The sequence below is a fragment of the Streptomyces thermoviolaceus genome (assembly GCF_045209695.1).
Taxonomy (GTDB): Bacteria; Actinomycetota; Actinomycetes; order Streptomycetales; family Streptomycetaceae; genus Streptomyces; species Streptomyces thermoviolaceus.
Map to the genome: position 1 here is coordinate 4,219,529 of NZ_CP109280.1, position 922,746 is coordinate 5,142,274.

The 922,746-nt window shown below is 72.9% G+C and carries 779 protein-coding genes, 13 tRNA genes, 3 rRNA genes, 1 other RNA gene, 9 pseudogenes and 5 riboswitches (1 of these 810 running past the window's edge); of the genes and pseudogenes, 468 read left to right on the forward strand and 337 right to left on the reverse strand.

Features of this window, described 5'->3' with window-relative positions; genetic code table 11:
- The 3 genes from OG899_RS18420 to OG899_RS18430 form a co-directional block, all read left to right on the forward strand.
- Window positions 1–1,054: the 3' portion of a glucarate dehydratase family protein gene (locus tag OG899_RS18420; protein ID WP_125497952.1), read on the forward strand. It extends 242 nt beyond the left edge of the window; the window shows 1,054 of its 1,296 coding nt (coding positions 243–1,296); the start codon falls outside the window, past its left edge; it ends in the stop codon at window positions 1,052–1,054.
- Between the two features lie 124 nt (window positions 1,055–1,178).
- A complete protein-coding gene (locus OG899_RS18425; RefSeq protein ID WP_373296009.1) occupies window positions 1,179–2,345 on the forward strand; it encodes a carbohydrate kinase family protein in 1,167 nt (388 codons plus the stop codon).
- Between the two features lie 194 nt (window positions 2,346–2,539).
- Window positions 2,540–4,654: a TIM-barrel domain-containing protein gene (locus tag OG899_RS18430; RefSeq protein ID WP_229813641.1), complete on the forward strand. Its 2,115-nt coding sequence runs from the start codon at window positions 2,540–2,542 to the stop codon at window positions 4,652–4,654.
- A gap of 86 nt (window positions 4,655–4,740) precedes the next feature.
- On the opposite strand, the gene era is transcribed toward OG899_RS18430, so the two are convergent.
- The 7 genes from era to OG899_RS18465 form a co-directional block, all read right to left on the reverse strand.
- Window positions 4,741–5,694 carry a GTPase Era gene (gene era / locus OG899_RS18435; protein ID WP_168131047.1) on the reverse strand — a complete coding sequence of 318 codons (954 nt, stop codon included), beginning with the start codon at window positions 5,692–5,694 and terminating at the stop codon, window positions 4,741–4,743.
- Window positions 5,695–5,864: 170 nt separating this feature from the next.
- Window positions 5,865–6,227, reverse strand: coding sequence for a cytidine deaminase (locus tag OG899_RS18440; RefSeq protein WP_125497955.1), 363 nt, complete (start codon window positions 6,225–6,227; stop codon window positions 5,865–5,867).
- A gap of 140 nt (window positions 6,228–6,367) precedes the next feature.
- The gene (locus OG899_RS18445; protein WP_168131049.1) at window positions 6,368–6,727 is read right to left on the reverse strand and encodes an MmcQ/YjbR family DNA-binding protein; all 360 of its coding nucleotides are present in this window, start codon (window positions 6,725–6,727) and stop codon (window positions 6,368–6,370) included.
- Complete coding sequence (locus OG899_RS18450; protein ID WP_125497957.1) at window positions 6,724–8,034, reverse strand: hemolysin family protein; 1,311 nt, start codon at window positions 8,032–8,034, stop codon at window positions 6,724–6,726. Before OG899_RS18450 ends, OG899_RS18445 begins: the two co-directional genes overlap by 4 nt.
- Window positions 8,035–8,045: 11 nt before the next feature.
- Window positions 8,046–8,543 (reverse strand): rRNA maturation RNase YbeY, encoded by a 498-nt coding sequence (gene ybeY / locus OG899_RS18455; RefSeq protein WP_125497958.1) that lies wholly within the window; start codon window positions 8,541–8,543, stop codon window positions 8,046–8,048.
- Between the two features lie 12 nt (window positions 8,544–8,555).
- Window positions 8,556–9,647, reverse strand: coding sequence for a PhoH family protein (locus tag OG899_RS18460; RefSeq protein ID WP_125497959.1), 1,092 nt, complete (start codon window positions 9,645–9,647; stop codon window positions 8,556–8,558).
- A gap of 262 nt (window positions 9,648–9,909) precedes the next feature.
- On the reverse strand, window positions 9,910–10,767 hold the full coding sequence (locus OG899_RS18465) for a helix-turn-helix transcriptional regulator (protein ID WP_125497960.1): 858 nt from the start codon (window positions 10,765–10,767) through the stop codon (window positions 9,910–9,912).
- Between the two features lie 134 nt (window positions 10,768–10,901).
- On the opposite strand from OG899_RS18465, the gene OG899_RS18470 reads away from it, so the two are divergent.
- Window positions 10,902–11,756 (forward strand): NAD(P)-dependent oxidoreductase, encoded by an 855-nt coding sequence (locus OG899_RS18470; RefSeq protein ID WP_168131051.1) that lies wholly within the window; start codon window positions 10,902–10,904, stop codon window positions 11,754–11,756.
- Window positions 11,757–11,772: 16 nt separating this feature from the next.
- Here OG899_RS18470 and OG899_RS18475 read toward each other — a convergent pair whose 3' ends face one another.
- From OG899_RS18475 to OG899_RS18485, 3 genes are all read right to left on the reverse strand, one after another.
- Window positions 11,773–13,125: a GH1 family beta-glucosidase gene (locus OG899_RS18475; RefSeq protein WP_189427502.1), complete on the reverse strand. Its 1,353-nt coding sequence runs from the start codon at window positions 13,123–13,125 to the stop codon at window positions 11,773–11,775.
- A gap of 57 nt (window positions 13,126–13,182) precedes the next feature.
- A complete protein-coding gene (locus OG899_RS18480; protein ID WP_125497963.1) occupies window positions 13,183–13,449 on the reverse strand; it encodes a protealysin inhibitor emfourin in 267 nt (88 codons plus the stop codon).
- Window positions 13,450–13,526: 77 nt separating this feature from the next.
- Window positions 13,527–14,606: a M4 family metallopeptidase gene (locus OG899_RS18485; protein WP_125497964.1), complete on the reverse strand. Its 1,080-nt coding sequence runs from the start codon at window positions 14,604–14,606 to the stop codon at window positions 13,527–13,529.
- Window positions 14,607–14,971: 365 nt separating this feature from the next.
- On the opposite strand from OG899_RS18485, the gene leuA reads away from it, so the two are divergent.
- Together leuA and OG899_RS18495 are read left to right on the forward strand one after the other, a co-directional pair.
- Window positions 14,972–16,693 carry a 2-isopropylmalate synthase gene (gene leuA, locus OG899_RS18490; RefSeq protein WP_125497965.1) on the forward strand — a complete coding sequence of 574 codons (1,722 nt, stop codon included), beginning with the start codon at window positions 14,972–14,974 and terminating at the stop codon, window positions 16,691–16,693.
- Window positions 16,694–16,874: 181 nt separating this feature from the next.
- Window positions 16,875–17,573, forward strand: coding sequence for a TerB family tellurite resistance protein (locus OG899_RS18495; RefSeq protein WP_125497966.1), 699 nt, complete (start codon window positions 16,875–16,877; stop codon window positions 17,571–17,573).
- 112 nt (window positions 17,574–17,685) lie between these two features.
- Here the strand turns inward: OG899_RS18495 and OG899_RS18500 are convergent, their stop codons facing one another.
- Window positions 17,686–18,255, reverse strand: a complete 570-nt coding sequence (locus OG899_RS18500; protein ID WP_189427503.1) for a GNAT family N-acetyltransferase — start codon at window positions 18,253–18,255, stop codon at window positions 17,686–17,688.
- Window positions 18,256–18,606: 351 nt separating this feature from the next.
- On the opposite strand from OG899_RS18500, the gene OG899_RS18505 reads away from it, so the two are divergent.
- From OG899_RS18505 to OG899_RS18530, 6 genes are all read left to right on the forward strand, one after another.
- Window positions 18,607–19,359 carry an SCO2525 family SAM-dependent methyltransferase gene (locus tag OG899_RS18505; RefSeq protein ID WP_168131053.1) on the forward strand — a complete coding sequence of 251 codons (753 nt, stop codon included), beginning with the start codon at window positions 18,607–18,609 and terminating at the stop codon, window positions 19,357–19,359.
- A gap of 93 nt (window positions 19,360–19,452) precedes the next feature.
- The gene (locus tag OG899_RS18510; protein ID WP_168131054.1) at window positions 19,453–21,282 is read left to right on the forward strand and encodes an SCO2524 family protein; all 1,830 of its coding nucleotides are present in this window, start codon (window positions 19,453–19,455) and stop codon (window positions 21,280–21,282) included.
- Between the two features lie 3 nt (window positions 21,283–21,285).
- Entirely contained in the window at window positions 21,286–22,203 is a 918-nt protein-coding gene (locus OG899_RS18515) for an SCO2523 family variant P-loop protein (RefSeq protein WP_189427504.1), read from the forward strand.
- Window positions 22,200–23,165 carry an SCO2522 family protein gene (locus OG899_RS18520; RefSeq protein WP_168131056.1) on the forward strand — a complete coding sequence of 322 codons (966 nt, stop codon included), beginning with the start codon at window positions 22,200–22,202 and terminating at the stop codon, window positions 23,163–23,165. Before OG899_RS18515 ends, OG899_RS18520 begins: the two co-directional genes overlap by 4 nt.
- A gap of 1 nt (window position 23,166) precedes the next feature.
- A complete protein-coding gene (locus OG899_RS18525; protein WP_189427505.1) occupies window positions 23,167–24,174 on the forward strand; it encodes an SCO2521 family protein in 1,008 nt (335 codons plus the stop codon).
- A gap of 56 nt (window positions 24,175–24,230) precedes the next feature.
- A complete protein-coding gene (locus tag OG899_RS18530; protein WP_168131058.1) occupies window positions 24,231–25,394 on the forward strand; it encodes a low temperature requirement protein A in 1,164 nt (387 codons plus the stop codon).
- A 16-nt stretch (window positions 25,395–25,410) separates the two neighbouring features.
- Here the strand turns inward: OG899_RS18530 and OG899_RS18535 are convergent, their stop codons facing one another.
- A complete protein-coding gene (locus OG899_RS18535; protein ID WP_168131059.1) occupies window positions 25,411–26,331 on the reverse strand; it encodes a dihydrodipicolinate synthase family protein in 921 nt (306 codons plus the stop codon).
- Window positions 26,332–26,530: 199 nt separating this feature from the next.
- On the opposite strand from OG899_RS18535, the gene OG899_RS18540 reads away from it, so the two are divergent.
- The 3 genes from OG899_RS18540 to OG899_RS18550 all read left to right on the forward strand — a co-directional run bounded on the left by OG899_RS18540 (window position 26,531) and on the right by OG899_RS18550 (window position 28,494).
- Window positions 26,531–26,746: a hypothetical protein gene (locus OG899_RS18540; RefSeq protein WP_168131060.1), complete on the forward strand. Its 216-nt coding sequence runs from the start codon at window positions 26,531–26,533 to the stop codon at window positions 26,744–26,746.
- 133 nt (window positions 26,747–26,879) lie between these two features.
- Entirely contained in the window at window positions 26,880–27,626 is a 747-nt protein-coding gene (gene recO, locus OG899_RS18545; protein WP_168131061.1) for a DNA repair protein RecO, read from the forward strand.
- 28 nt (window positions 27,627–27,654) lie between these two features.
- The gene (locus tag OG899_RS18550) at window positions 27,655–28,494 is read left to right on the forward strand and encodes an isoprenyl transferase (RefSeq protein WP_125497973.1); all 840 of its coding nucleotides are present in this window, start codon (window positions 27,655–27,657) and stop codon (window positions 28,492–28,494) included.
- Window positions 28,495–28,574: 80 nt separating this feature from the next.
- Here the strand turns inward: OG899_RS18550 and OG899_RS18555 are convergent, their stop codons facing one another.
- The 4 genes from OG899_RS18555 to OG899_RS18570 all read right to left on the reverse strand — a co-directional run bounded on the left by OG899_RS18555 (window position 28,575) and on the right by OG899_RS18570 (window position 31,745).
- Window positions 28,575–28,997 (reverse strand): Fur family transcriptional regulator, encoded by a 423-nt coding sequence (locus tag OG899_RS18555; RefSeq protein WP_125497974.1) that lies wholly within the window; start codon window positions 28,995–28,997, stop codon window positions 28,575–28,577.
- A gap of 101 nt (window positions 28,998–29,098) precedes the next feature.
- Window positions 29,099–30,001 (reverse strand): metal ABC transporter permease, encoded by a 903-nt coding sequence (locus tag OG899_RS18560; protein ID WP_125497975.1) that lies wholly within the window; start codon window positions 29,999–30,001, stop codon window positions 29,099–29,101.
- Window positions 30,001–30,756, reverse strand: coding sequence for a metal ABC transporter ATP-binding protein (locus OG899_RS18565; protein WP_189427566.1), 756 nt, complete (start codon window positions 30,754–30,756; stop codon window positions 30,001–30,003). The genes OG899_RS18560 and OG899_RS18565 overlap by 1 nt, the downstream gene beginning before the upstream one ends.
- A 29-nt stretch (window positions 30,757–30,785) precedes the next feature.
- Window positions 30,786–31,745 carry a metal ABC transporter substrate-binding protein gene (locus OG899_RS18570; protein ID WP_125497976.1) on the reverse strand — a complete coding sequence of 320 codons (960 nt, stop codon included), beginning with the start codon at window positions 31,743–31,745 and terminating at the stop codon, window positions 30,786–30,788.
- A gap of 185 nt (window positions 31,746–31,930) precedes the next feature.
- Between OG899_RS18570 and OG899_RS18575 the strand changes: the two genes are divergently transcribed.
- The gene (locus OG899_RS18575) at window positions 31,931–33,313 is read left to right on the forward strand and encodes a glycine--tRNA ligase (RefSeq protein WP_189427506.1); all 1,383 of its coding nucleotides are present in this window, start codon (window positions 31,931–31,933) and stop codon (window positions 33,311–33,313) included.
- A gap of 126 nt (window positions 33,314–33,439) precedes the next feature.
- On the opposite strand, the gene OG899_RS18580 is transcribed toward OG899_RS18575, so the two are convergent.
- Window positions 33,440–34,501, reverse strand: a complete 1,062-nt coding sequence (locus tag OG899_RS18580; RefSeq protein WP_125497978.1) for a chitinase — start codon at window positions 34,499–34,501, stop codon at window positions 33,440–33,442.
- Between the two features lie 156 nt (window positions 34,502–34,657).
- Between OG899_RS18580 and OG899_RS18585 the strand changes: the two genes are divergently transcribed.
- Both OG899_RS18585 and OG899_RS18590 read left to right on the forward strand, forming a co-directional pair.
- Window positions 34,658–35,662, forward strand: coding sequence for an aldo/keto reductase (locus OG899_RS18585; RefSeq protein ID WP_125497989.1), 1,005 nt, complete (start codon window positions 34,658–34,660; stop codon window positions 35,660–35,662).
- Window positions 35,663–35,700: 38 nt separating this feature from the next.
- On the forward strand, window positions 35,701–36,291 hold the full coding sequence (locus OG899_RS18590) for a TetR family transcriptional regulator (protein WP_125497979.1): 591 nt from the start codon (window positions 35,701–35,703) through the stop codon (window positions 36,289–36,291).
- Between the two features lie 48 nt (window positions 36,292–36,339).
- On the opposite strand, the gene OG899_RS18595 is transcribed toward OG899_RS18590, so the two are convergent.
- Window positions 36,340–37,785 (reverse strand): MFS transporter, encoded by a 1,446-nt coding sequence (locus OG899_RS18595; protein WP_125497980.1) that lies wholly within the window; start codon window positions 37,783–37,785, stop codon window positions 36,340–36,342.
- 79 nt (window positions 37,786–37,864) lie between these two features.
- Between OG899_RS18595 and dusB the strand changes: the two genes are divergently transcribed.
- The 5 genes from dusB (at window position 37,865) to OG899_RS18620 (ending at window position 45,882) form a co-directional block, all read left to right on the forward strand.
- Complete coding sequence (gene dusB, locus OG899_RS18600; protein WP_189427507.1) at window positions 37,865–39,004, forward strand: tRNA dihydrouridine synthase DusB; 1,140 nt, start codon at window positions 37,865–37,867, stop codon at window positions 39,002–39,004.
- 676 nt (window positions 39,005–39,680) lie between these two features.
- Complete coding sequence (gene ppdK / locus OG899_RS18605) at window positions 39,681–42,428, forward strand: pyruvate, phosphate dikinase (RefSeq protein ID WP_373296010.1); 2,748 nt, start codon at window positions 39,681–39,683, stop codon at window positions 42,426–42,428.
- Between the two features lie 394 nt (window positions 42,429–42,822).
- Entirely contained in the window at window positions 42,823–44,082 is a 1,260-nt protein-coding gene (locus OG899_RS18610; protein WP_185867842.1) for an ABC transporter substrate-binding protein, read from the forward strand.
- An 89-nt stretch (window positions 44,083–44,171) separates the two neighbouring features.
- Window positions 44,172–45,056, forward strand: a complete 885-nt coding sequence (locus OG899_RS18615; protein WP_125497991.1) for a carbohydrate ABC transporter permease — start codon at window positions 44,172–44,174, stop codon at window positions 45,054–45,056.
- Window positions 45,049–45,882: a carbohydrate ABC transporter permease gene (locus tag OG899_RS18620; protein WP_125497983.1), complete on the forward strand. Its 834-nt coding sequence runs from the start codon at window positions 45,049–45,051 to the stop codon at window positions 45,880–45,882. The genes OG899_RS18615 and OG899_RS18620 overlap by 8 nt, the downstream gene beginning before the upstream one ends.
- 81 nt (window positions 45,883–45,963) lie before the next feature.
- Here the strand turns inward: OG899_RS18620 and nirD are convergent, their stop codons facing one another.
- The 5 genes from nirD to OG899_RS18645 all read right to left on the reverse strand — a co-directional run bounded on the left by nirD (window position 45,964) and on the right by OG899_RS18645 (window position 51,885).
- Window positions 45,964–46,314 carry a nitrite reductase small subunit NirD gene (gene nirD / locus OG899_RS18625; RefSeq protein ID WP_189427508.1) on the reverse strand — a complete coding sequence of 117 codons (351 nt, stop codon included), beginning with the start codon at window positions 46,312–46,314 and terminating at the stop codon, window positions 45,964–45,966.
- Complete coding sequence (nirB, locus tag OG899_RS18630; protein ID WP_189427509.1) at window positions 46,311–48,926, reverse strand: nitrite reductase large subunit NirB; 2,616 nt, start codon at window positions 48,924–48,926, stop codon at window positions 46,311–46,313. The genes nirD and nirB overlap by 4 nt, the downstream gene beginning before the upstream one ends.
- Window positions 48,927–50,318 (reverse strand): NAD(P)/FAD-dependent oxidoreductase, encoded by a 1,392-nt coding sequence (locus OG899_RS18635; protein WP_229813643.1) that lies wholly within the window; start codon window positions 50,316–50,318, stop codon window positions 48,927–48,929.
- Between the two features lie 200 nt (window positions 50,319–50,518).
- The gene (locus OG899_RS18640) at window positions 50,519–51,145 is read right to left on the reverse strand and encodes a class F sortase (RefSeq protein WP_406311094.1); all 627 of its coding nucleotides are present in this window, start codon (window positions 51,143–51,145) and stop codon (window positions 50,519–50,521) included.
- Between the two features lie 155 nt (window positions 51,146–51,300).
- Window positions 51,301–51,885: a hypothetical protein gene (locus tag OG899_RS18645; RefSeq protein WP_125500843.1), complete on the reverse strand. Its 585-nt coding sequence runs from the start codon at window positions 51,883–51,885 to the stop codon at window positions 51,301–51,303.
- Window positions 51,886–52,474: 589 nt separating this feature from the next.
- Here OG899_RS18645 and OG899_RS18650 point away from each other — a divergent pair.
- A complete protein-coding gene (locus OG899_RS18650) occupies window positions 52,475–52,879 on the forward strand; it encodes a gamma-glutamylcyclotransferase family protein (RefSeq protein WP_168131134.1) in 405 nt (134 codons plus the stop codon).
- A gap of 91 nt (window positions 52,880–52,970) precedes the next feature.
- On the opposite strand, the gene OG899_RS18655 is transcribed toward OG899_RS18650, so the two are convergent.
- Entirely contained in the window at window positions 52,971–53,813 is an 843-nt protein-coding gene (locus OG899_RS18655; protein WP_168131065.1) for an arylamine N-acetyltransferase, read from the reverse strand.
- A gap of 135 nt (window positions 53,814–53,948) precedes the next feature.
- A complete protein-coding gene (locus OG899_RS18660) occupies window positions 53,949–56,147 on the reverse strand; it encodes a molybdopterin oxidoreductase family protein (RefSeq protein ID WP_406311095.1) in 2,199 nt (732 codons plus the stop codon).
- Window positions 56,148–56,627: 480 nt separating this feature from the next.
- On the opposite strand from OG899_RS18660, the gene OG899_RS18665 reads away from it, so the two are divergent.
- The 5 genes from OG899_RS18665 to OG899_RS18685 all read left to right on the forward strand — a co-directional run bounded on the left by OG899_RS18665 (window position 56,628) and on the right by OG899_RS18685 (window position 64,114).
- Entirely contained in the window at window positions 56,628–57,461 is an 834-nt protein-coding gene (locus tag OG899_RS18665) for a sirohydrochlorin chelatase (protein WP_125500447.1), read from the forward strand.
- A gap of 181 nt (window positions 57,462–57,642) precedes the next feature.
- On the forward strand, window positions 57,643–58,989 hold the full coding sequence (locus OG899_RS18670) for a deoxyguanosinetriphosphate triphosphohydrolase (RefSeq protein WP_125500446.1): 1,347 nt from the start codon (window positions 57,643–57,645) through the stop codon (window positions 58,987–58,989).
- Window positions 58,990–59,207: 218 nt separating this feature from the next.
- Window positions 59,208–60,473, forward strand: coding sequence for an NAD(P)/FAD-dependent oxidoreductase (locus OG899_RS18675; protein ID WP_125500445.1), 1,266 nt, complete (start codon window positions 59,208–59,210; stop codon window positions 60,471–60,473).
- A 122-nt stretch (window positions 60,474–60,595) separates the two neighbouring features.
- Complete coding sequence (gene dnaG, locus OG899_RS18680) at window positions 60,596–62,521, forward strand: DNA primase (RefSeq protein WP_125500444.1); 1,926 nt, start codon at window positions 60,596–60,598, stop codon at window positions 62,519–62,521.
- Window positions 62,522–62,824: 303 nt separating this feature from the next.
- The gene (locus OG899_RS18685; RefSeq protein ID WP_189427510.1) at window positions 62,825–64,114 is read left to right on the forward strand and encodes an RNA polymerase sigma factor; all 1,290 of its coding nucleotides are present in this window, start codon (window positions 62,825–62,827) and stop codon (window positions 64,112–64,114) included.
- Window positions 64,115–64,252: 138 nt separating this feature from the next.
- Here the strand turns inward: OG899_RS18685 and OG899_RS18690 are convergent, their stop codons facing one another.
- The 4 genes from OG899_RS18690 to OG899_RS18705 form a co-directional block, all read right to left on the reverse strand.
- Window positions 64,253–66,175: an ABC transporter ATP-binding protein gene (locus tag OG899_RS18690; RefSeq protein ID WP_189427511.1), complete on the reverse strand. Its 1,923-nt coding sequence runs from the start codon at window positions 66,173–66,175 to the stop codon at window positions 64,253–64,255.
- A complete protein-coding gene (locus OG899_RS18695) occupies window positions 66,175–67,908 on the reverse strand; it encodes an ABC transporter ATP-binding protein (RefSeq protein WP_125500441.1) in 1,734 nt (577 codons plus the stop codon). The genes OG899_RS18690 and OG899_RS18695 overlap by 1 nt, the downstream gene beginning before the upstream one ends.
- A 181-nt stretch (window positions 67,909–68,089) precedes the next feature.
- Complete coding sequence (locus OG899_RS18700) at window positions 68,090–69,544, reverse strand: FGGY family carbohydrate kinase (RefSeq protein ID WP_125500440.1); 1,455 nt, start codon at window positions 69,542–69,544, stop codon at window positions 68,090–68,092.
- Between the two features lie 75 nt (window positions 69,545–69,619).
- Entirely contained in the window at window positions 69,620–69,919 is a 300-nt protein-coding gene (locus OG899_RS18705; protein ID WP_125500439.1) for a YtxH domain-containing protein, read from the reverse strand.
- Between the two features lie 146 nt (window positions 69,920–70,065).
- On the opposite strand from OG899_RS18705, the gene OG899_RS18710 reads away from it, so the two are divergent.
- From OG899_RS18710 to OG899_RS18720, 3 genes are all read left to right on the forward strand, one after another.
- Window positions 70,066–70,138: transfer RNA gene (locus OG899_RS18710), tRNA-Asn, on the forward strand.
- A gap of 6 nt (window positions 70,139–70,144) precedes the next feature.
- Window positions 70,145–70,217: transfer RNA gene (locus tag OG899_RS18715), tRNA-Asn, on the forward strand.
- Window positions 70,218–70,463: 246 nt separating this feature from the next.
- Window positions 70,464–70,537 (forward strand) — tRNA-Ile (locus OG899_RS18720).
- A gap of 398 nt (window positions 70,538–70,935) precedes the next feature.
- Here OG899_RS18720 and OG899_RS18725 read toward each other — a convergent pair.
- The 3 genes and pseudogenes from OG899_RS18725 to OG899_RS18735 form a co-directional block, all read right to left on the reverse strand.
- A complete protein-coding gene (locus OG899_RS18725) occupies window positions 70,936–71,112 on the reverse strand; it encodes a hypothetical protein (protein WP_406311096.1) in 177 nt (58 codons plus the stop codon).
- Between the two features lie 224 nt (window positions 71,113–71,336).
- A complete protein-coding gene (locus OG899_RS18730) occupies window positions 71,337–71,549 on the reverse strand; it encodes a zinc-binding dehydrogenase (RefSeq protein WP_229813645.1) in 213 nt (70 codons plus the stop codon).
- Window positions 71,550–72,075: 526 nt separating this feature from the next.
- Window positions 72,076–72,228, reverse strand: a pseudogene (locus OG899_RS18735) (NADP-dependent oxidoreductase); the annotation flags it as partial.
- A 44-nt stretch (window positions 72,229–72,272) separates the two neighbouring features.
- Here OG899_RS18735 and OG899_RS18740 point away from each other — a divergent pair.
- Complete coding sequence (locus tag OG899_RS18740) at window positions 72,273–72,491, forward strand: hypothetical protein (RefSeq protein WP_338105778.1); 219 nt, start codon at window positions 72,273–72,275, stop codon at window positions 72,489–72,491.
- 55 nt (window positions 72,492–72,546) lie between these two features.
- On the opposite strand, the gene OG899_RS18745 is transcribed toward OG899_RS18740, so the two are convergent.
- From OG899_RS18745 to OG899_RS18765, 5 genes are all read right to left on the reverse strand, one after another.
- Window positions 72,547–73,587 carry a rod shape-determining protein gene (locus tag OG899_RS18745; RefSeq protein ID WP_125497611.1) on the reverse strand — a complete coding sequence of 347 codons (1,041 nt, stop codon included), beginning with the start codon at window positions 73,585–73,587 and terminating at the stop codon, window positions 72,547–72,549.
- 199 nt (window positions 73,588–73,786) lie between these two features.
- Complete coding sequence (locus OG899_RS18750) at window positions 73,787–77,665, reverse strand: SAV_2336 N-terminal domain-related protein (protein WP_125497610.1); 3,879 nt, start codon at window positions 77,663–77,665, stop codon at window positions 73,787–73,789.
- A complete protein-coding gene (locus tag OG899_RS18755) occupies window positions 77,643–78,671 on the reverse strand; it encodes a MoxR family ATPase (RefSeq protein WP_125497609.1) in 1,029 nt (342 codons plus the stop codon). Before OG899_RS18755 ends, OG899_RS18750 begins: the two co-directional genes overlap by 23 nt.
- Before the next feature lie 30 nt (window positions 78,672–78,701).
- Window positions 78,702–80,438, reverse strand: coding sequence for a trypsin-like peptidase domain-containing protein (locus OG899_RS18760; RefSeq protein ID WP_168131070.1), 1,737 nt, complete (start codon window positions 80,436–80,438; stop codon window positions 78,702–78,704).
- On the reverse strand, window positions 80,435–80,788 hold the full coding sequence (locus OG899_RS18765; protein WP_125497607.1) for a CU044_2847 family protein: 354 nt from the start codon (window positions 80,786–80,788) through the stop codon (window positions 80,435–80,437). Before OG899_RS18765 ends, OG899_RS18760 begins: the two co-directional genes overlap by 4 nt.
- A 194-nt stretch (window positions 80,789–80,982) precedes the next feature.
- On the opposite strand from OG899_RS18765, the gene OG899_RS18770 reads away from it, so the two are divergent.
- The gene (locus OG899_RS18770) at window positions 80,983–84,657 is read left to right on the forward strand and encodes a S8 family serine peptidase (RefSeq protein ID WP_168131071.1); all 3,675 of its coding nucleotides are present in this window, start codon (window positions 80,983–80,985) and stop codon (window positions 84,655–84,657) included.
- A 316-nt stretch (window positions 84,658–84,973) separates the two neighbouring features.
- Here OG899_RS18770 and OG899_RS18775 read toward each other — a convergent pair whose 3' ends face one another.
- Window positions 84,974–86,419, reverse strand: a complete 1,446-nt coding sequence (locus OG899_RS18775; RefSeq protein WP_168131072.1) for an acyl-CoA synthetase — start codon at window positions 86,417–86,419, stop codon at window positions 84,974–84,976.
- A 110-nt stretch (window positions 86,420–86,529) separates the two neighbouring features.
- On the opposite strand from OG899_RS18775, the gene OG899_RS18780 reads away from it, so the two are divergent.
- Window positions 86,530–87,432: a RimK family alpha-L-glutamate ligase gene (locus OG899_RS18780; RefSeq protein WP_148140469.1), complete on the forward strand. Its 903-nt coding sequence runs from the start codon at window positions 86,530–86,532 to the stop codon at window positions 87,430–87,432.
- Here the strand turns inward: OG899_RS18780 and OG899_RS18785 are convergent.
- Window positions 87,429–88,079 (reverse strand): hypothetical protein, encoded by a 651-nt coding sequence (locus OG899_RS18785; RefSeq protein WP_168131135.1) that lies wholly within the window; start codon window positions 88,077–88,079, stop codon window positions 87,429–87,431. The genes OG899_RS18780 and OG899_RS18785 overlap by 4 nt on opposite strands.
- A gap of 236 nt (window positions 88,080–88,315) precedes the next feature.
- Between OG899_RS18785 and OG899_RS18790 the strand changes: the two genes are divergently transcribed.
- Together OG899_RS18790 and OG899_RS18795 are read left to right on the forward strand one after the other, a co-directional pair.
- Window positions 88,316–89,089: an IclR family transcriptional regulator gene (locus OG899_RS18790; RefSeq protein ID WP_125497604.1), complete on the forward strand. Its 774-nt coding sequence runs from the start codon at window positions 88,316–88,318 to the stop codon at window positions 89,087–89,089.
- On the forward strand, window positions 89,086–89,946 hold the full coding sequence (locus tag OG899_RS18795; protein ID WP_125497603.1) for an SMP-30/gluconolactonase/LRE family protein: 861 nt from the start codon (window positions 89,086–89,088) through the stop codon (window positions 89,944–89,946). Before OG899_RS18790 ends, OG899_RS18795 begins: the two co-directional genes overlap by 4 nt.
- A 177-nt stretch (window positions 89,947–90,123) precedes the next feature.
- On the opposite strand, the gene OG899_RS18800 is transcribed toward OG899_RS18795, so the two are convergent.
- The 4 genes from OG899_RS18800 to OG899_RS18815 form a co-directional block, all read right to left on the reverse strand.
- Window positions 90,124–91,515, reverse strand: a complete 1,392-nt coding sequence (locus OG899_RS18800; protein WP_125497602.1) for an NAD(P)/FAD-dependent oxidoreductase — start codon at window positions 91,513–91,515, stop codon at window positions 90,124–90,126.
- On the reverse strand, window positions 91,508–92,782 hold the full coding sequence (locus tag OG899_RS18805; RefSeq protein WP_125497601.1) for an MAB_1171c family putative transporter: 1,275 nt from the start codon (window positions 92,780–92,782) through the stop codon (window positions 91,508–91,510). The genes OG899_RS18800 and OG899_RS18805 overlap by 8 nt, the downstream gene beginning before the upstream one ends.
- A complete protein-coding gene (locus tag OG899_RS18810; RefSeq protein WP_168131073.1) occupies window positions 92,779–93,393 on the reverse strand; it encodes a toxin-antitoxin system, toxin component family protein in 615 nt (204 codons plus the stop codon). The genes OG899_RS18805 and OG899_RS18810 overlap by 4 nt, the downstream gene beginning before the upstream one ends.
- A gap of 216 nt (window positions 93,394–93,609) precedes the next feature.
- Window positions 93,610–96,582: a beta-galactosidase gene (locus tag OG899_RS18815; protein ID WP_189427514.1), complete on the reverse strand. Its 2,973-nt coding sequence runs from the start codon at window positions 96,580–96,582 to the stop codon at window positions 93,610–93,612.
- A 115-nt stretch (window positions 96,583–96,697) separates the two neighbouring features.
- On the opposite strand from OG899_RS18815, the gene OG899_RS18820 reads away from it, so the two are divergent.
- Complete coding sequence (locus OG899_RS18820; RefSeq protein WP_125497599.1) at window positions 96,698–97,165, forward strand: Rrf2 family transcriptional regulator; 468 nt, start codon at window positions 96,698–96,700, stop codon at window positions 97,163–97,165.
- Window positions 97,166–97,423: 258 nt separating this feature from the next.
- Here the strand turns inward: OG899_RS18820 and OG899_RS18825 are convergent, their stop codons facing one another.
- From OG899_RS18825 to OG899_RS18855, 7 genes are all read right to left on the reverse strand, one after another.
- Window positions 97,424–98,584: an aldose epimerase family protein gene (locus tag OG899_RS18825; RefSeq protein ID WP_125497598.1), complete on the reverse strand. Its 1,161-nt coding sequence runs from the start codon at window positions 98,582–98,584 to the stop codon at window positions 97,424–97,426.
- Between the two features lie 53 nt (window positions 98,585–98,637).
- Complete coding sequence (gene mmsB / locus OG899_RS18830; protein WP_168131076.1) at window positions 98,638–99,876, reverse strand: multiple monosaccharide ABC transporter permease; 1,239 nt, start codon at window positions 99,874–99,876, stop codon at window positions 98,638–98,640.
- Window positions 99,873–101,432: a multiple monosaccharide ABC transporter ATP-binding protein gene (gene mmsA, locus OG899_RS18835; RefSeq protein ID WP_189427515.1), complete on the reverse strand. Its 1,560-nt coding sequence runs from the start codon at window positions 101,430–101,432 to the stop codon at window positions 99,873–99,875. The genes mmsB and mmsA overlap by 4 nt, the downstream gene beginning before the upstream one ends.
- 55 nt (window positions 101,433–101,487) lie before the next feature.
- The gene (gene chvE, locus OG899_RS18840) at window positions 101,488–102,597 is read right to left on the reverse strand and encodes a multiple monosaccharide ABC transporter substrate-binding protein (RefSeq protein ID WP_125497595.1); all 1,110 of its coding nucleotides are present in this window, start codon (window positions 102,595–102,597) and stop codon (window positions 101,488–101,490) included.
- A 227-nt stretch (window positions 102,598–102,824) separates the two neighbouring features.
- Entirely contained in the window at window positions 102,825–103,793 is a 969-nt protein-coding gene (locus OG899_RS18845; RefSeq protein ID WP_125497594.1) for a hypothetical protein, read from the reverse strand.
- 201 nt (window positions 103,794–103,994) lie between these two features.
- Window positions 103,995–104,999 (reverse strand): zinc-binding dehydrogenase, encoded by a 1,005-nt coding sequence (locus OG899_RS18850; protein WP_406311097.1) that lies wholly within the window; start codon window positions 104,997–104,999, stop codon window positions 103,995–103,997.
- The gene (locus OG899_RS18855; protein ID WP_125497592.1) at window positions 104,996–106,159 is read right to left on the reverse strand and encodes a mandelate racemase/muconate lactonizing enzyme family protein; all 1,164 of its coding nucleotides are present in this window, start codon (window positions 106,157–106,159) and stop codon (window positions 104,996–104,998) included. The genes OG899_RS18850 and OG899_RS18855 overlap by 4 nt, the downstream gene beginning before the upstream one ends.
- Before the next feature lie 239 nt (window positions 106,160–106,398).
- Between OG899_RS18855 and OG899_RS18860 the strand changes: the two genes are divergently transcribed.
- Window positions 106,399–107,262 (forward strand): hypothetical protein, encoded by an 864-nt coding sequence (locus tag OG899_RS18860; RefSeq protein ID WP_168131037.1) that lies wholly within the window; start codon window positions 106,399–106,401, stop codon window positions 107,260–107,262.
- A gap of 50 nt (window positions 107,263–107,312) precedes the next feature.
- Here OG899_RS18860 and OG899_RS18865 read toward each other — a convergent pair whose 3' ends face one another.
- Entirely contained in the window at window positions 107,313–107,753 is a 441-nt protein-coding gene (locus tag OG899_RS18865; RefSeq protein ID WP_125497589.1) for a MarR family winged helix-turn-helix transcriptional regulator, read from the reverse strand.
- A gap of 111 nt (window positions 107,754–107,864) precedes the next feature.
- Between OG899_RS18865 and OG899_RS18870 the strand changes: the two genes are divergently transcribed.
- Both OG899_RS18870 and OG899_RS18875 read left to right on the forward strand, forming a co-directional pair.
- A complete protein-coding gene (locus OG899_RS18870) occupies window positions 107,865–108,887 on the forward strand; it encodes an NADP-dependent oxidoreductase (RefSeq protein WP_125497588.1) in 1,023 nt (340 codons plus the stop codon).
- A gap of 76 nt (window positions 108,888–108,963) precedes the next feature.
- Window positions 108,964–109,806, forward strand: coding sequence for an EI24 domain-containing protein (locus OG899_RS18875; RefSeq protein ID WP_125497587.1), 843 nt, complete (start codon window positions 108,964–108,966; stop codon window positions 109,804–109,806).
- A gap of 165 nt (window positions 109,807–109,971) precedes the next feature.
- Here OG899_RS18875 and ctaD (OG899_RS18880) read toward each other — a convergent pair whose 3' ends face one another.
- From ctaD (OG899_RS18880) to OG899_RS18890, 3 genes are all read right to left on the reverse strand, one after another.
- The gene (gene ctaD, locus OG899_RS18880) at window positions 109,972–111,684 is read right to left on the reverse strand and encodes a cytochrome c oxidase subunit I (RefSeq protein WP_168131079.1); all 1,713 of its coding nucleotides are present in this window, start codon (window positions 111,682–111,684) and stop codon (window positions 109,972–109,974) included.
- 339 nt (window positions 111,685–112,023) lie between these two features.
- Window positions 112,024–113,013, reverse strand: a complete 990-nt coding sequence (locus OG899_RS18885) for an aldose epimerase family protein (protein ID WP_125497585.1) — start codon at window positions 113,011–113,013, stop codon at window positions 112,024–112,026.
- A 15-nt stretch (window positions 113,014–113,028) separates the two neighbouring features.
- Window positions 113,029–113,925 (reverse strand): SGNH/GDSL hydrolase family protein, encoded by an 897-nt coding sequence (locus OG899_RS18890; RefSeq protein ID WP_125497584.1) that lies wholly within the window; start codon window positions 113,923–113,925, stop codon window positions 113,029–113,031.
- A 249-nt stretch (window positions 113,926–114,174) separates the two neighbouring features.
- On the opposite strand from OG899_RS18890, the gene OG899_RS18895 reads away from it, so the two are divergent.
- Window positions 114,175–114,669, forward strand: a complete 495-nt coding sequence (locus tag OG899_RS18895; protein WP_125497583.1) for a DUF3145 domain-containing protein — start codon at window positions 114,175–114,177, stop codon at window positions 114,667–114,669.
- A 185-nt stretch (window positions 114,670–114,854) separates the two neighbouring features.
- Here the strand turns inward: OG899_RS18895 and OG899_RS18900 are convergent, their stop codons facing one another.
- From OG899_RS18900 to fasR, 5 genes are all read right to left on the reverse strand, one after another.
- Complete coding sequence (locus OG899_RS18900; protein ID WP_125497582.1) at window positions 114,855–116,126, reverse strand: beta-ketoacyl synthase; 1,272 nt, start codon at window positions 116,124–116,126, stop codon at window positions 114,855–114,857.
- Window positions 116,127–116,246: 120 nt separating this feature from the next.
- Window positions 116,247–116,495: an acyl carrier protein gene (locus OG899_RS18905; RefSeq protein ID WP_125497581.1), complete on the reverse strand. Its 249-nt coding sequence runs from the start codon at window positions 116,493–116,495 to the stop codon at window positions 116,247–116,249.
- A gap of 94 nt (window positions 116,496–116,589) precedes the next feature.
- Window positions 116,590–117,621 (reverse strand): ketoacyl-ACP synthase III, encoded by a 1,032-nt coding sequence (locus OG899_RS18910; RefSeq protein WP_125497580.1) that lies wholly within the window; start codon window positions 117,619–117,621, stop codon window positions 116,590–116,592.
- 22 nt (window positions 117,622–117,643) lie between these two features.
- A complete protein-coding gene (locus OG899_RS18915) occupies window positions 117,644–118,561 on the reverse strand; it encodes an ACP S-malonyltransferase (RefSeq protein ID WP_125497616.1) in 918 nt (305 codons plus the stop codon).
- 89 nt (window positions 118,562–118,650) lie between these two features.
- Entirely contained in the window at window positions 118,651–119,856 is a 1,206-nt protein-coding gene (fasR, locus tag OG899_RS18920) for a fatty acid biosynthesis transcriptional regulator FasR (RefSeq protein ID WP_125497579.1), read from the reverse strand.
- Window positions 119,857–119,946: 90 nt separating this feature from the next.
- On the opposite strand from fasR, the gene OG899_RS18925 reads away from it, so the two are divergent.
- Window positions 119,947–120,618: a pirin family protein gene (locus tag OG899_RS18925; protein ID WP_125497615.1), complete on the forward strand. Its 672-nt coding sequence runs from the start codon at window positions 119,947–119,949 to the stop codon at window positions 120,616–120,618.
- Between the two features lie 4 nt (window positions 120,619–120,622).
- Here OG899_RS18925 and OG899_RS18930 read toward each other — a convergent pair whose 3' ends face one another.
- The 5 genes from OG899_RS18930 to OG899_RS18950 all read right to left on the reverse strand — a co-directional run bounded on the left by OG899_RS18930 (window position 120,623) and on the right by OG899_RS18950 (window position 125,104).
- Window positions 120,623–121,447 (reverse strand): serine hydrolase, encoded by an 825-nt coding sequence (locus OG899_RS18930; RefSeq protein WP_168131080.1) that lies wholly within the window; start codon window positions 121,445–121,447, stop codon window positions 120,623–120,625.
- 10 nt (window positions 121,448–121,457) lie between these two features.
- Window positions 121,458–121,937 carry a GNAT family N-acetyltransferase gene (locus tag OG899_RS18935; protein WP_125497577.1) on the reverse strand — a complete coding sequence of 160 codons (480 nt, stop codon included), beginning with the start codon at window positions 121,935–121,937 and terminating at the stop codon, window positions 121,458–121,460.
- Window positions 121,938–122,073: 136 nt separating this feature from the next.
- Complete coding sequence (locus OG899_RS18940; protein ID WP_229813647.1) at window positions 122,074–122,940, reverse strand: DUF4429 domain-containing protein; 867 nt, start codon at window positions 122,938–122,940, stop codon at window positions 122,074–122,076.
- Window positions 122,941–123,006: 66 nt separating this feature from the next.
- Window positions 123,007–124,227, reverse strand: coding sequence for an alpha/beta hydrolase (locus OG899_RS18945; protein WP_189427517.1), 1,221 nt, complete (start codon window positions 124,225–124,227; stop codon window positions 123,007–123,009).
- A gap of 151 nt (window positions 124,228–124,378) precedes the next feature.
- Window positions 124,379–125,104, reverse strand: coding sequence for a TetR family transcriptional regulator (locus OG899_RS18950; RefSeq protein ID WP_125497575.1), 726 nt, complete (start codon window positions 125,102–125,104; stop codon window positions 124,379–124,381).
- 165 nt (window positions 125,105–125,269) lie between these two features.
- Between OG899_RS18950 and OG899_RS18955 the strand changes: the two genes are divergently transcribed.
- Window positions 125,270–126,886, forward strand: a complete 1,617-nt coding sequence (locus OG899_RS18955; protein ID WP_189427518.1) for an MFS transporter — start codon at window positions 125,270–125,272, stop codon at window positions 126,884–126,886.
- A gap of 379 nt (window positions 126,887–127,265) precedes the next feature.
- On the opposite strand, the gene aceE (OG899_RS18960) is transcribed toward OG899_RS18955, so the two are convergent.
- Window positions 127,266–130,007 carry a pyruvate dehydrogenase (acetyl-transferring), homodimeric type gene (gene aceE, locus OG899_RS18960; protein ID WP_125497573.1) on the reverse strand — a complete coding sequence of 914 codons (2,742 nt, stop codon included), beginning with the start codon at window positions 130,005–130,007 and terminating at the stop codon, window positions 127,266–127,268.
- 443 nt (window positions 130,008–130,450) lie between these two features.
- Here aceE (OG899_RS18960) and OG899_RS18965 point away from each other — a divergent pair, with 443 nt between their 5' ends.
- The 6 genes from OG899_RS18965 (at window position 130,451) to OG899_RS18990 (ending at window position 135,139) form a co-directional block, all read left to right on the forward strand.
- On the forward strand, window positions 130,451–130,888 hold the full coding sequence (locus OG899_RS18965; protein WP_168131083.1) for a DUF3052 domain-containing protein: 438 nt from the start codon (window positions 130,451–130,453) through the stop codon (window positions 130,886–130,888).
- A gap of 269 nt (window positions 130,889–131,157) precedes the next feature.
- Window positions 131,158–131,616, forward strand: a complete 459-nt coding sequence (locus OG899_RS18970) for a peroxiredoxin (RefSeq protein WP_125497571.1) — start codon at window positions 131,158–131,160, stop codon at window positions 131,614–131,616.
- A gap of 139 nt (window positions 131,617–131,755) precedes the next feature.
- Window positions 131,756–132,331, forward strand: a complete 576-nt coding sequence (locus OG899_RS18975; RefSeq protein WP_125497570.1) for a TerD family protein — start codon at window positions 131,756–131,758, stop codon at window positions 132,329–132,331.
- Between the two features lie 128 nt (window positions 132,332–132,459).
- A complete protein-coding gene (locus tag OG899_RS18980) occupies window positions 132,460–133,038 on the forward strand; it encodes a TerD family protein (RefSeq protein WP_125497569.1) in 579 nt (192 codons plus the stop codon).
- Between the two features lie 52 nt (window positions 133,039–133,090).
- Window positions 133,091–134,239, forward strand: coding sequence for a DUF475 domain-containing protein (locus OG899_RS18985; protein WP_125497568.1), 1,149 nt, complete (start codon window positions 133,091–133,093; stop codon window positions 134,237–134,239).
- Window positions 134,240–134,407: 168 nt separating this feature from the next.
- Window positions 134,408–135,139, forward strand: coding sequence for a Tellurium resistance (locus OG899_RS18990; RefSeq protein WP_125497567.1), 732 nt, complete (start codon window positions 134,408–134,410; stop codon window positions 135,137–135,139).
- A 52-nt stretch (window positions 135,140–135,191) separates the two neighbouring features.
- Here the strand turns inward: OG899_RS18990 and OG899_RS18995 are convergent, their stop codons facing one another.
- Window positions 135,192–136,115 (reverse strand): TerD family protein, encoded by a 924-nt coding sequence (locus OG899_RS18995; protein WP_125497566.1) that lies wholly within the window; start codon window positions 136,113–136,115, stop codon window positions 135,192–135,194.
- A 197-nt stretch (window positions 136,116–136,312) separates the two neighbouring features.
- Between OG899_RS18995 and OG899_RS19000 the strand changes: the two genes are divergently transcribed.
- From OG899_RS19000 to OG899_RS19010, 3 genes are all read left to right on the forward strand, one after another.
- On the forward strand, window positions 136,313–137,491 hold the full coding sequence (locus OG899_RS19000) for an HpcH/HpaI aldolase/citrate lyase family protein (protein WP_125497565.1): 1,179 nt from the start codon (window positions 136,313–136,315) through the stop codon (window positions 137,489–137,491).
- 88 nt (window positions 137,492–137,579) lie between these two features.
- Window positions 137,580–140,054, forward strand: coding sequence for a phosphoribosyltransferase (locus tag OG899_RS19005; RefSeq protein ID WP_189427519.1), 2,475 nt, complete (start codon window positions 137,580–137,582; stop codon window positions 140,052–140,054).
- Window positions 140,054–140,893 carry an HAD family hydrolase gene (locus OG899_RS19010; RefSeq protein WP_189427520.1) on the forward strand — a complete coding sequence of 280 codons (840 nt, stop codon included), beginning with the start codon at window positions 140,054–140,056 and terminating at the stop codon, window positions 140,891–140,893. Before OG899_RS19005 ends, OG899_RS19010 begins: the two co-directional genes overlap by 1 nt.
- Window positions 140,894–140,947: 54 nt before the next feature.
- Here the strand turns inward: OG899_RS19010 and OG899_RS19015 are convergent, their stop codons facing one another.
- Complete coding sequence (locus OG899_RS19015) at window positions 140,948–141,169, reverse strand: zinc ribbon domain-containing protein (RefSeq protein ID WP_125497562.1); 222 nt, start codon at window positions 141,167–141,169, stop codon at window positions 140,948–140,950.
- 328 nt (window positions 141,170–141,497) lie between these two features.
- Between OG899_RS19015 and OG899_RS19020 the strand changes: the two genes are divergently transcribed.
- The 3 genes from OG899_RS19020 (at window position 141,498) to OG899_RS19030 (ending at window position 146,402) form a co-directional block, all read left to right on the forward strand.
- A complete protein-coding gene (locus OG899_RS19020; RefSeq protein WP_189427568.1) occupies window positions 141,498–143,735 on the forward strand; it encodes a transglycosylase domain-containing protein in 2,238 nt (745 codons plus the stop codon).
- A gap of 78 nt (window positions 143,736–143,813) precedes the next feature.
- Window positions 143,814–145,106 (forward strand): hypothetical protein, encoded by a 1,293-nt coding sequence (locus OG899_RS19025; RefSeq protein ID WP_168131086.1) that lies wholly within the window; start codon window positions 143,814–143,816, stop codon window positions 145,104–145,106.
- 174 nt (window positions 145,107–145,280) lie between these two features.
- Window positions 145,281–146,402 (forward strand): amidase domain-containing protein, encoded by a 1,122-nt coding sequence (locus OG899_RS19030; protein ID WP_125497612.1) that lies wholly within the window; start codon window positions 145,281–145,283, stop codon window positions 146,400–146,402.
- Between the two features lie 82 nt (window positions 146,403–146,484).
- On the opposite strand, the gene OG899_RS19035 is transcribed toward OG899_RS19030, so the two are convergent.
- The 7 genes from OG899_RS19035 to OG899_RS19065 all read right to left on the reverse strand — a co-directional run bounded on the left by OG899_RS19035 (window position 146,485) and on the right by OG899_RS19065 (window position 152,032).
- On the reverse strand, window positions 146,485–147,894 hold the full coding sequence (locus OG899_RS19035) for a hypothetical protein (RefSeq protein ID WP_125497560.1): 1,410 nt from the start codon (window positions 147,892–147,894) through the stop codon (window positions 146,485–146,487).
- Window positions 147,895–147,973: 79 nt separating this feature from the next.
- Entirely contained in the window at window positions 147,974–148,741 is a 768-nt protein-coding gene (locus OG899_RS19040) for a DUF4097 family beta strand repeat-containing protein (RefSeq protein WP_125497559.1), read from the reverse strand.
- A gap of 439 nt (window positions 148,742–149,180) precedes the next feature.
- Window positions 149,181–149,255 (reverse strand) — tRNA-Val (locus OG899_RS19045).
- Between the two features lie 81 nt (window positions 149,256–149,336).
- Entirely contained in the window at window positions 149,337–149,690 is a 354-nt protein-coding gene (locus tag OG899_RS19050) for a hypothetical protein (protein ID WP_125500825.1), read from the reverse strand.
- Between the two features lie 159 nt (window positions 149,691–149,849).
- Window positions 149,850–150,464, reverse strand: a complete 615-nt coding sequence (locus OG899_RS19055) for a VTT domain-containing protein (RefSeq protein ID WP_285876480.1) — start codon at window positions 150,462–150,464, stop codon at window positions 149,850–149,852.
- Between the two features lie 182 nt (window positions 150,465–150,646).
- Complete coding sequence (locus OG899_RS19060; protein ID WP_373296011.1) at window positions 150,647–151,126, reverse strand: DoxX family protein; 480 nt, start codon at window positions 151,124–151,126, stop codon at window positions 150,647–150,649.
- Window positions 151,127–151,387: 261 nt separating this feature from the next.
- Window positions 151,388–152,032, reverse strand: a complete 645-nt coding sequence (locus OG899_RS19065; RefSeq protein WP_168131088.1) for an HNH endonuclease family protein — start codon at window positions 152,030–152,032, stop codon at window positions 151,388–151,390.
- 375 nt (window positions 152,033–152,407) lie between these two features.
- Between OG899_RS19065 and OG899_RS19070 the strand changes: the two genes are divergently transcribed.
- The 3 genes from OG899_RS19070 to OG899_RS19080 all read left to right on the forward strand — a co-directional run bounded on the left by OG899_RS19070 (window position 152,408) and on the right by OG899_RS19080 (window position 156,151).
- A complete protein-coding gene (locus OG899_RS19070) occupies window positions 152,408–152,986 on the forward strand; it encodes a TMEM165/GDT1 family protein (RefSeq protein ID WP_125500828.1) in 579 nt (192 codons plus the stop codon).
- Between the two features lie 188 nt (window positions 152,987–153,174).
- Window positions 153,175–153,837, forward strand: coding sequence for an HAD-IA family hydrolase (locus tag OG899_RS19075; RefSeq protein WP_125496335.1), 663 nt, complete (start codon window positions 153,175–153,177; stop codon window positions 153,835–153,837).
- 181 nt (window positions 153,838–154,018) lie between these two features.
- The gene (locus OG899_RS19080; RefSeq protein ID WP_189427521.1) at window positions 154,019–156,151 is read left to right on the forward strand and encodes an MDR family MFS transporter; all 2,133 of its coding nucleotides are present in this window, start codon (window positions 154,019–154,021) and stop codon (window positions 156,149–156,151) included.
- A gap of 25 nt (window positions 156,152–156,176) precedes the next feature.
- On the opposite strand, the gene OG899_RS19085 is transcribed toward OG899_RS19080, so the two are convergent.
- The 3 genes from OG899_RS19085 to proP all read right to left on the reverse strand — a co-directional run bounded on the left by OG899_RS19085 (window position 156,177) and on the right by proP (window position 158,979).
- A complete protein-coding gene (locus OG899_RS19085; RefSeq protein WP_125496333.1) occupies window positions 156,177–156,590 on the reverse strand; it encodes a DUF1992 domain-containing protein in 414 nt (137 codons plus the stop codon).
- Window positions 156,591–156,798: 208 nt separating this feature from the next.
- Window positions 156,799–157,470, reverse strand: coding sequence for an O-methyltransferase (locus OG899_RS19090; RefSeq protein WP_125496332.1), 672 nt, complete (start codon window positions 157,468–157,470; stop codon window positions 156,799–156,801).
- 180 nt (window positions 157,471–157,650) lie between these two features.
- Window positions 157,651–158,979, reverse strand: a complete 1,329-nt coding sequence (gene proP / locus OG899_RS19095; protein ID WP_308293328.1) for a glycine betaine/L-proline transporter ProP — start codon at window positions 158,977–158,979, stop codon at window positions 157,651–157,653.
- A gap of 468 nt (window positions 158,980–159,447) precedes the next feature.
- Between proP and OG899_RS19100 the strand changes: the two genes are divergently transcribed.
- Together OG899_RS19100 and OG899_RS19105 are read left to right on the forward strand one after the other, a co-directional pair.
- Window positions 159,448–161,487 (forward strand): bifunctional glycosyltransferase 87/phosphatase PAP2 family protein, encoded by a 2,040-nt coding sequence (locus tag OG899_RS19100; RefSeq protein WP_168131091.1) that lies wholly within the window; start codon window positions 159,448–159,450, stop codon window positions 161,485–161,487.
- A 107-nt stretch (window positions 161,488–161,594) separates the two neighbouring features.
- Entirely contained in the window at window positions 161,595–162,161 is a 567-nt protein-coding gene (locus OG899_RS19105) for a cysteine hydrolase family protein (protein WP_125496329.1), read from the forward strand.
- A gap of 54 nt (window positions 162,162–162,215) precedes the next feature.
- Here OG899_RS19105 and OG899_RS19110 read toward each other — a convergent pair whose 3' ends face one another.
- Window positions 162,216–162,911 carry a YoaK family protein gene (locus OG899_RS19110; RefSeq protein ID WP_125496328.1) on the reverse strand — a complete coding sequence of 232 codons (696 nt, stop codon included), beginning with the start codon at window positions 162,909–162,911 and terminating at the stop codon, window positions 162,216–162,218.
- A 927-nt stretch (window positions 162,912–163,838) separates the two neighbouring features.
- Here OG899_RS19110 and OG899_RS19115 point away from each other — a divergent pair.
- Window positions 163,839–164,126, forward strand: a pseudogene (locus tag OG899_RS19115) (EamA family transporter); the annotation flags it as partial.
- 240 nt (window positions 164,127–164,366) lie between these two features.
- Here OG899_RS19115 and OG899_RS19120 read toward each other — a convergent pair.
- The 6 genes from OG899_RS19120 to OG899_RS19145 form a co-directional block, all read right to left on the reverse strand.
- Window positions 164,367–165,230 (reverse strand): ECF transporter S component, encoded by an 864-nt coding sequence (locus OG899_RS19120; RefSeq protein WP_229813651.1) that lies wholly within the window; start codon window positions 165,228–165,230, stop codon window positions 164,367–164,369.
- Complete coding sequence (locus OG899_RS19125; RefSeq protein ID WP_168131093.1) at window positions 165,217–166,953, reverse strand: ABC transporter ATP-binding protein; 1,737 nt, start codon at window positions 166,951–166,953, stop codon at window positions 165,217–165,219. The genes OG899_RS19120 and OG899_RS19125 overlap by 14 nt, the downstream gene beginning before the upstream one ends.
- Entirely contained in the window at window positions 166,950–168,407 is a 1,458-nt protein-coding gene (locus OG899_RS19130) for an energy-coupling factor transporter transmembrane protein EcfT (RefSeq protein ID WP_251504666.1), read from the reverse strand. The genes OG899_RS19125 and OG899_RS19130 overlap by 4 nt, the downstream gene beginning before the upstream one ends.
- Window positions 168,400–169,074: an SCO2322 family protein gene (locus tag OG899_RS19135; protein ID WP_251504667.1), complete on the reverse strand. Its 675-nt coding sequence runs from the start codon at window positions 169,072–169,074 to the stop codon at window positions 168,400–168,402. Before OG899_RS19135 ends, OG899_RS19130 begins: the two co-directional genes overlap by 8 nt.
- Entirely contained in the window at window positions 169,071–170,303 is a 1,233-nt protein-coding gene (locus OG899_RS19140) for a prenyltransferase/squalene oxidase repeat-containing protein (protein WP_125496325.1), read from the reverse strand. The genes OG899_RS19135 and OG899_RS19140 overlap by 4 nt, the downstream gene beginning before the upstream one ends.
- A 130-nt stretch (window positions 170,304–170,433) precedes the next feature.
- Window positions 170,434–170,507: riboswitch (cobalamin riboswitch) on the reverse strand.
- A 158-nt stretch (window positions 170,508–170,665) separates the two neighbouring features.
- A riboswitch (TPP riboswitch) is annotated at window positions 170,666–170,840 on the forward strand.
- A 98-nt stretch (window positions 170,841–170,938) separates the two neighbouring features.
- Complete coding sequence (locus tag OG899_RS19145; protein ID WP_125496324.1) at window positions 170,939–171,529, reverse strand: TetR family transcriptional regulator; 591 nt, start codon at window positions 171,527–171,529, stop codon at window positions 170,939–170,941.
- A gap of 223 nt (window positions 171,530–171,752) precedes the next feature.
- Between OG899_RS19145 and OG899_RS19150 the strand changes: the two genes are divergently transcribed.
- The 4 genes from OG899_RS19150 (at window position 171,753) to OG899_RS19165 (ending at window position 175,759) form a co-directional block, all read left to right on the forward strand.
- Complete coding sequence (locus OG899_RS19150; RefSeq protein ID WP_406311098.1) at window positions 171,753–173,213, forward strand: glycosyltransferase family 4 protein; 1,461 nt, start codon at window positions 171,753–171,755, stop codon at window positions 173,211–173,213.
- On the forward strand, window positions 173,207–173,941 hold the full coding sequence (locus OG899_RS19155) for a class I SAM-dependent methyltransferase (RefSeq protein WP_125496322.1): 735 nt from the start codon (window positions 173,207–173,209) through the stop codon (window positions 173,939–173,941). The genes OG899_RS19150 and OG899_RS19155 overlap by 7 nt, the downstream gene beginning before the upstream one ends.
- Window positions 173,938–175,005: a prenyltransferase/squalene oxidase repeat-containing protein gene (locus OG899_RS19160; RefSeq protein ID WP_125496321.1), complete on the forward strand. Its 1,068-nt coding sequence runs from the start codon at window positions 173,938–173,940 to the stop codon at window positions 175,003–175,005. Before OG899_RS19155 ends, OG899_RS19160 begins: the two co-directional genes overlap by 4 nt.
- 187 nt (window positions 175,006–175,192) lie before the next feature.
- Complete coding sequence (locus tag OG899_RS19165; RefSeq protein ID WP_125496320.1) at window positions 175,193–175,759, forward strand: hypothetical protein; 567 nt, start codon at window positions 175,193–175,195, stop codon at window positions 175,757–175,759.
- Between the two features lie 86 nt (window positions 175,760–175,845).
- On the opposite strand, the gene OG899_RS19170 is transcribed toward OG899_RS19165, so the two are convergent.
- The 4 genes from OG899_RS19170 to OG899_RS19185 all read right to left on the reverse strand — a co-directional run bounded on the left by OG899_RS19170 (window position 175,846) and on the right by OG899_RS19185 (window position 180,313).
- A complete protein-coding gene (locus tag OG899_RS19170; RefSeq protein WP_185867779.1) occupies window positions 175,846–176,595 on the reverse strand; it encodes a hypothetical protein in 750 nt (249 codons plus the stop codon).
- Between the two features lie 162 nt (window positions 176,596–176,757).
- Window positions 176,758–177,744 carry an N-acetylmuramoyl-L-alanine amidase gene (locus OG899_RS19175; RefSeq protein ID WP_189427523.1) on the reverse strand — a complete coding sequence of 329 codons (987 nt, stop codon included), beginning with the start codon at window positions 177,742–177,744 and terminating at the stop codon, window positions 176,758–176,760.
- Window positions 177,745–177,753: 9 nt separating this feature from the next.
- A complete protein-coding gene (locus OG899_RS19180; RefSeq protein WP_125496318.1) occupies window positions 177,754–178,416 on the reverse strand; it encodes a class I SAM-dependent methyltransferase in 663 nt (220 codons plus the stop codon).
- Window positions 178,417–178,534: 118 nt separating this feature from the next.
- Window positions 178,535–180,313 carry an MFS transporter gene (locus OG899_RS19185; protein ID WP_168131097.1) on the reverse strand — a complete coding sequence of 593 codons (1,779 nt, stop codon included), beginning with the start codon at window positions 180,311–180,313 and terminating at the stop codon, window positions 178,535–178,537.
- 565 nt (window positions 180,314–180,878) lie between these two features.
- On the opposite strand from OG899_RS19185, the gene OG899_RS19190 reads away from it, so the two are divergent.
- Window positions 180,879–181,619, forward strand: a complete 741-nt coding sequence (locus OG899_RS19190; RefSeq protein WP_125496346.1) for a class I SAM-dependent methyltransferase — start codon at window positions 180,879–180,881, stop codon at window positions 181,617–181,619.
- A gap of 40 nt (window positions 181,620–181,659) precedes the next feature.
- On the opposite strand, the gene OG899_RS19195 is transcribed toward OG899_RS19190, so the two are convergent.
- Window positions 181,660–182,292 (reverse strand): response regulator transcription factor, encoded by a 633-nt coding sequence (locus tag OG899_RS19195; protein ID WP_125496345.1) that lies wholly within the window; start codon window positions 182,290–182,292, stop codon window positions 181,660–181,662.
- Window positions 182,293–182,539: 247 nt separating this feature from the next.
- The gene (locus OG899_RS19200) at window positions 182,540–183,931 is read right to left on the reverse strand and encodes a sensor histidine kinase (protein WP_125496316.1); all 1,392 of its coding nucleotides are present in this window, start codon (window positions 183,929–183,931) and stop codon (window positions 182,540–182,542) included.
- 416 nt (window positions 183,932–184,347) lie between these two features.
- On the opposite strand from OG899_RS19200, the gene OG899_RS19205 reads away from it, so the two are divergent.
- Window positions 184,348–185,283 carry a MaoC/PaaZ C-terminal domain-containing protein gene (locus OG899_RS19205; RefSeq protein ID WP_168131099.1) on the forward strand — a complete coding sequence of 312 codons (936 nt, stop codon included), beginning with the start codon at window positions 184,348–184,350 and terminating at the stop codon, window positions 185,281–185,283.
- Between the two features lie 217 nt (window positions 185,284–185,500).
- On the opposite strand, the gene OG899_RS19210 is transcribed toward OG899_RS19205, so the two are convergent.
- Both OG899_RS19210 and OG899_RS19215 read right to left on the reverse strand, forming a co-directional pair.
- Complete coding sequence (locus tag OG899_RS19210) at window positions 185,501–185,662, reverse strand: hypothetical protein (protein WP_168131100.1); 162 nt, start codon at window positions 185,660–185,662, stop codon at window positions 185,501–185,503.
- 125 nt (window positions 185,663–185,787) lie between these two features.
- Window positions 185,788–187,419, reverse strand: a complete 1,632-nt coding sequence (locus tag OG899_RS19215; RefSeq protein WP_406311099.1) for a hypothetical protein — start codon at window positions 187,417–187,419, stop codon at window positions 185,788–185,790.
- A gap of 221 nt (window positions 187,420–187,640) precedes the next feature.
- Here OG899_RS19215 and OG899_RS19220 point away from each other — a divergent pair, with 221 nt between their 5' ends.
- The 3 genes from OG899_RS19220 to OG899_RS19230 are packed head-to-tail and all read left to right on the forward strand — an operon-like array spanning window position 187,641 to window position 190,440.
- Window positions 187,641–188,498, forward strand: a complete 858-nt coding sequence (locus OG899_RS19220) for a Nif3-like dinuclear metal center hexameric protein (RefSeq protein WP_125496313.1) — start codon at window positions 187,641–187,643, stop codon at window positions 188,496–188,498.
- Window positions 188,495–189,238, forward strand: coding sequence for a zinc ribbon domain-containing protein (locus OG899_RS19225; protein ID WP_185867782.1), 744 nt, complete (start codon window positions 188,495–188,497; stop codon window positions 189,236–189,238). The genes OG899_RS19220 and OG899_RS19225 overlap by 4 nt, the downstream gene beginning before the upstream one ends.
- Before the next feature lie 11 nt (window positions 189,239–189,249).
- Window positions 189,250–190,440 carry a bifunctional RNase H/acid phosphatase gene (locus OG899_RS19230; protein WP_125496311.1) on the forward strand — a complete coding sequence of 397 codons (1,191 nt, stop codon included), beginning with the start codon at window positions 189,250–189,252 and terminating at the stop codon, window positions 190,438–190,440.
- Here OG899_RS19230 and OG899_RS19235 read toward each other — a convergent pair.
- Window positions 190,415–191,092, reverse strand: coding sequence for a bifunctional 4-hydroxy-2-oxoglutarate aldolase/2-dehydro-3-deoxy-phosphogluconate aldolase (locus tag OG899_RS19235; RefSeq protein WP_125496310.1), 678 nt, complete (start codon window positions 191,090–191,092; stop codon window positions 190,415–190,417). The genes OG899_RS19230 and OG899_RS19235 overlap by 26 nt on opposite strands.
- A 140-nt stretch (window positions 191,093–191,232) precedes the next feature.
- Window positions 191,233–192,033 carry a peroxide stress protein YaaA gene (gene yaaA / locus OG899_RS19240; RefSeq protein WP_125496309.1) on the reverse strand — a complete coding sequence of 267 codons (801 nt, stop codon included), beginning with the start codon at window positions 192,031–192,033 and terminating at the stop codon, window positions 191,233–191,235.
- A 192-nt stretch (window positions 192,034–192,225) separates the two neighbouring features.
- Here yaaA and rnpB point away from each other — a divergent pair.
- An RNA gene (gene rnpB / locus OG899_RS19245) (RNase P RNA component class A) lies at window positions 192,226–192,630 on the forward strand.
- A gap of 283 nt (window positions 192,631–192,913) precedes the next feature.
- Here the strand turns inward: rnpB and OG899_RS19250 are convergent.
- Window positions 192,914–193,051 carry a hypothetical protein gene (locus OG899_RS19250; protein ID WP_168131038.1) on the reverse strand — a complete coding sequence of 46 codons (138 nt, stop codon included), beginning with the start codon at window positions 193,049–193,051 and terminating at the stop codon, window positions 192,914–192,916.
- Window positions 193,052–193,078: 27 nt separating this feature from the next.
- On the opposite strand from OG899_RS19250, the gene OG899_RS19255 reads away from it, so the two are divergent.
- Window positions 193,079–193,768 carry a DUF6882 domain-containing protein gene (locus OG899_RS19255; RefSeq protein ID WP_168131101.1) on the forward strand — a complete coding sequence of 230 codons (690 nt, stop codon included), beginning with the start codon at window positions 193,079–193,081 and terminating at the stop codon, window positions 193,766–193,768.
- Between the two features lie 119 nt (window positions 193,769–193,887).
- Here OG899_RS19255 and OG899_RS19260 read toward each other — a convergent pair whose 3' ends face one another.
- From OG899_RS19260 to OG899_RS19270, 3 genes are all read right to left on the reverse strand, one after another.
- Entirely contained in the window at window positions 193,888–195,549 is a 1,662-nt protein-coding gene (locus tag OG899_RS19260; RefSeq protein ID WP_229813655.1) for a PspA/IM30 family protein, read from the reverse strand.
- 487 nt (window positions 195,550–196,036) lie between these two features.
- Window positions 196,037–197,575 carry an immunity 49 family protein gene (locus tag OG899_RS19265; protein ID WP_260604033.1) on the reverse strand — a complete coding sequence of 513 codons (1,539 nt, stop codon included), beginning with the start codon at window positions 197,573–197,575 and terminating at the stop codon, window positions 196,037–196,039.
- Between the two features lie 10 nt (window positions 197,576–197,585).
- Window positions 197,586–197,939: a MazG-like family protein gene (locus OG899_RS19270; RefSeq protein ID WP_125496341.1), complete on the reverse strand. Its 354-nt coding sequence runs from the start codon at window positions 197,937–197,939 to the stop codon at window positions 197,586–197,588.
- Between the two features lie 438 nt (window positions 197,940–198,377).
- Here OG899_RS19270 and OG899_RS19275 point away from each other — a divergent pair, with 438 nt between their 5' ends.
- Entirely contained in the window at window positions 198,378–199,619 is a 1,242-nt protein-coding gene (locus tag OG899_RS19275; protein WP_125496308.1) for a D-alanyl-D-alanine carboxypeptidase family protein, read from the forward strand.
- 245 nt (window positions 199,620–199,864) lie between these two features.
- Entirely contained in the window at window positions 199,865–201,505 is a 1,641-nt protein-coding gene (locus tag OG899_RS19280) for an alkaline phosphatase D family protein (RefSeq protein WP_406311100.1), read from the forward strand.
- On the opposite strand, the gene OG899_RS19285 is transcribed toward OG899_RS19280, so the two are convergent.
- Window positions 201,492–202,616 carry a Gfo/Idh/MocA family protein gene (locus OG899_RS19285; protein ID WP_185867777.1) on the reverse strand — a complete coding sequence of 375 codons (1,125 nt, stop codon included), beginning with the start codon at window positions 202,614–202,616 and terminating at the stop codon, window positions 201,492–201,494. The two genes, OG899_RS19280 and OG899_RS19285, sit on opposite strands and share 14 nt — an antisense overlap.
- A gap of 98 nt (window positions 202,617–202,714) precedes the next feature.
- Here OG899_RS19285 and OG899_RS19290 point away from each other — a divergent pair, with 98 nt between their 5' ends.
- Window positions 202,715–204,037, forward strand: coding sequence for a multidrug effflux MFS transporter (locus tag OG899_RS19290; RefSeq protein WP_125496306.1), 1,323 nt, complete (start codon window positions 202,715–202,717; stop codon window positions 204,035–204,037).
- Window positions 204,038–204,125: 88 nt separating this feature from the next.
- A complete protein-coding gene (locus OG899_RS19295) occupies window positions 204,126–205,121 on the forward strand; it encodes a small ribosomal subunit Rsm22 family protein (protein ID WP_125496305.1) in 996 nt (331 codons plus the stop codon).
- 119 nt (window positions 205,122–205,240) lie between these two features.
- On the opposite strand, the gene ddaH is transcribed toward OG899_RS19295, so the two are convergent.
- On the reverse strand, window positions 205,241–206,140 hold the full coding sequence (gene ddaH / locus OG899_RS19300; RefSeq protein ID WP_338105776.1) for a dimethylargininase: 900 nt from the start codon (window positions 206,138–206,140) through the stop codon (window positions 205,241–205,243).
- A 230-nt stretch (window positions 206,141–206,370) separates the two neighbouring features.
- On the opposite strand from ddaH, the gene OG899_RS19305 reads away from it, so the two are divergent.
- Both OG899_RS19305 and OG899_RS19310 read left to right on the forward strand, forming a co-directional pair.
- A complete protein-coding gene (locus OG899_RS19305; protein ID WP_406311101.1) occupies window positions 206,371–206,985 on the forward strand; it encodes a TetR/AcrR family transcriptional regulator in 615 nt (204 codons plus the stop codon).
- Between the two features lie 124 nt (window positions 206,986–207,109).
- The gene (locus OG899_RS19310; RefSeq protein WP_125496303.1) at window positions 207,110–207,847 is read left to right on the forward strand and encodes a bifunctional DNA primase/polymerase; all 738 of its coding nucleotides are present in this window, start codon (window positions 207,110–207,112) and stop codon (window positions 207,845–207,847) included.
- A gap of 141 nt (window positions 207,848–207,988) precedes the next feature.
- Here OG899_RS19310 and OG899_RS19315 read toward each other — a convergent pair whose 3' ends face one another.
- The 5 genes from OG899_RS19315 to map form a co-directional block, all read right to left on the reverse strand.
- Window positions 207,989–208,990, reverse strand: coding sequence for a hypothetical protein (locus OG899_RS19315; RefSeq protein ID WP_125496302.1), 1,002 nt, complete (start codon window positions 208,988–208,990; stop codon window positions 207,989–207,991).
- Window positions 208,950–209,822 carry an iron uptake transporter permease EfeU gene (gene efeU / locus OG899_RS19320; RefSeq protein ID WP_125496301.1) on the reverse strand — a complete coding sequence of 291 codons (873 nt, stop codon included), beginning with the start codon at window positions 209,820–209,822 and terminating at the stop codon, window positions 208,950–208,952. Before efeU ends, OG899_RS19315 begins: the two co-directional genes overlap by 41 nt.
- 6 nt (window positions 209,823–209,828) lie before the next feature.
- A complete protein-coding gene (gene efeB / locus OG899_RS19325; RefSeq protein WP_406311102.1) occupies window positions 209,829–211,103 on the reverse strand; it encodes an iron uptake transporter deferrochelatase/peroxidase subunit in 1,275 nt (424 codons plus the stop codon).
- Window positions 211,104–211,124: 21 nt separating this feature from the next.
- Window positions 211,125–212,270 (reverse strand): iron uptake system protein EfeO, encoded by a 1,146-nt coding sequence (gene efeO, locus OG899_RS19330; RefSeq protein WP_356847072.1) that lies wholly within the window; start codon window positions 212,268–212,270, stop codon window positions 211,125–211,127.
- 425 nt (window positions 212,271–212,695) lie between these two features.
- The gene (map, locus tag OG899_RS19335; protein ID WP_125496298.1) at window positions 212,696–213,553 is read right to left on the reverse strand and encodes a type I methionyl aminopeptidase; all 858 of its coding nucleotides are present in this window, start codon (window positions 213,551–213,553) and stop codon (window positions 212,696–212,698) included.
- Window positions 213,554–213,612: 59 nt separating this feature from the next.
- Here map and OG899_RS19340 point away from each other — a divergent pair, with 59 nt between their 5' ends.
- Window positions 213,613–213,852: a hypothetical protein gene (locus tag OG899_RS19340; protein ID WP_125496297.1), complete on the forward strand. Its 240-nt coding sequence runs from the start codon at window positions 213,613–213,615 to the stop codon at window positions 213,850–213,852.
- A 60-nt stretch (window positions 213,853–213,912) separates the two neighbouring features.
- Here the strand turns inward: OG899_RS19340 and OG899_RS19345 are convergent, their stop codons facing one another.
- Window positions 213,913–214,512 carry a hypothetical protein gene (locus OG899_RS19345; protein ID WP_125496296.1) on the reverse strand — a complete coding sequence of 200 codons (600 nt, stop codon included), beginning with the start codon at window positions 214,510–214,512 and terminating at the stop codon, window positions 213,913–213,915.
- A 141-nt stretch (window positions 214,513–214,653) separates the two neighbouring features.
- Between OG899_RS19345 and npdG the strand changes: the two genes are divergently transcribed.
- Together npdG and OG899_RS19355 are read left to right on the forward strand one after the other, a co-directional pair.
- Window positions 214,654–215,358 carry an NADPH-dependent F420 reductase gene (gene npdG, locus OG899_RS19350; protein WP_125496295.1) on the forward strand — a complete coding sequence of 235 codons (705 nt, stop codon included), beginning with the start codon at window positions 214,654–214,656 and terminating at the stop codon, window positions 215,356–215,358.
- Between the two features lie 108 nt (window positions 215,359–215,466).
- Window positions 215,467–215,652 (forward strand): hypothetical protein, encoded by a 186-nt coding sequence (locus OG899_RS19355; RefSeq protein WP_125496294.1) that lies wholly within the window; start codon window positions 215,467–215,469, stop codon window positions 215,650–215,652.
- On the opposite strand, the gene OG899_RS19360 is transcribed toward OG899_RS19355, so the two are convergent.
- On the reverse strand, window positions 215,642–216,442 hold the full coding sequence (locus tag OG899_RS19360) for a site-2 protease family protein (RefSeq protein WP_189427525.1): 801 nt from the start codon (window positions 216,440–216,442) through the stop codon (window positions 215,642–215,644). The two genes, OG899_RS19355 and OG899_RS19360, sit on opposite strands and share 11 nt — an antisense overlap.
- A 148-nt stretch (window positions 216,443–216,590) precedes the next feature.
- On the opposite strand from OG899_RS19360, the gene OG899_RS19365 reads away from it, so the two are divergent.
- Window positions 216,591–219,947 (forward strand): BTAD domain-containing putative transcriptional regulator, encoded by a 3,357-nt coding sequence (locus OG899_RS19365; protein WP_125496292.1) that lies wholly within the window; start codon window positions 216,591–216,593, stop codon window positions 219,945–219,947.
- Between the two features lie 19 nt (window positions 219,948–219,966).
- On the opposite strand, the gene OG899_RS19370 is transcribed toward OG899_RS19365, so the two are convergent.
- The 4 genes from OG899_RS19370 to OG899_RS19385 all read right to left on the reverse strand — a co-directional run bounded on the left by OG899_RS19370 (window position 219,967) and on the right by OG899_RS19385 (window position 224,357).
- The gene (locus OG899_RS19370) at window positions 219,967–220,779 is read right to left on the reverse strand and encodes an ABC transporter permease (RefSeq protein ID WP_125496291.1); all 813 of its coding nucleotides are present in this window, start codon (window positions 220,777–220,779) and stop codon (window positions 219,967–219,969) included.
- Window positions 220,776–221,801, reverse strand: coding sequence for an ATP-binding cassette domain-containing protein (locus OG899_RS19375; RefSeq protein ID WP_189427526.1), 1,026 nt, complete (start codon window positions 221,799–221,801; stop codon window positions 220,776–220,778). The genes OG899_RS19370 and OG899_RS19375 overlap by 4 nt, the downstream gene beginning before the upstream one ends.
- A 172-nt stretch (window positions 221,802–221,973) precedes the next feature.
- Entirely contained in the window at window positions 221,974–223,209 is a 1,236-nt protein-coding gene (locus OG899_RS19380; RefSeq protein ID WP_125496290.1) for an MFS transporter, read from the reverse strand.
- 89 nt (window positions 223,210–223,298) lie between these two features.
- Window positions 223,299–224,357 carry an endonuclease/exonuclease/phosphatase family protein gene (locus OG899_RS19385; RefSeq protein ID WP_125496289.1) on the reverse strand — a complete coding sequence of 353 codons (1,059 nt, stop codon included), beginning with the start codon at window positions 224,355–224,357 and terminating at the stop codon, window positions 223,299–223,301.
- A 501-nt stretch (window positions 224,358–224,858) separates the two neighbouring features.
- Here OG899_RS19385 and panB point away from each other — a divergent pair.
- The gene (gene panB, locus OG899_RS19390; RefSeq protein ID WP_125496288.1) at window positions 224,859–225,725 is read left to right on the forward strand and encodes a 3-methyl-2-oxobutanoate hydroxymethyltransferase; all 867 of its coding nucleotides are present in this window, start codon (window positions 224,859–224,861) and stop codon (window positions 225,723–225,725) included.
- A gap of 174 nt (window positions 225,726–225,899) precedes the next feature.
- On the opposite strand, the gene OG899_RS19395 is transcribed toward panB, so the two are convergent.
- Together OG899_RS19395 and OG899_RS19400 are read right to left on the reverse strand one after the other, a co-directional pair.
- Window positions 225,900–227,654, reverse strand: coding sequence for an NAD+ synthase (locus OG899_RS19395; protein ID WP_168131110.1), 1,755 nt, complete (start codon window positions 227,652–227,654; stop codon window positions 225,900–225,902).
- A gap of 176 nt (window positions 227,655–227,830) precedes the next feature.
- Window positions 227,831–229,771, reverse strand: coding sequence for a protease pro-enzyme activation domain-containing protein (locus tag OG899_RS19400; protein ID WP_189427527.1), 1,941 nt, complete (start codon window positions 229,769–229,771; stop codon window positions 227,831–227,833).
- Between the two features lie 646 nt (window positions 229,772–230,417).
- On the opposite strand from OG899_RS19400, the gene OG899_RS19405 reads away from it, so the two are divergent.
- The gene (locus OG899_RS19405) at window positions 230,418–230,861 is read left to right on the forward strand and encodes an Rrf2 family transcriptional regulator (protein WP_125496285.1); all 444 of its coding nucleotides are present in this window, start codon (window positions 230,418–230,420) and stop codon (window positions 230,859–230,861) included.
- 96 nt (window positions 230,862–230,957) lie between these two features.
- Here the strand turns inward: OG899_RS19405 and OG899_RS19410 are convergent, their stop codons facing one another.
- Window positions 230,958–232,148, reverse strand: a complete 1,191-nt coding sequence (locus tag OG899_RS19410) for a globin domain-containing protein (RefSeq protein ID WP_125496284.1) — start codon at window positions 232,146–232,148, stop codon at window positions 230,958–230,960.
- Between the two features lie 377 nt (window positions 232,149–232,525).
- On the opposite strand from OG899_RS19410, the gene glnA (OG899_RS19415) reads away from it, so the two are divergent.
- Both glnA (OG899_RS19415) and OG899_RS19420 read left to right on the forward strand, forming a co-directional pair.
- Window positions 232,526–233,887 (forward strand): type I glutamate--ammonia ligase, encoded by a 1,362-nt coding sequence (gene glnA / locus OG899_RS19415; protein ID WP_125496283.1) that lies wholly within the window; start codon window positions 232,526–232,528, stop codon window positions 233,885–233,887.
- A gap of 178 nt (window positions 233,888–234,065) precedes the next feature.
- On the forward strand, window positions 234,066–237,083 hold the full coding sequence (locus OG899_RS19420; RefSeq protein WP_168131113.1) for a bifunctional [glutamine synthetase] adenylyltransferase/[glutamine synthetase]-adenylyl-L-tyrosine phosphorylase: 3,018 nt from the start codon (window positions 234,066–234,068) through the stop codon (window positions 237,081–237,083).
- A gap of 79 nt (window positions 237,084–237,162) precedes the next feature.
- Here the strand turns inward: OG899_RS19420 and OG899_RS19425 are convergent, their stop codons facing one another.
- Both OG899_RS19425 and OG899_RS19430 read right to left on the reverse strand, forming a co-directional pair.
- Window positions 237,163–237,969 (reverse strand): phosphatase PAP2 family protein, encoded by an 807-nt coding sequence (locus tag OG899_RS19425; protein ID WP_189427528.1) that lies wholly within the window; start codon window positions 237,967–237,969, stop codon window positions 237,163–237,165.
- Between the two features lie 58 nt (window positions 237,970–238,027).
- Window positions 238,028–239,047, reverse strand: coding sequence for a LacI family DNA-binding transcriptional regulator (locus tag OG899_RS19430; RefSeq protein ID WP_189427529.1), 1,020 nt, complete (start codon window positions 239,045–239,047; stop codon window positions 238,028–238,030).
- Between the two features lie 378 nt (window positions 239,048–239,425).
- Between OG899_RS19430 and OG899_RS19435 the strand changes: the two genes are divergently transcribed.
- The 6 genes from OG899_RS19435 (at window position 239,426) to OG899_RS19460 (ending at window position 247,844) form a co-directional block, all read left to right on the forward strand.
- Complete coding sequence (locus OG899_RS19435; RefSeq protein WP_125496279.1) at window positions 239,426–240,700, forward strand: extracellular solute-binding protein; 1,275 nt, start codon at window positions 239,426–239,428, stop codon at window positions 240,698–240,700.
- A gap of 94 nt (window positions 240,701–240,794) precedes the next feature.
- On the forward strand, window positions 240,795–241,799 hold the full coding sequence (locus OG899_RS19440) for a carbohydrate ABC transporter permease (RefSeq protein WP_125496278.1): 1,005 nt from the start codon (window positions 240,795–240,797) through the stop codon (window positions 241,797–241,799).
- Window positions 241,800–241,815: 16 nt separating this feature from the next.
- The gene (locus tag OG899_RS19445; protein WP_125496277.1) at window positions 241,816–242,727 is read left to right on the forward strand and encodes a sugar ABC transporter permease; all 912 of its coding nucleotides are present in this window, start codon (window positions 241,816–241,818) and stop codon (window positions 242,725–242,727) included.
- Between the two features lie 161 nt (window positions 242,728–242,888).
- Entirely contained in the window at window positions 242,889–244,550 is a 1,662-nt protein-coding gene (locus tag OG899_RS19450) for a glycoside hydrolase family 13 protein (RefSeq protein ID WP_125496276.1), read from the forward strand.
- 310 nt (window positions 244,551–244,860) lie between these two features.
- Window positions 244,861–246,243: an alpha-amylase family protein gene (locus OG899_RS19455; protein WP_125496275.1), complete on the forward strand. Its 1,383-nt coding sequence runs from the start codon at window positions 244,861–244,863 to the stop codon at window positions 246,241–246,243.
- A gap of 149 nt (window positions 246,244–246,392) precedes the next feature.
- Window positions 246,393–247,844 carry a hypothetical protein gene (locus tag OG899_RS19460; protein WP_189427530.1) on the forward strand — a complete coding sequence of 484 codons (1,452 nt, stop codon included), beginning with the start codon at window positions 246,393–246,395 and terminating at the stop codon, window positions 247,842–247,844.
- On the opposite strand, the gene OG899_RS19465 is transcribed toward OG899_RS19460, so the two are convergent.
- Window positions 247,822–249,321 (reverse strand): hypothetical protein, encoded by a 1,500-nt coding sequence (locus OG899_RS19465; RefSeq protein ID WP_168131039.1) that lies wholly within the window; start codon window positions 249,319–249,321, stop codon window positions 247,822–247,824. The two genes, OG899_RS19460 and OG899_RS19465, sit on opposite strands and share 23 nt — an antisense overlap.
- 384 nt (window positions 249,322–249,705) lie before the next feature.
- On the opposite strand from OG899_RS19465, the gene OG899_RS19470 reads away from it, so the two are divergent.
- Entirely contained in the window at window positions 249,706–250,368 is a 663-nt protein-coding gene (locus OG899_RS19470) for an alpha/beta hydrolase (RefSeq protein WP_229813662.1), read from the forward strand.
- Window positions 250,369–250,654: 286 nt separating this feature from the next.
- Here OG899_RS19470 and OG899_RS19475 read toward each other — a convergent pair whose 3' ends face one another.
- From OG899_RS19475 to OG899_RS19490, 4 genes are all read right to left on the reverse strand, one after another.
- The gene (locus OG899_RS19475) at window positions 250,655–251,410 is read right to left on the reverse strand and encodes a TetR/AcrR family transcriptional regulator (protein WP_125496273.1); all 756 of its coding nucleotides are present in this window, start codon (window positions 251,408–251,410) and stop codon (window positions 250,655–250,657) included.
- 99 nt (window positions 251,411–251,509) lie between these two features.
- Window positions 251,510–253,420, reverse strand: coding sequence for a hypothetical protein (locus OG899_RS19480; protein ID WP_189427531.1), 1,911 nt, complete (start codon window positions 253,418–253,420; stop codon window positions 251,510–251,512).
- Window positions 253,421–253,628: 208 nt separating this feature from the next.
- Window positions 253,629–254,252, reverse strand: a complete 624-nt coding sequence (locus OG899_RS19485) for a winged helix-turn-helix domain-containing protein (protein ID WP_168131117.1) — start codon at window positions 254,250–254,252, stop codon at window positions 253,629–253,631.
- A gap of 478 nt (window positions 254,253–254,730) precedes the next feature.
- Window positions 254,731–255,093 (reverse strand): arsenate reductase family protein, encoded by a 363-nt coding sequence (locus tag OG899_RS19490; protein ID WP_125496270.1) that lies wholly within the window; start codon window positions 255,091–255,093, stop codon window positions 254,731–254,733.
- A 165-nt stretch (window positions 255,094–255,258) separates the two neighbouring features.
- Between OG899_RS19490 and OG899_RS19495 the strand changes: the two genes are divergently transcribed.
- Window positions 255,259–255,567, forward strand: a complete 309-nt coding sequence (locus OG899_RS19495; RefSeq protein ID WP_125496269.1) for a hypothetical protein — start codon at window positions 255,259–255,261, stop codon at window positions 255,565–255,567.
- A 121-nt stretch (window positions 255,568–255,688) separates the two neighbouring features.
- Here the strand turns inward: OG899_RS19495 and OG899_RS19500 are convergent, their stop codons facing one another.
- The 4 genes from OG899_RS19500 to OG899_RS19515 all read right to left on the reverse strand — a co-directional run bounded on the left by OG899_RS19500 (window position 255,689) and on the right by OG899_RS19515 (window position 259,141).
- Window positions 255,689–256,273, reverse strand: coding sequence for a PspA-associated protein PspAB (locus tag OG899_RS19500; protein ID WP_125496268.1), 585 nt, complete (start codon window positions 256,271–256,273; stop codon window positions 255,689–255,691).
- Window positions 256,274–256,277: 4 nt separating this feature from the next.
- Window positions 256,278–257,201: a zinc metalloprotease HtpX gene (gene htpX / locus OG899_RS19505; RefSeq protein ID WP_125496267.1), complete on the reverse strand. Its 924-nt coding sequence runs from the start codon at window positions 257,199–257,201 to the stop codon at window positions 256,278–256,280.
- Window positions 257,202–257,397: 196 nt separating this feature from the next.
- Window positions 257,398–258,471, reverse strand: coding sequence for a peptidoglycan-binding protein (locus tag OG899_RS19510; RefSeq protein WP_168131118.1), 1,074 nt, complete (start codon window positions 258,469–258,471; stop codon window positions 257,398–257,400).
- Window positions 258,472–258,886: 415 nt separating this feature from the next.
- Window positions 258,887–259,141: a hypothetical protein gene (locus OG899_RS19515; protein WP_125496266.1), complete on the reverse strand. Its 255-nt coding sequence runs from the start codon at window positions 259,139–259,141 to the stop codon at window positions 258,887–258,889.
- A gap of 284 nt (window positions 259,142–259,425) precedes the next feature.
- Here OG899_RS19515 and OG899_RS19520 point away from each other — a divergent pair, with 284 nt between their 5' ends.
- The gene (locus tag OG899_RS19520; RefSeq protein ID WP_168131119.1) at window positions 259,426–259,761 is read left to right on the forward strand and encodes a hypothetical protein; all 336 of its coding nucleotides are present in this window, start codon (window positions 259,426–259,428) and stop codon (window positions 259,759–259,761) included.
- Between the two features lie 110 nt (window positions 259,762–259,871).
- Here OG899_RS19520 and glnA (OG899_RS19525) read toward each other — a convergent pair whose 3' ends face one another.
- Window positions 259,872–261,281: a type I glutamate--ammonia ligase gene (gene glnA / locus OG899_RS19525; RefSeq protein ID WP_125496265.1), complete on the reverse strand. Its 1,410-nt coding sequence runs from the start codon at window positions 261,279–261,281 to the stop codon at window positions 259,872–259,874.
- A gap of 209 nt (window positions 261,282–261,490) precedes the next feature.
- Here glnA (OG899_RS19525) and OG899_RS19530 point away from each other — a divergent pair, with 209 nt between their 5' ends.
- The gene (locus OG899_RS19530; protein WP_168131120.1) at window positions 261,491–261,958 is read left to right on the forward strand and encodes an RDD family protein; all 468 of its coding nucleotides are present in this window, start codon (window positions 261,491–261,493) and stop codon (window positions 261,956–261,958) included.
- 442 nt (window positions 261,959–262,400) lie between these two features.
- On the opposite strand, the gene OG899_RS19535 is transcribed toward OG899_RS19530, so the two are convergent.
- From OG899_RS19535 to lipB, 4 genes are all read right to left on the reverse strand, one after another.
- Complete coding sequence (locus OG899_RS19535; RefSeq protein ID WP_125496263.1) at window positions 262,401–263,102, reverse strand: DUF4191 domain-containing protein; 702 nt, start codon at window positions 263,100–263,102, stop codon at window positions 262,401–262,403.
- 93 nt (window positions 263,103–263,195) lie between these two features.
- Complete coding sequence (locus tag OG899_RS19540) at window positions 263,196–263,399, reverse strand: hypothetical protein (RefSeq protein WP_125496262.1); 204 nt, start codon at window positions 263,397–263,399, stop codon at window positions 263,196–263,198.
- Between the two features lie 265 nt (window positions 263,400–263,664).
- A complete protein-coding gene (lipA, locus tag OG899_RS19545) occupies window positions 263,665–264,651 on the reverse strand; it encodes a lipoyl synthase (protein WP_406311103.1) in 987 nt (328 codons plus the stop codon).
- A gap of 155 nt (window positions 264,652–264,806) precedes the next feature.
- Window positions 264,807–265,604, reverse strand: coding sequence for a lipoyl(octanoyl) transferase LipB (gene lipB, locus OG899_RS19550; protein ID WP_125496260.1), 798 nt, complete (start codon window positions 265,602–265,604; stop codon window positions 264,807–264,809).
- Between the two features lie 253 nt (window positions 265,605–265,857).
- On the opposite strand from lipB, the gene OG899_RS19555 reads away from it, so the two are divergent.
- Window positions 265,858–267,351 carry a regulator gene (locus OG899_RS19555; protein WP_125496259.1) on the forward strand — a complete coding sequence of 498 codons (1,494 nt, stop codon included), beginning with the start codon at window positions 265,858–265,860 and terminating at the stop codon, window positions 267,349–267,351.
- 118 nt (window positions 267,352–267,469) lie between these two features.
- On the opposite strand, the gene OG899_RS19560 is transcribed toward OG899_RS19555, so the two are convergent.
- Together OG899_RS19560 and OG899_RS19565 are read right to left on the reverse strand one after the other, a co-directional pair.
- The gene (locus tag OG899_RS19560; protein ID WP_189427532.1) at window positions 267,470–269,005 is read right to left on the reverse strand and encodes an NAD(P)/FAD-dependent oxidoreductase; all 1,536 of its coding nucleotides are present in this window, start codon (window positions 269,003–269,005) and stop codon (window positions 267,470–267,472) included.
- A 376-nt stretch (window positions 269,006–269,381) separates the two neighbouring features.
- Window positions 269,382–270,278, reverse strand: coding sequence for a TIGR01777 family oxidoreductase (locus tag OG899_RS19565; RefSeq protein ID WP_189427533.1), 897 nt, complete (start codon window positions 270,276–270,278; stop codon window positions 269,382–269,384).
- Window positions 270,279–270,349: 71 nt separating this feature from the next.
- On the opposite strand from OG899_RS19565, the gene OG899_RS19570 reads away from it, so the two are divergent.
- Window positions 270,350–270,838, forward strand: a complete 489-nt coding sequence (locus OG899_RS19570; RefSeq protein ID WP_185867773.1) for a GNAT family N-acetyltransferase — start codon at window positions 270,350–270,352, stop codon at window positions 270,836–270,838.
- Between the two features lie 167 nt (window positions 270,839–271,005).
- Here the strand turns inward: OG899_RS19570 and OG899_RS19575 are convergent, their stop codons facing one another.
- A complete protein-coding gene (locus OG899_RS19575) occupies window positions 271,006–272,190 on the reverse strand; it encodes a MarP family serine protease (protein ID WP_125496255.1) in 1,185 nt (394 codons plus the stop codon).
- A gap of 411 nt (window positions 272,191–272,601) precedes the next feature.
- Here OG899_RS19575 and OG899_RS19580 point away from each other — a divergent pair, with 411 nt between their 5' ends.
- Window positions 272,602–273,405 carry a peptidoglycan recognition protein gene (locus OG899_RS19580; protein ID WP_373296012.1) on the forward strand — a complete coding sequence of 268 codons (804 nt, stop codon included), beginning with the start codon at window positions 272,602–272,604 and terminating at the stop codon, window positions 273,403–273,405.
- 106 nt (window positions 273,406–273,511) lie between these two features.
- On the opposite strand, the gene OG899_RS19585 is transcribed toward OG899_RS19580, so the two are convergent.
- The 6 genes from OG899_RS19585 to OG899_RS19610 all read right to left on the reverse strand — a co-directional run bounded on the left by OG899_RS19585 (window position 273,512) and on the right by OG899_RS19610 (window position 283,171).
- A complete protein-coding gene (locus OG899_RS19585; protein ID WP_125496336.1) occupies window positions 273,512–274,033 on the reverse strand; it encodes a DUF4240 domain-containing protein in 522 nt (173 codons plus the stop codon).
- Window positions 274,034–274,284: 251 nt separating this feature from the next.
- The gene (aceE, locus tag OG899_RS19590; protein ID WP_125496253.1) at window positions 274,285–276,987 is read right to left on the reverse strand and encodes a pyruvate dehydrogenase (acetyl-transferring), homodimeric type; all 2,703 of its coding nucleotides are present in this window, start codon (window positions 276,985–276,987) and stop codon (window positions 274,285–274,287) included.
- Window positions 276,988–277,248: 261 nt separating this feature from the next.
- Window positions 277,249–277,872: a GntR family transcriptional regulator gene (locus OG899_RS19595; protein WP_125496252.1), complete on the reverse strand. Its 624-nt coding sequence runs from the start codon at window positions 277,870–277,872 to the stop codon at window positions 277,249–277,251.
- 216 nt (window positions 277,873–278,088) lie between these two features.
- Entirely contained in the window at window positions 278,089–279,915 is a 1,827-nt protein-coding gene (gene sucB, locus OG899_RS19600; RefSeq protein ID WP_168131122.1) for a 2-oxoglutarate dehydrogenase, E2 component, dihydrolipoamide succinyltransferase, read from the reverse strand.
- 60 nt (window positions 279,916–279,975) lie between these two features.
- A complete protein-coding gene (lpdA, locus tag OG899_RS19605; RefSeq protein ID WP_406311104.1) occupies window positions 279,976–281,364 on the reverse strand; it encodes a dihydrolipoyl dehydrogenase in 1,389 nt (462 codons plus the stop codon).
- A gap of 265 nt (window positions 281,365–281,629) precedes the next feature.
- Window positions 281,630–283,171: a leucyl aminopeptidase gene (locus tag OG899_RS19610; protein WP_125500055.1), complete on the reverse strand. Its 1,542-nt coding sequence runs from the start codon at window positions 283,169–283,171 to the stop codon at window positions 281,630–281,632.
- Window positions 283,172–283,638: 467 nt separating this feature from the next.
- On the opposite strand from OG899_RS19610, the gene OG899_RS19615 reads away from it, so the two are divergent.
- On the forward strand, window positions 283,639–284,538 hold the full coding sequence (locus tag OG899_RS19615; protein ID WP_229813664.1) for an endo alpha-1,4 polygalactosaminidase: 900 nt from the start codon (window positions 283,639–283,641) through the stop codon (window positions 284,536–284,538).
- 111 nt (window positions 284,539–284,649) lie between these two features.
- Here OG899_RS19615 and OG899_RS19620 read toward each other — a convergent pair whose 3' ends face one another.
- Both OG899_RS19620 and cobT (OG899_RS19625) read right to left on the reverse strand, forming a co-directional pair.
- Window positions 284,650–285,513, reverse strand: coding sequence for an adenosylcobinamide-GDP ribazoletransferase (locus OG899_RS19620; RefSeq protein ID WP_125500056.1), 864 nt, complete (start codon window positions 285,511–285,513; stop codon window positions 284,650–284,652).
- An 80-nt stretch (window positions 285,514–285,593) separates the two neighbouring features.
- Window positions 285,594–286,769 (reverse strand): nicotinate-nucleotide--dimethylbenzimidazole phosphoribosyltransferase, encoded by a 1,176-nt coding sequence (gene cobT / locus OG899_RS19625; RefSeq protein ID WP_125500057.1) that lies wholly within the window; start codon window positions 286,767–286,769, stop codon window positions 285,594–285,596.
- Window positions 286,770–286,948: 179 nt separating this feature from the next.
- On the opposite strand from cobT (OG899_RS19625), the gene OG899_RS19630 reads away from it, so the two are divergent.
- Window positions 286,949–288,031, forward strand: a complete 1,083-nt coding sequence (locus OG899_RS19630) for a class I SAM-dependent methyltransferase (protein ID WP_125500058.1) — start codon at window positions 286,949–286,951, stop codon at window positions 288,029–288,031.
- 73 nt (window positions 288,032–288,104) lie between these two features.
- Here the strand turns inward: OG899_RS19630 and OG899_RS19635 are convergent, their stop codons facing one another.
- Window positions 288,105–289,307 (reverse strand): bifunctional adenosylcobinamide kinase/adenosylcobinamide-phosphate guanylyltransferase, encoded by a 1,203-nt coding sequence (locus tag OG899_RS19635; RefSeq protein WP_168131123.1) that lies wholly within the window; start codon window positions 289,305–289,307, stop codon window positions 288,105–288,107.
- A 123-nt stretch (window positions 289,308–289,430) separates the two neighbouring features.
- On the opposite strand from OG899_RS19635, the gene OG899_RS19640 reads away from it, so the two are divergent.
- On the forward strand, window positions 289,431–289,655 hold the full coding sequence (locus OG899_RS19640; RefSeq protein ID WP_125500059.1) for a hypothetical protein: 225 nt from the start codon (window positions 289,431–289,433) through the stop codon (window positions 289,653–289,655).
- A 75-nt stretch (window positions 289,656–289,730) separates the two neighbouring features.
- On the opposite strand, the gene OG899_RS19645 is transcribed toward OG899_RS19640, so the two are convergent.
- The 3 genes from OG899_RS19645 to OG899_RS19655 all read right to left on the reverse strand — a co-directional run bounded on the left by OG899_RS19645 (window position 289,731) and on the right by OG899_RS19655 (window position 292,528).
- Entirely contained in the window at window positions 289,731–290,825 is a 1,095-nt protein-coding gene (locus OG899_RS19645; RefSeq protein WP_125500060.1) for a S1C family serine protease, read from the reverse strand.
- A gap of 183 nt (window positions 290,826–291,008) precedes the next feature.
- Window positions 291,009–291,776: a bifunctional 2-polyprenyl-6-hydroxyphenol methylase/3-demethylubiquinol 3-O-methyltransferase UbiG gene (locus tag OG899_RS19650; protein ID WP_125500061.1), complete on the reverse strand. Its 768-nt coding sequence runs from the start codon at window positions 291,774–291,776 to the stop codon at window positions 291,009–291,011.
- A gap of 74 nt (window positions 291,777–291,850) precedes the next feature.
- Window positions 291,851–292,528 (reverse strand): DUF3043 domain-containing protein, encoded by a 678-nt coding sequence (locus tag OG899_RS19655; RefSeq protein WP_168131124.1) that lies wholly within the window; start codon window positions 292,526–292,528, stop codon window positions 291,851–291,853.
- Window positions 292,529–292,802: 274 nt separating this feature from the next.
- On the opposite strand from OG899_RS19655, the gene OG899_RS19660 reads away from it, so the two are divergent.
- The 6 genes from OG899_RS19660 (at window position 292,803) to OG899_RS19685 (ending at window position 300,390) form a co-directional block, all read left to right on the forward strand.
- Window positions 292,803–293,600, forward strand: a complete 798-nt coding sequence (locus OG899_RS19660) for a PspA/IM30 family protein (protein WP_260604194.1) — start codon at window positions 292,803–292,805, stop codon at window positions 293,598–293,600.
- 143 nt (window positions 293,601–293,743) lie between these two features.
- The gene (locus OG899_RS19665; protein WP_125500062.1) at window positions 293,744–294,022 is read left to right on the forward strand and encodes a PspA-associated protein PspAA; all 279 of its coding nucleotides are present in this window, start codon (window positions 293,744–293,746) and stop codon (window positions 294,020–294,022) included.
- Between the two features lie 101 nt (window positions 294,023–294,123).
- Complete coding sequence (locus tag OG899_RS19670; RefSeq protein ID WP_189427536.1) at window positions 294,124–295,332, forward strand: sensor histidine kinase; 1,209 nt, start codon at window positions 294,124–294,126, stop codon at window positions 295,330–295,332.
- Window positions 295,329–296,009, forward strand: coding sequence for a response regulator transcription factor (locus OG899_RS19675; RefSeq protein ID WP_168131125.1), 681 nt, complete (start codon window positions 295,329–295,331; stop codon window positions 296,007–296,009). The genes OG899_RS19670 and OG899_RS19675 overlap by 4 nt, the downstream gene beginning before the upstream one ends.
- A gap of 242 nt (window positions 296,010–296,251) precedes the next feature.
- The gene (locus tag OG899_RS19680; protein WP_168131126.1) at window positions 296,252–299,362 is read left to right on the forward strand and encodes an efflux RND transporter permease subunit; all 3,111 of its coding nucleotides are present in this window, start codon (window positions 296,252–296,254) and stop codon (window positions 299,360–299,362) included.
- 530 nt (window positions 299,363–299,892) lie between these two features.
- Window positions 299,893–300,390, forward strand: coding sequence for a hypothetical protein (locus OG899_RS19685; RefSeq protein ID WP_406311105.1), 498 nt, complete (start codon window positions 299,893–299,895; stop codon window positions 300,388–300,390).
- 95 nt (window positions 300,391–300,485) lie between these two features.
- Here OG899_RS19685 and nadA read toward each other — a convergent pair whose 3' ends face one another.
- The gene (gene nadA / locus OG899_RS19690; protein ID WP_125500067.1) at window positions 300,486–301,670 is read right to left on the reverse strand and encodes a quinolinate synthase NadA; all 1,185 of its coding nucleotides are present in this window, start codon (window positions 301,668–301,670) and stop codon (window positions 300,486–300,488) included.
- Window positions 301,671–301,978: 308 nt separating this feature from the next.
- On the opposite strand from nadA, the gene OG899_RS19695 reads away from it, so the two are divergent.
- Window positions 301,979–302,335, forward strand: a complete 357-nt coding sequence (locus tag OG899_RS19695) for an iron-sulfur cluster assembly accessory protein (RefSeq protein ID WP_125500069.1) — start codon at window positions 301,979–301,981, stop codon at window positions 302,333–302,335.
- Window positions 302,336–302,434: 99 nt separating this feature from the next.
- Here the strand turns inward: OG899_RS19695 and OG899_RS19700 are convergent, their stop codons facing one another.
- Together OG899_RS19700 and OG899_RS19705 are read right to left on the reverse strand one after the other, a co-directional pair.
- Window positions 302,435–304,087 carry a hypothetical protein gene (locus OG899_RS19700; RefSeq protein ID WP_168131128.1) on the reverse strand — a complete coding sequence of 551 codons (1,653 nt, stop codon included), beginning with the start codon at window positions 304,085–304,087 and terminating at the stop codon, window positions 302,435–302,437.
- 158 nt (window positions 304,088–304,245) lie between these two features.
- Complete coding sequence (locus OG899_RS19705) at window positions 304,246–304,545, reverse strand: hypothetical protein (RefSeq protein ID WP_229813666.1); 300 nt, start codon at window positions 304,543–304,545, stop codon at window positions 304,246–304,248.
- 61 nt (window positions 304,546–304,606) lie between these two features.
- On the opposite strand from OG899_RS19705, the gene OG899_RS19710 reads away from it, so the two are divergent.
- The gene (locus OG899_RS19710; protein WP_125500846.1) at window positions 304,607–305,578 is read left to right on the forward strand and encodes a carbohydrate kinase family protein; all 972 of its coding nucleotides are present in this window, start codon (window positions 304,607–304,609) and stop codon (window positions 305,576–305,578) included.
- 812 nt (window positions 305,579–306,390) lie between these two features.
- On the opposite strand, the gene OG899_RS19715 is transcribed toward OG899_RS19710, so the two are convergent.
- Entirely contained in the window at window positions 306,391–307,773 is a 1,383-nt protein-coding gene (locus OG899_RS19715; RefSeq protein WP_168131129.1) for a cysteine desulfurase/sulfurtransferase TusA family protein, read from the reverse strand.
- Window positions 307,774–308,335: 562 nt separating this feature from the next.
- Between OG899_RS19715 and coxB the strand changes: the two genes are divergently transcribed.
- The 4 genes from coxB to OG899_RS19735 all read left to right on the forward strand — a co-directional run bounded on the left by coxB (window position 308,336) and on the right by OG899_RS19735 (window position 313,033).
- Entirely contained in the window at window positions 308,336–309,295 is a 960-nt protein-coding gene (gene coxB / locus OG899_RS19720; RefSeq protein WP_125498089.1) for a cytochrome c oxidase subunit II, read from the forward strand.
- On the forward strand, window positions 309,292–311,028 hold the full coding sequence (gene ctaD, locus OG899_RS19725; protein WP_125498088.1) for a cytochrome c oxidase subunit I: 1,737 nt from the start codon (window positions 309,292–309,294) through the stop codon (window positions 311,026–311,028). The genes coxB and ctaD (OG899_RS19725) overlap by 4 nt, the downstream gene beginning before the upstream one ends.
- A complete protein-coding gene (locus tag OG899_RS19730; RefSeq protein WP_125498087.1) occupies window positions 311,025–311,423 on the forward strand; it encodes a cytochrome c oxidase subunit 4 in 399 nt (132 codons plus the stop codon). The genes ctaD (OG899_RS19725) and OG899_RS19730 overlap by 4 nt, the downstream gene beginning before the upstream one ends.
- A gap of 350 nt (window positions 311,424–311,773) precedes the next feature.
- Window positions 311,774–313,033 (forward strand): Ig-like domain-containing protein, encoded by a 1,260-nt coding sequence (locus OG899_RS19735; RefSeq protein WP_125498086.1) that lies wholly within the window; start codon window positions 311,774–311,776, stop codon window positions 313,031–313,033.
- Between the two features lie 307 nt (window positions 313,034–313,340).
- Here OG899_RS19735 and OG899_RS19740 read toward each other — a convergent pair whose 3' ends face one another.
- Window positions 313,341–313,739 (reverse strand): response regulator transcription factor, encoded by a 399-nt coding sequence (locus OG899_RS19740; RefSeq protein WP_125498085.1) that lies wholly within the window; start codon window positions 313,737–313,739, stop codon window positions 313,341–313,343.
- A gap of 197 nt (window positions 313,740–313,936) precedes the next feature.
- Here OG899_RS19740 and OG899_RS19745 point away from each other — a divergent pair, with 197 nt between their 5' ends.
- The 6 genes from OG899_RS19745 to OG899_RS19770 all read left to right on the forward strand — a co-directional run bounded on the left by OG899_RS19745 (window position 313,937) and on the right by OG899_RS19770 (window position 321,251).
- Entirely contained in the window at window positions 313,937–314,557 is a 621-nt protein-coding gene (locus OG899_RS19745) for a heme-copper oxidase subunit III (protein WP_125498084.1), read from the forward strand.
- 63 nt (window positions 314,558–314,620) lie between these two features.
- Window positions 314,621–315,430 (forward strand): c-type cytochrome, encoded by an 810-nt coding sequence (locus tag OG899_RS19750; RefSeq protein ID WP_125498083.1) that lies wholly within the window; start codon window positions 314,621–314,623, stop codon window positions 315,428–315,430.
- Complete coding sequence (locus tag OG899_RS19755; RefSeq protein WP_125498082.1) at window positions 315,427–316,488, forward strand: ubiquinol-cytochrome c reductase iron-sulfur subunit; 1,062 nt, start codon at window positions 315,427–315,429, stop codon at window positions 316,486–316,488. The genes OG899_RS19750 and OG899_RS19755 overlap by 4 nt, the downstream gene beginning before the upstream one ends.
- Window positions 316,485–318,122, forward strand: coding sequence for a cytochrome bc complex cytochrome b subunit (locus tag OG899_RS19760; protein WP_125498081.1), 1,638 nt, complete (start codon window positions 316,485–316,487; stop codon window positions 318,120–318,122). The genes OG899_RS19755 and OG899_RS19760 overlap by 4 nt, the downstream gene beginning before the upstream one ends.
- Window positions 318,123–318,292: 170 nt before the next feature.
- Window positions 318,293–319,357, forward strand: a complete 1,065-nt coding sequence (gene trpD, locus OG899_RS19765; RefSeq protein ID WP_125498080.1) for an anthranilate phosphoribosyltransferase — start codon at window positions 318,293–318,295, stop codon at window positions 319,355–319,357.
- Window positions 319,358–319,454: 97 nt separating this feature from the next.
- Window positions 319,455–319,571: riboswitch (SAM riboswitch) on the forward strand.
- A 318-nt stretch (window positions 319,572–319,889) separates the two neighbouring features.
- The gene (locus OG899_RS19770) at window positions 319,890–321,251 is read left to right on the forward strand and encodes an aminotransferase class V-fold PLP-dependent enzyme (RefSeq protein WP_125498079.1); all 1,362 of its coding nucleotides are present in this window, start codon (window positions 319,890–319,892) and stop codon (window positions 321,249–321,251) included.
- 31 nt (window positions 321,252–321,282) lie between these two features.
- Here the strand turns inward: OG899_RS19770 and OG899_RS19775 are convergent, their stop codons facing one another.
- A complete protein-coding gene (locus tag OG899_RS19775; RefSeq protein WP_125498078.1) occupies window positions 321,283–321,564 on the reverse strand; it encodes an Lrp/AsnC family transcriptional regulator in 282 nt (93 codons plus the stop codon).
- A complete protein-coding gene (locus OG899_RS19780; protein WP_229813668.1) occupies window positions 321,561–322,313 on the reverse strand; it encodes a rhomboid family intramembrane serine protease in 753 nt (250 codons plus the stop codon). The genes OG899_RS19775 and OG899_RS19780 overlap by 4 nt, the downstream gene beginning before the upstream one ends.
- Window positions 322,314–322,473: 160 nt before the next feature.
- On the opposite strand from OG899_RS19780, the gene OG899_RS19785 reads away from it, so the two are divergent.
- From OG899_RS19785 to OG899_RS19805, 5 genes are all read left to right on the forward strand, one after another.
- Entirely contained in the window at window positions 322,474–322,713 is a 240-nt protein-coding gene (locus tag OG899_RS19785; protein ID WP_125498076.1) for a hypothetical protein, read from the forward strand.
- 58 nt (window positions 322,714–322,771) lie between these two features.
- Complete coding sequence (locus OG899_RS19790) at window positions 322,772–324,121, forward strand: NYN domain-containing protein (RefSeq protein ID WP_125498075.1); 1,350 nt, start codon at window positions 322,772–322,774, stop codon at window positions 324,119–324,121.
- A gap of 249 nt (window positions 324,122–324,370) precedes the next feature.
- A complete protein-coding gene (locus OG899_RS19795; protein WP_125498074.1) occupies window positions 324,371–325,405 on the forward strand; it encodes an NlpC/P60 family protein in 1,035 nt (344 codons plus the stop codon).
- A 286-nt stretch (window positions 325,406–325,691) separates the two neighbouring features.
- Window positions 325,692–326,726, forward strand: coding sequence for a C40 family peptidase (locus OG899_RS19800; RefSeq protein ID WP_185867849.1), 1,035 nt, complete (start codon window positions 325,692–325,694; stop codon window positions 326,724–326,726).
- A 107-nt stretch (window positions 326,727–326,833) separates the two neighbouring features.
- Complete coding sequence (locus tag OG899_RS19805) at window positions 326,834–328,024, forward strand: hypothetical protein (protein ID WP_168132183.1); 1,191 nt, start codon at window positions 326,834–326,836, stop codon at window positions 328,022–328,024.
- 11 nt (window positions 328,025–328,035) lie between these two features.
- On the opposite strand, the gene OG899_RS19810 is transcribed toward OG899_RS19805, so the two are convergent.
- Window positions 328,036–329,280 (reverse strand): glycosyltransferase 87 family protein, encoded by a 1,245-nt coding sequence (locus OG899_RS19810; RefSeq protein ID WP_406311106.1) that lies wholly within the window; start codon window positions 329,278–329,280, stop codon window positions 328,036–328,038.
- A gap of 124 nt (window positions 329,281–329,404) precedes the next feature.
- On the opposite strand from OG899_RS19810, the gene OG899_RS19815 reads away from it, so the two are divergent.
- Complete coding sequence (locus tag OG899_RS19815; protein ID WP_125498071.1) at window positions 329,405–330,568, forward strand: glycosyltransferase family 4 protein; 1,164 nt, start codon at window positions 329,405–329,407, stop codon at window positions 330,566–330,568.
- A gap of 94 nt (window positions 330,569–330,662) precedes the next feature.
- Here OG899_RS19815 and OG899_RS19820 read toward each other — a convergent pair whose 3' ends face one another.
- Entirely contained in the window at window positions 330,663–332,459 is a 1,797-nt protein-coding gene (locus OG899_RS19820) for a long-chain fatty acid--CoA ligase (protein ID WP_125498070.1), read from the reverse strand.
- Between the two features lie 315 nt (window positions 332,460–332,774).
- On the opposite strand from OG899_RS19820, the gene OG899_RS19825 reads away from it, so the two are divergent.
- From OG899_RS19825 to OG899_RS19850, 6 genes are all read left to right on the forward strand, one after another.
- Window positions 332,775–333,572, forward strand: a complete 798-nt coding sequence (locus OG899_RS19825; RefSeq protein WP_125498069.1) for a metallophosphoesterase — start codon at window positions 332,775–332,777, stop codon at window positions 333,570–333,572.
- Between the two features lie 200 nt (window positions 333,573–333,772).
- Complete coding sequence (locus OG899_RS19830) at window positions 333,773–334,216, forward strand: SRPBCC family protein (protein WP_125498068.1); 444 nt, start codon at window positions 333,773–333,775, stop codon at window positions 334,214–334,216.
- A 76-nt stretch (window positions 334,217–334,292) separates the two neighbouring features.
- A complete protein-coding gene (locus OG899_RS19835; protein ID WP_125498067.1) occupies window positions 334,293–335,462 on the forward strand; it encodes an ArsA family ATPase in 1,170 nt (389 codons plus the stop codon).
- 199 nt (window positions 335,463–335,661) lie between these two features.
- Complete coding sequence (locus OG899_RS19840; protein ID WP_125498066.1) at window positions 335,662–336,210, forward strand: DUF5304 domain-containing protein; 549 nt, start codon at window positions 335,662–335,664, stop codon at window positions 336,208–336,210.
- 54 nt (window positions 336,211–336,264) lie between these two features.
- Window positions 336,265–337,218 carry an ROK family glucokinase gene (locus tag OG899_RS19845; protein ID WP_125498065.1) on the forward strand — a complete coding sequence of 318 codons (954 nt, stop codon included), beginning with the start codon at window positions 336,265–336,267 and terminating at the stop codon, window positions 337,216–337,218.
- A gap of 139 nt (window positions 337,219–337,357) precedes the next feature.
- Window positions 337,358–338,101, forward strand: coding sequence for an endonuclease/exonuclease/phosphatase family protein (locus OG899_RS19850; protein ID WP_229813670.1), 744 nt, complete (start codon window positions 337,358–337,360; stop codon window positions 338,099–338,101).
- A gap of 75 nt (window positions 338,102–338,176) precedes the next feature.
- Here the strand turns inward: OG899_RS19850 and OG899_RS19855 are convergent, their stop codons facing one another.
- Entirely contained in the window at window positions 338,177–338,707 is a 531-nt protein-coding gene (locus tag OG899_RS19855; RefSeq protein WP_125498094.1) for a hypothetical protein, read from the reverse strand.
- Window positions 338,708–338,978: 271 nt separating this feature from the next.
- Window positions 338,979–339,758, reverse strand: a complete 780-nt coding sequence (locus tag OG899_RS19860; protein WP_168132186.1) for a carboxylesterase — start codon at window positions 339,756–339,758, stop codon at window positions 338,979–338,981.
- Window positions 339,759–340,000: 242 nt separating this feature from the next.
- On the opposite strand from OG899_RS19860, the gene OG899_RS19865 reads away from it, so the two are divergent.
- The 4 genes from OG899_RS19865 to OG899_RS19880 all read left to right on the forward strand — a co-directional run bounded on the left by OG899_RS19865 (window position 340,001) and on the right by OG899_RS19880 (window position 343,960).
- Window positions 340,001–340,798, forward strand: coding sequence for a 1-acyl-sn-glycerol-3-phosphate acyltransferase (locus OG899_RS19865; protein WP_185867848.1), 798 nt, complete (start codon window positions 340,001–340,003; stop codon window positions 340,796–340,798).
- A gap of 68 nt (window positions 340,799–340,866) precedes the next feature.
- Window positions 340,867–342,093: a MacS family sensor histidine kinase gene (macS, locus tag OG899_RS19870; protein WP_168132187.1), complete on the forward strand. Its 1,227-nt coding sequence runs from the start codon at window positions 340,867–340,869 to the stop codon at window positions 342,091–342,093.
- On the forward strand, window positions 342,090–342,776 hold the full coding sequence (locus OG899_RS19875) for a response regulator transcription factor (protein WP_125498061.1): 687 nt from the start codon (window positions 342,090–342,092) through the stop codon (window positions 342,774–342,776). The genes macS and OG899_RS19875 overlap by 4 nt, the downstream gene beginning before the upstream one ends.
- A 155-nt stretch (window positions 342,777–342,931) precedes the next feature.
- Window positions 342,932–343,960 (forward strand): 6-phosphofructokinase, encoded by a 1,029-nt coding sequence (locus OG899_RS19880; RefSeq protein ID WP_125498060.1) that lies wholly within the window; start codon window positions 342,932–342,934, stop codon window positions 343,958–343,960.
- A 51-nt stretch (window positions 343,961–344,011) separates the two neighbouring features.
- Here the strand turns inward: OG899_RS19880 and OG899_RS19885 are convergent, their stop codons facing one another.
- Window positions 344,012–345,871: an anthranilate synthase family protein gene (locus tag OG899_RS19885; RefSeq protein ID WP_168132189.1), complete on the reverse strand. Its 1,860-nt coding sequence runs from the start codon at window positions 345,869–345,871 to the stop codon at window positions 344,012–344,014.
- A gap of 314 nt (window positions 345,872–346,185) precedes the next feature.
- Here OG899_RS19885 and OG899_RS19890 point away from each other — a divergent pair, with 314 nt between their 5' ends.
- Together OG899_RS19890 and OG899_RS19895 are read left to right on the forward strand one after the other, a co-directional pair.
- Window positions 346,186–347,541, forward strand: coding sequence for a class II 3-deoxy-7-phosphoheptulonate synthase (locus tag OG899_RS19890; protein WP_125498058.1), 1,356 nt, complete (start codon window positions 346,186–346,188; stop codon window positions 347,539–347,541).
- Window positions 347,542–347,701: 160 nt separating this feature from the next.
- Window positions 347,702–347,962: a (2Fe-2S)-binding protein gene (locus tag OG899_RS19895; RefSeq protein WP_251505543.1), complete on the forward strand. Its 261-nt coding sequence runs from the start codon at window positions 347,702–347,704 to the stop codon at window positions 347,960–347,962.
- A 28-nt stretch (window positions 347,963–347,990) separates the two neighbouring features.
- Here OG899_RS19895 and bfr read toward each other — a convergent pair whose 3' ends face one another.
- Window positions 347,991–348,509, reverse strand: coding sequence for a bacterioferritin (gene bfr, locus OG899_RS19900; protein ID WP_125498056.1), 519 nt, complete (start codon window positions 348,507–348,509; stop codon window positions 347,991–347,993).
- A 147-nt stretch (window positions 348,510–348,656) separates the two neighbouring features.
- Between bfr and OG899_RS19905 the strand changes: the two genes are divergently transcribed.
- Entirely contained in the window at window positions 348,657–349,313 is a 657-nt protein-coding gene (locus OG899_RS19905) for a sulfite oxidase-like oxidoreductase (protein ID WP_125498055.1), read from the forward strand.
- A gap of 51 nt (window positions 349,314–349,364) precedes the next feature.
- Here the strand turns inward: OG899_RS19905 and OG899_RS19910 are convergent, their stop codons facing one another.
- The 5 genes and pseudogenes from OG899_RS19910 to thiO form a co-directional block, all read right to left on the reverse strand.
- Window positions 349,365–350,243, reverse strand: a complete 879-nt coding sequence (locus OG899_RS19910; RefSeq protein WP_125498054.1) for a deoxyribonuclease IV — start codon at window positions 350,241–350,243, stop codon at window positions 349,365–349,367.
- A 72-nt stretch (window positions 350,244–350,315) separates the two neighbouring features.
- Window positions 350,316–352,253, reverse strand: a complete 1,938-nt coding sequence (gene pknB / locus OG899_RS19915; protein ID WP_168132191.1) for a Stk1 family PASTA domain-containing Ser/Thr kinase — start codon at window positions 352,251–352,253, stop codon at window positions 350,316–350,318.
- A gap of 100 nt (window positions 352,254–352,353) precedes the next feature.
- Window positions 352,354–353,145 (reverse strand): annotated as a pseudogene (locus OG899_RS19920) (thiazole synthase); the annotation flags it as partial.
- A 3-nt stretch (window positions 353,146–353,148) separates the two neighbouring features.
- Window positions 353,149–353,349: a sulfur carrier protein ThiS gene (thiS, locus tag OG899_RS19925; protein ID WP_125498091.1), complete on the reverse strand. Its 201-nt coding sequence runs from the start codon at window positions 353,347–353,349 to the stop codon at window positions 353,149–353,151.
- 17 nt (window positions 353,350–353,366) lie between these two features.
- Entirely contained in the window at window positions 353,367–354,533 is a 1,167-nt protein-coding gene (thiO, locus tag OG899_RS19930; RefSeq protein WP_125498052.1) for a glycine oxidase ThiO, read from the reverse strand.
- Window positions 354,530–354,642: riboswitch (TPP riboswitch) on the reverse strand. It overlaps the preceding gene by 4 nt.
- A 151-nt stretch (window positions 354,643–354,793) precedes the next feature.
- On the opposite strand from thiO, the gene OG899_RS19935 reads away from it, so the two are divergent.
- From OG899_RS19935 to OG899_RS19955, 5 genes are all read left to right on the forward strand, one after another.
- Window positions 354,794–356,023, forward strand: a complete 1,230-nt coding sequence (locus OG899_RS19935; protein ID WP_125498051.1) for an NAD(P)/FAD-dependent oxidoreductase — start codon at window positions 354,794–354,796, stop codon at window positions 356,021–356,023.
- 216 nt (window positions 356,024–356,239) lie between these two features.
- Window positions 356,240–356,605 carry an Rv2175c family DNA-binding protein gene (locus OG899_RS19940; protein WP_125498050.1) on the forward strand — a complete coding sequence of 122 codons (366 nt, stop codon included), beginning with the start codon at window positions 356,240–356,242 and terminating at the stop codon, window positions 356,603–356,605.
- A 241-nt stretch (window positions 356,606–356,846) separates the two neighbouring features.
- On the forward strand, window positions 356,847–357,506 hold the full coding sequence (gene thiE, locus OG899_RS19945) for a thiamine phosphate synthase (RefSeq protein WP_125498049.1): 660 nt from the start codon (window positions 356,847–356,849) through the stop codon (window positions 357,504–357,506).
- A gap of 305 nt (window positions 357,507–357,811) precedes the next feature.
- Window positions 357,812–358,735, forward strand: coding sequence for a methylenetetrahydrofolate reductase [NAD(P)H] (gene metF, locus OG899_RS19950; RefSeq protein WP_125498048.1), 924 nt, complete (start codon window positions 357,812–357,814; stop codon window positions 358,733–358,735).
- A 56-nt stretch (window positions 358,736–358,791) separates the two neighbouring features.
- Window positions 358,792–359,775, forward strand: coding sequence for a hypothetical protein (locus OG899_RS19955; RefSeq protein WP_125498047.1), 984 nt, complete (start codon window positions 358,792–358,794; stop codon window positions 359,773–359,775).
- Between the two features lie 192 nt (window positions 359,776–359,967).
- Here the strand turns inward: OG899_RS19955 and OG899_RS19960 are convergent, their stop codons facing one another.
- Both OG899_RS19960 and OG899_RS19965 read right to left on the reverse strand, forming a co-directional pair.
- A complete protein-coding gene (locus tag OG899_RS19960; RefSeq protein WP_125498046.1) occupies window positions 359,968–361,464 on the reverse strand; it encodes an NAD(P)/FAD-dependent oxidoreductase in 1,497 nt (498 codons plus the stop codon).
- 748 nt (window positions 361,465–362,212) lie between these two features.
- Window positions 362,213–362,842 (reverse strand): TetR/AcrR family transcriptional regulator, encoded by a 630-nt coding sequence (locus OG899_RS19965; protein ID WP_125498045.1) that lies wholly within the window; start codon window positions 362,840–362,842, stop codon window positions 362,213–362,215.
- Between the two features lie 333 nt (window positions 362,843–363,175).
- Here OG899_RS19965 and OG899_RS19970 point away from each other — a divergent pair, with 333 nt between their 5' ends.
- Window positions 363,176–364,003, forward strand: a complete 828-nt coding sequence (locus OG899_RS19970) for a methyltransferase (protein WP_168132192.1) — start codon at window positions 363,176–363,178, stop codon at window positions 364,001–364,003.
- A 270-nt stretch (window positions 364,004–364,273) separates the two neighbouring features.
- The gene (locus tag OG899_RS19975; RefSeq protein WP_125498044.1) at window positions 364,274–364,663 is read left to right on the forward strand and encodes a DUF3040 domain-containing protein; all 390 of its coding nucleotides are present in this window, start codon (window positions 364,274–364,276) and stop codon (window positions 364,661–364,663) included.
- Between the two features lie 380 nt (window positions 364,664–365,043).
- Here the strand turns inward: OG899_RS19975 and OG899_RS19980 are convergent, their stop codons facing one another.
- From OG899_RS19980 to OG899_RS19990, 3 genes are all read right to left on the reverse strand, one after another.
- Window positions 365,044–367,437, reverse strand: coding sequence for a DUF3488 and transglutaminase-like domain-containing protein (locus OG899_RS19980; RefSeq protein WP_168132193.1), 2,394 nt, complete (start codon window positions 367,435–367,437; stop codon window positions 365,044–365,046).
- 79 nt (window positions 367,438–367,516) lie between these two features.
- Window positions 367,517–368,956 (reverse strand): DUF58 domain-containing protein, encoded by a 1,440-nt coding sequence (locus OG899_RS19985; RefSeq protein ID WP_125498042.1) that lies wholly within the window; start codon window positions 368,954–368,956, stop codon window positions 367,517–367,519.
- Window positions 368,956–369,990 carry a MoxR family ATPase gene (locus OG899_RS19990; RefSeq protein ID WP_125498041.1) on the reverse strand — a complete coding sequence of 345 codons (1,035 nt, stop codon included), beginning with the start codon at window positions 369,988–369,990 and terminating at the stop codon, window positions 368,956–368,958. Before OG899_RS19990 ends, OG899_RS19985 begins: the two co-directional genes overlap by 1 nt.
- A gap of 677 nt (window positions 369,991–370,667) precedes the next feature.
- On the opposite strand from OG899_RS19990, the gene rsmH reads away from it, so the two are divergent.
- The 16 genes from rsmH (at window position 370,668) to OG899_RS20070 (ending at window position 388,655) form a co-directional block, all read left to right on the forward strand.
- Window positions 370,668–371,624: a 16S rRNA (cytosine(1402)-N(4))-methyltransferase RsmH gene (rsmH, locus tag OG899_RS19995; RefSeq protein WP_125498040.1), complete on the forward strand. Its 957-nt coding sequence runs from the start codon at window positions 370,668–370,670 to the stop codon at window positions 371,622–371,624.
- 13 nt (window positions 371,625–371,637) lie between these two features.
- A complete protein-coding gene (locus tag OG899_RS20000; RefSeq protein WP_168132195.1) occupies window positions 371,638–372,264 on the forward strand; it encodes a septum formation initiator family protein in 627 nt (208 codons plus the stop codon).
- Between the two features lie 5 nt (window positions 372,265–372,269).
- Window positions 372,270–374,225, forward strand: a complete 1,956-nt coding sequence (locus OG899_RS20005) for a penicillin-binding protein 2 (RefSeq protein ID WP_308293337.1) — start codon at window positions 372,270–372,272, stop codon at window positions 374,223–374,225.
- Window positions 374,226–374,452: 227 nt separating this feature from the next.
- Entirely contained in the window at window positions 374,453–375,973 is a 1,521-nt protein-coding gene (locus OG899_RS20010) for a UDP-N-acetylmuramoyl-L-alanyl-D-glutamate--2,6-diaminopimelate ligase (protein ID WP_125497809.1), read from the forward strand.
- 28 nt (window positions 375,974–376,001) lie between these two features.
- Complete coding sequence (murF, locus tag OG899_RS20015; RefSeq protein ID WP_125497808.1) at window positions 376,002–377,417, forward strand: UDP-N-acetylmuramoyl-tripeptide--D-alanyl-D-alanine ligase; 1,416 nt, start codon at window positions 376,002–376,004, stop codon at window positions 377,415–377,417.
- Complete coding sequence (gene mraY / locus OG899_RS20020; protein ID WP_125497807.1) at window positions 377,414–378,484, forward strand: phospho-N-acetylmuramoyl-pentapeptide-transferase; 1,071 nt, start codon at window positions 377,414–377,416, stop codon at window positions 378,482–378,484. Before murF ends, mraY begins: the two co-directional genes overlap by 4 nt.
- Window positions 378,466–379,896, forward strand: coding sequence for a UDP-N-acetylmuramoyl-L-alanine--D-glutamate ligase (murD, locus tag OG899_RS20025; RefSeq protein WP_189427550.1), 1,431 nt, complete (start codon window positions 378,466–378,468; stop codon window positions 379,894–379,896). The genes mraY and murD overlap by 19 nt, the downstream gene beginning before the upstream one ends.
- A gap of 252 nt (window positions 379,897–380,148) precedes the next feature.
- Window positions 380,149–381,477: a putative lipid II flippase FtsW gene (ftsW, locus tag OG899_RS20030; protein ID WP_240955917.1), complete on the forward strand. Its 1,329-nt coding sequence runs from the start codon at window positions 380,149–380,151 to the stop codon at window positions 381,475–381,477.
- A gap of 6 nt (window positions 381,478–381,483) precedes the next feature.
- Window positions 381,484–382,572, forward strand: a complete 1,089-nt coding sequence (murG, locus tag OG899_RS20035) for an undecaprenyldiphospho-muramoylpentapeptide beta-N-acetylglucosaminyltransferase (RefSeq protein WP_125497804.1) — start codon at window positions 381,484–381,486, stop codon at window positions 382,570–382,572.
- Window positions 382,573–382,599: 27 nt separating this feature from the next.
- Entirely contained in the window at window positions 382,600–383,397 is a 798-nt protein-coding gene (locus OG899_RS20040; RefSeq protein WP_168132197.1) for a cell division protein FtsQ/DivIB, read from the forward strand.
- Between the two features lie 277 nt (window positions 383,398–383,674).
- On the forward strand, window positions 383,675–384,892 hold the full coding sequence (gene ftsZ / locus OG899_RS20045) for a cell division protein FtsZ (RefSeq protein WP_125497802.1): 1,218 nt from the start codon (window positions 383,675–383,677) through the stop codon (window positions 384,890–384,892).
- The gene (gene pgeF / locus OG899_RS20050; RefSeq protein ID WP_125497801.1) at window positions 384,889–385,617 is read left to right on the forward strand and encodes a peptidoglycan editing factor PgeF; all 729 of its coding nucleotides are present in this window, start codon (window positions 384,889–384,891) and stop codon (window positions 385,615–385,617) included. Before ftsZ ends, pgeF begins: the two co-directional genes overlap by 4 nt.
- 5 nt (window positions 385,618–385,622) lie before the next feature.
- Window positions 385,623–386,342 (forward strand): YggS family pyridoxal phosphate-dependent enzyme, encoded by a 720-nt coding sequence (locus tag OG899_RS20055; RefSeq protein WP_125497800.1) that lies wholly within the window; start codon window positions 385,623–385,625, stop codon window positions 386,340–386,342.
- Window positions 386,343–386,468: 126 nt separating this feature from the next.
- A complete protein-coding gene (locus OG899_RS20060; RefSeq protein WP_125497799.1) occupies window positions 386,469–387,110 on the forward strand; it encodes a cell division protein SepF in 642 nt (213 codons plus the stop codon).
- A 50-nt stretch (window positions 387,111–387,160) separates the two neighbouring features.
- Complete coding sequence (locus OG899_RS20065) at window positions 387,161–387,451, forward strand: YggT family protein (protein ID WP_125497798.1); 291 nt, start codon at window positions 387,161–387,163, stop codon at window positions 387,449–387,451.
- Window positions 387,452–387,503: 52 nt separating this feature from the next.
- Window positions 387,504–388,655 (forward strand): DivIVA domain-containing protein, encoded by a 1,152-nt coding sequence (locus tag OG899_RS20070; protein ID WP_125497797.1) that lies wholly within the window; start codon window positions 387,504–387,506, stop codon window positions 388,653–388,655.
- Window positions 388,656–389,003: 348 nt separating this feature from the next.
- On the opposite strand, the gene ileS is transcribed toward OG899_RS20070, so the two are convergent.
- Complete coding sequence (gene ileS / locus OG899_RS20075) at window positions 389,004–392,165, reverse strand: isoleucine--tRNA ligase (RefSeq protein ID WP_406311107.1); 3,162 nt, start codon at window positions 392,163–392,165, stop codon at window positions 389,004–389,006.
- 603 nt (window positions 392,166–392,768) lie between these two features.
- On the opposite strand from ileS, the gene OG899_RS20080 reads away from it, so the two are divergent.
- The 7 genes from OG899_RS20080 to OG899_RS20110 all read left to right on the forward strand — a co-directional run bounded on the left by OG899_RS20080 (window position 392,769) and on the right by OG899_RS20110 (window position 399,072).
- Window positions 392,769–393,536: a TraR/DksA family transcriptional regulator gene (locus OG899_RS20080; protein ID WP_125497795.1), complete on the forward strand. Its 768-nt coding sequence runs from the start codon at window positions 392,769–392,771 to the stop codon at window positions 393,534–393,536.
- Between the two features lie 103 nt (window positions 393,537–393,639).
- Window positions 393,640–394,416 carry a signal peptidase II gene (gene lspA / locus OG899_RS20085; RefSeq protein WP_406311108.1) on the forward strand — a complete coding sequence of 259 codons (777 nt, stop codon included), beginning with the start codon at window positions 393,640–393,642 and terminating at the stop codon, window positions 394,414–394,416.
- Window positions 394,417–394,499: 83 nt separating this feature from the next.
- Window positions 394,500–395,444, forward strand: coding sequence for an RluA family pseudouridine synthase (locus OG899_RS20090; RefSeq protein WP_125497794.1), 945 nt, complete (start codon window positions 394,500–394,502; stop codon window positions 395,442–395,444).
- On the forward strand, window positions 395,441–395,911 hold the full coding sequence (locus tag OG899_RS20095; protein ID WP_125497793.1) for a GNAT family N-acetyltransferase: 471 nt from the start codon (window positions 395,441–395,443) through the stop codon (window positions 395,909–395,911). Before OG899_RS20090 ends, OG899_RS20095 begins: the two co-directional genes overlap by 4 nt.
- Window positions 395,912–396,041: 130 nt before the next feature.
- Complete coding sequence (locus tag OG899_RS20100) at window positions 396,042–397,628, forward strand: Na+/H+ antiporter (protein ID WP_125497792.1); 1,587 nt, start codon at window positions 396,042–396,044, stop codon at window positions 397,626–397,628.
- A 67-nt stretch (window positions 397,629–397,695) separates the two neighbouring features.
- Window positions 397,696–398,436, forward strand: a complete 741-nt coding sequence (locus tag OG899_RS20105; RefSeq protein ID WP_125497791.1) for an SDR family NAD(P)-dependent oxidoreductase — start codon at window positions 397,696–397,698, stop codon at window positions 398,434–398,436.
- Between the two features lie 57 nt (window positions 398,437–398,493).
- A complete protein-coding gene (locus OG899_RS20110) occupies window positions 398,494–399,072 on the forward strand; it encodes a dienelactone hydrolase family protein (protein ID WP_125497790.1) in 579 nt (192 codons plus the stop codon).
- A 139-nt stretch (window positions 399,073–399,211) separates the two neighbouring features.
- Here OG899_RS20110 and OG899_RS20115 read toward each other — a convergent pair whose 3' ends face one another.
- Both OG899_RS20115 and OG899_RS20120 read right to left on the reverse strand, forming a co-directional pair.
- Window positions 399,212–400,054, reverse strand: a complete 843-nt coding sequence (locus tag OG899_RS20115; protein WP_125497789.1) for a thioredoxin domain-containing protein — start codon at window positions 400,052–400,054, stop codon at window positions 399,212–399,214.
- Window positions 400,055–400,138: 84 nt separating this feature from the next.
- Entirely contained in the window at window positions 400,139–400,843 is a 705-nt protein-coding gene (locus OG899_RS20120; RefSeq protein WP_125497788.1) for a hypothetical protein, read from the reverse strand.
- A 433-nt stretch (window positions 400,844–401,276) separates the two neighbouring features.
- Between OG899_RS20120 and dnaE the strand changes: the two genes are divergently transcribed.
- Window positions 401,277–404,816, forward strand: a complete 3,540-nt coding sequence (dnaE, locus tag OG899_RS20125) for a DNA polymerase III subunit alpha (protein ID WP_125497787.1) — start codon at window positions 401,277–401,279, stop codon at window positions 404,814–404,816.
- A gap of 138 nt (window positions 404,817–404,954) precedes the next feature.
- On the opposite strand, the gene OG899_RS20130 is transcribed toward dnaE, so the two are convergent.
- Window positions 404,955–405,122 (reverse strand): hypothetical protein, encoded by a 168-nt coding sequence (locus tag OG899_RS20130; protein ID WP_168131364.1) that lies wholly within the window; start codon window positions 405,120–405,122, stop codon window positions 404,955–404,957.
- A 261-nt stretch (window positions 405,123–405,383) separates the two neighbouring features.
- Between OG899_RS20130 and OG899_RS20135 the strand changes: the two genes are divergently transcribed.
- From OG899_RS20135 to OG899_RS20150, 4 genes are all read left to right on the forward strand, one after another.
- A complete protein-coding gene (locus OG899_RS20135; protein ID WP_125497786.1) occupies window positions 405,384–406,598 on the forward strand; it encodes an NYN domain-containing protein in 1,215 nt (404 codons plus the stop codon).
- Between the two features lie 140 nt (window positions 406,599–406,738).
- Window positions 406,739–407,713, forward strand: a complete 975-nt coding sequence (locus OG899_RS20140) for an ABC transporter ATP-binding protein (protein ID WP_125497811.1) — start codon at window positions 406,739–406,741, stop codon at window positions 407,711–407,713.
- A gap of 130 nt (window positions 407,714–407,843) precedes the next feature.
- Window positions 407,844–408,671, forward strand: a complete 828-nt coding sequence (locus OG899_RS20145) for an ABC transporter permease (RefSeq protein ID WP_125497785.1) — start codon at window positions 407,844–407,846, stop codon at window positions 408,669–408,671.
- A gap of 51 nt (window positions 408,672–408,722) precedes the next feature.
- Window positions 408,723–409,475, forward strand: a complete 753-nt coding sequence (locus OG899_RS20150; RefSeq protein WP_168131359.1) for a hypothetical protein — start codon at window positions 408,723–408,725, stop codon at window positions 409,473–409,475.
- Between the two features lie 63 nt (window positions 409,476–409,538).
- On the opposite strand, the gene ybaK is transcribed toward OG899_RS20150, so the two are convergent.
- The 4 genes from ybaK to OG899_RS20170 form a co-directional block, all read right to left on the reverse strand.
- Window positions 409,539–410,036: a Cys-tRNA(Pro) deacylase gene (ybaK, locus tag OG899_RS20155; protein ID WP_125497784.1), complete on the reverse strand. Its 498-nt coding sequence runs from the start codon at window positions 410,034–410,036 to the stop codon at window positions 409,539–409,541.
- 44 nt (window positions 410,037–410,080) lie between these two features.
- Window positions 410,081–410,818, reverse strand: a complete 738-nt coding sequence (locus OG899_RS20160) for an LON peptidase substrate-binding domain-containing protein (RefSeq protein WP_125497783.1) — start codon at window positions 410,816–410,818, stop codon at window positions 410,081–410,083.
- Between the two features lie 11 nt (window positions 410,819–410,829).
- The gene (locus OG899_RS20165; protein WP_125497782.1) at window positions 410,830–411,882 is read right to left on the reverse strand and encodes a hypothetical protein; all 1,053 of its coding nucleotides are present in this window, start codon (window positions 411,880–411,882) and stop codon (window positions 410,830–410,832) included.
- Between the two features lie 261 nt (window positions 411,883–412,143).
- Window positions 412,144–413,721: an oxidoreductase gene (locus tag OG899_RS20170; protein WP_125497781.1), complete on the reverse strand. Its 1,578-nt coding sequence runs from the start codon at window positions 413,719–413,721 to the stop codon at window positions 412,144–412,146.
- 203 nt (window positions 413,722–413,924) lie between these two features.
- Here OG899_RS20170 and hisD point away from each other — a divergent pair, with 203 nt between their 5' ends.
- The 9 genes and pseudogenes from hisD to OG899_RS20215 all read left to right on the forward strand — a co-directional run.
- A complete protein-coding gene (gene hisD / locus OG899_RS20175; protein ID WP_125497780.1) occupies window positions 413,925–415,250 on the forward strand; it encodes a histidinol dehydrogenase in 1,326 nt (441 codons plus the stop codon).
- On the forward strand, window positions 415,247–416,365 hold the full coding sequence (locus OG899_RS20180; protein ID WP_125497779.1) for a histidinol-phosphate transaminase: 1,119 nt from the start codon (window positions 415,247–415,249) through the stop codon (window positions 416,363–416,365). Before hisD ends, OG899_RS20180 begins: the two co-directional genes overlap by 4 nt.
- Window positions 416,362–416,955, forward strand: a complete 594-nt coding sequence (hisB, locus tag OG899_RS20185; RefSeq protein WP_125497778.1) for an imidazoleglycerol-phosphate dehydratase HisB — start codon at window positions 416,362–416,364, stop codon at window positions 416,953–416,955. Before OG899_RS20180 ends, hisB begins: the two co-directional genes overlap by 4 nt.
- Before the next feature lie 4 nt (window positions 416,956–416,959).
- Entirely contained in the window at window positions 416,960–417,124 is a 165-nt protein-coding gene (locus OG899_RS20190) for a hypothetical protein (RefSeq protein WP_168131357.1), read from the forward strand.
- The gene (hisH, locus tag OG899_RS20195) at window positions 417,115–417,771 is read left to right on the forward strand and encodes an imidazole glycerol phosphate synthase subunit HisH (RefSeq protein ID WP_125497777.1); all 657 of its coding nucleotides are present in this window, start codon (window positions 417,115–417,117) and stop codon (window positions 417,769–417,771) included. Before OG899_RS20190 ends, hisH begins: the two co-directional genes overlap by 10 nt.
- Window positions 417,771–418,499, forward strand: coding sequence for a bifunctional 1-(5-phosphoribosyl)-5-((5-phosphoribosylamino)methylideneamino)imidazole-4-carboxamide isomerase/phosphoribosylanthranilate isomerase PriA (gene priA, locus OG899_RS20200; protein ID WP_168131356.1), 729 nt, complete (start codon window positions 417,771–417,773; stop codon window positions 418,497–418,499). The genes hisH and priA overlap by 1 nt, the downstream gene beginning before the upstream one ends.
- Window positions 418,496–418,897: a RidA family protein gene (locus OG899_RS20205; RefSeq protein ID WP_125497775.1), complete on the forward strand. Its 402-nt coding sequence runs from the start codon at window positions 418,496–418,498 to the stop codon at window positions 418,895–418,897. The genes priA and OG899_RS20205 overlap by 4 nt, the downstream gene beginning before the upstream one ends.
- Window positions 418,894–419,649 (forward strand): imidazole glycerol phosphate synthase subunit HisF, encoded by a 756-nt coding sequence (hisF, locus tag OG899_RS20210; RefSeq protein ID WP_125497774.1) that lies wholly within the window; start codon window positions 418,894–418,896, stop codon window positions 419,647–419,649. Before OG899_RS20205 ends, hisF begins: the two co-directional genes overlap by 4 nt.
- Window positions 419,650–419,739: 90 nt before the next feature.
- Window positions 419,740–420,655, forward strand: a pseudogene (locus tag OG899_RS20215) (MFS transporter); the annotation flags it as partial.
- A gap of 54 nt (window positions 420,656–420,709) precedes the next feature.
- Here OG899_RS20215 and OG899_RS20220 read toward each other — a convergent pair.
- Entirely contained in the window at window positions 420,710–421,345 is a 636-nt protein-coding gene (locus OG899_RS20220; RefSeq protein WP_125497773.1) for a TIGR03085 family metal-binding protein, read from the reverse strand.
- Window positions 421,346–421,427: 82 nt separating this feature from the next.
- Between OG899_RS20220 and hisI the strand changes: the two genes are divergently transcribed.
- The 14 genes from hisI (at window position 421,428) to OG899_RS20290 (ending at window position 437,954) form a co-directional block, all read left to right on the forward strand.
- Entirely contained in the window at window positions 421,428–421,853 is a 426-nt protein-coding gene (gene hisI / locus OG899_RS20225) for a phosphoribosyl-AMP cyclohydrolase (protein WP_125497772.1), read from the forward strand.
- 11 nt (window positions 421,854–421,864) lie between these two features.
- The gene (locus OG899_RS20230) at window positions 421,865–423,355 is read left to right on the forward strand and encodes an anthranilate synthase component I (RefSeq protein ID WP_125497771.1); all 1,491 of its coding nucleotides are present in this window, start codon (window positions 421,865–421,867) and stop codon (window positions 423,353–423,355) included.
- 80 nt (window positions 423,356–423,435) lie between these two features.
- Window positions 423,436–424,080 (forward strand): TIGR02234 family membrane protein, encoded by a 645-nt coding sequence (locus tag OG899_RS20235; protein WP_125497770.1) that lies wholly within the window; start codon window positions 423,436–423,438, stop codon window positions 424,078–424,080.
- Between the two features lie 147 nt (window positions 424,081–424,227).
- Entirely contained in the window at window positions 424,228–424,491 is a 264-nt protein-coding gene (locus OG899_RS20240) for an HGxxPAAW family protein (RefSeq protein ID WP_125497769.1), read from the forward strand.
- Between the two features lie 193 nt (window positions 424,492–424,684).
- The gene (locus OG899_RS20245) at window positions 424,685–425,107 is read left to right on the forward strand and encodes a DUF2752 domain-containing protein (protein ID WP_251505575.1); all 423 of its coding nucleotides are present in this window, start codon (window positions 424,685–424,687) and stop codon (window positions 425,105–425,107) included.
- A 198-nt stretch (window positions 425,108–425,305) separates the two neighbouring features.
- Window positions 425,306–426,115 carry an indole-3-glycerol phosphate synthase TrpC gene (trpC, locus tag OG899_RS20250; protein WP_125497767.1) on the forward strand — a complete coding sequence of 270 codons (810 nt, stop codon included), beginning with the start codon at window positions 425,306–425,308 and terminating at the stop codon, window positions 426,113–426,115.
- 22 nt (window positions 426,116–426,137) lie between these two features.
- Window positions 426,138–426,380 carry a tryptophan biosynthesis modulator TrpM gene (trpM, locus tag OG899_RS20255; protein WP_125497766.1) on the forward strand — a complete coding sequence of 81 codons (243 nt, stop codon included), beginning with the start codon at window positions 426,138–426,140 and terminating at the stop codon, window positions 426,378–426,380.
- 61 nt (window positions 426,381–426,441) lie between these two features.
- Complete coding sequence (trpB, locus tag OG899_RS20260; RefSeq protein ID WP_125497765.1) at window positions 426,442–427,725, forward strand: tryptophan synthase subunit beta; 1,284 nt, start codon at window positions 426,442–426,444, stop codon at window positions 427,723–427,725.
- On the forward strand, window positions 427,722–428,540 hold the full coding sequence (trpA, locus tag OG899_RS20265) for a tryptophan synthase subunit alpha (RefSeq protein ID WP_406311109.1): 819 nt from the start codon (window positions 427,722–427,724) through the stop codon (window positions 428,538–428,540). Before trpB ends, trpA begins: the two co-directional genes overlap by 4 nt.
- A 119-nt stretch (window positions 428,541–428,659) precedes the next feature.
- Window positions 428,660–429,436, forward strand: a complete 777-nt coding sequence (locus tag OG899_RS20270) for a thioredoxin domain-containing protein (RefSeq protein WP_168131354.1) — start codon at window positions 428,660–428,662, stop codon at window positions 429,434–429,436.
- Window positions 429,437–429,574: 138 nt separating this feature from the next.
- Entirely contained in the window at window positions 429,575–430,567 is a 993-nt protein-coding gene (lgt, locus tag OG899_RS20275) for a prolipoprotein diacylglyceryl transferase (RefSeq protein ID WP_125497762.1), read from the forward strand.
- A 216-nt stretch (window positions 430,568–430,783) separates the two neighbouring features.
- Entirely contained in the window at window positions 430,784–431,515 is a 732-nt protein-coding gene (locus OG899_RS20280; RefSeq protein ID WP_125497761.1) for a VIT1/CCC1 transporter family protein, read from the forward strand.
- A gap of 471 nt (window positions 431,516–431,986) precedes the next feature.
- Window positions 431,987–436,498 (forward strand): glutamate synthase large subunit, encoded by a 4,512-nt coding sequence (gene gltB / locus OG899_RS20285; protein WP_125497760.1) that lies wholly within the window; start codon window positions 431,987–431,989, stop codon window positions 436,496–436,498.
- Window positions 436,491–437,954 carry a glutamate synthase subunit beta gene (locus OG899_RS20290; protein WP_125497759.1) on the forward strand — a complete coding sequence of 488 codons (1,464 nt, stop codon included), beginning with the start codon at window positions 436,491–436,493 and terminating at the stop codon, window positions 437,952–437,954. The genes gltB and OG899_RS20290 overlap by 8 nt, the downstream gene beginning before the upstream one ends.
- 112 nt (window positions 437,955–438,066) lie before the next feature.
- On the opposite strand, the gene OG899_RS20295 is transcribed toward OG899_RS20290, so the two are convergent.
- Complete coding sequence (locus OG899_RS20295; protein ID WP_125497758.1) at window positions 438,067–438,966, reverse strand: hypothetical protein; 900 nt, start codon at window positions 438,964–438,966, stop codon at window positions 438,067–438,069.
- A gap of 165 nt (window positions 438,967–439,131) precedes the next feature.
- On the opposite strand from OG899_RS20295, the gene OG899_RS20300 reads away from it, so the two are divergent.
- The 5 genes from OG899_RS20300 (at window position 439,132) to OG899_RS20320 (ending at window position 446,431) form a co-directional block, all read left to right on the forward strand.
- A complete protein-coding gene (locus tag OG899_RS20300) occupies window positions 439,132–439,482 on the forward strand; it encodes a chorismate mutase (RefSeq protein WP_125497757.1) in 351 nt (116 codons plus the stop codon).
- 260 nt (window positions 439,483–439,742) lie between these two features.
- A complete protein-coding gene (gene pepN, locus OG899_RS20305; protein WP_125497756.1) occupies window positions 439,743–442,385 on the forward strand; it encodes an aminopeptidase N in 2,643 nt (880 codons plus the stop codon).
- A 118-nt stretch (window positions 442,386–442,503) separates the two neighbouring features.
- The gene (locus OG899_RS20310) at window positions 442,504–443,337 is read left to right on the forward strand and encodes an NAD(P)H-binding protein (protein ID WP_406311110.1); all 834 of its coding nucleotides are present in this window, start codon (window positions 442,504–442,506) and stop codon (window positions 443,335–443,337) included.
- Window positions 443,338–443,603: 266 nt separating this feature from the next.
- Entirely contained in the window at window positions 443,604–444,992 is a 1,389-nt protein-coding gene (locus OG899_RS20315) for an aminotransferase class V-fold PLP-dependent enzyme (RefSeq protein WP_168131353.1), read from the forward strand.
- Window positions 444,989–446,431 carry a lysine N(6)-hydroxylase/L-ornithine N(5)-oxygenase family protein gene (locus tag OG899_RS20320; protein WP_168131352.1) on the forward strand — a complete coding sequence of 481 codons (1,443 nt, stop codon included), beginning with the start codon at window positions 444,989–444,991 and terminating at the stop codon, window positions 446,429–446,431. The genes OG899_RS20315 and OG899_RS20320 overlap by 4 nt, the downstream gene beginning before the upstream one ends.
- Window positions 446,432–446,580: 149 nt before the next feature.
- Here OG899_RS20320 and OG899_RS20325 read toward each other — a convergent pair whose 3' ends face one another.
- Window positions 446,581–448,395 (reverse strand): bifunctional UDP-sugar hydrolase/5'-nucleotidase, encoded by a 1,815-nt coding sequence (locus OG899_RS20325; RefSeq protein WP_168131351.1) that lies wholly within the window; start codon window positions 448,393–448,395, stop codon window positions 446,581–446,583.
- Window positions 448,396–448,682: 287 nt separating this feature from the next.
- On the opposite strand from OG899_RS20325, the gene pyk reads away from it, so the two are divergent.
- Window positions 448,683–450,119: a pyruvate kinase gene (gene pyk, locus OG899_RS20330; RefSeq protein ID WP_168131350.1), complete on the forward strand. Its 1,437-nt coding sequence runs from the start codon at window positions 448,683–448,685 to the stop codon at window positions 450,117–450,119.
- A gap of 155 nt (window positions 450,120–450,274) precedes the next feature.
- Here the strand turns inward: pyk and OG899_RS20335 are convergent.
- Window positions 450,275–450,348: transfer RNA gene (locus OG899_RS20335), tRNA-Leu, on the reverse strand.
- 100 nt (window positions 450,349–450,448) lie between these two features.
- Here OG899_RS20335 and OG899_RS20340 point away from each other — a divergent pair.
- Entirely contained in the window at window positions 450,449–451,120 is a 672-nt protein-coding gene (locus OG899_RS20340) for an ANTAR domain-containing response regulator (RefSeq protein ID WP_125499265.1), read from the forward strand.
- Window positions 451,121–451,278: 158 nt separating this feature from the next.
- Here OG899_RS20340 and OG899_RS20345 read toward each other — a convergent pair whose 3' ends face one another.
- The 7 genes from OG899_RS20345 to OG899_RS20375 form a co-directional block, all read right to left on the reverse strand.
- Window positions 451,279–451,995, reverse strand: a complete 717-nt coding sequence (locus OG899_RS20345) for an ABC transporter ATP-binding protein (protein ID WP_125499264.1) — start codon at window positions 451,993–451,995, stop codon at window positions 451,279–451,281.
- Entirely contained in the window at window positions 451,992–452,927 is a 936-nt protein-coding gene (locus tag OG899_RS20350) for an ABC transporter ATP-binding protein (RefSeq protein ID WP_251505578.1), read from the reverse strand. Before OG899_RS20350 ends, OG899_RS20345 begins: the two co-directional genes overlap by 4 nt.
- 5 nt (window positions 452,928–452,932) lie before the next feature.
- Window positions 452,933–454,762: a branched-chain amino acid ABC transporter permease gene (locus OG899_RS20355; protein ID WP_125499262.1), complete on the reverse strand. Its 1,830-nt coding sequence runs from the start codon at window positions 454,760–454,762 to the stop codon at window positions 452,933–452,935.
- 5 nt (window positions 454,763–454,767) lie between these two features.
- A complete protein-coding gene (locus tag OG899_RS20360) occupies window positions 454,768–455,700 on the reverse strand; it encodes a branched-chain amino acid ABC transporter permease (protein WP_125499261.1) in 933 nt (310 codons plus the stop codon).
- A gap of 107 nt (window positions 455,701–455,807) precedes the next feature.
- On the reverse strand, window positions 455,808–457,043 hold the full coding sequence (locus OG899_RS20365; RefSeq protein WP_251505581.1) for a branched-chain amino acid ABC transporter substrate-binding protein: 1,236 nt from the start codon (window positions 457,041–457,043) through the stop codon (window positions 455,808–455,810).
- A gap of 1,151 nt (window positions 457,044–458,194) precedes the next feature.
- Window positions 458,195–458,686 (reverse strand): PaaI family thioesterase, encoded by a 492-nt coding sequence (locus tag OG899_RS20370; RefSeq protein WP_125499259.1) that lies wholly within the window; start codon window positions 458,684–458,686, stop codon window positions 458,195–458,197.
- Between the two features lie 82 nt (window positions 458,687–458,768).
- A complete protein-coding gene (locus tag OG899_RS20375; RefSeq protein WP_168131347.1) occupies window positions 458,769–461,048 on the reverse strand; it encodes an FdhF/YdeP family oxidoreductase in 2,280 nt (759 codons plus the stop codon).
- Between the two features lie 179 nt (window positions 461,049–461,227).
- Between OG899_RS20375 and polA the strand changes: the two genes are divergently transcribed.
- Both polA and OG899_RS20385 read left to right on the forward strand, forming a co-directional pair.
- Window positions 461,228–463,954, forward strand: coding sequence for a DNA polymerase I (gene polA / locus OG899_RS20380; RefSeq protein WP_189427559.1), 2,727 nt, complete (start codon window positions 461,228–461,230; stop codon window positions 463,952–463,954).
- A gap of 1,090 nt (window positions 463,955–465,044) precedes the next feature.
- The gene (locus OG899_RS20385; RefSeq protein ID WP_356847173.1) at window positions 465,045–466,964 is read left to right on the forward strand and encodes a lytic transglycosylase domain-containing protein; all 1,920 of its coding nucleotides are present in this window, start codon (window positions 465,045–465,047) and stop codon (window positions 466,962–466,964) included.
- A 75-nt stretch (window positions 466,965–467,039) separates the two neighbouring features.
- On the opposite strand, the gene hrpB is transcribed toward OG899_RS20385, so the two are convergent.
- Both hrpB and OG899_RS20395 read right to left on the reverse strand, forming a co-directional pair.
- The gene (gene hrpB / locus OG899_RS20390) at window positions 467,040–469,646 is read right to left on the reverse strand and encodes an ATP-dependent helicase HrpB (RefSeq protein WP_189427560.1); all 2,607 of its coding nucleotides are present in this window, start codon (window positions 469,644–469,646) and stop codon (window positions 467,040–467,042) included.
- Window positions 469,647–469,719: 73 nt separating this feature from the next.
- A complete protein-coding gene (locus OG899_RS20395; protein WP_229813673.1) occupies window positions 469,720–470,691 on the reverse strand; it encodes a class I SAM-dependent methyltransferase in 972 nt (323 codons plus the stop codon).
- Between the two features lie 210 nt (window positions 470,692–470,901).
- Between OG899_RS20395 and rpsA the strand changes: the two genes are divergently transcribed.
- The 4 genes from rpsA to OG899_RS20415 all read left to right on the forward strand — a co-directional run bounded on the left by rpsA (window position 470,902) and on the right by OG899_RS20415 (window position 474,667).
- Window positions 470,902–472,389 (forward strand): 30S ribosomal protein S1, encoded by a 1,488-nt coding sequence (rpsA, locus tag OG899_RS20400; protein WP_125499254.1) that lies wholly within the window; start codon window positions 470,902–470,904, stop codon window positions 472,387–472,389.
- Between the two features lie 191 nt (window positions 472,390–472,580).
- Entirely contained in the window at window positions 472,581–473,522 is a 942-nt protein-coding gene (locus OG899_RS20405) for a proteasome assembly chaperone family protein (protein WP_125499253.1), read from the forward strand.
- Between the two features lie 45 nt (window positions 473,523–473,567).
- A complete protein-coding gene (gene coaE / locus OG899_RS20410; protein WP_125499252.1) occupies window positions 473,568–474,236 on the forward strand; it encodes a dephospho-CoA kinase in 669 nt (222 codons plus the stop codon).
- Window positions 474,237–474,286: 50 nt separating this feature from the next.
- On the forward strand, window positions 474,287–474,667 hold the full coding sequence (locus OG899_RS20415) for a tetratricopeptide repeat protein (protein ID WP_168131343.1): 381 nt from the start codon (window positions 474,287–474,289) through the stop codon (window positions 474,665–474,667).
- Window positions 474,668–474,749: 82 nt separating this feature from the next.
- Here the strand turns inward: OG899_RS20415 and OG899_RS20420 are convergent, their stop codons facing one another.
- Window positions 474,750–475,016: a DUF6343 family protein gene (locus OG899_RS20420; protein ID WP_125499268.1), complete on the reverse strand. Its 267-nt coding sequence runs from the start codon at window positions 475,014–475,016 to the stop codon at window positions 474,750–474,752.
- 74 nt (window positions 475,017–475,090) lie between these two features.
- Window positions 475,091–475,666, reverse strand: coding sequence for an RNA-binding S4 domain-containing protein (locus OG899_RS20425; RefSeq protein ID WP_125499250.1), 576 nt, complete (start codon window positions 475,664–475,666; stop codon window positions 475,091–475,093).
- 126 nt (window positions 475,667–475,792) lie between these two features.
- On the opposite strand from OG899_RS20425, the gene OG899_RS20430 reads away from it, so the two are divergent.
- Window positions 475,793–476,515, forward strand: a complete 723-nt coding sequence (locus OG899_RS20430) for a uracil-DNA glycosylase (RefSeq protein WP_125499249.1) — start codon at window positions 475,793–475,795, stop codon at window positions 476,513–476,515.
- 192 nt (window positions 476,516–476,707) lie between these two features.
- Here OG899_RS20430 and OG899_RS20435 read toward each other — a convergent pair whose 3' ends face one another.
- Together OG899_RS20435 and OG899_RS20440 are read right to left on the reverse strand one after the other, a co-directional pair.
- A complete protein-coding gene (locus OG899_RS20435; RefSeq protein WP_185867911.1) occupies window positions 476,708–477,184 on the reverse strand; it encodes a hypothetical protein in 477 nt (158 codons plus the stop codon).
- On the reverse strand, window positions 477,175–478,134 hold the full coding sequence (locus OG899_RS20440) for an ATP-binding protein (RefSeq protein WP_373296013.1): 960 nt from the start codon (window positions 478,132–478,134) through the stop codon (window positions 477,175–477,177). The genes OG899_RS20435 and OG899_RS20440 overlap by 10 nt, the downstream gene beginning before the upstream one ends.
- A 267-nt stretch (window positions 478,135–478,401) precedes the next feature.
- Between OG899_RS20440 and OG899_RS20445 the strand changes: the two genes are divergently transcribed.
- The 3 genes from OG899_RS20445 to OG899_RS20455 all read left to right on the forward strand — a co-directional run bounded on the left by OG899_RS20445 (window position 478,402) and on the right by OG899_RS20455 (window position 480,496).
- Window positions 478,402–479,262, forward strand: a complete 861-nt coding sequence (locus OG899_RS20445; RefSeq protein WP_125499246.1) for a helix-turn-helix transcriptional regulator — start codon at window positions 478,402–478,404, stop codon at window positions 479,260–479,262.
- Window positions 479,263–479,544, forward strand: a complete 282-nt coding sequence (locus OG899_RS20450; RefSeq protein WP_125499245.1) for a DUF397 domain-containing protein — start codon at window positions 479,263–479,265, stop codon at window positions 479,542–479,544.
- Between the two features lie 103 nt (window positions 479,545–479,647).
- Window positions 479,648–480,496, forward strand: a complete 849-nt coding sequence (locus OG899_RS20455; RefSeq protein WP_125499244.1) for an SAM-dependent methyltransferase — start codon at window positions 479,648–479,650, stop codon at window positions 480,494–480,496.
- Window positions 480,497–480,689: 193 nt separating this feature from the next.
- On the opposite strand, the gene OG899_RS20460 is transcribed toward OG899_RS20455, so the two are convergent.
- Window positions 480,690–482,177 carry a glutamate synthase subunit beta gene (locus tag OG899_RS20460; protein WP_125499243.1) on the reverse strand — a complete coding sequence of 496 codons (1,488 nt, stop codon included), beginning with the start codon at window positions 482,175–482,177 and terminating at the stop codon, window positions 480,690–480,692.
- A 141-nt stretch (window positions 482,178–482,318) separates the two neighbouring features.
- Between OG899_RS20460 and OG899_RS20465 the strand changes: the two genes are divergently transcribed.
- Window positions 482,319–482,969: a uridine kinase gene (locus tag OG899_RS20465; RefSeq protein WP_125499242.1), complete on the forward strand. Its 651-nt coding sequence runs from the start codon at window positions 482,319–482,321 to the stop codon at window positions 482,967–482,969.
- 7 nt (window positions 482,970–482,976) lie between these two features.
- The gene (locus OG899_RS20470; RefSeq protein WP_189427561.1) at window positions 482,977–483,798 is read left to right on the forward strand and encodes a methyltransferase; all 822 of its coding nucleotides are present in this window, start codon (window positions 482,977–482,979) and stop codon (window positions 483,796–483,798) included.
- A 26-nt stretch (window positions 483,799–483,824) separates the two neighbouring features.
- Here the strand turns inward: OG899_RS20470 and OG899_RS20475 are convergent, their stop codons facing one another.
- The 3 genes from OG899_RS20475 to OG899_RS20485 form a co-directional block, all read right to left on the reverse strand.
- Complete coding sequence (locus OG899_RS20475; RefSeq protein WP_125499240.1) at window positions 483,825–484,829, reverse strand: carbohydrate kinase family protein; 1,005 nt, start codon at window positions 484,827–484,829, stop codon at window positions 483,825–483,827.
- Window positions 484,814–485,719: a pseudouridine-5'-phosphate glycosidase gene (locus OG899_RS20480; protein WP_125499239.1), complete on the reverse strand. Its 906-nt coding sequence runs from the start codon at window positions 485,717–485,719 to the stop codon at window positions 484,814–484,816. The genes OG899_RS20475 and OG899_RS20480 overlap by 16 nt, the downstream gene beginning before the upstream one ends.
- A gap of 358 nt (window positions 485,720–486,077) precedes the next feature.
- Window positions 486,078–486,983, reverse strand: coding sequence for a glycerophosphodiester phosphodiesterase family protein (locus tag OG899_RS20485; RefSeq protein WP_189427562.1), 906 nt, complete (start codon window positions 486,981–486,983; stop codon window positions 486,078–486,080).
- A gap of 343 nt (window positions 486,984–487,326) precedes the next feature.
- Here OG899_RS20485 and OG899_RS20490 point away from each other — a divergent pair, with 343 nt between their 5' ends.
- The 5 genes from OG899_RS20490 to aroQ all read left to right on the forward strand — a co-directional run bounded on the left by OG899_RS20490 (window position 487,327) and on the right by aroQ (window position 493,142).
- Window positions 487,327–488,175, forward strand: a complete 849-nt coding sequence (locus tag OG899_RS20490) for an MHYT domain-containing protein (RefSeq protein ID WP_168131337.1) — start codon at window positions 487,327–487,329, stop codon at window positions 488,173–488,175.
- 190 nt (window positions 488,176–488,365) lie between these two features.
- Window positions 488,366–490,528 (forward strand): excinuclease ABC subunit UvrB, encoded by a 2,163-nt coding sequence (gene uvrB, locus OG899_RS20495; RefSeq protein ID WP_125497426.1) that lies wholly within the window; start codon window positions 488,366–488,368, stop codon window positions 490,526–490,528.
- A gap of 172 nt (window positions 490,529–490,700) precedes the next feature.
- Complete coding sequence (locus tag OG899_RS20500) at window positions 490,701–491,279, forward strand: TerD family protein (protein ID WP_125497427.1); 579 nt, start codon at window positions 490,701–490,703, stop codon at window positions 491,277–491,279.
- 169 nt (window positions 491,280–491,448) lie between these two features.
- Window positions 491,449–492,546: a calcium:proton antiporter gene (locus tag OG899_RS20505; protein ID WP_125497428.1), complete on the forward strand. Its 1,098-nt coding sequence runs from the start codon at window positions 491,449–491,451 to the stop codon at window positions 492,544–492,546.
- Between the two features lie 122 nt (window positions 492,547–492,668).
- On the forward strand, window positions 492,669–493,142 hold the full coding sequence (gene aroQ, locus OG899_RS20510; protein ID WP_125497429.1) for a type II 3-dehydroquinate dehydratase: 474 nt from the start codon (window positions 492,669–492,671) through the stop codon (window positions 493,140–493,142).
- 76 nt (window positions 493,143–493,218) lie between these two features.
- Here aroQ and OG899_RS20515 read toward each other — a convergent pair whose 3' ends face one another.
- Complete coding sequence (locus OG899_RS20515) at window positions 493,219–493,875, reverse strand: MBL fold metallo-hydrolase (RefSeq protein ID WP_189427563.1); 657 nt, start codon at window positions 493,873–493,875, stop codon at window positions 493,219–493,221.
- A gap of 57 nt (window positions 493,876–493,932) precedes the next feature.
- The gene (locus OG899_RS20520) at window positions 493,933–494,619 is read right to left on the reverse strand and encodes a maleylpyruvate isomerase family mycothiol-dependent enzyme (protein WP_125497431.1); all 687 of its coding nucleotides are present in this window, start codon (window positions 494,617–494,619) and stop codon (window positions 493,933–493,935) included.
- A 234-nt stretch (window positions 494,620–494,853) separates the two neighbouring features.
- Between OG899_RS20520 and uvrA the strand changes: the two genes are divergently transcribed.
- Window positions 494,854–497,862 carry an excinuclease ABC subunit UvrA gene (gene uvrA, locus OG899_RS20525; RefSeq protein WP_125497432.1) on the forward strand — a complete coding sequence of 1,003 codons (3,009 nt, stop codon included), beginning with the start codon at window positions 494,854–494,856 and terminating at the stop codon, window positions 497,860–497,862.
- Between the two features lie 162 nt (window positions 497,863–498,024).
- Here the strand turns inward: uvrA and OG899_RS20530 are convergent, their stop codons facing one another.
- Together OG899_RS20530 and OG899_RS20535 are read right to left on the reverse strand one after the other, a co-directional pair.
- The gene (locus tag OG899_RS20530; protein WP_125497433.1) at window positions 498,025–498,936 is read right to left on the reverse strand and encodes a carbohydrate kinase; all 912 of its coding nucleotides are present in this window, start codon (window positions 498,934–498,936) and stop codon (window positions 498,025–498,027) included.
- Window positions 498,933–499,982 carry a LacI family DNA-binding transcriptional regulator gene (locus OG899_RS20535; RefSeq protein ID WP_406311111.1) on the reverse strand — a complete coding sequence of 350 codons (1,050 nt, stop codon included), beginning with the start codon at window positions 499,980–499,982 and terminating at the stop codon, window positions 498,933–498,935. The genes OG899_RS20530 and OG899_RS20535 overlap by 4 nt, the downstream gene beginning before the upstream one ends.
- A 376-nt stretch (window positions 499,983–500,358) precedes the next feature.
- On the opposite strand from OG899_RS20535, the gene OG899_RS20540 reads away from it, so the two are divergent.
- A complete protein-coding gene (locus tag OG899_RS20540; RefSeq protein WP_168131333.1) occupies window positions 500,359–500,784 on the forward strand; it encodes a Rieske (2Fe-2S) protein in 426 nt (141 codons plus the stop codon).
- Window positions 500,785–500,820: 36 nt separating this feature from the next.
- On the opposite strand, the gene OG899_RS20545 is transcribed toward OG899_RS20540, so the two are convergent.
- Window positions 500,821–501,771, reverse strand: coding sequence for a hypothetical protein (locus tag OG899_RS20545; protein WP_189427564.1), 951 nt, complete (start codon window positions 501,769–501,771; stop codon window positions 500,821–500,823).
- Window positions 501,772–502,250: 479 nt separating this feature from the next.
- On the opposite strand from OG899_RS20545, the gene uvrC reads away from it, so the two are divergent.
- The 9 genes from uvrC to OG899_RS20590 all read left to right on the forward strand — a co-directional run bounded on the left by uvrC (window position 502,251) and on the right by OG899_RS20590 (window position 511,909).
- The gene (gene uvrC / locus OG899_RS20550; protein ID WP_125497436.1) at window positions 502,251–504,305 is read left to right on the forward strand and encodes an excinuclease ABC subunit UvrC; all 2,055 of its coding nucleotides are present in this window, start codon (window positions 502,251–502,253) and stop codon (window positions 504,303–504,305) included.
- Entirely contained in the window at window positions 504,302–505,300 is a 999-nt protein-coding gene (gene rapZ, locus OG899_RS20555; RefSeq protein WP_125497437.1) for an RNase adapter RapZ, read from the forward strand. Before uvrC ends, rapZ begins: the two co-directional genes overlap by 4 nt.
- Entirely contained in the window at window positions 505,297–506,388 is a 1,092-nt protein-coding gene (gene yvcK, locus OG899_RS20560) for a uridine diphosphate-N-acetylglucosamine-binding protein YvcK (RefSeq protein ID WP_125497438.1), read from the forward strand. The genes rapZ and yvcK overlap by 4 nt, the downstream gene beginning before the upstream one ends.
- Window positions 506,379–507,368 carry a DNA-binding protein WhiA gene (whiA, locus tag OG899_RS20565; RefSeq protein ID WP_125497439.1) on the forward strand — a complete coding sequence of 330 codons (990 nt, stop codon included), beginning with the start codon at window positions 506,379–506,381 and terminating at the stop codon, window positions 507,366–507,368. Before yvcK ends, whiA begins: the two co-directional genes overlap by 10 nt.
- A 420-nt stretch (window positions 507,369–507,788) precedes the next feature.
- Window positions 507,789–508,796, forward strand: a complete 1,008-nt coding sequence (gene gap / locus OG899_RS20570) for a type I glyceraldehyde-3-phosphate dehydrogenase (protein WP_125497440.1) — start codon at window positions 507,789–507,791, stop codon at window positions 508,794–508,796.
- Window positions 508,797–508,960: 164 nt separating this feature from the next.
- A complete protein-coding gene (locus OG899_RS20575) occupies window positions 508,961–510,172 on the forward strand; it encodes a phosphoglycerate kinase (RefSeq protein ID WP_125497441.1) in 1,212 nt (403 codons plus the stop codon).
- Between the two features lie 5 nt (window positions 510,173–510,177).
- The gene (gene tpiA, locus OG899_RS20580) at window positions 510,178–510,954 is read left to right on the forward strand and encodes a triose-phosphate isomerase (protein WP_125497442.1); all 777 of its coding nucleotides are present in this window, start codon (window positions 510,178–510,180) and stop codon (window positions 510,952–510,954) included.
- Window positions 510,955–511,118: 164 nt separating this feature from the next.
- Window positions 511,119–511,355 (forward strand): preprotein translocase subunit SecG, encoded by a 237-nt coding sequence (gene secG, locus OG899_RS20585; RefSeq protein WP_125497443.1) that lies wholly within the window; start codon window positions 511,119–511,121, stop codon window positions 511,353–511,355.
- A gap of 218 nt (window positions 511,356–511,573) precedes the next feature.
- Window positions 511,574–511,909, forward strand: coding sequence for an RNA polymerase-binding protein RbpA (locus OG899_RS20590; protein ID WP_125497444.1), 336 nt, complete (start codon window positions 511,574–511,576; stop codon window positions 511,907–511,909).
- Window positions 511,910–512,140: 231 nt separating this feature from the next.
- On the opposite strand, the gene pgl is transcribed toward OG899_RS20590, so the two are convergent.
- Genes pgl through tkt form a run of 5 tightly spaced genes read right to left on the reverse strand, consistent with a single transcriptional unit; the run spans window position 512,141 to window position 518,752 of the window.
- Window positions 512,141–512,923, reverse strand: coding sequence for a 6-phosphogluconolactonase (pgl, locus tag OG899_RS20595; RefSeq protein ID WP_168131331.1), 783 nt, complete (start codon window positions 512,921–512,923; stop codon window positions 512,141–512,143).
- Window positions 512,920–513,987, reverse strand: a complete 1,068-nt coding sequence (gene opcA, locus OG899_RS20600; RefSeq protein WP_125497446.1) for a glucose-6-phosphate dehydrogenase assembly protein OpcA — start codon at window positions 513,985–513,987, stop codon at window positions 512,920–512,922. Before opcA ends, pgl begins: the two co-directional genes overlap by 4 nt.
- Window positions 513,984–515,507, reverse strand: a complete 1,524-nt coding sequence (gene zwf, locus OG899_RS20605; protein WP_125497447.1) for a glucose-6-phosphate dehydrogenase — start codon at window positions 515,505–515,507, stop codon at window positions 513,984–513,986. Before zwf ends, opcA begins: the two co-directional genes overlap by 4 nt.
- A gap of 4 nt (window positions 515,508–515,511) precedes the next feature.
- Window positions 515,512–516,630, reverse strand: coding sequence for a transaldolase (gene tal, locus OG899_RS20610; protein WP_125497448.1), 1,119 nt, complete (start codon window positions 516,628–516,630; stop codon window positions 515,512–515,514).
- 34 nt (window positions 516,631–516,664) lie between these two features.
- The gene (gene tkt, locus OG899_RS20615; protein ID WP_406311112.1) at window positions 516,665–518,752 is read right to left on the reverse strand and encodes a transketolase; all 2,088 of its coding nucleotides are present in this window, start codon (window positions 518,750–518,752) and stop codon (window positions 516,665–516,667) included.
- A gap of 461 nt (window positions 518,753–519,213) precedes the next feature.
- On the opposite strand from tkt, the gene OG899_RS20620 reads away from it, so the two are divergent.
- Both OG899_RS20620 and OG899_RS20625 read left to right on the forward strand, forming a co-directional pair.
- A complete protein-coding gene (locus OG899_RS20620; protein WP_168131362.1) occupies window positions 519,214–520,200 on the forward strand; it encodes a heme o synthase in 987 nt (328 codons plus the stop codon).
- Window positions 520,201–520,313: 113 nt separating this feature from the next.
- Complete coding sequence (locus OG899_RS20625; RefSeq protein WP_125497451.1) at window positions 520,314–520,646, forward strand: hypothetical protein; 333 nt, start codon at window positions 520,314–520,316, stop codon at window positions 520,644–520,646.
- Window positions 520,647–521,175: 529 nt separating this feature from the next.
- Here OG899_RS20625 and OG899_RS20630 read toward each other — a convergent pair.
- The 3 genes from OG899_RS20630 to OG899_RS20640 all read right to left on the reverse strand — a co-directional run bounded on the left by OG899_RS20630 (window position 521,176) and on the right by OG899_RS20640 (window position 523,965).
- Complete coding sequence (locus OG899_RS20630) at window positions 521,176–522,189, reverse strand: COX15/CtaA family protein (protein WP_406311113.1); 1,014 nt, start codon at window positions 522,187–522,189, stop codon at window positions 521,176–521,178.
- Between the two features lie 70 nt (window positions 522,190–522,259).
- Complete coding sequence (locus OG899_RS20635) at window positions 522,260–522,976, reverse strand: ABC transporter permease (RefSeq protein WP_229814329.1); 717 nt, start codon at window positions 522,974–522,976, stop codon at window positions 522,260–522,262.
- A gap of 65 nt (window positions 522,977–523,041) precedes the next feature.
- A complete protein-coding gene (locus OG899_RS20640; RefSeq protein WP_125497454.1) occupies window positions 523,042–523,965 on the reverse strand; it encodes an ABC transporter ATP-binding protein in 924 nt (307 codons plus the stop codon).
- 450 nt (window positions 523,966–524,415) lie between these two features.
- Between OG899_RS20640 and OG899_RS20645 the strand changes: the two genes are divergently transcribed.
- From OG899_RS20645 to OG899_RS20715, 15 genes are all read left to right on the forward strand, one after another.
- Window positions 524,416–525,177 carry a metalloregulator ArsR/SmtB family transcription factor gene (locus OG899_RS20645; protein ID WP_125497455.1) on the forward strand — a complete coding sequence of 254 codons (762 nt, stop codon included), beginning with the start codon at window positions 524,416–524,418 and terminating at the stop codon, window positions 525,175–525,177.
- Window positions 525,174–526,595 (forward strand): Fe-S cluster assembly protein SufB, encoded by a 1,422-nt coding sequence (gene sufB, locus OG899_RS20650; RefSeq protein WP_125497456.1) that lies wholly within the window; start codon window positions 525,174–525,176, stop codon window positions 526,593–526,595. Before OG899_RS20645 ends, sufB begins: the two co-directional genes overlap by 4 nt.
- A gap of 60 nt (window positions 526,596–526,655) precedes the next feature.
- Complete coding sequence (gene sufD / locus OG899_RS20655; protein ID WP_125497457.1) at window positions 526,656–527,846, forward strand: Fe-S cluster assembly protein SufD; 1,191 nt, start codon at window positions 526,656–526,658, stop codon at window positions 527,844–527,846.
- Window positions 527,843–528,172, forward strand: a complete 330-nt coding sequence (locus OG899_RS20660; RefSeq protein WP_125497458.1) for a non-heme iron oxygenase ferredoxin subunit — start codon at window positions 527,843–527,845, stop codon at window positions 528,170–528,172. The genes sufD and OG899_RS20660 overlap by 4 nt, the downstream gene beginning before the upstream one ends.
- 7 nt (window positions 528,173–528,179) lie before the next feature.
- Window positions 528,180–528,944 carry a Fe-S cluster assembly ATPase SufC gene (sufC, locus tag OG899_RS20665; RefSeq protein ID WP_125497459.1) on the forward strand — a complete coding sequence of 255 codons (765 nt, stop codon included), beginning with the start codon at window positions 528,180–528,182 and terminating at the stop codon, window positions 528,942–528,944.
- Window positions 528,941–530,197, forward strand: a complete 1,257-nt coding sequence (locus OG899_RS20670; RefSeq protein ID WP_168131328.1) for a cysteine desulfurase — start codon at window positions 528,941–528,943, stop codon at window positions 530,195–530,197. Before sufC ends, OG899_RS20670 begins: the two co-directional genes overlap by 4 nt.
- 11 nt (window positions 530,198–530,208) lie before the next feature.
- On the forward strand, window positions 530,209–530,676 hold the full coding sequence (sufU, locus tag OG899_RS20675; protein WP_125497461.1) for a Fe-S cluster assembly sulfur transfer protein SufU: 468 nt from the start codon (window positions 530,209–530,211) through the stop codon (window positions 530,674–530,676).
- Window positions 530,673–531,005 (forward strand): metal-sulfur cluster assembly factor, encoded by a 333-nt coding sequence (locus tag OG899_RS20680; protein ID WP_125497462.1) that lies wholly within the window; start codon window positions 530,673–530,675, stop codon window positions 531,003–531,005. Before sufU ends, OG899_RS20680 begins: the two co-directional genes overlap by 4 nt.
- A gap of 125 nt (window positions 531,006–531,130) precedes the next feature.
- A complete protein-coding gene (locus tag OG899_RS20685) occupies window positions 531,131–531,451 on the forward strand; it encodes a multidrug efflux SMR transporter (protein ID WP_125497463.1) in 321 nt (106 codons plus the stop codon).
- Window positions 531,451–531,987: a TetR/AcrR family transcriptional regulator gene (locus OG899_RS20690; RefSeq protein WP_125497464.1), complete on the forward strand. Its 537-nt coding sequence runs from the start codon at window positions 531,451–531,453 to the stop codon at window positions 531,985–531,987. The genes OG899_RS20685 and OG899_RS20690 overlap by 1 nt, the downstream gene beginning before the upstream one ends.
- Before the next feature lie 61 nt (window positions 531,988–532,048).
- Window positions 532,049–533,035, forward strand: coding sequence for a 2,3,4,5-tetrahydropyridine-2,6-dicarboxylate N-succinyltransferase (dapD, locus tag OG899_RS20695; protein ID WP_125497465.1), 987 nt, complete (start codon window positions 532,049–532,051; stop codon window positions 533,033–533,035).
- Between the two features lie 508 nt (window positions 533,036–533,543).
- Window positions 533,544–533,729 carry a hypothetical protein gene (locus OG899_RS20700; protein ID WP_125497466.1) on the forward strand — a complete coding sequence of 62 codons (186 nt, stop codon included), beginning with the start codon at window positions 533,544–533,546 and terminating at the stop codon, window positions 533,727–533,729.
- Window positions 533,726–534,436, forward strand: a complete 711-nt coding sequence (locus tag OG899_RS20705; protein WP_125497467.1) for a hypothetical protein — start codon at window positions 533,726–533,728, stop codon at window positions 534,434–534,436. The genes OG899_RS20700 and OG899_RS20705 overlap by 4 nt, the downstream gene beginning before the upstream one ends.
- Window positions 534,437–534,492: 56 nt before the next feature.
- The gene (locus OG899_RS20710) at window positions 534,493–534,945 is read left to right on the forward strand and encodes a phage holin family protein (protein WP_125497468.1); all 453 of its coding nucleotides are present in this window, start codon (window positions 534,493–534,495) and stop codon (window positions 534,943–534,945) included.
- Entirely contained in the window at window positions 534,942–535,688 is a 747-nt protein-coding gene (locus tag OG899_RS20715) for a DUF3618 domain-containing protein (protein ID WP_406311114.1), read from the forward strand. The genes OG899_RS20710 and OG899_RS20715 overlap by 4 nt, the downstream gene beginning before the upstream one ends.
- A gap of 165 nt (window positions 535,689–535,853) precedes the next feature.
- Here the strand turns inward: OG899_RS20715 and OG899_RS20720 are convergent, their stop codons facing one another.
- Window positions 535,854–537,689 carry an endonuclease/exonuclease/phosphatase family protein gene (locus tag OG899_RS20720; RefSeq protein WP_406311115.1) on the reverse strand — a complete coding sequence of 612 codons (1,836 nt, stop codon included), beginning with the start codon at window positions 537,687–537,689 and terminating at the stop codon, window positions 535,854–535,856.
- A gap of 386 nt (window positions 537,690–538,075) precedes the next feature.
- Between OG899_RS20720 and OG899_RS20725 the strand changes: the two genes are divergently transcribed.
- From OG899_RS20725 to OG899_RS20735, 3 genes are all read left to right on the forward strand, one after another.
- On the forward strand, window positions 538,076–539,557 hold the full coding sequence (locus tag OG899_RS20725) for a hypothetical protein (RefSeq protein WP_125497470.1): 1,482 nt from the start codon (window positions 538,076–538,078) through the stop codon (window positions 539,555–539,557).
- Window positions 539,558–539,769: 212 nt separating this feature from the next.
- The gene (locus OG899_RS20730) at window positions 539,770–541,212 is read left to right on the forward strand and encodes an alkaline phosphatase PhoX (protein WP_125497471.1); all 1,443 of its coding nucleotides are present in this window, start codon (window positions 539,770–539,772) and stop codon (window positions 541,210–541,212) included.
- Window positions 541,213–541,313: 101 nt separating this feature from the next.
- Window positions 541,314–541,898, forward strand: a complete 585-nt coding sequence (locus tag OG899_RS20735; RefSeq protein ID WP_406311116.1) for a TetR/AcrR family transcriptional regulator — start codon at window positions 541,314–541,316, stop codon at window positions 541,896–541,898.
- Window positions 541,899–541,929: 31 nt separating this feature from the next.
- Here OG899_RS20735 and OG899_RS20740 read toward each other — a convergent pair whose 3' ends face one another.
- The 7 genes from OG899_RS20740 to OG899_RS20770 form a co-directional block, all read right to left on the reverse strand.
- Complete coding sequence (locus tag OG899_RS20740; protein ID WP_406311117.1) at window positions 541,930–543,183, reverse strand: TerD family protein; 1,254 nt, start codon at window positions 543,181–543,183, stop codon at window positions 541,930–541,932.
- A gap of 91 nt (window positions 543,184–543,274) precedes the next feature.
- Window positions 543,275–544,264 carry a zinc-dependent alcohol dehydrogenase family protein gene (locus OG899_RS20745; protein ID WP_125497474.1) on the reverse strand — a complete coding sequence of 330 codons (990 nt, stop codon included), beginning with the start codon at window positions 544,262–544,264 and terminating at the stop codon, window positions 543,275–543,277.
- Window positions 544,261–545,097, reverse strand: coding sequence for a carbohydrate ABC transporter permease (locus OG899_RS20750; protein WP_125497475.1), 837 nt, complete (start codon window positions 545,095–545,097; stop codon window positions 544,261–544,263). Before OG899_RS20750 ends, OG899_RS20745 begins: the two co-directional genes overlap by 4 nt.
- Window positions 545,094–546,032 carry a carbohydrate ABC transporter permease gene (locus OG899_RS20755; RefSeq protein WP_125497476.1) on the reverse strand — a complete coding sequence of 313 codons (939 nt, stop codon included), beginning with the start codon at window positions 546,030–546,032 and terminating at the stop codon, window positions 545,094–545,096. Before OG899_RS20755 ends, OG899_RS20750 begins: the two co-directional genes overlap by 4 nt.
- Window positions 546,029–547,402 (reverse strand): sugar ABC transporter substrate-binding protein, encoded by a 1,374-nt coding sequence (locus OG899_RS20760; protein ID WP_125497477.1) that lies wholly within the window; start codon window positions 547,400–547,402, stop codon window positions 546,029–546,031. The genes OG899_RS20755 and OG899_RS20760 overlap by 4 nt, the downstream gene beginning before the upstream one ends.
- Window positions 547,403–547,521: 119 nt before the next feature.
- Complete coding sequence (locus OG899_RS20765) at window positions 547,522–548,292, reverse strand: DeoR/GlpR family DNA-binding transcription regulator (protein ID WP_125497478.1); 771 nt, start codon at window positions 548,290–548,292, stop codon at window positions 547,522–547,524.
- 616 nt (window positions 548,293–548,908) lie between these two features.
- The gene (locus OG899_RS20770; RefSeq protein WP_125497479.1) at window positions 548,909–549,718 is read right to left on the reverse strand and encodes an NAD(P)-dependent oxidoreductase; all 810 of its coding nucleotides are present in this window, start codon (window positions 549,716–549,718) and stop codon (window positions 548,909–548,911) included.
- Between the two features lie 335 nt (window positions 549,719–550,053).
- Between OG899_RS20770 and OG899_RS20775 the strand changes: the two genes are divergently transcribed.
- From OG899_RS20775 to OG899_RS20800, 6 genes and pseudogenes are all read left to right on the forward strand, one after another.
- The gene (locus OG899_RS20775; RefSeq protein ID WP_125497480.1) at window positions 550,054–551,049 is read left to right on the forward strand and encodes a 5-dehydro-4-deoxyglucarate dehydratase; all 996 of its coding nucleotides are present in this window, start codon (window positions 550,054–550,056) and stop codon (window positions 551,047–551,049) included.
- Entirely contained in the window at window positions 551,046–552,212 is a 1,167-nt protein-coding gene (locus tag OG899_RS20780; RefSeq protein ID WP_189428339.1) for a hypothetical protein, read from the forward strand. The genes OG899_RS20775 and OG899_RS20780 overlap by 4 nt, the downstream gene beginning before the upstream one ends.
- Before the next feature lie 67 nt (window positions 552,213–552,279).
- Window positions 552,280–552,445: pseudogene (locus OG899_RS20785) on the forward strand (dihydrodipicolinate synthase family protein); the annotation flags it as partial.
- Between the two features lie 30 nt (window positions 552,446–552,475).
- A pseudogene (locus tag OG899_RS20790) lies at window positions 552,476–552,919 on the forward strand (dihydroxy-acid dehydratase); the annotation flags it as partial.
- 146 nt (window positions 552,920–553,065) lie between these two features.
- Window positions 553,066–553,222 (forward strand): annotated as a pseudogene (locus OG899_RS20795) (pectin esterase); the annotation flags it as partial.
- Window positions 553,223–553,408: 186 nt separating this feature from the next.
- Window positions 553,409–554,209 (forward strand): HAD family acid phosphatase, encoded by an 801-nt coding sequence (locus tag OG899_RS20800; RefSeq protein WP_125497482.1) that lies wholly within the window; start codon window positions 553,409–553,411, stop codon window positions 554,207–554,209.
- 216 nt (window positions 554,210–554,425) lie between these two features.
- Here OG899_RS20800 and OG899_RS20805 read toward each other — a convergent pair whose 3' ends face one another.
- Entirely contained in the window at window positions 554,426–555,202 is a 777-nt protein-coding gene (locus tag OG899_RS20805; RefSeq protein WP_125497483.1) for an IclR family transcriptional regulator, read from the reverse strand.
- A 201-nt stretch (window positions 555,203–555,403) separates the two neighbouring features.
- On the opposite strand from OG899_RS20805, the gene OG899_RS20810 reads away from it, so the two are divergent.
- Both OG899_RS20810 and OG899_RS20815 read left to right on the forward strand, forming a co-directional pair.
- The gene (locus OG899_RS20810) at window positions 555,404–556,936 is read left to right on the forward strand and encodes an aldehyde dehydrogenase (NADP(+)) (protein ID WP_189428340.1); all 1,533 of its coding nucleotides are present in this window, start codon (window positions 555,404–555,406) and stop codon (window positions 556,934–556,936) included.
- 1,195 nt (window positions 556,937–558,131) lie between these two features.
- A complete protein-coding gene (locus tag OG899_RS20815) occupies window positions 558,132–559,343 on the forward strand; it encodes a helix-turn-helix transcriptional regulator (RefSeq protein ID WP_189428341.1) in 1,212 nt (403 codons plus the stop codon).
- 348 nt (window positions 559,344–559,691) lie between these two features.
- Here OG899_RS20815 and OG899_RS20820 read toward each other — a convergent pair whose 3' ends face one another.
- A complete protein-coding gene (locus OG899_RS20820; RefSeq protein WP_189428343.1) occupies window positions 559,692–560,276 on the reverse strand; it encodes a recombinase family protein in 585 nt (194 codons plus the stop codon).
- Window positions 560,277–560,376: 100 nt separating this feature from the next.
- Between OG899_RS20820 and OG899_RS20825 the strand changes: the two are divergent.
- Window positions 560,377–561,086 (forward strand): annotated as a pseudogene (locus OG899_RS20825) (DsbA family oxidoreductase).
- Between the two features lie 449 nt (window positions 561,087–561,535).
- On the forward strand, window positions 561,536–561,754 hold the full coding sequence (locus tag OG899_RS20830) for a CGNR zinc finger domain-containing protein (RefSeq protein WP_373296097.1): 219 nt from the start codon (window positions 561,536–561,538) through the stop codon (window positions 561,752–561,754).
- Window positions 561,755–561,981: 227 nt separating this feature from the next.
- Here OG899_RS20830 and thpD read toward each other — a convergent pair whose 3' ends face one another.
- From thpD to OG899_RS20855, 5 genes are all read right to left on the reverse strand, one after another.
- The gene (gene thpD, locus OG899_RS20835; RefSeq protein ID WP_125497487.1) at window positions 561,982–562,875 is read right to left on the reverse strand and encodes an ectoine hydroxylase; all 894 of its coding nucleotides are present in this window, start codon (window positions 562,873–562,875) and stop codon (window positions 561,982–561,984) included.
- Between the two features lie 4 nt (window positions 562,876–562,879).
- Window positions 562,880–563,284, reverse strand: a complete 405-nt coding sequence (locus tag OG899_RS20840) for an ectoine synthase (protein WP_125497488.1) — start codon at window positions 563,282–563,284, stop codon at window positions 562,880–562,882.
- Between the two features lie 105 nt (window positions 563,285–563,389).
- Window positions 563,390–564,661 (reverse strand): diaminobutyrate--2-oxoglutarate transaminase, encoded by a 1,272-nt coding sequence (gene ectB, locus OG899_RS20845; RefSeq protein WP_125497489.1) that lies wholly within the window; start codon window positions 564,659–564,661, stop codon window positions 563,390–563,392.
- A gap of 137 nt (window positions 564,662–564,798) precedes the next feature.
- Window positions 564,799–565,338: a diaminobutyrate acetyltransferase gene (gene ectA / locus OG899_RS20850; protein WP_125497490.1), complete on the reverse strand. Its 540-nt coding sequence runs from the start codon at window positions 565,336–565,338 to the stop codon at window positions 564,799–564,801.
- Between the two features lie 650 nt (window positions 565,339–565,988).
- Entirely contained in the window at window positions 565,989–567,092 is a 1,104-nt protein-coding gene (locus OG899_RS20855; protein WP_168131319.1) for an alanine--glyoxylate aminotransferase family protein, read from the reverse strand.
- A 148-nt stretch (window positions 567,093–567,240) separates the two neighbouring features.
- On the opposite strand from OG899_RS20855, the gene OG899_RS20860 reads away from it, so the two are divergent.
- Window positions 567,241–568,338 (forward strand): amidohydrolase family protein, encoded by a 1,098-nt coding sequence (locus tag OG899_RS20860; protein WP_125497492.1) that lies wholly within the window; start codon window positions 567,241–567,243, stop codon window positions 568,336–568,338.
- Window positions 568,339–568,644: 306 nt separating this feature from the next.
- Window positions 568,645–569,574 (forward strand): SCO1860 family LAETG-anchored protein, encoded by a 930-nt coding sequence (locus OG899_RS20865; protein WP_168131318.1) that lies wholly within the window; start codon window positions 568,645–568,647, stop codon window positions 569,572–569,574.
- A gap of 209 nt (window positions 569,575–569,783) precedes the next feature.
- Here OG899_RS20865 and cobC read toward each other — a convergent pair whose 3' ends face one another.
- The 6 genes from cobC to cobM are packed head-to-tail and all read right to left on the reverse strand — an operon-like array spanning window position 569,784 to window position 576,236.
- Window positions 569,784–570,911 (reverse strand): Rv2231c family pyridoxal phosphate-dependent protein CobC, encoded by a 1,128-nt coding sequence (gene cobC, locus OG899_RS20870; protein ID WP_168131317.1) that lies wholly within the window; start codon window positions 570,909–570,911, stop codon window positions 569,784–569,786.
- Between the two features lie 10 nt (window positions 570,912–570,921).
- Entirely contained in the window at window positions 570,922–571,866 is a 945-nt protein-coding gene (locus tag OG899_RS20875; protein WP_125500202.1) for a sirohydrochlorin chelatase, read from the reverse strand.
- Complete coding sequence (locus OG899_RS20880) at window positions 571,863–572,459, reverse strand: precorrin-8X methylmutase (protein ID WP_125500203.1); 597 nt, start codon at window positions 572,457–572,459, stop codon at window positions 571,863–571,865. Before OG899_RS20880 ends, OG899_RS20875 begins: the two co-directional genes overlap by 4 nt.
- On the reverse strand, window positions 572,447–574,168 hold the full coding sequence (gene cobJ / locus OG899_RS20885) for a precorrin-3B C(17)-methyltransferase (protein ID WP_125500204.1): 1,722 nt from the start codon (window positions 574,166–574,168) through the stop codon (window positions 572,447–572,449). Before cobJ ends, OG899_RS20880 begins: the two co-directional genes overlap by 13 nt.
- Window positions 574,165–575,421, reverse strand: a complete 1,257-nt coding sequence (gene cbiE, locus OG899_RS20890; protein WP_185867961.1) for a precorrin-6y C5,15-methyltransferase (decarboxylating) subunit CbiE — start codon at window positions 575,419–575,421, stop codon at window positions 574,165–574,167. Before cbiE (OG899_RS20890) ends, cobJ begins: the two co-directional genes overlap by 4 nt.
- Entirely contained in the window at window positions 575,418–576,236 is an 819-nt protein-coding gene (cobM, locus tag OG899_RS20895; protein ID WP_125500205.1) for a precorrin-4 C(11)-methyltransferase, read from the reverse strand. The genes cbiE (OG899_RS20890) and cobM overlap by 4 nt, the downstream gene beginning before the upstream one ends.
- A 119-nt stretch (window positions 576,237–576,355) precedes the next feature.
- Here cobM and OG899_RS20900 point away from each other — a divergent pair, with 119 nt between their 5' ends.
- The gene (locus OG899_RS20900) at window positions 576,356–577,087 is read left to right on the forward strand and encodes a ZIP family metal transporter (protein ID WP_125500206.1); all 732 of its coding nucleotides are present in this window, start codon (window positions 576,356–576,358) and stop codon (window positions 577,085–577,087) included.
- An 80-nt stretch (window positions 577,088–577,167) separates the two neighbouring features.
- On the opposite strand, the gene cobI is transcribed toward OG899_RS20900, so the two are convergent.
- From cobI to OG899_RS20945, 9 genes are all read right to left on the reverse strand, one after another.
- The gene (gene cobI, locus OG899_RS20905; protein WP_125500207.1) at window positions 577,168–577,899 is read right to left on the reverse strand and encodes a precorrin-2 C(20)-methyltransferase; all 732 of its coding nucleotides are present in this window, start codon (window positions 577,897–577,899) and stop codon (window positions 577,168–577,170) included.
- Complete coding sequence (locus OG899_RS20910) at window positions 577,884–579,263, reverse strand: cobyrinate a,c-diamide synthase (protein WP_125500208.1); 1,380 nt, start codon at window positions 579,261–579,263, stop codon at window positions 577,884–577,886. The genes cobI and OG899_RS20910 overlap by 16 nt, the downstream gene beginning before the upstream one ends.
- On the reverse strand, window positions 579,257–579,856 hold the full coding sequence (gene cobO / locus OG899_RS20915) for a cob(I)yrinic acid a,c-diamide adenosyltransferase (protein WP_125500209.1): 600 nt from the start codon (window positions 579,854–579,856) through the stop codon (window positions 579,257–579,259). The genes OG899_RS20910 and cobO overlap by 7 nt, the downstream gene beginning before the upstream one ends.
- Complete coding sequence (locus OG899_RS20920; protein WP_125500210.1) at window positions 579,856–581,871, reverse strand: putative cobaltochelatase; 2,016 nt, start codon at window positions 581,869–581,871, stop codon at window positions 579,856–579,858. The genes cobO and OG899_RS20920 overlap by 1 nt, the downstream gene beginning before the upstream one ends.
- Before the next feature lie 169 nt (window positions 581,872–582,040).
- Window positions 582,041–585,691 carry a cobaltochelatase subunit CobN gene (cobN, locus tag OG899_RS20925; protein WP_125500211.1) on the reverse strand — a complete coding sequence of 1,217 codons (3,651 nt, stop codon included), beginning with the start codon at window positions 585,689–585,691 and terminating at the stop codon, window positions 582,041–582,043.
- Window positions 585,688–587,199, reverse strand: a complete 1,512-nt coding sequence (locus OG899_RS20930) for a cobyric acid synthase (RefSeq protein ID WP_125500212.1) — start codon at window positions 587,197–587,199, stop codon at window positions 585,688–585,690. The genes cobN and OG899_RS20930 overlap by 4 nt, the downstream gene beginning before the upstream one ends.
- Entirely contained in the window at window positions 587,196–588,194 is a 999-nt protein-coding gene (locus OG899_RS20935) for a cobalamin biosynthesis protein (protein ID WP_125500213.1), read from the reverse strand. The genes OG899_RS20930 and OG899_RS20935 overlap by 4 nt, the downstream gene beginning before the upstream one ends.
- 101 nt (window positions 588,195–588,295) lie before the next feature.
- A riboswitch (cobalamin riboswitch) is annotated at window positions 588,296–588,429 on the reverse strand.
- A gap of 179 nt (window positions 588,430–588,608) precedes the next feature.
- Window positions 588,609–588,830, reverse strand: coding sequence for a hypothetical protein (locus OG899_RS20940; RefSeq protein ID WP_125500214.1), 222 nt, complete (start codon window positions 588,828–588,830; stop codon window positions 588,609–588,611).
- A 52-nt stretch (window positions 588,831–588,882) separates the two neighbouring features.
- Window positions 588,883–590,223 (reverse strand): inorganic phosphate transporter, encoded by a 1,341-nt coding sequence (locus tag OG899_RS20945; protein WP_168131314.1) that lies wholly within the window; start codon window positions 590,221–590,223, stop codon window positions 588,883–588,885.
- Window positions 590,224–590,375: 152 nt separating this feature from the next.
- On the opposite strand from OG899_RS20945, the gene OG899_RS20950 reads away from it, so the two are divergent.
- The 6 genes from OG899_RS20950 to OG899_RS20975 all read left to right on the forward strand — a co-directional run bounded on the left by OG899_RS20950 (window position 590,376) and on the right by OG899_RS20975 (window position 598,053).
- On the forward strand, window positions 590,376–591,071 hold the full coding sequence (locus OG899_RS20950; protein ID WP_168131313.1) for a class II aldolase/adducin family protein: 696 nt from the start codon (window positions 590,376–590,378) through the stop codon (window positions 591,069–591,071).
- 125 nt (window positions 591,072–591,196) lie between these two features.
- Window positions 591,197–592,324 carry a S9 family peptidase gene (locus OG899_RS20955; protein WP_168131312.1) on the forward strand — a complete coding sequence of 376 codons (1,128 nt, stop codon included), beginning with the start codon at window positions 591,197–591,199 and terminating at the stop codon, window positions 592,322–592,324.
- Window positions 592,325–592,927: 603 nt separating this feature from the next.
- Complete coding sequence (locus OG899_RS20960; protein WP_229814333.1) at window positions 592,928–594,406, forward strand: hypothetical protein; 1,479 nt, start codon at window positions 592,928–592,930, stop codon at window positions 594,404–594,406.
- Window positions 594,407–594,829: 423 nt separating this feature from the next.
- Window positions 594,830–596,428 (forward strand): ABC-F family ATP-binding cassette domain-containing protein, encoded by a 1,599-nt coding sequence (locus OG899_RS20965; protein WP_125499055.1) that lies wholly within the window; start codon window positions 594,830–594,832, stop codon window positions 596,426–596,428.
- Between the two features lie 383 nt (window positions 596,429–596,811).
- Window positions 596,812–597,036, forward strand: a complete 225-nt coding sequence (locus OG899_RS20970) for a helix-turn-helix domain-containing protein (protein WP_185867905.1) — start codon at window positions 596,812–596,814, stop codon at window positions 597,034–597,036.
- Window positions 597,037–597,201: 165 nt separating this feature from the next.
- Complete coding sequence (locus tag OG899_RS20975) at window positions 597,202–598,053, forward strand: enoyl-CoA hydratase/isomerase family protein (RefSeq protein ID WP_125499057.1); 852 nt, start codon at window positions 597,202–597,204, stop codon at window positions 598,051–598,053.
- A 178-nt stretch (window positions 598,054–598,231) separates the two neighbouring features.
- Here the strand turns inward: OG899_RS20975 and OG899_RS20980 are convergent, their stop codons facing one another.
- From OG899_RS20980 to OG899_RS20995, 4 genes are all read right to left on the reverse strand, one after another.
- Window positions 598,232–598,987 carry an SDR family oxidoreductase gene (locus OG899_RS20980; RefSeq protein ID WP_125499058.1) on the reverse strand — a complete coding sequence of 252 codons (756 nt, stop codon included), beginning with the start codon at window positions 598,985–598,987 and terminating at the stop codon, window positions 598,232–598,234.
- A 57-nt stretch (window positions 598,988–599,044) separates the two neighbouring features.
- Window positions 599,045–599,872 (reverse strand): SURF1 family protein, encoded by an 828-nt coding sequence (locus OG899_RS20985; protein WP_125499059.1) that lies wholly within the window; start codon window positions 599,870–599,872, stop codon window positions 599,045–599,047.
- 49 nt (window positions 599,873–599,921) lie between these two features.
- On the reverse strand, window positions 599,922–600,155 hold the full coding sequence (locus OG899_RS20990; RefSeq protein WP_125499060.1) for a hypothetical protein: 234 nt from the start codon (window positions 600,153–600,155) through the stop codon (window positions 599,922–599,924).
- Between the two features lie 106 nt (window positions 600,156–600,261).
- Window positions 600,262–601,248 (reverse strand): DEDDh family exonuclease, encoded by a 987-nt coding sequence (locus OG899_RS20995; RefSeq protein WP_125499061.1) that lies wholly within the window; start codon window positions 601,246–601,248, stop codon window positions 600,262–600,264.
- A 177-nt stretch (window positions 601,249–601,425) separates the two neighbouring features.
- Here OG899_RS20995 and OG899_RS21000 point away from each other — a divergent pair, with 177 nt between their 5' ends.
- Entirely contained in the window at window positions 601,426–602,178 is a 753-nt protein-coding gene (locus OG899_RS21000; protein WP_229814325.1) for a VIT family protein, read from the forward strand.
- A 164-nt stretch (window positions 602,179–602,342) separates the two neighbouring features.
- Complete coding sequence (locus tag OG899_RS21005; RefSeq protein ID WP_125499063.1) at window positions 602,343–603,386, forward strand: zinc-dependent alcohol dehydrogenase family protein; 1,044 nt, start codon at window positions 602,343–602,345, stop codon at window positions 603,384–603,386.
- A 61-nt stretch (window positions 603,387–603,447) separates the two neighbouring features.
- On the opposite strand, the gene OG899_RS21010 is transcribed toward OG899_RS21005, so the two are convergent.
- Together OG899_RS21010 and OG899_RS21015 are read right to left on the reverse strand one after the other, a co-directional pair.
- Complete coding sequence (locus OG899_RS21010) at window positions 603,448–604,452, reverse strand: CopD family protein (RefSeq protein WP_168131310.1); 1,005 nt, start codon at window positions 604,450–604,452, stop codon at window positions 603,448–603,450.
- Window positions 604,453–604,660: 208 nt separating this feature from the next.
- Complete coding sequence (locus OG899_RS21015) at window positions 604,661–606,196, reverse strand: S8 family serine peptidase (RefSeq protein WP_125499065.1); 1,536 nt, start codon at window positions 606,194–606,196, stop codon at window positions 604,661–604,663.
- 387 nt (window positions 606,197–606,583) lie between these two features.
- Here OG899_RS21015 and OG899_RS21020 point away from each other — a divergent pair, with 387 nt between their 5' ends.
- The 3 genes from OG899_RS21020 (at window position 606,584) to moaA (ending at window position 609,708) form a co-directional block, all read left to right on the forward strand.
- Entirely contained in the window at window positions 606,584–606,940 is a 357-nt protein-coding gene (locus OG899_RS21020) for a DUF485 domain-containing protein (RefSeq protein ID WP_125499066.1), read from the forward strand.
- Complete coding sequence (locus OG899_RS21025; RefSeq protein WP_189428355.1) at window positions 606,937–608,556, forward strand: cation acetate symporter; 1,620 nt, start codon at window positions 606,937–606,939, stop codon at window positions 608,554–608,556. Before OG899_RS21020 ends, OG899_RS21025 begins: the two co-directional genes overlap by 4 nt.
- A 162-nt stretch (window positions 608,557–608,718) precedes the next feature.
- Window positions 608,719–609,708: a GTP 3',8-cyclase MoaA gene (gene moaA / locus OG899_RS21030; protein ID WP_125499068.1), complete on the forward strand. Its 990-nt coding sequence runs from the start codon at window positions 608,719–608,721 to the stop codon at window positions 609,706–609,708.
- Between the two features lie 29 nt (window positions 609,709–609,737).
- Here moaA and OG899_RS21035 read toward each other — a convergent pair whose 3' ends face one another.
- The gene (locus OG899_RS21035) at window positions 609,738–609,956 is read right to left on the reverse strand and encodes a hypothetical protein (protein ID WP_125499069.1); all 219 of its coding nucleotides are present in this window, start codon (window positions 609,954–609,956) and stop codon (window positions 609,738–609,740) included.
- A 213-nt stretch (window positions 609,957–610,169) separates the two neighbouring features.
- Window positions 610,170–610,643 carry a DUF3099 domain-containing protein gene (locus tag OG899_RS21040; RefSeq protein WP_168131308.1) on the reverse strand — a complete coding sequence of 158 codons (474 nt, stop codon included), beginning with the start codon at window positions 610,641–610,643 and terminating at the stop codon, window positions 610,170–610,172.
- A gap of 300 nt (window positions 610,644–610,943) precedes the next feature.
- On the opposite strand from OG899_RS21040, the gene OG899_RS21045 reads away from it, so the two are divergent.
- Window positions 610,944–611,231 (forward strand): GlsB/YeaQ/YmgE family stress response membrane protein, encoded by a 288-nt coding sequence (locus OG899_RS21045; RefSeq protein ID WP_125499071.1) that lies wholly within the window; start codon window positions 610,944–610,946, stop codon window positions 611,229–611,231.
- Window positions 611,232–611,354: 123 nt separating this feature from the next.
- Here OG899_RS21045 and tyrS read toward each other — a convergent pair whose 3' ends face one another.
- The 3 genes from tyrS to OG899_RS21060 all read right to left on the reverse strand — a co-directional run bounded on the left by tyrS (window position 611,355) and on the right by OG899_RS21060 (window position 615,625).
- Window positions 611,355–612,623 (reverse strand): tyrosine--tRNA ligase, encoded by a 1,269-nt coding sequence (gene tyrS / locus OG899_RS21050; protein WP_125499072.1) that lies wholly within the window; start codon window positions 612,621–612,623, stop codon window positions 611,355–611,357.
- Between the two features lie 87 nt (window positions 612,624–612,710).
- Complete coding sequence (locus OG899_RS21055) at window positions 612,711–614,105, reverse strand: metallopeptidase TldD-related protein (RefSeq protein WP_125499073.1); 1,395 nt, start codon at window positions 614,103–614,105, stop codon at window positions 612,711–612,713.
- On the reverse strand, window positions 614,102–615,625 hold the full coding sequence (locus OG899_RS21060; RefSeq protein ID WP_189428356.1) for a TldD/PmbA family protein: 1,524 nt from the start codon (window positions 615,623–615,625) through the stop codon (window positions 614,102–614,104). Before OG899_RS21060 ends, OG899_RS21055 begins: the two co-directional genes overlap by 4 nt.
- Window positions 615,626–615,870: 245 nt before the next feature.
- Between OG899_RS21060 and fabG the strand changes: the two genes are divergently transcribed.
- Window positions 615,871–616,575 (forward strand): 3-oxoacyl-[acyl-carrier-protein] reductase, encoded by a 705-nt coding sequence (gene fabG / locus OG899_RS21065; protein ID WP_125499075.1) that lies wholly within the window; start codon window positions 615,871–615,873, stop codon window positions 616,573–616,575.
- Between the two features lie 5 nt (window positions 616,576–616,580).
- On the forward strand, window positions 616,581–617,348 hold the full coding sequence (gene fabI / locus OG899_RS21070; RefSeq protein WP_125499076.1) for an enoyl-ACP reductase FabI: 768 nt from the start codon (window positions 616,581–616,583) through the stop codon (window positions 617,346–617,348).
- Window positions 617,349–617,445: 97 nt separating this feature from the next.
- Here the strand turns inward: fabI and OG899_RS21075 are convergent, their stop codons facing one another.
- Window positions 617,446–618,144 (reverse strand): FadR/GntR family transcriptional regulator, encoded by a 699-nt coding sequence (locus tag OG899_RS21075; protein ID WP_125499077.1) that lies wholly within the window; start codon window positions 618,142–618,144, stop codon window positions 617,446–617,448.
- Between the two features lie 82 nt (window positions 618,145–618,226).
- Here OG899_RS21075 and OG899_RS21080 point away from each other — a divergent pair, with 82 nt between their 5' ends.
- The 4 genes from OG899_RS21080 (at window position 618,227) to OG899_RS21095 (ending at window position 620,780) form a co-directional block, all read left to right on the forward strand.
- Window positions 618,227–619,567: a CynX/NimT family MFS transporter gene (locus OG899_RS21080; protein WP_373296099.1), complete on the forward strand. Its 1,341-nt coding sequence runs from the start codon at window positions 618,227–618,229 to the stop codon at window positions 619,565–619,567.
- 47 nt (window positions 619,568–619,614) lie between these two features.
- Window positions 619,615–619,734 (forward strand): SGM_5486 family transporter-associated protein, encoded by a 120-nt coding sequence (locus OG899_RS21085; RefSeq protein WP_251506293.1) that lies wholly within the window; start codon window positions 619,615–619,617, stop codon window positions 619,732–619,734.
- A gap of 202 nt (window positions 619,735–619,936) precedes the next feature.
- Window positions 619,937–620,137 carry a hypothetical protein gene (locus OG899_RS21090; protein ID WP_125499079.1) on the forward strand — a complete coding sequence of 67 codons (201 nt, stop codon included), beginning with the start codon at window positions 619,937–619,939 and terminating at the stop codon, window positions 620,135–620,137.
- A gap of 124 nt (window positions 620,138–620,261) precedes the next feature.
- Entirely contained in the window at window positions 620,262–620,780 is a 519-nt protein-coding gene (locus OG899_RS21095) for a histidine phosphatase family protein (RefSeq protein ID WP_125499080.1), read from the forward strand.
- 63 nt (window positions 620,781–620,843) lie between these two features.
- Here the strand turns inward: OG899_RS21095 and serB are convergent, their stop codons facing one another.
- The gene (gene serB, locus OG899_RS21100; RefSeq protein WP_125499081.1) at window positions 620,844–622,052 is read right to left on the reverse strand and encodes a phosphoserine phosphatase SerB; all 1,209 of its coding nucleotides are present in this window, start codon (window positions 622,050–622,052) and stop codon (window positions 620,844–620,846) included.
- A gap of 307 nt (window positions 622,053–622,359) precedes the next feature.
- Between serB and OG899_RS21105 the strand changes: the two genes are divergently transcribed.
- Window positions 622,360–624,888, forward strand: a complete 2,529-nt coding sequence (locus tag OG899_RS21105) for an FHA domain-containing protein (RefSeq protein WP_125499082.1) — start codon at window positions 622,360–622,362, stop codon at window positions 624,886–624,888.
- A 101-nt stretch (window positions 624,889–624,989) separates the two neighbouring features.
- On the opposite strand, the gene OG899_RS21110 is transcribed toward OG899_RS21105, so the two are convergent.
- Complete coding sequence (locus OG899_RS21110) at window positions 624,990–625,730, reverse strand: transglycosylase SLT domain-containing protein (protein WP_373296100.1); 741 nt, start codon at window positions 625,728–625,730, stop codon at window positions 624,990–624,992.
- Between the two features lie 619 nt (window positions 625,731–626,349).
- On the opposite strand from OG899_RS21110, the gene OG899_RS21115 reads away from it, so the two are divergent.
- The 3 genes from OG899_RS21115 (at window position 626,350) to OG899_RS21125 (ending at window position 628,586) form a co-directional block, all read left to right on the forward strand.
- Complete coding sequence (locus OG899_RS21115) at window positions 626,350–627,498, forward strand: GAF domain-containing sensor histidine kinase (RefSeq protein WP_125499084.1); 1,149 nt, start codon at window positions 626,350–626,352, stop codon at window positions 627,496–627,498.
- A complete protein-coding gene (locus OG899_RS21120) occupies window positions 627,491–628,132 on the forward strand; it encodes a response regulator transcription factor (protein WP_168131305.1) in 642 nt (213 codons plus the stop codon). The genes OG899_RS21115 and OG899_RS21120 overlap by 8 nt, the downstream gene beginning before the upstream one ends.
- 208 nt (window positions 628,133–628,340) lie before the next feature.
- Window positions 628,341–628,586, forward strand: coding sequence for a chaplin (locus OG899_RS21125; RefSeq protein ID WP_125499086.1), 246 nt, complete (start codon window positions 628,341–628,343; stop codon window positions 628,584–628,586).
- Window positions 628,587–628,774: 188 nt separating this feature from the next.
- On the opposite strand, the gene OG899_RS21130 is transcribed toward OG899_RS21125, so the two are convergent.
- Entirely contained in the window at window positions 628,775–629,560 is a 786-nt protein-coding gene (locus OG899_RS21130; RefSeq protein ID WP_125499087.1) for a hypothetical protein, read from the reverse strand.
- A 151-nt stretch (window positions 629,561–629,711) separates the two neighbouring features.
- On the opposite strand from OG899_RS21130, the gene OG899_RS21135 reads away from it, so the two are divergent.
- The 3 genes from OG899_RS21135 to OG899_RS21145 all read left to right on the forward strand — a co-directional run bounded on the left by OG899_RS21135 (window position 629,712) and on the right by OG899_RS21145 (window position 632,176).
- A complete protein-coding gene (locus OG899_RS21135; protein ID WP_125499088.1) occupies window positions 629,712–630,509 on the forward strand; it encodes an ABC transporter ATP-binding protein in 798 nt (265 codons plus the stop codon).
- Window positions 630,510–630,600: 91 nt separating this feature from the next.
- A complete protein-coding gene (locus tag OG899_RS21140) occupies window positions 630,601–631,032 on the forward strand; it encodes an NfeD family protein (protein WP_125499089.1) in 432 nt (143 codons plus the stop codon).
- Window positions 631,033–631,186: 154 nt separating this feature from the next.
- Window positions 631,187–632,176 (forward strand): SPFH domain-containing protein, encoded by a 990-nt coding sequence (locus tag OG899_RS21145; protein ID WP_125499090.1) that lies wholly within the window; start codon window positions 631,187–631,189, stop codon window positions 632,174–632,176.
- 70 nt (window positions 632,177–632,246) lie between these two features.
- Here OG899_RS21145 and OG899_RS21150 read toward each other — a convergent pair whose 3' ends face one another.
- The 3 genes from OG899_RS21150 to OG899_RS21160 all read right to left on the reverse strand — a co-directional run bounded on the left by OG899_RS21150 (window position 632,247) and on the right by OG899_RS21160 (window position 634,296).
- Window positions 632,247–632,753 (reverse strand): HNH endonuclease, encoded by a 507-nt coding sequence (locus tag OG899_RS21150; RefSeq protein WP_125499091.1) that lies wholly within the window; start codon window positions 632,751–632,753, stop codon window positions 632,247–632,249.
- A gap of 162 nt (window positions 632,754–632,915) precedes the next feature.
- A complete protein-coding gene (locus OG899_RS21155; protein ID WP_125499092.1) occupies window positions 632,916–633,455 on the reverse strand; it encodes a YbhB/YbcL family Raf kinase inhibitor-like protein in 540 nt (179 codons plus the stop codon).
- Window positions 633,456–633,513: 58 nt separating this feature from the next.
- Complete coding sequence (locus OG899_RS21160) at window positions 633,514–634,296, reverse strand: sporulation protein (protein WP_125499093.1); 783 nt, start codon at window positions 634,294–634,296, stop codon at window positions 633,514–633,516.
- A 148-nt stretch (window positions 634,297–634,444) separates the two neighbouring features.
- Here OG899_RS21160 and OG899_RS21165 point away from each other — a divergent pair, with 148 nt between their 5' ends.
- From OG899_RS21165 to OG899_RS21185, 5 genes are all read left to right on the forward strand, one after another.
- Window positions 634,445–635,089, forward strand: a complete 645-nt coding sequence (locus tag OG899_RS21165; RefSeq protein ID WP_125499094.1) for a DNA-3-methyladenine glycosylase — start codon at window positions 634,445–634,447, stop codon at window positions 635,087–635,089.
- 560 nt (window positions 635,090–635,649) lie between these two features.
- Window positions 635,650–637,177, forward strand: a 16S ribosomal RNA gene (locus OG899_RS21170).
- 310 nt (window positions 637,178–637,487) lie between these two features.
- Window positions 637,488–640,612: ribosomal RNA gene (locus OG899_RS21175) — 23S ribosomal RNA — on the forward strand.
- 102 nt (window positions 640,613–640,714) lie between these two features.
- Window positions 640,715–640,831, forward strand: a 5S ribosomal RNA gene (rrf, locus tag OG899_RS21180).
- The 16S, 23S and 5S rRNA genes sit together here, the layout of an rRNA operon.
- Before the next feature lie 150 nt (window positions 640,832–640,981).
- The gene (locus tag OG899_RS21185; protein WP_168130784.1) at window positions 640,982–642,487 is read left to right on the forward strand and encodes a tetratricopeptide repeat protein; all 1,506 of its coding nucleotides are present in this window, start codon (window positions 640,982–640,984) and stop codon (window positions 642,485–642,487) included.
- Window positions 642,488–642,614: 127 nt separating this feature from the next.
- Here the strand turns inward: OG899_RS21185 and OG899_RS21190 are convergent, their stop codons facing one another.
- Entirely contained in the window at window positions 642,615–643,907 is a 1,293-nt protein-coding gene (locus OG899_RS21190; RefSeq protein ID WP_125498650.1) for a DUF1015 domain-containing protein, read from the reverse strand.
- A gap of 70 nt (window positions 643,908–643,977) precedes the next feature.
- On the opposite strand from OG899_RS21190, the gene OG899_RS21195 reads away from it, so the two are divergent.
- The 4 genes from OG899_RS21195 (at window position 643,978) to OG899_RS21210 (ending at window position 648,257) form a co-directional block, all read left to right on the forward strand.
- On the forward strand, window positions 643,978–645,006 hold the full coding sequence (locus OG899_RS21195; protein ID WP_125498652.1) for an HAD hydrolase-like protein: 1,029 nt from the start codon (window positions 643,978–643,980) through the stop codon (window positions 645,004–645,006).
- 241 nt (window positions 645,007–645,247) lie between these two features.
- The gene (locus tag OG899_RS21200) at window positions 645,248–646,291 is read left to right on the forward strand and encodes an iron ABC transporter permease (protein WP_125498654.1); all 1,044 of its coding nucleotides are present in this window, start codon (window positions 645,248–645,250) and stop codon (window positions 646,289–646,291) included.
- A gap of 89 nt (window positions 646,292–646,380) precedes the next feature.
- Window positions 646,381–647,382 carry an iron chelate uptake ABC transporter family permease subunit gene (locus OG899_RS21205; protein ID WP_206344977.1) on the forward strand — a complete coding sequence of 334 codons (1,002 nt, stop codon included), beginning with the start codon at window positions 646,381–646,383 and terminating at the stop codon, window positions 647,380–647,382.
- A complete protein-coding gene (locus OG899_RS21210) occupies window positions 647,379–648,257 on the forward strand; it encodes an ABC transporter ATP-binding protein (protein WP_125498658.1) in 879 nt (292 codons plus the stop codon). Before OG899_RS21205 ends, OG899_RS21210 begins: the two co-directional genes overlap by 4 nt.
- Window positions 648,258–648,287: 30 nt before the next feature.
- Here OG899_RS21210 and OG899_RS21215 read toward each other — a convergent pair whose 3' ends face one another.
- Window positions 648,288–648,635, reverse strand: a complete 348-nt coding sequence (locus OG899_RS21215; protein ID WP_125498660.1) for a sterol-binding protein — start codon at window positions 648,633–648,635, stop codon at window positions 648,288–648,290.
- A gap of 42 nt (window positions 648,636–648,677) precedes the next feature.
- Here OG899_RS21215 and OG899_RS21220 point away from each other — a divergent pair, with 42 nt between their 5' ends.
- The 6 genes from OG899_RS21220 (at window position 648,678) to OG899_RS21245 (ending at window position 655,038) form a co-directional block, all read left to right on the forward strand.
- Window positions 648,678–648,989 (forward strand): hypothetical protein, encoded by a 312-nt coding sequence (locus OG899_RS21220; RefSeq protein ID WP_125498661.1) that lies wholly within the window; start codon window positions 648,678–648,680, stop codon window positions 648,987–648,989.
- Window positions 648,990–648,996: 7 nt separating this feature from the next.
- Window positions 648,997–649,812 carry a TlyA family RNA methyltransferase gene (locus tag OG899_RS21225; RefSeq protein ID WP_125498663.1) on the forward strand — a complete coding sequence of 272 codons (816 nt, stop codon included), beginning with the start codon at window positions 648,997–648,999 and terminating at the stop codon, window positions 649,810–649,812.
- On the forward strand, window positions 649,809–650,717 hold the full coding sequence (locus tag OG899_RS21230; protein ID WP_125498665.1) for an NAD kinase: 909 nt from the start codon (window positions 649,809–649,811) through the stop codon (window positions 650,715–650,717). The genes OG899_RS21225 and OG899_RS21230 overlap by 4 nt, the downstream gene beginning before the upstream one ends.
- A gap of 397 nt (window positions 650,718–651,114) precedes the next feature.
- The gene (gene recN / locus OG899_RS21235; RefSeq protein ID WP_189343423.1) at window positions 651,115–652,866 is read left to right on the forward strand and encodes a DNA repair protein RecN; all 1,752 of its coding nucleotides are present in this window, start codon (window positions 651,115–651,117) and stop codon (window positions 652,864–652,866) included.
- 31 nt (window positions 652,867–652,897) lie between these two features.
- Complete coding sequence (locus OG899_RS21240) at window positions 652,898–653,647, forward strand: hypothetical protein (RefSeq protein WP_125498667.1); 750 nt, start codon at window positions 652,898–652,900, stop codon at window positions 653,645–653,647.
- Window positions 653,648–653,907: 260 nt separating this feature from the next.
- Window positions 653,908–655,038, forward strand: coding sequence for a glycosyltransferase family 4 protein (locus OG899_RS21245; protein WP_125498669.1), 1,131 nt, complete (start codon window positions 653,908–653,910; stop codon window positions 655,036–655,038).
- A gap of 107 nt (window positions 655,039–655,145) precedes the next feature.
- On the opposite strand, the gene OG899_RS21250 is transcribed toward OG899_RS21245, so the two are convergent.
- Both OG899_RS21250 and OG899_RS21255 read right to left on the reverse strand, forming a co-directional pair.
- Window positions 655,146–656,798 carry a PucR family transcriptional regulator gene (locus OG899_RS21250; protein WP_125498670.1) on the reverse strand — a complete coding sequence of 551 codons (1,653 nt, stop codon included), beginning with the start codon at window positions 656,796–656,798 and terminating at the stop codon, window positions 655,146–655,148.
- A 69-nt stretch (window positions 656,799–656,867) separates the two neighbouring features.
- The gene (locus OG899_RS21255) at window positions 656,868–658,670 is read right to left on the reverse strand and encodes a glycoside hydrolase family 15 protein (RefSeq protein WP_125498672.1); all 1,803 of its coding nucleotides are present in this window, start codon (window positions 658,668–658,670) and stop codon (window positions 656,868–656,870) included.
- 518 nt (window positions 658,671–659,188) lie between these two features.
- On the opposite strand from OG899_RS21255, the gene OG899_RS21260 reads away from it, so the two are divergent.
- The 9 genes from OG899_RS21260 (at window position 659,189) to OG899_RS21300 (ending at window position 670,247) form a co-directional block, all read left to right on the forward strand.
- Window positions 659,189–660,889 (forward strand): CTP synthase, encoded by a 1,701-nt coding sequence (locus tag OG899_RS21260; protein ID WP_125498674.1) that lies wholly within the window; start codon window positions 659,189–659,191, stop codon window positions 660,887–660,889.
- A gap of 90 nt (window positions 660,890–660,979) precedes the next feature.
- Entirely contained in the window at window positions 660,980–661,606 is a 627-nt protein-coding gene (locus OG899_RS21265) for an NUDIX hydrolase (protein WP_125498676.1), read from the forward strand.
- 316 nt (window positions 661,607–661,922) lie between these two features.
- Window positions 661,923–664,031, forward strand: coding sequence for a tetratricopeptide repeat protein (locus tag OG899_RS21270; protein ID WP_168130783.1), 2,109 nt, complete (start codon window positions 661,923–661,925; stop codon window positions 664,029–664,031).
- Window positions 664,032–664,166: 135 nt separating this feature from the next.
- Complete coding sequence (gene ald, locus OG899_RS21275) at window positions 664,167–665,291, forward strand: alanine dehydrogenase (RefSeq protein ID WP_125498680.1); 1,125 nt, start codon at window positions 664,167–664,169, stop codon at window positions 665,289–665,291.
- A gap of 416 nt (window positions 665,292–665,707) precedes the next feature.
- A complete protein-coding gene (locus OG899_RS21280; protein WP_168130782.1) occupies window positions 665,708–666,838 on the forward strand; it encodes a ParA family protein in 1,131 nt (376 codons plus the stop codon).
- Window positions 666,835–667,377, forward strand: coding sequence for a hypothetical protein (locus tag OG899_RS21285; RefSeq protein WP_125498719.1), 543 nt, complete (start codon window positions 666,835–666,837; stop codon window positions 667,375–667,377). The genes OG899_RS21280 and OG899_RS21285 overlap by 4 nt, the downstream gene beginning before the upstream one ends.
- Window positions 667,378–667,396: 19 nt before the next feature.
- Complete coding sequence (locus tag OG899_RS21290; RefSeq protein WP_406311118.1) at window positions 667,397–668,509, forward strand: segregation and condensation protein A; 1,113 nt, start codon at window positions 667,397–667,399, stop codon at window positions 668,507–668,509.
- Window positions 668,510–668,523: 14 nt separating this feature from the next.
- Window positions 668,524–669,204 (forward strand): SMC-Scp complex subunit ScpB, encoded by a 681-nt coding sequence (gene scpB / locus OG899_RS21295; protein WP_125498718.1) that lies wholly within the window; start codon window positions 668,524–668,526, stop codon window positions 669,202–669,204.
- Complete coding sequence (locus OG899_RS21300; protein ID WP_189427719.1) at window positions 669,204–670,247, forward strand: pseudouridine synthase; 1,044 nt, start codon at window positions 669,204–669,206, stop codon at window positions 670,245–670,247. Before scpB ends, OG899_RS21300 begins: the two co-directional genes overlap by 1 nt.
- Window positions 670,248–670,320: 73 nt before the next feature.
- On the opposite strand, the gene OG899_RS21305 is transcribed toward OG899_RS21300, so the two are convergent.
- Entirely contained in the window at window positions 670,321–670,755 is a 435-nt protein-coding gene (locus tag OG899_RS21305) for a Rieske (2Fe-2S) protein (protein WP_125498688.1), read from the reverse strand.
- 278 nt (window positions 670,756–671,033) lie between these two features.
- Between OG899_RS21305 and aroH the strand changes: the two genes are divergently transcribed.
- The 5 genes from aroH to der all read left to right on the forward strand — a co-directional run bounded on the left by aroH (window position 671,034) and on the right by der (window position 675,549).
- Entirely contained in the window at window positions 671,034–671,396 is a 363-nt protein-coding gene (gene aroH, locus OG899_RS21310; protein ID WP_125498690.1) for a chorismate mutase, read from the forward strand.
- The gene (locus OG899_RS21315; RefSeq protein WP_406311119.1) at window positions 671,393–672,478 is read left to right on the forward strand and encodes a prephenate dehydrogenase; all 1,086 of its coding nucleotides are present in this window, start codon (window positions 671,393–671,395) and stop codon (window positions 672,476–672,478) included. The genes aroH and OG899_RS21315 overlap by 4 nt, the downstream gene beginning before the upstream one ends.
- A gap of 159 nt (window positions 672,479–672,637) precedes the next feature.
- Window positions 672,638–673,333: a (d)CMP kinase gene (gene cmk / locus OG899_RS21320; protein WP_125498693.1), complete on the forward strand. Its 696-nt coding sequence runs from the start codon at window positions 672,638–672,640 to the stop codon at window positions 673,331–673,333.
- 62 nt (window positions 673,334–673,395) lie between these two features.
- Window positions 673,396–673,998 carry a 1-acyl-sn-glycerol-3-phosphate acyltransferase gene (locus OG899_RS21325; protein WP_125498721.1) on the forward strand — a complete coding sequence of 201 codons (603 nt, stop codon included), beginning with the start codon at window positions 673,396–673,398 and terminating at the stop codon, window positions 673,996–673,998.
- 69 nt (window positions 673,999–674,067) lie between these two features.
- Window positions 674,068–675,549 carry a ribosome biogenesis GTPase Der gene (gene der / locus OG899_RS21330; RefSeq protein WP_125498695.1) on the forward strand — a complete coding sequence of 494 codons (1,482 nt, stop codon included), beginning with the start codon at window positions 674,068–674,070 and terminating at the stop codon, window positions 675,547–675,549.
- Window positions 675,550–675,661: 112 nt separating this feature from the next.
- Here der and OG899_RS21335 read toward each other — a convergent pair whose 3' ends face one another.
- Both OG899_RS21335 and OG899_RS21340 read right to left on the reverse strand, forming a co-directional pair.
- Window positions 675,662–676,036, reverse strand: coding sequence for a hypothetical protein (locus OG899_RS21335; RefSeq protein ID WP_125498696.1), 375 nt, complete (start codon window positions 676,034–676,036; stop codon window positions 675,662–675,664).
- Between the two features lie 37 nt (window positions 676,037–676,073).
- Window positions 676,074–676,976 (reverse strand): hypothetical protein, encoded by a 903-nt coding sequence (locus OG899_RS21340; RefSeq protein WP_125498698.1) that lies wholly within the window; start codon window positions 676,974–676,976, stop codon window positions 676,074–676,076.
- A 720-nt stretch (window positions 676,977–677,696) separates the two neighbouring features.
- On the opposite strand from OG899_RS21340, the gene OG899_RS21345 reads away from it, so the two are divergent.
- Window positions 677,697–677,912 carry an I78 family peptidase inhibitor gene (locus OG899_RS21345; RefSeq protein ID WP_125498700.1) on the forward strand — a complete coding sequence of 72 codons (216 nt, stop codon included), beginning with the start codon at window positions 677,697–677,699 and terminating at the stop codon, window positions 677,910–677,912.
- 112 nt (window positions 677,913–678,024) lie between these two features.
- On the opposite strand, the gene OG899_RS21350 is transcribed toward OG899_RS21345, so the two are convergent.
- Together OG899_RS21350 and OG899_RS21355 are read right to left on the reverse strand one after the other, a co-directional pair.
- Entirely contained in the window at window positions 678,025–679,047 is a 1,023-nt protein-coding gene (locus OG899_RS21350) for a phosphatase PAP2 family protein (protein WP_125498701.1), read from the reverse strand.
- 311 nt (window positions 679,048–679,358) lie between these two features.
- On the reverse strand, window positions 679,359–680,690 hold the full coding sequence (locus OG899_RS21355; RefSeq protein ID WP_373296684.1) for a hypothetical protein: 1,332 nt from the start codon (window positions 680,688–680,690) through the stop codon (window positions 679,359–679,361).
- Window positions 680,691–680,949: 259 nt separating this feature from the next.
- Between OG899_RS21355 and OG899_RS21360 the strand changes: the two genes are divergently transcribed.
- On the forward strand, window positions 680,950–682,551 hold the full coding sequence (locus tag OG899_RS21360; RefSeq protein ID WP_125498702.1) for an MFS transporter: 1,602 nt from the start codon (window positions 680,950–680,952) through the stop codon (window positions 682,549–682,551).
- A 107-nt stretch (window positions 682,552–682,658) separates the two neighbouring features.
- Window positions 682,659–683,855: an acyl-CoA dehydrogenase family protein gene (locus tag OG899_RS21365; RefSeq protein ID WP_125498704.1), complete on the forward strand. Its 1,197-nt coding sequence runs from the start codon at window positions 682,659–682,661 to the stop codon at window positions 683,853–683,855.
- A gap of 54 nt (window positions 683,856–683,909) precedes the next feature.
- Here OG899_RS21365 and OG899_RS21370 read toward each other — a convergent pair whose 3' ends face one another.
- On the reverse strand, window positions 683,910–684,347 hold the full coding sequence (locus OG899_RS21370) for a cell division protein SepF (RefSeq protein ID WP_125498706.1): 438 nt from the start codon (window positions 684,345–684,347) through the stop codon (window positions 683,910–683,912).
- Between the two features lie 295 nt (window positions 684,348–684,642).
- Between OG899_RS21370 and OG899_RS21375 the strand changes: the two genes are divergently transcribed.
- Window positions 684,643–685,908 (forward strand): DUF5685 family protein, encoded by a 1,266-nt coding sequence (locus OG899_RS21375; protein WP_125498707.1) that lies wholly within the window; start codon window positions 684,643–684,645, stop codon window positions 685,906–685,908.
- On the opposite strand, the gene OG899_RS21380 is transcribed toward OG899_RS21375, so the two are convergent.
- A complete protein-coding gene (locus OG899_RS21380) occupies window positions 685,905–686,870 on the reverse strand; it encodes an ABC transporter substrate-binding protein (protein ID WP_125498708.1) in 966 nt (321 codons plus the stop codon). The two genes, OG899_RS21375 and OG899_RS21380, sit on opposite strands and share 4 nt — an antisense overlap.
- A gap of 516 nt (window positions 686,871–687,386) precedes the next feature.
- Here OG899_RS21380 and OG899_RS21385 point away from each other — a divergent pair.
- The 10 genes from OG899_RS21385 (at window position 687,387) to OG899_RS21430 (ending at window position 701,899) form a co-directional block, all read left to right on the forward strand.
- The gene (locus OG899_RS21385) at window positions 687,387–688,244 is read left to right on the forward strand and encodes an amino acid ABC transporter permease (RefSeq protein ID WP_168130777.1); all 858 of its coding nucleotides are present in this window, start codon (window positions 687,387–687,389) and stop codon (window positions 688,242–688,244) included.
- Window positions 688,241–689,995 (forward strand): FAD/NAD(P)-binding domain-containing protein, encoded by a 1,755-nt coding sequence (locus OG899_RS21390; protein ID WP_168130776.1) that lies wholly within the window; start codon window positions 688,241–688,243, stop codon window positions 689,993–689,995. The genes OG899_RS21385 and OG899_RS21390 overlap by 4 nt, the downstream gene beginning before the upstream one ends.
- A gap of 85 nt (window positions 689,996–690,080) precedes the next feature.
- The gene (locus tag OG899_RS21395; RefSeq protein WP_125498713.1) at window positions 690,081–690,842 is read left to right on the forward strand and encodes an amino acid ABC transporter ATP-binding protein; all 762 of its coding nucleotides are present in this window, start codon (window positions 690,081–690,083) and stop codon (window positions 690,840–690,842) included.
- A gap of 170 nt (window positions 690,843–691,012) precedes the next feature.
- On the forward strand, window positions 691,013–692,152 hold the full coding sequence (locus tag OG899_RS21400; protein ID WP_168130775.1) for an LLM class flavin-dependent oxidoreductase: 1,140 nt from the start codon (window positions 691,013–691,015) through the stop codon (window positions 692,150–692,152).
- On the forward strand, window positions 692,149–692,928 hold the full coding sequence (locus OG899_RS21405; RefSeq protein WP_125498475.1) for a DUF1684 domain-containing protein: 780 nt from the start codon (window positions 692,149–692,151) through the stop codon (window positions 692,926–692,928). Before OG899_RS21400 ends, OG899_RS21405 begins: the two co-directional genes overlap by 4 nt.
- Window positions 692,929–693,161: 233 nt before the next feature.
- The gene (locus OG899_RS21410; protein ID WP_053324284.1) at window positions 693,162–694,067 is read left to right on the forward strand and encodes a S1 family peptidase; all 906 of its coding nucleotides are present in this window, start codon (window positions 693,162–693,164) and stop codon (window positions 694,065–694,067) included.
- 404 nt (window positions 694,068–694,471) lie between these two features.
- Window positions 694,472–695,551, forward strand: coding sequence for a S1 family peptidase (locus tag OG899_RS21415; protein WP_053324283.1), 1,080 nt, complete (start codon window positions 694,472–694,474; stop codon window positions 695,549–695,551).
- Between the two features lie 375 nt (window positions 695,552–695,926).
- Window positions 695,927–699,532, forward strand: a complete 3,606-nt coding sequence (locus tag OG899_RS21420; RefSeq protein WP_168130774.1) for a DNA polymerase III subunit alpha — start codon at window positions 695,927–695,929, stop codon at window positions 699,530–699,532.
- Window positions 699,529–700,506 (forward strand): DNA polymerase thumb domain-containing protein, encoded by a 978-nt coding sequence (locus OG899_RS21425; RefSeq protein ID WP_125498478.1) that lies wholly within the window; start codon window positions 699,529–699,531, stop codon window positions 700,504–700,506. The genes OG899_RS21420 and OG899_RS21425 overlap by 4 nt, the downstream gene beginning before the upstream one ends.
- Before the next feature lie 517 nt (window positions 700,507–701,023).
- Window positions 701,024–701,899: a triacylglycerol lipase gene (locus OG899_RS21430; RefSeq protein WP_125498515.1), complete on the forward strand. Its 876-nt coding sequence runs from the start codon at window positions 701,024–701,026 to the stop codon at window positions 701,897–701,899.
- Window positions 701,900–702,006: 107 nt separating this feature from the next.
- Here OG899_RS21430 and OG899_RS21435 read toward each other — a convergent pair whose 3' ends face one another.
- On the reverse strand, window positions 702,007–702,141 hold the full coding sequence (locus OG899_RS21435) for a hypothetical protein (RefSeq protein WP_125498479.1): 135 nt from the start codon (window positions 702,139–702,141) through the stop codon (window positions 702,007–702,009).
- Window positions 702,142–702,655: 514 nt separating this feature from the next.
- A complete protein-coding gene (locus OG899_RS21440; RefSeq protein ID WP_168130773.1) occupies window positions 702,656–703,585 on the reverse strand; it encodes a GNAT family N-acetyltransferase in 930 nt (309 codons plus the stop codon).
- Between the two features lie 154 nt (window positions 703,586–703,739).
- Here OG899_RS21440 and OG899_RS21445 point away from each other — a divergent pair, with 154 nt between their 5' ends.
- Window positions 703,740–704,111 carry a GntR family transcriptional regulator gene (locus OG899_RS21445; protein ID WP_168130772.1) on the forward strand — a complete coding sequence of 124 codons (372 nt, stop codon included), beginning with the start codon at window positions 703,740–703,742 and terminating at the stop codon, window positions 704,109–704,111.
- Window positions 704,112–704,234: 123 nt separating this feature from the next.
- Here the strand turns inward: OG899_RS21445 and OG899_RS21450 are convergent, their stop codons facing one another.
- Window positions 704,235–705,008 (reverse strand): DUF72 domain-containing protein, encoded by a 774-nt coding sequence (locus OG899_RS21450; RefSeq protein WP_406311120.1) that lies wholly within the window; start codon window positions 705,006–705,008, stop codon window positions 704,235–704,237.
- A 73-nt stretch (window positions 705,009–705,081) separates the two neighbouring features.
- Window positions 705,082–706,176 (reverse strand): DUF5925 domain-containing protein, encoded by a 1,095-nt coding sequence (locus OG899_RS21455; protein WP_251504568.1) that lies wholly within the window; start codon window positions 706,174–706,176, stop codon window positions 705,082–705,084.
- 134 nt (window positions 706,177–706,310) lie between these two features.
- On the opposite strand from OG899_RS21455, the gene OG899_RS21460 reads away from it, so the two are divergent.
- Window positions 706,311–707,732, forward strand: coding sequence for a GH39 family glycosyl hydrolase (locus OG899_RS21460; RefSeq protein WP_168130769.1), 1,422 nt, complete (start codon window positions 706,311–706,313; stop codon window positions 707,730–707,732).
- A 187-nt stretch (window positions 707,733–707,919) separates the two neighbouring features.
- Here the strand turns inward: OG899_RS21460 and OG899_RS21465 are convergent, their stop codons facing one another.
- The 6 genes from OG899_RS21465 to OG899_RS21490 all read right to left on the reverse strand — a co-directional run bounded on the left by OG899_RS21465 (window position 707,920) and on the right by OG899_RS21490 (window position 716,239).
- The gene (locus tag OG899_RS21465) at window positions 707,920–711,708 is read right to left on the reverse strand and encodes a lipopolysaccharide biosynthesis protein (protein ID WP_125498485.1); all 3,789 of its coding nucleotides are present in this window, start codon (window positions 711,706–711,708) and stop codon (window positions 707,920–707,922) included.
- A complete protein-coding gene (locus OG899_RS21470; RefSeq protein WP_125498486.1) occupies window positions 711,701–712,504 on the reverse strand; it encodes a polysaccharide deacetylase family protein in 804 nt (267 codons plus the stop codon). The genes OG899_RS21465 and OG899_RS21470 overlap by 8 nt, the downstream gene beginning before the upstream one ends.
- Window positions 712,501–713,499, reverse strand: a complete 999-nt coding sequence (locus tag OG899_RS21475) for a glycosyltransferase family 2 protein (RefSeq protein WP_356849484.1) — start codon at window positions 713,497–713,499, stop codon at window positions 712,501–712,503. The genes OG899_RS21470 and OG899_RS21475 overlap by 4 nt, the downstream gene beginning before the upstream one ends.
- Complete coding sequence (locus OG899_RS21480; RefSeq protein ID WP_125498488.1) at window positions 713,496–714,326, reverse strand: glycosyltransferase family 2 protein; 831 nt, start codon at window positions 714,324–714,326, stop codon at window positions 713,496–713,498. Before OG899_RS21480 ends, OG899_RS21475 begins: the two co-directional genes overlap by 4 nt.
- A gap of 394 nt (window positions 714,327–714,720) precedes the next feature.
- The gene (locus OG899_RS21485; protein ID WP_125498489.1) at window positions 714,721–715,815 is read right to left on the reverse strand and encodes a GNAT family N-acetyltransferase; all 1,095 of its coding nucleotides are present in this window, start codon (window positions 715,813–715,815) and stop codon (window positions 714,721–714,723) included.
- A 1-nt stretch (window position 715,816) separates the two neighbouring features.
- The gene (locus tag OG899_RS21490; protein WP_229813803.1) at window positions 715,817–716,239 is read right to left on the reverse strand and encodes a hypothetical protein; all 423 of its coding nucleotides are present in this window, start codon (window positions 716,237–716,239) and stop codon (window positions 715,817–715,819) included.
- Between the two features lie 294 nt (window positions 716,240–716,533).
- On the opposite strand from OG899_RS21490, the gene OG899_RS21495 reads away from it, so the two are divergent.
- The gene (locus tag OG899_RS21495) at window positions 716,534–717,343 is read left to right on the forward strand and encodes an SGNH/GDSL hydrolase family protein (RefSeq protein ID WP_168130767.1); all 810 of its coding nucleotides are present in this window, start codon (window positions 716,534–716,536) and stop codon (window positions 717,341–717,343) included.
- Window positions 717,344–717,689: 346 nt separating this feature from the next.
- A complete protein-coding gene (locus OG899_RS21500) occupies window positions 717,690–717,956 on the forward strand; it encodes a hypothetical protein (RefSeq protein ID WP_168130766.1) in 267 nt (88 codons plus the stop codon).
- Between the two features lie 261 nt (window positions 717,957–718,217).
- On the opposite strand, the gene OG899_RS21505 is transcribed toward OG899_RS21500, so the two are convergent.
- The 3 genes from OG899_RS21505 to hmgA form a co-directional block, all read right to left on the reverse strand.
- Window positions 718,218–719,393, reverse strand: a complete 1,176-nt coding sequence (locus tag OG899_RS21505) for a type ISP restriction/modification enzyme (RefSeq protein ID WP_168130765.1) — start codon at window positions 719,391–719,393, stop codon at window positions 718,218–718,220.
- A gap of 77 nt (window positions 719,394–719,470) precedes the next feature.
- A complete protein-coding gene (locus OG899_RS21510) occupies window positions 719,471–720,220 on the reverse strand; it encodes a GntR family transcriptional regulator (protein WP_168130764.1) in 750 nt (249 codons plus the stop codon).
- 55 nt (window positions 720,221–720,275) lie between these two features.
- Complete coding sequence (gene hmgA, locus OG899_RS21515; protein WP_168130763.1) at window positions 720,276–721,592, reverse strand: homogentisate 1,2-dioxygenase; 1,317 nt, start codon at window positions 721,590–721,592, stop codon at window positions 720,276–720,278.
- Between the two features lie 381 nt (window positions 721,593–721,973).
- Between hmgA and OG899_RS21520 the strand changes: the two genes are divergently transcribed.
- The 6 genes from OG899_RS21520 (at window position 721,974) to OG899_RS21545 (ending at window position 728,648) form a co-directional block, all read left to right on the forward strand.
- Window positions 721,974–722,591: a TetR/AcrR family transcriptional regulator gene (locus tag OG899_RS21520; protein WP_125498495.1), complete on the forward strand. Its 618-nt coding sequence runs from the start codon at window positions 721,974–721,976 to the stop codon at window positions 722,589–722,591.
- 351 nt (window positions 722,592–722,942) lie between these two features.
- Window positions 722,943–723,608 (forward strand): hypothetical protein, encoded by a 666-nt coding sequence (locus OG899_RS21525; protein WP_125498496.1) that lies wholly within the window; start codon window positions 722,943–722,945, stop codon window positions 723,606–723,608.
- Window positions 723,598–724,308, forward strand: a complete 711-nt coding sequence (locus tag OG899_RS21530; RefSeq protein WP_125498497.1) for a class F sortase — start codon at window positions 723,598–723,600, stop codon at window positions 724,306–724,308. Before OG899_RS21525 ends, OG899_RS21530 begins: the two co-directional genes overlap by 11 nt.
- Before the next feature lie 368 nt (window positions 724,309–724,676).
- Window positions 724,677–726,020, forward strand: coding sequence for an ABC transporter ATP-binding protein (locus OG899_RS21535; RefSeq protein ID WP_189427724.1), 1,344 nt, complete (start codon window positions 724,677–724,679; stop codon window positions 726,018–726,020).
- Between the two features lie 143 nt (window positions 726,021–726,163).
- Window positions 726,164–727,552: an aldehyde dehydrogenase family protein gene (locus OG899_RS21540; RefSeq protein WP_125498498.1), complete on the forward strand. Its 1,389-nt coding sequence runs from the start codon at window positions 726,164–726,166 to the stop codon at window positions 727,550–727,552.
- A 13-nt stretch (window positions 727,553–727,565) separates the two neighbouring features.
- Window positions 727,566–728,648, forward strand: a complete 1,083-nt coding sequence (locus tag OG899_RS21545) for a Zn-dependent alcohol dehydrogenase (RefSeq protein WP_125498499.1) — start codon at window positions 727,566–727,568, stop codon at window positions 728,646–728,648.
- Between the two features lie 41 nt (window positions 728,649–728,689).
- Here the strand turns inward: OG899_RS21545 and OG899_RS21550 are convergent, their stop codons facing one another.
- Window positions 728,690–729,337: a TetR/AcrR family transcriptional regulator gene (locus OG899_RS21550; RefSeq protein WP_125498500.1), complete on the reverse strand. Its 648-nt coding sequence runs from the start codon at window positions 729,335–729,337 to the stop codon at window positions 728,690–728,692.
- Window positions 729,338–729,426: 89 nt separating this feature from the next.
- Between OG899_RS21550 and OG899_RS21555 the strand changes: the two genes are divergently transcribed.
- From OG899_RS21555 to OG899_RS21565, 3 genes are all read left to right on the forward strand, one after another.
- Entirely contained in the window at window positions 729,427–730,578 is a 1,152-nt protein-coding gene (locus OG899_RS21555; protein ID WP_125498501.1) for an acyl-CoA dehydrogenase family protein, read from the forward strand.
- 125 nt (window positions 730,579–730,703) lie between these two features.
- The gene (locus OG899_RS21560; protein WP_125498502.1) at window positions 730,704–730,991 is read left to right on the forward strand and encodes a YiaA/YiaB family inner membrane protein; all 288 of its coding nucleotides are present in this window, start codon (window positions 730,704–730,706) and stop codon (window positions 730,989–730,991) included.
- Between the two features lie 135 nt (window positions 730,992–731,126).
- Entirely contained in the window at window positions 731,127–731,756 is a 630-nt protein-coding gene (locus OG899_RS21565) for a TetR/AcrR family transcriptional regulator (protein ID WP_125498503.1), read from the forward strand.
- 104 nt (window positions 731,757–731,860) lie between these two features.
- Here OG899_RS21565 and OG899_RS21570 read toward each other — a convergent pair whose 3' ends face one another.
- Window positions 731,861–732,322: a MaoC family dehydratase gene (locus OG899_RS21570; RefSeq protein WP_125498504.1), complete on the reverse strand. Its 462-nt coding sequence runs from the start codon at window positions 732,320–732,322 to the stop codon at window positions 731,861–731,863.
- 104 nt (window positions 732,323–732,426) lie between these two features.
- On the opposite strand from OG899_RS21570, the gene soxR reads away from it, so the two are divergent.
- Window positions 732,427–732,924, forward strand: coding sequence for a redox-sensitive transcriptional activator SoxR (soxR, locus tag OG899_RS21575; RefSeq protein ID WP_125498505.1), 498 nt, complete (start codon window positions 732,427–732,429; stop codon window positions 732,922–732,924).
- Window positions 732,925–733,089: 165 nt separating this feature from the next.
- Here soxR and OG899_RS21580 read toward each other — a convergent pair whose 3' ends face one another.
- The gene (locus tag OG899_RS21580) at window positions 733,090–734,157 is read right to left on the reverse strand and encodes an RNA ligase (ATP) (protein WP_189427727.1); all 1,068 of its coding nucleotides are present in this window, start codon (window positions 734,155–734,157) and stop codon (window positions 733,090–733,092) included.
- Between the two features lie 258 nt (window positions 734,158–734,415).
- Window positions 734,416–735,018: a hypothetical protein gene (locus OG899_RS21585; protein ID WP_125498507.1), complete on the reverse strand. Its 603-nt coding sequence runs from the start codon at window positions 735,016–735,018 to the stop codon at window positions 734,416–734,418.
- 273 nt (window positions 735,019–735,291) lie between these two features.
- On the opposite strand from OG899_RS21585, the gene OG899_RS21590 reads away from it, so the two are divergent.
- Window positions 735,292–738,084 carry a penicillin acylase family protein gene (locus OG899_RS21590; protein ID WP_125498508.1) on the forward strand — a complete coding sequence of 931 codons (2,793 nt, stop codon included), beginning with the start codon at window positions 735,292–735,294 and terminating at the stop codon, window positions 738,082–738,084.
- Between the two features lie 55 nt (window positions 738,085–738,139).
- Here OG899_RS21590 and OG899_RS21595 read toward each other — a convergent pair whose 3' ends face one another.
- Entirely contained in the window at window positions 738,140–739,387 is a 1,248-nt protein-coding gene (locus OG899_RS21595) for a DUF1343 domain-containing protein (RefSeq protein ID WP_356849348.1), read from the reverse strand.
- A gap of 215 nt (window positions 739,388–739,602) precedes the next feature.
- On the opposite strand from OG899_RS21595, the gene OG899_RS21600 reads away from it, so the two are divergent.
- Genes OG899_RS21600 through OG899_RS21610 form a run of 3 tightly spaced genes read left to right on the forward strand, consistent with a single transcriptional unit; the run spans window position 739,603 to window position 742,648 of the window.
- Complete coding sequence (locus OG899_RS21600) at window positions 739,603–740,364, forward strand: SDR family oxidoreductase (RefSeq protein WP_125498510.1); 762 nt, start codon at window positions 739,603–739,605, stop codon at window positions 740,362–740,364.
- Window positions 740,361–742,028, forward strand: coding sequence for a class I adenylate-forming enzyme family protein (locus tag OG899_RS21605; RefSeq protein WP_168130757.1), 1,668 nt, complete (start codon window positions 740,361–740,363; stop codon window positions 742,026–742,028). The genes OG899_RS21600 and OG899_RS21605 overlap by 4 nt, the downstream gene beginning before the upstream one ends.
- A 26-nt stretch (window positions 742,029–742,054) precedes the next feature.
- Window positions 742,055–742,648 (forward strand): TetR/AcrR family transcriptional regulator, encoded by a 594-nt coding sequence (locus OG899_RS21610; protein WP_125498512.1) that lies wholly within the window; start codon window positions 742,055–742,057, stop codon window positions 742,646–742,648.
- A gap of 108 nt (window positions 742,649–742,756) precedes the next feature.
- Here OG899_RS21610 and OG899_RS21615 read toward each other — a convergent pair whose 3' ends face one another.
- From OG899_RS21615 to OG899_RS21650, 8 genes are all read right to left on the reverse strand, one after another.
- On the reverse strand, window positions 742,757–743,971 hold the full coding sequence (locus tag OG899_RS21615) for an acyl-CoA dehydrogenase (protein ID WP_125498513.1): 1,215 nt from the start codon (window positions 743,969–743,971) through the stop codon (window positions 742,757–742,759).
- A gap of 6 nt (window positions 743,972–743,977) precedes the next feature.
- Window positions 743,978–745,012: a phosphotransferase family protein gene (locus tag OG899_RS21620; protein ID WP_125498514.1), complete on the reverse strand. Its 1,035-nt coding sequence runs from the start codon at window positions 745,010–745,012 to the stop codon at window positions 743,978–743,980.
- Window positions 745,013–745,334: 322 nt separating this feature from the next.
- Entirely contained in the window at window positions 745,335–745,646 is a 312-nt protein-coding gene (locus OG899_RS21625; protein WP_185867965.1) for a DUF202 domain-containing protein, read from the reverse strand.
- A gap of 374 nt (window positions 745,647–746,020) precedes the next feature.
- Window positions 746,021–746,413, reverse strand: a complete 393-nt coding sequence (locus tag OG899_RS21630; protein WP_125500266.1) for a YidH family protein — start codon at window positions 746,411–746,413, stop codon at window positions 746,021–746,023.
- A gap of 174 nt (window positions 746,414–746,587) precedes the next feature.
- Window positions 746,588–747,103, reverse strand: a complete 516-nt coding sequence (locus tag OG899_RS21635) for an NUDIX domain-containing protein (protein WP_125500265.1) — start codon at window positions 747,101–747,103, stop codon at window positions 746,588–746,590.
- Between the two features lie 64 nt (window positions 747,104–747,167).
- Window positions 747,168–748,061, reverse strand: a complete 894-nt coding sequence (locus OG899_RS21640) for a DMT family transporter (protein ID WP_125500264.1) — start codon at window positions 748,059–748,061, stop codon at window positions 747,168–747,170.
- Between the two features lie 500 nt (window positions 748,062–748,561).
- Window positions 748,562–749,959: a GntP family permease gene (locus OG899_RS21645; RefSeq protein WP_125500263.1), complete on the reverse strand. Its 1,398-nt coding sequence runs from the start codon at window positions 749,957–749,959 to the stop codon at window positions 748,562–748,564.
- A 79-nt stretch (window positions 749,960–750,038) separates the two neighbouring features.
- Entirely contained in the window at window positions 750,039–750,578 is a 540-nt protein-coding gene (locus OG899_RS21650; protein ID WP_168130754.1) for a gluconokinase, read from the reverse strand.
- 143 nt (window positions 750,579–750,721) lie between these two features.
- Between OG899_RS21650 and OG899_RS21655 the strand changes: the two genes are divergently transcribed.
- Window positions 750,722–751,423 (forward strand): FadR/GntR family transcriptional regulator, encoded by a 702-nt coding sequence (locus OG899_RS21655; RefSeq protein WP_125500261.1) that lies wholly within the window; start codon window positions 750,722–750,724, stop codon window positions 751,421–751,423.
- An 88-nt stretch (window positions 751,424–751,511) separates the two neighbouring features.
- Here OG899_RS21655 and OG899_RS21660 read toward each other — a convergent pair whose 3' ends face one another.
- Complete coding sequence (locus OG899_RS21660) at window positions 751,512–751,889, reverse strand: YchJ family protein (RefSeq protein WP_125500260.1); 378 nt, start codon at window positions 751,887–751,889, stop codon at window positions 751,512–751,514.
- A 181-nt stretch (window positions 751,890–752,070) separates the two neighbouring features.
- Here OG899_RS21660 and OG899_RS21665 point away from each other — a divergent pair, with 181 nt between their 5' ends.
- Together OG899_RS21665 and OG899_RS21670 are read left to right on the forward strand one after the other, a co-directional pair.
- Complete coding sequence (locus tag OG899_RS21665; RefSeq protein WP_168130753.1) at window positions 752,071–752,382, forward strand: dsRBD fold-containing protein; 312 nt, start codon at window positions 752,071–752,073, stop codon at window positions 752,380–752,382.
- Between the two features lie 26 nt (window positions 752,383–752,408).
- Window positions 752,409–753,704: a phosphoribosyltransferase family protein gene (locus OG899_RS21670; protein ID WP_125500258.1), complete on the forward strand. Its 1,296-nt coding sequence runs from the start codon at window positions 752,409–752,411 to the stop codon at window positions 753,702–753,704.
- Between the two features lie 111 nt (window positions 753,705–753,815).
- Here OG899_RS21670 and OG899_RS21675 read toward each other — a convergent pair.
- Window positions 753,816–753,899: transfer RNA gene (locus OG899_RS21675), tRNA-Leu, on the reverse strand.
- Between the two features lie 252 nt (window positions 753,900–754,151).
- Here OG899_RS21675 and OG899_RS21680 point away from each other — a divergent pair.
- From OG899_RS21680 to OG899_RS21690, 3 genes are all read left to right on the forward strand, one after another.
- Window positions 754,152–755,477, forward strand: coding sequence for a M20/M25/M40 family metallo-hydrolase (locus tag OG899_RS21680; protein WP_168130751.1), 1,326 nt, complete (start codon window positions 754,152–754,154; stop codon window positions 755,475–755,477).
- 197 nt (window positions 755,478–755,674) lie between these two features.
- Complete coding sequence (gene chpH, locus OG899_RS21685; protein ID WP_125500256.1) at window positions 755,675–755,908, forward strand: chaplin ChpH; 234 nt, start codon at window positions 755,675–755,677, stop codon at window positions 755,906–755,908.
- A 186-nt stretch (window positions 755,909–756,094) separates the two neighbouring features.
- Window positions 756,095–756,862 (forward strand): chaplin, encoded by a 768-nt coding sequence (locus OG899_RS21690; RefSeq protein WP_125500255.1) that lies wholly within the window; start codon window positions 756,095–756,097, stop codon window positions 756,860–756,862.
- Window positions 756,863–756,994: 132 nt separating this feature from the next.
- On the opposite strand, the gene OG899_RS21695 is transcribed toward OG899_RS21690, so the two are convergent.
- On the reverse strand, window positions 756,995–757,183 hold the full coding sequence (locus OG899_RS21695) for a DUF5703 family protein (RefSeq protein WP_125500254.1): 189 nt from the start codon (window positions 757,181–757,183) through the stop codon (window positions 756,995–756,997).
- Between the two features lie 47 nt (window positions 757,184–757,230).
- Between OG899_RS21695 and OG899_RS21700 the strand changes: the two genes are divergently transcribed.
- A complete protein-coding gene (locus OG899_RS21700) occupies window positions 757,231–757,968 on the forward strand; it encodes a hypothetical protein (protein ID WP_251504547.1) in 738 nt (245 codons plus the stop codon).
- Window positions 757,969–758,053: 85 nt separating this feature from the next.
- Here OG899_RS21700 and OG899_RS21705 read toward each other — a convergent pair whose 3' ends face one another.
- Together OG899_RS21705 and OG899_RS21710 are read right to left on the reverse strand one after the other, a co-directional pair.
- Window positions 758,054–760,654 carry a helix-hairpin-helix domain-containing protein gene (locus tag OG899_RS21705; protein WP_168130750.1) on the reverse strand — a complete coding sequence of 867 codons (2,601 nt, stop codon included), beginning with the start codon at window positions 760,652–760,654 and terminating at the stop codon, window positions 758,054–758,056.
- Window positions 760,651–761,634 (reverse strand): aldo/keto reductase, encoded by a 984-nt coding sequence (locus tag OG899_RS21710; protein WP_125500252.1) that lies wholly within the window; start codon window positions 761,632–761,634, stop codon window positions 760,651–760,653. Before OG899_RS21710 ends, OG899_RS21705 begins: the two co-directional genes overlap by 4 nt.
- A gap of 194 nt (window positions 761,635–761,828) precedes the next feature.
- On the opposite strand from OG899_RS21710, the gene OG899_RS21715 reads away from it, so the two are divergent.
- Together OG899_RS21715 and OG899_RS21720 are read left to right on the forward strand one after the other, a co-directional pair.
- The gene (locus OG899_RS21715) at window positions 761,829–762,884 is read left to right on the forward strand and encodes an LLM class F420-dependent oxidoreductase (protein ID WP_125500251.1); all 1,056 of its coding nucleotides are present in this window, start codon (window positions 761,829–761,831) and stop codon (window positions 762,882–762,884) included.
- A gap of 270 nt (window positions 762,885–763,154) precedes the next feature.
- Window positions 763,155–763,940 (forward strand): ferritin-like domain-containing protein, encoded by a 786-nt coding sequence (locus tag OG899_RS21720; protein ID WP_406311121.1) that lies wholly within the window; start codon window positions 763,155–763,157, stop codon window positions 763,938–763,940.
- A gap of 135 nt (window positions 763,941–764,075) precedes the next feature.
- Here the strand turns inward: OG899_RS21720 and OG899_RS21725 are convergent, their stop codons facing one another.
- Entirely contained in the window at window positions 764,076–765,077 is a 1,002-nt protein-coding gene (locus tag OG899_RS21725) for a magnesium and cobalt transport protein CorA (RefSeq protein WP_125500625.1), read from the reverse strand.
- Window positions 765,078–765,138: 61 nt separating this feature from the next.
- Here OG899_RS21725 and OG899_RS21730 point away from each other — a divergent pair, with 61 nt between their 5' ends.
- The 4 genes from OG899_RS21730 (at window position 765,139) to mshC (ending at window position 768,759) form a co-directional block, all read left to right on the forward strand.
- Complete coding sequence (locus OG899_RS21730; protein ID WP_125500624.1) at window positions 765,139–765,825, forward strand: histidine phosphatase family protein; 687 nt, start codon at window positions 765,139–765,141, stop codon at window positions 765,823–765,825.
- A gap of 110 nt (window positions 765,826–765,935) precedes the next feature.
- Entirely contained in the window at window positions 765,936–766,526 is a 591-nt protein-coding gene (locus OG899_RS21735; RefSeq protein ID WP_125500623.1) for a DUF3090 domain-containing protein, read from the forward strand.
- On the forward strand, window positions 766,523–767,338 hold the full coding sequence (locus tag OG899_RS21740) for an SCO1664 family protein (protein WP_229813807.1): 816 nt from the start codon (window positions 766,523–766,525) through the stop codon (window positions 767,336–767,338). The genes OG899_RS21735 and OG899_RS21740 overlap by 4 nt, the downstream gene beginning before the upstream one ends.
- A gap of 191 nt (window positions 767,339–767,529) precedes the next feature.
- A complete protein-coding gene (gene mshC, locus OG899_RS21745; protein WP_125500621.1) occupies window positions 767,530–768,759 on the forward strand; it encodes a cysteine--1-D-myo-inosityl 2-amino-2-deoxy-alpha-D-glucopyranoside ligase in 1,230 nt (409 codons plus the stop codon).
- A gap of 80 nt (window positions 768,760–768,839) precedes the next feature.
- Here the strand turns inward: mshC and OG899_RS21750 are convergent, their stop codons facing one another.
- The 5 genes from OG899_RS21750 to OG899_RS21770 all read right to left on the reverse strand — a co-directional run bounded on the left by OG899_RS21750 (window position 768,840) and on the right by OG899_RS21770 (window position 775,557).
- Window positions 768,840–769,898, reverse strand: a complete 1,059-nt coding sequence (locus tag OG899_RS21750) for a PAC2 family protein (RefSeq protein ID WP_125500620.1) — start codon at window positions 769,896–769,898, stop codon at window positions 768,840–768,842.
- Between the two features lie 332 nt (window positions 769,899–770,230).
- Window positions 770,231–771,847: a glycerol-3-phosphate dehydrogenase/oxidase gene (locus tag OG899_RS21755; protein ID WP_125500619.1), complete on the reverse strand. Its 1,617-nt coding sequence runs from the start codon at window positions 771,845–771,847 to the stop codon at window positions 770,231–770,233.
- A 9-nt stretch (window positions 771,848–771,856) separates the two neighbouring features.
- On the reverse strand, window positions 771,857–773,392 hold the full coding sequence (gene glpK / locus OG899_RS21760; RefSeq protein ID WP_168130789.1) for a glycerol kinase GlpK: 1,536 nt from the start codon (window positions 773,390–773,392) through the stop codon (window positions 771,857–771,859).
- Between the two features lie 109 nt (window positions 773,393–773,501).
- On the reverse strand, window positions 773,502–774,296 hold the full coding sequence (locus OG899_RS21765) for an MIP/aquaporin family protein (protein ID WP_125500618.1): 795 nt from the start codon (window positions 774,294–774,296) through the stop codon (window positions 773,502–773,504).
- Between the two features lie 496 nt (window positions 774,297–774,792).
- Complete coding sequence (locus tag OG899_RS21770) at window positions 774,793–775,557, reverse strand: IclR family transcriptional regulator (RefSeq protein ID WP_125499198.1); 765 nt, start codon at window positions 775,555–775,557, stop codon at window positions 774,793–774,795.
- Between the two features lie 351 nt (window positions 775,558–775,908).
- Here OG899_RS21770 and metH point away from each other — a divergent pair, with 351 nt between their 5' ends.
- From metH to OG899_RS21785, 3 genes are all read left to right on the forward strand, one after another.
- A complete protein-coding gene (gene metH, locus OG899_RS21775; protein ID WP_125499197.1) occupies window positions 775,909–779,424 on the forward strand; it encodes a methionine synthase in 3,516 nt (1,171 codons plus the stop codon).
- Window positions 779,425–779,649: 225 nt separating this feature from the next.
- Entirely contained in the window at window positions 779,650–780,399 is a 750-nt protein-coding gene (locus tag OG899_RS21780) for an HAD family phosphatase (RefSeq protein WP_125499196.1), read from the forward strand.
- A gap of 465 nt (window positions 780,400–780,864) precedes the next feature.
- The gene (locus tag OG899_RS21785; protein ID WP_251504536.1) at window positions 780,865–782,469 is read left to right on the forward strand and encodes an ABC transporter substrate-binding protein; all 1,605 of its coding nucleotides are present in this window, start codon (window positions 780,865–780,867) and stop codon (window positions 782,467–782,469) included.
- Between the two features lie 98 nt (window positions 782,470–782,567).
- Here OG899_RS21785 and OG899_RS21790 read toward each other — a convergent pair whose 3' ends face one another.
- Together OG899_RS21790 and OG899_RS21795 are read right to left on the reverse strand one after the other, a co-directional pair.
- Complete coding sequence (locus OG899_RS21790; protein ID WP_125499194.1) at window positions 782,568–783,242, reverse strand: response regulator transcription factor; 675 nt, start codon at window positions 783,240–783,242, stop codon at window positions 782,568–782,570.
- A gap of 32 nt (window positions 783,243–783,274) precedes the next feature.
- Window positions 783,275–784,364, reverse strand: a pseudogene (locus OG899_RS21795) (RecB family exonuclease); the annotation flags it as partial.
- Between the two features lie 203 nt (window positions 784,365–784,567).
- Here OG899_RS21795 and OG899_RS21800 point away from each other — a divergent pair.
- The 3 genes from OG899_RS21800 (at window position 784,568) to OG899_RS21810 (ending at window position 787,926) form a co-directional block, all read left to right on the forward strand.
- Window positions 784,568–786,148, forward strand: coding sequence for a site-2 protease family protein (locus tag OG899_RS21800; RefSeq protein WP_125499193.1), 1,581 nt, complete (start codon window positions 784,568–784,570; stop codon window positions 786,146–786,148).
- Window positions 786,149–786,236: 88 nt separating this feature from the next.
- Window positions 786,237–787,139 (forward strand): tRNA (adenine-N1)-methyltransferase, encoded by a 903-nt coding sequence (locus OG899_RS21805; protein WP_125499192.1) that lies wholly within the window; start codon window positions 786,237–786,239, stop codon window positions 787,137–787,139.
- Window positions 787,140–787,344: 205 nt separating this feature from the next.
- Window positions 787,345–787,926 (forward strand): hypothetical protein, encoded by a 582-nt coding sequence (locus OG899_RS21810; RefSeq protein ID WP_125499191.1) that lies wholly within the window; start codon window positions 787,345–787,347, stop codon window positions 787,924–787,926.
- A gap of 94 nt (window positions 787,927–788,020) precedes the next feature.
- On the opposite strand, the gene OG899_RS21815 is transcribed toward OG899_RS21810, so the two are convergent.
- Complete coding sequence (locus OG899_RS21815) at window positions 788,021–788,326, reverse strand: ferredoxin (RefSeq protein WP_125499190.1); 306 nt, start codon at window positions 788,324–788,326, stop codon at window positions 788,021–788,023.
- Window positions 788,327–788,570: 244 nt separating this feature from the next.
- Between OG899_RS21815 and arc the strand changes: the two genes are divergently transcribed.
- The 6 genes from arc to prcA all read left to right on the forward strand — a co-directional run bounded on the left by arc (window position 788,571) and on the right by prcA (window position 794,723).
- Entirely contained in the window at window positions 788,571–790,337 is a 1,767-nt protein-coding gene (gene arc / locus OG899_RS21820; protein ID WP_251504528.1) for a proteasome ATPase, read from the forward strand.
- 239 nt (window positions 790,338–790,576) lie between these two features.
- Complete coding sequence (gene dop, locus OG899_RS21825) at window positions 790,577–792,091, forward strand: depupylase/deamidase Dop (protein ID WP_338105757.1); 1,515 nt, start codon at window positions 790,577–790,579, stop codon at window positions 792,089–792,091.
- A gap of 203 nt (window positions 792,092–792,294) precedes the next feature.
- Window positions 792,295–792,513: a ubiquitin-like protein Pup gene (locus tag OG899_RS21830; protein WP_125499188.1), complete on the forward strand. Its 219-nt coding sequence runs from the start codon at window positions 792,295–792,297 to the stop codon at window positions 792,511–792,513.
- Between the two features lie 376 nt (window positions 792,514–792,889).
- On the forward strand, window positions 792,890–793,081 hold the full coding sequence (locus OG899_RS21835; protein WP_373296029.1) for an endonuclease domain-containing protein: 192 nt from the start codon (window positions 792,890–792,892) through the stop codon (window positions 793,079–793,081).
- Window positions 793,033–793,878, forward strand: coding sequence for a proteasome subunit beta (gene prcB / locus OG899_RS21840; RefSeq protein WP_125499187.1), 846 nt, complete (start codon window positions 793,033–793,035; stop codon window positions 793,876–793,878). Before OG899_RS21835 ends, prcB begins: the two co-directional genes overlap by 49 nt.
- 65 nt (window positions 793,879–793,943) lie before the next feature.
- Window positions 793,944–794,723, forward strand: coding sequence for a proteasome subunit alpha (prcA, locus tag OG899_RS21845; protein ID WP_125499186.1), 780 nt, complete (start codon window positions 793,944–793,946; stop codon window positions 794,721–794,723).
- A gap of 103 nt (window positions 794,724–794,826) precedes the next feature.
- Here the strand turns inward: prcA and OG899_RS21850 are convergent, their stop codons facing one another.
- On the reverse strand, window positions 794,827–795,846 hold the full coding sequence (locus OG899_RS21850; RefSeq protein ID WP_125499185.1) for a LacI family DNA-binding transcriptional regulator: 1,020 nt from the start codon (window positions 795,844–795,846) through the stop codon (window positions 794,827–794,829).
- Window positions 795,847–795,991: 145 nt separating this feature from the next.
- Here OG899_RS21850 and OG899_RS21855 point away from each other — a divergent pair, with 145 nt between their 5' ends.
- The 11 genes from OG899_RS21855 to OG899_RS21905 all read left to right on the forward strand — a co-directional run bounded on the left by OG899_RS21855 (window position 795,992) and on the right by OG899_RS21905 (window position 807,861).
- The gene (locus OG899_RS21855; protein ID WP_189427735.1) at window positions 795,992–797,260 is read left to right on the forward strand and encodes an MFS transporter; all 1,269 of its coding nucleotides are present in this window, start codon (window positions 795,992–795,994) and stop codon (window positions 797,258–797,260) included.
- 9 nt (window positions 797,261–797,269) lie between these two features.
- Window positions 797,270–798,631, forward strand: a complete 1,362-nt coding sequence (gene pafA, locus OG899_RS21860; RefSeq protein ID WP_125499183.1) for a Pup--protein ligase — start codon at window positions 797,270–797,272, stop codon at window positions 798,629–798,631.
- A 199-nt stretch (window positions 798,632–798,830) separates the two neighbouring features.
- Window positions 798,831–799,838, forward strand: coding sequence for an FKBP-type peptidyl-prolyl cis-trans isomerase (locus OG899_RS21865; RefSeq protein ID WP_125499182.1), 1,008 nt, complete (start codon window positions 798,831–798,833; stop codon window positions 799,836–799,838).
- A 303-nt stretch (window positions 799,839–800,141) separates the two neighbouring features.
- Window positions 800,142–800,513, forward strand: a complete 372-nt coding sequence (locus tag OG899_RS21870; protein WP_125499181.1) for an FKBP-type peptidyl-prolyl cis-trans isomerase — start codon at window positions 800,142–800,144, stop codon at window positions 800,511–800,513.
- A 140-nt stretch (window positions 800,514–800,653) separates the two neighbouring features.
- Entirely contained in the window at window positions 800,654–801,631 is a 978-nt protein-coding gene (locus tag OG899_RS21875; RefSeq protein WP_125499180.1) for a YafY family protein, read from the forward strand.
- An 18-nt stretch (window positions 801,632–801,649) separates the two neighbouring features.
- Window positions 801,650–802,840, forward strand: a complete 1,191-nt coding sequence (locus tag OG899_RS21880) for a YafY family protein (protein ID WP_229813811.1) — start codon at window positions 801,650–801,652, stop codon at window positions 802,838–802,840.
- Window positions 802,841–802,860: 20 nt separating this feature from the next.
- On the forward strand, window positions 802,861–803,121 hold the full coding sequence (locus OG899_RS21885) for a hypothetical protein (protein WP_125499201.1): 261 nt from the start codon (window positions 802,861–802,863) through the stop codon (window positions 803,119–803,121).
- Window positions 803,122–803,131: 10 nt separating this feature from the next.
- Window positions 803,132–803,326, forward strand: coding sequence for a hypothetical protein (locus OG899_RS21890; RefSeq protein WP_125499179.1), 195 nt, complete (start codon window positions 803,132–803,134; stop codon window positions 803,324–803,326).
- A 264-nt stretch (window positions 803,327–803,590) separates the two neighbouring features.
- Complete coding sequence (tatA, locus tag OG899_RS21895; protein WP_125499178.1) at window positions 803,591–803,878, forward strand: Sec-independent protein translocase subunit TatA; 288 nt, start codon at window positions 803,591–803,593, stop codon at window positions 803,876–803,878.
- Window positions 803,879–803,928: 50 nt separating this feature from the next.
- On the forward strand, window positions 803,929–804,876 hold the full coding sequence (gene tatC, locus OG899_RS21900) for a twin-arginine translocase subunit TatC (RefSeq protein ID WP_125499177.1): 948 nt from the start codon (window positions 803,929–803,931) through the stop codon (window positions 804,874–804,876).
- Between the two features lie 135 nt (window positions 804,877–805,011).
- Window positions 805,012–807,861 carry an RNA helicase gene (locus tag OG899_RS21905; RefSeq protein ID WP_168130788.1) on the forward strand — a complete coding sequence of 950 codons (2,850 nt, stop codon included), beginning with the start codon at window positions 805,012–805,014 and terminating at the stop codon, window positions 807,859–807,861.
- An 88-nt stretch (window positions 807,862–807,949) separates the two neighbouring features.
- Here OG899_RS21905 and OG899_RS21910 read toward each other — a convergent pair whose 3' ends face one another.
- The 3 genes from OG899_RS21910 to OG899_RS21920 all read right to left on the reverse strand — a co-directional run bounded on the left by OG899_RS21910 (window position 807,950) and on the right by OG899_RS21920 (window position 810,907).
- A complete protein-coding gene (locus tag OG899_RS21910; RefSeq protein WP_125499176.1) occupies window positions 807,950–808,903 on the reverse strand; it encodes an RluA family pseudouridine synthase in 954 nt (317 codons plus the stop codon).
- A 114-nt stretch (window positions 808,904–809,017) separates the two neighbouring features.
- Window positions 809,018–809,863 (reverse strand): siderophore-interacting protein, encoded by an 846-nt coding sequence (locus OG899_RS21915; protein ID WP_125499175.1) that lies wholly within the window; start codon window positions 809,861–809,863, stop codon window positions 809,018–809,020.
- Between the two features lie 114 nt (window positions 809,864–809,977).
- A complete protein-coding gene (locus tag OG899_RS21920; protein ID WP_125499199.1) occupies window positions 809,978–810,907 on the reverse strand; it encodes a 5'-3' exonuclease in 930 nt (309 codons plus the stop codon).
- A 657-nt stretch (window positions 810,908–811,564) separates the two neighbouring features.
- On the opposite strand from OG899_RS21920, the gene OG899_RS21925 reads away from it, so the two are divergent.
- From OG899_RS21925 to OG899_RS21945, 5 genes are all read left to right on the forward strand, one after another.
- Window positions 811,565–812,656 (forward strand): glycine betaine/L-proline ABC transporter ATP-binding protein, encoded by a 1,092-nt coding sequence (locus tag OG899_RS21925; protein WP_125499174.1) that lies wholly within the window; start codon window positions 811,565–811,567, stop codon window positions 812,654–812,656.
- Entirely contained in the window at window positions 812,649–815,267 is a 2,619-nt protein-coding gene (locus tag OG899_RS21930) for an ABC transporter permease/substrate binding protein (protein ID WP_406311122.1), read from the forward strand. Before OG899_RS21925 ends, OG899_RS21930 begins: the two co-directional genes overlap by 8 nt.
- A 610-nt stretch (window positions 815,268–815,877) precedes the next feature.
- Window positions 815,878–816,444, forward strand: coding sequence for a helix-turn-helix domain-containing protein (locus tag OG899_RS21935; protein ID WP_125499172.1), 567 nt, complete (start codon window positions 815,878–815,880; stop codon window positions 816,442–816,444).
- Entirely contained in the window at window positions 816,444–817,163 is a 720-nt protein-coding gene (locus tag OG899_RS21940) for a helical backbone metal receptor (protein ID WP_168130741.1), read from the forward strand. The genes OG899_RS21935 and OG899_RS21940 overlap by 1 nt, the downstream gene beginning before the upstream one ends.
- 46 nt (window positions 817,164–817,209) lie before the next feature.
- Window positions 817,210–818,256, forward strand: coding sequence for a LysR family transcriptional regulator (locus OG899_RS21945; protein ID WP_125499170.1), 1,047 nt, complete (start codon window positions 817,210–817,212; stop codon window positions 818,254–818,256).
- Between the two features lie 46 nt (window positions 818,257–818,302).
- On the opposite strand, the gene OG899_RS21950 is transcribed toward OG899_RS21945, so the two are convergent.
- The gene (locus tag OG899_RS21950) at window positions 818,303–819,076 is read right to left on the reverse strand and encodes a gamma-glutamyl-gamma-aminobutyrate hydrolase family protein (protein WP_168130740.1); all 774 of its coding nucleotides are present in this window, start codon (window positions 819,074–819,076) and stop codon (window positions 818,303–818,305) included.
- 299 nt (window positions 819,077–819,375) lie between these two features.
- Entirely contained in the window at window positions 819,376–820,578 is a 1,203-nt protein-coding gene (locus OG899_RS21955; RefSeq protein WP_125500852.1) for an amino acid deaminase/aldolase, read from the reverse strand.
- A gap of 401 nt (window positions 820,579–820,979) precedes the next feature.
- On the opposite strand from OG899_RS21955, the gene OG899_RS21960 reads away from it, so the two are divergent.
- From OG899_RS21960 to OG899_RS21970, 3 genes are read left to right on the forward strand one after another with little or no spacing between them, the layout of a single operon-like run.
- The gene (locus OG899_RS21960) at window positions 820,980–822,431 is read left to right on the forward strand and encodes a hypothetical protein (protein ID WP_251504596.1); all 1,452 of its coding nucleotides are present in this window, start codon (window positions 820,980–820,982) and stop codon (window positions 822,429–822,431) included.
- Window positions 822,432–822,466: 35 nt separating this feature from the next.
- On the forward strand, window positions 822,467–823,615 hold the full coding sequence (gene mycP, locus OG899_RS21965; RefSeq protein ID WP_125499431.1) for a type VII secretion-associated serine protease mycosin: 1,149 nt from the start codon (window positions 822,467–822,469) through the stop codon (window positions 823,613–823,615).
- Between the two features lie 60 nt (window positions 823,616–823,675).
- Window positions 823,676–824,413, forward strand: a complete 738-nt coding sequence (locus OG899_RS21970; RefSeq protein WP_125499427.1) for an SseB family protein — start codon at window positions 823,676–823,678, stop codon at window positions 824,411–824,413.
- Between the two features lie 130 nt (window positions 824,414–824,543).
- Here OG899_RS21970 and OG899_RS21975 read toward each other — a convergent pair whose 3' ends face one another.
- On the reverse strand, window positions 824,544–824,900 hold the full coding sequence (locus OG899_RS21975; protein WP_125499426.1) for a DUF1844 domain-containing protein: 357 nt from the start codon (window positions 824,898–824,900) through the stop codon (window positions 824,544–824,546).
- Window positions 824,901–825,263: 363 nt separating this feature from the next.
- On the opposite strand from OG899_RS21975, the gene infC reads away from it, so the two are divergent.
- The 8 genes from infC (at window position 825,264) to OG899_RS22015 (ending at window position 834,457) form a co-directional block, all read left to right on the forward strand.
- Window positions 825,264–825,893 (forward strand): translation initiation factor IF-3, encoded by a 630-nt coding sequence (infC, locus tag OG899_RS21980; RefSeq protein WP_125499425.1) that lies wholly within the window; start codon window positions 825,264–825,266, stop codon window positions 825,891–825,893.
- Window positions 825,894–826,006: 113 nt separating this feature from the next.
- The gene (gene rpmI / locus OG899_RS21985) at window positions 826,007–826,201 is read left to right on the forward strand and encodes a 50S ribosomal protein L35 (RefSeq protein ID WP_125499424.1); all 195 of its coding nucleotides are present in this window, start codon (window positions 826,007–826,009) and stop codon (window positions 826,199–826,201) included.
- 110 nt (window positions 826,202–826,311) lie between these two features.
- Window positions 826,312–826,695: a 50S ribosomal protein L20 gene (rplT, locus tag OG899_RS21990; protein ID WP_016642495.1), complete on the forward strand. Its 384-nt coding sequence runs from the start codon at window positions 826,312–826,314 to the stop codon at window positions 826,693–826,695.
- Between the two features lie 218 nt (window positions 826,696–826,913).
- Window positions 826,914–827,792 (forward strand): RNA methyltransferase, encoded by an 879-nt coding sequence (locus tag OG899_RS21995; protein WP_125499423.1) that lies wholly within the window; start codon window positions 826,914–826,916, stop codon window positions 827,790–827,792.
- A 66-nt stretch (window positions 827,793–827,858) separates the two neighbouring features.
- On the forward strand, window positions 827,859–829,016 hold the full coding sequence (locus OG899_RS22000; RefSeq protein ID WP_125499422.1) for an ATP-binding protein: 1,158 nt from the start codon (window positions 827,859–827,861) through the stop codon (window positions 829,014–829,016).
- Window positions 829,017–829,166: 150 nt separating this feature from the next.
- Complete coding sequence (gene pheS, locus OG899_RS22005) at window positions 829,167–830,285, forward strand: phenylalanine--tRNA ligase subunit alpha (RefSeq protein ID WP_125499421.1); 1,119 nt, start codon at window positions 829,167–829,169, stop codon at window positions 830,283–830,285.
- Window positions 830,285–832,789 (forward strand): phenylalanine--tRNA ligase subunit beta, encoded by a 2,505-nt coding sequence (gene pheT, locus OG899_RS22010; RefSeq protein ID WP_168130739.1) that lies wholly within the window; start codon window positions 830,285–830,287, stop codon window positions 832,787–832,789. The genes pheS and pheT overlap by 1 nt, the downstream gene beginning before the upstream one ends.
- 327 nt (window positions 832,790–833,116) lie before the next feature.
- Window positions 833,117–834,457, forward strand: coding sequence for a transcriptional regulator (locus OG899_RS22015; RefSeq protein WP_125499419.1), 1,341 nt, complete (start codon window positions 833,117–833,119; stop codon window positions 834,455–834,457).
- Window positions 834,458–834,598: 141 nt separating this feature from the next.
- Here the strand turns inward: OG899_RS22015 and OG899_RS22020 are convergent, their stop codons facing one another.
- Window positions 834,599–835,459 (reverse strand): 3-hydroxybutyryl-CoA dehydrogenase, encoded by an 861-nt coding sequence (locus tag OG899_RS22020; RefSeq protein WP_125499418.1) that lies wholly within the window; start codon window positions 835,457–835,459, stop codon window positions 834,599–834,601.
- Window positions 835,460–835,638: 179 nt separating this feature from the next.
- On the opposite strand from OG899_RS22020, the gene OG899_RS22025 reads away from it, so the two are divergent.
- Complete coding sequence (locus OG899_RS22025; protein WP_189427740.1) at window positions 835,639–836,877, forward strand: glycoside hydrolase family 10 protein; 1,239 nt, start codon at window positions 835,639–835,641, stop codon at window positions 836,875–836,877.
- 78 nt (window positions 836,878–836,955) lie between these two features.
- Here OG899_RS22025 and OG899_RS22030 read toward each other — a convergent pair whose 3' ends face one another.
- Complete coding sequence (locus OG899_RS22030) at window positions 836,956–837,162, reverse strand: DUF1918 domain-containing protein (RefSeq protein ID WP_125499416.1); 207 nt, start codon at window positions 837,160–837,162, stop codon at window positions 836,956–836,958.
- A gap of 295 nt (window positions 837,163–837,457) precedes the next feature.
- On the reverse strand, window positions 837,458–837,901 hold the full coding sequence (locus OG899_RS22035; protein ID WP_125499415.1) for a DUF6314 family protein: 444 nt from the start codon (window positions 837,899–837,901) through the stop codon (window positions 837,458–837,460).
- Window positions 837,902–838,102: 201 nt separating this feature from the next.
- Between OG899_RS22035 and argC the strand changes: the two genes are divergently transcribed.
- The 8 genes from argC (at window position 838,103) to OG899_RS22075 (ending at window position 846,940) form a co-directional block, all read left to right on the forward strand.
- Window positions 838,103–839,131: an N-acetyl-gamma-glutamyl-phosphate reductase gene (gene argC / locus OG899_RS22040; protein WP_125499414.1), complete on the forward strand. Its 1,029-nt coding sequence runs from the start codon at window positions 838,103–838,105 to the stop codon at window positions 839,129–839,131.
- Window positions 839,128–840,279 (forward strand): bifunctional glutamate N-acetyltransferase/amino-acid acetyltransferase ArgJ, encoded by a 1,152-nt coding sequence (argJ, locus tag OG899_RS22045; RefSeq protein WP_125499413.1) that lies wholly within the window; start codon window positions 839,128–839,130, stop codon window positions 840,277–840,279. Before argC ends, argJ begins: the two co-directional genes overlap by 4 nt.
- The gene (gene argB, locus OG899_RS22050) at window positions 840,276–841,181 is read left to right on the forward strand and encodes an acetylglutamate kinase (protein ID WP_125499412.1); all 906 of its coding nucleotides are present in this window, start codon (window positions 840,276–840,278) and stop codon (window positions 841,179–841,181) included. The genes argJ and argB overlap by 4 nt, the downstream gene beginning before the upstream one ends.
- Entirely contained in the window at window positions 841,178–842,380 is a 1,203-nt protein-coding gene (locus OG899_RS22055) for an acetylornithine transaminase (RefSeq protein WP_125499411.1), read from the forward strand. The genes argB and OG899_RS22055 overlap by 4 nt, the downstream gene beginning before the upstream one ends.
- Window positions 842,381–842,399: 19 nt before the next feature.
- Window positions 842,400–842,942 (forward strand): arginine repressor, encoded by a 543-nt coding sequence (locus OG899_RS22060; protein WP_125499410.1) that lies wholly within the window; start codon window positions 842,400–842,402, stop codon window positions 842,940–842,942.
- A gap of 222 nt (window positions 842,943–843,164) precedes the next feature.
- Window positions 843,165–844,358 carry an argininosuccinate synthase gene (locus OG899_RS22065; RefSeq protein WP_185867924.1) on the forward strand — a complete coding sequence of 398 codons (1,194 nt, stop codon included), beginning with the start codon at window positions 843,165–843,167 and terminating at the stop codon, window positions 844,356–844,358.
- 126 nt (window positions 844,359–844,484) lie between these two features.
- Window positions 844,485–845,912: an argininosuccinate lyase gene (gene argH / locus OG899_RS22070; protein WP_125499408.1), complete on the forward strand. Its 1,428-nt coding sequence runs from the start codon at window positions 844,485–844,487 to the stop codon at window positions 845,910–845,912.
- Window positions 845,913–845,968: 56 nt separating this feature from the next.
- On the forward strand, window positions 845,969–846,940 hold the full coding sequence (locus tag OG899_RS22075) for an aldo/keto reductase (RefSeq protein WP_125499407.1): 972 nt from the start codon (window positions 845,969–845,971) through the stop codon (window positions 846,938–846,940).
- A gap of 124 nt (window positions 846,941–847,064) precedes the next feature.
- Here OG899_RS22075 and OG899_RS22080 read toward each other — a convergent pair whose 3' ends face one another.
- The gene (locus tag OG899_RS22080) at window positions 847,065–847,736 is read right to left on the reverse strand and encodes a 1-acyl-sn-glycerol-3-phosphate acyltransferase (RefSeq protein WP_125499406.1); all 672 of its coding nucleotides are present in this window, start codon (window positions 847,734–847,736) and stop codon (window positions 847,065–847,067) included.
- A gap of 336 nt (window positions 847,737–848,072) precedes the next feature.
- Between OG899_RS22080 and OG899_RS22085 the strand changes: the two genes are divergently transcribed.
- The 3 genes from OG899_RS22085 (at window position 848,073) to OG899_RS22095 (ending at window position 850,510) form a co-directional block, all read left to right on the forward strand.
- The gene (locus OG899_RS22085; protein ID WP_168130737.1) at window positions 848,073–849,314 is read left to right on the forward strand and encodes a glycerophosphodiester phosphodiesterase; all 1,242 of its coding nucleotides are present in this window, start codon (window positions 848,073–848,075) and stop codon (window positions 849,312–849,314) included.
- A gap of 146 nt (window positions 849,315–849,460) precedes the next feature.
- On the forward strand, window positions 849,461–849,967 hold the full coding sequence (locus tag OG899_RS22090; protein ID WP_125499405.1) for an RNA polymerase sigma factor: 507 nt from the start codon (window positions 849,461–849,463) through the stop codon (window positions 849,965–849,967).
- Between the two features lie 45 nt (window positions 849,968–850,012).
- A complete protein-coding gene (locus tag OG899_RS22095) occupies window positions 850,013–850,510 on the forward strand; it encodes a GNAT family N-acetyltransferase (RefSeq protein ID WP_125499404.1) in 498 nt (165 codons plus the stop codon).
- 82 nt (window positions 850,511–850,592) lie between these two features.
- Here OG899_RS22095 and OG899_RS22100 read toward each other — a convergent pair whose 3' ends face one another.
- Together OG899_RS22100 and OG899_RS22105 are read right to left on the reverse strand one after the other, a co-directional pair.
- Window positions 850,593–851,027 carry a hypothetical protein gene (locus OG899_RS22100; protein WP_125499429.1) on the reverse strand — a complete coding sequence of 145 codons (435 nt, stop codon included), beginning with the start codon at window positions 851,025–851,027 and terminating at the stop codon, window positions 850,593–850,595.
- A gap of 52 nt (window positions 851,028–851,079) precedes the next feature.
- Window positions 851,080–851,439, reverse strand: a complete 360-nt coding sequence (locus OG899_RS22105; RefSeq protein ID WP_125499403.1) for a hypothetical protein — start codon at window positions 851,437–851,439, stop codon at window positions 851,080–851,082.
- 594 nt (window positions 851,440–852,033) lie between these two features.
- Here OG899_RS22105 and OG899_RS22110 point away from each other — a divergent pair.
- The 8 genes from OG899_RS22110 to OG899_RS22145 all read left to right on the forward strand — a co-directional run bounded on the left by OG899_RS22110 (window position 852,034) and on the right by OG899_RS22145 (window position 864,643).
- A complete protein-coding gene (locus OG899_RS22110) occupies window positions 852,034–853,086 on the forward strand; it encodes a methionine ABC transporter ATP-binding protein (protein ID WP_125499402.1) in 1,053 nt (350 codons plus the stop codon).
- Window positions 853,083–853,856 carry a methionine ABC transporter permease gene (locus tag OG899_RS22115; protein ID WP_168130736.1) on the forward strand — a complete coding sequence of 258 codons (774 nt, stop codon included), beginning with the start codon at window positions 853,083–853,085 and terminating at the stop codon, window positions 853,854–853,856. The genes OG899_RS22110 and OG899_RS22115 overlap by 4 nt, the downstream gene beginning before the upstream one ends.
- Window positions 853,857–853,931: 75 nt before the next feature.
- Window positions 853,932–854,768, forward strand: a complete 837-nt coding sequence (locus tag OG899_RS22120; RefSeq protein ID WP_125499401.1) for a MetQ/NlpA family ABC transporter substrate-binding protein — start codon at window positions 853,932–853,934, stop codon at window positions 854,766–854,768.
- A gap of 159 nt (window positions 854,769–854,927) precedes the next feature.
- Complete coding sequence (locus tag OG899_RS22125; RefSeq protein ID WP_125499400.1) at window positions 854,928–855,566, forward strand: GNAT family N-acetyltransferase; 639 nt, start codon at window positions 854,928–854,930, stop codon at window positions 855,564–855,566.
- 133 nt (window positions 855,567–855,699) lie between these two features.
- Window positions 855,700–856,911 (forward strand): precorrin-6y C5,15-methyltransferase (decarboxylating) subunit CbiE, encoded by a 1,212-nt coding sequence (gene cbiE / locus OG899_RS22130; protein ID WP_125499399.1) that lies wholly within the window; start codon window positions 855,700–855,702, stop codon window positions 856,909–856,911.
- A 362-nt stretch (window positions 856,912–857,273) separates the two neighbouring features.
- Entirely contained in the window at window positions 857,274–862,262 is a 4,989-nt protein-coding gene (cobT, locus tag OG899_RS22135; protein WP_406311123.1) for a nicotinate-nucleotide--dimethylbenzimidazole phosphoribosyltransferase, read from the forward strand.
- Window positions 862,263–862,462: 200 nt separating this feature from the next.
- On the forward strand, window positions 862,463–863,695 hold the full coding sequence (gene cobA, locus OG899_RS22140) for a uroporphyrinogen-III C-methyltransferase (protein ID WP_125500834.1): 1,233 nt from the start codon (window positions 862,463–862,465) through the stop codon (window positions 863,693–863,695).
- A gap of 129 nt (window positions 863,696–863,824) precedes the next feature.
- Entirely contained in the window at window positions 863,825–864,643 is an 819-nt protein-coding gene (locus OG899_RS22145; RefSeq protein ID WP_168130734.1) for an RNA methyltransferase, read from the forward strand.
- Here OG899_RS22145 and OG899_RS22150 read toward each other — a convergent pair.
- Window positions 864,610–866,142, reverse strand: a complete 1,533-nt coding sequence (locus tag OG899_RS22150; RefSeq protein WP_168130733.1) for a serine/threonine-protein kinase — start codon at window positions 866,140–866,142, stop codon at window positions 864,610–864,612. The genes OG899_RS22145 and OG899_RS22150 overlap by 34 nt on opposite strands.
- A 592-nt stretch (window positions 866,143–866,734) precedes the next feature.
- Between OG899_RS22150 and OG899_RS22155 the strand changes: the two genes are divergently transcribed.
- From OG899_RS22155 to OG899_RS22165, 3 genes are all read left to right on the forward strand, one after another.
- Window positions 866,735–866,932: a hypothetical protein gene (locus OG899_RS22155; protein ID WP_125500845.1), complete on the forward strand. Its 198-nt coding sequence runs from the start codon at window positions 866,735–866,737 to the stop codon at window positions 866,930–866,932.
- 404 nt (window positions 866,933–867,336) lie between these two features.
- Entirely contained in the window at window positions 867,337–868,341 is a 1,005-nt protein-coding gene (locus OG899_RS22160) for a phosphotransferase family protein (RefSeq protein WP_229813815.1), read from the forward strand.
- Between the two features lie 7 nt (window positions 868,342–868,348).
- Window positions 868,349–868,627, forward strand: coding sequence for a zf-TFIIB domain-containing protein (locus OG899_RS22165; protein ID WP_125496140.1), 279 nt, complete (start codon window positions 868,349–868,351; stop codon window positions 868,625–868,627).
- Between the two features lie 102 nt (window positions 868,628–868,729).
- Here OG899_RS22165 and OG899_RS22170 read toward each other — a convergent pair.
- From OG899_RS22170 to OG899_RS22190, 5 genes are all read right to left on the reverse strand, one after another.
- A tRNA-Val gene (locus OG899_RS22170) sits at window positions 868,730–868,801 on the reverse strand.
- 54 nt (window positions 868,802–868,855) lie between these two features.
- Window positions 868,856–868,927 (reverse strand) — tRNA-Val (locus OG899_RS22175).
- A 25-nt stretch (window positions 868,928–868,952) separates the two neighbouring features.
- A tRNA-Val gene (locus OG899_RS22180) sits at window positions 868,953–869,024 on the reverse strand.
- A gap of 1 nt (window position 869,025) precedes the next feature.
- Window positions 869,026–869,099: transfer RNA gene (locus OG899_RS22185), tRNA-Cys, on the reverse strand.
- 35 nt (window positions 869,100–869,134) lie between these two features.
- A tRNA-Gly gene (locus OG899_RS22190) sits at window positions 869,135–869,207 on the reverse strand.
- A 174-nt stretch (window positions 869,208–869,381) separates the two neighbouring features.
- Between OG899_RS22190 and OG899_RS22195 the strand changes: the two genes are divergently transcribed.
- The 3 genes from OG899_RS22195 (at window position 869,382) to OG899_RS22205 (ending at window position 872,276) form a co-directional block, all read left to right on the forward strand.
- The gene (locus tag OG899_RS22195) at window positions 869,382–870,500 is read left to right on the forward strand and encodes a chorismate-binding protein (protein WP_251504499.1); all 1,119 of its coding nucleotides are present in this window, start codon (window positions 869,382–869,384) and stop codon (window positions 870,498–870,500) included.
- The gene (locus OG899_RS22200) at window positions 870,497–871,318 is read left to right on the forward strand and encodes an aminotransferase class IV (protein ID WP_125496138.1); all 822 of its coding nucleotides are present in this window, start codon (window positions 870,497–870,499) and stop codon (window positions 871,316–871,318) included. Before OG899_RS22195 ends, OG899_RS22200 begins: the two co-directional genes overlap by 4 nt.
- Before the next feature lie 121 nt (window positions 871,319–871,439).
- Entirely contained in the window at window positions 871,440–872,276 is an 837-nt protein-coding gene (locus OG899_RS22205) for a GNAT family N-acetyltransferase (protein WP_125496137.1), read from the forward strand.
- A gap of 52 nt (window positions 872,277–872,328) precedes the next feature.
- Here the strand turns inward: OG899_RS22205 and OG899_RS22210 are convergent, their stop codons facing one another.
- Entirely contained in the window at window positions 872,329–872,856 is a 528-nt protein-coding gene (locus OG899_RS22210) for a DsbA family protein (protein WP_168130730.1), read from the reverse strand.
- Between the two features lie 196 nt (window positions 872,857–873,052).
- Between OG899_RS22210 and OG899_RS22215 the strand changes: the two genes are divergently transcribed.
- Window positions 873,053–873,502: a hypothetical protein gene (locus tag OG899_RS22215; RefSeq protein ID WP_125496136.1), complete on the forward strand. Its 450-nt coding sequence runs from the start codon at window positions 873,053–873,055 to the stop codon at window positions 873,500–873,502.
- A 188-nt stretch (window positions 873,503–873,690) separates the two neighbouring features.
- A complete protein-coding gene (locus OG899_RS22220; RefSeq protein WP_168130729.1) occupies window positions 873,691–873,846 on the forward strand; it encodes a hypothetical protein in 156 nt (51 codons plus the stop codon).
- A gap of 103 nt (window positions 873,847–873,949) precedes the next feature.
- Here OG899_RS22220 and OG899_RS22225 read toward each other — a convergent pair whose 3' ends face one another.
- A complete protein-coding gene (locus OG899_RS22225; protein WP_125496135.1) occupies window positions 873,950–874,513 on the reverse strand; it encodes a CGNR zinc finger domain-containing protein in 564 nt (187 codons plus the stop codon).
- Between the two features lie 268 nt (window positions 874,514–874,781).
- The gene (locus tag OG899_RS22230) at window positions 874,782–875,195 is read right to left on the reverse strand and encodes an SsgA family sporulation/cell division regulator (RefSeq protein WP_004002642.1); all 414 of its coding nucleotides are present in this window, start codon (window positions 875,193–875,195) and stop codon (window positions 874,782–874,784) included.
- Window positions 875,196–875,442: 247 nt separating this feature from the next.
- Between OG899_RS22230 and OG899_RS22235 the strand changes: the two genes are divergently transcribed.
- From OG899_RS22235 to OG899_RS22250, 4 genes are all read left to right on the forward strand, one after another.
- Complete coding sequence (locus OG899_RS22235) at window positions 875,443–875,862, forward strand: TIGR02611 family protein (protein WP_125496134.1); 420 nt, start codon at window positions 875,443–875,445, stop codon at window positions 875,860–875,862.
- A 65-nt stretch (window positions 875,863–875,927) separates the two neighbouring features.
- Window positions 875,928–875,999: transfer RNA gene (locus tag OG899_RS22240), tRNA-Val, on the forward strand.
- A 439-nt stretch (window positions 876,000–876,438) separates the two neighbouring features.
- Window positions 876,439–876,885 (forward strand): SRPBCC family protein, encoded by a 447-nt coding sequence (locus OG899_RS22245; RefSeq protein WP_125496133.1) that lies wholly within the window; start codon window positions 876,439–876,441, stop codon window positions 876,883–876,885.
- 39 nt (window positions 876,886–876,924) lie between these two features.
- A tRNA-Val gene (locus tag OG899_RS22250) sits at window positions 876,925–876,996 on the forward strand.
- Window positions 876,997–877,120: 124 nt separating this feature from the next.
- Here the strand turns inward: OG899_RS22250 and OG899_RS22255 are convergent.
- Window positions 877,121–879,235 carry a cellulose binding domain-containing protein gene (locus OG899_RS22255; RefSeq protein ID WP_221886875.1) on the reverse strand — a complete coding sequence of 705 codons (2,115 nt, stop codon included), beginning with the start codon at window positions 879,233–879,235 and terminating at the stop codon, window positions 877,121–877,123.
- Between the two features lie 342 nt (window positions 879,236–879,577).
- Complete coding sequence (locus OG899_RS22260) at window positions 879,578–880,300, reverse strand: exonuclease domain-containing protein (RefSeq protein ID WP_125496132.1); 723 nt, start codon at window positions 880,298–880,300, stop codon at window positions 879,578–879,580.
- 906 nt (window positions 880,301–881,206) lie between these two features.
- Between OG899_RS22260 and thrS the strand changes: the two genes are divergently transcribed.
- A complete protein-coding gene (gene thrS / locus OG899_RS22265; protein WP_125496131.1) occupies window positions 881,207–883,186 on the forward strand; it encodes a threonine--tRNA ligase in 1,980 nt (659 codons plus the stop codon).
- A 90-nt stretch (window positions 883,187–883,276) separates the two neighbouring features.
- A complete protein-coding gene (locus tag OG899_RS22270) occupies window positions 883,277–883,825 on the forward strand; it encodes an HIT domain-containing protein (protein WP_125496130.1) in 549 nt (182 codons plus the stop codon).
- A 70-nt stretch (window positions 883,826–883,895) separates the two neighbouring features.
- Here the strand turns inward: OG899_RS22270 and OG899_RS22275 are convergent, their stop codons facing one another.
- Both OG899_RS22275 and OG899_RS22280 read right to left on the reverse strand, forming a co-directional pair.
- Window positions 883,896–885,554 (reverse strand): hypothetical protein, encoded by a 1,659-nt coding sequence (locus OG899_RS22275; RefSeq protein WP_125496129.1) that lies wholly within the window; start codon window positions 885,552–885,554, stop codon window positions 883,896–883,898.
- A 284-nt stretch (window positions 885,555–885,838) separates the two neighbouring features.
- A complete protein-coding gene (locus OG899_RS22280) occupies window positions 885,839–888,037 on the reverse strand; it encodes an elongation factor G-like protein EF-G2 (RefSeq protein ID WP_406311124.1) in 2,199 nt (732 codons plus the stop codon).
- A gap of 227 nt (window positions 888,038–888,264) precedes the next feature.
- On the opposite strand from OG899_RS22280, the gene pgsA reads away from it, so the two are divergent.
- The 15 genes from pgsA (at window position 888,265) to OG899_RS22355 (ending at window position 903,626) form a co-directional block, all read left to right on the forward strand.
- Window positions 888,265–888,996 (forward strand): phosphatidylinositol phosphate synthase, encoded by a 732-nt coding sequence (gene pgsA, locus OG899_RS22285; protein ID WP_125496147.1) that lies wholly within the window; start codon window positions 888,265–888,267, stop codon window positions 888,994–888,996.
- Window positions 888,993–889,958: a phosphatidylinositol mannoside acyltransferase gene (locus OG899_RS22290; protein ID WP_125496127.1), complete on the forward strand. Its 966-nt coding sequence runs from the start codon at window positions 888,993–888,995 to the stop codon at window positions 889,956–889,958. Before pgsA ends, OG899_RS22290 begins: the two co-directional genes overlap by 4 nt.
- Entirely contained in the window at window positions 889,955–891,118 is a 1,164-nt protein-coding gene (locus tag OG899_RS22295; RefSeq protein WP_125496126.1) for a glycosyltransferase family 4 protein, read from the forward strand. Before OG899_RS22290 ends, OG899_RS22295 begins: the two co-directional genes overlap by 4 nt.
- Before the next feature lie 92 nt (window positions 891,119–891,210).
- Window positions 891,211–891,750, forward strand: coding sequence for a hypothetical protein (locus OG899_RS22300; RefSeq protein ID WP_125496125.1), 540 nt, complete (start codon window positions 891,211–891,213; stop codon window positions 891,748–891,750).
- Between the two features lie 197 nt (window positions 891,751–891,947).
- Window positions 891,948–892,862, forward strand: a complete 915-nt coding sequence (gene pdxS, locus OG899_RS22305) for a pyridoxal 5'-phosphate synthase lyase subunit PdxS (RefSeq protein WP_125496124.1) — start codon at window positions 891,948–891,950, stop codon at window positions 892,860–892,862.
- Between the two features lie 8 nt (window positions 892,863–892,870).
- Window positions 892,871–893,482 carry a pyridoxal 5'-phosphate synthase glutaminase subunit PdxT gene (gene pdxT, locus OG899_RS22310; RefSeq protein ID WP_125496123.1) on the forward strand — a complete coding sequence of 204 codons (612 nt, stop codon included), beginning with the start codon at window positions 892,871–892,873 and terminating at the stop codon, window positions 893,480–893,482.
- A 49-nt stretch (window positions 893,483–893,531) separates the two neighbouring features.
- Window positions 893,532–894,284 (forward strand): YebC/PmpR family DNA-binding transcriptional regulator, encoded by a 753-nt coding sequence (locus tag OG899_RS22315; protein WP_125496122.1) that lies wholly within the window; start codon window positions 893,532–893,534, stop codon window positions 894,282–894,284.
- Between the two features lie 116 nt (window positions 894,285–894,400).
- On the forward strand, window positions 894,401–894,949 hold the full coding sequence (gene ruvC / locus OG899_RS22320; protein WP_125496146.1) for a crossover junction endodeoxyribonuclease RuvC: 549 nt from the start codon (window positions 894,401–894,403) through the stop codon (window positions 894,947–894,949).
- The gene (ruvA, locus tag OG899_RS22325) at window positions 894,946–895,551 is read left to right on the forward strand and encodes a Holliday junction branch migration protein RuvA (RefSeq protein WP_168130727.1); all 606 of its coding nucleotides are present in this window, start codon (window positions 894,946–894,948) and stop codon (window positions 895,549–895,551) included. The genes ruvC and ruvA overlap by 4 nt, the downstream gene beginning before the upstream one ends.
- A gap of 28 nt (window positions 895,552–895,579) precedes the next feature.
- Window positions 895,580–896,650: a Holliday junction branch migration DNA helicase RuvB gene (gene ruvB / locus OG899_RS22330; protein ID WP_125496120.1), complete on the forward strand. Its 1,071-nt coding sequence runs from the start codon at window positions 895,580–895,582 to the stop codon at window positions 896,648–896,650.
- 164 nt (window positions 896,651–896,814) lie between these two features.
- Window positions 896,815–897,300: a preprotein translocase subunit YajC gene (gene yajC, locus OG899_RS22335; protein WP_268245742.1), complete on the forward strand. Its 486-nt coding sequence runs from the start codon at window positions 896,815–896,817 to the stop codon at window positions 897,298–897,300.
- A 135-nt stretch (window positions 897,301–897,435) separates the two neighbouring features.
- Window positions 897,436–899,250, forward strand: a complete 1,815-nt coding sequence (gene secD / locus OG899_RS22340) for a protein translocase subunit SecD (protein WP_125496119.1) — start codon at window positions 897,436–897,438, stop codon at window positions 899,248–899,250.
- A 1-nt stretch (window position 899,251) separates the two neighbouring features.
- Window positions 899,252–900,367 (forward strand): protein translocase subunit SecF, encoded by a 1,116-nt coding sequence (gene secF / locus OG899_RS22345; RefSeq protein ID WP_125496118.1) that lies wholly within the window; start codon window positions 899,252–899,254, stop codon window positions 900,365–900,367.
- Between the two features lie 5 nt (window positions 900,368–900,372).
- Window positions 900,373–900,912, forward strand: coding sequence for an adenine phosphoribosyltransferase (locus OG899_RS22350; protein ID WP_125496144.1), 540 nt, complete (start codon window positions 900,373–900,375; stop codon window positions 900,910–900,912).
- Between the two features lie 209 nt (window positions 900,913–901,121).
- Window positions 901,122–903,626: a bifunctional (p)ppGpp synthetase/guanosine-3',5'-bis(diphosphate) 3'-pyrophosphohydrolase gene (locus OG899_RS22355; protein WP_125496117.1), complete on the forward strand. Its 2,505-nt coding sequence runs from the start codon at window positions 901,122–901,124 to the stop codon at window positions 903,624–903,626.
- A 152-nt stretch (window positions 903,627–903,778) separates the two neighbouring features.
- Here the strand turns inward: OG899_RS22355 and OG899_RS22360 are convergent, their stop codons facing one another.
- Together OG899_RS22360 and OG899_RS22365 are read right to left on the reverse strand one after the other, a co-directional pair.
- Window positions 903,779–905,008 (reverse strand): DUF349 domain-containing protein, encoded by a 1,230-nt coding sequence (locus OG899_RS22360; RefSeq protein ID WP_125496116.1) that lies wholly within the window; start codon window positions 905,006–905,008, stop codon window positions 903,779–903,781.
- 138 nt (window positions 905,009–905,146) lie between these two features.
- Window positions 905,147–905,971, reverse strand: coding sequence for a peptidylprolyl isomerase (locus OG899_RS22365; RefSeq protein ID WP_125496115.1), 825 nt, complete (start codon window positions 905,969–905,971; stop codon window positions 905,147–905,149).
- Window positions 905,972–906,140: 169 nt separating this feature from the next.
- Between OG899_RS22365 and OG899_RS22370 the strand changes: the two genes are divergently transcribed.
- From OG899_RS22370 to OG899_RS22440, 15 genes are all read left to right on the forward strand, one after another.
- Window positions 906,141–906,848 carry an MBL fold metallo-hydrolase gene (locus OG899_RS22370; protein WP_125496114.1) on the forward strand — a complete coding sequence of 236 codons (708 nt, stop codon included), beginning with the start codon at window positions 906,141–906,143 and terminating at the stop codon, window positions 906,846–906,848.
- Between the two features lie 11 nt (window positions 906,849–906,859).
- Window positions 906,860–908,122 (forward strand): histidine--tRNA ligase, encoded by a 1,263-nt coding sequence (gene hisS, locus OG899_RS22375; protein WP_125496113.1) that lies wholly within the window; start codon window positions 906,860–906,862, stop codon window positions 908,120–908,122.
- A 286-nt stretch (window positions 908,123–908,408) separates the two neighbouring features.
- The gene (locus tag OG899_RS22380; protein ID WP_168130726.1) at window positions 908,409–909,065 is read left to right on the forward strand and encodes a vitamin K epoxide reductase family protein; all 657 of its coding nucleotides are present in this window, start codon (window positions 908,409–908,411) and stop codon (window positions 909,063–909,065) included.
- A 117-nt stretch (window positions 909,066–909,182) separates the two neighbouring features.
- Entirely contained in the window at window positions 909,183–910,538 is a 1,356-nt protein-coding gene (locus tag OG899_RS22385; protein ID WP_125496111.1) for a replication-associated recombination protein A, read from the forward strand.
- A gap of 346 nt (window positions 910,539–910,884) precedes the next feature.
- Window positions 910,885–911,499 carry a 30S ribosomal protein S4 gene (gene rpsD, locus OG899_RS22390; RefSeq protein ID WP_125496110.1) on the forward strand — a complete coding sequence of 205 codons (615 nt, stop codon included), beginning with the start codon at window positions 910,885–910,887 and terminating at the stop codon, window positions 911,497–911,499.
- Between the two features lie 306 nt (window positions 911,500–911,805).
- Window positions 911,806–912,255 (forward strand): DUF948 domain-containing protein, encoded by a 450-nt coding sequence (locus OG899_RS22395; RefSeq protein WP_185867767.1) that lies wholly within the window; start codon window positions 911,806–911,808, stop codon window positions 912,253–912,255.
- A 9-nt stretch (window positions 912,256–912,264) separates the two neighbouring features.
- A complete protein-coding gene (locus OG899_RS22400) occupies window positions 912,265–912,633 on the forward strand; it encodes a hypothetical protein (protein ID WP_125496109.1) in 369 nt (122 codons plus the stop codon).
- The gene (gene alaS / locus OG899_RS22405) at window positions 912,633–915,305 is read left to right on the forward strand and encodes an alanine--tRNA ligase (RefSeq protein ID WP_168130725.1); all 2,673 of its coding nucleotides are present in this window, start codon (window positions 912,633–912,635) and stop codon (window positions 915,303–915,305) included. The genes OG899_RS22400 and alaS overlap by 1 nt, the downstream gene beginning before the upstream one ends.
- Window positions 915,305–915,769, forward strand: coding sequence for a Holliday junction resolvase RuvX (gene ruvX / locus OG899_RS22410; protein WP_168130724.1), 465 nt, complete (start codon window positions 915,305–915,307; stop codon window positions 915,767–915,769). Before alaS ends, ruvX begins: the two co-directional genes overlap by 1 nt.
- A 121-nt stretch (window positions 915,770–915,890) precedes the next feature.
- The gene (gene mltG, locus OG899_RS22415) at window positions 915,891–917,717 is read left to right on the forward strand and encodes an endolytic transglycosylase MltG (protein ID WP_168130723.1); all 1,827 of its coding nucleotides are present in this window, start codon (window positions 915,891–915,893) and stop codon (window positions 917,715–917,717) included.
- Entirely contained in the window at window positions 917,698–918,537 is an 840-nt protein-coding gene (locus OG899_RS22420) for a shikimate dehydrogenase (protein ID WP_125496105.1), read from the forward strand. The genes mltG and OG899_RS22420 overlap by 20 nt, the downstream gene beginning before the upstream one ends.
- A 130-nt stretch (window positions 918,538–918,667) precedes the next feature.
- Window positions 918,668–919,852 carry a chorismate synthase gene (gene aroC / locus OG899_RS22425; RefSeq protein ID WP_125496104.1) on the forward strand — a complete coding sequence of 395 codons (1,185 nt, stop codon included), beginning with the start codon at window positions 918,668–918,670 and terminating at the stop codon, window positions 919,850–919,852.
- Window positions 919,849–920,364 carry a shikimate kinase gene (locus OG899_RS22430; protein WP_125496103.1) on the forward strand — a complete coding sequence of 172 codons (516 nt, stop codon included), beginning with the start codon at window positions 919,849–919,851 and terminating at the stop codon, window positions 920,362–920,364. Before aroC ends, OG899_RS22430 begins: the two co-directional genes overlap by 4 nt.
- Window positions 920,361–921,452, forward strand: a complete 1,092-nt coding sequence (gene aroB, locus OG899_RS22435; RefSeq protein ID WP_125496102.1) for a 3-dehydroquinate synthase — start codon at window positions 920,361–920,363, stop codon at window positions 921,450–921,452. Before OG899_RS22430 ends, aroB begins: the two co-directional genes overlap by 4 nt.
- Before the next feature lie 240 nt (window positions 921,453–921,692).
- Entirely contained in the window at window positions 921,693–922,619 is a 927-nt protein-coding gene (locus OG899_RS22440) for a Pro-rich N-terminal domain-containing protein (protein WP_125496101.1), read from the forward strand.
- Window positions 922,620–922,746: the final 127 nt, after the last annotated feature.

Genomic DNA, 922,746 nt, shown 5'->3' on the forward strand with positions numbered 1-922,746 from the left:
CACCCTCGCCGACCGGGTCGCCGTGGACGCCTCCCAGGTGTCCGACGCGGTCGACGTGGGCGGGCTGCGCGGGGTGCAGACCGCGGACAAGCTGCGCCTGTCCGTCGTCTCCGGTTTCGAGGTCGCCTGCCTGGACGCCCTCGGCAAGGCGCTCGGCCTGCCGGTGCACGCCCTGCTCGGCGGCAGGCTCCGCGACGCCGTGGAGTACAGCGCCTACCTGTTCTACAAGTGGGAGTCCCACCCCGAGGGCGTGATCTGCGAGCCCGACGACTGGGGTGCCGCCCTCGACCCGGAGGGCGTCGTCGCCCAGGCCCGCCGGTTCACCGAACGCCACGGCTTCACTTCCTTCAAACTCAAGGGCGGCGTGTTCCCGCCCGAGGAGGAGATCGCCGCGGTGCGGGCGCTGGCCGAGGCGTTCCCGGGACACCCGCTGCGGCTCGACCCCAACGGCGCCTGGTCGGTTCCGACCTCGCTGAAGGTGGCGGAGGAACTCCGGGACCTGCTGGAGTACCTGGAGGACCCCACGCTCGGCACGCCCGCCATGGCCGAGGTCGCCGCCCGCGCCGGGGTACCGCTCGCCACCAACATGTGCGTGACGACCTTCGCCGAGATCGAGGAGGCCTTCACCCGGGGCGCCGTGCAGGTCGTGCTCTCCGACCACCACTACTGGGGCGGCCTGCGCAACACCCAGCACCTCGCCGCGATCTGCCGCACCTTCGACGTCGGCGTGTCCATGCACTCCAACACCCACCTGGGCATCAGCCTGGCCGCGATGACCCACGTCGCCGCCACCGTCCCCGGCCTCGAGCACGCCTGCGACACGCACTACCCCTGGCAGTCGGAGGACGTGCTCACCGAACGCATCGCCTTCACCGGCGGCCGGGTCGCCGTCTCCGACGCGCCCGGACTCGGCGTCGAACTCGACCGGGACAAGCTGGCGTTCCTGCACCGCCGGTGGCTGGACGACGACGGTGCGCTGCGCGACCGCGACGACGCGGCGGCGATGCGTGTCGCCGACCCGGACTGGGTCACTCCGGCCGTGCCGCGCTGGTGAGCACCCCGCGGGAGGCGTGACCGCCGGCGGGGGAGCCCACAGCGGTGCCTCCGGCGTGATCGCCTCCCCCGGGCCGCCGACGTGGTGCACACTGGCCTGATCCGCACCATGTCAGGAGCGCACCGTGACCGCGTCGCACCCGCCCGCCGGAGAGGATCCGCTGCACCCGCAGGACAGGGAGTACATCGTCAAAGCCCCGCACGCCCCGGTCGGCCCGCAGATCGACCCGTTGGCCGGGACCCGTTCGGCCGACGACCCGCCCTGGGACGTGTATCTGACCGGCACGGTCTTCCTCGACATCATCTTCACCGGGCTCGACTGCGCCCCGGTGCGCGGGACGGAGTCCTGGGCCCGCGGCATGGGCTCCAGCCCGGGCGGCGTGGCCAACATGGCGACCGCGCTGGCCCGCCTGGGCCTGCGCACCTGCCTCGCCGCGGCGTTCGGCGACGACCACTACGGCGAGTACTGCTGGGACGTGCTGGAACAGGGCGAGGGCATCGACCTGACCCCGTCCCGCACCGTGCCCGGCTGGCACTCGCCGGTCACCGTCTCCATGGCCTACGAGGGCGAGCGCACCATGGTCTCCCACGGCCACGAGCCGCCCCCGGAGGAACCCGCCCCGGACTGCCCGCCCCGGGCACGGGCCGCCGTGGCCTCCCTGACACCCGGTCAGCACGCGCCCTGGATCGCGCAGAGCGCACGCCAGGGCACCCGTGTCTTCGCGGACGTCGGCTGGGACGACACCGGCGCCTGGGACCTGAAGGCCCTGGCCGACCTGGAGCACTGCGAGGCGTTCCTGCCCAACGCCGAGGAGGCGATGCGCTACACGCGCACCGACTGCCCCCGCACCGCCGCCCACGCGCTCACCGAGTACGTGCCGGTCGCGGTGGTCACCCTCGGCTCCGAGGGCGCCTACGCGGTGGACCGGCGCACCGGGGAGGCCGCCGAGGTGCCCGCCATCGCGGTGGACGCCCTGGACCCGACGGGGGCGGGCGACGTGTTCGTGGCCGGCTTCGTCACCGGCTCCCTGGCCGGCTGGCCGCTGGCCGACCGGCTGGCCTTCGCGGGCCTGACCGCCGCCCTGTCCGTGCAGGAGTTCGGCGGTTCGCTCTCGGCGCCCGACTGGTCGGAGATCGCCGCCTGGTGGCGCCGGGTGCAGTCCGTGGACGGGCAGGACCCGGAGGCGCTGCGCCGGTACGCCTTCCTCGACCGGCTGGTCTCGCAGGCGTGCCCCCAGCCGTGGCCGCGGCGCAGAGCCGTCCCCACCATCGGGTTCCGCCGCTCGGCCTGACACGGACCGCGCAGCACCCGAGGACCCCGTCCGCACGGCGCGTGCCCGGCCGTTGACAGGTGTCGTTTCCTGCTCGACCATCGGCGGAATCAAGCACGATGGCGCACCGTCGTCGTACCCGGACGGCGGTGCACGGGCTCCGGCACCTTCGAAGCACCACCTGACCCATGACTGCCTGACGAAGGACATGCGTCGTGCGCAGACCACCGCACAGCCCCCGAGTGCTCCTGACCACCCTCGCTCTCGCCCTGGTCGCCGCTCTCCCGGCCGCGCTGACCGCTCCCGAGCCGGCCCAGGCCCGCCCCCAGTCCCCGCCCCGGGCGCCGACCGGGACGACCGCCCGGCTCACCCGCACCGCCGACGACCTCACCCTGACCGTCCCGCCGAGCCGCAGCGCCCCCGGCTACCGGCTGCAGGTGACGACCGGACAACTCTCCTTCACCACCCTCCGGTCGGGCGGCACCGTCCTGGCCACCGCCTCCGGTGACACCGGCGCGCTGCGTTTCCGCACCGCCGGCACCTGGCACCACGCCACCCGGGTCACCGGCCACGCCTGGAAGGACGGCACCCTCACCCTCACCGCCGACACCACCGCACCGGGCGCCACGATCGAGGCCCGCGTGACCCCCTCGGCCGACCGCTACCAGCTGCGGTGGCGGGTCATCGGCGCCACCCCCGAACGGCTCGGCCTGGCCTGCGATCTGTCGTCCGCCGGTCACTGGTACGGCCATGGAGAGACCCAGACCCCGAACGGCGGCCCCGCCACCGACCAGCCCTGGCCGCTGGACAGCGGCGAGGTCGTGCACCCCGCCTTCGGCCCGGCCTCCTACTACATGATCGACCCGTTCTGGTACACCTCCCGTGCCACCGGCCTGCACGTGGACACCGGTCAGGTCATGGACGTGTCCCTCAACGAGGGCCAGGACGGCCTCGGCCGCTTCGACATCGAGTCCGCCGAGCCGTACAGGGCGACCGTCTTCGTGGAGTCCACGCCCCTGGACGTCTACCGCGACTACGTGGACCTCGTCGGCAGGCCCGCCAAGTCCGACGCCACCTACCGGCAGTACGCCGAACCCGTGTGGAACTCCTGGGCCCAGTTCTACACCCACGTCGACCAGGCGAAACTCCTCGACTACGCCCAGGACCTGCACGACCACGGCATCACCGGGCACGCCCTGCAGCTGGACGACAAGTGGGAGTCCGACTACGGCAACATGACCTTCGACCCGAAGGCGTACCCGGACCCGAAGGCCATGTCCGACACCATCCACGCCCTCGGCTTCGACTTCGGCCTGTGGGTCACCCTGTGGATCAACCTGGACTCCGACCAGTACCGCTACGCCGCCGACCACGGCTACCTGCTCAAGGACGCCGCCGACCCCGCCGAGCCCTGCACGGTCACCTGGTGGAACGGCACCGCCGGCATCGTCGACCTGGGCAACCCCGAGGCGCGGGCCTGGTACGAGGGCCGGCTGCGCACCCTCATGGACACCTACGGCGTCGACGGCCTGAAGTTCGACACCCGCTTCTTCGACGAGCGGTGCGCCCCGCACGAGGGCTACCGTCCCACCGACTATCAGCGGCTGGGCGCCGAACTCGCCGACGAGTACGACCTGCAGGGCGTCGGCATCCGCGTCCACTGGGACACCGCCGCCCACCGCGCCGGGTTCGTCACCCGCCAGCTCGACAAGGGCACCGGCTGGAACTCCCTGCGGGCCTCCGTCACCCAGAACCTCGCCATCTCCACGATCGGCTACCCCTTCGTCGCCACCGACATGATCGGCGGCTCCAGCCTCCAGCCGGCCCCGGCGAAGGAGGTCCTGGTCCGCTGGGCGCAGTCGGCCGCCCTGATGCCGCTGATGTACTCCTCCACGTCCCCCGTCGACACCGTCGACCCCACCACCGGCCGGCCGGTCGTCTACGACGAGGAGACCGTCGCCCTGTACCGCGAGGCCATCGCCCGGCACCAGCGCCTCGCCCCGTACATCTGGGACCAGGTTCAGCACAGCCTGAGGACCGGCGACCCGATCATGCGCCCGCTGTTCTTCGACTTCCCCGAGGACCGGGACACCTACACGATCGGCGACGAGTGGATGCTCGGCCCGGCCGTCCTGGCCGCCCCCCAGCTCGCCGACGCCTCCTCCCGTTCCGTCCACCTGCCCCCGGGCACCTGGTACGACGTGGCGCACCAGCGGACCGTCGCGGGCGGCCGGACCCTGACGTCCTACGCCACCCCGCTGGGCACGACCCCCGTCTTCGTGAGACTGGGCGCCGAGGGAGCCGACAAAGCCCTGCGCGCCCTGCGCTGACACACGGTGTCCGCACGCACGTGGACGGGGCCGCACCGGCCGGGCTCACGGCCGGTGCGGCCCCGGGCCGCCGTCGTGGGCGCAGCTCAGAAGCCGAGCTTGCGCAGCTGCTTGGGGTCGCGCTGCCAGTCCTTGGCCACCTTCACATGCAGGTCGAGGTAGACCGGGGTGCCCAGCAGGGCCTCGATCTGGCGGCGGGACTTGATGCCGACCTCCTTCAGCCGCTTGCCGCGCGGGCCGATGATGATGCCCTTCTGGCTGGGCCGCTCGATGTAGACGTTCGCGTGGATGTCGAGCAGCGGCTTGTCCTTGGGCCGGTCCGGGCGCGGCAGCATCTCCTCCACGACCACCGCGATGGAGTGCGGCAGCTCGTCCCGCACGCCCTCCAGCGCGGCCTCGCGGATCAGCTCCGCCACCATCACCTGCTCGGGCTCGTCGGTCAGATCGCCCTCGGGGTACAGGGCGGGGCCCTCCGGCAGCAGCGGGATCAGCAGGTCGGCGAGCAGATCCACCTGCTTGTTGGCGGTCGCCGACACCGGCACGATCTCTTTCCAGTCGATGCCCAGCTCCTTGCCGAGCCGGTCGACCGCGATCAGCTGTTCGGCCAGGGCCTTGGAGTCCACCAGGTCCGTCTTGGTGACCACCGCGATCTTCGGGGTGCGTTTGATGCCGGCCAGTTCCTTGGCGATGAAGCGGTCACCGGGGCCGATCTTCTGGTCGGCGGGCAGGCAGAAGCCGATCACGTCGACCTCCGCCCACGTGGTGCGCACCACGTCGTTCAGCCGCTCGCCCAGCAGGGTGCGCGGCTTGTGCAGGCCCGGGGTGTCCACCAGGATCAGCTGCGCGTCGGGCCGGTGCACGATGCCCCGCACGGTGTGCCGGGTCGTCTGCGGCCGGTTCGAGGTGATCGCCACCTTCTGCCCGACCAGAGCGTTCGTGAGGGTGGACTTGCCCGCGTTGGGCCGGCCCACGAAACAGGCGAAGCCGGCCCGGTGGACAGCCTCGGTGGACTGCTCGGATGACTGGGTGCGAACGCTCATGGCGCCCATTCTCCCTGATCGACGACGCCCTGCCGTACCCCGATCCGCGCCGGGGCCCCGGACAGGGCGCCGTGGACGTGTCCGTGCCGCCGGTCCGCCCGCCGCAGGGTCCCGGGATGTGACCGGAAACGCACGCGGGACGGGCCGTGGGACGGGGATGCCCGGCGGGGTTACTCGGCCGCGCCCGCCGGCCGGGTGAGTTTGACCGTGCCGTCCGGTCCGGCCAGCAGCACCGGTGTCTCGGGGCCGCCCAGGTCCCCGACGGCGGCCCGGTCCTCGGCGGCGATGTCCTCCGTCTCGCTCACCACGGCCGCCGCCTCCAGCGAGCCGGCCCCGGACGCCACGGCCATCGCCACGGCCGTCTGCAGCGCGGTCAGCTTCAGCGAGGGCAGCTGCACCGACCCGGCGGCGTAGGTGCGCCCGGTCTCGTCCCGCACGGCCGCGCCCTCGGGCACACCGTTGCGGGCCCGCACCGAACGGGCCAGGGTGACGATCTTGCGGTCCTCGGGGGCGAGCCCGTTGCTGTCAGTCATGATCCGAGCATACGAAGGCACGCCGGCCGCGACGCAGCCGAGGGCGCCCCCGGGGCGACGGGAGCCGCGGCGTGCGCGGGTCGCCCTGCGGAGGAGGTCCTCCGGGGGCGGTCTCACGGGCGGTGCTCAGGGGCGCTCTCTCAGGGGCGGTCGAGCCGCAGCCGCTGGGCACGCGGCAACCCGGCCACCACCAGGTCGTAGGAGTCCTCCACCAGCTCGCGGACCAGCCGGTCGGGCAGCGAGCCGTCGACCGTCACCGTGTTCCAGTGCCGCTTGTTCATGTGCCAGCCCGGAACGATCAGCCCCGGGTGCGTGGCGCGCAGCCGGACCGCCTCCTCCGGGTCGCACTTGAGGTTCACCGTCAGCGGCCGCGCATCCAGCGCCGTCAGGGCGAACATCTTGCCGAGCACCTTGAACACGGACAGCTCGGGGCCGAACGGGAACTCCTCCACGGCCGCGTCGAACGACAGGCACAGATCACGCAGTGTCTTCGGTGTCACTCCGGCTTGTCCTCGTCCCCCGGGAGCGCGGCCGGCACGGGCACCGGCTCCACCAGCACCGTGGCGATCTTGTTGCGCCGTCCGGCGGCGGCCTCGGCGGTCAGCCGCAGCTTCCGCCCGTCCGGCAGGGCGACCACCGAGGAGGCGCCGGCGATCGGCACCCGGCCCAGGGCCTTGGCGAGCAGGCCGCCGACCGTCTCCACGTCCTCGTCGTCGTACTCCTCCAGGCCGTACAGCTCGCCCAGGTCGCCGATGCCGAGGCGGGCGGTGACCCGGTGGCGGCCGTCGCCGAGGTCCTGCACCGGAGGCAGCTCCCGGTCGTACTCGTCGGTGATCTCACCGACGATCTCCTCCAGGATGTCCTCGATGGTGACGATGCCGGCCGTGCCGCCGTACTCGTCGATGACCACGGCGACGTGATTGCGCTCCTTCTGCATCTCGCGCAGCAGGTCACCGGCGTTCTTGGTGTCGGGTACGAACACCGCCGGGCGCATCACGGTGGACACCAGCTCGCTCTCCGCCTCCCGGCTGATGTGGGTGCGGCGGGCCAGGTCCTTCAGATAGACGATGCCGACGATGTCGTCCTCGCCGTCCCCGGTGACCGGGATGCGCGAGAAGCCCGAGCGCAGCGCCAGGGTGAGGGCCTGGCGGACGGTCTTGAACCGTTCGATGACCACCAGGTCGGTGCGCGGCACCATCACCTCGCGCACCAGCGTGTCGCCCAGCTCGAAGACCGAGTGCACCATGCGGCGCTCCTCGTCCTCGATCAGCGACTGCTTCTCCGCCAGGTCCACCAGGGCGCGCAGCTCCGCCTCCGAGGCGAACGGGCCGTGCCGGAAACCCTTGCCCGGGGTGAGCGCGTTGCCGAGGAGGATGAGCAGCGACGGGATCGGGCCCATGATCCGCGCCAGCGGCACCAGGACGTACGCCGCGACGGTCGCCGTGGTCAGCGGATGCTGGCGGCCGATGGTGCGCGGGGACACGCCGACGGCCACGTACGACACCAGCACCATGACCGCGATGGCGACCACCAGCGCCTGCGCCGTGCCGGGGAAGGCCTCCAGGCAGGCGTAGGTCACCAGTGCCGCCGCGGCCATCTCGCAGGCCACGCGCACCAGCAGCGCGACGTTCAGATAGCGGGTCGGGTCGGCGGCGACCTTGGCCAGCCGGGCACTGCCGCGGCGGCCGGACTTCACCGCCTCCTCGGCGCGGAAACTGGACACGCGGGCCAGGCCGGCCTCCGCACAGGCGGCGAGCCAGGCGACGACGACCAGCGCGACCGCGCCGATCACGATCTGCGGGTTCATCGCCGGGCGCCTCAGGTGACGGTGGGCGCCGGGGACGGGCCGGTCAGGCCGCGCTCGGCCCGCCATCCGTCGACGATGGCGGCCTGCAGGCCGAACATCTCGGCCCGCTCGTCCGGCTCCTCGTGGTCGTAGCCGAGCAGATGCAGCACACCGTGCACGGTGAGCAGCTGCAGCTCCTCGTCCATGGAGTGCCGCGTGGGCGCCTCGGCGCCCTGCTTGGCGGCCACCTCGGGGCACAGCACGATGTCGCCGAGCAGGCCCTGCGGGGGCTCGTCGTCGTCCTTCGACGGCGGACGCAGCTCGTCCATGGGGAAGGACATGACATCGGTGGGTCCCGGCAGGTCCATCCACTGCACGTGCAGCTGCTCCATGGCGTCGGCGTCCACCACGATCACCGACAGCTCCGACAGCGGGTGGATGCGCATCCGCGCGAGGGCGTACCGGGCGATGTCGAGGATCGCCTGTTCGTCGACCTCGATGCCGGACTCGTTGTTGACGTCGATCGACATGGTCGTGCTGGTCTACTTCCCCTTGTGCCCGTGCCCGTGCCCCTGCGCGGCCCTGCCGTGGCCCGTGGGCTTCGGCGCGCCGTTCTCGGTGCCGTGCGTGCTGTCGTACCTCTCGTACGCGTCGACGATACGGCCCACGAGCTTGTGCCGTACGACGTCGTGCGACGACAGCCGGGCGAAGTGGACGTCCTCGACGCCCTCCAGGATCTCCTGCACCTGGCGCAGACCGCTCTTGGTGCCGCCTGGCAGGTCGACCTGCGTCACGTCACCGGTGATCACGATCTTGGAGTCGAAGCCGAGCCGGGTGAGGAACATCTTCATCTGCTCGGGCGAGGTGTTCTGCGCCTCGTCGAGGATGATGAAGGCGTCGTTGAGCGTGCGCCCGCGCATGTAGGCCAGCGGAGCGACCTCGATCGTCCCCGCGGCCATCAGCCGGGGGATCGAGTCCGGGTCGATCATGTCGTGCAGCGCGTCGTACAGCGGACGCAGATAGGGGTCGATCTTCTCGTACAGCGTGCCGGGCAGGAAGCCCAGGCGCTCGCCGGCCTCGACCGCCGGGCGGGTCAGGATGATCCGGTTGACCTGCTTGGACTGCAGGGCCTGCACCGCCTTGGCCATGGCCAGGTAGGTCTTGCCGGTGCCGGCGGGCCCGATGCCGAAGACGACCGTGTGCTTGTCGATGGCGTCGACGTAACGCTTCTGGTTCAGCGTCTTGGGGCGGATCGTGCGGCCGCGCGAGGACAGGATGTTCTGGGTGAGCACCTCGGCCGGGGTCTCGTGACCGTCGCTCTCGCCGTTCTCGCTTGCCCTGAGCATGGCGATCGAGCGTTCCACCGCGTCCTCCGTCATCGGCTGCCCGGTGCGCAGCACCAGCATCATCTCGTCGAACACACGCGAGATGAGGGCGACGTCGGCGGGGTCGCCCGTCGCGCTGATCTCGTTGCCCCGGACATGGATGTCGGCCGCCGGGAAGGCCTTCTCGATCACGCGCAGGAGGGAGTCGCCGGAACCCAGCACGGTCACCATGGGGTGCTGGGCGGGGACGGTGAACTGTGCTCTCGCCTGCCCCTGCGCGGGGGTGTTTGCTGCGGGTGTCTGAGTCATGGGCCGGCGCTTAAGGCCTGCGATTCCTCCTCGTCACGGCCGCATCGCTGAGGGCGGCCTCGCGCTTCCCAGGGTACGACGGGGTACTGAGGTCGTCGTAGGCAGTTCCGTCCGGGACCGTGACGGCACGTACGGTGACGAACCGGTCACCCGGCCTCACGGGATCAGCCGCCCGGCGGGGGCGGGACCCGGCTGATGCGCGGCCGTCCGAAAGCCTCGCTGCCGGTGCGCACCGCCCGGGGCGGGGACCGCCCTGGAGCGGCTACGGCGTCCGGGCTACCGGCGCCGTCAGGTCCTGCAGGCCCACCACCCGCAGCAGCTGCAGCTTCTCGTGGGCGTCGGTGCCGGGGCGGGCGGTGTGCACGACCAGCTGCTGGGTGTGCTCCAGGTGGGCCAGGACCTCGCAGTCCAGCTCCAGCACGCCGACCAGCGGGTGCCGGAAGCGTTTGACCGAGGCGCGCCGGACGGCGACCTCGTGCTCGTCCCACAGCCGCGCGAACTCCTCGCTCGCGGCCCGCAGCTCGGTGACCAGGGCGGCGGGCTCCGGGTCCTCCGGGCGGGCCGCGGTCACCGCCCGCAGGCTCGCCACCTGCTCGCGGGCCCGCTGCGGGCGGTCCTCGGCCGGGAAGGTCTCCTGCGCCCGGGGGTCCAGGAAGAACCGGCGGATGAGATTGCGCTCGCAAGGCGGCAGGGCCATGAGGTCACCGCTGAGCACGCGGGACATCGCGTTCTGCGCCAGCACCTCGCCGCAGTCGGTGGCCACCATCGCCGGAGCGTCGTGCAGCCGGTCGAGGACCAGCAGCAGCCCCGGGCGCACGTGCCGGCTCGTCGTCTCCCGGCGCGGCGGCTGCTCCCCGGTCAGGTGGAAGAGATGGTCGCGTTCGTCCTCCGTCAGGCGCAGTGCGCGGGCCAGCGCGCTCAGCATCTGCCGCGAGGGGCGCGGGCCCCGGGACTGCTCCAGGCGCGTGTAGTAGTCCACGGACATCCCGGCCAGCTGGGCCACCTCCTCGCGACGCAGGCCCGGCGTGCGGCGGCGGGCGCCGGCGGCGAGGCCCACGTCCGAAGGGGCCAGGCGGGCCCGGCTGCGGCGCAGGAAGTCGGCGAGTTCGGCTCGGTCCACCCCTCAAGGATGGGCCCGCCCGCCGGGCGCAACCAGGGATCGCGGGTCCCCGGACGAGGAGGTCTCTGCCGCCCGCCGCCCGCGCCGCCGACGGTGGAGGGGCGAGCAGGACGGTCCTGCGAGAGGAGCACATCATGCTGACCCTGGTGACCGGGACGACGGGACAGGTGGGACGGCGGTTCGTGCCCAGGCTGCTGGCGCAGCGGCAGCCGGGTGAACACGTGCGGGTGCTGGTGCGGGACGAGGCCCGGGGCGCCCGCTTCGCCGAGCTGGGCGCGCAGGTCGCCGTGGGGGACCTGCGCGACGAGGAGACCCTCGGCACGGTGCTGGCCGGGGTGGACGCGGTGGTGAACGTCGCGGCCGCCTTCCGCGGGGTGCCCGAGGAGGAGATGTGGGCGGTCAACCGGGACGCCGCGGTGGCGCTCGGCCGGGCCGCGCAGAAGGCCGGGGTGGCGCGGTTCGTGCAGGTCAGCACGAACAACGTCTACGGCACCGGCCGCGGGCGTCCGCTGGTCGAGGACGACGAGAGCAGGCCCGGCGGGCCCCTGTGGGGCGCGTACCCGGCCTCCAAGCTCGAGGCCGAGCGGGCGCTGCTGGCGACCGAGGGCCTGGACGTGCGCATCGCCCGGCTGCCGTTCGTCTACGGCGAGGGCGACCCGCACCTGAGGAACGTGATGGCCTGGGCGCCGCGCTGGGCCCCGCAGCAGCGGCTGCACATGGCCCACCACGCGGACGTCGCGCAGGCCCTGATGCGGCTGCTGTACGCGCCCGGCATCGCGGGCCGCATCTACAACGTCGGCGACGACGCGCCCGTCACCACCGTCGAGCTGTACCGGCTCAACGGCATGGAGGTGCCCGACGAGCTGTACGACAACACCGACCCCGACCCCTGGCACACCATCGTGGACACCCGGCGCATCCGCCGCGAACTCGGCTTCCGGCCGATCCACCCGAGCGTGTACACCGCCCGGGAGGCCGGGGCGCTGTGACCGGGGCCGGGGCCGGTCAGCCGGTCCGGCCGGCCGCCTGCCGCTGGGCCCGCAGCTGGTCGCGGTACCAGCGGTAGGAGGCCTTCGGGGTGCGCCGCCGGGTGGCGAAGTCCACGTGCACCAACCCGAAGCGGCGCGCGTAGCCCTCCGCCCATTCGAAGTTGTCCAGCAGGGACCACACGAAGTAGCCGCGCACGTCCACGCCCGCCTGGAGCGCCCGGTGCAGGGCGCGGATGTGGCCGTCCAGGTAGGCGATGCGCGCGCGGTCGTCGAGGCCGTCGCCGGAGCAGCCGTTCTCGGTGACGACGACGGGCGGGAGACGCTCGCCGTAGCGGTCGCGGAAGGCGGTCAGCAGCTCGGTGAGGCCCTCGGGGACCACCGGCCAGCCGGAGTCCGTCACCGGGACGCCCTCGATCCGCCGCACGGTGAACGGCAGCCCGGCCGGGAGCGTCACCCCGCCGAACGCGGTGTCCGTGCCCTGCGGGGCGCCCACCCGGGTCGGCGCGTAGTAGTTCACGCCGTACCAGTCGACCGGCTCGGAGATCACCTCCAGATCGGCTTCCACGTCCCCCGTGTCGCCCGGCATCAGATCCCCGAGGCCCTCGGGGTACCGCCCCAGCAGCACGGGGTCGGCGAAGAGGCGGTTGAGCAGCAGGTCGTACAGGCCGGCCGCCTCGGTGTCGGCCGGTTCGGGCGAGGCGGGCCAGGTCGGGCCGTGCGAGTTGGCGATGCCGATGTCCGTGGCGCCGGCCGCGCGCAGCGCCCGGACCGCGAGGCCGTGGGCGAGCAGCTGGTGGTGGGCGACGGGCAACGCGTCGAACATCAGCTGCCGGCCGGGCGCGTGCACGCCCAGCGCGTGGCCGAGCAGGGTGTGCTCGGCGGGCTCGTTGAGGGTGATCCAGGTGCGGACGCGGTCGCCGAGCCGCTCGGCGACCAGCGACACGTACCGCGCGAACCGCTCGGCCGTCTCCCGCTCCAGCCAGTCCAGGCCGAGGGGCAGGTCCCAGTGGAAGAGGGTCACCACGGGCCGGACGCCCGCCGCGCACAGCTCGTCCACGAGACGGTCGTAGAAGTCCAGACCCCCGGGGGAGTTCACCCGCGGCCAGGACACGGAGAAGCGGTAGGCGTCCACGCCCAGGCCGGCCAGCAGGGCCACGTCCTCCCGGTAGCGGTGGTAGTGGTCGCAGGCCACGGCCGCGGTCGAACCGTCCTTGATCCGCCCCGGTTCGGCGCTGAAGCGGTCCCACACGGACGGCTCCCGCTCCGTCGCCGCACCCTCGATCTGGTGCGCGGAGGTGGACACCCCCCACAGGAAACCGGGCGGGAACGCGGGCAGCCGCGATGTCCGGGGCACCGGGTCCGTCGCCATGCGCGGATCATCCGCACCGCGGTGGGCGATGTCAACGCCCCGGCACCGGCCGGGACCTCAGGCCCCCTCGCGCAGCACCCGGGTGATCAGCCGGCGCTGCTCGTCGGAGAGATGCGGATCGGCGACATGCACCGTCCGCCCGTCCACGGTGATCTCGTAGTGGAAGCCGTCCGGGACACCGGACGACGGCGTGCCCCGCCCGGCGGCCAGGGCCTGCTCGGCCAGGGCGTGCCACTCGGCGGCGTCCGGGCGGCCCGCGGTGTCCACCTCGCCGCGCCGCTCGATGCCCGCGAAACCGCCCGTCCGCCTCACGTGAATCCGCATGGTTGCCTGTCTACCCCGTCGCGCGGAGATCCGAAGCCGTGCGCAGGGCCCTGACCGGGCCGGGCCCGACAGCACCCTCACGACGCGGGTACCTTGACCTCCTCCCAGGCCTTCTTCACCGCCTGCAGCTCGTCGCCCGTGCCGTACCGCTCCCGGGCCGCCTTGACGGTGAGCGCCGCGAAGTCCGCGAACTGGGCGTCCTCCTGCAGCTCGCCGCCGGTCAGCACGTCGTACCAGATCTGCCCGGCCCGCTCCCAGGCGTGCCCGCCGAGCGCGGTGGCGACCAGGTAGAAGGCGTGGTTGGGGATGCCGGAGTTGAGGTGCACGCCGCCGTTGTCGCTGCCGGTGTGGACGTAGTCGTCCATGGTGGCCGGCTGCGGGTCCTTGCCGAGCACGTCGTCGTCGTAGGCCGTGCCCGGCGCCTTCATGGAGCGCAGGGCGGTGCCGGTCACGCGCGGGGCGAGCAGGCCCGCGCCGATCAGCCAGTCGGCCTCGGCGGCGGTCTGCCCGAGGGTGTACTGCTTGATCAGCGAGCCGAACACGTCGGAGACCGACTCGTTCAGCGCGCCGGACTGGCCGAAGTAGGCGAGGTTCGCGGTGTGCTGGGTGACGCCGTGGGCCAGCTCGTGGCCGATGACGTCGACGGGGATGGTGAAGTCGAGGAAGATCTCGCCGTCTCCGTCGCCGAACACCATCTGCTCGCCGTTCCAGAAGGCGTTGTCGTACTTCTCGTCGTAGTGCACGGTCGCCCGCAGCGGCAGTCCGCGGCCGTCGATGGAGTCGCGTCCGTACACCGACCAGAACAGCTCGTAGGTCGCGCCGAGGCCGGAGTAGGCGCGGTTGACCGAGGCGTCGGAGCCGGGCTGCTGGCCCTCGCCGCGGACCTTGGTGCCCGGCAGGTCGGTGCCGTGGTGGGCGTCGTAGATCGTGCGGTCGGGCTGCCCGGCCCGGGCGGCGACGGGCGCGACGGGCGCGGCGGCGGTGCGTGCGCCGGCGACGGTGGTCAGCCGGCGCCGGGTGCGCTCCAGCGCGTCGCGCTCCAGGCTGCGGCGGGCCGGCTCGGACAGCGCGGGATCGTCGTGGCGCGCCAGGCGGTCGAGCACGTGGGGCGGCACGATCGTGCAGAAGACGGGCTCAAGGCCCCCGTGAGTGGTCATGCTTCGCACGATCGCACCCTGTCACTGTCTTGTCACCACCCGCAACCAGGATGGGGGAAATATCAGGGAACGGACGCGATGAAGAAGAGGCGGGTGAGGGCGGAAAACGACCGCAGTGCGTGAGGTTCCGCACTTTTTACCCGATTTATTCCTCCGGTTTCGCATACTGGAACGCACCCTCGCGGCCGGACACGGCTGAGCTAGGCTGCGCAGCACCATGAGTCACGGGCTGCTTCTCCTTAGCTGCCGCGGCGAGGGTCTGCAGTCGTAAGGCCGACCCCCTCCCCGCGGAGCTTCGTGTTTGCGCCGTCGGCCGTCCCATCCGGCACCGCTTGTCAGCGGAACTCACGAGGAGCCCACGCCCCATGGCGAACCGCCAGCAGCCCAGTTCCATGCCGATCCACAAGTACGGCCGCTACGAGCAGGTCGACATCCCCGACCGCACCTGGCCCGACCAGCGGATCACCCAGGCGCCCCGCTGGCTGTCCACCGACCTGCGGGACGGCAACCAGGCCCTGATCGACCCGATGTCGCCCGCCCGCAAGCGCGCGATGTTCGACATGCTCGTCGCGATGGGCTACAAGGAGATCGAGGTCGGCTTCCCCGCCTCCGGTCAGACCGACTACGACTTCGTGCGCTCCATCATCGAGGAAGAGGGCGCGATCCCGGACGACGTCACCATCTCCGTGCTGACCCAGGCCCGCGAGGACCTGATCGAGCGGACGGTGGAGTCCCTCAAGGGTGCCCGGCGCGCCACGGTCCACCTGTACAACGCCACCGCCCCGGTCTTCCGCCGGGTCGTCTTCCGCGGCTCCCGAGAGGACATCAAGCAGATCGCCGTGGACGGCACCCGCCTGGTGATGGAGTACGCCGAGAAGCTGCTCGGCGAGGAGACCGAGTTCGGCTACCAGTACTCGCCGGAGATCTTCACCGACACCGAGCTGGACTTCGCCCTGGAGGTCTGCGAGGCGGTCATGGACGTCTGGCAGCCCGGCCCGGACCGCGAGATCATCCTGAACCTGCCCGCGACCGTGGAGCGTTCCACGCCCTCCACCTACGCGGACCGCTTCGAGTGGATGCACCGCCACCTGTCCCGCCGCGAGTACATCTGCCTGTCCGCCCACCCGCACAACGACCGCGGCACCGCCGTGGCCGCGGCCGAGCTGGCGGTCATGGCCGGCGCCGACCGCGTCGAGGGCTGCCTGTTCGGGCAGGGCGAGCGCACCGGCAACGTCGACCTGGTCACCCTGGGGATGAACCTGTTCTCGCAGGGCGTCGACCCGCAGATCGACTTCTCCGACATCGACGAGATCCGTCGCACGTGGGAGTACTGCAACCAGATGGAGGTCCACCCGCGCCACCCGTACGTGGGCGACCTCGTCTACACGTCCTTCTCCGGCTCCCACCAGGACGCCATCAAGAAGGGCTTCGACGCCATGGAGGCCGAGGCGAAGGCCAAGGGCGTCAGCGTCGACGACCTGCAGTGGGAGGTGCCCTACCTGCCCATCGACCCCAAGGACGTCGGCCGCTCCTACGAGGCCGTCATCCGCGTCAACTCCCAGTCCGGCAAGGGCGGCATCTCCTACGTCCTGAAGAACGACCACAAGCTGGACCTGCCGCGCCGGATGCAGATCGAGTTCTCGAAGATCATCCAGGCGAAGACGGACGCCGAGGGCGGCGAGATCACGCCGCAGGAGATCTGGGCGGTCTTCCAGGACGAGTACCTGCCCAACCCGGACAACCCCTGGGGCCGCATCCAGCTCAAGGAGGGCCAGTCCACCACCGGCAGCGACGGTGTGGACACGCTCACGGTGGAGGCCACGGTCGACGGCGAGGACGTCGTCCTGACCGGCTCCGGCAACGGTCCGATCTCCGCCTTCTTCGACGCGCTGCAGTCCGTCGGCGTCGACGTACGGCTGCTGGACTACCAGGAGCACACGATGAGCGAGGGCGCCTCGGCGCAGGCCGCCTCCTACATCGAGTGCGCGATCGGCGACAAGGTCCTGTGGGGCATCGGCATCGATGCGAACACGACACGTGCGTCGCTGAAGGCGGTCGTCTCGGCCGTCAACCGCGCGTCGCGCTGACCGCTCCCACCGGCGGTTTCGGGGCCCCGGCCGCACCTCGCGGTGTCCGGGGCCCTTCCCCGTGCACGTCGGATACCGGCCAGGTCACGGAAAGGTCTCGTCCGAGGTGCTGACGGGGTCTGCCGATGTGGCTAACATCACGCCCACGCGGCGATGGTGCCGTGGGTTACGGAGGTGCGACGTGCTGCCAGTACGGGGACGAAACGGCCGTGCCACCCGGTTTGCCCGCCTCATGGGCACCCGCATCGCGTGGACCTGCGTCGGCGACGGCGAGTTCTTCTGCCCGGGGTGCGGGGGCGACCGCAACTACCAGCGGCTGAGCGGACGACGCCGCTTCACCGTGCTCGGGATGCCGCTGCTGCCGCGCGGCACCACCGGGCCGGTCGTGGCGTGCGCCGCCTGCGGCGGCCACTTCGGGCCCGACACCCTGGACCACCCGACCACCTCCCGCTTCTCCGCGATGCTGCGCGACGCCGTGCACACCATCGCCCTGGCGATGCTCTGTGCCGGCGGCACCTCCTCGCGCACCGCCCTGGAGACCGCCGCGTCCGCCGCCCGCGCGGCCGGTGTCGCCGACTGCACCGAGGAGCAGCTGGCCGCACTGGTCGAGGCGCTCGCCGCGGACACCGGCCGCGCCTACGAGAGCCGGCCCTGCGCGGCGGGGCTGACCATAGAGCTGCACGAGGCCCTGGACCCGCTGGCCCCGCACCTGGCACCGGCCGGCCGGGAGTCCCTCCTGCTCCAGGCCGCCCGCATCGCCCTGGCCGACGGCCCCTACACCCCCGCCGAGCACGACGCCCTCACCACCATCGGCACCGCCCTGACCCTGCCGTCCGGCGACGTGACCCGGCTGCTGGCGGCGGCCCGCACCCCGTCCTGACACACGCACGCCCGCACGCCGGTCCCGCCCGGCTCTCCGCCGGGGCACGGCGTCCCGACACGGGCCCGCCCGCCGGTGGCGCCCCGCTGTCCTACGGGGCCCGGCGGCGCGCTCACCCCTGCGGGGCGGCGGCCCGTGCGGCCAGGTCCAGGCGCAGGATCCGGCGGTCCATGCCGGGGCCGAAGTAGTCGCGGCGCAGGCCTCCGTCGGGCCCCTCGGGGCGGAAGCCCAGCGAACGGTAGAGCAGGAGGGCGGCGCGGTTGCCGGGCTCCACGGTGAGCCGGACCTCCTCGATGCCGCTGCGCCGCAGCCGGTCGAGGATCGCCACCATGAGTTCGCGGCCCAGCCCGTGACGGCGGCGGTCGTGGGCCACGCCCAGGCCCAGGATCCAGCTGTCCGCCCGCAGGGCCGAGGTCCCGGCCAGCACATAGCCGCGCAGACGGCCGGTGCCGTCGTCGAGCACCAGGAAGTGCTCGGCGTACATGTCGAACAGCTGGCGCAGCAGGAAAGCGGGGTAGGCGACCTCCCCGAAGACCTCCTGGTCCAGTCGGCGCAGCTCCGGCAGGTCGGACTCGCGCGCAGTCCGCGGGACGAGCCGGGCCGTGTCCGGCCTCGCGGGCGCACCGGGACGTGCCTGCGGTCCGTCGTCTCTGGAGAAGCGTTTCAGCGGCTCTGCGGTCATGCCACCCACCCCCGGTGAGGACGTGCGGAACATGCGGACGTCAACGTGAAGGGCACCTGCGCGATACGCCCGAAGGGAGGAGTGAACCGTGGTGGCGTCGGCGGCACCTGCCGACCAGCGTGAGCCCACAACCCCCTGCTCGCAAGGGTGGCGCGCGGTCCGGTGCCGTGCGCCGAGGCGCTCCGCGACGCTTCCGGTGCGCCGGGAACGACGCATTCCCGGCTGTCTGTCCGTGCCCTCGCGACCTACCGTGCAGGGTGAGGCGGTGTTCCGTCCCGGACCGCCGACACCCCCGGGGGGTTCCGCAGGCCTGCCCGCGCGACTCCCGAGACGAATGGACGCGGCAGGGTGATGATGGACCGCAACGCTGACGCACCGTGGTCGGAGTTCGACCCCGAGGTGTACGTCGACAACAACTACCGCACCCCCCTGGAAGTGGACCTGAAGATCGTGCGGTTGCTGCGCGACCACTTCAGCCGCTGTTTCGCCGCCGCGGCCCCGCGGTCGGCCAGAGGGGTCGACGTCGGCGCCGGTGCCAACCTGTATCCCGCGCTGTCCATGCTGCCCTGGTGCGAGAAGATCCTGCTGCTGGAGTACGCGCCGCCGAACGTCGCCTACCTGGAGCGCCAGACCGCTCCCGGAGGACTCGATGCGACCTGGGACGCCTTCTGGGAGGAGCTGTGCCAGGCTCCCGCCTACCGTGGCATCGACCCGCACACCGAGGTCGGCCAGATCGTCCGGGTGGAGCGGGCCAATCTCTTCGACCTGAACGGTCAACGACGCTGGGACGTCGGGACGATGTTCTTCGTCGCCGACTCGATGTCCGAGGACGCCGAGGAGTTCCGGCAGGGCGTGCACTGCTTCATGAACGCCCTGGACGCATCGGCACCCTTCGCCGTCGCCTTCATGAAGCAGTCGCAGGGATACCAGGTGGGCGAACACCGCTACCCGGCCTACCCGGTGGACGCACACCGGGCCCGGCAGAGCCTTCAGCCGTACGCCGCGGAACTGGAGATCCACGATCTGCGGCACACGGTGCGCCCGGGACACGAGGGGATCCTGCTGGCCCTGGGACGACGCAACTCGGCGGGTGGCTCCAGCTGACAGCTGTTCCTCCGGCACGAGCGATTGCCACGGCCCGGGAGCGGGGACGATGACTGGACACAGCGCAACGAGATCTGTGCGAGGGGTTCGGGGATGCAGATCAAGCCGCGTCAGCATCTGCTGGACATCTGGCGGGCCGTGGCCCGCCACTCGTTCGACGACGGCAAGTTCCAATGGCGGGACGGCGACGGGCTGAGCAGCGTCGCCGACGCCGAGCGTCTGCTGTGCCTGCTCTACCCCGCGACCGAGGTCCCCGCGTTCCGGCTCGACCAGCCCGACACCACCGAACGGGACATGCTGCGCGCCCTGGAGAGCGTCGGCACCCGTCTGGAGATCCCCCCGAACCTGATCTCCGCGCTCACCCAGTTCATGCGCACCCACACCGGCCCGGACGACAGCCCCACCTTCGCCGGCGGCCACTACTTCAAGACCGCCGACCCGTCCGTGCCGCTGACCCACGAGCAGGCCCAGCTGGGCGTGGTGGACTCCTACTCGATGTCCGTCACGCTGTGCCTGGCCACCCTCGGCTTCCTCAAGGTCTACGAGACCACCACCGGCCGCCCCGAGGTGCACCGGGCGATCGCCGAGCTGCGCGAGGCCACCAGCACCCGGCTGACCGCGGCGATGATCAGCCTGCTGCGCTCCTTCACCGTCAACGTCTTCGACGCCGAGTCCGAACAGGGCCGGCGCCTGATCGACCTCCTCGGACAGCGCAGACAGTCCGACCGGGCGGTGCTGCAGCAGTTCTCCCGCGGCTTCCGTCAGCTGCGCGCCACCATCATCGAGAGCCTCACCCGCGGCATCGAGGTGGACGAGTCCATCCGCGACGAGAGCCAGCTCTTCGAGTGCGGCTGGGCCTGGGGCATCGTGCGCGACGCGCCGAAGGTCACCGACTTCCCCGGGCAGCCCGACGGCATCGCCGACCGGGTGCCCTATGTGTACTTCACCGTCGTCGCCCTGGACGGCATCCAGGACCTGTTCTCCGAGCGCACCCTCACCCTGGGCCTGCTCGACGCCGACCAGCAACGGCTCGCCGAGGCGCTGCGGCTGCGCTGGGAGCTGAGCCAGCAGTACTGGTCCACCGTGGCCCGGTTCGGCGGCGAACGGTGGCCCCTGGAGGACCTGCCCTGGCAGACCACCGGCCTCAGGCTGGAGTCCGAGTACTTCTCGCTGACCGTCGCCGCCATCCTCGTGCACGACCTGCTCCGCCGCAGGGCCACCGACGACGACCTCACCCGCACCGTCGCCATCATGGAACGCCTCGCCGACCGCGGCCGGATCACCAGCCGTATGACGTTCCGGGACCCGGCCGTCGGCCTGCACCTTCCCGGCGTGCTGATGCCGCTGGCCGGCTCCGAGCGCTCCGGCGGCCCGCTGCAGTGGCGGATGACGGACTACTCCGCGCAGCTGCTCAAACGGACCGTCCAGCTGGCCGCGCTGTCGCGGAACATCGACGCCCAGGACAGGCTGCTGCGACTGGCCGAGCAGATCTTCGAACACCTGTGGAAGCGGCGGATCGAGGAGGGCGAGGGCACCGGGCTGTGGGACGACTTGAGCATCGTCTACCCCGATGTGCGCAACGGCCCGCGGATGTCCTGGAGCATCACCGAGCGCGTCATCGAATGCCTGGTGGCCGCCCGCGGCCTGTACGAACAGCAGCCGATCCGCAGCCCGGAGCTGGCCCAGCTGGCTAGGGAGATGCTCAACGAGGCCACCCACCTGTTCGGCAAGGAGCAGCTCCAGGCCGCCGTCGGCACCGACGGCAGCCGCAGCCGTGCCATGCGCAGCATCGAGAGCCGTCTGGACCACGCCCGCCGCCTCCTCGACGAGCGGCCCGCCACCGCCTTCGCCCTGGCCCTGCCGGTGCTGCAGGAACTCGACACCCTGGCCCAGGCCAGAAGCGCCGCCGCACAGGAGGTGTGAGCCGTGCTCGTCTTCGCCGCCTCCGACAAGGGAGGCACGGGCCGCTCGGTCACCAGCGCCAACCTGGCCTACCAGCGGGCCCTGGCCGGCGACCATGTGGCGTACGTGGACTTCGACTTCGGCTCGCCGACGGCCGCCGCCGTGTTCGACGTGCCCGCCGCGATGCGCGGCATCGAGGACCGCGGTCTGCACAGCTACCTGGAGGGCGAGGTCGCCGAACCCGCCCGGATCGACGTGTGGCGGCAGACCGAGCACCAGCTGCTGCGCACCCGGCCCAACCAGTCCGGCCGCCTGGTCCTGCTGCCCGGCGACGCCGGCGGCGGCGAGTTCGCCACCGGGGAGGACGCCCTTCAACGCTGCATCGACCTGCTGCTCAGGCTGCACAGCGAATTCGACGTGATCATGGTGGACCTCAGCGCCGGCCGCAGCTACGCGGTGGACATGGTGCTGGCCGCCACCGCCCACCCGCGGATGCGCTCCGTCCCGTTCCGCTGGCTGGTCTTCCACCGCTGGACCCGCCAGCACGTGATAGCGGCCGCCGGCCTGGTCCACAAGAAGCACGGCATCATCGCCGGCGGCGTCGAGCGCGGACACGACGAGCACGCCCTCAGGGCCGCGATCCGCTTCGTGCGGGCCGCCGTGCCGGACCCGGAGTCCCCGCTGTGGTCCAACGGCACGCCCGCCCAGGCGGCCTGGATGCAGGCCTGCGACGAGGCGCTGCGCCGGCTCGCCGCCGAACAGGGCGTCGGCGACAGCGTCGTCCTCGGCGTCGTGCCGCTGGAGCCCATCCTGCAGTGGCGCGAGCAGCTGATCACCGAGGACGACGTGCTCGCCAAGCAGATCGCCAACAAGGAGACGCTGGAGGCGCTGGAGGAGATCGCCCTGCGGCTGACCGACGACTCCTACTGGGGGCGGCCATGACCGAGGCGGTGTTCCGGGAGACGGCCGCCGACCCGCGCACCCAGGCCGTGCCGCTGTCCCACCTCTCGCTGGAGGTGGGCCACCTGTACATGGAGGACTTCGAGGCCGGACCGGCGCGTCTGCGGGAGCACTTCGCCCAGGTCGGGCCGTGGGCGGCGGCCGCGCGTGCCGCGGCCGAGGCCCGCAGCGGCGGCCGTCGCCCCCGCATCAGCACGTGCTTCCTCGTCGACGACTACTTCACCCGCTTCTCCACCCCGGCCGAACTCGTCCCGCAGCTGCTCGAGGAGGCCGACCGGGCCGGCCTCGTCATCGACTACCTGGCCCGCGAGTCCGGCTGCGCGGTCAGCGGCACCGTGCCGGTCGCCGAGGCCGTCGCCGGCCGCATCGTCGAGTCGCCGCCGCCCGGCACCTACGGCAACCGTCCGCCGGCCGCGCAGACCGGCTGGCTGGCCAACGGCGAACGCAGCCCCGCCCCCCGCACCCCCCAGGCCATGAAGACGGCCGTCGCCTGGCAGCCGCCCCGGGAGACAGCGGCCCGCCGCCACTCCGTCTTCCTCGACGCGGAGCTGTGGACCGACGACGCGCAGGGCAACCGCACTTGGTCCTGCCCGTTCCTCGCCGCCGTGTGGCAGCTGGGCCGGCTCGGGCTGCTGCGCCACCGGGGCGAACCCGTCTTCACCCCCCGTCCGCACGCGGGGGACGGCTTCCCCGACGACTGGGACGAGCTGCCTCCCCTGATCCGGCTCAACCCCCGCGCCGATCCGTTCGCCGCCTACCGGACCTGCTCGGTGCTGCCCAACCGGTTCCTGCCGGTCGAACACGCCGTGCGTGTCGTCCTGGACCAGATCGAGGTGGACCGCACGGCCCTGCGCCAGGTCGCCGAACGCTCGGCGCGCGAGCACCTGGACGTCCCGGACTCGGTCGCCGACCGTGTCTCCTACGTCTTCTATGCGGGGTCCTGACATGGCGAAGGCCAGGCAGCCGGACACCACGCCGCACACCGTGCTGGCCTGCGGCGAGGTCCGCACCTGCCTGCTGCCCGCCCGGCAGGCCCTCGACAGCCGCTCCGCCGCCGCACTGCTCGCCCTGCGCGCCGACGAACACGTCCTGCTGTCCGAACGCCCCAACCTCTACGCGCGTTCGCCCGAGGTGCTCACCGGCGTGGACTGCCCGCTGCCCAGCGCCGACGGCGCCCGCGTCCGCGCCGTCGGCACGGTCGCCGCCCGCGCCGCGCTCACCGAGGGCCGCGTCCTGCAGACCTCCGCGTACACGCGGCTGATGGCCGCCGGCCCGGGCATACGGCAGCCCTGGGGCCACTACCTGGTGCGACCCGGCGTGGTGGAGCCGCTGGGGAAGCTGCCCCACGAGGCCGTCGCGCAGGGCGTGCTGGACGGCGGGCGCCCCGGCGACCTGGACGTCGGCCTGATCGCCGACGGCCTGCTCACCCGGCTGCTGCGCCACCCCCTGCTCGACCACGATCCGCCGCTGCGCTCCCGGCCCACCCGGCTGCGCTGGGTCGCCCTGCCCGCCGAGGGCGACGACGGCCCCTCGCTCGAACGGTTCACGCTGGCCGAGGACGAGCTGCGCACCGTACGGCTGCGGATCCCCGAGGGAACGTCCCCGGCCGACATCGCCGGGCTCTGCGACGACCTCGCCCTGCACGACTGGCTGCTCACCACCGTCGTCCGGATGCTGGACGGCATCGCCCTGGGCGGGCCGCCCGCCCGCCGCGGACCGGGCGCGGCACCGCACCGGCCCGTGGTGGCCGCGCTGCGGCCCGCCGTCGACCACCTGCTGCACCTGTGGATGCCGCGGGCCCGGGTGGCGAGACAGCTGGCTGTGCTGTGGGAGGCGCTGGAGGACAGCCCCGGCTTCACCCGCCAGTGGCAGACGCTCGTCCAGCGCATCCGCGACCAGCTGGCCCTGCACGCGGTCGCCTCGGTGCAGCGGGAGGTGGAGCCCGCCGGCTGACCGGACACATCGTCATGTCCCGACCGACGCGCGAAGGAAACGGGGGGAGAAGCGAGATGAGCACCGCACCGTCACCTCGGCCCGGCAGCCCCGCCGGCACGCCCGGTGCCACCGATCCGCCCGACGTGACCGGGCGCTCGCCCACGGCCGCCACCGGCCGGCACCCCGGCAGGGACCGGTGGCTGCGCCGTGGAGCGGCCGGGACGGTCGTCGGCGCCCTCGTCTGGGGCGTCGCCGCGCTGCTCGCCCCGCACGGCAGCTGGCCACGGCAGCTCCTGGCGGCGCTGCTGTGCGCGGTCGGCGCCGTCGTGATCCAGCACGTGCTGGCCCTGGACCTGCGGCTGGAGGAGCACGCCCGGCAGACGCTGCGGCAGACCCGCAAACTGGAGAAGCAGGTGCAGCGGGCGGAGCACGCGCCCGTCGAGACCGCGGCCGCCATGCGCGAGGTCCTCACCCGGCACACGAAGGACATCCAGGACCTCAGGCAGCTGATCGAGACCCGGATCGACCAGCAGCGGCAGGAGGCCGAGTCCCGCGACCCCCATGCCCTGGTCAGCACCGACGGCAGCGTGCCCGACCTCGCCGACCGGTTCGCCGAGGTCGTCGCGCCCGGCCCGCCCATCCTGGACACGTTCGTCCGCCTGGAGATGCGGCGGGTCGTCGGGCACCTGACCGACCTGACCGCGCTGACCACCGAGTGCCCCGGCGAGAACCACGACTGGATGCTCTCCCTGACCTGCGCGGCCGAACAGTCCATCTGCGCCATCAGCACCTCTGTGGACCGGGAGTTCTGGAACAGCGAACCGGCCAGCCGCTATCTGGATGCCCAGGAAGAGGCGATCAAGCACCGTGGAGTGCCGGTGCGCCGGGTGTTCCTGGTGGAGAACGCGCAGAGCCTGGGCGACCGGCTGCTGTCGCTGTGCGAGGAGCAGGCGCAGATGGGCATCGGGGTGCGCGTGTCGGTGCTGTCCGAGCTGCCGCCGACCCTGCAGCGCGGCACCACCAACGACTGCATCGTCTACGACGAGGCGGTCTCCTTCGAGATCGACCAGGACCTGCGTGACGTCAATGTGCGCACCCGGCTCATCGCCCGGCCGCAGCACGTCCAGGACCGGATCAAGCGGTTCCAGGAACTGTGGGAGGCCGGCATGACCCTCACCGAGCTGGAGGCCCGCGTGGACGACGAGGACGGCACCTGGATGGTGGACAGCGGCGACTGACCGTCTGCCGCGGCTCTCACACCAGCCCGGCCGCGGCCAGCAGCGTCCGCACCCGCTCCACCTCCTCCGGCGCCGGCGGCAGCTGCGGTTCCGCCGTGGCGGGGCAGTCGATGACGCCCCGCAGATGCAGCGCCGCCTTGTACGCGCCCCACGCGGACGGCCCCGTGCCCGCGGAGCCGGTCATGCCGGCCAACTCGCACAGCCGCTCCTGCTCGGCCCGGGCGCCGTCCCAGTCGCCCGCCCGGGCCTGCCGGTACAGGCGCACATAGCCGTGCGGGTCCACGTTGGCCAGCCCCGGCACGGCACCGTCCGCGCCCAGCGCGAGGGCCGCGTCGACCAGCCGCTCGGACCCGGTCAGCACGCTGAATCCGGCCGGGCCCGCCCCGGCCCGCACCCCGGCGAGGATCTCCCGGAGGTGGGCCAGGTCGGCGCTGGAGTCCTTCAGACCGGCCAGCGCACCCTCCTCGGCCAGGTGCAGCACCAGATCCACCGGCAGCCCGGTGTGCACACAGGGCGGGATGTCGTAGGCCAGCACGGGCACCGGGCTGCGCTCCGCGACACGGCGGAAGTGGCGGGCGATCTCCGCCGGACGGGAAAGGACGTAGAACGGGGCGGTGACGACGACGCCGTCGGCGCCTGCCGCGGCGACGGACGCCACCTGGTCGAGCACGCGGGCGGTGCTCATGTCGATCGCCCCCGCCAGCAGGGGAAGCCGCCCGTCCAGATGGGCGGCCACCGCCTCCACCACCTGCCGGCGCTGCCGGTCCGTCAGGAACGCCGCCTCCGAGGCGGTGCCGAGCACGAACACGCCGTGGACCCCGCCCTCCACCAGGTGGTCCACCAGCCGCAGCAGCGAGGGCACGTCCACCTCGCGGTCGGGCGTCAGCGGGGTGCACACGGGAGGGACGACTCCGGTCAGCGGCGCGGGCAGGGCCATGGGACCTCCTCGTTCGGCGTGGCGGGCAGCGGCCGGTTTCCATGGTGGTCGCGCGGCGCCCGTTCGCACCCGGACGCGCGGCGTCCGTCCCGGCCGTCATCGGCCCGTCCGCATCCCGCAGCCATCCCCATGTAGTTACAGACCGTCGCATGGGTATGCAGAGCGTGAAGTGAACCATGTGGACGAAGGGGAGCGTGTGATGACAGCACCGCAGTCGGGTGGTGCGGCGTTCCGGGTGCGGCAGGCGGAGGAAACGCTCACGGAGCTGCGCACCGCGCTGGAGAAGGCCGGGATCGTCCTGCCGTCGCTGCGGCTCGATCCCGTCGCGCTCGCCCGGGAGGCGCCGTGTCCGCTCATCGAGCTGGGACGCTGCTCGGTGGAGACGGCCGCACGGCTGGCCGAGGCACTGCGGTGAGGGCCCGGTAGGGCGCGGGCGGCGGGCACGGCGACGGCGGTGCTGTGCGGAACGGCTTCCGCGGCGCAAGGGGCGCACCCCCACGGCCTCCCCCGGGCCCGGCAGGGCTCCGCCGTGGGGGAGAATGGAGCCCATGAGTCTGTTCCGCGACGACGGCATCGTACTGCGCACCCAGAAGCTGGGCGAAGCGGACAGGATCATCACTCTGCTCACCCGGGGGCACGGGCGGGTGCGGGCCGTGGCTCGCGGCGTGCGGCGCACCAAGTCCAAGTTCGGGGCGCGCCTGGAGCCCTTCTCCCACGTGGACGTGCAGTTCTTCGCACGGGGCAGCGAGCTGGTGGGCCGGAGCCTGCCACTGTGCACGCAGAGCGAGACCATCGCCCCGTACGGCAGCGGGATCGTGACGGACTACGCCCGCTACACCGCCGGTACGGCCATGCTGGAGACGGCCGAGCGGTTCACCGACCACGAGGGCGAGCCGGCCGTGCAGCAGTACCTGCTGCTGGTGGGTGCGCTGCGGACGCTGGCCCGGGGCGAGCACGCCCCGCATCTGGTGCTCGACGCGTTCCTGCTGCGCTCCCTGGCGGTCAACGGCTACGCGCCCAGTTTCGGCGACTGCGCCCAGTGCGGGATGCCCGGCCCGAACCGGTTCTTTTCGGTCTCATCGGGCGGTTCGGTCTGCGCGGACTGCCGGGTGCCCGGCAGTGTCGTACCCTCGCCGCAGACGCTCACGCTCCTCGGTGCGCTGCTCACCGGGGACTGGGCGACCGCGGACGCGTGCGAGCCCCGCCATGTGCGCGAGGCGAGCGGGCTGGTGTCCGCATATCTGCACTGGCACCTCGAGCGCGGACTGCGCTCACTGAGGTACGTCGAGAAGTAACACCCCACAGCGAGGGAGACGAGAGCACATGGCCGTACGCGGGATCCTGGGGAGCCGGCGGCGCGAGTACCAGGCACCGCAGCCGCACCCGTCGGGCGCCCGGCCGCCCAAGCTCCCCGGCGAGCTGGTCCCGGAGCACGTGGCCATCGTCATGGACGGCAACGGCCGGTGGGCCAAGCAGCGCGGGCTGCCGCGCACCGAGGGCCACAAGGTCGGCGCCGAGCGGGTGCTGGACGTGCTGCAGGGCGCCATCGAGATGGGCATCGGCAACGTCTCCCTCTACGCCTTCTCCACCGAGAACTGGAAGCGCTCGCCGGAGGAGGTGCGCTTCCTGATGAACTTCAACCGGGACTTCATCCGCGCCTCCCGCGACCAGCTGGACGCGCTCGGCGTCCGGGTGCGCTGGGTGGGCCGGATGCCCCGGCTGTGGAAGTCGGTGGCCAAGGAGCTGCAGGTCGCGCAGGAGCAGACCAAGGACAACGACCGGCTCACGCTGTACTTCTGCATGAACTACGGCGGCCGGGCGGAGTTGGCGGACGCCGCCAAGGCGATCGCGGAGGACGTCAAGGCGGGCCGGCTGGACCCGTCCAAGGTCAACGAGAAGACGGTCCAGAAGTACCTGTACTACCCGGACATGCCGGACGTGGACCTGTTCCTGCGGCCCAGCGGCGAGCAGCGCACCTCCAACTATCTGCTGTGGCAGAGCGCCTACGCCGAGCTGGTGTTCCAGGACGTGCTGTGGCCGGACTTCGACCGCCGGGACCTGTGGCGGGCCTGCGTGGAGTTCGCCTCCCGCGACCGCCGCTTCGGCGGGGCCGTGCCCAACGAGGTGCTGCTGGCCGCCGAGGGCCGCGGCGAGGGCGAGTGACAGCGGGGCGCCGCACCGTCACCCGGTGCGGCGCCCCGGACGTTCTCGGTTCGCCCTGCTGGACCCGTCCTCGTGCGGACTCAGGAGTTCTCCCCTCTCGCGGAGCACTCCGCACAGGTGCCGAAGATCTCCACCGTGTGGGCGACGTTGACGAAGCCGTGTTCCGCCGCGACGGTCTCCGCCCATTGCTCCACGGCCGGGCCCTCGACCTCGACGGCCTTGCCGCAGGTGCGGCAGACCAGATGGTGGTGGTGCCCGCCGGAGGAGCAGCGGCGGTAGACGGACTCGCCGTCGGAGGTGCGCAGGACGTCCACCTCGCCGGCGTCGGCGAGGGACTGCAGGGTGCGGTAGACCGTGGTGAGGCCGACCGAGTCGCCCTTGTGCTTGAGCATGTCGTGGAGCTCCTGCGCGCTGCGGAACTCGTCGACCTCGTCGAGGGCCGCCGCGACGGCGGCGCGCTGCCGGGTGGCGCGGCCCTTCACGGGCGGTCCTGCGGTCGTCACCGGTTGCCTCCTGAAACGTCCGGAGCCGAGACGTCCTGAACCGTCTCGTGCAACGTCTCGCGTCTGCCTTGGGTCATTGTGCCAGCCCGAGGCTCGCGTGGTCAGACGCCGACTTCGTCGGCGGACGCCCGCCCGGCCGGAATCGCACGCTCGGCGGGGTCCGCGGCGGGCCGTTGCAGCGAGGCCGCCCGGGCGCGGCGCCGGGCCAGCGGGGTGGCCAGGGCGGTGAGGACGAGGAACGCCGCGATGGTCAGCAGCACGATCGTCGCGCCGGGCGGCACGTCCTGGTAGTACGAGGTGACGGTGCCGCCGAGGGCGACGGTCACCCCGATGGCCACGGCGATCGCGAAGGTCGCCGCGAAGCTGCGGGCCAGCTGCTGGGCGGCGGCCACCGGCACCACCATGAGCGCGCTGACCAGCAGCAGCCCGACCACGCGCATCGCCACGGTCACGGTCACCGCGGCGGTGACGGCGGTCAGCAGGTTCAGCGCGCGCACCGGCAGGCCGGTGACCCGGGCGAACTCCTCGTCCTGGCTGACGGCGAACATCTGCCGGCGCAGGCCCAGGGTGACCAGGACGACGAACGCCGCCAGCAGGCAGATCGCCACCACGTCCGACGACGAGACCGTGGACAGGGAGCCGAACAGGTACGAGGTCAGATTGGCGTTGGAGCCGCCGGGGGCGAGGTTGATGAACATGACGCCGCCGGCCATGCCGCCGTAGAACAGCATCGCCAGGGCGATGTCGCCGCGGGTGCGGCCGTACCAGCGGATCAGTTCCATCAGGACCGAGCCGAGCACGGAGACCGCCGTCGCCATCCACACCGGCGAGGTGGACAGCAGGAAGCCGAGGCCGACGCCGGTCATGGCCACATGGCCGATGCCGTCGCCCATCAGGGCCTGGCGGCGCTGCACCAGGTACAGACCGATGGCGGGTGCGGTGATGCCGACCAGGACGGCGGCCAGCAGCGCCCGCTGCATGAAGGGGTAGGTCAGAAGGTCCATCACAGCGGCAGTCCCGTGCGGATCGGATCGGAGGGCTCGTGCGGGGCGTGGGGGTGGACGTGGTCGTGGTCGGACCCGGCCCCCTCGGGCGGGCCGTCGTGCACGACACGGCCGTCGCGCAGGACCACCGCCCGGTCGATGAGCGGCTCGAGCGGGCCGAGTTCGTGCAGCACCAGCAGCACCGTCGCACCGCCCGCCACCTGCTCGCGCAGGGTGTCGGCCAGAACCTGTTGGCTGGCCAGGTCCACGCCCGCCATCGGCTCGTCCATGATCAGCAGTTCGGGCCAGGCGGCCAGCGCGCGGGCGATCAGCACCCGCTGGTACTGGCCGCCGGACAGCGCGTTCACCGAGTCCTTCGCCCGGTCCGCGAGGCCGACCAGCTCCAGGGCGTGGTGCACGGCCTCGCGGTCGGCCTTGCGGAACGGTCCGAAACGGGTGCGGGACAGCCGGCCCGCGGAGACGACCTCGGTGACGGTGGCCGGGACACCGCCCGCGGCCGTGGTGCGCTGCGGCACGTAGCCGACGCGCGCCCAGTCGCGGAAGGTGCGGCGCGGCGTGCCGAACAGTGCGATCTCGCCGCCGGTCACCGGGACCTGTCCGATGACGGCGCGGACGGTGGTGGACTTGCCGGAGCCGTTGGCGCCGAGCAGCGCGACCACCTCACCGCGCCGCACGGTCAGGTCGATGCCGTGCAGCACCCGGCGGCCGCCCAGCTCGGCGGTCACCCGGCTCAGTGCGACGACGCAGTCGCCCATGGTCGCCTCCTCGGCGTCGGTGGTGTCGGTCACCGGGCCCCCAGGGCCTGCTGGAGGGCCTTGAGGTTGGCCCGCTGGACCGAGAAGTAGTCGGTGCCCCGGGACTCGTCCGTGATCCCCTCGATCGGGTCCAGGACGTCGGTCTTCAGATGCGCGTCCTTCGCGATGGTCTTCGCCGTCTTGTCGCTGACCAGCGTTTCGTAGAACACCGTGGTCACACCGTCGGCCCGGGCCATCTTCTCCAGCTCCTTGACCCGGGCGGCGCTGGGCTCGGACTCCGGGTCCAGGCCGTTGATGGCCTCCTCGGTCAGGCCGTAGCGCTCGGCGAGGTAGCCGAAGGCGGCGTGCGTGGTGATGAAGACCTTGCTCTTGGTGTGTGCGAGGCCCTGCCGGAACTCGGTGTGCAGCTCGTCGAGCTGCTCGACCAGGGCGGCGGTGTTCTTGCGGTAGTCGGCCGCGTGCTCCGGGTCGCCCTTCTCGAACGCCTTGCCGACGCCCTCGGCGATCTGGGCGTAGCGCACCGGGTCGAGCCAGATGTGCGGGTCCCGGGCGCCGGCGTCCTCGCCGGGGTGGGTGTCGTGGACGGCGGCGTGGCCGCCGACCTCGTTGCCGTGCTTCTCCAGGGACGTCAGGGAGGCGGCGTCGATCTTCGTCTTCACTCCGGACTGTGCGACGGCCTCGTCGACGGAGGGCTGCAGGCCCTTGAGGTAGAGCACCGCGTCGGACTTCTGCAGCTGTGCGGTCTGCCGGGCGCTGATCTCGAGGTCGTGCGGTTCCTGGCCCGGCTGCGTGAGGGTGGTGACGTGGACGTGCTCCCCGCCGATGCGTTCGGCGAGGAAGGCCATCGGATAGAACGACGCGACGACGTCGTAGGTGCCGTCCTTGCCGGCCGCCTGGCTGGTCGAACAGGCCGCCAGGGTGCCGAGCGCGAGAGTCGTGGCCGCCGCGGCCGCGAGGCCGGATATGAGAGGCTGTCGTCGAGCGTTCATGACAGTCATTTTCAGCTAAAACGGAAACCGTTGTCAACAAGCCCTGTTTGGGTGCCCTTGGGCGGGTCGAGCGGCCCCGTGTCCGCCACCGATTTGATTGAGGGGGATCCCCCGCCGGTACGCTGAAGCATTCGCTGAGAAGCGTTTCTCGCTTCGTCGCCCGTCGTCGTACTGAAGAGAGCACCGTGGCCGCCGACAAGATCGACACCATCGTCAGCCTGAGCAAGCGCCGTGGCTTCGTTTTCCCCTGCAGTGAGATCTACGGCGGTCAGCGGGCCGCCTGGGACTACGGTCCCCTGGGTGTCGAGCTGAAGGAGAACATCAAGCGCCAGTGGTGGCGCTCCATGGTGACGTCGCGCGAGGACGTCGTCGGTATCGACTCCTCCGTGATCCTCGCCCCCGAGGTGTGGGTCGCCTCCGGCCACGTCGCCACCTTCACCGACCCGCTGACCGAGTGCACCTCCTGCCACAAGCGGTTCCGCGCCGACCACCTGGAGGAGGCCTACGAGGAGAAGAAGGGCCGCGCCCCGGAGAACGGCCTGGCGGACATCAACTGCCCCAACTGCGGCACCAAGGGCCAGTTCACCGAGCCCAAGCAGTTCTCGGGTCTGCTGTCCACCCACCTCGGCCCGACCCAGGACTCCGGCTCCATCGCCTACCTGCGTCCGGAGACCGCACAGGGCATCTTCACCAACTTCGCCCAGGTGCAGACCACCTCGCGCCGCAAGCCGCCGTTCGGCATCGCCCAGATGGGCAAGTCGTTCCGCAACGAGATCACGCCGGGCAACTTCATCTTCCGCACCCGCGAGTTCGAGCAGATGGAGATGGAGTTCTTCGTCAAGCCCGGCGAGGACGAGAAGTGGCACGAGTACTGGATGGAGCAGCGCTGGAACTGGTACACCGGCCTGGGTCTCCGTGAGGAGAACATGCGCTGGTACGAGCACCCCAAGGAGAAGCTCTCCCACTACTCCAAGCGCACCGCCGACATCGAGTACCGCTTCAACTTCGGCGGCAGCGAGTGGGGCGAGCTGGAGGGTGTCGCCAACCGCACCGACTACGACCTGAGCGCCCACGCCAAGGCCTCCGGCCAGGACCTGTCGTACTTCGACCAGGAGGCCGGCGAGCGCTGGACGCCGTACGTCATCGAGCCCGCGGCCGGTGTCGGCCGCACCATGCTCGCCTTCCTGCTCGACGCCTACGTCGAGGACGAGGCCCCGAACGCCAAGGGCAAGATGGAGAAGCGTACCGTGCTGCGCCTGGACCACCGTCTGGCCCCGGTGAAGGCCGCGGTGCTGCCGCTGTCCCGCAACCCGGAGCTGTCCCCGAAGGCCAAGAGTCTGGCCCAGACCCTGCGCCAGCACTGGAACATCGAGTTCGACGACGCGGGCGCCATCGGCCGCCGCTACCGCCGCCAGGACGAGATCGGCACGCCGTACTGCGTGACCGTCGACTTCGACACCCTGGAGGACAACGCGGTCACCGTCCGCGAGCGCGACTCGATGAAGCAGGAGCGCGTCTCCCTGGACCAGATCGAGAGCTACCTGGCCGCCCGCCTGGTGGGCTGCTGATCCGTCCGCACGCCTGAACGAACGCCGTGCGGCCGCCGGTGCATCCGGTGGCCGCACGGCGTTCGTGCGTTCCGAGGGTCGTGAGCGGGTCGTGTGCGCACCGCTCACGACCCGTGTCCGGGCCGGTCAGCGGCCCTGCAGGGCCTTGACGTTGTCGCCGAAGGTCCAGTCCCGTGCCCCGTCCCAGTTGACGGACCAGGTCATCAGGCCCTTGAGCGAGGAGCCGTAGTGCTGCCAGGCCTGGGCGACGAGCGAGGGATCCAGGTATCCGCCGCCCGCGCCCTGCTGGGCCGGCAGGCCGGGGACCTGCTTGTCGTAGGGCACCCTGATCGTCGTGCCCTGCACCACCAGCCCCTTGTCCAGGCAGTCCGTCTGGGCGATGAATCCCTCCACGGTGCCGGCCGCGTGGCTGTCGCCGGAGCAGCCGTACATGCTGCCGTTGTAGTACTGCATGTTCAGCCACCACAGCCGGCCGTTGTCGGCGTACTTCTTGATGATCGGCAGATAGGCGCCCCAGATCGAGCCGTAGGTGACGCTGCCGCCGGTGACATAGGCGGTCTCGGGGGCCATCGTCAGGCCGAACTGGGGCGGCATCCGGTCGAGGATGCCGTCGATGATGCGGATCAGGTTGGCCTGGGACACCGACAGCTGATCGATGTTCCCGCTGCCGGTCAGGCCGGTCTCGATGTCGATGTCGATGCCGTCGAAGTTGTACTTCTGCAGGATCGGCACGATGGTCTCGACGAACCGGTCGGCGACCGCGGTGGAGGTCAGGTCGATGCCGGCCGTCGCGCCGCCGATGGACAGCAGGATCGTCTGCCCGGCCGCCTTGGCCGCGCACATCTCCGCGGGCGTGGGCACCTTCACGTTCGTGTCCATGCCGTCCTCCCACAGCGCGGTGCCGTCGGAGCGGATCACGGGGAAGGCGGCGTTGATCACGTTGTAGCCGTGCTCGCCGATGCGGGCGTCGGTGATCGGGGTCCAGCCGAAGGGCGGGTGGACGCCGTTGGCGGCGCCGTCCCAGTTCTCCCAGTAGCCCTGCAGCACCTTGCCCTCGGGTTTCGGCTTCACGGCGCAGGTGTCGTCGGCGGGCGCGGCCGAGGCGGCGGGGGCGAGGACGAGGGCGAGCGGCGCCAGACAGGCGGTCGCCACGGCGGCGGTGAACGCGCGCAGGGTTCTGCGGAGCATGCGGTCTCCCGAAGGGTGCGGGTCCGACGGTGTCGTAGGCATGACAGTGCTCTGGTCCAGACCTTTCGTCAAGAGGTCTGGACCAGTGTCGCCATCGAGCGACAAATGACAGATATTGAAATCTGTCATTTGTCATGCGAGGGTGGGGGCATGACGATGCACACCCGAACCCTCGGTACCACCGGCCCCCGGGTCTCCGCTCTCGGACTCGGCTGCATGGGCATGTCCGCGCTGTACGGGGAGGCGGACCGGAGCGAGTCGATCGCCACCGTTCACGCCGCCCTGGAGGCGGGCGTGACCCTGCTGGACACCGGCGACTTCTACGGCATGGGCCACAACGAGATGCTCATCGGCGAGGCCCTGCGCACCGCCCCCGCCGCCCGCCGCGAACAGGCCCTGATCAGCGTGAAGTTCGGCGCCCTGCGCGACCCGGACGGCGGCTGGACCGGCTTCGACGGCCGCCCGGCCGCCGTGAAGAACTTCGCCGCCTACTCCCTGCAGCGCCTCGGCGTGGATCACATCGACGTCTACCGGATCGCCCGGGTCGACCCCGCGGTGCCCATCGAGGAGACGGTCGGCGCGATCGCCGAGCTGGTCGAGAAGGGCTACGTGCGGCACATCGGCCTCAGCGAGGCCGGCGCCGACACCGTTCGGCGGGCCGCGGCCACCGCACCCATCAGCGACCTGCAGATCGAGTACTCGCTGCTCTCCCGCGGCATCGAGGAGCGGATCCTGCCCACCACCCGCGAGCTGGGCATCGCCGTCACCGCCTACGGCGTGCTGTCCCGCGGCCTGATCTCCGGGCACTTCCGCGCCGACCGGAAGCTGTCGCCCACCGACTTCCGCGCCCACTCGCCCCGCTTCCAGGGCGAGAACCTCCGGCACAACCTGGCCCTGGTCGAGGCGCTGCGCAAGGTCGCCGACGGCAAGGGCGTGAGCGTCGCGCAGATCGCCATCGCCTGGGTGCTTTCGCGCGGCGAGGACATCGTGCCGCTGATCGGCGCCCGCACCCGAGAGCGGCTGGCGGAGGCGCTCGGCGCACTGGAGGTGACGCTGGACGAGGCCGACCTCGCCGCGATCGAGGAGGCCGTCCCGCCGGGCGCGGCCGCCGGCGAGCGCTACCCGGTGCCGCAGATGGCCCACCTGGACAGCGAACGCTGAGCCCGGCACCCGCCGGGCGCCGGGGTACGGTCTATGGCATGTCACCCACCACCGAGACCCTGACGGCCGAGCGCATCCTGGAGGCGACCGAGGAGGTGCTGCGCCGGCACGGGCCGGCGAAGGCCACGGTGGTGGACGTGGCCCGGGCGCTGGGTGTCAGTCACGGCAGCGTCTACCGGCACTTCCGCACCAAGGCGGAGCTGCGCGCAGCGGTGACCAAGCGGTGGCTGGACCGCACCTCCCGAGCCCTGGCCGCGACAGCCGACGACGGGGAACGCGCCCCCGCGCTGCGGCTGCGGGACTGGTTCCGGCAGCTGTTCGAGGCCAAGCGCGACAAGGCCGGCGCCGACCCCGAGCTGTTCGCCACCTACTCCGTGCTCACCGACGAGAACGGGGAGGTGGTCGGCGCGCACATAGCCGAGCTGGTCGCCCAGCTGACCCGGATCGTCGAAGCGGGCATGGCGTCCGGTGTCTTCGCTCCCGGCGACCCGGCGTCCGTGGCCCGTGCGCTCTTCCGCGCCACCGCACACTTCCACGATCCGTGCCATGCGCGGGAGTGGACGCGGCCGGAGATCCGGGACGAGCTCGACTCCGTCCTGGACCTGCTGCTGCGGGGCCTGGCCGCCTGACCGGACCGGGCCGTTCGGTCCGAGGGGGCGGGCCGGACGCCGCAGGGGTCAGGCCCCGACGCCGGCGGCCTCGCGGACCTCGTGCTCCTTCAGGCGCTCGGCCGTGGCCTGGGCCGTCCTGCGGGCCCAGCGGCTGGAGGTGACCGCGCCCAGCACCAGCACCAGCACACCGCAGGCCACCAGCACCCACCAGCCGGGCTGCGCGGCCGTGACGAACACGTCCCGGTAGGAGGACGAGCCGACGCCGGAGGCGAGGAGGGCGCCGACCACCGCGACGCCGAGCGTCGACCCGAGCTGCCGGCTGGTGGAGGCGACGGCCGCGGCCACGCCGGCCTGGGAGCGCGGCATGCCGGAGACGGCGCTGTTGGTGATGGGCGCGTTGACGAAGCCGAAGCCGATGCCGAACAGCAGGTAGCCGAGGGTGAGTGTCAGATTGGACGTCTCGGCCTGGAACGCGGCGAACAGCACCGTGCTCGTCGTGATCGCGCACCCGGCGATCAGCAGCGGAAGCCGCGGCCCCCGGCTGCCGACGAGCCGCCCGGACAGCGGGGCGCACAGCAGGGTCGGCACCGCCATCGGCAGCATCCACAGACCGGCGTGCAGCGCGTCCAGACCGCGCACGTTCTGCAGGTAGAGCGTGGACAGGAACAGGAACCCGCCCAGGGCGGCGAAGCCGCACACCGCTATCACGGTGGCCCCGCTGAACGGCGCCGAACGGAAGAAGCGCAGGTCGATCAGCGGCTCGGTGCGCCGCGGCTCGTACCGGGCCAGGGCCAGCAGGGCGAGGAACGCGATCGCGGCGAAGGGCAGCACCGTGCCCGCCCTCGCGTGCGGCGCCTCGATGATCGCGTACGTCAAGGAGCCGAACAGGGCGACGACGAGCACCTGGCCGACCGGGTCGAAGCGGCGGGCCTTCGGCGCCCGGGACTCGGGCACGAAGCGCAGGGTGAGCAGGATCGCGACGAGGGCGACGGGCAGGTTGATCCAGAAGATCGAGCGCCAGCCGACCGACTCCACCAGCAGCCCGCCGACCAGCGGTCCGGCCGCCATCGAGATGCCGACCACCGCGCCCCACACGCCGATCGCCCGGGCGCGCTCGCGCGGGTCGGTGAAGGTGTTGGTGATGATCGACATGGCGACCGGGTTGAGCATCGAACCGCCCACCGCCTGCACCATGCGGAAGACGACCAGCAGCTCCAGGTTCGGGGCCAGCGAGCACAGCAGCGAGCCCAGACCGAAGACCACCAGGCCCGTCAGGAAGACCCGTTTGCGGCCGATGCGGTCGGCCGTGGAGCCGGCGAGCATCAGCAGGGCGGCCAGCACCAGTGTGTAGGCGTCGATCGTCCACTGCAGACCCGACGTGCTCGCGTGCAGATCGCGCTGCAGGGAGGGCAGAGCGACGTTCAGCACGGTGTTGTCCAGGCTCACGATCAACAGGCTCATGCAGCAGATCGCGAGGACCAGCAGACGCCGTCGGTGACTCAGGTCGGGCATGGCCGCCAGTGTAGTCGACATTAGTGCGGTTAACTAATGACATGCCCGGGGTGCGGTACGGGTGCGCGACAATGACTGCATGCCCACGCCCGCATCCCCTCTGCAGATCGGCCCGCACACCGTCCAGCCGCCCGTCGTCCTGGCGCCCATGGCCGGCATCACCAACGCGCCGTTCCGCAGGCTGTGCCGGGAGTTCTCGGGCGGCAAGGGCCTGTTCGTCAGCGAAATGATCACCACGCGGGCCCTGGTCGAGCGCAACGACAAGACCATGCAGCTGATCACCTTCCACGCCAGTGAGCAGCCGCGCTCGATCCAGCTGTACGGTGTCGACCCGGCGACCGTCGGCAAGGCCGTCCGCATGATCGCGGAGGAGGGCCTCGCCGACCACATCGACCTGAACTTCGGCTGCCCGGTGCCCAAGGTCACCCGCAAGGGCGGCGGCTCCGCCCTGCCCTACAAGCGGAACCTGCTGCGCGCCATCCTGCGCGAGGCGGTCGCCGGTGCGGGCGGCCTGCCGGTCACCATGAAGATGCGCAAGGGCATCGACGACGACCATCTCACCTACCTCGACGCGGGCCGGATCGCCGTGGAGGAGGGCGTCACGGCGATCGCCCTGCACGGCCGCACCACCGCCCAGCACTACGGCGGCACCGCCGACTGGGACGCCATCGCCCGGCTGAAGGAGCACGTCCCGGAGATCCCGGTGCTCGGCAACGGCGACATCTGGTCCGCCGAGGACGCGCTGCGCATGGTGCGCGAGACCGGCTGCGACGGCGTGGTCGTCGGCCGCGGCTGCCTGGGCCGGCCGTGGTTGTTCGCCGACCTGGTGGCCGCCTTCGAGGGGCGCGAGGAGCGGGTGCGGCCCACGCTGCGCGAGGTCGCCGACGTCATGGTCCGGCACGCCACGCTGCTCGGCGAGTGGATCGGCGACGAGTCCCGCGGCGTCGTCGACTTCCGCAAGCATGTCGCCTGGTACCTGAAGGGCTTCTCGGTCGGCTCCGAGATGCGCAGGCGGCTGGCGGTCACCTCCTGCCTGGAGGAGCTGCGGGCGGGCCTGGACGAGCTGGACCTGGACCAGCCGTGGCCGGCCGGCGCCGACGGCCCCCGCGGCCGCACCTCCGGCACCAACCGCGTCGTCCTGCCGGACGGCTGGCTGAACGACCCCTACGACTGCGCGGGCGTCGGCGAGGACGCGGAGCTGGACACCTCCGGCGGCTGAGCGCGTCGCACCGGAGTCGCCGGGATCCCGGCAGGGCTCCGGCTCCCCTCTGCGTCAGGTGAAGTGGCGGGCCTTGCGGAAAGGCCCGCCACTGGTGTGGTGCGGGTCCGGGTGCGCGGGGTCGCCGCGCCCGGTCGCGGGTGTGCGCACGGCGGCCGACGGGGCCGTGCGCCAGGCCCCCGTCCCGCGGTGGACCGCCTCCCGGTGCCGGCGGGGGGCCGGAGCCGGGCTGCCGGGACCCGTCCGGGGGTGCCGCCGGGCTGTCCGTGGGCCGGCGGAGGGCTGTCGGGACCCGTCCGCATGGTGGAATCCGGCGGTCTGTGGCAGCGTGATTCTCGCCACCCTTGATAGGGGGAGTGCTCAGATGAGCGGATCATGTCTGGCTGCACTTCTCCAATGGGTGGCACTGAGTGTCATGCTCTGATCGTTCATCGATCGAATACCAATCGTGCCGGGAGGTGCTCAGATGAGCGGAGAAGTCGTCGCGGCGCAGGGGCGTGCGTTCGAGAAGTGAAGACGCTCCGTCTCGGGGCGGTGCCACCCCATCGCTTTCGATCCGCTGGCGGGCGAGTGGTTACGGCCTCCGGACCTCCTTGTGAGCCTCCCCAGATGCCTTCGATCTGGGTATGTTCCTCGCCGTCAGGGCAGCCACCGCGTCCTCGAGGAGTCGAGACCCGTGTCGGAAAACAAAGATCTCCACGGCACCGCGCCGGGCCGTCGTGTTGAGGACGTGAAGTTCGTCTACGACTTCACGGAGGGCAACAAGGACCTCAAAGACCTTCTCGGTGGAAAGGGTGCGAATCTCGCCGAAATGACCCGACTGGGTCTGCCGGTCCCGCCCGGGTTCACCATCACCACCGAGGCCTGCAAGGTCTACCTGGCCACCGGCGAGGAGCCGGCGGCACTGCGTGACGAGGTGAGTGCGCACCTCGCCGCCCTCGAGGAGACGATGGGCAAGAAGCTCGGCCAGCCCGACAACCCTCTGCTGGTGTCGGTGCGGTCCGGGGCCAAGTTCTCCATGCCGGGCATGATGGACACCGTCCTCAACATCGGCCTGTCCGACGCGTCGGTGGAGGGCCTGGCCCGGCAGGCCGGCGACGAGCGGTTCGCCTGGGACTCCTACCGCCGGCTCATCCAGATGTTCGGCAAGACCGTCCTCGGCGTCGACGGCGACCTGTTCGAGGAGGCCCTGGACGCGGCCAAGGCCGCCAAGAAGGTCACGGTCGACACCGACCTGGACGCCGAGGACCTGAAGAAGCTGGTCACCGCCTTCAAGAAGATCGTCGAGAAGGAGACCGGCCGGGCCTTCCCCCAGGACCCGCGCGAGCAGATGGACCTCGCGATCAGGGCGGTCTTCGAGTCCTGGAACGGCGAGCGCGCCAAGCTCTACCGCCGCCAGGAACGCATCCCGCACGACCTGGGCACCGCCGTCAACGTCTGCTCCATGGTCTTCGGCAACCTCGGCCCCGACTCCGGCACCGGTGTCGCCTTCACCCGCGACCCCGCCTCCGGCCAGCAGGGCGTCTACGGCGACTACCTGCAGAACGCGCAGGGCGAGGACGTCGTCGCCGGCATCCGCAACACCGTGCCGCTCGCCGAGCTGGAGCGCATCGACAAGGCGTCGTACGACCAGCTCCTGCGGATCATGGAGATCCTGGAGAACCACTACAAGGATCTCTGCGACATCGAGTTCACCATCGAGCGCGGCAAGCTGTGGATGCTGCAGACCCGCGTCGGCAAGCGCACCGCCGCGGCCGCCTTCCGCATCGCCACCCAGCTGGTCGACCAGGGCCTGATCGACGAGGCCGAGGCCCTGCAGCGGGTCACCGGCGCCCAGCTCGCCCAGCTGATGTTCCCCCGCTTCGACGAGAACGCCGAGGTCAAGCAGGTCGCCCGGGGCATCGCCGCCTCGCCCGGCGCGGCGGTCGGCAAGGCGGTCTTCGACTCCTACACCGCCGTCAAGTGGTCCCGCTCCGGGGAGAAGGTCATCCTGGTGCGCCGCGAGACCAACCCCGACGACCTCGACGGCATGATCGCCGCCGAGGGCATCCTGACCAGCCGCGGCGGCAAGACCTCCCACGCGGCCGTGGTCGCCCGCGGCATGGGCAAGACCTGTGTGTGCGGCGCGGAGGAGCTGGAGGTCGACACCAAGCGGCGCCGCATGACCGTGCCCGGCGGGCAGGTCGTCGAGGAGGGCGACGTCATCTCCATCGACGGCTCCACCGGAAAGGTCTACCTGGGCGAGGTCCCGGTGGTGCCCTCCCCGGTCGTGGAGTACTTCGAGGGCCGGATGCACCCCGGTGCCGAGGACGCCGACGAGCTGGTCGAGGCCGTGCACCGGATGATGTCCTTCGCCGACCGCACGCGCCGGCTGCGGGTGCGGGCCAACGCCGACAACGCCGAGGACGCGCTGCGCGCCCGCCGGTTCGGCGCCCAGGGCATCGGCCTGTGCCGCACCGAGCACATGTTCCTCGGCGACCGGCGCGAACTGGTGGAGCGTCTGATCCTGGCCGACACCGAGGAGGAGCGCGACGCGTCCCTGAAGGCCCTGCTGCCGCTGCAGAAGCAGGACTTCGTGGAACTCTTCGAGGCGATGGACGGGCTGCCGGTGACGATCCGTCTGCTGGACCCGCCGCTGCACGAGTTCCTGCCCGACATCACCGAGCTGTCCGTGCGGGTGGCGCTCGCCGAGGCCCGGCAGGAGCCGCACGAGAACGAGCTGCGCCTGCTGCAGGCCGTGCACCGGCTGCACGAGCAGAACCCGATGCTGGGCCTGCGCGGCGTACGGCTCGGCCTGGTGGTGCCCGGTCTGTTCGCCATGCAGGTCCGCGCCATCGCCGAGGCCGCCGCGGAACGCAAGGCCGCCCAGGGCGACCCGCGCGCGGAGATCATGATCCCGCTGGTGGGCACCGTCCAGGAGCTGGAGATCGTCCGCGAGGAGGCCGACCGGGTCATCGCCGAGGTGGAGGCCGCCACCGGCACGAAGCTCAGCCTGCCGATAGGCACCATGATCGAGCTGCCGCGGGCCGCGCTCACCGCCGGGCAGATCGCGGAGGCCGCGGAGTTCTTCTCCTTCGGCACCAACGACCTGACCCAGACGGTCTGGGGCTTCAGCCGCGACGACGTCGAGGCCAGTTTCTTCACCGCCTACCTGGAGAAGGGCATCTTCGGCGTCTCCCCGTTCGAGACGATCGACAAGGACGGCGTCGGCTCCCTGGTGAAGGCCGCTGTCGCGGCCGGCCGCGCCACCCGCCCCGACCTCAAGCTCGGCGTGTGCGGCGAGCACGGCGGCGACCCGGAGTCCGTCCACTTCTTCCACGAGGCGGGCCTGGACTACGTCTCCTGCTCCCCGTTCCGCATCCCCGTCGCCCGCCTGGAGGCCGGCCGCGCCGCCTGCCAGGCGGAGGGCAGCGACCACCGGTAGACGCCTGGGCAGGACGTCCACCGGTGGGTCCCCGGGATCGTGCGGCGCAGTCCCCGACCCTCGCAACCGATTGCGGCGGCGATCCCGGCACCCAGGAAAGAGGGGGCGGCACCCGTGCGGGGGTGCCGCCCCCGCCCCGTGCCGGGCGGCCTTTCCGGCCCGGCACTCCTCGCACACGCGGACTGGCGCGAAGCCCCCATCGGCCTATACACACTGCCGCAATGTCGCTGTCGTCATCCCGGTGCATGCTCGATCGTCGGGCCGTGCACCAGGGGGTGCACGACGCGACCGACGCGAGACGCGCAACGACGCGCAACGACGCACAACGACGTGCGACGACGCACATCGACGTGCCGGCACGTGTGGAGACGAGGACGACGTCAGGGGGCGCACCATGACCATCAGCCGCAGAGCACTGCTCGCCGCCGCGGCGGCCGCGGGCGGAGGACTGCTCACCGCCTGCGGCAGCAACACCGGCCGCGGGGACGGCGGCGGATCGGGTCCGGCGCTGTCGCACTGGTACCACCAGTACGGCGAGGCGGGCACCGAACAGGCGGTGAAGCGCTACGCCGCCGCCTACACGAAGGCCCGTGTCACCGTCCAGTGGCGGCCGGGCAACTACGACCAGCAGACCGCCGCCGCCCTGCTCACCGACTCCGGTCCCGACGTCTTCGAGGTCAACGGCCCCAGCCTGGACCAGATCCAGGGCGGGCAGGTCGTCGACCTCACCGGCCTGCTGGACGGGGTGGAGGACGACTACAACCCGGTGGTGCTCACCCCGAAGCGGCACGACGGCAAGATCTGGGCGATCCCGCAGGTCATCGACATGCAGATGCTCTACTACCGCAAGAGCCTGCTGCGCGACGCCGGTGTGGAGCCGCCCACCACCCTCGACGCGCTCGTCGACGCCGCGAAGAAGCTCACCACCCGCAAGGTCAAGGGCCTGTTCCTGGGCAACGACGGCGGCGCCGGCGTCCTCGGCGGCACCCCGCTGTACGCGGCCGGGCTCCGGCTCGTCACCGACGAGGGCACGGTCGGCTTCGACGACCCCGCGGCCGCCCGCACCCTCGGCAAGCTCCACCGGCTCCACGCCGACAAGTCCCTGCTGCTCGGCGCGCCCGCCGACTGGTCCGACCCTTCCGCCTTCATCCAGGGGCTGACCGCGATGCAGTGGACCGGGCTGTGGGCGCTGCCCCAGGTGCAGAAGGAACTCGGCGACGACTTCGGCGTGCTGCCCTTCCCGGCCGACGGCTCCACCGGCCGGCCCGCCGTGCCCGTCGGCGCCTACGGGGCCGCGGTCAGTGCCCGCAGCCGGCACGTCGACGCCGCCGAGGAGTACGTGAAGTGGCTGTGGGTGGACCGCACCGACTACCAGGAGGACTTCGCGCTCTCCTACGGCTTCCACATCCCGGCCCGGCTGTCGCTGGCGAAGAAGGCCGCCAAGCTGCGCACCGGGGCCGCCGCCGACGCGGTGCGCTTCACCACCGACCACGGCTGGGCCCAGCCCCTGCTGTGGACGCCGGCCGCCCAGACCGCCTACCAGGACGCGCTCAGCCGGATCATCAAGGACGGCGCCGACCCGGAGCGCGAACTGAGGACGGTGGTCGGGAAGGTGTCGGACGAACTGCGGCGGGTGCAGAGGAAGACGACGTGAGCGCGCGCACCGTCGAAGCGCGGACCACGGCCGCACCGGCCGCGGCGCGGCAGAGCCCGGGCGCACGCGCGGTCCACCGCCGGCGCGCCCTGTGGTTCTGGGTGTTCGTCGGGCCGTTCGCGGCCGGGCTCGCGCTGTTCACCTATGTGCCGTTGCTGTGGAGCGTGTGGCTGAGCTTCTTCGACGCCCACAACACCGTCACCCCGACGCACTTCGTCGGCCTGGACAACTACACGGCGATGCTGTCGGACGACGCCTTCCGCGACAGCCTGCTCACCTTCGCGCTGTTCACGGCGTTCATCGTCCCGGCCACCTATGTGCTGTCCCTGGCGCTCGCCCTGATGGTCAACCGGGTGCGCCGGCTGCGGGCGTTCTTCCGGTCGGTGTTCTTCCTGCCCGCCGCGTGCAGCTATGTCGTCGCCGCCCTGATCTGGAAGATGTCGATCTTCAACGGGGTCCGGTTCGGCCTGGCCAACACCGTCCTGGACTTCTTCGGCGCCGAACCGGTCGCCTGGCTGTCCACCACCGACCCGCCCTGGTACTGGCTGGTCGTGGTCACCGTGCGGCTGTGGCTCCAGGCCGGCTTCTACATGATCCTGTTCCTGGCGGGGCTGCAGCGGATCGACCCGGTGCTGTACGAGGCCGCCGCCGTGGACGGCGCCCGCCCCGGCTGGCAGGTGCTGCGCCACATCACCCTGCCGCAGCTGCGGGCCACCTCGGTGGCGGTGGTGCTGCTGCTCGTCGTCAACGCCTTCCAGGCCTTCGACGAGTTCTACAACCTGCTCTCCGACGCACGCGGCTACCCGCCCTACGCCCGCCCGCCGCTGGTGTACCTGTACTACACCGCGCTCGGCCAGGGGCAGAACCTCGGCCTGGGCAGCGCCGGCGCGGTGATCCTCGCGCTGATCATCGGCGTCGTCACGGTCGGCCAGGCCCGCTGGTTCGGGCTGGGAAGGAGGAACGCGGATGGATGACGCCCTGGTGCGGGCCGGGCGCGCGCTGCGGCTCGTCGTGCTGATCGTGCTCGCCGTGCTGTTCCTGATCCCGTTCTATCTGCTGGTGCGCAACGGCCTGTCGTCCGAGCAGGACATCACCTCGCCCGAGTGGACGCTGTTCCCCTCCGAGCTGCACTGGGACAACGTCCGGGAGCTGTTCGAGGACCCCTCCGTGCCGTTCGCCCGCTCCCTGCTGAACTCGGCGCTGATCGCGGTCGCCACCACCGCCGGGACCGTGCTGCTGGCCTCGCTCGCCGGCTACGGGTTCGCCCGCATCCCCTACCGCCACGCCGACAAGGTCTTCTACGCTGTCCTCGGCACCCTGATGGTGCCCGCCGCCGTCACCTTCGTGCCCAGCTTCGTGCTGGTGTCCACGCTCGGCTGGATCTCCACCCTGCGCGGCCTGATCGTGCCCACGCTGTTCTCGGCGTTCGCCTGTTTCGTCTTCCGCCAGTACTTCCTGGGTTTCCCGCGGGAGCTGGAGGACGCGGCACAGGTGGACGGGCTCGGCCCGTGGCGGACGTACTGGTACGTCGTCGTGCCCAACGCCCGCCCGGTGTTCGCGGCCGTCGGCACGATCGTGTTCATCGGCGCCTGGAACTCCTTCCTGTGGCCGCTGGTCATCGGGCAGGACCAGAGCGCCTGGACGGTGCAGGTCGCCCTGTCGTCGTTCACCACCGCCCAGGTGGTCCGCCTGCACGAGCTGTTCCTGGCGGCCGCCGTGTCGATCCTGCCGCTGCTGCTGGTCTTCCTGTGCTTCCAGCGGTGGATCGTGGCCGGGGTGGAACGCTCCGGCATCGACTGAGCATCCCGAGGGCCGCCTCCCGCCGCCCTTTGCCACGACCGGGCCGGCACCCCACCCCTGTGGTGCCGGCCCGGCGTGCGGTCACGCCACCCGGACCCGGTACGCCGTCACCCGCACGGTCTCGTCGTCCAGGCACTCGCCCGTGATCAGGTCGAACCGCTGCTTGAGCAGCGGCGAGGTGACGAACGGACGGCCCCGGTGGGTGCCGGTCAAACCGCGCGAGAGGACGGCGGCGCCGGTGAAGGGGTCACGGTTGTCGACGGCGTACAGGCGGCCCGCACGGTCACGGAAGACGGCCGCCTGCCGGCCGTCCGGCAGCAGCGCCGCCACACCGCGGCCGGGCAGCAGGGTGTCCAGCCCGCACACCGTGAACCAGTCGTCGCCGAGCCGGAGCTGCACCGTCGCCTGAAGGGTCTCGACTGCCAGGGTCATCGCTGAGCGCTTCCTTCCAGAACGTCGTCCTCACTACGCCGCAGGCCGATCGACAGCAGCGGCAGGTCGGGCTTCATCTGGTCCCGCTCGGGCACGAAGCCGACGACCGGGTCGGGGGTGTCGGGGGCGTTCACGAACGACACGAACCGGGCCAGTTTCTCCGGGTCCTCCAGGGTCCGAGCCCACTCGTCGCGGTAGTTCGCGACATGCGCGGCCATCATCGACTCCAGCTCGTCGCAGATGCCGAGCGAGTCGTGCACCACCACGTCCCGCACATGGTCCAGGCCGCCCGGGATCCGCTCCAGCCACGCACTGGTGCGCTCCAGACGGTCCGCGGTGCGCAGATAGAACATCAGGAACCGGTCGATCAGGCGCACCAGCTCCGCGTCCGACAGATCCTGCGCGAGCAGGTCGGCGTGGCGCGGTGTGGCGCCGCCGTTGCCGCCGACGTACAGGTTCCAGCCGTTCGCGGTGGCGATCACCCCGAAGTCCTTCCCGCGGGCCTCCGCGCACTCCCGGGCGCAGCCGGAGACGGCCGCCTTCAGCTTGTGCGGGGAACGCAGCCCCCGGTAGCGCAGCTCCAGATCGATCGCCATCCGGACCGAGTCCTGCACCCCGTACCGGCACCAGGTGGAGCCCACGCAGGACTTCACCGTGCGCAGCGACTTGCCGTAGGCGTGCCCCGACTCGAAACCGGCGTCCACCAGCCGCGCCCAGATCAGCGGCAGCTGCTCGACGCGGGCGCCGAACATGTCGATGCGCTGGCCGCCGGTGATCTTCGTGTAGAGGCCGAAGTCCCGGGCGATCTCCCCGAGGACGATCAGTTTCTCCGGTGCGATCTCACCGCCCGGGATGCGCGGCACCACCGAGTACGAGCCGTTCTTCTGCAGGTTGGCCAGGAAGTGGTCGTTGGTGTCCTGCAGCGCGGCCTGCTCGTCGTCCAGCACGTACCCGCTCGCGCCGATCACCGGGGCCAGCGAGGCGATGACGGAGGCCACCGCCGGCTTGCACACCTCGCAGCCGTCGCCGCCGCGCGCCTCCTCGCGGCCGTAGCGGTCCAGCAGCTCCTCGTACGACGTCAGCCGCAGCGCCCGCACGATCTCGTACAGCTCCTGCCGGGTCTGCGGGAAGCAGCCGCACAGCCCCGTGTCGACCTCCACGCCGTTCGCCGCCAGCTCGGCGTCGACCAGCTGGGTGAGCACCTTCACGCAGGAGCCGCAGCCGGTGCCGGCCCGGGTGCACTTCTTCACCTCGGGCACCGAGGTGCACCGGTGCTCGGTGACCGCGCCGCGGATCGTGCCCTTGGTGACGTTGTGGCAGGAGCAGATCACCGCGTCGTCCGGCAGGGCCGCCGGGCCGAGCTGCGCCGGGGCGCCCGCACCGGCGGGCAGCACCAGCGACTCGGGGGCGACCGGCGGGACCGAGCCGACCAGCGCCCGCAGCGTGCCGTACGCCTCCGCGTCCCCGACCAGGATGCCGCCGCGCAGCGTGCCGTCCCGGCCGACGACCAGCTTCTTGTACAGGCCCGCCCGCGAGTCGGAGTAGACCACCTCCAGGCAGTCCTCGCCGGTGCCGTGCGCGTCGCCGAAGGAGGCCACGTCCACGCCGAGCAGTTTCAGCTTGGTGGACAGATCGGCGCCGGTGAACGCCGCCTCGTCGCCGGCGAGGGCGGCCGCCGCGGTCTCCGCCTGCTCGTAGCCGGGCGCCACCAGCCCGTACACCCGGCCGTCCACCGCCAGCGCGCACTCGCCGATCGCGAACACCCGCGGGTCGGTGACCGTGCGGCACTGCGCGTCCACGGCGATGCCGCCGCGTTCGCCGACCTCGAGGCCGCACTGGCGGCCCAGCTGGTCGCGCGGGCGGACACCGGCGGAGAACACCACCATGTCCGTGGCGATCTGCGATCCGTCCGACAGTTTCATGCCGCGCACCGCGCCGTCGGCGTCGGTGAGGATCTCCTGGGTGCCCGCGCCGGTGTGCACGGTCAGCCCCATGCCCTCGACGGTGCGCAGCAGTGCCGCCCCGCCGCCCTCGTCGACCTGCACCGGCATCAGCCGCGGCGCGAACTCCACGATGTGCGTCTCGAGCCCGAGTCCCTTGAGCGCCCCGGCCGCCTCCAGGCCCAGCAGGCCGCCGCCCACGACGGCACCGGTGCGGGCCCTGGTCCGGGCGTACTCCTCGACGGCGAGCAGATCGTCGACGGTCCGGTAGACGAAGCAGCCGGTGGCGTCCTTGCCCGGCACCGGCGGCACGAACGGCACCGAACCGGTGGCCAGCACCAGCGTGTCGTAGCCGACGACCCGCCCGGAGCGGGTGGTGACGGTGCGCCGCTCCCGGTCGATCGTCTCGACCGGGTCGCCGAGGTGCAGCTCGATCCCGTGGTCGGCGAGGAACCGCGGGTCGGTCAGGGACAGCTCCTCGGGCGTCCGGCCGGAGAAGTACGAGGTGAGCTGGACCCGGTCGTAGGCGGGGCGCGACTCCTCGCCCAGCACGACCACGCGGTGCGTCGCGGTCAGGCCGCGCTCGGCGAGCGCCTGAAGGAAGCGCTGGCCGACCATGCCGTGGCCGACGAGGACGATCGTCGGGGTGTCCGCGCGGGTGTCCGTGGACATTCAGGAGCCTCCAACGGTGGTGAGCAGATGAAGCAGCCCGCCGCCCTCCGCCGGGAGCGGCTCCGCCGACTCCCAGGCCCGGGCGAGCGTGCCGACGGTGCCGAGTTCGCCGACCAGCACCCCGCCCACCAGGCGGTCACCGCGGACGACGACCTTCCGGTAGGTGCCGCGGGTGGCATCGGCGAGCCGCACCACGTCGTCACCGGGCAGCGGGACCGTCTCGCCGAAGGCGGCGACGTCCAGGGCGGCGGGGGAGGGGGTGGGGGTGCCGGCGGGTGAGGGTGCGGGCCGGGTGGTGGGTGCGGGGGTGCCAGGGGCCGGTTCGGTGGTGGCGGCCGGGACGCCGGGTGCGGTGACGGTACCGGTGGCCGGTGCGGTGACGGCCGGTCCGCCGGTCGACCGTGCGGGTGCGGGAAGGGGCCCGGGCGCGGTCAGGGTGAGGCGGGTGAGGGACCGGGTGCCGGTGTAGCGGGTGGTGGTGCGGGTGCCGGAGAGCAGGTCGGCGAGGACGCCGGCCTGGTCGAGGGCGGGTGCGGCGAGGCCGTACACGGTGCCGTCGTGCTCGGCGCAGTCCCCGACGGCACGGATGCGCGGGTCGCTGGTGCGCAGCTCGTCGTCGACGACGATCCCCTGCCGGACGGCGAGCCCCGCCTCCTCGGCGAGCCGGGTGCGCGGGCGCACCCCGCAGGCCAGGACGACCAGGTCGGTGTCGAGCGCATAGCCGTCGGCCAGTCGCACCGACCGGACCGCGCCGTCGGAGCAGTGCACGTCCCGTACCCGGCACTCGGTGTGCACCTCGACGCCCAGCCCGGTCAGATGCCGTTCGACCAGCGCGGACGCGTCCGGGTCGAGCTGGCGTTCCAAGAGCCGCCCGGCCTGCTGGGCGAGGAGCACCTGGGCGCCGCGCACCGCCAGGGCGCGGGCCGCGGACACACCGAGCAGCCCGCCGCCGACGACCACCGCCCGCACCCCCGGCCGGACGGCCGCGGACAGCCGCAGGCAGTCGTCCAGGGTGCGGAAGGCGTGGACGCCCTCGGGCAGCCCGCGGCCGCGGGCGAACAGGCCCGGCAGCGCGGGCAGCACCGGGTTGGAGCCGGTGGCCAGCACGAGCGTGCCGTAGCCGATCGAGGTGCCGTCGGCGCAGTGCACGGTGCGCGCGGCCCGGTCGATGGCGGTGACCCGGCCCCGGGCCAGCTCCGCCGGCGCCGGCAGTGCGATCACCTCGGGGCCGTACCGGCCGGCCAGCACCTCGGCGAGCAGCACCCGGTTGTACGGAGGGTGCTCCTCGTCGCCGACGACCAGCGCCTGTGTGCCCAGCTCGGCGAGCCGCCGGGCCAGGGTCACCCCCGCCAGGCCGGCGCCGATCACCACCACGCGCGCGTTCGAGGTCATGCACGGCAGCGTGCTGCGTGGACGTTACCCGGCCGCATCACCTCTGTTTCCCGTCCGGAACGCTGCGCTCAGCGGGGGAGGGGCGGGAATGTGAGCAGGCTCGGGCGACGCGGGCAGCCGCTGTGAGGGGCGCTGCATGGGGCGGCTCGACCAGTGACGACGGAAGGAGAGGCGGACGACGGAGAAGGGGTGACGGTGCGCTACAGCGGGCGCTGGCCGGTCAGGTGGGCGAAGACGACCACATTGCCCTGGTAGCCGGTGGCCTTGGAGTAGCCGCCGCCGCAGGTGATCACCCGCAGCTCGGGGCGGCTCGCCGCGCCGTACACCTTCTGGTCGGGGAAGTTCTTCGCCTGGTACACCTCCACCGCGTCCACGGTGAAGACGGCGACGCTGCCGTCGCGGCGGTCCAATTCGATGGTGTGGCCCTTCTTCAGGGCGCCGAGATGGTAGAAGACGGCGGGTCCTTCGGTGGTGTCGACGTGCCCGGCGACGATCGCGGTGCCTGTCTCGCCGGGGGTGGTGCCGCGTTCGTACCAGCCCGCGAGGTTCTTCTCGGCCGCGGGCGGGACGTCGAGGCTGCCGGAGGGGGTGAGGCCGAGGCCCATCAGCGGGGCGTCCACCCGTATCACCGGTATGCGTATCCGGGTGGGCGGGGACGGCGGCAGGGCGGGCGCGGAGAGCTGCTGCCCTACCGGGTCGGCCAGGCCCTCGGCGGCGGTCGGCTGGGGCGGGGCGTGGGTGACGCCGGCGCCGTGCAGCAGCCAGGCCCCGGCACCGAGGGCGACCGTGCTGACGGCTGCTATCGCCACGTTGTTGACCTTGCGCATGCCAACGCCTCCGCACGACTTCTCGGCACGACGCCCCCTCGCCCGGCCGCACGAGGCCGGGATTCTGCTGCCCCGTCCCCCTCCGGGCGGTGAGGGGCGTCGCGCCCGGAGGGGGAGGGGACCCGCGGTACCGGTGACGGGCCACGGGGCGCCCGTCAGATCCCGTCGCCTCTCGCCCGGCGATGCAGGAGCCAGGTACCGCCCGCGGCGGCGACGGCGAGCGCCGCCACGCCGGCCGCGGTCCGCACGGGGTCGGTGCCCAAAGCGCCACCGACCCCCGTCTTCACACTTCCGTGGGGCTGCACCCGGTCGTGCTGGGCGGCGGTCAGCGTGACCACCAGGTCGCCCTTGGCCTGCCGCCCGCCCTCGGCGCACTCCGCGACGATCTCGTACGTGCCGGGCTGGGCGCTCTCCGGCACCCGGAACTGCCCGATCGCCTCGCCCTCGTGCGCACTGGGCGCCAGCGGGAACTGCCCGGCGCCGACGGCGCTCGCGTCCCCGGCCGCGACCCCCTTCTCGCCGCACGCCTTGGTGTTCACGCTGACCTGCCCGCCCGGCACCACCGAGGACGGGTGGACGTCCAGCGTGCCCGTGGCGGCACCGGCCTCGGCGCGCGGCGGCCGGACGGCGGCCGCCCCACCGTCCGCGCCGTGCGCGGGCGCGGCGAGGCCGACGGCGGCGGCGACGGCGAGCGCGGCGCCGGTCACGGCCCCGGCCGTCGGACGGACGGTACGTCGCATCGCTGCTCCTCCGGTCGGTGCTCGCACGAGCTGTGCGGTCGCGAGCTGTGCGGTGAGGGCACGGACCGGCCGCGGCCTGCGCTCGTACCGCCGCCGTTCGCGTCCCCGCCCTTCCGAGGTAAGTGGCGTGCGACGAGGCCCGCTTGCTGAGACCCTGTCAGAAATACGGAGAACGGGTGTCGTCCGCGGCCCGCCCCGACCCGTCGCGGTGCGCGTTCGCCCAGGTCAGGGCCGGTGCACTGAGGGCATGTCCGGAACCACCCGGAGGGGGCAGGCCGCAGGGGTGACGCAGCGGGGGCGGGGCGGGTCTGCCGCGGGAGGCCGCCGGGTTCACGGGTGTCGAGAGGCTGCCGGGTTCGCGGAGGTGCGGAGAGGCTGCCGGGTTCGCGGGGCGCGGGGAGCAGGGCCCGGGGACGGGCCGTAGGTCGGGGTGTGCGGGGAGCAGGGCCCGGCGACGGTCCGGAACCCGGGGTGTGCACAGAGCCGGAGCGGATCCAGAATCGTTCCCGTGACCGGACCTGTCATCCCTGACCCGACCGCCTCCGGCTCGGCCACCCCCGGCCCGGATGTCCCCGAACCGTCCGCAGCCCTGCCGTTCTTCGTCTACGGCACCCTCCGCCCCGGCCAGTTCCGCCATGACCTCTTCCTGCGCGGCCGCACCCTGAACGAGGAGCCCGCCCGCCTGCACGGCGCGGTCCTCTACGAGGGCCCCGGCTACCCCTACGCCGTCGAGGAGCCCGGGGGAGTGGTCACCGGCTGCCTGGTCACCGCACGGCCGGAGGCGTACCCGACGCTGCTCGCCGAACTCGACCGGCTGGAGGGATACGCGCCGGGCGACCCGGACAACCTCTACGAGCGGCTGGCCCGCGACGTCGAACGCACTTCCGGTGGCACGGTCCGCGCCTGGGTGTACGTGGCCGCTCCGCGCGTCACCGCCCGGCTGCGCGCCCACGGCACACGCATCGACAGCGGGGACTGGGTGGACGGCCGGTGAACGGCACAGCGGATCGGCACGGGTGAGCGGTGCCGCTGGACGGTGCCGTTGACCAGTGCCGTCGACGGGCGGCGTCGACCTGTGGGGTTGATCAGCCCAGCAGGGCGATCCCCTCGGGCACGGTGATGCCGAACTCCTCCCCCACCAGACGTCGCACCTCCTCCTCGTCGGTGATCTCCCGCTCGGTGACGGTGCCGTCGGCCCCGGTCTGCACGAACCGGGTGCCGTCGAGCGAGAGATGCCGGTCGGGCGTGGTGCGCTGCAGGTAGGGCCGCCGGGTGAAGGGGGAGCGCGGATGGGTGGCGACGTACCAGTTGAACACCTGGAAGTCCTGCCCCGTGTACGGCTCCAGGGTGAAGGCGTACTGGCCGGTCCACTCCGCGGTGCGGGGGTCGTGGGCCTCCAGCAGCCACAGCTCCAGCGGCCCCTCGTGCGGCAGCCGCGTCAGCCGGTGCCGCCGCCCGCCGCCCTCGCTCTCCGCGCCGAGGACCAGCGGCATCGGCGTCAGCAGCGCGCCGACCGCACCGAACCCGACGTCCGCCAGGTACGGCCGGGGCTCGCCCGGCACCTCCACGCGCAGCATCATGTGCGTGCGGGGCCGGCTCTCCGGCGACCCGGTGCCCAGCACCACGCGCCCCGCCAGCCCCGACACCGTGAAGCCCAGCGCCTCCAACGCCAGCCTCAGCAGGGTGTTCTGCTCGTAGCAGTACCCGCCGCGACGGCTGCGGACCAGCTTGGCCATCAGATCCCCGGGGGCCAGCGAGGGCGCCGTGCCGGACACCGCGTCCAGGTTCTCGAAGGGGAAGGACAGGGCGTGGGCGAGGTGCACCCCGCGCAGCGTCGCGAGATCGGCCCGCCGGCCGCCCTCCCATCCGATGCGCCGCAGATAGGCACCGAGGTCGAATGCTGCCTGGTGTTCTTGCTGGTCGGACATGCCTCGAACCTACGCCGGAACGGCCCGAACGCCGCGCCGGCCGCCCTCGGACCAACCGCGTCGGACGTCCCCGGCCCGCCTTGGACGGCTCCTGGTACGCCCGAGCCGCGTCCGCCCCCCCGTACGCACCACGGCTCAGGCGCGGACCGCGACCTCTGCCCCCGGCTGGTCCCGGTCCACCGGCTCCACCCGCACCGCGCACACCTTGAACTCCGGCATCCGCGAGGTCGGGTCGAGGGCCGGGTTGGTCACGGTGTTCGCGCGGCCCGCGCCGGGCCAGTGGAACGGCATGAACACCGTGTCCGGGCGGATGCCCGCCGAGATCCTCGCCGGGGCCGTCGCCCGCCCGCGCCGCGACACCACCGCCACCGGATCGCCCTCGGCCGCCCCCAGCCGTGCCGCGAGCCGGGGATGCAGCTCGACGAACGGGCCGGGCGCCGCCGCGTTCAGCTCGTCCACCCGCCGGGTCTGGGCACCCGACTGGTACTGGGCGAGCACCCGACCGGTGGTCAGCAGCAGCGGATACTCCTCGTCCGGTTCCTCGGCGCTCGGCCGGTGCGACACCGGGACGAAGCGGGCCCGGCCGTCCTCGGTGGCGAACCGGTCCAGAAACATCCGGGGAGTGCCCGGATGGACCTCCGCCGGCGTGCCCTTCGCCGAGAATCCGGAGCCACCGGTCCGGGCGCCGGTGCCGGTGCTGTCGCCGGTGGCGGCGCCGACCGGGCGCTCGGATGCCGGACACGGCCAGAACACCCCGTTCTCCTCCGCGAGCCTGCGGTAGGTGATGCCCGAGTAGTCCGCGGGGCCGCCCGCGCTGGCCCGGCGCAGCTCCTCGAACACCTCCTCCGGATCCGCCGGGAACCCCTTCTCCACACCGAGCCGGGCCGCCAGCTCGTGCAGCACCTCCAGATCGCTGCGGACACCCTCGGGCGGGGCCACGGCCTGCCGGCGCAGCAGCACCCTGCCCTCCAGGTTCGTCGTCGTCCCCGTCTCCTCCGCCCACTGCGTCACCGGCAGGACGACGTCCGCCAGCTCCGCCGTCTCCGACAGCACCACATCGCAGACGGCGAGGAAGTCCAGCGCCCGCAGCCGCTCCTCCACATGTGCGGCGCGCGGTGCGGACACCACCGGGTTGGAGCCCATCACCAGCAGCGTGCGGATGTCCGTGCCGAGGGCGTCCAGCAGTTCGTACGCGCTGCGGCCCGGCCCCGGCAGACTGTCCGGGTCCACGCCCCACACCTCGGCCACATGCCGGCGCGCCGCCGGGTCGGTCAGCTTGCGGTAGCCGGGCAACTGGTCGGCCTTCTGGCCGTGTTCGCGGCCGCCCTGCCCGTTGCCCTGGCCCGTCAGGCACCCGTACCCGGACAGCGGGCGGCCCGCCCGGCCGGTCGCCAGGCACAGGTTGATCCACGCGCCCACCATGTCGGTGCCCTTGGCCTGCTGCTCGGGGCCGCGCGCGGTGAGCACCATCGCCGACTCCGGCGCGCAGAACAACCGCACCGCCTCCCGCAGCTGCGGCACCGGCACACCGGTGACCCGTTCCACGTACTCCGGCCAGTGCGCCATGGCCGCCGCCCGCGCCTCCTCCCAGCCGGTGGTCCGCTCCCGGATGTACGCCTCGTCGGTGCGGCCCTCGGCGACGACCAGGTGCAGCAGGCCCAGGGCCAGAGCGAGATCGGTGCCGGGGCGCGGCGCCAGGTGCAGGTCGGCCTGCTCGGCCGTCCTCGTGCGGCGCGGGTCGACGACGATGAGCGTGCCGCCGTTCTCCCGCAGCTCGGTGAAGTAGCGCAGCGCCGGCGGCATCGTCTCCGCCGGGTTGGAACCGACCAGGATCACGCACCCGGTACGGGCGACGTCCTCCAGCGGAAACGGCAGCCCTCGGTCCAAACCGAATGCGGCGGTGCCCGCAGCGGCGGCCGACGACATGCAGAACCGCCCGTTGTAGTCGATCTGCGAGGTGCCCAGCACCACCCGTGCGAACTTGCCCAGCGCGTACGCCTTCTCGTTGGTCAGCCCGCCCCCGCCGAACACCGCGCAGGCGTCCGGCCCGTGCTTGTGGCGGGCGCCGTCCAGCGCCCCGGCGATCCGGTCCAGCGCCTCGTCCCAGCCGGCGGGCTCCAGCTTGCCCCCCTTGCGCACCAGCGGCGAGGTCAGCCGCAGCCGGGAGGTCAGCAGCGCCGGCGCCGTACGCCCCTTGGCGCACAACGCACCACGGTTGACCGGGAAGTCCGCACGCTCGGCCACCTCCACCCCTGCGTCGGGGCCGACGGTGAGGTTCATCCCGCATTGCAGGGCACAGTACGGGCAGTGCGTGGGCGTCGCGGATTTCGGCATGCCGCCCAGCCTGCGCGTCGTGTGTTACGCGTCCGGACGGACGCTGTTACACGTCCGGCACGGTGACCTCTTCGGGGGCGAAGGGCCGTGGTGAGGTCCGCTGCCGACACACTCGTCCCCTCGGGTTCGGCGACCGGAGCAAACGGCAGACGCCGGTGTGAGGACGACCCTAAGATCGGGGCTCGGACAGGCAGCCATGACGACGATCAGGCGGTGTGCACCTTTTGTCGGACTCGGTGAAACTCATGAAAAACACGGCCCGCGCCTCGTAAACCCGCAGGTCGCGCACTCTGCTCCCCGCGCACGCGGGGATGGACCCTCACGGACCCGGGCACCGGGGGTCGGACAGGTCTGCTCCCCGCGCACGCCGGAACGCGCCCCACCCCCTCACACCCCCCACGTCCCACCCCGTGACCCCCCGGAAACCACTCGTCACGGCCCTGCAACCACCACGCAACGTCCCGCCGGGAGGATCCCGGTATGACGGTGTCGATCCTTCCGCGTTCCGGACATGCGCCCGCCCTGGTCCTGGTGGCGCACGGCAGTCGCGACCCGCGTGCCGTGGGCACCGTGCGGGCGCTGCTGGACCGTGTCCGTGAGCTGCGCCCCGGCCTGCCCGTGCACCTGGGCCACATCGAGCTGAACGAGCCGTTGCTGCCGGACACCCTCGCGCGCCTGACCGGCACCGATGTCGTCCTGGTGCCGTTGCTGTTCGGCCCGGGACATCACGTCAAGCGGGACATTCCGCGGATGGCCGCCGCCGCACGGGCCCACGCCCGGGTGGCCGCCCCGCTCGGCCCGCACCCGCTGCTCGTCGAGGCGCTGCACGACCGGCTGACCGAGGCCGGCTGGCGGCCGACGTGCGATGCGGACGAGCGCCGCACGAGCGCGGTGGTCCTGGCGGCGGCGGGTTCCCGTGATCCGGAGTCGACGGCCGGCACCCGCCGCACCGCCCGGCTGTTGTCCGCCCGGCTCGGTGTGCCCGTGGTCGCCGCCTATGCCTCCGCCGCGGCTCCCACCGTCCCGGAGGCGGTGCGCGCGCTGGCCGCCCGCGGCCGTCACCGCATCGCCGTCGCCTCCTGCTTCGCCGCCCCGGGCCGATTCGCCGTGCAGTGCGCCGCGGCCGCCCCCGGTGTCGCCGCCGCCCCGCTCGGCGACCATCCGGCCCTGGCCCGTCTGGTCCTGCACCGGTACGACCAGGTGGTGGCGGTGTCCGAGGGAGACGGGGCGTACGAGACGTCCTCGGCCTTCGACGCCTCCGAGGTGTTCGAGCCGGTCGGTGCTTCCCTGCACTCGCCCCTCGCGGTCCGGTAAGCGCACGACCCCGCCCCCAGAGAGCCACTTCCCTGTCCCGGCGGACACCGGACGCCCCGACCGACGCCCCACCAGAGCCTCACGCAAGGCACCCCACCAGAGCCTCACGCAAGGCACCCCACCGGCCGCCCCGCCCCGCGACCGGGCGCCCCACCGCACCGCCACCTCGTACTGTCGAGGCATGGACGGGATCGCCTCCGCGGCAGCAGCGTCGTCCCACGATCATCTTCCGCCCGCCGGGTACGAGGCGTCGGCGGTGGAGCGGTGGGCGGCCGAACCGGACAAGCGGCCGGGGCGCACGGCCTTCCAGCGTGACCGTGCCCGGGTGCTGCACTCCGCGGCGCTCAGACGGCTGGCGGGCAAGACGCAGGTGGTCACCCCGGGCGAGCCCAGCCAGGCCTGGGACCCGAGCCCGCGCACCCGGCTCACCCACTCCCTGGAGTGCGCCCAGGTCGGCCGGGAACTGGGGGCCGCCCTCGGCTGCGACCCGGACCTGGTGGAGACCGCCTGCCTCTCCCACGACCTGGGGCACCCGCCCTTCGGGCACAACGGCGAGCAGGCGCTGAACGAGTTCGCCGGCGACTGCGGCGGCTTCGAGGGCAACGCGCAGTCGCTGCGGCTGCTCACCCGGCTCGAGCCCAAGCGGTTCGTCACCGACCCGGAGTCCGGGGAGCCGGTCAGCGTCGGGCTGAATCTGACGCGGGCCGCGCTGGACGCCGCGACCAAGTACCCGTGGCCGCGCGGCGCCCGTCCCGGCGACCCGCACTCGGTGAAATTCGGGGTGTACGAGGACGACCGGCCCGTCTTCGACTGGGTGCGCGCCGGGGCGCCCGGCACCCGTACCTGTTTCGAGGCGCAGGTCATGGACTGGTCCGACGACGTGGCGTACTCGGTGCACGACCTGGAGGACGGGCTGCACGCCGGGCACATCGAGCCCGCCTGCCTGCAGGCCGACCCCGAGCGGCAGGAGATCTTCGCGGTGGCCGTCGGACGGTACGTCCCGGCCGGCACCGACCCCGAGGAGCTGGCCGAGGCCCTGGACCGGCTGCTGGCCCAGGAGTGGTGGCCGCACGGCTACGACGGCTCCGCGGTCGCCCAGGCCCGGCTGAAGGACGCCACCAGCCAGCTGATCGGCCGGTTCTGCCTGGCCGCCGAGCACGCCACCCGGGAGGCGTACGGGGGCGGCCGGCTCACCCGGTACGCGGCCGAGCTGGTGGTGCCGCGCGGCATCCGGATGGAGTGCGCCGTCCTCAAGGCCGTCGCCGACCTGTACGTGATGCAGCGCGACGAGCAGGAACGGCTGCGCGCCCGGCAGCGGGTCGTCGTCCTGGAGCTGGCCGACGCGCTGACGGCACGCGCGCCGGAGGGGCTGGACCCGCAGTTCCGCGCCCTGTTCCGGCAGGCCGACGACGACCGGGCGCGCACGCGGGTGATCGTCGACCAGATCGCGTCCCTGACCGACGCCTCGGCCCGGCGCCTGCACGCACGGCTGGCCGGCCGGCCGGGCGGGCGGCCACGGCGTCCATGAAACCGCCACCGAAACCGTCCCGGACACTGACAGCGCGCTTATCCGCAGCCGTGATACCCGTGAAAGGCACCGTGATCGGTGCGCCGGACGTGCCCCGGAAGCATGATCGACGGGTCCTTGTGTGACCCTCTGTGGCCTGATCGGGCCACTCCCTCTTCCCGCATCACGCTCCGTGCGGGACGCTCGCATGGGGCGGCACCCTGATGAGGAGGCGACACGTGGTCGACGCGGATGAGACATTCGTCATCGTCGGAGGTGGTCTGGCCGGCGCCAAGGCGGCCGAGACCCTCCGGGTGGAGGGCTTCAGCGGCCGCGTCATCCTCATCTGCGACGAGCGGGACCATCCCTACGAGCGTCCGCCGCTGTCCAAGGGGTTCCTCCTCGGCAAGGAGACACGCGACAAGGCCCTCGTCCACGAGCCCGCCTGGTACGCGCAGAACGACATCGAACTGCACCTCGGGCAGACCGTCGACGCCATCGACCGCGTCGCGAAGACCGTCCACTACGGCGACGACGGCACGCACGTCCGCTACGACAAACTGCTGCTGGCCACCGGCGCCGAACCGCGCCGCCTGGACGTCCCCGGCACCGGTCTGGTGGGCGTGCACCATCTGCGCCGCTTCGCCCACGCCGAACGCCTGCGCAACGTCCTGACCCACCTCGGGCGGGACAACGGGCACCTGGTGATCGCGGGCGCCGGCTGGATCGGCCTGGAGGTCGCCGCCGCGGCCCGCTCCTACGGCGCCGAGGTCACCGTGGTCGAGCAGGCCCCCACCCCGCTGTACGGGGTGCTCGGGCCCGAGCTGGGGCAGCTGTTCACCGAGCTGCACCGCGAGCGCGGCGTCCGGTTCCACTTCGGGGCCCGCATCACCGAGATCGTCGGCCAGGACGGAATGGTGCTGGCCGCCCGCACCGACGACGGCGAGGAGCACCCCTGCCACGACGTGCTGGCCGCGATCGGCGCCGCGCCGCGGGTCGCGCTCGCCGAGGCGGCCGGGCTGGAGCTGGCGGACGCGGCCCACGGCGGCGGCATCGCCGTGGACGAGCAGCTGCGCACCTCCGACCCGGACATCTACGCCGCCGGTGACGTGGCCTGCTTCCCGCACTCCCTGTTCGGCACCCGGCTGCGCGTGGAGCACTGGGCCAACGCCCTCAACGGCGGCCCGGCCGCGGCCCGCGCGATGCTCGGCCGGGACGTCGTCCACGACCGCCTGCCCTACTTCTTCTCCGACCAGTACGACCTCGGCATGGAGTACAGCGGATGGGCCCCGCCCGGCTCCTACGACCAGGTGGTGATCCGCGGGGACGCCGGGAAGCGGGAGTTCCTCGCGTTCTGGGTGAAGGAGGGCCGGGTGCTGGCCGGGATGAACGTGAACGTGTGGGACGTCACGGAGCCCGTCCAGCGGCTGATCCGCAGCGGCGCGCAGGTCGACACCGAGGCCCTGGCGGACCCGCACGTGCCGCTCGACAGCCTGATTCCCTGAGGAACTCGCTGGTGAAGGCCCGAGGGCCCGTGGATCCCGGACGGTGACCACGGGGCGTGCGCCGTCCCGGTCGGGCCCCCGCTCGCGGCGGGTGCCCGACCGCACCCCCGTAGAATTCACGCGTGGCAGGACGGATCAAGGACGAGGACGTGAAGGCGGTTCGGGACGCCATCCCGATCGACGCCGTGGTGTCCGAGTACCTCCAGCTGCGCAACGCGGGCGGGGGCAACCTGAAGGGCCTGTGCCCGTTCCACGACGAGAAGACCCCGTCCTTCCAGGTCAGCCCCAGCAAGGGGCTGTTCCACTGCTTCGGCTGCCAGGAGGGCGGCGACACCATCACCTTCGTGATGAAGATCGACCACCTCTCCTTCTCCGAGGCGGTCGAGCGGCTGGCCGCCCAGGCCGGCATCACCCTGCGCTACGAGGAGGGCGGGTACAACCCGGCCCAGCAGCGCGGTGAGCGGATCCGTCTGATCGAGGCGCACAAGCTGGCCGCCGAGTGGTACGCCGAGCAGCTGGCCACCAGCCCGGAGGCCGAGGCCGGCCGGGTCTTCCTCGCCGAGCGCGGCTTCGACCAGGCCGCCGCCGTCCACTTCGGCGTCGGCTACAGCCCCCAGGGCTGGGACCACCTCACCCGCTTCCTGCGCGGCAAGGGCTTCAGCGACAAGGAACTGATCGTCTCCGGCCTCGCCCAGGAGGGCCGCCGCGGCCCCATCGACCGCTTCCGCGGCCGGCTGATGTGGCCGATCCGCGACATCGGCGGCGAGGTCGTCGGCTTCGGCGCGCGCAAACTGTACGAGGCCGACACCGGGCCGAAGTACCTGAACACGCCGGAGACGCCGATCTACCGCAAGTCCCAGGTGCTGTACGGCATCGACCTGGCGAAGAAGGAGATCGCCAAGACCAGCCGGGCCGTCGTCGTCGAGGGCTACACCGACGTCATGGCCTGCCACCTCGCCGGGGTGCGCACCGCGATCGCCACCTGCGGCACCGCCTTCGGCGGCGAGCACATCAAGATCCTGCGCCGGCTGCTGATGGACAACGGCTCGGCCCGGGTGATCTTCACCTTCGACGGGGACGCGGCCGGGCAGAAGGCGGCCCTGCGGGCCTTCGAGGACGACCAGAAGTTCGCCGCGGAGACCTACATCGCCATCGCGCCCGACGGCATGGACCCGTGCGAGCTGCGCCTGGCCAAGGGCGACGAGGCCGTCGTCGACCTGGTCGAGCCGCGCACCCCGCTGTTCGAGTTCGCGCTGCGCCAGATCGTCTCCCGCTACGACCTGGACACCCCGGCCGGCCGGGCCGCCGCCCTGGACGAGGCCGCGCCGGTCGTCGCGCGGATCAAGAACAGCGGCGCCCAGCACGAGGTCGCCGTCCAGCTCGCCGGTCTGCTCGGCATCCTCGACACCCAGTTCGTGGTGCGGCGGGTGGCGCAGCTGGCCCGCTGGGCCCGCGAGCGCGGCGGCCGCCTGCCCACGCCGGAACCCCGGCCCGCGGCCCCGCAGCCCGCCGCCTGGGCCGACGGGACCCGGCCCGTGCCGCGCGGACCGGCGCTGCACCTGCGCAACCCCGTCCACGCCACCGAGCGCGAGCTGCTGAAACTCGCGCTGCAGCGCCCCGAGCTGGTCTCCCCGGCCTTCGACGCCTACGGGGTGGACGAGTTCACCGCCGCCCCCTACGCGGCCGTCCGCCAGGCCATCGCCGACGCCGGCGGCGCCGAGGACGGCGTGGCCGACCCGCAGGACTATCTGATCCGGGTCCGCGAGGCGGCCCCCGACGACCAGGTGCGGGCGATGGTGACCGAGCTGGCCGTGGAGCCGATCAAGATGCACCGGGGCGCACGCGAGGTGGACGAGACCTACGCCGGCGAACAGCTGGTCGCCGTCCGCCGCCGCGCCGTCGAACGCCGTGTCCGTGACCTGCAGAGCGCGGTGGCCCGCCTGTCCCACGGCGGTGATCCGGCCCAGCTCGCCGCCGTGCAGAACGAACTGTGGGTGCTGCAGCAGTACGACCAGGCACTGCGGGAGCGGGGCGCACAGGCGCTGTAGGTTTCGAGCCCTGTGGCGCCCGGGCACGGGGCACCCCGGCGTCCGGGCGCCGCCCGGTCCGGTGCCGACGACCCCGGGCACGGAGGTCGTTCCCGCGCGGCTCTCGCACCGTCCTCGCGCCCGCCCCGTGACCGTCCGGACGCAAAAAGTCACCGCACGCCCCTCGTGGCGGAGTTGCGTCGTACCCCACACTGGGTCCGGTGCCCGAGTCCCCGGACCCCGGCCGGTCCTTGTCCCCCCGCTCGTCCTGCACCACCGCGGCCCGCCCGTCGTGCACGGGCCGGACCGCGGCGAGGCCGCCGGATGCGTCCCCGAGTACCGCTGCCGCACTGGTCGACAGCGACGATCCTGGAGGTCGCCCGCGTGCAGACCCAGACCCTCACCCAGACCGACGCCGCGCCCCGCCTCGTCGTCGCGGCCGTACCGCCGCAGGACCAGGTCGTACGTCACCCGGAGACCGGGGCCCGGGCGCACCCGGAGACGGCGACGCCGCCCGCGCCGCAGGACGGTGCCGCGCAGGACGCGGACGCGGCGGAGCCAGGGCCGCCCAAGGACACCGGACTGCCGGAGGACACCGGGCCGCTGGAGGACGCCGGGCCGCTGGAGGACGCCGGGCCGCTGGAGGACACCGGACCGGCTGTGGACGCCGAGCCGTCCGTCGCGGTCCGGGCCGAGTCCGGCGGCTCCTCCGGGGACCTGTTCCGGCAGTACCTGCGGGAGATCGGCCGGATCCCGCTGCTGACCGCCGCCGAGGAGGTGGAGCTGGCCCGGCGGGTGGAGGCCGGGCTGTTCGCCGAGGAGAAACTGACCACCACGCCCGGCCTGGACGACCGGCTCGCCGCGGACCTGCGGCGGCTCGTCGTCCTGGGCCGTGTCGCGAAACGGCGGCTCATCGAGGCCAACCTGCGGCTGGTGGTGTCCGTCGCCAAACGCTACATGGGCCGCGGGCTGACCATGCTCGACCTGGTGCAGGAGGGCAACCTGGGGCTGATCCGGGCGGTGGAGAAGTTCGACTACGCCCGCGGCTACAAGTTCTCCACCTACGCCACCTGGTGGATCCGGCAGGCCATGTCGCGGGCGCTGGCCGACCAGGCCCGCACCATCCGGGTGCCGGTGCACGTCGTGGAGCTGATCAACCGGGTGGTGCGGGTGCAGCGGCGCATGCTGCAGGAACGCGGGTACGAGCCGACCGTGGAGGAGGTCGCCGCCCGGCTGGAGCTGCCGCCCGAGCGGGTCGACGAGCTGCTGCAGCTCGCCCAGGAACCGGTGTCCCTGCACGCCCCGGTCGGCGAGGAGGAGGACATCGTCCTCGCCGACCTCATCGAGGACGGCGACGCGGCCTCCCCGGTGGAGTCGGCGGCGTTCCTGCTGCTGCGCGAGCACCTGCAGGCCGTGCTGGCGACGCTGGGGGAGCGGGAACGCAAGGTCGTCCAGCTGCGCTACGGGCTCCTGGACGGCCGGCCGCACACCCTGGAGGAGATCGGGCGGCTGTTCGGCGTGACCCGGGAACGCATCCGGCAGATCGAGTCCAAGACCCTCACCAAGCTGCGCGCCCACACCTTCGCCGACCAGTTACGCGGCTACCTGGACTGAGCGCATCGACGAAGGCGGCTGCCCGCGCCGAGACCTGAGACCACCGGCGAAGGCCGCTGCCCGGGCCGAGCGCACCGACGACAAGGGGGCCGCCCGGGCAGGCGGCCCCCTCCCTCGTCGATCCGGTCACCCCGTGCCTCAGTCGACCTCCGCGACCGCCTGCGCGAACTGCGCCTTGTACAGGCGGGCGTAGGCCCCGTCGGCGGCCAGCAGCTCGTCGTGCGAGCCCTGCTCGACGATCGAGCCGTTCTCCATGACCAGGATGGTGTCCGCGTCCCGGATCGTGGAGAGACGGTGGGCGATGACGAACGACGTCCTGCCGTGCTGCAGTTTGGCCATGGCCTTCTGGATCAGCACCTCGGTGCGGGTGTCCACCGAGCTGGTCGCCTCGTCCAGGACCAGGATCGCCGGGTCCGACAGGAACGCCCGCGCGATGGTGATGAGCTGTTTCTCACCCTCGCTGACCCCGGAGCCCTCGTCGTCGATGACGGTGTCGTAGCCGTCGGGCAGGGTGCGGATGAACCGGTCGGCGAGCGCGGCCCGCGCCGCCTCCTCGATCTCGCCGCGGGTCACCTCGCGGGAGGCGCCGTAGGCGATGTTCTCCGCGATGGTGCCGCCGAACAGCCAGGTGTCCTGCAGCACCATGCCGATGCCGGAGCGCAGTTCGTCCCGGGACATCCGGGCGATGTCCACCCCGTCCAGGGTGATGCGCCCGCCGGTGACCTCGTAGAACCGCATCAGCAGGTTGACCAGGGTGGTCTTGCCGGCGCCGGTCGGGCCGACGATGGCGACCGTGTGACCCGGCTCCACCGTCAGCGACAGGTCCTCGATCAGCGGCTTGTCCGGGTCGTAGCGGAAGGAGACGTGCTCCAGCTCGACCCGGCCGCGCAGCCGCTCCGGCCGCAGACCCGGCACCGGGTCCGGGGACTGCTCCTCGGCGTCGAGGAGTTCGAAGACCCGCTCGGCGGAGGCGACACCGGACTGCACCAGGTTCGCCATCGAGGCGATCTGGGTCAGCGGCATGGAGAACTGCCGCGAGTACTGGATGAAGGCCTGAACGTCGCCGATGGACAGCGCACCCGACGCCACCCGCAGACCGCCGACCACGGCCACCAGCACATAGTTCAGGTTCGACACGAACATCATCAGCGGCTGCATGATGCCGCTGTGGAACTGCGCCTTGAACGAGGCCTCGTACAGCGCCTCGTTGTGCTCGGCGAACTGCGCGGCCGACTCCTGCTGCCGGCCGAACACCTTCACCAGGGTGTGCCCGGTGTACATCTCCTCGATGTGCGCGTTCAGCTTTCCGGTGCTGCGCCACTGCTGCACGAACTGCGGCTGGCTGCGCTTGCCCACCGCGGCCGCCACCACGAACGACAACGGCACCGTCACCAGCGCCACCAGCGCCAGGATCCAGGAGACGTAGAACATCATCACCAGCACGCCGATGACGGTCAGCAGCGAGTTGATGAGCTGCCCCATCGTCTGGTTCAGCGTCTGCCCGATGTTGTCGATGTCGTTGGTGGCCCGGGAGAGCACCTCACCGCGCTGCCGCCGGTCGAAGTACGACAGCGGCAGCCGCGACAGCTTCGCCTGCACGTCCTCGCGCAGCCGGTACACGGTCCGGTTCACCGTGCGGTTCACCAGCCGTGTCGCCACCGCCATCAGCAGACCCGCCGCCAGGAACGTGCACAGTGCCAGCAGCAGGACGGTGCCGACCGCACCGAAGTCGATGCCCTTGCCCGGGGTGAAGTCGGTGCTGCGCAGCATGTCGGCGACGGCGCCCTGCCCGTGCTGCCGCATGCTCTCCAGCACCTGTTCCTTGGTGGCCCCGGCGGGCATCTGCCGTCCGACGATCCCGGCGAACACCAGGTCCGTGGCCTTGCCGAGGATCTTCGGCCCGATCACGCTGAGCGTGACGCTGACCACCACGCACAGCACCAGGGTGACGATCGTCGCCCGCTCGGGCCGGAACCGGGCGAGGAGCCGGCGGCTCGATCTCTTGAAGTCCAGCGTGCGGTTCTCGGGGGTGGCCGTCATCCGGCCCATGGGCCCGGCCATCAGGCAGCCTCCGCTTCCGTCAGCTGGGAGAGCACGATCTCCCGGTAGGTGTCGTTGTCCGCCATCAGCTCGTGGTGGCGGCCGCTGCCCACCACCCGGCCCTCGTCCAGGACGATGATCCGGTCCGCGTCCCGGATGGTCGCCACCCGCTGGGCGACGATGACGACGGTGGCGTCGGCGGTCTCCCGGGCCAGGGCGGCCCGCAGCGCCGCGTCGGTGGCGTAGTCCAGGGCGGAGAAGGAGTCGTCGAACAGGTAGATCTCCGGGCGCTGCACCAGCGTGCGGGCGATGGCCAGACGCTGACGCTGACCACCGGAGACGTTCGTGCCGCCCTGCGCGACGGGCGCCTGAAGCCCGCCCTCCAGCTTGCTGACGAAGTCCTTGGCCTGCGCCACCTCCAACGCGTGCCACAGCTCCTCGTCGGTGGCGTCCGGGTTGCCGTAGCGCAGGTTGGACGCGATGGTGCCGGCGAACAGGTACGGCTTCTGCGGGACGATGCCCACCGTCTTCGACAGCAGCGCCGGGTCGATGTCGCGCACGTCCACGCCGCCCACCAGGACCTCGCCCTCGGTGGCGTCGAACAGCCGGGGCACCAGTCCCAGCAGCGTGGACTTGCCGCTGCCGGTGGAGCCGATCACGGCGGTCACCTCGCCCGGGCGGGCCACCAGGTCCACCGCCTTGAGCACCGGCTCCTCGGCACCCGGGTAGCGGAAACCGGCCTGACGCAGCTCCAGATGCCCGTGGCTGCGCAGCTGCGCGACCGGCGCGAGCGGCGGCACCACGCTGGACTCGGTCCGCAGCACCTCCTGGATGCGCTCGGCGCACACCTCGGCCCGCGGCACCATCATGAACATGAAGGTGGCCATCATGACCGACATCACGATCTGCATCAGATAGGCCAGGAACGCGGTCAGGTCACCGATCTGCATGCCGCCGCTGTCGATGCGGTGCGCGCCGAACCACACCACCGCGATGGACGACAGGTTCACCACCGTCATCACCATCGGGAACATCAGCGCCAGCAGCCGGCCGGTGGCCAGTGCCATGTCCGTCAGGTCGCCGTTCGCCTTGCGGAAGCGCTCCTTCTCGTACTCGTCCCGGACGAAGGCGCGGATGACGCGGTTGCCGGTGATCTGCTCGCGCAGCACCCGGTTCACCGTGTCCAGACGCTTCTGCATGGACCGGAACAGCGGGCGCAGCCGGCGCACGATCAGCGTCACACAGATGCCCAGCACCGGGACGACCGCGACCAGGACCCCCGACAGCGGCACGTCCAGCCCGAGGGCGAGGACGATCCCGCCCACACACATGATGGGCGCCGACACCATCAGGGTGAACGTCATCAGGGCCAGCATCTGGACCTGCTGCACGTCGTTCGTCGTACGGGTGATGAGCGAGGGCGCGCCGAAGCGGCCGACCTCCCGCGCGGAGAAGGACTGCACCCGGGCGAAGACCGAGGCGCGGATGTCCCGTCCGAGCGCGGAGGCGGTGCGCGCACCGTGGTAGACGGCACCGATGTTGCAGAGGATCTGCGCCAGCGAGACGCCGAGCATCACGGCACCGAAGGTGAGGATGTAGCCGGTGTCCCCCTTCACGACACCGTTGTCGATGATGTGCGCGTTGAGCGTGGGCAGATAGAGAGTGGCGCAGGTCTGCAGAAGCTGCAGCAGCACCAGAACGGCCAAGGGTCTTCTGTAGGGCCTGAGAAAGGTCCGCAGGAGTCTTATGAGCACAGGGATCTTCCGGAGTCGGCGGTTCGGGGATCGGTCGCTGTCCCCTGGCCCCTATCGTCGGACGACTGCCCTGCGTTACCTCAACCGATTAACCCGCGCGAGGACCCGCCCGAGGCCCGTCGCCGGCCGGGCGATCCTCCCCGCACGGGTGCGATCGGGACGTGTCGGACCTTATGGGGCGTCACGGGTGGAACGCCCCGGGGTGGGTCTGCTCGCGCACCGCCGCGTACTGCTGACGCACCGCCTGGCCCGCCGCCAGTTCCTCGCCCGGCTCCAGGATCTGGGCCACCGCGCCCTGCCAGGCCGGCGGGGTGTGCGGGTCCAGGGTCCCCCGGGAGACGCCGAGCGCCCACGCCGCCTGCCGGGCGGCCCCGATCGCGGCGTAGTCGGCCGGCTGCGGCACCACGACCTGCGCACCGAACAGCGACGGCGCCACCGCCTGCACCGCGGGCAGTTCCGCGGCCGCCCCGACGAGGAACACCCGCCGCGCCTGGACGCCCCGCCCGCGCAGCACGTCCAGGGCGTCCGCGAGCCCGCACAGCATGCCCTCGACGGCCGCCCGCGCCAGGTGTTCCGGCTTCATCGACTCCCGCCGCAGACCGGCCAGCGTCCCGGCGGTGTGCGGCAGGTTCGGGGTCCGCTCGCCCTCCAGATACGGCAGCAGCACCAGCCCGTGCGCCCCCGGCGTGGACTTCAGCGCCAGCTCGGACAGGCTTTCCAGGTCCGGCAGGCCCAGCAGCTCGGCGGTGCCGCGCAGCGCCCGCACGGCGTTCAGCGTGGTGACGACCGGCAGGTGCATGCCGGTGGCGTCGGCCAGCGAGGTGATCGTCCCGGACTGGTCCACCAGCGCCTCGGGGTGCACGGCCATCACCGAGCCGGAGGCGCCCAGCGACACCACCACGTCCCCGGGCCCCAGCCCGAGGCCGAACGCCGCCGCCATGGGCTCCCCGGTGCCCGCCGAGATCAGCAGGCCCTCGGGCGTCGTGCCGGCCGCCTCGGCCGGACCGAGCACCTCGGGCAGCGCCACCTGGTGGCCGATCGCCAGCTCCACCAGGTCCGGCCGCCAGGTCCCGGTGGCCGTCGACCAGTAGCCGGTGCCGGAGGCGCCGCCCCGGTCGGTGGTGCGCCGCACCGGCCGGCCCAGCAACTGCCACACCAGCCAGTCGTGCGCCTGCAGCACCGATGCGACACGCCCGGCGTTCTCCGGTTCGTTCTGCGCCAGCCACCTCAACTTGGTGACGGGATGAGCGGCTTGGGGCACGCACCCCACGGCCTGCGCCCAGGCCTCCCGCCCGCCGAGCGCGTCGGTCAGGTCGGCCGCGGCCGCCTGCGTCCGGCGGTCGCCGCCCACCAGGGCGGGCCGGACCGTGCCGCCCTGGGCGTCCATCGGGATCAGCGCGTTCTGCTGCGCCGACACGCCGATGGCCTGAACACCCTCCAGCAGCCCGCCCTCCGCGGCCTGCCCCAGGGACAGCAACCACGCCTGCGGGTCGACGTCGGCGGGGCGGGTTCTGCCGTCGGGGGCCTCCACCGGATGCGGGGCGTAACCCTGCCGGAGCACGGCCCCGGTGTCCGTGTCGCAGACCACGATGCGCGTGAAGTCAGGTGAGCTGTCCAACCCGGCGACTATCCCCATGGCGGAAATTGTGCCGTATCAGGGGGTGTGGCCGTGGCGGACGCATGCCGGCGGCAGCGTCCGGTGCGGGTGCGCTCAGACGTTCCCGGTGCCCCAGTCGTCGCCCGCGCCGGCGCCGTGCCCGCTCAGGGAGCGCATGCGCCGGGCCACCGGCTCCGGCATCCGGTCCCCGACCTTCTCGCTCACCGTGTGGCACGCCCGGCCCGCGATGCGGCGTCCCTGCAGCGCCGCCGTCTCCGCGGTGTTGCGCACCGCCGGGTTCTCCGCGACCCGGCGCGCCGCCGTCACCAGCTGCTCGTAGCGCTCGCGTCCCGCCTTCGTCCCCAGTACGTACCCCACAGCCAGCCCTGCGATGAACACGAGCCGGTAGCGCATGGTGGCCACCCTTCCTTGCCTCGACGTCGACAGCCGGGGAGGACCGATTGGCGGAGCACCCCCCTGCTTGCGCTAATGTATGTGTCGCAGCGAGCGCACGCCCACTGAGCACCACCCGGGCAGGCGCGTTCGAGGCACCGAGGCATTCCTCCGTAGCTCAATTGGCAGAGCAGCCGGCTGTTAACCGGCAGGTTACTGGTTCGAGTCCAGTCGGGGGAGCTTCGATCCTCCGTAGCTCAATTGGCAGAGCAGCCGGCTGTTAACCGGCAGGTTACTGGTTCGAGTCCAGTCGGGGGAGCATGCTGAACGAGGACCCTTCGGGGTCCTTTTTCATGTCCGGCGCGTGTTCTGCCTGCCCAGCGCGGGTGTCGCGGCAGGTCGAAGCCGATCCGGCGGCACGGGAACCGTCGGCGGCCGTGGCGCAGTCTTGAAGGTCATGACGGGTCGCGTCAGGCCGCTGAAGCCGACCATGGCGAAGCAGGAGATCTTATGAGCGGCTATGCTGCGGCAGACGGCGCGTACAAGTGTGCGCGACACGCCGTACGGGGCGGTAGCTCAGCCGGTTAGAGCAGCGGACTCATAATCCGTCGGCCGTGGGTTCGAGTCCCACCCGCCCCACTCCTGCGGTTCACCACCGCAAGCCTCTCACCTGCAGAGATGCCGAGCGCGTCGCCGCGCCGAGGTGTCGCCCGAGCGGCCGAAGATCGTTTGCTCGCCCGCTGCTCGCCCGAGCGACTCAAGGACACCGGCACGCTCCTCGGATCGTCCGACGAGCGGCCGCCTCGAGCCGGGCACGCCCGGCGGCCGTGACGCGGATCACCCGGCAGGCGGCGACGGTTTTCCGTCATCGCTTCTTCCGAAGGGCCGTCAGAGCCCTGGACCCGCAGGTTCCCCGGTTCGTCCCTGGGACGCGGACATGCGTGCCGCCTGCCGTCCCCCTGTGTCCCCCGCCGGCTCGACGCCGACGGGGCAGGACAGGAGCACGGCAGGCGACACGCCGTGGGATCGCCCGGCCCTCAGCGGGTGGTGCGAGACGTGTCCGTGCCGGCGGCGTCGGACGTCTCCGGGAGATCGTCGCGGTCGCCCTCGGCCTGGGACGGGGTCGGATACGGGGTGTCGGGGTGCCCGGCGGTGCGGCGGACGTCGTTGTCGTCGCGTTCGCCTTCGGCCTGGGACGGGGTGCGCTCTCTCATGGCGTGGCTCCCGGCGGACGGGGACGGTCCTGACTGCGCTGCCGGGTACCCAGAAAGGTGCTGTGACGCACGTCACCGGGTGCGGCGGTGGTGCACGTCGCCGGGAGCGGCGGGCTGGTACGCGTCACCGGGAGCTGCACCGGCTGCACGGGCGTCGGCGTGGTGCCCGTGGGGCCCGTGGTGCTCGTACTCGCGGTGCCGTGCGCAAGCGCGGCGTGGGCGTGTCAGGGCAGCAGCAGGAGCTTGCCCCGTGCCCGGTTGCTCCGGCTGATCCGGCGGGCGGTCTCCTCGTCCTCGAGGGGGGCGGTGCCCGCGACCGGGATGCCGAAGCGGCCCTCGGCCGCGAGCCGGGCGAACTCGGCGAGCGCGTCGGCCGTATGGCCGCTGCGGTCCTCGGTGAAGGAGGTGCGGACTCCCAGCTCCGCGGCCTCCGACACGCCCGAGACGCCGCAGGTGAGACGCCTTTCGGGTCGCCGCCGACGGCCCGGACGAGATCCGGCGGGGTGCCGCCGACCGGCGCCGTGTCGCGGGCGAGGTCGGCCGGTTTCGCCGTTGAGGGTCTCGACCCGCTCGGCCATGCCGTCCGCCGTAGGCGGTGACCTTCGCGCCGAACGCGTGCAGCCGCCCGGCGTGGCTCTCCCCGGCGGTGGCGATCACCCGCATGCCGCGCAGCAGGGCGATCTGCCCGGCCGCGTGGCCGATCGTGGTGCCGCCGCCGTGGATCAGCATCGTCCTGCCCGGCTCCGTGCCGAGCAGTGACAGGTGCCGGCAGGCGGTGTCGACCGCCATCGGCAGCGCGGCCGCGCGCACGAAGTCGAGGTCCTCGGGCACGACGGTCCACCGGTCCATGATCGCGTGCTGCGACGCGCCGGCGCTGGATGTCCCGCGCCAGTCGGCGGTGCCGGGCACGACGTCGCCGGCGCGGACGTCGGTGACGCCGTCGCCGACGGCTTCGACGGTGCCGGACACGTCGATCCCGACGCCCCGGGGCCGCTCGTCCCTGTGCAGGCCGCGGCACAGCGCCCGGTCGGCCGGGGCGAGGCCGCACGCGTGGACGGCCACACGGATCCGGCCGGGCCTCGGCCGGGGGATCGGCACGGTCTCCAGGCGCAGCACCTCCTCGGGTTCGCCGACGGTGTGGAAGCGCAGGGCGCGCAGGGATCGCGCACACCGGGACGCGCGACGAGCTGCTGGCCGCGGTCACCGGCGTCCTCGACGCCGGGCGCGCCGCGGGCGATCCGCGCTCCGACGTCGCCGCCGACGACCTCGCGGCCGCCCTGCTCGGCATCGTCACCGTCACCGCGGGGCAGGGCGAACGGACCGGGCGGCTGCTGGACCTCCTCGTGGACGGACTGCGCCCGCGAGGCCGGGAGGGATGAGCGGCCGGGAGGGGCGAGAGGCCGGGGGGGACGGGAATGCGGGCGGGACGCGGGCTCAGGCGCTCAGCGGGTCCAGGACCAGCGGTTCCACCCGGCCCTCCAGCATCTCGCCCAGGCCCAGCACCGCGCACACATCGGGGCGGTCCGCGATGTGCACCGGCATGCCGGTCGCCTCGCGGAGCATCTGGTCCAGGCCCGGCAGCAGCGCGGAACCGCCGACCATCATGATGCCGCGGTCGGCGAGGTCGGCCACGAGTTCCGGCGGGCACTCCCGCAGCACCCGGTAGATGCCGTCCAGCACGAAGGTCAGCGGGGTCTGGATGGCCTCGCGGACCGCCGCGGTGTCGATCACCACGGAGCGGGCCAGGCCGGTGGCCACGTCCCGGCCGTGGATCTCGGTCGCCGACGGGCCGCCGGCGGTCAGGCCGCTGCCGTGCAGGGCCAGTTGCAGCGGACGCACCGACTGGCTGGGCAGCATCAGCGCGTGCTCGTGCCGCAGATGCTGCACGATCGCCCGGTCGACCGCCTCGCCGCCGACCGGGATGCGTTCGGCGGTGACGATCGAGCCCAGCGACAGCACGGCCACCTGCGTCGCCGCCGCCCCGCACACCAGGATCATGCTGGCCTCGGCGCGTTCCACGGGCAGGCCGCAGCCGACGGCCGCGGCGATCAGCGTGTCGACCAGTTCCACCCGGCGGGCGCCGAGCCCGACCAGCGTCTCGATCGTGGCCCGCTGGGCCAGCGGGTCGGCGTCGTACGGGGTGCAGGCCGCCGCCCGCAGCCGGGGCGCCTTGCGGCGCAGCGCACGGCGCATCCGGTCCCCGATCAGATGCCGCAGCATCCGCTGGGCCATCTCGACGTCGACGACCGTGCCGCCGGAGACCGGGCGGACGACACGGATGTAGTGCGGGGTGCGGCCCGTCATCCGTTCCGCCAGCTCGCCGACGGCGATCAGCGCACCGGTGCGGGTGTTCACCGCGGCGACCGAGGGCTGGTCGACGACGAGTCCCTCGCCCTTGACGTACACACGGGTCCGGGCCGCCCCCAGGTCGACGGCGATGTGGCAGCGGCGCACCTGCTCCAGGCTGGCGGTCATGGCAGATCCTCCCGAGAGCGCGGACCGGGACGGCCGCCGGACGGCGGCCTCTTAGGCATCCTGCGGGGGCCGAGCGGGTGGCGCCCGTCGGGAGGGGCCGGACGGGGTGCGGCCGAACGGGCGTATCCGCCGCCCCCCGTCCGGCGTGTCGCGACGACCGGAGGGCGACGGCCCGTCAGGACACCGGAGCCCGAGGACCTCAGGCGGGCGTCAGCAGCACCGAGTGGGTCACCGCCAGTCCCGGCACCGGCCACTCCCGCAGCGCGGCGTCCACCGCCTGCGCCGCCGCGCGTGCCCGGTAGGACGGGTGACGGCGGGTCACCGCGGCCGCCTCCTTGGCGACATGCTCGAACAGCACCTCGGCGACGTCGCGCACCCGCCCGTGCACGAACGCCACGGGGTCCTCGACGTGCCAGGACAGCTCCACCGCCGCGGTGAACCGGCCGCCGCCCGAGGCGGGCAGGGTCAGCACGTCACCGGCCCGGTGCACGGTCAGGTCCACCTCGTAGTACGTCGCACGACGCGCCCGGCGCGCGGCACGCGCCCCGGCGGGACCGAGGACGGCCGCCGAGCCGTCGGGCCGGGTGTGCACGATCGCCGTGCGGCCGGGCTCGCCGGTGCCGAGCGCGGTCAGGTCGGCGGTGGTGAACGGGCCGCGCACCAGGTCCCGGTCCGCCGCGGCCGAGGTGCGCGGCAGCCGGCAGTACCAGGCCAGCGGCTCCCCGCCCGGCACGGCCCGCAGCGGCTGGAACCGCTGCGGGCCCAGCGCCGCCGAGCTGTGCAGATACTCGGCGTACAGCGGTGGGGAGACCACGACCACCAGGTCCGCGCCGGCCCGGTCCAGCACTGTGTGCACCTGCTCGGGTCCGGCGCCGTCCGCCCGGGCGTCCCACGGCTCGTGCCAGAACGTCACCCGCAGCCGCGGCACGTCCGCCAGCTCCGCGACCGCCCCCGGCAGCCCGCGCACCGCGGCCACCAGGACCGGCAGCACATAGGCACCCGGCTCGACACGGACCACGCACCCGTCGGGACGCGGCAGCACCCGGTACGCGTCGGGCGCCAGGTTGCCGCGGGCCATCAGCGTGTCCACCACCCGGGCAAGACCGTCGTGCCGGCCGCCCCGGCCGTCGACGGCGAAGGCCACCACCGGCCCGGCACCGCGCGCCCCGGACACCGCCTGGCCCGGGGCGTCGGAGCCGGTCAGGGCCCGCTCGATCCGGGTGCGCAGCGCCCGCAGCCGGGAGCGTTCCCGCGCGGCGAACGGGCCGGGGACGCCGGGCAGCGGATCCCCGCGGAAGAGGTCCAGGGCCTCGCGCAGCATCCGGCGCCGGGCGGCGTCGTCCCGGTCCGCTGCGCGCACGGCCAGCGTCTCGCAGCGCACGGCGTCGACGACGGCGTCGGGCAGATGCAGCGCATAGCCGTCGACGAGCGTCGCGACCGTGCCGGGGCCGAGCAGCCGGTGCAGCTCCTGCACCAAGCGCAGCACGCGCACCCCGGCCGCCCCCTGGGACGGCGGCTGCTCCCACAGGCCCTCGGCCAGCTCCCGCAGGGCGACACGCCGTCCAATCCGGCGCAGCAGCAGGCACAGCAGACCCTGCGCCTCGGGCGACAGCCGGTTCGGCACCTTTCGCCCGGACAGGGTGATGCGCAGCGGGCCGAGCAGCCCGAACGCCCAGCGGGGGCGGCTTCGCAGCGCCGGGCCGCGCGCGTACCGGGCCGCCTCGTCCAGATCGCCGGCGTCGAGCAGGTCGACGAGCCGCCGGTGCTCCGGGGGGACGTCCGCCTCCGCGGCGATCCGGCGCAGCTGCCGGGCGAAGCGGGTCGTGTCCCACGCGGCGTTGCTGCCCCGCGCCATGTCGCCCAGCGCGAACCGGCTGAGGACGGCCGTGCCGTCCGGACGCAGCAGCAGCCCCGCCGGCTCCTCCTGGCCGCGCACCAGCTGCCGGGCGTGCAGCGCCCGCAGCCCGGCCACCCCGCCGGCGACGACCCGCGCGAACACCGCGCAGGGCAGCCGCGCCTCGCTGGTGGCCAGCAGCTCGTGCAGGGTGACGCCGTCGACGAACTCCGCGATCAGGTACGGCGTCGTGCCGTCCACGCCGAAGTCCAGCACCGGCGTCACATGCGGGCTGCGCACCCCGGCCAGCCGCTCGGCGTCCCGCAGGAACCGTCGCGCGCCGTCCTCCTGCGGCGGGTACAGGTGCACCACGACCCGCCGGTCGCCGTCCTGTTCGTCCACCGCCTCCCACAGGTGCCGCCCCGTTCCCCGCTGCCGCACCAGCCGGTACCGGCCGCCGACCAGGTCGCGCGGCGCGCGCCCGCCGAGCCGCCGCACACTGTCCCGGTCCACCTCGGCGATCGGGTCGCCGAGCGCCCCGGCGTCACCGGTGTCGTCCGGGGCGACGACCCGGAAGTCGCCCGCCGCGACCCCGGCCCGGTCGTCGATCACCCGCCCGGCCCGGGCGAGCAGTCCGGCGGTGCGGGAGCGGGCCGTGTGCGGCAGGGTGCCCAGCAGCACCTCGCGCACCCCGGGCCGGAAGGCGTACGAGCCGGGCGGCCCGGGCATGGTGGTCAGCATCCCGCTGAGGATCACCTCGGCCAGATGCTGCGGGCGCGGATCGGGTTCGACGGCCGCCTGCACCAGCCGCATCACCGGCAGCTGCGGCTCGCCCACGGCCAGATGCCCGGCCAGACGGAACGCCTCCGGGGAGGCGATCGACCGGAACCGCAGCACCAGCTCCTCCGCGTCGAGGCGGTCCACGTCGCCGCGGCCCTCCTCGTCCACGTCGGCGGGCGGCGGCTCGGGGGTGAGCAGGCCCACCGAGCCGGTCAGCACGGTCCGCGCCGGGGACGCCACCAGCCGCGTCCAGGTCTCGAACCAGGGCGCCGAGGCCTCCATCAGCGGCAGCGGCAGGGTGCCCGGCGGCAGGTCGTGCACGCAGTGACAGTCCACGGTGTACGCGGAGTTGGGCACGGCGCGGCCCGGCGCGGACAGCCGTGCGGTGTCGGCGGGCAGCGCGGTGGTGCGCCACAGGCGTTCCGGCAGCGGCTGTATCACGGCGACCGGCATGGTCCGCGCCCAGTGGCGCAGCGTGCGGTACCAGCGGGTGCCGGCCGCTCCGGCCCGCCACTGCGGCCCCATGCAGTCGCTGATCAGCAGCACGACGCTGCGGCCGTCGCCGTGGGGCGCGGCCGGGCCGCCCGGCCCCATGGTGCCGTCGGCGGCCAGCCGGTGCACCTCCACGGTGCGGAACACCCCGGACTGGGCGAGCGCCGCCCGCAGTTCGCGCACCAGCGGCCGCCACACCGGCATGGTCGGGCCGGTGTCGTGCACCAGGTGCAGGGTGAGCCAGCGTTCGGTGGCGGGCCGCAGCACGGGCAGCCACCAGCGCGGGTCGGCGCCGAGCCGGGCGATGCGGTGGGCGGTGGCCTCCTCGTCGAGTTCGTGGCCGACGGGTGCGGCCACGCGGCGTTTGAGCGGACGCAGGGCACGCTGCACGGCCAGCGGCCGGGACAGCATCGGCGGGGTCGGGGCGAGCAGCACACGGTGCGTGCCGTGCCCGCCGGTGCGCGGGCCGGGCAGGCTCAGCGGCACCCGCGGGGCCTCCGGCCGGGACGGCGGCGGCGTGGACGGCACCGGCGGGGTGCCGCCGGTCGGGGTGGGCCGGGCGGCGGGGCGCCGCCGGTCGGGTGCGCAGGCGGTGGCGTCGCCGCCGGCCGCCGGGTCCGGGCCGCCGGGGCCCGCGGCCCGGCTCGCCAGCCACAGCACCTCGGCCAGCTCCAGCGAGGTGGGCCACCGTCCTCCCGCGGCACCCGCCAGCACCTCGGCCAGCCGCGCCACACCCGAGGGGCCCGCCGGTTCCTCGCCCGCCGGGCCGCCGTGCCCCAGGCGTGCGGTGCCGTCGGGGCCGGGCCGTGGGGTGCTGTCGTCCCCGGGCCGTCGTGTGCCGCCGTCCCCGGTGCGTCCGGCGCCGTCCGTGCCGGGGGCGCGGAAGCCGCCGTCCCGGGCAGCCCCCGGCCCGCAACCGCCCGCCCCGCCCTCGGGGCCTCCGCCGTGCTCAGAACGCGTCCGGTTCGTCATCCGCCCACCCCCCTGCCCGGCTCAGATACGGCATGATCCGCTCGGCCAGCTCGTCCCGCGAGGCGCCCTCCAGACCCGCCGCGCCCGTCAGATAGATCGCGTTCAACAGCTGGTCGGTGGCCAGTTCGCCCTCCGCGCCGCGGTGGAGGAACCGGTCGATGAGCGTGCGGGCGTAGTCGTCGATCTCGCCCAGGTGCGCCCGGACGATCTCCTCCAGGTGCGCGTCGCGCGGCTGGCGCAGCTCCAGCCGGACACAGCGGCGCAGGAACGCCGGCGGGAACTCCCGCTCGCCGTTGCTGGTGAGCACCACGAAGGGGAACGCACGGCAGCGCACCCGCCCTCGGAAGATCGGTACCCGGTCGTCCGTGCCGTCCACCATCACCTGTGCGGTCGGGGTGTGCCGGGCGGCGCGGACCAGTTCGGGGATCTCGTACTGGCCCTCCTCCAGCACGTTCAGCAGGTCGTTGGGCAGGTCCAGGTCGCTCTTGTCGATCTCGTCGACGAGCAGGGCGCGCGGCCGGGCGTAGGGCAGCAGCGCGGTGCCGAGCGGACCGAGCCGCAGATGGTCCTCCAGGTCGCCGTCCGGCGGCAGCTCCCGGGCGGTGGCCCGGCCGGCGGCGTACAGCCGGGAGAGCGGGTCGTACTGGTACAGGCCGTCGCGGAGCGTGGTGCGACTGGTGATGTTCCAGCGCAGCACCGGTCCCAGTTTCAGCTCCCGGGCCACCGCGTACGCCAGGGACGACTTGCCGCTGCCGGGCGGACCGGTCACCAGCAGCGGACGGCGCAGATACAGGGCCGCGTTGACCAGCTGGACCGTCTCCTCGCCGGGACGGTAGGCGCGGGCACGGTGGCTGCGGTCCGGGGAGGAGGCCGACCGGTCGTCCGTCTCCGCCGGGGTGGTCAGGACGGGGCCGCCGTCGAAGGCGCGCCAGGGCGGCGGGGCGGGCAGCCGGTCGATGCCGTCATGGGGCTCGCTCGTGCCGGTGTACACGGGCCACAGGGGCATGGGCGCGTTCTCCTCCAGGGTCGTGCTCGCTCATCCGACGGGCGAGTGCTGGTAGGCGACGGGGTCGGGCAGGCACCGGGGGTCCTCCCACAGCAGTGCCAGATCGTCCGCCCAGTGCGTGCCGGGTCCCTCGCAGGCGTACGCCTCCTGCCGTAACCCGTGGACGAACGAGGGGAGGTCACCGGCCGGCAGGTCCGCCAGGTGCTCGGTGAGACGGTCCAGGAACTCCTGGCCCCGGCAGCCGGAGTGCGACGGCGCGCCGCGGCAGCCGGAACGCGGCCACAGCAGCACCGGCACCGGAGCGTTCAGGCACGCGGCGAACAGCCGGCGGGCGGTCTCGGTGCGCGGCGGGACGCCGAGGCAGACGATGTCGGCGCCGCCGCTGCGCAGCGCGACGGTGAGCCTGGTCGGGTCCTGGCCGAGGGCGTCGCAGCCGACCCGGTGCAGCCGCGCCGAGCCGCGGGTGTCCAGCAGCTGCCACTTCTGCGTCAGCTTGCGCTGGAGCATGCCGCTGCGCCGCCGGTCCAGGTCCAGCACCACGACCGGCGCGAACGAGCCCAGCGGGCTGTCGTCGTCGGCGCTGCGCGCCCAGCCCGCCACGTCCGTGTTCAGCCACCGCCGCGGCAGCACGAAGGCAATCAACTCGCGGGCGTCCGGGTCGAGTTCGTAGAAGGCCTCGTCGATGCGTTCCAGCGCCCAGGGGCGCACCCGGCCGGCCGGCAGGGTCCGCGAGCCCACCAGACGGCGGTGGCGGCCGGTGTAGACGGACACCTCGACCAGGAACCTGTCGTCGCCGGACCCGCTCGGCGCGATCTCCACCAGCACCGGCGCCCACGCGGAGCGCCCGGCGGGGCGCACGGCCGGGCGGGCGGCCGGGGTGTGCTGCGGCCAGGACCTGAGCCCGTACCGGGTGGCCGCGGAGTCGGCGAAGTCGGCCAGCCGGGTGGTGAACCGCTGCACGGCCGCCGGATCGGGCACCTCGGACAGCAGATACCAGGCGGCGTCCCACAGCGAGCGGAAGCCGTGCGCGGGCGGTGGCGGGCCGAGCGGCCCCACCGCGTCCCGGTACAGCTGCTCGGGCCGGCACTCCAGGACCTCCTGCCGGGCGACCGCCTCCACCAGGGTGCGCAGCCGCTCCTTGTCCTGCCGCCCGTAGCGGGGGGTCGGGATCAGCTCGCCCAACGGCGGCCAGTAGCGGGCCATGACATGGGCGGGCAGCATCCGGCCGTTGCGCACGTCCAGGTGGCGTGCCGCGGAGGAGACCATGCCGACCACCTGCCCGGTGTCGGCGAGCGTCACCGCGGCCCCGCTGAACCCGGGCGCGAGCGGCTGCCCGTGCCCGGCCCACGCCTCCAGCTGCACCCACTCCCCGGCGATCAACTGGTCGGTGGTGGCCCGGTACTCGGCGAGCGTGCCCTCGTCGTAGTGGCGCGGGAACCCGTAGGCGATCAGACGGCGCGGCGGATCGCCGTAGGCGTCGGACGGCGCCGCGAACTCGGCGGGCTTCAGTTCCACGGCACGGTCCAGCTCCAGCACCGCCAGGTCGCCGGGGTCGGTGTCGTGGCCCGCCCAGCCGCCGTGTCCGACCACACGGGCCGTCACTTCCCGTTCCGCGTGGCGGCCGTGGGCGAACGTCACGCCGACCGCATCCTCCTGTGCGCCGTGCACCACATGAGCGCAGGTCAGGACGTGGCGGTCGGTGACCAGGAAGCCGGACCCGGTGCGCGGCCCGCAGCGGATCCTGACGTGCCAGGCCGCGCTCGTCATGACGTGGGCGACGTCTCCGCGGTGCCGCCGGAGCGCCCGGGCGACCAGGACAGTTTCACCGTCAGATGGCCCTCGCCGGAACTCTTCGCGATCAGGGCGCCCGCCTCGCCGGACAGCTTCACCCCGAACTCGATCTCCACCGCGTCCGGCCTGAGCGTGCCGTCCCGGAAGACCCGCAGCGCGGACTCGGCCGCCGCGCGCACCCCGTCGAGCGCGCCCTCGAAGGTGCGGGTCGCGCGCACCACGCCGTCGTCCGCGCGCGCCACCAGGTGCGAGCCGCCGTCCTCCGACGCCGCCTCGACAGCGATCACCGCACCGTCACGGGTCTTGAACTCGACGATGTCTTCCATCCCGCTCCTGTCGCGCTGTGGCTGAGCGGACCCATGGTACGGACGGGGCGAGGCCGGTGTCCCGCAGCCGATGCTCCGCCCCGCGGGCGAGCGGCGGGAACACGCCATGGCAGCCATTCGCCACGCACCGTCAACTCCCCTGTCACACACGGCTGGTGACACTGCTCGCAGCACTGCTGCGAAAAGGGGGACGCATGAGCGGAAGACCAGTCGGACGCGGGACGGCGCTGCTGGCGGGTGGACTCGTGCTCGCCCTGCTCCCGGCGGGCACCGGCCGGGCGGACGGCGACGCCACGACGGCGGCCGCCCACGCCGTACGGGCCACGGCACCGGCGCGGGCGGGGCAGGCACCGGGGGCCGCCCGCACCGTCACCCTCGTCACCGGGGACAAGGTCACCGTCACCGGCCTCGGCGGCGGGCGGACGACGGTCACCGTGCAGCGGCCGCGGGGAGCGACCGGCGCCGTGCGCACCCGGACGGTGAACGGCGAGATCTCCGTCGTCCCGGACGAGGCGCTGCCGTATCTGCGGGCGGGCACCCTGGACCGGCGGCTGTTCGACGTCGGCGCGCTGATCCGGCAGGGCCTCACCGACGAGGAGACCGGCGAGCTCCCGCTGATCGTCACCGCCGAGGACGGCCGCGGCGTCACGGCGGCCCCCGCGCCGCCCGGAACCCGCCGGGTGCGGTCCCTGCCCAGCGTGCACGGCGCCGCCGTCACCGCCGGCAAGGGCCGCGCCCTGTGGCAGGCCCTCACCGCGGGCACGGACATCGGCGCGGTGTGGCTGGATGCCCGGGTGCACGCCGGTCTCGCGGAGAGCAACGCGCAGATCGGCACCCCCACGGCCTGGCAGTCCGGACTCACCGGCAAGGGCGTCACCGTCGCCGTCCTGGACACCGGCGTCGACGCCAGCCACCCGGACCTCGCGGGACGGATCGCAGCCGCCCGCAGTTTCGTCGACGGCGAGGACGTCGCCGACCGCAACGGCCACGGCACCCACGTCACCTCCATCGTCGGCGGCAGCGGCGCCGCCTCCGGCGGCACCGAGCGGGGCGTCGCCCCCGAGGCCGCGCTCGCCGTCGGCAAGGTCCTCGACGACCAGGGCAACGGCAGCGAGTCGCAGATCATCGCCGGGATGGAGTGGGCCGCCCGCGAGGTGGGGGCGCGGATCGTGTCGATGAGCCTGAGCACCACCGAACCCAGTGACGGCACCGACCCGATGGCCCGCGCCGTCGACACCCTCACCCGCGAGACCGGCACCCTGTTCGTGGCCGCGGCCGGCAACACCGGGGCACCGTCGTCCCTCGGCTCGCCCGGCGCCGCCGACGCCGCGCTCACCGTCGGCGCCGTCGACCCCGCCGACCGGGCCGCCTCCTTCACCAGCGCCGGACCCCGCGCCGGGGACCACGCCCTCAAACCCGACCTCGCCGCGCCCGGCACGGACGTCCTCGCCGCCCGCTCCCAACTGGCCGAGGGCAGCGGCCTCTACACCACGATGAGCGGCACCTCCATGGCCGCTCCCCAGGTCGCCGGGGTCGCCGCGCTGATCGCTCAGCAGCACCCCGACTGGAGCGGCACCCGCCTCAAGGACGCCCTGATGTCCACCTCGAAGCAGCTGGACGACTCCGCGTACCGGCTGGGTGCCGGCCGGGTCAGCGTGCCCGACGCCGTGCGGGCCCGCATCACCGCGACCGGCAGCGCCGACCTCGGCTTCCACGCCTGGCCGCCCGAGGCGGACACTCCGGTGACCCGCACCCTGACCTACACCAACTCCTCCGACGAGGACGTCCGGCTGCACCTGTCGGTGACCGGCATGCCCGACGGCGTCGTCGCCCTCGCCGACACCTCGCTGACCGTCCCCGCGCACGGCTCCGCCTCCACCACGGTCACCGGCGACGCCACCCGGGCGCCCGTCGGCACGAGCAGCGGGCAGATCGTCGCCGCCGACGCGCGCGGCACCCCCGTCGCCCACACCGTGGTCGGCCTGGTCAGGGAGGACGAGCGGTACACCCTGACCGTGCACGTCACCGACCGCGACGGCACCGCCGTGCCCGCCGATGTGACCGTGCAGCAGCTCGCCGAGGGCGCCGATCCGGTCACCGCCCACGCCGGCGACGACGGCACCCTGCACCTGCGCCTGGAACCCGGCACCTACAGCCTGGCCTGCTTCCTCCCCGTGCGCGGCAGCCACGGCGCCGACTCCCTCGGCCTGGGTTTCCTCGCCGCCCCCGAGGTCGTCGTGGACCGCGACCGCGCGATCACCCTCGACGGGCGGCGACTGCGCGAGATACGTGCCGACGTCCACCGCCGCACCGAGACCCGGCAGCTGCTCATGGAGTACGACCGCACGGCCGGCGGCGTGGACGTCTTCGAGGCCGTGCAGGTGCCGCAGCTGTACGACAGCGTCTTCGCCGCGCCGACCGGCACGGTGACGCAGGGCGGCTTCGAGTACCGCACCGTGTGGCGGCTGGGCGAGCCCCTGCTGCGGGTCGAGGGGATCGGGGAGGCCGTCGTGCAGGCCGGCGGCACCCTGCCCGCGGGCCGCAGCAGCCTGCCGCTGGTGGACATCGGCACCGGGGACCTCACCGGCCGTCGCGTGCGCGGCGCGGCGGTCCTGGCCCGCCTCGCCGACGGCACCGATCCGTCCGCGCTCGCCCAGGCGGTGCAGGACGCGGGCGCGAAGGCGCTGTTCGTCACCGACGACACCCCCGGCCGGCTGACCGCGTGGTGGGGCACCGCCGACGGGGACCGGCCCCTGCTGATCGCCTCGGTGAACGCCGCCGACGCCGCCCGGCTGCGCGCCGCCCCCCGCGTGGTGATGACCGGCACCCCCACCACGCCGTACGTCTACGACCTGGCGCACAGCCATCGCGGCGGCGTCCCCGACCGCGACCTCACCTATGCGCCGGGCACCCGCGAACTCGCCCGCATCCAGGTGACGTTCCACGCCCGCACACCGGTGCAGTGCGGCGAGTTCCGGTACTCGGTCACCGGCACCTTCCCGGTCGGCATCGGCTTCCAGGAGAGCCTGCCCTGCCCCGCCGAGCGCACCGACTACGTCTCCACCGCACCCGGACAGCTCTGGCTCGAGTCCGTCACCGCCGGCGCCGGCACCTGGGAGCAGCGCGGCGGCCCGGTCCGCTACACCGGCGGCAGCCGGCCCGCGCTGCACTGGTTCCGGCCCGTCTGGCACCCGTGGCTGGGCACCGCCCTGTCCACGGCACCGCAGCGCTCGGGGAACGACCTGCGCCTCGAGGTGCCCGGCTGGGGCGACTCCGGCCCCGACCACACCGGCTACGGGGACACCTACAGCCCGGACAGCGGCATGACCCAGACCACGGCGGTGGACCTGGACGGTGAGCCGGTGTACCAGGGGAGCGGCCCGTACGTGTACGTCACCGGCGCGCCCGCCGACGAGCACACCTGGCGGCTCGTCACCGACACCGCGCTGGACGCGGCCCGCTGGGGCATCGCCACCCGCGGACACACCGAGTGGACGTTCCGGTCGGCCGCCGCCCCCGCCGACACCCCGGCCACGCTGCCCCTGATCAACCTCGCCTACGGCCTGCCCACCGACCTCGCCGGCGACGTACGGGCGGGCCGGCCGATCCCCGTCACCCTGGACGCGCAGTACGTCGCCGGAGCGACGGACACCGGGACCCTCGGCCACGGCACGCTGGAGGTGTCCTGGGACGACGGCGCCACCTGGCACGCGGTCCGGCTCACCGGGGGACACGGCCACTGGAGCGGCACGCTGACCGTGCCTGAGGGCGCCGCGTCGGTGTCGCTGCGGGCCGTGGCCCGCGACGACCGGGGCGGCTCGGTGCGGCAGGAGATCGTGCGGGCCGCGGGGGTGCGGCAGGGACCGTAGGCCGCGGACCACGGATCGAACAGTCGAACACGGGAGCAGATGTTCGCTTGAACAGGTGATCGCCGCAGAAGTGATCGCACGGGATGCGCGAGGCGCTCGATACTGACGGTGCGCAAGCGACGGGCTGCAGACCGTAGTTGGCGTAGGTCCCACACGAAAGCTATGCAAGGAGACAGCACGATCATGAACGTCCTCACGCACGTCCTCGCCGGCCTGATCCACTTCGTCGGCTGGCTGATCTGACGCCCGAGGAACACACGACGGCGCCGCCTCCCCGTCCCAGGGAGGCGGCGCCGTCCGCGTCCGCGGCGGGCCCTCAGGCGGAGCCCAGCGCCCGCTTCATGATCTTCCCCATGTCGTTGCGGGGCAGCACATCCAGGATCCGCACCGCGCGGGGCCGCTTGTGCGGGGCGAGCCGCCGCGCCACATGGTCCGCCAGCTCCTCGAGGCCGGGCGGGGACTGCGGGTCGGCCGGGACGATCCAGGCCACGATCCGCTCGCCCAGGTCCGCATCCGGCTCCCCGGTGACCGCGGCCTCCCGCACCGCCGGGTGCTCCAGCAGCGCGTTCTCGATCTCCCCGGCGCCGATCTTGTACCCGCCGCTCTTGATCAGGTCGGTGGCCTTGCGGCCGACGATGCGCACAGCGCCGTCGGGGTCGCGCACCGCCATGTCCCCGGTGCGGAAGAACCCGTCCTCGGTGAACGCGGCGGCCGTCGCGTCGGGCCGGTTCAGGTACTCGGTGAACAGGTTCGGCCCGCGCACCTGGATCTCGCCGACCGTCTCCCCGTCCCACGCCGTGATCGGCGTGCCGTCCTCCTCCACCAGCCGCAGCTCCACCCCCGGCAGCGGCACCCCGACCGTGCCGGAGCGGGCCTCGCCGTCGGCCCGCACGCTGGTGTTCATCAGCGTCTCGGTCATGCCGTACCGCTCGACGACCCGCCGCCCGGTGGCCGCCGCGATCCGCTCGTGGTCGTGCACGGGCAGCGCCGCGGACCCCGACACCAGCAGCCGGGCCCCCGCCAGCGCCTTGACCAGCGCCGGGTCCTCGGGCAGCGCCTCCGCGATCCGGTGGTACATCGTGGGCACCCCGAACAGCATCGTCGCGCCGTCGCTCAGCTCCCGCGCCACCCCCTCGGTGCTGAAGCGGCCCAGGTGACGGACGCTGCCGCCGCGCCGCAGCGGGCCGAGGGTGCCGAGCACCAGGCCGTGCACATGGAACAGCGGCAGCCCGTGCACCAGCACGTCCCGGTCCGTCCACTGCCAGGCGTCGGCGAGCGCGTCCAGCGTGGCGGCCACGGCCCGGCGCGGGATGACGGCACCCTTGGGCGGGCCGGTGGTCCCGGAGGTGTAGACGATCAGCGCCGGATCGCCCTCGTCGGCGTCCTCCACGGGCACGGGTCCGTCCGCGTCCGCGTCGACGTCGATCCGCTCCAGCCCGGCCAGCGCGTCGGGCAGCTCGACGCCGGGCGCGGCCAGCACCACCGACGGGGCGCTGTCGCCGACGATGTGACCGAGTTCCTTCTCGCCCGACTTGGGGTTCAACGGCACGGCGGCCACCCCGGCCAGCAGCGTGCCCGCCACCGCGACGGCCGTCTCGAGCGTGGGCGTCGCCCACACCGCGACCCGCCGGCGCCCGCGCACCCGTTCACCGACGGCACCGGCCGCCGCCGCGAGCTGCCGGTAGGTCAGCGACCGGTCACCGAACCGCAGGGCCTCCTGCGCGACGGGATCGTCTGTCAGGGACGGAAAGAGACGAGACACGCGGCACACCCCTCACAGGTCGGCTTCGGCGGACGACACCCCTCGTTCCTACACCAGTGTTAGCGTGCGAGGCGCTCCGCCCCGGCCGCCGTCGAAGAGGGAGACCCGCCGTGCCCCGTGTCGCACTCGCCACCTACGACCCCCAGGGCGCCCCCAACCGGGACCGCGATCTGCCCACCCTGGCGCAGGCGCTCAAGGACGCCGGGGCCGAGGCGCACGTCCTGCCCTGGGACGCGCCGGACACCGACTGGGCCGCCTTCGACCTCGTCGTCATACGCTCCACCTGGGACTACACCGGGCGCACCGAGGAGTTCCTGGCCTGGGCCGAGCGGTGCGCGACATCGACCCGGCTCGTCAACCCGCTGGACGTCGTCCGCTGGAACACCGACAAGCGCTACCTCGGCGACCTCGCCGCCGCCGGTGTGCCCGTGGTCCCCACCCGGTACCTCGACCCCGGCGACACCCCGGACGCCGGCGACCTGCCCGGCGATCACGAGTTCGTCGTCAAACCCGTCCACGGGGCCGGAGCCCGCTACGCCGCCCGGTACACACCCGGCGAACGGGACAGAGCCGCCGCCCACATCGCCCGCATGCACGCCGAGGGCCTGCCCGCGATGGTGCAGCCGTACCTCACCCGGATCGACACCACCGGCGAGCGGGCGCTGCAGTTCTACGGCGGCCGGCTGGTGCACGCCAGCCGCAAACGGGCCGTGCTCAGCCCCGGCACCCCCTACGACGCGGACAAGGTGCCCCACCCGGACCTGGAGCCGTGGACACCCACCCCGGCCGAACGCGCCGTCGCCGAACGGGCTCTGGCCGCCGTGCCCGGCGGTGCCGAGCCGCTGTACGCCCGCGTGGACCTGGTGGACGGCGACGACGGCACACCGCAGGTGATGGAGCTGGAGCTGGTCGAGCCGAACCTGTTCCTGTGGCTGCACCCGCAGTCCGTGGCACCCGTGGCCCAGGCGATCCTGACGGCCGCGCTCGCACCCGCGGATCGGCCGGACGCCTAGTCCGTCCGTTCCGTCCGCGGCCGGTCCGTCCGTGTCCCGTCCGTGTGGTCTCCGTCCACCTGCGTCCGCTGCAGCAGCCCCCAGGTGAACTCCGCGACGACCCGGTGCGGTACGCCCTCGGCATCCGGTGCGGTGAAGGCCAGGCCCCAGCGGGTGGGCGCGGTGCCCTCCAGGGGGCGGGCCGGGGCGAAGGCGCGGGCGGCCTCGTCCACCGTGCAGGGCCAGGGGGTGAGGTCCGCCAGGGTGCGCAGCCGCGGTGCCGGCGCCGACGGGGCGCGCACCAGCCACGCGTTCCACACCTGGCCCCGCGGCCCGGCCAGCACCTCGAAGCGCAGATCCGGCCAGAGGGGCAGCGGCCACTGCCGGGCCTCGCAGTCCAGGTCGCCGATGCGGCGCGCGGTCACCGACTCCGGGGCGCCGAGGACCGAGCGGTAGCGGGCCGCCGCCGAGCGGCCCCCGGGGGCGCGGACCATCGCCTGCCACCGTCTGTTGGCCTCCCGCATCTCGGCGCGCGAGACGCCCAGAGTGCGGCGGGCGTCCTCCACCAGGTCCGGGTTGTGGTCGGCCATGCGGCGCAGCAGCACCAGCTGGAAGTCGAGCACGGTGAAGGGGCGGGCGGGGCGCGGCGCGTCGGGCATGGACCCCATCGTGGCCCAGGGCTGCCCGCCGCGCGGCCGCACCACGAGCCGCACGCGTCGCCGCACGCGCGGCCGTTCCCCTCCTGCGGCCTTGCGGCCGCACCCCCGTACCTCCTGTGGGGCACCAGCCGCCCCACCCGTCGCGGCCATTGCCCGGGCCCCGTGCGCTGGCTAGCCTGTGTTCGTCATGCCGATCGCCTGTTGATATCTCGAACACAGGCCTGCCGCAAGGGAGGGAGCCGGCCGTGGGACGCCTCGTGCCCGCCGTGACCCGGGCTCTCGACATCCTCGAACTGTTCCTCGACGGGGACGGCACGCTCTCCGCCCCGGACATCGTGCGCAAGCTGCAGCTGCCGCGCACCACGGTGCACGAGCTGGTCACCACGCTCGCCACCCGCAAGTACCTGGTCCCGGTCCCCGACCAGCCCGGACGCTACCGCCTCGGCGTGCGCCCCTACCAGCTGGGCAGCCGCTACGCCGAGCAGCTGGACCTCGCCGCCGAGGGCCAGCAGGTCGCCCGGGCCGTCGCCGAGACCTGCGACGAGACGGTGCACGTGGCGATCCTGGAGGACACCGACGTCATCTACATCGCCAAGGTGGACTCCACGCACGCGGTGCGCATGGTCTCCGCGGTCGGCCGCCGGCTGCCGGCGCACTGCACCGCGGTCGGCAAGATGCTGCTGGCCTGCCTGCCCGAGCAGGAGCTGGCCGCCCGCGTCCCGGACGACGCCGAGCTGATCGCGATGACCCCGCACAGCGTCACCGACCCGGCGGCCCTGCGCGAGGCCCTGGCCGGCATCCGCCGGCGCGGCCTGGCCGTGGAGATGCAGGAGTCCAACCCGGACGTCGGCTGCGTGGCCGCCCCGGTGCACGACCGCACCGGCCAGGTCGTCGCCGCCCTGTCCATCTCCGTCCCCATGATCCGCTGGAGCGAGGAGCGCCGCGCCGAGCTGGAGCGGCTCGCCGCCCAGGGCGCCGCGGACCTGTCGGAACGGCTCGGCCACCGGAGGGCGGCATGACGGCACACATCGCGAGGGCGTACGAGGTCGCGGTCCCGGCGCAGGCCGAGCTGGGCGAGGGCCCCACCTGGGACCCGGCCGCCGGACGTCTTGTCTGGGTGGACATCCTCGCCTCCCGGGTGCACACCTACGACCCGGCCACGGGCCGCCGCACGGTCCGCACCACCGAACAGCACGTCGGCGCGGCCAAGCCCCGCGTCGGTGGCGGCCTGGTGCTGAACCTGCGGGACGGCGTCGGCCTCGTCGACCCCGACGGCACCTTCCGCTGGCTGCACCGCGACCCGGTGCCCGGCCGGCGCGGCAACGACGCCGCCGTCGCCCCCGACGGCGCCCTGTGGGCCGGCACCATGCGCTACGACGAGTCCCCCGGCGGCGGCACCCTGACCCGCGTGACCGGTGACGGCACGGCCCGGCTCGTCCTGGACGACGTGACGGTGAGCAACGGCACCGGCTGGAGCCCCGACGGCCGGCTGATGTACTACATCGACACGCCCACCCGCCGGATCGACGTCTTCGACGTCGACGGCCCCCGGGTGCGCAACCGGCGGCCGCTGGCCCGGGTGGAGGACGGCGCAGGCCACCCCGACGGCCTCACGGTCGACGCCGACGGCTGTGTCTGGGTGGCCCTGTGGGACGGCGGCGCGGTGCGCCGCTACACGCCCGACGGACGGCTGGACCGGGTGATCGAGCTGCCCGTGCCGCGCACCACGGCCTGCGCCTTCGGCGGCCCGGACCTGACCGACCTGTACATCACCACCGCCCGCACCGGTCTGACGGCACCGCATCCGCTGTCCGGTGCGCTGCTGGTGGTGCCGGGCGCCGGGCGCGGCCTGCCGCAACCGGCCTTCGCCGGCTGATCCTCGGCCCCTGTCACCGGTGCCGAGAGCGCACCCCGGGACCGCACCCCGGGACCGCACCCCGGAACAGGGGCCCCGTGGACGCCGGTCACCCCGGACCGGTGGCCGCCCGCCGCTCGCACCGGCTTCCGGGGTCTCCCGCCTCCCGCCGCTCGCCCCGGACCTCGCGGCTCCCGCTCAGGACCGGCCCACCGCTCCGCGCTCCCGCCGCGTCAGCGGTGGGCCGGTCAGCTGCGGTTTCAGCGGTCCCACCGCTGCCGCGAGCAGCACACTCGGGGCGAGCAGCGACGCCACGCCCCGCTCCAGCGACGTCACGGACGTCACCCGCCGGGCGATCCGCCCGTTGCCGGTCGCCGTGTACATCAGCCGCCCCACGTACGCCTGCGTCGCCCGCTCGCGCAGCGTCGGACCGGTCGCGGTGGCCTGCGGATAGAACACGTCCGAGCCGACCGCCAGATCCCACGCGGTGCGCACCGTGCGCCCCACCGTCCGCTGCAGCCGCCGGGCCAGCCCCGCCGCACCGAACCCCCGGCGGCGGACCAGGTCCCGCACCGCCAGCGCGGTCTGCGCGGCCACGGTCATGCCGTGCCCGTACACCGGGTTCAGCGCGCACACCGCGTCCCCGACCACCACGAAGTTCTCCGGCCACGCGGGCATCCGCTCGTAGTACCAGCGCCGGTTGGCGGTGCTCCGGGTGAACGCCACCCCGCTCAGCGGCTCGGCACCGGCCAGCAGCTCCCCGATGACCGGATGACGCAGCTCCTCCCGGGCGTAGCGCACGAAGTCGTCGGCGTCCGGCGTGGGTTCGCCGCCCCGGCTGCCGAACACGGTCACCAGCCACCGGCCGTCCTCCACGGGCATCAGCACCCCGCCGCGCCCCGGCCGCCCGCCCCGCGGATCCGGCTGGACGTTGACGACGGGGAAGCCGTCCCCGGCGCCGTCCGGCGCCCGGAACAACCGGCTCGCGTACGCCACTCCCGAGCTGACCTCCCGCCGCCGCGGCGCGGGCAGCCCCAGAAAGGCCAGCCACTGCGGCGCCCGCGAGCCCCGCCCGGTGGCGTCCACCACCAGACCGGCCCGCATTGTCCGTTCCGCCCCGTCCGCGCCGCGCAGCCGCACCCCGGTCACCGCGGACCGGCTGCCGGTCAGCCCCAGCACCTCGGTGCGGTCCACCGCCGTCACCCGGCCGTCGGCGAGCACCTCCCGCCGTATCACCGACTCCAGCAGGTCGCGGCTGCTGCGCAGCATGAACGCCGACTCCGTCCAGCGCCGGAACCAGCCGTACGGGGACAGCGCCACCATGTCGGTGGGCACCGGCATCCGGGTCCCGCCGGCCGCCAGCAGCCGCCCCGTCACCCCCGGCAGCAGCTGCTCCAGCGCCAGCGCGCCCCCCGACCACAGCTGGTGCACATGCCGCGCCTGCGGCACACCCCTGCGGGGCTCGGGACCCTCGGGCAGCGCGTCCCGTTCGATCAGCAGGACCCGGCCGGCGAACGGCGCCAGGGCGCGGGCGGCGAGCAGACCGGCCAGGGAACCGCCGAGGACGACGGCGGTGGAGCGGTCACTCATGGGGGTCGGGCTGGTGTGCACACGGCTCGTGGACGGCAGGCTCATGGACCAGAACGCTCTCTGCTGCGGCGGCCGCACGGGCGCGGACCGCCTCGATCTCGTCGGGACGGCGGAGGGCTCGCGAGACCGCCCCGATCTCCTTCAACAGGGTCGTGGGGTCGGGCGAGTGATCGGTGTCCGGCGGCTCGGGCCGGCTGCCCCGGGCCGCGACGGCATCCGTGATGGCCACCGCTGCGGCGATCGCCCGCGCCTCGTCGGGAGCGTGACCGCGGGCGAGCGCCACCCGGTGGGCGCGGTCGGCCAGACCCGCGTCGAGGTGCCGGGCCAGCGGCAGCAGCACGTCCCGGATGAACGTCTCCCGCCGGATCAGCCGCAGTTCGGGCGTGGCCCGCAGCACGAACGGCACCCCGCCGCCGCTCGCGGTGCGCATCAGGTCGTACAGCGGACGCAGCTCGCGGTGGGCGAGATGCACCCGCCAGCGGTCGTCCAGGTACTGGCCGGCGTGCGGCAGGATGAAGCCGACCGCGATCAGGATCGCGGACAGCGCGGCCACGGGCGGCGCCAGATTGGTGCTCAGCCAGTCCACGTTCCGCCCGCACCAGCGGGCGGCGACCGCGGTCAGCTTGCAGACGTCGAAGATCAGGTTCAGTACGTAACCGACGCCCAGCAGCTGCAGCCCGCCGCGCAGCCAGACGTCCAGGCCGTCGGCGCGCACCCAGTTCCAGATCAGCCGCGAGGTGATCAGACAGGCCACGCAGTGCGCACCGAGGTACAGCAGGATCTCCTCGCGCATGAACGGGGTGCGCGCGTAGTACGTGTCCAGGTCCCGCACCCGCTCCACGGGCACGTCGGCCAGCGCGAACAGCACCCACAGCGCGGCGATCACACCCAGGTAGACGGTCACCACCCAGCGCACCGCGCGCCGGGTGGCGGGCAGCCCCTCGGTCAGGCCGCTGCGCCAGGTGATGATCAGCACCAGGCAGGACCCGCAGAACGCGGTCAGCAGCGAATAGCACCACGGCGCCGAGATGTTCGGCACGCCCGTGAGCCGGTTGACCCAGGCGATCGTCGCCGGTGCGCAGAACACGAACACCGCGCAGGCCAGCAGCAGCAGTCCGGCCACCGCGCGCAGCAGCGGGTCCCGCCACAGCCGCACGATCGTGGGCAGCTTGATGACCAGCGCGGCGGCCAGCACCGCCGCCGGTATCCAGAACGGGACGTACACGGCGTCGAGCAGCGCCGCCGGGTCGATGGCCAGCGTCGTCACCGGGCCGCTCCGGGGCGCCGCAGCCAGCCCAGCGTGCGCTGCACCCGGTCGGGGACGCGGGCGCCGGCGGGGACGGCCGGACCGAGGCAGGGGCGGACGGCGGCGGCGAGCCGGTGCCCGAAGTCGTCGGCCACGGCCTCGTCGGTCTCACGGGAGCCGTCACGCGCCGCCATCGTGAGCGCCCCCTCCCGCCAGCCCGGCTGCCCGGCCAGCACCTGCTCCGCCGCCGCACCGGGCACCCGGTGATGCCGGTGACCGGCTTGCAGATGCCACAACTCGTGCCCCAGGATCACCAGTTGCTGCAACTCCTCGGCCCGTTCCTCGACGATGACCAGGTCGAAGTCCTGGAACTCCACGCACAGGCCGGTCACTTCGAGCTCGTCGGGGAACCGCTCGAACCGCAGCCGCACCGGGCGTGAGCCGCGCCGTGCGCTCATCTCCTCGCACAGCGCCCCGCACACCTCCCGCACCCCGGCCGGAGGGGCGAGCCGGGTTCGGACGGCCGCGGCGAGCGAGGCGGCCAGCGCGCGCCGCTCGGCACCCTGCCGGGCCCGGCGCAGCACGGCGGGGACCGGTCTCGAGGCCCGTCGTCCCGCGCCCGCGAAGTCCATCCTTCACCCCTTCCGGCCCGCCGGGTCAGCCCGGCAAGACACGTGGCACCGAGCCTACGCGGCAGGACGTGCCCGCGTCATGCGATCCCGCGACCGCCGGCCGCCCCCCAAGGACCGTTTCCTGCCCGGTCGTTGGCACCCGGCGCGCCCGCCGACCACGTATCCCGCCCGGGGACCCGGCACCGCCCGGGGATCCGTCACCGGCCCGGGGATCCGTCACCGGCCCGGGGACGCCACCGGCGTCACCGTCACCCCGCCGGCCGCACTGCCCAGCAGGGTCAGCCACACCCGTCCCGGTCCGGCGGGCGCGGTGCCGCCGGAGAGGACGGCCAGCGCGAGGGTGTTGCTGCCCCGCGTACGCAGGATGCCGTTGGGCAGCACGAACGTGTGCTGCGGGCCCACGCCGTTGATGTACTGGCCCATGTTCCAGCCGTTGAGGAAGATCTGCGCCCGCCAGTCCCCGTCCGCGTCGTCGTCCAGGGTCAGCCCGACCGACGCGTCCACACCCGGGTCGACGTCCAGCCGGAACGTCGTGCGGTACCAGGTCACCCCCTGCTGCGGCAGGCCCTTGCGGAAGTCCGCCTTCTCCCAGTCGCCGTCCGCGAATCCGGGCAGATGCCAGCCCTGCCGTTCCCCGTACAGGCCGCCGTTGTTCAACGGCCCCCGCACCGGGTCGGCCTCGTCGGCGCCCTGGATCCGCCACCGCACCCGGGGCGAGGCGCCACCGAAGACGACCGAGGTCAGCCCGCGGGCCGCCTTGTGCGTGTCGCGCACTCCGCCGTCCTGGTCGTGGCCCATCGGCCGGACCAGCACGGACAGCACATGCGGGCCGCCCGCGGACACGTGCCGGGCGGTCACCGGGAACGTCGCCGTCGCCTGCCACGTCCCCTTGCCGAGCGTGTGCGCGTCCGGCACGGGCATCCGGTGGGAGCCCAGCGGCACCCCGTCCAGCCACGCCATCAGCATCCCCTGCGTGCCCGCGCTGTAGGACAGCGACACGGACGCGAGGCCGGTCGCGTCGGTGAAGGTGCCCCGGTACCACACGTCGCCGTAGTGGAAGCCGTAGTCGTCGGCGAACAGCACCGGCTGCCCCTTCGGCACGGGCGTCGTGCTGAACGACGTCGTCCGGTCCGCCACCTGCCAGGAGGAGTCGTCGAAGCCGGGCGCGGACTCCGGGTTCTCCGCGCGCATCCGCCAGCCGCCCAGCGCGGGCAGCCGCACCTCGGGCACCCCCGGCAGCGGCGTGGTCGCCCGCAGACTGCCCGAGGCGGTCACCCGGGTGGGCACCGCCCGGCCGTTCCACGTCAGTTTCTCCACCCCGCTCGGCGCCCACACCTCCAGACCGGTGGGTTCCACCGTGTCCCCGGTCAGATGCAGCGTGGCACCGCGCACCACCGCGCCGCGCAGCAGCTCCGGCCCCGACACCAGCACCGGGCCCGCCGAGGTGTCGTACGGCCACAGGCGCAGCGAGGTGGCGTCGTCGGCCAGCAGGACCAGCAGCGGACGGCCGGTGCCGCCGCCCTCCACCCGGACCCCGATCAGCCCGCCCGCACCCAGCGGCGCGGTCACCCGCAGCAGCCCCTGGTCCCACAGGTACGCGGCCTGCTGGCTCAGCCGCGTCACCTCCGGTTCCTTGTCGCTCTCCAGCACCACCCGGGCCATCGTGCCGCGCCGCCCGCAGAACACCGCGATCTCCTGCTGTCCGGCGGACAGCACCGCCATCGGCTGCGCGGTCGCATACCGCACCCGGCGGCCCCCCAGGTCGAGCCCGCCGACCATCACACACGCGTCCCGTGCCGGAACGGTCACCGGCACCCGGTCACCGGCGACCCGCACCGTCGCGGTCACCTGCTCGCCGCCGTCGTTGCGCAGCACCCGCACCTGCAGACCCGTGTCCGGGTTCGTCAGCCGCCGCACGACGAGGCGCTCGTCCACGCGTTCCGCACCGGCCGGCTCCAGCTTCGCCATCCCCGGCACCCGCTGGAGCATGTGGCCGATCTGGTGCAGCGGCGCCAGCTTGCCGGTGGCCTGCCGCGCCTCGTCGAACGCGGCCCCGTAGTCGTACGACGTGTACACCTGCGGCGCCGGCAGCCAGCCCCACGAGGTGCCGCCGAACGCCATGTACAGGTTGCTCAGGGTGACGCCGTCGGCCAGGTTCGTCAGATGGAACCGGCGCTCGAACGCCGCGTCACGGCTGTGCCGCACCTCGGCGTACCCCTGCCCGCCGAACCCGGCACCGCCCCAGGCGTCACGCCAGCCGCCGCCCGCCTCCGCCATGAACACCGGCATGCGCACATCGCGGCTGCGGCCGCCGCGGCCGAGCCGCCCCCAGTCCTTCGGCACCCGGTCCGGCGCCGGAAAGGCACCGAACGCGTACAGCCAACGCCCGTCGTAGCCACCGGTGTCGAACGACCCCGGCATCCACGAGCCGTTGCGCGCCGTGTCGTTGTGGAACAGCGGCACGTCGATGCCGTCCGACCGCACCTTCGCGTACAGCCAGGACAGATAGGCGCGCCGCGCGGAGGCGTCCGCGTCGCCCCCGCCGCGCGCGTCGTAGCCGTTCTCGATCTGGTACAGCAGCACCGTTCCGGAGCCCCGGGTGTACAGGTGGCGCGAGACGATGGCGTTCACCCGGGTCAGCCAGTCGTCCACGTGCCGCAGAAAGACCGGATCCGCGGTCCGCGCGGTGACCGGGGTCGCGGTGAGCCAGCCGGGCAGGCCGCCGGCGTCGACATCGGCGGCGATGTAGGGGCCGGGACGCACCACCACGTACAGCCCGCACTCGGCCGCCGTCTCGAGGAACAGCCCCAGGTCCCGCACGCCCGTGAAGTCGTAGCGTCCCGGAGCGGGGGAGTGGTAGTTCCACGCCACGTGCACACCGACCGCGTTGAAGCCGTGGGCGCGCATCTTCTGCAGCACGTCCCGCCACAACGAGGGGCTGGGCAGCCGGAACGGATGCAGTTCCCCCGACCACAGCGGCAGTCGGCGGCCGTCCACCATCAGCGAGTAGCGGTCGAACCCCACGGTGTGCCGCTGCCCGTCCGCGGAGGGCACCGGCGGCGGCAGAGCCCCGGACGTCTCCCGCGCGGCGAACGCCGATGTGGCCCCCGTGGCAGCACTCCCGCCCAGGGCGAGTCCGAGGGCGGCGGTGCCGGCCAGGGCGCTGAAGGTCCGTCTGCTGAGCGCCAAAACTGTGCCTCCCGGGCGGATCGTGAGGGGCGCGGGGCTGCCATTCTCCAACGGCGCGGACCCTGCTCTTCCCCCAGGTCCCGAGCACCCCGGCAGACCCATGACAATGGGGCCCATGAGGATCTCGGCGCGGGCGGAGTACGCGGTACGGGCGGTGCTGGAACTGGCCGTACGGCAGGGCGACGACCCGGCGACCCCGGTCACCGCCGAGACCGTCGCCGCCCAGCAGAACATCCCGCACAAGTTCCTCGAAGGCATCCTCGGCGACCTGCGTCGCGCCGGCCTCGTCACCAGCCGTCGCGGCGGAGGCGGTGGCTACACCCTGGCCCGGCCACCGGCCCGGATCACCGTCGCCGACGTCATCCGCGCCGTGGACGGCCCGATCGTCTCGGTCCGCGGGGAACGCCCCACCGACCTGACCTACACCGGCTCGGCCGCCCCCCTGCTGCCCCTGTGGATCGCCCTGCGCGCCAACGTCCGCCGCGTCCTGGAGGGGGTCACGGTGGCGGACCTCGCCGACGGTCGACTCCCGCGATCGGTGTGTGACTTGGCGGAGGAGCCGGCGGCCTGGGTGAATCCGTGACACGGTGCGAGTGCGTGGCAGGGACTGCGGCGGCCGATCATCTGTGCCGGCTCGCCTCAGCACCCCGCCCCTCTGCTCTGCCTCGGGCTTGCTGTGCGTCCCCGCGGTGCTGTCGAGGCGTCCGTGCCCCGTGTGCGTCGGTGGCGACGCGGAACCGATCAGGTGGTGACTTCATGGGTCGCGCACGCGCGGGCGGGCCCCGTCGGACAGCCCCGGCGGGGGCCACCCCCAGGGCGGCCCCCGCCGGAACGGCACGGCTCACACGCCGAACGAGTGGACGGTGGTCGTCCGGTAGGTCCGGCCCGGGCGGAGCACGGTCGAGGGGAAGGACGGCTGGTTGGGGGAGTCCGGGAAGTGCTGGGTCTCCAGGGCCAGGCCGTCGCCCTGACGGTAGGTGCGGCCGGAGGTGCCGACCAGGGTGCCGTCGAGGAAGTTGCCGGAGTAGAACTGCACGCCCGGCTGGTCGGTGGCGATCTTCAGGGTGCGGCCGGAGTGGGGGTCGCGCAGGGTGACGACGTGCTGGGGGCGGGCGGTGACGCCCTTGTCCAGGACGAAGTTGTGGTCGTAGCCCTGGGCGGTGACCAGCTGGGGGTGGCCGGTGCGGATGTCGCGGCCGATCGGCTTGGCGCGGGTGAAGTCGAAGGGGGTGCCCGCGACCTTCGCCAGCTCGCCGGTGGGGATCAGGCCCGCGTCGGTGGGGGTGTAGCGGCGGGCGGCCAGCCACAGTTCGTGGTCGTGGATGCTGCCGCTGCCCTCGCCCGCGAGGTTGAAGTAGGTGTGGTTGGTGAGGTTGACGACGGTGGCCTTGTCGGTGGTGGCCTCGTAGTCGATGCGCCAGTCGCCGTGCCGGGTGAGGGTGTAGGTCACCTTCACGCGCAGGGTGCCGGGGAAGCCCATCTCGCCGTCGGGGCTGGTGCGGTACAGGTGCAGGCCGACGTCCGGGCCGGAGGCGAACGGTTCGACGTCCCACACCTTGGTGTCGAAGCCCTCGGGACCGCCGTGCAGGCTGTTGTCGCCGTCGTTGACGGGGACCTGGTAGGTCGTGCCGTCCAGGGTGAAGCGTCCCTTGGCGATGCGGTTGCCGTAGCGGCCGATCAGGGCGCCGAAGTAGGTGGTGCCGGTGAGGTACGGCTCCAGGGTGTCGTAGCCGAGGGAGACGTTGACGTAGCGGCCGTGGCGGTCGGGTATCTCGAGCGACTGCACGATGCCGCCGTAGGACAGCACCTTCAGGCGGGTGCCGCCGTTGGCCAGCAACCAGCGGTGGACCTCGGTGCCGTCGGGGAGCGTGCCGAAGAGTTCCTTCACCGGGCGGCCGTCGCCCGGGTGCCGGCCTGCCGCCTGGGCGGTGCCGCCCAGCGCGGTGGCGGCGAGACCGGCCGCGGCGGCGCCCGCGATGACCGTTCGTCTGTTCAGTTCCATGTGCAGCTCCTCGTCAGGAAGCGGGTCCCGCAAGGCGGCGGGACCCGGACGGCTCACGAACCGGACCTGCGCTTGTTCCACACGTCGAAGCCGACGGCGGCCAGCAGTGCCAGACCCTTGATCACCTGCTGCCAGTCGGTGCCGACGCTCAGCAGGTTCATGCCGTTGTTCAGCACACCGAGGACGAGACCGCCGATGATCGCGCCGAGCACGGTGCCGACACCGCCGCTCATCGACGCGCCGCCGATGAACGACGAGGCGATCGCCTCCAGTTCGTAGTTGACGCCCGCCTTCGGGGACGCCGCGTTCAGACGGGCCGCGACGACCAGGCCCGCCAGGGCCGCGAGCACCCCCATGTTCAGGAACACCTGGAAGGTGACCCGCTGGTCCTTCACCCCGGACAGCTTCGCGGCCGGAAGGTTGCCGCCGATGGCGTAGATGTGGCGGCCGAAGACGGTGTTGCGCATGACGTAGCCGTAGCCGACGACCAGCACGCCCAGCAGGATCAGGACGATCGGGGCGCCCTTGTAGCTGGCGAGCAGCAGGGTGACGGCGAGGACGGCGGCGACCAGGGCGACCAGCTTCAGCGCGAACAGCCGGGCGGGCAGCACGTCCAGGGAGAACTCCTGCTGCCGGCGCCGGTCGCGGACCTCCTGCCACACCACCGAGGCGATGATGACGAGGCCCAGGAGCAGGGTGATGTTGTGGTAGTTGGTGTACGGGCCGACCTCGGGCAGGAAGCCGTTGCCGGCCTTCTGCAGGCCGGTCGGGAACGGGCCGAGGGTCTGTCCCTTGAGCAGGATCTCGGTCAGGCCGCGGAACAGCAGCATGCCGGCGAGGGTGACGATGAACGACGGTATGCCGCAGTAGGCGATCAGGAATCCCTGCACGGCCCCGGCCGCGGCGCCGACCAGCAGGCACAGCAGCACCGCCAGCTGCCAGGCCATGTGGTGCTCGACCGTGAGGACGGCGGCGGTCGCACCGACGAAGGCCGTCAGGGACCCCACCGACAGATCGATGTGGCCCGCGATGATCACCAGCATCATGCCGATCGCGAGGATCAGGATGTAGCTGTTCTGCAGGACCAGGTTGGAGACGTTGCGCGGCAGCAGCAGGTCGCCGCCGGTCCACACCTCGAACAGGACGACGATCAGGCCCAGCGCGATCAGCATGCCGTACTGGCGCATGTTGCGGCGCAGCCCGTTCAGCATCACCTGGAGCAGGCCGGCGCCGCTCCTCCCGCCGCCCGGTGGCGCGGGGGCCTGGCTCGTGGCGGTCACATCCGTGCTCATCGCGTCACCTCGTTGTCCTGCGTGTCCTTGGTCATATGGCGCATCAGCACTTCCTGGGTGGCCTCGGCCCGCGGCACCTCACCGGTCAGCCGTCCGGCGGCCATCGTGTAGATGCGGTCGCACATGCCGAGCAGTTCGGGCAGCTCGGAGCTGATGAAGATCACCGCCTTGCCCTGCGCGGCGAGCCGGTCGATGACCGTGTAGATCTCGTATTTGGCGCCCACGTCGATGCCGCGCGTGGGTTCGTCCAGGATCAGCACGTCGGGACCCGCGAAGATCCACTTGCTGAGGACGACCTTCTGCTGGTTGCCGCCCGACAGCTTGCCGACCGGTTCGAAGACGGTGGGTGCCTTGATGTTCATCTCGGTGCGGAACCGCTCGGCGACCTGCCGCTCCTCGTGCTCGTCCACCACGCCCCGCCGGGCGACCTTCCGCAGCGCGGTCAGCGAGATGTTGCGGTGGATGGTGTCGATGAGGTTCAGGCCGTAGTGCTTGCGGTCCTCGGTGACGTACGCGATGCCGTGCTCGACCGCCTCGGCGACGGTCCTGGTGCGGATCTCCCGGCCGTCCTTGAGTAGCGTGCCGCCCGCCCAGCGGCCGTAGGTGCGTCCGAAGACGCTCATCGCCAGTTCCGTGCGGCCGGCGCCCATCAGGCCCGCGATGCCGACGATCTCCCCGCGCCGCACCGTGAGCGAGACGTCGTCGACGACCTTGCGCTGCCGGTCGATCGGGTGGAACACGGTCCAGTCGCGGATCTCCAGCGCCGGTGTCTCCCCCTCCTGCGGCCGGTGCCAGGTGCGTTCGGGGAAGCGGTGGTCGAGGTCGCGGCCCACCATGCCGGCGATGATCCGTTCCTCGGTGGTCTCCGGCGCCTTGACGTCGAGGGTCTCGATGGTGCGCCCGTCGCGCAGGATGGTCACCGAGTCGGCGACCCTGCGGATCTCGTTCAGCTTGTGGGAGATGATGATCGAGGTGATGCCCTGGTTCTTCAGCTCCAGGATCAGCTCGAGGAGTTTGGCGCTGTCCTCGTCGTTCAGCGCGGCCGTCGGCTCGTCCAGGATGAGCAGTCTCACCGACTTCGACAGCGCCTTGGCGATCTCCACCAGCTGCTGCTTGCCGACGCCGATGTCGGCGACCCGGGTTTCCGGGTGCTCGTCGAGCCCGACCCGGCGCAGCAGCTCGGTGGCGTGCCGGAGAGTCTCCCGCCAGTCGATGAACCCGCGCCGGGCGTGTTCGTTGCCGAGGAAGATGTTCTCCGCGATGGACAGATACGGCACCAGGGCCAGCTCCTGGTGGATGATGACGATGCCGCGCTGTTCGCTGGCCCGGATGTCCTTGAAGCGGCAGACCTCCCCCTCGAAGAGGATCTCGCCCTCGTAGGTGCCGTGCGGATGGACGCCGGAGAGCACCTTCATCAAGGTGGACTTGCCGGCGCCGTTCTCCCCGCAGATGGCGTGGACCTCGCCCTGACGGACCGTCAGGTTCACGTCCGACAGTGCCGTGACACCGGGAAAGGTCTTGACGATCGAGCGCATCTGCAGGACGGGTCCCGCCATGGTCGTGCCTTCCGGTTCGGTGGTTTCACAACGGATGGGGCGCGTGCCCGCGGCGTCAGCCCTTCAGCTGGGCCTCGGTGTAGTAGCCGCCCTTGACCAGGACCTCGTCGTAGTTGGTCTTGTCGACGCTGACCGGCTGCAGCAGGTAGGCGGGGACGACCTTGACGCCGTTGTCGTAGGTCTTGGTGTCGTTGACCTCGGGCTTCTTGTCGTGGAGCAGGTCGTCCACCATGGTCGCGGCCACCTGGGCGAGCTTGCGGGTGTCCTTGTAGACGGTCTGGGTCTGCTCACCGGCGATGATCGACTTCACCGAGGCCAGCTCGGCGTCCTGCCCGGTGATCACCGGCAGGGGCTTGTCGGCCGTGCCGTAGCCGTCCGACTTCAGCGCGGACAGCACACCGATGGAGATGCCGTCGTAGGGGGACAGGACGGCGTCGACCCGGGCGTTCTTGTAGGTCGAGGTGAGGATGTCGTCCATGCGCCGCTGGGCGGTGGCGCCGTCCCAGCGCAGGGTGGTGACCTGGTTGAGCTGGGTCTGCCCGGAGCGGACCACCAGCTTCTTGCTGTCCAGGTACGGCTTGAGGACGCTCATCGCGCCGTTGAAGAAGTACCGGGTGTTGTTGTCGTCGTTGGAGCCGGCGAACAGCTCGATGTTGAACGGGCCCTTGCCCTCCTTCAGGCCCAGCTTGTCGACGATGTAGGAGGCCTGGAGGCGGCCGACCTTCTCGTTGTCGAAGGAGGCGTAGTAGTCGACGTTCTCGGTGCCGAGGATCAGCCGGTCGTAGGAGATGACCGGGATGTTGGCGTCCTTGGCCTCCTGCAGCACATTGTTGAGCGACTTGTTGTCGATGGCCGCGATGATCAGGCCCTTGACGCCCTGGGTGATCAGGTTCTCTATCTGCGACACCTGGGTGTCCGGGTCGTCCTCGCCGTAGACCAGCTTGGCCTTGTAGCCCTTGGCCTGGAGGTTCTTGACGACGTAGTCGCCGTCGGCGATCCACCGCTCGGAGGACTTGGTGGGCATCGCGACGCCGATGGTGGCGCCCTCGACGTCGCCGGTCTTCTCCTTGCTGCCGCCCTCGCTGTTCTGACCGCAGGCGGACAGGGTCAGGGCGAGGCAGGCGGCCGAGGCCATCGCGGCGAGTGCGGCTCTGCGGTTGCGCATGGTCATCATCCTCGGTGTGGGTGCGTTCGGTCCGGCGGTGCCGGTCGGCGCCTGGCGGGGGAAGCCGCCGGGCGGACGGTGCCGGTGGTGCTGGGGTGGTACGCGGTGCTGCCGGGGTGGTGCGCAGTGGTGCACGGACGGTGCGGGGAAGGCCGGGACGGACCCGACGGTTGTGTGGGATTGTGCGCGGTCGTGTGCCGTTGTGTGAAGCCTCGGTGTCCGGAACGTTATGCCGGTGCCGCGAACCGCCGCAGCGGGCCCGGCAGTCGGGAGCCGAGCGGGTCCATGTCCCCTGCGGCGCCGTGCCGTTCGAGCAGATCCAGTACGAGCCGGCCGCGCCGCACCCGCTCCCGGGCGGTGGCCAGCGTCACCTCGCGCAGGTGGCGGCCGTAGGGATAGATGCCGGGCGCCTTGGACAGGCCGAACTTCAGATACAGCGGCGCCCCGCGCCGGATCAGCTCCGCCACCTCGTACATGCGCACATACCCGCCCAGGTCGTCCGGGGCCTCGATGTACATGTCCAGCGGGGCGGCCGACACCCGCCGGATCTCGGTGAGGTGCGCGAGCGTCAGGTCGCTGGGCACGTTGACGGAGTCGGCGCCCAGCTGCTCGACGACGGCGAAGGAGGCCGGGTTCACCGGGCCGATCAGCGCGGACACCTTGAGCGTGGTGTCGGCGGGGATCAGCCCCGCCGTGCGGGCCCGGTGCAGCGTCCACAGCACGCCCTCGTCCGCGACGAGCAGGCACTTCACGCCCAGTTCGGTGGCCCGCACCGCGTCCTCCACGCACCCGGCGACCGCGTCGTGGCCCCGGGCGCGCAGGCCCGCGCCGTGCGAGTCGGTGCGGACCGAGGCGCCGGTGTCCCAGGTGCCGCGCGGCCCGGTGAACAGGCACAGCTCGATGTTCCGTTCGGCGGTCGCCCGGACCATCTCGGTGATCTCGGCGTCGGTCAGCATCCATACGCCGCTGCCCTGGCTGATCCGGTGGACGGGGACGTCGAGCCGTGCGGACTCCTCCAGCACGACCGCCAGCGCCTCGGGTCCCTCGCAGGAGGGGATCTCGGTGCGCCAGCGGCCTCCGTCGGGGAAACGGTGCGGGGAGGCGTCGGCGGGGTCGGGTGCGGGGGCACCCAGTCCGAGCGCGGTGAGCACGTGCTCACCGGGCCTGCGGGGTGCCGTGGCGGATGCGTCGGTCACAGGCTGTCCTTCGGGTCGGCGAGCCGCGGGGCGACCCGGTCCGGGTGTTCGGTATGTCGGACACGGTTCGCGGCTCGCGGTGCGGAAAACGACGGACGGTGGGGAGACGGAGGCCGGTACGCGGAGGGGCGGACGGCGGCGGACGGTGCGGGCGGTGCCGGGTCGCGCACGGTGGTGCGTCGGCCGCTGCCGGCCGCGGGCTCAGGGGCGGAGCAGCACCTTGCCCACCCCCGGATCCCCAGACCCCACCAGGTCGACGGCCCGCGCGAAGTCGGCGAGCGGCAGCTGGTGGGTGACGAGCGGCAGCGGGTCGAGCAGCCCGGCGGCGAACGTCCGCACCGCGTGCGCCCAGGCGTCCGGCGGCGCCCCGAACACGGTGTGCACCTCGAGCTGCCGGACGACCAGGTCCGTGGGGTCCAGTCCGTCGGCGCCGGGCGCCGGGATGCCCGTCAGGACCAGGCGTCCGCCGCGCCGCAGCAGCCCGGCGGCCGTGCGCGCGGCGGAGGCGGAGCCGGCGGCCTCGATCACCACGTCGAGGTCGCCGGGCAGCGGCTCGCCGGCGGTGCGGAAGCCGGTGGCGCCGAAACGCCGGGACAGCTCCTCGCGGCCCCGGTGGACGCCGACCACCAGCAGCTCGGCCGGGCTGCCGGCGGCGAGGAACTGCACCGCGAGCATCCCGAGGGTGCCGGTGCCCACCACCGCCACCCGCTCACCGGGCCGGGCCCCGGCCTTCAGGGCGGCGGCCGCGACACAGGCGGCCGGCTCCAGCAGGGCGGCGGCGGTCAGGTCCGCGTCGTCCGGCAGCACGTGCAGCAGCCGGGCGGGCAGGGTGAGGGTGGGGGCCATGGCGCCGGGCCGGGTGAACCCGGTCTCCTCGTACCCGGCGGTGCACAGCGTGGTCTCGCCGGCGTGACAGCGGTCGCACACCTGGCAGTTGCGGAACCCCTCGCCCACCACCTTGCGGCCCACCAGCGCCTCCGGCACCCCGGCGCCCACCTGCCGGACGGTCCCGGACCACTCGTGACCCGGTGTCAGCGGGTAGCGCACATAGCCCTCGGGGCGGGTGCCCTGCCACACCTCGCGGTCGCTGCCGCAGATCCCGACGGCGTGCACGGCCACCTGGGCCTCGCCGGGGCCGGGGGCGCACGGGACGTGCGGTGCGAGCCGATGCCGGCCGGGCGCCTCGACGACGACGGCCTCGCTCACCGCTCACCCTCGGGGTTGCGCTTCTCCCAGCCCTCGGCCCACAGGTCGAAGTGGGCCCGCTGCTGCGGGAACTCGGCCGCCGCGTCCACGTCCAGCTCCACGCCCAGGCCGGGTGCGTCGGAGCGGTGGAAGCAGCCGTCTACGGGGTCCACCTGCGGGGCGCCCTTGACGACCTTCTTGATCTCCGCGTCCGCGAAGTCGTTGAAGTGCTCGAGGATCTTGAAGTTGGGCGTGGTGAAACCGAGTTGGAGCGAGGCCGCGGTCAGCACGGAGCCGCCGACGTTGTGCGGGGCGACCAGCATGTAGTGGCTCTCCGCGGTCGCGGCCAGTTTCCGGGTCTCCCAGATGCCGCCGAGGTGGCCGACGTCCGGCTGGAGGATGTCCGCGGCCTGGCTCTCGAACAGCTCCCGGAACTCGATCCGGTCGTGGATGCGTTCGCCGGTGGCCACCGGCAGATCCACCTTCTCCGCGACCTTCTTCAGCGCCTTGAGGTTCTCCGGCGGGCACGGTTCCTCCAGCCAGGCAGGCTGGAACGGCGCCATCTCCTTGGCCAGCCGTACCGCGGTGGCGGGGGAGAAACGGCCGTGCATCTCCAGCATCAGCTCGGCGTCCGGGCCGATCGCGTCGCGCACCGCCTCGATGAGCGAGACCGCGTACAGGGTCTCCTGGTGGTCGAGTTCGTAGTGGCCGGTGCCGAACGGGTCGATCTTCAGCGCCCGGTAGCCGCGCTCGATGACCCGCCGCGCGGCCTTGTGGTAGGCCTCCGGGGTCCGCTCGGTGGTGTACCAGCCGTTGGCGTACGCCTTGACCCTGTCCGTCACCGCGCCGCCGAGCAGCTGCCACACCGGTACGCCGAGAGCCTTGCCCTTGATGTCCCAGCAGGCCGTCTCGACGACCGCGATGCCGGACATCACGATCTCGCCGGCCCGGCCGAAGTCGCCGTACTTCATGCGCCTCACGAGGTCCTCGACGGCGAACGGGTCCGAGCCGCGGATGTGGTTCTGCTCCGCCTCCTTGAGATAGCCGAGGAGGGCGTCGGTGTGCCCGAGCATCCGGGTCTCGCCGACTCCTGTGATCCCCTCGTCGGTGTGCACCTGGACATAGGTCAGGTTGCGCCACGGCGTCCCGACGACGTGCGTGCTGATGTGGGTGATGCGCACGGTCGTTGCCCCTCAGCTCTGCGGATGGCCGGTCAAGGGTCGTTCGATATGTCGTCACGCGTTCGAAATGTTGGCGTGACAGTAAGGACGGGGTGTGCGGAGTGTCAATGGGTCGGACAGGTAACGGTTCCGGCACGGCACGGCGCGCGTGGGGTTTTCCGTATCTCCCGGGAACCTTCACAGGAACTTCCACGGCGGGCCTAGGAACGCCGCGCGGCTGAATCTAGTCTTCCCGCGTCATGGACGACTACTGCCACGCGTGCCGACGGCACCTCAACGGCGCCCTGGCCTGCCCCGGTTGCGGGACTCCGGCCGACGCGCTCGCCCTCCGCCCCGGGCGGAGCGAACCTGTCGCCTCCGCCGGGGAGCCGGTGCCGTCCGAGCCGTACGGGGACGCCGACGGCACGCCCGCCTCGCCCGGCCGGGCCGAGCTGCGCCGGGCGCGCGGCAGAGGGCAGGGGCGTCCGCGCGCGGACCGGCGCGCACGCAGGGGCACGGCGAGCGAGGGGCGGCCGGGCGAGACGGCCGTCAGCCGCCGTGACCGCAAGGCCGCGGCGTCGCACCGCAGGCGCCGGCGCCGCGCACTCCTGGTCGGCGCGGGCTTCGTGCTGGCGGCGGGCGGTCTGAGCCTGGCCGAGCTGGGCGCCGACACACCCGGTCTGCCGTCCTTCACCGACCCCGGCCCGGTGACGGCCGAGGGCACCGGCGACACCACCGAGGCCGCCCCGCAGGCATCGGGAACCTCCGAGACGGCCCGGGCGGCCGGGCAGACCCAGGAGGGCATCCCCACGGCACCCGGCGCCACCCCCTCCGGTTCCGCGTCCGCCTCCCCGGGCGGCGGCACACCGCGTCCGGGACAGAGCGGGGGCGACCCCTCGTCACCGGCGGCTCCGGCCCCCTCGGCGAGCGCCTCCGCGCCGGATGCCGGAGCGGGTGCCGATCCGGGGACGGGCGGTACGGGCACCGGGGACACCGGCGACGACGGCACGCCTGTCGACAGCACCCCGCAGGCCCCGGAGGAGCCCACCGGCAGCCCCGACTCCCCCGAGCCGGAGCCGAGCCCCACCGAGACCTGCCATCGCTTCCTGTGGTGGTGCACCTGACCGGCCCCGCGACCTGACCGCCCGCACGCTGGTGCGGCCGTCCCGGCCGCTCAGCCGGCGGCGAGCATCCGCCGCAGCAGATCGCGCAGCACCAGCCGCTCGTCCTCGCTCAGCCCGGCCAGCGGCTCCCGGGCGAACCGCAGCCCCTCGCGCAGCTGCCGTGCGACCCGGCGCCCCTCCTCGGTCGCCGCCGCCAGCTTCACCCGCCGGTCGGCCGGATCGGCCCGCCGCTCGACCAGACCGCGCACCTCCAGCCGGTCCACGATCCCCGTCACGTTCGACGGCTCGCACTTCAGCTTCTGCGCGAGCTTGCGCATCGGCAGCGGCTCCAGCGACAGCAGGCTCAGCAGCCGTGCCTGCGCCCCGGTCAGCGCGTGCTGCGCGGCGGCGTCCTCGTAGTCCTCGTGGAAACGGGCCACCACATCGCCGATCAGCTCGACGACCTCCAGGGTCAGGGCGTCGGGGCGAGGGGGGAGCGGAGGTGTGGCCATGGCGACCAGGGTACCGGTTTGCTTGACACACTGAAATATTCAGGGGCATGTTTGTTTCAGGTACTGAAACTTTCCGGGGTCCCCCCACCCCGACCGAGGAAAGGCGCCACCATGTCCGACACCCCCGCCCTCCCCGCCGTCAGCCGCGCCTGGCACCTGGTCAGCCGGCCGGTCGGCTGGCCCCAGCCGGACAACTTCGCCCTGGTCGAGGCCCCGCTCCCGGAGCCCGCCGAGGGCCAGGTCCTCGTCCGCAACGAGTACCTCTCGGTGGACCCGTACATGCGCGGCCGGATGAGTGCCGCCAAGTCGTACGCGGCGCCGTACGAGCTGGACAAGCCGATGCAGGGCGGTGCGGTCGGCGAGGTCGTCGTCTCCCGCGCCGAGGGCATCGCCGTCGGCGACCGTGTGCTGCACTCCGGCGGATGGCGCGAGTACACCGCCGTCGACGCACGGCAGGCGGTCAAGGTCGACCCCGAGGCCGCTCCCCTGTCCGCCTACCTCGGCGTGCTCGGCATGCCCGGCCTGACCGCCTACGTGGGCCTGCTGCGCGTCGCCTCCCTCAAGGAGGGCGACGTCGTCTTCGTCTCGGGCGCGGCCGGCGCGGTCGGCAGCCTGGTCGGACAGCTCGCCAAGCTCAAGGGCGCCTCCCGGGTCGTCGGATCGGCCGGCTCCGACGAGAAGGTCGACCTGCTGCGGTCGGAGTACGGCTTCGACGCCGCCTTCAACTACAAGAAGGGCCCCGTCAAGGAGCAGCTGCGCGCCGCGGCCCCCGACGGCATCGACGTCTACTTCGACAACGTCGGCGGCGAGCACCTCGAGGCCGCGATCGGCTCCCTCAACCTCGGCGGGCGCATCGCGATCTGCGGCATGATCTCCACCTACAACGACACCGAGCCGTCCCCCGGTCCGCGCAACCTCGTCCGCCTCATCCAGACCCGCGGCCGCATCGAGGGCTTCCTCGTCGGCGACCACTACCACCTGCAGCCGCAGTTCGTGGAGGAGGTCGGCCCGTGGGTGCGCTCCGGCGAGCTGAAGTACCGGGAGACCGTCGTCGAGGGCATCGAGAACACCCTGGAGGCCTTCCTCGGGGTGCTCCGCGGCGACAACACCGGCAAGATGGTCGTCAAGCTCTGAGTCGGTCACCGGCCGTGACAGGCGGTGAGGCGCACCCGCCCCGCCGCCGGTCACGGCCGGTGGATACAGTGAGCGCATGCGTGATCTGGGGGTGGGTGTCCGCTGTCTGCTGGCGGGCCAACGCTGGGTGGCCCGCAACGGCCGGGCGTACGGGTTCGGGCTGCTGCCCGGACTGATCACTCTGGTGCTCTATGCGGCGGTGCTCGTCTCTCTCGCCCTGTGGGGCGAGGACTTCGTCGCATGGGCCACGCCGTTCGCCGACGGCTGGCCGGGCCCGTGGCTCGGACTCTTCCGCGGCTTCCTCACCGCCGTGCTGTTCGCCCTCGCGCTGCTGCTGGCGGTGGTCAGCTTCACCGCGGTCACCCTGCTGATCGGCCAGCCGTTCTACGAGGAGCTCTCCGAGCGGGTCGACCGTTCCGTCTCCCCGGACGGCACGGCACCGGAGACCTCCCGCCCGCTCTGGCGCGACCTGTGGGTCTCCGCCCGTGACGGGCTGCGGATCGTCGCACGGTCCGCGGTGTGGAGCGTGCTGCTGTTCGCCCTGGGCTTCCTGCCGGTCGTCGGTCAGACCGTGATCCCGGTCGTCGGGTTCTTCGTCACCGGGTTCTTCCTCACCGAGGAGCTGACCGCCGTCGCCCTCGAACGCCGGGGCGTCGAACTGCGCGAGCGCCTCGCCCTGCTGCGCGACCGCAAGATGCTGGCCTGGGGCTTCGGAACCCCGCTGGGCCTGGCCTTCCTGGTGCCGTTCGTGGCGGTGTTCCTCATGCCCGGCGCGGTCGCGGGCGCCACCCTCCTCGCCCGCGAGCTGCTGGGCGAGGAGACCGCGGCCGTGGGGAAGGACGGCACCCCGCAGGAGACGGCCGCGGCCGAGGCCCCTGACGGGCCGGTGCCGGGGGCAGAGGTTGCGTACAGGCCGTGAAGGGTTTGTACGGATGCGCCGCGCGGCGCCCCGGTCCGGCGGTCCGTCCGCCGCGCCGGTCTACCGTCGGTGGCGGGCCGAGTGCCCCGTGAAACAGCCCCGGCCCGGGACCTGACCCTGGACCGGGGCTTGTGACGTCCCGGCTCGGGTCCGCACCACGGCATCTCAGCCGCGGTCGCCCTCGTGGCCGGCGGCGTCGATCACGTCGCGCCGTCCCGAGTTCTCCTTCTGGTCCAGCTGGGCCAGCGTCGGATGCCGCAGGTCGAAGGCGGGCGACTCGGAGCGGATCCGCGGCAGGGTCACGAAGTTGTGCCGGGGCGGCGGGCAGGAGGTGGCCCACTCCAGGGACCGTCCCCACCCCCACGGGTCGTCGACCTCGACCTTCTTGCCGGAGTGGGCCGTCTTCCACACGTTGTACAGAAACGGCAGGGTCGACAGGCCCAGCAGGAACGCCCCGATCGAGGACACCATGTTCAGGGCCGTGAAACCGTCGGCGGCCAGATAGTCGGCGTACCGCCGGGGCATGCCCTCCACGCCGAGCCAGTGCTGGACCAGGAACGTGGTGTGGAAGCCCACGAACAGCGTCCAGAAGTGGATCTTCTCCAGCCGGTGGTCGAGCATCCTGCCGGTCATCTTCGGCCACCAGAAGCTGAAGCCGCCGAACATCGCGAAGACGATGGTGCCGAACAGGACGTAGTGGAAGTGGGCGACCACGAAGTAGCTGTCGGTGACGTGCCAGTCCAGGGGCGGGGAGCCGAGGATCACACCGGTCAGCCCGCCGAAGACGAAGGTGACCAGGAATCCGGTCGCCCACAGCATGGGCGGCTCGAAGGACAGCGAGCCCTTCCACATGGTGCCGATCCAGTTGAAGAACTTCACCCCGGTCGGCACCGCGATCAGGAAGGTCAGGAAGGAGAAGAACGGCAACAGGACCGCGCCGGTGGCGAACATGTGGTGCGCCCACACCGTGGCGGACAGGCCCGTGATGGCGATGGTCGCGCCGACCAGGCCCATGTAGCCGAAGATCGGGGAGCGGGAGAACACCGGGATGATCTCGGTGATCACACCGAAGAACGGCAGCGCCAGGATGTACACCTCCGGGTGACCGAAGAACCAGAACAGGTGCTGCCACAGCACCGCCCCGCCGTTGGCGGCGTCGAAGACATGGGCACCGAACCTGCGGTCCGCCTCCAGCACCAGCAGGGCCGCCGCCAGCACGGGGAAGGCCAGCAGCACCAGGACGCTGGTGAGCAGCACGTTCCAGGTGAAGATCGGCATGCGGAACATCGTCATGCCCGGTGCGCGCATGCAGATGATCGTGGTGATGAAGTTGACCGCGCCGAGGATGGTGCCGAAGCCGGACAGCGCCAGCCCCATGATCCACAGGTCGGCGCCGGTGTACTCGCTGCGGGCCGGTCCGCTCAGCGGGGTGTAGGCGGTCCACCCGAAGTCGGCGGCACCCTGCGGGGTGAGGAAACTGCCCAGCACGATCAGGCCGCCCAGGGCGAACAGCCAGTACGACAGCATGTTCAGCCGGGGGAAGGCCACGTCCGGGGAGCCGATCTGCAGAGGCATGACCGCATTGGCGAAGCCGGCGAACGTCGGGGTGGCGAACAGCAGCAGCATGATCGTGCCGTGCATCGTGAACGCCTGGTTGTACTGCTCGTTCGACAGGAACTGCAGCCCTGGACGAGCCAGCTCGAGGCGGATCGCCATGGCCAGGAGACCGGCGATCAGGAAGAAGCAGAACGACGTGATCAGGTACAGATGCCCGATCTTCTTGTGGTCCGTCGTCGTCAGCCAGGACACGATCACCCGGCCCGGACGGCGGCGGCCCTCCACCGGCACGGTCGTGGCCGGCTCGGTCTCTACAGTCATCGGTGTCCCCATCGTCGGGATGGCAGCCGTTGCGAATCCTTCGGTAGCCAACGTCCCGTAACGGGGCGAAAGGTGCACGTATCACCGGCCGGTCGAGGGGCGGGTGTCGCGGGCGCGCCGGTGCGCCGTCCCTGCCGGGGGGCGCGGCCGGCCTGCACCGGCACCCCGGCCCGTCGTGCGGACGGCCGCCTCGCACGGGGCGGGACCGCCCCGAGGGGGTGGTCCGCACGGGTGACCCGTCCCGCGGCCGCCGTCCGGCGTGCCTGCCCCGGACGGATCGGCGGACCGGCCCCGCGGCCCCGTCCGGGCAGCCCGGCGAGGCGGCCCGGGGACGGCCTCTCAGGCGCCGTCGGACGACTGCCGCACGGAGAACCCGTACACCGTCTCCGAGCGGTACACCTGACCCGGCCTCAGCTCGGTCGACGGGAACTGCGGACGGTTCGGAGAGTCGGGGAAGTGCTGGGTCTCCAGCGCGATCCCGGCCCCGGCCGAGAGGGGCGCGGGGAGGTGGTCGCCGGTGTACAGCTGCAGGCCCGGCTCCGTCGTCGCCACCGTCAGCACCCGCCCCGACCCGGGGTCGTACAGCTCGGCGACCTGCTCGGCGGTGCCCGTGACGCCCTTGTCCAGCACGAAGTTGTGGTCGTAGCCCGCGCCGACCGGACGGGAGGCGCGGAAGTCGAACCGGGTGCCGTCGACCGCGGCCTGCTCGCCGGTGGGGATCAGATGCTCGTCGACGGGCGTGTACCGGCTCGCGGCCAGGCGCAGCTCGTGCCCGCCGGCCACACCGTGGCCGGCCAGGTTCCAGTAGCTGTGGTTGGTCAGGTTCACGACCGTCGGCGCGTCGGTGACGGCCTCGTAGACGAGACGCAGAGCGCCGGTCTCCTCCACGGTGCAGACCACCGTGACCTCCAGCCGGCCCGGGAAGCCCTCCTCGCCGTCCGGGCTGACCCGGCTCAGGCGCAGCCCGTGCGGCACCGGCTCGACGTCCCACACCCGCTTGTCGAAACCGCGCTCGCCGCCGTGCAGCGCGTTCGGGCCGTCGCTGCACGGCACCGTGTACGTCCGCCCGTCCAGCGCGAACCGGCCGCCGGCGATCCGGTTGGCGTACCGGCCGATCAGGGCACCGAGGTACGGCTCCGGGTGGGCGAGGTAACCGTCCAGGTCGTCGAAGCCGAGCACCACGTTCGCCGGGCGCCCGTCACGGTCGGGTGTCTCCACCGACTGCACGATCCCGCCGTACGACAGCACCCGTACCCGCACCCCGGCGCGCTCCAGCGTCCAGCGATGGACCGGGGTGCCGTCGGCCAGCGTGCCGAAAAGTTCACTCATGCGGCACACAGTAGGTCAGGGCCGTTCCGCGGTGACCACGCGGTAGGCGATCTCCGCCAGCTTGGCCTGGCCGTCGCGGCTGGGGTGGAACCAGTCCCAGCGGCTGAGCTGCGCGGTGCCGAACGGGTAGTCGTGGACGGCGTTGTCGTCGAAACGGCAGCGGACGTCCTTCGCGCAGACCTCCTTCAGCGCCGCGTTGTAGGCCACCACCCGGTCCTGCACCGTCTTGCGCCGCTGGGCGGCGGCCGCGCCCAGCGCGTCGGCGTCGCCCAGCATCGACGGGCACAGGCCGAGCCGCCAGATCTGCTTGCCCAGCGGGTTGGTCCGCCCCTCGGACCACAGCCGCATCAGGTTCGGCACGCTGGCGACGTACACCTGTGCCGCCGGCAGCTTCGCGCGCAGGGTGTGCAGGGCGTCCTGGAACTGGCTGCGGAAGTCGGCCACGGACGTCATCTGCGCCACCGTGTCCCGGCAGGCGTCGTTGGCCCCGATCATCACCGCGACCAGCTGGGGCTTGTGCACGGCCGCCTCGACGATCTGGCCCTTCAGATCGCTCATCCGGGCGCCGGTCACCGCGTGGTTCCAGCTGCGCCGGGTCACCTCGGACGCCCCCAGCAGCCGCCTGGCCAGACTGTTGACGGCGGGATCGGTGCCGGTCGCCCAGGACGACTGCGGACAGTCCGACAGCACCGCGCAGGTGTCGAACCCCCGGGTGATGGAGTCGCCGACCGCGGCCACGGAATCCGGGCTGGTGTCCCAGGCCGGGGCGGCGGCGGACGGCTGTCCGGAGCCCGTCCGGGAGTCCTGCCGGCCAGGGGCGGTGTGACCGGCGGCGCCGCAGCCGGTGGACGCCAGCACGGCCGCCGCGACGGCGGCCCGGGCGAGGCGCAGACGGTGCTGTCGCTTCCGCATCTCGATCCCCTCGGTCGTCGGCGGGGTGACCCCTTCCCTCCATGAGAACGCCTGGGGGTTCCCGCTCCCACCCGAGGTGAGGGCAGGGGCGCGGACAAGCGTCCCCCTGGGTGAATTGACGGGGATTTCCCGGTACCGGGACCGACGGTACGTCACACTCCGCGGCCCTGTGCGCGGTAGCCTCGCCCTCAGCAGAGCCCCCACACCTCTGCCGCCCGCCCGTCCAGCCCCGCTTGCCCGGAGGTCCCGGTGACGACACGTGGAGTTCTGTACGTGCACTCCGCGCCGCGCGCGCTGTGCCCGCACGTCGAGTGGGCCGTCGCCGGCGTGCTGGGCACCCGCGTCAGCCTGGACTGGATCAGGCAGCCCGCCGCGCCGGGCACCTGGCGGTCGGAGTTCTCCTGGCAGGGCGAGGCCGGCACCGCCTCCAAGCTCGCCTCCGCGCTGCGCGGCTGGCATCTGCTGCGGTTCGAGGTGACCGCCGAGCCGTGCGCGACCGCCGAGGGCGAGCGCTACAGCTGCACCCCCCAGCTCGGCATCTTCCACGCTGTCACCGGCATCCACGGCGACATCCTCATCCCCGAGGACCGGCTGCGGGCCGCGCTGGTGCGCTCCCAGCGCGGCGAGAGCGACCTGGAGGCGGAACTCGCCCAGCTGCTGGGCAAGCCCTGGGACGACGAACTCGAGCCGTTCCGCTATGCGGGTGAGGGCGCCCCGGTGCGCTGGCTGCACCAGGTGGTCTGACACCCCGCCCGCCGGTACACGAGCAGCACGCGCGCGGACCCACGAGCGGACACGCACGCCGGCACACGAGCGGACGCACGCGCCGACACGCCCGAAGGGCCCCTCACCGCAGCGGTGAGGGGCCCTTCGGGCATATCAGGGGCGCGGCGCGCGCCTTTCCGGACGGTCCGGACGGTCCGGACGGTTCAGACGGTGCGGAACGCCAGCACCACGTTGTGGCCGCCGAACCCGAACGAGTCGTTCAGGGCGGCGATACGGCCCTCGGCGGGCAGCTTGCGCGCCTCGTTCCGGACGATGTCGGCGTGCGCCTCGGCCTCGGGGTCGAGGTTCTCGACGTTGATGGTCGGCGGGGCGATCCGGTGGTGGACCGCGAGCACGGTCGCCACCGACTCCACGCCGCCCGCGCCGCCGAGCAGGTGACCGGTCATCGACTTGGTGGCGGAGACCGCGATGTGGTCGGCGTCGTCGCCGAAGACCTTGCGCAGGCCCTTCAGCTCCGCGATGTCACCGGCCGGCGTCGAGGTGGCGTGCGCGTTGACGTGCACCACCTCGGACGGGACCAGGTCGGTGGTGTCCAGCAGGTTCTGCAGGGCGTGCGCGATGCCGCGGCCCTCCGGCTCCGGCTGCACGATGTCGTGGCTGTCGGAGGAGATGCCCTGGCCGACCGCCTCCGCGTAGACGCGGGCGCCGCGCTTGGCGGCGTGCTCGGCGGACTCCAGGACGAGCACGCCGGCGCCCTCGCCGAGGACGAAGCCGTCCCGGGCGACGTCGAAGGGACGCGAGGCACCCTGCGGGTCGTCGTTGTTCTTGGACATCGCCATCATGTTGCCGAACGCGGCGATCGGCAGCGGGTGGATCGCCGCCTCCGTGCCGCCGGCGACGACCACGTCGGCCCGGCCGGTACGGATCATCTCGATGGCGTAGCCGATGGCCTCGGCGCCCGAGGCGCAGGCGGACACCGGGGTGTGCACACCCGCCCGGGCGTTGACCATCAGGCCCACGTTGGCGGACGGGCTGTTCGGCATCAGCATGGGCACGGTGTGCGGGGAGACGCGGCGGACGCCCTTCTCCTTCAGCACGTCGTACTGCGCCAGCAGGGTGGTCACACCGCCGATGCCGGACGCGATCACCGTGCCGAGCCGGTCCGGGTCGATCTCGCCGTTCTCGCCGGCCTTGCCGGTGAACCCGGCGTCCTTCCAGGCCTCCTGCGCGGCGACCAGCGCGAACTGGGCCGAGCGGTCCAGTCGGCGCGCCTGCGGCCGCGGGATGATCTCGGACGGCTCCACGGCGATCGGGGCCGCGATCCGGACGGCCTGCTCGGCAGCCCATTCCTCTTCGAGGGGCTTGACACCGGACCTGCCGGCGACCAGTCCCTCCCAGGTGGAGGCTGCGTCGCCACCCAGCGGTGTGGTTGCGCCGATACCGGTGACGACCACGGTGCGATTGGTCGAGCTCACGGGAATTCTTTCTCCAACGGTACGAGGAGGACGATCCCCGCCGGGGGCGGGGAACGGCGCCACCGCCGGGTGGCGGGGCAGTCAGCCCAATGAGGTGATCTCTATGCGGTGATCGCTGGATCAGCTCTGGTGCTTGAGGATGTACTCGGCCGCGTCACCGACCGTCTTGAGGTTCTTGACGTCGTCGTCCGGGATCTTGACGTCGAAGCGCTCCTCGGCGGCGACGACGACCTCGACCATGGACAGCGAGTCGACGTCCAGGTCGTCGGTGAAGGACTTGTCCAGCTGGACGTCCTCGACGGGGATCCCGGCGATCTCGTTCACGATCTCGGCGAGACCGGCGACGATCTCTTCCTGAGTGGCGGCCATGTCGGCGCTCCTTCGTTGTGTTCCGTCAGGTGTGACTACCGCGTCCGCGGCAGGGGAGTGGTCCGCTCCGGATGCATGATCCGGCACGGAGTGCCTAGGGGAGGGTAACGACCGTCGCGGCGTAGACGAGACCCGCCCCGAAGCCGATGATGAGCGCGGTGTCGCCGCTCTTGGCCTCGCCGGTCGCCAGGAGCCGCTCCATGGCGAGCGGGATCGAGGCGGCCGAGGTGTTGCCGGTGGTGCGGATGTCCCGGGCGACCGTGACATGCTCCGGCAGCTTCAGCGTCTTCACCATCGAGTCGATGATCCGCACATTGGCCTGGTGCGGGATGAAGACGTCCAGCTCCTCCGGGCTCACACCGGCCGCGTCCAGCGCCTGCTGGGCGACCTTCGCCATCTCGAACACGGCCCAGCGGAAGACCGCCTGGCCCTCCTGCGTGATCGCCGGGAACTTGATGCTGCCGTGCTCGTCCAGAGGCAGCTGGGAGACGTCGTCGACCCGGTAGCGGTCCCACGGGATCGTCTGCTTGATGGTCTCGGCCTTGTCGCCCTCCGAGCCCCACACGGTCGGGCCGATCGCCGGCTCCTGGGAGGGGCCGACCACGACCGCGCCGGCGCCGTCGCCGAACAGGAAGGCCGTGGTCCGGTCGTCCAGGTCGGTCAGGTCGCTCAGCCGCTCCACGCCGATGACGAGCACGTACTCGGCGGATCCTTCCACCACCATGCCCTTGGCGAGGGTGAGGCCGTAGCCGAAGCCGGCGCAGCCCGCGGAGATGTCGAAGGCGGCCGCCTTGTCGGTGCCCAGCTTGTCGGCGATCTGGGTGGCCACGGCCGGGGTCTGGGCGAAGTGCGAGACGGTCGAGACGATCACGGCGCCGATCTGCGCGGCGTCGATCCCGGCGTCCGCGATGGCCTTGCCGGAGGCCTCGATGGCCATCGCCGCGACGGTCTCCTCCGGGCCCGCCCAGTGCCGGGTCTCGATGCCCGAACGCGAACGGATCCACTCGTCGGACGAGTCGATCCTCTCCAGGATCACCTCGTTGGGGACCACGCGGGTGGGCCGGTAGCCGCCCACGCCGAGGATGCGCGCGTACGGGGCGCCCTTGGCGGGCTTGATCTTCGCCATGTGCGATCGGCTCCTTGATGCGTCAGGCGTTCGCGTGCTCGGCGATCAGAGCACGGGCCGCGTCGAGGTCGTCGGGGGTCTTCAGAGCCAGCGTCTTCACACCGGGCAGCGCGCGCTTGGCCAGGCCGGTCAGCGTGCCGCCGGGGCACACCTCGATCAGCGCGGTCGCACCGAGTTCCTGGAAGGTCTGCATGCACAGGTCCCAGCGGACCGGGTTCGCGACCTGGCCGACCAGCCGGTCCAGGACCTCGCGGCCGCTGGTGACGGTCCCGCCGTCCTTGTTGGAGACGTAGGCGACCTTGGGGTCGGCCGGCTCCAGCGCCTTGGCGGCCTCGGCGAGCCTGTCCACGGCGGGAGCCATGTGGTGGGTGTGGAAGGCGCCGGCCACCTTCAGCGGCACCACCTTGCGCACGCCCTCTGGCTTGTTCTCGTTCAGCTCGGCCAGCTGCTCCAGGGTGCCGGCGGCCACGATCTGGCCGGCACCGTTGACGTTCGCCGGGGTCAGGCCGAGCTTCTTCAGATGCTCGGCGGACACCTCCGGGTCACCGCCGAGCAGCGCCGACATGCCGGTCGGGGTGATCGCGGCGGCCTCGGCCATCGCCTGGCCGCGCGTGCGGACCAGGGACAGCGCGGCGGTGTCGGACAGCACGCCCGCGAAGGCGGCCGCGGTGATCTCACCGACGCTGTGGCCGGCGACGGCATCGGGTGCCACCTCGCCGAGCGCCGACGCCGACAGGATGCCGGCGGCCACCAGCAGCGGCTGCGCCACGGCGGTGTCGCGGATCGCGTCCGCGTCGGCCTGCGTGCCGTAGTGGACGAGGTCCAGTCCGATGGCGTCGGACCAGGCGGCCACACGGTCGGCGGCGCCGGGCAGTTCGAGCCAGGGAGTCAGGAAGCCGGGCGTCTGGGCGCCCTGGCCGGGAGCGACGAGTACGAGCACTCTCACACTCTCTCTTGGGGACGGCCGCAGCCGCCCGTGGGGACAGGGACGAAGAACACGAAGGGGTTTTGTGGGCCCCCGACAAAAGCCTAGGCCGGGGCATCTCCGTCGAGGAGACGCCCCAGGATCAGTGCAATCCTCAGTGTGAACGCGGATCGTACATCCGAGGGCGACCAGCCGGTGACGTCCGTCACACGTCTCAGCCGGTAGCGGACGGTGTTGGGGTGAACGAAGAGCATCCTCGCCGCGCCTTCGAGACTGCTGGCCTGCTCCAGGTAGACGCTGAGGGTTTCCAGCAGCGCGGACCCGGCCTCCTCCAGCGGTCTGTAGATCTCCTCTACCAGCTGCTGCCGGGCGCTGGGATCACCGGCGATGGCGCGCTCCGGCAGCAGGTCGTCCGCCAGCACCGGGCGCGGCGCGTCCTGCCAGGCGGAGCAGGCCTTCAGACCGGCCGCGGCGGCCCGCGCGGAGCGGGTCGCGGCCAGCAGGTCCGGCACGACCGGCCCGGCCACCACCGGCCCGGGCGCGAACGGGCCGATCAGCGACTTGGCCACGGCCAGCGGGTTGTCGCTGCCGCCGGCGATGACGACCAGCCGGTCCCCGAGCACCCCGGTGAGGACCTGCAGCTTGGCGTGGCGGGCGGCCCGCCGTATCGCCTCCACGGTCAGCTCCGAGTCGCCGTCCGGCGCGGTGCCGAGCACCACGCACACGTGCTCGGGGGAGTTCCAGCCGAGCGCGGAGGCCCGGGACACGGCGCCCTCGTCGGCCTCCCCGCTGAGCACCGCGTTGACCACCAGCGACTCCAGGCGCGCGTCCCAGGCACCGCGTGCCTCCGCGGCCTGGGCGTACACCTGGGCGGTGGCGAAGGCGATCTCGCGGGCGTAGACCAGCAGCGCCTCGCGCAGCACGGCCTCGTCCCCCGGCGCCGCCACCTCGTCGATGGCGGACTCCATCACCTCGATGGTGGTGCGCACCATCTCCACGGTCTGGCGCAGGGTGATCGCGCGGGTCAGCTCGCGCGGCGCCGTGCCGAACACGTCGGTGGAGATGGCCTGGGGCGCGTCCGGATGCCGGAACCACTCGGTGAAGGCGGCGATACCGGCCTGGGCCACCAGCCCGATCCACGAACGGTTCTCCGGGGGCATGGCCCGGTACCACGGCAGCGTCTCGTCCATCCGTGCGATGGCCTGGGCGGCCAGTGAGCCGGAGGACTTCTCCAGTCGTTTCAGGGTCGCGGCGTGCGGATGGAGGCCGTGCGCTGAGGGGTCGGGGGTACGGGATTCGGGTTCGGGCACGGGGACAAGACTGCCTTATCCGGACTCCCGTGCGTGCCGCCGGGTCGGTGCTGGGCGTCCCGAGCAGGCATTACGGTGGTCGGCGTGACGATCGACGTACGACGCGCCACGGAGCGCTACCAGGGCGGCGACGCCGCTGCGGGGATCACCACCCGGCACGCCTTCTCCTTCGGCCCGCACTACGACCCGGACAACGTCCGCTTCGGCGCGCTGATCGCCTGCAACGAGGAGCACCTGGCCGCCGGCGCCGGATTCGACGAGCACCCGCACCGCCACACCGAGATCGTCACCTGGGTCGTCGAGGGCGAACTGACCCACCGCGACTCCGCCGGGCACGAGACGGTGCTCCGCCCCGGAGACCTCCAGCACCTCAGCGCGGCCGGAGGTGTCCGGCACGTCGAACGCAACGACGCCTCCGGGCCGCTGACCTTCGTCCAGATGTGGCTGACCCCGCGGGAGTCCGGCGGCGAGCCGTCCTACGAGGTGGTCCGCGCCCTGCCGGACGCCGCCCCGTACCCGGTTCGGCGGGCCGGCGCGGTGCTCCAGGTGCGTCGGCTCGCGCCCGACGGGCGTGCCGTGCTGCCGTCCGCCCCGTACGTGTACGTCCATGTGGTGCGCGGCCGCGTCCTGCTGGACGCCACGCACCTGGACCCGGGCGACGCGGCCCGGATCACGGGCGTGGACGAGCCCCTCCGGGCCGTGGCGCTGACGGAGGCGGAGCTGCTGGTGTGGCAGATGGAGGGGGAACCCGTCCTCGGCTGACCGCTCAGGCGCCGCGCAGCTCGGCCAGGACCGCGTCGGTGAAGGGCGGCCACGCCTCGATCGCCCACGGCCCGAAGGCACGGTCGGTCAGCGCCACGCAGGCCGCGCCCGCGTCCGGGTCGACCCACAGGAACGTGCCGGACTGACCGAAGTGGCCGACGGTGCGCGGCGAGGAGGAAGCGCCCGTCCAGTGCGGGGACTTGGTGCCGCGGATCTCGAAGCCGAGGCCCCAGTCGTTGGGGTTCTGGTGGCCGTAGCCGGGCAGCACGCCCTTGGTCCCCGGGTACTGGACCGTCATCGCCTCGGCGACCGTGCGCGGGTCGAGCAGGCGGGGCGCCTGCAGCTCGGCCGCGAAGCGCAGCAGGTCGTCCACCGTGGAGACGCCGTCCTTGGCGGGGGAGCCCTCCAGGGTGGTCCGTGTCATGCCCAGCGGCTCCAGCACGGCCTGGCGCAGATACTCGGCGAAGGGGATGTCGGTCGCCTTCGCCACGTGGTCGCCGAGCTGCTCGAACCCGGCGTTGGAGTACAGACGCCGCTCACCGGGCGCGGCCATGACCCGGTGCTCGTCGAACGCCAGGCCCGCGGTGTGGGCGAGCAGATGGCGGACCGTGGCGCCGGGCGGACCGGCCGGCTCGTCCAGCTCGATCGCGCCCTCCTCGAAGGCCACGAGCACCGCGTAGGCGGCCAGCGGCTTGGTGACCGAGGCCAGCGGGAACCGCTGCCCGGCCGGGCCGTGGGTGCCGGCGATGGTGCCGTCCGCGCGGACCACGCCCGCGGCGGCCGTGGAAACCGGCCAGTTCTCGATCGACGCCAGGCTCTTCAACGACATGGGGCCGAGCCTATGCGCCGGGCGACGTCAGCCGCATGGAGGGGGTCGTCTTGCGCACGAACCCCAGCGAGGCGTACAGCGGCTCGGCCTCGGCGGACGCGCTGAGGTCGACCTGCGGCACGTCCCGGCGGCGGAACCAGTCCAGCAGCGCCTCCACGCAGGCGCGGGCGTACCCGCGGCGCCGGGCGTCCGGGTCGGTCGCGACGCTGAAGACGTGGCCGACCCGCCCGTGCGGGTTCTCCGCCCGTCCGATGCGGTACTCGATCGTCCCGGCCGCCAGGGAGGCCAGCGCCCCGGGCCGGCCGGGGTGGTCCACGACGAACGCCGCGAAGTCGCCGTCCGGTTCGGCGAGCCGGCCCTTGAGCGTGGGCAGGGACAGGGCCTGCCAGTCGGTGGAGGGGGCGGCGCCCTCCATCGAATCGATCATCACCTGGCGCAGCCGCAGCACTTCCTCCGCGTCGGCCACGCCGGCCCGTCTCACGAGAGTCATGCCGGGCACGGTAGCCATCCGCGCGCGCCCGCGGCATGTGTTGTCCCGGCACCGGCGGGCCCGGGGCAGGTGTGCGGGCCTGTGGGGCCACCGCCGGGGTGCGCGGTGCGGCGAGCCGGGGCACGGAGCCCCGGGCTCACAGCTCGGCGAGCAGTTCCGCCTTCTTCGTGGAGAACTCCTCGTCCGTGACCAGGCCCGCCTGGTGGAGTTCGCCCAGGTGACGGATGCGGTCGGCGATGTCCGCCGGGTCGCGGCGCGGGGCGGCCACGGGCGCCGGTTGCGCCGGGCCCGCCTGCTGCACCGCGGCCAGCACCGCCGCCGCGAACGGCAGCGACTCGTGCACCGGCCCGTACCCGAGCCCGAAGACGACCGCGGCCGGGTCCTGGTCCGGCTGCGGCGGCTGCCCGGCGTCCTGCTGCGGCCCGGCCGTCTTCCGGCGCAGCAGCCGCAGATGCCCCTCGAACAGCTCCGGCGAGCGCCACTCCACCCCGGTCAGGTCCGACACGGCGAAACACTGGTCGCCGGCTTTCCACTTCTCCGTGGACGCCCCCGTCCACGACCAGCGGAACCGCACGACGCGGCCGTCGAACGAGGCCTTGCCGTCGTACGCCTTGAACTGCAACGGAGGCTGAGGCGCGGCCACCAGAAAACGCTCGGCGGGGCCGGTGTCGGTGATGCGGGCGCGCAGCTCGTCGGCGTAGTACTCCGCAAGAGTCTCCCGTTCCGCGGGCAGCACCAGCCGGTAGGGGTCGCTGCTCTCCTTGAGCTGGCCGTCGGCCGCGTCCATCAGCGGATCGGCACCCGGCCGGGGCTCGGCGCGCAGCACCACGGTGCCGCGCCGGCCCGGGGTGAGCGTCACCCGCGCGAGCGCGGCCAGCGGCACCCGGCGCTCGCCGAGCGCATGGAACAGTTTCGGTGCCCGTATCCCCCGCTCGTAACGGATGAGCACGGAATCGGCCTCGAACTCCCAGGCAGCGTGAAATCCGGCCAGTACGTCACCCATGCGGCTCATCGTAGGCGGCATGAGCATTTCCGTCCCTCCCCGCGCAGACCGCACTTCCTGCTGTCTCTACGCGCGTCCAGCCGTCGTCGTGCCGGACAGATCCGCCCGGCACCCGTCGTTGTTCCGGGCGCACCGCACCGAGGCATATGCGCCGACGCCGATCTCGGCGAAGTTGGCCAGGCTGTCGGTGCCCGGCTCGAAGTAGCCGGCGTGCCCCTCGGCCTTCCGGGCCGCCAGCACCCGCGCCCCGAACCCCGGGGAGACCGGGTCGGCGCCGTGGCCCAGGCCGCCCAGCTCCAGGTAGGGCACGTCACGGATCCAGTCGGTGGCATCCCGCATCGCCCAGACATGCGCACCGGTGCGCAGCTGGGAGGCGTTGCTCACCCGCATGCCGGGGCTCGCGGCGACCGCCAGGTCGGTCACCCGGTGCGGCAGGCCGGGGGCCGCCACCCCGCAGACGACCGAGCCGTAGCTGTGGCAGAACAGCGCCACGGACGCCCGCCCGGGCAGCGCCCGCAGCAGCTTGTTCAGGCGTACGGCGCCTTCCTCCGCGCGCATCGCGGTGGCCGCGTCCACGCCGAGTCCGCTGGGCGCGGTGTAGTCGGCCCAGGCGATCACCGCCGTCCGGGTGCGAGGGGCCGCCTCGCGCTCGGCCCGGTACAGGGAGCGGGCCATGCCGTACAGCGCGGTGTAGGGCCGGGAGCTGTTGCGGAAGGTGAACAGGTCGGTGTCCACGCCCGGCACCACGACGGAGATCCGGCGGGCCGTGGTGAGGTCGCCGAACACCTCCGCGACACGTCCGGAGCCGGCGGGGTCGAAGGCGAGGATGTGGCGGTCCGGCGCCATCAGCTCGCCGAAGCGCTGTGCACGGCGGGCGGCGTCCTGGTGCCCCGCGGCGGTGAGCCGCCGGTCGTGGACGCGTTTGCGCTCGGCCGCGCGCGCCCGGGCCAGGGCGATGCGGTTGGCCCGGTAACGCAGGGCGACGGGGGCGCCGTTCATGTTGCCGACCGCCAGGGCGTAGCGGCGGGCGAGCAGGGCGCGGTCGCGGGCGCCCAGCGAGTCGAAGAACCGGGCCAGCTGGTCCGGCGCGGCGTCCGGGTCCGGCAGCCGGTGCCCGTGCAGCGACCCGTGCTTCCAAGCGGACACGGAGGCCCGCAGGGCCGTGGTCCCGCCGCCGTGTCCGCGCACGGCGGTCCAGCCGGTGGTCGCCAGCAGCACGAGGACGACGGCCAGCGCGAGCAGCGCGCGCCAGACGCTGACGTGCGGGGAGGTGTCGAAGGAAGTCACTGGGAGGACACACTAGGAGAACGGGACGGTCTCGCGTCAACCAAGTGACAGGGATCACGTTTGCCGGTGCCGCGTGCGCACGGGGACGAGGATGTTCCGTCCGGGCGACCGGGGGTTCGCACTCGGGCGGCTCGGCGTTCCGCCGGCCGTCTCAGGCGTCGGTGTGCTCGGCCGGGGCGTCGGTCCGGTTCGGGTCCTTTGGGGTGCGCCAGGTGCCGGCCAGGGCCGGGCCCACCTGGTCCAGGTAGCGCACGGTCAGGGATCTCAGGCCGTCCAGGGTGAGGTCCTCGCCGGTGCTCCACAGCCGTCCGGTCACCCGGAGCACCCCGCTGAAGGCGGCCACCACGAGGCGCGGCCGGGGATCGGCGTCCACGTCGAGGCCCTCGCGTTCGGCGAGCACGGCCGCGATGTGCTCCTCCTTCTCCATCGAGCGCCGCAGATGCGTGGCGAGCAGGACGGGCGTGGACTCGATGGTCCGGAACATCCGCAGATACAGCTCCAGCGGAGCGATGGAGGCGACGGCCTCGCGGACGGAGTCCCAGCAGTCCAGCACGGCCCGGCGCAGCGCCTCCAGCGGGGGCTCGTGCGCGGGGCGGGCGCGCAGCGACGTCATGAAGTGCGCCTCCACCATGTCCTGCATGGCGAACGCGACCTCCTCCTTGCCGGGGAAGTAGCGGAAGAAGGTGCGCTGGGAGACGCCGACGGCCCGGGCGATGTCGTCCACGGTCGTCTGCTCGTACCCGCGGGCGGTGAACAGTTCGAGCGCGGCCCGCAGCAGTGCGTCCCGGGTGCGCTGCTTCTTCCGCTCGCGCAGTCCCGGGCGGGGCGCGGGCGGGGGCGCCTGCTGCGGTGCCGCCGCGGCGGTCGCCGTGTTCATGTGTCTGTGTCTCTCCGTGCCGGGGCGGGGCGTCGCCGACGGATCTCCCGTGGTCCGCCCTTTTGCGAACCGTTCCCCTGTTCAGCCTATAGGCGCAGGACGTGTCAGTTACCGTCAGGTGAATTCGATTGTCTAATGTCAGCGACTGACATTAGCCTCGAATGTATGACTAGTCAGACCACCATCGACACGACAGGGCCGGGGGACGGCGCAGCAGCCCTGCCGGATGCGGCGCCGGCCAAGGGGCTGCGCGGGCACCCCTGGATCACCCTGTTCGCCGTCGCCGTAGGGGTCATGGTGGTGGCCCTGGACGGCACCATCGTCGCCATCGCCAACCCGGCCATCGGGCAGGACCTGCACGCCAGCCTCGCCCAGCTGCAATGGATCACCAACGCCTACTTCCTCGCCCTCGCGGTCTCCCTGATCACCGCGGGCAAGCTCGGTGACCGGTTCGGACACCGGCAGACCTTCCTCATCGGCGTCACGGGCTTCGCCGCCGCCTCGGGCGCCATCGGCCTGTCGGACAGCATCGGCATGGTCATCACCTTCCGTGTCTTCCAGGGCCTGTTCGGCGCCCTGCTGATGCCGGCCGCGCTCGGCCTGCTGCGGGCCACCTTCTCGGCCGAGAGGCTGAATCTGGCCCTGGGCATCTGGGGCATGGTCATCGGTGCCTCCACCGCCGGCGGCCCGATCCTCGGCGGCGTCCTCGTCGAGCACGTCAACTGGCAGTCGGTGTTCTTCATCAACGTGCCCGTCGGCGCACTCGCCCTGGTCCTGGGCCTGGTCTTCCTCCTCGACCACCGCGCCGAGAAGGCGCCGCGCTCCTTCGACATCCCCGGCATCGTGCTGCTGTCCGCCGCGATGTTCTGCCTGGTGTGGGCCCTGATCAAGGCGCCGGACTGGGGCTGGGGCGACGGGCTGACCTGGACCTTCATCGCCGCCTCCGTCGCGGGCTTCGCCGTGTTCTCCCTCTGGGAGACCAAGGTGCGCGAGCCGCTGATCCCGCTGACGCTGTTCCGGTCGGTGCCGCTGTCCGCGGGCGTGGTGCTGATGATCCTGATGGCCATCGCGTTCATGGGCGGCCTGTTCTTCGTCACCTTCTACCTGCAGAACGTCCACGGGATGAGCCCGGTCGACGCGGGCGTGCACCTGCTGCCGCTGACCGGCGTGATGATCGTGGCCTCGCCGCTGGCCGGTGTCCTGATCACGAAGCTGGGGCCGCGCATCCCGCTGGCCTGCGGCATGGCCGCCACCGCCATCGCCATGTACGGCATCTCCACGCTGGACGCGGACACCGGCGGCGGCATCATGGCGATCTGGTTCATGGTGCTCGGTCTGGGCCTCGCACCGGTCATGGTCGGTGCCACCGAGGTCATCGTCGGCAACGCGCCGCTGGAGCTGTCCGGCGTGGCCGGCGGTCTGCAGCAGTCGGCCATGCAGATCGGTGGCAGCCTGGGGACGGCCGTGCTGGGCGCCGTGATGGCCTCCCGGGTGGACCACGAGCTGGCCGGCAACTGGAAGGACGCCGGGCTGCCGCCGCTCACTCCCGAGCAGGCCCACCAAGCCTCCGAGGCCGTCCAGGTCGGCGTCGCACCGGTGCCCGAGGGCGTGCCCGCGGCGATCGCAGCGAAGATCACCTCCGTCGCCCACGACACCTTCATCTCCGGGATGAGCCTGGCCTCGCTGGTCGCCGCCGGAGTGGCGGCCGTCGCCGTGCTGGTCGCCCTGCTGACCAAGCGGGGGAAGAACGCCGGGGCGGGCGCGGGCGTCGGCCACATCTAGGTCGCGTCGGCCACATGCAGGTCTTCGGAAGTCGCCGAGGCCGCACGCCGCGCGTGCGGTCCCGGGCGTGATCGCCTATCCGGGTGACGGCGCCCGGGACCGCTCACCTTCCCCGCACGTCACAGGTCACAGTGAGTCAGGCCCTGCGCAGGGGCGGGGCCCGACGCTGCGGCGCGCCGCGGGAGGGGAGCGGCGCGCCGCAGTCGTTTCGCGCGCCGGGCGCACGGACCACGCGCCCGGCGCCGTGCTGCGAGCCGCCCCGCGAGCCCCACCAGCCGACCCGCGCGAGCAACGTCGGCCTGTCCCGCGCCCGTCGACGCGGCCCGGAGGTCACGCCCCCGGGCGCACGTCCGTCACGTCGTCGGGCGCACGGCCGTCGTCACGCCGTCGGACGCACGGCCGTCACGTCGAGCAGCCGGTAGCGGTCGACGGCCTGCTTGAGCACCGACCGGTCGACCTTCCCCAGCCGGGCCAGCTCCGTCAGCACCGCCACCACGATCGACTCCGCGTCGATGTGGAAGTACCGCCGCGCCGCCGCACGGGTGTCGGCGAAGCCGAAGCCGTCGGCCCCCAGCGACTGATACGGGCCCGGCACCCAGCGGGCGATCTGGTCCGGAACCGAGCGCATCCAGTCGGACACGGCCACGAACGGACCCTCGGCGCCGCTCAGCTTCCGCGTCACCCACGGCACCCGCTGCTCCTCCTCCGGGTGCAGCAGATTGTGCTCCTCACAGGCCACCGCCTCGCGGCGCAGTTCGTTCCACGAGGTTGCCGACCACACGTCCGCCCGGACGTCCCACTCCTCGGCGAGGATCCGCTGCGCCTCCAGCGCCCACGGCACCGCCACGCCCGAGGCCAGGATCTGCGCCGGGAGCCGGCCGGCGGTGCCGGGAGCGATGCGGTGCAGGCCCTGGAGGATGCCCTCGACGTCGACGTCGGGCGGCTCGGCGGGCTGCCGGATCGGCTCGTTGTAGACGGTGAGGTAGTAGAAGACGTCCTCCCCGTGCGGGTGGCCCGGGTTCACGTCCTCGCCGCCGTACATCCGGCGCAGGCCGTCCCGCACGATGTGCGCGATCTCGTACGCGTACGCCGGGTCGTACGCCACGCACGCCGGGTTGGTGGAGGCGAGCAGCTGGGAGTGGCCGTCGGCGTGCTGCAGCCCCTCCCCGGTCAGGGTCGTACGGCCCGCGGTCGCACCGAGGACGAATCCGCGCGCCAGCTGGTCGGCCATCTGCCAGAACTGATCGCCGGTGCGCTGGAAACCGAACATCGAGTAGAAGACGTACACCGGGATCAGATGCTCGCCGTGCGTGGCGTACGCCGAGCCCGCCGCGATCGTGGAGGCCATGCAGCCCGCCTCGGAGATGCCGTCGTGCAGCATCTGGCCGGTCGGCGACTCCTTGTAGGCGAGCAGCAGATCGCGGTCCACCGACTCGTACTGCTGGCCCAGCGGGTTGTAGATCTTCGCGCTCGGGAAGAAGGAGTCCATGCCGAACGTGCGGTACTCGTCCGGCGCGATCAGCACGAACCGCCGCCCGATCTCCTCGTCCCGCATCAGGTCCTTCAGCAGCCGGACGAAGGCCATGGTGGTGGCGACGGCCTGCTGTCCCGAGCCCTTCCTCACGGTCGCGTACGCCGCATCGCCCGGCAGGGAGAGCGGCCTGGCGCGCACGACCCTCGTGGGCACGTAGCCGCCCAGCTGCCTGCGGCGGTCGTGCATGTACTGGATCTCCTCGCTGTCCCGGCCCGGGTGGTAGTACGGCGGCGGGCCGGACTCCAGCGCCCGGTCGGAGATCGGCAGATGCAGCCGGTCCCGGAAGTGCTTGAGGTCGTCGACCGTCAGCTTCTTCATCTGGTGGGTGGCGTTGCGGCCCTCGAAGTTCGGGCCCAGCGTCCAGCCCTTGACCGTCTTGGCCAGGATGACCGTCGGCTGCCCCTTGTGCTCCAGGGCCGCCTTGTAGGCCGCGTAGATCTTCCGGTGGTCGTGACCGCCCCGGCCCAGGTGCAGGATCTGCTGGTCGGTCATGTGCTCGACCATCGCGCGCAGCCGGTGGTCGTCGCCGAAGAAGTGCTCGCGGATGTAGGCGCCGGACTCGGTGGCGTAGGTCTGGAAGGCGCCGTCCGGGGTGGTGTTCATCTTGTTGACCAGCACCCCGTCGCGGTCCTGGGCCAGCAGCGGGTCCCAGGTGCGGTCCCAGATCAGCTTGATCACGTTCCAGCCGGCGCCGCGGAAGACCGACTCCAGCTCCTGGATGATCTTGCCGTTGCCGCGCACCGGACCGTCCAGGCGCTGCAGATTGCAGTTGACCACGAAGGTCAGGTTGTCCAGGCCCTCGCGGGCCGCGAGGGTCAGCTGGCCCAGCGCCTCCGGCTCGTCCATCTCGCCGTCGCCGAGGAAGGCCCACACGTGCGAGCCGGAGGTGTCGGCGATGCCGCGCGCGTGCAGGTAGCGGTTCATCCGGGCCTGGTAGATCGCCGCGATCGGGCCGAGGCCCATGGAGACCGTCGGGAACTCCCAGAAGTCCGGCATCGAGCGCGGGTGCGGATAGCTGGACAGCCCGAAGGGCGCCTTGGACTTCTCCTGGCGGAAGCCGTCCAGGTGCTGCTCGGTGAGCCGGTCCAGCAGGTAGGCGCGCGCGTAGATGCCCGGCGAGGCGTGCCCCTGGAAGAAGACCTGGTCGCCGCCGCGGCCGTCGTCCTTGCCCCGGAAGAAGTGGTTGAAGCCCACGTCGTACAGCGACGCGGAGGAGGCGAAGGTGGCGATGTGGCCGCCCACGCCGATGCCCGGGCGCTGGGCGCGGGAGACCATCACCGCGGCGTTCCAGCGGGTGGCGTTGAGGATCTTGCGCTCGATCTCCTCGTTGCCCGGGAAGAACGGTTCGTTCGCGGTCGGGATCGTGTTGACGTAGTCGGTGCTGCGCATCTCCGGCACGGCCACGCGCCGCTCCCGGGCGCGTTCGATCAGCCGGAGCATGAGGTAGCGGGCCCGCTCCCGGCCTCGCTCGTCGACGGCGGCGTCGAGCGAGGCGAGCCATTCCTGGGTCTCCTCGGGGTCGAAGTCAGGAACCTGACTCGGCAGGCCGCCAATGATGATCGGGTTTCGATCGGATCCGGAAGCCACGCTGATCCTCACCTGTCAGAAGGGCTGACATACATGCGGCGTTTATGGGCTTTTCTGGGCTCTTTCGGGCTCTCGGCGCGGTGTCCCGCGTGCGTCATGTGGTTCGACCGGTTTGCCGGACTGTGTCCGTGTCGTTCCCCATCGTGTACCTGGGGCGTGGAGAACGTCATCTTTACCCGGGAGTAGTGGGGGGAATCGTCCCTGATGTCCGCCCGCCGGCGGGGGTCGAACGCACAAAACCGGGCAGAAGGGTGTGGTGTGCATCACGGCTGATCGCGATACCGTGTCAGGAGTTGCGGCGACACAGCCGGGAACGTCACCGTTTCGGCGGCCCGGACCGCCGGGTACTTGCGCGATCCGGCCCGCCCGTGTGGACTACGGCCAATGCTTCGCGCACGCGCGTGGCTGAAGACTCATTTCGCAACACCATCAGGAGGCAACCCGTGAGCGCGACCGCGGACCACGCGGAGGAGCGGACGAACCCGGCCGCCAGGCTGGGGTTCCGGCCCGGGCAGGTGGTCCAGGAGATCGGCTACGACGACGACGTCGACCAGGAGCTCCGCGAGGCCATCGAGGACGCGATCGGCAGCGAGCTGGTCGACGAGGACTACGACGACGTGGCCGACGCCGTGGTGCTGTGGTTCCGCGACGAGGACGGCGACCTGACGGACGCGCTGGTCGACGCCACCACCTACGTCGATGAGGGTGGCGCCATCCTGCTCCTCACCCCGAAGACGGGCCGCGAGGGGTACGTCGAGCCGAGCGACATCTCCGAAGCCGCGACGACGGCGGGCCTGACGGCCAGCAAGAGCTTCAGCGTCGGCAAGGACTGGACCGCGAGCCGGCTGGCGACCCCGAAGGCGGCCAAGTCCAAGAAGTAGGCCGGTCCGGCCCGGACACCGGACGTCGCGCCCGGCGGCCCGATGCGGCCCCGGTGCGCCTGCGGCCCGCCCGGGCACGGGAAGCGCTCCCGTGCCCGGGTCAGGGCACCTCCTGCCCCGGGGTGCCCGCCTTCCCTCATCGCGCCGGACCGCCGCCCCGTGCCGCACCCTGGGTGAGCCGGCGGGGACGGGGCGTGCGCGGGGGCGCGCCGGACCCTGCGTAGGGTGGATCTCACCCGAACAGTCCCGCAGAAGGGAAGATCAGGACCATGGCGATCCAGGTCGGTGACAAGGCCCCCGACTTCGAGCTCAAGGACAACCACGGCCGCACCGTGAAGCTGTCCGACTTCCGCGGCGAGAAGAACGTGGTGCTGCTCTTCTACCCGTTCGCCTTCACCGGCGTGTGCACCGGTGAGCTGTGCGCCCTGCGCGACAACCTGCCGAAGTTCGTCAACGACGACACCCAGCTGCTCGCCGTCTCCAACGACTCCATCCACACCCTGCGCGTCTTCGCCGAGCAGGAGAACCTGGAGTACCCGCTGCTGAGCGACTTCTGGCCGCACGGCGACGTCTCGCGCGCCTACGGCGTCTTCGACGAGGACAAGGGGTGCGCCGTGCGCGGGACCTTCATCATCGACAAGGAGGGCGTCGTGCGCTGGACGGTGGTCAACGACCTGCCGGACGCGCGGGACCTGAACGACTACGTCAAGGCGCTCGAGACCCTCTGAGCCGGTGCGCCGACACCTCCGACGTGTCGGCTCCCGCGATCTGCCGGGGGCGGGAACCCGTCACTAGGATCGACACGTTGATCCCATATCCGATGCACGACGACGGGGCTCCCCGCCCCCGGACACAGATGGAGGACTCGTGGGAGTCAGCCTCAGCAAGGGCGGCAACGTATCACTGACGAAGGAGGCTCCGGGCCTCACCGCCATCGTCGTCGGTCTGGGGTGGGACGTCCGCACCACGACCGGCACCGACTTCGACCTCGACGCCAGCGCGCTGCTGCTGAACAGCTCCGGCAAGGTCGTCAGCGACCAGCACTTCGTCTTCTTCAACAACCTCAAGAGCCCGGACGGCTCGGTGGAGCACACCGGCGACAACCTCACCGGTGAGGGCGAGGGCGACGACGAACAGATCAAGGTGAACCTCGCCGCCGTCCCGGCCGAGGTCGACAAGATCGTCTTCCCTGTGTCCATCTACGACGCCGAGAACCGCCAGCAGTCCTTCGGCCAGGTCCGCAACGCGTTCATCCGCGTGGTCAACCAGGCCAACGGGCAGGAGATCGCCCGCTACGACCTCAGCGAGGACGCCTCCACCGAGACCGCCATGGTCTTCGGCGAGGTGTACCGGCACGGCGCGGAGTGGAAGTTCCGCGCCATCGGCCAGGGCTACGCCTCCGGCCTGCGCGGCATCGCGCAGGACTTCGGCGTCAACGTCTGAGCCAGCGCACCCGTACCCTCGCGCCTCGTACCGTCCGGCGCCGCGCGTCCGTCCGCGCGGCGCCGGACGGTGCATCGCCAAGGGAGCGCACGACCACGACCGGCACCATCCCGGGGAGGGACCAGAACATGGGCGTCACGCTCGCCAAGGGAGGCAACGTCTCCCTGTCCAAGGCCGCACCCGATCTGACCAATGTGATGGTCGGACTCGGCTGGGACGCGCGCTCCACCACCGGCGCACCCTTCGACCTGGACGCCAGCGCACTGCTGTGCTCGGCGAACAACCGGGTCCTCGGCGACGAGTGGTTCATCTTCTACAACCAGCTCACCAGCCCCGACGGCTCGGTGGAGCACACCGGCGACAACCTCACCGGCGAGGGCGAGGGCGACGACGAATCGATCCTGGTCGACCTCACCAAGGTGCCGCCGCAGTGCGAGAAGATCGTCTTCACGGTCTCGATCCACATGGCCGACGAGCGCGGCCAGACCTTCGGACAGGTCTCCAACGCGTTCATCCGTGTCGTCAACCAGGCCGACGGCCAGGAACTCGCCCGCTACGACCTCAGCGAGGACGCCTCCACCGAAACCGCGATGATCTTCGGTGAGCTGTACCGCTATCACGGGGAATGGAAGTTCCGGGCCGTGGGACAGGGGTACGCGTCCGGTCTGCGCGGAATCGCTCTAGACTTCGGAGTCAATGTTTCGTGAAGCCGGGTACGGCGACGGGGGAGCCCCCGTGCAGATACGGATTGGGTAGCCAGTGCTTCTGAAAACCTTCGGGTGGTCGTTCGCGATCACCGCACTCGGCCTGGTCGCGGCAGCCTTCTACGGGGGGTGGACCGCCTTCGGCGTGGTGGCGATCCTCGCCGTTCTGGAGATCTCCCTGTCGTTCGACAACGCGGTGGTCAACGCCGGGATCCTGAAGAAGATGAATGCCTTCTGGCAGAAGATCTTCCTCACCATCGGTGTGCTGATCGCCGTCTTCGGCATGCGGTTGATCTTTCCCGTCGTCATCGTCGCCATCAGTGCCCATATGGGGCCCGTCGAGGCCGTCGATCTGGCGATCAACAACAAGGACCGCTATCAGGAGCTGGTGACCGACGCCCATCCCGCGATCGCGGCGTTCGGCGGGATGTTCCTGCTGATGATCTTCCTCGACTTCCTCTTCGAGGAACGGGACATCCAGTGGCTGCGCTGGATCGAGCGGCCGCTGGCCAAGCTCGGCAAGGTCGACATGCTGTCGGTCTGCATCTCGCTGATCGTCCTGCTGATCGCCTCCTTCACCGTCGCCACCCACGCCCACCAGCACGGCGGCGCACACATCGACAAGGCGCAGACGGTGCTCATCGCCGGCATCGCGGGCCTGATCACCTACATGGTCGTCGGCGGCCTGTCCGGCTACTTCGAGGACCGGCTGGAGGAAGAGGAGGAACGCGAGCACGAGGAGGAGGAAGCCGCCGCCCGCAGCGGCAAGCCGCGCTCGGCGGTGAAGCTGGCCGGCCAGGCCGCCTTCTTCATGTTCCTGTACCTGGAGGTCCTGGACGCCTCCTTCTCCTTCGACGGGGTCATCGGCGCCTTCGCCATCACCAACGACATCGTGCTCATGGCCCTCGGCCTCGGCATCGGCGCGATGTACGTCCGCTCCCTGACGGTCTACCTGGTCCGCCAGGGCACGCTCGACGACTACGTCTACCTGGAGCACGGCGCCCACTACGCCATCGGTGCCCTGGCGGTGATCCTGCTGGTCACCATCCAGTACCAGATCAACGAGGTGATCACCGGCCTGGTCGGCGTGGTCCTGATCGCCTGGTCCTTCTTCTCCTCCGTCCGCCGCAACCGCGCCCTGGCCGCCGCCGAGGCGCGGGCGACCGGCTCCGGGGAGAAGGCCGAGGTCTCCGCACCGCTGTAGGACCTGCGCCGACGTGGCCGGTGCCACACGGGCGGGGTGCCCGCGCGGGGTGTGACCGGCCCCGGGACGAGGAACGCTTACCCACGGGCGGCCGGCCCCGACACGGGGCCGGCCGCCCGGTCCGGTGTGTCAGCGGGACGGCGAAAGCGGTGAAGGCAGGGGCGGGACATGGGACTCTTCGACGGTCTGCTGGGCGGGCGCGCCGCCGCGTTCGACTCGGGCAACGCCGCGTCCAGCTCCATCGAGCTGACCAAACGGCACCGTCAGGTGTCGCTGACCAAGCAGGGCGCGGCCTCCGGGCATCTGCGCATCAACCTCAGCTGGCGGATGCGTACCTCCGACATCGGCGGCCCCGTACGGGAGAGCCTGCTGCGGCACCCCCTGAAGGCGCTGAAACCGCCGGAGGTCATGGGGCACGGCCAGTCCATGGTCAACGTCGACCTCGACCTCGGCTGCCTGTACGAGCTGGCGGACGGCACCAAGGGCGTCGTCCAGCCGCTCGGCGACCTCCTCGGCGACGTCAACGCGCCGCCGTACATCAAGCTCAGCGGGGACGACCGGTTCGGTTCGGGCTCCGGTGAGACGATGCACATCAACCTCGACCACCGCGAGGACTTCAAGCGGCTGCTGGTCTTCGTCTACATCTACGACCAGACGCCCGCCTTCGACCGCACCCAAGCGGTCGTCACGCTCTACCCGAGCGCCGGCCCGCGCATCGAGATCGGCCTCGACGAGCGCCAGCCCCAGGCCCGCTCCTGCGCGGTGGTCCTGATCGAGAACGTCAAGGGCGAGATCATCATCCGCCGCGAGGTGAAGTTCGTCTACGGCTTCCAGGCCGAACTGGACCGCCTGTACGGGTGGGGCCTGCAGTGGGGTCGGGGCTACAAGACGAAGGCGTAGGCGTCGTGGGACGAAGGCGCAGGGCGTCCCGTGGCCCCGGCCCGTGCCGGGGTCAGCGCCCGATGAACTGCGGCCCCATCGGCGGCAGCCGGAACCCGGGGTCCGGGGGACCGGCCACCGGCTGCGGGTAGCCGTACCCCGTCCCCGCTCCGGCCGCCGCGGGCCGCGGATAGGCCTGCGCCGGATGCGGATACCCGTAGGCCGGCTGCGTCACCGGAGTCGCCGGGACCGGCTGCTGCGGCGGCAGCGGCTGGTCCGGAACCGGCTGCTCCGGCGGCAGGGGCTGGTCCGGGGCCGGCTGCTCGGGCGGCAGCGACTGGTCCGGGGCCGGGACCGGCTGCTCCGGAGGCAGCGGCTGCGCCACCGTCGGTGCCGTGGCGGACACGGCGGGCGCGCCGGAGGAGTCGGCGTCGGCGTCGGCGGCGCCCTCCTCGGTCTCGTCCACCGAGATCCCGTAGTCCGTCGCCAGGCCCTTGAGCCCGTCGGAGTAGCCCTCGCCCAGCGCCCGGAACTTCCAGCCCTCGCCGCGCCGGTACAGCTCGCCGCAGATCAGCGCCGTCTCCTCGCCGGTCTCGGGCGTGACCTCGAAGTACGCCAGCGGCTCGGCATCGGCGAGCGCCGCGTCGTACAGCTCGATGCGCAGGTCGGTGACGCGGTCGAAGGCGACGTCGTCCGTGGAGGCGACCAGCAGGATCCGCCCGACGTCCGGCTCGACGTCGTCGAGATCCGCCTGGATCGTGTCGGTCAGGCCCTCGGCGCCCTGCTGCTTGCCGAGCCGCCACACCTTCCCGGAGGGATGGTGCGGCTGGTTGTAGAAGACGAAGTCCTCGTCGGAGCGCACCCGGCCGTCGGGGCCGAGCAGCAGGGCCGAGGCGTCGACGTCCGGCACGCCCGTGTGCGGCGTCCAGCGCACGACGGCCCGCACCGTGGCGGCCTCCAGCGGGACGTTCGACCCCTTCAGCATCGCGTGCGTCATGCGATCATCCTGCCTGCTCGGGCCTGATCACGACAATGCGGGGGCGCCGTGGCGCCGGCCCGCCCGACGGGTACCGGTCACCCGCGCTTCACGCCCCGTGGGAACCGCGGACGCCGGATGCTACGTACTATTACCGGCCACCTTTCTCCTCGCCGGCGCCGACGCCGGACCACGAGGCATCACCACGGGGGAGTCCCATGCGTCACTTCGGCCACCTCAGCCCTGAGGTGCGCAAGCGTCTGTTCCATCAGGAGCCCGCGGAGTTCACCGCCGACTCCCCGGCCAGGCTGCTCTCCGCGGCCCTGGGGGCCACCCTCTACAGCCCGGCCACCCGGCCGCACCTGGCCGACGACATCCTCAAACAGGCCGCGCGCGGCGTGGTGTCGATGGTGCTCTGCCTGGAGGACTCCATCGACGACGCGGACGTGCCCCGGGCCGAGGAGAACCTCGTCACACAGCTCACGGACCTCACCGCCCGCCGCAAGGCCGCACCCGCGGCACCATTGCCGCTGCTGTTCGTGCGGGTGCGCACCCCGGAGCAGATCACCGACCTGGTGCGGCGCCTGGGCCCGGCGGTGCGGCTGCTGTCCGGTTTCGTGCTGCCCAAGTTCACCGAGGAGCGCGGCCTGCCGTTCCTGGAGGCGGTGCAGGCGGCCGAGACGGCGAGCGGGCGGCGGCTGTTCGCCATGCCGGTCCTGGAGTCCCCCGAACTGCTCTACCGGGAGACCCGGGTGGAGACCCTGGAGGGCATCTACCGCGCCGTCGACAAGTACCGGGACCGGGTGCTGGCGCTGCGCCTGGGCGTGACCGACTTCTGCTCCTCCTACGGGCTGCGCAGAACCCCGGACATGACGGCCTACGACATACAGGTCGTCGCCTCCGTGATCGCCGACGTGGTCAACATGCTCGGCCGGGCCGACGGCACCGGCTTCACCGTCACCGGGCCGGTGTGGGAGTACTTCGGCAGGCGCACCCGGATGTTCAAGCCCCAGCTGCGGCAGTCCCCGTTCGTCGAGGTGCAGGCGGCCGAGCTGCGCGACCGGCTGATCGAGCGGGCCATGGACGGGCTGCTGCGGGAGATCTCCCTGGACCAGGCCAACGGACTGCTCGGCAAGACCTGCATCCACCCCACCCATGTCCTGCCGGTCCACGCGCTGTCGGTGGTCAGCCACGAGGAGTTCAGCGACGCCGTGGACATCCTGCGGCCGGAGCGCTGCGGCGGAGGCGTGCTGCGGTCGGCGTACACCAACAAGATGAACGAGGTCAAGCCGCACCGCGCCTGGGCTGAAAGGATTCTGCTGCGTGCCGAGGCCTTCGGGGTCGCCCGGGAGGACATCGGCTTCGTGGACCTGCTCGCCGCGGGCGCACCCGAGTGACCTGTCGCCCGCAGGACGGCCGACGGGACGTCCCGGACCCGGCCCAGAACGCCCCTTCCCCCGCACGCCCACTCACCACAAGGAACGCATGAACGACGAAGTCAACGACCACGTCTGGTCCGGCAGCTGGGTCGCCGAGCGGCTCGGCGTCGAGCTGACCGGCGACGCGGAACTGAAGCGGCTGCTGGGACTGGCGCTGCGCCGCAACCCCCGGCGGGCGCATCTGCTGGTGTCGAACGTGCTGGGCAAACATGTGCCGCAGTCGCCGTCCGTGGTCCACGAGCACGGGGTGGCGCTGGGCCGCCGGGTGCGCGATCTGCTGGGCGCCGAGGAGGCCGCCGCGGCGGTGGTCCTCGGGTACGCCGAGACGGCGACCGGCCTGGGCCACTCGGTCGCCGACGGTCTGGGCCGCGTGCCGTATCTGCACTCCACGCGCCGTGCCGTCCCCGGCGTCGCCCCGGCGGGCGGCTTCGAGGAGTCCCACTCGCACGCCACCTCCCATCTGCTGCTGCCGGAGGACCCCGCGCTGCTGGCCGGCGACGGGCCGCTGGTGCTGGTGGACGACGAGTTCTCCACCGGCAACACGGTGCTGAACACCGTCCGCGCGCTGCACGCCCGCCATCCGCGCCGCCGCTATGTGGTGGTCGCGCTGGTCGACACCCGCTCCGCGGACGACGCCGCCCGCCTGGAGGACTTCGCCCGGGAGATCGGCGCCCGCGTCGACCTGGTCGCGACCGCCTCGGGCTCGGTCCGCCTGCCCGAGGACGTGCTGGTCCGCGGCGGTGAGCTGGTCGCCCGGTACGAGGGCGAGAGCGCGGCGCCGGCCGGGACGACGGCTCCCGGCGGCACCGCCGGGCCCGTCCGTGTCGACCTGGGCTGGCCGCAGGGGCTCCCGGACGGCGGCCGGCACGGGTTCCTGCCCGAGCACCGCGAGCGGCTGGAGCGGGCGCTGCCCGCGATGGCCGCCCGGGTGGCCGGGGCGCTGCCCGCGCATGCCCGGCGGGTGCTGGTGCTGGGCTTCGAGGAACTGATGTACGCCCCGCTGCGGCTGGCGGAGGAGCTGGAGCGGACCCTGCACGCCGAGGTGCGCTACTCGACCACCACCCGCTCGCCCGTCCTCGCGGTCGACGACCCCGGCTACGCGATCCGCACCCGGCTGGTCTTCCCCGCGCACGACGACCCGTCCGACGGGCCCGGGGAACGCTACGCCTACAACGTGGCCGGCGGCGGCTTCGACGCCGTCGTCGCGGTGGTCGACTCGGTCGCCGACACCCCGCACCTGCACGCCCCCGACGGCCTGCTCGCCCGGCTGGGCGCACACGTCCCGCACGTGGTGCTGGCCGTGGTGCCCTCCTACGTCCCCGCCACCGCACAGCGCACCCGCCCTCGCCGCAAGGATGCCGCCCTGCTGCCCGATCCTCTGCGCGGACCCGCGTTCTCCTCCTACGCGCCCGAGGAGGTCGGCTGGCTGCTGCAGGACCTGTCCGAGGTGACGCTGGAGGCGCCGACCGAGGAGCGCGAGGAGGCCATCCAGAACGGCGGTGCGCACTACGCCGAGTCGCTGCCGGTGGAGTACCAGCCCACCGAGGAGTACCAGCGGCTGTTCCACAGCGCCCTGGCCGCCTCCGCCGACCGGCTCGCCCTGGCCGTCGGCACGGTCACCGAGACCGTGCTCGCCGAGCGGTCGCCGCGGCCCGTGCTGGTGTCGCTGGCCCGGGCCGGCACCCCGGTCGGGATCCTGATGCGCCGCTGGGCCCGCTTCCGGCACGGCCTGGACCTGCCGCACTACGCGGTGTCCATCGTGCGCGGCCGCGGCATCGACGCCAACGCGCTGCGCTGGCTGACCGCCCACCACGACCCGGCCGACGTCGTCTTCGTGGACGGCTGGACCGGCAAGGGCGCCATCACCCGTGAACTCGCCCAGGCACTGCGGGACTTCGTGAGCGAGACGGGCATCACCGGCTTCGACCCCGAGATCGCGGTGCTCGCCGACCCGGGCTCGTGCGTGCGCACCCACGGCACCCGGGACGACTTCCTCATCCCCTCCGCCTGCCTCAACTCCACCGTCTCCGGGCTGATCTCGCGCACCGTGCTGCGCGCGGACCTGGTCGGACCGCACGACTTCCACGGCGCCAAGTTCTACCGGGAGCTGGCGGACGCCGATGTGTCGAACCTCTTCCTGGACACCGTCTCCGGCCGCTTCGCCGAGGTCGCGGACGCCGCCGGGACGGCCGCCAAGGAGCTGCTGTCGGCCGACCGCACCCCCACCTGGGCGGGCTGGGCCGCGGTGGAACGGATCAGCGAGGAGTACGGCATCCACGACGTGAACCTGGTCAAGCCGGGCGTGGGGGAGACCACCCGGGTGCTGCTGCGCCGGGTGCCGTGGCAGATCCTCGCCCGCACGGGCGCCGGCCGGGAGCTGGACCACATCCGGCTGCTGGCCGAGCAGCGCGGGGTCCCGGTGCGGGAGGTCGACGGTCTGCCGTACTCCTGCGTCGGGCTGATCCACCCGCGCTACACGCGCGGGGCGACCGGTGCCGACGGCCGGGCGGTGAGGTGCTGATGCCGGCGCTGGTGGCCAGCGACCTGGACCGGACGCTCATCTACTCGGCCGCGGCCCTTCAGCTGCCCGGGCGGCCCGGGCCGGACGCGCCCGGCGGTGAGGCAGCCCCGGCGCCCCGGCTGCTGTGCGTGGAGCTGTACGAGGGCGAGCCGCTGTCGTATGTGACACAGACCGCCGCGGACCTGCTGCGGGAGCTGGCCGAGACGGCGGTGTTCGTGCCGACGACGACCCGCACCCGCGCCCAGTACCGGAGGATCTCGCTGCCGGGACCGGCGCCGCGGTACGCGGTGTGCGCCAACGGCGGTCATCTGCTGGTGGACGGGGAGTCCGACCCCGAGTGGCAGCGGCAGGTGCGGGAGCTGCTGGCCGACCGGTGCGCGCCGCTCGCCGAGGTCCGCGAGCATCTGCGGCGCACCGCCGACGACGCGTGGGTGCGCACACTGCGGGTGGCCGAGGAGCTGTTCGTCTACCTGGTCGTCGACCGGGAACAGGTGCCCGAGACCTGGGTGAAGGACCTCGGCGTGTGGGCCGGGGAGCGCGGCTGGACGGTCTCGTTGCAGGGACGCAAGGTCTACGCCGTGCCGCAGCCGCTCACCAAGAGCGCCGCCGTCCGCGAGGTGGCGCGCCGCACCGGTGCCGGGCCGGTGCTCGGCGCGGGCGACTCGCTGCTGGACGCGGATCTGCTGCTGGCCGCGGACCGTGCCTGGCGTCCCGGCCATGGCGAACTGGCCGCCACCGGCTGGACGGCACCGGGCGTCACCGCTCTGGACGAGCGCGGGGTGCTGGCCGGGGAGCGGATCGTGCGGGAGTTCCTGCGGGCCGCCCGGGCGCACCGGTAGGGCGTGCCGCCGGTCCCGTCACAACCGGGGCGCACCGGCGGCGGTGACGGCGGGTCAGCCGCCGCAGCAGCCACCCCCGCAGCAGCCGCCCCCGCCGCCTCGGGACGAGGGCGCGGAGGCCGGGGAGGCGGTGCCGCCGACCGCGACCGTGGACAGCAGCTTCACCGTGTCGTCGTGCCCGGCGGGGCAGGTCGCCGGAGCGCCGGACTCGGCCATGGGGCGGCTCAGTTCGAACGTGTCACCGCAGCTGCGGCACCGGTACTCGTAGCGAGGCATGAGGCCAGATTAACGGCCGTGACCGGGCCCACAGCCCGATGTGCACCCCGGGTGTTCGGTTCTGTCCCGTTCTCCTGCGGAGAAAGTGAAAAGACGGCTGATAATTTTGTGTAGCCGCGAGGTCCGGGAAGCGGCTGGGAGCAGGGGGGGCTGGCGGCCGCGTCCGCGGCGGCTGTGTCGACCCGCGCGAGCATGACGGAGTGCGGAGGGAGACGCGGTCGTGACCGAACCAGGGCAGGAGGAGAGCCTTCCGGGAGAGGGTCTCCGGGCCGGCGGACACGACGGCATACCGGACCGCGACTCCTTCGGACTGCCCGCGGACGAGACGATGCGGCTGAACGTGGCCGCCCTGCGCACGTCCGGCGGTTCCGGCCGCGCGGCCCGGCCGGAGGGGACGGCGCCCGAGGACTCCGGCGCCCCGCGCCCCGACGAGACCATGCAGCTGCGGGCCCTCCGCCCGTCCGGCGCTTCCTCCGACAGCGGTCGGCCCACGGGGGCGCGCCGGCGCGGCAAGCGCCGCCGTGCCGCCGCGCAGCCCACCGCGCTCGCCCGGCCGACCGGCCCGGCCGGCCGGGCCCTGGCCCCGCTCGCACGGCGCCTGGCCCCGCTCGCCGCCGTGCTCGCGCCGTACGCCCGCAAGCTGAAACCCGCCTACCCGCGGCCCGGCCGCACCGGCTGGCGCCGCTGGCTGCCCTCGTGGCGGCAGTGGCTGGGCGGTGCCCTCGGCGCGATGGGCCTGACCGGCGTGTTCCTGGTCGTCGCCTACGCCGCCACGGACATCCCGCAGAACCTCAACAGCTACGCCACCCAGCAGGACAACGTCTACTTCTGGTCGGACGGCACGCCGATGGCCCGCACCGGCTGGGTGCAGCGCCAGGCCATGCCGCTGAAGGACATCCCGCCGAACGTGCGCTGGGCGGTGCTCGCCGCGGAGAACGAGACCTTCTACACCGACCCCGGCATCTCTCTCAAAGGCATCACCCGCGCCCTGTGGCGCACCCTCGGCCGGGGCGACACCGAGGGCGGCTCCACCATCACCCAGCAGTACGTCAAGAACGTCTACCTGAACCAGGACCGCACCCTCACCCGCAAGCTCACCGAGGCGATGATCGCGCTGAAGCTCGACAACGCGATGAGCAAGGACGAGATCCTGGAGGGCTATCTGAACACCAGCTGGTTCGGCCGCGGCACCTACGGCATCCAGCGCGCCGCGCAGGCCTACTACGGCAAGGACGTCGGTGAACTCACCACCAGCGAGGCGGCGTTCCTCGCCTCGCTGCTCAAGGGCGCCGGCCTGTACGACCCGACGCTGAGCAAGGCCAACCACGACCGGGCCGTGGAACGGTGGAACTGGATCCTCGACCGCATGGTCAAGATAGGCAAGCTCTCCCCGCAGGAGCGCGCGACGTACACCGCGTTCCCCGAGCCGCTGGAGAGCAACCCGCTGTACGACACCGGCCAGCAGAGCGACTACCTGGTCGAACTCGCCGCGCAGTACGCCAAGAAGGCCGCCCACCTGTCCGACAAGGACTTCGACCTGGGTGGCTACCAGATCTACACGACCTTCGACCGCGCCCGGGAGGACACCCTCACCGAGGCCGTCACCGCCGCCCGCGAGAAGGCGCAGGCCGACGAGCCGGACCTGGCGAAGACCGCCCACTACGGCGCCGCCTCCGTGGCCGCCGACGGGCGCATCCTCGCCGTCTACGGCGGCCCCGACCACCGCAAGCAGGGCTTCAACGAGTCCAACGCCACCACCGTGCCCGCCGGTTCGGCCTTCCAGCCGTTCGTGTACGCCGCCGGCCTGCAGCACGGCGTCGTCAAGAAACGGGACGTGCCCCGTTCGCAGATCGGCCCGGACACCGTCTACGACGGCGACGACGGCGTGCCCGTCACCACCCCCGAGGGCCCCTACTGGGACCGCAGCGGCCGCAAGGTCGCCGCCCACAACGACGACGGGAAGGACTGGGGGAAGATCACCTTGCGCGAGGCGCTCGCGCACTCGGTGAACACCCCGTTCATGCAGCTGGGCATGGACACCGGCCTGGACAAGGTCAAGCAGACCGCCGTGGCCTGCGGACTGCTCGGCTCCAGCATGGGACCGCAGGTGCCCGCGCTGTCCACGGGCAGCTCCACCCCCAGCGCCATCCGCATGGCCAGCGGCTACGCCACCTTCGCCGCCGACGGCATGCACACCGAGCCGTACTCGGTGCGCCGGATCACCCGCAACGGCTCCGCGGTGCCGCTGGACGCCCCGGCGTCCAGCCGCGCCGTGGACGCACGGGTGGCCCGGCAGGTCACCGACGCCCTCGCCGACTCCTTCGCCCTCGCCCACCCCGGCGCCGCGCCCCAGGGCACCCGGCCGGCCGGCAAGCCGGGCACCACCGAGAACGACACCGCCGCCTGGTACGCGGGCACCGTCGGACCGGTGTCCACGGCGGTCGTCGTCTACCGCATGGATCTGGCCGAGTCGCTGGAGCCGCTGCCGCTGAAGGGCCTGGCCGGCACGCCGGCCCACAGCGTGCCCTACACGATCTGGTCCGGCGCCATGGCACCGCTCGGCTGACCCCCGGCGCCGGCGGCACCGCCGCCGTCCCCGCACCCGCACCCACGCCCGCCGTCCCCTCCCAGATACGAGCCGCCCATGACCACATCGCACCGCCACCGGGCCCGCCGCCGTCGCCGCTCCTTCCGCCGCCCCGGCCGGGGCGTCCTCACCCTCGCGGCCCTGCTCGTCGTCGCCTCCGTGGTGGCCGGTTTCCTCGTGCTGACCCGGCCGGACTCCACCACCCCCACCGCGTCCGCGGGGGACAAGGGCGCCGAGAACACCGGTGCCTCGCCCGGGCCGGGCAAGGAGCCCGAGTGGGACGGCAAGCCCCGCGTCCTGGGCGACGGTTCGACCTCCTACACCGGCCCGCAGAAGGGCACGCTGAAGCCGCAGCCGCTCAAGCCCGGTGAGAAACCGCCCCAGTTCGTGGTCTTCTCCTGGGACGGCGCCCTGGAGGGCAGCGATCACCTGTTCTCGCACTACCGGGAGCTGGCCAAGGAGAACGACGCCCACATGACCTTCTTCCTCACGGGCATCTACCTGCTGCCCAAGAGCAAGAAGGCCCTGTACCACGGGCCCATGCACTCCCCGGGGGACGCCGCGATCGACTACCCCACCGACGAGCACATCCGCACCACCCTGGAGCAGCTGCGCCTCGCCTACGAAGAGGGCAACGACATCGGCACCCACTTCAACGGCCACTTCTGCGGCGAGAAGGGCGGCGGCGACTGGAGCGTGCAGGAGTGGAAGAGCGAGATCGACCAGTTCTTCGACTTCGTGGAGCACTGGAAGACCAACACCGGCTTCACCGACATCGCGCCGCTGCCCTTCGACTTCAAGAAGGTCGTCACCGGCGGCCGCGCGCCCTGCCTGGAGGGCCAGCCCAACCTGCTGAAGGCCATCAAGAGCTACGGCTGGCGCTACGACGCCTCCTCGCCCGGCGACTTCCAGATATGGCCGACGAAGAAGGACGGCATCTGGGACTTCCCGCTGCAGATGCTGCCCTACGAGGACGGCAAGTTCCAGGGCCTGTCCATGGACTTCAACTTCCTCTACAACCAGTCCGACGGCGAGACCCAGGGCGATCCGGCCAAGTACCCCGAGTGGGAGAAGACGACCGTCGACTCCTACATGGCCGGCTTCAACCGGGTCTACTACGGCAGCCGGGCCCCGCTGTTCATCGGCAACCACTTCGAGGACTGGAACGGCGGCATCTACATGAAGGCCGTCGACCAGGTCGTGAAGAACGTGTGCACCAAACCCGACGTGAAGTGCGTGTCGTTCAAGGAGCTGGCCGACTGGCTGGATGCGCAGGATCCTGCCAACCTGCAGCGGCTGCGCGCCCTGGACCCGGCACAGTCCCCGGACTGGTCCACCGTCATCAAGTAGGTTCGGCCGCCCCCGTGTTGACGTGTCCTCACCCTCTTCACACCCGGCGCACGGTCCGTGCGAAGATGCGGTCGCCCGGTAGGTCTACCGGCACAGAGGGGAACTTCATTGAAATCGAGAAAACTGAGCCATAAGCGGCGCCGCGCCACCATAGTCGGGGCGTCGGCCGCCGCGGTGGTCGCCGGCGTCGCCCTGGTGCCCAGCTGGAGCGCGGGCGCGGCGGTCACCGACGATCCCACCGTGGACGCGGAGACCAAGGCCACGTTCCAGAAGCTGGCCGACGCGGTCTTCACCGACCGCACCCAGGCCCTGGTGGACGCCGGCACAAACGGCCGGCACGGCACGCACGACCGGCTGTCCGCCCGCTTCCACGGCAAGGTCCGCCTGTCCGGCGCGCAGTCGCACGCGGAGGACTCCGCGCTGTCCGAGCTGCGCGGCCGCAAGGACCGCCTGGCCAAGCTCGGTGAGCGCTACAGCTCCGGCACCACCAGCGTGACGCTGGACGCCACCCAGGTGAAGGGCCGTCACGCCAAGGTCGCGGTCACCGAGACCACCACGCTGACCTACGAGAAGGTGCACGGCAACGAGCCGAAGACGACCGGCTTCCAGGCGCACCACGAGCTGTCGTTCGAGGCCGACAAGGACGGCAACTGGCAGCTGACCAGCATCGAGGACACCGACGACGGTGTGGCCGTCAACCAGCCGACCCCGCCGGCGGTGACCGAACCGTCGACCGGTGACGAGGACAACCCGCCGGAGGCGCCCCGTGCCTCCACGGCGAGCAACGCACCGGCCGACCCGAAGAACCTCACCGGCGGCGCGTACGACTACCAGGCCATGGCCGCGTACGCGAAGAAGTACTGGAACGACTACAACCCGGAGTACCCGGACTTCAGCGGTGAGGGCGCCGGCGGCGACTGCACCAACTTCGTCAGCCAGGCCCTGAAGGCCGGCGGCTGGAAGCACGAGCCCGGCTACACCTACGACTGGCACAAGTGGTTCGGCAACGCCGAGATCCAGTCGGACTCGTTCGTCGGCGTCAACGAGTGGTCGTGGTTCGCGCTGTCCTCGAAGCGGGTCACCAGCCTGCCGTACGTCTACCAGATGGACGTCGGTGACGTGCTGCAGATGGACTTCAACCGGGACGGGGCGAAGGACCACACCATGATCGTCACGTACCGCAGCCCGCAGGGCGTGCCGTACGTGTCGTACCACTCCACCAACACCTACAACCGGTCGGTGGCGAGCCTGATCGCGTCGTACCCGAACGCGTACTACTACGCCTACCGCACCTGAGCGAGGACGGCAGGGCACCACGGCGGTGTCCTGCCGTCGACGGGAGCCGGCCGCCGGCGGGCCGGGGCGGTGCGCCCCTGCCTCAGCGGCCGGCTCCGCGTTCTTCGCGGATCTGCGCGACGACCCGCGCCACGGTCTGCCGGACCGCCTCGGTCTCGGTCAGGAAGTGCCAGTAGTCGGGGTGGGGGCCGGCCTCCAGGCCGGTCACGGCCCGCTCCAGCCGGGCCACGCAGTCGTCCAGCGGACGGGCGTGACGCGGATCGGGCGTGGTCCGGCCCGTCATCGCCAGCCGTTGCGCGTCACGGATCGCGAACCGGGTCCGTTCGATCTCCGCCTGCGGGTCCTTCTGCACCGCGTTCAGCCGCTTCAGCCGGTCGCCGGCGGCCGAGACCGCCTCGTCGGTGGCGTTCAGCAGCGCCCGCACCGTCGACAGCAGCGCGGTCGCGTCCGGCCAGCGCTGCTCCTCGCGCGCCTGCCGCGCCTCGAGCAGCTTCTCCTCCGCCCGGCGCACGTTCTGCGCGGCCTGATCCGGCACGTGCTGCAGATCCTGCCAGCAGGCGACGGTGAACCGGCGCCGCAGTTCGCTGAGCACCGGCTCCACCTGCCCGGCGCGCGTGGTCAGCGCCTGCGCCCGGGTGCGCAGCGACACCAGCCGGCGGTCGATCTCCTCGGCCTGCTCCGGCAGCCGCCGGGCCGCCGCGGCGACCGCCTCCGCCTCGCGCGTCACCCGCTCGGCCCGCTGCACCGTGGGCCGCACGCCGTGCCGGCCCGCGCCCTCGTTCAGCTTCGTCAACTCCGGCGCCAACGCGGCCAGTCGGGCGGCCAGGTCGTCGGCGCGGAACCCGTTGCCGCGCACCGCGTCCAGGGCCTCACCGGCGCTGCGCAGCGCCTGCCGGGCCCGCTCCACGGCGGGTGCCACCCGGGCCAGTTCGGTCTCGGCCCGGTTGAGCAGCGGCCCGAGGCCCGCGGCGAACCGGTCCAGGTCCCGCCGCACGGTCAGCAGCTCGTCCTTGGCGGCGATCAGCGCGCTGCGCGCCCGGGCCGCGGCGGACGCCTCCAGATCGTCGCGGTCCAGGTCGGTGGCGTCCACGGCCTCGATGTACCGCCGGCTCGCCTCGTCGACGCGCCGCCCCAGCGCCTCGAACTGCGCCACGGCCTGCCGGGCCGCGGGGGAGTCGTCGACGGCCGCGATCGTCTCCACGGAGATCTTCAGATCGCGTTGAGCGGTGTCCAGTTCGTAGAACGCGGCGGCGGCCTCGTCCTTGGCCTCCTGGGCCTGCGCCCGCTGGCTCTCGGCCCGCCCGCCGAACCAGCGCCGTGTCCCGCCGCCGGCGAACGCGGCGGGCAGCGCCAGCACGGCCAGCAGGGGCAGACCCGCCAGGGTCAGCACGTCCCGGGCGGCCGAGGCGACCGGACGTGCGGCGCGCCGGGGCCGCGTGAACGGCGGGTTCGGCGCATGCTGGTGCCCGGGTGTCGCCGGTGTGGCCGTCACGTCCTTCTCACTCCCGTGCTGTCTCCGCCCTGCGTGGAGTTCATTCTCCCACCCGCCCCGGGCGAACACACGCACGTGATCAGTCGGCCGTCGTGACCTTGATCGATCCGTTGGTGGTGCGCGCGGTGACGACATGGCGGGCGGCGTCGTCGCGGGGCACCGACACGTGGGTGGAGCCGGTACGGGTGGCCGTGGTGACCCGGTAGCCGGCCCGGGGCAGGGTGATGCCGAGGGAGCCGTTGGCGGAGCGGGCGTCCACGAGGTCCGGCACCTGGGCCAGTTCGAGATGCACCGAGCCGTTGCGGGTGGTGGCCCGTACCCGGCGCGAGGAGACCTCGGCGCGCACCGAGCCGTTGTTCGAGGCCAGCTGGAGCGGGCCGCTGCTGTCGCTCACGCGGACCGTCCCGTTGGTGCTGCGGATGTCCAGGGCGTCCTTGAACCCGTGCGCGCGCACGGTGCCGTCCCGGTCCTCCACCTTCACCTGGACCCCGCGCGGCACCTCGACGCGGTGCCGGGCGGAGCAGTCGGCGACGAGCCCCGCGCACTTCAGTCGCAGCACCAGCCGGTCGTCCTTCAGGGACCAGGTGGCGTGCGGGTCGGTGCCGATGAGCACCGAGCCGGAGAACCAGCGGGTGACCTCGACGGTTCCGGCCTTCACCGCGTCGGAGGCGACGACCTCCAGCGTGGAGTTGTCGCTGTCCACGGTCAGCGTCCGCCCGTGCAGGGCGAAACTGCGGTGCTCGGGATGCTTGTCGTCCCCGGCGTCGCCGCCGCAGGCGGTGGCCGTGGCGACGAGGGCCACGGCGACGCAGGCCAGCGCGGCACGGGTACGAGCGGAGCGGGTCATGACGGTCTTCCCCCTGGTCGGACGGCGGTCGGCGGGTGCTTGCGACCGCTGGCGATGCGGTCACCGGCAGCGTAGGAAGCGCCGCCCGGGCGGAGAATGCGGCGAACTGCCGGATGCCGGGTGGGGGAAACCCCCGGGGAGGGTGGGGGTGGGTCGGGGGAGGCGGGTGCGGACGGTGGCGGTGGGCCGGTGTCCCCCGGGGCCACCGGCGCCGTCTCCAGCCGCTCACCTCGGTGGCGGTCGGCGACGTCCACTGCGGCGCGACAGGACGGATCGCGCCTTTGTGCTGTAGGTGTTCGACAGGCAGGTGTCGCCGCGGCGCACACGCAGCGCGTGACGACCCGGACATGCACAAGGCCGCACCTGGCCGTGTCCGGCCGGTGCGGCTCGCCGTCTCCTGTTCCTGGCCTGGGCTGCCTGCCCAGGCCAGGTTCGTGTGTGGTGGGCGCGGACGGTTTCGAACCGCCGACATCCTGCTTGTAAGGCAGGCGCTCTACCCCTGAGCTACGCACCCGCGACGAGTGGACAGACTACCTTGTCGGGGGCGCTGTCCCGCAAACCCGTGGGGTGCGGAGCCGAAGGGCCGGCCGGCCGCTCACGCGTCCGTGGCCTCCTTGTCCTCGGATGCCTCGTGGGCGTGCTTCAGGGCGCGGCGGGCGTCGACGCCCTCCGGGCCGCTGAACTGGTCCCAGAAGCGGTGGGTGGTGATGAACACCGCCAGCTCGTGCTCGCGTCGGCGGAGCTTCTCCACCTCTGCCTGTTCGTCGGCGGTCCAGCCCGGGGAGGCGGGGCGCTCGACCTTGCGCCAGCCGCCGTCGTCGCTGAACCCCTCCAGCGGCTCCACCGACCACGGCAGCCGTTTGAGCAGGGCCGACAGCTCGGCCCTGACCTGATGCAACTCCTCCTGAGCGGCGAGGAGATCACTCGGGAACTCATAGGGCGTAGCCACGAGGCAATGCTACGCCTGTTCGAATTGATGAGGTGAGATGCCGGACGCGGGTTCATCTGTTCGAGGGAACGCGCGGATCGGTCGGGCCTGTCGCCGCCCCGTCCTCCGGTCGGCCCCACGGCGCGGGGCCGAGCGGCACGGTGGCCGCGGCCCGAGGTCTCAGGCCTCGGGGGCGGTCCTGCGCATCAGATACGTCGCCCCCGCGCCGGCCGCGAACAGCGCCGCCACCGACACCCCGGTGGCCAGCCAGGCAGCGCCCAACCAGCGGGTGCCGAGATAGCCGAGGACGACGCTGTAGGCGGCCCACGCCAGACCGGCCAGCGCCGACCAGGGCAGGAACTCGCGGACACGGCGGCAGGCCGCGCCGGCGCCGAAGGAGACGACCGAGCGGCCGGCCGGGGCGAACCGTGCGACGACCACGAGGGCGCCGCCGCCCCGGGACAGTGCGGCGCCGAGCCGTTCCTGGGCCGTGCGCAGGCGGCGGGAGCGGGCGAGGGCGCGGTCCAGCCGTGCTCCGCCGCGCCGGCCCAGCCGGAAGGCGACCAGGTCGCCGAGGACCGATGCGGTCGCCGCGCACAGGGTCAGGCCGAGCAGGCCGGGTATGCCGTGCGGGACGAGTCCGGTCGCGGCGCCCGAGCCGGCGGCGGCCGCCGTGGCCGCGGTGACGACGAGGACGCCGCTGGGCAGGACGGGCAGGAACACGTCGAGCAGCACCGACAGGGCGACGACGGCGTACATCCACGGGGTGCCGGTGAGCGACCCCAGTCTCGCCATGCTCTCCAGCACCCGGACTCCCTGAACTCCCCCGTAGACCGGGACCGTGCCGCGTTGTGCGGGGGAGCGGCAGGGGCGGCCTGTGAACAGCCACTCAGAGTACGCCGTCGGTGTGACGCACGAGACGGCGGGGGCTCAGGTGTGCGTCCTGACCCCTCGCCGTCGCGGGAGCGCCGGCCGTCTCAGACCGCGGCCGGGGACCGCTCGGCGGCCGGGGACTGCTCCGCCGGCTGCCCCCCGGCCGCCGCGCGCCGGGCCAGGAGTCTGTCCAGGGCGAACGCCCCGGAGCCGGTGAACACCAGCAGCAGGAAGGACCAGCAGAACAGCACCGGCAGCTCGCCGCCGTTCTCGATCGGCCACAGCGCCGTCGGCTGGTGCACGTCGAAGTAGGCGAACGCCATGGAGCCGGAGGCGAGGAAGGCGGCGGCGCGCGTGGCCAGGCCCAGCAGTACCAGGGCGCCGCAGACCAGCTGGATCACGGCCGCGTACCAGGTGGGCCAGGTCCCGGCGGGGACCGTGCCGCCGTGCGTGCCCGGGGCGCCGCCGAGCACGCCGAACAGCGAGGCGGCCCCGTGGCAGGTGAACACCAGGCCGACGACGGCGCGGAACAGGCCGAGGACGTAGGGCTGGGCAGTGGTCAGGCGCTCGGTCAGACGGGTCATGTGGGGGTCTCCTTCGGGAGGGGGGGGACGGCCGGCCGCGGGAGCCGGACGGAGACAGGTCCGAACGGGTGACCAAGGTTAGGGGTGCCTTACTAGTACTTGCAAGTTCAAGAATCGGTCGTTCGAGAGGCGGTCGGTGGCGCGTTCTCAACGGCAGGGGCCCGCACGGCGTCCCGCCCCGGCCGGTGGCGCGGGGCGGGACGCCGTGCGGGCCCCCAGTGCTGCGCTGTGTGGTGCGTCGGTGCTGCGCCGTACGGTGCGTCAGCAGGCGGAGAGGTAGTTCTGCAGTGCGCTCTTCTCCGCGGAGTCGACCGAGAGGTCGTAGTAGTACTTCACCTGTACCCAGGCCCGGACGTAGGTGCACACGTACGCGGACCGGGGCGGCACCCAGGTGGCCGGATCCTGGTCGCCCTTGGACTGGTTGACGTTGTCGGTGACGGCGATGAGCTGCGGGCGCGTCAGGTCGTTGGCGAAGGCCTGGCGCTGGGCCGTGGTCCACTTGCTCGCCCCGGAGTCCCAGGCCTCGGCGAGCGGCACCACGTGGTCGATGTCCAGGTCGGAGGCGGCGGTCCAGGTGGCGCCGTCGTAGGGCGAGTACCAGCTGCCGCTGGTGGCGGCGCAGGAGGAGTCGGTGACGACGTTGCTGCCGTCGCGCTTGAGGACGGTCTCCCGGGTGTTGCAGGTGCCGCTGATGGTGATCCAGTGCGGGAACAGGTCGCGGCTGTAGCCGGTGCGGTCCTCGGCGGCGACCGTGAGCTGGGACAGGTAGCTGCGGGCGGTGGCGGCGCTGACCGGGGTGGGCAGGGCGGCGGAGGCGGCCGGCGGGTTGAGGAATGTCACACCGGCGAACAGGGCGGTCAGCGCGGCGAGTATGCCGGCGTGTCGACGCGCGTAGCGCTTGGGCATGCGAAACTCCCATGAACGGGTCGGGTGTTGGGGGTGCGAGCAGGCAGGGGCTCGCGGCATCGCATGTCCGGCCGGTGTGCGTGCGGTGAGACGGTAATGGCGCGTTCATGACATGACAAGAACGGGTCCGCAGTCCGGTCCCGTACGATGGGGGGCGCGGAAGGGGAGTAGCTCTTCGCCGGAGTCGTCGACACACTGCTCAGCCCGTCTGAGCCGGCGCCCGGAGGCGGACCGCGTCGCGGTCGGCCAGCGAGACCTTCGGCAAGCAGTGCATGCCCGCACCCCGGGTGCGGGTGATCCGTGCGCTGCCCTGCCGAGGATCTGGACCCCAGCGCACAGCACTCTCGGCCGGGTGGCCCGACCGATTGAGGAACAGTGATCAGTCTCAGCGTCCTGGCGCTCGTCTTCGGCGTCGTCTTCCTCGCCGAGCTGCCGGACAAGACGGCGCTCGCCGGCCTCGTCCTCGGCACGCGCTACCGCGCCTCGTACGTCTTCGCGGGTGTCGCCGCCGCCTTCCTGCTGCACGTCGCCCTCGCGGTGGCGGCGGGCAGTGCGCTGACCCTGCTGCCGCAGCGGATCGTGCACGTGGTGACCGGCGTGCTCTTCCTCGGCGGCGCGGTGATGCTGCTGCGGAACAAGGGCGAGGACGAGGAGGAGGTCCGCCGGCCCGAGGACCAGTCCTTCTGGAAGGTCGCCGGGACCGGCTTCATGCTCATCCTCGTCGCCGAGTTCGGCGACCTCACCCAGATCATGACCGCGAACCTCGCCGCCCGCTACGACGACCCCGTCTCGGTGGGCATCGGTGCGGTGCTGGCCCTGTGGGCGGTGGCCGGCCTCGGCATCGTGGGCGGCAAGGCGCTGATGCGGCGGGTGCCGCTCGGTCTGATCACCAAGATCGCGGCCGCGCTGATGCTGGCGCTCGGCGTGTGGAGCCTGTGGGAGGCGGTGGCCTGAGGGGTCGGCCGGGGGTGGGTGGCAGGATGCCGGGGGCGTTTTGTACCGTGGAGGAACAAAGTGGCCTCCGCCCGCTTTCCCTGACCGGCGGGCGGGGCCGCCTTGTTCTCCGCGCTCCCCGGGCGGGCGTCGGGGGAGTTCCTCCCGCGGTCCGTCCGTACGCCCCTCACCCCGTTACGGAGTTGCCGATGACGGCCACCACCGCCGTGTTCACCGCCCGCGCCCTCCTGCTGGACATGGACGGCACCCTCGTCAACTCCGACGCCGTCGTCGAACGCATCTGGCGGCGCTGGGCCGCCCGGCACGGACTCGACGGCGACGAGGTGATGCGGGTCGTCCACGGCCGCCAGGGCCACGCCTCGATGGCGCTGCTGCTGCCCGGCCGGTCCCACGAGGAGAACCTCGCCGAGAACGCCCGCATGCTCGCCGAGGAGACCGCGGACACCGACGGGGTGATCCCGGTCCCGGGTGCGCCGGAGTTCCTGGGCTCGCTGCGCGGGCTGCCGCACGCCCTGGTGACCTCCGCCGACGCCGCCCTGGCCGCGGCCCGGATGGCCGCCGCGGGGCTGTCGCTGCCGGACGTGCGGGTCACCGCCGAGAGCGTCGGCGCGAGCAAGCCGGACCCCGAGGGCTTCCTCAAGGGCGCCGCCGGCCTGGGCGTCGCCCCCGCCGACTGCATCGTCTTCGAGGACTCCGGCGCGGGCATAGCCGCCGGCCGGGCCGCCGGGATGCGGGTGATCGGCGTGGGCCCCCGGGCCGCCGACCACGCCCCCGACGCCGTGGTCCGCGACCTCACCCAGGTGCGCGTCGAGACGCTGGAGGACGGACGCCTCCGCCTCACCGTCGGCTGAGGTCACCGGCCCCACCGGCCGCCCCTCTCCGGCTCCTTGCAGCACCTGCCCCGGGGCCTTCCGGAAGTGCGGAAGCTCCCCGGAATGGCCGTATGCCGACAGACATCGAGAGGACCTTTCCGGTCATATCGGTCCACACTGGGTGCGGTGGACGAGGTGACATGAGCGCCGGGAGGTCGCGATGGCCGCGGACGGGCACGGGCACGCCAGGGCCAAAACGACGGGCGCGGCGGGCTCCGGGACGGGCGGTGACCTGCCCGGCGGCGCACCGGCCATAGCCGGCCCCCCACCCGGCCGGGCACCGGCACCACCCGAGCACGTGCCCGGCGATGTCCTCGTCTCGATCGGCGCGCTGCTGCTCGGCCTGCTGCTGGCCGCGCTCGACCAGACCATCGTGTCCACCGCGCTGCCCACCATCGTCAGCGACCTCGGCGGCCTGGAGCATCTGTCCTGGGTGGTCACCGCCTATCTGCTGGCCTCGACCGCCGCGACCCCGCTGTGGGGCAAGCTCGGCGACCAGTACGGCCGCAAGAAGCTCTTCCAGACCGCGATCGTCCTCTTCCTCGTCGGCTCGGCGCTGTGCGGCATGGCCCAGGACATGTCCCAGCTGATCGCGTTCCGCGCGGTGCAGGGCCTGGGCGGCGGCGGGCTGCTGGTGCTGTCCATGGCGATCGTCGGGGACGTCGTCCCGCCCCGGGAACGCGGACGCTACCAGGGACTGTTCGGCGCGGTCTTCGGCACCACCAGCGTCCTCGGACCGCTGCTGGGCGGCCTGTTCACCCAGCACCTGAGCTGGCGCTGGGTGTTCTACGTCAACCTCCCCGTGGGCATCGTCGCCCTCGCCGTGATCGCCGCCGCCCTGCATCTGCCGCGCACCCCCCGGCGCCATGTCATCGACTACCCGGGCACGCTGCTGATCGCCTCGGTCGCCGTCTGTCTGGTCCTGGTCGCCTCGCTCGGCGGCACCACCTGGCCGTGGGCCTCCCCGCAGATCATCGGGCCGGCGGTGGCGGGCGTCGTGCTCGCCGCGGTGTTCGTGGCCGTGGAACGCCGGGCCGCCGAACCGGTGCTGCCGCTGAAGCTGTTCCGCTTCCGCACCTTCACCCTGTCCGCCGTGATCAGCTTCGTCATCGGCTTCGCGATGTTCGGGGCGCTCACCTACCTGCCGACGTTCCTGCAGGTCGTGCACGACATCTCGCCGACGCTGTCCGGTGTGCACATGCTGCCGATGGTCCTCGGCATGCTGCTGGCGTCCACCGGCTCCGGGCAGCTGGTCAGCCGCACCGGCCGCTGGAAGGTGTTCCCCGTCGTGGGCACCGCCGTCACGACCGTCGGACTGCTCCTGCTGCACCAGCTGGACGAACACAGCTCCACCGCCGAGATCAGCGGCTGCTTCTTCGTCTTCGGCCTGGGCCTCGGCCTGGTCATGCAGGTGCTCGTGCTCATCGTGCAGAACACCGTCGGCTACGAGGATTTGGGCGTGGCCACCTCCGGTGCGACCTTCTTCCGGTCCATCGGCGCCTCCTTCGGTGTCGCGGTCTTCGGCGCGCTGTTCGCGAGCCGCCTGAGCGAGATGCTGGGCTCCGCCTTCCGGGGCGTCACGCTGCCGCCCGGCGTGTCCACCGGCACCCTGAAGTCCGACCCGCGCGGCATCGACCTGCTGCCGCCCGCCCTGCGCCCCGCGGCATTGCACGCCTACGCCACCGCCATCACCGACGTCTTCCTGTACGCCGCCCCGGTCGCCCTGCTCGCCTTCCTGCTGTCCTGGCTGCTGAAGGAGGAGCCGCTGCGCGGCTCGGTGACCGCCCCCGACGGCACCCAGACGCTCGCCACCAACCCGGTCCAGCGGTCGTCCTACGACGAGGTGTGCCGCGCGCTGTCCGTGCTGGGCACCCGCGCGGGCCGGCGCGAGATCTACCGGACGATCACCCGGCGCGCCGGGTGCGATCTGCTGCCCGCGGCGAGCTGGCTGCTGCTGCGGATCAAGAAGTACGGCCGGGTCGAGCCGGCCCTGCTGGCCTCGCAGGTGCCGGTGCCGCTCACCGTCGTCCTGGAAGCCGCCCGGCAGGTGGAGGAGCGGCAACTGGCCGTGCGCCGCGGGCTGGACCTGGTGCTGACCGACGAGGGCCGCGAGGTGGCCGGGCGCCTGGCCCGGGCCCGGCAGGAGTCGCTCGCCGAGCTGCTCGGCGACTGGTGGGGCCCCGGTCGGCCGACCGACCTCGACCAGCTGGTCGAGGAGCTGACCGCGGAGCTGTGCGGCTCGGACGCGGAACACCCGCAGGAGCAGCGCACGGCGCTGCGGGACGTGACCTGACCCGACCCGGCCGCGGACCAGGCGTCTACTCGGTCCTCGTCCGCCGGGCGCGGCGCCTGCGCCACTCCGCGACGACCTCCTCGGCGTCGTACCGCTTCAGACCGAGCGGCGGGCCGGGCGGCGGCTTGACCATCATGTCGAGGATCTTCGTGTTGATCGCGCCGATGATCCGGCGCACCTCCTGCTCCGAGGGCGCGGCGTAGGCGGCCGCGAGCGCGTCCTCGGCCTCCTTGCGCAGGGCGAGCGTGGGCGGCAGCAGGGACACGCCCTCGCGGGCCAGCTTCTTCTTGACCCACCACAGCTCGTCGTAGGCCGTGTCGTCCGGCAGCGGTTTGCCCGCCCCCGGCAGCCGGTCGAACTCGCCCCGCCGCTGAGCCTCGCGGATCTCCTTCTCGACAAAGGTCTCGAAGGGCACACCGGGTGGCTTTCGCTCGGTCATGGGCTCATTGTGCCCGCACGGCCCGGGCCCGGGCGATGCCCTCGCACCGCCGGGGAGCGGAGCGCGCGAGAACGAGACACGTCCGGGCGCGCCCCCCCCGCCCCGGGCGTCCCGGCGGCCCCGGGCGCCCCGGCCGGCGCGAGGCCGGTGCGGGCCCGGGCGCCCGGACGGGTTGCTCGCACCGGCCCCGGGAACGGCCGTCAGCGGGTCAGCCCAGCACGCGGGCCAGGGCGAATCCGTCGTACCCCTTGGAGCCCACCGTCTGGATGGCCGTGCCCTCCAGCCGCGGATGCTCGGCGATCAGTTCCAGTGCGGCACGGGTGCCCTGCACCGAGGGGTCGGTGCTGGCCGCGTCGGTCACCTGGCCGTGGCGCACCACGTTGTCCAGGACGATCAGCGAGCCGCCCCGGGTCAGGCGGAGCGCCCATTCCAGGTAGGGGCGGTTGTTGGCCTTGTCGGCGTCGATGAAGACCAGGTCGAAGGGGGGCGGGTTCTCGTCGGCGAGCTTGGGCAGCGACTCCAGGGCCGGTCCGACGCGCACCTCGGCGATCCGGTCCAGTCCGGCGCGGGCGAGGTTGCGGCGCGCCACGTCCGCGTGGTGGGCGTCGTACTCCAGGGTGATCAGGCGGCCGTCCTCGGGCAGGGCGCGGGCGAGCCAGATGGTGCTGTACCCGCCGAGGGTGCCGATCTCCAGGACGGTGCGGGCGCCCTGGAGGAGGGCCAGGAGCTGCAGCAGCTTGCCCTGGTTGGCGGTGACGTTGATCTGCGGCAGGCCCTCGGCGTCGCTCTCGCGCCGTGCGGCACGGAGGGCCTCGTCCTCCGGTGAGAGCAGGGTGGTGAAGTAGGTGTCGATGTCGTCCCAGAGCTGCGCGTCGCTCATGCACCAGGCCTTTCGTATGCCTAGTTAGGGGTTCTAACTAGCTGCGCTAAGGAATATAGCCAGGTGCCGGGGGGCTGTCAGGGGAATTCCGCCGATCGAGGGAGGCGCGGCACGCACGCGGGCGGCCGGCGGCATCCGAGGTGCCGCCGGCCGCCCGCCGTCGCAGGGGTGGGGGAGCTGCTAGGACTCCAGTGCCGGGCCCGATCCCGGCAGCGGGCGTCCCGCGGACTCCGCCATGAACCACACCGCCGCACCGCCGATGACCGCGGCGGCCATCATGTAGTAGGCGGGCATCATCGTGTTCCCCGTCGCGCCGATCAGCGCGGTGACCACCAGCGGGGTGGTGCCGCCGAACAGCGAGACGGAGACGTTGAAGCCGATGGACAGCGAGCCGTAGCGGACCCGGGTGGGGAACAGGGACGGCAGCGCGGACGGCATCGCGGCCGTGAAGCACACCAGCAGCAGACCCAGCGCGCCCATGCCCAGGCCGACGGCCACCAGGCTGCCCTGGCGGATCAGCAGCAGTGCCGGGATCGACAGCAGCAGGAAGCCGGCGCACCCGGCGGCGATCACCGGGCGGCGGCCGACGCGGTCGGTCAGCAGGCCGGCGAACGGCTGGACGATCATCATCAGGACCATCACGGCCAGCACGACCAGCAGGCCGTGGGTCTCGTCGTACTTCAGCTCACTGGTCAGGTAGCTGGGCATGTACGACAGCAGCATGTAGTCGGTCACGTTGAAGACCAGCACCAGGCCCATGCACAGCAGCATCGCCCTCCACTGGCCGGTGACCATCTCGCGCAGCGGCACCTTCGGGCGCTGGGACTCGGCCCGCTCCGCCTCGGCGGCGAACGCCGGGGTCTCCTCCAGGCGCATGCGCAGATACAGGCCGATGATGCCCATCGGGCCGGCGATCAGGAACGGGATGCGCCAGCCCCAGCTCGTCAGCTCGGACGAGGACAGCAGGGCCGTCATCAGGGTGACCAGGCCGGCGCCGCCGACGTAGCCGACCAGGGTGCCGAACTCCAGCCAGCTGCCGAGGAAGCCGCGCCGCTTGTCCGGGGCGTACTCGGCGATGAAGGTGGAGGCGCCGGCGTACTCGCCGCCGGTGGAGAAGCCCTGCACCAGCCGGGCGGCCAGCAGCAGGATCGGAGCGCCCACGCCGAGGGTCGCGTACGACGGGATCAGGCCGATCGCGAAGGTGCCGACGGCCATCATGATCATGGTGAGGGCCAGCACCTTCTGGCGGCCGATGCGGTCGCCGAGCGGGCCGAAGACCATGCCGCCCAGCGGCCGGACCAGGAATGCCGCCGCGAAGGCGCCGAAGGTCGACAGCAGCTGTGCGGTGGGGTTGCCGGAGGGGAAGAAGACCTTGCCCAGGGTCACCGCGATGTAGCTGTAGACACCGAAGTCGAACCACTCCATCGCGTTGCCCAGTGCGGCGGCCTTCACGGCGCGCCGCACGAGTGCGGGGTCGGTGACGGTGGCGGGTGACTTGGTGAGTGACACGGAGGACACGGGACGGGGAGCGGTGACTGTGGGGGCCGTCAAGACTTCGCTCGCCTACCTCTCGTCGGGGACAGGGACGCGACCCACGCGACGGCGCTGACGAGCGGGCCGAATCGGACCGGCGCAAGGCTGGCCGAAAATCGACCATACGACCGGTTGTGCCCTTTACGTCTCGTGCGCAGTTGGCTGCATAGTGCAGCTAAATGGCGGATACGCAGGGACGTCAGCCCGTTCACGGCCATCTTCCACAGAAGTCCGCTGTGATCCTTGTCGCGCCCCACGACCGCAACCGGGGCGCTCGCGCACTATCGTCATCCGGACGAAAGGCGAGCGGACGACAGGTGACGCCGGGGCTGTCCGCGTCCCTGCAGGCGCGCGGACTCGAGGAGGTCGCCGCGCGGCCGTACGGGAGACAAGGTCGACACGACCCGTGCAGGGTCGCAGGACGGGGCGGGAGGCCGACGAGGCGTGGCGGATGCGGAACACGGCCGGCAGCCGGCGGGAGCGTTCCCGGCGGCGACTGCGACACCCGGCGAGGCGGTCAGGGCCCGTCTGCAGGCGGCCCGCCTGGCTCTGTGGCTGATCACGGCGCTCCTCGCGATACGCCAGGTGGCCGTCGTCCTCACCACCCCGCCCGCCCGGCGCCTGACCGACCTGGAGACCTGGGTCGGACCCGACGGCGTCCTGCACGTCAAGGGCTCGCTGTACGACTCCACCCGGTTCACCGGCACCCCCTTCGGCGGCCTCGTCCTCAAACCGCTCACCCGGGCCGCCGAGGACGCCCTCGGCTGGGGCTGGACCTTCGGCACGCTGCTGCTGGTGGCCGCCCTCGGACTGATCGCCGCCCGCGCCCTGCCCCAGCCGGTGAGCCGCCGCACCTCGCTGCTGGCCGCCCCCGTCGCGATCAGCCTGCTGATGCTGTCGCTGCCGGTGCGCAACGCGCTGTGGCTCGGGCAGACCAGCATCATCCCGGTACTGCTCGTGCTGCTCGGCTGCTTCGTGGTGCGCGGACAGCGCACCGGCGGCGCCCTGATCGGCCTGGCCGCCGCGCTGCAGCCGACCGTGCTGCTGTTCGCCGTGCTGCTGTGGTGCACCGAACGGCGCCGGGCCGCCGCCTCCACCGCAGTGACCTTCCTCGCGTGCACCGCTCTCGCCTGGGCGGCCATGCCGCACGACTCCGTCACCTACTGGATCCACCACGTGGCCGGCGCCGGCCTCGGCGGCCCCTCCGACGCCCTGGCCAACCAGTCCCTGCACGGCGCCCTGCTGCGCCTGGGCCTGACCGGCCCGCCGGAGATCGCCCTGTACCTGGTGCTCGGCGCCGGCGTCGCCGTGCTCGGCCTGCGCCGGGCCGTGCGCTACGCCCGCGACGGGCAGCTGCTGCTCGCCGTGGCCGTCACCGGGTGCGCCGCGATCGCCGCCGCCCCCACCGCCTGGCAGCACCAGCTGCTGTGGGTGCTGCTCGCCGTCGTCGGCCGGGCCGGCCGCCGCGCCTCCGACCGTTACGTCTGGCCGGTGGCCGTGGTGCTGGTGATGACCCTGCCGCCGAAGATGCTGCTGCCGAACATGGCGGCCCTGCACCCGCTGCGCGACAACCTGGTGCTGCTGGCCGCGCTGGCCGCCGCGACCGCCGTCCCGTTCCTGTCCCGCACGGCGGAGCACTACCGCACGCCCGTCCCCACCGAGTACGCCGCTCCCGTCCCGGCCCGCTGGCGGCACGTCCCGCTCGTGCCGTTCCTGCGGCGCGTGCTGACCCGCCCCAACCTGCTGCTGGAGCTGCTGCTCATCCGCGTCACCTACGCGGCCTACTCGCAGGTGCGGCTGGCCGCGCGCAGCGACCGCGCCACCGCCGAACGGCACGGCCACCAGATCCACTCCGTCGAGCAGACCCTGCACATCGGCATCGAGCACTGGTTCAACCACACCGTGGTCGGTCTGCCCTGGCTGAACCGCTTCCTCAGCTTCTACTACGAGACCTTCCACTTCGTGGTGCCGCTGACCATCCTGGCCGTGCTCTACGTCCGGCGCCCCGTCGACTACCGCTGGGCCCGCACCGCTCTCGGCTTCGCCACCTGCCTGGCCCTGCTCGGCTTCTGGCTGTACCCGCTGGCCCCGCCCCGCCTGATGCCGGGCCTCGACTTCGTCGACACCGTGCACGGCGTGCAGGACTTCGCCAAGCCCGACTACGGCGCGATGACCGCCGTCACCAACCAGTACGCGGCGATGCCCTCGCTGCACTTCGGCTGGTCGCTGTGGTGCGGCCTGGTCGTCGCGGTGCTCGCGTCCCGGTGGTGGATGAAGGTCCTCGGCCTGCTGCACCCGCTGTTCACCGTCTGCGCCATCATCGGCACCGCCAACCACTGGGTGCTCGACGCGGTCGGCGGCGCCACCGTCGTCGGCGCCGGCTTCGCGCTGACCTACCTGCTCTCGGGCCCCCGCGCCTCGGCCGAGCCCCGTGCGACGGCGGCGAAACAGCCGGAGCCCGGCCCGCGGGCGGCCGTGCCCTGACGCGGAACCGCCGGCGCCGCCCGCACGCCGCGCCCGGTGCGGTGACACGACCGTCGGCCTCTTCTAGGGTGAGCGGCGTCATGGGTGCGACGACACGAGGGGAGGCCATGACCACGCTCCAGGACCGGCCCGGAACGGCTCTGCTCGTCGTGGACGTGCAGAACGACGTCGTCCGCGAGGCGCACGCGCGGGACGCGGTGGTGGCGAACATCGCCGCCCTGGTCGAGCGGGCCCGGCGGGAGCGGGTGCCCGTCGTGTGGATCCAGCAGGGCGACGAGGAACTGGTTCCGGGCAGCGAGGGCTGGCGGATCGTGCCCGAGCTGACGCCGCGGGACGGGGAGCCCGTCGTCCACAAGACCCATTGCGACTCCTTCGAGGAGACCACGCTGGAGACCGTGCTGGCGGCGCACGGGGTGGGCCGGGTCGTCGTGACCGGCGCCGAGACCGACGCCTGCGTCCGGTCGACCCTGCACGGCGCGTTCGTGCGCGGCTACGACACGATCCTGGTCGGCGACGCCCACACCGCGGTGGACAAGAGCCGCTGGGGCGCCCCGCCCGTGGAGCAGGTCATCGCCCACACCAACCTCACCTGGACCTGGCAGTCGGCCCCGGGACGCACGGCCGGGACCGTCGGCACCGCGGACGTGGACCTCACCGGCCCCCTGCCCGGCTGACCGCCGGGCCGAGCGAGCGGGACGGCGCGAAGGCGGCACCGGAAGCCGCCGGCCTCACTCCCGGCCCGAGGCCACCGCCGCCAGCCCGCCCGTGACCACCGCCGCGACCAGCAGCGCCGTGCCCACATCGCGTCGGACCACCAGAGCGCCGCCGAGCGTGGCACCGGCCAGCATGGCGAGCACCGAGGCCGCCCGGCGCGGGGAGTGCTCGCCCGGCCCGCCGCCCACCCGGGAGTCGGCGATCAGGCCGGTCAAGGTCCGGGTGAGCACGGTGGTCGTCAGTCCCGACACGCGCAGTTTCAGCACCGTCGCGTTCCGCAGGCCCATCGCGAAGGCGGTCAGCGCGATCAGCACGTACGGGGTCGCGGCCGCGCCCGGCACGGCGAAGGCCACCACCGACGCCGCCGCCACGAACCCCGCCTCCACGGCCAGCGCCACCCGCGCCCAGCGGCGGCGCGTGCAGGAGGCGAGACGGTGGGCGACCCGGCCGCCGGCCAGCGCGCCCGCCATGAAGCACACCAGGGAGGTGGCGGTGTGCGGCACCGAGAAGCCCGGCGCACCGGCGGCGGCGAAACCGAGGATGACGATGTTGCCGGTCATGTTCGCGGTGAACACGTGCTGCAGGCCCAGAAAGCTCACCGCGTCGATGATCCCGCTGGTCACCGTCAGCCCCAGCAGCACGGGCACCAGCCGCAGGCCGCGTGCCTCCGCATCGTCGTCCGGGGAAGGTGCCGCCTCGTGCGCTGTCATGGGACCAGGGAAGCAAAAACCGCCCGCGCGACGCGGGCGGACACGGCGAAGGCGGCGGCCCAGGGGATCGGAGGCCGCCGCCTCCACGACTGCCGTGAGGTGGCGCCGTCCAGACAAACAGCGCGCCCCGGCACCCGCAAACGGCTCCGCTACTACGCGCCCTCGCATCCGCCGCGCCGCCCGCGCGAGGGCACGGACCCGCATCCGGGCAGGCCGCCGCCCGCGACCAGGGTGATCCCGCACCGTCCGGCTGGCCTACGGCCGGGCATCGTAGGTGACCCGGCTCATGTGGGCCGCTTCACTCCGGACGGCGCCGTGTGCGCCGTGCGGGGCGGAGGGGGCACGGTCGCCGGGGCCGGCTGCGCACGCGACCGGGGCCGCGAACGCCGCGCGGCGGGTGGCGCGGCGCACGCCGGCGCGCGGTGTGACCGGCCGGGTGTCGGCCGACCGAGGACGTCCTGACGTCGACGTCCTCGGCCGCCACCGTCCCCGCCGTGCGGCCGGGTCCTTCTGCCGGGGCGCCCCACCGGTGGACCTTCACCTCAACTGGCGCCGAAAGACAAGACGATGGCGTTCAGGTGTGGCGTTGTGGCGATCACAACTCGCCCTCTCTCCATGCGGCCACGCAATGGTGAGGTGCCGTCAGCTGTGCGGGGTTGAGTCGAATTCCCGGGGGAGGTGGGCAATGAGATGACACCGTGCGCGCCATCGGTCGGACCCATGCACGGCGCGTGATGCCATCGATGCGGCCACCAGGGATCTTGCGAGCGATCCACCGCACGGTTGGCCGGCCGCCCGCGTCGTGCCCGGTGCGCCACTTCGGTGCACGGCGCGTACACCAGCCGGACCGCTGAGCAAGGCACCGGCGCCCGCTGGTTCGGCGATGTCCTGCTGCTGCTCGGCGGGCTGGTCCGGGCCGGATACGACGTGCTGGGCACGGACGCGGGCCAGGGGCAGGACGCGGTCCGTCTGACGTACCACCAGACAGTGGCGGGCGCGGCCGGCTTCCTGCTCGCCTCGCTCCTGGAGATCCACGAGTGGCAGCTTCCCGACGCATCCGCCTCGGCGCTGCTCGCCCACCTCGCCGTGGCCTGCTCCGTCGGCGGCTTCCTGCTCCACACCTACGGCCTGCGTCGGATGACGTCGAGCATCGCGGTCACCATTCTCGATCCGGTGCCGGTGTTCGGCGTGCTCGGTGCCGTTGTGATCAACGGTGACACGGTCCACCTCGCCCAGGTCGTCGGCGGTGTGATCATCATCGCCGGGGTGGCGCTCGGACTGGTCGAGCGCCGGACGAACACGGAGGCAGCCGGCGTCGTCATGGCGACGGGGGCCGGTGAACGCGTCCGAAGCGATACGTCCCGACGGCGTCGCGCGCCCGGACCGGTCGAGCAGGCCGGATCGGACCGCTCCTGTCGACCTGCGCCCGGGGCATCGCCGTCCGGTCGGCGCGGGTCACGGCCGTCTCCCGGGACGGGCGTCGAAGGCGACCGGGGCCTCGAAGGCCGCCCGGCGGGTGGCGCGGCGCAGCGCGCGCAGCACGGCCGGCCCGACGACGAGGGTGAGCACGACCGTCAGGGCGGCCCGGCCCAGGTCCCAGCCGAGCGAGGTGGCCAGGCAGTAGGCGACGAACCGGGCCAGATTCGTGAAGATCGGCGCCTGCGGGTCGAAGGCGATGGAGGAGGCGAGGGTGCCCATGAACGGCCAGCCCGCGAGGTTCATGACCGTGCCGTAGGCGAGGGCGGCCACGGCACCGTAGCCCGCCAGCATCACCAGTTCCGCCCGGCCGCGCAGCCGGTCGGGGCCCGGCAGCAGGCCCGCGCCCATGGTGAACCAGCCCATGGCCAGCATCTGGAACGGCAGCCACGGCCCCACCCCGCCCGTGAGCAGCGCGGAGGCGAACATCGTCACCGAGCCGAGCACGTACCCGAAGCCGGGGCCGAGGACGCGTCCGCTGAGCACCATCAGGAAGAACATGGGCTCCAGGCCCGCCGTCCCGGCGCCGATGGGCCGCAGCGCGGCGCCCGTCGCGGCCAGCACGCCGAGCATCGCCACCGCTTTCGGGCCCAGCCCCGACTCGGCGATGGTCGCCGCGACCACGGCGACCAGCAGCACCAGCAGTCCCGCGAACAGCCAGGGCGCGTCCTGCGCGTGCGCGCTCAGCCGCGAGGTGGGCGGGGCGAGGAAGGGCCAGGTGAAGGCGATCACCCCGACGGCGCCGACCAGGACGAGCGCGGCCAGGGAGCGGGGGCCGAGCCGCACGGCCCGCGCCTGCCGGTCGGTGTGCACGCCGGGGGGTGTCGCCTCAGTGCTGTTCACGGCGGGTCCCTTCGCCCAGTGCCCGGCGGACCTGCGTGACCGTGAGCCACTGCTGCGGCGCCAGGATCTTGGTGACCTGGGGTGCGTAGGAAGGGGAGGAGACCACCACCTCGGCGGTGGGCCCGTCGGCGATCACCTCGCCCTCCGCGAGCAGGACCACCCGGTCGGCGATCTCGGCCGCCAGTTCCACGTCGTGCGTGGCGAGGACGAGGGCGTGCCCCTCGGCGGCCAGCTCCCGCAGCACGGCGACCAGCCGGGCCTTGGCGCCGTAGTCCAGGCCGCGGGTCGGCTCGTCCAGGAGCAGCAGCGGCGGGCGCGCGGTCAGCACCACCGCCAGCGCCAGCGCCAGTCGCTGCCCCTCGGACAGGTCCCGGGGATGGGCGGTGTCGGCGACGCCGGGCAGCAGCCGTGTCACCAGGGCGCGGCAGGTGCCGGGCTCCGCCTGCGCGTCCCGGTCGGCGGCCGCGCACTCGGCGGCCACCGTGTCCGCGTACAGCAGGTCGCGCGGCTCCTGCGGCACCAGGCCGGCCCGGCGCACCAGTTCGCGCGGCGGGGTGCGGTGCGGGATCGCCCCGCCGACCCGGACCTGACCCGCGGACGGCTCCACCAGGCCCACCAGGGAACCGAGCAGCGTGGACTTCCCGGCGCCGTTGCGGCCCATGAGGGCGATCGTCTCGCCGGGCGCGACGGTCAGGTCGACATGGCGCAGCGCCTGCACCGTCCCGCGCCGGACGGCCAGGGCACGCACCTCCGCGACCGGCTCCGGTCCCGCGGCCCGGTCGGCGCGGCGTCGGCGCAGCCGCAGCCGGGGAGCCGGGCGGCGCGGCGGCGGCACGGCGGACGCGGCGGGCTCGGGGGCGGCGGGCGCGGCGGACGCGGTGGGCTCGGGGGCGGCGGCGGGCGCACGGCCGTCCAGCCGTGCGCGCAGCCCGGCCGCGCGGCGGCGCGCGTCCCGCACCGTCAGCGGCAGCGGTGACCAGCCCGCCAGCCGGCCCAGCTCCACCACCGGCGGACACACCGGCGAGACGGCCATGATCTCGGCCGGGTCGCCCAGGCGCGGGGCCGCTTTGGGGGCGGGCAGCAGCAGGACCCGGTCGGCACAGTGCACGACGCGTTCCAGGCGGTGCTCGGCCATCAGCACGGTGGTGCCCAGGTCGTGCACCAGCCGCTGCAGCACGGCCAGCACCTCCTCGGCGGCCGCCGGGTCGAGCGCGGAGGTGGGCTCGTCCAGCACGAGGACCTTCGGGTGCGGGGTGAGCACCGAGCCGATCGCGACCCGCTGGCGCTGGCCGCCGGAGAGCGTGGCGATGGACCGGTCGCGCAGATCGGCCAGGCCCAGCAGGTCCAGGGTCTCCTCCACCCGCCGCCGCATCACCGCCGGAGCCAGCCCCAAGGACTCCATGCCGTAGGCGAGTTCGTCCTCCACGGTGTCGGTGACGAAGTGCGCGAGCGGGTCCTGGCCGACGGTGCCGACCACGTCGGCCAGGTCGCGCGGCCGGTGGGTGCGGGTGTCCCGGCCGGCCACGGTGACCCGGCCGCGCAGGGTGCCGCCGGTGAAGTGCGGCACCAGCCCGCTCACCGCGCCCAGCACGGTGGACTTGCCGACTCCGGACGGGCCGACCAGCAGCACGAGTTCGCCCTCGGGCACCTCGAAGTCCACGCCGTGCACGGTGGGTTCGGCGGCCCCGGCGTAGGTGACGGACACATCCTCGAAGCGGATCACGACGGCTCCTCGGGCGAACGGCGCGCGGACGGGGACGCGGACGCGGACGTGGACGCTGCCACGGACGGACGGGCGGCCGGTGCACCGGCCCGGCGCGCGCCGACGGCCGGGCGCCCGCCCGCGGGGACGGCGGCCGGGCGTGCGGCCTCACGTGCGGGGGCGGCGACGGCCGGCAGCAGCCCCAGCAGCACACCGGCCGCCGGCCACAGCGGCAGCGTGGGGGCGGTCAGCGGCACCACCCCGGGGTGCAGCGCCCCCGCATCGCGGGCCGCGGCCAGGCTCAGCAGGGCCGCCACCGCCACGCCCGAGCCGGCGACCAGCCAGGATCGCGGCCCGAAGGTGTCGGGACGGTAGCGGGTGCGCGGGGTACGCCGGCCGCCCAGCCACAGCCCGGCCAGTGCGGCGGCGACCCCGGCGGCCAGCACCGGCAGCCCGTAGGTGCCGCCCTCGGCGGTCAGCAGCCCGTAGGTGCCGGCGCACACGCCGAGCAGCCCGCCGAGCGTGAGTGCGGCGGTGGTGCGCCGCACCGCGGGCGGCACCTGGGCGGTGCGGCCGTAGCCGCGGGCGTCCATCGCGGCGGCCAGCGCCACGGAACGTTCCAGCGCGCTCTCCAGCACCGGCAGCCCCACGTGCAGCAGTCCGCGGACGCCACGGTCCGGGCGGCCGCGCAGCCGCCGGGCCGCCCGCAGCCGCCGCGCGTCGGCGACCAGGTGCGGGGCGAAGGTCAGCGCGACGACCACGGCGACCCCGATCTCGTACAGGGCGCCCGGCAGGGACTTCAGCAGCCGGGCCGGGGCGGCCAGGGCGTTCGCGGCGCCCACACAGATCAGCAGCGCGGCCAGCCGCAGCGCGTCGTACAGCGCGAACACCAACGCCTCCGCGGTGACCCGGCCGCCGAGCCGGATGCCCTGGGCCCAGTGCGGCAGCGGCACCTCGGGCAGGGTGAGCAGGACGTGGGTGCCGGGCACGGGCGAGCCGAGCAGCACCGCGAAGCCCAGCCGGAGCGCGAGCACGGCGAGGGCGAGCCGGAGGAAGGCGCTGTAGGAGCGGGCGGAGGGGGTGTCGGGACGGCAGGTCACCACCACGTAGCCGGAGACGGCCAGCAGCAGGCCGAGCAGCAGCGGATTGGTGGTGCGGGTGGCGGCGGTGCCCAGCCCGAGCGCCCACAGCCACCACGCCCCGGCGTGCACCGAGGAGGACCGGCGGGCCCGCGGGACGCCGCCGGTGCCGGACGTGCCGGCGCGGGACGCGGACGGCCGCCGACGTCCCCCGGAGCCGTCGGCCGGTGCGCGGTCGGCATCGTCGGCTCCGCCGGACGGCGTGGCCGCGCGGTCGCGGCCGGCACGCCGTGCGTCGGCCGGGACACGGAGTCCGGTGTCGTCCACCGCGACCGTGGAGGGGGCGGCGGGGCCCGCAGCGGTGTCCGGGCCCGGGTCGCCGAGCGGGCTACGCATGCCGACGGCGGCGCGCCTGCCAGACGGCCGCACCGGCCAGGACGAGGACGACCGCGCCGCCCGCGACCAGGCCCACGGACGGGCCGCCGTCCCGCCCGTCGGCCTCCGACGCCGTGCCGGAGGCCGCATCCGTCGGCTTCGTCGCGGTGCCGGCGCCGTCCGCGATCTGCTCCCCGCACCCCTTGGCCGGGTAGCCGGCGATCGCGCACAGCAGGGCGGCGGAGTCGTAGCGCAGCGGCGGCGCGACCGCGGCCAGGGCCTCGGCGGTCGTGGCGTCGGCCGGAACACGGGCGCAGACCTGACGAGGCTCAGGCGGCGTCTGACCGGACGGGGCGTCCGCCTGCGTGCCGAAGTCGAGGACCAGCGCGAGGCGCTTTCGCCCCTGCACGGCGGCCGTGGTGCCGCAGATGTCCGTGAACGAGGCCGTGCCGCGCGGCTGGACCGCGTCCCGGGAGTCCTCGCTGACCGCGAAGCGGAAGCCCTGCACCTCGCCGTCCGCCGGGCGGGCCGTGGACGGGCCCTCGGTGGCGTACGTCCAGTGGTCGCCGTCCCGCTCCCAGAAGGACCAGTAGCGGTACCCGGCGGCCTGTGCCGGTCCGGCGCCCGCCACCAGGGCGCACACGGCGGCGAGCAGCAGCGCGGCCAGGGCGCGGACGCGGCCGGTCACGGCTGCCGTCCCGTCCGCCGACGGGCCGCCAGCAGCGCACCGCCGCCGACGACCACGACGGCGCCGACGCCGCCGGCGATCCAGGCGGTGGTGTGCCCGTCCCCGCCGTCGCCGTCCGTCGTCCCGGGCGCGCCGGCCGGCCCGGTCGCCGCCGGGGCCGGACCGGTGGCGTCCAGCTCGGCGACCAGGTCGACGCCGCCGAAGTCGCGCGGGTCGGTGCCGGTGGCGTGGGCGGCGAAGACCAGCTGGGCCCAGGCGGCGGGGCCGCTCTTCTCGGCCCACGCCGCGGCGTGCTCCTCCAGCCACCGCAGCGGCGTGCGTGCCGCCTCGGGGCCGCCCTGCGCGGCCAGGGCGACCACCGCGTCGGCGGTGTTGCCGTAGTCGGGCTGGTCGTCGGCGCCGGGCAGCGCGGAGGTCAGGTGGCCGGTGGCGGCGACGGCGCGCGCGAGGTACGCGGCACCGTTCGCGGCGGCCCGGGCCGGGGTCGCCGTGCCGGAGCCGGAGCAGGTCGTGCTCGCGGGTCCGGTGCCGGCCTCGGCGGCCAGGCCCTGGCCGAGCGCGGCGACCACCGCGGCGGCCGTGGCGTCGGCGTTGGCCGTGAGCGTGCCCTTCTTGTCGGGCTGGTAGGCGAACGCGCCCCCGTCGTCGCCGGAGCACGGCAGGGCGAACGCCAGCAGCGCGTCGTACGGGGACGTGCCGTCCTTCACCACCGCGTCGGGTTTCTCGCCGACGGCGGCCAGGGCGCCGACGACGAGGGAGGTGGAGTTGGCGTCGCTGGGATCGCCGGGGGTGTAGCCCCAGCCGCCGTCCTCGTTCTGCACGGACTTCAGCCAGGTCACCGCCTTGCCGGTGGCCGCCTCGTGACCGCCGAGCGCGGCGAGGGCCTGCACGGCGGCGGCCGTGCTGTTGGTGTCCACGGCGGTCCTGTCGTCGCAGGCGGCCGAGGGCTCGGCGCGGTAGGCCGCGAAGGCACCGTTCGCGCACTGCTGCCCGGCCAGCCAGGACACGGCCTGTGCGGCGGGCCGCACGCCCACCGTGTGCTGCGCGAGCAGGGCGAGGGACTGCCGCCACACGCCGTCGTAGGTCGGGTCGGTGCTGCCGTACAACCCGGCGGGACGCGCGGGTGCCGTGGAGGCGGACGGCGACGGTGTGGCGGCGACGGCACTGGCCGGGGCCCCGATCACGGCGGCGACGGCGGCCAGGGCCGCGGCGCTGCGGCGTATGTTCACGATCGGCGGATGCCTTCCCCTGCGGGGAGCCGGACAGCAGGGGACATCCCCGGCGGCTCGGCTCCGTATTCCTCGACGGTGCCGTGCGGCGGCGGCTGCCGCGCACGTGAGCCGGTCACGCCGGCGTCCGGGGCATTCCGGCTCACCGCCCTGCGCGGGCGGCTCACGGTTGCGGGTCAGCGCCGGATTTTCACCGGCTTCCCCCCGAACAGGCGTGATGCGACCGGGCCACTTTACCGGCCCCGGGGCCGGGGCCCGCTCGGTGTCCGGGGCGGACGCGGACACGGGCGAGAACTTCGTTCGGAAAATCCCGTTTGAGGGGTTCCCTCCTGAGATGTGAGGACTAGTATGAGAAGTGCCTACGAGGCGAGTGAGGGAGTTCGACCGGAGTAGCCGACTTGGGCGTGACGCCGCAAGGCATCCGCCGAGGCCGACGTCGACGGTCGGGCTGAGAGGCCGGAAGGTTGGGAGACCGGAAGGCGACCCCCATCACCTGATCCGGACAATGCCGGCGAAGGGAACCCGTCTCGTAGGTTTTTCGTGCCCCGGGACTCCGGCGTGTCGCGCCCGCGGATCTTCCCCGCACAGTCGCACAGTCCTCCGCGTGCCCCACGGTGCCTGCGGCCGCAGCGGCGTCAGTCCTCCGGCTCCAGCAGCCGGCAGGCCGTGGCCACGTCCGTGCGGACCTGCGCGATCGAGGCGCGCCCGGACAGCCAGGCGATCAGGGCCGAGTGCCAGGTGTGCGCCACCACCCGCACCGCGGACAGCTGCGCGGGCGCCGGCTCCGGTTCGCCCATCGCGTCCAGGATGATCGCCACGGTCAGGCGGGTGACCTGGTCCACCTCCTGGCTCACGCTGCGGTCCGCGAAGGTCAGGGCACGCACCATGGCCTCCGCCAGCCGCGGCTCGCGCTGCAGCGCCCGGAAGGCGCCCATCAGCGTCTGCGCGACCCGCTCCGCCGGGCCCTCGCCGGCCGGCGGCTGGCGCTGCAGCGTGCCGTGCATCCGCTCCAGCTGGTCCTGCATCATCGCGACCAGCAGATGCACCTTCGACGGGAAGTACCGGTACAGCGTGCCCAGCGCCACCTGCGAGGACTCCGCGACCTCCCGCATCTGCACCGCCTCGTAGCCGCCCCGGCAGGCCAGCTGCGTGCCGGCGCGCAGAATGCGGCGACGGCGCTCTGCCTGCCGCTCTGCGGCGGTCGGCGGCTTGGCGTGCGCAGGCATGGGTCCTGCTCCGTTACGGTCGGTGAAGAACGGGTGGTCGGACGGTACCGCAGGGTGCCGGGCGCCGTGGCGGCCGTGGCGCGAATCACCCGATCCACTGCTCACAGCGGGGCTACCTGCCGGTAGATTCAGAGCCTCCGGAACGATCAAGTCTGAAACTTGTTCTAGATTAGCGTCCCCGCGTACCCTGCGCGGGGCAGTGCAGTCAGAAGGGGGCCCCGGAGTGACCGCTGAGGCCAGTCAGGCGGGTTCCCCCGCGGACCTCGCCGCGGACGGCGAGCGACCGCTCACCGTCGCACTCCTCACCTACAAGGGAAACCCGTTCTGCGGTGGCCAGGGCGTCTATGTCCGCCATCTCTCCCGCGAGCTGGCCCGCCTCGGCCACCGGGTGGAGGTGATCGGCGCCCAGCCCTATCCCGTGCTCGACGAGGACGAGGACTACCCGGGCTCGCTGCGCCTGACCGAGCTGCCCAGCCTCGACCTGTACCGGCAGCCCGACCCCTTCCGCACCCCGAAGCGCGAGGAGTACCGCGACTGGATCGACGCGCTCGAGGTCGCCACCATGTGGACCGGCGGCTTCCCCGAGCCGCTCACGTTCTCCCTGCGCGCCCGCCGCCATCTGCGTGCCCGGCGCGGCGAGTTCGACGTCGTCCACGACAACCAGACGCTCGGCTACGGCCTCCTCGGCGACATCGGCGCCCCGCTGGTCACCACCGTCCACCACCCCATCACCGTGGACCGGCAGCTGGAGCTGGACGCCGCCGAGACCCGGCAGCGGCGCTGGTCGGTCAAGCGCTGGTACGCCTTCACCCGTATGCAGAAACGTGTCGCGCGCCGGCTGCCGTCCGTGCTCACCGTCTCCGGCACCTCCCGGCAGGAGATCGTCGACCACCTCGGTGTGCGCCCCGACCGCATCCACGTCGTCCACATCGGCGCCGACACCGGCCTGTTCTCCCCCGATCCGTCGGTGCGTCAGGTACCGGGCCGGATCGTCACCACCTCCAGTGCCGACGTACCCCTCAAGGGCCTGGTGTACCTGGTCGAGGCGCTCGCGAAGGTGCGCACCGAACACCCCGACGCGCACCTCGTCGTCGTCGGCAAGCGCGCCGAGGACGGACCGGTCGCCCAGGCCGTCGAACGCCTCGGTCTCGAGGGAGCCATACGTTTCGTCAAGGGCATCTCCGACGCCGAACTGGTCGACCTGGTGCGCTCCGCCGAAGTGGCCTGCGTGCCGTCGCTGTACGAGGGTTTCTGCCTGCCCGCCGCCGAGGCCATGGCCACCGGCACCCCGCTGGTCGCCACCACCGGCGGCGCGATCCCCGAGGTCGCCGGACCCGACGGCGAGACCTGCCTGGCGGTGCCGCCCGGCGACTCCGGCGCCCTGGCCGCCGCGCTGGGCCGGCTCCTCGGCGACGAGGAGCTGCGTCGCCGTCTCGGACACGCGGGCCGTGAGCGGGTGTTGCGCCACTTCACCTGGGCACGGGCCGCCGAGGGCACCGTCGCCCACTACCGCGAGGCCATCGCCCGCGCCGCGGGCTCCCGTCGTTCCCCGGCCGCCGGCCGTACGCCGGCCCCGGCTCCCGGCCGCCCGGCGGCCTCCCCGAGTGTTGCGTCCGCGTCACCGACGAGCCTCGCTCCCGCGGCCGCAGACGACGTCTACTCCGAAAGCAGGGCCACGTGCTGACCGTCGACTTCTCCCGGTTCCCGCTCGCGCCCGGTGACCGCGTCCTGGACCTCGGCTGCGGTGCCGGCCGGCACGCCTTCGAGTGCTACCGGCGCGGTGCGCGCGTGGTGGCACTGGACCGCAACGGCGAGGAGATCCGCGAGGTCGCCAAGTGGTTCGCGGCGATGGAGGAGGCCGGCGAGGCACCCGCCGGCGCCACCGCCACCGCCATGGAGGGCGACGCCCTCGCCCTGCCCTTCCCCGACGAGTCCTTCGACGTCGTCATCATCTCCGAGGTGATGGAGCACATACCCGACGACAAGGGCGTGCTCGCCGAGATGGTCCGCGTGCTCAAGCCCGGCGGGCGCATCGCCATCACCGTGCCCCGCTACGGCCCGGAGAAGGTCTGCTGGGCGCTGTCCGACGCCTACCACGAGGTCGAGGGCGGCCACATCCGCATCTACAAGGCCGACGAACTGCTGGCCAAGATCCGCGAGGCGGGCCTGCAACCGTACGGCACGCACCACGCGCACGCCCTGCACGCCCCCTACTGGTGGCTGAAGTGCGCGTTCGGCGTCGACAACGACAAGGCGCTGCCGGTGCGCGCGTACCACAAGCTGCTGGTCTGGGACATCATGAAGAAGCCGCTGGCCACCCGCCTGGCCGAGCAGGCCCTCAACCCGCTGATCGGCAAGAGCTTCGTGGCGTACGCGACCAAGCCCAAGCTGCCGCGGGCGGCCGCCGCGTGACCACGCCCCGCACGCAGCACCTGGTCCTGCCCGGTGTCCTCACCGCCGGGCAGGCCGCCGCGACCGTGCGCGGCATCCTCGGCGTCCAGCGCGAGGACGGCGCCATCCCCTGGTTCCGCGGGCACCACCTGGACCCCTGGGACCACGTCGAGGCGGCGATGGCCCTGGACACGGCCGGTGAGCACGAGGCCGCCGAACGCGCCTACGCCTGGCTGGCACGCCATCAGCTCCCGGACGGCTCCTGGTACGCGGCCTACGCCGACGGCGCCCACGACGACGTCACCGACCGCGCCCGGGAGACCAACTTCGTCGCCTACGCCGCCGTCGGGGTGTGGCACCACTACCTGTGCACCGGCGACGACGCCTTCCTGGAGCGGATGTGGCCCGTGGTGTACGCGGCCGTGGAGTTCGTGCTGCGGCTGCAGCAGCCCGGCGGGCAGATCGGCTGGAAGCAGGAGGACGACGGCACCCCCGTCGCCGACGCCCTGCTGACCGGGTGCTCCTCCGTCCACCACGCGCTGTGCTGCGCGCTGGCCATCGCCGAACAGCTGGAGGAACCCCAGCCGGACTGGGAGCTGGCGGTGGGCGCGCTGCGCCACGCGATCCGCCGGCACCCGGAGCGCTTCCTGGACAAGGACCGCTATTCGATGGACTGGTACTACCCGGTCCTCGGCGGCGCGCTGACCGGCGCGGAGGCCAAGGAACGCATCGAGGAGCGCTGGGACCGGTTCGTGGTGCCCGGCCTCGGGGTGCGCTGCGTGACGCCCAACCCATGGGTGACCGGCGGCGAGTCCGCCGAACTCGCCCTGACCCTGTGGGCGGTGGGGGAGTCCGACCGGGCCCTGCAGGTGCTGCAGTCCATCCAGCACCTGCGCGACGACGACAGCGGCCTGTACTGGACGGGCTACGTCTTCGAGGACGATGCCGTCTGGCCCCGCGAACTGACCGCGTGGACCGCCGGATCGCTGCTGCTGGCCGTCGCCGCGCTCGGCGGGCACGAACCCACCTGCACCGTCTTCTCCGCGGACCGCCTGCCCCGAGGACTGGACGCGGACTGCTGCTGACGGCCGCGCACGCCCCGCGCCCGTGACCGTCCCCCGCGGGCGTCCGCCGGTGCGTCCCCGAACGGGCGCCCGCCGGCGCCACGGAAGGTGACGTCCGTACCACACCCGGTGGGCGGTTTCGGTGCCGCCCGGCAGGTCAACCCGGATCGACGGAACGCATCCGGTACCACCTGACCGGGAGGACACCGTGCCCGTACCGATACGGCGCCTCGCGGTGGCACTCACCCTGTGCTGCGCCCTGCTCGCCGGCTCCGCCGGGGCGGCGACCGCACACGGCGACGGGCCGCACGGCGTGCCGGCCGCGACGGCCGTCGCCGCGGAGCCCAGCCCCAGCACCTCGCAGGAGCGGCAGAAGTTCGCCAAGACCCGGTTCGTGGCCAACGCGGCGCTCGCCGCCGGGGCCACCTACCAGTGGATCTGGAAACCGTACAAGGAAGGCAAGTTCAAGAAGGGCGCACCGCACCGCAGGGTCACCCTCGTCAAGGCCGCCCTGGCCGGCGCCTTCGCCTACAACCGGCTCAAGGCGGCCGTGCACAATGCCCAGGGCGACCCCACGCTGTCCAAGGCGCTCGCCCCGTTGAACACGGCCATCGCCGGACTGAAGGACCTGCCGGCCAAGCTCCGCAAGGGAGACGGCTCGGCCGCCGGCGCCTTCAACGACACCATCAACAAGGTGAAGGAGGCGGGCAGAAGCGCGGGCGCCCCGGTCAAGGACAAGGTGCCCAAGCCCTCCGAGCTGAGGAGCGGCTCGTAGGGCACGGCCCCGGCGCGCGGGCGGTACGGCGACGGCCCCCCGCCCGCCGGGGCGAGGGGCCGTCGGACCGCGACCGGGGCGAAGCCTCAGCCGCGCTGGATGTTCGACGTGTCCTGCAGGACGCCGCGCCGGCCGTCCTGCATCTCGGTCAGCAGGCCCTGGCCGCGCTGATCCACCGCCAGGTACCACACACCCGGCGAGAGTTCGGCGATCGGCGTGGGCGAGCCGTCCTCGGCGTACAGCGGCCGCGGCGCCGGCACCGCGAACCAGAACGGCGAGAAGGGCGTCGTGGCCTGCTGCGGCTGAGCGGCACCGTAGGGGTTCGGCTGCACCTGCCCGCCGTACGACGACTGCGGGCCGCCCGGGTAGCCGTACCCGCCCTGCGCCCCCTGCACGGCGTACGGCTGCGGCGCGGCCGGCCGGGGCGCCGGGATCAAGGAGGCCCGCAGCGCCGGGACCAGCGGGCCGGCGACGCACCCCGCGGCCACCACGAGCGCGGCGATGAAACCGAGCATCAGCCCGCTGCCGGCACCGACCGAGCTGGGGACGTCCACCAGCTCCCAGAAGAGCACCCACGCCGACAGGATCGTGAACGACGTGCCCACGGCGCCCGGATCCAGACCGAGCACCTTGCGCGGCCGGGGCAGCAACCGGTTGACGACGACCAGCGCGGCACCGATCACACCGCCCATGTAGACACCCAGGCCCAGACCGAGCCCGTCCCAGGCGTTCCCGCTGATGCTCGTGTCGTACAGGTCGAGGAACGACGCGATGAACAGCAACACCGCTGCTACGATCACCACGCCGTCGCCCCGAGTGAGGGAGCGGATATTCACGTCAGGTCCTTCATAGGTCGTCTCGTCGGTACGTCGTCGGAGGCGTCGCTGTCACCGCGGTGCTCGCTGGAGCGCCGGCGGGAAGCGCGGGGTGACCCTCGTCGTACAACGGGAACCCTACCGTCCGCCGGACCTGGCTGTCCGTCGCCGACGGCACGCCGGTCAGGACTCGCGCAGGAACGCCACGATTCCTTCGGAGATCCCCTCCGCCGCCTGCTGCCGCCAGGAGCCGCTGGTGAGACGGGCGGCATCGGCGGCGTCGCGCATGTTGCCGCACTCGATGAACACCTTCGGAACCGTTGACAGATTGAGACCGCCCAGGTCTCCGCGTGTGACCAGACCGGTGCCGCCGCCGAGGTAGTTGGCGGGCGGCTCGCCGGTCACCCGGACGAAACTGCCCGCGATGCTCGCACCGAGCCGGCGGGAGGCGGCGGCGATCGGACGGGTGTCGGCGGCGCCGGCGTGCACGGCCGCCGGCAGGATCACGTGGAAGCCGCGGTTGCCGGGCGCCGAGCCGTCCGCGTGCAGGGAGATCGCCGCGTCGGCGTGCGCCTCGTTGCCGATCCGGGCGCGCTCGTCCACGCACGGGCCCCAGGCGCGGGTACCGGTGTCGTGGGTCAGTTCGACGGTGGCGCCCTGCTGCTGCAGCAGGGTCCGCAGCCGGTGCGCCAGGTCCAGGGTGAACGAGGCCTCCGGGTAGCCGTCGTCGGTCTCGGTGCCGGTGGTGTCGCACTCCTTGTGCCCGGTGCCGATGTCCACCTGCCGGTTGATCTCGGCGGTGTGCTGCGCGTTGCCCGGGTTGTGCCCCGGGTCGATGACGACCACCCGGCCCCGCAGCGGACCGGAGGCCGGCGTGCCCGCGTCCGTGCCCTTGCCGTCGTCCACGGACGACGACGGCGACGGCGAGGCGGAGCTGTGCGCGGCGGGGGAGTGGGACGCGGGGGCGGAGGAGTGCGTCACCGCTGCCGCGCCCGTGCGGTCCGGCCGCGCGTCGGGGCCGCCTCCGAAGGCGCCCACCGCCGTGTAGGCGAGCCAGCCCAGCAGGGCGCCGCTCACCAGGGCACCGGCGACGACCACCGGCGCACGACGCGACCGGCCGGGCCGGCGCTCGGGCTGCGGGGGAGGGAACTCGGGACCTGTGTACGACACGGGGCGAGCCTAGCCGTGCGCGGCGGACGCCGTGCCGGTACGGCGCAGCACCCGCAGCGATCCGGTCACCGACACCTCGGTGAACTCCCCGGATTCCACAGCCCGCAGATACACCCGGTAGGGGGCCTGCCCGGTGAACTCGTCCACCGGGTCCGGGAACACGTCGTGGATGACCAGCAGCCCGCCCGGCGCCACATGCGGTGCCCAGCCCGCGTAGTCGGCGCCGGCGTGCTCGTCGGTGTGACCGCCGTCGATGAACACCAGCCCGAGCGGGGCGTTCCACAGTGCGGCGATCTGCGGCGAACGCCCGACCAGCGCCACCACGTGCTCCTCCAGGCCCGCCTTGTACAGGGTGCGCCGGAAGGTGGGCAGCGTGTCCATCAGTCCGACCTCGGGGTCGACCGTCTCCGGGTCGTGGTACTCCCAGCCGGGCTGCTGTTCCTCGCTGCCCCGGTGGTGGTCGACGGTGAGCGCGGTGACGCCGGCCCGGCGGGCCGCGTCGGCCAGCAGGATCGTGGACCGCCCGCAGTAGGTGCCCACTTCGAGCAGGGGCAGCCCCAGCCGGCCGGCCTCGTCCGCCGCCGCGTACAGCGCCAGCCCCTCGTCGGTGGGCATGAACCCTTTCGCGGCCTCGAAAGCGGCCAGGACGTCGGGCTGCGGCACCGCGGGCATGGGGGTCCTTCCGGTCGTACGGGCCTTCAGGCCGCCCATGCTGCCGCACCCCCGGGCGACGCGGGCGACCGGGGGTGCGGTGGCACAGCTTGCGGCACGCGGCCGAAGGGGTACCGGATCAGGCGGTGACCGTCTCGCCCGGCAGGCACAGGTCCAGCTCGACCGCGCGGTCGTCGCCGCCGTGGGTGGCCGCCGAGGCGTGCGGGCCGTGCCCGGCGGCGCGGACGGCCAGCACGTACGGGCCCTGGCCCGGCACCGCGAGACGGTAGCTGCCGTCCTCCGCCGACCATGTGGCGCCCGCCTGACGGCCCCGCCGGTCGATCAGGGTCACCTTGGCCCGGGCCACCGGCGTGCCATGGGCGTCCAGCACCCGCCCGCGGAACCCGCGCAGCGTCTCCTCGGCACCGGCCGGATCCGGCTGCGCGGCACCGGCCAGGGCGGCCTCGGCGCGGGCCAGGTTGTCCTCCTCCTGGCTGCTGGCGCGCAGCTGCGAGGTGCGGCTCGGCCGGGGCAGGCACAGGGCGAGGACCAGGCCGACGGCGACGGCGGCGGTGGCGATCAGGAAGGACACCCGGAAGCCGCGCATGGTCGGCACCGCCACCCCGCCCACGGTGTGCGCGGTGTTGGCCAGCACCATGCCGATCACGGCGCTGGACACCGAGGTGCCGATGGACCGCATCAGGGTGTTCAGCCCGTTGGCGGCGCCGGTCTCCGCGGGCGGGACCGCGCCGACGATGAGCGCGGGCAGCGACGAGTAGGCCAGGCCGATGCCGGCGCCGAGGACCACCGAGGTGATCACCGTCTGCCAGGCGGCGCTCATCAGACCGAGGCCGCCGCCGTAGCCGGCCGCGATGACCAGCAGACCGGTGATCAGCGTCACCTTCGGGCCGTACCGGGCGGACAGGCGGGCGTAGACCGGCGCGGTGAACATCATCGTCAGGCCCAGCGGGGCCACGCACAGGCCCGCCACCACCATGGACTGTCCCAGGCCGTAGCCGGTGGACGCGGGCAGCTGCAGCAGCTGGGGCAGGACGAGGGAGACGACGTAGAAGGCGACGCCCACCATGATCGAGGCGAGGTTGGTGAGCAGCACCTCGCGGCGGGCGGTGGTGCGCAGGTCGACGAGCGGGGCGGCGGTGCGCAGCTCCAGCAGGCCCCACAGCAGCAGCACCACGACCGCGGCGCCGAACAGGCCCAGGGTGGTGCCGGACGACCAGCCCCAGTCGCTGCCCTTGGTCACGGGCAGCAGGAGCAGCACCAGGCCGGCGGACAGGCCGAGCGCGCCCAGCAGGTCGAAGGAGCCCTGGGCGCGCATCGGGGACTCGGGGACGATCAGCAGGGTGAGGACGACGGCGAGGACACCGAGCCCGGCGGCGCCGTAGAACAGGGCGTGCCAGTCGGTGTTCTGGGCGACCAGGGCGGCGGCGGGCAGCGCCAGTCCGCCGCCCACGCCTATGGAGGAACTCATCAGCGCCATCGCGGAGCCGAGCCGCTCGCGCGGGAGCATGTCACGCATCAGGCCGATGCCCAGGGGAATGGCGCCCATGGCGAAGCCCTGCAGCGTGCGGCCCACGATCATGGGGAGCAGCGCGCTGGTGAGCGCGCTGACGACGGCGCCGATCACCATCACCGCGAGGCTCAGGGTGAGCATGCGGCGCTTGCCGTACAGGTCGCCGAGGCGGCCCATGATCGGCGTGGCCACGGCGCCCGAGAGAAGGGTGGACGTCAGGACCCAGGTGGCGTTGCTGGGCGAGGTCTGCAGCAGCTGCGGCAGGTCCTTGACCACCGGGACGAGCAGGGTCTGCATCACTGCGACAACGATGCCCGCGAAGGCGAGAACGGGGACGACGGCCCCGCTCGCAGGCTTCCCGGGCCGACTGGTCGTCGTGAGCGTCATGTAGGTGTGGCCTCCAGGCCGTGACGGTCGATACGTGGTCGTCCGCGCCATCCGCGCGGGTTGAGCGCCTGGTGAACCTCGGCGTCCGAGGTGGCTATTCCGGCGCTTTGCCGTGCTCTTCGATTCTTGACCCTTCCTAGAACATCTGAGGGGGCGTCAGGGGGTGTTCCGGGGTGAGCGGGCGGCGCGTGGGTGGTGAACGGACGTGTCGCGTCCGGTAGTTGAGCAATGTCGAGGGCTTCGGTGCGGCATGGGGGCGCCTCCGGTGCCGCGTGGACAGTCCCGTCGGTGCGGCGGGAAAAGTGCCTTCGGCGTCGCCCGTCCCGCCGCCTGCACGGCCGTCGGGGCGAAGCGTGCGGCGTCGTGCAGCGGGGGCCGGGGTGATGGCCGCCGGGTGCCCGCCGTCGCCCGTCACACGGCCGGACAGCGCCCCGGACACACCCCCGCACACCGGCCGTGACCTGGGCGTTCGCCGTGTCTGCGGCTAGCGTTGCGGCACACGGCGGGCCCGGGGGCGGCCCGCGGAGAGGCGGGCCCGGGCCGGCCCGCGGAGAGGGGGGTGGCCGTGGACCGCGGCATCCGTGACATCGAGGACGTGCTCCGGCTGCTGGACGGCCTGTTCGCCCCGGACGCCGACCGCTGGACCGCCGGCGCGTCCGACTGGTGGGACCGCTTCTACAGCGACCGCGACCGGCCCGTGCCGTTCTTCGCCGCGAAGCCGGACGAGAGCCTCGCCGCCTGGCTCGAGCACGGCACGGTCGGCGGTCGCCGCGCCCTGGACCTGGGCTGCGGCCCGGGCCGCAACGCCGTGCACCTGGCCGCCCACGGATTCGCGGTGGACGGCGTCGACCTGTCGCCGGCCGCCCTGGCCTGGGCCCGGGACCGGGCGGACGAGGCGGGGGTCGAGGTGCGTCTGCTGTGCGGCGACGCCTTCGCGCTCGCACGCGACGAGCTGCGCGGACCGTACGACCTCGTCTACGACAGCGGCTGCTTCCACCATCTCCCGCCGCACCGCCGGATCAGCTACCTCGCCCTCGTCGACGACCTCCTCGCACCCGGCGGGCACCTCGCCCTGACCTGTTTCGCGGCCGGCGGCATGGGCAGCGACCTGTCCGACGCCGAGCTGTACCGCACCGGCCGGCTGCACGGCGGCCTCGCCTACCGCGCCGAGGACCTGCGCAGGATCTTCGCCTCGCTGACCGAGGTGGAGCTGCGGCGGATGCGCGAGGAACCGGAGGACGCCCCGTGCTTCGGCAAGGACTTCCTGTGGGCGGCACTGTTCCGCAGGCCCGCCGGGCGGGAGTGAGCGCCCGCAGCCCCGCGCGGCTCCGGCCGGGACGAGCGGCCTACAGCCACCCCTGCTGCCGGGCCTCCCGGACCGCCTCCATCCGGTTGCGGGTGCCGGTCTTGCCGATGGCCGAGGAGAGATAGTTCCGCACGGTGGACTCCGACAGATGCAGCCGGGCGGCGATGTCGGCGACCGTCGAGCCGTCCGCCGACGCCTTGAGCACATCGCACTCGCGCGCGGTGAGCGGGTTCGGGCCCGCGCTGAGCGCGGCCGCCGCGAGGGCCGGGTCCACCACCGTCTCCCCCGTCAGCACCCGGCGGATCGCCGCGGCCAGCTCCTCCACCGGACCGTCCTTGACGAGGAAACCGGCCGCGCCCGCCTCCATCGCGCGCCGCAGATAGCCGGGCCGGCCGAAGGTGGTGAGGATCAGCACCCGGCAGTCCGGGGCCTGTTCGCGCAGCTCGGCGGCGGCGTCCAGGCCGCTCATCCCCGGCAGCTCGATGTCCAGCAGCGCCACGTCGGGCCGGTGCGTCAGCGCCGCGTCCACGATCGCGTCGCCCGCCGACACCTGGGCGACGACCTCCATGTCCTCCTCCATGCCGAGGAGCAGGGCGAGCGCTCCCCGCATCATCCGCTGGTCCTCGGCGAGCAGAATCCGGATGGAGGCGGTGGGCCGGCGGTCCCGGGGCATCTCGTTCACGGCAGAAGGGTATGCGTCCGCCGGTCCTTACCGGCTGGTTCCGGCGCAGAGGCAGCCGCTCGGGAGAGTTCCAGGACCGTGGGGGAGGAAGCCAGGGGTGCGGGGGAGCAGAACAGGGGCGCGGCGCCCCCGTGAGGCGGGCCGACGCGGGGCCGCCGGTGCCGGCCGGTCGGCTCGCCGTCCCGTCCGCCGAGGCCGGCACCGGTGCGACGACCGACACCGGCGCGGGAGTCGGCGCTCAGGACGCGGCCGCAGCCGGCACCGCGGCCGGCCGCGCCGCCCCGGCCGCCGCCCCGGAGCCGGGGGAGGCCGCCACCTCCCCGTCGGTGGGCAGTTCCGCGGTGACCATGAACCCGCCGCGCGGTGCCGGACCGGTCCGCAGCGACCCGCCCGCCGCCGCCAGACGCTCGGTCAGCCCCTTCAGTCCGGTGCCGCCGACACCCCGCGCGGCCGCCGGCCGCCCGGCGGTGCCCGGTGCCGGGCCACCGTCGCCCGCGCCCGGTGTCGCACGGCCGCCGGTGTCCGGGACACCGCGGCCGTTGTCGGCGACGGTGAGACGGACCCGTTCGCTGCCTCCTGCGACGGTGATCTCGCAGCGGTCCGCCCCGCTGTGGCGCACGGCGTTGGTGACCGCCTCGCGCACCACCCAGCCCAGCAGCGCCTCGGTCTGCGGGGCCAGCGGCGGCCCGGAGCGGCGGACGACCGGCTCGATGCCGGCCGCCGTCAGCGCCGAACGCGCCCGGTCCAGCTCGGTGCTCAGACAGCCCTCGCGGTAGCCGGTGACCGCCTCCCGGATCTCGGTGAGCGCCTGTCGCCCGACCGACTCGATGTCGGAGATCTGCTCCAGCGCCGCCTGAAGGTCCCGGTCCGCCAGCCGCCGGGCCGCCTCCGACTTCACCACGATCACCGACAGCGTGTGCCCCAACAGGTCGTGCAGGTCCCGTGAGAACCGCAGCCGCTCCTCCTCCACCGCCCGCCGGGCCAGTTCCTCACGGGCGGCGCGCAGCTCCCGCACCGCCTCGCTCAGGCTCAGGATCGCGGCCGTCACCATGGTGGACAGCAGCGTGGCGTAGGCGACGTTGAAGCCGCTCCAGCCGTTGTGGACGGCGGAGACCGCGCCCGCGAGGACGGCCAGCGGAATCCCGGTCGCGCCCAGCCGGCGCCCGCGCACGGTCGCGCCGACGGCCAGCCCCAGCAGCGGGAAGAACAGCAGCCAGTTGCCGCCGTAGCCCAGGCCCAGCCCGGTGGTCGCCAGCCCCAGCAGCAGCAGTGCGACCCGGGTGGAGGTCGCCTCGCGGGTGCGCCGGTGGAAGGCGCGGAAGACGACGTACACGTACAACGAGGTGATGGCCAGCAGACCCAGCGCGCCGATCCACGGGGCGGGTGTCTTGCCCCGCAGCAGGTTCGACAGGGACCCCAGGCCCATCAGCAGCCACGGCAGCAGCGAGCAGCCGTTGGGCGGCGGCCCCGGAGTCTCGGGCACGTCCCCGGCCTCGCGGGCCGCTGCCCACTCGGCCCTCAGCCGCCGCCGGTTCGCCTTCCCGTACCGCTGCGCCTCCCGCGTGTCGCGCACCGCCTGCCGTATCCCGGCCGCCCGGACGGCCACGCGGCGCGACCAGCTCTTCCTCATCCGCTTCCCCTCGGTCGGTCCCCCGTGATGCAGCGGTACGACAACACGACAACACCACACGACAGCGTACGAACCGGACGCGGCAGCCGGCCCGTGTCAGCGGCTCGTACCGGCTCGTACCGGTTCGTACCCGGCTCCGTCCGCCACGCTACGCACGCGTGCCCGTCCGCGGCAGATGCGGTTGTACGGGCCCGGGCAGGACAAATGTCACGGTGCACGTCCCGATGCCGCGGTGCGCGCACGGGTGGTGCGGTGGGTGTACGGGTGCAGCGGTGGGCGTACGGATGTCGCGGAGGCGGAACGGCGGGACAGGGGAGACCCGGTCCGACGGCGCCGGCGCGACGGCGGCCCGTCCGTACCGCTCCTCCCGACCGCACGCCCTTCCCAAGGCGTGATCTTCGGGGTTAGACAGAGCCATGCCCATCGACGCAGCCACGGCCCTGGCAGCCCCGCCCCGCACCGAGGAGATCTCCTGGACCCGCAAGGACGTCCAGCTCTACCACCTCGGCATCGGCGCCGGCGTCCCCGCCACCGATGTCCGCGAACTGCGCTACACCCTGGAGAGCCGGCTGCAGGTCCTGCCGAGTTTCGCCACCGTCGCCGGTGCCCGCCCGCCCGGTGTGATCCGCGCCCTGTCCGTGCCCGGCGTCGACGTGGACCTCGCCCGCGTGCTGCACGGCGGCCAGACACTCACCGTGCACCGGCCCCTGCCCGTGCAGGGCACCGCGACCACCACCTCCCGTGTCACCGCCGTGTACGACAAGGGCACGGCGGCCGTCCTCCACCTGCGCACCGAGGCCGCCGACGCCGACGGCCCGCTGTGGACCGACGAGGCGCAGGTCTTCGTCCGCGGCGAGGGCGGCTGGGGCGGCGACCGCGGCCCCTCGGTGCGGGCGGCGGCACCGGCCGGCGAGCCCGCTCTGACCGTCGACCGGCCGGTCCGCGAGGACCAGGCGCTGCTCTACCGGCTCAGCGGCGACGACAACCCGCTGCACGCCGACCCGGAGTTCGCCCGCCGCGCCGGCTTCGACCGGCCCGTCCTGCACGGTCTGTGCACCTACGGCCTCACCCTCAAGACGGTCGTGGACCACCTGCTCGCCGGCGAGGCGACCCGGGTGCGCGGCTGTGCCGCCCGGTTCGCCGGCGTGGCGTACCCCGGGGAGACCCTGCGGATCCGCCTGTGGCCGGAAGAGCCAGGAAGACCGGACCGGCCGGACCGGCCGGAACAGCCGGACGGCACCGCCGCGCGGGCCGGGGCACCGCAGGGCGGCGGAACGGTCCGAGCCACGGTGACCGCGCTGGAACGGGACGAGGCGCCGGTGCTGGCGGACACGGTCGTGGAGTACGTCTGACGGGAAGACACAGGCCGCCGGACTGACGGGCAGCGGCCGGACGGAGACCGACCAGACGGTGACCGACCGACCAGACGGTGACCGACCGACCAGACGGTGACCGACCAGCGGGTGACCGACCGGATTACGGAGATCGGCCGGATCACGGAGATCGCCGCACAGACGAAAGGCCGGCCCACCCCCGTCCGAGGGGCGGGACGGCCTCACAGCCGTGCCGTCAGGCAGCAGCCGTCTCGGTCTCCTGCACCGGCTTGCGGTGACGGCCGCTCGGGGGCGTGTTGCCGTCCCGCGAGGAGCGCGGGCCACGGTGCTTGCCGCGGCCAGGGGCGTCCTGGGCCTCGGCAGGCAGCGGCGTCTGGCTCGTGCTGGCGTCGCTCATCGGAAGATTTCACCCCGTCAACATCATCTTCGTAACAGCCGGGCGAGTGTAACCGGCACACCTCGGGCGAAATCCAGCTGACCGTGTCAACCGGCACGAACTGTTATCTCCTTGCCGTTGAGGCGTCATCCGCCCGTCATCCGGCCGGTCGTCGCCGCCTGTTGCAGGGAGACGGGACGCGGCGCGGCGGGCTCCATGACGCCCGGTCCGGCCTGAGGGGAACGGTCCGTGTCCGTGAACACGGAAGAGGACACACCCGACCGCGGTGCATCGCCGGTGTCGGACCTCGCCTGTGGAACGACGCGTTCGAAGAGCGCCGCGGTTCCCGGCACCCGCTCGAAAACCGGCCCGCCGAGGCGGGATGCGCCCGGCCCCGGGGTGATGTCGACCGGCGGGCCGGCGGGCCCGGGTCTGTGCGCGGCGTGCGCGTGTCGGGCGTGCGCGTGCGGGGCGCCGACGGGGAGACCGGTGCCGGGCGGCGGTCCGGCGGCCGTACGGTCCGGGCCGTCCGGTGACCCGCCACCGGACGCCGTCGGGCCGCCGCCCCGGGACGCGGGCCCGTTCCGGAAAGCCTGCCCGCCCGGCCCGCCGCCGTGCGGTGCCGGGCCCGCCGCATCCGGCAGCCGGGGCACATGGTCGCCCCGGGCGACCTGGACGACCCGGGTCACGCGCGGCGCCGCGGGCTCGCGTGCGGGCGGCCTGAGGCGGGCCACCCCGCAGGGCACCGCGTCCGTGACGCACGGCAGCCACAGCTCGCCGTCCTCCGTCCACACCCCCGTGCCCGTCAGCCAGCCCTCGGGTGCGGGCAGATGACGCAGCCGGCGTTCGGCGGGCCGCCACACGGCGATCCAGCTGCCGAACGGCCCGTCGCAACGCAGGGCCACCGCACAGTGCTCGGGGGTGAGCGCCTGCCCGGGCTGGATCGCGAACGGGGTCAGGGTGCAGTCGGACGGGTGCAGGCACTCCGGGAAGCGGACCGGCAGGGTGCTGCCCAGCACCCCCCACCCCAGACGCTCCCGCCCCGGACTGGGGGCGTCCGAGGAGATGAGCAGCAGGCCGCTGTCCGGGTCGGCGAGCAGCAGCCGGTCGTCGCTGTGCGGGGCGATCTGCAGCAGCGGCGAGACGGCGCCGCCGTTGTCCAGGTCCACCACCACCGCCTTGGTGTGCCCCTCGGCCTGCCGGTCCAGGGCCAGCAGCCGGCCGGAACGGTCCAGCCAGGCGCCGCCCGAGCAGTGGCCCGGCACCTCGGCCAGGTGCTCGGGTCCGAAGGTGCCGCCGGCCACCTGCCACACCGCCGCCGAGTGCGGGCCGACCGCGAGGGCGTACGCCCGCTCGCCGCCGGGCGCGGGCGGCAGCAGCCGCAGCCGGGTGCCCTGCGGGCATTCGACCGCGCCCAGCGGAACCTCACCGGTGCCGGGGCCGGCCGGATACAGCAGGGAGAAGGTGTGCCGGCCGGCGATCAGCCGCCGGACGAGGACCCGGCCGTCGCTCATCGGCTGCACCTCGGTGCCGGGCTCCTCGGGCTGGTGGCCGGGCAGCGGCACCGCGTACGGCTCCGGGCCGTCCAGCGTCCAGCGCTCCGGGTACCAGGAGTCGCCGCTGCGGGCGAGCCGGGCGGCGTAGGCACCGTCCGCCGTGATCGTGCAGGCCGCCGGCGGTCCGTCGGCCCGTGCACCGGCCGCCGGGGGCGGGGGACCTCCCTGCCCGGACGTCTGTCCGGACGTCGCACCGGACCCCGGAGCGGTACGGAGTGTCATCACTCGCTCACCTCCGGTGAGGACGCTAGTTTTCGGTCGCACACACGGAGGACCGGCGGGCGGGTGCTTCACACATACGGGTGGCCGCGGAACGATTCTGTGGAAGAAATCAGGACAGATGTGCGGCGAAGACCGGCACGGGTGTGCGGGGCGCGGCGGTGGCCGCGGCGGGTCACCGGCAGCGGTTCAAGCAGGCCGGACACCCGGGTAGCCTTGCACTCGTGCCCCGTCTGTCTGAAGTCATCGCCGCGCTGGAAGATCTGTGGCCCGCCGAGCGTGCCGAGTCCTGGGACGCGGTCGGCACCGTCGTCGGCGACCCCGACCAGCAGGTCACCCGCGTGCTGTTCGCCGTGGACCCGGTGCAGGAGATCGTCGACGAGGCGGTGAAGCTGGGCGCCGATCTGCTCGTCACCCACCATCCGCTCTTCCTGCGCGGCACGACCACGGTGGCGGCCTCCACGTTCAAGGGCCGCGTGGTGCACACGCTCATCAAGAACGACATCGCCCTGCACGTGGCCCACACCAACGCCGACACCGCCGACCCGGGGGTCAGCGACGCCCTGGCCGGCGCGCTGGACCTCAGGGTCGTCCGGCCGCTCGTCCCGGACCCCACCGACCCGGCGGGCCGCCGCGGACTGGGCCGGGTCTGCGAGCTCGACCACCCGCTGACCGTGCGGGAACTGGCCGACCGGGCCGCCGCCCGCCTGCCCGCCACCGCGCAGGGCATCCGCGTGGCCGGCGACCCCGAGGCCGTCGTGCGCACGGTCGCCGTCAGCGGCGGCGCCGGCGACAGCCTCTTCGACGCCGTCCGCGCCGCGGGCGCCGATGCCTTCCTCACCGCGGACCTGCGCCACCACCCCGCCTCGGAGGCGGTCGCCCACAGCGGGCTGGCGCTGCTCGACGCGGCGCACTGGGCCACCGAATGGCCCTGGTGCGAGCTGGCCGCCGCCCAGCTCGACGAGATCTCCGACCGGCACGGATGGGACCTGCGGGTCCATGTCTCCAGCACGGTCACCGACCCCTGGACCGCCCACGCGGCGTCCAGCACCACCGACGATTCCCTGGGAGCCCCGAACTGAACGCCGCGCCCGCCGACCAGATCCGTCTCCTCGACGTCCAGGCCCTCGACGTCCGCCTGCAGCAGCTGGCGCACAAGCGGAAGTCGCTGCCCGAGCACGCCGAGATCGACGCGTTGAACCGCGACCTGACGCAGCTGCGCGACCTGCTCGTGGCGGCGCAGACCGAGGAGAGCGACTGCGCCCGCGAGCAGGCCAAGGCCGAGCAGGACGTGGACCAGGTGCGCAAGCGTGCCGCCCGCGACCAGCAGCGCCTGGACTCCGGCGCGGTCACCTCGCCCAAGGACCTGGCCAACCTCCAGCACGAGCTCGCCTCCCTCGCCAAGCGACAGGGCGACCTGGAGGACGTCGTCCTGGAGGTGATGGAGCGCCGTGAGTCCGCGCAGCAGCGCGTCGCCGAACTCACCGAGCGCGTCGCCTCCGTGCAGGCCAAGGTCGACGACGCCGCCGCCCGGCGGGACACGGCCCTGCAGGAGATCGACGCCGAGGTCGCCTCGGTGACCAAGGAGCGCGAGGTCGTCGCGGGCACCGTCCCCGCCGACCTGCTCGGGCTGTACGACAAGCTGCGCGCGCAGCAGGGCGGCATCGGCGCGGCCAAGCTGTACCAGCGCACCTGCCAGGGCTGCCGCCAGGAGCTGGCCATCACCGAGCTGAACGAGGTCCGTGCCGCCGCCCCCGACGCGGTCGTCCGGTGCGAGAACTGCCGCCGCATCCTGGTGCGCACCGCCGAGTCGGGCCTGTAGGAGCGGCGGGGATGCGGGAGTTCGTGGTCGAGGCCGACGGCGGATCGCGCGGCAACCCGGGGCCCGCGGGCTACGGGGCCGTGGTCCGGGACGCGGCGACCGGGGAGACCGTGGCGGAGGCCGCCGCGTACCTGGGTGTGGTCACCAACAACGTCGCCGAGTACCGCGGCCTGCTGGCCGGGCTGCGCGCGGCGCACGACCTGGACCCGCAGGCGACGGTGCACGTCCGCATGGACTCCAAGCTCGTCGTGGAGCAGATGACGGGCCGCTGGCGGATCAAGCACCCGGACCTCAAGCCGCTCGCGGCCGAGGCGGCCCGCATCTTCCCGCGCGAGCGCGTCACCTACGAGTGGGTGCCGCGCGACCGCAACAAGCACGCCGACCGCCTGGCCAACGAGGCCATGGACGCGGGCAGCCGAGGCGAGACCTGGTCCCCGCCGGCAACGACGAAACAGGTGGATCCCTCACCGGCGGACACGGCCGCCCCCGAGGAGACGCGTACCGCCGGCACGTCCGCCGACCGCGACGTCCGAGCGGCCCGCACCGTCGCCTCCCCCGGGTGGGCGCCCGCCGACCTCGGCGCGCCCGCCACCTTCGTCCTGCTGCGGCACGGCGAGACCCCGCTCACCCCGCAGAAGCGGTTCTCCGGCAGCGGCGGCAGCGACCCGTCCCTGTCCGCGATCGGCCGCGAACAGGCGGAGAAGACCGCGGCGGCGCTGGCCCGGCGCGGCACCATCCAGGCCGTCGTCGCCTCCCCGATGGCCCGCACCCGCGAGACCGCCGGCATCATCGCCGACCGTCTCGGCCTGGACGTGGCCGTCGAGGAGGGGCTGCGCGAGATCGACTTCGGCGCCTGGGAGGGCCTGACCTTCGCCGAGGTCCAGGAACGCCACCCGGACGACCTCGATGCCTGGCTGGCCTCCCCGGACGCCCGGCCCACCGGCAGCAGCGAGAGCTTCGCCGACGTCGCCGCACGGATAGCCGCCACCCGCGACAAGCTGGTCGCGGCCCACGCCGGCCGCACCGTGCTGCTGGTCACGCACGTCACGCCGATCAAGACGTTCGTCCGCCTGGCCCTGGGCGCACCGCCGGAGTCCCTGTTCCGCATGGAACTCTCGGCGGCCTCCCTGTCCGCGATCGCCTACTACGCGGACGGCAACACCAGCGTCCGCCTGTTCAACGACACCTCGCACCTGCGCTGAGCCCGGCCGCCTCGCGGGCCAGCTCCGCGATCCGGGCCCAGTCGCGGGCGGCGACCGCCTCCGCCGGGACCATCCAGCTCCCGCCGACGCAGCCGACGTTGGGCAGCGCCAGGTACGCGGGGGCACCGGCCGGGGTGATGCCCCCGGTGGGGCAGAAACGGGCCTGCGGCAGCGGTCCGGCCAGCGCCTTCAGCCAGGCGGTGCCGCCGGACGCCTCGGCCGGGAAGAACTTCATCTCCCGCACCCCGCGCTCCAGCAGCGCCATCACCTCGGACACGGTCGACACCCCCGGCAGGAACGGCAGCCCCGACCCGGCCATGGCCTCCAGCAGCCCCTCCGTCCAGCCGGGGCCGACCAGGAACCGCGCCCCGGCGTCCACGCACGCGCTCACCTGATCCGGCGTGACGACCGTCCCCGCGCCCACCACCGCCTCGGGCACCTCGGCGGCGATCGCGCGCAGCGCGTCCAGGGCGGCCGGGGTCCGCAACGTCACCTCGATCGCCCGCAGCCCGCCCGCCACCAGCGCGCGGGCCAACGGCACGGCGACCGCGGCGTCGTCGAGCACCACGACGGGCAGCACCGGAGCCAGATCGAGCACGGAGACGGACGCGGTCGCGGCGGGCCGCACCTCGGGGAGGGAAGAGGAGGACATGGCCCTCATCCTGCCGACGCCACACACTCCTCGCAAAGGTCATTGCGCATGCCGCAACGATCCCGATGTCGTGCCGCCTGCTGCGCGCACCGTGCGGTCACCGGCGCGGGTCACCGGTGCCGTCACCGACACAGGGCGCCTCAGTGCAGGTCCCTGACGACCACATCCAGCCCCCACGCCTTCCCGGCCTTCGCCGGCGGCTCGGCCTCCACCGTGAACCCGAGATCGCGCAACGCCTCCACCAGCTCCGCGGGATCCTTCGGAACGGCCCCGTCGGCCAGCAACGCCCGCACGATCCGCCCCTTGGTCGCCTTGTTGAAATGGCTGACCACGGACCGCTTCTCCACACCGTCCACGACCCGCGCGTGCAGCACCCGCACCGTCGCCGTACGCCCCGCGACCTCGCCCTTGGGCTTCCAGGCGGCCGCATACGCCGAGGACCGCAGATCCAGCACCAGCCCGTCCCCGGCCGCCTCAGGCAGTACCGAGGCCATCGGCGCCCGCCAGTGCGCCGCCAGCGCCCCGAGCCCCGGCAGCTTCACCCCCATCGAGCAGCGGTAGGACGGAATCCGGTCGGTCACCCGCACCGCACCCCACAGCCCGGAGAACACCAGCACGGACCGCCCGGCACGCTCCCGGGCGGCGGCATCCAGCGAGGCGAGATCGAGGGCGTCGTAGAGCACGCCGGTGTAGATCTCCCCGGCGGGCCGGGTGCCCGCCGTGCGCAGGGCGGCGTTCTTGGCGACCTCGCCCCGCAGCCCCTCGCTCAGCCCCAGCACCTCCCGTGCCTTGTCCTCGTCGCCGGCGCACAACGCCACCAGCTCGTCGAGCACGGCCCGGCGCGCCTCGGTCAGCCCCGGCAGGGACAGCGACTCCAGCTCAAGCGGGGCACCACCGCCCGCGGGGGCCTTGCCTTCGGACGGGGGCAGCAGCACGAGCACGGGGTCTCTCTCCTTCTCCTGCGCTCCTTCTCCGGCGCACTGAGCGCCAGGGTACTGAGGGCGACGGGGGCGACGCAGGGGCGGTCGGTCCTGTGCCGGGATCGACGGAACGGTTCCCGATCTCGCAGTGGGGACCTCGATGTGCGGGGAGTGGTGGGCCGGCCCGCCCGGTAGCATGGTGCACACGGCAGACGAGCCGGGCGGACGGCCGCGTGGAGTTCCCGCAAGGGGACTCCCCGAGGAACGTCCGGGCTCCACAGGGCAGGGTGGTGGCTAACGGCCACCCGGGGTGACCCGCGGGACAGTGCCACAGAAAGCAGACCGCCGGGGATCTCGGTCCTCGGTAAGGGTGAAACGGTGGTGTAAGAGACCACCAGTGCCCAGGGTGACCTGGGCAGCTAGGTAAACCCCACCCGGAGCAAGGTCAAGAAGGAGACACCTCGGTGTCTCTGCGCGGATGCTTGAGGGCTGCCCGCCCGAGTCCGCGGGTAGACCGCTCGAGGCCGGCGGCAACGCCGGTCCTAGATGGATGGCCGTCGCTCCAGGGTCCGCGAGGACCCTGGAGAACAGAACCCGGCGTACAGCCCGACTCGTCTGCCGGCCAGTCCGGTGACCTGCAAGAACCCCACCGAAACCGCCCCCCTGAGCAGGGCTGGGGAGAATCCGGGCAGTGCACGAGCACGTACGACGCCTGATCGACCTCTTGGCAGCGGACGCCTCAGGCACACAGCAACAGGACCGGGCAGGCATCGAGTCGCACCTTCGGGTGCGGTGTCTCGCCGACCGCAAGGAGTTCATCGAGCGAGTCGGCGGCGGCAGGATCGACGGTCACAGCCGGCCGGGCGGCCGCCCGCCCGGTGATCGCCGGTGAGTCGAGCGATCAAGCCGCCGGCTGGGGCGGGATCTCGGAGTCGACGGCGAGGGTCGGGACGTCGACGGCGACGGTCTCGGGGTACTTCACGCCCATGCCGGTGTTGAGCACGACCGTCCGGTCGTCGTCGCTCAGCCGGACGAGCATGCACCGCGCGGCCCGTAGGGTCGGATCATGACGAGTGCATTCAGCGAAGCGTTTCTCTGCGAGGCCGAGCGGCATACCGCGTGGGGCGTGGCCCAGTTGGAGACGCTGACCGCGTTCCTGCCCGACGGCCCCTGGGAGGCCGACCTGGATGCCTGCCGCTACCGGCAGGGAGACGTCGAGATGCGCGTGAGCGTGCTCGGGACGTACGACCTTGCGGAGCAGTCCTGGATGTGGGGCTGGGCGAACCCGGGGCTGCGGGGCACGGAGGTGGTCGCCCTGTCCGCCGTCGTCGAGCGGTACGGGCAGGAGCACGGCATAGCCGAACTGACCGAGGGCTTCCTGGACCTGTCCGGGTTCGGCGACCCGCGCCGGGCCGCCGAGATGCTCGCGTTCACCGGCATGGGGGTGGCCGGCGCACCCGGTTACATCGGCGCCCCGGCGGGGCCGGCCACCCAGGTGTACTTCCTGCCGGACGACCCCCGGGTGCCGCGCGCCGAGCTGGACGCGATCACGCTGCCGCGGATGCTCCTGACCGGCGCGCAGCTGATCGGGCACTCGGCCCGGCTCGTGGTCGGCGGCTACTTCGACCACCACGGCCTGCCGTACCGCGGCGAGGACGACCGGATCGTCGCCGAACTGCCGAAGGGCGGGCCGGTCGTGGTGACGTTCGACGGTGCCGGACGGATCGGGGGAGTGAGGATCGGGGCGCTGTCCTGAGTGAGCCGGGAACCCGTGTTTCCGGCCCCTGGCCGGCCCGGTCGGCCAGGGGCCGGGCAGGGTTCTCAGCCGTGCTGCCCGCCGGTCGTGCGTGCGCTTCGGCTGCGGATGCCGGGCTGTCAGCTCTTCGTGTTGGTGGGATGCGGGCCGAGGTAGCCGACGTAGACGAAACCGGTGTTGGGGGCGTCGTCGTGGAAGTACAGCCGTGGGGAGACCATGTTGCCGCCGCCGATGCGCAGATGAGCTTCCATGAACAGCTTCCCGCTCGGGTGGACGGCCTCGGGGACCGGGAACGTGCGCTCCCGGCGCCAGTCCTCACGGCTGCCGACCGTCTTGGACTCCTTCATCTTGACCTTGCCCGCCGGGAAAGGGTGTGCGCAGTCGTCCGGCAGGTGGGAGCACCAGTGACGGAAGTCGCCGCCTGCCGTCCCGGCGGCTGACGCGGCGGCGTAGTCGTCGAGGGCGTGGAGGGCGTCCCAGGCGACCTCGACCCAGTTGCCGATGCACTGGGCGTCGAGTTCCCTGGTGATCTTCTGGTTGCCCGTGAAGCGCAGATGGGGGAACTCGTCCAGCCGGTCGAGGATCTCGGCGAAGGTGGCCGGGTGATCGGCGCTGTCGGCGGCTTCCTCGACATCGGCGTGCGCGAGGTCGTGCCGTCCCGCCTTCTCGAGCCGTGTCTGCAGGGCCCGGATGCGGCGCTCGGCATCCTTGAGCCCGGCGTACAGTTCCTGGTTCTCGACAGCCTGGTCGAAAGCGTGTTCCTCGGCCTGTTGCAGCTGCTGGCGCAGGTCGCGCACGACATCCGCGTTGGCGTTCTCCCGTTGCTCCGCCTCGTCGAGCATCTTGTTCAAGGTGGCGTTCTCGGCGCGGAGTTCGTCCACGTTCGAGCCGTGGGCCGCCGGGCGCGGGCGGGTGCGCTGGACGGGCAGGTTGTCCAGGGGCTCGGGAAGCGGCAGGCGCAGGGCGAGTCGCTGGGGGAGGGCCGCGAGGATCCCCGCCGCTCGTTTCGGGTTCGCTTCCAGCGTGGCCCGGGACATCACCGGGTGGCGTTGGGCATCGGCCTGCCAGGACGGATCCACGCCGGGCAGGTAGGTGCGGATGCCGCCGCCGAAGACACGGTGGTGCGTGAAGGTGTCCTGGAACGACTGCTGTGCGTCCGGGTGGAGCACGTACATCACGGCCAGGCCGGGGAGGTGCTTGAAGGCCGGCTCGACGACCTTGCTGGTCCAGGCTTCCGGATCCTGCCCGTGGGGCACGCTCGCGACGAGGATGGGCAGCCTGCGGTCCAGATCGCAGAGTTCCTCGGTCACCTCCTCGACGTCGTCCGGTTCGATGAATCTCGGGATCGCGTCGACGTCGGTGAGGCCGTCCTGGGCGTCGAGCGCCTCGAGCAGCAGTCTGGCCAGGCCGGGGGTGTTGGGGCGGAGGGGCCGTACGTCCGACGACTCCGGGAGGTGCTCGACGTCGAACTGGATCCAGGTGCGGTGGTCGTCCTCTCTCGGGTCCGAGCGGACGACGAGCGTGGACTGCCACGTGCCCGGGAAGGGCTGTTCCTTCCGTTCGCGCAGGCGCCAGCGGGAGTAGGCACCGTGCCGGCCGGACACCGTGTCGTAGTCGAGGGTCGCTCCCTCGGCTATCTGGTTGCGGCCTTCGTCCAGGGCCGAGGTGTCGTACCGCTTCATCACCCCCAGCCAGTGGTGCAGTTGGCGGTCCGCGATGGCGGACGCCGTGACGAAGTCCTGCACGGTCGACACGACCATGCGGTAGTTGCGCGGTTCCATGGGCGGCTCCTGAGCGGTGCGGCGGGTGAGGCGCACTGCGTGTTGCGGTGTGCCGGTGGAGCGCGGCGCGGTGGAGCGGCTCAGGGGGATCAAGCCGGGCGGCGAGGGCCCGGGCCGGGGCGGACCGTCCGCTGCCTGCTGGTTCGGTGCGGCAGGGGTCGGGCCCGGGGTGTGCTGCACGAGCGCCGCGCGGGCGGCCTTGCCCGGACCGCTCGTCCGTCACGACGACGGAGCCCGCCATGACGTCCTGGTGGGCAACGATCAGATGCCCGTGCACATTTGAGACTCACGATCCCCCACATGCTCCCGCGCGACCCGCACCGTTCACGGTAACGCTTGGGCCGCCCGATGGACCGGCTTCGGCGGGTTCGGGAACCGGCTGTGCGGAACAGCCGTACGCGCCTCCCTCCCGCCCGCGGGGCAGGGAGGCGGACGGGGCACGGAAGCGGACGGGGCACGGAAGCGGACGGGGCGGCCCCGCCTTCCGTCACGGAATGGCCTCGATCCTCCGCCCGTTGAGCAGGTTCGTGGGCAGCAGCCGGTGGTCCTCGGGGACGGGGAAGCCGTGGTCGTGGGCGAGGCAGGCCAGGGCCAGGGGGCCGAGGGCGATGCGGGCACGGGGGGCCGGGGAGGAGCCCCAGTAGGCGGTGTGGTGGGCCAGGGCCTCGGTCAGGGCCCGGGTGAAGGCCCGCGGGTCTCGGGTGAGGATGCGGTGGAAGAGGGCCGCCGGCGGGTGGTCGACGAGGTCGACGTAGTCGGCCGGTGCGTGCGTCAGCTCCTGGGGCAGGGAGGTCTGCAGGGTGGCGGTGAGCTTGTCCACCACGTCGTTCATCGGGGCGCGCAGGATGTAGGCGCGCAGGGTGTCGATCCAGTGCAGGACGTATGCGTCCACCGCGTCGTCCTCGCGCAGCCGGTCCATCGGGACCTGGCACAGGCGGGTGAGCCGGTCCGTCTGGCGGCAGACGGCGGCCAGGTAGAAGGCGTCCAGCCAGGCGCGGGCGTCGGCCGGGGGCGCGGCCGGTGTCGCGGGCAGCCGGCGGACGAAATTCTCGCCGAGGCGGCACTCCTGCGGGCCGGCGCCGGTGAACAGGGCCGAGCCGAGCTGGACGGCCGTGGCCCAGGCGTCCCAGGTGGACAGCAGGTCCGCGCGGGGGTCCTCGGCGCACCGGGCATGGGCCAGGGCGACGGCCGAGGCGAAGGCGTCGGACAGGGCGGAGGGGTTCTCGGCGGCGCGGGCCGGCAAGTCGGCTGTGGCAGTGGTGAGTTCGGGGAGGCCGGGAGCCTGGGCCGCGCCGCGGGTGTTGAGGCGGCCGGCACGGTCCAGCTGTGTCAGGCCCTTCATCATCGCGAGCAGGTGCGGCGGCTGGAGGGAGAAGGTCCGGGTGTCGTGGTCGATGACGGTCAGCGAGGTCAGCCCGCCGCGGTGCCACCAGTACACCCGGGGTGACAGCGGGCCCGAGCCGTCCTGGTAGGCGCCCAGCGCATAGGTGGCCAGGCTGTTGAGCGCGTCGACCACCGAGCCGTCGGCGATCGGGTGGAACACCAGGTTGTGCCGGGTCGGCACCGCGACCAGGGCGCCGGCCCGAGGGAGCGGCGCGCCGGTGACCTGCCGGGCCACCTCGTTCAGGTACAGCGCCTTGCTCGCGACGAAGAAGGAGTCGCCGTAGACGGTGTGCAGCACCGCTCCGCCCTCGACCGGGACCTCGTCGTGCTGGACGGGCACGCGCATCAGGTTCTCGTACGCCGCCTTGCCCAGCGCCTGAGCTCCGGCGCGTTCGACGTCGCTGTCGGTGAGGCTGCGCACCAGGTCCGGCGTGTCCAGGGCGTAGGCGAAGACCAGGCCGTCGGCGATCATCCGCGCGTACCGCATGGATCCGACGGCCTCCGGCGGGAGCGACTCCGCGGGGAGCAGCCGGGCGTGCACGCCGCTCAGCAGCTCCTCCGCGCTCTCGCTGCCGGGCGGCGTCGCGGGTGCGGACGGGAGGACGGGGGCGGGGGAGCCGGCGTGCGCGTCGTGGTGTGTCACGTGGGCCACTCTAGGAAGGGGCACTGACAGTGGGACTGGCAGCGGGACTGGCAGCGGGGGTGTCCGGGCGTGCGGGCTGCGGCATGCAGCGGTCGCGGACGCGGGCCAGGTGACGGGCGAAGACCGTGCGGGCCTCGGGGGTCAGGGTGCGCAACGCGATCAGGGCGGTGATGGCCACGTCGCACAGTTCGGCCTCCACGTCCTGCCAGGTGTGCGTCACTCCCTTACGGGGGTTGTGGCCGGTGACGCCGATCACCGCCTGCGCGACCTCGCCGGCTTCCTCGGACAGTTTCAGCAGGCGCAGCAGCAGCGTGCGGTCGGGGTCGGAGCCGAGCGGATGGTGGGCCTCCAGCCAGGCCCACATCTCGTCGACGGTGGCCCACAGGTCGGGGAGCCGGTCGGGGAGCGGTGCGGAGGGCGCCGGTGGTGACGAGGACTGCTCGGCGCCGTCGGAAGGGCAGGCAGGTGAGAGGTGGTGTGCGTCGGTCATGGGGGTCAGCTTGCCCAGGTCGCCAGGCCGCCATCCGTGCGGCCGTGTCCGGTGCCGGGCACATCGGCCGGCCTGGACATCTGTCGTTCCGGACATCTGCCGTCGCAGACAATCTGTCGTCCCGGGTATCTGCCGGGTATCTGCCTTCCTGGACATCTGCCGTCCTGGGTATCTGCCGTTGCGGACACCTGCCCTTCCAGAGCCGGGCGGGTGTGCCGCACCCAGGGGACGGGCGCCTCCTTGGGGGATCTTTTGGCCGTCCTTTGCGGCACGGTCCTGCGGGAGCCCGCGCCCGCTCTGTACGGTCCCGGAGTGCGCGATACCACTGACAGCTGTGCTCCGGTCCGTCACTCCCCCTCGGTGTCCCGCCGGTCGCTGCTGACGCTGGCCGCGGCCGTGCCCGCGGCCGTGGCGGCGGCCGGAGGGCAGGCCGACGCGGCCGCCGGCGCGGAGGGCACCGGCGTGGTGGGCGGCGAGCGGCTGGGCCGGGACGGGGTGCAGGCGAGCCGCACGACCGGGTTGCCACGGCATCTCACCGCCCGCGCCTGGCTGGTGGCCGACTGGGAGAGCGGTGAGGTGCTCGCCTCCTACCGCGCCCACCGGCGGCTCGCGCCCGCGTCCACGCTGAAGATGCTGTTCGCCGACACCGTGCTGCCGAAGTTCCCCCGCACCCGGCGGTACACCGTCACCGCGGCCGACCTGGCCGACGTCCCCGCGGGCTCCAGCCTGGTCGGCGTCGAGCCCGGGATCACCTACACCGTCGAGCAGTTGTGGCAGGGCGTGTTCCTGCGCTCGGGCAACGACGCCGTGCACGTGCTCGCTCGGATGAACGGCGGCATCGCCGCGACCGTCGCCGAGATGCAGGCCACGGCGCAGGACCTGCAGGCCCTGGACACCCATGTGGTCAGCCCGGACGGCTTCGACCACCCCGGCCAGCTCTCCTCGGCGTACGACCTGACCCTGTTCGCCCGGCACGGACTGCGCAACGCCGACTTCCGCGGCTACTGCGGCACCCGCACCGCCCGCTTCCCGGGCCGCGACGGCAGGACCTTCCAGATCCAGAACACCGACCGGCTGCTGACCGGGACCTGGGGACTGAAGCCGTACGGCGGGCTGATCGGTGTGAAGAACGGCTACACCAGCCACGCCGGCAACACCTTCACCGGGGCCGCGGTCCGCGGGGGCCGGACCCTGCTGGTGACCGTGATGCATCCCGCACCCGGCGGAAACGCCGTCTACGAGGAGACCGCCGCCCTGCTGGACTGGGGCTTCACGCACGGGAGTTCGGCGCGTGCGGTGGGCACCCTGGCCGAGCCGCTGAGCGAGCGCCGGACACAGGCGGGCGGCGCGCCGGGGAAGCAGGCGGCTCCGGGGGGCGCCACCGGTGCGGCCGGAGCACCGGCCGGCGACCGCGGCCCCTCGGCCTGGCGGCTGCTGGAGGGCGGCGCCGGGACCGCCGCGCTGCTCGCCGGCGGCCTGTGGGCCCTGCGCCGTCGGCTCCGCTCGCCCGCCGCGGCGTCCGGGCAGAGCGGAGGCGGGCGCCACCGCCGTTGATCTTCCGTCAGGTCCGGCTCGGAGACGGCTCGCGCCCGGAGCGCGTGACGGCTGCGCGTCCCACGGTGCGGTGCGGCGTGCGGCATGCGCGATCGGTCCGGTGGTGTCACCCCGGTCCGCTGATGCGCCATCCGGCGCCGCTGGGCGGAACTCATCCTTCCGCCACGGAGTCGTCATGCTCGCGCCAAAAGCCCGTCGTTCCGGTCCGGTCGAATCCCCCTGCACTCGATCCAAGGGAGGACCGTATGACACTCGCGCACCACCGGCCCTCGCACGCCCCGGACCTGCGCGCCGCCGCCCGCGGTCTGGCGCGCCGCCGCTTTCTGACGCTCACGGGCGCCGCCGCGGCGCTCGCCTTCTCCGTGAACCTGCCGGCCGCCGGCACCGCGAGCGCCGCCGAACTGGACCCGGCCCGTATCACCGACGACCCGTTCACCCTCGGGGTCGCCTCCGGCGATCCGCTGCCCGACTCCGTGCTGCTGTGGACGCGCCTGGCGCCCGTGCCGTACCAGCCGGACGGCGGGCTCCCGGCCCGGCGCGTCCCCGTCGCCTGGGAGGTCGCCCTGGACGACCGTTTCCGGCAGGTCGTCAGACGCGGCACGGCCACCGCCCACCCCGAGTTCCACCACACCGTGCACGTCGAGGTCGGCGGTCTCGCACCCGGCCGCGTCTACCACTACCGCTTCCGCACCGGCCGCTGGACCAGTCCCGTCGGCCGGACCCGTACCGCGCCGCCGCGCGAGAGCGGATCCCCCGCGCTGACCTTCGCGCTGGTCTCCTGCCAGCGCTACGACCAGGGCTACTACACCGCCTACCGGCACCTGGCCGAGGACGACGTGGACCTGGTCTTCCACCTCGGCGACTACCTCTACGAGTACCCCGTCGACTCCGCGGGCGGCTCCCGCCGCTACCCGGCCGGCACCCTGCCCGACCTGTTCGACCGGGAGACGGTGACCCTGGAGGAGTACCGCCTGCGGTACGCGCTGTACAAGACGGACCCCGATCTCAAGGCCGCGCACGCCGCCCACCCGTTCGTCGTCACCTGGGACGACCACGAGACCGAGAACAACTACGCCGGCGACGTCTCCGAGGACGAGGGACCCACCGAGGAGTTCCTGCTGCGCCGGGCGGCCGCCTACCGCGCCTACTGGGAGAACATGCCGCTGCGCCGCCCGCAGCTGCCCGACGGACCCGACCTCAGGCTCTACCGCCGGCTGCACTGGGGCCGGCTGGCCCAGTTCGACGTGCTCGACACCCGCCAGTACCGCTCCAACCAGGCCTACGGCGACGGCTGGCAGTACCCGGGACCGGAGTCGGAGGACCTGGCGCGCACCCTGACCGGCGACGCCCAGGAACGCTGGCTGATCGACGGCTGGCGCCGCTCCGACGCGCTGTGGAACGTGGTGCCCCAGCAGGTCACCTTCTCCCGGCGGTACAACTCGACGACCCTGCCGTCGAAGGTCTCCATGGACTCCTGGGACGGCTACCCGGCCTCCCGTGAACGCGTCCTGGCCGGCGCCGAGAAGGCGGGCGTCGAGAACCTGATGGTCCTCACCGGCGACGTCCATGTGCACTACGGCTTCGACATCAAACGCGATTTCGACGACCCGGGGTCGAAGACCCTCGGCACGGAGATCGTCACCTCGTCGATCACCAGCAACGGCGACGGGCAGGCCAAGCCGTCGAACTGGGACACCCTGATGACCGCCAACCCGCACCTGCGCTTCTACAACGGGCTGCGCGGCTACGCCACGGTCGCGCTCGAACGCCGCCTGGCCCGCGCCGACTTCAAGACCGTCTCGCACGTCACCACGCAGGGCGCGCCGCTGACGACCGCCGCATCCTTCGTCACGCAGGTGGGGGCGCAGGGCCTCACACCGGCGTGACGGAGTCCTTCTCGCCGCAGGCGACGCCGCCCTCCTCGCCGGAGGTGACGCCGTCGCCGTCGTCCCCGGCCCGCTCCGGCCGGCCGGGGACGGCCCCGGAGGCGGCCTCCTGCGGGTAGCGCACGCCGGTGTGCGCACGGATCGCGTCCAGCGTCCGCATCACCGCCAGCGTGCTCTCCCACGGCACCAGCGGCGACTCGGTCTCGCCGGCCCGCAGGGCGCGCATCACCTCCGCCGCCTCGTGCCGGAAGCCGCCGTCGCCCGGACCGCCCGTCCGCTGTGCGGTGAACTCCTCCGGGTCGCGGCCCTCGCGGTGCAGCACGAACCGCTGCGGATTGAAGAAGTCCGACGGGACGTCGATGCGCCCCTCGGTGCCGGTCACCGACGCACCGCCGGCGGTGGCGCCGGTCAGGGAGCAGTGCAGCTGGGCCAGCGCGCCGTCCTCCCAGGACAGCAGGGCGCCGGTCTGCAGGTCGACGCCCTCCGGGGAGAGCACCGCGCGGGCCGTGACGTTTGAGGGCTCACCGAGCAGCAGGTGCGCGAACGACACCGGGTAGACACCGAGGTCGAGCAGGGCCCCGCCGCCCAGGTGCGGGTCGCGCAACCGGTGCGACGACGGGAAGGGCCCGGCCAGCCCGAAGTCGGCCTGCACGGTGCGCACCCGGCCGATCGCCCCGTCGTCGACCAGCGCCTTCAGCCGCCGCACCAGCGGGTTGCAGTACATCCACATCGCTTCCATCAGGAAGCGTCCCTGCTGCCGGGCCAGCGCGATCAGATCGGCCGCCTCGGTCGCGTTGAGGGTGAACGGTTTCTCGCACAGCACATGGCGGCCATGGCGCAGGCACAGGCTCGCGGCCGCGTGGTGGGCGGTGTGCGGGGTGGCGACGTAGACGACGTCGACGTCCGCGTCCCGGGCCAGCTCCTCCCAGCTGCCGTACGCCCGGGGGATGCCGAACCGCTCGGCGAACGCCCGCGCCGGCTCCTCGCGCCGCGACGCGACCGCCACCAGTTCCGCGTCCGGCAGGTCCGTCAGATCCGCCGCGAACGCGGCGGCGATCCCGCCGGTCGCGAGAATCCCCCAGCGCACCTTCTCGCCCGTCGCACCGGACATCGCGGACCCCACCCTCGCTCACCAGTTCTTCAGCAGTGTGTACGAGCTGAGAGCATAGGGGGGACGGATCGCGGACCACCGCGCCAGGGGAGGGGTACATGTCCGAGGGAGGGGCACCGGCACCGCACGCGGTCGCCCGGGCGGAGACCTACGAGCACCACAGTCGGCCGTCCCCCGGGGCGCGCCGCACCGGCCTGCTCGTCACCGTGATCCTCGGGGCGCTGACCGCGACACCTCCGCTGGCCATGGACATGTACCTGCCGTCGCTGCCGGAGGTCACCCGTGCCCTGCACGCGCCCGCCGCCACGGTCCAGCTCACCCTGACCGCCTGTCTGCTCGGCATGGCGTTCGGGCAGCTGGTCGTCGGACCGATGAGCGACCGGTGGGGCAGGCGACGGCCGCTGCTGGCCGGGCTGGTGGTGTACGTCCTCGCCACCGCCCTGTGCGCGCTCGCGCCGACCGCGGAGACGCTCATCGCCGTCCGGCTCGTGCAGGGACTCGCGGGCGCCGCCGGGATCGTCATCGCGCGGGCCGTCGTCCGCGACCTGTACGACGGGGTGGCGATGGCCCGGTTCTTCTCCACCCTGATGCTGATCTCGGGCGTCGCGCCGGTCGCGGCACCGCTGATCGGCGGTCAGATCCTGCGGGTGACCGACTGGCGGGGCGTGTTCGTCCTGCTCACCGTGGTGGGCGTGCTGCTGGGCGCGCTGGTGTGGACGAAACTGCCGGAGACCCTGCCGCCGGCCGGGCGGCACGAGGGCGGCATCGGGCAGGCGCTGCGCTCGATGCGCGCGCTGCTCGCCGACCGCTCCTTCACCGGCTATCTGCTCGCAGGCGGGTTCGCCTTCGCCGCGCTGTTCGCCTATGTGTCCGCCTCGCCGTTCGTCGTCCAGGAGATCTACGGTGCCTCCCCGCAGACGTTCAGCCTGCTGTTCGGGCTGAACTCCGTGGGGCTGGTCGTCGTCGGGCAGATCAACGGCAAGGTGCTGGTGGGCCGGGTCCGGCTGGACCGGGTGCTGGCGGTCGGGCTCGTCGTGGTGATCCTGGCCGCCACCGCCCTGCTGCTGATGGTCTTGGGCGTGTTCGGCGAGGTGGGGCTGCCGCCCGTCGCCGCCGCGCTGTTCGTGCTGATGTCCGCGATGGGCATCACCATGCCCAACACCCAGGCGCTCGCGCTGATGCGGGTCGAACGGCACGCCGGGGCCGCCTCCGCGTTGCTCGGCACCTCCTCGTTCCTCGTCGGTGCGGTCGCCTCCCCGCTGGTGGGGATCGCCGGGGAGGACACCGCCGTGCCCATGGCGGTCGTCCAGTTGACGGCGGCCCTGATGGCCCTGGTGTGCTTCCTCGGCCTGTGCCGGCCGTGGGCGGACGGGGGCGCACGCGGCAAGGAGGCAGGCGGACGAGCGGGGGCGGCCGGCTGAGCGCGCCCCGGAACCGGTCCGGGGTGCCGGTCCGGGGCAGGTCCGGGGCGAGTCCGGGGCACCCCGGCGGGGCTGAGAGAATCGTCCGGTGAACGAGCTTGTGGCCCCGGCGGAGACCCTGCGTGCCGCGCTCGACGGACTGCTCGACGGGCTGCCGCCGCGGCAGGCCGCGGGCGCCGTGGAGCGGCTGATCGCGCACTACCGGGGGAGCACCCCGACCGACGCCCCGATCCTGCGGGACCGGGCGGACGTGGCCGCCTACGCCGCGTACCGGATGCCCGCGACCTTCGAGGCGGTGCGCTCCGCGCTCGCGGCCCTCGCCGCCGCCGTGCCCGGCTGGACGCCGGGCAGCCATGTCGACGTCGGGGGTGGCACCGGGGCCGCCACCTGGGCCGTCGCCGCGACCTGGGACGGGGAACGGCCGGTGACCGTGCTCGACTGGGCCGAGCCCGCGCTCGCCCTCGGACGACAGCTCGCCTCCGCCCACCCCGGCCTGCGCCGGGCCGAGTGGCGGCGCGCCCGGATCGGTGCCGCGCTCACCCTGGACGCCGCCGACCTCGTCACCGTCTCCTATGTGCTCGGTGAGCTGACCGAGGCCGACCGGGCGGCCGTGACCGACGCGGCCGCGGCCGCCGCCCGGGCGGTCGTGATCGTCGAACCGGGCACACCCGACGGCTACGCCCGCGTCCTGGCCGCCCGGGACCGGCTGATCGCGGCCGGGTTCCAGGTGGCCGCGCCCTGCCCGCACAGCGGCACCTGCCCGATCGCGCCCGGCACCGACTGGTGCCACTTCGCCGCCCGGGTCAGCCGGTCCTCCCTGCACCGGCGGGTCAAGGGCGGCTCGCTGCCCTACGAGGACGAGAAGTTCAGCTACGTCGCCGCCACCCGCCTCCCGGTGACCCCCGCGGCCGCCCGGGTGGTGCGCAAGCCGCAGATCCGCAAGGGGCAGGTGCTGCTCGACCTGTGCGAGGCCGGTGAGCGGCTGAGCCGCGCGACGGTCACCAAGCGGCACGGCGAGCGGTACCGGGCCGCGCGGGACGCGCACTGGGGCGACGCCTGGCCGCCGGACGACACCGGCCGCTGAGGGCCGGAGCCGGGGGCGCTGCGCTCACCGGGGCGTCCGGGCGTCCGCGTCGTGCCCGGCCGGGGCGGTCGCGCGGTTCCCGGTCGTCGTGGCCGGGTCGGTCGCGCGGTTCCCGGTCATCAGGGTTGTGTCGGTCGCGGGGTTCCCGGGTCGTCGCGGCCGGGTCGGTCGTGCGGTTCCCGGTCGTCGCGGCCGGGGCGGTCGCGCAGCTCCAGCGAGCAGCACTTCACGCTGCCACCGCCCTTGTGCAGCTCGCTCAGGTCGACGCCGACCGGTTCGAAACCGCGCTCGCGCAGCGGGCCGTACAGTCCGGTGGCCGTCTGCGGCAGCACCACGTGCAGACCGTCGCTGACCGCGTTCAGGCCGAAGGCGGCCGCGTCCTCCTCGGTGACGGTCAGGGCGTCGGGGAACAGCTGCCGCAGCACCTCCCGGCTGCCCGGGGAGAAGGCGGGCGGGTAGTACGCGATCTCGTCGGCCGTGTCGTCCAGGACGGCCAGCGCCAGGCCGAGCCGGGGGAAGCGGCGGTCGGTCAGCTGCACACCGATCACCGGCCGGCCGAAGAACTCCTGCGCCTCGCCGTGCGCGAGCGGGTTCGTCCGGAAGCCGTGCCCGGCCAGCAGCCAGGAACCGGTGACCGCGAGGTCGCTCTCGCCCTCGTTGATGTGCACCGGCACATGCAGGCGGGAGAAGCCGTGCGCGGCCAGCCACTCCAGGTGCAGCTCGGCCTCCGGCTCCCACCGCGGGTCGGCGAACCGGGCACCGAACACCCGCCCGTCCACCACCGTCGCACCGTTCGCGGTGAACACCATGCCGGGCAGCGCCGGGTCGGGCGGCAGCTCCTCCACGGTGTGCCCGAGCGACCGGTACACCTCGCGGAGCTTCTCCCACTGGGCCAGGGCCAGGGCGGCATCGGCCGTACCGTCCCCGTCGGTCCACGGGTCGGCGGAGCAGGCCGGGTCGAAGTGCACGGGCGGGCACATCAGATAGCGCCGGGGTGTGGCGCGGCGGGCTGGGGCCAAGGCGGGCTCCTCGGTTACCGCGGTGCTGCGTGACGGCCCCCGGGGGTGTCCCGAGGGCTGGGCTGCTTGGAGCCCATGGTGCGTCCGGGGCGGCGGCCGCGCGCGGGCCGAAGGGGCCGGACTCGTCCGTCCGGGTGACCGACGGGGGCGTCACGGCAGCACGGCCGCGCGGTCCGCCGGCCGCCCCCGCGGCGAGACGGCGCGTCTCACCTTCCTGCTACCGTCGGCCCATGGTCGACACGTCCGCCCCCGATGCCACGCGCCGCAGCGAGCGGGCCCGGCGCGCGATCCACAAGGCGGCCCTCGCCCTGGTCGCCGAGGCCGGCTACCGGAAGACCACGATCGAGGGCATCGCCGCCCGGGCCGGTGTGGGCAAGCAGACGATCTACCGCTGGTGGCCGTCGAAGGCCGAGGTGCTGCTGGAGGCCTTCCTCGATCTCGTGGAGCAGCACGCCCGGCAGGCCGGGGAGGTGCCGTACGAGATCCCCGACACCGGCGACGTCGCCGCCGACCTCAAGGCCGTGCTGCGCGCCACCGTCGACCAGCTGCTCGACCCGCGCTTCGCCGCGCCCTCCCGGGCCCTGGCCGCCGAGGGACTGGTCGACGAACAGCTCGGCCGCAGGGTCGTGGCCACGCTGCTCGAACCGCAGCTGCAGCTGTACGTGCGCCGGCTGCGCGCCGCCCAGCAGGCCGGGCAGGTCCGCGCCGACGTCGACCCGCGCATCGCGCTGGAGCTGTTCGTCTCCCCGCTCGCCCAGCGCTGGCTGCAGCACACCGGACCCGTCTCCCACGCGTACACCGACACCCTCGTCGACTACGCCCTGCACGGGCTGGCGCCGCGCTGACCGGGCCGCCGGCCGTCGCGCACCACCGGCCTCACCGGCACCCGGATGCGGGGCGCGGTCACCGGAAGCTCAGGATGGTGCGACCATGGAGCGTGCTGTCCACACCGGCGAGGCGAGGGGATAGATGAGCGCGGACTTCGGCGGCCGCACCGGCCTGCAGGGCAAACTCACGCAGTGGTTGCGCGGACGCCGGCCGAAGCAGGCCGCCGTCCCGGACCCGGACCGCGAGGCCCTGCTGCTCGCCGTCGCCGCCGCGGGCATGCCGCTGGCGCCCGCCGCGCACCCCGGACCCGGCTACGGCTGTTCCTGCGACCGCGTGGGCTGTCCCACGCCCGCCCGGCACCCGGTGTCGTTCGCCTGGCAGACCCAGTCCACGACCGACCGCGCCCAGATCGAACGCTGGGCCCGGCACCAGCCGGAGGCCAACTTCATCACCGCCACCGGCATGGTGCACGACGTGCTGGACGTGCCGCTGGCGGCCGGCCAGGAGGCCCTGGAGCGGCTGCTCGCCGACGGTGTGGACGTCGGCCCGGTCGCCGAGAGCGACGACGGCCGCATGCTGTTCTTCACCCTCACCCGCGGCACCCCCGAGGACGAGGACGAGTGGTGGCCCTGCGAGCTGGACTGCCACCCGGAGACCATGGACGAGCATCCGGGGCTGCGCTGGCACTGCCGCGGCTCCTACGTCCTCGTGCCGCCGGCCCGGCTGCCCGGCGACGACGGCCGCTCGGTGCGCTGGGTGCGCGGCCCGGAGCACGCGCTGCCCGACCCGCTGAGCCTGCTGGAGGCCCTCACCGACGCCTGCGCCCGCCACGCCGGCGAGGAGCCCGGCCAGGTCGGGGCCTGGCCCCTCAACCACTGAGGGAACCACTGAGACCCCACCCACCCCGGCAACCGCGGAGCCCCCTCCGCGGGGGCGCGGCACGGCACACGCGGCCCTGCCCGCCCGGGGCGGGCGCCCCGGGGCCGGGGGCGTCCGCGGCGGCCCGGGCGGCCCCGGGACTCAGCCGCCCTGCGCCGACGTCATGCCCTGGACCCGGCCGATCACCGAGACCTGCTTCTTCGCCGCGTCGCCCGCCGGATCGAGCGCCACCTGGTTGGAGACGAACTCCATGGTCAGGGTCTGCTTGATCTCGCCCTTGGTCAGCGCCCGGACGTTCCGGTTGGGCACCGGCACGGAGGCGTTCGGCGCCGCGGTCTGCTTCTGGAAGTGGTGCGTGGTGAAGAACACCAGCGCACCGCCGTCCGTGGTGCGCAGCGCCAGCGGGGCGTAGTCGCCGTCGGTCAGCGGCTGGTCGATGTACTGGGTGGCCAGACCCGGCTTCGCCGCGTTCTTGGCGCGCTGGGTGCGCCAGTCGGAGGTGTGCGGGCCGGCCGCGAAGCCGTCGCCGCCCTTCTCCAGGTACGTCGCGTAGTCCTTGCTGAGATCACCGGGCGGCACGGCCAGCGACGTGGAGTCGGCGGGCACCGGCTCGGCCCAGCCGTCCTTGTCCTTCGCGAACTCGGGCATGTCACCGGGATCGACCAGGGTCAGATACGCCACCTGCCACGTCTCGTTCAGGTCGTGGCGGACGAACACCATCAGCCAGCGCACGTCACCGCCCTTGTTGCCCCGGGCGTCGGCGACGAACCAGCGCGGCCAGCCGGCCTTCTTCGGGATCGTGTACGTGACGTCCGTGAACCGCAGCGGGGTGTGCGCGCTGTTGCCGTCGGGGCTGTTGATGTGCCCGGCCTTCAGCCGCGCCGCGTCGATCGCGCCCAGGGCGCCGGTGACGTGGTCCGCGTCCTGCGCACTGTCGTACGTCCGGTCGGCCTTGTTGTACGCGTCCGTGAACTCCTGCAGCGCCTTCGCCGCCTCGGCCTGTGTGGCGGCCGGGAGCACGACGCGTTCGCCGTGCACCACCACGCATCCGCTCGCCGTCGTCGCCAGCGCGGCCGTCAGCGCCGCCGTCAGAACCGTCCGTTCAAGCCTGCGAAGCCTGCGAGGGCTGCGAACCCTGCTCATCAGCTACCGTCACCTTCCCCTTCCCGGAGGCGAACCCTACCGGGGCGAAGAAGAGCGTGAACGTGGGGACCAGGTACAGCAGCCACACCGTGACCTGGAGGACGGTCGGGTCGGGCTGGAAGTTCAGCACGCCCTTCAGCAAGGTGCCGTACCAGCTGTCCGGCGGGACGGTGGAGCTGATGTCGAAGGCCAGGTGCGTCAGGCCCGGCAGGACGCCGGCCTCCTGCAGGTCGTGGAAGCCGTAGGCGAGCACGCCGGCCGCGACCACGACCAGCATCGCGCCGGTCCAGGTGAAGAACTTCGACAGGTCGATCCTCAGCGTGCCCCGGTAGAACAGCCGGCCCAGCAGGACCGCGGTGGCCAGACCGAGCGCCACGCCGATCAGCGGGCGCGGGGTGCCGTCGGAGGCCGCGTGCACCGACGCCCACACGAACAGCGCGGTCTCCAGGCCCTCGCGGCCCACCGCGAGGAACGCGGTGACCACCAGTGCGCCCGTGCCCATCGCCAGTGCCTGGTCCAGCTTGCCGTGCAGCTCGGCCTTCAGATGCCGGGCGGTGCGCCGCATCCAGAACACCATCCACGTCACCAGGCCGACGGCCACGATCGACAGCGAGCCGCCGAGCCCCTCCTGCGCCTGGAACGTCAGCTCCTGCGAGCCGAACTCCAGGACGCAGCCGAAGCCCATGGCGATGCCGACCGCCAGGCCGATCCCGGCCCAGACGGGCCGCAGCGCCTGCCTGCGGCCGGTCTTGACCAGGTAGGCGATCAGGATGCACACGACGAGGCTTGCCTCCAGCCCCTCGCGCAGACCGATCAGGTAGTTGGAGAACATGAACGCCTACGCCTCCTCGGACAGCAGGGTGCGTCCCCACCAGTCGTCCGCGTCACGGACGCCGGGCGGGATCGCGAAGACCGCCGAACCCACGTGCCGGATGTACTCGTTGAGCGCGTCGTGCGCGGACAGCTTGCGCTGCAGCGGGGTGAACCCGGTGCGCGGATCGCGCTGATAGGCCAGGAAGAACAGCCCCGCGTCCAGCCGGCCCAGGCCGTCGGTGCCGTCGGTGAAGGAGTAGCCCCGGCGCAGGATCGTGATCCCGCCGTTGGAGTCGGGGTGCGCCAGCCGGACGTGCGCGGTGGGCTTCATCGCCGGCAGGAACGGCTTGTCGTGCTCCTTGGCCTTGCCGACCGGTGCGCCCTCCTTCTTGTCCCGGCCGAAGACGTCCTCCTGCTCCTGCAGCGAGGTGCGGTCCCAGATCTCGATGTGCATGCGGATCCGCCGCGCCACGAGATACGAACCGCCCGCCATCCAGGCGTCCTTCGCGCTGCCGTCGCCGGCCGCGACCCACACGTGCTGGTTCAGCCGGTCCGTCTCGTCGCCCGCGATGTTGTCGGTGCCGTCCTTGAACCCGAACAGGTTGCGCGGCGTCTGCGAGTCGGGCGTGGTCGAGGACGTCTTGCCGAAGCCGAGCTGCGACCAGCGGACGGCGACCTTGCCGAACCCGATGCGCGCCAGGTTCCGCACGGCGTGCACCGCGACCTGCGGGTCGTCCGCGCAGGCCTGGATGCACAGGTCGCCGCCGCTGCGGGAGGGGTCGAGGTCGTCGCCGGGGAACTGGGGCAGGTCCACCAGAGCGGCCGGACGCCGGTCGCGCAGACCGAACCTGTCGAACAGCGACGGCCCGAAGCCGATGGTCAGCGTCAGCCGCGACGGCGGAAGGCCCAGCGCCTCACCGGTGTCGTCCGGCGGCGCCTCGGCCGGTCCGCCCCAGGCGCCGTCACCGACCGCCCGGCCGGCGGTCATCCGGCGCGCGGCGGCCGTCCAGTCCTTCAGCAGCTGCACGAACGCGTCGCGGTCGTCGGTCGTCACGTCGAAGGCGGCGAAGTGCAGCCGGTCCTGCACGGGCGTGGCGATGCCCGCCTGATGGGCGCCGTGGAACTCCACCGCGCCCGCCTCCGGGCTCACCTCGTTCCTGCCGCCGGTGGCCGCCGCGACCGCGCCGCCGGCCGCGACCGCGCCGAGCGCGAGCCCGGCGCCGCCCCAGCCGAGCAGCGCGCGACGGGAGGGCGCGGCACCGCCCCGGGGTGTGATGTCGGTCCGGTCCGTCCGTGTCATCGATCGTCCTTGCTCAACTGCTCACTTCACGACGGCGGCCGCGAGCCGGGACAGCGGCTCGGCGAGCGCGTTGACGGCGTCCGACAGCTGCTTGCGCTGCGCCTGGCCGACCTTGTCGTAGGAGACGAAGTCGTAGGAGGCGGCATCCGACGGGTCGGTGCGATACGTGTCGAGCAGGCTGTTCAGCGCGGCGAACTGCTTGTCCAGCTCCTTGGTCAGGGCCGGGTCGTTCTGCGCGGCCACCGGCTGGAGCAGCTCGTAGGCCTTCTGCGCGCCCTCCACGTTGCCCTTGAAGTCGACCAGGTCGGTGTGGGAGTAGCGGTCCTCCTCACCGGTGACCTTGCCGGTGGCGACCTCGTCGAGGAGTTCCTTGGCACCGTTGGCCATGGAGGTCGGGGTGATCTCGGCGGTGCCGACCCGCCTCTGCCAGTCCTTCAGGTCGGTGACCAGCTGGGCGGCGAGGGTCTTCTCCTCGGGACCGATCTTGTTGTCCTGCCACAGGGCCTTCTCGAGCCGGTGCCAGCCGGTCCACTTCTGGCCCTGCTCCAGGCCGTCGGCGCGGGTGTCGACCTTGGGGTCGATGTCGCCGAAGGACTCGGCGACCGGCTCGGTGCGCTCCCAGCCGAGCCGGGAGGGGGCGTAGGCCTTCTTCGCCGCGTCCAGGTCGCCGGCCTCGATCGCCTTCGCGAACGCCTCCGCCCGTGGCAGCGTCCGGTCGGCCTGGTCCTGTGCGTACTGGCGGTACCGGGCGACGGCCTGATCCAGCTTCGGGTCGCGCTCGGGCGTGGCGCCCGAGCCGGTCACGGTGAGCTTCTGCCGTACGCCGTGCCCCTTCATCCCCGGACGGCAGGCGATCTCGTACGTGCCGGCCTTGATCTCGGCGGTCAGCGTGTAGCGGGTGCCCGGGCCGATGTTCTCCTTCTCCGAGACGATCCGGTCGTCCGGGAAGAGGATCTCCACCTCGGTCGCCTTCGAGCCCGTGTTCTCGATGTTCAGCGTGACCTGGCCGGCCGGGACGGACGAAGCGGAGGTCTCGCAGGCCGAGTCGGCGGCGGTCACCCGGATGGCGTTGCCGTCGTCGGCGTCGCTCTTGGCGGTGCAGGCCGTCAGGGAGGCCAGAGCGGCCGCGGTGACCACGGCAGCGACGGAGAATGGGCCGGCTCGCATACAGGCTCCTGGTATGAACCGAAAGACTGGTTTGGAAGTTTGGTAAGGCTCGCCTAACTTACCTCGGGGCCGGACGTACTCGCGCGTAGCGTGATGTATCTCTCAGACAGGTGCGGAACTCCCGTCGCGGACAGCACCGACAGCACGGACAACACGTTGAGCGCGCCGGTCGGTGATACGGGGCCGGGGCGCGTGGTGTTCACCGGCAGCGTGTGCTGTTCGGCACGCGCTCTCGCACGGGTGACGGTGCGTCGCGGGGGAGCGGGGCCCGGGCGAGGGCGGGCACGGAGCCGGGCGGCGGGGCCGGAGACGGAAAATGCCGCGACACCGCTCACGTGTGAGCGGTGCCGCGGCAGCGGCAGCGGTGCGAGCCGGTCCGTGAGGCCGGCGGTGCGAGCCGTAACGGAGGCCGGCGGTACGGGCCGTTACGGCAGGGTCAGGATGTCGGCGCCGGTGTCGGTCACCACCAGGGTGTGCTCGAACTGGGCGGTGCGCTTGCGGTCCTTGGTGACCACGGTCCAGCCGTCGTCCCACACGTCGTACTCGATGGTGCCCAGGGTCAGCATGGGCTCGATGGTGAAGGTCATGCCGGGGCGCATGACCGTGGTGGCGTGCGGGCTGTCGTAGTGGGGGATGATCAGGCCCGAGTGGAACGACGTGTTGATGCCGTGGCCGGTGAAGTCGCGGACCACGCCGTAGCCGAAGCGCTTGGCGTAGGACTCGATGACCCGGCCGATGACGTTGATCTGCCGGCCCGGCTTGACCGCTTTGATCGCGCGGTTGAGCGCCTCCCGGGTGCGCTCCACCAGCAGCCGGCTCTCCTCGTCCACGTCCCCGACGAGATAGGTGGCGTTGGTGTCGCCGTGCACACCGCCGATGTACGCCGTCACATCGAGGTTGACGATGTCGCCGTCGCGCAGCACCGTCGAGTCCGGGATGCCGTGGCAGATCACCTCGTTGATGGAGGTGCACAGCGACTTGGGGAAGCCGCGGTAGCCGAGCGTGGAGGGGTAGGCGCCGTGGTCGCACAGGTATGCGTGCGCCACCCGGTCCAGCTCGTCGGTGGTCACGCCCGGGGCGATGTGCCGGGCCGCCTCCTCCATCGCCTGCGCGGCGATCCGTCCGGCGATGCGCATCGCCTCGACGGTCTCCGGTGTCTGCACCTCCGGTCCCGTGTACGGCGTCGGCGCGGGCTTGCCGACGTACTCCGGGCGGCGGATGTGGCCGGGCACGGAGCGGGTGGGGGAGAGCTTCCCGGGGACGAGCAGCGACTGGCCAGACATGACAGCGAGTCTAACCAGCGGGCCATGGGGGACCATGTCGGTGGCGAGAGGAGCTGGTCATGCCCCTGTTCAAGAAGCGGACCGTGGGGAAGCCGGGCGAGTGGTACTACTGCCTGCAGCATCAGAAGGTCGAGGAGGGGCCGGAGTGCCCCGCCAAGGACCGCTTCGGGCCGTACACCTCGCCGCAGGAGGCCGCGCGGGCCATGGAGACCGCCCGGGAGCGCAACCTGCGGTGGGAGAACGACCCCCGCTGGCACGACGCATCCGCCGGCGACGGCCGCGACGGCGACGGAGACTGAGCGGGGCGCCGCGGCCGGACGCCACGACCGGATCACCGACGCCGCCACCGCCGCACGCGGCTACCAGCGCGGCGGTGGCGGCGCCGTCAGGTGGTCCGCCAGCCGGGACAGGCGGTCCCGCAGCCGTCCGGGGCGGCGCGGTGCCCAGCGCGGGTTCTCGCCGGCCGCCGCGCTCACCAGGTGCTGCACCGTGTCCAGGTCCAGCTCGGAACCCTCGGGCACGGGCAGCGTCTCGTGCGCCAGCGTCGCCAGATCGCCCCGGCCGCAGCCCAGCGCCAGCACCGTCGCCCCCGCCCGGCGGGCCTCGTGCACCCGCCCCAGCAGCGGTTCCGGCTCGTCGGGGGCGACGACGAGCAGCGTCTCGCCGCGCCGGGCCGCCTCCAGTCGGCCCAGGCCGACCGCGAGATGCGCCGGGTCCGAGGGGCGGGCGCCGTGCCGGACCAGGGTCGGGGCCAGCTCCGGGGTGCCCGACCAGGCGGCCTCGTCCGTGAGGTGGGCCGCCAGATGCCACGGTTCGTAGGCGGGCGTGCCCACCAGCAGCAGCCCGCCCCCGTGCGACACCACCGAGGAGCGCAGCACGCCCGCGAAGTGCCGGGTGGCCCCCAGCCACTCGGTCCCGGCGAGCACGTCCCGCAGCAGCGCAACCCGTACGGCGTCCATGACGGCGCATCCTTCCCCGATCGGCGGCAGCGGCGCGGGAGTTCGGGCGCGATACACCCGCACCGGGGATGACCGGAAACGCTCTGGTGACGCGCCTCACTCGGAAGGGTGAGCGTGCGTGGGCGGACGTAGAGTCGGCGCATGACCTCTAGTGACAGCGCACAGAAGGCTCCCGCCAAGGACCCGTGGGACCTGCCCGACGTGTCCGGCCTGGTCGTCGGCGTGCTCGGCGGGACCGGCCCGCAGGGCAAGGGCCTGGCCTACCGCTTCGCCCGGGCCGGCCAGTCCGTGATCATCGGCTCCCGGGCCGCCGAACGCGCCCGCGCGGCGGCCGAGGAGGTCGGCCACGGCGTCGAGGGTGCCGACAACGCCGAGACCGCCCGCCGCAGCGACGTGGTGATCGTGGCCGTGCCCTGGGAGGGGCACGCGGACCTCCTGCGCTCCCTGCGCAGCGAGCTGGCCGGCAAGATCGTCGTGGACTGCGTCAACCCGCTCGGCTTCGACAAGAAGGGCGCCTACGCGCTCAAGCCGGAGGAGGGCAGCGCCGCCGAGCAGGCCGCCGCACTGCTGCCCGAGTCGCGGGTGACCGCCGCCTTCCACCACCTGTCGGCCGTGCTGCTGCAGGACCCGGAGATCGAGCAGATCGACACCGACGTCATGGTCCTCGGCGAGCAGCGCGCCGACGTGGAGATCGTGCAGGCGCTCGCCGGACGCATCCCCGGCATGCGCGGCATCTACGCCGGCCGGCTGCGCAACGCCCACCAGGTGGAGGCGCTGGTGGCCAACCTGATCTCGGTCAACCGCCGCTACAAGGCGCACGCGGGGCTCCGCGTCACCGACGTCTGAGGCGATGGGGGACACTGGGGGCGCGGATCCGGCGGATGCGTGCCGCGGCACCTCCACCGTCCGCGCCTTCCCTGTCCGACCCTTCGAGCAGCCCAGGAGCCGACCCTCATGCCCCGCCTGGCCCTCTACGCCCTGATCGTCTGCGTGCTGTCCGTGGCCGCGGCCGTCGTCTCGTTCGTCCAGGGCAACTGGCTGGGCATCGTGTGGATCCTGCTCGCGGGCGTGTCGTCCAACCTGGCCTGGCTCCAGGTGCGCCGCGGCCGGGCGCAGCGGCGCGGCCCGGTCACCGGATGACCGCGCAGAACTCGTTCGTCTCCTGCCAGAACCGGTACAGCTCCTGACCGCAGAAGCGGTCGACCGGGCCGGCCCCCAGGTGGTCCAGGACCGTGGCCACGGCGCCGAAGAACGCGTCGTTGGCCGCCGGGACCTGCAGCACCGCGAAGACGAACAGCAGACCGAACGGCGCGAACGGCGCCACCTGCCGCCGGACGCCGACGGGCAGCCACGGCTCGAGGACGCCGTAGCCGTCCAGGCCCGGCACCGGCAGCAAATTGAGGATCGCCGCGGTGACCTGCAACAGCGCCAGGAAGGCCAGCGCGAACCGGAACGCGGCCGGCACGCCGTCCAGCGCGTCCAGCCAGAACGGCGCCGAGACCACCACGGCGAACAGCACGTTCGTCAGCGGGCCCGCGGCCGAGACCAGACTGCGCCGCAGCCGGCCGCGGATCCGGCCGTGCTCGACGAACACCGCGCCGCCCGGCAGGCCGATCCCGCCCAGCAGCAGGAAGACCACCGGCAGCACGATGCTCAGCAGCACGTGCGTGTACTTCAGCGGGTTCAGCGTCAGATAGCCCTTCGCGGCGACCGTGACGTCGCCGCTGTGCAGCGCGGTGCGGGCGTGCGCGTACTCGTGCAGGCACAGCGAGACGATCCACGCCGCCGTCACGAACAGGAACACCGCGAGGCCGGGCCGTGCGGCGAATCCGGTCCAGACGGCCCAGCCCGCGACGGCGGCCACGGCCAGGATCCCGACGAAGACGGCACTGATCCGGCGGTCGTCGGAGCGGGCGGCGGCAGTGGTCATGGGCACGGCTCCCGGTCGGTCGGCGGCAGGGATGACGACCGTACCGGGGACGGGCCGCCCGCGTCCTGCCCCGTCCCGCATATCCGCCCGGCGGCCCCGGCGCGGGAGGCGGAAACCGCACGGCGGTGCCGCGTCGTCCCCGGACACAATGAACCCCGTGCGCTACCGCATCCTCGGCCCCACCCAGGCCCTGAACCCCGACGGCACGGCCGCCCCGGTCGGCGGGGCACGGCTGCGTGCCCTGCTGACCGTGCTCGCCCTGCGGGCCGGCCGGACCGTGCCCGTGCCCGTGCTCGTGCGGGAGGTGTGGGACGGCGAGCCGCCCGCCGACGCCACGGGCGCGCTGCAGGCCCTGGTCGGCAGGCTGCGCCGCGCGCTGGGCGCGGAGGCGGTCGTCTCCGCCGAGGGCGGCTACCGGCTGGCCGCCGGCGCCGACGACGTCGACCTGCACCGCTTCGAGCGGCTGACCCGCGAGGGGACGCGCGCGCTGGACGGCGGCGACCCGGCCCGGGCGGCCGCCGTCCTCGACGAGGCCCTCGCACTGTGGCGCGGACCCGCGCTGGCCGACCTGCCCGACGGCGGCGCCGAGGCCGCCCGCTGGGAGACCCGCCGCCTGGAGGCGCGGCGCGCCCGGCTCACCGCCGCCCTCGCGCTCGGCCGTGCCGAGGAGACACTGCCCGAGCTGGCCGCCCTGTGCGCCACGCATCCGCTGGACGAAGGGCTGCAGGCGCTGCGGCTGCGCGCCCTGCACGCGGCGGGCCGCACCGCACAGGCCCTGGCCGCCTACGAGGACGTCCGCCGGCTGCTGGCCGACCGGCTCGGCTCCGACCCGGGACCGGAACTCACAGCGCTGCACGCCCGCTTGCTCCGCCCCGGGGAGCCGTCGCGGCAGCCGGCCCGCGCGGTGCCCGCGACCCCGTCCCCGGCGGCCGACCCGTCGGAGGACCGGACCCGGCCCGGCGACGGCGCACCGGCCGCAGCGCGGCCCTCCGGGAACCTCCCCGCCCGGCTGACCTCCTTCGTCGGCCGGGAGGCCGACATCGACGCGATCCGCGCCGCCCTCGCCCGCTCCCGCCTGGTCACGCTGACCGGGCCGGGCGGCTCCGGCAAGACCCGCCTGTCGCAGGAGGCCGCCGAAGCCCTCGACCCGGCGCCGCGCGACGGCGTGTGGCTGGCCGAACTCGCCCCCGTCGACGACCCGGCCGCCGTGCCGGAGGCGGTGCTCACCGCGCTCGGCGCCCGCGAGACCGTGCTGTACGGCGCGGGCGCGGAGGAGATGCGGGCCGCGGTCGCCGACCGGCACGACGAACCGGTCGCACGGCTGGTCGAGCACTGCGCCCGGCGCCGCATGCTGCTGCTCCTCGACAACTGCGAGCACGTGGTGGACGCCGCCGCCCGGCTCGTGGCGGAACTCCTCGCCCGCTGCCCGCATCTGACCGTGCTCGCCACCAGCCGGGAACCGCTCGGCGTGCCCGGCGAGGTGCTGTACCCGGTGGACCCGCTGCCCGAACCGGTCGCGCTGCACCTGCTCGCCGACCGCGGGGCGGCCGTCCGCCCCGGGTTCCGTCCCGACGCCGACCCCGCCACCGCCGAGGCCTGCGCCGAGATCTGCCGCCGCCTGGACGGGCTGCCCCTCGCCATCGAACTCGCCGCGGCCCGGCTGCGGCTGCTCACCCCGCGGCAGATCGCCGACCGGCTCGACGACCGCTTCCGGCTGCTCACCGCCGGCAGCCGCACCGTGCTGCCCCGTCAGCAGACCCTGCGGGCCGTGGTCGACTGGTCCTGGGACCTGCTGGACGCCCCCGAACGGCAGGTGCTGGCCCGGCTGTCGGTGTTCGCCGGCGGCTGCGACCTGGCCGCCGCCGAGGCCGTGTGCGGGCCGGCCGCGCTCGACGCGCTCGGCTCCCTGGTCGACAAGTCGCTGGTGATGGCCGCCCCCGGACCCGACGGCGCGATGCGCTACCGCCTGCTGGAGACGGTCGCCGAGTACGCGGCCGAGCGGCTCGCCGAGAGCGGCGCACGCGACGAGGCCCAGCGGGCGCACCTGACGTACTACCGCGAACTGGCCCGCACCACCGAGCCGTTGCTGCGCACCCATCGGCAGATCGAGGCCATCGCCCGCCTCGAACGGGAGCACGAGAACCTGCGCACCGCCCTGCGGTACGCGGTCGCCGCACGCGACGAGCAGGAGGCCCTGTGCCTGGTGCTCTCGCTCGTCTATCACTGGCAGATGCGGGACATGCACGGCGAGGCCCGCACCTGGTGCACCGAGGTCGCCGCGCTCGGCCCCGACCCGTTCGCCGAGCCGGTGCGGCGCGCCGCACCGGTGTGGGAGCCGTGCATCGCGGCGCCGCCGCCCCTGACCGGCGAGGTGCTGCAGGAGGCCCGGCGCGGCGTCCACCTGGCCTGTCTGGCCTACGCGCAGTACGAACCGGAGACCTGGCGGACCCCCGGGACCAGGCGCCGCCTGGAGATCATCTCCGAGGTCTACGAGCCGGGGATGCCGCAGACCTGCCGTCCCCCCGGCCTGGTGTGGTTCATCGCGGCGTTCATGCTGGGCGACGCCGACCGGATGCACGCCGTCCTGGACGCCTGCGTGCGCACCTGCCGCAGCACGCCCGGCTTCGAGTGGGAGCTGGCCAACGCCCTGCGCATGCGCGCGGACCTGTTCGCCAACCGTGCGGACCGGGCCGACGAGGCGGTGCGCGACGCCGAGGAGGCGCTGGAGATCTACCGCCGCATCGGGGACGCCTGGGGGCTGGCCGAGGCCCACGCCGCTCGGGCCGAAGCCCATGAGCGCAGGGGAACGTACCTCGCGGCGGCCGCCGACTACGAGGCGGCGATCGCGCACGCGCGGCGCCTCGGCTCCGACGGCCAGGTCGCGGTGCTGCGCACCCGGCTCGGCAGCGCCCTGCTGGAGGCGGGCGGTCACGAGGAGCGCGGCGAGCGCCTGCTGCGCGAGGTGATCGAGGACGGCAGCCACACCCTGCAGGATGTGCTGCCCGCTGCGCGGCTGTTCCTGGCCGGCTGGCTCAGCGTCCGCGGCCGCCTGGCCGAGGCCCGGGAGCACCTGCGCACGCTCCAGGAGGAGTACCCCCTGCCCCAGTTCGTCGTCTTCGACAACTTCGTCCTGGGCATGGCGGCCTGGCTGGACGCGCTCGACGGCCGCCACGAGGAGGCGCTGGACAAGGTCCGGCGGGTGCTGCGCGAGGCCCAGGAGCCCCTGTCCAGGACGGTCGCACCGCAGATGTCTTCCGTGTATCTCACCGTCGGCGCCTTCGCCCTGGCCGGCCTCGACGGCGGCGGCCGTGCCCGGGACGCCGCCCGCTGTCTGGCCGCCGCCGACGGCCAGCTGCCGCCCCGGCACGTCCCCTCCGCGATGGAGCGCCACGTCCGTGACCTGGCGGAGCAGCGGATCCGGGCCGCGCTGGGCGAGCGGGCGTACCGGGACGCGTATGCGCAGGGCGGCGGCCTGTCCGTCGGGGAGGCCGCCGCCCTGCTGTGACGGGCGGGACACGGCGCGCTCAGGTCCGGGTGCGGTACACGCGGATGGCCACGGGCGCCATCACCGCCGTGAGGGCCACCGACCAGCCGAGCGTCACCCACAGTCCGTGTGCGACCGGCCCGCCCACCATCAGGCCCCGGGCGGCGTCGGCGAGCGCGGACAGCGGGTTGTAGTCGGTGAAGGCCTGCAGCCAGCCCGGCATCGACGCCGTCGGCGCGAAGATCGACGAGCCGAACTGCAGCGGGAACAGCACCAGGAAGCCCATTGCCTGCACCGACTGCGCGTTCTTCAGCGTCACCCCCAGGGTGAGGAACACCCACATGATCGACGAGGCGAACACGGCGGACAGCCCCACGGCCGCGAACAGCCCGGGCCAGTTCGTGATGCGGAAGCCGACCAGCACGGCGACCACCATCAGGACGGTCGTGGCGAACAGCATCCGGGCCAGCTCCACCGCGATCTTCGCGAACAGCACCGAGCCGCGGCCGATGGGCAGCGACCGGAAGCGGTCCATGACACCGCTGTTGAAGTCCTGGCTGAAACCGGTGCCGACGCCCTGGGACAGGGTCATGCTCATCATCGCGATCATGCCGGGGATGACGTACTGCACGTACCCGTCCTGACCGCCGCCCAGCGCCTTGCCGATCGAGCCGCCGAAGACGTACACGAACAGCAGGGTGAAGGCGACCGGCATCAGCAGCGCGTCGAACATCGACTCCGGGTCCTGGCGGATCCACAGCAGATTCCGGCGGATCAGCGCCCCGGTGTGCCGCAGATGCCCCCGCAGCGGGATCCGGGCGTCGACGGGGGCGTGTCGGGTGACGGTGCTCATACGGCGGCCTCCTCGCGGGTCCTCGCGGCGGGGGCGTCCTGCGTCCGGTCGGCGCGCTGACCGGTCAGGGACAGGAACACCTCGTCCAGGCTGGGCAGTTCGGTGGTGACGGAGGAGATGGTGATGCCGCGCGCGGTGACCGCGCCGACGGCGGCGGTCAGCTGCTCGTCGCTGAGGACCGGCACCAGCAGCACGCCGTCCTCGGAGTCGACGACCGGGGAGGCCAGACCGGTGATGCCCAGATCGTCGATCATCGCGGCCAGCGGGGCCAGGTCGCGGGGGTCGGTCGGCTTCACCCGCAGGGTGCGGCCGCCGACCTTCGCCTTCAGCTCCTCGATGCCGCCGCGGGCGATGACCCGGCCGCGGTCGACCACGGTCAGCTCACTGGCCAGCTGCTCGGCCTCCTCCATGTACTGCGTGGTCAGCAGCACGGTCACGCCCTCGTCGACCATCGACCTGACCTCGTCCCACACCTCGTTGCGGGTGCGCGGGTCCAGGCCGGTGGTGGGCTCGTCCAGGTACAGCACGGCCGGACGGCCGATCATGGAGGCGGCCAGGTCGAGGCGGCGCCGCATGCCGCCGGAGTAGGTGTGCGCCGGGCGCCGGGCCGCCTCGGTGAGGGAGAACCGCTCCAGCAGCTCGTCGGCGCGGGCCCGGGCGTCGCGGCGGGACAGGTCCAGCAGCCGGCCGATCAGGTACAGGTTCTCCCGGCCGGAGAGCTTCTCGTCCACGGAGGCGTACTGGCCGGTCAGCCCGATCACCCGGCGCAGCTGCCGGGGCTGGCGCACCACGTCGTAGCCGGCGACGGTCGCCCGCCCGGCGTCGGGGGCGAGCAGGGTCGACAGGATGCGGACGAGGGTGGTCTTGCCGGCGCCGTTCGGCCCGAGCACGCCCATCACGGTGCCCTCGGCGACGTCCAGGTCGACGCCGTTCAGCGCCTTGGTCTCGCCGTAGTGCTTGACCAGCCCCCGTACGGTCACGGCGCTGCGTGCGCCGGCGGGGTCGTCGTCGTATCGCGTCATGCCGACGACGGTGTCACCCGTCACCGACGAACCACCGACATCCCGCCGACGCCCGCCGGGACGCACCGACATCCCGCCGACATCCCGCCAACGGCCGCCGGGACGCACCGACATCCCGCCGACATCCCGCCGACGGCCCCTCTGCGGGACGCCTCGCCGGCGGCACCCCGCGTCAGCGGCGCACTGCCGTGAAGTCCTCCGGGACATGGCCGGTCACCACGCGGCTCGGCGCGGCGGCGACGGCGCGGCGGTCCACCGCGTACGCCACGGCCGCGACGGCCAGACCGAGGACGGCCAGCGCGGCACCGGCCAGCGCCGGGGAGGTCACGGCGAACCCGGCGGCCAGGGTGAGACCGCCGACCCAGGCGCCGCCGGCGTTGGCCAGGTTGAAGGCGGCCTGGTTCGCCGAGGACGCCAGCGACGGGGCCGCGGCGGCCTTCTCCATGACCATCAGCTGCAGCGGCGAGCCGGTGAGGAAGGCCGCCATGCCGAGCAGGGCCACCGCCACGGCGGCGCTCACCTCGGTCCGCATCAGCAGCGGGAACAGCACCAGCACCACCGCCAGGAACGCCAGCCCGCCGAACAGGGTGCCGCGCAGCGAACGGTCGGCCAGGCGGCCGCCGAGCAGGTTGCCGGCCGTCGCCCCCACACCGAACAGCGCCAGCAGCAGCGTCACGCTGGACTCGGCGTACCCGGCGGCGTCGGTCAGCATCGGCGTGATGTAGCTGTAGGCGGCGAACAGCGCGCCGAAGCCCGCCACCGTCGTCAGCAGCGCCAGCCACACCGGCAGCGAGCGCAGCGCGGCCAGCTCCCCGCGCAGCCCGGCCTCCGGGTGCCGCGCGCCGCGGACGCCGGCCGGGGCCGGGGAGCGGGGGACGAGCAGCGCGAGCGCGGCGACGGCGGCCACGCCGATCACCGCGACCGCGAGGAAGGTCGCCCGCCAGCCCAGGTGCTGACCCATCAGGGTGGCGACCGGCACGCCCGCGATGTTCGCCACGGTCAGACCGAGGAACATCAGCGACACCGAGCGCGCCTTGCGCTCCGGCGCCACCATGCCGGCCGCGACCACCGCGCCCACCCCGAAGAACGCGCCGTGCGGCAGCCCGCTGACGAAGCGCGCCGCCAGCAACGCGTCGTAGCCGGGGGCCAGGGCGGACAGGGCGTTGCCCGCCACGAACAGGGCCATCAGCCCCATCAGCACGCGCCGGCGGGGCATGCGCGCCGTCAGCGCGGCCAGCAGCGGGGCGCCGATGACGACGCCGAGGGCGTAGGCTGAGACCAGATGCCCGGCGGTGGGGATCGAGACGTGCAGATCGTCCGCGACACCGGGCAACAGGCCCATCATCACGAACTCGGTCGTGCCGATGCCGAAGGCGCCGACGGCCAGCGCCAGCAGGGCGAGGGGCATGAAAGACCTTTCGAGACAGTTCCGTGCAGCCGGTGGCCGGCTATGTTCAGGTGCGGAACAAAGCCTCGCGGGTCCGGTATTCCAGCAGGTTACGAGCCGGTTGCCGGTGTGGTGACGTTCACACGCGCGGCCACCGGGAGGTGGTCGCTGTCCGTGCGGGGCAGCGTCCAGGAACTCACCGGCTCCACCCCCCGGACCATGATCTGGTCGATCCGGGCCATCGGGAACGCCGCCGGCCAGCTGAAGCCGAACCCGTCACCCGCGGCGCCCTGCGTGGAGCGCATCTGGGCGGTGACGGCGTTGAGCGAGCGGTCGTTCATGGTGCCGTTCAGGTCGCCGAGCAGGATCACCCGCGGCAGCCGCTCGTCGGCGATCGCCTCGCCCAGCGCGTCCGCGCTCTGGTCGCGCTGCGCGGCGGTGAACCCGGCGTCCGCCCGCACCCGCACCGAGGGCATGTGGGCGACGTACACCGCGACCGGCCCCTCGGGCGTGTCCACCGTGGCGCGCATGGCCCGCGTCCAGCCCAGCCGGATGTCGACCGGCCGCACCCCGCTGAGCGGGTACTTGCTCCACAGCCCCACCGTGCCCTGCACCGAGTGGTAGGTGTACGTCGACCGCAGCGCCCGCTCGTACGCCGGCACCGCGGACGGCTTCAGCTCCTCCAGGGCGAGCACGTCGGCGCCGGAGGCGGCCACCTTGCGGGCGGTGCCGGCCGGGTCGGGGTTGTCCGCGTTGACGTTGTGCGTGGCCACCGTCAGGTCACCGCCGGCGGCCGTGCGGTCCAGCAGCAGCCCGCCGAACAGGTGCAGCCAGGCGGCCGCCGGCAGCGCCACCGCGATCAGCGCGGTCGCCGACCTGCGCACCAGCGCCAGGACGAGCAGCACGGGGATCAGCAGTCCGAACCACGGCAGGAACGTCTCCACCAGCGAGCCGAGGTTGCCGATCCGGTTGGGGATGTGCGCGTGCAACCCCAGCACCAGGGACAGCACCACCGCCAGGGCGGCCAGCACGATGCCGCGGCGCCAGATCCGCCGGTCGCCGCGCCAGCCACGGGTGATGCGGTGCAGCAGGCGCCGGAGCCGCGACTGCCGGCGCCCGGGGCCCGGTCCGTCGTCCGCCGTCTCCGTCACATACGCCTGTTGCGCCATACCGTCGCCTCACTGCCTGCCGTGCACACCGACCGCCCCACGGGGGACGTGGGTTACGACCCTAGGGGATGATCGGCTTCGTTCCGCCGCCGCATGGCGGCCGTCCCGGCACGGAGACGATCAAGCAGACGCACGGGGTTCCGGAGACGACCTGTGCTTCCTGGTCTGTGACGAAACGCGAACATTCCGCCGGGACGACGCCCGCTCCGGGGACGCCGGGACGACGCCCGCTCCGGGGACGCCGGACGACGCCCGCTCCGGGGACGCCGGACGACGCCCGCTCAAGGACGGCGGATCGGCGGGCTGCGGTCCTTCCGGCACGGCGTCCACGATCTGCTCCGAGAACCCCTCGGACGGATCGGCGGGTGGGCCGTCGCGGCCACGGACCGCGGGCGGTCTCCGGTGGGGGTCCCCTGGCCCCGCACGGCACGAAGTGCCACCATGGAGGCGAGTCCGGGGACGCCGTGAGGGCGCCTCGAGATGACTGAAGGAGCCGTTGTCATGACGCAGCTTCCGGCTGCCCAGAACAAGTCCTCCGACGGCAGCAAGGCGCTGTACGGGGGGAAGGGCACCCGCCGCATCACCGTCCGCGACATCGCCCTCGCCAAGGAACGCGGCGAGAAGTGGCCGATGCTCACCGCCTACGACGCGATGACCGCCTCCGTCTTCGACGAGGCCGGCATCCCGGTCCTGCTCGTCGGGGACTCCGCGGGCAACTGCCACCTGGGCTACGACACCACCGTGCCCGTCACCCTCGACCAGATGGCCATGCTGTCCGCCGCGGTCGTCCGCGGCACCCGGCGTGCCCTGATCGTGGCCGACCTGCCCTTCGGCTCCTACCAGGAGGGCCCGGCGCAGGCGCTGCGGTCGGCCACCCGCCTGGTGAAGGAGGCGGGCGTGGGCGCCGTGAAGCTGGAGGGCGGCGAGCGCTCGCACGAGCAGATCCGGCTGCTGGTGGAGTCCGGCATCCCGGTGATGGCCCACATCGGCCTGACCCCCCAGTCCGTGCACGCCATGGGCTACCGCGTCCAGGGGCGCGGCGAGGAGGCCGCCCAGCAGCTGCTGCGCGACGCGAAGTCCGTGCAGGACGCGGGCGCCTTCGCGGTGGTGCTGGAGCTGGTGCCCGCCGAGCTGGCGGCGGAGGTGACGCGGGTGCTGCACATCCCCACCGTCGGCATCGGCGCCGGGCCCCGCACGGACGCGCAGGTCCTGGTGTGGACGGACATGCTGGGGCTGACCGGCGGGCGGGTGCCGAGGTTCGTCAAGAAGTACGCCGACCTGCGCCAGGTCATGGGCGACGCGGCCCGCGCCTACGCCGAGGACGTCGTCGGCGGAACGTTCCCGCTGGAGGAGCACTCGGTCCACTGAGGACGCCCTCCGTCCGCCCGGGCCGAGCCCCCGCGCCCGGCCCGACGCGGACGGCGGACCCCGCGGGATGCCGCCCCGCGCCCGAAGACCACTGCGGAAACACCACGGAGCCCCGGCCGATCGTCCCCCGTCGGCCGGGGCTCCCTCTGTCACGGCGTGCCGCGGGCGCCGGTCCTATCCGTGCTCGCGCCAGCCGTTGGTGACCGGCATGCGGCGGTCCTTGCCGAAGCCCTTGGCCGAGATCTTCGTCCCCGGCGGGTACTGGCGGCGCTTGTACTCCGCGTTGTCGACCATGCGCAGCGTCCGGGCGACCAGCTCGGGGTCGAAACCGGCGGCCACGATCTCGTCCGCGCCCTTGTCGTGGTCGACGTACAGGTCGAGGATCGCGTCGAGCACCGGGTAGTCCGGCAGGGAGTCGGTGTCGACCTGGCCCGGGCGCAGCTCGGCGCTCGGCGGCTTGGTGATCGAGTTCTCCGGGATGGGCGGGGTCTCGCCGCGCTCGGCGGCGACCCGGTTGCGCCATGCGGCCAGGCGGAACACCGACGTCTTGTACAGGTCCTTGATCGGGCCGTAGGCGCCCACCGAGTCGCCGTACAGCGTGGAGTAGCCCACCGCCAGCTCCGACTTGTTGCCGGGGGCGAGGACGATGTGGCCCTCCTGGTTGGAGACGGCCATCAGCAGGGTGCCGCGCAGCCGGGACTGCAGGTTCTCCTCCGCCAGGCCGGTCAGACCGAGGGAGCCCATGTACGCGTCGAACATCGGCTCGATCGGAATGGTGCGGAAGTGCAGCCCGGTGCGCCGCGCCAGCTCGGCCGCGTCGTCCTTGGAGTGCTGCGAGGAGTACTTCGACGGCATCGAGATGCCGTAGACGTTCTCCGCGCCCACCGCGTCGCAGGCGATCGCCGCGACCAGGGAGGAGTCGATGCCGCCGGACAGGCCGATCAGCACCGACCGGAAGCCGTTCTTCTGCACGTACGCCCGCACCCCCGCGACCAGCGCCGAGTAGACCTCCGCGTCGTCGTCCAGGTGCTCGGCGCAGCCGCCGGTGTACTCCGGCTCGTAGGGCGGCAGCGGGTCCTCGGACAGCACCACGCGCTCCACGCGCAGCCCGTCGTCCACCACACCGTCCGGGGCGTCGGCCGCCGCGGCCGGCAGGGTCAGGTCGAGGACGACACAGGTCTCGGTGAACTGCGGGGCCCGGGCGATCACCTCGCCGTCCGCGGAGACCACGATCGAGTCCCCGTCGAACACCAGCTCGTCCTGGCCGCCGACCATGGCGAGATAGGCGGTGGTGCAGCCGGCCTCCTGGGCCCGCTTGCGGACCAGCTCCAGCCGGGTGTCGTCCTTCTCCCGCTCGTAGGGGGAGGCGTTGACCGACAGCAGCAGGCCCGCGCGGGCGGTGCGCGCGGCCGGGACACGGCCGCCGTCCTGCCACAGGTCCTCGCAGATGGCCAGGGCCACGTCCACGCCGTGCACCCGCAGCACGGGCATGGTGTCGCCGGGCACGAAGTACCGGAACTCGTCGAAGACGCCGTAGTTCGGCAGGTGGTGCTTGGCGTAGGTCAGCACCACCTGTCCGCGGTGCAGCACCGCCGCCGCGTTCTGCGGTGCGCCGGCCGGCATGCCGTACTTCGGCTGGGCGGTCTCGCTGCGGTCCAGGTAGCCGACGATCACCGGAAGCTCGCCCAGGCCCTCCGCGGCGAGGCGGGCCGCCAGGTCGCGCAGCGCGGCACGGGAGGCCTCCACGAAGGACGACCTCAGGGCCAGGTCCTCGACGGGGTACCCGGTCAGCGCCATCTCCGGGAACGCCGCGAGGTGCGCTCCCTGCTCGGCGGACTTCCGGGTCCAGCGGACGATCGCGTCGGCGTTCCCGGCGAGGTCGCCGACACGCGAGTCGATCTGGTTCAGGGCGAGGCGTAGTTGAGGCACGCAGCCAGTGTAATCGTCAGAGCGACGCGATCAGGGGCCCGCCGGTGTGGGCCGCCCCACGCCCGCCGGCGCCCCGCACACCGCGTCGGCGCGGGGATGCGGGGCGCATGCGACGGCGCCCGTCCCGCGGGGAGAAGGGACGGGCGCCGGGCCGCCCGGGGCGGCCGGTCAGGGGGTCAGTGCCGCCGGTAGGACTCGACGTAGCCCTTCGCGGGCGAGCCGACGCCGGTGACGTCGTCGTAGCCCTTGACGGCCTTGAGCGAGCTGTCCTTGCCGAGGCTGCGGACGGACACGCTCAGCCCGTCGGTGTCGTCGACGCCGTTGACGAAGTCGACGCGGGCGACCGCCAGGTTCCTGCCGGTCGGCTTGTCCACCACGTCGTGGTAGACCTTCGAGCCGTACTTCGCGTAGATCGCCGGGTTGGCGAAGCCGATCGCCTCGCCGCCGCGGGCCTCCTGGGCGAGCGCCTGGATGCCGGCGATCACCGGCGCGGCCAGCGAGGTGCCGCCGATGCGGTACTCGCTGTACTGCTGCGAGCCGTCCGGGAAGGTCTGCGTCTGGCCGACGAGGAAGCCGGTGTTCGGGTCGGCGATCGCCGCGATGTCCGGCACCACACGGTTGCCGGAGGCGTTGTGGGCCTTGGCCAGCCGGTCGGGGACGACGCCCTTCTGGTAGTACGGCTCCGGCACGGTCCGGCTGGTGCCGCCGCCCGCCCCCGAGGTGTAGGCGCCGGGGAAGCCCTCCCAGCTCTTGCCGTCGGCCGCCAGATCCGCCTTCTCGGTACCCCAGCCGGTCTCCCAGAGGTACGTGTCGCCCTTGCCGACGGCCAGCGAGGTGCCGCCGACCGCGGTCACCCACGCCGAGTTGGCCGGGGTGTCGACCTGCTTGGTGCCGGTGTTGGCGACCTCGTCGCCGTCGTCGCCGGAGGAGAAGTAGAAGCCGATGCCCTCCACCGCGCCGAACTGGAACACCTGGTCGTAGGCGGCGGCCAGGTCCGGCGTCTGGTTGGCCTCGATGTCGCCCCAGGAGTTGGAGACGATGTCGGCCAGGTGGTTGTCGACGATCTTGCTGAGCGAGTCGAGCAGGTCGTCGTCGTAGCAGGAGGCGGCGCCCACATAGATGATGTCCGCGTCCGGGGCGACCGCGTGCACGGCCTCCACGTCCAGGGTCTCCTCGCCGTACCAGCCGGCGGCACCGCATTCCTCGGTCCGGGTGTAGGTGTTGGGCAGCACCTGGTGCAGCTGGCCCGTCTTCCAGGCCGCGTCGCCGTTCTTCTTCGCGTAGGTGGCCGCGTCGAAGGCGATGGTCGGCGAGGCGTAGGCGTCGGTGATGGCGATCCGCACGCCCTTGCCGGTGTACGTGCCGGCCCCGTAGGCCGCGCGCAGCTGCTTGCCGGTGTAGCCCTTGACCGCGTACGGGATCTTCTGGCCGTACGCCTTGGGCAGGGTGGTGGCGATGGTCGAGCCGTGGTAGGTGGAGAACGGCCCGGCGTTCTTGAACACCGCGTCCGGCGGCGGCAGCTGGTCCTTGTGGCTCGCCTTGTGCGGCGCGTTGTCCAGGCCGGTGACGGTCAGCACGGCGTCCTTGACGCTCTCGGGCACCGAGGCCGCCCGGGCGGGCGCGCGGTAGACCTTCGAGCCCTTGGCGAAGGTGTGCAGCTGGGTGCCGAACGCCTTCTCGGCGGCGGCCACGTCACCGGAGACCGCCACGTAGTGCGGGGTGACGGAGGTGACCTTCAGGCCCGCCGACGTCAGCCACGACTTCACGGCGGCCACCTGCGCCTCGGTCGCTCCGAAGCGCTGCTGCGCCTGACGGGGGGTCAGGTACCTGCCGTACTGGGGCGAGGACGGGTCGGCGACCGCCCTGGCGTACGCGGTCAGCCCCTCGGGGTCCTGGCCGGCCAGATACACCCGGGCGTCGACCCGCGCGTTGTCGGAGGCGGCGCCCTTGTCCGCCGTGGCCGTCGCCCACGCGGGCTTGGTGCCCGCCAGTGTGGTGCGGCCCGAGTGGTCGGCGGCGTGCGCCGCGGGTGTGCCGAGCACCAGCGCTCCGGCGACCATCGGCAGCGTCGCCGCCAGGCTCACACCGGCGCGCACGGTGGCGCGGTTGGATCTCATGTAACCCCCTGCGATGCGGATCGCCTCTGACGCAATGAGTGGTTGTCCTCGCGTGATCCGCGGAGCGGCCGCGGCGGTTCGGCCCAGCGAATGGATCACACGATCGAATGCCACTCTTCCTGATGAACCGTGCATGTCAGGGAAATGAGCGGGCCAAGAGAAGGCCAAGGAACCGTCAGGAGCGGTCGTTTGGCGGGGGATTGAGCGGTTCGTTCCTGCGGCGTTCCGTCGCGTCGCTGCCGGAGGGCGTCGTTCCGCCCGCTGCGGACGGGAGTTGGGCCGGTGCGGCCGGGGCGCGGTGGTCGGTCGTCGTCCGGTGGGTGGTGTGCCGGCGGGGCGGGAGGGGCGGAAGACGGGTCCGGGAAGCGCCGCCCGGGCCGGGGCCGGCCTCGGGGGCCGGGGTCCGACCCCCTGGCCGGGACGCGGCCCCGGAAACGGCGCGGCCCCGGATGCGAGGTCCGGTGATGCGGCCGAGGTCCGGCCCCACGGTCGAGTCCCGATTCCCGGGGCGGGCCGGCACCCGGGCCCGGAGCCGATACGACCGTGATCGTGAAGGGAACCGGCGACGGGTGACCGGCGACGGGTGACGGGTGACCGGTGACCGCCATATTTTGAATCGCAGATTCCTGTTATCTACGCTGGCGGCATGCGGCTGATGCGCTCCACCGACATGGCGCTGCGCGTCCTGATGCGGCTCGCCGTCGCCGGCGAGTCGAGCCCCACGACCCGCGAGGTCGCGGCGGACATGGGCGTGCCGTACACGCACGCCGCCAAGGTCGTCGCCGAACTCCAGCACCGCGGTCTCGTCGAGACCCGCCGCGGTCGCGGCGGCGGGCTGAGCCTGACCGAGAAGGGCCGCGGCGCGTCGGTCGGCGGGCTCGTACGGTCCCTGGAGGGCGAGGGCGACGTCGCCGACTGCGAGGGCGCCACCCCCTGCCCGCTGAACACCGACTGCCGGCTGCGCGGCGCCCTGCGGCGCGCCCAGGAGGCCTTCTACGCCAGCCTCGACCCGCTCACGGTCGCCGACATGGTGGCGCCCCCGACCGGACCGCTGCTGCTCGGCCTGCCCGCCGCGCGTCGGCCGTCCTGACCGCTTCCGCCTCCGTCCCCCGGTCCGTCGCCCGTCGCACCGGAGCCGGCCCGGGGCGGACCGCCCGCGTCGGCCGGCTCCGGGGTGCGGGTCGTCTCAGGCCGCCTGCCGGGCCAGCCACAGGTCGGGGCCGAAGACCTCGTAGTGGATGTCGGCCGGGGCCACGCCCTTGGCCAGCAGCTGTTCGCGGACCGCGCGCATGAAGGGCAGCGGGCCGCACAGGTAGGCGTGCGTGCCCGGCGCCACCGTCACGTCCGTCAGGTCCGCCAGGCCGGGCCGTCCGGCGCCCTCGGCGTCCCGCTCGTAGAAGAAGACCGTCTCGGCCCGGGGCAGCTTGGCCGCGTAGGCCAGGTGCTCGTCGCGCAGCGCGTGTGCGGCGGGGGAGCGGTCGGCGTGCACCACGGTGACCGGCGCGTCGTGACCGTCGGCGGCGAGCTGCTCCAGCATGGCGATCATCGGGGTGACACCGATGCCGGCGGAGGCCAGCAGCAGCGGCGCGCCGGTGTCCTCGAGGACGAGGTCGCCGTACGGGGCGGACAGCTGGAGCACGTCGCCCACGTGCACATGGGCGTGCAGATGGGTGGAGACCTCGCCGTCGGGGGTGGTCGCGTCGCCGGTCACCCGCTTGACGGCGAACTGCCGCACCGGCGAGCCGGGGGCCGCGGTCAGGCTGTACTGGCGGATCTGCCGGGCGCCGTCCGGAAGGGTGACGCCGACGGAGACGTACTGGCCGGCGCGGTAGCCGGGCACCGGGCCGTCGTCGACGGGGCGCAGCCGGAAGGTGACGACGTCGGCGGTCTCCTCGATCCGCTCCACGACCTTCCACTCGCGCCAGCCGGTCTGCCGGCTCTGCTCGTACAGCCGCTTCTCCAGGGCGATGAGCGCATTGGCCATCAGCCAGTACACCTCGGTCCAGGCGGCGGCGACCTCCTCGGTGACCGCGTCGCCGAGGACCTCGGCGATGGCGGCGAACAGGTGCTCGTGGACGACCGGGTACTGCTCCGGCAGGACCCCGAGCGAGGCGTGCTTGTGGGCGATGCGCTGCAGCATCGCATCGGGCCGCTGGTCGGGGTGGTCCACCAGGTGGGTGGCGAAGGCGGCGATGGAACCGGCGAGGGCCTGCTTCTGGGTGCCCGAGGCCTGGTTGCCGCGGTTGAACAGGTCGCGCAGCAGTTCGGGGTGGGCGTCGAACAGCCGGGCGTAGAACCGCTCGGTGATCTCCTCTATGGCCGCGCCGACCGCCGGCAGGGTGGCGCGGACGACGGCTGCTGACTGGTCGGACAGCATCGTGGACTCCTCCGGGCTCGAACGCTCGTCTGGGCGGAACCGTAGATAAATTGGAATCGTGGATGCAAATTAAACGGAGGTGGTGTCGCTCACGCCGTGAGCAGCCCGCGCCCCGGTCGCGCGCCCGCTCGGCGGCCCGGATGCCGCACGGCCGTTACACACACGGTGCGCAGGAGGCAAGATGGGCGGCAGGGCAGCGGCACCGCACGCCCGGAGCGGTCCACCGGACCACCGTCGTTCCGGCCGGGGACGACGAATGGACCATGGTGCGCAACGCGCGCGAAACCGTCGTGTGGTGTGATGCTCGGTGTGTGCCCGGCCGCCTCCCGCGGCTCGCGGGTCCGGGCGGCCTGACCAGCAAGGATGGGGAAGCGGAAATGGACAAGCAGCAGGAGTTCGTGCTCCGGACACTGGAGGAGCGCGACATCCGGTTCGTACGTCTGTGGTTCACGGACGTCCTGGGCTTCCTGAAGTCGGTCGCCGTGGCTCCCGCCGAGCTGGAACAGGCCTTCGACGAGGGCATCGGCTTCGACGGCAGCGCCATCGAGGGCTTCGCCCGGGTCTACGAGTCCGACATGATCGCCAAGCCCGACCCCTCCACGTTCCAGATCCTGCCCTGGCGTGCCGAGGCCCCCGGAACCGCCCGCATGTTCTGCGACATCCTCATGCCGGACGGCTCGCCCTCCTTCGCCGACCCCCGCTATGTCCTCAAGCGGGCCCTGGCCCGCACCTCCGACCTGGGCTTCACCTTCTACACCCACCCGGAGATCGAGTTCTTCCTGCTGAAGGACCGCCCGCTGGACGGCACCCGTCCGACCCCCGCCGACAACTCCGGCTACTTCGACCACACCCCCCAGGCCGTCGGCATGGACTTCCGCCGCCAGGCGATCACCATGCTGGAGTCGATGGGCATCTCGGTGGAGTTCTCCCACCACGAGGGCGCCCCCGGCCAGCAGGAGATCGACCTGCGCTACGCCGACGCCCTGTCCACGGCGGACAACATCATGACCTTCCGCCTGGTGATGAAGCAGGTGGCGCTGGAGCAGGGCCTGCACGCGACGTTCATGCCGAAGCCGTTCTCGGAGTACCCCGGCTCCGGGATGCACTCGCACCTGTCCCTGTTCGAGGGCGACCGCAACGCCTTCTACGAGTCCGGGGCCGAGTACCAGCTCTCCAAGGTCGGCCGCTCCTTCATCGCGGGCCTGCTCCGGCACGCCGGCGAGATCAGCGCGGTCACCAACCAGTGGGTGAACAGCTACAAGCGCATCTGGGGCGGCACCGAGCGCACCGCGGGCGCCGGCGGCGAGGCCCCCTCCTACATCTGCTGGGGCCACAACAACCGCTCGGCCCTGGTCCGTGTCCCGATGTACAAGCCCGGCAAGACCGGCTCGGCCCGCGTCGAGGTCCGCTCCCTGGACTCCGGCGCCAACCCCTACCTGGCCTACGCCGTCCTGCTGGCCGCCGGCCTGAAGGGCATCGAGGAGGGCTACGAGCTGCCGCCGGGCGCCGAGGACGACGTGTGGGCCCTGTCCGACGCCGAGCGCCGCGCCCTGGGCATCGAACCCCTGCCGCAGAACCTCGGCGAGGCCCTGACCCTGATGGAGGGCAGCGACCTGGTCGCCGAGACCCTCGGCGAGCACGTCTTCGACTTCTTCCTGCGCAACAAGCGGCAGGAGTGGGAGGAGTACCGCAGCGAGGTCACCGCGTTCGAGCTGCGCAAGCATCTGCCGGTGATGTAGCGGGGCAGACAGGTCCGGCGGACGGTGTCTGCCGCACCGGCCCCGACGGTCGGCACGGCCGCCTCCCGCACCGAGCCGGGCCGCCGCCCGGGCGGAGTGGCCGACCGTTGCCGCGTCGGCGCGGTGATGAGCCGTTAGGCTCTGGCCAGGACGACCTTGATCCGACGGGAGGCCGGGGATGACGGCGCCGGGGCGCAGGAGCAGTACCTTCACACGGCTGCTGCGGCACGGATTCACCGACCCCTCCGCCGCCGAGAAGCTGCTGGAGACCCCCGAGCTGAGCGCGGTGCGCAGCGACCCGGTGCTGCTGGAGGCGCTGGGGGCCACCGCCGATCCCGACCTCGCCCTGCACGGGCTGGTGCGGCTGCTGGAGGCGCAGCCGACACCGACCGCGCGCCGGGAGCTGTTCGACACGCTGATAGCGTCCAAGCCGCTGCGGGACCGGCTGCTCGGGGTGCTCGGCGCGTCCGCCGCGCTCGGCGACCACCTCGCCCGGCACGCCGGAGACTGGCACGCCCTGGTCACCTACGAGCCCCGCGACCTGCACCGGGACGTGGCGGACTTCGAACGCGGGCTCGCCGACGCCGACGACCCCGTCTCGCTGCGGGTCGCCTACCGCCGCTGCCTGCTGTCCATCGCCGCCCGGGACGTGTGCGGCACCATCGGCGTCGTCGAGACCGCCGCCGAGCTGGCCGACCTGGCCACCGCCACGCTGCGGGCCGCGCTGCGCATCGCGTGCGCCGCCGCGCCCGAGGACGCCGAGCGGTGCCGGCTCGCCGTGATCGCCATGGGCAAGTGCGGCGGCCACGAGCTGAACTACGTCTCCGACGTCGACGTCATCTTCGTCGCCGAGCCCGCCCCCGGCGCCGACGGCGAGCCGGGCGACGAGACCAAGGCGCTGCGGGCCGCCACCCGGCTGGCCTCGCACCTGATGCGGATCTGCTCCGAGACCACCGTCGAGGGCTCCATCTGGCCGGTCGACGCCAACCTGCGGCCCGAGGGCCGCAACGGGCCGCTGGTGCGGACGCTCAGCAGCCACCTGGCGTACTACCAGCGGTGGGCGAAGACCTGGGAGTTCCAGGCGCTGCTCAAGGCCCGCCCGGTCGCCGGCGACGCCGAGCTGGGCCGACGGTACGTCGAGGCGCTCGCCCCGCTGGTGTGGCAGGCCGCCGAGCGGGAGAACTTCGTCGCGGACGTGCAGCGGATGCGCCGCCGCGTGGTGGAGAACATCCCCGCCGACGAGGTCGAGCGGGAACTGAAGCTCGGGCCGGGCGGCCTGCGGGACGTGGAGTTCGCCGTGCAGCTGCTGCAGCTGGTGCACGGCCGGGCCGACCCCTCGCTGCGCAGCGGCACCACCCTGGACGCGCTGAAGGCCCTGGCCGCCGGCGGTTACGTCGGCCGCGCCGACGCCGACCAGCTCGCCGAGTCCTACCGCTTCCTGCGGTTCGTCGAGCACCGCATCCAGCTCTACCAGCTGCGCCGCACCCATCTGCTGCCCGCGGACGAGGCCGGGCTGCGCCGTCTGGGCCGTTCGCTGGGCCTGCGCGCCGACCCGGTCACCGAACTCACCCGCGCCTGGCGCCGCCACACCGGTGTCGTCCGCCGGCTGCACGAGAAGCTGTTCTACCGGCCGCTGCTGGACGCCGTCGCCCAGCTCGCCCCGGGCGAGGCCCGGTTGAGCCCCGAGGCGGCGCGGGAACGCCTGGTCGCCCTCGGATACGCCGACCCCGCGGCGGCGCTGCGGCACCTGGAGGCGCTGGCCTCCGGGGTGACCCGCAGGGCCGCGATCCAGCGGACGCTGCTGCCGGTGCTGCTGGGCTGGTTCGCCGACTCCGCCGACCCCGACGCCGGGCTGCTGAACTTCCGCAAGGTCTCCGACGCGCTCGGCAAGACCCCGTGGTACCTGCGGCTGCTGCGCGACGAGGGTGCCGCCGCGGAGAACCTCGCCCGGGTGCTGTCCGCCGGAAGGCTCGCCCCCGACCTGCTGATGCGCGCCCCGGAGGCGGTCGCGCTGCTCGGCGACGGCACCGGGGACGGCTCCGGCCTGGCACCGCGCGGACGGGCTCAGCTGGAGCAGGAGGTGCTGGCCGCGGTCGGCCGCGCGGAGAGCGCCGAGCAGGGGGTGACGGCCGCGCGCGGGGTGCGGCGCCGGGAGCTGTTCCGCACCGCCGCCGCCGACATCATCGGCTCCTACGGCACCGAGACCCGGCCCGCCGAGGCCGACCAGGGCGCCCTCGTCGACCGGGTCGGCGCCGCGGTGTCCGACCTGACCGCGGCGACCCTGGCCGGCACCCTGCGCGCGGTGGTGCGCGAGGTGTGGGGGGACACCCTGCCCACCCGGTTCGCGATCATCGGCATGGGGCGGTTCGGCGGGCACGAACTCGGCTACGGCTCCGACGCGGACGTGCTGTTCGTGCACGAGCCGCGCGAGGGCGTGGACGAGCGGGAGGCGAGCCAGGCGGCCAACCGGGTGGTCGCCGAGATGCGGCGGCTGCTGCAGGCGCCGAGCGCGGATCCGCCTCTGCTGATCGACGCCGATCTGCGGCCCGAGGGCAGGTCCGGTCCGCTGGTGCGCACCCTGACCTCGTACGCGGCGTACTACCGGCGGTGGTCGCTGGTGTGGGAGGCGCAGGCGCTGCTGCGAGCGGAGCCGGTGGCCGGCGACGAGGACCTCGGGCGGCGGTTCGTCGAGCTGATCGACCCGCTGCGGTACCCGCAGGGCGGGCTCGGCACCGACGCGGTGCGCGAGATCCGGCGGCTCAAGGCGCGCATGGAGGCGGAGCGGCTGCCGCGGGGCGCCGACCCCAAGCTGCACACCAAGCTCGGTCCGGGCGGCCTGTCCGACGTGGAGTGGACCGTGCAGCTGCTGCAGTTGCGGCACGCGGCCGAGGTGCCCGGGCTGCGCACCACGCGGACCCGGGCGGCGCTGGCGGCGGCCGCCGGGGCCGGGCTGGTGGCCGAGGACGAGGCCGCGATCCTGGACGAGGCCTGGGTGCTGGCCACGCGGGTGCGCAACGCGGTGATGCTGGTGCGGGGACGCGCCTCGGACACGTTCCCCACCCAGCCGCGGGACCTGGCCGCGGTGGGCCGGTACCTCGGCTACGGTCCCGGTCACGTGGGCGACATGCTGGACGCCTACCGGCGGACCGCGCGCCGGGCCCGCAGCGTGGTGGAGGACCTGTTCTACGGTTCCTGAGGACCACGGCTCGCAGACCACGGTTACTTTGCACCACGGTGGCCGACGGTCGTCCCGCCGCCCGCCGGGCGGGGCGGCATCAGCCTGAGGCAGGTTGCAAGGCCGTCCTCGGCAGGGCCTGTGGCAGCGCCCCGTACCACAGCCGGGCCACGGTGCAGCCCGCGGCCAGGCACAGGGCGCCGCCCGCCGCGTCCAGCCAGAAGTGGTTGGCGGTGGCGACGATCACCACCAGGGTCATCGTGGGGTACAGCACGGCCAGGACCCGCAGCCACACGATCCCGGTCAGCGCGCAGACCGTCAGCCCGCACCACAGGGACCAGCCGATGTGCATCGAGGGCATCGCGGCGTACTGGTTGGACATGTGCTGCAGGTCGCCGGAGGCCATCGACCCCCAGGTGTGGTGCACCTGGACGGTGTCGACGAAGCCGGCGCCGGGCATCAGGCGCGGCGGGGCCAGCGGGTAGAGCCAGTAGCCGAGCAGCGCCAGTGCCGTGGTGGCGAAGAGGGCCAGACGGCTCGCCGCGTAGCGACCGGGATGACTGCGGTAGAGCCAGACCAGGACGCCGACCGTGACCACGAAGTGCAGGGTGGCGTAGTAGTAGTTCATCCCGACGATCAGCCAGGTCACCGAGTTCACCGCGTGGTTGACGGTCTTCTCCACGGCGATGCCCAGCTGCTGTTCGGCATGCCACACCCGGGCGGCGTTGGCCAGGGCCTTGGCCTTCTGCTCCGGGACCGCGTTGCGGATCAGCGAGTACGTCCAGTAGCTGACCGCGATCAGCAGGACCTCGAACCACAGACGGGGAGGGTGCGGGGCGCGCAGCCGCCGGCGGCTGGGCGTGACCGGCTCCTGCCCGGGGACCTGTGTCACGGTCGTGTCGCCCATGGGCACAGAGTGTGCCAGAAGCGGTCCGGGGCCCAGCAGATGACGGGTCGTGATCCGGTCAGCGCGGGACCGAGGCCGTGGAGCCGCGCACCACCAGCTCGGGCATGAACACGAACTCGCTGTGCGGGGCGGGGGTGCCGGCGATCTCCTCCAGCAGCGTGCGCACCGCGGCCTGCCCCATCGCCGGGACCGGCTTGCGGACGGTGGTCAGCGGCGGATCCGTGAAGGCGATCAGGGTGGAGTCGTCGAAGCCGACGACGGACACGTCCTGCGGCACCTGAAGTCCCCGCTGCCGCGCCGCCCGTATCGCGCCGAGCGCCATCATGTCGCTGGCGCAGACGATGGCCGTGCACTGCCGTTCGATCAGTGGCGTCGCGGCGGCCTGGCCGCCCTCCAGGGTGTACAGGGAGTGCTGGATCAGCTCCGCCTCGACGGTCTGCGGGGACAGGCCGAGCTGGTCCTGCATGGCCTTGACGAACCCCTCGATCTTGCGCTGCACCGGCACGAACCGCTTCGGGCCGAGCGCCAGCCCGATCCGGGTGTGGCCCAGTGAGACGAGGTGGGTGACGGCGAGGGTCATGGCCGCGCGGTCGTCGGGGGAGATGAACGGGGCCTGCACCTTCGGGGAGAAGCCGTCGACCAGTACGAACGGCACCTGGCGGGCGCGCAGCCGCTCGTAGCGCTCCATGTCGGCGCTGGTGTCCGCGTGCAGCCCGGAGACGTAGATGATGCCCGCGACGCCGCGGTCCACCAGCATCTCGGTCAGCTCGTCCTCCGTGGACCCGCCGGGGGTCTGGGTGGCCAGCACCGGGGTGTAGCCCTGGCGGGTGAGTGCCTGGCCGATGACCTGCGCGAGCGCCGGGAAGATCGGGTTCTCCAGCTCCGGGGTGATCAGCCCCACCAGGCCCTCGCTGCGCTGCCGCAGCCGCACCGGGCGCTCGTAGCCCAGCACGTCGAGGGCGGCCAGCACGGACTGACGGGTGGTGGCGGCGACGCCGGGCTTGCCGTTCAGGACCCGGCTGACGGTCGCTTCGCTCACCCCCGCCTGCGCGGCGATGTCGGCAAGCCGTGTGGTCACACCAGGTGACTGTACCGGCCGCGCGCCTGCTCGCGCACCGCTCGCACGCCGGGGGCGGGTGGCGGGACGTCCTGCTGCGGGCTGGTGCGTCATCGCGCTCCCTCGTGCGCTCGGCGGCAAGTTCTTGCAGAGTCTTGCACAAAGTGATCGAGCCGTGCGCTGTTGCCGGGAAAAACGGTCTCACAGCGGTCTCGTCCCGGTCGAGAAACGGTCACGTCCGAGCGGCCGGGCGCGGTGGGACCTGGGTGCTGCGAAGAATTCTTGCGGTTTTTTTCTGCAAGGTCTTTCGTCCGCGTTGCATCGCTGTTACGTTCACGTCGCCCGACGGCAGTGGGAAGCGGTCGGCACGACTCGGGCTTTCACCCTCAAGGAGAACTCATGCGGCGTGGCACAGCGGCCACCGCGCTGGTGGCGTCCCTCGTCCTCGCGGCGACGGCCTGCGGCTCAGGCGACAGCGGCAGCGGCAAGTCCGGTGGTCCCGTCACCATCACCTGGTGGGACACCTCCAACGCCACCAACGAGGCGCCGACGTACCAGGCCCTGGTCGAGCAGTTCGAGGCCGCGCACAAGGACATCAAGGTCAACTACGTCAACGTCCCCTTCGACCAGGCGGAGAACAAGTTCGACACCGCCGCCGGTGCCAGCGGCGCCCCGGACGTGCTGCGCTCCGAGGTCGGCTGGACCCCCGCGTTCGCCAAGAAGGGCTACTTCCTGCCGCTGGACGGCACCGAGGCGCTCGCCGACAAGGACGCCTTCCAGCCCAGCCTGCTCCAGCAGGCCCAGTACGAGGGCAAGACCTACGGCGTGCCGCTGGTCACCGACACCCTGGCCCTGGTCTACAACAAGGACCTGTTGCGCAAGGCCGGGATCAGCGAGCCGCCCCGCACGTGGGACGAACTCAAGGCGGACGCCGCGCAGATCAAGGACAGGACGGGCGTCGACGGCTTCTGGGGATCGGAGAAGGGTTACTACGCCGAGCCGTTCCTCTTCGGCGAGGGCACCGACACCGTCGACGCCGCCGCCAAGAAGATCACCGTGCGGTCCGAGCCCGCGAAGAAGGCGTACGGCACCTGGCTCGGCCTGTTCACCGGCAAGGGCCTGCACAAGGCGGACACCACCGCCGACTCCTACGCCCACCGCCAGGACGCCTTCGTCAACGGCAAGGTCGCCATGACCATCGAGGGGCCCTGGGAGATCACCAACTTCTACAAGGGCAGCGCCTTCAAGGACAAGAACAACCTCGGCATCGCCACCGTCCCGGCCGGCTCCACCGGCAAGGCCGGCGCACCGACCGGCGGCCACAACCTGTCCGTCTACGCCGGCTCCGACAAGGCCCACCAGCAGGCGGCGCTGACCTTCGTGCGGTTCATGACCTCGGCGAAGGCCCAGGAGACCATCGCCCTGAAGAACTCCACGCTGCCCACTCGCGCCGACGCCTACACCGACCAGGTCAAGGCCGACCCGGGCATCGCCGGCTTCCAGAAGGTGCTCCCCGCGGCCCGGCCCCGCCCGGCACTGCCCGAGTACAGCTCGCTGTGGACGCCGCTCGACACCGAACTGCCCAAGATCGCCGACGGCAAGGTGTCCCTGGACCGGGGACTGAAGAACGTCGAGCTGGCGATCAGCAAGCTGGTCCCGGACTTCACCGAGTGACGCCGTAGGCCGCCGGATCCGTACCGAGGAGGGGAGGTTCCGGCGGCCCGGCGACCGAGTGCCCCACCCGCCACGTCCCAGAAGGTGTCGAACCATGACCGTCGCCGTCGAGAGCGCGACAGCCCGGCCGCCAGGTGAGCGCGGCCGCCGCCCGGGGCCGCTGCAGCGCCTGCGCCGCAGCTGGGAGAAGCACTGGTACGCCTACGCGATGATCGCCCCGGTGGTCGTCGTGCTCGGCGTCCTGGTGGGCTACCCGCTGGTGCGGGGTTTCTACCTGACGCTGACCGACGCCAACAGCCTCAACTCGGCCCGCACCATCGGCGTCAACCACATCGACGCCACCTACAGCTTCGTCGGGCTGGACAACTACCGGGACATCCTGTTCGGACCCACCGCCTACGACCGTTTCTGGTCGCACTTCGTGTGGACGGTGGTGTGGACCGCGCTGTGCGTGCTGCTGCACTACGCCATCGGCCTGGGCCTGGCGCTGCTGCTGAACCGGAAGATGCGCGGTCGCACCGTCTACCGGCTGCTGCTCATCCTGCCCTGGGCGGTGCCCACCTTCGTCACCGTCTTCTCCTGGCGGGTCCTGCTCGCCGACTCCGGCGCGCTCAACCAGCTCCTCGGCCATCTGCATCTGCCGCAGCCGGCCTGGCTGGAGGACACCTTCTGGCAGCGGTTCGCCGCCGTGATGGTGAACACCTGGTGCGGGGTGCCGTTCATGATGGTCTCGCTCCTGGGCGGCCTGCAGTCCATCGACAGCAGCCTGTACGAGGCCGCCGAGATGGACGGTGCGAACGCCTGGCAGCGCTTCCGCCATGTGACCCTGCCGGGCCTGAGGTCCGTCAGCTCCACCGTGGTCCTGCTCGGGGTCATCTGGACGTTCAACCAGTTCAACATCATCTTCCTGCTGTTCGGCCAGACCAGCGCCCCCGACGCGCAGATCCTCGTCACCTGGGCCTACCGGCTCGGCTTCGGCCAGCAGCCGCGGGACTACGCGCAGTCCGCCGCGTACGGCGTGCTGCTGCTGTCGATCCTGACCGTCTTCACCTCCGTCTACTTCCGCTGGCTGAAGCGCAATGACCAGCTCGCCGTCTGACGCAGGAGCCGCCACGATGAGCACCACGACTGTCTCCCCGGCCGCCTCGCCGGCCGCGTCCGCGACGGCGGCCGGCGCCTCCCGGCGGGTGCGGCGACGCGGCCGGTCCTCACCGCTGGGCCGCACCGTCGCCCATGTCCTGCTGATCCTGGCGAGCCTGGCCGCCACCGCCCCGGTCGCCTGGCTGTTCTATCTCTCGCTCGGCCCGGACAAGAACGACTACCTGCACCCCGGCGGGATCGCGGCGAAGGCGACCTTCGCCAACTACGCGTTCGTGCTGCAGCACACGAACATCTTCCACTGGCTGCTCTCGACGCTGATCGTCGCGCTGGGCACCGCCCTCGTCGGCGTCGCCTTCGCCGCGACCACCGGCTATGCCGTCTCCCGGATGCGGTTCCCCGGCCACCGGCCGCTGATGTGGGTGCTGCTGCTCACCCAGGCGTTCCCGATCGCCGTGCTCATCGTGCCGATGTACGAGATCTTCTCCGAGCTGGGTCTCATCGACACCTACGGCGCGCTGATCCTCGTCAACTGCTCGACCGTGGTGCCGTACTGCGCCTGGCTGATGAAGGGCTACTTCGACACCGTCCCGGTGGAGATCGACGAGGCCGGACGGGTCGACGGCCTCAGCCCCTTCGGCACCTTCGTGCGGCTGATCCTTCCGCTGGCCCGGCCGGGTCTCGCGGTCGCCGCGTTCTACAGCTTCATCACCGCCTTCGGCGAGGTCGCGTTCGCCTCGACGTTCCTGCTGGACGACGACAAGTACACCTTCGCGGTCGGTCTGCAGACCTTCGTCAGCGAACACGACGCACAGTGGAACTACATGGCCGCCACCGCGGTGTTGATCGCCGTGCCCGTGACCGCCTTTTTCTACCTTGTGCAGAAACATCTGGTGACCGGCCTCACCGCGGGCGGCACCAAGGGCTGAGGGCACCCGCGGTCCGGTCCCCGCGCCCGTCCGGGCGCGCGGGCGGGCGGCCGCGCCGGCCGTACGCCCCGCCGCCACCGCGGCCGCCCGCACTCCGCGGCCCTCGCGCCCGTTCCGTTCCTCCGTCCCTGTCCCGACCACCGTTACGTATCAAGGACGCCATGAGCCAGCAGCATCAGGCCGCCGAGGCCACCCGCTTCGCCGTTGCCGCCCCGCGCCGTGACTGGTGGCGGGACGCCGTGATCTACCAGGTCTATCCGCGCAGTTTCGCCGACAGCGACGGCGACGGCATGGGCGACCTGGAGGGCATCCGCTCCCGTCTGCCCTATCTGCGCGACCTCGGGGTGGACGCCGTGTGGCTCAGCCCCTTCTACGCCTCCCCGCAGGCGGACGCCGGCTACGACGTCGCCGACTACCGGGCCGTCGACCCGATGTTCGGCACCCTGCTCGACGCAGACGCGCTGATCCGCGACGCCCACGGGCTGGGCCTGCGCGTCATCGTCGACCTGGTGCCCAACCACTCCTCCGACCAGCACGAGTGGTTCAAACGCGCCGTCGCCGAGGGCCCCGGCTCCCCGCTGCGCGAGCGCTACCACTTCCGCCCCGGCCGGGGGAGCAACGGCGAACTGCCGCCCAACGACTGGGAGTCCATCTTCGGCGGCCCGGCCTGGACCCGGCTGCCGGACGGCGAGTGGTACCTGCATCTGTTCGCCCCCGAACAGCCCGACTTCAACTGGGAACACCCGGCCGTCGGCGACGAGTTCCGCTCCATCCTGCGCTTCTGGCTGGACATGGGCGTCGACGGCTTCCGCATCGACGTCGCCCACGGCCTGGTCAAGGCCGAGGGGCTGCCCGACCTCGGCACCCGCGACCAGGTGAAGCTGCTGGGCAACGACGTCATGCCGTTCTTCGACCAGGACGGTGTGCACGAGATCTACCGGCAGTGGCGCCGGGTGCTCGACGAGTACGCGGGCGAACGCATCTTCGTCGCCGAGGCATGGACGCCGACCGTCGAGCGCACCGCCCTGTACGTCCGCCCGGACGAACTCCACCAGGCCTTCAACTTCCAGTACCTGTCGACCGACTGGGACGCGGCCGCGCTGCGCTCCGTCATCGACCGTACGCTCGCGGCCATGCGCCCGGTCGGCGCCCCCGCCACCTGGGTGCTGTCCAACCACGACGTCACCCGTCACACCACCCGCTTCGCCAACCCGCCGGGCCTGGGCACCCAGATCCGCACGGCCGGCGATCGCGCCCTGGGCCTGCGCCGGGCCCGCGCGGCCACCCTGCTGATGCTGGCGCTGCCCGGCTCGGCCTACCTGTACCAGGGCGAGGAGCTGGGGCTGCCGGACGTGGTCGACCTGCCCGACGAGGTGCGCCAGGACCCGGCCTACTTCCGGGGCGCCGGCCAGGACGGCTTCCGCGACGGCTGCCGGGTCCCCATCCCCTGGACCCGCTCCGGCCCCTCCTACGGCTTCGGCAGCGGCGGCTCCTGGCTGCCGCAGCCCGCCGAGTGGGCCGAGCTGAGCGTCGAGGCCCAGCAGGGCGTGCCCGGCTCCACCCTGGAGCTGTACCGCTCCGCGCTGGCCGCCCGCCGCGCCCACCCCGACCTCGGGGCCGGGGACGCCGTCGAGTGGCTGCGCGCCCCCGAGGGTGTGCTCGCCTTCCGCCGTGGCGGTTTCGTGTGCGTCGCCAACACCACGGGCGAGTCGGTGACCTCGCCGGCCCACGGCCGGGTCCTGCTGTCCAGCGGCGAGGTGACCGAGGCCGACGGAGAGGTGAAGGTGCCGTCCGACACGACGGTGTGGTTCACCACGACCTGAGCGGTCCGCCCGGTGGCGCCTGAACGGACCGGTGTCGCAAGGAGTTTCGCCGTTCTTTCACCCGTCCGCGGGGTCCGCCGCCTGCCTGGCCGCACGGATCCCGCGGACGGATCGTGCCCGCACACCCCCCTGTCGGCCTGCACTGCACCATGAACCCTTCATGGTCTCTGACAGGTTCATGTCCAGAGTATTGACCGCCCGCAACGGCGCTCGTACGGTCGGCTGCACGTGCAGCGCTGAAAGCTTGCAGCAAGTTCTTCCATCCCCTTGTCCGTCCGACGCGACCCTCCGACGGAGAAAGAACCCCCACATGGCCAGCAGAACGCTCTCGGGCGCGCTCGCCCTGGCGGCCGCCGCGACGGCCGTCCTCGCCGCTCCCGCCACCGTCGCCCACGCCTCCCCGCCCGGCACCAAGGACGTCACCGCCGTCCTCTTCGAGTGGGACTACGCCTCCGTGGCCAAGGAGTGCACCAGCACCCTCGGCCCGGCCGGCTACGGCTACGTGCAGGTCTCCCCGCCCGCCGAGCACATCCAGGGCTCCCAGTGGTGGACGTCGTACCAGCCGGTGAGCTACAAGATCGCCGGCCGGCTCGGCGACCGTGCCGCCTTCCGATCCATGGTGAACACCTGCCACGCCGCCGGGGTGAAGGTGGTCGTCGACACGGTGATCAACCACATGTCGGCCGGCAGCGGCACCGGCACCGGAGGCTCGTCGTACACGAAGTACGACTACCCGGGGCTGTACTCGGCCCCGGACTTCGACGACTGCACCGCGGAGATCACCGACTACCAGGACCGCTGGAACGTCCAGCACTGCGAACTGGTGGGCCTCGCCGACCTCGACACCGGTGAGGAGTACGTGCGACAGACGATCGCCGGCTACATGAACGACCTGCTCTCCCTCGGCGTCGACGGCTTCCGCATCGACGCGGCCAAGCACATCCCCGCCGAGGACCTCGCGAACATCAAGTCCCGCCTGAGCAACCCGAACGCCTACTGGAAGCAGGAGGTCATCTACGGCGCCGGCGAAGCCGTCCAGCCCGGCGAGTACACCGGCACCGGCGACGTCCAGGAGTTCCGCTACGCCTACGACCTCAAGCGGGTCTTCACCCAGGAGCACCTCGCCTACCTGAAGAACTACGGCGAGGACTGGGGCTACCTGAGCAGCACGACGGCCGGGGTCTTCGTCGACAACCACGACACCGAGCGCAACGGCTCCACGCTGAACTACAAGAACGACGCCACCTACACCCTGGCCAACGTCTTCATGCTGGCTTGGCCCTACGGCGCCCCCGACATCAATTCCGGCTACGAGTGGTCCGACCCGGACGCCGGCCCGCCCGACGGCGGCCACGTCGACGCCTGCTGGCAGAACGGCTGGAAGTGCCAGCACAAGTGGCCCGAGATCGCCTCCATGGTCGCCTTCCGCAACGCCACCCGCGGCGAGCCGGTCACCGACTGGTGGGACGACGGCGCGGACGCCATCGCCTTCGGCCGGGGCAGCAAGGGCTTCGTGGCCATCAACCACGAGTCCGCCACCGTCCAGCGCACCTACCAGACCTCCCTGCCCGCCGGCACCTACTGCGACGTGCAGAGCAACACCACGGTGACGGTGGACTCCGCCGGACGGTTCACCGCCGCGCTCGGCCCGGACACGGCACTGGCCCTGCACACCGGCAGGACGAGCTGCTGACCGTCCGCGGCGCGGATTCACCCGGACGGGCCCACGGTGCGTGCGCCGTGGGCCCGAGCCGTGTCCGTGGCGTCGCGTCGTGGCCCGAGGGCGGACCGAGCGGAGCAATCGGGCATGCGTGCGCCCCGGCCCGCGCCGACGCTGGCTGCATGAGCATCCGTCCCTGGGTCGTCGTGGAGGCGCCGGACGGCCGTGGCCTGCGCCGGGTCACCGTGAACGGCGAGGACGCGGGCAGCGCCTGGTCGCTGCGCGAGCTGCGCGCCCTGCTGGACCGCCTCGGCCACCCGGACGTGGACGTCGAGGACCCGGCGTCGGTGCACTGGCGCGGAGGGGACTGGACCACCTGGCCCGACCGGCCCGTCCGACGGCGGCTGACCGGGCTGGTCGTCCTGGCCGGGCTGCTCGCCTCCGCGGCCCTCAACGCGCTCGTCGGCCGGCCGGACGCCTCCGGCGCGCTGACGTTCGCCCAGCGGGTGACCGGAGCGTTGTTCGTCCTGTCCGCCCTGGTGCTGCTGGCGGCGGCCCTGGCGGTGCCCGACCACTGGGGCAGACGGCGCTCGTCCGTCTCCGGGGCGATCGTCCTGCTCGGTGTGCTCATCACGCTGGCCACCGACGTCCTGCTGGTCCTGCTGTGGCTCGACGAGCGGCAGTACACGCCCTACCTGCTGGCGTTCATGCCGCTGCTGTGCTGGTCGGTGTGGGCGCTGCGCCTGCTGCTGAAGGACCGGCCGTGGAGACGGGTGCCGCTGCCCAGGACGTTCGCGACCGGGGTGTTCGCCTCCGCCCTCCTCACCGCGGTCAGCCTCGCGTACTCCACCCTCTACCAGCCGACGGTCGCGCCCATGCACTTCGCCCTGTCGGCGAGGTTCGGCACCGCGCGGGCGGACCCTCGGGTGCCGTTCGTGCAGGTGCCGCTGACGATGTCCGTGAAGAACACCGGGGCGTACCCGGCGTACGTCCTCATCGACGACTACACCGTCTACGGCAGAACCGCCCGGTACACCGACCAGGGATCGTTCTCGGCGGAGCAGTGGAGGAAGAGCATCGACGAGGACGGCGAGGAGGAGGCGGAACGCCACGTCGACCGGCTCGCGTTCACCCGGATCAGCAGCGGGCGGATCTACGAACCCGGCACCCTGCTGGAGAGCGGCCAGGAGGACACCCGCGAGCACGTGTTCCAGATCCCCCTGGACGCGCCGTACGACCTGCTCTACGTCGATCTCCAGCTCACCTACCTGCGCAAGGACCGGGGACAGATCGACGTGGAGGAGTTCAGGAAACAGCGGGCGTCCTGGCGGGCGAAGAACGAGCCGCCCTGTATCGCGGGCGGCTGCGGTGACCGCATCGTGTACCTCGGCGCTGTCCGGCACAACAACAACCTGGTCAATGTGACCCGCGCGCAGCACTATGTGCTCGCGACCTGGTCCCCGCTCGACACCCCCGCGTACTCCATCTCCTCCTACCACCTGGACGGGAAGGGCATCGACCTCGCGGAGGAGAAGAAGGACCTGGCCCGGTTCGGTGTCTCCACGGTCCAGGCGCACGCCGAGATCTCCCTCGCCGAACTGCTGAAGTCGGTCACAGCTCCTCGGCCTTCCTGACCCAGGACCCCGACGGCACCCCTCGCTCGTCGAGCTGCCGCGCGGCCTGCAGGCAGTGCAGCGCGGGCTTGCCGAGCGTCGCGAACAGCCGGTCGGCCGGCACCGTCGCGGCCAGCCGCGGGAGGAGCCGTGCGACCTCCACCGGGGCGTCGGCGTACTCGTCGGTGCGCAACTGCGCGAGCACGTCGAGGACGTCGTTGCCCTTGTCCTCGGCCTTCCAGAAGTCCTTCACGCCCTCCGCGTTCCACCGCTCGGGGAGCAGACCGCGCAGGTTCGTGCCGAGTGTGTCCTCCGGCGCGGAGTCGAAGACGGCGTCGGTGCACACCTCGGCCGCCGTGCCGAGCGGGACGTCCGGCAGGCCCTCGGCGGCGAGCGCCTTCTCCAGCTCCTTCTCCATCCGGTCGATCCGACCGGGCAGCTCCTTGCGTGCCGTGTCACGCTCCTTCGCCGAGGCGTCGGGGTCCTCGGCCTTCGCCAGGGCCGTCCCGGCCTGGTGCGCACTCTGCGCCGTCTCCTTGCGCCCCTCGTTCGGTGTCCCCTGGGAGCCGGCGACGGACGCCGCGACCGCCACGGACCGCGCGGCGCTCGGCGCGTTCCGGGTCTGCGGGCCGCGGGCGGTGCGCTCGTGGCCCGGGCGGGTGCCGCCCACGGCGGTCAGCGCGCCGCTCGCCGCTCCGGCCAGGTCGTCGCGCAGCCCGCCCGGTGTCCGGGCGTCGGCGATCACGGGGAGCACGGACGCCGTGCGTTCGGCGACGAAGCCGCTCGTGCGCCGTTCCGCCTGCGGCAGGTGCGGTCGGCTGCCGGTGCCGAGGACCGTGGCCACCTGCCGGACCAGCCCGGTCAGCTGTGTCCGCACCTCGGCGGGGGTTCCGGGATCGGCGACGGCCTTCAGCGCGACCGTCACCGCCCGCGCGCCGCGGACGACGGCGTCCCGTTCCTGCGGCGGGGTCGCCGGGTTCTCCACGGCCCGCAACGTCGCGGTCAGCCGTTCGACGCTGGGCACCAGGTCCCCGGGGACCTCGTCCTTCAGGCGGTCCAGGTCCGCCGTCACCGCGCCGGCCGCCTGGATCTGCTGCTGCGCCGCGGACGACGCGGTGTCGTCCCCCCGGGGGCCGGACGGCTCACCGGTGGGCGAGGTGTCGTCCGGGCCCTGGGTCTCGCCCGGTTCCGTGGGTGTCTCCGGCGGTTCGGACGGTGGCGTCGAGGGCGTGGTGTCCGGCGTCGTCGGGCCGGGCGGCGGAGGCTCGGGGGGAGGGTTCGGCGGTGGTTCGGTCGGCGGCGGGGGCTCGGGCGGCGGGGGGTCGGTGCCCGCGGGCAGGCCGGCCGCGGACGGCGGACCGTGACCGACCGGGGCGGCGGCCGTGACGGGACCCGCCGGGGCCGCCGCGACGGGACCCGCGCTCAGCGCGAGGGCCACGGTCAGGGCGGACAGGCCGGTCAGGCGGGCGGAACGTCGCCGCCGTGGGGTGCTGGCCATGGTCGATCCGAGGGGAACTGCGGGCGCACGGTGCGGGGCCGGGGCGGGGACCGGACGCCGCCCGGCTCCCCGGCCGCATGTCCACGCTCGCGCCGCCGACGACGCCGCGCAACCCGGCCGCACCGCGACCCCGCACCCCGGTTGAAGCATCAACCTGCGCGTCCGGCTCACCGGCCGTGCGGGCGCCGTCCTCCCCGACTGCGTGCCGGCCATGCCGTGCGGGCATCACAGCTCGCCGGAACGGTATGGGACGCCGTTCGGCCACGCGACGACAGTGGAGGCGAGAGCGCATCCGCTCCCCCCTTCTCGTCTCTCGTCCTCCACTCCTCCCCCTCTTCGCTCTCTTCTCTCCACTTCTCCCTCTTCCTGTACCGGAGTTCACGCGTGAGTCCTTGTCCCGACACCCCCTTCCCGGACCGCCTGGGCGCCTTGTGGTCCGCGCCGGCGGACGCACGCGCCGGCCGACCGCTGCTGGTGGCGATGCACGGCTGGAGCTACGACGAGACCCACCTGTTCGAGATCACCCGGCCGCTCCACGACGACGTGGTCGTCGCATCGCTGCGGGCCCCCTATCCGGAGGCCGGCGGATACGCCTGGTTCCCGCGTGCGGGGAACCCCATCGGCCACCCGCAGCCGGCTCTGGCGAACACCCTGGCCCGTGCGGTTCTGTCGTGGCTGGACGCCCAGCCGGCCTTCTCCTCGGTGGGGCTCATCGGTTCCTCGCAGGGCGGGGCCATGGCGTTGCAGGTGCTCCGGCAGGACCCGTCGCGTTGCGCGTACGCGGTGCGGATGGGTGGTTTCGTCGTCTCCGGTGACCTGCCGGGCGACGCACTGCTCACGGCGTCCAGGCCGCCGGTGCTCTGGGGGCGCGGTGCACGGGACCGCGTGATCCCCGACGACGCGCTGGCGCGCACGGAGAGCTGGATCCGGGAGCACGCCGACGGGCAGGTGCGCGTCTACGCCGGACTGGGGCACGACGTGGCGGGCCCCGAGATCGACGACCTGATGGACTTCGTCCGCCGTCACACCCCTCGGCGGACGTCATGAGACGACGACAGAAAGGTGCCCGCATGGTGCGGCACGACATCGAGTTCGACGCCGAGGGCGCGCTGCTGCGCGGATGGTTCTACCCGCCGGACCCCTCCGGCGGACCCGCACCGTGCGTGGTGATGGCCCACGGCTGGACGTCCACCAAGCGCATGTACCTGGACCGGTTCGCCGAGGTGTTCGCGGCGGCCGGGCTCGCCGTGCTCCGGCGGTCACTTCGCCGCCTACACCGGCGATGGCTTCGCCCGTGCCTCCGCCGCTTCCCGCGACTGGTTCCTGGAGCACCTCACCCGGTGACGCCGCCGTCGTCCCCCGTGCACGTGCCGACGGGCCCGTGACGGGAGGACGGTCCTTCAGAGGCGAGACGCAGGAGCCGGCCGAGCAGGTCCCCGAAGGGGCCGTCGGCCGGTTCCCGGGCGAACACCCGGCGCAGCAGGGCCGCGAGTTCCTCGTCGTAGGCGGCGCTGACCGCGGCGAGCGCGGCGAAGTCGTGCACCAGCTGCCGCTCCAGCTCCGCGCGTGGGATACGCCGGCCGTCCAGCCAGATCAGCGCGGTGGACTCCGCGAGGGAGATCCACGAACGGATCACCAACTCCAGCCGGGCGGGCGGGTCCTGCACCCCCAGGTGCGCGAGGATGTGCTCGTAGGCGGTCTGCCGGACGCTGTTGATCAGCGCGTTGGTCGTGGAGGAGCCGACCGCGGGACCGCCGCGCATCAACGCCGAGAAACCCGGGCCGTGCTCGTCCACGAAGTCGAAGTACCGGCCCATCACCCGCAGCAGCCGCGCACCCAGCGGGCCCTCGTGCGGTTCCACGAACCGGGCCGCGAGATCGTCCGAGGCACGTTTCAACGCCGCCTCGTACAGGCTGAGTTTGCCGGGGAAGTAGTGGTAGACCAGCGGGCGGGAGATGCCCGCCGCGGACGCTATCTCGTCGATGGAGACGTCATCGGGGGAGCGTCGGCTGAACAGGTCGAGGGCGACCCCGATCAGCTGCTCCCGCCGCTCCGCGACTGGCATTCTGCGGCGCACCCCGGTGGTCATGCGCTCACCTTACCGATCGCATCACGCGAGGGAACGGGTCGCAGCCGATCCGGTTGTCGCATCGAGGTGTGCGTTCGACGACGCGATGCGCCCTGCGCGTCAGCTCAGGCCGCGCACCGGGCTGCCGTCGCGCAACGTGCCCTTCAGCTCGGCGGTGACGCCCTGCCGGGCCCGTACGGTGAGCAGCCGGCCCTCGGCGGACGCCTCGATCCCGCCGGTCGTGGCGATGGACGCGGTGTCCGCGTCGCCCGCCGCGAGCAGGTACCAGTCACCCTGCCGGGACTTCCACAGCACCCCGGCCAGTACGTGCGGGGAGCGTGCTCCGCAGGCGGGCACACCCTCGTCACGTGCGGTGACCGCGCCCGTCGTGCCGCCGGGGGTGAGGAACTGGGCCAGCACCCGCGGGGCGGTGCCGCGCCAGGTGTCCGCCCGGGTGCACGCCCAGGCGGCAAAGCCGCTTCCGTCCGGCAGCGGCTGCTCGGCGTACCGCCAGGTGTTGACCGACCGCACCCCCTGCGCGCGCACCTCGCCCAGCGCGCACGCATACGGCGCCCAGGCGTGCAGCAGCTGCGGGTCCGCCGTCTCCAGGGGGTCGGCGGGGCGGCCCGCGGTCAGCTGGGCGGGGACCAGCTCGCCCAGGTCGGTGAGGAGTCGGGCGCCGCCGTCGCCGGTCAGCTCGAGGACGTTCCAGGAGGTGCAGGGTCCGGAGCGGGCCGCAGGGCTGGACAGGGGCTCGGTGACGCCGTCCCGCAGCGCGAGGACGGGCGCGTCCGAGGAGGGGTCGAGCAGGTCGCGTGCGGCGGCCCGGCGCACCCAAGGGGCCGTCAGATAGCGGACGTCGGTGTCGGAGCGGTCCAGCACCACGGCGGAGGCCGTCGCCCCGGCCGCGCCGTCCACCCGGGCGAAGTCCAGCGCGGCACCCGCCGTGGAGCCCTTCGGTTCGGCGTAGCGGACGATGCGCAGACCGTCGTAGAGGATCACCACCCGGGCGTTGTCCACCTCGCCCGCGTACAGCAGCTGCGGCGGGCCGGCGGGGCCGCCGGAGGCCGTGCCCGGCGTGGCGGTGACCCGGACGGACGCGCCGGGCCGCGCCCACACCGCCAGAGCGCGGCGCAGCAGGGCCGTGTCGCGGGTGAGGCCGCCGCGCGCGGGCCACACGGAGAAGTCCAGGCGTGCGGAGGTCCGCCAGGCGGTGGCCGGGACGCGTGTCAGCTTGGCGGGGTCGAGGGCGGCCTCGGCGGAGGGGTTCCGTGCGGAGGAGGGCGCGGCGGCGCCGTTCGGGCCCCAGCCGGTGCCGGGCAGCGCGACCAGCGCACCGCACACGGCCAGGGCGGCGGCCGCGGCGAGCGCCGCCTTGGTGTGCTGTCGCCGCCGCAGCAGGTCGGTCGGCCGGGCCTGCAGCAGGCAGGGGTCGAACTCGGGGGCGTGCAGCAGCGGGTACTGGGCGGGCACCCGCTCGGCCTCCCGCAGTGCGGCCCGGGGATCGGTCACCCCGGCGGCGGACAGCACCCGACGCACCTCGTCGTCCGCCAGCCCCTCCAGGCCGCGCAGCACGTAGGCGGCGCGCGCCGGGCCGGACAGGGCGCCCAGCCGCTGGTCGAGGGCGAGTTCGTCGGCGCCGCCCGAGCGCGGGAACAGCTTCAGGCCCCACACCTGCGGCAGCGGCGGCGGCAGCCGGCGCAGCCACCGCGCGACGCGCCCGCCCCGGCCGGCCCTCAGCGCCGCCCGGACGACCCGGACGCGCAGCACGGCGTACCCGTGGTCGGCGGCGGCCCCGGCGGACTGCGCCGGGATCACCGGGCGTGAGGCGCGGCCGCGCGGCAGGGCGCGCTGGGCGAGGGCGTGGGCGGTCAGGACGCGCCGGCTCCGGCCGAGGCCGGGCGGCAGCAGGAGGTGGGCGAGCCGGACCAGCCGCGGATAGTGCTCGACGAGGGCGGCCTCTGCCTGCTCGACGCCGACGACCGGCTCGGGGGCGGACGAGGGGCGCGGGACGACATCGTGTGACTGCACGTTCAGCAGAACGAGCGATTCGTCGGATGGTCACCGCTGTGGGGGGTGTCCCCTTCGTGTGTCCTCTTCGGGGCTTCTTCGGGGGCCTCTTCCGGGGTCCTCTTCGTGTGTTCCCGGTGTCCTTCCCGCCGGGACGGTTGCGTCCCTCCCGCCGGGACGGTCCGGCGGCACGGAGGCGCCGCGGCCCCGCGGGCGCGTCCGCGCCGGGTCATCGCGGCGTCGGCGGCACGTACTTGTAGCCCACCCGGCGCACCGTCTGGATCGCCGAACGGTGCTCGGCACCCAGCTTGCGGCGCAGCCGCGCGATGTGGACGTCGACGGTGCGTCCGTCGCCCACGTGGCCGTAGCCCCAGACCGTGCTGACCAGGTGGTCGCGGCTGTGGACCCGGTGCGGGTGGGCGACCAGGTGGGCGAGCAGCTCGAACTCCAGGTAGGTCAGGTCGAGCGGCCGCCCGGCCACCTCGGCGGTGCGGCGGGCGGTGTCGATGCGGACCAGGGCGTCGCCGTGCCCGTCCGCGGGCTCGTCGGGCGCGGGCGCGGCCGGCGGGGCGAACGGCGGCTGCCGGTCGGCCGGGACGAGGACCAGGTAGCCGACCATCGGGGGCCGGCCGGGCAGGCTGGGCAGGGTGTGCTGGGGCGCCGGCAGCCAGGTGGCGGCGGGCGGCAGCCAGGCCGCCACCTCGTCGGGCAGATCCTCGCCCGGACGGGAGTCGGACACCTCCCACCGCTCGTCCCGGTCGACGGCCCGCAGACGGTGACGCGGGACGGCGGGGGCGGGCGCGGCATCGGCGGCGGTGGCGGTCGCGGTGGTCAGGGAACGGGTGGTCGCCATGAGAGGTCAGCTCTTTCGCGCGAGGACTTCGTCGGAAAGGGGCGACGGCGGCCGCGAGGTCGTGGTCGGGCGCGCCGCGCACCGTGCGTCACCTGCGCGCTGGCCGAGGCCGGGGTGTACGGCTTTCAGGGGCCCGCGCGTTCAGCGCGCGCAACACACCCGGTCGAAGTCGTGGTGCTGACGGGAAGGCCAGAAGGGCTCGAGGTCATGGCGACCTGTCGCGTGGGTCTTCTGGAAGCTGGCCATGAGCCCATTGAAGCAGACCCGGCGCCCGGACAGCAGCCCGCTCTCACTGCGTGGACGCTTTCACGACGGGGGAGTTGAGCCCTCGGCGGACGCACACCGGGCCGTCCGGGCAGGTCGCGCGGACGGGCTCGGGCCTGCGCGGGGGCGCCCGCACAGCCCGCGTGCGGCCGGGCGCCCGCCCTGTCCGCGCGGCGCCCGGCCCCACGCCGGCGGCCGTGCCGGGCCGGGCCGCTCAGCGGCGGGCGAGCGCGTCCCGTACGGCCTCCTCGGTGCGCGCCACCACCGCGGTGCCGTCGTCCGCCGTGATGATCGGACGCTGGATCAGCTTCGGATGCTCGGCGAGCGCGGTGATCCAGCGGTCCCGGGCACCGGCGTCCCGCGGCCACTGCTTCACCCCCAGCTCCTTCGCCTCGGCCTCCTGGGTACGGGTGATGTCCCACGGCTCGAGCCCGAGCCGGTCGAGCACCTGCCGGATCTCGTCCTCGGTGGGGACGTCCTCCAGGTAGCGGCGGACGGTGTACTCGGCCCCCTCGGCGTCGAGCAGACTCAGGGCGCTGCGGCACTTGGAACAGGCCGGATTGATCCAGATCTCCATGCCGCCCACAGTAGCCCGGAACCCGCTCGCCGCCTGCGTCCCACGAGCCACAAAAGCCCTGGTCGGCAGGGGTTTTGTCAGTGCCCGGACGTAAAATTGAAGCAGTGTTCGAGGGTGTCGCCGGGGTCTTGTCCGGCGGCACTCCCACGCGACAGGAGGATGCCTGTGCCCGCTGCCGCAGCGAAGCCGAAGCCGTTGCCGACCCAGTCCACCGCGAAGCGTCCCGTCCTGCTCGACCGTCCCTACGCCCCCGTCCACAAGCGGCCGCTGCCGCCCGGCCGTCCCCGTGCCTGGTACATCGCCCACAACCGCCGGCTGAAGGCGATGCGGCTCGCCATCGCGCTGCTCGACTCCGGTGTCCACCGGCCGGAGAAGGCGTCCGACGCGGCCATCCGCGACATGGCCCAGCTCATCGGGGTGCACCCGCCGTCCGGCGCCACCTGCCACATGGTGCGGGCGCTGATGCGCTCCTAGCGCTGACGCGCCGGACGGCCCGCCCGCTGCCGGGTGCCCCGCTCACCACGGGCGCCCGGCGGCGGCCCGGAGCCGGCCGCCGGTTCCTTCTCGGGCGCCGGGCGGAAGCGGGGCACCGTCCTCACAGGCCCGGCGCACCCCACACCGGGAACCAGCGGCTGAGATCCTGCTCGATCCGCAGATCGTCGGCCAGCAGGGACTTCATCTGCAGCTCCAGCGCGTTGTCGCGGCGCTGCGCCCGGCCGGCGACCGGGCAGAACGGGTAGAACGTGCCGCGCTTGTACAGGTACACCAGCGCCAGCCGGCGGCCCGAGTCGTCGTGGAAGCCCACCAGCGAGCACAGCAGCTGGGGGCCGAAGCCGTTGACCTCCATCGCGCTGTTGACGGCGTGCAGATCGTTGACGAGATCGGACAGCTGGTCCGGGGAACGGTGCGAGACCAGCCAGGAGTAGCCGTACTCGTCCCGGGTCAGCTCCACCGGCGGGCCGGTGCGGTCGGTGTCCGCGTCCAGCAGGGCCTGCACCTCCCGGTGCATCTGCTCGAAGGCGGCGCCCTCCACCGTGGCGAAGCACACCGCGCCCCGCCCGGTCGGGGTGAAACCGGCCGCCGCCTGGAGCGTCACCGCCGCGGAGGGCAGCGCGAACAGCTGGTCCAGGTCGGGCGGTACGGGCTTGCTGCGGCCGAGCAGGACGTCCCACAGCCCCATCCGCTCAGCCCGCCTTCCCCGGTGTCGCGGCCTCGCCCAGCTCGGCCGAGATCCGCCCCAGCTGCGCCAGCCGCTGCTCCAGGGGCGGGTGGGTGGAGAAGAACCGGGAGATGCCGGGCTCGGAGCCCAGGGCCGGGGTGAAGTAGAAGGCGTTGAACGCCTGGGCGGTGCGCAGGTCCTGGGAGGGGATCCGGGCGATGTCCCCGGTGACCTTGGTCAGTGCCGAGGCCAGCGCGGAGGGCCGCCCGGTCAGCAGGGCCCCCGCCCGGTCCGCGGCCAGCTCCCGGTACCGGGACAGCGCCCGGATCAGCAGGAAGCTGATCGCGTACACGGCCGCGGAGACGCCCACGACCATGGCGAAGACCGCGAACGTGTTCTGGTCCCTGCGGCCCCGGCCGCCGAGCAGCTCCGAGTAGAAGGCGAACCGCACCACGAGTCCGGCGATCACACCCAGGAAGGACGCGACCGTGATCACGGCGACGTCCTTGTGCGCCACATGGGACAGCTCGTGCGCGAGCACCCCCTCCAGCTCGGCCGGCTCCAGCCGGCGCAGCAGCCCGGTCGTCACGCACACCACGGCGTTGTCCGGGTTGCGCCCGGTCGCGAATGCGTTGGGCATGTCCATGGAGGACACGGCGACCACGGGCTTGGGCATGTCCGCCAGGGCGCACAGCCGGTCGACCACCGCGTGCAGCTCGGGATGCTCCTCCGGCTCCACCACTGTGCCGTGCATGGCGAACAGCGCGATCCGGTCGGAGAACCAGTACTGCGCGGCCAGCGCGGCCGCCGCGATCACCACGACCAGCACCCAGGACTTCAGCAGCACGATCAGTGCGGCCACGAACGCCACGTACAGCAGCCCGAGCAGGAACAGCGTGACTCCCATGCGCACGGTCAGCCGGCGGTCGCTCCGGAAGCGGCTCTGCATCTGCATCACCCCGCAGTCAGGGCACCCCGTACCGAGGCACTCTCTCGATTCCAGTGTGCACCTGCGGGTCACCATGAACGGGTCGTGATCGTCTCCGGTGACGGCAAAAACCTCGCGGTGCGGCGGGGCGATCACCGGTGCCGGCGCGCCCGACCGACGTGTGAGGGCCGCGTCGGCCGGGTGCCGGCCGACGCGGTCAGGAGTGCGACGCGGCCGCGGCCGACCTCTCCGACTTCTGGTAGGACGGGGTGTCCACCGGCGGTCGCTGGAACACCAGCAGCGCCTTCCAGGTGGCCCTGTCCGCGCGGCCGGTCGTCTCCAGGCCGTGCCGGCACTGGAAGAAGCGCAGGTCCTTCATGGTGGCCGTGGTGAACTCGCCCGTCACCTCCGTGCGGCCCGGCTCGGTGTGGTAGAGCAGGTCCTGCAGGGCCTGCACCGCGGGGCCCTTGTCACCGGGTCCGACCTCGATCACCAGACGGGGCCAGGTGTCCCGGCCCACCTTGCCGTCGACCGGCAGGTGGTGCCGCAGCTGGAAGGCCATCACGGCGTCCCGGGTGCGGTTGCCGAAGATGCCGTCCGCCCGCAGCGGATAGCCGTGCTGGCGCAGCAGCAGCTGCAGGGCACGGCCCCGGGCGAACTGGTCCTCGTCCCTCTTCTTCAGCAGCGGCCAGTCGTAGGCCAGCAGGGGGGAGGCCGGAGCGCCGTGCTCACCGGCGTCCGGGGCGGTGGTGCGACCGGCGGCCGGGGCGGTGGCCTGCCCGGTGGCGAACCGCTTGCCGGCCACCGCGCCCCCGGCGAACGCCAGTACCACCGCCACCAGCGCCGCGGCCAGGACCAGCCGGAAGCGGAGGGCCGGACGGGCCGGCGAGCCGGCCGGGGGCGGCGGGGCCGCGGTGGGTGCGTCCTGCGACGGTGGGCCGCCCGCCGGTTTGCGGACGGGGGCGGTCCGGCCGCCGCTCCTGCGACGCCGGCCGGCGTCCTCGAGCGCCGCCCGGCACAGCAGGCGCGCCCGCGCCAGGTCCTCCGCGGGGGCGTGCAGATGTGCGTGCAGCGCCTCCACCACTCGGGGCGGTGCCGTCGACGTGTGCCGTGGATTGAGATAGCGCGACAGAGTCGTCTGATCGATGCCCAGCCTGGCGGCCAGGGCCTGCTGGGTCGGCCGGGTGCCGCCGGGCGAGCCCTCGGCGTTCTCCCACCAGCTGCGCAGCAGCAGCGCCAGCCGCACCCGCGGATCCGGATCCTCGGCCCGGCCCCCTCGCTTCCGCGTCATGGTCGTGTCCCCCTCCCGGTCGGCGTCGCCACGGCCGGGCACCCCCGCGTTCCCTCCGGTCCGCGTTCCCTGGCACGGCAGGGCGGCGAACGGGCCGCGTGCCCCGGGCGGACGCGGAACGCCGGCCGGTCGCGGCGGAGTCGGCGCAGATGGTAGCCACATCGGCGACGGTCTCCGTCGTGCCGGGCACCGGGCCGGGCCGGTGCCCGTGACGGGCGCCCGACGGCCCGGGACCAGGGGCCATGGGCGCCACGGCGGGGATGGTGCGGGCATCGGGCAGCCGGTCCGCATTCACCCGTACGAGCGGCCGGTGCGGAGCCTGGCCGGGGCCGGGCGCTCACTCACAGGAAGGACCGGCACCGGGACCTCACAGGAACGACCGGCACCGGGACCCGGTGCCCGTGCCCGGCGGCCCTCAGTACAGCGCGTGGGTCCGGGCGTAGCCGAGGAGCACGATCAGGGCGGCGATGCCGCCGAAGACGATGGCCGCCGACCGCCACGACGAGCGGCGCGGAACGGCCGGCTCCGCATCGGCGAAGGACCGCGGGCGGGGCTGCTCCTCCTGTCGGCGGGCGGCGAGCATCCGGGCCTGGGCGGAGGGTTCCTTGTGCACAGCCGCGTTCGCCCACTGGAGATCGAATTCCTGCTCGAACTCGTCGCGCTCGGTCACTTCCTCGTCACCTTTCCGGTGTTGCTGCGTCGGTGCGGGGGCCGGCCATCGCTCCGGCTCCCTCTGTCTGGAGGAGACCTCCCAGGACCTGCATAGTTGCACGGGACATGGCAACGGTGCGGTGTTCGCGCAGGCGGGGGCGGGGGAGCGGGGGTCCCCCGATCGGCCCAACATGCCGAGTCGCCGGAGGAGGGCTAGCCTCGTGGAAGAGATCGCGCCGTGGCGCCGCGGCCATCCGTCTCGTGCCTCACGTACCCGCACGAGTGGGTGGAGGGAAGGTTGTCATGACTGCACAGCGAACCAGGCGAGCCAGGCATCTGATCGCTACCACCGCGGCCGGCGTCCTGCTGGCCGGAGGGGCCACGCTCGGCACGACGAGCACGGCGATGGCGGCCCCGGCCACCACGACGACCACCACGACGGCCACGCAGGTCCAGGCCGCCCCGCAGGGCGGCGGTGGCTGCGACGGCGGCTGGTGGGGCGGCTGCGGCGGCCACGGCCGCTTCGGCGGCGGCTACTACGACGGCTTCGGCAGCCTGGGCGGCCTCGGCCTCCTCGGCGGGCTCTTCGGGGGCCTCGGCGGCCTCGGCGGCCTCGGGTCGTTCCTGTGGCCCTGGTGACGCCGTCCGCACCGCGCGGCTGACGCGGCCGAGGGCCGCCCCCGGAACACCGTCCGGGGGCGGCCCTCACACGTCGGTCGCCGCCGCCCTCCGCGGGCGGCGGTCACCCGTCACACGTCGAAGTACAGCTCGAACTCGTGCGGGTGCGGACGCAGCTGCAGCGGCGCGATCTCGTTGGTGCGCTTGAAGTCGATCCACGTCTCGATCAGGTCGGACGTGAACACGTCGCCCTGGAGCAGGTACTCGTGGTCCTCCTCCAGCGCGTCGAGGACGGCACCGAGCGAGGTCGGGACCTGGGCGACGTTGGCGTGCTCCTCGGGAGCCAGCTCGTACAGGTCCTTGTCGATCGGCTCGGCCGGCTCGATCTTGTTCTTGATGCCGTCCAGGCCGGCCAGCAGCAGCGCCGAGAAGGCCAGGTAGGGGTTGCCGGAGGAGTCGGGCGCGCGGAACTCCACGCGCTTGGCCTTCGGGTTGGAGCCGGTGATCGGGATGCGCATCGCGGCGGAGCGGTTGCGCTGCGAGTACACCAGGTTCACCGGGGCCTCGAAGCCCGGCACCAGACGGTGGTAGGAGTTCACCGTCGGGTTGGTGAAGGCCAGCAGCGACGGGGCGTGCTTGAGGATGCCGCCGATGTAGTAGCGGGCGGTGTCCGACAGGCCCGCGTACCCGGCCTCGTCGTAGAACAGCGGCTCGCCGTTGCTCCACAGCGACTGGTGCACGTGCATGCCCGAGCCGTTGTCGCCGAAGATCGGCTTCGGCATGAAGGTCGCCGTCTTGCCGTTGCGCCAGGCGACGTTCTTCACGATGTACTTGAACAGCTGCAGGTCGTCGGCGGCGGCGAGCAGCGTGTTGAACCGGTAGTTGATCTCGGCCTGACCGGCGGTGCCGACCTCGTGGTGCTGGCGCTCGACCTGCAGGCCGGCCCGGTTCAGCTCCAGGGTGATCTCGGCACGCAGGTCGGCGAAGTGGTCGACCGGCGGGACCGGGAAGTAACCGCCCTTGTAGCGGACCTTGTACCCGCGGTTCTCCTCCAGCGCGCCGGTGTTCCAGGCGCCCGCCTCGGAGTCGATGTGGTAGAAGGCCTCGTTCTCGGCGGTCTTGAAGCGCACCGAGTCGAAGACGTAGAACTCCGCCTCCGGACCGAAGTACGCGGTGTCGGCGATCCCGGTGGAGGCCAGGTACGCCTCCGCCTTGCGGGCCACGTTGCGCGGGTCACGGGAGTACTGCTCGCCCGTGATCGGGTCGTGGATGAAGAAGTTGATGTTGAGGGTCGTGTCCTTGCGGAACGGGTCGATGCGCGCGGTGGACAGGTCGGCGCGCAGGGCCATGTCGGACTCGTGAATGGCCTGGAAGCCACGGATCGAGGATCCGTCGAAGGCCAGCTCCTCGTCCGGGTCGAACGCCTCAGCGGGCACGGTGAAGTGCTGCATGACGCCCGGCAGGTCGCAGAAGCGGACATCGATGAACTTGACGTCCTTGTCCGCGATGAACTTCTTGGCCTCGTCGGCGTTCTGGAACATCCAGCTCCTCCTACTCCCGACCGTCCCGCCGGGGTGGTAGATCGTTCGTGCGGCCAGTTGCGGGTGGCACACGCTGCCTTGACCCTAGGGACGGGTGATTTCCCGGGCGTGACCCGATTGTTTCGCGAACGTTAACCAGCCCGAGTGGGGTCACGGCGGTGGACACCCCGGCCGACCCCCCTTCTCCAGCGTCGCAGTACCGTGGACGGGTGGACAACAGGCGAGCTGTGGGATCGTGGCTGTCCGGGCCGCGGGCGGCCATGGAGGACGCGGGCGCCGACCTCGGTTACCGGGGCGAGCGGCTGGGACTGCCGGAGCACGGGCCGGGCTCCATCGCCCGCCCGGGACGGCGACTGGGTGCCGTCGCCGTCGACTGGGCGCTGTGCATGCTGATCGCATACGGTCTCATCACCCCGGGTTACCAGCAGTCGACGGGCAACTGGGCGCTGCTCATCTTCTTCGTGCTCGGTGTCCTGACCGTCGGCACCGTCGGGTGCACACCCGGCAAGCGTCTGTTCGGCCTGCGGGTGGTGGCCCTGAGCACCGGAAGCGTGCAGCCCTGGCGGGCCCTGGTGCGCACGGTCCTGCTGTGCATCGCCGTCCCGGCACTGATCTGGGACCGCGACGGCCGTGGCCTGCACGACAAGCTGGCCGGCACGGTCGAGGTCCGGATCTAGCCGCCACCTCGTTCCGCCGCCCGGGCACGCCCATGGGGTTCCCCGGTGACACCGGTGCATGCTTCCCGCTTCCCGCGGCATCGGCCTCACACCTCACCCCTGCCTGCTCGCCCGGCGCCTGCCAGGCGGCCACACCTGCTCCACCCGGTGCCTGCGCACACCTGCTCCACCCGGTGACGGACACGTGCGCACGGCACGGACCGCATGCGCCCCCCGACGCGGCACACCCGGTTTCTCCGGCGGCACACCCTGGACGACGGGCACGCACACGCACACCCTGCACACCACAGAGGCGTGGCCGACGTCCACGCGGCGCCTCAGGTGCCGGACGTCACGCCCTCGCACCCCGGACACGGAGGAAAGCCACTGCGACCACACGGTGAGGGGCGCCCCGGATCACCCGGGGCGCCCCTCACCGTGACGCGGGGAATGCAGGGTGCCGCTAGCGGATGCGCGGCCCGCCCTTCGGCATGCGCATGCCCTTGGGCAGCGGCCCCTTCGGCAGCGGCATGTTGCTCATCAGGTCACCCAGGGCACGCAGGCGGTCATTGGTGGCCGTCACCTGCGGGCCGGTCAGCACACGCGGGAACTTCAGCATCGTCGTGCGCAGCTTCTTCAGCTCGACCTGGCCCTCGCCGGTGCCGATGATCACGCTGTGCACCGGGACGTCCGCCACGATGCGGTTCATCTTCTTCTTCTCGGCGGCGAGCAGGGACTTCACGCGGTTCGGGTTGCCCTCGGCGACCAGGACGATGCCGGCCTTGCCGACCGCGCGGTGCACCACGTCCTGGCTGCGGTTCATGGCGACGGCCGGGGTGACCGTCCAGCTGCGGCCCATGTTGTCCAGCACCGCGGCCGCCGCGCCCGGCTGGCCCTCCATCTGTCCGAAGGCGGCCCGCTCGGCCCGGCGGCCGAACACGATCGCCATCGCGAGAAAGGCGAGCAGGAAGCCCAGGATGCCCAGGTAGACAGGGTGACCGATCGCGAAGCCGATGCCGAGGAGGACACCGAAGACGACGATGCCGACCGCTGCGAGTACAAGACCGATCTTCGGATCGACCTTGCGGGTCATCTGGTACGTCAGGGCGATCTGTTTCAGTCGCCCCGGGTTGGCAGCCTGCGCTGCGGTTTCCTTCCTCGCCATGCCACGAAGTCTACGTGGCCCGTCCGGCAGCCGACGATGGCAGTGCCCGTGGGGGCCCGGGGCGCGGCCGGGCCGGACGCGGAAACGGTCTTGTCAGCGCTCGGCGGCGGAGGCGAACCGCTCCATGAGCTGCTGTGCCTCCCTGCGGTCCCGGGCCCGGCGCCGGTCCTGGACGACACAGCTCCAGGCGTTGCGGCGGGCGGTGCGCCGGCCGCCGCGCAGGAGCACCGACTCGACCGCCCGGAGCGCGTCGGTCAACGACGGGAGCGCGGTGGCGCGGATGCGTGCGGCCGACATGGCGGGGACCCCCTTGCAACGACGCGCGGTGTACGCGGGCGCGAACGCCGGTACGCGGTGTACACGGTGTGACGTCATCGTCACGCACGGGTGTTACCAGGGCATGACCGGCCGGTCAAACCCCGGTGAAGCTCCGGATCCGGGGCCGGACACGGACGCGGCCCCGGTCCGCTGCCGGGCCGGGCAGCGGTCGGGACCGCGTCTCCCACCGAAGGGGAAGCCTTCCGTGCGTGCGCTGTGCGGCGCCGGGCGCCGCACGTCGGGTTCAGACGGCCTGCGCGGCGATCGCGCCGTCCCGCCGGGATTCGGCCGCGTGACGCTGCTCGATCGCCATCTGGTACAGCCGCCCGGCGCGGTAGGAGGACCGCACCAGCGGCCCGGACATCACACCGGAGAAGCCGATCTGCTCGGCCTCCTCCTTCAGCTCCACGAACTCCTGCGGCTTCACCCAGCGCTCCACCGGGTGGTGGCGCACGCTCGGGCGCAGGTACTGGGTGATGGTGACCAGCTCGCAGCCGGCGTCGTGCAGCTGCTTCAGCGTCTCGCTGACCTCCTCGCGGGTCTCGCCCATGCCGAGGATCAGGTTCGACTTGGTCACCAGGCCGAAGTCGCGGGCCTCGGTGATCACCTTCAGGGAGCGCTCGTAGCGGAAGCCGGGGCGGATGCGGCGGAAGATCCGCGGGACCGTCTCGACGTTGTGCGCGAAGACCTCGGGGCGGGACTCGAAGACCTCGGCCAGCTGGTCCGGGTTCGCGTTGAAGTCGGGGGCCAGCAGCTCGACCTTGGTCCGGCCGCCGGCGCGGTGGGCGGTCTGCTGGTGGATCTGGCGGACCGTCTCCGCGTACAGCCAGGCCCCGCCGTCCTCCAGGTCGTCGCGGGCGACGCCGGTGATGGTGGCGTAGTTCAGGTCCATCGCGACCACGGACTCGCCCACGCGGCGCGGCTCGTCGCGGTCGAGGGCCTCGGGCTTGCCGGTGTCGATCTGGCAGAAGTCGCAGCGCCGGGTGCACTGGTCGCCGCCGATGAGGAAGGTCGCCTCGCGGTCCTCCCAGCACTCGTAGATGTTCGGGCAGCCGGCTTCCTGGCAGACGGTGTGCAGCCCCTCGTTCTTCACGAGCGCCTGCATCTGCCGGTACTCGGGACCCATTTTCGCCCGGGTCTTGATCCACTCGGGCTTGCGCTCGATGGGGGTCTGGCTGTTGCGGACCTCCAGGCGCAGCAACTTGCGTCCGTCGGGTGCGACTGCGGACACGTCGGCTCCCTGTAGCTTCGGTTCTTCGGCGTACTCAGCGTACGCCCGGGTGTGAGGCGCCCTGCCGGTGAGGCCAACCCGCGAGGGCGGGCGGACATTCCCGCCGCCGGGCGCGGTCCGGTTCGCGGCCGCGCGGTCCCGGCGGCGGGGACGGGTCAGGCGGTGGCCTTCTCGACGACGCGGGGCTTGAGCTCCGCGTTCTCCAGCACGTCCCGCAGGTGCCGCTCGACCACCGGCAGCACCTCGGTGACGGTGACGTCCCGGCCCAGCTCGGCCGCCAGCGAGGTGACGCCCGCGTCGCGGATGCCGCACGGGATGATGCGGTCGAACCACGTCATGTCCGGGTTCACGTTGAACGAGAAGCCGTGCATGGTGACGCCCTTGGCGACGCGGATGCCGATCTGGGCGATCTTCCGGTCCTCGCGGCGCTGGCCGGCGTTGGACGGGGCGTACTCCGGGCCGTTGAGACGCGGATCGAACTCCTCGTCGTGCAGACGCGGGTCGAAGTCGAGGGACAGCCCGCCGAGGGAGGAGCGCTGCTCGATCGGGTCGCCGAGCACCCACACACCGCTGCGGCCCTCGACCCGGGTGGTCTCGAGGCCGAACTCCGCGCAGGTGCGGATCAGAGCCTCCTCCAGCCGGCGCACGTGCGCCACCACGTCCACCGGGCGGGGCAGCTTCTGGATGGGGTAGCCGACCAGCTGGCCCGGTCCGTGCCAGGTGATCTTGCCGCCGCGGTCCACGTCGACGACGGGCGTGCCGTCCAGCGGGCGCTCGCTGTCCTCGGTGCGCCGCCCGGCGGTGTACACCGGGGGGTGTTCCAGGAGCAGCACGGTGTCGGGGACCTCGTCCGCGAACCGGGCCGCGTGCACGCGGCGCTGCTCGTCCCAGGCCACCTGGTAGTCCACGGCCTCGGAGCCGAATCCCATGCGGACGAACCGCAACTCACTCACGGCAAGCGCCTCCCTGCAAGGTCGTAAGGCACGAAACGTGCCCACGCCACTGTACGACCGGCCCGACGGGGCGACGCCCGTCAGCCCTGGGAGCAATCCTCACACGATCGGATGAAAGCCCCGTAAAGAGCGCAGTCGTCTGCTCACTCTCCGCTACATTCGCGCCGTTCATGAGGCCATCAGGGCTGCTCACAGGCAATCCGGGCACCACGCGGCCGCGTGGCTGCCCGAAAGGCAGGAGACCGCACCGCAGATGACGGAACGACCCGCGCAGCGCACCCCCAACCGCCAGCTTGCCGCGCTCATCGCAGAAGCGGGATTCTCCAACGCCGGTCTGGCCCGTCGCGTGGACCAGCTCGGCCTCGAACACGGCTTGGATCTCAGATACGACAAGACGTCGGTCACCCGGTGGCTGCGCGGGCAGCAGCCGCGGGGCACCACGCCCGCTCTGATCGCCGAGGTCTTCACCCGGCGCCTCGGCCGCCGCCTGACCGCCCAGGACCTCGGCCTGGACGCGTGCGCGCCCGTGTACGCCGGGCTGGAGTTCGCCGCCACCCCCGAGGAGGCCGTCGACATCGTCAGCGGGCTGTGGCGCAAGGACTCCGGCAGCCAGGCCGAACTGCGCAAGATCGCCTTCACCCCGGCGGGGCTCGTCGTGCCCAGCCGGGACTGGCTGATCGGGCGGCCCGACGACCGGGTGGCCCGCGGCGAGCCGCCCGCCGCGCGGGGCACCGGGCCGCGCACGGACGGCACCGGGCCGCTGACCGGCGGCCGGCAGCCGGCGTCCGGAGTGCCCCGCCAGCGCGGACGCACCGAACGCCGCCGCGCCGAGCTCGAGGCGGGCCGGCGCGTCACCGCCGGTGACATCGCCGCGCTGCGCAGTGTCGGCGAGCTGTTCCGCGCCCTGGACGACCGGTTCGGCGGCGGCCACGCCCGGCAGGCCCTCGTGCGCTACCTGGAGCACGAGTGCGAGCCGATGCTGCGCGGCGTCTACGGGGAGCAGGCCGGCCGCCGGCTCTTCGCGGCCGCCGCGGACCTGACCCGCCTCGCCGGCTGGACCTCGTACGACATCGCCGCCCACGGGCTCGCCCAGCGCTACTTCGTGCAGGCGCTGCGGCTCTCCCAGGCCGCGGGCGACCGCGCCTACGGCGCGTACGTCCTGGCCACCATGAGCCGGCAGGCCGTCTACCTCGCGCACGGCCGCGAGGCGGTGCAGCTCGCCCGGGTGGCCCAGCAGGGGGTCGGCACCTCCGCCCCGCCCGCCGTCCAGGCGCTGCTGCACGCCGCCGAGGCCCGCGGGCACGCCATGCTCGGCGAGGTGCGTGCCTGCACGGCGAGCCTGGTGCGCGCCGAGCGCGCCCTGGAGAGCGCCAAACCCGGCGACGAGACACCGTACTGGGCGCGCTCCTTCGACGAGGGCCGCCTCAGCGAGGAGTTCGCGCACTGTCACCGGGACCTTCAGCAGTACCGGGCCGCCGCCCAGCACGCCGAACGCGCCCTCCAGCTGCGCCCTGTCGCCCAGGCCCGCAGCCGGGTGTTCTGCCGCGTCGTGCTGGCCACCGCCCGCCTCGGGCTGGGCGACCTGGACCAGGCCTGCCGGCTCGCCGCCGAGGCGGCCGCGCAGGCCGCCGACATGCGCTCGGTCCGCGCCCACGAGTACCTGAAGGAGTTCGAACGCCGCCTGGAGCCCCACAAGGACGCCACGGCCGTGCGCGTCTACCGCGAGAAGGTCGCCGCCCTGGGGTGAGGCCACCCGGGGCAGGCCGTCGGCGGCTCCTTCCCGCGGCGGGCATCGCCGGGCCCGCGCCATCCCCTGCGGGCCCGGCCTCCGGGCGGCCGGACACCGCGGGCCCGGCCGCCCGGGCTCAGGCCGCCGCGGCCCGGGCGCGGGTCGCCGCCGGGTCCGCCCGGTGCAGCGAGCGCCCCGCCCCCAGGTCCGCCAGCAGCGCGGAGGCGGCGCGGTGCGCCGAGTGCAGCGCGCCCTGCAGCGTGCTGGTGTCGCGGTGGTCGCCGCACACGTACAGGCCCGCCAGTAGCCGCACCGGCCGCCGCAGATCGTGCGGCGGGCGCATCGCCGGGACGGCCCGAGGGGTGTGGTGCACGGCCAGCGTCTCCCAGCGGGCGGTCGAGGTGCGGTACAGACGGGCCAGATGCCGGCGGACGACGGCGTCCACGTCGTCCGGCGGCGTCCCCAGCACGGTGGACGTGATCAGAGCGCGGCCCACGGGGGCGCGCGAGGGGTCGACCCGGCTGATCACCGCCGTGTGCGACACCGGCCCCGAACGGTCGGCGTCGAGCAGCAGATGGCCGCCGGTGTCCGGCGCGTCGTCCGTCGTGTGGTGCACCACCGTCACCGGATGGAACTCCGGCACCCGCAGCCCCGGCAGCAGCTCGGCGGCGGACCGCGCGTCCGTGGCGACCAGCACCGCACGGCAGCGGATCTCCCCGTGCTCGGCCGTGGTCACCTTGGTGGTGGACACCGAGGTGACCCGGACCCCGGTGTGCACCGTGCCCGGTGGCAGCGTCGCGGCCAGCAGCTCCGGCACGACGTCCGCGCCGCCCTCCGGCAGGCACAGCCGGCCGGCGGCGAAGGCACGCAGCGCGAGATCCGCGCACCGGCTGGAACTGGTGAGGTCCGGGTCGGACAGCAGGGCGGTGAGCAGCGGACGCAGAAAACCGTCCACGGTCCGGGCCGGCAGACCGCGCGTCCGCAGTGCCTCGGACACCGGCAGCTCGGGGCGGGCGAGGAGCCGGTCCACCGGCGTGGCGGCGAGCCGGGCCAGCGCGGCACGCAGCCGCAGCGGTTGGCCGATGCCGAACAGCTGGGCCCTCTCGGCCGGCGCCGTGCGGCCGTTCGCCCGGGCCGGCGAGGTGTTCTCCCGGTCACCGGTGTGCGGGGCGTACGGAGCGGAGTCGTGGCCGGTGTCCGGGGAGCCGGTCCCGGCGGGCGCGACGGTGGGGGCGGAAGAGAGGGAAGAGGCAGGATCCGATGCGCGGTTCCGGCCGCGTGTCCGGGGGAGCACCGGGGACGAACGGGGGGCGCTCGCGAGGGCGCGCACGGCGTTCAGTGCGCCCCGTGCACCCCTGCCGCCCGCCGGGGCGCCCGCGCGGTGGTGCCGTCCGTCGCTGTGCAGCAGCACGCCCGGTGCGAAAGGCCGCAGGACGAGCGCGTCCAGCCCGGGACCGTGGGTCAGTTCCGGATACGAGGTGAACAGCAACTGCCCGATCCGGTCGAGCCGGAATCCGTCGACCTTCTCCGTCGACATGCGGCCGCCCACCCGGTCGGCGGCCTCCAGGACTGCGGTCGTTACTCCTGCGCTGGTGAGTCGATGTGCCGCGGACAGGCCGGCGACCCCGGCTCCCACCACGACGACATCCACCTGGTACGCGGGCTCAGGCACGTGCCCCTCCTCGAGGTTGTGCGACCGGTGCAGGGGTGATGCCCTCGACCGGCGTGCGGAATACCCGAGTTCGCGTCGAGGGTAGGGCCGCCTGATCGGTCGGGTGCAGTCGCGCATCGGCAGGGCACGGGCGCACAGCGGTCGCATACGGTCGCGAGGTTTCGCCGCACGCTCTCGGTGAGTCCCCCGGGACGCAGCACAGATGCAGCACAGTCCCCGCACGGATCCGGCGCGGACCACCGGGAGCACGCCGCTCGGCCGCCCGGCCGACGGTGCGTCACCGCCCGCGGGACCAGGACGGCACACCCCGCGCGCCCTCGTGCCCCGCACACCTCCGCCGACGGGCGCGGCGGGCCCACCCGCCGCTGTCACCCCGTCACAGTGCGGCCCGCACCGCGTCCTCGATCCCCGGGAACGCGAACGAGAACCCCGACTCCAGCAGCCGCCTGGGCACGACCCGGGCGCTGCCCAGCACGTCCTGCGCCATCTCCCCGAGCACCGCCCGCAGCACCGGAGCCGGCACCGCGAACGGAGTCGGCCGGCGCAGCACCCGGCCCATCGCAGCGGTGATCCGGGCGTTCGTCAGCGGCTCGGGCGCGGTGAGGTTGACCGGCCCCGACAGGGACTCGGTGTCGAGGAGGTGCCGCAGCGCCGCCACCTCGTCGTGCAGGGAGATGAACGACCAGTACTGCCGCCCGTCACCGAGCCGTCCGCCCAGGCCGGCCCGGAACAGCGGGAACATCCGCCCCCACGCCCCGCCCTGACGGGACACCACCAGCCCGGTGCGCGCGAACACCGTCCGCACCCCCGCCTCCTGCGCCGGGGCCGCGGCCTCCTCCCACTCCACGCACACCCGGGCGAGGAACCCGTCCCCGGGCGGGGAGTCCTCGTCCACGACCCGGTCGCCGGTGTCGCCGTAGATGCCGATGGCACTGCCGCTGACGAAGACCCGCGGCGGGGTGTCGAGCCCGGCGAGGGCCTCGGCGAGCGCCGCGGTGCCGAACACCCGGCTGTCGCGGATCCGTTTCTTGTACGCCTCCGTCCAGCGGTGGTCGCCCACCCCGGCGCCCGCCAGGTTCACCACGGCGTCGCACCCGGCGAGCCCCGCGGCGTCCACCTGCTGGTTCTCCGGGTCCCAGCGGACCTCGTCCGGCGTCCGGGCCGGCCGGCGCACCAGACGGACCACCTGGTGCCCGTCCGCCCTGAGCGACGCCACCAGGGCGCTGCCGATCAGCCCGGAGGCACCGGCCACCGCGATGCGTGCACGTTCCATGGGCCCATCCTGCCCGCCGAAGCGCGCAAAACCCTCGCGGACCGCGCCGTACGCGCCGTAGCGTGAGCGCCATGCCCGATCTCCGGATACGCCCCGCCACCCTGGCCGACGACGAGCCCCTGGCCCGCCTCGACCGGGCCGCCTGGTCCCCGCTGCACGCCGTGCTGCCCCGCCCGCGGCCGGGCGAGCCGTTCTTCACCGAGCGGTCCGGGCCGGACGAGATCCTCGTGGCCGAGCTGGACGGTGGCGTCGTCGGCTACCTCCGGCTGGCCCCGGCCACCCCGCTGGAGTCCAACGCGCACGTGCTGCAGATCCGCGGCCTGGCGGTGGCCGAGGAGGCACGGGGCAAGGGCGTCGGCCGGGCCCTGCTGCGGGCGGCCCAGGAGGAGGCCCGGCGGCGCGGCGCACGGCGCCTCACCCTGCGCGTGCTGGCGCACAACACCCCGGCCCGCACGCTGTACGAGTCCGAGGGATTCGTGGTGGAGGGGATCCTGCCGGAGGAGTTCCTGCTGGACGGGAAGTACGTCGACGACGTGCTCATGGGCCGCTCGCTGGTGTAGCCCGACCGCGCCCCCGGCGGCGCGGGGCGCACGGCCCGGGCCCCGCGCTGTGCGCCCCGGGCGCCCTGCGCCGCCGCACCGGTCGTCCGGAGCCGACCCGGTGCGGAGCCGAGGGCCGTCCCCGGTGCCGTCCGGGCGGGCAGGACAGCGGACAGCAAGGGACGGGCTCAGGAGCCGAGCGGCGGTCCGGTGTCCACCGGTGTCGTGGACTCGGCCGCCAGCCGGGCGTCCTCGGCGATCTCCGCCGCGGTCAGGGCGTAGCCCGTCTCCCGGTCGGAGGTGGAGCGGGCGAAGATCATCCCGCACACCCGGCCGTCCGTGGTCAGCAACGGGCCACCGGAATTGCCGGGGCGGACGGTGGAGCGGATCGAGTAGATCTCCCGGGTGACCGTGCCGTCGTTGTAGATGTTCTGCCCCGTCGCCCGGACCCGGGCCGCGACCGTCGCCGCCTGCAGATCCAGGCCGCCGTCGTTCGGATAACCCGCGACCACCGCGGGCGCGCCGCGGTCGGCGCTGTCGTCGAACCGCAGCGCGGGGGCGGACAGCCGCGGCACGTAGAGCACGGCCACGTCCCGGTCCGGGTCGAAGAGCACCACCCGCGCCCGGTGGAAGGGCCCGCCCCCGCCGATCTGCACCGCCGGGGTGCGGACGCCCGCCACTACGTGCGCATTGGTCATCACGTGCTGCGGCGCGAACACGAACCCGCTGCCCTCACGGCCCTGGTCGCCGGAGACACCCTCGATCTTCACCGTGCTCGCACGGGCGGCCCGCGTCGCGCTCGGTGTCACATTGTCGCCGGTCGGCCGTTCCGCACCGGTCGCCGGCTCGTGCTCGAACGGGTTGAACACCTGCGGGAACCCGGCCTCGGTCAGCGCCGAGGTGGCCCGCGAGAACCAGGCCGGGGTGGTGTCCGGCATGGCCTGCTGCACCGCACCCAGCAGCCGCGAGTCGCGTATCGCCGACGTCACCCACGGTGACGACGAGGCCCCCAGCACGCTGGCGGCCACCCACGCCACGATCAGGACCGCCACCCCGTTCGCGGCGGCCCCGCCGATCCCGTCGGCCACCCGCAGCGGCCCGCGGTCCAGCTCGCGCCGCAGCAGCAGGGCCAGCCGTCCCGCCAGTTCGTGCCCCACCGCCGCCGGAACCAGCACCGTGAGCACCGCGGTGACCGTCGCCGTCGCCGTACCCCGCGTGACCAGCTCCATCACCCACGGCAGCACCCACACGCCGACGACCGCGCCGCCCACGAACCCGGCCAGCGAGACACAGCCGGCCAGCAGCCCGCGCCGGTAGCCGGACGCCGCGTACACGACGATCAGCAGCACCAGCACCAGGTCGAGCAGGTTCACGCATGCCGCCTTTCTCGCGCACTCGCGGGTGAGGGGGACGGCCCCGGCGATCAGCCACGCGCACAGGGATCCGGCAACCGGTCACCTGTACGTGTACCACCAGAAACGACCTGGACCGGGACGATGGTTCCGCCGCCCGGCACAGCTCACATCGCGGGCAGGCCCGATGGGGGTGACAGTGAGGGCATGCGTGCTGTGAGAACAGATCGCACCCGACAACGATCGGAAACGGTCCAGCGTCGGCCGGAATCCGTCCTGAGCCGAGCAGGCTCGGGCCTGCGGCGGGCGGGGGCAGCCGTACGCCGGGCAGGAGCCGCCGCCCTGCGCCGGACCGGCACCGACGCCGGCCCGCACCCCACCGGCACCGACGCCGCCCGCTCCGGAGACCGGCGGCCCGGGACGGCCGTCATCGTGGTCTGCCGCCCTCCGGCGCGCACCCGGCACACCGTCCTGGTGCTGCTGTGCTGCCTGCCGGTGGCCGCCCTCGTCGGCGGGTTCGCGGCGGGCGCGCGCGGCACCGGGCATGTCGAGACCGTGGGCCGGCACGGCCTGCCGCCCGCCGAGGCGCCGCGCGCCGCCGCGACGATGCCGGCGCTGCACCGCGCGCCCCGGCCCCGCATCGTGCGGCGCGAGGCCTGGCTGGACGCCTCCCACCGGCACCGGCAGCCGCCGCCGCGCTACGACGACAAGGTCGTCGCCGTCTTCCTGCACCACACCGACACGCCCAACGACTACTCCTGCGCCGACACCCCGCGCATCATCCGCGGCCTGTACGAAGGCCAGACCGACGGCCGCCACTGGGACGACATCGGCTACAACTTCCTCGTCGACCGCTGCGGCACCGTCTACGAGGGCCGTGCCGGCGGCGTGGACCGGCCCGTCACCGGCGCCCACACCCAGGGCTTCAACCACCGCACGGCGGGCATCGCCGCCATCGGGACGTTCGACGCCGGCACACCCGTGCCGCGTGCCATGACCGACGCGATCGCCGCCCTGGTCGCCTGGAAACTCGGCCTGGCCGGGGTCGACCCGCGCTCCTCGGTGGTGCTGGTGTCCAGCAACGGGCACAGCCGCTACCCGGCCGGTACGGCGGCGCTGCTGCCCGCCCTGGCCGGGCACCGGGACGGTTTCCCCACCGACTGCCCGGGCGCCGCCCTGGCGGCCCGGTTTCCCGCCCTGCGCGAGACCGCGGCCCGGCTCCAGGGACGGTTCTGAGCGCGCACGGGGCCCAGGGGCGCGAGGTGGTCCTCACCCGCGTGCGCACGGCGGGACGGCACCCGGTGCCCCGCCCGGTGCGCTCCTCACGGCACCGGTGCCCTTCTCACGCTTCGCGGAAGCGGTCCCACAGCCTCGGGTAACGCCGGGCCAGGGCGGCGTCGTTCTCGAAGTCGATCGGGGTGCCCTCCGGTTCCGCGGGGGCCGGCGGAATGCCGAGATCGGGGGCGACGGTGCCGGTGAGCTGCTCGTACGCCTCGTCGGCCGCGTAACCGAGGTCCTCGGCGTCGCCGTCGACCTCCTCGTCGAAGTCCTCCAGCAGCTCGGCCAGCGCGTCCGGGTCGCGCACGGCCCCCTCGAAGACCTCCCGGCCCTGGCCGATCAGCCAGCACCGGAAGTAGTCGAAGGCGTCATCGCTCGCCCCGTCCAGCAGCAGCCAGGCCGCACCCCACAGCTCCCAGCGGTAGGCACGGTTGTAGCGGGCCTCGAAGTGACGGGCGAAGTCCAGCACCTGCTCCGGGTCGAGCCGCACCAGCCGCCGCACCAGCAGGTCGGCCTGCTCCTCGGGATCCCCCGCGGCGGCCTCGCGGGTGGCGTCGATCAGCCCCCAGAACTCCGTCTCGTCCATCACGCGTCCCAGCATCGGCCCTCGGGCCGGGCCCCGCACCCGGAGCCGGTACGCGGAGCCCGCACCCGGAGCCCGCAGGCGGTGAGCCGGACATGGCGGGCACGACGAACCGGACGTGGCGGGCACGACGCACCGGACATGGCGGGCACGACGAACCGGACGTGGCGGGCACGACGAAGGGGCACGGCAGACCGCCGTGCCCCTTCGCCTCGAACCCTCGCAGGTCAGACCCGGATCACCGGATCACCGGATCACAGGCCGTACTTGTCCCGGGCCTCCTTGACCGCGGTGGCCTTCACCTCGCCGCGCCGGGCCAGCTGGGCCAGCGCCGCGGCGACGATGGACTCGGCGTCCACGCCGAAGTGGCGGCGGGCCGCTTCACGGGTGTCCGACAGGCCGAAGCCGTCGGTGCCGAGCGAGGTGTAGTCCTGCTCGACCCACTGCGCGATCTGGTCCGGGACCTGGCGCATGTAGTCGGACACCGCCAGCACCGGGCCCTCGACGCCCTGCAGCGCCTGCCGGACGTAGGGCACCCGGTCCTCGCCGCGCAGCAGGGCCGCGTCGGCCTCCATGGCGTCGCGGCGCAGCTCGCCCCACGAGGTCGCCGACCACACATCGGCGGCCACGCCCCACTCCTCGGCGAGCAGCTTCTGCGCCTTCAGCGCCCAGTGGATGGCCGTGCCCGAGCCCAGCAGCTGGATGCGCGGGGCGTTGGCCGGGACGGTCAGGCCCGCCGACTCCGCCGTGTTGAAGCGGTACAGGCCCTTGATGATGCCCTCGTCGATGCCGAGGCCGGACGGCTTGGCCGGCTGCGGCAGCGGCTCGTTGTAGACGGTGAGGTAGTAGAAGACGTTCTGGTCCTCGCCCTCGGCGGCCTCGCCGTACATGCGGCGCAGACCCTCCTTGACGATGACCGGGATCTCGTAGGCGAACGCCGGGTCGTACGTCAGCGCCGCCGGGTTGGTCGCGGCGATGAGCGGGGACTGGCCGTCGGCGTGCTGCAGACCCTCACCGGTCAGCGTGGTGCGGCCGGCCGTGGCACCGACCAGGAAGCCGCGGCCGAGCTGGTCGCCGAGCTGCCACATCTGGTCGCCGGTGCGCTGCCAGCCGAACATCGAGTAGAAGATGTAGAACGGGATCATCGGCTCGCCGTGCGTCGCGTACGACGTGGCGGCGGCGATGAAGTCGGCCATCGCACCGGCCTCGGTGATCCCCTCGTTGAGGATCTGGCCGTTGACGGCCTCCTTGTAGTACATCAGCTGGTCGCGGTCGACCGGCTCGTACGTCTGACCCTTGGGCGAGTAGATGCCCAGCGACGGGAACAGCGACTCCATGCCGAAGGTGCGGGCCTCGTCGGGCACGATCGGCACCCAGCGCTTGCCGGTCTCCTTGTCCCGGACCAGGTCCTTGATCAGACGGACGAACGCCATGGTGGTGGCCACGCTCTGCGAGCCGGAGCCCTTGTCGAAGGCGGTGAAGGCCTTCTCAGCCGGGGTGGGCAGCGCCGGGACCGGGTGGACGCGGCGGGCCGGGGCCGGACCGCCGAGCGCGGCACGCCGCTCCTGCAGGTAGCGGACCTCGGGGGAGTCGGCGCCCGGGTGGCCGTAGGGCACCTGGCCGTCGGCGAAGTCGCTGTCCTTGATCGGCAGGTCGAGACGGTCGCGCAGCTCCTTGAACTGCTCCACCGTCAGCTTCTTCATCTGGTGGTTGGCGTTCTTGGACGCGAAGCCCTCACCGAGGGTGTGGCCCTTGACGGTCTGGGCCAGGATCACCGTCGGGGCGCCCTTGTGCTCCAGGGCGGCCTTGTAGGCGGCGTAGACCTTGCGCGGCTCGTGACCGCCGCGCGAGACCTGGAAGCACTCGAGGATCTTGTCGTCGCTCAGCAGCTTCGCCATCTCGACGAGTGCGGGGTCCTTGCCGAAGAAGTCCTCGCGGATGTAGGCGGCGTCGCGGGTCTGGTACGTCTGCACCTGCGCGTCGGGGACCTCGCGCAGGCGGCGGACCAGCGCACCGGTGGTGTCCAGGGCGAACAGCTCGTCCCAGGCGGAACCCCACAGGGTCTTGATCACGTTCCAGCCGGCGCCGCGGAACAGCGCCTCCAGCTCCTGGACGATCTTGAAGTTGGCGCGGACCGGGCCGTCCAGACGCTGCAGGTTGCAGTTGATGACGAAGGTCAGGTTGTCCAGGCCCTCGCGCGCGGCCAGGGTGAGCGCGGTGGTGGACTCCGGCTCGTCCATCTCGCCGTCGCCGAGGAACGCCCACACGTGCGAGTCCGAGACGTCCTTGATGCCGCGGCTGGTCAGGTAGCGGTTGAAGCGCGCCTGGTAGATCGCGGAGATCGGGCCGAGGCCCATGGAGACGGTCGGGAACTCCCACAGCCAGGGCAGACGGCGCGGGTGCGGGTAGGACGGCAGACCGTTGCCGCCGGCCTCCTGGCGGAAGTTGTCCAGCTGCTGCTCGGTGAGCCGGCCGTCCAGGAAGGCGCGGGCGTAGATGCCGGGGGCGGCGTGACCCTGGACGTAGAGCTGGTCGCCGGAGCCGTCGCCCTCCTTGCCGCGGAAGAAGTGGTTGAAGCCGATCTCGTACAGCCAGGCCGCGGAGGCGAACGTGGCGATGTGGCCGCCCACGCCGTACTTCGCGCCGCGGGTCACCATCGCCGCCGCGTTCCACCGGTTCCACGCGGTGATCCGGGCCTCCAGGTCCGCGTCACCGGGGACGGCCGGCTCGGCCGCGGTCGGGATGGAGTTGACGTAGTCGGTCTCCAGGAGCTTGGGCAGGGCGACACCGGTGCCCTCCGCGCGCTCCAGCGTGCGGCGCATCAGGTACGCGGCACGGTGCGGCCCGGCCGCCTTGGCGACGGCGTCCAGCGAGGCCTGCCACTCGGCGGTCTCCTCCGGGTCGCGGTCCGGGAGCTGGTCCAGCTCGCTCGGCTGGATGGCGTTGGGGTCGGTCATGTCGCCGCCTTCCTCAGTCGAAGGGGGGTTCCCTCATCTGCGTAAGGGTCAGGGGTGCCCTCAGGTCTTTGGCAGGACAGGGCGCAGGCTCGGGTGAGAGCCCGTGGGCGACTGTAACCCCGTGATCGATGATCGATCAAAGGGTTGAGGGCGAAAACCTCTCGATTCCAAGAAAGTCGGCACGCGGTGCCTTCAGATCAGGCACCCGGTGCCGCGTTTCGGCGTTGTTTTCGCAGGTGAGCGGGGGCGCGCTCGGCTGCCTCAGGCACGCGGCGCACAGCCCAGGACGTGGGCCTTGACCAGCTCCGCGATCCGTTCGTCCCGCCGCCGGAAGGCCTGCACCAGCTCTTCGTGCTCCTCGGCGTACGACTGCTGCACGGTGCCCAGCCAGCGGATGGACAGCGCGGTGAACACCTCGATGCCGAGGCCCTCCCAGGTGTGCAGCAGCACCGAGTTGCCCGCCGCGCGCACCATCTCGCGGTGGAAGGCGACCGTGTGCCGCACCTGCGCCGTGCCGTCGGAGCGGCGGTCGGCCTCGTACAGCGCGGCCACGTGCGGCTCCAGCGCCGAGGTGTCCTCGGCCAGGCGGTCCGCCGCCAGTTCCGCGGCGATGGCCTCGAGGCCGGCCCGGACCGGGTAGCTCTCCTCCAGGTCGGCGGCGGTCAGATTGCGCACCCGTACGCCCTTGTTGGGCGCCGACTCGATCAGCCGCAGCGACTCCAGCTCGCGCAGGGCCTCGCGGACCGGGGTCTGGCTGACGGCCAGCTCGGTGGCGATCCGGCGTTCCACGATCCGCTCGCCCGGCTTCCAGCGGCCGCTGACGATCCCCTCCACGATGTGCTCGCGGATCTGTTCGCGAAGCGAGTGGACGACGGGCGCGGTCATGAAGGGCTCCTTAGCGTGGGCCCGGGCGGCCCGCGGGGGCGTTGACGGTAATGACAATACGGGGACGAAGCAAGGGCTTCAGGCCGCTTGCCGGGGCTTGCACGCAGGTGAGACGAGGCTTACACGCACGGCGTGACGAAAGCCGAACGGCGGTGCCCCGCCCGGAGACTCCGGACGGGGCACCGCCGTTGGTGTCACAGGACCCTTACGGGCCGGTCACAGGCCGAGCTCGACCTCGAACTCGCCCGCCTCCAGGATCGCCTTGACGGCGGTCAGGTAGCGGGCCGCGTCGGCACCGTCGACCAGGCGGTGGTCGTAGGACAGGGTCAGGTAGACCATGTCGCGGATGCCGATGACCGTGCCCTCCTCGGTCTCGATCACGGCCGGGCGCTTGACGGTGGCGCCGATGCCGAGGATCGCGACCTGGCCCGGCGGAACGATGATCGTGTCGAACAGCGCGCCGCGCGAACCGGTGTTGGAGATGGTGAAGGTCGCGCCGGCCAGCTCGTCCGGCGTGATCTTGTTGCCGCGGACCTTGGCCGCCAGCTCGGCGGTGGCCTTGGCGATGCCGGCGATGTTGAGGTCACCGGCGTTCTTGATGACCGGGGTCATCAGGCCCTTCTCGGAGTCCACCGCGATACCGATGTTCTCGGTGTCGAAGTAGGTGATGGTCCCCTCGGCCTCGTTGATCTTGGCGTTGATGGCCGGGTGGGCCTTCAGCGCCTGCGCGGCGGCCTTGACGAAGAACGGCATCGGGGAGAGCTTGACGCCCTCGCGGGCCTGGAACGCGTCCTTGGCCTGGGCACGCAGCCGCATCAGCTTGGTGACGTCGACCTCGACCACCGAGGACAGCTGGGCCATCTCGTGGAGGGCCTTGACCATGTTGTCGCCGATGACCTTGCGGATCCGCGGCATCTTCACGGTCTGGCCGCGCAGCGGGGAGGCCTCCAGGGTGGGGGCCTTCTTCGCGGCGGCCGGGGCCGGGGCGGCGGCCGGGGCCGGGGCCGGAGCGGCGGCGGCCTTGGCGGCCTCGGCGGCGGCCAGGACGTCCTGCTTGCGGATCCGGCCGCCGACGCCGGTGCCCTGGACGGTGGACAGGTCGACGCCGTTCTCGGCGGCGAGCTTGCGCACCAGCGGGGTCACGTAGGCGCCCTCGTCGGTGGGCCGGACGGCGGCCGGAGCGGCCGGGGCCGGGGTCACCGGAGCGGGGGCCGGAGCCGGAGCCGCGGGCTGCGCCGGGGCCGGAGCGGGCGCCGGAGCCTCGGGCTGGGCCGGGGCCGGGGCCTCGGCGGCGGGCGCCGGGGCGGGCTCGGGGGCCGGGGCCGGAGCCGGGGCGGGGGCGGCCGGGGTCTCGGCGGCGGGCGCCGGAGCCGGAGCCGCCGGAGCGGCCGGGGCCTCGGCGGCCGGGGCGGCACCGGGGGCGCCGATCACGGCCAGACGGGCGCCGACCTCGGCGGTCTCGTCCTCGGCGACCAGGATCTCCAGCAGCACACCGGAGGCGGGGGAGGGGATCTCGGTGTCGACCTTGTCGGTGGAGACCTCGAGCAGCGGCTCGTCGGCCTCGACGCTCTCGCCGACCTGCTTCAGCCAGCGCGTGACCGTGCCCTCGGTGACGGACTCACCGAGCGCCGGCAGGACCACGTCGGTGCCCTGCGCAGCGCCGGCCGGGGCGGCGGCCGGAGCCTCGGGAGCCGGGGCGGGGGCGGCCGGGGCCTCGGCGGCGGGCGCCGGGGCGGGCTCGGGGGCCGGGGCCGGAGCCGGGGCCTCGGCGGCGGCCGGGGCCGGAGCGGCGGCCGGAGCGCCGGAGCCGTCGTCGATGACGGCCAGCTCGGCGCCGACCTCGACCGTCTCGTCCTCGGCGACCTTGATGGAGGACAGCACGCCGGAGGCGGGGGAGGGGATCTCGGTGTCGACCTTGTCGGTGGAGACCTCGAGCAGCGGCTCGTCGGCCTCGACACGCTCGCCCTCGGCCTTCAGCCAGCGGGTGACAGTGCCCTCGGTGACGCTCTCACCGAGCGCCGGAAGGGTTACGGAAACCGCCATGGTTTCGGTTGCTCCTAACGAATTGCGGAAGTCTGTGTCGTCGCGCCCGTGACCGAAGGCTCAGTCGTGGGAGTGGAGCGGCTTGCCGGCCAGCGCCAGGTGGGCCTCGCCGAGCGCCTCGTTCTGCGTCGGGTGGGCGTGGATGAGCTGGGCGACCTCGGCGGGCAGGGCCTCCCAGTTGTAGATCAGCTGGGCCTCGCCGACCTGCTCGCCCATGCGCTCGCCGACCATGTGGACGCCGACCACGGCACCGTCCTTGACCTGGACGAGCTTGATCTCGCCCGCGGTCTTCAGGATCTTGCTCTTGCCGTTGCCCGCCAGGTTGTACTTGAGCGCGACGACCTTGTCCGCGCCGTAGATCTCCTTGGCCTTGGCCTCGGTGAGACCCACGGAGGCGACCTCCGGCTGGCAGTACGTCACCCGCGGCACACCGTCGTAGTCGATCGGGACGACCTTCAGGCCGGCCAGACGCTCCGCCACCAGGATGCCCTCGGCGAAGCCGACGTGCGCGAGCTGCAGGGTGGGCACCAGGTCGCCGACCGCGGAGATGGTCGGGACGTTGGTGCGCATGTACTCGTCGACGAGGACGTAACCGCGGTCCATGGCGACCCCGGCCTCCTCGTAGCCCAGACCCTGGGAGACCGGGCCGCGGCCGACGGCGACCAGCAGGATCTCCGCCTCGAACTCCTTGCCGTCGGCGAGGGTGACCTTGACACCGTCCTGGGTGTACTTGGCCTTGTCGAAGAAGGTGCCCAGGTTGAACTTGATCCCGCGCTTGCGGAAGGCGCGCTCCAGCAGCTTGGAGGAGTTCTCGTCCTCCACCGGGACCAGGTGCTTCATGCCCTCGATGATCGTGACGTCGGCACCGAAGGACTTCCACACCGAGGCGAACTCGACGCCGATGACGCCGCCGCCCAGGATGATCGCGGACTTGGGCACGCGGTCCAGGGTCAGGGCGTGGTCGGAGGAGATGATGCGGTCGCCGTCGATCTCCAGGCCCGGCAGGGACTTCGGCACGGAGCCGGTCGCCAGGAGGATGTGGCGGCCCTGGATCCGCTGGCCGTTGACGTCGACGGAGGTCGGGGAGGACAGCCGGCCCTCGCCCTCGATGTAGGTGACCTTGCGGGAGGCGATCAGGCCCTGCAGGCCCTTGTACAGGCCCGAGATCACGTCGTCCTTGTACTTGTGGACGGCGGGCACGTCGATGCCCTCGAAGGTGGCCTTGACGCCGAACTGCTCGCTCTCACGGGCCTGGTCGGCGATCTCGCCCGCGTGCAGCAGGGCCTTGGTGGGGATGCAACCCCGGTGCAGGCAGGTGCCGCCGACCTTGTCCTTCTCGATCAGGGCGACGTCCAGGCCCAGCTGGGCCCCGCGCAGGGCCGCGGCGTAACCACCGCTACCACCGCCGAGGATCACTAGGTCGAAAACGGTGCTGGCGTCGTTCGCCACGTCACGTCCTCCATGCATGTGCGCCGTGCACCGGTCGTCGGTGACCGGTTGGCGGCTGGTGTCCGGCCGCTCGTTCTTCGGCCCTCGGGTAGGGGCCCTGTCCTGCCGACGCCCATCTTTGCACTTGTCAGAACCGGACGAGACGCCGGGCCGCTGTGTGAGACGTACCACGCGTCCGCGCAAGGGGACAAAACGGCCTCGAGCGCGGCAAGCGCCCGGGGCCGTCCTGCCGAACGGGGGAACGTTCGAGGTGACCGGACGACGATCAGACCAGGTCGCCCGCGGCGGCACGTTCCGCCAGCCGCACCAGCGTGCGCACCCCGCTGCCCGTGCCGCCCTTCGGCGTGTAGCCGAACGGGCCCTGCTCGTTGAAGGCCGGGCCGGCGATGTCCAGGTGCGCCCAGGTGATGCCCTCGCCGACGAACTCGCGCAGGAACAGACCGGCGACCAGGCCGCCGCCCATGCGCTCACCCATGTTGGCGATGTCGGCGACCGAGGAGTCCATGCCCTTGCGCAGGTGCTCGGGCATCGGCATCGGCCAGGAGTCCTCACCGGCCTCCTGCGCGGCCTCGTGCACCTTGGCGCGGAAGGCGTCGTCGTTCGCCATGACGGCGAAGGTGCGGTTGCCCAGCGCCAGCACCATCGCGCCGGTCAGGGTGGCCACGTCCACCAGGGCGTCCGGCTTCTCCTGCGAGGCCGCCCACAGCGCGTCCGCCATCACCAGCCGGCCCTCGGCATCGGTGTTGAGCACCTCCACCGTCTTGCCGCTGAACATGCGCAGCACGTCACCGGGGCGCACGGCGGAACCGGAGGGCATGTTCTCGGCCAGCGCCAGCCAGCCGGTGACGTTGACCTCCAGGCCGAGGCGGGCGGCGGCGACCACCGTGGCGAACACGGCGGCGGCACCGCCCATGTCGCACTTCATGGTCTCGTTGTGGCCGGCCGGCTTCAGCGAGATGCCGCCCGAGTCGTAGGTGATGCCCTTGCCGACGAGCGCCAGGTGCTTGGTCGCCTTCGGGCTGGTGTACGCCACCTTCACCAGCCGCGGCGCCGACGCCGAACCCGAGCCGACGCCCAGGATGCCGCCGTAGCCGCCCTTGGCCAGCTCGTTCTCGTCGAGCACCTGCACCTTCAGGCCGTGCTCCTTGCCCGCCTCCTGCACGAGGGCGGCGAACGCCGCCGGGTTCAGGTCGTTGGAGGGGGTGTTCACCAGGTCGCGGGCGCGGTTCAGCTCCTCGGCGACGGCGGTGGCGCGCTCGACGGCCGCCTTGAACTCCTTGTCGCGGGGGTTGCCGCCGAGCAGCACGGCCTCGCCCAGCGGCTTCTTGCCGTTGCGGCCGGAGCCGTCCTTGCCGCCCGCGCCCTTGTAGGCGTCGAAGGAGTACGCGCCGAGCAGCGCGCCCTCACCGACCGCGCCGGCGTCGGCGGCGTCGGCCAGCGGCAGCAGGAAGACGGCCTTCTCGGCGCCGGCCAGGGCGCGGGCGGCCGTACCGGCGGCGCGGCGCAGTGCCTCGTGGCCGAAGCGACCGTCCTCCTCGGGCGCCGTGCCGAGGCCCACCGCGAGCACGAGCGGAGCCTTGAAACCGGACGGCGCGGGCAGCTTGGTCACCTCGCCCTCGGCACCCGACGCACCGAGGGTGTCCAGGACGTCGACGAGCTTGCCGTCGAAGGCGGCGTCGACCTCCTCGGCGCCGGGCACGAGGACCAGGTCCCCGGAGGCGGACGAGGAGCCCTTGGCGACACCGACGACGAGCGCGTCGGCACGCAGGCCGGAAACCCCGGCGGTGCTGAGAGTGAGAGCAGTCACGGTGGTGAAATCTCGCTTCCCTGTAAAAGGCGGTGATGTGGCCGAAAGGGGTGGGTCGACCGGGCCCGACCACCGAACCCTAGACCTCCCCTGAGATCCTTCCTGCGGCGCGGTCTTCACCCGGACGGGCGGACACCCGGCCACGAGCCTACGCGCGTCGTCGTGCGGGACAGCCGTGCGGGTTGTGTGAAGACGGCGGGACGGCTGTCGCCGGCCGGTGCGCGCGGGGTGCCGTCCGGCCGGTGACCAGGCGCTGTCGTGTGCCCGGCGCGTGCGCCGTCCGCCTGGTCGGATGCTCCGGTGCTGCCGCCCCGGTGTGCTTCCGCCCGCCGGTCGCGCGCGCCCGTCCCGCCGGTGCGCGCACGGAGGAGAAGCGCTGGTGTGCACACCGGACGGACGCCCGCGTGCCGGGCCGGACGGACGCCCGCGTGCCCGGGGCGGTGCGGCCGGTCGGCGATAATCGTCATGTGCACACCACCACAGAGCGCTCCGTACCCGGCTCCGTCCCCGGTTCCCCGCCCGCCGCCCGCCCGCTTCTCCTCGTCGTCCTCACCGCCCTCCTCGCCGTCGCGCCCCTGCTCGCCGGATGCGCCGGCTCCTCCGGTGGGGCGCAAGGAGGCGACGGCACGGCGCGTGACCGGGACGCCGCGCCGTCCGCGTCCGCCGCACGCCGCTGGCAGCCCCGCCCCGGCACCACCTGGCAGTGGCAGCTCAGCGGGCGTCTGGACACCTCCGTGCCGGCCGAGGTGTACGACATCGACGGCTTCGACCACACCGCGGCGACCGTCGCCGCGCTGCACCGCGAGGGACGCAAGGTCGTCTGCTACATCTCCACCGGCGCCTGGGAGGAGTTCCGCCCCGACGCGGAGAAGTTCCCCGCGTCCGTGCTCGGCGAGGGCAACGGCTGGCCCGGCGAACGCTGGCTCGACATCCGCCGCACCGAGGTGCTGGAGCCGCTGATGGCGGCCCGGCTCGACATGTGCCGGGACAAGGGCTTCGACGCGGTCGAGCCGGACAACATGGACGGCTGGCGCAACAGAACCGGCTTCCCGCTGACCGCCGCCGACCAGCTGCGCTACAACCGGCTGATCGCCCGCCTCGCCCACGAGCGCGGTCTGGCGGTCGGGCTGAAGAACGACCTGGACCAGATCCCGCAGCTGGTCGGCGACTTCGACTTCGCCGTCAACGAGCAGTGCGCCCAGTACGGCGAGTGCGAGCGGCTCAAGCCCTTCACCGACGCCGGCAAGGCGGTCTTCCACGCCGAGTACGAGCTGCCGCCCAGCCGCTACTGCGACCAGTCCCGCGCCCTGCGGCTCAGCTCGCTGCGCAAGACGTACGAGCTGACGGCCTGGCGCCGCACCTGCTGACCCGGCACCCGCCGCCCTCCGCTTCGTCCCGGCACCGCCGCCCGCCGCCGGCACCTGCTGCCCGCGGCTTCGTCCCGGTCCGGCCGCGCCGCTTCTTTCCGGTCAGGCCGGTCAATCCAGGGACAGCAGCACCAGCGCACAGGTCGCCGCCGTCTCCGCGAGACCGCCGAAGACGTCCCCCGTCACCCCGCCGAACCGGCGGACGCAGTGCCGCAGCAGCAGCTCGGCGGCGGCCAGGGCGGCGAGCACCGCACCCGCGGCGAGAAGCGCGGTGCGCGGACCCAGGGCCGCCCCCGCCGCGGCGGCCGCCGCTGTGACGACCAGCGCCACGGCGAGCACACCGCCCGGCGGGACCACACCCGCCACGGCCGCCCCCAGCCCCTCGGGCCGGGCGGCCGGCACCCCGGTGCGTGCGGCCAGCGTCAGCGCCAGCCGGGCCACCACCGCCGCGACGACCGCGGCGAGCGCACCCCGCGCCCAGGAGTCGGCCCAGGTCTGGGCCAGCGCGGCCACCTGGGCCGCCAGCACCAGCACCAGGGTGATCACCCCGAAGGGGCCGATGTCCGACTGTTTCATGATCCGCAGCGCGTCCGCGGCGGGCTTGCCGCTGCCCAGCCCGTCCGCGGTGTCCGCCAGCCCGTCCAGATGCAGCCCGCGGGTGAGCACCGCCGGCACCGCCACGGCGGCGACGGCCGCGAGCAGCGGGCCGGCACCCAGCACCCGCAGCAGCAGGCCCACGCCGGCGCTCGCGGTACCGACCACCAGCCCGGCCAGCGGCGCGCACAGCATGCCGCCCCGCGCCGCGTCCCGGTCCCAGCGGCGCACCCGCACCGGCAGCACGGTCAGCGTGCCGAAGGCGAACCGCAGACCGGGCAGCGCCGGCCGGAGCGGCCGCTCGGGCCCGGCGGACGGCGAGGAGGACGGTGAGGACGGTGAGGACGAGGACGGCGGGGGAGGAGTGGAGGCTGCGGACACCCGGGCAGACTACGAGACCACCGCCCGTGCCCCGCGCACCAGGACCTCGCCCGCCGGTCCAGCCGGTTCCGCGCGGCGCCTCAGTGCCCGCCGGAGGTCTCCGCCTCGGGCGCCGTGTTCGTCTCCGTCTTCGTCTCCGCCTCCGGCCGCACCGTCCGGTCGCCCTCGTCGCCGGCGGCCTCGCCGGCCGCCTCCGGCGTCTCCTCCTCGACCGGTGCCTCGGGCAGCTCCGCCGCCAGGGCCGCCGCGGACTGCACCAGCGGCAGGGCCAGCAGGGCGCCCGCGCCCTCGCCGACGGTCACCCCGTGCTCCAGCAGCGGCTCCAGCGCCATTCGGTCCAGTGCCTTGGCCTGGCCCGGCTCCCCGCTGCCGTGCCCGGCCAGCCACCAGTCCGGCGCCCGGAACGCCACCCGCTGGGCCACCAGCGCGCACGCCGCCGAGACCACGCCGTCCAGGATCACCGGCAGCTTGCGCACCGCGCACTGCAGCAGGAACCCGGTCGTCGCGGCCAGGTCGGCGCCGCCCACCGTGGCCAGCAGCCGCAGCTGGTCGCCGAGGACCGGCCGGGCCCGGCGCAGCGCGTCCCGGATCGCCGCGCACTTGCGCATCCACGCCAGGTCGTCGATCGGCTCCCCGCCGCGCCCGGTCACCACCGAGGCGTCCGTCCCGCACAGCGCGGCGATCAGCACCGCCGCCGCGGTCGTCCCGCCCACGCTGATGTCGCCGAGCACCACCGTGTCCGTGCCGGAGTCGGCCTCCTCGTCGGCCACCGCCATCCCGGCCCGGAACGCGGCCTCCGCCTCCTCCGGTGTCAGCGCGTCCTCGACGTCGATGCGCCCGCTGCCGCGCCGCACCCGGTGCCGTACGACGTCCGCGGGCAGCGACTCGGCCGGGCAGTCCAGCGCCATGTCCACCACCCGCACCGGCACGCCCTGCCGGCGGGCCAGCACCGACACCGGCCGCCCGCCCTCCAGCACCGCCCGCACCAGCTGCTCCGCGCTCCCCGCGGGCCGCCGGGAGACCCCGAGCGACGCGACCCCGTGGTCGCCGGCGAACAGCACCACCCGGGGCTGCTGAATCGGCCGCACCGGCACGGTGCCCTGTGCCGCGGCCAGCCACTCACCCACATGGTCCAGGCGGCCCAGCGCGCCGGGCGGCACCACCAGGCGCTCCCGGCGCGCCTCGGCGTCACGGCGCACCCCGCCGTCGGGGCGCTCGATCAGGTCGGTGAAGTCGTCGAGATGCAGCGAGCTCATTCGCGGAACAGTACCGGCCCGCCCCGCGCCGGTCCGCGCCGCGTCACCGCCACACCCGTACGGGCTCTTCCGGGCCAAGATCCCGATCCCATACGTTCCCTTTGCCGTGAAATGCCGACACGGCGGAGCGGCGCGTCCCCGGCGGGCGCGCCCCGCCCCGCCCCCTCCGGGAGCCGCCCATGCCGTCTGTGCCGTACGCCTCGCCGGTCCGTGACCCGCGCCGCATCGCGTACGCCGCCGAACTCGCCCTCGGCACCGACCACTTCCACGAACCACGCCGCGAGGACTGCCCCTGGTGCGGATCGGCGCGGCTGTGCACCCGGCTGCGCGCCCCCGACCTGCTGCAGCACAAGCCGGGCGTCTTCGTCCTGGACCGGTGCCGGGACTGCGGGCACATCTTCCAGAACCCCCGGCTCGGCCCCGCCGGGCTCGCCTTCTACCACCGCGACCACGACGAGACCGACCCGGAGAACCTGCCCGATCCCGTCCTCGCGCTGCGCCGCAGCCACCGGCGGCACCGGGCCGACGCCCTGCTGATGCGGGGCGTGGGCGAACCGGAGAGCTGGCTGGACGTCGGCACCGGTCACGGCAACTTCCCGGCGGCGGCCAAGGAGGTCTTCCCGTACACCTCCTTCGACGGGCTGGACCCGACCCCGCGTGTGGTGCGGGCCCGCGCCGCCGGACATGTCGAGGAGGCGCACATCGGGCATCTCGCCGACCCGCGCATCGCGCGGCGGCTGCGCGGACGCTACGACGTGGTCAGCATCTTCCACCACCTGGCCCACGCCCCCGACCCCCGGGCGGAGCTGCGCGGCGCGCTCACCGTCCTGCGGCCCGGCGGGTATCTGCTCGTCGAACTGCCCGACCCGCGCAGCGCGTTCGCCCTGCTGCTGGGCAAATGGTGGCCCGGGCACGGACAGCCGCGGCATCTGCATCTGCTGCCGCCGGCCAACCTCCGCGCGGAACTGCAGGCGGCCGGCTGCACGGTCCTGGTCACCGACCGGCGCAGCCCCCACCGCCCCGGCGACCTCGCCGCGGCCCTCGCGCTCGCCCTCGCCCGCCTCCTGCCGCCGGACGACGTCCCCTGGCGCGCCGTCCCGCCGCGCACCCCGCACCGCGTGCTGCGCACCCTGCTGTCCGCGCTGACCAGCCCCCTGGTGGACGCCACCGCCCTCGTCGAGCACGCCCTGGCCCCCCTGGCACGCCGCATCCCCGGCCTGTCCAACGGCTACCGCGTCGTCGCCCGCCGGGACACCGCGTGAGAGGACACCGCGTGGCGGGACAGCGCGTGGCCGTGTGCGGCACCGGGGTGACCGTGTGCGGCACCGGGCGGGGTCAGCCCCGCAGCATCAGGGCCTGGCCCGCCACCACCAGCAGCACCTGCTCGCACTCGGCGGCGAACGCGGCGTTGAGCCGCCCGAGTTCGTCCCGGTAGCGGCGGCCGGAGGCGGTGGCCGGGACGATGCCGGAACCGACCTCGTTGGAGACCGCGACCACGGTCCGCCGAGTCGCCCGGACCGCCTCCGTCAGCGTCGCCACCCGCTCCCGGAGCGCCTTCTCGCCCCCGCCCGCCCACTCCGCGTCGTCCCAGGCGCCCACGGCGTCCATCGCGTCCGTCAGCCACAGCGACAGACAGTCGATCAGCAGCGGCGGGCCGTTCTCGGCCAGCAGCGGCACCAGGTCGCAGGTCTCCACGGTGCGCCAGGAGCCCGGCCGGCGCTCCCGGTGGGCGGCGACCCGGGCCGCCCACTCGGTGTCCCCGCCCCGGGTGCCGCCGGTGGCGACGTACACCACCCCGGGGAAGGACTCCAGCCGCCGCTCGGCCTCCGCCGACTTGCCCGACCGCGCCCCGCCCAGCACCAGGGTGCGCCGCGGCACGTCCGGCACGTCCTCGTACGCCCCGACCGCCAGCGTCGTCCCGTCCGGCACCGCCCGCGCCCCGGCCGCCGCCAGCCGCCGGTGCAGCTCCGGGCCGGGCGGGGTGTCGTGGTCCAGATGGACCGCGATCACGTCCGTGGTCGGCCCCACCGACCCCACCGCCCGCAGCCGGGCCAGCGCGTCCGGCCGCCCCAGCACGTCCAGCAGGACCATGTCGTACGTCTCCGCCGCGCCCTCCTCGACCCCGGCTGGGGCACCCCCCGGCGGCAGGTACAGCAGCCGGGTGCCGTCCGCCGCGGTCACCGCGTAGCCCGTGCCCGGCGCGTCCAGGGCCACCGCCCGCACCCGGTGCCCGGTCAGCAGCGCCAGCTCACGGCCGTCCGGCACCCGGCCCGGCTGCGGCAGCCCGGCCGGAACCTCCAGGGCCGGCCCGTCGTGCGGATGGGACAGCAGCACCTGCGACACCCCGGCCAGCGACCGCCCGGCCCGCGCGGCCGCCAGCGCCGCCCCCGGGGTGAGGTCGAGCAGCAGCGCCCCGTCCACGAGCAGCGCGGTCGCCGTGCGTGCCTCGGGGCCGAGGGCCGACGCGCAGGCCGCGCAGGGGCAGTGGGGGCGGGGCAGTCCCGCGGGGGCACCGGTGCCGAGCAGAGTCACGTCCACGGACCCGATTGTCCTGTGCCGTCGCGGGCCTTGCGCATCCGACTAGGCTGCGGGCAGGAGCCGGACGCGCGATCCGGCTTCCGCCGTGCAGTGTGCCGACAGTGCTCACACCAGGGAGGCGTCATGGTGGCATGGACGTGGCGGTTCGAGAGGGCCGACGGGACGGAGGTCCAGCCCGCCGTCCAGCCGGAGGAGTTCTCCACGCAGAGCGACGCCGAAACCTGGATCGGGGAGAACTGGCGGGCCCTGCTGCAGGGCGGCGCCGACCAGGTGCGTCTGTTCGAGGACTCCACCGAGGTCTACGGCCCGATGAGCCTGCACGCGGAGAACACCTCGGGCGAGGCGTAGACGCCCCGACGCGCCGGGGGACGGCCCGCCGTTCCCCGGCCCGCTGTTCCCCGGCGGCTGTGTGCTCGGCCCCGGTCACTGTTCGCCGAGCGTCACCTCCACCGTCTTCTCCGCGCCGTCGCGCAGATACGTCACCTGCACCCGCTGCCCCGGTTTCGCCGTGGCCAGCGCCTCCGACAGCGAGGTGATGGTGGTGATGTCCGTGCCGCCCACCCGGACGATCACGTCCCCGGCGCGGATGCCCGCCCGGTCCGCCGCGCCGCCCCCCTGCACCTCGACCACCGCGACCCCGGCCGGCTGGAAGCCCGCGTCGACGACCGTACGGCCGGTGATCTGCAGCGCGGCCCGCCCGGAGCGGACGACCCTGCCGTACTGCACGATCTGCCCGGCGATCGTCTTCACCGTGGACGCCGGGATCGCGAAGCCGATGCCGGGCGCCGCACTGCCGCCCAGCTGGGGATCGGTGGCGGCGAGCGTGGGGATGCCGATGACCTCGCTGTCCAGGTTCACCAGCGCCCCGCCGCTGTTGCCCGGGTTGATGGCGGCCGACGTCTGCACCATGTCGGCGATCGTCGCGCCCGTGCCGCCGTTGCCGTTGCCCTCGCTGACGGTGCGCCCGGTCGCCGAGACGATGCCCTGGGTCACGCTGGAGGACAGCCCGAACGGCGAACCCATGGCCAGGACGATCTGTCCCACCTCCACCTTCTCGGAGTCGCCGAACACCGCGGGCCGCAGCCCGCGCGGCACCGTGTCCAGCTTCACGACGGCCAGGTCCTGGTCCGGGTAGGAGGAGACCAGACGCGCGGTGAGCGTCTGCTCGCTGCCGGCCGTGGTCACCCGGAACGTGCGGTCGTCCGCGACGACGTGCGCATTGGTGACGATGTGCCCCTTGTCGTCGAACACCACGCCCGAGCCGAGATCACGGCTGCCCTGGATCTGCACCACGGACGGCAGCACGTCCTTGATCACCCGCTGGTAGTCGCTCTGCAGGGCGTCCGTGACGCTGCGGGCGGTGTCCCGGCCGGTCTCCGCGGACGGCTTCTCGGTGCCGGAGGGTTCACCGGAGCCGGTCGGCCCGTCGCACCCGGACAGCGGGACGGTCAGACACAGGACGGCGACGAGCACGGCGAGCAGCCTGGTGGTCGGTGTGCGGGCAGGGGAGACGTCCATGCACCGAGTCTGGCCGGGCACCGGGGGCGAGGCGTCCGAAGCTCACCCGAACGAGCGGCGCGGTCGGCGCGGACCGGAGGCGTCGGCGCGGCCCGGGAAACGCCGGAAGAATCGGTGCGCCCGGCACACACTCAGGAGTGGGCGCCCACCGAGGAGAGGGGGAGGAGTGAGTACGGCCGCGGCTCAGCCGCGCACCCCGCACAGGTGCAGCAGGGTGGCCACCGCACGGTAGGGGTCCGTCCGCCCGGCCCGCTCCTCCACGGCCAGCAGCATCCCCACGTCCACCGGCAGACCGGCGTCCGGCTCCGGCCGCTGCGGGTGGACCGCGTCGGTGAAGACCCGCACGCCGTACCAGGCCTGCAGCGGCGCACCGATCCCGGCGAGCGTCGCCGTCAGGTCGGCCAGCCGGTCCGCGCGCCCTTCGCCGGGCGGTTGCGCCGGAGAGGCGACGGTGTCCGGCTCGTCGTCCGCGCCGGTGCGCGGACCCGGCAGCCGCACGCCTGCGTCGAGGGCCGCCAGCGCCCCGGCCCAGTCGCCGCGCAGCCCCGGCCCGAACGCCGACGCGTCGCCGTTGCGCACCACCAGGGACAGCAGGCCGCCCGGGGCGAGCATCCGGGCCAGCCCGGCGAGCAGCGGATCGGGCTCCGGCACCGACATCAGCACACCGTGGCACAGCACCACGTCGAAACTGCCGGGCAGGAAGTGCACCCCGGTGTCCCGGCCGTCCCCCTCCACGATCCGCATCCGCTGCCGGACCCCGGGCGGCTCGGCGGTCAGCGCCTCGCGGGCCGCGGCGAGCAGAGCGGGGTCGTCCTCCAGGCCGGTCACCGTGTGCCCGGCCCGGGCCAGTCGCAGGGCCTGCGTGCCCAGGCCCATGCCGACGTCGAGCACCCGCAGCTGCTGCCCCGGCGGGAACCGGGCGGCCAGCTGCTCGTCGAGCTGCCGGGCCACCAGCTCCCGCCGTACGACGTCGTGCAGTCCGGCGGGCCGGACGTACGCGGCGTCCCCGGGACACGCGGTCGTACTCAGGGCCGCTCCCCGCGCTTGACCATCGGCTTGGGCAGCCGCAGCCGGCGCATCTGCAGCGAGCGCATCAGCGCGTACGCGACCGCGCCCCGCTTGTTCTCGTCCGGGAAGCGTTCGTTCAGCCGCTTCCTCAGCCGGAACCCGGTGACGACGGAGTCCAGCACGATGAGCACGATCACCACGAGCCACAGCAGCAGCGCGATGGTCTGCATGGAGGTGACGCGGATCATGCTCAGCACGAGGATGACCACGGCCACCGGAAGGAAGAACTCCGCGACGGTGAACCGCGAGTCGATGAAGTCCCGCGCGTACCTGCGCACCGGCCCCTTGTCACGGGGCGGCAGGTAGCGCTCGTCGCCGGTGGCGAGCGCCTGGCGCTGGCGTTCCAGCGCGGCGCGGCGCTCCTCGCGCCGCCGCGCGGCGGCCTCCTTGCGCGTCATCGGGGTATGGGCGACGCTGCGGCGCTGGGCCTGGGCCTCACGCCGCTTGGGCGTGGGGCGGCCCTTGGGAGCCTGCGGGTCACGGGGCTGCTTGGAGACGGTCACCGGCGCCTGCGTGGCGACCGGGGCCTTCTCTTCCTTGGCACGGCTACGGAACACAAAGCCCAAGGGTAAAGGTTTGACCCTGTCGGACCCCAGCCCCGCGGGGAACGATCCGGCAACGCCGGACGCCCGCACGGAACGACGCCGGACGGAACGACGCCGACGTCCGTACGGACCGAGGACCCCCACCTCGTGGAACACACACCGCACGGAATGCTGCACTCCCCCCAGTTCGCTCCCACGGCCCACCGTCCCCTCCTCCTTACGCCGGAGCCCGGGCGTGCGCAGTCGTCCTCGGGGAGGAGCGCATCTCCTCCCCGACAGTGCGGTAATGGATGCAGGGCCCGTACTGTGGGTTCTGTCGCAGAGCTGTGAGCCGGAGTCGGTCAGAAGGGGGCGCGCGAAGCCCATGAGCGGTGTCATGAAGCGTATGGGGATGATCTTCCGCGCGAAGGCGAACAAGGCCCTGGACCGGGCCGAGGACCCGCGCGAGACCCTCGATTACTCGTACCAGAAGCAGCTGGAGCTGCTGCAGAAGGTCCGCCGCGGCGTCGCCGACGTGGCCACCAGCCGCAAGCGCCTGGAACTCCAGCTCAACCAGCTGCAGCAGCAGTCCGGCAAGCTGGAGGACCAGGGCCGCAAGGCGCTGGCGCTGGGCCGCGAGGACCTGGCCCGCGAGGCCCTGTCCCGCAAGGCGGCCCTGCAGCAGCAGATCACGGACCTGCAGACCCAGCACGCCACCCTCCAGGGCGAGGAGGAGAAGCTGACCCTGGCGGCGCAGCGGCTGCAGGCCAAGGTCGACGCCTTCCGCACCAAGAAGGAGACCATCAAGGCCACCTACACCGCCGCCCAGGCCCAGACCCGGATCGGCGAGGCCTTCTCCGGCATCTCCGAGGAGATGGGCGACGTCGGCCTCGCGATCCAGCGCGCCGAGGACAAGACCGCCCAGCTGCAGGCCCGGGCCGGCGCGATCGACGAGCTGCTCGCCTCCGGCGCCCTCGACGACCCCTCCGGCACGGTCAAGGACGACATCCAGGCCGAGCTGGACCGGCTCTCCGGCGGCACGGACGTGGAGCTGGAGCTGCAGCGCATGAAGGCCGAGCTGGCCGGGGGCACCTCCGCCGGCCGGCAGGAGCTGGAGGGCGGCCAGGCCCCGGCGCAGCCCCACCAGCAGCCGCAGGACACCCCGCGGTTCGACAAGCAGTAGGAGGCCGCTCGCGCCCGCCGCTCCACCGGGCGGCGCGGCGGCAGCCCCCGCACCACCGGGCAGCACAGCAGCCCACCGCACAGCCACGTCACCGCCACGTCACACCGACAGCCGCGGCCGTCCGCGCCGCCGAGGAGGGCGACATGATCGTACGGATCATGGGGGAGGGGCAGGTGAGGCTGGCCGACAGCCACCTAGCCGAGCTGAACAAGCTGGACGACGAACTCCTGGCGGAGGTGGAGAAGGGCGACGGCCCCGGCTTCCGCCGCACCCTGAACGCCCTGCTCACCCGGGTCCGAGAACTCGGCGAGCCGCTGCCGGACGACTCCTTGGAGCCGTCCGAGCTGATCCTGCCCGCCGAGGAGGCGACCCTGGAGGAGGTCCGGGAGCTGCTCAGCGACGACGGCCTGATCCCCGGATGACACCGGCCGCGCCCTGAGCCCCTGCCTGCCCGCAGCTCACGGCGACGGCCGGCGCCGCACCCGGCGCCGGCCGTCGCCGTCACCCCGTACGGTGGACACCCGTGACCACCCTCGACCGCGCCCGCTGCCGGCTGCACGCGCATCCTCGCGCGTGGGACGCGGCCCTCGCCGCCGGCGTGCTGGTGTGCATGGTGACCGGCTCCTTCGCCGGGCAGAACGGCGGCTGGGCCGTGCACCGCCCGGCACCGCTGAGCCTGGCATTGATGATCTGCGGTGCCGTCGCGCTCGTGTGGCGCCGCCGCGCCCCCCGCACGGTCCTCGCCCTCACGGCCGCCGCCTCGGTGACCGAGAGCGTCACCGCCGACCCGCGCACCCCGGTCGCGATGGCCGCCGTCGTCGCCCTGTTCACCGTCGCCGCCTCCACCGACCGCACCACCACCTGGCGGCTCGGCCTGGCCACCATGGCCGTGCTGACCGGCGCGGCCATGCTCGGCGGCCCGCAGCCCTGGTACGCCCAGGAGAATCTGGCCCTCTTCGCCTGGACCGGCATGGCCGCCGCCGGCGGCGACGCCGTCCGCAGCCGCCGCGCCGTCGTCCGCGCGATGCGCGAACGCGCCGAACGCGCCGAACGCACCCGCGAGGAGGAGGCCCGCCGCCGCGTCGCCGAGGAGCGGCTCCGCATCGCCCGCGAACTGCACGACGTGGTCGCCCACCACATCGCCCTGGTCAATGTGCAGGCCTCGGTCGCCTCTCATGTCATGGACAAGCGGCCCGACCAGGCCAGGGCCGCCCTGGCGCACGTCCGCGAGGCCGGCCGGACCGCGCTGGACGAGCTGCGGGCCACCGTCGGACTGCTCCGCCAGGTCGGCGACCCCGAGGCCCCCACCGAACCCGCGCCCGGCCTGCACCGCCTCGACGACCTCGTCGGCACCTTCCGCAGCGCGGGCCTCCACGTCGAGATCGCCCGCGACGACGCGGGCACCGTGCTGCCCGCGTCGGTGGACCTGGCCGCGTTCCGCATCGTCCAGGAGGCCCTCACCAACGTGCAGAAGCACGCCGGCACCGGCGCCCGCGCCGAGGTCAGCGTCGTGCGTACCGGCAAGGACCTGGAGATCACCGTCCTCGACGACGGCAACGGCCACCGCACCGCATCCGCCCGGGGCGGCGGGCACGGCCTGCTCGGCATGCGCGAGCGGGTCACCGCGCTCGGCGGCACCCTCACCACCGGCCCCCGCCCCGCCGGAGGCTTCCGCGTCCATGCGATCCTGCCGGTCACGACCAGCACGCGTGTTCCGGGGGATGCCGCATGACGATCCGTGTCCTGCTCGCCGACGACCAGGCGCTGCTGCGCAGCGCCTTCCGCGTCCTGGTCGACTCCGAGCCCGACATGGAGGTGGTCGGCGAGGCATCCGACGGCGCCGAGGCGGTGCGGCTCGTCAAGGAGCAGCGCGCCGACGTGGTGCTCATGGACATCCGCATGCCGGGCACCGACGGCCTCGCCGCCACCCGCACCATCTGCGCCGACCCCGACCTCGCCCACGTCCGCGTGGTCATCCTGACCACCTTCGAGATCGACGACTACGTGGTGCAGGCGCTGCGCGCCGGCGCCTGCGGCTTTCTCGGCAAGGGCAGCGAACCCGAGGACCTGCTCGACGCCGTCCGGATCGCCGCCCGGGGCGACGCGCTGCTGTCCCCGGCCGCCACCAAGAGCCTCATCGCCCGCTTCCTCGCCCAGAGCACCCCCGCCGACGACGACCGCGACCCCGCCCGGCCGGACCGGCTGGACACCCTGACCGTCAGGGAACGGCAGGTCCTCGTCCAGGTCGCCGGCGGCCACTCCAACGACGAGATCGCCGAACGCCTCCGGGTCAGCCCGCTGACCGTGAAGACCCACGTCAACCGGGCCATGGCCAAGCTGGGCGCCCGGGACCGCGCCCAGCTGGTCGTCATCGCCTACGAGTCCGGGCTGGTGAAACCGGGACGGTGACCTGCCCCGACGGTGCCCGCCCTAGGGGAAGACCCCGCACGGGATCAGGGAACCGGCCCGTGCCGCTCCCTCCGCGGGTGGACCGCCCCTCCGTCCGGCGTACTGCGACCGGAGTAGGCGCACGACGCGGAAATGGACCTGGAGGCTACGGAACACCCGACCCCGATGACGCAGGGTGGTAAGGGTGGGCGGACCCTGCCCCGCCCGTGCCGCATCTGCCGCTCCACAGGAGACTTTGACCCATGTCCTGGCTGTCCAGATTCAGCCTCGCGCAACGAGCGCTGATCGGGCTGATGTCGATCATCGCGCTCGTCTTCGGGGCGATCGCGATACCCCAGCTCAAGCAGCAGCTGCTGCCGAGCATCGACCTGCCCGCGGTGTCCGTGCTGGCGCCCTACCAGGGTGCCTCGCCCGACGTGGTGGAGAAGCAGGTCGTCGAGCCGGTGGAGAACGCCCTGAAGGCCGTCGACGGCATCTCCGGGGTGACCTCGACCGCCAGCGAGGGCAGCGCCGTGATCACGGCCTCCTTCGACTTCGGCAACAACACCCAGCAGCTCGTCGCCGATGTCCAGCAGGCCGTCAACCGTGCCCGCGCCCTCCTCCCGGACGGCGTCGACCCGCAGGTGATCTCCGGTTCCACCGACGACATCCCCACCGCGGTCCTCGCCGTGACCTCCAGCCAGGACCAGCAGGCGCTCGCCGACCGGCTCGACAAGACGGTCGTCCCGGCCCTGAAGAACATCGACGGCGTCAGCCAGGTCACCGTCAACGGTGTGCGGGACCTCAGGATCACCGTCACCCCCGACGACGCCAAGCTCGCCGCGGCCGGGCTCACCAGCGCCTCCCTCACCCAGGCCCTGCAGGCCGGCGGCGTGACCGTGCCGGCCGGTTCCTTCGACGAGAACGGCGCCAACCGCACCGTCCAGGTCGGCGGCGGCTACACCTCGCTGCAGCAGATCGAGGACCTGATGGTCACCGGCGGCACCGGCGCGGGCCAGGGCAAGCCGGTCCGCCTCGGCGACGTCGCCACCGTCAAGGAGGAGCCCGCCCCGGCGGCCTCCATCACCCGCACCGACGGCCGGCCCAGCCTCGCCGTCGCCGTCACCATGGACCACGACGGCAGCGCCGTCGCCATCTCGAACGCGATCCACGACAAGCTGCCCGAGCTGCGCGACAGCATCGGCAAGGACGCAAAGATCACCGTCGTCAGCGACCAGGGTCCGGCCGTCGCCAAGTCCATCCACGGCCTGACCACCGAGGGCGCGCTCGGCCTGCTCTTCGCCGTCCTCGTCATCCTGGTCTTCCTGGCCTCCCTGCGCTCCACCCTGGTCACCGCGGTCTCCATCCCGCTGTCGGTGGTGCTGGCCCTGCTGGTGCTGTGGACCGGCGGCCTGTCGCTGAACGTGCTCACGCTGGGCGCGCTGACCATCGCCGTCGGCCGTGTCGTCGACGACTCGATCGTGGTCCTGGAGAACATCAAGCGGCACCTCGGCTACGGCGAGGAACGCCGCGAGGCCATCCTCAACGCGGTCCGCGAGGTCGCCGGCGCGGTCACCTCCTCCACGCTCACCACCGTCGCCGTGTTCGCGCCGATCGGCCTGGTCGGCGGGCTGGTGGGCGAGCTGTTCGGCCCGTTCAGCATTACCGTCACCGCCGCCCTGCTGGCCTCGCTGCTGGTCGCGCTCACCGTCGTGCCGGTGCTGTCGTACTGGTTCCTGCGCGCCCCCAAGGGCACACCCGCCGAGGCCGAGGAGGCCCGTCGCCGCGCGGAGGAGAAGGAGGCCAACAGCCGCCTGCAGCGCCTGTACGTCCCGGTGCTGCGCTTCGCCACCCGGCGCCGCCTGACCAGCGTGCTGATCGCGGTGGTCGTGCTGATCGTCACCCTGGGCATGACCCCGCTGCTGAAGACCAACTTCTTCGACCCGGGCGAGCAGAAGGTCCTCAGCATCAGCCAGGAGCTGAAGCCCGGCACCAGCCTGGCCGCCACCGACGCCGAGGCCCGGAAGGTCGAGAAGCTGCTCGCCTCCACCAAGGGCGTCAAGGACTACCAGGTGACCGTCGGATCGTCCGGCTTCCTGGCCGCCTTCGGCGGCTCCACGGACACCAACCACGCCTCCTACCAGGTCATGCTGGAGGACGACGCGTCCGCCGAGGACGTCCGCGCCGACATCGAGAAGGGCCTGCACCGGCTCTCCGGCGCCGGCACCACCAGCATCAGCTCCGGCGACGGCTTCGGCGACCAGGACCTCAAGGTCATCGTCAAGGCCGCCGACGCCGACACCCTGCGCCGGGCCGCCGAGCAGGTCCGCACGACCGTGGCCGGCCTGGACGACGTCACGGACGTCACCAGCGACCTGTCGCAGAGCGTGCCCCGGATCTCCGTGCGCGCCAACGCCAAGGCCGCCGCGGCCGGCTTCACCCAGCAGACCCTCGGCATGGCCGTCACCGAGGCGATCAGGGGCACCACCGCCGCCAAGGTGACCCTGGACGACGCCGAACGCGACGTCGTGGTCCGCTCCGCCAAGCCCGCCCGCACCCTGAAGGAGCTGCGGAACCTGCGCCTCGGCCCGGTCAAGCTGGGCGACATCGCCACCGTGAAGCTGGTCGACGGCCCGGTGTCGATGACCCGCATCGACGGTCAGCGCGCGGCGACCATCAGCGCCAAGCCCACCGGCGACAACACCGGCGCGGTCAGCGCCAAGCTCCAGTCGAAGATCGACGCGCTGAAGCTGCCCGCCGGCGCCACGGCCGAGCTCGGCGGCGTCACCGCCGACCAGAACGACGCCTTCACCAAGCTGGGCCTGGCCATGCTGGCGGCCATCGCGATCGTCTTCATGCTCCTGGTCGCGACGTTCCGCTCGCTCGCCCAGCCGCTGATCCTGCTGGTGTCCATCCCCTTCGCGGCCACCGGCGCCCTCGGCCTGCTGCTCGTCACCGGCACCCCGCTGGGCGTGCCCGCGCTGATCGGTCTGCTGATGCTGATCGGCATCGTGGTCACCAACGCCATCGTGCTGATCGACCTGATCAACCAGTACCGGCGGGCGGGCCACGGCGTCATCGAGGCCGTGATCGAGGGCGGCCGCCACCGTCTGCGCCCGATCCTGATGACGGCCCTGGCGACCGTCTTCGCCCTGCTCCCGATGGCCCTGGGCATCACCGGCGAGGGCGGCTTCATCGCCCAGCCGCTGGCGGTGGTCGTGATCGGCGGCCTGGTCACCTCGACCCTGCTGACGCTGCTGCTGGTGCCCACGCTCTACGCGATGCTCGAACTCCGCAAGGAGCGCCGCGCCGCGAAGCGCGCGGCCAAGCGCGAGCAGCCGACCGACGACCAGCTGGAACCGGCGGGCGTCTGATCCCACCGCCCGCACAGCACCGACGGCCGGGTTCCCTGGTGACTCAGGGGACCCGGCCGTCGCTTTCACGTGCGCCGACTCGACTCAGCTCGGGGGTGGGCCGCATGACTCGCAGTCCTCCATCGCCTCTCCACCGGTTGTGCCGAGGCGGGGCGGTGAAAGAGCGTCGACGTGACGGACGGCGGCCTCTCCCTGTCGGCACGACAGGCGTGCCCCTGAGAAGTGGTCTGCGCAGGAGCACGCACGTCCCCCGAACTCCCCGCATGCCCACCGCTCGACGGTACGCTGACAGGAAAACAGGGGGGCTTGTGCAACAGACGAGACGTGTGTCGCACCGTCAGTGGATGCTTCCGGCGCAAGTGCCCGCACGCCGCTGTTGCGGTCGGTGTGAGTCCTGCCGGTCTGTCGGTGAAGGGCGTGTCACGGCTCGGTGGACCCTGCCGGTGCCGCGTACGCCGGGGAGGGGTGACCGCGTGCGCAAGGGCCGCGAGAGACGACGCAAGAGAGAAGTCGTCCTGCGGAGGGTGTCGATGAGGATTCTCTCCTGGATCAGCACCGTCGGTTTCGGGCTTCTGGCGGCAGGCCTGCTCATCAGCCTCACGTGGGGCTACGACAGCGACAGGATGACAGGGGTCATCGTCATCCTCTGCGTCATCGCGTTCTGCCGGCGCATAGCGTGCGCGCGTGTCGTGCTGCGCGAGTCCGTCGTCACGATCGTCAATCCGCTGATGACATACACCGTGCCGTACGCCGCCATCGCTCAGGTGCGGGGCGGTGGCGGCACGCTGAGCCTGCTGACCTATGCCGGAGAAGAGGTCCTCGGCATGGGCTACGCAGGATCGGTCATCGACGGCTTCGTGCGATCCGCCGACCGTGCCGCCCAGCGCATCGAGGAGCGGGTGAAGCCCAAGCGGAGGAAACCGCAGGAGGCACCCGTGGTGAAGAAGATCACCGTGTCGTGGATCGCCGATTTCTGCACCGTCTGCGCTGCCGTGTGCCTGATCGTCCACTGGTTCGCAGGGACGTGACCGTTTCTGACCGGTCACGGAACACGACCGACGACCGTGCCCCGGCCCGCACTGCGCGGGCCGGGGCACCGGCGTCCGTGTCCTGCGTCGGTGCCCTACGGCAGCGCCAGCATCCGCTCCAGAGCCAGCTTGGCGTAGTGCTCGGTCTCCTTGTCGACCTGGATGCGATTGACCAGGGTGCCCTCGGCCAGGGACTCCAGGGCCCAGACCAGGTGGGGGAGGTCGATGCGGTTCATGGTCGAGCAGAAGCAGACCGTGCGGTCCAGGAAGACGATCTCCTTGCCCTCGGGAGCGAAACGATTCGCCAGGCGGCGGACCAGGTTCAGCTCGGTACCGACCGCCCACTTGGAGCCGGCGGGGGCCGCCTCGAGGGTCTTGATGATGTACTCCGTGGAGCCGACGTGGTCGGCGGCGGCGACCACCTCGTGCTTGCACTCGGGGTGCACCAGGACGTTGACGCCGGGGATGCGGGCGCGGACCTCGTTCACCGAGTCCAGGTTGAACCGGCCGTGCACCGAGCAGTGGCCGCGCCACAGGATCATCTTCGCCGCGCGCAGCTCCTCGGCGGTCAGGCCGCCGTTCGGCCGGTGCGGGTTGTAGACGACGCAGTCCTCGAGGGACATGCCCAGGTCGCGGACGGCGGTGTTGCGGCCGAGGTGCTGGTCGGGGAGGAACAGGACCTTCTCGCCCTGCTGGAACGCCCACTCCAGGGCGCGCCGGGCGTTGGACGAGGTGCAGATGGTGCCGCCGTGCCGGCCGGTGAACGCCTTGATGTCGGCGGAGGAGTTCATGTACGACACCGGGACCACCTGGTCGGCGATCCCCGCCTCGGTCAGGACGTCCCAGCACTCGGCGACCTGCTCCGCCGTCGCCATGTCGGCCATGGAGCAGCCGGCGGCCAGGTCGGGCAGGACGACCTTCTGCTCGTCGGAGGTCAGGATGTCCGCGGACTCCGCCATGAAATGCACGCCGCAGAACACGATGTACTCGGCCTCGGGCCGTGCCGCGGCCTCCCGCGCCAGCTTGAAGGAGTCGCCGGTGACGTCCGCGAACTGGATGACCTCGTCGCGCTGGTAGTGGTGGCCGAGCACGAAGACCTTGTCCCCGAGCTTCTCCTTCGCCGCACGGGCGCGTGCCACCAGGTCCGGGTCGGACGGCGCGGGCAGGTCGCCGGGGCACTCGACGCCGCGCTCGCTCCTCGGGTCGGCCTCGCGGCCGAGCAGCAGCAGGGCGAGGGGCGTCGGCTGAACGTCGAGCTCCTGGGGCTGGGCGGTGGTCACGACACGCACCCTTTCTACTTATCGTCTAACTGACGCTATCTATCATAGCGGCTTCACGTCAGTTTGACGATGCCCATAGCGTCGATGTGACGTGATCCCTCCCGGGCGCACCGGACGGGCCCGGGAAACGGAACCGTCGCCGCCGTCCGTCACCCCTCGGGCTGCTGCCCGAGCGTGCCGCGTGTGCGAGCATGAAGAGGACGAGCGTGGACAACAGAACAAGCACGCGCCCGGCGCGGAATGAAATCTCGGACTCGCCGGTTGCACTCGTCGGCAAGCAGTCTCCGTACAACCCGGGAGAGATGTAGATGTCCGTATCGGACGAGACCACGACCGTCACCGACGGCATCATCCTGACCGACGCCGCCGCGGCCAAGGTCAAGGCCCTGCTCGACCAGGAAGGCCGTGACGACCTCGCCCTGCGCGTGGCCGTCCAGCCCGGTGGCTGCTCCGGCCTGCGCTACCAGCTCTTCTTCGACGAGCGGTCCCTCGACGGCGACATCGAGAAGGACTTCGGCGGCGTCAAGGTCGTCACCGACCGCATGAGCGCCCCGTACCTGGGCGGCGCCACCATCGACTTCGTGGACACGATCGAGAAGCAGGGCTTCACGATCGACAACCCGAACGCGACGGGCTCCTGCGCCTGCGGCGACTCCTTCCACTGAGCCGAGCCGGCCACGGCGTGACGCACGAGGCGGCGGTCCCCTGCACGGGGCCGCCGCCTCTCGCGTTCCGTCACCGACCGCCCGCCACGGCCGGATGCCTCAGCGCACCGGCTCCGACGACGGCAGGGGCCCCGCTCCCGTCGACTGCGGGATCGGCCGGCCGTCCGAGCCGGTCACCGTCCGGCCGTCCAGCGGACGGTCCAGATGCACGGTGCGCTCGTACTGCCGGGCGACCAGGATGCACACCCGGTCCCGCTGCGCGGTCTGCGTCACCGTGACGGTCACCCGGTCGGAGCTCTCCTGCGCCGACGCGGCGTAGTCCGCGCACACCCCGCCCTCGAAGTACAGCGTCAGCGCGTTCCCCTCCGCGCGGTACCCCGTCACCCGCACATCCTGTGTCACCGTCCCGTCCCCGCCCGGCCGGGCACCGGCCGCTCCGCTCGGCGCGTCCGCCGACCGCACGTACCGCGGATCCACCGCCGGGTACGCCACGGTGAACCCCTCCTGCCCCTGCGTGCCGCGCACACGGAACAGCCAGGACGGCACCAGTACCGGCCGCCCCTGCGAGGCCTGCGCGGACAGCCCGAACTCCGCGGAGTCGACCGTGGCGCTGCCCCGCCCGGCGGCAGCCGGGGAGGCGACCGCGTCGCACGGCTGCTCCAGCCGGTCCTTGAGCGGCACCGGACGGGTGCAGCCGCCGATCCCCATGCGGTGACCGTCGCCCGCCGAGCCGTTCAACAGCTCCAGGGTCCGCTGCGCGCTCAGCACCGGATACGTGTCCGCCTTCACCGGCGTCGCCAGCTGCCCGCTGCCGCCGACCACCTCGCCGCCCACGCCGACGGTCAGGGACGTCGTCCAGCCGTAGGTGGGCAGCCCACCGATCCGAGGTTCGGCGTCGACGATCCGCTGGGCGCCCATCACCTGCCCGGCGTCCACCACGGCATCACTCTGCCCCAAGGCCTCCAGCACCGGCGCCGCCGCCTTCTTCGCGGCCTCCTCGCTCACCGGGTCCCCGGCCGGAGCCGCCGGGTCGTGGACGCACCGCACGCCCTTGCAGTCGTCGGTGCCGGGCGCGTACCGGCTGAACGTCCAGGCACCCGGCGCCTGCCGCTCCACCCGCAGCACCGGGCCGGTGCCGTCCTTCCCGGCGCCCACCCGCCATGCGTCCGCATCGGCCACCGGGGTGCCGGCGACCCCGAGCGCCCGGGCCAGCCGGGCCACCTGCTCCCGGCTCACCTCGCCCCGCGCCACCTGGACCGCCGCCGAACCGGGACCGTCGGGCAGCGGACCCGCGGCCCGGTAGACGGTGCCGTAGGGATTCGGCTCACCGGGCGCGATGCCCTGCTCGTGCCCGCCGCTGCCGCCTCCGGCCGCCACACCGTCGAGAACGAGCGCCGCGGGAGTGCCGTGAGCACCGCCGGACGCGGCAGCGGCCGCCCGCCCGTCCCCCGCACCGCCGGACGCGCCCGTGGCGAGATACGCCCCGCCCCCGCCCACCAGCAGCACAGCGGCGGCGACCGACGCCACGACCACAGGCGACCGCCCGCGCCCGAAGCGTCCGCGACGCCCCCCGGACGCACCCGCGCCCGCCCCCGTACCGGCGTCGCCCCCTCCGACGGTCTTCTCCTCGCCCTTGTCCTCCGACGCCCGCGAAGTGCCCGCAGGCTTCGTCTCCTCCGGCCGCGCCGAGTCCTCCCCGGCGGCCTGCGCGGCCCGGGCCGCGTCGTCGTGGTCGGGTCGCTCGGTGTTCACCGCATCGCTCCTTCGGCTGCACGACAGTGACTGCCGTCCCGGCCCGCGCGGCCCGGCAGGGGACCGGCCGACGGGACGTATCCGGCATCCCCCAGACGGGGGACGGCGATGGGACGCAGCGGGGGAGTACTCGGTTCCCCCCACCGCCGCCGTCCGGCTCAGCCGGCCGCCCGAACGGACCCGTACTCGGACATCCCCGCCACCAACCGCACGGCCGACGGCGGAACGGACACGCCGCGCGAACCCGCCGGGAACCCGGACGCGACGGCCTCATCGTCCGCCTCCCGGCCCATCCGGCGCGGCACCGTCCTGGCCCCGTCCTCGCGCAGCGACGCCAGGCCGCCCTCGAGATCGGCCGGAGCGGGGACGGTGCGGGACTCGTGGAACGTCGTGCCGGCACCGTAGGCACGGTCACCTATGCCGCGAAAGCCGGAATCGACGAGTTCGTCCTCCTGCACCCGCGTCCCCGGACCGGGTAGCGTGAACTGTCAATCCCCCTCTTCCAGGAGAGTCCACGCCGTGCGCATCGCAGTCACCGGCTCCATCGCCACCGACCACCTCATGACCTTCCCCGGCCGTTTCGCCGACCAGCTCGTCGCGGACCAGCTGCACACGGTCTCGCTCTCCTTCCTGGTGGATCAGCTGGATGTCCGGCGCGGCGGGGTCGGTGCGAACATCGCCTTCGGCATGGGGCAGCTCGGCACCCGGCCCGTCCTGGTGGGTGCCGCGGGCGCCGACTTCGACGAGTACCGCGCCTGGCTGGAGCGGAACGGCGTCGACACCGAATCCGTACGGATCTCCGAGACGCTGCACACCGCCCGCTTCGTGTGCACCACCGACGCCGACCACAACCAGATCGGCTCCTTCTACACGGGCGCGATGAGCGAGGCCCGGCTCATCGAGCTGAAGACCGTCGCCGACCGCGTGGGCGGCCTGGACCTGGTGCTCATCGGCGCCGACGACCCCGAGGCGATGCTCCGGCACACCGAGGAGTGCCGGACCCGCGGCATCCCCTTCGCCGCCGACTTCTCCCAGCAGATCGCCCGGATGGACGGCGACGAGATCCGGATACTGCTGGACGGGGCGACGTACCTGTTCTCCAACGAGTACGAGAAGGGCCTCATCGAGACCAAGACCGGCTGGAGCGACGCCGAGATCCTCAGCCGCGTCGGCCGCCGCGTGACCACCCTCGGCTCCCGCGGTGTGCGCATCGAGAGCGTCGGCGAGGACCCCATCGAGGTGGGCTGCCCCGACGAGGAGCGCAAGGTCGACCCCACGGGCGTCGGCGACGCCTTCCGCGCCGGTTTCCTGTCGGGCCTGGTCTGGGGCGTGTCCCTGGAGCGCGCCGCCCAGGTCGGCTGCATGCTGGCGACTCTGGTCATCGAGACCGAGGGCGCCCAGGAGTACCAGCTGCGCCGTGCCCACTTCATGGAGCGGTTCACCAAGGCCTACGGCGAGGACGCGGCCCGCGAGGTACGCGCCCACCTGTGACCCCGAGCCCCCGGCAGCGTCCCGCCCCACGGGACCTGCCGGGGCGCCGCCGTCCTACGGCTCCTGCCGGGGTGCCTCCATCCACAAGGGCGCGTGTCCGGTCCTGCCCCTGCCCACGGCACGAGCCGCACCACGCCCGCTGCCGAGGGTGCGTGTCCGGTCCCGCTTCTGCCGGTGGTGCGGGCCGTACCAGGGCCGCTGTCTCTGCTGGGACAGCTTGCTGCCGAGGGTGCGTTTCCGGTCTCGCCCCTGCCCACGGCACGAGCCGCACCACGCCCGCTGTCTCTGCTGGGACAGCTTGCTGCCGAGGGTGCGTGTCCGGTCCTGCCCCTGCCCACGGCACGAGCCGCACCACGCCCGCTGCCGAGGGTGCGTGTCCGGTCCCGCCCCTGCCGGCGGTGCGGGCCGTACCAGGGCCAGTGTCCTCCGGACACCGGCCGCGAGGGAGCCTGCGGGGGCGCGCCGGTGGTGAGGGGGTGAACGCGCGCAGGCCCGAAGGGCTGAGCACGATCACCCCCTCACCACCGGCTGCCAGCGCCCCCGCAGGGCGACCGAGCCATCCCACTCGCGTCCCGCTGCAAGTGCCCCTGGGCTCACCGCAAGCGCCCTAGGCCCAGCGCAGGCACCGTGGCTCACCGCAAGTTCCCAGCTGCCCGTAAGCACCCTGCCCGACCGAGACTCCCCAGGTCGACCGAGAGCTTCCTGGGCCGGCCGCAAGCTCCCCGGTCCTGCCGGTCCTGCCGGACCCGCCGGCCCCGCCGATCCCGACCGCGCCCAACCCGCTCCAGCCCGGCCCAGCCCCGGCCCGGCTCTCACACCCTCCGCACCACGTAAGCGCTCCCCACCTCCGCCGGCTCCTCGCCCACGTACTCCTGCCCGCGCATCTCGCACCAGGCCGGGATGTCCAGGCGGGCTGCCTCGTCGTCGGCCAGGACGCGGACCGTGCCGCCGACCGGAACCTCGTCGATGATCTTGGCCAGCTCGATGACCGGCAGCGGGCAGCGCTTGCCGAGGGCGTCGATGACCCGTTCTTCTTCCGCCGGGGCGGCCGCCTCTGTCCGTGCCGCCGGGGTGTGAAGGTGCTCACGGACCGAGGCCACCGCGCCCGGCAGGACCGACAGGAAGCGCTCGACGTCCTCCTCCGATGTCCCGAACGGCAGGGACACCCGGACGTTCCCCTCGCTCAGCACGCCCATGGCCTTGAGCACGTGACTGGGGGTCAGGGTGGAGCTGGTGCAGGAGGAGCCGGAGGAGACGGAGAAGCCTTCGCCGTCCAGGGCGTGCAGCAGGGCCTCTCCGTCGACATAGAGACAGGAGAAGGTGACGATGCCGGGCAGTCGCTGGTCGGGGTGGCCGACCACTTCCACGTCCGGCACCAGCTGCGGCACCCGCGTGCGGATCCGCTCGGTGAGTTCCCGCAGCCGCGCCGACTCGGCCGCGGCCTCGGCGCGCACGGCCCTCAGGGACGCGGCCGCCGCCACGATCGCGGGGATGTTCTCGAAGCCCGGCTGCCGGCCGGACTCCCTTTCGTCCGCAGGCCCGGGGACGGCGAACCGTACGCCTTTGCGCACCACGAGCAGTCCGACTCCCGACGGCCCACCCCATTTGTGGGCGCTCGCCGTGAGCAGCGACCAGTTGCCCTCCACCGGCCCCCAGGCGAGCGACTGCGCGGCGTCCACCAGCAGCGGCACGCCCGCGGCGCAGCACGTCTCGGCCACCTCGGCCACGGGCTGTTCGGTGCCCACTTCGTGGTTGGCGGACTGCAGGCAGGCCAGGGCCGTGTCGGGGCGCAGTGCCTCGGCGTAGACGGCGGCGTCGGCCCGGCCGGTGCGGTCGACCGGGACCCGGGTGACGGTTCCGCCGCCCGCTTCGTGGGCGTCAGCCGCGTGGAGCACACAGGAGTGTTCGACGGCTGACACGATCAGGTGGCGTCCGGTGCGGCGCCGACCGGTCAGGGCGCCGGCGATCCCGGTGTGCACGGCCTGGGTGCCGGAGGTCGTGAAGGTCAGCTCGTCCGGACGGCACCCGACGGCCTCGGCGGCCGTCTCGCGGGCCGCGTCCAGCAGCAGCCGGGCTCGCCGGCCTTCCCGGTACAGCCGCGCGGGGTCGGCCCACCCCTCGTCGAGGGCGGCGAGCAGGGCCTGCCGGGCCACCGGGTGCAGGGGAGCGGAGGAAGCAGCGTCGAAGTAGGCCACACGGCAACGCTACGACCCACCGGCCCGCGACGACGCACCGAAGTCCCGCAGCACCCGCACCTCCCCCCACTACGACCCCGCCCCCACTACGCACCGAACGCACCAAGACCCCACCCCCCACCACGCACCGAACGCACCACTGACCGAACCCCCACCCCCCGCACCACTCACCACCCGGCACCACCCACGTCCCGCACTCCCCGCACCACCCGGCACCACCCACGTCCCGCACCACCCGCCCCCGCACGACCCCCCGCCCCACCCACAACCCGGCACCACCCACAACCCGGCACCACCCCCCGCCCCGAACCACCCCCACCCCCGCCCCCCACCACGCACAACCCCGCCCGAATCACCCACAACCCCACCCCCACCCCACCCCCTCCCACCTCTTCAGGGTGACCCGCGGCGCGTATGGCACCCTCCCCGCGAACCGCCGGAAGGCGTCCAGTAGGGTTTGGTCCGCATAAACATCCAAACCCCTGCCCGACGCAGGGCGGCGACCGACCAGCGAGAAGGCCGCAGCCGAACAGCGCGGGCGAGACTCTCGGGAAGGCGCTACGTGAGTCCCAACGGCTCCGACCGCTCGCCGCGGCGCCCGATGCGGCGGAAGCTGCTGCAGGCACTGACTGCGGGCCTGGTCCTGGCGACCGCTACCGGTTGCACATACAAGGACTTCCCTCGGCTGGGTATGCCCACCCCGACCACGGAAGAGGCTCCCCGGATCCTCTCGCTGTGGCAGGGTTCCTGGGCGGCCGCGATCGCTGTCGGCTGCCTGGTGTGGGGTCTGGTGCTGTGGAGTGCCATCTTCCACCGGCGCAGCCGCACCAAGGTCGAGGTACCTCCGCAGACCCGGTACAACATGCCCATCGAGGCCTTGTACACGGTGGTTCCGCTTCTGGTCGTCTCGGTGCTCTTCTACTTCACGGCCCGCGACGAGTCCAAGCTCCTCGACGAATCCAAGAAGCCCGACGTCACGGTCAACGTCGTGGGCTACCAGTGGAGCTGGGCCTTCAACTACATCGCCGATGTGCCCGGCTCCACCGGTGATGCGAAGACCGACAAGAACCTCTCGGCGATCCCGGACCGGTTCAAGAACGCGTTCCCGGCGAACGCCGGCGGCGTCTACGACGTCGGCACGCCCGCTTCGCGGAACCCGCAGACCGGCCTGCCGGGCCCGACGCTGTGGCTGCCCAAGGGCAAGACCGTCCGCTTCATCCTCACTTCGCGGGACGTCAACCACTCCTTCTGGGTGCTGCCGTTCCTGATGAAGATGGACGTCATCCCGGGGCACACCAACTCCTTCCAGGTGACTCCCAACAAGGAGGGCACCTTCCGGGGCAAGTGCGCCGAGCTGTGCGGCCAGGACCACTCCCGGATGCTGTTCAACGTGAAGGTCGTCTCGCCGGAGCGCTATGAGCAGCACCTCAAGGACCTCGCTAAGAAGGGGCAGACCGGTTACGTTCCCGCCGGCATCGCGCAGACGAGCCACGAGAAGAACCGGGAGACGAACAACCTGTGAGCATCCTCAACGAACCTCAGGGTGCCGCGGCGGCGGCGGGAGCCATCGCGCCCGCGCCGCCGGCCCGGCGCAAGCAACCCGGTAACGTCGTGGTCAAGTGGCTGACGACCACCGACCACAAGACCATCGGAACGCTCTACCTGGTCACCTCGTTCGCGTTCTTCTGCATCGGCGGTGTGATGGCGCTCCTCATGCGCGCCGAGCTCGCCCGTCCGGGCCTGCAGATCATGTCGAACGAACAGTTCAACCAGGCGTTCACGATGCACGGCACGATCATGCTGCTGATGTTCGCGACGCCGCTGTTCTCGGGCTTCGCGAACTGGATCATGCCGCTGCAGATCGGCGCTCCGGACGTGGCCTTCCCGCGGCTGAACATGTTCGCCTACTGGCTGTACACGTTCGGCTCGCTCATCGCGGTGGGCGGCTTCCTCACCCCGCAGGGTGCGGCCGACTTCGGTTGGTTCGCCTACGCCCCGCTGTCCGACGCGGTGCACTCGCCGGGCGTCGGCGGTGACATGTGGGTGATGGGTCTGGCCCTGTCCGGCTTCGGCACCATCCTCGGTGCGGTCAACTTCATCACCACGATCATCTGCATGCGCGCGCCCGGCATGACGATGTTCCGCATGCCGATCTTCACGTGGAACGTGCTGCTGACCGCGGTGCTGGTCCTGCTGGCCTTCCCGGTGCTGGCGGCGGCCCTGTTCGCGCTGGAGGCCGACCGCAAGTTCGGCGCCCACATCTTCGACTCCGCCAACGGCGGTGCCCTGCTGTGGCAGCACCTCTTCTGGTTCTTCGGCCACCCCGAGGTGTACATCATCGCGCTGCCGTTCTTCGGCGTGATCAGTGAGGTCATCCCGGTCTTCTCCCGCAAGCCGATGTTCGGCTACATGGGTCTGATCGGCGCGACCATCGCCATCGCGGGTCTGTCGGTGACCGTGTGGGCCCACCACATGTACGTCACCGGTGGTGTGCTGCTGCCGTTCTTCTCCTTCATGACCTTCCTGATCGCGGTCCCGACCGGTGTGAAGTTCTTCAACTGGATCGGCACCATGTGGAAGGGCTCGCTGTCCTTCGAGACGCCGATGCTGTGGGCGACCGGCTTCCTGATCACCTTCGTCTTCGGTGGTCTGACCGGTGTGATCCTGGCGTCGCCGCCGATGGACTTCCACATCTCGGACTCGTACTTCGTGGTGGCCCACTTCCACTACGTGGTGTTCGGCACCGTCGTGTTCGCGATGTTCTCCGGCTTCCACTTCTGGTGGCCGAAGTTCACCGGCAAGATGCTCGACGAGCGTCTGGGCAAGCTGACGTTCTGGCTGCTGTTCATCGGCTTCCACGGCACCTTCCTGGTCCAGCACTGGCTGGGTGCCGAGGGCATGCCGCGCCGTTACGCGGACTACCTGGCCGCGGACGGCTTCACCGGCCTGAACATGGTCTCGACGATCTTCTCGTTCCTGCTCGGCCTGTCGATCCTGCCGTTCTTCTACAACGTGTGGAAGACGGCCAAGTACGGCAAGCCGGTCGAGGTCGACGACCCGTGGGGTTACGGCCGTTCGCTGGAGTGGGCGACCTCCTGCCCGCCGCCGCGGCACAACTTCCTCACCCTGCCGCGGATCCGCAGCGAATCCCCGGCGTTCGACCTGCACCACCCGGAGATCGCCGCGCTCGACCAGCTGGAGAGCGCCGGCCACGGTGAGAAGGCCCTCGCTGGCGGCAAGGAGGCCGGCAAGTGAAGATCCAGGGCAAGATGTTCCTGTGGCTGAGCGTCTTCCTGCTCATCATGGCCATCGTCTACGGCCTGTGGTCGAAGGAGCCCGCCGGCACCACGGCCCTGTTCCTCTCCTTCGGCCTGAGCATCATGGTCGGCTTCTACCTGGCCTTCACGGCCAGGCGGGTCGACGTGGGCGCCCAGGACGACAAGGAGGCGGACGTCGCGGACGACGCCGGTGAGCTGGGCTTCTTCAGCCCGCACAGCTGGCAGCCGCTCGCCCTTGGTGTCGGTGGCGCGCTGGCCTTCCTCGGCGTGGCGATCGGCTGGTGGCTCATCTACTTCGGGGCGCCGCTGATCATGCTGGGCCTGTGGGGCTGGGTCTTCGAGTACTACCGCGGTGAGAACCGCACGCAGTGACCTGACCCGGCCTGACCAGGCCTGACGATCCGGAGAACCCGGGCCTCCTCGTGGGGCCCGGGTTCTTCCGTTCCCGGGACCCCTCCCAGGACGGATCCCGAGGCTCTTCCCGGACGGTTCCCCGGACGGTTCCCGAGGCTCTTCCCGGACCGTTCCCAGGACGGATCCCGAGGGCGTTCCCGGACCGTTCCCAGGACGGATCCCGAGGGCGTTCCCGGACCGTTCCCACAGCAGCCCCCGAGATCGTTCCCGGACCGAACCCCGTCCGCCACCCGGCCTCGTTCCCGCGAACATCCCCCATACGGACGATCCACCGCGCCGGGATTGACGTACCTCCTTAGCGTGAGGTCATGAGCACCGCCACTCCGCGCATCCATACAGCCGTCAGTTGCGCACTCCTGGTGGCCGCCCTCGCGGCGGGCGTCACGGCCTGCGGATCGGACGGCAGTCCGCTGGCCGCCGATCCCTACGACGCGGCAGATCAGATCTCCGTCAACGCCCCCACGGAACGCGGCAAGAAGGCCGACCCGGACAAGCCCCTGGAGATCACCGCACAGGACAGCGACGCCCGCATCACGGACGTCGTCGCCCAGGACGCCACAGGACGCCGTGTCGCCGGTGAACTCGCCGCCGACGGCAGCCGCTGGCACAGCACCTCACCGCTGGCCGCAGGCGCCCACTACACGGTCACCGTGCGCACGGAGGACTCGGACGGAGCACCCGGCCGCAAGGTCCTCACCTTCGACACCAGCCGGCCCACGACCGACAAACGTCTGAACGTCAAGCTCGGACCGAAGTCCGGGACCTACGGGGTCGGCCAGCCCATCACCGCCGAACTCGACCAGCCCATCACGGACAAGGCCCAGCGCGCGATCGTGGAGCGCGGCCTGCAGGTCCGCTCCACGCCCGCGGTGCAGGGCTCGTGGTACTGGGTCAACGACAAGGAGCTGCACTGGCGGCCACGGGAGTACTGGCCGACGGGCACCACCGTCGAGGTGCGCAGCGGCCTGGAGAACATGCGCATCGCCGACCGGCTCTACGGCGGCGCCAGCGAACCGGTGAAGCTCACCATCGGCGACCGCATCGTCGCCGTCACCGACGCGGCCGCCCACCAGCTGACGTTCTACAAGAACGACGAGAAGATCAAACAGATCCCGGTCACCACCGGCCGGCCCGGCTTCGACACCCGCAACGGCATCAAGGTCGTCCTCGCCAAGGAGGGCACCGTGCGGATGCGGAGCACCACCATCGGCATCGCCGCGGGCTCCTCGGACTCCTTCGACCTGATGGTGAACTGGGCCACCCGGGTGACCTGGAGCGGCGAGTACGTGCACGCCGCCCCCTGGTCCGTGGGCTCGCAGGGTGTGGCCAACGTCAGCCACGGCTGCACCGGCATGAGCAACGCCAATGCCCAGTGGTTCTACGAGAACATCCACGAGGGCGACATCGTCCAGGTCGTCAACTCCAAGGGCAAACCCATGGAGACGTTCGGCAACGGCTTCGGCGACTGGAACATGCCCTGGGACAAGTGGGTCCAGGGCAGCGCCCTCACCTCCGGCGGCGGCACCTCCCCGTCGGACACCTCGCGCCTGACCCCGCAGGCCCTGTGAGACCCGGACTCGGAGAGGACTCCGCATCCGCGGTCCCTGTGAGGCCCGGACTCGGAGAGGACTCCGCATCCGCGGTCCCTGTGAGACCCGGATCCCGAAAGAACTCCGCATCCGCAGGCCCTGTGAGACCCCGACCCGGAAAGGACTCCGCATCCGCAGGCCCTGTCGGGCCCGACCGAACCCGGAAAGGGCTGTGCACGCCCTGGGCGCCCGGACTCCCCAGGCTGTGCGTCAACGGCCCCCGAACACAGTCGGCGGCCCCACGGACACCACCGAGGGACCGCCGACGACAGGGCTGGACGGGCTCTCAGGCCGCCAGCGCCTTCGTGCGCAGCAGGCCGGCCAGGGCGGAGGCGAACTCCACCGGATCCACCGGAAGCGTGACGGCCGCGTCCGCCCGGCTCCACGTCGCCAGCCAGGCGTCCTGCGGACGCCCGATCAGCAGCAGCACCGGCGGGCAGCGGAAGATCTCGTCCTTGATCTGCCGGCACAGCCCCATGCCGCCCATGGGCACGGCCTCGCCGTCCAGGACGCACACGTCGATCCCGCCCCGGTCCAGCTCCCGCAGCACGGCCGCGGGCGTGGCGCATTCCACGAACTCCACGACGGGTGCGTCCTGCGCTGGCCTCCGGCCGGTGGCCAACCGCACCTGCTCCCTGGTGTTGGCGTCGTCGCTGTAGACCAGCACCGTCGCGGTCGCCTGCATGGTTCCTCCACACGTCTTGTAGGGAAGGCACAGCATGGGTCGAAAAGTCCGGGTACCGACGGCGCGGACTCTACTCTTTTCCCCTGCCGGCCGACACCGTCCAGCGCGCCCGCCAAGCGGGCCGCCAGGCCCGGACAGACCGCACAGACACTCCGAACGGGACCCCCGGAGTGAGGGCGGGATAAGCGACCGACATAATGTCGGTCGTGGCGACAGCAACGACAGTAGAAACCGGGCACGCGCACCCGTCGGTCAACCGGCCGAACCTCACCAGCGTCGGAACCATCATCTGGCTGAGTTCCGAGCTGATGTTCTTCGCGGCCCTCTTCGCGATGTACTTCACCCTGCGATCGGTGACGGGGCCCGATCACTGGCGGGAGATGGCGGACCAGCTCAACGTCCCCTTCTCCACCGCCAACACCACGATCCTGGTGCTCTCCTCCCTCACCTGCCAGCTCGGCGTGTTCGCCGCCGAGCGCGGTGACGTGAAGAAGCTCCGGGGCTGGTTCATCGTCACCTTCATCATGGGTGCGATCTTCATCGGCGGCCAGATCTACGAGTACACCAGCCTGGTGAAGGAGGACGGGCTGTCCCTGTCCTCCGACCCGTACGGTTCGGTGTTCTACCTGACCACCGGCTTCCACGGCCTGCACGTGACGGGCGGCCTCATCGCCTTCCTGCTGGTCCTCGGCCGCACCTACGCGGCGCGGCGGTTCACCCACGAGCAGGCGACCGCGGCCATCGTCGTGTCCTACTACTGGCACTTCGTCGATGTCGTCTGGATCGGTCTCTTCGCCACGATCTACCTGATCAAGTAGGCCGACGAACCGATCCGAGTCCCGCAAGCATCGACGCAGAAGATCCTGACACCGGGGTAATCCGTGAAAAAGCTCTCCGCACGACGACGCCATCCGCTGGCGGCGGTCGTCGTCCTACTTCTCGCGCTGGCGGCCACGGGGGGGCTGTACACCGCGTTCGCGCCCGCGAGCAAGGCGAAGGCCGACGAGTCCGCCCAGTCCCTCACCATCGAGGAGGGCAAGAAGCTCTACGAGGTCGGCTGCGCCAGCTGCCACGGGGCCGGTGGTCAGGGCACCACTGACGGCCCGTCCCTGGTGGGTGTGGGCGCCGCGGCAGTCGACTTCCAGGTCGGTACCGGCCGTATGCCGGCCCAGCAGCCGGGTGCGCAGGTCCCGCGCAAGAAGGTCATCTACACGCAGGCCGAGATCGACCAGCTGGCGGCGTACATCGCCTCCCTGGGCGCCGGTCCGTCCGTGCCCACGAAGGCCCAGTACAGCCCGGAGGGCGCGGACATCGCCAAGGGCGGTGAGCTGTGGCGGACCAACTGCGCCCAGTGCCACAACTTCACCGGCAAGGGCGGTGCGCTCACGCACGGCAAGTTCGCCCCGAACCTCGAGGGTGTCCAGCCGAAGCACATTTACGAGGCCATGCAGACCGGCCCGCAGAACATGCCGTCCTTCCCCGACACCGTGATGCCGGAGAAGGCCAAGAAGGACATCATCGGGTATCTGAACGCGGTCAACGGTGACCAGACGAAGAACCCGGGCGGTCTCGAGCTGGGCGGCCTCGGGCCGGTCAGCGAGGGTCTGTTCGCGTGGATCTTCGGACTCGGTGCGCTGGTCGTCGTCGCCGTGTGGGTCGCCGCCCGGACCGCAAAGGCCAAGAAGTCATGAGTAGCCAAGACATTCCTGAAGAGAAGCTGCCCGCCGAGCCGGGTGCGGCGCACGGCGCCGTGAAGGTCGCGGACGAGGACAACCCGTTCGCCGACCCGGGCCTGCCCCCGCACGAGCACCGGATCCAGGACATCGACGAGCGGGCGGCCAAGCGGTCCGAGCGCACCGTCGCCCTGCTGTTCACGGTGTCGATGTTGGCCACCCTGGGCTTCATCGCGTCCTACGTGTGGATCCCGAACGACAAGTCGATCTACATCTGGCCGCTGGGTCACATCAGCGCGATGAACTTCGCCCTGGGGCTCACCCTGGGCGTGGCGCTGTTCTGCATCGGCGCGGGCGCGGTCCACTGGGCCCGCACCCTGATGTCCGACGCGGAGCTCGCCGACGAGCGTCACCCGATCGAGGCCTCCCCCGAGGTGCGTGCCAAGGTCCACGCGGACTTCAAGCAGGGCGCCAAGGAGTCCGCGATCGGCCGCCGTCCGCTCATCCGCAACACGCTGCTGGGTGCGCTGACCCTGGTGCCGTTCTCCGGCCTGTTCCTGCTGCGCGACCTGGGTCCGCTGCCGCACGAGAAGCTGCGCCACACCATGTGGGCCAAGGGCAAGCGTCTGGTGAACATGAACACCAACCAGCCGCTGCGTCCCGAGGACATCTCCACCGGCTCCCTGACCTTCGCCAAGCCCGACGGCCTGGAGGAGGAAGGCAACGAGGAGTACCAGACCGAGATCGCCAAGGCCGCCCTGATGATCGTCCGGCTGCAGCCGGACAACATCAAGGACAAGCGCGAGCTCGAGTGGTCGCACCAGGGCATCGTGGCCTACTCCAAGATCTGCACCCACGTCGGCTGCCCGATCTCCCTGTACGAGCAGCAGACGCACCACGTGCTCTGCCCGTGCCACCAGTCCACCTTCGACCTCTCCGACGGCGCCCGAGTCATCTTCGGCCCGGCCGGCCACGCCCTGCCGCAGCTGCGCATCGGCGTGGACAGCGAGGGTTACCTCCAGGCGCTCGGCGACTTCGAGGAGCCCGTCGGTCCTGCATTCTGGGAGCGCGGATGAGTACTACAGCGAGCAACCCGACCCGCTCGCGCGGGAAGGCACCGGCCGGCGAGAAGCTCGCCGACTGGGCCGACGGCCGGCTGGGCATCTACAGCCTGGCCAAGGCCAACATGCGCAAGATCTTTCCCGACCACTGGTCGTTCATGTTGGGTGAGGTCTGCCTCTACAGCTTCCTGATCATCATCCTCACGGGTGTATATCTGACGCTGTTCTTCCACCCCTCGATGAACGAGGTGGTGTACCACGGCAGCTACGTCCCGCTCCAGGGACAGCTGATGAGCGAGGCGTTCAACTCGACCCTGCACATCTCCTTCGAGGTGCGCGGTGGTCTGCTCATCCGGCAGATCCACCACTGGGCCGCGCTGGTCTTCCTCGCCGGCATGTTCGTGCACATGATGCGCGTGTTCTTCACCGGCGCGTTCCGCAAGCCGCGTGAGGTCAACTGGCTGTTCGGCTTCCTGCTGTTCGTCCTGGGCATGTTCACCGGTTTCACCGGTTACTCGCTCCCGGACGACCTGCTCTCCGGCACCGGTGTCCGCTTCATGGAGGGCGCGATCCTGTCCGTGCCGATCATCGGCACGTACATCTCGTTCTTCCTCTTCGGCGGCGAGTTCCCCGGTCACGACTTCGTGGCCCGGTTCTACTCGATCCACATCCTGCTGCTGCCGGGCATCATGCTCGGCCTGGTCGTCGGCCACCTGATCCTGGTCTTCTACCACAAGCACACGCAGTTCGCGGGCCCCGGCAAGACGAACAACAACGTCGTCGGCATGCCGCTGCTGCCGGTGTACATGGCCAAGGCCGGAGGCTTCTTCTTCCTGGTCTTCGGTGTCATCGCGGTGATCGCGGCGATCGCGCAGATCAACCCGATCTGGGCCATCGGCCCCTACCGGCCGGACCAGGTGTCCACCGGTGCCCAGCCCGACTGGTACATGGGCATGGCCGAGGGTCTCATCCGTGCGATGCCCGGCTGGGAGGTCAACTTCTGGGGCCACACGCTGGTCCTGGGCGTCTTCATCCCGCTGGTGCTCTTCGGTGTGGTCCTCATCGCGATCGCGGTGTACCCGTTCATCGAGGCCTGGGTCACCGGCGACAAGCGCGAGCACCACATCCTGGACCGCCCGCGCAACGCCCCGACCCGCACCGCCTTCGGTGCCGCGTGGATCGCCTGGTACTTCGTGCTGCTGGTCGGCGGTGGCAACGACCTGTGGGCCACCCACTTCCACCTGTCGATCAACGCGATCACCTGGTTCGTCCGCATCGCGTTCTTCGCGGTGCCGGTTCTCACCTTCATCGTCACCAAGCGGATCTGCCTCGGCCTGCAGCGCCGGGACCGCGACAAGGTGCTGCACGGCCGCGAGTCGGGCATCATCAAGCGCCTGCCGCACGGTGAGTTCATCGAGGTGCACGAGCCGCTCAGCCAGGAGCAGCTGTACACGCTCACCGCTCACCACCAGTACGAGCCGGTGGAGATCGGTCCGACGGTCGACGAGAACGGCGTCGAGCGCAAGGTCAAGGGCACGGAGAAGCTGCGCGCCAAGCTCAGCCGTGCCTACTACGGCGAGGGCAACCAGATCGCCAAGCCGACCGTCGAGGAGTACAAGGAGATCACGAGCGGCCACGGCCACCACTGATCCTTCGATTCCGAGCGTCGCCACGCCCGGTCACAGGCCCCGTCCGGCTCCCGGACGGGGCCCTGTGCCGTTCCCGGGGCTGGATAGGGTGGAGGCGTTGCACGTCCCCGTCCCGCCCGCGCGGGAGGGACACCGAACAAGGACACCGGACACCGACCCAGGAGCGGCTTATGAGCGCTGTGACCCCCGCTGGAGGCGACACCGCGGCGGGCCGTTCCTGGCCCCGCGTGCTGAACACCCTGCTGGCCGGCCGGGACCTGGACGCCGATGACACCGCCTGGGCCATGGACCGGATCATGCGCGGCGAGGCGACGGACGCTCAGATCGCCGGTTTCGCGGTGGCGCTGCGGGCCAAGGGCGAGACGGTGCAGGAGATCACCGGCCTGGTCCGGGCGATGTACGAGCACGCCCGTGTCATCGAGGTCCCCGGGCCGGCCGTGGACATCGTCGGCACCGGCGGTGACGGCGCGAAGACGGTGAACATCTCCACGATGTCCTCCATCGTCGTCGCGGGCACCGGCACCAAGGTGGTCAAGCACGGCAACCGGGCCGCGTCCTCCGCCTCCGGAGCCTCCGACGTCCTGGAGAAGCTGGGTGTGAACCTGGAGCTGAGCCCGCAGCGGGTGGCCCAGGTCGCCGAGGAGGCCGGGATCACCTTCTGCTTCGCGGTGAAGTTCCACCCCGCCCTGCGGCATGTCGCCGCGGCCCGCGGCCAGCTCGGTATCCGCACCACCTTCAACTTCCTCGGCCCGCTCACCAATCCGGCCCGGGTCTCGGCGCAGGCGGTCGGGGTCGCCGATGCGCGCATGGCGCCGATCGTGGCCGGAGTCTTCGCCGAGCGCGGCAACTCCTCCCTGGTCTTCCGCGGGGACGACGGCCTGGACGAGCTGACCACCACGGCCACCTCCCGGGTGTGGGTGGTCCGGGACGGCACGGTCACCGAGGAGACCTTCGACCCCAGGGACGTCGGCATCGACCTGGTGCCGGTCGAGGCGCTGCGCGGCGCCGACGCCTCCTACAACGCGGAGGTCGCCCGCCGGCTGCTGGACGGCGAGCGCGGGCCCGTCCGGGACGCCGTGCTGCTGAACGCCGCGGCCGCCCTGGTGGCCCTGGAGCCCGGCCCGGGGACGCTGGCCGAGCAGATCCGCGCCGGCATGGACAAGGCGGCCGAGTCCATCGACTCCGGCGCGGCCCGGCGGGTGCTGGACCGCTGGGTGGCGGCCAGCAACGCCTGAGGGCCGGCGAACGCCTGACGGCCGCCCGCGGCCGTGCGGTCCCGCGATCCGGACACCGGTTGCGGGACCGCGATCTTTTCGCGTACGTTTTCGTCCAGGTCATGAGTGACAGCCTTCAGGCCCCGGCCGGCTGTCCGGCAACCCTCCGTCCGTGGCGGGGTGCCCCGGGTGAAGACCAGGCCGCAGGCAGCGAGGTCTGCGGCAAGCGCGGACCCCTCGCGCGCTCCTGACGAGCGCGAGGCCAGGGGTCCTGGTCGTGACGAGGGAGTTCTTTCGTGAGCCAGCGAATGCGGTAGGCCTGTCGCCCGTTCTCCCGCCGTCCGCCCACGCCCGTGCAGCGGGCCGTGGACGCCGGTGAGCCGCGACAGGCCCGGGGCCACACCCCGTCCGTTCCCCCTTCTTCTTTCTTTCTCCTCGCGTTTCCTTCTCTTCGCGTCACGTCTTCCGCGCTGAGCCGTGCCCGGACACCGGCATGTCCCGGGGCGCGTGGGCTCGCGCGGTCGACGCCGCCTGCCTCCACGGGAGTTCACCCATGTCTGTCTCCGCTGTCGCCCCCGGCCGGTCCGTGTGCGCCCCGCTGCCCGTGCTCGGCCGTGACGTCACCGTGCCGCTCGTCACCGGCGGCGAGGTCACCTATGCCGCGCTCGACTACGCGGCCAGCGCACCTGCCCTGCAACGCGTCTGGGACGACGTGGCCGCCTACGCGCCGTACTACGGCAGCGTGCACCGCGGGGCCGGGTACCTGTCCCAGCTGTCCACGGAGCTGTTCGAGTCCTCTCGCCGGACGGTCGCGGAGTTCCTCGACTGCCGCCCCGACGACGAGGTGATCTTCACCCGGTCCACCACCGACTCCCTCAATCTGCTGGCCCGCGCGCTGCCCGCCGGCTGCCAGGTGTTCGTCTTCGCCACCGAGCACCACGCCTCGCTGCTGCCCTGGCGCGACGCCCGGGTGACGTATCTGGACGCGCCCCGCAGTCCCGGGCAGGCCGTGGACGCCCTGGAGCGGGCGCTGGCCCTGCGCGAACCCCACGGCCCGGCCCTGGTCTGCGTCACCGGCGCCTCCAACGTCACCGGGGAGCTGTGGCCGGTCACCGAGCTGGCGGCCGCCGCCCACGCGCACGGCGCCCGGATCGTCCTGGACGCCGCCCAGCTCGCCCCGCACCACCCGGTCTCCGTGCGGGACCTCGACGTGGACTGGGTGGCGTTCTCCGGCCACAAACTCTACGCCCCGTTCGGCGCGGGGGTGCTGGCCGGGCGGACCGACTGGCTGCACGAGGCGGAGCCGTACCTGGCCGGCGGCGGGGCCAGCCGCCGCGTCACCCGGCGCGACGACGGGAGCCTGGACGTGGAGTGGCACTGCGGCGCCGCCCGGCACGAGGCCGGCTCCCCGAACGTCATCGGCGCCTACGCCATCGCATCGGCGTGCAAGGCGCTGACCGAGGCCGGCTTCGACGCCCTGGTGGAGCGCGAGCAGCACCTGATCCGCCGGGTGCGCGCGGGGCTGGCCGAGGTGCCCGAAGTGAAGGTGCTGTCGTTGTTCGGTGACGACGCCCCGCGGGTCGGTGTGATCTCGTTCGTGGTGGAGGGCTTCAACAGCTCCCGCTTCGCCGCGGCGCTCTCCGCCGAGTGGGGCATCGGGGTGCGGGACGGGCTGTTCTGCGCCCACCCGCTGGTGCGGACCCTGCTCGGCACCGACCCCGAGACGCAGGGCGAGTGCGGTGCCCCCGAGGCCGCGCCCGGCGAGGCGTCGCTGAACGCCGTCCGCGTCAGCTTCGGCGCCGGCACCCCCGACGAGCACGTCGAACGGTTCGTGACCGCGGTGCGGGAGCTGGTCCGCGACGGCGCGAGGTGGCAGTACCGCACGGAGGGCGGCCGCTGCGTGCCGGTGGTGTGACCCGGGCGGGCCGGGAGGCGGCCCGCCGCGGTCAGGAGTCCAGGCCGATGGCGAACGCCGCCTCCAGGTCGTGCTGCGAGTACGTACGGAAGGCCACATGGGTGTCCGTGGCCTCCACCCCCGGGATCTTGCTGATCCGCCCGGGGATCACCTCGGCCAGTTCCTCGTGCTGCCGCACCCGGACCATGGCGATCAGGTCGTAGGTGCCGGTGACGGAGAAGACCTCGCTGACGGAGTCCAGCGCGGCGATCTGCTCGGCGATCTCAGGGATCCGGTCCACGCTGGTCTTGATGAGGACGATCGCGGTGATCACGGCTGGTTCTCTCCCTCGGGAGCCGGAGCAGGGGCGGGCTTCACTCTAGTCCGCCGCCCGTAGCGGACCCATGCGCAGGCGAAGCCCAGGGCGAAGCCGATCACATGGGCGAGGTAGGCCACGCCCGGGCCCTGGCCGGCCCGCCCGGCGGCCAGCCACTGCAGGGTCGCCCAGAACGGCAGGACGATCCACGCCGGCAGTCTGAGCGGCAGGAAGAACAGGAACGGCAGGACGCTGGTCACCCGCGCCCGCGGGAACAGATACAGAAAGGCACCGAGGACCGCGGAGATCGCCCCGGAGGCGCCCACCAGGGTCTGCTCGGAGGCGGCGTGGGCGACGGCGTAGCCCAGCAGGGCGAGGCAGCCGCAGCCGAGGTAGAACAGAAGGAACGGCAGGCGGCCCATCCGCTGCTCGGTCATCGCGCCGAAGACGTACAGGAAGAGCATGTTGCCGAGCAGATGGACCCAGCTGCCGTGCACGAACAGCGCCGTCGCCGGGGTCAGGGCGGCCCGCGGGTCCCCGGTGAGCAGTTCGGCGGGGATCACCCCCCAGCGCCGGAAGTAGGAGCGCTGGGCCTCCAGCAGCGCGTCCCCGGTGCCCAGCCGGGGGTCGAGCCCGGAGGCGGGGCCGATCGCGAACAGGACACAGCACACCACGATCAGGGCGCAGGTCACCGGCGCGGGCGTGGTCCGCAGCGCCTTCCAGGCCCGGGCCGCCCGGCCGGTCACCGTCTTCGTGTCGCCGGTCATGTGCACAGAGCATGGCGTACCGGGACGCATCCGCGCAGACCGCCTCGCCGCTGCGGACCCCGGGGCGGGCCGGGGGTGCGAGGCCGTAGGGTTACGAGCCGGACCCGGTGCGCCCGAGCGATGCGGGGCACCGGACACTGGAAGGAAGCGAGCAGTCACGATGACGGTTCCCCAGCCGACCGCCACGACGCGGTGGCGCTGCACCCTCTGCGGCAACCTCACCCGCTTCGACGTGACGCGTTCGTCGAAGGTCGTGGAGTACGTCCACCTCGACCTCGCCGGCGAACCCACGGTGGAGGAGCGCGAGGTGCTCAGTGAGACCATCGAGTCGGTGCGGTGCCGCTGGTGCAACGCCGTGGACAAGGTGGAACTCGTGGACAGGCCGGGCGCCGGCTCCTGAGCGGAGCGGCCGGCACAGGTACCCCCGCGAGGGGGACCGCTAGGCATTGGGGTGACGGATGGAGCAGACACGAGGCGGGGAGCCGGACGACGGCGCCGCTGAGGTGCTCGACCGTCCGCTGCCCGAGAGCGTGCGCCGCAGGGTCGTGCAGATCGTCGCCGACGCCTTCGGCCGGCTCACCATGGCCGAGCTGCCGCTGCAACTGCGGCAGTACGCCCGGTTCGCGCCGAAGAGCCGCACCAAGTTCGCGGGCAACGCGATGGCGGCCGCGGTGGAGAACGACACGCTGTTCCGGCAGCGCGTCGGGGAGAAGTTCCGCGAGGCGCAGCCGGAGCTGTGCGGCGCGCTGGAGGACGGGTCGCCGCCGCCGGCCGCGGATCCCCTGGACGTGGCCGCCGCCGCGTATGTGCTGCGGCCCGCCGGCTGGGTCAAGCTGGTCACCGCCGCCGGCGAGGAGGTGAGGCGGGCCCACGCCGAGCGCGCCGAGGAGGCGAGCCGGGCCGAACTGGAGCGGCTGCGCGCCCAGCTCGCCCAGATGCGCGAGCGCACCCGGGCCGAGACCGAGCGGCTGCGCACCGAGCTGGAGGCCGCCCGCAAGGAGGCCGACGCGTTGCAGCGCAAGCTGCGCAGTGCGCTCAGCGACGTCAAGCGCGGCCAGGCCGCGCTGCGCGCCGCGCGGTCGGAGACGGAGGCGGTGCGCGCCGAGGGGCAGGCGCAGTTGTCGGCGGCCGAGAGCGAGACCCGGCGGCTCAAGGCCCGCCTGGGCGAGGCGGAGGCCGCGCTGGAGGCCACCCGGCGGGCGGCCCGCGAGGGACGCAGCGTGGAGGACATGCGGGTCCGGCTGCTGCTGGACACCGTGCTGGACGCCGCGCAGGGGCTGCGCCGGGAACTGGCGCTGCCGCCGGTGTCCGTGCGGCCCGCGGAGACCGTGGACGCGGTGGAGCCGGGGCGGATGACGCCGAAGGACATCGCCGCCCGTGCGCTGTCCGAGGACGACCCCGCGATCCTGGACCAGTTGCTCGCGCTGCCGCAGGTCCATCTGGTCGTCGACGGCTACAACGTCACCAAGACCGGCTATCCGCAGATGCCGCTGGAGAAGCAGCGGCTGCGGCTGCTCGGACAGCTGTCCCAGCTCGCCGCGCAGACCGGGGCGGAGGTCACCTGTGTCTTCGACGGCGCGGAGCTGGCCGCGCCGGTGCTGCTCGCGCCGCCGCGCGGGGTGCGGGTGCTGTTCTCCAAACCGGGCGTCACCGCCGACGAGCTGATCCGCCAGCTGGTGCGGGCCGAGCCGCCGGGGCGGCCGGTCGTCGTGGTGTCCACGGACCGTGAGGTGGCCGACGGGGTCGCCCGGGCCGGGGCGCGGCCGGTGGCGTCGGCGGTGCTGCTGAAGCGATTCACGCGGGGCTGATTTCGGGCACACGGCGTTTTCCGGTGCAGGGGCGTCGTAGGGAGCGTACGCGCCGAATACGTGAATCTGCGGGCACCGTGTGGCGACGGTGTGTCAACCGTGTCTTACTCCAGGTGAGTTGTGTGCAAAAAATGGCGACTGTGGTGCGATTTTTTGCTGTGAGGATTTGAATTCATCACGATGAGGTCACTAGGGTCTGGCCTCGAAACTCCGAGCGGGTGATCACTCACAAGAATGGAGCTCGCTTCCGTGGCCTCCCATCGTCGACCCAAACAGCCGAGCCGTGCACGCGTGACCGTGCTCACCACCGCGGCAGCCGCCGCCGTCGCCATCAGCGCACAGTCGGCCAACGCGGCGCCGAGCGAGAAGCCGAGCAAGGACGAGGTCAAGACCAAGGTCGACAAGCTCTACGAGCAGGCGGAACAGGCCACCGAGAAGTACAACGGGGCCAAGGAGAAGCAGGAGAAGCTCCAGAAGGAGATCTCCACCATCCAGGACAACGTCGCCCGCGGCCAGCAGGAGCTCAACAAGCTGCGCGACAGCCTGGGTTCGCTCGCCGCCGGCCAGTACCGCTCCGGCGGGATCGACCCCTCGGTCCAGCTGTTCCTCTCCTCCGACCCGGAGGACTACCTGGACAAGGCCTCCACGCTCGACCAGCTCAGCGGCCAGCAGGTGGACGCGCTGAAGCAGATCCAGGACAAGCAGCGCGAACTCGCCCAGCAGCGCGCCGAGGCCACCGAGAAGCTCAAGGACCTCGACGCCACCCGCAGCGAACTGTCCAAGAAGAAGAAGGAGATCCAGGCCAAGCTCGCCGAGGCGCAGCGCCTGCTCAACACCCTGACCGCGCAGGAGAAGCAGCAGCTCGCCGAGGAGGAGCAGCAGCGCTCCACCCGCGCCTCCGGGCGCGTCGAGATGAACGTCAACGTGCACGGCAGCGGCTACGCGGGCGCCGCCTTCGCCGCCGCCCAGACCAGGATCGGCTCGCCGTACGTCTACGGCGCCACCGGCCCGTCCTCCTTCGACTGCTCGGGCCTGACCTCCTGGGCCTACGCCCAGGCCGGCGTGTCCATCCCGCGCACCTCCGAGGCGCAGGCCGGCATCGGCCCCCGCATCTACTCGCAGAGCCAGCTGCAGATCGGCGACCTGGTCTTCTTCTACGGCGACCTGCACCACGTCGGCCTGTACGCGGGCAACGGCCAGGTGCTGCACGCCCCGCGCACCGGCACCGTCGTGCGCTACGAGCCGATCAGCAACATGCCGTTCCAGTTCGGCATCCACGTCTGACGCCTTCGGCACCACACCGGCCGGGACACCCTCCGGCCACCCCGGACTCACACCCGTGGCGCCGCCCGAACGGGCGAATCGCGCCGAGGCACATTGACCCCGCGCCCCGCCTCTGACCTGCTGTCGGAGGCGGGGCGCCGTGCTGCACGCCCCTGATGCGCGTCCTGACGCGGTTGCCGAGTGGCTACTGTCTGCCCCGTTTCCCCGGCCCGCCGGGCGCGCCGCGCGCCCGGCACCGGGCGGGGAGACGGTGTCCTGTCGGTCCGTGGAGGGAGTTCGGCTTCCCGTGGGGTCCCATCGCCGCCAAGCGTCATCGGGGTTCGACCGGGGTGTGTCGGCGGCCTGCGCCGCCGTCACCGTGCTGTCCGCCGCGCTGGGCGGGCTGTCCGCCCAACCGGCCGCCGCTGCCCCGCACGACGGCGTCCGCGCCGAGGTGGACCGCCTCTACCGGGAGGCGGAGAAGGCGACCGAGGCCTACGACCAGGCCGGTGAGCGCGTCGAGCGGCTGCGCCGCCGGGTCCGCGACGCCCAGGACCGCATCGCCCGGCACCAGCAGCGCGTCAACACCCTGCGGGACGCCCTGGGTTCGGTGGCCGGCGCCCAGTACCGCTCCGGCGGCGTGGACCCGGCACTGGCCCTGCTGCTGACCGGCGACGCGGACGACTACCTCGACAAGGCGGCCACGCTCGACCGGATCGGCGCCCACCAGGCCGTCCGGCTGCGGCAGCTGCGGCAGGAGCTGCGCCGGCTCGCCCAGGAACGTGCCGGAGCCACCCTGACCCTCGCCGATCTCGACCGCAGCCGCACGGCCGTCGCCGCGCACCGGCGCGCCGTGCAGCGCAAGCTCGCCCGCGCGCGGCAGCTGCTCAACACCCTCTCCCCGGCCGAACGGCGCGCCTACCACCGGGCCACCCGCTCCGGCCGCGGCAACCTGCCCGCCGACGCCGGCCTCCCCAAGGACGTCGCCCCGGCCTCCGCCCGCGCCGCCGTCGCGCTCGCCGCGGTCCGCTCCGCGCTGGGCCGCCCCTACGTGTGGGGCGCCAACGGCCCGTCCGGCTTCGACTGTTCGGGCCTGATGCAGTGGGCCTACGCCCAGGCCGGGGTGCACCTGCCGCGCACCTCCCAGGAACAGCGGCTGGCGGGCCGGCGCATCCCGCTGTCCCGGATCCGCCCCGGGGACCTCGTCGTCTACCGCTCCGACGCCAGCCACATCGGGATGTACGTCGGCCGCGGCCGGGTGATCCACGCGCCGTACCCCGGGGCCTCGGTGCGCTACGACCCGCTGCACATGATGCCCGTCCTGTCGGTCACCAGGGTCTGACGGCCGATCGATCCGCGCCCGTGACGTCCCGTCCGCCGCCCGGCCCGCCCCGGGGCGGCGGACGGACGGTGCGGACACGGCGCCGGCGGCCGCCGTACCATCACGCAGTGGCCGGTCGCAGGCGAAGGACGAGACGGGTCGCCGCGGCGGTGTGCCTGCTGCTGGCGACGCCGTCGGCGTGCGGCGCGCCGTCCGCGGCCGACACCGCGCGCCGGACGGTGCAGCAGCTGCTGGACCGCAGGGCGGCCGCCGTCCTGCACCACGACCCGGCCGCCTACGCCGCCACCGGAGCCCGCGACGCCTACCCGAACCTCAGCTCCGTGCCGTTCGCGGACCTGACCTACCGGGTGACCGCCGTGCACCGCAGCGGCGACACGGCCACCGCCGACGCCGAACTGCGCTACCGCCTGGCCGGCTACGACGACGCGCCGGTCACCGCCGAGCGCACCCTCACCCTGGCCACCACCGCCTCCGGCGGCTGGTACGTCACCGCCGACCGGCCCGCGGCCCGCTCCGCCCAGCAGCTGTGGGACCAGGGCCGGGTGACGGCGGTCCGGGGCCGCTCCGTCCTCGTCCTCGGCGTCGGCCAGTCCGCCTCCGCGCTGCGCGGCTACGCCGGCCTGGCCGACCGCGCGGTGCCCGCGGTCTCCTCCGCCTGGGACGGCGCATGGAGCCGCCACGTCGTCGTCCTCGTCCCCGGCTCCCTGGAGGGCATGGCCGCCCTGCTCGGCTCGCGGGCCGCCGACTACCGCGGCATCGCCGCCGTCACCACCGGCGAGGCCCGCAGCGGCGGACGGGCCCCCGCCGACCGGATCATCGTCAACCCCGACGCCTACGGCCTGCTCGGACCGCTCGGCAAGCAGGTCGTGCTCACCCACGAGACCACCCATGTCGCCACCCGCGCCCACACCGGTGCCGCCACCCCGCTGTGGCTGTCCGAGGGCTACGCCGACTGGGTCGGCTACCGGAACTCCGGACGCACCCCCGAGCAGGCCGCCCCCGAACTCGCCGGTGCCGTCGCCGCGGGCGAGCTGCCCGACGCCCTGCCCGCCGACCGCGACTTCGCCTTCACCGGCGACGCCACCGCCCTCGCCCGCGCCTACGAGGGCGGCTGGATGGCCTGCCGGATGATCGCCGACCGGTGGGGCGAGCGACGGCTCGACGCCTTCTACCGCGCCGTCGGCGCCCACGACCGGCGCGCCGGAGCCGTCGAGGACGCGCTGCACACGGTGCTGGGCACCACCCTCGAGCAGTTCACCGCGCAGTGGCGGCAGTACCTCAGGGACGGGCTGACCTGAGCCACGCCCGGTCAGGTCTCCCGCAGCCCCTCCCGGCTGCGGGAGACCTGACCGGGCAGGGACACCGCCCGCACCGGCGGCACCGTGGCCCGCCACAACGCCCGGCAGGCCAGCAGACAGGCGGCCACCAGCAGCCCGTTGCGCACCACCAGCAGCCCCACGCCGAGCCCGTCGCTCGCCACGACGTCGGCGAAGAACACCGGGAACTCCAGCACCGTCACCCCCGCCGCGACCAGCACCAGCGCCACCGGCAGCCGCATCGTGCTGCCGGCGAAGCACAGGCACACCGCTCCCAGCCCGGCCAGCCACACCAGGTACTGCGGGCTGATCACCCGGCTGGTCACCGTGCACAGCAGCACCGCCGTGAACGCGGCGTCCGCGAGCGTGTGCGGCCCCGACCGATGGGCCCGCAACCGCCACGCCAGCAGCCACACCAGCCCGGCCGCGGTCAGCACCTGCGCCACGGTGCCCGCCATCGCGACGTACGATCCGGTGAACTCCATCGACCCGTAGCGCAGCTCCACCCGGCCGTCCCAGCCGGCCCACCGGGCCAGGTGGAACACCAGCGCGCCCACCGACTCCACCTCGGTGCCCCGGTCGCGCTGGGCGCTCAGGAACGACAGCGCCCCCGGCAGCGCCGACACCGCCACCAGCACCCCCGCCGCCGCGGTCAGCACCGCCGCGCCCCAGGCCCGCCGTCCGGCAGTGCCCCGCGCGCCCGCGAGCAGCAGCAGCGGCCAGCCCTTCAGCAGCGCTCCCAGGCCCGCCAGCACGCCCAGCACCCGCGGATGCCGGGCGCCGGCGAGCAGCGCGGCCACCGCCACCGCGGTCACCAGCACGTCGTACCGGGCGTACAGGGTCGGCCCCACCGCGGCCGCGCCCGCCGTCCACACCCAGGCGCCCAGGGGCGAACGGTCGGCGCCCCGGCCGGCGGCCAGCAGCAGGCCCAGCACCACCAGGTCGGCGAGCAGCGCCAGCACGAGGAAGGCCGTGGCGTAGTCGAGGAACGGCAGCACGGCGGGGGAGAGGACCGCCAGGGCGGCGCCGGGCGGGTACTGCCAGGCCACGTCGCCGACCGGGAACGAGCCGTGGCGCAGCACCTCGTACCAGCCCCGGTAGATCACCGACACGTCGCTGCCGACGTCCGGGCCGGGCAGCACCAGCACCCGCAGCACGCACAACACCAGCACCGCCCGCGTCGCCGTCCACACCGCGAGCAGCGCCGCCGTGCGCCGCCGCGCGTCCGCCTCGTCCATGGCCGGTCCCTCGTTACGTCCGCCGTGCCGCCGCCACGGCCATGCTCGCCCGTCCGCCCGGCCCGGGCCAGGGCAGTACGGCCACTCAGGGCCGCTCCCGCCCCACCCGGTAGGGTCGGCGGCGATGCACAAGACCCTCATCGTCACCAATGACTTCCCGCCTCGCCCCGGCGGCATCCAGGCCTTCCTGCACAACATGGCGCTGCGCCTGGACCCGGGCCGGCTGGTCGTCTACGCCTCCACCTGGAAACGCGGACGGGAGGGCGCCGAGGCGACGGCGGCCTTCGACGCGGAGCAGCCCTTCACCGTCGTCCGCGACCGCACCACGATGCTGCTGCCGACACCGGACGCCACGCGCCGTGCCACCGAGCTGCTGCGCGAGCACGGGTGCACCTCGGTGTGGTTCGGCGCGGCGGCCCCGCTCGGGCTGATGGCGCCGGCGCTGCGCCGGGCGGGCGCCGAACGGCTGGTGGCCACCACGCACGGTCACGAGGCCGGATGGGCGCAGCTGCCCGTGGCGCGCGGGCTGCTGCGGCGCATCGGGGAGTCCACGGACACGCTCACCTACCTCGGCGAGTACACCCGCTCCCGGATCGCGGGCGCGCTCACCGAGCAGGCCGCGGCCCGGATGGTGCAGCTGCCGCCCGGGGTGGACGAGAAGACCTTCCACCCGGACGCGGGCGGCGACGAGGTGCGGGCCCGGCTCGGCCTGACCGACCGTCCTGTGGTGGTGTGCGTCTCCCGGCTGGTCAAACGCAAGGGGCAGGACACCCTGATCCGGGCCATGCCCCGCATCCTGGCCGCCGAACCGGACACGGTGCTGCTGATCGTGGGCGGCGGACCGTACGAGCGGGACCTGCGCCGGCTCGCCCGGGAGACGGGGGTGGACGCCTCCGTGCGCTTCACCGGCGCGGTGCCGTGGGAGGAACTGCCCGCGCACTACGGCGCCGGCGACGTCTTCGCCATGCCGTGCCGCACCCGGCGCGGCGGCCTGGACGTGGAGGGGCTGGGCATCGTCTACCTGGAGGCCTCGGCGACCGGTCTGCCGGTCGTCGCCGGGGACTCCGGCGGCGCACCCGACGCGGTGCTGGACGGCGAGACCGGCTGGGTGGTGCGCGGCAGCAGCCCCGAGGAGGCCGCCGACCGCATCGTCGTCCTGCTGCGGGATCCCGCGCTGCGCCGCCGCATGGGGGAGCGGGGACGCCGCTGGGTGGAGGAGAAGTGGCGCTGGGACCTGCTGGCCGAGCGGCTCAAGGACCTCCTCCGGCCGACCGTGCGCACCACCTGACCCCGGCCGTCGTGCACCCCGTCCGACGCGCGGCGGACGGGGACGCCGTCGTACCGGGCCTCCCGGCCCCGCGCCCGCGGGGCCGGCGCGGCGGTCACTTGGCGTACAGCGCCTCGATCTCGTCGGCGAAGTCCTTGGCCACCACGTTCCGCTTGAGCTTCAGCGACGGGGTGAGGTGGCCGGACTCCTCCGTGAACTGGGTGTCGAGGATGCGGAACTTGCGCACCGACTCCGCCTTGGACACGGCCGCGTTGCCGTCGTCGACCGCCGCCTGCACGGCCGCCTGCAGGTCCGGGTCGTCGCGCAGCGAGGCCACGGTGGAGCCGGCGGGCTTGCCGTGCTCGGCCGCCCAGCGGCCCAGGAACTCCTCGTCCAGGGTGATCAGCGCGCCCACGAACGGCCGCCCGTCGCCCACCACCATGCACTCGGCGACCAGCGGGTGGGCGCGGATGCGGTCCTCGATCACGGCCGGGGCGACGTTCTTGCCGCCCGCGGTGACGATGAGTTCCTTCTTGCGGCCGGTGATCCGCAGATAGCCGTCCTCGTCCAGGGTGCCGATGTCCCCGGTGTGGAACCAGCCGTCGGCCAGCGCCTCGGCCGTCGCCTCCGGGTTCTTCCAGTACTCCTTGAACAGGTGCTCGCCGTGCAGCAGCACCTCGCCGTCGTCGGCGATCCGCACCACCGAGCCGGGCAGCGGCTGCCCGACCGTGCCGATCTTCGGCCGGTCCCACGGGTTGAACGCGGTCGCCGCGCAGGACTCCGTCAGGCCGTAGCCCTCCAGCACGGTGAAGCCGATGCCGCGGAAGAAGTGCCCGAGCCGCTCACCGAGCGGGGCGCCGCCGGAGATGGCGTACTCGCCGCGCCCGCCGAGCACCGCCCGCAGCTTGCTGTAGACCAGCGCGTCGAACACCTTGTGCTTCAGGCGCAGCCCCAGCGACGGGCCGGACGGGGTGTCCAGGGCCTTGCTGTAGGCGATCGCGGTGTCCGCGGCCGTGTCGAAGATCTTCCCCTTGCCCTCGGCCTGCGCCTTGGACCGCGCCGCGTTGTATACCTTCTCGAACACCCGCGGCACACCCAGTATCAGCGTGGGGCGGAAGGACGCCAGCTCCTCGGTGAGGTTCTTGATGTCGGGGACGCAGCCGAGCTTGATCGGCGCCATCATCGGCGCGATCTGCACCAGCCGGCCGAGCACGTGCGCGAGCGGCAGGAACAGCAGCACCGAGCATTCACCGGTGCGGAACAGCGGACGCAGCCGCTCGACCACGTTGCCGCACTCGGCGAAGAAGCTGCGGTGGGTGAGCACACACCCCTTGGGCCGCCCGGTGGTGCCGCTGGTGTAGACGATGGTGGCCGGGTCGTCGGCCTTCGCCTGGGAGCTGCGCTCCTCGACGGTCTCGTCGGAGACACCCTGGCCGAGCCGGCCCAGTTCCTCGACGGCGCCGGCGTCGATCTGCCACACGTGCTTCAGCGCGGGCAGCCCCTCGCGCACCGACTCCACGGTGGCGGCGTGCGTCCCGGTCTCCACCACGCACGCGGTGGCGCCCGAGTCGCCGAGGATCCAGCGCACCTGCTCCGCCGAGCTGGTCTCGTACACCGGCACGGTGACGGCGCCCGCGCTCCAGATCGCGAAGTCCAGCAGCGTCCACTCGTACCGCGTCCTGGACATCAGCCCCACCCGGTCGCCGGGCTGCACACCGGCCGCGATCAGGCCCTTGGCGGCGGTCTGCACCTCGGCGAGGAACTCCCGGGCGCTGACGTCCCGCCAGACGCCGTTCTCCTTGCGGGCGATGACGGCCACATCCGGATGCTGCGCGGCGTTTCTGCGGACGATGTCGGTCAGGTTCCCGTCCGTGGGTACCTCGTACAAGGCCGGAAGGCTGAACTCGCGCAAGACTGCTGCTCCTCACAGGGCGCCGACGCCACGACGTGATGTGATGCGACGGTGCGGTCCAAGGCTCGGTCGGGTGCCCGGGTTCGCCAGGAGCCGCTGGGGGCCCGATGGTTGCAAGCCAGAGCACGACTGGACTGACCGGAGGCTACCCGCCGGTATGGCCACTCCGACAGGGGGGCCGGGCGAGATGTTCGCTGAGTCACATGGGGGATGTTCCTGCGGGCACACTAGTCGACACCGGGAACGACTGGCCAGAAACAGGCCAGGTGAGCACCTCTGTTCACCCCTGCCGCACGCCGCCTACGCTCGATGACCATGAACCGTCCACCGTCCGGCACCCGCCGCACACGTGTGCACGTGGTCAGCGACGTGCACGGCAACGTGCGCGACCTGGCCCGAGCCGGCGAGGGCGCCGACGCCCTGATCTGCCTGGGCGACCTCGTCCTCTTCGTCGACTACGCCGACCACTCGCGCGGCATTCTTCCCGACCTGTTCGGCGCCGAGAACGCCCGCCGGCTCGTCTCCCTGCGCACCGAGCGCCGCTACGAGGAGGCCCGTGCGCTGGGCGCCCGGCTCTGGGCGGGTGTGGACGGCGACCGCACCGAGGTGATCGAACAGGCGGTGCGCCGGCAGTACGCGGAACTGTTCGCCGCCTTCCCCACCCCCACCTACGCCACCTACGGCAACGTGGACGTCCCGCACCTGTGGCCCGAGTTCGCCCGGGAGGGCACCGTCGTCCTCGACGGGCAGCGGGTGCAGATCGGCGGCCGCGTCTTCGGGTTCGTCGGAGGCGGCCTGCGCTCCCCGATGCGGTCCGGCCACGAGATCGGCGACGAGGAGTACGCCGCGAAGATCGAGGCCGTCGGCGAGGTCGACGTGCTGTGCACCCACATCCCCCCGGACGTGCCCGAACTCCTCTACGACACCGTCGCCCGCCGCTTCGAGCGCGGCAGCCGCGCTCTGCTGGACGCCATCCGCCGCACCCGCCCCCGCTACGCCCTTTTCGGCCATGTGCACCAGCCGCTGGTGCGCCGCATGCGCATCGGCGCCACCGAGTGCGTCAACGTGGGCCACTTCGCGCGCACGGGCACGCCCTGGGTCCTCGAGTGGTGACCACGGGCACGCCCCGGGTCCCCGAGCAGCGGTGACGAGGGATGCGCACATGCGTCCGCAGGGACGCGGAGGCCCTGGCCGGAGCCGTCATGTCCGCAGGTGGGGTGGAGGCCGCCGGCCCTCTGCGCGGTAGCCTTCACGCTGCACACACGTGCGCACACAAACCCGACTTGCGGCCCGCATCTGGAGGAGCCACGGCGATGGCGGAACACACCAGCTCGAGCATCACCATCGAGGCGGCACCGGCCGACGTCATGGGGGTGATCGCCGACTTCGCCCGCTATCCCGACTGGACCGGCGAGGTCAAGGAGGCCGAGGTCCTCAAGACCGACGACCAGGGCCGCGCCGAGCAGGTCCGCCTCGTCATGGACGCGGGCGCCATCAAGGACGACCAGACCCTCGCCTACACCTGGACCGGCGACCACGAGGTCTCCTGGACCCTGGTCAAGTCCCAGATGCTGCGCTCCCTCGACGGCTCCTACCTGCTCAAGCCGGTGGGCACCGGCGCGACCGAGGTGACCTACCAGCTCACCGTGGACGTCAAGATCCCCATGCTGGGCATGATCAAGCGCAAGGCGGAGAAGGTCATCATCGACCGCGCCCTGGCCGGTCTGAAGAAGCGGGTGGAGTCCAAGGAGGCGTGAGCGGAACCGCTCCGGCCGGACCCTGCCGTGGCCGCCCACCGGCGGGCCGGCACGCCCTCACCTACCGTTCATCCCCATGCGTACCCTCCTGATCACGGGCCCCGGCGGCAGCGGCCGCACCACCGTCTCCGCCGCCACCGCGCTCGCGGCCGCCCGCGCGGGCGTGCCCACCCTCGTCCTCAGCGGCGACCGCGCGGACACCCTCGGCGCCGCGCTGGGCGTCCCCACCGGCGCGGAGCCCGTCGAGGCCGGACCCCGGCTGACCGCCTGGCGCCCGGACGCCGAGGCCTCCTTCCGGGCGGACGTCGCCGCCCTCCAGGACCGTGCCGCCGGCGTCCTCGACCTGCTGGGGGCCTCCCGTCTGGACGCCGAGGAGATCACCCTGCTGCCGGGCGCCGAGGAGCTGGCCCTGCTGCGGGCCCTGCGGGACGCCGCCCTGTCGGAACGGTTCGAGCTGCTGGTCGTCGACCTGCCGCCCGTCGAACGGGCCCTGTCCCTGCTCGCCCTGCCCGCCGAGCTGCGCCGGCTGCTGCGCCGTCTGCTCCCGCCGGAGCGGCAGGCGGCCCGCGCGCTGCGCCCGGTGCTCGGCCGGCTCGCGGGTGTGCCCATGCCCGCCGACGGGCTGTACGAGACGGCGGAACGCTGGGACACGGAACTGGCCGCCGTGGACGCCGTCGTCGCCGACCGCGGCACCGCCGTCCGCCTGGTCGCCGAGCCCGGACCGGCCGGCGCGGACGCGGTGCGCAGCGCCGTGCTCGGTGCCGCGGTGCGCGGACTGCCGGTGGAGTCCGTGGTCGCCGCCCGGGTGCTGCCGGAGGCGGCCGCCGACTCCTGGCTGGCCGTCCCCCTCGCCCAGCAGCGCAAGACGCTGGAGGAGTGGGCCGGGACGTACACCGTGCACCACGCCGCCCACCTGGGCCGGGACCCGCGGGGCCAGGACGACCTGGCCGCCCTGGGGGTGCCCGGGATCACCGCACCCTGCGACCCGGTCGAGTGGCCCGTGACCGACCGGATCGCCGAGGACGGGGTGCTGGTGTGGCACATCCCGCTGCCCGGCGCCCGGCGCGAGGACCTGGACCTCGTCCGGCGCGGCGACGAGCTGCTGCTGGCCGCGGGAGGGCACCGCCGGATCGTCCCGCTGCCGTCGGCGCTGCGCCGGTGCACGGTGGCCGGGGCGTCGCTGCGCGAGGGCGAGCTGCGCATCCGGTTCGCGCCGGACCCGCAGCTGTGGCCGCGCCGGGACTGAGCCGCCCCGGCGGCCCGGTGCCGCACCGTGCCCGCCGTCCCGCACCACGCCCGGGGCCCCGCACCCTGCCCGCGCTCCCGGACCGCCTCCGCGGCCCCGGACCGGGGCCGGCCGCCGTGGGCCGTCCCGCGGCGGCGGATGAACCGCCCCGTGCGGTTCCGGTAACGTCGATGGGACGAACCGCAGTCAGGAGTCCGTCATGAGCGAAGAGCGCACACCGTCCGACGACGCCGCGCGGGACGACACCGCTCAGGGCCGGACCGGCGGCGAGGAGTCGCACGAGGAGCCCCGCACCGTCGATCCCGACGCCTGGGCCACGGCCTGTGCCGAGGACCTCGAGGCGGAGCGGGCCCGGCACCGTGCCCGCACCGGCTCCCCCGAGGGCTCGGCCGCCGAGGAGCTGCGCAAGCTCGTGGACGCGGTCGCCGACAAGCTGTCCTCGCTGCAGGCGCCGCTGCTCGGCGCGGTCGCCTCGCCCGCCGCCCAGCAGGTGGTGCGGCAGGTCGTCGAGCAGGCCAAGGCGGTCGTGGAACCCGTCGTGGAGCGCAACCCCGAGGTCTTCGACCATCTGGCAGCGGCCGGCAACGAGCTGCTCGCCGCCTACCGCTCCGCCGTCTCCGCCCAGGAACGCCGCTGGACCCGGGGCGGCAAGGATCTCGCCGACGAGCTGAAGGATCTCGGGGACCGTCCCGGACGCCGCGACGGCGGCGAGGGCACCGGTGGCGGGGAACGCATCGACGTGGACTGAAGTCCCCTCGGGTACGGTTGGCCGTAGCGGGGCTCGACCGAAACTGAGGGATAAATGGGACTCACCATCGGCGTCGACATCGGCGGCACGAAGATCGCGGCCGGCGTGGTCGACGAGGAAGGCAACATCCTTTCGACCTTCAAGGTGCCGACCCCCCACACACCCGAGGCCATCGTGGACGCCATCGCCTCGGCGGTGGAGGGCGCACGTGCGGGGCACGACATCGTCGGCGTGGGCATCGGTGCCGCCGGTTATGTCAACCGGCAGCGGTCCACCGTCTACTTCGCGCCCAACATCGACTGGCGCAACGAACCGCTCAAGGAGAAGGTCGAGGCACGGGTCGGCCTGCCGGTCGTCGTGGAGAACGACGCGAACGCCGCCGCCTGGGGCGAGTACAAGTTCGGCGCCGGCAAGGGCCACCGCAACGTCATCTGCATCACCCTGGGCACCGGCCTGGGCGGCGGCATCATCATCGGCAACAAGCTGCGCCGCGGCCACTTCGGCGTGGCCGCCGAGTTCGGCCACATCCGCATGGTGCCCGACGGCCTGCTGTGCGGCTGCGGCTCGCAGGGCTGCTGGGAGCAGTACGCCTCCGGCCGCGCCCTCGTGCGCTACGCCAAGCAGCGCGCCAACGCCACCCCGGAGAACGCCCAGATCCTGCTGTCCCTGGGCGACGGCACGCCCGACGGCATCGAGGGCAAGCACATCTCCATGGCCGCCCGCCAGGGCGACAAGGTCGCCATCGACTCCTACCGCGAGCTGGCCCGCTGGGCCGGCGCCGGCCTGGCCGACCTGGCGTCCCTGTTCGACCCGTCCGCGTTCATCGTCGGCGGCGGCCTGTCCGACGAGGGCGAGCTGGTCCTGGAGCCGATCCGCAAGTCGTACCGGCGCTGGCTGGTCGGCGGCAACTGGCGTCCGGTGGCCGAGGTGATCGCCGCCCAGCTCGGCAACAAGGCCGGCCTGGTGGGCGCCGCGGACCTGGCCCGCGAGCCCGACCCGGTCATGTGACACGCGCTGCCGCGCCGATGCGCCCACCGTCCCGTGCGCCGGGACCGGTGGGCGCCGTCGTACCGGGCCCCGGATGCCGCCGTGGGCGGCAGCGGAGCCCGTGCGGCCCTGCCGGGCACGCGGGCGTATGTTGATCGTCATGCAGCTGCCCACGTCCCGCACCGAGCCCGACGGTTCCGCCGTCGTCCGTGTCCTGTCCTGCAACGTCCGCTCGTTGAAGGACGACACCGAGGCCCTGGCCCGGGTGATCCGGGCCTCGGCGCCCGACCTGGTCCTCCTGCAGGAGGCGCCCCGGTTCTTCCGCTGGCGCAAGAAGCTGGCGCGGCTGGCCCGCACCACCGGGCTGGTGACCCTCACCGGAGGCGCGACGGCCGCCGGCACGGCCGTGCTGTGCTCGCTGCGCGCCACCGTCGAGCGCACCGAGGACGTGCTGCTGCCGCTCACCCCCGGGCTGCACCGCAGGGGGTTCGCCACGGCCGTCGTCCGGTTCGGCGGGGCACGGCTCGGCGTGCTCGGCTGTCACCTCTCGCTCGACAAGGACGAACGCCACGAGCAGAGCGGCCTGCTGCTGGACCGGCTGGCCGGAATGGGCGTGGACCACGCCATCGCGGGCGGCGACATCAACGAGGGCCCCGAGGGACCGGCCTTCGCCCGACTGGCCGGCGCGCTGCAGGACGGCTGGGCGACCGCGCCGTGGGGCGCCGAACACACCTGGTCCGCCGCCGACCCGCACCGGCGCATCGACGCGCTCTTCGCCACCCGCGGCATCGAGGTCCTCGGCTGCGGCGTGCCCGTCGATCTCCCCGGCGTCACGGAGACCGACCTGCGCACGGCCACGGACCACCTGCCGGTGCTCGGCGCCTTCCGGATCCCGGCGGCGTGACGGCGGCGGACGTCCGGAGGCGGGGCCGGACGTCCGCGGCGACGGCGTCGGCCGCACGGCCGACCGCCCCGCCGCTCAGACCACCGCGCCCCGCCCCGGGTCGTCGTCCTCGTCGTCGCCCGGGTTCATGCGGGCCACCAGCGTCGCGATGCCGCCGAGGAAGCCGCCGACGCAGACCGTGGTCAGCCACCAGGTCATCTCCCAGCTGAGCACCACGGCGAGCAACAGCAGGACCGGGCCGCCGACGACGCCCAGCCAGGCGAACTTGGCGGTGGTGTCCGCCTCCGGCAGCGGCGGCGGCTCGGGCGGCACGAAGTGGCCCTCGTCGTCCTCGTCGAAGTCGTCGTCGGACGGCTCCCGGAGCGTGTAGTCCCGGGGGCCGGCGGGTCCCACCCCGGGGGCGAAGGAGACCGAGCCGCCCAGCCGCGGCGCCGACCGGCCCGTATCGCCGGGCCCTCGACCGGCACGCTCGTCGTCCGTGTCCGACGGATCGGGCAGCGCCAGGTTCTCGACCGGCCGGAACGGCCGTGCGCCGGGCGGATCCGGCGGCTCCGCCCCGTACCCGGCGACGATGGCGGCCCAGGCGGCCTCCTCGTCCGGCGGCAGCCGCCCGGCATCCCGCGCACCGCCTGTCGCCGCAGCGGAACCGGCGGCACCGGGACCGGCGGCACCGGTCGTCCCGCCGGACGCCGAACCCCCGTCGGCCGTCCCCTCGTCCGCCTCGCCGGACCCGGCGGTCTCCGCCCGGCCCGCGGACCCGGCCGCGGGCGTGCCGCCGCCGCGCCCCGCGGGGTCCTGGGACGTCCCGCCGCCCGCGGGCCCCGCGACGTCCCCGCCCCCGCCGAGGTTCTCCGCGGCCTCGTGGTCGCGTTCGTGCTCAGCCACCTGCCGTCGCCCCTTCCTTGCCGACCCCGGTCGCGAGCCGGCCGATGAAGGCGAGGCTCTCCTCGACGATCCGGTCCGCGTCGTGGTCCAACGTCGCCACGTGGTAGCTGTGTTCCAGCAGGACCTCGGTGACGTCCAGGGAGGAGACACGGCCGAGGATCCGGGCCGCGTCGACCGGCGGCACCACATGGTCCTGCGTGCTGCGCAACAGCAGCAGGGGTTGCGTGACCTGCGGCAGTTCGCGGTCGAGGAGCCGGAGGAAGGTCCGCAGAGAGTGGGCGGCGTGCAGCGGCACGTGGTCGTAACCCAGCTCCGTCACGCCCTCCTTGGCGATGTCGTCGGCGATGCCCTTCACGGCGGGCAGCAGATGCCGGACCACGGGCAGGGCGGCCGCGGGCAGCCCGTGCAGCCGGTGCACCGGGTTGACCGCGACGACTCCGCGCACCGCGTCCCCGTGCCGGGCGGCCAGACGCAGCGCCAGGGCGCCGCCCATGGACAGCCCGGCCACGAACACGTCGGTGCAGCGCTGCTGCAGCAGGTGCAGCGCGCGGTCCGCCTCCGCGTACCAGTCCTGCCAGCCGGTGACCTGCATGTCCTGCCAGCGCGTCCCGTGCCCGGGCAGCAGCGGCACCGCAACCGACAGGCCGTGCTCGGCCAGCCGGACGGCCCAGGGGCGCATCGACTGGGGGCAACCGGTGAAGCCGTGGACGAGGAGGACACCGACCGGGCCGCCCTCGTGGCGGTACGGCTCGGCTCCGGGCAGAACCGGCACGACGGTCTCCTGTTCGTGAGGTGACAACGGAGCGCGACGATCACAGGGCCGCCCCGGTGCCACCGGGTGCCGCGCGGGCGGGTGGGGCGTCGGGGCGAAGCGGTCCCGCCGACGGCGGAGGGCCGCCGACCGCGGGTACTTCACCGTAGACGACCGCACCGGCACCGACCAGGTCTGCCGGGCGGCTTCTGTCGGTGCCGCGGGTTATGGTCTGATCGACACACACGGGAGGCACTCGGTTGTTGTACGGCGCGTTGAAGGTCGTCCTCGGGGGGCCGTTGAAGGCCGTCTTCCGGCCCTGGGTGGAAGGCCTGGAGAACGTTCCCGCCGAGGGCCCCGCGATCCTGGCGAGCAACCATCTGTCGTTCTCCGACTCGTTCTTCCTGCCCGCGGTGCTGGACCGCAAGGTCACCTTCATCGCCAAGGCCGAGTACTTCACCACGCCCGGGGTCAAGGGGCGGCTGACCGCGGCGTTCTTCAAGGGCGTCGGCCAGCTGCCCGTGGACCGCTCCGGGGCGCGCGGCGCCGGCGAGGCGGCGGTGCGCAGCGGCATCGAAGTGATCGAGCGCGGCGAGCTGTTCGGCATCTACCCCGAGGGCACCCGGTCGCCCGACGGCCGCCTGTACCGGGGCAAGCCCGGCGGCCTCGCCCGGGTGGCCCTGGCCACGGGGGCGCCGGTGATCCCGGTCGCCATGATCGACACGGAGAAGATCCAGCCGCCGGGGAAGATCGTGCCCAAGCTGATGCGTCCGGGCATCCGCATCGGCAGACCGCTGGACTTCCGGCGCTACCAGGGCATGGAGCACGACCGCTTCGTGCTGCGCGCGGTGACCGACGAGGTCATGTACGAGATCATGAAGCTGTCCGGCCAGGAGTACGTGGACATCTACGCGACCGTGGCCAAGCGGCAGATCGCCGAGGCCGCGAAGGCCGAGAAGGAAGCGGAGAAGGCGGCGAAGGCGGCGAAGACCGCGCGGGCACAGGCAGGGAAGCAGGCCGGGCCGGACCAGCCGGAGCAGGACGACCGGGACGGTCGGTAGCGGCAGGGGCGCCGCACAGGACACGGGCGGGACCGCGGCGGGACGCGGACAGAGGGACAGTGGGGGACATGGCCGGGCGCGATCGGGTCATGAGGATGTCGGTCGAGCAGCCGCTGTGGCGGGCGCTGGCCGGGTACCGCGTGCTGACCATGGTGTACGCCGTCGCCCTGTTCGCCACCGGCTACGAGCGGTTCTCCCGCCCCTGGATCGCCATCGCCTACTACTGCGTGCTGTGCGGCTGGACCCTGGCCACGCTGCCCAAGGTCTCCGGCGCGGCGAGCTGCACCCGCGGCTTCCTCGTCGCCGACCTCACGCTCGCGGTGACCGGCATCCTGCTCACCCCGGTCGCCGACGCCGGGCACACCGCGGCCGGCGGGCCGACGCTGCCGTCGATCTGGACCGCCGGTTCCGTCCTGGCCTTCGCGGTGCGGGGCGGCTGGCGCTGGGCCGCCGTGGCGTCCACCGCGGTCGCCGTCGCCAACCTCCTCGAGCGCGGCACCCCGGCCCGGGACACGGTGCACAACGTGGTCCTGGTGTGGGTGGCGTCCATCGCGATCGGCTACGTCGTCGAGGTCGCCCGCGCCTCCGAGCGCACTCTCGCCCGCGCCCTGGAGATCCAGGCGGCGACCCGCGAGCGGGAGCGGCTGGCCCGGGACATCCACGACGGCGTGCTGCAGGTGCTGGCCATGGTGCAGCGGCGCGGCGCGGTCCTCGGCGGGGAGGCGGCCGAGCTGGGCCGGCTGGCCGGGGAGCAGGAGGCGGCACTGCGCACCCTCATCTCCGGCGGGCCGCTGCCCCGCCCCCGCACCCCGGGCGAGAACCCCGCGCCCACCGCGGCCGAGGCGGCGGCCGCCCTCGGGGACGAGGACCCGGCGGACGCCGACCGCGAACCGGCCGACCTGCGCACCCTGCTCGGCCCGTACGCCGGGAGCCGGGTCAGTGTCGCCGAACCGGGAGCCCCGGTGCTGCTGCCGCCCGCCGTCGCGCGGGAGGTGGCCGCCGCCGTGGGCGCGGCCCTGGACAACGTCCGCCGGCACGCGGGCGAGGACGCCCGGGCCTGGATCCTGATCGAGGACGAGCCGGACGCGGTGCGGGTGACCGTCCGGGACGACGGGCCCGGCATCCCCGAGGGCCGGCTGGCGCAGGCCGAGAGCGAGGGCCGGCTGGGGGTGTCGCACTCCATCCGGGGCCGGCTGCGCGACCTCGGCGGCAGCGCCGAGCTGATCTCCGTGCCCGGCCAGGGCACCGAGGTGGAACTGACCGTACCGAGGAAGGCGAGGGCGAAGGGCCGATGAGCGAGCAGCGGGACCCGATCAAGGTCATGGTGGTCGACGACCACCCGATGTGGCGCGACGCGGTCGCGCGGGACCTGACCGAGTCCGGCTTCGACGTGGTCGCCACCGCGGGCGACGGCGAGCAGGCGGTGCGCCGGGCCAAGGCGGCCGCCCCCGACGTGCTGGTGCTGGACCTGAACCTGCCGCTCAAACCCGGGGTGCAGGTGTGCAAGGAACTCGTCGCGCACGACCCGTCGTTGCGGGTGCTGGTGCTCTCGGCCAGCGGTGAGCACGCCGACGTGCTGGAGGCGGTGAAGTCGGGTGCGACGGGCTATCTGGTGAAGTCGGCGTCCACGCAGGAACTCCTGGACGCGGTGCGGCGCACCGCGGCCGGCGACGCGGTGTTCACGCCCGGTCTGGCCGGACTGGTCCTGGGCGAGTACCGGCGGCTGGCCGCCGAGCCGGCCCCCGCCCCCGGTGCGGACCACGCCGGTGAGCCGAGGACGCCCCGGCTCACCGAGCGGGAGACCGAGGTGCTGCGCCTGGTCGCCAAGGGGCTGAGCTACAAGCAGATCGCCGAACGCCTGGTGATCTCCCACCGCACGGTGCAGAACCATGTGCAGAACACCCTCGGCAAGCTCCAGCTGCACAACCGGGTCCAGCTGGTCCGCTATGCCATCGAACGAGGACTCGACGGCGAGTAAATCCGCTTCCAGGGACACCCCTCACCCTTTCGGGTGGATTTGTCGCTCTCAACTACGCGACGTTTTACCGGAATTGACCGTCCCGTCCCTCCAGGAGTGACGTACGTCACCCTTAGCGTGGCCTCACCAGGCAACCGCGGCGAAGGGACATTTCCATGCGGGTCGGAGTTCTGACCGGCGGCGGCGACTGCCCCGGGCTCAACGCCGTCATCCGGGGCGTCGTCCGCAAGGGCGTGCAGCAGTACGGCTACGACTTCGTCGGCTTCCGGGACGGCTGGCGAGGGCCCCTGGAGAACGACACCGTCCGTCTCGACATCCCGGCCGTGCGCGGCATCCTCCCCCGCGGCGGCACCATCCTCGGCTCCTCGCGCACCAACCCCCTCAAGCAGGAGGACGGCGTGCGGCGCATCAAGGACACCCTCGCCAAGCAGGAGGTCGACGCACTGATCGCGATCGGCGGCGAGGACACCCTGGGCGTCGCCGCCCGGCTCGGCGACGACTACGGCGTGCCCTGCGTCGGCGTGCCCAAGACCATCGACAACGACCTGTCGGCCACCGACTACACCTTCGGTTTCGACACCGCGGTCTCCATCGCCACCGAGGCCATCGACCGCCTGCACACCACCGCCGAGTCGCACAGGCGGGTCCTGGTCTGCGAGGTGATGGGCCGGCACGCCGGCTGGATCGCCCTGCACGCCGGGCTCGCCGGCGGCGCCAACGTCATCCTCATCCCCGAGCAGCGCTTCGACCTCGACCAGGTCTGCGCCTGGATCACCTCCCGCTTCCAGGCCTCCTACGCCCCGATCGTGGTAGTCGCCGAGGGCGCCATGCCCAAGGACGGCGACCTCATCCTCAAGGACACCTCCCGCGACTCCTTCGGACACGTGCGGCTCTCCGGGGTCGGCGAGTGGCTGGCGAAACAGATCGAGGAGCGCACCGGCAAGGAGGCGCGGACCACCGTCCTCGGGCACATCCAGCGCGGCGGCACCCCCACCGCCTTCGACCGCTGGCTGGCCACCCGATTCGGGCTGCACGCCATCGACTGCGTGCACGACGGCGACTTCGGCAAGATGGTCGCCCTGCGCGGCACCGACATCGTGCGCGTCCCGATCGCCGAGGCCACCGCCAAGCTCAAGACCGTCGACCCGAAGCTGTACGAGGAGATCGGCGTCTTCTTCGGCTGACCGCCCTCCGCGGGGCCCGCGCAGCACACCGCCGTGCGGGCCCCGGGCCGTTCACCGCGCCGTGCTCGCGCACAGCGGGAGGAGCAGCTCCCGCACGATCGCCGTCCCGTTCAGCGTCAGCACCGACTCCGGGTGGAACTGCACTCCCGCGAAGCCCGGCCCCCGCAGCGCGTGCACCTCCCCGTCCGCCGACCGGCTCACCTCGATGCCGTGCGCCGCCAGCTCCCGCGCCGCCTCGTCGTCGCAGCGGGCCGTGAAGCTGTTGTAGAACCCGACCGTCTCCGGCCGCCCGAACAGGTCGATCGTGGTCTGCGCCCCCTGGTACGGCACCTGCTTGCGGACGATGTCCAGTCCCAGCTCCGCCGCGATCAGCTCATGACCCAGGCACACGCCCAGCACCCCGTGCCGGCGCTCCTGGATCACGGCTGCCGCCAGCTCGCGCAGGAACCGCATTTTCGGATCGGCGGCGTCCGCCGGGTTGCCCGGGCCGGGGCCGAGCACCACCGGTCCGTCGTGCGCGAGCACGTCCGCCCGCAGCCCCGGCTCGTCGTAGCGCCGCACGGTCACCTCCAGGCCCGCCGAGCGCAGCACATGCGCGAGCATCGCGGTGAAGGTGTCCTCGCCGTCCACGACCAGGGCGTGCCCGGCGGTCTCGGACGGCCGCTGCTGCATCCGCAGCCAGAACGGCGCCAGCGACGCCCGGCGCCCGTCCAGCGCCTCGCGCACCCGCGGATCGTCCGCGAGCCGGGGCAGCTCCCGCTCGGCGCGCGGCCGGGCGGGACGCACGCCCAGCGCCGCCAGCACGCCCGCCGCCTTCGCATGGGTCTCCGCGGCCTCGCTCGCCGGATCCGAACCACGGACCAGCGTCGCGCCCACCGACACCGTCAGTCGCCCGGCCGTGTCGATGTCCGCGGTGCGGATGAGGATGGGGGAGTCCAACGTCTGCGCGCCCCCGCCGTCCCGGCCGAGCAGGGCGAGGGCCCCCGCGTAGTAGCCGCGGCCGCCGGACTCGTACCGTTCGATGACCCGGCAGGCGTTCTGCACCGGCGAGCCGGTGACGGTCGCCGCGAACATGGTCTGCCGCAGCACCTCCCGCACGTCCAGCGAGGACCGCCCGCGCAGCTCGTACTCGGTGTGCGCGAGATGCGCCATCTCCTTCAGCCGCGGCCCGACGACGACACCGCCCCGGTCGCCGACGGTGCACATCATCTTCAGCTCCTCGTCGACGACCATCGACAGCTCCTCGGTCTCCTTGCCGTCGGCGAGGAACTCCAGCAGGCTCTCGACGGTCGGCCCCTCGGCTGGATACCGGTACGTGCCGCTGATCGGGTTCATCACCACCGTGCCGCCCGAGCAGCGCACATGCACCTCCGGACTGGCTCCGACCAGGGTGCGCTCCCCGGTGTGCACGACGAACGTCCAGTACGCGCCGCGCTCGCCCTCGAGCAGCCGGCGGAACAGCGCCAGGGCGTCCGCCCGCCCGAAGCCGGGGATCTCGCCCCGGTAGGTGCGCCGGATCACGAAATTCGCGCCCTCGCCCGCGCCGATCTCGTCGCGCAGCACCCGGCCGACGATCCGCTCGTACTCCTCGTCGTCGACGTCGAAGCCGCCGCCCGTGACCCGCACCGGGTGCGCCGGCAGCTGCCGCAGCGCCTGCGTGAGCGGGACGGCATGCCGTTCCTCGGGCACCAGTGCCGCCAGCGGGGTGCCGTCGTCGCGGACGTCGAAGCCGCGCTCGCGGATCTGCCGGAAGGGCACCATCGCCAGGCACTCGTCGGGCAGGGCGGCCAGGCGCTCGAAGGTGCGCACCGGGCCGAGCAGCACCTCCACCAGATCGTGGTCGCCGCCCGGCGTGCGGCGCCTGAGCAGGGCGAAGGGGCGGGGGTCGGACAGCAGCCGAGCCAGGTTCACGGGTCCTCTTTCCGTTTCTCTTGCCGTCGGTCCGGCGAGGAACGACCCGGGTGCCGCATACGACGAAGGCCGCCCCTCGGGCGGCCTGTCGCGAAGTCGAGCGTACGCGCTGTCAGTGGGCCGCCACGGAAGCGGTCCACCACCACGTCTGGTGCGTCGGCACGTACATGCGAGGAACTGTAACGCATGTCGTCACCGCGGCGTGACGGCCGGGACGAGGTGACCGCCCGGGAGGTGTGCGGTCACGGACCGTGTCGTCTCATCTGTCGAGCAGGGCGGAGAACGACCCGCCGTGACCCCGTAAGGTGGACGGTGTGACCGTGAACGCTGATTCCCAAGCCGTCGCCGCACGAGCGACGTGGCACGATCTGCCCGCGGCGCAGCAGCCCGACTACCCCGATCCCGAGGCTCTGCGCGAAGTCGTCGCGGAGCTGGAGACCTATCCGCCGCTCGTCTTCGCAGGCGAGTGCGACCAGCTGCGCGCCCGGATGGCGGCCGTCGCCCAGGGTGAGGCGTTCCTGCTCCAAGGCGGGGACTGCGCCGAGTCCTTCGACGCGGTGTCCGCCGAACACATCCGGGCGAAGCTGAGGACGCTGCTGCAGATGGGCGCCGTGCTCACCTACGCCGCGTCCGTGCCGGTGGTCAAGGTCGGCCGTATCGCCGGCCAGTACTCCAAGCCACGCTCCAAGCCGACCGAGACCCGGGACGGGGTGACGCTGCCGGTCTACCGCGGCGACTCCGTCAACGGCTTCGAGTTCACCTCCGAGGCCCGCGTCCCGGACCCCGAGCGGCTGAAGCGGATGTACCACGCCTCGGCGGCCACGCTGAACCTGGTGCGCGCCTTCACCACCGGCGGCTACGCCGACCTGCGGCAGGTGCACGCCTGGAACCAGGACTTCGTGAAGTCCTCCCCGGCCGGCCAGCGCTACGAGCAGCTCGCCCGCGAGATCGACAACGCCCTGAACTTCATGCGGGCCTGCGGCGCGGACCCGGAGGAGTTCAAGACCGTCGAGTTCTACTCCTCGCACGAGGCGCTGCTGCTGGACTACGAGTCGGCGCTCACCCGGGTCGACTCGCGCACCGGCCAGCTGTACGACGTCTCCGCGCACATGGTGTGGATCGGTGAGCGCACCCGGCAGCTGGACCACGCGCACATCGAGTTCGCCTCGAAGATCCGCAACCCGATCGGCATCAAGCTCGGCCCCACCACGACGGCCGAGGAGGCGCTGCAGTACATCGACCGTCTCGACCCCGAGCGGGAGCCGGGCCGGCTGACCTTCATCGTGCGCATGGGCGCCGACAAGATCCGTGACAAGCTCCCCGAGCTGGTGGAGAAGGTCACCGCCTCCGGGGCGACCGTGGCCTGGGTGACCGACCCGATGCACGGCAACACCTTCGAGGCGGCCTCCGGGCACAAGACCCGCCGCTTCGACGACGTGCTCGACGAGGTCAAGGGCTTCTTCGAGGTGCACAAGGCGCTCGGCACCCACCCGGGCGGCATCCATGTGGAGCTGACCGGTGACGACGTCACCGAGTGCGTGGGCGGCGGCGACGAGATCTTCGTCGACGACCTGCACCAGCGCTACGAGACGGCCTGCGACCCGCGGCTGAACCGCAGCCAGTCCCTGGATCTGGCGTTCCTCGTCGCGGAGATGTACCGCAACCAGTGACGACGCCGTCCCGGACGGCGGGGTGGGGCGCGGATCACACAGGGTCCGCGCCCCGCTCGCTTTTCCGGCCTCCGCCCGCCAGGTAAGGTTAGGTTTGCCTCACCGAGATGGAGATGCTCGGGAGGGCGTTCCTGGTCCAATCCGGCGGGAGGTGAGCCGCGTGTATGTCTGCAGCTGCTTCGGCATCACCGAGCAGCAGGTGAAACAGCACGCGGAGAACGGCGCCTGCACGCCCCGCCAGATCGCCTCCGCCTGCAAGGCCGGCACCGACTGCGGCGGCTGTGTCCGCCGGATCCAGGCGCTGCTCGGCCGCGGCACCTGCCCGCGCCGGGAGCTGATCGACCGCGGCGCCCCCGCGTTCGGCCGGCTGCCCGCCGCCTCCTCCGCCGCGCGCCCGCGGGACCTGGACGACGCGGCCTGAGGCCCCGGTCGCGTCCCGCGGCGGCCGCTCAGGGCGAGGAGAATCCGTGGGTGCCCGGACCCGACGGGTCCGGCTGCTTCTGCTGCACGACCGTCGACAGGTACAGCGCCTCGCCCATCTTGTCCACCAGCTCCAGCTGGGTGTCGAGGTAGTCGATGTGGTGCTCCTCGTCGGCGAGGATCGCCTCGAAGACGTTGGCCGAGGTGATGTCCCCCTTGTCGCGCATGATCTCCACGCCCCGGCGCAGCCGGTCGACGGCCTCCGCCTCCAGCTGCCGGTCGGCCCGGAACATCTCGGTCACCGTCTGCCCGACCTGCACATGGAACAGCCGCTGGTAGTTGGGCAGCCCGTCCAGCAGCAGGATGCGGTCGGTCAGCAGCTCCGCGTGCCGCATCTCGTCGAAGGACTCGTCACGGGTGTACTTCGCGAGCTTCGTCCACCCCTTGTGGTCCTGCAGCTTCGCGTGCAGGAAGTACTGGTTGATCGCGGTGAGCTCGGCGGTCAGCTGCTCGTTGAGCAGTTCGATGACCTCGGGGTCGCCTTGCATCGCGGTGCGCTCCTTCCGGACAGCCCTGGGGTCCGCATGATGTCACCGGTATCCATAACCTTCCAGTAAGTTCACGCTTAGTGGGAAATGCCGGTTTTGTTCCTCGCGTGGTCCGGTGCACCCCCTCCCGTCTGTCAGGATGGAGGCATGGGTCAGCCGGAGCAGAGAGGATCGACAGGGGCGCCGCAGGCAGCGTCGGAGCAGGCGGCGCGGCGGGGACTCCCGCCGGGGCAGCGGCTGCAGCGCGGCTGGCCGGTCACTCACTACGGGCCGGTGCCCAAGTTCCGGCCCGAGCGCTGGGAGTTCCGGGTGTTCGGCGCGACCGCCGACGGCGAGAAGCACTGCTGGACGCACGAGGAGTTCACGGCCCTGCCCTACACGACCGTGGTGGGCGACCTGCACTGCGTGACGAAGTACAGCATGCTCGGCGCCGAGTGGGGCGGCGTCCCCGCCCGCACCGTCCTCGAGATCGCCCCGCCCGCTCCGGACGTCACCCATGTGATGGTCTGGGCCGAGTACGGCTTCAGCTCCAATCTGCGCCTGTCGGACTTCACCGCCGAGACCACCTTGTTCGCCACCCACAAGGACGGCGAACTGCTCACCGCCGAGCACGGCTTCCCGCTGCGCCTCGTCGTCCCGCACCTGTACGCCTGGAAGGGCCCCAAGTGGGTGCGGGGCGTGGAGTACATGACCAGCGACCGCCGCGGCTTCTGGGAGGAACGCGGCTACCACAACATCGGCGACCCCTGGAAGGAACAGCGCTACTCCTACCAGGAGGAACCGGGAGACGGGCCGGAGCTGTGAGACGGCCGCCGCGGCTCGGCCGGCCCCGCACCGAGCGCCGGACGTCCGGGCTCAGCCGGCCCTGAGCTTCTTCAGCCGCTCCACGTCGGCCGCATGGCCCTCCTTGCCGCCGGGCGTCTCGATGACCAGCGGCACGCCCGCGGTGGCCGGGTGGGTCGTCAGGGCGCGGAACGGCTCCTCGCCGATGTGACCGGCACCGATGTTCGCGTGCCGGTCCTTGTGCGCGCCCGCCACGTCCTGGGAGTCGTTGGCGTGGATCAGCTTCAGCCGGCCCGGGCCGACCGTCTCCACCAGCGCGTCCAGCGTCCGGTGCACGCCGTCCGGCTCGGCCAGGTCGTGCCCGGCGGCGAACACATGGCAGGTGTCCAGGCACACCCCGAGCTTCGGGTGGGCGTCGAGCGCCTCGAAGTACGGCCCGAAGTCCTCCATCCGGGCACACAGCGAGGCACCCTGCCCGGCCGTGGACTCCAGCAGCAGGAACGGGTCCTCGTCGTCCAGCTCCTCCAGCAGCGGCAGCAGGCGCCGGCGCACCTGTCGCAGCGCCGTCCGCCGCTGCCGTCCGCCGGTCGCGCTGCCGGTGTGCACCACCACGCCCGCGGCGCCGATCTGCCGGCCCCGCCGCAGCGAGTGCCGCAGCGAGTCCACCGAGCGGTCGACGGTGGCCTCGGTGTGCGAACCGAAGTTGATCAGATAGGGGGCGTGCACGTACACCGGCAGGGACGCCTCGGCACAGGCGGTGCGGAACGCGTCGTCCTGCTGCGCGTTCCCGTCGGGCGTGGCCCAGCCCCGCGGATTGGCGACGAAGACCTGCACGGTCTCCGCCCCGATCTCACGGGCGTACGCCAGGCCCACCTTGTGCAGTCCGCCGGCCACGGGCACATGGCCGCCGACGGGATTGCGCGGCACGGGGGAGGAAGAGGGTGGGGTCATGACACCCCCAGCATGCCAGCCCGTGCGGAGCGCCGCCGAGGGGCCCCGGGACCGGGCACCCCCAGCTCCCGCTCACCGGATGGTGATCGTGATCGTCGATCCCCTCGGGGCGCGGTCGCCGCCCTCGACCGACTGCTTCTTCACCGTGTCGCCGAACAGCCCGAGCAGCCCGCGGTCCTCCTTCACCCGGAAGCCGGCCTCCTGAAGGGTCCGCTTGGCCTCGTCCACGCTGTCCCCGGTGACGTCCGGCACCTCGACCAGCTCCGGGCCCTTGGACAGGGTGAGCGTGACCGTGTCGCCCTCGGCCAGCTGCCCGCCGGCCGGCGGGTTCTGCCGGGCGACCTGGCCCGCGTCGAACTCCGAGGTGACCCGCTGCGGGGCGACGGTGACCTTCAGGCCCGCCTCCCCGAGGTCGGCCGTCGCCTCGTCGAGGTCCTCCCCGGTGACGTCCGGCACCTCCACGGGCCGGCCGCGGCTGACGACCAGGGCGATCGCCGAGCCGGAGTGCCGCTCGGTGCCCGCCGGCGGGTCGGTGCGGATCACCGTGCCCTTGGGGACGTCCTCGCTGAACGCCCGGCTGACCATGCCCGGCTCCAGTCCGGCCGCGCGCAGCCGCTGCCGGGCCGTGTCCAGGGAGCGGCCGGCCACGTCGGGCACCCGGACGGTCTCCGGGCCGTCGGAGACGGTGAGCGTGACCGAACCGTGGTCGCGGATACGGGCGCCGGGCGACGGGTCGGTGCTGATGACCGTGCCCCGGGCGACGGTGTCGCTGTGGGCGTGCTCGACGCCGCCGACCTTCAGCCCGGCCTCCTCCAGCCGCTGCCGGGCCTGCGCCTCGGTCTTGGACAGCAGCGGCGGCACCGTCGTGAACTGGCCGGCGTTGATGTACCACAGGCCGGCGCCGCCCACGAGGAGAAGCACGACGGCGGCCACGGCGGCCAGCAGCGCGCGCCGGCGGCGCAGCCCGCCCGCCCGGCGACCGCCCGCGTCCGGGACCGGCGTGTCCAGCCGGCTGGTGCGGTGGAAGGCGTCGGTCGGCTCCTCGTCCCCGTCCACGGGCAGCGGACGCGGCACCGCCAGGGCGCGCGGCAGGACGCTGGTGCGGTCCTCGGCGTTGTCGTGGCCGGTGGTGCGGGCCTGCGGGGGCAGCGCGTCCAGCTCCTCGTCGCCTAGCCGGCCGCGGGCCTCGCGCACCCGCGCCAGCAGCGCCACCGCGTCGGCCGGACGGTCCTCGGGGGTGCGTGCGGTGGCCGCCGAGACCAGCTGGTCCAGCTCCGCCGACAGGCCCGGCACCGCCGCGGACGGCGGCGGCACGTCCTCGTTCACATGCCGGTAGAGCACCTGGGCCGGGGTCTCGCCCTGGTGGGGCTTGGCCCCGGTGAGCATCTCGTAGAGCATCACCCCGCACGCGTAGACGTCCACGCGCGGCGAGGCGGTGCCCTCCTCGATCTGCTCCGGCGCGAGATAGGAGACCGTGCCGAGCACCGTGCCGGTGGTGTGGGTGACCGCGTCCACCGCCCGCACCAGTCCGAAGTCGGCGACCTTGACCCGGCCGTCGTCCCCTATCAGGACGTTCTCCGGCTTCATGTCGCGGTGCACGAAGCCGGCGCGGTGCGCGGCGCCCAGCGCCGCCAGCACCGGCTCCAGGATGTCCAGCGCGGCCCGCACCGGCAGGGCCCCGCGTTCGCGCAGCACGTCCCGCAGGGTGCAGCCGGAGACGTACTCCATGGCGAGGTAGACGTACGACCCGTCGGTGCCCTGGTCGAACACCCCGACGACGTTCGGGTGGTCCAGGCGGGCGGCGGACTTCGCCTCCCGGATGAACCGCTCCACGAAGGAGGCGTCCGCCGCGAGCGAGGGATGCATCACCTTCAGCGCGAGCACGCGGTCCAGCCGCGTGTCCAGGGCCCGGTAGACGGTCGCCATGCCTCCGACGGCTATCCGCGCGTCGATGCGATACCGGCCGTCGAGCACCTGCCCGACCAGAGGGTCCTGAAGGGTCGTGTCCACGCAGGCGAGTCTACGAGCCGCCCCCGACAGCGACGTCCCGCTCGGTGCCCTCGGTGGCGGACTGCGGCCGACCTGTGACGCCGTCCGCACGTGTGTGCGGAAAAGCGGGACGCTCCGGGTCCAGCCGGGCCAGCCCCTCGGTGGGGGAGGAGGCCTCGGCGAAGAACCGCTTGGGGATGCGGCCCGCCCGCCGGGCCAGCCGGCCCGCGGTCACCGCGTGCCGCATCGCCTCGGCCATCAGCACCGGGTCCTGCGCCCGCGTCACCGCGGAGGCGAGCATCACCCCCGCACAGCCCAGCTCCATCGCCAGGGCCACGTCCGAGGCGGTGCCCGCGCCCGCGTCCAGGATCACCGGCACCTCGGCCTGATCCACGATCAGCTCGAAGTTGTGCGGGTTGCGGATGCCGAGTCCGGAGCCGATCGGCGAGCCCAGCGGCATGATCGCGGCACAGCCGGCGTCCTGCAGCTTCCGGGCGAGCACCGGGTCGTCGTTGGTGTACGGCAGCACCGTGAAACCGTCGTCGACCAGCGTCTCCGCGGCGTCCAGCAGCTCGATCGGGTCCGGCAGCAGGGTGCGCTCGTCGGCGATGACCTCCAGCTTGACCAGGTCGGTGCCCAGCGCCTCGCGGGCCAGCCGCGCGGTGAGCACCGCCTCGCCGGCGGTGAAGCAGCCCGCCGTGTTGGGCAGCACCTGGATGTCCAGCTTCCGCAGCACGGACAGCACCGAGCCGTGCACCGACGGGTCGACCCGGCGCATCGCCACCGTGGTCAGTTCGGTGCCGGAGGCCGTCAAGGCCCGCTCCAGCACCTCCAGGCTGGGCGCCCCGCCGGTGCCCATGATCAGGCGGGAGGCGAACGTGCGGCCGCCGAGGACGAGAGGGTCGTCGGTCATGGGTCAGCCTCCCTGGACGGCGGTCAGCACCTCGACACGGTCGCCGTCACGCAGCGGTGTCGAGGCCCAGCGGGCGCGTGGCACGACGGTCTCGTTGAGGGCGGCGGCCACGCCCGAGGGTGCGGCGGTCAGGGAACGCACGACCGCGTCGAGGGACGTGCCGGGCGCCACCTGGCGGGGTTCACCGTTGACGGAGACGGTCACGTGGGCGACGGAGACGTTCATGCGGGCAGCTCCGTGAGGACGGCGGTGCGAAAGCGCCGCGGGGTGAAGGGGCGGGCGACGTCCGGCAGCTCGCCGGTGGTCAGGGCGTGCGCCAGGGCGTCGCCGGTGACGGGCGTGAGCAGCACGCCGTTGCGGTAGTGGCCGGTGGCCAGCAGCAGTCCGGGCAGCTCGGTCGGCCCGAGCAGCGGCGCGTTGTCCGGGGAGCCGGGCCGCAGCCCGGCGCGGGTCTCGGTCAGCGGCAGCTCGGTGATGCCGGGCACCAGCTCGTGCGCGTCGCGCAGCAGCTCGTACACCCCGCCCGCGGTCACCGTGGTGTCCCAGCCCAGCTCCTCGGTGGTCGCGCCGATCACCAGCTCGCCGCTGAGCCGCGGCACGAGGTACACCTGGCTGCCGCGCACCACGGCCCGCACGGTGCGGTTCAGGAAGGGCGCGTACCGCTTGGGCACGGTCAGCCGCACCACCTGCCCCTTCACCGGCCGCACCGGCGGCAGCACGTCGTCGGGCACGCCGGCGAGCTGCCCGCTGCGGCTGCCCGCCGCGAGCACCACCTGCTCGGCGCCGAGCCGTGTGCCGTCGCGCAGCTCGCAGCCCGCGGCCCGGTCCTGTTGCACGACGAGACGCTCGGCCCACGCCCGGTGGAAGACCACCCCGGCCCGCTCGCAGGCCGCCACCAGCGCGGCGGCCAGCCGCCGGGGGTCGATCTGGTGGTCGCCGTCCACCCGCAGCCCGCCGCGGACGCCGGGCGCGAGCATCGGCTCCAGACGCCGGCACTCCCGCCCGGACAGCCACTCCGACTCCAGACCCGAGGCCCGCTGCAGGGCGTGCAGTTCGCGCAGGTGAGCGCGGTCGTCGGCGTCCAGTGCGACGGCCAGGGTGCCGCAGCGGCGGTAGCCGAGGTCGTGGCCGGTCAGCTCGGACAGCTCGGCGGCGAAGTCCGGGTAGCGGCGCGCGGAGGCGAGGTTCAGCCCGAGCAGGGTCTGCTCGCCGTGGTGCAGCTCGGTGACGGCGGCCAGCATCCCCGCGGCCACCTGCGCGGCCCCGCCGCCGGGCTCGGGGTCCACCACCGCCGTGCGCAGGCCGCGCTGCGCCGCGCGCCAGGCGGTGACGAGACCGATGACGCCGCCCCCGATCACGAGGACGTCCGAAGTACGTGACAACGACATGGGCGAAACGCCCCTCCCTTCGCCGGCATGACCCGGATCAGGTTCGTACGGTCGGAGGCCGCCAGCCTCCCTCTCAGCCCGGTGCGTCCGGGCTCCCGCGCATGCTTGTACGGCCACCCTAGCCGCCGGGCCGCGATCTTGTAAGAGCGGGGCGGGCCCGCCCGCCGGGGCAGCGGCCCGGCCCGCGAGCCCCCGTGGAGAAGGGCCGTACGTCCCCTCGCCCCGTGCCCTGCGGGACGCGGGCTGTCTATGGTGATCAGGTGAGCGAGCAGACGCAGGAGAAGAACCCGGGCGGTCCGCGGCGCGTGGTCGTCGTCGGGGCGGGCATGGCCGGCGTGCAGACCGCGGTCGCGCTGCGCGAGGAGGGCTTCACCGGCACCGTCACCCTGATCGGCGCCGAACCCCACCAGCCCTACGACCGGCCGCCGCTGTCCAAGGCCGTGCTGCTCGGCACGGCCGAGGGCTCCGCCTTCGACATCGACTTCGAGGCGCTGTCGCTCCGGCTCCGCCTGGGCTGCGAGGCGCTGGCCGTGCACCCCGCGGAGCACGTGCTGGACACCTCCGAAGGGCCGGAGCCCTACGACGTGCTGGTGCTGGCCACCGGCGCCGAACCGGTCCGCCTGCCGGGCACCGAGGGCGTCCCCGGCGTCCACCTGCTGCGCACCCTGGACGACGCGGCCCGGCTGCGGCCGGTGCTCACCGGCCGGCAGGACGTCGTCGTGGTCGGTGCCGGCTGGATCGGTGCCGAGTTCGCCACCGCCGCACGCGAGGCGGGCTGCGCGGTGACGGTCGTGGAGGCCGCCGACCGGCCGCTGGCGGGCGTCCTGCCCGCCGAGGTGACCGCGCCGATGGCCGCCTGGTACGCGGAGAGCGGCGTGACGCTGCGCACCGACGCCCGCGTCGAGCGGGCCGAGCCGGGTGCGGTGGTGCTCGACGACGGCACACGGCTGCCCGCGGGCGCCGTCGTCGTGGGCATCGGCGCCCGCCCCGCCACCGCCTGGCTGGCCGGCTCCGGCATCGAGCTGGGCGCGCACGGCGAGGTGCTCGCCGACGACCGCCTGCGCACCTCGGTGCCGGACGTGTACGCGGTCGGCGACTGCGCCTCCTTCCCCTCCGCGCGCTACGGCGAACGTCTGCTCGTGCACCACTGGGACAACGCCCTCCAGGGCCCCCGCACCGTCGCCGCCCAGGTGATGGGCCGGGACGTGGTCTACGACCCGGTGCCGTACTTCTGGTCCGAGCAGTTCGGCCGGTTCGTGCAGTACGCCGGCCATCACACGGACGCCGACAGCATGGTCTGGCGCGGCGATGCGAGCGGCCCGGCCTGGTCGGTGTGCTGGCTGCGCGAGAACCGGCTGGTCGCCCTGCTCGCCGTCGGCCGGCCGCGGGACGTGGCCCAGGGCAGGCGGCTGATCGAGTCCGGCCGGCCGCTCGACCCCGCCCTGCTGCCGGACGCGTCGCGTCCGCTGAAGGCGGCGGTCGCCGCGTAGGCGCAGTGCCCCGTGACGGTCGGGGGAACGGCTCGGGGTCGTCCGCGACCGCGACGAGGTCGCGAACCGGCCACGGCACGGCCGCGGACCGCCCGGCCGCCGGGCGGCTCGTCCGCCCCCGCGCGCGTCCTGCCGTGTGATCTTCGCCGCGACGGGTCGTCGCAGGTGGACGCGGTTGGCTTCCGACTGTCGGTGGCAGATGGCAGGCTTGGTTGCGTGACCGAGATTGACGCGAAGATCGATGCTCTCGTCCCCGCCTGGCTCACCCTTCCCGACGTCGCCGAACGGCTCGGCGTCGAGGTGACGCGGGTGCGGCAGCTGGTCAAGGAGGGCCAGCTCATCGCCGTGCGCCGGGGGGAGAACCGGGTGCTGCAGGTTCCCGCCGCCTTCATCGACGGGGGCAAGATCGTCAAGGGCCTCACCGGCACCCTGACGCTCCTGCGGGACGACGGCTTCACGGTCGAGGAAATGATCGAGTGGCTGTTCACCGCCGACCCGACCCTGCCCGGCACCCCCGCGCAGGCCCTGAGGGAGAATCGGGGCACCGAGGTGAAGCGCCGCGCCCAGGCGCTCGCCATCTGACCAGCCGGATCATCCTGCTGACCAGCCGGATCGTCCTGACCGGCCGGATCATCCCGAACAGCCGGCTCAGCTGACCAGCCGGCCACCGGACACCCGGTGACCGGCCGGCGTACGGACCGCGGCCGGGACGTCACGGGCCCACCGGCCCCGCGCGTCCCGCACCGCGCCCGTACGCCGCCGACGCACCCGCACCGGCCGGGCCGATCCGGCCGGTGCGCACCGACGACGGGGGGACCCACGCATGCCCGACACCGCTCACGTCACCGCCCGTGACCGGCTCGCCGATGCGCGCCTGTACCTGTGCACGGACGCCCGCACCCGCCAGGGCGACCTGGAGGAGTTCCTCGACGCGGTCCTGGCCGGCGGTGTCGACATCGTGCAGCTGCGCGACAAGGGCATGGAGGCGGCCGAGGAACTGGAGCACCTCCAGGTCTTCGCCGACGCCTGCGCCCGCCACGGCAAGCTGCTCGCCGTCAACGACCGCGCCGACGTCGCCCACGCCGCCCGCCCGGACGTGCTGCACCTCGGCCAGGGCGACCTGCCGGTGCCCGCGGCCCGCGCGATCCTCGGCGACGGCATCCTGATCGGCCGCTCCACCCACAGCGAGGCGGAGGCCGCCGCGGCCGCCGTCCAGGAGGGCGTGGACTACTTCTGCACCGGCCCCTGCTGGCCCACCCCCACCAAGCCCGGCCGGCCCGCGCCCGGCCTCGACCTGGTGCGCTACGCCGCCGGCCTGGACACCGACCGCCCCTGGTTCGCCATCGGCGGCATCGACCTGGGCAATCTGGACGAGGTCCTGGACGCCGGAGCCCGGCGGGTCGTCGTGGTCCGCGCGCTCACCGAGGCCGACGACCCGGGCGCCGCGGCCGCCGCGTTCGCGCAGCGGCTGCGGGAGCGCTGACATCCGGGGCGCGTCGTTCGGATCGTCCCGGCGTCGCGGAGCCGGCACGCGCATCCGCCGTGTTGTCGTCACTCGCCCCGACGTTCCGCGCCGACTCCGTGATCTCTGACCTCCGCGCAGCTGCACGCACCGGAACCCGCTCGGGTCGCCCGAGACGCACCGCACCCCGCGGCCGGGCCGGGCCGGACGACAGGCCCCGGGCCGCCGGACGCCGCACTGTCCACTGTGTGGACAGCAAACCGGTAAAACGGGCAAAAGCCCGGCATCCGGTTGGGGGACCGGCGCGGCCTGGCTAACCTGCGGGTATGGCCCTCGGCACCGCATCCATCAGGTCGGACCACGCCCCCACCGTGCGCGACATGCTCGCGACCGGCAAGCGAACGTACTCGTTCGAGTTCTACGCCCCCCGCACCCCCAAGGGCGAGAGAAACCTGTGGAACGCGCTGCGCCGGGTCGAGGCCGTGGCCCCCGACTTCGTCTCGGTGACCTACGGCGCGGGCGGCTCCACCCGCGCCGGCACGGTGAAGGCCACCGAGGCCATCGCCTCCGACACCACGCTCACCCCGATCGCGCACATCACCGCCGTCGACCACTCCGTGGCCGACCTGCGCAACATCATCGGGCAGTACGCCGACGCCGGGATCCGCAACATGCTGGCGCTGCGCGGCGACCCGCCCGGGGACCCGATGGGGGAGTGGGTGCCCCACCCGCAGGGTCTGACCTACGCCGCCGAACTCGTCGAACTCATCAAGAACTCCGGCGACTTCTGCGTCGGCGTCGCGGCGTTCCCCGCGATGCACCCGCGCTCCACGGACTGGGACACCGACATCCGGCACTTCGTCGCCAAATGCCGGGCCGGTGCGGACTACGCCATCACCCAGATGTTCTTCGACCCCGAGGACTATCTGCGTCTGCGGGACCGGGTCGCGGCGGCCGGCTGCGACACCCCGATCATCCCCGAGGTCATGCCCATCACCAGCATGAAGACGCTGATGCGGGTGCCGCAGCTGACCAACGCCGTCTTTCCGCCGGCTGTGAAGGAGCGCATGGTCGCTGCGAAGGACGATCCCGCGGCGGTACGCTCCATGGGCATCGACTTCGCCACGGAGTTCTGCGCGCGGCTGCTGGCCGAAGATGTGCCCGGGCTGCACTTCATCACGCTGAACAACTCCACGGCGACACTGGAAATCTACGACAACCTGGGTCTGCACCACCCGCCGCGGGCCTAGGCCGGCCGTACGCGGATCCGCCGGACCGCGGCACGGCCTCGGGGAGAGGGGCGTACATGGGCTGGGCGGTCCTCTACATCGCGTTCGGCGTCGTCGCACTGTGGCTGCTCGGCGAGGTGCTGCTGCAGTACAAGGCACGGCTGCGGTGGCGGCTGCTGGCCTTCGCCGGTTTCCTCTGCGTGGTGCTGGGCGTGCTGCTGCCGTCGGTGATCGTGATCGCGCTGGGCGCCGTCGCCTTCGCGGTCGGCCAGACCTTCGTCACGCTGTCCTTCCGCCGCGGCTTCACGGCCGGCTGGGCGGTCCGGCACCCCGGCACGGGCGGTGAACGGCCCAAGCGCCGCCGTGCCCGCGGCGACCGTGCGGCCGCCGCCCCGGAGCCGGCCGCGCCCGCCGATGACGCAGGCGACACCGTCGGCGTCGCCGACACCGTCGCCGGCCACGAGGACACCCGGGAGCAGCCCCACATCCCCGCCCCGGCCCCGGACTACGGGTTCGAGGACGACGACGACCGCGACGACGTCTTCACCCCCGTCGACCGTACGGCCGCGCAGACGGCCGCCGAGTCCACCGCGGTCTACCAGCCGCAGCCCCTGCCCGACGACACCGGGCACTACGGCGTCTACGACTCCGGGTACTCCACGACGGACCAGACCCAGGCCCCGTACGCCGGCACCGCCCACACCGAGCAGTCCTACGGCTACGACTACTCCGGCTACGACGGCGCCGCCCACGGCTACGGCACCACCGGCCCGCAGGACTACACCGGCTACACCGAGCCCTACCCCGGCGCCGCCGCCTACGGCGGCACCTCCTACGACCCCGGCTACGGCCAGCAGCAGCCGTCCTACGCCGCGCAGGACCCCTACGCCCACGGCGGTCACGCGGGCGAGACCCCGGCCGGCGGTGTGTGGGTGCCGCAGCAGCGCACCGACGAGTCCTACGGCGACCAGGTCCCGCCGGAGCAGCCGTACCCGTACCCGGGCACCCACGGCGGCCAGGCGCAGCACGGCGCGGGCTACGACGAGCAGTACCGCTACTGACCCACCGCTCCTGACCTGCGGGGGCGCCCGCCTCCGGCGTACGGACCCGGGGGCGCCCGCCTCCGGCGTACGGACCCGGGGGCGCCCGCCTTCCGGCGTACGGATTCTTGGCGCGCCGCCCCTTTCGCCGCACGGCCCTGCGGCAGGTCCCGGGCCGTGGCGGCCGGGGTCACCGGGAGCCGCCGGGCGGGGTCACTGGGAGCCGCGGAACTCCGGCCCCTCCACGATCAGCCCGGCCACCAGCGCCCCCGACATCCCGGCGTGCGGCAGCCCGCCGCCCGGGTGCGACCAGCCGCCCACCGTGAACAGCCCTTCCACGGCGGTGGAGTTGGCCGGGTGCAGCAGCCGCCCGTCCACCGCCGGCAGCGTCGGCGCGGGAACGGCACCGCCCGGCGCGCCCGTGGCCTCGGCGACGTCCTGGGGGGTGCGGATCTCGTGCCACAGCAGCCGGTCCCGCAGCCCGGGCACGGCCCGCTCGGCGACGGTGATCATGCGCTCGGCGTGCGCCTCGGCATCACCGCCGGCCGTGCCCGCCGGAACCGTGGCGGTCAGCGTCACCGCCTCGTGCTCCGTGTCCGGGACCAGCGCCGGGTCGTCGGGCCGGGTGACCGTGACCGTCGGCTGCGCGGGGGTGTGCGGCTCCGGGCCGAACAGCGCCTCCAGTTCCGCCGCGCGGTCCGCGGAGTGCACCACCGTGCGGTGCACGGTCCCCTCCGGGCGGCCGCCGCGCAGCGCCATCAGCACCGTCAGACGGCTGGGCAGCCCCCGCTGCGGCGGCACCCCGCCCTCACGCACCGGCAGGCCCCCCAGCAGCCCGTCCAGGGTCTGCGGCGGAACCCCGGCGACCACGAACTCGGCGTCGGCAACCGTGCCGTCGGCGAACTCCAGGCCGGTGACCGTGCCGTCCGCGGCGGCGATCCGCGTCACCTCGGCACCGAGGACGAACTCCACCCGGCGCTCCAGGCACCGCTCGTACACCGCCCGCGCCAGCTCCCGCAGCCCGCCGCGGACGTACCACAGGCCGAAGGCGTGCTCCATGTACGGCAGCACGGCCGCGCCGGCCGGAGCGGTCCGCGGATCGAGGCCGCAGGTGAGCGCATGGCTGTCCAGGAGGGCCGCCAGCCGTGGATCCCGCAGCTCCAGGGCGCCGATCTCCGCCAGGGTGCCGGCCCGCCGGGTGCGCAGCAGACGCTTGCGCGGCACCGCCGGATACGGCTCCCGCTCGGCCAGCACCTGCCAGTTGGGCCACAGCGGCTCCTCCAGCAGCGGCCGGCGGCAGCGGTCCCAGGTCTCGCGGGCCCGGACCAGGAAGTCGCCCCAGCGCTGCCCGGCCCCCGCACCCAGCGCCTCGTCCAGGGCGGCGACGACCCCGGCGCGGGAGGCGTTGGGCAGCGTCACCTCGGTGCCGTCCGCGAAGACGTGCCGGGCCGCAGGGTCCACCTGGACCAGGTCGACGCAGTCCTCCAGCTGCCGCTTGCCGGTCTTGACGAACAGGTCGCGGTAGACCGCGGGCAGCGGCAGCACCGCGGGACCGGTGTCGAAGCGGAAGCCGTCCCGCTCGACGCCGCGCAGCGCACCGCCGTACGTCTCCGTGCGTTCGTACACCGTCACCCGGTGGCCCGCGACGGCCAGCCGGGCAGCGGCCGCCATCGCGCCCATTCCGGCGCCGATCACCGCAGTCCGTGCCATGTCCGCGACTTTAACGACCATCGGCGAAGACGCCCGCTCCGGGGCGTTCGACGACCAGCACCGGCGACGCCTGCCCGGGGTGCGGTCCGGCCGGGCCCTGGGCCGTGGTACCCGGGTGCGGGGGCGCACGGCTGAGTAGGTGTACCTAGCCGGGCAGATGAGTATGCGCGCGGATGGGCACGGGCCCGCGCGACGGGGACAGTGGAGGCACGGAAAGGGGCAGGGCGCCGGCACCGCCGACACGGGGCGGCGGAACGGCGCGGCCCCGGACCGCTCCTTTCGCCGGGCGCCGGCGGGGGGAGCCACCGCGAAGCACCGGGGGAGCGACCGGGCGGGCCCCGACGGGGGAGGCGGGACCCGCCCGACGGGCGAGCCCCGCGGGGGCACCCGGGTGACACGGGGGGAGCACCCCGGGAACGGGGAGCACCGAGCGGCCGGTGCGCGGCGGCGGAGGGGGAGATGCCGCGGCGCACCGGCCCTTCGCGTGGCACCGGAGACACACGGCGTCCCCACGGCCGGCCCTGCGGTGGCACGGCTTCACGACCCGCAGGGCGGGCCGGCCGGTTCGGTCGGGCCGGGCGGGTCGGCCGGGACCCGCGGAAGGCTGCCGGTCCGCCGGAAACCTGCCGGGTCCGCCGGGCCCGACCCCACGGCCGGGCAGTCGCCCGGCGGCGTGCTCAGGAGTCCCCCCGGCGGTGTGCTCATGAGTCCCCCCGGCGGTGTGCTCATGAGTCCCCCGGCGGCGTGCTCAGGAGACGCCGCTCACCCGGCCCTGCAGCAGCCGGGACAGCGCCGCATGGACCTCGTCCAGGGACCGCTCGGACTGGAAGGACTTCCAGTCCATGGCGGCCACCAGCACCATGCCGACCAGGGCGGCGGCGGTCAGCGGCACGTCGATCTCCGCGCTGAACTCGCCCCGCGCCACGCCGTCGCGCAGCACCCCCTCCACGACCGCGACCGCCTCCTGCCGGACCACCAGGAGCGTGGACTGCCAGGCACGGTTGGTGCGCCACAGCTCGGCCACGTACAGCTGCGTGAAGGCCGGATACCGGTCGATGTACTCCAGCCCGGCCCGGACCATCGCGTCCAGCGCGTCGACCCGGCGGCCGCTCGTACGCACCGCGGACTCGGCCGCCTGGCGCAGGGAGGCGGTCAGCAGGCCCACGCCGTGCCGCAGCAGCTCCTCGAAGAGAACCGCCTTGCTGGCGAAGTTGTAGTACACCGTGCCCTTGGCGACCCCGGCCCGCTCGGCGATCTCGTCCACGGTGGTGGCGGAGTACCCCTGCTCGGCGATGAGCGTGACGGCGGCGTCGAAGAGTTTCTGCCGGGTGGCCTCGCGGCGGCCGCGACTGCCCCGCGTGGCGCTGCTGCTGTCCATGGCGTCGATTCTCACAGGCGTGAACGGCCGGCCCGCACCACGGTCGGCTTCTGCGCCTCCCGCGTCCGCACGGAAGAGAGACGGAAGGGGACGCAGGCCGGAAGGGGTTGTGGCGCCATACCGCACGAGGGGTGCCAACGGCACGCCGTCCGTCACGGGACGACGCACACGGGCGGCATGCCGGACGCGGGCCGGCGGCGGGCGGCGCGGGCGGCGGAGGCAATAGGGTGGAGGGCGCCTGACAGCCTCCCGCCTGCCCTGTCGCGGCCGGCGGAGGACAGACCGAACGCCCCGCCGTGCCGCAGGCGGCGCCGCCTCGAGGAGTCAACAGCCGTGTCCGACCCGCTGCGCCCACCCGTCTCCCGCCCGCACCCCGGAACGGAGTCGCCGCGCTCCGGCTCCCGGTCGCACGCCTCGCTGCGGACCGCCGTGGTCTGGGAGGTCCTGCAGGACGCCCTGGACCGCAAGGCCAAGGCCACGGGCCGGGAGTCGCTGGACGTCCTGGACACCGGCGGCGGCAGCGGCAGGTTCGCCGTGCCCGTCGCCCGCCTCGGCCACCGGGTCACCGTGGTCGACCCCAGCCCCAACGCCCTGTTCGCCCTGGAGCGCCGCGCCGCCGAGGCCGGTCTGGCCGACCGCGTGCACGGAGTGCAGGGCGACGCCCACGGGCTGTTCGACGTGATCGAGCGCGGCGGTTTCGACGCGGTGCTCTGCCACGGGGTCCTGGAATACGTCGACGACCCCGCCGAGGGCCTGCGCAACGCCGTCGCCGCCCTGCGGCCCGAGGGCGTGCTCAGCCTGCTCGCCGCCGGTCTGGGCGGCGCGGTGCTCGCCCGGGCCCTGGCCGGCCGCTTCACCGAGGCCCGGCACGCCCTCGAGGATGCCGAGGGGCGCTGGGGCGAGGGCGATCCCGTGCCGCGCCGCTTCACCGCCGAGCAGCTCACCGGGCTCGCCGAGGGCGCCGGGCTGACCGTGCGGGCCGTGCACGGTGTACGGGTCTTCGCGGACCTGGTGCCCGGTGTGCTCGTCGACACCGAACCCGGTGCCCTGGACGCCCTGCTGAAGCTGGAGGCGGCCGCGGCCGAGCTGCCCGCCTTCCACTCCGTGGCCACGCAGATCCACGTGCTCGGCGAGACGGCGGGCGGCACCGCCGACGCCTGAGCCGGACGGGCCCTCCGCGGAGGGCCCGACGGCCCGGGATGGAGTGCGCCACAGGCCCCCCGAAGCGGCTTTTCGGACCGTATGATCGAAGGAGACCGTCCGGCATGACGGGTCCGCGGCCGGGGAATGGACACCTCAGCGGGCCGGGTCCGCCGTGGTGGACCAGGTTGGCCAATTGGCGCAGAGGGGCGGGTTTCACGGGGGCGATTCCCTGCCTATCCTGGAAGACCCCCCGGGTCGCCCCGGCGACTGCACGATGAGGAGGACTCCGTGCCGCTCTCGGAGCACGAGCAGCGCATGCTCGAGCAGATGGAGCGAGCGTTGTACGCCGAAGATCCCAAATTCGCGTCGGCGCTCGAGGGAGCCGGGCTGCGCACGTACACCCGGCGGCGGGTCTACCAGGCCGTCGCGGGATTCCTCGTCGGCGTCGCGCTCCTGATGGCGGGCGTCATCGTCCCGTACTACTGGGTCAGCGTGGTGGGCTTCCTGGTGATGCTGGCCTGCGCACTGCTGGCCGTCACCGGCTGGCGCAAGGCGCCCAAGCCGGGGGAGCACCCCGTCGGCGGCCCGCACGGGCGCCGTCCTGCCCGGCCCAAGCGGTCCATGATGGACCGCATCGAGGAGCGCTGGCAGCGCCGCCGCGACGAGCAGGGGCACTGAGCTGCCGGGGATCGGCGTCCGGGGCGGCGGAAGCGCGGGGCCGCGAGGGCGGTGCGCACCGCACGCAAGGCCCTGAGCCGCCGGACCCGCGCCGCGCCCGGACGACGTACCGAGGGGCCGACCACCGCGATCAGCGTGGTCGGCCCCTCGCTGTGCGTCCGGCAGGGATTCTGGGTCCGGGAGGGAGCCTCCGGCGGCCACGGCCGAGCGCTCCGGGAGAGCGGTCGCGGCCGAGCGAGGCCGGCCGAGCGGTCGCGGCCGGCGGTCCGGGCGAGCGATGCACGACCGGGCCATTCCGGCCGGGCGAGCCGTCACGGCCGAGCGGTCGCGGCCGGGCAGCAGGCCCCTGCGGCTGTGGTGCGGTCTGCCTGCGGAGACGCTCAGCCCTCCTGCCGTGACGGTCCGTGCGCGGACGGCCTGCGCAGGACCGGGCGGAGCGCTGCCGCGCGGGACCTCGCCGCCGCCCACCGCTCGGCGAACGCCCAGGCCAGCCGGGAGGCCGACCGGGGTGCCAGCAGGGCCCGCAACCGCGTGCGCCGGGACGCGGTGGCGCGCAGACCCTCGGTGACCCGGCGGACGTCCGCGGCCAGCCCCGCCACCGGGCGCGGCCGCGGCGCGTACAGCGCCTGCTCCACGGCTCCGGCGACCCGGTGCACCGACGCGGCGGCCTCCGGATCCAGCCGGCCCAGGCGCACCAGCCGCGCCGCCGTCTGCCGCGGCGTCTGCGACTCCTCCGGCCGGATACCGAAGTCCCAGGCCGTGTCGGTGAGTTCCTGCCACACGGCCAGGGTGTGCGGCACCGCGTCCCGCTCCCCGCGGCCGTGCGCACCGAGCCGGACGGACCGCATCCGCCTGCGCCACAGCGACGGCGACAGCGGCAGCAGCAGGACGAGCAGCGCCGCCACGGCCCCCGCGGCGATCGTGAACGGCCGCGGGCCGTCGTCGGAGGGACCCGCCACGGACTGCGCGGACGGCGTCGGGCACTCCTGAAGCCGCCGCAGCTCGGGCGGGCAGCCGGTGGTCGCCGAAGGTGCCGCGCTCGGCGCGGTGCTCGCCTGCGCGGAGGGCACCGCCGGATCCGGCAGCGCGGCGCCGGGCTCCTCCGACCGGGTGTACGACGGGGTGGTGCCGCGGGTCGGCGTCGGCTCGAAACGGGTCCAGCCCACGCCCTCGAAGTACAGCTCGGGCCAGGCGTGCGCGTCCTTCAGGCCCACAGCGATCGTGCCGTCGCCCTGCACCGTGCCCGGGGCGAACCCCACCGCCACCCGGGCGGGGATGCCCAGGGTGCGGGCCATCGCGGCCATCGCGAAGGAGAAGTGGACGCAGAAGCCCCGCTTGTCCCGCAGGAACCGGGTAATCGCCTGCGGACCGGTGCCCACCTCCACCTGGGTGTCGTACTGGAAGCCGCCGTCGAGGGCGAACCAGTTCTGCAGCGCCACCGCCTGCTCGTAATGGTTCGCGGCGCCCTCGGTGACCCGGCGCGCCGTGGCCGCCACATCGGCCGGCAGCGTCCTGGGCACCTCGGTGTACTCGTGCACCAGCGCCGGTGCCGGGTCGGGGGCGGTGGCCAGCTGCTCGGTCGTCGGCAGCACCTGCAGGCTCCTGACCTGGTACGTCAGCCCGCGTGTGGTCTGGCCGTGGTCGCCCACCAGCGTCATGCCCACCGGTTCGTAGCGCCAGCTGCCGCGGATGTGCACACCGCTCGGCGGGTAGGGCATCGGCAGCCAGTTCTGGGCGTACCAGTCCGCCGCCGAGATCGTCGTGGTGATCTCCGCCCGCGGGACGTCGGCGGACAGTCCGGCGGGCGTGGGCAGCGGGTCGGGCACGTCGACGATGTGCCGCCGGGACGGCTTCCAGGTGGTGCCGTCGAAGTCGTCCAGCGACACGATCCGCACATACAGGTCCGAGGTGTCCCGGGCGTCGGTGCGCAGGGTGAGCACCGTGCGGTCCTCGTCGACGTTCAGGCTGTCGCGCAGCGAGACCAGCGGATTGACCGCGGAGATCGTGCCGCCGTCCCCGGGACCGGCGCCGGTGCGGGAGGGGTCCAGCAGGCCGTGCCGCATTTCCGGCAGGGCCAGCGGCACCACCAGGGCCACGCCCAGCGCGACCACGCCGATCCGGCGCCCCGTGCGCACCGGCGCCACCGCGGAGCCGCGCTCGCCGCGCGGCGACCTGACCGCCCCGGTGAACACCCGGCCCCACTGCGACAGCCGGTCGCGGCCCTCGGCCAGGAGCAGCATCAGATACCCGGCCGCCGCGAGCAGGAACCACAGCCGGCCGGCGCCCCCGTCGGCCAGCCCCGCCGCCACCGAGTACAGGGCCAGCAGGGGCAGACCCGCGGTGGCCGCGCTGCGCAGGGTCACCGCGAGGGCGTCCACGATCAGCCCGATCAGCAGCACCCCGGCGACCAGCAGCAGCCGGATGCCGTCCGTCAGCGGCGCCGGGGTGGTGTACCGGCCGACGTCCTGTGCGCCCTGGCGCACCAGGTCGGCCAGGTGCCGGAAGGCCTCCGGGCCCGGCACCAGCCCGGCCGGTGCCTGCTGCCGGGCGAACACCAGGATCAGCAGCTCCAGGGTGACCACCACCTGGGCCGCCACGGTCAGCGGCCGGGCCAGCGGCACCCGCCGGGCCGCCGCACCCACCGCCGACTGCACCGCCAGCAGCGCAGCGACCTGCACGATCCAGGTCGCAGGGGACACCAGCGGCAGCAGCGCGCACGCCGTCAGCAGCGTGGCCGTCCACGCGCACAGCGCCAGACGTGTCCGTCCGCTCATGACCGCCCCCCACGCACATCCGCACCGCCCGTCCGGCCCACCGGGCGGGCGGGGAGGGCCGGTGCGTCCACCGTCCGGCTCATGGCCGCTTCCTCTCCTGGGCCGCCGCGCCGGCCACCGGGTGCGTGCCGGGGAGCGTGCCGCCGTGCGCCCCGGCACCCGCGCCGCCCGCCGGGAGCGGACCGGACCCGGTCCCGGTCCGTTCCCGGTCCGCCTGCCGCCACACCTCGGACAGCGCGGCCCCGCGCGGCACGCTCACCACCGTCCAGCCCGCGTCCCGCAGCATCCCCAGCCGCTCCTGCAGCCCCTCCACCGGTCCCGACGCACCGGGCCGGGGCTGCCAGACCTCGCTGTCCAGGACGAACGCGACCGCGCCGCCGCTGCGCCGGCGCATCCGGGCGGCCACCGCGGCCTGCGCCTCGTCCAGATCGCCGAGAAACGCCACGAGCAGCCCCTCGTCTCCCCCGCGCAGCACGTCGTAGGCGCGCGACAGGCCCGCACCGTCGGAGTGGTCGATCACGGCGAGGGTGTCCATCATCAGCCCGGCCGCGTCCGCCGACTCCTGGCCCGTCCCGGTCGCCGTGAACCCGTCGCCGCCCTCGCCCGGCACCGTGCTGCCAGTGTCGGTCAGCAGCCGCACCGAGTAGCCCCGCTGCAGCATGTGCACCATGACGGAGGCCGCGCCCGAGACGGCCCACTCGAAGGCCGAGTCCGGGCCGGACCCGCGATAGGCGCGGGCCCGGGTGTCCAGCAGGACCGTGCAGCGGGCCCGGTGCGGCTGCTCCTCACGGCGCACCATCAGCTCGCCGTGCCGGGCGGTGGAACGCCAGTGCACCCGGCGCAGATCGTCGCCGTAGCGGTAGCCGCGCGGGATCACGTCGTCCTCGCCGGCGAGCGCCGGGGCGCGCTGCCGGCCGTCGCCGTACCCGGTGGCCTCGCCGGCCAGCCGCACCGGCGGCAGCGGCTCCACCCGCGGGGTCACGGTGAGCGTGTCGGACGCGGAGAACGAGCGGGTCAGCTCGCACATCCCGAACGGGTCGGACAGGCGCAGCTGCAGCGGGCCCAGCGGATACCGGCCGCGCAGATCCGAGCGGACCCGGTAGGACACCTCGCGGCGGCCCCCCGGCTCGATCCGGTCCAGCACGAACCGCGGCCGGGGCCCGAGCACGTACGGCACCCGGTCCTGGAGCAGCAGCAGACCGGTGGGCAGCCGGGAGACGTTGTCCATCCGCAGATGCACCCGGGCCTCGGCGCCGGCCGGCACCCGGGCCGGGGTGAGCCGGCGGCTGCCGGAGACCCGGTAGCGGGTGCGGTACAGCACCGTGGCGCACAGCAACGGCAGCACCGCCAGCAGCAGCCCGACCCGCAGCAGATCGGGCTGGCCGAGGACGTAGGCGCACACGGCGGCCGCGATGCCCGCTGCCAGGAACGAGCGGCCACGGGTGGTCAGGCCGGCCAGGGCGACGCGGACGCCGCCCTGCTCGTCACCGCCCGTGCGTGCGGCCTCCGCGTCGCTCATCACAGACCCCGCGACCGCCGGCCGGACTGCGCCATCCGGCCGCCCGACCCGAGCCCGCCGGCCTGCTGCGGCGCCGCGGGCACCGGGGTCTGCCGGACGATCTCCTGCACGACCTGTTCCGCGGTGCGCCGGTTCAGCTGGGCCTGTGCGGTGGGCAGCAGCCGGTGGGCCAGGACCGGGACGGCCAGGGCCTGCACGTCGTCCGGCAGGGCGTAGTCCCGGCCGCCGAGGGCCGCGGCCGCCTTCGCCGCACGCAGCAGATGCAGCGTCGCGCGCGGCGAGGCGCCGAGTCTGAGGTCCGGGTGGGTGCGGGTGGCGCCGACCAGGTCCACCGCGTATCTGCGCACCGGTTCGGCGACGTGCACGCCGCGCACCGCCTCGATCAGCTTGACCACCTCGTGCGCGTGCGCGACGGGCTCGAGGTCGTCCAGCGGGCTGACCCCGCCGTGCACGTCCAGCATCCGCAGCTCGGCCTCCGGATGCGGGTAGCCGATGGACACCCGGGCCATGAACCGGTCCCGCTGGGCCTCGGGCAGCGGATAGGTGCCCTCCATCTCCACCGGGTTCTGCGTGGCCACCACCATGAAGGGGCTGGGTAGTTCGTAGGTCTGGCCGTCGATGGTGACCTGCCGCTCCTCCATCGACTCCAGCAGTGCGGACTGGGTCTTCGGCGAGGCGCGGTTGATCTCGTCGCCGATCACGATCTGTGCGAAGACGGCGCCGGGCTTGAACTCGAAGTCCCGGCGCTGCTGGTCCCAGACGGACACCCCGGTGATGTCCGAGGGCAGCAGGTCGGGCGTGAACTGGATGCGCCGCACCGAGCAGTCGACGGACCGCGCCAGCGCCTTGGCGAGCATCGTCTTGCCCACCCCGGGGACGTCCTCGATCAGCAGGTGGCCCTCGGCGAGCAGCACGGTCAGCGCCAGCCGCACGGCCTCGGGCTTGCCCTCGATCACTTTCTCCACCGATCTGCGCACCCGTTCCACGGTGGCGGTCAGATCGGTGAGATCGGCTCCGTCGTCATAGGTCGTCACCCGGCCCTCCTCGGCCCGTCCCCACGCCCGCAGGCGAGCAGGGGTCTCCCCAGTCTCCCGGGCCGGTTCCGCTGCGTCGCCGGCCCACCCCGAACACGGACGCCGCCTCGGAGAAGTTCCGCGCGACGTCACATCCCGCATTCTTGCCGCCGCCGCGGACGCGTGTCACTCGCCTGTGGACAACTGGCCGTCGTCCATCGGGTCTTATGACGGTCTGCTGATGGCATCGGCGGGCCGGCGTGCGATGGCATCGGCGGGCGGTGTGTGATGGCATCGGCGGGCCGCGCGCTGCGGCCCTCACCGGCGTCCTGCCCGGCGCGGCTCCGCCCGGCCCACCGGTGTCCCGCCCGGCGCGGACCCGCCCGTCCGGGTGCATCCGTTGCGCCGTCCGGGTCGCAGGACACCCGCCCGGACGACGCGCAGGCCGGTTGATTGACCGGGCGACACGGTGGACTAAAGTGACGCGAAGCGGGAGGCGCGGCCCTCCCTGCTGATCGCTTGACCCGGAGACCCCGCACATGCGGCAGCGGTCTCCCCACGTGCGCGGCGCGTACGTACGGCTCGGCCTCCACCCGCTCCGGCCGGCTGACGCTTCGGGGCGCCGGCAGGTCCTCGACGTCCGTGAGCGGCCCGGGGACCGGGCGGTGCGTGCGGGACGCCGGACCTGAGAGGGCCTCTTGAGCAACAGCCGACACGTCCCCGTGATGCTCCAGCGGTGTCTGGACCTGCTGGCGCCCGCCCTGCAGCGGCCCGACGCGGTGGTCGTCGACTGCACCCTGGGCCTGGGCGGCCACAGCGAGGGACTGCTCACCCGCTTCCCCGAGGTCCGCCTGATCGGTCTCGACCGCGACAAGGAGGCGCTGCGTCTGGCCGGCGAGCGGCTGGCCCCCTTCGGCGAGCGGGCGACCCTGGTGCACGCCGTCTACGACGAGCTGCCCGAGGTGCTGCGGCGCCTCGGCGTCCCGCGCGTCCAGGGCGTCCTGTTCGACCTCGGCGTGTCCTCCATGCAGCTCGACGAGGCCGACCGCGGCTTCGCCTACGCCCAGGACGCCCCCCTGGACATGCGCATGGACCAGTCCACCGGCATCAGCGCCGCCGAGGTCCTCAACACCTATCCGCCCGGCGAACTGGTGCGCATCCTGCGGGCCTACGGCGAGGAGAAGCAGGCCAAGCGGATCGTGGCCGCGATCGTCCGCGAGCGCGAGAAGGAGCCGTTCACCACCAGCGCCCGCCTGGTGCAGCTGATCCGCGACGCGCTGCCCCAGGCCGCCAAGCGCACCGGGGGCAACCCGGCCAAGCGCACCTTCCAGGCCCTGCGCATCGAGGTCAACGGCGAACTCGCCGTGCTCGAACGGGCCATTCCGGCCGCGGTGAAGGCGCTCGACGTCGGCGGCCGGATCGCCGTCCTGTCGTACCACTCGCTCGAAGACCGCCTGGTCAAACAGGTGTTCGCGGCCGGTGCCGCCTCCACCGCGCCGCCCGGGCTGCCCGTCGTCCCCGAGCGCTATCAGCCCCGGCTCAAGCTGCTCACCCGCGGTGCCGAACTTCCCACCGAGGAGGAGATCGCCGAGAACCGGCGCGCCGCACCGGCACGCCTGCGCGGGGCCGAGCGCATCAGGGAGGACGTCGAGTGAGACAGGGGGAGCGGTGAGCAGAAGACCCGAACTGCGCGGCCGGGCCGCCCGGCTGGCACGGATGTTCCCGGCCGGGCGCCGGCAGGCCGCCCGCACGCCCTTCGTCCTCCTCGTGGTGCTGCTCCTCGGCGGCGGCCTGATCGGGCTGCTGGTGCTGAACTCGGCGCTCAGCGCGGGCGCGTTCCAGCGCGACGACCTGCAGCGGGACACCAAGAACCTCACCGACGAGGAACAGGCCCTGCAGCGGGACATCGACTCCTACTCCGCCCCCGACGCCCTGGAGCGCCGCGCCCGCGAGCTGGGCATGGTGCCCGGCGGCGACCCGGCGTTCCTCGACCCCGACGGCACCGTCAAGGGCGTCCCCTCGCCCGCCGCCCGGCAGTCCTCGGCCGACGGCGTGCCGCTGTCGGTGCGCCCGCCCGAGGCGCTCACGGCCCCGCCGTCCTGGACGGACACCGGCACGTCCGGCACCTCGGACCCGGGAGCGGTGCCGGAGCTGCAGGGCGTGGCGGAGCTGACGCCCTCCGACCAGGCCGATCCGGCCGGCCCGCCCGGCCCGGACACCCCCGACGTCCCCGGGCCGCACTCCGCCCCGTCCGCTCCGCCCCAGCCCGTCCCGACCACGACCCCCGGCAGGTGAGCCACGTGACCGACAGGCAACCGCCGCGCCGCCGCGTGCCCGGGCCCGCCCGGCCCGCCCGGCCGGCGAGCCGCCCGCGTCCCCGCACCGGCTCCCGCCCGGCCCGCCGCCCCAGCTCCACCTGGCGTCCGCCGCCCGTGCGGGTGCTGCACCTGGGCAGCCCCCGCCCGCGGCTGCGCATGGTCGGCGTGGCGCTGACGCTGGTCATGGCCGTCTTCGCGGTGCGACTGCTGCAGGTGCAGGCCATCGACGCCAGCGCGTACGCCGCCAAGGCCGACGCGAACCGCTACGTGGTGCACACCATCGCCGCCGAGCGCGGCGTCATCACCGACCGCAACGGCGTCACCCTGGCCGCCAGCGTCGACGCGGAGAACATCACGGCCGACCCGACCATGTTCACGCGCGAGCAGCTGAAGATCGACGACGGGCCGGAGCAGGCCGCCGCGCTGCTCGCCCCGATCCTCGGCCTGGACCAGGAGGCGCTCGCCGACAAGCTGCGCACCCCGAACACCCGGTACGTGCTGCTGGCCGCCCGGCAGACCCCGCAGGTGTGGAAGCAGATCAAGGACCTGAAGACCACCCTGGCGAAGAAGGCGCAGACCGACCGCACGACCGTCAACGTCCTCGCCGGCGTCTTCTCCGAGCCGAGCAGCAAACGCGTCTACCCGGCCGGCGACCTCGCCGCCGCGGTGCTGGGCTGGGTCGACGCCTCCGGAAAGGGCGGCGGCGGCATCGAGCAGCAGTGGAACAAGGAGCTGTCCGGCAAGCCCGGCAAGGTCCGCTACGCCCAGTCCGGCGGCCGTGAGGTCCCCACCGCGGGCTCCACCGAGACACCCGCGGTGCCCGGCTCGGACGTCGAGCTGACCATCGACCGCGACATCCAGTGGGCCGCGCAGAACGCCATCACCGAGCAGGTGCGCGCCTCGCAGGCGGACCGCGGCTATGTGATCGTCCAGGACACGCGCACCGGCGAGATCCTCGCCATGGCCCAGTCCCCGGGCTTCGACCCCAACGACCTCGCCCACGCCGACCCGAACGCCCTCGGCAACGCCGCCGTCCAGGACGCCTACGAGCCCGGCTCCACCGCCAAGCTCATGTCCATGGCCGCGGTGCTGGAGGAGCACAAGGCCACCCCGCTCACCCACGTCGTGGTGCCCAACCGGCTGCACCGGGGCGACCGGCTCTTCCAGGACGACGTCGACCACGACACCTGGTACCTCACCCTCAACGGGGTGCTCGCCAAGTCCAGCAACATCGGCACGATCCTGGCCACCGGGCAGCTCGGCAGGACCCAGGCCGAGGCCAACCGGGTCCTCTACTCCTACCTGCGCAAGTTCGGGATCGGCGAGTACACCGGCATCGACTTCCCCGGCGAGACCAAGGGCATCCTGGCGCCGCCCGAGAAGTGGTCCACCTCGCAGCAGTACACGATCCCCTTCGGCCAGGGCTTCTCGATCAACGCGCTGCAGGCGGCGTCCATCTACTCGACGATCGCCAACGGAGGGGTAAGGATCCAGCCGACCCTGGTGCGCGGCATCAAGGGTCCCGACGGCCGTTTCGAGCCCGCTCCGAAGCCCGAGAAGACCCGGGTCGTGAGCGAGAAGACCGCCACCGAGCTGGCCCAGATGCTGGAGTCCGTCGTGGACGACGAGCAGGGCACCGGCTTGAAGGCACGCATCCCCGGCTACCGCGTCGCGGGCAAGACCGGCACGGCCAACCGAGTGGATCCGGCCACCGGCCGCTACCGCGGCTACACCTCGTCCTTCGCCGGCTTCGCCCCGGCCGACAAGCCCCGCGTCACTGTCTACTGCGCCATCCAGAACGCCACCAAGGGCAGCTACTTCGGCGGTCAGATCTGCGGACCGATCTACAAGAAGGTCATGGAGTTCGCGTTGAAGACGCTCCAGGTGCCGCCGACCGGCACCCGGCCCGCGAACCTGCCCGTCGACTTCAAGCCATGAGCACATGGTGCGGGTCGCGACCCTGCGGCCCGCACCGCCCACCGTCCCCCGGTGCCCGGCACCCCTCGCACAGAACCACCAGGAACGAGTCCGTGACCACGATCACCCCCGATCCCGGGAACCATTCCGCGCCCCGGCCCTCGCTTCGCCCGCAGGCCGCCGCGCCCGGTACGCTCACCGCCGTGCCACACGCTGATCAGACCCGAACCACCCGGACAGGCGATTCCGTGACGTATCCGGGACCGCCCCGGCCGGCTCAGGTCGCCGCCACCTCGCTGGCGGACCTCGCCGGTCAGCTGGGTGTCGAGCCGCCGGACGGCGCCGCCGAGGTCACGGGCATCACCCACGACTCGCGCGCCGTACGCCCCGGCGACCTGTACGCCGCCCTGCCCGGAGCCCGCGCGCACGGCGCCGACTTCGTCACCCAGGCGGCGGGCCTCGGCGCGGCCGCCGTGCTCACCGACCCGGCCGGCGCCGAACGCGCCGCCGCCACCGGCCTGCCCGTGCTGGTGGTGGACGACCCGCGCGCCCGCATGGGCGAGCTGGCCGCCACCGTCTACGGCCGGCCCGGCCGCGATCTGCTGCAGATCGGCATCACCGGCACCTCCGGCAAGACCACCACCGCCTACCTCGTCGAGGGCGGCCTGAAGACGGTCCGGCGCACCGGCCTGATCGGCACCGTGGAGATGCGCGTCGGCGACGAGCGCATCAAGTCCGAGCGCACCACCCCCGAGGCCACCGACCTGCAGGCCCTGTTCGCCGTGATGCGCGAGCGCGGGGTCGAGGCGGTCGCCATGGAGGTCTCCAGCCACGCCCTGGTGCTCGGCCGGGTCGACGGCTGCGTCTTCGACGTCGCGGTCTTCACCAACCTCAGCCCGGAGCACATGGAGTTCCACTCCGGCATGGAGGACTACTTCCAGGCCAAGGCGCAGCTGTTCACACCGCGGCGCAGCCGTCTGGGCGTGATCAACCTCGACGACGAGTACGGCCGGCGGCTCGCCCGGCAGGCCACGGTCCCCGTCGTCACCTACTCGGCGGAGGGCCACCCGGACGCCGACTGGCGCGCCCAGGACGTGGAGGTCGGCCCGCTGGAGTCCACTTTCACCGTGCTCGGCCCCGAGGGGCAGCGGATCGCGGCGCGCTCGCCGCTGCCGGGCCCGTTCAACGTGGCCAACACCCTCGCCGCCGTCGTGGCCCTGGCCGCCGCGGGCCTGGACCCGCAGACGGCCGCCGACGGCGTCGCGGCGGTGCCCGGCGTCCCCGGCCGGCTGGAACGGGTCGACGCCGGACAGCCCTACCTCGCCGTCGTGGACTACGCGCACAAGACCGACGCCGTGGAGTCCGTGCTCAAGGCCCTGCGCAAGGTCACCAAGGGCCGGCTGCACGTGGTGCTCGGCTGCGGCGGCGACCGCGACCGGACCAAGCGCGGCCCCATGGGCGCCGCCGCGGCCCGCCTCGCCGACACCGCCGTACTGACCTCCGACAACCCCCGCTCCGAGGACCCGCTCGCGATCCTCGCGGCCATGCTCCAGGGCGCCGCCACGGTGCCCGCGCACGAGCGCGGGGAGGTGCTCCTGTTCGAGGACCGTGCCGCCGCGATCGCCGCCGCCGTGGGCCGTGCGCACCCCGGCGACACCGTGCTGGTCGCGGGCAAGGGCCACGAACAGGGCCAGGACATCGCCGGCGTGGTCCGTCCCTTCGACGACCGCCAGGTGCTTCGCGAAGCAATCCAGAACACCCAGGGATGAAAATCCGGAAGACCCAGGGGAAGAACTTGTGATCGCCCTCTCCCTCGCCGAGATCGCAGATGTCGTCGGCGGGCAGACGCACGACATACCGGATCCGTCCGTGAAGGTCACCGGACCCGTCGTCCGGGACTCCCGCGAGGCGGTGCCCGGCAGTCTGTTCGTCGCCTTCGTCGGCGAACGCGTCGACGGCCACGACTTCGCCGCCGCCGTGATCGAGGCGGGCGCCGTCGCCGTACTGGCGTCCCGTCCCGTCGGTGTGCCCGCGATCGTCGTCGACGACGTCCAGGCCGCCCTCGGCGCCCTCGCCCGCCATGTCGTCGCCCGGCTCGGCGCGACGCTGGTGGGACTGACCGGCTCCGCCGGCAAGACCAGCACCAAGGACCTCATCGCCCAGGTGCTGCGGCGCACGGCACCGACCGTGTTCACGCCCGGCTCGCTCAACAACGAGATCGGGCTGCCGCTGACCGCCCTGAGCGCCACCGAGGAGACCCGGTTCCTCGTGCTGGAGATGGGTGCCCGCGGCCTCGGGCACATCCGCTACCTCACCGGGCTGACCCCGCCGCGCATCGGCGTGGTGCTCAACGTGGGCAGCGCCCACGTCGGCGAGTTCGGCGGCCGCGAGCAGATCGCCCGGGCCAAGGGCGAGCTGGTGGAGAGCCTGCCCGCCGCCGAGGACGGCGGCGTCGCGGTGCTCAACGCCGACGACCCGCTGGTGAAGGCCATGGCCTCCCGTACGAAGGCGAAGGTGCTCTATTTCGGAGAGTCCGACGAAGCGGACGTTCGCGCCGAGAACGTGAGACTCACGGACAGCGGGCAGCCCGTTTTCCGGCTTCACACACCCTCCGGTGCATCCGATGTGACCATGCGCCTGTACGGTGAGCACCACGTGTCGAACGCGCTCGCCGCGGCCGCCGTCGCCCATGAGCTGGGCATGTCCGCGGAAGAGATCGCCACCGCGCTCTCCGAGGCGGAGTCCCTCTCCCGGTGGCGCATGGAGGTCGTCGAGCGCCCGGACGGCGTGACCATCGTCAACGACGCCTACAACGCCAACCCCGAGTCCATGCGGGCCGCGCTGCGCGCGCTGGTGGCCATGGGCCGCGGACGGCGGACGTGGGCGGTGCTCGGCCCGATGGCCGAGCTGGGGGACGAGGCGCTCGCCGAGCACGACGCGGTCGGACGGCTGGCCGTCCGGCTCAACGTCAGCAAGCTCGTCGCGGTCGGGGGCAGGGAAGCGTCCTGGCTGCAACTGGGCGCATACAACGAGGGTTCGTGGGGTGAGGAGTCGGTGCACGTGTCCGACGCACAGGCGGCGGTCGACCTGTTGCGCAGCGAGTTGCGCCCGGGGGACGTGGTGCTCGTGAAGGCGTCCCGTGCGGTCGGTCTGGAGAGCGTCGCCGAGGCGCTGCTGCAGGCCGGGACCGAGGGTGAGGTCGCCGCCCGATGAACCAGATTCTCTTCGCGGGCGTCATCGGGCTCTTTCTGACCCTGATCGGCACCCCCTTGCTGATCAAACTCCTGGCCCGCAAGGGCTACGGCCAGTACATCCGCGACGACGGACCGCGCGAGCACGCCAGCAAGCGCGGTACGCCGACCATGGGCGGCATCGCCTTCATCCTGGCCACGGTCGCCGCCTACTTCCTGGCCAAGGTGATCACCGGGCAGCCCCCGCGCTTCTCGGGTCTGCTGGTGCTCGGCCTCATGGTCGGCATGGGCATGGTCGGCTTCCTGGACGACTACATCAAGATCGTCAAGCGTCGTTCGCTGGGTCTGCGGGCCAAGGCGAAGATGGCCGGCCAGCTGATCGTCGGCATCGCCTTCGCGGTGCTGTCGCTGCAGTTCGCCGACAACCGGGGCAACACGCCCGCCTCCACCAAGCTGTCGTTCATCACCGACTTCGGGTGGTCGATCGGCCCGGTGCTGTTCGTGGTCTGGGCGCTGTTCATGATCCTGGCCATGTCGAACGGCGTGAACCTCACCGACGGTCTGGACGGCCTGGCCACCGGCGCCTCCGTCCTGGTCTTCGGCGCCTACACCTTCATCGGCGTCTGGCAGTACCAGGAGTCCTGCGCCAACGCCATGACGCTGACCAACCCGGGCGCCTGCTACGAGGTGCGCGACCCGCTCGACCTCGCGATCGTGTCCTCCGCGCTCATGGGTGCCTGCCTCGGCTTCCTGTGGTGGAACACCTCGCCGGCGAAGATCTTCATGGGTGACACCGGTTCGCTCGCGCTCGGCGGTGTGCTGGCGGGCCTGGCCATCTGCTCCCGCACCGAGCTGCTGCTCGCGCTGCTGGGCGGCCTGTTCGTCCTCATCACCATGTCGGTGATCATCCAGGTCGGCTCCTTCCGCCTGACCGGCAAGCGTGTCTTCCGGATGGCGCCCCTGCAGCACCACTTCGAACTCAAGGGCTGGTCCGAAGTGCTCGTGGTGGTCCGTTTCTGGATCATCCAGGGCATCTGTGTCATCGTCGGGCTCGGCATCTTCTACGCGGGATGGGCAGCGGACAAGTGACCGACTGGCAGGGAAAGAACGTCACCGTCGCCGGGCTCGGCGTCTCCGGGGTCCCGGCGGCCAAGGTCCTGCACGGCCTGGGCGCGCGGGTCACCGTCGTCAACGACGGCGACGACGAGCGCGCCCGGGCGCAGGCCGAAAAGCTCCAGGCCCTGGGGATCGCCGTCCGCCTCGGCGACGGGGACTCCCTGCCCGACGGCACCGAGCTGATCGTCACCGCCCCCGGCTGGAAGCCGGACAAGGCGCTGTTCCGCGCCGCCGAGAAGGCGGACGTCCCCGTCTGGGGCGACGTGGAACTCGCCTGGCGGCTGCGCGATCACGGCGGCCGCACGCCCGCCCCGTGGCTCGCGGTCACCGGCACCAACGGCAAGACCACCACGGTGCAGATGCTCGCCTCCATCCTGAAGGCGGCGGGCCTGCGCACGGCCGCCGTCGGCAACATCGGCGTCTCGCTGCTGGACGCCGTCCTCGGCGAGGAGACCTACGACGTCCTCGCCGTCGAACTGTCCAGCTACCAGCTGCACTGGGCGCCGTCGCTGCGGGCGCACTCGGCCGCGGTCCTCAACCTCGCACCGGACCACCTGGACTGGCACGGCTCCATGGAGGCCTACGCGGCCGACAAGGGCCGTATCTACGAGGGCAACCGGATCGCCTGCGTCTACAACGCGGCGGACAAGGCCACCGAGGACCTGGTCCGCGAGGCCGACGTGGAGGAGGGCTGCTGGGCGATCGGCTTCACGCTGGGCACCCCGGCGCCCTCCCAACTCGGCGTCGTGGACGGCATCCTGGTCGACCGCGCCTTCGTGCCGAACCGGCAGAAGAACGCCCAGGAGCTGGCCGAGGTGGCGGACATCCGGCCGCCGGCCCCGCACAACATCGCCAACGCCCTTGCCGCGGCGGCCCTCGCCCGGGCCTACGGCGTGCCCGCCGCGGCCGTGCGCGAGGGGCTGCGGGCCTTCACGCCCGACGCGCACCGCATCGCGCACGTCGCCGACCTCGACGGCGTCGCCTACGTCGACGACTCCAAGGCCACCAACACCCACGCGGCACAGGCCTCGTTGGCGTCGTACGAGTCGATCGTATGGATCGCAGGGGGGCTGGCGAAGGGCGCGACCTTCGACGAACTGGTCGCCGGCGCGGCCGGACGGCTGCGCGGCGTGGTGCTGATCGGTGCCGATCGCGGTCTGATCCGGGACGCCCTGGCGCGACACGCGCCGGAAGTACCCGTCGTCGACCTCGACCGGACCGACACTGGGGCGATGCTCCAGGCCGTCCAGGAGGCGAAGCGGCTGGCCCGCGCGGGGGACACCGTGCTCCTCGCCCCGGCCTGCGCCTCCATGGACATGTTCGTCAACTACAACCAGCGCGGTGACGCGTTCGCGGCTGCCGTTCGCGAACTCGCCGCCCGCTGACCCCGGCCGCCCCCGCTGCCGGGCGACCTTGGGAGGGACGCGTGGGACCCGCCAGCCGAGCCCCTGTCCGCCGGGGCACTGCACCGGTGCGGCCGACGGACCGCGGAGGCGCATGTGGCCGCTAGCTCCGCAGGCCGCACCGGCCGTCCGCCCGTGCAGCGCGCCGCCCGGCGGCCCGCCGTGGCCCGGGTGGTGCGCGACAACCCCGTGCGCACCCTCGTCACCCGGGCCCGCAAGGCCTGGGACCGGCCGCTGACCGCCTACTACGTGCTGGCCGGCGGCAGTGCGCTGATCCTGGTGCTCGGCCTGGTGATGGTGTACTCCGCCTCCCAGGTCACCGCGCTGCAGAAGGCGCTGCCCGGGTCGTACTTCTTCCGCAAGCAGCTGCTCGCCGCCGCCATCGGCACCGTGCTGCTGCTGGTGGCCGCCCGGATGCCGGTGAAGCTGCACCGGGCGCTGGCCTACCCGATCCTGGCGGGCGCGGTGTTCTTGATGGCGCTGGTGCAGGTCCCGGGGATAGGAGTGTCGGTCAACGGCAACCAGAACTGGATCTCGCTGGGCGGCTCCTTCCAGATCCAGCCCAGCGAGATCGGCAAGCTGGCCCTGGTGCTGTGGGGCGCCGACCTGATCGCCCGCAAGCAGGAGAAGCGGCTGCTGACGCAGTGGAAGCACATGCTGGTGCCGCTGGTCCCGGTCGCCTTCATGCTGCTCGGACTGATCATGCTGGGCGGCGACATGGGCACCGCGATCATCCTCACCGGCATCCTCTTCGGGCTGCTGTGGCTGGCGGGCGCGCCCACGCGCCTGTTCGTGGGCGTGCTCTCAATCGCCTCCCTGATCGGCCTGGTGCTCATCAAGACCAGCCCCAACCGGCTGGACCGGTTCGCCTGCGTCGGCTCCGACGACGTCACCAAGTGCTGGCAGGCGGTGCACGGCATCTACGCCCTCGCCTCCGGCGGACTGTTCGGCTCAGGGCTCGGCGCCAGTGTGGAAAAATGGGGGCAACTGCCCGAGGCCCACACCGACTTCATCTTCGCGATCACCGGTGAGGAACTGGGCCTCGCGGGGACGCTGTCGGTGCTCGCCCTGTTCGCGGCTCTAGGCTATGCGGGCATCCGCGTGGCCGGACGCACGGAGGACCCCTTCGTCAGGTACGCCGCGGGAGGCGTGACCACGTGGATCACCGTCCAGGCGGTGATCAACATCGGTGCGGTGCTCGGTCTGCTGCCGATCGCCGGCGTTCCGCTCCCGCTGTTCTCCTACGGAGGATCCGCCCTGCTGCCGACCATGTTCGCCATCGGGCTGCTGATCGCCTTCGCGCGGGACGAGCCCGCTGCGCGGGCAGCGCTTGCCATGCGGCAGCCGCGCTTTGGTAGAAAGCGCACGTCAGGCTCCGCGGCCGGACGCACGACCGGCCGGAAGCCCGGGCGCGGCTCCGGCCGGACACCGGGCCGGGCCTCCGCACGGGCCTCCGGCGGAAGCTCCGGCCGGGGAACGGGTCAGGGGTCCGGCCAGGGGCCTCGGAGATGGAACACGATGCGACGGCGTGCCTCGGCGGCGCGTCCGTCCGGAGAGCGGTGAATTTCGGTGCATGTCGTACTCGCCGGCGGAGGTACCGCGGGCCACATCGAGCCCGCGCTCGCCCTCGCGGACGCCCTGCGCAGGCAGGACCCGACCGTGGGCATCACGGCTCTGGGCACGGAGCGGGGACTGGAGACCCGGCTCGTCCCGGAGCGGGGCTACGAGCTCGCGCTGATCCCCGCGGTGCCACTGCCGCGCAAGCCCACGCCCGAACTGATCACCGTGCCGGGCCGGCTGCGCGGCACCATCAAGGCCGCCGAGCAGGTCCTGGAACGCACCAAGGCCGACGTGGTCGTCGGCTTCGGCGGCTATGTCGCCCTGCCCGGCTATCTCGCGGCCAAGCGGCTGGGGGTGCCCATCGTCGTCCACGAGGCCAACGCCCGCCCGGGCCTGGCCAACAAGATCGGCTCGCGCTACGCGAACCAGGTCGCCGTCTCCACCCCCGACAGCAAGCTGCGCAACGCCCGCTACATCGGCATCCCGCTGCGGCGCTCCATCGCCACCCTGGACCGCGCCGCCGTACGCCCCGAGGCGCGCGCGGCGTTCGGTCTGGACCCGAACCTGCCCACCCTGCTGGTCTCCGGCGGCTCCCAGGGCGCCCGCCGCCTCAACGAGGTGATCCAGCAGGTCGCCCCCCGGCTGCAGCAGGCCGGGATCCAGATCCTGCACGCGGTCGGCCCGAAGAACGAACTGCCGCAGGTGCAGCAGATGCCGGGAATGCCCCCCTACATCCCGGTAAGTTATCTGGACCGGATGGACCTCGCGTACGCCGCGGCCGACATGATGCTCTGCCGCGCGGGCGCGATGACCGTCGCCGAGCTCTCCGCCGTCGGACTCCCGGCCGCCTACGTCCCGCTGCCCATCGGCAACGGCGAACAGCGGCTCAATGCCCAGCCGGTGGTCAAGGCGGGCGGCGGACTGCTGGTCGACGACGCGGACCTGACGCCGCAGTGGGTCCAGGACAACGTCCTGCCCGTGCTCGCCGATCCGCACCGGCTGTACCAGATGTCCCGTGCCGCCAGCGAGTTCGGCCGCCGGGACGCCGACGAGCTGCTCGTCGGCATGGTGTACGAGGCCATCGCCTCGAAGCGTTAGGACCATGGGGACGAAGGGGCGCACAGCGTGGCCGGACCGACGACCGCCCGGCGCGGTCAACGCCAGCAGAAGTCGTCCGGCCGGCCCCTGCGTCTTCGCCGGCTGAGAAGGCCGAGCCCGCGGGCCGTCGTCCTCTCGGCACTGGGCGTCGTCCTGCTCGGCGCCGCCGTGCTGTGGCTGCTGTACGGCTCGCCGTGGCTCCGGGTGGAGCACGTGTCCGTGTCCGGCACCCGCGTCCTGACGACCGCTCAGGTGCGCGAGGCGGCGCAGGTGCCGTCCGGGGACCCGCTCGTCTCCGTCGACACCGGTGCCGTCGCGGACCGGGTGCGCCAGAGGCTGCCCCGGGTCGCCACGGTCGACGTCAGTCGTTCCTGGCCCCACGGAATCGATGTGAAAGTGGTCGAACGCACCGCGGTCATGGTGGAGAAAAAGGGCGGAAAGTTCGTCGAAGTGGACGCGCACGGCGTCCGCTTCGCGACGGTTTCCCGGGCGCCGGACTCGGTGCCGGTTCTGGAATTGTCCCTTTCCCGTTCTCCGTCGGCCGCGGCGAGCCTGCGGCGTTTCGGCGAGAGCCGGCTCGTGCGCGAGGCGGTCACGGTCGCCGGTGATCTGCCGGCCGCCGTCTCGCGCCAGGCCCGCACCGTCAAGGTCCGTACCTATGACGACATCTCGCTGGAGCTGACCGGAGGGCGGAGCGTCTCCTGGGGCAGCAGTGAGAAGGGACGTCAGAAGGCGCGTGCGCTCACCGCGTTGATGAAAGCCGCGCCGCACGCACGGCACTTCGACGTCAGCGTGCCCACCGCCCCGGCGTCATCGGGGAGTTGACGGTCCGTGGCGCACGCCAGCACCCTGGTTGGTCAGCGCTATGGCCGATCACATAGGGTGAAAAGAAAAACGGGAGGTTCGGCGTGTTCGTTGAACGGGCGCCGCTGGTCGACTTAGTGTCCTGTTCAGAGGACTCCAGGGAACAGGCACACTGGTAACCCTAAACTTCAGGGTTAGGGTTCGGGTCGGCGCTATGGACCGTCCCATTCGGCATCAGTCGTCGGATCGCGGCCACCGCGAGGCGACGACACGTAACTCGAGGCGAGAGGCCTTCGACGTGGCAGCACCGCAGAACTACCTCGCAGTCATCAAAGTCATCGGTGTCGGCGGCGGTGGTGTCAATGCCATCAACCGGATGATCGAGGTCGGTCTCAAGGGCGTCGAGTTCATCGCCATCAACACCGACGCGCAAGCTCTGTTGATGAGCGACGCCGACGTCAAGCTGGACGTCGGCCGTGAACTCACCCGCGGACTCGGCGCCGGCGCCAACCCGGCCGTCGGCCGCAAGGCCGCCGAGGACCACCGCGAGGAGATCGAGGAGGTCCTCAAGGGGGCCGACATGGTCTTCGTGACAGCCGGTGAAGGCGGCGGCACCGGCACCGGCGGCGCGCCGGTCGTGGCCAACATCGCGCGCTCGCTGGGCGCCCTCACCATCGGCGTGGTCACGCGCCCGTTCACCTTCGAAGGACGGCGCCGCGCGAACCAGGCCGAGGACGGCATCGCCGAGCTGCGCGAAGAGGTCGACACTCTCATCGTCATCCCCAACGACCGGCTGCTGTCCATCTCGGACCGCCAGGTCAGCGTGCTCGACGCGTTCAAGTCCGCGGACCAGGTGCTGCTGTCCGGTGTGCAGGGCATCACCGACCTGATCACCACCCCCGGCCTGATCAACCTGGACTTCGCCGATGTGAAGTCGGTCATGTCCGAGGCCGGTTCGGCCCTGATGGGCATCGGCTCGGCCCGCGGCGACGACCGCGCGGTGGCCGCGGCCGAGATGGCGATCTCCTCGCCGCTGCTGGAAGCCTCCATCGACGGCGCCCGCGGCGTGCTGCTGTCCATCTCCGGCGGCTCCGATCTCGGTCTGTTCGAGATCAACGAGGCCGCCCAGCTGGTCAGCGAGGCCGCCCACCCCGAGGCCAACATCATCTTCGGCGCGGTCATCGACGACGCGCTCGGCGACGAGGTCCGGGTGACCGTGATCGCGGCCGGCTTCGACGGCGGACAGCCGCCGGCCCGCCGCGACAACGTCCTCGGATCCTCCTCCGCCACCACCCCCGCGCCCCGCCGCGAGGAGCCGGCGCCGATCCGCCAGCCGGAGTCCCGGCCGACGTTCGGTGCGCTGGGCAGCGTGACGCCGAAGGAGGAGCCGGAGCCCGCCGCCCCCGAGCCGGTCCACGACATCCCGGCCCCGGCCGCCCCGCCCATCCCGCCGGCGCCCCGGACCTACTCGGACAGCGCGGCCGAGGAACTGGACGTCCCGGACTTCCTCAAGTGATAGGCCGACGCGAGACCGTGAACGGCGCGCACTTCGCCTTCACCGACCGGTGGGGCGGGGTGAGCGCCGTTCCGTACGAGGAGCTGAATCTCGGCGGCGCGGTCGGTGACGACCCCGACGCCGTGCGCGCCAACCGGGAACGGGCCGCGCAGGCCCTCGGGCTCGACCCGGCCCGCGTGGTGTGGATGAACCAGGTGCACGGCGCGGACGTCGCGGTCGTGGACGGACCGTGGGACACCGCTCAGATCCCGCAGGTCGACGCGATCGTCACCGCCCGGCGCGGACTCGCCCTGGCGGTGCTGACCGCCGACTGCGTCCCGGTGCTGCTCGCCGACCCGGTGGCCGGGATCGCCGCCGCGGCCCACGCCGGACGCCCCGGCATGGTGGCCGGCGTGGTCCCCGCCGCCGTGCGCGCCATGGTGGAACTCGGCGCCGACCCGGCCCGGATCGTCGCCCGCACCGGCCCCGCGGTGTGCGGCCGGTGCTACGAGGTGCCGGAGGCCATGCGCGCCGACGTGGCCGCCGTCGAGCCGGCGGCGTACGCCGAGACGCGTCGGGGCACGCCCGCCGTCGACGTGAGCGCCGGCGTGCACGCACAACTGGAGCGCCTGGGCGTGCGCGACCGGGAGCAGTCGCCGGTGTGCACGCTGGAATCGCGCGACCACTTCTCGTACCGCCGCGACCGCACCACCGGCCGGCTGGCGGGCTATGTCTGGCTGGACTGAGGAACATGACGGACCGTAAGGACGAGATCGCCGGAAACCTGGCACGGGTCGAGGAGCGCATCGCCGCGGCGTGCGCGGCCGCCGGGCGCTCCCGCGACGAGGTGACCCTGATCGTGGTCACCAAGACCTACCCGGCGGCGGACGTACGGGTGCTGGCGGAGCTGGGTGTCCGTCATGTGGCGGAGAACCGCGACCAGGAGGCGGCACCGAAAGCCGCGGAATGTTCGGATCTGCCCCTCACGTGGCACTTCGTCGGTCAGCTCCAGACCAACAAGGTGCGCTCCGTGGTCGGTTACGCCGACGTCGTGCAGTCCGTCGACCGGCCCCGGCTGGTCGTGGCGCTGTCGAAGGAGGCGGTGCGCGCCGGGCGCGAGGTGGGCTGCCTCATCCAGGTCGCGCTGGATGCGGGCGAGAGCGGACGCGGGGAGCGCGGCGGCGTGGCCCCCGAGGGAATCGGAGAGTTGGCCGACCTCGTCGCCCGGTCCGAGGGTCTGCGGTTGGACGGTCTGATGACCGTCGCGCCGTTGACCGGACAGTATGCGGGCCGTCAACGAGCGGCGTTCGATCGGCTCATGGATTTGTCGACCGACCTGCGCAGGGACCATCCGGCTGCCACCATGGTCTCGGCAGGGATGAGTGCGGACCTCGAGCACGCCGTGGCGGCGGGTGCGACACATGTGCGCGTCGGCACCGCGGTACTCGGAGTCCGACCCAGGCTCGGGTAACGTCGCCAAGAAGTCGGACCACAGCAGAAAATATGGTCGATACCGCCGGAGACGGCGCAACGACCTGTGGATCGCGGGGACTTGGCGGTCGTCAGCCGATCCACCACAGAGCGGAGGACTCAGAGCATGGCCGGCGCGATGCGCAAGATGGCGGTCTACCTCGGCCTCGTGGAGGACGATGGGTACGACGGCCGGGGATTCGACCCCGATGACGATTTCGAACCGGAACTCGACCCGGAGCCCGAGCGTGACCGCCGGCGGCAGGAGCCGTCGCACCAGTCGCACGGGACACACCAGTCACAGAGGGACGAGCCGGTACGAGTGGTGCAGCCTCCGGCGCCACGCGAACCGGTGACCCCGGCCGCTTCGCTGCCGGCGGAATCGGGTCGTCCGGCGCGGATCGCGCCCGTGGCGTCCATCACACAAGAACGCGCAAGCCTGGAGAAGAACGCACCGGTGATCATGCCCAAGGTCGTGTCCGAACGTGAGCCGTACCGGATCACCACGCTGCACCCTCGGACCTACAACGAGGCCCGTACCATCGGGGAACACTTCCGTGAGGGCACTCCGGTGATCATGAATCTGACGGAGATGGACGACACCGATGCGAAGCGGCTCGTCGACTTCGCGGCCGGTCTGGTGTTCGGTCTTCACGGCAGCATCGAGCGGGTGACGCAGAAGGTGTTCCTGTTGTCGCCTGCTAACGTCGATGTCACGGCGGAGGACAAGGCCCGCATCGCAGAGGGCGGGTTCTTCAACCAGAGCTGAGACGCACCACCGGACGGACTCGGAGTACAGGGGAGAGGGGAGCACCGATCATGGGCGTGGCCCTTGAGGTTCTCTACATCGCGCTGATGGTGTTCCTCATCGTGCTCATCTTCCGTCTGGTGATGGACTACGTGTTCCAGTTCGCCCGCTCGTGGCAACCCGGCAAGGCGATGGTGGTCGTACTGGAGGCCACCTACACTGTCACCGATCCACCGCTGAAGCTCTTGCGGCGGTTCATCCCGCCGCTGCGTCTCGGGGGCGTGGCACTCGACCTGTCCTTCTTCGTACTGATGATCATCGTCTACATCCTGATCTGGATCGTGGGGAACCTCGCGACGTGAGGGTGGACGATACGGTCTTGCCGACTGCCGATGACTACGTTGAGGTGAAGAGATGCCGTTGACCCCCGAGGACGTGCGGAACAAGCAGTTCACAACCGTGCGCCTCCGAGAAGGCTATGACGAGGACGAGGTCGATGCCTTCCTCGACGAGGTCGAGGCCGAGCTGACCCGCCTGCTGCGCGAGAACGAGGACCTGCGCGCCAAGCTCGCCGCGGCCACCCGGGCCGCCGCCCAGAACCAGCAGAACATGCGCAAGGGTCCCCCCGAGCAGCAGCAGGACCAGCAGCAACAGCAGCAGCAGGGCGGCCCGCCGCAGCAGGGCATGCGAGGTCCCGGCGCTCCGGTGCCCGCCGGGATATCGGGACCGCCGCAGCAGCACGGCGGCCCCATGGGTGGCCCGCCGCAGCTGCCGAGCGGTGCCCCGCAGCTGCCCGCCGGCCCCGGCGGTCAGGGCCCGCAGGGCCCCGGCGGCCCGATGGGCCAGGGTCCCGGTCCGATGGGCCAGGGACCGATGCAGGGGCAGATGGGTCCGGGCGGCCCGCTGGGCGGCCCCGGTCCCATGGGGGGTCCCGGCCCGATGGGCCAGGGCCCCGGTGGCGACAGCGCCGCGCGCGTGCTGTCGCTGGCCCAGCAGACCGCGGACCAGGCGATCGCCGAGGCCCGGGCCGAGGCCAACAAGATCGTCGGCGAGGCGCGGTCGCGTGCCGAGGGTCTTGAGCGCGACGCTCGTGCCAAGGCCGACGCGCTGGAGCGGGACGCGCAGGAGAAGCACCGTGTCGCGATGGGCTCCCTGGAGTCCGCCCGCGCCACGCTGGAGCGCAAGGTCGAGGACCTGCGCGGCTTCGAGCGCGAGTACCGCACGCGGCTGAAGTCGTACCTGGAGTCGCAGCTGCGTCAGCTGGAGTCGCAGGGCGACGACTCGCTGGCCCCGCCGCGCACCCCCGCGACGGCGTCGCTGCCGCCGTCCCCGGCGCCCTCGCCCTCGATGGCCCCGGCCGGTGCGAGCGCCCCGTCCTACGGCGGCAACCAGTCGGTGGGCGGCAGCGGTTCCGGCGGCCCGTCCAACCCGTCCTACGGCGGCCAGCAGCAGATGACGCCGGCGATGACCCAGCCGATGGCTCCGGTCCGCCCGCAGGGCCCGTCCCCGATGGGCCAGGCGCCGTCCCCGATGCGCGGCTTCCTCATCGACGAGGACGACAACTGAGCACGACGGCGTAGTCGACGTCGGCAGGCACACGGACGGCCCCGGAGGGAAATCCCTCCGGGGCCGTCCGGCTGTCCGGGGACGCGGCGCGGGTGCTGCGGCACCGCCACGGACGGCGGACCGGGACGTGGGCGGCGGCCGGGATGCGAGCGGCGACGGCCGGTCGGGCAGCGGAGTGCCCCTGTGCGCCGGGGCGTGCGAGCCGAGGCGTGCAGTCGGCGCGTGAACCGGGGCGTGCACCCGGGGCACGTACGACGAAGGCCCCGCCGGCAGGGCGGGGCCGTGAAGCAGCAGGGTCGGCGCCCGGCGGGGGCGGGCACCCGCCGGGCGCCCGCCCCCCGCCGTGCGTCACGCCTTGCGCAGACGGAACGTCAGCGACAGCCCGTCGTCGGTGAACGGCCGGCCGTAGGAGTCGTCGGCCTCGCCCTGGGCGAAGTCCGTGGCGAGAACCTCGTCGGCGATGAGCCCGGCGTGCTCCGACAGCGCGGCCTCCACGGCGGGATCGGTGGAGGTCCAGCGCAGGGCGATCCGGTCGGCGACGTCCAGACCGCTGTTCTTGCGGGCCTCCTGGATCAGCCGGATCGCGTCACGGGCCAGGCCCGCCTGTCGCAGCTCCTCGGTGATCTCCAGGTCCAGCGCCACGGTCGCGCCCGCGTCGGACGCCACCGACCAGCCCTCGCGCGGGGTCTCGGTGATGATCACCTCGTCCGGGGCGAGGCTGATGGTCTCCCCGTCGACCTCCACCGACGCCGTGCCCTCGCGCAGCGCCAGCGACAGCGCGGCGGCGTCGGCCGCGGCGATCGCCTTGGCCACGTCCTGCACGCGCTTGCCGAACCGCTTGCCCAGCGCCCGGAAGTTGGCCTTGGCGGTGGTGTCCACCAGGGATCCGCCGACCTCGGACAGCGACGCCAGCGAGGTGACGTTCAGCTCCTCGGCGATCTGGGCGCGCAGCTCCGCGTCCAGGGACTCGAAACCGGCGGCGGCGATCAGCGCACGGGACAGCGGCTGACGGGTCTTGACGCCCGACTCGGCGCGGGTGGCCCGGCCCAGCTCCACCAGCCGGCGCACCAGCACCATCTGCCGCGACAGCTCGGGGTCGATCGCCGACAGGTCCGCCTCCGGCCAGGACGCCAGGTGCACCGACTCCACAGCGCCCGGCGTGACCGGCACGATCAGGTCCTGCCACACCCGCTCGGTGATGAACGGGGTGATCGGGGCCATCAGCTTGGTGACGGTCTCCAGCACCTCGTGCAGCGTGCGCAGGGCGGCCTTGTCGCCCTGCCAGAACCGGCGGCGCGAGCGGCGCACGTACCAGTTGGACAGGTCGTCGACGAACGCCGACAGCAGCTTGCCGGCGCGCTGCGTGTCATAGGCCTCCATGGCCTGCGTGACCTGGTCGGTGAGCGCGTGCAGCTCGCTGAGCAGCCAGCGGTCCAGCAGCGGACGCGCGGCCGGCGCCGGGTCGTCGTCCGAGGGTGCCCAGCCGGAGGTGCGGGCGTACAGCGACTGGAAGGCGACCGTGTTCCAGTAGGTCAGCAGCGTCTTGCGGACGACCTCCTGGATGGTGCCGTGGCCGACGCGGCGGGCCGCCCACGGGGAGCCGCCGGCCGCCATGAACCAGCGCACCGCGTCCGCGCCGTGCTCGTCCATGAGCGGGATCGGCTGGAGGATGTTGCCCAGGTGCTTGGACATCTTCCGGCCGTCCTCGGCCAGGATGTGGCCCAGGCACACGACGTTCTCGTACGCGGACCTGTCGAACACCAGGGTGCCGACGGCCATCAGCGTGTAGAACCAGCCACGGGTCTGGTCGATCGCCTCGGAGATGAACTGGGCCGGGTAGCGGCTCTCGAACAGCTCCTTGTTCTTGTACGGGTAGCCCCACTGCGCGAACGGCATGGAGCCCGAGTCGTACCAGGCGTCGATGACCTCCGGCACGCGGGTCGCGGTCCTGCCGCAGCCCTCGTGCGGGCAGGCGAAGGTGACCTCGTCGATGAACGGGCGGTGCGGGTCCAGGTCCGACTGGTCGGTGCCGGACAGCTCGGTCAGCTCCGCGCGGGAGCCGACGCAGGTGAGGTGGTCGTCCTCGCAGCGCCAGATCGGCAGCGGGGTGCCCCAGTAGCGGTTGCGGGACAGCGCCCAGTCGATGTTGTTGTTCAGCCAGTCGCCGAAGCGGCCGTGCTTGACCGTCTCCGGGAACCAGTTGGTCTTCTCGTTCTCCGCGAGCAGCCGGTCCTTGATCGCGGTGGTGCGGATGTACCAGGACGGCTGGGCGTAGTAGAGCAGCGCGGTGTGGCAGCGCCAGCAGTGCGGGTAGCTGTGCTCGTACGGCAGGTGCTTGAACAGCAGCCCGCGCTCCTGCAGGTCCTGGGTGAGCTTCTCGTCCGCCTTCTTGAAGAAGACGCCGCCGACCAGCGGGACGTCCTCGGCGAAGGTGCCGTCGGGACGGACCGGGTTGACCACCGGCAGCTCGTAGGAGCGGCACACCTTCAGGTCGTCCTCACCGAAGGCGGGGGACTGGTGGACCAGGCCGGTGCCGTCCTCGGTGGTGACGTACTCGGCGGTGACCACGAAGTGCGCCGGGGCCGGGTTGCCCTCGGCCGTCTCGTCCGGGAACTCCACCAGCTCGAACGGCCGCCGGTAGGTCCAGTACTCCATCTCGGCGCCGGTGAAGCGCTGCCCGGTGGGCTCCCAGCCCTCGCCGAGCGCCTTGCCGAGCAGCGGCTCGGCGACGACGAGCTTCTCCTCGCCGTTCGTGGCGACGACGTAGGCGACCTCCGGGTGCGCGGCCACGGCCGTGTTGGAGACCAGGGTCCACGGCGTGGTCGTCCACACCAGCAGCGCGGCCTCGCCGGCCAGCGGGCCGGAGGTGAGCGGGAAGCGGACGTAGACCGAGGGGTCGACGACCGTCTCGTAGCCCTGGGCCAGCTCGTGGTCGGACAGGCCGGTGCCGCAGCGCGGGCACCAGGGCGCGACCCGGTGGTCCTGGACCAGCAGGCCCTTGTTGAAGATCTCCTTCAGCGACCACCACACCGACTCGATGTACTCGGGGTCCATGGTGCGGTAGGCGTCGTCGAGGTCGACCCAGTAGCCCATGCGGGTCGTCAGCTCGGCGAAGGCGTCGGTGTGCCGGGTGACGGACTCACGGCACTTGGCGTTGAACGCGGCGATGCCGTACGCCTCGATGTCCTGCTTGCCGGTGAAGCCCAGCTCCTTCTCCACGGCCAGCTCCACGGGCAGGCCGTGGCAGTCCCAGCCGGCCTTGCGGCCCACGTGGTAGCCGCGCATGGTGCGGAAGCGGGGGAAGACGTCCTTGAAGACGCGCGCCTCGATGTGGTGCGCGCCCGGCATGCCGTTCGCGGTGGGCGGGCCCTCGTAGAACACCCACTCCGGGCGCCCCTGCGACTGCTCCAGGCTCTTGGCGAAGATCTTCTGCTCGCGCCAGAAGTCGAGCACCGCGTGCTCGAGCGCGGGCAGGTCGATCTGCGCGGGCACCTGACGGTACTGCGTCATCGATCTTCCTCCGGCGGACGTGCTGCCTTCCGTCGGAGGGACGAGAGCCTGTGCTGTCCACGCCGTCTGCGGCGCGCTCCCGCGGTACCACCCTCCTTGGCCCCCCGGTGCGCGGTGCGCTCCGGTGAACCCCCTCATTTGGGATCGCGATGCCTGGTTCTACTCACTCCTCGGGACGTCCGAGGGGCTTTCTTCCGGCAGCTCCGGGGTGATCTTCACGTCGCGCTCGCCCCCGGGCTTCCACCGTCCCCGGGTCGCTCCAGGCTGCGTACGCCGCTACTCGTCCCCATCCACGCTTTTTCGCTGCGCCCCAGTGTACGGCGCCGCGGGGCCTGTGGCCGACCGGTTTCCCCGAGGGGCGCCGGGCAGGCAACGCGCGCTCCGCCGTGACCCGAACGGCACGGTGCACCCGGCCGGATCGCCCAACAGGCCGCCGGCCGGATTACCCGGCGGTCAGCTGGGCACAACGCATGCATGCCGGCCCCGCGGCACGCGCGAGGCGGGCGAATCGGGCGGCGTGCCCCGTTGCCGCGGGAGACGGGTCGATTTATCGTCCCAGCACGATTCGCGAGCAAGATCACAATATGTGAAGGGGCCGCGGCCATGGTGGCGAAGAAGACCGCCGAGCAGTCGGCGTCCGGCAGGACCCGGACCTCGGGCGCCGCCGGCACGCCGTCCGGTTCTCGCGACGCGACGGCGACCGGGCGGAAGGCCGCGGACGCCGGCGCGGGGACATCCGCGCGCGGACCGGCCGCGTCGCGCGCTTCGGAACGCGGTGCGCAGCCGGGGCCCACGGCCGCCGCGGACGCGGCCGGGCGCGCGGCGGGACGGAAGAGCACGGCCAAGAAGGCGGGTGCGGCTCGGGCCGCGAAGAAGACGGGAGCCACGACGGTGGGTGCGAAGAAGACTCCTGGTACGGCCGCGGCGGCCACGACCGCCGCCCCCGAGGTACGCGCCGCCCAGGCGGTGGAGCCGGGCGACCTCCCGGTCCGGCCGGGCGAGGACCCCTGGACGGCCGAGGAGGTCGAGGAGTCCCGCGCCGGGCTGCGGGCCGAGGCGGAGCGGCTGCGCGCGGAGATCACCTCCGCCGAGGTGTCCCTGGTGGGCCTCATGCGGGACTCCGGGGACGGCGCCGGCGACGACCAGGCCGACACCGGCACCAAGAACATCACGCGCGAGCACGAGATGGCGCTCGCCGCCAACGCGCGCGAGATGCTGGTGCAGATCGAACGCGCCCTGCAGCGACTGGACGCGGGCACCTACGGACTGTGCGAGAACTGCGGCGACGCGATCGGCAAGGCCCGCATGCAGGCCTTCCCGCGGGCCACCCTGTGCGTGCAGTGCAAGCAGAAGCAGGAGCGCCGGTACTGAGCCTCCCGGATGCCGGGCCGGGGACGACAACGCCGGTACGGAAACCGGCGCCAGGCGTGCCGTAGTCTCGTCCTCAGTCAGGTACCTAGGTCGAGGGACTCACGTGGCAGAGGTGGAGCGCATCATCGGTACGCCGGACACCCCGGACGCGGCAGCGGGGGGCGGGAAGGAGCGGCCCGGCGCCGACGCGGAACCGGAGGCGCGGCCGGACGCCGAAGGGGAACGGGCCCCGGACGCCGCCGAGCGGGAACGGGCCCCGAAGGGCGCACAGGAGGAGCGTTCCCCGGCCGGCGGGCCCGCCGCCGGCACCCCGGCGCCCGCGGCGGACGACACCTCCGCCGTGCCCGCCCCGGCCGGCGACGGCGAGGACGCCTCCGCCCCGGACCAGCGGCTTCGCGGCCGCCGCCGGGTCGCCGTGCTGTTCACGGTCGCGGCGATCGCGTACGCGCTCGATCTGGTCAGCAAGATCATCGTGGTGGCCAAGCTGGAGCACCACGCCCCGGTGAAGATCATCGGCGACTGGCTGCAGCTGGAGGCGATCCGCAACGCCGGTGCCGCCTTCAGCTTCGGCGAGGCCTACACGGTGATCTTCACGGTGATCGCAGCGGCCGTGATCGTGGTGATCATCCGGCTCGCCCGCAAGCTGTACAGCGTGCCCTGGGCGATCGCGCTCGGCCTGCTGCTCGGCGGTGCGCTGGGCAATCTCACCGACCGCATCTTCCGCGCGCCGCGCGTCTTCGAGGGCGCGGTGGTCGACTTCATCTCGCCCAAGCACTTCGCGGTCTTCAACCTCGCCGACTCGGCGATCGTCTGCGGCGGCATCCTGATCGTGCTGCTGTCCTTCCGCGGCCTGGACCCGGACGGCACCGTCCACCGCTGACGCCGTCCCGTGCGGGGAGCCCCGACCGCCGGGCGCCCGGGCTCCCGTACGGGGCCGCCGCGCCCGTCCGGCATACTCGACGGGTGAGCACGCTTCCCGAGATCCGTACCCTTCCCGTGCCCGACGGCCTGGAGGGCGAGCGCGTCGACGCCGCCATCTCCCGCATGTTCGGCTTCTCCCGCACCAAGGCCGCCGAGCTGGCCGCCGCGGGCAAGGTGCTTGTCGACGGCACGGCGGTCGGCAAGTCCGAGCGGGTGCGCGGCGGAGCCTGGCTCGAGGTGGAGATGCCGCAGGCGCCCGCCCCGGTCCAGGTGGTGGCCGAACCGGTCGAGGGCATGCAGATCGTGCACGACGACGAGGACGTGGTCGTGATCGTCAAGCCGGTCGGCGTGGCCGCGCACCCCAGCCCCGGCTGGACCGGCCCCACCGTGATCGGCGGGCTGGCCGCGGCCGGCTTCCGCATCTCCACCTCGGGCGCCGCCGAACGCCAGGGCATCGTGCACCGCCTGGACGTGGGCACCTCGGGCCTGATGGTGGTGGCCAAGTCGGAGTACGCGTACACCTCGCTCAAGCGCCAGTTCAAGGAGCGCACGGTCGACAAGCGCTACCACACCCTGGTCCAGGGCCACCCCGACCCGACCAGCGGCACCATCGACGCGCCCATCGGCCGGCACCCGCACCACGACTACAAGTGGGCCGTGACCGCCGACGGCAAGCCGTCCGTCACGCACTACGACCTGATCGAGGCCTTCCGTTCCGCCTCGCTGCTCGACGTCAAGCTGGAGACCGGCCGCACCCACCAGATCCGCGTGCACATGGCCGCCCACCGCCACCCCTGCGTCGGCGACCTCACCTACGGAGCCGACCCCACCCTCGCCAAGCGGCTGAAGCTGACCCGGCAGTGGCTGCACGCGGTGCGGCTCGGCTTCGAGCACCCCGCCGACGGCCGCTGGGTGGAGTTCACCAGCGACTACCCGGACGACCTGCAGCGCGCCCTGGACCAGGTCCGTGAGGAGACCTACGCATGAGCGGGCCGTCGTTCGCCGTCCGGGTCGCCGAGGACCCGGCCGACCGCGAGGCGTGTTTCGCGGTGCGCAAGGAGGTCTTCGTCGCCGAGCAGGGCGTCCCCGAGGACATCGAGTACGACGCCTACGACGCCGTCGCCGTGCATGTGCTCGCCGTCCGCGACGACGGCACCCCGCTGGGCACGGGCCGGCTGCTGCACGGCGAGGCGGCCGCGGCGAAGACCGGCGGCGACCCGTCGGTCGGCTCCCTGGGGCGGCTGGCCGTCGCCCGCCCGGCCCGCGGGCTCGGCGTCGGCGCCGCCCTGGTGCGGGCCGTCGAGGACGCGGCCCGCGCCCGCGGCCTGACCGCGGTGGACCTGCACGCGCAGACCCATGCGCTGGGCTTCTACGAGCGGCTCGGGTACACGGCGTACGGCCCGGAGTTCCTCGACGCGGGCATCCCGCACCGCGCCATGCGGCGCGCCCTGTAGGCACAGCCGCCCCCACGGGCCCGCCCGGGGCTCAGCAGGCCCGGCCGCCGGGCCGCCGCGCAGGTCGACGCGGCGGCATGGCAGGCTGGAGGCTGCCGCACACCCGTAGTGACCCCTGGGAGCACCGTCCGTGGACCAGCTGACCCTGCTGTTCGCCGTCCTGCTCGGTGCCGTGATCAGCGTGCCCGTCGGCGACCGCCTCGGGCTGCCCGCGCCGGTGCTGATGACGTGCTTCGGGATGGTCCTCGCCGTGGCGGACTTCGTGCCGAACGTCGACATCCCGCCCGAGCTGATCCTGCCCACGCTGCTGCCGCCGCTGCTCTACGCCGCCGTGCGGCGCACCTCCTGGCGACAGTTCGCGGCGAACAAACGGCCGATCTTCCTGCTGGCCGTGGCGCTGGTGTTCGTCACCACCGTCTGCGTCGCCGTCGTCGCCCACGCCATCGTGCCGGGGCTGCCGCTGGCCGCCGCCGTGGCGCTGGGCGCGCTGATCGCCCCGCCCGACCCGGTGGCGGCGACCGCCGTGGCCGGACAGCTCGGGCTGCCCCGTCGCCTGGTGTCGATCCTGGAGGGCGAGGGGCTGTTCAACGACGTCACGGCGATCGTGCTCTACCACGTCGCCATCGCCGCCGTCGTCAGCGGCGAGTTCTCCGTCTGGCAGGCCGGGCTGGAACTGGTGCTGTCCGCGGTGGTCGCGGTGGCGGTGGGCCTCGCCCTGGGCTGGGGCGCCAACAAGCTGCTGGGCCTGCTGGAGGACGCCACCCTCCAGATCGGGCTGACCCTGCTCGTGCCGTACGCCTCCTACGTGCTGGCCGAGGAGCTGCACGGCTCCGGGGTGCTGGCCGTGCTCACCACCGCGCTGTTCCTGGCCGAGTACGCCATCGGCGCCGACGACGTGGTGACCCGGCTGGCCGGACACACCGTCTGGGACGTCGTCGACACCCTCGTCACCGGTGTCGCCTTCGGGCTGATCGGCCTGGAGCTGCACAACGTTCTCCAGACCGCCTCCGGCCGCTGGGGCGAGCTGCTGGGCTGGGCGGCCGTGATCGTCGGCGTGGTGGTGCTGGTGAGGCTGCTGTACCTGCTGCCGGCCACCTGGCTGACCAAACGGCTGCACGCCAAGCGGGACGTCGAGGAGGAGATCCCGACGAGCTGGCGGGAGACCGTCGTCATGTGGTGGTCGGGCATGCGCGGGGTGGCGTCCGTGGCACTGGCGCTGGCCATCCCGCTGAAGACCGACTCCGGCGCCCCCTTCCCCGACCGGGACGAGCTCGTCTTCATCGCCTTCGGCGTGATCGTCGCGACGCTGGTCGTCCAGGGGCTCACCCTGCCGTGGCTGGTGAGGCGGCTGCGGGTGCGCGCCGACACCGAGCACGAGAAGGAGCTGGAGCGGCAGCTGGCCATGCGGGCCGCCAAGGCGGCCAAGCGCCGGCTGCGCGAGATCGAGGCCGTGGAGGACCTGCCGGAGGACGTCTCCGAGCAGCTGCTGCGCCGGGCCTTCGAGATCGGGCTGCGGATCGACCCGAAGATCGCGGACGAGGAACGGCGCGAGGCCCACGAGAAGCGGGTGCGCCGGCTCGAGCGGGTGCGGCGCATCCAGAGCGAGATGCTCAGCGCGGCCCGGCACGAGGTGCTGGCGGCGCGCAGCGAGCCCGGCGCCGACCCGGAGATCGTGGACCGGGTGCTGCGTCACCTGGACGTGCGCAGCCTGCGCTGACCGCGGGCCGAGGCGCACCGGCCGCCCAACGGTTGCCGCCGCGCCGCACGCGCCGCAAGCTGTGATCATGACGCGCAACGTGGTGATCAGCGGGGCGGGCACGGGCATCGGTCTGGCCACGGCCCGGATGTTCGCGGCCCACGGCGACCGGGTCCTGCTGCTCGGACGGCGCGCGGACGTGCTGCGCGAGGCGCGGGTGCCCGGCGCTCTCACCTACGCCGCCGACGTCGCCGACGTGGCGTCCCTGCGCGGCGTCACCCGGTTCGTGGCGGACGAGATGGGCGCCGTGGACGTGTTGATCCACAGCGCCGGAGGCTCCGGACAGCTGGAACCGCGGCCGGAACGGGAGGATCCGCTGGAGGCCGTCGCCGACGACTGGACGACCGCCTTCCGGCTCAACACGCTCACCGCCGTCCTGCTCACCGAGGCGCTCAGGAGCCGGCTCGCCGAACCCGGCGGGAGGGTGCTGTTCCTCAGTTCCATCGCCGCCTACCGCGGCTCGGGCCGCAGCTCCTACGCCGCCGCCAAGGCGGCCCTGCACCCCTACGCCCACGCCCTGGCCCGCGAGCTGGGCCCGCACGGCATCACGGTGAACGTCGTGGCGCCCGGTTATGTGGAGGACACCGCGTTCTTCGGCGACACCATGGACGACGCCCGCCGCGAGCGGCTCGTCGCCGAGACGCTGGACAAGCGCGCCGGCACCCCCGGCGACGTCGCCGCCACCCTGCACTGGCTGGCCTCCCCGGCCGCCGCACACATCACCTCGCAGATCATCCAGGTCAACGGCGGCGCGGAGCGCGGCCACTGAAGTCCCCGGGTCGGCCCTCGGTCGGGTGCCGCCCGTTCCGGCTGGCACCATGGCCTCATGAACATCATGCTCTTCCACTCGACCCATGGCCTCACACCCGCGGTGCGCCAGGCCGCGGACCGGCTGCGCGCGGCCGGGCACCAGGTGTGGACCCCGGACCTGTTCGAGGGGCGCACCTTCGACTCGGTCGAGGAGGGCATGGCCTTCAAGGACGAGCTCGGCAAGGAGGAGCTGCTGCGGCGGGCCGTCCTGGCCGCGGCTCCCTACTCGGAGCGCGGTCTGGTGTACGCGGGGTTCTCCCTGGGCGCCTCGATCGCGCAGACGCTGGCGCTGGGCGACGACAAGGCCCGCGGCCTGCTGCTTCTGCACGGCACCTCGGACATCGCGCCCAACGCGCAGGTGGACGACCTGCCGGTGCAGCTGCACGTCGCCGAACCCGACCCCTTCGAGACGGACGACTGGCTGAGCGCCTGGTATCTGCGCATGAGCCGGATCGGCGCCGACGTCGAGGTGTACCGCTACGCCGGGGCCGGCCACCTGTACACCGACCCCGACCACCCGGACTACGACGCGGAGGCCGCCGAGGCCACCTGGCGGGTGGCGCTCGGCTTCCTCGACGGCCTGCAGGAGGACTGAGCGGGAGCCCTCCGCGGTGGGGCCTGCACGGTGCCCTGCCCGGAACAGTCGCTCATGTGCCCGACGACGAGCGGGCGGACGCCCGATGCGTCCGCCCGCTCGTCGTGTACCGAGGTCGCGGCAGGCCGGCCCTCGAGCGTCAGCCCTTGAGCGCCGCGTCGATCACGGAGTTGAACTCGTCCACCGTCATCGGCGGGTTCTGCGTGCCGGGGGTGGTGAGGATCTTGCCGTCCATGACGAGGCTCGGCGTGCCGGTCACCCCGTCCTTGTTGGTGTCCCAGGCCTTCGACATCGCCAGCGCCCAGGCGTCGTAGGTGCCCCTGCGCACCGCCGTCTCGAAGGTGGCGTTGTTCTTCAGCTCGGGGACGGTGTTGGCGATCTCGATGAGGTAGTCGTCGTCCTTGAACTTGTCGGTGGTCTCCTCGGGGTGCCACTTGGCGGAGTACAGCGCGCTCTTGTACTCCAGGAACGCCTCGGGGCTGACGTTCAGGGCGGCGCCCAGCGCGCTCATCGCGTTCTTCGAGCCCTCGCCGCGCGAGCCGACCGTGCCCTTGCCGAGCGCGTCGCCGTCGATGAACGTGCCGCCGACGAACTGCACCTTGTACTTGCCGTCGTCGATGTCCTTCTTCATGGTCGGGCCGACGTTCTGCTCGAACTGGGCGCAGATCGGGCAGCGCGGGTCCTCGTAGACCTTCAGGGTCTTCTTCGCGTCGTCCTTGCCGATGACGACCGTCGTGCCGTTCTCGCCCGAGGTGTGGGCGGGCGCGACGACCTTCTCGTCCTTCACGGCCTCCCAGTGGCCGGGCTTGTTGGCCTGGACGACGGCGTAGCCGATGCCGGCGACCGCCGCCAGCACGACGACGACCCCGCCGGCGACCAGCAGCTGCCGCTTGATCCGGGCGCGCTTGGCCTCGCGCTCCCGCTGGGCACGCAGCCGTTCCCGGGCCGCCGTCTTCGCCTGCTGGCTGTTGCGCTTGCTCATGGTGGTGTGTCTCCTCTGGGACGCGCGGCGGTGCCGCGCACGGTACGGGTGGGGGACCGGGTCGTACGCGTGGCCCTGACGCGCTCAGCCGAGGCCGAGGGCGAGGGCCGCCGGGCGCGGTGGTCCGCGCCGTCCCAGGACACGGGCGAGGAGAAGGGTGCGCAGCGCGGGGGCGTGCGCGGCGGTACGGGCCGGCCGGGGCACCGCGGGCACGCGGCCGTGGACGACGACCGCCACCGCGAGCAGCAGCGGCCGGAACGTGGTCGCGGCCACCGCCCGCAGCAGCCGGGCCAGCGCCCGCTCGCCGTGGCGCAGCCAGCCGGCCGCCAGCAGGCCGACGGCGACGTGCGCGGCCAGCAGCAGCCAGGCGGTGGCGGGGTCGGCGTGGGTCAGCAGGGCGGCGAGCCCGTCGGTGTCCGTGCCGGTCATCCGGGCCAGCGGTGCGCCGACCTCGGTGCCGTTGCCGCACAGCAGGTCCCAGCCCACCGAGCGCAGCGGCCCGGTCACCGGGCCGCCCGCAGGGCCGTAGCAGACGTGCTGGCCGGAGGTGAAGACGGTGTCCGCGGCCAGCTCCAGCGGCACCAGCAGGGCGGCGATCCGCCCGAAGGTGCGCTCGCGGCCCGCCAGCGCCCAGGCGAGCGTGAAGACGGCCGCCGCGACGGCGGCCACCGTGGCCGCCGGCAGCGGGGCCCGGGACAGCAGCACGTGCGACGCGGTGCCGATCGTCACGACCACGGCCGTGAACAGCGCCGCGCGCACGGCTCTGAGCTGGGTCCCGGATATGTCCATAGCGGTAGGACAGTGTGGCACGGGCGCCGGTAAGAGGTTCCTAAAGAAATACTGTGCGACCGCCCCGTCACCGACCCGGAACGCGTCCGTTGCGGAACGGGTCCGCGACGATCCGGGGAACGGGTCCGCGACGATCCGGTGATCGGTGCCGTCCGGCCCGGTCGCACCCCGCCACGGGCCCGCCCGCGCCGACGGGGCGCGCCGCGAGGCCACCGCACGGTGCCCTCGTGCAGGAGGCCCCGGAGCGCGATGGTCGGTGAGCAACGGATCTCCTGTTCGCGCCGGCGTCCCGAGGGGCGCACGCGTGCCCGGTCGTCCCCCCGGACGGATGTGGCACACGCGGCCGCTGTCACCGGTGGGGAATAGACTTCGACGCTGTTCCCCGGACCGTCCGCAAGCCGTCCGCCCGACGTTCTCCTCTGGAGGCAGCACCGTGTCGAAGCCGCCGTTCACGCACCTGCACGTCCACACGCAGTACTCGCTGCTGGACGGTGCCGCGCGGCTGAAGGACATGTTCGAGGCCTGCACCAAGATGGGCATGACGCACATCGCCATGTCCGACCACGGGAACCTGCACGGCGCCTACGACTTCTTCCACTCCGCCAAGAAGGCCGGCATCACCCCGATCATCGGCATCGAGGCGTACGTCGCCCCCGAGTCGCGGCGCAACAAGCGCAAGATCTTCTGGGGCCAGCCGCACCAGAAGAGGGACGACGTCTCCGGCTCCGGCGGCTACACCCACAAGACGATGTGGGCGGTGAACAAGACCGGTCTGCACAACCTCTTCCGCCTGTCCTCCGACGCCTACGCCGAGGGCTGGCTGCAGAAGTGGCCGCGGATGGACAAGGAGACCATCGCCCAGTGGTCGGAGGGCATCGTCGCCTCCACCGGCTGCCCCTCCGGCGAGGTGCAGACCCGGCTGCGGCTCGGCCAGTTCGACGAGGCCCTCAAGGCCGCCGCCGACTACCAGGACATCTTCGGCAAGGACCGGTACTTCCTGGAGCTGATGGACCACGGCATCGAGATCGAGCGCCGGGTCCGCGACGGCCTGCTGGAGATCGGCAAGAAGCTCGGCATCCCCCCGCTGGTCACCAACGACTCGCACTACACCTACGCGCACGAGGCCGCCGCGCACGACGCCCTGCTGTGCATCCAGACCGGCAAGAACCTCTCCGACCCCGACCGCTTCAAGTTCGACGGCACCGGCTACTACCTGAAGTCCACCGAGGAGATGTACGCCATCGACTCCTCGGACGCCTGGCAGCAGGGCTGCGCCAACACGCTCCTCGTCGCCGAGATGGTCGACACCACCGGCATGTTCGAGAAGCGCGACCTCATGCCCAAGTTCGACATCCCCGAGGGCTACACCGAGGTCACCTGGTTCCAGGAGGAGGTCCGGCGCGGCCTGGAGCGCCGCTACCCGGACGGCGTCCCCGAGGACCGCCGGAAGCAGGCCGAGTACGAGATGGACGTCATCATCCAGATGGGGTTCCCCGGCTACTTCCTGGTGGTCGCCGACTTCATCATGTGGGCCAAGAAGAACGGCATCGCCGTCGGCCCCGGCCGTGGCTCCGCGGCGGGCTCGATCGTCGCCTACGCCCTGGGCATCACCGACCTCGACCCGATCCCGCACGGCCTGATCTTCGAGCGCTTCCTCAACCCCGAGCGCATCTCCATGCCCGACGTCGACATCGACTTCGACGAGCGCAGGCGCGCCGAGGTCATCCGGTACGTCACCGAGAAGTACGGCGCCGACAAGGTCGCCCAGATCGGCACCTACGGCACCATCAAGGCCAAGAACGCGATCAAGGACGCCGCCCGTGTGCTGGGCTACCCGTACGCCATGGGCGACCGGATCACCAAGGCCATGCCCGCCGACGTCCTCGGCAAGGGCATCCCGCTGTCCGGCATCACCGACCCCGAGCACCCCCGTTACTCGGAGGCCGCCGAGGTCCGCTCGATGTACGAGAACGAGCCGGACGTGAAGAAGGTCATCGACACCGCGCGCGGCGTGGAGGGCCTGGTGCGCCAGATGGGCGTGCACGCGGCCGGCGTGATCATGTCCAGCGAGCCCATCGTCGACCACGTCCCGGTCTGGGTCCGGCACACCGACGGCGTGACCATCACGCAGTGGGACTACCCGAGCTGCGAGTCGCTCGGCCTGCTGAAGATGGACTTCCTGGGCCTGCGCAACCTGACCATCATGGACGACGCCGTCAAGATGGTGAAGGCGAACAAGGGGATCGACATCGATCTCCTCAGCCTCCCGCTGGACGACCCCAAGACCTTCGAGCTGCTCCAGCGCGGCGACACCCTCGGCGTCTTCCAGTTCGACGGCGGCCCCATGCGCTCCCTGCTGCGCATGATGAAGCCCGACAACTTCGAGGACATCTCCGCCGTCTCGGCCCTGTACCGGCCGGGCCCGATGGGCATGAACTCCCACATCAACTACGCGCTGCGCAAGAACGGCCAGCAGGAGATCACGCCCATCCACCCGGAGCTGGAGGAGCCGCTCAAGGAGGTCCTGGACGTCACCTACGGCCTGATCGTCTACCAGGAGCAGGTGCAGAAGGCCGCCCAGATCATCGCCGGGTACTCGCTCGGCGAGGCCGACGTCCTGCGCCGCGTGATGGGCAAGAAGAAGCCCGAGGAACTGGCGAAGAACTTCACCATCTTCCAGGCCGGTGCCCGCAAGAAGGGCTACAGCGACGAGGCCATCCAGGCGCTGTGGGACGTGCTGGTCCCCTTCGCCGGCTACGCGTTCAACAAGGCGCACTCGGCCGCCTACGGCCTGGTGTCGTACTGGACGGCCTACCTGAAGGCCAACCACCCCGCCGAGTACATGGCCGCCCTGCTCACCTCGGTCAAGGACGACAAGGACAAGTCGGCCGTCTACCTCAACGAGTGCCGCCGCATGGGCATCCGGGTGCTGCCGCCGAACGTCAACGAGTCCGAGCCGAACTTCGCCGCGCAGGGCGACGACGTGATCCTCTTCGGCCTGTCCGCGGTGCGCAACGTCGGCAACAACGTCGTCGAGTCGATCATCAAGACCCGCAAGTCCAAGGGGAAGTACACCTCCTTCCCCGACTACCTCGACAAGGTCGAGGCCGTGGTCTGCAACAAGCGCACCACCGAGTCGCTGATCAAGGCCGGCGCCTTCGACTCCCTGGGCCACACCCGCAAGGGCCTGATGGCCAAGTACGAGTCGATGATCGACAACGTGGTCGCGGTCAAGCGCAAGGAGGCCGAGGGCCAGTTCGACCTCTTCGGCGGGATGGGCGAGGACACCGGCGGCGAGGTGGGCTTCGGCCTCGACGTGGAGTTCTCCCCCGAGGAGTGGGACAAGAGCTATCTGCTCGCCCAGGAACGCGAGATGCTCGGCCTGTACGTCTCCGACCATCCGCTGTTCGGCCTGGAGAACGTCCTGGCCGACAAGGCGGACGCGGGCATCTCGCAGCTCACCGGCGGCGACTTCGCCGACGGCTCGGTCGTCACCATCGGCGGCATCATCTCCGGCCTGCAGCGCAAGATGACCAAGCAGGGCAACGCCTGGGCGATCGCCACCGTCGAGGACCTCGCCGGCTCCATCGAGTGCATGTTCTTCCCCGCGACCTACCAGCTGGTGTCCACCCAACTCGTCGAGGACGCCGTGGTCTTCGTCAAGGGCCGGCTGGACAAGCGGGAGGACGTGCCGCGGCTGGTGGCGATGGAGCTGATGGTCCCCGACCTCACCGCGACCGGCAGCAACGCACCGGTGGTGCTCAGCATCCCGGCGCTGAAGGTCACCCCGCCCATGGTCAGCCGCCTCGGCGAGATCCTGGAGAACCACAAGGGCGACAGCGAGGTGCGGATCAAGCTGCAGGGCCCGCGCAAGACCACCGTGCTGCGCCTGGACCGCCACCGGGTCAAGCCCGACCCCGCCCTCTTCGGCGATCTGAAGGTGCTGCTCGGCCCGTCCTGCCTGGCCGGCTGAGCCGGACCGGAGAAGACGACGAGGGGCGTGCCCGGCCTGCCGGGTACGCCCCTCGTGGCGCTTCGTGCCGTGCCGGCGACCGCATCACCGCCGCGCCGATACGGCGCCGGCCGCGGGCCACGACGCCGCGACGCGGCCTCAGTTATGGCCGAAACGCTTCTGCCGGCCCTTGCGCCCGGCGGACCCGTCGGGCTGCACGCCGGTCGCCGGCTGCGACTGCGTCACCGAGTGCTCCGTCTCCTGCGGGCCGTTCGCGGCCACGGACGCCTTCTGCCGGCTGCGGTCCTGCTTGCGGTTCTTGGCCATGGTGATCAGCCTCCTGTGGGGGATCTAGGGGCCAGGGCCGGGACCAGATTCACACACGCCGACAATGAACGCATGTCGGATAATTACCGTATGTCACACGGGTCGTCGGGGTGCACGGCCTCGGAACGCCACGCCGAAGATCGAGTCCGGGCAGTCAACCCGGGTGCCGTCGGGCAGACTCGAAACAGACCCGAAAGCAACCCCGAGGCACGACCTCGGGCACAAGGCCCGAAGTCACCTCCCGGAAAGAGGGTGGAGCGCGTGGACCGCTGCGTCGTCCTGGTGGACGCCGGGTACTTGCTGGGGGCCGCCGCGAGCCTCCTCGCCGGAGAGCCGTCGCGATCCCGGATCACCGTCGACCACACCGCCCTCGTCCAGCAACTGCGCCAGCAGGCCGAGTCCGACACCGGCCGCCCGCTGCTGCGCATCTACTGGTTCGACGGCGCCCCCGACCGCGTCCCCCAGCCCGAGCACCGCAGGCTGCGGGTGATGCCCCGGGTCACCGTCCGCCTGGGCGCCCTGACCCGCAGCGACGGACGCTGGGCGCAGAAGGGCGTCGACGCGGCCATGCACGCCGAACTCACCGAGCTGGCCCGCAACCGCGCCTGCTCCGACGTGGTCCTGGTCACCGGGGACGGTGATCTGCTGCCCGGCATGATGGCCGCCAAGGAGCACGGCGTCGCCGTCCACCTGTGGGCCGTGCAGGCCGCGGACGGCGACTACAACCAGTCCGAGGACCTGGTCGCCGAGGCCGACGAACGCCGCGTCCTGGACCGCTCCTGGATCACCAAGGCCGTCCACGCCAGGGAGACCGGCGCCGTGTGCGCCCCGCCGCCCGCGCCGGGCCCCGAGATCGCCGCGATCCTCTCCGCACCGCTGCCCGAGTCCGCCCTCTCCGCGGCCGGCGAACGTCCCGCCGAGGACCGCGCCCCCGCGCCCCAGCCCGCCGCCCGGACCGGCACCGAGGAGCGGCTGCCCGCCAAGGGCGTGCCCACCCCCAAGGACCTGGCCGCCCTGCGCGCCTCCGGCACCGCGAGCGTCCAGCACCCCGCCACGGCGACCCTGCGCTGGTCCTCCGACCGCGGCTGGGTCGACCGCTCCGGCGTCTTCGCCGAACCGCCCGAGGCCGCCTCGATGCCGACCCTGGCCCAGCTGACCACCGCGGAGCAGCGCTGGGCGGACCGCGAGGAGGACATCACCACCGTCGGCGGCGACCCGTACGAGGTCGGGCAGGTCTTCGCCCGCCGCTGGGTGGAACGCCTCGGCGACCGCAGCCACCTGCAGAAACTGTCGTCGATGTACCCGCGCATCCCGCACCGCATCGACGGCGAGCTGCTGCGCTATGCCGCCCGCTTCGGGCTGCTGGCGCACAAGGACGACCAGATCGACGAGCGCGACCGGTACGCCATCCGCGCCGGATTCTGGCGGGAGATCGGCGTCCACACGGGCACCGAACACGCCCCGGCGGGCGACTGAGACGAGCGGCCGGCGCCCCGCCGCGGACGCCGGGACGCCCGCAGAAGTCGCCCCAAGGACGGGTGAAGCAGACCGACCCCGTAGTCTCCTCCCTTGTGAGTGAGCGCGCGGGACAGGCACTGCGGCACGGGGACGACGTCGTGTGCGCGGTGCGCGGACTGACCAAGACCTACCCGGCGTCCCGCGGCCGGCGCGGCGCCCCCGGCACCCCCGAGGTGCGCGCCACCGACGGCGTGGAACTGGACGTGCGGCGCGGCGAGATCTTCGGGCTGCTCGGCCCCAACGGCGCCGGCAAGTCCACCCTGGTCCGTCAGCTCACCGGGCTGATGCGCCCCGATACGGGCAGTGTCACGATCCTCGGCCACGACATCGTGGCCCACCCCGAGCGGGCCGCGCGGATCCTCGCCTACCTCGGCCAGGAGTCCACGGCCCTGGACGAGCTGACCGTCGCGCTCGCCGCCGAGACCACCGGACGGCTGCGCGGCCTGGACGCCCGGCGGGCCCGGGCCGAGCGGGACGCCGTCCTCGACGAACTGGGCCTGACCCCGATCGCCTCGCGCCCGCTGAAGAAGCTGTCCGGCGGCCAGCGTCGGCTGGCCTGCTTCGCCGCCGCACTGATGGGCGAACGCCCACTGCTGGTGCTGGACGAGCCGACCACCGGCATGGACCCCGTGGCCCGCCGCGCGGTGTGGTCCGCCGTGGACCGGCGGCGCGCCGAGCGCGGCACCACGGTCGTGCTGGTCACCCACAACGTCATCGAGGCCGAGACCGTCCTGGACCGGGTCGCCGTCCTCGACGCCGGCCGGGTCATCGCCTGCGACACCCCGGCCGGCCTGAAGGAGCGGGTCTCCGGCGAGGTGCGGGTGGAGCTGGTGTGGCGCGAGCGGGCGCCGCTGCAGGTGCCCGAGGTGGCCGCGCTGCGCGAGCGGGCCCAGGAGTCGGGGCGCCGCTGGACGCTGCGGCTGCCCCCCGACGAGGCCCGCGCCGTGGTGGCCACGGTCACCGGCGGGGACGCCTTCGCCGCCCTGGACGACTTCACCCTGACCACGCCCAGCCTGGAGGACGTCTACCTGGAGCTGGGCGGCTCCGCGCGGCAGGGGCTGGTGAAGGCATGAGGTGCGCGCAGAACGCCCGCGCCGCGCACCGTCCCGCGCCCTGCGCGCGGAGTGAGAAGACGGGTGTGCGGGCCGGCACCGGAGCCGGTCGCGCGGGGGAGCACGCCGGAGCGAGAAGGAGCAGTTCGACGTGAGTGTCGTACCCGCCGACGTGCTGGCCGGCACACCGGCCGCGCAAGGCGGCGGCGCCGGTCAGACACCGCCCGCCGAGCTGGGCCCGCGCGCCCGGCTGTGGCCGTCCCTCGCGGCCGTGTACCGGGCGCAGCTGTCCCGGGCGCGGGTGGCGAGGATGCCGCTGCTGTTCGTGGCGACCTTCCAGTCCGTCGGCATCATGATCATGCTGCGGGGCGTGGTCGGGGGCGGTGAGGAGGCCCACTCCGTGGTGGCCGGCGCCGCGATCGTCGTGGTCGCGTTCGTCGCGCTGAACCTGCTCGCGCAGTACTTCGGCCAGCTGCGCGCCGGCGGCGGCCTCGACCACTACGCCACGCTGCCGGTGCCGCCCGCCGCCGTGGTGCTGGGCGCCGCGGCCGCCTATGCGTCCTTCACCGTGCCGGGCACCCTGGTGACCGCGGTGTTCGGCTGCGTGCTGTTCGGGTTGCCGCTGGGCAACCTGTGGGTACTCGTGGCCGTGATTCCGCTCGCGGGTGCCGCGCTCTCCGGGCTCGGCGGGACCTTCGGCCTGCTCGCCCCCCGGCCCGAGCTGGCGACCCTGCTGGGGCAGCTGGGGATGTCCGCGGCGCTGCTGCTGGGGGTCCTGCCGCCCGAGCGGATGCCGCAGCCGGTGCAGTTCCTGCGCGACCTGCTGCCCTCGACATACGGTGTGGAGGCCTACGCCCGGACCTTCGACGCCCGCCCGGACTGGACCCTGGTCGGCGTGGACATGGCCGTGTGCGCCGCGGTCGGCGTGGTGTCGCTGGCGGTGGCCACCTGGGCCTACCGGCGGGCAGCCGTCCGGTGACCCGACCGGCCGCGCGACCGGCACGACGACCTCGACTGGCACGATGACAGGGTGACCGCTCCGTTGACTCCACCACCGCCGCCCGACCGGCACTCCTCGCAGTCCGTTCCGTCCGGCCGGACGTCCGGCCCGCAGCAGGGCCGGCAGCCGCAGCCCGCGCAGCCGCCCGCCGACGCGGCCGTACCGGACACAGCGGCCGTACCGGACACACCGGCCCACCCCGGTGAGGTCACGGCCCCCGAAGCCGCCGGCCCCGGCTGGAGGACCGAGGTGCGCCGGGCAGCCGTGGCGCTGGTCGCCGTGGCGCTGGGCGGAGTGCTGCTCGGGCTCGCCTGGCTGTGGCTGGCCCCGCGGGTGCCGCTGGTGGGGCGGATCAACGACCACACCTGGGTCGTCTACCTCAAGGACTCCGAGGGCGAGCAGGCCGTCGGCGTGGACGGCACCTTCACCCTGCTCGGCCTGGCCTTCGGCGCCGTCAGCGCGGTCGCCGTGTTCCTCGCGTGGCGGCGCGGCGGCGTGGCGTCCGCGGTGGCGCTGTGCCTGGGCGGACTGCTCGGCTCGCTGCTGGCCTGGCGGCTCGGGGTGTGGCTGGGCCCGCAGCAGGACGTGGTGGCGCACGCCAGGGCCGTCGGTGAGGGCGTGACCTTCCCCGCGCCGCTGGAGCTGGGCGCCAAGGGGGCCCTGCTGGCCTGGCCGGTGGCCGCGCTCGTGGTGCACCTGGCGCTCACCGCGCTGTTCGTCCCGCGGGAGCCCGAACCGCCCGGGCAGCACCCGCACCCGCACGACGGCCCGCCCGCGGCCTGACCCGGGGCCCGCGCCCGCACGACGGCTCCGCAGTCCTCACGCGGCACCCGGCCGCGCGGCCTCTCACCGGCCGATCGGGGCCAGCACCGCCTCGGTCAGCTTCGCCAGGTCCAGCGGGGCCAGCTCGACCTCCAGGCCCCGGCGGCCCGCCGAGACGCAGATGGTGGCGTGGTCGGTCGCGGAGGAGTCCAGCACGGTGGGCAGCTTCTTGCGCTGGCCCAGCGGCGAGATGCCGCCGCGGACATAGCCCGTGGTGCGCTCGGCGAGCGCCGGGTCGGCCATCGCCGCGCGCTTGCCGCCGACCGCCGCCGCCAGGGCTTTCAGATCCAGCGACCCGGCCACCGGGACCACGGCCACCGTCAGCCGGCCGTCGACCTCCGCGACCAGCGTCTTGAACACCCGCTCCGGCGGCACCCCCAGCGCCTCGGCCGCCTCCTCGCCGTAGGAGGGGTGGGAGGGATCGTGCTCGTAGGAGCGCACGGTGTGCGCCACGCCCGCCGCGGCCAGGGCCACGGTCGCCGGTGTGCCCCCGGCCTGCTGCTTCTTCGCCTTTTTCGCCATCTCCCGCCTGGTCTCCCTCTCCGCCGGCGCGCCGGCCGGCCGCGTCAGTTGAGGCTCGTCGGAGCGCGTGTCAGCTCCGGCGCCGGCAACGACGGCAGACTGCGCAGGATGGCCGTCTCCGAACGGAGGAGGGTCAGCTCGTCGCGCAGCCGCGAGGTGGTGTCCGGCGTCTGCAGCAGCCGCTGCTTCGTCGGCGTGTCCAGCACCATCGCCGCCGCCACCAGGTACGACACCACCCGCGGTTCCTCCGGCAGCTGCGCGCTGGTGGCCGGCGACCGCTCCCGGGCGCCCGCCAGCTGCTTCTGGTACTGCCGGAACGCCCGCAGCACCCCCTCGGCCAGGGCCTCCGCCTCGTCGCCGGGCTCCTCGGGCAGCTGCTCCAGCTCGGCGGTCAGGAACGGGCCGGAGGCGTCCACCGACAGCAGCCGCACCCGGACGGTGCCGGTCACCAGCACCTCGAAGGTGCCGTCGGGCCGCTGCCGGATCGACGCCGTGTCCGCCACGCAGCCCACTGTGTGGAACGCCCGGGCCGGGTCGGGCCCGAAACCGGCCGCCGCCCCGCGCTCGGGCAGCGCCGTCGGATCCGGCAGGCCCGGGGCGCTCGGAGCCACCTCGTGGCCGTCGCGGATGGCCACGACGGCGAACCGGCGCGCGTCCTCGGGCAGGGCCAGCAGGCTGCGCATCATGGCGCGGTAGCGCTCCTCGAAGACGTTCAGCGGGAGCACCAGCCCCGGGAACAGCACCGTGTTCAGCGGGAAGAGCGGCAGGCGGACGGTCGTCACGGCGCAACAGCCTACTGGCCGTGCCCGTCGGCGCGGCGGCCCCGTTCGGCCCCGCCCGGCGCCGGTGGCAGGGACGGCGGTGCGGGCGGTCCCGCGCCGGCGTCGGCACGCAGCCGCAGGAACAGGCCGAGCGGATCGTCCGAGACCCTCTCCCACGGGAACGAGGTGACGTACGGGCCGATGAGCCGGGCCTGGCAGAGCGCGTCCCGGTGCCGGCCGAGCCGGAGCAGCACGTACATCAGCAGATTGCGGATCTCCGCCACGCGGATCTCGGCCGGCGGCAGGCCCCGGGAGAAGGCGATCGCCCGGTCCGCCGCCGCGTCGAGCCGCCCGCGCGGCAGTTCGCCCGCTTCCGCGTCGGCCAGGCAGATGAAGGCCGCCCGCAGCGGCAGCGCCTGCACCGGCGATCCGGCGGGCGCGTCCTGGGCGGCCCGTTCGGCGAAATCCAGGCACTCGCGGTGGGCGCCCCGCCAGATCTCGGCCAGATAGCGCAGGGCGGCCACATGACAGCCGTAGTGGTGCGGGGCTCGGCGCACCGCGGCCTCCCACAGCTCCTCGACGTACCGGTGCCCGGCCCGGCTGCCGCGCGCGTGGTCCAGCGCGACCCGCCAGGGCACCGGGTCCCGGTCGTCGGCGCGCGCGGCCGCCGTGATCAGCGGGGTGACCTCGCGCAGCAGCTCGGCACGGCCCGGCGAGGGCCAGGCGTGGTCCAGGGCGAGCTGGGCCGCCACCAGCAGCGCGTCCGGGTCGTCGGGGGCGGCGGCGCGCCAGCTGCGCAGCCACTCGGGCCGGGAGCGGGCGAAGGCGGCCAGCCGCAGCACGTATCCGTCCCGGTCCTCCCAGGCGCCGCGCTCCCGGGTGCCGGCCAGCAGCCGGGACGCCGGTCCGTACGCGCCCCGGGCGGCGGCGACCAGGGCCGGCCCCAGATGTTCGTCGGGCGCGTCGAGGAACACCTCGTCGTCGGCCGACACCGTGTCCTCGGGCAGGGCGGCGGGGCGCGCAGCGGTCGTTCTCCTGTGGGCCGGACGGTGGAACAGGGGCAGCAGAGCCATGGTGCACACCATTGAAAAACGCAGGTCGGATGCGCGCCAGGGGCACGGCGAAGCCGGTCGAAGGTTGTACGGCGGCCGGCCAAGAGAAGGTAAAAACGTGAGAGTTCAATGAGTTCGCCCGGCCGCCCGGTGCCCGGGTCCGCTCCCCGGATGCCGCCCTGCGGGCCGGGCACGGCCGAGCCGGAGGCGGCGCCCGCGCGGCCCTCAGGGACCTGCCGCCCCTCCCGCCCGACGCCCGGCGCGCACCGTCGGCCGGGGCCTGCCTGCTTCCTCCTAGTTCCGCCGCAGCAGCCGGGTCGCCCCCGCCGTCACCGTGGTCGCCAGCACCCAGCCGAGCAGCACCATCGCCGCCGCGAGCCACTGCCAGACGCCGTCGACCTGCCACTGGCTGGCCTGGTTCAGGTCCACCACCGGCAGCAGCAGATCGAGGACGAATAGGGAGGGGTTCCAGTCGGGGCGTTCGCCGGGCTCGGCCGGCGGACGGTCGGCGTGGGCGAAGGCCACCGAGCCGGCCGCCCACAGCAGGGCCATCCACACCGCGGCCCGGCCGGGCCGGTAGCCGTAGGCCACGGTGACGTCCTGGACGTAGCCCCACAGCTTGCCGGCCGGCGGCAGCGTCTGCCGTCTGCGGCGGTGCTTGGCCAGCAGCACCTCGCGCGCGTCCGCGTCCTCGCCGGCCTCCCGCAGCACCGCCGCCAGCCGCTCGTACGGCTCCGGGTTGTACTCCTGGGTGGCCGCCGCCACCCAGGCCAGACGGGCGGTCAGCGGGAACGGGCCGCGCGGCACCAGGTTCTCGTAGACGAAGCCGTTCATCTGCAGGCCGCCGGGGCCGGGCCAGCTGCCGGCCCGGTCGACCAGGGTGGCGATGCGCGCCCCGGACAGCAGCACCCGGCCGCCCCGCGGCCGCTCGCACAAAAAGCGCAGCTCCGGCGTCTGCACCCGGCGCAGGGACAGCTCCTGCGGTTCGACGAGGTCGAAGCGGGCGTGGCCGAGGTCCACCGCCTCGCCGAACCGTCCGTCGTCCAGCCGCACTCCGCCCCGGCAGGCGAAGGGCCGGAACAGCGTCCCGCGCTCGGGCGTCACCGGGCGCAGCGGCGGGCCGCCCACCCCGGCCGGGGTCAGGTACAACGCGCGCCCGACCGTCAGCTGCGGCGCGTTGAGCGCGTACCGGCCGCAGGGGGCGGACAGCCGTGCGCCGCGCAGGCCGAGCGACGCGCCGATCGAGGCGCTGCGCAGGCTGATCTCGCCGTGCGCCTGCAGCAGGTCCGCCTGGAGGTCCTGCCCGACCGTCAGCCCGTCCGCCGCGATCGCCCGGCCGGTGCGGTCCCGGTCCACCACGGCCTGGTTGAGCAGCAGGTCCGTGCCGATCTGCGCGTCGGTCAGCCGTATGCCCCGCCGGATGCGGCACCGCGGCAGGTGCAGGTCGCCCTCGGTGTGCAGGCGGGCCGCCTCCAGGCGGGGCAGCGCGCAGTTCACCAGCCGTAAGGTGGACAGCCGGGCCTCGGGCAGGCGCACCTCCTCGTCGAAGCGGCAGCCGTTCAGCTCCACGTACGGGACCACGGTGCCCCCGGCCAGGTCCACGGCGCCCTTGATGCGCAGCCCGGCCAGCTTCAGCGCCGCCACCCGCCCGGGCAGCGCCGGCGGCCCGTCCAGCAGCAGCCAGCACACGACACGCCCGCGCACCGTCCGTTCGGGTCCCCAGGGATGGCCGCCGTGCGGGTCGTCCACCGCGGCGTCCCCGGTGCGCAGGTCGTACACGCTGCCGTTGCGGAAGGCCTGCCACATCCCGGCCTCGACCGCGGTCAGGTCGTCCGGCAGGTCCCCGGCACGGGCGCCGGTAACCTCTGTCACGATTCGCCCCTCTTCTCCTGTCTCCCTGTGAGTTCTGCCGCTTCGTACCACCGGTGATGCCCGCTGGGTGACGGTTGGAACGCGGTGCGTGAGGGGAATCGTCCGATTTCAGAGGAAGGCCGGAATACGCCTGTGGAGGGGTTCTGTATCAGCCACCGATACAGGTGAACGGGGCGCGAGGGCCATCTGAGAGAATTGGAGGCGTGATCTCCCGAATCGATCTGCGCGGCGGCGCCCTCCCCGAGGGTCCCGCCCTTCGCGACCTGCTGCCCCGAGCCGACTTCGACGTCGCGGCCGCCCTGGAGAAGGTGCGTCCGATCTGCGAGGCCGTGCATCATCGCGGCGACGCGGCGCTGATCGAGTTCGCCGAGCAGTTCGACGGCGTGCGGCTGGACTCCGTCCGTGTGCCGCAGGAGGCGCTGAAGGAGGCGCTGGACCGTCTCGATCCGGACGTGCGGGCCGCCCTGGAGGAGTCCATCCGCCGCGCCCGGCTCGTCCACCGCGAGCAGCGCCGCACCACGCACACCACGCAGGTGGTGCCCGGCGGCTCGGTCACCGAGAAGTGGGTGCCGGTGCAGCGGGTCGGGCTGTACGCGCCCGGCGGCCGGTCGGTGTACCCGTCCTCCGTGATCATGAACGCCGTGCCCGCCCAGGAGGCCGGCGTCGAGTCCGTCGCGCTCGCCTCCCCGGCCCAGGCCGAGTTCGGCGGGCTGCCGCACCCGACCATCCTCGCCGCCTGCGCCCTGCTCGGCGTGGACGAGGTGTACGCCGCGGGCGGCGCCACCGCCGTGGCGATGTTCGCCTACGGCACCGAGTCCTGCCCGCCCGTGAACATGGTCACCGGCCCCGGCAACATCTGGGTCGCGGCCGCCAAGCGCTACTTCACCGGCCGGATCGGCATCGACGCCGAGGCCGGCCCCACCGAGATCGCGATCCTCGCCGACGCCACCGCCGACCCGGTGCACGTCGCCGCCGACCTGATCAGCCAGGCCGAGCACGACCCGCTGGCCGCCGCGGTCCTGGTCACCGACTCCGCCGAGCTGGCCGACGCGGTGGAGAAGGAGCTGGAGCCGCAGGTCGCCGCCACCAAGCACGTCGAGGACCGGATCCGCCCGGCCCTGTCCGGCAAGCAGTCCGCGATCGTCCTGGTCGACGGGATCGAGGAGGGCCTGCGGGTGGTCGACGCCTACGGCGCCGAGCACCTGGAGATCCAGACCGCCGACGCCGCCGCGGTCGCCGACCGGGTGCACAACGCCGGCGCGATCTTCATCGGCCCCTGGGCGCCGGTCTCCCTCGGCGACTACGCGGCCGGCTCCAACCACGTCCTGCCCACCGGCGGCTGCGCCTGCCACTCCTCCGGCCTGTCCGTGCAGTCCTTCCTGCGCGGCATCCACATCGTCGACTACAGCCGCGACGCCCTCGCCGAGGTCGCCCACCACGTGGTGACCCTGGCGGAGGCCGAGGACCTCCCGGCCCACGGCGCGGCGATCAAGGCGAGGTTCGGCTGGAAGGTACCCGAGAGCAAGTGAGCGACGTGCGGATCGACGATCTCCCCGTACGCGACGAGCTGCGCGGCACGTCCCCCTACGGCGCGCCCCAGCTGGACGTCCCCGTACGGCTGAACACCAACGAGAACCCCTACCCGCTGCCCGAGCCGCTGGTCGAGCGGATCGCGGAGCGGGTGCGCGAGGCCGCCCGCGGCCTGAACCGCTACCCGGACCGGGACGCGGTTGAGCTGCGCACGGCGCTCGCCGCCTACCTGACGCGCACCGGCGGCCACGAGGTCGGCCTGCGCAACGTCTGGGCCGCCAACGGGTCCAACGAGGTCATCCAGCAGCTGCTGCAGGCCTTCGGCGGCCCCGGCCGCACGGCGATGGGCTTCGAGCCGTCGTACTCGATGCACGCGCTCATCGCCCGCGGCACCGGCACCGGCTGGATCCCCGGCCCCCGCGACGAGGACTTCGCCATCGACCTCGCCGCCGCCGAGAAGGCGATCGCCGAGCACTGCCCGGACGTCGTCTTCATCACCACCCCCAACAACCCCACCGGCAACGCCGTCCCGCGCGAGACCGTCGCCGCGCTGTACGAGGCCGCGCAGGCGGCGAAGCCGTCGATGGTGATCGTCGACGAGGCGTACGTCGAGTTCAGCCACGGCTCCTCGCTGCTGCCGTTGCTTCAGGACCGCCCGCACCTGGTGATCTCGCGCACCATGTCCAAGGCGTTCGGCGCGGCCGGACTGCGCCTGGGCTACCTCGCCGCGCACCCCGCCGTCGTGGACGCCGTGCAGCTGGTGCGGCTGCCCTACCACCTGTCCGCGATCACCCAGGTGACCGCGCTCGCGGCCCTGGAGCACACCGACACGCTGCTGGGCTACGTCGCACAGCTCAAGCAGGAGCGGGACCGGCTGGCCGACGAGCTGCGCGCGATGGGCTACGAGGTCACCGCCTCGGACGCCAACTTCGTGCAGTTCGGCCGGTTCGCCGACGCCCACGAGGCCTGGCGGAAGATCCTCGACCGCGGCGTGCTCGTCCGGGACAACGGCGTGCCCGGACGGCTGCGGGTGACGGCCGGGACCCCGGCGGAGAACGACGCGTTCCTCGATGCGGTGCGCGAACTCAAGAACGAAGTGGAGCTGAGCGGATGAGCCGCGTCGGGCGCGTGGAGCGCACCACCAAGGAGACCTCCGTCCTGGTCGAGATCGACCTCGACGGCACCGGCCGGACCGACATCGCCACCGGTGTCGGCTTCTTCGACCACATGCTCGACCAGCTCGGCCGGCACGGGCTGTTCGACCTGACCGTCAAGACCGACGGCGACCTGCACATCGACTCCCACCACACCATCGAGGACACCGCGCTGGCGCTGGGCGCCGCCTTCAAGCAGGCCCTCGGCGACAAGGTGGGCATCTACCGCTTCGGCACCTGCTCGGTCCCGCTGGACGAGTCTCTCGCCCAGGTCACCGTGGACCTCTCCGGCCGCCCCTACCTGGTGCACACCGAGCCGGAGAACATGGCGCCGATGATCGGCGAGTACGACACCACGATGACCCGGCACATCCTGGAGTCGTTCGTCGCCCAGGCCCAGGTCGCGCTGCACGTGCACGTGCCCTACGGCCGCAACGCCCACCACATCGTCGAGTGCCAGTTCAAGGCGCTGGCCCGGGCGCTGCGCTACGCCAGCGAACGCGACCCGCGGGCGGCGGGCATCCTGCCCTCGACGAAGGGCGCCCTGTAAGAAGATGAACGGTTCGTCCACCGCCCTGATCGTCATCGGTCTGTTCCTCGTCGGCGGCATCATCTCCTTCGTCCGGCAGCAGATGCCCAAGAGCATGATCACCCTGCTGTCGATCGGGGCCGTGATGTGCCTGGCCGCCGGCGTGCTGCGGCTGGAGGTGTGGAGTTGAGCAGCGGCAACGCGGCCAAGAAGGTCGTCGTCTTCGATTACGGCTTCGGCAACGTCCGCTCCGCCGAGCGCGCGCTGGCCCGCACCGGCGCCCAGGTCGAGATCACCCGCGACTTCGACGTGGCGATGAACGCCGACGGACTGCTGGTGCCCGGTGTCGGCGCCTTCGCCGCCTGCATGCGCGGCCTGCGCCAGGCCCGCGGGGACTGGATCATCGACCGCCGGCTGTCCGGCGGACGCCCCGTGATGGGCATCTGCGTCGGCATGCAGATCCTCTTCTCCCGCGGCATCGAGCACGGCGAGGAGACCGAGGGCCTGGACGAGTGGCCCGGCACGGTCGGCCCGCTCGAGGCCGACGTGGTGCCCCACATGGGCTGGAACACCGTCGAGGCCCCGGAGGGGTCGGAGCTGTTCGCCGGCCTGGACGCCGACGCCCGCTTCTACTTCGTGCACTCCTACGCCGTCCACGACTGGCAGCTGGAGACGCACAACCCGGCGATGCACGCCCCCAAGGTGACCTGGGCGACGCACGGCAAGCCCTTCGTGGCCGCCGTGGAGAACGGCGTCCTGTGGGCCACCCAGTTCCACCCCGAGAAGTCCGGCGACGCCGGAGCGCAGCTGCTGAACAACTGGATCGGAACCCTGTGATGGCTTCGAAGCTCGAACTCCTCCCCGCCGTCGACGTCCGCGACGGCCAGGCCGTCCGCCTGGTGCACGGCGAGTCCGGGACGGAGACCTCCTACGGCTCCCCGCTCGAGGCGGCCCTGGCGTGGCAGCGCGCCGGCGCCGAGTGGCTGCACCTGGTCGACCTGGACGCCGCCTTCGGCACCGGGAACAACCGCGAGCTGATCGCCGAGGTCACCCGGGCCATGGACATCAAGGTGGAGCTGTCCGGCGGCATCCGCGACGACGACACCCTCGCGGCCGCCCTGGCCACCGGCTGCACCCGGGTCAACCTCGGCACCGCCGCCCTGGAGACCCCCGAGTGGGTCGCCCGGGTCATCGCCGAGCACGGCGACAAGATCGCCGTCGGCCTGGACGTGCGCGGCACCACCCTGCGCGGACGCGGCTGGACCCGCGACGGCGGCGACCTGTACGAGACGCTGGAGCGCCTGAACAAGGAGGGCTGCGCCCGCTACGTCGTCACCGACATCGCCAAGGACGGCACCCTCAAGGGCCCCAACCTCGAGCTGCTGAAGAACGTCTGCGCGGCCACCGACCGCCCGGTCGTCGCCTCCGGCGGCGTGTCCTCCCTCGACGACCTGCGCGCCATCGCCGAGCTGGTGCCGCTCGGTGTCGAGGGCGCCATCGTCGGGAAGGCGCTGTACGCGAAGGCGTTCACCCTCGAAGAGGCCCTGGAGGCTGTGTCGTCATGAGCGACGCCGTACGGCGGGTGCAGAGCGGAAGTCCTTGGGAAGAGAGTTTCGGTTTCGCACGCGCCGTCGCGGCGGGCGACCGGGTGCTGGTGGCCGGCACGTCGTCCTTCAAGGGCAGCGTGCTCTACGGCGAGGGCGACCCGTACGAGCAGGCCAGGGTGGCCTTCACCAGCGCCCTGGAGGCGATCGCCGAGTTCGGGCTCGGACCCGAGTCGGTGGTCAGGACCCGGATGTATCTGACCCACGCGCGCGACGTGGAGGCCGTGGGCCGCGCCCACAAGGAGCTGTTCGGCGGCGTGCGCCCGGCGGCGACCCTGCTGGTCGTGGAGGGCTTCGTGGATCCGCGCATCCTGGTCGAAGTGGAACTGGAAGCATTCAGAGGAGCCGTGGATTCATGACCCTGGCGGTCCGAGTCATTCCCTGCCTGGACGTGGACGGCGGCCGGGTCGTCAAGGGCGTCAACTTCAAGAACCTGCGGGACGCGGGCGACCCCGTCGAGATGGCCAAGGTGTACGACGCCGAGGGCGCCGACGAGCTGACGTTCCTGGACATCACCGCCTCCTCGGGCAACCGCGAGACGACCTACGACGTGGTGCGGCGCACCGCCGAGCAGGTCTTCATCCCGCTCACCGTCGGCGGCGGCGTCCGCACCGCCGAGGACGTGGACAAGCTGCTGCGGGCCGGCGCCGACAAGGTCGGCGTCAACACCGCGGCGATCGCCCGCCCGGACCTGATCCGGGAGATCGCCGAGCGCTTCGGCCGCCAGGTGCTGGTGCTCTCGGTCGACGCCCGCCGCACCCCGTCGGGCGGCTTCGAGGTGACCACGCACGGCGGCCGCCGCGGCACCGGCATCGACGCCGTGGAGTGGGCGCACCGCGCGGCCGAGCTCGGCGCGGGCGAGATCCTGCTGAACTCCATGGACGCCGACGGCACCAAGGACGGCTACGACCTGGAGATGATCTCCGCCGTCCGCAAGCACGTCACCGTCCCCGTCATCGCCTCCGGCGGCGCCGGCAGGCTCGCCGACTTCCCGCCCGCCATCGCCGCGGGCGCGGACGCGGTGCTGGCGGCCTCCGTGTTCCACTTCGGCGACCTGCGCATCGGCCAGGTCAAGGACACCCTGAGGGAGGCGGGCCACCCGGTCCGCTGAGCCGGTCGGCGAGACCCGCGTCGAAGGCCCCGGCCGCTTGTCGGCGGTCCGGGGCTCTTCTCGAAGCAGAAGTCCGCGCCGTACCTGTGCACCGGCCCCGGGCTGTGGCCGCTGACGCTGCTCGCGCTGGTTCTCGGCACCGTCGACGCGGTGTTCCTGCCGGCCGTGGGCGCCCTGCCCGCGCGGGTGACGCACCGGTCGCAGCCGGCGCGCGTGCAGGGCATGCGGGGGCTCGCGGTCCGGTGCGCGAGCCTGGCCGGCGGCCCGCTCGGCGGGCTCGGGGTGGCGCTGGGCGGGCCGGCTGCCGCGTTCGGTCTCGCGGGGCTGCTGATCGCCCTGTCCGCGCCACTGCTGGTCCGCGTGCGGATGCGTGAGCTGCCGCCGGACGTTCGGCGCCGCCGAGCGGACCGCGACCGGCGCCCGCAAGGACCTGGTGGGGGACTGCGCTACATCCGCGGGCACCGGGTGCTCGCGCCGCTGATGCTCGCCATGGCCCTCGGCGGCCTCGGCTTCGTCGGGCCGCTCAACGCCGGCCTGACCCTGCTGTGCGACGCGCGCGGCGGGACGGCGGCCGGGCTGGGTGCTCGTGGGCTTCGGCGCCGGGGCGGGCGCCGCCTCGCTGCTGCCGACGGTGCGGGGGAGGCTGCCGCATGCCGGGCGGATGGCCGACTGGTCGATCCTGGCGGGAGCGGCAGCGGTCGGCGCCCTCGCGTGCGCGCCGACCGTCGTCGCGGCCGTCGCCACCGCCGTGGTGATCGGCCTGCGCACCGGGCTGAGCGGTGCGATGTGCCAGGCGCTGCTGCAGACCGTCTCCGCCCCGGCGCACCTGGGGCGGGTGACCGCCGTCGCCACGCTGGTCAGCCAGGGCTCGCCCCGATCGGCATGCCGCTGTCCGCCGCCGCGATCGGTGCCTGGGGGACAGGCCCCGGTCAGCGCGGCCGTGTGCGGCCTCGGCGGGACGGTCCCCCTGTGCGTCCCGGCCCTGCGCCGCGCCCAGCTGCCCTGAGGCCGGGCCGCTTCGCCGAGTCCCCCGAGGCCGGGCGGCCCCGCCGAGCGGGTCTCAGAGGCCCAGCTGCTTGGTCTCCCGCATCGCGGTCACCGCGTCCTGGTCGCCCTCCAGCTCGACCCGGGCCACCCGCTGCCGGCCGAACGCGAACAGCAGCAGCTCCGAGGGTTCCCCGGTCACCGTCACCACCGGCGTGCCCCGGTGGGCCACGGCCGTGCGGCCGTCGGGCCGGCGCAGCACCAGGCCCGACGGGACGCCCCGGCCCAGCAGCCTGGCGGTGCGCTCCAGACGGGACCACAGGGCGTCCTGGAACACCGGGTCCAGCTCGCGCGGCGACCAGTCCGGCTGGGCCCGCCGCACGTCCTCCGCGTGGATGTAGAACTCGACCGTGTTCGCCACCTCGTCGACCTGCTTGACGCCGAACGGCGAGAAGCGCGGCGGACCGGTGCGGATCAGCCGGATCAGCTCCTCGTACGGCTTGGCCGCGTACTCCTGGAGCACCCTCTCCAGGCGGGCGGCGAGCGGCTTGATCAGCACGCCCCCGGCCGCGTCCGGGCGCCGCTCGCGCACCACCACGTGCGCGGCGAGATCACGGGTGCGCCAGCCCTCGCAGAGCGTCGGTGCCTCCGGGCCGGCGGTCTCCAACAGGTCGGCGAGCAGCAGCCGTTCACGCTTGGCAAAGGTCGACATGGGCTCAGCCTACGGCTCCCCGCCGTGTCCGGACAGCCGACGCGGCGCCGTGCCGTCCGTGCCGCGCGGCACAATGGCACCCATGACCAGCACGTCCGGTAATCCCGCCCCCGACCCGGCGGCCTCCGCCGCACGGCCCAGCGGCCTCGCCCCCGAGATCGCCGCCCGCCTCAAGCGCAGCGCCGACGGACTCCTGCCCGCCATCGCCCAGCAGTACGACACCGGAGAGGTGCTGATGCTCGGCTGGATGGACGACGAGGCGCTGCACCGCACCCTGACCACCGGCCGCTGCACCTACTGGTCGCGCAGCCGCCAGGAGTACTGGGTCAAGGGCGACACCTCCGGCCACGTCCAGTACGTCAAGTCCGTCGCCCTGGACTGCGACGGCGACACGGTGCTGGTCAAGGTCGACCAGGTGGGCGCCGCCTGCCACACCGGCGACCGCACCTGCTTCGACGCCGACGTCCTGCTGGCGGACGCCGCTGCCGGCCGGGCCGCACGGAAGTAGGGTCGGCCGCCATGGACCTCGAGACGTTCCGCAAACTCGCCACCGACCGCCGGGTCGTCCCGGTCACCCGCAAGCTCCTCGCCGACGGCGACACCCCCGTGGCGCTGTACCGCAAGCTCGCCGCCGAACGCCCCGGCACCTTCCTGCTCGAATCCGCGGAGAACGGACGCTCGTGGTCCCGTTACTCCTTCGTCGGCGTCCGCAGCGCCGCCACCCTCACCGAGCGGGAGGGCCGCACCCACTGGCTGGGCACCCCGCCCGTCGGCGTCCCCGTCGACGGCGACCCGCTGGCCACGCTGCGGGCCACCCTCGAAACGCTGCACACGCCCCGCGATCTCGCCCACGACCTGGGCCTGCCGCCCTTCACCGGCGGCATGGTCGGCTACCTCGGCTACGACATCGTGCGCCGCCTGGAGAAGATCGGGCCCGGTGAGCACGACGAGCTGCGGCTGCCCGAGCTGACCATGATGCTCACCAGCGACCTCGCCGTCCTCGACCACTGGGACGGCACCGTGCTGCTGATCGCCAACGCGATCAACCACAACGACCTGGAGACCGGCGTCGACGAGGCCTGGGCCGACGCCGTCGCCCGCCTGGACGCGATGGAGGCCGACCTGGCCCGGCCCCTGACCCAGCAGGCCGTCGCCCTGCCGCCCAGCGAACTGCCCGAGTACACCGCCCGCTGGGGCGGGGAGGACTTCCGGGCGGCCGTGGAGGACGTCAAGGAACGCATCCGCGCGGGCGAGGCCTTCCAGGTCGTGCCCTCGCAGCGGTTCGAGACCCCGTGCACGGCGAGCGCCCTGGACGTCTACCGGGTCCTGCGGGCCACCAACCCCTCGCCGTACATGTACCTGTTCCGCTTCGACGGCTTCGACGTGGTCGGCTCCTCGCCCGAGGCGCTGGTCAAGGTCGAGGACGGGCGGGCGATGCTGCACCCCATCGCCGGCACCCGGCCGCGGGGCGCCACCCCGCAGGAGGACCAGGCGCTCGCCGAGGAACTCCTCGCCGACCCCAAGGAGCGCGCCGAGCACCTGATGCTCGTCGACCTGGGCCGCAACGACCTGGGCCGGGTCTGCGAGCCGGGCTCCGTCGAGGTCGTGGACTTCATGTCCATCGAGCGCTACTCGCACGTCATGCACATCGTCTCGACCGTCACCGGCCGGGTGGCCGCCGGCCGGACCGCCTTCGACGTGCTGACCGCCTGCTTCCCGGCGGGCACCCTGTCCGGGGCGCCCAAGCCGCGCGCGATGCAGATCATCGACGAGCTGGAGCCGTCACGGCGCGGACTGTACGGCGGCTGCGTCGGCTACCTGGACTTCGCCGGCGACTCCGACACCGCCATCGCCATCCGCACCGCGCTGCTGCGCGACGGCACCGCCTACGTCCAGGCGGGCGCCGGCATCGTCGCCGACTCCGACCCGGTCGCCGAGGACACCGAGTGCCGCAACAAGGCGGCCGCCGTGCTGCGCGCGGTCCACACCGCCAACCGGCTCGGCGGCTGACCGCCGCACCGTGCCCCGCCCGCCGGGGTGGGGCACGTCTCACCGCCCCGGATGCGGGCGCGGCCGGCCCGCAGGCGATAGTGGAGTACGTGACAGCTGTACCTCACCCCCGTACCGAGGCCGCCGCCCCCGCCCGGACCGGCCGCCGGAGCCTCGCCGTCGCCCTGCTGTGCGGCGCGCTCGGCGCCGCCGTGGCACTGCTGGCCTCCCGGCAGCGCTGGGCGGAGGGCACCGCGGCGGTCGCCGGCGGCGCCTTCCCGCTGAGCGCCAAGGGCAGCGAGGTCACGGGCGTGCCCGCGGCCCTCGCCGTCGTGGGCCTGGCCGCCCTGTTCGCCGTCTTCGCCGTCCGCCGCCTGGGCCGGGTGCTGGTCGCCGCGCTGCTCGCGCTCTCCGGCGCCGGCACCGTCGTCGCGGCCGTCTCCGGTGCCGGCGACAGCAGCGCCCTGGACGAGAAGGCCGCGCAGGCCTCCGGCGACACCGCCGCGACCGCCGCCGCGCTCACCCACACCGGCTGGCCCTACGTCGCCGCCGCGGGCGGGGTGCTCATCCTGCTCGCCGGGCTGCTCGCCCTGCGCTACGGCCGGCGGTGGCCGGCCATGTCCGGCCGCTACGAGCGGGCCGGGACCACGCCCCGCACCCGCCGCTCCCGCCCGGTCGACCCCGAGCGCCCCGAGGAACTGTGGAAGGCCCTCGACCGCGGCGAGGACCCCACCGAACGCGCCTGATCCGGCCGGCGCACCGTCGGAGCACCCGGTGCGCACCCCCGGCCCCCGGCGGGCACGAGCCACCCCCGCTCACACCCGCCCCGTGCGTACGGGACAATGGAGTCGGAGCGTCCGGCTCAGACACAACACAGCAACGAGGAGCAAGTCATGGCGGGCAGCAGCCACGGTCACACCCCGGCCGCCTGGACCGGTGTCATCATCGCCTTCATCGGTTTCTGCGTCGCGGGCGTCTTCATGGTGGGAGCCCAGCCGGTCGGCTTCTGGGTCGGCATGGGCATCGTGCTGCTCGGCGGCATCGTCGGCGGCATCATGCGCAAGATGGGCCTGGGCCAGAAGAACGAGCACCCCGTGCACCAGCTCGCCGGCGCGCAGGCCGCCGAGCAGCGCGAGCCGGCCGCGGCCGAGAACTGAACCGCACCGTCCGGCGGGCCCGTACGACGACGCCGAGGCCCGCCACGAACGGCCGACGAGGGGCGGCGGATGCCGCCCCTCACGCGCACCCGCGTCCGCCGCGCGGCACAATGCGGGCGTGAACGCCGACCGTCCCCGCACGCCTGACGCCCCGGCCCGCCTCCCGCACCCGGGGACCGCACACGCCGCCCGCGTGGCCGTACCCGTGCGACACCGCTCCCTCGCGGCCCGTCTCGCCGCGCCCGCCCTGACGCTGGCCGCGGTGGCCGCCGCCTTCGCCTACGTCGGGACGGTGGACCCCAACGAACCCGGCCACTACCCGGTGTGCCCGCTGCTGCACTTCACCGGTCTGTACTGCCCCGGCTGCGGCGGGCTGCGCAGCGCCCACGCCGTCGCCGACGGCGACCTCCTCGCCGCCCTGCACGACAACGCCCTGGCCGTCGTCGGCTACCTGGTCTTCGCCGTCGGGTGGGTGCTGTGGACGGCGGCCGCGGTGCGCGGACGGCCGACGTCGCGGCTCGTGCCGTCCACCGCCCAGCTGTGGTGCGCGGGCGTGCTCGCCGCCGTCTTCACCGTTGTCCGGAACCTGCCGTTCGGCGGCTGGCTCCACCCTTGACCGACCGGCACCGGTCCAGGTAGTGGGACCGCGGCGGGACGGATGCGGGGTGGGGAGCCGGGTGCGGATACCATCGCAGTGACCACCGGTTTCCGGCCGCCTGATCCAGCGGGTCCCCACGATCTTCTCGTCGGCGCCCGCCGCCGGGGACACAACGGTCCGCTGGAACATCCCACCGTCTGGAAGGGGGCCGCTCGCGTGAGTGTGCTCGACGAGATCATCGACGGAGTCCGTGCCGACCTTGCCGAGCGGCAGGCACGCGTCAGCCTCGACGAGCTCAAGGAGCGCGCGGCCAAGGCCCCGGCCGCCAAGGACGGGAGGGCGGCGCTCAAGGGCGACGGCGTCCGGGTGATCTGCGAGGTCAAGCGCTCCAGCCCCTCCAAGGGCGCGCTGGCCGCGATCGCCGACCCGGCCGGGCTGGCCGCGGACTACGAGGCCGGCGGCGCGGCCGTCATCTCCGTGCTGACCGAGCAGCGGCGCTTCGGCGGTTCGCTCGCCGACCTGGAGGCGGTGCGCGCCCGCGTGGACATCCCGGTGCTGCGCAAGGACTTCATCGTCACCTCCTATCAGCTGTGGGAGGCCCGGGCCTACGGCGCCGACCTCGCCCTGCTGATCGTCGCCGCCCTCGACCAGCCGGCCCTGGAGTCGCTGATCGAGCGCGCCGAGTCCATCGGGCTCACCCCGCTCGTCGAGGCCCACGACGAGGAGGAGGTCGAGCGGGCGGTGGACGCCGGCGCCAAGGTCATCGGCGTCAACGCGCGCAACCTGAAGACCCTGGAGGTCGACCGCAGCACCTTCGAGCGGGTGGCCCCGGAGATCCCCGACGGCATCGTCAAGGTCGCCGAGTCCGGCGTGCGCGGCCCGCACGACCTGATCGCCTACGCCAACGCCGGCGCCGACGCCGTCCTGGTCGGCGAGTCGCTGGTCACCGGCCGGGACCCGAAGGCCGCGGTCGCCGACCTGGTGGCCGCCGGAGCACATCCGGCGCTGAGGCAGGGACGCGGCTGACACGCCGGTAGAGTGGGGCCCGATGACGCTTCCGATCACCGTGACCACCACGGACCGCCACGCCCGCCTCGCGCGCGGCTGCCGGCCCCGTGGCTGCCGCGCGCCCGCACGCCGGGTGCACGGACGGCGCGTGCGCTACGTCATCGGTGACGAGCCGGGCCAGGTCAACGGCATGCGATGGCGCGTTGCGCGGGGCGCGGGGCTGTGCCGTGCGCGGGCGGAGCAGACCGCACGGACGCACGACGACCACGGACGGCACGCGTAGCCGGTGACAGCCCCGGCCCCACGGCGACTGGTATCCACAGCACTCACCGTGAGGTTTCCGCATGCCCAGCGAGTTCTTCATCCCCGATCCCGGGGGGCAGGTGCCCAGCGCCGAGGGCTACTTCGGCGCCTACGGCGGCAAGTTCATCCCCGAGGCGCTCGTCGCCGCCGTGGACGAGGTCGCCGTCGCCTACGAGAAGGCCAAGGCCGACCCGGAGTTCGCCCGTGAGCTGGACGAACTGCTCGTCCACTACACCGGCCGTCCCAGCCCCCTGACCGAGGTCCCGCGGTTCGCCGAGCACGCCGGCGGCGCTCGGGTGTTCCTCAAGCGCGAGGACCTCAACCACACCGGCTCCCACAAGATCAACAACGTGCTCGGCCAGGCACTGCTCACCAAGCGCATGGGCAAGACCCGCGTGATCGCCGAGACCGGCGCCGGCCAGCACGGCGTGGCCACCGCCACCGCCTGCGCGCTGTTCGGCCTGGACTGCACGATCTACATGGGCGAGATCGACACCGAGCGCCAGGCCCTGAACGTGGCCCGGATGCGCATGCTCGGCGCCGAGGTCGTGGCCGTGAAGTCCGGCAGCCGCACCCTGAAGGACGCCATCAACGAGGCGTTCCGCGACTGGGTCGCCAACGTCGACCACACCCACTACCTGTTCGGCACCGTCGCCGGCCCGCACCCCTTCCCGGCGATGGTCCGCGACTTCCACCGGGTCATCGGCGTCGAGGCCCGCCGCCAGATCCTCGAGCGCGCCGGCCGCCTCCCGGACGCCGCCGTCGCCTGCGTGGGCGGCGGCTCCAACGCCATCGGACTGTTCCACGCGTTCATCCCGGACGAGGGCGTGCGCCTGATCGGCTGCGAACCCGCCGGCCACGGCATCGACACCGGCGAGCACGCGGCCACCCTGACCGCGGGCGAGCCGGGCATCCTGCACGGCTCCCGCTCCTACGTGCTGCAGGACGACGAGGGCCAGATCACCGAGCCGTACTCCATCTCGGCCGGCCTGGACTACCCGGGCATCGGCCCGGAGCACGCCTACCTGAAGGACTCCGGCCGCGGCGAGTACCGCGCGGTCACCGACGACGAGGCGATGCAGGCGCTGCGCCTGCTGTCGCGGACCGAGGGCATCATCCCGGCCATCGAGAGCGCCCACGCGCTGGCCGGCGCCCTGCAGGTGGGCCGTGAGCTGGGCCCCGACGGGCTGATCGTGGTCAACCTCTCCGGCCGCGGCGACAAGGACATGGACACCGCCGCCCGCTACTTCGGCCTGTACGACACCGACTCCGAGGTGGCCGCCGACGCCGCCGACACCGCCGAGATCGAGGGGGACGCCCGGTGAGCGGGAACATCCAGCTGCTGTCGGACACCCTCGCCGCCGCGAAGGCCGAGGGCCGCTCCGCGCTCATCGCCTACTGGCCGGCCGGGTTCCCGACCGTGGACGGCGGCATCGAGGCGATCAAGGCCGTCTACGACGGCGGCGCCGACGTGGTCGAGGTGGGCCTGCCGCACAGCGACCCGGTCCTGGACGGCCCGGTCATCCAGACCGCCGACGACATCGCGCTGCGCGGCGGCGTGCGGATCGCCGACGTGCTGCGCACGGTCCGCGAGGCCCACACGGCCACCGGCAAGCCGGTGCTGGTGATGACCTACTGGAACCCGATCGACCGCTACGGCGTGGAGCGGTTCACCGCCGAGCTGGTCGAGGCGGGCGGCGCCGGCTGCATCCTGCCCGACCTGCCCGTGCAGGAGTCCGCGCTGTGGCGGGAGCACGCCGACAAGCACGGTCTGGCCACCGTCTTCGTCGTCGCGCCCAGCAGCAAGGACGAGCGGCTCGCCGAGATCACCGCGGCCGGCTCCGGCTTCGTCTACGCCGCCTCCCTGATGGGCGTCACCGGCACCCGCGAGAAGGTCGGCGCGCAGGCGCAGGACCTGGTGCGCCGTACCCGGGCCACCGGCACCACGCTGCCGGTGTGCGTGGGCCTCGGCGTCTCCAACGGCGCCCAGGCCGCCGAGGTCGCCGGCTTCGCCGACGGCGTGATCGTGGGCTCGGCGTTCGTCAAGCGCATGCTGGACGCCCCGGACCACGCGGCGGGCCTCGAGGCCGTCCGCGCCCTCGCGGGAGAGCTGGCCGAGGGCGTGCGCGGCCGCGCCTGAGACGTGCACGACCCGCGCACGACGGTGCGCGGGTCGCCGCCCGGCACACGCCGGTCACCCGAAGGGGTGGAACTGGGACCGGGGAGACGCGGGGCGCCTCCCCGGTTCGTTCTGGTGGTGTGAGCGCAAAGAATCATGAAGCACAGCGCACCGCCCGGCAGCGGCTGGCGGCCGAGCGCGAGAAGCAGAAGGCCGCGGAGCGCCGGCGGCGCACCCTGATCGTGGGCGTCACCGTGGTCTGCGTGCTGGCCCTGGCCACGGTGATCGGCCTGATCGCGGCCAACGCGGGGAAGAAGGGGACGACCAGCAGCGGCCCGGTCGTGGCGCCCTCCGGCGCCCAGGGCAAGGACAGCCTCGCGATTCCGGTCGGCGAGGACGGCGCCGGGTCGACGCTCACCGTGTGGGAGGACTTCCGCTGCCCGGCCTGCCAGGGCTTCGAGCGCGTGTACCGGCCGGTGATCCACGACCTGACCGCCGCCGGCAAGCTCCGGGTGGAGTACCACCTGGTCCGGCTGATCGACCACAACGTCGGCGGCACCGGCTCGCTGCGCGCGGCCAACGCCGCGGCCTGCGCCCAGGACGCCGGGAAGTTCCCCGCCTATCACGACGTGCTGTTCGACGACCAGCCCAAGGAGACCGAGGACGCCTTCGCGAGCAACGACAAGCTGATCCAGCTCGCGGCGAAGGTCCCCGGCCTGGACACGCCCGCCTTCCGGTCGTGCGTGAACGACGGCACGCACGACGCCTGGGTGGACAGGTCCCATCAGGCCTTCCAGGACGGCCGCTTCTCCGGCACGCCGACGGTCCTGCTGGGCGGCAAGAACATCGCCCAGGACGCGTCGCTGACCCCGGAGAAGTTCAGGCAGATGGTCGAGAAGGAGGCCGCCGGGCGGTGAGGCGGCCCGCGGTGCGCGGGGCGCACGGAACACAGGGACGCGGACCGGGCGCCGCGCGCGGCCGGGCCGCCCGTTATGGACCCGTAGCCGGGCCGCGAGCCGTGGGCTCGCCCGCGCTGCGGTAGCGTCGACCCTGCCATGGAACTTGCCTACATTCCCAGCCCGTCGCGCGGGGTGCTGTACCTCGGACCGATTCCGCTGCGCGGCTACGCGTTCTGCATCATCATCGGCGTCTTCCTCGCCGTCTGGCTCGGCAACCGGCGCTGGATCGCCCGGGGCGGGCGGGCCGGCACGGTGGCCGACATCGCGGTCTGGGCCGTGCCGTTCGGCCTGGTCGGCGGCCGGCTGTACCACGTGATCACGGACTACGAGCTGTACTTCGGCGAGGGCCGTGACTGGGTGGACGCCTTCAAGGTGTGGGAGGGCGGCCTCGGCATCTGGGGTGCGATCACCCTCGGCGCGCTCGGCGCCTGGATCGGCGCGCGCCGGCGCGGCATCCCGATGCCCGCCTACGCGGACGCCGTCGCGCCGGGCATCGCCTTCGCGCAGGCCATCGGACGCTGGGGCAACTGGTTCAACCAGGAGCTGTACGGGCGGCAGACGGATGTTCCGTGGGCGCTGCACATCACCTCGGCGGCCGACGGCCGTATCCCCGGGTACTACCACCCGACGTTCCTGTACGAGTCGCTGTGGTGCATCGGGGTCGGCCTGCTGGTCCTGTGGGCCGACCGCCGCTTCCGGCTGGGCCACGGCCGGGCCTTCGCGCTGTACGTCGCCGCGTACTGCGTGGGCCGCGGCTGGATCGAGTACATGCGCGTCGACGACGCCCACCACATCCTGGGCCTGAGGCTGAACGACTGGACCGCGATGGTGGTCTTCCTGCTCGCGGTGACCTACCTGGTGGTGTCGGCCCGGCTGCGCCCGGGCCGGGAGACCGAGGTCGAGCCGGGTACGGACGACACCGGCGAGCCTGCGGGCGCGCCGGAGCAGCAGGGCCGCAAGGAGCACGAGCAGCACAAGCGCGACGGTGCCGGGTCCGCGGACGACGCCGGCACGAAGAGCGCGGCCGGCGGCGGCACGGGCCGCACGTCCGGGCTGACGGACGGCGCCGGATCGGCGACGAAGAGCTGAGCGGTGGCCGGGCGGACCCGGCCGCCGGATTCCATGCGCACGCAAGGGCGCCCCTGACGGCAGGGGCGCCCTTCGTCGTCCGTGCCGTCAGGAAAGCGCGGGTTAGCCCAGCCTCTCCTTGCTGGCGCCGTACGGGAGACAGGCGTAGGTTTGCCCGTGTCGAAGAATGGACTTAGTCCAAAAGTAAGCCAAGCCTAAACTCATCTGGGGGATCCCGTGGCCATCCTCGACGCCGAAGCGGCACTTCATCAGGCGCACCGCGACAACCACACCCACCGCGACGTCAACGGCGGCTGGCTGCGGCCGGCGGTCTTCGGCGCCATGGACGGCCTGGTCTCCAACCTCGCCCTGATGACCGGTGTCGCGGGCGGGTCGGTGAGCCAGCACACCATCGTGCTCGCCGGGCTCGCCGGACTGGCCGCCGGCGCCTTCTCCATGGCGGCCGGCGAGTACACCTCCGTCGCCTCCCAGCGGGAGCTGGTCGAGGCCGAGCTGGACGTCGAGCGGCAGGAGCTGCGCCGGTATCCGCAGGCCGAGGAGGACGAGCTGGCCGCCCTGTACGTCGCCCGCGGCGTCGAGCCCGACCTCGCCCGGCAGGTGGCCCGGCAGCTGTCGAAGGATCCGGAGCAGGCCCTGGAGATACACGCCCGCGAGGAGCTGGGCGTGGACCCGGGCGAACTGCCCTCCCCGCTGGTCGCGGCGGTGTCCTCCTTCGGGTCGTTCGCGCTCGGTGCGCTGCTGCCGGTCCTGCCCTACCTGCTGGGCGCGAGCGCGCTGTGGCCCGCGGTGCTGCTGGCCCTCGTCGGGCTGTTCGCCTGCGGTGCCGTGGTGGCCAAGGTCACCGCGCGCACCTGGTGGTACAGCGGTTTGCGGCAGCTTGTCCTGGGTGGTGCCGCCGCCGGTGTGACATACGCCCTGGGCAGCCTGTTCGGAACAGCCGTAGGATGAGATGGCTGGAACTTATACATCGGAACGCATACATTGCCGTTACTCGCGGGTTTCAGCTGGATGACCACGGGGCATGAGCCGTAAGCACTGTGGGCAATGAGGCCCGTTGTGCAACCCTTGCAGGGGACGGCGGTGTCGCCTTCCTCCGCCTTCAGGGCCGACGGACGCGAATCCGACCGGTTCCGGCCACGCCGGCCCTCATCGAGACCTCCACCGCCGGGTGCGCGGACACATCGCCACCTTGCGGTGCCCGCATGTTGGAACGGACTATCCACTTCCCGAGAACCGGTCCATCATGTAACCTGCACGAAATTTCTGACTTTGCGCAGAGGGCCAACGTCGTCCCTCGGCACCAGCACATGCCACCTGACGACGACGGGAGAGCCGATGCGTACGCCGCGCCAGCCGTCCCAGCATGCCGAGAACGGCCGGAACTGGTCGTTCATGGATGCTCGCCCTGCTGCGCAGGGTATGTACGACCCCCGCTTCGAGCACGACGCCTGCGGTGTCGGTTTCGTGGCCACCCTCACCGGCGAGGCCAGCCACACCCTCGTCGAGCAGGCGCTGACGGTGCTGCGCAACCTGGAGCACCGCGGCGCCACCGGCTCCGAGCCGGACTCCGGTGACGGCGCCGGCCTGCTGTCCCAGGTGCCCGACGCGTTCCTGCGCGAGGTGACCGGATTCGAGCTGCCCGCCGCCGGTGCCTACGCCGTCGGTATCGCCTTCCTCCCCGTGGACGGCACCGAGGACGCCGTCGCCCGCATCGAGGCCATCGCGGCCGAGGAGAACCTGACCGTCCTCGGCTGGCGCGAGGTGCCCGTCGCCCCCGACCTGCTCGGCGCCACCGCCCGGTCCACCATGCCGGTCTTCCGCCAGCTCTTCGTCACCGACGGCGTCAGCACCGGCATCGCGCTGGACCGCAAGGCGTTCGTGCTGCGCAAGCGCGCCGAGCGCGAGGCGGGCGTCTACTTCCCGTCGCTGTCCGCGCGCACCCTCGTCTACAAGGGCATGCTCACCACCGGCCAGCTGGAGCCGTTCTTCCCGGACCTGTCCGACCGCCGCTTCGCCTCGGCGATCGCGCTGGTGCACTCCCGGTTCTCCACCAACACCTTCCCGAGCTGGCCGCTCGCCCACCCCTACCGCTTCGTCGCCCACAACGGCGAGATCAACACCGTCCAGGGCAACCGCAACTGGATGCGCGCCCGCGAGTCCCAGCTGGACTCCGAGCTGCTGGGCGGCAAGGAGAAGCTGGAGCGGATCTTCCCGGTGTGCACGCCGGGAGCCTCCGACTCCGCCTCCTTCGACGAGGTCCTGGAGCTGCTGCACCTCGGCGGGCGGTCCCTGCCGCACGCGGTGCTGATGATGATCCCCGAGGCGTGGGAGAACCACGCCTCCATGGACCCGGCCCGCCGCGCCTTCTACCAGTACCACTCCACGATGATGGAGCCCTGGGACGGCCCGGCCTGCGTCTGCTTCACCGACGGCACCCAGGTCGGCGCCGTGCTGGACCGCAACGGCCTGCGCCCCGGCCGCTACTGGGTCACCGACGACGGCCTGGTCGTCCTCGGTTCCGAGGTCGGCGTCCTCGACATCGACCCGGCCAAGGTCGTCCGCAAGGGCCGCCTGCAGCCCGGCCGCATGTTCCTGGTGGACACCGCCGAGCACCGCATCATCGAGGACGACGAGATCAAGGCGTCCCTGGCCGCCGAGCAGCCCTACGCCGAGTGGCTCCAGGCCGGCGAGATCGAGCTGGGCGACCTGCCCGAGCGCGAGCACATCGTGCACACCCACGCCTCGGTCACCCGCCGCCAGCAGACCTTCGGCTACACCGAGGAGGAGCTGCGCGTCATCCTCGCGCCGATGGCCCGGACCGGCGCCGAGCCGATCGGCTCCATGGGCACCGACAGCCCCATCGCCGCGCTCTCCGAGCGCCCCCGGCTGCTCTTCGACTACTTCACCCAGCTCTTCGCGCAGGTCACCAACCCGCCGCTGGACGCCATCCGGGAGGAGCTGGTCACCTCCCTGCGCTCCTCGCTGGGCCCGCAGGGCAACCTGCTGGAGCCGACCGCCGCGTCCTGTCGCAGCGTCGTGCTGCCCTTCCCGGTGATCGACAACGACGAGCTGGCCAAGCTCATCCACATCAACGCCGACGGCGACCTGCCCGGCTTCAAGGCCGCGACCATCTCCGGCCTGTACCGGGTCGCGGGCGGCGGCCAGGCCCTGGCCGGACGCATCGACGAGATCTGCGCCGAGGTGGACGCCGCGATCGGCAACGGCGCCCGCCTGATCGTCCTGTCCGACCGGCACTCCGACGCCGAGCACGCGCCGATCCCGTCGCTGCTGCTCACCGCGGCCGTCCACCACCACCTCATCCGCACCAAGCAGCGCACCCAGGTGGGCCTGCTGGTCGAGGCCGGCGACGTCCGCGAGGTCCACCACGTCGCCCTGCTGATCGGCTACGGCGCCGCCGCGGTCAACCCCTACCTGGCCATGGAGTCGGTGGAGGACCTGCTGCGCGCGGGCACCTTCCTCAACGGCATCGAGCCGGAGCAGGCCATCAAGAACCTGATCCACGCCCTCGGCAAGGGCGTGCTGAAGGTCATGTCCAAGATGGGCATCTCCACCGTCGCCTCCTACCGCGGCGCCCAGGTGTTCGAGGCCGTCGGCCTCGACCAGGAGTTCGTCGACAAGTACTTCAACGGCACCACCACCAAGATCGGCGGTGTCGGCATCGACGTCATCGCCCAGGAGGTCGCCGCCCGCCACGCCAAGGCCTACCCGCCGTCCGGCATCGCCCCGGCGCACCGCGCGCTGGAGATCGGCGGCGAGTACCAGTGGCGCCGCGAGGGCGAGCCGCACCTGTTCGACCCGGAGACGGTCTTCCGCCTCCAGCACTCCACGCGCACCGGCCGCTACGACATCTTCAAGAAGTACACCCAGCGCGTGAACGAGCAGTCCGAGCGTCTGATGACGCTGCGCGGCCTGTTCCGTTTCAAGTCCGGCCGCAAGCCGGTCCCGATCGAGGAGGTCGAGCCGGCCTCCGAGATCGTCAAGCGGTTCTCCACGGGTGCGATGTCGTACGGCTCCATCTCCAAGGAGGCGCACGAGACCCTCGCCCTCGCCATGAACCAGCTGGGCGGCAAGTCCAACACCGGTGAGGGCGGCGAGGACCCCGAGCGCCTGTACGACCCGGCCCGGCGCAGCGCGATCAAGCAGGTCGCCTCCGGCCGCTTCGGCGTCACCAGCGAGTACCTGGTCAACGCCGACGACATCCAGATCAAGATGGCCCAGGGCGCCAAGCCCGGCGAGGGCGGTCAGCTGCCCGGCCACAAGGTGTACCCGTGGGTGGCGAAGACCCGGCACTCCACGCCGGGCGTGGGGCTGATCTCCCCGCCGCCGCACCACGACATCTACTCCATCGAGGACCTGGCGCAGCTGATCCACGACCTGAAGAACGCCAACCCGCAGGCCCGGATCCACGTCAAGCTGGTCTCCGAGGTCGGCGTCGGCACGGTCGCCGCCGGTGTGTCCAAGGCGCACGCGGACGTCGTGCTCATCTCCGGCCACGACGGCGGCACCGGCGCCTCCCCGCTGACCTCGCTCAAGCACGCGGGCGGCCCCTGGGAGCTGGGTCTGGCCGAGACACAGCAGACCCTGCTGCTCAACGGCCTGCGCGACCGGATCGTGGTGCAGGCCGACGGCCAGCTGAAGACCGGCCGTGACGTGGTCGTCGCCGCGCTGCTGGGCGCCGAGGAGTTCGGTTTCGCCACCGCTCCGCTGGTCGTCTCCGGCTGCGTGATGATGCGCGTGTGCCACCTGGACACCTGCCCGGTCGGCATCGCCACCCAGAACCCGGTGCTGCGCGAGCGGTTCACCGGCAAGGCCGAGCACATCGTCAACTTCTTCCACTTCATCGCCGAAGAGGTCCGCGAGCTGCTGGCCGAGCTGGGCTTCCGCTCCCTCGAGGAGGCCGTCGGCCACGCCGAGGTGCTGGACGTCGAGCGCGCGGTGAACCACTGGAAGGCACAGGGCCTGGACCTCGAGCCGCTGTTCCACGTGCCCGAGCTGCCCGACGGCGCGGTGCGCCACCAGGTGGTCGCCCAGGACCACGGCCTGGAGAAGGCGCTGGACAACGAGCTGATCAAGCTCGCCGCGGACGCGCTGTCGGCGTCCGGCAGCGCCGAGGCCCAGCCGGTGCGTGCCCAGGTGCCGATCCGCAACATCAACCGCACGGTCGGCACCATGCTCGGCCACGAGGTGACGAAGAGGTTCGGCGGCGCGGGCCTGCCCGACGACACCATCGACATCACCTTCACCGGTTCCGCCGGCCAGTCCTTCGGCGCGTTCGTCCCGCGTGGCGTCACGCTGCGCCTGGAGGGCGACGCCAACGACTACGTCGGCAAGGGCCTGTCGGGCGGCCGGATCATCGTCCGTCCGGACCGCGCGGCCGACCATCTCGCCGAGTACAGCGTCATCGCCGGCAACACCCTCGGCTACGGCGCCACCAGCGGCGAGATGTTCCTGCGCGGCAAGGTCGGCGAGCGGTTCTGCGTCCGCAACTCCGGTGCCACGGTCGTCTCCGAGGGCGTGGGCGACCACGGCTGCGAGTACATGACGGGCGGCCGCGCGGTCGTGCTCGGCGAGACCGGCCGCAACTTCGCGGCGGGCATGTCCGGTGGCATCGCCTACGTCATCGACCTGGACCGCGACAACGTCAACCCCGGCAACGCCGGGTGCATCGAGCCGCTGGACGAGGCGGACAAGCAGTGGCTGCACGAGGTGGTGCGCCGCCACCAGCAGGAGACCGGCTCCACCGTCGCCGAGAAGCTGCTGGCGGAGTGGGACACCGCCGTCGAGCGCTTCAGCAAGATCATCCCCAGCACCTACAAGGCAGTGCTCGCCGCCAAGGACGCCGCCGAGCGAGCCGGTCTGTCCGAGACCGAGGTCACCGAGAAGATGATGGAGGCGGCGATCAATGGCTGACCCGAAGGGCTTTCTGAACCACGGCCGTGAGGTCGCCAGGACCCGTCCGGTCGAGGAGCGCGTCAAGGACTGGAGGGAGGTCTACGTCCCCGGCTCCCTGCTGCCGATCATCTCCACGCAGGCCAGCCGGTGCATGGACTGCGGCATCCCGTTCTGCCACAACGGCTGTCCGCTCGGGAACCTGATCCCGGAGTGGAACGACTTCGCCTACCGCGAGGACTGGGCGGCCGCCTCCGAGCGCCTGCACGCCACCAACAACTTCCCCGAGTTCACGGGCCGGCTGTGCCCGGCCCCGTGCGAGTCGGCGTGCGTGCTGGGCATCAGCCAGCAGCCGGTGACCATCAAGAACGTCGAGGTGTCGATCATCGACAAGGCGTGGGAGGCCGGGCGTGTCGTCCCGCAGATCCCCGAGCGCCTGTCGGGCAAGACCGTCGCGGTGATCGGCTCCGGCCCCTCCGGTCTGGCGGCCGCGCAGCAGCTCACCCGCGCCGGCCACACGGTCGCCGTCTACGAGCGTGCCGACCGCATCGGCGGCCTGCTCCGCTACGGCATCCCCGAGTTCAAGATGGAGAAGCGGCACCTCAACCGGCGCATCGAGCAGATGCGTGCCGAGGGCACCCGCTTCCGCACCGGCGTCGAGGTCGGCCGGGACATCAGCGCCGCGGACCTGCGCAAGCGCTATGACGCCGTCGTGCTGGCCGTGGGCGCCACCACCCCGCGCGACCTGCCGGTGCCGGGACGCGAGCTCAAGGGCATCCACCAGGCCATGGAGTACCTGCCGCTGGCCAACAAGGTGCAGGAGGGCGACTACGTCACCTCCCCGATCTCCGCCGAGGGCAAGCACGTCGTCGTCATCGGCGGCGGCGACACCGGCGCGGACTGCGTGGGCACCGCCCACCGCCAGGGCGCGGCCTCCGTGACCCAGCTGGAGATCATGCCCCGCCCGAACGACGTGCGGGACCCCGTGGGCCAGCCCTGGCCGACCTTCCCGATGCTGTACAAGGTGACCTCCGCGCACGAGGAGGGCGGCGAGCGGATCTACTCCGCCTCCACCACCCGCTTCGAGGGCGACGAGGACGGCAATGTGCAGTGGCTGCACCTGACCGAGGTGGAGTTCGTCGACGGCAAGCCGACCCCGAAGCCGGGCACCGAGCGCAGGATCCCCGCCCAGCTGGTCACCCTCGCCATGGGCTTCACCGGCACCGACCGGACCAACGGCCTGGTCGAGCAGCTCGGCCTGGAGCTGGACGCACGCGGTAACATCGCTCGCGACGCCGACTTCCAGACCAACGTGCCGGGCGTGTTCGTCGCCGGCGACGCCGGCCGTGGCCAGTCGCTCATCGTGTGGGCGATCGCCGAGGGCCGCTCCGCCGCCCGCGGCGTGGACCGCTACCTGACGGGCGCCAGCGACCTGCCGGCCCCGATCCGTCCCACGGACCGCGCCCTGGCCGTCTGACCGGCCCCACGACGTCCCGTACAACGGCGTACGGAACACCCACGGCGCCTGCCCGTCGTCCCCGACCGGACCTCCAGGGCAGGCGCCGTAGCCCATCCGCGGGCGGCCCGCTTCACGTGTCGCACTCCAGCACCGTCCGGCACAACCCGCACCGTGCCCGGACCCGGCCCCGCACCGGCACCCTGATCCTCTGCCGGCAGGTGGGGCAGGCGAACGACACCCGCAGCGGCTCCCCGTCCGCGTCCACGAAGGAGTACGGCGCCGCCTGTGGCCCGGCCGGCGGTCCGGCCCGGTTCTGCGCCTGCCGGCGGTCCCGGGCGTAGCGGCGCCGGCCCCGCCAGCCGGCCGCCGTGAGCGGCGGCTGCTGCTCGTCCCGCCGGGCCAGCGCCCGCCCGTCGAGGTACGCCTCGTAGCCCTGCGGGCTGGTGAACCAGGTCGACGGGTCCTCGCCGAACACCAGCGCCCGCTTGGCCAGGACGTACCCGAACTCCTCCGGGGTGAGATAGCCGAGCTTCTGCGAGGAGAGGCCGTCCTGCCGGAAGGCGTCCAGCAGCAGCCAGCCCGCGCCCAGATAGGTCGCCGCCGTGTCCGTGAGGATCTCGTTGTCCCGCAGCCCGGAAAACGACAGGTCCATGCGGTGCAGGCAGACGTGCATCACCTCGTGCGCGAGAGCGGCGCCGATGTCCCGGCGGTGGGTGCGGAACCGGTCGTTCAGCTCGACGAAGTACTCCGGGCCGGCCGTCAGCTCCACGTTCGCCGCGTGCGTCATCTCCCGGAAGCTGACGATCAGCCGGGCGTCCGGCAGCCGGTAGTGCCGCACCAGCTCCCGCGCCACCCGCTGCGCCCCCAGATGCAGCTCGTCGGTGTCGCAGAACGCCACGTCGCCGGGGGAGACGCTGGTCGCGAAGGTCCGCACACCGGCGTACGACAGCCGGCGGTAGAGCGCCGTGATCGCGGCGCGCACCGTCTCCAGATGGGGGTAGCCGTGTTCGACCGGTCCGTCGTCCGCCACGCCGTGCTCCCAGGGACGCCTGGCCTGCTTCCACTGTAGGCGTGCCGGTCCGCCCCGTCCCCGGACCGCGTCGGGCCCGGCGTCCCGCGAGGTGTTCCCGACCGGCGTCTCACGGAGTGTTCCCGCCCGGCACGAGGGCGTGGGCACCCCGTAGGGTGAGGCGTCATGAGCACCAGCAGCACCGGTGGCGGCGCCATCGACCCCGCCGTCCTGAAGGAACTGACGCGGCTGCGCGACAGCATCGACAACATCGACGCGGCCATCGTCCACATGCTCGCCGAGCGCTTCAAGGCGACCCAGCAGGTCGGGCATCTCAAGGCCGAACACCGGCTGCCGCCCGCGGACCCGGCCCGCGAGGCCCGGCAGATCGCCCGCCTGCGCGCCCTCGCCGAGGACGCCCGGCTCGACCCGGCCTTCGCGGAGAAGTTCCTGAACTTCATCATCGCCGAGGTCATCCGCCACCACGAACGCATCGCCGAGGACTCCGCCGCCGCGAAGACCGCGCCGGCGAGCTGAGCGGCCCGCGCACCGGGGGCGGCGCGGCTCGGTGGCAGTGGCCCCGCTGCCGCTCGCGTGCGGCGCACACGGGGATGGGGGCCCCTCGCGCGCACCGCCGGGGCACGGCCGGCCGCGCGAGCGGGGCGTGCGAGGACGCTGCGGCGGCCGCGCGGTGCCCGGCGCGGGACGGCCGGCGCCGGTGCGGGGTGTGCGGCCGCACGGGTGCCGCGGGCCGCCCCCCGATGCCCCCTCGTGCCCCGCCGACGCCATCGGGCAGCATGGCCTGCATGTCCGTACTCACGCGCGACGAAGCGCAGACCCGAGCCCAGCTCCTCGACGTCCACCACTACGCCGTCGACCTCGACCTGACCCGCGGGGAGGACACCTTCGGCTCCCGGACCGTCATCCGGTTCACCGTCCGCACCGGCACCGACGGCACGGCCGACACCGCCGCGGACACCTTCGTCGAGCTGAAACCGGCCGAGCTGCACTCCGCGACCCTCGACGGACAGCCACTGGACCCCGCGACCCTGACCGGCAACCGCCTGCCCCTGACGGACCTCACCCCCGGTGTGCACGAGCTGCGCGTCGACGCCGTCATGCGCTACTCCCGCACCGGCGAGGGCATGCACCGCTTCACCGACCCCGCCGACGGCGAGACCTACGTCTACACCCAGCTGTTCCTGGACGACGTCCAGCGGGTCTTCGCCGCCTTCGACCAGCCCGACCTCAAGGCCGTCTTCGAGGTCACCGTCAAGGCCCCCGAGGGCTGGACCGTCCTCGCCAACGGCGTCACCGAGCGCACCGCGGACGGCGTGTGGAAGGCCGCCCCCACCCCCCGCATCTCCACCTACCTCGTCGCCGTCGCCGCGGGACCCTGGCACTCCGTGCGCACCGAGCACCGCGGCCTGCCCTTCGGCATCCACTGCCGCCGCTCCCTGGCCCCCCACCTGGACGCCGACGCCGAGGAGATCCTCGGCATCACCCGCGCCTGCTTCGACCGCTACCACGAGAAGTTCACCGAGCCGTACCCCTTCGACTCCTACGACCAGGCCTTCGTCCCGGAGTTCAACGCGGGAGCCATGGAGAACCCCGGACTGGTCACCTTCCGCGACGAGTACGTCTTCCGCTCCGCCGTCACCGACGCCGAGCGCCAGGCCCGCGCCCGGGTGATCGCCCACGAGATGGCCCACATGTGGTTCGGCGACCTGGTCACCTTGAGGTGGTGGGACGACATCTGGCTGAACGAGTCGTTCGCCGAGTACATGGGCTACCAGACCACCGCCGAGGCCACCCGCTTCACCGACACCTGGACCCAGTTCGGCGTCTCCCGCAAGCCCTGGGGCTACGACGCCGACCAGCGCTCCTCCACCCACCCCGTCGCCCCGGAGGCCGTCGCCGACACCGCCTCCGCGCTGCTGAACTTCGACGGCATCTCCTACGCCAAGGGCGCCTCCGCGCTGCGCCAGCTGGTCGCCTGGCTCGGCGAGAAGGACTTCCTCGCCGGCATCAACACCCACTTCCGGCGCCACAGGTTCGGCAACGCCTCCCTGGCCGACTTCCTCGACTCCCTGGCCTCGGCCACCGACCGCGACGTCCACGGCTGGGCCGCGTCCTGGCTGCGCACCACCGGCGTCGACACCCTCGTCCCCACGCTGCGCACCGACCCCCCGTACTGGCACGTGGACATCGACCACCGGCCCGGCACCGTCGAGCCGGCCCGGTACACCCCGGCGGCGGACCCCGGCGCCCGCACCGACGGCGGCAGCCGCCCGCACCACATCACCGTCGGCGTCTGGGACCAGGACCTGCACGACGCCGGCCGTCTGGTGCTGCGCACCCGGGCGGAAGCGGACATCCCGGCCGGCGGCAACGCCGGGATCAGCTCCACCGGCCCGCGCCCCGCCCTGGTCCTGCTCAACGACGGCGACCTCACCTACGCCAAGATCCGCTTCGACCCCCACTCCTTCCGCACGATCCGGGCGAGCCTGTCCGGCCTGCCCGACCCGCTCAGCCGCGCCGTCGTCTGGAACGCCCTGCGCGACGCCGTCCGCGACGGCGACCTGCCCGCCGGGACGTACCTGGAGATCGCCCGCGCCCATCTGCCGTACGAGACCGACGTGGCGCTCACCGATGCGGTCCTCACCTTCGCCCGCACCCACATCGCCGACCGCTTCCTGCACCCCGAGCAGCGGCCGGCCGCCCTGGCCACGCTCACCGACCTGTGCCGCGACCTCATCCGCCGCACCGAGGACGGCGACCACCCCGGGCTGCGGCTGACCGCCGTGCGCCATGTCGTCGACGCGGCGGTCCACCCCGACACCATCGCCGCCTGGCTCGCCGACGGCACGGTCCCCGGCGGCCCGGAACTCGACCCCGAACTGCGCTGGCGCATCCTCGCCCGGCTCGCCGTCCTCGGTGCCGTCGACGAGGCCGCCATCGCCGCCGAACTGGAGCAGGACCCGTCCGCCACCGGCCGGGAGGGCGCCGCCCGCTGCCGTGCGGCGCTGCCCGACGCCCGGGCCAAGCGCGCCGCCTGGGAGGCGATGTTCGCCTCCGACGAGCTGTCCAACTACCTGTTCATCGCCACCGCCCAGGGCTTCTGGCAGCCCGAACAGGCCGACCTGGTCGGGGAGTACGTGCCGCGCTACTACGAGGACGCGGTGGCCGTCGCCGCCCGGCGCGGACCGGCCATCGCCGCCGCGGCCGGACGCTGGGCGTTCCCCGTGCACGCCGTCGACGACGCGCATCTCCGCCTCGGCGACGCCTGCCTGCGCGAGGCCGGCCCGGTGCCGGCGCTGCGGCGCCAGCTCGCCGACCAGCTCGACGACCTGGAGCGCGCGTTGCGCGTCCGCCGGGCCGAGCGGCAGCGGCAGGAGGCCGAACGGCCGGACGCGGACCGGGCCGGGGCACAGGTGTAGGACGGGCCCCGCCGGAGCCGGCGGCGGGAGGGCGGGGCGCACACCGGGCACGGTCCGCCCAGGCTCGGGAACCTGACGGGCGATCAGCCCGCATCCGTCCGAGCCACGGAGGAGAACCGTGATCGTCGTCACCGGCGCCACCGGCAACGTGGGCCGTGCCCTCGTCCAGTGTCTCGTCGCCGCCGGCCGGCCCGTGCGCGCGCTGACCCGCCACCCCGAGCGGGCCGGCCTGCCCGACGGCGCCGAGGCGGTCCGCTTCCGGCCGGACGACCTCGGCGCCGCGTTCACCGGGGCGTCGCGGCTCTTCCTGTACGTCCAGGCGGCCGGCGGACGGCCGGACGCCCTGCTGGAGGCGGCCCGCGCGGCCGGCGTCCGGCACGTCGTCCTGCTGTCCTCGGCCGTCGTCGACGAGGGCGCCGACACCACCCACCCCGTCTACGTCATGCACGCCACCGTGGAGGAGCGGATCCGCGCCGGCGGGTTGGCCTGGACCTTTCTGCGGCCGGGCGCCTTCGCCACCAACTCCCTGCAGTGGGCGCCGCAGATCCGCTCGGGGAACACCGTCCGCGGCGTGTACGCCGACGCCCGGTCCGCGCCCGTCCACGAGGACGACATCGCCGCCGTCGCCGAACGGGCCCTGCTCGACGACGGACACGAGGGCGCCGTCCACCGCATCACCGGCCCCGAGGCCGTCACCAACGCCGGACAGGTCGCCGCCATCGGCCGCGCCCTGGGCCGCGAGCTGGTCTTCGAGGAGGTGCCGCCCGAGCAGGCGGGGCCCGCACTGTTCCCGCACGTGCAGCCGCACGCGCTGCAGGGGCTGCTGAGGACCTTCCGGGCCTCCGTCGGGTCCACCCCGGAGATCACCGACACCGTGGAGCGGATCACCGGCACACCCGCCCGGACCTTCGCGCAGTGGGCCCGGGACCACAAGGCCGACTTCCAGGCCTGACGCGCCCCCGCACACCGCCGCACGGCGGCCCCGGCGCACCCCGCGCTCGGGCGCCGGGGCCGCCGTCCGGCGGCCGCGTCCGGCCGCGGTCACCGGTCACGGAATGCGTTCACGGTGCCGCACCGCAGGCCCTCCGACCGGTCCGGCCGCAGGTTCCCCCGCTTGGCCGGTACCCGCGTACCGTCGCCGGTCGTTGAGCCTTCCGGGCGTGCCCGGCAGCCGGTGAGAACGCCGGAGCCCTGCCCCGGCAGCCCGGAGGACAGTGCATGAGTACTCCGCCCCCACGGCCGCCGCAGGCCCGGCTGGCCTCCGGACCCGACGGCGCCGCGACCCTGCGGCCGTTGCTCTCCGCCGTGCTCGACGCCCTCGACAGCGGCCGGCGCGCCCGCGGCGGCCCGCTGCCCGCCGGCGGCCCGCCGGCCGTCGCCGCCCGGCTGCGCGACGCCGTCGGGGACGTCCTGCCCGAGCACGGCGACCCGCAGGCCCTGCACACGCTCGTCCACGCCCTCGCCGAGGGCGCCGCCGACCCCGCCGACCCGCTGTGCGCCGCCCATCTGCACTGCCCCCCGCTCGCCGTCGCCGCCGCGGCTGATCTCGCCGCCTGCGTCCTCAACCCCTCCCTGGACTCCTGGGACCAGGCGCCCGCCGCCGCCGAGCTGGAGGCCCTCGTCACCCGCGCCCTCGCCCGTCTGGCCGGGCTCGCCGACGCCGTCGTCACCACCGGCGGCACCGAGTCCAACCAGCTCGCCCTGCTCCTGGCCCGCGAGACCCACGAGCAAACCGTCCGCCTGGTGTGCGGGGCCAACGCCCACCACTCGCTGCCCCGCGCCGCCTGGCTGCTCGGCCTGCCCGACCCCGTCGTCGTGCCCGCCCCGGACGGCACCCTCGACCTCGCCGCCCTGGAGGAGGCCCTCCGCGGTCTCGGCGGCCCGCGCGGCCGTCTTGTCGTGGCCGCCACCGCCGGCACCACCGACGCCGGCCTGATCGACCCCCTGCCGCAGGTCGCCGAGGTGTGCGCCGCCCACGGTGCCCGCCTCCACATCGACGCCGCCCACGGCTGCGGCCTGCTCTTCAGCGACCGTCACCGCTCCGAGCTCGCCGGTCTCGACGCCGCCGACACCGTCGCCCTCGACCTGCACAAGCTCGGCTGGCAGCCGCTCGCCGCCGGACTGCTCGCCGTGCGCCGGCCGCACGAGCTGGCCGTCCTGCACAGCAGGGCCGACTACCTCAACGCCCCCGACGACACCGAGGCCGGCCTGCCCGACCTGCTCGGCCGGTCCCTGCGCACCAGTCGGCGCCCCGACATCCTCAAGATCGCCGTCACCCTGAAGGCCCTCGGCCGCACCGGCCTCGGCCGCCTCGTCGACACCGTCTGCGCCCGCGCCCGACAGCTCGCCGACCTCGTCGAGGCCCGGCCCGGCCTCGACCTGTACGGCCCGCCCGTCATCAGCACCGTCCTGTTCCGTCCTGCCGACGCCGACGACGACACGGTGGCCGCCGTGCGCCGCACGCTGCTCACCGAAGGACGCGCCGTCCTCGGCCGCGCCCGCCTCGCCGGACGGCTGTGGCTGAAGGCGACCGTCCTCAACCCCGACACCCGGCCCGACGACCTGGCCACCCTCGTGAAACTGGTGGAAGGAAGCACCCGCGCATGAACCACCCGGCAGCCGTCCCCGCCCACCCGCCACGGCACACCCCCGAGGCCCCCTGCGACCTCGTCGGCATCGGCATCGGGCCGTTCAACCTGTCCCTCGCCGCGCTCGCCCACCCGCTCGGAGGGCTGGACGCCGTCTTCTTCGACCGGCGTCCCCGCTTCTCCTGGCATCCCGGCCAGCTCATCGACGGCGCCCGGGTCCAGGTGCCCTTCCTCGCCGACCTGGTCAGCCTCGTCGACCCGGCCAGCGAGTGGAGCTTCCTCAACTACCTCAAGGACGCCGGACGTCTCTTCCCGTTCTATGTCGCCGAGCGCCTGCACGTCGAACGCGCCGAGTACGACGCCTACTGCCGCTGGGTGGCCGATCGCCTCCCCGGACTGCACTTCGGCCATCAGGTCGACGCCGTCCGCTGGAGTGCCGAACACTGCCTCTTCGAGGTCGACTACAGCCGGCTCGGCGCCGACGGCGAGGCGGAGTCCCTCGGCCGAGTGCACACCCGCAACGTCGTCCTCGGCATCGGCACCGAACCGCACATCCCCGAGCCCCTCAGACCCCTCACCGGAGCCCCCGGCGCCCCCGTGGTGCACGCCGCCGACTATCTCGACCACCGTGACGAGCTGCTCGGCGCCGGCCATGTCACCGTCGTGGGCACCGGGCAGTCCGGCGCGGAGATCTTCCTCGATCTGCTGCGCCACCGCCCGGTGGGCGCCGAACGCCTCACCTGGATCGGCCGCACCGAGGCCTTCGCCCCGATGGAGTACTCCAAGCTCGGCCTGGAGCACTTCACCCCGGACTACACCCACTACTTCCACGCCCTGCCCGAGCCCGTGCGGGACCGGCTGGTGGCCGCGCAGTGGCAGCTGTACAAGGCCGTCGACGCCGGTACGCTCGCCGAGATCCACGACGAGCTGTACCGGCGCTGCCTGCGCGGCGGCTGGCCGGACGCCGTCCTCACCCCCGGGGTGCGCGTGCGCACCGCCGGAAGGGTCGCCGGCCACACCGTCGAACTGCACCTGGAGCACACCCAGCAGGGCACCCGCAGCACCCTCACCACCGACGCCGTCGTCCTCGCCACCGGCTACCGGCCGCGTCCGCTGCTGCCCCTCATCGCCGGGCTCGACCCCTGCCTGGAGCGCGACGGCAGCGGCCGCCCCCGCGTCGACGAGCACTACCGGCTCGTCCTGGACCCCGCCATCACCGCCACCGGCTGCCATGTCTACGTCCAGAACGGCGAGCTGCACTCCCACGGCGTCGGCACCCCGGACCTCGGGCTCGCCGCCTGGCGCAGCGCCACCATCCTCAACGCCGTCACCGGGGACGAGACCTACCCGCTGCCCGACCGCACCGCCTTCACCACCTTCGGCCTGGACGCACGACGGCCCCGGATCCCGTCGCGGCGCCGGTTCAGGGAACTCACCCCGCTGGCCGACGGGATCTGAGGCCGTCCGCGCCCGGCCGAAGGACCGGCCGGCCCGGTGCCGGTGCGCACCGCACCGTCAGCGGCCGGCACACCGGCAGGGCGTCGCGGGCCGCGCGTCAGCGCACGAAGGCGCCGACGGCGTCGGAACACGCGGATGCCGACCGTGCGTCAGAACACCGGGGTGCCGTCGCGCGTCAGCTTCCAGTCCGTGGAGGCGAAGTCGGCCGGGTTCAGCTCGCCCTTGGCGGTGACCCACTCGGCGATCCGGGTCCGGATCTCCGTCGACTCCGACCACACCTCCTTCGCCGACGCCACATGCGGGAACGCGCCGCCGCCGTTGGCGCGGTAGTTGTTCACCGCCAGCACGAACTGCTGCGTGTCGTCCAGCGGCGCACCGTCGAACGTCAGGTTCTTGATCCGCGAACCGGCCGGCTGGGCGATGTCGATGTCGTACTGCAGCCCCGAGACGTAGTCGTAGTTGTAGTCCGGGCGGTCGCCGGCGTTCGTCAGCTTCTCCGGGTCCACCGGCGCGTCGGCGGGCGTCTGCACGAAGTACTCCGCCGAGTACTCCAGGTAGTCCCGCACCTGGGCACCGGTCAGCACCTTCGCCACCAGCGTGTTGTCGTACACGTACAGGCCCGCCAGGTCCCGGATGGTCACGTCGCCGGCCGGGATCCGGGCGGTCCGCGAGAACGGGGACGCCTGCGCGAGCACCGGCAGCGAGGCGTACTCGGTGCCCGCCAGCGCCTCCTTGACGGCGTCCTCCTGCACCTTGGTGATCAGGTCGATGATCGGTGCGTCCGTGTAGCGGGCCTCGGCCGCGGTCAGCGTCTCGGTCGCCCGGCCCACGACCTGGTTGACGTAGGCCACGACCTGCTTGTGCTCGTCGGTGAGCAGCCGGACGATCTCGGGGTCGTCCTCGACTTCGTTGGAGTTGCGCAGCGAGGCGGAGACCGACTCCACCTGCCACCGGCCCTTGTCGAACACCAGCTCGATGTCGAAGAGGGTCAGCCGCTCCGCGAAGCACAGTGGCTCGGAGAGCACCACCGTCCTGCCGGTCTGCTCGTTGACGACCTTCAGCTCCGGGATCTCCAGATGCGCGTGTCCCACCAGGATCGCGTCGATCCCCGGCACCTGCCGCGCCACGTTCGCGGCCGCGTCCTCCACGTACGGCAGCTGGTCGCCGTAGGAGGAGGTGCCCGACGTGCCCGAGTGCGCCGACACGATCACCACGTCCGCGCCCATGGAGCGCAGCTTCGGCACCCAGACCGCCGCCTGCTCCTCCAGGCCGGGGAAGTCCAGCTTGCCCTGGACGATGGCCTTGTCCCAGATGGCGATGCCCGGGTTCGTCAGCCCCAGCACCGCCACCTTCACCGGCGGACCGCCGTGCACCCGGAACGTCTTGATCATGTACGGCCGGAACGCCGGCCGGCGGGTGGTGGCGTCCACCGCGTTCGCCCCGAGCAGCGGGAAGTCGCACTGCTGCTCGAACTTCCGCAGGGTCTCCAGTCCGTAGTTGAACTCGTGGTTGCCCAGGGCCGCCGCGTCGTACCCGATGGCGTTCATCGCCTGCGCCATCGGGTGCACGGGGCCGCCCCGGTCGGTGATCGGGTCCACCTTGGCGTAGTAGTAGGTCAGCGGGGTGCCCTGGATGATGTCGCCGGCGTCCAGCAGCAGCGTGTTCTCCCGGCCCTTTTCCCGGCGGACCTGTTCGACCAGGGTCGCGATCCGGGCCAGGCCCTGCGCGTTGCCGGCCGTGTCGGAGTACTCGGCGTCGGCGTAGTAGTCCCAGTTGAAGACGTGTCCGTGCAGGTCGGTGGTGCCCATCACGGTCAGCGCGTACCGCTTGGGGTGCTTGCCCCTGCCGTGCGCCGCATCGGCCGGTGCGGCCTGCGCCGCGGGAGCCGCCACGGCGCCCGCCAGCGCCACCCCCGCCCCGGTCGCGGCGGACTGTGTCAGGAACTTCCGGCGGTTCAACGCCATGTCGGTCTCTCCTCGCGCAGGGGACAACAGGGTGACGTGGGGTGCACGTGGGCGCACGTCGGTGGACGCGCGTAGATTCTGACCTGAGCATGGCGATCAGCAACAGTGCCGGCAGATTGCGATCTGGTGACCGGGGCTCCCGCGGAAGCCGGCCGGCTTAGCTTCCGGGTGCTCGCGAGAGCGCCTCGCCGCACACCTGAGAAAGGTCAACAGCCTTTCATCCAAAGGTCGTTGAACAGCAACCCGGTGCCCCGTCACTACCCGGCGGTAGGGCCTAGGCTCGGACCATGCGCCGAGCGAAGATCGTCTGTACTCTGGGGCCCGCCACCACGACGTACGACCAGATCAAGGCACTGGTCGACGCCGGAATGGACGTCGCCCGCATCAACCTCAGCCACGGCGACCACGCCGAACACGAGGAGCGCTGCCGGCACGTCCGCCGCGCAGCCGAGGAGACCGGCCGCAGTGTCGGACTCCTCGCCGATCTGCAGGGCCCCAAGATCCGGCTCGGACGCTTCCGAGAGGGCCCCGTCCTGCTCGAGCGCGGCGACAGCTTCACCATCACCGTCGAGGAGGGCGTCGAGGGCGACCACGGCATCTGCGGCACCACCTACGCCGGCCTCGCCGAGGACGTCGCCCCGGGCGAGCGCATCCTCGTCGACGACGGCAAGGTGGCCCTGAGGGTCACCGCCGTGGACGGCCCCCGCGTGCACACCGAGGTCCTCGAGGGCGGCATGGTCTCCGACCACAAGGGCCTCAATCTGCCCGGCGTCGCCGTCTCGGTCCCCGCCCTGTCCAAGAAGGACGAGGAGGACCTGCGCTGGGCGCTGCACACCGGCTTCGACGCCGTCGCCCTCTCCTTCGTCCGCAGCGGCCGCGACGTCCTCGGTGTGCACCGCGTCATGGACGAGGTGGGCCGCCGCCTCCCCGTCATCGCCAAGATCGAGAAGCCGCAGGCGGTGGAGGCCCTCGACGACATCGTCGCCGCCTTCGACGGCGTCATGGTCGCCCGCGGCGACCTCGGGGTGGAGATGCCCCTCGAACAGGTCCCCGTCGTCCAGAAGCGCGCGATCAAGCTCGCCCGGCGCAACGCCAAACCGGTGATCGTCGCCACCCAGATGCTCGACTCCATGATCGACAATCCGCGCCCGACCCGGGCGGAGGCGTCGGACGTGGCCAACGCCGTGCTCGACGGCACGGACGCGGTGATGCTCTCCGGCGAGACGAGCGTGGGCAAGCACCCGGTCGTCACGGTCCGCACCATGGCGAAGATCCTCGCCGCGGCGGAGGAGGACCTCCTGGCCAAGGGCCTGTCGCCGCTCACCGACGGCACCAAGCCCCGCACCCAGGGCGGCGCGGTGGCCCGTGCCGCCGCGGAGATCGGCGACTTCCTCGGCGCGAAGTTCCTCGTCGCCTTCACCCAGTCCGGTGACACCGCCCGCCGGTTGTCCCGCTACCGCTCGCCGATCCCGCTTCTCGCGTTCACCCCCGAACCGGCCACCCGGTCCCAGCTGAGCCTGTCGTGGGGCGTGGAGACCTTTCTCGGCCCCCGCGTCGACTCCACGGACGCGATGGTGGCCCAGGTCGACGAGCTGCTGCTGCGCTCCGGCCGGTGCGAACGGGGCGACGCGGTGGTGATCACGGCCGGCTCCCCGCCGGGCGTGCCGGGCGCGACCAACATGGTCCGCGTCCACCACATCGGGGTGGACGACTGCCCTCGGTAGCTAGCCGGGGCGGTGCCCGGACGGGCCCGGGCACCGGCCGGTGCGCTCGGGTACGCGGGGCAGGGCGGCGAAAAGGCGCCGGTGCACAAAGAAGCGGATGTTCGCCACGGCGAGAACATCCGCTTTTCGCTGCTTTCCCTCGTTCGAAGGTCAGGTGCCCCGGGTGGGATTCGAACCCACACTGAATACCTTTTGAGGGTATCGTCTCTGCCGATTGGACTACCGGAGCCTCTTAGAACCGAAGGTCAGTGTAGCCCCTCGGTCCCTCAAACATACAGGAGATAGGTAGGCTCTTGTCAGCACCACCCTGCCCAGAACGAGGAGCTTCCGTGACCGCCGAGTCGCCCCAGCCCGTGAACGTGCCCGACGAGGACAAGTCGCACGTGCCCCCGGTGACGACCCGTGTCGTCATCGCGGAGGACGAGGCGCTGATCCGGCTGGACCTCAAGGAGATGCTCGAGGAGGAGGGCTACACGGTCGTCGGCGAGGCCGGGGACGGTGAGCGTGCGGTGGAACTCGCCCGGGAGCACCGCCCCGACCTGGTGATCCTCGATGTGAAGATGCCGAAGCTGGACGGCATCTCGGCCGCGGAGAAGATCGCCGGGGAGCGGATCGCGCCGGTGCTGATGCTGACCGCGTTCTCGCAGCGCGACCTGGTGGAGCGGGCCCGGGACGCCGGTGCGATGGCGTACCTGGTCAAGCCGTTCAGCAAGAGCGACGTCGTGCCGGCGATCGAGATGGCCGTCTCGCGGTTCACCGAGCTGAAGGAGCTGGAGAAGGAGGTCGCGGACCTCGCCCAGCGGCTGGAGACCCGCAAGCTGGTGGACCGGGCGAAGTCGATCCTGCAGACGGAGTACGGGCTGACCGAGCCGGCCGCGTTCCGCTGGATCCAGAAGACGTCGATGGACCGCCGTATGTCGATGCAGCAGGTCGCCGAGGCGGTCATCAAGGACAACGAGGAGAAGAAGGCCGCGAAGAACGGCAAGTCCGCCAAGGGCTGAGCGGCCGAGCCGTCCTCGAGGGTGTTCGGGCCCGCGCTCCCCGGCCGGGGAGCGCGGGCCTTCGCGTACCGTGCGCACCACCGCGGTGGAGCGGCGGACGAGCCGCCGCCCGGCGGTGACCGGGGCGGCGGCCCGGAGGCTTCGGCGCGACGGGCGGATCAGTCCTCGCCCAGATACGCCTTGCGGACGGACTCGTCGTGGAGGAGGTCCTGCCCGGTGCCGGACAGGACGATGCGGCCGATCTCCATGACATGGCCCTGGTCGGCGAGCGAGAGCGCGGCCTGCGCGTTCTGCTCGACCAGCAGGATGGTGGTGCCCTGGGCCTTCAGCTCCGCGATGGTGGACATGATCTTCTGCATCATCAGGGGGGACAGGCCCATGGAGGGCTCGTCCAGCATCAGCAGCTTGGGCCGGGACATCAGGGCACGACCCATGGCGAGCATCTGCTGTTCGCCGCCGGAGAGGGTGCCGGCCGCCTGCTTTCTGCGTTCCCCGAGGATGGGGAAGAGATCGTAGGCGCGCCGTATGTCCTTTTCGATGCCGTCCTTGTCCTTGCGGAGAAAGGCACCGAGGCGGAGATTGTCCTCGATCGTCATCCGGGGGAAGATGTGCCGGCCCTCGGGAGAGTGGGCCAGGCCGAGCGAGACGATCTGATGCGCGGGGATTCTCTTGATGGATTTGCCGTCGAACCTGATCCGGCCTCCGACGGGTTTGAGAAGTCCCGAGAGCGTGCGCAGCGTGGTGGTCTTCCCTGCGCCGTTGGTCCCGATGAGGGTGACGACCTGGCCGGCCTCGACCGTGAACGAGATGCCTTTGACGGCCTCGATCTTGCCGTAGGCGACGCGCAGGTCCTCGACTTCGAGCAGTGCGGTCATCGGTCCGTCTCCTTGCCGGGCGCGGCGTCACGGGTGGGCTCGGCCGGGGCTTGCCCGGCCGTCGCCTCGGCATGGGCCTCGGCCTCGCGGACCTCCGCGGCCTCCTCCGCCCCGGGTGCGCCCTCGAAGGGCTCGCCCAGATAGGCGGCGACGACGCGTTCGTCGCCCTGGACGGTGGCGCTGTCGCCCTCGATGAGCTTCTCGCCCTGCACGAGGACGGCGACGCGGTCGCAGAGGTTGAAGATGAAGCGCATGTCGTGCTCGATGACGAGGACGGCGATGCCCATGTCCCGGATGGCGAAGACGAGTTCCTCGGTGGCCCGGGTCTCCTGGGGGTTCATGCCGGCGGTGGGCTCGTCCAGCAGGAGCAGCCCGGGCTCGCTGGCGAGGGCGCGGGCGATCTCCAGTTTGCGCTGTTCGCCGTAGGGGAGGTTGCGGGCGAGATGGTCCGCCTTGGCCGCGAGCCCGACGAAGTCCAACAGTTCCATGGCGCGGGCGCGGGAGGCGGCCTCCGCGCGGTGGAAGCCGGGGCCGCGCAGCACCGCGGACCAGAACCCCTCCTTGGTGCGGGTGTGGCGCCCGACCAGGACGTTCTCCAGCACCGTCATGTTGGCGAACAGCCGGATGTTCTGGAAGGTGCGGGCGATGCCGGCCGCGGTGACCTTGAAGGACTTCGGCGGCAGCACGGCACCCTTGTAGCGGACCTCTCCCTCGGTGGGGACGTACAGCCCGGTGAGGCAGTTGAAGAACGTGGTCTTCCCGGCGCCGTTGGGGCCGATCAGGCCGACGATCTCCGAGGCGTGCACGGTCAGGTCGACGCCGCGCACCGCGGTGAGGCCGCCGAAGCGCATGGTGACGCCGCGCGCCTCGAGGACGGGCTCGCCGGGCGCGGCCGGCCGCGGTGCGGCGAAGGTGGTGGTGTCGGTGGTCATGGTGGTCAGGCCCCTGTCCTGCCGAGGGCTTCGGGCGCGTCGGCTGCGTCGTGGAACTCGAGTCGGCTCCGGCGGTTGGGGATGAGGCCTTCGGGACGGAAGCGCATGAGCAGGATGAGGGCGACGCCGAAGGCGAGGAGCTGGTAGTCCCCGAGGAACTGCAGCTTGTTGGGGATGAGGAAGAGCAGCGCGGCACCGATGAGCGGGCCGGCGATGGTGCCCATGCCGCCGAGGACGACCGCGGCCAGCAGGAAGGCCGAGTTGGGCGGGATGGTCCCGGCGAACAGGTACTGCTCGGGGGTGACGGTGTAGGTGACGTGGGCCTGGACGGTGCCGGCGAGTCCGGCCAGGCAGGCGCCGACGGCGAAGGCGATCAGCTTGACCCGGAAGCCGTTGATGCCCATGGCGAGCGCCGCGGTCTCGTCCTCGCGGATGGCGACCCAGGCCCGGCCGATGCGGGAGTTGCCGCTGCGCCGGAAGACGAGGACCACCACGGCCGTGATGATCAGCATCAGGAAGAAGTAGTTGGCGAAGCGGCCGATGGTGAAGCCGCCGACGGAGTGCGGGGCGCCGAAGTCGAAGCCGAGGATGTCCAGGTTGGGGACGGAGGAGATGCCGTTGGAGCCGTTGGTCAGATCGGGCCCCGAGGTGCCGTCGAGGTTGTTGGCGGTGATGCGGAAGATCTCCCCGAAGCCGAGGGTGACGATGGCGAGGTAGTCGCCGCGCAGCCGCAGGGTCGGGGCGCCGATGAGGACACCGAAGACGAGCGAGGCCACCGCGCCGATGAGGACCGCCGCCCAGAAGGGGAAGTGCACGTCGAAGGGCGAGGTGGGCGAGCCGGAGACCAGGGAGGCGGCGTAGGCGCCGACCCCGAGGAAGGCGACGTAGCCGAGGTCGAGCAGGCCGGCGAGGCCGACGACGATGTTCAGACCGAGGGCGACCGTGGCGAAGATCAGGATGTAGACGCCCAGGGTGGCGTACTGGTCGTCGGTCTGGGTGAAGGGGAACAGGGCGGCGGCGACGAAGGCCCCGCACAGGGTGACGTTCTGGTGCCGCCCGGTGATCTGCGTGGCGTGGGCGACGAGACCGGCCTTGTGCAGGGCGGCGAAGCCGAAACCGGCCAGCAGCAGGAAGCCGACGAAGAGTTCGTCGTACGAGGTGCCGATGCCGTAGGTGAACACCGTCAGGCCCAGCGCGAGGATCACGACGATCACCAGCAGCTCGGCCCAGGAGGGCAGGGCGCGCAGGGGGCGGGGGCTGCCGGCGGCGAAGGCGGCCTTGACGGTCTGCCAGCCGTGGGCGAGACGGTGGGCGGTCTTCTCCCAGGCGGTGCTGTCGGGGTCGACGGGGTCCGGCTCGGGCCGCTCGAACGGCAGGGCCAGGGCGCCGACGAGGGCGGCGAGGCTGGTGACGGCGACGATCCAGCCGCCGGGTTCCAGGTTGACCAGACCGCCGAGTTCGACGCTGATGGCGAGGACCGTGTACCAGGCGGTGGCGAAGGTGCCGAGGGCGGCCAGCTTCACGGCCGCGTCGGCGCCGGCCGGAGCGATCCTGCGCACACCCGGGACGCCGTGGGAGGCGAGGGCGAACAGGGTGGTGAGCACACCGCCGATCAGGACCTGCACCTGCAGGCCGCCGGGGTAGCCGTAGACGGTCAGGTCGCCGGGGAACTCGGCGGTCCAGGTCCAGGCCAGGAAGGTGGCGGCGACGGTGAGCACGCCGCCGCCGGCGGCCAGGGCCCGTCCGACGGGCGCGGGTATGCCGAACAGGCCGGAGGCCTGGGCACCACGGGCGGGGGCGGTCGGGGTCTCGGGTTCGGTGATCTGTGTGGTCATCGGTGTCACGCCCTGTCCGCGACGCGCTCGCCGAGCAGACCCTGCGGCCTGAACAGGAGCACGAGGATGAGGAGTACGAAGGCCCAGACGTCTGCCCAGGACTGGCTGCCGAACTTGTCCATGCCGGGGATGTCGGCGATGTAGGCGGTGGCGAGGGTCTCGGCGATGCCGAGGACGACGCCGCCGATCATGGCGCCGTAGATGTTGCCGATACCGCCGAGAACGGCCGCGGTGAACGCCTTCAGACCGAGGATGAAGCCCATGCGGAACTCGATCTGACCGTACTTCAGGCCGTAGGCCACGCCGCCGACCGCGGCGAAGGCGGCGCCGAGGGCGAAGGCGACCACGATGATGCGGTCGGTGTTGATGCCCATGAGCTTGGCGGTGTCCGGGTCCTGCGCGGTGGCCTGCATGCCGCGCCCGGTGCGGGTGCGCAGGACGAAATAGGCGAGGACGGCCATGCTGACGGGGGCGGCGCAGATCAGGAAGATGTCGCCGGTCTGGATGGTGACGTTGCCCAGATGGAAGGGGCCGCCGGGGATCTGCGGGAAGGTGCGGGCGGACTTGGCGTCGGGGTACCAGGCCCAGACGGCCTGCTGCAGGGCGAGGGACAGGCCGATGGCGGTGATCAGCGGGGCCAGCCGGGGAGCCGTGCGCAGCGGGCGGTAGGCGAATCGTTCCGCTCCCATGGCGACCAGCACGGCGACGACGATGGCGCCGATCAGCATCAGGGGCAGGGCGATCCACATCGACGTGCCGTCGGGCAGGATGTACGCGTAGACGGTCAGGGCGCCGAAGGCGCCGGTCATGAAGATCTCGCCGTGGGCGAAGTTGATGAGCTGGACGATGCCGTAGACCATCGTGTAGCCGATGGCGACCAGCCCGTACATGGCTCCCAGGAGCAGGCCGTTGACCAGCTGCTGCGGCAGTTCGTTCACCGCATGTCCTCCGAGACGTTCGGATGTGCGACGGATGTGACCGGATGCGAGTGCGCGGGGCGCCAGTGGAACAGCGCCCCGCGCGGCTGGTGGGTGTGCGGGCCTGGTCAGCCGGTGAAGGTGCCGGACTTCACCGGCTCGAAGACACCGTTCTTGACGGCGTAGACGGTGAGCTGCTTGTTGGTGGCGTCACCGTATTCGTCGAAGGAGACCTTGCCGGTCACACCGTCGAAGGACACGTGCTGCATGGCCTCGGTGACCTTGGCGCGGGCATCGGAGGGCAGCGTGCCGCCGTTGTCGTCGACGACCTTCTTGACGGCCTCGATGATGGCCCAGGCCGAGTCGTAGGAGTAGCCGCCGTAGGCGGAGTAGCCGTCCTTGTAGCCGGCCGCCTGGTAGTCGGCGACGAACTGCTTGGCGGAGGGAAGGGTCTCCACCGGGGCGCCCACGGAGGTCGCCAGGTCGCCCTCCGCCTCCGGGCCGGCCAGCTTGGCGTAGGTGACGTCGTTGATGCCGTCGCCGCCGACCAGCGGGATTTTCGCACCGGCCGCCTTGATCTGCTTGCTCAGCGGTCCGGCCTGCGGGTATTCGCCGCCGTAGTAGACGACGTCGGCACCGGATTTCTTGACCTTGGTGGCGACGGCGGAGAAGTCCTTGGTGTCGGGGTTGATGTGCTCGGTGCCGACGATCTGCCCGCCGAGTTTTGTGAACTCGGCGCTGAAGGTGCTGGCGAGGCCGGCGCCGTAGGTCTTCTTGTCGTCGATGACGAAGACCTTCCGCTTTTTCGCGTCGTTGTAGACGTACTGGGCGGCGAACGGGCCCTGGATGGCGTCGGTGGTGGCCGTGCGGAAGTAGGACTTGTAGGAGCGGACCTTCTTCGTCTGCCAGTCGGGCCCCTGGGTGAGAGAGGGGCCGGTGTTGGCGGGGGAGACCTGGACGAGTTTCGCGTCGTCGAAGACCTTCTGCATGGATTCGGCGACGGAGGAGTTGAGCGGCCCGACCACGCCGAGGACGTTCTTGTCGGCGACGAACTTCGAGGCGTTCTGCTGTCCGGCGGACGGCTGCGCCTGGTCGTCGAGAGCTTCGATCTTGAAAGTGACGCCCTTGACGTAGTTCTTCTTGTTGGCGTTCCTGGCGGCGAGATCGGCCGAGTTCCTGATGCCGAGGCCCATGGCGGACAAGTCGCCGGTCAGCGGGGCGTCGACGCCGATGATCACGGTGGTGCCACCGCTGTCGGAGCCGGAGGAGCCGGTGTCGCCGCCGCCCCGGGAGCCGCAGGCGGTCAGGGTGAGTGCGCCCGCCGCCAGTGCGGCGGTGATGGCGAAGAGCGAACGTTGACGCACGGTCAGTCCTTTCCCAAGGCACGGCCCTCCCGCCTGGAAGGGGCCGAGTCGCACGCCGGCCCGGAGGGATATTCCGACCGCGTGGTGACTGGCGGTGACTCTAAGCGCGGGTACGGAACATCGAGGAGAGTCTGACGGATGCTGTGACGTTCTTGTTATGACACGACGTAATGCCGAACGGCGACGGGTCGCTGGAGCGGGGGATTCCGGGCGGATTCGCTCGGTCTCGATTACCGGAGCCGCAGGACGCGGGGGTCCTCGTTCAGGTGTCTCGGCGGTTTTGGTGATGACCGGGAATGCCGGTCGCGGACGTCCTCAATGGCCGCGTCGAGGTCCCGCGCATAGCGCGGGCCGAGGATGAAACTCTGCTGTTGTATTGCCTGCGTATTACGCAGTGTTACATCCAGGAAAGGCGGTCCGGCATTCCGCGGCACTGTCTCGCATTGTGTGACATGCGGGATGACGGTGACCGTGCGGGCGAGGCCCGCCCGGACGACGAAGGGCGTGGCGGGCCGCGTGGTCACGGAAAGCTGCGGAGAGGGCCGGATCATCCGGATCACGGAAACCGGAGGACCGGATTCCACGCTGATCGGCACCGCGAGGGCGACACCCGGAGGCGATGTGCGGTCCGGGGCGGACACCGGATCCGGACAGGTGACGTCGACGACCTGCGCGGGGAACGGCGGTGCGGGCTGCGGCGGCCGGTGCTCGACGGGCGGGGGACGGTGCGCACGGGTGGTGTGCAGCCGGCCGCCGGCCGCGAGCAGGGCGGCCAGGACCGCGGCCGCGGCGACGGTACGGCGCGCCGGCGCACGGCGGGCCGGCGCACGGCGGGCCGGAGCGGGCGCCGGAGGCGAAGGCGGGGGCCGTGCGGCACGGGCGGACCGGGCACGTCCTGGGCGCGCGTGCCCTCACCCGGCTCCACGGGGCCGATGCCGCTCACGGCCGCGGCCCGTGCGCCGATGACGTGTCACGGGATGGGCCCGGCGTCCGTGCCCCGGGCGGAAGGCCCCTGTGCTCTCCCCCCCCCACAGGACGCACGGCACGACGCCAGGACGCGGTGCACCGCGGGGCAAGGACACGGCCGGCACACGGCCGGCGGGCTGGGAGGCGCGGGCACGGCCGGGCCCGGGGCGCGGAACGCTCAGGACTCAGCCGGCCGCCGGCGGCTGCTGGGCGCCGTCGTCCGGGCGGACGTCGCGCAGCATGCAGGTCAGGCGGGCGCTGCACACCCGGCGGCCCTCCTCGTCGCTGATGGCGATCTCGTAGGTGGCCGTGGACCGCCCCCGGTGCAGGGGCGTGGCCACGCCGGTGACCAGGCCGGAGCGCACCCCGCGATGGTGGGTGCAGTTCAGGTCCACACCGACGGCGATCTTCGACGGGCCACCGTGCAGCATGGACCCCACGGAGCCGAGCGTCTCGGCCAGCACCGCCGAGGCCCCGCCGTGCAGCAGCCCGTACGGCTGGGTGTTGCCCTCCACCGGCATGGTGCCCACGACCCGCTCGGCGGACGCCTCGACGATCTGCACACCCATCCGCGTGCCGAGGTGTCCGGCGGAGAACAGCGCGGGCAGGTCGACGCCGAGCGCCGCGTACTCGTCGACGACCTCCTGCGGGAACTTCACGTGGTGCTGCTCGCCCATGGAACCGGCTCCGTTCGTCGTTGGTCGCTCGCGGCCGGCCCCCGCACCCGGCGGGAACCGGCCGTCTCGGCTGAGCGGACGCTCAGTCGGTCGCCGATTGTTCCAGACGCACCACGACGGACTTGCTGGCCGGGGTGTTGCTCACGTCGGCCGTGGCGTCCAGCGGCACCAGGACGTTGGTCTCCGGGTAGTAGGAGGCCGCACAGCCGCGGGCGGTCGGGTAGTACACCACCCGGAAGCCCGGCGCCCGCCGCTCCACGCCGTCCTTCCACTCGCCGACCAGGTCGACGTACGACCCGTCGGCGACGCCGAGGCTCCGCGCGTCCTCGGGGTTGACCAGCACCACCCGGCGGCCGTCCGCGATGCCGCGGTAGCGGTCGTCCAGGCCGTAGATCGTGGTGTTGTACTGGTCGTGCGAGCGCAGCGTCTGCAGCAGCAGCCGGCCCTCGGGCAGCTGCGGGTACTCCACCGGTGCGGCGGTGAAGTTGGCCTTGCCGGTGGCCGTGGGGAAGCGGCGCTCGTCGCGCGGGGCGTGCGGCAGGGCGAACCCGCCGGGCCGGGCCACGCGCGCGTTGAAGTCCTCGAACCCGGGCACCACCCGCGCGATCCGGTCGCGGATCCTCGCGTAGTCCTGCTGCAGCTCCTCCCACGGCACCACGCTCCTGTCGCCCAGGACCCGCCGGGCCAGCCCGCACACGATGGCCGGCTCCGAGCGCAGGTGAGGGCTCGCCGGCTGAAGCCGGCCGCGGGAGGCGTGCACCATGCCCATGGAGTCCTCGACCGTGACGAACTGCTCCCCGCTCGCCTGCACGTCCCGCTCGGTGCGGCCCAGCGTGGGCAGGATCAGCGCCCGTGCTCCGGTGACCACATGGGACCGGTTGAGCTTGGTCGACACGTGCACCGTCAGCCGGGCCCGGCGCATGGCCGCCTCGGTGACCTCGGTGTCGGGGGTGGCGGCGACGAAGTTGCCGCCCATGGCGAAGAACACCTTCGCCTCGCCGTCCCTGAGGGCGCGGATGGCGCGGACCACGTCGTAGCCGTGCTTGCGCGGCGGGGCGAAGCCGAACTCCTTCTCCAGCGCGTCCAGGAACGCCTCGTCGGGCCGTTCGATGATGCCCATGGTGCGGTCGCCCTGCACATTGGAGTGACCGCGCACCGGGCACACACCCGCGCCCGGCCGGCCGATGTTGCCGCGCAGCAGCAGGAAGTTGACCACCTCGCGGATGGTCGGCACCGCGTGCTTGTGCTGGGTCAGGCCCATCGCCCAGCACACGATGGTGCGCTTCGAGGCCAGCACCATCCGCAGCGCCTCCTCGATCCGGTCACGGGTCAGACCGGTCGCGGCCAGCGTCTCGTCCCAGTCGGCGGCCCGGGCGGCGGCCGCGAACTCCTCGTAGCCGTGGGTGTGCTCGCGGACGAACTCCTCGTCCACCGCACCCTCGGTCTCGATGATCAGCTTGTTCAGCAGCCGGAAGAGCGCCTGGTCGCCGCCGATGCGGATCTGCAGAAACAGATCGGTCAGCGCGGTGCCGGTGGTCAGGCCCTTGGGCGTCTGGGGGTTGCGGAAGCGTTCCAGGCCCGCCTCGGGCAGCGGGTTGATGCTGATGATCTTCGCGCCGTTCGCCTTGGCCTTCTCCAGGGCGGAGAGCATGCGCGGGTGGTTCGTGCCCGGGTTCTGCCCCGCCACGATGATCAGATCGGCCCGGTACAGGTCCTCCAGCAGGACGCTGCCCTTGCCGACGCCGATGGTCTCCGACAGCGCCGAGCCGGAGGACTCGTGGCACATGTTGGAGCAGTCCGGCAGGTTGTTCGTGCCCAGCTCGCGGGCGAAGAGCTGGTAGAGGAACGCCGCCTCGTTGCTGGTGCGGCCCGAGGTGTAGAAGACGGCCTCGTCGGGGGAGCCGAGCGCGGCGATCTCCTCGGCGACGATGTCGAAGGCGCGCTCCCAGGTGACCGGCTCGTAGTGGTCGGCGCCCTCCGGCAGATACATCGGATGGGTGAGGCGGCCCTGCTGCCCCAGCCAGTACCCGCTGCGGCCGGCCAGCTCGGTCACGGAGTGCGCGGCGAAGAACTCCGGGGTCACCCGGCGCAGCGTGGCCTCCTCGGCGACCGCCTTGGCGCCGTTCTCGCAGAATTCCGCGGTGTGCCGGCGGTCCGGCTCCGGCCAGGCACAACCCGGGCAGTCGAACCCGTCCTTCTGGTTGACCCGCAGCAGGGTCAGCGCGGTGCGCCTCACACCCATCTGCTCCTGGGCCATCCGCAGACTGTGCTTGATCGCCGGCAGCCCGGCGGCCGCGTGCTTCGGCTCGGTGACCCGCGGCGCGTCCTGCACCGGATCGCCCGTGGGCGGCTTCCTGGCCATCGCGCCCTCCCCTTCGACAGCGTCGTCCCGTCCTACGATGCCGATCCTGCCACGCGGCAGCGGTGGCGGGACCCGCCCCCTCGAGGCCGCACGCGCCGCCCCCCTCGAGGCGGCACGCGCCGGCGCCCCGCGGGGGCGCGCGGTCCGCGCTGTCGGTGGGGCGTGGCAGGATCGGGGACGTGGCAGAAACAGCATCGAAGAAGACCGACACGACCCAGGGCGGCACCCGTCCCCGGCTGATGCTCATGGACGGGCACTCGCTCGCCTACCGGGCGTTCTTCGCGCTGCCCGCGGAGAACTTCACCACCGCGACGGGCCAGCCGACGAACGCGATCTACGGCTTCGCCTCGATGCTGGCCAACACGCTGCGCGACGAGGCGCCCACGCACTTCGCGGTGGCCTTCGACGTCTCCCGCAAGACCTGGCGTTCGCAGGAGTTCACCGAGTACAAGGCGAACCGCTCCAAGACCCCGGACGAGTTCAAGGGGCAGGTGGAGCTGATCGGCGAGCTGCTCGACGCGATGCACGCCCCGCGCTTCGCCGTCGAGGGGTACGAGGCGGACGACATCATCGCCACCCTCGCCACCCAGGCCGAGGCCGAGGGCTTCGAGGTGCTCATCGTCACCGGCGACCGCGACTCCTTCCAGCTGGTCTCCGAGCACACCACGGTGCTCTACCCGACCCGGGGCGTGTCCGAGCTGACCCGGTTCACCCCGGAGAAGGTCGTCGAGAAGTACGGGCTGACCCCCGCCCAGTACCCGGACTTCGCCGCGCTGCGCGGCGACCCCTCGGACAACCTGCCGGGCATCCCGGGCGTCGGCGAGAAGACGGCCGCGAAGTGGATCAAACAGTTCGGCTCCTTCGCCGAGCTGGTCGAGCGGGTCGACGAGGTCAAGGGCAAGGCCGGGCAGAACCTCCGCGACCACCTGGAGGCCGTCAAGCTCAACCGTCGCCTGACCGAACTGGAGCGGAACGTCCCGCTGCCGAAGACGGTCGCCGACCTCGCCCGCGCCCCCTACGACCGCAAGGCCGTCGCCGTCTTCCTGGACGGCCTGGAGATCCGCAACCCGTCGCTGCGCGAGCGGCTCTTCGCCGTCGACCCCGGAGCGGAGGAGGCCGAGAGCACCCCGGTCGCCGCGGACGGCGTCGAGGTGGACGGCACCGTGCTGGGCACCGGCGAGCTGGCCGGGTGGCTCGCCGAGCACGGGAGCGAGCCGCTGGGGGTGGCCACGGTCGCCACCTGGGCCCTGGGCACCGGTTCGGTCGCCGAGATCGCGCTCGCCACCGCACAGGGACCGGCCGCCTGGTTCGACCCCGCCGAGCTGGACGAGGCCGACGAGCGGGCGCTGGCCGCCTGGCTGGCTGACCCCGACCGGCCCAAGACCTTCCACGACGCCAAGAGCGCGATGCGGGTCTTCGCCGAGCACGGCTGGACCATCGAGGGCGTCACCATGGACACCGCGCTGGCCGCCTACCTGGTCAAGCCCGGTCGGCGCTCCTTCGACCTGGATGCGCTGTCCCTGGAGTACCTGCACCGCGAGCTGACGCCCGCCGCCCAGGCCGACGGCCAGCTCGCCTTCGGCGCGGACGAGGCCGCCCAGGCGGACGCGCTGATGCTCCAGGCCCGCGCGATCGTCGACCTCGGGACGGCCTTCGAGACCCGGCTGGAGGAGGTCGGCGCCGCCGAGCTGCTGCGCGACATGGAGCTGCCCACCTCCGCGCTGCTGGCCCGCATGGAGCGGCACGGCATCGCCGCGGACCGCGCCCACCTGGAGGCGATGGAGCAGACGTTCGCGGGCGCGGTGCAGCAGGCCGTCAAGGAGGCCCACGCGGCCGCCGGGCACGAGTTCAACCTCGGCTCGCCCAAGCAGCTGCAGGAGGTCCTCTTCGGCGAGCTGAACCTGCCGAAGACCAAGAAGACCAAGACCGGCTACACCACCGACGCCGACGCCCTGGCCTGGCTCGCCACGCAGACCGACAACGAACTGCCGGTGATCATGCTGCGCCACCGTGAGCAGGCCAAGCTCCGCGTCACGGTCGAGGGCCTGATCAAGACCATCGCCGCCGACGGCCGGATCCACACCACCTTCAACCAGACCGTCGCGGCGACCGGACGCCTGTCCTCCACCGACCCCAACCTGCAGAACATCCCGGTGCGCACCGACGAGGGCCGGGCCATCCGCCGCGGGTTCGTGGTCGGCGAGGGCTACGAGTCCCTGATGACCGCCGACTACAGCCAGATCGAGCTGCGCGTGATGGCGCACCTGTCCGAGGACGAGGGCCTGATCCAGGCGTTCACCTCCGGCGAGGATCTGCACACCACGGCCGCCTCCCAGGTCTTCGGCGTGGCCCGTTCCGCGGTGGACGCCGAGATGCGCCGCAAGATCAAGGCGATGTCGTACGGCCTGGCCTACGGGCTGTCCGCCTTCGGCCTGTCCCAGCAGCTGAACATCGACGCCGCCGAGGCCCGCGCCCTGATGGAGGCGTACTTCGAGCGGTTCGGCGGCGTCCGGGACTACCTGCGCCGGGTCGTCGACGAGGCCCGGGCGACCGGCTACACGGCGACGCTCTTCGGCCGCCGCCGCTACCTGCCCGACCTCAACAGCGACAACCGCCAGCGCCGCGAGGCGGCCGAACGCATGGCCCTGAACGCGCCCATCCAGGGCACGGCCGCGGACATCGTCAAGATCGCCATGCTGAAGGTGGACGGGGCGCTGCGCGAAGCCGGCCTGCGCTCCCGCATGCTGCTCCAGGTCCACGACGAGATCGTCCTGGAGATCGCCCCCGGCGAGCGGGCCGCGGTCGAGGAGATCGTCCGCCGCGAGATGACCGGCGCCGTGCAGCTGCGGGCACCGCTGGACGTGTCGGTCGGCGTCGGCCCGGACTGGGAGTCGGCCGCGCACTGAGCAGCCCCGGCGGGACGGGGGAGCGGGGCGGGCCCACGGGCTCCGGCGCCGTTCCCCCGTCCGGCCCGTGCACCGCGCCGGGACGTCACTCCGGCGGCCCCTGCCCGGGCGCACGCGCCCTCGGCGCCCGCCAGGATGCGGGCATGGGTATACGCATGCTCCACCACCGGCCGGCGGTGTCCCGGGCGGCCGCCGCAGCGGCCCCCGCCGCACCGCCCTCGCCGGTCCCGGCCTTCGCCGCCGGCGCAAGCACCGCCCGTATCCCCGTCGGTCCCGCCACCGCCGTACGCCGTGCGACGACCGGCCTGAGCCGCCGTCTCGCACCCGGTGAGCCGTGCCCCTGGCGCGTGTGGGCCGACCTGGCCCGCGGTTATGTCGCACTCGCCCTTGAGGGGCTGCCGCGGCCGGCCCCCGCCCGCACCTTCACCGTCTTCGTCGCGCCCGTTCCCCCGCCTGCCGAGAGCCCGCGCGGCCCATCCGGCCGCGACCCGGGCCCGCACCGACAGGGCCGGCCCGCTCCCGCGGGCGGGCCGGGCCGTGACGACCACCGGCCCCACGACGATCGTCCCCGCCCCCAGGAGCAGGGCACTCGCCCCGACCGACGCCCGGACGACCGGAACCCGCCGGGCTTCCAGGGACCGGTCGGCAACCGGTGAGCCGGGCGGTGCCGGGCGGCCGAGGGCCCGGCTGCCGCCCGGCACGGCACTCCCGCAACCGCCCCTGCACCGGCCGTCGTGCCGGGCGTTTCCGCCCTCCGCGCGGACGCCGGAAGAAGCCCCCGACCGCCCGGCAGCAGGCCCCCGGCCTGCCACGCCGCTGTGCTGACCAGCCGTCACATCGGCCCTCCCACGGCTGCGTCGCCCACCCCTCCCACGTGTCGCACTCGACACCGCCCGCCCAACAGGACACGACGGACCGGTGAAATCCGGGCACCGACGACTCCCGGCACAAAGGAAGCTGTCGTAGGGTCACGTGCGTCGTACACCTGCATGTCCTCACCAGGGCAACCGGTACCGCGGGTCGATCGTCACAACAGGGCGAACAGACAGCACAGCAGGACGCTCGGACGTCCACGGGAGGGGTTCAGTTCATGGCGGCGTACTTCCGCAGGAGGCTGTACAGGGGAGCGGCCACCACGGCCGTGGCCGCAGCGGCGGTCGCGGCGCTCACCGCCTCCCAGGCTCCCGTCGACGCGGTCGACGGCCAGGACAGACCCACCGCCACCGACACCGGCCCGGCCTCCGACGGCGACGGCGCCGCCACCGGCAACTCGCCGTACTACACGGACCTTCCGCCGCTGAGCACCGCCGACCCCGCGCCGGACACCGAGGCGACGACCCCGCACCCCCCGTCCGAGGCGGGCATACCCGCGACCGTGCTCGACGCCTACAAGAAGGCCGCGGCCGAACTGCGCGCCGCCAAGCCCGGATGCAATCTGCCCTGGGAACTCCTCGCCGCCATCGGCAAGGTGGAGTCCGGTCAGGCCCGCGGCGGTCGCGTCGACGCCGAGGGCACCACGACCTCCAAGATCCTCGGACCGGTCCTCGACGGCAACGGCTTCGCCCGCATCCCCGACACCGACCACGGCGTCTGGGACGGCGACACCACCTACGACCGCGCGGTCGGCCCCATGCAGTTCATCCCCTCCACCTGGGCCTGGGCGGGGCGCGACGGCAACGGCGACGGCGTGAAGGACCCCAACAACATCTACGACGCCGCGCTCGCCGCGGGCCACTACCTGTGCCGCAACGGCTGGGACCTGTCCGACCCGGACGACCTCGACCGGGCGATCCTCAGCTACAACAACTCCCAGGACTACCTGCACACCGTCCTGTCCTGGCTGGAGTACTACCGCAAGGGCACCCACACCATCCCGGACGGCACCGGCCCGCTGCCCTCCGGGCGCAGCGACAGCACCGGAACCCACCGTGGACCGTCGTCCCCCACGCCCTCCGCACCGCCGGCGAGCCCCCGGCCGGGCCACGACGCCGACGGCGGCGACAAGGGCGAGGACGACCAGGACGGCAAGGGCAGCCAGCAGGGTCAGGACGGCAAGGAAGGCCAGGACGGCACCGCACCGGGCGACTCGGGCACGGCGCCCGGCACCGGCACCGGAAACGGCAGTGGCAGCGGGAACGGCACCGGCAACGGCAGCGACGGTACGGGCCGGACGCCGCCGGACTCCACGACCCCGCCGGCCACGCCCACCGACCGCGTGCACCACCTCGCCGACGCGGACACCGGCGAACTCACCGCCATGGCCGGCGACACCTTCGAGCAGCGGATCCGCGCCCGGGCCGAGACCGAGGACGGCGAAGGCGTCGCCGAGGTCCGGGTCCGCTTCGTGATCACCGGCGACACCGACACCACCTTCGCGGACGGCGAGAAGGTCGCCACCGTCCTCACCGACGACTCCGGAGTCGCCGAGGCCCCGGCGCTGCGGGCGGGCGAGCAGATCGGTGAGATCACCGTGCGCACCGTCCTCGTCGGCCGCACCGTCCCCGGCCCGGAGTACCAGGCCACCGTCACCGAGCGCGCCGCCGACACCCTGGTCCGCACCGACGAGGCGACACCGGTCTGCACGCCCGGCGGCGCGTTCGCCGAGCAGATCGAGGTGAGGGCGACCTACCACGGTGCACCCGCGGACCGGGTCGCGGTCACCGCCACGCTCGTGAAGTCCGCCGACGACCCGGCCGAGAACGACAAGGGCCCCTACTTCGAGGACGCCGACGGCACGCCCGTGCGCACCCTGACGGACCTGCGCACCGACGACCAGGGCCGGCTGAAGCTGCCGAAGCTGTACGCGGACGACACCACCGGCACCTTCCTGCTGCGCCTCACCACCGCCGGCGGCGCGACGCTCACCGTGGAACTGGAGGTCACCGGCGACGACCCCGCCGACCCCTCGCCGGGCACCTCCACCGAACCCGGCCGCGGCACCTCCACCGAGCCCACGCCGGGCACCTCCGCCGGGGCGTCGCCCGCCGCCTCCCGGTCACCGTCCGCCTGAGGCGTCCGCGCCCGGCCCGCGCAGGACTCCCGCCGCCGGAGGCGTCCCGCGACGGCGGGACGTCCCCGGCGGCCGTCAGGAGCGCCGCAGCCGGGCGTTCGTGTGCCGGGTCGGCTCCGCGGTCGCCGGGTCCTCGGGCCAGGGATGCCGGGGATACCGCCCCCGCAGCTCGGCCCGCACCGCCCGGTAGCCGTCCTGCCAGAAGGAGGCCAGGTCGGCGGTGACCGCGGCGGGCCGCCCGGCGGGGGAGAGCAGATGCACCAGCACCGGCACCCCGGCCACGGCCGGCGTCTCCCGCAGGCCGAACATCTCCTGGAGCTTGACCGCGAGCACCGGCTGCGCGGGATCGGTGTAGTCGAGACGGATCCGGGACCCGCTGGGCACGGTGATCCGCTCCGGGGCCAGCTCGTCCAGCCGTGCCGCCTCGCCCGACGCCCACGGCAGCAGCCGCGCCAGCGCCTGCCCGGCGTCGATCCGGGCCAGGTCCGCGCGGCGCCGGGCCCGGCTCAGCTCCGGCTCCAGCCACTCCTCCGCACGCGCCAGCAGCGTGCCGTCGTCCACGGCGGGCCAGGGCTCGCCGAGCCGGTGGTGCAGGAAGGCCAGCCGCCGGCGCAGCGTCTCGGCGTCCGCCGTCCACCGCAACAGCCCGAGCCCCTCCTGCCGCAGCCCGTCCAGCAGCGCCTCGCGGATCCGGCCGGCATCGGCCCCGGCTGCCGGGCGCACCGCCAGCTCCACCGCCCCCAGCCGCTCGACCCGCCGGGCGACGACGTCGCCGTCGGCCCAGCGCACCTCGTCCCGCTCCTCGTGCAGGGCCTGCGCCGCGAGCCGGGCGACGTCCTCGTCGACGGCCGCGGCCAGCCGCACCCGGGCGTGCCGGAAACCGGCCGGCCGGTCGGCCACCGCGACCGCGATCCAGGGGGAACCGCGCAGCGCGGAGTCCTCGGGCAGCTCGGCGCGCGTCCCCGACACCATCAGATACGAGCCGCCGTCGAGCCGGGCCACCCGCTCCGGGAAGGCCAGCGCGGTGACCAGTCCGACGAGACGGTCGCCGGACAGCGGTGCGCCGGCGTCCTGCCCGCGACCGGGGCCGTCCCCGGTCCGCGTCCCGCCGGCCGGTGTCCCGGCACCGGCGGTCGCGGCGGCGCGCAGCCGCCGCACCTCGGATCGCCACCGCGCGGGGTAGCCGTCGCGCCCGCCGCGCCGGCCCGACCCGGCGTTCTCGTTCTCCGCCCGGCCGGCCCGGCGGACGGCCCGCAGCGCCGCCGCGAGATCGTCGCCGTACTCGCGCGGCACCTCCTCGCCGAGCAGGGCGACGACCTCGGCGACCGCCCCGGCGTCGGCCGGCCGGGCGGAGGCGTCCAGCAGGGCCCGGCCCAGCCGCGGGTGCACGCCCAGGCGGGCCAGCCGCACACCCCGCTCGCTGGCCCGCCCGGAGGCGTCCACCGCGCCCACCGCGGCCAGCACCGTCCGTGCCGCCGCCATCGCGCCGCCCGGCGGGGCGTCCAGCAGCGCGAGCCCGGAGGCGTCGGGGTCGCCCCAGCAGGCCGCCTGCAGGGCGAACGCGGTCAGGTCGGCCACCTTGATCTCGGGAGAGGGGAAGCGGGGCAGCCGCCCGTCCTCGGCCTGGTCCCAGCACCGGTACACCACGCCCGGCGCCTCGCGGCCGGCCCGTCCGGCCCGCTGCCGCGCCGACGCCTGCGAGGCCCGGACGGTGGTCAGCGCGCTCAGTCCGCGCGCATGGTCCACCCGCGGCTCCCTGGCCAGTCCCGAGTCGACGACCACCCGCACCCCGGGCACCGTCAGCGACGACTCCGCCACGGAGGTGGCGAGCACCACCCGGCGGCGCCGCCCCGGCGTCAGCACCGCGTCCTGCACGGCCGCCGGAGCCCGCCCGTGCACCCGGAGCACCTCCACCTCGCCGAGGTCCCCCAGCTGCCCCGCGACCCGCTCGATCTCGCCCACGCCGGGCAGGAAGCACAGCACGTCCCCGGTCCGCTCGGCGAGCGCGCGCCGCACCACCGACGCCACGTGCGCCAGCAGCGCCGGGTCGACCCGCAGGCCGTGCGGCGGCCGCACCGGGCGCGGCGGCGGAGCCCACACGACGTCCACCGGATGCGACGCCCCGTGCGCCTCGACCACCGGAGCACCGCCGAGCAGCCGCGCCCAGCCCTCCGCGTCCGTGGTCGCCGACGCGGCCACCAGACGCAGTTCGGGCCGCAGCGTTCGGCGTACGTCCCACAGAAAGGCCGCCGCGGTGTCCGCGTCCAGATGCCGCTCGTGGCACTCGTCCAGCAGCACCACGTCCACGCCCGCCAGCTCCGGATCGCGCTGCAGGCGCTGCACCAGGACACCGGTGGTCACGACCTCCACACGGGTGCGCGGCCCGGCCACCCGCTCCCCGCGGACGGTGTAGCCGACGTTCGCGCCGGTCTCCTCGCCCAGCAGCCAGGCCATCCGGCGCGCCGCAGCCCGCGCCGCGATCCGCCGCGGCTCGGCCACCACCACCCGCCGGGCCGTTCCGCCCTCGTCGAGCAGCCCGGCCAGGGCGAGCGGCACCAGGGTCGTCTTGCCGGTGCCGGGCGGCGCCACCAGGACCGCGGTCCCGTGGCCGTCGAGGGCGTCGTGCAGAGCGGGCAGGGCGTCGCGCACCGGCAGCGCGTCCAGGGCGTCGTCACGGATCACGCCCTCCAGTGTCCCCACCCCGCCGGCCGGGGCGGACGGCACCCCGCGCGGGCGCCCCCGCCCGGCGGGACCCTCAGTCCCGGGCGCAGACGAAGATCGCCGTGCCCGGGATCAGATGCCCGCGCAGCGGGGACCAGCCGCCCCACTCGGAGGTGTTCCAGTCCGGCCACTCCGGCTCCACCAGGTCCACCAGGCGGAAGCCCGAGGTCACCACGTCCCGGACCCGGTCGCCGAGGGTGCGGTGGTGTTCCACGTAGACGGCGTTGCCCTCCTCGTCCTGCTCCACGTAGGGCGTGCGGTCGAAGTAGGAGGCGGACACGCTCAGGCCCTCGGGGCCGGGCTCGTCGGGGAAGGCCCAGCGGATCGGGTGCGTCACCGAGAACACGAACCGCCCGCCCGGCCGCAGCACCCGGTGCACCTCCCGCAGCACCAGCCGCGGGTCCGCGACGAAGGGCAGCGCCCCGTACGCGGAGCAGGCCAGGTCGAAGGAGCCGTCCGCGAAGGGCAGCGCACCCGCGTCGGCGCACACCAGAGGGAAGGAGCCGCCGATGCGCAGCGCGTGCTGCAGCTGGCGGTGCGACAGGTCCAGGGCCACCGGGCGGGCGCCCTGCGCGGCCAGCCAGCGCGAACACTGGGCGGCACCGGCGCCGACCTCCAGGACGTCCTTGCCCTTCAGCTCCTCCACCGGGCCGAGCAGCTCGGCCTCCACCTCGTCCAGGCCCTCGGGGCACCACACGAACCGGTCGTCGCCGAGGAACGTGCCGTGCTCGGTCTGGTACTCGTCGGCGTTGCGGTCCCACCAGCCCCGGTTCGCCCGGACGCTCTCCGTGACACCGGCCGCGCGCCGCGTGGCCTCCGGCTCGGGCGCCGGGGCGCCCGTCTCCCGCTCTTGGATGATCCGCTCCCTCGTCGTACTCTTCCTGCAGCCCGCCGGGCGGAGCGCCGCGGCGGGTGCCGGCGCCCGTGCCGGACGCCGGGCGGAGACAGGGTGTGTGCCGCTTATGCGGTGGTCTGCCCTGGGTGTGCGGCTTCGCGCATTGACCATGCCCGCCTGCCCCCGTATGCTACAAGTTGCGCTGCGGGCCTGCGCGCCTCGGACGGAGCAGGCTGCGCTCGCATCTGTTGTTGTCCCCTCGGTTGTCGAGGCGCCGCCCTAGGTGGCGCTTCCTTGGCTGTCCGGCTTCTACAGAGCGAAACGGGCTCCGGCGTAAGCAGTACCTACGACTTCAATGTCCGTACCGGAGCCCTTTCCCACATGACGAGCAGCACCGAGACCACCGCGACCACCCCTCAGGTAGCGGTCAACGACATCGGTAACGAGGAAGCCTTCCTCGCAGCGATCGACGAGACGATCAAGTACTTCAACGACGGCGACATCGTCGACGGCGTCATCGTGAAGGTCGACCGGGACGAGGTCCTGCTCGACATCGGGTACAAGACCGAAGGTGTCATCCCGAGCCGCGAGCTCTCGATCAAGCACGACGTCGACCCGAACGAGGTCGTCGCCGTCGGTGACGAGATCGAGGCCCTGGTTCTCCAGAAGGAGGACAAGGAAGGCCGCCTGATCCTCTCGAAGAAGCGCGCCCAGTACGAGCGTGCCTGGGGCACCATCGAGAAGATCAAGGAAGAGGACGGCATCGTCACCGGTACCGTCATCGAGGTCGTCAAGGGTGGTCTCATCCTCGACATCGGCCTCCGCGGCTTCCTCCCGGCCTCCCTGGTCGAGATGCGCCGTGTCCGCGATCTCCAGCCGTACGTCGGCAAGGAGCTCGAGGCGAAGATCATCGAGCTGGACAAGAACCGCAACAACGTGGTCCTCTCCCGCCGTGCCTGGCTGGAGCAGACCCAGTCCGAGGTCCGCCAGACGTTCCTCACGACCCTGCAGAAGGGTCAGGTGCGCTCCGGCGTGGTCTCCTCGATCGTCAACTTCGGTGCCTTCGTGGACCTCGGCGGCGTCGACGGTCTGGTCCACGTCTCGGAGCTGTCCTGGAAGCACATCGACCACCCGTCCGAGGTCGTCGAGGTGGGCCAGGAGGTCACCGTCGAGGTCCTCGACGTCGACATGGACCGCGAGCGTGTCTCCCTGTCGCTGAAGGCGACCCAGGAAGACCCGTGGCAGCAGTTCGCCCGTACCCACCAGATCGGCCAGGTCGTGCCCGGCAAGGTCACGAAGCTGGTTCCGTTCGGTGCGTTCGTCCGTGTGGACGAGGGCATCGAGGGTCTGGTCCACATCTCCGAGCTGGCCGAGCGCCACGTGGAGATCCCCGAGCAGGTCGTCCAGGTCAACGACGAGATCTTCGTCAAGGTCATCGACATCGACCTCGAGCGCCGTCGCATCAGCCTCTCGCTGAAGCAGGCCAACGAGGCCTTCGGTGCCGACCCGCTGGCGGTCGAGTTCGACCCGACCCTGTACGGCATGGCCGCGTCCTACGACGACCAGGGCAACTACATCTACCCCGAGGGCTTCGACCCGGAGACCAACGACTGGCTGCCGGGCTACGAGAAGCAGCGCGAGGAGTGGGAGCGCCAGTACGCCGAGGCCCAGGCCCGGTTCGAGGCGCACCAGGCCCAGGTCATCAAGTCCCGCGAGGCGGACGCCGCTGCCGCCGCCGAGGGTGGCGACGCCGGCGCCCAGGCGTCCGGTGGTTCGTACTCCTCCGAGGGTGGCGACAACTCCGGCGCCCTGGCCTCCGACGAGGCCCTGGCCGCCCTGCGCGAGAAGCTGGCCGGCGGACAGAGCTGACGCTCGCCGCAGGGCCCTTCCCGGCCCGAGGCTGACGGCCGTGGCCCGCACCCCGAACGGTGCGGGCCACGGCCGTTCCGGTACACAGCACCCGGACACCTCACGAGGTCGCCGGCGTCCCGGACGCGCGCGGGAATGCCCGTTGGCCGCGCCTCGTTGTACTCATGCGAACACAAGGAGGGGCGTTCACAGTGCTTGATCCGCAGGGTTTGTACGCATGGGAGCCGAAGGGCCTGTCGGTCGTCGACATGGCGCTCGCCCAGGAATCGGCCGGCCTAGTCATGCTGTACCACTTCGACGGCTACATCGACGCCGGCGAGACCGGGGGTCAGATCGTCGAGCGGCTCCTCGGTTCGCTGCCCCACCAGCTCGTGGCCCGCTTCGACCACGACCGGCTCGTGGACTACCGCGCCCGGCGCCCCCTGCTGACCTTCCGGCGCGACCGCTGGACCGGCTACGAGGTGCCCGCCATCGAGGTGCGCCTGCTGCAGGACACCACCGGAGCCCCGTTCCTGCTGCTGTCCGGCCCGGAGCCCGATGTCGAGTGGGAGCGCTTCGTCGCGGGCGTGCTGCAGATCGTGGAACGGCTCGGGGTGCGCCTGTCGGTGAACGTGCACGGCATCCCCATGGGCGTCCCGCACACCCGCCCGGTCGGTCTCACCCCGCACGGCAACCGGAGCGACCTCGTCCCCGGTCACCGCAGCCCCTTCGAGGAGGCCCAGGTGCCCGGCAGCGCCGAGGGCCTGCTGGAGTACCGCCTCATGGAGGCCGGACACGACGTGCTGGGCGTGGCCGCGCACGTGCCGCACTACATCGCCCGCTCGCCCTACCCGGACGCCGCCCTGACCGCCCTGGAGGCGATCACCGCCGCCACCGGCCTGGTCCTGCCGACCGTCGCCCATGCGCTGCGCAGCGACGCCCACCGCACGCAGACGGAGATCGACCGGCAGATCCGCGAGGGCGACGAGGAACTCACCGCCCTCGTCCAGGGCCTCGAGCACCAGTACGACGCCGCGGCCGGGGCGCAGACCCGCGGGAACATGCTCGCCGAGCCTCTGGAGATCCCCTCGGCCGAGGAGCTCGGTCGCGAGTTCGAGCGGTTCCTGGCGGAGCGGGAGGGCGGCGAGAACTGACGCCCGCCGGGCGCCGTCGCATCCTCGGGATCTAAGCTGCCGCTCATGCTGAAGGTAGGCCTGACCGGCGGGATCGGAGCCGGCAAGAGCGAAGTGTCCCGGCTGCTCGTGGAGTACGGGGCGGTCCTGATCGACGCCGACCGCGTCGCACGCGAGGTCGTCGCCCCGGGCACGCCCGGCCTGGCGGCGGTCGTCGAGGCGTTCGGCCCCGAGATTCTCGCCCCCGACGGTTCCCTGGACCGGCCCCGGCTCGGCGCGCTCGTCTTCAACGACCCGGACAAGCTCGCCCTGCTGAACTCGATCGTCCACCCGCTGGTCGGCGCCCGCTCCCGCGCGCTGGAACAGGCCGCCGCCGAGGACGCCGTCGTGGTCCACGACGTCCCCCTGCTGACGGAGAACGGCCTGGCCCCGCTGTACGACGTCGTCGTCGTGGTGGACGTGGCGCCCGAGACGCAGCTCGACCGTCTGGTGCGGCTGCGGGGCATGACCGAGGAGGACGCGCGCGCCCGGATGGCCGCCCAGGCCACCCGGGAGGAACGCCGGAAGATCGCGGACATCGTCATCGACAACGACGTCCCGCTGGAGCAGCTGCGCCGGCGGGTGCGCGAGGTGTGGGAGGAGCTCGTGCGCCGGGCGCACGCCGCCGCCCCGGCCGCGCGGTCCGCCGAGCCGGAGGCCACCGGGGGCGCGTCGGAGCAGACGCCCCAGGAATAGCTCTGCCCTGCACAGGCGTTGAAGCGCCTCAGTGAGGGAAGGACTGTGTCGTGCCCGACTCCAGCGGTTCCACCGGAGGCACTCCGGAGACGCATGTCATAGATTTCCGCGCCGCCGAGCGTCTGCTGGCCGCGCGGGACCCGCAGGGCGCGGTGAAGCTGCTCGACTCGGTCATCGCCGCGCACCCCGAGAACACCGCCGCCCGCCTGCTGCGGGCGCGCGCCTTCTTCGCCGCGGCACAGCTCAGACCGGCGGAACTCGAGTTCAGCATCGTGCTGGAACGGGAGCCGGACAACGCCTACGCGCACTTCGCGCTCGGCCGGACCTACGAGCGCCAGGGCCGCCCCGAGCAGGCACGGCGCCACTTCCGGCTCGCCGCGGCACTGGATCCCAACCCCGAGTATCTGCAACGGGCCAAGTTCGACACGTAGGACGCCGAGGCAAGGCCTCTGCCTACGACGGTCGCCCGCCCTCCACGCGGGCGTGCCGTCCGCCCCGCCCGCGTGCCCGCCGTCACCGGTCCCGGTTCTCCGGCGGCTCGTACGGGGGGACGTCCCGGCCCGGCTGGAAGTGCGGGCCCTGCCGGATGTGGCGCACGATGACGCCGAAGTCCACGGCCATCAGCACCAACAGCACCCCGCAGGCCGCCGCCCAGCCCGGGTGGCCGAGCAGCACGAACACCACCATGGCGGCGATCACCCACGCCATCCCCCACACGCTCAGCCACAGCCGGGCCCGCAGGGCACTGCGCGCGGTTCTCGGTTCGCTGCCTGTCCGCATGGCCATCACCGCTCCTTATCGCACCGTACTCGCCTCGCGAGGAAACGGGCAAAAGGGGCGACGGTCGGCCGGGTTCACCGGCCGCGCGTGCGGCCCTTCGACCGGCCGGATCCCTCCCGGCCTCCGGTGCCCGGGCCGGGCAGGCCGGTCAGACCGCGCAGGCGCTCCAGTTCGCGGCGGTCGCGCTTGGTGGGGCGGCCGGCGCCGCGGTCGCGCACTCCGATGGGGGCGACGGCCTCGCGGGGCGGGGGCGGCGGGGAGTTGTCGATGTAGCACTGGGCGGCCACCGGGGCGCCCACCCGCTTGCGGATCAGCCGGGTGACGACGACGATCCGCTCCCGGCCCTCGTGCCGCAGCCGCACCTCGTCCCCGACACGCACCGCGTGGGCGGGCTTGACCCGCTCGCCGTTCACCCGGACGTGTCCGCCGCGGCAGGCGGCGGCACCGATGGAACGGGTCTTGACCAGCCGGACCGCCCAGATCCAGCTGTCGATGCGCACCGTCTCGCCGTTCGCCGGGGCAGCCGCCTCCGCGGCGGCGACGGCCGCGGCGATCTTGGGATCCACGGCGGCGGGCGGCTCGGCCCCGGCCTTGCCGGCGTCCCGGTCCCGGTCGCGGTCCATGTCGCGCTCGTCGTCCTCCACAGCCATGGCTATGACCTTAATCTCTCCGCGGCCCCACCCCCGGACGGCCGCCCGCACGGCCGTGCGAGGCCCGCGAGGTCGCGGGCGAGGACACCGCCGCCCTGACGCACCGCGGGACCGTACGGTGGAGCCATGGACTCCAGCGGCCTGGCGGCCCTCGACCGGCGGATCACGCGGTGCCGGGCCTGCCCGCGGCTCGTGGCCTGGCGCGAGGAGGTGGCCAGGACCAGACGTGCGGCCTTCGCCGACCAGCCGTACTGGGGACGGCCGGTGCCGGGGTTCGGGCCGCCGGACGCCCGCCTGCTGATCGTGGGGCTCGCCCCGGCCGCGCACGGCGGCAACCGCACCGGCCGCATGTTCACCGGGGACCGCTCCGGCGACGTGCTGTACCGGGCGCTGTACGACCTCGGACTGGCCTCGCAGCCACACTCCGTGCACCGGGACGACGGCCTGCGCCTGTACGGCGTGCGGGTCACCGCACCGGTGCACTGCGCACCGCCCGCCAACAAGCCGACGCCCGGCGAGCGCGACACCTGCCGGCCCTGGCTGGTGCAGGAGCTGCGGCTGCTGCGGCCGGGTCTGCGGGCCGTGGTCGTGCTCGGCGCCTTCGGCTGGCAGGCGGCGCTGCCCGCCCTCGCCGAGGCCGGCTGGACGGTGCCCCGGCCTCGCCCCGCCTTCGCGCACGGCGCCCATGTGCGGCTGGACGGCCTCGACCTCTTCGGCTGCTTCCACGTCAGCCAGCGCAACACCTTCACCGGCCGCCTGACTCCCGCGATGCTCCGGGACGTCCTGCGCACGGCGGCGCGGACGGCGGGGCTGCCCGTGGCGGACTTGCCGAGCGGTCAGGGCGAGTGAGCCGGGGCAGTGAGCCAGGCAGGGGAGACCGTGGCGCACGCGCGGGACGCCCGGCCCCGGCCCTGCGACGAGCGAGGCCGACGGCAGGGGCCCTGCCGGACGGTGCGGACCCGAGACGTGCGGACCCCAGACGATGCGGACCCCAGACGATGCGGACCCCAGACGATGCGGACCCGAGTCGGGGCGGACGGTCTAGACGTTGACCGGGCGGGACCACGCCGGGGTGGTGCCCGTCGCCCGGCACAGCGCCAGGTAGAGCGGAATCGGCGGGGTGTACGGAACGGTGCCGTCCGGTCGGTGGATGAGGGCCGGCGGCCGGTCCGGAGCCACACCGGGGAGCACCGCGCCGGTCGCGTAGAGCGCCGGGGCGGGCCACGGGAGCGCGTAGTCGGAGTCGGCCGGCACGATCCACCACCAGGTGGTCGCGTCGGCGTAGACACAGCCCACGCGGGGCAGCCGGGGCAGCAGCTGTGGCCCGAGGCGGGCCGGGGCCGACACCGCGTCGCAGCCCAGCGGGAGCGTCATGTCCTCGGGCAGGGACAGCCGGCACGACACGCCGGCCGTGCCGGATCCTCCGGGCGCGTCGGACGTGCGGGTCCGGCGGCCCAGGCGGACGAGGGTGTCGAGACTGTGTACCGGGCCGGAGCCGGAAGAGCCGCTCACAGCCATGAGGCACCCGCTCCCGGTATGCGGCCCGGAGCCGCCGGCCGCGGGGTGCGCGACGGCCGTGCCACGGCACCCGACGGCTGCGGCAGGACCTTGGGCGACTGACGCGGCGTCAGCTGCGCCGGGCGGAGCCTCATGTGCGGTGCCGCCTGTGCTCCTTGGGGTGTGTGTGCTCCTGGAAGCGCTGGTGCTCCCTGGAGTGCCTGTGCTCCTTGGAGTGCCTGTGCTCCTTGGGGCATGTGCGGCACGCCCGGCTGCGCCTGCCGTGCGCCGGGCGGAGGCGTCGTGCGGCGCGCTCCGGTGTGCGGCCGGGCGTCGTCGGGGCGCGGCCGGCATCCCTCGGGCGCCGTCGTGTCCCGGCGTGGGGCGTCCTGGCCGTCCCGGGCCGGCTGAGGGCCGGGCACCGGCTTGGGGCGGGCGCCCCAGCCGAGGTCCCCGCGTGCCTCGTCCGCGGACTCCGTGCGGGACTCACACGCCCCGCCGCGCGGCAGTTCGGCCCACACCACGAGACCGGAGCCGTGCTGCTGCGCGCCCCAGGCGCGGCAGACCGCGTCGACGAGGAGCAGACCCCTGCCGTGCTCCTCCTCCGGACGCGGCGGGAAGGGGCGGGGATCTCCCGGTGCGCGGCCTTCGTCGTGCACCGCGATGCGCACCCGGTCGTCGGTGTCGTGCAGTTCGCACACCACGCGCCGACTCGCGGTGTGCACGACGGCATTGGTGACCAGCTCGGAGACGACCAGCGCCGCGGTGTCGCGGGTCTCCTCGCAGACCGACCAGATGGCGAGCCGGGACCTGATGAGGCGCCGGGCCTGGGCGGGAGAACCCGGATCGGCGGCCAGCTCGAAGCGGAACCGGCGCTCGGCAACGGCCCGCGCGGGGCCCGCTCCCGTGGCGGCACCGGAGGCGGGGGAACCTGCGGTGGCGGCTGTTCCTAAGGGCGGGGACGGAATCACGCTTGCCACTATCGCCCCGTCACGAACACTTGGCAAGGGTCACTCTGAAAAATGCAGAGTGCTTTACGGCGGAGTGAAGGGGCGTGGCACACTGCTCGCAACAGCATGTGCGTGGCACCGGCCGAGGTCACCGGGGATCCGACGGGGCGTCGAGCCGGCCTTCGCACCGGTGCCGCGGGGTTGTGGGTCCTCCGGGCCGGCCGGTCCCCAGGGGCGGTGCGGTCCGGCGCGTTCCCGGGTCCGCAGGCGACGCGATGGAGGTGGAGTGTGAGCGAACCGCGGTCCGCGCCGACCGTCGGACAGGTCGTGCTCGGCCGGCGCCTGCTCGATCTGCGGGAACGCGCCGGACTCAAGCGGGAGGACGCCGCCCGCGTCCTGCGGGTCGCTCCGGCCACGGTCCGGCGCATGGAGACGGCCGAGGTCGCCCTCAAGGTCCCGTACGTGCAGCTGCTGCTGAAGGCCTACGGCGTCCCCGACGACGAGGTCGAGGACTTCGTGCAGCTGGTGGAGGAGGCCAACCGGCCCGGCTGGTGGCAGCGGTTCCACGACATCCTCCCCGGCTGGTTCTCGATGTACGTCAGCCTGGAGGGGGCCGCCTCGCTCATCCGGTCGTACGAGCCCCACTTCGTGCCCGGTCTGCTGCAGACCGAGGAGTACGCGCGCGGGGTGCTCACGTCCGGAGCCGTCGGTCAGACCAGTCCGGAGGACATCGAGCGCCATGTCGCGCTGCGCATGCGGCGGCAGGAACTGCTCACCCGCCCCGACGCGCCCCGGTTCTGGGCCGTGCTCGACGAGACGGTGCTGCGCCGTCCCGTCGGCGGCCCCGAGGTGATGCGTGCGCAGATCGACAGGCTGCTGGAGGCCGCCGAGCTGCCCAACGTCACGCTGCAGATCGCGCCGTTCGCCTCGGGACCCCACCCCGGTACGTACGGGCCGTTCGTGCTGTTCCGATTCGCCGTGCCCGAACTTCCGGACATGGTCTACAGCGAGTACCTGACCGGCGCCGTCTACCTGGACGCGCGCAGCGAGGTGGCCGCCCACCTGGAGGTCATGGACCGCATGGCGGCGCTGGCCGCCACGGCACAACGCACCAAGGAGATCCTCCGGGATCTCCGCAAGGAGTACTGAATGGATCACACCACCTCGTCCCAGCCGCCCGGCCCGCACACCCGCGGTGTGCGGATCTACAACGGCATGCCCGCCCGTGACCTGGGCGACGAGGGCTGGCACAAGCCGTGGAGCGGCGGCAACGGAGGCAACTGCCTGGAGGCGATGAAGCTGGCGGACGGCCGGATCGCGGTGCGCCAGTCCACCGACCCGGACAGCCCCGCGCTCATCTACACCACCGACGAGATGACCGCCTTCATCGAGGGCGCCAAGGCGGGGGTGGCCGACTTCCTGCTCTCCTGACTGTTCTCTGTGTTTCTTTTTATGCTCCCTTGGCTAGTTCTGCATGGAATCTGATGGATCGTCACGCAAGCTGTCACGCTGACCCTTCCTTACGGAGCGTTCTATGACCGGGCAGGACACACCGCTCGACCACGGCCAGGACGTCGCCGGGCCCACCGGCCCGTCGGTCCTCATCGACACCAGCAAGCCCCATCCCGCACGGATGTACGACTGGTATCTGGGCGGCAAGGACAACTACCCGGTCGACGAGGAGCTGGGCCGGCAGATGCTGGCCCTCGACCCCCGCGTGCCGGTGATGGCCAGGGTGAACCGCGCGTTCATGCACCGCGCCACCCGCTGGCTGGCCGGCCAGGGGATACGGCAGTTCCTCGACATCGGCACGGGCATCCCCACGGAGCCGAACCTGCACCAGGTCGCGCAGGAGGTCGCCCCCGACGCCCGTGTCGTCTACTGCGACAACGACCCCATCGTGCTGGCGCACGCGGCGGCCCTGCTGCACGGCACTCCGCAGGGAGCCACCGACTACCTGCAGGCCGACGTCCGCGACCCGGACACCATCCTCGAGGGTGCCCGCAGGACGCTGGACCTGACCCGGCCCGTCGCGCTGTCCCTGATCGCGCTGCTCCACTTCGTCCCCGACGAGGACGGTGCGCACGACCTGGTGCGCCGGCTGCTCGCAGCCCTGCCCTCGGGCAGCTACCTGGTGATGACCCACGCCACCGCCGACTTCACCCCCGAGGAGTCGGCGGTGGCCACGGAGAAGCTCAAGGCGGGCGGCGTCACGCTGACGCTGCGCTCCCGCGAGGAGTTCGCCCGCTTCTTCGACGGTCTGGAGCTGGTGGAGCCCGGTGTCGAGGTGGTGCATCGCTGGCACCCGGAACTGGGCGAGCCGGTGCCGGGACAGGACGACGGGGTCATCCCGGGCTACGGTGCGGTAGCCCGCAAGCCCTGATCCCGCGAGGCCCCGACCGTCCGCGGCCGTGCCGCACCGGGCCCCGGCCCGCGCACCGTCCGTGCGTGGTCCGGGGCCCGGCGCACGCCACGGGACCCGCTCCGGGGTGCGACCCGCTCGGGGTACGCACGGCCGCCCCGCCGCTCACGGGCGGCCGGCCCTCACCCCCCTCACCGGCCGGTCGTAGGGCTCCTCAGACTTTCATCGGCTGGTCGTACGGCCCGATCGGTGCCGGCAGTTCCGAGCCGCCCATGAGGTACCGGTCCACCGCCGCGGCCACCGCCCGTCCCTCCGCGATCGCCCACACGATCAGCGACTGCCCGCGGGCGGCGTCCCCGGCCGCGAACACCCCGGGGACGTTCGTGGCGAAGTGGGCGTCGCGGGCGATGGTGCCGCGCGGTGTCAGCTCGATCCCCAGCTGGTCGATCAGCCCGTCGCTCCGGTCCGGCCCCGAGAACCCCAGCGCGAGCAGCACCAGATCGGCCGGCAGGGTCCGTTCGGTGCCCGGCAGCGGGCGCCGCTGCGCGTCCACCTCGACCAGGTGCAGTCCGCGCACATGCCCGCTGTCGTCCCCGGTGAGGCGCAGTGTGGACGCCGCGAACAGCCGTGCGTCGGCGTCCGCGGCCGGTGCGGTCCGCAGCGTGGCCGCCTCCTCGTGCGCGGCCGACAGCCGGTAGATCTTCGGATAGGTCGGCCACGGCTCGGTCTCCTCGTCGCGCTCCGTGCCGGGCATGGTGTAGATGTCCAGCTGGGTGACCGACGCGGCGCCCTCCCGCACCGCCGTTCCCAGACAGTCGGCGCCCGTGTCCCCGCCGCCCACGATGACCACGTGCCGCCCCGCCGCGGACAGCGGGGAGACCTTCAGATCCCCCGCGCAGACCCGGTTCGCGGGCGGCAGATACTCCATCGCCTGGTGCACCCCGGCCAGGTCCCGTCCCGGCACGTCGAGTTCGCGCCATGCGGTGGCCCCCGTGGCGATCACCACGGCGTCGTAGCGTGCCCGCAGCTCGTCCGCTCCGATGTCCCGCCCCACCACCGTGGCGGCGCGGAACCGGGTGCCCTCGGCCTCCATCTGCTCCAGCCGCCGGTCCAGATGGTGCTTCTCCATCTTGAAGTCGGGGATGCCGTACCGCATCAGGCCGCCGAGCCGGTCGTCGCGCTCGTACACCACCACCGTGTGACCGGCGCGGGTCAGCTGCTGGGCGGCGGCGAGCCCGGTCGGCCCCGAGCCGATCACGGCGACGGTGCGGTCCGACAGCCGCTCGGGCGGGCACAGCTCCACGTAGCCGTCCTCCCATGCGCGGTCGGCGATGGCGCACTCGACGTTCTTGATGGTGACGGCCGGCTGGTTGATGGCCAGGACGCAGCCCGCCTCGCACGGTGCCGGGCACAACCGACCCGTGAACTCGGGAAAGTTGTTCGTCGCGTGCAGCCGGTCGCTCGCCGCCCGCCAGTCCTGGCGGGCCACCAGCCCGTTCCACTCGGGGATCAGATTGCCCAGCGGGCAGGCGTGGTGGCAGAACGGGATCCCGCAGTCCATGCAGCGGTCCGCCTGCTTGCTGATGATCGGCAGCAGCGCCCCCGGGACGTACACCTCGTTCCAGTCCCGTACGCGCTCGTCCACCGGCCGCCGCGGCCATTCCTGCCGCGGCGTGGACATGAACCCCTTGGGATCGGCCATCGCCGTCTCCCTCATCTGCGTGCGTCCCCGGACGACGCTCCTCGGGCCCACGATACGACGCCCCGCCCGGCCCCGCAGGACCTGCGACCGCGGGCGGTCCCGGCCCGCGGGCCGCCCGCGGGCCTGGCGCATCATGGCCGTGTGCGACTCGAAGCGATCACCTGGGAACGGCTCGCGGACCTTCTGGCCGACCGGCTGCTCGACCTGCGACCGGACGACGGCGGATCCCGGCCGCGCGTCGCCGTCGACGGCGCTCCCGCCGCCCGCACGGGCGATCTGGCCGGGTTGATCGGCGAGGCCCTGCGGGTCCGGGGACGCCCTGCGCTGGTCGTCGCCGCCGAGGACTTCCTGCGACCGGCCTCCCTCCGCCTGGAGCACGGCCACCGAGACGTCGATTCCTACTACGACAGCTGGCTGGACACCGGGGCCCTGTGGCGGGAGGTGTTCGGCCCGGTGGAACCCGGCGGCGACGGCCGGGTCCTGCCCGACCTGCGCGATGCGGTCACCGACCGGTCGACCCGCAGCGAGCGGGTCCCGCTGCCGCCCGGGGGAGTGCTGCTGCTGCACGGCCCGCTCCTGCTGCGGCACTGGTTCCCCTTCGACCTCACCGTCCACATCGCCCTCTCCCCGGGCGCGCTGCGCCGCCGCACCCCGGAGGCGGACCGGTGGACGCTGCCGGCCTTCGAACGGTACGAGGCGGAGACCGACCCGGCCGGCACCGCGGACGTGCTGGTGCGCGCCGACGACCCGCGGCACCCGGCGTGGAACGGCACGACCGCTCGTGAGCGATGATCGGGGGATGACCCAGAGCACCGAGGACGGGCACCGGACGCACGGCGACGGATATCTGCTCGACAACCGCCAGGACGAGGCGGGCGAACGGTTCGACGCCTTCGCCCAGCTGTTCGACCCCACGACGTTCCGGCACCTGGAGGCCCTCGGCGTGGGACCCGGCTGGCGCTGCTGGGAGGTCGGCGCCGGCGGCACCTCCGTCGTCTCCTGGCTGGCCGACCGGGTCGGCCCCGCCGGCGAGGTCCTGGCGACCGACATCGACACCTCGCTGGTCGCCGCCGCGGACCGCCCGCCGGTACGGGTACGGGTGCACGACGTGGGCGCCGAGGAACCCCCGGGGGAGGGTTTCGACCTCGTGCACGCCCGGCTGGTCCTGGTGCACGTGCCCGACCGGGACCGGGCGCTGCGGTCCATGATCGCCGCACTGCGGCCCGGGGGACGGCTGCTGCTGGAGGACGCCGACCCGGCACTGCAGCCCCTGCTCTGCCCCGACGAACGCGGCCCGGCGGAGGAACTGGCCAACCGTCTGCGGCGCGGCTTCCGCCGGCTGCTCGCCGACCGCGGGGCCGACCTGGCGTACGGACGCAGACTGCCGGGGCTGCTGCGCGCCGCCGGCCTGCAACGTGTCGAGGCCGACGCCTACTTCCCCGTCGCCTCGCCGGCCTGCGCCGCCCTGGAGTCGGCCACGGTCCGGCAGATCCGCGGCCGGCTCGTCGCGGCGGGCCTGGCGACGGACGAGGAGACCGACCGCCATCTGGCCCATGTGGCCTCCGGCACCATGGACCTGGCCACGGCGCCGATGATCTCCGCCTGGGGATACAAGCCGTAGCACCCTCCGGGCCCCGGCGCCCCGCCCTACGCCCCCTGGGCGGCGCCGTGCGGCGGCCGGGCACCCACCCGGCTCACCGCCAGCGCGCCCGCCCGGCAGCCCTCCTCCGCCGCCTCGCGGGCACCGGCACCCGCCAGCAGCGCGGCCAGGAACGCCCCGGCGAAGGCGTCACCGGCGCCCGTCGTGTCCCTGACCACCGTCGGCACCGCGGGCACCCGCGCCTCCACGGCGCCGTCGCGGGCCACCAGCGCCCCGTCGCCGCCCAGGGTGACCACCACCAGCGGAACGTGCCGGCTCAGCCGGGCCGCCGCGCGGGCCGGATCGGACAGCCCCGTCAGCAGGCAGGCCTCCGCATCGCTGGGCAGCAGCACCTCCATCCCCTCCGTCAGCTCCCGGAACCGCCGCACCCCCAGCGCGGAGAGGAACCCCGCGGACGCCGGGTCCAGGCTGACGGGGATGCCGCGGGCCCGGGCCGAGGCCACGGCCACGGTCACCAGCGCCCGTCCCGGCGCGGAGAAGAGCAGATACCCCGACAGATGCAGGCGGCCCACGCCGTCCAGCAGCTCCTGGCCGAAGTCCTCGGGCCCCAGCCGCACCGAGGCCCCGCTGTCGGTGAGGAACGTGCGCTCACCGGCGGCCGCCGCGTCGACCAGGCAGACCACCGTCCCGGTCGGCACCCCCGCATCCCGCACCAGCCGGGGCCGCACCCCCGAGGCGAGCAGTTCTCGCTCGTGCCAGGACGCCGTGTCCGCGCCCACCCGGGCCAGCAGCCGCACCTCCCCACACCCCCGGTGGGCCGCCCAGCAGGCCGCATTGGCCCCGGCGCCTCCGGGCACCACCCGGATCGCCGCGGTCGAGTCGGTGCCGGGCGCGGGCGGGCCGTGGTGCAGCGCGACGACGTCCGTCACCACGTCCCCGACCACCAGCAACGCCCGGCCCGCCGCACCGTCCGCGCCGGTGGCGTGCGGGCCGGGCGGAGCGGCGGACGGGGCCGCCGGACGCGCCGGGTGTGCCGTCACCTCCGGGTCCATGCCGTCGCGATGCGGGCCGCGAGCCGTACGTTGCCGCGGACGGCCGCCACGTTGGCGCGCAGCGCGGCGCCGTCCGTGTGCCGCACCAGGTGGTCGAGCAGGAACGGGGTGACCGCCTGCCCCGTCACGCCCTGCGCCGCGCACGCGTCGAGCGCCTCGGCCAGCACGCGGGCGTGCAGCCCGGGATCCAGCTGTTCCTCCGGCGGCACGGGGTGGGCGACGATCAGCGCCGACTCCGGCAGGCGCAGCGCGTTCTGCGCCCGCATCACCTCGGCCACCTCCTCGGGGGTGGTCAGCGTCCAGTCCACCGGATGGCCCGAGTCGGTCAGGTAGAAGCCCGGGAAGCGGTCCGTGCCGTAACCGGCCACCGTCACCCCCAGCGTCTCCAGGCGCTGCAGGGTGGCCGGCACGTCGAGGATGGACTTCACACCCGAGCACACCACCGTGATCCGGGTGCGGGCCAGCAGCCCCAGGTCGGCGGACTCGTCCTGGGTCTGCGTCCACTCGCGGTGCACCCCGCCCAGTCCCCCCGTCGCGAAGACCCGGATGCCCGCCAGGGACGCCAGCAGCGCCGTGGCCGACACCGTCGTGGCCCCGCTCGCCTTGGCGGCCACCGCGGGCGGCAGGTCGCGGTGGCCCAGTTTGCGGAAGCCGTCCTCGCCCGCGACCCGCTCCAGCTGCTCCTCGCCGAGGCCGATGTGCGGCCGGCCGTCCAGGACCGCGATGGTCGCCGGTACGGCGCCCTCCTGCCGGACCGCCTCCTCCAGTTCCTCCGCCACCCGCAGATTGTGCGGTCGCGGCAGCCCGTGCGCGATGATCGTGGACTCCAGGGCCACCACGGGGCGGCGCCCGGCCAGCGCCTCCCGTACCTCGTCGGACACCACCAGCACGTGCCTGCCTCCCGTCTTCTCGCGCCTGACGTCTCATCCCTGGCGGACCACGGCAGGGCGCAAACCCCGGCGGACCGGCGCCCCGGTGCTCGCAGGGCGCGCCCGTCCGCACAGGGGTCGCATGCGGATGCGTCCGCTCCGCACGCGAGGTGCACGCAGGGCGCACGCGCCGCGCGCCGGAGACCGCGGGAGGGCCGCGGCCGCGGCGTCGCGGCCTGCGGGAGGCAGGTGAGCGGAGAAGCCGACGAAGCCGGTGCGAGCGGTGGGCGGACGAGCGAAGCCGGGAAGACGGGCAGTCGACCGGTCAGGGACCGGTCTGGAAGCGGTCGGCGTCCGGTCAAGAACCGGTCGAGGCGGGTCAGGCGGTGTCGAGGGCTTCGCTGACCACGTCCGGCTTGTTGGAGATGATGCCGTCCACGCCGTACCCGGCCGCAGTGCGTGCCACGGAGGGGTTGTCGACCGTCCAGGTGAACACCTTCAGCGGCCTGCCGTGCGGGCCGGTCAGCGCGTGGACGGCGGCGACGTACGCCGCGGACAGGCTGCCGGCCTGGGGATTGACCGCGTCCGCGAAGGCCGCGTACCGGGGCAGGTCCGCCGCGGCCGGGCTGCCCAGGAACGCCGTCTCGACCGCGGGCCGCAGGGCGTGCACCGTGCGCACGCTGTCGGCACTGAAGCTCTGCACGATCAGCCGGCCTGCCAGATGGCGGCGGTCGAGCCAGCCCTCGCTGTCCAGCACGTCGAGGATCTGCCGCTCGATGCCCGGGTACAGCTCGGGGTTCTTCACCTCCAGCAGCAGCCGCGTGCCGTCCCGCTCGGCCCGGCGCAGGTACTGCCGCAGCGTCGGCACGCGGGTGCCGGCGAAGGCGGGGGAGAACCAGCTGCCCGCGTCCAGCCGTGCGATCTCGGCGGCGGTGAAGTCCCGCACCCGCCACGGCGCCCGGTCCGGGAAGACCTGTTCGGCGTCGGTCGTGCGCACCAGGGTGTCGTCGTGCAGGACGACCAGTTCGCCGTCCTTGGTGCGCTGCACGTCGTTCTCCACCCAGCCGATGCCGAGCGCGGCCGCCTTGTCGACGGCGGGCAGGGTGTTCTCCGGGGCGTAGGCGCTGGCGCCCCGGTGAGCGACCACGACCGGCCGTTGCACGGCCCCGGCGGCAGGCCCGGGCGGCTGCTGCGGGGCCGCGGCTGCCCGGGCCTGCCCGGCGGGGGACAGCAGCGTCGCTGCCAGCAGAGCGGTGACGGCGGCAGCCACGGCGCGGACGTGCATACGGGCTCCTCGGTCTTCAGGCTCGGTGTGGGACGGGATGTCCGGCGTCACGGAGCGATGACGCATGGCACCACCATGGCAGCGCAGAGTGATGATGTGGAGTACACGTGAGGGTGAGTCGGGTGGTGAGGCGCGCGTCCGCTCACCGGTGCCGCACATCAGCGACACGTCATGGTTCTTTGTCGGAAACTCGTTCGACCTGTTCGGTGGACGTCGTACTCTCTGCGTCAGCCGGGCTCGTGGGGGAACGGCCGGTCAGCGGGGGCGACGGCATCACGTCGCGGAACTCATCAGGGTGGAAGGGCAGCCGCAGGGCAGCCGCAGGGCGGAAGGGCAGCCGCGCATGCACGGCACGGTCGACGATTTCGGCTACGGGCTCGTCACCCCGCTGGTGGGCTATCTCATGGCCTGCCTCGGCGGGGCCCTCGGGCTGCGCTGCACCGCACGCGCTCTGTGCGTGCCCGGCAGCCGGCGTCCCGGCTGGCTCGCCCTCGGCGCGGCGGCCATCGTCTCCGGCACCTGGACGATGCACGTCGTCGGGATGATGGGCTTCACCATCGACGGCGCCCCGATCCGCTACGACCGGCCGACCACGTACGCGAGCCTGCTCCTGGCCGTCGTCATGGTCGGGGTGGGGATCTTCATCGTCGGCTACCGCGGAGCGACCGGCTCCGCCCTGTTCACCGGGGGCACGATCACGGGACTCGGGATCGCCTCGATGCACTACCTGGGCATGGCCGGCATACACTTCGACGGCGCGTTCGAGTACAACACCCTCACCGTCGCCGCCTCCGTCCTCGTCGCCATGGCCGCGGCGACCGCCGCGCTGTGGGTGGCCGGCACGGCCGGACGGCCGCTGCGGAGCATCGGCGCGAGCCTGGTGATGGGTGTCGCGGCCGGCGGTATGCACTATGCGGGCATGGGCGCCGTCAGCGTGCATGTGCACGGTGCGATCGCGGCGTCCGGGAAGTCACCGGCCGCCCTGCTCGCACCCCTGCTGATCGGCCCGCTCGCCCTCCTGCTGCTGGCGGGTGTCGTGGTGCTGCTCGACCCGCTGACGATCAAGGGCAGAGGCGGGTGGACCCCCGTGGACCGCAGACCCGGCGTGCCGGCGCCCCGGCTCCCCGCTCCTTCCGCCGTCCACCCCGACCCGCCCGCCGCCCGCCGCCCGCACACCCCCCAGCAGCACTGAGCAGGTCCCTGGCCGCCCGGAGCAGGTCCGCCCCTTCCGCCGTCCACCCCGACCCGCCCGCCGCCCGCCGCCCGCACACCCCCCAGCAGCACTGAGCAGGTCCCTGGCAGCCCGGAGCAGGTCCGCCCCTCCGTTCTCCCCGCGTCCCGGCCGGCCCCCGTTGTCAGTGGTGGGTCGTACGGTGGATGACATGCGGCCCGTTTCCCACATCGAACGCACGGTGGCGCCCTTCCAGGTCGTCAGCCCCTACCGGCCCAGCGGCGACCAGCCGCAGGCCATCGAGGAACTCGCCCGGCGCATCCAGGCGGGCGAGAAGGACGTGGTGCTGCTCGGCGCCACCGGCACCGGCAAGTCCGCCACCACCGCGTGGATGATCGAGAAGCTGCAGCGCCCCACCCTCGTGATGGCGCCGAACAAGACGCTGGCCGCGCAGCTGGCCAACGAGTTCCGCGAGCTGCTTCCCCACAACGCCGTCGAGTACTTCGTCTCGTACTACGACTACTACCAGCCCGAGGCCTACGTCCCGCAGTCGGACACCTACATCGAGAAGGACTCCTCGATCAACGAGGAGGTCGAACGGCTGCGCCACTCCGCGACCAACTCGCTGCTCACCCGCCGCGACGTCGTCGTGGTCGCCTCCGTCTCCTGCATCTACGGCCTGGGCACCCCGCAGGAGTACGTGGACCGCATGGTCCCGCTCCGCGTCGGCGACGAGATCGACCGTGACGAGCTGCTGCGCCGCTTCGTGGACATCCAGTACACCCGCAACGACATGTCCTTCACCCGGGGCACCTTCCGGGTGCGCGGCGACACCATCGAGATCTTCCCGGTCTACGAGGAGCTCGCCGTCCGCATCGAGATGTTCGGGGACGAGATCGAGGCGCTGTCCACGCTGCACCCGCTCACCGGCGAGATCATCAGCGACGAGCAGCAGCTGTACGTCTTCCCCGCCTCGCACTACATCGCCGGCCCCGAGCGCATGGAGCGGGCCATCCGCGGCATCGAGGAGGAGCTCAAGGAGCGCCTGGCCGAGCTGGAGAAGCAGGGCAAGCTGCTGGAGGCCCAGCGGCTGCGCATGCGCACCACCTACGACATCGAGATGCTCCGCCAGATCGGCACCTGCTCCGGGGTGGAGAACTACTCGATGCACTTCGACGGCCGTGAGCCCGGCACCCCGCCCAACACCCTGCTCGACTACTTCCCCGAGGACTTCCTGCTCGTCATCGACGAGTCGCACGTCACCGTGCCCCAGATCGGCGCGATGTACGAGGGCGACGCCTCCCGCAAGCGCACCCTGGTCGAGCACGGCTTCCGGCTGCCGTCCGCCCTGGACAACCGCCCGCTGAAGTGGGAGGAGTTCCAGGAGCGCATCGGCCAGACGGTCTACCTGTCGGCCACCCCCGGCCCCTACGAGCTGTCGCGCTCCGACGGCCAGGTCGAGCAGATCATCCGGCCCACCGGCCTGGTCGACCCCGAGGTCGTCGTCAAGCCCACCGAGGGACAGATCGACGACCTGGTGCACGAGATCCGCAAGCGCGTGGAGAAGGACGAACGCGTCCTGGTCACCACGCTCACCAAGAAGATGGCCGAGGACCTCACCGACTACTTCGTGGAGCTCGGCATCCAGGTCCGCTATCTGCACAGCGACGTCGACACGCTGCGCCGGGTCGAGCTGCTGCGCGAGCTGCGCTCCGGCGAGTTCGACGTCCTGGTCGGCATCAACCTGCTGCGCGAGGGACTGGACCTGCCGGAGGTGTCCCTGGTGGCGATCCTGGACGCCGACAAGGAGGGCTTCCTGCGCTCGGGCACCTCGCTCATCCAGACCATCGGCCGCGCGGCACGCAACGTCTCCGGCCAGGTCCACATGTACGCCGACAAGATCACCCCGGCGATGGAGAAGGCCATCGAGGAGACCAACCGCCGCCGGGCCAAGCAGATCGCCTACAACAAGGCCCACGGCATCGACCCGCAGCCGCTGCGCAAGAAGATCAACGACATCGTCGCGCAGATCGCCCGCGAGGAGGTCGACACCGAGCAGCTGCTCGGCACCGGCTACCGCAAGAGCAAGGACGGCCGCAGCGGCAAGACCGCCGTGCCCGCGCTCGGCGGCCGGCCGGAGGGCAAGGCGGCCGCCAAGGCGACCAAGGCCGGAAAGCCCGGCAAGGGCAAGGCGAAGGAGACCACGCCCACCGACCGTCCCGCGGCGCAGCTCGCCGAGCAGATCGAGGAGATGACGGAGCGGATGCGTGCCGCCGCGGCCGAGCTGCAGTTCGAGGTGGCGGCCCGGCTGCGCGACGAGGTCGCCGAGATGAAGAAGGAGCTGCGCCAGATGCGGGAGGCGGGGCTGGCCTGACCTCGTGGGACGGTGCCCGGCCCGGTGGACCGGGCACCGCCGTGCGCGCTGTGTTGCAAGACCGCCACAAACAGCGGCCCGCCCGTCGGCACCGCCGCTTGCGGTGCGTAAGGTGCGGGTCGACCGCGTTCTGCGCGGCACCAAGGAAAGCCGTCGGAGAGGGGAAGCAGCCGTGTCCGTCAACCTGACCAAGGGCCAGGCCATCAGCCTGCAGAAGAACGACGGAGGCAGCCTGACCGCGGTGCGCATGGGGCTCGGCTGGAAGGCGGCGCCGCGCCGCGGACTGTTCGGCACCCGCACCCGGGAGATCGACCTGGACGCCTCCGCCATCCTCTTCGCCGGCGACCAGCCCGTCGACGTGGTCTTCTTCCGCCACCTGGTCAGCGACGACGGATCGGTGCGCCACACCGGGGACAACCTGGTCGGCGGTGCCGGGCAGGGCACCGACGACGAGGCGATCCTCGTCGACCTGCGGCGCGTCCCGTCCCACATCGACCAGATCGTCTTCACCGTGAACTCCTTCACCGGCCAGACCTTCCAGCAGGTGCAGAACGCGTTCTGCCGTCTCGTCGACGACACCACCGGGCAGGAACTCGCCCGCTACACCCTGGACGGCGGCGGCGACTACACCGCGCAGATCATGGCGAAGGTGCACCGGGCCGGGAACGGCTGGACGATGACCGCCCTCGGCGTTCCCTCCCAGGGCCGTACGTTCAAGGACCTCATGCCGGCCATCGCCCCGCTGCTGTAGAACGGCGGTCGCGGCACGGCCGCCGGGAGCACCGGCCGGCACGGCTCGCCATGAGCACCGGCGCACGCCCCGTCACCGGCGCGGTCCCGTCGCACCATCGGAGGCACGGACGCCGCCCGCGCCGCCCGGCCGGAATGCGAACCCGCGCCGGATGCGGGACGATCCTTACATGATCACGCGGCGAGCGCTCACCCGTGCGCGGACGACCGCCGTGCCGGTGCTCGCGGTGGTCCTGCTGGCCCTGACCTGGGGCCGCAGCCTGCCCACCGTGGTGGTCGTGGTGCTCTGCGGGGTGCTGGCCGCGGCGGTCCTGGCCGCGGTCCACCACGCCGAGGTGGTGGCCCACCGGGTCGGTGAACCCTTCGGTTCCCTGGTCCTCGCGGTCGCCGTCACCGTGATCGAGGTGGCCCTCATCGTCACGCTGATGCTGGACGGCGGCGCCAAGAGCGCGACCCTGGCCCGCGACACCGTGTTCGCCGCCGTGATGATCACCTGCAACGGCGTGCTCGGCATGTCCTTGCTGGTGGCGTCGCTGCGGCACCGCACCGCCGTCTTCAACGCCGAGGGCACCGGCGCGGCGCTCGCCACGGTGGCGACCCTGGCCACCTTGAGCCTGGTCCTGCCGGCGTTCACCACCAGCGAGCCGGGCGCGCAGTTCTCCGGTGTCCAGCTCACCTTCGCCGCGCTGTCCTCGCTGATCCTCTACGGCCTCTTCGTCACCACCCAGACCGTGCGGCACCGCGACTACTTCCTGCCGGTCACCCGGCAGGGAGAGGTGATCACCTTCGAGGCCCATGCGCAACGGCCGTCCGCCCGCACCGCCTGGATCAGCCTGGCGCTGCTGCTGCTGGCCCTGGTCGGCGTGATCGGCATCGCCAAGGGCGTCTCACCGGCCATCGAGACCGGGGTGCAGGCCGCCGGCCTGCACCACGCGGTCGTCGGCGTGATCATCGCCATGCTGGTGCTGCTGCCCGAGACCATCGCCGCCCTGCGCGCGGCCCGGCGCGACCGGGTGCAGACCAGCCTCAACCTGGCCCTCGGCTCGGCGATGGCCAGCATCGGCCTGACCATTCCCGCCGTCGCCCTGGCCTCCGTGTGGCTGTCCGGGCCGCTGGTGCTCGGCCTGGGCCCCGCCCACATGCTGCTGCTCCTGCTCACGGTGGTCGTCGCCTCGCTGACCGTGGCACCGGGAAGGGCCACTCCGCTCCAGGGCGGCGTCCACCTGGTGATCTTCGCGGCGTACCTGGAACTGGCGATCAACCCCTGAGCGCGCCGGCGGGCGTTCCGGGGCGGCTCCCCGCCGTGCCAGGGCCGGCGGGGAGCCGTGATAGACGAGTACCAGCCGCCGACCGGCGGACGGCCGTCCACGCCACGCACCCGGAGGAACCCGTGCCCCGCACCCCCGCCAACGCGCCGATCATGATCCTCAATGGCCCCAACCTGAACCTGCTCGGGCAGCGGCAGCCGGAGATCTACGGGTCCGAGACCCTCGCGGACATCGAGACCCTCTGCGCCAAGGCGGCCGCCGCGCACGGCCGTACCGTGGACCTCCGGCAGTCCAACCACGAGGGCGAGCTGATCGACTGGATCCACGAGGCCCGGCTGCACCACTGCGGGATCGTCATCAACCCGGGCGCCTACTCGCACACCTCCGTCGCCATCCTGGACGCCCTCAACGCCTGCGACGGCCTGCCCGTGGTGGAGGTGCACCTCTCCAACATCCACCGGCGCGAGTCCTTCCGGCACCACTCCTACGTGTCCCTGCGCGCCGACGGCGTCATCGCCGGATGCGGGACCCAGGGCTACGTCTTCGCGGTGGAACGGGTGGCGGCACTGGCCGGAGCGGTCAGCACGGAGGCCTAGGCACGTCGTCCGGGGGCGCGCGTCACCGGCCGTCGTGCGGCGCTCCGGCCGCGTGGACGGCGCCCCCGCCCGTGACTCACCACCCGCGCGCGTGCCACTCCGGCAGGTGCGGGCGCTCCGCGCCCAGCGTGGTGTCGTTGCCGTGTCCCGGGTAGACCCAGGTCTCGTCCGGCAGCACGTCGAAGATCTTCGTCTCGACGTCGTGGATCAGCCGCGCGAAGGCCTGCGGATCGTCGAAGGTGTTCCCCACCCCGCCCGGGAACAGGCAGTCCCCGGTGAACACGTGCGGGTGCCCGTGCGGGTCGTCGTAGATCAGGGCGATCGACCCCGGCGTGTGGCCGACCAGATGGCGCGCGGTCAGCTCCACCTGCCCCACCCGGATGGTGTCGCCGTCGTCGACCGGGACGTCCGTGGGCACGGGGATCCCCTCGGCGTCCTCGCGGCCCGCGTAGGTGCGTGCGCCCGTCGCCTCGACCACCTCGGCCAGCGCCTGCCAGTGGTCGGCGTGCCGGTGGGTGGTGACCACCGAGGCGATGCCGTCGTCGCCGATCATCCCGAGCAGGGTGTGAGCGTCGTTGGCTGCGTCGATCAGCAGCTGCTCGTCCGTGGCCCGGCAGCGCAGCAGATAGGCGTTGTTGTCCATCGGACCCACCGCGATCTTGGTGATCATCAGGTCCTTGAGTTCGTGCACGTCCGCCGGGCCGCCGACCCTCACCTCTCCGGTGTACGTCATGGCCGTCAGCCTATCGCCGGTCCCGGCCCGGCGGACGTCCCGCGGGCCGGGCGCGGGCTACAGCGGGGGGAGCGCCGGGAGCGGGCCGCCGGTCACCGTGAGTGCCGCTCCGTCGCGGCGCCCGGCGAGCCAGCCGAGCAGGTCCGGCCGGCTTCCCGTGACGGTCAGGTCCGGCTCGGCCGCCTCCCGTCCCGTGTCCCACGTGCGGGTGCCGTCCGTCAGCCGGACCGGGGGGACGTCCGGGTGACCCGTGAAGCGCTCGGCGAGGAAGCCGATCTCCCGCTCGGTGAACTCGGCCGGCAGGTCCTCCAGCTCGTATCCGATGCCGAGGTCCACATGGTGCAGCTCCACCTCCACCCAGCGCCGGAACGGCACCCGGGCGGCGGAGTCGGTGACCCCGTTGCGCAGCTGCACGGTGCGCGACCAGTCCTCGATCCCGGCCGCCGCCTTCTGGAAGCGGGCCGCGCTCTCGCGCAGGTCGGCGAGGTGCGCCGCAAGGCCGCGGGGGGCGTCGCGCTCGATGTCGGCCGCGCGGGCCTCGGCGGACGCATACATCGGACGGCCCTGCAACACGTTCACCAGAGCGTCGGCGTTGCGGGCCAGGTGGGCCAGGACATGACCCCGGCTCCAGCCCGGCAGCCGTGACTGGTTGGTCACAGCCGCGTTGTCCAGGGCGGCGACCGCGTCGAGCAGCCGGTCGGTGGCGTGCTGTACAGACGCCAGGTCACGAGCGTGATCCATCATGCGCCCGACCCTAGCCCCGCCACTCCTTCGGGTGAAGGGAACCGGCTGCGGCCGTAAATCGAATACACGTGCTATAAGGTCGGGGGCGACGTCGGGCATGCTGGAGAGCCGGGAGTTGTTGTGTATCCGGGTGCCTCCGGGCAACCCACCCGGCGTTGTCAGTGGCTCCCCCTAGTCTGAAGAAGCACGGGGGCCCCGCCCCTGTCACTTCTCTCAAGAAAGGTGCGGACCGGCGTGGCCGACCGTCTCATCGTCCGTGGCGCGCGCGAGCACAACCTGAAGAACGTCTCGCTCGACCTGCCCCGGGACTCGCTCATCGTCTTCACGGGCCTGTCCGGATCGGGCAAGTCCTCCCTGGCGTTCGACACGATCTTCGCCGAGGGCCAGCGGCGCTACGTGGAGTCGCTCTCCTCGTACGCCCGGCAGTTCCTCGGCCAGATGGACAAGCCGGACGTCGACTTCATCGAGGGCCTGTCCCCGGCGGTCTCCATCGACCAGAAGTCGACCTCGCGCAACCCCCGCTCGACCGTCGGCACGATCACCGAGGTCTACGACTACCTGCGCCTGCTCTTCGCGCGCATCGGCAAGCCGCACTGCCCCGAGTGCGGCCGCCCGATCTCCCGCCAGTCGCCGCAGGCCATCGTCGACAAGGTCCTTCAGCTGCCGGAGGGCAGCCGCTTCCAGGTGCTCTCGCCGCTGGTGCGCGAGCGCAAGGGCGAGTTCGTCGACCTCTTCGCCGACCTGCAGGCCAAGGGCTACTCCCGGGCCCGCGTGGACGGCGGGACGATCCACCTCTCCGACCCGCCCAAGCTGAAGAAGCAGGAGAAGCACACCATCGAGGTGGTCGTGGACCGCCTCACCGTGAAGGAGTCCGCCAAGCGCCGCCTGACCGACTCCGTGGAGACCGCCCTCGGCCTGTCCGGCGGCATGGTCGTGCTCGACTTCGTCGACCTCCCCGAGGACGACCCCGAGCGCGAGCGGATGTACTCCGAGCACCTGTACTGCCCGTACGACGACCTGTCCTTCGAGGAGCTGGAGCCCCGCTCCTTCTCCTTCAACTCGCCCTTCGGCGCCTGCCCCGAGTGCACCGGCATCGGCACCCGGATGGAGGTGGACCCGGAGCTGATCGTCCCGGACGTGGAGAAGACCCTCGACGAGGGCGCCATCCACCCCTGGTCGCACGGTCACACCAAGGACTACTTCGACCGGCAGATCCACGCGCTGGCCGACGCGCTCGGCTTCCGCACCGACATCCCGTTCGCCGGGCTGCCCCAGCGCGCCAAGAAGGCCCTGCTGCACGGTCACAAGACGCAGATCGAGATCCGCTACCGCAACCGCTACGGGCGCGAGCGGGTCTACATGGCGGCCTTCGAAGGCGCCGTGAACTTCGTCAAGCGCCGGCACAGCGAGGCCGAGAGCGACGCCAGCCGGGAGCGCTTCGAGGGCTACATGCGCGAGGTGCCCTGCCCCGCCTGCGAGGGCACCCGCCTCAAGCCGGTCGTCCTCTCGGTGACGATCATGGGCAAGTCCATCGCGGAGATCTCCGCGATGTCGATCAGCGACTGCGCCGAGTTCCTGCGCGGGCTCCAGCTCGACGGCCGCGAGAAGAAGATCGCCGAGCGGGTCCTGAAGGAGGTCAACGAGCGCCTGCGGTTCCTGGTCGACGTCGGCCTGGACTACCTCTCGCTCAACCGCGCCGCCGGCACCCTCTCCGGCGGCGAGGCCCAGCGCATCCGCCTCGCCACCCAGATCGGCTCCGGCCTGGTCGGCGTGCTGTACGTGTTGGACGAGCCGTCCATCGGCCTGCACCAGCGGGACAACCACCGGCTGATCGAGACCCTGGTCCGGCTGCGCGACATGGGCAACACGCTCATCGTCGTCGAGCACGACGAGGACACCATCAAGACCGCCGACTGGATCGTCGACATCGGCCCCGGCGCGGGCGAGCACGGCGGCAAGGTCGTGCACAGCGGCTCCCTGAAGGAGCTGCTCGCCAACACCGAGTCGCAGACCGGCCAGTACCTCTCCGGCCGCAAGTCCATCCCGGTGCCCGAGGTACGCCGCCCGCGCGACCCCGCCCGGCAGCTGATCGTGCACGGCGCCCGCGAGAACAACCTCAAGGACATCGACGTCTCCTTCCCGCTGGGTGTGTTCACCGCGGTCACCGGTGTCTCCGGCTCCGGCAAGTCGACGCTGGTCAACGACATCCTGTACACCCACCTCGCGCGCGAGCTGAACGGCGCCCGCACCATCCCCGGACGGCACACCCGCGTCGAGGGCGACGACCTCGTCGACAAGGTGGTGCACGTCGACCAGTCGCCCATCGGCCGCACCCCGCGGTCCAACCCGGCGACGTACACCGGCGTCTTCGACCACATCCGCAAGCTGTTCGCCGAGACCACCGAGGCCAAGGTCCGCGGCTACCTGCCCGGACGCTTCTCCTTCAACGTCAAGGGCGGCCGCTGCGAGAACTGCGCCGGTGACGGCACCATCAAGATCGAGATGAACTTCCTCCCGGACGTCTACGTGCCGTGCGAGGTCTGCCACGGCGCCCGGTACAACCGGGAGACCCTGGAGGTGCACTACAAGGGCAAGTCCATCGCCGATGTGCTGAACATGCCGATCGACGAGGCCACGGAGTTCTTCGAGGCGGTGCCGGCCATCTCCCGGCACCTGAAGACCCTCAAGGACGTCGGCCTCGGCTACGTCCGGCTCGGCCAGTCGGCGACCACCCTGTCCGGCGGCGAGGCCCAGCGCGTCAAGCTCGCCAGCGAGCTGCAGCGCCGCTCCACCGGCCGCACCGTCTACGTGCTCGACGAGCCGACCACCGGACTGCACTTCGAGGACATCAGCAAGCTGCTCAAGGTGCTGAACGGCCTGGTCGACAAGGGCAACACGGTCATCGTCATCGAGCACAACCTCGACGTGATCAAGACCGCGGACTGGATCATCGACATGGGCCCGGAGGGCGGCGCCGGCGGCGGTCTGGTCGTCGCCGAGGGCACCCCCGAGCAGGTCGCCGGCGTCCCGGCCAGCCACACCGGCAAGTTCCTGCGGGAGATCCTCGGCGCGGACCGGATCAGCGACGCCGAGCCGGTCGGGGCGCCGCGCAAGGCCACCACCCGCAAGGCGGTGGCGGCGACCGCCGCCCGCCGGACCACATCCGCCCGCACCCGGGCGAACAACACGGCGAGCAAGAAGAGCGAGCCCGCGAAGAAGATCCCGCGCGCCCGCAAGGCCTGACCCGCCGCGCCGGAACGGCCCTCGGCCCCCGTGGAGACCACGGACGGGAGCCGAGGGCCGGCGCGTACGGTGCCACGGCGCGGGCGAGGGCCGGACCCGCGCCGGGGCGCCGCCCCCCATCCGGCCCCCATCCGGCTCCGTGACGAGAAGCGGCTCGGCGCCTTACGGCTCGCCGACCTCCGCCGCGTACGGCGGCTGGGCGCCCGCACGGGAACAGGTGACCGCCGCCGCACGGGCCGCGAACCGCAGCAGCCGCTGCCAGCCGTCCGCGTCCAGCGCCGCCAGTGCCCCGGGGGACAGCGCGTCCTGCGCCGCCAGACCGTGCAGCAGAGCCGCGTTCACGGTGTCCCCGGCGCCGATCGTGTCCACGACGTCGACCTTCTCGCCCGGCACGGAGTGCTCCGCGCCGCTGCGGGTGTACGCCGTCAGCCCGTCGCCCCCATGGGTGATCACGACGGCCGACGGCCCCGCGGCCAGCCACTCGGCGGGCGTGCCGCCCAGCCACCGGGCGTCCTCCTCGGACAGCTTCAGCAGCGTCACCGACGGCAGCCAGCCGCGGAAACGGGCCCGGTAGGCGTCCGCGTCCGGGATCAGCCCGGGCCGGATGTTCGGGTCCAGCGCGGTGAACAGCCCCTGCGCGGCCGCCCGGCGCATCAGCTCCTCATAGGCGCTCGCACCCGGCTCCAGCACCAGCGAACAGGTGCCGAAGGACACCGCGCGGGTCCCCGCGGGCAGCTCGGCGGGCGCGGTGAACAGCCGGTCGGCGGTGCCCTCGACGTAGAAGGAGTACGCCGCCGAGCCGTCGTCCCCGACCGACGCCACGGCCAGCGTGGTCGGCTCCGGGCCGCGCTGCACGGCGGAGACGTCGACACCCGCCTGCCTCAGCCCGTCCAGCAGGGCCTGCCCGAAGGCGTCCTCGGACGTGCGGGAGCAGAAGGCCGTGGGGGAGCCCAGGCGGCCGAGCGCGACGGCCGTGTTGTACGGGCCGCCGCCGAGCGCCGGCCTCAGGTCCGCGAGCGGGCCCGGGCCGCGCGGTACCAGGTCGATCAGGGCCTCTCCGGCGACGACGATCACGAGTCGGTTCCTTTCTCGGGCGGCGTGGGACAGCCGCAGGACGTGCGGTGGACGAAGGAGCAGGGCAGGCGCACGGTCCGGGCCGGCCGGTCCGGCGCGTCGAGACGGTCCAGCAGCAGCCGCACCGCCCCGGCGCCCAGCTCCCGGCCCGGCTGGGCGATCGCGGTCAGTCGCGGGGTGAACAGCTCGGCCCAGTCGAAGTCGTCGAAGCAGCACAGCGCCATGTCCGCCGGGACGGACAGACCGCGCTCGCGCAGGGCGCGCAGCGCGCCGATGGTCATCGCGTTGTTCGCGGTGATCAGTGCCGTCGGCGGCGCGGCGCGCGAGAGCAGCTCCTCGGTGGCGCGCTCGGCACCGGCGGCGGAGGAGTCGCCGTGGACCACGAGCCGCTCGTCCCAGGGCAGTCCGGCGGCGGCCAGGCCCTGCCGGTAACCGTCCAGGCGCTCGGCGGTCGTGCTCCAGCCGGGCAGCCCGGCCACCAGCCCGATCCTGCGGTGCCCGAGACCGGCGAGATGGCCGACCAGCCGGGCCGTGGGCTCCGTGCCGTCGGCGCAGATCTGGTCGAAGGCCGGCAACCCGTCCTGCCCGCCGGCGCCCGCGGGCAGGAGCCGGTCCAGGAACACGGCCGGCAGCCGGTGCCGCGTCAGATACGCCACCAGGGCGTCCGGCTGCGCGGAGGGAGCGATGATCACCCCGTCCACGCGCCGCTCGTGCAGCAGTTGGACCACCGTCCGCTCGTGCTCCGGATCGTCGTGCGGATCGGCCAGCAGCAGGCTGTAGCCGTGCTTCAGGGCACAGGACTCGACCCCGTGCAGGATCTCGGTGAAGTACGGGTTGCTGATCGCCGACACCGCCAGCCCGATGGACCGGGTGCGCGAGGTCACCAGGGAGCGGGCGAGGCCGTTGGGCGTGTAACCGAGCTGTTCGACGGCGTCCAGGACCGCCTGACGGGTGTGCGGCAGCACGGGCCGGGTGCCGTTGAGCACGTGCGAGACGGTCGCCACGGAGACGCCCGCGCTCCGTGCGACGTCGGCCATCGTGGGCATCGCGTCCGTCCTCCCCGTGGGCTGCCTGTCTGCGGCGGGGACCGTATCCCATCGCATCGCCGCGCGTAAACGTTCGCGTAAACGCTTACGTCCCCAGCGTACGGCTGCCGCGATCCGCCCCGGCGAGCGGCTCACCGCATCCCGCTGCGGCGGCCGGCACCGCCGGCGGTGCGACCCCGGACCCGCAGCCACGGCGGCCGGACTCGTGGCCACGGCCGTCTCGGACCCGCAGCCACGGCGACCCCGGACCCACAGGCTCCGGTGCCCCGGCCCGTCCCCGCCTGCCCCGCCCCGCCCGGGCGAACCCCGCCCCCGGACGGCGGAGACGGGGTCGGTATCGTCGCCCTGCACAGACCTCGACCAGGGGGAGTTCCACATGTCCGGCCGTCCCTCCGCGAGCCGCCGTACGATCATCCGAGGCGCGGCCCTCACGCCCGTCGCCGGGCTCGGGCTGGCCGCCTGCGGCCCGGACGGCGGCACCTCGGCCCCCGCGACCCCGACGGCCCCCGTCGACCTCGGCCCGGAGAGCGCGGTGGCCGAAGGGGGCGCCAAGCTGTTCCGCGACCACAACGTGGTCGTCAGCCGGGGCGCGGACGGCACCCTGAAGGCGTTCAGCACCATCTGCACGCACGCCGGATGCCCGATCAACAAGCTGGAGGGCACGACCCTGGTCTGCCCCTGCCACGGCAGCCGGTTCGACGCCACCACCGGCAAGGTGATGCAGTCCCCGGCCACCGTGCCGCTGGAGCAGGTCCCGGTGCGGGCCGAGGGCGGCAAGATCGTCGCCGGGCCCGAGGCCTGACCGGGCCGCCCGACCGAGGCCCCCGGCGGGCACGGCCTACTCCCAGTCCCAGCCGATCCCCACGATCCCCGGCCGCACCCGCGGTTCGACGAGGTGGACCGAGCGGTGCCGTTCGCTCACCGGCAGCTCCTGCCGTGCGTCGCGCGGCGCGGCGGCCGAGGGCTGGGCGAAGCGGTGGCAGCGCACGGGGAGCGAGGCGGTGTCGAAGCGCACCAGCAGGCTGTACTGCCCGCCCGCCGAGGTGAACATCCTCGCGTACTCGTGTGTCACACCGGCCGTGCCGTCCTCGACGCCGTAGCGGAACAGGTACGACTCGCCGGCCCGCAGGCTGCGGTCGAAGAGCAGCTCGGTGATGAGCAGTCCGGCGGCGTGGTGCCGGTGCACCCGCCCGGTACGGCAGTTCTCCAGCGCCCGCACGGCCATGCGCTCCGGGGCGCATCCCAAGTCGCCGTGGTGCACGGCCACGAAGCGGTCCACTCCGTCGCGCCGGGCCCGCACGATGTGCTGCGACTCGGTGCCGGCGAGGGTGCCCGACGGCCCGATCCGCACCCGTTCGTGGTGTCCGAGCGTCTGCACTCCGCCGTCGTCCGGCACGCCCAGCCCGGCCAGTACCTCGTGCAGCACCGCGGAGGCCGTGAGCAGCGAGCGGTACGAGCGCGCGGCGGTGTGCCGGCCGTCCGGGTCCCCGGCCGCGTTCTCGGCCAGCAGCCGGATCAGTGACTCCTCGGGCAGGCGCAGGATCTCCTCCAGGGCCCGCACGGCGCGCAGCGACTCGGGGCGCCGCGGACGCCGGGCGCCTTGCTGCCAGTAGCTCAGACTGGTCACGCCGACCCGGACACCGCGGCGGGCGAGATGGTGCTGCACACGCTGCAGCGGCAGTCCCCGGGCGGCGATCGCGGCGCGCAGCGCCACATGGAACGGGCCGCTCCGCAGGGCCGTGTCCAGCTCCGTGCGGGCGCCTGCCGGCTGCTGTGGGGCGTCCTGCATGCGCGGGCCTTTCGACGGTGGGTGCGGCGGCCGGACGGAAACGGACGCACGGGGCCCGTCGTCCCACGGCCCAGGCGTCGCGGGCATTGATAGCGCGCCCGCCGCGGCCCCACAACACCCCGGACGCACCCGTGGCGCACCCGTGACCGGTCCGGCACCCCGGCACCCCGGCGGTCCGCCCCGAGCCGCGCCGACCCGGGGTTCACGATCCGCCCCGGCCCGCCGGCCCCGGGAGGCCGAGCGTCCCGGCCCGGACGGCGCCCGGCGCGAGGTCGGCAGGCGCTGCCCGGAGTGCCGGCGCGCCCCGCACGGGCGTCGCGCACCTGCCCTTCCGGGCGTTGTCCGAGGCCCTTCCCGGCTCCGTCCGCAGTCCGCTCCCGGGCGCCGTCCACAGGCCCTCCCCGGCGCCGTCCGCGGGCGCCTCGCGGCGTCGTCCACAGGCCCGCCCCGGTGTCAGTGACCGCCAGTAGGGTGTGAGCATGGCCGACCCCTCCAGCTACCGCCCCAAGCCGGGAGACATCCCGGACTCTCCCGGGGTCTACAAGTTCCGCGACGAGCACCGCCGGGTGATCTACGTCGGGAAGGCGAAGAGCCTGCGCCAGCGCCTGGCGAACTACTTCCAGGACCTGGCGAACCTCCACCCGCGCACCCGCACCATGGTCACCACCGCCGCGTCCGTGGAGTGGACCGTGGTGTCCACGGAGGTGGAGGCTCTGCAGCTGGAGTACTCCTGGATCAAGGAGTACGACCCCCGGTTCAACGTCAAGTACCGCGACGACAAGAGCTATCCGTACCTCGCGGTGACGATGAGCGAGGAGTTCCCGCGGGTGCAGGTCATGCGCGGGCACAAGAAGAAGGGCGTGCGCTACTTCGGCCCGTATGCCCACGCCTGGGCCATCCGCGACACCGTGGACCTGCTGCTGCGCGTCTTCCCGGTGCGCACCTGCTCGGCCGGCGTCTTCAAGAACGCCGCCCGCACCGGCCGCCCGTGCCTGCTCGGCTACATCGGCAAGTGCTCCGCGCCCTGCGTCGGCCGGATCTCTCCCGAGGACCACCGGGAGCTGGCCGAGGAGTTCTGCGACTTCATGGCCGGCCGCACCGGCACCTATCTGCGGCGCCTGGAGCGGCGGATGACCGAGGCCGCCGAGGCCATGGAGTACGAGCGGGCCGCCCGCCTGCGCGACGACATCGGCGCCCTGAAGAAGGCCATGGAGAAGAACGCGGTCGTGCTCGCCGACGCCACCGACGCCGACCTGGTCGCCGTGGCCGAGGACGAGCTGGAGGCCGCCGTGCAGATCTTCCATGTGCGCGGCGGACGCGTGCGCGGCCAGCGCGGCTGGGTGACCGACAAGGTGGAGGACGTCACCACCGGCGCCCTCGTCGAACACGCCCTGCAGCAGCTGTACGGCGAGGAGAGCGGGGACGGTGTGCCCAAGGAGGTGCTCGTCCCGGCCCTGCCCGACCCGGTCGAGCCCGTGCAGCAGTGGCTCACCGAACGCCGCGGCGCCGGCGTGTCCCTGCGGGTGCCGCAGCGGGGCGACAAGAAGGCCCTGATGGAGACGGTCGAGCGCAACGCCCAGCAGGCGCTCGCCCTGCACAAGACCAAGCGCGCCTCCGACCTGACCACCCGCTCGCGCGCCCTGGAGGAGATCGCCGACGCCCTCGGCCTCGACAGCGCCCCGCTGCGCATCGAGTGCTACGACATCTCCCATCTGCAGGGCGAGGACGTGGTCGCCTCCATGGTCGTCTTCGAGGACGGGTTGCAGCGCAAGAGCGAGTACCGGCGCTTCCAGATCAAGGGCTTCGAGGGCCAGGACGACGTCCGCTCCATGCACGAGGTCATCACCCGGCGCTTCCGCCGCTACCTCGCCGAGAAGGAGCGCACCGGCGAGTGGGGGGACGACGAGGCGGGGGAGACGGGGCTCAAGGACGAGGACGGCCGTCCCCGCAAGTTCGCCTACCCGCCCCAGCTCATCGTCGTCGACGGCGGGCAGCCGCAGGTCGCCGCCGCGCAGCGGGCCCTGGACGAGCTGGGCATCGACGACATCGCCGTGTGCGGCCTGGCCAAGCGCCTGGAGGAGGTCTGGCTGCCCGGCGAGGACGACCCGGTGGTCCTGCCGCGCACCAGCGAGGGGCTGTATCTGCTGCAGCGCGTCCGCGACGAGGCCCACCGCTTCGCCATCACCTACCAGCGCACCAAGCGGACCAAACGGCTGCGCGTCGGCCCCCTGGACGGCGTGCCCGGCCTCGGCGAGACACGCAAGCGGGCGCTGATCAAGCATTTCGGCTCGGTGAAGAAGCTCCGGTCCGCCACAATCGACCAGATCTGCGAGGTACCCGGCATAGGCCGCAAGACGGCCGAGGCGATCGCCGTGGCCCTCGCCCGGACGGCCCCGGCCGCACCCGCCGTGAACACGGCAACTGGAGAGATCATGGAAGACGTGGACGAGGCGGTACCCGGACCGACGGAGGGCACCGCAGGGGAGCCCGTCACCACGGGAGCCCCACAGCAACGACGGGGGCAGGAGAGATGACCGAGCACGAGCAGCCCGCGACCGGAGAGGACCGGACCCGCGACGGCACACGCGAGGACCTGCGGCAGCGCACGGTCCGGAAAGACGGAGCACAGGTGAGTCAGGGCATCGACCTGGCCGGCGTCCCCGACGCCGCCATCCCCGAGCTGGTGATCATCTCCGGCATGTCGGGGGCCGGCCGGTCCACGGCGGCCAAGTGTCTGGAGGACCTCGGCTGGTTCGTGGTCGACAACCTGCCGCCCGCCCTGATCCCCACCATGGTGGAGCTGGGCGCCCGCTCGCAGGGCAACGTGGCGCGCATCGCGGTCGTCGTCGACGTCCGCGGCCGCCGCTTCTTCGACAATCTGCGCGAGTCCCTGGCGGACCTGGAGGCGAAGAACGTCACCCGGCGGGTGGTCTTCCTGGAGTCCTCCGACGAGGCCCTGGTGCGCCGCTTCGAGTCGGTGCGCCGCCCGCACCCGCTCCAGGGCGACGGCCGCATCGTCGACGGCATCGCCGCCGAACGGGAGCTGCTGCGCGAGCTGCGCGGCGACGCCGACCTCGTCATCGACACCTCCAGCCTCAACGTGCACGAGCTGCGCGCCAAGATGGACGCCCAGTTCGCCGGCGAGGAGGAGCCCGAGCTGCGGGCCACGGTGATGTCCTTCGGCTTCAAGTACGGCCTGCCGGTCGACGCCGACCTGGTCGTCGACATGCGGTTCCTGCCCAACCCGCACTGGGTCCCCGAGCTGCGGCCCCACACCGGCCTGAACGCGGAGGTCGCCGAGTACGTCTTCAGCCGGCCCGGCGCCAAGGAGTTCCTCGACCGCTACACCGAGCTGCTCCGGCTGATCGCGGCCGGCTACCGCCGCGAGGGCAAGCGGTACGTGACCGTCGCCGTCGGCTGCACCGGCGGCAAGCACCGCTCGGTCGCCATGGCCGAGAAGCTCGCCTCCCGGCTCTCTGCCGAGGGCGTGGAGACCGTCGTCGTCCACCGGGACATGGGGCGCGAGTGAGCGGACGTACGTCACGGCTGGGCCGGCTGCGCCGGGTGATCCCCGAGTCGCGGGCCGGCCGCCCGGCACCCGATGCACGTGCCGGCCGCCCCGAGGGCCGCGGCGGCCGGCCGCGCCGCCGGGGCGCCCAGCCCAAGGTGGTCGCGCTCGGCGGCGGCAGGGGCCTGTCCGCGTCGCTGGCCGCGCTGCGCCGCATCACCGGGGATCTCACCGCCGTCGTCACCGTCGCCGACGACGGCGGCTCCAGCGGGCGCCTGCGCGACGAGCTGGGGGTGCTGCCCCCCGGCGACCTGCGCAAGGCGCTGGCCGCGCTGTGCGGCGACGACGACTGGGGCCAGACCTGGGCCCGGGTGATCCAGCACCGCTTCACCTCGCGGGGCGAGCTGCACGACCACGCGGTCGGCAACCTGCTGATCGTCGCCCTGTGGGAGCAGCTCGGCGACCATGTGCAGGCCCTGGACCTGGTCGGCAAGCTGCTCGGCGCGCACGGACGCGTGCTGCCCATGTCCGCCGTGCCGCTGGAGCTGCAGGCCCTGGTCAAGGGGCACGACCCCGAGCGGCCCGACGAGGTGGACACCGTGCGCGGCCAGGCCACGGTCGCGCTCACCCCGGGCGAGGTGCAGTCCGTGCACCTGGTGCCGCCCGACCCGCCCGCCGTGCCCGAGGCCGTCGAGGCCGTGCTGGACGCGGACTGGGTGGTGCTGGGCCCCGGGTCCTGGTTCTCCTCGGTCATCCCGCACCTGCTGGTGCCCGAGCTGCTTCACGCCCTGATCACCACCAAAGCGCGCCGGGTTCTGTCGCTGAACCTCGCCCCGCAGCCCGGCGAAACCGAAGGCTTCTCACCGCAGCGTCATTTGGAGGTTTTGGGACGACACGCCCCTAAACTCGCCCTGGACGTGGTGCTGGCCGACGAGGCCGCCGTGCCTGACCGCGACGTGCTCACCGAGGCGGCCAAGCGGTTCGGGGCCGCGGTCGAGCTGGCCCCGGTGGCCCGCAGGGACGGAACCCCTCGGCACGATCCGGAGCTGCTGGCCGCCGCGTACGACCGTATTTTTCGGATGCATGGAAGGATCGGCCCATGGCGATGACGGCAGCGGTGAAGGACGAGATCTCCCGGCTTCCCGTCACCCGGACCTGCTGCAGAAAGGCGGAGGTCTCCGCCGTGCTGCGGTTCGCCGGCGGCCTCCACCTGGTCAGCGGGCGCATCGTGATCGAGGCGGAACTGGACACCGCGATGGCCGCGCGGCGGCTGAAGCGGGACGTCCTGGAGATCTTCGGGCACAGCTCCGAACTGATCGTGATGGCACCGGGCGGGCTGCGCCGCGGCTCGCGCTACGTGGTGCGCGTGGTCGCGGGCGGCGACCAGCTGGCCCGCCAGACCGGGCTCGTCGACGGCCGGGGCCGCCCGATCCGCGGCCTGCCGCCGCAGGTGGTCTCGGGGGCCACCTGCGACGCCGAGGCCGCCTGGCGCGGGGCCTTCCTCGCCCACGGCTCCCTCACCGAGCCGGGCCGCTCCTCCTCGCTGGAGGTGACCTGCCCGGGCCCGGAGGCCGCGCTCGCCCTGGTCGGTGCCGCCCGCCGGCTGTCCATCGCCGCCAAGGCCCGCGAGGTGCGCGGCGTGGACCGGGTCGTCGTCCGCGACGGTGACGCCATCGGCGCGCTGCTCACCCGTCTGGGCGCCCACGAGTCCGTGCTGGCCTGGGAGGAGCGGCGGATGCGCCGCGAGGTCCGCGCCACCGCGAACCGGCTGGCCAACTTCGACGACGCCAACCTGCGCCGCTCGGCCCGCGCCGCGGTCGCCGCGGGTGCCCGGGTCGCCCGCGCGCTGGAGATCCTCGGCGACGACGTCCCCGAGCACCTCGCCGCCGCCGGACGCCTGCGCATGGAGCACAAGCAGGCCTCCCTGGAGGAGCTGGGCGCGCTCGCCGACCCGCCGCTGACCAAGGACGCCGTGGCCGGCCGTATCCGCCGCCTGCTCGCCATGGCCGACAAGCGCGCGGCCGACCTCGGCATCCCGGGCACCGAGGCCAGCCTCACCGAGGATCTGGCGGACAACCTCGCCGGCTGACCGGAGCGCCCGCGCCCGGCCCGGGACACGACCCCGTTTCTCCGCCGGGCGGGGGAGCCGGAGAGGGAGCGGAATAGGCCAGGGCGTGTTTCTCCGGGCCCCTCATCGCTCTGCGCGAACTGCCGGGACGCCGCGAATACCCGCCACCGGAAATCGGCCTTTCTCATATGAGAGAGGGGGATCACGAAAGAGTGATCAATATGATCAACGTGCGTGCGTCGAACCGTAGCGAAATGGAGTGATCCGGGCGCTCGTGCGAGCGGCCCGTATCTCTCCTGATCGGTATGAAGCGCCGCGCTTTTCGCGGGGCGTCCGAATGTCACTTACGCGGCCACAGAGCGGTAGGGTCGGGGGTGGTCGGGGACATCCCAAAACAGCTCGCCGGCGTCGAATCCGGCGTACCAACGAGGAGATCGGTTCGTGACGATCCGCGTAGGCATCAACGGCTTTGGCCGCATCGGTCGTAACTACTTCCGCGCGCTGCTGGAGCAGGGTGCAGACATCGAGATCGTGGCTGTCAACGACCTGGGTGACACCGCGACCACCGCTCACCTGCTGAAGTACGACACCATCCTCGGCCGCCTGAACCAGGAGGTGTCGCACACCGAGGACACCATCACCGTCGGCGACAAGACCATCAAGGTCCTCTCCGAGCGCAACCCGGCCGACATCCCCTGGGGCGAGCTGGGCGTGGACATCGTGATCGAGTCCACCGGCATCTTCACCAAGAAGGAAGACGCCGAGAAGCACCTCGCCGGCGGTGCGAAGAAGGTCATCATCTCCGCGCCGGCGAAGAACGAGGACGTCACCATCGTCATGGGTGTCAACCACGACACCTACGACCCGGAGAAGCACCACGTCATCTCCAACGCCTCCTGCACCACCAACTGTGTGGCGCCGATGGCGAAGGTCCTCGACGAGAACTTCGGCATCGTCAAGGGCCTGATGACGACGGTGCACGCCTACACCAACGACCAGCGCATCCTGGACTTCCCGCACAAGGACCTGCGTCGCGCCCGCGCCGCCGCCGAGAACATCATTCCGACCACCACCGGTGCCGCCAAGGCCACCGCCCTGGTGCTGCCGCAGCTCAAGGGCAAGCTGGACGGCATGGCCATGCGCGTCCCGGTCCCCACCGGCTCGGTCACCGACCTGGTCGTCGAGCTCTCCCGCGAGGTCACCAAGGAAGAGGTCAACGCCGCCTTCCAGAAGGCCGCCGAGGGCGAGCTGAAGGGCATCCTGGAGTACACCGAGGACCCGATCGTCTCCTCCGACATCGTCAACGCCCCGGCGTCCTGCACCTTCGACTCCTCCCTGACGATGGTCCAGGAGGGCAAGAACGTGAAGGTCATCGGCTGGTACGACAACGAGTGGGGCTACTCCAACCGCCTCGTCGACCTGACGGTCTTCGTCGGCAGCCGGCTCTGATCGGCTGAACAAGGCGTCTCGATGCGACACCAGGGCTCGGGCAGCGCGGCACGGCGCGGTCCGGGCCCTGACGCACGTACGGCACGCCGGGGCGCTCGGCCCGCCTGCGCGCCCCCCGACCGGCCCTCGTACGATCAAGAGCCCCTCCTTTGGAGTCCCATCCCATGAAGACGATCGACGAACTTCTCTCCGCGGGCGTGGACGGCAAGCGGGTCTTCGTCCGCGCCGACCTCAACGTGCCGCTGGCCGACGGTGTGATCACCGACGACGGCCGCATCCGCGCCGTGCTGCCCACCGTCAAGGCCCTCGCCGACGCGGGCGCCAAGGTGGTCGTGGCCTCCCACCTGGGCCGCCCCAAGGGCGCCCCGGACCCGGCCTTCTCCCTGCGGCCCGCCGCCGACCGGCTCGGCGAGCTGCTCGGCGCCCCGGTGGCCTTCGCCGAGGACACCGTCGGCCCGGCCGCCCGGGCCGCCGTGGACGGCCTGCGGCCCGGCCAGGTCGCGGTCATCGAGAACCTGCGCTTCAACCCCGGCGAGACGTCCAAGGACGACGCCGAGCGCGGCGCCTTCGCCGACCAGCTGGCCGCCCTCGCCGACGTCTACGTCGGCGACGGCTTCGGCGCGGTGCACCGCAAGCACGCCTCCGTCTACGACCTCCCGGCCCGGCTGCCGCACTACGCCGGCTACTTGATCACCACCGAGGTCGGTGTGCTGAAGAAGCTCACCGAGGACGTCCAGCGGCCCTACGTGGTCGTGCTCGGCGGCGCCAAGGTCTCCGACAAGCTCGCCGTCATCGACCAGCTGCTCGGCAAGGCCGACCGCCTGCTCATCGGCGGCGGCATGGCGTACACCTTCCTCAAGGCCAAGGGGTACGAGGTCGGCAAGTCCCTGCTGCAGGAGGACCAGATCCCCGCGGTCGAGGAGTACATGGAGCGCGCCGAGAAGTCCGGTGTCGAGCTGCTGCTCCCGGTGGACGCGGTGGTCTCGCCCGACTTCCCGGACCTGAAGACCAAGGCCCCGGCCGCGACGACCCCCGTCGCCGCCGACGCCATCCCGGCCGACCAGGAGGCCCTGGACATCGGCCCGGAGACCCGCAAGCTCTACGCCGCCAAGCTCGCCGACGCCGCCACCGTGTTCTGGAACGGCCCGATGGGCGTCTTCGAGCACCCCGACTTCGCCGGGGGCACCCGGGCCGTCGCCCAGGCCCTGACCGAATCGCAGGGCTTCACCGTCGTCGGCGGCGGTGACTCCGCCGCCGCCGTCCGCACGCTCGGCTTCGACGAGTCGGCGTTCGGCCACATCTCGACCGGTGGGGGCGCCTCCCTCGAGTACCTCGAGGGCAAGACGCTTCCCGGCCTCGCCGCACTGGAGGACTGACCTCGATGACCACTCGCACGCCGCTGATGGCGGGCAACTGGAAGATGAACCTCAACCACCTCGAGGCCATCGCCCACGTCCAGAAGCTCGCCTTCGCCCTGAGCGACAAGGACTACGACGCCGTCGAGGTCGCGGTCCTGCCGCCCTTCACCGACCTGCGCGCGGTGCAGACGCTGGTCGAGGGCGACAAGCTGAGGATCAAGTACGGCGCCCAGGACCTCTCCCAGCACGACTCCGGCGCCTACACCGGCGAGATCTCCGGCGCGATGCTGGCCAAGCTGAAGTGCACCTACGTGGTGATCGGCCACTCCGAGCGCCGCCAGTACCACGGCGAGGACGACGCTCTGGTCAACGCGAAGGTCAAGGCCGCCTTCCGGCACGGCCTGACCCCGATCCTGTGCGTGGGCGAGGAGCTGCACGTCCGCGAAGCCGGCGAGCACGTGGCCCACACCCTCTCCCAGGTCGAGGGCGGCCTGAAGGACATCCCGGCCGAGCAGGCCGAGACCCTCGTGATCGCCTACGAGCCGGTGTGGGCCATCGGCACCGGCAAGGTCTGCGGCGCCGACGACGCGCAGGAGGTCTGCTCGGGGATCCGCGGCAAGATCGCCGAGCTGTACTCGCAGGACGTGGCCGACAAGGTCCGCATCCAGTACGGCGGCTCCGTGAAGTCCGGCAACGTCGCCGAGATCATGGCGCGTCCCGACATCGACGGCGCCCTGGTCGGCGGTGCCTCCCTGGACGCCGACGAGTTCGTCAAGATCGTCCGGTACCGCGAGCAGTGAGCCGGAGCGGCGCGATCCGCCGCGTGCGCGTCCGTCGGTAGGCGGCAGCGGCGATCCGTCGTAGGCTGTGCGGGGGCCGTGTGCCCGGCCGGTGAGCGGCTCGGCTCACCGGAAGGAGCGTCGGCCCCCGTCGTCCATCCGAGTCCGAGGAAGTTGGTCCAGCCGTGGTTCTGGGGTTCTCCATCGCCCTGATCGTCTTCAGCCTGCTGCTGATGCTGCTGGTGCTGATGCACAAGGGGAAGGGCGGCGGCCTCTCCGACATGTTCGGTGGCGGCATGCAGTCCTCCGTCGGCGGCTCCTCGGTCGCCGAGCGCAACCTCGACCGCATCACCGTGGTGGTCGGTCTGCTCTGGGTCGCCTGCATCGTGGTCCTCGGCATCCTGATGAAGAGCAACAACTGACCCGGACCCTGAGGCGGCGGCCCCGCTCGTCCCCTACGCGAAGCCCCATGGTCGGTACGCGCCCGGCGGCGCGGCCTATCATGGGGCTTGCGTCTGGGAGCGGGGCTGTTGTAACTCCAATCACCGGACGCGCGTTGGGCCTTACGTAGACTGGGGCGCTCGCGGCGAAGCGGAACGCCGACTCGCTTCGCGGCACCATCACGCAGGGAGTTACGACCGTGGCAAGTGGCAACGCGATCCGAGGAAGCCGGGTCGGGGCGGGGCCGATGGGCGAGGCCGAGCGCGGCGAGTCCGCGCCGCGTGTGCGCGTCTCCTTCTGGTGTGCCAACGGGCACGAGACGCGGCCGAGCTTCGCCACCGACGCGCAGGTACCCGACACCTGGGACTGCCCGCGCTGCGGCTTCCCCGCCGGACAGGACCGGGACAACCCGCCGGACCCGCCGCGCACCGAGCCGTACAAGACGCACCTGGCGTATGTGCGGGAGCGGCGCAGCGACGCGGACGGCGAGGCGATCCTCGCCGAGGCCCTGGCCAAACTCCGGGGCGAGATCTAGGAACTGACGCCCGGTCGGAGCTCCTCACGGAGCGACCTGACCGGGCGTTGCGCGTTCTGCGCGCGACAGGGGACCGGACCGGCCTGCCGTCGCCCCCGTCGCCCCTGACCCGCGGCCCGTCACCGTGGCGCCCCTACTCATGTGACACAGCCTCATGAGCCCGCACGACACGCGAGGGCGGTACGGGCAGCCGTGCGGCCCGTACCGCCCTCGGCGGCAGGTGAGGACCCGTCAGGCCGAGGCCGGCGGGTACAGCGACCGCGGCAGCTGCGCGGCCGCCGCCTCGTCCAGCAGCCACAGGGTGCGGGCCCGGCCGCGGGCGCCCGCGGCCGGAGCCTGGATCTCGCCCGCGCCCGACAGCGCCATCGCCACCGCGTTGGCCTTGTCCTCGCCCGCCGCGAGCAGCCAGACCTCACGGGCCGAGCGGATCGCGGGCAGGGTCAGGGAGATCCGGGTGGGCGGCGGCTTCGGCGAGCCGTGCACCCCGATCACCGTGCGCTCGGTCTCCCTCACCCCCGGGTGCTCCGGGAACAGGGAGGCCACATGCGTGTCCGGGCCGACGCCGAGCATCAGCACGTCGAAGACCGGGACCGCGCCGTGGTTCTGCGGACCGGCCGCCCGGGCCAGTTCCTCGGCATAGGCCTCGGCAGCCGCCTCCACGTCCGTGCCCCACGGGCCGTCGGAGGCGGGCATCGCGTGCACCCGCTCCGGGGCCAGCGGCACGGCGTCCAGCAGGGCCTTGCGGGCCTGGGTCACGTTCCGGTCGGGGTCGCCCTCCGGCAGGAACCGCTCGTCGCCCCACCACAGGTCCAGCCGGCTCCAGTCGACGGCGTCGCGGGCGGGTGCGGCCGCCAGCGCGGCGAGCACCCCGTTGCCGTTGCGGCCCCCGGTCAGGACCACGTTCGCCGAGCCGGTCGAGGCCTGCGCGTCCACGATCCTGGTGATCAGCCGGGCCGCGGCGGCCTGCGCCATCAGCTCCTTGTCACGGTGGACGACCAGCTGCGGAGTGCTCATTTCGCCGCCGCCTTCCGGTTCGGGGACTTCCGCGCGGTCTTGGCGGCCGCCCGGCGCGCCGGCGCCTTGACCGCTTCTGCCTCGGGCGTCGGAACCGCGACCGGCTCCTCGGCGGACACGGCCGGTGCCGTCCGAGCCGCCGAGTCCAGCCGGGCGACACCGTGGCGCAGCGCCGAGGCATAGATGTCGTCCGGGTCCAGCCGGCGCAGCTCCTCCGCGATCAGCTCGGCCGTCTCCCGGCGCTTGAGCGCCACCGCGCGCTCCGGCTGCCCCTGGATGGACAGGGTGGCCAGCCGGCCGTCGGCGCGGTCCAGCGCGATCGGGCCGCAGGTGGTGTCCAGGCGGACCGCGGTCAGCCCCGGCCCGGCGGACACCGAACGCTTCACCGGCACCTGCAGCCGGTCCGCGAGCCACATCGCCAGCAGCTCGCAGCTCGGGTTGGACTCCTCGCCCTCCACCTCGACGGAGCGTACCTCGCAGGTGACCTGGTCCAGGGCCGCCGCCAGAAGGGAACGCCACGGGGTGATCCGGGTCCACGCCAGGTCCGTGTCGCCGGGGGTGTAGGCCTCGGCCCGCGCCGCCAGCTCCCGCAGCGGGTCCTCGCAGGCGTAGGTGTCGGTGACCCGGCGCTGCGCCAGCGCGCCCAGCGGGTCCCGGGCCGGGTCCAGCGGGCCGTTCACCGGCCACCACACGACGACCGGCGCGTCCGGCAGCAGCAGCGGCAGCACCACCGACTGGGCGTGGTCGCAGACCTCGCCGTACAGCCGCAGCACCACCGTCTCGCCGGAGCCCGCGTCCGCGCCCACCCTCACCTCGGCGTCCAGCCGGGAGGAGGCGCGGTCCCGCAGGGTGCGCGAGACCCGGCGGATGACGACCAGGGTCCGCGAGGGGTGCTCGCGGGAGGCGTCACCGGCGGCCTTCAGCGCGTCGTAGGCGTTCTCCTCGTCGGTGACGATGACGAGGGTCAGGACCATGCCCACGGCCGGGGTGCCGATGGCCCGGCGGCCGTCCACCAGGGCCTTGTTGATCTTGCTTGCCGTGGTGTCGGTCAGGTCTATCTTCATGGCCGGCGCCAGCTCCGTCCGTCTCGTGCGAGCATCTCGTCCGCCTCGGCGGGCCCCCACGTCCCGGACGGGTACTGTGCGGGCTGTCCGTGCGCCTCCCAGTACTCCTCGATCGGGTCGAGGATCTTCCAGGACAGCTCGACCTCCTCCGTGCGCGGGAAGAGGTTGGCGTCGCCCAGCAGCACGTCCAGGATGAGGCGCTCGTACGCCTCGGGGCTGGACTCGGTGAAGGACTCGCCGTAGGCGAAGTCCATCGTCACGTCCCGGATCTCCATCGAGGTGCCCGGCACCTTGGAGCCGAAGCGCACGGTGACGCCCTCGTCGGGCTGGACGCGGATGACGACCGCGTTCTGGCCCAGCTCCTCCGTCGCCGTGGTGTCGAACGGGGAGTGCGGGGCGCGCTGGAAGACGACCGCGATCTCGGTGACGCGGCGGCCGAGCCGCTTGCCGGTGCGCAGGTAGAAGGGGACACCCGCCCAGCGGCGGTTGTCGATCTCCAGCTTGATCGCCGCGTAGGTCTCGGTCCTCGACGTGGTGTCGATGCCCTCTTCGTCGAGGTAGCCGATGACCTTCTCGCCGCCCTGCCAGCCGGCCGCGTACTGACCGCGCACCGTCGAGGCGCCCAGGTCCTTGGGCAGCCGCACCGCGCCGAGCACCTTCGCCTTCTCCGCGGCGAGCGCGGCGGCGTCGAAGGAGGCGGGCTCCTCCATGGCGGTCAGCGCCATCAGCTGCAGCAGGTGGTTCTGGATCACGTCCCGGGCGGCGCCGATGCCGTCGTAGTAGCCGGCCCGGCCGCCGATGCCGATGTCCTCGGCCATGGTGATCTGCACATGGTCCACGAAGGACCGGTTCCAGATCGGCTCGAACATCTGGTTGGCGAAGCGCAGCGCCAGGATGTTCTGGACGGTCTCCTTGCCCAGGTAGTGGTCGATGCGGAAGACCTGCTCCGGGTCGAACACCTCGTGCACGATCCGGTTCAGGTCCTGTGCGCTGGCCAGGTCGTGACCGAACGGCTTCTCGATGACGGCGCGCCGCCACGAGCTGCCGGTCTGGTCGGCCAGGCCGTGCTTCTTCAGCTGCTGGATGACGACCGGGAAGGACCGCGGCGGCACCGACAGGTAGAAGGCGAAGTTGCCGCCCGTGCCCTGTGCCTTGTCCAGGTCCTCGATGGTGCTGCGCAGCCGCTCGAAGGCGTCGTCGTCCTCGAAGGTGCCCTGCACGAAGCGCATGCCCTGGCTGAGCTGCTGCCAGACCTCCTCGCGGAACGGGGTGCGCGCATGCTCCTTGACCGCGTCGTGCACGACCTGCGCGAAGTCCTCGTCCGCCCAGTCCCGCCGGGCGAAGCCGACGAGCGAGAAGCCCGGCGGCAGCAGACCCCGGTTCGCCAGGTCGTACACGGCCGGCATCAGCTTCTTGCGGGACAGGTCGCCGGTGACACCGAAGATCACCAGGCCCGACGGCCCCGCGATGCGCGGGAGCCGTCGGTCTGCGGGGTCACGCAGCGGGTTACCGCTGGTCAACGTGTCATCCCTCCGCCGGAGCGAGGCGCTCCAGCTCTGCCTCGGTCGACTTCAGCAGGTCGTTCCAGGAGGACTCGAACTTCTCGACGCCCTCGTCCTCCAGGACCTGGACCACCTCGTCGTAGGAGATGCCGAGCTTCTCCAGCGCGTCCAGGTCGGCACGGGCCTGCTCGTAGGTGCCCCTGACCGCGTCGCCGCGGATCTCACCGTGGTCCTCGGTGGCCAGCAGCGTCGCCTCGGGCATGGTGTTCACCGTGTTCGGCGCGACCAGCTCCTCGACGTACAGGGTGTCCCGGTACGCCTTGTCCTTCACGCCGGTGGACGCCCACAGCGGACGCTGCCGGTTGGCGCCGGCGTTCTCCAGGGCGCTCCAGCGCTCGGAGGAGAAGACCTCCTCGTAGGCCTGGTAGGCCAGCCGCGCGTTGGCCACGGCCGCCTTGCCGCGCAGCGCCTTGGCCTCGTCGGTGCCCAGCTGGTCCAGGCGCCGGTCGATCTCGGTGTCCACACGGGAGACGAAGAACGACGCCACCGAGTGGATCTTCGACAGGTCGAGGCCCTTCGCCTTGGCCTTCTCCAGGCCGGCGAGGTAGGCGTCCATGACCGCGCGGTAGCGCTCCAGGGAGAAGATCAGCGTGACGTTGACGCTGATGCCGTTGGCGATCGTCTCGGTGATCGCCGGGAGACCGGCCAGGGTGGCCGGGATCTTGATGAGGGTGTTGGGCCGGTCCACCAGCCAGGCCAGCTGCTTGGCCTCGGCGACCGTCGCCCGCGTGTTGTGCGCCAGGCGCGGGTCGACCTCGATGGACACCCGGCCGTCCTTGCCGTCGGTGGCGTCGAACAGCGGGCGCAGGATGTCGGCGGCGTCCCGCACGTCGGCCGTGGTGATCATGCGGATCGCCTCTTCCACGGTGACCTTGCGGGCGGCGAGGTCCGCCAGCTGCTGCTCGTAGCCGTCGCCGCTGCTGATGGCCTTCTGGAAGATGGTCGGGTTGGTGGTGACGCCCACGACGTGCTGCTGGTCGATCAGCTCGGCGAGGTTGCCGGACGTGATCCGCTTGCGCGACAGGTCGTCCAGCCAGATCGCCACGCCTTCGTCGGAGAGGCGCTTGAGTGCGTCTGTCATGGAAATTGCATCTCCTACGGGTCGTATATGAGCGTCAGCGCTGAGCGGCGGCGAGAGATTCCTTGGCCTTTGCGGCCACGTTCTCGGCGGTGAAGCCGAATTCCTTGAACAGCAGCTTGCCGTCGGCGGACGCACCGAAGTGCTCCAGGGACACGATCCGGCCGGCGTCGCCCACGTACCGGTGCCAGGACAGGCCCACACCGGCCTCGACCGCGACACGCGCCTTCACGGCCGGCGGCAGGACGCTGTCCCGGTACCCCTGGTCCTGCTCCTCGAACCACTCGATGCACGGCATGGACACCACACGGGTGGGGATGCCCTCGGCCTGCAGCTGCTCCCGGGCCGCCACGGCGACCTGCACCTCGGAGCCGGTGGCGATCAGCAGCACCTGCGGCTCGCCGCCCTCGGCCTCGAACAGGACGTAACCGCCGCGCGCGGCGTTGTCGTCGGGCTCGTAGACGGGCACGCCCTGCCGGGTCAGCGCCAGGCCGTGCGGCTGGCCCTTGCCGTACTCCTTGGTCCAGCGCCTGAGGATCTCCCGCCAGGCGATCGCGGTCTCGTTGGCGTCGGCCGGGCGGACGATGTTCAGGTTCGGGATGGCGCGCAGCGAGGCCAGGTGCTCCACCGGCTGGTGGGTGGGGCCGTCCTCGCCCAGGCCGATGGAGTCGTGCGTCCACACGTACGTCACCGGCAGGTGCATCAGGGCCGACAGGCGCACCGCGTTGCGCATGTAGTCGGAGAACACCAGGAAGGTGCCGCCGTAGATGCGGGTGTTGCCGTGCAGCGCGATGCCGTTCATCTCCGCGGCCATCGCGTGCTCGCGGATGCCGAAGTGGACGGTGCGGCCGTACGGGTCGGCCTCGGGCAGCGGGTTGCCCTTCGGCAGGAACGACGACGTCTTGTCGATGGTGGTGTTGTTCGAGCCGGCCAGGTCGGCGGAGCCGCCCCACAGCTCGGGGATCACCGCGCCGAGGGCCTGCAGCACCTTGCCGGAGGCGGCGCGGGTGGCGACGGACTTGCCCGCCTCGAACACCGGGATCTTCTCGGCCCAGCCGGTGGGCAGCTCGCCCTTGGCGATCCGGTCGAACTCGGCGGCGCGCTCGGGGTTCGCCTCACGCCAGGCCCGGAGGGACTTCTCCCATTCCTCACGGGCCTGCCGGCCGCGCTCGACCGCCGTGCGGGTGTGCGCGAGGACCTCGTCGGCGACCTCGAAGTGCTTCTCCGGGTCGAAGCCGAGGACGCGCTTGGTGGCCGCGACCTCCTCCTCGCCCAGCGCCGAGCCGTGCGCGGCCTCGGTGTTCTGCGCGTTGGGGGCGGGCCAGGCGATGATCGAGCGCATCGCGATGAACGACGGCTTGTCGGTGACCTTCTTCGCCTCCTGGACGGCGGCGTAGATGGCCCGCGGGTCCAGGTCGCCGTTCTCCTGCGGCTCGACCCGCTGCACGTGCCAGCCGTAGGACTCGTACCGCTTGACGGTGTCCTCGGACACGGCGGTGGCGGTGTCGCCCTCGATCGAGATGTGGTTGTCGTCCCACAGCAGGATCAGGTTGCCCAGCTTCTGATGCCCCGCCAGCGAGGACGCCTCGGCGGCGATGCCCTCCTGCAGGCAGCCGTCACCGGCGATGCAGTAGATGTAGTGGTCGAAGGGCGAGGTGCCCTCCGGGGCGTCGGGGTCGAACAGACCGCGCTCGTAGCGGGCGGCCATCGCCATGCCCACCGCGTTGGCCACACCCTGGCCCAGCGGGCCCGTGGTGGTCTCCACGCCGGCGGTGTGCCCGTACTCGGGGTGACCGGGGGTCTTCGAACCCCAGGTGCGGAACGCCTTCAGGTCGTCCAGCTCCAGACCGAAGCCCGCCAGGTACAGCTGCGTGTACAGGGTCAGGGAGGAGTGGCCGGCGGACAGCACGAAGCGGTCGCGCCCCACCCACTGCGGATCGGCCGGGTCGTGCCGCATCACCTTCTGGAACAAGGTGTAGGCCGCGGGCGCCAGGCTCATCGCCGTACCGGGATGGCCGTTGCCGACCTTCTGTACGGCATCGGCGGCCAGGACACGCGCGGTGTCCACCGCGCGCTGGTCCAGCTCGGTCCACTCGAGGTCTGTGGTGGTCGGCTTGGTGCTCACCCTGGGTCAGGGCTCCTCTCCACATGTCGGATGCCGGTGCACGTCCGTACGCACCGGCGGCCGGCGTTCTTCGCGCCGGCCGGCATCGATGAGCCTACCCCCGTAACAACGCGCATTTTTTCGAGTGATTCCAGACTGCCGGGAGTTAGTGAAATCCGCCTCTCGACGCGCGCGTTCCGTATTTGGCACGTGAAAAGGAAGCCGCTCATTCGATCGCTCATTCGAGCTGGGGTGTGCCCGTCGGACACCTCCCGCCCGGGGGTCTCCGCCCGGTGTCCCCGCCGGTGCGCCGCAGCGGGGCGCGGGGGTCGGCGGAGGCCGCCCCGGCGGGGCCGTGCGGTCAACACGAGCCGACCCCCGCGAAAGGCCGGGTCTGGGCAACGTCTACAGTGGCGTGGTACGCGCGAGCCTTTACCGTGAGTTCACGGGGGCGGGGGCTCGCTGGGATGTCTCTGTCAGGGGTGTGCGTGACGGCCGTAGAATCCCGTCCAGCGGGTGCGGGCACTGCCCATGCCGTTCAGGCGATGGGGGAACTCGGTGCGGGCCACCGTCCGGGCCACCGGCCGTTCGGGGCCCGCGTGAAGGCGTTCGTGGCGCTGACCAAGCCGCGGATCATCGAACTGCTGCTGATCACCACCGTGCCGGTGATGTTCCTGGCGCAGCAGGGCGTGCCCGACCTGAAACTGGTGCTGCTCACCTGTGTCGGCGGCTACTTGTCCGCCGGCGGCGCCAACGCCCTGAACATGTACATCGACCGGGACATCGACGCGGTGATGGACCGCACCTCGCAGCGGCCGCTGGTCACCGGAATGGTCAGCCCGCGCGAGTGCCTGGTCTTCGGCATCACCCTGGGCATCGTCTCCACGCTCCTCTTCGGTCTCACCGTCAACTGGCTGTCGGCGTGGCTGTCGCTCGGGGCGCTGCTGTTCTACGTCGTGGTCTACACGATGATCCTCAAGCGGCGTACCGCACAGAACATCGTCTGGGGCGGCATCGCCGGCTGCATGCCGGTGCTCATCGGCTGGTCCTCGGTCACCAACTCGATGTCGTGGGCGCCCATCATCCTCTTCGTCGTCATGTTCTTCTGGACGCCGCCGCACTACTGGCCGCTGTCCATGAAGGTCAAGGACGACTACGCCCGGGTGGGCGTGCCGATGCTGCCGGTCATCGCCTCCAACAAGGTCGTCGCCAAGCAGATCGTGATCTACAGCTGGGCGATGGTCCTCGTCTCGCTGCTGCTCACCCCGCTCGGCTACACGGGCTGGTTCTACACCGTGGTCGCGCTGGCGGCCGGCGGCTTCTGGCTGTGGGAGGCGCACGCGCTGCAGAACCGGGCCAAGGCCGAGGTGACCGGCGCGAAGCTGAAGGAGATGCGGCTGTTCCACTGGTCCATCACCTACGTGTCGATCCTGTTCCTCGCGGTCGCGGTGGACCCCTTCCTGCGGTAGGCCGCACACGGCGCGTCCGGCGCCGCGCGATGCTGCCCGACGGGCGGGGCGGGTGGTCAAGGCCACCCACCCCGCCCGTCGCCGTTTCCGCTACTCATGGGTAGTCTCGGGCCATGGCAGAGACGCAACAGGCTGACACCAAGGCCGAGCGCACGGCGGCCCGCCTCGCCCACCGCATCGGCTCCTTCTCCAAGGCCCACGGCGGCGCCGAGGGACAGGTCGCGTACATCGGACAGCGCGGCGCCCGGATCGTCCTCGTCGGCGAGGACGGCGCCTGGGGGGACATCGTGGCCCCGAGCCACGCCATCGCCGAGAAGGCGGTGCAGAAGGCGGGGATCACCGTCCACGAGGCGTTCGACGGCGCCCTGGCGGCCAAGGTGAAGACGGGCCGCTACGAGTGGACCCGCATGGCGGGCATCCAGGTGGGCGGCCCGCGCAACCGCTGAGCCGCATCCCACCGGGCGCGCGTCGCGCGCGGCGGTGACGGGCGGCACCCGAGGGGTTCGCCGCCCGTCAGGACCGTACGGGCCCGCCGGGACCGGACGGGAAGAGCGCCGGACGGGAAGAGCGGTTCCGTCCCACGGACGGGACGGTCCGCTCGGGGACCGTCCTCGCCGCCGTGGGACGCGAAGAACCTCGCGAGTACGGTGGCCCGCGAACGACGTGCACGGGAACGACGTGCCGCGAGTGACCTCATGAGTACGACGTGCCGCGAGGGACGTCAGGAGAACGACGCCGGGCTTCGACACGAGCGGGGCCCGGCCGGCCCTGTGGACGGCCAGGAGGGTCGTACGGCACCGATCGGGCCCACGGCCGGGACACGGCTCGTACGCCATGCCGGGACCGCGCCGGATCCGACGGTGTGCTCGCGGAGCCGCGGAGTGCTGGTGCTCGATCAGAAGAGCAGAAGAACCGGCGCACGCGGTGGCACCCCGGACAGAGCCTCCGGGGGCCGCAGCCGGCTCCCCGGCCGTGTCACGCCTTGCTGAGCGCGGCCTCGGCGGACCGCTCCGGCGGCAGCACCGCGGGGGAGGTCTGCGGCCGCTCACGCAGCGACAGCAGCACCCGCAGCACCCCGATCCACATCAGGCACGAGCCGAGCATGTGCGCACCCACCAGGGCCTCGGGCAGGTGGGTGAAGTACTGCACGTAGCCGATGGCACCCTGCAGCAGGAGCACGACGAACAGGTCCCGGGTGCGGTTGAGCGGGCCCCTGGGCGCGTCCACCGCCTTGAGCACGAACCACAGCGCGAACGTCAGCGTCACCACGATCCAGGCGAGCACGGCGTGCAGCTTGGCGACCGCCTCCCAGTCGATGGGGATCCGGTACACCTCGCTGGAGTCGCCCGCGTGCGGTCCGGCTCCGGTCACCACCGTGCCCACCGCGATCAGCAGCACGCTCGCCAGGACGAGGACCCACACCAGCTGCTGCACCGCCTTGCCGACGAGCGGACGCGGCGCGGCGTCGCCCTCACGGGTCCGCTGCCAGGTGAGCGTGGCGACCGCGATCAGCGCCGTGGACAGCAGGAAGTGCGCCGCCACGGTGTACGGGTTCAGGCCGACCAGGACCACGATGCCGCCGAGCACCGCGTTGCCCATGACGATCCAGAACTGGGCCCAGCCCAGCCGGGTCACCGAGCGCCGCCACGGCTTCTGCGCCCGTGCGGCGACGATCGCCCAGCCCACGGCCGCGCACAGCACGTACGTCAGCATGCGGTTGCCGAACTCGACGACCCCGTGGAAGCCCATCTCCCGGGTGGTGGTCAGCGAGTCGTCGGTGCACGTGGGCCAGGTGGGGCAGCCCAGACCGGAGGCGGTCAGGCGGACGGCACCGCCGGTGACGACGATGACGACCGACATGACCAGTGCGGCCAGGGCCGCCCGCCGGACGGTCTCGGGCCGCGGGGTCCAGCGTCCGGCGATGAAGGCGAGCGGGTTGCGCACGGCGGATACGGCGTCGGCGCGGGTCAGCTTTGGCACGCGACCCATGGTAGGCGGCTGCTTGTGCACGCGTTCACGAGGGTCGCTCCCCGCGGAACCCATCGACTGCCTCCCGTCCTCATTCCCAGCGGAAGAACGCCGCCGCGGCCGCCAGCCCCGCGACCGCCCAGACGGCGAGGATCCCGAGGTCGCCCCACGGCATGCCGGCGCCGTGCTGCAGCACGTCCCGCAGCCCGTCGGACAGGGCGGAGATCGGCAGCAGGCCGAGCACGTCCTGGGCGCCGGCGGGGAACTTGTCGAGCGGCACGATCACCCCGCCGCCCACCAGCAGCAGCAGGAAGACCAGGTTGGCGGCGGCCAGCGTGGCCTCGGCCTTCAGCGTCCCGGCCATGAGCAGGCCGAGCCCGGAGAAGGCGGCCGTGCCGAGCACGAGCAGCAGCACCACCGCGAGCGGATTGCCGTGCGGCGACCAGCCGAGCGCGAGGGCGATCACGGTCAGCAGGACGACCTGGAGCACCTCGGTGACCAGCACCGACGCCGTCTTGGCGGTCATCAGGCCCCAGCGCGGCAGTGGTGAGGCGGCCAGCCGCTTCAGCACGCCGTAGCGGCGTTCGAAGCCGGTGGCGATGGCCTGGCCGGTGAACGCCGTCGACATCACGGCGAGCGCCAGCACACCGGGTGCGAGGAAGTCCACGGACCGGCCCGTCCCGGTGTCCACGATGTCCACCGAGCTGAACAGCACCAGCAGCAGCGTCGGGATGACCACGGTGAGCAGCAGCTGCTCGCCGTTGCGCAGCAGCATCTTCGTCTCCAGCGCCGCCTGCGCCGCGATCATGCGGGGCAGCGGGGCCGCGCCCGGCCGGGGTGCGTACCTGCCGGGGCGGGGGGAGGTGGCGGTGGTCACGAGCGCAGCTCCTTGCCGGTCAGCTCCAGGAAGACGTCCTCCAGAGTGTGCCGCTCGACCGCGATCCGGTCGGGCATCACGCCGTGCTGCGCGCACCAGGACGTCACCGTCGCGAGCAGCTGCGGGCCGACCTCGCCGTCGACCCGGTAGGTGCCCGGCGTCACCTCGGCGGCCGAGCAGTCGTCGGGCAGTGCCTTGAGCAGGGAGGCGATGTCCAGGCCGGGACGGCCGGTGAAGCGCAGGGTGTTCTCGGCGCCGCCGCGGCACAGCTCCTCGGGCGAGCCCTGGGCGATGACCCGGCCGGCGTCCACGATGGCGACGTCGTCGGCGAGCTCCTCGGCCTCGTCCATGGCGTGCGTGGTGAGGATCACGGACACGCCGTCGGTGCGCAGGTCGCGCACCAGGTCCCAGGTGGCCCGGCGGGCCTGCGGGTCGAGTCCGGCGGTCGGCTCGTCGAGGAAGACCAGTTCGGGCCGGCCGACCACGGCCATGGCGAGCGCGAGCCGCTGCTTCTGCCCGCCGGACAGCCGGCGGTAGCCGGTGCGCCCGCAGCTGCCCAGACCGAGCCGTTCGATCAGCTCGTCGACGTCCAGCGGGTGGGCGTGCAGCTTGGCGACGTGCCGCAGCATCTCCTCGGCGCGGGCCCCGGAGTAGACGCCTCCGGACTGGAGCATCACCCCGATGCGGGGGCGCAGCTGCGCGGCCTGGCCGACGGGATCGAGGCCCAGGACGCGCACCGTGCCGGAGTCCGGCTTCCGGTACCCCTCGCAGGTCTCGATCGTGGTCGTCTTGCCGGCGCCGTTGGGACCGAGAACGGCGGTCACGCCCGGCCGGGCCACCAGGTCGAGGCCGTCCACCGCGGTCTTCGCGCCGTACCGCTTCACCAGACCCTGGACCTGGACCACGGGCTCACTTCGCATGGGACCAGAGTCTAGGGACGCACCGGACCCCTCGGCCGCGGGGGTGCCCGGAGGCCTGCCCACGACGACGGTGGGTGGACCGGAAGCCACCGCTCGGCGCGGGCCACCGCGTCCGCCGGCGGGAACAGCCGTGCCGTGGCCGCTCCGATCCGGCCGTGCACCACCGGACGGTCCTGCGCAGGCCCCGGCCCGGCTCGTCGAACCGGTCGGCGCTGATCGACACCTCCGTCCCCTGTGCCGGGCGGACGAGGCCCGGGGGGAGGACAGGGCCGGTCGGAAGGGGTGCGGGCATGTCGGCGGTCTCCCGCACCGGGTCGGCCGGAGGGCACCGTTCCGGCCGTCCGGGGCGTTTTCGCAGGTCGAATTAGGTCTGCCTTAGTGATGCACGGCACCATCCGGCCGGGCGGAGGTCGCTTGTCACTGTCCGAGGAATTACGCAACAATGGCGTTGTGAAAAACGTCGGCGAGGCTCGGGAGACCCCCCAGGGGGCCCCTCAGGACGAGCTCGCGGCCGGGCTGCGCGCGGATCGCTCCACCCGCAACCGGGTCGCGCGGTCCATCCTGGACCACGGCCCGTCGACCGTCGCCGAGCTGGCCGAACGGCTGGGCCTGACCCAGGCGGCCGTGCGACGCCACCTGGACGCCCTGGTCGCCGACGACGTGGTCGAGGCGCGCGAGCGCCGGGTGTACGGCACGCGGTCGCGCGGCCGGCCCGCCAAGGTGTTCGCGCTCACCGACTGCGGCCGGGACGCCTTCGACCAGTCCTACGACCAGCTGGCCGTGGACGCGCTGCGCTGGATCGCCGAGCGGGAGGGCGGCCGCGCCGCGGTCGCCGCCTTCGCCCGGGCCCGGTTCGCCGCGCAGGCCGGCGCGTACCGCGAGGCGATCGAGAAGGCAGGCCCCGGCCGGCGCGCCGAAGCACTGGCCAAGGCGCTGAGCGCGGACGGGTACGCTGCTACAACGCGCAGCGCGCCCCTCCCGCAGCAGGGCGAGCAGCTCTGCCAGCACCACTGCCCGGTCGCCCACGTCGCGGAACAGTTCCCGCAGCTGTGCGAGGCGGAGACGGAGGTCTTCGCCGAACTGCTGGGAACCCACGTCCAGCGGCTGGCGACCATCGCCCACGGCGACGGCGTCTGCACGACGTTCATCCCCAAGATTTCCGACTCCAGCGACACCGCATCTGCTAGCACGGCCGGGAGGAACCCCGCATGACTCTCCCCACGGAGACTGCCCACCCCGAACTCGAGGGCCTGGGCAAGTACGAATACGGCTGGGCCGACCGGGACGTGGCCGGCGCGACGGCGCGTCGCGGCCTGGACGAGGACGTCGTCCGGGACATCTCCGCCAAGAAGTCCGAGCCGGAGTGGATGACCAAGCTCCGCCTGAAGGGCCTGCGGCTCTTCGAGAAGAAGCCCCTGCCCAACTGGGGCTCGGACCTGTCGGGGATCGACTTCGACAACATCAAGTACTTCGTGCGCTCCACGGAGAAGCAGGCGGAGTCCTGGGAGGATCTGCCCGAGGACATCAAGAACACCTACGACAAGCTGGGCATCCCCGAGGCGGAGAAGAAGCGCCTGGTGGCCGGTGTCGCCGCCCAGTACGAGTCGGAGGTCGTCTACCACCAGATCCGCGAGGACCTGGAGCAGCAGGGCGTCATCTTCCTCGACACCGACACCGCGCTGAAGGAGCACCCGGAGCTCTTCAAGGAGTACTTCGGCACCGTCATCCCGGCCGGTGACAACAAGTTCGCCGCGCTGAACACCGCCGTGTGGTCCGGCGGCTCCTTCATCTACGTGCCGCCGGGCGTGCACGTGGAGATCCCGCTGCAGGCCTACTTCCGCATCAACACGGAGAACATGGGCCAGTTCGAGCGGACCCTGATCATCGTCGACGAGGGTGCCTACGTGCACTACGTCGAGGGCTGCACCGCGCCGATCTACAAGTCGGACTCGCTGCACTCCGCGGTCGTCGAGATCATCGTCAAGAAGAACGCCCGCTGCCGCTACACGACCATCCAGAACTGGTCGAACAACGTCTACAACCTGGTCACCAAGCGCGCCGTGGCCTACGAGGGCGCGACCATGGAGTGGATCGACGGCAACATCGGCTCCAAGGTGACGATGAAGTACCCGGCCGTCTACCTGATGGGCGAGCACGCCAAGGGCGAGACGCTGTCCATCGCCTTCGCCGGCGAGGGCCAGCACCAGGACGCCGGCGCCAAGATGGTCCACATGGCGCCGAACACGTCGTCCAACATCGTCTCCAAGTCGGTGGCGCGCGGCGGCGGCCGTACCTCCTACCGCGGTCTGATCGAGATCGGCGAGGGCGCCCCGGGCTCGAAGTCGAACGTGCTGTGCGACGCGCTGCTGGTGGACACCATCTCCCGGTCCGACACCTACCCCTACGTCGACGTCCGCGAGGACGACGTGTCCATGGGTCACGAGGCCACCGTCTCCAAGGTCTCCGAGGACCAGCTCTTCTACCTGATGAGCCGTGGTCTGAGCGAGGACGAGGCGATGGCGATGATCGTGCGCGGCTTCGTCGAGCCGATCGCCAAGGAGCTGCCCATGGAGTACGCGCTGGAGCTCAACCGGCTGATCGAGCTGCAGATGGAGGGCGCGGTCGGCTGACCGCCGCCGCAGCACCCCCGTCAGCCCCATACGCAACGGAAAGCGAGCATTACGACAGCCATGGCTGAGGCCCAGAACTCTCCCACCCCCGTGGGATCCACCACCGCGGGCCAGATCGCGGTCGCCGCCGAGTCGACCGTGGCCACGCGGATGAGCGCGCCGCCGTCCTTCGACGTGGCGGACTTCCCCGTCCCGCACGGCCGCGAGGAGGAGTGGCGGTTCACCCCGCTGGAGCGCCTGCGCGGCCTGCACGACGGCACCGCCGTCGCCACGGGCCAGGGCGTGAAGGTCGTCGTCGAGGCGCCCGAGGGCGTCACCGTCGAGACCGTCGGCCGCGACGACCCGCGGCTCGGCAAGGCCGGCACCCCCGTGGACCGTGTCGCCGCCCAGGCGTACTCCGCCTTCGAGCAGGCGTCCGTGGTGACCGTGCCGAAGGAGACCGTGCTGACCGAGCCGATCCGCATCGCGGTGCACGGCGAGGGCGGCACCGCCTTCGGCCACCAGGTCGTCGAGCTGGGCGCGTTCGCCGAGGCCGTCGTCGTCATCGACCACACCGGTGACGCGGTGCTCGCCGCGAACGTCGACTACGTCCTCGGTGACGGCGCCAAGCTCACCGTCGTCTCCGTGCAGGACTGGGACGACAGCGCCGTCCACGTCGCCCAGCACAACGCGCTGGTCGGCCGGGACGCCTCCTTCAAGTCCGTGGTCGTCACCTTCGGCGGCGACCTGGTCCGGCTGCACCCGCGGGTGAACTACGCCGGCCCCGGCGGCGAGGCCGAGCTGTACGGCCTGTACTTCACCGACGCCGGCCAGCACCAGGAGCACCGGCTCTTCGTCGACCACGGCGCTCCGCACTGCAAGTCCAACGTCGCCTACAAGGGCGCGCTCCAGGGCGACGACGCGCACGCGGTGTGGATCGGTGACGTGCTCATCGAGGCCAAGGCCGAGGGCACCGACACCTACGAGATGAACCGGAACCTGGTGCTCACCGACGGCGCCCGGGTCGACTCCGTGCCCAACCTGGAGATCGAGACCGGCGAGATCGTCGGCGCCGGCCACGCCTCCGCCACCGGCCGTTTCGACGACGAGCAGCTGTTCTACCTGATGGCCCGCGGCATCCCGGAGAGCGAGGCCCGCCGCCTGGTGGTCCGCGGCTTCTTCGCCGAGCTGGTCCAGCAGATCGGCGTGAAGGACATCGAGGAACGCCTGCTCGCCAAGATCGAGCACGAGCTGGAGGCCTCGGTCGCATGAGCAACGCCGCCTTCGTACGCGTCTGCGGGCTGAGCGAGCTGGAGGACGACACCCCGAAGCGGGTGGAGATCGACGGCACGCCCGTGTCCGTGGTGCGCACCGCCGAGGGCGAGGTGTTCGCGATCCACGACATCTGCTCGCACGCGAACGTCTCGCTGTCGGAGGGCGAGGTCGACGACTGCCACATCGAGTGCTGGCTGCACGGCTCGCGCTTCGACCTCCGTTCCGGTAAGCCCGACGCACTTCCGGCGACGCGTCCGGTCCCCGTATACCCCGTAAAGATCGAAGGGGACGACGTGCTCGTCTCCCTCTCCCAGGAGTCCTGAGGCACCCATGGCAACGCTTGAAATCCGAGACCTGCACGTCACCGTCGAGGCCGACAACGCCACGAAGGAGATCCTCAAGGGCGTCGACCTGACCGTGAAGCAGGGTGAGACGCACGCCATCATGGGCCCCAACGGCTCGGGCAAGTCGACCCTCGCCTACTCGCTGGCCGGTCACCCCAAGTACACCGTCACCGGCGGCACCGTCACCCTCGACGGCGAGGACGTGCTGGCGATGTCCGTCGACGAGCGTGCCCGTGCGGGCCTGTTCCTGGCGATGCAGTACCCGGTGGAGGTCCCGGGCGTCTCCGTCTCCAACTTCCTGCGCACCTCCGCCACCGCGATCCGCGGCGAGGCCCCCAAGCTGCGCACCTGGGTCAAGGAGGTCAAGGAGACCATGGAGCGTCTCCACATGGACCCCTCCTTCGCCGAGCGCAACGTCAACGAGGGCTTCTCCGGCGGTGAGAAGAAGCGCCACGAGATCCTCCAGCTGGAGCTGCTCAAGCCGAAGATCGCGATCCTCGACGAGACCGACTCCGGTCTGGACGTCGACGCGCTGCGCATCGTCTCCGAGGGCGTCAACCGCGTCCGCGAGACCGGCCAGGTCGGCACCCTGCTCATCACCCACTACACGCGCATCCTGCGCTACATCAAGCCCGACCACGTGCACGTGTTCGCCGGCGGCCGCGTGGTGGAGTCCGGTGGGCCGGAGCTGGCGGACAAGCTGGAGAACGAGGGCTACGAGGCGTACGTGAAGGGTGGCGCATCCGCGTGACACAGCTGCCGGGCCTCCTCGACACCGAGGCGATCCGCAAGGACTTCCCGACCCTGGACCGCCTGGTCCACGACGGGCGGAAGCTGGTGTACCTGGACAACGCGGCGACCTCGCAGACGCCGCGCCAGGTGCTCGACGTGCTCTCCGAGTACTACGAACAGCACAACGCCAACGTCCACCGCGGCGTGCACGTGCTGGCCGAGGAGGCCACGGCGCTGTACGAGGGCGCGCGCGACAAGGTCGCGGCGTTCATCAACGCGCCCAGCCGTGACGAGGTGGTGTTCACCAAGAACGCCTCCGAGTCGCTGAACCTCGTGGCGAACATGCTGGGCTGGGCCGACGAGCCCTACCGGGTGGACGCCGACACCGAGATCGTCATCACGGAGATGGAGCACCACTCCAACATCGTTCCCTGGCAGCTGCTGGCGCAGCGCACGGGCGCGAAGCTGAAGTGGTTCGGCCTGACCGACGACGGGCGCCTGGACCTGTCGAACATCGAGGAGATCATCACGGAGAAGACGAAGATCGTCTCCTTCGTGCTGGTGTCCAACATCCTCGGCACCGTCAACCCGGTGGAGCAGATCGTCCGCCGTGCCCAGGAGGTCGGCGCCCTGGTCTGCGTCGACGCCTCCCAGGCGGCCCCGCACATGCCGCTGGACGTGCAGGCCCTCCAGGCCGACTTCGTGGCCTTCACCGGCCACAAGATGTGCGGCCCGACCGGCATCGGGGTGCTCTGGGGCCGCCAGGAACTGCTGGAGGACCTGCCTCCGTTCCTCGGCGGCGGCGAGATGATCGAGACGGTGTCGATGCACTCCTCGACCTACGCCCCGGCCCCGCACAAGTTCGAGGCCGGCACCCCGCCGATCGCGCAGGCGGTCGGCCTGGGCGCGGCCATCGACTACCTCAACGCCATCGGCATGGACAAGGTCCTCGCCCACGAGCACGCCCTCACCGAGTACGCGGTGAAGCGGCTCGCGGAGGTTCCCGACCTGAAGATCATCGGCCCGGCCACGGCCGAGGACCGGGGTGCGGCGATCTCCTTCACCCTCGGCGACATCCACCCGCACGACGTGGGGCAGGTCCTGGACGAGCAGGGCATCGCGGTGCGCGTGGGCCACCACTGCGCCCGCCCGGTGTGCCTCCGCTACGGAATTCCTGCGACCACGCGGGCGTCGTTCTATCTGTACTCCACGCCGGCCGAGATCGACGCTCTGGTCGACGGCCTGGAGCACGTACGGAACTTCTTCGGATGAGGGGCTGAGGCGTGAAGCTGGACTCCATGTACCAGGACGTCATCCTGGACCACTACAAGAACCCGCACGGGCGGGGTCTCAGGGATGGCGACGCCGAGGTGCACCACGTGAACCCGACGTGCGGCGACGAGATCACGCTTCGCGTCAAGTACGACGGCACGACGATCCAGGACGTCTCGTACGAGGGGCAGGGCTGTTCCATCAGCCAGGCGTCGGCCTCCGTGCTGAACGAGCTCCTCGTCGGCAAGGACCTCGCCGAGGCGCAGAAGATCCAGGAGACCTTCCTGGAGCTGATGCAGTCCAAGGGCAGGATCGAGCCCGACGAGGCGATGGAGGACGTGCTGGAGGACGCGGTGGCCTTCGCCGGCGTGTCCAAGTACCCGGCTCGGGTCAAGTGCGCCCTGCTGAGCTGGATGGCGTGGAAGGACGCGACGGCCCAGGCGCTGGCCGGCGCCGAGGCCGAAAGGAAGACGGCATGAGCGACACCGCCCAGATGAAGCCGGTCTCGGAGGAGGAACTCCGCGAGGCCCTGATGGACGTCGTCGACCCCGAGCTGGGCATCGACGTCGTCAACCTGGGGCTGGTCTACGGCATCCACATCGACGACTCCAACGTGGCCACCGTCGACATGACCCTGACCTCGGCGGCCTGCCCGCTGACCGACGTCATCGAGGACCAGGCGCGGTCCGCGACCGAGGGCATCGTCAACGAGCTGCGCATCAACTGGGTCTGGATGCCGCCGTGGGGCCCCGACAAGATCACCGACGAGGGCCGCGAGCAGCTGCGCGCGCTCGGGTTCAACGTCTGACAGATCGCTGGTCCACCGTCCGACAGACCGGCTGAACAGCACGGAACGGCGAGGTCCGCCCGGGCCTCGCCGTTTCTGTCACCCTCGTTGTGTACGGGTGTACATACCGCCGGTACGCTCCGATCATGGGATACGTGATGCTCGCCGGCGCCATCGCCGCGGAAGTCGCCGCCACCACCGCCATGAAGTACAGCGAGGGCTTCAGCAGGCTCGGACCGTCCCTGATCACCCTTCTCGGCTATGTGCTGTCCTTCGCGCTGCTGGCCCAGACCCTGAAGTCCGTCTCCATCGGCACCGCCTACGCCATCTGGTCCGGCATCGGCACCGCCGCCGTCGCCACGCTCGGCCTGCTGCTCTTCGGCGAGGGACTCACTCCCGCCAAGGTCGCCGGCATCGCTCTGATCATCGGTGGTGTGGTGGTGCTGAACCTCGGCGGAGCCCACTGATGGCCCGCCGCTGGGACCCCGAGCGCCGGCAGCGGATCATCGACGCCGCGATCCGCGTCGTCGCCCGCGCGGGCATCGCCGGGCTGAGCCACCGCTCGGTGGCCGCCGAGGCGGACGTCCCCCTGGGCTCCACGACGTACCACTTCGCCACCCTCGACGACCTGCTCCTGGCCGCCCTGCGGCAGGCCGGCGAGGACTTCGCCGCCACCGTCGCCGCGCGCCGCTCGCTGAGCGACCCGGACACCGACCTGGCTGCCGAACTCGCGGCCTGGATGGGCGAGTGGCTGCGGGGCGACCGCAGCAGGCTCGAGCTGGAGTACGAGCTGTATCTGGCCGCCCTGCGCCGCCCCGCGCTGCGCCCGGTCGCCGCCGAGTGGGCCGGTGTCCTGGCCGCCCTGCTCGCCCGCCGCACCGATACCGTCACCGCCCGCGCGCTGGTGGCCCTGATGGACGGCATCTGCCTGGAGGCGCTGCTCACCGGCAGGCCGTACGACGAGGACTACGCCCGCGACGCCCTCGCCCGGCTGATCGCCTGACGCCGCCCGGCAGACGGACGCGGTTCGCCCTCACCAGCCCGCTCACGTTAGGTTTTGTCCCATGACCGAGTCTGCTGCACGCACCACCGGCGCCGTGGCCGCCGGCCTTGCCACGATCGCCTCCGACGGCACCGTCCTCGACACCTGGTTCCCCGCGCCCGAGCTGACCGATGAGCCCGGACCGGCCGGTACCGAGCGGCTGTCCGCCGAGCAGGCCGCGCAGCTGCTGGGCGGCGGTGCGACGGCGGCCGTCGGCCCGGACGCCCGCCGGGGTGTCGAGGTGGTCGCGGTCCGCACGGTCATCGCCTCGCTGGACGAGAAGCCGATCGACGCCCACGACGTCTACCTGCGCCTGCATCTGCTCTCGCACCGCCTGGTCAAGCCGCACGGCCTGTCCCTGGACGGCATCTTCAGCCACCTCGCCAACGTCGCCTGGACCTCGCTCGGCCCGGTCGCGGTCGACGACATCGAGAAGGTGCGCCTCAACGCCCGCGCCGAGGGCCTGCACCTGCAGGTCACCTCCATCGACAAGTTCCCGCGGATGACCGACTACGTCGTGCCCAAGGGCGTCCGCATCGGCGACGCCGACCGGGTCCGCCTCGGCGCCCACCTCGCCGAGGGCACCACGGTCATGCACGAGGGCTTCGTCAACTTCAACGCCGGCACCCTCGGCAGCTCCATGGTCGAGGGCCGCATCTCCGCCGGTGTCGTCGTCGGCGACGGCTCGGACATCGGCGGCGGCGCCTCCACCATGGGCACCCTCTCCGGGGGCGGCAACGTGGTCATCTCCATCGGCGAGCGCTGCCTGATCGGCGCCGAGGCGGGCGTGGGCATCGCGCTCGGTGACGAGTGCGTGGTCGAGGCCGGCCTGTACGTCACCGCCGGCACCCGGGTGACCATGCCCGACGGGCAGATCGTCAAGGCCCGTGAGCTGAGCGGCGCCTCCAACATCCTCTTCCGCCGCAACTCGGTCACCGGCGCGGTCGAGGCCCGCCCCAACAATGCGGTCTGGGGCGGCCTGAACGAGGTGCTGCACCAGCACAACTGACGCACCGCGCTCGTCCGCGGGCCCGGCCGTCCCCCAACGCCGGGCCCGCGGGGGGCTGTTGACCCGGCTTCCGTTCGCTCGGCTTCCGGTCGCTCGGCTCTGCGGTGACCGGCCGTGCGGACCGAACGCGTCGTCAGGTCGACGACCGCGACGGCCCGTCGGGGAGCAGGCCGCCCGCGCCGAACGCCTCCGGCCGCATCCGACGCGGCACGGCGCCGGCCGGCGGGCCGCCGCATCCAGCCGGGCACCGTCGTGATCCGAGCCTCGCCGAGGCGGCGAGCGGCGTGACCACGGCGCGCACGGGACGCGGCCCAGGGGCGGAGCGGCAGGCGACCGCAGGTGCAGATCCACGTCGTTCACCCGGCCTCCGCGGGTGCAGATCCACGTCGTTCACCCGGCCTCCGCGGGTGAGTACTGCTCCACGGTCGCCCGGGCGCCCTGTGGGCAAACCCGCCCGTATGGGTCACCATGGTGCCGAGGTCACCGACCGGCAGCTCATGGAGGCGTCATGAAGCTCGGCAAGGCACTGGCCACCGGATTCGCGCAGGAGGAGCAGGAGCCGGGGGTCGCCCTCGAGCAGCGTGAGCAGCGCGAACAGCACGGCGAGCAGCACGGGAGGGAACGCACCGGGACCGGCCGCGCGGTGCGGGCCGCCGCGGAGCATGTGCCCCACGAGGCGCCCTCCGCCCGATGAGGCTGCGGCTGCCGAGGGAACGCCCGCCCCAGCCGCCGACCGGATACAAGATCGCTTTCCCGGTGCTCTCGCAGGACGGCACCTGGGCGGGCTTCACCGGGGTCTCGCTCGGCGGTGCCGAGCCGTACGCCGTCGTCGCCGACGCCGGCTGCGTGTACGGGCGCCGGCACCGGCCGCCCGCCCGGCTGTGCGACTGCGGGTTCCACTGTCTGCACGACCGCACGGCCGCCGAGGGCCTGCTGTGCACCGCCGAGCATCGCGGTGCCGCGCTGCTCGAGGTGCGGGTGCTGGGCGCCTACCTCCGTTACGAGCGCGGCTTCCGCTACGCGCGCCAGCGGGTGCGGACCATGACGGTCGGGCCCTGTCCTTGCGGGGCGCGCCCGGTCGCGCTGGCCGATGCGGGCTGGGGCCGGCCCGGGCTGCGGGCGCTGACCGGCGCGTGCGCCGGCTGTGTGCGCGGGCGCATCTCCCTCACCCTCGCGGCATTCGCCCGCCTCGCCGGGGACGGGCTGCGCGTCCTCGCGGCGGAAGGAACCGGCGGTGCCGCCGCCGCGGAGCCCGGTACTCCCGTGGGCGCGGGCGGGTCCGGCCCGCTCGGGCTGCCCGAACTGGTCGCCGAGGCAGCCCTGTTGCAGGCTCGACTGGACTGGTTCCAGACCCAGCTGGCGCGGCTGGGCGACCGCGGTCCGGGTGCGGACCACGGATAGCGGACGGCGCGCGGGGGTACCCGGGGTGTTCCGGACCGGAAGGAGGCGGGACAGACGTGACCGGGACCATCGACGCCACAGGGGTGCGCGACGACCGCCGCCGGGCGGACGGTCACCGCGCGGGCGACCGCTCGGTGGGAGAACTCGTCCACCAGGCCACCGAACAGATCTCCCAGCTGGTGCGGCAGGAAGCGGCCCTCGCCAAGGCGGAGCTGACCGCCAAGGGCAAGCGTGCGGGGCGCGGCGGCGGGCTGCTGGGCGCTGCGGGCGCCTTGGCCTACGTCGGCCTGTTCGCCCTCGCCGCAGCGGCCGGTGCGGCGCTGGCGCTGGTGCTGCCTGTGTGGGCGGCGGCGCTGGTCGTGGCCGGTGCGCTGTTTCTGATCGCCGGGCTTCTGGCCCTGGTCGGACGGGCCCAGCTGCGGCAGGTCGGCCCGCCCACACCGCAGCGGGCGATCGGCAGCGTCCGGGCCGATGTCGAGGTGATCAAGGAAAGGGCGCACCACCGATGACGGACAGGATGCAGCGGGCGGACGCCGGCGCCGCGCGCTCCGTCGGTGCGAAAGGCCCCGACGAGCTGCGGCAGCAGATCGAGGAGACCCGGCGTCGGCTCGGCGACACGGTCGAGGAGCTGGCGGCCAAGGCGGATGTGAAGGGCCGTGCCCGGGCGCGGGCGACCGGCCTGCGGGACAAGGCCGGCGCGATGACCGGCCGGCTGCGCACCTCCGCCGCACAGACGGGCCACCGCGCCCAGGAGAGGATCGGCCACGCCGGGCAGCGCGCCCAGCAGACGGCGAGCCGGGCCGGGCACCGGGCCCAGGAGGGCATCGGACGCGTCGGCCACCGGGCGCACGAAGGCGCCGCACCGGTCGGTCACGGGGCGCCCGAGGGCGTCGCACCGCCCGGTCACCGGGCGCACGAAGGCGCCGCACCGGTCGGTCACGGGGCGCCCGAGGGCGTCGCACCGCCCGGTCACCGGGCGCACGAGGGCACCGGACAGGCGGAGCGCACCGTACCGGAGCGCGCCGGACAGGCGGAGCACCCCGCACCACAGCGCGTGCAGCAGCGCGCCGGACACGTCGGGCAGCGGCTGCGGGAGACCGCCGGGCGGGCCGGGCACGCGGTCAGCCGTCCGGTCGGCGGTGCCTTCCGGACCTGCCGCCGCCACCCCGTCCCTGTGGCGCTCGCCGGTGCGGCGGGCACGGCGCTGGTGACCTGGGGCCTGCTGGCCCGCCGGCACACCCGGTGCCCTTGAGCGATCCGTCCGCCGCCGCTCTCGTCCCCTGACCGGCGGCCACCGGGCAGACACCACGGACACCGGACACCGCGGGCACCTCAGACACCGGACGCCACAGACACCGCAGACACCGACGGCCGCCCCGTCCCTTCGGCCGGGGCGGCCGTCACGGGCGGACCCCGCTCACGGACGGAACCGCAGCACCTGCGGGTCGTGGTCGCTGATCTGGTCGTGGAACTCCGAGTTGATGTGCACGCTGTCGTAGGAGAAGCGGCCGGCCCGGCGGATCTGCGGGCTGATCAGGATCTGGTCCAGGACCTGCTGGTTGCCCTGGTAGGTGTAGGTGTACCGCTCGTTCTTCGGCAGCGACTTGATCGCCGACCACAGCTCGCCGTCGCCCTCGAGGATCTTCGCGGTGTCGGAGAACTCGAAGTCGTTCAGGTCACCGAGGACGACGACCTCCGCGTTCTTCTGCACCTTCAGCAGCCGGGCCACGAAGTCGTGCACAACGGCCGCCTGCCGGTGGCGCTGCACCTCCGAGCTGCGCACGGGCGGCTGGTACTGGGCGGTCAGGCCCTGGTCGCCGCCCTTGGAGGCGAAGTGGTTGGCGATCACGAACACGGTCCTGCCGCGGAAGACGAACTCGCCGGCCAGCGGCTTGCGGCTGGACGTCCACGCGTCGGAGGCGGGGTCGATCCGGCCGGGGGAGGCCGTCAGGGCCGCCTTGCCGTGGATCTTCGTGACCCCGACCGCGGTGGTGGAGGTGCCGCCCGGGCGGTCGGTGAAGGACACGCGCGCCGGGTTGAACAGGAACACCTGGCGGATGTTGCCGCCGGGCTCGCCGCCGTCCTGGCCGTCCACCGGGTCGACGGAACGCCAGTCGTAGCGCGGGCCGCCGGCCGCGACGATCGCGTCGATCAGCGTGCTGACCGTCTTCGCCGCGCTGACCGTGCCGTCGTCGGTGGCGCCGTTGTCGTCCTGGATCTCCTCCAGGCAGACGATGTCGGGCGCCTGCAGGCGGTGCACGATCGCGTCGGCGTGCGCGGCGAACGTGGTGTCCGACGGGTCCAGGTTCTCCACGTTGTAGGTGGCCACCGCCAGCTCGCCGGGGGACTGCTTGCGGGTCGTCTCGCGCTGCAGGCCGCCCTTGCGCAGGGTGCCCATGCGGTCGGCCACGAGGGTGTAGCCGCCGTACTGGTTGTAGTCCAGCGGGCCGGTGGTGGGGCCGGCGAGGGTGTCGCCGACGTCGGCCACCGGGAAGTCGTCGGCGGAGCCCAGCGACTGGATCTGCAGCCGGCCCGTGTTCTGCGCGTCGTAGGAGCCGTAGACCGTGCCGCCGCGGCTGCTGGGGTGCTCGTCCGGCTTCACCGTCACCCACAGCTCGTTGTAGGGGTCGGTGGCCGTGACCACGCGGGCGTCGGCGACCTGGACGTTCATGCCCTCCAGGGACTCGTAGTAGTCCAGGGCGTAGGCCGACGGCCGCAGCGGCAGCGCGTTGATGGAGTTGTTCGCGGCCGGGTCTCCGGCCGGGGTGTAGGCGTCGGGGACGGACCGGGCGTCGACGACCACCGGGGCGGGCACCGGGTTGCCGTGGGAGACGACGGTCACGGCCGGCTTGGTGATCTCCGTCACCGACTGGTTGCCCGACTCGGTGCCGCCCGGGACGTACTCCGAGACGGTGCCGGTCACCGTCACCGCGTCACCGACCGCGACCTCGGGGGTGGAGCCGGTGAAGACGAAGACGCCCTCGCTGGTGGCCGGGTCGTCGTCCGGGCTGGGGTCCTGCATCCAGAAGCCCTTGGACGAGCCGTAGGCGCGCACACCGGTGACGATGCCGGGCACGTTGGTGACCTGCCGACCGGCGTAGGGCGACAGCCGGGTGGTGCCCTGGATGTCGTGGATACGCACGGAGACCGCGTGGGCGGGCGTGGTGAGCACGGTCGTCTGGGCGGCGAGGGTCGCACCGCAGACCGCGGCGACGGTCAGCGCGGCGAGACGCGCGGAAGACGCTCTGGGCACCTGGATTCCTCCGAGGACGTGACGAGGCACCGGGACGGGGTGGAGCGGACGGACGAACGCGCGGGCCGCGACCGGCGGTGCGGCGACGCGCGTGCACGAAAGGGGCGGGCGGCGACGGATGCCGCCCGCTGCTTCTACGCGCGTCAATCTCCAGTGTCTCCAGGGCAGTTGTCAAGGACGTCTCCGCGGAACGCACCGTGACCGGGAGATGAACCGGGCGGCATGGGTGGAAATCCGTCTAGGCTGAGCGGCCGGGGCACACGAGCCTCGACACCATGGGCGTCCGGCTTCCCGCGCCGGGTCCGCCGGCGCCCCGACCACCCCCGGGCCCTCGGGTCCCGGGCCGTCCCAGGTCCCCTCGGGACCGCCATCAGGAGAACCAGCCGATGTCCGACAGGTCCCCGTTGCCGCCGGTGCGTCCGGCTTCCGAGCCGCAGCTGGCGCGGGACGCCCTCACCACCTCGCTGCTGTCCCGCGCCGCCCGGCTCGCCCGCTGGGCCGGCCCCGGCACCCGGGTCGACGCCCAGGGTGCCCTGGTGGCCGAGCAGCTGCCCGCCGCCGCCGAAGAACTCGCCCTGACCGGGGACGACGCGACGGACGCGGCCGCCCGGGCGTGGCGGATCGCCCTGGACACCGGCCTGGTGGCAATCACCGACGAGGACCGGGGCACCGTCGCCGCCGGGCCGAACCTGCGCCTGCTCACCGGCGGCTCCCCGCAGGACGTGCTCACCGTGTGGCGGACGGCGCTGCAGACCGTGCTGGCCGAGGCGAGCGCGCCCGGCCCGGACGACCTGTACGACGAGCCCGGCCCCGCCTACTGGTCCACCCGCGGCCTGACCGCGCGCGCCCGGGCGGACTTCCTCGACCGGGTGCTGACCGAGCTGTACGCGCTCACCGCCGCCGAGGACGAGCCGTCCGGCGCACCGGTGCCGCTGCCCGCGCTCGCCGCGTCCGTGATCCGCCCCGGCGATCTGCGGCAGCCCTCCGACGCCGTCCTGGAACAAGTCTCCCAGGCGCTGCTGCGGCTCGACGGGCAGTTCCGGCTGCTGGAGCCGGCCGGGCTGGTGGAGTACCAACCGGTCGACACCACGGTGCTGACGGACGCCGCGACCGCGGACGCGGACACCGCCTTGTCGGACCCCGGGGACACGGCGGACCGGACCGCGGCGACCGGCCGCGGCGCCGCGCCCGTCGACGACACGGACGTCGCCCGCTACGGCATCGTGCGCCTCACCCCGCTCGGGGTGTACGGGCTGCGCGCCCGGCTGCTGGAGGCCGGGCACCGGGCGCCCGCGCTCGGCGACCTGGCCGACCAGGGCGCACACGCGCTGCTCGCCGGACTCGCCGGCTACCCGCCCGCCGCCGCCCACGCGGAGACCGAGCAGTGGCTGGCCCGCCGCGCCCCGGCCGACGCGGCACGGGACCTGCTGGCCGCCGCGCGCGGAGCCGACGCGGACGCCCCGCTGCGCCGGCTGCGCTGCCAGCAGGCACTGTCGCTGATCGGCACCGAGGCCGAGCCCGCGCTGCGCGAGGTGCTGGACGACGCCGAACTGGGCGGGCTGGCCCGGGTGTGGCTGACCGAGCGGGGCCTTCCCGACGTGCCGCCGCCGTCGCAGGAGCTGGTCTTCTGGCTCACCATCGACACCGTGGCCGCACAGCTGGCGGCCGACAGCGACGTCGACGAACTGCACGCCCTGGTACAGGGACTGGCCGAGCAGCACAGCGGGTTCTTCTCCGCGGCCTGGCGGGTGGACCACCCGCAGACCGCACAGGTCCTGGAGGCGGTGGGACGGCTGCACCCGGACCGCCGGATCGCCAAGCAGGCGCGCACCGCGGCCTTCAAGGCCCGCTCCGCTCACGGGAGGTGACGCCCCGGCTGCTGTCTCCTCGCGGGTGCTCCACCGGCCGCCGGGTGCCTCCTCGTGCTGCTCCGCCGGCCGCCGGGACGGTGCCGTCGGATTCACCGAGGCGGCACCCGCTCGGCCGGCCGGAGTTCAACCGCCGTTCAGACACGGCCGCGACGGTTGCGCGGGGATTGAGGTACGCCACCCACGGCACCGACACCGTCACAGGAGACAGCATGTCGCTCACCCGCAGGGACTTCGCCAGGACGTCCGCGCTCACCGGCGCCGGGATCGCCCTGGCCGGCAGCGTAGGCGCCCTCGCCACCGCGCCGAACGCCCTCGCCGCCACCGACGGCGCCACGGCCGCCGCGCGAGGACTAGACGACGGCCCCGAGGTCGGCTACGGCCCGCTGCTGCCCGACCCGGACGGCATTCTGGCCCTGCCGGCCGGCTTCTCCTACCGCATCGTCACCTACAGCGGCCGGACCCGGCTGGAGTCCGGCGAGTTCACGCCCTCGAACCACGACGGCACCGCCGCCTTCACCGGCCCGCGCGGCGCCACCCTCCTCGTCAACAACCACGAACTCGGCGGCCCCCGCGCCGACTGGGACCACCCGGTGCCGACGCCCGAGGGCCTGGTCTACGACCCGGCCGCCGCCGGCGGCTGCACGGTCGTCGAGGTGCGCGGCGACCAGGTCGCCGAGTGGGTCGGCATCGCCGGCACCTCCACCAACTGCGCCGGTGGCCGCACCCCCTGGGGCACCTGGCTGACCTGCGAGGAGACCGAGGACAAGGCCGGCCAGAACGGCATGACCAAGGACCACGGCTACGTCTTCGAGGTCGACCCGCAGGACCGCCGGGCCAACCGCGACCCCGAGCCGGTCAAGGCGCTGGGCCGGTACGCCCACGAGGCCGTCGTCGTGGACCCCAGGCGCGGCCACCTCTACCTCACCGAGGACGCCTCGAACCCCAACGGCCTGCTGTACCGCTGGACCCCGCCGCACGGCTTCCGGCACGGCCGCGGCCGGCTGCGCACCCTCGCCGACGACGCGGGCGTGCTGGAGGCGTTCCGGTGCTTCGACTCCCGCGGCCGCTTCGTCGACGACCTGTCCCGGGCCACCAGAACGGGCACCGTCTACGGTGTCGACTGGGTCGCGGTGCCCGACCGCGACGCCCGGGAGGTCTCCGTCCGCAAGCAGTTCACCGACGGCCAGGTCACCCGCGCCCGCAAGCTGGAGGGCATGTGGTGGGCCGACGGCGGTGCCTACATCGTCTCCTCCTACGCCCGTCAGGAGAGCCCCGGCCGGCACGACGGCCAGGTCTGGTTCTACGACCCGTCCCGTCGCACCCTGACCCTGAAGGTGCTGCTCGGCATCAACCCGGACCCGGACGAGGACGGCGCCTTCGACGGCCCCGACAACATCACCGTCTCCCCGTACGGCGGGCTGATCATCGCCGAGGACGGCGAGGGCGTCCAGCACCTGTTCGGCGCCACGGAGAGCGGCCGCACCTACCCCATCGCCCGCAACGAGGTGAACATCGGCACCGAAGAGAAACCGGAGTACAGCGAGTTCACCGGCGTCACCTTCTCCCCGGACGGCCGGACCCTGTTCGCCAACATCCAGCAGCCGGGCATCATGCTGGCCATCACCGGGCCCTGGAAGCGGCAGCGCCGGTGAGACCGGGCGCCGCCCGCGCCCCCGGTGCCCGGCGGGCCGGTGGCGTGCGGGCGGCGCCCGTTAGCATGGGCGGACGGCCTCCAGCGGCAAGGAGTAGGTGGATGACGCAGGTCAGGCCCATGCGTGCGGACGCCCGGCGCAATTACGAGCGTCTGCTGAAGGCGGCCGCCGAGGCCTTCGCCGAGCACGGGGAGAACGCGTCGCTCGACGACATCGCCAAGCGGGCCGGCGTCGGACCCGGCACCCTCTACCGGCACTTCCCCAACCGCCGGGCCCTGCTGGAGGCGGCCTATCTCGACCGCATCGAGGCCATCGCCGCCCGCGCCGGCGAACTGGCGGACAGCCTTCCGCCGGGCGAGGCCCTGCGAGCGTGGCTGTACGAACTGTGCGTGGGCTCCCTGCAGGTGCGCGGGCTGAAGGCGCTGCTCGGATCGGCCGTCGCGGACGGCTCGCCGGGCGCGGGCACCGCCTGCGCCGCCTGTGTCCGGGGCGCCGCGGCCCGGCTGGTGGAGGCGGCCCGGCGCGACGGCGCCCTGCGCCCCGACGTCGAACCGGTCGATCTGCTGCGCCTGGCCCACGGTGTGGCGACGGCCGCCGAACTCGCGGACGAGGCGGGCGGCCGCATCCGCCGCTATCTGACCCTGCTGATGGAGGGGCTGGAACCGGCGGCGGCGCCCTGCGACTGAGGGCGCACGCTCCCCGCTGCCGTGCGCCCGGCTACAGCGCCTGCGCTGCCGGCTTCACCATGTTCCGCACCGTGCGGGCCTTGACGAACCGGCCCATCGCGGTCATCTCCCACTCGCCGGAGAACTGCCGGATGAGCTTGGCCATCATCACACCGGTCTGCGGTTCGGCGTGGGTGAGGTCGAAGCGGACCAGCTCCTCGCCGGTGACGCCGTCGAACAGCCGGCAGTAGGCCTTGGAGACCTCGGTGAACTTCTGGCCGGAGAAGGAGTTCACGGTGAACACCAGGCCGGTCACCTCCTGCGGGAGGCGGCCGAGGTCCACGGTGATCACCTCGTCGTCGCCGGAGCCCTCGCCGGTGAGGTTGTCACCGGAGTGCTGGATCGCGCCGTTGAGGATGGTCAGCTTGCCGAAGTAGCAGCTGTCGATGTGGTTGCGCTGCGGGCCGTAGGCGATGACGGAGGCGTCCAGGTCGATGTCGGCGCCGCGGAACGCCGGCTCCCAACCGAGCCCCATCCGCACCTGGGACAGCAGCGGGCGGCCGCCCTTGACCAGGGAGACCGTCTGGTTCTTCTGCAGGCTCACCCGGCCCTTGTCCAGGTTCACCTTGCCGGTGCCGGGGGCGGGAGCGGCGGCCTGCGGGGCCGGGGGAGCGGCCGGCGCGGGCGGTGCCACCGGCGCCTGCATCGCGGGCGGCGGCGGAGCCACCGGCTGGGGCGGGGCCACCGGCTGCGGAGGCGTCACCGGCTGGGGCGGCGTGGCCGACTGCGCCGGGGCGGCCGGTGCGGAGGCCGGTTCGTCCACGGTGACACCGAAGTCGGTGGCGATCCCGGCCAGCCCGTTGGCGTACCCCTGGCCGACGGCCCGCGCCTTCCACTGGCCGTTGCGCCGGTAGATCTCCATGACCAGCAGCGCCGTCTCCGGACCGAGCTGCGGCGGTGTGAACGTGGCCAGGACCGAGCCGTCGTCGGCGTTGCGCACGGTCGCCGTGGGCTCGATGCCCTGGAAGGTCTGCCCGGCGGCGTCCGGGCTGGCGGTGACCACGATCTTCTCGATGTCCGCCGGCACCGCGGCCGTGTCCACGGTGATCGTGTCCGGGGCCGTGCCGCCGCCCGAGCGGTAGGTCACGCCCGGGCCGGTGGGCTGGTTGTAGAAGATGAAGTCGTCGTCGGAGCGCACCTTGCCGTCGGCGGTGAGCAGCAGGCCCGACACGTCGAGCCGCACCGGGGCCGCGACGTCCACCGCCACGCGCACGGCGGAGAGAGGCATGTTCGAGCCGGGGGTCATAGCTGTCATGTGAGGCCCAACGAACGGGGGCGCTTTACCGTTCCCTTACCTGCCGAACGAGTGAAGCGCCCCCAGCCGCGGTCGTGCGTCTCTACGGCACCACGACGATCTTCCGCCCCACGCCCGCCGCGAACTGGGCAAGGGCCTCGGGGTAGTTGTCGAGCGGGATGCGGTCGCTGATGAACACCTCCGGGTCCAGCACCCCGTTCGCGAACAGCTCGGCCGCCCGCTCGTAGCTGTGCAGGACCGCCATGGACCCGGTGATGGTGATCTCCTGGTTGTAGATGCGGTACGGGTCGATCTCGACCCGGGTGGCGTAGTCCGCCACGCCGAACTGCAGGAAGGTGCCCGCCTTGGCGACGCGGTTCAGGCCGTCCTGGATCGCCGCCGCGTTGCCGGTGGCGTCGATCACCACGTCCCAGCCCTGCGGCCGGTCCAGTTCGTCCGCGTTCGCCGCACAGGCCGACACGCCCAGCTGCCGTGCCGTCTCCAGCCGCGCCGGGTTGATGTCCACCACGTCCACGCTCGCCGCGCCGGTGCGCTTGGCCAGCTCCAGCATCATCAGGCCCATGGTGCCCGAGCCGTAGATCAGCACATGGGCGCCCAGGCGGGACCGCAGCACGTCGTAGCCGCGGACCGCGCAGGACAGCGGCTCGATCAGCGCTGCGTCCTGGGTGCGCACGTGGTCGGGCAGTTTGACGCAGTTGGCCACCGGGGCGACGGTGTACCGGGCCGCGCCGCCCGCCGTGGTGACGCCGATCGCGGCCCACCGCTCGCACAGGTTGCCGTGGCCGGTGCGGCAGTAGCGGCACTCGTGGCAGTGCAGGGACGGGTCCACCGCCACCCGGTCGCCGACCGCGACCTCGGTGACCTGGGTGCCGACGCCGACCACCTCACCGGCGAACTCGTGCCCCGGCACGATCGGCAGCTTCGGCGCGAACTCCCCCTGCAGGATGTGCAGGTCCGTCCCGCACAGTCCGCAGGCCGCGACCTCGACGACGACCTCGCGCGGTCCGGGCGTCGGGTCCGGGACATCGGTGACGACGGCACGGCCCACGGACTCGATGACGGCGGCCTTCATTTCACGGCTCCCAACGACAGGCCCTGGACCAGCTTGTCCTGGGCGGCGAACCCCGCGGCGAGCACCGGCAGGGAGATGACGAGCGACGCGGCGCACACCTTGGCCAGGAACAGGCCCTGGCTGGTGATGAAGCCGGTCAGGAAGACCGGGGCGGTCTCGGCGACCACGCCGGTCAGGACCCGGGCGAACAGCAGCTCGTTCCAGCTGAAGATGAAGCAGATCAGGGCGGTGGCGGCGATGCCGGGCAGGGCGATCGGGGCGACCACGCGGGCCAGGATCACCGGCAGCCGGGCCCCGTCCACCCGGGCCGCCTCGATGACCGCCACCGGGACCTCGGCGAGGAAGGACTGCATCATCCACACCGCGATCGGCAGGTTCATGGAGGTGTAGAGGACGACCAGCAGCCAGATGTTGTCGAGCAGCCCGGCGTTCTTGGCGAACAGATAGATCGGCAGCAGGCCCGCGACCGCCGGCAGCATCTTCGTGGACAGGAAGAAGAACAGCACGTCCGTCCACTTCTTCACCGGACGGATCGACAGCGCGTACGCCGCGGGCAGCGCCAGCAGCAGCACGAGCAGGGTGGAGACCACCGACGCCACCGCCGAGTTGATCAGCGCGGGCCAGGGGCTGGCCCCGCCGTCGGTGCCGAAGAACTCGCGGTAGCCGTCCAGGGTGAGCGGCGCCGTGAAGGACGGCGGGTTGGTGGCGGCGTCCGCCTCGGAGTGGAAGGACGTCAGGGCCATCCAGGCGATGGGCAGGAAGAAGACGATGCCGGCCAGCCAGGCCAGCAGACCCAGCCCGTGGCGTCGGACGGCGCTCGGCGCGGCGCTCATGCGCGGGACACCTCCTCGCGGAACAGGGACGACACCACGCGCAGGGCGAAGGTCGCGATGACGATCGAGCCGATGACGACCAGGACGCCCGCGGCGGAGGCGAGGCCGTTCTCATGGGCCTGGTAGAAGCTCTGGTAGACGGTGTACGGCAGGTTCGCCGTGCCCAGCCCGCCGGAGGTGATGGTGAACACCGCGTCGAAGTTCTGCACGATGTAGATCGAGCCGAGCAGGGCCCCCAGCTCCAGGTAGCGACGCAGATGCGGCAGGGTGAGGTGGACGAAGATCTGCCAGGTGCCGGCTCCGTCCACCCGGGCCGCCTCGATCTGCTCCGGGTCCCGGCTCTGCAGCCCGGCCAGCAGGATCAGCATCATGAACGGCGTCCACTGCCACACCAGCGAGGCCTCGACGGCGAGCAGCGGCATGTCGGACACCCAGTCCGGCTGCGGACCGCCCACGTAGTGCAGCAGACCGTTGAACAGGCCGTACTCCGGGTTGTACAGCACGTGCTTCCACAGCAGCGCGGCGGCCACCGGGACGACGAGGAACGGCGCGATCAGCAGGGTGCGCACCAGGCCCCGGCCGCGGAACGGCCGGTCCAGCAGCAGCGCCAGCACCAGCCCGAGCACCAGGCTGGCCAGCACCACCGCGACCGTCAGCAGCACCGTCGTCCACACCGAGTGGCGCAGGGCGCCGTCGGTGAGGACCTGGCGGTAGTTGTCCAGGCCGGTGAAGTGCCGCGCCTTGGGATACAGCGCGTTCCAGTCGAAGAAGGAGATCACCAGCGTGGCCACGAACGGCAGCTGGGTCACGACGATCATGAAGACGAGCGCGGGTAGCAGCGGGGCCCGGGTGACCCAGGCGCGCAGCCGGGCGGAGGGCTGCCGCGTCCCGCTCGGGGCGGATGCGGCCACGGGGGCCGTGGTCGTGGCGGTCATCGTCCCTCGTACTCCTTGGAGATCTTCGCGGCGAGCTTCTGGGACTTCTTCAGGGCCGTCTCGACGGACTGGCGTCCGGCGATGGCCGCGCTGATCTCCTGGGAGACCTTGGTGCCGAGATCGGTGAACTCGGGGATGTCGACGAACTGGATGCCGGGCGCGGGTCGCGGCTGCACGCCGGGGTCGTTGGGCCGGGCGCTCGCGATGGCCTGTTTCGTCTGTTCCTGGAAGGCGGCCGCCTCCTTGCGGTAGGCCGGGTTGTCGTACGTCGAGGCGCGCTTGCCCGCGGGCACGTCGGACCAGCCGAACTCCTCGCCGACCAGCTCCTCGTACTCCTTGCTCGACGCCCAGGAGACGAACGTCCAGGCCTTGTCCGCGTTGCGGGAGGCCTTCTGGATGCCCCAGGCCCAGGTGTACAGCCAGCCGGAGGACTCGGTGCGCTCCACCGGGGCCGGCACGTAGCCGATCTTCCCCTTCACCGGGGAGCCCTTGGCCTCCAGGGAACCGGCCGCGCTGGTGGCGTCGTACCACATGGCGACCTTGCCCTGGGTCAGGTTGTTCAGGCACTCGGCGAACCCGGACTGGGCGGCACCGGACTCGCCGTGCGCCCGGACCAGGTCCACGTAGAACTTCGTCGCCCTGACGAACTCGGGGGAGTCCAGGTGCGCCTTCCAGTCCTTGTCGAACCAGGTGCCGCCGAAGGTGTTGACCACCGTGGTCAGCGGGGCCATCAGCTCGCCCCAGCCGGGCAGGCCGCGCAGGCAGATGCCGCGCATGCCGGGCCGGGCACCGTCCACCTTCGCGGCCAGGTCCGCCACCTGCTGCCAGGTGGGGTGGGCGGGCATGGTCAGGCCCTTCGCCGCGAACACGTCCTTGCGGTACATGAGGAACGACGACTCGCCGTAGAACGGCTCGCCGTACAGCTTGCCGTCGTCGCCGGTCAGCGACTCGCGCATCGGCTCCAGCACGTCCTGCTGGTCGAAGTCCTTGTCCTCGGCGACGTAGTCGTCCAGCGGGTGCAGCCAGCCGTTGCGGGCGTAGATCGGTATCTCGTAGTTGGACAGCGTGGCCACGTCGTACTGGCCGGCCTGGTTGGCGAAGTCCTGACTGATCTTGTCGCGGACGTCGTTCTCCGGCAGCACGGTGAAGTTCACCTTGATGCCGGTCTCCTTGGTGAAGTGCGCGGCGGTGAGCTTCTGCAGTTCGACCATCTGCGGGTTGTTCACCATCAGGACGTTGATGGAGTCACCGCCGGACCCTGCCCCGCCCGCTCCGACCCAGCAGCCGGAGAGCAGCGGGGCGAGCAGCGTCCCTGCGGCGGCCAGCGCGAGTGTGGCTCGCGGTGGCCGCCGTCGGCTCTGGGTTCGCATGGATCGCTCCTGGACGTAAGGGGATGAAGAAATACTTAAGTGATGAATCAGAGCTGTAAAGAGACAAAAGGAGATAGGAAAGGTGTCACCTCGCGTGCCGTGTGCTTCCGGGCGGCGGCTCAGACCCGGACGACCTGGGGGCCCAGCAGGGCGTAGCGGTGGGCCTCGGACGCCGGCAGCAGGGTGCCGGTCACGATCGCCTCCAGCGCGCCGACCTCCGCGAACCGGCAGAAGCTGACCGCGCCGAACTTGGTGTGCGCCCCGACGAACACCGTGCGCCGCGCCACCCGCATCGCCTGCGCCTTCACCTCGCTGACCGCGGGATCCGGCGTGGTCAGGCCGTGCTCGCGGGAGATGCCGTTGGCGCCGATGTAGGCCAGGTCGATGACGAAGCCGGCCAGCATCTTCGTCGTCCAGTGGTCCACGGTGGCGAGCGTGCCCGCACGGACCCGCCCGCCCAGCAGCAGCACCGATGTGTTCTCCGCCCCGGCGAGCACCCCCGCGACCGGCAGGGACGCCGTGACCACGGTCAACGGCCGGTCCTTCGGCAGCGCCTCCGCGATCAGCTGCGGCGTGAATCCCTCGTCCACGAACACCGTCTCGGCGTCCCCGAGCAGATCCGCCGCTGCGGCCGCGATCCTGCGCTTCTCGGGGACATGGCTGGTGGCTCGGAAGGCGAGCGTGGTCTCGAAAGAGGCGCTCTCCACCGGGTAGGCCCCGCCGTGGGTACGGCGGACCAGCCCGTGGTCCTCGAGGGCGCGCAGGTCCCTGCGCACGGTCTCCTTCGCCACCCCGAGCTCGGCGGCAAGTGTCGTGACGTCGACCTGGCCGGTGGCCCGGGCGATCCGGACGATCTCCCGCTGGCGTTCCTCCGCCCCTCGCGCGCCCATGGCCGACACCTGCCCTTCAAGCCTCATTGCCCGTTCGGACTCCCGGGGGACAGTTCTACTGTGCGCACGCGCCGCTGACCAGGCCTGTTGCCCGGCGGATACTGCCCGGATACGCCCGTTTGCCGTGCGCTGTGCCCGCCTCGGACCTGCGGGGCTGTGACCGCGACGGAGAGGAACAGGCCCCGCAGATGCCCGTTCACGGCGCCGACCTGCCCGTTCGCTGCCCGTCCTGCCCCGCAAACGACAGTTTTCCGCCGACCTTCGAACGCGTGGGGCGGGCTGTGGGTTCCGTGGGGTGCGGGTTCTGCGGGCCGACGTCTTCGGGCTGCGGGTTCGGCGGGCTGCCGGGCCCCATGCCGGGTCATGCGTGACGGAGGGTGCACGCTGAGACCGGTGTCGGCCGGCAGCCGTTCGAGGGCGCCACGAACTCGGCGATCACTGGGTGGATTCTCTCCAGACGTACTGGCTCGAGCGGTCTGGCCCTGTGGATGCCCGATTCGGCTGAGGGGCCGTTCTGTTGTTGCGGGGACAGGCAACCGGCGGCGGGACCGCGAGTGCCGGATGATGCGGCACCCGTGGTCCCCGCCCGTCCGTCGCTCGGCGTGCGCCCGCGTGTTCAGTACGGCCAGATCGGCGGGTCCGTCACGAAGTGGCCGCCCAGGGTGGCGTGGGCGGGGTCGGCCGGGTCGAGTTCGCCCTGTTCGGCGATGAGCTTGGCGGCGTACGGCTCGGAGTCGTCCTGGGGTTCGTAGCCCAGGGCCCGTGCGGTCGACAGGTCCCACCACAGGCGGGTGTTGGCGGAGGAGCCGTAGACGACGGTGTGGCCGACGTTCTCGGCGGTCAGGGCGGCGTGGAAGAGGCGGGCGCCGTCGGCGGGGCTCATCCAGATCGACAGCATGCGCACGCTGGTCGGTTCGGGGAAGCAGGAGCCGATGCGCACGGAGACGGTCTCGATGCCGTGCTTGTCCCAGTAGAGCTGGGCGAGATCCTCGCCGAAGGACTTCGACAGGCCGTAGAAGGTGTCGGGGCGGCGCGGGGTGTCGATGGGGATGAGCGGGTCGTCGCCCTGGGGGCGGGGGGTGTAGCCGACGGCGTGGTTGGAGGAGGCGAACACGATCCGGCGTACGCCCTCTTCGCGGGCCGCCTCGTACAGGTGGTAGGTGCCCTCGATGTTGGACTTGAGGATCTTCTCGAACGGGGCTTCCAGGGAGATGCCGGCCAGGTGGACGATCGCGTCGACGCCCCGGACGGCCTCCCGCAGGGCCTGTGTGTCGCACAGGTCGGCGGTGATCGCGTCCGGCTCGTCCTCGATGGGGCGGACGTCGAACAGGCGCAGGGTGTAGCCGTACTCGGGCAGCAGGCCGCGCATCAGGGTGCCGAGCCCTCCGGCGGCGCCGGTGAGCAGAACGGTGCGGGGTGCGGGCATCTGCGGATCTCCTTGTCCTGGGGTTCGTCCCGTCGCGGCGGACACGGCCCGGGGGTGTTGGGGGTGTTGGGATTTTCTGCGTCGTGGACGCCATTCACATGCGTGGACACGCTAGGAGGGGGCTCCTGGTGCGTCAAGGGTGACGTGGGGAGGGGTGCGCGGGTGTCGGCGTGGTGTGCGGAGGGTGGTGTGGGTCGGTGACGGGGCGGCTCTCGGGTGCGAGTGCGTGCTTGACCGGCGGCGAGCGGTCGCCGTAGCGTGGGATTGTTCATGAATATGGACGTCAATCATAAACGTGAGCGCTGTACCGTGAGCGCCTGCTTCAGGGAGAGCCCGTGACGTCAGCCCCACTCGCCGAACGCCTGCGTGTCCCCAGCGGGCCGCTGTTCTTCCCGGTCACCGCCTACGGCCCCGACGGGGGGCTCGACCTGGACGTCTACCGCACCCATGTGCGGCGCGGTGTCGAGGCAGGTGCCGCCGCGGTGTTCGCCTGCTGCGGCACCGGGGAGTTCCACGCGCTGACGCCGGAGGAGTTCCAGGAGTGCGTGCGCGCCGCCGTCGAGGTGGCCGACGGCCGGGTGCCGGTCGTCGCGGGCGCCGGATACGGCACCGCGCTCGCCGTGCGCTACGCCCGCCTCGCCGCGGACGCCGGCGCGGACGGGCTGCTGGCCATGCCGCCCTACCTCGTCGTCGCCGGCCAGGAGGGACTACTGCGCCATTACCGTCAGGTGGCGGCCGCGACCGAGCTGCCGGTCGTCGTCTACCAGCGCGACAACGTCGTCCTCACCCCGGGCACCGTGGCCGAACTCGCCCGCACCGACGGCATCATCGGCCTCAAGGACGGCATCGGCGACCTGGACCTGATGCAGCGCATCGTCAGCGCCGTGCGCACCGAGGCCCCCGGTGACTTCCTGTACTTCAACGGCCTGCCCACCGCCGAGCAGACCCAGCTCGCCTACCGGGGGCTGGGCATCACCCTGTACTCGTCCGCCGTCTTCTGCTTCGCCCCCGAGATCGCCCTCGCCTTCCACGCCGCGCTGCGCGAGGGCGACGACGCCACCGTGCACCGCCTCCTCGACGGCTTCTACCGGCCGTTCGTCGAACTGCGCGCCCAGGCCAAGGGGTACGCCGTCTCCCTGGTCAAGGCGGGCGTACGGCTGCGCGGACTCGACGTGGGCGAGGTGCGGCCCCCGCTGCAGGAGCCGGCGAAGGAGCATGTCGAGCAGCTCGCCCGGCTCATCGACCAGGGGTGTGCGCTGCTGGAGCAGGGCGGCCAGGGCGGCCAGGGCGGCCAGGGCGGCCAGGGCGACGGGGAAGGAGTCGGTGCGTGAAGGCCTCCGCGTTCGTCTATCCCTGGGACGTCGTCGGGGACGGCGAGGCAGCCGCCCGGATCGCCGCGCTCGGCGTGGAGCAGGTGACGCTGGCCGCCGCCTACCACTCCACCCGTGCGCTGACCCCGCGTCACCCGCGCCACCGCGTGGTCACCGCCGAGCACGCGGCGGTGCTCTACCCGCCGGACGCCGCCCGCTGGGAGGGCCGGGACCTGCGCCCGTACCCGGCCGGGGACTGGGCGCCCGGCGACGCCTGGGGCGAGGCGGCGCACGCCCTGTCCCAGGCCGGGCTGGAGGTGCACACCTGGGTCGTGCTCGCCCACAACTCCCGGCTGGGCGCCGAGCATCCGCACACCTCGGTGGTGAACGCCTACGGCGACCGCTACCCGTGGGCGCCGTGCATCGCCCAGCCCGCCACCCGCGCCTACGTGACCGAACTGGCCGCCGAGGCCGCCGTACGGCCCGGCGCGCGCGGCACCGAACTGGAGTCGCTCGGCTGGTACGGCCTCGCTCATCTGCACGCCCACGACAAGACCGGCGGGGTCCCGCTCGGCGACGCCGGGCAGTACCTGATGTCGCTGTGCTTCTGCCCGGCCTGCCGGGAGGGGTACGGGCGGCACGGGCTGGACGCGGACGAACTGGCCACGGCGGTGAGGGCGGCGCTGGAGCCGGTGTGGCGCGGTGAGGCGCGCGACGAGGGCTGGGCGGACGTCGAGAAGCTGCTCGGAGCTGAGGTGGCCGCCGCCACTCGTGCCTACCGGGAGGAGACGGCCCGCACCTTGCAGGAGGAGGCGGTGGCCGCGGTCCGGGCCGCCGCGCCCGACGGCTTCCAGGTGCTGCTGCACGCCGACCCGGTCTCCTACCACTGCGGCGCCAACGCGGGCGTCGACCCGGCGCACATCCTGTCGGTGGCGGACGGGGTGGTGGTGCCGAGCACGGGCGGCGCCGGACCGATCGGGCCGTTCGCGGAGCAGGGGCGCGCCGGCGCGGTCCTCGCCGCCAATGTCACGGTCGTCGGCGGGATGGGCGGCAGCCCGCACACCCTGGCCCGGGACGCTGCCCGCGCCCGCGACCTGGGGGCGAACGAACTGAGGCTGTATCACGCCGGGTTGGCGTCCGACGCCGACCTGGCGGCGGTGAGGTCGGCGCTCGCCGACCTCTGAACCACACCGCCGTCCACGCCGGCACCCCTCCGAGCAGCTCGAGCAGCATCCGCACCTGGACGGCCTCGAGGAGCTGCGCGCGGCCGACGGCTCCGCCAACAACGTCACCGTCGTCAAGGAGGCCCTCGCTGCGCTCGGCCTGTGCCGGCGGGACGTGCGCCCGCCGAGCACACCGCTGCCGGATGTAGGAACGCGCCGAGGCCGCCGCCATCGCGAAGGAGTGGTCGACATGACCGCACGCAAGCGTCCCGAGGAGCTGCGCAACCCTGCGCGAGCAGCTCGTCGGCGCCCGGGTCCACCACGACGACGTGATCCGGCCCCGCGAGAACCAGGTCGCCCCCGAGGGCGGAGTCGCGGTGCTGCGCGGCAACCTCTGCCCCGACGGCGCCGTCATCCAGCACATCGGCGCCGAGCCCCGGCTGCTGCACCACACCGGCCCCGCGGTCGTCTTCGACGACTACCGGACCATGCAGCGCACCATCGACGACCCGTCCCTCGGCATCACCGCCGACAGCGTCCTGGTGCTGCGCAACTCCGGCCCGCTCGGCGGCCCCGGCATGCCCGAGTACGGCATGCTGCCGATCCCCGAGTACCTGCTCAAGCAGGGGGTGCGGGACATGGTCCGGATCTCCGACTCCCGGATGAGCGGCACCAGTTACGGCACCTGTGTGCTGCACGTGGCCCCCGAGTCCGCCGTCGGCGGCCCGTAGCGAGCGCTTCCTGCGCGCTGCCTCTCTCTCCCCCGCACCCTTTCGGGCTCTCCCCGCACCCCTCGGACCCCGCCCCCGGTGAACGGAGAACAGACGTGGTGATGGTCGCCGACACCACGGACCTGTCCGCCTCCCACCGCCGGTACGTCACGCAGTGCTACGCCGAGGGCGACGTGGACGTCGTCTTCGGCCGGGCCACGGCGGTGTTCGAGGACTGCCGCTTCCACACCCTGACCCGCACCGACCTGGCCCCGGCTCTCTAGCTTCGTCTTCGCACCCTCCACGGCCCCCGCGGGCCCCTGGTCACCCGGCTGACCGCCGCCCAGGCCGCCTCGGCGGCCCGTGAGGCGTACCCGGGCGACTGGGCGCCGTGGCGGTCGACGCCGTGGCGGTCCCGGTGAGCGGTGCGTGACCATGACGCACCATCAGGTATCGATCGGGCAACGGGCCTCGCGCAGGCGGGACGACGCGCGTAGAAACCTCCTCATGAACAAGCCACTTCGGATCGCCGCGATCGCCGCCGCCTGCGCCGTGGCCTCCGCCACTGTGTACGGCGCCGGTGTCGCCGGCGCCGGGCAGTCCACCGCGAACTCCACCCACGAGCCCTACAACATCGGGCTGCTCACCCGGGACATCGACACCTACTACGGCACCACCCAGGACGCCGACGGCGTCTACCAGGCGTCCCCGGACAGCCCCTACGCCAAGGACCTGGCGCGCATCGACGCCGACGCCAAGCGGTACATCGACCAGGTGGCCCGCAAGGCGCAGCACGACAAGCACGGCAAGAAGCCCGCGGTCGTCTTCGACATCGACGACACCCTGCTGCTCAGCCTGGACTACGAGAAGAAGAACAACTACGGCTACGACAGCGCCACCTGGGCCGCCTACGTCGACAAGGCCGACCGCCCGGAGGTCTTCGGCAGCCCCGAGCTGGTCCGGTACGCGGCGAAGAAGGGCGTGACCGTCTTCTACAACTCCGGTCTGAGCGAGGCCCAGCGCACGGCCGCCGTGACCAACCTGAAGAAGGTCGGCGCCGATGTGAACCTGGACGCCGAGCACATGTTCCTCAAGGACACGGCGAACCCGCCGGCCTACCTGAGCCACTGCGCGACCCCGGGCGCCTGGAAGTGCACCACCGTGCAGTTCAAGTCCGCGACCCGCAAGCACATCGAGGACCTCGGGTACGACATCGTCGCCAACTTCGGCGACCAGTACTCCGACCTCGAGGGCGGGTACGCCGACCGCACCTACAAGCTGCCGAACCCGACGTACTTCGTCGACTGAGCGGCGACCGAGCTGCCGCCGGCGTGACGGCCGGCCGCCGAGACCGCAGCACCTGCGCTGCCGTCCGGTGGCCGGCCGGTCCTTTTTCCTCCGTTCTCCTGCGCGCCGGGCACGGCTGTGCGCCGGGCACGTCCGCTCGCCGGGCACGGCTGTGCGCCGAGCGCGGCCTTCGTCATGGCGCGGGCCACCGGGCCCGCCCGGCCGTTGCCGCTGGCCTCACAGCCGGCGGGTGGCGAGGGTGAGACGGTCGCGGGCGTCGAACAGGGCGTCCTTGACCAGCTGTTCGTGGGCCGGGGTGAGGCGGGCCACCGGGATGGAGCAGCTGATGGCGTCCCGGGCCGGGGTGCGGTAGGGGATGGCCACGCCGAAGCAGCGCAGGCCGAGGGTGTTCTCCTCGCGGTCCACGGCGTAGCCCTGCTCGCGGATCTGGTGCAGCTCGGCGATGAGCTTCTCGCGGTCGGTGATGGTGTTCTCGGTCAGTGCGGGCAGGGTCTCCGGGAGCATCGTGCGCACCTGCTCGTCGCTGTAGGTGGCGAGGATCGCCTTGCCCAGGGACGTGGAGTGCGCGGGCAGCCGGCGGCCGACCCGGGTGAAGGGGCGCAGGTAGTGCTGGGACTGCCGGGTGGCCAGATAGACGACGTTGGTGCCGTCCAGACGCGCGAGGTGGATGGTCTCGGTGGTGTCGTCGGAGAGGCGGTCCAGGGTGGGCCGGGCCGCGGCGACGACCTCGTCGCCGTCGATGTAGGAGGTGCCGACGAGCAGGGCCCGCACGCCGATGCCGTACCGGGTGCCGGTCGCGTCGGTCTCCACCCAGCCCAGGTCCACCAGCGTGCGCAGCAGCATGTACAGGCTGGACTTGGGGTAGCCGAGAGCCTCCTGCACCGCGGCGAGCGAGTGCATGCCGGGCCGGCCGGCGAAGTACTCCAGCAACTCCACGGTCCTGACCGCGGACTTGACCTGTGTTCCGCCGCTGCCTGTCTCACCTGCCGGCATCGCCCCGGCCCCCTTCGTTCGACGAGAAGCTGACGTTATAGTCTCCAGGACACATTCATCATCCGGGACAGCGTTCAGTATATCGAACACTGTCGAGGGTGACGCACCGACCGGCCGACATGACCCACGCACGCGCGGCGCGCGTACGGGCCGCACCCGTACGGCGCGGCTGAAGCGGCACGACTTCTGGAGGGACCCGCGGTGGCAGCAGCACCAGTCTGGAGTGTCGACCCCCGCACCGGGAAGCAGCGGGAGCAGGTTGCGGCCGAGGCCACAGCACGGGACGTGGACGCCGCCGTCCGCGCCGCGCACGACGCGCGCGGCGCGCTGGCCGACCGCACCGTCCGCGCGGCATTCCTGCGTACCGCCGCCGACCGGCTGCAGGAGGCCGCGGACCGGCTCGTGGCGACCGCCGACGCCGAGAGCGCGCTCGGCCTGCCCCGGCTCACCGGCGAACTGGCCCGGACCTGCTACCAGCTGCGGGCCTTCGCGGACATCGTCGACGAGGGCGCCTTCCTCGGCGTGATCATCAACCACCCCGACGACACCGCCACCCCGCCGATCCCGGACCTGCGCCGCTACAAGGTGCCGCTCGGCGTGGTCGCCGTCTACTCCGCCTCCAACTTCCCCTTCGCCTTCTCCGTCGCCGGCGGCGACACCGCCAGCGCGCTGGCCGCCGGCTGCCCGGTCGTGGTCAAGGCCCACCCCGACCACCCGGCGCTGTCCGAGCAGGTCGCCGCGGTGCTGCGTGAGGCCGCCGCCGAGCACGGCATGCCCCCCGGCGTCCTCGGACTGGTCCACGGCTTCGACGCGGGCATCGAACTGATCAAGCACCCGCTGATCGCCGCCGCCGGGTTCACCGGCTCCGTACGCGGCGGCCGGGCCCTGTTCGACGCCGCCGCCGCCCGCCCGGTGCCCATCCCCTTCCACGGTGAGCTGGGCTCCCTGAACCCGGTGCTCGTCACCGAGGCCGCGGCCGCCGAGCGGGCGGAGGAGATCGGCGCCGGGCTCGCCGGCTCGATGACGCTCGGCGTGGGCCAGTTCTGCGTCAAGCCCGGCCTGGTCCTCGTCCCGGCCGGCGCGGCCGGCGACAGCCTGGTCAAGGCCCTGGCCGACGCCGTCGGCGGCACCGCACCGGGCGTTCTGCTCGACCACCGCATCCGGGACAGCTTCCTCGCCGGCGTCACCGAGCGCACCGCACTGCCGGACGTGGAGGCCCCCGTCGCACCCGGCGCGGCCGACGAGCACACCGTCACCGCGGGCTTCCTCACCGTCCCCGCCGCCCGCCTGGCCCACGCCGGCGGTGATCACGACCTGCTGCTGGAGGAGTGCTTCGGGCCGGTGACGGTGGTGGCCCGCTACACCGACGAGAACGAGGCCCTGGCGGTGCTCTCCCGCCTGCCCGGCAACCTCACCGCCACCGTCCACCTGTCCTCCGGGGAGGCGGCCGGACAGGGGCGCGGCCCCGGCCTCCTCGCCGAGCTGACCCCGCTCGCCGGGCGCGTCGTGGTCGACGCCTGGCCGACCGGCGTGGCCGTCGCCCCCGCCCAGCACCACGGCGGCCCCTACCCGGCGACCACCTCCACCTCCACCTCGGTGGGCGGCACCGCCATCGAACGCTGGCTGCGGCCCGTGGCCTACCAGAACGCCCCCGAGGCCCTGCTGCCGCCCGAACTGCGCGACGACAACCCCCTCGGTCTGCCCCGCCGTTTCAACGGCCGGCTGGAGGTGTGAAGGGGACGGCAGTCGGTTCCGGCGGCCGCATCCGCGCATGCGGTGCGGCCGCCGAGACGACGCCACCCCCACGGCCCGCCGGTGACTGCGCCGGCGACCGGTGGCTGCCACGGCACGGGGGAATGAGCCGCCTCGCCCGGACGTTGCCCGTCCTCGGGGAGCATCTGCTCCCCGCAGCCCTGCGAGCGGAAGAGAAGCACGAGCATGCGCGTCGAGATCTGGTCGGACATCGCCTGCCCGTGGACCAACGGGGCCACATCTTAGCGCATGGCCTCTGACCTGCGGAAACGCGCACAACGGCCCCGCCCCTGCGCCACGGGGGAAGCACACAGGCGGGGCCGCATCCTCGCGGCCGACCTTTCCAGCCGACAGCGAGGGGTCTAGGTGGCGAACCCTCGGGCGACTATCAGGGCGACCACGGCCACCCATGCAAGCCACCCGAGGTAGGCGACCGTCCACTTCACGAGGACACCGGTTGCCGAACTTGCCCACGGTGGCCGATCACCCGATGGGCCCGGAACAGCCGCAGTAGGCGCAACCCTTCCGAGGACGGGCCATCGGTCGCGCGCCATGCCTCGGCCTCGTTCCGCAAGTGCCGACACTGCACACACGTTGCCGGGTCCACCGGTCCGGGCCGCTCGATCTTGTACCGCTCGGGTACCTCGTCCAACCATCTGCGATCCATCACGCCCCCTCGCGCTGTCGGCAACGCTCACACGGGAACGGGCACGGGGGCGGATCACTGCCGGGCGGGAGATACACCACTCCCGAACGCGTATCCAGCGCGCCACCGTACTGACCCCACCAACCGGCTGGAGAATCCGCGTACGGGCTTCCGGGCCTATCTATGAGGCTTACCAACTCCGGGGGCGGGAGAGGCCGAGTACGGCGCTTCTGTGGCTTCGCTGGCAAATGCGTCATCGGTGCGCGTCCCCAAGGTGTCGGCGCAAGCGCACATTGCAGTCACTCACTGCGCTTGCGTCGCCATTCGCCTTTGCTCGGTCTCGGTCCTGCGCCACCTTGTCGCAGTGTGCGCACCCCGGTACCGGCTGCGGGTACGTCAGTGTCGCGGTGCTCTCCTGAGTGGTCATCGGTCCGCCGTTCCGTCCGTCGGCAATTCGGCGTCTAGCGTCCGGCTGCAATTGATCTCCGACTAGCGGCCACGTGTAGGCCAACTGTCGGCCAGACTGGACACATGGGGAGTGCAATCGGGGCCAACATCACGCAACAGCGGGAACGGCTCGGTTGGAGTCAGGCACGGCTAGCGCGGGAGGTTTGCCGGGCGGCCGGTGTGGTCGGTGATCCGGTCGGCCGTCAAGAGGTGAGCCGGTGGGAGACGGGGAAGCGCACGCCGCGCGAATGGTTGCCGTTCCTGGCCGCAGCGCTGGCCGTCCCCGTGGAAGTGCTCACAACGCCACAGACGGCCGCTGAACCGCCGTTGCCGACCCTGGCCGACTTCCTGCCCGCCGAGGACCCGCTAGAGCCGCTACAGGCCCGTACAGGGGGCCGCATTGGCGTATCCCAAGTGGCCGACTTGGCGCAGCGCGTGCATGGCCTACGGCTCGCGGACGACTTCCTGGCCGGTGGGGATCTCATGCGGCCCGCACTGCGAGAGCTTCGCAAGTCTGTACGAATGTTCCGTGAACACTCGTACACCGAAACCACCGGCCGCCAACTCCTCGTGCAGATTGGCGAGTTGGCCCAAATCGCCGGTTGGATTGCCTCGGACGCTGGCCAGCACGAGGAAGCCGAGAGGATTTACCGGCTCGGACTCAGCGCGGCGACGCAGGCCGAGGACCGCACCCTTGCCGGGAACCTTGCCGGATCGCTGGCCTACCAACTCAGCAACACAGGCAGGGAACTTGAAGGGATCACCCTTGCCCGCGCTGCGCTTGACGGGGCCGGGCCGGACGCACCGCCAAAGGCTCGCGCGCTGTACCTGGATCGGGTGGCTTGGGCACACACGAAAGCGGGCGGGGCCGAGAATGCGCAACACGCAATGCGTGCCCTCGGGGAAGCGAGCGAAGCGCTAAGCGCCGACAGCGAGGGAAGCGAGTCACCCGCCTATCTGTATTGGGTGGATGCCGGAGAATTGCAAGTGATGGAAGCGCGGGTATTCACGGAACTACGCCGACCCCTGCGCGCTGTTCCGATACTGCGTGACGTCCTCGGCCGGTATGACGCCACGCATACACGAGAGTTGGCCCTTTACCTGTCGTGGCTTGCCGTGGCTTATGCCGACGCGAACGAACCCGAGGAAGCGGCGGCCGTTGCCGAAAAGGTGCTCACACTGTCGGCCGACATTGCCAGCGAGAGAACAGCGGAACGGGGGCGGGTAGTCCTGGCCCGGCTCGCTGACTACGCCGACGTTCCCGAGGTTCGGGCCGTGCTGGATTCGGCCGCCTAGACCTAGGACGCCTTCAAATCGAAGGTACGGAAAACCGCAGGTGAGGTAGGGAACGCCGAACGCTCGACTCCCTCGACGGCGAGCAATCCGGCCTTTATTTCGAAGGCGGCCCCGGAAACGCAGAAAACCCCCGACAGCCGGGCGGGCCATCGGGGGTCATCCTAGGAACGTTCCTAGGTCACCAGACGCTAGGAAGCGTGAGCCAATCAGCAGCGCCACAGTCCACGCATTCGGGGCGGCGGAAGTCAGGTTCGTCTAGGTCGATCTCAAAGCAACTTAGGTCCCTCAGTCGGCCACAGTCGCGGCAACGTCGGCGGGCACCGTAGGGAATCTCAACCTGTACGAACATCAGCGCCGCTTGCCTAGGTTTCGTGGTCGGCCGTCTCGTGTCCGTGGCGGTCGCGGCAGCGAAACGAGTTGATCCCTTGTCGGCTTAGCTATCTCGCGCGACAGCGGGAATCGCCACGCCACAAGTCCCAGGATCATTCGGCTGTTCGTGCTGTCGATGTTCTCGGCCACGACATAGATGCGCGCCCCCTGTTCCTCGAAGTTGTCGAGCAGCAAGCCGACCTGCCCCATGCCTCGGCGCGAGAGTCGGGAAGTCTTGTAAACGTAGAGCGTTTTGGAGAGGCCGTTCTCAGCGATAGCCGCCGTGGCGTTTTCGAATTCCTCGCGGCGGACGTATGCCTTTGACGCGCTGCGCTGTTCGAACCACACGCGGCGAATCTTCTTTCCCTCGCTGCGGGCGTGTGCGCACATACGGCGGACCTGTTCACGCAGCGCGCTAAGTGAGTCCTTCTTCTTGCTGCGGCGGACGTACATTTCCGCAAGTTCGGCGGGAGTGCCTGCGGCCGGTTCCCAAAGGTCAAGCTCTTTGAGTTCGTCGTCCTCGAAACCGAGGGCCCGCAGTGCGGGAAGGTCTTCGCGTTCCATTTGGCGTCCGTTCAACGAAGTCGGGCCGCTGCGACTTGGGGTTTTTCTGTGTTTCACTCACACAGATCGCGCAGGTTAAGAACCCCAGGTCAGAGCGGTTATGGCTTCGTTGGTCCAAGCCTGTCCTTGGTGCTACGTCGGAAAGGCGTTTTCGACAAGGCGCTCGCAGGCTTCGCGAACCGTGATCAGGTCGAGGTGGTGCACCGCTCCTTCGAACTCGACCCACACCGGTCCAAGGACGACGTCGAGCCCGTGCTCGCCCTGCTCACCCGCAAGTACGGGATGAGCCAGGCACAGGCCGAGGCCGGTGAGGACCGTCTCGGCGCGCTGGCCGCCGCAGAGGGGCTGGAGTACCGGACCCGGGGCCGCGACCACGGCAACACCTTCGACATGCACCGGCTGCTGCACTTCGCCAAGACCCGTGGCCTGCAGGCCGCACTGCTGGACGTGCTGTACCGGGCGAACTTCGCCGAAGAGCGCTCCGTCTTCACCGAAGGTCCCGAGCGGCTGGTGGAGTTGGCCGCGAAGGCCGGCCTGAACGCCGAGGAGGCTCGCGCGGTGCTCGCCGACCCGGTGGCGTACGCCGACGAGGTCCGCGCCGACGAGGAGGAGGCCGCGCGGCTCGGCGCCACTGGCGTGCCGTTCTTCGTCCTCGACCGGACATACGGTGTGTCCGGTGCCCAGCCCGTCTCGGTCTTCACCCAGGCCCTCACTCAGGCATGGGCCGAGCACACGCCCCTGCGCCCGATCGACCAGGGACAGCAGGCGCAGGCATGCGGCCCGGACGGCTGCGCCGTGCCCCGCGACTGAGGACGTCGGCGCGGTCGCTCCCCCCGCACGGCGGTCACGCGCGCGGGCGGTCCGGACCACGCGCACACGGCCGTGCGGGCCCTCGGACAAGCAGTGGAAGCGCTCGACGACGACCGTGCCGGCATCGAGCCACCTGCGTATCCGTACGGGGGGACGGTGGACGCGGGCGAACTCCGTGTCACGGAATCCCGCGTCTCCACCGAAGTGCGTCGGCCGCTCGGAGCCGTGCCGCGCACGCGACGCCGGGGCGGTGCGAGACGGACCCGCCGGCCGGGTAGCGGGCAGGTCCGGGACGACGGCGGGTCCGCGTCCCGCACAGCTCCCCGTCGCCCCGAGACCGGCGGTATCGCCACGGGAACGCCTCACCCGGTTCGCCGAGCCCGGGCCCGCCGGCGCTGCGGCTGGAGGGGGCCGAGGACGGACGGCCGCACCGCCGCCTGGCCGGCCCCGTGCGACCGGAACAGCCGCTCGCGGCCGTCGCGGACGACGCGGTGCGGCTGCTCGGCTCGGCGGAGCGGGAGCTGATGCGGGAGTGCGAGGGGACGACCTGCGACATGGTCTACCTCGACACCTCCCGCGGCCGGCGGCGGCGCTGGTGCTCGGCCGCGGTGTGCGGCAACCGCCACCACGTCGCCGCCCACCGGGCACGCAAGGCCGGGCAGACCTGACCGGGCGGCGGGAGCCGGGTGCCGGCCGGTCCGCGTCCGGTCCGTGTCCGGCTCACGGCTTCCGGTCCTCGTCCGACTCGCGTCGCGCGTCCGGCCCGCCGTGCCGGCGGACGCCCGCCGTGCCGCAGGACGTCCGTCGTGCCGCGGGACGGCGGGCCGGAGCGGTGCCGGATCCGGGCCCGGCGGCCGCCGGCAGGACCGCCGGGACGTCCCGGACCCGGCCGGGATCACCGCACGGGGGTGAAGTCCCGTGCCCCGATGAACTCCGGCCGGCGCACCGGTGCCGCGAACGGCTCCACCGCCGCGTTCTCCACGCTGTTGAACACGATGAAGACGTTGCTGCGCGGGTACGGCGTGATGTTGTCGCCGCTGCCGTGCATGCAGTTGCAGTCGAACCAGGTCGCCGACCCCGGCTTGCCGGTGAACAGCCGGATGCCGTACTCGCTCGCCAGCCGCGTCAGCGCCTCGTCCGACGGTGTGCCCGCGTCCTGCATCTGCAGCGACTTCTTGTAGTTGTCCTTCGGAGTGGCGCCCGCGCAGCCCAGGAACGTCTTGTGCGACCCCGGCATGATCATCAGACCGCCGTTGGTGTCGAAGTTCTCGGTCAGCGCGATCGAGACGGACACCGTGCGCATCCGCGGCAGACCGTCCTCGGCGTGCCAGGTCTCGAAGTCCGAGTGCCAGTAGAACCCGCTGGCACCGAAGCCGGGCTTGACGTTGATCCGCGACTGGTGGACGTACACGTCCGAGCCGAGGATCTGACGGGCCCGGCCGACGACGCGCTCGTCGCGCACCAGGTTCGCGAACACCTCGCTGATCCGGTGCACCTCGAAGACCGAACGGATCTCGTCGGACTTCGGCTCGACGATGGACCGCTCGTCGGCGCGCACCGCCGGGTCGTTGATCAGCCGGTGCAGCTCCTGCTGGTAGACGGCGACCTCGTCCGGCGTGATGAGCTGGTCGATGGCGAGGAAGCCGTCACGCTCGTAGGACTGGAGGTCGGCCGGGCTGATCGGGCCGGGGGTGTCCGGTGTCCCCCAGACCACCGGGTCCTGCCGGGGCACCGTCACTTCGGTGGTGCCGCGGGTGGGGTACAGGTCGGTGACGGTCGTGGCCGTCATGGGTTCACACCTCCTCGGGCTCGGTGAGCAGCGGGTAGACGCCGTTCTCGTCGTGGTCCTCGCGCCCGGTCACCGGCGGGTTGAACACGCAGATGCAGTGGAAGTCCTCGTTGACCTTGACCGTGTGACGCTCGTGGCCGTCGAGGAGGTACATGGTGCCGGGCGTGATGTGGTACGTCTTGCCGGTCTCCCGGTCGGTCAGCTCCGCGTCGCCCTTCGTGCAGACCACGGCCTCGATGTGGTTGGCGTACCACATGTCGGTCACCGTGCCCGCGTACATGATCGTCTCGTGCAGGGAGAAGCCGACCTTCTCCTTGGCGAGGACGATGCGCTTGCTCTCCCAGGTGCCGCCCGCTGCTTTCACATGCCGGTCGGTGCCTTCGATCTCCTTGAACGAACGGACGATCACGGTGGAACGTGCCTCCTTGTGCGGATGTGCGTAGTGCGTACGGGTGGTGCGGTGGCCGCCCGGGCGCGGGCGGCCGTGCGGAGCCCCGTGCGGGGCCCCGCGGTCTCAGGCGGTCTCGCGGACCGCGCGGGCGAGGACACGCATGCCCTCGTCCAGCTCCTGGGGGGTGGTGGTCAGGGGCGGCAGCAGCTTGACGACCTCGCTCTGCGGGCCGGAGGTCTCCACCAGCAGCCCGAGGTCGAAGGCGCGCCGGGCGACGCGGGCGGCTCGGGTGGTGTCGTGGAACTCCAGTCCCCACACCAGGCCGCGGCCCCGGTACTCCTTGACGTCGGCGAGGTTCTCCTCGGTGATGGAGATCAGCCACTGCTCGACCTGCTCGCCGCGGGTGCGGGTCTGCTTCTCCATCGCCGCGGCGTCCGTCCAGTACGTCTCCAGAGCGGCGGTGGCGGTGACGAAGGCCGGGTTGTTGCCGCGGAAGGTGCCGTTGTGCTCGCCCGGCTCCCAGATGTCCAGCTCCGGCTTGAACAGGCACAGCGCCATCGGCAGCCCGTACCCGCTGATCGACTTCGACACGGTCACGATGTCGGGCACGATCCCGGCCTCCTCGAACGAGAAGAACGCGCCGGTACGGCCGCAGCCCATCTGGATGTCGTCGACGATCAGCAGCATGTCCTGGCGGTCGCACAGCTCCCGCAGCGCGCGCAGCCACTCGGGCCGGGCGACGTTGATGCCGCCCTCGCCCTGCACCGTCTCCACGATGACGGCCGCCGGGTGATTGAGGCCGGAGCCCTGGTCCTGCAGCAGCCGCTCGAACCACAGGAAGTCCGGGACCTTGCCGTCCAGGTAGCGGTCGAAGGGCATCGGGGTGCCGTGCACCAGCGGAACGCCGGCGCCGGCCCGTTTGAAGGCGTTGCCGGTGACCGCCAGCGAGCCCAGCGACATGCCGTGGAAGGCGTTGGTGAACGACACGATGGACTCGCGGCCCTTGACCTTCCGGGCCAGCTTCAGCGCCGTCTCCACGGCGTTGGTGCCCGTCGGACCCGGGAACATCACCTTGTACGGCAGATCCCGCGGGCGCAGCACCAGGTCGTGGAAGGTCTGCAGGAAAGTGCGTTTGGCGACGGTGGACATGTCCAGGCCGTGCGTGATGCCGTCCCGCTCCAGGTAGTCGAGCAACGCCCGTTTCAGCACGGGGTTGTTGTGGCCGTAGTTGAGCGAGCCGGCCCCGGCGAAGAAGTCGAGGTACTCGTGGCCGTCCTCGTCGTACAGACGGCTGCCGCGGGCGTGGTCGAAGACGGTGGGCCAGCCGCGGCAGTAGCTGCGCACCTCGGACTCCAGGGTCTCGAAGACGCTCAGGTCCGGCTGGGTGATGGTCACGACGAATCGCTCCTCGGTGGAGGGATGGGAAGGAAGGCGGGCGGGGCGGGACGGCGGCTCGGGGCCCGCGCGGCCACGGGCGGTGCCGGCCGTCCCGGAAGAGGAAGGGGCGCCGCGGAGGAAGGGGCGGCCGCGGCTCAGCGGGTGAGCGGGCCGATGCGGTGCAGCACCTCGGGGTCGTGCGGGCCGTCCGGGAACTGCTCGGCCGCGAACAGGACCTCGCGCTCCAGTCCGGCGCCGTGCCGGGCGGCGAACGAGGCGAACAGCCGCTCGGAGGCGGTGTTGCCCGGGGTGATGGTGGTCTCCAGCGTCGTCAGGCCGCGCTCGCCGGCGACCCGGGCGGCCAGGGCGTCCAGCATGCGCGAGGCCAGGCCGCGGCCGCGGTGGGAGGCCGCGACCGCGACCTGCCACACCAGCAGGGTGCGGGGGCGGTCGGGCCGCACATAACCGGTGACGAACCCGACGACCTCGCCGGCGGCGTCCCGGGCGACGACGGAGGTCGCGGCGAAGTCGCGGCACCAGAGCAGATAGCTGTACGACGAGTTCACGTCCAGCGTCCCGGAGTCCTTCGCCAGCCGCCACAGCGCGGCACCGTCGGCGACGGCGGGACGGTCGACGGACACGTCGTCCGGGATTTCCGAAAGTTCGGTTCGCAGGTCTGCTTGTGCGGCAGTCATGCGAAATGAACTTACCGAGGTGAATTCGAGATTGCATCGTCCCGCGGTCTTGGGTGGATCCGTGAAATGTGTTATCGCGCGGGCGCACGGACGCGCGAAGGGGCGGCAGGACGTGCAGGTATGTCCGTCAATGACCGGACGAATCGGGCGTGTTTGTGGTATGCGTCACAGTGATTCGCCAGTGATGTGCGCCACTCGATCCCACCCTGAATTGTGTGCAGATTGTTTGCTGAATCTCTGCGTTTAGGGTCGAGGAAACCGGGCAGAAGAAGGCGGGAAGCTACCCCGGGAAGCCGCCTGAATTGAATTCTCGAATCGTCGTGCTTTTGTGTCCGGGCCGTCCCGCCGGTGCCCTGGAATACGCACGGAGGTCCGGGGGCGGTGCGGCGGCCGTGTGCGCGCGGTCGACCGTGTGCCGACTGTCTGCGTGCGGGTCGGCCGTGGGGGCCGTCGCCGACGACAAGGTGCCGTTCCGGCCGACGGCGACGGACGCGGGGTGCGGCGGCACTCCCGGGCAACGACAGGAAACGACAGGAAGAGACAGGACCCCGGCGGGGCAGTGTCCGGGCAGCGACAGGCCCCCGGGTGCCTGTGAGCACCCGGGGGCCGTCGAACCGTGCGTCGGGAGCGGGCCGTACGCCCCCGTCCGGCTACTTCTCCCAGACCTCGGCGACGGCCCGGCGCGCGGAGTCCACGTCCGGCGTCGCGCCGTGGTCGGCCAGAGCCGTGCCCAGGGCGGTCAGGCAGGACTCGACCACCTCCGGCCTCGCGTCCGGACCGTAGTGGTTGACCCGGATCATCTCCGTGGCCAGCGCGCCACCGCCCGCCGCCAGCGGAAGACCGGCGTCCGTCTTCAGGGCGCGGGCCACCAGGTCCGAGGCGGCGATGCCCTCGGGCGCGCGCAGCGTGGTCGCCACCGGGGCGGCCGCCGCGTCCTCGCGCACGTACGGCTCCAGGCCGCCGCCCAGCGCCCGCACACCCGCCCGGGTCGCCGCGGCCGCCTTCCGGTGACGGGCCATCACCGTCTCCAGACCGTCCGCCTCGATCCGCTCGATGCAGGCCTCCAGGGCGAGCATCTCCAGCTGGGCCGGAGCGTGCAGCAGCGCGGTGCGGCCGCCGTCGATCCAGCGTTCCTTCCAGTCCAGCAGCGACAGGTAGGAGCGGCGCGGGGCGTGCGGGTTGGCCGCCATCCGCGCCCAGGCGCGTTCGCTGACCGACACCGCCGACACCCCGGCCGGCCCGCCCATGGCCTTCTGCGCGCCGATCACGCACAGGTCCACGCCCCACGCGTCCGGCAGCACCGGCTCCGCGCCGATCGCGGCGACCGCGTCCAGGTAGAACAGGGCACCCTGCTCCCGCACCACCTCGCCTATCTCCGCGACCGGGTTGGTGTTGCCGGTCGCCGCCTCGGCGTGCACCAGCGACACGAAGTCGATCTCCGGGTGCTGCGCGAAGACCGCGCGGACCTGGTCCGCGGTGACCGCCGCGTGGTACGGCACCGACAGGTCGTACACCGTCGCGCCGCAGTCCCGCAGCCAGGTGCCGAAGGTCTGCCCGTACGGGCCGGTGATGACGTTCAGCGCGGTCGTGCCCGGACCGGCCGCCGCACGGATCGCGCCCTCCAGCGGCAGCAACGCCTCACCCTGCATGATCACGACGTCCTGCTCGGTGCCGAGCAGCCGCGCCACCCGGTCCTCGATCGAGGCGAAGCGGGCGGCGCTCAGCGGGGCGAGGTCCAGAAAGGGGTGCGTCACGACGGTGCTCTCTTCTCCTTCGGGCCGGCTCGTCTCCCGCCGGCGCGAGTCCGACGGCATCGAGCGTATCCGGCACCCTCCGCCCGCCCCGCACCGGAGCGGAACGGGCCCCTGGTCGCACGGCCGTGCGCTGTCTAGGGTGCGGTACATGAGCGATCAAGCGGTGCTGCACGTGAAGGGGCGGGTGCTCGCCGGCCCGCAGGACGACCAGGTCCACGACGAGCTGTGGGTGGTCGACGGCCGGATCACCTACGACCGCCCGGCCGGTGCCGGGGACGTGACGACCGTCGAGGGCTGGGTGCTGCCCGGCCTGGTCGACGCGCACTGCCACGTCGGCCTGGACGCGCACGGCGCGGTCCCCGACGAGGTCTGTGAGAAGCAGGCGCTGACCGACCGCGACGCCGGCGCCCTGCTGCTCCGCGACGCGGGCTCGCCCTCCGACACCCGCTGGATCGACGACCGCGACGACCTGCCGAAGATCATCCGGGCCGGTCGGCACATCGCCCGCACCCGCCGCTACATCCGCAACTACGCCCACGAGATCGAACCCGAGGACCTGGTGGCCCACGTCGCCCGGGAGGCCCGGCGCGGCGACGGCTGGGTCAAGCTCGTCGGCGACTGGATCGACCGCGGCCTGGGCGACCTGGCGCCCTGCTGGCCGCGCGAGGCGGCCGAGGCGGCGATCGCCGAGGCCCACCGCCTCGGCGCCCGCGTCACCGCGCACTGCTTCGCCGAGGACTCGCTGCGCGACCTGGTGGAGGCGGGCATCGACTGCATCGAGCACGCCACCGGCCTGACCGAGGACCTGATCCCGCTGTTCGCCGAACGCGGCGTCGCGATCGTGCCCACCCTGATCAACATCGCCACCTTCCCCGACCTCGCGGCCGGCGGCGAGGCGAAGTACCCGCGCTGGTCGGCCCACATGCGCCGGCTCCACGAGCGCCGCTACGACACCGTCCGCGCCGCCCATGACGCCGGGGTGCCGGTGTACGTGGGCACCGACGCGGGCGGCAGCCTCGCGCACGGCCTGGTCGCCGCCGAGGTCGCGGAACTGGTCACCGCGGGCATCCCGCCCGTCGAGGCGCTGTCGGCCACCACCTGGGCGGCCCGCAGCTGGCTCGGACGTCCCGGACTCGAGGAGGGCGCCCCCGCGGACCTCGTCGTCTACGAGGCCGACCCGCGCGCGGACGTCCGGGTCCTGGCCGCACCGCACCGGGTGGTGCTCAACGGGCGGGTCGTCTCGTAGCGGAGGACGGGCGGGGCGTCTCCCCAGTGCGCAGCGCACGGGGCGTCGTCTCCTGGTGCACGGGCGGGGCGTGCGCAGCGCCCTGCGGCGCGCGATGCGGCGTGCACCCACGGGAGGGCCCCCACGGGAGGGCAACCCATGGGCGGGGATCGCCGGGAATCGCGGGGAACATACGTTCCGAACGGCATCGAAACGCGGCACCGAAACCCCTCGAAGGGGTGAAGTGCCCTCGCTTCGCTGACAGTTCGCTGCCGGTGTCGTCACTCTTGCGGGGTCCCGAGCATTCGTTCCTGGGGGTCCCACACCGTGAACCGCCGTACGTCCCGCCTGCCCGCACACCGTCTCGCGGCCGTCGCCACGGCCACCGCCCTCGCCGCCGGGCCCGTGGCCCTGACCGGCGCGGGCCCCGCCCACGCCACCGAGGACCACGGCCGGGCGAGCGCCTCCGTGCTGCGCACCGACCTCGACGTGTCCCTGCTCGACAAGACGGTCGACGTCCCGCTCACCGTCTCCCTCGACGAGGTCCGGGCGCCGGAGAGCGCCGACCGGACGGCCCTGACCGCCCGCCTCGACGGCGTCGACGGCGGCAAGCCGTTCAGCGTGCTGCGCGCCGACGTGGCCCGGTCGGCCGCGACGACGTCGAAGGACACGGCCGAGGGCAGCGTGGAGCTGGCCCACGCCCGAGTCCACGTCCCCGGCCTGCCCGCACTGTCCCTGATCGAACTCGGCCAGGTCACCTCCCGCGCGACCTGCGAGGCGGGCAAGGCCCCGGTGGCGACGAGCAACGTCCTGGGCGCGGTGACCGTCCTCGGCAAGAAGGTCACGCTCACCGCCGGCGGCACGACCGAGGTCACCGTCCCCGGCGTCGGCGAGGTCCGCCTGGACCTCTCCCGTCGCGAGACCACCTCCCGCACGGCCGCGGCCACGGCGCTCGAACTGACCGTGTCCGTGAACCCGTTGGAGCTGAATGTCGCCCAGGTCGAGGGCACCGTCACCCTGGCCAAGGCCACCTGCGAGTCCCCGGCTGCCCCGGCCCGCGACGAAGAGCCCGCGGCAACCCCCACCCCCGCCCCCGCCCAGGCGGACGGCGTCAGGACCCAGGGCACCCGCGCCGCCGAGCCCGACCTGGCGGAGACCGGCGGCAGTTCCCTGACCCCGTACCTGGCGGGAGGCGCGGCCGTCCTGCTCGCGGCGGGCGGTGGCGCACTCGTGGTGGCCCGCAGGCGCAGGAACTGACCGGTCGACGCACAGCGCCGGGCGGGCCCGGGGCGGTGTCCGGACGGATCGACCACCACGGTGGGCGCGGACTGTCCTTCAGGGAACCCGCCGGGCACGGCAGGGGGATCCTCACGCCGCCCCACGGCAGCGACCTGCGGGAAACGGCCACGTCCCAGGAGGCGGCCGTCCGGGGGCGGGCCGGGGCATCACCGGCCCGCCCCGCGTCGTCATCCGCGGCCTGCCCCCGCGTCGTCACCCACGGCCCGTACCGCGGTCCGCCCGAAAGCCGAGCCCAGCGCGCTCCCCAGCGCGGCCAGGAACCCGTCCACCGTCTCCCGGTCCCGTACCGCGATCCGCAGCCAGTCGGGGCCCAGGCCGGGGAAGGTGTCCCCGCGCCGGACGGCGTACCCCAGGTCGCGCAGGCGGCGCCGCACCTCCGCCCCGTCGGGCACCCGGGCCAGGACGAACGGGCCCTCGGGCGGCTCGACCACCCGGATCCCGTGGGCGGCGAGCCCGGCCACCAGGTGGGCGCGGTCCGCCGTGATCCGGTCGGCCGCCTGTTCCGTCTCGGCCAGGGCCCGCGCGCTCATGCACGCCCGAGCCGCCGTCAGGGCCGGCGAGGACACCGGCCACAACGGCTGCGCCCGCTGCAGGGCGGCGACGGTGCCGGGGCAGGACAGGACGTAACCGATGCGCAGACCGGCAAGACCCCAGGTCTTCGTCAGACTGCGCAGCACCACCAGGCCGGGCACGTCCGTCCGCCCGGCCAGGGACTCCCGCTCGCCGGGGACCGCGTCCATGAAGGCCTCGTCGACCACCAGGGTCCGGCCCGGCCGCGCGAGCCGGGTGATGGTCCGGGCCGGGTGCAGCACCGACGTCGGGTTGGTCGGGTTGCCGATCACCACCAGGTCCGCGTCCTCGGGGACGGCCGCCGGGTCGAGCCGGAATCCGTCCTCGGGGCGCAGCAGCACCCGGTCCACCGTGTGGCCCGCGTCCCGCAGCGCGGCCTCCGGCTCGGTGAACTGCGGGTGCACCACGACCGGCCGGCGCACCGTCAGTGCGCGCGCCAGCAGGACGAACGCCTCCGCCGCGCCCGCCGTCAGCAGCACCCGCTGCGCCGGCAGCCCGTGCCGTGCCGCGACCGCCGCCTGCGCCTGCCGTCCGTCCGGGTAGGCCGCGAGGGACGTCAGCGAGGCCGCGATCTCCTCCCGCAGCCAGTCCGGCGGCGTGTGGGCGCGGACGTTGACGGCGAGGTCGACCAGCGCCGCCCCGTCGTCGCGCACCTCCGCGTCCCCGTGGTGCCGCAGATCCGGACCCAAGTCGGCAGCGCGCAGGGTCGATTCCTCGGTGTGCATGGCTGTGCCCTCAGTGCGCATGGCTGTGCGAGTGCTCCCCGTGGTGGTGATGCCCGTGACTGTGGCCGTGACCGTGGCCGTGGTGGCCGTCGTCGTCCGGGTGGAAGTGCGGCTGCTGCGGCAGGCCCACCTTGTCCTCGAAGCCGGGCAGCGCGATGCGGTACACGCAGGCGTCGCAGTTCATCCGCAGATCGCCCTCGACCGCTTCCTCGTACCGCTCCAGCACCAGGTCCAGCAGCTCCGGCTCGGGGCCGATGACGTCCGCGGTCCGCACGTCCAGGCCGGGGTGCGCGGCGGCCCAGTCCCGGGCCTGCTGCTTGACCCGGTCCGGCAGCACTCCGGTGAACAGGAAGTAGGGCAGCACGACGATCCGGCGGGCGCCCAGCCGAGCGCACCGGTGAAGGCCGCTGGGCACATCGGGCGCGGCCAGCGACACGAACGCGGTCTCCACGTTCGCCAGGCCGCGTCCCTCCCACAGCAGGCGGGCCGCCTTGAAGACCTCCGCGTTGGCGTCCGGGTCGGTCGAGCCGCGCCCGACCAGCAGCACGGTCACGTCCGAACGGTCCTCGCCGGTGCCGGCCAGCGCCTCCTCCAGGCGCCGCTCGAGCACCCGCAGCAGGGCGGGGTGCGGGCCCAGCGGACGGCCGTAGGTGTACGAGATCCCCGGGTGCCGTGCCTTCTCGCGGGCCAGCGCCGCCGGGATGTCGCCCTTGGCGTGCCCGGCGGACACCAGCATCAGCGGCACGGCCGCGAAGCGGCGCACCCCGCGTTCGACCAGCTCGGTGACGGCCTCGCCCAGCGGCGGCGGGGACAGCTCGATGAAACCGCCCGCGACGGCCAGGTCCGGACGGCGCCGCCCCAGCCGCCGCACGAAGTCGCGGAACGCCTCGGCTCCGGCGTCGTCCCGGGTGCCGTGGCCGGCGATGAGCAGGGCGGGCGGCGTCGGGGTGGTCACAGGGTCTCCTCGGACGTGTCGGCGGGAACAGGGTGGTACAGCAGGGCGTTCAGTGCGGCCGCGGCGACCGCGGAACCGCCCTTCTCGGACACGTTGCTCACGGCGGGCAGCCCGCTCGCGCGCAGCGCGGCCTTGGACTCGGCCGCCCCGACGAAACCGACGGGCAGGCCGATGACGAGCGCGGGGGAGGCGTCCAGGGTCAGCAGCTCCTCCAGGGCGGTCGGCGCGCAGCCGATCACCCACAGCGCACCGGGCCCCACCTGCTCGTGGGCGAGGCGGACCGCGTGCGCGGAACGGGTCAGGCCCGGCCGTGAGCGGGCGTCCTTGAGCCGGCACACGGTCTCGCGGCGGGTGATGCCGGCCGCGACCATCTCCACGTCCACGACGACCGGCGCGCCCGCGTGCAGCGCCGCATGGGCCGCGACGAGGTCGTCCTCGTCCATGACGAGGTCGTCGGCGTAGGCGAGGTCGGCGGAGGAGTGGACGACCCGCTCGACCACGGCCCGGGTCAGCGGCGGCAGGTGCGAGGTGTCCAGGCGGGCGCGCAGCCGTCGGTAGGACTCCTGCTCGATGGGGTGGATCACGCGGTCCACTCGGCCTCCTCGGGGCGGGTGTCCTGCCAGCGATAGCCGCGCGGGGTCACCATGCGGCCCGCGATCGTGCGGGTCGCGGTGTTGCCCACCGTCACGACCGTCATCATGTCGACCGTCGCCGGGTCCAGCTCCGCCAGCGTCGTGATCCGGCTGGACTCGCCGGGACGGGAGGCGTTGCGCACCACACCGACCGGTGTCGTCGGCGACCGGTGCTCGGCGAGGAGCGCCAGCGCCTTCGGCAGCTGCCAGTCACGGCCCCGCGAGCGCGGGTTGTAGAACGTGACCACGAGATCCGCCTCGGCGGCCGCCCGCACCCGGCGTTCGATGACCTCCCACGGCGTGTGCAGGTCGGACAGGCTGATCGACACATGGTCGTGGCCCAGCGGCGCCCCGAGGATCGCCCCGGCCGCGAGCGCCGCCGTCACCCCGGGCACCCCGACGACGTCGATGTCGTCGCCGGCCTCGGCGAGCGCGGGGGACGCCATCGCGTACACGCCGGCGTCGCCGCTGCCGATCAGCGCGACCGCGTGCCCGCGCCGGGCCTCGGCCACCGCGGTGCGCGCCCGTTCCTCCTCCGCGCCGAGCCCGGACTCCAGCACGCGGGTGCCGGGCCGCAGCAGGTCGCGGATCCGGTCGACGTACTGGTCCAGGCCCACCAGCACCGAGGCGCGCCGCAGTTCGGCCTTCGCGCGCGGGGTCAGCAGGTCGCGGGCGCCCGGCCCCAGCCCGATCACCGCGAGCCGCCCCCGCGGGGGCCGGCGGACGACCGCACAGGTCGCCATCGACGGACGGCCGTCCGCCCGCCGCGACTTCCGCTTCGGCACGAGGAGGTCGCCTCCGCCGGCCAGCGCGGCGGCCTCCGCGACCGACGGGGTGCCGACGGCGTCCAGCGGCGCCCTGGACGGGTGGGGCACCGGCACCGCGGCCAGCTGCTGCGCGGGGTACGTCAGCAGCGGCACCCCCAGCTGCTCGGCCGCCGCGACCACGCCGGGCTCGTCCGCCTTGGCGTCCACCGTGGCCAGCGCCGCCACGGACCGCGCGGACAGGCCCGCCTCGCCCAGCGCCTGTTCGACCAGGCCCCGCACCTCCTCGGCGGGCACGCCCCGGGAGGCACCGACCCCGACCACCAGGGTCGGCGGACGCAGCACCACCTCGCCCTCGCCGGGGATGACCGCCCGGTCCGTCACCCGCACCGTGTACGCAGCCGCCGTCCCGGGAGCCGCGACCGGCAGCGGCGGCAGCGGCCACACCACCTCGGCCGCCAGGGCCACCGACTCCCCGTCCAGCAGGGCCCGGGACACCCCGGCCACGTCGCCCTCCACCGGCAGCCCCAGCGTGTCCAGGCCGGCCATCCCCACGGCGTCCGTCGCCGTGGTCACCACCGGCTGGGCGCCCAGCAGCTCACCGATCTCACGCGCCAGCGCGTTGGCGCCGCCGGCGTGCCCGCCGGTCAGCGCCACCGCGAACCGGCCGGCCTCGTCGACGCACACCACACCCGGGTCGGCCCGCTTGTCGCCGAGCAGCGGCGCGAGCAGCCGCACGGTCGCCCCGGTCGCCAGGAAGCACACCAGCTGCGTGCACTCGGCGAACGCCGCACGCACCGCCTCGCCCACGGGCCCGTCGTACACCCGGGTGCGGTCCGGCCATGCGGCCGCCACCCGGTCCCGCGCAGCCGCGCCCGCCGCGGTCGCGGAGATCAGGCCGATCACTGAACCACTCCTTCGCTCGACGCCGCGGGACGCTCGCCCCACAGCAGGAACACGGGATTGGCCGCCGCCAGCCGGGTCACGTCCCCCGGCAGCGGCGCGAGCCGGGAGGAGTGCAGCAGCACCCCGTCGCAGACGAACCCGGCCTCGGTGAGCGCGGCCCGGGCCACCGGCACCCGGTCCAGGGCGGCCAGGGCGACCACCACGGTGCGCCGGGCGCGCCGCGCGCACGCGGCGACCACCGCGGGCAGCTCCCGCCCCCCGCCGCCGACGAACACCGCGTCCGGGTCGTCCCGCAGACCGGCGAGCGCCTCGGGCGCCCGGCCGGGCACCACCGCCACGTCCACGCCGTGCGCGGCCGCATTGGCCCGCACCCGGGCGGCACCGTCCGCGTCCTTCTCCACGGCGACCACGGCCGCACCCAGCCGGGCGCACTCCACGGCCACCGACCCCGATCCGGCGCCCACGTCCCAGACCAGGTCGCCCAGCCGCGGCCCGAGCCGGGCCAGGGCCAGCGCCCGCACCTCGAACTTGGTGATCATCGAGTCGCGGTGCGCGAAGGCCTCCTCCGGCAGCGCCCAGCCCGCCGGAGGAGGCGCCGCACCGGCCACCGTCCGCACGCCGCCGAGGGTGCGGGCCGGGTCCAGGCACAGCACCACGTTCACCGCGCCGCCCCAGTCACGGGCGGCGGCCTCGGCGGGCGTGACCCGTTCGACGCGCTCCCGGCCCGGCTCGCCCAGCGCGGAGGCGACCACCAGGATCCGCTCCCCGCACACCGGATCGGCCAGGGCGGCCCCCAGTTCGGCGGGACCGGCCCCCGGCCCGGTCAGCACGGCCACCTTGGGCCGGGCCCGGCACACGCTGACCGCCCGCCGCAGCCCGCGCCCGTGCGCGCTGACCACGACCGCGTCGTCCCAGGGCAGCGCGATCCGGGCGAACGCGGCGGCCACCGAGGACACCCCGGGCCGCACATGGAGCCGCTCCGGCCCGAACCGTTCGGCCAGCGCCCGCACGATCCCGAAGAACCCCGGATCCCCCGAGGCCAGCACCACCACCCGCCGCTCCGCGGCGACGTGCTCCGCGACGACGTCGAGGGCCGGCGCCAGCGGACCGAGCACCACCCGCCGGGCCGTCTCGGGAAGCGGCGCGGCGTCCAGATGACGCCGGGCGCCCACGACCAGCTCGGCCCCTGCCAGCACCCCGGTGTCGTACGGGCCGCCGGTGCCGGTGCCGACGACGGTGATCGCCGCGGTCACGGCCGCGCGCCCCGGGACCGCAGGGCCTTGCGGGCCTCCGGGTCGGCCTTGCGGTAGCCGTGGAAGTGACCCGGGTGGTACAGGTGCGAGCGGGTGCCGTGCGCGTCGAGCGCCGGACCGATGAGGAACAGGGTGTGCTTCCAGAGCTTGTGCTCCTTGACCGTCTGCTCCAGCGTGCCGACCGTGCACCGGACGATCAGCTCCTCCGGCCAGGTCGCCTGGTGGGCCACCACGACCGGGGTGTCCTCGTGGTAGCCGCCCTCCAGCAGCTCGCTCCTCAGCCGGCCGCTGCGCGCCGCCGACAGGAAGACCGCCATCGTGGTGCCGTGCCGGGCGAAGGCGCGGACCTCCTCGCCGGGCGGCATCGGCGTCTTGCCGCCGCCCAGCCGGGTCAGGATCACCGACTGCGCCACCTCGGGGATCGTCAGCTCGCGCTGCGCCAGTGCGGCCACCGCCGAGAACGACGACACCCCGGGCACCACCTCGGTGGCGATCCCGATGCGGGCGCACTGGTCCAGCTGCTCCTGGGTGCCGCCCCACAGTGCCGGGTCGCCGGAGTGGACACGGGCCACCTTCAGGCCCTCGGCGTGCGCCCGCTCGTACACGGCGACGACGTCCTCCAGGGACAGGGACGCCGAGTCCAGGATCTCCGCGTCCTCGCGGGCGTGGGTGAGCACCTCGGCCTGGACCAGGCTCGCGGCCCAGATCACCACGTCGGCCTCGGCGATCGCGCGGGCGGCGCGGAACGTCAGCAGGTCGGCGGCGCCGGGCCCGGCACCGACGAAGGTCACCTTGCCGGTGGGGGCAGCGGACATGGATCGGTTCCTCTCAGCAGAATGCCGTTTCGGCGGAATGTCGGGGAATGTCACGGTCTGGGGTGGCCGGGGGAGGGCCGGATGTGCGCGAACCGGCGTTCATCGGATAGCAAGAGCACATGGCTGTCTTCGTCGCGCTCGGCGCGTTCCTGATGACGCTGGCCGGCGGATGGACGGCGCAGCGGGTGACCGACCGCCGCCACCTGGTTCTCGGACTGGCCGGCGGGCTGATGCTCGGCGTGGTCGGACTCGACCTGCTGCCGGAGGCCCTGGAAGCGGCCGGCCGGGAGGTCTTCGGCGTACCGGCCGCCCTCCTGCTGTTCGTGGCCGGCTTCCTCATGGCGCACCTGGTCGAGCGTCTGCTCGCGGCCCGGCAGGCCGCGCACGGCGGCGACGAGCACGCCCACCACCGCGCCCCGGAGGTGGGGCTGACGGCGGCCGCCGCGATGGTCGGGCACAGCGCCATGGACGGTGTGGCCATGGGCGCCGCCTTCCAGGTCGGCGGCGGCATGGGCGCCGCCGTCGCCCTCGCGGTCATCGCCCACGACTTCGCCGACGGCTTCAACACCTTCACCCTGACCCGGCTGTACGGCAACGCACGCCGCAAGGCGCTGGCCATGCTGGGCGCCGACGCCCTCGCCCCGGTGGTGGGCGCGGCCAGCACGTCGTTCGTGGCGATCCCCGAGTGGTTCCTCGGCGGCTACCTGGGCCTGTTCGGCGGCGCACTGCTCTACCTCGCCGCGGCCGAGATCCTGCCCGAGGCCCACCATGCGCACGCGGCACGCTCCACCCTGCTGTGCACCATCGCCGGCGCGGCGTTCGTGTGGCTGGTGGTGGGCCTGGCGGCCTGACCGCACCGGCCGGGCCGGGCGGTCAGGCCCCCTCCGCCGGGCCGGGCACGCTGCCCGCACCCGCCGGGTCCGCGTGCCGCTCACAGCTTGCCGCCCCGCCCGCCGTCCCGCCGCGGCGGCGCGATCAGCGTCGACAGATACGGCAGCGGAGAGCCGTCCAGCTCGGCGGCCGGACGGATCGACTCCTCCGGCAGCCCCAGCGCCGACCCCCACACGGCGTCCCCGAGCCGGCCGCTCGCCCGCAGCGCCTCGGCGACCTCGCCCGCCTGCCGCCCGAACTTGTACGCCACCACCGTCCCCGGCCCGCGCAGCGCCTCCTTCAGCACGCCCGCACCGGCGGTCACCGGCACCAGCGTCAGCGGCTCGGTGCCCTCGGTCAGCACCGCACCCGACCGCGCCGCCAGATCCTGCATCGCGGTGATGCCGGGCACCGTCTCCACGACCGTCCCCGGCACCAGAGGGGCGACGGTCTGCGCGAGATAGGTGAACGTCGAGTACACGTTGGGGTCGCCGATCGTCGCGAACGCGACCGTGCCGTGCTCCCGCAGCAGCGCCGCGACCCGCTGCCCGGCCGCGTCCCACGCCGCCTCGCGGCGCGCCCGGTCCGTCCGCTCGTTCAGCGCGAACACCACCCGGACGACCTTCTTCGGTCCCACATGGTGCAGCACGGTCGCCTCGGCCCGCCCCCGCTCCCCGGTGTCCATCACCGGCACCACGACGACGCCCGCGGCGCGCAGCGCCTTCACGCCCTTGACCGTCACCAGGTCCGGGTCGCCGGGACCGACGCCCACTCCGATCAGCCTGCAGGCCATGGCGTGCGACACCTCTCCACGAACCGACGGGCGACACCGGGCCGCGCGGCCCAGTGGGTGTGCAGATAACTCGCGTGCACACCGCCCTGAACGAAACCCTCCGTCCGCCGCACGGGAGCCCTGACCCCCCAGGCGGCAGCCGCCCCGGCGCCGGGCTCGACGACCGTGCGATGGAACTCGTGCCCCCGCATCCGCGTCCCCGCCTCGGCGAGCACGCTGTCGGTGACGGCCACCGCATCCCGGTAGCCCAGCGTGAGCCGCCCGGTCATGCGCGCCTCGGCGTCCAGCACCCCGCACATCGGCCGGCCGTCCAGCTCCCGGCACAGATACAGCAGCCCCGCACACTCCGCGGCCACCGGAGCGCCGCCCAGCGCGAGATCCGCGATCTGCTTGCGCAGTGCCTCGTTGCCGGACAGCTCCGCGGCATACACCTCCGGGAACCCACCGCCGACGACCAGCCCGCGCGTCCCCTCCGGCAGCCGCTCGTCCCGCAGCGGATCGAACGGCACGACCTGGGCACCCGCGGCCCGCAGCAGCTCGGCGTGCTCCGCGTAGGAGAACGTGAACGCCGCACCCCCGGCGACCGCGACCACCGGCCGCCGTGCCCCGGACACCCCGGACATCTCGGGAGCCTCGGGTGCCCCCCACGGCTCGTCCGGCAGCGCCCCGGCACTGCGCGCCAGCGCCAGCAGCGCCGGCAGATCACAGCCGTCCGCCACCTGCTCCGCCATCGCCGCCACGGCCTCCAGCGCGGCCGCACGCCGCTCGGCCACCGGCACCAGCCCCAGATGCCGCGACGGCGTCGCCACCTGCTCCGCCCGCCGCAGCACCCCCAGCACCTCAACCCCCACGGACCGAAGCGCCTCCCGCAGCAACGCCTCATGCCGCTCGGAGGCCACCTTGTTCAGGATCACGCCCCCGATCCGCACCTCGGGATCGAAGGTGACGAACCCGTGCACCAGCGCCGCCACCGACCGCGACTGCGCGGACGCGTCCACCACCAGCACCACCGGCGCCCGCAGCAGCTTCGCCACCTGCGCCGTGGACGCCAGCTCGCCCTCGCCCGCCGCACCGTCGAACAGGCCCATCGCGCCCTCCACGACGGCGACGTCGCACCCGCGCGCCCCGTGCAGGAACAGCGGCGCGATCAGCTCGGGCCCGCACAGATACGCGTCCAGATTGCGCCCCGTGCGCCCGGTGGCCAGCGCGTGATAGCCCGGATCGATGTAGTCCGGGCCGACCTTGTGCGGGGACACCGACAGCCCCCGCCGGGCCAGCGCGGCCATCAGCCCCGTCGCGACCGTGGTCTTGCCGCTGCCCGACGACGGCGCGGCCACCACCAGCCGGGGAACGGACCTCACCACTCGATGCCCCTCTGGCCCTTCTGACCCACGTCCATCGGATGCTTCACCTTGGACATGTCGGTCACCAGGTCCGCGAAGTCCATCAGCTGCTGCGGGGCGTTCCGCCCGGTGATCACCACATGCTGGGTGCCCGGCCGGGCGCGCAGCACCTCGATCACCTCGTCGGTGTCCACCCAGCCCCAGTGCAGCGGATACGCGAACTCGTCCAGCACGTACAGCCGGTACGTCTCCGCCGCCAGGTCCCGCTTGACCTGCTCCCAGCCCTCCCGGGCCTTGGCCTCGTTGTCCATCTGCCGATCGCGCTGCACCCACGACCAGCCCTCGCCCATCTTGTGCCAGGCCACGGTGCCGCCCTCACCGGAGGCACCGAGCACCCGCAGCGCCCGCTCCTCGCCGACCCGCCACTTGGCCGACTTCACGAACTGGAACACCCCGATCGGCCAGCCCTGGTTCCAGGCACGCAGCGCCAGCCCGAACGCGGCCGTCGACTTGCCCTTCCCGACGCCCGTGTGCACGATCACCAACGGCCGGTGACGCCGCTGACGCGTCGTCAGCCCGTCGTCCGGCACCGCACTCGGCTGTCCCTGCGGCACTACGCGGCCCTCCTGCTCGCACCCTGCACATCCCTGACCAGCCCGGCGATCGCGTCGGCCCGCAGCTCCTCCAGCGTCACCGCCTCACCGCCCAGAGCCGCGGCCAGCCGCCCGGCCAGCCCCAGCCGCACCGGACCCGACTCGCAGTCCACGACCACCGATGCCACCCCCTCGGCGGCGAACAGCCCCGCCGCACGCGACGCGAGCGCCACCGGCTCCGGACCACCCGTCGCCCGCCCGTCGGTCACCACCACGACCAGCGGACGCCGCGCCGCATCCCGCAGCCGCTCCACCCGCAGCACCTCGTGCGCCTTCAGCAGGCCCGCCGCCAGCGGCGTCCGCCCGCCCGTCGGCAGCGACTCCAGCCGCGCCGCGGCCGCGTCCACCGACGACGTCGGCGGCAGCGCCACCTCGGCGCAGGAGCCCCGGAACGTCACCAGCCCGACCTTGTCCCGCCGCTGGTAGGCGTCCAGCAGCAGCGACAGCACCGCACCTTTCACCGCGCTCATCCGCTGCCGCGCCGCCATCGACCCGGAGGCGTCCACCACGAACAGCACGAGATTGGACTCGCGGCCTTCCTTCGTCGCCTGCCGCAGATCGTCCCGCCGCAGCACCAGCCCCGGCCCCGACCGGCCCCGCGCCCGCTGATACGGCGCCGCCGCACGCACCGTCGCCGCCAGATGCAGCGTGGTCAGCGCACCCCTGGGACGCCGCGCACCGGTCGTACGCCCGTGCTCCGTCCGCGCCCGCGAACGCCGCCCGGCCGCACCCTCGCCCACACCCGGCACGCTCAGCACCCGGGTACGGAACGGCTCCGCCGCCCGCACCGGCGCCTGCTCCCGGGCCCCGGACGGCTGAGGCTGCCCGTCCTCACCCTCCTCGGGGCGCGCCCCGGTGTCCCCGCCCTGCGGTCCGGTGTCCGGTGCGGGCTGACCACCGCCACCACCGGGACCACCGCCGTCACCGTCGGGGTTTGGATCGGTGCCGGGATCCTCGGGGTCCTCGCCGGAGAACCGCTCCAGCGTCTCGTCCAGTCTGTCCTCGTCCAACCCGGGCGCATCGAAGGGATTGCGCCGCCGCCGGTGCGGCAGCGCGAGCAGCGCCGCCTGCCGCACGTCCTCGGCCAGCACCTCCGTCCGCCCGGCCCACGCGGCCAGCGCGGTCGCCGTACGCGCCATGACGATGTCGGCACGCATGCCGTCCACCTCGAAAGCCGCGCAGGTCGCCGCGATCTGCTTCAGCGCCCGGTCGCTCAGCCGCACCTGCGGCAGCAACTCCCGGGCCGCCGCGATGCGCTGCCGAACGGCGGCCTCCTCCCCGGCCCACTGCGCGGCGAACGCGGCCGGGTCGGCGTCGTGGGCGAGCCGCCGCTTGACGACCTCCACACGTGTGTCGGGATCGCGGGAGGCGGCCACCTCGACCGTCAGGCCGAAGCGGTCGAGCAGCTGGGGGCGCAATTCCCCTTCCTCCGGATTCATGGTCCCGACCAGCAGGAACCGCGCGGCATGCCGCACGGAGACACCTTCGCGCTCGACGTACGAGGCGCCCATCGCGGCGGCGTCCAACAGGAGGTCGACCAGATGGTCGTGCAGGAGATTGACCTCGTCGACGTAGAGGATGCCCCGGTGCGCCTCGGCCAGCAGTCCCGGCTCGAACGCCTTCACGCCCTCCGAGAGCGCCCGCTCGATGTCCAGTGCGCCGACCAGCCGGTCCTCGGACGCGCCGACGGGCAGCTCGACCATCCGAGCGGGCCGCGGCGTGCCCTCGCCCGCCTCGTGCGGCCCGTCCGGGCACGCGGGATCGGGTGCGGCGGGATCACAGGAGAACCGGCACCCGGGCACGACGGCCACCTCGGGCAACAGCGCCGACAGGGCACGCACGGCGGTGCTCTTCGCGGTCCCCTTCTCACCCCGGACCAGGACTCCGCCCACCGCCGGGCTCACCGCGTTCAGGAGCAGTGCCAGTCGCAGGTCGTCCTGGCCGACGACAGCGGTGAAGGGATAGGGCGTGCTCACGCGGTGATCACTCCTTCGGTCGATGCAGGGGGGAGTGGACCCTGGCCGGGCCGGTGGCCGGTCACGGTGGTGGTGTGCTCCCCGCCGACGCGGGCGTGTTCCGGGCACGGAGTGGGCCTCAGGGCCGTCGCGTACGTGCTCACCGCCGGCGCGGGGGTGGTCCGGGGGATCACGCGTCCCCCTCCAGATCTCCCTCGAGTTCGAGGTAGGTCGCCCGGAGCCGGTCCAGGGTCTCCTGGTCCGGCGCCGCCCACAGCCCGCGGTCCGCCGCCTCCAGCAGGCGCTCGGTGATGCCCCTGAGCGCCCACGGATTGGACGTCCGCATGAAGTCCCGGTTCTCCGGGTCGAAGACGTACGCGGCGCTGAGCTTCTCGTACATCCAGTCGTCCACGACCCCGGCCGTGGCGTCGTAGCCGAACAGGTAGTCCACGGTCGCGGCCATTTCGAAAGCACCCTTGTATCCGTGCCTTCGCATCGCCGCCATCCAGCGCGGGTTGACCACCCGGGCCCGGAAGACCCGGTGCGTCTCCTCGCCCAGCGTCCGTGTCCTCACCTGGTCGGGCACGGCCGAATCGCCCACGTACGCCTCGGGGTCGGCGCCCGTCAGGTGGCGGACCACGGCGACCATGCCGCCGTGGTACTGGAAGTAGTCGTCGGCGTCCGCGATGTCGTGTTCCCTGGTGTCGACGTTCTTCGCCGCCACCGCGATCCGCCGGAACGCCGTCTCCATGTCCCCGCGCGCCGGCCGCCCGTCGAGCCCGCGCCCGTAGGCGTAGCCGCCCCACACCGCGTACACCTCGGCGAGGTCGGCGTCGGAGCGCCAGTTGCGGGCGTCGATCAGCGGCAGCAGACCGGCGCCGTACGCGCCCGGCTTGGAGCCGAAGATGCGGGACGTGGCGCGCCGCCGGTCGCCGTGCCCGGCCACGTCCTCCTCCACATGGGCCCGCACATAGTTGGACTCGGCCGGTTCGTCGAGGTCGGCGACGGCCCGTACGGCGTCGTCGATCAGGCCCACCACGTGCGGGAACGCGTCCCGGAAGAAGCCGGAGATGCGGACCGTGACGTCGATGCGGGGCCGGCCCAGCTCCTTGAGCGGGACGATCTCGAAACCGGTGACGCGCCGGGAGGCGTCGTCCCACACCGGACGGCAGCCCAGCAGCGCCAGGATCTCGGCGATGTCGTCGCCCTGGGTGCGCATCGCGGAGGTGCCCCACACCGTCAGACCGACGGACTTCGGGTAGGTGCCGGTGTCCGCGAGGTACCGCTGCACCAGCGAGTCCGCGAGGGACTGGCCGACCTCCCAGCTCAGCCGGGACGGAATGGCCTTGGGGTCGACGGAGTAGAAGTTCCGGCCGGTGGGCAGGACGTTGACCAGACCGCGGGTCGGCGAGCCGGAGGGACCCGCCGGGACGTAGCCGCCGTCCAGGGCGTGCAGGATGTGCCCGATCTCGTCCTCGGTGCGGGCCAGGCGGGGCACGACCTCCTCGCAGGCGAACCGCAGCACGGCCACCGCGTCCGGCAGGTCGGCGCCCAGCACCTCGCGGACCAGGCCGGGCGCCGCGTCCGTCGCCCAGTTCCGTTCCTCCATGCCCTCGGCGATCCGCCGGCACAGCTGCTCCAACAGGTCGATCGCGTCGGAGGCGGTGCGGGCGGGGCCGTCGACCAGGTCGGTCAGCTCCGCCGGGACCTCGACCGGGGCGCCGGGTTCGGCCAGCAGCTCCTTCTCGTCGAGCCCGAAGTGCGCGGCCAGCGAGGCCCGCAGCCCCGGCAGGGCGTTCGCGCGACCGCCCCACACCTGCGAGGCGCGCAGCACGGCGAGGACGAGGTTGACACGGGGCGCGCCGACCGGGCCACCGCCGAGGACGTGCAGGCCGTCGCGGATCTGCACGTCCTTGATCTCGCACAGATAGCCGTCGATGTGCAGGACGAACTCATCGAACTCGTCGTCGTCCGGCTGTGCGTCGACGTGCAGGTCGTGGTGGAGTTCGGCGGCCTTCACCAGCGTCCAGATCCGGGCGCGCACGGCCGGGGCCTTCGCCGGGTCCAGGTCGCTGACCAGCGCGTACTCGTCCAGCAGCTGTTCGAGTTCGGCGAGGAGGCCGTAGGTGTCGGCGCGGGCCATCGGCGGCACCAGGTGATCGACGACCGTGGCGTGGCCACGCCGCTTGGCCTGGGTGCCCTCGCCGGGGTCGTTCACGATGAAGGGGTAGACGAGGGGCAGGTCGCCGAGCACGGCATCCGGGGCGCAGCCGCGGGACATGCCCAGCCCCTTGCCGGGCAGCCACTCCATGGTGCCGTGCTTGCCCATGTGGACGATCGCGTCGGCCCCGAAGCTGTGCTCCAGCCAGCGGTAGGCGGCCAGGTAGTGGTGGGAGGGCGGCATGTCCGGGTCGTGGTAGATGGCGACGGGGTTCTCGCCGAAGCCGCGCGGCGGCTGGATCATCACCACGACGTTCCCGAACCGCAGCGAGGCGAGCACGATGTCGTCGCCGTCGACGTACAGCGAGCCCGGCGGTTCGCCCCACGCCTCGGTCATCGCCTCCCGCAGCTCCGGGTCGAGCTGCTCGAACCAGGCGCGGTAGTCGGCCAGCGGCACCCGGGCCGGTGCGGTGCGCAGCTGTTCCTCCGTCAGCCACTCCACGTCGTGGCCGCCGGCCTGGATGAGCCGGTGGATCAGCTCGTCGCCCGTGGAGGGGTGGTCGGTCAGGGTGTAGCCCGCGTCGCGCAGCGCGTCCAGCACCCGGACCGCCGAGGCGGGGGTGTCGAGGCCGACGGCGTTGCCGACCCGGGAGTGCTTGGTCGGGTAGGCGGTGAAGATCAGCGCGATCTTCTTCTCCGCGTTGGGTGTGTGCCGCAGCCGGGCGTGGCGGACGGCGATCCCGGCGACCCGGGCGGCCCGTTCGGGGTCGGCGACGTACACGGGGACGCCGTCGGGGCCCTCCTCCTTGAAGGAGAACGGCACGGTGATCAGGCGTCCGTCGAACTCGGGGATGGCGACCTGCATCGCCGCGTCCATGGGGGACAGTGCCGCGTCGGACTCCTCCCACGCGGCGCGCGGGGTGGTCAGGCACAGGCCCTGCAGGACCGGCACGTCCAGCTCGGCCAGTGCTCCGACGTCCCAGGACTCCTCGTCGCCGCCGGCGGAGGCCTGCGAGGCGTGGGTGCCGCCGGCCGCGAGCACGGTGGTGACCAGGGCGTCGGCGCGGCCGAGGAGGTCGTACAGCCCGGCTTCCGCGCCGCGCAGCGAACCGCAGTACACGGGCAGCGCGTTGGCGCCCCGCTCCTCGATCGCGTCGCACAGGGTGTCGACGAAGGCGGTGTTGCCGCTGAGTTCGTGGGCGCGGTAGAAGAGCACGCCGACCGTCGGGCGGTCGTCGCGGATCTCGTAGGAGCCGTGCACGCCGTACGCCGGCATGGGTCGGGGCCGTTCGAAGCCCTCGCCGGTGAGCAGCACGGTGTCCGACAGGAACCGGGCGAGTTCGGCGAGGTTGGCGGGGCCGCCCTCGACGAGGTACGTCAGCGCTTCGGCGACGACTCCCGCGGGCACGCTGGACTCGGCCATCAGTTCGGCGTCCGGGACCGTCTCGCCGCCGAGCAGGACGGTCGGGATGCCGGACGCCGTGAGCGCGGCCAGCCCGTCCTCCCAGGCGCGTCTGCCGCCGAGCAGCCGGACGACGGCGATGTCCGCCCCGTCCAGCAGGGCCGGCAGGTCCTCGACGACGTCCACGCGGGTGGGGTTGGCGATGCGGTAGCCGGCGCCGGAGGCCCGGGCCGCCAGCAGGTCGGTGTCGGCGGTCGACAACAGCAGCACTGTGCTCATGCGGGAACTCCCGGGGGGAGGAAGGGCAGTCCTTGCGGCGCGCCGGACTCGAGGAGCCGCCACAGCGCGTCGGTGTCCGCGTGCTGTTCGATCAGATCGCCGAGCCGGTCGAGCTGCTGCTCGCGCAGCGCGGCGAACGAGGTGTCCGGTGCCGGCACGAAACGGCGGCCCGCGGCGGATGCCACCTCGCGCAGAAAGGCCCGCCGGAAGCCGTCCGACTCCAGCGCCCCGTGCCAGTGCGTGCCCCAGGTGACGCCGAGGCGGCAGCCGTCCAGGAAGGGTTCGTCGCCGCCGTGGACGTCGGCGATCCCGTGGTGGATCTCGTATCCCTCGACGACTTCGCCGAGGGCCTGACCGGTGGGCCGGGCCAGGGTCTTCTCACGGGCGAACCGCACCCGCACGGGCAGCAGGCCGAGCCCGGCCACGTGCCCGGCGCGGCTCTCCACCTCGTCCTCGATGTGCTCGCCGAGCAGCTGGAAACCGCCGCAGATGCCGAGGATCGGCCGGGACTGCGCGGCGCGGCGTGCCAGTGCGTCGGCGAGTCCGCGCTCGCGCAGCCACTGAAGGGCGCGGACCGTGCCCCGGGTGCCCGGGACGACGACGAGGTCGGCGTCGGCCAGTTCCTCGGGCCGGTCCACGAACCGCACCACGACGCCGGGTTCGGCGGCCAGCGCGTCGACGTCGGTGAAGTTGGACATCAGCGGCACCGCGCACACGGCCACCCGCAGCACGTCCTCGCCGACCGGGGGCTCGACCGCCGACTCGCGGACCGCGCCGCGCAGCGACACCGCCATGCCGTCCTCCTCGTCGATGCCGAGGCCGTGCCGGTACGGCAGCACACCGAAGGTGCGCCGGCCGGTGAGGCCGTGCAGCATCTCGAGGCCCGGCTGCAGCAGGGACACGTCGCCGCGGAACTTGTTGACGAGGAATCCGGCCACCAGCCGCTGGTCCTCGGGCGCGAGCAGGGCGACGGTGCCGTAGAACGACGCGAACACCCCGCCGCGGTCGATGTCGCCGACGACCAGCACCGGCAGCCGCGCGGCGCGGGCGAGGCCCATGTTGACGATGTCGGTGCGGCGCAGATTGATCTCCGCCGGGCTGCCCGCCCCCTCGCAGATCACCATGTCGTGGGTGCGGCGCAGTTCGGCGAGGCAGTCCAGCACGGTGCCGAGCAGCCGCTCCTGACGCCCGCCGTGGTAGCCGCGGGCACTCAGCTCGCCCATCGCCTTGCCCAGCACCACGACCTGGCTGCTTCGCTCGCCGCCCGGCTTGAGCAGCACCGGGTTCATCAGCGCGGTCGGCTCGATGCGGCACGCCTGGGCCTGCATGGCCTGGGCGCGGCCGATCTCGGCGCCCTCACGGGTGACGAAGGAGTTGAGGGACATGTTCTGCGCCTTGAACGGCGCCACCTTCACGCCCCGGCGCACCAGCCACCGGCAGATCCCGGCGGTCACCACGCTCTTGCCGGCGTCGGATGTGGTGCCGGCCACGAGCAGGCCTCCGCTCATGCCGCACCGCCCGTCACCCGCCGGCCCTTCGCCCGGCGGACGGCGCGCAGGGCAGCCCGCCCCCGGCGGCCGCACAGCAGCTTCACGCCGGTGCAGGTGGCGAGCGCCAGCCAGCTCACGCGCCGTGAGAGCCGTACGGCACGGTCGATGTCCGCCACCTGCACGGCGCGTCCGGCGGAGTTGAGCACCGGCCGGTGCTCCACGCGCCCGGCGTACGACAGGGTGCCGCCCAGCCGCACCCCGAGCGCTCCGGCGAACGCGGCCTCGACCGGACCGGCGTTGGGGCTCGGATGCTGGGCGGCATCGGCCCGCCAGGCCCGTACGGCACCCCGCGGATCGCCGCCGGTGAGGACGGCGAGGGCGGCGGTCAGCCGGGCCCCCGGCCACCCGGCCAGATCGTCGAGGCGGGCCGAGGCCCAGCCGTAGCGGCGGTAGCGGGGCGAGCGATGACCGACCATCGCGTCCAGGGTGTTGACGGCCCGGAAGCCGGCGAACCCCGGCACGCCCGCGACCGCGCCCCACACCAGGGCGCCGACGACCGCGTCGGAGGTGTTCTCGGCCACCGACTCCACCACGGCCCGGGCGATGCCGTCGGCGTCCAGGGCGTGCGGGTCGCGTCCGCACAGATGCGGCAGCCGCGCCCGCGCGGCATCCACCTCGCCCGCCTCCAAGGCGCGGGCTATGACCCGGGCTTCGCGGGCGAGGGAGGTTCCGCCGACCACCGTCCAGGTGGCGGCACCGGTCAGCAGGACGGAGGCGACGGGGGAGCGGCGCACGGCGCGTGCGGCGAGAGCCGACAGCGCCACGGCGCCACCGGCGCACACCGCTGTGTGCAGCGCACCCCAGCCGCGGTGGTCCTTCCACAGCACACGTTCGACGGCGCCGGCGGCCCGCCCGAACACGGCGACGGGATGCCCACGGCGCGGATCGCCGAGGAGCAGGTCACCGAGGAGGCCGGCGGTGGCGCCGTACGCGTAGACGCGAGCGGCACCCATGGGGTCAGCCGATCGCGGGAACTTTACGGGAGACGTCGTCGATGAGCCTGAATCGGCAGCCGCGCATGGGATGTGTCCTCACTCAGGGTGTCCACGCCCTGGTTCGACGAAAACCGGCGGTGAGAGTTCCTGGCTCCCGGGAAGGTCTCCCGGTCACAGTGGCGGGACCGCGCCGGATTCGCACCGGGCTTCCTCTCGTGCCGCCGTAACTGGCCACTGAAGTCCACCACGCTCCACGAACACCCGTCAACTCCGCCCTGACCTGCGACGGCCCGGTGTGCTGAGGCCCACACACCGGCGCCGGGGGGACAGGGGGGTGCGACGGCCGCCGGGGCGTGTGCGCGGCGGGAGAACGACGAAACTCCCCGGGGCACGGGTGGCCCCGGTCAGTCGCCGGAGGCGGTACGGGCCGCGTCAGCCCACGATGAGCCAGATCCCGTAGGCCACGGCCGCCGCGCACAGTGCGAAGCACAGGTACGCCCCGGTCGTGGCGGCGACGGCGCGCTCGCCGCGGGTCGCGGCGGCCTCGCGCCGGGACAGCCCGGCGATGCCGAGGGTGAACAGGGTCACCAGGGCGACGGTGACCACGAGGCTGACGCCGAACACGGAGCCGAGTGCTGCCCAGTCGATCTTCATGCCGTAGCTGCTTTCCTGTGACCGGCGCGGTGAGCCGGTGCCCTGCGGTGGGTCAGACGGCCGCGGCCGGCGGGGTCGCCGCGGACGCGGGGGCGGGAGCGGGGGAGACCGGCTCGGCGGCCGGGGACGCGGGCGCGGGAGCCGTGGGCTGGGCCGGGACGGTCGCCGTCGGCGCGTCGGCGGGCGTCGGCGCCGAGGCGGTGTCCTCGGCGGCCGGGGCGGGCTGGCCGGCGGCCGGCGGGGCCACGGCGGCCAGGGCCTGGGTCACCACACCGGCCGGCTCCTCGGCCGTCGCCGCGGGCCCGGTGACATTGGTGTGGTCGACGACCTGGCGGCGGGAGACGAGCCAGATCGCGGCGCTCGCGGCCACCAGGAACACCGCGACGAGCGCGGTGCCCCAGTCGCCGAGATCGGTCACGGCCTCGGCGCCCGCGCCGACCAGGGCCGCCGCCGGCAGGGTGAGCACCCAGGCCACCGTCATGCGGCCGGCCGTGGACCAGCGGACCACGCCGCCCTTGCGGCCCAGGCCGGCGCCCATCACCGCGCCGGAGACCACATGCGTGGTGGACAGCGAGAAGCCCAGGTGGGAGGAGGCGAGGATGGCGGTGGCCGCGCTGGTCTGGGCGGCGAAGCCCTGCTGCGGCTGCAGGTCGGTCAGGCCGGTGCCCATGGTGCGGATGATGCGCCAGCCGCCGATGTAGGTGCCGAGTGCGATCGCCAGGCCGGCCGAGAGGATCACCCAGGTGGGAGGGTTGGAGCCGGGGGCCAGGGCACCGCCGGTGACCAGGGCCAGGGTGATGACGCCCATCGTCTTCTGCGCGTCGTTGGTGCCGTGGGCCAGGGAGACCAGACCCGCGGAGGCGATCTGTCCGGCGCGGTGGCCCTTCTCGGCCGCCTTGCCGTCCTTCCCGCCGATCGTGTACGACAGCCGGGTCGCGACCGCAGCGGCGACTCCCGCGACGACCGGGGCGGCCACCGCCGGAAGCACGACCTTGGTGATCAGTGCGCCGCCGTGCACCGCGTCGGGGCCGGCCGAGGCGAGGGTGGCGCCGACCAGACCGCCCATCAGGGCGTGCGAGGAGCTGGAGGGGAGCCCGACCAGCCAGGTCAGCAGGTTCCAGAGGATGGCGCCGACCAGTGCGGCGAAAATGACCTCGGGACGAATGCCGGACTCGTCGACGAGACCCTTGGAGATCGTGTTGGCGACCTCGACCGAGAGGAAAGCGCCCACGAGGTTGAGCACGGCGGACATGGTCACCGCGACCTTGGGCTTGAGCGCGCCGGTGGAGATGGTGGTGGCCATCGCGTTGGCGGTGTCGTGGAAACCGTTCGTGAAATCGAACGCGAGAGCGGTTACTACCACCATCGCGAGGATCAGCGAGAAGCCTTCCATTTACCCAGGCAATCGTTCGAGCGTCATTGGCCGGTTGAAGGTAGGTAACGAGGGTGAACAGAAGATGAACTGTGACGGTCGAGGTGGTGTCCGGTTCCGTCGCCACGCATTCCGTTTGTGTCCGTTTGCCGAGCGACCGACAGGGCCGCACCATGAATGACCGGCCGCGGGACGAGCACCGGACGGCGCGGTCGCGGAAGGCGACCGACGAGGAGGCGGACGCCTGGCGGGACCTGGTGGCCACGGCCCGGCGCACCGCGGCGGACGGCCTGGTCGTCGGCACCTCGGGCAACGTGTCGGTGCGGGTGGGCGACACCGTGCTGGTCACGCCGTCCGGCGTACCCTACGACCGGCTCACGCCCGACGACGTCACCGGGGTGGACCTGGACGGACGGCAGATGCTCGGGACACTGGTGCCCACCAGCGAGCTGCCCCTGCACCTGGCGGTCTACCGCACCACCGGCGCCGGTGCCGTCGTCCACACCCACGCCGTGCACGCCACGGCCGTCTCCACGCTGGTGCCCGAGCTGCCCCTGATCCACTACATGGCCGCCGCGCTCGGCGGCCCGGTGCGCGTCGCCCCGTACGCCCCCTACGGCACCGAGGAACTGGCCGGGAACATGCTGCGCGCCCTGGCCGGCCGCACCGGGTGCCTGCTGCAGAACCACGGCACCGTCACCTGCGGCGCCACCCTCGACCAGGCCCTCGACCGCACCGCCCAGCTGGAGTGGATGTGCCGGGTGTGGCTGACCGCCTCGTCCGTGCCCGGGCTGACCCCCAGCCTGCTCACGCCCGGGCAGCTCGCCGAGGTCCAGGAACGGATGCGCGACTACGGCCGGCGGCACTGACGGAGCACGACGCGGCCGGGAAGGCGGCCGGGAACGCGGGCCGCCGCCCCGCACCGCGCGGGAGCATGTCACCCCGACCGCTTTCCCCGCTGGCCGGTGCGGCGGTCCGCCCGGACACTGGTTGCGTGCGGACAGTCACAGCGACGGCCACGGCCGTCACCGCGGTTGTGGCGGCCGGCGCGGCAGGCATCGCCGCCGGGCGGCTCGCCAGCGACGCGGCGCTCAAGGCGCCCGCGGGCCGGCCCCTGCCCACCGAACCCCGGCTCACCGTGCACGGCACGGCCGCCGGGCAGATCACCCTCACCCGGGACCTCGCCTCGTTGCGGCCCGGCACCTACGGCCTGGCAGGCAACGGCTCCCACGCGGTCGTCGGCCCCGTCCTGGCCGACGCCCCGCACCGGCCCGACACCGTCGTACGCCGCCTGGAGCGCGTCACGCACGGCGTGCTGAACCCCGGCGACAAGGTCTGGCTCACCCCGAACCTGCACGTCGGCACCCCCCGCACCGCCCTCGGCCTGCACCACCGGGACGTCGAGGTGCCGGGCGAACTGGGCCCGCTGCCCGCCTGGTACCTGCCGGGGGTCCGCGGGACCTGGGTGATCACCGTGCACGGACTGGGCACCACCCGGGAGCTGCCCATGAACGTCATGGGCTTCCTGCACCACCGGCACTTCCCGGTCCTGGACGTCACCTGCCGCGGCGACCCCGGCGCCCCGCGCTCCCCGGACGGCCTGAACCACCTCGGCCAGAGCGAGTGGCGGGACCTGGACGCCGCGCTCCGCTACGCCGTGCGGCAGGGCGCGGACCGGGTCGTGCTGTACGGCTGGTCCACCGGGGCGACCATGGCGCTGTGCACGGCGCTGCGGTCCGACCTGCGCGACCGGGTCTCCGGGCTGGTCCTGGACTCGCCGGTGCTCGACTGGGAGACGACGCTGCGGGCCCTGGCCAGGGCACGGCACATGCCGGACGCCCTGCTGCCGCTCGCGGTGCGCGCCGCGCAGGGCCGCACCGGGCTGCACCGTGACGGGCTCGCCGACATCGCCGACCCCGCCGGACTCGCCGTGCCGACCCTCGTCGTCCACGGCCCCGGCGACGAGGTGGCCCCCTGGCAGCTGTCGAGACGGCTCGCCTCCGGGCGCCCCGAGCTGATCGCCCTGCACACCGTGCCCGACGCGCCGCACGGCGCCATGTGGAACGCCGACCCCGCGTCCTACGAGGAGGCCCTGCGCCGTTTCCTCACGCCGCTGATGTGATCCGCGTGAGGTGAGGCGACGCACCCGGTGCACCTGGTGCGGCGCCCGGGGCGACGCGGTCGGCACGCGGTCGGCAAGAAGTCGCGCGCGGTCGCGCGCGCTCGGCGTGCGGCGCCCCGCGTCACCCCGCGGCGAGCGGGGCCGCCACCCCTTCGGGACGGATTCCGCTTGTCGTCGGCGGCGGTGCCCGGACGGGGCCCGGCGCTGCCCGGTCCGTGCCCGGTCCCGTGCCGCGCCGCCGGAGCCGCGCCGCCCCGGCCCGTGCCGCACCGCGTCCCGCCGTGCGCACGGCGGAGGCGTTCCGCACGCGTTCCCGAAGCCGTCCGCACCCCGGTCCCGGCCGCCGCCGGTCCGCTCGTCCGTCGCCGGCCCAACTCGCGTGCACGGCCTTTCATCTGGCCCGTCGAGGCGTTCCGTTTGGGTTTTCGCAGCGGCAGCAGGAAGACTGCACCCGTGACGTCCCGTATCCCACGCGACTCCAGGCTTCGACTCGTCCGCCCGCGGCCCCTGGCCGCCGCCCCACGAGCCGTGAACCAGCGGCGCCCGCGCCGCACCGTGCCCCGCCCGCCGGAGGGCACCCCCGCACCATCGGAGCTGGCCCGCATGGCGCGTGCCCGCCTGGCCGGGGCGGTCCGCATCGCCCGGTGGGCCGACGCCTGTCTCGGGCCCGGCCGGGCCGGGGCGGGCGTCGACGGCAAGGCCACCCTGTCCGACCAGACCGCCGCCCGGGCCGCCCGGGATCTGGACCTGACCGTGGCCCAGGCCCGCGCCGACTGGGACACCGCCCGCCTCACCGGCCTCGTCGAGGTGCACGGCGACAGCGCGCGCCCCGGCTGGCGGCTGCGGGCCTGGGACCACGACGACAGCGCCGTGCTGCGCGGCTGGGTCGCGCTGTTCGACGCCTGGCCGCTGGTCTGCCCGGAACCCGAGGAGCAGGAGCCGGCCGCCGTCGCCGAGGTCGTCTCGGCCATGCCGCAGGTGCTGTCCTTCCTCCAGCTCTCCGCCGGGCCCGTGCCCGTCGACCAGCTCCTCGACCTGCTGCGGCAGCGCGTCACCGAGCTGCGCACCGAACGCTGCGAGGTGCCCTACGACCCCGCTGCGGGGCCCGCGCCGGTGCACGCCCCGAGCATCGTCCGGCAGCCGGCGTCCGGCCCCGACGACACCCGGACGGCGGGGGCGGCCCCGGACACGGACCCACCGGAGCAGCCCCGCGCCGCGTCACGGCTCACGCTCTCCTCCGTCGCCCCCGGCACGGACCCCGCGCCCGCCGCGACGACCGTGCCGCAGCCCGGCGACCGCACGGCGGACGGCGACGGCCGCGTCACGGCGCCGACCGGGCCCGATGCACAGGCCGAGGCGGCCGCGCTGGTGCCGCTGCTCGACTGGGCGCTCGGGGCCCTCGCCTCCGTCGGGGCGCTCACCTACGGAGACGGGCAGGTCACCCTCACCCCGCTCGGCAGCTGGGCGGTGTGGGTCAAGCTGGAGCAGATCTGCGTCGCCGCGCAGAGCCCGGCCGGCAACATCGAGCAGTCGGCGGAGGACATGCTCCGCGGCTGCGCCCAGCTGCGGCCGAACGCGGCCCGCGCCGAGTACCGGGCCTGGCTCGCCGCCCGCCCGGTGGGCAGCGCCGTCGCCGAGCTGCTCGCCGCCGCCCGCGGCGACGACGCCCTGCTGCGCGGGCTCGCCTTCGAGGCGCTGCGGGTCGTCGGCGCACCCGCCGAGGCCGACGTCCGGGCCGTGCTCGACGAGCCCACGCTGCGGCCCTACGCCCTGCTGTGGCTGGCCGAGCACGACGGCGTCGACCCGGAGGACGCCCACGAGGTCCTCACCCGCGAGGAGGCGACCTGGCTGTGGGTGGACACCGCCGCGGCCGTCGCCGACCACGGGGAGGCCGAGATGCTGGTGCGGCATCTGGAGACCGCGGTGCAGCCGACGGTGCCCGCCCTGCTCGACGAGGTGCGGGCCGTGGGACATCCCCGCACGGTGCAGGTGCTGGTCGCGCTCGCGGCCGCGCACCCCGACCCGGCCCTGGCCAAGCTCGTCCGCCGGGCCGCCTTCCAGGTCCACACCGGCGGGACCTGACGGCGGCCGTCCCGCCCAGCGGTCCGGACGGTGCGGGGCGCCGACGGCATCCGTGCCCGGCCGTGCGCGCGTCCCCGCGCGGGCGCCCCGGTGCACGCCGCCGCCGGCGCCCCCCGCGCGCCCTGGTGCACGACGACGCCGCCGGCGCCCCCCGCGCGCCCAGGTCCCGTCCGACCGGGCGGTCCCGGGTGCGCGGACGTCACGGCGAGGCGCCGCCGTCCGGGCCCCTCGAAGGTCCCGCCTCCGCTTGCGAAAGCCCGCCGCCCGGATGCGGAGGGGGCCGTCCGCGCGTAGGAAACACAGGGAAAAAGCGGTTGCGCACCCCCGTTAGACTGTCCCGCATGGCCATTCTCCTCGCGCATTAGACGGCGGGATCACCTCAGCCGACCGTCCCGCCCTCATCACCCGCCCAGGAGTGTGTCCGTGATCTCCGCTTCCGGCATCGAGCTGCGCGCCGGTGCCCGCGTCCTTCTCGAGAACGCCACCTTCCGTGTCGCCAAGGGCGACCGCATCGGTCTGGTCGGCCGCAACGGCGCCGGCAAGACCACCCTCACCAAGGTGCTGGCCGGCGAGGGCCTGCCCGCCGCCGGTACCGTCACCCGCAGCGGAGAGGTCGGCTACCTGCCGCAGGACCCCCGCACCGGCGACCTCGACGTGCTCGCCCGCGACCGCATCCTGTCCGCGCGCGGCCTGGACGTGCTGATCCGCAAGATGCGCGAGAACGAGCAGCGCATCGCCACCGGCAAGGGCGCCACCCGGGAGAAGGCCCTCAAGCAGTACGAACGCCAGGAGACGGAGTTCCTCACCAAGGGTGGCTACGCCGCCGAGGCCGAGGCCGCCACCATCGCCGCGGCGCTCAACCTGCCCGACCGGGTGCTCGGTCAGCCCCTGCGCACCCTCTCCGGCGGTCAGCGCCGCCGGATCGAGCTGGCCCGGATCCTGTTCTCCGACGCGGACACCCTGCTGCTGGACGAGCCGACCAACCACCTGGACGCGGACTCGATCATCTGGCTCCGCGACTATCTGAAGACCTACCGCGGCGGCTTCATCGTCATCAGCCACGACGTCGACCTGGTGGAGACGGTCGTCAACAAGGTGTTCTACCTGGACGCCAACCGCGCCACGATCGACATCTACAACATGGGCTGGAAGCTGTACCAGCAGCAGCGCGAGGCCGACGAGAAGCGCCGCAGGCGCGAGCGGGCCAACGCCGAGAAGAAGGCCGCCGCGCTGAACGCCCAGGCCGACAAGATGCGCGCCAAGGCCACCAAGACGGTCGCCGCGCAGAACATGGCGCGGCGCGCCGAGCGGCTGCTGGCGGGCCTGGAGGAGGTCCGCAAGCAGGACAAGGTGGCCAAGCTGCGCTTCCCCGAGCCGGCGCCCTGCGGCAAGACCCCGCTGATGGCCGAGGGCCTGTCGAAGTCGTACGGCTCCCTGGAGATCTTCACGGACGTCTCGCTGGCCGTGGACCGCGGCTCCCGGGTCGTCATCCTCGGCCTGAACGGCGCGGGCAAGACCACGCTGCTGCGGCTGCTCGCGGGCATCGAGCAGCCCGACACCGGCTCGGTCGTCCCCGGTCACGGCCTCAAGCTGGGCTACTACGCCCAGGAGCACGAGACGCTCGACCCCGACCGCACGGTGCTGGAGAACATGCGCTCCGCCGCGCCCGACATGGACCTCGTGGAGGTCCGCAAGGTGCTCGGCTCGTTCCTGTTCTCCGGCGACGACGTCGACAAGCCGGCGGGTGTCCTCTCCGGCGGCGAGAAGACCCGCCTCGCCCTGGCGACCCTGGTGGTGTCCTCGGCGAACGTCCTGCTGCTCGACGAGCCCACCAACAACCTCGACCCCGCGAGCCGCGAGGAGATCCTCGGCGCGCTGCGCACCTACAAGGGCGCGGTCGTGCTGGTCACCCACGACGAGGGCGCGGTCGAGGCGCTGCAGCCGGAGCGGATCATCCTGCTGCCCGACGGGATCGAGGACCTGTGGGGCGCCGAGTACGCGGACCTGGTCGCGCTCGCCTGACCGGCCGGGAGGAACCGGACCACCGAGGCCCCTCCGGGCACCCGGCGAGGGGGCGTGCGGGCCTGGCCGTCTGGATCGTTCGGCCTATTCGGTGTCCGTCATTTGTGTGAGTTCTTCTCATCGCCCGGTGTGTCATGCACCGATTTCGCGGCCGAACCCTTATGAACCGAGGGTTCGGCCGCATTGCTGCTCTGACCTGGCACTTCTCCGCACGATTCGTGCGCCGGTGCGCTCCGGGCCGCTTGGAATATGCGGTTCCGCTTGTGGGGATGTGCTCCTGTCGTCACAACCCTGTCTCACAGACCTTGCCGAATGGGTGGCCATCGGGCCCCGGAGGGGTGATCATGAGGAGACCAGAGCGCACTTCCCATGAGGAGGCACGGGTGGCCGAGACTCTGAAGAAGGGCAGCCGGGTGACCGGCGCCGCGCGCGACAAGCTCGCGGCAGACCTGAAGAAGAAGTACGACGCCGGTGCGAGCATTCGAGCGTTGGCCGAGGAGACCGGCCGCTCGTACGGCTTTGTGCACCGCATGCTCAGCGAGTCGGGTGTCCAGCTCCGCGGGCGTGGCGGGGCCACGCGCGGCAAGAAGACCCAGCAGTCCTCCTGACCGCGGACGGTCCCTCGGCTCCGATGGAGACCACGCGGCAGGCTCTTCCGGGCCTCTTGCCACGGGGCCCGGGGGAGACCTCGCGACGCCGGATGGTTACTGTGCAGTCGCTTAGGGCTGTCCGCGCAGGGCAGCCGTGTCGACCGCACCCATCGGAGGCGCACCATGACCTCGCTCGAGCACGACCTCGAATCGCAACGCGAAGGACGTGACCCGGCAGACGACAACTCCCCTGCTCCCGCCGTCCTCGACAAGGACGGGGTACGGCTCGCCGTCGACGGCGCGGTCGCGACGGTGACCCTGACCAACCCGGCCAAGCGCAACGTGCAGAGTCCCGCCTTCTGGCGGGCGCTCATCGAGGCGGGGCGGCTGCTGCCGGGCTCGGTCCGCGTCGTGCTGCTGCGCGCCGAGGGCAAGTCGTTCTCCGCCGGCCTGAACCGGCAGGCGTTCACACCGGAGGGGATCGACGGCGAGCTGTCGTTCTTCGACCTGGCACGCAGCGACGACGCCGAGCTGGACGCGACCATCGCCACCTACCAGGAGGCCTTCACCTGGTGGCGGCGCAGCGACCTCGTGTCCATCGCGGCGGTGCAGGGGCACGCCATCGGGGCGGGCTTCCAGCTCGCCCTCGCCTGCGATCTGCGGGTCGTGGCCGACGACGTGCAGTTCGCCATGCGGGAGACCAGCCTCGGACTGGTTCCGGACCTCACCGGAACCCATCCGCTGGTGAGCCTGGTCGGCTACGGCCGTGCGCTGGAGATCTGCCTGACCGGCCGGTTCGTGTCCGCCGAGGAGGCGGTGGCCAGCGGGCTGGCGAACATCGCCGTGCCCCGCGACCAGCTGGACGCCGCGGCGCAGGACCTCGCCTCGGCGATCCTGGCGGCGCCCCGTGATGCGGTGATCGAGACCAAGGCACTGCTCCAGGGCGCCCAGGGCCGCACCTACGACGAACAGCGCGCCGCGGAGCGCCAGGCCCAGGCCCGCCGCCTGCGGGATCTGGCGGGCCTGGGCGACTGAGCGGCCGGCACCGGCCCACGGGCCGTGCGACGGTGCGGGGCGTCTCCTGCGGACGTCCCGCACCGCATCCGTGCGCGGCCCCGCGCGCCCGGAGGCGATCCGGAAGGCGATACGGCGCCAGGTGTACGGGATGCCGGTCAGGCGTGCGGGGTGACGCGGCCCGGAGTACGGCCGGGTCTCAGAAGCCGTGCCGGAAGCCGCCGTCCACCGGGACCATGATGCCCGTGAGGTAGGACGCCGCAGGGGAGAGCAGGAACGCCGCCGTGCGGCCGAACTCCTCCGGGGTGCCGTAGCGGCGCAGCGGGATCCGGGACTCGGAGGCGGCACGGGTCGCCTCCGGGTCGGCCGACCGGGCGTCCAGCTCGCGCACACGGTCGGTGTCGATCCGGCCCGGCAGCAGACCCACGACCCGGATGCCGCGCGGCCCCAGCTCGTCGGCGAGGGACTTGGCGAAACCGGCCAGGCCCGGGCGCAGCCCGTTGGAGATGGTCAGGCCGGGGATCGGCTCGTGCACCGAGCTGGACAGCACGAAGCCGATGACGCCGCCCGCCTCCAGCTCGGCCGCCGCGGTGCGGGCCAGCCGCACCGCCCCCAGGAACACCGACTCGAACGCCGCCCGCCACTGCTCGTCGGTGTTGTCCGCGACGAAGCCCGGCGGCGGCCCGCCGACGCTGACGAGAATGCCGTGGAAGCCGCCGAAGCGCTCCCGCGCGGTCGCGACGAGCCGGGCCGGGCCGTCGGGGTCGCCGTTGTCCACGGCCACCCCGACGGCATCGGGGCCCAGCTCGGCCGCCGCGTCGGCGGCCCGCTGCTCGTCGCGTCCGGTGACGACCACCTTCGCGCCGTCGGCGACCAGCTGGCGCGCGACGGCGTTGCCCAGGCCGCGTGTCGCGCCGGTGACGACGTACACCCGGTCCTTCAGTCCAAGATCCATGCCTCTTATCCTGCCCGCTCGCCCCGGCCGCGGGCGAGAGCTGGGCGGCGCCGGAGGCTACACCGCGGCGGGTTCGTTCTCCTTGCCGGCCGTCGTCTGCTCCGCCGCCCTGCGGTCGCGCACCTCGCGGCGGGCCAGGATCAGCCAGCCGACCGGGACGCAGGCCGCGAACAGCCACCACTGGATGGCGTACGGCAGGTTGATGTCGTCCACGCCGATCCAGCTGCTGTCCCCCTTGGGGGAGGGCAGCAGCTGAGGGCTGCCGTTCGCGGGTGCGGGGGAGATCAGCTCGATGTAGCCGCCGAGCACGTTCTGTGCCGCGGTGTCGCCCGAGTCCCGCAGCAGGGCGCCGACCTTCTTGCTGTCGATCAGCATGATCTGCCGGTCCGGCAGGCCCTTGACGTCCTTGATGCCGCTCTCGGCCGTCGTCTCGTCCGGCATCAGCCGGCCGGTGACCGTGATCTCGCCCTCGGCCGGGGCGGGGATGTCCGGGAAGGCGGTCTGCGAGGTGGGGGAGGGGATCCACCCCCGGTTGACCAGCAGCATCCTGCCGTCGTCCAGCACGAACGGGGTCAGGACGTGGTAGCCGACCCGGTCGTCGGCGTTGGTGCGCCGGCGCACCACCAGCTCATGAGCCGTGTCGAAGTGACCGTGCGCGGTCACCCGCCGGTACAGATGCTCGTGTGCGACCGAACCGCCGACCGAGGTGAGCGTCTCCACGGGCACCGGCTCCGCCGCGAGCGAGGTGCTGATCAGCTTGTTCAGCGCCTGCCGGTGGTCGTGCCGGTGCAACTGCCAGAAGCCCAGCCAGATCATCGTCGGGATCAGCGCGATCGCGACGACGGTGATGATCACCCACTGGCGGGTCAACAGGAAGCGGTACACCCCACGACGGTACCGAACCCCCACGGGGTGTTCTCGCCAGGGGTGTCCCTCAGACACGGTCGACGATTCCGGCCCTGCCCTCCGCGCGGGCGCAGTGGGCGCCGCAGTACCAGTGGCCGTCCGCCTCCACGCCCTGCCCGATGATCTGCACACGACAGTGCTCGCAGATCGGCGCCATGCGGTGGATCGCACAGGCGAAGCAGTCGAAGACGTGCACCGCGCCCTGGGCGTGGATCTCGAAGGTCATACCGTACTCATTGCCGCATACTTCGCATCTCGCCATGCGCCCCAGCGTCGGCCGCCGCCGACGGCTCGGCGAGCGGGCGCCGGGCGCGTCGCACGGCAATCACCCGGACGCCCGTCGGCGGCCGCCCTGCCCGGCCGCGCCCTCACGCGCCGTCGGCCGGCTCCACGTCCTGCAGCAGCTGACCGAACGCCGCCTCGTCCACCATCGGCGTGCCGTACTGACGGGCCTTCAGCACCTTGGTGGTGCCCGAGTCCGGATCGTTGGTCACCAGCAGGCTGGTCAGCCGCGACAGGCTGGTGGCCACATGCAGCCCGGCCTCGGTCGCCCGGTCCTCCAGCAGCTCCCGGTCCACGGAGGTGTCGCCGGAGAACGCCACCCGCATGCCCTGCTTGAGGCGTTTGCCCTCCTCGTAGCGGCCCGGGTTGGGGTAGGGGCAGGCCGGGCGCTTGCGGGACGGACGCCAGCTGCTGCGCCGGTGACCGCCGTATCCTCCCGCCTGCTGGCGGGGCACGGGCCGGTCCGACCACTCCGTCAGCGGCCGGCACTCCAGCAGCGGCAGCCGGATGCCGCGCTCCGCCGCCGCTCTCAGGCTCGGCCGGAACGCCTCCGCCAGCACCCGCGCGTCGTCCAGGGCGTGGTGCGCGTGCTGCTGCACCACACCGAAGTGCGCCGCCAGCGACTCCAGCTTGTGATTGGGCAGCGGCAGTTCCAAGGCCTTGGACAGCGCGATGGTGCACAGCCGCCGGCGCACCGGTGCCTCGCGCCGCGCGCGGGCGTACTCCCGCGCGATCATCTGCCAGTCGAACACCGCGTTGTGCGCCACGAGCACCCGCCCCTCGAGCCGGGCGGCGAACTCGTCGGCGATGTCCGCGAAGACCGGTGCGCCCTCGAGGACTTCACTGGTCAGCCCGTGGATCCACACCGGGCCCGGGTCGCGTTCGGGGTTGACCAGCGTGTACCAGTGGTCCTCGATCTCGCCGCGCGCGTCCAGCCGGTAGACCGCCGCGGAGATGATGCGGTCGTCGCGGGCCAGGCCGGTGGTCTCCACGTCAACGACCGCGTATCCCGGGGGATACGCGGCCGGCCATGGTGCGGGCGCGGAGCCTGCGAGCGTGCGGTCTTCGAGCATGGTCACTGAGGATAAGGGCCGCCGCCGACAGCCCGGCCCGCCGGGGCCGCGGTGTGTCGGCCCGTGCCCCGCCCGCCCGGCCGGACGCACCCCACCGGCCGTGTCCTGCCCGGGACTTCGGCCGGACCCCGCGTCGCACGGCCCCTTCGGCGGGGTGCGCGTGCGATGCTCCCTGCTGTGATCCAACCGACACCCGACGAGTCGCGATCCGCGTCCGACGAGCCGCACCCCGCCTCCGACGACACGTACGGCGGAGCCCTCGGATCCCGGCTCAACTGGCTGCGGGCCGCCGTCCTCGGCGCCAACGACGGCATCGTCTCCACCGCCGGTCTCGTCGTCGGCGTGGCCGGTGCGACCAACTCCCGCACGGCGCTGCTCACCGCCGGACTGGCCGGTCTGCTGGCCGGCTCGATGTCGATGGCGGCGGGGGAGTACGTCTCGGTGTCGACCCAGCGGGACTCGGAGGAGGCGGCGCTGGACGTGGAGAAGCGGTGGCTGCGCGAGCGGCCCGAGGCCGAGCTGGAGGAGCTGACCACGATGCTCCAGGACCGCGGCCTGTCCCGCGAGGTGGCCCGGGAGGCCGCCCAGCAGCTGACCGAGCGCGACGCGCTCAGGGCCCACGCCCGCGTGGAACTCGGCATCGACCCCGACGAGCTGACCAACCCCTGGCACGCCGCCTGGGCGAGCTTCCTGGCGTTCACGGTCGGCGCGCTGCTGCCGCTGCTGGCCATCGTGCTGCCGCCGGCACCCCTGCGGCTGACGGTCACCGTCGTCTCCGTGCTCGCCGCGCTCGTCCTCACCGGCTACAGCAGCGCCCGGCTGGGAGCGGCCCGGCCGGGCCGTGCGGTGGTGCGCAACGTCGCCGGCGGGGCGCTCGCCATGGCCGTCACCTACGGCGTGGGAAGCCTGCTCGGCGCCTCCGTGCTCTGAGCCGCCGGACCCCGTCCCGCAGCGGTTTCACCTGGTCACAGGGGCCTCGACGCGCCAAACGCGCAGGCGGCGGCGTACCGTGAAGGGGTCCGGTCGCCGACCGGTGCGCGGTCCCCGCGGCGGACCGACGAACGCCTCATCCACAGCCGACAAGGAACCACGTCATGCGCGCCACCACCATCCACGCTCCGTACGACATGAGGGTGGAGGACGTCCCCGACCCCTCGGTGCAGCAGCCAACCGACGCGGTGGTGCGGGTGCTGCGCGCCTGCATCTGCGGCAGCGACCTGTGGGCCTACCGCGGGCAGGCGGAACGGCAGCCCGGGCAGCGCATCGGGCACGAGTTCCTGGGCGTGGTCGAACAGACCGGCAGCGAGGTGACCGGCGTCGGCACCGGCGACCTCGTGGTGGCGCCGTTCATGTGGTCCGACGGCGTGTGCGACTACTGCCGCGAGGGCCTGACCACCTCCTGCGAGCACGGCGGCTTCTGGGGCAGCCCGGGCCACGACGGCGGCCAGGGCGAGGCGGTCCGGGTGCCCCACGCCGACGGCACCCTGGTCAAGCTGCCCAAGGACGCCGTCGGCGACGACCGGCTGCTGGCCGCGCTGCTGACCCTGTCCGACGTCCTCGGCACCGGCCACCACGCCGCCCTCGGCGCGGGCGTGCGGCCCGGCGCCACGGTCGCGGTCGTCGGGGACGGCGCCGTCGGGCTGTGCGCGGTGCTCGCCGCCAAGCGGCTGGGCGCCGAGCGGATCATCACCCTCGGCCGACACCAGGCCCGCACCGACATCGCCCGCCGCTTCGGCGCCACCGACATCGTGCCCGAGCGCGGCGACGCCGCCGTGGAAGCGGTGCGCGAACTCACCCGCGGCCAGGGCGCCCACAGCGTGATCGAGGCGGTCGGCACGGAGCAGTCCATGCACACCGCCGTCCACCTCACCCGCGACGGAGGCGCCATCGGCTTCGTCGGCGTGCCGCACGGCAGCCAGACCGGCCTGGACCTCGGCGTCATGTTCAACCGGAACATCGCCCTACGCGGCGGCGTCGCCCCGGTCCGGGCCTACATCCCCGAGCTGCTGCCGGACGTCCTCGACGGCACCATCGACCCCTCGCCGGTGTTCGACATGACGGTGGATCTGGAGGGCGTGCCCGACGGCTACAAGGCCATGGACGAGCGCGTGGCGCTCAAGGTGCTCGTCACGAACTGACCGGCCGGCCCGACCGGACGGTCACGCCCTGCCGGTCCGTACCGGTCCTCGGCGGCCCGGATCACCAGCGGATCGGCAGCGGCAGCGCCGTCAGCAGCCCGGACGCCGCGATCACCAGGCCCAGCAGGGCGACCTCCGTGCGCGCCGGTACCAGGGCGCTCAGCGGGTCGGCGGCCCGGCGCAGCCGCAGCCGGGCCCATGCGGCGAGCGCGCCCACCCCTGCCACGAGGATCACCTTGGCCAGCAGGGCACGGCCGTAGGCGGTCGTGGTCAGCTGGTCGAGCACCGTGTCCGCCGGCATCCGGCGCAACGTGCTGCACATGCCCGTGGCGGTGATCGCGGCGAGCAGCAGCGCCGCCGCACGGGAGAACCGGCCCAGCAGGGCGGCGCCCTCGCGCCCCCGCCGCACCCGCAGGGTGCGCAGCACGTGCAGCAGACCGCCCGCCCACAGCGCCGCACAGGTCAGGTGCACCAGGGTCAGGACGGACCCGACGAGCGGGCTGTCCTCGGTCACCGGGTGGGCGCGCAGGGCCTCCGCCAGGATCACCACCGACAGCGGCCACACCTGCGCCGACGGACGGCGGGCGAACACGCACAGCCCCGCGGCCAGGAAGCCGTTGACCTCCAGCAGTGCCAGCACGCCGTCCCGGGTCCGGTACAGGCCGCCCACGTCGATCTGGCCCAGTCCGTGCGGAAGCAGATTGCCGGTGGCCACGACCGCGGCGAGCCCGGCGGAGGCCAGCCAGCCGGCGGCGGCCGCGTACCCGGACCAGCTGCGCGGCGGCGGCACCGGGGCGCCGGGCAGACGGGCGGCCAGCCGGTTCACGAACGCCTCGCCCACCGGCACGCAGACCGCCGCGAACAGCACCGTCCGCAGCAGACCGGTCCAGCGGACGCCCGGGGCGGCCGCCTCCCCCGTGCCGTGCAGTGCGCCGGACGGTCCGAGCAGCGGGATCAGCGCGGCCAGCATCACCAGCCCGAGGGCCACCGCGGCCCGTACCGTCGCGGCACGCCGGCCCGTGTCGCGGGCACCGGTCCCCCGAGCGACCTGACGTAACAGCGTCATCCCAGGATCTTCGCCAGAGCGGACGAAGGCAGGCAAGAGCGCCCAGGGAAGTGAGAGACGGACATTCCGTCGTGCGCCGTCCGGTGCGCCCGTGCACCCCGGTGAGACTTACGCCGGGGCCACCGCCCGTCGTCCCGGCGCACCGCCGGCCCCTCGGCGGGCCGGGCGGGAGGGCGCGCACCGGGCGCGCCCTCGCGGGCCACCCGGTCTACTTGGTCACCGCCGCCAGGGCGTCCACGATGCCCCGGCCGTAGAAGCCGTTGCGGTTCGTCGGGCCCTCGCACACCGCGTCGATCTTGCCGTCGCCGTCGATGTCGTACGGGTCGGTGCACGGGGTGCGGGTCGCCTCGGCGTACAGCAGCGCCTTGACCTGGGCGGCCGAGGCGTGCGGGTGCGTCGACTTGATCAGCGCGGCGACGCCGGCGACGTGCGGGGTGGCCATCGAGGTGCCGGACATGTACCCCCAGGTGCCGCCCGGCAGCGGGCCGAGGATCGAACCGCTGGTCGCCGGGGCCGGCGGCGTCTGGTAGGCCGTGGAGTCGCCGCCGGGCGCGGCGATGTCGATCACCGACCGGCCGTAGTTGGAGTAGGACGACTTGATGCCCTTGGCGCCGGTCGCGGCCACTGTGACCACGCCGGGCAGCTGGGTCGGGATGTCGAAGCAGGAGCGGGTGTCGACCACCCGGTCACCGGGGGTGGAGTCGTTCGGGGAGGAGGGGTCGGTGAGGGTGCGGGAGGCGAGGTCGTAGTTCTCGTTGCCGGCCGCGGCGACGTTGACGGTGCCCCTCTTCTCCGCGTACTGCGCGGCCCGCCGGACGGCCTCCACGAGCGCCTTCTGGTCCGGGTCGGTCACGCAGTTGAAGTACCAGGGGTCGGTGTAATAGCTGTTGTTGGTCACGTCGATGCCGTGGTCGGCCGCCCACATCAGGCCGCACACCACGGCCTCGGTGTAGAAGAAGCCCTCCGGGGTGGAGACCTTGATGCCGGCCACCTTCACACCCGGCGCGACGCCGGTGACGCCCACGCCGTTCTTCGCGCCCGCTATCTCACCGGCGACGTGCGTGCCGTGCGGGCTCTCCGAGGCGCCGGGCCGCCAGGCGCCGTCGGTGCGGTCCGGCTTGCCCGACACGCAGTTGACGGACGCCCGGCGGTCGAAGTTCGGGGCGATGTCGGGGTGCGTGTCGTCGACGCCGGTGTCGATGACGCCGACGGTCACCTCGGGGCTGCCGAGCGTCGTGCGGTGCGCCTGGTCCGCCTTGATGGCGGGCAGGTCCCACTGCAGCGGCTCGAGCGGGTCCTGTCCGTCGGCCGCCTCGCGCTGAGCCTGCGCCAGCTGAGCCGCGGTCAGCGGCTGCGGGACGGCGGTGTCGGTGGTCGACTGGGCGGGCAGCGGAGCGGTGCGGGTCGCGCCCGCCGAGTCGACTCCGCGCACCTTCCTCAGCGCTGTGGCGAAGTCCGGGTTCGCGGAGTGGACGACGATGACGCCTATGCGGTCGTACGACGTCACCACGGTGCCGCCGGCCTTCGCTATCGCCGTGCGCACCTGCGCCGTGAGCCCGTGTCCCGGGCGGACGTTGACGACGTAGCTGAGCGTGTCCGCGTCCGAGGCCGGGGCGGCGGCGGTGGTGGTGACCGCCGGGGCGGCCGATGCCGTGGCGTCCGGCAGGAAGGCCACCGCGGTGGCCATGGCCATACCGAGCGGAAGGGCGAGCGCGCGGCGCAGGCGCGGCTGAGACGCTGTCATCGGTGTGTGTCTCCCGTGGGTTCGCAGTGGCGGCAGACCGGGGCGCGCCGGTGTCCGGCCGGAGCCGGCGACCGCACAGGCCCCGCCTCGCGCGGGCGCACGGCCTGCCCGAGTGAGATGCCCCGTGTGTCGATTGATCAGTACATGACGGTCGTGCTGCGCCGAAGCTATCCCGGGGCCCCGTCGGCCAGCAATGAGTCGGTCGTCACTGTGCGCGTCACCCGCGAGAGATCCGGCCGGAGATGAACCCGTTCCCGAGCGGCGCCGTGGACGTTGGACAGGGGGACCGGCCGCCGTCGAGCCCCCTGCCGCATCCGAGCCGGTCCGACGACGCGGACGTGCGCGCGTCCCGGTCCGCACCCGACCCGCACCACGAGGAGTAAAGACGTGGCCACCGAGACACCGCCACCCTCGAAGACCCAGGTCCCGCTCCCCTCCCGCGAGGAGTTCGTCCGGGTTCAGGACAGCGAGGAGTTCGTCCGACTGCGCCGCTCCTACCGTTCGTTCGCCTTTCCGCTGACCGTCGCCTTCGTCGCCTGGTACCTGCTGTACGTGCTGCTGTCCAACTACGCCGGCGGCTTCATGGGCACCCGGCTGTTCGGCAACGTCAACGTCGCCCTGGTGCTGGGCCTCGCCCAGTTCCTGACCACGTTCCTCATCGCCTGGTGGTACGCACGGCACGCGGCGGCCACGCTCGACCCCGCGGCGAAGGCCATCAAGGCCCGGATGGAGGGCGACGCATGAGCCCGGCACTCACCCTGGCCGCCGGCGAGGCGAGCGAGCACCGCACCCTGATCGTCAGCCTGTTCGCACTCTTCGTCGTCGTCACGCTCGTCATCACCGTCTGGGCGGGCCGGCAGACCCGCGACGCCGCCGACTTCTACGCCGGCGGACGCCAGTTCAGCGGCTTCCAGAACGGCCTGGCGGTCTCCGGCGACTACATGTCCGCCGCGTCCTTCCTCGGCATCGCCGGCGCCATCGCCCTGTTCGGCTACGACGGCTTCCTGTACTCCATCGGCTTCCTCGTCGCCTGGCTGGTCGCGCTGCTGCTGGTCGCCGAACCGCTGCGCAACTCCGGCCGCTACACCATGGGCGACGTCCTGGCGTACCGCATGCGCCAGCGCCCGGTGCGCACCGCCGCCGGCGTCTCCACCATCGTCGTGTCGATCTTCTATCTGCTGGCGCAGATGGCGGGCGCGGGCGTGCTGGTCTCGCTGCTGCTCGGCATCACCAGCGACGGCGGCAAGATCGGCATCGTCGCCCTGGTCGGCGTCCTGATGATCGTCTACGTCACCATCGGCGGCATGAAGGGCACCACCTGGGTGCAGATGGTCAAGGCGGTGCTGCTGATGGCCGGCGCGCTGCTGCTGACCTTCCTGGTGCTGCTGAAGTTCGACTTCAACGTCTCCGACCTGCTCGGCAGGGCCGCCGACAACAGCGGCAAGGGCGCGGCCTTCCTGGAACCCGGCCTGAAGTACGGCGTCACCGGAACCAGCAAGCTGGACTTCCTCTCGCTCGGCATCGCCCTGGTGCTCGGCACCGCCGGACTGCCGCACATCCTGATCCGCTTCTACACGGTGCCGACGGCCAAGGCGGCCCGTACGTCGGTCATCTGGGCCATCGGCCTGATCGGCGTGTTCTACCTGATGACGTTGGCCCTCGGCTTCGGCGCCGCCGCGCTGATCACACCCGACGAGATCACCTCCTCCAACAAGGCGGGCAACACCGCGGCACCGCTGCTCGCCCTGCACCTGGGCGGGGTGGACTCCACCTGGGGCGCGGTGCTGCTGGCCACCATCTCCGCGGTCGCCTTCGCCACCATCCTGGCCGTGGTCGCCGGCCTCACCCTGGCCTCGTCGTCGTCCTTCGCCCACGACATCTACGCCAACGTCATCAAGAAGGGCACCGCCACCGAGAAGCAGGAGGTCCGCGCGGCTCGCTGGGCGACCGTCGGCATCGGCGCGGTCTCCATCGTGCTGGGCGCCCTGGCCCGCGACCTGAACGTCGCCGGTCTCGTCGCCCTCGCCTTCGCGGTGGCCGCCTCCGCCAATCTGCCCACCATCCTCTACAGCCTGTTCTGGAAGCGGTTCACCACCACCGGCGCCCTGTGGTCGATCTACGGCGGCCTGGTCTGCGCGGTCGGCCTGGTGCTGTTCTCGCCGGTGGTCTCCGGCAAGCCCACCTCGATGTTCCCGGACGCCGACTTCGACTGGTTCCCGCTGGAGAACCCCGGGCTGATCTCCATCCCGGTCGGCTTCCTGCTCGGCGTCGTCGGCACCCTGCTGTCCAAGGAGAAGCCGGACACCGGCGCCTACGCGGAACTGGAGGTGCGCTCACTGACCGGCACCGGCGCCCACTGAACGGCGCCCCGCCCCCGCAGGTCCGCAACGCCCCGGGGTGCGGGTCGGCCCCACGCCCGCACCCCGGGGCTCCGTCCCGCGACCGAGTCGGTGTCACCGGCGCTGCTCTCGCGTAGGCTCACTGGTGAGGGAACCTCAGTGACCTACGCGGGAGGGGGCCACGTGCTCAGCGACACCTTCGGCCGGGTGGCCACCGACCTGCGGGTCTCGCTCACCGACCGGTGCAATCTGCGCTGCACGTACTGCATGCCCGAGGAGGGCCTGCAGTGGCTGGCCAAACCCGACCTGCTCACGGACGACGAGATCGTCCGCCTCATCCGCATCGCGGTCACCACCCTGGGCATCACCGAGGTCCGCTTCACCGGCGGCGAGCCCCTGCTGCGTCCCGGACTCACCGGCATCGTCGAGCGCGTGGCGGCCCTCGACCCGCGCCCCCAGTTGTCCCTGACCACCAACGGCATCGGTCTGGGGCGCACCGCGCACGCCCTGAAGGCGGCCGGCCTGGACCGGGTGAACGTCTCCCTGGACACGCTCCGCCCCGAGGTGTTCAAGGCCATGACCCGCCGCGACCGGCACCGGGACGTCCTCGACGGTCTGCGGGCCGCCCGGGAGGCCGGACTGACCCCGGTCAAGGTCAACACCGTGCTGATGCCCGGGCTGAACGACGACGAGGCTCCCGACCTGCTGGCCTGGGCGATGGAGCACGACTACGAGCTGCGCTTCATCGAGCAGATGCCGCTGGACGCCCAGCACGGCTGGAAGCGGGAGGGCATGGTGACGGCGGGCGACATCCTCGCCTCGCTGCGCACCCGGTTCGAGCTGACCCCGGAGGGCGCCGGGGAACGCGGCTCGGCCCCGGCCGAGCGGTGGATCGTCGACGGCGGCCCGTACCGCGTCGGGGTGATCGCCTCCGTCACCCGGCCGTTCTGCGCGGCCTGCGACCGCACCCGGCTCACCGCCGACGGGCAGATCCGCACCTGCCTGTTCGCCACCGAGGAGACCGACCTGCGCGGTGCGCTGCGCTCCGGCGCACCCGACGAGGAGATCGCCCGCATCTGGCGGCTGGCGATGTGGGGCAAGAAGGCCGGGGCGGGCCTGGACGACCCGTCGTTCGTCCAGCCGGACCGCCCCATGTCGGCGATCGGAGGCTGAGCGGCCGGGCGGTGCGCGGCCACGGGCGCTCAGGCGCCCTCGCGTGCCTCCCACTCACCGAGCAGCACCACGTCCTTCAGGAATCCGCGCACGCCGAGGAACTGCGACAGATGGTCCCGGTGCTCCTCGCAGGCCAGCCACGTCTTGCGGCGCTCGGGGGTGTGGATCTTCGGATTGTTCCAGGCCAGCACCCACACGGCGGCGGCACGGCAGCCCTTGGCGGAACAGATCGGGGTCTCGTCACTCACAGGTTCGTCTCACAGCCACGGCACACAAGGCGACGCCGAGCAGCCACGGGGGGAGCTGCCCGGCGTCGGTCCTGTCGCTCCGACGGGGGATGCGGAGCGCTTACGCAGTATGTCACGACACGCTCGCACCGGAGCCCGGAACACCACGATCCGGGTGCGCCGGTGCCCGACGTGCCACGCCGGTGCAGGTCAGGACGGGCGCCCGGGCACCGCTCACGCTCTTTCGCCGGGCTCGCGCGCCCCGCTCGCGGTGTGCGCGGCGGGATCGTCCCGCCCGTCCCGGCGCGCACCAGCTGCCGCACCGCGGCCGGTTCGATCCGTGTGCTCCCGCGGGCCGTCCGCGGTGCCTTCCTCGGTGCCCGGGCCCTCGTCCGGGGTGCGCGGCCCGGTCAGCATCGGCTTGGGCGGCATCGAGACGAACGTCGACGGCAGCTTCGGCGCGTTCTCCCGGCCGGCGTTGGCGATCACCACCGCGATGTAGGGCATCACCATGCCGATCACGAAGGCGGCGATGGCCACGACACGCTGGACGTTCCACAGCCCGACCGCCAGCAGCACCGACACCGTACGGACCGACATCGAGATCACGTACCGGCGCTGGCGGCCCCGTACGTCCTCCTGCAGGCCCGTCCGGGCTCCCGTGATCCGGTAGACCGGGACGTTGCCACGGCCGTGCCGCGTCCGCATCACCATTCACCATCCGCCCGCACCGGACAACTTCTCCGGGCCCGCCTCCGGCACCACCGTCGGCACACCGGCCCACACACCACCACCGTACGCCGCCCCCTGGCCGGCCACGAGGCCGGGGCGCTCCTCGCCTGCGGAAACCACTCGCGCGGCCCGGCGGCACGGCACGGCGCTCGTCGAGCCTCGGGCACGCCCCCACGCCCGGGCACGCCCCCACGCGGACGCGCTCGACATGCGGTGCGGGACCGTCCGGCCGACACTGAGCGTGATGCTCGCGTCGATCCGGACGAGGAGGCAGCCATGGGCTGGGTGTGGGCGATCATCGTAGGTTTGATCCTCGGCCTCATCGCCAAGGCCGTCATCCCGGGCAAGCAGCACAGCCCGCTCTGGCTGACCACCCTCTTCGGTCTGCTCGGTGCCATCGCCGGCAACGCCGTCGCCCGGGCGGCCGGCGTGGAGGAGACCCCCGGCATCGACTGGACCCGGCACATCTTCCAGCTCGTGGCCGCGATCATCATCGTCGCCATCGGCGACATGCTCTACCTCGCCCTGTGGGGCAACCGCAGGCGGCGCCGCGAGAGGGCCTGAGCCCGGTGCCCCGGCGCGGGCGCGCGCAGACATCCGCCCGCCGCACCTGTGCCCCGTACGCCGAAGGCGGCTCCCGCCGGACACCGGAAGGAGCCGCCTTCGTGACGCCGTGGCGCGCCCTGCTCAGGCGCCCGTGATCTCCACCGCGGCCAGGTTCCTCTTGCCGCGGCGCAGCACCAGCCAGCGGCCGTGCAGCAGATCCTCCCGGGCGGGCACCGCGTCCTCGGCGGTGACCTTGACGTTGTTCACGTAGGCGCCGCCCTCCTTGACGGTGCGGCGCGCGGCCGACTTGCTGGGCGCCAGGCCCACCTGGGCCAGCAGGTCCACCACCGGAGCCGGCTCGGACACCGTCACGTGCGGCACCTCGGACAGCGCCGCGGCCAGCGTCCGCTCGTCCAGCCCGGCCAGCTCACCCTGACCGAACAGCGCCTTGGACGCGGCGATCACCGCGGCGGTCTGATCGGCGCCGTGCACCAGCGTCGTCAGCTCCTCCGCCAGCGCCCGCTGCGCGGCCCGCGCCTGCGGCCGCTCCTGGGTCTGCCGCTCCAGCTCCTCCAGTTCCTCACGGGACCGGAAGGACAGCATGCGCAGGTAGCGGCAGACGTCCCGGTCGTCCACGTTCAGCCAGAACTGGTAGAACGCGTACGGCGTCGTCATCTCCGGGTCCAGCCAGACGGCGCCGCCCTCGGTCTTGCCGAACTTGGTGCCGTCCGCCTTGGTCATCAGCGGCGTCGCCAGCGCGTGCACCTGGGCGTCCGGCTCCAGCTTGTGGATCAGGTCCAGGCCCGCGGTGAGGTTGCCCCACTGGTCGCTGCCGCCCTGCTGGAGGGTGCAGCCGTAGCGCCGGTACAGCTGCAGGAAGTCCATGCCCTGCAGGATCTGGTAGCTGAACTCGGTGTAGCTGATGCCCTGGTCGGACTCCAGGCGGCGGGCCACCGAGTCCTTGGTGAGCATCTTGTTGACGCGGAAGTGCTTGCCGATGTCCCGCAGGAACTCGATCGCGGACAGGTTCGCCGTCCAGTCCAGGTTGTTGACCAGCACGGCCGCGTTCTCGCCCTCGAAGGAGAGGAACGGTTCGATCTGCCGGCGCAGCTTCTCCACCCAGCCGGCCACCGTCTCCGGGTCGTTCAGCGTGCGCTCCGCGGTCGGCCGCGGGTCGCCGATCAGGCCGGTGGCGCCGCCGACCAGGGCCAGCGGCCGGTGCCCGGCCTGCTGGAGCCGGCGCACGGTGAGCACCTGCACCAGATGCCCGACGTGCAGCGACGGGGCGGTCGGGTCGAAACCGCAATAGAACGTGACGGGACCGTCCGCGAGCGCCTTGCGCAAAGCGTCCTCGTCAGTGGACAGGGCGAACAGCCCCCGCCACTTCAGCTCGTCGACGATGTCCGTCACGGTTCTCGTGTCTCCTCGGTGATCTTCGAACGGCCGGGCGGCGGCCGGACACCCGCCGGCCGCCCCCGTCCACGAACGCCTACGAGGTTATACGCCCCGGCTGACCGAACTCATGTTGAAGTCGGGCACCCGCAGCGCGGGCATCGCGGCCCGCGTGAACCAGTCGCTCCACTCCCGCGGCAGCGTCCGCTCGGTGCGGCCCGCCTCGGTGGCCCGGCCCAGCAGGTCCACCGGCGACTCGTTGAACCGGAAGTTGTTCACCTCGGCCGTCACCTCGCCGTTCTCCACCAGGTACACCCCGTCCCGGGTGAGCCCGGTGAGCAGCAGGGTCGCCGGGTCCACCTCGCGGATGTACCACAGGCAGGTCAGCAGCAGCCCGCGCTCGGTGCCGGCCACCATCTCCTGAAGGGAGCGGTCCTCGCCGCCGGTGAGGATCAGATTGTCGAGCGCCGGCGCGACCGGCAGCCCGGTCAGCCGGGCGCTGTGCCGGGTGGTCGTCAGATGCCGCAGCACGCCCTCACCGATCCACTCGGTGGGGTGCGCGGGCAGCCCGTTGTCGAACACCGACAGGTCACCGCCGGAGGAGTGGGCGACGACGAACGGCGCGCACTCCAGGCCCGGCTCACCGGGATCGCTGCGCAGCGTCAGCGGCAGCCGCGCCAGCCGGTCGCCCACCCGGGTCCCGCCGCCCGGCCGGGAGAACACCGTCCGGCCCTCGGCCGCGTCCCGGCCCGAGGACGACCACAGCTGGTAGATCAGCAGGTCCGCGACGGCGGTCGGCGGCAGCAGCGTCTCGTAGCGGCCTGCGGGCAGCTCCACCCGCCGCTTCGCCCAGCCCAGCCGCGCCGCCAGCTCCTCGTCCACCGCCAGCGGGTCGACGTCCGTGAAGTCCCGTGTGCTGCGCCCCGCCCAGGCCGAGCGGGTGCCGTCGGGGGACTTCGCGTTCAGCTCGAGGGTGCCGGTGGGCTGGTCGTGCCGCAGCCGCAGCCCCGTGGAGGTGCCGAGGTAGGTGGAGACCATCTCGTGCCGGGCGAAGCCGTACAGCTCGCGTCCCCCGGACCGGGCCCGGGCGAAGGACTCGCCGAGGGCGGGCGCGAAGTCCGCGAAGACGGCGGAGGACGTCTCGGCCGGCGGCTCGGTGAAACCGGGCGACTGCGGCACCCCCGTGACCAGCGGCTGGGCGTCCTCCGCGGGCCCGGCCCCGCGCGCGGCGGCCTCGGCGGCCCGCACCAGCGGCTCCAGGTCCTCCTCGGTCACCGCCGACCGCGACACCACGCCCGCCGCGGTGCCCTCCGCGCCGTCCACGGTCGCGATCACGGTGAGCGTGCGCCCGCGCGTGACACCGTTGGTGGTGAGCGCGTTGCGCGCCCAGCGCAGATTGGCGGAGGAGTGCTCCTCGGCGATCACGACGCATCCGTCGGCCCGGGACAGCTCCAGGACGCGTTCGACGACCTCGTGCGGTGTGCTGGTACGCGGGCTCATCGGCCGGCCTCCTGGGTGGTGTTCAAGACGGTGACGCCCGTGAAGAGGGCCGAGGGGCATCCGTGCGAGACGGCCGCGACCTGGCCCGGCTGGGCCTTGCCGCAGTTGAACGCGCCCCCGAGGACGTATGTCTGCGGGCCGCCGACCGCCGCCATGGAGCCCCAGAAGTCGGTCGTGGTCGCCTGGTAGGCGACGTCCCGCAGCTGCCCGGCCAGCCGCCCGCCCTCGATGCGGTAGAAGCGCTGCCCGGTGAACTGGAAGTTGTACCGCTGCATGTCGATGGACCAGGACCGGTCGCCGACGACATAGATCCCCCGGTCGACGCCCGCGATCAGCTCCTCGGTGGACGGCCCCGACGGGTCCGGCCGCAGCGACACGTTCGCCATGCGCTGCACCGGCACATGCGCGGGGGAGTCGGCGAAGGCGCAGCCGTTGGACCGCTCGAAGCCGGCCAGCCGCGCGATCCGCCGGTCCAGCTGGTAGCCGACCAGGACACCGTCGCGCACCAGGTCCCAGGACTGCGCCTCGACGCCCTCGTCGTCGTAGCCGACGGTGGCCAGGCCGTGCTCGGCGGTGCGGTCGCCGGTGACGTTCATCAGCTCCGAGCCGTAGCGCAGCGAGCCCAGCCGGTCGAAGGTGGCGAAGGTGGTGCCGGCGTAGGCGGCCTCGTAGCCGAGTGCCCGGTCCAGCTCGGTGGCGTGACCGACGGACTCGTGGATGGTCAGCCACAGATTGGACGGGTCGATCACCAGGTCGTACCTGCCCGGCTCCACGCCGGGCGCGCGCATCTTCTCGGCGAGCAGCTCCGGCAGCTGCTCCAGCTCGGCGTCCCAGTCCCAGCCGGTGCCGGTCAGGTACTCCCAGCCGCGTCCGGTGGGCGGGGCCAGGGTGCGCAGCGAGTCGAACTCGCCGGTGGCGGCGTCCACGGACACCGCGGTCAGCTGCGGATGCAGCCGCACCCGCTGCTGCGTGGTCACGGTGCCCGCGAGGTCGGTGTAGAACTTGTTCTCGTGCACGGCGAGGAGCGAGGCGTCCACGTGGTCGACGCCGTCGGCCGCGAGCAGCCGCCGGCTCCACTCGGCGAGCAGCGCCGTCTTCTCCGCGTCGGGCACCGTGAAGGGGTCGATCTCGTAGGACGAGATCCACGTCCGGTCGGCGTGCACCGGCTCGTCGGCCAGCTCCACCCGGTCGCCGGCCCCGGCCGCCCGGCCGACCTGCGCGGACAGCTTCGCCATGGCCACCGCCTGGGAGGCCACCTTCGCCGCGCCGGCCAGGGTCAGGTCCACGCCGGAGGCGAACCCCCAGGCGCCGTCGTGCACGACCCGCACCGCGTAGCCGAGGTCGGTGGTGTCCGACGACCCGGCCGGGCGGGCGTCCCGCAGCCGCCAGGAGGCGCTGCGCACCCGCTCCAGCCGGAAGTCCGCGTGCTCGGCCCCCAGCGCCCGCGCGCGTGCCAGCGCGGCGTCCGCCAGGGGACGGAGGGGAAGGGCCGTGAAAGCCTCGTCGATGGTATGGGGCACCGCGCCTCCCTGCTGTCGTCACCTGTCCGACCGATCATGGCGGGCGGGTGCGGTGCGAACCATGCCTTTGCACGCCGGGTCGCGGTTTTCTGTAGGGACTCGACAGCGCGGCACGTTCGTCGCTGTCGGTGCCCGATTCCCCGGCGACCTGCGCCGACCGATAGGTTTTCGGTTGACGCCGCCTGTCATCGAGGTGCTCGGGTGCGCTGTCGCAACGCTGAAGACCGCTGAGAAGGGGTGATCCGTTGAGCCGCTCGGTTCTCGTCACCGGAGGCAACCGAGGCATCGGCCTCGCCATCGCCCGCGCGTTCGCCGACGCCGGCGACAAGGTCGCGATCACGTATCGGTCGGGGGAGCCGCCGGAGGGTTTCCTCGCCGTCCGGTGCGACATCACCGACCCCGAGCAGGTGGAGCAGGCCTACAAGGAGATCGAGGCCCAGCACGGCCCTGTGGAGGTCCTGGTCGCCAATGCGGGCGTCAACCGGGACCAGCTGCTGATGCGCATGTCCGAGGAGGACTTCGTCTCGGTCCTGGAGACCAACCTCGTCGGCACGTTCCGCGTGGTCAAGCGTGCCAACCGCGGCATGCTGCGGGCCCGCAAGGGCCGCGTCGTCCTGATCTCCTCCGTCGTCGGGCTGCTCGGCTCGGCGGGACAGGCCAACTACGCGGCCTCCAAGGCCGGCCTGGTCGGGTTCGCGCGTTCCCTCGCCCGTGAGCTGGGCTCGCGCAACATCACGTTCAACGTCGTCGCGCCCGGTTTCGTCGACACGGACATGACGCGGGCGCTCAGCGACGAGCAGCGCGAGAACATCCTGTCGCAGGTGCCGCTCGGCCGGTACGCCAAGCCGGAGGAGATCGCCGCCACGGTGCGGTGGCTGGCCTCGGACGACGCCTCGTACATCACTGGAGCCGTCATCCCCGTTGACGGCGGACTGGGAATGGGTCACTGATCACCATGAGCGGAATTCTCGAGGGCAAGCGCGTCCTGATCACGGGCGTGCTGACCGAGGCCTCCATCGCCTTCCACGCCGCGCGGCTCGCCCAGGAGCAGGGCGCCGAGGTCATCCTGACCGCGTACCCGCGGCCCACGCTGACCGAGCGCATCGCCAAGAAGCTGCCGAAGCCCGCCAAGGTCATCGAGCTGGACGTCACCAACGACGAGCACCTGAACCGGCTGGCCGACCTCGTCGGCGAGGAGCTGGGCGGCCTGGACGGCGTCGTGCACTCCATCGGCTTCGCGCCGCAGGACGCACTCGGCGGCAACTTCCTGAACACGCCGTTCGAGTCGGTGGCCACGGCCATGCACGTCTCGGCGTTCTCGCTGAAGTCGCTGACCATGGCCTGCCTGCCGCTGATGCAGAACGGCGGCTCGGTGGTCGGCCTCACCTTCGACGCGCAGTTCGCCTGGCCGCAGTACGACTGGATGGGCCCGGCCAAGGCCGCGCTGGAGGCCACCAGCCGCTACATCGCCCGTGACCTGGGCAAGCAGAACATCCGCTGCAACCTGATCTCCGCGGGCCCGCTCGGCTCCATGGCCGCGAAGTCCATCCCCGGCTTCAGCGAGCTGGCCTCCGTGTGGGACACCCGGGCCCCGCTGGAGTGGGACCTGAAGGACCCCGAGCCGGCCGGCCGCGGCGTCGTCGCGCTGCTGAGCGACTGGTTCCCGAAGACCACCGGCGAGATCATCCACGTGGACGGCGGTCTGCACGCCATCGGCGCCTGACCACCGCCGCACCCGGTACCCGCGCCAAGGGCCCGCATCCTGCACGGATGCGGGCCCTTCGCCGTCGTCCGGAGCGTCCTCCGAGCCGGCGGTGCGGTCAGCCGCGGTCCTGCGGTGCGGACGCGGGCCGGCCGGGGCGGCACGGGGACAGATAGCTCGCGGCCTCCGCGGCGGCTCTGGCGGCGTCGCCGGCCCGGATGGCGTCGAGCAGCCTCCCATGGTCCAGGTAGCCCTCCGGGGTGAGGTCCGCGCCCACGTCCGCGCGCAGGCAGTCCCGCATCACCTCGCTCAGGTCCGCGTACACCGTGGTCAGCACGTCGTTGTGGGAGGCGGCCACCACCGCCAGGTGGAAGGTGGCGTCCGCGGCCACGAACGCCTCCGCGTCACCGCTCGCCCACGCCTCCTCGCGCTGCCGCAGCAGCGCGTCGAGCTGCTTGACGTCCTTCTCGGTGTGGCGCTGGGCCGCCAGGCGGGCCGCCGCCGTCTCCAGCGTGGAGCGCAGCTCGGCGATGTGCCGCGGGTCCGCGTCGGCGAACCGCCGGTGCATCACGCCGGCCAGCTCGCTGGTCGCCACCACGTAGGTGCCCGAGCCCTGGCGGATGTCCAGCAGCCCGTTGTGGGCCAGGGCCCGCACGGCCTCCCGGACGGTGTTGCGGGCGACGCCCAGCTGCTCCACCAGCTCGGGCTCCGTCGGGATGCGGGAGCCGACCGGCCACTCGCCGGAGGTGATCTGGTTCCGCAGGGCGGCGATGACCTGCTCGGACAGCGCCGAGCGGCGTGGATGGCTCAGGGGCATGACACACCTTTGCGTGCGGGGCCCCGGGACCGTGTCCCGGACCATGGACGGTTAATCATCCTATGATTCTATGATGGTGCCCATGCGTGAGGAACCGACCCGGACGACGACGCCACCGACCGAGCCCGCGGACCCGGCCGCGACCGCCGCCACCGGGCCCACGGCAGCCGCCGGCACCACCCGGACGGCTGCCCCCCGCACGTGGGCGGTCCGCCTGGTGACGCTCGGCATCGTGCTGGCCGCCCTGAACCTGCGGCCCGCCATCACCAGCCTCGGCGCGCTGCTGGAAGAGGTCCGCGACGGCCTCGGCATGAGCGGCAGCGTGGCCGGCCTGCTCACCTCCGTGCCCCCGCTGTGCTTCGCCGTCTTCGGCGTCATGGCACCCCGGCTGGCCCGCCGCTTCGGCCCCTCCGCGGTGGTGTGCGCGGGCATGGCGGCCATCGCCGCCGGACTCCTCGTCCGCCCCTACGCCGGGAACACGGCCGGCTTCCTCGCCGCCAGCGCGCTCGCCCTCGCGGGCATCGCCGTCAGCAACGTGCTGATGCCGGTCATCGTCAAGCGCTGGTTCCCCGACCGGGTCGGCTCCATGACCGGCCTGTACTCCATGGCCCTCGCCCTGGGCACCTCCCTCGCCGCCGCCGTCACCGTGCCGGTGACCGACGCCCTCGGCGGGAACTGGCAGTCCGGCCTGGCCTCGTGGGCGCTGCTCGCCGTGGCGGCCGTGGTGCCGTGGCTGCCCCTCATACGCGAGCGGGGTGCCGCGCCCGGTGCCCCGCCGCCCGCATCCGAGGCGTCCGCTCCCGCCGCGACCGGGTCCGCCGCGCAGGCCCCCGCCCTGCGGATCACCCGCAGCCGCACCGCCTGGGCACTGGGCGTGTTCTTCGGTCTGCAGGCCACCGCCGCCTACATCACCATGGGCTGGATGGCACAGATCTACCGGGACGCCGGGGTGTCCGCCGGCACCGCCGGACTGCTCCTCGCCGTCATCATGGTGATGGGCGTGCCGCTCGCCTTCGTCATCCCCCGGGTGGCCACCCGGCTGCCCCACCAGGGTCCCGTCGTACTGGTGCTCGGCGCCTGCGGCCTGGCCGGATACGCCGGCCTGTACCTCGCGCCGGTCGGCGGCGCCTGGGCCTGGGCGCTGCTCCTCGGCGTCTCCAACTGCGCCTTCCCGCTGGCGCTGACCATGGTCGGCATGCGCGCCCGCAGCGGCGCGGGCGTCGCCCAGCTGTCGGCGTTCGCACAGAGCGTCGGCTATCTGATCTCCATCCCCGGTCCGCTGCTCGTCGGCGTGCTCTACCAGGGCACCGGCGGCTGGGGTGCGCCGATCGCGCTGATGGTGGCGCTGATGATCCCGCAGATGGCGGTCGGCTGGCTGGCCGGACGCGACCGCACCGTGGAGGAGGAGGCCGCGGCACGCTGACCGCCCCGGCGGCACCGCGGTGAGGGCGAGGTGCGACACTGGGGCCCATGCAGCCTGTGCTCGACCCCAACCCGCAGAACGGGCAGAAGAAGATGCTCTACGTCTTCGGTGCCTTCTTCGCCGTCTTCCTGGTCATCGCCGTCATCGCGATGATCGTGGCCCCCTGACCCGTCCCGGCGGCCCCCGAAGTGGGGGCTTGCGGCCCCGGAGTGGGGCTGTCCCCCCTGTCCCCTAGGGGGCGAGGCTCAGGGTCAAGTGGGTGGATCACCGGATGGGCCGGTGCCCGTCGGATGCCTACCGTCATGACAGGGCCGCACACCGCGGCCCCGGGTCGGACACGACCCGGACGCGCAGACGACGGAGGACAGCATGTCGGCCCATCCGCACACCCGGCCCCGATCGGCGACCCCGGGCGGCGTCGACAGCAGGCTGCCGTGGTGGGCGCTGGTGCTGCCGGCCCTCGGCTTCGCCGTCCTGCTCGCCCTGGTCGTCAACCCGTCCGGCACGCACACCGGCGACCCCGCCCTCGCCCAGCTGCTGCGGCACATACAGACCCTGCTCGGGCGGTGAGCCGGACCCCGTCCGGATGCTCGGGAGCTGAGCGGGCAGGGCGACGGACCAGGCCGGGCAGCGGCCCGGGCCGGTGAGCCAACTCCCTGCGCCCCGTGGCCCGTTTCATGCGAAGCTGGGAGCCATGAGCGTCGCAGAATCCCGCAGGATCGTCCTTTTCCGGCATGCGAAGGCAGACTGGCCCCAAGTGGCCGATCACGAGCGACCGCTCGCCGAGCGAGGCCGCATGGACGCACCGCTGGCCGGGCGGAAGCTGGCCGACACCGGCATCCCCTTCGATCTCGCTCTGTGCTCGACCGCGACCCGCACCCGGGAGACCTGGAAGCTCGCGGTCCACGAACTGCCGCAGCGGCCCAGGACCGTCTACGAGGAGCGGATCTACGAAGCCTCGCCCGGTGAGCTGATCGCCCTGCTCAACGAGACACCGGACGACGTCCGCAACATCGTGCTGATCGGCCACAACCCGGGAGTGCAGGGGCTGGCCGAGGTGCTGTGCGGCTCCGCCGACGGCGACGCCCGTGAGCGGATGAGCCGCCGGGGATTCCCGACCGCCGCGTTCGCCGTCGTCTCCTTCGACGGCTCCTGGAAGAGCCTGGAGCCGGGCGTGGGGACCCTGACCGACTACTGGGCGCCCTCCCGGTGACCCTCGGACGGTGACTTGCGGGACACCCCGGGCGCCGCAGGGCCGGCGGGCGGCCGTGGGGCCTCAGCGCTCCTCGTGCGCGTCCGCCGCCTCGACCTCCTCGCGGGTCACCCCGAGCAGATAGAGCACCGTGTCCAGGAAGGGCACGTTCACCGCCGTGTGCGCGGCCTCGCGGACCACCGGCTTGGCGTTGAAGGCGACCCCGAGGCCCGCCGCGTTCAGCATGTCCAGGTCGTTGGCGCCGTCGCCGATCGCCACCGTCTGCGCCAGCGGCACCCCCGCCTCGGCGGCGAACCGGCGCAACAGCCGCGCCTTGCCCGCCCGGTCGACGACCTCGCCGACGACCCGGCCCGTCAGCTTCCCGTCGGCGATCTCCAGCGTGTTGGCGTGCGCGAAGTCCAGGCCGAGCCGTTCCTTCAGATCGTCCGTGACCTGGGTGAAGCCACCGGAGACCACCCCCACCTGGTAGCCGAGCCGCTTCAGGGTACGGATCAGGGTGCGCGCACCCGGCGTCAGCCGCACCTCGCTGCGCACCTTGTCCACCACCGACACGTCCAGCCCCTTCAGCAGGGCCACCCGCGCGTGCAGGGACTGCTCGAAGTCCAGCTCCCCGCGCATCGCGGCCGCCGTCACCTCGGCGACCTCGGCCTCGCAGCCGGCGTGCGCGGCGAACAGCTCGATCACCTCGTCCTGGATGAGCGTGGAGTCCACGTCCATGACCACCAGCCGCTGCGCCCGCCGGTGCAGGCCCGCCGCGACCACCGCTATGTCGACACCCAGTGCCGCCGCATGAGGGACCAGCGCGGTGCGCAGCGATTCCGTCTCCACTCCGGACACCGCGAACTCGACCGCGGTCACCGGGTACTTCGCCAGCCGGAAGATGCGGTCGATGTTGCCGCCCGCCCTGGTGATCCGCGCGGTGATCCGCGCGGTGGCCTTGGCGGTGAGCGGATGCCCGAGAACCGTCACCACCGAGCGCCCCAGGCCGCGCGGCCGGTTGTCGCCGTGCCCGGAGATGATCTCCGCCTGCATCTTCATCGACTCGGCCCAGCTGTGCACCGTCGCCCGGAGATCGCCCTCCAGACCGGCGGACGGCTGGGTGACGAGCGCGCACAGCACCATCCGGCCCCGGGTGACGACCTGCTCGATGTCGACCACGTCGACGCCGTAGGCCGCCAGGGTGTCGAAGAGGCCGGCGGTGATGCCCGGCCTGTCCTTCCCGAAGATCTTGACGAGAAGGGTCGGATCGTCGGAACTCTGCGAAGCGCTCATGGTGCTTCCACGGTATCCGGCACTCGGTGCCCCGCGCCGCTCAGGTCCGCCTGGCGGACAGCCGGCGGCAGGTGCCGCTCGCCGGCCGCGACCGGGCCGGCCGTACCCGGTGCACCGGCTGCCGCGGCCGCCTCCGGGCCGGGTCCGGCCGCTGCCGTCACCGACGGCGGACGCACGCGTTACGGACTCATGACAAGACCTGACTTTCGGCCCGTGGGCCCGGCCTGAAATAGTTCCTTGCGATGTTCGACATCCCTAGACTCCCCGCGACGGGGGCAATTCGGGGGACAACTCAGTGGGGCATGGAGTGCCTGAACTCGTACTGGAAGCAAACGGACGGACCTGGACGCTCGATCCGTCCACGTCCTACACCCTGGGCCGCGATCCCCAGGGAGACATCGTCTTCGACGACGCCAGGGTCTCCTGGCGGCACGCGACGGTCGCCTTCAACGGCCGCAGCTGGGTGATCGAGGACCACGGCAGCACCAACGGAACGTATGTGCAGGAGCAGAGGGTCCACCAGATCGAGATCGGTCCGGGCACGACCCTCCGTCTCGGCAACCCCACCGACGGGCCGCTGCTGACCCTGTCGGCCGCCCAGGCCGCCGTCGCCGCCGTGCCGGAGCGCCCGCAGCAGGCCTACGCGGCGCAGGCCGAGGCGGCACCCGGTGCTCCGGTCGGCCAGGCACCGGCACCCGCGGCGCAGCAGGCCGCCGCACCGCAGCAGCCCTGGCCGGGTGCGCAGCAGACGCCGTCGGTCCCGGCCCAGCAGCCCTCCGCCGCCGGCGCGGACGCGCCGCCGGCCCACGGCGACCGCAGCCCGACGACGTTCCACCAGTTCTCGCTCGGCCGCGTGATGCGCATCGGCCGCGCCCTGGAGAACGACCTGGTGGTGTCCGACCTGCAGGTCTCCCGCCACCACGCGGAGTTCCACGCCACGCCCGACGGCCGGTTCGAGATCCGCGACCTCGGCAGCCACAACGGCACCTACGTCAACGGCCAGCCGATCCCCAAGGGCGGCTCCGCGACGCTCGGTCCGGCCGACATCGTCGGCGTCGGCCACTCGACGTTCCGGATCGTCGGCGACCGGCTGGAGGAGTTCGTCGACACCGGTGAGGTGTCCTTCTCCGCCCGTCATCTGACGGTCACCGTCGACGGCGGCAAGCAGATCCTCAAGGACGTCTCCTTCGGCGTCCCGGAGAAGTCGCTGGTCGCGGTCATCGGCCCGTCGGGTTCCGGCAAGTCCACCCTGCTCAAGGCGCTCACCGGCTACCGCCCGGCCGACCAGGGCGAAGTCCTCTACGACAACCGGAATCTGTACAAGCAGTTCGCCGAACTCCGGCGCCGTATCGGCCTGGTGCCGCAGGACGACATCCTGCACAAGGAACTGAGCGTCAAACGGGCCCTGACGTACGCGGCCAAGCTGCGTTTCCCGGCGGACACCACGGCCGCCGAGCGCGAGGCCCGCATCGACGAGGTGCTGCGCGAGCTGAAGCTGGACGTCCACAAGGACAAGAAGGTCACCTCGCTCTCCGGCGGCCAGCGCAAGCGTGTGTCCGTGGCGCTGGAGCTGCTGACCAAGCCGTCGCTGATCTTCCTGGACGAGCCGACGTCCGGCCTCGACCCGGGCATGGACCGTGACGTCATGCAGCTGCTGCGCGGCCTGGCCGACGACGGCCGCACCGTCCTCGTCGTCACGCACTCCGTGGCCGAACTGGCGCTGTGCGACAAGCTGCTGGTGATGGCGCCGGGCGGTTCGGTCGCCTACTTCGGCCCGCCCGAGGAGGCACTGAACTTCTTCGGCTACGACAGCTGGGCCGACGTCTTCTCCGCCTTCGAGAACTACCGCGACTACGACTGGGCGGGCCGGTGGAAGGGCTCGCAGCACTACCAGCTGTACGCCGCGGACGTCGACTCCGCCGCCCCGCAGGCCGCGGCCGCCCCCGCGCCGCAGGCCGTCAAGCCGCCCAAACCGCAGAGCTGGGGCGCGCAGCTGCTCACGCTGATCCGCCGTTACATGGCGGTGATCGCCTCCGACAAGGGCTTCCTGGCCCTGACGGTGATCCTGCCGGCGGTGCTCGGCTCGGTCAGCCTGCTCATCAACCACGACAAGGGGCTGCTGGTCAACCCCGTCAACCCGCAGACCGGCGTGCACGCGCCGAACGGCACGGCCACCACGGTGCTGCTGATCCTCGCGGTCGGCGCGTGTTTCGCGGGCGCGGCGAACTCCGTCCGCGAGCTGATCAAGGAGCGGGTCATCTACGAGCGGGAACGCGCCACCGGCCTGTCCCGCTCGGCCTACCTGATGTCCAAGGTCGTCGTGCTCGGCGTGATCACGGTGCTGCAGGGACTGCTGGTCGGTCTGATCGGCTTCTCCAGCCGTGAGATCCCCGACCAGGGCCTGATCCTGGGCGGTGCCACCCTCTTGGAGCTGTGCCTGCCGATCATGGCGCTGGGCTTCACCTCGATGATGGTCGGCCTGGTCATCTCCTCGCTGGTGAAGACCGCCGAGAAGACCATGCCGCTGCTGGTGATGTTCGCGATCATCCAGGTGGTGTTCACCGGCTGCCTGTTCACGCTGCACGGCACGCCCGGCGTCAACGAGTTCTCCTACCTGATGCCGTCGCGCTGGGCGGTGGCCGCCGCGGGCACCACGCTGGACTTCAACAACATCGCGCCGAACGCCGACGACCCCACCGACACCGACCCGGTGTGGGACCACGCGGCGTCGGCCTGGGGCATCGACATGGCAGCGCTGATCGCCCTGGGCGTGGTGTGCGGCTTCCTGGTGGCGCGGTTCCTGCGCCGGCACGAGCCCGAAGTCATGCGCAAGTAGCGCTCGTTCCGCACACACGGACGGTGAAGGGCGGCACCCCCGCGCGGGGGTGCCGCCCTTGTGCGTCGCGATGGTCAGAGGCCCCGCGCCGACCTCCGTGCTCAGTACGCGCTGTTGACGTTGTCCATGGAGCCGTAGCGGTGCGCCGCGTAGTTGCAGGCGGCCGTGATGTTGGCGACCGGGTCGTAGATGTCCCACGACGTGCCGGGCACGTGGTAGGCCTTGAAGGTCGGCGGGATGACCTGCAGCAGGCCCTTCGACGGGACGCCATTGCGGGCGTTGATGTCCCAGTTGTTGATGGCCTTCGGGTTGCCGGAGGACTCCCGCATGATGTTGCGGTAGATGCCGTCGTAGGAGCCGGGGATGTTGTGCTTGCGCATGATGTCCAGCGACTCCCGGATCCAGCCGTCGAGGTTGTTCGCGTACTTCTTTGCGCCGTCGGCGACCGGTCGCACCTCCAGACGCTGCGCGGAGCGGTTCACGGCGGACTGCCCGGCCTTGCGCTCGGCGGCCTTCTGCTGCGCGGCGGCCTGCGCCTTGCGCTGCACCTCGGCGGCCTTCTGCTGGGCGGCGGCCTGCTGCCGCGCCTGTATGTCCTGGACCTTGACGCCGGTGCTCGCGAGCCGGTCGGTCACCTTGGTCTGCACGTCCTTGACCGGCTGGGAGCTGACCTTCACCGGGGCGGCGGGGGCGGCGTCGGCGACGGTGGTCTGCCCGCCGCCGGCCACGGCGGTGGGCACGGCGATCGCGGCGGCGCTCAGCGCGGCGGCACCGGCGACGGCGCACTTCTGCGCCACCGGCAGCGCTCGGCCGGTGCGGACGGCCGTGGCGGCCTTCGGCAGCGCACGGTCCCGCAGGACCTCGTTGGCCTTGGACAGCGCACGACTATGGAAGCGGAAGTTTGCGGGCATGAAGAAATGGACCTCTTCGAGTAGCGCGGAGGTCGCTCTCCGGACTGCGGGAGGGGGTCCTTCCCACGAGCGCCGGGCTACGGAGCCTGCGGCGCCGAGCGACGAGAGCCATTCTTAGCGGCCGCAAAATGCCTCGGCAAAGGTGTGACGTACGAAGCCGGGTAGTGGATCAGGAACTGATAAATCGGGACAGATCGGGTCGTCTTTCCCGTTCATCCCGGGCTGTCGTGCCTCCTATGGGCGGTCGTACGTGATGTGGGCCCTATGCGCGTCCTCACATCGCCCCGAGATCCATGTCACCCCGTGTTGCGATCGCAATGCCGACCGTGAGCAGCCTCGGGCCCCTGACCCGGCCGTGCTTCCCGGCCCCGGAGCGTGCCCCGGCTCGGCGGGTGCTCTCCGGACCCTCTTCAGGCCCTCTTCCGCTCCCCTTCGCGCCCTCAGCTGTGCTTCGGACCCTCGTCGGCCCCCGGACCTAGGTCCCCGGTCCGGGCCCCCGGGCGGCCGCCGGGCCGATCCCGGCCGTACGGTACGCCGGTACCGTGAGCGCATGAGTCACGGCCCCCGGTCCGGCCTCGCCGCCGTCAGCGACGCGCTGCTGGCCATGAGCAGGCACCTGGAGGTGCGCGACGTCCTGAAGACGATCGTCGCCTCCGCCCGCGAGCTGCTCGACGCCGAGTACGCCGCCCTCGGCGTCCCCGACGACCACGGCGGCTTCGCCCAGTTCGTGGTGGACGGCGTCAGCGAGGAACAGTGGCACGCCATCGGCCCCCTCCCGCGCCAGCACGGCATCCTCGCCGCCATGCTCCACGACGCCACGCCCCAGCGCCTGGCCGACGTGCGCACGGACCCCCGCTTCGAGGGCTGGCCGTCCGCCCACCCGGAGCTGGCCGACTTCCTCGGCGTGCCCGTCCGCGACGGCGACGAGGTCATCGCCGCCCTGTTCCTGGCCAACAAGCGCTGCCCGAGGCCGCGGGACGGCTGCGGCTTCACCGAGGAGGACGAGGAACTGCTCGGCATCCTCGCCCAGCATGCCGCGATCGCCCTGACCAACGCCCGTCTCTACGAGCGCAGCCGCGAGCTGACCATCGCCGAGGAACGCTCCCGGCTCGCCCACGAGCTGCACGACGCCGTCAGCCAGAAACTGTTCTCCCTCCGCCTGACCGCCCAGGCCGCCGTCGCCCTCGTGGACCGCGACCCGGCACGCGCCAAGGGGGAGCTGCAGCAGGTGGCCGCGCTGGCCGCCGAGGCCGCCGACGAGCTGCGCGCCGCCGTGGTGGAGCTGCGCCCGGCCGCCCTGGAGGAGGACGGACTGGTGGCCACCCTGCGCACCCAGATCCAGGTCCTCGACCGCGCCCACGACGCGCGCGTCACCTTCACCGCACGCGGTCTGCGTGCCCTGCCGGCCGCCCAGGAGGAGGCGCTGCTGCGGGTCGCCCAGGAAGCCCTGCACAATGCGCTGCGGCACTCCGGCGCCGCCCGGGTGGACGTCACCCTGGAGCGCCGGGGCCGCCGCGGCGCCGTGCTGCGGGTCAGCGACGACGGCAAGGGCTTCGACCCGCAGGCCGTGCGCGCCGCGGGACGTCATCTGGGCCTGGTGTCCATGCGGGACCGGGCGAGCGGGGTCGGCGGCAGTCTCACGGTCGAATCGGCGCCCGGTCAGGGCACCACGGTCGAGATGGAGGTCCCCGGTGGGTGAATCGATCAAGGTGCTGGTCGTCGACGACCACCAGGTGGTGCGCCGGGGCCTGTGCACCTTCCTGGAGGTCCAGGACGACATCGAGGTCGTCGGCGAGGCCGCGGACGGCGCCGAGGGCGTCGCCCGCGCCGAGGAGCTGCGGCCCGACGTCGTCCTCATGGACGTGAAGATGCCGGTCATGGACGGTGTCGAGGCCCTGCGCCGACTGCGGGAGCTGGACAACCCCGCCCGGGTGCTGATCGTCACCAGCTTCACCGAGCAGCGCACGGTCGTCCCGGCCCTGCGCGCGGGCGCTGCCGGATACGTCTACAAGGACGTGGACCCCGACGCGCTCGCCGGCGCCATCCGGTCCGTGCACGCCGGTCACGTCCTGCTCCAGCAGGAGGTCGCCGGGGCGCTGCTGTCCGAGGAGGCGTCCGGCCCGGTCCAGGGGCGGGGCAGCTCGCTGACCGAGCGGGAGAGGGAGGTCCTCGGCCTGATAGCGGACGGCCGCTCCAACCGCGAGATCGCCCGTGCGCTGGTGCTGTCCGAGAAGACCGTGAAGACCCACGTGTCGAACATCCTGATGAAGCTCGACCTCGCCGACCGCACCCAGGCCGCGCTGTGGGCCGTACGCCACGGCCTCACCCGCTGACCGGCACGCCTTCTCACCCGCCGACCGGCGCCGGGCACCGGCCGGTCTGGTGGAAGGGAGCGGCCGACACGGTGCTTCGGCACCTGCCGATCCGAGATTCATACCGTCGTGGGAATGTCCCCCGGATGGCGCATCCTCCGTCCGGCCCGGCCGTTCTCCAGTGCGTGCCGCGGCGACGGCCGCGGCGGACAGTGAGAAGGGCTGAGAAGTGAAGAACCTGAAGAAGGCAGCGGCGGTGACGATGGTGGCGGGCGGTCTGGTGGCCGCCGGTGCCGGAATGGCCTCCGCCCACGACGGCGCCTCGGCGGCCGGCGTCGCCAAGCGGTCCCCGGGCGTCGTGTCGGGCAACGTCATCCAGGCCCCGGTCCACGTCCCGGTCAACGCCGTCGGCAACAGCATCGACGTCATCGGCGTCCTGAACCCGGCCTTCGGCAACGCGGGCCTCAACCACTGACCCGGCCCACCGAAAGCGGTTGTCCCACGGCCTCCCGGACTCCCCGGGAGGCCGCTCGCGTCTCCCGGACGCCGCGCAGGGCCGCCCGGCCGGACCACCGGGCACGCACCCGCGAGTCCGCGCACGTCACACCGGTGCAGGTCCCCTGAGCCGCACACCGGTGTGACGTGCGCAGGGACCAGGCGCCCTCACCGCCCGCGTTCCCGCTCCTCCACCACCGCGTTGTACGCCGCCACCAGCGCCCGCCGGGCCGTCCGCTCCACCGGCGTGAGCGCCGCGCTGCGCGCCGCCATCTGCGCGGCGCTCACCGCACCCCCGTGCCCGTTGTCGTACGCCAGCGACACCAGCAGCCGCACCCGCTGCGCCAGCTCCAGCACCCGCACCGCCCGCGGCGGATACCCCGGCGCCAGCACCTCCCGGCCACGCTCGGACCGTGCCCGATAGGCGTCGATGGCCGCCTCGGCCACCGGCCCCGACGCCGCGACGTCCAGCTTCGACAGCACCTCGGTCGCCTCCCGCAGCGCCTCGGCCAGCTCCCGCTCCGCCTCGCCCAACGACGGCACATCGGCCGGCGGCGCCTGTCGCACCGGCAGCACATGCCACACCACCTCGGCATGCACATCGCCCTCCGGCCCGGCCTCGAACACCTCGGGCACCAGCCCGAACGCCGCGTCGTGGCAGACCACCGCCTCCTCGGCCGCCAGCGCCCGCGCATTGAACTCCGGCGGCCCGCTCAGCCCCAGCGGATGTCCCGGCGCCGGCAGCGCCACCCGCAGGGCGCTCACCCCGAGCGCGCGCAACCGCCCCAGCGCGAGCGTCAGTCCGACGGGCCCCGTCTCACCGGGCAGACCCTCCACCCGGTGCACGGCGTCCTCGCCCACGATGGCGACAACGGCGTCGTCCGGAGAGACAAGTCCGGCAAGCAGGGCATTTCCCCAAGCGGCGAGGCGACCAGAGCGCGGTTCCGACAGCATGCCCCCACCCTAAGGACCGGACCGCGGGAACAGACCGCCCATCTCGTGGCGTAGATTCGGTGAGGGCTGCGCCCACCGGCGCGGCGGACCGAGCCACAGGCGTACGCGACAGCCGGCACCGGCGGCACACTGCAAGGGGAGACACGCGCTCATGAGCGATGTTCTGGAGCTTCAGGACGTATCCGTGGTCCGGGAGGGCCGGGCTCTGGTGGACCAGGTCTCCTGGTCGGTCAAGGAGGGTGAGCGCTGGGTCATCCTCGGCCCCAACGGCGCCGGGAAGACCACCCTGCTGAACGTCGCCTCCAGCTACCTCTTCCCCAGCAAGGGCACCGCCACCATCCTCGGCGAGACCCTCGGCAAGCCCGGCACCGACGTGTTCGAGCTGCGTCCCCGCATCGGCATGGCCGGCATCGCCATGGCGGAGAAGCTCCCCAAGCGTCAGACCGTCCTGCAGACCGTGCTCACCGCCGCCTACGGCATGACGGCCGGCTGGCAGGAGGAGTACGAGGACATCGACGAACAGCGCGCCCGCGCCTTCCTCGACCGCCTCGGCATGACCGACCACCTCGACCGGCGCTTCGGCACCCTGTCCGAGGGCGAGCGCAAGCGCACCCTGATCGCCCGTGCCCTGATGACCGACCCCGAGCTGCTGCTGCTGGACGAGCCCGCCGCCGGCCTCGACCTCGGCGGCCGCGAGGACCTCGTCCGCCGCCTCGGCCGGCTCGCCCGCGACCCCATCGCCCCCTCGATGATCATGGTCACCCACCACGTCGAGGAGATCGCCCCCGGCTTCACCCACGTCCTGATGATCCGCCAGGGCAAGGTGCTCACCGCCGGACCGCTGGAGCTGGAGCTCACCTCCCGCAACCTCTCGCACTGCTTCGGCCTGCCGCTCGTCGTCGAGCGGGTCGGCGACCGCTGGACCGCCCACGGCCTGCCGCTGTCCTGAACCCCCGCGCCGGGCCTGCCCCCTGCCGTCGCCACCGGGCCACCGGTGCGCGCTCTGTCCGCCGCACCGGCCCGCGACCTACCATGACCGCGTGGACGACATCGACGCATGGGTGTGGTGGCTGGTCGGAGCGGCAGCGCTCGGCATTCCGCTGGTGACGACCGCGATGCCGGAGTTCGGGATGCTCGCGGTCGGCGCCGTCGCCGCCGCGGTCGCGGCGGGCATCGGCTTCGGCGTGGTCGTGCAGGTGATCGCCTTCGTCGTCGTCTCGGTCGCGCTGATCGCCGTCGTCCGGCCCATCGCACGCCGGCACAGCCGCCAACTGCCCCGTCTGACCACCGGCGTCGAGGCGCTGAAGGGCCGTCAGGCCGTCGTGCTCGAACGCGTCGACGGCACCGGCGGCCGCATCAAACTCGCCGGCGAGGTCTGGTCGGCCCGCGCCCTGGACGCCGACCGCACCTACGAAGCCGGCACCCAGGTCGACGTCGTCGACATCGAGGGGGCCACCGCCATCGTCATGTGACCCGGACCGTGCGGCAGGACGGCACGGAACCTGGACCGAACACCTCACGAGGCACGCGACGGTCTGTCAGACTCGACAACAAGATCTACAACAGCCCACAGCCATAAGATCTTTCGAAAGCGCCGAGGCGGGAGAAGGGTACAGGGAGCCGACGATGGAACCGGTCCTCATCGTCCTGATCGTTCTGGTGGTGTTGGTCTTCATCGCCTTGATCAAGACCATCCAAGTCATCCCACAGGCCAGCGCCGCCATCGTCGAGCGCTTCGGCCGTTACACACGCACACTCAACGCGGGCCTGAACATCGTCGTCCCGTTCATCGACACCATCCGCAACCGCATCGACCTGCGCGAACAGGTCGTGCCGTTCCCGCCCCAGCCGGTGATCACCCAGGACAACCTGGTCGTCAACATCGACACCGTCATCTACTACCAGGTCACCGACGCCCGCGCCGCCACCTACGAGGTCTCCAGCTACATCCAGGCCATCGAACAGCTCACCGTGACCACCCTGCGCAACATCATCGGTGGCATGGACCTGGAGCGCACCCTCACCTCCCGTGAGGAGATCAACGCGGCCCTGCGCGGTGTCCTCGACGAGGCCACCGGCAAGTGGGGCATCCGCGTCAACCGCGTCGAGCTGAAGGCCATCGAACCGCCCACCTCCATCCAGGACTCGATGGAGAAGCAGATGCGCGCCGACCGGGACAAGCGCGCCGCGATCCTCCAGGCCGAAGGTGTCCGGCAGTCCGAGATCCTGCGCGCCGAGGGCGAGAAGCAGTCCCAGATCCTGCGTGCCGAGGGTGAGGCGAAGGCCGCCGCCCTGCGCGCCGAGGGTGAGGCCCAGGCCGTCCGCACCGTCTTCGAGGCCATCCACGCCGGCGACCCGGACCAGAAGCTGCTGTCCTACCAGTACCTGCAGATGCTGCCCAAGATCGCCGAGGGCGGGGCCAACAAGCTCTGGATCGTCCCCAGCGAGATCGGCGACGCCCTCAAGGGCCTGTCCGGCGCCGTCGGCAACCTCGGTGCCATGGCCGGGGGTTCGCCCTCCGGCGGCGGCTCCGGCGCGGGCGGCACGACCGTACCGCCGCAGAACGACGGCAGGAACAACCCGACCGAGCGCCGCGAGCGGCCCACCATCGACTGACCGGCCGGACGGCAGGGGGAGCACCACAGCCCCGTGGTGCTCCCCCTGCCGTCCGCGGCGACGTCCCGCTTCAGGCGGCCTCACGGACCGCCCACGCGGGCAGCGCGCCCTCCTCGTCCTGCCCGAGCGCCAGCAGCATCGCGTCCGCCGGTGACGGCTCGAACGGCTGCCGCAGCAGCGGCATTCCGGCCTCCTCCGGCGTCCGGTCCGCCTTGCGGTGATTGTCCCGCGCGCACGACGCCACTGTGTTCAGCCAGGTGTCCTGGCCGCCCCGCGACCGCGGCACCAGATGGTCCACGGTGGTCGCCCGCCCGCCGCAGTACGCGCAGCGGTGCCGGTCCCGCAGCAGCACCCCCCGCCGTGACCACGGGGCGTGTCTTCGGAACGGCACCCGCACATACCGGCACAACCGGATCACCCGGGGTGCGGGCATGTCCACTGCGGCCCCGCGCATGCGCAGTTCGGGATGAGCCAGCTCCACGACGGCCTTGTCCTGCAGCACCAGCACCACGGCGCGGTTCAGGGTCACCGTCGACAACGGCTCGAAGCTCGCGTTCAGCACCAGCGTGTCCCGCATCCGGCCCACCTTTCGTGTGCACCAGCCCGCCCCCGGCGGACCCGGAACAACTCTGGTCGGGTGCGCCGAGATGGACAACGCAATAAAAATGCCCGCCTTCGATCGACTTCAAAGACCGAAGACGGGCAGACCTTGTGAGAACGCCCGGCGCCCGGTGCGCGCTCAGCTCTCGGCGGGCACCTCGTACACACCGATCAGCTGCGCCCGGGCCAGTGTGTGGAACCGCAGGTTGAAGCCCACCACCGCGGGCGAGGCGTCCGCGTCCACACCCAGCTTCTCCTGGTCCACGGCGTACACCGTGAACACATAGCGGTGCGGACCGTCCCCGGGCGGCGGCGCGGCCCCGCCGAAGTCCCGCGTGCCGTAGTCGTTGCGCACGTGCACGGCACCCTCGGGCAGCCCTTCGAACGACCCGCTGCCGGCACCCGCCGGAAGCTGAGTCACCGAGGCCGGGATGTCGAACAGCACCCAGTGCCAGAACCCGCTGCCCGTCGGGGCGTCCGGGTCGTAGCAGGTCACCGCGAAGCTCTTCGTCTCCGGCGGGAAGCCCTCCCACCGCAGCTGCGGCGAGGTGTTCCCGGCCGCGTAGACCTGAGCGTCCTTGAGGGTCGCCCCCTCCTGGACGTCGTCGCTCGTCACCGTGAAGGACGGCACGGGCGGATGGAAGTCGTGGGGGAGCGGCGGCCTCTTCAGCTCGGTCACCTCAATACCTCCTGATAGGTCGAGGGTGGCTCCAGAACGGAACCAGCACTTCCGAAGCCTAGAACCAGTTCCGCCGGCTGCCGACCTCGGCGATCCACGAGTGCAGGTACGCCGCCCAGTCGGTCCCCTGGAAGTCGTGCAGGTTCACCTGGAACGCGCGGTAGGTGTCGCCGCCCTCGGTGAACAGCCCGTCCTTCTTGTCCATCTCCAGCACGACGTCCATCGCCTGCCCGTCGGCCACGAAGCTCAGCTCGACCTGGTTCAGGCCCCGGTACTGCATCGGCGGGTAGAACTCGATCTCCTGGTAGAACGGCAGCGTCTGCCGGGTGCCGCGGATGTGGCCGCGCTCCATGTCGGCGTTCTTGAACATGAAGCCGAGCTGGATGAAGGCGTCCAGGATCGCCTTCTGCGCCGGCAGCGGGTGGACGTTGATCGGGTCCAGGTCGGTGGAGTCCACGGCCCGCGCGATCGCCAGCTGTGTGGTGACCCCGATGTGCATACCGCGCAGCGGCTGCCCGTCGATCATGGTCACCGGCGTCTCCCACGGAATCTCCAGGCCGAACGGCACCGCGTGCACGGCTCCCGCCTGCAGCTCGAAGGCACCGCCGAGCTGCACCCGGGTGAACTCGATGTCCTGCTTGTACTCCTGGTCGCCGCTCTCGACCTCGACCCGCGCCTGCAGCCCGACCGACAGCCCCTCGATCTGCTGGTTGACGGTTCCGCCCTGGATCCGCACCTCGCCCTGGACGACGCCGCCGGGCACGACGTTCTCCTCGTGCAGCACCGTCTCCACCGACGCCCCGCCGGCCCCCAGGCTCGCGAGCAGCTTCTTGAACGCCATCGACTCTCCCTTACGTGTACGGATCCTGATCCCTACCAACGCGATCCGGCGGCGCCCGGTTCCGTACCCCGCCACCGGCGAAGCGACGAGGGCATGACACTTGCGTGCCGCCCTGGGACCCCACCCGTCTGGACTACGCTCGGAAGCCATGATCGCGCCCTCGGACCGTACGCCCCTGCCCCGGGAGTTCTTCGACCGCCCCGTCCTCGAGGTCGCCCCCGACCTGCTGGGCCGGATCCTGGTCCGTACGACGCCGGACGGCCCGATCGCCGTGCGTCTGACGGAGGTGGAGGCCTACGACGGCGAGAACGATCCCGGATCCCACGCCTACCGGGGCCGCACCGCGCGCAACGCCGTGATGTTCGGACCTCCCGGCCACGTGTACGTCTACTTCACCTACGGCATGTGGCACTGCATGAACCTGGTGTGCGGACCGGAGGGACGTGCCGCCGGAGTCCTGCTCCGGGCCGGCGAGATCGTCGAGGGCGCCGAACTGGCCCGCACCCGCCGCCGCTCGGCCCGCAACGACAAGGAGTTGGCGAAGGGCCCGGCCCGGCTCGCCACCGCCCTGGCCGTCGACCGCTCCCTGGACGGCACCGACGCATGCGCCACGGGGGACACACCCATCCGCGTCCTCACCGGCACACCGGTTCCCGCCGACCGGGTGTGCAACGGCCCGCGCACCGGCGTCGCCGGCGACGGAGGGAACGGCGACCTCCACCCGTGGCGCTTCTGGATCGCCGACGACCCGACGGTCAGCCCGTACCGGCCGCACACACCGCGCCGCCGCTGACGCCTCGACAGCCGGAGCCACCGAGGGAAGTTGACTCCGGCCGCGAAGATGCGTAACGTGGCCCGAGCCGCTGAACCGGGTACGGCGTCTGCCTGCAGCCGGAGCGGTCAACCCACTACCTACCTTGATCCCCTCAGCGGGGCCGTTCGTGGTGTGTTCGCATGCCCGAATACGAAACCGCCCGACTCGATTATGAGTCCCGAGGGAAATCGGCTACGGTAGTGAATGTCGAAAGGCCGAACGGCGAAAGCCTGAAAGCCTGCAGACAAACCCCGCTGACTGGGGATCAGGTCGAGAAAAGATCTGATAGAGTCGGAGACACCGAAGGGAAAACGCCCGGAGGAAAGCCCGAGAGGGTGAGTACGAAGGAAGCGTTCGTTCCTTGAGAACTCAACAGCGTGCCAAAAGTCAACGCCAGATATGTTGATGCCCCGTCTGCCGAAGCTTCGGTTTCGGTGACTGGGTTCCTTTGAAAACACAGCGAGGACGCTGTGAACCGGAGGGATTATTCCTTCCTCTGGTTCCGCTCCCGTGTGTGTGAACCGGATCACCGGTAGGCATTCACGGAGAGTTTGATCCTGGCTCAGGACGAACGCTGGCGGCGTGCTTAACACATGCAAGTCGAACGATGAAGCCCCTTCGGGGGTGGATTAGTGGCGAACGGGTGAGTAACACGTGGGCAATCTGCCCTGCACTCTGGGACAAGCCCTGGAAACGGGGTCTAATACCGGATACGACACAGGGAGGCATCTCCTCTGTGTGGAAAGCTCCGGCGGTGCAGGATGAGCCCGCGGCCTATCAGCTTGTTGGTGAGGTAACGGCTCACCAAGGCGACGACGGGTAGCCGGCCTGAGAGGGCGACCGGCCACACTGGGACTGAGACACGGCCCAGACTCCTACGGGAGGCAGCAGTGGGGAATATTGCACAATGGGCGCAAGCCTGATGCAGCGACGCCGCGTGAGGGATGACGGCCTTCGGGTTGTAAACCTCTTTCAGCAGGGAAGAAGCGCAAGTGACGGTACCTGCAGAAGAAGCGCCGGCTAACTACGTGCCAGCAGCCGCGGTAATACGTAGGGCGCAAGCGTTGTCCGGAATTATTGGGCGTAAAGAGCTCGTAGGCGGCTTGTCGCGTCGGTTGTGAAAGCCCGGGGCTTAACTCCGGGTCTGCAGTCGATACGGGCAGGCTAGAGTTCGGTAGGGGAGATCGGAATTCCTGGTGTAGCGGTGAAATGCGCAGATATCAGGAGGAACACCGGTGGCGAAGGCGGATCTCTGGGCCGATACTGACGCTGAGGAGCGAAAGCGTGGGGAGCGAACAGGATTAGATACCCTGGTAGTCCACGCCGTAAACGGTGGGCACTAGGTGTGGGCAGCATTCCACGTTGTCCGTGCCGTAGCTAACGCATTAAGTGCCCCGCCTGGGGAGTACGGCCGCAAGGCTAAAACTCAAAGGAATTGACGGGGGCCCGCACAAGCGGCGGAGCATGTGGCTTAATTCGACGCAACGCGAAGAACCTTACCAAGGCTTGACATACACCGGAAACATCCAGAGATGGGTGCCCCCTTGTGGTCGGTGTACAGGTGGTGCATGGCTGTCGTCAGCTCGTGTCGTGAGATGTTGGGTTAAGTCCCGCAACGAGCGCAACCCTTGTCCCGTGTTGCCAGCAGGCCCTTGTGGTGCTGGGGACTCACGGGAGACCGCCGGGGTCAACTCGGAGGAAGGTGGGGACGACGTCAAGTCATCATGCCCCTTATGTCTTGGGCTGCACACGTGCTACAATGGCCGGTACAAAGAGCTGCGATACCGTGAGGTGGAGCGAATCTCAAAAAGCCGGTCTCAGTTCGGATTGGGGTCTGCAACTCGACCCCATGAAGTCGGAGTCGCTAGTAATCGCAGATCAGCATTGCTGCGGTGAATACGTTCCCGGGCCTTGTACACACCGCCCGTCACGTCACGAAAGTCGGTAACACCCGAAGCCGGTGGCCCAACCCCTTGTGGGAGGGAGCTGTCGAAGGTGGGACTGGCGATTGGGACGAAGTCGTAACAAGGTAGCCGTACCGGAAGGTGCGGCTGGATCACCTCCTTTCTAAGGAGCACTTCTACCGTGTCTCTTTCGGGGGATGCGGTCAGAGGCCAGTATGTGAGCGAGTGTCTCGCACTGGTTGCTCATGGGTGGAACGTTGACTATTCGGTCGGAGTCTCGGCTTGGAGGCTGCTAGTACTGCTCTTGGAGCGTGGAACGTGGTCGTCCGGGGGGATTCCGGTCCGGGCACGCTGTTGGGTCCTGAGGGAACGAGGTTTTCCTCAGTGCCGGCCCCGGTGTAGGTCTGCGGAAGTGGGCTGTGACGGGTGGCTGGTCGTTGTTTGAGAACTGCACAGTGGACGCGAGCATCTGTGGCCAAGTTTTTAAGGGCGCACGGTGGATGCCTTGGCACCAGGAACCGATGAAGGACGTGGGAGGCCGCGATAGGCCCCGGGGAGTCGTCAACCAGGCTTTGATCCGGGGGTGTCCGAATGGGGAAACCCGGCAGTCGTCATGGGCTGTCACCCGCTGCTGAACACATAGGCAGTGTGGAGGGAACGCGGGGAAGTGAAACATCTCAGTACCCGCAGGAAGAGAAAACAACCGTGATTCCGGGAGTAGTGGCGAGCGAAACTGGATGAGGCCAAACCGTATGCGTGTGAGACCCGGCAGGGGTTGCGTATGCGGGGTTGTGGGGTTGCTCTTCCACGGTCTGCCGGCCGTGGGGCGAGTGAGAAACCGTATGGATAGGCGAAGGGCATGCGAAAGGCCTGGCGTAGAGGGTAAGACCCCCGTAGTCGAAATCTGTGCGGCTCGCTTGAGTGATTCCCAAGTAGCACGGGGCCCGAGAAATCCCGTGTGAATCTGGCGGGACCACCCGCTAAGCCTAAATATTCCCTGGTGACCGATAGCGGATAGTACCGTGAGGGAATGGTGAAAAGTACCCCGGGAGGGGAGTGAAATAGTACCTGAAACCGTGTGCCTACAAGCCGTGGGAGCGTCGCATGCAAGCTTGCTTGTATGTCGTGACTGCGTGCCTTTTGAAGAATGAGCCTGCGAGTTTGCGGTGTGTTGCGAGGTTAACCCGGGTGGGGTAGCCGTAGCGAAAGCGAGTCCGAAGAGGGCGTTTGAGTAGCACGCTCAAGACCCGAAGCGGGGTGATCTAGCCATGGGCAGGTTGAAGCGGAGGTAAGACTTCGTGGAGGACCGAACCCACCAGGGTTGAAAACCTGGGGGATGACCTGTGGTTAGGGGTGAAAGGCCAATCAAACTCCGTGATAGCTGGTTCTCCCCGAAATGCATTTAGGTGCAGCGTCGTGTGTTTCTTGCCGGAGGTAGAGCACTGGATAGGCGATGGGCCTTACCGGGTTACTGACCTTAGCCAAACTCCGAATGCCGGTAAGTGAGAGCGCGGCAGTGAGACTGTGGGGGATAAGCTCCATGGTCGAGAGGGAAACAGCCCAGAGCATCGACTAAGGCCCCTAAGCGTGCGCTAAGTGGGAAAGGATGTGGAGTCGCAGAGACAACCAGGAGGTTGGCTTAGAAGCAGCCATCCTTGAAAGAGTGCGTAATAGCTCACTGGTCTAGTGATTCCGCGCCGACAATGTAGCGGGGCTCAAGCGTACCGCCGAAGTCGTGTCAATCCAGCGTGAAGCCTTAACGGGTGCTGGGTTGGGTAGGGGAGCGTCGTCTGCCGGGTGAAGCAGCCGTGGAAGCGAGTTGTGGACGGTTGACGAGTGAGAATGCAGGCATGAGTAGCGATTCACACGTGAGAAACGTGTGCGCCGATTGACCAAGGGTTCCTGGGTCAAGCTGATCTGCCCAGGGTAAGTCGGGACCTAAGGCGAGGCCGACAGGCGTAGTCGATGGATAACCGGTTGATATTCCGGTACCCGCTGTGAAGCGCCCGACATCGAATCCAGTGATGCTAAGCCCGTGAAGCCGCCCGTCTTCAGCTTTGCTGTTGGTGGGAGTGGTGGAGCCGGTGGCCCGAGCTGGTAGTAGGTGAGTGATGGGGTGACGCAGGAAGGTAGTCCATCCCGGGCGGTGGTTGTCCCGGGGTAAGGGTGTAGGACGGTGTGTAGGTAAATCCGCATGCCATTGAGTCTGAGACCTGATGCCGAGCCGATTGTGGTGAAGTGGATGATCCTATGCTGTCGAGAAAAGCCTCTAGCGAGTTTCATGGCGGCCCGTACCCTAAACCGACTCAGGTGGTCAGGTAGAGAATACCGAGGCGTTCGGGTGAACTATGGTTAAGGAACTCGGCAAAATGCCCCCGTAACTTCGGGAGAAGGGGGGCCAGTCCTGGTGATGGGCCTTGCGTTCGGAGCTGGGGTTGGCCGCAGAGACCAGCGAGAAGCGACTGTTTACTAAAAACACAGGTCCGTGCGAAGCCGTAAGGCGATGTATACGGACTGACGCCTGCCCGGTGCTGGAACGTTAAGGGGACCGGTTAGCTGGCTTTCGGGCCGGCGAAGCTGAGAACTTAAGCGCCAGTAAACGGCGGTGGTAACTATAACCATCCTAAGGTAGCGAAATTCCTTGTCGGGTAAGTTCCGACCTGCACGAATGGCGTAACGACTTCTCGACTGTCTCAACCATAGGCCCGGTGAAATTGCACTACGAGTAAAGATGCTCGTTTCGCGCAGCAGGACGGAAAGACCCCGGGACCTTTACTACAGTTTGATATTGGTGTTCGGTTCGGCTTGTGTAGGATAGCTGGGAGACTGTGAAGCCTGGACGCCAGTTCGGGTGGAGTCGTCGTTGAAATACCAGTCTGGTCGTGCTGGATGTCTAACCTGGGTCCGTGATCCGGATCAGGGACAGTGTCTGATGGGTAGTTTAACTGGGGCGGTTGCCTCCTAAAGGGTAACGGAGGCGCCCAAAGGTTCCCTCAGCCTGGTTGGCAATCAGGTGTTGAGTGTAAGTGCACAAGGGAGCTTGACTGTGAGACCGACGGGTCGAGCAGGGACGAAAGTCGGGACTAGTGATCCGGCGGTGGCTTGTGGAAGCGCCGTCGCTCAACGGATAAAAGGTACCCCGGGGATAACAGGCTGATCTTCCCCAAGAGTCCATATCGACGGGATGGTTTGGCACCTCGATGTCGGCTCGTCGCATCCTGGGGCTGGAGTCGGTCCCAAGGGTTGGGCTGTTCGCCCATTAAAGCGGTACGCGAGCTGGGTTTAGAACGTCGTGAGACAGTTCGGTCCCTATCCGCTGTGCGCGTAGGAGTCTTGAGAAGGGCTGTCCCTAGTACGAGAGGACCGGGACGGACGAACCTCTGGTGTGCCAGTTGTTCTGCCAAGGGCATGGCTGGTTGGCTACGTTCGGGAGGGATAACCGCTGAAAGCATCTAAGCGGGAAGCCTGCTTCGAGATGAGGGCTCCCACCCACTTGATGGGGTAAGGCTCCCAGTAGATGACTGGGTTGATAGGCCGGATCTGGAAGCCAGGTGACTGGTGGAGGTGACCGGTACTAATAGGCCGAGGGCTTGTCCTCAGGTGCTCGCGTCCACTGTCAGTTCTGAGGCAACGAACAGTTGCCGGCTTCGAGAGAACAGACAATTGAAGAGTGTGCTTGTTCGCTCGAAACCATTAGGGTTTCGGTGGTCATAGCGTAGGGGAAACGCCCGGTTACATTCCGAACCCGGAAGCTAAGCCTTACAGCGCCGATGGTACTGCAGGGGGGACCCTGTGGGAGAGTAGGACGCCGCCGAACAATTGTTGGAGGACCCCTGGTCGCCAGCGTACAGCTGGGATCAGGGGTTCTTTCATTTGGAGCAAGCAGCGCCCGGGCGCACCGGGGCGGCCGACGCGCGCGAGAAACACGCGAGCAGTCATCACGCGGTACAGCAGACAGGAGTCACCGATGTCCACCAACTCTCCAGACGAGCGTCCGGAACGCGACCAACGCCGCCGGGACGATGGTGACCGTGCTGACCGCAACGACCGCGGCAGCTACCGCGCGGGGTCGCGCCGTGGCCACGACCGCGGCGGCAACGGCCGTCGTGACGACCGCCGAGGAGGCGACCGGGACCGTGGCTTCCGGCGGGACGGCGACCGTCCGTCCTACCGTCGCGACGACCGTGGTGCGTTCCGCCGTGACGACCGTCGTGACGACCGCAGGGACGACCGGCGGGGATACGGCCGCGACGACGACCGCGGCCGGTACGGCCGTCGGGACGACGAGCGCGGCTACGGCCGCCGGGACGACCGGGACCGAGGCGGGTACGGGCGTCGTGGTGACCGCTTCGAGCGGCCCGAGCGGGGCGGGTTTCGCCGTGACGACCGCACGGACGAGCGGAACGAACGCAACGCGCGGCACACCGACCGACGGGACGAGCGGTCCTCGTACCGCCGGGACGGCGAGCGTGCCGGCCACGGCCGCCGGGACGACCGCGACCGTGGTGTCCGCCGGGACGGCGACCGTCCCTCCCCGCACCGGGACGACACGCGCGGCGAGCGGGGCGGATTCCGCGGCCGTGACGACCGAGGGGGTCGTGGGCCCCGCCGGGACGGACGTGGCGGACGCCCGGGCGGTTTCCGTGGCCGTGACGACCGGCGCGGCGGTGGCCGGTTCCGTGACGACCGGGACCGCGAGCCGATCAAGCGGCTGCCGATCCCGCCGGAGGTCACCGGCGAGGAGATCGACAAGGACGTCCGGCAGGAACTGCAGAGCCTGCCCAGGACGCTCGCCGAGGACGTCGCCAAGAACCTGGTGATGGTCGCCCGGCTCATCGACGAGGACCCCGAGGCGGCCTACGGCTACTCCAAGGTGGCGCTGCGGCTGGCCTCTCGGGTCGCCGCCGTGCGCGAGGCCGCCGGATTCGCGGCGTACGCCAACCAGAAGTACGGCGAGGCGCTCGCCGAGTTCCGGGCCGCCCGGCGGATGACCGGCAGCGTGGAGCTGTGGCCCGTCATGGCGGACTGCGAGCGCGGACTCGGCCGCCCGGAGAAGGCGCTGGACATGGCCGGGGCGCCGGAAGTGCACCGGCTGGACAAGGCCGGCCAGGTCGAGATGCGGCTCGTCGCGGCCGGTGCCCGGCGTGACATGGGGCAGCTGGACGCCGCCATCGTGACGCTGCAGAGCCCCGAACTGGCCTCCCGCTCCACGCAGCCGTGGTCCGCGCGGCTGCGCTACGCCTACGCCGACGCGCTGCTGGCGGCCGGGCGGGAGCGTGAGGCGCGCGAGTGGTTCGCCAAGGCCGTCGAGGCCGACCGGGACGGCAGCACCGACGCCTCGGACCGGCTCGCCGAGCTGGACGGCATCGAGTTCACCGACGCCCTCGACGAGACCCACACCGAGGACGACGAGGACCTGGCCGGGACCGAGACCGACGGCGCCCGGCGCGACAGCGGCCAGGGCGGCCGCTGACGACCGGGTCCGGTCGCGGCCGGCGGCGCCGACGGAGATGCGACAGGAGGGCGGCCACCCCGTGCGGGTGGCCGCCCTCTGCGCGTTCCACAGGTCCGGGCGCGTCCGGGACTCGCGGTGCCCGGACTCACATGTCCAGGACGCGCAGCACCAGCCCCGACGCCGGTTTCGGGCCGAACGACGTGGACTTGCGGGGCATGGTCACGCCCTGGCGGGCCAGGTCGCGCACCACGTCCTCGCGGACCGGATGCATCAGGACGGCCGTGCCCCCGTCCAGCTCCGCCTTGGCGACGGTCGCGGCGGTGTCGTGGATGTAGGCGATGCGGGCGGGATCGTCCTCCGGGATGTGCCAGACGTGCTCCAGGAGGGTCGCATGCAGGACCGTCGCGTCCAGGGTGCGCCACGCCTCAGGGTGGTCCGCCGGGACCGTGCGGGCCAGCAGCGCCGGATCCGGGCGGTCCACCAGGTGGAACGCGCCGTCCCCGGCCAGCAGGTAGGCGTTGCTCTCCTCGGCCGCCTCCGCCAGCGCCTCCAGGGCGGCCGGCAACGGCACCTCGAGGTGCCGCACCCGGAACAGGCCGTCCAGCGCGGACAGCGCCTCGGCGACCGGCAGGCCGTGCAGCAGGCGGTGGATGGCGCGGACCCGCAGCGGATAGCGGGCGGTGTCCACGAGCAGCACCAGGCCGAAATCCCAGGGGCTGGGGGAGGGGTGCTCCGCGCGCAGGCTGCGGTACGTCGCCCAGCGGTGGTGGCCGTCGGCGATCAGGGCCTGATGCTCCGACAGATCCGCCTGGATCTTGGCCAGGTCCCCGGGGTCGGTGATGGACCACAGACGGTGATGGAAGCCGTCCTCGGTGGTCGTCGCCAGCAGCGGAGGCTGCTCGACGGTGCGCTCCAGGATCACGGTCGTGGCGGCGGCGGACCCGTTGCCGCGGTAGGTGAGCAGCAGGGGTTCGAGGTTGGCGCAGGTGGCCCGCATCAGATCGGCGCGGTCGGCGACGACGTGCGGCATCACGTCCTCGTGCGGCAGCACCACGCCCTCGTCCGGGTCGGACACGCGCAGGGCGCCGATCAGCCCGCGCTGCAGCAGACCGTCGCCGTCGCGTTGCTCGTAGACGTACAGGCCCGGCTCCGGGTCGGCGGTCAGGACGCCCTCGGCCAGCCAGCGACGCAGGGTGGCGGCCGCCTGCGCGTTCCGGGCGGCGGGATCGCCCGCCTGCGGCAGGATCAGCCGGACGATGTTGTGGGGGTCGGCGGATTCCAGATGGTGCAACCCGTCGGGCCGTACGACGACGTCGTACGGCGGGGACGTCACGGCCGCCAGGCTGCCGACCCGGTCGGGGGCGTAGCGCAGGCCTCGGAACGGGGTGAGGTCGAGGCCGCGGCGGGGTGCTGCCGACGAGTGACCTGCAGTGCTCATCCCGGCATCGTACGTGTGTCAGTGCCATGCGGCATGATCGGAGGGGAATCGGCACGAGGAGCGATGCGGAATGAGCCGGGGCGCAAGGACCAGGCCCGAGGGCAGCGAGCAGGCCCTGAGCGAGGCGTACGACACGGCCCTGCTCGACCTGGACGGCGTGGTGTACGCGGGAGGCGCGGCGATCGACCACGCCGTGGACGCGCTGGCCGCCGCCCGGGCGGGCGGCATGCGGCTGGCCTACGTCACCAACAACGCCCTGCGTCCGCCGGACGCGGTGGCCGCCCACCTGACCGAGCTGGGCATACCGGCCGAGCCGTCGGACGTGGTCACCTCCGCGCAGGCGGTGGCCCGGCTGATCGCCGGTCAGGTGCCCGAGGGGTCGCGGGTCCTCGTGATCGGCGGTGAGGGGCTGCGGATCGCGCTGCGCGAGCGGGGGCTGGAGCCGGTGGAGTCCGCCGACGACGACCCGGCGGCGGTCGTGCAGGGCTACGGCGGGCCGGAGCTGCCGTGGGGGCGGCTCGCCGAGGCCTGCTACGCGATCGCGCGCGGGGTGCCGTGGTTCGCGTCCAACACCGACCTGACCATTCCGAGCGCGCGGGGGATCGCGCCCGGCAACGGGGCGGCGGTGGAGGTCGTGCGGATCGCGACCGGTGCCGAACCGCAGGTGGCGGGCAAGCCGCTGCCTCCGATGCACCGCGAGACGATCCTGCGCACGGGCGCCCGGCGGCCCCTCGTGGTGGGGGACCGGCTGGACACGGACATCGAAGGAGCGTTCAACGGCGAGGTCGACTCGCTGCTCGTGCTGACCGGGGTGACCGACGCCGCCCAGCTGCTCGCCGCTCCGCCGCAGCACCGGCCGACCTATGTGGACGCCGATCTGCGCGGCCTGCTCACCGGACAGCCGGAGATCACCCGCACCGGTGACGGTTTCCGGTGCGGAGGGTGGACGGCGACCGCGGGTGTCGCGCAGCTGGAGCTGACCGGCGACGGCACCGCCCTGGACGGACTGCGGGCGCTGTGCGCGGCGGCCTGGACGTCGGGCGGCGAGCAGCCGTGCCGGCTGAGCGCGGACAAGGCCCTGGCCCGACTGGGGCTGTGACGGCATCACGACCGGGGCCGTGACGGAGCGGGCGGGACTTCTGCGGCTCTCGCCGGGCGCACGTCCCGGAAGGGCGGGGCTTGCCCGTCGCGCGTCCCGGGAGGGCGGGTGACCTGCGCCTTTGCAGGGGCCGGCTTCTGCCCGGGAGGCGGCACGGTCCGGGCCCGGCGGAGGCGAGGGGCCGTGTGCGGCAAGGGACGTGACGGGTGATGAAGCGGGGAGGATAGGCTAACCTAACCGCGTGTTGGTCGACAGTCCTCCCGCGAAGCGCGCGCAGCAGTCCGCCGCGCCCCCGACCCGTCGAGGTGCGCGGACGGCCGGGCTCCTCATATCCGCCGTGATCCTGCTGCTCGTCGCCCTGACGAGCATCGCGGTCGGGGCGAAGGACCTGTCCCTGGCCCAGGTCTGGCACGGCCTGTTCCACGATGAGGGGACCTACGGCGACGTCGTGGTCGGCGAACGGCTGTCCCGCACGCTGCTCGGACTGCTCGCGGGGGCGGCGCTCGGCCTGGCCGGAGCCGTGCTCCAGGCGCTCACCCGCAACCCCCTGGCCGACCCCGGGGTGCTCGGCATCAACGCGGGCGCGTCCGCGGCCGTGGTGACCGCCCTCACCTTCCTGAACGTCACCAGCTTCAGCGGCTATGTGTGGTTCGCCTTCCTCGGCGCGGCGGTGGTGGGCGCGCTGGTGTGGTTCCTGGGCGGCAGCCGCAGCGCCACACCGGTGCGGCTGGCTCTGGCCGGCACGGCGCTCGGCGCCGCGCTCTACGGCTATGTGCAGGCCGTGATGATCAGCAACGGGGCGTCGCTGGGCAAGATGCGGTTCTGGACCGTGGGCTCCCTGGCCGCGGCCACCGGCGACACCGTGCTGCAGGTGCTGCCGTTCTGGCTGGTCGGCACGGTGCTGGCGCTGCTGCTGGCCCGGCCGCTGAACGCGATGGCGATGGGCGACGACACCGCCCGCGCCCTCGGCACCCACCTCACCCGGACCCGGGCGCTCGCCATGCTCGCCGCGACCGTGCTGTGCGGGGCGGCGACCGCCGCCTGCGGGCCGATCGTCTTCGTCGGCCTGATGGTCCCGCACGTCGTGCGCTCCTTCACCGGACCCGATCTGCGCTGGATCCTGCCCTACGCGACCCTGCTGTCGCCGGTGCTGCTGCTCGGCTCCGACGTCATCGGCCGGGTCGTCGCCCGGCCCTCCGAGGTGCAGGTCGGCGTCGTCACCGCGCTGATCGGCGGACCGGTGTTCATCCATCTCGTCCGGCGCCGGAGGACGGCTCAGCTGTGAAGACCACCCGAGTCCCCCGTACCCCCGACGCCGCGGAGCCGGCCGCCCGGACCCGGTGGGCCGCACGGTCCGTCCACCTCCCCGGCGGGCTGTCCCTGCGCCTCGACGTCAGGGCGTTCACCGTCGTCGTCGCGCTGCTGCTGGCCGCGCTCGCGGTGAGCGTCCTCCTCGTCGGCACCGGCGACTTCCCCATCTCCGCCTCCGACGTGCTCAAGTCGCTCGTCGGCCAGGGCAACCCGGGCCAGGAATTCGTCATCCGCGAGCTGCGGCTGCCCCGCGCCCTGGTGGGGCTGCTGGTCGGCGCCTGCCTGGGGCTGGGCGGCGCCCTGTTCCAGTCCGTGGCCCGCAACCCGCTGGGCAGCCCGGACGTGCTCGGCCTGTCCCAGGGCGCGACGGCCGGCGCGCTCGTCGTCATCGTCCTGTTCTCCGGCAGCGCCACCACGGTCACCTTCGGCGCCCTCGCCGGCGGCCTGCTCACCGGGCTGGCCATCTACCTCCTGGCCTGGAAGCGGGGCGTGCACGGCTACCGGCTGGTGCTGGTCGGCATCGGCGTCAACGCGGTCGTCACCGCCGTCAACGGCTACCTCATCACCAAGGCCGACTTCGTGGACGCCGCCCGCGCGGTGGTGTGGATGACCGGCTCCCTCGACGGCCGGGACTGGACGCAGGTCTGGCCGCTGCTCGCGCTGTGCGTGGTCCTGCTGCCGCTCGTCGCCGGCAACGCGCGCGGGCTGCGGATGCTGGAGATGGGCGACGACATCTCCCACGCCCTCGGGGTTCGCGTGGAGCGGGTCCGGATGCTGCTGATGGGTTCCGCCGTGCTGCTCACCGCGGCCGCGACCGCCGCCGCCGGTCCCGTCGCCTTCGTCGCGCTGACCGCGCCCCAGCTCGCCCGGCGGCTGACCCGCTCGCCCGGCCCCAACCTGGCGGCCGCCACCTGCATGGGAGCCGCCCTGCTGGTCGCCGCCGACTGGGCCTCCCAGCGTGTCTTCGGTGCCGACCAGCTGCCCGTCGGCGTGGTCACCGGCGTGCTCGGCGGGGTCTACCTGCTGTGGCTGCTGGTCACCGAGCGCCGGAAGGGACGGATATGAGCGCCTCGAGCACCCACCACACGTCCGACAGCGCAAGGAGCAGCGTGAACCGCCTGTCCGCCGACAACGTCACCCTCGCCTACGAGCAGCGGATCATCGCCGAACAGCTGTCCGTGGAGATACCCGACCACTCCTTCACGGTGATCGTCGGACCCAACGCGTGCGGCAAGTCCACGCTGCTGCGGGCGCTGTCGCGGATGCTCAAGCCCACCGAGGGCCGGGTGCTGCTGGACGGGCAGGTCATCCAGTCGCTGCCCGCGAAGCAGGTCGCCCGCACGCTCGGGCTGCTGCCGCAGTCCTCCGTCGCCCCCGACGGGATCACCGTCGGCGACCTGGTGAGCCGGGGCCGCTACCCGCACCAGGGCCTGCTGCGACAGTGGTCGGCCGAGGACGAGCGGGTCGTCCGGGAGGCCATGGAGCAGACCGGCGTGGCGGAGCTGGCCGGACGCTATGTGGACGAACTCTCGGGCGGTCAGCGCCAGCGGGTGTGGATCGCCATGGCGCTCGCCCAGCAGACGCCGCTGCTGCTGCTCGACGAGCCGACGACGTACCTGGACATCCAGCACCAGATCGACATCCTCGACCTGTGCGCCGAACTCCACGAGGAGCAGGGGCGCACCCTGGTCGCGGTGCTGCACGACCTCAACCACGCCGCCCGCTACGCCACCCACCTCATCGCCCTGCGCGACGGCAAGGTCGTCGCCGAGGGCGCGCCCAACGACATCGTCACCGCGGAGCTGGTGGAGGAGGTCTTCCACCTGCGCTGCCAGGTCATCGAGGACCCCGAGACCGGCACGCCGCTGGTGGTGCCCGCGGCCCGCTCCGCCCGCCGGCGTGCCGCCCGCCGGGCGGCGGCCGTCACAGAGGCGTCCTGAGCCGTCGCAGACGGCCCGGAAGATCCTGAGTCACAGCAGCTTCCTGAGCCGGAACAGGTCCATCAGGCCCGCCTCCAGCCGCACCCGGCCCGAGGCCCAGGCCGCGGCGAAGCCCAGCTCGCCGCCCACCAGGGCGACCAGGTCGTCCCCGGTCATCGCGAGCCGGATCTGCGCCCGGTGCGGCGGCGGGCCCGGCACCACACCGGACACCTCGATCCGCCCGCCGGCCAGACGGCCCGTGAAGGTGACGTCGAGGTCGGTGATGTGGCAGCTCACGGAACGGTCCAGCGAGGCCGCCGCACGGACGTCCCCGTCCGCGTGCGCCAGGCTGTCCGACAGCTTCTCGAGTGCGCTGCGGCACTCCTCGATCGTGGCCATCGCCGACGACCGTACCCCAGCGGCACGCGGTAGCGTTCGCGCATGACCGACTCTGTGACCGGGACGGAGGGGACCGCCGCCGCGGACGCGGCCGCTGCGCACGCCGGGCAGCAGGCGCCCGGTCCCGCCACGACCGACCCCGGGCCCGCCCCGCTGGACGTCGCCCGCACCCCCACCGGCGACCCGCACGTCGACGCCGCCCTGGAGCGGCTCGGCGACGTCGACCACCTCACCACGGACGGACATGCGGCGGTGTACGAGGATGTACATCAGGGGCTGCGTGACGCGCTCGCCGCGCTCGACGCCCGACCGGGACCTCCGGCGCCCCCGACCCCGCACGACCGCAGGAGCTGAACCGAACGTGGCACGAGTCGCACGCCGCCGTCTGGACGTGGAGCTGGTCAACCGCAAGCTGGCCCGCTCGCGGGAACACGCCAGCCAGCTGATCGCCGCGGGGCGGGTCACCGTCGGCAAGGTCGTGGCGACCAAGCCGGCCACGCAGGTGGAGACCGGCGCGGCCATCGTCGTCACGGCCGACGACAGCGATCCCGACTACGTCTCCCGCGGCGGGCACAAGCTCGCCGGCGCGCTCAAGGCGTTCGTCCCGCAGGGCCTGGTGGTCGAGGGCCGCCGGGCGCTGGACGCCGGTGCTTCCACCGGAGGCTTCACCGACGTGCTGCTGCGCGCCGGTGCCGCGCACGTCGTCGCCGTCGACGTCGGCTACGGGCAGCTCGCCTGGTCCCTGCAGCAGGACGACCGCGTCACCGTCAAGGACCGCACGAACGTCAGGGAGCTGACGCTGGAGGCGATCGACGGCGAGCCGGTGGACCTGGTCGTGGGCGACCTGTCGTTCATCCCGCTCGGCCTGGTGCTGCCCGCGCTGGTGCGGTGCGCGCGTCCGGACGCCGACCTGGTGCTGATGGTCAAACCGCAGTTCGAGGTGGGCCGGGAACGCCTGGGCAGCGGCGGCGTGGTCCGCAGCCCCGCCCTGCGGGCCGAGGCCGTACGGGGCGTGGCCGCCCGGGCCTGGGAGCTGGGGCTCGGGGTGAAGGGCGTGACCGCCAGCCCGCTGCCCGGACCGTCCGGGAACGTCGAATACTTTCTCTGGCTGCGTGCCGGTGCGCCCGAGGTGGACCCGGCCGACGTCGACCGAGCAGTGGCGGAGGGGCCGCGTTGACCGATACCCGAGCACGACATGTGTTCCTGCTGGCGCACACCGGCCGGCCGGCGGCCGTGCGCAGTGCCGAACTGGTGGTCAAGGGACTGCTGCGCAGCGGGATCGGGGTGCGGGTGCTGCGGGCGGAGGCGGTCGACCTGCCGCTGCCGGACGAGGTGCAGCTGGTCGAGGAGGCGACCCCGCAGTGCCTGGACGGGTGCGAGCTGCTGATCGTGCTCGGCGGGGACGGCACGCTGCTGCGCGGCGCCGAGCTCGCCCGTGCCTCCGGGGTGCCGATGCTGGGCGTCAACCTGGGCCGGGTCGGGTTCCTCGCCGAGGCCGAGCGCGACGACCTGGACAAGGTCGTGGACCGAGTGGTGGCCCGCTCCTACGAGGTCGAGGAACGCATGACGGTCGATGTCGTCGTGCACCGCAACGGCGAGGTCGTCCACACCGACTGGGCGCTGAACGAGGCCGCCGTGCAGAAGGTGTCCGCCGAGCGGATGCTGGAGGTCGTCCTGGAGATCGACGGCCGGCCGGTGACCGGGTTCGGCTGCGACGGCATCGTGTGCGCCACGCCGACCGGGTCGACCGCGTACGCCTTCTCCGCCGGCGGGCCGGTGGTGTGGCCGGAGGTGGAGGCGCTGCTGATGGTGCCGATCAGCGCGCACGCGCTGTTCGCCAAGCCGTTGGTGACCTCGCCGGACTCGGTGCTGGCCGTGGAGGTGATGCCGCACGTGCCGCCGGGGGTGCTGTGGTGCGACGGGCGGCGCACGGTGGAGCTGCCGCCCGGGGCACGGGTGGAGGTGCGGCGCGGCGCGGTGCCGGTCCGGCTGGCCCGGCTGCACCACGCGTCCTTCACCGACCGGCTGGTGGCGAAGTTCGCCCTGCCGGTGTCGGGGTGGCGCGGGGCGCCGCACCAGTGACGGCGTGGAGTACGCACGGGGCGTCGCACCGCTGACGCAGCAAGCGCCGCGCCGGTGAATGCCGGGAGCGTGCCACGGTGACCCACGGGCCGTCGCACCGGCTGATGACGACAGCGCCGCGCCGGTGACAGCGAGGGGCGCCCCATGCCGCTGGTGACAAGGACGTCGCGCGCCGGTTCCCGGATGGCGGGCCGCCGCGCCCCGGCGTGTGCGCCCGCGTCGGCGTGCGCGCCCGTGCCGCGACGCGCCCGCGCCGGTGCCGCGACGCTCCGGGGCTCGTCCGGGGTCCGGCATGCACGCGCCCGGGTGACGCAGGGGCCCGTGGTGTTGCCGGTGCGCCGTGGAAGTTCCGCGCAAGCGCCGCGGGGTCCGTCGCACGGGTGCCCGCCGACCTCGTATGGTCGTGTCCGTGTTGGAGGAGATGCGGATACGGTCGCTCGGAGTGATCGACGACGCCGTGGTCGAGCTGGCGCCCGGCTTCACCGCCGTCACCGGTGAGACGGGCGCGGGCAAGACCATGGTGGTCACCAGCCTGGGACTGCTGCTCGGTGGCCGCGCGGATCCGGCGCTGGTGCGGATCGGCGCGGGCAAGGCGGTCGTGGAGGGCCGGGTCACCGTGCCCGCCGACGGCCCCGTGGCCCTGCGGGCCGAGGAGGCCGGCGCCGAGCTGGACGACGGGGCGCTGCTGATCAGCCGTACCGTGTCCGCCGAAGGACGCTCCCGGGCCCACGTGGGCGGCCGCAGCGTCCCGGTCGGGCTGCTCGCCGAGCTGGCCGAGGACCTGGTGGCCGTGCACGGGCAGAGCGACCAGCAGGGGCTGCTGAAGCCGTCGCGGCAGCGCCAGGCGCTGGACCGGTACGCCGGCGACGCGGTCGCGGTGCCGCTGGCCAAGTACAGCGAGGCGTACCGGCGGCTGCGGGCGGTGACCGCCGAGCTGGAGGAGATCACCACGCGGGCGCGGGAGCGGGCCCAGGAGGCCGGCATGCTCCGCTACGGCCTGGACGAGATCGCCGCCGTCGAACCCCGCCCCGGTGAGGACGCGCAGCTCGCCGAGGAGGCCGAGCGGCTCGGGCACGCCGAGGCGTTGTCGTCCGCCGCGACGGCCGCCCACGCCGCCCTGGCCGGCGACCCGGAGGATCCCGAGGGCATCGACGCGGCCACCCTCGTGGCCGGTGCCCAGCGGGCCCTGCAGGCCGTGCGCTCCCACGACCCGGCGCTGGCCGCGCTCAGCGACCGGCTCGGCGAGATCGGCATCCTGCTCGGGGACGTGGCCGGGGAGCTGGCCGGATACGCCGGCGACCTGGACGCCGACCCGCTGCGGCTGGCGGCCGTCGAGGAACGGCGGGCGGCGCTGGGCGGCCTGATGCGCAAGTACGGGGAGTTCGACCGGGGCATCGACGCCGTCCTGGAGTGGGCCGAACGCAGCGCCGCACGGCTGGCCGAACTCGACAACGACGACGACCGGATCGAGGAGCTGACCGCGGAGCGCGATGCCCTCCGCGCCGAACTGGGCGAGCTGGCGCAGGCCCTGACCGACGCCCGGACGCAGGCCGCCGAGCGGTTCGCCGAGGCGGTCACCGCCGAGCTGGCCTCGCTGGCCATGCCGCACGCCCGGGTGTCGTTCGCCGTCCGGCAGACCGAGGACCCCGACGGGGTCGAGGTCGGCGGCCGGCGCGTCGCCTACGGACCGTTCGGCGTGGACGAGGTGGAGCTGCTGCTCGCCCCGCACCCCGGCGCCCCGCCGCGGCCGATCGCCAAGGGCGCCTCCGGCGGTGAGCTGTCGCGGGTGATGCTGGCCGTGGAGGTCGTCTTCGCCGGTACGGACCCGGTCCCCACCTATCTGTTCGACGAGGTCGACGCGGGCGTCGGCGGCAAGGCGGCCGTGGAGATCGGCCGCCGCCTGGCGAAGCTGGCGAAGACCGCGCAGGTCGTCGTGGTCACCCACCTGCCGCAGGTGGCCGCGTTCGCCGACCGGCAGCTGCTGGTGGAGAAGACCGACGACGGGTCGGTGACCCGGTCCGGGGTGAAGGTTCTCGAGGGCGAGGACCGCATCCGTGAGCTGTCCCGGATGCTGGCCGGCCAGGAGGACTCCGCGACGGCCCGCGCCCACGCCGAGGAACTGCTCGCCACAGCCCGGGCCGAAGTCTGACGCACCGTCACCGGGCGGTTAAGCTGGCGGGATGCTGTCCCGTCTTGCATCGACCATGACTCTGGCCGCCGCCGGCACCCGCGCCGGGTCCGCCGCTCTGCGCGCCACCGCTCCCGGCGGCCGGCACCGCTGGGAGCGGACCAACTTCCGGGGCCGCAGCGTCGGACTGTACGCCGGGCCCGCCACCGCCCTGGCCGGGGCGGCCGCCGCGGGACGGGTGCGGCCGGCCGCCGGGTGGGCGGTGCTGGCCGCGGGAGCGTGCGGCGCCTGGGACGACGTGGCCGGCGCCGGCGAACCCCGGCGCGGATTCCGGGCGCACCTGACAGCCCTGCGGCACGGCGAGGTCACCAGCGGGACGGTCAAACTGGCCGGGATCTCGGCGGCCGGTCTGCTCGCCGGGGTTGCGCTGAAGCGGCAATGGCCGGACAGGATTCTCGCGGGCGTGGTGATCGCCGGGGCCGCGCACGCCGTGAACCTCCTCGACGTGCGCCCCGGACGGGCCGCCGGCGCGGTGCTCGCCCTGGCCGCCCCCGGCATGCTGCGCGGCGGCCCGGGTGCCGAGCTGTCCGCCGCCGCCACGGGAGCGGCCGCGGCCGTGCTGCCCGACGACCTCGGGCAGCGCACGATGCTCGGCGACACCGGGGCGCACGCCCTGGGCGCTGTTCTGGGCACGGCCGTCGTCCTCGCCAACGGGCGGGCCGGGCTGCTCGCCCACACCGTCGCCGTGGTGGCCGCCGCGGTGTGCGGTGAACGGCTGACCGCACGACCCCGCGGGCATTGACACCCCACGACCCCCGAAATCACCTATGTGGGTGACGTGGGTGCGCGAGCCGAGCGCAGCCCGCCCCGGCCGCCGGCCGCGAGAACCCCGGAACACCCGTACGTACTGGCATCCTTGAGGCGGGAAGGCCGCCGGGCAGCCGCCCACGGTCCGGCGCCGAACCCGCTACCGTCGAGTACATCCCTCGCGATCCCCCTGTGTCCCCGTGCCCGTCCGACGCGTCCTTGCGACCGTCCGAGCCGAACTGGAGCCCCGGCCGCGTGAGCCCCCTCGTCAGCCGCGTACCGCACGGCCCGTCGCCGCTGCGCACCGTGCAGGTGCTGGGCGGAGCGAGTGCCGGCAGCAGCGTGCATGTGCGGTCGTTGGCCGCGGGGCTGGTCGCGCGGGGCGTGCGGGTCACGGTGTGCGCCCCCGCGGAGGCCGACCGCGCCTACGGGTTCACCGACACCGGCGCCGCCCACGTCCATGTGCCCCGCAGCAGCGACCCGGTGTCCATGGCCGCGCTGCGGACCGTGTGCGCGGACGCCGACCTGGTGCACGCGCACGGCCTGCACGCCTCCCTGCGGGCCGCCCTCGCCCTCAGCGGGCGCCGCACCCCGCTGGTCGTCACCTGGCACAACCACGTCCAGGCCCACGGACCCCGCGCCCGCCTGGTACGGATGCTGGAGCGACGGGTCGTCAAGGCCGCCACCGTCGTCCTGGGCACCACCTCCGACCTGGTGGACCGTGCCCGCAGCCGCGGGGCCCGGGACGCCCGGCTCGCCGCGGTCGCCGTGCCCCGGCCGCGCGGCGGACACGAGAACCCCGAGCGCCCGCGCGCCAAGATCCGCGCCGAACTCGGCGTCGTGGAGAGGCCGTTGCTGCTCTCCGTCGGTTCCCTGGACCGGCACCGCGGCCACGAGCTGCTGCTGGACGCCGCCCACGCCTGGCGCCGCGCGGATCCCGCGCCGCTGGTCCTGATCGCGGGGGAGGGGCCGCTCCGGCCGGTGCTGCAGCGGCGGATCGAGGCGGAGGACCTGCCGGTACGGCTCCTCGGCCGGCGCGACGACGTCGGCGAACTGCTCGCCGCCGCCGACCTCGCCCTGCTGCCCGGCAGCCGGGAGGCACGTCCCGTCCTCGCCCAGGAGGCCCTGCACGCGCAGGTGCCGCTGGTCGCCGTGCGCGACGGGGGGATCCCGGAACTCGTCGGCGACGCCGCCGAACTGGTCCCGCAGCACGACGCCGAGGCGTTCGCCGCCGCCGTGGTGCGGCTGCTCGGCGACCCCGTACGCCGGAAGGAGCTGCGCGAACGCGGCCTGCGCCAGGCGGCCGGCTGGCCCACCGAGGACGAGACGGTCGCTCAGGTCCTCGCCGTCTACGACGAGTTGACCTCCGCGGGACCCCTCTTCTAGTCCACCGGGGCCTTCTGCGGTCCTCCGGCTCGGCTGTCGGAGGGAGGTGTCCGCCTCACGAGCCGACGAGGAGCGTCCGGCTCACGGCCCCGGCGGCTGTCCTCGGCTCACGACCCGGCGGGCGTCCGCCGGGTCACATGCCGGCGGGCGCGCAGGGCCAGGCTCAGCGTCAGCACCGTGTCCGGGTCCTCCAGATCGGTGCCGAGCAACTCCGTGATCCGGGCCAGGCGGTTGTACAGCGTCTGCCGGTTCAGATGCAGCTCGCGGGCGGTCTCCGCCTTGCGGCCCGCGTGCGCCAGGTAGGAGCGCAGGGTGGGCAGCAGCGCAGGCTTGGCACGGCGGTCGTGGTCCAGGACCGGGCCGAGCGCGCGGTCCACGAACGCCGCCAGGTCGGGGTGGTCGCGCAGCCGCCACAGCAGCAGGTCGATGTCCAGCCGCCGGGCGTCGTACCAGGGCCGTTCCGGCAGCCCCTGGGCCGCCGCTGCCGTCTCCGCCGCGTGCCGGAGCCCCGCCGAGGCCGCCGTCCAGCCGCCCGCGACGCCGACCACCACCACCGGTGGCGGGCCGCCCGGACGCCGCATCCCCGACCGTTCCGCCCCGGCCCGCAGTGCCGCCGCGACCCGGTCCGCGGCGGCCGCGCGCTCCGCCTCCGACCGCAGCCCGGCCAGCAGCAGCACCCGGCCCTCCACCGGCCGCACCCCCAGCAGCGCCGGCACGCCCGCCGCGGTCAGCTCCTCGGCCACCGCCCGGGTCAGCACCGCCCAGCCGCCGCCCGGCGCCAGCGCCTCGCCCATCCGCATCACCACCGGCAGCAGCGGCCCGGCACCCGGCTTGAACCCGAGCACCCGGGCCTGCGCGGGCGCGTCCTCGGCGGCGATCCGGCCCTCGGCGAGGTCGGTGAGGAAGTCGCCACGCCCGCGAGCGGCCAGCTCCTCCTCCTGCCGGGCCTGCATCAGCACCACGGCCAGGATCCCCGCCGCCCGCTCCGCGGCCATGCGGTGCACCGGGGCCAGCGGGCCGCGCACCGGCAGCAGCACCAGCCGGGCCCGCACCGCGCCGCTGCCCGGGCCGCCGCCGGGGACGTCCACCAGGACCGACCCGGCCGGCGGCGGCACGTCCCGGCGCTGGCCGCGCAGCCCTTCCCACACCTGCAGCGGATCGGTGCCCTCGGGGCCGGATCCGGCCGCGTACAGCAGCCGGCCGTCCGCCGTCTCCACGAACACCGGATTGGCCGCGAAGCCGGCCAGGATGTCCAGCACCTGCGGCACCCCGCCGCCGCCCAGCAGCGCCTCGGTGCAGCGGCGGTGCACCTCCTCGGCGCGCTGCAGCAACGCGTAGTGACCGTTGACGATCTCGGTGTGGATCTCCTCGGTGACCGTCACGAACGGCACCTCGCGGTGCAGCTGCACCAGCGGCAGACCCGCTGCGCGCGCGGTGTCCACCAGCGCCGCCGGCAGCCGCGTGAAACGCGGGCCCAGCTCCACCACCAGCGCCGCGATGCCGCGCTCGGCCAGGGTGCGCACGAACGCCCGCTGGTCGGCGGGACGGGTGCCCAGGCCGAACCCCGTGGTCAGCAGCAGCTCGCCGCCCTTGAGCAGGGAGGCGATGTTGGGCACCTCGCCGGCGTGCACCCAGCGGACGGTGCGACCGAGCTGGTCGGCGCCGGCGAGGACCTCCGGCAGTCCGCTGCTCAGCCCGGGCAGCTCCAGGGCACGGCGGACGGTGATGCCGCCGGCCCCGGTGTCGGAAATGCGGTCCATGGCACCGGACGCTACCCGGGCCGACCGGCCGGCAACAGCGCCGGTCTGCGGCACCGCCCCGGCCCGCCGTCAGCCCCCGTAGGCTCCGCTCGCGGTCAGCCGCAGGGCCGTGTCGATCAGCGGAACATGGCTGAAAGCCTGCGGGAAGTTGCCCACCTGGCGCTGCAGCCTCGGGTCCCACTCCTCCGCCAGCAGCCCCAGGTCGTTGCGGAGCGACAGCAGCTTCTCGAACAGCGCGCGCGCCTCGTCCACCCGGCCGATCATCGCCAGGTCGTCGGCCAGCCAGAACGAGCAGGCCAGGAACGCGCCCTCGTCACCGGGCAGCCCGTCCACGCCCGCGCGCTCGCCGTCGGTGGGGTAGCGCAGGATGAAGCCGTCCGGCGTGGACAGCTCCCGCTGGATCGCCTCCACCGTGCCGATCACCCGCTTGTCGTCCGGCGGCAGGAAGCCCACCTGCGGAATGATCAGCAGCGAGGCGTCCAGCTCCTTCGAGCCGTAGGACTGGGTGAAGGTGTTGCGCTCCTTGTCGTAGCCCTTCTCGCACACGTCGCGGTGGATGTCGTCGCGCAGTTCCTTCCACCGCTCCAGCGGGCCGTCGGCGTCGCCGGACTCGATGAGCTTGATGGTGCGGTCCACCGCCACCCACGCCATGACCTTGGAGTGCACGAAGTGACGGCGCGGGCCGCGCACCTCCCAGATGCCCTCGTCCGGCTCCTGCCAGTGCTCCTCGAGGTACTCGATGAGCTTCAGCTGCAGCAGGGAGGCGTAGTCGTTGCGGGCCAGGCCGGTCATGTGGCCCAGGTGCAGGGCCTCGGTGACCTCGCCGTAGACGTCCAGCTGCAACTGGTGCGCGGCACCGTTGCCGACCCGGACCGGGGCGGAGTTCTCGTAGCCGGGCAGCCACTCCAGCTCGGCCTCGCCCAGCTCGCGCTCACCGGCGATGCCGTACATGATCTGCAGGTTCTCCGGGTCGCCGGCGACCGCCCGCAGCAGCCACTCGCGCCAGGCGCGCGCCTCCTCGCGGTAGCCGGTGCGCAGCAGCGAGGACAGGGTGATCGCCGCGTCCCGCAGCCAGGTGTAGCGGTAGTCCCAGTTGCGCACCCCGCCGATGGCCTCGGGCAGGGAGGTGGTCGGGGCCGCGACGATGCCCCCGGTGGGGGCGTAGGTCAGGGCCTTGAGGGTGATCAAGGAACGGATCACCGCCTCCCGGTAGGGGCCGTGGTACGTGCAGTGCCCCACCCACTCGCGCCAGAAGTCCTCGGTCGCCTCCAGCGACTGCTCCGGTTCCGGCAGCGGCGGCGCGTCCTTGTGGGAGGGCTGCCAGGAGATGGTGAAACCGATCCGGTCACCGGGGGCGACGGTGAAGTCCGCGTACGTGGTCAGCGACTCCCCGTAGGTGTCCACCGATGTGTCGAACCACACGGAGTCCGGGCCCGCGACCGCGACCGTGCGGTCCCCGCGCCGGTGCACCCAGGGCACCACCCGGCCGTAGGAGAAACGCATGCGCAGCTCCGAGCGCATCGGCACCCGGCCGGTGACCCCCTCGACGATCCGGATCAGCTGCGGGGCGCCGTCGCGCGGCGGCATGAAGTCGATCACGCGGACAGTGCCGCGCGGGGTGTCCCACTCCGACTCGAGGATCAGCGAGTCGCCGCGGTAGCTGCGCCGGGTCGCGGGCGCCGGCCGGGTCCCCTCGGCGAAGGCGGGCCCGAGCCGCCAGAAACCGTGCTCCTCGGTGCCCAGCAGACCGGCGAAGATGGCATGCGAGTCGAAGCGGGGCAGGCACAGCCAGTCGACTGTCCCGTCCCTGCAGACCAGGGCAGCGGTCTGCATGTCTCCGATGAGTGCGTAGTCCTCGATGCGCCCGGCCACGTGCTACTCCAGTCGAACGGCCACGTCACCCCGCAAGGGGGCGGTCGCTAGTGCGGTCAGGGGGGGGTGTTGTAGGGGTCGTTGAGCGGTGAGGCAAACCGCCGGTCGGCCCTGGGGCAGAACGACGATCTCCGCACAACGGACTGACGAGCTCTCGTTGTTCCGGTGCGTACGGGCGGGGGTGTGCCGTCTTGCCGGCCGGGCTCGGCAGCGAATGTCCGAGCAGGATACGACGCATGTGCAGGGGCCGCGTGCCGCTCGGGCCAACCCGCATGCGCCGTGAGGGTGAGCTGCGGGTGAGGCCCACTGTAAGGGCAACGGGAGCGTGTGCGCGCGTGCGCGCAGCGTGCTCGGACATCGGGCCTCTTCGGCGCTGATACGCTGGTAGCCCGTGGACCGGTGGGCTCGAAACCCCCGAACCGCAGCGACGGCACCCCCATCCGGACAACCCGGGCCGGCCCCGGGCCGGACAGCCGTACCGCACGACAGACCGCGACCACGGGAGCCCCCTCTTGGCCATGCCGCCCACTGTTTTCCGAAACAGCTCCGCCACGACGACCAAGCACATCTTCGTCACCGGGGGTGTCGCCTCCTCGCTGGGCAAGGGCCTCACCGCCTCCAGCCTCGGCATGCTGCTCAAGGCCCGGGGCCTGCGCGTGGTGATGCAGAAGCTCGACCCGTACCTGAACGTGGACCCGGGCACGATGAACCCCTTCCAGCACGGCGAGGTGTTCGTCACCAACGACGGTGCCGAGACCGACCTGGACATCGGCCACTACGAGCGGTTCCTCGACCGCGACCTGGACGGCTCGGCCAACGTCACTACCGGCCAGGTGTACTCCTCCGTGATCGCCAAGGAGCGGCGCGGCGAGTACCTCGGCGACACCGTGCAGGTCATCCCGCACATCACCAACGAGATCAAGCACCGCATCCGCCGGATGGCCACCGACGACGTCGACGTGGTCATCACCGAGGTCGGCGGCACGGTCGGCGACATCGAGTCGCTGCCGTTCCTGGAGACCGTGCGCCAGGTCCGCCACGAGGTGGGCCGGGACAACGTGTTCGTGGTGCACATCTCCCTTCTGCCCTACATCGGCCCGTCCGGCGAGCTGAAGACCAAGCCGACCCAGCACTCGGTGGCCGCGCTGCGCAACATCGGCATCCAGCCGGACGCCATCGTGCTGCGCTGCGACCGCGAGGTGCCCACCGCGATCAAGCGCAAGATCTCCCTGATGTGCGACGTCGACGAGGCCGCCGTGGTGGCCTGCCCCGACGCCCGCTCGATCTACGACATCCCCAAGGTCGTGCACGCCGAGGGCCTGGACGCCTACGTGGTGCGCAAGCTCGACCTGCCCTTCCGGGACGTGGACTGGACGACCTGGGACGACCTGCTCGACCGCGTGCACAACCCGGAGCACGAGGTCACCCTCGCGCTGGTCGGCAAGTACATCGACCTGCCCGACGCCTACCTGTCGGTCACCGAGGCGCTGCGCGCGGGCGGTTTCGCCAACCGGGCCCGCGTGAAGATCAAGTGGGTCACCTCCGACGACTGCAAGACCCCGGCGGGTGCCGAGGCGCAGCTGAAGGACGTGGACGGCATCTGCGTCCCCGGCGGCTTCGGCGACCGCGGTGTGCTCGGCAAGGTCGGCGCGATCCGCTACGCCCGCGAGAACAAGATCCCGCTGCTGGGTCTCTGCCTCGGCCTGCAGTGCGTCGTGATCGAGGCCGCGCGCAACCTCGCCGGCATCCCGGACGCCAACTCCACCGAGTTCGACCCGGCCACCGCCCACCCGGTGATCTCCACCATGGCCGAGCAGCTGGACATCGTCGCCGGCGAGGGAGACATGGGCGGCACGATGCGCCTGGGCATGTACCCGGCCAAGCTGGCCGAGGGCTCGATCGTGCGCGAGGTCTACGAGGGCAAGGAGTACGTCGAGGAACGCCATCGTCACCGCTACGAGGTGAACAACGCCTACCGCGCGGAGCTGGAGAAGAAGGCCGGCATCGTCTTCTCGGGCACCTCCCCGGACGGCAAGCTCGTGGAGTACGTCGAGTACCCGCGTGACGTCCACCCCTACCTGGTCGCCACGCAGGCCCACCCCGAGCTGCGCTCCCGGCCGACCCGCCCGCACCCGCTGTTCGCCGGTCTGGTGAAGGCCGCGGTCGAGCGGAAGACCGGGAAGAGCGAGAAGACCGCCAAGAGCGGAAAGAGCGCCTGACGCTCCGGTTGTACGGTGTCGGGGGCGTCCGCCGCGCGAGGCGGACGCCCCGGTTCCGTACCCGGCCGAGCACGTGTGGAAGGACAGGGCATGACGATCCAGGACACCCCCGAGGAGTGGGAGATCCGGGCGACGCGGACCCCGTTCACCGGGGCGAAGACCTCGGTGCGCACCGACGAGGTGGTCATGCCCGACGGCTCCGTCTCGGCCCGCGACTACCAGGTGCATCCCGGCTCCGTGGCCGTCCTCGCCCTGGACGACGCAGACCGGGTCCTGGTCGTGAGGCAGTACCGCCACCCGGTGCGGCAGCGGCTGTGGGAGATCCCGGCCGGCCTGCTCGACGTGCCCGGCGAGAACCCGCTGCACGCCGCGCAGCGCGAGCTGTACGAGGAGGCGCACGTCAAGGCCGAGGACTGGCGGGTGCTCACCGACGTGTACACCACGCCCGGCGGCTGCGACGAGGCCGTCCGCGTCTTCCTCGCCCGCGGCCTGTCCGAGGCGGACGGCGAGCGGTTCGCGGCCGAGCACGAGGAGCTGGACATGGAGGTCGCCCGCGTCCCGGTGGACGAGCTGGTGCGCGGCGTGCTCGCGGGTGAGCTGCACAACAACTGCCTGGTGGTGGGCGTGCTGTCGCTGGTCGCCGCCCGCGCGGGCGACGGCCTGGACGCCCTGCGCCCGGCCCTGGCGCCGTGGCCGGCGCGGCCCTTCACCGCCTGACCGCCCGATGCCGGTGCTCCGGGGCGGGCGCACCGGTGCGTGCGGAACGCCGGTGCCCCGGTGCGGGAGCACCGGCGTACCCCTGTGCCCGGGCACGGGCCCAGGCCCGCTCGGCGGTGCGACCACCGTCGGCCACTCTGCGGTGTGACCATCGCCTGATCCGATCGGGCGATGTGTCCGTTCCGCCCGACCCGCTGGTACGGGAGCGTCGCACAGCGTGAACTAGGCTTCGTCCGAGGGAGCCGAGGGGCAGGTGCGGCAACCGGAGCAGGGGTTTTCGGCGGCTCGCGCGTGCGGTGCGACGGGAGTGTGGCCCGTGACGGATCAGGCGGTGGATGCGCGGGGCGTGAGCGTGCCGGGTGCCGGCCGGCCGAGCCCGGCCGCGGCGCGTGTCTTCCTCGGCCGGACCCAGGAGCTGAAGGGGCTGCGCGCCGACATCGAGCGCGCCGGACTGGACACCCTCTCCGGCCGCAAGGCCCCCCGTGCCCGGGTCCTGCTCATCGCCGGCCGCCCCGGCTCCGGCCGCACCGCGCTCGCCGAGAAGCTGGTCCGGCAGATCGCCCACCGCTACCCCGACGGGGTGCTGCGCGCCCGCCTGTCCGACCCCGACGGCACCCCCGTGCCGGTCGAGCGGGCCGCGGGCGACCTGCTCGCCGCCCTCGGCGTCGCCACACCGCCCGGCGCCGACGAGGACGAGCTGTCCCAGCACCTGCGCGACGCGCTCGCCGGACGGCGCACCGTGCTGCTGCTGGACGACGCGGCGGACGCCGCCCAGGTCGACGCGCTGCTGCCGGACAACGCCGACTGTCTGCTCGTCGCGGTCTCCCGGGGACCGCTCACCGGCATCAGCGACGTCCGCCCCTGCACGCTGGGCGGACTGGACACCAAGTCGGGCCTGGAGCTGCTGGGCGGACGCATCGACCCGGTGCGCATCACCGTCGACCCGCGCGCCGCCGAACAGCTGGTCGAGGCGTGCCAGGGGCAGCCCGCCGCGCTGGTGCTGGCCGGCGGCTGGCTCGCCGCCCACCCCAAGGCGGCCGTCGCCGACCTGGCCAAACAGCTGCACGCCGACCCCGACCGGCCGAGCCCGCTCCAGCGGCTGCTGCACCTGATGCACGACGACCTGCCGGGCCCCGTCGCGCGGATGCTGCGCCTGCTGTGCCTCGCCCCCGTCGGCGACGTCGACCCGCACCTCGCCTCCGCGCTGGCCGGCTGTTCGGTGGAGGAGGCGCGCGCCCAGCTGGACGACTTCACCGCCCTCGGCCTGCTGCGGGCCGTGGACTCGCCGCTGCCCTGCTACGAGGTGCCCGGCTGCCTGCACCCGCTGCTGAAGGACCTCGCGCGGCGCCTGGACCGCCCGGCCGAGCTGCAGCTGGCCCGCGCCCGGATGCTGGAGCGGACGGTGCGGTTGCTGCAGTCCTGCCGCGCGATCACCGAGACCGGCACCCCCGAGGCCCGCGAGCGGCTCCGCAGCGTGCCGCCCGCGCTGCGCTTCCCCTCCCCGCGGGCCGCCGAGGAGTGGCTGCGGGCCCGCCGGGGCGCCCTGCTCGCCGCGGCCCGCCTCGCCGTCGCCGACGGGGAGCTGGACACCCTGGCCCGCCGGCTGATGGCCCAGCTGGTGCGGGCCATGGTCGCGCACCTGGGCACCCGGGCGGCCGCCTGCGACCTGTACGGCATCCACCGCCTGGTCCTGGACGTGGCCGAGCGGCGGCGCCTGCCCCGGGAGCAGGCCGCCGCCCTGCTGAACCTCGGCGACCTCGACGCCCGCTGCGGCCGGTCCCACCAGGCCCTGTCCCGCTACCGGGCCGCGCTGGACGCCGCACGGGCCGCGGGCGACCCCGGTGCGGCCGGCCGGGCCATGGAGTCCGTCGGCGGGGCGCACCAGGAGCTGGGGGACTTCGACCGGGCGGCCGACTGGTTCGGCCGGGCCCTGGCCGAGCGCCTGGCCCGCGGCGAGCAGCGGGACGCCGCCCGGCTCTACGGCCGGATCGCCGCCGCCCACACCTACGCGGGCCGCTACGACGAGGCGCTGCGCACCTGGCGCTCCGCCGTCGCCGCCCACCGCCGCAGCGGCGACGTGGCCGGCCACGCACGGACGCTGAGCGAACTGGCACGGGTCCAGGAGTACGCGGGCCGGTTCGAGGAGTGCCTGCGCACCTGCCAGGAGGCCGTGGAACTGGCCCGCCGGGCCGGGGACGTCCGGCTGCAGGCCGCCCTGCACCTCAGGCTCGCCGACACCCTCCAGCGGCTCGGCGACCCGGTCGCCGCGTCCCTGCACCGCGGCGCGGCCGACCGGATGCTCGCCGGTCCCGCGGCGTCTCCCGCGGGCCCCGAGGAGGCCGCAGCGGCGAGCTCCGCGCCCGACATCTCACGGGAACACGACGGCGACACCTGCGAAACCCGCAGTGCATCCATCGAAGATTGATGCAATGGAAGGCTAGACAGCGAGAACACCTTCATTAAACTGGCTGTGCCGCTCGTTCTCCTGCGGTGTCTCCCGGTATGCCCGTGCATGCCGGGGTACGTCTTCATTGCCCCACATTCCCCTGAGCCAAGGACCGTGATCGATGTGAAGGTCGGCATCCCCCGCGAGGTCAAGAACAACGAGTTCCGGGTGGCGATCACCCCCGCCGGCGTGCACGAGCTGGTGCGCAACGGCCACCAGGTCGTCGTCGAGCGGAACGCCGGCATCGGCTCCTCGATCCCGAACGAGGAGTACGTCGCGGCAGGCGCCGAGATCCTGGACACCGCCGACGAGGTGTGGGCCACCGCCGACCTGCTGCTGAAGGTCAAGGAACCGGTCGCCGAGGAGTACCACCGCCTCCGCAAGGACCAGATCCTCTTCACCTACCTGCACCTGGCCGCCTCCAAGGAGTGCACGGACGCGCTGCTGAAGTCCGGCACCACGGCGATCGCGTACGAGACCGTCGAGCTGCCCAACCGCACGCTGCCGCTGCTCGCCCCGATGTCCGAGGTCGCGGGCCGCCTCGCCCCGCAGGTCGGCGCCTACCACCTGCTGGCCGCCAACGGCGGCCGCGGTGTGCTGCCGGGCGGTGTGCCCGGCGTGCAGGCCGCCAAGGCGGTCGTCATCGGCGGCGGCGTCTCCGGCTGGAACGCCGCGCAGATCGCCGTCGGCATGGGCTTCCACGTGACCCTGCTCGACAAGGACATCAACAAGCTCAAGGAGGCGGACAAGATCTTCGGCACGAAGATCCAGACGGTCGTCTCCAACTCCTTCGAGCTGGAGAAGGCCTGCCTGGACGCCGACCTCGTGATCGGTGCCGTGCTCATCCCGGGCGCCAAGGCTCCCAAGCTGGTCACCAACGAGCTGGTGTCCCGGATGAAGGCCGGAAGTGTCCTTGTCGACATCGCGATCGACCAGGGCGGCTGCTTCGAGGACTCCCGCCCGACCACGCACGCCGAGCCCACCTTCCCGGTCCACGACTCGGTGTTCTACTGCGTCGCCAACATGCCCGGCGCGGTGCCCAACACCTCCACCTACGCGCTGACCAACGCCACGCTGCCGTACATCGTCTCGCTGGCCAACAACGGCTGGGTGGAGGCGCTGCGCCGCGACCCCGCGCTCGCCAAGGGCCTCAACGTCCATGACGGCAAGGTGGTCTACCGGCAGGTCGCCGAGGCGCACGGCCTGGAGCACGTCGAACTGGAGACGCTGCTCGGCTGATCCGCGCACCCGCGACGGTGTCAATCCCCGTCGCACACACGGCGATACGTCAACACGTGTCGTCAACGCCACACATCCGGCCGGACCTTGCCCCGCAAGGTCCGGCCGGATGTGTGTATGGTCACTTCGCCGCACTAGGCCAACTCGCGGCGAACGCACGCTTCGACCGATTCACGCACCGGTGAAACCTGCTGTGCGACGGTCGTACGCCCTTGACAGGGGGATGTTTCATTGCCGACACATCGGGCCGGGTCCGGCGGATTGTGTTGCTGCGGACGGCCGACACGCCATAGAGTCGCCAACCGTCGGCATGGTGCCACGCTGACCTGTCTAGAAGTTTCCTGGTCACCAAGGAGGTAGGACGACTTGTGAATGAGTCGACATTTTCTCCCGGGGGTGGTCAACCAGGAACGCCGATGCGGGGCCAGGCGCCCTCGCGGCTCGAGGCTGTCGGCTCCGTCGCAGTGCGCACCTTCGCAGCCCACCAGGGTCACCAGGTGACAGGGGTGACCCCGTCAGCACACCAGAGCATGGATGGCCATCACGTGAACGCCATGGCCGGCGACGGAAGTGGCGCGCCCCACGACCACTTCGCCGACTACGACGACCTGCCCGACGGGCACTTCTACGACCCCGACGCCGAGTACGAGCCCGACCCCGAATACGCGGCCACCCTCGCACCCGACGCCGCCCGCCAGCGCCGTGAGCGCATCGGCCCGACCGGACGCCCCTTGCCGTACTTCCCCATTCCGGGCCCGCTGACCGAGCACGGCCCCGCGACGATCATCGCCATGTGCAACCAGAAGGGCGGCGTCGGCAAGACGACGTCGACCATCAACCTGGGGGCCGCGCTCGCGGAGTACGGACGGCGCGTGCTGCTCGTGGACTTCGACCCGCAGGGCGCGCTGTCGGTCGGTCTCGGCGTCAACCCCATGGAGCTGGACCTGACGGTCTACAACCTGCTCATGGAGCGGGGCATGTCCGCCGACGAGGTCCTGCTGAAGACGGCGGTTCCCAACATGGACCTGCTGCCCAGCAACATCGACCTGTCGGCCGCCGAGGTCCAGCTGGTCTCCGAGGTCGCCCGCGAGTCGACCCTGCAGCGCGCGCTCAAGCCGCTGATGGACGACTACGACTACATCGTCATCGACTGCCAGCCCTCGCTGGGCCTGCTCACCGTCAACGCGCTCACCGCGGCGCACAAGGTGATCGTGCCGCTGGAGTGCGAGTTCTTCGCGCTGCGCGGTGTGGCCCTGCTGACCGAGACGATCGAGAAGGTGCAGGAGCGGCTCAACCCCGACCTGCAGCTCGACGGGATCCTCGCCACGATGTACGACTCGCGCACCGTGCACAGCCGCGAGGTGCTGGCCCGAGTGGTCGAGGCGTTCGACGACCACGTCTACCACACGGTCATCGGGCGCACGGTCCGCTTCCCGGAGACCACGGTCGCCGGTGAGCCGATCACCACCTACGCCTCCAACTCCGTCGGTGCCGCCGCCTACCGCCAGCTCGCCAGGGAGGTGCTCGCCCGGTGTCACGCCGAGTGAGTCTGCCCGGAGCCGACGAACTCTTCCGCACGACAGGGGGGATGTCGCTCCAGGCGTCCACTCCCCGGCGCCAGACCCCCGGCGAGGCCCGGGTGCCCGCTCCCGCAGGGGAGAGCGACCCGGCCGCCGCGACCGGCGACGACGCCCCGCAGGCGGTCCCCGCGCACGGCGGTGACGGCGACGGCGCGGAACACGCCGCCGCCCAGCCCGCCGACGCGACGCAGCCCCGCAGCCGCACCGCGGAGCGCCCCGCGCGACGCCAGGCCGTGCCCGAGACACCGGCCGTCGCCCCGCGCAAGCGCGGACGCGCCGCGACCCGCCGTCCCAGCGGACGCGAACGGCACGACGAGAAGATCACGGTCTATGTCTCCGCCGAGGAGCTGATGGACCTGGAGCACGCCCGCCTGGTGCTCCGCGGCGAACACGGCCTCGCCGTCGACCGCGGCCGCATCGTCCGCGAGGCCGTCGCCGTGGTCCTCGCCGACCTGGAGACCCGCGGGGACGCCAGCATCCTGGTGCGCCGGCTGCGCGGGCGCTAGCCGGTAGCCTGCGGAGGCCATGACCTCGAACGACCCTCCCGCCTCCGCCCCCGGCCGACGCCGCCCGCTGGGCAGAGGCCCGGGCACCGCCGTGCTCCGCGCCGAGCCGCCCGCGGCCGGCGCGGAGCCGGCCGCGGCGCCCTCCGAGCGGCCTGCGGTGCCGGCGCCCCAGGAGGCGACGCCGCCCCGCGAGCCGGCATCCGGACCGGAGACCCTGCCGCCGCCCGGACCCGCACCGCAGCACGCACCCGAGCCGCCGGGCGAGCCGGGCGGCGAGGTTGCGGGCGAGCGCGACGGCACGGTCTTCACCGTGCGGCTGGACAACTTCGAAGGCCCCTTCGACCTGCTGCTCCAGCTGATCTCCAAGCACAAGCTGGACGTCACCGAGGTCGCGCTGTCGAAGGTCACCGACGAGTTCATCGCGCACATCCGCGCCCTGGGACCGGACTGGGACCTGGACCGCACCACCGAGTTCCTCGTCGTGGCCGCCACCTTGCTCGACCTCAAGGCGGCCCGGCTGCTGCCCGCCGCCGAGGTGGAGGACGAGGCCGACCTGGCCCTGCTGGAGGCCCGCGACCTGCTGTTCGCCCGGCTGCTGCAGTACCGGGCGTACAAGCAGGTCGCGGAGATCTTCGAGCAGCGCCTGCAGGACGAGGCCCGTCGCCACCCCCGTACCGTCGGCCTCGAACCCCACCACGCCGAACTGCTGCCCGAGGTCGTCCTCAGCATCGGGCCCGAGGGGTTCGCCCGGCTCGCCGTCAAGGCGATGCAGCCCAAACCCCCGCCGCAGGTGTACGTCGACCACATCCACGCCCCGCTGGTCAGCGTGCAGGAGCAGGCGGCCGTCGTGGTGGCCCGGCTGCGCGAGCTGGGCGAGGCCACCTTCCGCACCCTGGTCGAGGACACCGACGACACCCTCACCGTCGTGGCCCGCTTCCTGGCGCTGCTGGAGCTGTACCGGGAGAAGGCCGTCGCCCTGGAGCAGGAGACGGCGCTGGGCGAGCTGACCGTACGGTGGACCGGCGGCGACGGCGACGGCACACCGGCGGTGACCGACGAGTTCGACCGCCCGGCCGCCCGGCCCGCGGACGGAGCCGGGCACCGGGAGCAGGCCGAGGAGACGACAGCGTGAGCGAGCAGACGCAGATCATCGGGCAGCGCCCCCAGGACCCGCCGGACGATCCCGGCCGCGAGCTGAAGCCCGCCCTGGAGGCGGTGCTCATGGTCGTGGACGAACCCGTGACCGAGGAACGGCTGGCCAAGGCGGTGCAGCGGCCCGTCCGGCAGGTCGCGGACGCGCTGCGCGAACTGGCCGACGAGTACACGGTGCAGCGCCGCGGCTTCGAGCTGCGCCGCATCGCCGGCGGCTGGCGCTTCTACAGCCGCCCCGCCTACGCCGACGCCGTGGAGAACTTCGTGCTCGACGGCCAGCAGGCCCGGCTCACCCAGGCCGCGCTGGAGACCCTCGCCGTGGTCGCCTACCGCCAGCCGGTCAGCCGCAGCCGGGTCTCCGCCGTGCGCGGGGTCAACTGCGACGGCGTGATGCGCACCCTGCTGCAACGCGGTCTGGTCGAGGAGGCGGGCACGGAACCCGAGACAGGTGCGATCCTGTACAGGACGACGAACTACTTCCTGGAGCGGATGGGCCTGCGCGGCCTGGACGAGCTCCCGGATCTCGCGCCCTTCCTGCCGGAGGCGGAGGAGATCGAGGCCGAGACCCAGGAGGGGGTGCCGTCGTTCGACCCGGACGCACCCGATGACGCGCCGGGTCCGCTCCGGGGCACTCCAGGCACCGACGACGACGAAGACGACCAGACGGAACTTTGATGCGAAGCAGCGGCAAGAGCGGCGGGCGCGGAAACTACCGCGGAGCCGGCAACAACAGGGACTACAAGCAGGGGCAAGGCCGCCCCCGCAGGCCCCGCCCCGAGGAGCGCCGCTACGACGTGGGCCCGGGCGCCGCCAAGAGCGGCCCCAAGTCCGGGCGCGGCGGCGCCAAGGGCGGGCAGCAGGGCGCCCAGAAGAACCGGGGCCGCACGGCCCCCGCACGCCCGCGCGAGTACGAGGTGCAGCTCGAGGAACGCAACCGCGCACGGTACGCGGACAAGAAGGACCTCAAGCTGCCCAAGACCTTCCCGGGTGCCGAGCAGGAGGGCGAGCGGCTGCAGAAGGTGCTGGCCCGGGCCGGCTACGGCTCCCGGCGCGCCTGCGAGGAGCTGATCGAGCAGGCGCGGGTCGAGGTCAACGGCGAGATCGTCCTGGAGCAGGGCCGCCGGGTGGACCCGGACAAGGACGAGATCAAGGTCGACGGCCTGACGGTGGCGACGCAGTCGTACCAGTTCTTCGCGCTGAACAAGCCCGCCGGCGTGGTGTCGACCATGGAGGACCCCGAGGGCCGGCAGTGCCTCGGCGACTACGTGACCAACCGCGAGACGCGGCTGTTCCACGTCGGCCGGCTGGACACCGAGACCGAGGGCGTGATCCTGCTCACCAACCACGGCGAGCTGGCGCACCGCCTCACCCACCCCCGGTACGGCGTGCGCAAGACCTACCTCGCGCACATCGTCGGCCCCATCCCGCGCGACCTGGGCAAGCGGCTCAAGGACGGCGTCCAGCTGGACGACGGCTACGCGCGCGCGGACCACTTCCGCGTCGTGGAGCAGACCGGCAAGAACTACCTCGTCGAGGTGACCCTGCACGAGGGCCGCAAGCACATCGTCCGCCGCATGCTCGCCGCCGTGGGCTACCCGGTGGACCGCCTGGTGCGCACCGCCTTCGGCCCGATCACCCTCGGCGACCAGAAGTCCGGCTGGCTGCGCCGCCTGTCCAACACCGAGGTCGGCATGCTGATGAAGGCCGTGGACCTCTAGGTCGCGGCACCTTCGGGCGGCACCCGTGTCACCGCCGCCGGCGCACCCGGGCGGCGGTGACACGGGCCGCGGTTCAGATCAGGTGGACGGTGCCGCCCGACACCGTGATGCGCTTGGTCTCCAGCGGCTGCTGCGCCGGTCCCCGGCTGACCGTGCCGTCCTCGGCGCGGAACGCGCTGCCGTGGCAGGGGCACTCGATGGCGCCGTCGGCCACCCGGTTCACGGTGCAGCCCTGGTGGGTGCAGACCGCGGAGAACGCCTTGAACTCACCGGCCTTCGGCTGGGTGACGACGACTTTCTGCGCGGTGAACACCTTGCCGCCGCCGACGGGGATGTCCGCGGTGCGCCCCAGCTCCTCGCCGGCGGGCGCCGCCTGCCTGTCCGCGGCGGCCGGGGCGGAGGAGGTCGCCGTGGAGCTGCCGCCGTCCGTGTCCGTGCCGCTGCAGCCGGCGACGAGCGCCGCCGCGCCCGTCGCGAGAACCGTGCGCCGGGTCGAACCCTGAGTCATGCCGTCACTCCGTCGGATGCCGGGAGGGGAAGATCGCTCGAGTGGAACGATCAGCATCTTGACACCGAACACGCACAAGACGAAGTAAATCTGAGTGAATCGGACTCTGGTGGCGTCGTCCAGGGCACCGGGCGTCCCCGGGGCCGAGCCCGCCGGGCCCGCAGTGCTCCCGGCGTCCACGGCCCGGTGTCCCGGCAGACGGCCGACGCACGCCCGCCCGTCGGGAGGTGACTAGGCTGGACGCCGACACCCCAGCACGATCAGCGAGGAGCAGCACCGTGGCGGTACGAGCGGTCCGCGGGGCCGTCCAGCTGGAGCGGGACGAAGCCGGTCACATGAGCGAGCGGGTCGGGGCCCTGCTGACCGCCGTACTGGAACGCAACGGCCTGAGCACGGACGACCTGATCAGCATCTGGTTCACCGCCACACCCGACCTGCACAGCGACTTCCCGGCGGCCGCCGCGCGCAGGCTCGGCCTGACGGACGTGCCGCTCATCTGCGCCCAGGAACTGGACGTCGAGGGGGCCATGCCCCGCGTGGTCCGCGTCCTGGCGCATGTGGAGTCCGACAAGCCCCGCTCCGAGATCGCCCACGTCTACCTCGGTGCGGCCGCCGCTCTGCGCAAGGACATCGCCCAGTGAGAACCGCACTCGTCCTCGGCACCGGCCTCATCGGCACCTCCGCCGCCCTGGCCCTGGTGCAGCGCGGGGTGACCGTGCACCTGGCCGACCACGACCCCGAGCAGGCCCGTACCGCCGCCGCGCTGGGCGCCGGGACCGACACGGCGCCCGACGGCCCGGTCGACCTGGCCGTGGTGGCCGTGCCGCCCGCCCACGTGCCCGCCGTGCTCGCCGACGCCATGCGCCGCGAGACGGCCCGCGGCTACATCGACGTCGCCAGCGTCAAGGGCGGCCCGCGCCGCGACCTGGAGGCGCTCGGCCTGGACCTCACCCGTTACCTGGGCACCCACCCCATGTCGGGCCGGGAGAAGTCCGGACCGCTCGCCGCCAGCGCCGACCTGTTCGAGGGCCGCCCCTGGGTGCTCACGCCCACCCGGGACACCGACACCGAGGTCCTCAACCTCGCCCTGGAACTGGTCTCGTTCTGCCGTGCGGTCCCGGTCGTCATGGACGCCGACGCCCACGACCGTGCCGTGGCCCTCGTCTCCCACATGCCGCAGCTGGTCTCCAGCATGGTCGCCGCGCGCCTGGAGCACGCCGAGGAGGCGGCGGTGCGGCTGTGCGGGCAGGGCATCCGGGACGTGACCCGGATCGCCGCCTCCGACCCGCGCATGTGGATCGACATCCTGTCCGCCAACCCCGGGCCGGTCGCCGACCTGCTCTCCGACGTCGCCGCCGACCTGGACGAGGCGGTGCGGGCCCTGCGCGCGCTGAAGTCCTCCGACGAGGCCAAGCGCCGCGAGGGCAGCAGCACCGTCGAGTCGCTGCTGCGGCGGGGCAACGCCGGACGGGTCCGTGTCCCCGGCAAGCACGGCTCCGCGCCGCGCTCCTACGAGGTCGTCGCCGTCCTCATCGACGACCAGCCCGGCCAGCTGGCCCGCATCTTCGCCGACGCGGGGGCGGCCGGGATCAACATCGAGGACGTCCGGATCGAGCACGCCACCGGGCAGCAGGCCGGCCTGGTGCAGCTCATGGTCGAACCGCAGGCCGTTCCCGTGCTCTCGGCCGCCCTGCGGGACCGCGGCTGGGCGCTGCGCCAGTAGACGGCGGCCGGGCGCCGTCCCCCCGGGGTGCCGCGCCCACGGACCGGGACCGCCACCCGTGGGGAGGTGTCCGTGCAACCAGTAACCTTGTGCGGGGCGCCCCACGAGCCGGCGGCCCGCACACCCATCCGTCACCCTTCACCAGGAAGGTGCCCTGCTGTGGACAACGGCGCCGCCCGGACCGCCCAGCCCGTGATCGTCGCCATCGACGGCCCGTCCGGCACGGGCAAGTCGAGCACGTCGAAAGCCGTGGCCGCGCAGCTCGGTCTGCGCTACCTGGACACCGGTGCCCAGTACCGGGCGATCACCTGGTGGATGGTGACCAACGGGATCGACATCGACGACCCCACCGCGATCGCCGCCGTGGCCGGCAAGCCCGAGATCGTCTCCGGCACCGACCCGGCCAACCCGACGATCACCGTGGACGGCGTGGACGTCTCCGGCCCGATCCGCACCCAGGAGGTCACCGACCGGGTCAGCGCCGTCAGCGCGGTCCCCGAGGTGCGGGAGCGGATCACCGAGCTGCAGCGTTCCCTGGCCGCGGCCGCCGAGAACGGCATCGTCGTGGAGGGCCGCGACATCGGCACCACCGTGCTGCCGGACGCCGACCTGAAGATCTTCCTCACCGCCTCCCCGGAGGCCCGCGCCGCCCGCCGCAGCGGCGAGCTGAAGGGCGCCGACCTGCACTCCACCCGCGAGGCCCTGATCAAGCGGGACGCGGCCGACTCCAGCCGCAAGACCTCGCCGCTGGCCAAGGCCGAGGACGCGATCGAGGTGGACACCACCGACCTGACCCTGCCGCAGGTCATCGAGTGCGTCGTCACCCTCGTCGAGGAGAAGCGGGCCGGGAAGTGACCCAGCCGTCTCTTCCGTCGGCGAGGGGCGCCGAGGCCGGGCGACGGCTCGGCGTCGGCGTGATGCACGGGCTGTGGCGGCCCCGGGTGCTCGGCGCCTGGCGCATCCCCGCCTCCGGGCCGCTGATCCTCGCGGTGAACCACACCCACAACATCGACGGCCCCCTGGTCATGGGCGTGGCGCCCCGGCCGGTGCACTTCCTGATCAAGCAGGAGGCGTTCGTCGGCCCGCTGGGCACCTTCCTGACCGGCATCGGCCAGCTGCCGGTGGACCGCTCCCGCCCCGACCGCACCGCCGTGCTGCGCGCCCTGGAGGTGCTGCGGGCCGGCGGGGTGCTGGGCATCTTCCCGGAGGGGACCCGGGGCGACGGCGACTTCGCCTCGCTGCGCGCGGGACTGGCGTACTTCGCGGTGCGCGGTGCCGCGCCGATCGTGCCGGTCGCGGTCCTGGGCAGCGCCGAGCGGAAGGGACGGCTGATCCCGGCACTGCCGCCGCTGCGCTCCCGCATCGACGTCGTCTTCGGCGAGCCCTTCGAGGCGGGGCAGGACGGCACCCGCCGTACGCGCCGGGCGCTGGACGAGGCGACCGAACGCATCCAGAAACGGCTGACCGCCCACCTGGAAAACGCCAGGCGGCTGACCGGGCGGTCGGCGACACTTGAGTAGTGGATCAGCCCGTCGGCCGACGGGCCGCTCCACCGACCACCACGAACGGAACGACGAGGTACGGACTTCATGAACGACCAGAACCAGCCCGGCGACTCGGCTGAGCACGAGTACGACCACGGGGCACTCGGCGACGCCGAGTACGCGGAGTTCATGGAGCTGGCCGCGGAGGAGGGCTTCGACCTCGAGGACGTCGAGGGTGCCATCGAGGCCGCCGGACACGGCCCGCTGCCCGTGCTCGCCGTCGTCGGCCGCCCCAATGTCGGCAAGTCGACCCTGGTGAACCGGATCCTCGGCCGCCGTGAGGCGGTCGTGGAGGACCGGCCGGGCGTCACCCGGGACCGTGTGACCTACGAGGCCGAGTGGTCCGGCCGCCGCTTCAAGGTCGTCGACACCGGCGGCTGGGAGCAGGACGTGCTCGGCATCGACGCGTCCGTGGCCGCGCAGGCCGAGTACGCGATCGACGCCGCCGACGCGGTGGTCTTCGTGGTCGACGCCAAGGTCGGCGCCACCGACACCGACGAGGCCGTGGTCCGGCTGCTGCGCAAGTCCGGCAAGCCGGTGGTGCTGTGCGCCAACAAGGTCGACGGCCCCAGCGGCGAGGCCGACGCGGCCTACCTGTGGAACCTCGGCCTGGGCGAGCCCTACCCGGTCTCGGCGCTGCACGGCCGCGGCACCGGCGACATGCTGGACGCGGTGCTCGAGGTGCTGCCCGAGGCGCCGCGCCAGACCTTCGGCGGGACGTCCCTCGGCGGCCCGCGCCGCGTGGCCCTCATCGGACGCCCGAACGTCGGCAAGTCCTCCCTGCTCAACAAGGTGGCCGGCGAGGAACGCGTCGTCGTCAACGAGCTGGCCGGCACCACCCGTGACCCGGTGGACGAGCTGATCGAACTCGGCGGCAGGACCTGGACGTTCGTGGACACCGCGGGCATCCGCAAGCGGGTCCACCTCCAGCAGGGCGCCGACTACTACGCCTCCCTGCGCACCGCCGCCGCCCTGGAGAAGGCGGAGGTCGCGGTCGTCCTGATCGACGCCTCCGAGTCCATCTCGGTCCAGGACCAGCGGATCATCACCATGGCCGTCGAGGCGGGCCGGGCGCTCGTCATCGCCTACAACAAGTGGGACACCCTCGACGAGGAGCGCCGCTACTACCTGGAGCGGGAGATCGAGGCCGAGCTGGGCCAGGTCTCCTGGGCGCCGCGCGTCAACGTCTCCGCCCGCACCGGCCGTCATGTGGAGAAGCTGGTCCCTGCGCTGGAGACGGCCCTGGCCGGCTGGGAGACCCGCGTCCCCACCGGACGCCTCAACGCCTTCCTCGGCGAGCTGGTCGCGGCCCACCCGCACCCGGTGCGGGGCGGCAAGCAGCCGCGCATCCTGTTCGGCACCCAGGCCGGCACCAAGCCGCCGCGGTTCGTGCTGTTCGCCTCCGGTTTCATCGAGGCCGGCTACCGGCGCTTCATCGAGCGCCGGCTGCGCGAGGAGTTCGGCTTCGAGGGCACGCCCATCCACATCTCGGTACGGGTGCGCGAGCGGCGCGGCAAGAAGAAGTGACGCGGCAAGGCGGCACGAAGAGGTAACGCGGCGGGACGAAGCAACGACGAGCTGCTTGCACGAGGGCGTCCCCCGGATCGGGGGACGCCCTCAGCCGTGGACGGGCCGGCCGTCATGTGCCGCGGCGCGGGCCGGGAGGCAGCGCCGCGGGGGTGGTCCGGTGTCCCGTGTCCTGCCGGGGCAGGGGGCCGACGCGCTGCCACGGGGACTGCTGCCGTCCGCCGTACTGCCGGGTGCCGTAGGACCCGGCGCCGTAGGTGCGGTACCCGTGGGAGCTGGCGCCCTGCGACAGGCTGTTGAACCCGGTGAACCGCAGGTCCTCCTCGCCGGTCCGGTCGCCCGGCAGGGTCCGGTAGGACTTGACGTACTCCGCGTAGAGCGCGTCGTAGATCGGCGTGGCCGAGAAGCCGCCCTGGGAGTCCTGGGCCGGCCGCGCGGACCGGACCGGCGGATAGGACTGGCGGCGGGGAGCGTCATATGCGTGCACGTATGTGCAAACGACCCCGAGGCCGAAGGGATGCGGTTCAGCTTCCGGTTCCGGCCAGCGGCAGCGTCGCCGCGACCAGCCGCCCCTCGGCCGCCGCCTTGTCCATCGCCGCGCGCAGCAGGTCCTCCCGCGGCTGCCGCCCGATGGATCCGACCGGCGCCGCGCACACCACCACCTGCTGGTGCTTGCCGGCGGCGGTCCGCCAGCCGTCGCTGACCGTGAGCGGCTGGTGCGCCTGCCACCAGGCCACCGGCTGCCCGCCGCCCGGATGGGGCATCAGCACGGCGTGCAGCTGTCCCCCGGCCAGCAGCACCGACCAGCCGTGCAGCACCGGCGGCACCGCGTCGAGGTCGCTCACCGGCTGGAAGCCCTGCTCGACGAGAAGGGTCAGGAACTCGTCACCGGGGCCGGTCGTGCCCGGCCGGACGACGGGCGCCGTGGGCTCGACGACCAGGGCCGGGTGGAGTTCCCCGGAGATCAGCACCAGCCCGCTGGTCACGCCGAGCACGGCCTGCTCCGGCACGGGCGGCTGCGCACCGGGCTGCGGGGCGGCCTGCGGGGCGGCGGCCTGCGGGACGGCGGTCTGCGGCGGCACGGGATGCTGCGGGGCCACGGGCTGTGCGGCGGGTGCGTCCTGCGGGGGCACACCGCCCTGGGCGGCGGCGTCCGCGGTGATGGAACGCACCGCGCCCCGCAGCTGCTCCTCGGTGACCTTGACGACCTGGGAAGGCAGGCAGGCGGCGTGGGCGAAGGCCAGAACGGCGGTGTCCTCCCCGACGAACAGGACGGTGCTGGTGGGTTCCTGTTCCACGTCGCCGGGGGTGCGGCAGGAGGTGCAGTCGTAACTGCCCGGGGCGGTCTCTCCGGCGAGCAGCCGGTCGGCCTCTTCGTCGCCGATCTCGGCGCGTACGGCGTCGCTGACGTCGAGCATGCGCGGCACGGGTGGCTCCCTCGGGATGCGGTACATGGCCGGGCCGGGGGGCTCCCGGCCCGGGAACCGGGCGGGCCCCCGGCTCATGCAGAAGACAACGGAGGACCCGTGGCGGGAGTCACGCCTCGCGCCGAACGGATTCGAACCGACCGGCACGCCGGAGCACGCCGGGCGCGCACACGGGCGGCCGGCGTTCAACTGCCTTACCAGGCAAGGGGACGACGGGAGGGAAGGGAGAGACAGGGGGAAGCGGTCCTGCCGGTCGGGCCAGCGGAGGGATGCGGTCCTGCCGGTCGGGCCAGCAGAGGGATGCGGTCCTGCCGGTCGGGACAGCGGAGGGAGACGAAGGGGGGTGGCCGGAACAGGCCGGTTCCCGCGGCCGGTCGCGGGCCGGCCGGCTGTCCGGTGCGCACGGCTTCGCGGCCCTGCGGATCCTGTGGGTTTCCTGTGAGCGCACCGGTTTCCGGTTCCTTCCGGTTCCGGTGTCCGGCGTTCCGGAGAAATGAGGGTGCCCTGTCGTGTTCCCGGCACCGTGACCGCTTCCCCGTCCGAATTCCGCCGTCTTCTTCGAGCCGTCCGCGTGCCCTCAGATGCGCCGCTCACCGTCTTCCCGTGTGCTTTTCCCTTCGTTTTCCGGTGTCCTGCGACCCGCGGGAATTCGCGTCCGGCGGTGACGTTGCGTGTCCTGCCGGGCTTCCCCGGCCCCGGGAGAGGGCCTAGCGTGGCGGTATGGCACCCATACCCACTCCGCCGGCGGAGCCCCAGGACAGTCCCGAACGGTACGTCGGTCTCGAGGCCGGGCAGGCCGAGAGGCTGGCGCGGGAGCGGGGCTGGAGCACGGTCCGCTCGCTGCCGCCGGGCGCGATCATCACCATGGAGTACCGGTTCGGGCGGCTCAATTTCGAGGTCCGTGACGGGCGGGTGGCCCGCGCCTGGAAGGGCTGAGCGCCACCACGGCGACATCGCGACGAAGGGGGCGGACGACCCCACGACGAAGGGGGCGCCGCAGCTGTGCGGCGCCCCCTTCGTCACGCGGCCGTCCGGGCCGGGATGCGGCTCAGGAGCGTGCGGTGGTGGACGTCGTGCCCTGCGACGAGCGGCCCGGGTGCGCGGGCCCGCGGCTGCCGGCGAGCACGGGGCGTCCCGCGCGGCTCGCGGGCGGTCCCGACAGGTACACCGGCGGTCGCGGCGCACGGCCCGCGGCCACCGTCTCGCGGGCCACCGGGGCCTCCTGCGGGGCGGGGGAGCGCGGAGGGAGCACCACGGGGAGGTCGGCGGTCCCGGCCGGCGCCGTCGTCGCGCCACGGCCACGGCGTGCCCGCCAGCGCTCGCGCCAGCGGTCGCGCAGCGCGAGGATCTCCTGCTCGGCCCGGGCGGTCAGCGGCTCGAACCACGGCAGGGCCAGCAGGATGAGCAGACCGGCGGCCCAGCCCAGCAGAACGTCGCTGAGCCAGTGCGTGCCGAGGTAGACGGTGGTCAGGCCCACGCCGAGCGAGGTCACCGCCGATCCGGCCGACAGCCAGCGGCGCGCCCGGGCGGTGGAGGCCAGGTAGGCGAGGATGCCCCAGGTCACCACGGCGTTCGCGGTGTGGCCGCTGGGAAATATGTCGCCGCCCAGGCCCATCTCGTTGGAGCCGATCACGGTGGCGTAGTGCGGGCCGAGACGCCCCATGCCGTACTTCGCGGCGCCCACCGTGACGTTCAGCAGGAGCAGCGCGGTGGCCAGGGTGAGCAGCGGGCGCAGGGTGTGCTGCCGCCAGGAGCGCCAGCCGAGCCAGGCGGCGACCATCACCGCGGTGGGGCCGCGCTGGCCCAGCACCACGTAGTAGTCGAGGAACGCGTGGATCTGCGGCCACTGCTGGTAGGGACGGAAGAACATCACCTGCCAGTCCAGGCGTACCAGCCAGGAGGTGGTCACCACGGCCCAGACGATCGCCAGGTAGAAGGCCAGCGTGGCCGAGAACAGCACGAACCGGTGCCTGCTCATCGTCGGTACGTCGATGTGCGCCGGTCGTTGCGGCTCACGGTCCAGCCTGGCGAACACCCGGTCCAGGCGGGTGAGGGTTCCTTCGGTACGCACGTCCATCGACGTTACAGGGAGTGAGGGGGGCTTCCCGACGCATCACGGGGTTCGTGATGACGATGTGATGTGGGATTGCTCTCAGTGTGTCATTCTTTTGACCATTCGGGAAAGGGTGCGCTCGGGACGCCGAATTTCTCCGGGCGTTCCGGTGTGTTCTTATGCTGCGCTTATGAATACGTGTCCCGGCGCTCGCGGCGGAATTCACCCGGTGTGCACGGCATCCGGCGGGTGGGCTGCGGTCGGCGCCGGGAGCGGAGGCGCGCACGGGTGTTCCCGCGGCTGCTCCCGCGTCATGCTCGCGCGGCTGCTCATGGAGGGCCGGAGCTGTTCAGCCAGAACGCCCCGTACACCGCCGAGGCCAGCGCGCACCCGCCCACCATCCAGGCGGCCCGGCGGGTGCGCAGCCGGGCGAGCGCCGTGGCGAGCGGCAGCAGCAGGGGGAAGGCGGGCAGCAGCAGCCGCGGTTTGGAGCCGAAGTAGCCCGACGCGCACAGCGCCAGCACGGTCAGGACGCCGGAGTAGACGAGCAGGGGGAGCGGCTGCCGCTGCCGCACGCCCATGACGTACAGCCAGATCAGCAGGGCGACACCGGCGGTGAGCCCCAGTCCGGCCAGGGCCCCGGGGGAGGAGGTGAACCTGCCCGCGACGAACCGGGCGAAGGCGTAGCCGCCGTCGAACCCGTTGTGCCAGCCGGCCTGGACGTCGAGGTAGCCGAGCGGACCCCGCCCGGTGCGATGGCCGACCCACAGCGCATAGCCGGCCGCGCCGAGCGGGGCCAGCAGCATGCCGAGGACGCGGGGGAGAACGGAGGGTGCGCCGTCGGCCGTCCCGGGACCGTCGCCGGCCGTCCCGGGACCGTCGCCGAGCGTCCCGGGACCGGTGTCGGACGCAGGCGCCCGGGCGGCCTCGGGCAGGCCGACCGTGGCGCGGGCGTGCGGCCCGTACCGGAGCGACAGCAGGGCCGCCGCCCACACCGCGGCTATCACCGCGGCACCGACCGGCCGGGTCAGCCCCGCCGCCAGCGCCAGCACCCCCGCCGGCGCCCAGCGCTCGGTCAGCACGCAGTACAGCGACCAGGCGGCGAGTGCGGTGAACAGCGATTCGCTGTACGCCATCGACTGCACGATGCCGACCGGGACCACCGCCCACAGCAGCACCGCGCACACCCCGGCCCGCCGCCCGGCCACCCGGTCGACGACGGCGAAGACGCCCCAGGCCGCGGCGAGCGAGGCGCACTGGCTCACCAGGAAGCCCGCGTCCGCGTACGTCAGCGGGCCCAGTGCCGCCCCCAGCCGTTCCAGCAACGGCAGCAGCGGGAAGAAGGCCAGGTCGGAGTGGACGTCGCCGTTGGGGAGCCGCACCTGGTACCCGTAGCCGCCGCCGGCGATCCGGGCGTACCACAGCGCGTCCCAGCGGGCGGTCAGCAGGGTGTACGCGTTCGTGCCGCGCGCGGCGCTCCACACCCACAGGACCAGCAGTCCCAGGGCGCGGACGGCCGCGTACCCCAGCAGCGCCGGGGCGGCGCGGCCCAGGCAGTACCCGGCAGGACCCGCCCACCGCCGGGCGGACGACGCGGCTGTCCGGACACGGCCCGTCGCCGTCGTGCGGGCCGCGGCCGCGCGCGTCTCAAGATCGCTCACAGCCTCGATTATCGACCGGCGCCCGCGCGGCCCGGCGTCCGTGCGCGACGCCGCCCCGCGACGCACGTGAGGTACACCACACGTGTCGGGGCGCGGTGGTGAGAGTTGGGCCACGTGAGGAGGCCGGGGACTCGCGTACGCTGGCGAGCCACTCGCCGTTCCGACACGCGGGCCCCGCCGACGCTGCCGCCCGGCCCGGCCGAAGGGCGCGGCCTCGCGTGCCGCCGGAGCGGCGAGGGCTCATCTGGGAGGTACGTACATGTCCGGGACGACCGCGGCCGCCGTCCGGCCGCGCCGTCTGCAGACCGGAGCGGGTACGAGCCGCTGGGTGGTCCTGGTGGTGCTGTGCGTCAGCCTGCTGCTGGTCGCGGTGGACGCGACCGTGCTGCACGTGGCGGTGCCCGCCGTGACCGAGGACCTCAGGCCCGGCGCCGTGGAGCTGCTCTGGATCGTCGACACCTACCCGCTGGTCTGCGCAGCGCTGCTGATCCTGTTCGGCACGCTGGGCGACCGGGTGGGCCGCAGACGGATCCTGCTGCTCGGCTACGGCCTGTTCGGACTCGCCTCCGCACTGGCGGCCTTCGCGCCGAACGCCGCGACGCTCGTCCTCGCCCGGGCGCTGCTCGGGGCGGGCGGCGCCATGATCATGCCGGCCACGCTGTCGATCCTGCGGCACGTCTTCCCCGACCGGCGCGAGCGGGCGCTGGCGATCGGCGTGTGGAGCGCGGTCGCCGCGGTGGGCGCGGCGATCGGCCCGCTGATCGGCGGACTCCTCCTGGCGCACTTCTGGTGGGGGTCGGTCTTCCTCGTCAACATCCCGTTGATGCTGGTCGTCCTGCCGGCGGGTCGGCTGCTGCTGCCCGAGTCCACCGGCGACCAGGACGGCCCGTGGGACGTGGCCGGCGCGGTGCTGGCCGCCCTCGGACTGTTCGGCGCGGTGCTGGGCGTGAAGCGGCTCGGGGCGGGCGAGGGGGCGTGGAGCGCCCTCACCCTGGGGCCGCTGCTGGCGGGCGTGGCGCTGCTGGTGGTGTTCGCGCGGCGGCAGCGCCGGCAGGCGCATCCGCTGGTGGACGTGGCGATGTTCGCGCGGCCGGCGTTCAGCACCGCGGTGGGCTGCATCGTGCTGGCGATGCTGGCGCTGGTCGGCCTGGAGCTGATCGCGGCGCAGTATCTGCAGCTCGTTCTCGGACTGTCCCCGCTGCGGACCGGGCTGCGGCTGCTGCCGCTGACCGTCGCCGCGATGGTGGCCGGGCTGGCCGGGGCGCGGGTGCTGCGCCGGTTCGGGCCGCGCCGCATGGTGTGCGCCGGGTTCTGCGTCACGGCGCTGGCGGTGCTGCTGCTGACCGGGATGGGCGGGCACGACGACAAGGCCCTGCTGCTGACCGGGTTCGTGCTGCTCGGGCTCGGGCTGGAGACGACGCTGTTCGGGGCGTACGAGTCGATGCTGAACGAGGCGCCGCCGGCGCAGTCGGGCACCGCGGCCGCGGTCGGCGAGACGTCGTACCAGCTGGGCGCGGGCGTGGGCATCGCCTTGCTGGGCACGGTGATGAACGCCGCGTACGCCCCGGCTCTGGCGCGGGTGCCGGGCGTCCCGGCGGCGGCGTCGGAGGCGGCCTCGCACTCCCTCGGGGAGGCCTACGACGTCGCCGGGCGGCTGGGCGGTCCGGCCGGGCACGCCCTGCGGCGGGCGGCCCGCGACTCCTTCGTGCACGGGCTGCACGTGACGCTGCTGGTGAGCGCCTGCCTGCTGATGCTCGGCGCGGTGATGGCGCTGCGGCTGCCGCGCACGATGCACTGCGAGGGCGACCCGGTCGCCCTGCCCGCCCCGCGCGAGGCCGAACGGGCCCGCGTGTCCGCCTGAGCGGCGGCCCGCGCGCCGGACCACCCTGGACGCGGGCCGCACCACGTCGTAACGTCGGCCCCGGAGTCATTAACTAGCGCTGCTAGTTTCACTACCCGGAGGTGTCCATGCCGGCGTCGCCGAAGTCGTCGCTGCCCCCGTTCGACCCCACCGACCCCCTCGGGTTGGACGACCTGCTGGAGCCGGAGGACCTGGCCGTCCGTGACACGGTGCGCGGCTGGGCCGCCGACCGGGTGCTGCCGCACATCGCCGAGTGGTACGAGAAGGGCGAGCTGCCCGGCGTCCGCGAACTCGCCCGCGAGCTGGGCGAGCTGGGCGCCCTCGGGATGTCGCTGAGCGGCTACGGCTGCGCGGGCGCCTCCGCCGTGCAGTACGGGCTGGCCTGCCTGGAGCTGGAGGCGGCCGACTCCGGGATCCGCTCCCTGGTGTCCGTGCAGGGCTCGCTGGCCATGTACGCCATCCACCGCTACGGCAGCGAGGAGCAGAAGCAGCAGTGGCTGCCGCGGATGGCGGCCGGCGAGGTGATCGGCTGCTTCGGGCTGACCGAGCCCGACCACGGCTCCGACCCCGCCTCGATGCGCACCCACGCCAAGCGGGACGGCGGGGACTGGGTGCTCAACGGCCGTAAGATGTGGATCACCAACGGTTCCGTGGCCGGGGTGGCGGTCGTCTGGGCGCAGACCGAGGACGGCATCCGCGGGTTCCTGGTCCCGGCCGGCACCCCCGGCTTCTCCGCCCCCGAGATCAAGCACAAGTGGTCGCTGCGGGCCTCGGTGACCAGCGAACTGGTCCTCGACGACGTCCGGCTGCCCGCGGACGCGGTCCTGCCGGAGGTCACCGGTCTGCGCGGTCCGCTCAGCTGTCTGTCCCACGCCCGCTACGGCATCGTCTGGGGCGCCATGGGCGCGGCCCGCTCCTGCTTCGAGGCCGCGCTCGACTACGCGCGCACGCGCGAGCAGTTCGGCAAGCCCATCGGCGGCTTCCAGCTCACCCAGGGCAAGCTCGCCGACATGGCGGTGGAACTGCACAAGGGGATCCTGCTCGCCCACCATCTGGGGCGGCGGATGGACGCCGGCCGCCTGCGTCCCGAGCAGGTCAGCTTCGGCAAGCTCAACAACGTACGGGAGGCTATCGAGATCTGCCGCACGGCGCGCACCGTTCTGGGCGCCAACGGGATCTCCCTCGAATACCCCGTGATGCGGCACGCGACCAACCTGGAGTCGGTCCTCACCTACGAGGGCACCGTCGAGATGCACCAGCTCGTGCTGGGCAAGGCGCTCACCGGACTCGACGCGTTCCGGTGAGCGGCGGGGCCTCGGACGAGGCCCGAAAGGGCAGGGCCGGTGCGCGGCCCTGCCTCAGCTCTGGTTGAAGAAGCCGTCCGACCGGTGCGCCCCCGGGTCCCCGGTGACGATCTCCGTGTCGGCGGGGGAGAGCAGGAACACCCGGGTCGAGACCCGGTCGATGGAGCCGCGCAGGCCGAAGACCAGGCCGGCGGCGAAGTCGACCACGCGCTTGGCGTCGGCCGGCTCCATCGCGGTGAGGTTCATGATGACCGGCACGCCGTCGCGGAACAGCTCGCCGATGACACGGGCGTCCCGGAAGCTGTCCGGGGTGACGGTGCCGATCCGGCGGCCCTTGTCCTCCGCCGTGTCCGACGCCACCTTCACCCGGGGGTCGGTCACCCAGGCGTCCGCGGACTCGGCCTCCTCGGCGTAGTCGTCGTCGTAGTAGCGCTCGTCTTCGTTGTCGTCGACGAGGCCGAGCCACGCACTTGCCTTGCGTACCGATCCCATGGACGCCTCCTCTCACAGCGGTCATGCATGCGTGCCGCAACCCCTATGGTCATCCATGATGCTGACAGTGCGCCAAGCGCACAGACACCGCGAGGGGGGTTTGTGACGGTACTGGTGCACAACACATCGGCGGCAAGTCCGTGTTCCCCAAGGATGTTGTGACACACCACTGCTGACTGTGAGTGAAATATGATTGTCCCTGGCGCATGGGTGATGGCCGGTGCGTCCGGGTGAACGCCGCGCGCCGGGCGGCGGCACCGCCGCCCACCGTCACGGACGCCCACGGAGGATCATCGTGTTCGGCATCGTCCGGCCCTGCCGTCACCGGCTCGGCCGACACCTCACCGCCGAGTGGACGGCCCACCTGTGCGGGCTGTGCCTGGCCCTGCGCAGCGAACACGGACAGCTCGCCCGGATCGCGACGAACTACGACGGCCTGCTGATATCCGTCCTGACAGAGGCTCAGACCCACCCCGGCCGCACCGGCGGGCGGCAGCGGCGCACCGCCGGACCCTGCCCGCTGCGCGGCATGCGCACCGCCCCCGTCGCCCTCGGCGAAGGCCCCCGGCTCGCCGCCGCCGTCTCCCTGGTGCTCGCCTCCGCCAAGGTGCGCGACCACGTCGCCGACGGCGACGGGCTTCTCTCCCGGCGCCCCGTCGCGCTCGCCGCGCGCAAGGTCGCCGCGAGCTGGAGCCTCGGCGGCGCCCGCACCGGGTCCCGGATCGGCTTCGACACCGCCGTCCTGGTCGACGCCGTGGACCGGCAGACCGGCATCGAGGCGCTCGCCGGACCCGGCACGCCGCTCCTCACCGTCACCGAACCCACCGAGACCGCCACCGCCGCGGCCTTCGCCCACACCGCGCACCTGGCCGGCCGGCCCGGCAACGCCGCGCCGCTCGCCGAGGCCGGACGCCTGTTCGGGCGGCTCGCACACCTGCTGGACGCGGTGGAGGACCGCGAGGCTGACGCCGCCCGCGGCGCCTGGAACCCGCTCACCGCGACCGGCACCACGCTCGCCGAGGCCCGCCGGCTCGCCGACGACGCGGTGCACGGCATCCGGCTCGCCCTGAACGACGTGGAGTTCGGCGACGGCCGGCTCGTCCACCGCCTGCTCGTCCACGAACTGCCGCGCTCGGTGGACCGCGCCTTCGGCACCGACGCGTGCGCCCACACCGCCCCCGCACCGCACGAGCCGCAAGGCGCCTTCGGCCCGCCGCAGACCCCGTACCTCCCCGGACCCGAGGCACCCCACGATCCGCAGGCACCCCAGGGCCCCGGCCGCCCCGGGGAGGGCGACCCGGGCGAGGGGAGACCGCCGCGCCCGCGCGGCCTTGTCACCGGCTGCGCGGCCGCGCTCTGGCTGTGCTGCACCTGTCAGGTGTGCTGTGCCGAGGAGTTCGAAGGACCGTGGTCGCGGAAGAAACGCGAAGGCTGCTGCCACAACGAGTGGTGCGACGCCTGCTGCGACTGCGGTGACCGCTGCGCTCAGTGCGTCGAGAGCTGCAAGAACTGCTGCGACTGCGGCAAGTGCTGCTGCAACTGCTGCGACGGCGACTGTTAGTTCCGCCCGTCGGTCCTGTTCTTCAGCTCCGGCGGCGAGATCCGCGACTGCTCGATCGCCGAGGCCGTCGTGCCCCACTTGGCGAGGATCCTGTCGTAGGTGCCGTCGGCGATCAGCCGGTTGACCGCGGCCTGGAAGGCCGGGGCCAGCTTCGTGCCCTTCTTGAAGGCGAAGCCCACGTCCAGGCGCTGGTACTCGTTGAGGAACTTCAGCCCCGGCTGGTGGGCGACCGCGTACCGCAGGCCGTTGATGGTGGACATCACCACGTCGCTGCGGCCCTGCTGGAGCGAGGACCACAGGGCTCCGGTCTCGCTGTAGGTCTGCACGCGGTACGCCTTCTTCCCGGCGTCGGTGCACCGGTGCTCGTTCTTGCGCAGGGTGGCCTCGAAGGTGGTCCCGGCGCCGGTGGCCACGGTCAGGCCGCACAGCTGCGTCAGGTCGGTGATCCGGCCGAGCGTGCTGTCCTTGCGGGCGGCGAAACCCTGGCCGTCGTTGATGTAGGTGACGAAGTCGATGGTCTTGCGCCGCTCGTCGGTCACGCCGAAGTTGCCGACGCCGACGTCGTACTTGCCGCTGTCGAGGGCCGGCAGGATCGCCTCGAAACCGGCCTGGCGGACGTGCAGGCGCAGGCCGAGCACCTTGGCCACGGCGTCGGTGAAGTCGACGTCCTGGCCGGCGAGGGTCTTGCCGTCGGACAGATAGGACGTGCCGGGCGGGATGCCGCCGACGGAGTAGGCCACGGTCAGGCTGGTCACGCCGGGCGGCAGCAGCCGGGCGGCGGCCGGATCCTTCGGCACGCCGGAGACGACGTCGGCGGTCGGGAGCTGCTCGGCAGCCCCGGCGGCGACGGCGGAGGGCGTGGCGCCCGCCCCCGAGCCGCACGCGGTGAGCACCAGCGCGGCGCAGCCGGTCAGGGCGGGCAGAAGGACGTGCCGTCGGACGGTGCGGATGGGCGTACGCATGGGGCGCGGTCTCCAGGAAGGACAAGGACGCGGCGAGGCGTCAGGAGCACAGGTCGGACGACAGGGGTGTGCGAGGGGTCGGCGCACCGGTGCCAGGGCCCTGTGGCGAGGGGAGGGGACGAGCGTGTGAAGGCACGGTGGTGCAACAGGAAGGGCCCGGGACGGCGCGCGGTGGGAACACCGGAAGGGCGCCCGCGGTCACGGGCGCGCAGTGGGATGGCTCAACAGGAGGAGGACCACACTCGACCGAAGTCGATGTGGGAGCGCGTGATCAACCACTGCTGCGGATGCATGGGCCAAGTGGAACAGGCATCCCCTTCTCCGTCAACTGCCTCGGGACCTACTGCTCACATCCTGGACGCTCTTGACAGCGGACGTGAGACGCGCCCTACCCTTCAAGGGCGGTCCTGCTGAGGGGCTGGGCCGTGCTCGGCCGCCGCGGCGCACCGTCCGCGCGGCTTTCTCGTGTGAAGGCACATCCACCCGTGTCCGTCCGGCACATCACGGAGCCTTCACATGTCCATCGGCACCGCTGTCACCGAAGCCACCGCCCCACCCGAACCCGAACCGGCCGAGGCCCTGCGCATCGTGCCGCAGCGCCGGCTGGGGCAGTGGACCGCCGCCGCCGTGGTCCTCGTCCTGCTCGCGCTCGCCCTGACCTCCGTCGTGCGCAACAAGGCGTTCCAGTGGGACGTCGTCGCCGAGTACTTCACCTCCGCGTCGGTGCTGCGCGGGCTGTGGCTCACGCTGTGGCTGACCGCCGTGGTGATGGCCCTCGGCTTCGCGCTCGGCACCCTGCTCGCCGTCCTCCGGCTCTCGGGCAACCCCGTGCTGCGCGCCGTGAGCTGGGGATACGTCTGGCTGTTCCGGTCCATACCGATCCTGGTGCAGCTGCTGCTGTGGTTCAACATCGGGGCGCTGTACCCGCGCGTCCTCGGGGTGAAGACCGTCGACCTGTTCGGCCCGGTCACCGTCGCGATCGTCGGCCTCACCCTGCACGAGGCCGCCTACGCCGCCGAGGTGGTGCGCGGCGGCATCCTGTCCGTGGACCGCGGCCAGATCGAGGCCGCCCAGGCTCTCGGCCTGAGCCGCCTGCGGCGCTGGCGGCGGATCGTCCTGCCGCAGGCCATGCGCTCCATCGTGCCGCCCGCCGGCAACATGCTGATCGGCACCCTGAAGGGCACCTCGATCGTCAGCGTCATCGCCGTGCAGGACCTGCTGTACTCGGCGCAGCTGATCTACCACCAGACCTACCAGGTCATCCCGCTGCTGATGGTGGCCACCATCTGGTACACCGTGGTCACCTCCGTGCTCGGCGTCGCCCAGTACTACGTGGAGAAGCACTACGCGCGCGGCTCGGAGCGCACCCGGTGAGGCCCTCGCTCGTCATCGTCGGCGCCGGGCCGCGCGGAACCGGCCTGCTCGAGCGCATCGCCGCCAACGCCCCCGAGCTGTACGCCGGTTGGGGGCTCGACATCCACCTGGTCGACCCGTATCCGCCCGGCTCCGGACGCATCTGGCGGGACGCGCAGTCCCCGTTGCTGTGGATGAACTCGCACGCCGAGGACGTCACCATGTTCACCGACGACACCGTGGACATGGCAGGACCGGTGCGCGAGGGACCCACCCTGCACGAGTGGGCGGGCCTGCCCGGCCGCACCTTCGCCGACCGCCGTCTCCAGGGCGCCTATCTGCGCTGGGTCCACGACCAGTCGGTGGCCGCGCTGCCCGCCGGCGTCACCGTGCACCACCATCCGCGGCGCGCCCTGCGCGTCACCGGACCGCGTGACGGCCGCCAGCAGGTGTGGCTCGAGGGCCGCTCGCGCCCGCTGCTCGCCGACCTCGTGGTCCTCACTCTCGGCCACCTCGACGCCGAACCCGACTCCGAGCAGGCGGCACTGGCCGAGTACGCCCGCACCCACGGCCTGGTCCACCTGCCGCCCGACTTCACCGCCGACAGCGACCTGTCCGCGCTGAAGGCCGGTGAGAGCGTCCTCGTCCGCGGCTTCGGGCTGGCCTTCGTCGACCTGATGGTGCTGCTCACCGAGGGCCGCGGCGGCCGGTACGACGGCGACACCTACGTGCCCTCCGGACACGAGCCGGTGCTGTACGTCGGATCGCGCCGCGGCGTGCCCTATCACTGCAAGATCGGGTACGAACTCACCGGTGAACGCCCGCCGCTGCCGCGCTTCTTCGGCCCCGCCGAGACCGAGGCGCTGCTCGCCCGCCCCGGCGGCTTCGACTTCCGGCGCGACGTGTGGCCGCCGGTGGCGAAGGAACTCGGATTCGCCCACTACCACCGGCTGTTCACCGCCCACCCCGAGCGGACGGCCATGGCCTGGGCGGAGTTCGAGCAGCGGTACGCCGACGCCGGTGAGGCCGAGCGCGCCGCTCTGGTCGCCGCCGCCGTGCCCGACCCCGCCGACCGGCTCGACCTGGCCGCTTGGGACCGGCCCCTGGACGGGGTGCACTGCGCCTCGCCCGAGGAGTTCCAGCAGCTGCTGCGCGGACACATCGAGGCCGACCTCGCCCGCCGGCACGACCCCGCGCACAGCCCCGACCTGGCCGTCTTCCTCGCGCTGCTGTCCGTCTACGGGCAGCTGGTCCGGCTCGGCGACATCGGCCCCTGGTGGCACGGATTCTTCAGTTTCCTCGCCTCCGGTCCGCCCGGCCCCCGGCTGCGGCAGATGCTCGCCCTGTCCCGGGCCGGCCTGCTCCGTTTCGTCGGTGCGGACATGACGGTCACCGCCGCCGACGGCGTCTTCCGGGCGTCGAGTCCCACCGTCCCCGGCCACACGGTCGAGGCCCGCGCCCTGGTCGAGGCCCGCCTGCCCGCCCCCACCGTCCGGCGCACCCGCGACCCGCTGCTGCGCGAGCTGCACGACGAGGGCGCCGCCGAGACCCCCGACGGGCTGCTGCGGGTGGATGCGGCCGACGGCCGTGTCCTGGACCGGGCCGGGCGGCCGCACCCGCGCCGGTTCGCGCTCGGGCCGTTCACCGACGGCCGCACCCCGGGCGCGTTCACCCGGCCGCGCACCGGCGGCGCCGCCTTCCGGCAGAACGACGCCACCGCGCGGGCCGTGCTGACCTTCCTGCATGCGCTCGCCGCCCGCGTGGCCGCGTGACGCCCGGCACCCCTCCCGGCCCGGCCCGCCCGCACGGCCGGTCCCCTGCCTCACGTCTCTTCCCACCCGCTGAAGGAATCCCGCGATGAGCGTCATGGTCGACATCAGGTCCGTCCACAAGAGCTTCGGCTCGCAGCAGGTCCTCAAGGGCATCGACCTGCAGGTCCGCAGCGGCCAGGTCACCGTGGTCCTCGGCCCCTCCGGGTCCGGCAAGTCCACGCTGCTGCGCACCATCAACCACCTGGAGAAGGTCGACCGGGGTGCCATCCACGTCGACGGCACCCTCGTCGGCTACCGGCGGTCCGGCGACCGGCTGCGCGAACTGCCCGAACGGGAGGTGCTCAAGCAGCGCACCCGCATCGGTTTCGTCTTCCAGAACTTCCATCTCTTCCCGCACCTGACCGTGCTGGAGAACATCGTCGAGGCACCCGTCTCCGTGCAGAAACGGCCCCGCGCCGAGGCCGAGGCGGCCGCACGGCGCCTGCTGGAACGGGTCGGGCTGGCCGACAAGGCCGACGCCTACCCGCGCCGGCTGTCCGGCGGCCAGCAGCAGCGGGTGGCCATCGCCCGCGCGCTGGCCCTGGAACCCCGGCTGCTGCTGTTCGACGAGCCCACCTCCGCGCTCGACCCCGAACTGGTCGGCGAGGTCCTCGACGTCATCAAGGACCTGGCGCGGCAGGGCACCACGATGATCGTCGTCACCCATGAGATCGGCTTCGCCCGTGAGGTGGCCGACACCGTGGTGTTCATGGACGACGGACGGATCATCGAACAGGGCCCGCCGAGCGAGGTCCTCGACCGGCCGCGGCACGAGCGGACCCGGGCGTTCCTGTCGAAGGTGCTGTGACCCGTGCCGCACAGGAACCGGTCCGTCGCACCGCGGCCGGCCGCCGCGGCCGAGGCACACCACAGGCCGCCCGTACCTGCGCACGGAGCATGCCGCAGGCCGCCCGCACCCGTGCGGGAACCCGCGCCCGCGCAGGAAGCCGCGCCCGCGCAGGGAGAGGGACGGCCCGCATGAGCGCACGGCACGGCCGCGGGCTGCTGCATCTGGCCGCCGCCGTGGACCGGGCCGTGCCGCCGGACGGCGGCACCGGTCCCTGCGTCGACGCGGTACGGCTCGCCGAGCGCGGCGGCCTCGACTTCGTCACCCTCGGCGACGAACCCGCACGGCCGGGCCCGGGCGCGCTCACCGTCCTCACCCGCGCGGCGGCGGCCACCCGTCGCATCGGCCTGGTCCCCGTCCTCGCCGCACCGCACCCGGGCCCCTGCCGCGTCCCCGCGGCCGTCGCGGCCCTCGACCGGTTCAGCGGGGGCCGGGCCGGTCAACTCGTCCGGCTCCCCGGCCCGTCCGGCAGGGGCGAGGGCCCGGGTGCGGGGGAGAGCGGAGACCGCCGGGACGACCGAGGCGCCCGAGCCGGGCGGGACATCCGGGACACCCGGGACACCCGGGGCACCCGAGCCGGCCGCGACGGGCGGCCGCCGGACGCCGACGGCCGGGACGAAGAGGGTGGCGGCCGGGACGAAGAGGGCGGCGGGGGGCCGTCGGCGACCGGACCGGACGTGCCGCCGTCCCCGCAGGGCGGGCCCGTGTGCATGGTCGACGCCGAGGACCCGGCCCGGTGCCCGGCGGTCCGGCACGCCGACGTGGTGCTCGTCCGCGCCGCCGGCGCGGAACAGGCCGGTGCGGCACGGGACCGGCTGCGCGCCGCCGCGCGACAGGCCGGCCGGCACCCGGACTCCCTGCGGGTGCTGGTCCGTCTGGCGGTCGACCTGTGCGGCCTGGAGTACGTGGCCGAACCCGCCTGGGGGCTCGCCTCGTTCGAACGCGGCCGGTCGCTCGGCCACGGCACACGGCGGCCGCGGCGGGCCGCACCGGGGCCGCTGTACCGGGGCGGCCCGGTCGACCTGGCCGAGCTGATCGCCGCCTGGTACCGCGACGGCGCCGCCGACGGTTTTCTCCTGGTTCCCCGTAAACCGGTCCGTGACCTGGAACGATTGGTCAACGGCACGGTGGCGGTCCTTCAGCACCGGGGTCTGTTCCGCACGTTCTACCCGGGCAGCACCCTGCGCGAGCATCTGGGGCTGGCCCGGCCCCCGTCCGACCCGGCAACCGGTCCGGCCACCCGGCCACCCGAGGAAAGGCTGATCACATGACGGACGCATCCGCCCGCTGGAAGCAGTGGCACGAGGACCGCACCGAGGCGGTGTCGGCCCCCTACGGGCCGCTCGCGCTGACCGGCACGCACTGGCTCCACGACCGTCCCGACGGCCGCCTCGCGGACCTCCCCGGCACATGGCGGGCCGACGGGGACGCGGTCGTGCTCGAGGCCGGCGAGGCCGACGGGCTGACCGTCGACGGCCGGCCCGTCACCGGCCGGGTCCGGCTCGGCGCCGACAGCGGGCCGGTCGCCGACGCCCGGGTCGCGCTGGGCGAGCGCCGGCTGGTCGTGCTCGTCCGCGAAGGGGAGTGGGCCGTACGGGTCTACGACCCCTCCTCCCCGGCCCGCCGGGCGTTCCGCGGCATCTCGGCCACCCCGTACGATGCCCGCTGGTCGGTGCCGGCGCGCTTCACGCCGTACCCGGACAGCCGCACCGTCCGGGTGCCCAACGCCGACGGCCGCACCCGCGGGCTCGCGCTCGCCGGGGAGCTGGCCTTCCCTCTGGAGGGTCGCGAGCACACGCTCCGGGTCGCGGAGCAGCCGGACGGCAGGCTGTGGGCGGTGTTCGCCGACGCCACCGGTGGGAAGAGCAGCTTCCGCTTCCGGTTCCTGTACGCCGACGCCCCGGACGAGGAGGGGCGCACCACGGCCGATTTCAATCGGGCCGTGCTGCCGCCGTGCGCCTTCGCCGAGCACTTCCTCTGCCCCTTCCCGCCGCCCGGGAACACCCTGGACCTCGCGATACCGGCGGGGGAGCGCACCCTGCGCTAGGCCCGGGTGCTGTGCCGGCACACCGTCAGAAATGGCCGGATCACCGCGCTTGGAGCGACCCGGACCGTGCCGTGCGGCCGAAAGGCACTCTTGCGCCGACCGTCCGTTCGGCCGAATACTCCCCCACAGCGCTTGTCAGGGGCACAACCATCCGAATCCGGAGTGCGCCCCTGGCTGCGCCTCACGGGCCCCGACCCCACACGGGCCCCCGACTTCCTTGGTGGAGGAACGAAGTGAGGATCAAGCGCACCACCCCCCGCAGCGGCATCGCGAGACCGACCCGGCTGGTCGCCCTCGCCTCCGGGCTCGTGGCCGCCGCCGCGTTCGCGGTCCCCAGCGCGAACGCGACCGAGGTGACCACCTTCAGCACCGCCCAGCTCACCAAGGCGAGCGACTCGGTGCTCAAGGCCGACATCCCGGGCACCGCCTGGGCCGTCGACAGCAAGTCCAACCGTGTCGTCGTCACCGTCGACAGCAGGGTCTCCCAGGCCGAGATCGACAAGATCAAGCAGGAGGCCGGAGCCAACGCCGGCGCGCTGACCATCAAGCGCACCCCGGGCACGTTCAAGAAGTTCATCTCCGGCGGTGACGCCATCTACGCGAGCGGCTGGCGCTGCTCGCTGGGCTTCAACGTCCAGGACAACAGCGGCAACTACTACTTCCTGACCGCCGGTCACTGCACCGACGGTGCCGGCACCTGGTGGTCGAACTCCTCGCACACGACCACGCTGGGCACCACCGCCGGGTCGTCCTTCCCGGGCAACGACTACGGCATCGTGCGCTACACCAACGGCTCGGTGGACAAGTCCGGCACCGTGGGCAGCGTGGACATCACGAGCGCGGGCACGCCGTCCGTGGGCACGACCGTCTACCGGCGCGGCTCCACCACCGGCACCCACAGCGGCCGGGTCACCGCCCTCAACGCCACCGTCAACTACGGCGGCGGCGACATCGTGTCCGGTCTCATCCAGACCACGGTCTGCGCCGAGCCCGGCGACTCCGGCGGTCCGCTGTACTCCAACAGCGGTATCGCCTACGGCCTGACCTCCGGCGGCAGCGGCGACTGCACCTACGGCGGCACGACCTTCTTCCAGCCGGTCACCGAGGCGCTCAACGCCTACGGGGTCCACGTCTACTGACGTCCCCCCGCCCCTGCCGGACCGCCCGGCGGTCCGAGTCCTGATGTTGTCGGCCGACAGCAGTCACAGCCCCCGTACGCGCACCGGGCGTACGGGGGCTCGTCGTGTCCGCGCCCGTTCGGCGCCCGGTGAGCAGCTGTCAGAACACCGATCGTTTTCAGACAGGACTAAACCTCACGGTGCGTCGACAAGTTACTCACTCGTAGCGTTTGCTCTGCGAACACAGGGGCGATGACCTCGGGCGCGCGCAGCGCAGGGGACGTACGTCGGTTGACGTATACACGTCCAGAACTCGACCTTGTGTGCGCCCGTCGCGGATCGGAATAGTGGGCGCCGGTCAATCCTTTCGGCGCCGCGAGGTCCCCACAATCTCCGGTGTCGAACCCCCCACAGGAGGACATCAATTGAACAACCGTCGTATTTCCATGCGCCGTAAGGCCCTGGCGGGCACGGGCATCGCCGTGCTCATCGCCGCGGGCATGAGCTTCCAGACTGCGAACGCCAGTGAGTCCGCGCAGGTTCCCCAGGCCAAGGTCCTGTCCGCGTCGGAGGCCGGAAACTTCGCCTCGACGCTGCTGAAGGACATCGACGGCGCCACGGCGGGCACCTACTACGACGCCGAGTCCAAGGCGCTCGTGGTCAACGTGCTCGACAAGGGCACCGCCCAGAAGGTGGAGCAGGCCGGCGCGAAGGCCAGAATCGTCCGCCACACCCTCGCCGAGCTGGACGCCGCCCAGGCGACGCTGGCGAAGGACGCGACCATCCCGGGTACCTCGTGGGTCACCGACCCCGTCACCAACAAGGTCGTCGTCACCGTCGACAGCACGGTGACCGGGGACAAGTGGGCCAAGCTCTCCAAGGTCGTCGACACCCTGGGCGACAAGGCCGAGATCAAGCGCACGCAGGGCGAGTTCCGCTCCTTCATCGCCGGCGGTGACGCCATCACCGGCTCGGGCGGCCGCTGCTCGCTCGGCTTCAACGTGGTCAAGAACGGCCAGCCGTACTTCCTCACCGCCGGTCACTGCACCGACGCCATCAGCACCTGGTCGGACTCCAGCGGCAGGGTGATCGGCCGCAACGCGGCGTCCAGCTTCCCGGGCAACGACTACGGTCTGGTCGAGTACACCGCCGACGTCGACCACCCGAGCGCGGTCAACCTCTACAACGGCTCCACCCAGCAGATCACCCGGGCGGGCAACGCCACCGTCGGTGAGCAGGTGACCCGCAGCGGTTCGACGACCCAGGTGCACACCGGCACCGTCACGGGCCTGAACGCCACCGTGAACTACGCCGAGGGCACGGTCAGCGGTCTGATCCAGACCACCGTCTGCGCCGAGCCCGGTGACAGCGGCGGCGCGCTGTTCGACGGCTCCACCGCTCTCGGCCTGACCTCCGGCGGCAGCGGCGACTGCACCTCCGGTGGCACGACCTTCTTCCAGCCGGTGACCGAGGCGCTGTCGGCGACCGGCACCCAGATCGGCTGAGGCAGCGCCGGGCCGGCCGGTTTCCGCCGTCCGGCATCCACGACGAGCCCCGTCCTCGCACGCGCGAGGGCGGGGCTCTCCGCGTTGTCCGTGTGCCCCGCGCCTTCCGGGTTCTCCGGGTTCTCCGGGTTCTCCGTGTTCTCCGGGTCTTCGTGCTCTGTGTTCTCCGTTCTCCGGGTCTTCCGGCGTTCCGGTGTCTCCCGTGCCCCCTGGTGCGCGGCGGCGGGGGTGCCGGGGCGCGTTTGCGCAGGTGGGAGGCGGTCGAACGGATGTCGTACGCATGTTCGAGAAGGGAGGTATGGTGGTGTCGTAGGGCAGTGAACTGATGTTCGAGACCGGGTTCGGACGGACCGGCTCACGAGGCGGGAGGTGTGTGTGCCGCGCTTCACACATCTGCACACCGTCTCCGGGTTCTCCCTGCGCTACGGCGCCTCGCACCCGGAGCGGCTGGCCGAGCGTGCCGCCGAACGGGGCATGGACGCCCTCGCGCTCACCGACCGCGACACCCTGGCCGGTGCGGTGCGCTTCGCCAAGGCCTGCGCGACGGCCGGGGTGCGTCCGCTGTTCGGGGTGGACCTGGCGGTGGCCGGGCCCGAGCCGGCGGGGCAGCAGACGCCCGCCCGGCGCCGGGCACCGGTGCGCGGCGGCGCCTTCGTCGACGAGTCGGCCCCCCGCGTGACCTTCCTCGCCCGGGACGGCGCCCGTGGCTGGGCCGACCTGTGCCGCCTGGTCACCGCCGCCCACACCGCCGACGGGACACCCCGGCTCGCCTGGTCCGACAACCACGGCGACGGCCTGATCGTGCTGCTCGGCCCCGACTCCGACGTCGGCCGGGCGCTGGCCGCGGGCCGACCCGACCGGGCCGCACGGCTCCTCGTGCCCTGGCGCGAGGTCTACGGCGACGCCCTGCGCCTGGAGGCCGTCTGGCACGGCCGCACGGGCACCGGGCCAGGCTCCCTGCGCCTGGCCGCCCGCACCGTCGGCTTCGCCGCCGAACAGCGCGTCCGGCCCGTGCTCAGCAACGCCGTCCGCTACGCCGATCCCGGCCAGGGCCCGGTCGCCGACGTCCTGGACGCCGCCCGCCGCCTGGTCCCCGTCGACGCCGCCAAGGAACGGGACTCCGGTGAGGCCTGGCTGAAGGACCCCGGAGCCATGCTGCACGCGGCCGAGCGGATCGTGGAGTCCGCGGGCTTCCGGCGCGAGACCGCCCTCCGCCTGCTGGAGCAGACCGAGACCACGGCCGCCTCCTGCCTGGTCGACCCCGAGGACGACCTCGGCATGGGTACCGTCCACTTCCCCGAGCCGCACCTGGTCGGCGCCGCCCGCCGCACCGCCCAGCGCACGCTCGCCTCCCGGGCGGCCGCCGGCATGGTGCTGCGCGGCTACGCCGGCCGGCGCGCCTACTGGGAGCGGATGCACGAGGAACTGGACATCATCGCCCACCACGGCTTCGCCACCTACTTCCTCACCGTCGCCCAGGTCGTGGACGACGTACGGAAGATGGGCATCCGGGTCGCCGCGCGCGGCTCCGGCGCGGGCTCCCTCGTCAACCATCTGCTCGGCATCGCCCACGCCGACCCCGTCGAGCACGGACTGCTGATGGAGCGCTTCCTGTCCAAGCGGCGGATGGTCCTGCCCGACATCGACATCGACGTGGAGTCCGCGCGCCGCCTGGAGGTCTACCGGGCGATCATCGACCGGTTCGGCGCCGAGCGGGTCGCCACGGTCTCCATGCCGGAGACGTACCGTGTCCGCCACGCCATCCGCGACGTGGGTGCCGCCCTGTCCCTGGACCCCGCCGAGATCGACCGCATCGCCAAGTCCTTCCCGCACATCCGCGCCCGCGACGCCCGCGCGGCCCTTCAGGAGCTGCCCGAGCTGAAGGAGCTGGCGGGGGAGCAGGAGCGGTACGGCAGGCTGTGGGAGCTGGTCGAGGCCCTGGACGCGCTGCCGCGCGGGGTCGCCATGCACCCCTGCGGGGTGCTGCTGTCCGACGCCTCCCTGCCGGCGCGCACCCCGGTGGTGCCCACCAGCGGCGAGGGCTTTCCCATGTCCCAGTTCGACAAGGACGACGTGGAGGACCTCGGCCTGCTCAAGCTGGACGTGCTGGGCGTGCGGATGCAGTCGGCGATGGCGCACGCCGTCGCCGAGGTGGAGCGGGCCACGGGGGAGCGCATCGACCTGGACGCCCTGCCCGACGACGACCCGGCGACGTACCGGCTGATCCGCTCCGCCGAGACGCTCGGCTGCTTCCAGATCGAGTCGCCCGGCCAGCGGGACCTGGTCGGACGCTTGCAGCCGGCGACCTTCCACGACCTGGCCGTGGACATCTCCCTCTTCCGGCCCGGCCCGGTCGCCGCCGACATGGTGCGGCCGTTCATCGAGGCCCGGCACGGGCGGGCCCCGGTGCGCTATCCGCACCCGGACCTGCGCGGGCCGCTGGAGGAGACGTACGGCGTCGTCGTCTTCCACGAGCAGATCATCCACATCGTCGACATCATGACCGGCTGCGGACGCGACGAGGCGGACCGGGTGCGTCGCGGGCTGTCCGACCCGGAGTCGCAGGGGCGGATCAAGGTGTGGTTCGCGCAGAGCGCGGCGGCCCGCGGATACGACGCGGAAACGATTCAGCGCACCTGGGGGATCGTCGAGGCCTTCGGCTCGTACGGCTTCTGCAAGGCGCACGCGGTCGCCTTCGCCGTGCCCACGTACCAGTCGGCCTGGCTGAAGGCCCATCACCCGGCCGCCTTCTACGCCGGACTGCTCACCCACGACCCCGGGATGTATCCCAAGCGGCTGTTGCTGGCGGACGCGCGGCGGCGCGGGGTGCCGATCCTGCCGCTGGACGTGAACAAGTCGGGAGTCGCTCATCGCATCGAACTGGTGTCTGATTCCAAGGGGGTGACACGGGGTCGTTCGTCCGGTATGTGGGGACTTCGCCTGGCCCTGTCCGACGTGCACGGCATCAGCGAGGCCGAGGCACGGCGGATCGCGGACGGCCAGCCGTACGCCTCGCTGCTGGACTTCTGGGAGCGGGCCCGGCCCAGCCGCCCGGTCGCCACCCGGCTCGCCCAGGTGGGCGCGCTCGACGCCTTCGGCGCCAACCGCCGCGACCTGCAACTGCACCTGGCCGAGCTGCACCGCGGCACCCGCGGCGCCGGCGGCGGACAGCTGCCCCTGTCCGGCGGCCGGAAGACCGCCGCGGCCGGCCTGCCCGACCTGTCCGACGCCGAACGGCTCAGCGCCGAACTGGGCGTGCTGTCGATGGACGTCTCCCACAACCTGATGGACGACCACCGGGCCTTCCTCGACGAGCTCGGCGTGGTCTCCGCCCGCCGGCTGCGCGAGGTCCGGCACGGCGAGACGGTACTGGTCGCCGGCGCCAAGGCGGCCACCCAGACCCCGCCGATCCGCTCCGGCCGACGGGTCATCTTCACCACGCTGGACGACGGCACCGGCCTGGTCGACCTCGCCTTCTTCGACGACTCCCACGACGCCTGCGCGCACACCGTCTTCCACTCCTGGCTGCTGCTGGTGCGCGGCACCGTGCAGCGACGCGGCCCGCACAGTCTCAGCGTGGTGGGAACCGCCGCCTGGAACCTCGCCGACCTGGCCGCCCTGCGCGCCGAGGGCGGCCTGGAGCAGGTGGCGGCCCGCCTGGCCCGCTCGGCCGGCGGGGACACGCACGGTGCGCGGGACGGCGACAGCGCGGGCACGCAGGGCGTGCGGGACGCGCGGGGCGTGCCGGACCGCGACGGCGACGATGCGGGCGCGCTGCGGGCCCGGCTCGCCGGCTCGGACGGCCGGCCGGCCCCCGCCGGCTCCGCCGCCCAGGACCCGCTGGAGACCGCCCGGGCCGGCCGCCGGATCCGCATGTCCACCGGCTACCGGATGCACCCCTGGGCGGACCTGCGGCCGGCCGGCGAAGGAACCCCCAGCGGAAGGAAGTTGTGGCACCAGAGTCCAGGGAGTGCGGGATGACCGTCCTCTGCGTACGTTTCCAGCTGCCCTCGCCCGACGAGACGGCCCTGCCGGAACTGCTCGGACTGCTGGAGGAGTTCACCCCGGTGGTCCAGGCACTGCCGCCGGACGGTGCCCTGGCCGACCTGCGCGGCGCCGAACGCTACTTCGGGCGCGACGCCGTCGACCTCGCCTCGGTGATCCGGGTACGCGCCCTCGCCCGTTACGGCGTCGACTGCCTCATCGGCGCCGGCCCCGGCCCGATGCTGGCCCGCATGGCCCGGCGAGCCGCCCGCCCCGGCGTGACCTGCGCGGTGCCCGAGGGCGCCGTCACCGCGTTCCTCGCCGACCAGCCCGTCACCGCACTGCCCGGCGTCGGCGCGGCCACCGCCCGCACCCTGGGCGAGTACGGCCTGGACACCCTCGGCCGGGTCGCCGCCGCACCCCTGTCCACGCTCCAGCGCCTGGTCGGCGCCAGGACCGGCCGCGAACTGCACGAGAAAGCCAACGGCATCGACCGCGGCCGGGTCGTCCCCGACTCCCTCTCGCGTTCCCTGACCGCGGAACGCCCCTTCGACCGCGACGAGCTGGACCCCGACCGCCACCGCCGGGCCCTGCTGTCGGCCGCCGAGGAACTGGGCGCCCGGCTGCGCACCTCCGACACGGTCTGCCGCGCCCTGACCCTCACCGTGCGCTACGCCGACAGGTCCACCACGACCCGCACCCGCACCCTGCCCGAACCCACCGCCCACTCGCCGGCCCTGACCCGGACCGCCTACGGCATGTACGAGTCCCTGGGCCTGCAACGCGCCCGGGTCCGTGCCCTCGCTCTGCGCACCGAGGGCCTGACCCCCGCCGAACAGGCCACCCACCAGCTCAGCTTCGACCCCGCCGACGACAAGGCCCGCCGCATCGAGAAGGTCGCGGACCGGGCGAGGGCGAGGTTCGGTCCGCGGGCGGTGATGCCGGGGACTTTGGGGGGTTGGGCGGCTTGAGGAGGCCCGCGTGTGCGGGGAGCGGAGCGCGCAGGGCGTGCTGTCCATGGTTTTCGGGGAGCAGGCGGCTCCGGTCGCGTTCCGTGTATGGCAGCCGGGTCCATCCCCGCGTGCGCGGGGAGCAGAGTGCGCGACCTGCGGGTTTACGGCGCAGGAGCCGTGGTTTTCATGAGTTTCATCGATTCCGGCAAAAGGTACCTCCCGCCCGTTGAGGTCCTGTCGTGATGCCTCACCGAGGTCTGATCCTAGTGTCGTCTCCCGCAGGCATCCGTGGTTCGCTCACCCCCGGCGACCCTGCGCCGCAGCCCGCCTGAACGGCCGCACGGCGACTTCTGTCTGACGTTCCGTTCGCAAGCGCCCGACCTCAATTCCCCAACTCCGTCGGACTTTTTGTCGACGCACACCTTCACACCCGGACTACCGGCCCGTAACTTGACGAATGAACAGCATCCTCCGTGATCCGGATCACAGGGGCGTAGTGCCACGCACCTCCCTCGTGTCGCAAGGAGATCGCATGATGCTGCCTGTCGCGCGAGCGCTGAGACATCTGGCCGCGCTGCTCCTGGCCGTCGCCGTCGCCATCGTCCCGGCTGCCGCCGCCCACGCCTCCGACACCTCCACCGCGAGCGCCACCAGCTCCGGCTGGAACGACTACACCTGCAAGCCGTCCACGGCCCACCCCCGCCCCGTCGTCCTGGTCCACGGCACCTTCGGCAACTCCGTCGACAACTGGCTGTCCCTCGCCCCGTACCTGACGAACCGCGGGTACTGCGTCTACTCCTTCGACTACGGCCGGCTGCCCGGCGTCCCCGTCTTCTACGGTCTCGGGCCCATCGAGAAGTCGGCGCAGGAGCTGTCCGCCTTCGTCGACAAGGTGCTCGCGGCCACCGGTGCCGACGAGGTCGACATCGTCGGCCACTCGCAGGGCGGCATGATGCCCCGCTACTACCTGAAGTTCCTCGGTGGTGCGGCCAAGGTCAACGCCCTTGTGGGCATCGCCCCCAGCAACCACGGCACCACCCTGCTCGGTCTCACCGAGCTGCTGAAGTACTTCCCCGGTGCGAGCGGCCTGCTCGACATCGCCACCCCCGCCGTCGCCGACCAGATCGCCGGCTCCGACTTCCTCACCGAGCTGAACGCCGGCGGCGACACCGTGCCCGGCGTGCACTACACCGTCATCGCCACCCGGTACGACGAGGTCGTCACGCCCTGGCGCAGCCAGTTCCTGAGCGGTTCCGACGTGCACAACGTGCTGCTGCAGGACCTGTGCCCGGCCGACGTGTCCGGGCACCTGGCGATCGCTCTGACCGACCGCATCGCCCACCACGAGGTGGCCAACGCTCTCGATCCGGCCCACGCCACCCCGACCACCTGCGCCTCCGCCGTCAGCTGACCGGTCGATCCACTTGGGGCCTGTCCGACCCGAGCGTCGGGCGGGCCCCGTCGCCATCCGGGAGCGGGGACCGCGCACCCCTGCGCAGGTGCCCCTGAAGCAGTGGGTCAGGCGTCCGGCCACCAGGTGCGGGCGATGTCCTTGCGCACCTCCGGCCGTCCGCCGGGGCGTTCGTCGGCCTCCTCCCGGATCCGGCGGGCGTCCGACTTCCTCGGAAGCTTCTGCACGGTGATACGGCGCATCGCTGCCTCCTTCGTCTCCCCGGGTTCCGTGTTCTCCCGGAGGTAGACCTTTCGGGTGAGAGTTCCTGATCGATGCCGTTCTGTCTGTGGTGGCCGTCACGAACCGGCTGTCAGTGGCCGGGGTCACCCTGTGTGCCGTGCGTGCGCGTGCGACGACCGGTGGAGGCGGCCGGTCATGGACTGCGTGATCCGCACGAGTGGGCGGCCCGGGACGAGCGGCCGCGTGGCCGGTTGCCGGTCACGGCCACCGGCGTCCTCGAGCCGGGCTGCCGCGTCGGCGGTGTGCGCCCTGCGCTGTGGACGTCGTCCGGCCCCGCCGGTGCGCTGCGGCACTGGTGGCCGGGGCTGCGCCCGGCGGGGCGGCCGGCCCTCGCCGAGGGTGTCTGGGGCACGCTCACCCCGGTCGGCATACCCACGGATCGCGTCCTCACTCTTCTCGCCCCTCTCGCGGGCCACATCGAAGTCGAACCCATGAGCGAGGATGTGTGGCCGTGGGGAGAGGGAAGCGGACGCGTCAGCCCAGGTCGCGGAGGTAACGCACTTCCGTGGCGCACACCTCGTACCCGAGCCACTTGTTGATCGCCAGCATCGGCCCGTTGCCGGTGTCGTTGCCGGTCAGCGCCTCGCGGAACCCGGCGGCCCGGGCCCGGTGCAGGGAGTCGGTCTTGGCGAGCTTGGCCAGGCCCCGGCCGCGGAACGGGCGGGCGGTGCCCGTCATCGAGGTGCCGTACCGGGTGCCGCCGTCCGTGCGGGCCACGGTGAACGCCGCGGGACGGCCGTCGACCAGGACCACCGACGTCAGCTCCGGACTGAACAGCGGATGCCGCCAGGTCTCCGCCAGCCACGCTTCGTAGTCGGTCAGCTCGTACGACACGTCGCCCGGCTCGTCGGCGGTCGTCTCCGCGTCCAGCGCGAACAGCGGGCGCGGATCGTCGGCGAAGTCGCTTCCCCGGCGCAGTTGCACACCCGGCGGCAGGTCCGTCAGCGGCGGAAGCGCCCCGTGCACCAGGTCCAGACGGAGGAAGTGGGCGGAACGGCCGCTGCGGTAGCCGCGCCGTTCGGCGAAGGCGCGGTTGCCCGGCTCGTCCAGCACCCACGAACAGATCCGCACCGCACCGAGCGCGGCCAGGTACTCCTCGGCGGCCCGCACCAGCATGCCGCCGGCGCCACGGCCGGTGTGCCGGGGATCGACGTACACATTGACGCTGCCCACGCCGGGCTCGCTGCTGTCGTGCACCAGATGCACCTGTGCCGTCCCGATCACCTCCCCGTCGGCGACCGCCACCAGTGGGCGACAGTGCGCCTCGGGCGGCATATGGGCCAGGTCGTGGGCCAGCGCGTCGGCGGTGTACAGCATCCACGGCAGCGCCCGGTGCCGTACGCGGGCGAAGCCCTCCAGGTCGGCGCGCTCGTCGGCGCGCACCTCACGAACGATGACGGTCATGGCGGCGCAGGCTACGCAGGGCAGCCGCACACCGCCTCCGATTTTCCGGGCCGCGCCGGTCGCGCCGGTCGCCCGGTCGCCCGGTCCCGGCGGTCGCGGTGCCGGGCCGTCGGCTGTGCACCGCCCGTACTCCGGGTGCGCGACAATCGCATCCGTGACCTTGCAGATCCGGATCCAGGACGGTGCGACGCCCCCCTACGAGCAGGTGCGGGCGCAGATCTCCGAGCAGGCGCGCTCCGGGGCGCTGCCGGTGGGGTACCGGCTGCCCACGGTGCGTGCGCTCGCCGAGTCGCTGGGGCTGGCGGCCAACACGGTCGCCAAGGCCTACCGGGCGCTGGAGAGCGACGGTGTGATCGAGACACGCGGCCGCAACGGCACCTTCGTGGCCGCGGCCGGCACGGCCGCCGAGCGCCAGGCGGCCGAGGCCGCGCAGACCTATGCCGAGCGGGTGCGCCGGCTCGGTCTGGAGGAGGACGCGGCGCTCGCCGCGGTCCGCGACGCGCTGCGCGCGGCCTACGCGCGATAGCCGGCCGTACGCCCGTGCGCGATGGCCGGCCGTACGCCCGTGCGCGGTGGCCCGACCGTATCGCCTGTGCGAGGCGGACGGCGGCATGGTCCACCTGTGAGCGGCACCGGGCGCACACCGGCGTCAGCCGGGCGCCGGCACCCGCTCCGGCGTGCGGGTCACCGTCAGGCCCGCGCGCCGTGCCGCCCGGGCGAACACCACCGCGTCCCGCACCGCGGCGCCCCCGGGGTCGTTGTTGAAGTACACGTACACGTCCGGCACGTCCGGCCAGGCGGTCGCGATACGGTCCACCCAGGACTCCAGGGACCGCTGCCCGTAGCGCGGCCACGGTGTGGCGCGGCCCTCGTGGAAGCGGACGTAGCCCCAGTCGGCGGTCGGCCACAGCGGAGTGACCGGGTGGGCCCGGACGTCGGCCCAGCACAGGGCGGCACCCCGCCCTTCGAGGACGCCGCGGATGCGCGGGGGCCACCACGAGTCGTGCCGCGGTTCCACCGCGACGCGGGTGTCCGGCGGGAAGCAGGCCAGGCAGGCGTCCAGCAGGCCGGGGTCGGCGCGGAGCGTCGGGGGCAGCTGCAGCAGCACGGGGCCGAGCCGGTCGCCCAGGCCCGCCGCCCGCGTCATCAGGCGCTCCACCGGCTCCCCGGGGTCCTTCAGCCGTTTGACGTGGGTCAGGAAGCGACTCGCCTTCACCGCGACGACGAAGCCCTGCGGCACCCGCTCGCGCCACGCCTCGAAGGTCGTCCGCTCCGGCAGCCGGTAGAACGCGTTGTTGCACTCCACCGTGGCGAACGCGGCGGCGTACTCCTCCAGCCACAGCCGGGTGGGACAGCCCTCCGGGTACAGCACCCCGCGCCAGTCCTTGTACTGCCAGCCGGACGTCCCGACGAACAGGGTCATACCCCCATCGAAACACCGGACGGTCGATGCCCGCGCTCCGTGCAGCCGCCGCGGCCGCACGCCCCGGCTTCCGTCACAGATACAACCCCGCCCCGGCCCCCTCCCGCTGCTCCGGCAGTGCCGTCGGGGAGGTGCCGCGGCGCAGGGCGTACAGCTCGGCCAGGGTGGCGCCGTCGCGGGAGACGCCCTCCTCGGTGCCCAGCCAGGCCACCGCCTCCTGCCGGGTCAGCTTGCCCACCTCGATCCGGGCCAGGCAGCGGCCGGGGCGGACCACGGCCGGGTGCAGGCGCTCCAGGTCCTCGTTGGTCGTCACGCCGACCAGCACGTTGCGGCCCTGGCCGAGCAGGCCGTCGGTGAGGTTGAGCAGGCGGGACAGGGCCTGGCCCGCGGTGTGCCGGGCCTCGCCGCGGATCAGCTCGTCGCAGTCCTCCAGGAGCAGCAGCCGCCAGCGGCTCCTGCCGGCCGGGTCCTCCTCGCCGATGGCGATGTCCATCAGATAGCCCACGTCGGCGAAGAGCCGCTCGGGGTCGAGGACGCAGTCCACCTGGCACCAGTCGCGCCAGCTGCGGGCCAGGGTGCGCAGCGCCGAGGTCTTGCCGGTGCCGGGCGGGCCGTGCAGCAGGAGCAGCCGCCCGGCGATGTCCTCGGGCGTGGTCTTCATCAGACGGTCCAGGGCTTCGGCCACCGGTGCCGTGTAGTTCGCCCGGACCTCGTCCCAGGCGCCCGCGGTGATCTGCCGGGTGGTGCGGTGCGGGCCGCGCCGCGGGGAGAGGTACCAGAAGCCCATCGTCACGTTCTCCGGCTGCGGCTCCGGGTCGTCGGCCGCACCGTGCGTGGCCTGCCGGAGGATCTCCTCGGCCAGCTCGGAGCTGGTCGCGGTGACCGTGACGTCGGCGCCCCGGTTCCAGCGGGAGACCAGCAGGGTCCAGCCGTCGCCCTCGGCGAGGGTCGCACTGCGGTCGTCGTCGCGGGCCACCCGCAGCACCCGGGCGCCCTCGGGCAGCAGCGTGGCACCGGGACGCACCCGGTCGATGCTCGCCGTGTGCGCGCAGGGCTGCTCGCCCGTCGCGAAACGGCCGAGGAACAGCGCGTCGACCACGTCGGACGGCGAGTCGGAGTCGTCGACGGTGAGCCGGATCGGCAGGGCGTCGTGCGGGTTCGCGGACATGCCGTCATGATCCGTCACCGGGGTGCCGGACGCACCCGGTTTCCACCGTGCACGACCCGTGTCGCGCGTGTGCGCCCCGAGGCTGGCCGAGAACCTCGCCCGAAGCGCTCGTTCCGCCCGTACTGTGGTGGGTGATGGGACGTCATGGGTGGGACACGGGGGCGGGGCGGTGGCGGCTCACCGCGCTGCTCGGGGTGGGCGCGGCCGTAGTGGCTCTGGTGGTGGCGCTGGTCACCGCGCTGCCGGGCGATCCGAGCACCGAGGGCACCACACGCGACGGGGACCGGGTGCACGGCACGCCCGGGCCGCCGCGCCACGCGGACGAGCCGTCGGTCGGCTGGGGTTTCACGCACACCCGGTTCAGCGCCGACGAGGGCAGCGACGCCGCCACGGACCGGGTCGCCGCGATGCTGGCGAAGAACACCGGACTGCCGCAGAACCAGGCCATCATGGGCTGGGGCGCCGACAACCCCGAGCCGGTGAAGGGACGGTACGACTTCGACGCGCTGGACCGCCGGGTGGACTTCATGCGTGCCTCCGGCGGCACCCCGGTGATCACCCTGTGCTGCGCACCGGACTGGATGAAGGGCGGCCGCCCCGGCGCGGACAACACCGACTGGAGCCAGCAGGCCCTGGAGACCGCCCCCACACCGGACCACTTCGAGGACTTCGCCGACCTCGCCGCGACCGTCGCCCGGCGCTACCCGGACGTGCGCCACTTCATCGTCTGGAACGAGTTCAAGGGCTTCTGGAACGACGCCGCCGACCGCTGGGACTACGAGGGGTACACCGAGCTGTACAACCTGGTCCACCGGGCGCTCAAAGAGGTGAACCCGAAGATCATGGTGGGCGGGCCGTACCTCGTCATGGACAGCGTGGACCCGCGGCGGACGCAGTACGCCTCCAGCGAGGTGCGCGGCCCGTGGGGAGCCATGGACCAGCGGGTCCTGGACGCCTTCACCTACTGGAACACCCACAAGGCGGGCGCCGACTTCGTGGTCGTCGACGGCTCCAGCTACACCAAGGACGACGCACTGCTGCCCGACGAGTTCGCCGCCACGGACAAGCTGACGGCCGTCGGACGGTGGGTGCGGCAGCAGACACGGGACCTGCCGCTGTGGTGGGCCGAGTACTACGTCGAACCCGCCGACGGCAACGACGACCGCAAGGGCTGGTCCGAGCCGCACCGGGTCGCCGTCCAGGCCGCCGGGATGATCGCCATGGCCAAGGGCGGCGCCACCACCGGCTTCTACTGGAACCCGGAGGAGGAGAAGGGCCCCGACTGCCCCGGCTGCCTGTGGACCCCCACCGACACCGCCGACGGCGGCCGGCCCCTGCCCCTGTACGACCTGCTCACCCGGTTCAGCCGCGCCTTCCCGCCCGGCACGACCTACCGCAACGTCTCCGTCGCCCCGGACGACGTGCCCAACGTCCGGGTCCTGGCCGACGACGACACCGTCCTGGTGGTCAACACTCTCGACCGGGCGATCAGCGCCCAGGTCGACGGCCGGCGCTTCACGATGCAGGGCTACGAAGTGAGGTGGCTCGAGCGGTGAACCGCACGCACCACCTCACCGGCCGCCGCACCTGCGGCTGAACCCACGTCACGGCTGCCGCACGCCCGGCTGAAGTCACGTCACGGCTGCCGCACGCCCGGCCGAGGCCACGTCACCGGCCGCCGCACCCGCGGCCGGACGCGCCCGCCACGCGGAGAAGGCGGACGCGTCACGACCCTCACGACCCTCAGGTCCGCCCCATGGTCAGGAACCGCTGCACCACCGAGACGACCAGCAGAGCCAGCAACGGCAGCGAGAACCAGAGACTTCCCTGCAGCCACCGCAGCTGACGCACCCCCGGCCGCACCGCGACCCGGACGACCTCTCGGGCGGCCAGCAGCACCACCAGCACCAGCGCCGCCACACCGCCGGCCACCGACCACGGCGTCCACGTCACCTTCGGGCCCGCCGGACCCGGAGCCGGCTCGGGCACCTCACCGGACGGCGGGGTGCGCAGCGCGTACATCGTCACGTCGTCGTTGGCGAGGACCTTCTTCAGCTCCGGCCGCTGGTCGAGATTGCGCACCAGCCGCGACTCCCAGGTGGGCGAGTAGCCCGCGGCCAGCCGCAGATACTCCACCTGACTGGTGTTGATCATCAGATAGGAGTTCGGGCCGGCGTCCTCGAGCGCCTTCACCAGACCGCCCACCAGCACCGGGTCGGCCGGTGCCTGGGTCGGCCGGTAGTCGACGCGCTCCATGTCCCGCGCGCCCCACGGCATGGCCGGCGTGACGTTGTCCACCGTGTCGCTGCTCAGCCACAGCACCCGCACGGTCGGCTTGTCGTGGGCGTAGACGTACTCCATCGCCGCGACCTCGCCGGGCCGGATCCGCTCGAACGGCTCGTTGCCCCACCGGGCCACCAGGAAGCCGCCCATGAGCAGCAGCCCGGTCAGCAGCGCGGCGAGCGGGGCCAGGCTCACCCGGTCCTTCTGCCGCTCCTCGGCGGTGACCCCGGCCCGCGGGAACAGCGCCAGCGCGGCCAGCAGCGCCGCCCCGGGCAGGGCGAACATGAACACCCGCAGCGCCATCTCGCCGCCGTAGGACTGCAGACCGAACCCGAGGAACGGCACGAGGACGAGCACCGGCAGCGAACGCTCCCGGTACTTGTGCTCACGCCGCCGCCACCAGCCCCAGCAGGCCAGCAGCAGCACCGTCCCGGCCAGCAGCACCCGCGTGTACAGCACCAGCTTGTGGGTGGGGTCGCCGCCCTCGATACGGCCCGAGACCGACGTCGAGACATTGCTGCCGATGCCACCGACCCCGCCGAACAGCTCGTCGAAGTGCCCCGACCAGTACGGCTCGGCCATGAAACCCAGCCAGAACAGCACCAGCACCCCGCACAGCAGCGGCAGCCCGCGCAGCTCCGACCGGCCGACCAGCACCAGCACCGCCGCCACGCCCAGCATCACGAACGGGGTCAGCTGATGGGCGGGGACGGTGACCGCGAACAACCCGATCAGCACGGCCAGCAGCACCGCACGCTGCCGACGCCCGGCCGGTTCGACCTCCGCCTCCCCGGGACGCACCGACGCCCACAGCATCCGCGGCGGCCGGAACCAGACCAGCAGGATCGCCACGAACACCAGATAGAGCAGGAACGTGAAGCCCTGCGGCGAGAAGTAGTCCTGGCCCACCCAGCCGCCGAGCACGAAGATCCACACGCCGGTCCAGCGGGCCCGCCAGCTCGCCCGCAGCGACCGGGCCAGCAGGAACATCGGCGCCAGATACAGCAGCTGAACGGTCATCGGCCACCAGCGGACGACCTCGGTGAGGTCGCTCAGCCCGCAGGCCCGCGCGACGAACGCGGCCACCGCGAAGAACCCGGGCCAGCTCCAGCGGGCGTCCAGGTCCGGCACGGCGGTGCCGGTGCGGTCGATGTGGTCGAGGAACCCCAGGTGCTGCCAGGCGGTCGCGAACCGCGGCTCGGTCTCGATCACCGCCGGCAGCGCATGCAGCGACACCACCGTGGCCAGCAGCGTCACCAGCAGCAGCGTCCGGTGCTCGCGACGCAGCCACAGCAGCGCGGCGAACACCGTGATCAGCAGCGCCGCGCCGGCCAGCGTCGGCAGCGGCAGCACCGAGATCAGGCCGAGCCCGCCCATCCGGTCCAGATCGCCGTCGCCGAGCCGGGCGGCGGGCACCCAGTACAGCAGCAGCGCCGCGATCAGCAGACAGCCGAGGACCACTCCGGAGCGGGTGGGCAGCAGCCGCTGCCGCCAGGAGAGCGGGAGGGTCCCGGCGGGACCGGCGTCCGCCGCGGGCCGCGCCGCGACGTCCGGCCCGGACTGCGGGCGATCCGGGCCCCGCTCGCCGTGCCCCGCCGCCTCGACGACGGCCGCCCGTCCCTCCCGGACGGCCGGCGGGTCGGGCAGCACCGCCCGTTCGGCGGTGGTGAACGGCGCGTCCGGCACGTCCGGCTGCCCGGGAGGCGGCACGGCGACACCCGTGGGCGGGGTGCCCGGCCCGGGCCGGACGTCGGGCCGGCGCTCCACGTGGTCGAAGTCGATGTGGACGCCCAGCGCCGGCGTGGCGGAGCGCACCAGCTCCGTCCGCTGCTCCTCCTCGGCATCGTCGGCCGCGTCCGTGCCCGTACCGGCGGTGTCCTTCGCCGGTGCCTCGGCCTGCGCCGCCGCGGGCGCGGCCCGCAGGATCCGGTACAGCCTGGGCGTGGCGATCGCGACGATCACCGCGAGGCTGGAGATCTCCGCGACACCGGCGCCGGTCAGGCCCATCCGCGGGAGCAACAGCAGCGTCAGCCCCAGCACCAGCACGCACAGCAGGCCCTGCAGCCAGGCCAGCCCGGCGGTCCGGCTCTGCGCCCGCAGCACCGCGAAGTACGTCTCCATCACCACCCGCAGCAGCGCCCCGACCGCGAACCAGCGCAGCAGCGGCGTGGCGGCCTGCGCATAGCCCTCGCCGAAGACGCGCAGGATCTGCGGCGCCAGCAGGAACAGCACACCGCAGACCGGCACCATGATCCGGGCCATGCGCTTCAGCGCCGCCCGGGTGTTGGCGGCCAGCCGCGCCGGGTCGTGCGAGCCCTCCACGGTGAGCGAGGCACCCATGTTGACGGCGAGCAGATTGACGGTGCCGCCGATGGTGGTGGTGATGTAGAAGTAGGCGTTGTCCGCGGAGCTGACCTGCGAGGCGATGATCACCGGGACCAGGTAGGTCACCGCGAGGGAGAACAGTGAGCCGGTGTAGTCACCGGCCAGGAACCGGCCCATCTCCTTCAGCGTCGGCGGCGTCGCGTGCCCCTCGGTGGCCTTGACGTGGCGGGGCACCAGACGCCGGAAGACCAGCCAGCCCAGCGGCACCACCGAGGTGGCGATCGCGACCACCCAGGAGACGAACACACCGGCCGTCGGGACCGCCGCGGCCAGCAGCACCAGCAGCGCCAGCTTAACCGCCGAGAACACGGTGTTGCCCACCGGCACCCAGGTCGCGCTGCGCAGCCCGGTGAGCACCCCGTCCTGCAGGGTCAGCACGTTCCAGGCCATCACCGCCACCATGAAGCCGAGCCCGTGGGTCAGGCCGTGCAGGAAGCGGTAGGACGGACCCCAGGTGTCCAGGGTGAGCAGGAACACCGTCGCCGCGAGCGCCACGACGAGGCAGCTGCCCGCGTACGTCCGGGCGATCAGCCGGCCGGTGGCCCGCCCGGAGACCGGGATGAAACGGGCCAGGGCGCCGGTGAGCGTGACCGCGGTCAGTCCGGCCAGGAACTTCATGGCCGCGATGGCGGCCGAGCCCTGACCGACGGCGTCGTCGGTGTAGTAGCGGGCGGCGACCAGCCAGAAGCCGAGGCCCAGCACCGCGGAGATCCCGGTGTTGAGCATCAGCGCGTACGCGTTGCGGAACAGCTGGCTGCCGCCGGGGGAGCGGCCCCGTCCGGGCAGGCGCAGTCGGCGGCGCGGCTGTTCGGACTCTTCGGGTGCGGTGGCCGATGCCTCGGTGGTGGTCGTCGTGTCAGACACGGGTACGAATGGCCTTCCGGCGGACCTGTCGGGCTCTGCGGACCAGGGCGTAGCCCTTGGTGAGGGCCCGGTCCACGGCGAAGGTCCGGGCTATCGCCCGGCCCTGCACCATCCGGGCGAACTCCTCGGTGGTGGTGGAACGGCGCACGGTGAGCCGCTGGAGGGCGTACGGCCCCTGCGCGCGGCGCGCCAGGCCGTTGCCGACGGCGAGCGCCTGGCGGTAGCCGGCCGCCCTCACCCGCCGGCGCACCCTGCGGTCGGAGTAGCCGTAGGGGTAGGCGAACGACACCGGTGCGCTGCCCAGTTCGGCCGTGACGATCTCCTTGCAGCGGATCAGCTCCGACCACAGGGCGTCGTCGTCGAGCTGGTCCAGCTGCGGGTGGGTGTGGCTGTGCCCGCCGATCTCCACCCCGCCGGCCGCCAGGTCGCGCACCTGGTCCCAGTCCAGCATCGTGTCCAGGCCGCCGCCGGTGTCGTAGGCCCCGCGCAGCCAGCCCGTGGAGACGAACAGAGTGGCGGTGAAGTCGTGCTTGGCCAGCTGCGGCAGGGCGTGGCGGTGCACGCCCTCGTAGCCGTCGTCGAAGGTGATCAGCACCGGGTTCTCCGGCAGCGGTGATCGGCCGCCGGACCGCCAGTGCGCGGCCAGTTCCGCGGTGGTGATCGGACGGCGGTTCAGGTCCTCCAGCACCGCCATCTGTTCGGCGAACGCCTCCGGCGACACCGACAGCGCGCGCGTGGCCTCGTTCGGCTCCCGGGCCACCGCGTGGTACATGAGCACCGGCACGGGTGCGTTCATCTCGTTCCTCCCCCCTCGCCGTCCGCGATGCGGACCACCTGGAAGCGGGTGCCGCCGCGGCGGGCGCGCAGGCTGCCGACGGCGTAGCCGCCGGCCGTCGTCAGCAGCCCGGCGACGATCGCGCCGGCCCGGCCCGCGCCGCCCGGCCGGGCCAGCAGCGCGTCCCGCAGCCCGCGGACCACGCCCGCGGGCAGCACCCGGGTGGTGTAGCGGCGTTCGGACTCGAGCCCCTGGGCCGTGCCGACGCTGCGTGCCACCAGCGCCTTGGACAGGCCCTCGGCGTAGGTGCGGGTGCGGAAGTAGCGGAACCGTTCGCGGTCGCCGGGCACCCGGTGGTGGATGACCGCCCGGTCGTCGATCAGCAGGACCGCGTCCGGCCGGGCCCGGGTGAGCCGGATGCACAGCTCCGTCTCCTCGCAGCCCAGCGGGCGCTTGTCCCCGTCCCGGCCGATGCCGGTGGCGAAGCCGCCCGCCACGTCGAAGGCGCTGCGCCGGAAGGAGGCGTTGCCGCCGAGGACGTTGCGCACCCGGACCGTGCCGGGCGGCAGCCCCCGGTAGGTGCAGCCGACCACCCAGTCGAACTCCTCCGGGAACCAGGCGGGCCGCCGGCCCGACGCCCACACCGGCACGGTCTTGCCGCCCACCGCCATCACCCGCGGGTCGGCGTAGTGCCCGGCGAAGTGGCGCAGCCAGTCCCGTTCGGCCACGGCGTCGTCGTCGAGGAAGGCGACGATCTCGCCGCGGGCGGCCGCGACGCCGGTGTTGCGGCCGGCGGACAGTCCGCGCGGGCCCGCGTTGGGCAGCACCCGCACGTCGTCCGCCTCCTTGTACTGGCTGCGCAGCCGCTCCTCGAGCGCGGTGTTGTGGTCGACGACCAGCAGCGTCTCCAGGGCCGGCCGGGACTGCGCCCGCACCGAGGAGACCGCGGCGAGGATGTCCTCCCAGCGGTCCTCGGTGTAGACGCAGATCACGACGGAGATGCCGGGAGAGCTCAAGACGTCTCCCCCAGGTCCGCCGGGTACGCGGCCAGCAGCGGGGAGTGCCGCTCCTGGCGGCGCAGTTCACGCCGGTTGGAGCGCTCCTTGAGGATCACCTTCAGCACCCGCAGCCCGTCCCGCACGGCCCGCAGATTGCTGGCGCCGTGGATGCGCAGGTACTCGTAGCTGGGGATCTCCTGCACCTTCAGCCCGGCCTTGACCACTCTGATGTTCATCAGCGTCTCGACCTCGAAGCCGGTGCAGTCCAGGTCGATCTTGTCCAGGCAGTGCCGCCAGAAGGCGTTGTACCCGTAGCACAGGTCGGTGTAGCGGGCGCCGAACTTGCGGTTGACCACCGCGCACAGGATCCGGTTGCCGAGCTTGCGGATGAAGGTCATGTCGTCGGTGCCGCCGCCGTTGGCGAAGCGGGAGCCCTTGGCGAAGTCGGCGCCGGAGACCAGCGCGGAGACGTAGGAGACGATCTCGCCGCCGTCGGCCGAGCCGTCCGCGTCCACCATCACGATGATGTCGCCGGTGCACGCCTGGAACCCGGTGATCAGGGCGTCGCCCTTGCCCTTGCCCTGCTGCCGCACGACCTTCACACCGGGCCACAGCTCGCGGGCCACCTCGACGGTGTTGTCGGTGGAATTGCCGTCGACCAGGACCACTTCGTGTATCCACGCGGGAAGGGTCTTGAAGACGTACGGCAGATTCTCCGCCTCGTTCATGGCCGGAATCACCACACTCACCGGCGGTGCGATCGCCAGGTGCGACGTGATCGGCCGGTACTGCGCTGTCGGTGACGGATCCTGACCGGAGGACGGTGGGTGGAGAACGGAACTCATGACTCGGTGTCCCTCTCGTCCGGCGGACCGCCCGTGGCCGGGCGGCCCGGCTGTGTGTCCGGGTCGAAAGGGGGGTTCTCGCCCCCGGGCACGGCGCAGCGCTCACGCGTGCCCGCGGGGTGAGCTGGCAAAGCTGGCCGGGCTGCCTGTACGGACGGCAGCCGGTCGCGCGGCACGGCCCGGCGGCCCTCGGACCACCGGGCACGGCACCCCCCTACCGCGCCCCGCGCCGGCGCGCCCCGGTCCCGAACGCCCTCCCCTGGGACCACGCGCGGGACGTACCGATGCGGGTGAGATGTACGACGGTATTGACGATTGAACCAGTATGGCAAGACCTGGAGTGGCGCCTCGGGCTTTTGTTGGAATTGCCGTCAGGCGCAGTACTCCCTCTCGTTCAGGAGCGCGAACGGATTTTTCCCATCCGCTTCAGGATTCGATCGGCGGGTTCGAAAAGTTCCGGCCGCGACACCACCAGATTCCGTAAGGCCCGCACGGGGGCGCGGCGCGCACGGTGACCGATCGCCACCGGATGACGCCTGGTCACCCAGCCCTCGTACACCTGCAACTCCCGTGTTCTGAGGGAATCCTTGTATTCCTTCTGGCCCCGGCCGAGATCGAGATAGGCGATCCCGTCCGCGGCGGCCGCCTCGGCCATGCGCAGATGCAGCACCAGTCCCGGTGAATACTTCGCGTACTGCGGGTCGTAGGCCGGGAACCAGCAGGCGAGCACCCGTTCGGTGCGCAGACCGAAATGCGCCGCGACCGGCCGGCCGTCGGCATAGAGCACCGACAGGATCCCGGCGAACGGCTCGGAGCGGGTGTGGAAGAGCCGGGTGACCAGCCGGGTGATCCACTCGTGGGCGAACCGGTCGCTGCGCCCGGTGCGGCGGTACTGTGCGGACTTCCAGGTCATCAGCGTCCGCAGCACGGCCGGGTCGCGTTCGTCGTGGACGTACGTCACCGGCCCGGCGTCCCGTCCGAGCTTGCGCTCCTTGGCGAGCGTGGTCCGGGTGAACTTCGGCGACCGGGCCCGCAGCTCGCGCAGATAGACGTCGTATCCCTGGCCGACGTCCATGACCGGGGACGGGAAGGCGCCGGTGGCCGACTCCTGGAACGGCGGCTGACCGGCCACCAGGTGGTCGAACTCCCACACCGCCATCCCGCAGGCCCGCAGCAGCTGCTTGGCGTCCCAGGTGAACCCCGGCCGGTGGACCAGGCCCTGGGCGTCGGAGACGCCGAGCCCGACGGCCCGGCCGACCCCGGCGACCGAGCGCTGGAACGGGAAGAACGCGGCCGGCTCGCCTCCGTCACGGATCACCGCGATCCGCACCCCGCGCCGGCAGTGCCCCACGGCGAGCGCGAACTCGGGCGAGAGGAAGGGGTTCGCCAGCTCCTCCGAGCCGTGCAGATGGGCCTTGGCCTGCATCGCGGTCCAGGCCGCCCGGTCGGCGGCGGTCAGCTCGCCCGGGTGGTACACGCTGATGTCCACGTCACACGCCCTGTCTTCTCGCCGCGCGGCCGCGCGGCCGTCGCAGGGGAACCAGCAGGAGAACGAGGGTGCTGACCACGGTGACGGCCACGATCCCGCCGTGGACGGACCACCGGTGCAGCGCCAGCATCGCCTGGGCCACCGTCATGTCGAGCACGACCGCTCCCGCCAGTGAGGCCAGTACGCGGCCGAAGGGATCGAGCCCGCGCAACCAGGCCGCGACGGCGGCGGCCGGCGCCGCGAGCAGGAAGAGCAGGGTCAGCGGGCCGCGCAGCGGCGAGGAGGAGTCGATGAGCGCGAGCACCAGGCCGGTCCCCGCGGCGGCCGTGACCGCGCCCGCGAGCAGCGGCGGCAGGTCTCTCCCCGGCCCCGGCCGCGCGCGTTCGCCGTCCGATGGTTCTGTGGTGATGCCTGTGGAGTGCATGGGCGACTTGCCCCCCGAAGCGCCGGATGCCGGGCTTCAATGTCGCTCAGTGGTGCACGGGCCGTCAAGATGCACAAACGACCGGTAGTCGGCGGCCGGATCCGCGCCGGTCGGTGACCACTGCTTCTCCGTCCGTCGCACGGGTCACTCCTGACGGCGCATCACCGCTTGCGTGCGCCCCCGTCTCCCTCCGATCAGCGGTCCGCTTCGCAACAAAGTTGGCATGAACACTTCCAGTCAACACGCGTAGCTGGTACCACGGTTGACGCAGCGATCCTGCTAAAGGGAGGTTCCATGAGACGTTCCCGACTTGTCGCCTATATCGGCTCTCTACTCCTGGCCGCCGGACTCACCCTGACCGGAGCGGCCTCCGCACAGGCATCGGATCAGCGGGCCGCCGCCGGTGGATACGTCGCTCTCGGCGACTCCTACTCCTCCGGTGTCGGCGCCGGCAGCTACATCGACTCCAGCGGCAGTTGCCAGCGGAGCACCAAGGCGTACCCGTACCTGTGGAACGCCGCCCACTCGCCCTCGTCGTTCGCCTTCACCGCGTGCTCCGGTGCGACGACCGACGACGTCCTCGCCGACCAGCTCGGACCGCTGAACTCCTCCACCTCCCTGGTGTCGATCAGCGTGGGAGGCAACGACGCCGGTTTCGCCGACGTCATGACGACCTGTGTGCTGCAGTCGGACAGCACCTGCCTGTCCCGCATCGACACGGCCAAGGCCTACGTCGACAACACCCTGCCCGGCAAACTCGACCGTCTGTACTCCACGATCCGCAGCAAGGCACCGTCCGCCCATGTGGTCGTGCTCGGCTACCCCCGCTTCTACCTGCTCGGCCAGACCTGCCTCGGCCTGTCCGAGACCAAGCGCTCCGCGATCAACGGCGCCGCCGACCACCTCGACGCCACCATCGCCAAGATCGCCGCGAACCACGGCTTCACCTTCGGCGACGTCCGCACCACCTTCAGCGGCCACGAGATCTGCTCCGGCAGCTCCTGGCTGCACAGCGTGGACTGGCTGAACCTCGGCCAGTCCTACCACCCCACGGCGGCCGGCCAGTCCGGCGGCTACCTGCCGGTGCTCGACGCTGCGGCCTGACGGGCCCGGTACCGCCCGCACCGTCCGGCGCACCGGGCCCGCACACCCGCCCGGTGCGCCGGCGGTCGGCCGGATCACCGGCACCGGTGACGCGCCCTCGGACCTGCCCCGGTCCGGGGGCGCTCGTCCGGTCACACGACGTGATCCGCGGCCCGGCGGCGCACGGCACCGCCCCCGCCCATCAGCGGTTCGTCAACTCCCGCCTGTCACAGGCGGATTCGGAGAGTAGCCGTCAACCCCCTTGCGCCGCCAGATGAATCCTGGGGGCGCAATACCCCTGTGCCCTTGTGGGGCGATAGGGTTAGCCTCGCCCGGGCCGGGCGGACTCGTACGGGTGGGGAGTGACATGGAACAGATAACAGTGCGCAGCAGGGCCAGGGTCCCTGCGATCACCTGCGGCAGCAGCGCCACCAGCAGGCGCCTCGACCGCCACCTGGCGGTGCTGGCGGGACCCACGGTCCCGCGGTGCGAGACGCTCGAGGCGGCCTCGCTGCTGCGTGAGCTGACCGCGCATGGCGCCCACGACGTCTCGGGCCGGCACGCCCGCGTCCGGCACGTGTCGCTGTTCGCGCCGCTGCGCCGACTGCGCCGCTCGCTGTTCGGCGGTCACTGAGCGCCGACGGCCCCGGCCGAGGCCGCTCCACAGCGCCCACCGCACCCCGCGCCCGGACCACCTCCCCGGCGCGGCATCGCGCACCCGCCGCCCGTCATCCCCACGGCGCGCGGCGACGGCGCCCCGCCGGACGGCGGGCGCGGATCCGTCGCCCGCGCCCGGCCGCGGCACCGCCCGGTGCCCCGGCCGACGTCGCCGAGTACCTCGGCATCCCCGCCCTCGTGACACGAACCGGAACGACGCGATCCGGACCGGCGCCGGCTACACCAACGCGAACTGCCCCTCCGGCCCCTCCTCGGGGTGGTCCAGGACCGTGGCCGGCCGGCGCGCCCGCTCCGGCACCGGCAGCACACCCGCCGCCCGCAGCTCCGTGGCGGTGATCTCGTCCGTCACCTGCCAGGACGCGGAGAACGGGGGAGTACGGGACAGCAGCGCCAGGACCGTGATCAGCTCCAGCAGCTGCGAGGTCCACTCCTGCGGCCATTCGGCCGGGCGGATCGCCCCGAGGGTGCCCGGATCGCCCTCCGCGACGCGGGCCTCGAACCACCGCTCGAGCACCCGGACCCCGCCGGCCTCGAAGTCCCACGCCTCGGCCGGCACCGGAGCGATCCGGCCCTCACCGAGCAGCAGTGCCTCCTCGTCACGGTCGTACCGCAGGGCCGGCGGGCGGGCCGGCAGCGCGGCGCGCACATAGGGGCGGCGGCCGCCGGGCAGCTTGGGACGCTCGCCGTCACGGCGCATCAGCCACAGCAGCCGACGCCCCCACTCCACGCCTCGCGCCCACACCTCGGCGTCCCCGGTCAACGGGACCACGAGACCGGACGGGCCCGGCCGCACCGCGGTCAGGATCCAGGCGAGCACGTCCGGCGCCTGAGGACGGTGCCCGAGCCGGACGGCCAGATGGTCCAGCAGGCCCGGCGCCAGGTTCGGGTCGGCGGCGCCGGGGCGGCGGTACAGCGGGCGGATCCGGGCCGCGCGGGCCACCGGCAGCAGCGACGTCGCCAGCAGCAGCGGCCCCCTGGGGGCCGGCGTGGCGGCGGCCTCGACCGTGAAGATCTGCCGCTCGTCCGCGACCCGCCACAGCTCGGGACGGGCCACGTCGATCAGCCGGTGATCGGGGATCAGCCACTGCTCGTCGAAGGGCCCCGCCAGCACCCGTACCGGATCGGGGCACGGACCCGCGGCCCGGGCCAGCCGTTCGGTGCCGCCGGTGCGTCCCGGAAGCTGCGCGACCGCGGTGTGCGTGGTGCGGGCGCGGGTCGGCTCGAACAGGGCCTCCCGGTCGGGTCCTTCGGCCTTCAGCAGGGCGTCCCACCGGGCCTTGAGACTGGCGGCGTCGGGGGCCGCCGGCCAGCCTCGGCCGAGCCGCGGCGATGCGACGGACCACGGCATGAGGTCCGCCAGGAGCGGAGCGTCGTCGTGCGTCACGCGGGGCATCGTACGACGCGGCACCGACCCGGCGACCGGCCGCCGGCCGGGTTGCGCACCCCGGGGAGCGACGCCGGCCGGGCGCGTCAGCTCGCGTCGAGCGTCACCGAGAAGGAGAAGCGGTCCCCGCGGTAGCGGATGACCGCGACGTCCAGCACCCGCCCCGACCGGTCGCAGGTGACCCCGGTGTAGTGCAGGATCGGGCTGAGCAGCGGCACCCGCAGCAGCCGGGCCGTCTCGGGGTCCGCGAGCCGGGCCTCCACGGTGTCGGTGATCCGGCCGATGTCCGCGCCCGCCACGTCCCGCAGCACCTTGGTCATCGGACGGCGGGTCAGGTCGTCCGGGTCGATGCGCGCGGCCAGCTCCGGACGCACATGGTTGCGGGCGTGGTTGGTCGGGTCGCCGGTCTCGTCGTCGCGGCGCAGCCGGTGGTACACGGCCACCTCGGCCAGGTCCGGGAAGTGCTCGGCGAGCCGCTCGGGCACCGGGCGTGTGCCGTGCTCCAGCAGCTCGCTGGTCATGCCGGACTGCTGGGCCACGATCGCGTCGACGGAGCCCAGCAGCCGCACGGGGGAGCCGCGCCGGGCGGCCGGCTCGATGAACGTGCCGCGCCGCCGGTGCCGGCTGATCAGCCCCTCCTCCTCCAGCTCCTTCAGCGCCTGACGCATGGTCAGCACGCTCACCCCGTAGTGCCGGGCCAGCTGCTCCTCGGTGGGCAGGCGCAGCGGGTCCTGCGGCGAGCGGCCGAGGATCGAGGCGCGCAGCGACTGCGACACCTGATACCACAGCGGCAGCTTGCGATTCAGGACGATGGAGTCCGGAGCGAACCAGGTCACGCGCCCTCCGTACCGGTCGGGCACCCCGGGCGGCGGCCGGGCTGCCGGGGGACCCTCAGTGCGCCGGGCGGAAGTGCCGCTCGAAGCCCCGCCACACGTCGTCGTAGCGCTGCTGCAGATGCTCCGCGCGCAGCGCGTGCGGGGTGAGGGCGACCGGCCAGCGGGTCTCGAACATGAACGCGAGCCCGTCGTCCAGCTTCTGCGGCCGCAGCTCGGCGGTGCTCGCCCGCTCCCAGGTCTCCCGGTCCGGGCCGTGCGCCGACATCATGTTGTGCAGCGAGCCGCCGCCCGGCACGAACCCCTCCGCCTTGGCGTCGTAGGCGCCCTCGATCAGGCCCATGTACTCGCTCATCACGTTCCGGTGGAAGTACGGCGGCCGGAAGGTGTCCTCGCCCACCAGCCAGCGCGGCGCGAAGACCACGAAGTCCACGCCGGCCAGGCCCGGGGTGTCGGACGGCGAGGTGAGCACCGTGAAGATGGACGGGTCCGGGTGGTCGTACGAGATGGTGCCCATCACGTTGAAACGGCGCAGGTCGTAGACGTACGGCACATGGTTGCCGTGCCAGGCGACCACATCGAGCGGCGAGTGGTCGTAGGTCGCCGCCCACAGATTGCCGCAGAACTTGTTCACCACTTCCACCGGGCCCTCGACGTCCTCGTACGCGGCCACCGGGGCCAGGAAGTCACGGGGGTTGGCGAGCCCGTTGGCGCCGATGGGGCCCAGCTCGGGCAGCCGGAACGGGCTGCCGTAGTTCTCGCAGACGTACCCCCGGGCGGTGGCGTCGAGGAGTTCGACCCGGAAACGCACCCCGCGCGGGATCAGCGCCACATGACCGGGCTCGGCGTGCAGCTGCCCGAACTCGGTGTGCAGCAGCAGCCCGCCCTTCTCCGGCACGATCAGCAGCTCGCCGTCCGCGTCGCTGAAGACGCGCTCCATCGAGGCGGTGGCGTGATACAGGTGCACCGCCATGCCGGTGCGCTGCGCCACGTCGCCGTTGCCGCCGAGCGTCCACAGCGAGGCCAGGAAGTCCGTGCCCGCAGCGGGCTCGGGCAGCGGATCCCAGCGCAGCCGGTTCGGGTCGGGCACGGTCTGGCGGAACGGAGCCGTGCGCAGGGTGCCGTTCCCCGTGCGGGCGAAGGGCGGGTGAGCGGCCGAGGGGCGGATGCGGTACAGCCACGAGCGGCGGTTGTGCGCCCTCGGCTCGGTGAACGCCGTGCCGCTGAGCTGTTCCGCGTACAGCCCGAGGGGAGCGCGCTGCGGGGAGTTGCGGCCCTGCGGCAGGGCGCCCGGAACCGCTTCGGAGCTGTGCTGGTTGCCGAAACCGCAGAGGTAGGACAGCCCCTCCGCCCTCTTGCGTGCGTCCCCGCTCATCGTCGCTCCTCACGCAGTGCCAGATGTGCGTCCTGAATCCTGTGCGCCACCGTAGGAATGGGCCGACCCGGGCGCAAGAGGACCTGTCCCGCCGGGCGGCACGCGTCGGCCGCCGGTCCCGTGCCGGGGGCGGACCGCAGGGGCGGTCTCCGCGCCGTGCGCGGGCAGGCGCCCTTCGGGACGACGACCCGATACGCCCCGGACGCGCCTGCCGAGGTGCGCCTGAAGTGCCACCGAGGTGCGCCTGAGGTGCCACCGAGGTGCACCTGAGGTGCCACCGAAGCGCCCGTGACGTGCCACCGAAGGGCCCCGGAGCACCGGGGGAGCGCTTCGGAAGCTCCCCGGAACGAGAGCTTCACCCGGAACGCACGGGGCGGCATCATGAGACCCGTGCCTCCTGCGACTCCGCTCCGCCGCGCACCCGTGCAGCGGCGCAGCGCCGAACGGCTGACCCGGATCCTCGACGCCTGCGCCGATCTGCTCGACGAGGTCGGCTACGACGCGCTGAGCACGCGTGCCGTCGCCGCCCGCGCGGGCGTGCCCATCGGCTCCCTCTACCGCTTCTTCGGCAACAAGCGCGCCATGGCCGACGCGCTCGCCCAGCGCAACCTGGAGCGGTACGCCGAACGGGTCACCGAGCGGCTGAAGGCGGCCGCCGACGGCGACTGGCGGGCCGCCGTGGACGCCGTGTTCGACGAGTACCTGCTGATGAAGCGCACCGCGCCCGGGTTCTCGCTCGTCGACTTCGGCAATCAGATCCCGCTCGGCGTCCGTCGCACCGAGCCCAACCACCGGGTCGCCGACCGCCTCGTCACCCTGCTCTCCGGCCGCCTGGGCCGCGAGCCCGACGACGATCTGCGCCGGGTCTTCCTGATCGCCGTGGAGACCGCCGACACCCTTGTGCAGCTCGCCTTCCGCGTCGACCCCCAGGGCGACGAGAAGATCATCGCGGAGACCCGGGAGCTGCTGTGCGCCTATCTGGGCCGGGTCCTGGACTGACCGACCTCCGACGGCGCCCACCTGCCGGGCTCACGGGCCCGGTCCGGTGCGCTTCGTCCTGCCCGGTCCACCCTGTCCTGCCCGCCTTCCCCTGAGCCCTGTCCCCACGCCCTCTCCTCCCCGCGCGCCCGCCGCGCGCCCGCCGCGCGCACCGTCCGCGGGCGCGGCACGACGGACGCGGCACGGCGTGCGCGGCACGGCGTGTCCGCCGTCGGGGTGGGCGACTGGGCCGGTCGTGTGGTTGGTGACGGCGCGTCGGGTGTCGCTCCCGCGCCGGGATGGAGGGGTGTGAAAGAGAGTCAGGTGAACGAGCGATTTGTATGAAAATCGTCTGACTCGGAGGAGCGCGCCATGCCCACCCTGACCCCACGCACCCTCGGCTCCCGTGTCGGTGCGACCGCGGCCCTGACGGCCCTGACCCTGGCGGGTGCCACGTGGCTGGCGGCACCGGTGGCCAAGGCCGCCCCGGGAGACGCCGGCGACATCAGGATCCACCGCGTGGGTGTGCCCTACGGAGTGCCGAAGGACGACCCGGTCGTCTGCAAGTTCTATCTGGAGGCGGCGAACTTCGGTGAGCTGACCACCGTCGGCTACACGATCCAGGCCCAGCCACCGCTGCCCAGCAGTGCCACCGTCACCGGTGCCATCGCCCTCGGCCTGAACTCCGGAGCCGGGCACACCGACGAGATGACGCTGGCGGACGGGCAGTACCGGCTGACCTGGACGATCGGCACCAACCCCAAGGAGAAGATCTTCCGCGTCAACTGCCACCAGGACGGACGGCACCACGGCGGCTCCGACAAGCCGATCGAGGACGGACACGGCGAGCACGGCGGTGCGGGCGAGCACGGCGGCCCGTACGGGCCCAAGGGCGGGGTGCACGCGGGCGGCGGCGGCCTCGTCGACACCGCGCAGGCCTTCTCCCCGGTGGCCGCGGCCGGGGCGGTGGGCCTGGTCGTGACCAGTACCGTCGCCTACCTCCGGCTGGTGCGCCGGCGCCCCCGCCGTGCCGCGTAGGCGCCGGCGCAGACCCTGGTACCGGACCCGCGCCTACCGTCTGACCAGGACGGCCGTGCTCGCGACCGTCCTGGTGGTGTGGGGGGTCCGGTGCGCGGGACCCCACCAGCCCACCGGCCCGGAGCGGGCCGCCGGCGCGTCCGTGCAGGCCGCGGACGGTGCGGACGGCGCCGGCGGACCGGCCGCACCCTCCGCGCGCGGCGCGACCGGAGCGGTTCCGTCCGCGCCCCCGCCCGAGCCGCTGCCCCGCTCCCGGGCGACGCATCTGCGCATCCCCTCCCTCGGGATCGACGCACCCGTCGTCGCCGTCGGCCTGGACGAGAACCGGCAGTTGCAGACCCCGCCGGTGGACCGGCCCAAGGTGGTCGGCTGGTACGACCGGGGGCCCTCACCGGGGGAGGCGGGCACCGCCATCGCGGTCGGGCACCGCGACACCGCCACCGGGGCCGCCGTGTTCGCCGCGCTGGGCCAGGTGAAGCCGGGCCGCCACATCGAGGTGCGGCGCGCGGACGGCCGTACCGCCGTCTACACCGTGGACAGGGTGAAGGTGTTCGACAAGACGCGTTTCCCGGACCAGGAGGTGTACGGCCGGGCCCGCCGCCCCGAGCTGCATCTGATCACCTGCGGCGGCCTCTACACCCGCCGCACCGGCTACTCCAGCAACATCGTCGTCTTCTCCCACCTGACGTCGACGAAGTGAACGACGTCTCGCGGCAGGCGCGGCCGAGTGGACGACGTCTGGCGGCAGGCGCGGCCGGGTGGGCGACGTCTCGCGGCAGGCGCCGCCGGGCGCACGACGTCCGACGGTCGGTGCGGCCTGGGAGCGACGGTCCCCGGCGGCGCGCGGGCGGGGCGGCGGGGAGCCGCGCCTGCGCGCCGCGCCCCGGACGCCGCGGCATATGCCACGCGCCCCACTCGGTCACGAATCCGTTCGAGATCGCGTCCGCCGTCTTCCCCGGGTGAGCGCGTTCCGTTAACTTCCGTGACTCACAGGCCTCATACGTCCCGCACGAGGCGTTCTCGCGCTGCGCTCCCAGCGCTCGGGTGACTTGTCGAAGGCACGGTGTCATGACGCGCGCCATCTCTCTGCACGACGTGAGCAAGACCTACACCAGCAAGGGCCCCCGGGTCGTGGACCGGCTGTCGCTGGACATCGCACCCGGCGAGTTCCTGGTGCTGCTCGGACCGTCCGGCTGTGGCAAGTCCACCCTGCTGCGGATGATCGCGGGACTGGAGGAGATCACCGAGGGAGAGCTGCTGCTCGACGGCGAGTACGCCAACGACCTGCCGCCGGCCGGCCGGGACATGGCGATGGTCTTCCAGAGCTTCGCGCTCTACCCGAACATGACCTGCCGGGACAACATCGGCTTCCCGCTGCGCATCGCCACGCCCGCGGCCGACCCGCGTCCCCACGTCGACGCCACCGCACGGATGCTGGGCATCGAGGACCTCCTGGACCGCTTCCCGCGGCAGCTCTCCGGCGGTGAGCGGCAGCGGGTGGCCATGGGCCGCGCCATCGCCCGGCGACCCTCCGCCTTCCTGATGGACGAGCCGCTGTCCAACCTCGACGCCAAGCTGCGCACCCATCTGCGCGCCGAGATCTCCCGGCTCACCCGGGACCTGGGTGTCACCACGGTCTACGTCACCCACGACCAGTCCGAGGCCATGTCCCTGGGCGACCGGGTGGCCGTGCTGCGCGGCGGTGTGCTGCAGCAGGTCGGCACGCCGCGCACCGTCTACGCGCTGCCCCGCAACGTCTTCGTCGCCGCCTTCATCGGCACCCCGCGCATCAACCTGCTGCGCGGCCTGGTCCGCGCCCCGCTCGGCGGCGCCATGACCATCCGCCTCGGCACCCAGTCCCTGCTGCTGCCCGAGCCGCTGTCCCGGGACCACCAGTTGCTCCGTGTCCAGCAGGGCCGCGAGGTCGTCGTGGGACTGCGGTCGGAGGCGGTCCGCATCGCCGCACCCTCCGCCGCCCGCCCCGGCGAGGTGCCGCTCACCGGAGTCGTGGAGCACCTGGAGTTCCAGGGGCACGAGGTCCTCGTGCACGTGGACACCGGGTCCAGCCCGGCGCACGTGCCCGAGCTGGAGGCGGCGCGCCCGGACCGCCGGCCGGTGCGCAGGCGCCGCCGCGAGAGCAGGGTGCTGGAGCGGCTGCGGGAGAGGGCCGGAGCCCTGCGCGGCGCCCCGGTGGCCGTGCTGGACCGGCCCGCCGAGCCCGCACCGCCGCCGCCCGCCGCCGCGCAGCCCCGGCTGCCCGGCGACCTGGTGGTGCGCGCCACCCCCGACCTCGCCCTCCGGCCCGGCGTGCAGGTGCCGCTCCTGGTGGACCTCGCGCACCTGTTCGTCTTCGATCACCACGGCGAGCGTGTCTGCCCGGCACCGGAGCGCGCACCGGACCTGACGGAGTGACCCCCGGTCGTGTGTGCGCGGAGCCTCTGGCGCCGTAAAACTATCGACGCTAGTTTGTGGCTTCACCGACAGGCCGTGACGCGGACGGCCGCCCGCCCTGCGCGGCGGACGGCCCGACGAGGCACCCCGCCCCGGAGGAGCACATGAAGGCACACGACGGCATGTACATCGGCGGCGCCTGGCGCCCCGCCGCGGGTGACGAGGTCATCGAGGTGGTGAACCCGGTCGACGAACAGATCGTCGCGACCGTGCCGGCCGGCACCGCCGAGGACGTCGACGCGGCGGTGCGCGCCGCCCGCGCCGCCTTCCCCGCCTGGGCGGCGACCCCGCCCGCCGAGCGCGCCGCCCGCCTGGCCGCCCTGCGGGACGTCCTCCAGACCCGCAAGGACGAGATCGCCGAGACGGTCACCGCGGAACTCGGCGCGCCGCTCGCCCTCTCCCAGGCGGTGCACGCCTCCGTGCCGATCGCGGTCGCCGCCTCCTACGCCGACCTGGCCGCCACGTACGCCTTCGAGGAGAAGGCGGGCAACTCCACGATCCACCACGAACCCGTCGGCGTGGTCGGCGCGATCACCCCCTGGAACTACCCCCTGCACCAGATCGTCGCCAAGGTCGCCCCCGCGCTGGCCGCCGGCTGCACCGTCGTCGTCAAGCCGGCCGAGGACACCCCGCTCACCGCCCAGCTGTTCGCCGAGGCCGTGCACGAGGCCGGGGTCCCGGCCGGCGTGTTCAACCTCGTCACCGGGCTCGGCCCGGTCGCCGGGCAGGCCCTCGCCGAGCACCCGGGCACCGACATGATCTCCTTCACCGGCTCCACCGCGGTCGGCAAGCGGATCGGCGCCCTCGCCGGCGCGGCCGTCAAACGGGTCGCCCTCGAGCTGGGCGGCAAGTCCGCCAACGTCGTCCTGCCCAGCGCCGACCTGGCCCGGGCGGTGAACGTCGGCGTCGCCAACGTCATGTCCAACTCCGGCCAGACCTGCAGTGCCTGGACCCGGATGCTGGTCCACCGCGACCAGTACGACGAGGCCGTCGAGATGGCCGCGGCCGCCGCCGGCAAGTACGGCGACCGCATCGGACCGGTCGTCAGCGCACGGCAGCAGGCCCGGGTGCGCGGCTACATCGAGAAGGGGATCGCCGAGGGCGCCCGCCTGGTCGCCGGCGGCCCCGACGCCCCGCGCGAGCGCGGCTACTTCGTCCGCCCCACCGTCTTCGCCGACGTCACCCCCGAGATGACGATCGCCCAGGAGGAGATCTTCGGCCCGGTGCTGTGCGTGCTGCGCTACGAGGACGAGGAGGACGCCCTGCGCATCGCCAACGGCACCGTCTACGGCCTGGCCGGCGCCGTCTGGGCGGGCGACGAGGCGGAGGCGGTCGCCTTCGCCCGCCGTATGGACACCGGCCAGGTCGACATCAACGGCGGCCGGTTCAACCCGCTCGCCCCCTTCGGCGGGTACAAGCAGTCCGGCGTCGGCCGTGAACTCGGACGGCACGGACTGACCGAGTACCTGCAGACCAAGTCCCTCCAGTTCTGAAGGAGCCCGCGCCATGGCCGTCCGTGCCGCCGTCCTGCCCGCCGTCGGCTCGCCCCTGGAGATCACCGAGATCGAGCTGCCCGCTCCCGGACCCGGCCAGGTCCGTGTCCGTCTCGCCGCCGCCGGTGTCTGCCACTCCGATCTGTCGCTGAGCAACGGCACGATGCGTGTGCCGGTCCCCGCCGTCCTCGGCCACGAGGGCGCCGGCACCGTCGTCGCCACCGGCGAGGGCGTCACCCATGTCGCCCCGGGCGACGCCGTCGTCCTCAACTGGGCTCCCTCCTGCGGCAGCTGCCCCGCCTGCGCGCGCGGCGAGGTGTGGCTGTGCGCCGAGGCGCTCACCGGCGCCGCCGGCCTCCACGCCCGCACCGTCGCGGGCACCGAGGTGCACCCGGGGCTGAACGTCGCCGCCTTCGCCGAGGAGACCGTCGTCGCCGCCTCCTGCGTGCTGCCGCTGCCGGAGGGCGTCCCGCTCACCGACGCCGCCCTGCTCGGCTGCGCCGTCCTCACCGGCTACGGTGCCGTCCACCACGCCGCGGCCGTCCGGCCCGGGGAGACCGTCGCCGTGTTCGGCGCCGGCGGGGTGGGCCTGGCCACGATGCAGGCCGCCCGGATCGCGGGCGCCGCGCAGATCGTCGCCGTCGACGTCTCCCCGGCCAAGGAGGAACTGGCGCGCGCCGCGGGCGCCACCGACTACGTGGTGGCCTCCGCGACCACGCCGCGTCAGATCCGCGCGCTGACCGGCGGGCAGGGCGTCGACGTCGCCGTGGAGTGCGTGGGCCGCGCCGTCTCCATCCGCGCCGCCTGGGAGTCCACCCGCCGCGGCGGCCGCACCACGGTGGTCGGCATCGGCGGCAAGGAGGAGCAGGTCACCTTCAACGCCCTGGAGATCTTCCACTGGGGCCGCACCCTCAGCGGCTGCGTCTACGGCAACTGCGACCCTGCCCGGGACCTGCCCGTGCTCGCCGAGCACGTTCGCGCGGGCCGCCTGGACCTGGGCATGCTGGTCACCGAGCGCATCGGCCTGGACGGCATCCCGGCCGCCTTCGAGAACATGACGGCCGGCAAGGGCGGCCGGTCCCTGGTGGTGTTCTGAGACCGGGTGCTGCGCGACAGGTCACGGCCCGCCCGGGCGGCTCAGCCCGAGGCGGGCCGCACGATCTGCCGGTACTGCTGCTCCAGTCCGTCCAGCAGTGCCCTCAGCCCGGTCTCGAACGCCCGCTCGTCGATCTTCTCCTGCTGCTCGGCCAGCAGATGCGCCTGGCCGAGGTGCGGATAGTCGGCCGGGTCGTAGGCGCCGGCGTCGTTCACGAAACCGCCGGCGAAGGAGCCGAGCGCGGACCCCATGACGAAGTAGCGCATCAGTGCGCCGATCGAGGTGGCCTGGGCCGGCGGCCAGCCGGCGTCGACCATCGCGCCGTACACGGCGTCGGCGAGGCGCAGCGCGGCGGGCCGGCGGCCGGGGCCGCGGGCGAGCACCGGCACGATGTTGGGGTGGTCGCGCAGGGCGGCCCGGTAGGAGACGGCCCAGTCGTGCAGCGCGGTCCGCCAGTCCCGGCCGTCCTCGAACATCGACAGATCCACCTGGGCGCTGACCGAGTCCGCGACCGCCTCGAGGATCTCGTCCTTGGTGCGGAAGTGGTTGTACAGCGACGGCCCGCTCACCCCCAGTTCGGCGGCGAGACGCCGGGTGGAGACGGCCGCGAGGCCCTCCGCGTCCACGAGATCCCGCGCCGCCTGGACGATGCGGTCGGTGCTGAGCAGGGGCTTGCGCGGTCGGGCCATGGCGCACATAGTAGGGCTGCGCGCAAAAACTAGCAGTGATAATTAAAATCTGTGACTTTCAAGATCTGGCATCGGTGGGGTGACGCGTGGTGAACCTGGAGCTGAGCGAGGAGCAGGAGGCGGTCCGGCAGCTGGCCCGGGACTTCGTCGAGCGCGAGATCACCCCGTACGCGGCCGCCTGGGACCGGGCCGAGGAGGTCGACCGCGGCATCGTCGAGAAGCTCGGCGAGGTCGGTTTCCTCGGCCTGACCATCGACGAGACCTACGGCGGCTCGGGCGGCGACCACCTCGCCTACTGCCTGGTCACCGAGGAACTGGGCCGCGGCGACTCCGCCGTGCGCGGCATCGTCTCCGTCTCCCTCGGCCTGGTCGCCAAGACGATCGCGACCTGGGGCAGCGAGGAGCAGAAGCGCACCTGGCTGCCGGGCCTGACCAGCGGGCAGTACGTCGGCTGCTTCGGGCTCACCGAGCCCGGCACCGGCTCCGACGCCGCCCACCTGACCACCCGGGCGGTGCGCGACGGCGACGACTACGTCGTCAACGGCACCAAGATGTTCATCACCAACGGGACCTGGGCCGACGTGGTGCTGCTCTTCGCCCGGTCCACCGACGCCCCCGGCCACCAGGGCATCTCCGCCTTCCTCGTCCCCACCGACACCCCCGGCCTGAGCCGCCGCACCATCCACGGCAAGCTGGGCCTGCGCGGCCAGGCGACCGCCGAGCTGGTCCTCGAGGACGTGCGCGTGCCCGCCTCCGCGATGCTCGGCCCCGAGGGCAAGGGCTTCTCGGTGGCCATGTCCGCCCTCGCCAAGGGGCGGATGTCGGTGGCCGCCGGCTGCGTCGGCATAGCCCAGGCCGCGCTGGACGCGGCCGTGAAGTACGCGGGGGAGCGCGAGCAGTTCGGCAAGAGCATCGCCCACCACCAGCTCGTCCAGGAGCTGATCAGCGACATCGCCGTGGACGTGGACGCCGCCCGCCTGCTGACCTGGCGGGTCGCCGACCTCATCGACCGCGGCGAGCCCTTCGCCGTGGAGTCCTCCAAGGCCAAGCTGTTCGCCTCCGAGGCCGCCGTGCGCGCCGCCCACAACGCCCTGCAGGTCCACGGCGGCTACGGCTACATCGACGAGTACCCGGCGGGCAAGCTGCTGCGCGACGCCCGTGTGATGACCCTCTACGAGGGCACCAGCCAGATCCAGAAGCTGGTCATCGGGCGGGCGCTGACGGGGGTCTCCGCCTTCTGATGTGGTGCCGGGGCGTGGGACGTCCGCCGGGGGTGCTCGCGGCTGAGTACCTGCTCCGCGCCTGAGTACCTCGGCTGAGTATCCCGGCGGATGCGGCGGCGGCCCGGGGTGCGGATGCTCGGCGCATGAACGACACACCGGTCAAGCAGCAGAGCACGGCCGCGTTCTACGGCCAGGCCGTCGCCTCCTTCGCCGTCGCCCTGGCCGCGACCGCCGTCGGCATCGCCCGCCTGAACGCCGACGCCTGGGTGCGGGCCTTCCTCGGCATCGCCGTGCTGTACCTGGTCACCTCGGCCTTCACCCTCGCCAAGGTGATCCGGGACCGCCAGGAGGCGGGACAGATCGTCCACCGCGTCGACCAGGCCCGTCTGGAGAAGCTGCTCGCGGAACACGACCCCTTCGAGAAGCTGTGACCCCCGTGCCCCGCGCCTGCCGGGGCCGGCCTAGGCAGGTGCGGCCGACGACCGGCCGGCGCCCCATCTCTAAGCGCCCGCTCACCGGCAGCGGTATGGTGGTGCTCCTGTCACCGGAAGGGGCGAGGGAGAACGATGAGTACGGCGGAGGACACGATCGGCGGCGACGCGGAACCGTGGGCCGAGGTCACCCCGGACGCGGCGCGCCGGCTGCTGGTCGCCGCCGTGGAGGCCTTCGCCGAGCGCGGCTACCATGCCACGACCACCCGCGACATCGCGAGCCGCGCCGGCATGAGCCCGGCCGCGCTCTACATCCACTACAAGACCAAGGAAGAGCTGCTCCACCGCATCAGCCGGCTCGGGCACGAGAAGGCCGTCGCCATCCTGCGCTCGGCGGCCCGGAGCGAGGGCAGCGCGGCCGAGCGGCTGGCGGAGGCCGTCCGCTCCTTCGTCCGCTGGCACGCCGGGCGGCGCACCACGGCACGCATCGTGCAGTACGAGCTCGACGCGCTCGGCCCCGAGGCCCGCTCCGAGATCGTCGCGCTGCGCCGCCAGTGCGACGCCGAGGTGCGCGGCATCATCGAGGACGGGGTGCGCGCGGGCGAGTTCGACGTGCTCGACGTGAAGGGCACGACGCTCGCCGTGCTCTCGTTGTGCATCGACGTGGCCCGCTGGTTCAACGTGAACGGCCCCCGCACACCCGACGAGGTCGGCGCGCTCTACGCCGACCTCGTGCTGCGGATGGTGGGCGCCGCCGAGAAGTAGCCGCGCCCGTCGAGGGCGGCAGTGCCCTTCGGAGGCAGCCGCGTCCGTCGGCGGCGGCCGCCTCCGTCGGAGGGAACCGTGCTCGTCCAAGGGCGCCGCGCCCGTCAGAGGTAGTAACGGGACACCGACTCCGCCACGCACACCGGCTTGTCGCCGCCCTCCCGCTCCACGGTGAAGGCGACCGTCACCTGCACCCCGCCGGGCACTTCCTCGACCTTGGTGATGGTGGCGGTGGCGCGCAGCCGGGAGCCGACCGGCACGGGGGAGGGGAAGCGCACCTTGTTGGTGCCGTAGTTGACCCCCATCTTCACGCCCTCGACCCGGATCAGCTGCGGCCCGAACAGCGGCAGCAGCGACAGGGTGAGGTAGCCGTGGGCGATGGTGGTGCCGAACGGGCCCGCCGCGGCCTTCTCGGGGTCCACGTGGATCCACTGGTGGTCGCCGGTCGCCTCCGCGAACAGGTCGATCCGCTTCTGGTCGATCTCCAGCCAGTCGGTGTACCCCAGCTGCTCGCCCACCGCCGCCTTCAGCTCGTCGGCGGACGTGAAGATCCTCGGCTCTGCCATGTGCCCGGCCCTTCGCTCGCGTGTCTAAGCAACTGCTTAGCATGGTCGGGCGGGGGGACGATGTCAACGGACCCGGCGCGGCGGGCCTGGGTAGGCTTGGCGGGGTGCCGCAGATTCCCGAGAGCATCCACGAGCTGACCGTCGGCCAGGTGTCCGCGCGCAGCGGCGCCGCCGTCTCCGCGCTGCACTTCTACGAGGCCAAGGGGCTGATAACCAGTCGGCGCACCCCGGGCAACCAGCGCCGCTACAGCCGGGACACGCTGCGTCGGGTCGCCTTCATCCGCGCCGCGCAGCGCGTGGGCATACCGCTCGCCACGATCCGCGAGGCACTGGCCGAACTGCCCGAGGAACGCACCCCGACCCGGGAGGACTGGGCCCGGCTCTCCGAGGCCTGGCGTGCCGAGCTGGACCAGCGCATCGCCCAGCTCAACCGGCTGCGCGACCACCTCACCGACTGCATCGGCTGCGGCTGCCTGTCCCTGGAGTCGTGCGTGCTGTCCAACCCCGACGACATCTTCGGCGCCCGCCGGACCGGCTCCCGCCTGTTGCTCGAGCGCAAGGACCGGACTCCGGCAAGGAAGGACCGGACGTCGCAACGGTAGGACCGGGTGCCCGAGCGGAAGGGCCGGGTGCCGGTGGACAAGGACCGGGCGACGCGGACGCCGCACCGCGGGCCCGGACGCCCGGGCGGACCACGGCGAGGGCGCGGGAGCCGACGGCGTGGCTCCGCCGGCTTCCGCGCCCTGCCCTGCCGTGGCCCGCCCGCGTCACTCGTACTCGGTGCCGCCCTTGCGGGTCAGATAGGCGGGGCTGACCGCCTTGGCGATGGCCCGGCCGCCGGTCACCGGACTGTGCCGCTCCACGACCGGCCGGATCACCACGCCCTCGCGCAGATGCAGCTCCCGCCCGGACACGGTCTCCCGGCCGTTCGCGTACGCGAGCACCGTGTGGATGTCGTACGGACCCTCGTACAGCCGCGGCACCAGCGGCAGTTCGCCGTCGAGCAGCCCGGCCGGGTCCAGCCAGCGCACCGTGCCGTCGATGTCCGCGGCGATGTCGAACACCGCGTACCCCACGGTGTCCCGGCGGGCGTCGGCGCCGTAGGTCAGGTCCTGCACCCCGTCCCCGTACACCTCGCCGAAGACGCCGACCCGGCGGGCGCCGAGCCGTTCGGTCAGCCGGGCCGCCGCCTCGGCCACGCCGTGCTGCCGTACCGCGCGCCAGTACAGATTGCGTGCGTCCTCCTTCAGCGCCAGCGACCGCGCGCCGAAACCCTTGGAGGAGACCTCGATGCGGCCGTCCTCGGCGTGGTGGGTGAGCAGGCAGGCCGAGCCGTGCACCTTCTCCGTCAGCACCACCGGTTCCCCGGGGGCGAAGACGTCCGGGTGGCGGCGGATGTTCTCGATCTCCAGCCAGGGCAGCAGGCCGGGCGCCGGCTCCACCTCGCCGCTCATCATCGGCGGCACCGGCGGCACCCACTTGGTGATGCCCAGCAGCTCGGCGAAGTCGGTCCTCTCGGCCGCCGCCCGGACCAGGTCGACGCCCGCGAGCGCCTTCGGCCGGCACACGATGCCCTGCGACAGCTCGCCGCGCAGCCGTACCGCCTTGACCCGGTTGGCGCGGGCGCCCGCGAGACGTCCGGTCAGCCCCAGCTCCTCGATCAGCTCGTCCGGCAGCACGGCCTGCTCGGGGATGTAGACGGCCGCGTCGCCGGTGCGGTAGGCGCCCTTGGCGACGACGGCGCGGTACAGGCCCACCTGGGCCAGCTCGAGGGCGTCGGCGTTCGGATGCTCGTGGACGGTCACGATCTCGGCGGTGACGCGCAGCGTCGACATCAGCGACTCCGGGGACAGTCGGAAGGTGTGAAGATCATGGCCATCACTGTCCGTGGCGGAAAACGGTGGAGCGAGCGGTTTTCGTCCTGCTACCGTCCCCGCGCGGCGCTGCTCGCGCTCCTCGCCCCACCGGTGCCGGCGCCGTGTGCGCCTGCGTCGTGGCGTGATGCCCCCCGTTCCCCCGTTCCCCCGTTGCTGAGGGGTGCGGCGCCCCGGCGCACCCCGTGCGTGCTCGGATCGTGTGCTCGGATCACGTGCTCAGACCGACACCAGCAGCCGCGCCCGCTGCGACTCGGCCAGTGCCTGCGGTGTGAGGATGTGCCGCGGGACCAGGATCCCGCAGCGGGTGCAGACCGGGCCGGAGGACGGCTCGTGCACCAGGCCGTGGCGCCACTCCAGCCGCGGACAGCCGCACACCGGGCAGGCCGAACCCGGTGGGCGCTCCAGCGCGGCGATCAGCCGGCGCAGCACCTCCGCCAGCGGCCCGGACGGGTGCACCGCGGGGTCGTCGCACCACAGGACGCCGAACCCGCCCCAGGTCATGCGGTGCCAGTCGTCCCTGCTGCCCGGCCGGCGCAGCCCGTCGTGCTTCTCCTGCCGGCGGCGCCGCGCGAACTGCTGCTCGTAGTCGAGCCAGACCGCACGTGCCTCCTCCAGTTCCTCGAGCGCCGCCACCAGCCGGGCCGGATCGGCGGACCGGTCCTCGGGACCGAAGCCCCAGTGGGTGCACAGGTGGTCCCAGGTGGCACGGTGGCCGTACGGGGCGAAGCGCTCGAGGCACTTGCGCAGTGAGTAGCGCCGCAGCGCCAGGTCGCACCGTGGGTCCCTCACCTGTCTCGCCAGACTGCGGAAACCGGCCATGGGTCAAGCACCTCCGTCACACCTGCACCTGTCCTGTGGTCACTTCGGCGGCGCGGTCCGGCCGCCGCACGCGACCGCCCGACGCACGTCGCCGCATAGACGTGCCGAGCCGCGATCCGGCTCCATCCGTTTTCCGATGGCCGCCATAACGACGGCGCCGTTGACCGCCCTGCCCGCCCCGGGGCCGCTGTCGGACATGTGACGCATGCTCATCTTCCAACCCGGGGATACCGGCGGTAACCTGCCGCCCCGTCCCCGTCGGGAGGAGCAGTCATGTCACGGCGCACCCCACGCAACGCGCTCGACGCAGTGAGAACTCCCCGCAGATTCACCGGGTTCCTGAAGACGGCCTCGGTATGCGCCCTCATAGCCGGACTTCTGTCACCGCTTTCCCCGGCGGCCGCCGCGGACGCCGCCCCGAAGGCCGCCGCCGAGGACCACTGCGGCGGCCGGTGCTCCGACATCCTGCCGCCCGGCGAGAACGGCAACGCCACCCTCGCCCAGATCCTGCTCCACCAGGCCTTCGGTACCCGCCCCGCGCACGCCGGAGACCAGCTCGGCCCGTACGCCGACCTCGCGTCCGGCTATCCCGCCCTCACCGACGAGAAGATCAACACCTTCTTCAACGACGCCTCGTTCGGCGTCCCCGCCGACCAGGTCGCCTCCACCGAGAAGCCCGCCGGGCGCGACGACGTCACCATCGTCCGCGACAAGAAGACCGGCGTACCGCACATCACGGGCACCACCCGCTACGGCACCGAGTTCGGCGCGGGCTGGGCCGCCGCCCAGGACCGGCTGTGGCTGATGGACCTCTTCCGGCACGTCGGACGCGGCCAGTTGACGTCCTTCGCGGGCGGGGCACCCGCCAACCAGGCCCTCGAGCAGCAGTTCTACCGCGTCGCCCCGTACACCGAGGACGAGCTGCAGGCCCAGATCGACCGGGCCGTCGCCACGAACGGCGAGCGCGGACAGCAGGCCCTCGCGGACGTGCAGGCCTACCTGGACGGCATCAACGCCTACATCGACGCCTCCGACTCCGGCCGCTACTTCCCCGGCGAGTACGTCCTGACCGGCCACAAGAACGCCCTCACCAACTCCGGGAAGATCGAGCACTTCAAGGCCACCGACCTGGTGGCACTGGCCTCCGTGGTCGGCGCGCTGTTCGGCGCCGGCGGGGGCGGCGAGGTGAACAACGCCCTGTCCCTGCTGGCCGCCCAGTCCAAGTACGGCGTCGAGGAGGGCACCAAGGTCTGGGAGTCCTTCCGGATGCGCAACGACCCCGAGGCCGTGCTGACCGTCCACGACGGGCAGAGCTTCCCCTACGCCGGCAAGCCGGACGACCCGCAGGGCATGGCGCTGCCCGACCCCGGCTCGGTCACCGAGGTGCCCCTGGTGTACGACCGCACCGGCAGCGCGAAGACCACCGCCGCGCAGGACGCGTCCGCCACGGCCACGAAGACCACCCTGTCCTCCGCCCGCCGCGGCATGTCCAACGCCCTCGTCGTCAGCGGCGCCCACACCGCCAGTGGCCACCCCGTCGCCGTGTTCGGGCCGCAGACCGGCTACTTCGCGCCCCAGCTGCTGATGCTTCAGGAGATCCAGGGCCCCGGCATCAGCGCCCGCGGCGCCTCCTTCGCCGGCCTGAGCATGTACGTCGAACTCGGCCGCGGCCAGGACTACGCGTGGAGCGCCACCACCTCCGGCCAGGACGTCATCGACACCTACGCCGTCGAGCTGTGCCAGGACGACCATCACTACCTGTACCACGGCACCTGCACGGCCATGGACCAGGTCGAGCGGACCAACTCCTGGAAGCCCACGGTCGCCGACGGCACGGCCGCCGGCTCCTACACGATGCGCGTGTGGCGCACCAAGTACGGCCCCGTGCAGTACCGGGCCACCGTCGGCGGCAAGAAGGTCGCCTACACCACCCTGCGCTCCTCCTACCTGCACGAGACCGACTCGATCATCGGCTTCCAGATGCTCAACGACCCCGGTTTCGTCAAGGGCCCGGAGGACTTCCAGAAGGCCGCCCGGCACATCAACTTCACGTTCAACTGGTTCTACGCCGACGCGCAGCACACCGCGTACTACAACAGCGGCGACAACCCGGTCCGGGCGGACGACGTGGACGCCGAGTTCCCGGTGTGGGCCGAGCCGGCGTACGAGTGGCGCGGCTGGGACCCGGCCACGAACACCGCCGACTACACCCCGCCCTCCGCCCACCCGCAGTCCGTCGACCAGGACTACTACATCTCCTGGAACAACAAGCAGGCCGAGGACTACGCCGCCGCGCCCTGGGGCGAGGGCTCGGTGCACCGCGGCGACCTGCTGGACGACCGGGTGAGCAAGCTCGTCGCGGCCGGCGGCGTCACCCGCGCCTCGCTCACCCGGGCCATGGCGGACGCGGCCGTGACCGACCTGCGCGCCGAGGACGTGCTGCCGAAGCTGCTGAAGGTCATCGGCACCGCACCGGTCACCGACCCCGCGGCCGCCGAGGCCGTGCACACCCTGGACGCCTGGGTGTCCGCGGGCGGCAAACGCGCCGAGACCTCGGCGGGCTCCGAGAAGTACGCGCACGCCGACGCGATCCGCATCATGGACGCCTGGTGGCCGCTGCTCGTCGAGGCCGAGTTCGCACCCGGCCTGGGCACCGAGCTGTACGACGCCATGACCGCGAACCTGACCGTGGACGAGGCGCCCTCCGCCGGGCACGGGCCGACCGGCTCGCATGCCGGCAGCGCCTTCCAGTACGGCTGGTGGAGCTACGTCGACAAGGACATCCGGGCGGTGCTCGGCGAACCGGTCCGCGGCCCGCTGGCACGGACCTACTGCGGCGACGGCGACCTGAGCGCCTGCCGGGACGTGCTGCTGACCACCCTGAAGCAGGCGGCCGGGAAGACCGCGGCCGAGGTCTACCCCGGTGACGACCAGTGCGCGGCGGGCGACCAGTGGTGCGCCGACTCCGTCGTCCAGCGTCCCCTGGGCGGCATCGAGCACGACAGGATCAGCTGGCAGAACCGGCCCACCTACCAGCAGGTGGTGGAGTTCACCTCCCACCGGTGACCCACCGCGGCGGCGGGCCGCTCCCGCGGATCCGCCGCCGCACCGCCGGCCTCGGTCACGTGTAGAGCAGGTAGTGCCGCCGCACCCGGCGGAACGCCGCCAGCTCCTCCTGCCACGCGCCCACCACCTCGTCGGTGCCGGCCCCTGCGTCGATCATGGTGCGCACCCGGTCGGAGCCGGTGAGCTTGTCGATCCAGTCGTCCGAGCGCCAGGCGAACCCGCTCCACACCTGCTTGGCCGTCACCAGCAGCGCGATGCCCGTGCGCACCGGGTCGAAGGCGTCCCGGTCGTGGACGTGGAGCTGCACCCCGCCGACGGTCGTGCCCGCGAACTTGGAGAAGGTGGGCGCGAAGTACGCCTCGCGGAACCGTACCCCGGGCAGGTCCAGCGCGTTGACCGCCTCCGCCCAGCGGGCGTCGACGCCCTCGGCGCCGAGCAGTTCGAACGGCCGGGTGGTGCCGCGGCCCTCGGAGAGATTGGTGCCCTCGAACAGACAGGTCCCGGAGTACACCAGAGCCGTGTCCGGGGTGGGCATGTTGGGGCTCGGCGGCACCCACGGCAGACCGGTCGCGTCGTAGTGGTCGCTGCGCCGCCAGCCGGTCATCGTCACCGTCCGGAGCGGCACCGGCCGGGACAGGAACTCGCCGTTGAACAGCCGCGCCAGCTCCGCGACCGTCATCCCGTGCGCCTGCGCGATCGGCTGCCGTCCCACGAAGGTGGCGAACTCCTCGTGCAGCACCGGCCCGAGGGCCTGACGCCCGGTCACCGGGTTGGGCCGGTCCAGTACCACGAACCGCTTGCCGGCCAGCGCGGCGGCCTCCATGCAGTCGTACAGCGTCCAGATGTACGTGTAGAAGCGGGCGCCCACGTCCTGGATGTCGAAGACGACCGTGTCCACCCCGGACTCGGTGAACACGTCGGCGAGCGCCTGTCCGCTGATCTGATAGGTGTCGTACACCGGCAGCCCGGTGGCCGGGTCCTCGGTGCGACCCTCGGAGCCGCCCGCCTGCGCGGTGCCGCGGAAGCCGTGCTCGGGACCGAAGACGGCGACCAGGTCCACCCGGCGGTCGGCGTGCATCACGTCCACGATGTGGCGCACGTCCCGGGTGACGCCGGTCGGATTGGTGACGACGCCGACCCGCTGCCCGTCGAGCAGCGCGTAACCGTCGGCCGCCAGACGTTCGAAGCCGGTGCGCACCGTCCGGCCGTGCCCCTGCGGGGCCGCCTCGGCCTGCGCGGCGGGCACGGTGGAGGCCGCGACCGCGGCGGTGGTGGCGAGCAGGCTCCGTCTGGACAGCTTCATGCGGTGACCTCCGATGTCCCGGCACGGGTCGATGGTCACGCACGCTAGCGCGCGCCCCGCCCGGCTGGGAACGCACCGGTGGTACCGCCTGAGGTCCACACCGGTGGCGACCGGGGCCCTGCCGCACCCTTCCCGCGCAACATACCGACCGGTTAGTGTGTCGCGGCGGAGCCGCTGTGCGACGCGTCGCACACCGAGGTCGAGGGAGGCGCAACGTGGAAGCCGTGCAGGGAGCGGGGGTCGTCGTCACGGGAGCCGGAGGCGGCATCGGGGCCGCGCTGGCCCGCCGGTTCGCCGCCGAGGGAGCCCGGGTGGTCGTCAACGACCTGGACGCGGACAAGGCGCGGGCCGTGGCCGAGGAGACCGGCGGCATCGCACTGCCCGGCGACGCCTCCGCGATCGTCCCCGAGGCCCGGGACGCCCTCGGCGGCACCGTCGACATCTGGTGCGCCAACGCCGGTGTCGGCACCGGGGGTTCCGAGGCGGCCGACGAGGACGAGTGGGAGCGCGCCTGGGACGTCAACGTCATGGCGCACGTCCGCGCCGCCCGGGCCCTGCTGCCGGACTGGCTGGACCGCGGCAGCGGCCGGTTCGTCGCCACCGTCTCCGCCGCCGGACTGCTCACCATGATCGGCGCCGCCCCGTACAGCGTCACCAAGCACGGCGCCTACGCCTTCGCCGAATGGCTCTCGCTCACCTACCGCCACCGCGGGATCAAGGTGCACGCGATCTGCCCGCAGGGGGTGCGCACCGACATGCTGGACGCCTCGGGCAGCGCCGGCGACCTGGTGCTCAAGCCCACCGCGATCGAGCCGGAGGACGTCGCCGACGCCCTGTTCAAGGGCATCGCCGAGGACCGCTTCCTGATCCTGCCGCACCCGGAGGTGGCCGGCTTCTACCAGGCCCGCGCCGCCGACCCCGAACGCTGGCTGACCACCATGAACCGGCTCCAGCGGACGTGGGAGGACATCCGGTGACCGCCTCCCGCTACGCCGCCAAGCCCTGGCTGTCCCTGCTCACCGACGCCCAGCGCGCCCCGGTCGACCCGGAGGACTCCCTGGTGCACGCCCTGCACCGGGTGACCGCCGAGACCCCGGACCGCACCTTCCTCGCCTACTTCGACGCCCGCCTCACCTACCGCGAGATGGACACGCTCAGCGACTCGGTCGCCGGCCACCTGGCCGCCCGCGGCATCGTCCGCGGCGACCGGGTCGCGGTCATGCTGCAGAACTCCCCGCACTTCGTGCTCGCCGTCCTCGGCGCCTGGAAGGCCGGCGCCAGCGTCGTGCCCGTCAACCCGATGTACAAGTCGGCCGAGGTCTCCCACGTCCTGCGGGACTCCGAGGCGGCCGCGCTGATCTGCTCCGACCGCGCCTGGCAGGAGTATCTGCGCGACACCGCCGCCGGCACCCCGGTACGGGTGGTGCTCACCGCGAGCGAGCGGGACTTCCAGACCCGCGACGACGCCCGCGTCCTCGCCTTCGAGCGGCTCGCTCCGGCCGCGGACGCCGACGACCTGACCGCCGTCGCCCGCGCGGGCCTGCCCGCCCCGCAGGACCGCACGCCCGCCTCCGGCGACATCGCGCTGATCAGCTACACCTCGGGCACCAGCGGCACCCCCAAGGGCGCCACCAACACCCACCGGAACCTCATGTACAACGCCGAACGGCAGCGCACCAGTCTCGGCCTGCCGCCGGCACCGGTGTACTTCGCGCTGGCGCCGCTGTTCCACATCACCGGCATCGTCTGCCAGTTCGGCGCCTGCCTGACCAGCGGCGGCACTCTGGTGCTGGCGTACCGCTTCGAGGCCGGGGTGGTGCTGGAGGCGTTCGCCGAGCACCGGCCGCACTACACCGTGGGCCCCGCGACCGCGTTCATGGCGCTGGCCGCACACCCCTCGGCACGCCCGGACCACTTCTCCTCCTTCCACGTCATCTCCTCCGGCGGCGCCCCGCTTCCGCCCGCCCTCGTGGAGTCGTTCCGGGACCGTTTCGGGCCGTACATCCGCAACGGCTACGGCCTCACCGAGTGCACCGCGCCCTGCGCCTCCGTCCCGCCCGGCCGTGAGGCGCCCGTCGACCCGGTCTCCGGGACGCTCGCGGTGGGCGTGCCCGGACCCGACACGGTGGTCAGGATCGTCGGCGACGACGGCCGGGAGGTCCCCTTCGGCGAGCCGGGCGAGATCGTCGTCAGCGGCCCGCAGGTCGTGCCCGGCTACTGGCGGCGGCCCGAGGCCACCGCCGACACCTTCCCCGGCGGCGAGCTGCGCACCGGAGACATCGGGTTCATGGACGCACAGGGCTGGCTCTACGTCGTGGACCGCAAGAAGGACATGATCAACGCCTCCGGCTTCAAGGTCTGGCCGCGCGAGGTGGAGGACGTCCTCTACACCCATCCCGCGGTGCGCGAGGCCGCCGTCGTCGGCGTCCCCGACGGCTACCGCGGTGAGACCGTGAAGGCCTTCGTCAGCCTGCGTCCGGGCGTCCGGGCGGACCCGGCCGAGCTCGCCGCGTACTGCAAGGAGAGACTGGCCGCGTACAAGTATCCGCGGCAGGTGGAGATCCTGCCGGAACTGCCGAAGACGGCGAGTGGGAAGATCCTGCGGCGGGAACTGCGTTCCCGCACGCGAGACAGTCAGTGAACGACGAGGAAAGGCGGGTGGCGCCAGTGCCCAGGACCACGGACAAAGACGGCACCCCCGTGCCCCAGCGGCTCCTGGCCGCCGCCACCCGGCTCTTCGCCGAGCAGGGCTACGACCGCACCTCGGTGCAGGAGATCGTCGAGGCCGCGGGGGTCACCAAGGGCGCGCTCTACCACTACTTCGGGTCCAAGGAGGACCTGCTGCACGAGGTGTACGCCCGGGTGCTGCGGGTCCAGCAGGAGCGGCTCGATCACTTCGCCGCCCTGGACGCCCCGGTGGAGCAGCGGCTGCGGGACGCGGCGGCGGACGTGGTGGTGACCACCATCGAGAACCTGGACGACGCCGCGATCTTCTTCCGCTCCATGCACCACCTCAGCCCGGAGAAGAACAAGCAGGTGCGTGCCGAACGCCGGCGCTACCACGAACGCTTCCGCGCGCTCATCGAGGAGGGCCAGCGGCAGGGCGTGTTCTCCACCGCGACCCCGGCCGACCTGGTGGTCGACTACCACTTCGGTTCCGTCCACCACCTGTCCACCTGGTACCGCCCCGACGGCCCGCTCAGCCCGCAGCAGGTCGCCGACCACCTGGCCGATCTGCTGATGCGGGCGCTGCGGCCGTGAGGTGACGTGACGCGACGGGGCGGCGCCGTCGGGCGTGTCCCCGCCGCGTCCGCCGGGCGCACCGGGCGTATGTGCGTGGGGCGGGTCACTGCCCGCCCCACCCCGCCCTCACAGGTACTTCTTCAACTCCCGCCGGGCCAGCGACCGCTGGTGGACCTCGTCCGGTCCGTCGGCGAGCATCAGGGTGCGGGCTCCCGCGTACAGTTCGGCCAGCGGAAAGTCCTGGCTGACGCCGCCCGCCCCGTGGAGCTGGATCGCCCGGTCCAGGATGTCCACCACCGCGCGCGGTGTGGCGATCTTGATGGCCTGGATCTCGGTGTGCGCCCCCTTGTTGCCGACGGTGTCCATCAGCCACGCGGTCTTCAGCACCAGCAGCCGCAGCTGCTCCACCGTCACCCGGGCGTCGGCGATCCAGTTCCTGATCACGCCCTGCTGGGCCAGCGGCTTGCCGAAGGCGGTCCGCGACACCGCGCGCCGGCACATCAGCTCGATGGCCCGCTCGGCCATGCCGATCAGGCGCATGCAGTGGTGGATACGGCCCGGCCCGAGCCGCGCCTGGGCGATGGCGAAGCCGCCGCCCTCCTCGCCGATCAGGTTCGACACCGGCACGCGCACCTGGTCGAAGACCACTTCGGCGTGACCGCCGTGGTAGTGGTCCTCGTAGCCGAAGACCCGCATCGCCCGCTCGACCCTGACCCCCGGGGTGTCCCGCGGCACCAGCACCATCGACTGCTGACGGCGGATGTCCGGCCCGTCCGGGTCGGTCTTGCCCATCACGATGAAGATCGTGCAGTCGGGATGCATCGCGCCGGAGATGTACCACTTGCGGCCGGTGATGACGTACTCGTCGCCGTCCCGTTCGATGCGCGTGGTGATGTTGGTGGCGTCCGAGGAGGCCACCTCCGGCTCGGTCATCGCGAAGGCCGAACGGATCTCACCGGCCAGCAGCGGCTCCAGCCACTGTTTCTTCTGCGCCTCGTTGCCGAACTGGGCCAGCACCTCCATGTTCCCGGTGTCCGGGGCCGCGCAGTTGGTGACGGTGGGCGCGAGCTGCGGGGACCGGCCGGTGATCTCGGCGAGCGGCGCGTACTGCAGGTTCGTCAGCCCGGCCCCGTACTCGGCGTCCGGCAGGAACAGGTTCCACAGGCCCTGCCGGCGTGCCTCGGCCTTCAGCTCCTCCACCACCGGCGGGGTCTCCCACGGCGAGGCGAGCCGCGCCCGCTGCTCGTGCACCACCTGCTCGGCGGGGTAGACGTACTCGTCCATGAAGGCGAGCAGCCGGGCGCGCAGCTCCTCGGTGCGCGCGTCGAACGCGAAGTCCATGCGGAATCAGCCCTCCTGGAGGCCTTCGTGCAGGGTGGTCAGGCCGTGCCGGATGAAGACGGGCACGAGGTCGCCGATGCGGTCGAAACCGCGGCCGACGGTCCGGCCGAGCGTCCAGCGGTAGTGGATGCCCTCCAGGATCACCGCCAGCTTGAACCAGGCGAACGCCGTGTACCAGGCCAGCCCGGTCACGTCCCGGCCCGAGCGGGCCGCGTACCGCTCCGCCAGCTCGGCCGGGGAGGGGTGTCCGGGAGCCTCGGCGGTGGTGGACACCGGCGAGCCGGGCAGCCCCAGCGGCGTGCTGTACATCACCAGCAGACCGAGATCGGTCAGCGGATCGCCGAGCGTGGACATCTCCCAGTCGAGCACCGCCGTGATCCGGTCGTCGTCCCCGAGCAGGACGTTGTCCAGGCGGTAGTCCCCGTGCACCACGGCCGGCGCGGGGGAGACGGGCAGATGCCGGCCCAGGGCCGCGTGCAGCTCGTCGATCCCCTCCAGCTCGCGGTTGCGGGAGGCGTCCAGCTGTTTGCCCCAGCGCCGCAGCTGCCGGTCCAGGAAACCCTCGGGCCGCCCGAAGTCCGCGAGGCCCACCTCGGCGGGGTCCACCGCGTGCAGCTCCACCAGCGTGTCCACCAGCGACAGCACCGCGTCGCGGGTGCGCTCAGGACCGAGCGGGGCGAGCTGCTCGGCGGTGCGGTACGGCGTGCCCTCGACGAAGTCCATGACGTAGAACGGCGCCCCGAGCACCTCCTCGTCCTCGCACAGCAGCACCGGCGAGGGCACCGGCACCCGCGTCGGGTGCAGCGCGCTGATCACCCGGTGCTCGCGCCGCATGTCGTGCGCGGTGGCCAGCACATGGCCGAGCGGAGGCCGCCGCACCACCCACCGGGAGACGCCGTCCGAGACCGCGTAGGTCAGGTTCGACCGCCCGCCCTCGACGAGCCGGCCCGTCAGGGGTCCCTGCACCAGGCCGGGCCGCTCGCGGTCGAGCAGTCCGCGCAGACGGTCGAGATCGAGACCGGGCGGGTGATCGGCGCTCATGCACGCTCCCAGGGACGTGACGACATCATCGGCGACCATCATGCTGACTAGTCGGTATGTCGTCCAGTGCGCGGACCGAACGTGATCGGGGACACGGGGGACGTGGGGGAGACGGGGGATACAGGGGATACGGGGGCACGAAGGGCGCGCGGGGTACGAGGGGGCACGAAGACACAAGTGACCCGACGGTACGAGTGACCCGACGGTACGAGTGACCCCGGGGACGAGAGCAGCAAGAGGGCGCACAGGTAATCCCCGTAGGCGACCGGCACGAGGGGACGCGAGGGCTCGAGAAGGCGACCGGCGGCTCGCGGCCTCGCCCTCACACCACCAGCGCCGCCGCGCACACCGCCAGGGCCACCGTGCACAGGGCCGCCGCCGTGGCCGCCCGCGGTGCGAGGGCCGGCGCGACGGCGGAGGAGCCCAGGCGGCGGGTCCGCGCCCGGGCGAGCAGCATCAGACCCAGCCAGCAGGAGCAGCACAGGGCGCAGACGGTCAGGCCCGCCGGTGTCGTCCCGTCGTGCAGCGCCGTCCGCGCGCCGAGCACGGCCGCGACCGTGCCGGACAGGGCGGTCCGCCGCCAGGCGAGCCGGGTCCGCTCCGGCTGCAGCCCCGGATCGCGCGGCGGGCCCACGCCCTTGCCGCCGGTGCCGTCCGCGCCGTCGTCCCGGCCTGCGGTGCCGTCCGCGCTCTCGTCCCGGCCTGCGGTGCCGTCCGCGCCGTCGTCCCGGCCTGCGGTGCCGTCCGCGCTCTCGTCCCGGCCTGCGGTGCCGTCCGCGCCGTCGTCCCGGCCTGCGGTGCCGTCCGCGCTCTCGTCCCGGCCTGCGGTGCCGTCCGCGCCGTCGTCCCGGCCTGCGGTGCCGTCCGCGCTCTCGTCCCGGCCTGCGGTGCCGTCCGCGCCGTCGTCCCGGCCTGCGGTGCCGTCCGCGCTCTCGTCCCGGCCTGCGGTGCCGTCCGCGCCCTCGTCCCGGCCTGCGGTGCCGCCCGCACCCGGCCCGTGCGCCCCGCTCATCCGGCCCAGCCGGCGAGGACGACCACGACCATCGTGACGGCCACCACCGCGATCACCAGGCTCAGCACGGCCGGGAAGCGGGACGCCGGCAGATCCTCTCCGCGGCGCATCGCCCGCTCGCACCGCACCCAGTGGTCGACCGCCCGCAGCGCACACACGACCCCGGCCGCGAGCAGTGCCAGCGCCAGGCCGGCCCGCCAGGGCCGGGGCAGGTCCGGCAGGAACTGGTCCACCGCGAACCCGCCGCCGATCAGCGCGAGCGCGGTGCGCAGCCAGGCCAGGAAGGTGCGCTCGTTGGCGAGCGAGAACCGGTAGTCCGGGGTGCTGCCCTCCGCCCTGACGGCCTCGGGAGCGAACCACAACCGGACGTTCCGTACGACGCGCATCACGCCACGGACCTTACCGGCGCGGGCCCCGCCCGGTTCCCGGATCGGACGCGGCGGCGCGGGTCCCTTCCCGCCGTGAGGGCGCGCCGGGTACGCGCCTGCTCTGCGCCGCTTCCTCGGTACGCGCCTGCTCTGCGCCGCTTTCTCGCTCGCCCGGCCACCGCGCCGGGCTTCGCCTCATCCCGCCGCCCGATACGCCCGCAGCCGCTCGTAGGCCGCCAGTCCGTCCGGCACCCACTCCCACTCCGTGAGCCGGCGCTCCACCTCCTCCTCGGGCAGGAAGGCGTGCCAGGCCACCTCCTCCACCTGCGGGTGCACCGGCAGGTCGCAGCGGACCTGGTACACCGCCGACCACCAGCTGCGGCCGGGCCCGTCGTCGTACAGGAAGGTGAACAGGTGCTCGGGCCGGGGCAGCCCCGTGACGCCCAGTTCCTCCTCGGCCTCGCGCAGAGCCGCCTCGTCGTAGCTCTCGCCGGCCCCGACGACCCCGCCGACGAACATGTCGTACAGCGAGGGAAAGACCAGCTTCGTCGCCGTCCGGCGGTGCACGAAGACCCGGCCGGCGGCGTCCCGGGCCTGGACGAAGACGCAGCGGTGGCGCAGCCCCTTGGCGTAGGCCTCGCCGCGCGGGGCCTGTCCGACGACGCGGTCCTGTTCGTCGACGATGTCGATGATCTCGTCTGCAGCGCTCATGCCGGCCATCCAAGCAGGCGGGGCCCGGCCCTCGGGGCGGCGGGCGGGCGCCGCGGTGCCGGACTCAGCGCCGCTGCAGGTCGGGCTCCTGCCGCGGGACCGCCGTGCCGCAGGGCAGGGCCGGATGCAGCCCGAGCAGCACGATGCCCGCGACGATCGCCGCCAGGCCCGCCGCCTCCCCGGTCAGCGCGCCGACGTCGGTGTGCAGCCGGTCGCCGAGGAAGCCCACCCCGCAGGCGATCCCGGCCAGCGGCTCGGCCGCGGTGAGCGCGGGCAGCGACATGCGCAGCGGTGCCGTCTCGAAGGCGCTCTGCACCAGGATCAGCCCGGCGAACCCGAGGACCACCAGGGCGTACGGCTGCCAGGCGGCGAACAGCTCTCCCCAGCCGCCCGCGGCGAACCGTTCCCCGCTCACCCGGGTCAGCGCGTCCTGCACCCCGTACAGCAGCCCCGCGGCCAGCGCCAGCAGTGCAGGCCCCCAGCTGAGCCGGGACCGCTTGGCCAGCGTGGTCAGCAGCAGGGCCGCGCCCACCACGGCACCGAGGATCAGCCAGTGCCGCAACGGATCGGTGACCGCGTGGCCCGCGCGGGGCCGCCCGGCCAGCAGGAACGCCGTCACCCCGCCCGCCAGCAGCACCAGTCCCAGCCAGCCCTGCCGGCCCAGCGGCCGGCGGGTCTGCCGCCGCGACAGCACCAGCGCGAACAGCAGGTTCGTCGCCAGCAGCGGCTCCACCAGCGAGATCTCACCCCGGCCCAGCGCCAGCGCGCCCAGCACCATGCCGACGATCATCAGACCGAGTCCGCCCAGCCAGCGGGGCACCTTCACCAGGTCCAGCAGCAGCCGCGGGGAGAGATAGTCGCCGAGCGGCGCCTGCTGGGCGGCGTTCTGCTGGAGGACGAAACCGAAGCCGAGGCAGCATGCGGCACTCACGGCGAGGATCAGAACCACTACCGACACGCTGCGTACCTCGCTCGTCCGGCCGGGTCACGGGGTCGTAATCGCCGACTGTAGCGCCCCGGGGCGCCCCCTGCCGCCTCGCCGGCAGGAGACCGGGCACACTGCGGGGCCTTCACGCCCGCGCGGGCGCGCCGTGTCGGCGGGCGCCCGTACGCCGTACGCTCCGGCGGTGCATGCGGTTCATCGACGCGCCGGCGGCGTACGCCGTCCGGGTCGGGTCGCGCTCGGATCGAGGCCGAGCCTGGCAACGCCGTGCAGAGATCGGACGCGGTCACAGGCTGGGGCGAGCGTGCATGCCGTCCGGGAGCTGAAGGAACAGGGCGTGATCGGTGTCCTACCGGCCAAGGGGACGCACGTCCCGCGCAAGCCGCAGTGAGCAAGCCGCAACGACGCGTGTCGCAGTGAGACGAGAAGACCCCGCCTGCCGGTGCATGGCAGGCGGGGTCCGGTGAGGCGGGGCCGGCGGGCCGGCTGAGTGCCGAGCGACCGGGGGGCGTGCTCTAGATGATCAGCGACAGCACGAACACCAGAGCCCCCGCCACCACCGACAGGATCGTCTCCATCAGGGACCAGGTCTTGACCGTCTGGCCGACGTCCAGCCCGAAGTACTCCTTCACCAGCCAGAAACCGGCGTCGTTGACGTGGCTGAAGAACAGCGAGCCGGCGCCGATCGCCAGGACCAGCAGGGCGGTGTGGGTGGTCGACATGTCGGCGGCCAGCGGGGCGACCAGACCGGCCGCGGAGACGGTGGCCACGGTCGCCGAACCGGTCGCGAGGCGGATCACCACCGCGATCATCCAGGCGAGCAGGATGGCCGAGATCGACCAGTCCTTGGATATGTCCAGGATCATCTGGCCGACGCCGCAGTCGATCAGCGTCTGCTTGAAGCCGCCGCCGGCGCCGACGATGAGCATGATGCCCGCGATGGGCATCAGGCCCTTGTCGACGGTGGCGTTGATCCGCTCCTTGGAGAAGCCGGCCGGCAGGCCGAGGGTGAAGATGCCCACGATCACGGCGGCCAGCAGCGCGAACAGCGGGGAGCCGATGACGTCGAAGACCCGCTGGGTCACGTCTGCGGGGTCGTCGACGGCGATGTCCACCAGCGCCTTGGCCAGCATCAGCACCACCGGCAGCAGCACGGTGGCCAGCGTCGCGCCGAAGCTCGGGCGGCGCTCGAGGTCGTCCGAGGCGCGCTGCGGGATCATGCGGTCCGGGGCCTGGACGTCCACCCAGCGGCTGGCGACCTTGGAGAACAGCGGACCGGCGACGATCACGGAGGGGACGGCGACCAGCAGGCCGAGCGCCAGCGTCACGCCGAGGTTGGCCTTGACCGCGTCGATCGCGACCAGCGGACCGGGGTGCGGCGGGATCAGGCCGTGCATCACGGACAGACCGGCCAGCGCCGGGATGCCGATGCGCATCAGCGAGTAGTTGCCGCGCTTGGCGACCATCAGCACCACCGGGATCAGCAGCACGATGCCGATCTCGAAGAACAGCGGCAGTCCGACCACCGAGGCGATCAGCACCATCGCCCACGGCATCGCCCGGCCTCGGGCCTTCGCCAGGATCGTGTCCACGATCTGGTCGGCGCCGCCGGAGTCCGCGAGCAGTTTGCCCAGGATCGCGCCGAGCGCGATCAGCACGCCGACGCTCGCGACCGTCGAACCGAGGCCGTCGGTGAAGCTGGTGATCGCCTTGTCCAGCGGGGCCCCGGCCACGGCGCCGAGCACCAGGGCGCCGACGGTCAGGGACAGGAAGGCGTGCAGCTTGAACTTGGTGATGAGCAGGACGATGACGGCGATGCCCACGAGGACGGCAATGCCCAGCTGAGCGTGTCCGGCCGAGGTGATCGGCGGGGGTGCGTCCGCTGCCAGCATCTCGACGCTGAGTCTGGTCACGGGGGTTCCCTTGCAGGTGAAGAGGGATGGGGAGAAAAGCGGTGCCGCGATCGGCGACCGCGGGGTAAGACGCCGGGGATCACGACGGCCGGGCCTCGGCGGACTGCGTGGCGCCGTCGAGGCCCGCCAGCGCGGCCACGGCGCGCTCGGTGATCTCCTCGGGCGTGCCCGAGACGTCCACCTCGACGCCGCGTTCGTCCGCCTGCAACGGCTGGAGCGTGGCGAACTGGGAGTCCAGCAGCGCCGTCGGCATGAAGTGCCCCTGACGCTGTGCCATCCGGCTCGCGATCAGCTCCCGGGAGCCCGTGAGGTGGACGAAGACGATCCCGGGGGCCGCGGCCCGCAGCCGGTCCCGGTACACGCGCTTGAGCGCCGAGCAGCTCACCGCACCGCCGAGCCCGGTCCGTCCGCGGGCCCAGGCACCGATGGCGTCCAGCCAGGGCCATCGGTCGTCGTCGTCGAGCGGGATCCCGGCCGACATCTTGTCGATGTTGGCCTGCGGATGGAAGTCGTCTCCCTCGGCGTACGGGACGCCGAGCCGGTCCGCGAGCAGGGGACCGATGGTGGTCTTGCCCGTGCCGGCGACGCCCATCACCACGACGACGTGGGGGGTGCGCATCACTGCCTCGCTGTCTTCCTCGACGTGGGACGCCGCCACTCGGCGTCCGCCACACTGAAACCTATTAGGTATGACGAATTCAAGAGAATGTGACATACAAGTCTGACTTTTTTGCAGCGTGATCCACACCGTACGCTGAGTGCATGAGCACACCGGGCCGGGGGCTGCACGGCCATGTACTGGACACCCTTGGTCCCGCCATCACCGCGGGTGAATACCCTCCGGGCAGCGTCCTGCGCACCGACGAGCTGGCGCAGCGTTTCGACGTCTCACGCTCCGTGATGCGCGAGGCGGTACGGGTGCTGGAGTCCATGCACCTGGTCGCCTCCCGCCGTCGCGTCGGCGTGATCGTCCAGCCGGCGTCGGAGTGGAACGTCTACGATCCCCAGGTCATCCGCTGGCGTCTGGCCGGGGCCGACCGTCCGCGCCAGCTGCGGTCGTTGACCGTGCTGCGCTCGGCCGTCGAGCCGGTCGCGGCCGGACTGGCGGCGCGGCACGCCACACCCGAGCAGTGTTCGGAGCTGACCGAGCGCGCGCTCGGGATGGTCGCCAACTCGCGCGGGCACCGGCTGGAGCAGTACCTCGTCCACGACGTCGCCTTCCACCGGGTGATCCTCAACGCGTCCGGCAACGAGATGTTCGCGCGCCTCGGCGACGTGGTCGCCGAGGTGCTGGCCGGCCGCACCCACCACGAGGTGATGTTCGAGGACCCCGACCCGGCCGCCGTCACCCTGCATGTGCGGGTCGCCGAGGCCGTCCGCGAGGGCGACGCCGCCCGCGCCGAGAAACTCACCCGCGAGATCACCGAGGGTGCACTGCAGGAACTGGACATCCTGGCGCCGTAGGCGGGCGGACGGGCACCTCGCTCGGGCGGAGCTCCGCTCGGGGCTCGGGGTGGGAGCCCTGCTCGGGCGTTCGAGCAGGAACGAAGCCCTACTCGGGCAGGAAGTCGCCGTCCACGTACACCCACGCCCCGTCCACCCGCTCGAAGCGGCTGCGCTCGTGCAGCACTCCGCCCCGGTAGGACGCCCGGAAGGTCACCGTCCCGGTGGTGTGGAAGGCCGACCCGCCGGTGGCGTCGAGGATCTCCAGGCCCGTCCACCGCATCCGCGGGTCCAGGTCCAGCCGGGCGGGCCGGGTCCGCGGATGCCAGGTGCGCCGCAGATACTCCGCGTCCTGACGCACGAAGGCGCTGTACCGCGACCGCATCAGCGCCTCGGCGGTCGGCGCGGCGGCGTCGCCGCGGTGGAAGCGGCCGCAGCAGTCCTGGTACGGCTCGGGCAGCCCGCACGGGCAGGAACGGGGAGTCATGCCCCTCATTCTGCCTGCGCCCGCCCACCTCGCCCGCACCCGGGCGCGGCCGACCGCCGTCGCCGTCGGACCGCAGCCCGGCCTCCTCGCCCCGTACCTTCGTCGCCCGCGCGGCCCGCAGCGGTGCGAGGCACAGTGGAGAGGTGGCAGTGTCCCCACGCAGGCCGAGGGGAGAGCGGCGATGACGCGACCCGTCGACAGCCGGCCGGCGTCCGTGAAGGAATGGCGGCTGAACCTGTACCTGTCCGAGCACGACCCGGAGACCACCGCCCGGATCGTCCTCGACACCGGCGACAACGTCCTGGAGACCTGCGCCGAGGCGCGGCGCAACCCCTACGACCCCGCGGTGCCCGAGATCGGCGACGAACTCGCCGCCGGACGCGCCCTGGTCGCCCTGGGCCGAGAGCTGCTGCGCGCCGCCGCGGGCGACATCGAGGCGGTCGGAGCGCCGGAGGCGACCCCGCCCGCCCCGCTGTGGTCGGCCCGGGAGTGAACCGCGAGGCGACGAAGGAGCCCGCCGTGCTCTTCTCCGATCGTCACGAAGCCGGCCGGCGCCTCGGGGCCCGGCTCGCCGGCCTGGCCGGCCAGGACGTCGTGGTGCTCGGACTGCCCCGCGGGGGCGTGCCGGTCGCCGCGGGCGTCGCCGCGGCCCTGAACGCGCCGCTGGATCTGTGCCTGGTCCGGAAACTGGGCGTGCCCGGCCAGCCCGAGCTGGCCATGGGAGCCGTCGCCGAGGACGGCGCGCGGGTGCTCGACGAACGCGTCCTGCGCGAGGTGCGCGTCAGCCCCGAGGAACTGGCCCGGGTGGAGGAGCGGGAGCGGCGCGAGCTGGCCCGGCGGGCCGAACGCTACCGGGGCGGGCGCCCGCCCGTCCCCGTCGCCGGACGGACCGCGGTGGTCGTCGACGACGGCGTGGCCACCGGCTCCACGGCGCGCGCCGCCTGCCACGCGGTGCGCGCCAGGGGAGCGGCGCGGACGGTGCTGGCGGTGCCCGTGGCGCCGCGGGACTGGACGGCACGGCTCGCGGGGGCCGCCGACGAGCTGATCGCCCTGGCCACCCCGGGCCACTTCTTCGCGGTCGGCCAGTTCTACGACGACTTCGGCCAGCTGCGGGACGAGGACGTGGTGGCCCTGCTGCGGCAGCACCGGCCCGCCGCCGGACCGGCGGCCGAGGTGGACGAGGAGGTGCGGGTCACGGCCGGGGCCGTGCGGCTCGGCGGCCGGCTGACCGTGCCCGCCGGTGCCCGGGGCATCGTGGTGTTCGCGCACGGCAGCGGCAGCAGCCGGCACAGCCCGCGCAACCGGTTCGTCGCCCGTGGACTCCACCGGGCCGGCCTCGGCACCCTGCTGTTCGACCTGCTCACCGAGGAGGAGGCGGACGACCGGGCCAACGTCTTCGACACCCCGCTGCTGGCCGCACGGCTCACCGGGGCGATCACCTGGCTGCGCGGCGACCCGCGGACCGGACACCTGGCCGTCGGCGCTTTCGGCGCCAGCACCGGCGCGGCCGCCGCCCTGTGGGCCGCCGCGGAACCGGACGCCGCCCTCGCGGCCGTGGTCTCCCGCGGCGGGCGGCCCGACCTCGCCGGGGAGCGGCTGGCGGACGTCCGTGCGCCCACTTTGCTGATCGTCGGCGGCGCGGACCGGACGGTGCTGGACCTCAACCGCCAGGCCCAGGCCCGGCTGACCTGCGAGAACCGGCTGGAGATCGTCCCGGGCGCGACCCATCTGTTCGAGGAGCCCGGCGCCCTGGAGCAGGTGACCGGGCTGGCCCGCGACTGGTTCACCGACCACATGGCGGCCGCGCCCGTGTGAGCGCACCGGCGCGGAACGAGCGAAAGCGGGCGAACACAGGAGACACAGGAACCACGCGAGGCATGCGAAAGCGGCGCCGACCGTCGACCGGTCGGCGCCGCTTTCGTGCGGTGTCCGAGGGGGGACTTGAACCCCCACGCCCTATACGGGCACTAGCACCTCAAGCTAGCGCGTCTGCCATTCCGCCACCCGGACAGGGTGTGTGCCGCTCGGCTTCTCGCTCGCGGCGACGAAGAAAACTTTACCAGGCTTCCGGGGGTGCTCGATCACCCGCCGTCCCGCGGTGCCCTCGGCGCCGCCCGGTGTGAACGGCGTGTGACAAGCAGGGGGCTGTCCCGGGCCGGTGGCGGGGGTCGTCTTCTGCCAGGGCCGGAATGCGGTGGAGGATGAGGGGGGACCACCGGTACCCGAGGTGGACCACGAGCACACACACCGGGAGGAACCAGCGTGAGCGAGACGGACACGGCCAGGAGCGTCACCGGCGAGGACGAGGTCGTGGACCTCTGCCGCGAGCTGATCCGGATCGACACCAGCAACTACGGCGACCACTCGGGACCGGGCGAGCGCAAGGCCGCCGAGTACGTCGCCGAGAAGCTGGCCGAGGTGGGGCTGGAGCCGAAGATCTTCGAATCGCACCCCGGCCGGGCCTCCACGGTGGCGCGCATCGAGGGCGAGGACCCGTCCCGGCCCGCGCTGCTCATCCACGGCCACACCGACGTCGTCCCGGCCAACGCCGACGACTGGACCCACCACCCCTTCTCCGGCGAGGTCGCCGACGGGTGCGTCTGGGGTCGCGGCGCTGTCGACATGAAGGACATGGACGCGATGACGCTGGCGGTGGTGCGCGACCGGATGCGCAGCGGTCGCAAGCCCCCGCGGGACATCGTGCTGGCGTTCCTCGCCGACGAGGAGGCCGGTGGCACCTACGGCGCCCGGTACCTCGTCGACCACCACCCCGAGCTGTTCGAGGGCGTCACGGAGGCCATCAGCGAGGTCGGCGGCTTCTCCTTCACCGTCAGCGAACAGCGGCGGCTCTACCTGATCCAGACGGCCGAGAAGGGCATGCACTGGATGAAGCTGACCGTGGCCGGCACGGCCGGGCACGGCTCGATGATCCACCGGGACAACGCGATCACCGAGCTGTCGGACGCCGTGGCGCGCCTGGGCCGGCACACGTTCCCGGTGCGGGTGACCAAGACCACGCGGGCCTTCCTGGACGAACTCGGCGACGCGCTGGGCACCGAGCTGGACCCGGAGAACATGGAGGGCACCCTCGCCAAGCTCGGCGGCATCGCCAAGCTGATCGGCGCGACGCTGAGCAACACCGCCAACCCGACCCAGCTGGGCGCCGGTTACAAGGTCAACGTGATCCCGGGCGAGGCCACCGCCCACGTCGACGGGCGCTTCCTGCCCGGTCACGAGGAGGAGTTCCTCGCCGACCTGGACCGTATCCTCGGGCCCCGGGTCAAGCGGGAGGACGTGCACGCCGACAAGGCCGTCGAGACCACCTTCGACGGGCCGCTGGTGGAGGCCATGCAGGCGGCGCTCGTGGCCGAGGACCCGGCCGCGAAGGCCGTCCCCTACATGCTCTCCGGCGGCACCGACGCCAAGTCCTTCGACGATCTCGGCATCCGCAGCTTCGGCTTCGCGCCGCTGAAGCTGCCGCCGGAGCTGGACTTCGCGGGCATGTTCCACGGCGTGGACGAGCGGGTGCCGGTGGACGGCCTGACGTTCGGTGTCCGGGTGCTCGACCGGTTCATCGACGCCGCCTGAACCGGAACCGAAGTCCCGTTCCGCACCCGGCACTTCCGCACATTCCGGTCCCCACGCACCCGCGGAATTCGGCCGGGTGTGCGGGAGTGCACGAGCGGGAGTGAAGCTGACCATCAGCTCGTATCCCGATCACCTCCTCCTCGTTGCATCTCATGCGATCGGCTCAACGTGATCGCACCTGCCAACTAGGAGGAAGAATGCTCAAGAAGGTCGTCGCGACCGCGGTTGCCACCGGTGGACTGGTTCTCGCGGGTGCGGGCCTGGCTGCTGCCGACTCCGGTGCCCAGGGTGCTGCCGTGCAGTCCCCGGGTGTCGTGTCCGGCAACGTCATCCAGGTGCCCGTGCACGTGCCGGTGAACGTCTGCGGCAACACGATCTCCGTCATCGGGCTGCTGAACCCTGCCTTCGGCAACGTCTGCGTCAACAAGTGACGCCGCGCCCCGCCCAGCGGGTCTGACTCCAACGGCTCCGTGGGGGGTCCGAAGCCGTCGGCCCCGGAGCGCGCGCCACGCGTTCCGGGGTCGGCCGGTCATTCCGCGCGGTCGCGACGGCGCGCACGCCGTCCGCGACCGCGCGTTCCGGAAGGTTCCAGAAGGTCGAAGACAGGGATTCCATACATGCGACAGGTCACCCGCAAGGGCCTGATGACCGTGGCGGCGGCGACCGGCGTGATCGCCGCCGCGAGCGGTGCCGCCCATGCCGACGCGGGCGCGACCGGCGCCGCGTCCCACTCGCCGGGCGTGCTGTCCGGCAACTCGGTGCAGGTGCCCGTACACGTGCCGGTCAACGTCTGCGGCAACACCGTGGACGTCGTCGGTGTGCTCAACCCGGTCGTGGGCAACGCCTGCGCCAACGACGACAAGGACTCGTCCGCGCACCAGGGCGGTCACGGCCGCGGCCACGGGGGGACGGACGGCGGCTCCCACGCCGGAGGCCACAGCGAGGGCTCACCGGGCGTCGGCTCCGGCAACCACGTCCAGGTCCCGGTCGACGTGCCGGTGAACGTCTGCGGCAACAGCGTCGACGTGATCGGCATCGGCAACGCCGCCCTGGGCGACAGGTGCGCGAACGACGGCGGCTCCGGCGGCCGCACCACGCCGCCCGGCGACCACGGCAACCCTCCGGACCGCCCCGGTCACCCGGGCAACCCCGGCACTCCGGAGACGCCGGACAACCCGGGCACGCCCACCACGCCGGACAACCCGGGGACCGACACGCCCGGTGACTCCGTGCACCACCCGGCTCCGCAGACCGTCACCACGCCGCACACGGCCCAGCTCGCCGAGACCGGAAGCGAGCTGCCGCTCGGCGTGGTGCTGCCGGCCGGGGCGGGCGCGCTCCTCGCCGGCGCCGTCCTCTACCGCAAGGCCCGGGCGTCGGCCTGACGGGCACCGCCCGGCCGGCCCCGACGGCGGCCGGGCACACCGACGAGCGGACCCCGCGGCAGCGGGGCCCGCTCGTTCGACATGTCACGGGCTCGTCGTCGGTCGTCCCTGCTCACCACCGACGCGGCGAGTTCACCAGGTGGCGCGCACCTGGCGGATGATCCGCCGCCGCAGCCGCACCCGGCGGCTGCCGTCGCGCAGCAGGCTCAGGCGGTACAACTCCCAGTGTCCGTACTCGGCGTGGTCCGTCAGCAGACGTGTCGCCTCCTTGCGGGAGACCCCGCGCGGTACGTACACGTCGACAAATTCGTATTCCGGCATCGCATCCATTGTGCGGGCTGAGGCCCGGTACGGATAGCGTCTGCAGTATGTCTGATGCTGCGCAGCCCACCGCTGCCGAGGTACGGGCCGCCGCCGAGGCGGTCAAGGCCGCGCTCGACCGCCATCTCGCCGCGGTCGAACGCAGGTCGGGGGAGGACGACCCGGCCGTCCACGAGGCGTTCAACCAGCTGGCAGCCGCCGCCGAGGCGTACGACGAGCTGCTCTACGACCGCTACGACGAGGTCACACCCTTCGAGATCCCCGGTGACGACACACTGCCGCCGTACACCGGCCCGGAGGAGCCCCATGCGATCAGCGTGCTGATCCGCCGCGACTACACCGTCGCCGAACCGCAACGGCTGCTGTCCCAGGCCCAGCGGGTTCAGGCCGCGGAGGTCACGACAGGCACCGGTATCGGCGAGGGCGCCACCGGCTCGCTGCACGGGGCGCTCGGCATCCTGTTCGGCGAGTACGAGCCGGACGAGATCGCCTCCCGGCACCGGGAGTTCGGCCTGGAGGAGGGCGACTCGACGCTGTGGGTCACGGCCGCGGACGAGGCGCCCGACCCCGGCGAATGGCTGGAGACACCCTTCGACCACGTCGATCCCGAGCAGGTGGTCTGCCGCTTCGACGTCAGCGCGGTCTTCGACGACGACGAGTTCGACGACGACGAAGAGTTCGACGACGAGGACGACGACTTCGACGACGCGGAGGACGCGGAGGACGACGGATTCGAGGACGACGACGAGGACGAGGACGACCTGGAGCCGTTGGACCGGACCTGAGAACACCCGGCGTGCCCGGGCGGCCACGCCCGAGTACGCCGGGTGCCCCGTGCGGCCCGACCGGGCGCGGGAGCGGCGCGCCCGGTCAGGCCGCCTGCTGTTGCTGCTGGCGCAGCAGCACGGGCAGCCGGGTCGTGCGCGGCTTCGCCGGCACCTCGGCCACGGCCCGGGGCAGCGCCTGCCCGGCGCCGTGCACCACGGAGAGATGTCGGACGGCCCGGCCGAACGCCGTGTACACCCACGGACGGCTGAGCGCCTGCGTCGCGTCGCCGGGCAGGACCACGACCACCGCGGGCCACCGGCCGCCCACGGCCTGGTGCGCGGTCAGCGCCCAGCCGTGCCGGACCCGGGACTCCACCTGGTCCCGGGGCACCACCACGGCGGTGCCGGCGCAGGACAGATGCAGTCCGTCGGCGTCGGCCCTCACCACATGGCCGGGCAGCGTACGGCCCGGGACGGGGGAGTAGGCGATCCGGTCGCCCGGGTCGAAGCCGCCGAAGCGGCCCGGCCCCGGATTGAGACGTTCCTTGAGAGCGGCGTTCAGGGCACGGGTGCCCGCCGCGCCACCGTGGCCCGGGGTGATCACCACGGTGTGCTCGGCCGGGACGCCGATCGCCCGCGGCACCGAGTCCGTGACGAGCTGGACGGTGCGGTGCACGGCCTCCCCGGCGTCCCGCACCGGCACGATCACGACCTCCTTGCCGGGCGCCGCCACCTCGTTCAGCTCGCCGACGCCCACACCGGAGACCAGCTCGCCCAGCGGCCCCGGATCCGGCACCCGGGAGGCCACCTGCGGGCACACCCGGGCCGCCAGCAGGTCCGCGAACACCCGCCCGGGACCCACGGACCACAGCACCCCGGGGTCCCCGGCCAGCACCAGCCGGGCCCCGTCCGGCAGCGACTCCACGAGCAGGGCCGCGGTCTCCACGTCCAGCTGCGGGGCGTCCAGGACGACCAGCAGGTCGGCCTCGACGCTGCCGTCGGCGTCCCGCCCCGGCCCCTCGGCACCCGACAGCAGCCCGGCCACCGTGGCGACGGGAGCCGCGTCGTCCCCGGCCGGAGCCGCCGACGCTCCCCCGCCGAGGGACCGGTCCGTCCGCTGCGCCTCCTCCTGCCGCAGCAGCCGCGCGAACGCCTCCCGGCCGAGCGGGCCGTGGGTGACGGCCCAGGCGCGCAGCCCGAGAGCACGGGCCGCGCACAGCAGCCGCGCCGGGTCGACGCGGGACGCCTCCCCGCCCGTGTGCAGCACCAGGCCGTGGCCCGCGACCGCCCGGATCAGCTCGGCGGCCGACCCTCCGGCGGACCGTGCGGCCCGCTCCCAGTCCTCGGCGGCGACGGGCCGCGGCGGCGAGTGCACCAGCCGGACCAGGCCGTCGGCCAGGCTCTCCTCGGCGAGCGCGAACCGCTCCAGGCCGACCAGGACCCGGACCGGACGGGTGTCGTCCGCCTCCTCGCCCACCGCGCCGTCCTCCCGGCCGCGGACAGGGGCAGGTGCCGCGCCCGGCTCGTCCAGGGCGTCCTGGAACACCAGGGCCTCGCCCTCCGCCACGGCCGCGTGCAGTGCGGCCTCCGGGTCCGGCACCCCGCGCCGGCCCAGCGCCTCGACGAGGGCGGGCACCTCCAGACAGGTGTGCCCGGCCAGGGCCGCCTGCCGCAGCAGCCACACGGTGAAGGCCCGGCCGCGCCGTGCGTCGCCGGGACCGCAGGCGTCGCCGAGCAGCATCCGGGCGAAGCCGTCGGCCTGCTCCGGCCGCACCCCGCTGACCCGCAGCAGCTGCCAGGGGTCCTCCCGCAGCCGTTCCCCGGCGCCCGCGCCGAGCACCGTGGCGGCCGGCACCGCGAGCGCCTCCGGGGCGCCGCCCTCGGCGAGCACCCGCCGCAGCTCCTGCACGGTCTGCGGGTCGGGGGCCGGGGGAGCGCCGGTCCGCCCGGCGGTCACCGGACCCGGCCGCCGGACCGGCTCCGGGGCGGGCGGGCGCCGTGCCGGCTCGGGCTGCGGCGGCGCGAAGACGGAGGCCGGGGCCGTTTCCCCGCTCTCCACCGCGCGGACCGCCGCGAGCAGCTCGGCCGCCCGGCCGGTGAGCTTGCCCCCGCTTGCGATCGGCCCCTTCTTCTGCGCCTTGCGCCGCTCGATGCGCTCCCGCTCGAGCCGCTGCGCGGCCAGCTCGGCCTCCGCCTCCGACATCTCGGACGCGGCCGCGCCGTTCGCGTCGTCTTCGCTGTCTCGGTCCATCGCGGCGCCGTCTGCGCCGTGCCCGCGGTTCTCGTCCGTGCCCGCGGTGTCCTGCGCGACGGGGCCCGTGGCCGCGCCGTCCTCGGCCGAGCTGTTCGTGTCCGCGCCGTCCCCGGCCGAGTCGTCCTGCGCGCTGCTGTCCGCGTCGGCGGTGTCCCGGGCGCCGGTGTCCGCATCCGGGGCCGTCCCGCCGTGCGTCGTGTCGCTGCCCGTCGTGTGGCTGCCCGTCGTGTCGCTGTCCGTCGGCCCGCCGCCCGCACCCTCGCCGGACGGGCCGTCCCCGGAGGATGCCCCGCTCTCCGACGCGTCCGGGGCCGGGGCCGCGCCGGCGTCGGCGGTGCCGTCCTCCGCCCCGGCGGCCTCCTCGGCCGGGGACGCGTCCGCCGTGCCGGGCTCCACGGTGTCCCGGCCGCCCGGCTCGGTGTTCTCCGTGGTCTCCGGCTCCGTGCTCACAGCGTGCTCCAGTCGTGATCGGGATAGCGGTGCACGGGCGCCGACACGTCGTCGAGCGCCCGGCAGATCTCCTCCGGAAGACTAAGGGCCTCCACTGACAATGCCGCCGTGAGCTGCTGCGCCGTGCGCGCGCCGACGATCGGGGCGGTCACGCCGGGCCGGTCCCGCACCCAGGCCAGGGCGACCTGGAGCGGGGTCACCGCCAGCCCGTCCGCCGCCGTCGTCACCGCGTCCACGATGCGGCCCGCGGTCTCGTCCAGGTACGGCTCCACGAACGGCGCCAGATGCTCCGAGGCGCCCCGCGAGTCCGGCGGCGTCCCGTTGCGGTACTTGCCGGTCAGCACGCCGCGCCCGAGCGGGGAGGACGGCAGCATGCCGATGCCGAGGTCGATCGCGGCCGGCAGCACCTCACGCTCCACACCGCGCTGCAGCAGCGAGTACTCCATCTGGGTGCTCGCCAGCCGGGTCCGCGCGCCCGGCGCCGCGAGCTGCCAGGTCGCCGCCTTGGCGAGCTGCCAGCCGCAGAAGTTCGACACCCCCGCGTACCGCACCCGGCCGCTGCCGATGGCCACGTCCAGGGCCTGAAGGGTCTCCTCCAGCGGGGTGTACGGGTCGTAGGCGTGGACGTGCCACACGTCGACGTAGTCCGTGCCCAGCCGGGCCAGGGAGGCGTCCAGCGCCGACAGCAGGTGGCCGCGGGAGCAGTCGAAGCGGCGGTCCGGGTCCGGGACGCTGCCCGCCTTCGTCGAGATGATCAGCTCACGGCGCGGCACCAGGTTCTCCATGAGCCGCCCGAGCAGATACTCCGCCTCTCCGTCGCCGTACACGTCGGCCGTGTCGACGAGGGTGCCGCCCGCCTCCCAGAACGCCTTCAGCATCTCCGCGGCGGCGTGCTCGTCGACGTCCCGCCCCCAGGTGAGAGTGCCGAGGCCGATCCTGGACACGCGCAGGCCGGTACGGCCGAGTTGCCTCTGCTCCATGAGTGCCGAGATTACTGGCCATGGCCCGCCACGTGGGTGACCCCGGGCGCAACGCACCGGGCCCCGGCACGCCGCGCGACCTGCCCGTCCCGGCCCGCGAGGCGGCCGTCACACCCCGAGGGAGCTGCCGCGGCCGACGGCCCCGCGCTAGGGTCTGCGCTCGAAGCACGTTACTCATCGGTAAGGGGATGCGGATGCGGCTCGGGATCAACCTCGGCTACTGGGGCGCCGGGATGGACGCGGACAATCTGGCCGTGGCTCAGGAGGCCGACCGGCTCGGCTACTCCGTGTGCTGGGCGGCGGAGGCCTACGGCTCCGACGCGGCCACCGTGCTCGCCTTCGTCGCGGCGAAGACCGAGCGCATCGACGTCGGCTCGGCCATCTTCCAGATCCCCGCCCGGCAGCCCGCGATGACCGCCATGACCGCCGCGACCCTGGACTCCCTGTCCGGCGGCCGGTTCCGCCTCGGCCTGGGCGTCTCCGGCCCGCAGGTCTCCGAGGGCTGGTACGGCGTGAAGTTCGACAAGCCGCTGGCCCGCACCCGCGAGTACGTCGAGATCATCCGCAAGGCCATGACCCGCGAGCGGCTGACCTACGACGGCGCGCACTGGACGCTGCCGCTGCCCGACGGTCCGGGCAAGCCGCTGAAGCTGACGGTGCACCCGCAGCGCGAGCACATCCCGCTGTACATCGCCGCGATCGGCCCGAAGAACCTGCAGCAGACCGGCGAGATCGCCGACGGCGCGCTGCTGATCTTCCCCTCCGCCGCCCACCTGGAGGAGACCGCGATCCGCCACCTGCGGGCGGGCCGCGAGAAGGCCGGGCTGACCCTGGACGGCTTCGACGTCTGCCCGACCGTGCCGCTCGCGCTCGGCGACGACAAGGACCTGGGCCGTCTCGCCGACACCTTCCGCCCGTACACCGCGCTGTACGTCGGCGGCATGGGCAGCCGCAAGCAGAACTTCTACAACCAGCTCGCCTGCCGCATGGGCTACGAGCAGGCCGCCGCGGAGATCCAGGACAAGTACCTCGCCGGCGACAAGCAGGGGGCCGCGGCCGCCGTCCCGGAGGACCTCATCGACCAGACCACGCTGCTCGGCTCCGTCGACCGGATCGCCGACCGGATGAAGGCCTACGCCGAGGCCGGCGTCACCACGCTCACCCTGTCGCCCGCCGGTCTCACCCTGGACGAGCGGATCGCCGCGCTGCGCGCCGGTGTGGAGGCCGTGGAGCGCGCGGGACTGGCCTGACGAAGCGCGCGGCCGACGCCTCCCGGACCGCACCGGGGAGCCTTTCCGCGGCCGTGGTGGGGGCTCGGGGTCTTCCCCGCCACGGCCGTCACGGAGAACAACGCCCGCCGAGCCGCCCGGTCACGCTCCGCGCAGCCGCGCGGGGCGGCCGCCGCCCCCGCGGTGCGCCTGCGCTGCTCCGTTCGGCGCAGCCCGCCGCACGGATCGTTGCGGTGCCCCCGCGCCCGCAATTGACTCGTCCCCCGTGACGGTCCGGCAGGGAGGCGCCCGATGCTCTCACCCCGCAGCCTGTTCCAGGAGATCCTCGACCACGACGAGTCCTACCGCCTGTTCTGCTCCATCGCGGCCGGCGGCGAGGCGCAGGGCGGCTGGGAGAACGGGCGGATCGCCGCCCTGGTGCCCGAGAGCCTGCGCGGCCTCGCTCCCCGCATCGCCCGCCACGGCGCCGACGAGGACAAGCACGGCCGCATCTTCCGCGCCCTGCTGCGCCGACGCGGCCTGGAACCCTGCGAGGTGCCCCCGGACACCGACTACACGATGCTCCTGGAACGGCAGGGCATCGGCCTCGCCCACGAACGCCTCAGGTCCGACCGGCCGCTGACCGAGCAGGACATCATCGTCTACCTGGCCCACAGCCGGGTCACCGAACAGCGCGCCGCCGAGCAGATGGCCCTGCTGGTCCGCCACTTCGGCGACCACCCGGAGCTGGGCCGGGCGGTGCGGCAGATCGCCCGCGACGAGGACGGCCACCTCGCCTACTGCCACGAGGAACTGCTGCGCCTGGCCGCCGCGGGGCACGGCGACACCATCCGGCGCACGCTGCGCACCTGCGCACTCGCCGAGATCCGCGTGCACCGCGACGTCAGCCTCGCCGTCATGGCCCGCACGGGCCGCATCCTCGGCTGGTCGCGGAGCCGTGCCGCCCTGCTCGCGGCCGGCATCCACGCCGTGTACGCCTGGGAACGGCTGGCCGGCTGGCGGCGCATGGTCACCCTGCGGATGCCCGAGCGGCTCGACGCGCTCGGCGGCCCCGCCACCGCCCCCGAGTACGCCTGAGGACGGGCCGGTTCCCGGCCCGGAGACCGACAGTGGCCCGCGCGGCCGGTTCCCGGCCCGGAGACCGACAGCGGTTCCCCGGCCCGGGGCACGGCGGCCGCCCCACCCCGCCCACCCGCTGTCCCACCCCGTGCCCTACAACCAGTCGCGGTGCCGGAACAGGCGGTACAGCAGCACCTCCAGCAGCACCATCAGCACGATCACCGTCGGGTAGCCCCACAGCCAGTGCAGTTCGGGCATGTGGTGGAAGTTCATCCCGTAGATGCCGGCGATCAGCGTGGGCACGGCGGCCATGGCCGCCCACGCGGAGATCTTCCGCATGTCGTCGTTCTGCTGCACGCTGGTCTGCGCCAGATGCGCCGACAGCACGTCCGACACCAGCCGGTCCAGGCTCTCCACCGACTCGTTCACCCGGGTGAGGTGGTCGCTGACGTCCCGGAAGAAGGGCCGGGCCGTGTCGTCGACGAAGGGCACGGCCGTGGCGAAGGCGGACGGGCCCGTGCCGCCCAGACGGGCCATCGGCGGCCCCAGCGGCACCGTGGCCCGCCGGAACTCCGTGATCTGCCGCTTGAACGCGTAGATCCGCGAGGCGATGTGCCGCGAGCCCGCCCGGTCGGGGGAGAAGACCTCCGCCTCCAGCTCCTCCAGGTCCGTCTGCAGCTCGGTGGCCACGTCCAGATAGTGGTCGACGACCGTGTCGGCGATCGCGTACAGCACCGCCGTCGGGCCCTTGCCGAGCAGGGCGGGCTCCCGCTCCAGCCGACTGCGCACCGCGGCCAGCCCGGCGTCCTCACCATGGCGGACGGTGACCACGAACGCGTCCCCGAGAAAGACCATGATCTCGCCGGTGGCGACGGCGTCGCGGCGCGGGTGGTGCACCACGGACTTCAGCACCACGAACAGCGAGTCGTCGTAGACCTCCATCTTCGGCCGCTGGTGCGCCTTCAGCGCGTCCTCCACGGCCAGGGCGTGCAGCGCGAACTCCCGGCTGACCAGCTCGAACTCCCGTGCGCTCGGCTCGTGCAGGCCCACCCAGACGAAGCCGCCGGCCGCCCGCGCCTCGGTCAGGGCGGCGGAGAAGTCCTCCGGGCCCTCCAGGCGGCGCCCGTCGCGATAGATGCCGCAGTCGACGATCACGGAGCGTGTTCTCCCTTCGCCCGGCCGACGCACACGCCGCGTGTACGCCTACCCTGGCCGCATGCCCATGCTGCTCCTCGTCAGGCACGGACGGTCCACCGCCAACACCGCGGGCGTGCTCGCGGGCTGGTCCCCCGGCGTCGGTCTGGACGAACGCGGCGCCGCCCAGGCCGCCGCGCTGCCCGCCCGGCTCGACGGCCTGCCGATCGCCGAGGTCGTCACCAGTCCGCTGCAACGCTGCCGGGAGACCGTACAGCCTCTCCTCGACGCCCGCCCCGGTCTGACCGTCCACACCGACGAGCGGATCGGCGAATGCCACTACGGCGACTGGACCGGCCGCAAGCTCGCCGAGCTGAAGGACGAGCCGCTGATGGAGGTGGTGCAGGCGCACCCCTCGGCCGCGGCGTTCCCCGGCGGCGAGTCCCTGCGCGCCATGCAGACCCGGGCGGCCGAGGCGGTGCGGGAATGGAACGCGCGCGTGGAGCGCGACCACGGCCCCGACGCCGTCTATCTGATGTGCTCCCACGGTGACGTCATCAAGTCCCTCGTGGCGGACGCGCTCGGCCTGCACCTGGACCTGTTCCAGCGCATCGCCGTGGAACCCTGCTCGGTGACCGCGATCCGCTACACGCGGATGCGGCCCTTCCTGGTCCGGCTGGGCGACACCGGCGACTTCGCCTCGCTGGTCCCGCGCGAGGAACCCGCGGACCAGGACGCACCCGTGGGGGGCGGAGCGGGAGCACCGTGATCGCGGGCGCAGTAGGGTGAAGCGTCGCCACCGGCCGACGGCCCGCGGCGACGACCCCAGCCCCCGAGAACCTCCCGATCGCTTCCGACCGACTTGCAGGAGACAGGAACGTGTCCCGTCAGGTGTTCTTCTACGACTCCCCGGACCGCTTCGTGGCCGGCACGGTCGGACTGCCCGGGCGCCGGACGTTCTTCCTCCAGGCCACCGCCGGCAACCGGGTGACCAGTGTGGCCCTGGAGAAGACCCAGGTGGCCGCGCTGGCCCAGCGCATGGACGAGCTGCTCGACGAGGTGCTGCGGCGCAGCGGCGGCAGCGCCTCCGTGCCCGCGGTGGCCCCCGCCGACATCGCCGACACCGCTCCGCTGAACACGCCCATCGAGGAGGAGTTCCGCGTCGGCACCATGGCGCTCGCCTGGGACGGCGAGAACGAGCGCATGATCGTCGAAGCACAGGCCCTGGTGGAACTCGACGCCGACTCCGACGAGGATCTCGCCGAGGCCGAGGAGCGGCTGCTCCAGGACGAGGAGAACGGCCCCCCGATGCTGCGGGTCCGGCTCACCGGCGCCCAGGCCAGGGCCTTCGCCAAACGCGCTCTCGACGTCGTCAACGCCGGGCGGCCGCCGTGCCCGCTGTGCAGCCTCCCGCTCGACCCGGAAGGACACGTATGTCCGCGCCAGAACGGATACCGCCGCGGAGCATGACGCCCGAGGCGTCCGGCGAGGCGGCGCTGCCCGCGACCGAGCTGCTCGCGCACGGCGAGCTGACCGTCCGCGGCCGCATCCGTGAGGCGTCCAACGCCGCTCTGCTGTGCACGGTGGCCCTCGACGGCCAGGAGGCGCCCTGCGTGTACAAGCCGGTCGCCGGGGAACGACCGCTGTGGGACTTCCCCGACGGCACCCTGGCCGCCCGCGAGGTCGCGGCCTACGAGGTGTCCGAGGCCACCGGCTGGGGCCTGGTCCCGCCGACCGTGCTGCGCGACGGCCCCTACGGCGAGGGCATGGTCCAGCTGTGGATCGAGGCGTCGCCCGAGGCGGAGCTGCTCGCGCTCGTCGACGCCGAGGAGCCCGGCGAGGGCTGGAAGGCGATCGGGTTCGCCGAGGTCGGCGAGGGCCGCACCGCGCTGCTCGTGCACGCCGACGACGACCGGCTGCGCCGGCTCGCCGTCCTCGACGCGGTGATCAACAACGCCGACCGCAAGGGCGGCCACCTGCTGCCCACCCGGGACGGCCGGCTGTACGGCATCGACCACGGTGTGACCTTCCACACCGACGACAAGCTGCGCACCCTGCTGTGGGGCTGGGCGGGTGAACCCCTGCCGGCCGAGGCGCTGGAGATGCTCAAGAGGCTCCAGGACGACCTGGGCGACAGCGGCCCCCTCACCCGCCGGCTGGCGCCGCTGATCACCCCGGCCGAGCTGGACGCCACCCGCGCCCGGGTCGCCGCCCTGCTCACCGGGGGCGTCCACCCCGAGCCGTCGGGCACCTGGCCCGCGATCCCCTGGCCTCCGGTGTAGCGGGCCCGCGCGATCCTCGGTCCCGGCGCGGGGCCTGCGGGCGGAACCCGCACGTTCCCCCGCGAGATACGCGAAACGCCCGAGACCGGCAGGGGCGGAGCACATCCGCGGACGTTCGGCAAGAGTGCCTTCCCGGTCATTCGGACAGGTCCGGTTCGTGGACGGAACCGACCCCCGGTTACGCTCATGACATGCATGCCTGGCCCGCTTCCGAGGTCCCCGCCCTGCCAGGTCAGGGCCGCGACCTGAGGATTCACGACACCGCGTCCGGGGGGCGAGTCACCCTCACCCCGGGACCCGTCGCCCGTATCTACGTCTGCGGCATCACCCCGTACGACGCGACCCACATGGGTCACGCGGCGACCTACAACGCGTTCGACCTCGTGCAGCGCGTATGGCTCGACACCAAGCGGCAGGTGCACTACGTCCAGAACGTCACCGACGTGGACGATCCGCTGCTGGAGCGAGCGCAGCGCGACGGCGTGGACTGGGTGAAGCTCGCCGAGCAGGAGACGGCCCTGTTCCGCGAGGACATGACCGCCCTGCGCATGCTGCCCCCGAAGCACTACATAGGCGCCGTCGAGGCGATACCCGGGATCGTCCCGCTGGTGGAACGCCTGCGTGACCTCGGCGCGGCCTACGAGCTCGAGGGGGACATCTACTTCTCCGTCGAGTCCGACCCCCACTTCGGGCAGGTCTCCCACCTCGACGCCGCCGCGATGCGGCTGCTGTCCGCCGAGCGTGGCGGCGACCCCGACCGTCCCGGCAAGAAGAACCCCCTCGACCCGCTGCTGTGGCTGGCCGCCCGCGACGGCGAGCCCAGCTGGGACGGCGGCTCGCTGGGCCGCGGCCGTCCCGGCTGGCACATCGAGTGCGTGGCCATCGCCCTGGACCACCTCGGCATGGGCTTCGACGTCCAGGGCGGCGGATCCGACCTGGCCTTCCCGCACCACGAGATGGGCGCCTCGCACGCCCAGGTGCTCACCGGCGAGTTCCCCATGGCCAAGGCGTACGTGCACGCCGGCATGGTCGCGCTGGACGGCGAGAAGATGTCCAAGTCCAAGGGCAACCTCGTGTTCGTCTCCCAGCTGCGGCGCGACGGCGTGGACCCCGCCGCCATCCGGCTCGCCCTGCACGCCCACCACTACCGTTCCGACTGGGAGTGGACCGACCAGGGCCTGCAGGAGGCCGTCGCCCGGCTGGGCCGCTGGCGGGCGGCCGTCTCCCGGCCGGACGGGCCCGCCGCGGACGCCCTGATCGAACAGATCCGCGAGGCCCTCGCCGACGACCTCGACACCCCGACGGCGCTCGCCGCGGTGGACCGGTGGGTGGCGCTCCAGGAGGAGCAGGGCGGCACGGACACCGGCGCCCCCGGCCTGGTCTCCCGCGCCGTGGACGCGCTGCTCGGCGTGGCGCTGTGACCGTCCGGGACGCCTGACGGACGCAGGACGAAGGGGCGGTGCGCCGAGCGCACCGCCCCTTCGGCGTCGTACGGGCCCGCTCAGTCCTCCGAGGCGCCGGAGGAGTCGTCCGGGGTGTCCGGGGTGTCCGAGGTGCCGGGAGAGTCCCCGCCGCCCGCGTCGGCGGTGCGGCCGGTGTCCGTCGTCTCCGGCTTCGGTGCTCGGGGCGGCCGGGTGCGCTCACCCGGGGTGTCCCGCAGGAACGAGCCGCTCTCGCCGCCGTCCGCCGTGGCATGCCCGCCGGAGGCCGCCGGACCGGCGCTGTCACGGCGCCGCAGATACCGCTCGAACTCGCGGGCGATCGCCTCGCCCGAGGCCTCCGGAAGCTCCGCGGTGTCCCGCGCCTGCTCCAGGGTCTGCACGTACTCGGCGACCTCGCTGTCCTCCGCGGCCAGCTGGTCCACGCCCAGCTGCCAGGCGCGTGCGTCCTCCGGCAGCTCGCCGAGCGGGATGCGCAGGTCCAGCAGGTCCTCGAGACGGTTGAGCAGGGCCAGGGTGGCCTTCGGGTTGGGCGGCTGCGACACGTAGTGCGGGACGGCCGCCCACAGGGACACCGCCGGGACACCGGCGTGCGTGCAGGCCTCCTGCAGCACCCCGACGATGCCCGTCGGCCCCTCGTACTTGGTCTCCTCCAGATCCATCCGCCGGGCCAGATCCGCGTTGGACGTGGTCCCGCTGATCGGCACGGGCCGGGTGTGCGGGGTGTCCCCGAGCAGCGCGCCCAGGATGACCACCAGCTCCACGCCCAGCTCGTGCGCGAAGCCCAGCAGCTCGTTGCAGAACGAGCGCCAGCGCATCGACGGTTCGATGCCGCGAACCAGCACCAGGTCCCGCGGCTTGTCGCCGCCGACCCGCACCACCGACAGCCGTGTCGTCGGCCACGTGATCTTGCGCACACCGCCGTCCATGAACACCGTGGGGCGGTTGACCTGGAAGTCGTAGTAGTCCTCGGCGTCCAGCGCCGCGAACACCTCGCCCTTCCATTCCCGCTCCAGGTGCGCGACCGCGGTGGAGGCGGCGTCGCCGGCATCGTTCCAGCCCTCGAACGCGGCCACCATGACCGGGTCGATCAGCTCGGGAACCCCCTCGAGCTCGATCACCCAGTGCCTCCTTCCGACGTGCCCTCGCCTGACCCACCAACCTTACGGCGTGTCGCGGGGGCGCCCGCACCCCCTTGCCCGGGGGAGTGAACGCATCACTGCCCCGTCCACGCCGCCCGGACACCCGCGGCCGCCGCCGGGGCGCGGTGCGCACACCGGGCGGGACGGTCCCGGCCGGCGGCGCGGGGGCGCTCCCCGCGGACGGCGGCGGCAGGACGCCCCCGGCCGGCAGCGGGATGCCCCCGGGTACGACGGCGGCGGGGCGGCTCCCCGCGTACCGGGCGCCGCCCCGTGCTCGATCCGCCCGCCGAGGACGGCGGGCGGCACACCTCTCACTTCCGGTCGAGCAGGTCCTGCACCTTGCCGCGGACCTCGTCGGTGTCCAGACCGCGGATCGTCAGCGTCGTGCGGCGGCGCAGCACGTCGTCCACCGTCTGGGCCCACTCGTGGTCGCGGGCCCACACCACCTGCGCCCAGATCTCCGGGGCCTCGGGGTGGATCCGCTCACTCAGCTCCGGGTGCTCGTTGGCCAGACGGGCGATGTCGAAGGCCAGCGAGCCGTAGTGGGTGGCCAGGTGCCGGGCGGTGTCGGCGGCCATCCGCGGACCGGGCGCCGGACCGTCCACCAGCAGCCGGTGGGCGACCGCGCGCGGATTGGCGATGCCGGGCAGCGGCAGCTTCTTCGGCAGCGCGGAGACCGGCTCGAAGTCCTCGCCGAGCGGCCGGCCGGGCAGGGACTCCAGCTTCTTCATCACCGTCCGGCCGATGTGCCGGAAGGTGGTCCACTTGCCGCCCGCCACGGACAGCATGCCGCCCTTGCCCTCGGTGACCACGGTCTCCCGCTTGGCCTTGGCCGTGTCACCGGGACCGCCCGGCAGCACCCGCAGCCCCGCGAACGAGTAGGTGATCAGCTCGCGGCGCAGCTGCTGGTCGCGGACGGAGAAGGACGCCTCGTCGAGTATCTGCGCGATGTCCTTCTCGGTGACGGCGACCTCGGCCGGGTCGCCGGTGTACTCCTCGTCCGTGGTGCCGAGCAGCAGCATGTCCTCCCAGGGGAGGGCGAAGGTGATGCGGTACTTGTCGATCGGGGTGGCCAGCGCCGCCTTCCACGGCGAGGTCCGCTTGAGCACCAGGTGCGCGCCCTTGGACAGCCGGATGGACGGCGCCGCGCCCGGGTCCTCCATCTTCCGCAGGTGGTCCACCCACGGGCCGGTGGCGTTGAGCACCAGGCGGGCGTTCACGCCGAACTCCTCGCCGCTCAGCCGGTCGCGCACCTCCGCGCCGGTCACCCGGCCGCGGGTGAAACGCAGCCCGGTGACCTCCGCGTGGTTGAGCACGACCGCACCGGCCTCGACGGCCGCACGGACCGTCATCAGCGCCATGCGGGCGTCGTTCATCTGGTCGTCGCCGTAGACGGCCACGGCCTTGAGGTTCTCGGTGCGCAGCTCGGGCACGTCCCGCTGCGCCCTGGCCGGGGAGAGCAGGTGGCCCACGCCGTCGCCGAAGGCGGACAGCGCCGAGTAGGCGAACACGCCCGCTCCGAGCTTCGCCGCGCCGTGCGGCCCGCCCTTGTAGACCGGCAGGTAGAAGGTGAGCGGGTTGGCCAGGTGGGGGGCCACTTGGCGGGAGACCGCACGGCGCTCGAAGTGGTTCTCCGCCACCAGCTTCACCGCACCGGTCTGCAGGTAGCGCAGTCCGCCGTGGAGCAGCTTGGAGGAGGCGGAGGAGGTGGCGCCGGCGAAGTCGCCGGCGTCGACCAGGGCCACCCTGAGGCCGGACTGCGCGGCGTGCCAGGCGGTGGAGATGCCCAGGATGCCGCCGCCGATCACCAGGAGGTCGTACGTCGCCTTGGAGAGCTGCTCCCGGGTCTCGGCGCGGCTCGGGTTCGAGCCGGACGCCGGGTGCGTCCCGAGGGCAGGCACGGACTGCAGGGTGGACTGACTGGTCATTACGGTTTCTTACTCCTCGTCCTCGAGCCAGCCCATGGTCCGTTCGACGGCCTTGAGCCAGTTCTTGTACTCACGGTCGCGGGTTGCCGCGTCCATGCGGGGGGTCCACTCGGCGGCGCGGCGCCAGTTCTGGCGCAGGTCGTCGGTGCTGCTCCAGAAGCCGACGGCGAGACCGGCGGCGTAGGCGGCGCCGAGGCAGGTGGTCTCGGCGACCATCGGGCGCACCACCGGAGCGTCCAGGAAGTCCGCGAGCGTCTGCATCAGCAGGTTGTTGGAGGTCATGCCGCCGTCGACCTTCAGCGACTTCAGCTCGACGCCGGAGTCCTTGGTCATGGCGTCCGCGATCTCACGGGTCTGCCAGGCGGTGGCCTCCAGGACGGCGCGCGCGAGGTGCGCCTTGGTGACGTACCGGGTCAGGCCGGCGATCACCCCGCGGGCGTCGGAGCGCCAGTACGGGGCGAACAGGCCGGAGAAGGCCGGTACGAAGTACGCGCCGCCGTTGTCCTCGACGGACAGCGCGAGCGTCTCGATCTCGGCGGCGGTGGAGATCAGGCCCATCTGGTCGCGCATCCACTGCACCAGCGAGCCGGTGACGGCGATCGAGCCCTCCAGAGCGTAGACCGGCTTGTTGTCGCCGATCTGGTAGCCGACGGTGGTCAGCAGGCCGCTGTAGGAGTTGATGATCTTGTCACCGGTGTTCATCACCATGAAGGTGCCGGTGCCGTACGTCGACTTGGTCTCGCCCTCGCTGAAGCAGGTCTGGCCGAACAGGGCCGCCTGCTGGTCGCCGAGCGCGGAGGCGACCGGGACGCCGCCGAGCAGCTCGCCGAGCCGGCCGCCCTTGATCTCGCCGTACACCTCGGCGGAGGAACGGATCTCCGGCAGCATCTGGCGCGGCACGCCGATCGACTGGCAGATGCGCTCGTCCCACTCCATCCTGTGCAGGTTCATGAGCATCGTGCGGGAGGCGTTGGTGACGTCGGTGACGTGCCGGCCGCCGTCCACCCCGCCGGTCAGGTTCCAGATGACCCAGGTGTCCATGGTGCCGAAGAGGATGTCGCCGCGTTCGGCGCGCTCGCGCAGGGCCTCGACGTTGTCGAGCAGCCAGCGGGCCTTGGGTCCGGCGAAGTAGGAGGCCAGCGGCAGGCCGGTCTCGCGGCGGAAACGGTCCTGCCCGACGTTGCGGCCCAGCTCCTTGCACAGGGCGTCGGTGCGGGTGTCCTGCCACACGATGGCGTTGTGGACGGGCTCACCGGTGTTCTTGTCCCACAGCACGGTGGTCTCGCGCTGGTTGGTGATGCCGATGGCCTTGATGTCGTCGCGGGTGATGCCGGCCTTCGCGATCGCTCCGGCGACCACCTCCTGGACGTTGGTCCAGATCTCGGCGGCGTCGTGCTCGACCCAGCCGGGCCGGGGGAAGATCTGCTCGTGCTCCTTCTGGTCGACGGAGACGATCCGGCCGTCCCGGTCGAAGACGATGCACCGCGAGGAGGTGGTGCCCTGGTCGATGGCGGCGATGAAAGGTCCGTGGCCGCGGGAGGCGATGGTGGTGGGGGCGTCGGTCACTGTGTGCTCCTCGGTCCTGTGAAGTCCGTGGTCGGTGGGTTGCGGATGCGGTGCGCGCTCGCCGCCCGGGGCGTCGGCGCGCCGGTCGTCAGGCGAACGCGGCGTTGTACACGCCGGCGGCGATCGCACTGCCGACCAGCGGGCCGACCACCGGGATCCAGGCGTAGCTCCAGTCGGAGCCGCCCTTGTTGGGCAGCGGAAGCAGAGCGTGCACGATCCGCGGGCCGAGGTCACGGACCGGGTTGATCGCGTAACCCGTCGGGCCGCCGAGCGAGAGACCGATGGAGACGACCACGAACGCGGTGATCAGGGCGCCGACGACGCCCAGACCGTTGCCTTCGTCGTTCAGACCCTGGGTGAGGACGGCGAGGATCAGCACGAAGGTGCCGATGATCTCCGTGGCGAGGTTCTGCACCGTGTGGCGGATCTCCGGAGCGGTGGAGAAGACCCCGAGGACCGGGCCGGCGCCCTTGTCCCGGGCCTCGACCGCCTTGGCGGAGGTGGCCTGCGCCCCGGGACCGCCGACGATCTCCTTGTCGGTCAGGTGCGCCTGGAACTGTCCGTAGTAGGCGGCCCACACGAGCACCGCACCGATCATCGCGCCGAGGAGCTGACCGGCGAGGTAGATCGGGACATCGGTCCAGTTGCCGTCCTTGATGGCGAACGCGAGCGTCACAGCCGGGTTGAGGTGCGCCCCGGAGAGCGGCCCGGAGATGTACGCGGCCGTCATCACGGCGAAACCCCACCCGAAGGCGATGGTGAGCCAGCCGGCGTTGCGGGCCTTCGAGGCCTTCAGGGTGACGGCGGCGCAGACGCCTCCGCCGAGCAGGATGAGTATGGCGGTCCCTACGGTCTCGCCGATGAAGATGTCGGAGCTGGACACCCGCGACTCCTTTGTCCTTCGTCCAGGGGTAGCCGATCCCCGGGTCGCCCCGGGGGTTGGCGCCCTCGGTGTGAGAGCGTTGCCGGTCCCTTGGCCTTGTCACACTCTAGCGCGTATTGCCGCAAGGTGTTCGACAATGCCGACCGATGGACGGGAGTCTCACGCGACCGTCACGCGGCCGTCAAGGGTTCTGTTGCCCAATGCACGATCGTTACTGATCGTCCTGGTGGGGTGCGTGGGGCGCGATGGGCGAGGGGGTGGCGACAGGGCGCGCAGGGGGGAGGGAGTGACGACGGAGCGTGCAAGGGGGAGGGGAGGCGCGTGCCCGGGTCGGGGCGAAGGCGCGGTGCAGGCGGGGGCCAGCCGGTACGGCGCGCGCGACGTGCTCCGACGCACGGTGGGCGGGTCTGCCCCGGGGCCCGGCGCGACGAGGAGCCGGCGCGTCGTGTGACGCACCGGCCCCAGGGTGAGACGCACGCCCCCCGGACGTGCCCGGCTAGAACCGCCCGGCGCCCAGGTCCCGGGAGACCGCGCGGGCGCAGTCCCGCACCGCCGCGATCAGCTCCGGGCGCAGCTCGCCCTCCCGGCACACCCGCTCCACGGCGCCGGTGATGCCGACCGCGCCGACCGGCATCCGCCGCCGGTCGTGGATGGGTGCGGCGATGGACGCCACTCCCTCCCACGTCTCCTCCACGTCGGCCGCATAGCCGCGGGACCGGGTCAGCTCCAGGATCTGCTCGAAGTCCTCCAGGGCGCACACCGTGCGGTCGGTGAACGCCTTGCGCTCGCTGTCCACGGCCTCGCTGTGCGCGACCGGGTCGTACGCCGACAGCACCTTGCCCAGCGCCGTGGAGTGCAGCGGCTGCATCGCGCCGATCTCCAGCACCTGCCGGCTGTCGTCCGGCCGGAAGACGTGGTGCACGATCAGCACCCCCTGCTGGTGCAGCACCCCCACGTAGACGCTCTCCCCGCTGGAGCGGGCCAGGTCGTCCGTCCACACCAGGGCGCGCGCCCGCAGCTCGTGGACGTCGAGATAGGTGGTGCCCAGCCGCAGCAGCTCCGCGCCCAGCTGGTAGCGGCCGGAGGCGTCGTCCTGCTCGACGAAGCCCTCCTGCTGCAGGGTGCGGAGTATGCCGTGGGCGGTGCCCTTCGCCAGGCCCAGCGAGGAGGCGATGTCCGACAGACCGAGCCGCCGCTCGCCACCCGCGAGCAGGCGCAGCATCGCGGCCGCTCTCTCGAGCGACTGGATGTTCCGTGCCATCGCCGTCCTGCCTCCGTCCCCTTCGACCGTCACCGAGCGGCGGGTGGGCCGATCTCCACCGAGCCTCCACCCTCGTTCGGCAATGCCGAACACTACCGGTCCATGCCGACTGACCGCCAATGGCTGGACCGAGTTCCGTCGCGTCACCCGTTTTTCGCGGGCATCCGCGCAGGTGACGTGGTTGACATCATCGTCCGGGGGATGGACGCCCTGACCATCGGGTGCCGGTCCCGGCTACTCTGGCCGCGTGCGCCCTCCCCCGGGAAACCGGCGAGCGGCTCGTGACGGGCTGTCCGCGCTCGGGCGGAAGGCGCAAAGCCGACAGCCGTCGCACCTCCAGGGAGCCTTTTCATGGCCGCATCGCCGCCCGTTTCCGTCCCCGACGCCCGCACCCGCATCTCCGCCCTGCGCGAGGCACTGGCCTCCCGTGTGGTGGTCGCCGACGGAGCGATGGGCACCATGCTCCAGGCCCAGGAGCCGACCCTGGAGGACTTCCAGCAGCTGGAGGGCTGCAACGAGGTCCTCAACATCACCCGTCCGGACATCGTCCGTTCGGTGCACGAGGCCTACTTCGACGCGGGCGTGGACTGCGTCGAGACCAACACCTTCGGCGCCAACCACACCGCCACCGCCGAGTACGAGATTGCGCACCGGGTGCACGAGCTGTCCCTGGCCGGCGCCCGCATCGCACGCGAGGTGGCCGACGCCTACACGGCCCGCGACGGCCGCGTCCGCTGGGTGCTCGGCTCGATGGGCCCCGGCACCAAGCTGCCCACCCTCGGCCACGTCGGCTACACCACCATCCGCGACGGCTACCAGGCCAACGCCGAGGGCCTGCTCGCCGGCGGCGCGGACGCGCTGATCGTGGAGACCACGCAGGACCTGCTGCAGACCAAGGCCTCGGTGCTCGGCGCCCGGCGCGCCATGGAGGCCACCGGCGTCGAGGTGCCCCTGCTGTGCTCGATGGCGTTCGAGACCACCGGCACCATGCTGCTCGGCTCGGAGATCGGTGCGGCGCTGACCGCGCTGGAGCCGCTCGGCATCGACCTCATAGGCCTGAACTGTTCCACCGGTCCCGCGGAGATGAGCGAGCACCTGCGCTACCTCGCCCGCCACTCCCGGATCCCGCTGCTGTGCATGCCGAACGCCGGCCTGCCGGTGCTCACCAAGGACGGCGCCCACTTCCCGCTCGGCCCCGAGGGCCTGGCGGACGCCCAGGAGACCTTCGTCCGCGAGTACGGCCTGTCGCTGGTCGGCGGCTGCTGCGGCACCACCCCCGAACACCTGCGCCAGGTGGTGGAGCGGGTGCGGGGCGTCACCCCGCCGGAGCGCGACCCCCACCCCGAGCCGGGCGCGGCCTCGCTCTACCAGACGGTGCCGTTCCGCCAGGACACCTCCTACCTGGCCATCGGCGAGCGCACCAACGCCAACGGCTCGAAGAAGTTCCGCGAGGCCATGCTCGAGGGCCGCTGGGACGACTGCGTGGAGATGGCCCGGGAGCAGATCCGCGAGGGCGCGCACATGCTGGACCTGTGCGTGGACTACGTCGGCCGGGACGGTGTCGCCGACATGACGGAGCTGGCCGGCCGGTTCGCCACCGCCTCCACCCTGCCGATCGTCCTGGACTCCACCGAGGTCGACGTGATCCGGGCCGGCCTGGAGAAGCTGGGCGGCCGCGCGGTGATCAACTCGGTGAACTACGAGGACGGCGACGGACCGCAGTCGCGCTTCGCCAAGGTGACGGCCCTGGCCAAGGAGCACGGCGCCGCGCTGATCGCGCTGACCATCGACGAGGAGGGGCAGGCCCGCACCGCCGAGCGGAAGGTCGAGGTCGCCGAGCGGCTCATCGCCGACCTGACCGGGAACTGGGGCATCCGCAAGGAGGACATCCTCGTCGACTGTCTCACCTTCACCATCTGCACCGGTCAGGAGGAGTCCCGCAAGGACGGCATGGCCACCATCGAGGCCATCCGCGAGCTGAAGCGGCGCCACCCCGACGTGCAGACCACTCTCGGCCTGTCCAACATCTCCTTCGGTCTCAACCCGGCCGCCCGGATCCTGCTGAACTCCGTCTTCCTCGACGAGTGCGTCAAGGCCGGCCTGGACTCCGCGATCGTCCACGCCAGCAAGATCCTGCCGATCGCCCGCTTCGACGAGGAGCAGGTGGCCACCGCCCTGGACCTGATCTACGACCGGCGGCGCCCCGGCTACGACCCGCTGCAGAAGCTCATGGAGCTGTTCGAGGGTGCCACCGCCCGGTCGCTGAAGGCGTCCAAGGCCGAGGAGCTGGCCGCGCTGCCGTTGGAGGAACGCCTCAAGCGGCGCATCATCGACGGCGAGCGCAACGGTCTGGAGGCCGACCTCGACGAGGCGCTGCGCGACCGCCCCGCCCTGGACATCGTCAACGAGACCCTGCTGGACGGCATGAAGGTCGTCGGCGACCTGTTCGGCTCCGGGCAGATGCAGCTGCCGTTCGTGCTGCAGTCCGCCGAGGTGATGAAGGCCGCCGTGGCCTACCTCGAACCGCACATGGAGAAGACCGACGAGGCCGGCAAGGGCACCATCGTGCTGGCCACGGTCCGCGGCGACGTCCACGACATCGGCAAGAACCTCGTGGACATCATCCTGTCCAACAACGGCTACAACGTGGTCAACCTCGGCATCAAGCAGCCGGTCTCGGCCATCCTGGAGGCCGCCGAGGAGCACCATGCCGACGTGATCGGCATGTCCGGGCTGCTGGTGAAGTCCACCGTGGTCATGAAGGAGAACCTCGAGGAGCTCAACGCCCGCGGCCTGGCCGCCCGCTACCCGGTCATCCTCGGCGGCGCCGCCCTGACCCGGGCCTACGTCGAGCAGGACCTGCACGAGCTGTACGAGGGCGAGGTCCGCTACGCCCGGGACGCCTTCGAGGGGCTGCGCCTGATGGATGCCCTGATCGGCGTCAAGCGGGGCGTGCCCGGGGCGAAGCTGCCCGAGCTGCGCCCGCGCCGGGTGCGTGCCTCCGCGTCCGTGGTGGAGGACGCCCGGCCGGAGGAGGGGCACGTCCGCTCCGACGTGGCCACCGACAACCCGGTGCCCACCCCGCCGTTCTGGGGCACCCGCGTGATCAAGGGCATCCCGCTGAAGGACTACGCGTCCTGGCTCGACGAGAACGCCCTGTTCAAGGGCCAGTGGGGGCTGAAGCAGGCGCGCACCGGCGAGGGGCCGACCTACGAGGAACTCGTCGAGACCGAGGGCCGGCCCCGGCTGCGCGGCCTGCTCGACCGGCTGCAGACCGACAACCTGCTCCAGGCGGCCGTGGTCTACGGCTACTTCCCGTGCGTGTCCAAGGACGACGACCTGATCGTCCTGGACGAGCAGGGCAACGAACGCACCCGGTTCACCTTCCCGCGTCAGCGCCGCGGCCGCCGGCTGTGCCTGGCCGACTTCTTCCGCCCGGAGGAGTCCGGGGAGACCGACGTGGTCGGCTTCCAGGTGGTCACCGTCGGCTCGCGCATCGGCGAGGAGACGGCCCGGCTGTTCGCCTCCGACTCCTACCGCGAGTACCTGGAGCTGCACGGTCTGTCGGTGCAGCTGGCCGAGGCCCTGGCCGAGTACTGGCACGCACGGGTCCGCGCCGAGCTGGGCTTCGCCGACCAGGACCCGGACGAGATCCAGGGCATGTTCGAGCTGAAGTACCGCGGTGCCCGGTTCTCGCTCGGCTACGGGGCCTGCCCCGACCTGGAGGACCGCGCCAAGATCGCCGCCCTGCTGGAGCCCGAGCGGATCGGCGTCCACCTCTCCGAGGAGTTCCAGCTGCACCCCGAGCAGTCCACCGACGCCATCGTGGTCCACCACCCCGAGGCGAAGTACTTCAACGCTCGGTGACCGCGCCGGCCCGTTGCCCCGATGATCCAATGCCCCAGGCGGCCCGCTGATCCGCTGCTCCGGCTGTCCGGAGCCGAGCGAGGACGCGGGCGCCGGGCACTCGGCCCGGGGCCGCACGGCCGTGATGAGGCGTTCGCGGCTCCGGCGTCGTAGACTGGTCGATCCCCCTCAGGCCGGTTCCCCCGTGGGAACCGGCCTGATCGTCCCCGGAGGAGGTACGCCCGGATGACCAGCACGGTCCCTGCGCTCGGCACCCAGTCCCAGTCCGCCGGCTCCACGCGTGCGACGAAGCGGGCCACGACCCCATCGGCCGACGGATCCGGCCTGCAGGCCGTGCTCCTCGACATGGACGGCACCCTGGTGGACACCGAAGGCTTCTGGTGGGACGTGGAGGTCGAGGTGTTCGCCTCGCTCGGCCACACCCTCGACGAGTCCTGGAGACACGTGGTCGTCGGCGGCCCGATGAGCCGCAGTGCCGGCTTCCTGCTGGAGGCCACCGGGGCCGCCATCAGCCTCGCCGAGCTGACGGACCTGCTCAACCAGGGCTTCGAGGACCGCATCGACCGCGCGGTGCCGCTCATGCCCGGCGCCGCGCGCCTGCTGGCGGAGCTGTCCGCGCACGGCGTCCCCACCGCGCTGGTCTCCGCCTCCCACCGGCGCATCATCGACCGGGTCCTCGCCGCGATCGGCCCCCAGCACTTCGCCCTGTCGGTCGCGGGCGACGAGGTGGCCCGCACCAAGCCGCATCCCGACCCCTATCTGCTGGCGGCCTCCCGGCTGGGCGTGGACCCCGCCCGGTGCGCGGTCGTCGAGGACACCGCCACCGGAGTCGCCGCCGCCGAGGCCGCGGGCTGCCGGGTCGTCGCCGTGCCCTCCGTCGCCCCGATCCCGCCGGCCCCGCGGCGCATCGTCGTCACCTCCCTCGAAGAGGTCGACCTGCCGTTCCTGCACCGCCTGATGGCCTGCCCCAACTGACCCTTTGCGGCGCGCGCATGCCCGGCCGGCCCGCAACCGCACGGACGGCCGCGGGCCGGCCGGAGCCGTCCCGGGCCGCCGGTCCCCACCGGTTCGCACCCGTACGCACCGGTCCCGCACGGCTGCGCAATTCCTGTACCGAACACCCCTGTTGGCGGTGTGACGTTCGACACTCCACCGGCCGGCCGGGCACCTACCGGGATGTACGAACGTCCCGTCGACGGCGGTCGCCGGCCCGCCCTTGTGTCCCGGTTGATGAGATGCTGCACGAATAATTCCAGTGGCGCGTTTTCCGTGTGTCCACGCCTGATTCCGCTGTGTGATGGCGCACAACTCCGGTGCCTGTCGGGGGCGCTACGGGCGCGGACTAATCTCGTCGCGAGACAACGCCCCCCACCCGTGACCGGTCCGCATCACTCCAGCGCGCCGGGCTCACGGACTCGACAGCCTTGGAGACAATCGCGCATGAACCGCAAGACTTTGGTGCTGCCGGCTGTGGTCGGCCTGCTCGCGCCGGTGCTCGCTGCATGCGGCGGTTCCGGCAGCGGAGACGGCGGGGGCGACCCGATCGTCGTCGGCACCACGGACCGGTTCACCGCCTCCAAGGCGGCCCCCGCGCCCCTCGACCCCGCCTACGCCTACGACGTCGGCCTGTGGAACATCCTGCGCCAGACCGTGCAGACCCTGATGATCATGCCGAAGGGCGACGGCGACCCCATACCGGAGGCGGCCGAGCGGTGCCGCTTCACCGACAGCGGCAACGAGCGCTACGCCTGCACCCTGCGCGCGGGGCTGACCTTCGCCAACGGCGACCCCGTCACCGCGGCCGACGTGAAGTACTCCATCGACCGCGCCCGCAGCATCAAGGCCGACAGCGGCGTGGCCGGCCTGCTCTCCACCATCGACACCGTGGAGACCCAGGGCGACCGCGAGGTGATCTTCCACCTCAACACCGCCGACGCCACCTTCCCGTACAAGCTGTCGACGCCGGTCGCGGGCATCGTCAACCCGAAGGACTACCCCAAGGACAAGCTGCGCACCGGCTTCCAGGTGGACGGCTCCGGCCCCTACACCATGAAGCCGGAGGTCGAGAACAACGAGCTGGTCCGGGCCGTGTTCACCAAGAACCCCAACTACAAGGGCTCGTTGAAGCTGAACAACGACAAGGTGGAGATACGGTCCTTCGCCGACGCCGACGCCATGGGCGCCGCCCTGGACAAGGGCGACATCGACCTGATGACCCGGACCATGACGCCGGAACAGATCCGGAAGCTGTCCAACGCCGGCGACGGTCCCGTCGACCTCGTCGAGAGCCCCAGCCTGGAGATCCGCTACCTGGCCTTCAACACCGACGCCCCCACGGTGAAGAGCAAGGCCGTCCGCCGGGCCATCGCCCAGCTCGTCAACCGCAACGAACTGGTCTCCAAGGTCTACGGCACCCAGGCCGAACCGCTCTACTCCCTGGTGCCGGCGAGCATCACCGGCCACTCCAACTCGTTCTTCAACACGTACGGCGACCCGAGCGTCACCAAGGCCAAGGCGCTGCTGCAGAGCGCCGGCATCACCACCCCGGTGAAGCTGACGCTGCACTACACCACCGACCACTACGGCGCCGCCATGCAGCGGGAGTTCGAGGTCCTCAAGGAACAGCTCGACTCCAGCGGGCTGTTCGACGTCAGCATCCAGGGCACGCCGTGGACGGAGTACCGTCCCGCCCAGCAGAAGGGCGAGTACGAGGTCTACGGCATGGGCTGGTTCCCGGACTTCCCGGACGCCGACAACTTCCTGGCTCCGTTCCTCGACAAGGACAACTTCCTCAACTCGCCGTACAGCAACGACGAGATCCGCGACCAGCTCATCCCGCAGTCCCGCCGCCAGGCCAACCGGCTGGCCGCGTCCCCCAGCCTGACCGAGATCCAGGACATCGTCGCCGAGGACGTCCCGGTGCTGCCGCTGTGGCAGGGCAAGCAGTACGTCGCCGCCCGCGACGACATCACCGGCACCGCCTACACCCTCAACTCCACCTCCGCACTGCAGCTGTGGGAGCTGGGCCGGGGCGTGAGCGGCTGACGGCCCGCCGGCCCCGTACGCACCGCACACGAGGGCGCCCCTCCCGGACCACGGGGAGGGGCGCCCTCGTGCGTGTGCGGCGTCCTGGCCGGCGCGCTCTACTGCTGTGCGCCGGGCCGCACCAGGCCGCTCTCGTAGGCGTACACCGCCGCCTGCACCCGGTCGCGCAGGCCCAGCTTGGTCAGCACATGCCCGACATGGGTCTTCACCGTCGTCTCGCTGACGAACAGATCCGCGGCGATCTCCGCGTTCGACAGCCCGCGCGCCACCAGCTTCAGCACCTCCACCTCGCGCTCGGTGAGCGTGCTGAGCGAGTCCGGCACCGGCTGCTCGCCCAGCGGCAGATGGGTCGCGTACTTGTCCAGCAGTCGCCGGGTCACGCTCGGCGCCAGCATCGCCTCGCCGGCCGCCACCACGCGGATCGCCTGCACCAGCTCGCCCGCCGGGGCGTCCTTGAGCAGGAAACCGCTCGCGCCCGCCCGCAGCGCCTCCACCACGTACTCGTCGAGGTCGAACGTGGTCAGCACCAGCACCTTCGCCGGACCGTCCCGCCCGGGCCCGGTGATCTGCCGGGTCGCCTCCACGCCGTCCATCCGCGGCATGCGGATGTCCATCAGCACCACATCGGGCTGGAGGGCACGCACCTGGTCGAGAGCCTGCAGGCCGTCTCCGGCCTCGCCCACGACCGCGATGTCCCCCTCCGCCTCCAGGATCATCCGGAACCCGGTGCGCAGCAGCGGCTGGTCGTCGACCAGCAGGACGCGGATGGCCACGTGAGTCTCCTTCGGTGGGGCCTTGAGAACCGGTCCGGCCCCATTCTGCCCTGGGCCGCCCGGCCGCTACGGGCCGGTCCGGGTCACGGGCAGCGGATAGGGCGGGGGAGTGCCGCCGAACTCCGGGCACAACGCCTGGTGATCGCACCAGCCGCACAGCCGGGTGGGCCGCGGCCGCCAGTCACCGGTCTCGGTCGCCTGCCGGATCGCGTCCCACAGCGCCAGCAGCTTGCGCTCCACCCGCCGCAGATCGGCCGGCGCCGGGTCGTAGGTGAGCACATCACCGCTGCCCAGGTACACCAGCTGCAGGCGGCGCGGGACGATTCCCTTCAGCCGCCACACCACCAGGGCGTAGAACGTCATCTGGAACAGCGCCTCGTCGGCGTACTCGGGCCGGGGCGCCTTGCCCGTCTTGTAGTCGACGATCCGCACCTCGCCGGTGGGCGCGACGTCCACCCGGTCGATGATGCCGCGCAGCCGGAGCCCCGACTCCAGCTCCGCCTCGACGAACAGCTCGCGCTCGGCCGGTTCCAGCCGGGTGGGATCCTCCAGTGCGAACCAGCGCTCCACGAGCTGCTCCGCCTGCGCCAGCCATCGCGCCATCCGCTCGCCGCCGGGATCGTCGGCGAACAGCTCCGTCAGCTCCGGGCGCTCGCGGCGCAGCCGGTCCCACTGGTGAGGGAGGAGCGCCTTGGCCCGGGGGACGGTGCGTTCCGCGGCCGGCGCGTCAAACAGGTGTTCGAGGACGGCGTGCACCAGGGTGCCGCGGGTCGCCGCCTCGCTCGGCTTCTCCGGCAGCCGGTCGATCACCCGGAACCGGTACAGCAGCGGGCACCGCATGAAGTCGGAGGCCCGGGACGGCGAGAGCGAGTCGGGCGGTGCCGGCGACCGCGTGGGCGTGCCCGTGGCCCCGGCCCCGGGACCACCGGTCTCCTGCGGCACTGCGTCGCCCGCCGGCGGCTCGGCCGCCCCCGTCTGTGCGGGCACCGCGGCCACCGGTGCCCCGGCCGTCGGCCCCGTCTCCGCCGATGCCCGGGGCGCGGCGGGCTCCGGCGGCAGCGGCCGCCGGTCGGCCGCCGTGCCGCCGTGGGACTCGGCTCCGTCCTCCCTGCTGGTCTCCATGACCACGAACCTTACGGCCCGCCACCGACAGTGACCCGGCCGGTGCCCCGGTCCGCGGAGGATCCACCCACGGTGACGGCCCGCGCCGCGGCTGAACGGTCCCGGGGGTGCCGGGCGGAACCGCGGGTCGTCGCCGCATACCATCGACGTCGAGAGCTTCTGGCCGAGGAGCGCAGAAGACGCGCATCTGACGAGGGGACACCGTGGACGTGAGCGGCGGGAGCGGGCAGCCGCGGCCCGGCAACGACGAGCCGACCGAGCCCCGCACGGATCCCACGGCGCCGGCCGTCGGCCCTTCGGGCCCCGGCGACGCGGCCGCACGGCCGGTCGACCCCCCGCGGCCCGCCGGACGGCCGGAGGACGCGGACCGGCCGGGCGGCACCGAGACCTCGGTCGACCCGGCCGCCGACGCACCGGCGGTGAGCGGAACGGCCCCCGGCCCGCGGCCGGCCCCGTTGCCGCGGCCGCAGCCCGCCGGCATCGCCGCCCGCGACGGCCGGGATCCCCGGCGGACCGGCGACCGGCACCCGGAGCGGGCGCACGCCCACGGCGGCCCCGGCGCCGGCGCCGGCGGCACACCTCCGCCCTCGCCGCCCCGCCCCCCGCGGGGACCCGGCGGCGGGCTGCTCATGGGCCGCCCCTTCGGCGTCCCCGTGTACGTCGGGCCCAGCTGGTTCCTCGTCGCCGCGCTGATCACCTGGGTGTTCGGAGGACAGCTCGAGCGGGTCCTGCCCGAACTCGGCGCCGCCCGGTATCTGGTGTCCCTGTTCTTCGCGGTCGCCTTCTACGGCTCCGTCCTGGTGCACGAACTCGCCCACACCTTCGTCGCCCTCCGCTTCAAGCTGCCGGTGCGCCGCATCCAGCTGCAGTTCTTCGGCGGCGTCTCCGAGATCGAGAAGGAGGCCGAGACCCCGGGCCGCGAGTTCCTGCTCGCCTTCGTCGGCCCGCTGCTCTCCGTGGTCCTCGGCGGCGTGTTCTACCTCGCCCTGCAGCCCGTCGAGCGCGGCTCGGTCCTCGGGGTCCTGCTGGCCGCTCTGATGATCTCCAACCTGGTCGTCGCCGCGTTCAACCTGCTGCCCGGCCTGCCCCTGGACGGCGGCCGCATGCTGCGCGCGGTCGTGTGGAAGCTCAGCGGTCGGCCGATGACCGGCACCGTGGCCGCCGCCTGGGTCGGCCGCGCCCTGGCCGTCGCCGTGCTCGTCGGACTGCCCCTGGTGAGCCAGTCCGGCAGCCTCGGCGACGCCGGGCCCGGCGTCGGTGTGGACACCGTCACCGACGCGCTGCTCGCCGCCATCATCGCCGCGATCATCTGGACCGGCGCCGGCAACAGCCTGCGCATGGCCCGGCTGCGCGAACAGCTGCCGCACCTGCGCGCCCGCACCCTCACCCGCCGTGCGGTCCCCGTGGAGACCGACACCTCCCTCGCCGAGGCCCTGCGCCGGGCCAACGACGCCGGCGCCCGCGCCCTGGTCGTGGTCGACGCCCACGGCAACCCGCTGTCCCTGGTCCGCGAGTCCGCCATCGCCCACGTCCCCGAGCACCGCCGCCCCTGGGTGCGGGCCAGCGAACTCGCCCAGGACCTCACCGAGGGCATGCGGGTGTCGGCCGAGCTGGCCGGGGAGGAGCTGCTCGACGCCCTGCGCGCCACCCCGGCCACCGAGTACCTGGTCGTGGAGGAGACGGGCGAGATCTACGGCGTGCTGTCCGCCGCGGACGTCGAGCGGGCCTTCGTCCGCGCCATGACCCGCCCCGGCGCCTCGTCCGGACCCCGCACCGGGGCGTAGGGCCGCGCCCCTGCCCGGCACGTGCGGAGCCCGTCCACGGGCCCCGCACGTGGTCAGGAGGCCCGTCGGGGACCGGTAGGCTGGTCACATGTCCGAACCGACCGGTGCCGCCCGCCGCCGCGGGCCCTTCAGGGTCGGGGACCAGGTACAGCTGACGGACCCCAAGGGCCGCCACTACACGTTCACGCTCGAAGCCGGGAAGAACTTCCACACCCACAAGGGGTCCTTCCCGCACGACGAACTGATCGGCGCTCCCGAGGGCACCGTTGTGCGCACCACCGGCAACGTCGCCTATCTCGCGCTGCGTCCCCTGCTCCCCGACTACGTCCTGTCCATGCCCCGCGGGGCAGCCGTCGTCTACCCCAAGGACGCCGGCCAGATCCTCGCCTTCGCCGACATCTTCCCCGGCGCCCGGGTCGTCGAGGCCGGCGTCGGCTCCGGCTCGCTCAGCAGCTTCCTGCTGCGGGCCATCGGCGACCAGGGCATGCTGCACAGCTACGAGCGGCGCGCGGACTTCGCCGAGATCGCCCGGGCCAACGTGGAGCGCTACTTCGGCGGCCCGCACCCGGCCTGGCAGCTGACCGTCGGCGACCTGCAGGACAACCTGTCCGACACCGACGTCGACCGCGTCATCCTCGACATGCTCGCCCCGTGGGAGTGCCTGGAGGCCGTCTCCAAGGCGCTGGTCCCGGGCGGCATCCTGTGCTGCTACGTCGCCACCACCACCCAGCTCGCCCGGACCGTGGAGTCCATCCGGGAGATCGGCTGCTTCAACGAGCCGACCGCCTGGGAGACGATGATCCGCAACTGGCACATCGAGGGCCTGGCCGTCCGTCCCGACCACCGCATGATCGGGCACACCGGCTTCCTGCTCACCGCCCGCCGTCTCGCCGACGGCGTGGAACCGCCCATGCGTCGCCGCCGTCCCGCCAAGGGCGCCTACGGCGAGGACTACGAGGGTCCCAACGCCGGCGGAGGCGCCGGCCGCTGACCGGTGCCGCCGAAAGCCGGCGGCTCATCTCAACGAACGGGCGCCGCGGCCCAGTTCCCCCTGCCGACGGAACCGGGCCGCGGCGCCCGCGCGTTGCCTCAGAACGGTGCGAGGGTGCGGTGCACCCCACCGGTTCCCCCGCACTGTGACGTGTGGCACGATGCTGGCCACCCCACCGGCACAGCCCTCACAGGAGACACTCCTCGTGCAGCACCCCGCCGTTCCGGAACTGGCACACACGCACCCCCGGCCCATTCACTGGGTCGCCACCGCCGCCGCCGTCGCCGGAGTGGTCGCGCTCACCTCGTCCGTCCAGCCCGGCTCCGCCACCGCCGCCGCCTCCGGCGGGACACCGGTGCGCGACGCGCCCGCGACGGCCGCCCCCGCCCCCTCCACCGCGGGCGTGGCCTTCCCGATCCAGTGCGGTCCGGTCAAGGCCGTCGTCGCCCGGCAGGCCGTCGGCGACCTCGACGGCGACGGCCGGCCGGAGACCGTCGCGGCCGTCCACTGCGACGCTCCCATGGGCACCCCGCCCGACGGTGTCTACGTGCTCACCCAGGGCGACGGCGCGGGCCCGGCGCGGGTGGTGGCCACCCTGGTCGATCCCGAGGACCGCACCACGGTGACCTCGCTCGCCGTCCGCGACGAAACGGTCACCGCCACGCTGCTCGGCTACTCGTCCCCGGACGTGCCCGCCTGCTGTCCCGACCTGGAGGACAGCGTGAAGTGGCAGTGGAAGAACGGCGCGTTCCTGCGGTCCGCGCCCGCGCAGGCACACCGCGTGTGAGTCGTGCCCGCCGGGGCGCGCGACGGTCCGTTCGTGACCGCGCGCCCCGGCGGGGTGTTGCGGCGCACGGCCGCGACCGTGCGCGCCCCCGCGGTCACGCCGCGTCGGGACCGTACACCTCGATCTTGTCCGAAACGCGGCGTACATGGATGCACTCGCCCGGGCATTCCCGGGCCGAGTCGGCCACGTCCCTCAGCAGCGGCAGCGGCACCGGCGTTGTCGCGCCCTTGTCCTGCAGCAGCTCGTCGTCGGGGCTTTTCACATAGGCCAGACCGTCGATGTCCAGCTCGAACACCTCGGGTGCGTACTGCGCGCAGAGGCCGTCACCGGTGCACAGATCCTGGTCGATCCAGACCTCCAGCGCCTCGCCGCCCTCCGCGGTCTGTTCTTGCACGCTCATCTACTCCTGCCGTTTTACGTCGAGCTGCGCGGGAATCAGGCCAGCTCTGACGGGTGTTGAACATCTCGACCCTATATCTGTCCGCTTTCCAATCACCTTCCGTGGGTATTCCCCTGGCGTGAGGGAGAGCGCAAGGGTGAAGATCGGACACACCCCGACCGTCTTTGTGATCTAGGGGTTTCAATCGACACCCACCCAGGTAGGGTCTGGAAGCGTCCAGCTCCCCTTGGAGGAGGTGAGGACCGTGGCAGCCCACGACGACGACACGAACCGCGGCATCCGCCCGGGGCAGGGGTCCGACGACCCGGCCGGGCAGATCGCCTACCTTGAGCAGGAGATCGCCGTCCTGCGACGCAAGCTCGCCGACTCTCCGCGACACACGAGGATTCTCGAAGAGCGGATCGTCGAGCTGCAGACCAACCTGGCCGGCGTGTCCGCACAGAACGAACGCCTTGCGAACACCCTCCGTGAGGCCCGTGACCAGATCGTGGCCCTGAAGGAGGAGGTCGACCGGCTCGCCCAGCCGCCCGCCGGTTTCGGCGTCTTCCTGCAGGCCAACGAGGACGGCACCGCCGACATCTTCACCGGCGGCCGCAAGCTGCGGGTGAACGTCAGCCCCAGCGTCGAGCCGGACGAGCTGCGCCGCGGCCAGGAAGTGCTGCTGAACGAGGCGCTCAACGTGGTCGACGCGATGGAGTTCGAGCGCGTCGGCGACATCGTCACCCTCAAGGAGATCCTGGAGGACGGCGAGCGAGCCCTGGTGCTGGGGCACACCGACGAGGAGCGGGTGGTGCGGCTCGCCGAGCCGCTGCTGAACGCCACCATCCGCCCCGGTGACGCCCTTCTGCTCGAGCCGAGGTCCGGCTACGTCTACGAGGTCGTGCCCAAGAGCGAGGTCGAGGAACTCGTCCTCGAAGAGGTGCCCGACATCGGCTACGAGCAGATCGGCGGTCTCGGTGCCCAGATCGAGATGATCCGCGACGCCGTCGAGCTGCCCTACCTCTACCCGGATCTGTTCAAGGAGCACGAACTCCGTCCGCCCAAGGGCGTCCTGCTCTACGGGCCTCCCGGATGCGGCAAGACGCTCATCGCCAAGGCCGTGGCCAACTCGCTGGCCAAGAAGGTCGCCGAGGTCACCGGCCAGGCCGCGGGCAAGAGCTTCTTCCTCAACATCAAGGGCCCCGAGCTGCTGAACAAGTACGTCGGCGAGACCGAGCGGCAGATCCGCCTGGTCTTCCAGCGGGCCCGGGAGAAGGCCAGCGAGGGCACCCCGGTCATCGTCTTCTTCGACGAGATGGAGTCCCTCTTCCGCACCCGCGGCTCCGGCGTCAGCTCGGACGTGGAGAACACCATCGTCCCGCAGCTGCTCGCCGAGATCGACGGTGTGGAGGGCCTGCAGAACGTGGTCGTGATCGGCGCCTCCAACCGCGAGGACATGATCGACCCGGCCATCCTGCGCCCCGGCCGGCTGGACGTGAAGATCAAGATCGAGCGTCCCGACGCCGAGGCGGCCAAGGACATCTTCGCCAAGTACCTCACCGAACGTCTGCCGCTGCACGCGGACGACCTGGCCGAACACGGCGGCGACAAGGCCGCCACGGTCCAGGCGATGATCCAGACCGCGGTCGAGCAGATGTACGCCGAAACCGAGGAGAACCGCTTCCTGGAGGTCACCTACGCCAATGGCGACAAGGAAGTCCTGTACTTCAAGGACTTCAATTCCGGCGCCATGATCGAGAACATCGTGGGCCGCGCCAAGAAGATGGCCATCAAGGACTATCTGGAGAAGAACCAGAAGGGTCTCCGCGTCTCCCACCTCCTCCAGGCGTGCGTGGACGAGTTCAAGGAGAACGAGGACCTGCCCAACACCACCAACCCCGACGACTGGGCCCGGATCTCCGGAAAGAAGGGCGAGCGGATCGTCTACATCCGCACCCTCATCACCGGAAAGCAGGGCGCGGACACCGGACGCTCCATCGACACGGTGGCGAACACCGGACAGTACCTGTAAAAGCAGGGCGGCTGCGGGTGCCCTCGGCGGGTACCCGCAGCCTGCTGTTTTTTCGGGCCCCGCATGGAGCAGGCAATGAGGCACATGATCTCCCCGTCGGCGCAAAGGCGTTCTAGGCTCGTTCCTACCGCCGGGTCGCGCAGTGCGGGGACGGGCACAGCCACCGCACAGGCACCCGGGCACCAGCGGTTTGTGAGCGCCGCCCACGACCGAGGGCGCCGCCGGGCAAGGAGGGCCGCATGACCGTACGGCGAGTGATGGGCATCGAGACGGAGTACGGCATCTCCGTTCCCGGTCACCCCAACGCCAATGCCATGCTCACCTCGTCCCAGATCGTCAACGCGTACGCCGCGGCGATGCACCGGGCCCGCCGGGCCCGCTGGGACTTCGAGGAGGAGAATCCGCTGCGGGACGCCCGCGGCTTCGACCTCGCCCGCGAGGCCGCCGACGCCAGCCAGCTCACCGACGAGGACATCGGCCTGGCCAACGTCATCCTGACCAACGGCGCCCGCCTCTACGTGGACCACGCCCATCCCGAGTACAGCGCCCCCGAGGTCACCAACCCGCGCGACGCCGTGCTGTGGGACAAGGCCGGGGAGAGGATCATGGCCGAGGCCGCCGAACGGGCCGCCCAGCTGCCCGGCGCCCAGCCGATCCACCTCTACAAGAACAACACCGACAACAAGGGCGCCTCCTACGGCACGCACGAGAACTACCTGATGAAGCGGGAGACCGCGTTCTCCGACATCGTGCGCCACCTGACGCCCTTCTTCGTCACCCGCCAGGTCTTCGCCGGCGCCGGCCGGGTCGGCATCGGCCAGGACGGTCATGAACACGGCTTCCAGATCAGCCAGCGCGCGGACTACTTCGAGGTCGAGGTCGGCCTGGAGACGACCCTGAAGCGGCCCATCATCAACACCCGGGACGAGCCCCACGCCGACGCGGAGAAGTACCGCCGCCTGCACGTGATCATCGGCGACGCCAACCTGTCGGAGATCTCCACCTACCTGAAGCTGGGCACGACCTCCCTGGTGCTGTCCATGATCGAGGACGGCTTCATCGCGGTCGACCTGGCGGTCGAGCAGCCCGTGCGCACCCTGCACCAGGTCTCGCACGACCCGACGCTCAAGCGCCTTGTCACGCTCCGCAGCGGCCGCACGCTGACCGCGGTCCAGCTCCAGATGGAGTACTACGAGCTGGCCCGCAAATACGTCGAGGAACGCTACGGTACCGACGCCGACGAGCAGACCCGGGACGTCCTCGCCCGCTGGGAGGACACGCTCACCCGCCTGGAGAACGACCCGATGAGCCTGTCCGGTGAGCTGGACTGGGTCGCCAAACGGGAGCTGATGGAGGGCTACCGGCGCCGCGACGGTCTGGACTGGGACTCCGCGCGGCTGCACCTGATCGACCTGCAGTACGCCGACGTACGCCCCGACAAGGGCCTGTACAACCGCCTGGTGGCCCGGGGCCGCATGAAGCGCCTGCTGGACGAGAGCGAGGTCGACAGGGCCCGCAGGAAGCCGCCCGAGGACACCCGGGCCTACTTCCGCGGACGCTGCCTGGAGCAGTACGCCGACGACGTCGCCGCGGCCTCCTGGGACTCGGTGATCTTCGATCTGCCGGGCCGGGACTCGCTGCAGCGGGTGCCCACCCTGGAGCCGCTGCGCGGCACCCGCAAGCACGTCAAGGAACTGCTGGACCGCTGCCGCACCGCCGAGGACCTGGTCCGGGTCCTCTCGGGCGGCAGGTGAGCGGCACCCGGGGACGTCCGTGCGCCGCCGGTGCGGCCGGCGGCGCACGACAGAGTGGAAACACCGGTCACCGGGAATCAAACACATCAGCCCCGCGCGCAGCACGACCGCGGGGCCGATGTCGGACCCGGACGGTAGGGTCTGAGCATCACCGAACGGTCGAAAGACCGACCAAGTAGGGCGAACCGAGCGGGGTGAGGGATATGGCAACGAAGGACACCGGCGGCGGGCAGCAGAAGGCCACGCGCTCGACCGAGGAGGTCGAGGAGCAGGCGCAGGACGCGCAGGCCGCCGAGGACCTCAAGGAACGCCACGAGAAGCTGAGCGACGACGTGGACTCCGTCCTGGACGAGATCGACGACGTGCTCGAGGAGAACGCCGAGGACTTCGTGCGCAGCTTCGTGCAGAAGGGCGGAGAGTGACGGCGGTCCGCGCCGGCTCCCCCGTGCACTGAAGGCGGCGAGGGGTGGGAGTGCCCGACGGCCCGGCGGCGCGGCGCCGCACGCGGTGCGTGCGACGGCGTCCGCCGGCCGTGACCGCCGGGGACGGGGACCGGTGCGACGGCTCTTCGGTGCACCGCCGGGAGCGTGCGGCGCGTTTCCGCGCCCCGCGCTCCCGGCGCCGCCGGTGCGCGCGTGCACGAGCCCGCACCGGCGACGGTCGAGGCCGGGGCCGGGTGCCCGCACGACGCCCGGGAGCGGCAGGACCGTCTCGACGCGTCCCCGCGTCCTGCGGACCGCGACCGCACGCGGCACGTCGATCGCCGCGCCCGGGGGCGCGTACCGGCCGTTCCCGCCGGTGCCACCCGAGCATGTCGGTCACCGCCATGAGACGGGTAGGGTCCGTGGCGTACTGTGCTTCAGCTGCACCGCTGCACTGGGGCAGTTCAAGGAACGGCCCGATGCCGTAAGGCGGGCTGCTGCTTACGTGGAAGGGATCGCGTGGAAGCGAACACTCGTAGCACCGGGCGTCTGCCAGCTGCCTTCCTGACGCCTGGGTCCTCCTCCTTCATGGACTTCCTTGCTCAGCACAAGCCGGAGCTGCTCCCCGGGAACCGGCAGCTGCCGCCCACCCAGGGTGCGATCGAGGCACCGCACGGCACGACGATCGTCGCCGTGACCTTCGAGGGCGGTGTCGTGCTGGCCGGTGACCGCCGGGCGACCATGGGCAACATGATCGCGCAGCGGGACATCGAGAAGGTCTTCCCCGCGGACGAGTACTCGGCCGTCGGCATCGCCGGCACGGCGGGCATCGCCGTGGAGATGGTGAAGCTGTTCCAGCTGGAGCTGGAGCACTTCGAGAAGGTGGAGGGGACGCAGCTGTCGCTGGAGGGCAAGGCGAACCGGCTGTCGACCATGATCCGCTCCAACCTGGGCCTGGCCATGCAGGGCCTGGCGGTGGTCCCGCTGTTCGCGGGCTACGACCTGGACCGGGACAAGGGCCGCATCTTCTCCTACGACGTCACCGGCGGCCGCAGCGAGGAGCACGGCTTCGCGGCCACGGGTTCCGGCTCGGTGTTCGCACGTGGTTCGATGAAGAAGCTGTACCGCGAGGACCTGAGCGAACAAGAGGCCACCACGCTCGTGGTGCAGGCCCTGTACGACGCGGCAGACGACGACTCGGCGACCGGTGGTCCCGATGTCGCCCGCCGGATCTATCCGATCGTCACCGTGATCACCGAGGACGGCTTCCGCCGGCTCACCGACGACGAGACCTCCGAGATCGCCCGTTCGGTGCTGCAGCGGCGCCTGGAGCAGCCCGACGGCCCGCGGGCCGCACTGCTGTAGCCGGGCGGCCGGGTTTCTTGTTCAAGGTGATCCAGTGACTTCTACAGAAAGGGACGGATAAACCGGTGTCGACGCCGTTCTACGTGTCACCTCAGCAGGCCATGGCCGACCGGGCGGAGTACGCCCGCAAGGGCATCGCCCGGGGCCGCAGCCTGGTCGTGCTGCAGTATGCCGACGGGATCGTGTTCGTCGGTGAGAATCCGTCCCGGGCGCTGCACAAGTTCAGCGAGATCTACGACCGGATCGGTTTCGCGGCCGCCGGCAAGTACAACGAGTACGAGAACCTGCGCATCGGCGGCGTCCGCTACGCCGACCTGCGCGGATACACCTACGACCGCGGTGACGTGACCGCACGGGGCCTGGCGAACGTCTACGCCCAGACGCTGGGCACGATCTTCTCCAGCGCGGCGGAGAAGCCGTACGAGGTGGAGCTGGTGGTCGCCGAGGTGGGGGAGACCCCCGAGGGCGACCAGATCTACCGGCTGCCGCACGACGGGTCGATCGTGGACGAGCACGGCTCGGTGGCGGTCGGCGGCAACGCCGAGCAGATCAGCAGCTACCTCGACCAGCGGCACCGGGACGGGATGACGCTCTCGGAGGCGCTGAAGCTGGCCGTGCAGGCGCTGTCCCGCGACACCAACGGCTCCGAGCGGGAGATCCCCGCCGAGCGCCTGGAAGTGGCGGTGCTGGACCGGACCCGTCCGCAGAAGCGGAAGTTCAAGCGGATCACCGGCCGCCAGCTGGCCCGGCTGCTGCAGGGCGACGACGGCGACGCCGCCAAGGACGCCACCGGCGGGGACGGCTCGGCGGACGCGCAGGACGCGGGGGACACCGAGGAGAAGTGACCGCCGCCCGGCCCGCGGGCTGCCGTTCTTCCGGTCCGCGGGATGGATCTCTCGGGTGCCCCGGTCTGCCGAAGCGTTTCGGCAGGCCGGGGCACCGGGCGTCTCAGGAGGCGCACGGCGGGGCCGTGGAGCCCCGTACCACCAGATGCACGGGAATGTCCCCGCCCTCGGGCGTGCGGCCCTCCAGTACGGCCAGCAGGGCCTGCATGCCGCGCTCGCCGAACAGCTCGGCGTCCAGATGGACCGTGGTCAGCTCCGGGTCGACGGCCGTGGCCAGATGCAGGTCGTCCACGCCGGTGACGGAGACGTCCTCCGGCACCCTGAGCCCCAGCCGGCGCAGGCCCTTGTAGGCGCCCACGGCGAGCGTGTCGTCGTCGCAGATCACGGCCGTGGGGCGAGGGGGTGTGGGGTCGCTCAGCGCGGCCTGCACGGCGGCCCGGGCGCCGTCCATGGAGACGGGCGTGCGGGCGGTGCGGATCGAGGTGCCGGGCACGGCGCCGATCCGGTCGGCCAGGGCACCGGCCCGGACCTCGAAGGTCCACGAGGGCACGTCGGCGGCCAGGTGCACGAAGTGCCGGTGACCGAGGCCCAGCAGGTGCTCGGCGACCTGCCGGGCACCGTCGGCGATGTCCAGGTTGACGGTGGCGGCGCCGAGGCTGCCGGCGGGGTCGCTGTCGAGCATGACCAGGGGCAGCTGCTCGCCGCGCAGGGCGGTGAGGGCGTCGGCGGCCATGGACGAGGCGATGACACCGTCCAGGGCGGCCCGCGCGGAGGCGAAGGGGTTGCGGGCCGGGCCGACGCCCTCCGGCGAGGGGTAGAGGACGACGCCGAAGCCGTGGTCGGCGGCGACCCGGGCCGCGCCGGTGTAGACACCGGCGAAGAACTCGGTGGTCAGCGCGGGGACCACGAGCAGCACGGTGCGGGTGCGGCCGAGACGGAGATTGCGGGCCGCGAGGTTGGGCCGGTAGCCCAGCTCCTCAGCGGCCCGGCGGACGCGTTCCGCGGTGGCCTCGGAGACCCGGCCGCGCCATTTGTCGCCGAGGACGAGCGAGACGGCGGCCTGGGAGACGCCGGCGGCCCGGGCGACGTCGCGGCTGGTGGGCCGGGTGCTTGCGGGTGCCACCGTGGCGCTGCTCCTTCGTGCTGGGTCCGCTGCGCCCGGCCGACGGGCACGGCCGGCCGGACTGCTCCTGGACGGGTGAACAGCGCTCATGGTACGTATGGGCGGTCACGTTATACGTACAACTTCGGGCTCGGGAGGACACACGATGGCCGCGGCAGGCGCACGGTACCTGGAGGTCCTTCGGGCGCGGCATGCCGCCCGGCTGCTGGTGGGCACCCTGGTGGGGCGGCTGCCCAACGCCACCGCGGCGTTGACGATCGTGCTGTTCGTGCGGGCCGAGGGCGGCTCCTACAGCCTGGCGGGCGCCCTGGCGGCGGCGTACGGCGTGGCCAACGCGGTCGGCCAGCCCCTGCTTGGCCGGCTGGTCGACCTGTACGGCCAGCCCCGGGTGCAGCTGCCGGCCGCGGTGGGCGCGGCGCTGGCGATGACGGTGTTCGCCCTGACCGGCACCGAGCCGCCGGCCCTCGCCTGGACGGCCGTGGTGGCGGCCGGGCTGCTCACCCCGCCGCTGGAGGGCGGGCTGCGCGCGCTGTGGCCGTCCGTGCTGCGCCGCGAGGAGCAGGTGCACACCGCGTACGCGATGGACGCGGTGGCGCAGGAGGTCATGTTCACCGTGGGACCGCTGCTGGTCACCTGCTGCGTGGCCCTGTGGTCGGCGCGGGCCGCCCTGGTGATCCTCAACGTGCTCGGGGTGCTGGGCGCGCTGTCGGTGGTCGTCTCCCCGCCGTCCCGAACCTGGCGGTCGGCACCGCGCGAGGCGCACTGGCTCGGTGCGCTGCGCTCGCCCGGGCTGCTGGCGCTGCTCGGCGCCTTCCTGTTCGTGGGGACCGCGCTGGGCTCGATCACCGTGGCGGCGGTGTCGTACGCGGACGTCCACGGCGGGGACGCGGTGTACGGCGCGCTGATGGCGGCCCTGGGGCTCGGGGCGCTCGCCGGCGGCGCGGTCTACGGGGCGCGGCAGTGGGCCGGCGCGCCCGAGCGGCGGCTGCGGGTGCTCGTGGGCGCGCTGGCGGTGTGCTACCTGCCGCTGATGCTCCGGCCGGGGGTGCCCGCGATGGTGCTGCTCACCGTGGTCGCCGGGCTGTTCCTGGCGCCCTGCATCGCGTGCGCGTTCGTCCTGGTCGACCGGCATGCGCCGCGCGGCACGGTGACCGAGGCGTTCTCGTGGCTGGTGACGACCTTCACGGTCGGCTCCTCGGCGGGCACGGCGGTGGCCGGGCCGGTGGTCCAGTCGGGCGGTACGCTGTGGGGTTTCGCGGTGCCGGGCGCCGCGGGGGCGGTGTCCCTGCTGGTGCTGCTGGCCACGGGCCGCCTGCTCAGGGCACCCGCCGGGCGGTCCGTGATCGCGGCCCGCCAGGAAAATGATCCGAATCGTACGGTCGAACCCCGTTTCAGTCCGGGGGATCAGGCGTAATGTTCACTCATGGACCGCCGCATTTTCGGGCTGGAGAACGAGTACGGCGTCACGTGCACGTTCAGGGGACAGCGCCGTCTGTCGCCTGACGAGGTGGCGCGGTACCTCTTCCGCCGTGTCGTGTCATGGGGCCGCAGCAGCAATGTCTTTCTGCGGAACGGCGCCCGGCTCTATCTCGACGTGGGGTCACATCCGGAATACGCGACACCCGAATGTGACGACGTGATCGAACTGGTCACCCACGACAAGGCCGGCGAGCGCATTCTCGAAGGACTCCTGGTGGACGCGGAAAGACGCCTCCACGAGGAGGGAATCGCGGGCGACGTCTACCTGTTCAAGAACAACACCGACTCGGCGGGCAACTCCTACGGGTGCCACGAGAACTACCTGGTGGCGCGGCACGGGGAGTTCTCCCGGCTCGCGGACATCCTCATCCCCTTCCTGGTCACCCGGCAGCTGCTGTGCGGCGCGGGCAAGGTGCTCCAGACCCCGCGCGGCGCCGTGTACTGCGTCAGCCAGCGGGCGGAGCACATCTGGGAGGGCGTCTCCTCGGCGACGACCCGCTCCCGTCCGATCATCAACACCCGCGACGAGCCGCACGCGGACGCCGAGCGCTACCGGCGCCTGCACGTCATCGTCGGCGACTCGAACATGTCCGAGACGACGATGCTGCTCAAGGTCGGCGCCACCGACCTGGTGCTGCGCATGATCGAGGCGGGCACGGTGATGCGCGACCTGACCCTGGAGAACCCCATCCGGGCGATCCGCGAGGTCAGCCACGACATGACCGGCCGCCGCAAGGTGCGCCTGGCCAGCGGCCGGGAGGCCTCCGCCCTGGAGGTGCAGCGCGAGTACTACGAGAAGGCGCTGGACTTCTGCGACCGGCGCGGCATCCGCACCGGCACGGTCGAGCGGGTGCTGGAGCTGTGGGGCCGGACCCTGGAGGCCGTCGAGACCGAGAATCTCGACCTGATCGACACCGAGATCGACTGGGTCATGAAGTACAAGCTCATCGAGCGGTACCGCGCCAAGCACAACATGACCATGTCGCATCCGCGGGTCGCCCAGATAGACCTCGCCTACCACGACATCCACCGTCGTCGTGGCCTGTACTACCTGCTGGAGAAGAAGGGCCAGGCGGCCCGGGTCTGCAACGACGTCAGGATCTTCGAGGGCAAGTCGGTGCCGCCGCAGACGACCCGGGCGCGGCTGCGGGGCGACTTCATCCGGCGGGCGCAGGAACAGCGCAGGGACTTCACCGTCGACTGGGTGCACCTCAAGCTCAACGACCAGGCCCAGCGCACGGTGCTGTGCAAGGACCCGTTCCGTTCGGTGGACGACCGCGTGGAGAAGCTGATCGCCGGCATGTGAGCGCGGCCCGTCCCGGCCACGGGGCCATCCGGCGGCTTCCCGCGCCCGCGGCGGTGCTCACCCGGCCGGGGGACCTCCGTCACAACGCCACACGGGCGCCGTACATGTCACGTGACGTTGCGCGTACGGCGCCCTGTCCGCCCCGTAGAGTTGCGCGCGCACGTCTTCCACACGACCGACCGATAACGAGGCCCCCACCGTGCGCCGACGCTCTCTTCTTCTCTCCGTCCCCGCGGGACTGGTCACGCTGGCCGCCTGTGGCTCCGACAAGGACGACGCGGACACGGCCGGCACCAGCGAGTCGCCGTCCGCGTCCGCACCGGCCACGTCCGCCGCACCGTCGCCGAAGATCGTCTCCGGGCCGCTGCCGGCGATCACGGCGGGCACCGGCTTCGGGCAGAAGCCGACCGTGGCCAAGGGCAGCGGTGAGCCGTCGAAGGACCTCGCGGTCAAGACGCTGATCGCGGGCAGCGGCCGCACCGTGGCGGAGAACGACTACATCCAGGCGCACTATCTCGGCCAGATCTGGAACACGGGCAAGGTCTTCGACAACTCCTACGACCGCAAGACGCCCCTGCTCATCCAGCTCGCCCAGGGCACGATCATCGACGGCTGGCGCTATGCGCTGGCCGGGAAGAAGGCGGGCAGCCGGGTGATGTTCTCCGTGCCGCCCACCTGGGGCTACGGCACCCAGGGCAATGCGCAGGCGGGCATCGGGGGCACCGACACCCTGGTGTTCGTCGTCGATGTGCAGAACGCCTTCAACGCGGACAGCTCCGCGCAGGGCAAGGTGGTCGCCCGCACCGACGCCGCGCTGCCGAAGGTGGGCACCAACACCGACGGCAAGGCCCCGGCCATCGAGGTGCCGAAGAAGCCCGCCCCGGACAAGCTGGTCGCCGACTATGTGATCGAGGGCGACGGCCCGGTGGTCAAGGCCGACAGCACCGTGCTCGTGCAGTACAAGGGCGTGGTGTGGGACACCGGCAAGGAGTTCGACTCGACCTACGGCCGGCACGACCTCACCTCCTTCTCGCTGCAGCAGGTCGTCAAGGGCTGGGCGCAGGGCCTGACCGGCAAGAAGGTCGGCAGCCGCGTGCTGATCGTGATCCCGCCGTCCCTGGGCTACGGCGACAACCCGCCGCCCGACAGCGGCCTGACCAAGGACTCCACGATGGTCTTCTCCGTGGACGTCCTCGCCGCGATGTGACGGGAGTCTTCTGGGTGGACGTCCTCGCCGCGATGTGACGGGAGTCTTCTGCGTGGACGTCCTCGCCGCGATGTGACGGGACGGTCTCCGTGGGCGTCCCCGCCGCCGTGCATCACGGGTGTCCCGCTCGCCGACAGGACGGCGCCGTCCGGGCCGCCGCACCGCCGGGGCGCGCCCGCGCGCCGCGCGGGGCTGCCGTACGCCCTCGCGGCGCGCCGGACCGGGCACCGCCGCCGGGGGCGGGCCGGGCGCGGGGATGAAAGACTGGGGGCGTTCTTCGTCGTAGACAGCAGGAGCTTTTCAGTGAGCATCGACAAGCCCGAGATCGACTTCCCGGGCGGCGAGCCCCCGGCCGACCTCGAGATCAAGGACATCTGGGAGGGCGACGGCGAGGTCGCGAAGGCGGGCCAGGTCGTCACCGTCCACTACGTGGGCGTCGCGTTCAGCACCGGTGAGGAGTTCGACGCCAGCTGGAACCGGGGCGCCCCGTTCCGCTTCCCGCTGGGCGCCGGCCGGGTCATCGCGGGCTGGGACCAGGGTGTGCAGGGCATGAAGGTCGGCGGCCGCCGCCAGCTGACCATCCCGCCGCACCTCGCCTACGGCGACCACAGCCCGACCCCGGCGATCAAGCCCGGCGAGACCCTGATCTTCGTGGTGGACCTGCTCGGGGTCTGACCTGAACGCACCGGATTCCCGCGGGATCCGGTCGGCCGAGGCCCGCCCCTGTCCGGGTGCGGGCCTCGGCTTTTTGACGTGGCGCCGCGGAGCGGTACGGTCATCGGTCGTAAGCACCATACGGAAGGCGAAGGGCATCGATGGCCATTGCCAAGGCCGAGCGGCTGATGAATCTGGCGTTGTGCCTGCTCGGGACCCGGCGGCCGCTCAGCAAGCGCGAGCTGCGGGAGTCCATCGAGGCCTACGTCGAGGCGTTCGGCCCGGAACAGGGCGCCACCGGTTCCGATGATGCCTTCAACCGCATGTTTGAGCGGGACAAGGACGACCTGCGCGAGCTGGGCCTGGTCATCGAGACCGTCGAGAGCGTCGACGGCGAGGTCGGCTATCTGGCCCGCCGGGACAGCAACCGGCTGCCGCCCATCACCCTGGACGCCGAGGAGGCCGCCGCTCTGGGCCTGGCCGCCAAGGTGTGGCAGCAGGCGCGGCTCGCCGGTGCCGCCAGCGGCGCCCTGCAGAAGCTGCGGGCCGCCGGGCTGCCCGAGGAGGTCGACCCGTACGCGGAGCACGGTGCGCTGGAGCCGCGCATCCCGGTGCACGAGGCCGCCTTCGAACCGCTGATGCTGGCGCTGCGCGACCGCCGCCCGGTCGTCTTCGACTACCGCAAGGCCAGCGCCGCCCGCCCCGAGACCCGGCACGTCGAGCCGTGGGCGCTGGAGTGCTGGCGCGGCCACTGGTACCTGGCCGGATTCGACCGCGACCGTCAGGCCGAGCGGGTCTTCCGGCTGTCGCGGATCACCGGCAAGGTCCGCTCCCGGGCGGGCCGGTTCACCGCGCCCGTGCCGGACGTCGTCACCGTCCGCGAGACCGTGGCGCACTGGGCGGGCGAGACCGCCGACCGCTCCGCGCGGATCCGGCTGCGCACGGGCGCCGGCTACCCGCTGCGCGCCAAGGCCACCGCCGTGCGGGAACTCGGCGACGGCTGGGACGAGTTGGAGATCCCGTACGGGCACGGCCTGGACGCCTGGCTGGTGGAGTTCGGCCCGGACGTGGTGGTGCTGGAGCCCGCCGAGCTGCGGGCCGACGTGGTGGACCGGCTGCGTGCCGTGGCCGAGGGCTGAGGGGGAGCGAGCGACACCGTGGCAGGCAAACCGGTCAGGCCGGCGAACGCGATCGACCAGACCCGGCGGATGCTCTCGCTGGTGACCTATCTGCGGGAGCGGCCCGGCGCCCGGATCGAGGACGTGGCCCGCGCCTTCGGCATCAGCGAGGAGGAGCTGGTCTCCGACCTGGACGTGCTGCCCATGTGCGGCACGAGCTTCCGCGGCGGCGACCTGCTGGACATCGACACCGACGGCGAACGCATCTGGTGGCACAACCCCGCCGCGCTCGCCGCGGAGGCGGCCGAACCGCTCCGGCTGGCCGCCGACGAGGCCACCGCCCTGCTGGTGGCCGCCCGCGCGGTGGCCACCCTGCCCGGTCTGCGCGAGAGCGACCGGCAGGCCCTGCTGCGGGCCACGGCGAAGGTGGAGGCCGCGGCGGGCGAGGCCGCCGGCACCAGCTCCCGGCTGTCGGTGACCTTCGAGTCCGAGGGCGGGGTCTTCGCCGACGTGGACCGCGCCATCTCCGAGCGTCGCCGGCTGTGGATCCGCTACTACTCGCCGGCCCGGGACGAGGTCACCGAGCGGGAGATCGACCCGATCCGCCTGGTCAGCGTCGGCCACACCTATGTGGAGGCCTGGTGCCGCCGCTCCGAGGCGCGCCGCACCTTCCGGCTGGACCGGGTCGCCGAGATCAAGATCCTCGACGAGCCGTCCGAGCCGCCGCAGGTGGAGCTGCGGGACCTGTCCGAGGCCCTGGTGCAGCCGGCCGCCGAGGACCCCGAGGTCGTCGTGGAGGTCGGGCCCAGCGGGCGCTGGGTGGCGGAGTACTACCCGCACGACAGCGCCGAGGAGCTGCCCGACGGCGGGCTGCGGATCACCCTGCGCACCCCCGATCCGGCCTCGCTGCGCCGCCTGGCGCTGCGGCTGGGCCGGGACGGGCGGATCGTCGCCCCGCGCGAGCTGGCGGACAGCGCCCGGCAGGCGGCCCGCGCGGCCCTGGCGGCGTACGAGGACGGCGAGGTCACGGGCGCCGGCGGCGAGGTGCCGCACGCCGGTGACATGAGCGCGACGGGGGACACGGCCCAGGCCGGGGACGCGATGCCCATCCGGGACGGGGAGGGGGCACCGGGCCGGACGGTGCCCGGGGCCCGGGGCGGGCGCAAGGGGGGCGAGGACGCACACGGACCGATCGGCAGGCGGTTGGACAGGCAGGAGCAGGAACTGTGAGCGAGTCGGCGAAGTCGGGAATGACGGTGGCGACGGCGTTCGCCGGGATGCGCAGCGTGACACCGGTGGTGTACCGGGCGGGCTGCCCCGACTGCCGGGCGCGCTTCGAACTCGCCGCCAGCGCGCTGCGGCTGGCCATCGGCGCCAGCAGCCGCACCACCTTCTACAGCTTCACCTGCCCCGAGTGCGGTGCCTCCGTCCGCAAGCCGGCCGGCGAGCGGATCGTGGAACTGCTCACCGGCGGTGGGGTCAAGACGCTGCGGCTGCACTCGACCCCGTAGGCTCGACGTCATGTTCTGGGCGATGGTCGCGGTAGCCGCGTCAAGTGTGGGTCTTGCCGTCCTGGCGGTGTTCGCCGTCCAGGTGTTCGTTCAGGCCCGCCGGCTCGGACGGCAGGTCGCGGAGTCGGCGCAGCGCATCAGCCGGGCCGCGGAGGAGCTGGAGCGGGCGAGCGTGAGCGCCGCCCGGTCCGCGAGGTCGCTGTGACCGCGGCGCCCGCAGCGGCGGCCGGTGCGTCACCCGTGGCGGGCGCCACGCGGGGCCGTGCCCTGTCACGGCGCCGCGCGCGGCAGGTACCCTCGGGACGCGGACCGGAGAACGAGGCCCGGTCCGTGGACGGGAGTACGCACAGGGATTGCCCCGTGTTCACCCCCGAGCGCTACGATCGCTGCGAGATGCGACCGCTCGGGCACATGTCCGACTGGTCGGACAGCATCCCACCCAGCCGCCTCGGTGAGAAGGTATAGACATATGTTCGGAAGGCTCGGAGCTCCCGAGATCATTCTCATCCTCGTCGTCATCCTCCTGCTGTTCGGCGCGAAGAAGCTTCCGGACATGGCTCGCTCGCTGGGCAAGTCCGCCCGCATCCTGAAGAGCGAGGCCAAGGCGATGAAGGAGGAGAGCCGCAACGCCTCTGCCTCCGCCCCGGCGCCGGCCCCGGGCGAGCAGCCTCCCGCCCAGCGCACGATCCAGGCGGCTCCCGGCGACGTGACCAGTTCACGGCCGGTCACCGAGCCGACGGACACCCCCCAGCGCTGACGCACGGCCGGATGTTCCCTCCGGCCTGCCGCACGAGATGAGGACGTGGGTTGCTCAAGCCTGCCCGCAAGAAGGTGAAGGATCCCGAGGGGCGCATGCCCCTCGCGGACCATCTCCGTGAGCTACGCAACCGGCTCGCGAAGGCGTTGCTCGCCATCGTCGTGGTGACGGTCGTCGCCGCCTTCTTCTACTACGACATCATCAACTTCCTCACCAAGCCGATCCTCGACTCGGTCGGCTGCCGCGAGACCTTCGAACAGCTCACGAAGGGCTCCGGCCACCAGCAGTGCGCGCAGATCACGATCAACGGTCTGCTGGCGCCGTTCACCCTCGCCCTGCAGGTCTCCCTGGTGGCCGGCATCGTGATCGCCTCGCCGGTGTGGCTCTACCAGCTGTGGGCGTTCGTCGCGCCCGGCCTGCACAAGCACGAGAAGAAGTACGCCTACGCCTTCGTCGCCACGGGTGTGCCGCTGTTCCTGGGCGGGGCGTTCTTCGCCTACAAGGTGCTGCCCACCACGGCGAAGGTGCTCATCGACTTCACCCCGCAGGGCGTCGACAACCTGCTGCCGCTGGACGACCTGCTCCAGCTGGTGACGCGGATGGTGATCGTCTTCGGGCTCTCCTTCGAGCTGCCGCTGCTGCTGATCATGCTGAACCTCACCGGCATCCTGTCCGGCAAGCGGATGCTCGGCTGGTGGCGCGTGATGATCATGGCGATCACCGTCTTCGCGGCCGTCGCCACCCCCAGCACCGACCCGGTGTCCATGCTGCTGCTCGCCGGGCCCATCTGGGTGCTGTACTTCGGCGCGGTCGTCTTCGCCCTGCTCAACGACCGCCGCAGGCGCCGCCGCGAGCTGGCGGGCCCGTCCGACGACGAGGCGTCCGAGCTGGACCTCACCCCCGAGGACATCGGCGAGGTGGAACCCGTCACCGCGAGCCGGTCGCTGCCCGAGCAGGCCGGCCGGGACCGGGTCGACGGATACGACGACGTGACCTGAGCGGCCCGGCCGCACAGGACCCTCACCACAGGCGCACACGAGGAGCCGGCCACCCGCACCGCGGGCGGCCGGCTCTTCTGCGTGTCCGTCCGCCCGCACACCCTCTGACCAGGGGCGTTCCCGCTGATCGTGAGAATGATCGTCCGGTTGTCAGCACGGCCCGGTACGCTCGACAGCACGATGACTGAGGACCTCTCACCGGCCGAGCGGTACGCGGCAGCGCGCAGGCGGGCTGCCGAGCAGCGCACCGCCCTCGCGGGATTCCGCGAGATGTACGACTTCGGCCTCGACCCCTTCCAGATCGAGGCCTGCAAGGCCCTCGAGGCCGGAAAGGGCGTGCTGGTCGCCGCGCCCACCGGCTCCGGCAAGACGATCGTGGGCGAGTTCGCCGTGCACCTGGCCCTGCGACAGGGCAAGAAGTGCTTCTACACCACGCCGATCAAGGCGCTGTCCAACCAGAAGTACTCCGATCTGTGCCGCCGCTACGGCAGCGGCACGGTGGGCCTGCTCACCGGCGACAACAGCGTCAACGCCGACGCCCCGGTGGTCGTGATGACCACCGAGGTGCTGCGCAACATGCTCTACGCCGGCTCCCAGACCCTGCTCGGCCTCGGCTATGTGGTCATGGACGAGGTGCACTACCTCTCCGACCGGTTCCGCGGCGCCGTCTGGGAGGAGGTGATCATCCACCTGCCCGAGTCGGTGACCCTGGTCTCCCTGTCGGCGACCGTGTCCAACGCCGAGGAGTTCGGTGACTGGCTGGACACCGTCCGCGGCGACACCGAGGTGATCGTCTCCGAGCACCGGCCCGTCCCGCTGTTCCAGCACGTCCTGGCCGGACGGCGGATGTACGACCTGTTCGAGGAGGGCGACGGCCGGCGCAAGGTCAACCCGGACCTGCTGCGCATGGCCCGCCTGGAGGCCAGCCGCCCGTCCTTCCCGGACCGCCGGCGCGGCCGGTCGATGCGCGCCGCCGACCGGGAGCGCGAGCGCCGCCAGCGCTCGAGGGTCTGGACACCGAGCCGCCCGGAGGTCATCGAGCGCCTGGACGCCGAGGGCCTGCTGCCCGCCATCACCTTCATCTTCAGCCGGGCCGCCTGCGAGGCGGCCGTCCAGCAGTGCCTGTACGCGGGACTCCGCCTGAACGACGAGGCCGCCCGCGAGGAGGTGCGCGCCCTGGTCGAGGAGCGCACCGCCTCCATCCCGCGCGAGGACCTGCACGTCCTCGGCTACTACGAGTGGCTGGAGGGCCTGGAGCGCGGCATCGCCGCCCACCACGCCGGCATGCTCCCGACCTTCAAGGAGGTCGTCGAGGAGCTGTTCGTGCGCGGCCTGGTCAAGGCGGTCTTCGCCACCGAGACCCTCGCCCTGGGCATCAACATGCCCGCCCGTTCCGTCGTGCTGGAGAAGCTCGTCAAATGGAACGGCGAGCAGCACGCCGACATCACCCCCGGGGAGTACACGCAGCTCACCGGCCGGGCCGGCCGTCGCGGCATCGACGTCGAGGGCCACGCGGTGGTGCTGTGGCAGCGCGGCATGAACCCCGAGCACCTCGCGGGCCTGGCCGGCACCCGCACCTATCCGTTGCGCTCCAGCTTCAAGCCGTCGTACAACATGGCGGTCAACCTGGTCGAGCAGTTCGGCCGGCACCGCTCCCGCGAGCTGCTGGAGAGCTCCTTCGCCCAGTTCCAGGCCGACAAGTCGGTCGTGGGCATCTCCCGGCAGGTGCAGCGCAACGAGGAGGGGCTGGCCGGCTACAAGAAGTCGATGACCTGCCACCTCGGCGACTTCGAGGAGTACGCGCGGCTGCGCCGGGAGCTGAAGGACCGGGAGAACGAGCTGGCCCGGCAGGGCGCGGCCCAGCGGCGCGCCGAGGCCGCCGTCGCCCTCGAACGGCTCCGGCCCGGCGACGTCATCCACGTGCCCACCGGCAAGTACGCGGGCCTGGCACTGGTCCTGGACCCGGGGCTGCCGGCCGGCCGGGTCGGCGGCCACCGCGGCATGGAGTACCACGACGGGCCGCGCCCGCTGGTGCTGACCGCCGAGCGGCAGGTCAAGAGGCTGGCGTCGATCGACTTCCCGGTGCCCGTGGAGCCGGTGGACCGGATGCGCATCCCGAAGTCCTTCAACCCGCGCTCCCCGCAGTCCCGCCGCGACCTGGCCTCCGCGCTGCGCACCCGCGCCGGGCACATCCCGCCCGAGCGGCACCGCAAGCGGCGTTCGGCGGCCGCCGACGACCGGGAGATCGCCCGGCTGCGCAGCGCCCTGCGCGCCCACCCCTGCCACGGCTGCGACGAACGCGAGGACCACGCCCGCTGGGCGGAGCGCTACCACCGGCTGCTGCGCGACACGAAGCAGCTTCAGCGCCGTATCGAGGGCCGCACCAACACCATCGCGCGCACCTTCGACCGCATCGTGGCGTTGCTGACCGAACTGGACTATCTGCGCGGCAACGAGGTCACCGAGCACGGCCGGCGCCTGGCCCGGCTCTACGGCGAGTTGGACCTGCTGGCCAGCGAGTGCCTGCGCGAGCGGGTCTGGGAGGGCCTGGGCCCGGCCGAACTCGCCGCCTGCGTCTCGGCGCTGGTGTACGAGTCGCGGGCCGGGGACGACGCCATGGCGCCCAAGCTGCCGGCCGGCAAGGCCAAGGAGGCGCTCGGGGAGATGGTCCGCATCTGGGGCCGGCTGGACGCTCTGGAGGAGGAGTTCCGCATCAGCCAGACCGAGGGCGTGGGCCAGCGCGAGCCCGACCTCGGGTTCGCATGGGCCGCGTACATGTGGGCCTCGGGCAAGGGACTGGACGAGGTGCTGCGCGAGACGGAGATGCCGGCCGGTGACTTCGTGCGCTGGTGCAAGCAGGTCATCGACGTGCTCGGCCAGATCGCGGCGGCGGCCCCCACCGAGAATTCCACGGTGGCCCGGAACGCCCGCAGGGCCGTCGACGGCCTGCTGCGGGGCGTGGTCGCCTACTCGTCGGTCGGCTGACCCGCCCCGCCCGGCGCCCGCAGCGGGGAGCGTGACCGTACGCGTCCGATGCGCTCCGGCACGCCCCCGCCACCCGGGCGCGGGGCGGTCACCGTTCCGCCCACTCGCGCGGGTCCTCCCAGGCCTCCAGCACCCGGCGGCTGGAGAACCGGCGCTCCGCCCCCGTGACCGGGTCGGTGAACTCCAGCGTCCTGGCCAGCAGCTGCAGCGGGCGCCGGAAGTCACCGGCCGGGACGGGACCGGTCACCACCGGGTACAGCGGATCACCGAGGATCGGCACCCCCAGGGCGCTCATGTGCACCCTGAGCTGGTGGGTCTGCCCGGTCTCGGGGACGAGCCGGTAGCGGGCGAGGCCGTCGCCCGCGCGGTGCTCGACGAGGTCGACGCGGGTGACGGCGTTCGGCTCGCCCGGCACCTCCCGCGCGGCCGGCACACCGCGTTCCTTCACGATCCTGCTGCGCACCGTGCGCGGCAGCGCGAGCCCGGGATCGTACGAGGCGACGGCCTCGTACTCCTTGCGCACCCGCCGGTCGCGGAAGAGCGTCTGGTAGCGGCCGCGTTCCTCAGGGCGCACCGTGAACAGCACCAGGCCCGCGGTGAGCCGGTCCAGGCGGTGCGCGGCACTGAGCGTGGGCAGGCCCAGCTCGCGGCGCAGCCGCGCCAGCGCGGTCTCGGCGACATGGGTGCCGCGCGGCGTGGTAGCGAGGAAATGCGGCTTGTCCACCACCACGATGTGCTCGTCGCGGTGGACGACGTGCAGCGGGAAGGGCACCGGGACCTCCTCGGGCAGTTCCCGGTGGAACCACACGAACATCCCCGGCTCGAACGGCGCGTCGGGCGCGACCGGCCGTCCGTCCGCCCCGACGACCTCCCCGGCCCGGAACATCGCCTCCACCGCTCCCGGCGCGGCTCCCGACAGCCGCTCCACCAGGTGCTCCCGTACGGTGGCCCAGGGCCCGCTCGCCGGCAGCCGTACCCGCACGGGGTCCACTCCGCGGCGCTGGGGGAGGGGAGCGGGCGGTGGCGGGGTCCTGCGTCTCACGCCGTGCAGCCTACGGCCCGCGCCACCGCCACCGGCCCGGCGCCCCGCACCCACGGCACGCGCGACGGCGCCGGAGCACGAGCCGCACGCACGGCCGCCCCCGTGAACTGGTCTTCACGCAGCCGGTGCCGCGCCCTCCTGCTCGGCCTCGATCCGGGCCTTCCACTCCCGCTTGGAGGCCTGCCAGCCGTCCTCGTCGTGGCCCAGACGCCAGTACCCGGAGAGCGACAGCTGCTCCCGCGGGATCGCGTGCTCCACGCGCAGCAGCCGGCGCAGCTCCTTGACGCAACCGGCCTCGCCGTGCACGAACGCGTGCACCCGGCCCTCGGGGAACTCCAGGCCGCGGACGGCCTCGATCAGTGCCTCGCCGACGGGACGGGTGCCGCGGTGCAGCCAGGTCACCTGGACCGAGGAGTCGATCTTCTGCTCCTCCTGCGGACCGGAGACCTCCACGAAGGCATGCGCCACGGCGCCCTCGGGCAGCGCCTCCAGGCTGCGGGCGATCGCGGGCAGGGCACTCTCGTCACCGGCGAGCAGATGCCAGTCGGCGCTCGCGTCGGGGGCGTAGGCACCGCCGGGCCCCAGGAAGCGGAGGGTGTCGCCCGGCCGCGCCCGCACCGCCCACCGGCCGGCCAGGCCCTCGTCGCCGTGGAGCACGAAGTCCAGGGTCAGCTCGCGGCGCTCCGCGTCCCAGTCGCGCACGGTGTAGGTCCGGGTCACCGGCCACTGGGCGCGCGGGAACTCCGCGCGGATGCGCTCGATGTCGAACGGCTCGGGGTAGGTGACGCCGTCGGCCGGGAACAGCAGCTTCACATAGTGGTCGGTGCAGGTGTCCGCCGAGAAGCCGGCCAGTCCCTCGCCGCCGAGCACGACCCGCTGCATGTGCGGTGTGAGCCGTTCGGTGCGGATCACCCGACCGGTGTGGGCCTTGCGCGGCTTGCGCGCCGGACGTTCTGCCATGACGGCCTCCCGTTCACCTTGCTTAGGCTTACCTAAGTTAGCACCCGCCTCCCGTGTCCATGCGCTGTTCAGGAAACGCACCGCCGCGCACGCCGTGCCCGTTCGCCCCGACGGTCATCCCGCCAGTGTGTCCAGCAGCCGCTGCAGGGAGCCGCCCAGGCCCCACCGGGAGGCCAGCGCGTCCAGCGCCGCCGGGTCGCGCGGGCTGCGCGGCAGCTCCGTGTCCACCGCCGGCAGCGGTACGTCGGTGGCGACCCGCACGACCTTCGGCGCCACCGCGAGATAGGGCCGCGCCTCGGCCAGCCGCTTGCGCTGCGACGGCGTCAGCCCCGACCCCGGGTCGTCCACAGCTGCCATGATCCCGGCCAGGTCGCCGAAGCGCTCCAGCAGCCTGGCCGCCGTCTTCTCCCCGATGCCGGGCACGCCCGGCAGCCCGTCGCTCGGGTCGCCGCGCAGCAGCGCCAGGTCCGCGTACCCGCTGCCGTCCACCCCATACTTGGCGCGCAGCACCGCGTCGTCGGTGACCTGCAGCGTCCCCACCCCCTTGACGGGGTACAGCACGCGCACCCGGCGGGTGTCGTCCACCAGCTGGTACAGGTCCCGGTCGCCGGTGACGATGTCGACCGGTCCCGTCGCCCGCGCGGCATAACTGCCGATCACGTCGTCCGCCTCGTACCCCGCGACCCCCACCCGGGCGATGCCGATGGCGTCCAGCACCTCCTCGATCACCGGGACCTGCGGGGACAGCGTGTCGGGCACCTCCTCGGTGTCGGCCCCCTCCGGATGTTCCTCGGCGACGCGGTGCGCCTTGTAGGACGGGATCAGCTCCACCCGCCACCGCGGCCGCCAGTCGGCGTCCATGCAGGCCACCAGCCGGTCGGGCCGGTGGTCCTTCACCAGCCGGTCGATGAAGTCGAGCAGCCCGCGCACGGCGTTCACCGGCGTGCCGTCGGGCGCTTCGACCGACTCGGGGACGCCGAAGTAGGCGCGGAAGTACAGCGAGGGAGTGTCAAGGAGCAGGGTCTTCCCGGGGCGCGTCGACATGCGCCCAGCATGCCATCGGCGGGGGCGGGGGTCGTGCGCTCCGTCTCCGTCTCGTGGCCGTGCCGGGCGCCTCCCGAGCCCTGCAGGAGCGCCTTGTTTCCGGTTCGTGGGCGACATCCGCTCTGTGCGACCGTTACGGCGGCCGCCGGTCCACCTCTGCGCCGGCCTGGCCGCGTGGGCCGGACGACCACCGACGGGACCGGACGTGGTACCGCGCCTGCCCGGCGCGCGCCCCGGCCGAGGGCGGCGGGGCGGCGCAGGCCGCCGTCGGAGCACCGGCGGTCGTCCCCGACGCCGCGCATGCCGGCCGTCCGCACCCGCGGCACGCGTTGCACACCGTGACAGCCGTGCTCGTGCGACACGGCGCGCAGGAGGCGCGGCAGCTCGTCTCAGCCTGCGGATGCGAGGGTCGGACGGTCGGCGCAGCGCCGGCGTATGACCAAAAAGGTCACTCCGAGTGACCGAGAGGGTGGCGCACGGTACCCCTGTGATGGCCGAACATCGCCCGCATGGCCGAAAACATGTGAGGTGGACCACCTTCGCGTTTGGGTCGAATGCGGTGGGGCAGGCGCGGCGACGACCGAAAGTGGTTGCGTAATTCAACTGTTACCCAGCCTTCGCGTCGTCGTGTCCTTGTTCCCTAGGTGAGAGGTACGTGTGTCACCGTTGCTAGAGGCCGAGCACCTGTTCAAGGTGTTCGGCAGACGACCGGACGAGGCGGTCGAGAAGCTGCGGCAGGGAGCCGACCGCGACGATCTGCGCGCCGACGGCACCATGGCCGCCGTGATCGACGCCTCGTTCACCGTGGACCCCGGCCAGATCTTCGTCGTGATGGGCCTGTCCGGCTCCGGCAAGTCGACCCTGCTGCGGATGCTCAACGGGCTGCTCGTGCCCACCGCCGGCCATGTCCGGTTCGCCGGGCAGGACCTGACCGCGCTCACCGACCGGGAGCTGCGCAAGGTCCGTTCCCAGAAGATCAGCATGGTGTTCCAGCACTTCGCGCTCTTCCCGCACCGCAGCGTCCGCGACAACGCCGCCTACGGCCTGGAAGTGCAGGGCGTGCCCCGCGCCGAGCGCGAACGCCGCGCCGACGAGGCGCTCGCCCTGTGCGGCCTGGCCGGCTGGGAGAAGTCCTGGCCCGACGAGCTGTCCGGCGGCATGCAGCAGCGCGTCGGCCTGGCCCGCGCCCTGGCCACCGACGCGGACCTGCTGCTGATGGACGAGTCCTTCAGCGCCCTGGACCCGCTGATCCGCCGCGACATGCAGGACCAGCTGCTCCAGCTGCAGAAGACCCTCAAGAAGACGATCGTGTTCATCACGCACGACCTCAACGAGGCCATGCGCCTGGGCGACCGCATCGCGGTCATGCGCGACGGCCGCATCGTGCAGAACGGCACCGCCGAGGACATCCTGCTGCGCCCGGCCAACGACTACGTCGCCTCCTTCACCCAGGACGTCGACCGCTCCCGGGTGCTGACCGCTGAGGCGGTCATGGACCGCGACGTGCGCGGTGACGAGGCCGACTGCGGCTGCGAGACCGCGACGCCCGACACGCCGTTCGCCGAGCTGTGCGCCATCAGCGCCCGGCTCAGCCACCCCGTCGCCGTCGTCGGCCCCGACCGCAGCGTCGTCGGGGTCGTCCCGCGGCAGCGGCTGCTCGGCTTCCTCGGCGACGAGCCCACCGGCACGCCCGCCGCCTGTGACGCCCGGCGGGACAAGGGCGGCGAGAAGGAGGTCGCCCATGCCTAGGATCCCGCTCGGCAACTGGGTCAACAGTGCTGTCGACTGGCTCCTGGACCACGTGTCCTGGCTGTTCGACTTCTTCAAGACCGTCTTCACCGGTGCCTACGACGGCATCAACGCCGTTCTGCAGGCGCCCGAGCCGCTGCTGCTCGCCGGCATCTTCGCCGTGCTCGCCTGGTGGCTGCGCGGGGTGCTCGCCGGTGTGCTGTCCTTCGTGGGGTTCGCGTTCATCGACTCCATGGAGCTGTGGTCGGACGCGATGGTCACCCTGTCGCTCGTCCTCGTCGCCACGATCATCGCGCTGGTGATCTCGGTACCGGTCGGCATCTGGGCGGCCCGCTCCAGCCGGGTCAGCGCCGTGGTCCGGCCGGTCCTGGACTTCATGCAGACGCTGCCGGCGATGATCTACCTCATCCCGGCGATCCTGTTCTTCGGTACCGGCGCCTCCGCGGGCATCGTCGCCACGCTGATCTTCGCGCTCGCGCCCGGAGTGCGCATGACCGAGCTGGGCATCCGGCAGGTCGACCGGGAGCTGGTGGAGGCCGCCGAGGCGTTCGGCACCACGCCCCGCAACGCCCTGCTGCGCGTCCAGCTGCCGCTGGCGCTGCCCACCGTCATGGCCGGCGTCAACCAGGTGATCATGCTCGGTCTGTCCATGGCCGCGATCGCCGGCATGGTCGGCACCGGCGGCCTGGGCGGCGACGTCAACGAGGCCATCGGTCAGCTCAACGTCGGCCTCGGCTCCGAGGCGGGCGTCGCCATCGTGATCCTCGCGATCTACCTGGACCGCATGACCAGCGCCCTGGGCGACCAGGTCTCCCCGCTCGGCCGCCGTGCCGCCGCCAAGGCGCAGGCGCTGAAGCGCATGAAGATCTGGTCCTACCGGCTGCGGCCGCAGGTCGCCGTGATCGGTGTCGGCGTTCTCGCGCTGGTCGCCGGCGGCATCGGCCTGTTCGGCGGCGGTGGCGGCTCGGCCACGACCGCCTCCGACGGGCAGGACGTCGGCAAGGGCAAGAAGATCAGCATCGGCTACATCCCCTGGGACGAGGGCGTGGCCTCCACCTTCCTGTGGAAGGAGATCCTCGAACAGCGCGGCTACCAGGTGGACGCCCGACAGTTCGACGCCGGCCCGCTGTACACCGCGCTCGCGCAGGGCAGCATCGACTTCGAGACCGACTCCTGGCTGCCGACCACCCACGCCCAGTACTGGAAGAAGTACGGCGACCAGCTCGACGACCTCGGCTCCTGGTACGGCCCGACCTCCCTGGAACTGACCGTCCCGGCCTACATGAAGGACGTCGATTCGCTGGAGGACCTCAAGGGCAAGGCGGACCTGTTCGGCGGCAAGATCACCGGCATCGAGTCCAGCGCCGGCGAGATGGCCCTGCTCAAGAGCAAGGTGCTCAAGGACTACGGCCTGGACGAGGAGTACAAGGTCGTCGACAGCTCCACGCCGGCGATGCTGGCCGAGCTCAAGCGCGCCTACAGCAAGAAGGAACCCATCGTCGTCACCCTCTGGTCGCCGCACTGGGCCTACAGCGACTACCAGCTGAAGAAGCTGAAGGACCCCAAGGGCGCCTGGGGCGAGGGCGACGCCGTGCACACCCTGGCCCGCAAGGGCTTCGCCGACGACGACCCGGTCGTGGCCGGCTGGCTGAAGAACTTCACGCTGGACGAGAAGCAGCTCACCAGCCTGGAGGCGGAGATCAACAAGGCCGGCAAGGGACGTCAGCAGGAGGCCGTGCGCACCTGGCTGAAGGACAACCCCGGCATCGTCGACCAGCTGGCCCCGGTCCCCGGCGGCTCCACCGCCGCACCGGCCGAGGCCCGGCGTCCGCTGGACGTCGCCTGGTTCCCCTGGGACGAGGACATCGCCGTCACCCACCTGTGGAAGGCGGTGCTGGAGCGCCGCGGCTACAAGCTGAACCTGAAGCAGATGGACGTCGGCCCCGTCTACACCGGCCTGGCCGGCGGGGACATCGACCTCAACTTCGACGCCTGGCTGCCGTACGCGCAGAGCAACTACTGGGACAAGAACAAGGACCGGCTCACCGACCTCGGCACCTGGTACCAGCCCACCTCGCTGGAGATCGCCGTGCCGTCCTACGTCAAGGACGTGAAGTCCCTGGAGGACCTCAAGGGCAAGGCGGACCTGTTCGGCGGGAAGATCATCGGCATCGAACCCGGCACCGGTCAGATGAACCTGCTCAAGACCAAGGTCCTGCCCGGCTACGGCCTGGACGAGGAGTACAAGGTCGTCGACGGTTCCACCCCCGCCATGCTCGCCGAGCTGAAGCGCGCCTACGCCAAGCACGAGCCCATCGCGGTGGTGCTGTGGTCGCCGCACTGGGCGTACAGCCGCTACGACCTGACCAAGCTGACGGACGACAAGCAGCTGTTCGGCGTGGGCAACACCATCCGGACGATCTCCAGCAAGGCGTTCCCCGAGCAGTACCCGCAGCTCACCCGGTGGATCAAGAACTTCCGGATGAGCGAGGAGGAGCTGGGCAGCCTCGAGAGCGAGATCAACGCGCGCGGTCAGGGCCACGAGGACGAGGCGGTCGCCGCCTGGCTGAAGCAGCACCCGGACGTGGAGCAGCGCATGACCACGGGCTGACCCACCGGCGTGCTCCGGTGGTCGGGTCCCGGCCACCGGACGGCCGCCCCGGCCGCAGCACCGCATCACCGCCCGAGGGGGCGGGTCCCCGCCGTCGAGCACGGCACGGGGACCCGCCCCCTCGGGCGTCTCGGCGGGCGGGCCGGGATGTTGCCGCATGTGCCGGGGGAACATCCGGAGCCCGTACGTCGTTGTTCTGTGTTCTGTGCTCCGCGTCCTGCGGTCACGGCCGCGAGAGCGACGGCGAGAGGGACGGCGAGAGCGACGGCGAAATCCGGCCGACCACGGAGAGCCACCTTCCGACGGTCACCGGCCGGCCTGTGACCGGCACCGGCAGGCCTGCGACCGGCACCGGCCGGCCTGCGACCGGCATTGGACCGTCGTCCGGCGGCACCTGTCCGGGGCTTCCGGCCGGCGCCCGCCGGGCAGCCGTCCGGCCGCCGTGAACCATGCGGCCGGCATGTCTCGCTGCCGCAACCGGTTGCACGGGCGGCATGAAACTGTTTGCCGAACATGCGTAGGGTGCAGAGAAGTCAACAGGGGGCCTGCGTCCCCACGCAGGCCGGCGGGCACAGCAGGCGGGCGACGAGCGAGGGAGGGAACCGGACCGATGGGCGACCACAAGGAACAGTCCCTCCGCGTGGGCGCGGCCGTACGGCGCCGCCGCCGCGCGCTCTCCCTCACCCTCGCCGTCGTGGCCGAGCGCAGCGGTCTGTCGGTGCCCTTCCTCAGCCAGGTCGAGAACGACCGGGCCCGGCCCAGCCAGACCTCCCTGGAGAAGATCGCCGACGCCCTGCGCACCACCGCGGTGGAGCTGCTGGCGGCGGCCGATCCGGCGTGCAGTGTCGACGTCGTGCGCGCCGAGGACACCGGGCCGGCGCCGACGCCGCGGGTGCGGTCCCTGGTGCGCGGACACCATCAGCTGCACGCCTCCGAGTTCACCGGTGAGCACGAGGCCGGCCGCGAGTTCCAGCACCGCAACGACGAACTGATGTACGTCGCCGACGGTGCGGTCGAGATCGAGGCGGAGGGCCGCGCCTACCGGCTGGCGCGCGGCGACACCATGTACCTGACCGGCGGGGTGCGGCACCGCTGGCGGGCCACCGTGCCGGAGACCCGGGTGGTCGTGGTCGCGGTGGCCGAGCACATCGAGGCGGTGCGGGACCGGAGGCGCTGATGCGCGTCGTGTCCCTGGTGCCGTCGCTCACCGAGGCGATCGCCGTGACCCTGCCCGGCGTCCTCGTCGGCGCCACCGACTGGTGCACCCACCCCGCGGACCTCGCCGTGACGCGGGTCGGCGGCACCAAGAACCCGGCGGTCGACCGCATCGTCGCCCTCGCCCCCGACCTGGTCGTCGCCAACGAGGAGGAGAACCGGGCCCCGGATCTCGACGCGCTGCGCGCGGCCGGACTCGAGGTGCTGGTCACCGAGGTGCGCAGCCTGCCGCAGGCGTTCACGGAACTGGCCCGGGTGCTGGCCGCCTGCGGGGCGGACCACAGGCCCCGCTGGCTCGACGAGGCCGAGGCCGCCTGGGCGGCCCTGCCGGAGCCCGCCGAGCGCAGGTGGGCGGTGGTGCCGGTGTGGCGACGGCCGTGGATGGTGCTCGGCCGGGACACCTTCGCCGGCGACCTGCTGGCCCGGCTCGGCGTCGACCACGTCCACGCCCGGCACCCCGAGCGCTACCCCCGCATCCCGCTCGCGGAGCTGCTCACCTCCGGCGCGGACCTCGTGGTGCTGCCCGACGAGCCGTACCGCTTCACCGCCCACGACGGCCGCGAGGCATTCCCTGACCTGCCGTGCGCCCTGGTCAGCGGGCGGCATCTGACCTGGTACGGGCCGTCGCTGGTACGGGCGCCCGAGGCGCTGGGCCGGGCGCTGCGCGCGGCGCACCGCTGACCGGGCCGCGCGACGGCGCCCCGGACCGGCCGCATAAGCTGGGCTTATGGCAAGCCCCAGCCCCGAGCAGCGGGCCGCGGACCGCGGCACCGGCACCGCGGGCTCAGGCGGCGACGCGGCCGGCGCACGCCGGACGGGTGCCGCGACCCACGAAAACGGCGACGGCACGGGCACACCCCGCCCCACCGGCGGGGTGCTGGCGCACCGGGTGCCGGACCTGGGCGCGCTGGAGCTGCTGCTGGCGGTGGCCCGGCGGGGCAGCCTGGGCGCCGCCGCCCGGGACCTCGGCATCACCCAGCCGGCCGCCAGCAGCCGGATCCGCTCCATGGAACGGCAGCTCGGGCTGACCCTGCTGGACCGCTCGCCGCGCGGCTCCCGGCTGACGGACGCGGGCGCCCTGGTCACCGACTGGGCGCGGCGGGTCGTCGAGGCCGCCGAGGCCTTCGACGCCGGGGCGCAGGCGCTGAGGGACCGACGGGACTCCCGGCTGCGGGTCGCGGCGAGCATGACGATCGCCGAGTATCTGCTGCCCGGCTGGCTGATCGCCCTGCGCGCCCGCCGACCGGACACCGCCGTCTCCCTGCACGCCGGGAACTCGACGGCGGTCGCCGAACGGCTGCTGACCGGCGCGGCCGACCTGGGCTTCGTGGAGGGCCTGACCGTGCCCGCCGGCCTGGACTCCGCGGTGATCGGCCACGACCGGCTGATCGTGGTGACCGCCCCCGGACACCCCTGGAGCCTCCGCCGGCGGCCGCTGCGGGCGGCGGAACTGGCCGCCACCCCGCTGATCCTGCGGGAGAAGGGCTCCGGCACCCGGCAGGTGCTGGACGCGGCGCTGGGCGGCCTGGCCCGCCCGCTGCTGGAGCTGTCCTCGACGACCGCGGTGAAGGCCTCCGCGGTCAGCGGAGCGGGCCCGGCGGTGCTGAGCGAACTCGCGGTGGGGGAGGAGCTGTCGCTGCGCCGCCTGGTCACCGTGCCCGTGGAGGGCGTCGACCTGCGGCGCGCCCTGCGTGCCGTCTGGCCGTCCGGTCACCGTCCCGCCGGACCGGCCCGGGACCTGCTCGCACTCACCCGGTGCGGCACGCCCGGCTGAGCGGCGGCGGCACGACGTCCCTCATCCCGCGGCCGCGGAGGTTCTCCTACGGTGCCGAGACGGCGGTCGGTGCCGAGGCGGTGGACGGACCGCCCGGGGAGCCGTCGCCGTCCGTCCGGCCGCCCTCGCCCGCCGCGTGGACCAGGGCCCGCATCACCCGCAGGTCCTCGCTCATCTCCGGATGCCACTGCACGCCCAGCACCCAGGGGCCGCCCGACGCCGGCTCCACGGCCTCCACGGTGCCGTCCGCCGCATGCGCCGAGGCGATCAGACCGGCACCGAGCCGGCCGACGGCCTGGTGGTGGTACGTCGGCACCACCACCGTCTCCTCCGGGACGGCGGCCGCGCAGCGGGTGCCGGTCACCGGTCGGACCGGATGGCTGCCGAAGACACCGGCGGCGGGTCCCCCGTGCCCGTCGAGGTGCTGGACCAGCGTGCCGCCCAGGGCGACGTTCAGCAGCTGCATGCCCCGGCAGATGCCCAGCAGCGGCAGCCGTGCGGCCAGGGCGGCCCCGATCAGGGCGAGTTCCCAGGCGTCCCGGGCGCGGTCCGGCGGCCCGGTGCGCGGGTCGGGCTCGGCGCCGTACCGGGCCGGTTCGACATCCGGGCCACCCGCGATCACCAGCCCGTCCAGGCGTGCCACGGTCCGCGCGGCCCGCTCGGGCGCGTCCGGGGGCAGCAGCACGGCCAGTCCGCCCGCCCGCTGCACCAGCCGGGGATAGGCGGCCGGCAGCAGTGCCGCCTCCAGCCGCCACACTCCCCACCGGGTGTCCGCCTCCAGATACGTGCTCACGCCGATCAACGGTGGTACGGCTGCCATGCTCCGCTCTCCCTGCCGCTTCCGCCCGCTTGTGATTGTCCGCGTCTGTCCGCATGTATCACCAGGGAAACCTGGCCCCGCAGCGGAGCCCCGCCCCCGCAGCGCACCCCGGTCCCCGCCGAAACGGCCCGCCCCGGCGGTGCGACCGAGCCGCCCCGCTCGGGCCCGGGGCCCGCCGCCGCCCGGCCCGTCGGCCGCAGGGAACGCGTCCGCCCGCGGGATGCGTACGTCACGGAGAACGCGTCCGCCCGCCGGATACGCCCGTCACGGGACACGCGCCCGCACACAGGCCGCGCCCGTCACAGGAACGTCCGCCCCTCGCCCCGGTAGGTGGGCACGCTCCCGGTCACCCGGTCGCCCTCGACCAGGTGCAGCGTGTCGAACCGCTCGCACAGCTCGCCGGCCTTCGCGTGCCGGAACCACACCTTGTCGCCGATCAGCAGATCGTCGGCGGCCGGACCGAGCAGCGGCGTCTGCACCTCGCCGGGACCCTCCTGCCGGTCGTAGCGCAGCCCCTCGGGCAGACACGGCACCGGCAGCCGGTCCGCCCCGGCCGGACCGGACGCCGGGTAGCCCCCGCCGAGCACCGTCACCACGCCGACCCCCGGCCGCCGCACCACCGGCAGTGCGAACAGGGCGGCCGGACGACCCCGGAACGCGCGGTAGGTGTCGAACAGCCGCGGCACGAACAGGCCGGAGCCCGCGGCGATCTCGGTCACGGCGTCCTCCGCGGCGGTGGACTGCACGCTGCCCGTGCCGCCGCCGTTGACGAACTCCAGCTCGGGCGCCACCGCCCGGACCGCCCGTACCACCGCGGCCCGCCGCTCGGCCAGTTCGCGCCGGGCGGCCGCCTGCATCAGCCGGACCGCGCGCGATCGCACCGGGCGTCCCGGCACCGCGTCCCCCACCCCGGCGATGTGGCCCTCGTACGCCATCAGCCCGACCAGCCGGAACCCCGGACGCCGCGTCACCGCGCGGGCCAGCTCCGCGACCTGAGCGGGGGAGTGCAACGGGGAGCGGCGCGCCCCGAAGCGGATCCGCCCCCCGAACAACTTCAGCGAGGTGTCCAACTCCACGCAGATGCGCACCTCTTGGCGTCCGCCCGCCCGGGCGGCGTCGATCAGGGCGAGCTGCGCGGGGTCGTCCACCGTCACCGTGACGGCGGCGGCGAGCTCGGGATCGGCGGTCAGTTCGGCGAAGGCGGCCCGGTCCGGGGACGGATAGGCGACCAGCACGTCGTCGAACCCGCACCGGGCCAGCCACAGCGCCTCGGCGAGCGTGAACGCCATGACCCCCGCGAACCCCTCCCGGGCCAGGACCCGTTCCAGCAGGGCCCGGCAGCGCACGGACTTGCTGGCCACCCGGACCGGTTTCCCGCCGGCCCGGCGCACCAGGTCCTCGGCGTTGGCGTCGAACGCCTCCAGGTCGACGATCGCCAGCGGGGCGTCGAGCGAGGCGGTGGCGCGGTCGTAGCGGGCCCGGTCGGCGGCAAGTGCGGTCATACAGGCCTCCTTCGTGGACACCCCGGTCTCCCGGCCCGGGAGGAGCCGTCGTCGGGCGGCAGGGCGCGCGGTGGCCGGCCGTGCGACGGTCGAGGAGCTCGGCGGGCGCCCTCCCGGACGGGGAGGCGGTCAAGGCGGCAGCCTGCCAGACGAAAACACCGCAGGGTAGGGGGACGTTCCGGGCAGATGCCGCCGCGGCACGGTCCGGGTTCCCGCCGGCGCCCCATCAGCCCGTAGAGTGACGCGCACGTACGGCGGAACCCCTCCGTGCCGCGTCCGTGAGCGGGGATGGCGCTTCGCGTGTACGGGTATGCGTGCCCGGTGACGGCCCGTCGGCTCCGGGCAGGGTGACGACGACGGGCCGCGCACGAGGAGCGGCCGCACGAGGAAACGGGGGGTGCATGAGCACGGAAGCGCGTCACGCGCCCCTGCCTCCGCACCCGCCCCGCGTCCCGACGCCCGCCACCGGCTCCGCAGCCGTCCCGCAGTCCCCGGCCGGCAATCGCCCCGGGCAGCGGCCCGGCCGCACCCCGGATCCGGGCGCGTCCCCGGCCGCCGTCGGCCGCGCCGAGGACACACCGCCCGCCGCCCCCGCGGCCCGGCGCGGGCCGTCGGCGTCCTCCACGTCCTCCACCCGGCCGGCCGCCGGTCCCGCCCCGGCCTCCCGGGCGGACGGCCGCGCCGTCGGCGAGGACGGGGTCACGCGCGAGCGTCCCCGTTTCCCCGGTGCCCGGCCCACCCCCGGCCCGGCGACCCCGCCCCCGCCGCCCGCCTCGGCCCGGTTCCCCGACGCACCGCCCACGGTCGGACGGCACCCGTCCGCACCGCCCGCGCCCGCACCGGCCCCGGGCGCCCGCCCCGGCCACGGCACGGACGGCGCGGGTGCCGAGAGCGACACGGAGACCACGACGCCGCTGCGTCCCGTCTCCGCACCCCGCTCCGCCGCACCCGGCGACCCCCGCACCCCGCACCCCGCCCCGCCGCCCTCCGGTGCCGCCCGCACCTGGACCGCCCCGGCCGCCCCGGGCGCCGCACGGCCCGTCGTCTCCCTGGGGCTGCCCGAGGGGTACGACGCACGCGGGCGCGGACGCGCCCTCGCCGCGGCCACCGGCGCCCGGACCGCCGCGGCCGCCGCCTGTCTCGTCCTCGGCATCGGCCTGATCGGCGGAGCGGTCACCGGCAGCTGGCTCACCGACGACTCCGGCAGCGCACGCTCCGGCACCTTCGCCACCGCCCGAACGCTCTGGCACAGCGTCCCCGTCGACACCCTGTTCCCGCCCACCGTGCAGGGCCCCGGTGCCGGACCCGGCGGAGCCGACCGCACCTGGACCCGCGTCGCCGTCGCACCCGACAGCGACTGCGCCGACGCCTTCGACCCGCTGTTGCACCGGGCCCTCGCCCCGGTCGGCTGCACCCGCCTGCTGCGCGCCACCTACACCGACGCCACCCAGACCTACGTCACCACCGTGGGCCTGCTGTTCACCAAGGCCGACGCCGCCGCCATGAAGTCCCTGGCCACCCGGTTCGGCACCGAGAACCTGGCCCGCCGCGCCGACCTCATGCCGCGCCCCTACGCCGCCCCCGGCACCGTCGCCGCCTCGTTCGGGGACCGGCAGCGCGCCAGCTGGACCGTCTCCGTCCATGCCGACCTGCCCGTGGTCGTCTACGCCGTCTCCGGCTGGGCCGACGGCCGCGTCGTCGACACCCCGCAGCCCGCCGCGGAGGCGACACGGCCCGAGGCCACCTCGGCACCGGCCCAGGCCGGCCTGGGCAACGAGGCCGAGGGCCTGGCCGACCGCATCGAGAAGGCCCTGCGCACCACCGTCACCACGGCCACGGAGAAGCACCCGTGAGACATGCCCTCAGCCGCAGGCGCGCGGCCCTGAGCATGCTGCTCGCCGCCGCCGTCGCCTTCGTGCCCTCCACGCCCGCGCACGCCGACGGCATCCGGGCCAAGCAGTGGGCCCTGGACGTGCTGCACACCCAGGAGGCGTGGCGCACCACCCGCGGCGAGGGCGTCACCGTCGCCGTGCTGGACACCGGCGTCGACGCCGACCACCCCGACCTGGCCGGCAACGTGCTGCCCGGCAAGGACCTCGTCGGCTTCGGCGCCCGGCGCGGCGACGGCACCTGGGCCCGCCACGGCACCGCCATGGCCGGCATCATCGCCGGCCACGGCCACGGCGACGACAACGCCGACGGCGTGATGGGCCTCGCCCCACAGGCGAAGATCCTGCCCGTCCGCGTGATCCTGGAGGACGACGACCCCGCCCGGGCCCGGGCCCGCACCACCCGCGGCGGCGCCCTCGCCGAGGGCATCCGCTGGGCCGCCGACCACGGCGCCGACGTCATCAACCTCTCCCTCGGCGACGACTCCGCCGCCGCCCACCCGGACGCCGGCGAGGACGAGGCCGTCCAGTACGCCCTGCGCAAGGGCGCCGTCGTGGTGGCCTCGGCCGGCAACGGCGGCGAGAAGGGCGACCACGTCTCCTACCCGGCCGCCTACCCCGGGGTGATCGCGGTGACCGCCGTCGACCGCTACGGCACCCGGGCCTCCTTCTCCACCCGCAGCTGGTACGCCTCCGTCTGCGCACCCGGCGTGGACATCGTCATCGCCGACCCGGACCGCAAGTACTACGAGGGCTGGGGCACGAGCGCCGCCTCCGCCTTCGTCTCCGGCGCCGTCGCCCTCGTCAAGGCCGCCCACCCCGGCCTGACCCCCGCCCAGATCAAGAAGCTCCTCCAGGACACGGCCCGCGACGCGCCCGCCGGCGGCCGCGACGACTCCCGCGGGTACGGCCTGATCGACCCGGCCGCCGCCCTGCGCGCCGCGGACCGCATCCAGCCCGAGAACCTGCACGTCACCGCCCACGGCGACCGCTACTTCGGCTCCGGGCCCGACACGGACGGAGCGGACGGCACCGCCGCCGGGTGGGCCGGCCCGCTCGCCGGAAGCGCCGGGGGCGTGCTGCTGGTCGTCGCCGCGGTGCTCTGGCGCGGCCGCCGCACCCGCCGGGACCCCGCGGGCCTGCCGTAGGCCGGTCCGGGCGCGGGGGAGCCGTCGAGGCCGTACACGGCCCCCGATAGGGTCGTCACCGTGGCGAACAAGAACATTCCCGACCCCGGCTTCCCCGACGACGACGGCTCCGCCGACCCCCGGCTGAGCGCCGCGCTCGCCGCCTGGGCCGAGGACCGCACCGCCGTGGACCCGGTGCTTCAGGCGCTGAAGGGCGCCCGGCTGCTCGTGCCGGTGGTGGCCGTGCTCGGGGAGGTGGAGGAGGACGAGCGGGGGCTGCGCCGCGAGAAGACCAGCGAGATGGCCGTGCCGACGCTGAAGGCGGCAGGCCGCACCGCCCTGCCGGTCTTCACCTCCACCGACGCCCTGGCCCGCTGGGACCCGGCGGCCCGCCCCGTCGCGGTGCGCGTGCACCAGGCCCTGGAGGCCGCCGCGCACGAGAAGGCGGACACCGTGGTGCTGGACCTGGCCGGGCCGGTGCCCTTCGAACTGACCGGGGCCGCGCTGTTCGCGCTCGCCGAGGGACGTACCACCGCCGACCCGCTCGCCGACCCGGCGGTCGTCGAGGCCGTCCGGCAGGCGGTGGCCGCCGAGCCGGCCGTGCTGCGCGCCCACCTCGGCCCCGGACAGGCCGACGGCACCCTCGCCCTCGTCCTCGACCCGGCCGCGACCGCCGAGCCGGCCGCCGCGGCCCGTGCCGTCGCCGAACGGCTGGCCGCCAGCGACACACTCAGGGCCCGCCTGGTGCGCGGCCTCGACCTGGCACTGCTGCCGGCCGGAGCCACGCCGCCGGGCGAGCCCCTGTACGTGCGGCCCTGACCCCCTGCCGGGGCCGGGCGGAGAAAGAAGTCGAAAGAGGAAAGAAGCCGAAAAAGGAGCGAAATCCGGGCCGAGAAGGATCGGGTGAAGGAGCGGCGGACCCCGGACGGCAGCCGGCGTCTGCGGCGGATCAGCCGAAGACCGGGCCGGTGTACTTCTCGCCCGGGCCCTGGCCCGGCTCGTCCGGCACCAGCGACGCCTCGCGGAAGGCCAGCTGCAGCGACTTCAGGCCGTCGCGCAGCGGCGCCGCGTGGAAGGTGCTGATCTCGGGCGCGGCCGCGTCCAGCAGCCCGGCCAGCGCGGTCACCAGCTTGCGGGCCTCGTCCAGGTCCTTGTGCACGTCGCCCTCCTCGGTCAGACCGAGCTTCACCGCGGCGGCGCTCATCAGATTGACGGCGACCGTCACGATCACCTCGACGGCGGGGACCTCGGCGATGTCCCGGGTCATCGCAGCGAAGTCAGGGGTCTGGGGAGGGGTCTCACTCATGCCCCACACGATAGGTGGTCCCGGTCCTTGCGCCTCGGTTGGCCCTTGTCCGGGCGCCGGTGCTAATCTGAACAGCGACCGGCCGGACACACACGTGCTCGGCCCACAAGTGGAGGCTCCGAACTCCCACCTGACCGTCCTCCGGGACGGCGGGTCACCCGGTCAGGCGGAATCCGTCGCTCCCGGTGGAGCACGAACCGCCCGAAGCGCGCCCCGCGGCCATCGCGGCGGTGCTCCGGCAGTCAGGAGCCCCGCCTGTGATCGTCCGGGGCATTTTTTCTGCTTCGGCGCGGTTAGGTCTATCGAACACAGACGTCCGCGGCAGTCCGCCAGACCGTCGCGTGGTGCTACCGAGGAGGATCCATCAGCGCCGAGCCCCGCATCAACGACCGGATTCGCGTTCCCGAGGTGCGACTTGTCGGTCCCAGTGGCGAGCAGGTCGGCATCGTCCCGCTCGCGAAGGCACTGGAGCTTGCCCAGGAGTACGACCTCGACCTGGTCGAGGTCGCGGCGAACGCCCGTCCGCCCGTGTGCAAGCTCATGGACTACGGGAAGTTCAAGTACGAGTCGGCCATGAAGGCCCGTGAGGCGCGCAAGAACCAGGCGCACACGGTCATCAAGGAGATGAAGCTCCGGCCGAAGATCGACCCGCACGACTACGACACCAAGAAGGGTCACGTCGTCCGGTTCCTCAAGCAGGGCGACAAGGTCAAGATCACGATCATGTTCCGTGGTCGCGAGCAGTCCCGCCCCGAGCTGGGCTACCGGCTGCTGCAGCGGCTCGCGGAGGACGTCCAGGACCTCGGCTTCGTGGAGTCGAACCCGAAGCAGGACGGACGCAACATGATCATGGTTCTCGGTCCGCACAAGAAGAAGACCGAGGCGATGGCCGAGGCGCGCCAGGCACAGGAGGCCCGCAAGGCCGGGCGTCAGGGCCGTGGCGCGGCGGCCTCCCAGCGGGAGGCGGCGTCCGGGGAGCCTGCCGAGGCGTGATCCCGGGACCCGCGCGTCCCAGGATGTAACCGAAACAAGAGAGCGACGCTCGCACGTGCCCGGTTCCTCGTGACCGGGCACTGGAGCGCCACCGACGAGGAGAGAACGGCGCTATGCCGAAGAACAAGACGCACAGCGGTGCCAGCAAGCGCTTCAAGGTCACCGGCTCCGGCAAGGTGCTGCGTGAGCGCGCCGGCAAGCGCCACCTGCTCGAGCACAAGTCGTCCCGTCTGACGCGTCGCCTCACCGGCAACGCCGAGATGGCCCCGGCCGACGCCAAGAAGATCAAGAAGCTTCTCGGCAAGTGACGAAGCGGCGCCGCGATCCCTGATCGCCCGCGCCGTCCGTCAGACCCGGGACCCAATCGTTTCCGGGCCGTGTGCAGATCTCCACGGCCCCGCTACAAGGAGTCAATCAAGTGGCACGCGTCAAGCGGGCGGTCAACGCCCACAAGAAGCGCCGGGCGATCCTCGAGCAGGCTTCCGGCTACCGCGGTCAGCGTTCCCGCCTGTACCGCAAGGCCAAGGAGCAGGTCACCCACTCGCTGGTCTACAACTACAACGACCGCAAGAAGCGCAAGGGTGACTTCCGCCAGCTGTGGATCCAGCGCATCAACGCCGCTGCCCGCGCCAACGGCATCACCTACAACCGCTTCATTCAGGGTCTGAAGGCCGCCAACATCGAGGTGGACCGCAAGATCCTCGCCGAGCTGGCCGTCAACGACGCGAACGCGTTCGCCGCGCTGGTCGAGGTGGCCCAGAAGGCGCTGCCGAGCGACGTCAACGCGCCGAAGGCCGCGTGACGACGCCGCACCGGCTCTAGGGACCGCCACCGGCCCGCGTCCTTCGCGGACGGCCGGGCCGGCGGCAGGGCCCGTACCGATGTGACGATGCGGACCCGTGGGCTTCGTGCCCGCGGGTCCGTCGTGTTGTGTGCTCCCGGCGGTTGCGGACACCGCCCCAGCCCGCCGCCCGGCGGTGACCGCCGTCGCGGCGGAGTCGAGTAGAGGTGACTTTGTCGATGCCCCCCGTCAGCCCCGAGCTGATCTCCCCGCGTTCCTCCCGCGTCAGCGCCGCGCGACGGCTGGCCAAGCGCAACTTCCGGGGCAAGGACCGGCTCTTCCTCGCCGAGGGCCCGCAGGCCGTGCGGGAGGCCGCCGGACACCGTGCGGCGGACGGCACCCCCTCGCTCGTCGAACTGTTCACCACCGTGGAGGCCGCCGAGCGGCACGCCGCCATCGTCCAGCAGGCCCGCCGGGCCGGCGCCCGCGTCCACCTCGCCGCCGACGAGGTGATCGCGGACATCTCCACCACCGTCACCCCGCAGGGCCTCGTCGGCGTCTGCCGCTTCCTCGACACCCCGTTCGAGGCGATCCTCACCTCCCGGCCCCGCCTGGTCGCCGTCCTCGCCCACGTCCGCGACCCCGGCAACGCCGGGACGGTGCTGCGCTGCGCCGACGCCGCCGGAGCCGACGCCGTCGTCCTCACCGACGCCTCCGTGGACCTGTACAACCCCAAGGCGGTCCGCGCCTCCGTCGGCTCCCTGTTCCACCTGCCGGTCGCCGTCGGCGTCCCCGTGGAGCGCGCCGTGTCCGGCCTCAGGGACGCCGGGGTGCGGATCCTCGCCGCCGACGGCGCCGGTGCGCACGACCTCGACGACGAGCTGGACAAGGGCACCATGGGCGGCCCCACCGCCTGGGTGTTCGGCAACGAGGCCTGGGGCCTGCCCGAGGAGACCCGCGCCCTGGCCGACGCCGTCGTCCGCGTGCCGATCCACGGGCAGGCCGAGAGCCTCAACCTCGCCACCGCCGCCGCCGTCTGCCTCTACGCCTCCGCCCGCGCCCAGCGCGCCGAAGGCGGCTGCCGCCACGGTGCGTCTGCGCACGGCACCGCTCCGTGACGGCGGCAGGCGCTAGTAGGGTGGCCAGCTCGGGGGTAGGCCCTGTGCAGGAGGTGGGGTACGGGGATGAGCGTCGGCACCAGCGGCACTCCGGAAGCACAGGACGCGTGGCGGCTGCCCGCGCCCCGCGGCGCCGGTGACACGGCGGGAGCGGTCGTCGCTGCGGACGACCTGCCCGACGGGCTCGTCGTCGCCGACGAGCACGGCCGCGTCGTCTGCTTCAACGCCGCCGCCGCCCGCATCACCGCCGTCCCCGCCGACCGGGCCCTGGGACGCCCCCTGGAGGCGGTGCTGCCGCTGGAGGACCTCGAGGGGCGGCGCTGGTGGCAGCTGACCGACCCCTACGGCGGACTGGCCATCCGCACCGGCCAGCCCGAACGCAACCTGCTGCTGCCCGGCGGCCGCGAGGTGCTGGTCTGCGCCCGCTACGTCCGCGACCTGCCCTGCGGACCGGTCCGCAGGGTCGTCGTCAGTCTGCGCGACACCGAGGCCCGGCGCCGCACCGAGCGCAGCCACGCCGAGCTGATCGCCACCGTCGCCCACGAACTGCGCTCTCCGCTGACCAGCGTCAAGGGCTTCACCGCCACCCTGCTGGCCAAATGGGAACGCTTCACCGACGACCAGAAACGGCTGATGCTGGAGACCGTCGACGCCGATGCCGACCGGGTCACCCGGCTCATCGCCGAACTGCTCGACATCTCCCGCATCGACTCCGGCCGGCTGGAGGTGCGCCGACAGCTCGTCGACATAGCGGCCGCCGTCAGTCGGCACGTCCAGGCGTACGTCGCCGCGGGCCAGCCCGCCGACCGGTTCCTGGTCCGCACCGAGCAGCCGCTGCCGGAGCTGTGGGCCGACCCCGACAAGATCGACCAGGTGCTGAGCAACCTCATCGAAAATGCGGTGCGGCACGGCGAGGGAACCGTCACCATCGACATCACACCCGCCGCGTCCCCCCGGGACGGGGAGCACGCCGCGGGCACCGAGTGCACCGCCACGTCGGTCACCGTCAGCGACGAGGGGCCCGGCATCCCGGAGGAGTCCATGAACCGCGTCTTCACCCGCTTCTGGCGGGGCAGCAAGCGCGGCGGCACCGGCCTCGGCCTCTACATCGTCAAGGGCATCGTCGAGGCGCACGGCGGGACCATCACCGTCGGACGCGCGTCCGGCGGCGGCGCACAGTTCCGATTCACCCTGCCCGTGGGGACCCCGGCCCACCTGCTGTGAGCACCCGGCCGAGGACCCACGGGCGCATCCGCTTTCCCCGACCCCGTTAGACTCGGCCTTTGGCACCTTTGTGTCCCACCACTGGAGACGGACATGTCCACGAGTCGGTGACGGGGACGCCCAGCCAGCCAATCGGAAGCACGGGAAGAGATGTCGGCACCCAATAAGTCGTACGACCCTGTCGAGGTCGAGGCGTTGAAACCGGAAGAGATCGAGCGCATGCGGGACGAGGCGCTCGCCGCGTTCGCCTCCGCGACCTCCCTCGACGCCCTCCACGAGGCGAAGGTCGCCCACACCGGTCCGGCCTCCCCGCTGGCCCTCGCCAACCGCGAGATCGGCGCCCTGCCCCCGCACGCCCGGGCGGAGGCCGGCAAGCGCGTCGGCATGGCCCGCGGCGCGGTGAACAAGGCGCTCGCCGCCCGCCAGGCCGAGCTGGAGGCCGAGCGCGACGCCCGGGTGCTCGTCGAGGAGGCCGTCGACGTCACCCTGCCCTACGACCGGGTCCCCGCCGGTGCCCGTCACCCGCTGACCACCATGATGGAGCGGGTCGCGGACGTCTTCGTCGCCATGGGCTACGAGATCGCCGAGGGCCCCGAGGCCGAGGCGGAGTGGTTCAACTTCGACGCCCTCAACATCGCGCCCGACCACCCGGCGCGCACCATGCAGGACACCTTCTTCGTCGACGGCGGCAAGGGCGAGGACAGCGGCGTCGTGCTGCGCACCCACACCTCGCCGGTGCAGGCCCGCAGCCTGCTGGAGCGCAAGCCGCCGGTCTACGTGGTCTGCCCCGGCCGCGTCTACCGCACCGACGAGCTGGACGCCACGCACACCCCCGTCTTCCACCAGATCGAGCTGCTGGCCGTCGACGAGGGCCTGACCATGGCCGACCTCAAGGGCACCCTGGACCACATGGTCCAGTCCCTGTTCGGCCCGGACATGAAGACCCGGCTGCGTCCCAACTACTTCCCCTTCACCGAGCCGAGCGCCGAGATGGACATGCTCTGCTACGTGTGCCGGGGCGCCTCCGTCGGCAACCCCGACCGGCCCTGCCGCACCTGCTCCAGCGAAGGCTGGATCGAGCTGGGCGGCTGCGGCATGGTCAACCCGCGGGTGCTCACCGCCTGCGGCGTCGACCCGGAGAAGTACAGCGGCTTCGCCTTCGGGTTCGGCATCGAGCGGATGCTGATGTTCCGCCACAACGTCGAGGACATGCGAGACATGGTCGAGGGTGACGTCCGGTTCACCCGGCCGTTCGGGATGGAGATCTGATGCGGGTCCCGCTTTCTTGGCTGCGGGAATACGTCGACCTGCCGGCGACGGAGACCGGGCGCGACGTACAGGCCAAGCTCATTTCGGCAGGCCTGGAGGTCGAGACGGTCGAACAGCTCGGCGCCGACCTCAAGGGGCCGCTGGTCGTCGGCCAGGTGCTGAGCATCGAGGAGCTGGAGGGCTTCAAGAAGCCGATCCGCTTCTGCACCGTCGACGTCGGCCAGGCCAACGGCACCGGTGAGCCGCAGGAGATCGTCTGCGGCGCCCGCAACTTCTCCGTCGGCGACAAGGTCGTCGTGGTCCTGCCCGGCGGTGTGCTGCCCGGCGGCTTCCAGATCTCCTCGCGCAAGACCTACGGCCGGATGTCGCACGGCATGATCTGCTCCGCCGACGAGCTGGGCATGGGCGACGACGGCACCCACGGCATCATCGTGCTGCCGCCCGAGCACGAGGTCGGCACCGACGCCATCGAGCTGCTCCAGCTCGTCGACGAGGTGCTGGACATCGCCGTCACCCCGGACCGCGGCTACTGCCTGTCGATGCGCGGCGTCGCCCGCGAGGCCGCCATCGCCTACGGCCGCCCGCTGCTCGACCCGGCGCTGCTCGACGTGCCCGCGCCGAACGCCTTCGGCCACCCGGTGCAGATCGCCGACCCGCACGGCTGCGACCGCTTCACCGCCCGCACCGTCACCGGCATCGACCCCGAGGCCCGCACCCCGATCTGGATGCAGCGCCGCCTGCAGAAGGCCGGCATGCGCCCGATCTCGCTGCCCGTCGACATCACCAACTACGTGATGCTGGAGATGGGCCAGCCCCTGCACGCCTACGACCGCACCCGCATCCAGGGCGCGATCGGCGTGCGCCGGGCCGAGCGCGGCGAGAAGCTCACCACGCTCGACGGCGTCACCCGCGAGCTGTCCACCGAGGACCTCGTCATCACCGACGAGCGCGGCCCCATCGGACTCGCCGGCGTCATGGGCGGCGCCCACACCGAGATCGACGACAGCGAGGGCACCACCACCGAGGTCGTCATCGAGGCCGCCCACTTCGACCCGGTCGCCATCGCCCGCACCGCCCGCCGGCACAAGCTGTCGACCGAGGCCTCCCGCCGCTTCGAGCGCGGCGTCGACCCGCAGGCCGCCTCCGCCGCCGCCCAGCGCTGCGTGGACCTGCTGGTGCTGCTCGCCGGCGGCACCGCCGAGGCCGGGGTCACCGAGGTCGTCGCGCCGTCCGCGCCGCGCACCGTCACCATCCCGGCCGACCACCCCGACAAGGTCGCGGGCGTCACCTACGGCCGGGAGACCGTGGTGCGGCGCCTGCAGCAGATCGGCTGCGACGTCTACGGCCAGGACGAGCTGACCGTCACCGTGCCGTCCTGGCGGCCGGACCTGACCGACCCCAACGACCTGGCCGAAGAGGTCATCCGTCTGGAGGGCTACGAGAACCTGCCCTCCCGGCTGCCCCGGCCCCTGCCCGGGCGCGGACTGACCCCTCGGCAGCGGCTGCACCGCCGCGTCGGCCGCGCCCTGGCCGGCGCCGGCTACGTGGAGGCGCCGACCTACCCGTTCCTCGGCCAGGCCGTCTTCGACCAGCTCGGCCTGGAGGCCGACGACCCGCGCCGCAGCGTGGTCACCCTCGTCAACCCGCTCTCCGACGAGGAGCCCGCCCTGCGCACCACGCTGCTGCCGGGCCTGCTCGGCGCACTGCGCCGCAACGACGGGCGCGGCAGCCACGACCTGGCGCTGTTCGAGACCGGCTCGGTCTTCCTGCCCACCGGCGCCGAGCAGACCGCCGAGCGGCTGCCCGCCGACCGCCGGCCCACCGACGAGCAGCTCGCCGCGCTGGACGCCGCACTGCCCGACCAGCCGCGCCGGGTCGCCGTGGTGCTCGCCGGCGCCCGTGAGCAGACCGGCTGGTGGGGCAAGGGCCGCCCGGCCGACTGGGCCGACGCCGTCGAGGCGGCCCGCCTGGTGGCCCGCGAGGCCGGCGTGGAGCCGACCGTGCGCGCCGCCCAGTACGCCCCCTGGCACCCGGGCCGTTGCGCCGCCCTGTACGCCGAGGTGGACGGCACCGAGACCCTGGTCGGCCACGCCGGCGAGCTGCACCCGCGCGTGGTGAAGACGATGCACCTGCCGGAGCGGACCTGCGCCATGGAGGTCGACCTCGACCTGCTGGAGCGGGCCGGGCAGGGCCTGGTGAAGGCGCCGCGGATCTCCACGTTCCCGGTCGCGACCCAGGACGTCGCCCTGGTCGTGGACAGCTCCGTCCCGGCCGCCGACGTCGAGGCGGCGCTGCGCGAGGGCGCCGGCGACCTGCTGGAGTCCATCCGCCTGTTCGACCTGTACGAGAACGCCGAGCAGCTCGGCGAGGGGCGCCGCTCGCTGGCGTACGCGCTGCGGTTCCGCGCCCCCGACCGCACGCTCACGGTCGACGAGGCCTCCGCCGCCCGCGACGCCGCGGTGGCGCTGGCCGCCGAGCGGACCGGAGCGGTGCTGCGCAGCTAGCGCGAGGCCGATGACGACGAGAGGTCCGCGACCCCTTCGGGGGCGCGGACCTCTCGCGTTGCCGTCACTGGTGCCGTGGCCGTCCGCCCCGCCACGGCGTGCCGGGCAGGCGGCGGGGCGGACGGCGCGGGCCGGGGCCGCCGCAGTGTCACGAGGGGGGAGCCGGCGGCCCCGGCCGCCTCCTTGACGAGGCTCCCAGTCAACCGGACGGCGGCGCCGGGCACCAGCGCGCACACCGTACGCGTGCAAGTGCCGCGTTCACACCCCGTGTGAAGCGTGTCGCACTACGCTGTCGGAACGAGCCCGAGGCACCCGGGGGGGCCCGACATGCAGCCGAACACTCTGCTGGACGCCGTCCTGGCCGAGGCCGGCATGTCGCACGCCGGTCTGGCCGCCCACGTCAACGCGGCGGGACGGGCGCGCGGCCTGCGGCTGAGGTACGAACACACCGCCGTCGCCCGGTGGCTGAAGGGGCAGCGGCCGCGCGGGCAGGTGCCCGACCTGATCTGCGAGGTGCTGACCGCCCGGCTGCGCCGGCCCGTCACCCTCGACGACATCGGCCTGGGCGTGTCCGGCGAGCCGGCCGGTGCGCACACCGGATCGCTGACCGGGTTCGTCGAGCGCGCCACCGCCCTGTGGCGCTGCGACGAGCAGCAACGCCCCGGCGTCCGCGCCGTGCCCGCGGTCACCGGCACCCCGGCGGTGATGCCGGTGTGGGAGTGGGAGAACCCGCCCGAGGACGCCGACGTCTCCCGCGAGGGACGGCACCGGGTCACCGACGCCGACATCGCGCTGCTGCGCGCCGCCCGCACGCACTACGAGCAGATGTACCGCAAGACCGGCGGGGTGGCGACCCGCGGCCGCGTCGTGGGTTTCCTCAACGCCGAGGCCGCGCCGCTGCTGCGCGGCGGCTACACCGACGCCACCGGCAGGCTGCTGCACCGGGCCACCGCCGCCCTGGTGGCGATCGCGGGGATCTGCGCCTACGACTCCGACGCGCACGGCCTGGCCCAGCGCTACTTCCACCAGGCGCTGCGGCTCGCCAAGGCCAGCGGCGACCGCGCCCTGGGGGCCTACGTGATCGCCCTGCTGGTCAACCAGTCGCTGTTCCTGCGCGAGCACCGGCAGGCCATCGCCTTCGCCGAGGCCGCGCTGCGCGCCGCCGGAGCGGACCTCACCCCGGCGCTCGCCTCCGACCTGCACGCCATGCAGGCCAAGGCGTACGCCCGGCTCGGCGACGGGACGAACGCCCGGGTGTGCATCCGACGGGCCGAGGACGCCGCCGCCCGGATCCGGCGCGGCAGCGAACCGGAGGAGACCGGCTACGTCCAGCCCGGCCTGATCGACGTGCAGGTGGCGGAGGCACTGCTCAGCCTGGGCGACCTGCGGGCCGCCGGGGAGCACGCGGCGGCGGCCGTGGACCGTCCGGCGCACGACCGGGGCCGGGTGCACCGGCTGGCCCTGCTCAGCGAGATCGAACTGCGCCGCGGCAACGCCGACACCGCGGCCGTCACGGCCGTGCGGATGGCGGAGCAGGCCCGCGGCATGGAGTCCCGGCGGGTGCGGGACCGGCTGCGCACGGTGCGCGAGCAGCTGGTGCGCAGCGGCTGCGCCGGCACCGCGGAGGCTGCCGAACTCATCGACGGCGCCCTGCGGGTGCCGATGTGACGACGCCCTGCGGGTGCCCATGCGACAGGGCAGCCGATGCGACGGGTGCACGCATCGGACAGGGGGTACCGATGACAGGGCCGCCGACACGACGAGGGCCGCCGCCCGCACCGGGGCGGCGGCCCTGTCACCGCTCGTGTCTCAGCCGTAGGTGTAGAAGCCCGACCCGGTCTTGCGGCCCAGCCGGCCCGCGTCGACCATGCGCTGCAGCAGCGGGGGAGCGGCGTACAGCGGCTCCTTGTACTCCTCGTACATGCTCTGGGCGACGGAGGCGACCGTGTCCAGGCCGATCAGGTCGGCCAGCTTCAGCGGGCCCATCGGGTGGGCGCAGCCGAGCTCCATGCCGTTGTCGATGTCCTCGCGGCTGGCGATGCCCGACTCGAACATCCGGATCGCGGAGAGCAGGTAGGGGATCAGCAGCGCGTTGACGACGAAGCCGGAGCGGTCCTGGGCGCGGATGGCGTGCTTGCCCAGCACCTTCTCGGCGAACAGCTGCGCCCGGCTCAGCGTGCCCTCGGAGGTGGTCAGCGCCGGGATCAGCTCGACCAGCTTCTGCACCGGGGCCGGGTTGAAGAAGTGGATGCCGATGACCTGGTCCGGGCGCGCGGTGGCGACGGCCAGCTTCACCAGCGGGATCGAGGAGGTGTTGGAGGCCAGGATCGCGTCCGGTCGAGCCACCACCTGGTCCAGCACCTGGAAGATCTCGGTCTTGACCTGCTCGTTCTCCACCACGGCCTCGATCACCAGGTCGCGGTCGGCGAACTCGCCGAGGTCGGTGGTGAAGCTCAGGCGCCCCTGGGCGGCCTCCAGCTCCTCCTCGGTGATCTTGCCCCGCTCGTGCGCCTTGGCCAGGGAGTTGAACAGCCGGGTCCGGCCGATCTCCAGAGCCTCACCGGTGGTCTCGGCGACCTTCACGTCCAGTCCGGCCCGGGCGCACACCTCGGCGATGCCCGAACCCATCTGGCCGCAGCCCACCACTCCGACGCGTTCGATGTCGGTCACATCGTCCCTTTCCGTTGTTGCGGCGCTGATCTACGGCGTGGCAGGCGGCCGTGGTGAGGTGCCTGCTCCGATCGTGCACGTTACCCCCGTGGCGCCCGTGATCGATCATCCGGGTCGTGCAAGCTGGGCCGCGACACGATCCGTGACGGAACGGATCCGGGGCGCACCGGGGGTGACGGATGGGACGGGTGACGCGGCGGGCGTTCACCGTGGCGGCACTGTCGACGCTGGCCATGACGCCGGGAGCAGCGGCGGCGCCCCCGCCGTCGGGCGGGCCGGCGCGGGCCGCGCTGACCGAGATGCGCGGCATGTGGCTGGCGACCGTGAACAACCGGGACTGGCCCTCGCACCCCGGGCTGAGCGCCCAGCAACAGCGCGCGGAGCTGCGCGCGCTGCTCGACGCGGCGGTGCGCCGCCGGCTCACCACGGTGATGTTCCAGGTCCGGCCGACGGCCGACGCACTGTGGCCCTCCCCGTACGAGCCCTGGTCGCAGTACCTGACCGGCACCCAGGGCCGGGATCCCGGCTGGGACCCGCTCGGGGAGGCCGTGACCGAGGCCCACGCCCGGGGCCTGAAGCTGCACGCCTGGTTCAATCCGTACCGGGTGGCGCTGCACGCCGACCCGTCCCGGCTGGCCGCCGCGCACCCGGCCCGCCGGCATCCGGACTGGGTGGTGTCCTACGGCGGGCAGCTGTACTACAACCCGGGGCTGCCCGAGGTGCGGGAGTTCGTGCAGCGGGCGATGCTCGACGCGGTGCGCCGCTACCCGGTGGACGGCGTCCACTTCGACGACTACTTCTATCCCTATCCGGTGGCCGGCCGGGTCTTCGACGACGACGCCGCCTACCGGCGCCACGGCGCGGGCTTCGCGAGCCGGGCGGACTGGCGGCGGGACAACGTCGACCGGCTGGTGCGGGAGACGGCCGCCGGCATCCGGCGGATCCGGCCGGGCGTCCGCTTCGGGATCAGCCCCTTCGGCGTGTGGCGCAACGCAGCCACCGACCCGCGCGGCTCGCACACCCGGGCCGGTGTGCAGACGTACGACGACCTGTACGCGGACACCCGCACCTGGGTGCGCGAGGGCACGCTGGACTATGTCGTTCCGCAGCTGTACTGGGAGATCGGACACCCGGCCGCCGACTACGCCGTCCTGCTGTCGTGGTGGGCCGAGGTGGCGCGGGGCAGCCGTACCCAGCTGTACGTGGGAGAGGCGCTGTACCGGGCGGGGGACCCGTCGCAGGGCGCGGCCTGGCAGGACCCCGGCGAGCTGTCGCGCCACCTGACGCTGGCGAAGAGCCTGCCGCAGGTGCGCGGGCATGTGTTCTTCGCGGCGAAGGAGGTCGCCGCGGATCCGGCCGGTGCCCTGGCCCGGGTGGTGGCCGACCACTACCGGCAGCCGGCCGTGTCCCCGTCGTGACCGGTGTCCCGAGGCGTCGTGACGGGCGCCGCGACGTCGTGCCCGGGACGGCGGGGCCGCGACGGTGCGGCGCGTGCGTCAGTACTGGGGTTGCCGGTGTTCTTCCTTGTGGCGGACCTGGCAGTCGGGACCGGGGGACATCACGGCCTCGTGTCCGTCCGCGAAACGGACCCGGTAGGGCGGACTGCCCTCCTTGCCCAGGACCTCGACCACCTCGCTGACCTGGTCGTGCTGTCCGACCACCCTGCCGTGCTGGATGAGCTTGTCGCCCACGGTTGCGCGCATGGGGGCCTCCTCACCGATGACGTGAGCAGCGGTCCTCGTCTTCACAGTCTACGGCGCGGGGCGCGGCCGGAGCCGGTCGAAGCGGCCGGGCCACGGGTGCGGTCGGCACCGGAGCAGCACCGGCCGGGCCGCGCCCGCCGGACGACGGTGCCACGGACGAGCACCGGGCCGGGCCACCGCCGGGCGGCCGGCGTCGCATGCCCGCCGAGCACCGACGCCCTCAGTGTGAGCGGGGGCTGTGAGGGCCGCAACCGGCGGGCCGGACGGCACCCGGGACGCAGGTGCGGTGCCCGTGTCAGTCCTCGCGGGCGTAGTCGGTGACCAGCAGCAGGTTCTTCGCCGGGCCGCGCACCCGCCACACCGTGCGCCAGTGGCCGGCGTCGCGCACGGTGAACTCGCCGCGGTACAGGTCGGCCTTGCACGGATGGTCGGCGACGTACCGGCCGGAGGTGAGGTCCAGGTCGTGGAAGAACCGCCCGTCGGCGAACCGGACCTCGGCGGTGCCCGCCACCCGGCCCGGCAGGAACCGCAGCGTCCGTGTCGCCGGCCGGGTCACGCCCTGCCAGGTGAAGGCGCCCGACTCCTCGTGCAGCAGCCCCGGGCCGTCCAGCGGCCGGAAGACGGTCTCGCCCGTGAACGCGCCCTCGTCGCCGCTGTCCAGGTCCCGCACCGACCGTGCCACCCGCCACCGCCCGGCCAGGTGGGCCAGGACATCGGGAACCGGCCAGAACTCGCCCACCGCTGCCTCCGTCTTCCTCGCCGCCCCGCGCACCCCGTGCCCGGGGCGCACACCCTCCTATCTTGCCGTTCGCCCGGCCGGCCGGGTTCCGGCAGGTCGCGTGCCCGCGACCCGGACGGCACCTTCCGGCCGGACGCACGGACGAGCATTGCATAAACGTGCATCGATACGTATAGTCATGCCGTCTGAGGAGGAGGGTTCATGGCTGTACGTGCGGCGGTCGCCGGAGCGAGTGGATACGCGGGCGGAGAGGTGCTGCGTCTGCTGCTCGGGCACCCCGAGGTCGAGATCGGCGCCCTGACCGGCAACTCCCACGCCGGCCGGCGGCTCGGCGAGCTGCAGCCGCACCTGCTGCCGCTCGCGGACCGGGTGCTCGCCGAGACCACGCCCGAGGCGCTCGCCGGACACGACGTCGTCTTCCTCGCCCTGCCGCACGGACACTCCGCGGCGGTCGCCGAGCAGCTCGGTCCCGACGTCCTCGTCGTCGACCTCGGCGCCGACTTCCGGCTGAAGAACCCGGCCGACTGGGAGCGCTTCTACGGCTCCCCGCACGCCGGCACCTGGCCCTACGGCCTGCCCGAACTGCCGGGCGCACGCGCCGCGCTGGAGGGGTCCAAGCGCATCGCGGTGCCCGGCTGCTACCCCACCGCCGCCTCCCTCGCCCTGGCCCCGGCGTACGCCGCGTCCCTCGTCGAGCCCGAGGCCGTGATCGTCGCCGCCTCCGGCACCTCCGGTGCGGGCAAGTCGCCCAAGCCGCATCTGCTGGGCAGCGAGGTCATGGGCTCGATGTCCCCCTACGGCGTCGGCGGTGGCCACCGGCACACGCCCGAGATGATCCAGAACCTCAGCGCCGCGGCCGGCGAGACGGTCACCGTCTCCTTCACCCCCACCCTCGCGCCGATGCCCCGCGGCATCCTCGCCACCTGCAGCGCCAAGGCCCGCGACGGCGTCACCGCCGACGCCGTGCGCGCCGCCTACGCCAAGGCCTACGCCGACGAGCCGTTCGTGCACCTGCTGCCCGAGGGGCAGTGGCCGGCCACCGCCGCCGTGTACGGCTCCAACGCGGTGCAGATCCAGGTGGCCTACGACCCGGCCGCGCACCGCGTCGTCGCGATCAGCGCCATCGACAACCTGACCAAGGGCACCGCCGGCGGTGCCGTGCAGAGCATGAACATCGCCCTGGGGCTCCCCGAGGAGACCGGGCTTTCCACGATCGGAGTCGCACCGTGAGCGTCACGGCAGCCAAGGGATTCCAGGCGGCGGGCATCGCCGCCGGGATCAAGGACAACGGCAACCCGGACCTGGCCCTCGTGGTCAACACCGGCCGCCGCCGCGCCGCCGCGGGCGTGTTCACCTCCAACCGGGTCAAGGCCGCGCCGGTGCTGTGGTCCGAGCAGGTGCTCGCAACGGGCCGGCTCACCGCGGTGGTCCTCAACTCCGGCGGCGCCAACGCCTGCACCGGTCCCAAGGGCTTCCAGGACACCCACGCCACCGCCGAGAAGGCGGCCGAGGTGCTCGGCGTCGGCGCCGTGGAGGTCGCCGTCTGCTCCACCGGCCTGATCGGCGTGCCGCTGCCGATGGACAAGGTCCTGCCCGGCGTGGAGACGGCCGCCGCCGCCTTGAGCGAGCACGGCGGCGAGAAGGCCGCCATCGCCATCAAGACCACCGACACCGTGCACAAGACGGCCGTCGTCACCAAGGACGGCTGGACCGTCGGCGGCATGGCCAAGGGCGCGGGCATGCTCGCCCCGGGCCTGGCCACCATGCTGGTCGTGCTCACCACGGACGCCGACGTCGACAGCGAGCTGCTGGACCGCGCGCTGCGCGCCGCCACCCGGGTCACCTTCGACCGGATCGACTCCGACGGCTGCATGTCCACCAACGACACCGTGCTGCTGCTCGCCTCCGGCGAGAGCGGCATCACCCCGGAGTACGCCGAGTTCGCCGAGGCCGTGCGGGCCGTGTGCGACGACCTCGGCCGGCAGCTGATCCGGGACGCCGAGGGCGCCAGCAAGGACATCAAGGTCGAGGTGATCAACGCCGCGAGCGAGGCGGACGCCGTGGAGGTGGGCCGCTCCATCGCCCGCAACAACCTGCTCAAGTGCGCCATCCACGGCGAGGACCCCAACTGGGGACGGGTGCTGTCCGCGATCGGCACCACCGGCGCCGTCTTCGAGCCCGACCGGCTCAACGTCGCCATCAACGGCGTCTGGGTCTGCAAGAACGGCTCGGTCGGCGAGGACCGGGAGAAGGTCGACATGCGCTACCGCGAGGTGCACATCGTCGCCGACCTCGCCGCCGGGTCCGAGACCGCCACCATCTGGACCAACGACCTCACCGCCGACTACGTCCACGAGAACAGCGCCTACTCCTCATGACCACCACCCGCAAACACACGGCTCTGCCCAAGGCGAAGATCCTCATCGAGGCGCTGCCCTGGCTGACCCGGCACCACGGCAAGATCGTCGTCATCAAGTTCGGCGGCAACGCCATGGTCGACGAGGACCTCAAGGCCGCCTTCGCCCAGGACGTGGTTTTTTTGCGGCACGCCGGCCTCAAGCCCGTCGTCGTCCACGGCGGCGGACCGCAGATCAGCGCCGCGCTGGACCGGCACGGCATCGTCAGCGAGTTCAAGGCCGGGCTGCGCGTCACCACCGAGGAGGCCATGGACGTCGTCCGGATGGTGCTGGCCGGGCAGGTGCAGCGGGAGCTGGTCGGGCTGCTCAACCGGCACGGCCCCTTCGCCGTCGGCCTCACCGGCGAGGACGCCCACACCATGACCGCCACCAAGCACACCCCCGAGATCGACGGCGAACGCGTCGACATCGGGCGGGTCGGCGAGATCACCGAGATCGACACCGGCGCCATCGAGGCGCTGCTCGCCGACGGCCGCATCCCGGTCGTCTCCTCCGTCGCCCGCTCCCAGGACGACGGGCACGTCTACAACGTCAACGCCGACACCGCGGCCGCCGCGCTCGCCGCGGCGCTGGGCGCCGAGACCCTGATGGTCCTCACCGACGTCGAGGGCCTGTACGAGAACTGGCCCGACTCCGACGAGGTGATCAGCCGCCTGACCGCGAGCGAGCTGGAGAAACTGCTGCCGGAGCTGTCCAGCGGGATGGTGCCCAAGATGGAAGGGTGCCTGCACGCCGTGCGCGGCGGCGTGAGGACGGCCCGCGTCATCGACGGCCGCGTCCCGCACTCGATCCTGCTGGAGATCTTCACCGACGAGGGCATCGGCACCATGGTCGTGCCCGACGACACCGAGGGGGAGTCGTGACCGACCGGGACACGAGCGCCGGCCAGGACCTTACCGCGCGCTGGCAGGGCGCGCTGATGAACACCTACGGCACGCCCCGGCTGCCCCTGGTGCGCGGCGAGGGCGCCCGGCTGTGGGACGCCGACGGCAAGGAGTACCTCGACTTCGTCGGCGGCATCGCCGTCAACGCCCTCGGCCACGCCCACCCGGCCGTCGTCGAGGCGGTCACCCGGCAGATCTCCCGCCTCGGGCACGTCTCCAACCTGTTCGTCGCCGAGCCGCCCGTCGCGCTCGCCGAGCGGCTGCTGCAGCTGTTCGGCCGGGACGGCCGGGTGTTCTTCTGCAACTCCGGCGCCGAGGCCAACGAGGGCGCGTTCAAGATCGGCCGGCTCACCGGCCGCCGTCACATGGTCGCCACCCGGGGCGGCTTCCACGGCCGCACCATGGGCGCGCTCGCACTGACCGGGCAGCCCGGCAAGCAGGAGCCGTTCCTGCCGCTGCCCGGCGAGATCACCCACGTCCCCTACGGCGACGCCCAGGCGCTGGCCGCCGCGGTCACCGAGGAGACCGCCCTGGTGATCATCGAGCCGATCCAGGGCGAGAACGGTGTGGTGCCGCCGCCTCCCGGTTACCTCAAGGCCGCCCGCGCCATCACGGCCGCCACCGGTGCCCTGCTCGTCCTGGACGAGGTGCAGACCGGCGTGGGCCGCACCGGGCACTGGTTCGCCTACCAGGCCCACGAGGGCGTGCTCCCGGACGTCGTCACCCTCGCCAAGGGCCTCGGCGGCGGCCTGCCGCTCGGCGCCACCGTCGCCTTCGGCCGCGCCGCCGGTCTGATGCGGCCCGGCCAGCACGGCACCACCTTCGGCGGCAACCCGGTCGCCTGCGCCTCCGGACTGGCCGTGCTGGACACCATCGAGGCCGAAGGACTGCTGGACAACGTCAAGCGGCAGGGCGAACGGCTGCGCGAGGGCGTGACGGCGCTGGGGCACCCGCTGGTCTCCCACGTCCGGGGTGCGGGACTGCTCCTGGGTATCGTGCTCACCGGGCCGCACGCGCCGACGGTGCAGCAGGCGGCCCAGGATGCCGGTTTCCTGGTGAACGCGCCCGCCCCCGACGTCGTCCGGCTGATGCCGCCGCTGAACCTCGGCGACGACGCGGTGGACGCCTTCCTCGGAGCCCTGCCCGGCATTCTGGACAAGGCCGTAGGGGACGGATGATCCGGAGATTGAGACGACGATGAGCCAGGCGCAGGACAACGGGAACGCCACCGCCGGACCGGCCGTGCCGCACACCCGCACCGCACGCCACCGCCGGATCGTGGACATCCTCAACCGGCAGCCGGTGCGCTCGCAGAGCCAGCTGGCCAAGCTGCTCGCCGACGACGGGCTGAGCGTCACCCAGGCGACACTCTCCCGCGACCTGGACGAGCTGAACGCGGTGAAGATCCGCAACACCGACGGCGATCTCATCTACGCGGTGCCCAGCGAGGGCGGCTTCCGCACCCCGCGTGCGCCGCTGGGGGAGTCCGCCAAGGAGGAGCGGATGCGGCGGCTGTCGCAGGAGCTGCTGATCTCCGCGGAGGCCTCGGCCAACCTCGTGGTGCTGCGGACCCCGCCGGGAGCCGCGCAGTTCCTCGCCTCGGCCATCGACCAGGCCGAGCTGCACGACATCCTGGGCACCATCGCGGGCGACGACACCGTGCTGCTGATCAGCCGCGACCCGGCCGGAGGACAGCCCCTGGCCGACCATCTGCTGCGGCTGGCGCAGAACGGGCACTGAGCCCGAGGACCACACGACGACAGACCCGGCCGGCCGGGGCGCGCACGCGCGGGCGGGCGTACCGAGAGCGGTACGCCCGCCCGCGCGTTTTCCGTGGTCACAAGCTGTCCGCGCGCCCGCCGCGCCGTCCCGTCCGCCGATGCGCCCCCGACGCGGATTGACGAACCATGCAGAGTTCTGCATACTCATGCATGTCAGCGAATGCAGTGTGAGGAGAAACCCGTGACCGAGCGCGTCGTACTCGCCTACTCAGGCGGTCTGGACACCTCCGTCGCCATCGGCTGGATCGCCGAGGAGACGGGCGCCGAGGTCATCGCCGTTGCGGTCGACGTCGGCCAGGGCGGCGAGGACCTGGACGTCATCCGCAAGCGCGCGCTCGCCTGCGGTGCCGTGGAGGCCGAGGTCGCCGACGCCAAGGACGAGTTCGCCGACGAGTACTGCCTCCCGGCGATCAAGGCCAACGCCCTCTACATGGACCGCTACCCGCTGGTCTCCGCGCTGTCCCGGCCGGCCATCGTCAAGCACCTGGTCGCCGCCGCCAAGAAGCACGGCGCCACCACCGTCGCCCACGGCTGCACCGGCAAGGGCAACGACCAGGTCCGCTTCGAGGCCGGCATCGTCGCCCTCGCCCCCGACCTGAAGTGCATCGCCCCGGTCCGCGACTACGCCATGACCCGTGACAAGGCGATCGCCTTCTGCGAGGCCAAGGGCCTGCCCATCGCGACCACCAAGAAGTCCCCGTACTCGATCGACCAGAACGTCTTCGGCCGCGCCATCGAGACCGGCTTCCTCGAGGACATCTGGAACGCCCCGATCGAGGACATCTACGAGTACACCTCCAACCCGGCCACCCCGCGCGAGCCGGACGAGGTGATCATCACCTTCGACAAGGGCGTCCCGGTCGCCATCGACGGCAAGCCCGTCACCGTCCTGCAGGCCATCCAGCAGCTCAACGAGCGCGCCGGCGCCCAGGGCGTCGGCCGGATCGACATGGTCGAGGACCGCCTCGTCGGCATCAAGTCCCGCGAGGTCTACGAGGCCCCCGGCGCGATCGCCCTGATCACCGCCCACCAGGAGCTGGAGAACGTCACCGTCGAGCGCGAGCTGGCCCGCTTCAAGCGGCAGGTCGAGCAGCGCTGGGGCGAGCTGGTCTACGACGGCCAGTGGTTCTCCCCGCTCAAGCGCGCCCTGGACGGCTTCATCGAGGAGGCCAACCAGCACGTCTCCGGCGACATCCGGATGACCCTGCACGGCGGCCGCGCGGTCGTCACCGGCCGGCGCTCCGCGCAGTCCCTGTACGACTTCAACCTGGCCACCTACGACACCGGCGACACCTTCGACCAGTCCGCCGCCAAGGGCTTCATCGACATCTACAGCCTGTCGTCCAAGATCGCGGCCAAGCGCGACCTCGCCTGACCCGCGCATCCGCCGCGTGCCCGGCCACGGGCATCCCCTCACGGCACAGCCTGACAGCCGCCTCCTCGCCTGCGCACGGACGGGGAGGCGGCGGCACATCCGCACCTTTTCCTAGGAGTGACCCGAGTGAGCAGCAACAGCGGTGACGTCCGGCTCTGGGGCGGCCGCTTCGCCGACGGACCCGCCGACGCCCTGGCGAAGCTGTCCGCGTCCGTCCACTTCGACTGGCGGCTCGCCCCCTACGACATCGCCGGCTCACGCGCCCACGCGCGGGTGCTGCACAAGGCGGGGCTTCTCACCGAGGACGAGCTGACGAGGATGCTCGACGGGCTCGACCGGCTCGAGGCCGACGTCGCCTCCGGCGCGTTCACCGGCACCGTCGCCGACGAGGACGTCCACACCGCCCTCGAACGCGGCCTGCTGGAGCGCCTCGGCCCCGAGCTGGGCGGCAAGCTGCGTGCCGGCCGCTCCCGCAACGACCAGATCGCCACCCTGTTCCGGATGTACCTGCGCGACCACGCCCGGATCATCGGCGGCCTGATCGCGGACCTGCAGGACGCGCTGATCGGGCTGGCCGAGGCCCACCCGGACGTGGCCATGCCCGGCCGCACCCACCTCCAGCACGCCCAGCCGGTGCTCTTCGCCCACCACGTCCTCGCGCATGTGCAGGCGCTGTCCCGGGACGCCGAGCGGCTGCGCCAGTGGGACGAGCGCACCGCCGTGTCCCCGTACGGCTCCGGCGCCCTGGCAGGCTCCTCCCTCGGCCTGGACCCGGAGGCGGTCGCCCGGGACCTCGGCTTCGAACGCGGCAGCGTCGGCAACTCCATCGACGGCACCGCATCCCGGGACTTCGTCGCGGAGTTCGCCTTCATCACCGCGATGATCGGCGTGGACGTCTCCCGGATCGCCGAGGAGATCATCATCTGGAACACCAAGGAGTTCGGCTTCGTCACCCTGCACGACGCCTTCTCCACCGGCTCGTCGATCATGCCGCAGAAGAAGAACCCGGACATCGCCGAGCTGGCGCGCGGCAAGTCCGGCCGGCTGATCGGCAACCTGACCGGCCTGATGGCCACCCTGAAGGCGCTGCCGCTGGCCTACAACCGCGACCTGCAGGAGGACAAGGAGCCGGTCTTCGACTCCTGTGACCAGCTGGAGGTGCTGCTGCCCGCCTTCACCGGGATGATCGCCACGCTGACCGTGCACCGCGAGCGGATGGAGGAGCTGGCGCCGGCCGGTTTCTCCCTCGCCACCGACATCGCCGAGTGGCTGGTCAAGCAGGGCGTGCCGTTCCGGGTCGCGCACGAGGTGGCCGGCGAGTGCGTCAAGGTCGCCGAGGCCGAGGGCAAGGAACTGGACGAGCTGACCGACGAGCAGTTCGCGAAGATCTCCGCCCACCTCACGCCCGAGGTCCGCACCGTCCTCGACGTGCCCGGCGCTCTCGCCTCCCGCAACGGCCGCGGCGGCACCGCACCCAGTGCGGTCGCCGTGCAGCTCGCGGAGGTCAAGGCGGACGTGGCCGCCCAGCACGCGTGGGCCGACGCGAAGAAGTGACGCCCGGGCATGGCGGGTTACCGTGGGGCGCACGTGTGAACCGAACGGAGCCCGCCATGCCCTTCGCCCGACTCGCCGCAGCCGCCACCCCCCTCAGCCGTCTCGGCCTCGGTCTGGCCGCCGTCGGGCGCCCCGGATACATCACCCTCGGCCGGGACCGCGACCTGCCGGCCGAGCGCACCGTCGACGCCCTGCGCGCCCGCACCCACGAGCTGCTGGACGCCGCCTACGCGCAGGGCGTCCGCTACCTCGACGCGGCCCGCTCCTACGGCCGCGCCGAGGAGTTCCTCGCCGACTGGCTGCGCGCCCGCCCCGAGATCGACGACGTGGTCGTCGGCAGCAAGTGGGGCTACACCTACACCGCGAACTGGACCACCGACGCCGAACGGCACGAGGTCAAGGACCACGGCCTGGCCACCTACGAGCGGCAGCGGGCCGAGACCGCCGCCCTCCTCGGCGACCGGCTCGACCTGTACCAGATCCACTCGGTGACCCCGGACAGCCCGGCCCTGACCGACCGGGCGCTGCACGCCCGCCTCGCCGAGGCCGCCGCCCAGGGCCTCACCATCGGGTTCTCCACCAGCGGCCCCGCCCAGGCCGACGCGATCCGCGCCGCCCTGGAGGTCACCGTGGACGGCGCCCCGCTGTTCCGCACCGTGCAGTCCACCTACAACGCCTTGGAGACCTCCGCGGGCGAGGCGCTCGCCGAGGCGCACGAGGCCGGGCTCACCGTGATCGTCAAGGAGGGCATGGCCAACGGGCGGCTGGCCGGGCCGCACGCGCCCGAGGCGCTCCGGGCCGTCGCCCGGGAGACCGGCCACGGCTGCGACGCGATCGCGCTGGCGCTGATCCTCAGCCGCCCGTGGGCCGGCGTCGTTCTCTCCGGTGCGGCGACCGTCCCTCAGCTGACGTCCAATCTGAGCGCCGCCGCAGTCGAGCTGGACGACGATCATCTGGACCGTCTCGCCCGCCTCGCCGAGGATCCGCGGGACTACTGGGCGCGGCGCGGACAGCTGCCCTGGCACTGACCGCACGTGCCGGCCCCGCACCCCGTACAGGTCCCCTCCGCACACACGTGTGGGGTCCCGTCCGCGACGCGCACGCCGCGGACGGGACCCCACACGACAGCCGGCCCGTGGGGCCGGGACGCCCTCAGGCGGCCTTGGCCTTGGTGGCGTACATGTCCACGTACTCCTGGCCGGACAGCCGCATGACCTCCGCCATCACCGAGTCGGTCACGGCCCGCAGCACATAACGGTCGCGGTCCATGCCCTCGTAGCGGGAGAACTCCATGGGCTTGCCGAAGCGGACGGTGACCTGGCACGGCCGCGGCATGCCCGCACCGCTCGGCTGGATCTTGTCGGTGCCGATCATGGCGAACGGCACCACCGGGGCGCCGGTCATCAGCGTCAGCCGCGCGATGCCGGTGCGGCCCCGGTACAGACGGCCGTCGGGGGAGCGGGTGCCCTCGGGGTAGATGCCGAAGACCTTGCCCTCCTCCAGGATCCGGCGGCCCGTCATCAGCGCGGCCACACCGCCCTTGCCGCCGTCGCGGTCGACCGGGATCATGCCGACGCCGGTGAAGAACCAGGCCATCAGCCGGCCCTTGAGCCCCTTGCCGGTGACGTACTCGTCCTTGCCGATGAAGAAGACCTGACGGTCGCAGACCAGCGGCAGGATCATCGAGTCGATGAACGTCAGATGGTTGCCGGCCAGGATGACCGGACCGTCACCGGGGATGTGCTCCGCGCCCTCCACCCGAGGCCGGAACATCAGGCGCATGACCGGGCCGAGTACTGCCTTCAGGAGCGCGAAGCGGGACAACTGGCCCTCCGGTGTCCAGGAGTCTGTATGAGTCTGTGCAGGTGAGGACGATACTCGGGGCACGGGCCTTCGTGCACGTCGGGCGCACCGGCTCTCACGGACCGTCGACATGCGCTCACCTGCGCGTCGACACCGTCATACGATGCCGGACCGCTCCGGCGCTGTGACGTAGATTACGTGCCGTCGACCCGTCCCGGCCGTGCCCGCCCGCGGCGGTGGGCGGCCATCCGCACGACACCGGCACGCGGCCTGCCGTTCGGCGCGCGGTCTCCCGGATGTCATGCCCACGCACCTAAGATCGCCCCGCACGGACGACACGAGTGGCAGGAGGCGGTCATGGCGATGCAGCAGCCGCAGGAGCACACCGGGACGCACGAGGCCGACGGTGACAGGGTGACGGAACGGGCCGGCCGCGCATCCGGGGTGACGGGGCGCCGGGCGCTGCTGGGCGCCGCGGTGCTCGGGGCCTCCGCCGCCGTCCTCGGCGTGCCCGGCACCGCCACGGCCGCCGGGCACGGGACCACGGCCGGCCACGGGGGCGGCGGACTGGCGGGTCTGCCCGTCCCCACGGTCATCGGCCACCGGGGTGCCAGCGGCTACCGGCCCGAGCACACCTTCGGCTCCTACCAGCTCGCCCTGGACATGGGCGCCCACATCGTCGAGGCCGGCGACCTGGTGCCCACCAAGGACGGCCACCTGGTGTGCCGGCACGAGCCGGAGATCGGCGGCACCACGGACGTGGCCGACCATCCCGAGTTCGCCGACCGGAAGACCACCAAGAACCTCGGCGGGGTCCCCACCACCGGCTGGTTCACCGAGGACTTCACCCTCGCCGAACTCAAGACCCTGCGCGCCGTCGAACGCATCCCGGACAACCGCCCGCACAACACCCTGTACAACGGCCGTTGGGAGATCCCCACCTTCGAAGAGGTCCTGGCGTGGCAGGACGAACATACCCGCAAGCGGGGCCGGCAGGTGTGGATCTACCCCGAGCTGAAGCACCCCACCTACTTCCGCGCCCAGGGCATCGACCTGGAGAAGCGGGTGGCGGCCGTGCTGCGCCGGCACGGCAAGGACAAGAAGAACTCGCCGGTGATCCTGCAGTCCTTCGAGCCGACCAGCATCCAGCGGATGCGCAGGCTCGTGGACAATCCGCTCGTCGTGCTGCTCGACGCCGCCGGCACCCGCCCCTACGACTTCGTCGCCACCGGTGACCCGCGCACCGTCGACGACCTCGTCACCCCCGCCGGCCTGAGGGAGATCGCCGGCTACGCCCAGGGCATCGGCCCGACCGTGGACCTGATCATCCCCAAGGACGCCGACGGCAACCTCACGAAGCCCAGCACCCTGGTGAGCGACGCGCACGCGGCAGGGCTGATCCTGCACCCGTACACGGTCCGCAACGAGAACCCGTTCCTGCCGCCGGCCCTGCGCAAGGGGAGCGACCCCGACGCCTACGGCGACGTGTTCCGCCTCTTCCAGGCGTACTTCGCCACCGGCATCGACGGCATCTTCACCGACAACCCCGACACCGGCCTGCTCGCCCGGGAGGACTTCCTCGCCCGCCGGGGCGCCTGACGCGGTCCGGGAACGGCTCCGCCCGGCACCCCGGCCTCCGGAGCCGCTCCGCGCCGACGTCAACCGGCCGCGCGGTTCGCCCCACACGGGGGTGAATCGGCGGCCGTCCGGGCAACCCGGGCCGGGGCGGCGACGTCGTGCCGCATATGACGCACGACATGCTCGCCGCCCTGCGCCCCCTGCTCCGCGCCGAGGCCTGTGCCGAGGCGCACGCCGCCGGAGCGGAGCCGGGCGACCTGGAGCAGGCGGTCTGGCTGCGCCTGCTGGAGCGTCTGAAGGCGGACGGGCCGCCGCGCGATCCGTACAGCTGGGTGCGCAAGGCGGTCCGCTTCGAGGCCCGCCGCACCCGACGCACCGTCAGCGTCGAACGCCCCTACGGCCAGGAGCCCGCCGACGACAGCGACCGCGGCCCCGAGCAGATGGTCCTGGCCGCCGCCCGCCGCCGTGCCCTGCGCCAGGCGGTGCGCCGACTGCCGGGCCGCTGCCCGCGCCTGCTGGAGGCGCTGCTGTCGCCCCGGGACCTCACCTACCGGGAGATCGCACGGGAGTTGGGTATCTCACAGGGCAGTCTCGGTCCGGAACGTTCCCGATGCCTGGGATGTCTGCGACGTTTGCTGTCGTCGGAGGTTGCGGCCCGCGAAGTGCGGGGATAGGAGAGAGGGACGACCGGTGATCAGGTGAGCGGGAGGCGTGCGCACATGGGCATGAGCGTGACCATCTCTGCGGCGACCGAACAGGACGCGGAGCAGATCCTGAAGCTGCAGTACCTCAGCTTCCAGTCCGAGGCCGCGCTGTACGGGAACTACCGCATCGACCCGCTGGTCCAGAGCCTGGACTCGGTGCGCGAGGAGGTCGCACACGACTGCGTGATCGTGGCCCGGCTCGGCGAGGAGGTCGTCGGCTCGGTCCGCGGACGCGTGGGCGAGGACGGTGCCGCCGTCATCGGCAAGCTGTGCGTCCACCCGCGCCTGCAGGGGCACGGCATCGGCGCCCGGCTGCTGCGCGCCGTCGAGAGCGCGCTGGCCGAGAAGCACGGCGCCACCCGTTTCCGACTGCAGACGGGCCACCGCAGCGAGAACAACCTGCGCCTGTACCGGCGGGTGGGCTACGAGACGGTCGGCACCGACCGGGGCACCGACGGAGTGCCCATGATCGTCCTGGAGAAGCCGGCCGGCAGCTACGCCGCGACGGCGTGAGTCCTGTCCGGGTGCACCGTCCGGGTGTCCACGGGCGATCCGGTGCCCGACGGCCGCGGGTGCCCGGGACGTGCCCGGCGGCTCAGGAGGCGTCCGGCTGCCGCTTGCGCGAGGCGCGCAGCCAGTACAGCGCCGACAGCGGCAGCAGCACCGGGATGAAGATGTAGCCCATGCCGTAGTCCGACCACACGGTCGTGTCCGGGAACGCGGACGGCTCCACCAGCGTCCAGGTCCCGACCGTCAGCACACCCACCAGCTCGGCGGCGCAGCACACCAGCGCCGCCCTGCGGGCGCGCTCGCCGCCGCGCACCAGCGTGTAGGTGATGAAGCCGTAGACGACGCCGGCGAGCGCCGACAGCGAGTAGGCGAGCGGAGCACGGTCGAAGTCGGTGGCGATCTGGTACGCCGAGCGGGAGACCGCGCCGACCACCATCACCCCGTACAGCCACACCAGCAGCACGCCGGGCCCGCTGATCAGCCGGGAGCGCACCGGCCTGCCCGCGGGCTCCTCCCGCATCGTGTTCCCGGCGTTCTCGTCCTGCGCCGTGTTCTGACGCACGGAGGCCATCTCAACCGCCCCAGATGTCGTAGAGCCTTACTTCCAGGACCGCCAGCACGATCCCGCCCGCCGCGGCGGTCACCGAGCCCCAGCGCGTCCGCTCGGCCAGCGACATGAACCCGGCCGCGGGGATGCAGGCGAAGGCGCCCAGCAGATACGCCACGAAGATCGTCGTTCCCTGGGCCGGCCTGTCGCCCCGTGCCAGCGCCACGATCCCGATCACGAGCTGGACCAGGGCCAGCAGGAGGACCACGGCCATGCCGATGAAGTGCCAGTCCTTCGTCGGCTGGTCACGGAAGGCCGCCCAGCCGCACCAGAGGGCGAGCAGCAACGCGGCGACGCCGGTCACCAGCGTCAGGGCATCAAGCATGCTGAGACCCTATTACGGCCCAAAGGCCGCACCGCGCCCGCCCCGGCCCCCGGGACGACCCCGCGGCCCGGTCGGCGCGTGGCGTTGGACACATCCCGCAGGGCCCGGTGCCCCGCACCGATCTCCGGCCGCCGCCGGTGTGTCCCGGCGCGGCCACGAGGATCCTGGTCAGAGCCATACCGCTGTCCGGCCCGCCCGCGCCCCGGGCTGTCCGCCGCTGTCCACGATACGGACAACGGTTCCGGGGTCGCGGCGGCGGTCTGCTTTACTGATCGCATGACCACGACGAGCTGCCGCATCCCTGCGACCGAGGCGACCGTGCCGCCCGGTGCTCGTTGTCTGTGTCCTGTGCGTCGAATGTGTGCCGTCTAGAGGGCCCCTGCACCGTCTGAGCCTCGCGCCCCGAAGCGAGCGCCCGCTCCGGACCGCGCCGTGCCGCCCGGCACCCGCGGCCGAGCCCTTCCCGGACGCGCACGTCTCCGCCTGCGTTCCGCGCCGTCGCGGACACCGTGCTGCGCTCCGTTCGCACCCGACCCTGCACGCCGTGCCCGGCGCCCACGACGCGCCGCGCACTCGACAGTGACGGAAACCCACGTGATCACCACATCGGGCCTCACCAAGGTCTACCGCTCGCGAGGCCGCGAGGTCACCGCCCTCGACGGCGTCGACCTGCACGTCCGCGAAGGCGAGGTGTACGGCGTCATCGGCCAGTCCGGCGCCGGCAAGTCCTCGCTCATCCGCTGCGTCAACCTCCTGGAGCGCCCCACCTCCGGCACGGTCACCGTCGCCGGACAGGACCTGACCGCCCTCGCCGGGCGCGGGCCGCGGGCCGGCAAGGAACTGCGGCGGGCGCGCAGCCGGATCGGCATGGTCTTCCAGCACTTCAACCTGCTGTCCTCGCGCACCGTCCAGGACAACGTCGAGCTGCCGCTGGAGATCCTCGGCGTGTCCGGGCGGCAGCGGTCCCGGCGGGCGCTGGAGCTGCTCGACCTGGTCGGCCTCGCCGACAAGGCCCGCGCCTACCCCGCCCAGCTCTCCGGCGGCCAGAAGCAGCGGGTCGGCATCGCCCGCGCCCTGGCCGGCGACCCCAAGGTCCTGCTGTCCGACGAGGCCACCAGCGCCCTCGACCCGGAGACCACCCGCTCCATCCTGCAGCTGCTGCGCGACCTGAACCGGCAGCTCGGCCTGACCGTCCTGCTCATCACGCACGAGATGGACGTGGTGAAGTCGATCTGCGACTCGGCCGCCCTCATGGACAAGGGCCGCATCGTCGAGTCCGGCACGGTGAGCGAACTGCTCGCCACCCCCGGCTCCCAGCTGGCCGCCGCCCTGTTCCCGGTCGGCGGCGAGGCCTCGGCGCAGGACCGCACCGTCATCGACGTCACCTTCCACGGCGAGGCCGCCACCCAGCCCGTCATCTCGCAGCTGTCCCGCACCTACAACGTCGACGTGTCCATCCTCGGCGCCGCCATCGACACCGTCGGCGGCCTGCAGATCGGCCGGATGCGCATCGAACTGCCCGGCCGCTACGAGGACAACGTCGTGCCCGTCGGCTTCCTGCGCGAGCAGGGCCTGCGGATCGACGTCGTCGAGCCGGCAAAGGCACCGCGGACGAAGAGCCCGCTGGTCAAGGAGAGTGCCAAGTGACCTGGTCCGAGATGCAGCCGCTGCTGTCCCAGGCGAGCTGGGACACCCTCTACATGGTCGGCTGGTCCACGCTCATCGCCGTCGTCGGCGGCCTGCCGCTCGGCGTCCTGCTCGTACTGACCGACAAGGGCGGCCTGTTGCAGAACGTCGTCGCCAACAAGGTGATCGGGCAGGTGGTGAACATCGCCCGCTCCATGCCGTTCATCATCCTCATGGTCGCCCTGATGGGCTTCACCCGCTGGGTCACGGGCACCACCATCGGCCGCGAGGCCGCCATCGTGCCGCTGGCCATCGGCGCCATCCCGTTCTTCGCCCGCCTGGTCGAGACGGCCGTGCGCGAGGTCGACTCCGGACTCGTCGAGGCCGTGCAGGCCATGGGCGGCAACACCTGGACCGTGGTGCGCAAGGTCCTCGTCCCCGAGGCGCTGCCGTCGCTGATTTCCTCGGCGACCACCACCGTCGTCGCCCTCATCGGCTACTCCGCGATGGCCGGCACCGTCGGCGCCGGCGGCCTCGGCGACATCGCCATCCGCTACGGCTACCAGCGCTTCGAGACCGAACTGATGTGGATCACCGTGGCGATCCTGGCCGTGGTCATCTCCGTCATCCAGTTCGTCGGCGACTTCGCCGCCCGCTCCCTGCACCGCCGCGGCGGACGCTCCGGCCCGGCCCCGAGACTGCGGCTGCTCAAGGCCGACAAGCCGGCCGCGGCCGCCACCCCCGCGCCCGGCACCGCCGAGGCGACCACCGAGGTCGGCAAGGTCGCCTGAGACCGCCCGGCCGCCCGCTCGAGAATTCCCCGTCGACACCGGACGGGGCGCATCACCCTAGGAAAGGCACTTTTCGTGCGTAACACCGCCAAGATCACCGCCACCGTCCTGGCCGCCGGAGCCCTCACCCTCGGGCTCACCGCCTGCGGCTCGGGCTCCGACTCCGGCAGCAAGGACGCGAACGCCCCGCTGACGGTCGCCGCCACCCCCACCCCGCAGGGCGAGATCCTCGCCTACGTCAAGGACCACCTGGCCCAGAAGGCCGGTCTCAAGCTGGAGATCAAGGAGTTCACGGACTACGTGACTCCCAACACCGCCGTCCAGCAGGGCCAGGTCGACGCCAACTACTTCCAGCACAAGCCGTACCTGGACGACTTCAACAAGAAGAACGGCACCGACATCGTGCCCGTCCCCGGCGCCACCGTGCACTTGGAGCCGCTCGGCGTCTACTCCAAGAGCCTGAAGAAGCTCGACGACCTGAAGAAGGGCGCCACCATCGCCCTGCCCAACGACACCACCAACGAGGCCCGCGCCCTGAAGCTGCTCGAGGCCAACGGTGTCATCCAGCTCAAGGCCGGCGTCGGCTACGAGGCCACCCCCAAGGACGTCACCTCCAACCCCAAGGACATCACGTTCAAGGAGCTGGAGGCGGCCCAGCTGCCGCGCTCCCTCAGCGACGTCGACGCCGCGGTGATCAACGGCAACTACGCCCTGGAGGCCGAGCTCAGCCCCGCCAAGGACGCGCTGGCCGCCGAGTCCGCCCAGGACAACCCGTACGCCAACTTCCTCGCCGTGAAGAAGGGCAACGAGAACGACCCGCGGGTGAAGAAGCTCGCGCAGCTGCTCACCTCGCCCGAGGTGAAGAAGTTCATCGAGGACACCTACGACGGGGCCGTCGTCCCCGCGTTCTGACCCGGGCCGGCCGCACTCCGGCCGCACGCCCGCGCCCTCCCCACGGGGTCCGCTCCCTGCCGCGGGAGCGGACCCCGTGGTGCGCCAGGGGGCCGTGATGCTGCATGCTGGGCAGTTCGACAGGTCCTGACGGTATTTCCGACGGTTACGGAGCGGCGCATGACGAGCACCTTCCCCACCATCTCCCTCAGCACGGAGCGGTTGGTGCTGCGTCCTTTCGAGCAGGACGACGTCCCCGCGCTCGCCGAGATGATGAACGACGAGCAGGTCGTCGCCTGGACCGACGTCCCGCAGCCCTTCACCGAGGACACCGCCCGCCGATGGATCACCGAACGCGCCCCCGCCGCACAGGCCGCGGGCCGCGGACTCGACCTCGCGGTCACCGAGGTGCTCACCCAGCGCCTGGTCGGCCTCGTCCGGCTGACCCGGACCGACTGGCGGGTGCGCGCCACCGAGCTGTCGTTCATCGTCGCCCCCTGGGCACGCGGTGAGGGCTACGCCTCCGAGGCGGCACTGGGCACCGCCCGGTGGCTGTTCACCGACCAGAAGTTCGAGCGGATCGAGCTGCGCACCGCCGCCGGGAACACCGCGGCCCAGCAGGTCGCCCAGCAGATCGGCTGCGTCAGCGAGGGCGTGCTGCGCAACGCCTGCATAGCGCATGTGCGCGCCGAGGACGGCACCTGGAGCGACGTGCGCACCGACCACATCGTGTGGAGCCTGCTGCCGGAGGACCTCGACGGCACGGGCGGGGACCTCGCCGACGGCGGTGGTTTCGCGTCGTTCGCGGACTGGCGCTGACGGGGCGGACTCCACCGCCCGCGCGACGGGCGCCCCGGCGCGCGCCACGCGGGGACACCGGGTACTCTCACCAAGCCCGCCTGCGGGCGTCCGCACCCTGACGACCTGCGACATCCCCTGGAGACTGACGACGATGGCCGACCGGGTCACGGTGATCGGCTGGGACGGTTCGCCGCTGACCGAGGCGGCACGCGGCGCGCTCGGCGCCGCCACCCTGGTGGCGGGCGCGGCCCACCATCTGGCGCTGCCCGAGGTGCCGCCCACCGCCGAGCGGATCCGTCTCGGCAGCGTGGCCCTCGCCGCCCGCCGCATCGCCGCCCACCGCGGCACCGCCGTCGTGCTCGCCGACGGCGACCCCGGCTTCTTCGGCGTCGTACGCACCCTGCGCGCACCGGAGTTCGGCCTGGAGGTCGAGGTCGTCCCCGCCGTCTCCTCGGTGGCCGCCGCCTTCTCCCGTGCCGGCATGCCCTGGGACGACGCCCAGGTGGTCGTCGCCCACAAACGCACCCTGCGCCGCGCGGTCAACGTCTGCCGCGCCCACACCAAGGTCGCCGTGCTCACCGCGCCCGGCGCCGGACCCGCCGAACTCGGGCTGCTGCTCGAGGGCGTTCACCGCACCTTCGTCATCTGCGAAGAACTGGGCACCGAACGCGAACAGGTCACCGTCGTCACCTCCGACAAGGCCGCCGACCACACCTGGCGGGACCCCAACGTCGTCATCGTCGTCGGCGGCAGGCCCGGCGCGGCCGAGGGCACCGGCTGGATCGCCGGCCGCGACCCGTTCGCCGCTCCCCGCGGCTGGACCCAGCCGGCCCAGACCTACGGAGGGCACCTCGGCGAGGGGGAGACGGACCTGCTCAGGGCGGCCCAACTGGCCCGCCTCGGGCCGCGGCTGGGCGATTTGGTGTGGGACATCGGCTGCGGCAGCGGGGCGTTCGCGACGGAGGCGGCGCTCGGCGGTGCCGCCGTCATCGCCGTCGACCGCGACCTGCGGGCCTGCGTGCGCACCGAGGAGGCGGCCCGGCGCTTCGGCGTGCAGCTGCAGGTGGTGCACGGCCGTGCCCCGCACATCCTGGAGAACCTGCCCGAACCGGACGTGGTGCGCGTCGGCGGCGGTTCGGCCGCCGTCGTCTCCGCGGTCGCCGACCGGCGCCCCCAGCGCATCGTCACCCACGCGGCCACCCGCGACGTCGCCGAACGCGTCGGCCGTGACCTGACCGAGCACGGCTACCAGGTCGAGTGCGCCCTGCTGCAGTCCGTCCGGCTCGACACCCGCGCCTGGACGGAGACCGAACGCAGCGTCGCGTTCCTGCTCAGCGGAGTCCTGCCAGGCCGTGCCCCGTGATCGGATCGTCCTACTGCGCGGGGTAGGCTGGCCGATCGTCGTACCGCACCGGTCGACCGGGACTTCGTTCGTCCCTGTGCGGCAATGTCCCGAACCCGCGCTCGTGGTGCGGCAGGTGTGGTACGGCAGAACCGGCAAGGACGTGTGACGTGGCGCAGTCCACAGCGGAGCGAGGCCGATGACGCCGACACCGTGGCCGGACGACCGCGACAATGCCACCGAATGGCTTTGTCGCCTTTTTCGGGCGGGTCGCTCGTGCCGCAGGGCACGGACGCTCGTTCATCACTGGGGGGCGGGGCGGTCGGCGCGCCGTTCCCGGTGAGCTGGTCGTGGAAGCACTAACCGATGGGCGAGGGGTACGCATGACGGACACCGGCCAGGTCCCGGGCGAGGGGCTGCCGGAGAGCGCGGGCAGGGTGGAGCAGCCGGGCGTTCCCGCACACGGCGCGTACACCTACCTCTCCGAGTCTCCCGCCGAGGACCAGGACCTGCTGCTGCCGGGACAGCAGGGCGCGTGGGGCAACGAGGTGCCCCCGCCGACGCCGGAGCCGGTCGTCGAGGCCGTGCACCAGCCGGGCCCGCACGAGACGAACGGGCGGGACAGCGGCTCGGTCGACGTCAGCGGCGTGCTGCACCCGGACCCGGGCGCCACGCCGTACGCGGGTACCCCGGTGGCGCCCCCGCGGCGCCCTCTCCACCTCGGTCCGCCGATCCCGAACACCTCCGCCAGCCCGGTCCGTTCCCTCGCCGACCGTGGCCCGGCGAACCCGCCGTACCGCCCCGCCTACGGCCCGGCGGCCGCCCACCCGGAGCACCCGGACGCCGCACAGCGTGAGGCGGCGGCCGTGCCGGGTACGGCACCGCAGGGCGCGGTTCCGCAGGGTGCGGTGCAGCACGGTGCGGTTCCGCAGGGCGCCGCGGCCTGGGGTGCTCAGGCCGCTCCGGCCTCGTCCGCGGCGGCCGCACCGGCGGTCGGTGCACAGGCCCCGGCTGCGGAAACGGTTGTTCCGGCCGGACAGCCCGGTGTGCCGCAGGCCGGCCCCGATGCCGTGCACCCGGGCGCCGCGCAGGCCGCCGCCGCTCCGGCGGCGCCGCAGGAGACGTCGGCCGCGCCGACCGAGGGCCAGCAGGTGGGACCGGCGCCGGCCGCGGGCGAGCAGGTCGGACCGGCGCAGGCCGCCGTGGCCCGGCTCGCAGCCCAGGCGGGCGCCGCCTACGGCCCGGAGGCCGCGCAGGCCCCGCAGGCGCCGGCCGCCGCCCCCGGCGCAGAACAGCAGCCGCAGGCCGTCCCGGTCGCCGAGGCCGCGCAGACCGCCCCGGCGGCTCCCGTGGCCGGACCGGCGGTTCAGGAGGCGGCGGTCGCGGCCGGGCAGGTGGCCGAGGCAGCGCAGGCCGACCAGGCAGCGCAGGCCGAGCAGGCTGTGCCGACCGAGCAGGCTGCGCAGGCCGACGGCCAGGTGGCGGGTGTACAGGCCCCTGCCCCCGCCGCCGTGCCGGGGGGCGCCCCGGCGCAGGAGGAACCGACGGCTCCTGCCTCGACCGGTGAGGCTGCCGAGGCCGTGCCCGGCCAGGCCACCGAGGCCGTACCCGGCCCGGTCACCGATCCCGCGCCCGAGGGTGCCGCACAGCCGGAGGACGCCGCCGAGCAGCCTGCGGAGGGGCAGGCCCAAGGTGCTCAGGTCCAGCAGACGCAGGAGCAGGCTCAGCAGGCCGAGGAGCAGACGCCGGAGGGCGTTCCGGCCGCCGACGCCGGGCAGGCTCCCCAGGATGCTCAGCCCCAGGGAGCCGTTCAGGCTGCCCAGGAGGCGGCGACTCAGGAGGCGCAGCAGGCTCCTGAGGGGGCGGCGGCTGCCGAGGCGGATCAGGCCGTGGACGGTGCGCCGACCGCGGTGGCCGGCCAGGCTGCCGAGGGCGCGCCGGTTCCGGACGCCACCCCCGCCGAGGCGGGCGAGGCGGCTCCCGCGGCCGAGCACGAGCCGCAGCAAACACGGGCCCCGCAGGGCGAGCCCGCTCCTGCCGCAGCACCCGCCGACGCTCCTGACGTTCCGTCCACTGCCGAGACCGGTGCCGTTCCGGCCGCCGAGGGTGCGGCCGCCGAGGAGGCGGTTCCTGCCGAGGGGGCGGTTCCTGCCGAGGGGGCGCCCGCCGGGGAGGAGACGCCGGACGCCGAGGGCATGCCCGCGCAGGAAGTCCCTGCCCCTGCCGAGAACGCTCCCGCCGCCGACGGTGCCCCCGTCGCCGAGGACACCCCTGCCGCCCAGGCGGCAGCGGATGGCGCGCCCGCCCCTGCCGCGGACGCTCCCGCAGCCCCTGCCGACCCCGCGGCCGCCCAGGAGACAGCTGCCGCCCCGGCGCCCTCCGCCGAGCCCGCCGCGCCGCAGCAGCCCGAGGCAGCCCCACCGCAGCTCGCCACGCCGGACCAGACCCCGGACCAGGCCGAGCCCACCGCACCGGACCAGGCCCAGGAGCAGGCGACCGGCGCTGATCAGGAGCAGGCAGCGGGCCAGGACACCCGGGCCGGGAACCCGGCCGGCACCGACGCCGAGGATGCCGCCGCACCGCAGGAGGCCGCGGCACCCGCCGCCCCGGTCGAGGACGCACCGCAGCAGGAGCCCGCCGCCCCGGCCGCCGGACAGCAGCCGGAGGCCGCCCCGGCTGCCGAGGCGCCCGCAACCCCGGAACCGGCCGTTGCCCCGGCTCCCGAGGCCGCCCAGGCGCCGGAGCCTCGGCCTGCCGACGTGCAGTCGACTGAAGCCCAGCCCGCCGAGGCACCGGAGGCCCAGCAGGCCGAGGAACAGTCCGCCCAGGCCCCGGAGGCCCAGCCGGCGGACGCCCCGTCGGCGGACGCCCCGTCGGCCGACGCTCAGCCTGCCGAAGCCGAAGCCGCCCAGCCTGCTGAGGCCGCCGAAGCCGACCCCGCTGCAGCCCAGCCCGCCGCCGATGCATCGGAGGACCAGCCCTCTGACGCCCCGTCGGCCGAATCCCCGACGACCGATGCTCAGCCTGCTGAGGCCGAGCCGGCCGAGCCGGCCGAGGCGTCGGACGTCTCGTCCGCCGAGGCCGAGCAGTGCGCCGAGGCACAGGGCACCGAGGCCCGGCCCGCCGACGCCCAGCCGGCTCAGGCTCCCGACCCGCAGCAGGCCGGCGCACCCGCGGACGCCTCCTCGGCCGCCGCAGCCGTCCCCGGAGCGCCACTGCCCGGCAGCGTCCCGGACGAGCCGCAGCCCGGCATGCCGGTCGGGCAGTTCGTGCCGGTCGAGGGCTCGGTGCCGACACCCCCGAACCTGGCCCCCGCGGCCCCGCAGCAGCCCGCCGCTCCCGCGCACCCGGCACCCGAGCAGGGAGCCCCTGTGCAGGAGACCCCCGCACCGGAGGCCCCCGTGCAGGAAGCCCCCACCCCGGCCGAGGGCGACGCGGCCGCCGCCGCACCCGTCCAGCAGCCCGGTGCCGAGACGGCGCCCGCCGCGGCCGCCCCCGACACGGCGCAGGCCCCGGACACCCCGGACGCCCCCCAGGCAGGAGTCCAGGCCGGAGCCCAGGACGAGACCCGCGACGAGGCCCAGGAGGCGGCCCCCGCTGCGCCTGCCCCCGCACCCGCGCCCGCACCGCGGTCGAGCGGTCCGGCCGCCCCCGCCTACGACGAGGCCGTGCGCGAGGCCGTGCTCAAGGTGATGCGCGAGCGCCGCGACATCCGCAACGGCTTCCGCAGCGACCCGATCCCGCACGAGGTGCTGCTGCGGGTCCTGGAGGCCGCGCACACCGCGCCCAGCGTCGGCCACTCCCAGCCGTGGGACTTCGTCGTCATCCGCTCCGAGGAGACCCGCAGGGCGATGCACGAGCTGGCGATGCGTCAGCGCGAGGCGTACGCCAAGTCGCTGCCCAAGGGGCGGGCGAAGCAGTTCAAGGACCTGAAGATCGAGGCCATCCTCGAGACCCCGGTCAACATCGTCGTCACCGCCGACCCGACCCGCGGCGGCCGCCACACCCTCGGCCGGCACACCCAGCCGCAGATGGCGCCGTACTCCGCCGCGCTCGCCGTGGAGAACCTGTGGCTGGCCGCGCGCGCCGAGGGTCTCGGCGTCGGCTGGGTCAGCTTCTTCGACGAGCGGGAGATGGTCCGCGCCCTCGGCCTGCCCGAGCACCTGCAGGTCATCGCCTACCTGTGCGTCGGGTACGTCGACGAATTCCCGGACGAGCCCGAACTGGTGCAGGCCGGCTGGTCCAAGCGCCGCCCGCTGTCGTGGGTGGTGCACGAGGAGACGTACGGCCGCCGCGCCCTGCCCGGAGAGGAACCCCACGACCTGCTTGCCGAGACCGTCGCGAAGATCCGCCCGCTGGACGCCAAGGCGCTCGGCGAGGCCTGGGAGCGACAGAAGAGGATGACCAAGCCGTCCGGCGCGCTCGGCCTGCTGGAGATCATCTCCGCGCAGCTGTGCGGCCTGTCCCGGCAGTGCCCGCCGCCCATCCCCGAGCCCGCCGTCGTGGCGGTCTTCGCCGGGGACCACGGCGTGCACGCCCAGGGCGTCACCCCGTGGCCGCAGGAGGTCACCGCGCAGATGGTGGCCAACATCCTGGGCGGGGGAGCGGTCTGCAACGCCTTCGCCACCCAGGTGGGTGCCGAGGTGTGCGTCGTCGACGTGGGCGTCGCCGCCGATCTGCCCGCCACCACGGGCCTGCTGCCGCGCAAGATCCGGCGCGGCACCTCCGACATGACGACCGGGCCCGCGATGACCCGCGAGGAGGCCAAGCAGGCCATCGAGGTCGGCATCGAGACCGCCCGCGACCTGGTGGCGGCCGGCAACAAGGTGCTGCTGACCGGGGAGATGGGCATCGCCAACACCACGGCCTCCGCGGCCCTGGTGTCCGTCTTCACCGGTGCCGACCCCGCCGAGGTCACCGGCCGCGGCACCGGCATCGACGACGAGACGCTGGCCCGCAAGACCGACGTGGTGCGCCGCGCGCTCGAACTGCACCAGCCGGACCCGGCCGACCCCATCGGGGTGCTCGCCGCGGTCGGCGGTCTCGAGCACGCCGCGATGGCCGGCCTGCTGCTCGGCGGTGCCTCCCTGCGCACCCCGGTGATCCTGGACGGGGTGAGCGCGGGCGCGGCGGCACTGGTGGCCCGCGCCATCGCCCCCGAGGTCCTGGCCGCCTGCATCGCCGGTCATCGCAGCGCCGAACCCGGGCACAGCGCCGCGCTGAAGAAGCTCGGCCTGCGCCCGCTGGTCGACCTCGACCTGCGCCTCGGCGAGGGCACGGGTGCCCTGCTCGCGCTGCCGCTGGTGCAGTCCACGGCACGCGCCATGCACGAGGTGGCGACCTTCGACTCGGCCGGCATCACCGAGAAGTAGCCGTTGTCGGCACGCAGCCGTCGCCGACCGCGGCAGTCGCCGTCGGGAAGCAGCCGTCGCGCGGGCGGGCGGTCCGGGCAGATGTCCAGCCTCCGGACCGCCCGTGCCGCCCGTCCCGCCGGCGCCGTAAAATCCGCACGTCAGGGCCGCTCCGCAGGTGCAGCGGGCCCACCGCACAGCCGCGACAGGAGCCGTCCTCAATGGCCGAACACCCCGCGTACCCCGTAGGACTTCGTCTGACCGGCCGCCGTGTGGTCGTCCTCGGCGGCGGGCAGGTCGCCCAGCGGCGGCTGCCCGCGCTCGTCGCGGCCGGCGCGGACGTCGTGCTGGTCTCGCCGGAGACCACCCCGTCGGTCCAGGCCATGGCGGACGCCGGTGAGATCACCTGGATACGGCGCCGCTACCAGGACGGCGACCTCGCCGACGCCTGGTACGCGCTGATCGCCACCGACGACGCCGAGGCCAACACCCGTGCCTCCGCCGAGGCGGAACGCCGGCGCGTGTGGTGCGTCCGCGCCGACGACGCCGACGCCGCGACCGCCTGGACGCCGGCCACCGGGCACAGCGAGGGCGTCACCGTCGCCGTGCTCACCACCAGCGCACGCGGCCGCGATCCCCGGCACACCGCCGCCATCCGCGACGCGGTCGTCGAGGGACTGCGCGACGGCACCCTCGTCGCCCCGCACCACCGCACCCGCACCCCCGGCGTCGCCCTGGTCGGCGGCGGCCCCGGAGACCCGGACCTGATCACGGTCCGCGGCCGCCGGCTGCTGGCCCAGGCCGACGTGGTCGTCGCCGACCGGCTCGGCCCGCGCGACCTGCTCGCCGAGCTCCCGCCGCATGTCGAGGTGATCGACGCGGCCAAGATCCCCTACGGCCGTGCCATGGCGCAGGAGGCCATCAACAACGCCCTGATCGAGTACGCCCGGCAGGGCAAGTCGGTGGTCCGGCTCAAGGGCGGCGACCCGTTCGTCTTCGGGCGGGGCATGGAGGAGGTCCAGGCGCTCGCCGAGGCCGGCATCCCCTGCACGGTCGTGCCGGGCATCTCCAGCTCCGTCTCCGTCCCGGGAGCGGCCGGCATCCCGGTCACCCACCGGGGCGTGGCCCACGAGTTCACCGTGGTCAGCGGCCATGTGGCCCCCGACGACGAGCGTTCCCTGGTGGACTGGCCGTCCCTGGCCCGGCTCACCGGCACCCTGGTGATCCTCATGGGCGTGGACAAGATCGGCCGGATCGCCGAGACGCTGATCGCGCACGGCAAGTCCCCCGACACCCCCGTCGCCCTGGTCCAGGAGGGCACCACGGCGGCCCAGCGTCGCGTGGACGCCACGCTCGCCACGGTCGCCGAGGCCGTCCGCACCCAGGACGTCCGCCCGCCCGCGGTGATCGTCGTCGGTGAGGTCGTCACCGTCGGCCCGCCCGCCGCCCCCTGACCTGCGCACGACGCACCCCGCGCCCGCGGCCGACCGGACCCCGCGCTCGCCGAAGCCGCCGCCGCAGCCCCCGCAGCACGTCCCCCGCAGCACGTCCCCGCACCGCACACAGCAAGGCAGCAGCACCCCGTGGCCGAACTCATCACCGTCGAGGACCCCGACGACCCGCGCCTGCACGACTACACCGGCCTGACCGACGTGGAACTGCGCCGCCGGCGCGAACCCGCCGAGGGCCTGTTCATCGCCGAGGGCGAGAAGGTGGTGCGCCGTGCCCTGGACTCCGGGTACCGGATGCGCTCGATGCTGCTGACCCCGAAGTGGGCGGACGTCATGCGCGACGTCGTCGAGACCGCCGAGGCACCGGTCTACGTGGTCAGCCCCGCCGTGGCCGAACAGGTCACCGGCTACCACGTGCACCGCGGGGCCCTCGCCTCGATGTGCCGCAAGCCGCTGCCCGCGGCCGACGAGGTGCTGCGCACGGCACGCCGGGTGGCGGTGATGGAGTCGGTCAACGACCACACCAACATCGGCGCCATCTTCCGGTCGGCGGCCGCGCTCGGCATGGACGCGGTCCTGCTCTCCCCGGACTGCGCGGACCCGCTCTACCGGCGCAGCGTGAAGGTCTCCATGGGCGCGGTCTTCGCGGTGCCGTACGCCCGCCTGGACCCCTGGCTCGACGGCCTCGCCGCCGTCCGCGCCGCCGGCTTCACTCTCCTCGCCCTCACCCCCGGCGAGCAGGCGACCCCGCTGGACGAGGCAGCCCCGCACCGGATGGACCGGGTCGCACTGATGCTCGGCGCCGAGGGCACGGGACTGACCGCGAAGGCCATGGACGCCTCCGATCTGCGCGTCCGTATCCCCATGGCGCACGGTGTGGACTCCCTCAACGTGGGAGCCGCGGCCGCGGTCGCCTTCTACGCGGTGGCGACGGGCCGCCCCGGGAGCTGACCCGCTCCGGACGTCGGGGACCCGAGCGGATGCGCCGCCGAGGACGCCGAGAGGGCCGAGGACGGCGCGGGAGGCGACGGCTGCCCGGCCGCGCGCTCGTGTGCGAGCCGCGTCGCTCCGGTCCTGCCGAGGCCGTGGGCGGGGCCCTGGCAGCCCTGCGCCGCCGCGATGCCGAGCGCGACCAGCAGCGTCACCACCACGAACACGAACAGCCGCTGCCGCAGCAGCCGCGGATCGGCGGGACGCCGGCCGGTCGCCGTGGGCCGGGGCGCGGGCCGACGGGGGGCCTGACGCGGGGCGGGCCGGCCGCTGCCGGCCGGGCGGGAGGTGCCGCGCGGCGCCGGGGGCGTACGGTTGGCGGCCGCGCGGGCGCCGCCGGCGGGCCCGCGCAGCGCCGATCCGCGGGGCGGGCCGCCGCCGCGCACGCCACCGCCGGCCTTCGGCTGCGGGCCGCCGCGCGCGGGCGGCACGGTCCCCCGCGGTGCGGGCGTGCCGGGGGAGTGCGGACCCGGCGGGCGTCGGCGCACCCGCTGCGGCCGGTCGCCGCGGGCCGCGCGGCGCGGATCCGCGAGGGTGTCGCGCAGGGTGTCCTGGCCGGTGTCGGCGAGCCGGCCGGTCGGCCGGTCGGCCTCGGCGGAGCGCGGCGCGGGCGGACGCAGCTCGCCGAGCCCCTGCGCCTCGCGGGCTGCGATCTCCTTCAGCCGCAGCGACAGCTCCAGGGTGCTGGGCCGCTCCTCCGGGTCCTTCGCCAGGCAGGCCTGCACCAGCGGCGCCAGCGCGTCCGGGACGCCGCGCAGCTGCGGCTCCTCGTGGACCACGCGGTAGAGCATCACCTCGGAGCTGCCGTGCCCGAAGGGGGAGTCGCCGGTGGCGGCGTAGGCGAGGGTCGCGCCCAGCGAGAACACGTCGGTGGCCGGGGTGACGGCGGCGCCCCGCACCTGCTCCGGGGCGAGGAAACCGGGGGAGCCGACCGCGGTGCCCACATGGGTGAGCGTGGAGGCGCCGGTGGCCCAGGCGATGCCGAAGTCGATGATCCGCGGCCCCTTGGGGGAGAGCAGGATGTTGGAGGGCTTCAGGTCGCGGTGCACCACGCCGGCCTCGTGCACGGCGACCAGCCCCTCCGACAGGGCTGCCCCGATCGCCGCGACCTCCGCCGCGCTCAGCGGGCCGTCCTCGGCCACCTTGTCGTGCAGCGACGGCCCGGGTACGTACTGCGTGGCGAACCAGGGCCGTTCCGCCTCCAGGTCCGCGGCCACCAGCCGGGCCGTGCAGCCGCCCCGGATCCGCCGGGCCGCCGAGACCTCGCGTGCGAAACGGGACCGGAACTCCTGGTCCTCCGCCAGATCCGGCCGGATGACCTTCAGCGCGACCCGCTGCCCCTTCCGGTCGGAGCCGAGGTAGACCACGCCCATCCCGCCCGCGCCGAGCCGTCGGTGAAGCCTGAACGAGCCGACGACGCGCGGGTCCTCGCGCCTCAGGCGCATCATCGCCATGTTCATCCCCGCTGCCCGGTCCCTGTGACGAGCCACAGCTTACGTTTCCGGGGCCGCTCGCGCGCAGAGGCCGCGCCCTGCCGACCCGATCGAATGCCGGTGCTTGACGCCGGACGTGAAGGGCGTTCAAAACCGGTTGACGCACGGTGCGTTGATACGCAAGGCGCTGCCAACACCGCGTCGATACAGGCGGGTTGAGCCCGCCGACCAGCGGTATTGGCAGCGAAGCACGGAAAAGCGAAACAAGGGGAGCAGGGGGAGGGAAGGGAGAAAAGGGGCGTTTCTCCTTCCGTGGTCGGCGTCACCGACGACCCCAGGCGCGTGACCGAGATCACTCGGGTCGGCCGTGCGGCCGGGGAGCCCGGCCGATCCCCCTCCGGGACGACCCTGAGACGCGCACGCCGGTGTCCACCCAGGGGAGTACTCCGCACGGCCGCGGCTCATCCTCCCGGAGGCCCGGCAAGCGGTACGCGGGCATGACGTCCCCGGCCGGCCGCGCCCCTAGATTGGGAGCCGAGCGGCGGGGGTGCGGCACTCGTCCCGCGAGGCCGGACGCCCGCCGCTGCCGACGACATGTGCAACGGACGGGGAAGGGGACATGGCCCGGACGGCACCGCGGACACCGCCGGGCGGCCTGCCGGGACGCCGCGCGCGGTCCCGTCGCACGGGCCGCCGGCACCCTCTGGTGGCGACGGTGATGGCCCTTCCCCTCGCGGCCCTGCTCCTGCTCGTCTTCGACGGCTGGGACACGGTGGCCGCACAGGCGTCGTCCGTGGGCGTGATGCTGGGGCGCTGAGCGGCGACCCCGGGCCCGGAAGAGCGGTCCGGGCAGGGACATCCACCCAGGAAACCCCGTGGGGACGGGGGTGCGGCGGACGGCGGGGATGCCGGCGCGGCCGGGGAGCTGCGCCGGCATCGTCATGCCCGCACCCGCCCGTCCCGCCTGTCCCGCCGCGCGGCGCCGGGCCGGTGTGCACCCGGGTGCGCGGCTGCGGCATGATCCACCGGACCGGCCCGCACCCGAGGGCCGCCGACGCACCCGGGCCCTCCGTCCGGACCGGGCCGGCGGCGAGCGCGGCGCCCCGGAGCGACCCGAGCGTGCCGGACCCGGCGCCGACGAGCCGCACGACCCGCCGCCGGGACGCCCCGCACGCCCCGACGACGCCGGGACGATCCGCACGAACGACCCTGGGAGCCCCCGTGACCGCCGACACTCTCCTGCCGCTGCTGACCGCGCGGGCGCACGGGGCCGCCCACCGTGCCGAGCACGGCTGCGCCTGCACCACGGCGGTCCTCGCCGACCGCCCGGACGCCACCGTCGTCCGGCACGCCGGCATCGTGGTGAAGGCCCACGCGCCCGGCACCGACCCCGCCGCCCTCGCCCTCCGTCTGGCCGCGGCCGCCCGGCTCCCCGGCGTGCTGCTTCCCCCGCTCGCCCCCGAGGCCGCCGTCCTCGGCGACCGGCTCGTGACCGTGTGGCCCTACGGCACCCCCGTGGACCCCGACGCCCCCGGGGCCGCCCCCTGGGAGGCCGCCGCCACGCTCCTGGCCCGTCTGCACCGCACCCATCTTCCGCCGGACGTCCCGCCGATGCGGGGTCCCGCCAACGCCGCCCGCGCCGTCGCCCGGCTGGGTGCCGAGGCCCCCGCCCACCCGGCCGCCCGTCCGGTCCTGCGTGCCTGGGCGACCCTGCCCGGATGGGCCCGCGCCGAGGAGCCCCTGCCGGGTCCGCCCGCCCTGTGCCACGGCGACCTGCACCTCGGCCAGCTCGTCAGGCACCCGGCCCCTGACGGACCCTGGCGGCTCATCGACATCGACGACCTGGGCGCCGGTCCGCCGGTCTGGGATCTGGCGCGCCCCGCCTCCTGGTACGCCTGCGGACTGCTGCCACCGCAGGAGTGGAGCCGGTTCCTCGCCGCCTACCGCGCCGCGGGCGGCCCGGCCGTCCCGGCCGACGGCGACCCATGGCCCGCCCTCGACCCCGTGGCCCGTGCCCTGACCGTGCAGAGCGCCGCCCGGGCCGTCGCCAAGGCGGCCGCCGCCGGTCGCCCGCTCGACGAGGTGGAACAGGCCGTCGTCGAGGCCTGCGACCGCATGGGCCGCCTGTCCGTCCCGCCCGCCCGGCCCGTAGGGTGCAACCGGCCGGAGCCGGACGGCAGTCTGTCCGGGCGAGGCCACAAACCGTTCCGACCGGCGAGGAGTTGAGCCGAGCATGCAGTGTCCGAAGTGCCACGCACCCATGCACACCTACAACCGCAACGGCGTCCAGATCGAGCAGTGCAGCGGTTGCCGGGGCATCTTCCTCGACTACGGCGAACTGGAGGCGCTCACCCGCCTGGAGGCCCAGTGGGCCCCGACGCCGCCGCCCGCGCCGCAGGCCTACCCGGCGCCGCCCGCCCCGGCCTGGGGTGCCCCGCACGGCGGCCACCACGGTCACTACGGTCACGGCCACCGGCACAAGAGCTTCACCCGCATGCTCTTCTCCAGCTGAGCCCCGCCCGGCCGGCCCGCACCCGGGCCGGCCGGGCCCGCGCGAACCCCCGGTGACGACGAAAGCCCCTGGCCACGCGAGACGGCCAGGGGCTTTCGGGTGTGGACGATACTGGGATTGAACCAGTGACCTCTTCCGTGTCAGGGAAGCGCTCTCCCGCTGAGCTAATCGTCCTCGGGACCACGACCGCTCCGGTGTCACCCACCGGAGACGATCATGGGCTCTGCGTGCGCGATACTGGGATTGAACCAGTGACCTCTTCCGTGTCAGGGAAGCGCTCTCCCGCTGAGCTAATCGCGCGAGTGAGGATCTTGATCAGATCCAGTGGACGATACTGGGATTGAACCAGTGACCTCTTCCGTGTCAGGGAAGCGCTCTCCCGCTGAGCTAATCGTCCTTGGAGGTGGAGACGGGATTTGAACCCGTGTAGACGGCTTTGCAGGCCGTTGCCTCGCCTCTCGGCCACTCCACCAGGGTGGGGGAACCGAAAGATCCCCTCAACCTTCGAGCGGACGACGAGGCTCGAACTCGCGACCTCAACCTTGGCAAGGTTGCGCTCTACCAACTGAGCTACGTCCGCCTGTCGTTTCGGTCCGCTTCCGCGTCCCGGCGACGTGTTGAACTCTAGCGGATTCCCCGGCCAGGACAAAAACGCGTTTGTGCAGCGTGCTGCCCGACCTCGCGGAAAGCCCCCGGTCGCGCCCTTGCGGACGGGCGTGGTCCGGCCCCGGCCGCCCCTCCTAGACTCGGCCGCGTGCTCGGCCTTCCTCCGCTCGCGCGATTCGGCGACCGGGTCGCCACCGGCCTGATCGACGTCACGGACGACCCCGCGGCGCTGGACTCGACGGGCTTCTGGGCCGTCGCCGCCGACTACGAGGGCCGCCTGACCTGCGCCCGCTTCCGAGACGTCCGCCGCGAGCCCGTGCCCCTGCCCGTACCGGGACGGTGGCGCGGCCCCGCCGTCGGCGCCTGGACGTCGTCCATGGACCGCGCGGCGTACACCGACGGTGTGCGGCGCATCCGCGCGCACATCGCCACCGGCGAGGTCTACCAGGTGAACCTCTGCCGTGTGCTGTCCGCACCGGTCGCCCCGGAGGCCGACGTGGACGCCCTGACGGCGGTGCTGGCCCGCGGCAACCCGGCCCCTTATGCAGGAACGATTCGTCTTCCGGAGCACGGCGTGGAGATCGCCACCGCGTCCCCCGAGCTGTTCCTGCGCCGCGACGGCCGCACGGTGGAGTCCGGACCGATCAAGGGCACCGCCCCCACCGAGGCCGAGATGCTGGAGAAGGACTACGCCGAGAACGTGATGATCGTCGACCTGGTCCGCAACGACCTCGGGCAGATCTGCACCACCGGCTCTGTCACGGTCCCGGATCTGTGTGCGGCCGAGGTCCACCCCGGACTGGTCCATCTCGTCTCCACCGTCCGCGGCGAGCTGCGCCCCGGCACCGGCTGGCCCGAGCTGTTCGACGCCGCCTTCCCGGCCGGATCGATCACCGGTGCGCCCAAGTCCAGCGCCCTGCGGATCATCGACGAGCTGGAGACCGCGCCCCGCGGCCCCTACTGCGGCGCGGTGGGCTGGGTCGACGCCGACCGGGGCACGGGCGAGCTGGCCGTCGGCATCCGCACCTTCTGGATCGACCGGATGCGGGACGGCGCGGCGCTGCTGCGCTTCGGCGCCGGCGCCGGCATCACCTGGGGCTCCGACCCGGACGGGGAGTGGCGCGAGACCGAACTGAAAGCCGCCCGGCTCCTCGCGGTAGCGTCGGGGGCGTACGACCCGTCCGAGGGGGACGTGACCGGGAATTCGGCACCGCCCCCCGGCACGGCACCGCGGCCCCATGGGATGCGTGAGGTGGGACAACGATGAAGGTCTGGTTCGACGGTGCGCTGCGGGAGATCGACGCCGCCCGTGTCTCCGTCCTCGACCACGGGCTCACCGTGGGCGACGGCGTGTTCGAGACGGTGAAGGCGGTGGACGGCCGGCCGTTCGCGCTCACCCGCCACCTGGAGCGGCTCACCCGCTCCGCGCGCGGGCTCGGCCTGCCCGACCCGGATCTCGACGAGGTCCGCCGCGCCTGCGCCGCCGTCCTCGCGGCCGCCCCGGTGCCGCTGGGCCGGCTGCGCATCACCTACACGGGCGGCTTCGGCCCGCTCGGCTCCGAGCGCGGCGACCAGGGCCCCACCCTCGTGGTCGCCGTCGGCGAGACCACGCGCCGCCCCGACTCCACCGCGGTCGTCACCGTCCCCTGGACCCGCAACGAACGCGGCGCGCTCACCGGCCTGAAGACCACCTCCTACGCCGAGAACGTGGTCGCCCTCGCCCACGCGCACAACAACGGCGCATCCGAGGCCCTGTTCGGCAACACGGCCGGACGGCTGTGCGAGGGCACCGGCTCCAACGTCTTCGTCGTCCTGGACGGCGAGATCCACACCCCGCCGCTCGCCTCCGGCTGCCTGGCCGGCATCACCCGCGCCCTGACGATCGAGTGGACCGGCGCCAAGGAGACCGACCTGCCGCTGGAGGTGCTGCGGGAGGCCGAGGAGGTCTTCCTCACCTCCACGCTGCGCGACGTCCAGGCCGTGCACCGGGTGGACGACCGCGAACTGCCCGCGGCGCCGGGCCCGGTGACCGCCAAGGCCATGCGGATCTTCCAGGAGCGGTCCGGCGACGACCTGGACCCCTGACGGACGGCCGGCCCGTCCGGTGAGCTGCCGCGGCCCCGCGGCACGGCGCCGCCGCGCGAGGTGCGGGCAGGTTCCGGCGCACCTGCTGACAGCGCCCGCCGCGGCGGGTACAACAGCCGTGATGACCACCACCCTGCGGCCGGCCGAGCCGCTTCAGCAGCACGAGGACGGGACGCGTTCAGGCCGCTACCGGGTGTGCGTGAACAGTCGTCCCGTCGGCGTGATCCATCTCGCCACCCACCCCGTCTTCGGGCCGGCCGTGGCGAGGATCGTCGACCTGCGCATCGACGAGCCCGACCGCGGCCGGGGCCGGGGCACCGTGGCCGCGCTGGCCGCCGAGGAGGTGGTGCGCGGCTGGGGCTGCACGCGGATCGAGGCCGAGGTGCCGGCCGCCGCCGAGGGCGCGCTCCGGCTTCTGACGGCCCTGCAGTACACCCAGCGCAACCGGAACCTGCGGAAGACCCTCGGCTCTGCCGCGCCGGCCCTGCCCGCCGGCAGCCGGGGCAGGCCCATGACGGACGACGAGTACGGGCCGTGGCTGGAGCAGGGCAAGGCCGGCTACGCCCGCAGCTGGACGGAGCGCGGCGTCCCCGAGGACGAGGCGCGGGCCAAGTCCGCCGCCGACCACGCCCGCCTGCTGCCGCAGGGCCGGGCCACCCCCGGCATGCTCTTCAGCGTCCTGGAGCACCAGGACACCGCGGTCGGCACGCTGTGGCTGGCGACCGGCACGGCCACGGGCGACGGCCGCGCCTTCGTCTACGACGTCGAGGTCGACGCCCGCCACCGCGGGCGCGGCCACGGGCGTTCCCTGATGCTGCTGGCCGAGGCCCAGGCGCTGGCCGCGGGCGCCCGGAGCATCGGCCTCAACGTCTTCGCGGGCAACACGCCCGCCGAGAGGCTGTACGACTCCCTCGGGTACCGGCCGGTCCTGTACGTCCTCCACAAGCAGCTGCTGTGACGCCCCGCGGGGCGGCGGACCGGGGCCGCCACCGGAGTGCGGCCGGGGAAGGTCAGCCGCCCTGCCCGGACCCGGCCAGCAGACGGTCGGCGATCTCCTCGATGCGGGCGCGCAGTCCCTCCTGGCTCTGTCCGCCGTCCAGACGCTCGCCGCCGATGACGTACGTCGGCGTCCCGGTGACGCCGATCGCCTTGCCCTCGGCCTGGTCGGCGTCGACGATCAGGATGTGCCGGCCGTCGACCAGCGCGGTGTCGAACTCCTCGGCGTCCAGCCCCAGCTCCCGCGCCACCTCCACCAGCAGCGGTTCGCCGCGGCGCTCCAGCTCGGTCACGCGCTCCAGCACCGCCTCCACGTACGGCCACAGCTTCCCCTGGACGGCGGCCTCCTCGGCCGCCTGCGCGGCGGCGAAGGCGTGGCGGTGCTTGTCCAGCGGGAAGTGGCGCAGGCGCAGCTCCAGGCGGTCGCCGTAACGGGCGCGCAGGGCCCGCAGGTCGTCCAGGGCGGTGCGGCAGTCCGGGCACTGCAGCTCGCACCAGACGTCGAGATGGGCAACGGCGGATGCGGGGGAGGTCTCGCTCATGGGGACAGTCTCCCAGGCCCGTCGCGGCGGGACCCAATCCGCATCCCGGCCCGCCCGGCGCGCGGGGCGGCGCCCTGCCGGGGACGACCCGGAGATCTCCCGGATCCGCGGGCCGGACCGTGGCCCGCGGTGGGGGCGGCGGTGCAGGATGGAAGGGACCGCATTGCCCGAGCGGCGAGCCTGCCTGGAGGACCGCATGATTGCCGAGACCGTCTGTTCCGCCGTCTCCGCGGCCGGCCTGGGCATCGCCGCGGTCACCGCCTACCGCAAGCGGTTCCTCGCGGCCGCCCGCATCGCGGCGTACGCCCTCGTCCCCGTCGCCCTGGTGATGACCGGCGCCGTGGGCTGGCTCGCCCGCACCGCGTTCAGCCCGACCGCCTGGGCCGGGTTCGGTCTGCTCGGCTGCGCCTGGGTGCTGTTCGCGACGACCCGTGCGATCGAACGCCGCCGCGGCGGCACACGCGAGGACCGCAAGGCGGCCGCCCGAGCGGCGGACCGGGACGCGGTCGCCCCCGGCGCCTCGGCGCCCTCCCTCGGCACCGGCGGCCGGACGCAGAGCCGCGGAGCCGAGCGTCCCGCCGGATCCCGCGGAGGCGACGACGACTTCAGCGAGATCGAGGCCATCCTGAAGAAGCACGGCATCTGACCGTGGCCCGCACCGGGCGGCCCCGGCCGCCCGGGGGGACGGCCGGTCCGGTGAGCGACCAGGACCGGCGCCCAAATGGTCACAACGCGGGCCGGACCGAAGCGAAGATCGCGTAAACGGTGAACAGTCGTACATCCGGCGCGTGTTGATCGCATCCGCGGCACGACCTGGGCCATGATCGCCGCGAGATGGTGGACACAACACAGAGCGAGGCCGCGCCGCCGGACGACGACGAGCGGCGCGGATGCCTCTTCGCCCTATCCCAGCCACCGCTGATGATCTTCCTTGCGGTGATCGGGTGTCTGCTGCTCATGGCCGCGTTGCACGACCTGCTGCTGCTGTGAGCCTGGTCCGTGGGTCCTCGGCGCCACCCGCCGAGGACCACGCGAGCCGGCGGCCACGCACCGGGTGGGAGCCCTCCGGGCGCCGGGTGCCCGGGCCGATGCGTCAGCCCGTCGTGGCCTCCTTGCGCCGCGCTCGGTAGGCGGCCACGTGCAGGCGGTTGCCGCAGGTGCGGCTGTCGCAGTAGCGGCGCGAGCGGTTGCGGGACAGATCCACGAAGGCGCGTCGGCAGTCGGGCGCCTCGCAGCGCCGCAGCCGCTCCTGCTCCCCGGCGACCATGACGAAGGCGAGCGCCATCCCGCAGTCCGCCGCCATGTGGTCGGCGACCGAGGCGCCAGGGGCGAAGTAGTGCACGTGCCAGTCGTACCCGTCGTGGTCCGTCAGTCGGGGCGTGGTCCCCGCGGCGGCCACCAGCTCGTTGATCATTCCCGCGGCGGTGCGGGTGTCGGGGGCCGCGAAGATCGCCTCGAACCGCCCGCGGACCCGGCGTACGGCCGTGAGGTCGGCCTCCGTCAGCACACCGACTTCGCTGATCTTGTGGCTGCGCACGAAGTCCTCGAGTGCCGCGACGTCCGCCAGGCCGTCGGGCGCCGCATCGCCCTCCGGCGCGGTGTTCACCAGATCCACCACGGTGTCCAGTGCGCACCGGGTGTCGTGGGTGATCAGCACGTTTCGCTCCCTGCCCTGGGGATCGGGCACACGCCCGCCGATGCAGGCCGATGGTAGTGGCTCACATCTCACCCGAGCAGCGCACGGGGGCATCGCACAGCGCAGCGTCACCGGCCGGGCGCACAGCGTCCTTGCCGGTGCACGCACACCGGCACCGGATCCTGGCGAAGGACCGGTGCCGGATGTGTCCCGTATGCGGTTGTCCTGGCCCCGGCCGTCTCCCCGAGTGGACGGCAAGGGCAGCTCGAAGGGCCTCGACGGCCCACCGTCAACTTTCCGCGAGGATGTGCGACAGCTCCTGGTCCAGATCGAAGTGCCGATGTTCCGTGCCGGGGGGCACGGCCGCGTCCGTCCGCTTCAGGAAGGACTCCAGGGCCCGCGCCGGGGCCTCGAGCAGGGCTTCGCCCTCCGGGGAGCTGAGGGCGATGCACACGACGCCCTGACCATGGCTGCGAGACGGCCAGACTCGGACGTCGCCGGTCCCGGTCGGACGATGGAGCCCCTCGGCGAGGAGGTCGCGGGCGAACACCCACTCGACGGTCTCCTCGGCTCCGGTATGGAAGGTGGCGTGCACGGCGTAGGGGTCGGCCGTGTCGTACCGCAGGCCTGCGGGGACAGGCAGGGAGGACTCGCTCGACACAACGAGGCGCAGGTGCAGCTCGCAGCTGACCGTGGTGTTCATAAGCGCCAGGGCCTTTCGCTCAGTGTGCGCTCGGGGATTCGCACGTCGGCGAAATCGACATGCCACCTACGGTGCCGTTGTAAACCCCTCTGCGTGTTTTGCTTCGATTCGCGTAACTCTGACGGTCGAGACCGTATACGCGCAGTACGTCCATTCCGGTGATGTGCTTCTCCGTGGCAGGATGCACGCGCCGGAATACGGGGAGTGACCCGTTCGGAAACGGGCATTCGGGGCTTCCCGCGGAGCGATCACGGAGGCGGCGGCGGACGGACCGGAGCGGGGGGAGGGCCGGCGGGGCCTGGGCTCGCGTGCGCCCGCGTTCGTCCGCTCCCGGCGCCTGCTGCACCTCGGCTGGAAGGTCGGCGTCTTCGTCGTCGGCCTGGCGGTGGTGGTCTGCGGAGTGATCCTGCTCCCGCTGCCCGGGCCGGGCTGGGTGGTGATCTTCGCCGGCATGGCGGTCTGGGCGACCGAGTTCGTGTGGGCGCAGCTGGTGCTGCGCTGGACCAAGCGCAAGGCCACCGATGCGGCGCACCGGGCCCTCGACCCCAGGGTGCGGCGCCGCAACGTCGCTCTGACGGTCACCGGCGCCGTGCTCGCCTCCATCGCGGCCGCCGTCTACCTGTGGAGGTTCGGACCGGTCCCGCCCTGGGGTCTGCGCGGCCACTGACGCCGGCCGCCCGGGACCCTGGTCAGGAGCACCCCCTCACATGCGGTAATGTTCTTCCTGCGCCCGGGCGATTAGCTCAGCGGGAGAGCGCTTCGTTCACACCGAAGAGGTCACTGGTTCGATCCCAGTATCGCCCACTCATCCACGGTGGCCCGTCCGCGATCACGCGGGCGGGCCACCGTCGTGTGCACGCCCCGTGAGGACACGGGAGCTCACCGCACCGGAGTCCCGCCCGATCCTGCCTCGGCAGAACCTGCCGCGAATACCGCGGCCCGTGCGGCGGCGCATTTCCCCGCGCGCGACGCGTGTTTCCTCGTGTGCGACCCGTGGGAATTCGCCGGCGCCCCCGTGCTGCCGCGTCCGTCCGTCGGTGAAAGCCCCGAGTCCCCCGGCGAAAGCCCGCAGTCCGTCGGTGGCGAAAGACCCGAGAAGACTCCCTGCGCCCTCACCTGTACGGAATGTGACGGACTGTGGGAAAGGGCGTCACGCGGTGCAGTGCTTCCGTTCACGCGGTCCCGGCACGGGCGGTGCGGACATCACGGTTGCCGCGGCCCGGTGCCGGGCATCCTGGCGGCCATGGAAGGGACGCACTACCGCTTCCGCAGCCGATGGCGGCTGTCCGCGCCGCCCGCCGCCGTGTACCGGGCGCTGGAACGCGTCGAGGACTACCCGCGGTGGTGGCGGCAGGTCCGGGCGGCGCACCGCACCGGTGCCGCCACCGGGGTGCTCCGCGTCCGCTCCGTGCTGCCCTTCGAGCTGACGCTCACCGTGCGCGAGGTGCGGCGCGACCCGGCCGCCGGGATCCTGCACGGCGCGCTCGGCGGGGACTTGGAGGGCTGGGCCCGCTGGACGGTCGCCGCGCACGGCTCCGGCACGCTCGTCCGGTACGAGCAGCAGGTGCGGGTGCGCGCACCGCTGCTGCGGCGGCTGGCCGTGCCCGGCCGGCCCTTCTTCCGGCTCAACCACCGGCTGATGATGCGCTCCGGACGACGGGGACTGCGGTCCTGGCTGGCAGCGGTTTGAACCGAGCACGTCCGGACCTGTATTGTTCAGTGCGTTCCCGGGCGATTAGCTCAGCGGGAGAGCGCTTCGTTCACACCGAAGAGGTCACTGGTTCGATCCCAGTATCGCCCACCGGACAGGGGCCGGTCCGCAGCGCGCGGACCGGCCCCTGGTGCGTTCCCCGGCCTGGTGCGTTCCGGGGCGGCGCGCGGCCCCGGGGCACGCGGCCGCCGGCCGGGAACGCGCGCCGCGGTCCTCAGGTCGTGGTGCACACCGTGCCGTTCAGCCGGAACACCGCCGGTGGCGCGTACGCCCCATAGTTCGCCGCGGTGAAGCCGAACGACACCGCGTTGCCGCCGTGCGGGGCCAGCGTGGCGTTGTACGACTCCGGCGTGACGATCACGTTCCGGCCCGACTGGACGACCTTCGCGTTCCAGTACCCGGTCACCGTCACCCCGCTGTCCGGGAAGGCGTAGGACAGCGTCCAGCCGTCGATGGCGGTGTCCCCGGTGTGGGTGACCGTGATCTGTGCGTTGAAGCCGTTGCCCCAGCCCTCGGTCACCCGGTACGCCACCTGGCAGGTGGACTCGGCCGGGGACGTGGTGCGCACCGTGACCGGGTCCGAGGCGCGCGAGAGCCGGCCGTCGGCGTCGCGGGCCAGCACGGAGAGGGTGTGGGTGCTGCCCGGCTCGAGGTTGCGGACGGTCGCGGTCGTGCCCGTGGTGTCCGTCAGCAGCTCGCTCGCCGCGCCGTGCTGCCGGTAGATCTCGTAACGGACCGGGCGGCCGCCGGTGGACGCCGGCCAGGACAGCGTCGCCGTGGTGTCGGTGACCGCGGTGACCTTCGGGGTGCCCGGTGCGCTCAGCGCGGACGCGGTCCCGTCCTTCGGATGCAGGGTGACGGCGGTGACCGACCAGGGCGGCAGGGTCACGCCGGCCGCGTCACCGGTGGAGGTGTCGATGGAGGAGGCCAGGTCGCGGAAGACCGCCAGTTCGGCGGGCGAACCGTCCGGCGTGAACCCGTTCAGGCGCAGACGCGCGGTGCGTGACGCCGACGGGTCCTTGTTGATCAGGAGCACGCTCAGGTCCCCGTCGGAGCGCAGCACGGCGTGCGCCGACACCAGGGCGTCCGCCGACCCCGCCGCCACCAGCTGGTCGCCCGGCCGTGCCGTACGGCTGACCAGCTGCAGGGCGTAGTAGGGCGGGAAGGGCGTGTTGACGGGCGGCTCGCAGACCGATCCGGCGCAGCCGCCGCTGGACAGCAGACCCATGTCGCCGTAGTCGGTGGCCCCGTCCGGCGCGGTGGAGATCTCGCCGACGCCGTTGTGGGTGTTCCACCAGTCCACCGTGAACACCCCGTTCTCCAGCGCCGTCAGATAGGTGTCGGCGGCGAACAGCGCGGTGGGCTGGGTGTCCATCAGCAGGTTGGAGTTGGTCTCGGTCAGCGCGATCGGCGTGTCCTCGGCGCCCGCCGCGTCCAGTTCGGCCCGCAGCTGCTGCAGCTCGCCCGCCAGCTGCGCGGGCGTGGTGAGCATGCCGGCCGCGTCCGAGCCGCCCGGGTACCAGTGCACGACGACGAAGTCCGCCTTGCCGGCCACGATCGGGATGACGGTGTGGTTCCAGTCGGCGCTGTCGCCCTCCCCGATCACCCCGTCCGGCCAGTTGCCCGGCGTGGTGAGCACCGCGCCCACCTCGATGTCCGGATCCACCGCCTTCATCGCGGAGACGAAGTCCACGACGCCGTGGGCGTAGGCGGTCGGCGAGGTGTCCTCGTGCTCGTCGGTCTCCCAGCCGGCGCCGTAATGGCCGTTGCCGTACAGCTCGTTGCCGACCTCCCAGTACCGCACGCCGTAGCCCTTGTCGATGTTGGCGTACCGCACCCAGTCGGCCGCCTCCTCGGGCGTGCCCGACCCGTAGTTGGCGATGACGATCGGCTGGGCACCCACCTTCTTCACGGTGCCCATGAAGGAGTCGAAGTCGGTGCCCGGCGCGACATAGCCGCCGGGGGCGGTGTGGGTCCGCCAGTGGTAGATGTCGCCGTAGCTGCCGCCCGGGTACCGCAGCATGCCGACCCCGGCGTCCTCGATCAGGTCCTGGGTCGCGGTGGTGTTCATCTCCGCGTCCCAGATCGCGCTGTTGAGGCCGTACGCGGTGTCCGGAACGGTGCCCAGTCCGGCACGGGTGTCGACGGTGACGTCCACGGCGGCCGGAGCGGCGGCCTCGGCGCTGCCGGCGGGCGCCAGGCCGGCGGCGGCCAGCAGCGCGGCGGTCACCGCCCCGGCCGCGGCCCGGCGCACGGCCGCCGGGCCGCGCAGAAGTCTTCGGACCAGGCGGCCCGGCGCTCGGTGCAGAGGGGATGCGGCAGCGTGCACGGTTCCTCACCTTCGTCGCTGAGGGGTCGAGGCGGAAGGAAGTGCCGGCGCGCTCCTCACCCGGCGAGGCAGAACGGGACGAGCGGGCGAGCGAGGGGTGTGGGAGCGCTCCCATATTGTGCGGAGGGGACGCCGAGCGCTGTCAATGGGTGTGCGGGAGCAGGGCGGGGAACCGGGGGGCACCGTGCCCGCGGGGACGGACGGGACGCACGGCGAGCGGGGCCGGGCCGTGCGCGGGACACGTCGGCGGGCGGCGTGCCCGGTCCGCCGCCCGCCCGGGTGTTCGCGCGGCGTCAGCCTTGTCCGCCCGGATGCGCGGGGATCCGTTCCCCGCCGTGCCGGCTATGCCGCCGCGGGCAGCTGGGGGCGCAGCGGCCAGGTCGGGGCCGCCGTCTCCTCGGTGCCGTTGTCCGGAAAACGCGTGCCCCGGACCTGTGCCGCGTGCCACCCCCGCTGCAGGGTGTGCAGCTCCGCCGGGCTCAGTCGGCCCACGCGGGCCGCGAAGCGCCGGCCGAGCGCCCGGACCACTTCCAGCGCGGCCAGCGCGTCGGCCGCCGCGTCGTGCGCCGCGGTCAGCGGCACCCCGTAGTGCGCGCACAGATCGGCGAGCGTGCGCCGCCCCGTGCGGGAGTGGTCCAGGTGCTTGTCCAGGACCAGCGGATCGAGCACCCGCAGCGGCGAGGACGCCAGCCACTGCTCCAGCGACCTGGCCCGGTGCCGGCGCAACTCCCGGTCCAGCAGCGTCAGATCGAACGGCGCGTTCATCACCACCAGCGGGCGCCCCAGGGCGCTGTGCTCGGCCAGCTGCTCGGCTATCTCGTACATCACCGGCGCCGGCCAGCGCCCGTTGCGCTGCAGATGCTCCTCCGTCAGCCCGTGCACGGCCGTCGCCGCCCGTGGCACCGGCACCCCGGGATGCACCAGCCAGCGGGTCACCCGCGGCCGCGTGCCGACCGCGTCCTGAACCACCACGGCGGCCGAAACGATGCGGTCGTTCTCCGGGTCGACCCCCGTGGTCTCCGTGTCGAAGGCGGCCAGCGGACCCTCGTACCAGCAGTACGTCATGACGACCCCAACCCCTCGCCCGTGCACGGCGGCTGACACGCCGTCGCCTGGTGCCGTGATACCCGGCCTGTTTGCGCCGTACGCGGGGCGGAGCCGACGGCGGTGCGGATGCGCACGGTTCACGGCGTGAGCCGGTGCCCTCGGCACCCGGCCCGGCAAACGACGGGCACGGCACTGCCGTTGGCCGTGGTGCGGCCGGCACCGCACCCCTGTGCGCGTCCCCCGCACGTCACGGATCTCCGTCGACCGGGCCCTGTGCACGATCCTGACGCGGGCCGGGACCGGGGGCGGCCTCGACGCACCGCCCCGGTGGACCGCGGCGCCCGGCGCTGCCGTGCCGAGGCGTGCCGCGGGCCTGCTGCACCGGGCCCGGCCGGCCGCGCGGGCACGGCCCGCCCCCGGGTGATCCGCGGCGCCGGGCAGCCCTTCGTGACCGAGCCGCCACGCGAGGAGGACGTTCGTGACCGAGCCGCCACGCGAGGAGGACGTTCGTGACCGAGCCGCCGCACGAGGAGGACGGGCGTGCCGCCGGACACGCCCGCCCCGCGGTGCCGCCGCCGCGAACCACCGGCAGACCGGACGGCAGCGTGGCATCCCGCGGACCACCGGAACCCGTGCGGTGGTGCCCCGCCCGCCCGCCGACACCGGGAGACACAGCCGGTGACAGGCCGCCGACGCCGGCCGACGACACGGCCGGCGGGCGACGGCGGCACAGAAGGACGGCATGAAGGGGCGGCACGGAGGGACGGCACGGACACCGGCGGCGTCGCGCAGAAGCGAGCAGAGGAAGACGGAGGGTGACCGTTTCGCGGTCGGCACCCGTGGCTCGGTACCATCCCCTTCAACGCATCGCATTGCCCTGCCTTGCCGGGCACGGCGGAAATCCCCTTCAGTCAGGAGAGACCGGTGTCAGACGTCCGTGTGATCATCCAACGCGATTCCGAGCGGGAAGAGCGCGTGGTGACGACGGGCACTACGGCCGCCGACCTCTTCGCCGGCGAGCGTTCGATCGTCGCCGCGCGCGTGAACGGCGAGCTGAAGGACCTCACCTACGAGGTCCAGGACGGCGAGACCGTGGAGGGCGTCGAGATCTCCTCCCCGGACGGGCTCAACATCCTGCGCCACTCCACCGCGCACGTCATGGCGCAGGCCGTGCAGGAGATCTTCCCCGAGGCCAAGCTCGGCATCGGTCCGCCCATCCGGGACGGCTTCTACTACGACTTCGACGTCGCCGAGCCGTTCACGCCCGAGGATCTCAAGCGCATCGAGAAGAAGATGCAGGAGATCGTCAAGCGCGGTCAGCGCTTCTCCCGCCGGGTCACCACGGACGAGGCCGCCCGCGAGGAGCTGGCCGGCGAGCCGTACAAGCTCGAGCTGATCGGCCTGAAGGGCAACGCCGCCCAGGCCGCCGAGGGCGCGGACGCCGAGGTCGGCGGCGCCGAGCTGACCATCTACGACAACCTCGACGCCAAGACCGGCGAGCTGTGCTGGAAGGACCTGTGCCGCGGTCCGCACCTGCCCAGCACCCGGCACATCCCGGCGTTCAAGCTGATGCGGTCGGCCGCCGCCTACTGGCGCGGCAGCGAGAAGAACCCGCAGCTGCAGCGCATCTACGGCACCGCCTGGCCGTCCAAGGACGAGCTGAAGCAGTACCTGGAGTTCCTCGCCGAGGCCGAGAAGCGCGACCACCGCAAGCTCGGCGCCGAGCTGGACCTGTTCTCCTTCCCGGAGGAGCTGGGCCCCGGCCTGGCCGTGTTCCACCCCAAGGGCGGGGTGATCCGCAAGGAGATGGAGACCTACTCGCGCAAGCGGCACGAGGCCTCCGGCTACGAGTTCGTCAACACCCCGCACATCTCGAAGGAGCACCTCTTCGAGATCTCCGGGCACCTGCCGCACTACGCGGACGGCATGTTCCCGCCGATCCAGTTCGACGAGCAGAACTATCGCCTCAAGGCGATGAACTGCCCGATGCACAACCTGATCTACAAGTCGCGCGGCCGGTCCTACCGTGAACTGCCGCTGCGTCTGTTCGAGTTCGGGACGGTGTACCGGTACGAGAAGTCGGGCGTGGTGCACGGGCTGACCCGCTCGCGCGGCTTCACCCAGGACGACTCGCACATCTACTGCACCAAGGAGCAGATGCCGCAGGAGCTGGACACGCTCCTGACCTTCGTGCTGGACCTGCTGCGGGACTACGGCCTGACCGAGTTCGAGCTGGAGCTGTCCACCCGCGACGACTCCGACAAGTTCATCGGCACCGACGAGGACTGGGAGGAGGCGACCGAGGCGCTCCGCCAGGCCGCCGAGAAGCAGAATCTGCCCCTCGTCCCCGACCCGGGCGGCGCCGCCTACTACGGCCCGAAGATCTCCGTCCAGGCCAAGGACGCCATCGGCCGCTCCTGGCAGATGTCGACCATCCAGGTCGACTTCAACCAGCCCAAGCGCTTCAACCTGGAGTACACGGCCGCGGACGGCTCCCGTCAGCAGCCGGTGATGATCCACCGCGCGCTGTTCGGCAGCATCGAGCGGTTCTTCGGTGTGCTGCTGGAGCACTACGCGGGCGCGTTCCCGGCGTGGCTGGCCCCCGTGCAGGCGGTCGGCATCCCGGTCGGCGAGGCGCACGTGGAGTACCTGGAGAAGTGGGCCGCGCAGGCCAAGGAGAAGGGCCTGCGGGTGGAGGTCGACTCCTCCTCCGACCGCATGCAGAAGAAGATCCGCAACGCCCAGAAGCAGAAGATCCCGTTCATGGTCATCGTGGGCGACGACGACATGAACGCCGGCACCGTGTCGTTCCGCTACCGCGACGGTTCGCAGAAGAACGGCATCCCCTGCGACGAGGCGATCGCCGAGATCGTCGACGTGGTGGAGCGGCGCGCACAGGTGTGACGTGAGATCCGTCACTGCGTGACGGAAGGCCTCCGAGGGCAGCCTCGGGGGCCTTTCCGCGTCCGCGGAGCGACGCCCTATGCTGCACGCATGACGAGTGAGCCGGAGCAGCAGATCGGAGTGGGAACGCAGGACGCGTTCCAGCGTCTGTGGACACCCCACCGGATGGCCTACATCCAGGGCGAGAACAAGCCGACCGGTCCCGGGGCCGGTGACGGCTGCCCCTTCTGTTCCATTCCGGCCAAGTCCGACGAGGACGGACTCGTCGTCAAGCGCGGCGAGCTGGTCTACGCCGTGCTCAACCTGTACCCGTACAACGGCGGGCACCTGATGACCGTGCCGTACCGGCACGTCGCCGACTACACCGACCTGACCGTCGCGGAGACCGCCGAACTGGCGGAGCTGACCAAACAGGCCATGCGGGCCCTGCGCACCGCCTCCGGCGCGCACGGCTTCAACATCGGCATGAACCAGGGCGCGGTCGCGGGCGCGGGCATCGCCGCCCACCTGCACCAGCACATCGTGCCCCGCTGGGGCGGCGACACCAACTTCATGCCGGTCGTGGGCCACACCAAGGTGCTGCCGCAGCTGCTGGCCGACACCCGCAAGATGCTCGCGGACGCCTGGCCGGCCGACTGACACCGCCGGGAGGCGAACACGAAGGCGGGGCCCGTCCACCGGACGGGCCCCGCCTTCGTGCCGGGCTGTGCTACGCGTCGTAGAGGTCGGCCTTCTTCGGGCCCACGTCCTGCACCGCCCCGCTCAGCGCGGACGAGCGGGAACCGAACTTCGTCACGTCCACGCCGTTCTCCTCGAGCGTCTTCAGCGCCGCCGCGTGCACCACGCGCAGCACCGGAGTGGCGGCGCGCAGCGCGTCGTCGGCCATGAAGCGGTGCCGCCACGGCTGCTGCGCCCAGGCGTGACGCAGGCCGAAGGGCTCCGGCAGGGCGATCTTGCCGCCGAGCCAGTGCAGCAGCGGCGGGTACCAGGTCAGCGGGGCGCGGGCGGCGAGCCGTACCACCTCGTCGGCGTCCACCAGCGGCAGCTTCACCGTGCGGGTCTCCCAGAACTTCACCGCCTTGGCCACCTGCTTCTCCTTGGCCGCCGGCTTCTGGTTGAACAGGCCGTGGACCGGGCCCAGCGCATGGCCGGTGACCTCGATGCGCAGCGTGTTGTGCAGCAGCGTGACGGTGATCATCATCGTGATGACCAGCTGACCGTCCCACAGCGTCCACTGCACGCCGAGGTAGTGCCGGTCGCCGCTGCCGAACTGCTGCCGATTGCAGATCTCCTGCACCGCGTGCGTCTTGACCGTGTAGTTCTCCACGTCGGTGCCGCTGGGCCGGGAGACCTCCGTGGCGTTCTCGCCGACATGGGTGACGACCCAGTGCTTGATGCTCGGCTTGGTGAAACCGCCGGTGTTGATCGGCGTCCGCTCCAGCAGGCCCAGGCCGCCCTGGATCGCGGTGATGACGTCCCAGCTGCGGAAGGGGTGGAACTCCTTGTCCGGGTCGGCCGACACCAGCTCCTCGGCCAGATGCCAGCTGCCCCAGCGGGTGCCCATGCCGAGGATGCCCTTGGGACCGGCGTAGAAGGCCGAGTTGGACTGCTGCTCGGCGCTGAGCCGGGCCAGCTCCTTGCGGATCTGCTCGGCGGCGTCCCCGGGACTGCCGGGCACCGCCTCCGGGATCTTGGCGCCCACGCCGCCGCCGGAGAGCAGGGCGGACCAGCGCTCGCGCAGATCCCGCGCGGTGCGTTCGCAGATCTGCTTGGCCACGTACCAGCCGGCCACCGGTGCGACCACCGCGGCCCGCGCGTACCAGGCCCAGAAGCCGTGGAAGGGCGTCTTGATCAGGAACAGCACGGCGAGCACGCCCACCGCCACCAGCAGCAGTGTGGCGTGCAGGCCGGCCCGCTTGTCCTCGCGTCGGCCGAGATTGCTGCGCAGGGCGAACACCGCGAGCCACAGCAGCAGTCCGGGCAGGAACAGCAGCCCGAACACCACCATCACCGCGGTGAGCCGCATGTCGCGCTGGCGGCGGATGCGGTGGGCGGCCAGGCAGTGCTCCACGACGACCTGCGGCTCCAGCCCGAAGGACTGGATGACCGGCTTGCGGCCGGCGCCGAGCATGCGGTCGATCACCGCCCGCGAGAAGGCCTCACCGAGATTCGGCCGGAAGATCTTCGCCCAGGGCCCCCGCGGCGGGGTGACCGAGGTCTTGTGCCAGTCGTTGTCGGCCTCCTTGATCTTGTCGACCTCGTCGTCCCGGTACGCCGCGGCCGCCAGCCAGTGGGTGGGCTCCGTCTGCCCCGCCGCGCCCGACAGGGGCACCTGCGCCCCGAGTCCGAAGTCGAATCCGTCTGTCACTGCCGCCCCCACTGCCGAGGTGTCCGCCTCGTGCCCGTCCCGGACAGGCACGAGGGCCGTGCGCGCGCTGTGGGCCGGGCCCGCCGACCGCGCGCAAAGCCCCTAGCGGCCTTCCCGACTTCCTTGTCCCGCACACCTGTTGAACAGGTCATCAGCGTATCGGCACCTGTCGGCGCGCACAGGCGGACGGCCGAAGCCGCCCGCCTGGACGACGGCGTTCCGCTGACGACCGCGTCCCGCGCCACCGGCCCTTCCCGGTGGGCACGGGTACGCCCGCAGGGCCGCTAGGACGCCGCGCGCTCCTGTGCGAGCACCCGGTCGGCCACGTGCGGCGGCATCGGCTCGTGCCGGACGTAGCGACGGTCGAAGCGGGCCGTGCCGTGCGACAGCGACCGCAGGTCCACCGCGTACCGGCTGATCTCCATCTCCGGCACCTCGGCCCGCACCAGGGTCCGCCCGCTGCCGATCTGCTCGGTGCCCAGCACCCGGCCGCGCCGCGAGGACAGATCGCTCATCACGGCGCCCACGTAGTCGTCGCCGACCAGGACGCTCACCTCGGCCACCGGCTCCAGCAGATGGATCGTCGCGTCCTGGGCGGCCTCCCGCAGCGCCAGTGCGCCCGCCGTCTGGAAGGCGGCGTCGGAGGAGTCGACCGAGTGCGCCTTGCCGTCCACCAGGGTCACCCGCACGTCCACCAGCGGGTACCCGGCGGCGACGCCCTTGGCCGCCTGCGCCCGTACGCCCTTCTCCACCGACGGGACGAACTGCCGGGGCACGGCGCCGCCGACGACCTTGTCGACGAACTCGATGCCCGAGCCGCCGGGCAGCGGCTCCACCTCGATCTCGCAGATGGCGTACTGCCCGTGCCCGCCGGACTGCTTGACGTGCCGGCCGCGTCCGGCGGCCTTCGTCGCGAACGTCTCCCGCAGCGCCACCCGGTACGGCACCACGTCCACCTGGACGTCGTAGCGGGTGCGCAGCCTCTCCAGGGCGACGTCGGCGTGCGCCTCGCCCAGGCACCACAGCACCACCTGGTGGGTGTCCTGGTTCTGTTCCAGGCGCATCGTCGGATCCTCCGCCGCCAGCCGGGCCAGTCCCTGGGACAGCTTGTCCTCGTCGGCCTTGCTGTGCGCCTGCACGGCCAGCGGCAGCAGCGGGTCCGGCATCTCCCACGGCGCCATCAGCAGCGGCTCGTCCTTCGCGGAGAGCGTGTCGCCGGTCTCGGCGCGGCTCAGCTTGGCGACGGACACCAGATCGCCCGCGACGGCCTGGGGCACCGGGCACTGCTGCTTGCCGAACGGCATCGACAGCGCGCCGATGCGTTCGTCGACGTCGTGGTCCTCGTGGCCCCGGTCGGTCAGGCCGTGCCCGGAGACGTGCACCGTCTCGTCCGGGCGCAGGGTGCCGGAGAAGACCCGCACCAGGGAGATGCGGCCGACGTACGGGTCGGAGGCGGTCTTGACGACCTCGGCGACCAGCGGCCCGTCCGGGTCGCAGGGCTTCAGCTCGCGCGGCGCACCGTCGACCGTGGTCACCGCGGGCGCCTCGCGCTCCAGCGGCGTCGGGAAACCGCGGGCGATCAGCTCCAGCACCTGCACGGTGCCCAGGCCCTGGGCGGCGCCCTCGGCGGCCGGGGCGGCCGGAAGCACGGGGAAGAACGCCGCGCGGGCCACCGCCCGCTCCAGGTCCTTGATCAGCGTCTCCACGTCGACCTGCTCACCGCCGAGATAGCGGTCCATGAGGGTCTCGTCCTCGCTCTCCGAGATGATTCCCTCGATCAGGCGATTGCGCGCCTCGTCCATGCGCGGCAGCTGCTCCGCGTCCGGCTCCGCCTGGGCGCACCGGCCGGACGTGTAGTCGAACACCGTCCGTGTCAGCAGCCCGACCAGGCCGGTCACCGGCGCGTGCCCGTCGGGGCCCGCGGGGCCGCGCAGCGGCAGGTACAGCGGCAGCACCGCGTCGGGGTCCTCGGCGCCGAACGCCTCGGCGCACACCCGGGTCATCTCCTCGAAGTCGGCCCGCGCCGCCTCCAGATGGGTGACGACGATGGCCCGCGGCATGCCGACGGCCGCGCACTCCTCCCACACCATCCGCGTCGAGCCGTCCACACCGTCCGCGGCGGAGACGACGAACAGGGCGGCGTCCGCCGCGCGCAGCCCGGCCCGCAGCTCCCCGACGAAGTCGACGTAGCCGGGCGTGTCCAGAAGGTTGATCTTGATGCCGTCCCAGCTCACCGGCACCACGGACAGCTGCACCGACCGCTGCTGCCGGTGCTCGATCTCGTCGTAGTCCGAGACGCAGCCGCCGTCCTCGACGCGGCCGGCCCGCTTCAGCGCCCCCGCCGTCAGCGCGAGAGCCTCCACCAGGGTGGTCTTGCCCGCTCCGGAGGGGCCGACCAGCACCACGTTCCGTAGGGACGCGGGGTGGTCGGCCGTCACTGCCCTGCCGGCGGCTCCGGGGTGGGTGTGCGCCTTGTCGCCCATGATCCTGCCTCCCGTTGACGGTGAGGTCACTGTGGGCGCGGACACGCGGCACCGCGTGCACTGGCGGCCCCTGCGACGCCCGCGGTTCTTCGAGCTTTCCACTCCCCACGGGCCGCGTCCATACGAACGGCCCGGGCCCTCCGGGCCGCCCGCGCGGCCCGTGCCCGCCGGCACCACGGCCGCCGGGTACGGGGGACGGGAACATCCCGCGCGCCCGCGTGGCTACGATGGGCCAGCCGGCGGCCAGCAGGGGCCGCCCGGCGACCGTGACCCTCGGGAAGGCCATGCTGAACAAGTACGCGCGTGCATTCTTCACGCGTGTCCTCACACCGTTCGCCGCGTATCTCATCCGCCGGGGCGTGAGCCCCGACACGGTGACGCTCATCGGCACCGCCGGTGTCGTCGCGGGTGCGCTGGTCTTCTATCCCCGGGGCGAGTTCTTCTGGGGCACGGTCGTGATCACGCTGTTCGTGTTCTCCGATCTCGTCGACGGCAACATGGCCCGCCAGCTGGGCCGCTCCAGCCGCTGGGGCGCCTTCCTGGACTCCACCCTGGACCGGGTGGCCGACGGAGCCGTCTTCGGCGGCTTCGCCCTGTGGTACGCCGGGCGCGGCGACGACACCCTGCTGTGCGCGGTGGCCATCTTCTGCCTGGCCAGCGGCCAGGTGGTGTCCTACACCAAGGCGCGCGGCGAGTCGATCGGGCTGCCCGTCGCCGTCAACGGCCTCGTCGAGCGCGCCGAGCGCCTGGTGATCTCCCTGGTCGCGGCCGGTTTCGCGGGGCTGCACAAGTTCGGGGTGCCCGGCATCCAGTACCTGCTGCCCGTCGCGCTGTGGATCGTCGCCGCCGGCAGCCTCGTCACGCTGATCCAGCGGGTCGTCACCGTGCGCAGGGAGTCCGCCGAGGCCGAGGCGGCCGCCGCCGGGCAGAAGGAGCAGGGGAGCGGAGCGGCCACGTGAGCCTGCCCGAGCGCCTCAGCGACGGCCTGTACGGCCTGGGCTGGAGCACCGTGAAGAAGCTCCCCGAGCCGGTCGCCGCACACCTCGGACGGACCATCGCCGACCTCGCCTGGAAGCAGCGCGGGGCCGGTGTGCGACGGCTGGAGCGCAACCTGGCCCGTGTGGTGCCGGACGCGACGCCCGAGCGGCTCGCCGAGCTGTCGCGCGCCGGCATGCGGTCCTATCTGCGGTACTGGATGGAGTCCTTCCGGCTGCCCGCCTGGAGCGCCGAACGGATCCGCACCGGCTTCGCCCCCGAGGACGTGCACCGCCTCACCGACGGCCTGGCCGCGGGCAAGGGCGTCGTTCTCGCCCTGCCGCACCTGGCCAACTGGGACCTGGCCGGAGCCTGGGTCACCACCGCGCTGAACACGCCGTTCACCACCGTCGCCGAACGCCTCGAGCCCGAGACCCTCTACGACCGCTTCGTCGCCTACCGCGAGGGCCTGGGCATGGAGGTGCTCCCGCACAGCGGCGGCAGCGCCTTCGGCACGCTGGCCCGGCGGCTGCGCGACGGCGGCCTGGTCTGCCTGGTCGCCGACCGCGACCTGTCCTCCTCGGGCGTCGAGGTGTCCTTCTTCGGCGAGCCCGCCCGCATGCCGGCCGGCCCCGCCCTGCTCGCCCAGCACACCGGCGCCCTGCTGCTCCCCGTCACCCTCTGGTACGACGACTCGCCCGTCATGAAGGGCCGCGTGCATCCCCCCGTCGAGGTGCCCGAGTCAGGCACACGGGCCGAGAAGACGTCTGTCATGACACAGGCGCTGGCCGACGCCTTCGCCTCGGGAATCGCCGACCACCCGGAGGACTGGCACATGCTGCAGCGGCTCTGGCTCGCCGACCTGGACGAGCGGCCCGGCGGCAGGCGATCCGCCCACACACGCCCTGCCGACGGCAGGCGACCCGCCGACCGGGAGCAGCCGTGAGGATCGGCATCGTCTGCCCCTACTCCTGGGACGTGCCCGGCGGCGTCCAGTTCCACATCCGCGACCTGGCCGAGTACTTCATCCGCCAGGGCCACGAGGTGTCCGTGCTGGCGCCCGCCGACGACGACACCCCGCTGCCGCCGTACGTCGTCCCGGCCGGCCGCGCGGTGCCGGTGCCCTACAACGGCTCGGTGGCCCGCCTGAACTTCGGTTTCCTGTCCGCGGCCAGGGTCAGGCGCTGGCTGCACGAGGGACGCTTCGACGTCATCCACATCCACGAGCCGACCTCGCCGTCCCTGGGCCTGCTGGCCTGCTGGGCGGCACAGGGCCCGATCGTCGCCACCTTCCACACCTCCAACCCCCGCTCCCGGGCGATGATCGCCGCCTACGCGATCCTGCAGGCGGCCCTGGAGAAGATCAGCGCCCGGATCGCGGTCAGCGAGTACGCCCGGCGCACCCTGGTCGAACACCTCGGCGGCGACGCCGTGGTCATCCCCAACGGGGTCGACGTGGACTTCTTCGCCCGCGCCGAGCCCCGCCCCGAGTGGCAGGGGCAGACGATCGGCTTCATCGGCCGCATCGACGAGCCGCGCAAGGGCCTGCCGGTGCTGATGCGCGCGCTGCCGAAGATCGTCGCGGCCCGCCCGGACACCCGGCTGCTGGTCGCCGGCCGGGGCGACGAGAAGGAGGCGGTGGCCACGCTGCCGGCCGGGCTGCGCGCGCACGTGGAGTTCCTCGGCATGATCAGCGACGAGGACAAGGCGCGCCTGCTGCGCAGCGTCGACCTGTACGTCGCCCCCAACACCGGCGGCGAGAGCTTCGGCATCATCCTGGTGGAGGCGATGTCCGCCGGCGCCCCGGTCCTCGCCTCCGACCTCGACGCCTTCGCCCAGGTGCTGGACCAGGGCAAGGCGGGGGAGCTGTTCGCCACCGAGGACGCCGACGCGCTCGCCGACGCCGCCGTGCGCCTGCTCGGCGACCCGGAGCGCCGGGCCGAGCTGCGCGAGCGCGGCCGGGAACACGTGCGCCGCTTCGACTGGTCCACGGTGGGCGCGGACATATTGTCCGTCTACGAGACGGTCACCGCGGGTGCGGCGGCGGTGGCCGCGGACGACCGCACGACCGGCCTGCGCGCCCGGCTGGGGCTGGTCCGGGACTGAGCCCCCCGGGGGCGCGCCCCCGTGCGTGAGCGGCGGACGGCGCCGTGCGCGACGGGCAGGGCCCGGACGGCACCCCGGTAGCCTTGCAGCCCGTGACCGCAACGCTGATCTGGATCTTCGTCGCCCTGGTCGTCGTCGGCCTGTACCTGAGCTGGACCGCGGGGCGGCTGGACCGGCTGCACGCGCGGATCGACGCCGCCCGGGCCGCGCTCGACGCGCAGCTGCTGCGCCGCGCCTCGGTGGCCCAGGAGCTGGCCACCTCCGGGGTGCTGGACCCGGCGGCCTCCATCGTGCTCTACGAGGCCGCGCACGCCGCCCGGCAGGCCGACGAGGACCAGCGCGAGGTCGCCGAGAGCGAGCTGAGCCAGGCGCTGCGGGCGGTGTTCTCCGATCCGGGGCAGGTGGAGGAGGTCCGCGCGGCGCCCGGCGGCGCGGAGGCCGCCCGTGAACTGTCCGAGGCCGTACGCCGGGTGCCGATGGCCCGCCGCTTCCACAACGACGCGGTGGGCGCGGCCCGCCGGCTGCGCGAGCACCGCAAGGTCCGCTGGTTCCGGCTGGCCGGGCACGCCCCGTTCCCGATGGCGTTCGAGATGGACGACGAACCGCCCCGGGCCCTGGTGGACCGGGCCTGACCCGCCCGCCGGACACCCCGACACCCCGCTCCGGGCGCCGCCGGACCGCAGGACGGACAGGTGCGTCACGGCCGCCCGAACCGGACCCGGCGTGCCGAAAAGGATCCACCGGCTCACTATTGGCCCTTGCCGTGGACTGGTCGTTTCACGTTTTCTCGGTGCGCAACACATCCGCACTTCACCGAGTGAGGTCACCCGTGTCCACCACGACCCCCGAGTCCTCCCCGACCCCCGTAACCGGCACCGCCCGGGTCAAGCGCGGCATGGCCGAGCAGCTCAAGGGCGGCGTCATCATGGACGTCGTCACCCCGGAGCAGGCGAAGATCGCCGAGGACGCGGGTGCCGTCGCCGTCATGGCCCTGGAGCGGGTCCCGGCCGACATCCGCAAGGACGGCGGCGTGGCCCGCATGTCCGACCCGGACATGATCGAGGGCATCATCGACGCGGTGTCCATCCCGGTGATGGCCAAGTCCCGCATCGGTCACTTCGTCGAGGCCCAGGTGCTGCAGTCCCTCGGCGTCGACTACATCGACGAGTCCGAAGTGCTCACCCCGGCCGACGAGGTCAACCACACCGACAAGTGGGCCTTCACCACCCCCTTCGTGTGCGGCGCCACCAACCTCGGCGAGGCCCTGCGCCGCATCGCCGAGGGCGCCGCGATGATCCGCTCCAAGGGCGAGGCCGGCACCGGCAACGTCGTCGAGGCCGTGCGCCACCTGCGCCAGATCAAGAACGACATCGCCCGCCTGCGCGGCCTGGACAGCCACGAGCTGTACGCCGCCGCCAAGGAGCTGCGCGCCCCGTACGAGCTGGTCAAGGAGGTCGCCGAGCTGGGCAAGCTCCCGGTGGTGCTGTTCTCCGCCGGCGGCGTGGCCACCCCGGCCGACGCCGCGCTGATGCGCCAGCTCGGCGCCGAGGGCGTCTTCGTCGGCTCCGGCATCTTCAAGTCCGGCGACCCGGCCAAGCGCGCCGCCGCCATCGTCAAGGCCACCACCTTCTACGACGACCCGAAGATCATCGCGGACGCCTCCCGCAACCTGGGCGAGGCCATGGTCGGCATCAACGTCGACGTCCTGCCCGCCTCCGAGCGCTACGCCTCCCGCGGCTGGTGAGCACACCCATGAGCGAGGCAACCCCTGTCATCGGCGTCCTGGCCCTCCAGGGCGACGTACGGGAGCACCTCGTCGCCCTGGCCGCGGCCGATGCCGTGGCCAGGCCGGTGCGGCGCCCCGAGGAACTCGCCGGCATCGACGGCCTGGTCGTCCCCGGCGGCGAGTCCACCACCATCTCCAAGCTGGCCGTCCTCTTCGGGGTGATGGAACCCCTGCGTGCGCGGGTGCGCGCCGGCATGCCCGTCTACGGCACCTGCGCCGGCATGATCATGCTGGCCGACAAGATCCTCGACCCGCGTTCGGGCCAGGAGACCATCGGCGGCATCGACATGATCGTGCGGCGCAACGCCTTCGGGCGGCAGAACGAGTCCTTCGAGGCCGCGGTCGACGTCAAGGGCATCGCGGGCGGACCGGTGGAGGGCGTCTTCATCCGCGCCCCCTGGGTCGAGTCCGTGGGCGCCGGGGCCGAGGTGCTCGCCGAGCACGACGGCCACATCGTCGCCGTCCGCCAGGGCAACGCACTGGCCACCTCGTTCCACCCGGAACTGACCGGTGACCACCGCGTGCACTCCCTGTTCGCGGACATGGTGCGCGGCAGGAGGGCACCGGAGTCCTTGTAGGATCTCTGGAAGTTCGTACGCAGACGGGTTACGCGAAGGAGACAGGCAGATGTCCGGCCACTCTAAATGGGCCACGACGAAGCACAAGAAGGCCGTCATCGATGCCAAGCGCGGCAAGCTCTTCGCGAAGCTGATCAAGAACATCGAGGTCGCCTCGCGTCTGGGCGGTCCGGATCTTGACGGCAACCCGACGCTGTACGACGCCGTGCAGAAGGCCAAGAAGCAGTCGGTCCCGAACAAGAACATCGAGTCGGCGATCAAGCGTGGCGCGGGCCTGGAGGCCGGCGGTGCCGACTACGAGACGATCATGTACGAGGGCTACGGGCCGAACGGTGTCGCGGTGCTCATCGAGTGCCTCACCGACAACCGCAACCGCGCCGCCTCCGAGGTGCGCGTGGCCATGACCCGCAACGGCGGCTCCATGGCCGACCCGGGCTCGGTGTCGTACCTGTTCAACCGCAAGGGCGTGGTGATCGTCCCCAAGGGCGAGCTGACCGAGGACGACGTCCTCGCCGCCGTCCTGGACGCGGGCGCCGAGGAGGTCAACGACCTCGGCGAGACCTTCGAGGTCATCAGCGAGCCGGGCGACCTGGTCGCGGTCCGCACCGCGCTGCAGGACGCCGGCATCGACTACGAGTCCGCCGAGGCCAACTTCGTCCCCTCCGTCCAGGTCGAGCTGGACGAGGAGGGCGCCCGCAAGATCTTCAAGCTGATCGACGCCCTCGAGGACAGCGACGACGTGCAGAACGTCTTCGCCAACTTCGACGTCAGCGACGAGATCATGGAGAAGGTCGGCGCCTGACGCCCACGACGCGCAGCACGGGCCGGCGGGACACGCCCCGCCGGCCCGTCGCCGTGTCAGTGGCACCCGATAGCCTGCACAAACAGGTGATCGAGGTGAGCCAGAAGGGGGGCGCGGTGCGGGTACTGGGTGTGGATCCCGGCCTGACCCGGTGCGGGATCGGCGTCGTCGAAGGGGTGGCCGGCCGGCCGCTGACCATGCTCGGCGTCGGGGTGGTGCGCACCCCCGTCGACGCCGACCTCAGCCACCGCCTGCTGGCCGTCGAGGCGGGCATCGAGCAGTGGCTGGACGAGCACCGGCCCGAGTGCGTCGCCGTCGAGCGCGTCTTCAGCCAGCACAACGTGCGCACCGTCATGGGCACCGCCCAGGCCAGCGCCGTGGCCATGCTCTGCGCAGCCCGGCGCGGCCTCCCGGTCGCCCTGCACACCCCCAGCGAGGTCAAGGCCGCCGTCACCGGCAGCGGGCGCGCCGACAAGGCACAGGTCGGCGCCATGGTCACCCGTCTGCTGCGGCTCAGCGCGCCGCCCAAGCCCGCCGACGCCGCCGACGCCCTCGCCCTGGCCGTCTGCCACATCTGGCGCGCCCCCGCACAGAACCGGCTCCAGCAGGCCGCCGCCCGCCTGCGGGCCGGCGCCCCCACCCCACCGAAAGGCCGTACGGCATGATCGCCTTCGTCAGCGGCACGGTCGCCGCGCTCGCCCCCGACACCGCGGTGATCGAGGTCGGCGGCGTCGGCATGGCCGTCCAGTGCACCCCCGGCACGCTCTCCACGCTGCGCGTCGGACAGCCCGCCCGGCTGCACACCTCCCTCGTCGTCCGCGAGGACTCCCTGACCCTGTACGGCTTCGCCGACGAGGACGAACGCCAGGTGTTCGAACTGCTGCAGACCGCCAGCGGCGTCGGACCGCGCCTGGCCCAGGCCATGCTCGCCGTGCACACCCCCGACGCCCTGCGCCGGGCCGTGGCGAGCGGTGACGAGAAGGCCCTGACCGCCGTGCCCGGCATCGGCAAGAAAGGCGCGCAGAAGCTCCTGCTGGAGCTGAAGGACCGCCTGGGCGAGCCCGTCGGAGCACCCGCCGCGCCCGCCCCGGCCGCCGCCGGCTGGCGCGACCAGCTGCACGCCGCCCTCGTCGGCCTCGGCTACGCCGCCCGGGAGGCCGACGAGGCCGTCGCCGCGGTGGCCCCGCAGGCCGAGGCCGCCTCCGGCACCCCGCAGATCGGACAGCTGCTCAAGGCGGCCCTGCAGACCCTGAACCGAGCCCGCTGACCCCACGACGACGATCGAGGCACACCCCATGAACCCGGACGACCCCAGCGGCACCGCCGCCCCCGAGCGGCTGGTCGGCGCCGCGGCCGACCGCGAGGACCAGGCCGTGGAGGCCGCCCTGCGCCCCAAGGACCTCGGCGAGTTCATCGGCCAGGAGAAGGTCCGCGAGCAGCTCGACCTGGTCCTGCGCGCCGCCCGGGCGCGCGGCACCACCGCCGACCATGTGCTGCTCTCCGGCGCACCCGGCCTCGGCAAGACCACCCTGTCGATGATCATCGCGGCGGAGATGGGCGCCCCCATCCGCATCACCTCCGGCCCCGCCATCCAGCACGCCGGCGACCTCGCCGCGATCCTGTCCTCCCTGCAGGAGGGCGAGGTGCTCTTCCTCGACGAGATCCACCGCATGTCGCGGCCCGCCGAGGAGATGCTCTACATGGCGATGGAGGACTTCCGCGTCGACGTCGTCGTCGGCAAGGGCCCCGGCGCCACCGCGATCCCCCTGGAGCTGCCGCCGTTCACTCTGGTGGGTGCGACCACTCGGGCGGGTCTGCTGCCGCCGCCGCTGCGCGACCGCTTCGGCTTCACCGCGCACATGGAGTTCTACGAGCCGCACGAGCTGGAGCGCGTCGTGCACCGCTCGGCGCGGCTGCTGGACGTGGACATCGACCCGGAGGGCGCCGCGGAGATCGCCGGCCGCTCCCGGGGCACCCCCCGCATCGCCAACCGCCTGCTGCGCCGCGTCCGCGACTACGCCCAGGTCAAGGCCGACGGGGTGATCACCCGGGAGGTCGCGGCCGCCGCGCTCGCCGTCTACGAGGTCGACAGCCGCGGCCTGGACCGCCTCGACCGCGCCGTGCTGGAGGCCTTGCTGAAACTGTTCGGCGGAGGACCCGTGGGCCTGTCCACGCTCGCGGTCGCGGTGGGTGAGGAGCGCGAGACAGTGGAAGAGGTCGCCGAGCCGTTCCTCGTGCGCGAGGGGCTGCTCGCCCGCACACCACGCGGGCGTGTCGCCACGCCGGCGGCCTGGGCGCACCTCGGCCTCACGCCCCCGCACCCACCGGCTGCGGGAAACGGACAACAGGACCTGTTCGGGACGTGAGTGCGTCAGCAGTGGCCCGGTGAGGAACCCGAGTGCCATGCTGAGCGTTGTTCCCTGCGCGCGGACTCGCCTAGACTCCGCCGATGCCGCCTGCGAAGGCGGTGCGACCACCCCACCCACACCAGGCCGCTCACCGTCGCGGTCGTGCGAAGGAAAATCGTCCCGTGAATAGCCTCGTGACCCTCCTCCCGTTCATTGTGCTCATCGGGGCCATGTTCCTGATGACCCGGTCGGCCAAGCGCAAGCAGCAGGAGGCCGCCCGCATGCGTGACCAGATGCAGCCGGGCAGCGGTATCCGCACCATCGGTGGCATGTACGCGACGGTCAAGGAGGTCAACGACGACACGGTCCTCCTCGACGCCGGCCCCGGTGTGGAGCTGCTGTTCGCCAAGAACGCCATCGCGACCGTCCTGCCCGACGACGAGTACAACCGCATCGTCCACGGCATCGAGCACGACCTGAAGTCCGACGGCGACCTCGTGCCCGACGACGCCTCCTCCCTCACCGGGACCGACGAGCCCGCCGCCGGCGACGACAAGCCCGTGGATCTCGGCAAGAAGGACGCGGCCGACGAGCCGGCCGACGCCACCGCCGAGGCGAAGGCGGACGCAGAGCCGAAGAAGACCGACGGCGACACCGAGGCGAAGTAGTCCCCCTCCAGGGCGCGCGGCACCGGGCCGCGCGCCCTGGGACGTGTGCGCTTCGCACGCGGGATCGCTACACCATGCCATGGCCGCTCCCGGGCCCACCCTGGCGCCCAGCGGCCCGAGAGGGAGTACGAGAAGGTGGCAGCACCTAAAAAGGGCCGGAGCGCGGGCGCCCAGAGCAAGCCATGGCGCTCGCTGGTCCTGATCCTGATCGCCATCGTGGCGCTCACCGGAGCCATGTTCGCCTCCGGCCACACCGCTCCGCGTCTCGGTATCGACCTGGCGGGCGGTACGAGCATCACCCTGCGGGCGGTTCCCGAGCGCGGCCAGGAGTCCGCGATCAACAAGGCCAACATGGACACGGCCGTCAGCATCATGGAGCGCCGGGTCAACGGCCTGGGCGTCTCCGAGGCCGAGGTCCAGACCCAGGGCAACGACAACATCATCGTCAACATCCCCAAGGGCACCAACTCCCAGCAGGCACGGGAGCAGGTCGGCACGACCGCGAAGCTGTACTTCCGTCCGGTCCTCGCCACCGACCTCTCCGGCGCCGCCGCCACCCCGTCGCCGAGCAGCTCCGCGAGCGCCGACCCCTCGTCCAGCCCCTCCGACGAGGCGGGCGACGACAACGGCACCAGCGGCGGTGAGAAGGCCTCCTCCACCGACTCCGCGACCCCCTCGGCGACCGGGTCCCCGCAGGGCCGCGCCGTCACCGACGGCCTGAAGGCCGACGCCACCCCCTCCGCGGGCAGCACGGCGTCCGGCTCCCCGGAGGCCTCCACCGGCCCGAGCACCGACGCCACCGCCGACAGCGGCTCCGACGGCGACATCCCGGCCGCGCTCCAGGCCCAGTACGCCACGCTCGACTGCACCAAGCAGGACGTGCGCGCCACCGCCGGCAAGGGCGTCAAGCCCTCCGAGCCCACCGTGGCCTGCGGTGAGAACTCCCAGGGCCAGTGGCAGAAGTACATCCTCGGCCCGGCCGCCGTGGACGGCACCGATGTGAAGAAGGCCCAGGCCGTCTTCAACACCCAGACCGCCGCGGGCTGGACCGTCACCATGGAGTTCACCTCCAAGGGCGCCAAGAAGTTCGCCGACATCACCGGCAAGCTCGCGCAGAACCCGTCGCCGCAGAACCAGTTCGCCATCGTCCTGGACGGCAACGTCGTCTCCGACCCGTACGTCAGCCAGGCGCTGACCGGCGGCAACGCGGAGATCACCGGCCGCTTCAGCCAGGAGGAGGCGCAGAGCCTGGCCAACATGCTCTCCTACGGCGCGCTGCCGCTGACCTTCCGGGAGGACAGCGTCACCACGGTGACCGCCGCGCTCGGCAGCGACCAGCTGCGCGCCGGCCTGATCGCGGGCGCCATCGGCCTGGCCCTGGTCGTCGTCTACCTGCTGGTCTTCTACAGGGGCCTGTCGATCATCGCGATCCCCTCGCTGCTGGTCTCCGCGATCCTGACCTACACGATCATGTCGCTGCTCGGCCCGGCCATCGGCTTCGCGCTGAATCTGCCGGCCGTGTGCGGTGCGATCGTCGCCATCGGCATCACCGCGGACTCGTTCATCGTGTTCTTCGAGCGCATCCGGGACGAGATCCGCGAGGGCCGCAGCCTGCGGCCGGCGGTGGAGCGTGGCTGGCCGCGCGCCCGCCGCACCATCCTGGTCTCCGACTTCGTGTCCTTCCTGGCCGCGGCGGTGCTCTTCGTCGTCACCGTCGGCAAGGTGCAGGGCTTCGCCTTCACCCTGGGCCTGACCACCCTGCTCGACGTGGTCGTCGTCTTCCTGTTCACCAAGCCGCTGATGACGATCCTGGCCCGCAGGAAGTTCTTCGCCCAGGGGCACAAGTGGTCCGGCCTGGACCCGAAGTCGCTCGGCGCCAAGCCGCCGCTGCGCCGCACCCGCCGTCCGTCCTCTCCGGCCGCCGGCCCCGTCGAGACGAAGGAGGCGTGAGATGTCCAAACTCGGCACTCTCAGCGCCCGACTGCACCGTGGCGAGGTCGGCTACGACTTCGTCAAGAACCGCAAGATCTGGTACGGCATCTCCGTCCTGATCACCATCACGGCCATCGTCGGCCTCGTGGTGCGCGGCCTGAACATGGGCATCGAGTTCCAGGGCGGTGCGGTCTTCACCACGCCGAAGCACATGACCACCTCGGTCAGCCAGGCGGAGACCTACGCCGAGGACGCCTCCGGCCACGACGCGATCGTGCAGAAGCTCGGCGACGGCAGCCTGCGCATCCAGATCGCCGGCATCGACACCGCCAAGTCCGACGAGATCAAGGAAGCCCTCTCCAAGGACCTGAAGGTCGACCCCGAGAAGATCAACGCCGACCTGGTCGGCCCCAGCTGGGGCGAGCAGATCGCCAACAAGGCCTGGGAGGGCCTGGCGATCTTCATGATCCTGGTCGTGATCTACCTGGCGATCGCCTTCGAATGGCGCATGGCGCTGGCCGCGCTGGTCGCCCTGATCCACGACATCACCATCACGACCGGCATCTACGCCCTGGTCGGCTTCGAGGTCACCCCGGGCACCGTGATCGGTCTGCTGACGATCCTCGGTTACTCGCTCTACGACACGGTCGTCGTCTTCGACAGCCTCAAGGAGCAGACGAAGGGCATCACCAAGCAGAACCGCTGGACCTACAGCGACGTCGCCAACCAGTCGATCAACGGCACGCTGATGCGCTCGATCAACACCACCGTGGTCGCGCTGCTGCCGGTGGCGGGTCTGCTGTTCATCGGCGGCGGTCTGCTCGGCGCCGGCATGCTCAACGACATCTCGCTGTCGCTGTTCGTCGGCCTCGCGGCGGGTGCGTACTCCTCGATCTTCATCGCCACCCCGCTGGTCGCCGACCTCAAGGAGCGCGAGCCGCAGATGAAGGCCCTGCGCAAGCGGGTGCTGGCCAAGCGCGCGCAGGCCGAGCAGGGCACGCCCGAGGACCCCGCCCCCGGCCGGGCGGCGGGCCAGGACGAGCCCGAGGACGCCGCTCCCGCCGTGGTGGGACCGCGCGACCAGTCCGCCTCCCGCGGCCGGGGCCGCGGCCGCACCTCCGGAAGGCGCCGGTGACCACCGTGACCGCCATCAAGGAACTGCTGCTCAGCCACATCCGGGACGTCGAGGACTACCCGGAGCAGGGCGTGGTGTTCAAGGACATCACCCCGCTGCTCGCGGACCCGGCGGCCTTCACCGCCCTGACCGACGCGCTCGCGGAGATCGCCCAGCGCACCGATGCCACCCGGATCGTCGGCCTGGAGGCCCGGGGCTTCATCCTCGGCGCCCCGGTCGCCGTCCGCGCCGGCCTCGGCTTCGTGCCCGTCCGCAAGGCGGGCAAGCTCCCCGGGGCCACCCTGCGCCAGGCCTACGACCTGGAGTACGGCTCGGCGGAGATCGAGGTGCACGCCGAGGACCTCACCGCCGACGACCGCGTCCTGGTGGTCGACGACGTCCTGGCCACCGGCGGCACCGCCGAGGCCGCGCTGCAGCTCGTCCGCCGCGCGGGCGCCCGCGTCGCCGGCGTCGCGGTGCTGATGGAGCTGGGCTTCCTCGGCGGCCGCGCCCGCCTGGCCCCGGCCCTGGACGGCGCCCCGCTGGAGGCCCTGCTGCAGATCTGAGCGGCCGCCGCCCGTCCCGGGCGGCTCCGTGGCACCCGGAGGACGGGCCCGGAGGAATCCGGAGCCCGTCCTTCGCGTTGTGTTCCATGTCCTGTGTTCCCTGTCGAACACGCTCTCGTCGGTCTGGAGGCGATCCCGGAGCCCCGGATCGTTACCATGGGGTATCCGGAGCCTGACCGGGGGAGCCGGATCGCGCACGAGGAGCCCTCTTGCCAGACGAGGCCCAGCCACTGACCGCCGCCAAGCCCGAGGCCGCGGCGGCGAAGCCCGCGCCGCAGGCGTCCCAGGCCACGAACGACGCCCGCGGGACGGTCGAGCGCGCCCAGTCCGCGCCCGTGGAGAAGTCCGCCGAAGCCGCGCGCCCCAAGCCGGCGCCGCCCGTGCGCGCCGCCTCCGGTCAGCCCGCCCGCTCCGGCTCCTCCAACCGTGTCCGCGCCCGGCTCGCCCGGCTCGGCGTCCAGCGCGCCAACCCTTACAACCCGGTGCTGGAGCCGCTGCTGCGGATAGTGCGCAGCAACGACCCGAAGATCGAGACGGCCACGCTCCGCCAGATCGAACGGGCCTACCAGGTCGCCGAGCGCTGGCACCGCGGTCAGAAGCGCAAGAGCGGCGACCCGTACATCACCCACCCGCTCGCGGTGACCACGATCCTCGCCGAACTCGGCATGGACCCGGCCACCCTCATGGCCGGTCTGCTGCACGACACCGTCGAGGACACCGAGTACGGCCTGGACCAGCTGCGCCGCGACTTCGGCGACACCGTCGCCCTGCTCGTCGACGGCGTCACCAAGCTGGACAAGGTCAAGTTCGGCGAGGCCGCCCAGGCCGAGACCGTGCGCAAGATGGTCGTGGCCATGGCCAAGGACCCCCGCGTCCTGGTCATCAAGCTCGCCGACCGCCTGCACAACATGCGCACCATGCGCTACCTCAAGCGCGAGAAGCAGGAGAAGAAGGCGCGCGAGACCCTGGAGATCTACGCGCCGCTCGCCCACCGCCTGGGCATGAACACCATCAAGTGGGAGCTGGAGGACCTCGCCTTCGCGATCCTCTACCCCAAGATGTACGACGAGATCGTCCGCCTGGTCGCCGAACGCGCCCCCAAGCGCGACGAGTACCTGGCCGTCGTCATCGACGAGGTGCAGCGGGACCTGCGCGCCGCCCGCATCAAGGCGACCGTCACCGGCCGCCCCAAGCACTACTACAGCGTCTACCAGAAGATGATCGTCCGCGGCCGTGACTTCGCGGAGATCTACGACCTGGTGGGCATCCGCGTCCTGGTCGACACCGTGCGCGACTGCTACGCCGCCCTCGGCACCGTGCACGCGCGGTGGAACCCGGTCCCCGGCCGGTTCAAGGACTACATCGCGATGCCCAAGTTCAACATGTACCAGTCGTTGCACACGACGGTCATCGGCCCCAACGGCAAGCCGGTCGAGCTGCAGATCCGCACCTTCGACATGCACCGCCGGGCCGAGTACGGCATCGCCGCGCACTGGAAGTACAAGCAGGAGGCCGTCGCCGGCGCCTCCAAGGTCCGCACCGACGCACCCCGCACGTCGGCGAAGGACAAGGACGCCATCAACGACATGGCGTGGCTGCGGCAGCTGCTGGACTGGCAGAAGGAGACCGAGGACCCCGGCGAGTTCCTGGAGTCGCTGCGCTTCGACCTGTCCCGCAACGAGGTCTTCGTCTTCACGCCCAAGGGCGACGTCATCGCGCTCCCGGCCGGCTCCACCCCCGTGGACTTCGCCTACGCCGTCCACACCGAGGTCGGTCACCGCACCATCGGCGCCCGCGTCAACGGCCGCCTGGTGCCGCTGGAGTCCACCCTGGACAACGGCGACCTGGTGGAGGTCTTCACCTCCAAGGCGACCGGTGCCGGACCGTCCCGCGACTGGCTCGGCTTCGTCAAGTCGCCGCGCGCCCGCAACAAGATCCGCGCCTGGTTCTCCAAGGAGCGCCGCGACGAGGCCATCGAGCAGGGCAAGGACGCCATCGTCCGCGCGATGCGCAAGCAGAACCTGCCGATCCAGCGGATCCTGACCGGCGACTCCCTGGTCACCCTGGCGCACGAGATGCGCTACGCCGACATCTCCGCGCTGTACGCCGCGATCGGCGAGGGCCATGTCTCGGCGCAGCACATCGTGCAGAAGCTCGTCCAAACCCTCGGCGGCGAGGAGGCCGCCACCGAGGAGATCGACGAGGCGGTGCCGCCCTCCCGCGGACGCGGCCGCAAACGCCGTGCCGGCGCCGACCCGGGCGTCATCGTCAAGGGCGTCGACGACGTGTGGGTCAAACTGGCCCGCTGCTGCACCCCCGTGCCGGGGGACCCGATCATCGGCTTCGTCACCCGGGGCAGCGGTGTCTCGGTGCACCGCAGCGACTGCGTCAACGTCGAGTCGCTGTCCCGGGAGCCCGAGCGGATCCTCGACGTCGAATGGGCGCCCACCCAGTCCTCGGTGTTCCTGGTCGCCATCCAGGTCGAGGCCCTGGACCGCTCCCGGCTGCTGTCGGACGTCACCCGCGTGCTGTCCGACCAGCACGTCAACATCCTCTCCGCGGCCGTCCAGACCTCCCGCGACCGCGTCGCCACCTCGCGCTTCACCTTCGAGATGGGCGACCCCAAACACCTGGGGCATGTGCTGCGCGCCGTCCGCAGCGTGGAGGGCGTCTACGACGTGTACCGCGTGACCTCGGCCCGCACCCGGTCCTGACCGGTCCCCACCCGCACAGCGGCCGCACTGCGGCCCCGGCAGCCGGCAACGGGCCTCGCACACCCCGCACATGCCGAGAGGGCCCCGTACGCACCGTACGGGGCCCTCTCGGCGTGGACCGCGAGACACGGAAGGCGCGTCGGACGCTCCGCTCAGCCGCCGAGCTCCTGCAGGCCCTTGAGCGCCTGGTCGAGCAGCGCCTGCCGGCCCTGCAGCTCCTGCTCCAGCTTCTCCGCCTTCGCGGTGTTGCCCTGCGCCCGCGCCTGCTCGATCTGGGCCTTGAGCTTGTCCACCGCGGCCTGCAGCTGACCGGTGAGCCCCTCGGCGCGCGCCCGCACCTCCGGGTTGGTCCGCCGCCACTCGGCCTCCTCGGCCTCCTGCAGCGCCCGCTCGACCGCGTGCATCCGGCCCTCCACCCGGGCACGGGCGTCCCGCGGCACATGACCGATGGTCTCCCAGCGCTCGTTGATCGCGCGGAAGGCGGCCCGGGCGGCCTTGAGATCCGTGATCGGCAGCAGCTTCTCGGCCTCCTCGGCCAGCTCCTCCTTCAGCTTCAGGTTCTCCGCCTGCTCCGCGTCCCGCTCGGCGAACACCGCGCCGCGCGCCGCGAAGAAGACGTCCTGGGCACCGCGGAAGCGGCTCCACAGCTCTTCCTCATACTCCCGCTGCGCCCGGCCCGCGGCCTTCCACTCGGCCATCAGCTCCCGGTAACGGGCCGCCGTGGGACCCCAGTCCGTGGAGTCCTTCAGCGCCTCCGCCTCCTCGACCAGCCGCTCCTTGATCCGGCGGGCCTGCTCGCGCTGCGCGTCGAGCTGCGCGAAGTGCGCCTTGCGCCGCTTGGAGAACGCCGAGCGCGCGTGCGAGAAGCGGTGCCACAGCTCGTCGTCGGACTTGCGGTCCAGACGCGGCAGGCCCTTCCAGGTCTCCACCAGCGCCCGCAGCCGCTCACCGGCCGCCCGCCACTGGTCGGATCGGGCCAGCTCCTCCGCCTCGGCGACCAGTTCCTCCTTGGCCTTGCGGGCCTCCTCCAGCTGCCGGGCCCGCTGCGCGCGCCGCTCCTCGCGGCGCTTCTCGACGGTCTCGACCAGCTTGTCCAGGCGGGCCCGCAGCGCGTCCAGGTCACCGACGGCGTGGTGCGCGTCCACCTGCTCGCGCAGATGACCGATGGCGGCCATCGCGTCCTTCGCCGACAGGTCGGTGGTCCGCACCCGCTTCTCGAGGAGGCCGATCTCGACCACCAGGCCCTCGTACTTGCGCTCGAAGTAGGCCAGTGCCTCCTCGGGGGAGCCGGCCTGCCAGGAGCCGACGACCTTCTCGCCGTCGGCCGTCCGCACGTACACGGTCCCCGTCTCGTCGACGCGGCCCCACGGGCTGCTGCTCACAGCGCCTCCTCCACATGATGCCCGCGAGGGGGCCTCGAAGCTCCCCCGGGCATCGTCCACAGTTTCGTCACGGCCAACATAGGCGACCGGCGGGTTGCCTGTCCGCATCCAGCGCGACCGAAATCGCGCAGGCGACGGTCAGGATTTCACGACCGTGGCCTTGTCGATCACGACGGTCGCGTTGGGCGCCCCGTCACCGGCACCCGTGTTCTCGCCCGCGTCGGCGATCTTCTTCAGCACCTTCATACCGGCCTCGGAGACCGTACCGAACGGCGTGTAGCTGGGCGGCAGCGGACTGTCCTGGTAGACGAGGAAGAACTGGCTGCCCCCGGTGTGCTTCTGCCCGGTGTTCGCCATCGCCACCGTGCCCGCCGGATACACGTTCCCCTTCAGGCTGGAGTCCTCCAGGTTCTCGTCGGGCAGCGTGTACCCGGGGCCGCCCGTGCCGGTGCCCGACGGGTCGCCGCACTGCAGCACGTAGATGCCGCTCGTGGTCAGCCGGTGGCACTTCGTGTGGTCGAAGTAGCCCTTGCCGGCCAGGAAGTCGAACGAGTTCACCGTGTGCGGCGCGGCCTTCGCCTTCAGCGCCACGTCGATCTCGCCGCACGTCGTCGCCAGCTTCAGCGTGTAGTCGGCGGAGGTGTCGATCGTCATCTCCGGCTCCTCCTTCCAGCTCAGCTGCTTCACCGAGCCGGGAGCCGGCTTGTCGCACGGGTCCGGCGCCTTGCTGGTCGCCGCCGCCTCCGGGGTGATCTCCGCGCTCGCGTTCGCCTTGTCGTCGTCGCCGTTCTTCAGCACGCCCGTCGTGTACAGCGCCAGACTGCCGATGACGACCACGCCGAGCACCGACGCGATCACGGAGTTGCGCACACGGGCCCTGCGCCGCGCGGCGGCGCGCCGCTGCTGCTGCCGCAAGAACTTCTCCCGGGCGAGCTGACGCCGCCGCTGCTCCTGGCTGACCACCGGGTTCTCTCCTCAAGCGTCTCGTGTGCCGACCGGTGACTCATGGGTCTGGTGAGCCCACCGACTGCGTTAGCCCCGTACCGTATATGGGTTCGCTGAGGAAGCGGCAGCGCCGGGTAGGCTCGGATCACGACCAACACGCCCTGATCGACACGAACGAAGGACGAACGTGCTCATTGCCGGGTTCCCTGCCGGTGCCTGGGGGACGAACTGCTACCTCGTCGCCCCTGCCGCCGGTGAGGAGTGCGTGATCATCGACCCGGGCCACCAGGCCGCCGACGGCGTCGAGGAAGCGCTGCGCAAGCATCGGCTCAAGCCCGTCGCCGTCGTCCTCACCCATGGCCACATCGACCACGTGGCCTCGGTCGTCCCCGTGTGCGGCGCGCACGACGTGCCGGCCTGGATCCACCCGGCGGACCGCTACATGATGAGCGACCCCGAGAAGGGGATCGGCCGCTCCATCGGCATGCCGCTGATGGGCGAGCTGGCCGTGGGGGAGCCGGACGACGTCAAGGAGCTGGCCGACGGCACCGTGCTGCAGCTGGCGGGGCTGGAGTTCGCCGTCGCGCACGCCCCTGGCCATACCAAGGGGTCGGTGACCTTCCGGATGCCCGAGACCGCCGACGTGCCGTCGGTGTTCTTCTCCGGGGATCTGCTGTTCGCCGGCTCCATCGGACGAACCGACCTGCCGGGCGGCTCCATGGAGGACATGCTCGACTCGCTGGCCCGTGTGTGCCTGCCGCTCGACGACTCCACCGTGGTGCTGTCCGGCCACGGCCCCCAGACGACCATCGGCCAGGAGCGCGCCACCAACCCCTATCTGCGGCAGGTGGCCGCCGGCCAGGGAGCCGAGCAGGCTCCCCGACGAGGAATGTGACGAGAGGCTTCGTGAGCACCTTCAAGGCCCCCAAGGGCACGTACGACCTGATCCCGCCGGACTCCGCCCAGTACCTCGCGGTCCGCGAGGCGATCGCCGCCCCGCTGCGCAACTCCGGCTACGGCTACATCGAGACGCCCGGCTTCGAGAACGTCGAGCTGTTCGCCCGCGGCGTCGGCGAGTCCACCGACATCGTCACCAAGGAGATGTACGCCTTCGAGACCAAGGGCGGCGACAAGCTCGCCCTGCGCCCCGAGGGCACCGCCTCCGTGCTGCGCGCCACCCTGGAGGCCAACCTCCACAAGGCGGGCAACCTGCCGGTCAAGCTGTGGTACTCCGGCAGCTACTACCGCTACGAGCGGCCGCAGAAGGGCCGTTACCGCCACTTCTCCCAGGTCGGCGCCGAGGCGATCGGCGCGGAGGACCCGGCGCTGGATGCCGAGCTGATCATCCTGGCCGACCAGGCCTACCGCTCGCTCGGGCTGAAGAACTTCCGCATCCTGCTCAACAGCCTGGGCGACCGTGAGTGCCGTCCGGTCTACCGGGCCGCGCTGCAGGACTTCCTGCGCGGCCTGGACCTGGACGAGGACACCCGCCGTCGGGTCGAGATCAACCCGCTGCGCGTCCTCGACGACAAGCGCGAGTCGGTGCAGAAGCAGCTCGCCGGCGCCCCGCTGCTGCGCGACTACCTGTGCGACGCCTGCAAGGCCTACCACGAGGAGGTCCGCGAGCTGATCGGCGCCGCCGGCGTCTCGTTCGAGGACGACCCGAAGCTGGTGCGCGGCCTGGACTACTACACCCGCACCACCTTCGAGTTCGTCCACGACGGCCTCGGCTCCCAGTCCGCGGTGGGCGGCGGCGGCCGCTACGACGGCCTGTCGGAGATGATCGGCGGCCCCGCGCTGCCGTCCGTCGGCTGGGCGCTCGGCGTGGACCGCACCGTCCTCGCCCTCAAGGCGGAGGGCGTCGAGCTGGAACTGCCCGCCGTCACCAGCGTGTTCGCGGTGCCGCTGGGCGAGGAGGCGCGCCGGGTGCTGTTCGCCACGATCACCGAGCTGCGCAAGGCGGGCGTCGCCGCCGACTTCTCCTACGGCCACAAGGGCCTGAAGGCCGCGATGAAGGCGGCCAACCGCTCGGGCGCCCGCTATGCGCTGGTGGCGGGCGAGCGGGACCTGGCCGAGGGCGTCGTCCAGCTCAAGGACATGGAGTCCGGCGAGCAGGTGGCCGTCGGCCTCGACCGGGTCGTGGCCGAACTGACGTCGCGGCTGGGCTGAGCACCGGCGGCACCAGCGGCACGACAGGGGGCCGGGCGGCACGGACGCCCGGCCCCCGCCCGCTTCGGCGATCACCCCATGAGCTGGTCCTGCGTCGGCCGAGTTGACGGCCCGCGGCCCGACGGGACGGGCACCGGCCGCACCGCCGCGCTGCTGACCGGCGCCGTACGGATCCGGACACCCCGGCCGCGGGCGCCCACGTCCTTGCTCCGATCACCGGTGCACCCTCAGCTCCGTGCGGCACAATGACCGTGCCCGCAGCGACTTCGACCGACGGATCGGCGTGATGAGCAAGACGACAGTCAAGGACGTCACCACGGAATCTGAACCACAGGGCCCGACGGCCTCGCCGCGCACGGTGGGCGGCAGCCGCGCCTTCGCCCTGCTGCTGGTGATCACCGGAGCGGCCGGACTGCTCGCCGCATGGGTCATCACGATCGACAAGCAGAAGATCCTCGAGGCCAAGGTCGCCGGGAAGACCTTCACGCCGGCCTGCAGCCTGAACCCGATCGTCTCCTGCGGCAGCGTCATGGAGAGCGAGCAGGCCTCCGTCTTCGGGTTCCCCAATCCCATGCTCGGCCTGGTCTGCTACGGCATCGTGATCTGCGTCGGGATGAGCCTGCTCGCCCGTGCCCGCTTCCCGCGCTGGTACTGGCTGACCTTCAACTTCGGGACGCTCTTCGGGGTCTGCTTCGTCAGCTGGCTGCAGTTCCAGTCGCTGTACCGGATCAACGCCCTGTGCCTGTGGTGCTGCCTGGCCTGGGTCGCCACGCTCACCATGTTCTGGTACGTGACCAGCCACAACATCCGCAACGACCTCCTGCCCGCCCCGCGCGCCGTGAAGAGCTTCCTCGCCGAGTTCACCTGGGTCCTGCCGGTCACCCACAGCGGCGCCATCGCGATGCTCATCCTGACCCGCTGGGGCAGCAGCCTGTGGGCCTGACCGGCCGCCCCGCGGATCCGCCGCGGGTCTGACGGCCGCCCGCCCGGATCCGCGGCCCCGACCGGCCGCCGCCGGGCCCCGGACCGTGCTGTCGGCGATGTGCCATAGGGTTTCAGCGTGGAGCCCGACCTGTTCACCGCCGCAGCAGAAGAACGCCAGGAGAAGGAGCCCTCCGCGAGTCCCCTGGCGGTCCGGATGCGCCCGCGCACCCTCGACGAGGTGGTGGGCCAGCAGCACCTGCTCAAGCCCGGCTCGCCGTTGCGCCGGCTGGTCGGCGAGGGCGCGGGCGGCCCCGCCGGCCCGTCCTCGGTGATCCTGTGGGGCCCGCCCGGCACCGGCAAGACCACCCTGGCGTACGTCGTCTCCAAGGCCACCAACAAGCGTTTCGTGGAACTGTCCGCGATCACCGCGGGCGTCAAGGAGGTCCGCACGGTCATCGACGGCGCCCGCCGCGCCTCCGGCGGATACGGTCAGGAGACCGTGCTCTTCCTCGACGAGATCCACCGCTTCAGCAAGGCCCAGCAGGACTCCCTGCTGCCCGCGGTGGAGAACCGCTGGGTCACCCTGATCGCCGCCACCACGGAGAACCCGTACTTCTCGGTCATCTCCCCGCTGCTGTCGCGCTCCCTGCTGCTCACCCTGGAGCCGCTCACCGACGAGGACATCCGCGGCCTGCTGCGCCGCGCCCTGACCGACGAGCGCGGCCTGAAGTCCGCCGTGGCCCTCCCCGAGGACACCGAGAACCACCTGCTGCGCATCGCCGGCGGCGACGCCCGCCGCGCCCTGACCGCCCTGGAGGCCGCCGCGGGCGCCGCCCTGGACAAGGGCGAGAGCGAGATCACCCTGACCACGCTGGAGGAGACCGTCGACCGCGCCGCGGTGAAGTACGACCGCGACGGCGACCAGCACTACGACGTGGCCAGCGCCCTGATCAAGTCCATCCGCGGCTCCGACGTCGACGCCGCCCTGCACTACCTGGCCCGCATGATCGAGGCCGGCGAGGACCCGCGGTTCATCGCCCGCCGGCTGATGATCTCCGCCAGCGAGGACATCGGCCTCGCCGACCCGACCGCGCTGCCGCTCGCGGTGGCCGCCGCCCAGGCCGTCGCCATGATCGGTTTCCCCGAGGCCGCGCTCACCCTCAGCCACGCCACCATCGCCCTGGCCCTCGCCCCCAAGTCCAACTCGGCGACCACCGCGATCGGCGCCGCCCTGGAGGACGTGCGCAAGGGGCTCGCCGGGCCGGTCCCCGCCCACCTGCGCGACAGCCATTACCAGGGCGCCGCGAAACTCGGCCACGGCAAGGGCTACGTCTACCCGCACGACCTGCCCGAGGGCATCGCCGCCCAGCAGTACGCCCCGGACGCGCTGAAGAACCGCGAGTACTACACCCCGACCCGGCACGGCGCCGAGGCCCGGTACGCGGACGCCGTGGAGTGGACCCGCAGGCACCTGGGTCGAAAGCGGTCCTGAGCACCCTGTAGACTTCGCGAAGCGCTGCGTCCCGTGTCCGGGACCCCGCAAGGGGAACCGGCACCACCAGAGCGGGACATCCAGCCGGAACCCCACCGCCGCAGGGCAGCGGGGATCCAGGAGCGTCGCGCACCGTCGAACGGTGTCGCGGGCAGCCCACCACCACCCGCAGTGCCGGGAGCCGGTCGGTGGGCCACTCGCGTGCTGCACGTTGTGCCCAGACCAGGGGAGCGGCTGCCCCCGCAGGTCCGCATGCGGGCCCGCAGGGTTTCCCCGGCTGCGGATTGCGACCTCCCCTAACCCTGGTGAAGCCGTATTCACACAGAAACACGAGGTGTTCGGTTCCATGGCGAACCAGTCCCGCCCGAAGGTCAAGAAGTCGCGTGCCCTCGGCATCGCGCTGACCCCGAAGGCCGTCAAGTACTTCGAGGCCCGCCCCTACCCGCCGGGCGAGCACGGCCGTGGCCGCAAGCAGAACTCGGACTACAAGGTCCGTCTGCTGGAGAAGCAGCGTCTGCGCGCGCAGTACGACATCTCCGAGCGCCAGCTGGTGCGCGCCTACGAGCGTGCGGCCAAGGTCCAGGGCAAGACCGGTGAGGCCCTGATCGTGGAGCTGGAGAAGCGCCTCGACGCGCTGGTCCTGCGCTCGGGCATCGCCCGCACGATCTACCAGGCCCGCCAGATGGTGGTCCACGGCCACATCGAGGTCAACGGCCAGAAGGTCGACAAGCCGTCCTTCCGCGTCCGCCCCGACGACGTCGTCCAGGTGCGCGAGCGCTCCCGGAACAAGACGCTCTTCCAGATCGCCCGTGAGGGTGGCTTCGCCCCCGAGGGCGAGACCCCCCGCTACCTGCAGGTGAACCTCAAGGCCCTGGCGTTCCGCCTGGACCGCGAGCCGAACCGCAAGGAGATCCCGGTCGTCTGCGACGAGCAGCTCGTCGTCGAGTACTACGCCCGCTGACCCCGCGTCGGCAGGCAGCGACCGCCTCGGCCCGTCGTCCCTCCGCCCCTCGTGGGCGGGCGGGGCGGCGGGCTCGCGTGCATCCGCCCCCGGGCGTCGCGGCCGGTGCGTGGCGCGGCACGGGTGCCGTGGCGGGCCGTGCGCGGTGCGTACGATCATGCTCCGCCGCCGGCCCGTATTCCGGTACGGAGCGCGGTCCGCGGCGCGATAGGCTCGGAGCACGACTTTTCTCGATGGTCCCGGTGTCTCGCGGCGCGCCCTGCGGCGCCCCGGCGCGCATCGGTCCAGGCACGAATCAGGGAGCGGGTGCGCACGGTGTCCGGTGGTGAGGTGGCCGGGATCCTGGTGGCCGTGTTCTGGGCGATCCTGGTCTCCTTCCTCGCGGTCGCACTGGCGAGGCTGGCCCAGACGCTCAAGGCGACCACCAAGCTGGTGGCGGACGTGACCGAGCAGGCCGTCCCGCTGCTGGCCGACGCCTCCCAGGCGGTGCGCTCGGCGCAGACCCAGCTCGACCGCGTCGACGCGATCGCCTCGGACGTGCAGGAGGTCACCGCCAACGCCTCCGCGCTGTCCACCACGGTCGCCTCCACCTTCGGCGGTCCCCTCGTCAAGGTGGCCGCCTTCGGCTACGGCGTGCGCCGCGCGCTGAACGGCCGGAAGGAGGACGTGCCCGCCCGTGCCCCGAGGCGTACCGTGATCGTGGGCCGCACCGTCCCGGCCGCCCGGCGTGGGAAGCGGAACAACCGGGAGAGGTAAGGACTAGCGATGTTCCGCCGTACGTTCTGGTTCACCACCGGTGTCGCGGCCGGTGTGTGGGCCACCACCAAGATCAACCGGAAGCTGAAGCAGCTGACCCCCGACAGCGTCGCAGCCACCGCGGCGAACAAGGCGCTGGAGACCGGGCAGCGGCTGAAGGACCGGGCGGTGGAGTTCGCGCTCGACGTCCGCGACAACATGGCCCGGCGGGAGGCGGAACTCGGCGAGGCGCTCGGCATCGGCGCCGACGCCGGCCCCGCACTCCCCGCGCCGCGGCAGTACGCCGCCATCGAGAACCGCGCCACCCCGCTGTACGCCGAGAAGCAGGTGCAGCGGACCTACCCGTACAACTCGTACAACCGGAATGAGGACCACTGATGGAGTCGGCTGAGATCCGCCGTCGCTGGCTGAGCTTCTTCGAGGAGCGCGGGCACACCGTCGTCCCTTCGGCGTCGCTCATCGCGGACGACCCGACTCTGCTCCTCGTCCCGGCCGGCATGGTGCCCTTCAAGCCCTACTTCCTGGGTGAGGTCAAGCCGCCGTTCCCGCGTGCCACCAGCGTGCAGAAGTGCGTGCGCACGCCCGACATCGAAGAGGTCGGCAAGACCACGCGGCACGGCACGTTCTTCCAGATGTGCGGCAACTTCTCCTTCGGCGACTACTTCAAGGAAGGCGCCATCAAGCTCGCCTGGGAGCTGCTGACCACCCCCCAGGACAAGGGCGGCTACGGCCTGGAGCCGGAGAAGCTGTGGATCACCGTCTACGAGGACGACGACGAGGCCGAGCAGATCTGGCGTGACGTGATCGGCGTGCCCGCCGAGCGCATCCAGCGCCTGGGCAAGAAGGACAACTTCTGGTCCATGGGCGTGCCCGGCCCGTGCGGCCCCTGCTCCGAGATCAACTACGACCGCGGCCCGGAGTTCGGCCCCGAGGGCGGCCCCGCCGTCAACGACGAGCGCTACGTGGAGATCTGGAACCTCGTCTTCATGCAGTACGAGCGGGGCGAGGGCACCGGCAAGGACGACTTCGAGATCCTCGGCGACCTGCCGAGCAAGAACATCGACACCGGCCTCGGCCTGGAACGGCTCGCCATGATTCTGCAGGGCGTGCAGAACATGTACGAGATCGACACCTCCATGGCCGTGATCAAGAAGGCCACCGAGCTGACCGGCGTGGCCTACGGCGACGCCCACGACTCGGACGTGTCCCTGCGTGTCGTCACCGACCACATGCGCACGGCGACGATGCTCATCGGCGACGGCGTCACCCCCGGCAACGAGGGCCGCGGCTACGTGCTGCGCCGCATCATGCGCCGCGCCATCCGCAACATGCGTCTGCTGGGCGCCACCGGCCCGGTCGTCAAGGACCTCCTCGACACCGTGATCGGCATCATGGGCCGGCAGTACCCGGAGCTGATCACCGACCGCGAGCGCATCGAGAAGGTCGCCCTCGCCGAGGAGGCCGCCTTCCTGAAGACGCTGAAGGCCGGCACCACCATCCTCGACAACGCCGTCACCGAGACCAAGCAGGCCGGCGGCACCGTCCTGTCCGGCGAGAAGGCCTTCCTGCTCCACGACACCTGGGGCTTCCCGATCGACCTCACCCTGGAGATGGCCGCCGAGCAGGGCCTGAGCGTCGACGAGGAGGGCTTCCGCCGCCTGATGCGCGAGCAGCGGGAGCGCGCCAAGGCCGACGCCCAGGCCAAGAAGACCGGCCACGCCGACCTCGGCGCCTATCGGGAGATCGCCGACACCGCCGGCGAGACCGACTTCATCGGCTACACCGACACCGAGGGCGAGTCCACCATCGTCGGCCTGCTGGTCGACGGCGTGTCCTCGCCGGCCGCCACCGAGGGCGACGAGGTCGAGGTCGTGCTCGACCGCACCCCGTTCTACGCCGAGGGCGGCGGCCAGATCGGCGACACCGGCCGCATCAAGGTGGACTCCGGTGCCGTCATCGAGGTCCGTGACTGCCAGAAGCCGGTCCCGGGCGTCTACGTCCACAAGGGCGTCGTACAGGTCGGCGAGGTGACCGTCGGCGCCAAGGCCCACGCCCGGATCGACGTGCGCCGTCGCAAGGCCATCGCCCGCGCCCACTCGGCCACCCACCTGACCCACCAGGCCCTGCGCGACGCGCTCGGCCCGACGGCCGCCCAGGCCGGCTCGGAGAACCAGCCCGGCCGCTTCCGCTTCGACTTCGGCTCGCCGTCCGCCGTGCCGCAGTCGGTGATGACCGACGTCGAGCAGAAGATCAACGAGGTGCTCGCCCGCGACCTCGACGTCACCGCCGAGATCATGGGCCTGGAGGAGGCCAAGAAGCAGGGCGCCATCGCCGAGTTCGGCGAGAAGTACGGCGAGCGGGTCCGCGTGGTGACCATCGGCGACTTCTCCAAGGAGCTGTGCGGCGGCACCCACGTGCACAACACCGCCCAGCTGGGTCTGGTGAAGCTGCTCGGCGAGTCCTCCATCGGCTCCGGTGTGCGCCGTATCGAGGCCCTGGTCGGCGTGGACGCCTACCAGTTCCTCGCCCGTGAGCACACGGTCGTCAACCAGCTCACCGAGCTGCTCAAGGGCCGCCCGGAGGAGCTGCCGGAGAAGGTCTCCGCGATGCTCGGCAAGCTGAAGGACGCCGAGAAGGAGATCGAGAAGTTCCGCGCCGAGAAGGTGCTGCAGGCCGCCGCCGGCCTCGCCGAGTCCGCCAAGGACGTCCGCGGTGTCGCCCTGGTCACCGGCCGGGTGCCGGACGGCACCACCGCCGACGACCTGCGCAAGCTGGTCCTGGACGTGCGCGGCCGCATCCAGGGCGGCCGGGCGGCCGTCGTCGCCCTGTTCACCGTGACGGGCGGCAAGCCGCTCACGGTCGTCGCCACCAACGAGGCCGCCCGCGAGCGCGGCCTGAAGGCCGGCGACCTGGTCCGTACCGCCGCCAAGACGCTCGGCGGCGGCGGTGGCGGCAAGCCGGACGTCGCCCAGGGCGGCGGCCAGAACCCGGAGGCCGTCGGCGAGGCCGTGGACGCCGTGGAGCGTCTCGTGGCGGAAACGGCCAAGTGATGCGCAGGGGCCGACGGCTCGCGATCGACGTCGGGGACGCCCGGATCGGGGTCGCCTCGTGCGACCCCGACGGGATCCTCGCCACCCCTGTGGAGACGGTGCCCGGCCGGGACGTCCCGGCCGCGCACCGGCGCCTGGTCCAGCTCGTGGAGGAGTACGAGCCCATCGAGGTCGTCGTCGGCCTGCCCCGCTCCCTCAAGGGGGGCGAGGGCCCGGCCGCCGCCAAGGCCCGGGCCTTCGCCGGCGAACTGGCCAAGACCATCGCGCCTGTTCCGGTGCGCCTGGTCGACGAGCGGATGACCACGGTCACCGCCAGTCAGGGACTGCGTGCCTCCGGCGTGAACGCCAGGAAGGGCCGGTCCGTGATCGACCAGGCCGCGGCCGTCGTCATCCTGCAACAGGCCCTGGAATCCGAACGGGTGTCAGGCCGCGCACCCGGCGAGGGCGTCGAAGTGGCCCCGTGATCGCGATACGGTAACGTTCCGCGCGATGCGCCGGTGTTCGAACAGCGGGCGCACAGCAAGAGGCGGATCGGCAGCCGCACGAGGGGCCATCGGAGTGTCGCCTCGCGGCTCTAGGGGATCGATGACTGAGTATGGCCGGGGCCCAGGCTCCGAACCGTGGCATCCGGAGGACCCGCTGTACGGGGACGTCGGGTGGAGGGGGCAGCAGGGGTACTCCGACCCGCAGTCCCCCTACGAGGGCCACCCGCAGCAGCCGCACCCGTCGCAGTACGGCGACTGGAGCCAGGTCCCGCAGCCCGGATACGACGGGCAGCACCCGCAGCACTACGACCCTCTGGGCGGCCACCCGCAGGCACCGTACGGCGGACACGAGGCACAGCAGCCCGGCTCCTACGACCCGCAGTACCCCTCCCACCAGGGCGGTCCGGAGCACCAGGGCTACCCGCAGCAGCCGGTCGATCCGTACGGGCAGGCGGGCTGGGACGGCACCGGTGCGCATCCGCAGGTGCCCTACCCCGACCCGCTCGACCCGTACGGGCAGCAGCAGAGCGCGGCTTCCGGCCAGGCACAGCCCGACGCGTACGGCGAGGCCGCCGAGGGGTACCCGCCGCCGCAGCCGCCGAACCGCAGGGGAGAGGGGTCCGACGGCGACGCGGACCCCGGCGCCGGGTCCGGCTCCGACGAGCAGGACCACGCCGCGTGGTCGTCCGCCGAGGAGGAGACCGGCAAGGACGACACGGACGACGGGGCCGGACAGCAGACGGCGAAGGCCGACGACCCGGCCGGACGGCGCGGCCGGAGCGAGCGCCGTGCACGCGGTGGCAGGAGCGGCGGCCGGAGCAACGGCGGCAGGAACAACGGGGGCCGCAAGCGCCGCAACGGCATGGCCTGCCTGGTCGTGGCCGTGGTGCTCGGCGGCGGCGCGGCCGGTGTGGTGTGGTACGGCTACCACTTCTACCAGAACCGGTTCGCCCCGGCCCCGGACTTCGAGGGCAACGGCATCGCCGAGACGGTCACCGTGGAGATCCCCGAAGGGGCCGGCGGCTACGACATCGGGCGTGCTCTGAAGAAGGCGGGCGTGGTCAAGAGCGTCGACGCGTTCGTGGCCGCCCAGTCCCGCAACCCGAAGGGCGAGCAGATCCAGGCCGGCGCCTATCTGCTGAACAAGCGGATGTCCGCCGCCAGCGCGGTGGAACTCATGCTCGACCCCCGCAGCCAGAGCAACGTCCTGGTCAAGCCGGGCGAGCGCAACGCCCAGGTGTACGAGGACATCGACAAGCGGCTCGGCCTCGCCGCCGGCACCACGAAGAAGGTCGCGACCGAGGAGTACAAGAACCTGGGGCTGCCCAGCTGGGCGAACGCGAACCCGGACATCATGGACCCGCTGGAGGGCTTCCTGTTCCCGGGCACCTATCCCGCGGCCAAGGGCATGAAGCCCGAGGCGGTGCTGCGGAAGATGGTCGAGCAGGCGGAGAAGGCGTACAACCGGTACGACCTGGCCGCGAAGGCGGGCGACTTCGACCTGTCCAGCCCCCTGGAGCTGGTGACGGTCGCCAGCCTCGTCCAGGCCGAGGGCAAGACCCACGACGACTTCCGCATGATGGCCGAGGTCGTCTACAACCGCCTCAAGCCGACCAACACCGAGACCAACCGGAAGCTGCAGTTCGACTCGACCTTCAACTACCTGAAGGGCGAGAGCAACATCCACATCAGCGAAAAAGAGATCAACAGCAACACCAACCCCTACAACACCTACACCCACGCGGGCCTGCCACCCGGGCCGATCGGCAACCCCGGCGAGGACGCCCTGAAGGCGGCGCTGAATCCGACCCACGACGGCTGGATCTACTTCGTGGCGACCGACGGGGTGAACAAGACCGAGTTCGCCAAGACCTACTCCGAATTCCTGAAGCTCAAGGACAAGTTCGATGCCAGCTCGGGCAACTGAGACCCGCCGGGCCGCCGTGCTCGGTTCGCCCATCGCGCACTCCCTGTCCCCGGCGCTGCACCGCGCGGCCTACGCGGAGCTGGGCCTGACGCACTGGACCTACGACCGGTTCGACGTCGACGAGGCCGCCCTGCCCGGCTTCCTGGAGCGGCTCGGCCCCGAGTGGGCGGGGCTGTCGCTGACCATGCCGCTGAAGCGGGCCGTCATCCCGCTGCTCGACGAGATCAGCGACACCGCCGCCGCGGTCGAGGCGGTCAACACCGTCGTCCTCACCGAGGACGGCCGGCGCACCGGCGACAACACCGACATCCCCGGCATGGTCGCCGCGCTGCGCGAGCACGGCATCGACCAGGTCGACTCCGCCGCGATCCTCGGCGCGGGCGCCACCGCCTCCTCCGCCCTGGCCGCCCTGGCCCGGGTGTGCACCGGGGAGATCGTCGCCTACGTCCGCAGCGAGGCCCGCGCCGACGAGATGCGCCGCTGGGGCGAGCGGCTCGGCGTGGACGTGCGCACGGCCGACTGGTCCGACGCCGCCGAGGCACTGCGCGCCCCGCTGGTCGTCGCCACCACCCCGGCCGGCGCCACCGACGCCCTCGCCGCCGCCGTCCCCGAGCGGCCCGCCACCCTCTTCGACGTGCTCTACGACCCGTGGCCCACCGAACTGGCCGCGCGCTGGTCCCTGGCCGGCGGCGCCGTCGTCGGCGGCCTGGACCTGCTGGTGCACCAGGCGGTGCTCCAGGTGGAGCGGATGACCGGCCGCGCCCCCGCCCCGCTCGCGGCCATGCGCCGGGCCGGCGAGAAGGCACTGGCGGAACGCTGACCTCCGCGTCCGCCTGCTGGACCGGCGGCAAAACTCCCGATCCGGACGTGGGAGGATCGGAGGTGGCGGACCAGGGCAGCGCACCCGGTCGCGCCGTCGCAGTTCCAGGGCGCGAGGATGAGGAGCACCGTTGAGCAGGTTGCGTTGGCTGACCGCGGGGGAGTCCCACGGACCCGCACTCGTCGCCACGCTGGAGGGCCTTCCCGCCGGCGTGCCGGTCACCACGGAGATGGTGGCCGACCATCTGGCCCGGCGGCGACTGGGCTACGGCCGCGGCGCGCGGATGAAGTTCGAGCGGGACGAGGTCACCTTCCTCGGCGGCGTCCGGCACGGGCTGACCCTGGGCTCCCCGGTCGCGATCATGGTCGGCAACACCGAGTGGCCCAAGTGGGAGAAGGTCATGGCCGCCGACCCGGTGGACCCGGCGGAGCTGGCCGACCTCGCCCGCAACGCGCCGCTGACCCGGCCGCGCCCGGGCCACGCGGACCTGGCCGGCATGCAGAAGTACGGCTTCGCCGAGGCCCGCCCGGTGCTGGAGCGGGCCTCGGCGCGGGAGACGGCGGCCCGGGTGGCGCTGGGCGCGGTGGCCCGGTCGTACCTGAAGGAGACCGCCGGCATCGAGATCGTCTCGCACGTGGTGGAGCTGGCCGGCGCCAAGGCCCCGTACGGGGTGTACCCGAAGCCCGCGGACGTGGAGAAGCTGGACGCGGACCCGGTGCGCTGCCTCGACCCGGACGCGTCCAAGGCGATGGTCGAGGAGATCGACCGGGCCCACAAGGACGGCGACACCCTCGGCGGCGTCGTCGAGGTGCTGGCCTACGGTGTCCCCGTCGGACTGGGCTCCCACGTGCACTGGGACCGGCGCCTGGACGCGCGGCTGGCCGGGGCGCTCATGGGCATCCAGGCGATCAAGGGCGTGGAGATCGGGGACGGCTTCGAGCTGGCGCGGGTGCCCGGCTCCCAGGCCCACGACGAGATCGTGCCCACCGACGAGGGCGTCCGTCGGGCTTCCGGCCGCTCCGGCGGCACCGAGGGCGGCCTGTCCACCGGTGAACTGCTGCGGGTGCGGGCCGCGATGAAGCCGATCGCGACGGTCCCGCGGGCGCTGCGGACGGTGGACGTCTCCACCGGCGAGCCCGCGCAGGCCCACCACCAGCGCTCCGACGTGTGCGCGGTGCCCGCGGCCGGCATCGTCGCCGAGGCGATGGTGGCGCTGGTGCTGGCCGACGCGGTGGCGGAGAAGTTCGGCGGCGACAGCGTCGCCGAGACCCGCCGCAACGTGCAGGCGTACCTCGACCACCTGCACATCCGATGAGCGCGCCGGTGGTGGTTCTCGTCGGGCCGATGGGCGTGGGCAAGTCCACGGTCGGGCGGATGCTGGCCGAGCGGCTCGGCACCGGCTACCGGGACACGGACGACGACATCGTCGCCGCCGAGGGGCGGAGCATCTCCGACATCTTCGTCGACGAGGGCGAGCCGTACTTCCGGGCGCGGGAGAAGGAGGCCGTCGCCCGGGCGCTCGCGGACTTCGACGGCGTGCTGTCCCTGGGCGGCGGGGCGATCCTCGACGCGGACACCCGCAGGCTGCTGGCCGGGCACCGCGTGGTCTACCTGTCCATGGACGTGGAGGAGGCGGTCAGGCGCACCGGGTTGAACGTCGCCCGTCCGCTGCTCGCGGTCAACCCGCGCAAACAGTGGCGGGAGCTGATGGAGGCACGCCGCCACCTGTACGAGGAGGTCGCCACCGCCCAGGTGGCCACCGACGGCCGCACCCCCGAGGAAGTCACCGAAGCCGTCCTGGACGCAGTGGAGTTGAAGCAGGCATGAGCGAGGAAGTCACCCGGATCCACGTCGGCGGCACCGCGGGCACCGACCCCTACGACGTGCTCGTCGGGCAGCGGCTCCTCGGCGAACTGCCCGGCCTGATCGGCGACCGGGCCAAGCGGGTCGCCGTGATCCACCCCGAGGCGCTGACGGAGACCGGCGAGGCGCTGCGCACCGACCTGGCCGAACAGGGGTACGAGGCGATCGCCATCCAGGTCCCCAATGCGGAGGAGGCCAAGACCGCCGAGGTCGCCGCCTACTGCTGGAAGGCGCTCGGCCAGTCCGGCTTCACCCGCTCCGACGTCGTCGTCGGCGTCGGCGGCGGCGCCACCACGGACCTGGCCGGTTTCGTGGCCGCCACCTGGCTGCGCGGCGTGCGCTGGGTCGCCGTCCCCACGACCGTGCTGGGCATGGTGGACGCCGCCGTGGGCGGCAAGACCGGCATCAACACCGCCGAGGGCAAGAACCTGGTGGGCGCGTTCCACCCGCCCGCGGGCGTGCTGTGCGACCTCGCCGCGCTGGAGTCCCTGCCGGTCCACGACTACGTCTCCGGCCTGGCCGAGGTCATCAAGGCCGGCTTCATCGCCGACCCGGTGATCCTCGACCTGATCGAGTCCGACCCCGAGGCCGCGCGCACCCCCGCCGGACCGCACACCGCCGAGCTGATCGAGCGCTCGATCCGGGTGAAGGCGGACGTGGTCTCCGCGGACCTGAAGGAGTCGGGCCTGCGCGAGATCCTCAACTACGGCCACACCCTCGGCCACGCCATCGAGAAGAACGAGCGCTACACCTGGCGGCACGGCGCCGCGGTCGCCGTCGGCATGCACTTCGCGGCCGAACTGGGCCGGCTCGCGGGCCGCCTGGACGACGCCACGGCCGACCGTCACCGCACCGTCCTCGAAGCGGTGGGGCTGCCCCTGCACTACCGCTACGACCAGTGGCCCAAGCTGCTGGAGACGATGAAGGTCGACAAGAAGTCCCGCGGCGACCTGCTGCGCTTCGTCGTCCTGGACGGCCTGGCCAAGCCCACCGTCCTGGAGGGCCCGGACCCGGCCGTGCTGCTCGCCGCCTACGGCGAGGTGGGCCGCTAGCCCACGCCGCGCCGCCCGTTCGACCCGCGTGCGCCCACCGGGCGCCGAAGGCATGTCAGCACCGGTGCGTTTTCCGGCGGTTGCGCCGGTTTGCGGTCGGTTCGCCTGCGCGGAAGGGCCCTGGGGACCGTCCCCGGCCGTTTCACCATCCCGCGGCCGGGGACGGTACCGTTCGAATGGCAGCGGGGATCGGGCCCGCTGCCAGCGCCCCTTGCCTTGTACGAGACGGAGTGGCACCGGATGCAGCACGCAGTGGGTTCTCCGCTGCCGCCGCCCCATCAGCCGGGGCACGGACCAGCCGCCGGCTGGCCGCCGGCCGCGCACCACCCGGGTCCGCACCCTCCCGGTGCGGCGCACCCTGCCCCGCACGACGGCACGGGCCCGGCGCCCGCGCCGCACCCGCCCGGCGCGCCGGCGGGCCACCAGCCGCCCCCGCCGCCCATGCCTCCCGCTCCGCCGCCGGGCCACCCGGCACCGCCCATACCCCCGGCGCCGCAGCCGACCGGCGTTCACCCGGCCCCGGACGCCACCGGCCACCTGCGCCTTCCGGCGGCCGGCCCGGTCACCGCGCCCAGCGCGCCGCCCACCCGGTCCGCTCCCGACCCGACCACCACCACGCTCGCCGTGCTGCTGATCGGCCCGGCGGGCGCCGGCAAGACCAGCGTGGCCAGGCACTGGGCCGAACACCGCCCGGTCCCCACCGCGCACATCAGCCTCGACGACGTCCGCGAGTGGGTCCGCTCGGGCTTCGCCGATCCGCAGGCCGGGTGGAACGACGACTCCGAGACCCAGTACCGCCTCGCCCGCCGCACCTGCGGCTTCGCGGCCCGCAACTTCCTCGCCAACGGCATCTCCTGCATCCTCGACGACGCCGTGTTCCCCGACCGTCCGGTGGTCGGCCTCGGCGGCTGGAAACGGCACGTGGGCCCCGGACTGCTGCCGGTCGTCCTGCTGCCCGGGCTGGACGTCGTCCTGGAACGCAACGCCGAGCGCACCGGCAACCGCCGGCTGGCCGACGAGGAGGTCGCCCGCATCCACGGCCGCATGGCCGGCTGGTACGGGTCGGGTCTGCCCATCATCGACAACTCCCAGCTGGACATCCCCACCACCGCGCGGCTCCTCGACGAGGTCCTGGCCCGCGCCATCGCCAGCCCTCCGAGCTGGTAGGCGCGCCGTCCTGCGGGCGCACCGGCGGGCCGCGCACCCCGCGCACCGGTCCGCTGCGCACGGCCGGCCGGACGCGGCGGGCGGGCACCCCGCCGGGGCACCCCCACTCGGCCTCTCCCGAACGGCG

What these genes read in the sequence shown, in the direction of transcription:
- era (WP_168131047.1), bottom strand. Translation starts at nt 5,694, where the DNA reads ATGAGCGTTCGCACCCAGTCATCCGAGCAGTCCACCGAGGCTGTCCAC.
- OG899_RS18440 (WP_125497955.1), bottom strand. Translation starts at nt 6,227, where the DNA reads ATGACTGACAGCAACGGGCTCGCCCCCGAGGACCGCAAGATCGTCACC.
- OG899_RS18450 (WP_125497957.1), bottom strand. Translation starts at nt 8,034, where the DNA reads ATGAACCCGCAGATCGTGATCGGCGCGGTCGCGCTGGTCGTCGTCGCC.
- ybeY (WP_125497958.1), bottom strand. Translation starts at nt 8,543, where the DNA reads ATGTCGATCGACGTCAACAACGAGTCCGGCATCGAGGTCGACGAACAG.
- OG899_RS18460 (WP_125497959.1), bottom strand. Translation starts at nt 9,647, where the DNA reads ATGACTCAGACACCCGCAGCAAACACCCCCGCGCAGGGGCAGGCGAGA.
- OG899_RS18470 (WP_168131051.1), top strand. Translation starts at nt 10,902, where the DNA reads ATGCTGACCCTGGTGACCGGGACGACGGGACAGGTGGGACGGCGGTTC.
- OG899_RS18475 (WP_189427502.1), bottom strand. Translation starts at nt 13,125, where the DNA reads ATGGCGACGGACCCGGTGCCCCGGACATCGCGGCTGCCCGCGTTCCCG.
- OG899_RS18480 (WP_125497963.1), bottom strand. Translation starts at nt 13,449, where the DNA reads ATGCGGATTCACGTGAGGCGGACGGGCGGTTTCGCGGGCATCGAGCGG.
- OG899_RS18485 (WP_125497964.1), bottom strand. Translation starts at nt 14,606, where the DNA reads ATGACCACTCACGGGGGCCTTGAGCCCGTCTTCTGCACGATCGTGCCG.
- leuA (WP_125497965.1), top strand. Translation starts at nt 14,972, where the DNA reads ATGGCGAACCGCCAGCAGCCCAGTTCCATGCCGATCCACAAGTACGGC.
- OG899_RS18500 (WP_189427503.1), bottom strand. Translation starts at nt 18,255, where the DNA reads ATGACCGCAGAGCCGCTGAAACGCTTCTCCAGAGACGACGGACCGCAG.
- OG899_RS18505 (WP_168131053.1), top strand. Translation starts at nt 18,607, where the DNA reads ATGATGGACCGCAACGCTGACGCACCGTGGTCGGAGTTCGACCCCGAG.
- OG899_RS18510 (WP_168131054.1), top strand. Translation starts at nt 19,453, where the DNA reads ATGCAGATCAAGCCGCGTCAGCATCTGCTGGACATCTGGCGGGCCGTG.
- OG899_RS18520 (WP_168131056.1), top strand. Translation starts at nt 22,200, where the DNA reads ATGACCGAGGCGGTGTTCCGGGAGACGGCCGCCGACCCGCGCACCCAG.
- OG899_RS18525 (WP_189427505.1), top strand. Translation starts at nt 23,167, where the DNA reads ATGGCGAAGGCCAGGCAGCCGGACACCACGCCGCACACCGTGCTGGCC.
- OG899_RS18530 (WP_168131058.1), top strand. Translation starts at nt 24,231, where the DNA reads ATGAGCACCGCACCGTCACCTCGGCCCGGCAGCCCCGCCGGCACGCCC.
- OG899_RS18535 (WP_168131059.1), bottom strand. Translation starts at nt 26,331, where the DNA reads ATGGCCCTGCCCGCGCCGCTGACCGGAGTCGTCCCTCCCGTGTGCACC.
- OG899_RS18540 (WP_168131060.1), top strand. Translation starts at nt 26,531, where the DNA reads ATGACAGCACCGCAGTCGGGTGGTGCGGCGTTCCGGGTGCGGCAGGCG.
- recO (WP_168131061.1), top strand. Translation starts at nt 26,880, where the DNA reads ATGAGTCTGTTCCGCGACGACGGCATCGTACTGCGCACCCAGAAGCTG.
- OG899_RS18550 (WP_125497973.1), top strand. Translation starts at nt 27,655, where the DNA reads ATGGCCGTACGCGGGATCCTGGGGAGCCGGCGGCGCGAGTACCAGGCA.
- OG899_RS18560 (WP_125497975.1), bottom strand. Translation starts at nt 30,001, where the DNA reads ATGGACCTTCTGACCTACCCCTTCATGCAGCGGGCGCTGCTGGCCGCC.
- OG899_RS18565 (WP_189427566.1), bottom strand. Translation starts at nt 30,756, where the DNA reads ATGGGCGACTGCGTCGTCGCACTGAGCCGGGTGACCGCCGAGCTGGGC.
- OG899_RS18570 (WP_125497976.1), bottom strand. Translation starts at nt 31,745, where the DNA reads ATGAACGCTCGACGACAGCCTCTCATATCCGGCCTCGCGGCCGCGGCG.
- OG899_RS18580 (WP_125497978.1), bottom strand. Translation starts at nt 34,501, where the DNA reads ATGCTCCGCAGAACCCTGCGCGCGTTCACCGCCGCCGTGGCGACCGCC.
- OG899_RS18585 (WP_125497989.1), top strand. Translation starts at nt 34,658, where the DNA reads ATGCACACCCGAACCCTCGGTACCACCGGCCCCCGGGTCTCCGCTCTC.
- OG899_RS18590 (WP_125497979.1), top strand. Translation starts at nt 35,701, where the DNA reads ATGTCACCCACCACCGAGACCCTGACGGCCGAGCGCATCCTGGAGGCG.
- OG899_RS18595 (WP_125497980.1), bottom strand. Translation starts at nt 37,785, where the DNA reads ATGCCCGACCTGAGTCACCGACGGCGTCTGCTGGTCCTCGCGATCTGC.
- dusB (WP_189427507.1), top strand. Translation starts at nt 37,865, where the DNA reads ATGCCCACGCCCGCATCCCCTCTGCAGATCGGCCCGCACACCGTCCAG.
- OG899_RS18610 (WP_185867842.1), top strand. Translation starts at nt 42,823, where the DNA reads ATGACCATCAGCCGCAGAGCACTGCTCGCCGCCGCGGCGGCCGCGGGC.
- OG899_RS18620 (WP_125497983.1), top strand. Translation starts at nt 45,049, where the DNA reads ATGGATGACGCCCTGGTGCGGGCCGGGCGCGCGCTGCGGCTCGTCGTG.
- nirD (WP_189427508.1), bottom strand. Translation starts at nt 46,314, where the DNA reads ATGACCCTGGCAGTCGAGACCCTTCAGGCGACGGTGCAGCTCCGGCTC.
- nirB (WP_189427509.1), bottom strand. Translation starts at nt 48,926, where the DNA reads ATGTCCACGGACACCCGCGCGGACACCCCGACGATCGTCCTCGTCGGC.
- OG899_RS18635 (WP_229813643.1), bottom strand. Translation starts at nt 50,318, where the DNA reads ATGACCTCGAACGCGCGCGTGGTGGTGATCGGCGCCGGCCTGGCGGGG.
- OG899_RS18640 (WP_406311094.1), bottom strand. Translation starts at nt 51,145, where the DNA reads ATGCGCAAGGTCAACAACGTGGCGATAGCAGCCGTCAGCACGGTCGCC.
- OG899_RS18645 (WP_125500843.1), bottom strand. Translation starts at nt 51,885, where the DNA reads ATGCGACGTACCGTCCGTCCGACGGCCGGGGCCGTGACCGGCGCCGCG.
- OG899_RS18655 (WP_168131065.1), bottom strand. Translation starts at nt 53,813, where the DNA reads ATGTCCGACCAGCAAGAACACCAGGCAGCATTCGACCTCGGTGCCTAT.
- OG899_RS18660 (WP_406311095.1), bottom strand. Translation starts at nt 56,147, where the DNA reads ATGCCGAAATCCGCGACGCCCACGCACTGCCCGTACTGTGCCCTGCAA.
- OG899_RS18665 (WP_125500447.1), top strand. Translation starts at nt 56,628, where the DNA reads ATGACGGTGTCGATCCTTCCGCGTTCCGGACATGCGCCCGCCCTGGTC.
- OG899_RS18670 (WP_125500446.1), top strand. Translation starts at nt 57,643, where the DNA reads ATGGACGGGATCGCCTCCGCGGCAGCAGCGTCGTCCCACGATCATCTT.
- OG899_RS18685 (WP_189427510.1), top strand. Translation starts at nt 62,825, where the DNA reads ATGCGTCCCCGAGTACCGCTGCCGCACTGGTCGACAGCGACGATCCTG.
- OG899_RS18690 (WP_189427511.1), bottom strand. Translation starts at nt 66,175, where the DNA reads ATGGCCGGGCCCATGGGCCGGATGACGGCCACCCCCGAGAACCGCACG.
- OG899_RS18700 (WP_125500440.1), bottom strand. Translation starts at nt 69,544, where the DNA reads ATGGGGATAGTCGCCGGGTTGGACAGCTCACCTGACTTCACGCGCATC.
- OG899_RS18705 (WP_125500439.1), bottom strand. Translation starts at nt 69,919, where the DNA reads ATGCGCTACCGGCTCGTGTTCATCGCAGGGCTGGCTGTGGGGTACGTA.
- OG899_RS18725 (WP_406311096.1), bottom strand. Translation starts at nt 71,112, where the DNA reads ATGAGAGAGCGCACCCCGTCCCAGGCCGAAGGCGAACGCGACGACAAC.
- OG899_RS18745 (WP_125497611.1), bottom strand. Translation starts at nt 73,587, where the DNA reads ATGACCGCCAGCCTGGAGCAGGTGCGCCGCTGCCACATCGCCGTCGAC.
- OG899_RS18750 (WP_125497610.1), bottom strand. Translation starts at nt 77,665, where the DNA reads ATGACGAACCGGACGCGTTCTGAGCACGGCGGAGGCCCCGAGGGCGGG.
- OG899_RS18755 (WP_125497609.1), bottom strand. Translation starts at nt 78,671, where the DNA reads ATGCCCCTGTGGCCCGTGTACACCGGCACGAGCGAGCCCCATGACGGC.
- OG899_RS18760 (WP_168131070.1), bottom strand. Translation starts at nt 80,438, where the DNA reads ATGACGAGCGCGGCCTGGCACGTCAGGATCCGCTGCGGGCCGCGCACC.
- OG899_RS18765 (WP_125497607.1), bottom strand. Translation starts at nt 80,788, where the DNA reads ATGGAAGACATCGTCGAGTTCAAGACCCGTGACGGTGCGGTGATCGCT.
- OG899_RS18770 (WP_168131071.1), top strand. Translation starts at nt 80,983, where the DNA reads ATGAGCGGAAGACCAGTCGGACGCGGGACGGCGCTGCTGGCGGGTGGA.
- OG899_RS18785 (WP_168131135.1), bottom strand. Translation starts at nt 88,079, where the DNA reads ATGGGGTCCATGCCCGACGCGCCGCGCCCCGCCCGCCCCTTCACCGTG.
- OG899_RS18795 (WP_125497603.1), top strand. Translation starts at nt 89,086, where the DNA reads ATGACGGCACACATCGCGAGGGCGTACGAGGTCGCGGTCCCGGCGCAG.
- OG899_RS18800 (WP_125497602.1), bottom strand. Translation starts at nt 91,515, where the DNA reads ATGAGTGACCGCTCCACCGCCGTCGTCCTCGGCGGTTCCCTGGCCGGT.
- OG899_RS18810 (WP_168131073.1), bottom strand. Translation starts at nt 93,393, where the DNA reads ATGGACTTCGCGGGCGCGGGACGACGGGCCTCGAGACCGGTCCCCGCC.
- OG899_RS18820 (WP_125497599.1), top strand. Translation starts at nt 96,698, where the DNA reads ATGAGGATCTCGGCGCGGGCGGAGTACGCGGTACGGGCGGTGCTGGAA.
- OG899_RS18825 (WP_125497598.1), bottom strand. Translation starts at nt 98,584, where the DNA reads ATGGAACTGAACAGACGAACGGTCATCGCGGGCGCCGCCGCGGCCGGT.
- mmsB (WP_168131076.1), bottom strand. Translation starts at nt 99,876, where the DNA reads ATGAGCACGGATGTGACCGCCACGAGCCAGGCCCCCGCGCCACCGGGC.
- mmsA (WP_189427515.1), bottom strand. Translation starts at nt 101,432, where the DNA reads ATGGCGGGACCCGTCCTGCAGATGCGCTCGATCGTCAAGACCTTTCCC.
- chvE (WP_125497595.1), bottom strand. Translation starts at nt 102,597, where the DNA reads ATGCGCAACCGCAGAGCCGCACTCGCCGCGATGGCCTCGGCCGCCTGC.
- OG899_RS18860 (WP_168131037.1), top strand. Translation starts at nt 106,399, where the DNA reads ATGGACGACTACTGCCACGCGTGCCGACGGCACCTCAACGGCGCCCTG.
- OG899_RS18865 (WP_125497589.1), bottom strand. Translation starts at nt 107,753, where the DNA reads ATGGCCACACCTCCGCTCCCCCCTCGCCCCGACGCCCTGACCCTGGAG.
- OG899_RS18870 (WP_125497588.1), top strand. Translation starts at nt 107,865, where the DNA reads ATGTCCGACACCCCCGCCCTCCCCGCCGTCAGCCGCGCCTGGCACCTG.
- OG899_RS18875 (WP_125497587.1), top strand. Translation starts at nt 108,964, where the DNA reads ATGCGTGATCTGGGGGTGGGTGTCCGCTGTCTGCTGGCGGGCCAACGC.
- ctaD (WP_168131079.1), bottom strand. Translation starts at nt 111,684, where the DNA reads ATGACTGTAGAGACCGAGCCGGCCACGACCGTGCCGGTGGAGGGCCGC.
- OG899_RS18885 (WP_125497585.1), bottom strand. Translation starts at nt 113,013, where the DNA reads ATGAGTGAACTTTTCGGCACGCTGGCCGACGGCACCCCGGTCCATCGC.
- OG899_RS18890 (WP_125497584.1), bottom strand. Translation starts at nt 113,925, where the DNA reads ATGCGGAAGCGACAGCACCGTCTGCGCCTCGCCCGGGCCGCCGTCGCG.
- OG899_RS18905 (WP_125497581.1), bottom strand. Translation starts at nt 116,495, where the DNA reads ATGGCCGCCACTCAGGAAGAGATCGTCGCCGGTCTCGCCGAGATCGTG.
- OG899_RS18910 (WP_125497580.1), bottom strand. Translation starts at nt 117,621, where the DNA reads ATGGCGAAGATCAAGCCCGCCAAGGGCGCCCCGTACGCGCGCATCCTC.
- OG899_RS18930 (WP_168131080.1), bottom strand. Translation starts at nt 121,447, where the DNA reads ATGTCGTTGAAGAGCCTGGCGTCGATCGAGAACTGGCCGGTTTCCACG.
- OG899_RS18935 (WP_125497577.1), bottom strand. Translation starts at nt 121,937, where the DNA reads ATGACTCTCGTGAGACGGGCCGGCGTGGCCGACGCGGAGGAAGTGCTG.
- OG899_RS18940 (WP_229813647.1), bottom strand. Translation starts at nt 122,940, where the DNA reads ATGGGTGACGTACTGGCCGGATTTCACGCTGCCTGGGAGTTCGAGGCC.
- OG899_RS18950 (WP_125497575.1), bottom strand. Translation starts at nt 125,104, where the DNA reads ATGAACACGGCGACCGCCGCGGCGGCACCGCAGCAGGCGCCCCCGCCC.
- OG899_RS18955 (WP_189427518.1), top strand. Translation starts at nt 125,270, where the DNA reads ATGACTAGTCAGACCACCATCGACACGACAGGGCCGGGGGACGGCGCA.
- OG899_RS18970 (WP_125497571.1), top strand. Translation starts at nt 131,158, where the DNA reads ATGGCGATCCAGGTCGGTGACAAGGCCCCCGACTTCGAGCTCAAGGAC.
- OG899_RS18980 (WP_125497569.1), top strand. Translation starts at nt 132,460, where the DNA reads ATGGGCGTCACGCTCGCCAAGGGAGGCAACGTCTCCCTGTCCAAGGCC.
- OG899_RS18990 (WP_125497567.1), top strand. Translation starts at nt 134,408, where the DNA reads ATGGGACTCTTCGACGGTCTGCTGGGCGGGCGCGCCGCCGCGTTCGAC.
- OG899_RS18995 (WP_125497566.1), bottom strand. Translation starts at nt 136,115, where the DNA reads ATGACGCACGCGATGCTGAAGGGGTCGAACGTCCCGCTGGAGGCCGCC.
- OG899_RS19000 (WP_125497565.1), top strand. Translation starts at nt 136,313, where the DNA reads ATGCGTCACTTCGGCCACCTCAGCCCTGAGGTGCGCAAGCGTCTGTTC.
- OG899_RS19005 (WP_189427519.1), top strand. Translation starts at nt 137,580, where the DNA reads ATGAACGACGAAGTCAACGACCACGTCTGGTCCGGCAGCTGGGTCGCC.
- OG899_RS19010 (WP_189427520.1), top strand. Translation starts at nt 140,054, where the DNA reads ATGCCGGCGCTGGTGGCCAGCGACCTGGACCGGACGCTCATCTACTCG.
- OG899_RS19015 (WP_125497562.1), bottom strand. Translation starts at nt 141,169, where the DNA reads ATGCCTCGCTACGAGTACCGGTGCCGCAGCTGCGGTGACACGTTCGAA.
- OG899_RS19020 (WP_189427568.1), top strand. Translation starts at nt 141,498, where the DNA reads ATGCGGCTGAACGTGGCCGCCCTGCGCACGTCCGGCGGTTCCGGCCGC.
- OG899_RS19025 (WP_168131086.1), top strand. Translation starts at nt 143,814, where the DNA reads ATGACCACATCGCACCGCCACCGGGCCCGCCGCCGTCGCCGCTCCTTC.
- OG899_RS19040 (WP_125497559.1), bottom strand. Translation starts at nt 148,741, where the DNA reads ATGACCCGCTCCGCTCGTACCCGTGCCGCGCTGGCCTGCGTCGCCGTG.
- OG899_RS19055 (WP_285876480.1), bottom strand. Translation starts at nt 150,464, where the DNA reads ATGGCGAGACTGGGGTCGCTCACCGGCACCCCGTGGATGTACGCCGTC.
- OG899_RS19060 (WP_373296011.1), bottom strand. Translation starts at nt 151,126, where the DNA reads ATGACCCGTCTGACCGAGCGCCTGACCACTGCCCAGCCCTACGTCCTC.
- OG899_RS19065 (WP_168131088.1), bottom strand. Translation starts at nt 152,032, where the DNA reads ATGCCCAAGCGCTACGCGCGTCGACACGCCGGCATACTCGCCGCGCTG.
- OG899_RS19075 (WP_125496335.1), top strand. Translation starts at nt 153,175, where the DNA reads ATGACGGCCACCACCGCCGTGTTCACCGCCCGCGCCCTCCTGCTGGAC.
- OG899_RS19080 (WP_189427521.1), top strand. Translation starts at nt 154,019, where the DNA reads ATGGCCGCGGACGGGCACGGGCACGCCAGGGCCAAAACGACGGGCGCG.
- OG899_RS19085 (WP_125496333.1), bottom strand. Translation starts at nt 156,590, where the DNA reads ATGACCGAGCGAAAGCCACCCGGTGTGCCCTTCGAGACCTTTGTCGAG.
- OG899_RS19090 (WP_125496332.1), bottom strand. Translation starts at nt 157,470, where the DNA reads ATGAGCGACGCGCAGCTCTGGGACGACATCGACACCTACTTCACCACC.
- OG899_RS19105 (WP_125496329.1), top strand. Translation starts at nt 161,595, where the DNA reads ATGACCACGCTCCAGGACCGGCCCGGAACGGCTCTGCTCGTCGTGGAC.
- OG899_RS19110 (WP_125496328.1), bottom strand. Translation starts at nt 162,911, where the DNA reads ATGACAGCGCACGAGGCGGCACCTTCCCCGGACGACGATGCGGAGGCA.
- OG899_RS19130 (WP_251504666.1), bottom strand. Translation starts at nt 168,407, where the DNA reads ATGCGTAGCCCGCTCGGCGACCCGGGCCCGGACACCGCTGCGGGCCCC.
- OG899_RS19145 (WP_125496324.1), bottom strand. Translation starts at nt 171,529, where the DNA reads ATGCCTGCGCACGCCAAGCCGCCGACCGCCGCAGAGCGGCAGGCAGAG.
- OG899_RS19180 (WP_125496318.1), bottom strand. Translation starts at nt 178,416, where the DNA reads ATGCCCGCGGTGCCGCAGCCCGACGTCCTGGCCGCTTTCGAGGCCGCG.
- OG899_RS19185 (WP_168131097.1), bottom strand. Translation starts at nt 180,313, where the DNA reads ATGACGCTCACGACGACCAGTCGGCCCGGGAAGCCTGCGAGCGGGGCC.
- OG899_RS19195 (WP_125496345.1), bottom strand. Translation starts at nt 182,292, where the DNA reads ATGCCCCGGGACCGCCGGCCCACCGCCTCCATCCGGATTCTGCTCGCC.
- OG899_RS19200 (WP_125496316.1), bottom strand. Translation starts at nt 183,931, where the DNA reads ATGAGGAAGAGCTGGTCGCGCCGCGTGGCCGTCCGGGCGGCCGGGATA.
- OG899_RS19205 (WP_168131099.1), top strand. Translation starts at nt 184,348, where the DNA reads ATGCCCATCGACGCAGCCACGGCCCTGGCAGCCCCGCCCCGCACCGAG.
- OG899_RS19210 (WP_168131100.1), bottom strand. Translation starts at nt 185,662, where the DNA reads ATGAGCGACGCCAGCACGAGCCAGACGCCGCTGCCTGCCGAGGCCCAG.
- OG899_RS19215 (WP_406311099.1), bottom strand. Translation starts at nt 187,419, where the DNA reads ATGACACTCCGTACCGCTCCGGGGTCCGGTGCGACGTCCGGACAGACG.
- OG899_RS19230 (WP_125496311.1), top strand. Translation starts at nt 189,250, where the DNA reads ATGCGGGAGTTCGTGGTCGAGGCCGACGGCGGATCGCGCGGCAACCCG.
- OG899_RS19235 (WP_125496310.1), bottom strand. Translation starts at nt 191,092, where the DNA reads ATGTCCTCCTCTTCCCTCCCCGAGGTGCGGCCCGCCGCGACCGCGTCC.
- OG899_RS19250 (WP_168131038.1), bottom strand. Translation starts at nt 193,051, where the DNA reads ATGCTCGTCCGGCTGAGCGACGACGACCGGACGGTCGTGCTCAACACC.
- OG899_RS19255 (WP_168131101.1), top strand. Translation starts at nt 193,079, where the DNA reads ATGACGAGTGCATTCAGCGAAGCGTTTCTCTGCGAGGCCGAGCGGCAT.
- OG899_RS19260 (WP_229813655.1), bottom strand. Translation starts at nt 195,549, where the DNA reads ATGGAACCGCGCAACTACCGCATGGTCGTGTCGACCGTGCAGGACTTC.
- OG899_RS19270 (WP_125496341.1), bottom strand. Translation starts at nt 197,939, where the DNA reads ATGTGGGCCTGGCTGGAGGCCCACCATCCGCTCGGCTCCGACCCCGAC.
- OG899_RS19280 (WP_406311100.1), top strand. Translation starts at nt 199,865, where the DNA reads ATGACACTCGCGCACCACCGGCCCTCGCACGCCCCGGACCTGCGCGCC.
- OG899_RS19285 (WP_185867777.1), bottom strand. Translation starts at nt 202,616, where the DNA reads ATGTCCGGTGCGACGGGCGAGAAGGTGCGCTGGGGGATTCTCGCGACC.
- OG899_RS19290 (WP_125496306.1), top strand. Translation starts at nt 202,715, where the DNA reads ATGTCCGAGGGAGGGGCACCGGCACCGCACGCGGTCGCCCGGGCGGAG.
- OG899_RS19305 (WP_406311101.1), top strand. Translation starts at nt 206,371, where the DNA reads ATGGTCGACACGTCCGCCCCCGATGCCACGCGCCGCAGCGAGCGGGCC.
- OG899_RS19310 (WP_125496303.1), top strand. Translation starts at nt 207,110, where the DNA reads ATGAGCGCGGACTTCGGCGGCCGCACCGGCCTGCAGGGCAAACTCACG.
- OG899_RS19315 (WP_125496302.1), bottom strand. Translation starts at nt 208,990, where the DNA reads ATGAGCAGGGTTCGCAGCCCTCGCAGGCTTCGCAGGCTTGAACGGACG.
- efeU (WP_125496301.1), bottom strand. Translation starts at nt 209,822, where the DNA reads ATGTTCTCCAACTACCTGATCGGTCTGCGCGAGGGGCTGGAGGCAAGC.
- efeB (WP_406311102.1), bottom strand. Translation starts at nt 211,103, where the DNA reads ATGACACGGACGGACCGGACCGACATCACACCCCGGGGCGGTGCCGCG.
- efeO (WP_356847072.1), bottom strand. Translation starts at nt 212,270, where the DNA reads ATGCGAGCCGGCCCATTCTCCGTCGCTGCCGTGGTCACCGCGGCCGCT.
- map (WP_125496298.1), bottom strand. Translation starts at nt 213,553, where the DNA reads ATGTCTGGCCAGTCGCTGCTCGTCCCCGGGAAGCTCTCCCCCACCCGC.
- OG899_RS19340 (WP_125496297.1), top strand. Translation starts at nt 213,613, where the DNA reads ATGCCCCTGTTCAAGAAGCGGACCGTGGGGAAGCCGGGCGAGTGGTAC.
- OG899_RS19345 (WP_125496296.1), bottom strand. Translation starts at nt 214,512, where the DNA reads ATGGACGCCGTACGGGTTGCGCTGCTGCGGGACGTGCTCGCCGGGACC.
- npdG (WP_125496295.1), top strand. Translation starts at nt 214,654, where the DNA reads ATGACCTCTAGTGACAGCGCACAGAAGGCTCCCGCCAAGGACCCGTGG.
- OG899_RS19355 (WP_125496294.1), top strand. Translation starts at nt 215,467, where the DNA reads ATGCCCCGCCTGGCCCTCTACGCCCTGATCGTCTGCGTGCTGTCCGTG.
- OG899_RS19360 (WP_189427525.1), bottom strand. Translation starts at nt 216,442, where the DNA reads ATGACCACTGCCGCCGCCCGCTCCGACGACCGCCGGATCAGTGCCGTC.
- OG899_RS19365 (WP_125496292.1), top strand. Translation starts at nt 216,591, where the DNA reads ATGAACCCCGTGCGCTACCGCATCCTCGGCCCCACCCAGGCCCTGAAC.
- OG899_RS19370 (WP_125496291.1), bottom strand. Translation starts at nt 220,779, where the DNA reads ATGAGCACCGTCACCCGACACGCCCCCGTCGACGCCCGGATCCCGCTG.
- OG899_RS19375 (WP_189427526.1), bottom strand. Translation starts at nt 221,801, where the DNA reads ATGACGCGATACGACGACGACCCCGCCGGCGCACGCAGCGCCGTGACC.
- OG899_RS19380 (WP_125496290.1), bottom strand. Translation starts at nt 223,209, where the DNA reads ATGCCCCTCGCCCTGCTGGCGCTGGCCGTCGGCGCCTTCGGCATCGGC.
- OG899_RS19385 (WP_125496289.1), bottom strand. Translation starts at nt 224,357, where the DNA reads ATGGCGCAACAGGCGTATGTGACGGAGACGGCGGACGACGGACCGGGC.
- panB (WP_125496288.1), top strand. Translation starts at nt 224,859, where the DNA reads ATGACGCAGCTTCCGGCTGCCCAGAACAAGTCCTCCGACGGCAGCAAG.
- OG899_RS19400 (WP_189427527.1), bottom strand. Translation starts at nt 229,771, where the DNA reads ATGAGATCCAACCGCGCCACCGTGCGCGCCGGTGTGAGCCTGGCGGCG.
- OG899_RS19405 (WP_125496285.1), top strand. Translation starts at nt 230,418, where the DNA reads ATGCGGCTGATGCGCTCCACCGACATGGCGCTGCGCGTCCTGATGCGG.
- OG899_RS19410 (WP_125496284.1), bottom strand. Translation starts at nt 232,148, where the DNA reads ATGCTGTCCGACCAGTCAGCAGCCGTCGTCCGCGCCACCCTGCCGGCG.
- glnA (WP_125496283.1), top strand. Translation starts at nt 232,526, where the DNA reads ATGGACAAGCAGCAGGAGTTCGTGCTCCGGACACTGGAGGAGCGCGAC.
- OG899_RS19420 (WP_168131113.1), top strand. Translation starts at nt 234,066, where the DNA reads ATGACGGCGCCGGGGCGCAGGAGCAGTACCTTCACACGGCTGCTGCGG.
- OG899_RS19425 (WP_189427528.1), bottom strand. Translation starts at nt 237,969, where the DNA reads ATGGGCGACACGACCGTGACACAGGTCCCCGGGCAGGAGCCGGTCACG.
- OG899_RS19435 (WP_125496279.1), top strand. Translation starts at nt 239,426, where the DNA reads ATGCGGCGTGGCACAGCGGCCACCGCGCTGGTGGCGTCCCTCGTCCTC.
- OG899_RS19440 (WP_125496278.1), top strand. Translation starts at nt 240,795, where the DNA reads ATGACCGTCGCCGTCGAGAGCGCGACAGCCCGGCCGCCAGGTGAGCGC.
- OG899_RS19445 (WP_125496277.1), top strand. Translation starts at nt 241,816, where the DNA reads ATGAGCACCACGACTGTCTCCCCGGCCGCCTCGCCGGCCGCGTCCGCG.
- OG899_RS19450 (WP_125496276.1), top strand. Translation starts at nt 242,889, where the DNA reads ATGAGCCAGCAGCATCAGGCCGCCGAGGCCACCCGCTTCGCCGTTGCC.
- OG899_RS19455 (WP_125496275.1), top strand. Translation starts at nt 244,861, where the DNA reads ATGGCCAGCAGAACGCTCTCGGGCGCGCTCGCCCTGGCGGCCGCCGCG.
- OG899_RS19460 (WP_189427530.1), top strand. Translation starts at nt 246,393, where the DNA reads ATGAGCATCCGTCCCTGGGTCGTCGTGGAGGCGCCGGACGGCCGTGGC.
- OG899_RS19465 (WP_168131039.1), bottom strand. Translation starts at nt 249,321, where the DNA reads ATGGCCAGCACCCCACGGCGGCGACGTTCCGCCCGCCTGACCGGCCTG.
- OG899_RS19475 (WP_125496273.1), bottom strand. Translation starts at nt 251,410, where the DNA reads ATGACCACCGGGGTGCGCCGCAGAATGCCAGTCGCGGAGCGGCGGGAG.
- OG899_RS19485 (WP_168131117.1), bottom strand. Translation starts at nt 254,252, where the DNA reads ATGGCGACCACCCGTTCCCTGACCACCGCGACCGCCACCGCCGCCGAT.
- OG899_RS19490 (WP_125496270.1), bottom strand. Translation starts at nt 255,093, where the DNA reads ATGGAGATCTGGATCAATCCGGCCTGTTCCAAGTGCCGCAGCGCCCTG.
- OG899_RS19500 (WP_125496268.1), bottom strand. Translation starts at nt 256,273, where the DNA reads ATGGGGCTGTGGGACGTCCTGCTCGGCCGCAGCAAGCCCGTACCGCCC.
- htpX (WP_125496267.1), bottom strand. Translation starts at nt 257,201, where the DNA reads ATGCAGAGCCGCTTCCGGAGCGACCGCCGGCTGACCGTGCGCATGGGA.
- OG899_RS19510 (WP_168131118.1), bottom strand. Translation starts at nt 258,471, where the DNA reads ATGACGCGGAAGCGAGGGGGCCGGGCCGAGGATCCGGATCCGCGGGTG.
- OG899_RS19520 (WP_168131119.1), top strand. Translation starts at nt 259,426, where the DNA reads ATGACTGCACAGCGAACCAGGCGAGCCAGGCATCTGATCGCTACCACC.
- glnA (WP_125496265.1), bottom strand. Translation starts at nt 261,281, where the DNA reads ATGTTCCAGAACGCCGACGAGGCCAAGAAGTTCATCGCGGACAAGGAC.
- OG899_RS19535 (WP_125496263.1), bottom strand. Translation starts at nt 263,102, where the DNA reads ATGGCGAGGAAGGAAACCGCAGCGCAGGCTGCCAACCCGGGGCGACTG.
- OG899_RS19540 (WP_125496262.1), bottom strand. Translation starts at nt 263,399, where the DNA reads ATGTCGGCCGCACGCATCCGCGCCACCGCGCTCCCGTCGTTGACCGAC.
- OG899_RS19555 (WP_125496259.1), top strand. Translation starts at nt 265,858, where the DNA reads ATGACGGAACGACCCGCGCAGCGCACCCCCAACCGCCAGCTTGCCGCG.
- OG899_RS19565 (WP_189427533.1), bottom strand. Translation starts at nt 270,278, where the DNA reads ATGGAACGTGCACGCATCGCGGTGGCCGGTGCCTCCGGGCTGATCGGC.
- OG899_RS19570 (WP_185867773.1), top strand. Translation starts at nt 270,350, where the DNA reads ATGCCCGATCTCCGGATACGCCCCGCCACCCTGGCCGACGACGAGCCC.
- OG899_RS19585 (WP_125496336.1), bottom strand. Translation starts at nt 274,033, where the DNA reads ATGGACGAGACGGAGTTCTGGGGGCTGATCGACGCCACCCGCGAGGCC.
- aceE (WP_125496253.1), bottom strand. Translation starts at nt 276,987, where the DNA reads ATGACCGACCCCAACGCCATCCAGCCGAGCGAGCTGGACCAGCTCCCG.
- OG899_RS19595 (WP_125496252.1), bottom strand. Translation starts at nt 277,872, where the DNA reads ATGACCGCGCCCGTCGTCCACTCGCTTCGCGAACAGATCCGCGAGCAC.
- sucB (WP_168131122.1), bottom strand. Translation starts at nt 279,915, where the DNA reads ATGGCGGTTTCCGTAACCCTTCCGGCGCTCGGTGAGAGCGTCACCGAG.
- cobT (WP_125500057.1), bottom strand. Translation starts at nt 286,769, where the DNA reads ATGAGCTCGCTGCATCTCGACGACTTCACCGACCTGATCGAGCGCCCC.
- OG899_RS19630 (WP_125500058.1), top strand. Translation starts at nt 286,949, where the DNA reads ATGCCGTCTGTGCCGTACGCCTCGCCGGTCCGTGACCCGCGCCGCATC.
- OG899_RS19640 (WP_125500059.1), top strand. Translation starts at nt 289,431, where the DNA reads ATGGTGGCATGGACGTGGCGGTTCGAGAGGGCCGACGGGACGGAGGTC.
- OG899_RS19645 (WP_125500060.1), bottom strand. Translation starts at nt 290,825, where the DNA reads ATGGACGTCTCCCCTGCCCGCACACCGACCACCAGGCTGCTCGCCGTG.
- OG899_RS19660 (WP_260604194.1), top strand. Translation starts at nt 292,803, where the DNA reads ATGAGCGGTGTCATGAAGCGTATGGGGATGATCTTCCGCGCGAAGGCG.
- OG899_RS19665 (WP_125500062.1), top strand. Translation starts at nt 293,744, where the DNA reads ATGATCGTACGGATCATGGGGGAGGGGCAGGTGAGGCTGGCCGACAGC.
- OG899_RS19675 (WP_168131125.1), top strand. Translation starts at nt 295,329, where the DNA reads ATGACGATCCGTGTCCTGCTCGCCGACGACCAGGCGCTGCTGCGCAGC.
- OG899_RS19680 (WP_168131126.1), top strand. Translation starts at nt 296,252, where the DNA reads ATGTCCTGGCTGTCCAGATTCAGCCTCGCGCAACGAGCGCTGATCGGG.
- OG899_RS19685 (WP_406311105.1), top strand. Translation starts at nt 299,893, where the DNA reads ATGAGGATTCTCTCCTGGATCAGCACCGTCGGTTTCGGGCTTCTGGCG.
- OG899_RS19695 (WP_125500069.1), top strand. Translation starts at nt 301,979, where the DNA reads ATGTCCGTATCGGACGAGACCACGACCGTCACCGACGGCATCATCCTG.
- OG899_RS19735 (WP_125498086.1), top strand. Translation starts at nt 311,774, where the DNA reads ATGAGCACCGCCACTCCGCGCATCCATACAGCCGTCAGTTGCGCACTC.
- OG899_RS19740 (WP_125498085.1), bottom strand. Translation starts at nt 313,739, where the DNA reads ATGCAGGCGACCGCGACGGTGCTGGTCTACAGCGACGACGCCAACACC.
- OG899_RS19745 (WP_125498084.1), top strand. Translation starts at nt 313,937, where the DNA reads ATGTCGGTCGTGGCGACAGCAACGACAGTAGAAACCGGGCACGCGCAC.
- OG899_RS19755 (WP_125498082.1), top strand. Translation starts at nt 315,427, where the DNA reads ATGAGTAGCCAAGACATTCCTGAAGAGAAGCTGCCCGCCGAGCCGGGT.
- OG899_RS19760 (WP_125498081.1), top strand. Translation starts at nt 316,485, where the DNA reads ATGAGTACTACAGCGAGCAACCCGACCCGCTCGCGCGGGAAGGCACCG.
- trpD (WP_125498080.1), top strand. Translation starts at nt 318,293, where the DNA reads ATGAGCGCTGTGACCCCCGCTGGAGGCGACACCGCGGCGGGCCGTTCC.
- OG899_RS19770 (WP_125498079.1), top strand. Translation starts at nt 319,890, where the DNA reads ATGTCTGTCTCCGCTGTCGCCCCCGGCCGGTCCGTGTGCGCCCCGCTG.
- OG899_RS19780 (WP_229813668.1), bottom strand. Translation starts at nt 322,313, where the DNA reads ATGACCGGCGACACGAAGACGGTGACCGGCCGGGCGGCCCGGGCCTGG.
- OG899_RS19785 (WP_125498076.1), top strand. Translation starts at nt 322,474, where the DNA reads ATGACGGTTCCCCAGCCGACCGCCACGACGCGGTGGCGCTGCACCCTC.
- OG899_RS19790 (WP_125498075.1), top strand. Translation starts at nt 322,772, where the DNA reads ATGGAGCAGACACGAGGCGGGGAGCCGGACGACGGCGCCGCTGAGGTG.
- OG899_RS19810 (WP_406311106.1), bottom strand. Translation starts at nt 329,280, where the DNA reads ATGGACGAGGCGGACGCGCGGCGGCGCACGGCGGCGCTGCTCGCGGTG.
- OG899_RS19815 (WP_125498071.1), top strand. Translation starts at nt 329,405, where the DNA reads ATGCACAAGACCCTCATCGTCACCAATGACTTCCCGCCTCGCCCCGGC.
- OG899_RS19825 (WP_125498069.1), top strand. Translation starts at nt 332,775, where the DNA reads ATGAACCGTCCACCGTCCGGCACCCGCCGCACACGTGTGCACGTGGTC.
- OG899_RS19830 (WP_125498068.1), top strand. Translation starts at nt 333,773, where the DNA reads ATGGCGGAACACACCAGCTCGAGCATCACCATCGAGGCGGCACCGGCC.
- OG899_RS19835 (WP_125498067.1), top strand. Translation starts at nt 334,293, where the DNA reads ATGCGTACCCTCCTGATCACGGGCCCCGGCGGCAGCGGCCGCACCACC.
- OG899_RS19840 (WP_125498066.1), top strand. Translation starts at nt 335,662, where the DNA reads ATGAGCGAAGAGCGCACACCGTCCGACGACGCCGCGCGGGACGACACC.
- OG899_RS19845 (WP_125498065.1), top strand. Translation starts at nt 336,265, where the DNA reads ATGGGACTCACCATCGGCGTCGACATCGGCGGCACGAAGATCGCGGCC.
- OG899_RS19850 (WP_229813670.1), top strand. Translation starts at nt 337,358, where the DNA reads ATGCAGCTGCCCACGTCCCGCACCGAGCCCGACGGTTCCGCCGTCGTC.
- macS (WP_168132187.1), top strand. Translation starts at nt 340,867, where the DNA reads ATGGCCGGGCGCGATCGGGTCATGAGGATGTCGGTCGAGCAGCCGCTG.
- OG899_RS19875 (WP_125498061.1), top strand. Translation starts at nt 342,090, where the DNA reads ATGAGCGAGCAGCGGGACCCGATCAAGGTCATGGTGGTCGACGACCAC.
- OG899_RS19880 (WP_125498060.1), top strand. Translation starts at nt 342,932, where the DNA reads ATGCGGGTCGGAGTTCTGACCGGCGGCGGCGACTGCCCCGGGCTCAAC.
- bfr (WP_125498056.1), bottom strand. Translation starts at nt 348,509, where the DNA reads ATGCAAGGCGACCCCGAGGTCATCGAACTGCTCAACGAGCAGCTGACC.
- OG899_RS19905 (WP_125498055.1), top strand. Translation starts at nt 348,657, where the DNA reads ATGGGTCAGCCGGAGCAGAGAGGATCGACAGGGGCGCCGCAGGCAGCG.
- OG899_RS19910 (WP_125498054.1), bottom strand. Translation starts at nt 350,243, where the DNA reads ATGACCCCACCCTCTTCCTCCCCCGTGCCGCGCAATCCCGTCGGCGGC.
- thiO (WP_125498052.1), bottom strand. Translation starts at nt 354,533, where the DNA reads ATGTCGTTGTCACGTACTTCGGACGTCCTCGTGATCGGGGGCGGCGTC.
- thiE (WP_125498049.1), top strand. Translation starts at nt 356,847, where the DNA reads ATGCCCGACACCGCTCACGTCACCGCCCGTGACCGGCTCGCCGATGCG.
- metF (WP_125498048.1), top strand. Translation starts at nt 357,812, where the DNA reads ATGGCCCTCGGCACCGCATCCATCAGGTCGGACCACGCCCCCACCGTG.
- OG899_RS19955 (WP_125498047.1), top strand. Translation starts at nt 358,792, where the DNA reads ATGGGCTGGGCGGTCCTCTACATCGCGTTCGGCGTCGTCGCACTGTGG.
- OG899_RS19960 (WP_125498046.1), bottom strand. Translation starts at nt 361,464, where the DNA reads ATGGCACGGACTGCGGTGATCGGCGCCGGAATGGGCGCGATGGCGGCC.
- OG899_RS19965 (WP_125498045.1), bottom strand. Translation starts at nt 362,842, where the DNA reads ATGGACAGCAGCAGCGCCACGCGGGGCAGTCGCGGCCGCCGCGAGGCC.
- OG899_RS19980 (WP_168132193.1), bottom strand. Translation starts at nt 367,437, where the DNA reads ATGAGCGGACGGACACGTCTGGCGCTGTGCGCGTGGACGGCCACGCTG.
- OG899_RS19985 (WP_125498042.1), bottom strand. Translation starts at nt 368,956, where the DNA reads ATGAGCGACGCGGAGGCCGCACGCACGGGCGGTGACGAGCAGGGCGGC.
- mraY (WP_125497807.1), top strand. Translation starts at nt 377,414, where the DNA reads ATGAACCAGATTCTCTTCGCGGGCGTCATCGGGCTCTTTCTGACCCTG.
- murD (WP_189427550.1), top strand. Translation starts at nt 378,466, where the DNA reads ATGGGCAGCGGACAAGTGACCGACTGGCAGGGAAAGAACGTCACCGTC.
- OG899_RS20055 (WP_125497800.1), top strand. Translation starts at nt 385,623, where the DNA reads ATGACGGACCGTAAGGACGAGATCGCCGGAAACCTGGCACGGGTCGAG.
- OG899_RS20060 (WP_125497799.1), top strand. Translation starts at nt 386,469, where the DNA reads ATGGCCGGCGCGATGCGCAAGATGGCGGTCTACCTCGGCCTCGTGGAG.
- OG899_RS20065 (WP_125497798.1), top strand. Translation starts at nt 387,161, where the DNA reads ATGGGCGTGGCCCTTGAGGTTCTCTACATCGCGCTGATGGTGTTCCTC.
- OG899_RS20070 (WP_125497797.1), top strand. Translation starts at nt 387,504, where the DNA reads ATGCCGTTGACCCCCGAGGACGTGCGGAACAAGCAGTTCACAACCGTG.
- ileS (WP_406311107.1), bottom strand. Translation starts at nt 392,165, where the DNA reads ATGACGCAGTACCGTCAGGTGCCCGCGCAGATCGACCTGCCCGCGCTC.
- OG899_RS20080 (WP_125497795.1), top strand. Translation starts at nt 392,769, where the DNA reads ATGGTGGCGAAGAAGACCGCCGAGCAGTCGGCGTCCGGCAGGACCCGG.
- OG899_RS20095 (WP_125497793.1), top strand. Translation starts at nt 395,441, where the DNA reads ATGAGCGGGCCGTCGTTCGCCGTCCGGGTCGCCGAGGACCCGGCCGAC.
- OG899_RS20105 (WP_125497791.1), top strand. Translation starts at nt 397,696, where the DNA reads ATGACGCGCAACGTGGTGATCAGCGGGGCGGGCACGGGCATCGGTCTG.
- OG899_RS20110 (WP_125497790.1), top strand. Translation starts at nt 398,494, where the DNA reads ATGAACATCATGCTCTTCCACTCGACCCATGGCCTCACACCCGCGGTG.
- OG899_RS20115 (WP_125497789.1), bottom strand. Translation starts at nt 400,054, where the DNA reads ATGAGCAAGCGCAACAGCCAGCAGGCGAAGACGGCGGCCCGGGAACGG.
- OG899_RS20120 (WP_125497788.1), bottom strand. Translation starts at nt 400,843, where the DNA reads ATGGACATATCCGGGACCCAGCTCAGAGCCGTGCGCGCGGCGCTGTTC.
- OG899_RS20130 (WP_168131364.1), bottom strand. Translation starts at nt 405,122, where the DNA reads ATGGCCAAGAACCGCAAGCAGGACCGCAGCCGGCAGAAGGCGTCCGTG.
- ybaK (WP_125497784.1), bottom strand. Translation starts at nt 410,036, where the DNA reads ATGGCGAAAAAGGCGAAGAAGCAGCAGGCCGGGGGCACACCGGCGACC.
- OG899_RS20165 (WP_125497782.1), bottom strand. Translation starts at nt 411,882, where the DNA reads ATGGTGTGCACCATGGCTCTGCTGCCCCTGTTCCACCGTCCGGCCCAC.
- hisB (WP_125497778.1), top strand. Translation starts at nt 416,362, where the DNA reads ATGAGCCGCGTCGGGCGCGTGGAGCGCACCACCAAGGAGACCTCCGTC.
- OG899_RS20190 (WP_168131357.1), top strand. Translation starts at nt 416,960, where the DNA reads ATGAACGGTTCGTCCACCGCCCTGATCGTCATCGGTCTGTTCCTCGTC.
- priA (WP_168131356.1), top strand. Translation starts at nt 417,771, where the DNA reads ATGGCTTCGAAGCTCGAACTCCTCCCCGCCGTCGACGTCCGCGACGGC.
- OG899_RS20205 (WP_125497775.1), top strand. Translation starts at nt 418,496, where the DNA reads ATGAGCGACGCCGTACGGCGGGTGCAGAGCGGAAGTCCTTGGGAAGAG.
- hisF (WP_125497774.1), top strand. Translation starts at nt 418,894, where the DNA reads ATGACCCTGGCGGTCCGAGTCATTCCCTGCCTGGACGTGGACGGCGGC.
- OG899_RS20220 (WP_125497773.1), bottom strand. Translation starts at nt 421,345, where the DNA reads ATGTCGACCTTTGCCAAGCGTGAACGGCTGCTGCTCGCCGACCTGTTG.
- hisI (WP_125497772.1), top strand. Translation starts at nt 421,428, where the DNA reads ATGACCAGCACGTCCGGTAATCCCGCCCCCGACCCGGCGGCCTCCGCC.
- OG899_RS20230 (WP_125497771.1), top strand. Translation starts at nt 421,865, where the DNA reads ATGGACCTCGAGACGTTCCGCAAACTCGCCACCGACCGCCGGGTCGTC.
- OG899_RS20240 (WP_125497769.1), top strand. Translation starts at nt 424,228, where the DNA reads ATGGCGGGCAGCAGCCACGGTCACACCCCGGCCGCCTGGACCGGTGTC.
- trpM (WP_125497766.1), top strand. Translation starts at nt 426,138, where the DNA reads ATGACGCTTCCGATCACCGTGACCACCACGGACCGCCACGCCCGCCTC.
- trpB (WP_125497765.1), top strand. Translation starts at nt 426,442, where the DNA reads ATGCCCAGCGAGTTCTTCATCCCCGATCCCGGGGGGCAGGTGCCCAGC.
- lgt (WP_125497762.1), top strand. Translation starts at nt 429,575, where the DNA reads ATGGAACTTGCCTACATTCCCAGCCCGTCGCGCGGGGTGCTGTACCTC.
- gltB (WP_125497760.1), top strand. Translation starts at nt 431,987, where the DNA reads ATGTACGACCCCCGCTTCGAGCACGACGCCTGCGGTGTCGGTTTCGTG.
- OG899_RS20290 (WP_125497759.1), top strand. Translation starts at nt 436,491, where the DNA reads ATGGCTGACCCGAAGGGCTTTCTGAACCACGGCCGTGAGGTCGCCAGG.
- OG899_RS20300 (WP_125497757.1), top strand. Translation starts at nt 439,132, where the DNA reads ATGAGCACCAGCAGCACCGGTGGCGGCGCCATCGACCCCGCCGTCCTG.
- pepN (WP_125497756.1), top strand. Translation starts at nt 439,743, where the DNA reads ATGGCCTGCATGTCCGTACTCACGCGCGACGAAGCGCAGACCCGAGCC.
- OG899_RS20315 (WP_168131353.1), top strand. Translation starts at nt 443,604, where the DNA reads ATGAGTACTCCGCCCCCACGGCCGCCGCAGGCCCGGCTGGCCTCCGGA.
- OG899_RS20320 (WP_168131352.1), top strand. Translation starts at nt 444,989, where the DNA reads ATGAACCACCCGGCAGCCGTCCCCGCCCACCCGCCACGGCACACCCCC.
- OG899_RS20325 (WP_168131351.1), bottom strand. Translation starts at nt 448,395, where the DNA reads ATGGCGTTGAACCGCCGGAAGTTCCTGACACAGTCCGCCGCGACCGGG.
- pyk (WP_168131350.1), top strand. Translation starts at nt 448,683, where the DNA reads ATGCGCCGAGCGAAGATCGTCTGTACTCTGGGGCCCGCCACCACGACG.
- OG899_RS20345 (WP_125499264.1), bottom strand. Translation starts at nt 451,995, where the DNA reads ATGACCGCACTGCTCGAAGTCGAGGACCTGCGCGTCGCCTACGGCAAG.
- OG899_RS20350 (WP_251505578.1), bottom strand. Translation starts at nt 452,927, where the DNA reads ATGACCACCGACACCACCACCTTCGCCGCACCGCGGCCGGCCGCGCCC.
- OG899_RS20355 (WP_125499262.1), bottom strand. Translation starts at nt 454,762, where the DNA reads ATGACCACACAGATCACCGAACCCGAGACCCCGACCGCCCCCGCCCGT.
- OG899_RS20370 (WP_125499259.1), bottom strand. Translation starts at nt 458,686, where the DNA reads ATGGGCGAGCAGCACCACGTGAAGTTCCCGCAGGAGGTCGTCGACGAG.
- OG899_RS20375 (WP_168131347.1), bottom strand. Translation starts at nt 461,048, where the DNA reads ATGGCCAGGAAGCCGCCCACGGGCGATCCGGTGCAGGACGCGCCGCGG.
- OG899_RS20385 (WP_356847173.1), top strand. Translation starts at nt 465,045, where the DNA reads ATGGCGGCGTACTTCCGCAGGAGGCTGTACAGGGGAGCGGCCACCACG.
- OG899_RS20395 (WP_229813673.1), bottom strand. Translation starts at nt 470,691, where the DNA reads ATGGTCAATGCGCGAAGCCGCACACCCAGGGCAGACCACCGCATAAGC.
- rpsA (WP_125499254.1), top strand. Translation starts at nt 470,902, where the DNA reads ATGACGAGCAGCACCGAGACCACCGCGACCACCCCTCAGGTAGCGGTC.
- coaE (WP_125499252.1), top strand. Translation starts at nt 473,568, where the DNA reads ATGCTGAAGGTAGGCCTGACCGGCGGGATCGGAGCCGGCAAGAGCGAA.
- OG899_RS20420 (WP_125499268.1), bottom strand. Translation starts at nt 475,016, where the DNA reads ATGCGGACAGGCAGCGAACCGAGAACCGCGCGCAGTGCCCTGCGGGCC.
- OG899_RS20425 (WP_125499250.1), bottom strand. Translation starts at nt 475,666, where the DNA reads ATGGCTGTGGAGGACGACGAGCGCGACATGGACCGCGACCGGGACCGG.
- OG899_RS20430 (WP_125499249.1), top strand. Translation starts at nt 475,793, where the DNA reads ATGGACTCCAGCGGCCTGGCGGCCCTCGACCGGCGGATCACGCGGTGC.
- OG899_RS20435 (WP_185867911.1), bottom strand. Translation starts at nt 477,184, where the DNA reads ATGGCTGTGAGCGGCTCTTCCGGCTCCGGCCCGGTACACAGTCTCGAC.
- OG899_RS20450 (WP_125499245.1), top strand. Translation starts at nt 479,263, where the DNA reads ATGGATCACACCACCTCGTCCCAGCCGCCCGGCCCGCACACCCGCGGT.
- OG899_RS20455 (WP_125499244.1), top strand. Translation starts at nt 479,648, where the DNA reads ATGACCGGGCAGGACACACCGCTCGACCACGGCCAGGACGTCGCCGGG.
- OG899_RS20460 (WP_125499243.1), bottom strand. Translation starts at nt 482,177, where the DNA reads ATGGCCGATCCCAAGGGGTTCATGTCCACGCCGCGGCAGGAATGGCCG.
- OG899_RS20470 (WP_189427561.1), top strand. Translation starts at nt 482,977, where the DNA reads ATGACCCAGAGCACCGAGGACGGGCACCGGACGCACGGCGACGGATAT.
- OG899_RS20475 (WP_125499240.1), bottom strand. Translation starts at nt 484,829, where the DNA reads ATGGACCCGGAGGTGACGGCACACCCGGCGCGTCCGGCGGCCCCGTCC.
- OG899_RS20485 (WP_189427562.1), bottom strand. Translation starts at nt 486,983, where the DNA reads ATGCACGTCCGCGCCGTGGCTGCCGCCGTCACCGCTCTGCTGGCAGCG.
- OG899_RS20490 (WP_168131337.1), top strand. Translation starts at nt 487,327, where the DNA reads ATGCACGGCACGGTCGACGATTTCGGCTACGGGCTCGTCACCCCGCTG.
- uvrB (WP_125497426.1), top strand. Translation starts at nt 488,366, where the DNA reads ATGCGGCCCGTTTCCCACATCGAACGCACGGTGGCGCCCTTCCAGGTC.
- OG899_RS20505 (WP_125497428.1), top strand. Translation starts at nt 491,449, where the DNA reads ATGATCACGCGGCGAGCGCTCACCCGTGCGCGGACGACCGCCGTGCCG.
- OG899_RS20515 (WP_189427563.1), bottom strand. Translation starts at nt 493,875, where the DNA reads ATGACGTACACCGGAGAGGTGAGGGTCGGCGGCCCGGCGGACGTGCAC.
- OG899_RS20520 (WP_125497431.1), bottom strand. Translation starts at nt 494,619, where the DNA reads ATGATGGATCACGCTCGTGACCTGGCGTCTGTACAGCACGCCACCGAC.
- OG899_RS20535 (WP_406311111.1), bottom strand. Translation starts at nt 499,982, where the DNA reads ATGCCCACGATGGCCGACGTCGCACGGAGCGCGGGCGTCTCCGTGGCG.
- OG899_RS20540 (WP_168131333.1), top strand. Translation starts at nt 500,359, where the DNA reads ATGTCCGGCCGTCCCTCCGCGAGCCGCCGTACGATCATCCGAGGCGCG.
- OG899_RS20545 (WP_189427564.1), bottom strand. Translation starts at nt 501,771, where the DNA reads ATGCAGGACGCCCCACAGCAGCCGGCAGGCGCCCGCACGGAGCTGGAC.
- uvrC (WP_125497436.1), top strand. Translation starts at nt 502,251, where the DNA reads ATGGCCGACCCCTCCAGCTACCGCCCCAAGCCGGGAGACATCCCGGAC.
- rapZ (WP_125497437.1), top strand. Translation starts at nt 504,302, where the DNA reads ATGACCGAGCACGAGCAGCCCGCGACCGGAGAGGACCGGACCCGCGAC.
- whiA (WP_125497439.1), top strand. Translation starts at nt 506,379, where the DNA reads ATGGCGATGACGGCAGCGGTGAAGGACGAGATCTCCCGGCTTCCCGTC.
- OG899_RS20575 (WP_125497441.1), top strand. Translation starts at nt 508,961, where the DNA reads ATGAAGACGATCGACGAACTTCTCTCCGCGGGCGTGGACGGCAAGCGG.
- tpiA (WP_125497442.1), top strand. Translation starts at nt 510,178, where the DNA reads ATGACCACTCGCACGCCGCTGATGGCGGGCAACTGGAAGATGAACCTC.
- pgl (WP_168131331.1), bottom strand. Translation starts at nt 512,923, where the DNA reads ATGAGCACTCCGCAGCTGGTCGTCCACCGTGACAAGGAGCTGATGGCG.
- opcA (WP_125497446.1), bottom strand. Translation starts at nt 513,987, where the DNA reads ATGAAGATAGACCTGACCGACACCACGGCAAGCAAGATCAACAAGGCC.
- tal (WP_125497448.1), bottom strand. Translation starts at nt 516,630, where the DNA reads ATGACAGACGCACTCAAGCGCCTCTCCGACGAAGGCGTGGCGATCTGG.
- OG899_RS20625 (WP_125497451.1), top strand. Translation starts at nt 520,314, where the DNA reads ATGGCAGAGACGCAACAGGCTGACACCAAGGCCGAGCGCACGGCGGCC.
- OG899_RS20630 (WP_406311113.1), bottom strand. Translation starts at nt 522,189, where the DNA reads ATGGGTCGCGTGCCAAAGCTGACCCGCGCCGACGCCGTATCCGCCGTG.
- OG899_RS20635 (WP_229814329.1), bottom strand. Translation starts at nt 522,976, where the DNA reads ATGATCGCGGCGCAGGCGGCGCTGGAGACGAAGATGCTGCTGCGCAAC.
- OG899_RS20640 (WP_125497454.1), bottom strand. Translation starts at nt 523,965, where the DNA reads ATGCGAAGTGAGCCCGTGGTCCAGGTCCAGGGTCTGGTGAAGCGGTAC.
- sufB (WP_125497456.1), top strand. Translation starts at nt 525,174, where the DNA reads ATGACTCTCCCCACGGAGACTGCCCACCCCGAACTCGAGGGCCTGGGC.
- sufD (WP_125497457.1), top strand. Translation starts at nt 526,656, where the DNA reads ATGGCTGAGGCCCAGAACTCTCCCACCCCCGTGGGATCCACCACCGCG.
- OG899_RS20660 (WP_125497458.1), top strand. Translation starts at nt 527,843, where the DNA reads ATGAGCAACGCCGCCTTCGTACGCGTCTGCGGGCTGAGCGAGCTGGAG.
- sufC (WP_125497459.1), top strand. Translation starts at nt 528,180, where the DNA reads ATGGCAACGCTTGAAATCCGAGACCTGCACGTCACCGTCGAGGCCGAC.
- OG899_RS20680 (WP_125497462.1), top strand. Translation starts at nt 530,673, where the DNA reads ATGAGCGACACCGCCCAGATGAAGCCGGTCTCGGAGGAGGAACTCCGC.
- OG899_RS20685 (WP_125497463.1), top strand. Translation starts at nt 531,131, where the DNA reads ATGGGATACGTGATGCTCGCCGGCGCCATCGCCGCGGAAGTCGCCGCC.
- OG899_RS20690 (WP_125497464.1), top strand. Translation starts at nt 531,451, where the DNA reads ATGGCCCGCCGCTGGGACCCCGAGCGCCGGCAGCGGATCATCGACGCC.
- dapD (WP_125497465.1), top strand. Translation starts at nt 532,049, where the DNA reads ATGACCGAGTCTGCTGCACGCACCACCGGCGCCGTGGCCGCCGGCCTT.
- OG899_RS20700 (WP_125497466.1), top strand. Translation starts at nt 533,544, where the DNA reads ATGAAGCTCGGCAAGGCACTGGCCACCGGATTCGCGCAGGAGGAGCAG.
- OG899_RS20705 (WP_125497467.1), top strand. Translation starts at nt 533,726, where the DNA reads ATGAGGCTGCGGCTGCCGAGGGAACGCCCGCCCCAGCCGCCGACCGGA.
- OG899_RS20715 (WP_406311114.1), top strand. Translation starts at nt 534,942, where the DNA reads ATGACGGACAGGATGCAGCGGGCGGACGCCGGCGCCGCGCGCTCCGTC.
- OG899_RS20725 (WP_125497470.1), top strand. Translation starts at nt 538,076, where the DNA reads ATGTCCGACAGGTCCCCGTTGCCGCCGGTGCGTCCGGCTTCCGAGCCG.
- OG899_RS20730 (WP_125497471.1), top strand. Translation starts at nt 539,770, where the DNA reads ATGTCGCTCACCCGCAGGGACTTCGCCAGGACGTCCGCGCTCACCGGC.
- OG899_RS20735 (WP_406311116.1), top strand. Translation starts at nt 541,314, where the DNA reads ATGACGCAGGTCAGGCCCATGCGTGCGGACGCCCGGCGCAATTACGAG.
- OG899_RS20740 (WP_406311117.1), bottom strand. Translation starts at nt 543,183, where the DNA reads ATGACCCCCGGCTCGAACATGCCTCTCTCCGCCGTGCGCGTGGCGGTG.
- OG899_RS20745 (WP_125497474.1), bottom strand. Translation starts at nt 544,264, where the DNA reads ATGAAGGCCGCCGTCATCGAGTCCGTGGGCCGTGCCGTCGTCACCGAT.
- OG899_RS20750 (WP_125497475.1), bottom strand. Translation starts at nt 545,097, where the DNA reads ATGAGCGCCGCGCCGAGCGCCGTCCGACGCCACGGGCTGGGTCTGCTG.
- OG899_RS20755 (WP_125497476.1), bottom strand. Translation starts at nt 546,032, where the DNA reads ATGACCGCCACGACCACGGCCCCCGTGGCCGCATCCGCCCCGAGCGGG.
- OG899_RS20760 (WP_125497477.1), bottom strand. Translation starts at nt 547,402, where the DNA reads ATGCGAACCCAGAGCCGACGGCGGCCACCGCGAGCCACACTCGCGCTG.
- OG899_RS20765 (WP_125497478.1), bottom strand. Translation starts at nt 548,292, where the DNA reads ATGGGCGCGCGAGGGGCGGAGGAACGCCAGCGGGAGATCGTCCGGATC.
- OG899_RS20770 (WP_125497479.1), bottom strand. Translation starts at nt 549,718, where the DNA reads ATGCCCGCACCCCGCACCGTTCTGCTCACCGGCGCCGCCGGAGGGCTC.
- OG899_RS20800 (WP_125497482.1), top strand. Translation starts at nt 553,409, where the DNA reads ATGAACAAGCCACTTCGGATCGCCGCGATCGCCGCCGCCTGCGCCGTG.
- OG899_RS20805 (WP_125497483.1), bottom strand. Translation starts at nt 555,202, where the DNA reads ATGCCGGCAGGTGAGACAGGCAGCGGCGGAACACAGGTCAAGTCCGCG.
- OG899_RS20815 (WP_189428341.1), top strand. Translation starts at nt 558,132, where the DNA reads ATGGGGAGTGCAATCGGGGCCAACATCACGCAACAGCGGGAACGGCTC.
- OG899_RS20820 (WP_189428343.1), bottom strand. Translation starts at nt 560,276, where the DNA reads ATGGAACGCGAAGACCTTCCCGCACTGCGGGCCCTCGGTTTCGAGGAC.
- thpD (WP_125497487.1), bottom strand. Translation starts at nt 562,875, where the DNA reads ATGACGGCCACGACCGTCACCGACCTGTACCCCACCCGCGGCACCACC.
- ectA (WP_125497490.1), bottom strand. Translation starts at nt 565,338, where the DNA reads ATGACTGCCGCACAAGCAGACCTGCGAACCGAACTTTCGGAAATCCCG.
- OG899_RS20860 (WP_125497492.1), top strand. Translation starts at nt 567,241, where the DNA reads ATGAGCGATCAAGCGGTGCTGCACGTGAAGGGGCGGGTGCTCGCCGGC.
- cobC (WP_168131317.1), bottom strand. Translation starts at nt 570,911, where the DNA reads ATGCACACCGAGGAATCGACCCTGCGCGCTGCCGACTTGGGTCCGGAT.
- cobM (WP_125500205.1), bottom strand. Translation starts at nt 576,236, where the DNA reads ATGTCCGCTGCCCCCACCGGCAAGGTGACCTTCGTCGGTGCCGGGCCC.
- OG899_RS20900 (WP_125500206.1), top strand. Translation starts at nt 576,356, where the DNA reads ATGGCTGTCTTCGTCGCGCTCGGCGCGTTCCTGATGACGCTGGCCGGC.
- cobI (WP_125500207.1), bottom strand. Translation starts at nt 577,899, where the DNA reads ATGGCCTGCAGGCTGATCGGAGTGGGCGTCGGTCCCGGCGACCCGGAC.
- cobN (WP_125500211.1), bottom strand. Translation starts at nt 585,691, where the DNA reads ATGAGCACAGTGCTGCTGTTGTCGACCGCCGACACCGACCTGCTGGCG.
- OG899_RS20930 (WP_125500212.1), bottom strand. Translation starts at nt 587,199, where the DNA reads ATGAGCGGAGGCCTGCTCGTGGCCGGCACCACATCCGACGCCGGCAAG.
- OG899_RS20935 (WP_125500213.1), bottom strand. Translation starts at nt 588,194, where the DNA reads ATGGGTGCCGCTCGCGTCTACGCGTACGGCGCCACCGCCGGCCTCCTC.
- OG899_RS20940 (WP_125500214.1), bottom strand. Translation starts at nt 588,830, where the DNA reads ATGAAGATCGACTGGGCAGCACTCGGCTCCGTGTTCGGCGTCAGCCTC.
- OG899_RS20945 (WP_168131314.1), bottom strand. Translation starts at nt 590,223, where the DNA reads ATGGAAGGCTTCTCGCTGATCCTCGCGATGGTGGTAGTAACCGCTCTC.
- OG899_RS20950 (WP_168131313.1), top strand. Translation starts at nt 590,376, where the DNA reads ATGAATGACCGGCCGCGGGACGAGCACCGGACGGCGCGGTCGCGGAAG.
- OG899_RS20960 (WP_229814333.1), top strand. Translation starts at nt 592,928, where the DNA reads ATGGCGCGTGCCCGCCTGGCCGGGGCGGTCCGCATCGCCCGGTGGGCC.
- OG899_RS20975 (WP_125499057.1), top strand. Translation starts at nt 597,202, where the DNA reads ATGACCTCGCTCGAGCACGACCTCGAATCGCAACGCGAAGGACGTGAC.
- OG899_RS20980 (WP_125499058.1), bottom strand. Translation starts at nt 598,987, where the DNA reads ATGGATCTTGGACTGAAGGACCGGGTGTACGTCGTCACCGGCGCGACA.
- OG899_RS20990 (WP_125499060.1), bottom strand. Translation starts at nt 600,155, where the DNA reads ATGGCGAGATGCGAAGTATGCGGCAATGAGTACGGTATGACCTTCGAG.
- OG899_RS20995 (WP_125499061.1), bottom strand. Translation starts at nt 601,248, where the DNA reads ATGCTCGAAGACCGCACGCTCGCAGGCTCCGCGCCCGCACCATGGCCG.
- OG899_RS21005 (WP_125499063.1), top strand. Translation starts at nt 602,343, where the DNA reads ATGCGCGCCACCACCATCCACGCTCCGTACGACATGAGGGTGGAGGAC.
- OG899_RS21010 (WP_168131310.1), bottom strand. Translation starts at nt 604,452, where the DNA reads ATGACGCTGTTACGTCAGGTCGCTCGGGGGACCGGTGCCCGCGACACG.
- OG899_RS21015 (WP_125499065.1), bottom strand. Translation starts at nt 606,196, where the DNA reads ATGACAGCGTCTCAGCCGCGCCTGCGCCGCGCGCTCGCCCTTCCGCTC.
- OG899_RS21025 (WP_189428355.1), top strand. Translation starts at nt 606,937, where the DNA reads ATGAGCCCGGCACTCACCCTGGCCGCCGGCGAGGCGAGCGAGCACCGC.
- OG899_RS21040 (WP_168131308.1), bottom strand. Translation starts at nt 610,643, where the DNA reads ATGCGGACGCGGCACGGCCGTGGCAACGTCCCGGTCTACCGGATCACG.
- OG899_RS21045 (WP_125499071.1), top strand. Translation starts at nt 610,944, where the DNA reads ATGGGCTGGGTGTGGGCGATCATCGTAGGTTTGATCCTCGGCCTCATC.
- OG899_RS21055 (WP_125499073.1), bottom strand. Translation starts at nt 614,105, where the DNA reads ATGAGCCCGCGTACCAGCACACCGCACGAGGTCGTCGAACGCGTCCTG.
- fabI (WP_125499076.1), top strand. Translation starts at nt 616,581, where the DNA reads ATGAGCGGAATTCTCGAGGGCAAGCGCGTCCTGATCACGGGCGTGCTG.
- OG899_RS21075 (WP_125499077.1), bottom strand. Translation starts at nt 618,144, where the DNA reads ATGCCCCTGAGCCATCCACGCCGCTCGGCGCTGTCCGAGCAGGTCATC.
- OG899_RS21080 (WP_373296099.1), top strand. Translation starts at nt 618,227, where the DNA reads ATGCGTGAGGAACCGACCCGGACGACGACGCCACCGACCGAGCCCGCG.
- OG899_RS21085 (WP_251506293.1), top strand. Translation starts at nt 619,615, where the DNA reads ATGCAGCCTGTGCTCGACCCCAACCCGCAGAACGGGCAGAAGAAGATG.
- OG899_RS21090 (WP_125499079.1), top strand. Translation starts at nt 619,937, where the DNA reads ATGTCGGCCCATCCGCACACCCGGCCCCGATCGGCGACCCCGGGCGGC.
- OG899_RS21095 (WP_125499080.1), top strand. Translation starts at nt 620,262, where the DNA reads ATGAGCGTCGCAGAATCCCGCAGGATCGTCCTTTTCCGGCATGCGAAG.
- serB (WP_125499081.1), bottom strand. Translation starts at nt 622,052, where the DNA reads ATGAGCGCTTCGCAGAGTTCCGACGATCCGACCCTTCTCGTCAAGATC.
- OG899_RS21115 (WP_125499084.1), top strand. Translation starts at nt 626,350, where the DNA reads ATGAGTCACGGCCCCCGGTCCGGCCTCGCCGCCGTCAGCGACGCGCTG.
- OG899_RS21130 (WP_125499087.1), bottom strand. Translation starts at nt 629,560, where the DNA reads ATGCTGTCGGAACCGCGCTCTGGTCGCCTCGCCGCTTGGGGAAATGCC.
- OG899_RS21135 (WP_125499088.1), top strand. Translation starts at nt 629,712, where the DNA reads ATGAGCGATGTTCTGGAGCTTCAGGACGTATCCGTGGTCCGGGAGGGC.
- OG899_RS21145 (WP_125499090.1), top strand. Translation starts at nt 631,187, where the DNA reads ATGGAACCGGTCCTCATCGTCCTGATCGTTCTGGTGGTGTTGGTCTTC.
- OG899_RS21150 (WP_125499091.1), bottom strand. Translation starts at nt 632,753, where the DNA reads ATGCGGGACACGCTGGTGCTGAACGCGAGCTTCGAGCCGTTGTCGACG.
- OG899_RS21160 (WP_125499093.1), bottom strand. Translation starts at nt 634,296, where the DNA reads ATGGCGTTCAAGAAGCTGCTCGCGAGCCTGGGGGCCGGCGGGGCGTCG.
- OG899_RS21165 (WP_125499094.1), top strand. Translation starts at nt 634,445, where the DNA reads ATGATCGCGCCCTCGGACCGTACGCCCCTGCCCCGGGAGTTCTTCGAC.
- OG899_RS21185 (WP_168130784.1), top strand. Translation starts at nt 640,982, where the DNA reads ATGTCCACCAACTCTCCAGACGAGCGTCCGGAACGCGACCAACGCCGC.
- OG899_RS21190 (WP_125498650.1), bottom strand. Translation starts at nt 643,907, where the DNA reads ATGAGCACTGCAGGTCACTCGTCGGCAGCACCCCGCCGCGGCCTCGAC.
- OG899_RS21195 (WP_125498652.1), top strand. Translation starts at nt 643,978, where the DNA reads ATGAGCCGGGGCGCAAGGACCAGGCCCGAGGGCAGCGAGCAGGCCCTG.
- OG899_RS21210 (WP_125498658.1), top strand. Translation starts at nt 647,379, where the DNA reads ATGAGCGCCTCGAGCACCCACCACACGTCCGACAGCGCAAGGAGCAGC.
- OG899_RS21215 (WP_125498660.1), bottom strand. Translation starts at nt 648,635, where the DNA reads ATGGCCACGATCGAGGAGTGCCGCAGCGCACTCGAGAAGCTGTCGGAC.
- OG899_RS21220 (WP_125498661.1), top strand. Translation starts at nt 648,678, where the DNA reads ATGACCGACTCTGTGACCGGGACGGAGGGGACCGCCGCCGCGGACGCG.
- recN (WP_189343423.1), top strand. Translation starts at nt 651,115, where the DNA reads ATGGTCGTGTCCGTGTTGGAGGAGATGCGGATACGGTCGCTCGGAGTG.
- OG899_RS21240 (WP_125498667.1), top strand. Translation starts at nt 652,898, where the DNA reads ATGCTGTCCCGTCTTGCATCGACCATGACTCTGGCCGCCGCCGGCACC.
- OG899_RS21250 (WP_125498670.1), bottom strand. Translation starts at nt 656,798, where the DNA reads ATGGACCGCATTTCCGACACCGGGGCCGGCGGCATCACCGTCCGCCGT.
- OG899_RS21260 (WP_125498674.1), top strand. Translation starts at nt 659,189, where the DNA reads ATGCCGCCCACTGTTTTCCGAAACAGCTCCGCCACGACGACCAAGCAC.
- OG899_RS21265 (WP_125498676.1), top strand. Translation starts at nt 660,980, where the DNA reads ATGACGATCCAGGACACCCCCGAGGAGTGGGAGATCCGGGCGACGCGG.
- OG899_RS21280 (WP_168130782.1), top strand. Translation starts at nt 665,708, where the DNA reads ATGCGGGGCCAGGCGCCCTCGCGGCTCGAGGCTGTCGGCTCCGTCGCA.
- OG899_RS21290 (WP_406311118.1), top strand. Translation starts at nt 667,397, where the DNA reads ATGACCTCGAACGACCCTCCCGCCTCCGCCCCCGGCCGACGCCGCCCG.
- OG899_RS21300 (WP_189427719.1), top strand. Translation starts at nt 669,204, where the DNA reads ATGCGAAGCAGCGGCAAGAGCGGCGGGCGCGGAAACTACCGCGGAGCC.
- OG899_RS21305 (WP_125498688.1), bottom strand. Translation starts at nt 670,755, where the DNA reads ATGACTCAGGGTTCGACCCGGCGCACGGTTCTCGCGACGGGCGCGGCG.
- OG899_RS21325 (WP_125498721.1), top strand. Translation starts at nt 673,396, where the DNA reads ATGCACGGGCTGTGGCGGCCCCGGGTGCTCGGCGCCTGGCGCATCCCC.
- der (WP_125498695.1), top strand. Translation starts at nt 674,068, where the DNA reads ATGAACGACCAGAACCAGCCCGGCGACTCGGCTGAGCACGAGTACGAC.
- OG899_RS21345 (WP_125498700.1), top strand. Translation starts at nt 677,697, where the DNA reads ATGGCACCCATACCCACTCCGCCGGCGGAGCCCCAGGACAGTCCCGAA.
- OG899_RS21360 (WP_125498702.1), top strand. Translation starts at nt 680,950, where the DNA reads ATGTCCGGGACGACCGCGGCCGCCGTCCGGCCGCGCCGTCTGCAGACC.
- OG899_RS21365 (WP_125498704.1), top strand. Translation starts at nt 682,659, where the DNA reads ATGCCGGCGTCGCCGAAGTCGTCGCTGCCCCCGTTCGACCCCACCGAC.
- OG899_RS21370 (WP_125498706.1), bottom strand. Translation starts at nt 684,347, where the DNA reads ATGGGATCGGTACGCAAGGCAAGTGCGTGGCTCGGCCTCGTCGACGAC.
- OG899_RS21380 (WP_125498708.1), bottom strand. Translation starts at nt 686,870, where the DNA reads ATGCGTACGCCCATCCGCACCGTCCGACGGCACGTCCTTCTGCCCGCC.
- OG899_RS21385 (WP_168130777.1), top strand. Translation starts at nt 687,387, where the DNA reads ATGTCCATCGGCACCGCTGTCACCGAAGCCACCGCCCCACCCGAACCC.
- OG899_RS21395 (WP_125498713.1), top strand. Translation starts at nt 690,081, where the DNA reads ATGAGCGTCATGGTCGACATCAGGTCCGTCCACAAGAGCTTCGGCTCG.
- OG899_RS21400 (WP_168130775.1), top strand. Translation starts at nt 691,013, where the DNA reads ATGAGCGCACGGCACGGCCGCGGGCTGCTGCATCTGGCCGCCGCCGTG.
- OG899_RS21405 (WP_125498475.1), top strand. Translation starts at nt 692,149, where the DNA reads ATGACGGACGCATCCGCCCGCTGGAAGCAGTGGCACGAGGACCGCACC.
- OG899_RS21425 (WP_125498478.1), top strand. Translation starts at nt 699,529, where the DNA reads ATGACCGTCCTCTGCGTACGTTTCCAGCTGCCCTCGCCCGACGAGACG.
- OG899_RS21430 (WP_125498515.1), top strand. Translation starts at nt 701,024, where the DNA reads ATGCTGCCTGTCGCGCGAGCGCTGAGACATCTGGCCGCGCTGCTCCTG.
- OG899_RS21435 (WP_125498479.1), bottom strand. Translation starts at nt 702,141, where the DNA reads ATGCGCCGTATCACCGTGCAGAAGCTTCCGAGGAAGTCGGACGCCCGC.
- OG899_RS21440 (WP_168130773.1), bottom strand. Translation starts at nt 703,585, where the DNA reads ATGACCGTCATCGTTCGTGAGGTGCGCGCCGACGAGCGCGCCGACCTG.
- OG899_RS21450 (WP_406311120.1), bottom strand. Translation starts at nt 705,008, where the DNA reads ATGACCCTGTTCGTCGGGACGTCCGGCTGGCAGTACAAGGACTGGCGC.
- OG899_RS21455 (WP_251504568.1), bottom strand. Translation starts at nt 706,176, where the DNA reads ATGTCCGCGAACCCGCACGACGCCCTGCCGATCCGGCTCACCGTCGAC.
- OG899_RS21460 (WP_168130769.1), top strand. Translation starts at nt 706,311, where the DNA reads ATGGGACGTCATGGGTGGGACACGGGGGCGGGGCGGTGGCGGCTCACC.
- OG899_RS21470 (WP_125498486.1), bottom strand. Translation starts at nt 712,504, where the DNA reads ATGAACGCACCCGTGCCGGTGCTCATGTACCACGCGGTGGCCCGGGAG.
- OG899_RS21480 (WP_125498488.1), bottom strand. Translation starts at nt 714,326, where the DNA reads ATGAGTTCCGTTCTCCACCCACCGTCCTCCGGTCAGGATCCGTCACCG.
- OG899_RS21490 (WP_229813803.1), bottom strand. Translation starts at nt 716,239, where the DNA reads ATGCACTCCACAGGCATCACCACAGAACCATCGGACGGCGAACGCGCG.
- OG899_RS21495 (WP_168130767.1), top strand. Translation starts at nt 716,534, where the DNA reads ATGAGACGTTCCCGACTTGTCGCCTATATCGGCTCTCTACTCCTGGCC.
- OG899_RS21500 (WP_168130766.1), top strand. Translation starts at nt 717,690, where the DNA reads ATGGAACAGATAACAGTGCGCAGCAGGGCCAGGGTCCCTGCGATCACC.
- OG899_RS21505 (WP_168130765.1), bottom strand. Translation starts at nt 719,393, where the DNA reads ATGCCCCGCGTGACGCACGACGACGCTCCGCTCCTGGCGGACCTCATG.
- hmgA (WP_168130763.1), bottom strand. Translation starts at nt 721,592, where the DNA reads ATGAGCGGGGACGCACGCAAGAGGGCGGAGGGGCTGTCCTACCTCTGC.
- OG899_RS21520 (WP_125498495.1), top strand. Translation starts at nt 721,974, where the DNA reads ATGAGACCCGTGCCTCCTGCGACTCCGCTCCGCCGCGCACCCGTGCAG.
- OG899_RS21525 (WP_125498496.1), top strand. Translation starts at nt 722,943, where the DNA reads ATGCCCACCCTGACCCCACGCACCCTCGGCTCCCGTGTCGGTGCGACC.
- OG899_RS21535 (WP_189427724.1), top strand. Translation starts at nt 724,677, where the DNA reads ATGACGCGCGCCATCTCTCTGCACGACGTGAGCAAGACCTACACCAGC.
- OG899_RS21540 (WP_125498498.1), top strand. Translation starts at nt 726,164, where the DNA reads ATGAAGGCACACGACGGCATGTACATCGGCGGCGCCTGGCGCCCCGCC.
- OG899_RS21545 (WP_125498499.1), top strand. Translation starts at nt 727,566, where the DNA reads ATGGCCGTCCGTGCCGCCGTCCTGCCCGCCGTCGGCTCGCCCCTGGAG.
- OG899_RS21550 (WP_125498500.1), bottom strand. Translation starts at nt 729,337, where the DNA reads ATGGCCCGACCGCGCAAGCCCCTGCTCAGCACCGACCGCATCGTCCAG.
- OG899_RS21560 (WP_125498502.1), top strand. Translation starts at nt 730,704, where the DNA reads ATGAACGACACACCGGTCAAGCAGCAGAGCACGGCCGCGTTCTACGGC.
- OG899_RS21565 (WP_125498503.1), top strand. Translation starts at nt 731,127, where the DNA reads ATGAGTACGGCGGAGGACACGATCGGCGGCGACGCGGAACCGTGGGCC.
- OG899_RS21570 (WP_125498504.1), bottom strand. Translation starts at nt 732,322, where the DNA reads ATGGCAGAGCCGAGGATCTTCACGTCCGCCGACGAGCTGAAGGCGGCG.
- OG899_RS21580 (WP_189427727.1), bottom strand. Translation starts at nt 734,157, where the DNA reads ATGTCGACGCTGCGCGTCACCGCCGAGATCGTGACCGTCCACGAGCAT.
- OG899_RS21585 (WP_125498507.1), bottom strand. Translation starts at nt 735,018, where the DNA reads ATGGCCGGTTTCCGCAGTCTGGCGAGACAGGTGAGGGACCCACGGTGC.
- OG899_RS21590 (WP_125498508.1), top strand. Translation starts at nt 735,292, where the DNA reads ATGTCACGGCGCACCCCACGCAACGCGCTCGACGCAGTGAGAACTCCC.
- OG899_RS21595 (WP_356849348.1), bottom strand. Translation starts at nt 739,387, where the DNA reads ATGAAGCTGTCCAGACGGAGCCTGCTCGCCACCACCGCCGCGGTCGCG.
- OG899_RS21615 (WP_125498513.1), bottom strand. Translation starts at nt 743,971, where the DNA reads ATGGACTTCGCGTTCGACGCGCGCACCGAGGAGCTGCGCGCCCGGCTG.
- OG899_RS21620 (WP_125498514.1), bottom strand. Translation starts at nt 745,012, where the DNA reads ATGAGCGCCGATCACCCGCCCGGTCTCGATCTCGACCGTCTGCGCGGA.
- OG899_RS21635 (WP_125500265.1), bottom strand. Translation starts at nt 747,103, where the DNA reads ATGAGCGCTGCAGACGAGATCATCGACATCGTCGACGAACAGGACCGC.
- OG899_RS21650 (WP_168130754.1), bottom strand. Translation starts at nt 750,578, where the DNA reads ATGCGCACCCCCCACGTCGTCGTGGTGATGGGCGTCGCCGGCACGGGC.
- OG899_RS21655 (WP_125500261.1), top strand. Translation starts at nt 750,722, where the DNA reads ATGAGCACACCGGGCCGGGGGCTGCACGGCCATGTACTGGACACCCTT.
- OG899_RS21660 (WP_125500260.1), bottom strand. Translation starts at nt 751,889, where the DNA reads ATGACTCCCCGTTCCTGCCCGTGCGGGCTGCCCGAGCCGTACCAGGAC.
- OG899_RS21665 (WP_168130753.1), top strand. Translation starts at nt 752,071, where the DNA reads ATGACGCGACCCGTCGACAGCCGGCCGGCGTCCGTGAAGGAATGGCGG.
- chpH (WP_125500256.1), top strand. Translation starts at nt 755,675, where the DNA reads ATGCTCAAGAAGGTCGTCGCGACCGCGGTTGCCACCGGTGGACTGGTT.
- OG899_RS21690 (WP_125500255.1), top strand. Translation starts at nt 756,095, where the DNA reads ATGCGACAGGTCACCCGCAAGGGCCTGATGACCGTGGCGGCGGCGACC.
- OG899_RS21695 (WP_125500254.1), bottom strand. Translation starts at nt 757,183, where the DNA reads ATGCCGGAATACGAATTTGTCGACGTGTACGTACCGCGCGGGGTCTCC.
- OG899_RS21700 (WP_251504547.1), top strand. Translation starts at nt 757,231, where the DNA reads ATGTCTGATGCTGCGCAGCCCACCGCTGCCGAGGTACGGGCCGCCGCC.
- OG899_RS21710 (WP_125500252.1), bottom strand. Translation starts at nt 761,634, where the DNA reads ATGGAGCAGAGGCAACTCGGCCGTACCGGCCTGCGCGTGTCCAGGATC.
- OG899_RS21715 (WP_125500251.1), top strand. Translation starts at nt 761,829, where the DNA reads ATGCGGCTCGGGATCAACCTCGGCTACTGGGGCGCCGGGATGGACGCG.
- OG899_RS21720 (WP_406311121.1), top strand. Translation starts at nt 763,155, where the DNA reads ATGCTCTCACCCCGCAGCCTGTTCCAGGAGATCCTCGACCACGACGAG.
- OG899_RS21730 (WP_125500624.1), top strand. Translation starts at nt 765,139, where the DNA reads ATGCCCATGCTGCTCCTCGTCAGGCACGGACGGTCCACCGCCAACACC.
- OG899_RS21740 (WP_229813807.1), top strand. Translation starts at nt 766,523, where the DNA reads ATGACGCCCGAGGCGTCCGGCGAGGCGGCGCTGCCCGCGACCGAGCTG.
- mshC (WP_125500621.1), top strand. Translation starts at nt 767,530, where the DNA reads ATGCATGCCTGGCCCGCTTCCGAGGTCCCCGCCCTGCCAGGTCAGGGC.
- OG899_RS21755 (WP_125500619.1), bottom strand. Translation starts at nt 771,847, where the DNA reads ATGACCAGTCAGTCCACCCTGCAGTCCGTGCCTGCCCTCGGGACGCAC.
- OG899_RS21770 (WP_125499198.1), bottom strand. Translation starts at nt 775,557, where the DNA reads ATGGCACGGAACATCCAGTCGCTCGAGAGAGCGGCCGCGATGCTGCGC.
- metH (WP_125499197.1), top strand. Translation starts at nt 775,909, where the DNA reads ATGGCCGCATCGCCGCCCGTTTCCGTCCCCGACGCCCGCACCCGCATC.
- OG899_RS21780 (WP_125499196.1), top strand. Translation starts at nt 779,650, where the DNA reads ATGACCAGCACGGTCCCTGCGCTCGGCACCCAGTCCCAGTCCGCCGGC.
- OG899_RS21785 (WP_251504536.1), top strand. Translation starts at nt 780,865, where the DNA reads ATGAACCGCAAGACTTTGGTGCTGCCGGCTGTGGTCGGCCTGCTCGCG.
- OG899_RS21805 (WP_125499192.1), top strand. Translation starts at nt 786,237, where the DNA reads ATGTCCGAACCGACCGGTGCCGCCCGCCGCCGCGGGCCCTTCAGGGTC.
- OG899_RS21815 (WP_125499190.1), bottom strand. Translation starts at nt 788,326, where the DNA reads ATGAGCGTGCAAGAACAGACCGCGGAGGGCGGCGAGGCGCTGGAGGTC.
- dop (WP_338105757.1), top strand. Translation starts at nt 790,577, where the DNA reads ATGACCGTACGGCGAGTGATGGGCATCGAGACGGAGTACGGCATCTCC.
- OG899_RS21830 (WP_125499188.1), top strand. Translation starts at nt 792,295, where the DNA reads ATGGCAACGAAGGACACCGGCGGCGGGCAGCAGAAGGCCACGCGCTCG.
- OG899_RS21855 (WP_189427735.1), top strand. Translation starts at nt 795,992, where the DNA reads ATGGCCGCGGCAGGCGCACGGTACCTGGAGGTCCTTCGGGCGCGGCAT.
- pafA (WP_125499183.1), top strand. Translation starts at nt 797,270, where the DNA reads ATGGACCGCCGCATTTTCGGGCTGGAGAACGAGTACGGCGTCACGTGC.
- OG899_RS21875 (WP_125499180.1), top strand. Translation starts at nt 800,654, where the DNA reads ATGGCCATTGCCAAGGCCGAGCGGCTGATGAATCTGGCGTTGTGCCTG.
- OG899_RS21885 (WP_125499201.1), top strand. Translation starts at nt 802,861, where the DNA reads ATGACGGTGGCGACGGCGTTCGCCGGGATGCGCAGCGTGACACCGGTG.
- OG899_RS21890 (WP_125499179.1), top strand. Translation starts at nt 803,132, where the DNA reads ATGTTCTGGGCGATGGTCGCGGTAGCCGCGTCAAGTGTGGGTCTTGCC.
- tatA (WP_125499178.1), top strand. Translation starts at nt 803,591, where the DNA reads ATGTTCGGAAGGCTCGGAGCTCCCGAGATCATTCTCATCCTCGTCGTC.
- OG899_RS21905 (WP_168130788.1), top strand. Translation starts at nt 805,012, where the DNA reads ATGATCGTCCGGTTGTCAGCACGGCCCGGTACGCTCGACAGCACGATG.
- OG899_RS21915 (WP_125499175.1), bottom strand. Translation starts at nt 809,863, where the DNA reads ATGGCAGAACGTCCGGCGCGCAAGCCGCGCAAGGCCCACACCGGTCGG.
- OG899_RS21920 (WP_125499199.1), bottom strand. Translation starts at nt 810,907, where the DNA reads ATGTCGACGCGCCCCGGGAAGACCCTGCTCCTTGACACTCCCTCGCTG.
- OG899_RS21930 (WP_406311122.1), top strand. Translation starts at nt 812,649, where the DNA reads ATGCCTAGGATCCCGCTCGGCAACTGGGTCAACAGTGCTGTCGACTGG.
- OG899_RS21935 (WP_125499172.1), top strand. Translation starts at nt 815,878, where the DNA reads ATGGGCGACCACAAGGAACAGTCCCTCCGCGTGGGCGCGGCCGTACGG.
- OG899_RS21940 (WP_168130741.1), top strand. Translation starts at nt 816,444, where the DNA reads ATGCGCGTCGTGTCCCTGGTGCCGTCGCTCACCGAGGCGATCGCCGTG.
- OG899_RS21945 (WP_125499170.1), top strand. Translation starts at nt 817,210, where the DNA reads ATGGCAAGCCCCAGCCCCGAGCAGCGGGCCGCGGACCGCGGCACCGGC.
- OG899_RS21950 (WP_168130740.1), bottom strand. Translation starts at nt 819,076, where the DNA reads ATGGCAGCCGTACCACCGTTGATCGGCGTGAGCACGTATCTGGAGGCG.
- OG899_RS21955 (WP_125500852.1), bottom strand. Translation starts at nt 820,578, where the DNA reads ATGACCGCACTTGCCGCCGACCGGGCCCGCTACGACCGCGCCACCGCC.
- OG899_RS21960 (WP_251504596.1), top strand. Translation starts at nt 820,980, where the DNA reads ATGAGCACGGAAGCGCGTCACGCGCCCCTGCCTCCGCACCCGCCCCGC.
- mycP (WP_125499431.1), top strand. Translation starts at nt 822,467, where the DNA reads ATGCTGCTCGCCGCCGCCGTCGCCTTCGTGCCCTCCACGCCCGCGCAC.
- OG899_RS21975 (WP_125499426.1), bottom strand. Translation starts at nt 824,900, where the DNA reads ATGAGTGAGACCCCTCCCCAGACCCCTGACTTCGCTGCGATGACCCGG.
- rpmI (WP_125499424.1), top strand. Translation starts at nt 826,007, where the DNA reads ATGCCGAAGAACAAGACGCACAGCGGTGCCAGCAAGCGCTTCAAGGTC.
- OG899_RS21995 (WP_125499423.1), top strand. Translation starts at nt 826,914, where the DNA reads ATGCCCCCCGTCAGCCCCGAGCTGATCTCCCCGCGTTCCTCCCGCGTC.
- OG899_RS22000 (WP_125499422.1), top strand. Translation starts at nt 827,859, where the DNA reads ATGAGCGTCGGCACCAGCGGCACTCCGGAAGCACAGGACGCGTGGCGG.
- pheS (WP_125499421.1), top strand. Translation starts at nt 829,167, where the DNA reads ATGTCGGCACCCAATAAGTCGTACGACCCTGTCGAGGTCGAGGCGTTG.
- pheT (WP_168130739.1), top strand. Translation starts at nt 830,285, where the DNA reads ATGCGGGTCCCGCTTTCTTGGCTGCGGGAATACGTCGACCTGCCGGCG.
- OG899_RS22015 (WP_125499419.1), top strand. Translation starts at nt 833,117, where the DNA reads ATGCAGCCGAACACTCTGCTGGACGCCGTCCTGGCCGAGGCCGGCATG.
- OG899_RS22025 (WP_189427740.1), top strand. Translation starts at nt 835,639, where the DNA reads ATGGGACGGGTGACGCGGCGGGCGTTCACCGTGGCGGCACTGTCGACG.
- OG899_RS22030 (WP_125499416.1), bottom strand. Translation starts at nt 837,162, where the DNA reads ATGCGCGCAACCGTGGGCGACAAGCTCATCCAGCACGGCAGGGTGGTC.
- argC (WP_125499414.1), top strand. Translation starts at nt 838,103, where the DNA reads ATGGCTGTACGTGCGGCGGTCGCCGGAGCGAGTGGATACGCGGGCGGA.
- argB (WP_125499412.1), top strand. Translation starts at nt 840,276, where the DNA reads ATGACCACCACCCGCAAACACACGGCTCTGCCCAAGGCGAAGATCCTC.
- OG899_RS22060 (WP_125499410.1), top strand. Translation starts at nt 842,400, where the DNA reads ATGAGCCAGGCGCAGGACAACGGGAACGCCACCGCCGGACCGGCCGTG.
- OG899_RS22075 (WP_125499407.1), top strand. Translation starts at nt 845,969, where the DNA reads ATGCCCTTCGCCCGACTCGCCGCAGCCGCCACCCCCCTCAGCCGTCTC.
- OG899_RS22085 (WP_168130737.1), top strand. Translation starts at nt 848,073, where the DNA reads ATGGCGATGCAGCAGCCGCAGGAGCACACCGGGACGCACGAGGCCGAC.
- OG899_RS22090 (WP_125499405.1), top strand. Translation starts at nt 849,461, where the DNA reads ATGACGCACGACATGCTCGCCGCCCTGCGCCCCCTGCTCCGCGCCGAG.
- OG899_RS22095 (WP_125499404.1), top strand. Translation starts at nt 850,013, where the DNA reads ATGGGCATGAGCGTGACCATCTCTGCGGCGACCGAACAGGACGCGGAG.
- OG899_RS22100 (WP_125499429.1), bottom strand. Translation starts at nt 851,027, where the DNA reads ATGCGGGAGGAGCCCGCGGGCAGGCCGGTGCGCTCCCGGCTGATCAGC.
- OG899_RS22105 (WP_125499403.1), bottom strand. Translation starts at nt 851,439, where the DNA reads ATGCTTGATGCCCTGACGCTGGTGACCGGCGTCGCCGCGTTGCTGCTC.
- OG899_RS22125 (WP_125499400.1), top strand. Translation starts at nt 854,928, where the DNA reads ATGACGAGCACCTTCCCCACCATCTCCCTCAGCACGGAGCGGTTGGTG.
- cbiE (WP_125499399.1), top strand. Translation starts at nt 855,700, where the DNA reads ATGGCCGACCGGGTCACGGTGATCGGCTGGGACGGTTCGCCGCTGACC.
- cobT (WP_406311123.1), top strand. Translation starts at nt 857,274, where the DNA reads ATGACGGACACCGGCCAGGTCCCGGGCGAGGGGCTGCCGGAGAGCGCG.
- cobA (WP_125500834.1), top strand. Translation starts at nt 862,463, where the DNA reads ATGGCCGAACACCCCGCGTACCCCGTAGGACTTCGTCTGACCGGCCGC.
- OG899_RS22150 (WP_168130733.1), bottom strand. Translation starts at nt 866,142, where the DNA reads ATGAACATGGCGATGATGCGCCTGAGGCGCGAGGACCCGCGCGTCGTC.
- OG899_RS22155 (WP_125500845.1), top strand. Translation starts at nt 866,735, where the DNA reads ATGGCCCGGACGGCACCGCGGACACCGCCGGGCGGCCTGCCGGGACGC.
- OG899_RS22165 (WP_125496140.1), top strand. Translation starts at nt 868,349, where the DNA reads ATGCAGTGTCCGAAGTGCCACGCACCCATGCACACCTACAACCGCAAC.
- OG899_RS22200 (WP_125496138.1), top strand. Translation starts at nt 870,497, where the DNA reads ATGAAGGTCTGGTTCGACGGTGCGCTGCGGGAGATCGACGCCGCCCGT.
- OG899_RS22205 (WP_125496137.1), top strand. Translation starts at nt 871,440, where the DNA reads ATGACCACCACCCTGCGGCCGGCCGAGCCGCTTCAGCAGCACGAGGAC.
- OG899_RS22210 (WP_168130730.1), bottom strand. Translation starts at nt 872,856, where the DNA reads ATGAGCGAGACCTCCCCCGCATCCGCCGTTGCCCATCTCGACGTCTGG.
- OG899_RS22215 (WP_125496136.1), top strand. Translation starts at nt 873,053, where the DNA reads ATGATTGCCGAGACCGTCTGTTCCGCCGTCTCCGCGGCCGGCCTGGGC.
- OG899_RS22220 (WP_168130729.1), top strand. Translation starts at nt 873,691, where the DNA reads ATGGTGGACACAACACAGAGCGAGGCCGCGCCGCCGGACGACGACGAG.
- OG899_RS22230 (WP_004002642.1), bottom strand. Translation starts at nt 875,195, where the DNA reads ATGAACACCACGGTCAGCTGCGAGCTGCACCTGCGCCTCGTTGTGTCG.
- OG899_RS22245 (WP_125496133.1), top strand. Translation starts at nt 876,439, where the DNA reads ATGGAAGGGACGCACTACCGCTTCCGCAGCCGATGGCGGCTGTCCGCG.
- OG899_RS22260 (WP_125496132.1), bottom strand. Translation starts at nt 880,300, where the DNA reads ATGACGTACTGCTGGTACGAGGGTCCGCTGGCCGCCTTCGACACGGAG.
- OG899_RS22270 (WP_125496130.1), top strand. Translation starts at nt 883,277, where the DNA reads ATGACGAGTGAGCCGGAGCAGCAGATCGGAGTGGGAACGCAGGACGCG.
- OG899_RS22280 (WP_406311124.1), bottom strand. Translation starts at nt 888,037, where the DNA reads ATGGGCGACAAGGCGCACACCCACCCCGGAGCCGCCGGCAGGGCAGTG.
- pgsA (WP_125496147.1), top strand. Translation starts at nt 888,265, where the DNA reads ATGGGCCAGCCGGCGGCCAGCAGGGGCCGCCCGGCGACCGTGACCCTC.
- pdxT (WP_125496123.1), top strand. Translation starts at nt 892,871, where the DNA reads ATGAGCGAGGCAACCCCTGTCATCGGCGTCCTGGCCCTCCAGGGCGAC.
- OG899_RS22315 (WP_125496122.1), top strand. Translation starts at nt 893,532, where the DNA reads ATGTCCGGCCACTCTAAATGGGCCACGACGAAGCACAAGAAGGCCGTC.
- ruvA (WP_168130727.1), top strand. Translation starts at nt 894,946, where the DNA reads ATGATCGCCTTCGTCAGCGGCACGGTCGCCGCGCTCGCCCCCGACACC.
- ruvB (WP_125496120.1), top strand. Translation starts at nt 895,580, where the DNA reads ATGAACCCGGACGACCCCAGCGGCACCGCCGCCCCCGAGCGGCTGGTC.
- secF (WP_125496118.1), top strand. Translation starts at nt 899,252, where the DNA reads ATGTCCAAACTCGGCACTCTCAGCGCCCGACTGCACCGTGGCGAGGTC.
- OG899_RS22380 (WP_168130726.1), top strand. Translation starts at nt 908,409, where the DNA reads ATGAGCAAGACGACAGTCAAGGACGTCACCACGGAATCTGAACCACAG.
- rpsD (WP_125496110.1), top strand. Translation starts at nt 910,885, where the DNA reads ATGGCGAACCAGTCCCGCCCGAAGGTCAAGAAGTCGCGTGCCCTCGGC.
- OG899_RS22400 (WP_125496109.1), top strand. Translation starts at nt 912,265, where the DNA reads ATGTTCCGCCGTACGTTCTGGTTCACCACCGGTGTCGCGGCCGGTGTG.
- alaS (WP_168130725.1), top strand. Translation starts at nt 912,633, where the DNA reads ATGGAGTCGGCTGAGATCCGCCGTCGCTGGCTGAGCTTCTTCGAGGAG.
- ruvX (WP_168130724.1), top strand. Translation starts at nt 915,305, where the DNA reads ATGCGCAGGGGCCGACGGCTCGCGATCGACGTCGGGGACGCCCGGATC.
- mltG (WP_168130723.1), top strand. Translation starts at nt 915,891, where the DNA reads ATGACTGAGTATGGCCGGGGCCCAGGCTCCGAACCGTGGCATCCGGAG.
- OG899_RS22420 (WP_125496105.1), top strand. Translation starts at nt 917,698, where the DNA reads ATGCCAGCTCGGGCAACTGAGACCCGCCGGGCCGCCGTGCTCGGTTCG.
- OG899_RS22430 (WP_125496103.1), top strand. Translation starts at nt 919,849, where the DNA reads ATGAGCGCGCCGGTGGTGGTTCTCGTCGGGCCGATGGGCGTGGGCAAG.
- aroB (WP_125496102.1), top strand. Translation starts at nt 920,361, where the DNA reads ATGAGCGAGGAAGTCACCCGGATCCACGTCGGCGGCACCGCGGGCACC.
- OG899_RS22440 (WP_125496101.1), top strand. Translation starts at nt 921,693, where the DNA reads ATGCAGCACGCAGTGGGTTCTCCGCTGCCGCCGCCCCATCAGCCGGGG.